At 57.0% G+C, this 922,746-nt stretch carries 731 protein-coding genes, 4 tRNA genes and 2 pseudogenes (2 of these 737 cut by a window edge); 317 read left to right on the top strand and 420 right to left on the bottom strand.

All coding sequences use genetic code 11. The annotated features are described in order from the left end of the window. From HY010_08075 to HY010_08055, 5 genes are all read right to left on the bottom strand, one after another. Positions 1-106, bottom strand: the beginning of a protein-coding gene (locus HY010_08075; GenBank protein MBI3475677.1) for a sulfotransferase domain-containing protein. The gene continues 761 nt to the left of window position 1, outside the view; the window shows 106 of its 867 coding nt (coding positions 1-106); it begins with the start codon at positions 104-106; the stop codon falls past the left edge of the window. A 31-nt stretch (positions 107-137) separates the two neighbouring features. Further along, the gene (locus HY010_08070; GenBank protein ID MBI3475676.1) at positions 138-1,010 is read right to left on the bottom strand and encodes a sulfotransferase domain-containing protein; all 873 of its coding nucleotides are present in this window, start codon (positions 1,008-1,010) and stop codon (positions 138-140) included. 9 nt (positions 1,011-1,019) lie between these two features. Next, positions 1,020-2,027 carry a glycosyltransferase family 2 protein gene (locus tag HY010_08065; protein ID MBI3475675.1) on the bottom strand — a complete coding sequence of 336 codons (1,008 nt, stop codon included), beginning with the start codon at positions 2,025-2,027 and terminating at the stop codon, positions 1,020-1,022. A gap of 27 nt (positions 2,028-2,054) precedes the next feature. Continuing rightward, positions 2,055-3,419: an FAD-dependent oxidoreductase gene (locus HY010_08060; GenBank protein ID MBI3475674.1), complete on the bottom strand. Its 1,365-nt coding sequence runs from the start codon at positions 3,417-3,419 to the stop codon at positions 2,055-2,057. A 376-nt stretch (positions 3,420-3,795) separates the two neighbouring features. Continuing rightward, positions 3,796-5,490: a polysaccharide deacetylase family protein gene (locus HY010_08055; GenBank protein MBI3475673.1), complete on the bottom strand. Its 1,695-nt coding sequence runs from the start codon at positions 5,488-5,490 to the stop codon at positions 3,796-3,798. 72 nt (positions 5,491-5,562) lie between these two features. On the opposite strand from HY010_08055, the gene ribA reads away from it, so the two are divergent. After that, positions 5,563-6,246 carry a GTP cyclohydrolase II gene (gene ribA / locus HY010_08050; GenBank protein MBI3475672.1) on the top strand — a complete coding sequence of 228 codons (684 nt, stop codon included), beginning with the start codon at positions 5,563-5,565 and terminating at the stop codon, positions 6,244-6,246. An 8-nt stretch (positions 6,247-6,254) separates the two neighbouring features. On the opposite strand, the gene HY010_08045 is transcribed toward ribA, so the two are convergent. Then, positions 6,255-7,103 carry a DUF2520 domain-containing protein gene (locus HY010_08045; protein MBI3475671.1) on the bottom strand — a complete coding sequence of 283 codons (849 nt, stop codon included), beginning with the start codon at positions 7,101-7,103 and terminating at the stop codon, positions 6,255-6,257. Between the two features lie 43 nt (positions 7,104-7,146). Here HY010_08045 and HY010_08040 point away from each other — a divergent pair, with 43 nt between their 5' ends. From HY010_08040 to HY010_07990, 11 genes are all read left to right on the top strand, one after another. Further along, positions 7,147-7,719 (top strand): NUDIX hydrolase, encoded by a 573-nt coding sequence (locus HY010_08040; protein MBI3475670.1) that lies wholly within the window; start codon positions 7,147-7,149, stop codon positions 7,717-7,719. A 289-nt stretch (positions 7,720-8,008) separates the two neighbouring features. After that, on the top strand, positions 8,009-8,212 hold the full coding sequence (locus HY010_08035; GenBank protein MBI3475669.1) for a cold shock domain-containing protein: 204 nt from the start codon (positions 8,009-8,011) through the stop codon (positions 8,210-8,212). Positions 8,213-8,471: 259 nt separating this feature from the next. Further along, the gene (polX, locus tag HY010_08030) at positions 8,472-10,214 is read left to right on the top strand and encodes a DNA polymerase/3'-5' exonuclease PolX (GenBank protein MBI3475668.1); all 1,743 of its coding nucleotides are present in this window, start codon (positions 8,472-8,474) and stop codon (positions 10,212-10,214) included. Positions 10,215-10,578: 364 nt separating this feature from the next. After that, positions 10,579-12,321, top strand: a complete 1,743-nt coding sequence (locus tag HY010_08025) for a bifunctional sulfate adenylyltransferase/adenylylsulfate kinase (GenBank protein ID MBI3475667.1) — start codon at positions 10,579-10,581, stop codon at positions 12,319-12,321. Between the two features lie 92 nt (positions 12,322-12,413). Continuing rightward, the gene (locus tag HY010_08020) at positions 12,414-13,184 is read left to right on the top strand and encodes a sulfite exporter TauE/SafE family protein (GenBank protein ID MBI3475666.1); all 771 of its coding nucleotides are present in this window, start codon (positions 12,414-12,416) and stop codon (positions 13,182-13,184) included. Between the two features lie 66 nt (positions 13,185-13,250). After that, the gene (locus HY010_08015) at positions 13,251-14,051 is read left to right on the top strand and encodes a 3'(2'),5'-bisphosphate nucleotidase CysQ (protein ID MBI3475665.1); all 801 of its coding nucleotides are present in this window, start codon (positions 13,251-13,253) and stop codon (positions 14,049-14,051) included. A 31-nt stretch (positions 14,052-14,082) separates the two neighbouring features. Further along, entirely contained in the window at positions 14,083-14,868 is a 786-nt protein-coding gene (locus HY010_08010) for a polysaccharide deacetylase family protein (GenBank protein MBI3475664.1), read from the top strand. Between the two features lie 304 nt (positions 14,869-15,172). After that, positions 15,173-17,836: a putative Ig domain-containing protein gene (locus HY010_08005; GenBank protein MBI3475663.1), complete on the top strand. Its 2,664-nt coding sequence runs from the start codon at positions 15,173-15,175 to the stop codon at positions 17,834-17,836. A gap of 186 nt (positions 17,837-18,022) precedes the next feature. Then, complete coding sequence (locus HY010_08000) at positions 18,023-19,864, top strand: hypothetical protein (protein ID MBI3475662.1); 1,842 nt, start codon at positions 18,023-18,025, stop codon at positions 19,862-19,864. Positions 19,865-19,951: 87 nt separating this feature from the next. Then, entirely contained in the window at positions 19,952-20,995 is a 1,044-nt protein-coding gene (locus tag HY010_07995; protein ID MBI3475661.1) for a sulfotransferase, read from the top strand. Positions 20,996-21,004: 9 nt separating this feature from the next. Further along, positions 21,005-22,060, top strand: coding sequence for a sulfotransferase (locus HY010_07990; GenBank protein MBI3475660.1), 1,056 nt, complete (start codon positions 21,005-21,007; stop codon positions 22,058-22,060). Here HY010_07990 and HY010_07985 read toward each other — a convergent pair. Together HY010_07985 and HY010_07980 are read right to left on the bottom strand one after the other, a co-directional pair. After that, positions 22,057-23,085, bottom strand: a complete 1,029-nt coding sequence (locus HY010_07985; GenBank protein MBI3475659.1) for a GNAT family N-acetyltransferase — start codon at positions 23,083-23,085, stop codon at positions 22,057-22,059. The genes HY010_07990 and HY010_07985 overlap by 4 nt on opposite strands. 19 nt (positions 23,086-23,104) lie before the next feature. Beyond that, positions 23,105-24,424, bottom strand: a complete 1,320-nt coding sequence (locus HY010_07980) for a UDP-glucose/GDP-mannose dehydrogenase family protein (protein ID MBI3475658.1) — start codon at positions 24,422-24,424, stop codon at positions 23,105-23,107. A 439-nt stretch (positions 24,425-24,863) separates the two neighbouring features. On the opposite strand from HY010_07980, the gene HY010_07975 reads away from it, so the two are divergent. Continuing rightward, positions 24,864-27,206, top strand: coding sequence for an alginate lyase family protein (locus HY010_07975; GenBank protein MBI3475657.1), 2,343 nt, complete (start codon positions 24,864-24,866; stop codon positions 27,204-27,206). Further along, a complete protein-coding gene (gene asnB, locus HY010_07970; GenBank protein MBI3475656.1) occupies positions 27,207-29,159 on the top strand; it encodes an asparagine synthase (glutamine-hydrolyzing) in 1,953 nt (650 codons plus the stop codon). It begins immediately after the preceding gene. Between the two features lie 33 nt (positions 29,160-29,192). Here asnB (HY010_07970) and HY010_07965 read toward each other — a convergent pair whose 3' ends face one another. Genes HY010_07965 through HY010_07895 form a run of 15 tightly spaced genes read right to left on the bottom strand, consistent with a single transcriptional unit; the run spans position 29,193 to position 47,085 of the window. Further along, positions 29,193-30,293, bottom strand: a complete 1,101-nt coding sequence (locus HY010_07965) for a glycosyltransferase family 4 protein (GenBank protein ID MBI3475655.1) — start codon at positions 30,291-30,293, stop codon at positions 29,193-29,195. Continuing rightward, positions 30,290-31,450 (bottom strand): glycosyltransferase, encoded by a 1,161-nt coding sequence (locus HY010_07960; protein ID MBI3475654.1) that lies wholly within the window; start codon positions 31,448-31,450, stop codon positions 30,290-30,292. The genes HY010_07965 and HY010_07960 overlap by 4 nt, the downstream gene beginning before the upstream one ends. 4 nt (positions 31,451-31,454) lie before the next feature. After that, on the bottom strand, positions 31,455-33,431 hold the full coding sequence (asnB, locus tag HY010_07955) for an asparagine synthase (glutamine-hydrolyzing) (GenBank protein ID MBI3475653.1): 1,977 nt from the start codon (positions 33,429-33,431) through the stop codon (positions 31,455-31,457). Positions 33,432-33,439: 8 nt separating this feature from the next. After that, positions 33,440-34,612, bottom strand: coding sequence for a hypothetical protein (locus HY010_07950; protein MBI3475652.1), 1,173 nt, complete (start codon positions 34,610-34,612; stop codon positions 33,440-33,442). Between the two features lie 8 nt (positions 34,613-34,620). Further along, on the bottom strand, positions 34,621-35,595 hold the full coding sequence (locus tag HY010_07945) for a class I SAM-dependent methyltransferase (GenBank protein ID MBI3475651.1): 975 nt from the start codon (positions 35,593-35,595) through the stop codon (positions 34,621-34,623). Further along, positions 35,552-36,913 carry an O-antigen ligase family protein gene (locus HY010_07940; GenBank protein ID MBI3475650.1) on the bottom strand — a complete coding sequence of 454 codons (1,362 nt, stop codon included), beginning with the start codon at positions 36,911-36,913 and terminating at the stop codon, positions 35,552-35,554. The genes HY010_07945 and HY010_07940 overlap by 44 nt, the downstream gene beginning before the upstream one ends. Positions 36,914-36,952: 39 nt before the next feature. Next, positions 36,953-38,191 carry a glycosyltransferase gene (locus tag HY010_07935; protein ID MBI3475649.1) on the bottom strand — a complete coding sequence of 413 codons (1,239 nt, stop codon included), beginning with the start codon at positions 38,189-38,191 and terminating at the stop codon, positions 36,953-36,955. A 5-nt stretch (positions 38,192-38,196) separates the two neighbouring features. After that, on the bottom strand, positions 38,197-39,318 hold the full coding sequence (locus HY010_07930) for a glycosyltransferase family 2 protein (GenBank protein ID MBI3475648.1): 1,122 nt from the start codon (positions 39,316-39,318) through the stop codon (positions 38,197-38,199). Further along, positions 39,315-40,685, bottom strand: coding sequence for a TIGR03013 family PEP-CTERM/XrtA system glycosyltransferase (locus HY010_07925; GenBank protein MBI3475647.1), 1,371 nt, complete (start codon positions 40,683-40,685; stop codon positions 39,315-39,317). The genes HY010_07930 and HY010_07925 overlap by 4 nt, the downstream gene beginning before the upstream one ends. Before the next feature lie 18 nt (positions 40,686-40,703). Continuing rightward, positions 40,704-41,594, bottom strand: coding sequence for a CpsD/CapB family tyrosine-protein kinase (locus HY010_07920; protein ID MBI3475646.1), 891 nt, complete (start codon positions 41,592-41,594; stop codon positions 40,704-40,706). Next, positions 41,591-42,547 carry an AAA family ATPase gene (locus HY010_07915; protein ID MBI3475645.1) on the bottom strand — a complete coding sequence of 319 codons (957 nt, stop codon included), beginning with the start codon at positions 42,545-42,547 and terminating at the stop codon, positions 41,591-41,593. The genes HY010_07920 and HY010_07915 overlap by 4 nt, the downstream gene beginning before the upstream one ends. A 9-nt stretch (positions 42,548-42,556) precedes the next feature. Further along, on the bottom strand, positions 42,557-44,143 hold the full coding sequence (locus tag HY010_07910) for a lipopolysaccharide biosynthesis protein (protein MBI3475644.1): 1,587 nt from the start codon (positions 44,141-44,143) through the stop codon (positions 42,557-42,559). Positions 44,144-44,178: 35 nt separating this feature from the next. After that, on the bottom strand, positions 44,179-45,576 hold the full coding sequence (locus HY010_07905; protein ID MBI3475643.1) for a hypothetical protein: 1,398 nt from the start codon (positions 45,574-45,576) through the stop codon (positions 44,179-44,181). 37 nt (positions 45,577-45,613) lie between these two features. Further along, positions 45,614-46,219: a polysaccharide biosynthesis/export family protein gene (locus HY010_07900; protein MBI3475642.1), complete on the bottom strand. Its 606-nt coding sequence runs from the start codon at positions 46,217-46,219 to the stop codon at positions 45,614-45,616. Positions 46,220-46,248: 29 nt separating this feature from the next. After that, entirely contained in the window at positions 46,249-47,085 is an 837-nt protein-coding gene (locus HY010_07895) for a sigma-54-dependent Fis family transcriptional regulator (protein ID MBI3475641.1), read from the bottom strand. Between the two features lie 565 nt (positions 47,086-47,650). On the opposite strand from HY010_07895, the gene xrtD reads away from it, so the two are divergent. Continuing rightward, positions 47,651-49,231 (top strand): VPLPA-CTERM-specific exosortase XrtD, encoded by a 1,581-nt coding sequence (gene xrtD, locus HY010_07890; protein ID MBI3475640.1) that lies wholly within the window; start codon positions 47,651-47,653, stop codon positions 49,229-49,231. 62 nt (positions 49,232-49,293) lie between these two features. On the opposite strand, the gene HY010_07885 is transcribed toward xrtD, so the two are convergent. Beyond that, the gene (locus HY010_07885) at positions 49,294-50,865 is read right to left on the bottom strand and encodes an NAD(P)H-hydrate dehydratase (protein MBI3475639.1); all 1,572 of its coding nucleotides are present in this window, start codon (positions 50,863-50,865) and stop codon (positions 49,294-49,296) included. After that, positions 50,862-51,863: a potassium channel protein gene (locus tag HY010_07880; protein ID MBI3475638.1), complete on the bottom strand. Its 1,002-nt coding sequence runs from the start codon at positions 51,861-51,863 to the stop codon at positions 50,862-50,864. The genes HY010_07885 and HY010_07880 overlap by 4 nt, the downstream gene beginning before the upstream one ends. 136 nt (positions 51,864-51,999) lie before the next feature. On the opposite strand from HY010_07880, the gene HY010_07875 reads away from it, so the two are divergent. Together HY010_07875 and HY010_07870 are read left to right on the top strand one after the other, a co-directional pair. Beyond that, positions 52,000-52,362: a cupin gene (locus HY010_07875; protein MBI3475637.1), complete on the top strand. Its 363-nt coding sequence runs from the start codon at positions 52,000-52,002 to the stop codon at positions 52,360-52,362. A 116-nt stretch (positions 52,363-52,478) separates the two neighbouring features. Then, a complete protein-coding gene (locus tag HY010_07870) occupies positions 52,479-53,228 on the top strand; it encodes a glycosyltransferase family 2 protein (protein ID MBI3475636.1) in 750 nt (249 codons plus the stop codon). A gap of 23 nt (positions 53,229-53,251) precedes the next feature. On the opposite strand, the gene HY010_07865 is transcribed toward HY010_07870, so the two are convergent. Next, complete coding sequence (locus tag HY010_07865) at positions 53,252-53,632, bottom strand: hypothetical protein (GenBank protein MBI3475635.1); 381 nt, start codon at positions 53,630-53,632, stop codon at positions 53,252-53,254. 756 nt (positions 53,633-54,388) lie between these two features. On the opposite strand from HY010_07865, the gene HY010_07860 reads away from it, so the two are divergent. Beyond that, positions 54,389-58,534, top strand: a complete 4,146-nt coding sequence (locus HY010_07860; GenBank protein MBI3475634.1) for a choice-of-anchor D domain-containing protein — start codon at positions 54,389-54,391, stop codon at positions 58,532-58,534. Positions 58,535-58,564: 30 nt separating this feature from the next. Here HY010_07860 and wecB read toward each other — a convergent pair whose 3' ends face one another. Further along, the gene (gene wecB / locus HY010_07855; protein MBI3475633.1) at positions 58,565-59,626 is read right to left on the bottom strand and encodes a UDP-N-acetylglucosamine 2-epimerase (non-hydrolyzing); all 1,062 of its coding nucleotides are present in this window, start codon (positions 59,624-59,626) and stop codon (positions 58,565-58,567) included. A gap of 19 nt (positions 59,627-59,645) precedes the next feature. Continuing rightward, entirely contained in the window at positions 59,646-60,230 is a 585-nt protein-coding gene (locus HY010_07850; GenBank protein ID MBI3475632.1) for an OsmC family protein, read from the bottom strand. Positions 60,231-60,259: 29 nt separating this feature from the next. On the opposite strand from HY010_07850, the gene HY010_07845 reads away from it, so the two are divergent. Further along, entirely contained in the window at positions 60,260-60,532 is a 273-nt protein-coding gene (locus HY010_07845) for a DUF4242 domain-containing protein (GenBank protein MBI3475631.1), read from the top strand. Between the two features lie 16 nt (positions 60,533-60,548). Here HY010_07845 and HY010_07840 read toward each other — a convergent pair whose 3' ends face one another. Continuing rightward, on the bottom strand, positions 60,549-64,127 hold the full coding sequence (locus tag HY010_07840; GenBank protein MBI3475630.1) for a protein kinase: 3,579 nt from the start codon (positions 64,125-64,127) through the stop codon (positions 60,549-60,551). A gap of 220 nt (positions 64,128-64,347) precedes the next feature. Between HY010_07840 and HY010_07835 the strand changes: the two genes are divergently transcribed. Next, complete coding sequence (locus tag HY010_07835) at positions 64,348-64,932, top strand: hypothetical protein (protein ID MBI3475629.1); 585 nt, start codon at positions 64,348-64,350, stop codon at positions 64,930-64,932. 118 nt (positions 64,933-65,050) lie between these two features. Here the strand turns inward: HY010_07835 and HY010_07830 are convergent, their stop codons facing one another. The 17 genes from HY010_07830 to HY010_07750 form a co-directional block, all read right to left on the bottom strand. Next, positions 65,051-68,254 carry a choice-of-anchor D domain-containing protein gene (locus HY010_07830; GenBank protein ID MBI3475628.1) on the bottom strand — a complete coding sequence of 1,068 codons (3,204 nt, stop codon included), beginning with the start codon at positions 68,252-68,254 and terminating at the stop codon, positions 65,051-65,053. A gap of 224 nt (positions 68,255-68,478) precedes the next feature. Continuing rightward, the gene (locus HY010_07825) at positions 68,479-68,688 is read right to left on the bottom strand and encodes a hypothetical protein (protein MBI3475627.1); all 210 of its coding nucleotides are present in this window, start codon (positions 68,686-68,688) and stop codon (positions 68,479-68,481) included. Positions 68,689-68,787: 99 nt separating this feature from the next. After that, positions 68,788-70,446 (bottom strand): GMC family oxidoreductase, encoded by a 1,659-nt coding sequence (locus HY010_07820; protein MBI3475626.1) that lies wholly within the window; start codon positions 70,444-70,446, stop codon positions 68,788-68,790. A gap of 23 nt (positions 70,447-70,469) precedes the next feature. Then, positions 70,470-71,195 carry a 4'-phosphopantetheinyl transferase superfamily protein gene (locus tag HY010_07815; GenBank protein MBI3475625.1) on the bottom strand — a complete coding sequence of 242 codons (726 nt, stop codon included), beginning with the start codon at positions 71,193-71,195 and terminating at the stop codon, positions 70,470-70,472. A 16-nt stretch (positions 71,196-71,211) separates the two neighbouring features. Then, positions 71,212-76,803, bottom strand: coding sequence for an ATP-grasp domain-containing protein (locus tag HY010_07810; GenBank protein MBI3475624.1), 5,592 nt, complete (start codon positions 76,801-76,803; stop codon positions 71,212-71,214). 62 nt (positions 76,804-76,865) lie between these two features. Then, entirely contained in the window at positions 76,866-85,709 is an 8,844-nt protein-coding gene (locus HY010_07805; GenBank protein MBI3475623.1) for an SDR family NAD(P)-dependent oxidoreductase, read from the bottom strand. Between the two features lie 13 nt (positions 85,710-85,722). Beyond that, positions 85,723-87,399, bottom strand: coding sequence for an acyl-CoA dehydrogenase family protein (locus HY010_07800; GenBank protein ID MBI3475622.1), 1,677 nt, complete (start codon positions 87,397-87,399; stop codon positions 85,723-85,725). Between the two features lie 10 nt (positions 87,400-87,409). Next, positions 87,410-88,396: an electron transfer flavoprotein subunit alpha/FixB family protein gene (locus HY010_07795; protein MBI3475621.1), complete on the bottom strand. Its 987-nt coding sequence runs from the start codon at positions 88,394-88,396 to the stop codon at positions 87,410-87,412. Next, positions 88,396-89,187, bottom strand: coding sequence for an electron transfer flavoprotein subunit beta/FixA family protein (locus HY010_07790; protein MBI3475620.1), 792 nt, complete (start codon positions 89,185-89,187; stop codon positions 88,396-88,398). The genes HY010_07795 and HY010_07790 overlap by 1 nt, the downstream gene beginning before the upstream one ends. A gap of 18 nt (positions 89,188-89,205) precedes the next feature. Further along, on the bottom strand, positions 89,206-91,290 hold the full coding sequence (locus tag HY010_07785) for a (Fe-S)-binding protein (protein MBI3475619.1): 2,085 nt from the start codon (positions 91,288-91,290) through the stop codon (positions 89,206-89,208). A 28-nt stretch (positions 91,291-91,318) separates the two neighbouring features. Beyond that, positions 91,319-92,911 carry a wax ester/triacylglycerol synthase family O-acyltransferase gene (locus tag HY010_07780; GenBank protein ID MBI3475618.1) on the bottom strand — a complete coding sequence of 531 codons (1,593 nt, stop codon included), beginning with the start codon at positions 92,909-92,911 and terminating at the stop codon, positions 91,319-91,321. Between the two features lie 64 nt (positions 92,912-92,975). Continuing rightward, entirely contained in the window at positions 92,976-93,251 is a 276-nt protein-coding gene (locus tag HY010_07775) for an STAS domain-containing protein (GenBank protein ID MBI3475617.1), read from the bottom strand. A gap of 15 nt (positions 93,252-93,266) precedes the next feature. After that, the gene (gene adhE / locus HY010_07770) at positions 93,267-95,933 is read right to left on the bottom strand and encodes a bifunctional acetaldehyde-CoA/alcohol dehydrogenase (GenBank protein MBI3475616.1); all 2,667 of its coding nucleotides are present in this window, start codon (positions 95,931-95,933) and stop codon (positions 93,267-93,269) included. A 127-nt stretch (positions 95,934-96,060) separates the two neighbouring features. After that, positions 96,061-96,231: a hypothetical protein gene (locus HY010_07765; GenBank protein MBI3475615.1), complete on the bottom strand. Its 171-nt coding sequence runs from the start codon at positions 96,229-96,231 to the stop codon at positions 96,061-96,063. Positions 96,232-96,610: 379 nt separating this feature from the next. Beyond that, positions 96,611-97,393: a hypothetical protein gene (locus HY010_07760; protein ID MBI3475614.1), complete on the bottom strand. Its 783-nt coding sequence runs from the start codon at positions 97,391-97,393 to the stop codon at positions 96,611-96,613. A gap of 10 nt (positions 97,394-97,403) precedes the next feature. Continuing rightward, positions 97,404-99,053: a long-chain-fatty-acid--CoA ligase gene (locus HY010_07755; protein MBI3475613.1), complete on the bottom strand. Its 1,650-nt coding sequence runs from the start codon at positions 99,051-99,053 to the stop codon at positions 97,404-97,406. 316 nt (positions 99,054-99,369) lie between these two features. Next, a complete protein-coding gene (locus HY010_07750; protein MBI3475612.1) occupies positions 99,370-100,281 on the bottom strand; it encodes a hypothetical protein in 912 nt (303 codons plus the stop codon). A 78-nt stretch (positions 100,282-100,359) separates the two neighbouring features. Here HY010_07750 and HY010_07745 point away from each other — a divergent pair, with 78 nt between their 5' ends. Both HY010_07745 and HY010_07740 read left to right on the top strand, forming a co-directional pair. Then, a complete protein-coding gene (locus tag HY010_07745; GenBank protein ID MBI3475611.1) occupies positions 100,360-100,932 on the top strand; it encodes a pesticin in 573 nt (190 codons plus the stop codon). A 54-nt stretch (positions 100,933-100,986) separates the two neighbouring features. Continuing rightward, on the top strand, positions 100,987-101,814 hold the full coding sequence (locus HY010_07740) for a hypothetical protein (GenBank protein ID MBI3475610.1): 828 nt from the start codon (positions 100,987-100,989) through the stop codon (positions 101,812-101,814). A 4-nt stretch (positions 101,815-101,818) separates the two neighbouring features. On the opposite strand, the gene HY010_07735 is transcribed toward HY010_07740, so the two are convergent. From HY010_07735 to aceB, 3 genes are read right to left on the bottom strand one after another with little or no spacing between them, the layout of a single operon-like run. After that, positions 101,819-102,769 (bottom strand): hypothetical protein, encoded by a 951-nt coding sequence (locus tag HY010_07735; protein ID MBI3475609.1) that lies wholly within the window; start codon positions 102,767-102,769, stop codon positions 101,819-101,821. Between the two features lie 11 nt (positions 102,770-102,780). Beyond that, entirely contained in the window at positions 102,781-104,424 is a 1,644-nt protein-coding gene (locus tag HY010_07730; GenBank protein MBI3475608.1) for a tetratricopeptide repeat protein, read from the bottom strand. Positions 104,425-104,450: 26 nt separating this feature from the next. Next, positions 104,451-105,995, bottom strand: a complete 1,545-nt coding sequence (aceB, locus tag HY010_07725; GenBank protein MBI3475607.1) for a malate synthase A — start codon at positions 105,993-105,995, stop codon at positions 104,451-104,453. 182 nt (positions 105,996-106,177) lie between these two features. Between aceB and aceA the strand changes: the two genes are divergently transcribed. The 4 genes from aceA to HY010_07705 all read left to right on the top strand — a co-directional run bounded on the left by aceA (position 106,178) and on the right by HY010_07705 (position 110,625). Further along, positions 106,178-107,575 (top strand): isocitrate lyase, encoded by a 1,398-nt coding sequence (gene aceA, locus HY010_07720; GenBank protein ID MBI3475606.1) that lies wholly within the window; start codon positions 106,178-106,180, stop codon positions 107,573-107,575. 514 nt (positions 107,576-108,089) lie between these two features. Next, a complete protein-coding gene (locus HY010_07715) occupies positions 108,090-108,206 on the top strand; it encodes an HNH endonuclease (GenBank protein ID MBI3475605.1) in 117 nt (38 codons plus the stop codon). 328 nt (positions 108,207-108,534) lie between these two features. Further along, positions 108,535-109,650, top strand: coding sequence for an alpha/beta fold hydrolase (locus HY010_07710; protein ID MBI3475604.1), 1,116 nt, complete (start codon positions 108,535-108,537; stop codon positions 109,648-109,650). A 27-nt stretch (positions 109,651-109,677) separates the two neighbouring features. Then, positions 109,678-110,625, top strand: a complete 948-nt coding sequence (locus HY010_07705; protein MBI3475603.1) for a glycosyltransferase family 2 protein — start codon at positions 109,678-109,680, stop codon at positions 110,623-110,625. 33 nt (positions 110,626-110,658) lie between these two features. On the opposite strand, the gene HY010_07700 is transcribed toward HY010_07705, so the two are convergent. The 3 genes from HY010_07700 to HY010_07690 all read right to left on the bottom strand — a co-directional run bounded on the left by HY010_07700 (position 110,659) and on the right by HY010_07690 (position 116,507). After that, positions 110,659-111,849, bottom strand: a complete 1,191-nt coding sequence (locus HY010_07700; GenBank protein MBI3475602.1) for an NAD(P)/FAD-dependent oxidoreductase — start codon at positions 111,847-111,849, stop codon at positions 110,659-110,661. Beyond that, positions 111,849-112,721, bottom strand: coding sequence for an ATP-grasp domain-containing protein (locus tag HY010_07695; protein ID MBI3475601.1), 873 nt, complete (start codon positions 112,719-112,721; stop codon positions 111,849-111,851). The genes HY010_07700 and HY010_07695 overlap by 1 nt, the downstream gene beginning before the upstream one ends. Before the next feature lie 717 nt (positions 112,722-113,438). After that, complete coding sequence (locus tag HY010_07690; GenBank protein MBI3475600.1) at positions 113,439-116,507, bottom strand: hypothetical protein; 3,069 nt, start codon at positions 116,505-116,507, stop codon at positions 113,439-113,441. A 1,140-nt stretch (positions 116,508-117,647) separates the two neighbouring features. On the opposite strand from HY010_07690, the gene HY010_07685 reads away from it, so the two are divergent. Then, a complete protein-coding gene (locus HY010_07685) occupies positions 117,648-118,415 on the top strand; it encodes a hypothetical protein (protein ID MBI3475599.1) in 768 nt (255 codons plus the stop codon). A gap of 72 nt (positions 118,416-118,487) precedes the next feature. Here HY010_07685 and HY010_07680 read toward each other — a convergent pair whose 3' ends face one another. The 49 genes from HY010_07680 to HY010_07440 all read right to left on the bottom strand — a co-directional run bounded on the left by HY010_07680 (position 118,488) and on the right by HY010_07440 (position 173,576). After that, complete coding sequence (locus HY010_07680) at positions 118,488-118,823, bottom strand: fibronectin type III domain-containing protein (GenBank protein MBI3475598.1); 336 nt, start codon at positions 118,821-118,823, stop codon at positions 118,488-118,490. Positions 118,824-119,639: 816 nt separating this feature from the next. After that, on the bottom strand, positions 119,640-120,077 hold the full coding sequence (locus HY010_07675) for a hypothetical protein (protein ID MBI3475597.1): 438 nt from the start codon (positions 120,075-120,077) through the stop codon (positions 119,640-119,642). Between the two features lie 196 nt (positions 120,078-120,273). Beyond that, positions 120,274-121,071 (bottom strand): exosortase, encoded by a 798-nt coding sequence (gene xrt, locus HY010_07670; protein MBI3475596.1) that lies wholly within the window; start codon positions 121,069-121,071, stop codon positions 120,274-120,276. A 173-nt stretch (positions 121,072-121,244) separates the two neighbouring features. After that, the gene (locus tag HY010_07665) at positions 121,245-122,243 is read right to left on the bottom strand and encodes a hypothetical protein (protein MBI3475595.1); all 999 of its coding nucleotides are present in this window, start codon (positions 122,241-122,243) and stop codon (positions 121,245-121,247) included. A 438-nt stretch (positions 122,244-122,681) separates the two neighbouring features. Further along, positions 122,682-123,863 carry an ATP-grasp domain-containing protein gene (locus tag HY010_07660; protein ID MBI3475594.1) on the bottom strand — a complete coding sequence of 394 codons (1,182 nt, stop codon included), beginning with the start codon at positions 123,861-123,863 and terminating at the stop codon, positions 122,682-122,684. Positions 123,864-123,901: 38 nt separating this feature from the next. Next, positions 123,902-125,146 carry an NAD(P)/FAD-dependent oxidoreductase gene (locus HY010_07655; protein ID MBI3475593.1) on the bottom strand — a complete coding sequence of 415 codons (1,245 nt, stop codon included), beginning with the start codon at positions 125,144-125,146 and terminating at the stop codon, positions 123,902-123,904. Between the two features lie 31 nt (positions 125,147-125,177). After that, a complete protein-coding gene (locus HY010_07650) occupies positions 125,178-126,530 on the bottom strand; it encodes a hypothetical protein (GenBank protein ID MBI3475592.1) in 1,353 nt (450 codons plus the stop codon). Between the two features lie 24 nt (positions 126,531-126,554). Next, entirely contained in the window at positions 126,555-127,154 is a 600-nt protein-coding gene (locus HY010_07645; protein MBI3475591.1) for a hypothetical protein, read from the bottom strand. A 295-nt stretch (positions 127,155-127,449) separates the two neighbouring features. Then, positions 127,450-128,928 (bottom strand): lipopolysaccharide biosynthesis protein, encoded by a 1,479-nt coding sequence (locus HY010_07640; protein ID MBI3475590.1) that lies wholly within the window; start codon positions 128,926-128,928, stop codon positions 127,450-127,452. Between the two features lie 530 nt (positions 128,929-129,458). Then, positions 129,459-130,112 (bottom strand): PIG-L family deacetylase, encoded by a 654-nt coding sequence (locus HY010_07635; GenBank protein ID MBI3475589.1) that lies wholly within the window; start codon positions 130,110-130,112, stop codon positions 129,459-129,461. Between the two features lie 7 nt (positions 130,113-130,119). Further along, positions 130,120-131,442 (bottom strand): NAD(P)-binding protein, encoded by a 1,323-nt coding sequence (locus HY010_07630; protein ID MBI3475588.1) that lies wholly within the window; start codon positions 131,440-131,442, stop codon positions 130,120-130,122. 55 nt (positions 131,443-131,497) lie between these two features. Then, on the bottom strand, positions 131,498-132,586 hold the full coding sequence (rfbG, locus tag HY010_07625) for a CDP-glucose 4,6-dehydratase (protein ID MBI3475587.1): 1,089 nt from the start codon (positions 132,584-132,586) through the stop codon (positions 131,498-131,500). Positions 132,587-132,595: 9 nt separating this feature from the next. Then, on the bottom strand, positions 132,596-133,927 hold the full coding sequence (locus tag HY010_07620) for an NAD(P)-dependent oxidoreductase (protein MBI3475586.1): 1,332 nt from the start codon (positions 133,925-133,927) through the stop codon (positions 132,596-132,598). 15 nt (positions 133,928-133,942) lie between these two features. Further along, a complete protein-coding gene (locus HY010_07615) occupies positions 133,943-134,764 on the bottom strand; it encodes a glucose-1-phosphate cytidylyltransferase (protein ID MBI3475585.1) in 822 nt (273 codons plus the stop codon). A gap of 39 nt (positions 134,765-134,803) precedes the next feature. Continuing rightward, on the bottom strand, positions 134,804-135,871 hold the full coding sequence (locus HY010_07610) for a glycosyltransferase family 2 protein (GenBank protein MBI3475584.1): 1,068 nt from the start codon (positions 135,869-135,871) through the stop codon (positions 134,804-134,806). A gap of 45 nt (positions 135,872-135,916) precedes the next feature. Continuing rightward, positions 135,917-136,447: a dTDP-4-dehydrorhamnose 3,5-epimerase gene (gene rfbC, locus HY010_07605; protein MBI3475583.1), complete on the bottom strand. Its 531-nt coding sequence runs from the start codon at positions 136,445-136,447 to the stop codon at positions 135,917-135,919. Positions 136,448-136,724: 277 nt separating this feature from the next. Beyond that, positions 136,725-137,675 (bottom strand): SDR family oxidoreductase, encoded by a 951-nt coding sequence (locus HY010_07600; GenBank protein ID MBI3475582.1) that lies wholly within the window; start codon positions 137,673-137,675, stop codon positions 136,725-136,727. Between the two features lie 338 nt (positions 137,676-138,013). Further along, on the bottom strand, positions 138,014-139,063 hold the full coding sequence (locus tag HY010_07595) for a hypothetical protein (protein ID MBI3475581.1): 1,050 nt from the start codon (positions 139,061-139,063) through the stop codon (positions 138,014-138,016). Between the two features lie 47 nt (positions 139,064-139,110). Continuing rightward, complete coding sequence (locus HY010_07590; protein ID MBI3475580.1) at positions 139,111-139,701, bottom strand: HAD family hydrolase; 591 nt, start codon at positions 139,699-139,701, stop codon at positions 139,111-139,113. Continuing rightward, on the bottom strand, positions 139,698-140,306 hold the full coding sequence (locus tag HY010_07585; GenBank protein MBI3475579.1) for a D-sedoheptulose 7-phosphate isomerase: 609 nt from the start codon (positions 140,304-140,306) through the stop codon (positions 139,698-139,700). The genes HY010_07590 and HY010_07585 overlap by 4 nt, the downstream gene beginning before the upstream one ends. A gap of 30 nt (positions 140,307-140,336) precedes the next feature. After that, complete coding sequence (locus tag HY010_07580; protein MBI3475578.1) at positions 140,337-141,089, bottom strand: nucleotidyltransferase family protein; 753 nt, start codon at positions 141,087-141,089, stop codon at positions 140,337-140,339. Next, positions 141,086-142,033: a GDP-mannose 4,6-dehydratase gene (locus HY010_07575; protein MBI3475577.1), complete on the bottom strand. Its 948-nt coding sequence runs from the start codon at positions 142,031-142,033 to the stop codon at positions 141,086-141,088. Before HY010_07575 ends, HY010_07580 begins: the two co-directional genes overlap by 4 nt. A 121-nt stretch (positions 142,034-142,154) precedes the next feature. Then, the gene (locus HY010_07570; GenBank protein MBI3475576.1) at positions 142,155-143,186 is read right to left on the bottom strand and encodes a GNAT family N-acetyltransferase; all 1,032 of its coding nucleotides are present in this window, start codon (positions 143,184-143,186) and stop codon (positions 142,155-142,157) included. Positions 143,187-143,200: 14 nt separating this feature from the next. Continuing rightward, entirely contained in the window at positions 143,201-144,247 is a 1,047-nt protein-coding gene (locus HY010_07565; protein ID MBI3475575.1) for a kinase, read from the bottom strand. A 71-nt stretch (positions 144,248-144,318) separates the two neighbouring features. Beyond that, entirely contained in the window at positions 144,319-145,368 is a 1,050-nt protein-coding gene (locus tag HY010_07560; GenBank protein ID MBI3475574.1) for a glycosyltransferase family 2 protein, read from the bottom strand. Continuing rightward, positions 145,365-146,552 carry a glycosyltransferase family 4 protein gene (locus HY010_07555; GenBank protein ID MBI3475573.1) on the bottom strand — a complete coding sequence of 396 codons (1,188 nt, stop codon included), beginning with the start codon at positions 146,550-146,552 and terminating at the stop codon, positions 145,365-145,367. Before HY010_07555 ends, HY010_07560 begins: the two co-directional genes overlap by 4 nt. 13 nt (positions 146,553-146,565) lie before the next feature. Beyond that, entirely contained in the window at positions 146,566-147,771 is a 1,206-nt protein-coding gene (locus tag HY010_07550) for a hypothetical protein (GenBank protein MBI3475572.1), read from the bottom strand. A 29-nt stretch (positions 147,772-147,800) separates the two neighbouring features. Continuing rightward, positions 147,801-149,054, bottom strand: a complete 1,254-nt coding sequence (locus tag HY010_07545) for a glycosyltransferase family 4 protein (protein ID MBI3475571.1) — start codon at positions 149,052-149,054, stop codon at positions 147,801-147,803. Positions 149,055-149,173: 119 nt separating this feature from the next. Continuing rightward, positions 149,174-151,036, bottom strand: coding sequence for a hypothetical protein (locus HY010_07540; protein MBI3475570.1), 1,863 nt, complete (start codon positions 151,034-151,036; stop codon positions 149,174-149,176). Positions 151,037-151,216: 180 nt separating this feature from the next. After that, positions 151,217-152,044, bottom strand: a complete 828-nt coding sequence (locus HY010_07535; GenBank protein ID MBI3475569.1) for an FkbM family methyltransferase — start codon at positions 152,042-152,044, stop codon at positions 151,217-151,219. A 37-nt stretch (positions 152,045-152,081) separates the two neighbouring features. Then, a complete protein-coding gene (locus HY010_07530; GenBank protein ID MBI3475568.1) occupies positions 152,082-153,521 on the bottom strand; it encodes an O-antigen ligase family protein in 1,440 nt (479 codons plus the stop codon). A gap of 46 nt (positions 153,522-153,567) precedes the next feature. Next, a complete protein-coding gene (locus HY010_07525) occupies positions 153,568-155,319 on the bottom strand; it encodes a hypothetical protein (GenBank protein ID MBI3475567.1) in 1,752 nt (583 codons plus the stop codon). A 72-nt stretch (positions 155,320-155,391) separates the two neighbouring features. Beyond that, positions 155,392-156,291: a hypothetical protein gene (locus tag HY010_07520; protein MBI3475566.1), complete on the bottom strand. Its 900-nt coding sequence runs from the start codon at positions 156,289-156,291 to the stop codon at positions 155,392-155,394. Positions 156,292-156,383: 92 nt separating this feature from the next. Continuing rightward, complete coding sequence (locus tag HY010_07515; protein ID MBI3475565.1) at positions 156,384-157,505, bottom strand: Gfo/Idh/MocA family oxidoreductase; 1,122 nt, start codon at positions 157,503-157,505, stop codon at positions 156,384-156,386. Beyond that, positions 157,498-158,625, bottom strand: a complete 1,128-nt coding sequence (locus tag HY010_07510; protein MBI3475564.1) for an NAD(P)-dependent oxidoreductase — start codon at positions 158,623-158,625, stop codon at positions 157,498-157,500. The genes HY010_07515 and HY010_07510 overlap by 8 nt, the downstream gene beginning before the upstream one ends. A 4-nt stretch (positions 158,626-158,629) precedes the next feature. Then, entirely contained in the window at positions 158,630-159,637 is a 1,008-nt protein-coding gene (locus HY010_07505; GenBank protein MBI3475563.1) for a ChbG/HpnK family deacetylase, read from the bottom strand. Positions 159,638-159,703: 66 nt separating this feature from the next. Beyond that, positions 159,704-160,573 (bottom strand): glycosyltransferase family 2 protein, encoded by an 870-nt coding sequence (locus tag HY010_07500; GenBank protein ID MBI3475562.1) that lies wholly within the window; start codon positions 160,571-160,573, stop codon positions 159,704-159,706. A 30-nt stretch (positions 160,574-160,603) separates the two neighbouring features. Further along, positions 160,604-162,007: a UDP-glucose/GDP-mannose dehydrogenase family protein gene (locus tag HY010_07495; GenBank protein MBI3475561.1), complete on the bottom strand. Its 1,404-nt coding sequence runs from the start codon at positions 162,005-162,007 to the stop codon at positions 160,604-160,606. Between the two features lie 35 nt (positions 162,008-162,042). Then, entirely contained in the window at positions 162,043-163,284 is a 1,242-nt protein-coding gene (locus tag HY010_07490; protein ID MBI3475560.1) for a DegT/DnrJ/EryC1/StrS family aminotransferase, read from the bottom strand. Beyond that, a complete protein-coding gene (locus HY010_07485) occupies positions 163,281-163,790 on the bottom strand; it encodes an N-acetyltransferase (protein MBI3475559.1) in 510 nt (169 codons plus the stop codon). Before HY010_07485 ends, HY010_07490 begins: the two co-directional genes overlap by 4 nt. 45 nt (positions 163,791-163,835) lie before the next feature. Beyond that, positions 163,836-164,837 carry a Gfo/Idh/MocA family oxidoreductase gene (locus HY010_07480; protein ID MBI3475558.1) on the bottom strand — a complete coding sequence of 334 codons (1,002 nt, stop codon included), beginning with the start codon at positions 164,835-164,837 and terminating at the stop codon, positions 163,836-163,838. A 113-nt stretch (positions 164,838-164,950) separates the two neighbouring features. Further along, entirely contained in the window at positions 164,951-165,565 is a 615-nt protein-coding gene (locus HY010_07475) for a sugar transferase (GenBank protein MBI3475557.1), read from the bottom strand. Positions 165,566-166,254: 689 nt separating this feature from the next. Continuing rightward, positions 166,255-167,076 carry a CpsD/CapB family tyrosine-protein kinase gene (locus tag HY010_07470; protein MBI3475556.1) on the bottom strand — a complete coding sequence of 274 codons (822 nt, stop codon included), beginning with the start codon at positions 167,074-167,076 and terminating at the stop codon, positions 166,255-166,257. Between the two features lie 111 nt (positions 167,077-167,187). Continuing rightward, positions 167,188-168,183 (bottom strand): AAA family ATPase, encoded by a 996-nt coding sequence (locus HY010_07465; GenBank protein MBI3475555.1) that lies wholly within the window; start codon positions 168,181-168,183, stop codon positions 167,188-167,190. A 5-nt stretch (positions 168,184-168,188) separates the two neighbouring features. Then, positions 168,189-169,778 carry a hypothetical protein gene (locus HY010_07460; GenBank protein MBI3475554.1) on the bottom strand — a complete coding sequence of 530 codons (1,590 nt, stop codon included), beginning with the start codon at positions 169,776-169,778 and terminating at the stop codon, positions 168,189-168,191. Positions 169,779-169,780: 2 nt separating this feature from the next. Further along, entirely contained in the window at positions 169,781-171,214 is a 1,434-nt protein-coding gene (locus tag HY010_07455; protein ID MBI3475553.1) for a hypothetical protein, read from the bottom strand. 9 nt (positions 171,215-171,223) lie between these two features. Beyond that, entirely contained in the window at positions 171,224-171,862 is a 639-nt protein-coding gene (locus tag HY010_07450) for a polysaccharide biosynthesis/export family protein (protein ID MBI3475552.1), read from the bottom strand. Positions 171,863-171,905: 43 nt separating this feature from the next. Beyond that, complete coding sequence (locus HY010_07445; protein ID MBI3475551.1) at positions 171,906-172,988, bottom strand: sigma-54-dependent Fis family transcriptional regulator; 1,083 nt, start codon at positions 172,986-172,988, stop codon at positions 171,906-171,908. 36 nt (positions 172,989-173,024) lie between these two features. Continuing rightward, entirely contained in the window at positions 173,025-173,576 is a 552-nt protein-coding gene (locus HY010_07440) for a UpxY family transcription antiterminator (GenBank protein ID MBI3475550.1), read from the bottom strand. Positions 173,577-174,270: 694 nt separating this feature from the next. Here HY010_07440 and HY010_07435 point away from each other — a divergent pair. Further along, positions 174,271-175,305, top strand: coding sequence for a response regulator transcription factor (locus tag HY010_07435; protein ID MBI3475549.1), 1,035 nt, complete (start codon positions 174,271-174,273; stop codon positions 175,303-175,305). Positions 175,306-175,446: 141 nt separating this feature from the next. Here the strand turns inward: HY010_07435 and HY010_07430 are convergent, their stop codons facing one another. After that, the gene (locus HY010_07430; GenBank protein ID MBI3475548.1) at positions 175,447-176,850 is read right to left on the bottom strand and encodes a TonB family protein; all 1,404 of its coding nucleotides are present in this window, start codon (positions 176,848-176,850) and stop codon (positions 175,447-175,449) included. Positions 176,851-176,960: 110 nt separating this feature from the next. Between HY010_07430 and HY010_07425 the strand changes: the two genes are divergently transcribed. From HY010_07425 to purQ, 6 genes are all read left to right on the top strand, one after another. After that, on the top strand, positions 176,961-177,329 hold the full coding sequence (locus HY010_07425; protein MBI3475547.1) for a PPOX class F420-dependent oxidoreductase: 369 nt from the start codon (positions 176,961-176,963) through the stop codon (positions 177,327-177,329). Positions 177,330-177,470: 141 nt separating this feature from the next. Continuing rightward, entirely contained in the window at positions 177,471-178,481 is a 1,011-nt protein-coding gene (gap, locus tag HY010_07420; protein MBI3475546.1) for a type I glyceraldehyde-3-phosphate dehydrogenase, read from the top strand. A 179-nt stretch (positions 178,482-178,660) separates the two neighbouring features. Continuing rightward, a complete protein-coding gene (locus HY010_07415) occupies positions 178,661-179,872 on the top strand; it encodes a phosphoglycerate kinase (GenBank protein MBI3475545.1) in 1,212 nt (403 codons plus the stop codon). 173 nt (positions 179,873-180,045) lie between these two features. Beyond that, a complete protein-coding gene (locus tag HY010_07410) occupies positions 180,046-180,645 on the top strand; it encodes a macro domain-containing protein (protein MBI3475544.1) in 600 nt (199 codons plus the stop codon). Beyond that, entirely contained in the window at positions 180,638-181,390 is a 753-nt protein-coding gene (locus HY010_07405) for a triose-phosphate isomerase (GenBank protein MBI3475543.1), read from the top strand. The genes HY010_07410 and HY010_07405 overlap by 8 nt, the downstream gene beginning before the upstream one ends. Before the next feature lie 162 nt (positions 181,391-181,552). Continuing rightward, a complete protein-coding gene (purQ, locus tag HY010_07400) occupies positions 181,553-182,248 on the top strand; it encodes a phosphoribosylformylglycinamidine synthase subunit PurQ (GenBank protein ID MBI3475542.1) in 696 nt (231 codons plus the stop codon). A 121-nt stretch (positions 182,249-182,369) separates the two neighbouring features. Here the strand turns inward: purQ and HY010_07395 are convergent, their stop codons facing one another. The 8 genes from HY010_07395 to pqqA form a co-directional block, all read right to left on the bottom strand. Continuing rightward, positions 182,370-183,368, bottom strand: a complete 999-nt coding sequence (locus HY010_07395) for a ketoacyl-ACP synthase III (GenBank protein ID MBI3475541.1) — start codon at positions 183,366-183,368, stop codon at positions 182,370-182,372. 307 nt (positions 183,369-183,675) lie between these two features. Next, positions 183,676-184,011 (bottom strand): hypothetical protein, encoded by a 336-nt coding sequence (locus HY010_07390; protein MBI3475540.1) that lies wholly within the window; start codon positions 184,009-184,011, stop codon positions 183,676-183,678. A gap of 94 nt (positions 184,012-184,105) precedes the next feature. Beyond that, positions 184,106-184,558, bottom strand: coding sequence for a transcriptional repressor (locus tag HY010_07385; protein ID MBI3475539.1), 453 nt, complete (start codon positions 184,556-184,558; stop codon positions 184,106-184,108). 137 nt (positions 184,559-184,695) lie between these two features. Continuing rightward, positions 184,696-185,799 (bottom strand): pyrroloquinoline quinone biosynthesis protein PqqE, encoded by a 1,104-nt coding sequence (gene pqqE / locus HY010_07380; GenBank protein ID MBI3475538.1) that lies wholly within the window; start codon positions 185,797-185,799, stop codon positions 184,696-184,698. After that, positions 185,799-186,071, bottom strand: coding sequence for a pyrroloquinoline quinone biosynthesis peptide chaperone PqqD (gene pqqD, locus HY010_07375; protein ID MBI3475537.1), 273 nt, complete (start codon positions 186,069-186,071; stop codon positions 185,799-185,801). Before pqqD ends, pqqE begins: the two co-directional genes overlap by 1 nt. Next, entirely contained in the window at positions 186,071-186,844 is a 774-nt protein-coding gene (gene pqqC / locus HY010_07370; GenBank protein MBI3475536.1) for a pyrroloquinoline-quinone synthase PqqC, read from the bottom strand. The genes pqqD and pqqC overlap by 1 nt, the downstream gene beginning before the upstream one ends. Further along, the gene (gene pqqB / locus HY010_07365) at positions 186,826-187,740 is read right to left on the bottom strand and encodes a pyrroloquinoline quinone biosynthesis protein PqqB (GenBank protein ID MBI3475535.1); all 915 of its coding nucleotides are present in this window, start codon (positions 187,738-187,740) and stop codon (positions 186,826-186,828) included. The genes pqqC and pqqB overlap by 19 nt, the downstream gene beginning before the upstream one ends. 9 nt (positions 187,741-187,749) lie before the next feature. Continuing rightward, the gene (pqqA, locus tag HY010_07360) at positions 187,750-187,842 is read right to left on the bottom strand and encodes a pyrroloquinoline quinone precursor peptide PqqA (GenBank protein MBI3475534.1); all 93 of its coding nucleotides are present in this window, start codon (positions 187,840-187,842) and stop codon (positions 187,750-187,752) included. Positions 187,843-188,050: 208 nt separating this feature from the next. Here pqqA and HY010_07355 point away from each other — a divergent pair, with 208 nt between their 5' ends. Further along, positions 188,051-190,072 carry a S9 family peptidase gene (locus HY010_07355; GenBank protein ID MBI3475533.1) on the top strand — a complete coding sequence of 674 codons (2,022 nt, stop codon included), beginning with the start codon at positions 188,051-188,053 and terminating at the stop codon, positions 190,070-190,072. Between the two features lie 209 nt (positions 190,073-190,281). Beyond that, entirely contained in the window at positions 190,282-192,852 is a 2,571-nt protein-coding gene (locus tag HY010_07350; protein ID MBI3475532.1) for a penicillin acylase family protein, read from the top strand. A gap of 248 nt (positions 192,853-193,100) precedes the next feature. Here the strand turns inward: HY010_07350 and HY010_07345 are convergent, their stop codons facing one another. Beyond that, positions 193,101-194,393 (bottom strand): hypothetical protein, encoded by a 1,293-nt coding sequence (locus tag HY010_07345; GenBank protein MBI3475531.1) that lies wholly within the window; start codon positions 194,391-194,393, stop codon positions 193,101-193,103. Between the two features lie 113 nt (positions 194,394-194,506). After that, on the bottom strand, positions 194,507-195,661 hold the full coding sequence (locus HY010_07340; protein ID MBI3475530.1) for a patatin-like phospholipase family protein: 1,155 nt from the start codon (positions 195,659-195,661) through the stop codon (positions 194,507-194,509). Positions 195,662-195,787: 126 nt separating this feature from the next. On the opposite strand from HY010_07340, the gene HY010_07335 reads away from it, so the two are divergent. From HY010_07335 to smc, 5 genes are all read left to right on the top strand, one after another. Then, positions 195,788-197,629, top strand: coding sequence for a bifunctional homocysteine S-methyltransferase/methylenetetrahydrofolate reductase (locus HY010_07335; GenBank protein ID MBI3475529.1), 1,842 nt, complete (start codon positions 195,788-195,790; stop codon positions 197,627-197,629). A 121-nt stretch (positions 197,630-197,750) separates the two neighbouring features. After that, a complete protein-coding gene (locus HY010_07330) occupies positions 197,751-197,987 on the top strand; it encodes an exodeoxyribonuclease VII small subunit (GenBank protein ID MBI3475528.1) in 237 nt (78 codons plus the stop codon). 90 nt (positions 197,988-198,077) lie between these two features. Then, positions 198,078-198,443: a hypothetical protein gene (locus tag HY010_07325; GenBank protein MBI3475527.1), complete on the top strand. Its 366-nt coding sequence runs from the start codon at positions 198,078-198,080 to the stop codon at positions 198,441-198,443. Between the two features lie 82 nt (positions 198,444-198,525). Beyond that, the gene (locus tag HY010_07320) at positions 198,526-199,407 is read left to right on the top strand and encodes a polyprenyl synthetase family protein (protein MBI3475526.1); all 882 of its coding nucleotides are present in this window, start codon (positions 198,526-198,528) and stop codon (positions 199,405-199,407) included. 400 nt (positions 199,408-199,807) lie between these two features. After that, positions 199,808-203,638, top strand: coding sequence for a chromosome segregation protein SMC (gene smc / locus HY010_07315; protein ID MBI3475525.1), 3,831 nt, complete (start codon positions 199,808-199,810; stop codon positions 203,636-203,638). Between the two features lie 20 nt (positions 203,639-203,658). Here smc and HY010_07310 read toward each other — a convergent pair whose 3' ends face one another. Further along, positions 203,659-205,338, bottom strand: a complete 1,680-nt coding sequence (locus HY010_07310; protein ID MBI3475524.1) for a carboxylesterase family protein — start codon at positions 205,336-205,338, stop codon at positions 203,659-203,661. Between the two features lie 525 nt (positions 205,339-205,863). Here HY010_07310 and HY010_07305 point away from each other — a divergent pair. The 3 genes from HY010_07305 to HY010_07295 all read left to right on the top strand — a co-directional run bounded on the left by HY010_07305 (position 205,864) and on the right by HY010_07295 (position 207,692). Next, on the top strand, positions 205,864-206,775 hold the full coding sequence (locus HY010_07305; protein ID MBI3475523.1) for a phosphoribosylaminoimidazolesuccinocarboxamide synthase: 912 nt from the start codon (positions 205,864-205,866) through the stop codon (positions 206,773-206,775). 24 nt (positions 206,776-206,799) lie between these two features. Further along, positions 206,800-207,345, top strand: a complete 546-nt coding sequence (locus tag HY010_07300; GenBank protein ID MBI3475522.1) for a CvpA family protein — start codon at positions 206,800-206,802, stop codon at positions 207,343-207,345. A gap of 68 nt (positions 207,346-207,413) precedes the next feature. After that, a complete protein-coding gene (locus HY010_07295; protein ID MBI3475521.1) occupies positions 207,414-207,692 on the top strand; it encodes a histidine kinase in 279 nt (92 codons plus the stop codon). A gap of 87 nt (positions 207,693-207,779) precedes the next feature. Here the strand turns inward: HY010_07295 and HY010_07290 are convergent, their stop codons facing one another. Continuing rightward, complete coding sequence (locus HY010_07290; GenBank protein MBI3475520.1) at positions 207,780-209,087, bottom strand: hypothetical protein; 1,308 nt, start codon at positions 209,085-209,087, stop codon at positions 207,780-207,782. Positions 209,088-209,398: 311 nt separating this feature from the next. On the opposite strand from HY010_07290, the gene HY010_07285 reads away from it, so the two are divergent. Next, positions 209,399-210,127 carry an SDR family NAD(P)-dependent oxidoreductase gene (locus HY010_07285; GenBank protein ID MBI3475519.1) on the top strand — a complete coding sequence of 243 codons (729 nt, stop codon included), beginning with the start codon at positions 209,399-209,401 and terminating at the stop codon, positions 210,125-210,127. A 27-nt stretch (positions 210,128-210,154) separates the two neighbouring features. Here HY010_07285 and HY010_07280 read toward each other — a convergent pair whose 3' ends face one another. Further along, the gene (locus HY010_07280) at positions 210,155-210,583 is read right to left on the bottom strand and encodes a hypothetical protein (protein MBI3475518.1); all 429 of its coding nucleotides are present in this window, start codon (positions 210,581-210,583) and stop codon (positions 210,155-210,157) included. A gap of 153 nt (positions 210,584-210,736) precedes the next feature. Between HY010_07280 and HY010_07275 the strand changes: the two genes are divergently transcribed. Continuing rightward, on the top strand, positions 210,737-213,109 hold the full coding sequence (locus tag HY010_07275) for a carbohydrate binding family 9 domain-containing protein (protein MBI3475517.1): 2,373 nt from the start codon (positions 210,737-210,739) through the stop codon (positions 213,107-213,109). A gap of 59 nt (positions 213,110-213,168) precedes the next feature. Here HY010_07275 and HY010_07270 read toward each other — a convergent pair whose 3' ends face one another. Continuing rightward, entirely contained in the window at positions 213,169-213,597 is a 429-nt protein-coding gene (locus tag HY010_07270; protein ID MBI3475516.1) for a BrxA/BrxB family bacilliredoxin, read from the bottom strand. A 129-nt stretch (positions 213,598-213,726) separates the two neighbouring features. Here HY010_07270 and HY010_07265 point away from each other — a divergent pair, with 129 nt between their 5' ends. Then, entirely contained in the window at positions 213,727-214,773 is a 1,047-nt protein-coding gene (locus HY010_07265; protein ID MBI3475515.1) for a UDP-N-acetylmuramate dehydrogenase, read from the top strand. Between the two features lie 4 nt (positions 214,774-214,777). Here the strand turns inward: HY010_07265 and HY010_07260 are convergent, their stop codons facing one another. Next, positions 214,778-215,239, bottom strand: coding sequence for a hypothetical protein (locus HY010_07260; protein MBI3475514.1), 462 nt, complete (start codon positions 215,237-215,239; stop codon positions 214,778-214,780). 54 nt (positions 215,240-215,293) lie between these two features. Beyond that, positions 215,294-216,130 carry a transporter gene (locus tag HY010_07255; protein ID MBI3475513.1) on the bottom strand — a complete coding sequence of 279 codons (837 nt, stop codon included), beginning with the start codon at positions 216,128-216,130 and terminating at the stop codon, positions 215,294-215,296. Between the two features lie 296 nt (positions 216,131-216,426). Here HY010_07255 and HY010_07250 point away from each other — a divergent pair, with 296 nt between their 5' ends. The 3 genes from HY010_07250 to HY010_07240 are packed head-to-tail and all read left to right on the top strand — an operon-like array spanning position 216,427 to position 218,123. Beyond that, a complete protein-coding gene (locus HY010_07250; protein ID MBI3475512.1) occupies positions 216,427-216,987 on the top strand; it encodes an RNA polymerase sigma factor in 561 nt (186 codons plus the stop codon). Between the two features lie 2 nt (positions 216,988-216,989). Beyond that, complete coding sequence (locus tag HY010_07245; GenBank protein MBI3475511.1) at positions 216,990-217,574, top strand: hypothetical protein; 585 nt, start codon at positions 216,990-216,992, stop codon at positions 217,572-217,574. A gap of 15 nt (positions 217,575-217,589) precedes the next feature. Further along, a complete protein-coding gene (locus HY010_07240; GenBank protein MBI3475510.1) occupies positions 217,590-218,123 on the top strand; it encodes a hypothetical protein in 534 nt (177 codons plus the stop codon). Positions 218,124-218,239: 116 nt separating this feature from the next. On the opposite strand, the gene HY010_07235 is transcribed toward HY010_07240, so the two are convergent. Continuing rightward, positions 218,240-218,938 (bottom strand): uracil-DNA glycosylase, encoded by a 699-nt coding sequence (locus tag HY010_07235; protein ID MBI3475509.1) that lies wholly within the window; start codon positions 218,936-218,938, stop codon positions 218,240-218,242. A 227-nt stretch (positions 218,939-219,165) separates the two neighbouring features. Here HY010_07235 and tig point away from each other — a divergent pair, with 227 nt between their 5' ends. The 8 genes from tig to HY010_07195 all read left to right on the top strand — a co-directional run bounded on the left by tig (position 219,166) and on the right by HY010_07195 (position 227,848). Beyond that, positions 219,166-220,443: a trigger factor gene (tig, locus tag HY010_07230; protein ID MBI3475508.1), complete on the top strand. Its 1,278-nt coding sequence runs from the start codon at positions 219,166-219,168 to the stop codon at positions 220,441-220,443. Positions 220,444-220,545: 102 nt separating this feature from the next. After that, entirely contained in the window at positions 220,546-221,130 is a 585-nt protein-coding gene (gene clpP, locus HY010_07225; GenBank protein MBI3475507.1) for an ATP-dependent Clp endopeptidase proteolytic subunit ClpP, read from the top strand. A gap of 98 nt (positions 221,131-221,228) precedes the next feature. Beyond that, a complete protein-coding gene (clpX, locus tag HY010_07220) occupies positions 221,229-222,515 on the top strand; it encodes an ATP-dependent Clp protease ATP-binding subunit ClpX (GenBank protein ID MBI3475506.1) in 1,287 nt (428 codons plus the stop codon). Positions 222,516-222,577: 62 nt separating this feature from the next. Beyond that, positions 222,578-224,950: an endopeptidase La gene (gene lon, locus HY010_07215; protein MBI3475505.1), complete on the top strand. Its 2,373-nt coding sequence runs from the start codon at positions 222,578-222,580 to the stop codon at positions 224,948-224,950. Between the two features lie 212 nt (positions 224,951-225,162). After that, a complete protein-coding gene (locus HY010_07210) occupies positions 225,163-225,369 on the top strand; it encodes a hypothetical protein (protein MBI3475504.1) in 207 nt (68 codons plus the stop codon). A gap of 120 nt (positions 225,370-225,489) precedes the next feature. Then, a complete protein-coding gene (locus HY010_07205) occupies positions 225,490-226,092 on the top strand; it encodes a YihA family ribosome biogenesis GTP-binding protein (protein MBI3475503.1) in 603 nt (200 codons plus the stop codon). Between the two features lie 68 nt (positions 226,093-226,160). After that, positions 226,161-226,805, top strand: a complete 645-nt coding sequence (locus HY010_07200; protein ID MBI3475502.1) for a PilZ domain-containing protein — start codon at positions 226,161-226,163, stop codon at positions 226,803-226,805. A gap of 86 nt (positions 226,806-226,891) precedes the next feature. Then, entirely contained in the window at positions 226,892-227,848 is a 957-nt protein-coding gene (locus HY010_07195; GenBank protein MBI3475501.1) for an SDR family oxidoreductase, read from the top strand. Between the two features lie 62 nt (positions 227,849-227,910). On the opposite strand, the gene HY010_07190 is transcribed toward HY010_07195, so the two are convergent. Next, a complete protein-coding gene (locus tag HY010_07190) occupies positions 227,911-228,261 on the bottom strand; it encodes a hypothetical protein (protein ID MBI3475500.1) in 351 nt (116 codons plus the stop codon). A gap of 239 nt (positions 228,262-228,500) precedes the next feature. Here HY010_07190 and HY010_07185 point away from each other — a divergent pair, with 239 nt between their 5' ends. Both HY010_07185 and bglX read left to right on the top strand, forming a co-directional pair. Beyond that, positions 228,501-230,807: an N-acetylmuramoyl-L-alanine amidase gene (locus HY010_07185; GenBank protein ID MBI3475499.1), complete on the top strand. Its 2,307-nt coding sequence runs from the start codon at positions 228,501-228,503 to the stop codon at positions 230,805-230,807. Between the two features lie 187 nt (positions 230,808-230,994). Further along, complete coding sequence (bglX, locus tag HY010_07180; protein MBI3475498.1) at positions 230,995-233,307, top strand: beta-glucosidase BglX; 2,313 nt, start codon at positions 230,995-230,997, stop codon at positions 233,305-233,307. Positions 233,308-233,352: 45 nt separating this feature from the next. Here bglX and HY010_07175 read toward each other — a convergent pair whose 3' ends face one another. The 6 genes from HY010_07175 to HY010_07150 all read right to left on the bottom strand — a co-directional run bounded on the left by HY010_07175 (position 233,353) and on the right by HY010_07150 (position 242,444). After that, positions 233,353-235,464, bottom strand: coding sequence for a S9 family peptidase (locus tag HY010_07175; GenBank protein MBI3475497.1), 2,112 nt, complete (start codon positions 235,462-235,464; stop codon positions 233,353-233,355). Positions 235,465-235,612: 148 nt separating this feature from the next. After that, positions 235,613-237,298 (bottom strand): DUF885 domain-containing protein, encoded by a 1,686-nt coding sequence (locus HY010_07170; GenBank protein ID MBI3475496.1) that lies wholly within the window; start codon positions 237,296-237,298, stop codon positions 235,613-235,615. 36 nt (positions 237,299-237,334) lie between these two features. Further along, entirely contained in the window at positions 237,335-237,934 is a 600-nt protein-coding gene (locus HY010_07165; GenBank protein MBI3475495.1) for a hypothetical protein, read from the bottom strand. Between the two features lie 27 nt (positions 237,935-237,961). Further along, the gene (gene amrS, locus HY010_07160) at positions 237,962-239,098 is read right to left on the bottom strand and encodes an AmmeMemoRadiSam system radical SAM enzyme (protein MBI3475494.1); all 1,137 of its coding nucleotides are present in this window, start codon (positions 239,096-239,098) and stop codon (positions 237,962-237,964) included. A gap of 44 nt (positions 239,099-239,142) precedes the next feature. Then, positions 239,143-240,825, bottom strand: a complete 1,683-nt coding sequence (locus HY010_07155; GenBank protein ID MBI3475493.1) for an SEL1-like repeat protein — start codon at positions 240,823-240,825, stop codon at positions 239,143-239,145. 77 nt (positions 240,826-240,902) lie between these two features. Next, entirely contained in the window at positions 240,903-242,444 is a 1,542-nt protein-coding gene (locus HY010_07150) for an undecaprenyl/decaprenyl-phosphate alpha-N-acetylglucosaminyl 1-phosphate transferase (protein MBI3475492.1), read from the bottom strand. Positions 242,445-242,701: 257 nt separating this feature from the next. Here HY010_07150 and HY010_07145 point away from each other — a divergent pair, with 257 nt between their 5' ends. Beyond that, complete coding sequence (locus tag HY010_07145) at positions 242,702-243,691, top strand: SLBB domain-containing protein (GenBank protein ID MBI3475491.1); 990 nt, start codon at positions 242,702-242,704, stop codon at positions 243,689-243,691. Between the two features lie 20 nt (positions 243,692-243,711). On the opposite strand, the gene HY010_07140 is transcribed toward HY010_07145, so the two are convergent. The 9 genes from HY010_07140 to asnB (HY010_07100) form a co-directional block, all read right to left on the bottom strand. Beyond that, positions 243,712-244,938 carry a glycosyltransferase family 4 protein gene (locus tag HY010_07140; protein MBI3475490.1) on the bottom strand — a complete coding sequence of 409 codons (1,227 nt, stop codon included), beginning with the start codon at positions 244,936-244,938 and terminating at the stop codon, positions 243,712-243,714. 2 nt (positions 244,939-244,940) lie between these two features. Beyond that, a complete protein-coding gene (locus tag HY010_07135) occupies positions 244,941-245,921 on the bottom strand; it encodes a hypothetical protein (GenBank protein MBI3475489.1) in 981 nt (326 codons plus the stop codon). Between the two features lie 35 nt (positions 245,922-245,956). After that, positions 245,957-247,018 (bottom strand): hypothetical protein, encoded by a 1,062-nt coding sequence (locus HY010_07130; GenBank protein ID MBI3475488.1) that lies wholly within the window; start codon positions 247,016-247,018, stop codon positions 245,957-245,959. Positions 247,019-247,045: 27 nt separating this feature from the next. Then, complete coding sequence (locus HY010_07125; GenBank protein ID MBI3475487.1) at positions 247,046-248,779, bottom strand: carbamoyltransferase; 1,734 nt, start codon at positions 248,777-248,779, stop codon at positions 247,046-247,048. Then, complete coding sequence (locus tag HY010_07120; protein ID MBI3475486.1) at positions 248,780-251,014, bottom strand: bi-domain-containing oxidoreductase; 2,235 nt, start codon at positions 251,012-251,014, stop codon at positions 248,780-248,782. Then, on the bottom strand, positions 251,011-252,987 hold the full coding sequence (asnB, locus tag HY010_07115) for an asparagine synthase (glutamine-hydrolyzing) (protein ID MBI3475485.1): 1,977 nt from the start codon (positions 252,985-252,987) through the stop codon (positions 251,011-251,013). The genes HY010_07120 and asnB (HY010_07115) overlap by 4 nt, the downstream gene beginning before the upstream one ends. A gap of 5 nt (positions 252,988-252,992) precedes the next feature. Further along, entirely contained in the window at positions 252,993-253,898 is a 906-nt protein-coding gene (locus HY010_07110; protein ID MBI3475484.1) for a glycosyltransferase family 2 protein, read from the bottom strand. A gap of 115 nt (positions 253,899-254,013) precedes the next feature. Further along, entirely contained in the window at positions 254,014-254,667 is a 654-nt protein-coding gene (locus HY010_07105; GenBank protein ID MBI3475483.1) for a methyltransferase domain-containing protein, read from the bottom strand. Between the two features lie 77 nt (positions 254,668-254,744). Continuing rightward, positions 254,745-256,652, bottom strand: a complete 1,908-nt coding sequence (gene asnB / locus HY010_07100) for an asparagine synthase (glutamine-hydrolyzing) (GenBank protein MBI3475482.1) — start codon at positions 256,650-256,652, stop codon at positions 254,745-254,747. Between the two features lie 82 nt (positions 256,653-256,734). On the opposite strand from asnB (HY010_07100), the gene HY010_07095 reads away from it, so the two are divergent. Continuing rightward, positions 256,735-257,871 carry a hypothetical protein gene (locus tag HY010_07095; protein MBI3475481.1) on the top strand — a complete coding sequence of 379 codons (1,137 nt, stop codon included), beginning with the start codon at positions 256,735-256,737 and terminating at the stop codon, positions 257,869-257,871. Positions 257,872-257,937: 66 nt separating this feature from the next. On the opposite strand, the gene HY010_07090 is transcribed toward HY010_07095, so the two are convergent. The 18 genes from HY010_07090 to pseB form a co-directional block, all read right to left on the bottom strand. Beyond that, positions 257,938-259,113 carry a glycosyltransferase family 4 protein gene (locus HY010_07090; GenBank protein MBI3475480.1) on the bottom strand — a complete coding sequence of 392 codons (1,176 nt, stop codon included), beginning with the start codon at positions 259,111-259,113 and terminating at the stop codon, positions 257,938-257,940. A 6-nt stretch (positions 259,114-259,119) separates the two neighbouring features. Then, a complete protein-coding gene (locus HY010_07085) occupies positions 259,120-260,535 on the bottom strand; it encodes an O-antigen ligase family protein (protein ID MBI3475479.1) in 1,416 nt (471 codons plus the stop codon). Then, positions 260,528-261,679 carry a glycosyltransferase family 4 protein gene (locus tag HY010_07080; GenBank protein MBI3475478.1) on the bottom strand — a complete coding sequence of 384 codons (1,152 nt, stop codon included), beginning with the start codon at positions 261,677-261,679 and terminating at the stop codon, positions 260,528-260,530. Before HY010_07080 ends, HY010_07085 begins: the two co-directional genes overlap by 8 nt. Further along, positions 261,676-262,854, bottom strand: a complete 1,179-nt coding sequence (locus HY010_07075) for a glycosyltransferase (protein ID MBI3475477.1) — start codon at positions 262,852-262,854, stop codon at positions 261,676-261,678. Before HY010_07075 ends, HY010_07080 begins: the two co-directional genes overlap by 4 nt. Continuing rightward, positions 262,851-263,921 (bottom strand): glycosyltransferase family 4 protein, encoded by a 1,071-nt coding sequence (locus tag HY010_07070; protein ID MBI3475476.1) that lies wholly within the window; start codon positions 263,919-263,921, stop codon positions 262,851-262,853. Before HY010_07070 ends, HY010_07075 begins: the two co-directional genes overlap by 4 nt. 14 nt (positions 263,922-263,935) lie before the next feature. Next, on the bottom strand, positions 263,936-265,429 hold the full coding sequence (locus HY010_07065; GenBank protein ID MBI3475475.1) for a sulfatase: 1,494 nt from the start codon (positions 265,427-265,429) through the stop codon (positions 263,936-263,938). Then, positions 265,426-266,574 carry a hypothetical protein gene (locus HY010_07060; GenBank protein MBI3475474.1) on the bottom strand — a complete coding sequence of 383 codons (1,149 nt, stop codon included), beginning with the start codon at positions 266,572-266,574 and terminating at the stop codon, positions 265,426-265,428. The genes HY010_07065 and HY010_07060 overlap by 4 nt, the downstream gene beginning before the upstream one ends. Beyond that, the gene (locus HY010_07055) at positions 266,571-266,783 is read right to left on the bottom strand and encodes a hypothetical protein (GenBank protein ID MBI3475473.1); all 213 of its coding nucleotides are present in this window, start codon (positions 266,781-266,783) and stop codon (positions 266,571-266,573) included. The genes HY010_07060 and HY010_07055 overlap by 4 nt, the downstream gene beginning before the upstream one ends. Before the next feature lie 25 nt (positions 266,784-266,808). Beyond that, positions 266,809-268,539, bottom strand: a complete 1,731-nt coding sequence (locus tag HY010_07050; GenBank protein ID MBI3475472.1) for a GNAT family N-acetyltransferase — start codon at positions 268,537-268,539, stop codon at positions 266,809-266,811. Between the two features lie 64 nt (positions 268,540-268,603). Next, positions 268,604-269,704 carry a polysaccharide deacetylase family protein gene (locus HY010_07045; GenBank protein ID MBI3475471.1) on the bottom strand — a complete coding sequence of 367 codons (1,101 nt, stop codon included), beginning with the start codon at positions 269,702-269,704 and terminating at the stop codon, positions 268,604-268,606. Continuing rightward, complete coding sequence (pseI, locus tag HY010_07040) at positions 269,701-270,774, bottom strand: pseudaminic acid synthase (protein MBI3475470.1); 1,074 nt, start codon at positions 270,772-270,774, stop codon at positions 269,701-269,703. The genes HY010_07045 and pseI overlap by 4 nt, the downstream gene beginning before the upstream one ends. Then, positions 270,756-272,267, bottom strand: a complete 1,512-nt coding sequence (pseG, locus tag HY010_07035; GenBank protein MBI3475469.1) for a UDP-2,4-diacetamido-2,4,6-trideoxy-beta-L-altropyranose hydrolase — start codon at positions 272,265-272,267, stop codon at positions 270,756-270,758. Before pseG ends, pseI begins: the two co-directional genes overlap by 19 nt. Next, the gene (locus HY010_07030; protein ID MBI3475468.1) at positions 272,267-274,012 is read right to left on the bottom strand and encodes a hypothetical protein; all 1,746 of its coding nucleotides are present in this window, start codon (positions 274,010-274,012) and stop codon (positions 272,267-272,269) included. The genes pseG and HY010_07030 overlap by 1 nt, the downstream gene beginning before the upstream one ends. Before the next feature lie 98 nt (positions 274,013-274,110). Next, positions 274,111-276,156 carry an aminotransferase class III-fold pyridoxal phosphate-dependent enzyme gene (locus HY010_07025; protein ID MBI3475467.1) on the bottom strand — a complete coding sequence of 682 codons (2,046 nt, stop codon included), beginning with the start codon at positions 276,154-276,156 and terminating at the stop codon, positions 274,111-274,113. Next, complete coding sequence (locus HY010_07020) at positions 276,153-277,160, bottom strand: Gfo/Idh/MocA family oxidoreductase (protein MBI3475466.1); 1,008 nt, start codon at positions 277,158-277,160, stop codon at positions 276,153-276,155. The genes HY010_07025 and HY010_07020 overlap by 4 nt, the downstream gene beginning before the upstream one ends. After that, complete coding sequence (locus HY010_07015) at positions 277,157-277,726, bottom strand: GNAT family N-acetyltransferase (GenBank protein ID MBI3475465.1); 570 nt, start codon at positions 277,724-277,726, stop codon at positions 277,157-277,159. Before HY010_07015 ends, HY010_07020 begins: the two co-directional genes overlap by 4 nt. 24 nt (positions 277,727-277,750) lie before the next feature. Continuing rightward, positions 277,751-278,962 (bottom strand): UDP-4-amino-4,6-dideoxy-N-acetyl-beta-L-altrosamine transaminase, encoded by a 1,212-nt coding sequence (pseC, locus tag HY010_07010; protein ID MBI3475464.1) that lies wholly within the window; start codon positions 278,960-278,962, stop codon positions 277,751-277,753. Positions 278,963-278,965: 3 nt separating this feature from the next. Further along, a complete protein-coding gene (pseB, locus tag HY010_07005) occupies positions 278,966-279,976 on the bottom strand; it encodes a UDP-N-acetylglucosamine 4,6-dehydratase (inverting) (GenBank protein MBI3475463.1) in 1,011 nt (336 codons plus the stop codon). A gap of 290 nt (positions 279,977-280,266) precedes the next feature. On the opposite strand from pseB, the gene HY010_07000 reads away from it, so the two are divergent. The 6 genes from HY010_07000 (at position 280,267) to HY010_06975 (ending at position 289,081) form a co-directional block, all read left to right on the top strand. Next, complete coding sequence (locus HY010_07000; GenBank protein ID MBI3475462.1) at positions 280,267-282,609, top strand: polysaccharide biosynthesis tyrosine autokinase; 2,343 nt, start codon at positions 280,267-280,269, stop codon at positions 282,607-282,609. Between the two features lie 35 nt (positions 282,610-282,644). Next, the gene (locus HY010_06995) at positions 282,645-283,907 is read left to right on the top strand and encodes a hypothetical protein (protein ID MBI3475461.1); all 1,263 of its coding nucleotides are present in this window, start codon (positions 282,645-282,647) and stop codon (positions 283,905-283,907) included. Between the two features lie 8 nt (positions 283,908-283,915). Then, positions 283,916-285,262 (top strand): O-antigen ligase family protein, encoded by a 1,347-nt coding sequence (locus tag HY010_06990; GenBank protein ID MBI3475460.1) that lies wholly within the window; start codon positions 283,916-283,918, stop codon positions 285,260-285,262. A 218-nt stretch (positions 285,263-285,480) separates the two neighbouring features. Beyond that, entirely contained in the window at positions 285,481-285,810 is a 330-nt protein-coding gene (locus tag HY010_06985) for a PilZ domain-containing protein (GenBank protein MBI3475459.1), read from the top strand. 19 nt (positions 285,811-285,829) lie between these two features. After that, complete coding sequence (locus tag HY010_06980; GenBank protein ID MBI3475458.1) at positions 285,830-286,507, top strand: response regulator transcription factor; 678 nt, start codon at positions 285,830-285,832, stop codon at positions 286,505-286,507. Between the two features lie 102 nt (positions 286,508-286,609). Continuing rightward, positions 286,610-289,081, top strand: coding sequence for a protein kinase (locus tag HY010_06975; protein MBI3475457.1), 2,472 nt, complete (start codon positions 286,610-286,612; stop codon positions 289,079-289,081). A 265-nt stretch (positions 289,082-289,346) separates the two neighbouring features. Here the strand turns inward: HY010_06975 and HY010_06970 are convergent, their stop codons facing one another. Together HY010_06970 and HY010_06965 are read right to left on the bottom strand one after the other, a co-directional pair. Then, complete coding sequence (locus tag HY010_06970) at positions 289,347-289,859, bottom strand: TlpA family protein disulfide reductase (protein ID MBI3475456.1); 513 nt, start codon at positions 289,857-289,859, stop codon at positions 289,347-289,349. 100 nt (positions 289,860-289,959) lie between these two features. After that, complete coding sequence (locus HY010_06965) at positions 289,960-290,625, bottom strand: hypothetical protein (protein ID MBI3475455.1); 666 nt, start codon at positions 290,623-290,625, stop codon at positions 289,960-289,962. Between the two features lie 253 nt (positions 290,626-290,878). Here HY010_06965 and HY010_06960 point away from each other — a divergent pair, with 253 nt between their 5' ends. Further along, positions 290,879-292,831: a winged helix-turn-helix domain-containing protein gene (locus tag HY010_06960; GenBank protein ID MBI3475454.1), complete on the top strand. Its 1,953-nt coding sequence runs from the start codon at positions 290,879-290,881 to the stop codon at positions 292,829-292,831. A gap of 22 nt (positions 292,832-292,853) precedes the next feature. Here HY010_06960 and HY010_06955 read toward each other — a convergent pair whose 3' ends face one another. Next, entirely contained in the window at positions 292,854-293,030 is a 177-nt protein-coding gene (locus tag HY010_06955) for a hypothetical protein (GenBank protein MBI3475453.1), read from the bottom strand. A gap of 245 nt (positions 293,031-293,275) precedes the next feature. Here HY010_06955 and HY010_06950 point away from each other — a divergent pair, with 245 nt between their 5' ends. Then, entirely contained in the window at positions 293,276-294,358 is a 1,083-nt protein-coding gene (locus HY010_06950) for a beta-lactamase family protein (GenBank protein ID MBI3475452.1), read from the top strand. Between the two features lie 48 nt (positions 294,359-294,406). Here HY010_06950 and pruA read toward each other — a convergent pair whose 3' ends face one another. From pruA to HY010_06930, 4 genes are all read right to left on the bottom strand, one after another. Then, entirely contained in the window at positions 294,407-296,002 is a 1,596-nt protein-coding gene (pruA, locus tag HY010_06945) for an L-glutamate gamma-semialdehyde dehydrogenase (protein MBI3475451.1), read from the bottom strand. Between the two features lie 184 nt (positions 296,003-296,186). Then, positions 296,187-297,218, bottom strand: coding sequence for an alpha/beta fold hydrolase (locus HY010_06940; protein ID MBI3475450.1), 1,032 nt, complete (start codon positions 297,216-297,218; stop codon positions 296,187-296,189). A 58-nt stretch (positions 297,219-297,276) separates the two neighbouring features. Further along, a complete protein-coding gene (locus HY010_06935; protein ID MBI3475449.1) occupies positions 297,277-298,650 on the bottom strand; it encodes a tryptophanase in 1,374 nt (457 codons plus the stop codon). A 65-nt stretch (positions 298,651-298,715) separates the two neighbouring features. After that, positions 298,716-302,231: a glycosyltransferase gene (locus HY010_06930; protein ID MBI3475448.1), complete on the bottom strand. Its 3,516-nt coding sequence runs from the start codon at positions 302,229-302,231 to the stop codon at positions 298,716-298,718. 110 nt (positions 302,232-302,341) lie between these two features. On the opposite strand from HY010_06930, the gene HY010_06925 reads away from it, so the two are divergent. Next, entirely contained in the window at positions 302,342-303,769 is a 1,428-nt protein-coding gene (locus tag HY010_06925) for a glycosyltransferase family 39 protein (protein MBI3475447.1), read from the top strand. A 50-nt stretch (positions 303,770-303,819) separates the two neighbouring features. Here HY010_06925 and HY010_06920 read toward each other — a convergent pair whose 3' ends face one another. The 6 genes from HY010_06920 to serS form a co-directional block, all read right to left on the bottom strand. Further along, on the bottom strand, positions 303,820-305,826 hold the full coding sequence (locus tag HY010_06920; protein ID MBI3475446.1) for a sulfatase-like hydrolase/transferase: 2,007 nt from the start codon (positions 305,824-305,826) through the stop codon (positions 303,820-303,822). A gap of 33 nt (positions 305,827-305,859) precedes the next feature. Further along, positions 305,860-309,309 (bottom strand): TonB-dependent receptor, encoded by a 3,450-nt coding sequence (locus tag HY010_06915; protein ID MBI3475445.1) that lies wholly within the window; start codon positions 309,307-309,309, stop codon positions 305,860-305,862. Positions 309,310-309,498: 189 nt separating this feature from the next. Continuing rightward, the gene (locus tag HY010_06910; GenBank protein MBI3475444.1) at positions 309,499-309,714 is read right to left on the bottom strand and encodes a hypothetical protein; all 216 of its coding nucleotides are present in this window, start codon (positions 309,712-309,714) and stop codon (positions 309,499-309,501) included. A gap of 137 nt (positions 309,715-309,851) precedes the next feature. Continuing rightward, positions 309,852-310,550 carry an outer membrane lipoprotein carrier protein LolA gene (locus HY010_06905; protein MBI3475443.1) on the bottom strand — a complete coding sequence of 233 codons (699 nt, stop codon included), beginning with the start codon at positions 310,548-310,550 and terminating at the stop codon, positions 309,852-309,854. A gap of 13 nt (positions 310,551-310,563) precedes the next feature. Next, positions 310,564-311,004: a hypothetical protein gene (locus HY010_06900; GenBank protein ID MBI3475442.1), complete on the bottom strand. Its 441-nt coding sequence runs from the start codon at positions 311,002-311,004 to the stop codon at positions 310,564-310,566. A 28-nt stretch (positions 311,005-311,032) separates the two neighbouring features. Continuing rightward, positions 311,033-312,325 (bottom strand): serine--tRNA ligase, encoded by a 1,293-nt coding sequence (gene serS, locus HY010_06895; protein ID MBI3475441.1) that lies wholly within the window; start codon positions 312,323-312,325, stop codon positions 311,033-311,035. A gap of 207 nt (positions 312,326-312,532) precedes the next feature. Here serS and HY010_06890 point away from each other — a divergent pair, with 207 nt between their 5' ends. The 3 genes from HY010_06890 (at position 312,533) to HY010_06880 (ending at position 315,724) form a co-directional block, all read left to right on the top strand. Further along, positions 312,533-314,140 carry an alkaline phosphatase family protein gene (locus HY010_06890; GenBank protein MBI3475440.1) on the top strand — a complete coding sequence of 536 codons (1,608 nt, stop codon included), beginning with the start codon at positions 312,533-312,535 and terminating at the stop codon, positions 314,138-314,140. Continuing rightward, positions 314,137-315,075 carry a dihydroorotate dehydrogenase gene (locus HY010_06885; GenBank protein MBI3475439.1) on the top strand — a complete coding sequence of 313 codons (939 nt, stop codon included), beginning with the start codon at positions 314,137-314,139 and terminating at the stop codon, positions 315,073-315,075. Before HY010_06890 ends, HY010_06885 begins: the two co-directional genes overlap by 4 nt. Positions 315,076-315,148: 73 nt before the next feature. Then, positions 315,149-315,724, top strand: a complete 576-nt coding sequence (locus tag HY010_06880) for an elongation factor P (protein ID MBI3475438.1) — start codon at positions 315,149-315,151, stop codon at positions 315,722-315,724. Positions 315,725-315,757: 33 nt separating this feature from the next. Here HY010_06880 and HY010_06875 read toward each other — a convergent pair whose 3' ends face one another. The 7 genes from HY010_06875 to HY010_06845 all read right to left on the bottom strand — a co-directional run bounded on the left by HY010_06875 (position 315,758) and on the right by HY010_06845 (position 322,092). Further along, entirely contained in the window at positions 315,758-317,044 is a 1,287-nt protein-coding gene (locus tag HY010_06875) for an exo-alpha-sialidase (GenBank protein MBI3475437.1), read from the bottom strand. Between the two features lie 209 nt (positions 317,045-317,253). Next, a complete protein-coding gene (locus tag HY010_06870; GenBank protein MBI3475436.1) occupies positions 317,254-317,667 on the bottom strand; it encodes a hypothetical protein in 414 nt (137 codons plus the stop codon). 78 nt (positions 317,668-317,745) lie between these two features. Beyond that, positions 317,746-319,059, bottom strand: a complete 1,314-nt coding sequence (locus tag HY010_06865) for a hypothetical protein (GenBank protein ID MBI3475435.1) — start codon at positions 319,057-319,059, stop codon at positions 317,746-317,748. Between the two features lie 462 nt (positions 319,060-319,521). After that, positions 319,522-319,962, bottom strand: a complete 441-nt coding sequence (locus HY010_06860; GenBank protein MBI3475434.1) for a hypothetical protein — start codon at positions 319,960-319,962, stop codon at positions 319,522-319,524. 5 nt (positions 319,963-319,967) lie between these two features. Then, complete coding sequence (locus HY010_06855; GenBank protein MBI3475433.1) at positions 319,968-320,777, bottom strand: MBL fold metallo-hydrolase; 810 nt, start codon at positions 320,775-320,777, stop codon at positions 319,968-319,970. A 62-nt stretch (positions 320,778-320,839) separates the two neighbouring features. After that, positions 320,840-321,229, bottom strand: a complete 390-nt coding sequence (locus HY010_06850; GenBank protein ID MBI3475432.1) for a hypothetical protein — start codon at positions 321,227-321,229, stop codon at positions 320,840-320,842. Then, positions 321,226-322,092, bottom strand: a complete 867-nt coding sequence (locus tag HY010_06845; GenBank protein ID MBI3475431.1) for a 3-hydroxybutyryl-CoA dehydrogenase — start codon at positions 322,090-322,092, stop codon at positions 321,226-321,228. The genes HY010_06850 and HY010_06845 overlap by 4 nt, the downstream gene beginning before the upstream one ends. 307 nt (positions 322,093-322,399) lie before the next feature. Between HY010_06845 and HY010_06840 the strand changes: the two genes are divergently transcribed. Further along, positions 322,400-323,038: a hypothetical protein gene (locus tag HY010_06840; protein MBI3475430.1), complete on the top strand. Its 639-nt coding sequence runs from the start codon at positions 322,400-322,402 to the stop codon at positions 323,036-323,038. 68 nt (positions 323,039-323,106) lie between these two features. Here HY010_06840 and HY010_06835 read toward each other — a convergent pair whose 3' ends face one another. From HY010_06835 to HY010_06805, 7 genes are all read right to left on the bottom strand, one after another. After that, on the bottom strand, positions 323,107-323,511 hold the full coding sequence (locus HY010_06835) for a F0F1 ATP synthase subunit epsilon (protein ID MBI3475429.1): 405 nt from the start codon (positions 323,509-323,511) through the stop codon (positions 323,107-323,109). Between the two features lie 107 nt (positions 323,512-323,618). After that, positions 323,619-325,061, bottom strand: a complete 1,443-nt coding sequence (gene atpD, locus HY010_06830; protein ID MBI3475428.1) for a F0F1 ATP synthase subunit beta — start codon at positions 325,059-325,061, stop codon at positions 323,619-323,621. Between the two features lie 117 nt (positions 325,062-325,178). After that, a complete protein-coding gene (gene atpG, locus HY010_06825; protein MBI3475427.1) occupies positions 325,179-326,231 on the bottom strand; it encodes an ATP synthase F1 subunit gamma in 1,053 nt (350 codons plus the stop codon). Between the two features lie 88 nt (positions 326,232-326,319). Continuing rightward, positions 326,320-327,852 (bottom strand): F0F1 ATP synthase subunit alpha, encoded by a 1,533-nt coding sequence (locus tag HY010_06820; GenBank protein ID MBI3475426.1) that lies wholly within the window; start codon positions 327,850-327,852, stop codon positions 326,320-326,322. 84 nt (positions 327,853-327,936) lie between these two features. Beyond that, entirely contained in the window at positions 327,937-328,476 is a 540-nt protein-coding gene (gene atpH, locus HY010_06815; GenBank protein MBI3475425.1) for an ATP synthase F1 subunit delta, read from the bottom strand. 2 nt (positions 328,477-328,478) lie between these two features. Next, positions 328,479-329,231 carry an ATP synthase F0 subunit B gene (locus HY010_06810; protein ID MBI3475424.1) on the bottom strand — a complete coding sequence of 251 codons (753 nt, stop codon included), beginning with the start codon at positions 329,229-329,231 and terminating at the stop codon, positions 328,479-328,481. Next, complete coding sequence (locus HY010_06805) at positions 329,228-329,698, bottom strand: ATP synthase F0 subunit B (GenBank protein ID MBI3475423.1); 471 nt, start codon at positions 329,696-329,698, stop codon at positions 329,228-329,230. Before HY010_06805 ends, HY010_06810 begins: the two co-directional genes overlap by 4 nt. 522 nt (positions 329,699-330,220) lie before the next feature. On the opposite strand from HY010_06805, the gene HY010_06800 reads away from it, so the two are divergent. After that, positions 330,221-331,327, top strand: coding sequence for a TIGR03118 family protein (locus tag HY010_06800; GenBank protein ID MBI3475422.1), 1,107 nt, complete (start codon positions 330,221-330,223; stop codon positions 331,325-331,327). A gap of 145 nt (positions 331,328-331,472) precedes the next feature. On the opposite strand, the gene HY010_06795 is transcribed toward HY010_06800, so the two are convergent. Further along, entirely contained in the window at positions 331,473-331,847 is a 375-nt protein-coding gene (locus HY010_06795; protein MBI3475421.1) for a hypothetical protein, read from the bottom strand. A gap of 211 nt (positions 331,848-332,058) precedes the next feature. Here HY010_06795 and HY010_06790 point away from each other — a divergent pair, with 211 nt between their 5' ends. The 5 genes from HY010_06790 (at position 332,059) to HY010_06770 (ending at position 337,964) form a co-directional block, all read left to right on the top strand. Continuing rightward, complete coding sequence (locus HY010_06790) at positions 332,059-333,735, top strand: alpha-glucosidase (GenBank protein ID MBI3475420.1); 1,677 nt, start codon at positions 332,059-332,061, stop codon at positions 333,733-333,735. 123 nt (positions 333,736-333,858) lie between these two features. Next, positions 333,859-334,332, top strand: coding sequence for a hypothetical protein (locus tag HY010_06785; GenBank protein ID MBI3475419.1), 474 nt, complete (start codon positions 333,859-333,861; stop codon positions 334,330-334,332). A 2-nt stretch (positions 334,333-334,334) separates the two neighbouring features. Next, a complete protein-coding gene (locus HY010_06780) occupies positions 334,335-335,060 on the top strand; it encodes a 4Fe-4S dicluster domain-containing protein (protein ID MBI3475418.1) in 726 nt (241 codons plus the stop codon). 23 nt (positions 335,061-335,083) lie between these two features. Further along, the gene (nrfD, locus tag HY010_06775) at positions 335,084-336,265 is read left to right on the top strand and encodes a polysulfide reductase NrfD (protein MBI3475417.1); all 1,182 of its coding nucleotides are present in this window, start codon (positions 335,084-335,086) and stop codon (positions 336,263-336,265) included. A 118-nt stretch (positions 336,266-336,383) separates the two neighbouring features. Then, positions 336,384-337,964, top strand: coding sequence for a VWA domain-containing protein (locus tag HY010_06770; GenBank protein MBI3475416.1), 1,581 nt, complete (start codon positions 336,384-336,386; stop codon positions 337,962-337,964). Between the two features lie 41 nt (positions 337,965-338,005). Here HY010_06770 and HY010_06765 read toward each other — a convergent pair whose 3' ends face one another. From HY010_06765 to HY010_06730, 8 genes are all read right to left on the bottom strand, one after another. Beyond that, positions 338,006-339,775: an alpha-galactosidase gene (locus tag HY010_06765; protein MBI3475415.1), complete on the bottom strand. Its 1,770-nt coding sequence runs from the start codon at positions 339,773-339,775 to the stop codon at positions 338,006-338,008. 445 nt (positions 339,776-340,220) lie between these two features. Beyond that, a complete protein-coding gene (gene rocD / locus HY010_06760) occupies positions 340,221-341,435 on the bottom strand; it encodes an ornithine--oxo-acid transaminase (GenBank protein ID MBI3475414.1) in 1,215 nt (404 codons plus the stop codon). A gap of 126 nt (positions 341,436-341,561) precedes the next feature. After that, positions 341,562-342,467 (bottom strand): aspartate carbamoyltransferase, encoded by a 906-nt coding sequence (pyrB, locus tag HY010_06755; GenBank protein MBI3475413.1) that lies wholly within the window; start codon positions 342,465-342,467, stop codon positions 341,562-341,564. Between the two features lie 80 nt (positions 342,468-342,547). After that, positions 342,548-343,537: a carbamate kinase gene (gene arcC / locus HY010_06750; protein MBI3475412.1), complete on the bottom strand. Its 990-nt coding sequence runs from the start codon at positions 343,535-343,537 to the stop codon at positions 342,548-342,550. Further along, complete coding sequence (locus HY010_06745) at positions 343,534-343,938, bottom strand: four helix bundle protein (GenBank protein MBI3475411.1); 405 nt, start codon at positions 343,936-343,938, stop codon at positions 343,534-343,536. The genes arcC and HY010_06745 overlap by 4 nt, the downstream gene beginning before the upstream one ends. Before the next feature lie 46 nt (positions 343,939-343,984). Beyond that, on the bottom strand, positions 343,985-344,944 hold the full coding sequence (gene argF, locus HY010_06740) for an ornithine carbamoyltransferase (GenBank protein ID MBI3475410.1): 960 nt from the start codon (positions 344,942-344,944) through the stop codon (positions 343,985-343,987). Positions 344,945-345,044: 100 nt separating this feature from the next. Then, a complete protein-coding gene (locus tag HY010_06735) occupies positions 345,045-346,391 on the bottom strand; it encodes a GTPase (GenBank protein ID MBI3475409.1) in 1,347 nt (448 codons plus the stop codon). Positions 346,392-346,622: 231 nt separating this feature from the next. Then, a complete protein-coding gene (locus HY010_06730; protein MBI3475408.1) occupies positions 346,623-348,971 on the bottom strand; it encodes a heparinase II/III family protein in 2,349 nt (782 codons plus the stop codon). A gap of 281 nt (positions 348,972-349,252) precedes the next feature. Here HY010_06730 and HY010_06725 point away from each other — a divergent pair, with 281 nt between their 5' ends. After that, complete coding sequence (locus tag HY010_06725) at positions 349,253-350,539, top strand: substrate-binding domain-containing protein (protein ID MBI3475407.1); 1,287 nt, start codon at positions 349,253-349,255, stop codon at positions 350,537-350,539. 21 nt (positions 350,540-350,560) lie between these two features. Here HY010_06725 and HY010_06720 read toward each other — a convergent pair whose 3' ends face one another. The 7 genes from HY010_06720 to HY010_06690 all read right to left on the bottom strand — a co-directional run bounded on the left by HY010_06720 (position 350,561) and on the right by HY010_06690 (position 364,519). Next, positions 350,561-351,886, bottom strand: coding sequence for an MFS transporter (locus tag HY010_06720; GenBank protein MBI3475406.1), 1,326 nt, complete (start codon positions 351,884-351,886; stop codon positions 350,561-350,563). A gap of 12 nt (positions 351,887-351,898) precedes the next feature. Beyond that, the gene (locus tag HY010_06715; GenBank protein ID MBI3475405.1) at positions 351,899-352,648 is read right to left on the bottom strand and encodes a glucosamine-6-phosphate deaminase; all 750 of its coding nucleotides are present in this window, start codon (positions 352,646-352,648) and stop codon (positions 351,899-351,901) included. A gap of 104 nt (positions 352,649-352,752) precedes the next feature. Then, a complete protein-coding gene (locus HY010_06710; protein MBI3475404.1) occupies positions 352,753-355,965 on the bottom strand; it encodes a DUF5107 domain-containing protein in 3,213 nt (1,070 codons plus the stop codon). Beyond that, complete coding sequence (locus HY010_06705; protein ID MBI3475403.1) at positions 355,966-357,162, bottom strand: amidohydrolase family protein; 1,197 nt, start codon at positions 357,160-357,162, stop codon at positions 355,966-355,968. Positions 357,163-357,178: 16 nt separating this feature from the next. Then, positions 357,179-359,431, bottom strand: a complete 2,253-nt coding sequence (locus HY010_06700; GenBank protein MBI3475402.1) for a hypothetical protein — start codon at positions 359,429-359,431, stop codon at positions 357,179-357,181. A gap of 81 nt (positions 359,432-359,512) precedes the next feature. Beyond that, positions 359,513-363,238: a TonB-dependent receptor gene (locus HY010_06695; protein ID MBI3475401.1), complete on the bottom strand. Its 3,726-nt coding sequence runs from the start codon at positions 363,236-363,238 to the stop codon at positions 359,513-359,515. A 132-nt stretch (positions 363,239-363,370) separates the two neighbouring features. After that, entirely contained in the window at positions 363,371-364,519 is a 1,149-nt protein-coding gene (locus tag HY010_06690) for an SIS domain-containing protein (protein ID MBI3475400.1), read from the bottom strand. A 239-nt stretch (positions 364,520-364,758) separates the two neighbouring features. Between HY010_06690 and HY010_06685 the strand changes: the two genes are divergently transcribed. Together HY010_06685 and HY010_06680 are read left to right on the top strand one after the other, a co-directional pair. Then, complete coding sequence (locus tag HY010_06685; protein MBI3475399.1) at positions 364,759-366,288, top strand: hypothetical protein; 1,530 nt, start codon at positions 364,759-364,761, stop codon at positions 366,286-366,288. Positions 366,289-366,307: 19 nt separating this feature from the next. Next, positions 366,308-367,018, top strand: a complete 711-nt coding sequence (locus HY010_06680; GenBank protein MBI3475398.1) for a carbohydrate-binding family 9-like protein — start codon at positions 366,308-366,310, stop codon at positions 367,016-367,018. Positions 367,019-367,144: 126 nt separating this feature from the next. Here HY010_06680 and HY010_06675 read toward each other — a convergent pair whose 3' ends face one another. The 5 genes from HY010_06675 to HY010_06655 form a co-directional block, all read right to left on the bottom strand. Then, positions 367,145-369,088 carry an acetylxylan esterase gene (locus HY010_06675; GenBank protein ID MBI3475397.1) on the bottom strand — a complete coding sequence of 648 codons (1,944 nt, stop codon included), beginning with the start codon at positions 369,086-369,088 and terminating at the stop codon, positions 367,145-367,147. Between the two features lie 130 nt (positions 369,089-369,218). Beyond that, positions 369,219-370,868, bottom strand: a complete 1,650-nt coding sequence (locus tag HY010_06670; protein ID MBI3475396.1) for an altronate dehydratase — start codon at positions 370,866-370,868, stop codon at positions 369,219-369,221. A 45-nt stretch (positions 370,869-370,913) separates the two neighbouring features. Beyond that, positions 370,914-371,690, bottom strand: a complete 777-nt coding sequence (locus HY010_06665; protein MBI3475395.1) for a glucose 1-dehydrogenase — start codon at positions 371,688-371,690, stop codon at positions 370,914-370,916. Between the two features lie 99 nt (positions 371,691-371,789). Beyond that, positions 371,790-372,863, bottom strand: coding sequence for a dihydrodipicolinate synthase family protein (locus HY010_06660; GenBank protein MBI3475394.1), 1,074 nt, complete (start codon positions 372,861-372,863; stop codon positions 371,790-371,792). Positions 372,864-372,889: 26 nt separating this feature from the next. Next, the gene (locus tag HY010_06655; GenBank protein MBI3475393.1) at positions 372,890-373,906 is read right to left on the bottom strand and encodes an NAD-dependent epimerase/dehydratase family protein; all 1,017 of its coding nucleotides are present in this window, start codon (positions 373,904-373,906) and stop codon (positions 372,890-372,892) included. 100 nt (positions 373,907-374,006) lie between these two features. Here HY010_06655 and HY010_06650 point away from each other — a divergent pair, with 100 nt between their 5' ends. From HY010_06650 to HY010_06630, 5 genes are all read left to right on the top strand, one after another. Further along, positions 374,007-374,864 (top strand): GNAT family N-acetyltransferase, encoded by an 858-nt coding sequence (locus HY010_06650; protein MBI3475392.1) that lies wholly within the window; start codon positions 374,007-374,009, stop codon positions 374,862-374,864. After that, the gene (locus tag HY010_06645; GenBank protein MBI3475391.1) at positions 374,861-376,099 is read left to right on the top strand and encodes an MFS transporter; all 1,239 of its coding nucleotides are present in this window, start codon (positions 374,861-374,863) and stop codon (positions 376,097-376,099) included. The genes HY010_06650 and HY010_06645 overlap by 4 nt, the downstream gene beginning before the upstream one ends. A 270-nt stretch (positions 376,100-376,369) precedes the next feature. Further along, complete coding sequence (locus HY010_06640; protein MBI3475390.1) at positions 376,370-378,454, top strand: TonB-dependent receptor; 2,085 nt, start codon at positions 376,370-376,372, stop codon at positions 378,452-378,454. After that, complete coding sequence (locus HY010_06635; GenBank protein MBI3475389.1) at positions 378,423-379,565, top strand: hypothetical protein; 1,143 nt, start codon at positions 378,423-378,425, stop codon at positions 379,563-379,565. Before HY010_06640 ends, HY010_06635 begins: the two co-directional genes overlap by 32 nt. 191 nt (positions 379,566-379,756) lie before the next feature. Then, positions 379,757-381,133, top strand: coding sequence for a DUF4832 domain-containing protein (locus HY010_06630; GenBank protein MBI3475388.1), 1,377 nt, complete (start codon positions 379,757-379,759; stop codon positions 381,131-381,133). Positions 381,134-381,577: 444 nt separating this feature from the next. Here HY010_06630 and cyoE read toward each other — a convergent pair whose 3' ends face one another. The 3 genes from cyoE to HY010_06615 all read right to left on the bottom strand — a co-directional run bounded on the left by cyoE (position 381,578) and on the right by HY010_06615 (position 384,686). After that, positions 381,578-382,528 (bottom strand): protoheme IX farnesyltransferase, encoded by a 951-nt coding sequence (gene cyoE, locus HY010_06625; GenBank protein MBI3475387.1) that lies wholly within the window; start codon positions 382,526-382,528, stop codon positions 381,578-381,580. A 5-nt stretch (positions 382,529-382,533) separates the two neighbouring features. After that, a complete protein-coding gene (locus HY010_06620; GenBank protein ID MBI3475386.1) occupies positions 382,534-383,712 on the bottom strand; it encodes a hypothetical protein in 1,179 nt (392 codons plus the stop codon). Positions 383,713-383,861: 149 nt separating this feature from the next. Then, the gene (locus HY010_06615) at positions 383,862-384,686 is read right to left on the bottom strand and encodes a hypothetical protein (protein MBI3475385.1); all 825 of its coding nucleotides are present in this window, start codon (positions 384,684-384,686) and stop codon (positions 383,862-383,864) included. A gap of 473 nt (positions 384,687-385,159) precedes the next feature. Between HY010_06615 and HY010_06610 the strand changes: the two genes are divergently transcribed. The 8 genes from HY010_06610 to HY010_06575 all read left to right on the top strand — a co-directional run bounded on the left by HY010_06610 (position 385,160) and on the right by HY010_06575 (position 392,607). After that, the gene (locus HY010_06610; GenBank protein ID MBI3475384.1) at positions 385,160-386,533 is read left to right on the top strand and encodes a hypothetical protein; all 1,374 of its coding nucleotides are present in this window, start codon (positions 385,160-385,162) and stop codon (positions 386,531-386,533) included. Positions 386,534-386,545: 12 nt separating this feature from the next. Continuing rightward, the gene (locus HY010_06605; GenBank protein ID MBI3475383.1) at positions 386,546-387,448 is read left to right on the top strand and encodes a c-type cytochrome; all 903 of its coding nucleotides are present in this window, start codon (positions 386,546-386,548) and stop codon (positions 387,446-387,448) included. A 31-nt stretch (positions 387,449-387,479) separates the two neighbouring features. Then, positions 387,480-388,181, top strand: coding sequence for a carboxypeptidase regulatory-like domain-containing protein (locus HY010_06600; GenBank protein MBI3475382.1), 702 nt, complete (start codon positions 387,480-387,482; stop codon positions 388,179-388,181). Positions 388,182-388,259: 78 nt separating this feature from the next. Further along, on the top strand, positions 388,260-389,060 hold the full coding sequence (locus HY010_06595) for a hypothetical protein (protein ID MBI3475381.1): 801 nt from the start codon (positions 388,260-388,262) through the stop codon (positions 389,058-389,060). A gap of 57 nt (positions 389,061-389,117) precedes the next feature. Next, entirely contained in the window at positions 389,118-390,899 is a 1,782-nt protein-coding gene (locus HY010_06590; GenBank protein ID MBI3475380.1) for a cbb3-type cytochrome c oxidase subunit I, read from the top strand. A 41-nt stretch (positions 390,900-390,940) separates the two neighbouring features. Further along, positions 390,941-391,618: a cytochrome c oxidase subunit 3 gene (locus HY010_06585; GenBank protein MBI3475379.1), complete on the top strand. Its 678-nt coding sequence runs from the start codon at positions 390,941-390,943 to the stop codon at positions 391,616-391,618. A 45-nt stretch (positions 391,619-391,663) separates the two neighbouring features. Then, positions 391,664-392,263, top strand: coding sequence for a cytochrome c oxidase subunit 3 (locus HY010_06580; protein MBI3475378.1), 600 nt, complete (start codon positions 391,664-391,666; stop codon positions 392,261-392,263). A gap of 26 nt (positions 392,264-392,289) precedes the next feature. Beyond that, positions 392,290-392,607 carry a cytochrome C oxidase subunit IV family protein gene (locus HY010_06575; protein ID MBI3475377.1) on the top strand — a complete coding sequence of 106 codons (318 nt, stop codon included), beginning with the start codon at positions 392,290-392,292 and terminating at the stop codon, positions 392,605-392,607. Positions 392,608-392,978: 371 nt separating this feature from the next. On the opposite strand, the gene HY010_06570 is transcribed toward HY010_06575, so the two are convergent. After that, positions 392,979-394,205: a hypothetical protein gene (locus tag HY010_06570; protein MBI3475376.1), complete on the bottom strand. Its 1,227-nt coding sequence runs from the start codon at positions 394,203-394,205 to the stop codon at positions 392,979-392,981. Positions 394,206-394,541: 336 nt separating this feature from the next. Between HY010_06570 and HY010_06565 the strand changes: the two genes are divergently transcribed. The 4 genes from HY010_06565 to HY010_06550 all read left to right on the top strand — a co-directional run bounded on the left by HY010_06565 (position 394,542) and on the right by HY010_06550 (position 406,541). Further along, positions 394,542-396,314: a hypothetical protein gene (locus tag HY010_06565; GenBank protein MBI3475375.1), complete on the top strand. Its 1,773-nt coding sequence runs from the start codon at positions 394,542-394,544 to the stop codon at positions 396,312-396,314. A 967-nt stretch (positions 396,315-397,281) separates the two neighbouring features. Then, positions 397,282-398,085, top strand: coding sequence for a hypothetical protein (locus tag HY010_06560; GenBank protein ID MBI3475374.1), 804 nt, complete (start codon positions 397,282-397,284; stop codon positions 398,083-398,085). Positions 398,086-398,107: 22 nt separating this feature from the next. Further along, on the top strand, positions 398,108-403,060 hold the full coding sequence (locus HY010_06555) for an RHS repeat-associated core domain-containing protein (protein ID MBI3475373.1): 4,953 nt from the start codon (positions 398,108-398,110) through the stop codon (positions 403,058-403,060). A 1,270-nt stretch (positions 403,061-404,330) separates the two neighbouring features. Continuing rightward, on the top strand, positions 404,331-406,541 hold the full coding sequence (locus HY010_06550; GenBank protein MBI3475372.1) for an SBBP repeat-containing protein: 2,211 nt from the start codon (positions 404,331-404,333) through the stop codon (positions 406,539-406,541). A 17-nt stretch (positions 406,542-406,558) separates the two neighbouring features. On the opposite strand, the gene HY010_06545 is transcribed toward HY010_06550, so the two are convergent. The 5 genes from HY010_06545 to HY010_06525 all read right to left on the bottom strand — a co-directional run bounded on the left by HY010_06545 (position 406,559) and on the right by HY010_06525 (position 409,853). Further along, positions 406,559-407,722, bottom strand: a complete 1,164-nt coding sequence (locus HY010_06545) for a site-specific integrase (protein ID MBI3475371.1) — start codon at positions 407,720-407,722, stop codon at positions 406,559-406,561. A gap of 71 nt (positions 407,723-407,793) precedes the next feature. Continuing rightward, positions 407,794-407,883: transfer RNA gene (locus HY010_06540), tRNA-Ser, on the bottom strand. A gap of 200 nt (positions 407,884-408,083) precedes the next feature. Further along, entirely contained in the window at positions 408,084-408,560 is a 477-nt protein-coding gene (gene bfr, locus HY010_06535) for a bacterioferritin (protein MBI3475370.1), read from the bottom strand. Positions 408,561-408,667: 107 nt separating this feature from the next. Beyond that, the gene (locus tag HY010_06530) at positions 408,668-409,459 is read right to left on the bottom strand and encodes a response regulator transcription factor (protein ID MBI3475369.1); all 792 of its coding nucleotides are present in this window, start codon (positions 409,457-409,459) and stop codon (positions 408,668-408,670) included. A gap of 37 nt (positions 409,460-409,496) precedes the next feature. Continuing rightward, the gene (locus HY010_06525) at positions 409,497-409,853 is read right to left on the bottom strand and encodes a PilZ domain-containing protein (GenBank protein MBI3475368.1); all 357 of its coding nucleotides are present in this window, start codon (positions 409,851-409,853) and stop codon (positions 409,497-409,499) included. A 360-nt stretch (positions 409,854-410,213) separates the two neighbouring features. On the opposite strand from HY010_06525, the gene HY010_06520 reads away from it, so the two are divergent. After that, a complete protein-coding gene (locus tag HY010_06520) occupies positions 410,214-413,132 on the top strand; it encodes a protein kinase (protein MBI3475367.1) in 2,919 nt (972 codons plus the stop codon). 175 nt (positions 413,133-413,307) lie between these two features. Here the strand turns inward: HY010_06520 and mrdA are convergent, their stop codons facing one another. Then, positions 413,308-415,269: a penicillin-binding protein 2 gene (mrdA, locus tag HY010_06515; protein MBI3475366.1), complete on the bottom strand. Its 1,962-nt coding sequence runs from the start codon at positions 415,267-415,269 to the stop codon at positions 413,308-413,310. A gap of 372 nt (positions 415,270-415,641) precedes the next feature. Between mrdA and HY010_06510 the strand changes: the two genes are divergently transcribed. The 6 genes from HY010_06510 (at position 415,642) to bstA (ending at position 422,241) form a co-directional block, all read left to right on the top strand. Continuing rightward, on the top strand, positions 415,642-416,295 hold the full coding sequence (locus HY010_06510; GenBank protein MBI3475365.1) for a cyclase family protein: 654 nt from the start codon (positions 415,642-415,644) through the stop codon (positions 416,293-416,295). 205 nt (positions 416,296-416,500) lie between these two features. After that, entirely contained in the window at positions 416,501-416,914 is a 414-nt protein-coding gene (locus HY010_06505) for a BlaI/MecI/CopY family transcriptional regulator (GenBank protein MBI3475364.1), read from the top strand. Then, positions 416,911-418,752, top strand: a complete 1,842-nt coding sequence (locus tag HY010_06500; GenBank protein MBI3475363.1) for a hypothetical protein — start codon at positions 416,911-416,913, stop codon at positions 418,750-418,752. Before HY010_06505 ends, HY010_06500 begins: the two co-directional genes overlap by 4 nt. A 290-nt stretch (positions 418,753-419,042) precedes the next feature. After that, complete coding sequence (locus tag HY010_06495; GenBank protein ID MBI3475362.1) at positions 419,043-420,029, top strand: peptidyl-prolyl cis-trans isomerase; 987 nt, start codon at positions 419,043-419,045, stop codon at positions 420,027-420,029. Further along, positions 420,016-421,581 carry an exo-alpha-sialidase gene (locus tag HY010_06490; protein MBI3475361.1) on the top strand — a complete coding sequence of 522 codons (1,566 nt, stop codon included), beginning with the start codon at positions 420,016-420,018 and terminating at the stop codon, positions 421,579-421,581. Before HY010_06495 ends, HY010_06490 begins: the two co-directional genes overlap by 14 nt. Before the next feature lie 135 nt (positions 421,582-421,716). Further along, positions 421,717-422,241 carry a bacillithiol transferase BstA gene (bstA, locus tag HY010_06485; GenBank protein MBI3475360.1) on the top strand — a complete coding sequence of 175 codons (525 nt, stop codon included), beginning with the start codon at positions 421,717-421,719 and terminating at the stop codon, positions 422,239-422,241. 54 nt (positions 422,242-422,295) lie between these two features. On the opposite strand, the gene HY010_06480 is transcribed toward bstA, so the two are convergent. The 4 genes from HY010_06480 to HY010_06465 form a co-directional block, all read right to left on the bottom strand. Then, the gene (locus HY010_06480) at positions 422,296-422,880 is read right to left on the bottom strand and encodes a hypothetical protein (GenBank protein MBI3475359.1); all 585 of its coding nucleotides are present in this window, start codon (positions 422,878-422,880) and stop codon (positions 422,296-422,298) included. Then, on the bottom strand, positions 422,873-423,406 hold the full coding sequence (locus HY010_06475) for a sigma-70 family RNA polymerase sigma factor (protein MBI3475358.1): 534 nt from the start codon (positions 423,404-423,406) through the stop codon (positions 422,873-422,875). Before HY010_06475 ends, HY010_06480 begins: the two co-directional genes overlap by 8 nt. A 230-nt stretch (positions 423,407-423,636) precedes the next feature. Continuing rightward, a complete protein-coding gene (locus HY010_06470) occupies positions 423,637-424,209 on the bottom strand; it encodes a YdcF family protein (protein MBI3475357.1) in 573 nt (190 codons plus the stop codon). A gap of 60 nt (positions 424,210-424,269) precedes the next feature. Continuing rightward, positions 424,270-424,908, bottom strand: a complete 639-nt coding sequence (locus HY010_06465) for a threonylcarbamoyl-AMP synthase (GenBank protein ID MBI3475356.1) — start codon at positions 424,906-424,908, stop codon at positions 424,270-424,272. A 204-nt stretch (positions 424,909-425,112) separates the two neighbouring features. Between HY010_06465 and HY010_06460 the strand changes: the two genes are divergently transcribed. Genes HY010_06460 through HY010_06450 form a run of 3 tightly spaced genes read left to right on the top strand, consistent with a single transcriptional unit; the run spans position 425,113 to position 428,705 of the window. Continuing rightward, on the top strand, positions 425,113-425,946 hold the full coding sequence (locus tag HY010_06460; protein ID MBI3475355.1) for an RNA methyltransferase: 834 nt from the start codon (positions 425,113-425,115) through the stop codon (positions 425,944-425,946). 49 nt (positions 425,947-425,995) lie between these two features. Continuing rightward, positions 425,996-427,369, top strand: a complete 1,374-nt coding sequence (locus HY010_06455) for a replication-associated recombination protein A (GenBank protein ID MBI3475354.1) — start codon at positions 425,996-425,998, stop codon at positions 427,367-427,369. A 52-nt stretch (positions 427,370-427,421) separates the two neighbouring features. Next, positions 427,422-428,705, top strand: coding sequence for a SpoIIE family protein phosphatase (locus tag HY010_06450; GenBank protein ID MBI3475353.1), 1,284 nt, complete (start codon positions 427,422-427,424; stop codon positions 428,703-428,705). Positions 428,706-428,747: 42 nt separating this feature from the next. Here the strand turns inward: HY010_06450 and HY010_06445 are convergent, their stop codons facing one another. The 7 genes from HY010_06445 to HY010_06415 all read right to left on the bottom strand — a co-directional run bounded on the left by HY010_06445 (position 428,748) and on the right by HY010_06415 (position 434,770). Beyond that, positions 428,748-428,975, bottom strand: a complete 228-nt coding sequence (locus tag HY010_06445) for a hypothetical protein (GenBank protein MBI3475352.1) — start codon at positions 428,973-428,975, stop codon at positions 428,748-428,750. A 90-nt stretch (positions 428,976-429,065) separates the two neighbouring features. Continuing rightward, positions 429,066-429,383, bottom strand: a complete 318-nt coding sequence (locus tag HY010_06440; GenBank protein ID MBI3475351.1) for a carboxymuconolactone decarboxylase family protein — start codon at positions 429,381-429,383, stop codon at positions 429,066-429,068. A 3-nt stretch (positions 429,384-429,386) separates the two neighbouring features. Beyond that, positions 429,387-430,790, bottom strand: a complete 1,404-nt coding sequence (locus HY010_06435; GenBank protein ID MBI3475350.1) for an amino acid permease — start codon at positions 430,788-430,790, stop codon at positions 429,387-429,389. 225 nt (positions 430,791-431,015) lie between these two features. After that, a complete protein-coding gene (locus tag HY010_06430) occupies positions 431,016-433,313 on the bottom strand; it encodes a TonB-dependent receptor (protein ID MBI3475349.1) in 2,298 nt (765 codons plus the stop codon). 71 nt (positions 433,314-433,384) lie between these two features. After that, positions 433,385-433,792: a hypothetical protein gene (locus HY010_06425; protein ID MBI3475348.1), complete on the bottom strand. Its 408-nt coding sequence runs from the start codon at positions 433,790-433,792 to the stop codon at positions 433,385-433,387. Between the two features lie 430 nt (positions 433,793-434,222). Next, positions 434,223-434,549, bottom strand: coding sequence for a helix-turn-helix transcriptional regulator (locus HY010_06420; protein MBI3475347.1), 327 nt, complete (start codon positions 434,547-434,549; stop codon positions 434,223-434,225). Then, a complete protein-coding gene (locus tag HY010_06415) occupies positions 434,528-434,770 on the bottom strand; it encodes a helix-turn-helix transcriptional regulator (GenBank protein MBI3475346.1) in 243 nt (80 codons plus the stop codon). Before HY010_06415 ends, HY010_06420 begins: the two co-directional genes overlap by 22 nt. Positions 434,771-434,941: 171 nt before the next feature. Here HY010_06415 and HY010_06410 point away from each other — a divergent pair, with 171 nt between their 5' ends. Continuing rightward, positions 434,942-435,922, top strand: coding sequence for a hypothetical protein (locus HY010_06410; GenBank protein MBI3475345.1), 981 nt, complete (start codon positions 434,942-434,944; stop codon positions 435,920-435,922). Here the strand turns inward: HY010_06410 and HY010_06405 are convergent. Both HY010_06405 and HY010_06400 read right to left on the bottom strand, forming a co-directional pair. Continuing rightward, positions 435,906-436,490 carry an ATP-dependent Clp protease proteolytic subunit gene (locus HY010_06405; protein ID MBI3475344.1) on the bottom strand — a complete coding sequence of 195 codons (585 nt, stop codon included), beginning with the start codon at positions 436,488-436,490 and terminating at the stop codon, positions 435,906-435,908. The two genes, HY010_06410 and HY010_06405, sit on opposite strands and share 17 nt — an antisense overlap. A gap of 7 nt (positions 436,491-436,497) precedes the next feature. Next, positions 436,498-437,448, bottom strand: a complete 951-nt coding sequence (locus tag HY010_06400; protein ID MBI3475343.1) for an IS1595 family transposase — start codon at positions 437,446-437,448, stop codon at positions 436,498-436,500. Between the two features lie 520 nt (positions 437,449-437,968). Here HY010_06400 and HY010_06395 point away from each other — a divergent pair. After that, entirely contained in the window at positions 437,969-439,015 is a 1,047-nt protein-coding gene (locus tag HY010_06395) for a hypothetical protein (GenBank protein MBI3475342.1), read from the top strand. A gap of 61 nt (positions 439,016-439,076) precedes the next feature. On the opposite strand, the gene HY010_06390 is transcribed toward HY010_06395, so the two are convergent. The 3 genes from HY010_06390 to HY010_06380 all read right to left on the bottom strand — a co-directional run bounded on the left by HY010_06390 (position 439,077) and on the right by HY010_06380 (position 442,437). Further along, positions 439,077-439,535, bottom strand: coding sequence for a hypothetical protein (locus tag HY010_06390; GenBank protein ID MBI3475341.1), 459 nt, complete (start codon positions 439,533-439,535; stop codon positions 439,077-439,079). A gap of 106 nt (positions 439,536-439,641) precedes the next feature. After that, positions 439,642-441,246: a multicopper oxidase domain-containing protein gene (locus HY010_06385; protein MBI3475340.1), complete on the bottom strand. Its 1,605-nt coding sequence runs from the start codon at positions 441,244-441,246 to the stop codon at positions 439,642-439,644. A 42-nt stretch (positions 441,247-441,288) separates the two neighbouring features. Then, on the bottom strand, positions 441,289-442,437 hold the full coding sequence (locus HY010_06380) for a beta-propeller fold lactonase family protein (GenBank protein MBI3475339.1): 1,149 nt from the start codon (positions 442,435-442,437) through the stop codon (positions 441,289-441,291). A gap of 288 nt (positions 442,438-442,725) precedes the next feature. Here HY010_06380 and HY010_06375 point away from each other — a divergent pair, with 288 nt between their 5' ends. After that, on the top strand, positions 442,726-443,589 hold the full coding sequence (locus HY010_06375; GenBank protein ID MBI3475338.1) for a ThuA domain-containing protein: 864 nt from the start codon (positions 442,726-442,728) through the stop codon (positions 443,587-443,589). 22 nt (positions 443,590-443,611) lie between these two features. Here the strand turns inward: HY010_06375 and tsaA are convergent, their stop codons facing one another. After that, the gene (gene tsaA / locus HY010_06370) at positions 443,612-444,022 is read right to left on the bottom strand and encodes a tRNA (N6-threonylcarbamoyladenosine(37)-N6)-methyltransferase TrmO (protein MBI3475337.1); all 411 of its coding nucleotides are present in this window, start codon (positions 444,020-444,022) and stop codon (positions 443,612-443,614) included. A gap of 175 nt (positions 444,023-444,197) precedes the next feature. Here tsaA and HY010_06365 point away from each other — a divergent pair, with 175 nt between their 5' ends. Then, the gene (locus tag HY010_06365) at positions 444,198-445,118 is read left to right on the top strand and encodes a class I SAM-dependent methyltransferase (GenBank protein ID MBI3475336.1); all 921 of its coding nucleotides are present in this window, start codon (positions 444,198-444,200) and stop codon (positions 445,116-445,118) included. Beyond that, positions 445,115-445,648, top strand: coding sequence for a hypothetical protein (locus tag HY010_06360; GenBank protein MBI3475335.1), 534 nt, complete (start codon positions 445,115-445,117; stop codon positions 445,646-445,648). The genes HY010_06365 and HY010_06360 overlap by 4 nt, the downstream gene beginning before the upstream one ends. Positions 445,649-445,808: 160 nt before the next feature. On the opposite strand, the gene HY010_06355 is transcribed toward HY010_06360, so the two are convergent. The 4 genes from HY010_06355 to HY010_06340 form a co-directional block, all read right to left on the bottom strand. After that, on the bottom strand, positions 445,809-446,570 hold the full coding sequence (locus HY010_06355) for a DUF3800 domain-containing protein (GenBank protein MBI3475334.1): 762 nt from the start codon (positions 446,568-446,570) through the stop codon (positions 445,809-445,811). 76 nt (positions 446,571-446,646) lie between these two features. Beyond that, positions 446,647-447,273: a hypothetical protein gene (locus HY010_06350; GenBank protein ID MBI3475333.1), complete on the bottom strand. Its 627-nt coding sequence runs from the start codon at positions 447,271-447,273 to the stop codon at positions 446,647-446,649. A 76-nt stretch (positions 447,274-447,349) separates the two neighbouring features. Then, positions 447,350-447,973 carry a hypothetical protein gene (locus tag HY010_06345; protein ID MBI3475332.1) on the bottom strand — a complete coding sequence of 208 codons (624 nt, stop codon included), beginning with the start codon at positions 447,971-447,973 and terminating at the stop codon, positions 447,350-447,352. 403 nt (positions 447,974-448,376) lie between these two features. Further along, positions 448,377-448,607, bottom strand: a complete 231-nt coding sequence (locus tag HY010_06340; GenBank protein ID MBI3475331.1) for a helix-turn-helix transcriptional regulator — start codon at positions 448,605-448,607, stop codon at positions 448,377-448,379. A 593-nt stretch (positions 448,608-449,200) separates the two neighbouring features. On the opposite strand from HY010_06340, the gene uvrB reads away from it, so the two are divergent. Both uvrB and HY010_06330 read left to right on the top strand, forming a co-directional pair. Further along, the gene (gene uvrB / locus HY010_06335) at positions 449,201-451,192 is read left to right on the top strand and encodes an excinuclease ABC subunit UvrB (GenBank protein ID MBI3475330.1); all 1,992 of its coding nucleotides are present in this window, start codon (positions 449,201-449,203) and stop codon (positions 451,190-451,192) included. 122 nt (positions 451,193-451,314) lie between these two features. Continuing rightward, on the top strand, positions 451,315-452,070 hold the full coding sequence (locus tag HY010_06330) for a DUF4190 domain-containing protein (GenBank protein ID MBI3475329.1): 756 nt from the start codon (positions 451,315-451,317) through the stop codon (positions 452,068-452,070). Position 452,071: 1 nt separating this feature from the next. Here HY010_06330 and HY010_06325 read toward each other — a convergent pair whose 3' ends face one another. Together HY010_06325 and HY010_06320 are read right to left on the bottom strand one after the other, a co-directional pair. After that, a complete protein-coding gene (locus tag HY010_06325; protein MBI3475328.1) occupies positions 452,072-453,361 on the bottom strand; it encodes a DUF4349 domain-containing protein in 1,290 nt (429 codons plus the stop codon). Further along, positions 453,358-453,957, bottom strand: coding sequence for a sigma-70 family RNA polymerase sigma factor (locus HY010_06320; GenBank protein MBI3475327.1), 600 nt, complete (start codon positions 453,955-453,957; stop codon positions 453,358-453,360). The genes HY010_06325 and HY010_06320 overlap by 4 nt, the downstream gene beginning before the upstream one ends. Before the next feature lie 474 nt (positions 453,958-454,431). Here HY010_06320 and HY010_06315 point away from each other — a divergent pair, with 474 nt between their 5' ends. Then, positions 454,432-455,643 (top strand): hypothetical protein, encoded by a 1,212-nt coding sequence (locus HY010_06315; protein MBI3475326.1) that lies wholly within the window; start codon positions 454,432-454,434, stop codon positions 455,641-455,643. An 80-nt stretch (positions 455,644-455,723) separates the two neighbouring features. Here the strand turns inward: HY010_06315 and cdd are convergent, their stop codons facing one another. After that, complete coding sequence (cdd, locus tag HY010_06310) at positions 455,724-456,746, bottom strand: cytidine deaminase (protein MBI3475325.1); 1,023 nt, start codon at positions 456,744-456,746, stop codon at positions 455,724-455,726. A 214-nt stretch (positions 456,747-456,960) separates the two neighbouring features. Between cdd and HY010_06305 the strand changes: the two genes are divergently transcribed. Continuing rightward, the gene (locus tag HY010_06305; protein MBI3475324.1) at positions 456,961-459,840 is read left to right on the top strand and encodes a trypsin-like peptidase domain-containing protein; all 2,880 of its coding nucleotides are present in this window, start codon (positions 456,961-456,963) and stop codon (positions 459,838-459,840) included. A 33-nt stretch (positions 459,841-459,873) separates the two neighbouring features. Here HY010_06305 and HY010_06300 read toward each other — a convergent pair whose 3' ends face one another. The 7 genes from HY010_06300 to HY010_06270 form a co-directional block, all read right to left on the bottom strand. Beyond that, positions 459,874-460,551 (bottom strand): hypothetical protein, encoded by a 678-nt coding sequence (locus HY010_06300; protein MBI3475323.1) that lies wholly within the window; start codon positions 460,549-460,551, stop codon positions 459,874-459,876. 18 nt (positions 460,552-460,569) lie between these two features. Continuing rightward, positions 460,570-461,517, bottom strand: coding sequence for a hypothetical protein (locus HY010_06295; protein ID MBI3475322.1), 948 nt, complete (start codon positions 461,515-461,517; stop codon positions 460,570-460,572). Continuing rightward, the gene (locus HY010_06290) at positions 461,514-461,870 is read right to left on the bottom strand and encodes a hypothetical protein (protein MBI3475321.1); all 357 of its coding nucleotides are present in this window, start codon (positions 461,868-461,870) and stop codon (positions 461,514-461,516) included. The genes HY010_06295 and HY010_06290 overlap by 4 nt, the downstream gene beginning before the upstream one ends. Positions 461,871-462,170: 300 nt before the next feature. Then, complete coding sequence (locus HY010_06285) at positions 462,171-463,412, bottom strand: DUF5009 domain-containing protein (protein ID MBI3475320.1); 1,242 nt, start codon at positions 463,410-463,412, stop codon at positions 462,171-462,173. Between the two features lie 47 nt (positions 463,413-463,459). Then, a complete protein-coding gene (locus HY010_06280) occupies positions 463,460-465,034 on the bottom strand; it encodes a Gfo/Idh/MocA family oxidoreductase (protein MBI3475319.1) in 1,575 nt (524 codons plus the stop codon). 72 nt (positions 465,035-465,106) lie between these two features. Next, complete coding sequence (locus HY010_06275) at positions 465,107-466,507, bottom strand: sigma-54-dependent Fis family transcriptional regulator (protein MBI3475318.1); 1,401 nt, start codon at positions 466,505-466,507, stop codon at positions 465,107-465,109. After that, positions 466,500-467,819 carry a HAMP domain-containing histidine kinase gene (locus HY010_06270; GenBank protein MBI3475317.1) on the bottom strand — a complete coding sequence of 440 codons (1,320 nt, stop codon included), beginning with the start codon at positions 467,817-467,819 and terminating at the stop codon, positions 466,500-466,502. Before HY010_06270 ends, HY010_06275 begins: the two co-directional genes overlap by 8 nt. A 361-nt stretch (positions 467,820-468,180) precedes the next feature. Between HY010_06270 and HY010_06265 the strand changes: the two genes are divergently transcribed. From HY010_06265 to HY010_06250, 4 genes are all read left to right on the top strand, one after another. Further along, entirely contained in the window at positions 468,181-468,906 is a 726-nt protein-coding gene (locus HY010_06265) for a sigma-70 family RNA polymerase sigma factor (GenBank protein ID MBI3475316.1), read from the top strand. Continuing rightward, positions 468,903-469,895, top strand: coding sequence for a serine/threonine protein kinase (locus HY010_06260; GenBank protein ID MBI3475315.1), 993 nt, complete (start codon positions 468,903-468,905; stop codon positions 469,893-469,895). Before HY010_06265 ends, HY010_06260 begins: the two co-directional genes overlap by 4 nt. 60 nt (positions 469,896-469,955) lie before the next feature. Then, entirely contained in the window at positions 469,956-470,306 is a 351-nt protein-coding gene (locus HY010_06255) for a hypothetical protein (protein ID MBI3475314.1), read from the top strand. A gap of 109 nt (positions 470,307-470,415) precedes the next feature. Continuing rightward, on the top strand, positions 470,416-471,630 hold the full coding sequence (locus tag HY010_06250) for a hypothetical protein (protein MBI3475313.1): 1,215 nt from the start codon (positions 470,416-470,418) through the stop codon (positions 471,628-471,630). A 113-nt stretch (positions 471,631-471,743) separates the two neighbouring features. Here the strand turns inward: HY010_06250 and HY010_06245 are convergent, their stop codons facing one another. The 4 genes from HY010_06245 to HY010_06230 form a co-directional block, all read right to left on the bottom strand. Next, positions 471,744-472,697: a hypothetical protein gene (locus tag HY010_06245; GenBank protein ID MBI3475312.1), complete on the bottom strand. Its 954-nt coding sequence runs from the start codon at positions 472,695-472,697 to the stop codon at positions 471,744-471,746. A 140-nt stretch (positions 472,698-472,837) separates the two neighbouring features. Beyond that, on the bottom strand, positions 472,838-474,259 hold the full coding sequence (locus HY010_06240; protein MBI3475311.1) for a sigma-54-dependent Fis family transcriptional regulator: 1,422 nt from the start codon (positions 474,257-474,259) through the stop codon (positions 472,838-472,840). Then, positions 474,256-474,657, bottom strand: coding sequence for a response regulator (locus HY010_06235; GenBank protein ID MBI3475310.1), 402 nt, complete (start codon positions 474,655-474,657; stop codon positions 474,256-474,258). Before HY010_06235 ends, HY010_06240 begins: the two co-directional genes overlap by 4 nt. Continuing rightward, entirely contained in the window at positions 474,654-478,415 is a 3,762-nt protein-coding gene (locus tag HY010_06230; protein ID MBI3475309.1) for a PAS domain S-box protein, read from the bottom strand. The genes HY010_06235 and HY010_06230 overlap by 4 nt, the downstream gene beginning before the upstream one ends. Before the next feature lie 464 nt (positions 478,416-478,879). On the opposite strand from HY010_06230, the gene HY010_06225 reads away from it, so the two are divergent. The 8 genes from HY010_06225 to HY010_06190 are packed head-to-tail and all read left to right on the top strand — an operon-like array spanning position 478,880 to position 486,896. Continuing rightward, on the top strand, positions 478,880-479,200 hold the full coding sequence (locus tag HY010_06225; GenBank protein ID MBI3475308.1) for an energy transducer TonB: 321 nt from the start codon (positions 478,880-478,882) through the stop codon (positions 479,198-479,200). 50 nt (positions 479,201-479,250) lie between these two features. Continuing rightward, on the top strand, positions 479,251-481,224 hold the full coding sequence (locus tag HY010_06220) for a HAMP domain-containing protein (protein ID MBI3475307.1): 1,974 nt from the start codon (positions 479,251-479,253) through the stop codon (positions 481,222-481,224). 3 nt (positions 481,225-481,227) lie between these two features. Continuing rightward, entirely contained in the window at positions 481,228-481,743 is a 516-nt protein-coding gene (locus HY010_06215; GenBank protein ID MBI3475306.1) for a chemotaxis protein CheW, read from the top strand. Between the two features lie 19 nt (positions 481,744-481,762). After that, entirely contained in the window at positions 481,763-482,665 is a 903-nt protein-coding gene (locus tag HY010_06210; protein ID MBI3475305.1) for a methyltransferase domain-containing protein, read from the top strand. 20 nt (positions 482,666-482,685) lie between these two features. After that, positions 482,686-484,803, top strand: a complete 2,118-nt coding sequence (locus tag HY010_06205; protein ID MBI3475304.1) for a chemotaxis protein CheA — start codon at positions 482,686-482,688, stop codon at positions 484,801-484,803. Beyond that, the gene (locus HY010_06200; protein MBI3475303.1) at positions 484,800-485,900 is read left to right on the top strand and encodes a chemotaxis response regulator protein-glutamate methylesterase; all 1,101 of its coding nucleotides are present in this window, start codon (positions 484,800-484,802) and stop codon (positions 485,898-485,900) included. The genes HY010_06205 and HY010_06200 overlap by 4 nt, the downstream gene beginning before the upstream one ends. A 56-nt stretch (positions 485,901-485,956) precedes the next feature. After that, the gene (locus tag HY010_06195; GenBank protein ID MBI3475302.1) at positions 485,957-486,397 is read left to right on the top strand and encodes a response regulator; all 441 of its coding nucleotides are present in this window, start codon (positions 485,957-485,959) and stop codon (positions 486,395-486,397) included. 4 nt (positions 486,398-486,401) lie between these two features. Further along, entirely contained in the window at positions 486,402-486,896 is a 495-nt protein-coding gene (locus HY010_06190) for a chemotaxis protein CheX (protein ID MBI3475301.1), read from the top strand. Between the two features lie 92 nt (positions 486,897-486,988). Here the strand turns inward: HY010_06190 and HY010_06185 are convergent, their stop codons facing one another. The 3 genes from HY010_06185 to HY010_06175 all read right to left on the bottom strand — a co-directional run bounded on the left by HY010_06185 (position 486,989) and on the right by HY010_06175 (position 491,991). Beyond that, positions 486,989-489,370 carry a hypothetical protein gene (locus HY010_06185; GenBank protein MBI3475300.1) on the bottom strand — a complete coding sequence of 794 codons (2,382 nt, stop codon included), beginning with the start codon at positions 489,368-489,370 and terminating at the stop codon, positions 486,989-486,991. Between the two features lie 177 nt (positions 489,371-489,547). Beyond that, on the bottom strand, positions 489,548-490,951 hold the full coding sequence (locus tag HY010_06180) for a hypothetical protein (GenBank protein ID MBI3475299.1): 1,404 nt from the start codon (positions 490,949-490,951) through the stop codon (positions 489,548-489,550). A 218-nt stretch (positions 490,952-491,169) separates the two neighbouring features. Beyond that, on the bottom strand, positions 491,170-491,991 hold the full coding sequence (locus HY010_06175; protein ID MBI3475298.1) for a Ku protein: 822 nt from the start codon (positions 491,989-491,991) through the stop codon (positions 491,170-491,172). Positions 491,992-492,291: 300 nt separating this feature from the next. Here HY010_06175 and HY010_06170 point away from each other — a divergent pair, with 300 nt between their 5' ends. After that, complete coding sequence (locus HY010_06170) at positions 492,292-493,029, top strand: DUF92 domain-containing protein (GenBank protein MBI3475297.1); 738 nt, start codon at positions 492,292-492,294, stop codon at positions 493,027-493,029. A 47-nt stretch (positions 493,030-493,076) separates the two neighbouring features. On the opposite strand, the gene mreD is transcribed toward HY010_06170, so the two are convergent. The 5 genes from mreD to HY010_06145 form a co-directional block, all read right to left on the bottom strand. Further along, positions 493,077-493,598: a rod shape-determining protein MreD gene (mreD, locus tag HY010_06165; GenBank protein MBI3475296.1), complete on the bottom strand. Its 522-nt coding sequence runs from the start codon at positions 493,596-493,598 to the stop codon at positions 493,077-493,079. 1 nt (position 493,599) lies between these two features. Then, positions 493,600-494,766, bottom strand: a complete 1,167-nt coding sequence (mreC, locus tag HY010_06160) for a rod shape-determining protein MreC (GenBank protein ID MBI3475295.1) — start codon at positions 494,764-494,766, stop codon at positions 493,600-493,602. Between the two features lie 135 nt (positions 494,767-494,901). Next, a complete protein-coding gene (locus HY010_06155; GenBank protein MBI3475294.1) occupies positions 494,902-495,903 on the bottom strand; it encodes a rod shape-determining protein in 1,002 nt (333 codons plus the stop codon). 164 nt (positions 495,904-496,067) lie between these two features. Beyond that, a complete protein-coding gene (locus tag HY010_06150) occupies positions 496,068-497,357 on the bottom strand; it encodes a FecR domain-containing protein (protein ID MBI3475293.1) in 1,290 nt (429 codons plus the stop codon). Between the two features lie 185 nt (positions 497,358-497,542). Then, complete coding sequence (locus HY010_06145) at positions 497,543-498,157, bottom strand: TetR/AcrR family transcriptional regulator (protein MBI3475292.1); 615 nt, start codon at positions 498,155-498,157, stop codon at positions 497,543-497,545. A 132-nt stretch (positions 498,158-498,289) separates the two neighbouring features. On the opposite strand from HY010_06145, the gene HY010_06140 reads away from it, so the two are divergent. From HY010_06140 to HY010_06120, 5 genes are all read left to right on the top strand, one after another. Continuing rightward, the gene (locus HY010_06140; protein MBI3475291.1) at positions 498,290-498,916 is read left to right on the top strand and encodes an NAD(P)H-dependent oxidoreductase; all 627 of its coding nucleotides are present in this window, start codon (positions 498,290-498,292) and stop codon (positions 498,914-498,916) included. Positions 498,917-498,955: 39 nt separating this feature from the next. Next, complete coding sequence (locus tag HY010_06135; protein MBI3475290.1) at positions 498,956-499,336, top strand: DoxX family membrane protein; 381 nt, start codon at positions 498,956-498,958, stop codon at positions 499,334-499,336. A 105-nt stretch (positions 499,337-499,441) separates the two neighbouring features. After that, the gene (locus tag HY010_06130; GenBank protein ID MBI3475289.1) at positions 499,442-500,980 is read left to right on the top strand and encodes an aldehyde dehydrogenase family protein; all 1,539 of its coding nucleotides are present in this window, start codon (positions 499,442-499,444) and stop codon (positions 500,978-500,980) included. Positions 500,981-501,164: 184 nt separating this feature from the next. Then, positions 501,165-501,533: a TonB family protein gene (locus HY010_06125; GenBank protein MBI3475288.1), complete on the top strand. Its 369-nt coding sequence runs from the start codon at positions 501,165-501,167 to the stop codon at positions 501,531-501,533. A gap of 67 nt (positions 501,534-501,600) precedes the next feature. Next, positions 501,601-502,809, top strand: coding sequence for an aminotransferase class I/II-fold pyridoxal phosphate-dependent enzyme (locus HY010_06120; protein ID MBI3475287.1), 1,209 nt, complete (start codon positions 501,601-501,603; stop codon positions 502,807-502,809). Between the two features lie 5 nt (positions 502,810-502,814). Here the strand turns inward: HY010_06120 and HY010_06115 are convergent, their stop codons facing one another. Further along, complete coding sequence (locus tag HY010_06115; protein MBI3475286.1) at positions 502,815-503,420, bottom strand: isoprenylcysteine carboxylmethyltransferase family protein; 606 nt, start codon at positions 503,418-503,420, stop codon at positions 502,815-502,817. A gap of 174 nt (positions 503,421-503,594) precedes the next feature. On the opposite strand from HY010_06115, the gene HY010_06110 reads away from it, so the two are divergent. The 4 genes from HY010_06110 to HY010_06095 all read left to right on the top strand — a co-directional run bounded on the left by HY010_06110 (position 503,595) and on the right by HY010_06095 (position 507,079). Beyond that, positions 503,595-504,392 (top strand): sel1 repeat family protein, encoded by a 798-nt coding sequence (locus tag HY010_06110; protein MBI3475285.1) that lies wholly within the window; start codon positions 503,595-503,597, stop codon positions 504,390-504,392. A gap of 144 nt (positions 504,393-504,536) precedes the next feature. Next, positions 504,537-504,989 carry a DUF2384 domain-containing protein gene (locus HY010_06105; protein MBI3475284.1) on the top strand — a complete coding sequence of 151 codons (453 nt, stop codon included), beginning with the start codon at positions 504,537-504,539 and terminating at the stop codon, positions 504,987-504,989. Between the two features lie 92 nt (positions 504,990-505,081). After that, positions 505,082-505,771, top strand: a complete 690-nt coding sequence (locus tag HY010_06100; protein ID MBI3475283.1) for an RES family NAD+ phosphorylase — start codon at positions 505,082-505,084, stop codon at positions 505,769-505,771. Between the two features lie 165 nt (positions 505,772-505,936). Then, positions 505,937-507,079: an aspartate--ammonia ligase gene (locus HY010_06095; protein ID MBI3475282.1), complete on the top strand. Its 1,143-nt coding sequence runs from the start codon at positions 505,937-505,939 to the stop codon at positions 507,077-507,079. 100 nt (positions 507,080-507,179) lie between these two features. Here the strand turns inward: HY010_06095 and HY010_06090 are convergent, their stop codons facing one another. From HY010_06090 to HY010_06070, 5 genes are all read right to left on the bottom strand, one after another. Beyond that, entirely contained in the window at positions 507,180-507,599 is a 420-nt protein-coding gene (locus HY010_06090) for a GNAT family N-acetyltransferase (GenBank protein ID MBI3475281.1), read from the bottom strand. Positions 507,600-507,747: 148 nt separating this feature from the next. After that, complete coding sequence (locus tag HY010_06085) at positions 507,748-508,761, bottom strand: KpsF/GutQ family sugar-phosphate isomerase (protein ID MBI3475280.1); 1,014 nt, start codon at positions 508,759-508,761, stop codon at positions 507,748-507,750. 135 nt (positions 508,762-508,896) lie between these two features. Further along, the gene (locus tag HY010_06080) at positions 508,897-510,039 is read right to left on the bottom strand and encodes a two pore domain potassium channel family protein (GenBank protein MBI3475279.1); all 1,143 of its coding nucleotides are present in this window, start codon (positions 510,037-510,039) and stop codon (positions 508,897-508,899) included. A gap of 53 nt (positions 510,040-510,092) precedes the next feature. Further along, the gene (gene kdsA / locus HY010_06075) at positions 510,093-510,941 is read right to left on the bottom strand and encodes a 3-deoxy-8-phosphooctulonate synthase (protein ID MBI3475278.1); all 849 of its coding nucleotides are present in this window, start codon (positions 510,939-510,941) and stop codon (positions 510,093-510,095) included. An 82-nt stretch (positions 510,942-511,023) separates the two neighbouring features. After that, positions 511,024-512,706, bottom strand: coding sequence for a CTP synthase (locus HY010_06070; GenBank protein MBI3475277.1), 1,683 nt, complete (start codon positions 512,704-512,706; stop codon positions 511,024-511,026). Between the two features lie 291 nt (positions 512,707-512,997). On the opposite strand from HY010_06070, the gene HY010_06065 reads away from it, so the two are divergent. Together HY010_06065 and HY010_06060 are read left to right on the top strand one after the other, a co-directional pair. Continuing rightward, positions 512,998-515,739 carry a phosphoenolpyruvate carboxylase gene (locus tag HY010_06065; GenBank protein MBI3475276.1) on the top strand — a complete coding sequence of 914 codons (2,742 nt, stop codon included), beginning with the start codon at positions 512,998-513,000 and terminating at the stop codon, positions 515,737-515,739. 74 nt (positions 515,740-515,813) lie between these two features. Then, complete coding sequence (locus HY010_06060; GenBank protein MBI3475275.1) at positions 515,814-516,794, top strand: hypothetical protein; 981 nt, start codon at positions 515,814-515,816, stop codon at positions 516,792-516,794. Between the two features lie 24 nt (positions 516,795-516,818). Here the strand turns inward: HY010_06060 and HY010_06055 are convergent, their stop codons facing one another. The 5 genes from HY010_06055 to HY010_06035 form a co-directional block, all read right to left on the bottom strand. Further along, entirely contained in the window at positions 516,819-520,109 is a 3,291-nt protein-coding gene (locus HY010_06055; GenBank protein ID MBI3475274.1) for a DUF3857 domain-containing protein, read from the bottom strand. Between the two features lie 189 nt (positions 520,110-520,298). After that, the gene (locus HY010_06050; GenBank protein MBI3475273.1) at positions 520,299-520,652 is read right to left on the bottom strand and encodes a VOC family protein; all 354 of its coding nucleotides are present in this window, start codon (positions 520,650-520,652) and stop codon (positions 520,299-520,301) included. 16 nt (positions 520,653-520,668) lie between these two features. Then, positions 520,669-521,268, bottom strand: coding sequence for a DUF4423 domain-containing protein (locus tag HY010_06045; GenBank protein MBI3475272.1), 600 nt, complete (start codon positions 521,266-521,268; stop codon positions 520,669-520,671). A gap of 180 nt (positions 521,269-521,448) precedes the next feature. Then, positions 521,449-521,949, bottom strand: coding sequence for a RidA family protein (locus tag HY010_06040; GenBank protein MBI3475271.1), 501 nt, complete (start codon positions 521,947-521,949; stop codon positions 521,449-521,451). Between the two features lie 215 nt (positions 521,950-522,164). Then, positions 522,165-523,223, bottom strand: a complete 1,059-nt coding sequence (locus HY010_06035) for a sensor domain-containing diguanylate cyclase (GenBank protein MBI3475270.1) — start codon at positions 523,221-523,223, stop codon at positions 522,165-522,167. A 221-nt stretch (positions 523,224-523,444) separates the two neighbouring features. Between HY010_06035 and HY010_06030 the strand changes: the two genes are divergently transcribed. The 5 genes from HY010_06030 (at position 523,445) to HY010_06010 (ending at position 528,982) form a co-directional block, all read left to right on the top strand. After that, positions 523,445-524,335: a helix-turn-helix domain-containing protein gene (locus tag HY010_06030; protein ID MBI3475269.1), complete on the top strand. Its 891-nt coding sequence runs from the start codon at positions 523,445-523,447 to the stop codon at positions 524,333-524,335. A 226-nt stretch (positions 524,336-524,561) separates the two neighbouring features. Further along, a complete protein-coding gene (locus tag HY010_06025; GenBank protein ID MBI3475268.1) occupies positions 524,562-525,740 on the top strand; it encodes a methionine adenosyltransferase in 1,179 nt (392 codons plus the stop codon). A 120-nt stretch (positions 525,741-525,860) separates the two neighbouring features. Beyond that, the gene (locus HY010_06020) at positions 525,861-527,135 is read left to right on the top strand and encodes an adenosylhomocysteinase (GenBank protein ID MBI3475267.1); all 1,275 of its coding nucleotides are present in this window, start codon (positions 525,861-525,863) and stop codon (positions 527,133-527,135) included. Positions 527,136-527,593: 458 nt separating this feature from the next. Then, entirely contained in the window at positions 527,594-527,764 is a 171-nt protein-coding gene (locus HY010_06015) for a hypothetical protein (protein ID MBI3475266.1), read from the top strand. Between the two features lie 99 nt (positions 527,765-527,863). Further along, entirely contained in the window at positions 527,864-528,982 is a 1,119-nt protein-coding gene (locus tag HY010_06010) for a tetratricopeptide repeat protein (GenBank protein ID MBI3475265.1), read from the top strand. A gap of 36 nt (positions 528,983-529,018) precedes the next feature. Here HY010_06010 and HY010_06005 read toward each other — a convergent pair whose 3' ends face one another. Further along, complete coding sequence (locus HY010_06005; GenBank protein ID MBI3475264.1) at positions 529,019-529,624, bottom strand: DinB family protein; 606 nt, start codon at positions 529,622-529,624, stop codon at positions 529,019-529,021. 182 nt (positions 529,625-529,806) lie between these two features. Between HY010_06005 and HY010_06000 the strand changes: the two genes are divergently transcribed. The 8 genes from HY010_06000 (at position 529,807) to HY010_05965 (ending at position 539,462) form a co-directional block, all read left to right on the top strand. Continuing rightward, positions 529,807-530,148 carry a hypothetical protein gene (locus tag HY010_06000; GenBank protein MBI3475263.1) on the top strand — a complete coding sequence of 114 codons (342 nt, stop codon included), beginning with the start codon at positions 529,807-529,809 and terminating at the stop codon, positions 530,146-530,148. A gap of 336 nt (positions 530,149-530,484) precedes the next feature. Continuing rightward, positions 530,485-532,572: a choice-of-anchor D domain-containing protein gene (locus HY010_05995; protein ID MBI3475262.1), complete on the top strand. Its 2,088-nt coding sequence runs from the start codon at positions 530,485-530,487 to the stop codon at positions 532,570-532,572. 122 nt (positions 532,573-532,694) lie between these two features. Next, entirely contained in the window at positions 532,695-533,120 is a 426-nt protein-coding gene (locus tag HY010_05990) for a response regulator (GenBank protein MBI3475261.1), read from the top strand. Positions 533,121-533,141: 21 nt separating this feature from the next. Continuing rightward, the gene (locus tag HY010_05985) at positions 533,142-533,351 is read left to right on the top strand and encodes a hypothetical protein (protein ID MBI3475260.1); all 210 of its coding nucleotides are present in this window, start codon (positions 533,142-533,144) and stop codon (positions 533,349-533,351) included. Positions 533,352-533,449: 98 nt separating this feature from the next. After that, positions 533,450-535,213: a proline--tRNA ligase gene (locus tag HY010_05980; GenBank protein ID MBI3475259.1), complete on the top strand. Its 1,764-nt coding sequence runs from the start codon at positions 533,450-533,452 to the stop codon at positions 535,211-535,213. Positions 535,214-535,267: 54 nt separating this feature from the next. Next, positions 535,268-535,609, top strand: a complete 342-nt coding sequence (locus tag HY010_05975) for a hypothetical protein (protein MBI3475258.1) — start codon at positions 535,268-535,270, stop codon at positions 535,607-535,609. 421 nt (positions 535,610-536,030) lie between these two features. Next, positions 536,031-538,631 (top strand): PBP1A family penicillin-binding protein, encoded by a 2,601-nt coding sequence (locus HY010_05970; protein MBI3475257.1) that lies wholly within the window; start codon positions 536,031-536,033, stop codon positions 538,629-538,631. A gap of 18 nt (positions 538,632-538,649) precedes the next feature. Beyond that, positions 538,650-539,462 (top strand): tetratricopeptide repeat protein, encoded by an 813-nt coding sequence (locus HY010_05965; protein ID MBI3475256.1) that lies wholly within the window; start codon positions 538,650-538,652, stop codon positions 539,460-539,462. Between the two features lie 302 nt (positions 539,463-539,764). On the opposite strand, the gene HY010_05960 is transcribed toward HY010_05965, so the two are convergent. After that, positions 539,765-540,412, bottom strand: coding sequence for an HAD hydrolase family protein (locus HY010_05960; protein MBI3475255.1), 648 nt, complete (start codon positions 540,410-540,412; stop codon positions 539,765-539,767). Between the two features lie 124 nt (positions 540,413-540,536). Here HY010_05960 and HY010_05955 point away from each other — a divergent pair, with 124 nt between their 5' ends. After that, a complete protein-coding gene (locus HY010_05955; protein ID MBI3475254.1) occupies positions 540,537-545,039 on the top strand; it encodes a DEAD/DEAH box helicase in 4,503 nt (1,500 codons plus the stop codon). A 213-nt stretch (positions 545,040-545,252) separates the two neighbouring features. Here the strand turns inward: HY010_05955 and HY010_05950 are convergent, their stop codons facing one another. Further along, on the bottom strand, positions 545,253-546,152 hold the full coding sequence (locus HY010_05950) for a M23 family metallopeptidase (GenBank protein MBI3475253.1): 900 nt from the start codon (positions 546,150-546,152) through the stop codon (positions 545,253-545,255). 29 nt (positions 546,153-546,181) lie between these two features. Between HY010_05950 and HY010_05945 the strand changes: the two genes are divergently transcribed. Together HY010_05945 and HY010_05940 are read left to right on the top strand one after the other, a co-directional pair. Then, complete coding sequence (locus HY010_05945; GenBank protein MBI3475252.1) at positions 546,182-546,670, top strand: L,D-transpeptidase family protein; 489 nt, start codon at positions 546,182-546,184, stop codon at positions 546,668-546,670. Between the two features lie 247 nt (positions 546,671-546,917). Then, entirely contained in the window at positions 546,918-548,327 is a 1,410-nt protein-coding gene (locus HY010_05940) for a beta-lactamase family protein (GenBank protein MBI3475251.1), read from the top strand. Positions 548,328-548,360: 33 nt separating this feature from the next. On the opposite strand, the gene HY010_05935 is transcribed toward HY010_05940, so the two are convergent. From HY010_05935 to HY010_05920, 4 genes are all read right to left on the bottom strand, one after another. Beyond that, positions 548,361-548,756: a biotin/lipoyl-binding protein gene (locus tag HY010_05935; protein ID MBI3475250.1), complete on the bottom strand. Its 396-nt coding sequence runs from the start codon at positions 548,754-548,756 to the stop codon at positions 548,361-548,363. A 22-nt stretch (positions 548,757-548,778) separates the two neighbouring features. Beyond that, positions 548,779-549,219, bottom strand: a complete 441-nt coding sequence (locus tag HY010_05930) for a hypothetical protein (GenBank protein MBI3475249.1) — start codon at positions 549,217-549,219, stop codon at positions 548,779-548,781. Positions 549,220-549,333: 114 nt separating this feature from the next. Next, a complete protein-coding gene (locus HY010_05925) occupies positions 549,334-550,872 on the bottom strand; it encodes an acyl-CoA carboxylase subunit beta (protein ID MBI3475248.1) in 1,539 nt (512 codons plus the stop codon). Between the two features lie 126 nt (positions 550,873-550,998). Beyond that, positions 550,999-552,507 carry a methylmalonyl-CoA carboxytransferase subunit 5S gene (locus HY010_05920; GenBank protein MBI3475247.1) on the bottom strand — a complete coding sequence of 503 codons (1,509 nt, stop codon included), beginning with the start codon at positions 552,505-552,507 and terminating at the stop codon, positions 550,999-551,001. 367 nt (positions 552,508-552,874) lie between these two features. On the opposite strand from HY010_05920, the gene HY010_05915 reads away from it, so the two are divergent. Then, positions 552,875-555,610, top strand: a complete 2,736-nt coding sequence (locus HY010_05915; protein MBI3475246.1) for a serine/threonine-protein kinase — start codon at positions 552,875-552,877, stop codon at positions 555,608-555,610. Positions 555,611-555,660: 50 nt separating this feature from the next. Here HY010_05915 and HY010_05910 read toward each other — a convergent pair whose 3' ends face one another. Then, a complete protein-coding gene (locus tag HY010_05910; GenBank protein MBI3475245.1) occupies positions 555,661-557,868 on the bottom strand; it encodes a VCBS repeat-containing protein in 2,208 nt (735 codons plus the stop codon). 145 nt (positions 557,869-558,013) lie between these two features. On the opposite strand from HY010_05910, the gene HY010_05905 reads away from it, so the two are divergent. The 3 genes from HY010_05905 (at position 558,014) to HY010_05895 (ending at position 559,979) form a co-directional block, all read left to right on the top strand. Continuing rightward, positions 558,014-558,397 (top strand): RNA-binding S4 domain-containing protein, encoded by a 384-nt coding sequence (locus HY010_05905; GenBank protein MBI3475244.1) that lies wholly within the window; start codon positions 558,014-558,016, stop codon positions 558,395-558,397. A gap of 238 nt (positions 558,398-558,635) precedes the next feature. Next, positions 558,636-559,130, top strand: a complete 495-nt coding sequence (locus tag HY010_05900; protein ID MBI3475243.1) for a prepilin-type N-terminal cleavage/methylation domain-containing protein — start codon at positions 558,636-558,638, stop codon at positions 559,128-559,130. 144 nt (positions 559,131-559,274) lie between these two features. Further along, entirely contained in the window at positions 559,275-559,979 is a 705-nt protein-coding gene (locus HY010_05895; GenBank protein MBI3475242.1) for an SOS response-associated peptidase, read from the top strand. 48 nt (positions 559,980-560,027) lie between these two features. Here the strand turns inward: HY010_05895 and HY010_05890 are convergent, their stop codons facing one another. Further along, positions 560,028-560,666, bottom strand: a complete 639-nt coding sequence (locus HY010_05890) for a hypothetical protein (GenBank protein MBI3475241.1) — start codon at positions 560,664-560,666, stop codon at positions 560,028-560,030. 308 nt (positions 560,667-560,974) lie between these two features. Here HY010_05890 and HY010_05885 point away from each other — a divergent pair, with 308 nt between their 5' ends. Next, on the top strand, positions 560,975-561,655 hold the full coding sequence (locus HY010_05885) for a hypothetical protein (GenBank protein MBI3475240.1): 681 nt from the start codon (positions 560,975-560,977) through the stop codon (positions 561,653-561,655). Positions 561,656-561,709: 54 nt separating this feature from the next. On the opposite strand, the gene HY010_05880 is transcribed toward HY010_05885, so the two are convergent. After that, positions 561,710-562,852, bottom strand: a complete 1,143-nt coding sequence (locus HY010_05880) for a response regulator (protein MBI3475239.1) — start codon at positions 562,850-562,852, stop codon at positions 561,710-561,712. A 260-nt stretch (positions 562,853-563,112) separates the two neighbouring features. Between HY010_05880 and HY010_05875 the strand changes: the two genes are divergently transcribed. The 4 genes from HY010_05875 (at position 563,113) to HY010_05860 (ending at position 570,465) form a co-directional block, all read left to right on the top strand. Further along, the gene (locus HY010_05875; protein MBI3475238.1) at positions 563,113-565,455 is read left to right on the top strand and encodes a PAS domain S-box protein; all 2,343 of its coding nucleotides are present in this window, start codon (positions 563,113-563,115) and stop codon (positions 565,453-565,455) included. Then, complete coding sequence (locus HY010_05870; GenBank protein MBI3475237.1) at positions 565,452-566,642, top strand: HDOD domain-containing protein; 1,191 nt, start codon at positions 565,452-565,454, stop codon at positions 566,640-566,642. Before HY010_05875 ends, HY010_05870 begins: the two co-directional genes overlap by 4 nt. A gap of 594 nt (positions 566,643-567,236) precedes the next feature. Next, positions 567,237-569,246: a PAS domain-containing protein gene (locus HY010_05865; GenBank protein MBI3475236.1), complete on the top strand. Its 2,010-nt coding sequence runs from the start codon at positions 567,237-567,239 to the stop codon at positions 569,244-569,246. Positions 569,247-569,442: 196 nt separating this feature from the next. Continuing rightward, a complete protein-coding gene (locus HY010_05860) occupies positions 569,443-570,465 on the top strand; it encodes an HD domain-containing protein (GenBank protein MBI3475235.1) in 1,023 nt (340 codons plus the stop codon). A gap of 71 nt (positions 570,466-570,536) precedes the next feature. Here HY010_05860 and HY010_05855 read toward each other — a convergent pair whose 3' ends face one another. Together HY010_05855 and HY010_05850 are read right to left on the bottom strand one after the other, a co-directional pair. After that, positions 570,537-573,425 (bottom strand): protein kinase, encoded by a 2,889-nt coding sequence (locus tag HY010_05855; protein ID MBI3475234.1) that lies wholly within the window; start codon positions 573,423-573,425, stop codon positions 570,537-570,539. A gap of 326 nt (positions 573,426-573,751) precedes the next feature. After that, a complete protein-coding gene (locus HY010_05850; protein MBI3475233.1) occupies positions 573,752-574,360 on the bottom strand; it encodes a Crp/Fnr family transcriptional regulator in 609 nt (202 codons plus the stop codon). A gap of 1,024 nt (positions 574,361-575,384) precedes the next feature. On the opposite strand from HY010_05850, the gene HY010_05845 reads away from it, so the two are divergent. Next, the gene (locus HY010_05845; GenBank protein ID MBI3475232.1) at positions 575,385-580,628 is read left to right on the top strand and encodes a choice-of-anchor D domain-containing protein; all 5,244 of its coding nucleotides are present in this window, start codon (positions 575,385-575,387) and stop codon (positions 580,626-580,628) included. Positions 580,629-580,732: 104 nt separating this feature from the next. Here HY010_05845 and HY010_05840 read toward each other — a convergent pair whose 3' ends face one another. Further along, the gene (locus HY010_05840) at positions 580,733-581,113 is read right to left on the bottom strand and encodes a hypothetical protein (GenBank protein MBI3475231.1); all 381 of its coding nucleotides are present in this window, start codon (positions 581,111-581,113) and stop codon (positions 580,733-580,735) included. 172 nt (positions 581,114-581,285) lie between these two features. Here HY010_05840 and HY010_05835 point away from each other — a divergent pair, with 172 nt between their 5' ends. The 4 genes from HY010_05835 to HY010_05820 all read left to right on the top strand — a co-directional run bounded on the left by HY010_05835 (position 581,286) and on the right by HY010_05820 (position 584,216). Further along, positions 581,286-581,537 carry a hypothetical protein gene (locus tag HY010_05835; protein MBI3475230.1) on the top strand — a complete coding sequence of 84 codons (252 nt, stop codon included), beginning with the start codon at positions 581,286-581,288 and terminating at the stop codon, positions 581,535-581,537. Positions 581,538-581,603: 66 nt separating this feature from the next. Next, positions 581,604-582,089 carry a hypothetical protein gene (locus HY010_05830; GenBank protein MBI3475229.1) on the top strand — a complete coding sequence of 162 codons (486 nt, stop codon included), beginning with the start codon at positions 581,604-581,606 and terminating at the stop codon, positions 582,087-582,089. 135 nt (positions 582,090-582,224) lie between these two features. Next, positions 582,225-582,770, top strand: coding sequence for a hypothetical protein (locus HY010_05825; GenBank protein ID MBI3475228.1), 546 nt, complete (start codon positions 582,225-582,227; stop codon positions 582,768-582,770). A gap of 888 nt (positions 582,771-583,658) precedes the next feature. Then, the gene (locus tag HY010_05820) at positions 583,659-584,216 is read left to right on the top strand and encodes a hypothetical protein (GenBank protein MBI3475227.1); all 558 of its coding nucleotides are present in this window, start codon (positions 583,659-583,661) and stop codon (positions 584,214-584,216) included. Between the two features lie 931 nt (positions 584,217-585,147). On the opposite strand, the gene HY010_05815 is transcribed toward HY010_05820, so the two are convergent. Further along, complete coding sequence (locus HY010_05815; protein ID MBI3475226.1) at positions 585,148-586,623, bottom strand: recombinase family protein; 1,476 nt, start codon at positions 586,621-586,623, stop codon at positions 585,148-585,150. A gap of 105 nt (positions 586,624-586,728) precedes the next feature. Here HY010_05815 and HY010_05810 point away from each other — a divergent pair, with 105 nt between their 5' ends. Beyond that, positions 586,729-588,294 carry a recombinase family protein gene (locus HY010_05810; GenBank protein ID MBI3475225.1) on the top strand — a complete coding sequence of 522 codons (1,566 nt, stop codon included), beginning with the start codon at positions 586,729-586,731 and terminating at the stop codon, positions 588,292-588,294. A 37-nt stretch (positions 588,295-588,331) separates the two neighbouring features. On the opposite strand, the gene HY010_05805 is transcribed toward HY010_05810, so the two are convergent. After that, positions 588,332-588,607 (bottom strand): hypothetical protein, encoded by a 276-nt coding sequence (locus HY010_05805; GenBank protein ID MBI3475224.1) that lies wholly within the window; start codon positions 588,605-588,607, stop codon positions 588,332-588,334. A 1,252-nt stretch (positions 588,608-589,859) separates the two neighbouring features. Between HY010_05805 and HY010_05800 the strand changes: the two genes are divergently transcribed. Then, positions 589,860-591,308: a VCBS repeat-containing protein gene (locus tag HY010_05800; GenBank protein ID MBI3475223.1), complete on the top strand. Its 1,449-nt coding sequence runs from the start codon at positions 589,860-589,862 to the stop codon at positions 591,306-591,308. A gap of 716 nt (positions 591,309-592,024) precedes the next feature. On the opposite strand, the gene HY010_05795 is transcribed toward HY010_05800, so the two are convergent. From HY010_05795 to HY010_05755, 9 genes are all read right to left on the bottom strand, one after another. Beyond that, positions 592,025-592,222, bottom strand: coding sequence for a hypothetical protein (locus HY010_05795; protein ID MBI3475222.1), 198 nt, complete (start codon positions 592,220-592,222; stop codon positions 592,025-592,027). Positions 592,223-592,293: 71 nt separating this feature from the next. Next, a complete protein-coding gene (locus HY010_05790) occupies positions 592,294-592,599 on the bottom strand; it encodes a hypothetical protein (protein MBI3475221.1) in 306 nt (101 codons plus the stop codon). Positions 592,600-592,770: 171 nt separating this feature from the next. Continuing rightward, a complete protein-coding gene (locus HY010_05785) occupies positions 592,771-593,199 on the bottom strand; it encodes an energy transducer TonB (GenBank protein ID MBI3475220.1) in 429 nt (142 codons plus the stop codon). Positions 593,200-593,750: 551 nt separating this feature from the next. Continuing rightward, positions 593,751-594,413 carry a hypothetical protein gene (locus HY010_05780; protein MBI3475219.1) on the bottom strand — a complete coding sequence of 221 codons (663 nt, stop codon included), beginning with the start codon at positions 594,411-594,413 and terminating at the stop codon, positions 593,751-593,753. A gap of 218 nt (positions 594,414-594,631) precedes the next feature. Next, on the bottom strand, positions 594,632-595,480 hold the full coding sequence (locus tag HY010_05775) for a hypothetical protein (protein MBI3475218.1): 849 nt from the start codon (positions 595,478-595,480) through the stop codon (positions 594,632-594,634). Between the two features lie 211 nt (positions 595,481-595,691). Continuing rightward, a complete protein-coding gene (locus HY010_05770; GenBank protein ID MBI3475217.1) occupies positions 595,692-596,012 on the bottom strand; it encodes a PEGA domain-containing protein in 321 nt (106 codons plus the stop codon). Positions 596,013-596,551: 539 nt separating this feature from the next. Further along, positions 596,552-596,989, bottom strand: coding sequence for a hypothetical protein (locus HY010_05765; protein ID MBI3475216.1), 438 nt, complete (start codon positions 596,987-596,989; stop codon positions 596,552-596,554). 723 nt (positions 596,990-597,712) lie between these two features. Beyond that, on the bottom strand, positions 597,713-597,889 hold the full coding sequence (locus HY010_05760; protein MBI3475215.1) for a helix-turn-helix domain-containing protein: 177 nt from the start codon (positions 597,887-597,889) through the stop codon (positions 597,713-597,715). Then, positions 597,886-598,065, bottom strand: coding sequence for a helix-turn-helix domain-containing protein (locus tag HY010_05755; protein ID MBI3475214.1), 180 nt, complete (start codon positions 598,063-598,065; stop codon positions 597,886-597,888). The genes HY010_05760 and HY010_05755 overlap by 4 nt, the downstream gene beginning before the upstream one ends. Positions 598,066-598,140: 75 nt before the next feature. Between HY010_05755 and HY010_05750 the strand changes: the two genes are divergently transcribed. Together HY010_05750 and HY010_05745 are read left to right on the top strand one after the other, a co-directional pair. Then, the gene (locus HY010_05750; GenBank protein ID MBI3475213.1) at positions 598,141-598,839 is read left to right on the top strand and encodes a hypothetical protein; all 699 of its coding nucleotides are present in this window, start codon (positions 598,141-598,143) and stop codon (positions 598,837-598,839) included. Positions 598,840-598,851: 12 nt separating this feature from the next. Continuing rightward, positions 598,852-600,006, top strand: a complete 1,155-nt coding sequence (locus HY010_05745) for a tyrosine-type recombinase/integrase (GenBank protein ID MBI3475212.1) — start codon at positions 598,852-598,854, stop codon at positions 600,004-600,006. A gap of 14 nt (positions 600,007-600,020) precedes the next feature. On the opposite strand, the gene HY010_05740 is transcribed toward HY010_05745, so the two are convergent. Beyond that, a tRNA-Ala gene (locus HY010_05740) sits at positions 600,021-600,096 on the bottom strand. Positions 600,097-600,209: 113 nt separating this feature from the next. On the opposite strand from HY010_05740, the gene HY010_05735 reads away from it, so the two are divergent. After that, entirely contained in the window at positions 600,210-600,911 is a 702-nt protein-coding gene (locus tag HY010_05735) for a hypothetical protein (protein MBI3475211.1), read from the top strand. 107 nt (positions 600,912-601,018) lie between these two features. Here HY010_05735 and HY010_05730 read toward each other — a convergent pair whose 3' ends face one another. From HY010_05730 to HY010_05710, 5 genes are all read right to left on the bottom strand, one after another. After that, positions 601,019-601,564: a DUF4199 domain-containing protein gene (locus HY010_05730; protein MBI3475210.1), complete on the bottom strand. Its 546-nt coding sequence runs from the start codon at positions 601,562-601,564 to the stop codon at positions 601,019-601,021. 54 nt (positions 601,565-601,618) lie between these two features. Further along, the gene (locus HY010_05725) at positions 601,619-602,023 is read right to left on the bottom strand and encodes a VOC family protein (GenBank protein ID MBI3475209.1); all 405 of its coding nucleotides are present in this window, start codon (positions 602,021-602,023) and stop codon (positions 601,619-601,621) included. A 111-nt stretch (positions 602,024-602,134) separates the two neighbouring features. Further along, the gene (locus tag HY010_05720; protein MBI3475208.1) at positions 602,135-602,611 is read right to left on the bottom strand and encodes a response regulator transcription factor; all 477 of its coding nucleotides are present in this window, start codon (positions 602,609-602,611) and stop codon (positions 602,135-602,137) included. A 114-nt stretch (positions 602,612-602,725) separates the two neighbouring features. Further along, positions 602,726-603,064, bottom strand: a complete 339-nt coding sequence (locus HY010_05715; protein MBI3475207.1) for a hypothetical protein — start codon at positions 603,062-603,064, stop codon at positions 602,726-602,728. A 47-nt stretch (positions 603,065-603,111) separates the two neighbouring features. Beyond that, positions 603,112-603,681 (bottom strand): sigma-70 family RNA polymerase sigma factor, encoded by a 570-nt coding sequence (locus HY010_05710; GenBank protein ID MBI3475206.1) that lies wholly within the window; start codon positions 603,679-603,681, stop codon positions 603,112-603,114. Between the two features lie 632 nt (positions 603,682-604,313). Between HY010_05710 and tnpA the strand changes: the two are divergent. The 10 genes and pseudogenes from tnpA to HY010_05660 all read left to right on the top strand — a co-directional run bounded on the left by tnpA (position 604,314) and on the right by HY010_05660 (position 615,032). Next, positions 604,314-604,760 (top strand): annotated as a pseudogene (gene tnpA, locus HY010_05705) (IS200/IS605 family transposase). A 275-nt stretch (positions 604,761-605,035) separates the two neighbouring features. After that, positions 605,036-605,764, top strand: coding sequence for a sigma-70 family RNA polymerase sigma factor (locus HY010_05700; GenBank protein MBI3475205.1), 729 nt, complete (start codon positions 605,036-605,038; stop codon positions 605,762-605,764). Continuing rightward, entirely contained in the window at positions 605,761-606,432 is a 672-nt protein-coding gene (locus HY010_05695) for a zf-HC2 domain-containing protein (GenBank protein MBI3475204.1), read from the top strand. Before HY010_05700 ends, HY010_05695 begins: the two co-directional genes overlap by 4 nt. Positions 606,433-606,897: 465 nt before the next feature. After that, positions 606,898-608,331, top strand: a complete 1,434-nt coding sequence (locus HY010_05690) for a hypothetical protein (protein ID MBI3475203.1) — start codon at positions 606,898-606,900, stop codon at positions 608,329-608,331. 36 nt (positions 608,332-608,367) lie between these two features. After that, positions 608,368-609,270, top strand: a complete 903-nt coding sequence (locus HY010_05685; GenBank protein MBI3475202.1) for a hypothetical protein — start codon at positions 608,368-608,370, stop codon at positions 609,268-609,270. Between the two features lie 34 nt (positions 609,271-609,304). Then, on the top strand, positions 609,305-610,099 hold the full coding sequence (gene rnc / locus HY010_05680) for a ribonuclease III (protein MBI3475201.1): 795 nt from the start codon (positions 609,305-609,307) through the stop codon (positions 610,097-610,099). A 48-nt stretch (positions 610,100-610,147) separates the two neighbouring features. Further along, entirely contained in the window at positions 610,148-610,897 is a 750-nt protein-coding gene (lepB, locus tag HY010_05675; GenBank protein ID MBI3475200.1) for a signal peptidase I, read from the top strand. A gap of 29 nt (positions 610,898-610,926) precedes the next feature. After that, positions 610,927-611,694: a signal peptidase I gene (gene lepB / locus HY010_05670; GenBank protein ID MBI3475199.1), complete on the top strand. Its 768-nt coding sequence runs from the start codon at positions 610,927-610,929 to the stop codon at positions 611,692-611,694. 27 nt (positions 611,695-611,721) lie between these two features. Continuing rightward, positions 611,722-612,510, top strand: a complete 789-nt coding sequence (gene lepB / locus HY010_05665) for a signal peptidase I (protein MBI3475198.1) — start codon at positions 611,722-611,724, stop codon at positions 612,508-612,510. Beyond that, positions 612,507-615,032: an AsmA family protein gene (locus HY010_05660; protein ID MBI3475197.1), complete on the top strand. Its 2,526-nt coding sequence runs from the start codon at positions 612,507-612,509 to the stop codon at positions 615,030-615,032. The genes lepB (HY010_05665) and HY010_05660 overlap by 4 nt, the downstream gene beginning before the upstream one ends. A gap of 80 nt (positions 615,033-615,112) precedes the next feature. On the opposite strand, the gene HY010_05655 is transcribed toward HY010_05660, so the two are convergent. The 9 genes from HY010_05655 to HY010_05615 all read right to left on the bottom strand — a co-directional run bounded on the left by HY010_05655 (position 615,113) and on the right by HY010_05615 (position 623,640). Continuing rightward, positions 615,113-616,453, bottom strand: a complete 1,341-nt coding sequence (locus HY010_05655; protein MBI3475196.1) for an APC family permease — start codon at positions 616,451-616,453, stop codon at positions 615,113-615,115. A 113-nt stretch (positions 616,454-616,566) separates the two neighbouring features. After that, on the bottom strand, positions 616,567-617,511 hold the full coding sequence (gene speB / locus HY010_05650) for an agmatinase (GenBank protein ID MBI3475195.1): 945 nt from the start codon (positions 617,509-617,511) through the stop codon (positions 616,567-616,569). A gap of 35 nt (positions 617,512-617,546) precedes the next feature. Further along, a complete protein-coding gene (locus HY010_05645) occupies positions 617,547-617,915 on the bottom strand; it encodes an STAS domain-containing protein (protein ID MBI3475194.1) in 369 nt (122 codons plus the stop codon). A 194-nt stretch (positions 617,916-618,109) separates the two neighbouring features. After that, positions 618,110-619,441, bottom strand: coding sequence for a M48 family metallopeptidase (locus tag HY010_05640; protein ID MBI3475193.1), 1,332 nt, complete (start codon positions 619,439-619,441; stop codon positions 618,110-618,112). A 154-nt stretch (positions 619,442-619,595) separates the two neighbouring features. Beyond that, positions 619,596-620,453 carry an ABC transporter permease gene (locus HY010_05635; protein MBI3475192.1) on the bottom strand — a complete coding sequence of 286 codons (858 nt, stop codon included), beginning with the start codon at positions 620,451-620,453 and terminating at the stop codon, positions 619,596-619,598. 48 nt (positions 620,454-620,501) lie between these two features. Then, a complete protein-coding gene (locus HY010_05630) occupies positions 620,502-620,747 on the bottom strand; it encodes a hypothetical protein (protein ID MBI3475191.1) in 246 nt (81 codons plus the stop codon). Continuing rightward, positions 620,748-621,002, bottom strand: a complete 255-nt coding sequence (locus HY010_05625; protein ID MBI3475190.1) for a hypothetical protein — start codon at positions 621,000-621,002, stop codon at positions 620,748-620,750. A gap of 255 nt (positions 621,003-621,257) precedes the next feature. Continuing rightward, the gene (locus HY010_05620; GenBank protein ID MBI3475189.1) at positions 621,258-622,175 is read right to left on the bottom strand and encodes an ABC transporter permease; all 918 of its coding nucleotides are present in this window, start codon (positions 622,173-622,175) and stop codon (positions 621,258-621,260) included. 94 nt (positions 622,176-622,269) lie between these two features. Next, positions 622,270-623,640, bottom strand: a complete 1,371-nt coding sequence (locus HY010_05615) for an HlyC/CorC family transporter (GenBank protein MBI3475188.1) — start codon at positions 623,638-623,640, stop codon at positions 622,270-622,272. A gap of 356 nt (positions 623,641-623,996) precedes the next feature. Here HY010_05615 and HY010_05610 point away from each other — a divergent pair, with 356 nt between their 5' ends. From HY010_05610 to HY010_05590, 5 genes are all read left to right on the top strand, one after another. Further along, complete coding sequence (locus HY010_05610) at positions 623,997-625,169, top strand: efflux RND transporter periplasmic adaptor subunit (protein ID MBI3475187.1); 1,173 nt, start codon at positions 623,997-623,999, stop codon at positions 625,167-625,169. 114 nt (positions 625,170-625,283) lie between these two features. Further along, positions 625,284-626,537 carry an ABC transporter permease gene (locus HY010_05605; protein MBI3475186.1) on the top strand — a complete coding sequence of 418 codons (1,254 nt, stop codon included), beginning with the start codon at positions 625,284-625,286 and terminating at the stop codon, positions 626,535-626,537. Next, positions 626,530-627,456: a DUF4097 family beta strand repeat protein gene (locus HY010_05600; GenBank protein ID MBI3475185.1), complete on the top strand. Its 927-nt coding sequence runs from the start codon at positions 626,530-626,532 to the stop codon at positions 627,454-627,456. The genes HY010_05605 and HY010_05600 overlap by 8 nt, the downstream gene beginning before the upstream one ends. Positions 627,457-627,591: 135 nt before the next feature. Then, the gene (locus HY010_05595) at positions 627,592-628,848 is read left to right on the top strand and encodes an ABC transporter permease (protein MBI3475184.1); all 1,257 of its coding nucleotides are present in this window, start codon (positions 627,592-627,594) and stop codon (positions 628,846-628,848) included. A 151-nt stretch (positions 628,849-628,999) separates the two neighbouring features. Beyond that, positions 629,000-629,806: an SAM-dependent chlorinase/fluorinase gene (locus tag HY010_05590; GenBank protein MBI3475183.1), complete on the top strand. Its 807-nt coding sequence runs from the start codon at positions 629,000-629,002 to the stop codon at positions 629,804-629,806. A 6-nt stretch (positions 629,807-629,812) separates the two neighbouring features. On the opposite strand, the gene HY010_05585 is transcribed toward HY010_05590, so the two are convergent. Further along, positions 629,813-630,046, bottom strand: a complete 234-nt coding sequence (locus tag HY010_05585) for a hypothetical protein (protein ID MBI3475182.1) — start codon at positions 630,044-630,046, stop codon at positions 629,813-629,815. A gap of 189 nt (positions 630,047-630,235) precedes the next feature. Between HY010_05585 and HY010_05580 the strand changes: the two genes are divergently transcribed. After that, a complete protein-coding gene (locus tag HY010_05580; GenBank protein ID MBI3475181.1) occupies positions 630,236-632,026 on the top strand; it encodes a tetratricopeptide repeat protein in 1,791 nt (596 codons plus the stop codon). Positions 632,027-632,157: 131 nt separating this feature from the next. On the opposite strand, the gene HY010_05575 is transcribed toward HY010_05580, so the two are convergent. Continuing rightward, positions 632,158-632,694, bottom strand: coding sequence for a DUF2911 domain-containing protein (locus HY010_05575; GenBank protein ID MBI3475180.1), 537 nt, complete (start codon positions 632,692-632,694; stop codon positions 632,158-632,160). A 128-nt stretch (positions 632,695-632,822) separates the two neighbouring features. On the opposite strand from HY010_05575, the gene HY010_05570 reads away from it, so the two are divergent. Both HY010_05570 and HY010_05565 read left to right on the top strand, forming a co-directional pair. Next, positions 632,823-633,077 carry a hypothetical protein gene (locus HY010_05570; protein ID MBI3475179.1) on the top strand — a complete coding sequence of 85 codons (255 nt, stop codon included), beginning with the start codon at positions 632,823-632,825 and terminating at the stop codon, positions 633,075-633,077. Between the two features lie 81 nt (positions 633,078-633,158). Continuing rightward, the gene (locus HY010_05565; protein MBI3475178.1) at positions 633,159-635,156 is read left to right on the top strand and encodes an alpha/beta fold hydrolase; all 1,998 of its coding nucleotides are present in this window, start codon (positions 633,159-633,161) and stop codon (positions 635,154-635,156) included. Positions 635,157-635,438: 282 nt separating this feature from the next. Here the strand turns inward: HY010_05565 and HY010_05560 are convergent, their stop codons facing one another. Both HY010_05560 and HY010_05555 read right to left on the bottom strand, forming a co-directional pair. Beyond that, positions 635,439-636,641 (bottom strand): glycoside hydrolase family 27 protein, encoded by a 1,203-nt coding sequence (locus tag HY010_05560; protein MBI3475177.1) that lies wholly within the window; start codon positions 636,639-636,641, stop codon positions 635,439-635,441. Between the two features lie 189 nt (positions 636,642-636,830). Next, positions 636,831-638,627, bottom strand: a complete 1,797-nt coding sequence (locus HY010_05555; GenBank protein MBI3475176.1) for an acyl-CoA dehydrogenase family protein — start codon at positions 638,625-638,627, stop codon at positions 636,831-636,833. A 114-nt stretch (positions 638,628-638,741) separates the two neighbouring features. Between HY010_05555 and HY010_05550 the strand changes: the two genes are divergently transcribed. Together HY010_05550 and HY010_05545 are read left to right on the top strand one after the other, a co-directional pair. Next, positions 638,742-639,410: a DUF4230 domain-containing protein gene (locus HY010_05550; protein MBI3475175.1), complete on the top strand. Its 669-nt coding sequence runs from the start codon at positions 638,742-638,744 to the stop codon at positions 639,408-639,410. Positions 639,411-640,159: 749 nt separating this feature from the next. Next, positions 640,160-640,372: a hypothetical protein gene (locus HY010_05545; GenBank protein ID MBI3475174.1), complete on the top strand. Its 213-nt coding sequence runs from the start codon at positions 640,160-640,162 to the stop codon at positions 640,370-640,372. A 276-nt stretch (positions 640,373-640,648) separates the two neighbouring features. Here the strand turns inward: HY010_05545 and HY010_05540 are convergent, their stop codons facing one another. Next, on the bottom strand, positions 640,649-641,827 hold the full coding sequence (locus HY010_05540) for an acetyl-CoA C-acyltransferase (protein ID MBI3475173.1): 1,179 nt from the start codon (positions 641,825-641,827) through the stop codon (positions 640,649-640,651). A 102-nt stretch (positions 641,828-641,929) separates the two neighbouring features. Between HY010_05540 and HY010_05535 the strand changes: the two genes are divergently transcribed. Both HY010_05535 and HY010_05530 read left to right on the top strand, forming a co-directional pair. Continuing rightward, the gene (locus HY010_05535; GenBank protein MBI3475172.1) at positions 641,930-642,784 is read left to right on the top strand and encodes a c-type cytochrome; all 855 of its coding nucleotides are present in this window, start codon (positions 641,930-641,932) and stop codon (positions 642,782-642,784) included. 42 nt (positions 642,785-642,826) lie between these two features. Beyond that, entirely contained in the window at positions 642,827-644,434 is a 1,608-nt protein-coding gene (locus tag HY010_05530; protein MBI3475171.1) for a PQQ-dependent dehydrogenase, methanol/ethanol family, read from the top strand. A 31-nt stretch (positions 644,435-644,465) separates the two neighbouring features. Here the strand turns inward: HY010_05530 and HY010_05525 are convergent, their stop codons facing one another. The 4 genes from HY010_05525 to HY010_05510 form a co-directional block, all read right to left on the bottom strand. Beyond that, the gene (locus tag HY010_05525) at positions 644,466-644,816 is read right to left on the bottom strand and encodes a tetratricopeptide repeat protein (protein ID MBI3475170.1); all 351 of its coding nucleotides are present in this window, start codon (positions 644,814-644,816) and stop codon (positions 644,466-644,468) included. Positions 644,817-644,909: 93 nt separating this feature from the next. Continuing rightward, the gene (locus tag HY010_05520) at positions 644,910-646,910 is read right to left on the bottom strand and encodes a PAS domain S-box protein (protein MBI3475169.1); all 2,001 of its coding nucleotides are present in this window, start codon (positions 646,908-646,910) and stop codon (positions 644,910-644,912) included. Between the two features lie 84 nt (positions 646,911-646,994). Then, complete coding sequence (locus tag HY010_05515) at positions 646,995-647,786, bottom strand: nucleoside monophosphate kinase (GenBank protein MBI3475168.1); 792 nt, start codon at positions 647,784-647,786, stop codon at positions 646,995-646,997. A gap of 87 nt (positions 647,787-647,873) precedes the next feature. Continuing rightward, the gene (locus tag HY010_05510; GenBank protein MBI3475167.1) at positions 647,874-649,466 is read right to left on the bottom strand and encodes an OmpA family protein; all 1,593 of its coding nucleotides are present in this window, start codon (positions 649,464-649,466) and stop codon (positions 647,874-647,876) included. A gap of 216 nt (positions 649,467-649,682) precedes the next feature. Here HY010_05510 and HY010_05505 point away from each other — a divergent pair, with 216 nt between their 5' ends. Both HY010_05505 and HY010_05500 read left to right on the top strand, forming a co-directional pair. Beyond that, positions 649,683-650,864 carry a hypothetical protein gene (locus tag HY010_05505; GenBank protein MBI3475166.1) on the top strand — a complete coding sequence of 394 codons (1,182 nt, stop codon included), beginning with the start codon at positions 649,683-649,685 and terminating at the stop codon, positions 650,862-650,864. Between the two features lie 217 nt (positions 650,865-651,081). After that, complete coding sequence (locus HY010_05500) at positions 651,082-652,017, top strand: hypothetical protein (GenBank protein ID MBI3475165.1); 936 nt, start codon at positions 651,082-651,084, stop codon at positions 652,015-652,017. Between the two features lie 213 nt (positions 652,018-652,230). On the opposite strand, the gene HY010_05495 is transcribed toward HY010_05500, so the two are convergent. Continuing rightward, complete coding sequence (locus HY010_05495; protein ID MBI3475164.1) at positions 652,231-652,770, bottom strand: helix-turn-helix transcriptional regulator; 540 nt, start codon at positions 652,768-652,770, stop codon at positions 652,231-652,233. Positions 652,771-652,935: 165 nt separating this feature from the next. Between HY010_05495 and HY010_05490 the strand changes: the two genes are divergently transcribed. After that, positions 652,936-653,511, top strand: a complete 576-nt coding sequence (locus HY010_05490; GenBank protein MBI3475163.1) for an HDIG domain-containing protein — start codon at positions 652,936-652,938, stop codon at positions 653,509-653,511. Positions 653,512-653,543: 32 nt separating this feature from the next. On the opposite strand, the gene HY010_05485 is transcribed toward HY010_05490, so the two are convergent. The 6 genes from HY010_05485 to HY010_05460 all read right to left on the bottom strand — a co-directional run bounded on the left by HY010_05485 (position 653,544) and on the right by HY010_05460 (position 660,776). Continuing rightward, complete coding sequence (locus tag HY010_05485; GenBank protein ID MBI3475162.1) at positions 653,544-654,533, bottom strand: VWA domain-containing protein; 990 nt, start codon at positions 654,531-654,533, stop codon at positions 653,544-653,546. 70 nt (positions 654,534-654,603) lie between these two features. Then, positions 654,604-656,145: a histidine ammonia-lyase gene (hutH, locus tag HY010_05480; GenBank protein ID MBI3475161.1), complete on the bottom strand. Its 1,542-nt coding sequence runs from the start codon at positions 656,143-656,145 to the stop codon at positions 654,604-654,606. Positions 656,146-656,204: 59 nt separating this feature from the next. Next, entirely contained in the window at positions 656,205-656,630 is a 426-nt protein-coding gene (locus HY010_05475; GenBank protein ID MBI3475160.1) for an acyl-CoA thioesterase, read from the bottom strand. Beyond that, on the bottom strand, positions 656,627-657,733 hold the full coding sequence (locus tag HY010_05470) for an enoyl-CoA hydratase/isomerase family protein (protein MBI3475159.1): 1,107 nt from the start codon (positions 657,731-657,733) through the stop codon (positions 656,627-656,629). The genes HY010_05475 and HY010_05470 overlap by 4 nt, the downstream gene beginning before the upstream one ends. A 254-nt stretch (positions 657,734-657,987) precedes the next feature. Continuing rightward, on the bottom strand, positions 657,988-658,863 hold the full coding sequence (locus HY010_05465) for a hydroxymethylglutaryl-CoA lyase (GenBank protein MBI3475158.1): 876 nt from the start codon (positions 658,861-658,863) through the stop codon (positions 657,988-657,990). A 239-nt stretch (positions 658,864-659,102) separates the two neighbouring features. Then, a complete protein-coding gene (locus HY010_05460; protein ID MBI3475157.1) occupies positions 659,103-660,776 on the bottom strand; it encodes an acyl-CoA carboxylase subunit beta in 1,674 nt (557 codons plus the stop codon). A gap of 150 nt (positions 660,777-660,926) precedes the next feature. Between HY010_05460 and HY010_05455 the strand changes: the two genes are divergently transcribed. After that, on the top strand, positions 660,927-662,045 hold the full coding sequence (locus tag HY010_05455; protein ID MBI3475156.1) for a hypothetical protein: 1,119 nt from the start codon (positions 660,927-660,929) through the stop codon (positions 662,043-662,045). 27 nt (positions 662,046-662,072) lie between these two features. Here the strand turns inward: HY010_05455 and HY010_05450 are convergent, their stop codons facing one another. After that, complete coding sequence (locus HY010_05450) at positions 662,073-663,647, bottom strand: trimethylamine methyltransferase family protein (GenBank protein ID MBI3475155.1); 1,575 nt, start codon at positions 663,645-663,647, stop codon at positions 662,073-662,075. Next, complete coding sequence (locus HY010_05445; GenBank protein MBI3475154.1) at positions 663,548-664,210, bottom strand: corrinoid protein; 663 nt, start codon at positions 664,208-664,210, stop codon at positions 663,548-663,550. The genes HY010_05450 and HY010_05445 overlap by 100 nt, the downstream gene beginning before the upstream one ends. Positions 664,211-664,408: 198 nt before the next feature. Here HY010_05445 and HY010_05440 point away from each other — a divergent pair, with 198 nt between their 5' ends. Continuing rightward, entirely contained in the window at positions 664,409-665,680 is a 1,272-nt protein-coding gene (locus HY010_05440; GenBank protein ID MBI3475153.1) for a hypothetical protein, read from the top strand. Here the strand turns inward: HY010_05440 and HY010_05435 are convergent. From HY010_05435 to HY010_05420, 4 genes are all read right to left on the bottom strand, one after another. Further along, on the bottom strand, positions 665,677-666,267 hold the full coding sequence (locus HY010_05435; protein MBI3475152.1) for an enoyl-CoA hydratase/isomerase family protein: 591 nt from the start codon (positions 666,265-666,267) through the stop codon (positions 665,677-665,679). The genes HY010_05440 and HY010_05435 overlap by 4 nt on opposite strands. Before the next feature lie 101 nt (positions 666,268-666,368). Then, positions 666,369-666,785, bottom strand: a complete 417-nt coding sequence (locus HY010_05430; GenBank protein MBI3475151.1) for a cobalamin B12-binding domain-containing protein — start codon at positions 666,783-666,785, stop codon at positions 666,369-666,371. Positions 666,786-666,896: 111 nt separating this feature from the next. Next, complete coding sequence (locus HY010_05425) at positions 666,897-668,978, bottom strand: S9 family peptidase (protein MBI3475150.1); 2,082 nt, start codon at positions 668,976-668,978, stop codon at positions 666,897-666,899. 155 nt (positions 668,979-669,133) lie between these two features. Beyond that, positions 669,134-670,324 (bottom strand): acyltransferase, encoded by a 1,191-nt coding sequence (locus tag HY010_05420; protein MBI3475149.1) that lies wholly within the window; start codon positions 670,322-670,324, stop codon positions 669,134-669,136. Positions 670,325-670,501: 177 nt separating this feature from the next. On the opposite strand from HY010_05420, the gene HY010_05415 reads away from it, so the two are divergent. The 8 genes from HY010_05415 (at position 670,502) to HY010_05380 (ending at position 681,828) form a co-directional block, all read left to right on the top strand. Next, positions 670,502-670,576, top strand: a tRNA-Asn gene (locus tag HY010_05415). Positions 670,577-671,030: 454 nt separating this feature from the next. Next, complete coding sequence (locus HY010_05410) at positions 671,031-673,391, top strand: hypothetical protein (protein MBI3475148.1); 2,361 nt, start codon at positions 671,031-671,033, stop codon at positions 673,389-673,391. A gap of 42 nt (positions 673,392-673,433) precedes the next feature. Further along, on the top strand, positions 673,434-675,602 hold the full coding sequence (locus HY010_05405) for a beta-galactosidase trimerization domain-containing protein (GenBank protein ID MBI3475147.1): 2,169 nt from the start codon (positions 673,434-673,436) through the stop codon (positions 675,600-675,602). Between the two features lie 194 nt (positions 675,603-675,796). Then, entirely contained in the window at positions 675,797-677,131 is a 1,335-nt protein-coding gene (locus tag HY010_05400) for a Gfo/Idh/MocA family oxidoreductase (GenBank protein MBI3475146.1), read from the top strand. A gap of 124 nt (positions 677,132-677,255) precedes the next feature. Continuing rightward, entirely contained in the window at positions 677,256-677,759 is a 504-nt protein-coding gene (locus tag HY010_05395; protein MBI3475145.1) for a DUF3179 domain-containing protein, read from the top strand. A gap of 21 nt (positions 677,760-677,780) precedes the next feature. Continuing rightward, complete coding sequence (locus HY010_05390; GenBank protein ID MBI3475144.1) at positions 677,781-678,473, top strand: DUF3179 domain-containing protein; 693 nt, start codon at positions 677,781-677,783, stop codon at positions 678,471-678,473. An 82-nt stretch (positions 678,474-678,555) separates the two neighbouring features. Beyond that, the gene (locus HY010_05385; GenBank protein MBI3475143.1) at positions 678,556-679,467 is read left to right on the top strand and encodes a DUF1259 domain-containing protein; all 912 of its coding nucleotides are present in this window, start codon (positions 678,556-678,558) and stop codon (positions 679,465-679,467) included. A gap of 102 nt (positions 679,468-679,569) precedes the next feature. Next, complete coding sequence (locus HY010_05380) at positions 679,570-681,828, top strand: carbohydrate binding family 9 domain-containing protein (protein ID MBI3475142.1); 2,259 nt, start codon at positions 679,570-679,572, stop codon at positions 681,826-681,828. A gap of 135 nt (positions 681,829-681,963) precedes the next feature. On the opposite strand, the gene HY010_05375 is transcribed toward HY010_05380, so the two are convergent. Next, entirely contained in the window at positions 681,964-682,410 is a 447-nt protein-coding gene (locus tag HY010_05375) for a hypothetical protein (GenBank protein ID MBI3475141.1), read from the bottom strand. A 134-nt stretch (positions 682,411-682,544) separates the two neighbouring features. On the opposite strand from HY010_05375, the gene HY010_05370 reads away from it, so the two are divergent. Next, a complete protein-coding gene (locus HY010_05370; protein ID MBI3475140.1) occupies positions 682,545-685,145 on the top strand; it encodes a CHAT domain-containing protein in 2,601 nt (866 codons plus the stop codon). Here HY010_05370 and HY010_05365 read toward each other — a convergent pair. Genes HY010_05365 through HY010_05355 form a run of 3 tightly spaced genes read right to left on the bottom strand, consistent with a single transcriptional unit; the run spans position 685,086 to position 687,761 of the window. Further along, positions 685,086-686,246 (bottom strand): hypothetical protein, encoded by a 1,161-nt coding sequence (locus HY010_05365; GenBank protein ID MBI3475139.1) that lies wholly within the window; start codon positions 686,244-686,246, stop codon positions 685,086-685,088. The two genes, HY010_05370 and HY010_05365, sit on opposite strands and share 60 nt — an antisense overlap. A 12-nt stretch (positions 686,247-686,258) precedes the next feature. Further along, positions 686,259-687,035 carry a hypothetical protein gene (locus tag HY010_05360; GenBank protein ID MBI3475138.1) on the bottom strand — a complete coding sequence of 259 codons (777 nt, stop codon included), beginning with the start codon at positions 687,033-687,035 and terminating at the stop codon, positions 686,259-686,261. A gap of 12 nt (positions 687,036-687,047) precedes the next feature. Further along, positions 687,048-687,761, bottom strand: a complete 714-nt coding sequence (locus tag HY010_05355; GenBank protein MBI3475137.1) for a sigma-70 family RNA polymerase sigma factor — start codon at positions 687,759-687,761, stop codon at positions 687,048-687,050. 300 nt (positions 687,762-688,061) lie between these two features. Between HY010_05355 and HY010_05350 the strand changes: the two genes are divergently transcribed. From HY010_05350 to HY010_05315, 8 genes are all read left to right on the top strand, one after another. After that, positions 688,062-688,685 carry a hypothetical protein gene (locus tag HY010_05350; protein MBI3475136.1) on the top strand — a complete coding sequence of 208 codons (624 nt, stop codon included), beginning with the start codon at positions 688,062-688,064 and terminating at the stop codon, positions 688,683-688,685. A gap of 219 nt (positions 688,686-688,904) precedes the next feature. Continuing rightward, positions 688,905-691,100: a carbohydrate binding family 9 domain-containing protein gene (locus tag HY010_05345; protein MBI3475135.1), complete on the top strand. Its 2,196-nt coding sequence runs from the start codon at positions 688,905-688,907 to the stop codon at positions 691,098-691,100. Between the two features lie 179 nt (positions 691,101-691,279). Beyond that, positions 691,280-692,701 carry a hypothetical protein gene (locus HY010_05340; protein ID MBI3475134.1) on the top strand — a complete coding sequence of 474 codons (1,422 nt, stop codon included), beginning with the start codon at positions 691,280-691,282 and terminating at the stop codon, positions 692,699-692,701. Positions 692,702-693,083: 382 nt separating this feature from the next. Continuing rightward, the gene (locus HY010_05335) at positions 693,084-694,394 is read left to right on the top strand and encodes a PD40 domain-containing protein (GenBank protein ID MBI3475133.1); all 1,311 of its coding nucleotides are present in this window, start codon (positions 693,084-693,086) and stop codon (positions 694,392-694,394) included. 95 nt (positions 694,395-694,489) lie between these two features. Further along, entirely contained in the window at positions 694,490-696,082 is a 1,593-nt protein-coding gene (locus tag HY010_05330; protein MBI3475132.1) for a hypothetical protein, read from the top strand. Positions 696,083-696,415: 333 nt separating this feature from the next. Next, positions 696,416-697,621, top strand: coding sequence for an MdtA/MuxA family multidrug efflux RND transporter periplasmic adaptor subunit (locus HY010_05325; protein MBI3475131.1), 1,206 nt, complete (start codon positions 696,416-696,418; stop codon positions 697,619-697,621). Next, on the top strand, positions 697,618-700,734 hold the full coding sequence (locus tag HY010_05320) for a multidrug efflux RND transporter permease subunit (GenBank protein MBI3475130.1): 3,117 nt from the start codon (positions 697,618-697,620) through the stop codon (positions 700,732-700,734). The genes HY010_05325 and HY010_05320 overlap by 4 nt, the downstream gene beginning before the upstream one ends. A gap of 3 nt (positions 700,735-700,737) precedes the next feature. Further along, positions 700,738-703,851: a multidrug efflux RND transporter permease subunit gene (locus tag HY010_05315; GenBank protein MBI3475129.1), complete on the top strand. Its 3,114-nt coding sequence runs from the start codon at positions 700,738-700,740 to the stop codon at positions 703,849-703,851. 41 nt (positions 703,852-703,892) lie between these two features. Here HY010_05315 and HY010_05310 read toward each other — a convergent pair whose 3' ends face one another. Continuing rightward, entirely contained in the window at positions 703,893-705,323 is a 1,431-nt protein-coding gene (locus HY010_05310) for a DUF4118 domain-containing protein (protein ID MBI3475128.1), read from the bottom strand. A 69-nt stretch (positions 705,324-705,392) separates the two neighbouring features. Here HY010_05310 and HY010_05305 point away from each other — a divergent pair, with 69 nt between their 5' ends. From HY010_05305 to HY010_05265, 9 genes are all read left to right on the top strand, one after another. Further along, positions 705,393-706,514, top strand: a complete 1,122-nt coding sequence (locus HY010_05305) for a universal stress protein (protein ID MBI3475127.1) — start codon at positions 705,393-705,395, stop codon at positions 706,512-706,514. Continuing rightward, positions 706,514-707,221, top strand: a complete 708-nt coding sequence (locus HY010_05300; protein MBI3475126.1) for a response regulator transcription factor — start codon at positions 706,514-706,516, stop codon at positions 707,219-707,221. Before HY010_05305 ends, HY010_05300 begins: the two co-directional genes overlap by 1 nt. Positions 707,222-707,368: 147 nt before the next feature. After that, positions 707,369-708,967, top strand: coding sequence for an outer membrane beta-barrel protein (locus HY010_05295; protein MBI3475125.1), 1,599 nt, complete (start codon positions 707,369-707,371; stop codon positions 708,965-708,967). A 13-nt stretch (positions 708,968-708,980) separates the two neighbouring features. Continuing rightward, positions 708,981-709,154 carry a hypothetical protein gene (locus HY010_05290; GenBank protein MBI3475124.1) on the top strand — a complete coding sequence of 58 codons (174 nt, stop codon included), beginning with the start codon at positions 708,981-708,983 and terminating at the stop codon, positions 709,152-709,154. Positions 709,155-709,246: 92 nt separating this feature from the next. Further along, entirely contained in the window at positions 709,247-709,336 is a 90-nt protein-coding gene (gene kdpF / locus HY010_05285) for a K(+)-transporting ATPase subunit F (protein ID MBI3475123.1), read from the top strand. 2 nt (positions 709,337-709,338) lie between these two features. Then, positions 709,339-711,111, top strand: coding sequence for a potassium-transporting ATPase subunit KdpA (gene kdpA / locus HY010_05280; protein ID MBI3475122.1), 1,773 nt, complete (start codon positions 709,339-709,341; stop codon positions 711,109-711,111). Positions 711,112-711,117: 6 nt separating this feature from the next. After that, positions 711,118-713,157: a potassium-transporting ATPase subunit KdpB gene (gene kdpB, locus HY010_05275; protein MBI3475121.1), complete on the top strand. Its 2,040-nt coding sequence runs from the start codon at positions 711,118-711,120 to the stop codon at positions 713,155-713,157. Positions 713,158-713,169: 12 nt separating this feature from the next. Continuing rightward, positions 713,170-713,736: a potassium-transporting ATPase subunit KdpC gene (kdpC, locus tag HY010_05270; protein ID MBI3475120.1), complete on the top strand. Its 567-nt coding sequence runs from the start codon at positions 713,170-713,172 to the stop codon at positions 713,734-713,736. A gap of 53 nt (positions 713,737-713,789) precedes the next feature. Beyond that, positions 713,790-715,565, top strand: a complete 1,776-nt coding sequence (locus HY010_05265; protein MBI3475119.1) for a CocE/NonD family hydrolase — start codon at positions 713,790-713,792, stop codon at positions 715,563-715,565. Positions 715,566-715,586: 21 nt separating this feature from the next. Here HY010_05265 and HY010_05260 read toward each other — a convergent pair whose 3' ends face one another. Together HY010_05260 and HY010_05255 are read right to left on the bottom strand one after the other, a co-directional pair. Continuing rightward, on the bottom strand, positions 715,587-716,441 hold the full coding sequence (locus HY010_05260; GenBank protein ID MBI3475118.1) for a cupin domain-containing protein: 855 nt from the start codon (positions 716,439-716,441) through the stop codon (positions 715,587-715,589). A 147-nt stretch (positions 716,442-716,588) separates the two neighbouring features. Next, entirely contained in the window at positions 716,589-718,145 is a 1,557-nt protein-coding gene (locus HY010_05255) for an amidohydrolase family protein (protein ID MBI3475117.1), read from the bottom strand. Positions 718,146-718,512: 367 nt separating this feature from the next. Between HY010_05255 and HY010_05250 the strand changes: the two genes are divergently transcribed. The 7 genes from HY010_05250 (at position 718,513) to HY010_05220 (ending at position 734,050) form a co-directional block, all read left to right on the top strand. Beyond that, positions 718,513-720,504, top strand: a complete 1,992-nt coding sequence (locus HY010_05250) for a hypothetical protein (protein MBI3475116.1) — start codon at positions 718,513-718,515, stop codon at positions 720,502-720,504. Positions 720,505-720,797: 293 nt separating this feature from the next. Next, complete coding sequence (locus tag HY010_05245) at positions 720,798-724,556, top strand: hypothetical protein (GenBank protein MBI3475115.1); 3,759 nt, start codon at positions 720,798-720,800, stop codon at positions 724,554-724,556. Positions 724,557-724,630: 74 nt separating this feature from the next. Then, positions 724,631-727,465: an AMIN domain-containing protein gene (locus HY010_05240; protein ID MBI3475114.1), complete on the top strand. Its 2,835-nt coding sequence runs from the start codon at positions 724,631-724,633 to the stop codon at positions 727,463-727,465. A gap of 5 nt (positions 727,466-727,470) precedes the next feature. After that, entirely contained in the window at positions 727,471-728,277 is an 807-nt protein-coding gene (locus HY010_05235; protein ID MBI3475113.1) for a hypothetical protein, read from the top strand. Continuing rightward, positions 728,274-729,227: a hypothetical protein gene (locus HY010_05230; GenBank protein ID MBI3475112.1), complete on the top strand. Its 954-nt coding sequence runs from the start codon at positions 728,274-728,276 to the stop codon at positions 729,225-729,227. Before HY010_05235 ends, HY010_05230 begins: the two co-directional genes overlap by 4 nt. A gap of 9 nt (positions 729,228-729,236) precedes the next feature. Next, a complete protein-coding gene (locus tag HY010_05225) occupies positions 729,237-730,604 on the top strand; it encodes an NAD(P)-binding domain-containing protein (protein MBI3475111.1) in 1,368 nt (455 codons plus the stop codon). A 137-nt stretch (positions 730,605-730,741) separates the two neighbouring features. Beyond that, positions 730,742-734,050, top strand: coding sequence for a TonB-dependent receptor (locus HY010_05220; GenBank protein ID MBI3475110.1), 3,309 nt, complete (start codon positions 730,742-730,744; stop codon positions 734,048-734,050). On the opposite strand, the gene HY010_05215 is transcribed toward HY010_05220, so the two are convergent. Together HY010_05215 and HY010_05210 are read right to left on the bottom strand one after the other, a co-directional pair. Further along, complete coding sequence (locus HY010_05215; GenBank protein MBI3475109.1) at positions 734,047-735,336, bottom strand: zinc dependent phospholipase C family protein; 1,290 nt, start codon at positions 735,334-735,336, stop codon at positions 734,047-734,049. The genes HY010_05220 and HY010_05215 overlap by 4 nt on opposite strands. Positions 735,337-735,508: 172 nt before the next feature. Then, the gene (locus HY010_05210) at positions 735,509-735,709 is read right to left on the bottom strand and encodes a hypothetical protein (protein ID MBI3475108.1); all 201 of its coding nucleotides are present in this window, start codon (positions 735,707-735,709) and stop codon (positions 735,509-735,511) included. Between the two features lie 602 nt (positions 735,710-736,311). Here HY010_05210 and HY010_05205 point away from each other — a divergent pair. Next, a complete protein-coding gene (locus tag HY010_05205; protein ID MBI3475107.1) occupies positions 736,312-736,989 on the top strand; it encodes a Crp/Fnr family transcriptional regulator in 678 nt (225 codons plus the stop codon). Positions 736,990-737,062: 73 nt separating this feature from the next. After that, positions 737,063-737,326: a hypothetical protein gene (locus HY010_05200; protein ID MBI3475106.1), complete on the top strand. Its 264-nt coding sequence runs from the start codon at positions 737,063-737,065 to the stop codon at positions 737,324-737,326. 12 nt (positions 737,327-737,338) lie between these two features. Here HY010_05200 and HY010_05195 read toward each other — a convergent pair whose 3' ends face one another. Continuing rightward, a complete protein-coding gene (locus tag HY010_05195; GenBank protein ID MBI3475105.1) occupies positions 737,339-738,115 on the bottom strand; it encodes a hypothetical protein in 777 nt (258 codons plus the stop codon). A gap of 244 nt (positions 738,116-738,359) precedes the next feature. Between HY010_05195 and HY010_05190 the strand changes: the two are divergent. Further along, positions 738,360-739,911, top strand: a pseudogene (locus tag HY010_05190) (B12-binding domain-containing radical SAM protein). 247 nt (positions 739,912-740,158) lie between these two features. Further along, positions 740,159-743,569: a PAS domain S-box protein gene (locus HY010_05185; protein MBI3475104.1), complete on the top strand. Its 3,411-nt coding sequence runs from the start codon at positions 740,159-740,161 to the stop codon at positions 743,567-743,569. Positions 743,570-743,596: 27 nt separating this feature from the next. On the opposite strand, the gene HY010_05180 is transcribed toward HY010_05185, so the two are convergent. Further along, on the bottom strand, positions 743,597-743,746 hold the full coding sequence (locus HY010_05180; protein MBI3475103.1) for a lmo0937 family membrane protein: 150 nt from the start codon (positions 743,744-743,746) through the stop codon (positions 743,597-743,599). A gap of 503 nt (positions 743,747-744,249) precedes the next feature. On the opposite strand from HY010_05180, the gene HY010_05175 reads away from it, so the two are divergent. Next, positions 744,250-744,963, top strand: a complete 714-nt coding sequence (locus tag HY010_05175) for a lipid-binding SYLF domain-containing protein (GenBank protein ID MBI3475102.1) — start codon at positions 744,250-744,252, stop codon at positions 744,961-744,963. Between the two features lie 63 nt (positions 744,964-745,026). Here the strand turns inward: HY010_05175 and HY010_05170 are convergent, their stop codons facing one another. Beyond that, positions 745,027-745,590, bottom strand: a complete 564-nt coding sequence (locus tag HY010_05170; protein ID MBI3475101.1) for a gluconate 2-dehydrogenase subunit 3 family protein — start codon at positions 745,588-745,590, stop codon at positions 745,027-745,029. 235 nt (positions 745,591-745,825) lie between these two features. On the opposite strand from HY010_05170, the gene HY010_05165 reads away from it, so the two are divergent. Both HY010_05165 and HY010_05160 read left to right on the top strand, forming a co-directional pair. Beyond that, positions 745,826-747,508, top strand: coding sequence for a GMC family oxidoreductase (locus HY010_05165; protein ID MBI3475100.1), 1,683 nt, complete (start codon positions 745,826-745,828; stop codon positions 747,506-747,508). 53 nt (positions 747,509-747,561) lie between these two features. Beyond that, a complete protein-coding gene (locus tag HY010_05160) occupies positions 747,562-748,593 on the top strand; it encodes an oxidoreductase (protein ID MBI3475099.1) in 1,032 nt (343 codons plus the stop codon). Positions 748,594-748,618: 25 nt separating this feature from the next. Here the strand turns inward: HY010_05160 and HY010_05155 are convergent, their stop codons facing one another. Further along, positions 748,619-750,628, bottom strand: a complete 2,010-nt coding sequence (locus HY010_05155; protein ID MBI3475098.1) for a tetratricopeptide repeat protein — start codon at positions 750,626-750,628, stop codon at positions 748,619-748,621. An 80-nt stretch (positions 750,629-750,708) separates the two neighbouring features. Between HY010_05155 and HY010_05150 the strand changes: the two genes are divergently transcribed. Then, on the top strand, positions 750,709-751,830 hold the full coding sequence (locus tag HY010_05150; protein MBI3475097.1) for a DUF1624 domain-containing protein: 1,122 nt from the start codon (positions 750,709-750,711) through the stop codon (positions 751,828-751,830). 118 nt (positions 751,831-751,948) lie between these two features. On the opposite strand, the gene HY010_05145 is transcribed toward HY010_05150, so the two are convergent. Both HY010_05145 and HY010_05140 read right to left on the bottom strand, forming a co-directional pair. Beyond that, a complete protein-coding gene (locus HY010_05145) occupies positions 751,949-752,524 on the bottom strand; it encodes a hypothetical protein (protein MBI3475096.1) in 576 nt (191 codons plus the stop codon). Continuing rightward, positions 752,524-753,525: an alpha/beta fold hydrolase gene (locus HY010_05140; GenBank protein ID MBI3475095.1), complete on the bottom strand. Its 1,002-nt coding sequence runs from the start codon at positions 753,523-753,525 to the stop codon at positions 752,524-752,526. Before HY010_05140 ends, HY010_05145 begins: the two co-directional genes overlap by 1 nt. Before the next feature lie 61 nt (positions 753,526-753,586). Here HY010_05140 and HY010_05135 point away from each other — a divergent pair, with 61 nt between their 5' ends. After that, complete coding sequence (locus HY010_05135; protein ID MBI3475094.1) at positions 753,587-753,814, top strand: zinc ribbon domain-containing protein; 228 nt, start codon at positions 753,587-753,589, stop codon at positions 753,812-753,814. A 213-nt stretch (positions 753,815-754,027) separates the two neighbouring features. Further along, positions 754,028-754,339: a hypothetical protein gene (locus HY010_05130; protein MBI3475093.1), complete on the top strand. Its 312-nt coding sequence runs from the start codon at positions 754,028-754,030 to the stop codon at positions 754,337-754,339. On the opposite strand, the gene hemW is transcribed toward HY010_05130, so the two are convergent. Further along, complete coding sequence (gene hemW, locus HY010_05125) at positions 754,336-755,544, bottom strand: radical SAM family heme chaperone HemW (GenBank protein MBI3475092.1); 1,209 nt, start codon at positions 755,542-755,544, stop codon at positions 754,336-754,338. The genes HY010_05130 and hemW overlap by 4 nt on opposite strands. An 85-nt stretch (positions 755,545-755,629) precedes the next feature. On the opposite strand from hemW, the gene HY010_05120 reads away from it, so the two are divergent. The 6 genes from HY010_05120 to HY010_05095 all read left to right on the top strand — a co-directional run bounded on the left by HY010_05120 (position 755,630) and on the right by HY010_05095 (position 763,563). Next, a complete protein-coding gene (locus tag HY010_05120; GenBank protein MBI3475091.1) occupies positions 755,630-756,877 on the top strand; it encodes a beta-ketoacyl-[acyl-carrier-protein] synthase family protein in 1,248 nt (415 codons plus the stop codon). Positions 756,878-756,941: 64 nt separating this feature from the next. Next, a complete protein-coding gene (locus HY010_05115; GenBank protein MBI3475090.1) occupies positions 756,942-758,075 on the top strand; it encodes a hypothetical protein in 1,134 nt (377 codons plus the stop codon). Between the two features lie 78 nt (positions 758,076-758,153). After that, positions 758,154-760,100: an ABC transporter ATP-binding protein gene (locus HY010_05110; GenBank protein ID MBI3475089.1), complete on the top strand. Its 1,947-nt coding sequence runs from the start codon at positions 758,154-758,156 to the stop codon at positions 760,098-760,100. Positions 760,101-760,144: 44 nt separating this feature from the next. After that, a tRNA-Arg gene (locus tag HY010_05105) sits at positions 760,145-760,220 on the top strand. Positions 760,221-760,310: 90 nt separating this feature from the next. Next, positions 760,311-761,444 (top strand): lipid-A-disaccharide synthase, encoded by a 1,134-nt coding sequence (gene lpxB / locus HY010_05100; GenBank protein ID MBI3475088.1) that lies wholly within the window; start codon positions 760,311-760,313, stop codon positions 761,442-761,444. A 217-nt stretch (positions 761,445-761,661) separates the two neighbouring features. Beyond that, entirely contained in the window at positions 761,662-763,563 is a 1,902-nt protein-coding gene (locus HY010_05095) for a peptidase M1 (protein ID MBI3475087.1), read from the top strand. A 7-nt stretch (positions 763,564-763,570) separates the two neighbouring features. On the opposite strand, the gene HY010_05090 is transcribed toward HY010_05095, so the two are convergent. Next, positions 763,571-764,125: an inorganic diphosphatase gene (locus tag HY010_05090; protein ID MBI3475086.1), complete on the bottom strand. Its 555-nt coding sequence runs from the start codon at positions 764,123-764,125 to the stop codon at positions 763,571-763,573. Between the two features lie 141 nt (positions 764,126-764,266). Beyond that, positions 764,267-765,109, bottom strand: coding sequence for a carboxypeptidase regulatory-like domain-containing protein (locus tag HY010_05085; GenBank protein MBI3475085.1), 843 nt, complete (start codon positions 765,107-765,109; stop codon positions 764,267-764,269). Positions 765,110-765,245: 136 nt separating this feature from the next. Between HY010_05085 and HY010_05080 the strand changes: the two genes are divergently transcribed. The 15 genes from HY010_05080 (at position 765,246) to HY010_05010 (ending at position 778,759) form a co-directional block, all read left to right on the top strand. Further along, positions 765,246-765,722: a cytochrome c maturation protein CcmE gene (locus HY010_05080; protein MBI3475084.1), complete on the top strand. Its 477-nt coding sequence runs from the start codon at positions 765,246-765,248 to the stop codon at positions 765,720-765,722. Further along, positions 765,718-766,422 carry an ABC transporter ATP-binding protein gene (locus tag HY010_05075; GenBank protein ID MBI3475083.1) on the top strand — a complete coding sequence of 235 codons (705 nt, stop codon included), beginning with the start codon at positions 765,718-765,720 and terminating at the stop codon, positions 766,420-766,422. The genes HY010_05080 and HY010_05075 overlap by 5 nt, the downstream gene beginning before the upstream one ends. Next, positions 766,422-767,099, top strand: a complete 678-nt coding sequence (locus tag HY010_05070) for a heme exporter protein CcmB (GenBank protein ID MBI3475082.1) — start codon at positions 766,422-766,424, stop codon at positions 767,097-767,099. The genes HY010_05075 and HY010_05070 overlap by 1 nt, the downstream gene beginning before the upstream one ends. Positions 767,100-767,181: 82 nt before the next feature. After that, positions 767,182-767,859 carry a cytochrome c biogenesis protein CcsA gene (gene ccsA / locus HY010_05065; protein ID MBI3475081.1) on the top strand — a complete coding sequence of 226 codons (678 nt, stop codon included), beginning with the start codon at positions 767,182-767,184 and terminating at the stop codon, positions 767,857-767,859. Between the two features lie 9 nt (positions 767,860-767,868). Beyond that, entirely contained in the window at positions 767,869-767,991 is a 123-nt protein-coding gene (locus HY010_05060) for a CcmD family protein (GenBank protein ID MBI3475080.1), read from the top strand. A gap of 428 nt (positions 767,992-768,419) precedes the next feature. Beyond that, complete coding sequence (locus tag HY010_05055) at positions 768,420-771,659, top strand: SBBP repeat-containing protein (protein ID MBI3475079.1); 3,240 nt, start codon at positions 768,420-768,422, stop codon at positions 771,657-771,659. A 223-nt stretch (positions 771,660-771,882) separates the two neighbouring features. Further along, entirely contained in the window at positions 771,883-772,416 is a 534-nt protein-coding gene (locus HY010_05050) for a hypothetical protein (GenBank protein MBI3475078.1), read from the top strand. Positions 772,417-772,639: 223 nt separating this feature from the next. Then, positions 772,640-773,212: a helix-turn-helix transcriptional regulator gene (locus tag HY010_05045; GenBank protein ID MBI3475077.1), complete on the top strand. Its 573-nt coding sequence runs from the start codon at positions 772,640-772,642 to the stop codon at positions 773,210-773,212. Beyond that, entirely contained in the window at positions 773,209-773,805 is a 597-nt protein-coding gene (locus HY010_05040; GenBank protein MBI3475076.1) for a hypothetical protein, read from the top strand. The genes HY010_05045 and HY010_05040 overlap by 4 nt, the downstream gene beginning before the upstream one ends. A 102-nt stretch (positions 773,806-773,907) precedes the next feature. After that, positions 773,908-774,801: a DUF1648 domain-containing protein gene (locus HY010_05035; protein MBI3475075.1), complete on the top strand. Its 894-nt coding sequence runs from the start codon at positions 773,908-773,910 to the stop codon at positions 774,799-774,801. Positions 774,802-774,861: 60 nt separating this feature from the next. Beyond that, a complete protein-coding gene (locus HY010_05030; protein MBI3475074.1) occupies positions 774,862-776,307 on the top strand; it encodes a flotillin family protein in 1,446 nt (481 codons plus the stop codon). An 84-nt stretch (positions 776,308-776,391) separates the two neighbouring features. Then, the gene (locus tag HY010_05025) at positions 776,392-776,553 is read left to right on the top strand and encodes a hypothetical protein (GenBank protein MBI3475073.1); all 162 of its coding nucleotides are present in this window, start codon (positions 776,392-776,394) and stop codon (positions 776,551-776,553) included. A gap of 113 nt (positions 776,554-776,666) precedes the next feature. Continuing rightward, the gene (locus HY010_05020) at positions 776,667-776,867 is read left to right on the top strand and encodes a hypothetical protein (GenBank protein ID MBI3475072.1); all 201 of its coding nucleotides are present in this window, start codon (positions 776,667-776,669) and stop codon (positions 776,865-776,867) included. Between the two features lie 17 nt (positions 776,868-776,884). Beyond that, positions 776,885-777,544, top strand: coding sequence for a PspA/IM30 family protein (locus tag HY010_05015; protein ID MBI3475071.1), 660 nt, complete (start codon positions 776,885-776,887; stop codon positions 777,542-777,544). A gap of 720 nt (positions 777,545-778,264) precedes the next feature. Beyond that, the gene (locus tag HY010_05010; GenBank protein MBI3475070.1) at positions 778,265-778,759 is read left to right on the top strand and encodes a hypothetical protein; all 495 of its coding nucleotides are present in this window, start codon (positions 778,265-778,267) and stop codon (positions 778,757-778,759) included. Here HY010_05010 and HY010_05005 read toward each other — a convergent pair whose 3' ends face one another. Both HY010_05005 and rmuC read right to left on the bottom strand, forming a co-directional pair. Further along, positions 778,760-779,593, bottom strand: coding sequence for a sugar phosphate isomerase/epimerase (locus tag HY010_05005; GenBank protein ID MBI3475069.1), 834 nt, complete (start codon positions 779,591-779,593; stop codon positions 778,760-778,762). A gap of 54 nt (positions 779,594-779,647) precedes the next feature. Then, a complete protein-coding gene (gene rmuC / locus HY010_05000) occupies positions 779,648-780,988 on the bottom strand; it encodes a DNA recombination protein RmuC (GenBank protein ID MBI3475068.1) in 1,341 nt (446 codons plus the stop codon). Between the two features lie 92 nt (positions 780,989-781,080). Here rmuC and HY010_04995 point away from each other — a divergent pair, with 92 nt between their 5' ends. From HY010_04995 to HY010_04970, 6 genes are all read left to right on the top strand, one after another. After that, entirely contained in the window at positions 781,081-781,650 is a 570-nt protein-coding gene (locus HY010_04995; GenBank protein ID MBI3475067.1) for a CAP domain-containing protein, read from the top strand. Positions 781,651-781,698: 48 nt separating this feature from the next. After that, a complete protein-coding gene (locus HY010_04990; protein ID MBI3475066.1) occupies positions 781,699-782,712 on the top strand; it encodes a DUF72 domain-containing protein in 1,014 nt (337 codons plus the stop codon). A gap of 50 nt (positions 782,713-782,762) precedes the next feature. Beyond that, entirely contained in the window at positions 782,763-783,806 is a 1,044-nt protein-coding gene (locus tag HY010_04985) for a trypsin-like peptidase domain-containing protein (protein MBI3475065.1), read from the top strand. Positions 783,807-783,939: 133 nt separating this feature from the next. After that, positions 783,940-784,863, top strand: a complete 924-nt coding sequence (locus HY010_04980; GenBank protein ID MBI3475064.1) for a diguanylate cyclase — start codon at positions 783,940-783,942, stop codon at positions 784,861-784,863. 7 nt (positions 784,864-784,870) lie between these two features. After that, entirely contained in the window at positions 784,871-785,776 is a 906-nt protein-coding gene (motA, locus tag HY010_04975; protein ID MBI3475063.1) for a flagellar motor stator protein MotA, read from the top strand. A gap of 5 nt (positions 785,777-785,781) precedes the next feature. Then, complete coding sequence (locus tag HY010_04970; GenBank protein MBI3475062.1) at positions 785,782-786,609, top strand: OmpA family protein; 828 nt, start codon at positions 785,782-785,784, stop codon at positions 786,607-786,609. A 619-nt stretch (positions 786,610-787,228) separates the two neighbouring features. Here the strand turns inward: HY010_04970 and HY010_04965 are convergent. From HY010_04965 to HY010_04935, 7 genes are all read right to left on the bottom strand, one after another. Further along, a complete protein-coding gene (locus HY010_04965) occupies positions 787,229-788,113 on the bottom strand; it encodes a hypothetical protein (GenBank protein ID MBI3475061.1) in 885 nt (294 codons plus the stop codon). 168 nt (positions 788,114-788,281) lie between these two features. Then, entirely contained in the window at positions 788,282-789,760 is a 1,479-nt protein-coding gene (locus HY010_04960; protein ID MBI3475060.1) for a DUF58 domain-containing protein, read from the bottom strand. Further along, positions 789,757-790,026 (bottom strand): PGPGW domain-containing protein, encoded by a 270-nt coding sequence (locus HY010_04955; GenBank protein MBI3475059.1) that lies wholly within the window; start codon positions 790,024-790,026, stop codon positions 789,757-789,759. The genes HY010_04960 and HY010_04955 overlap by 4 nt, the downstream gene beginning before the upstream one ends. 64 nt (positions 790,027-790,090) lie before the next feature. Beyond that, a complete protein-coding gene (locus tag HY010_04950) occupies positions 790,091-790,699 on the bottom strand; it encodes a DedA family protein (GenBank protein MBI3475058.1) in 609 nt (202 codons plus the stop codon). Between the two features lie 494 nt (positions 790,700-791,193). Beyond that, positions 791,194-792,120, bottom strand: coding sequence for an alpha/beta fold hydrolase (locus HY010_04945; GenBank protein MBI3475057.1), 927 nt, complete (start codon positions 792,118-792,120; stop codon positions 791,194-791,196). Between the two features lie 108 nt (positions 792,121-792,228). Further along, positions 792,229-793,455: an aspartate aminotransferase family protein gene (locus HY010_04940; protein MBI3475056.1), complete on the bottom strand. Its 1,227-nt coding sequence runs from the start codon at positions 793,453-793,455 to the stop codon at positions 792,229-792,231. A gap of 48 nt (positions 793,456-793,503) precedes the next feature. Further along, positions 793,504-793,959, bottom strand: a complete 456-nt coding sequence (locus HY010_04935) for a winged helix-turn-helix transcriptional regulator (protein ID MBI3475055.1) — start codon at positions 793,957-793,959, stop codon at positions 793,504-793,506. An 854-nt stretch (positions 793,960-794,813) separates the two neighbouring features. Between HY010_04935 and HY010_04930 the strand changes: the two genes are divergently transcribed. Both HY010_04930 and HY010_04925 read left to right on the top strand, forming a co-directional pair. After that, entirely contained in the window at positions 794,814-797,636 is a 2,823-nt protein-coding gene (locus HY010_04930) for a GAF domain-containing protein (GenBank protein MBI3475054.1), read from the top strand. Next, positions 797,629-799,071 carry a sigma-54-dependent Fis family transcriptional regulator gene (locus tag HY010_04925; GenBank protein ID MBI3475053.1) on the top strand — a complete coding sequence of 481 codons (1,443 nt, stop codon included), beginning with the start codon at positions 797,629-797,631 and terminating at the stop codon, positions 799,069-799,071. The genes HY010_04930 and HY010_04925 overlap by 8 nt, the downstream gene beginning before the upstream one ends. 23 nt (positions 799,072-799,094) lie before the next feature. On the opposite strand, the gene HY010_04920 is transcribed toward HY010_04925, so the two are convergent. Next, the gene (locus HY010_04920) at positions 799,095-800,252 is read right to left on the bottom strand and encodes a chromate transporter (GenBank protein MBI3475052.1); all 1,158 of its coding nucleotides are present in this window, start codon (positions 800,250-800,252) and stop codon (positions 799,095-799,097) included. A 179-nt stretch (positions 800,253-800,431) separates the two neighbouring features. Between HY010_04920 and HY010_04915 the strand changes: the two genes are divergently transcribed. Together HY010_04915 and HY010_04910 are read left to right on the top strand one after the other, a co-directional pair. Then, positions 800,432-801,214: an ABC transporter permease gene (locus tag HY010_04915; GenBank protein MBI3475051.1), complete on the top strand. Its 783-nt coding sequence runs from the start codon at positions 800,432-800,434 to the stop codon at positions 801,212-801,214. A 3-nt stretch (positions 801,215-801,217) separates the two neighbouring features. After that, positions 801,218-802,063 (top strand): ATP-binding cassette domain-containing protein, encoded by an 846-nt coding sequence (locus HY010_04910; GenBank protein ID MBI3475050.1) that lies wholly within the window; start codon positions 801,218-801,220, stop codon positions 802,061-802,063. Positions 802,064-802,093: 30 nt separating this feature from the next. Here the strand turns inward: HY010_04910 and HY010_04905 are convergent, their stop codons facing one another. From HY010_04905 to HY010_04895, 3 genes are all read right to left on the bottom strand, one after another. Continuing rightward, a complete protein-coding gene (locus HY010_04905; GenBank protein MBI3475049.1) occupies positions 802,094-803,053 on the bottom strand; it encodes a substrate-binding domain-containing protein in 960 nt (319 codons plus the stop codon). Between the two features lie 353 nt (positions 803,054-803,406). Beyond that, positions 803,407-804,666 carry a DNA polymerase IV gene (dinB, locus tag HY010_04900; GenBank protein MBI3475048.1) on the bottom strand — a complete coding sequence of 420 codons (1,260 nt, stop codon included), beginning with the start codon at positions 804,664-804,666 and terminating at the stop codon, positions 803,407-803,409. A gap of 90 nt (positions 804,667-804,756) precedes the next feature. Further along, positions 804,757-805,170: a biopolymer transporter ExbD gene (locus tag HY010_04895; GenBank protein ID MBI3475047.1), complete on the bottom strand. Its 414-nt coding sequence runs from the start codon at positions 805,168-805,170 to the stop codon at positions 804,757-804,759. A 525-nt stretch (positions 805,171-805,695) separates the two neighbouring features. Between HY010_04895 and HY010_04890 the strand changes: the two genes are divergently transcribed. Next, a complete protein-coding gene (locus HY010_04890; GenBank protein MBI3475046.1) occupies positions 805,696-806,643 on the top strand; it encodes a tetratricopeptide repeat protein in 948 nt (315 codons plus the stop codon). A 570-nt stretch (positions 806,644-807,213) separates the two neighbouring features. Then, a complete protein-coding gene (locus HY010_04885) occupies positions 807,214-807,900 on the top strand; it encodes a hypothetical protein (GenBank protein MBI3475045.1) in 687 nt (228 codons plus the stop codon). Between the two features lie 24 nt (positions 807,901-807,924). Here HY010_04885 and HY010_04880 read toward each other — a convergent pair whose 3' ends face one another. Beyond that, a complete protein-coding gene (locus tag HY010_04880; protein MBI3475044.1) occupies positions 807,925-809,103 on the bottom strand; it encodes a Gfo/Idh/MocA family oxidoreductase in 1,179 nt (392 codons plus the stop codon). Positions 809,104-809,184: 81 nt separating this feature from the next. Between HY010_04880 and HY010_04875 the strand changes: the two genes are divergently transcribed. After that, positions 809,185-810,657 (top strand): beta-lactamase family protein, encoded by a 1,473-nt coding sequence (locus HY010_04875; protein ID MBI3475043.1) that lies wholly within the window; start codon positions 809,185-809,187, stop codon positions 810,655-810,657. A 190-nt stretch (positions 810,658-810,847) separates the two neighbouring features. Here the strand turns inward: HY010_04875 and HY010_04870 are convergent, their stop codons facing one another. Both HY010_04870 and glgA read right to left on the bottom strand, forming a co-directional pair. Then, positions 810,848-811,129, bottom strand: coding sequence for a hypothetical protein (locus tag HY010_04870; GenBank protein ID MBI3475042.1), 282 nt, complete (start codon positions 811,127-811,129; stop codon positions 810,848-810,850). Positions 811,130-811,205: 76 nt separating this feature from the next. Continuing rightward, positions 811,206-812,687: a glycogen synthase GlgA gene (gene glgA, locus HY010_04865; GenBank protein MBI3475041.1), complete on the bottom strand. Its 1,482-nt coding sequence runs from the start codon at positions 812,685-812,687 to the stop codon at positions 811,206-811,208. A gap of 103 nt (positions 812,688-812,790) precedes the next feature. On the opposite strand from glgA, the gene rsmA reads away from it, so the two are divergent. Beyond that, positions 812,791-813,669, top strand: a complete 879-nt coding sequence (gene rsmA, locus HY010_04860) for a ribosomal RNA small subunit methyltransferase A (protein MBI3475040.1) — start codon at positions 812,791-812,793, stop codon at positions 813,667-813,669. A gap of 47 nt (positions 813,670-813,716) precedes the next feature. Continuing rightward, a complete protein-coding gene (gene amrB / locus HY010_04855; protein ID MBI3475039.1) occupies positions 813,717-814,532 on the top strand; it encodes an AmmeMemoRadiSam system protein B in 816 nt (271 codons plus the stop codon). Between the two features lie 92 nt (positions 814,533-814,624). On the opposite strand, the gene HY010_04850 is transcribed toward amrB, so the two are convergent. The 3 genes from HY010_04850 to HY010_04840 all read right to left on the bottom strand — a co-directional run bounded on the left by HY010_04850 (position 814,625) and on the right by HY010_04840 (position 817,961). After that, positions 814,625-816,001 carry a FecR domain-containing protein gene (locus HY010_04850; protein ID MBI3475038.1) on the bottom strand — a complete coding sequence of 459 codons (1,377 nt, stop codon included), beginning with the start codon at positions 815,999-816,001 and terminating at the stop codon, positions 814,625-814,627. Between the two features lie 289 nt (positions 816,002-816,290). Further along, on the bottom strand, positions 816,291-816,950 hold the full coding sequence (locus HY010_04845; protein MBI3475037.1) for a hypothetical protein: 660 nt from the start codon (positions 816,948-816,950) through the stop codon (positions 816,291-816,293). 138 nt (positions 816,951-817,088) lie between these two features. After that, positions 817,089-817,961 carry a hypothetical protein gene (locus tag HY010_04840; protein MBI3475036.1) on the bottom strand — a complete coding sequence of 291 codons (873 nt, stop codon included), beginning with the start codon at positions 817,959-817,961 and terminating at the stop codon, positions 817,089-817,091. A 194-nt stretch (positions 817,962-818,155) separates the two neighbouring features. Here HY010_04840 and HY010_04835 point away from each other — a divergent pair, with 194 nt between their 5' ends. Continuing rightward, a complete protein-coding gene (locus HY010_04835; GenBank protein MBI3475035.1) occupies positions 818,156-819,673 on the top strand; it encodes a hypothetical protein in 1,518 nt (505 codons plus the stop codon). Positions 819,674-819,676: 3 nt separating this feature from the next. Here the strand turns inward: HY010_04835 and ruvC are convergent, their stop codons facing one another. Together ruvC and HY010_04825 are read right to left on the bottom strand one after the other, a co-directional pair. Then, positions 819,677-820,171 carry a crossover junction endodeoxyribonuclease RuvC gene (ruvC, locus tag HY010_04830; GenBank protein ID MBI3475034.1) on the bottom strand — a complete coding sequence of 165 codons (495 nt, stop codon included), beginning with the start codon at positions 820,169-820,171 and terminating at the stop codon, positions 819,677-819,679. Between the two features lie 401 nt (positions 820,172-820,572). After that, entirely contained in the window at positions 820,573-822,609 is a 2,037-nt protein-coding gene (locus HY010_04825; protein ID MBI3475033.1) for a carbon starvation protein A, read from the bottom strand. A gap of 205 nt (positions 822,610-822,814) precedes the next feature. Here HY010_04825 and HY010_04820 point away from each other — a divergent pair, with 205 nt between their 5' ends. Next, a complete protein-coding gene (locus tag HY010_04820; GenBank protein MBI3475032.1) occupies positions 822,815-823,891 on the top strand; it encodes a 6-phosphofructokinase in 1,077 nt (358 codons plus the stop codon). Positions 823,892-823,969: 78 nt separating this feature from the next. On the opposite strand, the gene HY010_04815 is transcribed toward HY010_04820, so the two are convergent. Next, entirely contained in the window at positions 823,970-825,265 is a 1,296-nt protein-coding gene (locus HY010_04815; GenBank protein ID MBI3475031.1) for a radical SAM protein, read from the bottom strand. Between the two features lie 461 nt (positions 825,266-825,726). Between HY010_04815 and HY010_04810 the strand changes: the two genes are divergently transcribed. The 4 genes from HY010_04810 (at position 825,727) to HY010_04795 (ending at position 828,442) form a co-directional block, all read left to right on the top strand. After that, on the top strand, positions 825,727-826,335 hold the full coding sequence (locus HY010_04810) for a hypothetical protein (protein ID MBI3475030.1): 609 nt from the start codon (positions 825,727-825,729) through the stop codon (positions 826,333-826,335). 543 nt (positions 826,336-826,878) lie between these two features. Beyond that, on the top strand, positions 826,879-827,274 hold the full coding sequence (locus HY010_04805; GenBank protein ID MBI3475029.1) for a hypothetical protein: 396 nt from the start codon (positions 826,879-826,881) through the stop codon (positions 827,272-827,274). 29 nt (positions 827,275-827,303) lie between these two features. After that, positions 827,304-827,933 (top strand): response regulator transcription factor, encoded by a 630-nt coding sequence (locus tag HY010_04800; GenBank protein MBI3475028.1) that lies wholly within the window; start codon positions 827,304-827,306, stop codon positions 827,931-827,933. Positions 827,934-828,067: 134 nt separating this feature from the next. Continuing rightward, positions 828,068-828,442 (top strand): STAS domain-containing protein, encoded by a 375-nt coding sequence (locus HY010_04795; GenBank protein MBI3475027.1) that lies wholly within the window; start codon positions 828,068-828,070, stop codon positions 828,440-828,442. Positions 828,443-828,530: 88 nt separating this feature from the next. Here HY010_04795 and HY010_04790 read toward each other — a convergent pair whose 3' ends face one another. From HY010_04790 to HY010_04780, 3 genes are all read right to left on the bottom strand, one after another. Further along, positions 828,531-830,063 (bottom strand): NapC/NirT family cytochrome c, encoded by a 1,533-nt coding sequence (locus HY010_04790; GenBank protein MBI3475026.1) that lies wholly within the window; start codon positions 830,061-830,063, stop codon positions 828,531-828,533. Positions 830,064-830,188: 125 nt separating this feature from the next. Further along, positions 830,189-832,234 (bottom strand): cytochrome b/b6 domain-containing protein, encoded by a 2,046-nt coding sequence (locus HY010_04785; GenBank protein MBI3475025.1) that lies wholly within the window; start codon positions 832,232-832,234, stop codon positions 830,189-830,191. 179 nt (positions 832,235-832,413) lie between these two features. Then, positions 832,414-833,136, bottom strand: a complete 723-nt coding sequence (locus HY010_04780) for a Crp/Fnr family transcriptional regulator (protein MBI3475024.1) — start codon at positions 833,134-833,136, stop codon at positions 832,414-832,416. A 272-nt stretch (positions 833,137-833,408) separates the two neighbouring features. Between HY010_04780 and HY010_04775 the strand changes: the two genes are divergently transcribed. Further along, complete coding sequence (locus HY010_04775) at positions 833,409-834,200, top strand: energy transducer TonB (protein ID MBI3475023.1); 792 nt, start codon at positions 833,409-833,411, stop codon at positions 834,198-834,200. A 360-nt stretch (positions 834,201-834,560) separates the two neighbouring features. Here HY010_04775 and HY010_04770 read toward each other — a convergent pair whose 3' ends face one another. Then, positions 834,561-835,697 (bottom strand): beta-propeller fold lactonase family protein, encoded by a 1,137-nt coding sequence (locus tag HY010_04770; protein MBI3475022.1) that lies wholly within the window; start codon positions 835,695-835,697, stop codon positions 834,561-834,563. A gap of 144 nt (positions 835,698-835,841) precedes the next feature. Here HY010_04770 and HY010_04765 point away from each other — a divergent pair, with 144 nt between their 5' ends. Beyond that, positions 835,842-838,478, top strand: coding sequence for a protein kinase (locus HY010_04765; protein ID MBI3475021.1), 2,637 nt, complete (start codon positions 835,842-835,844; stop codon positions 838,476-838,478). Positions 838,479-838,495: 17 nt separating this feature from the next. On the opposite strand, the gene HY010_04760 is transcribed toward HY010_04765, so the two are convergent. From HY010_04760 to HY010_04735, 6 genes are all read right to left on the bottom strand, one after another. Beyond that, complete coding sequence (locus HY010_04760) at positions 838,496-838,966, bottom strand: hypothetical protein (GenBank protein ID MBI3475020.1); 471 nt, start codon at positions 838,964-838,966, stop codon at positions 838,496-838,498. A 129-nt stretch (positions 838,967-839,095) separates the two neighbouring features. After that, complete coding sequence (locus HY010_04755; GenBank protein ID MBI3475019.1) at positions 839,096-840,349, bottom strand: hypothetical protein; 1,254 nt, start codon at positions 840,347-840,349, stop codon at positions 839,096-839,098. Positions 840,350-840,506: 157 nt separating this feature from the next. Then, positions 840,507-849,482, bottom strand: a complete 8,976-nt coding sequence (locus tag HY010_04750) for a DUF11 domain-containing protein (protein MBI3475018.1) — start codon at positions 849,480-849,482, stop codon at positions 840,507-840,509. After that, a complete protein-coding gene (locus HY010_04745; protein MBI3475017.1) occupies positions 849,466-850,401 on the bottom strand; it encodes a hypothetical protein in 936 nt (311 codons plus the stop codon). Before HY010_04745 ends, HY010_04750 begins: the two co-directional genes overlap by 17 nt. A 192-nt stretch (positions 850,402-850,593) precedes the next feature. Then, entirely contained in the window at positions 850,594-851,856 is a 1,263-nt protein-coding gene (locus HY010_04740; GenBank protein ID MBI3475016.1) for a radical SAM protein, read from the bottom strand. 142 nt (positions 851,857-851,998) lie between these two features. Continuing rightward, positions 851,999-852,319 (bottom strand): PqqD family protein, encoded by a 321-nt coding sequence (locus HY010_04735; protein MBI3475015.1) that lies wholly within the window; start codon positions 852,317-852,319, stop codon positions 851,999-852,001. 244 nt (positions 852,320-852,563) lie between these two features. Here HY010_04735 and HY010_04730 point away from each other — a divergent pair, with 244 nt between their 5' ends. Next, a complete protein-coding gene (locus HY010_04730; GenBank protein MBI3475014.1) occupies positions 852,564-853,298 on the top strand; it encodes an exopolysaccharide biosynthesis protein in 735 nt (244 codons plus the stop codon). Between the two features lie 54 nt (positions 853,299-853,352). Here HY010_04730 and HY010_04725 read toward each other — a convergent pair whose 3' ends face one another. The 5 genes from HY010_04725 to HY010_04705 all read right to left on the bottom strand — a co-directional run bounded on the left by HY010_04725 (position 853,353) and on the right by HY010_04705 (position 859,043). Beyond that, positions 853,353-853,901: a peptidoglycan-binding protein gene (locus HY010_04725; GenBank protein ID MBI3475013.1), complete on the bottom strand. Its 549-nt coding sequence runs from the start codon at positions 853,899-853,901 to the stop codon at positions 853,353-853,355. A gap of 106 nt (positions 853,902-854,007) precedes the next feature. Further along, a complete protein-coding gene (locus HY010_04720) occupies positions 854,008-855,597 on the bottom strand; it encodes a Do family serine endopeptidase (GenBank protein ID MBI3475012.1) in 1,590 nt (529 codons plus the stop codon). 202 nt (positions 855,598-855,799) lie between these two features. Continuing rightward, positions 855,800-856,111, bottom strand: coding sequence for a hypothetical protein (locus HY010_04715; GenBank protein MBI3475011.1), 312 nt, complete (start codon positions 856,109-856,111; stop codon positions 855,800-855,802). A 98-nt stretch (positions 856,112-856,209) separates the two neighbouring features. Continuing rightward, positions 856,210-857,928 (bottom strand): amidohydrolase, encoded by a 1,719-nt coding sequence (locus HY010_04710; protein MBI3475010.1) that lies wholly within the window; start codon positions 857,926-857,928, stop codon positions 856,210-856,212. Further along, on the bottom strand, positions 857,928-859,043 hold the full coding sequence (locus HY010_04705) for a M20/M25/M40 family metallo-hydrolase (GenBank protein ID MBI3475009.1): 1,116 nt from the start codon (positions 859,041-859,043) through the stop codon (positions 857,928-857,930). Before HY010_04705 ends, HY010_04710 begins: the two co-directional genes overlap by 1 nt. Before the next feature lie 342 nt (positions 859,044-859,385). Here HY010_04705 and HY010_04700 point away from each other — a divergent pair, with 342 nt between their 5' ends. Next, the gene (locus HY010_04700; protein ID MBI3475008.1) at positions 859,386-861,020 is read left to right on the top strand and encodes an AsmA family protein; all 1,635 of its coding nucleotides are present in this window, start codon (positions 859,386-859,388) and stop codon (positions 861,018-861,020) included. A gap of 57 nt (positions 861,021-861,077) precedes the next feature. Here the strand turns inward: HY010_04700 and HY010_04695 are convergent, their stop codons facing one another. Both HY010_04695 and HY010_04690 read right to left on the bottom strand, forming a co-directional pair. Beyond that, positions 861,078-862,469, bottom strand: a complete 1,392-nt coding sequence (locus HY010_04695; protein MBI3475007.1) for a DUF1501 domain-containing protein — start codon at positions 862,467-862,469, stop codon at positions 861,078-861,080. 35 nt (positions 862,470-862,504) lie between these two features. Continuing rightward, a complete protein-coding gene (locus tag HY010_04690; protein MBI3475006.1) occupies positions 862,505-865,240 on the bottom strand; it encodes a DUF1800 domain-containing protein in 2,736 nt (911 codons plus the stop codon). Positions 865,241-865,800: 560 nt separating this feature from the next. Here HY010_04690 and HY010_04685 point away from each other — a divergent pair. The 3 genes from HY010_04685 to HY010_04675 all read left to right on the top strand — a co-directional run bounded on the left by HY010_04685 (position 865,801) and on the right by HY010_04675 (position 870,051). After that, positions 865,801-866,487, top strand: a complete 687-nt coding sequence (locus tag HY010_04685) for a PilZ domain-containing protein (GenBank protein ID MBI3475005.1) — start codon at positions 865,801-865,803, stop codon at positions 866,485-866,487. A 171-nt stretch (positions 866,488-866,658) separates the two neighbouring features. Further along, on the top strand, positions 866,659-868,671 hold the full coding sequence (locus tag HY010_04680) for a DUF1800 domain-containing protein (GenBank protein ID MBI3475004.1): 2,013 nt from the start codon (positions 866,659-866,661) through the stop codon (positions 868,669-868,671). A 135-nt stretch (positions 868,672-868,806) separates the two neighbouring features. Beyond that, positions 868,807-870,051, top strand: a complete 1,245-nt coding sequence (locus HY010_04675) for a DUF1501 domain-containing protein (protein ID MBI3475003.1) — start codon at positions 868,807-868,809, stop codon at positions 870,049-870,051. 540 nt (positions 870,052-870,591) lie between these two features. On the opposite strand, the gene HY010_04670 is transcribed toward HY010_04675, so the two are convergent. After that, the gene (locus HY010_04670; protein MBI3475002.1) at positions 870,592-870,894 is read right to left on the bottom strand and encodes a Rieske 2Fe-2S domain-containing protein; all 303 of its coding nucleotides are present in this window, start codon (positions 870,892-870,894) and stop codon (positions 870,592-870,594) included. A 170-nt stretch (positions 870,895-871,064) separates the two neighbouring features. After that, entirely contained in the window at positions 871,065-871,625 is a 561-nt protein-coding gene (locus HY010_04665; GenBank protein ID MBI3475001.1) for an NADH-quinone oxidoreductase subunit B, read from the bottom strand. A 232-nt stretch (positions 871,626-871,857) separates the two neighbouring features. On the opposite strand from HY010_04665, the gene HY010_04660 reads away from it, so the two are divergent. Next, positions 871,858-872,730 (top strand): DUF4097 family beta strand repeat protein, encoded by an 873-nt coding sequence (locus tag HY010_04660; protein ID MBI3475000.1) that lies wholly within the window; start codon positions 871,858-871,860, stop codon positions 872,728-872,730. 76 nt (positions 872,731-872,806) lie between these two features. Here the strand turns inward: HY010_04660 and HY010_04655 are convergent, their stop codons facing one another. From HY010_04655 to HY010_04630, 6 genes are all read right to left on the bottom strand, one after another. Then, positions 872,807-873,556 (bottom strand): methyltransferase domain-containing protein, encoded by a 750-nt coding sequence (locus HY010_04655; protein ID MBI3474999.1) that lies wholly within the window; start codon positions 873,554-873,556, stop codon positions 872,807-872,809. Positions 873,557-873,676: 120 nt separating this feature from the next. Continuing rightward, positions 873,677-874,969, bottom strand: a complete 1,293-nt coding sequence (aroA, locus tag HY010_04650; GenBank protein ID MBI3474998.1) for a 3-phosphoshikimate 1-carboxyvinyltransferase — start codon at positions 874,967-874,969, stop codon at positions 873,677-873,679. A gap of 44 nt (positions 874,970-875,013) precedes the next feature. Beyond that, on the bottom strand, positions 875,014-875,415 hold the full coding sequence (locus HY010_04645; protein MBI3474997.1) for a hypothetical protein: 402 nt from the start codon (positions 875,413-875,415) through the stop codon (positions 875,014-875,016). Positions 875,416-875,471: 56 nt separating this feature from the next. Beyond that, positions 875,472-876,275: an alpha/beta fold hydrolase gene (locus tag HY010_04640; GenBank protein MBI3474996.1), complete on the bottom strand. Its 804-nt coding sequence runs from the start codon at positions 876,273-876,275 to the stop codon at positions 875,472-875,474. A 174-nt stretch (positions 876,276-876,449) separates the two neighbouring features. Continuing rightward, entirely contained in the window at positions 876,450-876,770 is a 321-nt protein-coding gene (locus HY010_04635; protein MBI3474995.1) for a PspC domain-containing protein, read from the bottom strand. A 74-nt stretch (positions 876,771-876,844) separates the two neighbouring features. Further along, positions 876,845-878,059 carry a hypothetical protein gene (locus HY010_04630; protein MBI3474994.1) on the bottom strand — a complete coding sequence of 405 codons (1,215 nt, stop codon included), beginning with the start codon at positions 878,057-878,059 and terminating at the stop codon, positions 876,845-876,847. 303 nt (positions 878,060-878,362) lie between these two features. On the opposite strand from HY010_04630, the gene HY010_04625 reads away from it, so the two are divergent. Then, on the top strand, positions 878,363-878,797 hold the full coding sequence (locus HY010_04625; protein ID MBI3474993.1) for a hypothetical protein: 435 nt from the start codon (positions 878,363-878,365) through the stop codon (positions 878,795-878,797). 24 nt (positions 878,798-878,821) lie between these two features. Here the strand turns inward: HY010_04625 and thiD are convergent, their stop codons facing one another. Next, on the bottom strand, positions 878,822-879,682 hold the full coding sequence (gene thiD / locus HY010_04620) for a bifunctional hydroxymethylpyrimidine kinase/phosphomethylpyrimidine kinase (GenBank protein ID MBI3474992.1): 861 nt from the start codon (positions 879,680-879,682) through the stop codon (positions 878,822-878,824). 538 nt (positions 879,683-880,220) lie between these two features. Here thiD and HY010_04615 point away from each other — a divergent pair. From HY010_04615 to HY010_04605, 3 genes are all read left to right on the top strand, one after another. Further along, on the top strand, positions 880,221-880,730 hold the full coding sequence (locus tag HY010_04615; protein MBI3474991.1) for a septal ring lytic transglycosylase RlpA family protein: 510 nt from the start codon (positions 880,221-880,223) through the stop codon (positions 880,728-880,730). A 21-nt stretch (positions 880,731-880,751) separates the two neighbouring features. Further along, complete coding sequence (gene pyrF / locus HY010_04610) at positions 880,752-881,453, top strand: orotidine-5'-phosphate decarboxylase (GenBank protein MBI3474990.1); 702 nt, start codon at positions 880,752-880,754, stop codon at positions 881,451-881,453. Positions 881,454-881,641: 188 nt separating this feature from the next. Continuing rightward, positions 881,642-882,616, top strand: coding sequence for a substrate-binding domain-containing protein (locus HY010_04605; protein MBI3474989.1), 975 nt, complete (start codon positions 881,642-881,644; stop codon positions 882,614-882,616). A gap of 26 nt (positions 882,617-882,642) precedes the next feature. Here HY010_04605 and HY010_04600 read toward each other — a convergent pair whose 3' ends face one another. Further along, complete coding sequence (locus HY010_04600) at positions 882,643-882,819, bottom strand: hypothetical protein (protein ID MBI3474988.1); 177 nt, start codon at positions 882,817-882,819, stop codon at positions 882,643-882,645. Between the two features lie 677 nt (positions 882,820-883,496). Here HY010_04600 and HY010_04595 point away from each other — a divergent pair. Continuing rightward, entirely contained in the window at positions 883,497-884,636 is a 1,140-nt protein-coding gene (locus tag HY010_04595) for a hypothetical protein (protein ID MBI3474987.1), read from the top strand. An 18-nt stretch (positions 884,637-884,654) separates the two neighbouring features. Here HY010_04595 and HY010_04590 read toward each other — a convergent pair whose 3' ends face one another. Then, the gene (locus tag HY010_04590; protein MBI3474986.1) at positions 884,655-885,143 is read right to left on the bottom strand and encodes a DUF2721 domain-containing protein; all 489 of its coding nucleotides are present in this window, start codon (positions 885,141-885,143) and stop codon (positions 884,655-884,657) included. Between the two features lie 101 nt (positions 885,144-885,244). Next, entirely contained in the window at positions 885,245-886,213 is a 969-nt protein-coding gene (locus tag HY010_04585) for a proline iminopeptidase-family hydrolase (protein MBI3474985.1), read from the bottom strand. Positions 886,214-886,302: 89 nt separating this feature from the next. Between HY010_04585 and HY010_04580 the strand changes: the two genes are divergently transcribed. Both HY010_04580 and HY010_04575 read left to right on the top strand, forming a co-directional pair. Further along, on the top strand, positions 886,303-886,788 hold the full coding sequence (locus HY010_04580) for an isoprenylcysteine carboxylmethyltransferase family protein (GenBank protein ID MBI3474984.1): 486 nt from the start codon (positions 886,303-886,305) through the stop codon (positions 886,786-886,788). Positions 886,789-886,885: 97 nt separating this feature from the next. Beyond that, entirely contained in the window at positions 886,886-888,067 is a 1,182-nt protein-coding gene (locus tag HY010_04575) for an acyl-CoA dehydrogenase family protein (protein MBI3474983.1), read from the top strand. 123 nt (positions 888,068-888,190) lie between these two features. Here HY010_04575 and HY010_04570 read toward each other — a convergent pair whose 3' ends face one another. Together HY010_04570 and HY010_04565 are read right to left on the bottom strand one after the other, a co-directional pair. Beyond that, entirely contained in the window at positions 888,191-888,586 is a 396-nt protein-coding gene (locus tag HY010_04570; protein ID MBI3474982.1) for a carboxymuconolactone decarboxylase family protein, read from the bottom strand. Positions 888,587-888,610: 24 nt separating this feature from the next. Then, positions 888,611-889,156, bottom strand: coding sequence for a hypothetical protein (locus HY010_04565; GenBank protein MBI3474981.1), 546 nt, complete (start codon positions 889,154-889,156; stop codon positions 888,611-888,613). Positions 889,157-889,567: 411 nt separating this feature from the next. On the opposite strand from HY010_04565, the gene glpX reads away from it, so the two are divergent. Further along, positions 889,568-890,551: a class II fructose-bisphosphatase gene (gene glpX, locus HY010_04560; GenBank protein MBI3474980.1), complete on the top strand. Its 984-nt coding sequence runs from the start codon at positions 889,568-889,570 to the stop codon at positions 890,549-890,551. Between the two features lie 11 nt (positions 890,552-890,562). Here glpX and HY010_04555 read toward each other — a convergent pair whose 3' ends face one another. After that, positions 890,563-892,437, bottom strand: coding sequence for a winged helix-turn-helix domain-containing protein (locus HY010_04555; protein MBI3474979.1), 1,875 nt, complete (start codon positions 892,435-892,437; stop codon positions 890,563-890,565). Positions 892,438-892,711: 274 nt separating this feature from the next. Between HY010_04555 and HY010_04550 the strand changes: the two genes are divergently transcribed. The 8 genes from HY010_04550 to HY010_04515 all read left to right on the top strand — a co-directional run bounded on the left by HY010_04550 (position 892,712) and on the right by HY010_04515 (position 902,460). After that, a complete protein-coding gene (locus HY010_04550) occupies positions 892,712-895,372 on the top strand; it encodes a VCBS repeat-containing protein (protein ID MBI3474978.1) in 2,661 nt (886 codons plus the stop codon). A gap of 360 nt (positions 895,373-895,732) precedes the next feature. After that, complete coding sequence (locus HY010_04545) at positions 895,733-896,332, top strand: sigma-70 family RNA polymerase sigma factor (protein ID MBI3474977.1); 600 nt, start codon at positions 895,733-895,735, stop codon at positions 896,330-896,332. Then, on the top strand, positions 896,332-897,084 hold the full coding sequence (locus tag HY010_04540) for a zf-HC2 domain-containing protein (GenBank protein MBI3474976.1): 753 nt from the start codon (positions 896,332-896,334) through the stop codon (positions 897,082-897,084). Before HY010_04545 ends, HY010_04540 begins: the two co-directional genes overlap by 1 nt. After that, positions 897,081-898,028, top strand: a complete 948-nt coding sequence (locus HY010_04535) for a hypothetical protein (protein MBI3474975.1) — start codon at positions 897,081-897,083, stop codon at positions 898,026-898,028. The genes HY010_04540 and HY010_04535 overlap by 4 nt, the downstream gene beginning before the upstream one ends. Then, positions 898,021-899,511, top strand: a complete 1,491-nt coding sequence (locus HY010_04530; GenBank protein ID MBI3474974.1) for a DUF4097 family beta strand repeat protein — start codon at positions 898,021-898,023, stop codon at positions 899,509-899,511. The genes HY010_04535 and HY010_04530 overlap by 8 nt, the downstream gene beginning before the upstream one ends. A 165-nt stretch (positions 899,512-899,676) precedes the next feature. Continuing rightward, on the top strand, positions 899,677-900,216 hold the full coding sequence (locus tag HY010_04525; protein MBI3474973.1) for a transposase: 540 nt from the start codon (positions 899,677-899,679) through the stop codon (positions 900,214-900,216). Positions 900,217-900,312: 96 nt separating this feature from the next. After that, positions 900,313-901,560 carry an MFS transporter gene (locus HY010_04520; protein ID MBI3474972.1) on the top strand — a complete coding sequence of 416 codons (1,248 nt, stop codon included), beginning with the start codon at positions 900,313-900,315 and terminating at the stop codon, positions 901,558-901,560. A gap of 129 nt (positions 901,561-901,689) precedes the next feature. Continuing rightward, the gene (locus HY010_04515; protein MBI3474971.1) at positions 901,690-902,460 is read left to right on the top strand and encodes an enoyl-ACP reductase; all 771 of its coding nucleotides are present in this window, start codon (positions 901,690-901,692) and stop codon (positions 902,458-902,460) included. A gap of 48 nt (positions 902,461-902,508) precedes the next feature. Here the strand turns inward: HY010_04515 and HY010_04510 are convergent, their stop codons facing one another. The 3 genes from HY010_04510 to HY010_04500 form a co-directional block, all read right to left on the bottom strand. Beyond that, on the bottom strand, positions 902,509-902,733 hold the full coding sequence (locus HY010_04510) for a hypothetical protein (GenBank protein ID MBI3474970.1): 225 nt from the start codon (positions 902,731-902,733) through the stop codon (positions 902,509-902,511). Positions 902,734-902,945: 212 nt separating this feature from the next. Next, a complete protein-coding gene (gene tsaE, locus HY010_04505; GenBank protein ID MBI3474969.1) occupies positions 902,946-903,377 on the bottom strand; it encodes a tRNA (adenosine(37)-N6)-threonylcarbamoyltransferase complex ATPase subunit type 1 TsaE in 432 nt (143 codons plus the stop codon). A gap of 140 nt (positions 903,378-903,517) precedes the next feature. Next, positions 903,518-903,913, bottom strand: a complete 396-nt coding sequence (locus HY010_04500) for a hypothetical protein (GenBank protein MBI3474968.1) — start codon at positions 903,911-903,913, stop codon at positions 903,518-903,520. A gap of 216 nt (positions 903,914-904,129) precedes the next feature. Between HY010_04500 and HY010_04495 the strand changes: the two genes are divergently transcribed. After that, positions 904,130-906,418, top strand: coding sequence for a tetratricopeptide repeat protein (locus HY010_04495; protein ID MBI3474967.1), 2,289 nt, complete (start codon positions 904,130-904,132; stop codon positions 906,416-906,418). A 16-nt stretch (positions 906,419-906,434) separates the two neighbouring features. Here the strand turns inward: HY010_04495 and HY010_04490 are convergent, their stop codons facing one another. From HY010_04490 to HY010_04400, 19 genes are all read right to left on the bottom strand, one after another. After that, the gene (locus HY010_04490; GenBank protein ID MBI3474966.1) at positions 906,435-907,058 is read right to left on the bottom strand and encodes an HNH endonuclease; all 624 of its coding nucleotides are present in this window, start codon (positions 907,056-907,058) and stop codon (positions 906,435-906,437) included. Between the two features lie 84 nt (positions 907,059-907,142). Further along, on the bottom strand, positions 907,143-908,270 hold the full coding sequence (gene holA / locus HY010_04485) for a DNA polymerase III subunit delta (protein MBI3474965.1): 1,128 nt from the start codon (positions 908,268-908,270) through the stop codon (positions 907,143-907,145). Positions 908,271-908,275: 5 nt separating this feature from the next. Then, positions 908,276-908,800, bottom strand: a complete 525-nt coding sequence (locus HY010_04480; GenBank protein MBI3474964.1) for an LptE family protein — start codon at positions 908,798-908,800, stop codon at positions 908,276-908,278. Continuing rightward, positions 908,797-909,867, bottom strand: a complete 1,071-nt coding sequence (locus HY010_04475; protein MBI3474963.1) for a segregation protein B — start codon at positions 909,865-909,867, stop codon at positions 908,797-908,799. Before HY010_04475 ends, HY010_04480 begins: the two co-directional genes overlap by 4 nt. After that, the gene (locus HY010_04470; GenBank protein ID MBI3474962.1) at positions 909,864-910,676 is read right to left on the bottom strand and encodes a phosphatidylcholine/phosphatidylserine synthase; all 813 of its coding nucleotides are present in this window, start codon (positions 910,674-910,676) and stop codon (positions 909,864-909,866) included. Before HY010_04470 ends, HY010_04475 begins: the two co-directional genes overlap by 4 nt. 59 nt (positions 910,677-910,735) lie before the next feature. Then, positions 910,736-911,395 (bottom strand): phosphatidylserine decarboxylase family protein, encoded by a 660-nt coding sequence (locus HY010_04465; protein MBI3474961.1) that lies wholly within the window; start codon positions 911,393-911,395, stop codon positions 910,736-910,738. Positions 911,396-911,545: 150 nt separating this feature from the next. Then, complete coding sequence (locus HY010_04460; protein MBI3474960.1) at positions 911,546-911,764, bottom strand: DUF465 domain-containing protein; 219 nt, start codon at positions 911,762-911,764, stop codon at positions 911,546-911,548. 153 nt (positions 911,765-911,917) lie between these two features. Beyond that, positions 911,918-912,400 (bottom strand): ribosomal protein S18-alanine N-acetyltransferase, encoded by a 483-nt coding sequence (gene rimI, locus HY010_04455; protein MBI3474959.1) that lies wholly within the window; start codon positions 912,398-912,400, stop codon positions 911,918-911,920. A 7-nt stretch (positions 912,401-912,407) separates the two neighbouring features. Continuing rightward, a complete protein-coding gene (gene tsaB / locus HY010_04450) occupies positions 912,408-913,082 on the bottom strand; it encodes a tRNA (adenosine(37)-N6)-threonylcarbamoyltransferase complex dimerization subunit type 1 TsaB (protein MBI3474958.1) in 675 nt (224 codons plus the stop codon). 3 nt (positions 913,083-913,085) lie between these two features. Next, a complete protein-coding gene (locus HY010_04445) occupies positions 913,086-914,486 on the bottom strand; it encodes an FAD-containing oxidoreductase (GenBank protein MBI3474957.1) in 1,401 nt (466 codons plus the stop codon). Further along, positions 914,479-914,886 carry a methylmalonyl-CoA epimerase gene (gene mce / locus HY010_04440; GenBank protein MBI3474956.1) on the bottom strand — a complete coding sequence of 136 codons (408 nt, stop codon included), beginning with the start codon at positions 914,884-914,886 and terminating at the stop codon, positions 914,479-914,481. Before mce ends, HY010_04445 begins: the two co-directional genes overlap by 8 nt. A 221-nt stretch (positions 914,887-915,107) precedes the next feature. Further along, positions 915,108-916,058, bottom strand: coding sequence for a methylmalonyl Co-A mutase-associated GTPase MeaB (gene meaB / locus HY010_04435; protein ID MBI3474955.1), 951 nt, complete (start codon positions 916,056-916,058; stop codon positions 915,108-915,110). 57 nt (positions 916,059-916,115) lie between these two features. Further along, a complete protein-coding gene (locus HY010_04430; GenBank protein MBI3474954.1) occupies positions 916,116-916,598 on the bottom strand; it encodes a DUF4870 domain-containing protein in 483 nt (160 codons plus the stop codon). A 31-nt stretch (positions 916,599-916,629) separates the two neighbouring features. Continuing rightward, positions 916,630-916,974, bottom strand: a complete 345-nt coding sequence (locus HY010_04425; protein MBI3474953.1) for an extradiol dioxygenase — start codon at positions 916,972-916,974, stop codon at positions 916,630-916,632. Between the two features lie 88 nt (positions 916,975-917,062). Next, positions 917,063-918,070, bottom strand: coding sequence for a hypothetical protein (locus tag HY010_04420; protein ID MBI3474952.1), 1,008 nt, complete (start codon positions 918,068-918,070; stop codon positions 917,063-917,065). Positions 918,071-918,080: 10 nt separating this feature from the next. Beyond that, entirely contained in the window at positions 918,081-918,419 is a 339-nt protein-coding gene (locus HY010_04415) for a PadR family transcriptional regulator (GenBank protein ID MBI3474951.1), read from the bottom strand. Positions 918,420-918,615: 196 nt separating this feature from the next. Further along, positions 918,616-919,758 (bottom strand): acyl-CoA dehydrogenase family protein, encoded by a 1,143-nt coding sequence (locus HY010_04410; GenBank protein MBI3474950.1) that lies wholly within the window; start codon positions 919,756-919,758, stop codon positions 918,616-918,618. Positions 919,759-919,991: 233 nt separating this feature from the next. Beyond that, entirely contained in the window at positions 919,992-920,273 is a 282-nt protein-coding gene (locus HY010_04405; GenBank protein ID MBI3474949.1) for a hypothetical protein, read from the bottom strand. A gap of 141 nt (positions 920,274-920,414) precedes the next feature. Then, positions 920,415-920,693 carry a DUF962 domain-containing protein gene (locus tag HY010_04400; GenBank protein MBI3474948.1) on the bottom strand — a complete coding sequence of 93 codons (279 nt, stop codon included), beginning with the start codon at positions 920,691-920,693 and terminating at the stop codon, positions 920,415-920,417. Positions 920,694-920,926: 233 nt separating this feature from the next. Between HY010_04400 and HY010_04395 the strand changes: the two genes are divergently transcribed. Then, positions 920,927-922,746: the 5' portion of a tetratricopeptide repeat protein gene (locus HY010_04395; protein ID MBI3474947.1), read on the top strand. The gene runs 1,039 nt beyond the window's last position; 1,820 of the gene's 2,859 nt are visible here — the first part of the coding sequence; the start codon lies at positions 920,927-920,929; its stop codon lies off the right edge, out of view.

Genomic DNA, 922,746 nt, shown 5'->3' with positions numbered 1-922,746 from the left:
TCGGAAAAGAGACGAGAAAGATATCGTCGGCCCAGATGTGGAGGTCGCGGCGCGGGCGGTACATTCCGACGATCCGTTTTGATCCAGCAATCAAGCGAGCAATCATGAATAGTTCCCCAGGTTCGTTGTTTCGTTTGTTACCGTCGCGGTCCCACCAGAAAATCGGCCGTGTGGCCTCTTTCAGCGGAGTCCGCAACCTGCTTCGATGTCACCAATTCGTATCCCAACCACTGAATCAAATGTCCCCACGCTTCTTCAATGCACGCAACACTTTCTTCCGGCAGCTCCGAACGCCAGCCGCCGGCTTTGGCCGCTCGCACGAACGGAATATCCTGTCGCGTGTCTTTGGTCGAAGAGAAAGCCTGCGCCTGCGATTTTTCGAGCTTGCGCATAGTATCCGCCGAACTGCGCTCTACGGCTTGGGCGATTCGATCGGGCGTCGCGGCAATATTCAGAAATGCCGCAACCTTCGCCAGTTCCGGCGCCGTATCGGCAACCATGTCTTCGTAGCGCAGCAACACAAAACCGCGTTGACCATGACGAGTGGCCAGCCAGCTGCCAACGTGCTCTCCCCATGATCCGTAGAAGCAGGTCTCGCCAGCGAGAAATTTCGTAACGAAATCAGAGAGCGGGAAACTATCCGCGACTAATTTGCGCTTGCGCTGGAAGTGGTATTGCGAAACCGCCACATCGCGCGGATCGCGCACGATGTAGATCACCTGTTTATATCGGGGATCAAAATACTGATGGCTCTTGATGATGCGAGGCCGCGGAATCCTCAGCAGATCGCGATTGCGCGTGACTTCCGGACCGGGGATCACGCCATTCACATTGGAAAAATCAATCTTCTCATTGGGGCGAACCAGATTCGCAATCAGAAATCGGGCCCAGGTGTTGCCTGACTTCGGGAACGAAACGAGAAACGTGTCGTCGGGAAAGACGGCGAGATTGCGTCCGGGACTGTGCAGTCCGAACACCCGCTTGGCTTCGACGATGGCACGCTTGAGCACCGAAATCTCCTAGCCCCGCGCCATGCGCGCCCCGTGCAACTTCGACAGGGACATGGCTTCGACCGCGCGGCCCCACAGAGCAACCAGCTGGCCGGTCACCTTCGGAGCGACTTTCAATCCCAGCAGCACCGCGCTTAATCCGGGCGCTTTCAATTTTTGATTGGCTTCCGCAAAAAGTTCGCGCGCTTTACCAAACTCGCGCTGCCCGAGCTGGCGTTTGCCCTCTTCCACCAGATAGCGAGTGCGGATCGCGTCCGCGCGCTTCTGTACCACTGCGCGTTGCGCGTCGTTGAGCGGAAGAACACTCTTGAACCGTTCGAGGATGCTCCAATAGGCCTCAATCATCTTCGATTTTTCCTGCGACATCGATCCGGGGCGGCCGATATACATATGCACAGTCAGCTTGCGGATGTATCCAATCTTCGCCCCGTGGAATGCGGTACGAACCCACATGTCGTAGTCGTCACAACGCGGGATCGTTTCATCGAAACCGCCTGCTTTCACAATGGAGGACTTGCGAACGACCACAGTTGATATCGGAATCTGGCATTGTTCCGTCACCAGCGTTTCAAATTTAGCTGTGCCGTTCGAAGGGCAGCGCACCATAAAAGGTGCCTCGCGCTCCGGATCACCCACCAATAGCGAATCACAATAGACTAGGTCGAGCGAAGAATCGTCCTTGAACTGCTTCATCTGCGACGCAAGATGCTCGGGATACCAGGTGTCGTCGCTGTCGAGGAATGCGAGAAACTCGCCGCGCGCCGCTTTGATCGCGGTGTTGCGCGCACCGGCACAGCGCTTGTTCTGCTGCTTGATGTAGACGATGCGGTCCATGTACGGCTCCAGAACTTTTTCCAGTTCCGGAGTGTCCGGCGAACCGTCATTCACGACGATCGCCTCAAAATCCTGATAGGTCTGCGCCATCACTGTGTCGAGGCAACGGGCGATGAGCGAAGCAGTCTTATAGCTGGGGATAATGACGCTGATCTTCGGGGTCGAATTGGCGGCAGCTGGCATGAATTCCCTATGGTCTACGATCTTTGTTTACGAACTGTGAAAAACAGTTTCTTTTTCTCCGGCAAGAATGTTGTTCACTGCTTCCACGCCCATCATCACCGAGTGATCCATGTTTCCAATCTCGTAACGCCACGCACCGAATCGGCCGCGCGAATAGACTCCCTTTTCGAGAAGCGCCGGTTGCATCACGCTCAATGCCTGGTCGCGTCCGAGCGTGGGGATCGGATACGAATAGTTCACGATTCGATGATAGCGGGAAACGATGTGTTGCCGGTCACTCTCTTCGAGAATGGTCGACTTGATCAGCCCGTCGATTACCTTGTCCAAAACCTTTTCCGGATCGGGATTCTCGCCGACCTTGAATGACATCTCGCACATCAGAGAACTGTAGGTGTTGGTGTCGCCGTTCGGGACGTTGTTGGGCGAATAGTGCGAGAAGTAGGTTGCGCGATAGCACGGCATGTCAGCGTCGGTAAAGTAAATCCAGCAGCGGCCCGTCTCGATCTTCCTCTTGAGTCCGATTCCCATGACCAGCAGATTGTTGTGTTCGAGTCCAGCGGATGCATCTACCAGCTTGCTGTTGTTCGGGCGAATCATCTTTGCGAGCAGATCGAGCGGCGCGGTTGAGATCAACAGATCGTACGTATCCCCAGTGCCATCGGCAAAAGAAACACGTCGACGCTCCAGGTCGACTTCCGCGAGTTGCTTTCCGTACTTGATCTTGTCGGGAAAGTGGGTGGCCATGCGACGATAGATTTCGCCAGTGCCACCATAGAGCGGAAATTTGAACTTGCTGTTCGGACCCCAGGCAACATCGTCGCGCTCGTAAAGAACATTTTCCAGCAACCGCTTGAAGTCCAGTACGGCCACGCGATCCGCGATCCATCCCTTTGACATCTGCTCCAGCGGTGTCGTCCAGACCTTTTCGTTGTACGGGAACATGAAAGCGTCGGCGATGCCCTCACCGAACGTAGCCAGAATCCAATCGCGAAAATTGCCCGCTTCCTTCCCTGTTCCGCTCGCGGCAGCCTTCGCCGCTCCCACCAGGCAACGGACTTGAACTTCTTTGGGCAGATAGCGCAGGTTGCTCTGGAAAGGATACGGAACCCAGCCGCCGTCCTTCACGATCCAGCTCTCGCGGATGCGCTCGTGGACTTCCTTGCCGAGCATGTCATCGATCAACTTGTCGAAGTAAGGGTAGTGCGAAAAAATGACGTGCCCACCCTCGTCCCAGACGAAGCCGTTCTTGTCGACGTGCGAGCAGGAGTGTCCGCCAACGCCGTCCGACTTCTCGTACAGAACCCAGTTCTTGTAGCCCAATTCGTTGAGCCGATAGGCGGCACCAAGCCCAGTTGGCCCAGCACCGATTACGACGATCTTCTTGTTATCCATAGCTTTCTATTCAGAGGATAAAATTGCTGATCCTAAAAGACTTAACTAAAACTGAACCGATCGCGGCGCGACCCGGATCCCGGATGCTTCTCGTCCCCACGACGGACAGGATTCGCCTTCGATTCTAGCATTCAGCCTTTTCCCATCGTCGGTTCCGGAAGTAACCCTTCGGATACCAACAACTTGCCGTGGGCACCGCCTTCAGCAGGGGAATAACTGCAATTCGCCAGCCTTCGCGAGTTCCGGCCCGCGTCTCCTCCCGCTGAAAACAAACCGTTTGAGGCGGTCAATGTTGTAGCGGATGGTCGTTAGTGTGCAAGGCATTGCAGTTTCGGGGAGTTGGTGGGTAGGTCCGTAGACCTCCCTGAGGCTGGTCCTATTTCTTCAGGTAGGGCTCTTCGGGCCGGGCTTGCCGCAGGACCGATTGCAATTGCAGTTCGAGTTCCCACACGGTGAACGGAAAATTCCCCCGTTTCATGATGCGCTGCGGTTCGCTACGAAGGTTGCCGCCACCGTACGCGGAAAATACGTTTTCATAGTGCGAACAGGCAATCTCCGCGGCGCGCGGCGAAATGTTTTTCGACAGGCCGTATGGAAATGAGAAGTGGGCGGTCGGTCCTAACATTTGCTTGAAGTCTTCCAGCGAGCCGGCGATCTCTGACTGCAGGAATGCTTCCTCGGTCGACCCGCAATCGGCGTGGTTGCGAGTGTGACTGGCAAGTTCGTAGCCACTGTGTCGCATGACCTCCAGTTGGTTCCATGTATTCGGGGGGAACCCGTGCTCGTTGAAAAGCTCGTCGTGGGCGAACTCTTTGCCTTTCGCGATGTGTTCCGTAGCCACGAAGTATCCAATGGAAACGCCAGTCTCTTCGCTGACCGCGCGCAGGTTGACGAAATTGTCTGCGTAACCGTCGTCGAAAGTAATCGCGACGGTCGGGACCGTGACCGGTCCTTCACGTATCAGGCGGACAGCCTCTCTCAAACTCACCACGCGGTAGTGCCGGAGCAGGTAGTTCACCTGGCGCAGAAAGTACGCCGTACCCACTCCGAAACGATGCGGGCGATCCGAGACCAGGTGGTGATACAAGATCATTACCGGAAAATCACGTTGGCGCTTGTGCTTCCGGTTACGAATCGCGACCGGAATCGCAAACAAAAGAGACTTGGCCAGCAGCTTCCAGCGCGGACGCCGGTACGGATTTCCGTAGCCCTTGCGGCGCGCCGCGAGTTGCTTCTTCATCTGGAGGAAATCCTCGGCGACCGGCGAACGGAGCGTCTTTCCAGTCCCGCTCTGGGGAGATTCCTTGACGTTTCCGAGCGCAAAATCGCGGATCGCCGCCACGATCAAGTCGGAACCCACCACGTCGGCCTTGAGCGCCAGGCTTTCGAGATCGTCGTACGGTTCAATCGGGATCGTCGCTGATCGAATCACACCACCGACATCGACCTTCGCTTCCACGCGATGGACGGTGACTCCAATCTCTGTCTGGTCATCGAGCAGTTCCCAGAGTCCAACCGCGCCGCCACCGCGGTAGTCCGGCACCTTGCGTTTGTGGATATTGATCGATCCCTGCGGCGGAATGTTATAGAGCACCGGCTTCAGGATGCGCGTTCCGAAGACGAGTCCGAGATCGGCGTTCACTCGCCGCACAAATGCCAGCGCTTCTTCCGAATGAATGTCGCGCGTGACCAGGAGTTCGGCGCCGATCTGCTTGCAGGTCTCGCCGAGATCGTCGAGGCCGTATCCCGTCTTGCCGTTTGGATATTTTGGTGCGGCGTGAATGATTCGAATCACGGACTCGAGAACGTTGTACGCATGACGCCCGATCGTGGCCCCAACGCGATGCGCCACATACTTCCAGTACGCGAAGCGCTTCATTTTCTTGCGCCAGTTCTCGATGCGCTGCTTGAGTGTCTTGGCGGGACGGCGTTCGTAGAGTACGCCTGTGACCCGCGCTTCCGGCGCGTCCCGCCGAATGCGCGCGATGATGCGGGCTACCTGTCGCGGGGGAACAGAGGAAAAAATGATGACGTTGAGCGGGTTTTCTGACATTTCGGTTCGTTCAGCCATTCTTGCAGAAGACTCGTCCGCGAGAGGTGGTGGGGCGTCCTTCGCTGTTCGTCGTTCGCGCTCCGCCTGGTAATGATCACACCGAGGGCCACGACACGCGCCCCCTCTTCTCTACATTACCTTATCTTCCCCTATAATTTGAGAGTGAGCATTACGAAGGTAAAACAGGTCGCCTCTGCAGAATTTCCCACCCGTTGGGGTCAGTTCCGGATTCATGGCTTCACCAGCGGATCCGCCAGCGGCGGCAAGATCGAAGAAGCGGTTGCGCTGGTGATGGGGGACGATCTCTCTAAATCTCCGCTCGTCCGCATTCACTCCCAGTGCCTCACGGGAGACGTGTTCGGGTCGCTCCGCTGCGACTGCCGCCAGCAATTGGAAATGGCGCTGTCCATGATTTCGAAGGAAGGCAGCGGCGTGCTGGTCTATGAACAGCAGGAAGGCCGCGGCATCGGACTGATGCCGAAGCTCCAGGCCTATGCCCTGCAAGACAGCGGACTCGACACGGTCGAAGCCAACGAAAAATTAGGTTTCAAGGCCGACCACCGCGAGTTTCAGCTTCCAGTGGAAATTCTGAAAGCACTCGGGATCAGGCAAGTGCGGCTGCTTTCGAATAATCCCGACAAGGTTGGAGCGTTGGAACGTGCGGGTATCCGGGTGACGGAGCGCGTCCCCTGCGAAGTCGCTCCCAGTAAGTACACGGAAGACTACCTCAAGACCAAAGAAGAGAAGATGGGGCATTTGTTTACCAAGCGTTGAACGGGCGCTCACAGCAAGTGTCGAAGCTTGGCCCTTTTTCTCGTTGGCAGTCTCCGTATCGCCGATCTCGCCAGAGCCACATACACAGAGCGGACTTCTGGATGCTTCTTCAAAACGCTCAAATGCCTCGCGACCGTCTCCACGTCCCCTCGAATGATCGGCCCGCTGAAAGAATGTTGCGGACCAAGGCGTGCATAATTTTCCAAAGTCTGACGGATGATCGGTAGACTCTTTCGCCGTGATTGCTCCCGAGTGAGTCCGGCGGCGCGAGCAGCTTCCTCCAGCGTCACGAGGAACGCCAGGAACAAGGGCGAAGTCATCGTAGCCCACGCATGGTAGGCCGCTTTGCGTGAAGCAGGGAGCACAAAGCTTTCGCCACCAAGATCATGCACCACTCGGCGCGCTATGCGAATCGCCGCAGCATCTCCCTCCATCGCAAATGGAACTCCAGCCAGTGAGGGGGTTCCCCCAGCGACGAACGTCATCAACGGATGAACCGAAGCGACGGCGATTCCCTGCTTGCGGAGCGCGTCAAGTTCGCGGCTGGCGAGGGCTCCGCTCGAATGGAGCGCGAATTTCACTTTGCCGGGCGCAGTCTTCGCGAGATTCTTGGCGGCCGTTCTGATCTCTTGATCTGGCACGCACAGCCAGATCAGATCGGCGCCAAGCCTTGCATCCTGCACCGTGACCGACCGTGCTCCAACTTTCTTAGCCAGACGTTGCGCGCGTCGGCGGGACGAAGGCGCATCTCGGCAGATAATTTCCGTAATCGCGTAACCGGATTTCTGCAGAGTGGGTGCCAGGAAATTTGCCAGACTCCCGGCTCCAACGATCGCTACTGGAGGCTTGCGAGTCACGGGCGCAGCATATCACTCCGAAGGCATGAATTATATTGTTGGCATGGCCAAGCCCAGCAAGTCGAAATCCAAGAAAGCGCGTGTCGTCTCGTCGCGCATCGCCTATAAGGGACCTGTTTTTACTGTCACCACCGATCATGTCGAAGAACCGGGTGGGGTGCGCGCGCGTCGCGACGTGATCTGGCATTCCGGATCGATCGTCGTGCTGGCAGTCGATGGCCCTGCATCGGATCCTCTCATCTTGCTGGAGCACCAATACCGGCACGCGGCTGGACAGATGATGTGGGAACTGCCGGCGGGAAGAATCGACGACGGGGAGCGAGAACTCGCCGCCGCCAAGCGCGAGTTGCTGGAAGAAACTGGATACAGCGCTAAAACATGGAAGAAGATCCTGCATTTTTACGTCAGCCCTGGCTTTCTCGACGAGACGATGGCGATCTACCTGGCGAAGGGTCTAGAGGCCGGCATCGCTCAACCAGAAGAAGATGAGAAGATCTTGACCCGCTTTGTCGCTCTCTCGAAAGCCGTACGGATGGTCCAAAACGGTCTGATTCGCGACGCCAAAACCATTGCAGGAGTCCTGTGGCTTGCACAGCAGGGCAGGAAGTATCGGTAGCAGTTCAGCCGCTAGCAAGCTTCCCTCAGGCGCTGAAGCGCACGGCAAGATACGCATCTTAACGGCAAGAGTGAACTCGTGCCCTTCCCTAAAGCTTCAGATTCGGAGCGTTCTGCAGGCTGCTATGCCTGCCGGATGTCCGAAAATCGGACAAAAACGCTGGTTTTTGTGCTCTGTTTCCTTGACAGTACCCCCCTTCCGCCGCACAATGCCTGCATAATTTTGCGGTCCCTGAAATTCGCCACCGTTTTCGGTGGAACCCGCAAAACTAGGGGGGCACGTGGAACGTCTGAAAGGTACCGTCAAGTGGTTCAACAACGCGAAAGGGTACGGGTTCATCGGGCGAGATGATGGACAACCGGACGTGTTTGTACACTACAGCGCGATCACCTCGGAGGGCTACAAGAGTCTTCAAGAGGGAGACAAAGTCGAATTCGAAATCACGCAAGGGCAGAAAGGCGCCCAGGCTGCAAACGTGACCAAGGCCTCCTAGGTCCAGGAGGTATTTTCCTCACGCCCAGATCATTCGTTCTCTCTGGCCGCAGGTAAGCGTGTGCCCGGCTGCTGTTGGAGTCGCCTTCGCATTGGCTTTTTCCTTTCAGATTCTGTTGGTTTTCCCTTCTAGCTTTCATTGCGAACTCTGCAGTCAAAAGCGTTTTGCGAAAAATTCGCGAAGAAGAACCGCAACGGCCACTCAACTTTCTCCTTCCAATCGCTCTCTGCCCCGCAACAGCGATACAATTTCCTCTTCCATGGATAACAAGTCGATCGCCACCGTACTCTACGAAACCGCTGACTTGCTCGAGATCGACGGTCAGGATTCGTTTCGCATCCGCTCCTATCGCAATGCTGCCGCCGCCATCGAGGCGCTCCCGCAACCAGTCACGGAACTGATCCTGGAACCGAAGCAACTCCTCGCGGTACCCGGGATCGGCAAAGGCATGCTCACGAACCTCCAGCAACTTCTGGGCGATGGAAGCCTCGAAACCCATGCAGGATTGCTCAAGAAATATCGTCCGACCATGCTGGAACTGTTGAAGATCCAGGGACTGGGGCCAAAGACAATTGCTCTAATCTGGAGCGCCTACCAGGTGAGCGACCTTGATGGCGTCGAGGCGCTGGCGCGTGAAGGCAAGATTCGCACGCTGCCGCGCATGGGAGAAAAGCACGAACAAAAATTATTGAAAGCGATTCAGGACTACCGCCGTATTGGCGGACGCTTCCTGCTTGAAACCGGCGAGAAGCTGGCCCAGAGCCTGGTCGAACATTTGATGAGTGTTCCTGGCGTGGAGCGAGTCACACCAGCCGGATCGTTGCGTCGCGGACGGGACACGGTGGGCGATCTCGATATTCTCGTCACCGGTCCGGCGTGCGCCGTGGACGAAACTCGCCAGAAGATTGTCGACCACCTCTTGAAGTTTCCGGGTTTGATGGAAATCATTGCCCAGGGAGAGAACAAAATCAGCTTTCGCCAGCGCAATGGCATGCAGGTCGATGTGCGCTTGCTGCCGCCGGAATCGTTCGGCGCCGCCATGCAGTATTTCACCGGCTCGAAGGCTCACAACGTCGCCTTGCGACAGCGCGCATTGAAAATGGGTTTCACTCTGAGTGAATACAGTCTGGCCGATCTCGAAACCGAAAAGCCGGTCGCGGGCAAGAGCGAAGAAGAAATCTACGCCAAGCTCAAACTCGACTTCATCCCTCCGGAACTTCGCGAGAACCTCGGCGAGATTGATGCCGCGGCGAATCATACCCTGCCGAAATTGCTCGAGCTATCCGACATTCGCGGCGACGTGCACATGCACACTGTGGAAACCGATGGCCGCAATACGATCGAAGAAATGGCCGAGGCGGCGCACGCACGCGGATATGAATACATGGCCATCACCGATCACTCCAAGAACCTCGCCTTCGCGAACGGCCTAACGGATGAGCGAGCCCTTCAGCACATTGAGCGCATCCATGCCGCCGCGAAGAAGTTCAAAGGCCTCCGGATCCTTGCCGGCATTGAAGTCGACATTCTCGTCGACGGTGCGCTTGATCTCTCCGACCCCGTGCTCGAAAAGATGGACATTGTGATCGCCAGCGTGCACTCCCATTTCAATCAGGACCGCGACACCATGACGGAGCGGCTCCTCAAGGCGATCGCCAATCCTAATGTGTCCGTGATTGGACATCCCACTGGCCGCCAGTTATTGCGCCGTGACGCCTACCCGTTCGACCTGGACGCTATCTTGAAGGCGGCTTTGAAACACAAAGTCGCCATGGAGTTGAACTCCTTCCCGGATCGGCTGGATTTGAGCGACGTCCACCTGCGGGCTGCCAAGCACCACGGCGTCAAGATCGTGATCAACACCGACTCCCATCACACGTCCCACCTCGAGAAGATGCGTTATGGGGTCACGCAGGCCCGGCGAGCCTGGCTGACCAGCGACGATGTCCTGAATGCCCTTCCTACGTCGAAGTTTGCCCAAGCGATGAAGCATGGCTGGTAAGATCGAGGGGAAAAGCTGGGCAAGAAATTTACCCACCGTTATACCCAAAGGGAATGCAATTTCTTTCACTTGGGCCTCCGAGCGAGAGGCGCCAGCAAATGGATTTTGGGTGTGTGCCTGTTTTCAATAACTTAGCGGCACTAATCAGCGAGGCTACGGTATTGGAATTGCACTCCCTAGGTGTTGGGCAGACTTTATAATGATTGAAAGAACAGGGACCCTTATCCCGCGACAGTGCTAGTGACTTGCGCGGCGAACGTGGGCGGGTGAGGGTTGAAATACAGCTGTAAGTATCTGAAGAGCCCCCCAACGAGTTCGAATATCAGCACAAATTTTTGGGTAAATATCCGGGAGGAACACTGCATTGACCGCTTCGACCAGTCACCTTATCGCCCCACATGGGGGAGAATTAGTCCAACTGCAAGTGCCGGCAGCGCGCGCCGCGGAGTTGAAAGCGCAATCGAAGGACTGGCCCTCGTGGGACCTGACGGCCCGACAGCTTTGTGATCTGGAACTGCTGATGAACGGCGGTTTCTCCCCACTTCGTGGGTTCATGAACCGCGCCGATTACGATGGCGTCTGCAAGGACATGCGGTTGGCCAACGGCACCTTGTGGCCGATGCCTATCACGCTTGACGTCACCGAAGATTTTGCCAAGAAACTCACCGCAGGAACCACCAAGATTGCATTGCGCGATCCTGAAGGCGTGATGCTCGCAGTCATGCATGTAGAAGATGTCTGGCAGCCGGATCGTACGGCCGAAGCGAAAGCCGTATTCGGTTCCACCAGCGCTGCCCATCCGGGCGCTGACTACGCCATCAACAAGTCGAACCCCTGGTATGTGGGCGGCAAAGTTGAAGGACTCCAGGAACCGTCGCACTATGATTTCCGCGAACTCCGTTTGACTCCCGAAGTGATTCGGGCGGAATTCCAGCGTTTGGGTTGGACCAAGATCGTTGCCTTCCAGACGCGTAATCCCATGCACCGCGCCCACGTCGAACTGACCATGCGCGCCGCCAAGCAGGTCGAAGCGAATCTCCTGATCCATCCTTCGGTCGGCATGACCAAGCCGGGCGACGTGGATTATTTCGTTCGTACCCGTTGCTACCAGCTGCTCCTTCCCAAGTACCCGCACGGCACCGCGAAGCTCTCCATGCTTCCGCTGGCCATGCGCATGGGTGGACCACGTGAAGCAGTGTGGCACGGGCTGATCCGCAAGAATTATGGCTGCACCCACTTCATCGTGGGCCGCGACCATGCGGGTCCGGGCAAAGATACGGACGGCAAGAATTTCTACGGCCCGTACGATGCGCAGGAGTTGTTCAAGAAACACGAAAAGGAAATGGGCGTCGTGATGGTTCCCTTCCAGATGATGGTCTATCTGGAAAACGAAGACCGCTACGTGCCCGCGGACGAAGTGCCGCAGGGCGCGAAGGTTCTCGACATCTCCGGGACCGAATTGCGCAACCGGCTGAACGAGGGCCGCGACATTCCGGCGTGGTTTACGTATCCGGAAGTCGTGCAGGAATTGCGTCGGAGTTATCCGCCGCGTCACAAGCAGGGCGTCACGATTTTCTTCACCGGACTCTCCGGCTCCGGAAAATCAACCATTGCCAACGCTCTCATTACGAAGTTCCTGGAAACCGGTGGACGTCCGGTCACGTTGCTGGACGGCGACCTGGTCCGGAAGAACCTTTCGTCGGAACTTGGATTCTCGAAGGAGCATCGCGACATCAACATCCGTCGCATTGGCTATGTTGCGTCCGAGATCACGAAGAACGGCGGCATCGCCGTCTGCGCACCGATCGCACCTTATGAGGCAACTCGTAAGGCGGTCCGGCAGATGATCGAGCCGTTCGGCGGGTTCATCCTGGTGCACGTGGCCACTTCGATTGACATTTGCGAACAGCGCGATCGAAAAGGTTTGTACGCCAAGGCTCGCGCCGGCATCGTGAAAGAGTTCACGGGCATCTCAGATCCGTACGAAACGCCCACGAACGCTGAAGTGATCATCGACACAGGGAAATTGAGCCCTGAAGAAGCCGCGCAAACCATCATTCTGCATCTGGAACGCGAAGGCTTCATCGGCGTCAACGGCAACAGCTAAGGATAAGTTCCCGGTTCTCGGTTCTCAGTAGCAACCCATCGCGACCTGAGAACTGGGACCGGTATCGAGAACTGAGCACTGAGAACTGCCTCATGGAACTTGTGCTGGCAAAGATTCTGATTGGCTTCGTGGTTGGAACGCTGATCGGGCTAACCGGATTGGGTGGCGGCGTGTTGCTGCTGCCCACTCTCATCTTTGGATTGCACGTCCCCGCCATTATTGCCGTCGGTTCAGACGCACTCTTCAATTTCTTTACTAAGATTCCTGCCAGCATCGTTCATCTGTCGCGCCGTACTGTTCGCCGGAAGGTCGTAGTGGCAATGGCTTGCGGCAGCATTCCCGGCTCGCTGCTTGGAGTATCGTTTCTTCAGCATCTACGGGTTTTGCATGGCGATGGAGTCAACGACTTCATCAAGTCCGCAGTCGGATTACTCCTGGTTTGCATTCCGACTCTGCTGTTGTTTCAGGGACGCATCGAAGAACACATGGCGAAACGGCAGCCTACGCTGAAATCGTTTGTCGGCATGGGCTTCATCGGATTGTTTGGCGGCTTCCTGGTCGGCATGACTTCGGTCGGTTCAGGCAGCATCATCATGATGCTGCTCTTGCTGTTCTACACCTACGCACCCAAAGTCATGGTTGGAACCGATATCGTGCACGCCGTAATCCTCACGGGCGTTACGAGTTTCTTGCATGCGCGACTCGGCAATGTCGATTTCACACTGGTCGGAACGCTTCTGATCGGGTCAATCCCAGGCGGTCTCGTCGGATCGTACTTGAGCACGAGAGTTCCCGTGCTTTGGCTGCGTAGAATCTTGTGCGCCGTGCTGCTGACGACCGGCGCAAAAATGCTGTGGGCGTGATAAGGCAGTTCTCAGTTGCCGGTTCTCAGTTCTCGGTGTTTTAACTAAGGACTTTTTGAGACTCTTATGAACGATACTCTACAAAGAATTCATGCCGCTCTGGAAGCGGCTCGCGAAGTATTGAACCGCTTTACACCGGGCGCGATCGAAGCGCAGTACAAGGTCGGGACGGATCCCGTCACCGAAGCGGACCGCGCCGTTGATGAAGTATTGAAGAAGAACCTTCTGCGCGATGGCGAAGGCTGGCTGTCCGAAGAAACGGTGGACGATTTTTCGCGCCTCGACAAGCAACGCGTGTGGGTGGTTGATCCCCTGGATGGAACCCGCGAATTCGTGCAGGGCATCCCGGAATTTTGCGTGTCGATTGCGATGGTAGAGAACGGTATCCCGGTCGCGGGCGGGATATGTAATCCCGCAACCGACGAACTCATTCTCGGATCGCGAGAGACCGGCGTCACCTACAACGGCAAGCCCGCACAGCCCAGCCAGCGCAAGGATTTGCATGGAGCGCTCGTACTCGCCAGCCGCAGTGAAGTGAAGCGCGGCGAGTGGAAGCAATTTGAAGCTGCGGAGTTCAATATTCGCCCGATGGGTTCGGTCGCCTACAAACTCGGCCTTGTGGCAGCGGGACGCGCCGACCTTACGTTCACTCTGGTTCCGAAAAATGAATGGGACGTCGCAGCGGGCGCTGCCCTGGTCGAGAGTGCCGGCGGATTCATTCTGACCCTTGACCAAACTCCGCTGCGTTGCAATCAGAAGAACCCGTTGCTCTCTGGATTGCTTGGCGGCGGCCCTCATCTGCGTGCCCCATTGCTTGCGATGCTGGACCGCCATGCGCAACCGGTAGGCGAAGAGAAGACGCGCTAGAATTCAGCAGCGGTCTCGATCGCGCACATTCATGGCTCCCTCACGCATTGTTTTCCTGATGTATCACGAACTGGAACTTCCGGGGCGGGCCCTTGTTCAGTCCGAGCCCGGATATGTTCGCTACATCCTTCCTGCCGATACGTTTCGGAGCCATTTGCAGTGGATGAAGGACTCGCGCTTTCGCGGGCTAAGTGTGAGCGAGGCGCTGCTGTATCCAACCACGCCCAGCGTCTGCATCACGTTCGATGACGGTTGCGAGACCGACTTGATTACGGCCGCACCCTTGCTGCAGGAGTTCGGTTTTCAAGCAACCTTTTACCTCACTACGGGATTTCTGGGATCTCCCGGCTACCTCACTCCGGACCAGGTTCGCCAGCTCGATTCTCTCGGGTTTGAGATTGGCTGCCACTCGATGACTCATCCCTATCTTTCCGATTTGTCTGACGCTGAACTCGGCCGGGAGATTTTCGATGCGAAGCTACAGCTCGAAGAAATCGTCGGCCATGCTATCGCGCACTTTTCCTGCCCAGGGGGACGTTATGACGGACGTACTCTGGAGACGGCTCGCCGTGCGGGCTTTCGCAGCGTTGCCACCAGCCGCTTCCATGCCAACTCGGCCTCGACCAGCGCGTATGAGTTGGGCCGGGTAGCCATGCTGCGCGACCTATCGTTGGAAGGCTTGTCCGCGACCTGCCAGGGTCGTGGCTTGTGGAAGAAGCAACTCCAGGATCAGACTCGGCAAAGTGTACGCCGCGTATTCGGGAACAGTGTCTACGACAAGCTGCGCGCTGCAGTGCTTGGCGATGGCCGCGAGTAACCAGACAGCGGTTACTTTCGTGTCTCCGATCCATCCCTTGTTCGTTTTCGCCTAAGGGGTTGCTCTTAGTCGAATCCCTGCAACAAGCGTCCAGAAATTGAGCTGCACTAGTTACTGATCAGATGCGTGATTGGACATGCATGCGCGCGAATCCGCGCCCAGCGCGGTGTCCCACTCGACATGTCCCAGTGCGTTGTACTTCCCATGCCCTCTTGGCATCTGTGCGCATTCGACATCCCGAAATAGATTCGATGCTGAGGACTCGAGCTAACGGTCCCCCAATTTGAAGTTATCGAGGCTCGCGATGTCCAAGTTGAACCGCAGTCGTTTTGGCGATATCACGGATTCTGATACAAGGACTTCTCATGGATTCCGCATCGTTGCGGGTGCCTTGTTATTAGCGTGCGTCGTGCTTACCGCTTCGTGCGGCTTTATCACACAAGATCAATCACAGAGCGGCGCCAACACCCTGACCCTGTCGGGACAATTCCCCGGCGGTGTAACGAATCAGGCCTACAACTCCGTCCTGACGGTGAGCGGCGGAGACGCGCCTTATCACTTCGCCGTCAAGTCCGGCACCCTGCCCAACGGCGTCAGTCTGAATCCGACGACTGGCTCAGTCTCTGGTACGCCCACGGCCGAGGGTTCTTATGTTTTCGAAGTCGAGGTCTCGGACGCGCCACAGACTCACCGCGGCGCCCAGAACTTTTCGATCTCCGTTACTGGCCCGGGTAAAGGCGTCCGGGTGACCGTGTCCCCGGGGACTGCTAACATCCTTTCCGGACAAACCCAGGCATTTACCGCAGCCGTCACCGGCACTGACAACAGCGCTGTGATTTGGACTTCATCGGCTGGAACGATCTCCAATAGCGGCGTACTGACCGCCCCGAATGTGACCGTGGTAACGAATGTTTCCGTCACCGCGACCAGCAAGGCAGACGCCAAGGCGCAAGGTGCAGCCACCGCCGTAGTCGAACCTGCGAACAATCAGGGCCTGGCAATCAACACCGGCAATCTGCCTGACGGCCGCACCGGAAATGCATACGACGCTTCGCTGACTGCCACCGGTGGCACCCAACCTTACAGTTGGACGGTCGCGGGCGGGAACATTCCTCAGGGAGTTGCGTTGTCGCAAAGTGATGGCCAACTGGCAGGCATGCCCGGAACAGCAGGCGGCTACAGCTTCACCATCAAAGTGACCGACGCAAAGGCGCAAGCTGCCAGCAAAACGTTTTCGTTGAACATCGCGGCCGGCGGCAATCTTGACGGCCCGGCTGAACTGCCGCGCGCGACCGTGTCGAGTTCCATGTCGGACACGCCGGCACCGGGAGCCACCATCGCAGTCAACGCCGGTGGAGACCTGCAGACGGCGCTGAACAACGCGCATTGCGGCGATACGATCGAACTCCAGGCGGGCGCAACCTTCCCGGGGAGTTTTGTTCTGCCAGCCAAGAGTTGCGACAAATCGCATTGGATCATCATCCGCAGCAGTGCTTCTGACGGCTCTTTACCAGCAGAGGGAAAGCGCGTCAGTCCATGTTTTGCGGGAGTCGGATCCTTGCCCGGACGTCCGCAATTCACTTGCTCGAATCCACAAAAAATACTTGCGAAGCTCGAATACAACAAGACCGCGGATGGACCATTCATCCTTAAGAACGGCGCCAATCACTACCGCTTGCTGGGACTCGAACTGACCCGGACGGCGGGTGGACGAATGGCTCCGACGCTTATCGGAGTAGAGCCCGGTGGCGTGGCCGACCACATCATCATCGATCGTTCCTGGTTGCATGGAACCGCGCAGGATGAAACGCAACTCGGCGTTTCGCTGAACGGCACGAATTTTGTCGCCGTGGTCGATTCCTACTTCAGCGACTTCCACTGCACGTCGGGAACAGGAACATGTTCGGATTCGCACGCGGTTGCTGGAGGCATCGGCAGCCACCTGGATGGTCCGTTCAAGATCGAGAACAACTTCCTCGAAGCCTCGGGTGAATCCGTGTTCTTCGGCGGCGGCGCAGCAACCGTCACCCCGGCGGACATCGAAATTCGCCGCAATCATATTTACAAACCGTGGCAATGGATGCCGGGCAACCCGAAATTCGTCGGTGCGCCCGATGGCCATCCGTTTGTCGTCAAAAACCACATCGAACTGAAGAACGCAACACGCGTCCTCATCGAAGCCAATGTGATGGAGAACACGTGGGGAGGCTTCAGTCAGACCGGATTCGGACTGCTGCTCAGCCCCAAGAGCCAGCACACCCGGAACAATGGCAACGTTTGTCCAATGTGCCAAGTCACGGACATTACGATCCGCTACAACCGTATTTCGCACGCAGCGGGCGGCATGCAGCTCGCCACTTCGATGTCGGGAAATGGCGACGGAGGCGGGCCGGCGTACCTGGGAGCCCGCTGGAGTATCCATGACGTGGTCATGGACGACATCAACAAGAACTACGTTGGCGGCGGCTCGTTGTTCGAGATCGTAAATGGCTGGCCGGCCAATCCGCTCAACACACTCACCATCAACCACATCACCGGCTTCCCTGACGCGGACAGCCATCTGTTCATCATGGGCAACAAGTCCGAGAACCCGTCGATGCATTCCTTCGTGTTCACAAACAATCTGGTCACAACCGGCCGCTATCCAGTGTGGAACTCGGGCGGTGGCAAGACCAGTTGCGCGTACTCGGACACACCTGTCACCAGCATCGCAACCTGTTTCACCAGCTACTCTTTTGGAAATAACGCGCTGCTGAATAATCCTCAGCAGTTTCCGCCTTCGGTCTGGCCGACCGGAAACATGTTTGCTCCGGACACCAAGAACGCAGGCTTTGTGCAGTTCAACAACGGGATCAACGGCAACTATGAACTGCAGTCCAACAGTCCGTACAAGAACGCCGGCACCGATGGCAAGGATCTCGGAGCCGACATCGCGGGCCTTGACGCAGCCCTGGCAGGCGTCAACTAACCTACCTTAGTCAGTGACGATGAAGTCCGCGGCTCGCCGCGGACTTCCTTTTTTGCCGACAACTTTAACGTTGCGATCGCATCCAAGAAGCCTGGGCCGTGCATGCTATCATCGCTCTACTGGGTACGAAAACCGCAGGCCCGCCACGGCGTTGCGGTCGGGGCGTGGATTTAAGGAAACGTCATCATGGCTCCGAAAACTGTGTTGCATTCCGATTATCGATCCCCGTTTGCTACTTTTTTCCTTCGCTGCCTGGTCTCTTCTTGCATCATTCTCTGCGGTCGCACACTCGTCGTGGCCGCCACTCCTCCAACATCCGAGAATGCGTACTGCGCCAAGGGCGATGTTCCCAAGTTCGGCGACAAGGATGGTCCCGCGCAGTTACCTACCGCCTGCTACTACACAGGAATGGACGGAACACCCTCGCCCGGCAAGCAGATCCGCGTATCGGGAAAATCGGATCTCGGATCCGCGCTGGACAGCGCCAAATGCGGAGACACGATCCTTCTGCCCGCAGGATCCTCTTACGAAGTCAGTGACCTTCCCTCCAAGAAATGTGACGACCAGCACTACATAACCGTACGCACTGACACCACGGATGCAAAACTACCACCCGAAGGATCGCGCATCTCCCCTGCATGGGCAGGAGTCGCACAGTTGCCGGGGCGGCCACCCTTCGCGCAGCCAGAGGGCGGCCCGGCCAAGCTCATGGCGACGCTGGTGGTCAGACGTCCTTCCGGCGCGATGGTTGGGGATCATTACCGGTTCATCGGTATTGAGTGGACTACGGATGGGAGCGCCAGCATCGGACGCCTGATCAGCACGGAAGGCTCGGACCACATCATTTTCGATCGCAACTGGATCCATCCCGCCGAAGGTGCGGAAGTTGGCAAAGGCGTGGGGATGATCCAGAGTGCAAGAGTGGTCGCGGTCATCAATTCTTATTTACATGGCTTCAACTGCATTGCGCGATCGGGCAAGTGTACGGATGCATCCGCTGTCGGTGGCGGCAACGGCAATAGTCCAACCGGCACCTTCAAAATTGTGAATAACTTTCTCGAAGCCTCGGGACAAAGCATCCTGTTTGGCGGAAGCGGGGCCACCGTCAACCCGACCGACATCGAGATTCGCCGCAACCATTTGTTCAAGCCCATGTTCTGGAAGGAAGACGTGCCGGGGTACAAACCTGCCTCCACGGGCGACCCTTACATCGCGAAAAATAATTTCGAATTGAAGAACGCGCAGCGCGTTCTGCTCGAAGCGAATCTGCTGGAGAATTCCTGGGGAGGCTTTAGTCAGACTGGCTTCTCGATTGTGCTGAGTCCGAAGAACCAGGGAAATCGCTGCCCGAAATGCCAGGTCACGGATATCACGATCCGTTACAACCGCATTCGGAACGTCGGTGGCGTATTCGAAATCCAGAATGGATTGTCAAAAGCCGGCGGCGAATCGGCGGGCGGCGGAAACTACAGCATCCACGATGTCATTGCCGATAACGTGCACGATCAGGAGTACAAAGGACACGGCGCGTTCCTGACCATTCTGTCGAACACACCACCGGTCCATGATGTGTGGTTTGATCACATGACCGCGTTTGTCCCCGGCCCGGTGATGACCGTCAGGAGCGTCGACGGAAAGATCAGTGGCTTCCGGATTACCAATAGTGTCTTCTCGACCGGCGATCGTCGGCCGGGATTCGCCTCAGCAGGCGGTGGCAAGGACAGTTGCGCTGGAGCTGCCCAGAAAATGGGCGCGGCGGCGGTCTTGGAATCATGTTTTACCAACTACAAATTTGAAAAGAATCTCATCATTGGCGGGCGTGGCTGGCCCTCCGGGACGATCACTCCTTCCGAAGGCGGAGCCGCCATCCGCGACCTGAAGGACGGCATCAGCCGCAACGCACGGCTGTGTCGCGATAAGAGCGCCGGGTGCAGCAAGACTTCGCCGGGCGCCGGCGCTGCCAGCAACGGGCAGGACGTTGGCGCTGATGTCGATGCTGTCGAAGCGGCGATTGCAGGGGTCGAATAAGCCTTGCAAGCGGTAACCTTCGTAATCAGTGTCTTCCGCAGCTCATCCGCTTTCCGCGCCGGAAGTGCGTGGTAAGATTTTCTTACGTTGCCGGCCCCGAATTCCAACGATCGCGAGCGTAGTCCCGTCTTCGTGATGGGATGTCATCGTTCTGGAACTAATCTTCTCTACGACATGCTGCTTTCCTCGGGCGGATTCGCGATCTATCGCGGCTATTTGCCGATCTACAAGACCCTGGTTCCACTCTACGGCTCCATGGAGAGTCGCGCGAACCGCGAGAAGATCGTGGCAACATGGCTGCGCAGCAAGGGTTTCCGCCGGACTGGATTGGACGCCGAACCACTCGCGACGAAGATTCTCAACGACTGCCGCAACCCCGGAGACTTCATCCGCACCGTGATGGATGACGTTGCCCGCAGCCAGGGTGTGCCGCGCTGGGCCGTATACGATCCGGACAATGTGCTCCACATGGAGCGCGTGAAAGCCGATATTCCCAACGCGCTATTTGTCCATATCATCCGCGATGGCCGCGACATCGCACTGTCGCTGAAAAAAATGGGTGGATTCTCCCCGCTCCCGTGGGACCGAGCCCAGACGCCAAGCCTGGTTGCGACCGCGTTGTACTGGGAATGGATGGTACGTAAAGGGCGGGAACACGGCGCAAGGTTTCCGTCGGACTACATCGAGATTCACTACGAGGATCTCATCACCAAGCCGCAGGAGACTCTGCAAAAGCTCGGTGGGTTCATCGATCACGACCTGGACTACGAAAAAATTCGCACCGCGGGACTGGGCCGTGTTTCAGAGACTAATTCTTCCTTCCGCGAAGAAGGCAAGAAAGAAGATCTCAAGCCGTTGGGCCGATGGAAAGAGCGACTATCGCCGCACGATGTCGCCGCAATCGAGGCAGCCGTTGGCAAGTGTCTCGAACAGACCGGGTACGAGTTGTCTTTGCCCGCAGAGCAACGGTCGGGCGGAATTCGCGGCGCGATGATGCAGGCTGTATATCCGACTTTTTTGAACACCAAGCTGTGGCTGAAAATGAATACCTCGGTGGGCCGTATGTCAGATACGTCCGCTCTCGAACTGGAAGACGAAACAGCCGCCGTAGCCCAATCGGCGCGGCCCTGAGCCATCGACATGAATCCTGCGCCTGGAACACTCGAGAAATCCGCAACGGAGGCCACTCGGCCCCCGGACGTGCATTTCAGGCCTCCAGTGTTTGTATTGGGATGCGGGCGATCGGGAACCAAACTCCTGTATCACACGCTTCTATCAGCGGGAGGCTTCGCGGTTTATCACGCCGAGAGTAACGCGTTCAATCTGATCGGCCTGCGCTTTGGAGATCTCGCCGAGCGTGGGAATCGCCGTGATCTTCTCGACCACTGGCTGCGCAGCAAACTCTTCTACCGCTCCGGCCTGACACGGGAAGAAATCGAACCCAGAATTCTTGAAGAGTGTCATGACGCTGGCGATTTTCTCCGCATCCTCATGGAAACGATTGCTCGGAAGCAGGGCGTGACCCGCTGGGCCGAGTGCACACCGTTGCACCTGCTCTATCTGCCGCTGATCAAGAAGTTGTTTCCGGCCGCAAAGATCGTTCACATCGTTCGCGACGGACGCGATGTAACGGTATCTCTCGACCGCATTGGTTGGATCAAGCCTTTCTCATGGGACCGGAAACGGCGAGTGCTGGCACCAGCCATCTTCTGGAAATGGATTGTCAGTAAAGGTCGGCGCTACGGAAGCCGCATGGGTTCCGACTACATGGAAGTGCACTACGAAGACGTCGTCGAACAACCTCGCGAAACCCTGGCCCGCATCGGTACCTTCATCGACCACGATCTCGACTACGACCGCATTCAACAACATGCACAAGGATCGATGGTCGATCCGAATTCTTCGTTTCGTGGCGATGGCCAGGAAAAGGAATCCAACCCTGTCGGACGATGGAAAACCGTGCTCTCAGCGGAAGAAGTCGCCCAAGTAGAAGGCTTGATTGGCGACACTCTGCAGAAGACCGGCTACGCGCTGGTTACACCTGCAGACAAGAAACACTCCAGTTTTCCTGTGAGCCTGATGGGACTGATCTATCCGATCTATTTTGATGTGAAGTTGTGGTTCAAGACTTACACGCCGCTCAAAAAGACTGCGGATATAGGCCGCATGGGCATTTCGGACCCACCCACAAACTAGTCGTCGGCCGGACGTTCTGCGCTCGTTCGACTCCCCTGCAGCCATCCCAACAATTTCTGCTTACGCGCAAACATGTTACGGGCTTCGTTGCGCAGCGTTCCCACAATTTGATAGCGCGATTTCGTAAACCAGGGCACGCGGTAAGGAGTGCAGCCGTATTTCTCTTTGTAGACTCCCTCGCCGCCCCAATCGAAAATGGTGACGCCACGCTGTTTCCAATAGCGCAACGCATACCAGTGACACGCCTCATTGGGACGAAAATTCTGATAAGCGCGAAAGCTCGCGTTTCCCCAGAACTCGGCGATCTTGTTAAAGCCCGGATAAATTCCGGTCGCGATGCACTTCCCCTCTGGATCGCGTGCCCGGATCAACAAGACGTTGCCACTCGGTTCCACGTTTCGGACCAACGCTCGCACACGGTCAACGGTGTAGGTCGGCACCAGGCTCTGTTTCGCAAAGACATCTTTCAACTGCTCGTAATATTCGTCTGCAAACCCGAGATCGTGGGCCTCTTCGATCTTGACGCCGCTTTTTTCTGCTTTGCGAACGCAGCGACGGCAGGCGCTGTCCATGCTGTTGAACAGTTCATCTTCGGACTTGGTCAGATCGGTGCGGTAGGAACCGTAGAATTCAGCATTGAAGCCGAGCCCTTCGGCGTCTTCAAAGGTGAAGTGGGCGTCTGAAATTTCCATGTGCAGGCATTTCAGGTCGTCCCACGCAAATTTTTCCAAGGCTTCGAGCGCGCTGCGACGAGAAACACCGGGATTGAGATTGAAACCAATGTAAGGGGTGGTCCACCCCGGAAACGAACCTCCGAGTACCTTGAGGCCAAACTTCGAAACGGTTAGCCCCGTGAAGTATCCGAGTACATCACTCCCCTCGCGCAGTTCGGCCAATACCGGGGTTGCATTCTGCGACTCGCGCACAAATTGCAGCCATGCCCGCGTTTGAAACACGGTACGGTCTGCGAAGCTATCCAGATGCTTCCAGTCGGCTGCCTGGAAATCGATGGCGTGAAGCTTCATCTCTAGGCAGCGCTCCCGGCTACCAGCACATTCCTTCGTACGTTTTTGCGCCTACCGGACGCCGTGCTGGATCAAGGTGGACCAGATCGATCACGATCTGTTCCGGCTTCAGGTATTTCGCTAATTGATCTTTGGTGGCCGACTTGTTTCCCAGGATGACGACCTCAGCACCGCGCAGAACGCCTTCCAGGTCATCCGTAAGCACGGATCCAATGTGCGGAATCACTTCCTCGATGTACTGGCGATTGGCGCCCGCGATACGTCCGAGAGAAACATCTTCGTCCCAGATGCGCACTTCCAGCCCTTCGCCCATCAGTCGCTTGATCAACTGCACCTGCGGGCTCTCACGCAGATCGTCGGTGCCGGCCTTGAAGCTCAGTCCAAGTTGCGCGATCTTTTTCTTGCCGGTATCCAGCACCATTTCAACAGCGCGGTCAACATGCTCTGCATTGCTCGGCATGAGCGATTCGAGCAATGGCAGTTTCAGATCGAGTTCCTTCGCCTTGTAGGTGATCGCGCGCAGATCCTTGGGTAGGCAGGAGCCTCCGAACGCAAAGCCCGGCGACAGGTATGCCGGCGAAATATTCAACTTGGTATCGGATGTGAAAATCTTCGTCACGGTTTGCGCATCCACGCCAAGATGCTTACACATCGTGCCCATCTCGTTCGCAAAACCAACCTTCAGCGCGTGATAGCAATTCGAAAAATACTTGACCATCTCCGCAACCGGGATCGAGGTTTCATACAGAGTGCCGGGCGTGTCTTTGTAGAGCTCGCGCAGTGGCGCCAGATGATTAGTGTCGCTCGCGCCGAGAATGGTGTACGGCGGGTTGAGGAAGTCGGCAACGGCACTACCCTCGCGCATGAACTCGGGGTTATAGCAGACGGTGAAGTCACGGCCGCATTTCTTGCCACTTGCTTCTTCAAGAATCGGAAGGACTATGCTTTCGGTTGTCCCCGCCAACACAGTACTGCGCAACACGAACACGTGCGGCGCTTTCTTCTGGCGGATAGCCGCGCCAATCTCCCGGGCAACGTTCTCAATGTGGCTGAGGTCGAGTTTGCCGTTCTTCAGGCTGGGTGTTCCCACGCAGACGAATGACACATCGGAATTCAAGACGGCATGAAGCGCGTCGGTGGTGGCCTGCAGGCGTCCGGCCTTGTGGGCTTCCGCCACCAGTTCCGACATCCGGGCTTCAACGATCGGGGTGCGCCCTGAGCCCAGCATGTCGACTTTGGCGCGGCTCACGTCTACTCCGATGACCTTGTGGCCCATTGAGGCGAAGCAAGCGGCCGAGACCGACCCTACGTATCCCAACCCGAAAATACTGACAGACAAACCCATTCGTTCTCTCCTCACAATTTCGCCCGATGGCGTTGAAATCTCGATGAAATTGGACTTCTGAACTATACCAACCCAACCCAATACCAGAGCAACCAGTTCACCATAACGGGTATCCAGGGATGCGAATGACTGCCTTAACTAACTGATTCTACATGAGTTGCGCGATACTTTTTCTATGTCCACCGGTTACTTTGGATGCTGGGCAAAAAGTGGACAAGTTTTTCCATCGCGTGGAACTGACGTGGGACGATCCGAGGGCAATTTTGCCTAGGAATTCGACTTCGAGCGTCCCCATCCAAGCTCGGACAACGACATACCCAGACTGATTTCCCTTACGGTTACGCACGGTATGGAAGCCCTCGTGCGGCCAAACTGTAAGATAGGGATACCAGTGTCCTCGGGATCGCAAAACAAGCTGGCGAGAGTGTCTCAGATGAGCTGGGACGAAATTCGCACGCGCGTGGAGCAGGAAATCCATAAGCGCAGCGAACTTGCCCTCTGTCGAATCGGCAGGCATCCGGCAATAAAAATTGGGGCGGCGTCTCGACACGGAGAGTTCTTTTTTTCAACCGGCAGAGCCCAGGAACGTGCGGACCTGGTCCGGGTTCATATGCCCGCGGCAGCGCTGGAAATTCTTCATCAGGCTGACAACATCCGACGTCACCATTTTCACTTGCTCGGATACGAAGGTCTCGACTATGGCGCCGAAATCGACTGGCACTTGGATCGTGTTCACGAGAAACGCGCGCCACTCGATCCCTGGTACAAGATTCCGTTTCTTGATTTCGCTGTAGTCGGCGACCACAAAGTTACATGGGAATTGAATCGTCACCAGCATCTGGTCACACTGGCAAAGGCATGGCTGTTCAGTCACGACGAAAAATATATCCGTGAGATCGTCGTGCAATGGCGCAGTTGGATGAAGGCGAATCCCTACCCACTCGGCATCAACTGGGGCAGTTCTCTGGAAGTGGCGTTCCGAGCCCTGTCGTGGATCTGGGTGGACGCCATGTTGGCAGGGGCTCCGGGTCACGCGGAGTTTCATGCTGAGTTGCTTCCCGCGCTCGCGTTGCACGGACGCTATATCGAACGCTATCTATCGACATATTTCTCGCCGAACACGCATCTCATCGGCGAAGCAGTGGCGTTATTTTTCCTCGGAACACTCTATCCCCAGATTGCGGTGGCATCGCGTTGGCAACGCAGCGGGTGGAAGATTTCGCAGGAGGAAGCGCAGCGGCAGGTTCGTGCGGATGGCGTGTACTTCGAGCAGTCACTGCACTATCACGTCTATGCGGCGGACTTTTTCCTGTATGCACGCATACTTGCGTCGAGGAACGGAATCGACATCCCTGCGCAATACGACTCGACCCTGGGCAAGATGCTTGCCGTCGTTCAAGCTCTTTCGCAAGCCGGTCCGCCGGAAGGGTTCGGGGACGACGATGGCGGCAGGTTGTTCGATTCTCGCCGCAATCGTACCGAGTATATGACCGATCCTTTGGCGATCGGATCTTTGCTCTACCGCGATCAAAACCTCTCGGCTGCCAGTCTGACAGAAGAGTCCATCTGGTTATTCGGACAGGAAGCGGTTGACGGCCTCGGCATCCATCGAGGCGCGCAGGCTCCGGTCTCGGCTGCATTTCGCGACGGCGGCGTCTATATCCTCGGAGATGCACAACCGTTTGCGCAGGAAATCGTCGTCGATGCGGGTCCGCAAGGGGTTGGCCGTTCCGGACACGGCCATGCCGATGCACTCAGCATGCGGCTTACGATGAATGGCCGCCGCTGGCTGGTCGATGCGGGCAGTGGCGTTTACATTTCGGCCGACATCGCAGACCGTAACGCATTCCGTCAAACCGCCGCGCACAACACGATGCGCGTGGATGGAGTGGATCAGGCCCAACCCGAGGGCCCGTTCGCTTGGACAGCCATTCCTGAGACGCGCCTCGATCGATGGACAGATGGAAAGACTTTCAGTTACTTCGCGGGTAGCCACGAAGGGTATGCTCGCCTGGCTGATCCCGTGACGCATTGCCGCTATATCGTCAAGATCAAGGGAGGACCCACCCTGGTTCGCGACCTGGCGCTCGGCCAGCAAGAGCACGATCTGGAAATCTTGTGGCACGTTGCTCCCGGCTTGGACGCTCGTGCCTCTGGAACAGACAGGATTACGATTTCGGATTCGCGCAAGGACGGGACGGTACGTACCGGGCTTGATCTGATCGTGCCTCAAGAAACATCCTGGCAGATGGAAATAACGCGAGGACTTATCTCGCCGGCATATGGGAAATATGAATCAGTGCCCCTGGTGCGCGCGTATTCTCGCTTGCGCCTGCCTGCGGAAGTCGCCACATGCCTGCGCACTCACGCTGGCGCGGCGCGGGAAGACTGCCATCTGGTCAGCATGCGCCAGTCAGCGGTGCAGGTTTACGAAATGACCGAAGGAGAAGCAAATCATGGCTTCTTCTTCGCACTTGATAAACGCCCATGGAATTGCGGTCCGTGGTTTTCGGACGCCGAATTCCTCTATTGCCGGATCTCATCGGAAAAACTGGCTCATCTTGTGGTGGTCGGTGGAACCTATGTCGGGTGGCAGGGCCAGGAATTGCTCAAGGCCCCGGGACCATCTGCGTTTTTCGAGTGGCGCAAGCAGGACCAGTTGTTGCATGCTGAACCAGATCAGTTTTCAGCCACACCACTCTTTTACGAATTGACGGGTAGTGTAAAGCCGTCAGACGAGTCGAACATTTCCTCGAGCTACGCGGAGAAACCCTGAATGTGCGGGATCGCTGGCCTTCTTGAATTCGAACGAGATACCCGAGCCGACCCCGCGGCTTTACGTGCGATGTGCCAAATCATGGCGCACCGCGGACCGGACGACGACGGTTTCCATATGGACGGCCCTGTCGGCATTGGCATGCGGCGGCTGAGTATTGTTGACCTCGCAACCGGGCACCAACCGATCTCAAACGAAACGGCCTCGGCGACGATCGTCTTCAACGGCGAAATCTACAATCACCTCGCACTGCGTGAACAGCTCGTCGCGCGTGGACATTCTTATCGCACGCATAGCGATACAGAAACCATCATTCATCTTTACGAAGAATATGGCCCGGATTGCGTGCAGCATTTACGGGGCATGTTCGCCTTTGCCATCTGGGATCGCAATAAGAAGACATTGCTCATCGCGCGCGATCGCCTGGGCATCAAACCGCTCTACTACCACCTGACTCCCCAACGATTGCTGTTTGGTTCCGAAATCAAAGTCCTGTTGGCGCCCGGCACTATCCGTCCGGAGTTCGACCGTACGGCGCTGCCTGAATTTCTAGCCTTCGGATATCTGTCCGGCGAAAACACGTTCTACTCTGGCATCGAAAAGCTCATGCCGGGCCACACCATGGAAATCGGCTTGGATGCCCAGCCGAAAATTCGGCAATACTGGGATCTGGATGTATCGTCCACGCATGAGTCGCGAGACGAAAGCCACTACGTAAAGAACTACCGCGAACTGCTTGAAGGCGCCGTCAGCAGTCACTTGATGAGCGATGTGCCGCTGGGAGTCTTTCTAAGCGGCGGCTTGGACTCAAGCGCCGTAGCGGCCTTGATGACGAAAACCCGTCGTGAACCGATTGAGACGTTCTCGGTGGGATACGGTGAACAAACGTATAGCGAATTACCTTTTGCGAGAATCGTTGCGGACCATATCAAGTCGCAACACCGCGAAGTCGTCGTTACTGAACAGGACTTCTTTAATTCTCTCCCACACCTGATCTGGCACGAAGACGAACCCGTCGTATGGCCTTCCAGTGTGTCGTTGTATTTCGTTGCGAAACTGGCACGTGAAAGAGTGACCGTCGTTCTCACCGGCGAAGGCAGTGACGAAACACTTGCTGGATATAGCCGCTATGCTTTCACACTGAAAAATGCCGCCATGGATCGCTACTACCGCGGCATTGTCCCCGCAGGCCTGCGACGTGGCCTTCGCAATACGCTTGCAACTTCATCTCTTTTTGGCGCCACGGTCCGACGAAAACTGGACCACACTTTCCTCGCAAAGGACGGCGCTGCCTGGGCGTCTTTCTATTTCGATAACTTTTTCTCCGCCTTCGGCGAAACCGAACAATCGCAACTACTGACCAAAGAATTTGCGAGCGAATTCGCGCCCAACACCGCCTACAAGAGCGTGCTCGGCTATTGGGAGCATTCGAGTGGCGAACTGCTGCAACGATTGCTCTACACGGATATCAAGACCTATCTCGTCGAACTGCTTATGAAACAGGACAACATGAGCATGGCAGCGTCGATCGAGAGCCGGGTTCCCTTCCTCGATCATGTGCTGGTGGAATATGCCACCCGCATCCCGCGCGAAGTGCAGATCAAGGGACTGGCGGGAAAGACGATCCTGAAGAAGGCCATGGAAGATATTCTCCCGCACTCGATCATCTATCGCCCCAAACTCGGATTCCCGACTCCGTGGAGCGGATGGCTTGCAGGGCCGCGGCTGGAGACGATTCGCGCGATGTTACTGGAACCGCGCAGCCTCGACCGTGGATTTTTTCGTCGAGACGCAATCAACCTCTTGTTCGACGAACACCGCGACAAGCATCGCGACAACTATGACCGCATCTGGCGTTTGCTGAACCTCGAGATGTGGCACAGGGTGTGCCTGGAAGGCGAGCCCCACGCTGAAATCGGGTCGCCCGAGATGCGGTTAGTTTCTACGAAGTAGAAATATCATGAGGAGACGAAGCAAGCCGCGTCTCTACAGCGACACTAATCTTCGATATACCGCGACCCACTGATCACGCACCGCATCCCACGTGTACTTGCGTGACTCCTGATACGCGTTCTGCGCCAAGCGCGTGGCCAATGCAGGATCCTGTAGTAGGCGGATCACGTTTGCTGCCAAAGCCTTCTCGTCTCCCACCGCGGACAACAGCCCAGTCCGCTCGTGGTCGACAAAATATGGGATGGACTCTGGCGAGGTCGTAACGACCGGCGTGCCGGATCCAAAGCCTTCGATGATCGACACCGGCATGTTGTCCACGCGAGAGGCGTTGATGAAGATGTCCGCATCGTCGTAGTGCTTGCCGATCTGTAGACGAGAGGCTACGCCCGTAAACGTAACGCCGGTCAGTTTCAAATCCGCGACCAACTGCCGGATCTCCGCCTCGAGCGGACCGCCTCCGACCAGATCAAGGCGCGCCTGCGGATACATTTTCTGCACTTCGGCAAATGCCCGTACCACCACATCGACACAGTAATACGGAGAGAAACCCCGCGTGCAAACTAGATGCGGCCGAAGAGGATTGCGCTCGCGGTAACGAAATTGTGAAAGGTCCACAAGATTAGGGACGACAACGGCCTTGAGTCCAAACTCTTGAAAAACATCCACCAGATAGCCGGAAGGAGCCACGATGGCATCCGTACGGGCGAGTACAAACTTTCCTGACCGGAATCTCTGCAGATGATCGCGCGCTTCGCCGCTGCGATAGTTGATGAGCGACTTCTTCCCACGCAACTTGGCAACCAGCCATGCCGGCGCTGGGGCCAGCAAGAACGACCAATACGATGCCGAAAAGATGTGGGCGACGTCGACGTCTTTCAGTCCCCGCCAAAGGTGTAAGAAATAGATTGGCTCCCGCAGGACCGTTCGCAGGCCGGGGATCGCTTCCGCCCATCGCAGCCAAGCCGGCAGAGGAGGATCGACGCCGATGAATGTAACATCCACATCCGGGTCTCCCTCCCACAAGCGCATAAGCAGATCGGCCTGTACGGCCTGGCCACCGACGTAGCGCAAACTTGGCGCCACGATTGCGACTATCAGCTTTCTGCCTGAACCTGGTTTCATTGAGGTCGTCATGCCTTCGACAACCTCCGCAACTTCTTCTCCAGGAGCGTTGTGTAGAGTTCCTGATAGCGATCCCGTACCTGCTCGAGAGCAAAGTTCTGTTCCACGAACTGGCGCGCATTACGGCCCATGTGTTCGCGAAGCTGTGCCTGAGTCAGCAAACGCACGACTGCATCCGCAAAACTATTTTCGTCCCCGGCCGCAATCAGCGCTCCCCGCTGTTCGTCAATCAATTCCGGATTTCCGCCACCCTGATACGCAACAACAGGCAATCCCGCAGCCATCGCCTCCAGGATTACGTTGGAGAGGCTCTCGGAGTCCGATGTCAGTACGGCCACATCCATGGCTGCATGCACGGCGGTGATGTCGCGCCGGTCTCCCAGAAAGATCACGGCGTTACCCAGACCGAGATCCCGCGCCTCGCGTTCCAGATCCTGCCGCAAGGGGCCATCACCGGCTAGCAGGAATTCGGTCGTTGGCACTTGTTGCCGGACTCGAGCGGCGATCCGGAGAAATCCTGAATGATTCTTGTAGCCGGCGTTCATCCTGGCGACCATGCCCACGCGCAACACGCCCGGCTTGGGCGGCAACACCGGCGACACCTTGGCAAATACTTCCGCAGGCAGCGCGTTACCCACAACAAAAAGCTTCTCGCGAGAAATTCCGGTTTCAGCCAGAGTCTCAGCGGCCGCGTGCGAATTGCAGATGACCGCATCGCACCAGCGAAACACCGCTGCCTGTGCGCGAAATTGCCGCGGAGTGAGCAAGTCTCCGATCTGCCGATGGCTGCCAATCACCACCGGAACCCGCGCCAACCGAGCAGCAGGAACCAGCGTGAGATTGGTATAGAAATCAAATGCGTGGGCAATTTGTATGTCGTTGCTCGCGAGATGGCGGCGCAGGCGCAGACGCGTCAGGAGCGACTTCCATCCGAAGAGGCTGCCGCCCAGGCGAAACTCCGGCACCGGCCCAAACAAATCGGCAAACGGACCGGAACGGCGAATACATCCGATGTGCAGGTGAAATTGTTCAGGCTGGAGATTCTGCGCCAGAACCGAGAACTGGCGCTCCGATCCACCCGTCTCGAACGTATTCGTCATCAGGAAAAGATCGACGGGAGACTTTACGCGCGATTTCGGATTTATGCTGGCGGCATCGCTGGTTGCCACCCGGTCATTCTCCCGCCGGGGCAGATGCCAGAACTGGAGCAGGGTTTGGCACTCGCCGGCGCGAGTCTGCGACTACTGGAAGCGTAAACAACCCAGCCGGGCGAACGAACTTCTCGAGAAAATTCCGATGCCACAACTCGAACATCAGCAAGCGCCACAGACGTCCCGTCATGGTACGGCCACGAAGCAGATGATCGTCCATGAGCTTCCGCACACCGTCGGCGACAAAATATCCGCGGTCGAGCGTGCGAGGCTCAAGCAGGATCATGAGCATGTCCTTGAGTTCGTTTCGCATCCAGTGTACGAGAGGCAGCGAGAATCCCTGCTTTTGCCGGTAGAGCACTTCGCGCGGCACTCCGACGCGCTCCGCGAGCTTGCGCAAAATGTATTTCTGTTTATTGCCGCGCAACTTCCAATCTACGGTAAGGCTGGTCGCGTACTCCACAAATTCGTGATCGAGAATCGGCACGCGCACTTCCAGCGAATTCAGCATGCTCATGCGGTCGACCTTAGTCAGGATGTCCGCTACCATGTAGGTTTTGGTGTCGACATAGAGAAGCTGGCTGACGGGATCCTTGGCCGGCGACTTCGCGAAGTAGCGGCGCAAAACATTCGCAGGGTCATCGCTGCGTCGGAGAATCGCACGGAAGTCTTCCGAGAGCAGCGGCGTGTCGCGTTCGAATGCGGGCACGAAAGACAGTCCGTCGACATAGCGTTCCTGCCATGGCAGCGAAATGTTGTAGCTGAACTTTCGCCCTTGCATGCTGTTGGGCAAGCGCGGAAAAATCTGATCGCGGTAGAACGTGCGGGCCCACTCGGGAACGTGTTCGAAAATGCGCCGGCTGGCGTGGACGCTATAGCGATCGTATCCAGCAAATATCTCATCGCCGCCGTCGCCGGATAGTGCAACCGTCACATGCTGGCGCGCCATTTGTGAGACGTAATACGTAGGCAACATGGAGGAATCGCCGAAGGGCTCTTCCAGCGAACTCGTAAGATGTTCCACCGTGTTGACGACATCCGGTTCCAGGATCATCTCGTGATGGTCGGTACCGAATTTGCGGGCAACGATACGAGCGTAGTCCGCCTCGTTGAAATCATCTTTCTTGAAGCCGATCGAAAATGTCTTGACCGGACCGGAACTGGCCTTCGCCATCATGGCCACGACGGTCGACGAATCTGTTCCACCACTGAGAAATGCGCCCAGCGGCACGTCGGAAATCAGACGAATCTTGGTCGCTTCAAACAGCCGCCGTTCCAATTCTTCCAGGCACTCTTCTTCGCTCTTGGGCGAGTGCGTACCGTATTCCGGCAGCTCCCAGTATTGCCTGACGCGGACTTCGCCATTTTCAAATTCCAACAAGTGTCCGGGTGGCAATTTCTGAATGCCGGTGAAGGCCGTGATCGGATCTGGAACATAGCCGTAGTACAGATATTCCAACAGGCCCTGGGAATTCACTTCGGCCAACTCCGGCGCCACTGCCAGAATGGATTTGATCTCCGAGGCCCAATAAAGTTTGCCGTTGTGCAGCGCGTAGTGCAGGGGCTTTTTGCCTAGCCGGTCACGCGCAAGGACCAGCTTTCGTTTGTGCTTGTCATAGATGGCAAGCCCGAACATGCCGCGCAGTTTCTGGACGCAGTCCGCTCCCATCTCTTCGTAGAGGTGGATGATGACTTCGGTATCACTCTTTGTGTAGAAGTGATGCCCTCGCTTCTCCAGTTCGGGCCGGAGTTCAAGAAAATTGAAAATCTCGCCGTTGAAGACTATCCACGAACTGCGGTCTTCGTTGAACACGGGCTGATGCCCGCCAGAAAGGTCGATGATGCTGAGACGCCGCATGCCCAGCCCGGCACCATCCGCGACATAGATGCCTTCGTCATCCGGTCCGCGGTGCACGATCTGGTCGCACATATGGCGGACTAGAGCTTCGCTGATGTCACTCTCTCGAGTTGCGCTTACGACTCCGGCGATTCCACACATGTCTTACGTTATCCTTTCACCGCTACCGTGGGTGCCCACTTCTCCGACGCTTTGGCCGCCGTCACAATCTGCTTAAAGCGATAGTCGCGATACTCGCCCGGATCACCGCTCTTGCCGTCACAAGCCGCGAGAATCATGTTGGTCATTTCGCGCGCGGTCGCAAAGTGCAGAGTTTCTTTCCGGTCCGCGGCACCTTCTACAAGTTGCTGAAGGAAAGTGCGAAATGTATTTCCGACTACCGCATCTTTCTGCGTGGGATCCATGCCATGGCAGTGCACCTTGATGAAGATCCAATCCGGACGCCCCTGCACCGTGATGTGAGCACGCTTCCACAGCGCCAGCCGATCCAGGCTCATTGGATTTCGACCAGTCACAGCACTGGTTTCCAGCAATCGGCCAGGAGAGCGCAGGCCTCTCTTCCAGTCCGTCATGATCGCTCCCTGCACGATCAATGGAAATGTCCGTGGCGTCTCTCCCGAACGCAGGTCATAACCTTTGCGATGCGGAGCTGCCTGATCCAGCGGCAATCCACATTCGTACAGCGAGTTGATCTTTGCCGTCTGCGCGTAGTGGTAGAGTCCCGTCGGCAGAGTGAAATCAGCGTAGCACCCCGTCTCGGCGAGAATCTTCATCTCGGAATCGACACCACAGAATCGCCCGCCGGCAGAATTGGCTAGCGCGAAATTTCCGTGCACAAACGCGTAGCGTGGCGCATCGGAACCTTCCTCGACTGAAAGACAGCCATGGCGCTCAACCAGGCGGTCGCGGAAATCGCTCAACATATTCCGCGTGTTTTCGGCAGTATCCGGCTCGGCAATGCCATGGTGCAAGTGAACTTCAACTTCGCCCCAGCCAGCGTGGCAATGGTCGGCCAGCATCTGGAGCAATCCTTCGTCATATTGTTCCGCGGGATAAAAGTATGTGTGCACGAACGGCCGACCATCGTCGTCGCGCCAGCGGTCTACCGCTTCGGGATATTCCCGGCTCCAGGATTCCAACCGCCGCTCTTGCTCGGATCGCGGAGCCCGCTTCATGCCATCGTCGGGAACAATGGCCGGCTCGAAGTGGTCGGCCATCGTAATCACAAGATGCACGTTTCCGCGCGGAGCAGCACGTAGCGCCCGCCAGGTTGCGCCGGGCAGTACCTTGCTACCGTATACGAGTTTTTTCCTGAGGCTCATTGCAAAGCTCAGCCCCGCTGCAAAGGCTTACGGCCACGCACGGCGATCGCAAACTCTCCGATATGCATATCTTCCATACCCATCGCTTCATACCAGCGAAACACCTGTTCGTAGGTATGTTTGGATTGGTAGCGCGGAGAATACCAGTCAAACGTATCGAGCATGCGGGCTTCCGGATCTTTCTGACGATTGACCGGGAACACGTGATGCAACGCGCCCGCTGCTGGCTTCCCCACCAGCGGAACATGCCGCAACGCTTGCTCCGTGTGGTAGAAGACCGGAACCGCAACTTTCAAAATGCCGTGCAGCGTCTGCGGTTTCATTTTGTGCGTGTACCGTCTCCAGAAGTCGCTGAAGCGATACCACTTGTTGTATCCGCTATAGAGCCATACAGCCAGAGTTCCGCCCGGCTTCAAGTATTTTTCCAGCGCTTTCACCGCCGCTTCGCAATCGGGCGTGTGATGAAGAACGCCGACGCTGTAGATGATGTCGAAACTCTCAGGCGCGAAGGGCAGTGAAAATACGTCCGCCTGAAAGGCAACGAAGTCGCGGTCAGCGAGGTTCTTGGCGGCAACTTCGGCAGCCGCGCTGAGGTCGATGCCGACCACGCGCGCTCGCCAACGAGTAGCAACTTCGGCGAAACGCCCCATGCCGCAACCCACATCGAGAACCAGCTTGCCTTTCAATTCTTCCGGGCGCAGCGCAGTCTTGATGCGGAAGTGACGATCCGATTCCCGAACCTCGTCGTGATCGAGCTGGGTCTTCTGATAGCGATGCCATTGAAAACCAAAGCTGGCGGCATAGTGTTGTGCATCCACAAAACGTGCGATTCCCTGCACGCGCGGATAGGCACGCTTGCAAGCCGGACAATGGTAGCCTCCGGCCTGATCGTTATCCAGTTGTGAACCGCAGCTCAGGCAACGCAGAATCGCCTGCAAGTCAGCGGACAGGGGTGACTGCACCTGTTCTTCCGTAGTTGGCATAGGGCTCCAAAAAATTTCTCGGCTTGTTCGGCGGCGGTGGCGCTGCCGGGCCGGGTTGTGCTTCCTGCTCGCGTTCCTTCACGGTTTGCAGCAATGTTGCAGTGAATGCCACGGCAAAATAGGGGAAGAACTGATACGCCTCGGGCGCAAACAGAGCTCCGACGACGAATCCAATGAGCGAACTGTGAAGCGCTCCGACAAACAGCACAATGTCGGCATCGAGCTTCTTATCCTTGAGAAGAATTTGCAGGTTCTTAAATCCGCGCCCGAAAAACATCAGATACAGAATCAGGCAGGGGATGCCGCCCTCCACGCAGATCTGGAGGTACGTCATATGCACTTCGTGCCAGATCCCGGAGTAGGTGACGAAGTTGTTCACCCCGAGTCCAAGGATCGGATAGTGCTCAATCCCGTTCAGCGCGCGCAACATCAGGTATTTGCGATCTTCGTACGATCCGTAGGCCGACTGCTCGGTGGAACTGCTTCCTGAAAGCGCCGTGAAACGGTCATAGAGTTTGCCGCCGACAGAGGCCGCCAACACGACACCCACAACTGCTGTTCCCACAATCAGGGAAGGCCGTTTCCCGCGAATTCCGAAGTGCCACAGAGTTACGGTTCCGCAAATTACAAGATCGATGAAACCCGCGCGGGAGGCAGTGAGAAACAATGCTGCCAGCATACAAAGCATGCCACCCACCCAGATCAGCTTCACGAACTTGCTCTTGGCACTGACAAAGAACGCAAGTGCGAACGGAAGAGAGAGCACAATCGCGAACGCCAGATCGTTGGGGTTCGAGTAAATGCCGCCCAGAACGCCTTCCAGACGCGGCGTGTCACGCCCCTTGATGATGGAAATAATGCAGATTGCCACTACCGAAGATGCCTGGATAAAAATAATCCGGCGCAAACGATCGAAGGTGGTGATCAGAAGAAAAGTGAGCGCCCAAGCGACGAAGACTTTCGAGATATCGATGGTGCGGGAGATCGCGCCACCCCTCCAGATCGGAGACAGAAGCCCGCTGACGTAGAGCAGGCCGATCATAGCCAGGAGGTAGTTCCCTTCTTTCGGCAGATCCTTGAAAGTTCTTTTCGTGCGTCCCAGGCTGGAGAACAGTCCCCACATTGCCAGGATAGCCGTGATTTTTGCCAGTGGTGCGTATTTGAAACCTGGGATCCAGTCTCCGGGACGTGCGCAGTACACGAAAAAGAAGGCGGCCAGCCAGAAGAACGCACCCTTGGTAGCATCGACAACTGGCGCGATCCGTCGCCGGCCCAGTACGTCCGTCGCTGCTGCTGTTGCGTTGTCGCCGATTGCCACAATCCCTCTTTTCTCTAAAACCGCTGCTTCGTCCGTACTCTAGGCCATCCGTACTGGCATGGCTCCGTGCTTCGCACTTTTCTGTTGCACTACTGACTGCAACACTTGCTGAAAGCGTTCGCCGATCGCCGGCCAGTCGCAGCGGGCAGCTGTTTCTGCTGCTGCGCATTCATAGCGCCGGCGCAGTTCGCGATCGCGTAACAACATGATCACGGCCTGGGCGAAAGAGCTGGGATCATCCGCCAGCATGATGTCGTGCCCATGTGTGACATCGAGGCCTTCCGCACCGACCGTTGTCGAAACGACCGCCTTGCCGGTCGCCATCGCTTCGTAGATCTTCAAGCGCGTTCCGCCACCGATCCTCAGGGGCACAATCACCACGGCAGATTGATGGAGATATTCGACAACCGAAGGCACCCGTCCCGTGACCTCGATGGACTCTCCCATCCATTTTTTCACTCGCCGGTCGGGATTGCGGCCAACAATGCGAAGCCGCGCTTCAGGAACGTCCTTCTTGATTGCGGGCCAGATTTCACTGGCGAAATATTCCACGCCGTCAACATTCGGCTCCCAATCCATCGCACCGACAAACGTAACTACGGGTCCCGGCTCGCACTCCTCGACGTTCGGCCGGTACTGACCCAGATCCACACCGGTCGGAACAACGGTTACCCGGTCTCCGTCCACCCAACGCGTCATGAGTGCCCGATCGCTTTCGGAAACAGCAACGACATGATGGAACTTGCGGACGACAATCCGCTCATAGCGCTCCATCTTCCCGACCTCCATGCTATACATCATTTTCTTTACCGGATTTCCGGCCGTGTCCGCATGCCGCCGCCAGATTTCACTTTCCACATTGTGCTGAAACAGAACGCACGGGATATTCAATCGTCCCGGGAAATTCACGGCAGCATCCAGGAAGTCGCACACCGCCACATCAAATCGTTGTTCGCGAAACCAGGAGCGCATCTGGTCTTGCACTTTGAAACTGGCAAATCGGCTCACGGCATACGGCGGTTGCGAATTCAGATGGGCGAGATAGTCCAATCCGCGGGAAACCCCCGAAAGATCACGCTTGCCTGTACAGACCGCAACCGACCCTGGCAGGCACTCCTGCAACGCACGCTCGTAGGAGGGATCCACGGCCCCACCGTAGTATGAGTAGAACGTGAGTGAATGATTGGCCGATAGATGCCGCAAGATGTGGTACGTGCGGATGTTACCGCCGTTTTCGACGGGCAACAGCTTGTCGGCTTTGACCCAGAGAATCCTCATAGCAGTCAGCGCGCCCAAACCGCCTTTCGGCCCATCACAAAATTGACAAAAGCCACCATTGCCGCGGTGTTCAACACCACAAAGGTGCGCGCTGCATCGGCGATGCGCGATAAGGGACCAACCTTCAACCCGAGCATTGCTATTAGGCTGAGTGCATAAAACCCCAGCTGCGTGGCCAGCGCCGCGCGATACCAGGGCTGCGGCAAAAAGAAGGAGGCGACCAGCAGTGCAACCAGGGCAAAGGGTACTGTAAGCCGGGAGAGTTTATGGCTGATGAATTCGAAGCGGATCGGATCCTTGGAACTCAGCAGCCAGGGAGCCAGTTGCAGCAACTGATAGTTCCCGCTGAGAGTGCGTACCTTGCGGGAAAATTCGCGGCTTCCACCCAAATCCGGCGAGTCCCAGGCACGGGCACGCGAATCGAAAATCACACGGGAGCCTGCGCGCACCACCTGCATCGGGATTAGCACATCGTCGAGAATCGTTCCAGCGGGCAGAGCTTCGAACAAATCGCGCCGCGCACAATAAATCGCACCGGTGGCTCCGACAACGGATCCCGAGGCTGACTCCATCTCGCGAATCTTCTTTTCGATGCGCCAATAGAGTCCCATACCCTGTCCCGTCTCTCCGCTTGCCGGATCTCCCAGCATCAATTCACCGCTCGCACAGCCAACTGCCGGATCGGCAAAATTCTCGACCAGCAACCGTAAAGCAGCAGGCTCGATCGTTTGCCGCGCATCGGTGAATAACAAGATGTCCCCACTCGCCAACTTGATGGCGTCGTTCAAGCCCCGGGCTTTACCCTCCGACTCCGGCTTCAAAAACGTTCTAACCCGGACATTGTCTCCAAACTGTTTCAATATCGCTGTCGTTTGGTCGCTCGACCCATCGGAGACAACCACGACTTCCAGTTTGCTGGCCGGGTATTCCAGCGTCAGCAGATTCTCCATCTTGCGCGCGAGCACCGCTTCTTCATTTCGTACCACCATCACCGCCGATACCGAGGGCTCGGTCATCCCGCGGCGCACCGGGCGTGGCGACCATTTGCTGCGCAACCACAACCAGGCCGCATACCCGATGTAGGAGTAGACGATGCCCGTTGCCGAGATCCAGAATACCCATTTCATTGCGCGCCCCGGCGCAACAGGACGGTTTTAACGGTCTGGAACATGATCAACAGGTCCAAACCGATGGATGCATTCTTTATGTAGAACAGGTCATACTGAAGTTTTTCCAGTGAGTCCTGCACCGTGCTGCCGTACTTGTATTTGATCTGCGCCCAACCGGTAAGGCCGGGCCGCACCATGTGGCGCACGCCGTAAAAGGGAATTTCTTTCGTCAACGATTCGACGAACTCGGGGCGCTCCGGTCGTGGCCCAACAAACGCCATGTCGCCCTTGAGCACACACCACAACTGCGGAATCTCGTCGAGTCGCGAGGACCGCATGAACCTGCCGACGCGGGTAACACGTGGGTCGTTTGCGCCCGCCCACTGCGGGCCGCCGGCTTCCGCATCCTGGCGCATGGTTCGGAATTTAATGACGTGGAACGTTCTTCCGCCTTTGCCAACGCGCCGCTGCTTATAGAACGCCGGCCCGGGAGAATCCAGTTTGATGATCAGCCATAAAATCGGCCACAGCGGCGCACTCGCGATCAGTCCAATCAGAGAGATCACAATCGAAACCACACGCCGCGCGAAAATGAAGGTGGAGCCGCGCCGGAAGCCGTCAGCAAAGATGAGCCAGCTGGGATAAAGATTTTCAACTTCGATCTTGCCCGACATTTTTTCCAGCCAAGAGGTTGCTTCTTCGATCTGGACGCCTCGCATGCGGAGATCGAGCAACTCGCGCATCGGGATCGTGCCCCGGCGATCCGGCATCGCGACAATCACGCGATGCACTTTTTGCCGATTGACAACTTCCATCAGGTGGGCGGCCACCGATTCGCGGGTCACTGCGCCTTCCAGTTTTCCCGTCCAGCTCGCGATCTCGACTCCCAGTTCCGGATTCTGCCGCAGGCCTTGCACCAGGCGCTGTGCACGATCGCCCGTTCCCAAAACGTAAATGCGCTCCACCAGAATCGGCAATTGCACGAGCCAGCTAAAGCCCAGCCGCCAGCCGATCAACGCGATGGTCAGGATGAGCAATCCCAACTCAGATGCGCCATTCCCCAGCAGGTAGCTGGGATGGACATAGCTGACCGCAGCCAACAGGAAGGAGAGAATGCCGGGCACCAGCAACAGGCGGAAGAAGAGTTCTCCCTTGGTAGAGAGGCGGGCGGTATCGTACAGGTCAAACCAATAGGAACACAGCAGCACCAGCGCTGTGACTGCGAATATTTTTAAGTAGCCATATTCGTAGTTCAGCACCAGGTAGCTGTCGTCCCGGAGTTCGACCACTGCGCCTAAAAGGAGCGAGGTCCATACAATCAGGGCCTCTCCTCCTAAGAGGATCAGGGTGCGAACCGGGTAATAGACTTTGAAGAGTCTGATCACCAATTCCCTCGGTTCGTCTTAAACGTGGCTCGTCACTGCGTCGCCATAGTAGTACCGCGACTGCGGGAGCTGATCGGCGGGAATACCGTTGAGCACAACACCGAGCAGCAGCTTGTCCTGAAATTCCTCGCGCGCTTTACGGGCAAGATCGGAAGGCGTGGAATTCGAGCGCACCACCATCAGCACGCCTTCGCAGAAGTTCGCTAAGAGTGTTGAGTCGGCGACCGGGATCACGGGAGGAGTATCGATGATGATCCAGTCGAACAGCGGTTCGACGCGCTGCATAAGCAGCTTCAAACGGCCATTCGCGAGCAGTTCCGGCGCACCGGATGCCTGTTTTCCCGCGGGGATGAAGAACAGGTTTTCCATCGGCCCACGCTGCATGACGGCAAATTCGTCACACTCACCGAGCAAATAGTCGGACAGTCCCGGCGTCTGGCTCGCACCCAGATGGCGATGCATGCCCGGACTGCGAAGGTCAGCGTCGACCAGCAGAACGCGGCGACCGTGCTGACGCACGATGACCTGCGCCAGGTTGGCGGCAACGAATGATTTGCCTTCTTTCGGCAGCGCGCTCGTCACCATGATCCGCTTCAGCGGCATCTTCTCGCGAATCTGATAGAGACGCGATCGCAGAGTACGGAATTCTTCCGCGCCCCGCCGATTCTCGTCGTCCTGGAAGAACAGCATGGTGCGTTCATCCGGATTCCATTTGGAAAGCGGACAACGCGCCAGCAGGGTTTCATAACTGAAACCCGAGGACGGCATCACCGCGGTTTGCGTGTGCGCGTGCTCCGGCATGTTGACCGGCTGCAGTTCAGGCTGCGCCAGGGTCGGCTCGACGGATCCCCCCATTGAAGTTGCACGTTCCTGTTCGGCGCGTTTCAAAGCGTCATGGATGCGGCTCATAATTTCCTCTCTTTGGGGAGATCTTGTTCGGATTGACGGATTTTGTCAGCGAGCGTTGCCAACGTACGAAGTGCTTCTACCAAATCAAATCTTTCAGCAGATGTCGACGGCACAACCGGAGTGACTGCCCCGGCGCTGATACCGTCGCTCAAATCGAAATCCTTGGCGACTGCGTCCACGATTTCCGCGGACACCGTTTTCTTCTGATCGACGAACGCACTGACCAGGCAGTGTTCGCAGAGCAGGTTGATGACACGGGGAACGCCGAGAGAGTAGCGAAATAGTGCGGCCACCGCTTCCGGCTCAAATATCGAATCGCCGTTCGATCCAGCGATCCGCAAGCGCTGGTTGATGTAGAGCTTGGTCTCTTCGAGATTGAAAGGATGCGTTTTGGCGCGCAAAGTGAGTCTCTGCCGCAATTGGCGCAACTGAGGCTGCTTCAGGCGTTGTTCCAATTCCGGCTGTCCTACCAGGACGATTTGCAGCAGCTTCTCGGTGAAGGTTTCCAGATTTGTGAGCATCCGGATTTCTTCAAGCACTTCATCCGACAGGTTCTGTGCTTCGTCGACGATCAGCACCGCAGTTTCGCCCGCTCGATAGCGATCGAGCAGCCAGTTATAGAGACGCTGCAATACCTGGCTCTTCGATTTCGAATCGCACGGGATGGCAAAATCGGCCATCATGAAATCCAGGAACTGCGAGGTGTCCAGCCGCGAGTTGAAGATGAACGCCGTCGCCACTTGCTGCAGACGCAACCACTCCAGCAACTTGTTGATCAGCGTCGTCTTGCCGGTACCCACCTCGCCCGTCAGCAACACAAAGCCCTTGCGGCTCTGAATGCCGTAGGTGAGACACGCCAGCGCTTCTTCCGTATGCCGCGTCAAATACAGATAACGCGGGTCCGGATTCACGTTGAACGGGTTGGCTCGAAGCCCAAAAAACTCTTTATACATACGTTTGCCTTAGACCTCGATCTTCTCCCGAGCGGGTGATGCGCCGTTACTGCGTCCCCAGAAGTTTCGCTTGTCATGACCGTTGTTGGATTCGGGCTCCTCATCGTTTACCCACGGCACGGACACGAGGAGAGGAAGATCCATGGCAGCCGCCGCATCCTTTTCAGTCCGGATCGACCGGTCTCGAACTTCCAGCCAGACAGCGATCGCCATTCCGAGCGCGAGACCTGCGCCCAATCCGCCGCCCGCAAAGTACAGACGATTCGGGAAACTCGGATCAGACGGCAGTCCGGCGGGATTCAGGACGCTCATCTGCTCGCCTTGCTGCTGGCTTTCCATGTTGGCAGCCAACTCCGACGAACTCTTCTTGGTAAGCAAATCGCGGTACAGGGTCGAAGCGTTGTCGTAGTCACGGGTCAGCAACTTGTACTGCTCTTCGATCCCAGGGCTCAGCGCGCTGCGGTTCTGATAAACCTGGATCTGGCTTTGCATGCGCTTTTGTTCACCCGACGCCTGCGCGATCACGTTTTCGTACTGGTGAACCTGGTTACGGAGTTGCCGGATCTCCGGCGGCTCCGAGGCAGTTGCCTTCTGGGTGGTATCCGCGACCGTATTGGCTGCGTTGTTGACCTCGGCCAATTTCTTCTTTACTTCGGCGATATCCGCCTTGGTCTTGATGACGTCTGGATGATCGTCGGTGTAGCGTGCCTGCAATTGCATCAGCTGCGTCTGCAGCAGGTTCAACTGCTGTTCCATCGTCTGCGGGTTGTTGCTCGACTGCGAGCTCTTCCACGCCGCTAATTGTTGCGCGAGCAAACTCTCGGTATACGCCTTGTCTTGCTGGGCGCGACCCAGGGCCTGGGTGCTGGCGTCGAGCTGCGAATTCATGGACATGAGGATGCGCACATTATTTTCGGCATCCCCGGGCAGCTGGCCCATGTTCTTTCTTTTGAACTCAGCTAGCTTGGCGTCCTGATCATCCAACGCGCGCTTGGCTTCGTCGACCTGGCGGCTCAGAAAGTCGGTGGTGCCCTGAGCTGTCTGCGTTCGTGTCAGCAGGTTTTCCTGCACCAGCATTCCCGTCAGCTCGTTACAGATCTCCTGGGCTCGGCGGGGACTGTTTGACGTATAGCTGACGGTGAAACCGGGCACGGGCGTCGCATTGGCATTTGGCTTCGCGGATTTGGTTTTCTTGGTTGACCCGGAGGTTGGGCCGGTTGTACCAGAAATATCGGCCGTGAGCAGCGATACCTGCATGGTCTCGCGGATTTCCTTGATCACCGCCTGTTCCTCACCCGGCTTCGCCAGGCCGAGACGCTCCACCATCGGACGCAAGCGGTTTCCCGCCAGTATCTGCGTTTGCATGGTCGTCAGGCGCTGCATGAAGTCGGACGTAATGACGGGCTGCACGTACGCGCCGGGAACCTTCTGAGCTTCTACCAGCACCACAGACTGCGAGACATATTTCGGTGGAAATGCGAAGGACACCAGGTAGCCAGCCAGTGGGGCCAGCAGCGCCGGAATCAAAATGATCTTCAGGCGACGCCGTGCCATCGCCAGATAATCGTCCATGGATAAATCGCGATTCTCAATCATGCTGTTCACCATTCCGGCCGCTTCGCGGCCCAAAATTAGTCAAGCCTGCTTGGCCGGGGATGCCATTCGATGCCAACCGTTACCATGTGGCGCTCCGAACTGCGCGTGGCAACGGAGCCATTAAATGCCAAGTCGTTAAATCGGTACGCTCCAAATGCCGAATACTCGCGCCCCAGGTGCTTGCGCAACAGAACGCGAGAGAAACCGTGGTCAAAGGTATTTGCCGTATCAAAATTGGGCGAGGCAGCTTGCAGCCGGCGGTTGTGGGCATATCCGAAATCAAAATAGATTTCCCAGGTGCGCGCCAGCGGACGTGTGATCCCCAAACGGGCAGCCTGCGTGTCGGCTCCCGCAAAAAAGCCCGAGCCATCGGAAGTAAATTTTTCGTACGTGGCCGCGACCGAGGTTCTGACAAAACGATAGCGCAGTACAGCCCTTCCGTTTGCAGACCAACGGGTCACACTACCGAGAAATGGATCCTCAAACGTGAGGCGCTGCGGGCCAACACCCACAATCAAAGTCATTCTTCCGCTGATCGTGTGGCTCCAGCGGAAATTGGCGATCTGGGCATCGATTTGACCACCCACGTCCTGCGGAAAACGAAACTGCTGGAAGCCATACACCACGCCGATTTGATCGCGACGGCCCAGCATGTAGCTGTAGCCCGCCTGCATCATCACTTTGTCGCCGTTGATCAGCGCGTCCGTGTTATCGAAGAAATGGGCATTGCTGAAACCCACCGCCACCGTAAATGCGGAACGCGGCGTCAGGCTCTGCACGACATCCGCAAACGCGCTGTTCGTCAGTCGCGGAGTAAGTCCGACGGAACCGAACTGCCCGTTGCCAAAGAAGTGGCTACCCGGCAATCCACCGCCGGCAAGTCCAGATGCGCCGCCTCCGGTTGCAATACCGAGTCCGGGGTTTCCTCCGAAAGCGCCCACGCTGAACGAACCCTCCGGCAGGTAGCTAAAGGAGTCGCGCAAAGTCAGACGTCCGCTGCGCCAGCGCGTCACTCCCATCACTCCGGCCGCGTGCAACTGACTCGCGGAACGGGTGGCATTGGAGTAGAACGCTCCGCCGCCGACATATTCGGCAAACAGGTCCGTCTTGGCGTAAAAGCGCTGCAAATCAAGTGCGCCAAGCACGTGTGTTACAGAGCTGATTCCCTGGCGCTCCAGTTCATTGCTGGCGTTGGTGTCGGCCGTCTCGCTGACCGAAAGACCATACGAAACAAAACTGCGCGAGGCACTGCGCATGTCCAGTCCCGACTCATCCAGGCTCGAGATCGGAGGATTGTCCGGATTCAGGATCGGCGCTGTCTGTCCGAGAGCAGGCACAGGACCTGTGCGTTCGGTGGAACTATCTTGGGCCACAGCGCACACACTCATTCCGAGTAGCACGACCAGCGCCGGGATTGTCCGTTTATATGCCATCGTCTCCACCCTAGATCGTTGACGCAATCTCGACCGCTTACGGGATAACAATCGTGTCTCCCGGTTGCAGCAGGTAGTTCTGATCCATCATTTCGCCTTTCACCAGCTTGCGATAGTTCACGGGAAGCTTCACTTGCTTGCCGTTCTGCATCCGCATTACGTAGATCTTTTTGGTGTTGGCGAACTGCGTCAGGCCAGCACTCGATAGCGCCTGCAGGACGGTCATATTGGGCAGCATCGGGGTAGCCCCAGTGTGTCCCACTTCTCCCACCAGGTAGACCCGCTTGCTGTTGATCTGGGTCACGACTACCGTCACGCGTGGGCTGGCAACATACTTCTTGAGCTTTTCCGTGATCGAATCGGCCAACTGCATCGGCGTGAGTCCGGCGGCCGCAACATCATTAAGGAGCGGCAATGAAATTTTCCCGTCAGGCCGTACGGGCAGCGTGGCGGTCAGGTCGCCTTCCTTCCAGACGGCAACATGCAACACATCTTCTGGACCAATCACATAGTCCGCTCCGGCTGCCGATACGATTTCGGGGGAGCCCGTCGCCGCGGGCTGCGTGGGGGTGGCATCCTGGGCCAACGCCAATCCCGCGCTTAAAAGCACGGTCGCCACCGCTGCTTTCCAAATTCGATTCATATCTTCTCCTGTAAACATTCTTCGATCACCTATGCGCCGTATTCCTGGTATCCAATTTGTTTTAGCTTGTAAAGCAACGCCTTGTAGCTGATCTGCAATTCCTGGGCTGCGCGACGCCGGTTCCATCGTGTCTTGGTCAAAACCTGAAGGATTAATTCCTTTTCCGCTTCGCGGGAAGCCGCTTTGGCAGCCTCTTTGAGAGAAACCTTCTCTCCGTTGCTGCGATCCACCCGGCGCAGAAGGGATCGCAAGCCACCCATGGCGAGCGATTCGTCTCCCAAAGCCACAATGGCCCGAGCCGCGTCCTTCAATTCGCGAATATTTCCCGGCCAGTGATATTCCAGAAAGAATCCTTGCGTTTCCGGGCTGAGAACTGGAACCGCGCGGGTAAAATCACGCGCAGCTTCCGACAGAAACCAATCGAGCAGTACCGGAATATCTTCCTTGCGTTGGCGCAGTGGTGGCAGGCGTAAACACACTCCGCTGATCCGGTAATAAAGGTCTTCGCGGAATTTTCCCGCTTTCACGTCCGCTTCCAGTTCGCGGGACGTTCCGCAGATGAACCGCGGCACGCCGTTGACCTCCTCGCCACCTGAACCAATCTGCCGCACGAGTTCACTTTGGGTTGAACTATCCAAATCTCCGACATCCTGCAAATAAACGGTTCCGCCTTCCGCGCTCCAGCTCGCGAGAAGGTCGCTGGTAGCCTGGCTGGCGTGGCACTCGTGGAAAGGTTCGCGGGCACGATCTGACAGCGCGTGGATACGAGCGGCTGCCGCTCGTTTGCCCGACCCGGACTCCGCCACCACCAATACCGGCACATCGTTCTGCGATAACTCACGGATGACGGCCTCAACCGTGCGCATCCCTGAGCTAACGCTTTCCCGCCAGGGGCGCAGGCCACTATGCGAGGCTCCGATACTGGTCGGTATTCGGGAACTGTTGATGTCCATTGCTGGTTCTGTCCGGGCGCAGGGGGGACGAGCCTCGGAGACGACTGCACAGTCCCATAGTGCACACCTGCTGCCATCCAAGCCAGTTCACCTAACATTCGAGCGAATGAATAGTTGCTTCGTTTTCAATAGCTTGCGATCAGGTCCTGCACTTATGACTCACCCTTACCCTACCATCGCTGCGGACAAATGGGAAACATTTTTCCCATATTACCCAAAGCGCGACGGCAATTTCCATGCCCTTACTTGGGGCGCAAGTCCTAACCTGTTGGATTAGCGCAGGTTCTCTAAAACCCTCGTGGAATGTGCGGGGCTTTGGGCACGAGATGGAACTAGTTTTCCTCGTTTTCCCCTTCTGTTATTGGCCGATCAGTGGTGGCAATACGGGTCATGAAACGTACAAGGCCTCGCTCTGCAACTCAATGAAACGAGATTTGCACAGGCCTATCTTTTCGCATATTCTCGAATCCAACGAGTAATGGCTGATTCAGTACAGGTGGCCCCTCTGGCCGTTAACAAGGAGCGTAGGTTTTTCTCGGGCCTCCCTGTATGGCAGGGAGTTGCACTGCTGCTACTCCTCGCCTTTTTGTACGCCGATGTTCTCTCCCGTTTGTTCACACAATGGACCAGCGATAAGAACTTCCAGCATGGAATCTTCGTGCCTGCCTTTGCCCTGTTTGTTCTCTGGAGGAATCGCGAGAAGCTGCGCAACGTAAAGCTGGCGCCGTCATGGACTGGACTGGCGCTGATCGTCGGTGGGCTCGCCACGATGGTCCTTGGAGAATTCGGCGCGGAATTGTTTCTCTCCCGAGTGTCGTTACTGTTCATGCTGGCTGGATTGATCGTCCTCTTTCATGGGTGGCCACTATTCCGCGCAGTGTTCTTCCCCTGGGCCTTCCTGCTGTTGATGATCCCGATCCCCACGATCGTGCTGCAAAAGATAACCTTCCCTCTCCAGATTCTTGCATCGAAGGTGGCGAGCACTGCACTCCCGCTATTTGGCGTGTTGGTTCATCGCGAAGGGAATGTGATCGAACTCGCGACCATGAAACTCGACGTGGTTCAGGCTTGCAGCGGAATCCGCTCCCTGCTCTCGATGCTGACTCTCTCGATCATTTACGGCTATCTGATGGAAGATCGGCAGTGGGTGCGAGTCGTGCTTGCCATCGCATCAGTCCCGATTGCGGTGTTCGCCAACAGCTTTCGCATTGTTGGAACGGGATTGATCGTGCAGTACTGGGATCCAGACAAGGCTCAGGGATTCTTGCATGCCTTCGAAGGATGGCTAATCTTCGTCGCGTCACTCATCATGCTTTTTGCTCTACACAGCCTGATCATGCGGATATGGAAACCCGGGCAACGTGCAACGCATGCCGTCGCGCCGGTATCCAATCTACCGGTCACTCCCGCGAAGTCAGCGTTTGGACGTTTTGTGGCGGTCGTTCTCCTCATGGCGGGGACTACGTTCCTGACTCATTCCCGCTCCAGCAACGAAATCTTCCCTTCGCGCGAACCTTTGGCTTCCTTTCCCAATCAATTCGGCCCCTGGATGGGACAAGACCTGACCATCGATCAGCAAACTCTCGACGTACTCGGAGCGGGCGAGTTTATCCACCGCGAGTTTGAAAATCCAAGCCAGCCGCAGCCTTGGATCGATCTGCTGATCGCTTACTTCCCCAGTCAGAAGGCTGGCGACACGCTTCACTCTCCGAATCACTGCCTGCAAGGGTCAGGGTGGATTCCGATTCAGCGGGCTGTTATTCAACTTTCCCGTCCCGATGGAAAGACTTTCCCAGCGAACCGCTTTGTAACTTCCAAAGCTGGAGAAAGGCAACTGGTGATCTATTGGTTTCAGGCCCATGACCGGGAAGTGGCCAACGAGTACGTATCCAAGTATTACCTGATCAAAGATTCGATTCAGATGAGACGGAGTGACGGAGCGCTGGTACGGCTGTATACGCCAATGTTTGAGAAGGAGTCTCCCGACGCCGCGCAGGCTCGTCTTCTGAGTCTTGGCAACGAGATGATTCCGCAACTGAACCGCTATATCCCGCGCTGATTTAGTCTTCCACAATTCCCCGGGAGAGGATAGGCAAACCACGTCTCTACAGCGAATGTTTCTTAGTTATGCAGGCGAACTTCGGCAGAACTGGTCTCTCGCATTCTTGCGAACGCAGCGGGAAGATAATTGATCAGGTCGGTGGCCACAACGGACTCCTCGCCTAATTCTTCCACCGCAAGATCACCAGCGAGTCCATGCAAGTAAACTGCGAGCGCGGTCGCATCGAGGACATGTTGGGGATGCTGCGCGATCAGGCCCGCTACCATTCCAGTGAGCACGTCTCCAGTGCCGCCAGTCGCCATTCCCGGATTGCCAGTTGTATTCACCCACACATCGCCAGTTGGCGAAGTGATCAAAGTGCGATGCCCTTTCAGAACGACGATCACGTCGTGTTCGTGGGCAAACTTTCTTGCGATCTCTACGCGGTTGGTTTGAATGGCAGCAATGGTCGTCCCTGTAAGGCGCGCCATCTCGCCGGGATGGGGCGTAATCACGAGAGTGCGTCCTTGGCCTTTCAATTCGCCAGTCGCGCCTTCAAATGCATTGAGAGAGTCCGCATCGAGAACCAACGGGATGTCGATCTTCTGCACGAGAGCGCGTACGAATTCCGCCGTCTCGGGGTGGCGTGAAATTCCTGGACCAATCGCCAACACACTCTTGCGTTCCACCAGCGACGCAAACAAACTTGAATCCAGCGCACTGCGTGCGATCGTCCCGGCATCTGTTTCTTCCAGCCTTTCGGTCATGAGTTCAGGATGGAATCCTGCGACAGTCGACAGAACCGATTTTGCAGTTGCCACGGTGGAAAGCCCAGCACCCGCTCGCAATGCCGAGAATCCTGCCATCGCTGCGGCGCCCGCCTTGCCCAACGATCCGCCGATGACGAGCACGTGTCCGTAGCTGCCCTTGTTGGCTGCTCGCGAGCGCGGCGCAAGAAGTCCAGCAAAATCCGCCGGAGTGCTCAAATGAAGTCCGAGTTTCGACACGACGGCCTCTGGCGGAGAACCGATGGGCGCGATGATCGTAGGGCCATTCGTTAGAGTCCCGAACACGTGAGCGGGACGCGGAGCGGTGAAGGTCACCACCGAATTGGCCCGAGCGGTCCTTCCCGTCTGCTCGCCCATTGCATCGGCGTCCGCGCCCGATGGAATGTCGACCGCAACCACCGGAACGGCGCTTTCATTCATCCTGGAAACCGCCGCTCCGTAGATCGGACTCATCGGTGGACGAAATCCCGTGCCGACCATGGCGTCGACAAGTAGATCCACCTTGAAGATGGGCGCGGCATCTGCCGACTCGAGAGCGCTTGCTTCGCGCGCCACGAACGGAAGAATGCCGAGTTTCCGGAACATCGCCTCCGCATCTCCGCGTAGGTCCTCGGGAGCACACAATAGCAAAACTCGCACCACGCGGCCCGAGGACGCCAAGTGGCGGGCGACCACGAAACCGTCACCACCGTTATTCCCTTTTCCGCAGATGACGCTGATTCGTTTGGCGTTGGGATATTCGGAAAGGATGAAATTTGCAACGGCAGAACCGGCGTTTTCCATGAGTGCCAGCGAGGGCACTCCGAAACGCAACAAACTCGTGCGATCAATCTCGCGCATCTCCTCTGCGCTGACGATCTTCATAGATTCGAACTGGCCCTTCGCTCCAGGTCACGGATTTGCTGTGGCTCACCCATGGCGATCAGGAAGTCTCCAGCTTCGATGCGATCGTCCGGTACAGGATTGAAACGCATGCCGGATTGCCGCTTGATGGCCAGCACGATCACGCCGCGATCCTGACGGATGCGGGAACTCTCCACCGTCTGCCCCGCAAAGGGACTGGTCGACGTGATCGCGACTTGCCCGATTTCGAGGTCCATGCCGAGATGCGTGGTGGCCGTGTCGAGAAAACTCACAACATGCGGACGCAGAAACGAATGCGCGATGCGCTGTCCCGCGAAAATGTAGGGGGAAACCACGGAATCGGCGCCCGCGGAAATCAGATGTTTCTCAGCCATGTCTTCGCTGGCGCGAGCAATGATTCGTAACTTCGGATTCAAACTGCGAGCGGTAAGAACAATGTAGAGATTCGTTGCATCGGTAGTAGTGGCAGCCACCAGCCCTCGCGCATATTCGATACGGGCATCGCGAAGGGCCTGTTCCTGTGTAGCATCCCCGATCTGCATGAGCCAGCCTTCGCCGGAAAATTTCTGCGCCTTGGCCTCACTGTTTTCAAGAATCACGAAAGGCGCCGGACGGCGCGCCAGTTCGCGGGCCGCACTGCGTCCGACGCGACCTGCTCCGCAGATAATGTAGTGATCGGTAAGCCGGCTGATATCGCGTTCCATGCGCCGCCTTCCAAAGAAATGTTGCAACTCGAATTCTAACAAAGCCTGGGTCAGTGCCCCGATGGCAAGGAAGACCAGCGAGACTCCGCACAGAATGATTCCGACGTTAAAAATCCGGCCCGCATGAGACAGCGGATGCGTTTCCTGATATCCGATGGTGGTCAGCGTGGTGATGACCATGTAGAAGCCGTCAAACCACGACCAGCCTTCGATGTAGTGATAACCCGCCGTGCCGACTGCCATTACCAGCAGCAGCGCTCCGCCAATGAATCGTAGATTGCGAAACTTCCTCATCGTGCCGTGCCGCCAGGAGACATTCGGAGAGCATTGGTCCCTGGGCGAACACGTGAGTATATCTCCCGCCGTGACTGCTTGCAGTGATTGGTCCCGACTTGTGTGGATGGGCCCCTGTTGTTACGATCCACAAACTATGCCCACTCTGATCCAGCAGCCCACTCGCATCGAAGCCGCCGGTACGAAGCCAAAAATTATTGACGAATTGGTAGGCCGCGTAAATTCCCAGACGTCCGGCCTCAGTGTGGCTCATATGCGCAGTCCGGAAGGGTGGGAAGAGCCGGGCCAGACGCCGGAGTTCGACGAATACACAGTGGTATTACGGGGCACGCTCCGCGTCCAGCACAAGGACGGCCAGATTGACGTAGCAGCTGGTCAAGCGGTGATCACGCACCGCGGTGAATGGGTGCGCTACTCCACTCCCTTCGGCGGAGGCGCGGAGTACATCGCGGTTTGCTCGCCCGCATTCTCTCCAGGCACTGTTCATCGCGACGCATAAGGATCGCGACGACCCATACTGCCGTGGCATGACCGGCGGTTTACAATCGACTACGTTCGACGATCCATTCGGACGACCATCCACTCGTCTGACGGTCGATGAACATGCCACAAAGTATGAAACTCTCAGTCGTGATGCCGGTGTACAACGAGCGCGCTACGGTGCGCGAGGCCGTGCGGAGAGTCCTGTCCCTCCCCATCGATATCGAACTGCTCTGTGTAGACGACGGTTCAACCGACGGCTCACGAGAAATCCTGGCTGAACTCGGGCAAGAACATTTACAAATCCGGACGCTTCTCCAGCCACACAATATGGGTAAAGGGGCAGCACTCCGGCGCGGAATTCAGGAAGCAACCGGCGACTTCGTCATCATTCAAGACGCCGACCTGGAGTACGATCCCGCCGAATACCCGCGCTTACTGGAGCCACTCATCCAGGGACGCGCCGATGTTGTCTTTGGATCGCGATTTCTGGGTGACGGCCCCCATCGAGTGCTGTACTTCTGGCATTCGGTGGGCAATCGCGCGCTCACACTGCTCTCCAATTGCCTGACCAACATCAATCTGTCGGACATGGAAACCTGCTACAAGGTATTCCGCCGCGAAGTGATTCAGTCGATCCCGATCGAAGAAGATCGCTTTGGATTTGAGCCTGAAATTACGGTCAAAGTCGCGCGCCGGCGACTGCGGATCTACGAGGTGGGAATCAGCTACTCCGGCCGCACCTACGAAGAGGGCAAGAAGATTGGATGGAAAGACGGCGTCCGAGCCCTGTATTGCCTGGCGAAGTATTCCCTGAAAGAACCATGGGCCAAAGCTGCAGATGTGCAAGCAGCCCCGGCCCGGGATCAATCCACAATATCGTGACGAACTTTTTTTGGGAGATCGCCCTAGTGGCGATTTCCTTTGTGCCGCAGACGTCCCTTGTAGGGATCGCCCGCCTTGCCTTTACCGCCCTTGCCTGAACCACCCGAGGACGCAAAATGAATCGGCGGATTCGCATCTTTCCGCTGGGCCCGCAATGCCGGGTTCACACGGGCGGGTTTGGCGTTCTCCGACTTCCGCACCGAAAGTTTTGAACCGGACTGTTCAACACGCTTGAGTTCCTGGGCGGCGGAAGTCCGGTTGGCCGGCTCTCTCACGGCGTGACTGCCTTTGGACTCTTTTTCTTCGCTGTGCGACGGCTTGGTCTTAACTTTCTGGGGCTTCTGCGCAGAGGCGGTCATCGTCAACCCTGCTAGAGCCAGTGCCAGTACTGCTGCGTATCTCATCGGTGTCCCCTCACTGGTGTTCGTGATCCTTAGAAACGTGCACGCGCCCTGCCAACTGCGTGCAAGGCTATTCTATGTTAACCCCGGGCTCGGAAAAACCACTCGCTGTAGTACTTAGAACCACAAGAGCGGCGGTGTCCTTCGCCCTCGAAAACACGTCTTTACCCCGGTCGGAGCGCATGGAAGGGGTGTTGTAGGAAAATGTTTTCACATGTCATCAAATCGCGAGCACCTTTTCGCCCAGTCCACGCATTTTTCCGCGCAAGATGCCCTTCCGAGTTTTGACCTTTTTCATTTCCGCCTGAGAATGCGCAGAAGGGTTTGAAACCGAACAAAGCCTTGATCGCAGCGCGGTTCTGTCCGCGGAAAGGATGGCTCGTGAAACAAGTAATCCGAGCACGCCGCGAGATGGATTTCGGCATTGCAAGTCAAGTACCGAGCCAGGCCGAAAGCCACGTCAGGCAAGGCTTTTCGGTAAATTCGGAGACTCCGCAGGCCATGTACTGCTGGACAACAGCACATTGTACTTTTCGTGATTCCGCAGGTGCACAGCTGTAACACAAACTACCCTAAAGGAATTTCGCAAACCATGGTGCTGTGTACGATTCCGTACTTTCCGTAGTCCTTCCGCAATCTATCCGATTTCCGGTACTGGCCTTGACAATCAATTCGTTGGGAGCCATGTACAGCACGGCTCCTGTGACCTGAATTCCCCCGCCGTAAGCGTGAATTACGGCACTTACGAGGTCTGGACTCTTGAAAGTACGATTGTTAGGCCGAACCAGTCTTGGCTACCTCCTGATCGCTGCTGCCCTCATTTCCCTTACCGGCTGTCAGTTGCTCGGAAAACACCAGAACCAGATCAACGACTCGGTGGTCGTGTCCGATCCCAGCGTCGATTTCGGCAAAGTTGCCTTGGGGAGCAGCAAGACGATTCAGAACACGCTGACGAACTTCAAGACTACCAGCGTCACGATTGTTTCAATCAGCGGTCTCGATGCGACTGTGCAGGTCACCGGGATCACGCTGCCTTTTACGATGAGTCCGGGACAGGCCGCCCCGTTCAGCCTTCAGTTCCAGCCATCGGTGGCAGGCAGTGTCACCAAGACGATTTCATTTGGCGACAACCAGCAATTTGTGGCTTCCGTGGACGTAACTGGCGAGGGTGTCGAACCTGGTCAGCTCACCTTGAGTCCCGCCTCGGTTAACTTTGGAAATATCAAGGTCGGGGCCAACAAGGCAAGCAACGTAACCTTAACGAATAGCGGTACTACTGATCTCACCATCGATCAAGCTTCCTTGAGTGGAGCCAGTTTCACGATCGGCAACCTTGCATTGCCGCTTACCCTGCACGCGGGAGGCACCGCACCTCTCACTGTCACGTTTGCGCCGACCTCGCCCGGCAACTTCAGCGGCAGCGTGACGTTCTCGACAACCTCCGCACAGGCCCGAGCCCAAGGGAGAAAGGCAAAGGGTCAGATCCAACAAGCCGACGTCGTCGTGTTGACTCTGAATGGCGTGGGCGTCAATGCCGGGACGCTGAGTGCAAATCCAACGAGTCTCGCGTTTGGCAATGTCGTCGTGGGGAGCAACAGCACGAAGTCCGAAACGTTGACCAACACCGGTGGATCGCCACTTACCATCTCGCAGGCCAATGTCACCGGTGCGGGATTCTCGATCAGTGGTCTTACCCTTCCAGCGACGATCGCGGTGAACCAGAGCGTTTCCTTTAACGTGAAGTTCGCGCCCACCTCCGCTGGAGCGGTGAATGGCAACCTGGCGCTCGTATCCGACGCATCGAACCCGACTCTCAATATTTCGCTCACAGGAACGGGTAACGCTCCGGGCCAGTTGTCCGCATCTCCAGCCAGTCTCGCGTTTGGCAACGTACAAATCGGAACCACGAGCAACAAATCTGAAACGATCACCAACAACGGTGGAACGAGCGTCACAATTTCTCAGGCCAACATCACCGGCACGGCATACTCGATCAGCGGCCTGACTCTGCCCGTCACGCTGGCCCCAAGTCAGAGCGCGGCCTTCACCGTAACGTTTTCTCCGACCTCTGCGGGCGCAGCCAACGGAACATTGGCAATCGTTTCGGATGCGCCTGGGTCTCCGTTGAACATCGGCTTGACCGGAACCGGCGTAACGCAAGGGCAGATTGCACCCAACCCCGCCAGCCTGAGCTTTGGAAACGTGTTGGTAGGAAATACGAAGACGCTTACCGAGACTCTGACTAACTCCGGTGGAACCAGTGTCACCATATCCGCGGCATCGGCCAGCGGAACAGGCTTCAGTCTCAGCGGCCTTACTTTGCCTTTGACATTGGCTGCCGGCCAGAGCACCACGTTCAATGTGCAGTTCGCACCAACCTCGGCCGGTGGAGCGAGTGGAAACATCAGCATCACTTCCAACGGCTCCAATCCGAATTTGAACATCGCACTCTCGGGAAATGGCACAACACCCGGAGCGCTTTCTGCGAATCCAACCAGCCTCGCTTTCGGCAGCGTTCAAGTAGGAAACAATTCAACTCTGTCGGAGACACTGACCAACACCGGCGGATCGAACGTCGTCATTTCCCAAGCCACGGTTACAGGCTCGGGATTGTCCGTGGTCGGCCTCACACTCCCGACGACACTGACACCGAATCAGGCTGTGACGTTCACCGTGAAGTTTGCGCCCACCGTGGCAGGTAGCGTCAGTGGCAATCTGGCGATGGTTTCTGATGCGCCGGGATCGCCATTGAACATCGCTCTCACCGGTACCGGAGTGGCTCCTGGGTCGTTGATTGCGAATCCGAGCAGCGTAGCTTTCGGCAATGTGACGCTCGGCAACAACAAGACGGTCTCGGTTGTCGTCACCAACAGTGGCGGCTCGACGGTTACGATCTCGGCCGCGGCAGCGACCGGTAACGGGTTCAGCTTCACCGGTCCAAGTTTGCCCGTTGTACTTGCCGCCGGGCAGACCACCACTTTCGATGCCACATTTACGCCAGTAGCGGCGGGCAGCAGCAGTGGCAATCTTACGATCACATCAGATGCAAGCAATCCAACGCTGACCGTTCCACTCTCCGGAAAAGGCGTTACGCCCGGGCAGATCACTCCGAATCCCGCCAGCCAGAATTTCGGCAACGTGGCAGTCGGCGGATCGAAAACTCTGACGGAGACTCTGACGAACTCCGGCGGCACGGCACTGACAATTTCAGCAGCATCCGCCAGCGGAACGGGATTCAGCATGAGCGGACTCACGTTGCCGGTTACGCTCAACGCAGGCCAGAGCACCACGTTCAACGTGCAGTTTGCTCCCGCTTCGCTCGGAGCAGCCAGCGGCAACGTAACGATTACGTCGGACGGTTCCAACCCCACGCTGAACATCGCCCTTGCAGGAACGGGCGTCGCCGCGGGTACGCTCTCGGCGAATCCGGTGAGTTTGCCGTTCGGCAATGTCCAGATCAACAGCAACTCAAGTCTGTCGGAAACTTTGACCAACACCGGTGGAGTCAACGTCACCATCTCGCAAGCCAATGTAACGGGCGCAGGCTTCTCCATCACGGGGCTGACGCTTCCCGTAACTTTGACTCCCACGCAGACGGTAACGTTCTCGGTTAAGTTTGCTCCGACCGTCGGCGGTGCGGTGAGCGGCAACCTGGCCGTCGTGTCTGACGCATCCAATTCGCCACTGAACATCGCGCTGACAGGTACTGGAGTTGCCCCGGGTCAGATCACGCCGAATCCGGTAAGTTTGAGTTTCGGCAGTGTCACGATCGGGAACTCAAAGTCGTTGAACGAAACTCTGACCAACTCCGGTGGATCGAATCTCACGATTTCCGCCGCGTCGGCAACGGGCAGCGGATACAGCATCAGCGGACTCAGTCTGCCGCTGACACTCACGCCCGGCCAGAGCACAACGTTTGCGGTTCAATTCGCACCCACGGTTGCGGGAGCATCGAGCGGCAATGTCGCGATCACGTCGAATGGCTCGAATCCAAATCTCAATATTGCCCTTTCCGGAACCGGCGTAGCTCCGGGTACTTTGTCTGCCAATCCGACCAGCCTTGCGTTTGGGACTGTTCAGGTCGGAAGCAGCAAGAATCTTTCAGAAACAGTGACCAACTCAGGCGGAACCACAGTCACGATTTCGCAAGCGAATGTTACGGGAACCGGCTTCTCGATCTCTGGATTGACGTTGCCTGCAACCCTGACTGCGGGCCAGAGCGTGACCTTCACTGCAACCTTTACGCCAGTCTCTGCTGGGGCTGTGAGCGGTAACCTGGCAATTATTTCCGACGCCTCCAACTCCACGCTGAATATTGGGTTGTCTGGCACGGGAGGAGCTCCGGGTACGTTAGCAGTCAACCCTGTCACTCTGAACTTCGGCAACGTGGTTGTTGGCGCGAGTTCCGCACTGCCCGGCAGCCTGACCGCGACAGGAGCTTCCGTCACAGTATCGTCAGGAACCAGCAACAGCAGCGAGTTCGTTCTCTCAGGGATTACGTTCCCGAAGACGATTGCCGCGGGCCAGTCCGCGTCCTTCACGGTTACATTCACACCGAACGCAGCCGGCGCGGCCAACGCCAGCCTCACCTTTGTCAGCAACGCATCGAATTCGCCGACCGTCGAAACACTCACAGGCAATGGCCAGGCGCCCTTGCCGCACAGTGTTGACCTGACCTGGAACGCCAGCACGACTCCCGGCGTCGTTGGATATAACATCTATCGCGGAACGGTGGCGGGCGGGCCGTATACGAAAGTCAACGGAACGCTGAATGCAGGGTTGGCATACACCGACAACACAGTCTCCTCGGGACAGACCTATTTCTACGTGACCCGCGCCGTCGATGGAAATGACGTGGAGAGCGGAAACTCGAATGAAGTACAAGCAGTAATTCCGTCGCCGTAAAGGCGTTTTGAATTTCTACAGGTTGGCTACTCAGTCACCGCACAGCACATCGGCGATGCGATCGCCGGTGTGACCGTCCCACAAGGGTGGAATGTGGCCCTGCTTGGCCTTGCCATCCAGAATCTTCGTGAGTTCCGCCGTGAGCATCTGCCGATTCTGCCCCACCAGAATATTCGTACCCATCGTCACGGTGACGGGGCGCTCGGTGTTGCTGCGCAGCGTGAGACACGGCACGCCCAGGTAAGTCGTCTCCTCCTGCATGCCACCCGAGTCCGTTAACACTGCAGTCGCACGACTCTGCAAGGCAAGAAACTCAATGTACGGCAGCGGCTCACACAAATGCAGATTACCGAGCGGCACTCCAAGGCCGGCAATCCGCTGGCGCGTACGCGGATGAACCGGGAACACCACTGCGATCCTCTCGTTTACATCCAGCAGGGACTCTAGAATCCCTTTCAAACTCGCGCTATCGTCAACATTGGCGGGCCGGTGCAAAGTCACGAGCACATAGCGCTCCGGAAACCCCTTCGTACTGCATTCCTTCGCCATCGGAAGCAAACGAACCAGCGAGTCAATCATGACATTGCCGACACGATGAATTTTCCCAGAGGCAATCCCTTCGCGGAGAAGGTTCTGGTCGCCGTCCTCCGACGGAGTGAACAGAAGGTCCGCCAGTTGATCGGTCACCAACCGGTTCACTTCTTCCGGCATGGTGCGATCAAACGAGCGCAAGCCAGCCTCGACATGGCCCACACGAATTCCTAACTTGGCGCAGACCAGAGCGGTAGCGACCGTGGAATTCACGTCTCCATAGACGAGCACAATGTCTGGTTGGTTTTGCACGACGACCGGCTCAAGCCGCGTCATGATATCGGCGGTCTGCGTCGCGTGCGTACCAGGTCCAACTGCAAGATTTACATCAGGAGATGGAATGTCCAGTTGCTGAAAGAATACGTCCGACATGTTGGCGTCATAGTGCTGGCCGGTGTGGACCAGAGTCTGCACCACATTCTTGCGAGCCCGCAGCGCTTCAAGAACAGGCGCCACCTTCATAAAATTCGGACGTGCTCCGACGACGTGGAATACTTTCATGATCCGTTCTTCCGACATTTCAGCCGAGTCCAGCCCACTTCGTCTCTAAACTGGGCGGCCGCGTTAGCGTTTGCATCACGACACAATATTGTTCTGTTTTTTCCCGCAGGGCGCGGAGTTGATCGGTTGTTGCCTGCGGAGCAACGATATCGAATTGAAGTTGAATGGTCTCAAAACCAACCGGCACCTCTTTGGATATCCCCAGCGTACCGCGGAGATCCAAGTCCCCTTCCGCCGTCACGGCGATGCTCTCGGTTGGGATGGCCATCGCTGCGGCTACCATCTGACAAGTAATCTGGGCGCAAGCAGCAAGCGCTCCGAGCAAAAGGTCTCCGGAGCAAGCGCCAGCACCAGCGCCACCGACTCCTTTGTGAGCTTCGGCTTGGTAGATGGCGCGTCCGATATCGACCGAGCAGGTCACCGGAATGTCGGTCTGCGTACCCTTCGCGCGGATGGTGATGCGGGACGCGTTCGGGTCACTGCGGTATTGATCTTTGAGCGGTTTCTGAAGCGATCGAATGTCCACAACCAGCCTCTCTTCCCTCTTTTTGATTCTTCGGTCCCGGTTAGCGCGTTCGGCGCCTTGAAGCCCCTCTAACTGCATGCTAGCATCTGGGCAACAGTGAAATTCTGATGCCCAAATTTGTAATCGAACGCGAAATCCCGGGAGCCGGAAATCTCACCTCCGACCAACTCCGGGAAGTATCGCAAAAATCCGTCAGCGTTCTCAGAGGAATGGGTCCCGGGATCCAGTGGCTCCATAGCTACGTAACCGGCGACAAAGTGTACTGTGTCTATCTCGCGCCGGATGAGGCAACCATCCATGAGCACGCCCGGCGTGTGGGAATCCCTTCCAACCGCGTCTCCGCTGTCCGTCGTCTGATTGATCCGACAACCGCCGAATAACCGCTGGCCAAGTTCTTCACCGCAAGGGAGTGCTTGTCTCTGGCAGCAGGGCCTCGTCGACCGCCTTCTCCACCGGCAAAGCCTTGCCCTCCAGCCAGGCTGTCTCGGCTAGTGCGGGAGACAATGCCATCCGCGCCGGATCGAGGCTGGCTTCCAGTTTGACCTGTTCTGACGTAGTGAGAGGAGCGCCGATAGTCTGTCTCAGTGCGGCGGCTGCGCCTGCCAGTCGCAACGAACGCTCAGCTTCGTGTTGCACTGCAGCGGCGCATGCGAAGCATTCCAGCAGGCGCGCGATCCCTCGTTTATGGCCTAGATCCTGAAAGATCCTGATACTTTCCCGATACAGAGAGCGTGCGCTCGAATAACTTTCCTGTTCCCTCGCCAGGCTTCCCATATCCGCAAGCGTGCCCGCAATTCCCCATTGGTCACCGAGTTCCCGAAACATCGCGAGACCTTGTTCGTACAATGTGCGTGCTTCTTCGAAATTGCCCTGAGCGCGCACAACATCCCCCTGGTAGTTGAGCGACCACGCGACCCCGGCGTGATCTTCAAGTTCCTGAAAGATGGACAGGCATTCTGAGTACAACGCGCACGCGCGGGTATAGTCCCCGTCCAATTTCACAGCGCCCGCCAGGTTGCTGATCGACCGAGCCTCCGCTTGGCGGTCGCCCAATTCCCTCCATAGAACCAGGCACTCTTCGAACAAGCAAAGAGCAGCTTCAACCTCTCCATTGTCGCGCGCATGGACGCCGAGCGCGTTGAGCGAGACGGCGACACCCAGCTTGTCGTCTAACTGCCGCGCGATATCGAGACTTTCCCGTGTGAGTACATTTGCCGAGGCGTAGTCTCGTTGAGCGCTGGCTAACACACCCGCGGCAAAGAACGCGCGCGCACACGCCTTCGTGCGCCCTTCGGGTCCAGCCAGTTTCAGCAACTTGCCCAGTCGGTCCCGTCCTTCCGTGAGGTACTCGCCGCTCTCCCAGAAACGAAACAGGGCAGCACCGAGGCGCAGGCCCCACTCGGTCTCTCTGTTTTCTGTCAGCCAATCGAGCGCCGCGCGAAAATTGTCATGTTCAATCGTGCAACGGTCTAGCCAGCCGGTTCCTTCTGTGATTCTTTGTTCGCTGGCCCCCTCTTCCGCCAAAACCAGGCAGTATGCGGCATGGGCTCGCTTGGTCGCAGGCTTCTCTCCGCTAAGCTCCAGCTTCTCGAGAGCGTACTCGCGAATCGTGTGCAGCATCACGAATCGGGTTTCGCCATTCATGGGCTCGACCTGCTGTACCAGGCTTTTGTCCACCATGGACGTCATTCCATCCAGCAGGTCCAGGTCGAGATCGCCTTTGGTGTCGCAAACGGCTTCTGCGCCCTCCAGTGTCCAGCCACCGACGAACACCGATAATCTCCGGAACAGCCGCTGCTCGGCTGCGTTCAGCAGATCGTAGCTCCAGTCGATCGTAGCTCGGAGGGTCTGGTGCCGTACGGGCAAGTCGCGTGCTCCACCAGTCAGAAGTTGTAACTGGCTTGCAAGGCGCGTGCGCATGGCCGACGGGGAAAGGACTTTCACACGGGCAGCTGCAAGCTCGATCGCAAGCGGCAGACCATCCAACCGCACGCAAATCTCGGCGACCGCGGACGAATTTTCCTGGTTGAGTTCGAAGTCCGGCTTGGCTGCAACGGCACGTTCCAGGAAGAGCGCGACTGCCGAATACTTCGAGAGATCGTCAATCGAAGTCATCGACCGCGAATCTGGTAGTGCCAGTGGTGGCACGGGAAATTCATGTTCGCCGTATACGTGGAGGACTGCGCGGCTGGTGACCAGGATCTTGAGATTGTGCGCCGTGGCCAGCAGTTCTGCCACAATGGGCGCAGCCGCAATCAGGTGCTCGAAATTGTCCAAGAGGAGTAGTATGGGTGCGCGCAACCGCTCCCTTAGCGCCTCTTTGAGTATTTCGATTGGAGGCTGCGTTCCAAAGTCGCGGATTCCCAGCATCTGAACGATGACGGAAGCCATCAAGATCGGATCGCCCAGCGAGGCCAGCGGAACAAAATAGACACCTCCCGGAAAATACTGGACCAGGCTGCTTGCCACCTGCACTGCGAGGCGTGTCTTGCCAATCCCGCCTGGCCCCGTGACCGTCACCAAGCGTACGTCCGGACGCAGCAGCAGTTCGATTGCGTCTGCGACTTCCTTCTCTCGTCCCACAAACCCGGTTCGTTGCACCGGCAAATTCGTCGGGCGTGCTTGCACTGGTTTCGTAGGCTTCTCCAGCAGGCGGTCGCGTATGGCGGCGACAATCGAGCCATAGCGTTCTAGGCGGTGGTGTGGTCCGGAAGGAGCCGCCACTGCAACCGGCGCCGGTTCATTTCTGATCTCTTGCTTCAATCGCTTCAACTCCAAGCAGATATCGGCGGCGTGCTGGAAGCGCTTCTCTCGGTTTTTCTCCAACGCCCTCGTGATGATCGTGTCCAGAGCGGCGGGCAATGATGGATTCAGTTTGCTGGAAGCGGTTGGCTTCGCATTCAGGATCGCATTCATCAGCATAATGCGATTCCTGGCGACGAAAGGGCGTTCGCCCGTGGCCATTTCGTAGAGCACAACTCCAAGGGAAAACAGATCGCTGCGCGCGTCCACTGTTTCTCCGCGCACCTGCTCCGGCGACATGTAACACGTTGTGCCTGGGATGATGCCATCCTCTGTTAGAGGCTCCGCCTCGGAATTCTCTTCAGCAACTTGCTCGGGGAGCACCTTGGCCAATCCGAAATCCAGGACCTTCACCCGGCCGCGGCCAACCAGGAAAATGTTCCCAGGTTTGATGTCGCGGTGGATGATCCCCTTTGCATGGGCCGCTTCCAGCGCTTCGCAGGCCTGTATCCCAAAATCTAAAACGTCACTGGTCGAGATTGTCCCTTCGCGGATTCGCTGAGTCAGGCTTTCCCCTTCCAGCAACTCCATCACGATCACCCGCTGACGATCATGTTCTTCTACTTCGTAAATGGTGCAGATGTTGGGATGGTTTAACGAAGAGGCAGCCCGAGCTTCACGCTCAAACCGCTGCACGACCTTTGGATCATGGGCAAGAGCGTCTGGCAAGAACTTCAACGCCACTCTGCGCCCCAGACGGATATCTTCCGCTTCGTAGACCACGCCCATCCCTCCACTGCCGAGCCTGGAGAGGATCCGATAGTGGGAGACCTCCTTGCCAATCAGGTCTTCTCCGGGAATGGCTCGGGGGACCGCAACTTCGACGTGTGTTTCTGTAATTGGCGCGATGAACCGGTATCCCCGACCGATAACGGTTTGCACAAAACGAGGCTGCTCGGAATCGTCTTTCAGGACCTGGCGAATCTTGCGGATGGCGGCGTTGATGCTGTTGTCGGTATCGAGGAAGACATCCTTGCCCCAGATTCTTGCGATGATCTGGTCGCGGGTCACGATCTGCCCCTTCCCTTCCATCAAGAGGAGAAGCAGTTCCATCGGGATACGCTCCAGTTTGAGGACCCGGCCAGCGCGGCGCAGTTCGTAGGCGCGCAAGTCCAGCTCAAAATCCCCACCGAACCGGATCGGTCCGGCCGTTTTGACTGGATCTATAGCCATAAGACACCCCTAAAGCGATTGCGCTGATTTTACATCGCTGAGTACGTTCCTCCACGTCCAATACTTTCAGCAATTTACGAATTCATGTGGCGTAAGGCAATCTTCAGACGTTCGCTATGGTCAACCTCATTCTGCTGCGGCAGTATGCGCGGGCATGAGCAGGCGGCACATTCAGTTAGAAGGGACCGCACCTGCCACCAAATCCGATCAGGAGAAACCTATGACGAACCGAATCACGAATCTCATCCACACTTCGACGATGAATACCTTGCGTCTGGCTCTGCTAAGCAGCCTAGTCATCGCCACGCCACTCTTCGCATCGGGCAAGCATAGTGGGCAAGGCCAAGATGCTCGAGCGAAAACCGAACAAGCCAGGCTCGTTCAACTTGTCAGAAACGCGACCAAGAATTATCAGGACGTCAGCAACCTTCCGCCGGGCTATGGACCGTTCCTTGGTTGCGTCAGCGGACCGGACCATGGAGCCATGGGTGTGCACTACGTAAATGGGGATCTAGTGGGCGACGGCAAGATTGACGTCTCGCAGCCCGAGGCACTCATCTACGAGACCGCGAACGGACAGACGAAGCTGGTCGGCGTCGAATACATCGTGGACGCCGCCACATGGCTGGCAAATAACAACAACACTCCGCCGGTGCTCGAAGGGCAAACGTTTCAGCTGGTCGGCATTCCGAACCGGTTCAACATCCCCGCACCATTCTTTGAGTTGCACGTGTGGGCATGGCGGCATAGCCCAAACGGAGCGTTCGTCGATTGGAACGATCACGTGACCTGTGAAGGCCAATAATCGACGATCGGTCCTATACGAGATAGTCGCAAGTGCTGGTGACATGCGGTCTGCGTGCCGATTCTATGGCAGCAGGCCGCTTTTTCTTCGCGTCCTTATCTGTTCATGGAGGACGCCGCTAGGGGACCGGCAGAGTCACCGTTTGCCCCCCGATTAGCGCGATGTGCGTGATGGTTTGTCCGCCGTAATTTTCCGCGCCCACGCTGGGCAGTCCGGTGACCGGGACGTTGGTGGTCTGCTGCGCAGTCACCATGATGCGCTGGTGAGGGATAAAGCTGGCGCTCACTCCGGCCAGATTGTACTTCGAGCGATTGGCCATTTCGGTGCCGATGGCGTCTTCGGGAGGAGAGAGGATGGGGAAGTTGACGAAGTCAGTGTACTTGGTGAAAGTCATGTCCACCAGGTCGCCAAGCAGGCTGTTCGTGCCATTGTAGGCTTGCAGGTTGGGCTGGTGGAACATTTCCGGATCCATGTCGCCCCTCAGCATATTGACCACGAAAGTGTCGCTGATGTTGTCGAGGATCTGAGGATAGGAATAGCCCAGTTCCGGGTAGATGCAGTTGTATTCTGCAACCCAATCATCAGGTGTTGCGACGTTGAAGAAGAGGTTGTTGGCGTGGCGAGGAATCTCGAGAATCGACGGCTGGTATTGGTTGACGATTCCGACGTTTGGCGAAGGATTGTCCTGGCCAGGGCGCGAGGTGTCACTAACCAGAAAGCGGATACCATTATCCGCGGCAGCCTGCAGGAAGTTGGGATTGCTGAGGCCGGAAATGTCAGGGGTCACCATGTTCGCGACATTGAAGTTCGCTAGCCCTAGCGTGGCTGCCATGGCATTGTTCTGCGTGATCTCGCTTGACGCTTTCCCGTAGGTCACGTTATCCAGATTGGTGTGGTCGAAGGTGTGGCTGATCCAATTAAACGAGGCTTGGTTAGCCTGCGTTGCCGGAGTGAGGTCATCATTCGGGTACGCGCCCAGCACGGCGCCAGCGCCGTTGAATGCCATCGAGAGAACGAAGTTGGCCGAAACTGGATTCGATTGTTTAGCAGCTTGCCAGTTGATCAGAGCCGTGAGATCGGAAGCCTTGATGCGGATCGTGGTTCCAGTGCCATCGGGGTTCGTAGAGCAGTCAAGTCCGGGAGTCCACTCCGAATCGTCAATGAAGTAGTCATCCACTTGGGGCGTGAAGTAGGTGTGGTGCTGTCCGAGGAACATCCCTTGCGTCACCCAATTGATCAAACCATAGCTCAGGACGAGATCATGTTTCAGGAACGGGTTACTGTCGAAAGTGAGTGACAAATATTGATACGCAAAGGGGGTGTTGTAGATCGTCGCCAGAACATTGCCACTGTCATCAGTGAGCAGCGGAGTTGAATTGACAGCGCTCGCCTGATAGATAGTAGCGTCGACGATCCCGACGGGATTCGCGGTGTTGGCGTAAGGGAAGATGGAATCCGCCGCAGCGGTGTAATGGAAATTGTAGGGAGTGGAGTTGGGGTCGATGGATCCCACCCATGCGACGCCAAAGTTCGGGTCGGGGAAAACGAACCAATTTAATTGCCGGACGCTGAACTGGGACTCATAAGCATAGAGGTCTGGGGCGTTCGAGATGTTATAGATGCTATTCCCTACCCCGAAGATCACGCCCTGGAAATAACCGTGACATCCGTTCGAGAGGAACCCGGCTGGGATCGTGAGGCCGGTAGTGCTGATGTCCAGAACGGTGTAGGGCGTTCCGAGATAGTCGAGGGCCTGCGTGATAGCGGGAAAGTCGGCCTCGGCCTTTGCGTTCGTGACCACAAGAACCTTCATGTCGAGGATGCGCGCATCGCAGTCGACAAAGCCGCCGGCGATACCGTTCATGGTTGCCGAACCGCTGATCGTGCCTGCGGTGGCGATGATGTGAGCAGCACCATCACCTGTGGAGGTCCCAAGCCCGAAGCTGTCAATCGTGGCGAGCGACGGATTGTCGGAACTCCAGATGACCGACGAGGTAACGTTGCGCGTGCTGCCATCCGTAAAAGTGCCCGTGGCCGAGTATTGGCGATTGCTGCCTACTCCTACAAAAACGACTCCCGGAGCGACGGACAGCGAAGCCAACGCCGCGGGATTCACGGTGAGAAGTGCAGTGCCGCTGAGGGGACCGACCGTTGCGGCAATCGAAGTCTGCCCAGGTTGGGCGCTGGCAGCAAGGCCTGCAGCGCTGACGGAGGCGACCGCAGGGTTGGATGAGGTCCACGTTGCGGTGGTGGTCAGGTCGCGCTGCGAACCGTCGTTGTAATTGCCGGTTGCAGCAAACTGCTGCGCGATTCCGGCTGCAACGGTCGCCGTGCCGGGCGTGACAGTGATCGAGTTGAGAACAGGAATGATCGTAACCGTAGTTGAGCCGGTGATCGCTTTGGCGCGGCTACCCTGAGTGGCCGAGACGATGGTTACTCCACCCTTGATACCGGTGAGCAGGCCGGTGGCAGCGCCTACGGTCGCGATGCTGGGATCCGTCGTCTTCCAAACGACGGAAGAAGTAATGTCGCTCGTGGTGTTGTTGCTATACGTTCCAATCGCCTGGTACTGCTGCGTGCTGCCGATGCCGACGCTAGCTCCCGCCGGATGTACAGAAATTGAGAGTAATTTCACAGCCAAACCAGTGCCGGCTAAATGGACGGATTGAGTAGGGGGTTCCGTATCATCCGAGAAAGTGAGCGTTCCTGAGCGCGCTCCCACGGCGGTGGGAGTGAAAGTAACCGTGAGCGAACAGCTGGACTTGGCCGGGACCTGCGCTCCGCAGCCATTCTGAAATCCGAAATCGGCGGAAGAGGTTGCCATATTACTCAAGCTGACGGCTCTGGACAGGTTATTGGTCACCTTGACGGACTTGGGAAGTGCCGTTACACCAACGACGGAGTTTCCGAAAGCGAGTTTCGTGGGGGCCACTACGATGGCGCTCACTCCCACTCCAGTCAGTGGTACCGATTGAGTTCCTCCTGGCGCATTGTCGGTAATCGTCAAAGCGCCTGAACGCTTGCCGGCGGCGCTTGGCGTAAACGAGACGCTGATTGTGCAACCGTTAGCAGGAGCGAGAGACCCTGGGCATTGGTTGTTTGCGGCATAGTCGCCAGTCGTTGCAACGCCGCTGATAAGTAATGCTGCTATGCCGGTGTTGGTCACAATGATGGTCTTTGGAGCGCTGATAACACCAACCGGCTGCTTGCCGAAATTCAATGCGGTGGGCGCAAGCTTCACGTTCTGGGCGTAGCTCAAGCTGATAGAGAAGACAGCCACGGAAAACAGCAAGGCGAGACGAATCGATCGGACAAGATACATAAAACTGTCCTCTTCTTGTTAGCTTTGGGTTCCCAAGGGTAGGCGACGCGGCATGATCATACAACGGGTCGCTTCGGTTTACACCACTTTGTTCGGTTCGCTCGGTATGAATCGCGCTTAGGGGTAGAGCGATAGCTGTTTCGAATCGTCAGGTCAGGCGCATGGAATCTAACTACACGACGGAATAGGTTTCCCGCTGCTTCCCCACGCAACGTGAGTGCAGGTTAGGTTACGACCAGGTATTTGTCGGGAGCACGATCCGCGCTCGACTCACCTTCCGCCGGAAGTCCGAGAGCGTAACGGGAGTCGGTGACACGCCCTTCGACCGCATCTTCGATCAACTCCTCGACGAAATCATTGTCTCTTTCTTCCAGTTCTGCCTTCCACTCTGCTTCTTCTTCCCAACTCCATGGCCAATCTATCTGTCGGTCCATAGTGAGCCTCCTCGCCGGTAATTTTCGCCGACGATGTTGTCCTCTGCAGGATGCATCGCGCGCGGTAGAGTCTCAGTGATCTGCGTCACGGAGTCCCGGTCACGCGCCTTTCGTAGCGCTATCGTCCCACGTTGTCTGCGTCGCAAGTGGGATAAAGCTCATGGCCCGTTCGGAGAGTGCCGTGATCGTCAGGCTGGGGTTGACGCCGAGGTTTGCCGCCACGACGGACCCGTCGCAGATGTACATGTTCTTGTAATTAAACACGCGCTGGCGATGGTCGACCACACCGCGCGTTGAGGAATTTGCGATCACGCATCCTCCAATACAGTGCGCCGTGCCCGGTACGTCGAACAGAATTTCCGGAAGCATGCTCATTGCAAACCCGCCAGTGAGTTGTGCGTACACCTTGGCGAACTCGTTGGCCTTCGGAATGTAGGTGGGAACTTTCTCTCCCCGACTCACCAGATATTTCCGGAACGGCCAGAACCACGGTCGTTGCCAGCGCATCTCGATCTCTCCATCGAGAGCCTGCATACACAGTAGGATCACGAACTCCCGCGCCCAGCCCCAAGGCTGCAGTACGCGCACCGTCTTCAGCGGATGACGGAGCAGCGACGCCATCACGTTCTTGAGCCAGAGCGCGATCCTCTGCGGGCCGGGGCGGCCATCGGTCAGGATCGTGGTGAGAACCCCCATCGCGTCGGACCCGCGTGGATAACGGACCGCCTCGATGTGGGTGTGCTCGTCAATGTAGACGCCGGAACCGATTGCGATCCCTTCCGACAAGTCTTGCGAATGGCCCGGCGTGCGCGCGCCGATCAGCGATTCGGAATTTGTACGAACGTGTTGTCCGATTTGCTCGCTGAGGTGCGGCAACAAACCAATTTCCTTGAATCGAAAAAGAAGTTCCATCGTGCCTAGCGACGACGCAGAGAAAATCACGCCGCGGCAAGTGAATCGCTGTGGCTTGTGTCGGAACCATGCCATGGATGGAACGGTTCCAACCTCGTAGCCTTGACTGCCGTCCTCGCTGCCATGCAGGGGCTTTACGCTGACTACTCTGGTTTCCGGAAATACTTGTGCTCCGTGCTTTTCAGCCAGAAACAGGTAGCCCAGGTCCAGCGTATTCTTGGCGCCAAAACGGCAACCCATCATGCAGCCTCCGCAGCCGATGCAGGTGGTTCGCGCCGGACCTTCTCCGCCAAAGAATGGGTCAGGGACTGTGGTATTGCCGGGCTGATTCTCCGCCGGTTCGAAGATGCCCACATTCGTGCGGTAGAAGGTATGTCCGACTCCGGCAAGTTGCGCAGCTTGCTGAAGAAGATGGTCGGCGGGCCCGAGGATTCTGTTTTCCACTACGCCCAGCATCCGCGACGCGGTTCCGTAGTACTGAGGCATTTCGGTTTTCCAGTCGGCTAATCCATCCCAGGTTCCCCGTTCCCACACTTTACTGGGAGCGGGCAGCAAGGTTGTCGCATAGGTGATCGATCCGCCGCCCACCGCGCAACCGTGGAAGATGGTTGCGTGCCGAAAGAACCGTATGTTGAAGAACCCACGTAGGCCGAGGCTAGGACGCCAGAACCACCGACGCAACGACCAACTGGTGCGCGGCAGATTGGCGGGGTTCCAGCGCCGGCCCATTTCCATCACAGCAACGCGATAGCCTTTTTCCGTCAGTCGGAGCGCGGAGACACTGCCACCGAAACCAGATCCGATGACAATGAAATCAAAATCGAATTGGCCGTTGCTGGATGACATTTGTTTCTCGGACACACTAGCTTCTACGCGTACTGGGCGACATGGTCGGAACAATACTCTGGGACGCGAAACGGGATCGGCGGCTCCGGCCGTGGTGCTGCGACGAGCGTTCGCAACCTGGCCTCTGTCCTCTGCCACCAGCCGTGGAAAACTCTGTTGCCAGCGTAGCGAACCTGCAGCGGACTCCACCCGTTCCGCTCAACCAGCGGATCGGAGGGGCTGACAACAGCACATCGCGTGTCGACTCGCAGGCCGGTGTGCAGCGCCTTCAGCGTGCTTTCTTTGCTGCTCCAGAGCAGGGCGAGCATCCGGGGTCTATCCGCAGCGGACATACCCGTCACCAGTGCTTGCTCCTGGGCTGTGAAATAATCCGCGAGAAAGGCGTCGCTGTGCGGTTCGATCATTTCCAGATCGCAACCCAGTTCCGCGCCTGACAGCGCGATGGCGCACATTGCTCTTTCGTCCCGGTGACTGAGGGAGAAGCTCACGTTTGCCGGTTTGTTCGCCAGGAAGACTTCAGGAGCGCCCGTCGGTGCCGGCCGAATTTCGATTTTCGCAAACACAAGCGGATGAGCGGGAACATGCAGCCATGAGGCGAGGGCGCGTTTTGCTGTCCATCGCCCCAACCGCCAGTCCATCCGTCGTTTGGGAATGCGCATGTTGCTCAAGCAAACGGTTTCACTCGAGCTGAGCCAATCATTTTTTTCCGGAACTTCCTCTTGCGTTTGTTCCAGCCAGTACACTTTCATTCCTTCACCTTGCCATTTAGGCCGCTTCGACGATCTTGGATTCCGGTTCTGCGGCACTCCATTGCAGTTCTTTTTCGACACCTCGCTGCACTGCATCGATGAGATAGGGACGCAGGTCGGCAGGCGGGATAATTCGATCGAGCGCGCCCACTTCGAGCGCACGCTGCACGCTGTGCACGTGGTCGAATTCGGACGCCATCTCGCCCAGTTTCTCCGAATGAACGACCTTGAAGAGGTCATCCCATTGCTTGCGAAGGCGAACTTTCTCAGCGCCTTCGGCCTTGGCCATCGCCTGGTTCAGCGCCTGCAGTCGCTCATCTTTGCGAGCCCGAGCTTCCACTTCGCCAGCGAAGACGACGGCCGCGGCCGGCGCACCACCGATGACTGAGGCGTAGGTGCCCTCCAGCGCCGCGACTTCAAGGTTCTCGTTCAGGGCCCGGGAGAAAACCACGTAGGCGCCGCCGTGATAGCGGGAGATCACACAAAAAACGATCGGTCCCTTGAAGTTGATCACTGCTCTCCCAATCTCTGCGCCGTATTCGAGCTGTAACCTGCGCATCGATTCCGGCGAACCGTCAAAGCCCGAAAGATTCGCCAGCAGCACGAGCGGCCGGTTGTTGCTTGCGGCGTTGATGGCGCGAGCAATCTTCTTGGAGGATTGCGGGAATAGCGTGCCGGCACACCATTGATCGGGCCCGTCGGCAGGGGCAAATCCCAATCGTGGCACGGGCTGGGATTCGATGCCGATCAAGCAAACAGGATAGCCACCGAGATGGGCGTCCCAGACCACCGCAGTCTCTGCGGCTCGCATGCCGGGCCAGCGCTCCAGCGGAGCGTGGTCCTGGTCAATCGCCGCCATCATCACGCTGCGAATGTCGAAAGATTTCTTCCGGCCGGGATTGGTTTCATCGGACAATATCTCCCCAATCCGCGCGAAACCCTCTCCGCCGTTTGTGTTGTGGGGATAGGCCCGCACGTCTCGATCAACGGGATCGACCGTCGCGGCTGCCCTGGGAAACCGTTCGCCCGGTGCGACGTAGGTGTGGTCGTAGTGGCGCATCAGAATGTGACACGCTTCATCAATGTCGCGGGCCCAGTATTGTGCCTGGCCGTTAATTCCCATGATGCGGTCATAGCCGCCAATTCCCAGATTGTCCTCGGCGGAAACACTTCCGGAATAGTCCAGGGCGCGCTTGCCAGTGAGCACCATCGCTGCCTTCGGCGTCATCACCAGAATGCCGCGAGTGTGCATCAGCATGGTTGCTTCCGCATTCCAGTAGGGCTGCGCCCCGACGTTGATTCCATTCACCAGTAGATTGACTTCGCCTCCCGCTTGCGTGAATTCCACCAGACTGCGCAGGACGCGGGCAATCCAGTCCATGTTTTCGACACCGCTATCCATGGAAATCTTGGCCCCGGCGGAGATCGGGAACCATTCCAGCGGAACGCCCATCTGTTGGGCCATGTCGAGGGCCGCCAGAATGCGACGGCACTCCGGTTCTGCGATCGCACCCAGGTCTTTACTTGGGTCTCCCAACAACAGAACACGCGTCATCCCTTCGGGATACTTACCCGTGAAATTGCGTATGATCCCGACGACGATGTTGGCTTTGTTTTTTCCGTAGGGTCGATCGACGGCAACAAGTTTGCCGTTCGCATCCAAATCGTGCTCCGTAAAGTTTCCCGGAGGAAATTCCGCCCGGGTGTTTTCCGGCGCGGGCGTGAGCATCCTGATGATTTCGTATGGGTAGATCAGGCCGCGTTGCCGCATGCGGACCACTTTCTGGTCGTATTCGGTCAGCGACTGGATCGGTTGCATCTTGTCGGCTGGCCGGAACGTCACCAGCATTCCGCTTGCTCCTGGGCTTGAAATGCGAACCACCATCTCGCGGAGTTCGCCGGTCGCTGGATTTGGAATTCGTGCATGGACCACAACCTGCTCCAGTCCGAGGCCTTCCGTTGCGGGTGCGAGCCGGTTCACGATGTCGCGCAACTCGTCCCGGTGCAGATTGAGTGGTGGCCACACGTGCAACAGGATTCGATTCCAGTAAAGGCGCTGGTTCGCGGGCCGGCGTGACTGAAACAGCCGGATGCCAGCCATCGCTTCCATCAGCATGCGCTCCAGGTGCGGCAGTTGGACGATACGTCCTTCATCATCGCGCACCGGGGTTACGTCGCGTACCTCCGCACACGCGAACAGGCGCTCGTCTTTCGGGTTATCCCGCGCGATGGCGTGGATGAGATATACGTCTTCCACGGAGGGCAGCCGGTCGATCTTGAAATTGCTGAGCCGCCAGAGATGCAGCCGCTTGGCCATCATGGGATGAATTCCGCGGTAGAACTTCTCCTCCTCGTAGGCGCCTTCCTGAGGACGATAGGTGAATTGCTGCACGCCGCCGATTCCGTGGTTGGACGCGGAGGTGACGGCCACGGCGATGCGCTCGATCACGCGCGCGAAGCCCGATTGATTGAGCGTTGTGTGAATTTCCTGTTGCGTTGCCTCCGCATCGTCGAGTTGACCCGAGCGAGTGTAGAGGTCGATGACGATTTCGTGGTCCGCGGGAACTTGCGCAATCAGAGGAAACAAACCTCCAATGGCGACAGGAAGGTGGTGGTATTCGTCATGAGTAGCGATGAGATTGACACTCTTTCCTTCATGTTCGTACTCGGCCAATGCGTAGCAGCGCCCGTCGATATCTACCGTACGAAAGTTCGTCAACTCACGGATACGGTAGTAGCGGGACGTAAGTGCTTCGAGCATCAAACTGCGCATGGCATGGCTCGAATCGGCAAGCCGGCCGGAGAGCATGCCCACGAGAGGTTGCGGGCACTCCACCAACACGCGCATTCGCGCATGACGATCCGAAGCATCGGGATTGGCGTCCAGACAAGTGAGATGTTCGTTCATCTGGTCGTATACCTCAGCCCGCGCTCTCTCGAATGATGGCTGGTCGAAACAGCGATAGCGCAATTCCCGGGCCAGGTCGCTGATCGACGGGAATCGCCCGTTGGCCATCGCGACCAGTCGGTCCAACAGCGTTCGCATGGATTCGTCCTCGGACGAAGGCAGCGGTTGCACCTGGCGCAAACGCCGTTCCAGCACTTCCGCAACGGTCGCGAGCTGCTGCTCCACACGCTGGTGGGACTTATAGATCCAGAGCAGACTTTCTTCCAATTCCGGGGAACGATCCAGCGTGCGCACCCCATAGTGAGCCAGTGCACGGCTGAGAGCTTCAACAAATGGGCGAGGCAGGCTCTCGCCCTGCGTGTCGAGCATGCGCAGATACGAAAACAAGTAGGCTTCCGGGCTGGGCTCCTCCGCGCTGAGCTGATGGCTTGCGGCCGGTTCGCGCTGGAATAGAGAACATATGTCCACGAAGATGTTGACGATCTCGTCTTCTCCTCGCTTGATGTCATCGGTTACGGGACCATGCTGCTTCCACTCGGCGAGGAGGCTGGCGCCCCGTTTCGGGTCAACATCAAAGCCCAACATGAGTTGCCGGAGTTCCTCGAGACTCGCGCAGCTGGAGTGAATTGTCTCGACGGTCCCGCTCGAACCGAGTGCTGCGCTAAAGACAACCTGTTCCGCCGCAGTATCCACGTCGCCGGCGTCAACAGGGTCAATCTGCAGGAGTGGCGCTCCTGTATCCACTTGCACGTTGGGGATAGTCATCACCTGACGGACTTGTCCCGCAAATGGGGCGACGACCTCCATTTCCATTTTCATCGCTTCCAACACTGCGACGCGATCTCCCACTGCGACTGTGTCGCCTGGTTTTACGGAAATGGAAACCACAACCGATGGTGCCGGAGCGTGTACGATGCCGCCGTCGTCGCGATCAATCTGGTGGGACACGCCATCCACTTCGATGCGGTAGCTCTGCCCCTGCACTACAGAGACAACATGAAAGCGCCGGCCGAAGGCCGTGAGCCAGTATTCAAACTGTCCCAACCGGTCCAGGGAAGCATTCACGCGCGCGCCATTGACGTCGACGCGATACTGTCGCGGACCGAGGCGATGGATTTTGGGAGAGTAGACATGTCCTCGATAGCGAAGTTCGGCGGTGCGACCCGCCTCGCTGCGCACCTGCGGTCGTCCGCGCACTGCGGAGGCGTAGAACTGCGCTTGTTCCACGGCCAGTTGCGTGTCGTAGGCCTCGATCGCCGCCTGCACGATTGCCACCTCAGAGTAGCGTCGCGAGCCAAGTTCACCTGACGCTGCCAGTTGGTCGAGCCATCCGACATGAACCTCACCACGCTGCACCTCGGGACGGTTCAGCAGGTCCAGGAGAAATGCCTTGTTGCTGGCGCCGTTCTTGATCACCACGACACTCTCACGCAGCGTTCGTTGGAGACGGGCAAGAGCTTCTTTCCGGGTCTGACCGTAGGCGATGATCTTGGCGACCATGGAGTCGAAGTCTGCCGGGATCGTGTCGCCTTCGGCCACGCCAGTGTCCACGCGTACGCCGGGACCGGTCAAAATTCGGAAGCGCTCGATGCGGCCAGGCGCCGGCGAAAAACCGTTGTCCGGATCTTCTGCATTGAGCCGGACTTCGATGGCATGGCCGGTACTGCGGGGCGGTTCTCCTTCGAGGCGCTCGCCGCGCGCGACGTGAATCTGTAATTTGACGAGATCGATGCCCGTCGTACACTCGGTGACCGGATGTTCCACCTGCAACCTTGTGTTCATTTCCATGAACGAAATTCTCTCGCTCTCAGGCTGGTACAGGAATTCCACAGTGCCGGCGTTGGAGTAGCCCGCGGCCTGGCTCAATCGGACCGCTGCCTCGCGAAGAGATTGATCCTGCTCTAACGAGAGGGCCGGTGACGGAGCTTCTTCCAGAATTTTCTGCTGGCGGCGTTGAATCGTGCAGTCACGTACGCCTGCGGCCCACGTGGTTCCGTATTGGTCGGCGATGATCTGGACTTCGACGTGCCGCGCGCCTTCGAGCAGTTTCTCCATGAAAACGGTGGGATCACCGAAAGCCTTGAATGCTTCCGCGCGTGCCCTTTCAAAAGCCCTGGCGAGTTGAGTCGTGTTATTGACCACGCGAATGCCGCGGCCTCCGCCTCCAGCAGTGGCCTTAACAAGGAGCGGATAGCCCAGGCGGTTGGCGTGGCGCTGTGCGTCAGCCAGAGTTTCTACAGGGCCGTCGCTCCAGGGTGCGACCGGTATCTGATTTTTCTCGGCCAAGTGTTTCGAGGCGATTTTGTCGCCCAGGCGGCGCATCATGTCGCCATCGGGGCCGATGAACACAATGCCCAACTCGCGGCAGAGATCCGCGAAGGCAGCATGCTCCGCTACGAAACCCCATCCCACCCAGACCGCGTCCGCGCGTGCAGACGTCAATGCGCGCTCCAGCAGGACGTAGTCAACGTAACTGCTTTTGAGTTGCTGGGAGTTCTCGTCCATGACCTGAGCAGGCCCGAGACACACCGCTTCATCTGCTTCGCGGACGAACATGGCGTGACGGTCAGGCTCGGTGAAGAGGGCGATGGTGCACAACGCTGTCCCGTTCTCGTGATTGAATTCGCGGGCCGCGTGGATGAAACGCATGGCGGCTTCACCGCGATTCACAATTGCTATGCGTTGGAATTCTTGTTTCATAGGGTCCTCGATCGATCAATGTCAATGAAACGATCTATTTGCTGTCGATCATCTACTGTCGATCATGCCGCAGCCACTTCCATTGACATGGCGGCTTGCAGTGCTTTCAGGCGTTCCGAATTCAGTGCATTCGGAATCTCAACCGTGCGATACCCGCTGAGTTGCAGATAGACATTGCCTTGCGTGTCCACGATCTCCGCGTCAAAGCTGTTGTTGGTCGGGTCGGGAGTGACCACGGCATACGTCCTCCCTGGTGCCTGCTCGGGATCACGCAGGAGCGAGACGCGGTCAATATGCCTCGGTAGCACCATGCGGCCGGCGATGCCCATCTCCCAGATTCCGGCGGTTTGGAAGCATAGTTCGATCCACCGCGGTGCCATGCGCGTCGGCAAGTCGCGTGGGATGTGATTGGCGGGCAGGTCTTTGGCCATAAGCCCGACAATTCGTTTTCCATCCCACCAAGCCTTCTCAATCACCTGGTAGGCAGGCCCGTGGAAGTACAGGCGATAAATTTCCGCAGCGTCGATCATGTGACCGTCGGGCTTGCCCAGTGCCGGCCCTTTCGCAAGAGTCGGCGCAGCCTTGGTCATGCGCACACGCGCCGTAAAATGCGTGGTGATTTGCGGCTCGGCCTGATTCGGTAGTTGCCGTCGACCCAGCAAACGACAGTCGCCGATCAACCTTTCACCTTGCAGGCGGATCGCCGCCTCAATCGTCAGGGGCCGCGACTCGTTGCGGTAAAACTTGAACGCCGCCAGGAAATATACGTCTTCGAGTGCCTCCACACGCCAGTCAGGAATGAGGCATGCCGCTGCCTCCGCAAAGGCTTCAATGCCCATCACGCCCGGCAGCACAGGCGTTCCATCGATCTGATGATCATGCAGGAACGGTTGCAGTTTCGGATCCAGCGCCGTTTCGATCGTGAGCGGCTGGTAGAGACCCATGCTTTCGATCTTGCCGACCATCGGTCCGTGCACCGGCAAGCCTTCCCTCAGCGACGCCTCCGTGTTGATATCCAATCCGCCGGTGGCGTCCCATTCATTGAGCAAAACGCCAAGGCGCTGTCCAACGACAATTTCTCCTCGCGTCCCGCCTGTAGTCAGTTCGCGGCGGATCAACGGAATGCCTGCTTCCGGCGGCAACATGTCGATGCCCGCCAGTTCCATCATCTTCGGAATCGACCCGCGTGTAGCCATGCCAATGCCGCCCCACGCCGTCCAGTCAATCACAATGCCACGCGTATCCGGACGAGTCGTGCGGAAGCTCGACGTGATCTTGCACAACAGGTCGTTGGCAGCGCTATAGTCAGTTTGCCCGCCATTACCGAACCGACCGGCAATCGAACTGAAAGCCACTGTCGCCCGAAGCGGCATGTCTCCAATCGCATGCAGCAGGTTGAACCAACCGTCGCTCTTGACGTCGAAGACCAGATCGAATTCGCGTGGGTCCTTGTCTGGTACGAAGTGACTGCGTTCGATGCCGGCAGCATGCAGCAGCACGTCGATGTGCCCACTGCGTTTGCGTACCTCGTTGACGATTCTGGCCACTGCACTTGCGTCCGTGAGGTTGACGCTGAAATAGTGCGCCGTGCCGCCCGCCGAGCGAACCGCGTCAATCGCGCTCTGGGCAGCCTGTGCGCGCTCCAACCCCGCCAGTTCTTTTTCAACCAGCGCGGGAGTAGCCCGTTCGCCGCGTGCCTGCATGCGAGTAAACAGTTCACGCTTGAGTCCGTCTTTGTCACTTACAAAGCGCTTGAGGTCGCGATTCTCGGGGTCAGGTTCCGGCACCAGGTCGAGCAGATAGAATGTTCCGCCCGACGCGGTTGCGAGATCCGCGGTGATGGCCGAGACAATGCTTCCAGCCGCGCCGGTGATGACGAAGACGCTGTTCTGGTCGAGCGTGAGGCCAGCATGTCCGTCGGCGGCGGGTTGCTCTTGCAGTCCGACTGTCCAGCGCTGTCCTTGTTTGTATCCGATCTCGACCGCGCCGGGATCGCGCAACGTTTCGTCGATGAGGAGCTGGGCAAGTTCTGCCGGTATGCAATCCGGTTCAAAATCGATTGCCTTCACGAGAGCATTCATCCGCTCCCGTTTGTATGTCTTGGTGAAACCGACGACCGCGCCGCCCAGCGGAGCGACCGCTCCCGCTGCGTCGTAGCCGTGTTGTCCTCCGAGGCGGGACGCAGATACAAGAAACGTGCCCGGACTTGCGATCTGTTCATAGAGCGCGCGCATCGTTATATAAAGCGATTTGACGCGAACGCGAACAGCTTCATGCCAGGCATCCTGACTCATGTTGTTCAGGCTGCCTTCCTGATCCAGTGCGGGCAGCCAGTAAACTCCGTGTACTGGCCCAGCGGACAGCCAGTCGCCAATTTGATTTTGAAGTGCGGTAGCGTCCAACGAGCGGTCGATGTCGAGGACCTCCACACCGAGAGCCTGGAGCCACTGCTTCAGCGCGTCACCCACGCCACCTTGGTCCGGCATGATCACCACGCGGCGGCCGGATCCAAGAATGACTCCGGTTTGTTTGCAGATCGCGAGCGGCGGACGCATCGCCGGTGTTGGCACGCGCCGCGGAATACGGTCTGCGGCGTCAAACGTTGCAGAAGTCGGGCGCGCAGCCTTGGACGGCATGGTCGTTGTGGGGGATACCTTACTCGCTGATGTTTCTGCCGAGCTGCTTGCGGTCACTGGCCGCCGATCGCGCGCGAACTTGATCACGTGCGCCAGAGTAGGAAAGTCGCGCAGCTTGAGATTCTCGTCGCGCGGAATGTTGTAGGCCGCGCGCACAGCGGCGAACATCTCCGCCTGTTTTACGGTGTCGACGCCGAGGTCGGCTTCGAGATCGAGGTCCAGGTCGAGCATGTCGGTGGGATAGCCCGTTTTTTCGGCAACGATGGCGAGAACTTTCTGCTTGATCGCTTCTTCTGTGACGGTTGCGTCCGTAAGAGGAACCGCAGTGGGTGGGACGATCACCCGAGTCGTTGTCTCAGCACGCGGCGGCACAATCGTTGGTGGTGCGGACACGGAAGGCGCGACCGATACAGGATTCAGGTCGGGGCGCTTCTCGTAGACGAACCGGATGACGTGCGCCAGCGTTGGATAGTCGCGCAGTTTGCGGTTCTCGTCGCGCGGAATGTTGTAGATTTCGCGGATGGCCGCAAACATTTCTGCCTGCTTCACGGTGTCGACGCCCAGATCGGCTTCAAGGTCGAGATCCAAGTCCAGCATGTCTTTGGGGTAGCCGGTTTTTTCGACCACCAGTTCCAGAACTCGTTCTTCCACACCGTTGCTCGTAACTTCTGCTGCATTGGAGACGGATGGCGGCGTATTTTGGATTTCTTTGGCAATTAGCAATGGGAAGTTGGTCGGAACCGTTGATATTGAAGTCGCCGCGTTCGCGAGATCCGGTCGTTTCTCGAATACGAAGCGGATGACGTGCGCCAACGTCGGATAGTCACGCAGTTTGCGGTTCTCATCGCGCGGAATGTTGTAAATCTCTCGAATCGCCGCAAACATTTCGGCCTGCTTCACGGTGTCTACACCGAGGTCGGCTTCGAGGTCGAGATCCAAGTCGAGCATGTCCTCGGGATACCCGGTCTTTTCGACGACAAGTGCAAGGACTCGATTCTTGACGGAATCGCTCGGCGTCCCATGGGAAGCCACCGTTTGCAGAGGTGCGATGCGTGTTGCCTCTGTCTGGGTGGTGTCCGCCGGAGCCGTAGGTGCGCTCACCAGATCGGGGCGCTTGTCATAGACGAACTTGATGACGTGCGCCAGCGTTGGATAGTCGCGCAACTTGCGGTTCTCATCACGCGGGATACTGTAGATGTCGCGAATCGCCGCGAACATTTCTGCCTGCTTCACGGTGTCGACGCCGAGATCGGCTTCAAGGTCGAGATCCAAGTCCAGCATGTCTTGTGGGTAACCCGTCTTTTCCACCACCAATGCCATGACCCGTTCTTTGACTGGATCGACGCGTGTCGTAACTTGCGCGATGACAGGCGTGGTCGCAATCTCTTGTACTTTCGCTTGCGGCTTGTGAGTTGCGACTGGCACCGCCGCCGGGGCCTGCTTCGAAGCGGAGGCGGGTGCGGGCGGTGCGATTGCTGGCGAGGAGGTGGACGCCGACACCGGCCGGGCACTATGCTCGGCTTCCGCAATTCGCACCGCCGCCCGTTGATCTGGCACTCGCAAGGTGTGATGAACCACTTCAAGATTGGAAACCGGATGGCCCGTGACCTGCGTCAGCCATGAATTCCAGACCTTCTCGTCCGCGACGCGATACGCATAGCCCAACGCGTCAGGGTTGCGACGGACACCGTCTTTCGCGGGCACCCGACGCAATAAGGTCATGCTGATCTGAGATCCAAAGCCAGCGCCCAGATGCATCGCGTACTCGATGGGATAGACTCCACCCTTCGACAGGTTCAACTGGCCCAGTTCTGGATCGACTTCCTTGAAGTTTGCAACTGGAGGTACGCAGCCAGTTTCCAGCGCCTTTACCGCCACGACATCTTCAATGCCGGTTGCCATTGCATGTCCGGTGAAGCCTTTTGTATTTGCGATGACAACCTGATCGGCATCGTTGCCGAAGACTCGACGCAACGCGTTGATTTCGGCAGACGCACTGCCGCCGCGCGCCGGCGTGTACGTTTCGTGCGAAACGAAGACTGTATTGGGAGCAATCTGGTGACGGGAGATGCCGCGTCTCGTCTCCGCCTGGGTGAGCAGTTCCTCCATTACCTGACCAATATGCTGAACATCGAGACGAGTGCCATGGAACGCGCTATTGGCAGTGACCGAACTCAGCACTTCGCAGATGGGTTGGATGCCGCGTTCGGCCGCGGCTTGCGCGCTCTCGACTACGAGTGCAGCAGCGCCCATGCCAACGATCATGCCGTGACGGCGACGGTCGAAGGGAATCGCGGCGTCTTCGACTGTATCGTCGGTGGCGGCAGCGCCCGCCGCCAGGAATCCCGGGCCGAACCACTCCAACATGCGGTCAGAAGTGACGTCGTCGGCTGAGATGACAACTACGCGCCGGCATCGTCCAGCGCGGATCCAATCCTCAGCGAGCGACACTGCCTGGGCGGTGGTCGCACAAGCAGAGTTGATTTGCGTGTTCGGTCCGCGCGCGCCGATGAACTCAGCGAACTGGGAGTGCCCCATGGACAGCACCCGGAACAGGAAGCGGCGGTTGAAAACATACGGTTCTTTCTCGAGTGTGGCGCGCAACTCCAGCATGCGCCGATCAAGTTCCTGCACGATCGTGGAATTCCCGTTGGTTGCCGCGCGGGCGCGGAGGTCCTCCAACACCGCCAATTGTTCGCGCCGAGCATGGTCCTCGTAGTACCGAGCCATTTCGTCGGCAAACGATTCGCACCCGGGGAACGCAGATCCAAAAATCACACCGGTGTTGTCGCGCATGCTGTCGGGCAGTCCCCAGCGGTCGGGTAGTTGCGTACCTTTGGTGGTGGTCTTATAACGCATGACCAGAGGGATCCCTGCGTCCCGCAGCGCATCGATACCAGCGGCGATGGCGAGTTGGGTCACGCGGTCCAATGCAGCCATGCGGTCGACGGAAACGCCAAATTCTTCTTCGATGTCGAAGGTATTTCCACGAGCGGCCAGCTTGATTACATCGCCCACGTCAGTGATGGACTCAAACGTTGCGCCCCCGTTGTCGCTCTTCACCAGGCGTGTGATGCGCTTGTCGAGCATGGCCTGCCGAAGTTCTCGTGGGACGGTGTGGATGAATTGCTCGCCGCGTAAGATGCGGCCGATATTGGACTCATCAAAAATGTGCTCCGTGCCCGGCAGGCCTAGGGCCGCGCCTGTGATCACGATCGGCACGTCATTCGAGGGAACTCCGTTCTGGCCACGATAGATCTCCCAGCCGCGCTCCAGAACATCAGCAAAGAGATGCCCGAGTTCGGAGTAACGGTCGCCGTTCCCGGACGACGTTGTAGCCGGCGAGACGGAGACGGGCAAGGCTTCCAAAGTTCTTGCGGACAGCGTAAGGGCTGGGGCGGAAGCAGTGGCCATGGCGCCTTCAGCACAGCCTGCACCGAGTCCCGCAGCATAGAGCGCGCACAGTGCCTGGTTGAACGCGGCAATGTCGCCCAGTTTCGGATGGTTCGTAAAAATCGAGACCACGTCGCCTCTATCGCCGAGCACATCTTCCGCAAATCCCTGTAGAGCTTTTTTCGGTCCGACCTCGACGAAGACACGCGCACCCGCTTCGTACAACTTGCGCAGTCCCTTCACGAACTGCACGGGAGAAGCAACCTGCTGGGTGAGCAGGTCGAGCATCTGGGGCACGACATCTGGTCCCATGGGATAAAACTCACCGTTTACATTGGCGACGATCGGCACGCGCGGAGATTGAAAGTGCAGCCGCTGCAACTCCCGGCGCAGCGGTTCACTGGCTGCTGCGACGATTGAAGTATGGAACGCATGGCTGACGGGCAACGGCGCCACGTCGTAGCCGGCTTTCTGAAATGCCGCGATGGCTTGCTGTACCGAGGCGCTGTCTCCGCCGATCACACCTTGCGAGTTACTGTTAACGTTCGCAATCACGACGTTGCCTGGGATTGTTTTCAAGATGCGTTCAATTTCGGCGAGCGGCGCAAACACAGCGGCCATGCGGCCGTTATCTTTCATCGCCACCTGGGTCATACCGCGTCCGCGAGCGCTGACGGCTTCGAGCGCGTCATGAAAAGGAAGAGCGCCTGCAGCGACCAGCGCTCCGTATTCGCCGAGACTGTGTCCCATGGTGAAGTCGGGTTTGATTCCATACGCGGCCAGGAGGCGCGTGAGCGACTCATCGGTTGCCAGCACCGCAGGCTGAGTAATCGCGGTCTGGCGGAGATCGTCTTCGGCCTGGGCGACAGCGGCTTCGTCCTGCTTGTCGACGAAAATGAATTCGCTAAGCGGCTTGCCGAGCAGCGGGACCATCACACGATCGGCTTCCGCAAATGTGTCGGCGACGATTGGCTCGGCGGCACGCAGGGGCCGCAGCATGTTGACGTATTGCGAACCTTGTCCGGTATAGAGGAAAGCGACTTTCGCTGGAGTGCCGTGCCCGCGGAAAATTCCTTGCGCTCGCAAGGCCTTCCAGACCACCGCGTGATCGGTCGCAAGTGCCTTGAGTGCCTTGGCGGATTTCTCGGCGAGATCGGCGGCGTCGGCGTAGTCGATGGCCAGCCGTTCGCTCGCCCGCAGATCCGATTCATTCGGTGCGGCCGGAGCCGGTACACGGCCTGCTTCCGCAGCTTTCTGCACCGCGCGTAATCGCTCGGCCAGCGCGGCAGATGAGACATCGCCCATTACCAGTGCGCCCCGCAGAGGAATTTTTGAGGAAAATCCAGCGGGAGAATTTACTGCAGCATTATTCGTAGTCATGTTGGTCACTGCCACTTCCGGCGGGATCATGCTTACCGCCACTGATCGCTTTCCGTTTCCGTTGAGCCGATGCGGGATGTACTCCTCAAACACGGCATGAAAATTGGTGCCACCAAATCCAAACGCACTCAATCCGGCGCGGCGAACGCCGTCACCCGGCACTGTCCAGGGCTTCAGCTCGGTGTTGACGCGAAGAGGGGAATGTCCGAAGTCGATATCCGGATTGGTGTGCTCGCAGTGCACGCTGGGAGGCAGCACCTTGTCCCGCAACGCTAAGACGGTTTTCAGCATCCCGGCTGCTCCGGCGGCTCCTTTGAGATGCCCCAAATTCGATTTCACTGAGCCGAGCGCCACCGATCCTGTCGGCAGATTGAAGCTGCTGAGAACGTCGGCCATGCTCTGTACTTCGACCACATCACCCACGCGCGTCGAAGTCCCGTGGCCTTCAATGTAGGTAACCGTGGCGGGCGACAGGCCTGCCTTTTTCCATGCGCGTTCAATCGCAAGTTTTTGTCCGATCGGGTTCGGCGCCGTAATGCCCTTGCCCTTCCCGTCGCTCGAACCACCCATGCCGCGCAGCACTGCGTAGATCTTGTCGCCATCGCGTTCTGCGTCAGCCAGACGTTTCATAACAAAGATCGCGGAGCCTTCCCCCATCACGAAACCGTCCGCTCCCTCGGCATAAGGCCGGGTGCCGGTCGCCGAAAGGGCGCCGATCTTGCAGAACTTTACGAACGTCGATACGCCCATGTTGCGATCGATGCCGCCCGTGATCGCTACGTCATAGTCGTTCTGGATCAATCCCTCGGCGGCAGAATTGATCGCCGCCATCGCCGACGCGCACGCGGCATCGCAAACGAAATTCGGTCCGTGGAAGTTGAAGATGTTCGCAATGCGTCCGGCGATACAGTTGGATAACTCGCCGGGCATGCTGTCTTCGGTGATCTCCGGCATGTGCTTGCCCATGCGCACATGCAACTCGCTCGTGATCTTCTCGCGCACTGCGAGCGGTAGTGCTGCGAAGCTGGTGCTCTCGGCCAGTTCCTGCGCGTATTCGGGAAAGTACACGCGCATCACGGTGAAGTAATGCCGCTCGCCACCCATGGCGTTGCCCAGGATCACCGCCGTCCGATCGGTATTCAGCGGGCGTTTGGGATAGCCGTAGTCCTCGAGCGCTTCGCGGGTACAGGCGATGGCCCATTTTTGCGAGCCATCCATGGCATCGACTACGCGCGGAGGCACCGCCAGCCTCCACTTCAGCGGATCCCACACGTAGTCGCGCACCCAGCCGCCGATTTTCGAATACGTTTTATCGGGCGCGTTGTGATCGGGATCGTAATAGTGCGACGGGTTCCAGCGGTCGGGTTTCACTTCGCTGATGCTGTAACGCCCCTGCTTGATGTTGTCCCAGAAGGTGGGAACATTGGGCGCGTCGGGAAGAATCGCCCCTGCACCTACGATTGCAATCGCTCGATAGGAAGTATCTTCGGTACTCATAATGGCGCTCCTGCTAAGCGGCGGCTTTTGCCTGCTTTTCTGTGCGGCCGTACAGAACGTCCGCGATGATGTCCATGTCTGCAATCAAACCTGCCTGCGCGCGATGGATCGCGGGCATCCCTACACTTGCTTCCAGCGCGGGGATTTCCGCTTCGCTCACGCCTTCCGCTCCACCCACCCAACGCAGGCCTTCTTCGGCCACCTTGAGTGCAGCTTCACGCGCGAACACGCGGCTGATCGCGGCCAGCGCGGTCGCATCAAATCGCCGGTTCGCCTTTTCGTTTACTTTTTCTTCCGCGAGACGCGCCGCACGATTGGACAAGCTTCCCGCGCATTCGGCGAACGCAATCAACTCTCCAAGACGCAGCAGCACGTGCTGGTAGCGAGTCAGGCGAGCGCTGCGGGCTTTTTCCATTACTTCCGCCAGCGCATGCAGCGCGAGCGCCGCAACGTTCGCTCCCACATTCGGGCAGCGAGTGTGTAGCGCTTCGAACCTCTTCGCTTGCTCGTGATAGTGCTGTCCGCGCGTTTTCAGGTGAGATTGCCAGCGGTCGCGGCTGATCGTCATCTCCATGATTTCGGATGTGCCTTCATAAATCGTCGTGATACGAACGTCGCGGCTGATCTTTTCCACCATATATTCGTGGGTGTATCCATAGCCGCCGAGCGCCTGGATGCTGGCTTCCGCAGCCGCGTTCCCGGCTTCGGTTGCCATGTATTTTGCGATCGCGCCCTCGGTGTTCAAACTGCCTTCGCCCGCATCGATGCGCTCCGCGGTCTCTTCGATGTAAGCGCGAGCCGCTTCCAGACGGACTATGTGCGGCACAATCAACTTGTGCGTGTAGCCCTGTTTTTCCGAGAGAGGCGCGCCTGCCTGAATGCGCTTGATGGAATACGGTATGGCGCGATCGAGCGCCGCCCAGCCTGCGCCGAGTCCGAAAGCTGCAACCATCAGGCGCGTGTATCCGAATACCGCCTGGGCCTGCAACAGTCCCTGACCTTCGACGCCGCCCACGAGCCGGTTGGCATCGACGTAGACGTGGTCGAACGCCAGCGCGGCAGTGTTGCTCAACCGGATGCCATGCTTGTCTTCCGGCTTGTCATGGCTGAAACCCTTCGTGTCTTTTTCCACGATGAACCAGGTTGGGCCGCCGGGCGCATTGGCCAGAACCGTGTAAGCACCGGCAACTCCGCCGTTGCTGATCCACTGCTTGTTGCCGGTAATCTTGTAACCAACGATGCGGTCGCCTTCCATCACTCGCTCCGCCGTGGTGCGAAGATTTCCCAGATCGCTGCCCGCTTCCGGTTCCGTTGCGCCATAGGCGAATAGCAGTCCTTCTTCCGCAATGCGCGTCAGCCACTCTTTCTTCTGTTCTTGAGTAGCCCCGACGGTGATGGGATCGCTGCCCAGAAACGTAGCGAGCACACCGGTGGCGATGCCGAGATCGATGCGCGCCATCTCCTCGCACACGCAGTAGACGTCGAAGGTGTTGCCCCCCATTCCGCCGAACTCTTCGGGCACAAACAGGAGTTGAATGCCCAGCTTGTCCGGGTCGCACATGTGCTGGACGATTTCGAGCGGGCATTCGTCGCGGGCATCGAGGTCGATCAGTTCCTGGTCGGGTAAACGTTTCTTGGCGAACTCCCGCAGCGATTTCAAACTCAGTTTCAGTGTCTTGGCGGTAATCATGAAGGAAACCTCACTTTGCGGAAACGCAACGCGTTTCGCGGATCTTGTTTGTGAACTCGGGCAGGAACTCCAGCAGGTCGTCGACAATGCCGACGTCCGCCACCTGAAAGATGGGAGCCTTGGGGTTCTTGTTGATGGCAACAATGAACGGATTACCTTTGATTCCGGCGAGGTGCTGGAATGCGCCACTGATACCGCATGCGAGATAAACCTTGGGCTTGACGGTCTTTCCGGACGAGCCCACCTGCCGCGATTTGTCCAGCCACTTCGCATCGACCACGGGACGCGAACAGCTCAGAGCCGCGCCCAGAACGTCGGCCAATTCCTGCGCGATGGACACGTTATCTTTTTCCTGAATGCCGCGGCCGATGGATACGAGAACGTTGTGCCTGGTGATATCGACATCGCCAGACTCGGCAACGATCGTCTCGAGATAACGGCGTCCTGCGGTCAGCGTGCCGGCCTCGGATGACTTATCGACCACGAGACCGCGAACAGGAGCAGCCTCGAGTGCCTTGAACGCGCCCGGGCGCACCGTGATCACGACGCCCGACGAAATGTCGCTGTGGACGTGCGCGCTCACTTGTCCCCCAAATTCCTGACGAACGACTTTGAGGCCGGTGCCCGCCATGCCTTCGATCGCCAGCACGTCGGACACATAAGCTGAATTCAGTCTGATCGACAAGCCCGGTGCCAGATCGATTCCAAAGTGATCGTGCGCAACCAGCAGGATGCTGCCCGTGGGCAGAACCGAGGCCAGCGCTTTCCGAATCAGTTCGGCATTCGGATAGGCCAGAGACTCATTTGAAATCTTCCATGTCTCCACGAAGGAGGTACGCAGGGATTCGCATGCGACGTCGAAACTTGAGCCAACCCCGGTTACGATAGCGATCGGCGAAACGGAGGCATCGATCTTCTTTGCCGCTGCTGCCAGTTCCGCCGCGGAGTCATCGATGACGCCGTTCTTGTGCGGGATGTAAACAAAAATGCGAGCCATTATTTCAACCCTCCTTTGGCCGCGACCAGTTCCACCAGCTTGTCGATAATTTCTTCCCGGCTGCCTTCAAGCATCTCGGCTCCCTTGCCGAGCACGGGCAGGAAGTAATCCATTCGTTTTACTTTTGCGCCCGCTTCGCCAACCGAAGTTGCGTCGATCCCAAGTTCGGACGCACCGTAGGTCGGGATCGGTATCGACGCGACTTGCCGTATCCCTCGCATGCCGACGTAACGCGGTTCGTTGATGCCGGTCTGAATCGAGAGCACACACGGGAGGTCGATCTCGCTCATCTCTTTGTTTCCGCCTTCGATTTCGCGACTGATCTTGAGCTTCTTGCCGGGCAACACTTCGACGGCATTGACCAGCGAGGCAAACGGATAATCGAGCATCGCGGCCAGCATGCCGCCGACTTGTGCGCCGCCATCTTCGGCCTGCACGCCCGTCAGGATCAGGTCGTAGTTGCCCTTGAGCACAAGGCCTTTCAGGATGGTGGCAATGGCCCGGCCATCCGATCCGCCGAAAGCCTCATCGGAGAGGAGCACGCCGTGGGTTGCGCCCATCGCCATTTGGCGGCGCAGGACCTCTTCGTCGTCTTCCGCTCCCACGGTTGCTACCGTGACCGTGCCCCCGTCGCGAGCGGCGATTTGCAAAGCTTCTTCGACTGCATAGTTGTCCGGTTCATTGATCGAATACACGAGTTCGTCGCGCTCAATATCGTTGCCCGCGCTGTTGAGCGCGATCTCGTTTTCCGACGTGTCAGGTACTCGTCGAACGCAAACCAGGATCTCCACATTCACCTCCGAAATGTTTCACGCTGTCTTCTGACTTTCACGCATCATCTGCTGCTCGGTCAGTTCGGCCAGGTCGATGACCGTCATCGTTCCTTCTTTGCCCGCGACCTTGATCGCGTCTTCGATGTTCACCATGCAGAATGGGCAAGCGGTCACGATCACGTTGGCCCCCGCCTCTGCCGCCATCTCGACTCGCTTCACGCCCATGCGCTGTTCTTCTTTCGGTTCGTAGAACAGCATCAGCCCACCGCCTCCGCAGCAGAACGAGCGGTCTCGCGACCGGTCCATTTCCACTCTTTTCAAACCCGGGATCGCATCGAGCACGTTGCGCGGATCGTCGTAGATCTGGTTGTGCCGTCCGAGATAACAGGGATCGTGGTAGGTGTAGGCGTTGCCGCCGTTGTCGACCGGATTGAATTTGATCTTGCCCGCCTTCACCTCGCTGGCGATCACCTGGCTGATGTGCTCGACCGGGGGCATGTCCTTGTAGTCGTGCTTCAGGGTGTTGTAAGCGTGTGGGTCGGCGGTAACGATTCTCTTCACGCCCGCAGCTTGAATGGCCTCGGTATTGTGGTCTCGCAGGGCCAGGAACAGCGTCTCTTCGCCAAAGCGGCGGACTTCATTCCCACTGTCTTTTTCCGCTGCGCCGAGGATGCCGAAATTTTCTCCAAGCTGATCCAGAATCTTCGCGGTGGCCCGTCCGATGGCCTGCGTCCGGTCGTCGTAGGAAGTGATGCTGTCGACGAAATACAGAGTGTCGGCGCCGTTTTTGCCGTCAAGACGTTTTACATCGCAGGTCGGCTGGAATTCTTTTGTCTTTGCCCAGTCGGGCCTTTTTTTTTCCATCTTGCCGTAGGGATTACCGCGACTCTCCAATGCCTTGAGCGGCTTTTGCAGCGACTGCGGCACGTTGCCTTCGTCAATCATCCCCCGCCGCAGGTCGACGATCTTGTCGATGTACTCGACGAGCAACGGACATTCTTCCTCGCAGGCGCCACACGTGGTGCAGGACCAGATTTCATCTTCGGAATAAATGCCGCCAATCAGCGGCGTGCCGTTGCCGGCTTGTCCGAAGATAGGAAAGTGCTGAAACGCATATTCCCTGGCCTTGATGGTGAGGAACCGCGGGGAGAGCGGTCTTCCCACGGCGTTCGCGGGGCAGTTGTCGGAGCAGCGTCCGCAGTCGGCGCAGGAATAGAAATCGACAATGTGCTTCCAGGTGAAATCCTCGAAGGTCTTCACCCCGAAAGATTTCACCTGATCGAGATGCGCCTCGTCGACGCCCCACCTCACCGGCTTCAGCGTTCCCCGGTCGAGTTTCGCGAAGTACACGTTGAAAAAGGAAGTGATGACGTGAAAGTGTTTTCCCAGCGGCAAGAAACAGAGGAAGGTAAAGAACGTCAACTCATGGACCAAGTACGCGCCGCGATAAACGGTCCGTAGCGTCGCTAGCGGGAGCGAGAACAGAATCTTGCTGAACATCCACGGCAGCGACACGACCGGTAGAAATTCAGCGGCCGGACCCAATTGGGCTTGCGCGACAACCTTACTTGCCGTGAAGAAACTGTCCGCCACCATGAGGGCGGCAATCAACCCAAGAATAAGGACGGCTTCCGCCGTGTGATCTTTGCCGTATTGTGCGGGCACCACGTAGCGCGCCGGCTTGAACACCGCTCGGCGAATCGCTGCGATTGCCGCCGACAAGAAGACGAGCGTGGACGCGTAGTCCGTGAGCAGGTTGTAGAATTCCCCTGCCTTTCCCGAGAGGCCGGGCATTGTGAAATTCTCGAAAACGCCCAGCATGATCAGGGAGAACGAGTGCACGAGCAGAATCAGGAAGCCCGCGAAGAGGAAGATATGCAGAACACCGGCCAGCAGGTAACGGGGCTGCTTCCACTGCCCCAGCCAGAATTTCAGGACCTTACTCATTCGAGCGAGAGGCCGGTCAAAACGAAAATCGCGCTCGCTCCGCAGCAGCGGGCTGAGACGTTTCGAGAGAATGTAGGAGAAGCACGCCAGCCCGAGAAGGTCGATTGCTAAGTAGAGAATTCCTCCCGAGGTCAACCAGGATGCAACCTGCGTGACTGACTGTGTCCCTTCCACCTTCCACGGCTTTCTGGCCCGGGTCTAGCTAGGCAATCATTTGCGACAGAACCTTGTCTTCTGCAACCACTGGGTCTGGGGTACTAACCGGCGCTTCCGCAGCGACTATCGGCGCGTTCGCGGACACACGAACCGTCTTGGCCCGTACCGGTGCCGGTTTGGATACAACTGGCGCCTTCACACGCGGCGCTCTCTTCTTGCTTTTCTTGCGCGGACTGACTCTGGCCGCTTCCCGCAATTCTGTAAAACTCGCTTGCAGAAAGTTCTCCAGGCGTCCCAGGTCCGGTGCAATATGGACGTCTCCGCTGAAGCCGAAATACACCATGCCGTTGTAGCTCAAGATGGCGCAATTGACGGCCATCTCGCCTCCCACCGGCACATACGGATACCAGTGCACCATCTTGTGGCCGAGCACATAGAGCGGGACCTGCGGTCCCGGCACGCTCGTGCATACCATGTTGAAAGGCGTGAAATGCAACCGGCTGATCATGGGTCCGGTAACCGCCTGCATCGAACTCGGCAGGATGCCAATCAGTCCGCCCGCCAAACTGATTAGTTCGGCTGCATGCGATCGTTTGAGAAATTCGGTTCTGCTGTGGACCGCCGCCAGCAGTTTCTTCGGGTGCCGAATATCCAGCGGAATCGTGACGGGCACAAGCGAGATGCGATTCCCCAATTCGCTCGAAGCAGTCGTTCCGCGCACATTCACTGGAACCATCATGCGCAGCAGGCGTCCCTTCACGGTCTCGCCATGCAGTTCTGAATACCGCCGCATAGTCGAGGTCACGAGGGCAAGCAGAACGTCATTCACGCTGGTCCCGCATTTCTGTCGGATCGCTTTCACTTCCTCGAGCGAAATTTCGGCCCACGCAAATTTCTGCGGCCCTTTATAGAGGACGTTGAATCCCAACCGCTCGGTGGACGATGTCAGTTCCGGAAGCAAACTTGAAAATTCTTCCGCTGGCGGAGCGCCTCCTTCAGCAAGGCTTCGTTCCGCGATATTCAGAATGTCTGTCCATGCGGACAAGAGCCGGTCGACAAAATTGCCATACGAATTTGTCAGGCCATCGAGCAGCGGGCTCTGCGCGCCATGCGGCGCAGGAATGCGAAAGGGACGTTTCGTTTTCGGCAGATCAGGCACCGCCGGACTGCTATCCATCAGCAGGCTCATGATCCCCACCGCGGCGATTCCATCCGCTAGGCAGTGATGCAATCGGGCAATAATGGCGGTGCGCTTGCCCTTCAGCCCGTGGACCAGCGTCAGATCCCACAAGGGATGTTCCCGGTCCATCACCTGGCTGAATAGCTTCCCGGCAACTGTCTTCAATTCCGCATCGGTACCATGCTTGAGCGTAGTCTTGCGGACGTGGTTGCGAAGATCGAATTTGGGATCGTAATCCCAACTCGGCAGGCCAATATTGAAAGGAGAAGGGACGATACGCTTGAGGAAACGCGGAATCAAGGGCAGCTTCGACTCGACAAACCGCAGATAGGTCTCGAACGGGATCTCGCCTTCCAGCACGCTGACTCCGGCCACGTTGAGCGGCATGCCTTCGCGTTCCAGATACAGAAAAACGCTGTCGCCCCAGGACAGGCGGTCACTGCTCGAATGGTTCTGCATAACAACTCTCCTCGTGATCACGAAACAATGGTTCCGGAAAAATGGTTCCGGGCAATCCCGTATCTCAGCTCACAAAAGAAAACTGAGACGCCACCTTGACCAGCTTAAGCACCTTGTAGACGTCGACATTCACTCCGCGCAAAATGACTTTGACGCATTTATCGTCCGCGATCATGGCGAACTCTTCCATCGCCCGCACCGCGCCCGGATCGATGCGGCGTACCGCCGAAAAATCGAGCACCACTTCACCGTCCGCGCTCTCCAGCTTCTTGCCGGCCGCTTCCAACATCTGGACGATACGTTTCTCATCAACCTTGAGCCACACTGCAAGCACTGCCATAAGCATCACCATCCACTACGCGGTTTGTTGCTGAGCTGTATTGATGACGTTCTCCATGCCTCTTCCCCGATAGGCCTGCCAGAACATGTCGGCCAATTCGCTGATCAACGGCATCCGGGGATTCGACCGCCAGGACGGATCGTCAAATGCCAGCCGGGCTAAATCCGGCATGGCCCGCTCGAATTCTTCCTTCGAGATTCCCAGGTCTGCGATCGAGCGTGGCACATCGAGTTGGTCGAGCAGATTCTCTATCGCCACAACGAGGTTCTGTACCTTTTCGTCAATCGTCTGTCCACCCAGGCCGAGCAAGTCCGCGATGGTCGCGTATTTCTTGTTGGCGACGTAACCCTGCTGATAAGGAGACGGCAAGAACTTCGTGGGCACGCCCGCGTTGTACGCAATTACATGCGGCAGCATGAGAGCATTGGCCCGCCCGTGCGGCACGCCGAAGCGCGCTCCGAATGCGTGCGCGAGCGCGTGATTCACGCCTACGGCCGCGTTCGAAAACGCCATCGCCGCAATGCACGCTGCGTTGTGCATCATGCTGCGTGCTTCTTCATCGCGCGGATTCTCGCAAGCGATCGGCAGATACTTGAAGGCCATGCGGATCGCCTGCATTGCGTTGCAATCCGTGTAAGGCGATGCCAGGGTTGACACGGCAGCTTCGAGCGCGTGCGTCAGGCAATCGATACCGGTGTCGGCAGTAAGTCCTTTCGGCATCGACATCACAAATTGCGAATCGACAATCGCCACATCCGGAGTCAGCGAATAGTCAGCCAGAGTTACTTTGCGGCCATGCTCTTTGTCGGTCAGCACCGCAAACGGAGTCACTTCACTTCCCGTTCCGCTCGTGGTCGGGATCGCAATGAGTCGAGCGCGGTTCGTCTTTTCTGTGGGGTACTGGACCACTCTCTTGCGCAGATCCAGAAAAGGCGCGGCCAGTTCCTGGAGATCTGCGTCCGGCGATTCGTACTTGAGCTTCATGATCTTGGCTGCGTCGATCACCGATCCGCCGCCGAGCGCAATAATCTGGTCCGCCTTATAGAAATTGAGTGCGTCCACTCCCTGCATCACGACTTTGATTTCGGGTTCAGCATCGGGAATGACCGAAACGTGGACGTGAGTCTGCGCGGGAATGTATCGCCGGACAATGTCAACGTGACCGAACTTCTCCAGCGAGGGGTTCGTAATGATGAACGTGCACTGCGATGGAAACTGCCGCAGATTCTCCACCGCGTTGCGGTTGAAATAGATCTGATTGGGAACTCGGAACCACATATGGGCCTGTGTCCTGCGGGCGACGCGCTTGATGTTGAGGTAGTGATAAATGTTCACGTTGTCGGTGGTGCTGTTGCCGCCACCGGTGCCGCATCCGAAGGAGAACGTTGGTACCAGATCGTTGTAGATGGCGCCCACGGCCCCGACCGAACCTGGCGAATTCACGAGAATCCGGCCTGCGTTGATCACTTCGCCGAATTTACGGATGATTTCGTCGTTGCGCGAGAAGATGACGGCCGTATGCCCCAGACCGCCCGCATGATTGACGTCGATACACACCTTAAGCGCCTCGTCGACCGACTTTGCGCGATATACCGAGAGCAAGGGGAAGAGTTTCTCCACCGACAATGGGTGTTCGCGGCCCACTCCCCGAATCGGAGCGATCAGGAGCTTGGTGTTTGGCTTCACGGAAAGACCGATGCGGCGAGCAATGTCAGTCGCTTTCTGTCCGACCGCCATCGGATGCATGAATCCTGTTTCCGGATCGATGACCGTGCGCTCCAGCAGTTCGGTTTCTTTCTCGTTGCAGATGTGCGCCCTCAGTTCCGCAAATTTCTTCAGCACCACTTCATAGATTTCATCGTCGATTACTACCGTCTGCTCAGAGGCGCAGATCGTTCCGTTGTCGAAGGTCTTCGACAGGATGATGTCCACGACTGCCGTGCTCAGGTCGGCTGTCTTTTCCAGATAGACCGGCGTATTGCCCGGCCCCACACCGAGCGCCGGTTTGCCTGAACTGTAAGCCGCCTTCACCGCGCCCGGTCCGCCCGTGGCATCGATCAGGCCAACATCTTTGTGGTGCATCAAGTAAGCGTTGTCCTGCAAGGTGTGGGTTTCGAGACAGGTGAAAACGCCTTCGGGTGCGCCATTCTTCAGCGCTGCCTCATACATGATCTTCACGGCCTCAGAGCAGCAACGCCAGGCGTTCGGATGCGGGCTGAAAATTACAGCGTTCCGCGTCTTGATCGCCATGATGCATTTGAAGAGCACCGTGGACGTGGGGTTCGTGATGGGAGTAAGCGAGAAGATGACGCCGATGGGTTCCGCCATCTCGACCAGATTGCGTTCCGGAAACTCGCGAATCACGCCGACCGTGCGCTTATCCTTGACATAGTTGTAGGCAAACTCCGTGGCCACCATGTTCTTGATGACCTTGTCTTCCATCACACCAATCTTGGTTTCCTCGACCGCAAGCTGGGCGAGATGTTGGGCGTGTTCCAGGCCGGCCAGCACCATCGGCTTGACGATGCGGTCCACATCTTCTTGCGTGAATTGGGTAAAGACGGCGGCGGCAGTTTTAGCTTGACGGACTAACGTTTCAAGGTAGGCAATCCGTTCGACACTGAGAGTTTCTGTCGCAGGCTGGGTCTTCACCCGCTCCTGCACTACTTCACTTGTGATCATTGCGCCCCCTTGATTCACATCCGGGGCTGAGTACCTGCGAGAAGCACACTCACTCTGTTTTAGCCGGCTGGTCGCGACCGCCAAGAGCGGCCAGAGAACGATTTCGCCGGGTTAGGGTCTTGTCTTCCTATGCGTAGTCGATGGGATGTTTCTCCAGCCAGTGCTCATCGCGCACTCTGCCCATGCTTTCCATGGCGCCATCCGCGACGCTGGTCGTTAAGCAGCGGCTTTTCCAGGCAATGCCTGCCACCAAGCCGATGGTTCCACCGAGAAGTCCCCAAGCCAATGATTTGCGCACTGACTTGGGACGACTTCCTGAACAACTGCTCAAGACGCCGATGCAAGCCCCAAAAAGGGCAGGCTTCACAGCATGTCGAACCGACTCACATAGAAACGGAGTAAGAGACTTACCATGTAGAAATGCTTCTCGGCCGGAACGCGCTCCCTCCAGCCCAGAATTCAGAACCTTTCGGCCATAATCAACAGTGGCCTTCGACCACTCCTGCACATCCATGAAATTTCCTCACTGTTCCAGCCGAAACGGAAATACGCCATCACTAGAACATTCCCAAGGTGGGAAGTCCGTGGCTGGTATCACGGATGAAAGTGCGCGGGGTCACAACAAAAATGTGCGGTGCAGCATGAGTGCAGCGGGAAGAAGGCCGGTTGAACAGCTTTCAGCGCCTGACGTTTCCGGCGTGAACACGGGCGGAGCCTTGCAAAGCTTGCCGGGTCGCCTCAAGAGTACGCATCAATGACTCTTTTGGGAGTGTCTGAACGATCGGTTCGATAATCCATCCCAGCCCGAACGGTAAATCCCTCGTCAGCGAGATTGCTCGACACTCGATCGAAACGCCTGCTCCACTTTCCTCGAATTGCCAGTAAGAATAAAGACGCCACAGGAAGCCGAAGCCGGTATCGGGCAGCATCACCCTCTCGGTCGGGCGTCCCGCGTCTTCAACTTCGGCAATCCGCGTTGTGTACGACCGGCACAGCCAGCGCTTCTTGTCGAGCGCGCGGTAGTGCACGTCGTGATCCGTATCGAGCACCACCGTCAGGATCTTTTTCTTGAGAAGACGCAAGTAGATCTGGAACTCGTCGCCGTGACGGCTGATCAATTTTGATGCGATGACTTCAGGTTGATATATGTTCTGGTGGTTGTTGTAGTCCTGCACCAGCGCTATGGTGTCTTCAATATTCGTGCCCGGAATCAGCGCCGCTCCGATCCAGTCATGGATCAATCCACTGGGCACTTTGACCGGCCCTTTACCCGACCAGAACTGCGCCAGGACCTCTCCTCTTCGGACTGCCTCGGTTCTTTTCGCGATGGCATCGGACCACAGGAATGGACCGCCGCCGTTAAGAATCTGCTCCATCTCCATTTCGGCGTCACGAATGTAGGAATTAAAGCTCTCCCGCGTTTGCTGCTGCAGCGTTACGGTAGACGCGGTTTCGTCCATGGTGTTCGACCTACTGCGAATTCTGAACCACTTCGCTCGGCTGATCACGCCGAAGGGCGAACCGGCCGTCATGCAGGACAGCGCTTTGGAGTTCGCGTTTCAGGAGTTTCCCACTGCCAGTCTTGGGCATGCTCGCGACGAATTCGATCGATCGCGGACACTTGTAGTGCGACAACCGCGCGCGACAGAATTCCAGAAGATCGGCTGCTGTGGCTTGAGCGCCCGGCTTCAGCACGACCACTCCCATCGGGACCTCTCCCCATTTGTCATCAGGAATTGGAATCACGGCAGCTTCGTAAACGCTCGCGTGCGCCAGCAGTACTTTCTCCACTTCCAGGGAAGAAATATTTTCCCCGCCGCTCACAATGATTTCTTTCTTGCGGTCAACAATCTGAATGTAATTGTGAGCGTCAACGGTGGCCATGTCGCCGGTGTGGAACCAACCGTCTTTCAGCGCGGCGGCAGTAGCTTCGGGCTGACGCCAGTAACCTTCCATGACGCCGTCGCTCCGGGCCACGATCTCGCCCATCACCGTACCATCGTGCGGAACGTCTTTCCCGTTCTGGCCGACGACGCGCAGCTCAGCCCCCGGAATCGCAAACCCCGTCATGGACTGACGAACGTAGCGCTCCTCCCCGGCTGTCGGAATCGCCGACTTCAGCGGCGATTTTGCCAGCGTGGGACAAGTTTCCGTCAACCCATATCCAGAGATGCATGTGCAGCCGACCTTCTCTTCAACCTCTTTCACCAGCGTCGGGGACGAAGCCGCTCCGCCGATGATGACCATGTTCAAACTGCTCAGGTTGTACTTCGACCGCTCCGGAGAATGCACCAGCACATTGGCCATCGTGGGAACCATTGCACAAGTGGTCACGTGCTCCCGCTCGATCAGGCGGAACACTTCCGTTGGATTGAATTGGTGAATCATGACGTGCGTGCCTCCCGCAACCGTGATGGTATGAGCCGTCCCCCACCCGTTCGCGTGAAACAAAGGAATGGTGTGCAGCAGCACGGATTGGCACGACATATCTCCCAACGTCGCCGGAGAAGTCTGGCCCGCGGCCATCACAGACAATGCGTGCAGATATACGTTGCGATGAGTGAGCATCACTCCTTTCGGACGGTCGCTGCTGCCGCTGGTATAGAACAGCTCGGCCACGGAATCCTCATCCACCTGCATGAAGTCACAAGCATAGGGAGAAGAAGCCGACAACATTTCGTCATAGTTCCGCGGCGAAAGCCACGTCTCCTCGCGGTAACCGTCCAAAAGGAACGAAGCTTCGATGGACGGAACCGTAGCGCGAAACGATTCCACGAGCGGGACGAACGCCGATTCGACGAACAGAAACCTGGCCTGCGCATCATTCAAAACGAAAGCCAGTTCTTGCGGGCTCAGGCGCATGTTCAAGGGCAGCAAAATACAGCCCGCCTCCAGCACTCCGTAGTAAGCCTCCAGCAACCGGTGACAATTTGTGCTGAGGAAAGCGATGCGATCGCCGGGCCGAACGCCCGCGCCGACGAGCACTCCCGCCAGACGCATGGCGCGGTCCGCAAATTCCGCATAAGTGAAGCGTTGGTCGCCGCACACTACTCCGACCTTGTCGGGAAACTGGTCGCACGCATAGTGCAGGAAACGAATGGGAGTAAGTGGGATCTTCATGAGCGCCTCGCAATCGGGATGGCAAGTATCCCGCCGGCAGCCCGCCAGTGCGATGCTCAGGCTGGCAGGGACAATCGAATCGTAACCTGCATCCTGAGCGGAGCAACCGCTACGCGAGACGTAGCAGTTGCGAAGGCTAAGGAACCTGTCGGCGAGTACGCGACGCCGGCATCGTGCTGGTTCACACGCGGCGAAAGCAGACGGTTTCCAGAGCGCTGGAAACTCGATTGCCGCAGGTCCTTCACTTCGCAGGGCCGGTGTTCGAAGCGGCCCATACCCCGCTCAGAATGACTCCTTCATGCGGCCACTGCCGATATCAGGCAGCAGCAGCTTTCCGGTGCGCCTTCTTCGCATGATGTTCAGTCTTGTGCGTGCTCTTCTGTACAACCGGTTTAACCACCGCATCCATCACTGCTTTTTGGGCATCGACGTAGCTCTTCACTCCCTCTCGTGTCAATTCCGCAAGTGGAAGGAATGGAAATGGACGCAGGAGTTCGAGCGTGTTCCCGGCAATCTTCACGCCGGAATTCATTTGCCGGCCGGCCACATCAACCAGTTTTTTCTGCGCATCCATGAGCGATTCGGTCGCCTGCCGCGCCAGTTGTGCCAGTTCGGACTTCTTCATCTTCTTTGCGCCATTGCTGTGTTTTGCGCCTGTGGCTTTCGCGGTTTCCTCGGCAATCACGTCCATGAAATGCTTCTGGGTCTTTACAAACTGCTCCATCGCTTCCTGCGCCAGTTGCACGAGATGCTCGCTCTGGAACGGTTTCCCAGCTTGAGCCGCCGCTACCCACTGATGGGTTTGCTTGCCGACGATTTTCAGGAATTCCTGCTGCATATGGATGAATGTCTCCACGCTGCGGCCTAACAAGTCGGTTATCGCCTGCGCTGCCGGCAAATCGCCTACATGCTCTCGAACGCCGGTCATGAGGATTTCGTTCTGCTGCTTGCCCAAATCGAGCAGGATCGTTTGGGCCTCGATGAAGTTCGTCATACTCTCGGCAGTCACTTCACTCGCGATCGCCGTCGGAGAGAAATGCGGATCGGATAATTGTTGCCGCACAGAATGCATCACGCTGGCATTCTGCCGCATGGCGAGATCCAGAAGAATTCTTTGCGTGGCAAAGAAGCTTTGGACTCCCTGCTGCGCCCAACCCGACAGAAGCGATACAAACGACGACTCCCTGGGATGAGTGCGGGAAGCTTCGGACTTTACGGTTGTTGGCATCGACTACCTCCATTGCTGCACTGCAGCATCAATTAAGACTATACGATTGCTGGGAATTTGTGTCAATATGTATTTTGCATGTGTGCACAGCAGCAAAGGCACGATCCAATCCGTCCAGCCCCGGTCGTCATCAAGAAGTACGGCAACCGCCGCTTGTACGATTCCGCCGGGAGCCGCTACGTGAATCTCGAAGACATCGCGGAACTCGTTCGGGCCGGCCAGAACGTTCAGGTCGTCGACGCCAAGACGGGCAAGGACCTGACTCGCGTCACCTTGACCCAGATCATCACCGAGGATGCGAAAGATAAGCCGACAGGCTTGCCGCTCGAATTGCTGCGTCAACTCATCGTTGCGTCCGATGAAGTGCGGCAGGAATTCGTCATGTGGTATTTGAAATCCGCGTTTGATACGTATCAGAAAGTGCAGGACACGGTGCAGAGCCGGCTCGGCGAGGTCCAATCCGCCATTCTGTCGCCGGTGGATATGATGAAGCGGTTCCTGGGCGCACCGGGGCCTCCCGAGGCACGGGCCGAGGCTGAGCCCGAACCCGAACTGGATACTCTACGCAGGCGTGTAGCGGAATTGGAGAAGCGGCTGGAAACATCTGGAAGAAAAACTGTCCCGCGCCGGAAGCGCAAGGCAAAGGTATAATGCGCTGCGGGCATGCAGTTTGCCCGCGTCGCGCGGTCAGTGGAACGTGCGCAAATGTCGGACCGGCCTAAGACGAGATCGCCGCGCAAACAGAAGAACGCCACAGCCTTGCCGAAGGCGGCGCGCACGAAACACAATAAACACCACTTGGAAGCCGACATCTCGCCGTGGACAGAGGCGCTGTTCGCGGCCGAGGTCCTGCTGTTGCACGCAACCCCTGTCTACTACGGTTTCGGCGTACCTCGGGGCGACGGTTCCGGCGTCGTTATCATTCCAGGATTTCTCGGCACTGATCTTTATCTGATGGAGCTCCACGCCTGGCTGGGCCGCATCGGATACCGGCCTTATTTTTCCGGCATTGGCATTAACGCCGAATGCCCCAACCTGCTGATCGAGCGCCATCTGAATGACACCATCGCGAGAGCCCTGACCGAGACGGAACGCAGGATTCACCTGATCGGACACAGCCTCGGGGGCGTGATCGCACGTTCGGTGGCTGGTCAGAGGCCGGACGATGTCGCTTCCGTGATTACGCTAGCCTCTCCGTTTCGCGGTACCGTGACCAGTCGAAGTGTTTTGCACGCCAGCGAAGCCGTTCGCCAGAGAATCTTGCGAGAGCACGGTACGAGCGTTCTGCCGCACTGCTACACCGGTCGCTGTACCTGCAATTTTGTCGACTCACTCAAGCGTGATATCCCGGGCACAATGATGGAGACCGCCATCTACACCCGCAACGATGGAATCGTGGATTGGCGCTATTGCATGACCAGAAATCCGGAAGTTGATTTTGAAGTGCCCGGCACTCACATTGGAATGGCATTTAATCCTTCGGCCTACAGCATCGTCGCGCAGCGCCTCGCGATGGCGCAATCAGCCGAGTGATCCCTCAAGCTCCCAGTCCGACCATTTCTAATACAGCTCCGATATCTGTCTCTAGTGTTTCGATTGGCTTGCCCGGATATTCCAGTCGGAGTTTCATGCGCACGATGCTGTTGTTCGCGACTTCAAAGCTGCCCTTACAGTCGGTCTTCAGATAAGGGAGTCGATGGATGCCCGCGCCGGACCCATCGATCATTACTTCCAGTCTTAATCCATTGTTTGATTTGCAGTGAAATTCCCACCGAAGTTCGCCTGGATCCCGTTTGATTTCCTGCAGGTTCCCGAACTCGTGCTGCTTCCCCTGATGCCACAGCACTGCCTTGCGAAAGACCAATCCCAGCGGCATTTCATATACCAGGGCTTCGAATGTGCTCGGCGGTCCACCGGCCAGCGGACAATAGGAATGCGTCCAGGTCCAGAAGTTTCGATGGCGAAATCCGCAATTGTGTCCTTGAACGCCGAACGCGAGCGGGTCCCCTTCGAAACGTCGGCCATCCAGCGTGACCTGCCCGGAGAACACTCCGTCGGAGTGCGGCGTTCGTGAGAAGCCAATCCAACCCTTGCTGCTCAATGTGACACGAAACGACGAGCGATAGCTGAGGTCCCACGAGATCTCGTGCCCTTCCACTTGCAGCGCTCCGCGGCAGGAATTTTCGCCGATGGCATTCTTCCCAATCTCGAAGTGGAATGGATTTTTGCCCGGCGCGCTCAGGCCAAGCGACGACAGCGGAAACCCTTGAATGAAGCTCTGCGGTTTTCCATCGCGTGGAAACCAGGTTGCCCACACCTGTACAGGCTGACCGCTCGCATTTCCGGCGCAGCCCGAGCGCCCGGGATTCATCAAGAGATAGCGAAACCACCACGCCCCGCTGCCGTCCGCCAGGCCCATCCGCAGAAACCAGACTTCGTATCGGCGGCGAGTCGAGAGGGAGGAATAGACTTCGTTGAGTGTCTTCACGATCTCATAGCCTACTTAGCGGGCTTGCTCCTGCTCACGCGGTTGAGAATGCGGCGAACCTTCTTGGGTGAGACAGAGAGGCGTGCCGCCACGCGCGACACCTTGCGGCCCTCCCGCTCCCAGACCTTGGGAATGATCAACTCGGCGAACTCTTCTGTGATCTGCTGGAACGTCTTATCTCCTACTGATCCCTGCGACCAGGCGCGCAGCGTCGGATTCACGCTGCCGCCGCGCAGTACGCGGGCTTTCAGCGTCTGTAAGTCGTCCCAGGCAGTTTCGACATGGACGCCTTTCGAGAGCGTCAGGGCCTGATCGTAGCAACGGCGGGCCGATTCGGAATCATCGAAGAAGCGATTGCAGTGGGTCAGGCCTTGCCAGATGCAGGCGTGCGCGAGCAGACGGCGGTTCTCGGTTTGACGAGCAAGTTCGATTGCTTCCTGAGCGCAGTCCTGCGCGAGGCGGGCGTGACTTCCCGGTTCCGTGTTCTCCCCGATTCCTTCTTCGACGCGAGCGTTCTCGATCATGCACTGCAGCAGGCGTGCGCGCGCCATGAGGATGTGGTCAAGTCTCTCTTCGCCAAGGCGGAAAGCGATTTTCGTTTCGACCTCAGCGCGGTCCAGGTCACCGTTGTCCAAATGCAGATATCCATAGTTCAAGTGCACGCTGCCCAATCCATGGTGATTCCCGTATTGCTCATAGATGGAGGCTGCTTCTCCAAGTTCCGCCAGTGCCTGCTCGCGAAGTTCCGCAAAGCGACTGCGATAAGAAAGCTTGCCGCGGTCATTTCCCGCACGACCCCGTGAGGCCGCCTTTCTTCGGCGTGCTGCGTCTGCATCGATCTTGCGGCGCAGTTGCAGCGCGATCAGCCGCTTTACATAAGCCATGTTATTCAGCGATCGCGCGACGTTACGATGTTGCGGATCACGCTTGCGGTAGCGAGCGATGGCGGCGGTAAAGCTCTCGATGGCGTGCTCATACCGTCCTTGACGCCGCGCAATCCGCCCGTAAGCGGAATGGATGTTGCCAAGAGTGAGGTAGTCGTCGGTCTTGCTCAGGACAGCCTCGGCAGCCTGCAGAATTTCGACCGCCTGCTTGATGTCTCCCTTTTGAAAAAAGAGCCAGCTTTCGAGTACTCGCATGACCGCGGCCATGGGTTGATGGCCAAGTCCCAGCGCAAGCTGTCTGCCCTTGACCGCAAATTCGAGCGCCTGGTCGTACTCGCCCTTCATGCGCAGGCAGCGGCCTTTCCAGAAATTCGCGATCGACAACAGTTCGCTATCTTCCGTCTCCTGTTCCAGGCTGAGAACAAGATCAAAGTGCCGAAGTGCCTCTTCTTTCGATTCCTCTGACATCGCTACCATCCCCTCCGCCATGCGCAGATAGAGGTAGTGGTGGAGCGGGAGATGCGCACGCTCCGCCCGCGGAAAGCGCGCGACGATGTCCTTGACGAGTGACGGCCGCTGAAACCCAACGTCCACCCACTGGGCGAGATAGCCCGCGAAAAGTGCGGCGTTCTTCTGTTCGGGATCGAATGAGGTGAGCAACTGGCGATGGTCTTCGAGACGCGCCATCCCGCGTGCTACTCGCCGGCACACCAGGTCTTCTTTCAGTTGCGCGAGAAATTCATCCGAGATCCCGCTGGAGTTGGGGCTCATCGTGCACACAGGCAGATTGCCTGTTCCTAGTCGACGTAATCATATGCCACCAGGGTCAGGAATTCCGCGAAATCCGGGCTGGTCATCATCTTTTCATAAATTGCTGCGGCATCTGCCATGCGTGTGCCCGTGAGATCACGCTTCTCCTCCGCGATAATTTCGCGGACCATAGTCTGCGTCACGCACCGTCCGTCGCTGAGTTTGGCGCCGTGTCTTACCCATTGCCAAACCTGGGACCGGCAGATTTCGGCCGTTGCCGCATCTTCCATCAGGTTGTAGATGGGAACACATCCCGAGCCGCGCAGCCACGACTCCAGATACTGCAGCCCGACATCGATGTTCCACCGCAAGCCCTGCTCGGTGATTGCCCCCCCGGTGAGGGCAAGCAAATCCTTTGAGGCGACGTGAACATCGTCACGGCGATGGCCGATCTGGTTCGGTCCTTTCATGTGTGTGTCGAAAATCTCTTTTGCGATCGGCACCAGGCCAGGGTGCGCCACCCATGTGCCGTCGTGCCCGGCCTTGACCTCGCGAAGCTTATCCTGGCGCACCTTGTCGAGGGCTTTCTCATTGGCGACGGGATCGTTCTTGATCGGAATCTGCGCCGCCATTCCTCCCATCGCGTGAATGCCGCGGCGGTGACAGGTTTTAATCAGCAGTTCCACGTAGGACTTAAGAAAGTGTTTGTCCATGGTCACAATCGAACGATCGGGTAGAACGAAGTCCGGGCGGTTTCGAAATTTCTTGATGAAGCTGAAGATGTAGTCCCAGCGTCCGCAGTTCAATCCGGCGGAATGTTCGCGCAACTCATAGAGGATCTCGTCCATCTCGAAGGCTGCCAGAATTGTTTCAATCAGCACAGTTGCGCGGATTGTGCCTCGTGGGATGTGGAGTGCGTTCTGGGAAAAGCAAAATACGTCGTTCCACAAGCGCGCCTCCAAGTGGCTTTCCAGTTTGGGCAAATAGAAATAGGGTCCAGTTCCCTTCTGGACAAGCTGCTTGGCGTTGTGAAAGAAGTAGAGCCCGAAATCGAATAACGATGCCGAGATCGGCTCGCCGTCGACGAGGAAGTGTCTTTCGATCAAGTGCCAACCTCGTGGTCGAACCATGAGAGTCGCCACCGTGGACTTCAGTTCGTAGCGCTTTCCCTCAGGACTCACATAGCTGATCGTGCCTTCGACGGCATCGCGAAGGTTGGCCTGTCCTTCGAGATTGTTGCTCCATGTTGGCGAATTCGAATCCTCAAAATCCGCCATAAAGACATTCGCGCCCGAGTTCAAGGCATTGATGATCATTTTGCGGTCGACGGGGCCTGTGATCTCGACGCGCCGGTCGAGGAGATCTTGCGGAATCGGTGCAACCGTCCATTCCGTGTCTCGAACGCGTGCCGTCTCCGGCAGAAAGCCGGGTAACGCACCGCCGTCAATCTCTTTTTGGCGAACTTGCCGGCGCGCCAGAAGGTCGCGGCGCCGCGGTTCGAACTCTCGTGCTAGACGGTTGAGAAAGCGGCTCGCTTCCGGGCTGAGGATGTGTGTCTCGAGTTCACTGTGGGTGCTTGCCATCGTTGCCATGATCCGAGCGTACCGCTGTCTAGAGAAGGATGCAGGCTCACTAGTCCGAAACGGACGACCTGGTCATTACGGACGAGCCGGTTTGTCGTCTTCGATCCGCTGAGTTCTACTCGGCTTGAGCGGAATACTCCGCGCGACGAACCGTGAATGAAGCTGTGGAGTCCTCGAAGGAGATTTCAGATATGCGTAGCGAAAACACACCAGAGCAGCAATGGAACACCGACCCTCGCTGGAAGGGCGTTACCCGCCCGTACGGCGCACAGGACGTCGCCAAATTGCGTGGATCGATCCAGGTCGAGCACACCTTGGCACGTCTCGGCGCCGAGCGCCTCTGGTGGCTGTTGCACAACGAGTCCTATGTCGCCGCTCTCGGAGCCCTTACCGGCAACCAGGCCGTACAGCAGGTGCAGGCTGGGCTCAACGCCATCTACCTCAGCGGTTGGCAGGTTGCTGCCGATGCCAACAATGCGGGCCAGATGTATCCCGATCAGAGCCTGTATCCGGCGGACAGTGTCCCCAATGTCGTTCGTCGTATCAACAATTGCTTGATGCGCGCCGATCAGATCCATCACCTGGATGGTAAGAACGGGATCTACTGGATGGCGCCGATTGTGGCCGACGCAGAAGCCGGATTCGGCGGAAGCTTGAACGCCTACGAATTGATGAAAGCCATGATCGAAGCGGGAGCAGCCTGCGTGCACTTCGAAGACCAGCTTTCCTCGGCGAAGAAGTGTGGACACCTTGGGGGCAAAGTCCTCGTTCCAACCTCGGAAGCGATTCAGAAGCTCGTCGCGGCCCGTCTTGCGGCCGACGTGCTCGGCGTGCCGACACTGATCATGGCGCGTACCGACGCCGACAGCGCTCATCTTCTGACCAGCGACATTGATCCGCGCGATCGCGAGTTCGTCACCGGAGAACGCACTCCCGAAGGCTTCTTCCATATACGGGGAGGTCTCGATTCCGCGATTGCTCGCGGGCTTGCCTACGCACCCTATGCGGACGTGATCTGGTGCGAAACCTCGGAACCGAACCTCGAACAGGCGCGCCACTTTGCCGATGCGATCCATGCCCAGTTCCCCGGCAAACTCCTGGCCTACAACTGTTCGCCGTCATTCAACTGGAAGAAGAAACTCGATGACCGTACCATTGCCAGCTTTCAGAAGGAACTCGCCAAGATGGGATACAAGTTCCAGTTTGTCACGCTGGCTGGATTCCACGCCCTCAACTTGAGCATGTTTGAGTTGGCACGAGGCTACAAAGATACGGGCATGACGGCATATTCGCGTTTGCAGGAAAAAGAGTTTGCGCGCGAAGCGCAATACGGGTACCAGGCCGTGAAGCATCAGCGCTTCGTTGGCACAGGATACTTCGATGCCCTCACGCAGGTGATTGCGCAAGGCGCGTCCTCAACCACAGCGCTGGAGGGTTCCACTGAGCAGGAACAGTTCTCGGAGGTGAAACTTCAAATGCGCCCGCTCCATGGTCCGGATGCGGGATGCCAGCCGATTCTGGGCGATTGCCCGTCACTGGTGTCGGAAATCATGCCGACCGAGGAAGCGCTTCTGCCATCGGGGGATTAAGTACCGAGCACTACAAATTTCTCTCACCAAGCGCCCGGGGCTGAGAATAATCAGGTCCGGGCGCTATTTTGTCTTGCTCTGGTGTCGGAAGTCATACCGACTGCGGTTAGAAAATTCCCTTAGCCCCCACCCTAATCTCACGACATTCCCGTGCGAAACGTCTACAAAAAGCCAGATCCCGGTAATCGAACAGGCGATCGAAACCGCGCGCTGCTGCTCGGATCAGGCAAGTCCCGAGCCCGAGGGTACTGTCTGGAGATGAGCTGCGCCGACTTCTTAGCGGGGGCGCACTTGGATAATGGGGATCCGGACATATTGCTGGACTCCATCTCGCGCTACTACCGGTTCCTTCCCAGCCCCGAAAAACAACAATTCTTGTACGAGATTGTGCAGCAGGCTCATGAAGAAAATCCCACCCAAAGACCCGCGGTCTAAGCTTGACGATAAGAGTTACCTCGCTCTGCATCGACAGATCCTCGAGCGAGACAATTGGCGATGCCAATCCTGCGGGAGCATGCAGAGCCTTCATGTACATCACCTCACGTATCGAAGCCATTCAGGAGGTGACGTAGAGCCCAATCTCATCACACTCTGCGCTACCTGCCACAGCAGGCAACACTCAACATACTAGTGTTCGTGAGTGGATGCCTGACGCTGCACAAGACGTGGTCGTTTGGCACGGTGATCGCATTGTGCCAGTTGGTCACAGTTTGAGCGCCACCATCTGCATCGCCCAGCCATTGGTCGCAGGGCACTTAGCAGCTAGGAGCCCTGGTTGCCGGCCCGCAAGTCCTCAATAAGATAGGCAGATTGCCGTCCCGTCATGTGCTCACCCCGATCCAATAGTGACGGCAGTAACTGCCATACCTTTCTCTTATGGGTCGAATTCGGCTAACATCTTCTTCAAGCGTGCGGTGCGAATGATTGACGACACGGGGCCACTCGCACTCAGATCGACCATGCTCACTACAATCGAAAACCTTACCTCGATTTGGCAGCGTGTGCTGCAGCGGTCGCCCATAGGCCCTGACGAGAACTTTTTCGAACTCGGCGGTACCGACCCGTTGGCCGACCAACTCTTTTCCGAGATCGCTCAAACCTACGGCCGTCTGATCCCCAGTGCCACGATCGGCCACGCCCCCACCATCACCGCTCTCGCTGCCGTTTTGGAGCAGCCCAGCCCTCCCCTCTTCAACAGCGCTGTCCAGATCAAGAACGGCGACGAGGAGGCTCCGGTGTTCATTGCGCCTGGCCTCAGCGGCAACGTCCAGTTCTTCAAACTTGCCAAGCATATTTGCACCAGACATGCCATTTACGGAATGCAGGCTCCGGGGATCGACGGACAGGAGCAACCCTTGGAGCGCGTCGAAGACATGGCCCGGTTCTATGTCGACTCTCTTCGCGAGCGTTGGCAAAACGGTCCCTACATCCTGATCGGTTACTCGTTTGGTGGTATGGTGGCGCTCGAAATGGCGCAGATACTCTTAGAAAAGAAGGAGGCGGTTGGTCTGCTGGTTTTGTTGGATGCCTATCCTCACCCGCGATATCTCTCGCGTGACCTTCGCCGACGCCTGTTTGTCCAACGAGTCAAGGGCCATGTCAATGTCATGCGGGAGTTGCCCCTCCCCAGCGTTCCCTCCTATTTCACGAGCCGTATCAAGGGGATATTGCACATGGGCGGGCCGAAGCATGAAGTCGGCGATCCCGGCGACAATTCCCGGGTGACGTTCGCTCAGACGGTTCCGTGGGTCAAGCAAAAAGCGTATGCGGCCTATGAGAGGTATCAGCCTCGCTTTTACCCGAGCAAAGTAAAGTTCGTCACCACAGAGATCAAGTCTTTCTTCCCTGGAGACCCGGCGGCGGTCTGGAGCAAGCTCATTTCTGAACTTGTAGTCGATGTCATCCCCGGGGATCATCTCGACATCGCTACCACCGAATTTGAAGGCCTTGCCTCTGTGCTCACCCGCTACCTCAGCGAATATGACGACGAGAATTTTCCAAAGCTTTCCGGCGGGACGATAGAGGACAATGAAACCACAAAGGCACAGCAGGGATCAGGAAATCTGAAACGGTAACCCAGCGCACCGAGGATCAACCTCTTTATGCCATCCGCAGCCGACCCGGATGTCCAACAGGCGAACCGGCTATTCGCGAGCGTCATCATCGCGGTTTACAACGATTGGGCGCCGCTGGCGAACTGCCTGCAATCACTGGCTGCACAGACCAAGGCATTCAGTTTTGAAGTCATTGTTGTCGATGACGGCAGTACACACAATGCGCCTGCATCCATCCTCGAGTGGATGCAGAAGTATCGTTGGAAAATCCTACGGCAGCCGCATCTTGGACCGGCGGCAGCCAGAAATCATGGGATTCGACAATCGGTCGGCGAGATTCTGGTCTTCACTGACGCCGATTGCATCCTCGAAGATCATTGCTTCGCCGCATTGGGCGCATGCATCGCGGCGTCCCCCTCGTGCGGCTACTTTCAGCTTTGTTTGGCGGGAGTGCGATCCAACCTGCCCGGAAAGGCTGAGGACTTGCGTCTGATCGCCACGCAGAGCTTTCTTCTCCAACCGGATGGCTGCATTCGATACATGAACACTGCCGGGTTCGCTGTTCGGCGTTCCTGTGTCGATGTAGAGACAGGTCTATTTGATGAGCGCGCGCTGCGCGCCGAGGATTCGCTTCTGTTGGCCAACTTGATGCGACGGAATCAATTGCCTTTTTTTGTCCGGGCTGCCGCCGTCCGTCATCCGATCAATCTGTCGGTTCTGGGAGTTCTGCGCAGGACGGTTCGCTCTGCCCTGCTGGAGGCTCCGACGCACGCCATTATTTCAACTTTGGGCATAAAGGTTCTCATGAACCATCGCGAGAGATTCGGGATGCTGCGCTCCATCTGGAGGATTTCCAAAACTAAGTCCATTGGACGAGCAGCATTCGTTCTCCTGGTTGCAAGGCAGACTTTGCGGTTATTGACTCTTACCGCGTGCAGAATCTTGCCAAGGCGTAAACGCGAAGAGAACGTCGTAGGCAATCTTGGGCAAGTATGACCGTCGTCACCGTTCGGAAGCGTCGCGGAGATTTTACGTGACAGCCTTCTCGAGAGACTGCGATATCCGCCGGGCGGCAAACCCCGCGCCAAACGCGAACCGCATCACCGGTCCAAAGGTGTTTGCGGCGGCGATTCCAGCGAAATACAACCCTGGCACTGACGATTCAAAATTCGACCGCAGAACGGGTGCGCCGTTTACGGCGCGAATTTGCGAGCGAAGTTCCTTGGCCACGAAATTTAGCTTTTCGAGGTCAACCCGATATCCGGTCGCGGCGATGACATGCTCGGTCAGGACTTCCTTCACTGATCCGTCGAGCGACCGCAGGTGAAGGTGAACACCGTCCCCCTGAACTTCAGCCCGCTCCACTGTGTAGCCAAGCAGCAGGGGCACTTTCCCAAGGACCATATCGCGAGTGAAATATCCGCCCGAAGGACCGAGCACCCTCTGCACCGCTTTCAGGCGTAGTGACTGAGGAAGATATTGAAAGGCCCACGGAGCATTCGCGAAGAACCGCAACCGCATGCCAGGGCCGATTCCGGAGTCGGGATGCCGGAGCTTCCGCCACCTTGATCGCGGCGTCGGACCGGGCTTGCTATGAAAGTTCAGAGCTTGTTTGCGGGCAATGAGTTGGACTTTCGCGCCCGCTTCATAGAGCAGTCCGGCTATGTCCAACGCCGATGCGCCGCCGCCCATCACGACGATATTCCGTCCTCTAAATGGTTCAACTTCGATGTGCCGGGCGCTGTGGGATAGAAATTGGGCCGGCAGTTGCGCCAGGTTCGACGGCAGATTTTCGAAGTGAGTAATTCCCACCGCGAGTACGACGCGCTTTGCAACGCACGTTTCCCCATTTTCGAGCTGGATTGAAAATCCACCTTGAGTGCGATCCAGTCCGACGACCAGCCTGTTTTCCAGGTTGGGTACCATTCGATTCTGAAAGGCGAGTCCGTAGGCGCAAAAGGTTTCGAGACGCACCGGGAGCCCCATATCTGCGTAGGCGATTCCTTTCTCTTCACAAAATTTCTTCAGGGTGTAGGCGCCGTCCGGATCTGAAAGATTGGAAGCGAAACCATCCGACTTAAGGAACATTCCCCTGGGCATGTGCGACAGCCACGTATCCATCGGCGGGCCAAAGATACGAAACGGCATGCCACGTTGCCGCAAGTGAGCCGCTATCGAGAGTCCGTACGGACCTGCGCCAATGATCGCAATTTCCTGCATTACGAACTCCTCTGTTTAGCATCCATCGATTTCCCTGGGCGATGCCAACCTCGCTGTTTTCTGCTGCTGCGGACACAGGCTTCCATCAGCCCGGGCTCTTGCCACGGAACATCTTGATACGCGGAACGCAGAAACGAACTCTGCGGATCGCGGATCCACTCCTGCGGGAATAGTGCGATGGTGTCATGGTCGGTCAGCTTTGGAGAAGGCGCCACGGTCTTCCCGGACAGCGCCTCCAACAAGGCTGCCGGAACATCGTGTCCCAGCCCAAGCGTGAGGTGGCAGAGTTGCGTGACACGCGGATTGATTTCAATCATGTATGGCTTCCGCGTGTCAGCTTCCAACATGAAGTCAAGCCCGTGTATTCCGGAGAGCCGCAAGCGTCGGGCGATTCGGCTCGCTGCATCAGACATTTCTTCATTCTCCATGAAACGCACGACCGTAGCATGGCCCGCCGCGTCTCGCTTCTGAATGACCTCAAAGTGGAGCGAAGCCAGCACTGCTCCCTCCCAGCAGACGACTACGCTAGTCCCTTCACATCCGTCCACAAATTTCTGCGCATTAACAACCGATCGGCGTCGGAGCAGCGATGGCTGTACCAAGGACCAATTGTGATCGATAACTGCCCGTTTCAAAGCCCGGGCAATGAGCGGAGGCGCTTGCAAAGCCTGGAAAGCCAGTTCGGCTTCTTTCATCGTTCGAACAACCCGCACTCCATCACCCCCGGAGGTTCCATTTGCCTTGAGGACCGTGGGAAGGCCCATACGTTCAACCCACTTCTTGAGATCGTCCACAGAGTGAAGAGCGTGGGTCTCAGGAACTCTGACACCCTCCTCCTCGGCCACTCGCATGGAAGCAGCCCTGTCCGACAAGATGGGAAAGCTCTCCGGCGAACCAATTGAACGTTCTATCAGGAGCGCGGAACGAGCCTCACTTGCACCGCGTTGTAGGTCTCGTTGATGAAGGGCGTGGAGATGACGGACCGCCAAGTCGTCAGCGGGAATCACTAAGTGAGGGTGGGTTGCTTCGATCGCATGTTGGAGTGACTTAAGCGGTAACAGCGGGCGATATCGGATGGTCGCGCGTACTGCGCTCGTTTTAGTGACAGGATGGCCCGCTGGACAAAAAGCTTCCACTCGAAAACCGGCGTCCGCAAGCGCCATTGCAAGCCGAGCCGCCGGAAACCAGCGGGTTGTTGCGACCAGCAATACCGTTGGTTGTGAACTAGACACAAGTATTTGAACTTCTTGATGTCACGCCTAAACAGCTAGGGGCATCGACGTCCTGGAGCAGTCTTCGCGATAGCTCTTCATATGGTCGGATCGTCTGCCGCTGGCCGAAACCACCCGGCTCCTCAAGAAGGCTAGCATGCTTTGGCCAGCACTGGTCCTAAAGAATGCCTGCGTCCCGCAGAGGTTTCGAAACCAAAAGTTAGCCGATACGGTCGAGAGAGAGTCCGATTGCACATCGGGACCCTTGATAGCACGTTCGGCAGTATTTTTTGCCTCTTGTGCTCAGGACCCGAATCTGGTTGTGGGCGAGTCTTCCCCGTTGTCGGTCCTTCAATAGATGGCAGGCTACATAGATAGTCACTGAGCGGGGCGGAACGCCACTACCTGTATGCCCCATATCCTGCCATTGTGCGTGGCGGTGGCGGCATAGGAGCCAATTGAAGCTGCAACCTGATCTTCCGTAACGTTGCCGTATGCCAGATCTCGCGAGCTGAAACCCGACCCGACAGCAGTTACCGAGTTATCTGAGACGCCAGCACCAAAGATCAATTCATTCGCACCAGTGGTAGTGATGGCCCCGCTGTTCAATGAGCCCGAAGACCCTGTCGCGGAGGCCGTGAGATCGACCGGACTGCTTACGCTGATTCCGGCGTATTCGTGTACGTATACAACACCAAAATTGGTTACAGGAGTACGAAACGCAGCAGTCACTGTGTCCGCCCCCCCGGCAATACCTGAAGCATAGAAAATCTGCGCGCTGTTTCCGCTGCTCCAGATCACTGGTGCGCTGACGCTGACAAAAGTATTACCGCGAGAATCCGTCACAGTAACGTTGCCCGCGTTGTTCCAGATCACATAGACCACAATCGTATTCCCCGCAACCGTCGGAGTGTTGAACGTGACCGAGGTGCTCGATCCACTGGCGATTTGATTTTGATTCACTTGAACGATGGATGGGGGAGTCATCGCCAGAGGTGCAGTGGTCACGGTTATCGACTGGGATTGGGCGGAGACATTGTTGGAAGTGTCATATGCAGCGATCGTGTAAGAATAGGTCGTCGACGGGGTTAGGCCCGTATCGACGAAACTCGTGGCCGTGGTTATGGTGCCTACCTGAGCACCGTTCCGGAATATCCAATAGCCCGCAACCGCAACATTGTCAGTCGACGCGGACCAGGTAAGGGTCAAAGTGGTCGACGTCACTTTCGACGTCTGCAGGTTGGCCGGAACAGAGGGAGGTGTTGTGTCGGACCCGAACGACGTCTGTGCGACCACTGGCGAGGATTGATCTGATACATTTCCGGCCGCATCGAAGGCGGACACAGCGTACGTGTATTGAATATTGGGAAACACGGTCTTGTCAGAAAAACTGGCAGTCGTACTGGTCCCTCTTGGAACGTTATCGCGGAACACCTGATAACCCGCCACTCCGACGTTGTCCGTTGAAGCAGTCCAGGCCAGATCAATCTCGGAGGGAGAAAAAGGACTTGCAGCGAGGTTGGCGGGAACCGATGGAGGCGATGTATCGTTCGTGGACCCGTCCGAGGCTGTGAAGCTGGAAAAACCAAAATCATTGAAGTTGCCGCTGCCCGCCTGGTAGAAGCCAATGCCGGGCGCTCCACTCGTAAATGTGGAATCGTTGGCGATGAAAAGCAAAATCCCGTTCTTGTAAACGGAAATTGTGCTTCCTATTATGCTTGCATTGAGTACATCCCCGTCCACGCAGTTCGTATTTGCGGACCCAATATAGGTGAAGTCGCCGTTGGGTCCGTTCCACCGTACTGCCTGGACGTAGGGGTTCGCCGTCGCAACGCTGCAATTGATTTCGTATCCCGTGATCGAGTTGGGTCCCATTGCCGTACGTAGACGTATTTCGACTTCATGGCAGCAGTCACTGTGTGGGGTGACTACACGGACCGTCGCCTGCGCACTCTGATCTGGAGTCCAGCTTCCAGCGAGCATAGCCGTAGGATCACCGAACTGCGTTGGCAGTGCTGGACCATAGGCGAAATGGCTGGAGGTATACACGTCGCTCCAAAGATTTCCACGAGTTCCGGCCATCGCGCTCATCCAGTTGCCGCCCTCGGATATGGGACTCTCCGTGAGCGGGAACGTAGTGCTGTAGGGTCTAGGGAAGTTGTTGTTGATCGTAACGGTTACCGGCGACGAACTGGTCTTATTGCCTGCCGCATCTCGCGCCACGGCGGTCAAGACATGGGAACCATTTGCAGTCTGTGTGGTGTCCCACGTGATGGAATACGGCGGTGAGGGGTTTTCGGCGCCCAGACTGTTCCCGTCAAGCTGAAACTGGACTCCGACAACTCCCACATTATCCGCTGCATTCGCGGTGATTGTAAAAGCACCGGAAACGGTCTGATTATTGGCAGGAGACGTGATGGAAACGGTTGGGGCTTGGGTATCCGGCGTCGCTGTGGTGGCGCTTACCGGAGCACTCTGCGCTGAATTGTTCCCAGTCGCGTCAAAGGCGGACACGGTATAAGAATAGGTCGTTGAGGCCGCAAGGCCGGTATCGGTATAGGAAACCGCTCCCGTCGAGCCCACTTGCGTTCCACTGCGAAAAATCTTGTATCCGGCCACGCCAACATTGTCGGTACTGGCGTTCCACGCCAGGGAAACCGTCGATGCCGTTGTACCTGTCAACGCAAGATTGGCCGGAACCGTCGGTGGGGTCGTGTCCGATGCAGGCGGTGTTGTCGCCTGCACGGGGGCGGATTGCGCCGAAACGTTGCCAGCTGGATCGGCGGCAGAAACCGTATATGTGTATGTGGTGGAGGGAGAGAGACCGGAATCTGTCCACGAGATCACACCCGCTGCCGTGGTAGAAACGCGAGTGCCGTTCCGATAGATGCTGTAGCTCAACTGACTCGAGGGATTGTCAGGGTCGCTGGAAGCATTCCACGACAAGTTGATTTGCGTCGGGGACAGGACGGTCGTGTTAAGGCCGGTCGGCACCGTAGGAGGTGTGGTGTCCCCTGCCGCCAGGCCCTTAAAGGCGACCAACTGCATCGCCCACGCGCCACCACTGTTGCTTGCCGTCGCGCTGTAGGAACCTTTGACAGAAACCACTCTGTCCTCGGTGATGTTGGCTTGCGCGTTCGAGCGCGCGGTATAGCCGGCGCCTGCGCCCGTCACACGATTTGCCGATACTCCTCCCGCAAAAAGCAGATCGTTGTCGTTTAGGGTAGTGGCCGACCCGCTGGAAAGAGAGCCGGACGTTCCGACTGCAGCGGCAGTCACATCGATTGGTGCGGTTGCGCGGATCCCGGTGTATTCGTGCGCGTAGATAATGCCGAACTGACTGAGTCTCGTCGCAAATGTGGCCGTTACCGAATCGATACCACTGCTCGCGCTGATCGTATAGAAAATCTGGGTGCTGTACCTGCTATTGGACCATCGAGTCGGCACGACGGCACTGGTGTAACTGTTCCCCAAAGAATCAGAAACCGAAGCGCTTCCCGTATTGTCCCAAATGAGATAGACCGCAATAAGATTTCCAGACGAGATGGGCGCGGAAAACGTCACCCTGCTCGTGTTCCCGGAGTTCGCTTGATTATCCTTTTCCTGCTTGAACCCGGGCGCGGCAGCCAGCACAGTTGCGGCAGCGCAAAAAAACATGGCTATCGGCAGGAGGCAGCGCAGTCTATTTCCGAGAACAGTTGTAGCACGACGAGCACTCTGCTTCGGGACGCATTTCTCGGTGGATTGGTTTCTCGCATCAAACACACTTTTCATTTTGACCTTTACGCGACCCGCCTCAGGAACTCCGGCGGTTGCGTCAGGAGCCCAACGTAGGATTCTCTGGGTGGTGAAACGTTGCCCCCCAGGGCGATGTTTGTAATTTGACTATTCTACGTCCCATGTTGCCTGATCTTTACTGCTCACTTTGGCTTTGGTCCAAATCGTTAGTACATACCGAGGCTCCCTTAATCCCATTTTGGAATCCCGGAATCATTAAGAACCCGTCGGAAGCGGGATCGAAATTCGACAGGCCGAGAGTACTCGATGCACTTCGCGGATAACGAGTCAGCACAAATTGAGTACAAGGCGCAGAGGCGATGTGAGTGGACTCAGCGAGGCGGGAAGGAACAAAGATGATGCGCTTGCGGCACTACGCGGCGAATGATCGCATCCCAACCGTTTCCCGGTCCCACGGGTGCGGCGCTGCCTTCAACGCGGGCTATATAGCCTCTCGCTCGTTAAGGGAAAAGCACTGAGTAGTCCTTGCGCGTAGCCGTCCATTGCGGAAAGGCCGTCGACACTGCTCCAGGCGATACTGCGGACTGTCCCCACGACTTCCAACTTCGCGCGTTAGATTGTCAGACGAGAATCGGTGGAACTTCCGTGGCCCTTCGACATAGATTGACCCTTAGTCACCACAATCGAAAGGTCATTAGACTGTGACGTGTTCGGCGGCCAGTCGCCCGGCGACCACCGGTCTAGTTGACACAAGAACAACCGCGGGATCGGACGTTTCCTTGGCCAGGAATGCACTTCCGTGTCTGGTGGCCGTCATGTCGCTAGTTTAGTTTAAATTCCAGAAGTTTTATGCGGATCATAAACAAAAATGGCCTCGCGACGGCTCTCTTGATGTTAACTCTTCCGCTCGCTGCCCGTACCTATAGCACGAAGTTCCCTGCCACTGAGAATCCTATCTGCGAGGGTAGTCCCTGCAACTGGACGGGCGGAAGCACCGCGGGCAAAGATCTTTGGGGCGACGTACAAACGGCAGGTTATGCGTTCGGAGTTAGCGAACCTACCCAATTTGGCGATCCGACTGCCATACTGACGGGAACATGGGGCCCCGACCAGACAGTACAGGGCACGGTCAAAATCAACACGACTCCCTCCGGGAGTTGTTGTCACGAAATAGAACTGCGTTTAAGGACGACCATTGACGCATCCGCCCATACCATCACCGGCTATGAAGTTTACTGCAGCGTGATGCCAAATAACCGCTATTGTCACATCGCACGCTGGGGCGGAAAAAATGGGCTCTGGTGCAACATCGAGCCGTCCGTGCCTTCTATCAATCTCATCGATGGAGACGTTCTTAGAGCGACGGTCGCAGGCAATCCGCCAGTTCTTACGGCGTATCGGAATGGTTCGCAAATCATGCAGGTTACCGACACAGGAAACGAGGGAAACGAAGGCCCTGATTGCCAGAAGGGTCACGCAGTCTACAATTCTGGAAGCCCAGGCATAGGGTTCTACGACAATCCAGATTTTAATTGGAGTTTTTTTGGTTTTTCCGATTTCAGTGCTACTGATGGAGGACCCTCGCCTCCCAGCGGGCTCAAAGCTGTTACCAAGTAATTCTCTTCTTCGTATCGAGCAAACCGCTGTGTGCCCCAACCCTACGACTTGCCGAATCTGGCGTTCGCCGTGTCATGGAATTTGTACTTCGACCGGAGTTGAATATCTGCTTTCCCGTCCGGTTTGGTCTACCGACGTCACGACATACACATATTTTCGACCGCTGGTCACGAAACGGTCGTCATAGGGCGAACCCGGTACCTTCCCGGCAATCTTGACAAAAGGGCCTCCCTCCGCAATACGCCGGTAGACGTTGTATCCTGCCAAACTGCCCCCTCTAGGGGGCGCTGCAGCGTTCCAAGTGAGAGTCACGGTGTGATGCCGGTCGGAGGAATCGCGCAATAGAACTACGGCAGTCGAGATTAGCGCCAAGACACCCAAGAGCACGTACCGCCAGCTCATCTTCATGGTTGAGGATGCCTCGCCCCCAAAACGGCGTGACTACCTAGGATAAGGGGAAACCGGGTTGCTTGGGGCAAGACAGTCAAGTATTTAGGGGATACCACCCCCCACTTTCGGTTCGAATTTTGGGCTTGTTGACGAACAGTGGAGTGGAAAGGGGTCGCATTCCCGTGCAACTGTTGCAAAAAGTATCATCTTGACAGCGACTTACGGGCAGGGCCTAATGTTAGTAGTGCTATGGGCGGTTTTGCTAACAAAGCGGCCCTTGTGTAGACACTCCCCTGCAAGAGGTCAAAATATAGTCCGTTTAAAGGGAGTTTTGCTGATGATCAATCGAAAGTTTGTACTGGCTGCTTTGTTTTTGATGTTGCTGGCGCCCGCGTCTTTTGCAGGCCCCAGAGACCGATGCGATCCGAGACGCGATCGGCGTTGCCAGCAGGTCCCGGAAGGTGGCTCTGCGCTAGTTTACTTGCTCGGCGCTGGGATCACGTGTCTGGGGGCGATGGTGATTCGCTCACGTTCTAAGGCTGTTACTCAATCATAGTTTTTAGGTCCTATAAATTGACGAGGCTCACCCTCAGGGGATGAGCCTCGTTCTATTTTGCGCCTTCCAAGCAATCTCTCTCCTTGAGCGCCGGTCTAGGTCTCTGCGTTCGCATCCGTTCACTATCCTTGACTGTCCTTTTCCGATAATGTCCTCGGAATTCGCACTCCACTCCAAACTGCTCAACAATCGATCCGAATCCGCCTGTACAGCAAAAAGGCCGCGCCCGTTTCGTACGGGCGCAGCCTCTCTCTAACTCTGATTGTCCTATCGCTGTTTTATGGTGCGAAGTATGCGTTGATATCCACATACAACGACGTCATGTTCTGGCAGTTAACGTTGATGTACCCGTTCGTAGTGGAAACCACCGCTCCGTTGGAAACAACAGAACCATCGGTACCCGCCAGAGAAGTCATGCCGGGTTGGGATGTTCCATTTGCCCAGAACACCAGGTTCCCAAGGTATCCGAACCAAGGGACAATGGTCCCATTCAGAACATAGTCCTTCGCGGCTGGTGGAAGCTTGCATGATGAACCCGCGATGTTCAGCGTTGTCGTTTGGCTGAAAGCTAACGCGCTCACCGCGCGGCAACCCGCAACTGGGTGCAACGACAGCCTACCCGAACCCGGCGCCGCATAGTATCCCGTGATGTCGATCACCACGTTCGTATTGTTCGTGGGGAGAAGGTTGATCTGACCATTTGCTCCAGCGCCCAAGATCGCGGTGATCGAAACCGTCGTGCCAGTTGGAGCGTTCAGGGTGGAGGAACCGGGCTGACTCTGACCTGTGGGTCACGCATAGAGAATACTCATCGGTCCGTTGGTCGGCTGTACGGTGATATTCACCGTGTATGCTTTCGCCGTCGTGTTGTGAGGACTCTTGGCTTCAAACGAAGAGGCGGAGTGAAAGAGGCTAGTTGATGGTTTCAGTCCGGCGCAGAAGCCACAACAGTAAACCCGCCACGACGAGCGCCACTCCCAGAAAGAGAATTCCACCTCGGTGATGCAGGTTGCCGTCGAAGTACCCTGGGTCGACTTTGGTGCCCAACTCCGTGATCGTAAAAATGCGGAATCCATTCTTGATGGCTGCCATGGGAATTGCCGCGACGATGAAGAAGACCTTTCTCCATCCGGAACGCAAAAAGAGATGTGCGAGGACCATCGTAATGATCACCAGCAACATGCTGGATCGAATGCTGCTGCACTCGCGCGCGACCTCAATATCCAGGCTCGGAATTGACAGTATTACGCCGTCTTGCGTGACGGGAACACCCGCCAGCCTGAACATGATCCGCGCCGCGAAAGCGGATTCATATTGGAGAGAACTGATGATCTCGTCCACCAGAAGACCCGGAAGAGGGACGATCCACAATAAGAACAAAAGTGGGAATAGGAGCGACTGAAAGGTTCGTGTTCCGAAACCAACAATAAAACTGCCGAGCCACCAGAGAACGAGGGCCAGCATGCTCAACGAAAGATGAATGTCTTCGGACATGCTGGCTGCACCCCATCGCTCGAAGCCTGCAAGCAGCAGAGCAGCCGCCAGCCACGCGACTCCAAAACCTGTCCCGGACTGGAGCGCTGGCCATAGAAGGTTTCGTTCCAGGTAGAGGAGAGCGAAGCTCAGAGGAACAATCAGCAGAATGTGCGTGTACGCTTCGTCGTGGAGCGCAAGGCTGAAGGTGCGGAGCAGAGGACGCCACCACAGCACCCCGGAAACAAATACCAGGAAAGCGGTTTGTAAAGTGACTTTCAGTTTGGTTGCCGGCGAAGCAGAATGGATTGTCGCGATTTCACCAGTGGGATAGCCAGAAAATAACTAAAGCACGTCACGAGACCGCGGTCGCTCATGGACAAGTATTGCAGACTTCAGGTCGTACAGAATCAGTGCACATCCGTATTCTGACTGTCACGAACGAAACCGTGTGTGCCATTTTCATCGTCGTAATCGCCGGTGATCCGGCTCCCGAACATGGCAGTGGGAAAAGTTTCCGCCGAGGGCGACACAGAAAATTTGACGAATGTGCCATCGCGCTTTCGTATGAAGCCGTTCACGGCTCCTGTCTGGTCGTCGTAATACCAGCCCGCTACGCGTCCAGAGTGATCGATCGCCACTGGAGTTGCGGAAATCGTGGAATTCACGACATCGAAAATGACTTCGTTGCCATCGGGCTCGGACAGGAACCCCCGAATCGCGTTATTGCCCGTGTAACCGCTGACTTCGCCTTCCGCATTGATCGCGACCGCGTAGGTCTCGGAATCGAACGATCTCGTGAAGGTCCCATCAACTTCGCGCACGAAGCCTCGGCCACTGGCTCCCGGCTGATCGATATTCCACCCCGCGATCTGCCCTTTTCGGTTAATCGCCTGCGGAAATGTAATTGGGAAAGTTCCAGGAGCATCGAAGGGAATCACGTTTCCGTTCTTAGCCCTAAGAAATCCATGAATGCCGAAGTCGTCGTAATAGTAGCCGGTGATCAAACCTCCGGGACTGATGCCGCGAGGATAGGTCCCGCTCGAACCGGGAGCATCGAACAAGAGAATGTTGCCATCCGGCTGGCGCAAGAAACCATGGTCAGCAACCGAATCCCCATAGGAGCCTGTGATATGACCGTCCTGATCGATCGCTACTGGCGTGGTGTTGATCGAACCCGGAACATCAAATGTCACTAGGATGCCGCTCGCATCACGAACGAAACCATGATTTTGAAACACATTGTCCCGGTAGTATCCCGCGACCTGACCATCTCGATTGATCGCTTGCGGAAATGTACCCTCAGCGCCCGGGACATCAAAAGTTGCGATGGTCTGCGCGTGGAGTTCCGGCACGGTGCACGAAACCACACCAGCGAATACAACGGACAACAAACGACGGAGGGTCATTAGGGTCACACTGCTTGCTGGGGAAGGTAATGATTACGAAGAAGAACGAAAACAGACTAGATCACATTGGTGCATACGTCAATGGTGCCTCCGGGTAGTGCGTCATAAAATGGACAATCGGTAAGTGAGGAAAATTCTCTTTGAAATCCGATATTAGGGTTATGAAAAAAAATAAGCCGGACCTGAAATCCAAGTCCGGCCCACTTCGTAATCCTATTTAAGCGGCTCCCGCATCCGTGCGAATGCTCAAAGCGACTAAAACAGTCGTCCATAAAGCTGGGATATCGGTTAAGTGAACTGCAAACACTTGCCCTCCAAGATAAGAGGTATGGTGATTTCGCGGCACAACCCATGCGTGGGATGGGTTATACAACTCGGCATGCTGGAGGTTTGTCGTCACAAGAACGCAAGAAACATTATGAGCAAGCTAAATGGGCACTAGAGGATGTACTTCTTGGCAACTAGGTACGGTAGCATGCACAATTCAGCGATTGCGGGAATCGGGTCGTCCACAGAAAATACTGACTCCACGCGAGTGCGCTTCAGGGACTCGACGTAAGAACCCAAATCCATGTGGCCGTGCCACAGGTCAGATGCCGCAGTTGGCATGTCCGTTATCAGCCGCAGCCAGCCGACTCCAGCCCGCCCACGGGATGGTGGAACGACTTCTCCCAACTGATCCGCAAACAGCAGATACGGGAAATCGATTCCCGCTGGAGCGCCGATACTATGAAATCCCCAAGTGCGAGCATTTACATCCAACAGTTTAAACTTTCCGTCGCGAGGATCCTGTTTGAACTCGACTTCGACCAGGCCGTAGTAGTCAATCGCCTTAAGAAAACGCTCCGAGAGCTCCTCGATCTCCGGCAAATCTACACTCTCGACATAGGTAGCAGCGCGTCCAAATTCGCGGGGATGCTGTCGCATACGCATCGCGGTGAGACTGCTATGAGCTTTACCGTCGCGAAAGAATGCGCAATATGAGTACTGCCGAGTACCATCTCCGGGAATGATCTCCTGGATCAGTACTTCTTCCGGTCTGATTTGACGCGTGGCACGGACGAACAGAGTGTCGAGTTCGGCGGGAGTATCGGCCCGCCAGGCCTTCGAGTGTGTGGCGTAAAAAAAATTTTCTTTAATGGCCGGCTTGATGGCCAGCGGCAGACGGCCGTAGAGCTGAGCAAGGTCCTCCTTACTCCTCGGATTCCACGTCCCTGGCACTGGGATTCCCAGCTGTTCCGCGAGCTCATAGGTGTTTTTCTTATCCCAAGCCCATTTGACGCTTTCCCAGTTTGGCGTCGTAACGCGGAAAAATTGGGCCAGACGCTCTCTATGGCGCGCGAATGCAGCCACCGTTTCGTCGCGAGTGGGAAAGAGAACCCAGCCCCTGAGTCCGAAACGCTCACCAACTTCGAGGATGCTGTCTACGGTCTTCTGTTCATCCCGCAGGTCTCTTACGCGGACTGTTCGGCCCGCGTATCGGGAGAATTGTGACACCGATTGCTGGTCATCCACGATGCAAACCGGAATCCCCTTGCGGCCGAGACTGCGAACAATTCCCAAACCAGGATGCTCGCCACCCACGATTACCGCCCCCACGGGCGGTGCGCAGGACACCATCGATTTCGTCGCTCTATTTTCGACCGCTGTGGTGGCCATCAATTGGTTTCCCCTGCACTACGAGAGATGTGCGACGAGAGCTCCCGCGATGCAAATTCGGTACCCGCGACGAAATAGAGCAGCGGGCCAAAACTCCTCGCTGCCGTAGCTCCGATAAAGTGCAAACCCGGTACGGAACTACGGAACCCGCTACGGAGCTTGGGATATCCGCCAAACAGTTGTACTTCTTTGACGAGTTCGGGAGGCAGAAATTCATAGCGAGAAATATCAACTTCATACCCTGTTCCCAATAAAACATGGTCTACACGTCGTTCGCTCCCATCGTCGAGCGACAGGGCAACTTCGTTCCCCTCGGTAGCCGCCTGCCAGACGACTCGCCCAGTAGTAATCTTTACAGTCGATAGGCGATCAATGAGCCAAGGTGATCCAGCTGGCCGCACTGCGCGGGTTCGAATCTTGTCGCGAACCTTCAGAGGAACGACCGACACGAGTTTGGGGTAGGCAACAAGGCGGCTCACGCCAAGTGGACCGACATCGTGCTTGGAATAGAGCAAAGCGGAGATCGGTCCCAGTCTGTGCAGCCACTTGTGCATGCCAATCCATCGTAAAGAAGGGTTCCGCACAATGACTTCCACTTTCGCGCCTGCTTCATGCAGAAGAGCCGCTGATTCCAGCGCGCTCTGCCCGGCACCAATTACGGCAACCCTCTTGCCCGCGTACTTGCAGATGTCCCGTCCTTCGTAACAATGGGATACACGGTCCTCGGGCAACCCACGAAAAACCGCCGGTTTTCTCCTAAAAGGTCCGATTCCAGCAGCAACAACGACGCGACCACAGCGAACGACGTCTCCGTCTTCCATCGTCAAACGAAATCCTTGCTGCTCACGGTCGACGCGCGTCACCGTTCGCGACTCTAGGTTCGATCCTAACTGGTGGTGAAACCACTTTCCGTAAGCGACAAACGTATCTAGAGGGAGAGGTGCGGACGGTCCAATCTTGGCCGCAGCCTCATAAGCTTCGAGCGTATAGGCGCCGTGCGAGTCGGAGATCGTCGACGCTATGCGGGGGGATCGCAGCAGCATGCCTTCGGGCATTTTCTTGGCCCAAAATTCCATAGGGTCGCCGAACACGCGAACATTGATGCCTTTAGCCTTCAAGTGAGCACCGGCTGAAAGTCCGTACGGGCCGGCGCCGATGACTGCCACGTCACACGCGGCCCTGGTCGGCTCCTTTTGATACACTGGCTGGGCCATTCGACCGCTGATTTCTATTTCCGAACTCATGACACCCTCCGCAGAGCTTTCCAGAGCCACATCATCGAACCTCCCTACCCGCCTCAAGAGTGAACTTTAGGTGTCCATCCTGCTCACTCGCATACGCGATCAACGCGCGCTCGTTGCCGGCGCCTTCAATACGCCAGCCATTCCCGGTCTCGACGAGACTCATTTGAGCCCGCTGCCGCCACCAGCGATTTACTTCTCGCGGCGTGGTAATCCATAGGCCTTTTTCCTGTCGTAAGTAACTTAGGTGACTTAGCAACGCTTCATATGTTTCTTGCTCTGGTCTTGAGATGATGTAATCCGGATGAATGATAAAACTGATCAGACCGTTCTTCTTCATAATCAGTTCGATCTGCTGTTCCCACAGCTGAATTGAATGCTGCTTCAAAATGTGGAATAGAGAATAGTCTTGCGTAGCTGTCACGGGAATTTCGAGTATCTTACCCACGAAATATGGCATCACCGTGCAGCAACCGCCCCTTTGAGGATCGAGGTGGGCGACGTTCGGGACTGACATCTCATAGTCGAAATCGAGGGCATCAAACCACTCCTGCCTCCGATACAAAATTGCAGCGCGAAATCCCCGCGCTCCCCAACGTCGGCCGTACTCGTTGATCATGGCAGCCCGAGTTCGGAACTGCTCTTTATTCATGTACAACCGTCCGTCATGATTCAGATCCTGGACTCCGACCTCGAAATCGCGTCTCGTGATCGATTCCAAATACGAGGATGTAACCTCGTAGCGCTGTTCGGGGACTATCTGAAAGGCGGCCTTGACACCGTATGTATCGTCGATATCCATCAAGGTTTCGCAGAAATCCCTTCCAATCGTCGTCTCGACATCATGGGTTATGATGGCGCAACTCGGCGCTCCTTCTGGCCAGAACCAGATGAAGGGAATTCTGTCTAATGCCTCCGCCCGCAAGCTTAATAGGAGTAGTTTCTCCAAGATTGCGTCCACAGTCCTGTCGACCGGCCACGTCGGGAATGCCAGCTTTTTCCAGTCGCTTAGCCGCATTCTTTGGAGATGCTTTCGTACCGCCACGGGCAGGAAAGGACGCAGCAGGTAATACAGCCGATTGACCGGAGACGCGAGGTCGGACCCGTTACTTCCTGCCAGACCCATGTATCTTTCCTGCCGGAGGCCGTCTATCACTTCCGTCAAGTCGAACGGCAAGTCCAGGACGCCCCTATCCACCTTGACCTGCGCCAGCGCATCATGCAAAACAGCGCTTGAGCTGCGAGACGGATACCCTCCCCTGCACTTGCCGAAACAGATTTCCTCGCCGAAGCGGAAGTAACCTTTTATGGTGTCCGACGGGTCATGGTGCGCAATTATCCTCGAGAAGCGTTCAGGACAACGGTAATACTGCGTGAGGGGATTCATCAGTTAGAATTTCCCAGCGAAAGACTATTCGTTCGAGACCGAACCGTTCCCGGACGGCTGCGGGGGCTGCGGTGAACTCGGAATACTGCGACCCAAAGGCTGATCGGAGGCCTTAAAGCTACTAAATCCGTAATTCTGATTTACGCCCTTGGCTCCCTGAAGGAAGAAACCCAGCCCCGGGTTACCGTTCTTGTATCTGGTATCGGACGCCTGATTTACCTGGTTGCCATTAATGTACACAGTGATAACATTGCCAATCATTGTTGCCTTGACAACATCGCCGTCTGCAACCCCGTATTGCGCGCCACCCTGGTTACTCAGGTACGTGAAGTCACCCAACGGGCCATTCCAGCGCACGATTTGGGTGTATGCATCGTTTTTTTTCGAGCATCGGAAGTTGATCTCGTAACCCGTGTTCCGGTGTGCTGTGATCACGCTGCGCAGTCGCAGCTCCACTTCTTCGTAAGCATTGTCATTTGGATTCGTAATGTGGACCTTCGCCTCCGCTATTTGATTCGGTCCCCACGTGCCCGTCAATAATGCAGTGGAGTCGTCGTACCCACCATCGCCAGTTTCCGTCCCATAGGCCAGCCCTGATATCGTCGCGACGTCAGACCAGTCCACCCCCACCTGTTTGCCGTTAGTCCAATTCCCCTTCTCCGAAATTGGGTTCTCCACTTTAGGAAACGTTGTTGTGTATGTTCTGACGCTCGTCTCCTTCCCGATAGAACCGGCGTCGGTGAGCCGATCTCCACTTGAATTCCCAAAGCATGCGCACATGCAGATCGTCAGTGTAGTTAACAAACAACTTCGTGCCGACCACTTGACGACTGGCGCAAAACCTCGCTTTCCACTATCTTCGTCTAGCTTGCCGAACATTACCCCGTCCCCCTTGCGTTGTTTTCACATCCACCTCAACCTAAACCGATGCTGCGACACGCTCACTGTTTGCCGTGCGATTCAAGAGCATGCGAAATATCTCGATATAGAACGCTTTCTGTTTCATGACATATAGAAGGATGCCAGCGTAGGTTACAACGAGAATAGTCACGCCGGTCAGAAGGCGTGGTCTCTGGCTCATCCAAGGACCATAGGCCAACTGAAGTACGAACACGATTGCGGCCGCTGCCCCTCCTGACAGTAAAGGTTTGCTTGCAGCAGAGAGAATGTCACCGAGGGAAATAGCTGTCCCCTTAACGACCCAGGCCATTACTGGCACCACACACAAGCACATCACAATCGAGTACGCCACCGCCACGCCGGTCAGTCCATAGTGCAACCCGAGAGCGTAACCCACGATCATGGCCGGGGCGAGTGCTAATGCAATCTTCAAAGACCGGCTAACGAGCCCCAGCGCTGAAAGAAACCACCCCAGCGGGTTGAGCATCGCAAAGACTAGGGTCACCGGCGCGAGCAGGCGAAACACCACCACCGCATCCTTCCACTTTGGCCCCAATAGGACGCCGATCAAGTCACCTGCAAACAGCGCGCACGCACAGGTGATGGGGATTGTTAAAGACAACACCAAGGAATAGCCCTTTAGGAAATATCGCTTGAGACGAGCAGGCTCGTCTTGCAGGCGAGACAAAGCGGCAAACGCAACGCCTCCGGCAGAAGAGTTCAGGTTATCCGTCGGTATGTTGACGAGTTGATATGCTCTTCCATAGATCCCCACTGCGTCGACTCCCAAGAACCGCCCAAGCAGAACCTTATCCAGATTACTTGCGAGATACATCACAAGCCCGTTCATCGTGACGGTCCCGCCAAAACGCAGCATCGAGAGTATTCCGACGCGAGTGCGGGGCCACCCTGGAATCCATCCGGAAGCAATCCAAACGCCTACGGTATAAATGAGCGGCGAAACCAGGGTGGAAACGACCAAAGACCAATATCCAAACCCATGCAATGCCATCACAATTCCAACAACTGTACTCACAGACAGCGAGACAAGATCGATTACTGACAAAGTCGTAAAACGCATTTGGCGCTCGAGAAAAGCCGAGTGCTGCACACCAGCCGAGTTAAAGAGGAAGCCCGCCGACAGCATCGCTGTGATGCCCAATAGTCGAGGTTCGTGATAGAACCTAACCACTAATGGCGCCAACGCCAATGCACCCGCTCCCAGAATGCTTCCGACGAGCAGGTTTATCCAGAAAAGCGTCGACGTCTGTTCTTCTGTTACAGAGCTGCGCTGCACGGATGCTGCGGACAGACCAAAATCCCTGAACACATTGAACACGCCAATTACTGCGGTCACCATCCCAACCAGCCCGAAGTCTTTCGGGGCCAGAAGGCGAGCCAGAATCATCAGCGACCCCAAACGCAGGCTGAAATTCGCGGCTTGTGAGAGAGCTTTCGCGATCCCACCACGAATTGTTTTCTGTTTAAGGTCGCGCATGTGCTCTTGATGGCTTTCTTCGACGGGGCTTTCCATTTGCGAACTGTAAGCGAATGAGCGACAACGCACTACAGCGCAACAGCGGAGAAACTAGGCATATTCTTGTTCGAACCAAAGTGGGCGACTAATTTCGCGATCTGAAGAAATGGTTCACGGCTGCAACTCGCAAATACAGTGATCACGTAGATCAATCGGACTATTAGCGACGTTAATATCAGCCGAATCTCGGCTCCTCGATCCCGTTCATCGAGGGATTTGGCGGAGAATAGCTGGGCAACCTAATGCCGATATCAGCGGGGCAAAAATGTATTTCCAAACCACGGCAATTACCGAACCATCGCCAATTGTACCGGTTTGCCCGCGTGCCAGGACGCTGGGATCGCTAACACCGCATAGGAAGCAGTCCATGCAACCGCAATCCCCTCCGGCTCCCACGTCAGACCAATCGCAAAAGACAGAATGGTCACCCCGAGTTCCACAAAGAGGGTAGACCGAAATGTCAGCGGGAAATGAGCGCCACTATTGAATCCTCACAGAATGATCTTGCGACAGAAGAATGCCTCGGAATAACCGCTGGGAGCATTGCATTCCATGCCTCTTATCCGCATGATCGACAAGAATGTACGCTCCTCGAACCATGCCTTGCTGGCCTGAGATCGGAAAGTTTTTATGATGTACCCAACTTTCCTTTGTGCAACCTCAGCCGAAAGCGGGATGAAGAAAGTCGGTTGCCCCATATCTCCATCGTACTTCGGGATTTCATATTCAAGAATCATGTGGTTCCTAAATGTATTCCACGTTAGTTCTGAAATGAGCCGGTGGTCCTGATGTGCGTCCCTGCCATTGTGAGTAAAAATCAGATCAGGAGAGATTTTTTGTTTCAATTCCTCAAAGAACATCTTCACTTCCGCGCCGATGTAGGGCAAAAAACCATCGGGAAACGCTTTCAAGTGGGGACTCTCCAGCCGGGCATGGGTCGTAAACAACTCAGCTGCGCACCGCGCCTCCGATTCACGGACTCCAGGTGCACTAAACACAACCCAGTGAAAAACGCAACCTGGGTTCTCCTCTGCAAGCCTCAAGATGGTGCCACCACAACCGATTTCGATATCATCGGAATGGCATCCGAGACACAGAATATTGAGGGGCCCGTCGGTTCCCCCGGATAACTTAAGACGCATCATAGGTTGATCACACAGTCGCTGTAGCGTAACCGAGGGCTTTTTCTGCGGCATTTTCTCCGCTTATGAAGCTCTCATCAGTCCACATATAGCCCCAGTCGCCGTATCGGCCACAGTAGGCGATGCCGATTTCGTCGAGATAGCCGTGAACTGTCTTGAGAGCAGCCGCTCGATCGAGATCGAAAATGATGTTGGCATAGCGTAAGAACATCGCTTTGCGGGAAAGAACCTTGTCCTCCTCGCGCAGCAATCCGCAGCGCCGCAGGTCGCGAATTACCGGCTCGATCCAGTCTTCCGGCGATCCGCTAAACGGTTTGTATTTGTCCGAAAAGTACACTTCGGCTTGAATGCTTCCGCATCCGGGAGGCGCGTTCTTAGCGGAAAGCATGTGCGGGAATCCAAGGCGCGTAAAACAAATATCTTCGTCGTAGAAGTAGGTCATGTGCGCCTTTGACAGATCTGCGCGATTGACGCCCACGTTCACCAGAACACAGGTCGAGCATGCCAGTAGTTTAGAGGCCGCGACGACATCCGCCGGCGCTCCTTGGATCATGCGAATCATGTCAGGTAGTGCAACCGACGAAATAAGAGCGTCATATTCCGTGACGGCGCCGTTCGCGAACTTAACTTGTCGCTCGCGAGGGTCTATGGAGACGACCTCGTGGTTCAGCTTCAGATTCCCCATTGGCAGGAACTTGTTGAGATACAGCATGAACCCGCCATCGCTCGGATACCGGAAATGCGTGATGTAGTGGACATGCGGCGCGGATGCGGAAATTGCCCCTCGTATGACTTCTTCTAGACTAGGACGATAGATTCTTGGCCCAAGCCAGTCGGTGCTCATGTTCTCGGCAGTGGTGGTGTGGTATTTACGGGTGTACTGCATTGGAAATAATTCAGCAAAGGTCTTACCTAGACTCGCAAGCAGCCAATCCGCGTAATTCTTGGGCGACTCCTCGGGAAGTTGCCGGGCTTGTACGAAATCAGTAATCACCTTCACGATCACATCTTCCGGCATTCCGTGCAGATGCAGCTGAACCGGATGGAGAGGCCAGTGTCCGCGCCAGTAGTTGTTCAGATTGATCTGGATAGTCTCAAAACGACCACCGACACTCTCAGCAAAAATCTCCTGAATGCGAGTGTCTTTGGTAAAAGAAATGTGCGGCCCAACGTCGAAAAGAAATCCCGTGTCATATCGGAACGAAGCGGTGTGCCCGCCATAATACGAGTTCTTGTCATACATCACCGGGGCAATGCCCGCGGAGTGTAACCGGTAGGCAGCACCGTATCCGGCCATCCCCGATCCGAGGACTACAACCTTTGGTTTTGACATCAACATTCTCCTGTTTCATGAAGCTCTTCTGGGACTCGAATTCTCTCGGCGATAGTCATTTCGGTTCAATCGAAGAAAGCGTGTCGTAACGCTCGATTTGATCAAGAGTCAGGCGTCGCAAATCGCTACCCGACTGGAACGCCTTGTACCACTCCACAATCCACTCCAACGCTGGCTTGAGTGGTAGCACTGGACGCCATCCCAAACAGGTCTTCGCTTTCGAAGCGTCCAGTTTGAGAGCGTGCGCTTCGCGGGGATGACTCGCCGTGTCCTGCTTCCATGCTGCGGTACCACCCCAGCCCTGCACCAGTTCTTTCGCAATCCATTCCACAGACTTGGCGTCGTCATCGGCAGGACCAAAGTTCCATCCGGACGCAAAACGTGCGGCATCCTGATTGAGATGTTCTGCGAGCATGAGATACCCGCGTAGTGGTTCGAGCACAAACTGCCAGGGCCGGTAGGCCGCAGGATTCCGAATCAGGCACGGCTGCCCTGCCAAGAAACCACGCATTAAATCGGGGATCAATTGATCGCTGGTCCAGTCGCCGCCGCCGATTGCATTGCCGGCGCGAGCGCTTCCGAGCGCAACCCCATGACGATCGATCAAAGCCGGAGGAAAGAACGATTCGCGAAAGGAACTCGTAACCAGTTCCGCACATCCTTTCGAGTTGGAGTACGGATCCCGTCCGCCCATCGGCTCATTCTCGCGATATCCCCACACCCACTCACGATTCTCATACGACTTGTCGCTGGTGACATTGACCACCGCACACGGGCGCCCCAGTTGTCGGATCGCCTCGAAGAGATTCACCGTCCCCATGACGTTGGATGAGTAAGTATCGATGGGATCTTCGTAGCCGCGCTTCACTACAGACTGCGCCGCCATATGAATAATGACGTTCGGTTTGCATTCGGCGAGCGCACCCTTTAATTTGTCGTAGTCACGAATGTCCCCACAAATCGTTTCAATATCGTTCGCCACACTCGCCTGCTCGTACAAATTTGGATGTGTGGGCGGGTCGAGCGCAAAACCCGTGACGTCGGCGCCCAAAGCGTTAAGCCAGAGCGACAACCAACTGCCTTTGAAGCCAGTGTGTCCGGTGAGGAACACGCGTCGGCCCTTCCAGAATGTGCGATTCAACATGATCGGCGTCTAGAGCTTTCCGGCGGGCGCTGGCTGCGAGCTTTCGTTCCGCTCGCGCGTCGGCAGTGGCCATTTGTCATTCTGTTCGCGCCAGAGTGACTCCACCAGCCCGGACGGAGGCGTACTCACATCGGCGAAGGAGACGACCGCATCTTTAGGAACGTCGCGCGTCATCACGCAGTCTTCCGAAAGGCCAATCGGCAACGCCGCGACGGCCCGCGCCGCACTTGCGTTGTCCACCAGTCCATAGCTGCAGAATCCACCGATGCCGTCCAGCCGCTCGCCCGCTTTCAGGTCGCGCTTGGCGACCGTCACGACTTCGCAGACCGGACCTCCCAGAGGAGTCACGGTTGGATCGGAATGAATACCCAGGCGGCCAATCGTCGAAAGCAGCTGAATATGCGGCAAATGAAAGGGTGTGTAGAAAACGTAGAACGGACCATCACCTAGTTTATAGTAGGAAAGCTGCACTTTCTTAAGAGGGGAATCTTCGTGCACGATCACAAATGCGCCAGTATGCGGAGCTGCGCCGAGAGCGTAGTCCACCAGCCCTGTGTCGAGCATCTGCTGGGCAGGGAGAAGACTTCCAATGTCCCGGACGTATCCGCAAGCGGGACCGTACATTCCGCGACGGCCTACTTTGAATCCGGTCGCGTTCGCGAGCACGGTCGCTTCCATGGACAACTTGGTTGCGTCGGCGAATGAAGTTACCTTGCGCGCATCCTGATCGTTCTTTTCCGCAAACCCTTTCTGCGTTGCTGGAGTACGGTAATAGTCGACCATCCCTTTGATGTTTCCCGCCGCAACCGGACGCAGCCCGGTTGTCCGCAGATATCGCAAAAGGGTCATGGCCACGCCGGGTTCGTCTCCGTCCGTATGGGTGATTAGAACTCCGGCCTTGTCGGCTTTCGCCTTCAGGATTGGACCAAGCAACGAATCCAGTTCTGCGTTTACGAGTACAACGTTCTTGCCATGATCAAACGCGTCCAGTACAACCCGCGCTCCGGCAGCTACCGTGCCGGTTGCTTCGACCAGAATATCGATTGCGCCACACTGGGTGAGAACCGAAGGATCATCCGTCAGCACCGGCAATCCGCGGCTAATGGCCGATTCCGCTTCGTGCGCAGACTTCGCCCGAATCCATTGTGAGAACCCTGCCTCGCGGAATGCGCGCTCGCCGTTTTCCGGCGTGCGATTGGCAATTGCCACTAGGCGAATCCCCGCAGCCGGCGTTCCCAATTGCAAAGCGATGGCACGTCCCGTGGCGCCCGCCCCGACCATTCCCACCCGGATCGCGCGCCCCTTGGCTTCGCGCTCGCGTAGAACCAAATCAACACTCATAAGACGCTCCTGATGTCATCTACTGATTCCGGCCATCGCGTTGTGCAGGCCGGTTCCATTCCTCTTCCACACTTCCCAGGGAGCTTCGCCGCCTGAGTATAAGCTCTCTAGGTGCTGGCGGTCCTTGAACGTGTCCATACTTTCCCAGAAGCCATCATAACGGTAGCCGATCAACTGCTTTTGCTCGACCAGTCTCTGAAATGGTTCTCCTACCAGTTCCTCTTTGTCGCGCATGTACTCAAATATCTTCTTTTTGAACACAAAAAAACCACCGTTGATCAGTATCGACCCGTTATTGATGGCGTGAATCCCCGAGACCAGTCCGCTCTCACCCTGTTCCATCGAAACCATGTGATAGCTGAGGCTTGGGCGGACGCACAGAAAACTGGCAACCTTGTCTTCCCTATGGAAGTGCTCGATCTGCTTGGGGAGTGGCAGATCGCTAAGCCCGTCGCTATAGTTGGCGAGAAAAATATCCTCTCCCTCGAGATAGCGCTCGACAGCTTTGAGTCGCTGTCCGATGTTGGAGTTGATCCCAGTGTCGGCAAACGTGATCTTCCAGTCATCGATGTCGCTGTTGAAAAGCCGCAGATTCTTGCCACCCGCCGACAAGACGAAATCGTTCGAAACGCACTCGTTGTAGTTGATAAAATAGTTCTTCACCACATCGGCTCGGTACCCTAGACAGAGGATGAAGTCCTTGTGCCCGAAGTGAGCGTAATACTTCATCACATGCCATAGGATGGGGCGATAACCGATTTGTACCATAGGCTTAGGAATGTCCTCCGCATCGCGAATTCGCAATCCCAAGCCACCGCAGAAAAGAACCACTTTCATGATTTCACCCTCCCCAGATTCTCATGTCCTGTTCGCCGATCAGCAACTTGCCATCTTCTTCGACGACCCATCGGGCTGCATCGGCGCGGTTTTGGCCCGTGTTGGGAATAGTCGCTTCCTGAGTTTCCCGAACGCCAGCCCTGGATTCACCGCCTCTTCGATCACGGTGGCGGCTCCCACTCTGCATAAATCCAACCAAGTTAAGGGATAGCCCAACTCCGCCAGCCTGCCCTTGTGATAGTCCCAAAACTTCTTGTCGCGCCTCGCCGTAAAGTAATTGACCGCCAGAAAGCGGTGATAGCTTTTGAGTGCGATCGCAATCTGGACTTCAAGTTCGTCTTTTTCCAGATACCAAGATCCGTAGTTCAGAAGATCGTCAAGAGTAACCGATAGATAACGATTGATCTGCAGCGACTCGGAGGTTTGCGTCTCTGCATGTGTACGTTCGTAGCACAAGATTTCGTAAACGAATCCGAAGTCGGAATTTTTGAGCCATTTGAGGCATGCGCTCGTGTCGGAATGTGGGGAGGGATTTGGATAAAACTCGGCTGAACTTCGCACCAGATCAGCACGATACATGAGAGAGGTGGGAGCGCCGAAGCCAAGCAAGGGTTGGTCGTCAATAAAAACCTGCTGCCCTAAGAGATTGCGGCGGCAAACTTCGCGCCCTGAGATTACTGCACTCGGATATCGGTACCCCTGCCATTTCACGACGTCGCCACTGAGCTGGTAACAGCCAATGATTCCCGCGTTCGGGTTCGACTCGCCGAGTTCGACCATGCGAGCTACGCAGGCTGGAAAAATATAATCGTCGCCGGACACGACCTTGCAGTATTTTGCGTCGGGCGACATCAGGTTAAAGGCAATATTGTGATTCGCAATCACCGCAACGAATTCTTTGTTGTCGTGAACCCGGATTCGACTGTCCAATGCGGCATATTTTTTCGCAATTTCCAGAGTACCGTCGGTGCTGCAATTGTTAACGATGACGTACTCGTAGTTTGCATAGGTCTGCTTCAGCACACTCTCGATACACTCTGCGAGGTAGGATGCGCCGTTATACACGGGCGTAAGGATGCTGACGAAAGGCTGCGTGTTTGTGGTCATTGATGTTGCCTCACAACGTGGAATAGCGGAGGAAAAAGCGATTACCTAGGCCACTACCAGTGGCCAGTTGCGGTCCTGTTCCGACATTGTGGCTGCCGTCAGGGGCCATCGAATTGCGAACGCTGGATCGTCGAACCGCACTCCCGTTGCCGCGCTGGGCGTGTAATACTCGGACGCCATGTAGTGCATTTCCGTGTCGTCTTCCAGCGTCTGATAGCCGTGCGCGCAGCCTTCCGGTACCAAGAGCATGCGGCCATTTTCCGCGCTCAATTCCACGCCGTACCATTGACGGTACGAGGCCGAATCCGGACGAAGATCGAGCACCACGTCAAAAATCGATCCCCTCGTGCATCGAACAAGCTTCGCTTCGAGCGCCGGCGCTTTCTGGTAGTGCATGCCGCGAGTCGTACCTTTGAAGATACTGAATCCCATGTTGGCCTGAACCGGCGTGAAGGCGACACCGTTGTCCGAAAATTCCTTTAAGCACCATGCTCGAAGAAACCGCCCACGAGAGTCTTGATGTGGACTCGGATCGATAACCTTGACCCCAGCGATGTCGATGTTCAGAAAACGCACTAAGTGTTGCCCTCCTCGCGCTCTAATTCAGAATTGGTCCGTGCGGCCTGGGCGACTTACATCGACGGGTAATTCGTTGGAATTCGCTGGCACGCATTTGTGGGACCATTCTCTCTCATTGTTGATGACCTCGAATGGGCTCCACTCTCTCCAGCCAGATTTCCCTCATGAAGGATACATGCCCTTGGGGCAGAGCATGCGACACGAGCTATATCGCGCCTGGCAGACGAAGCCCTCCAGTATTAGGCACGGGTTCTTCATTGCGGGTCAGTTCAGGCTAAGTTTGTGACGGCACCACTGCGCTGCGGAAATATTCGAGCGAGAGTTTCAGCCCCGCTTCCAACGCGACCGTCGGCTCCCATTGAAACAGCCGTCGCGCCTTGGAAATGTCGGGGCGACGCTGCTTGGGATCGTCCTGCGGAAGCGGTTCATGTTTGATCTTGCTGGAAGAGCCTGTGACCGCGATTACGTGCTGCGCACATTCCAGGATCGTGAACTCGGTCGGGTTGCCGATGTTGACCGGTTCGTGTTCCGAACAGCGCGAGAGGCGAATGATTCCCTCAACTTCGTCGCTAACGTAGCAGAAGCTGCGCGTTTGGCGGCCTTCGCCATAAACGGTTAGATCTTCACCGCGCAGCGCCTGGCTCATGAAGTTCGGGATGACGCGTCCATCGCGGATCTGCATGCGCGTCCCATAGGTATTGAAGATGCGTAGAATGCGTGTGTCGACCTTGTGATAACGGTGATAGGCCATGGTCGCGGCTTCCGAGAAGCGCTTGGCTTCGTCGTAGACGGAACGCGGGCCGATCGGATTCACGTTGCCCCAGTATGTTTCCGCCTGCGGGTGAACCATCGGATCGCCATAGCACTCGGAGGTGGACGCCATCATGAAACTCGCGCCGTACTGGCGCGCGATCTCGAGCGCCTCAAACGTTCCATAGGATCCAACCTTCAAAGTAGCGATGCCGTGCGCGGCGTAGTCCACTGGGCTGGCGGGGCTGGCGAAGTGAAAAACATAGTTCACGGCTCCGCATCGAATGGGTTCGCAGACATCTTGCTGCAGGAATTCGAAGCGCGATTCGTTGCGCAGATGAGCGATGTTAGTTAGGCGCCCGGTTAGGAGGTTGTCGGCAGCGATGACGGCATAGCCTTCGGCAAGCAGGGCATCGCAGAGGTGAGATCCGAGAAACCCCGCCCCACCGGTTACGAGCGCTCGCTTCGATGTCATGGATATCGCTTCTCCTTGATTTCGATTGCTCCGTTACTTGCCTGCGCATGTGGCGGCGGAATGCCGCCACGATAACTGCCGGGACAGCGGCGCCACATGACGCGGCAATTCAGTCTAAAGCAAAGCTGCGGGATCTCTCTTACTTGCGCTCCGACCCATGTTCGCCTGGATGTGTACGAAGTGAATGCCGCGCTCCGAGAATTCGCGTTGACACCAGGCGCGGAAAAAGCGGTCGCAGGCGTCCTGATGCGGACTGGGGTCCATCACCTTCACCCCGGCAATGTCGGTGTCTAGAAAATGCATTCCGTTCGCTTTCTCTGGCGCGACCGCGCACCTGCCTACACTCGCTCCAGCCAAATCTCTCTCCAATACGGGTACATGCCTTTCGGACAAAGCATCCGGCAGGAACTGTATCGCGCCTGACAGATAACGGAATCGAGAATGATGCACGGGTTTTTCATTTCCATCATCTTTCCGTTTCGTTCGTCGATAAGTTTGGTGACCCGCTTCAGCACACGGAAGGTCTTGCCGCAATAAGGAACCAGTTCGGCATCCCAAAACATTCCGCGATTCCGGTTCCCGCTGTCCACAGTTTTCAGAATCTCCTCGTGGGACTTCACCCGCACCAACTCCCCCGGTTGCAGATCCAGCTTGATAGTGGGCGTGGCGTTGCCTTCCGGAATGAGCCCCGGCTTCCTGGGGAACAACGATCCACCCCATAGCGGGTTCACCTTGTCATAGAACCAGCGCATCGGAGGTCCCAAACCGATTCCGGCTTGACTAAGATGGAAGTAAGAAGAATAGATCAACGCGCTAACCAGTCGTCTCACGCTTACGTTGCCGGACCAATAGTCCTCGAGATACTGCCGTACGTCCCACCAACTGAGGGGTTTGGTTGCCTGGGGAACTTGTGTCGCCTGGCAAACATAGGTGAGGCCACTCGCTTCAGACCCGGGCACAACCGTATTCGCCAATAACCGCGATTCGGTACAACCGACACGAGCGTTTTCCGGCAAAGAGTCCTGCAAGATCGATGCTTTCAGGAAAGCCGTCGACGCGCTTCGCTGGCCGTCAACCGGTTTCAACCAAGCGTGTTTCCAGAACAGCAGGCATCCTGCTTGGCAGCCTCCGTGTCCGCTCCCGTCGCAGCGGGTTTCCAAATGGACGGTCTCTTCAAGCCGCCGGGTGTGGAAAGGATACGGCGTCGAATAGTCGCAGGTTTTGTGCGCCCGTTTGTACACCTGGAATCTCTGGCCGCAGAACTGAAACATCTCCGGCATGAAGGGCGTCCCATCGAGGCAGCCACGATGGTCCAGAGTGCTCAGAATTTCTTCCTTGCTGCGCACTTCCACCCAGTCGCCGACGCTTAACTTTGATTTAGTTTTCATTTTCTGTGGATTATTCTTGTTGCCCATTCGTAACACTTGCAGACTTTTCATGGTTGCCGCTGGATTTCGTGCGTCAGATTCAGCGATTGGTCCGTGTCGAGAGGAGCCTGGCGCGGCTTACAGATTTTCTGAACGATCTCGAGCAATGAGGTCTCGGTCAGGTCGGGACGAATACTACCGTCTTCGAGACCGGGGGTGATCAGCGCCGTTCTGCATCCTGCCCTTTTGCCGGCATCGACGTCAGGTCGGGAATCGCCGATCATCCAGGACGCCGCTAGATCGATGCCATGCTCGCGCGCAGCCCGGAGCAACATGCCCGGCTGCGGCTTGCGGCAACCACAGGCCGGCTCGGCTTCATGAGGACAATAATAAATCGCATCGAGTCGCGCGCCTCGTTCCAGCAAGTGTTCGCGCAGCCGTTCGTGCAGTCTTTCGAGTTCCGTGATTGTAATCAGACCCTTTGCCACGCAGCGCTGATTGCTGACAACGATGACTGGGAAATCCAAACGATTGAGTTGGGCGATTGCCGCCACCACCCCTGGAAGAATGTGCATGTCCTCCCAACGGGTCACGTAATCGCCCTCGCGGGCTTTTCGGTTGATCACGCCGTCACGATCGAGAAATATGGCTCGCTTCATGAAATGCTCGGTCCACGAAAAATTGCTTCTTCCACCAGTTCGGAAATAATGTGCCCCATCAGAATGTGGCATTCCTGAACCCGCGGTGTGTCGCTCGACGGAGCGCAGAGACAGTAGTCCGCCGTGGCCTTGAGCTTCCCTCCGGATGCGCCGGCCAGCGCCACGGTATGCATTCCAAGCTTTCTTGCCGCTGCAATGCCTTGCACAACGTTTGGCGAATTGCCGCTCGTTGAGATACCGATGGCGACATCTCCCGGCCGCCCCAGAGCTTCGATCTGACGGGCAAACAGGAGATCAAATCCGTAGTCATTTCCAATTGCAGTGACGGCCGACGTATTGACAGACAGCGCCAAGGCCGGCAGGGGAGGCCGGTCGAATGCAAACCGTCCGACAAATTCGGCCGCGATGTGCTGGGCGTCCGCCGCACTGCCTCCGTTGCCAAAGAGCAGGGGCTTGTTTCCCTTCTGAAACGCCTCCACCAGAATTTGGCTGACCTTGGCCAGACCAGACACGATTTCCGCATCGTCGAGCAGCAGCTTCTTGACGTCGATCGAGGCCTCGATCGACCGTCGCACGCGCTGTTCGAAATTCTTGTTGTCGGTCATGCCATCTCCCAAAACATCTATCACTCCGCGCTATTTTCGTAGGGCGGCGTTGCAAAGCTGATCGCACAGCGCCTGGGCTCGCGCGTAGTCTTCTGGCGTCCCAATATCGATAAACAGTCCTGCTTGCTCAAGACCGTACACGCCGCGGTCGAGGACGAACGGAAATATGTCTTTTTCCAAACTCGACGGACCCTGCGGAATATGCTCGAAAACCCTTGCGCTGAAAATGTAGACGCCGGCATTGATCAGGCCCGGCCCACTGGCGCCCGTCTTTTCGACGAATCCGGTGACCCGGCCATCCGTTGCAATTTGCACGGTCCCATACCGGCCTGCATTCTCGACCGGCGCAATCGCCATGCTGACAATAGCATTTTTCGCGCGATGAAATTCAAAAAGCCGCGGGAAGTCGACCTCCAGAAAGGAATCGCCATTCAGTACGAGAAAATCTCCGGCTCCGGCCAGCGATTCTTTCGCGAGCATCACGGCACCCGCGGTGCCCATCGGCTGCTGCTCGCGCGAATACGAAATAGCCACATCCCATTGGCTGCCGTCTCCGAACTTTTCTTCGATCTGTTCCGCCAGATACCCCGAGCACATCACCAGACGGCGGATTCCCTGCCTGCGCAACTGCCGCACGAGCAACTCGAGAAACGACTGTTGCCCCACCGCTGCCATCGGTTTCGGAGCGGAGGAGACGACGGAGCGCAAACGCGTACCCTTCCCGCCGACCAACAGAACCGCGGGTAGATCGAGAGTCGCGTCCACCTGCAAGCCGGTCGTCACAGAACTCGATCCCAATATTCCAGCATGGCGCCGAGCGTCTGCTCAATCTTCCGCGTTGGCTTCCAGCCGGTGTGCTTGCGGATCTTGTCGGTGCTGCCGAAAATAATTTTTTCGTCCGACGGCCGCATCAGACTTTGCGCTGCCCGCACTTCTGCCTTCACTCCCGACAGTCGAATGGCCATCCGCAACAGTTCGCCAATTTCATAAGTCTCGGGCGCGCACAGATTGTAGGCTTGGCCGCGCTTGCCTTTCATGGCTGCCGCGTAAAAGCCGCGCACCGTATCGTGGACGTCGAGAAATGCCCGCCGAGGTTTCAGATTTCCCACTTCCAGTACCGGGGGCTGTAGACCCTTCTTGATGCGAATGATACGGCGCACGAAATCCGACGGCGCATCGTTCATCTTTCCCGGACCCGTGGTATTGAAAAGGCGAATGTTGACCGTCGGAACCCCGTAGTCCGCATGGTACTCGCGCGCCATCAGGTCGAGGCACAATTTGCTGATGCCATACGGATGCAACGGCACCGGAGGATACTCTTCGGTTACTGGAATCGCTTTCTGGGGGACGTTCCCGTACTCCGCGCTCGAGCAGGCCGAAACTACCACCGGCCTCTTCTTCATATAGCGTACCGCTTCGAACAAGTGGAGAGAGCCCATGATGTTGGATTCGAAGGTGAACACCGGGTCAGCCCAGGAAACCGTCGGCAAGCTTTGCGCTCCCAGATGGAAAATGTGGGTAGGCTGGCACTGATGAATCGCCTGTTCCACGCGCTGACCATTGCGCAGATCACACTGCACGAACTTCAAATTCGGCAACTTCGGGAAGGAGGTGGACTCGTGTGGACGGTACGTCCCCACCACGTTCCATCCTTTGGCCTGAAGAAACTTCACCATATTGGAGCCGATGAATCCTTCGGCTCCCGTGACCAGTGCGGTCTTAGTCATTCTGCTCCTCAACACTTGATTGAATATTCAACCCTATGGCAAATCGAAACGAACGATTCTTCAGGAAGGGAAACCTGTATGGGGCGTCCCAAATCTTGCCATCGCCATTTTGGCAGGTGGCCTACCCCACGTGCCGGTAAAGCCAGCCTCCACTCGTGCTCAGGAGTGCGTCGGGCAGTGCCGGTAGGATGCGCCGCATGAGGGTCATATTCAGCGGGTTCCACCAGGCTTCGCCGCTGACACGACCGTAACAATAGTAGTGCAGCCGTCTCCCAGCCATACCAAACTTTTCTTTGAACGCGACCAGCCCATGCTGATTCGGCTCGGAACGTCCGAAATCAATTTTTTCCGCTCCCGCCGCCTTGCTCTCCTCAATCAGCCGCCAGAACAAGAAGGGCATCCCACCCAGTTGATGATGCTTACTGTCGGAGCACCCATACTTGTACGTGACAGTATTCCGGTGGCGGAGGGTTAATAAGGCAGCGACCGCGCGATTGTCTTTCATTGCCAGCCGGATCTCGAGCTTGTCTCCCAGACACTCAGACAAAGCCCTTATCCAGCTTGGGGGAGGCGGCAACAACTGATGGCGCCGCCGGGTCTTGAGCATCAAACGGTAGAACTCATCCAAATGCCTCGCCGACCGCCCGGTATCGCATTGCAGCCTCTCTCTTTCTGCGCGGCGAATCTTGCGCTGAATGGAATCCTTGTGCAAGTTATCAAATAACCGGCTCAACTCTGGTCCCAGATCGAGTTCGTGCAGCCAATACGACTGCGACGGGCGAACCGCGTAACGGGTATCGTCCATTCTCGGACGCAGTTCCGCGTAGCCACGAGTGCGGCCACACTCCGTCTGCAGCCAATCTTCGAATATTGTCCATTCGTCCTGCCCATCCACAAGCGGATCGCAGTGATCGGAAAAGGGCAGCGAAACCAGACGATTTCCTGTGATCCAGCTCTTGACCCGGCACAACACCACACCGTTTCGCAGACTCTGTCCGTCCGGTGCGCTGGTGAGAACGAGTGGCTCAAAACCGTAAGTGCGGGCGAGCGCGTCGATCCAGCCTCGCTGATGAAAAGCCGAAGCCCGGCTGTGATGGCTTACCAGATCATTCCACCGGTCATCCAATAGCGGATTGATGACGTGCACTTCCACTCGCGGCACTCCAGTCAACTGCGTTGTGCATATACCAGCGAGCGTTCCTCGATCGTGGATTGGTCATACTGCTCTTCCGGTTCGTACACCACAACGTGACTGCCTTTGCTAGAAAACCCAACCGGAACGCACAACAGCTTCTTCAGGCGCTGCCGCAATGCCTGACGCTTCTCGGGAGTGACGTAAAACAGCATGAAGCCGCCACCGCCCGCTCCGAGCAATTTGCCGCCGAGAGCGCCAGCACTGATTCCGGCATTGTAAATTTCGTCAATGTTGGCGTTGGATATCTTCTGAGTCAGCGAGCGCTTGATCTGCCAGCTCTCGTGCATCAGCTTGCCGAATTCATCGAGCGAGCGGCCGGGGCTCGAGACAATCGATTCCGCCTCTCCGACCAGTTGATACATGGTTTCCAGCTCTTTCTTCTTATGCGGAGTGATCCTCACCTGTTCGGTCGCGATCTCGGACGCGGTCCGGGAAAAGCCCGTAAAAAATAGCGCAAGATGATTTTCAAGCTCTGCCATGCGGCTGGGGGCGGCCAGAATCCGATTGACTTCGATGCTTCCATCGGGATTGAAATTGATGCGGTTGAAACCGCCGTACGCGGCGCTGGTCTGGTCCTGCGAGCCCACCGCCTCCTGCACAATTTCCTGTTCGACATGGATCGCATCCGCATTGAGCGAATGTTTGTCGCGCATCTGATTCTTCAGCGCATACAGTCCTAGCAGCAATCCGACGGTAAAAGCGGAACTGGTGCCGAGTCCGGTGCGCGCGGGAAGATCGGCGACGTGATGAATCTCGACGCCTTCTTCCATTTTCATGAACTCCAGGCAGGCGCGGACGGACGGGTGCTGAATCTCGTTGTTCTTTGTAACATTCTCCACACGGGAGTACGACACGCGGCTATGGAACTCAAAGAATGGCGGGAGTCGGCGAACCGTGATGTAGCAGCACTTGTTGATGGTAGTCGCGAGCACCGCCCCACCGTGTTCGCGATACCACACAGGATAATCTGTGCCTCCACCGAAAAATGAAATCCGCAATGGAGTGCTAGTGATAACCATGAGTTAACCTTTCGCCGATCGACTTCTTGATTTTCGAATCCAACCGCGCGGCCGCCCCTCTACCACGGGCACTACGCGATACCAGACGACCGCTTCTTCCCGGAGTCCAGCGAGGCTAGTTGCTTGTCCACAAACCGCTGCACAGACCACCGTGTGGAAGGCAGGATTTGCTGTGCCCGCTTGGCAAAGTGCCAGCCAAACAATCGTTCCATCCACGAGTATTTCCAGGAGAGCTGCGGCGTATGCAGAGCCCCACCCAATACGGCCGCCAATTCCTGCGCCTGCTGCACCAGATCGAGCCGCTCGGGATAGAAAAAAATCAGCCAGTTCTGCAGGTACTGCACACATGCCGCGCGTGTCCGCTCACTGTCTTCGAGCGATCGCAGATACTGCACATGCATCTGCATCGACTTCCACTGTGCTTCCATCTTCCGCTGCGACCGCCCGATGTAGCTGAGACTCGAGGTTCCCGATGCCCGGTAATATACTCTCGCTTCCGGCACAAAACGCACGCCGTCGCTGGCCAGCAGCACGCGGCAGAAATATTCCCCGTCGTCGTCGCCCAGCAATTGTGTATTCCACGGACCCGCCGCCTCGGTCAGTTCCCGGCTTACCAGCCAGGTCCCAGTCTGCATGTGAAGGTTCTGCGCCATCTTCCGTACCAGCCACTCAGCGGGCGGCAAATCGCACCACAGAGCGGTGGACCGGAACTCGGTGCGCTGCGGGCGGTACAGGAACTGGCCCCAGGCCGAAGAAGCCAGCGTTCGCCGGCTCGATAGCGACCGCAGCACTTCCACTTGCCTGCCGATTTTATCCGCCGACAGGAGATCATCCGCATCGAGCCACTGAATGTATTCACCATTGCACAACGCGAATGCCTGATTGCGAGTGGCCGCCGCTCCGCGGTTCGTCTGCGTGTGGACGCGCACTCCTTCCGATTCGAACTGGCGCGCAATCTCCAACGTATTGTCGGTCGACCCGTCGTCAACGACGATGATCTCCTTGTTCTCCCAGGTCTGATCGATGGCGGATCGCAATGTGTCGGCAATCCACTCCCCCGCGTTGAACGCTGGAATGAGGATCGACACCAGGGGTTTGCCTGCTGAGTTCATTTCGCTCATTTGTTGAACACCCGCTCGTAGGCCGCCAGGAGGTTTCCGACGGAATATTCCCAGGCCAATTGCGTCCTGACCCGCTCGTGTCCGAATTTGCCCATTATCCTTCTTTCCTCCGGATTTGCTAGCAACCACAAGATTTTCTCCGCGAAATCCGGCACCTGGTTCTTATTGTCGGCGTAAAGCGAAGCTTGCCCCGCGCTGAACCGTCCCTCTTTCAAATCAAACTGCACAATCGGCTTTGAGAGCGCCATGTATTCCATGACCTTGATCATGGTGGAGATGTTGTTCATGTCGCAGGGCTTGTCAGGATTCACACAGACGTCGGCCGTAGAAAGAATGTCGAGCAACTGCGAGTCCGGAATCCGCCCGGTGAAGTTGACGGTGTCTTCGAGATTCTTGTCTTTCACCATCTGGCGCAGGCCGGCTAGCCCAGGCCCTCCGCCGACACAGGTGAAATGGACGTCACGGCGGCCCTTCTGCTTCATGTATTGCGCCACATCCAGGAGCAAATCGAGTCCCTCCTGAACGCTCATGGTCCCAACGTAACCAACCAGATATTGCTTGCCGTATTTCAGTTCCGGCTTGGGTGCAACTGGTTTAAATGTTTCCAAGTCCGGACCATTGCGCACCACGAACACATCTTCGCGCGCCAGGCCTCCCCGACTGACCGCCAATTCCTTGTAGCTCTCGTTGGTCGACATGGCGACGTCGGTAAAACGGAACGTCATCTTCTCCAGCCAGACCTGCGCCCGGTAGAGCGCATTCTCTTTTTCATACTTCGAAAGGTAGAGTTCGGGGTTCGCATCGTGATGGTCGAAGATGTACTTCACGCCAAACAATTTGAAGGGGAGGGCAACCATAAAAATGTTGTCGGGAGGATTGCAGCCCTGGATTACGTGAAATCCCCGCCGTAGAAAAATCCACCCGGTGTAGAGAAACTCCCACAGCAGCGCGCTGCCGTACTCCCACAAATATCCGGGCGGCGTGTTGCCCTCGTGCGGGATCGGATGGCGGTAAATATGAATGCCGGCTAGCAATTCATAGCCGCGACTGTACCCCTTGCCTTTAGGGCACAATACCGTGACCTCGTATCCAGACTGGCGCAGCGAACACGCTTCCTTCCACACCCGGCTGTCAAACGGGACCGGAAGGTTCTCGACGATAATCAGAACTTTTTTTTTAGCCATGAGATGACGATCGTTACAGCAACCGGTAGAGCCCGGCGAGCGCGCACATCATGGTCGCCTGTCCCCAATGCAGCGTGGGTGTCTTGTTGACCAGCCAGGGAGAATAACGGCGATAGTAAAAATATCCGGAGCGGTCCTGCATATTTTCGATGGTCCAGTGCGCGACCTTCACGGCGAGCGCCAGATTGCCGGGATCCAGATCGTTGAAAAACACAAGCGTGTCGATGGCCTGGGAGCTGCACTGAATATCAATCGGCAGAATCTTGTGATCGTAGTAGCGGGGGGTTCCCTCCTCGAGAAAGAAGATCTTTTTCCAGTATTCGTAACCGCTCGACATGTTTCCGTCGAAGCGGTGATCCCCGGAACCTTCGCGGTAAAACTTGAAACAGTCGAGTACGTAGGCGGTGTGAAAGTTGTCCACCCAGTGCAGGTTGTCTTTTTCTCCATACCACCAGGAGGCATCGGCGCGCTGATACTGCGCCGTGTACTGGAGCGCCTTCCGCGCCTGCTCGCGGTAGTCCTCCCGGCCGGTATGCGAAAAGGTCCGGGCAAGCAGGCTTCCGCCCAAGGTGTTCGCATTGTGCACCCAGCTCTTACCGCCCGGAATGTAACTGATGCACGCTCCCTCGCCGTCAGGAAGCTTATCCAGATCTTTCATGATGTGTTCACAGGCGCTGACTGCAATCGCAAGGTAGCGATCGTTCTTGAAATGATCATAGCCCTCGAGGAAGGCGTGGCCGATCAGCGAAGTCCACACCACGGTCGGCACATTCCGCGGCAGATAGAAACTGCGCGACTGATAATCGAAGTGATTACCCCAGCATGCGCCACTCAGGCCAGGAGTCTGGTGCTCGATCAGCCACTGCAAGCAATACTCGGCTTTGTCCGCCCACGCCTTATTCCCGGTTGCGGTGTGCATTCTCATAAAACCGCGCGCCAGAAATCCCATGCCTTTGGTCGAGTAGTCCTTGCGCACGCCGAGGAGCGGGCGAAGGTTGAGTGGAAACCGGCGCACGCCTTGCTGCAGCACCGTGTTGAGAAATTTATTGTTAAACGCCAAAGGACGCACGTAGCGCGCGTTCAACCCGTCGAAGGTGTCGTACCCCCGGTAATCGTTCCGTTCCAGCCAGTCGGACAGGCGGCAGATCGATTCGAAAATCCGAGCTTTGGCATCCGCATATTTCGCGGGCGCCGGCGTTTGCAGTTCTGCGAGTGCCATGATGGTTTCCATTGAATTGGGCAGAGTGCCTATTGCTGTAACAAGACTTCGTAGAGGGCGCGCGTCTTTCCCCCGACGACACTCCAGGAGTTGCGCGCATTGGCGAAGTCCCGGATTTCCTGGCGCCGCCGGTCGAGGTCCCGGTAAAGGTCGCTTGAGAAATACGTTTCCAGCGCCTGTCCGAGGTCGGCCGCCCCACACGACTGAGACAGGAACCCGGTCTTGCCCGGAAGAATATCGTCGCGAAACGATCCCACGTCGGAGGCGATCACCGGCAATCCAAAGCTATATGCCAGGAACAGCACGCCGCTCTGAAATACTTCCGTATAGGGCAGCACGGTGACATCGGCAGCTTTGAAGTAGAGTTCGGTTTCCTCGTCCGGGACAAACTCGATTTTCTGAATGACCTGCTCCCGCGCGGGATCGTTTTCGATCGTGCGGCGGATATCGAGCCAGTATTGCTCCGAACCTTTTTTCATTTCCCCGGCGACGATCAGCCTGAGCCGATGATCCGCTGGTGCGATCCGCTGAAACGCGGCCACCAAATGTTCTAGTCCCTTATAAGGTCGGATTGCGCCGTAGAACAAAATTATCCGCTCGTCCTTCGCGAGGCCCAGCTTGCGTTTCGCCTCCGCGGATGTGAGCGAAGTGTCAGGGACCGAGTTGTTAATGCCAAACGGAATCACTGAAATCGCGTCGGTTGCAACCCCGTATTCCTCCAGCAACTCGGCTTTCATTTTATCGGTATGTACAAAAATGTGGTCACATAACCGGTATTGCGTTCTCAACCCCAGTTGGTTATGCCAGGAATCGTTGCCATCGCGTTTGCCGGCATTGACGTTGTGCGCCGTGAACACGATTTTCTTACCCAGCAATGTGTAAAACAGCATCAGCAGGGTGCGGTCGAAAAACGGAAACTTGTTATTCCACAGCAGGTGCAGGATCTTCGCCCGTGTGCTGACGGCATAACGTACAATCCGCAGGTACGAGCCCAGCACTCGGGCCAATCGGCCAAACAGTCCCGCAGGTTTTCTCGGATCGCCATAGGCATCGAGAAACTGGACGCCGCTCGTGCTATGCATTTCGGGGGAATCCACTTCCGCGCCGCCGATCACATCCACCGACACTCCCTGGGCCGCCAGCGCCATGGACAAGCCGAACGCATATGGACGGTCGAATCCGCCCGTCAGCAGCGCCACACGAATCTTCGCGGACTGCCTGGTGACCAAAACCTCAGTCTCGGCGTTCGAGGAATCCATCACAGATTGAGAAGTGCGTACCATGACCGGAGTAAAAACATTGCGGAGAAATCTTCCTGCGCGAGAGGCTGCACCAGGCGTGCGTGCCGGTATTCTTCCACCAAAAACGGAAAATCAGATCTTCAGTGTGCTGCGCGTTGCCATCAATGAGGGGTTGCCTGCAGTCCCGAGGGGGGATCGATCTGGGTTGTCGAATAGCACGTGTCAGCGTTAAAACTCAGGACATTCCCCGTTCCATCGGCTGGCCCAGCCATGACATTCAGATAGCAGTCCTGCGCCGGAATCGTGTAGGCATGTCCGCCTACTCCCGCAATGTTTCCACCCGTAACATCGGGCCCAATCGGAGGCCATGCTTTACCAGCGGGCCACCACGCGGGTTTACCTGAGAGATAGAACGAATCGGGCAACGTTTGACTGGGCGGGACTGGGTTCGCGTAATTAGACAGCCCGGACGGTACCTCACTGCCCAAAAATCTCACGCCGCCCGTGACGGTATCGTAGTTTCCCCAACGCATCAAGGTCGTAACAACAAGCGGATCGCCGTTTACCGTGACATTGCCTTCTGTATTCCCACCACCCAAGTCATAAATAGGCTTGGTTCCATTCTCATAGCTTTGCTCTAACCCCGCCTGTCCAAGGACATTTCCAAGGAGGTTAAAACCGCGATTGTAAGACTGCAAAATGATCGGGATCTGGTGGGAGTTACAAGGGGAAAAGTGGAACTGTTGTCCGTTGTAGCAGGCCGGCTGGTTTCCGCTGAAATAATTGCGGAAGTAGGTCATCAGATTGTGCGTGCCATGGAATACGTCCGCGTATGTCTGTGAGCCCACATTGCCTTCCAGCAGAATCAAGTCGTCACCGGCGGTATGCACCATGAAAGCTGGCATCACATAACCAACCGCCCCCTCGTAGTAGTTATTGATCGCGAAGTTGTAGCTCAGCACGCAACCTGTGCAGCCATTGATTTGCAACGGAGTTGCGATGTACTGAAAAATTACGTTTTCCACCAGCACATCGGTCGAACCGTAAGGCGAAACTCCATAGCTCTGGCTCACTGCGTTCTGCGTCAAATAGAAATAGCTGTCCCGAACCGTAATTCTTGCCGACGCCATAATTTCCACGTGCGATCTGGCGCTCCGAATTCCCCGCACCCCACTCACCCAACAGTCGATGCAGTTAAAAATTTCAACGCCTCGCGCCCCGTTGGAGTTTGTGTTGTCAATTGAAAGGCTTTCAACCCCGGAACTGGATATCGGGCTGTTCGCCCACCACGCCCCCGGAGACTTGCCGGAACTCCAATTTGTGGCATAAAGCCCGGGCGTGATCGTTACGTTATTACCGCTGATCGACGTCACTTGAACGATCTGCTCCTGATCTCGGTTGTTGCGCGCGCCATTATTGTTATTTCCTTCCAAAGAGCAGGGCGGATTTGTCGAGGGGTTCTGGCAAACGAACTTTGTGCCCGTGTCCGAAGCGTCGTCAACCTGATCGAGCATGAGCGGGGAGCCCACTTTCAAATTGCTCACACTGCTTAGGGTGATTGTGGTCGTCGCTTTAGAGTATCCGGCAGTCCAGTTGGCGGAATTCGAGGGTCCACCAGGCCAATTCGTGTCCGAACTGTCGACACAGATCGCCGCTGCATAACCGTGACAGCCACCATCGTTGGTAAAAACTAGAAACGTCTTGTCCGCCCCTGCACCGCGCAATGTCACACCACTTTTTCCGTTAAAGACGATCCCAGCACTGAGGTTGTACGTGCCAGCATTCAACATCACCACTTTGCCGCTTCCACAGGCTGCAATCGCGGAGTTGATTTGAGGCGCGGTGGCTCCAGGGTTCAGCGTCGTACAGATGGTGGTGTTGTTGGGGATGCCGCCGCGAACTCCGGCGTTCGACCAGTCAATGGCACGGGTCGGGGCAAGGATGCCCGCCCAGTTCTGGCCGTAGGATGCAGGGGACAACAAAGTTAGTAGCGCTATGAAAACCGATACTCGTACGCGACTCATTTACCTATGGCCCCCGGGGGTTTGGGATCTGGGTGTATTCAATCTGTAGTCTACGCAAGCCAAACCCTGTTCTCTAGACACGAAAGGGCATTCTGGCACCCCACCAAGTCGTCCGCTTTCGCAACTGGGATGGCCATTGGGGCATGGCCGTTCGAAGCAATGGACAGAAATCAGATTCGTCTATGGCACAGCGGGAACGGTGCTCCAAAAGACCTCAATACTCGGCTCAGTGCAACGGTCAAAAATCCGCAAGAATTCAGTCTGATCAACCCACTGGCTCAGCACCAATCCGAGCCGGCAATCGACTGCGTAGTTGAATTTTCCATGCCCGGCGATCTGCCCCAGTCGTTCGATGCAATGCACTCCTTCAGCCTGAAACTCCGGTAGATTGACTTCAAACGACAAATACGGGACCGGACGTTGCATCCCACGCAGCACGTTCGGTTCGTAGCCTTCGACGTCGATCTTTACGAAAAAAGGCACGCCGTGCTCCACAAACAGTTGCTCCATCGTCGTGGTTTCGATCTCCCTCTTTTCGGCGAATTGCAGATTGTGCCCAAAACGCGCCTGGTCGGTTCGTAGCGTGTCGACCCATTTCTGGCTGAGGGTGTTCTTGGCCGATCCCGGCTCGTCGATCCACATAGTTTCTACCGCACACTGGTCGCTAAGCGCTTTACCCACGATTTTGACCGGTTTCGTTTGGAGCCGGTACTTGAGAAACATCTCCCGCAGAATCGTCTGGTTCTCTGCGTCCGGCTCGACCGCTATGACGCGCGCTCCCAGCGCCAGAAAAATCGCCGTCTTTGACCCTTGATTCGCGCCCACGTCAAAAATCAATTCGCCCGCGCGAAACCCCTGCAATAGTTCACGATAAAAGCTGACTTCCTTCCGCCGGTCTTCGAGTGGCGCACCGTCACTGATACTCCAGTAGAGGTCGTAGATTCGGGAGGCCCGTAGACGGTGATAGAGTCCCACTCGTCGGAGTGTTTGCTGAATTTGTTTTTTCAATGTAAGTGCGGTCCCATTCTAGGCGCAAACGCGCCGGTTATCTCAGACCCGTTACGGAAGTAAAACGGAACGTGCTGAGGGCAATCTCCGGTTCGACCTCACTTCGTTCCTCTTCGTGGATCACGGTCGCATCCTGCGATTCGGGCGTCCTAGCGGCAACTTTGCAGGATCGCGGTCCGGGCACGTTGGCGATGGAAAGTAGAATCAAAATCCAAACTGGACTCATCATTCGGAAGCCCGCCTCGGTCGTGCAATAAATGAGGCCAGCCAACAGATACGCCATGCGTAGCCGCGCGAAGTCTCTCTCCCCCCGAAACGCCTTCGCGATATTCCTGTAGCCGGTTGCCAGCAGGATCGCGAGTAAGGTGATCCCCACCCATCCCCCGTTCAGAAAAACTTCAATGTAGCCGTTATGAGCCTCGTTCAGGCGGTAAAAAAATGTAAATGTCGTGTCGATCTTGTCGGACAACCAAAAGCTTTCGAAGCCACTCCCGAACAACGGATTGTCGACCAGACCGAACAGTCGACGCCAGATCTCGGTCCGTCCTGTGAGCGTCGAGTCCCTTCCGAGGCTCTCCAACGCACCTGACCCGACATTTAAAAACAGCGCGGAGACAGCTATCGCGAGGAGCGAGAAAGTCATGCAGTGAACCATTCTCGGCCTTCGCGCGAACCACGAGAAACTGGTCGCCACAATCAGTGTTCCGGCCAGACCAAAACACGCGATCGAGGTCGCGGAATCGGCAATCGTTAGGAGCCAGATCACCATGCCCGCTAACATTCCTTGTGCAATCAATTTCTTCAATCGGCGCGGACTTTTCTTGCTTTTCAGGGTCAGGAGGAACTGCCACAGGGCGGAAAGTCCGACCACTAGACACATCATACCGAGTGAATTCTTGTTAGTCGTGACCCCAACATTGTAGAGTTTCCCGTCCCACCGCCCATATCCACGACCGAGATCGGGATAATACTTGATGAACAGAATCGAAGTCGGCACCAGCAGGAAACCAGTCCACGCGAGCAGGCGCTTAACCGCAACATCGCGATCGGGATCGGTGAGCACAATCATTACCATCAAAACGTCGCCGATGGCCTTGATCCACCGCTTTAGAGCCACCAGAGGATAATCCGACCAGAGCACGCTAATCGCGCAATAGCCGAAAAACGCGAGCATGGGCCCATTAGCGCGCAAGAAGTTCACCGCCTTCTGCGATCGCATCACCATCACGGCCGTTCCGGCCAAGAGGAGCAAGGCGTAGGCGGCTGCGTCAAGCGGGCTGCCATCGAGGGCAGACTCTAGCGAGTCTGACGGGGTCCCCCGCTGCAACCACACCGTCACCGGACGCGACGCGTTGATCAGCATCCAGAACACCGGAATCCACAGCGCTGAAGACGGCCGGCTCTTCGGGTCGCGGTCGAGCACAAAAAGCCCGACAATTCCCGCTATGAAAACCAACGCCGCCAGGGACGGGCTCATCGGGCCTTACTCACGAATATCGACCATCGGGCCAACTCAATCATTGCTAGTCCAGAAACAGGCGATGTAAAAGTTCGACCGTCAACAGCTTGTGAATTTCCGTAGTGTAGTTTCGTCCCCCGACCAGGTGACCTTGCACGATCGCCTCTAGGCCCCGACGGTCGATGTAAGGTCGGGAGAGCGTGCGCGAGTCGAGCAGCATTTCCTGAACGTACTTCGCGAGCGCATCGCGATACCACACCCGGAAATGAAGGAACTTGTGCCGCCCGAGAAACAGCCTCTCTAAACGAAAGGCCGAGAAGGCGTGGTCCACCTTGGAAACCCACTGGGGCATGCCGTAGTCGTAAGCATATTCGGCTTTGAAGGTGAATTCCAGATAGGCGCGCAAGGCCGCGGCCGACAGGGAATTAGAATTTCCGCCCACGCCGCGGTCGCTGCGCATCCTTGCCAGTTCCGGACTGCCATCCCCGATCAATCGCACACGCACGTCGCTGGTTTCCGCCGTGATCTTGGGCGAATGATACACAGCCTGGACGAAATCATTGTCCAGATAAGGCGAACGCACCGTGAGTTGCGTCTGCTCTAGCGCGAACACTCCAAAGTGGTACCACGGAAATTGCCGGAAAACGGCAAAGGTCAGGGGATGTTGGCGACGCAGATTATTGTATGTTTCCCCGGTCTGGCGAATGTGCGCCATCATCTCCGGGCGGAAAGCGGCCTCGCCCGGCACCACTGGCTTGAACATCGCCATCTGCCGCAAGATCTCACTGCCGAAGGTTCCGACCACTTTAACTGGAGCAATCTGCCTTGCTCTCTCGCTGACGTAAAGGTCGGGACAACGCGTCAGGTCAACGCAGCCATCTGTGAGATAGATACTGCGTTCCGCGTAGTGCGCAAACCGGCTTAGAAACTCATTCTCCACCGGGATGACCTGGTGCTGTTGCCCACACACCGTCGCAACCTGTCGCGCCATCCGCACGTCCTGACACTCGCGGTAGGGACCAACGAAGGTGTAGCAGGGTAACGTATTGGGCGCTGCCTTCCACCAGGCCAGTATTGCCCGCGTGTCCAGTCCACCGGTAAGTGCAATACCGACTTTTTCGCGGCCCTGAAAATAGCGCGGCAGGTTCTGCGAGAACGCGGCACGGATTTTCTGGTAATAGGGTTCTGGTTCGAGCGCGGACAGTTGCTCCCACTCGCTCGGTTGAAAATACGTCGCCTTTTTCTCGATCGTCCGGTCGCGAAATACCCAGGCCGAACCCGCCGGCAAAACGTAAATTTTTTCGAAAAGCGTTCGGTTCTCGAGCACTGCTCCGCAGGCGAGAAACTCTCCGAGCCCGCGCGGATCCTCGCGCCGCAATTCCGGACACACTGCGAGGATAGCCTTCGCTTCCGCGGCGAAATAAAACGCGTCCCGGCCCTCATGGAAATATAGGCGGTGCATTCCATAGCGATCGTTGAAGAGCACAGTCTGCCCCTGCCTCTGATCCACGACCAAGCCATGGAACATTCCGTTCAGACATCTGGGGAATGTCGAATCATCCTCATACTGATGCACCAGGTAGGACGCGTCTCCGGACGAAAATGCATGGCCTCGGCTCCGCAGTTGTGCCACGGTCCCGAGATCCGGATTGTCTTCGCCTGAAAATACGAGCGAGACTTGTCCCGTCTCGTTGCGCAGCGGCATACCGTCTGCGAACGAGTTCTCCATGACGGTCCATCCAACGTAGACCCCCAGTTTCTCGTCAATCCAGATTCCGGTCCGGTAAAAAGACTCATGACGGATCGACTCAACCATTCGTAGTAGTTGAGCCTCCGCCTCCGGCCGAGACATTTTTGTAATAAAACCAACAATCCCAGGCACGTTGTTCTAGCTCGCTTCCGACGACGACTGGAATTTTCGGTGGTACCACGCGGTACGGTAGTCGCGCAGCTTACTCAACCACTTTTCCGGCAGCCGGTCCACTAGCCGCCGGTGAAAGCCGAAGTCCAGGGCGGCGCGGCCGAGTCGTGTGAACGGAACGTAGTAGCGCGGCAGGTCGACGCGCGCGAAGCCGTTCACTTCCTTAAAGTGGCTCAGACTATCACCCTCTTTATTGCCATATGTGAAGTGTTCGTAAACGAGAAATGGAATCTTACGCTCAGCGCAGCATCGCACCGCTTGCGCGATCAGTGCGTTCGTCGGAGCTTTGTCTTTGTGCTGCACCATCGACAAGATATGCACCAGGCATGCTTGGTTGTGACTTTCATCCACCACCAACTTAATGAATCCGATCATCGTGTCGCCGACGAACGCGCCCACGTAAATGCTGCGGTCGAGATACGTTCCGGCATAAGCGTGCGCTTGTTCGGGCGTCATACCGTAGTACGGAAAGGCCTTTCCCTGCCGCACGGGCGTTTCATTGTAAATGCCGCAAATTCCCTGAATGAGTTCTTCGCCATAGGGAACTTCGCGTAGAACGACCCCGCGTTTTTCCGCCTGCCGCGCGCGGTTTCTCGGGTACGAACGGATTTGTTTATTCCACCAGTAATCGAAAGTCGAAATTGGCAATACCGCGAGATTGTCCATTTCCATCCGATAGGAATACTGCGGGGTGGTGCCGGGCAGTTTTTGCAGAAACGTGAACATATCGATGCGCCGCCCGCAATTTCGCAACTCGGCAATGAACGCTTCGGGATCGTCGGGAAAATTGTACTTATCGCCGTCGATGCAGGCGACGCGCAGCAACCGTCCCTTAATCCGGATTTCTTTACTACCGACTATAAGCAACGCGGGTCACACCCATTCCAAGAAGACGTACATTAGAGTAATGAACTGATTGCGGTTGGGATCACGCATTGGCGAACTTCATTCCGAATGACTTATCGGCTCACCGGCAACTGGTCTGGCGAAACCATCCGCGCCAGCGCTCGCTGCTTCAACTGCCCGAAGATCTGATCCATGATGTGTGCCGTCAGAATAATCTCCCGGTACGGGATGGGGACCGGCGTACCTTCTGCGATTGACCGATAGAACGATTCGATCAGATACTTCATCCCCGACTTCATATGGAAATCATTTCCGAGGAACGATCGCAGGTTCGTACCCAAGTTGCCCATATATTGCCGAGCAAAGATCATCGGGGGCAGGAATTTTTCGGTATAGCTCTTGAATCGGGCTCCACGCAACTTGATTACGGTCTCCTGATCGTGATCCAGCATCAGACCATTGCGCGTGCCGTAGATCCTCAAATGATGCAGTGCAGGCCGCATCTGCGACGAGAACGTGAAATAAGCAGTAGTACGGTTCTCTTCGCTGATGATGACTCGCAACTCGTCGATGATTTCGGTTTCGCCAGTGGCCCGCAGAAACGGGCTGGTGAATCCGAACGCCATCACTTGGGGCGTTTCGGTGGTCAGAAATTCAGCAAGACGTGCAATGCCGTGACTGATCACATTGTGCAGCAACTGCCCGGGCAGGCGGCGAACCCAGTGGCGCTTATCGCCAAGAATCGCTTCCGCATAACTGCCTCCACTCATTTCGTAGCAGTAGTAGCTCTCCATGTGGACCGGGCCGTCGCCAAGATAACCGCTCTGAACAAGAGCGCGCATCCGGCGGGTCGCATGTCCGAACTGGTCATCGTGCCCGGCGGTAATTTTGAGGTTGCGCTCATTGGCCAACGCAATCAAGCGCCGCGCGTCTTCTTCATTTATCGTGAACGGCTTTTCCACATAGACGTGGCTGCCTGCTTTCAAACAGGCCGTCGCGATATCGGAGTGGCTGGCGGGCGGAGTCGTGATGTGAACGACGTCCGGCTTCGCTTGGCGAAGGAGTTCGTTGACATCGCTGAAATAGTTCTTAACAGGAAATCGCTCGTAGAGTTGGCGAGCCATGAGCGGCTCGCGGTCACACACTCCAACAATTTCACAGCCCTTGATCCGACCGATTTGGGAAGCGTGCGAGTCGGCAATCTTCCCGCATCCTACAATGGCGACTTTAATCATGCCCGGCCCTGCGACATCCTTCAAAGTAGCGGCCGAGACCTTCCGCCATCGTTACTCGGGGCGCCCACCCCGTTCGTGCCTTCAATTTTGAATTACTGTACCGCGTCTTCTGCCAATTTGCATGCCACCTTTTGCGATTGAATACCGGCGGTAACTGGTCCGCCGACCAGGAAGAATACTTCTCCCACAAGTAGCACAGTCCAAGACTCACGGCATGAGGCACATACACGGATTTGAATTTCTTGACGTTCTTCTTGTACTGACGCAAAAACTTTCGACTGGACGGAAGTTCGTCGTCGACTACATTGAAAATCTCTCCGTCAATCCCCTGTTTCAGTCCTGCCAGGGCGATCGCATCCGCACAGTTGTCCACGTAGGTCAGTGGAATCGGATTCGATCCCCCCATATGAAGGAATATTCCGAAGGTATCGATTCCGACGCGCCCGCTGATCGCCGTCTTCCCCGGCCCGAAGACATACCCTGGCCGCACGATCACATAAGGTAGGCCGAACTTTTCGCCGTACTCCTGCAACAACTCATCTTGCTTAACTTTGCCGAAGCAGTAGGCTTCCCCACGCAGATCGGAATGCACTTCCACCGGGCAGGATTCATCCAAGACGTCGCCAGACTTCTTGCCATTGGCATAAACGGTAAAGGAACTTACGTTCACAAACCGCCGCAGAGACTTATGCAAAAGGCAAGCCTCGAGCAGATTCCTGGTTGTGACCACGGAATTCATGAAAGCGTCGGGAAAAGATTTTTCGCCTCGCCCGGCCGCTAGATGAAACAGCACCGCTACATCCTTCGTCGCAGTGACACAGTCTTCCGGAGAGAGAAGATTGCCGGTGACAACTTCCAGCTGTGCTGAACCAAAGGCGCTGTTTGCAACCAAAGCTTCCAGCGGAACCCTCTGACTGGAACGTCTCACGAAACACCGCAGGTTGCGAAACCCGCGGCGCAACAAATTCTCAACCAACCGGAGTCCGATAAAACCATTGGCTCCTGTGATGAGAATGAGATCGTCGGCGCCAGCAAGGCTGCTCTCCTGCTCGCCACCAGGACCGAGGTTCAGGTTCGGCGTTCTCGATCCATGAGAATTCACGTCTACCGAAACAGGCATGGGCCTACAGACACTCCGAAAATTGGTCGAGGGATTCATAGAGAGCGGCTCCAAAAGCAACCGCGTAGGGGAGAACACATGCCAAGCCGCTCGTACTCGAGCGACGGGCCACTCCGACTGCAGCTTGTGCAACAAAACCACGCGCGATCTTTACATTTTTCAGGAACTCTTGAATCCCGCCACCCAACAGGAAACGGTATTCTTGCGGATTAACAGGGTGTGTTTCCACTTCCACCGTCGCCGTCTTTGCAAGTGCGAAGATGCGATGAATGCGCTCGGCCGGTTCCAGCGGCGGCAAGGAAAAGAAGTAATCTGCCGATCGGTTCCTGCGAGCCAGCAGCCCATTGACCAGCGCCCGGTAGACACGATTTCCGGCGCCTTTCTCTCCCGCGTAAAACGAAAAGCTTGGTCGCACCAGGGCTCCCGCTGGCAACAACCGTCCGAGCAAAACATTCGCACAAAGATGCATGTGATGATGTCCGTCAAGACGCTTGGGGCCTGCTCCGTAGAGCCGCTCATATTCTTCGATCTGCGACTTCACCACGTACTGAAACGAGCTCGCTAGTCCCGGATGATAGACAACTTGCGCAAAGCGATGCCCTTTCAGGTATCGTTGCACTCTTAGCAGGTGTTCCTGCAAGCGCGGACTTGCCCCATCTGCCGTAAACGGGCTGGTTAAGTTAACGTGGAGACCGGTTTCGAGATCGCGTTCGCGCGCCAAACCAGCCGCCCGCTCCGAATCTTCCATGAACACCATGGCGCTGGTCGAAGAAAGCACTCCGCCCAGAAAGCATTCAAGAATGCGATCGGTGGTGTTAGCATCTCGTCCCCAATCATCGGCGTTCAGGACCAGGAAGCCAGAACTATGAGAGGCATTGTTCCCGAGAACGTCCGAGGAGTCCGTAGCCAGTTCAGTCTCCGCCCCGTGGAAAGTCGCCGGCCCCAGGATGGTGCCGCCGAGCGTCGATACGTAAGTAATCAGTCTTTCTAGGACTAGGGTCAAATGAGTCATAGCACCAAATCGAAATTAGATTAGACGCATTTCGGCGGACGATGGGGCCCGGGAGTTCCCGAGGTCTTATCCAACTCTTACGAATTTCTTCAGCCGCTGCATCTGCTCATGGCGGTGGAACTCCATCAATTCTCCCGACACAGGCCTTTCGATGCCGGTGATCCATGCCCAGAGATAGCCTGACCCCAAGGCGGCGCCGCCGACAATCCATGGACGTTTGCGCATCTGGTAGATCGTACGAAACGCTTCCCAGAGCGGATGGTTGCCAATTCGATAGTCCTTGGCTCCGTACAGGAAACGTGAGCGCACCACGCCCTGCTGCGCTGTGCCCATTTCGCGATGATGCAAACAGAATTTTTCAGTAAACGTCCGGGTCTTCCATCCCTTCATCCGCGCGGTGATAACCGCGATGTGATCGATGGATCCACCCTTCACTGCCATGTAGCCGCCGATCGCAGTGAAGCACTCGCGCCGGAATATCTGGCAGGCACCGGAAACGTGCTCGATATTTACAAATCGATAGTCGTAGGATTCGCCAGACGTCTCTTGGAACGGAGTTCCTACCAAACCAAGGGTCTGATCTTCTTGAGCTTTGCCGAGCAAGAAGGCCAGGTAGTCAGGCTCGAAAGTGATATCCGCATCGAGGCTGCCAACAAATTCCCACTCCAGATCCTGCATCCGTGCGTAGCCAGCATTAAACGCGTGGACTTTGCCAGCAAAGTTGCGCTCCTGGCGTTCCGGCATGCGGACTAACTCAATCCAGGGATTGCGTTCCGCTGCCTGGAGGACAATCTCATCGGTCCCATCGGTCGATCCATCGCTGACAATCACCCAGCGCAGCGGACGCAGGGTCTGCGCCGCCACCGACTCGATTGTGAGTCCGAGAAAGCGGGCCTCGTTGCGGGCGGGCGTGATCAATACGTAACGCGGGGTCATAGGAATCCAATGCGTGTCGTAGGTCAGAGCCTAGTGCGCGACCACGGGGTCAACACGCTTGTCCCGGGCGACTTCTTCTCCGGCGTTGAACGCCGGCTTGCGGCCGATGCTGAGATAGTGAAATCCGTGAGCCGTCATGGCGGCGGGATCGAACATGTTGCGCCCGTCGACAATCAGCGGACGCTGGACGATCGAGCGCAGCCGCGCCCAGTCGAGATCGCGAAATTCCGGCCACTCGGTCGCGATGACGATCGCCTCCACATCTTCAGCTGCCTCGTACGCATTAGCGACGTACCGAATCTCCGGCAACACAGATTTCGCTTTTTCGCCCGCCTGCGGATCGTACGCACTCACCACCGCACCTTCGCGAATCAGCGCGCGCGCCAGTTCCAGCGCGGGAGCGAAACGGACGTCATCGGTATTCGGCTTAAACGCCAGGCCTAAAATCGCGATCTTGCGTCCGCGGAGCACCCACAGTTCGTTCCGCAACATCGCGACGCAATGCTCGATGCGGGCGTGATTGATTTTCTCCACTTCTTTCAAAAGAGAAAAATCGCAGCCCGCTTTTTCCGCGATGCGAACGAAAGCCTGGACATCTTTCGGAAAACAAAATCCTCCGAAGCCAATCCCCGGATTCAAAAACGAAGGCCCGATGCGCGCATCCAGACCCATGCCGAGCGCGACCTTGGTGACGTCCGCGCCCACCGCTTCGCACAGGTTCGCGACCATGTTGATGAACGAAATCTTCATGGCCAGAAATGAATTCGATGCATGTTTGATCAATTCCGCGGAATTAGTGTCCGTCACCACCCAGGCCGGCGCGGTTCGCGAAGGACATTCCCTGTGCACCGCGCAGGTAAAGCTCTGCTCGAGTACGGGACGATAAATTTCGCGCATTTTCGCCGCCACCTCGTCGCGCTCCACCCCGATCACGATTCGTTCGGGATGAAAAAAGTCCTCAATCGCCGAACCCTCGCGCAGGAACTCGGGATTCGACACCAGATCGCAGCGCAGATCGGGACGCGAATAGCGCATCAGTTGCTTCTTCAGTTGCTGCCCGGTCTGCACCGGAACGGTGCTCTTCTCAATCACCAGACATGATCCCGACGAAAGCTGGCCGATCGTGCGCGCGACGTTGGCAACCGCCGAGAGATCGGCGTCGCCGTTCTCGAGCGGCGGTGTGCCCACGCAGATAAAGATCGCATCCGCGCCCAAGACCGCTTCTTCGGTGGAATGGAATCGAAGCCGTCCCGCTTTTGTGTTCGCGGCTACCAGTTCTTCGAGATGAGGTTCGAAAAACGGCACCTGCCCGCTCCGCAGAAGCGACAGTTTGCTTTCGTCGTTGTCCGCGCAACGGACGTGGTGCCCGATTTCCGCCAGACACGCGGCCGTAGTCAGGCCAACGTATCCGGCGCCAATCACTGATATTTTCATGGAATGCGTTCCCTCGAATGAAATCGCCTGACTCATTATGACAAACGTTCTGCCATTTCGAGTTGAGCGTCGCCCGAACCATTTTTGCGCTTCGATTCGACAAAACGCCGCACTTCTTCGACGACCCGAGCCTGCTGCGCCGAGGTCAGGTTAGGAAACATCGGCAAGGAGACGATCGCTTCCGCAGCACGTTCGGTGACCGGGAAATCGCCTTGTTTGTAGTTGAGAGACTTGTACGCCTTCTGCAAATGGAGCGGAATTGGATAGTGAATTCCTGTTCCGATGCCCGCGTCCTTCAAATGAGCCATCAAACCTTCGCGATCATCCGTGCGTACGACGTAGAGGTGGTAAACAGCCTTTGATGAAGAAGGCTCAAACGGGGCGTCCACAGGATTGCCCGCCGCTTCGAACAGGCGCTTGTACTCGACTGCGTGCTCGCGCCGCTGGTCGTTCCATTTCGCCAGATGCTGCAACTTCACATGCAGCAAGCCGGCTTGAATCGCATCCAAGCGGCCGTTGTAGCCTTCGACGTCGTGGTAGTACTTCTTGGCTTGCCCGTGATCGCGAATCATGCGAATCTGCACGACGAGTGCTTCGTCATTGGTTGTAACCGCACCAGCTTCTCCACAAGCTCCGAGGTTTTTCCCCGGATAAAAACTGAATGCAGCTGCGCGTCCGACGGAACCGGCTGTCTGCCAGCGATTCTGTTTACGCGAGAAATACTTCGCGCCGTGTGCCTGGCAAGCGTCTTCGACTACGATCAGGCCAAAACGGTTAGCCAGGTCGACGATGGCGTCCATGTCGGCCATCTGCCCATAGAGATGAACGGGGACAATCGCAGTCACCGGACGTCCGCTGCGCTTGCTGATTAGTTTTCCAGCCGCGTCTTTCGTGCAATCCTGCTCGAGGTACTCGCGCAGTTTCACCGGATCCATGTTGTAGGTGCGATCGTCGACGTCGACGAATTCCGGCAATGCACCGGCCTGCGAAATCGCTTCGGTGGTTGCGATAAAGGTGTGCGCGACGGTTACGACTACGTCGCCGTTGCGGACGCCGACGGCCATCAGGGCAAAGCGCAGAGCATCGGTGCCGCTGTTGACGGCGACTGAATGCTTGGTCTCGCAGAAGGCGGCAAACGCCTTTTCGAAGTTCTCGACTACGGGACCGCCAATAAATCCGGCAGTGCGAAGAGCCTGCTGAAATACCTTGGTTAGTTCCTGCTCCAATTCAATGTGCGGAGTAACCAGATCAAGAAAAGGAATATTAGAAACGCTCACTTTGTAGCCTCCGAGGTCTGTGCAACGTTTTGATCGATATAACGAAGAACTTTTGCCGGATTGCCGGCCACGATGCTGTTCGGGGGAACGTCTTTTGTCACTACGCTACCGGCACCCACCAGCGCGTTTTCGCCAATCGTGATGTTCGACAAGATCGTGCAGCCGGACCCGATTGATGCACCTTTCTTGACAAAAGTCCGCTCGACCTTCCAGTCGGCTTCCGTCTGCAACTTGTCGCCGGCGGTTGCCCGCGGGAAGGAATCGTTGATGAAAGCCACGTTGTGGCCGACAAAAACGTTGTCTTCAATGACCACGCCTTCGCACACAAACGTGTGACTGGAAATCTTGCAGCGTTTACCGACAGTGGCATTCTTCTGGATCTCGACGAAAGCTCCGATTTTTGTTTCGTCGCCAATTTCGCAGCCATAAAGATTGATGAACTGCGAAAGCTTCACATTCTGCCCGAGCTTTACACTAGGAGCGACACAGCGGAAGTCGTTTTCCATTCCCAATTCCTTATTCTCCTCAGTTTCGGTTAGGGATTCAGGGCGCTACAAGTAAACCACTTCTCCACGCTTGGCGAGGGACTTGGTCGCTGCCTCAAGCATGCGGACGACTTTCAGTCCGGCACAGCCGTCATTGAAAGGTCTCTCAGACTTCTTGATACATTCGACGAAATATCCGAGTTCCAGACGAAGCGCTTCAACTTGTTCCACCTGCGGCGCCCACATGTCGCCTGACCGATAGCTGACCAGCAGGTTGTAGACGCCTTCCTGGCTTTTCACGTCGACGCCTTTGTCGTAGATCTTCAATTTCTCGTCGGCTTCGAGATCGTTCCACACCAGCATTTTCTTTTCACCCCCGATGAGCGTCGTGCGGACTTTCACTGGGGAAATCCAGTTAACGTTCACATGCGCGATCATCTTGTCGGGGAAATATGCGGTGATGAAAGCAATGTCTTCGTGCGAATTGAGATGAGCCTGGCCGGTGGCGGAAATAGCCTCGGCATCCTTGTGCAACAGGTGATTCATGATCGAAAGATCATGCGGCGCGAGATCCCAGATCACGTTGCAGTCGTGCTGGAACAGGCCCAGGTTCACGCGCGTGGAATCGTAGTAATAGAGATTGCCAAGCGCTCCTTCCTGCAGCAATTTATGAATTCTGCGGACCGCACCGGTAAACAAAAAGGTGTGGTCCACCATGATCTGCAGATTCTTCTGTGCGGCAAGATTGATCAGTTCTTCCGCTTGTGCGGACGTGCTGGTGAATGGCTTTTCGACGAAAACATGCTTGCCATTTTCCAGAGCCGCCTTGGTCACTTCGTAATGCGTCCAGACGGGAGTGATGACCGCGATCGCATCGACGTCCGGCGACTTCACTAATTCATTGTGATCGGAAAAAACAGGAACACCTGGATGAGCCGACTGTATACGCTTACGGGCGGCAGGACTCTGATCGCAAATGCCCACCACCTCACAGCCTTCCAGACTGCGCAGGTTCCGAACGATGTTCGGACCCCAGTATCCATAACCGATGACACCAAACTTCAACATAAGAATTCACCCTGAGGACGCGACCCGTGCCGGTCCTGGAAAGAAGAGATGATGAGGGAGCACACGATGACTACGAACAGCCAGGGGAGTTCTTGAACAACAACTGGAGACAGCTAGCAGGCGCCGTTTCCAGCGATAACCGCTTTGGGGGTTTGTAGAAGAATCTTCACATCGAGCCACGGAGAACTGAGGCGTGCATACTGGAGATCCAAGCGGACCATGTCATCAAACCCGACTCTGCTGCGTCCTTGGACTTGCCACAATCCCGTGATTCCGGGCTTCGCTTCCAGCAAGCGGCGCCGATGCCAGGTCGCATAGGCTTCCACTTCGTACGGCACCGGCGGACGCGGTCCAACGAGTGACATTTCTCCACGCAACACGTTGAAGAATTGCGGCAACTCGTCGAGGCTCGTACGGCGCAGAAACGATCCGACACGGGTGATGCGGGGATCGTTGGTTAGTTTGAATATCCCTTCCTCGCTTCCATTCGCCGGATTCTTTTCGGCCTGCCCGGCAATCAACTGGCGTACGTATTCCTTGTGCTTACTCGCATCGTTGTTGACGTACATGGAACGAAACTTAAGAAATGTAAATGGAGTTCCATGCTCGCCAACGCGCTGCTGCTTGAATAGGATCGGCCCACGGGAAGTTAATTTAATGGCTGCTGCAATGATGAAAAACACCGGCGACAACAGCAGCAGTAGAACCAGGCTGCCACTAACGTCCATTAAGCGCTTGATGCCGCGGCTCAACCAGTTGGAACCGTTGCGTTCATGTAAGTCGGGATAGAGCGTCGGATTGCTGGGCCGTTCTGGATTGGTCGGATCCCACTCCTCCGGAAACAAATGAAATGAAAACTTGATCTGGCTGAACTGCTCGTTGGTCAAGCGGCCGCGCAACACATCACTGATACGCGAAAGAATCGTGCTCAGAATAAGGTTGTTGTCGGGAGTGATTTCGGTGAACATCACGCCCACGACGGAATTTGGTTCATACCATCCCATGACGTCGGTTTCGCGCGTCGCAGCCTGGAGGGCATTGAGAATCTCCAGCAGAATACGTCCGTTCTTTTCGGTAGGCAAGTTCCGGCCCGTGTCCATAAGGAGAAGAACAAACGGTCGCTGCGTGCGCTCACTACGCTTCCGTTCCAGGGAGATCATGCGTCGAAAGATGTCCTCGGTCAGGATCTCGCTGGTTGGAGCCGGATTCTGTGACCGGACAGATCGATCAGTTGATAGCCGTCTTGTCGTCGTCGATGCCACGGGTCGCACTCCTCGTGTTGAAAGCCACGCAGGCCTGCGGCTCAAAGCCGCTGCCAAGTGGGCACGGATGCAATTGGGGGAAGGACTTTACTAACCCGGGTGGGGGACAACCAGGCTGAAATTTTACGATCAGCGTCGCGGCTGAAGGGGGGAAACTACTCGGATTTTACCGCATCTTGTCCGTATCTGGAATAATAGTATTTGTGTTCACGTCCACTGGTGCAACTATTTACCACCACTCCAATCAAGCTTGCGCGATCTAGCGTATCTACCGCACGCTGCAAAGTTTTGCGCTCTGTAACTCCCTCGCGGACGACGAACAAGACACCATCGGACATTTTCATCCAAAAGGTCGTATCCGCCAGCGGAAAGAGCGGGGGGGTATCAATAATGATCCAATCGAAAACTGTTCCCAATCGGTCAAGATACTCAAGCAACCGCCCTGATTGCATCAGTTCGAGCGGGTTTTCCGGAGCCATGCCAGCCGGAAGGATGGAAAGCCCAGTCCCCTCAAGCCGGTAAACGACGTCAGAAAGCTGCTTCTCGCCGCGCAGACACTCGCTCAGCCCGGGCAATAGGGTTCCAACTCCAAAGCGCTTGGCTACCATCGGACGGCGAAAATCCCCGTCCACGAGCAGTGTTTTCAATATCTTGCTGCGCGATTGGTTGAGAGCCAGATTGGCCGCCACCAAGCTCTTCCCTTCCTCAGGGGCGGTGCCGGTAACAACGATCCGCTTGAGTTTACGTTGCTCGCGAAGGTTGCGAAGCTTCAGTCCCAGAACGCGGAATTTTTCAGCACCTAGACTTCCTGGGTCAGTAAGGCAGATCAGGCGGGCATCCGGCAACGGAGCAGGCCTCATCGTGGGAAGCGATTCCAGAGAAAATGCCTCTGGCGGCGCGACCGCTGCTGGCGACTCTAGTGTCTCGACGTGAAACGGTGCGCGACGGCTTTCAGCTGCTTCAAGCAGTTCTTTCACTGACTCGGGAGGCGTCAGCAGATCGCTGCCCCACCGTTCCGTTTCGGACCGCTTGAGTGCATCAAATATACGGCTCATAGTTAGTCTTGTTGAATGACCTCAGTCAGCAGCTTAGTAAGGCCTGCGAATGACAACCGCTTCTTCCTTCGCCTTCTCGGCAGTCTTCATATCCTGCAAATAGTCGTGCAGTTCGAGCAGAGTCTTGACGGCGCGCAACAACTCGTCTTTTTCCTGTTCCTTGGCTTCCTTAGTTGCGGACGCTGCGCTATTTTTCTTTTCGCCACGCGTCACGACTACGCCGAGTCGAAGGTCCTGCGCGATCTCGTCAATGATTTCTCCCGGGATCACTGCCGCACGCCTGCCATATCCAGAGAGAAGCGCGTTTTCGCAGATGGTGTTGATCAGCCTCGGAAAGCCGTTGGAGTGTTTGAAAATCGCGCTGACAGACGCTTCCGAAAAAATGGTGGTGTCGGGCGCAACGCCTGCGATCTGCAAACGCCTCTGCACGTATCCACGCGTCTCTTCCAGATTGAGTGGCTCAAGATGACAACGCAACGCAATCCGCTGCTTGATCTGACGAAGTTCGAACGAGTCGAGCATTTCGTCGAGCTCAGGCTGGCCAGCCAGGACGATTTGCAGCAGTTTCTGTTGCGTAGTTTCCAGGTTCGTGAGCAGCCGAACTTCTTCCAGCAATTCCGGAGACAGATGGTGCGCTTCGTCGACCACTAGCAAAGTGGACAACTTGCGCTGGTGCCTCTCCACCAAAAACGAGCTAAGCGACAAAACCAGCTCGTCTTTCGCCTTGCCGGCAACGGGCAGTCCAAAATCACTCGCGATGTAGCGGATGAATTCCAACGCCGACAAACTGGGATTAAAAACGTATGCAAACGCGACACCGGTGCGGCGCAGTAATTCCAACACACAGCGCACCAGCATGGTCTTGCCCGTACCGACTTCGCCGGTCAGGACCACGAACCCCTTGCGCGCCCGCACACCGTAGTAGAGCGAAGCCAAGGCTTCGTTGTGGCGCGAGGTCGAGAACAGGAACGATGGGTCCGGTGTGATCTCGAACGGGTTCAGCTTCAAATTGTAGAAAGTTTTATACAAGTCGTTTAGCCGCGTAAATACGTTATCGCCGACCCAACCGCAATGGCGAACAGAATCACCGCCGCCGCCGCCCCCGCAATCCAATTGCTGCGGCGCGTCTCCGCTTCTTCAGCCGGAGTCGGCAGGTTTGGAATCTCGACCAGAATGTCAAAAGGCACGATCTTCTTGACTTCGCGTTCCGTGTGAACCTTGCCGGCAATAAACTCGACCGCACCCGCGATGACCACTCCAAATACTATTCCCACCAACAGGCCCAGTCCACATAGCCGCAACCGGTTCGGCTTGTCCGGACGCACCGGCAAATTCGGCGGATCGAGCATGCGGAAGTGTTCGCCGCGTTGCGTTTTTTCCAGGTCGGTCGCCATCTCCGACTGATTCTTTTTGGCGAGCAGAGAATCGTAGTTTGCTTTGGACTGTTCGTAGTCGCGCGTGATGTCAGTAAATTGCTGTTCCATCACTGGCGCATGGTTCAAGCGCGACTGGTACTCGCCAATTTTGCCTTCAAACTCCCGCACCGAGGCTTGCCGGTTCACCAATTCCGCGCGATTCGCTTTCAACTGGCTTTCGAGCTCCAGCATCGGCGCGCTTTTCAATTCCGGAGATGCGCTGGTGTCCGGAGTTCCATCGTTACCGCGCTTGCTGATCTCTGCTGCGAGCCGCTCGCGCTGTTTTTCCGTGCTGGCAATCTGCTCCTTCGTCTTCCGGACGTCCGGATGCTTGTCGGTGTAGCGCGCGCTCAAATCGGCCAACTGGGCCCGCAGCCGGTCCAAATCCTTGTCGATGGCCGCTAACCCCACCGGCCCCCCTTCTCCCGCTTTTGTACCGCGATCGAGGGTCTTGTATTGGCTCACCAAGGACTCCAGATACGTGTTCTGCTGGCGGGCTCGGTTGAGTGCATCTTCCTGCGCCTGCAACTGAGTCTGGAGGCCAGCGAGGATCTGCAGATTGCTCTGGGTCTGGCTAGGCAGCTCGCCAATATGCTTGTCTTTGAATTCGCGGACGCGGGCTTCTTGCTCGGCCAGGTTCTGGCGTGCTTGATCGAGCTGGTCCTGCAGGAAGCCCGTGATATCCGCGGAACGTCCCTGGCGCTGCTCCTCGCTTTCGGTGATGAACAGATTGGCTAGTTCGTTGGTTGCCTCTTGCGCCAGCTTCGGATCGCGGTTGGAATAGTAGATGTTGAACGCCGAAAGCTTACGGTCGTCCCCGCGCGAGAGTTCGATCTCCACGTCTTTGCGCATGACTTCGACCAAATCGTCCGGATTCTTATGTTTTCGATCGGCGGCGTAAAGATTCAGGTGATCGATAATCTGCAGCAATCGCGTTCGGCTCAGAATCTGCTGCGAAATGCTGTCCATCTGTCGCTGAATATCGTTGTCGATATTGGAAGCCACCAGCTTTTCCGGCACAGCCGGCTGCTCGACGAGGATCAACGTGCCCGACCGGTACACGGACGGCAGGAACCAACTGATTCCCCACACCAGTAGCCAGCCAGCAAAAAATGGCAGCAAGAAGTGCCAGCGCCGTCGGCTTACAAAACCGAGGATCTGGTGTGCTTCAGGAAACTCAGCTGGTTTGTCTTGAAAATCTTCTTCCATCGTTAACGTCCTAAAGGCCGGGACCACTGATATCCCAGCGTAACGGAAAAGCGGTTGCGGTGTGCCGGCCCTTGTTGGCTGAGATTCGTGCCGCCAAACTGCTCCTGAAAATCATGCGCATAACCAACTCGCAGGGCAAGGCTCTTACCCAAGTTGCGCTCCAATCCCATGCCGATCGATGCCGAATTGATCTTTGATGCACTACCCTCCACAGGAATAGTGAGCGATTTGTTGTTTCCGTAACTCGCGCCAAAGGAAACAGCCCAACCTGGCAACAACTGCTGCCGGATATCGGCATGGACCCCCTGCAGACGAACAACTCCAAGTACCCCGCCGCCGTCGTTAATTCGTCGCGAGTAGCCTACGGCGACGCCGGTATGGTCTTTTTGCCAGCCTGCTTCGACGCCGCCGGAGAATGACCATTCATTGAAGCTCGAAGGAGAACTTCCCGTCCCGCCCGCTGCATTAATGCCCTGGTTCTGCGAGTACTCTGGGCCGGCGAATCCGCTCAGGGTGAAGTGATTCGGCAGAGTAATCGTGTTGACCGCCAAAATGCTGTGTACGCGCGTTTCGCCTCCGCTGTTGTCTCCGCTCGAATCAAAAGTCACGCGGTCAAAGCGGTAGTCGACGCCGAGCCAGTCTCTCCCAAATCCATGCAGCCAGAATGCCGAACCGGAGGCCGTACGCGTGTTGGCCAGCGCAAAACCCGTCGGGACGTCGCCGAAATGCAAATCGTTGAACGACCCGCTCGCGCCGACGATATCGTTGAGCGCGAGATGGTAGTTGGTTTCAACCACCGTCGAAGATGAACGCTGTTGCGACAAAGGCGTAATCAGATTTGCGTTCGGCCCACCGTTCCCAATTCCTAAGCCAGAGCCGCTTGGATTGAAGAAGCCGCTGGTCAATGAAAACTCTTCGGAAACTCGCAGATTCACATGCGGACTCAACCGGAACTGCGAGTCGAAATTCAAGCCATGTGATCCCGTGTTGCGGCTCGACAATCGCTGGTTCACCGTCAATCCGGCCGCGTAGCCCAGCGTCCAGCGCACGCGAGAATGAACCTGCTCCAGGCTGATATTCGGGAAAAACGAGTACGTCGTATTACTGAGTTCGTCATGCGGAGTCAGTAACGCATTGTCGTCGTAGCTAGCGCCTACGTTGAGGCCGCCGCGCAGGTAATTCGATCGTTCCGATTCCGACTTGAGAGCGACCGACAATCTCGGTCCGCCCAGCATCGCCGGAATCTGGGGCAGGCTGCCGCTCGTATCTTCTTCGCCGATCTGCGAGTCGATTCCAATCACTCCAGTCAACGCAGGAGCGGGCGTCGATCGGGAATCGTCGGTGCCCGAGTTCGGTGGAGACGTGTTCTGCCCGAGCGTCAGGACCTGACTACCCAACAACATCACTGCCAACATGGATACTTGTCGAATGTTCATAGCCATCCCCTACGGGACGATGACCGTATCGCCCGGCAGCAGTCGGATGTTCTGCTCCAGGCTCTTTCCCTTGATCACTTCTTTGTAGTTGAACGGGAATCGCTTCTGCGTGCCGTCCGGATTCGAGCGCAGAATATAGATCGCTTTCTGCTTCGCAAAATCCTTGAAACCGCCCGTCATCGCAATCGCATCGAGAACAGTCGTCGAGCCAGATAACAGATACGTGCCCGGCCGCGAGACCATTCCCAGAATATTGATCTTCTGGCTCTTGCTTTCGGTGACAATCACCGTCACTTCGGGATCAGAAATATAGCTCTGCAGACGCTTCGTGATTTCTTGCTCAAGCTGATGGGGCGTCTGTCCGCTCGCCTGCAACTCACCGGCCAGGGGTAGAGAGATCTTGCCATCCGACCGCACGGGCACGGACCGCGAGATGTCCGGCTCTTTCCAGACATTGACCGTGAGGACATCATTGGCGCCGATCATATAGGCGTCGTCGGAGTGGCCTTTGTCTTTATCCGGAGCCTGCACAGCTGCGGGCGGTGTAGTTGGCGCCGCAGCATCCGATTGCGCCATAACGGCGGCGGAAATCATCAGCACCAGGCTGAAGGTGAGTACGACGCGAAACGGATTCGGTTTCAGGGTCATGAGCGATGCCTCCCGGCCAATCGACAGTGTCGAACTGGCAGGACTACTTTGCTTCACGAAATCCATTGTAGTGATGCAGCCGCTGTGAATCATGCGGCGGAATAAGCCGGTACTCTTGGATCTTGTAGAGCAGCGCCCGGTAACTGATGCTCAACAGGCGGGCGGCAGCTTTGCGATTCCAGTGAGTCTCTTCGAGTGCGTGCGCAATTGCGCTGCGTTCGGCCTCACCCTTGGCATTCCTGACCAGCAGTTTCAGCGACGACTGCTCGTCTCCGCTGCCATTTCCGGTCTTGACGTGATTGTGAATCACAGCAATGCCGTTGTGACTGGGAGTGCCGTTCGCGGACTGGGAATGCGAACTAAGCTCTTCGACCGCAGCCGCTTCGTCGCCGAACACCAGGAAGCGCTTGACGAAGACTTCCAGTTCGCGAAGATTTCCTGGCCATGCGTGGTGCTGGCAGGCGTCGAGCAGCGCACCCGAAAAATGAGGGGCAGGTACTCCGTAGCGGCGCGTCAGACGGTTCATGAAATGTCCCAGCAGCAAGGGGACTTCTTCCCGACGATCACGCAAAGCGGGAACGTGCAGTTCGAATGCGCTCAGGTGATAGTAAAGCTCTTCCTGCACTCGCTTTTCGGCGACGGCCTGATCGAGATTGCCTTCCGTCGACGCAATGATGCGCACATCCACCCGGATCGGAGTCTGCCCGCCGGAGCGTACGAATTCTTTGGTCTGGAGGAGTTTCAACAACCGGAGTTGGACCGGACCAGGCATGGCTTCGAAGTCTTCCAGCAGGATCGTTCCCTTGGCGCACTGTTCGAACTTGCCAGGCTTCGATTCGAGACGTCCATTGCCATTTGAATGTTCGTATCCGAACAACTCACTCTCCAGCATGTCCGCAGTGAGAGCAGCACAGCTGACTCTTGTGAACTGGAAACTGGATCGAATGGAGAGCGAATGAATCAACCGCGCAGCCGTAGCCTTGCCGCTACCGGCCTCGCCGGTAATGAGCACAGGAACGTCGGTTTGGGAGAGCAGTTCGGCCTGCGTCCGCAAACGGCGGGTCGCGGGACTCGCGGCGACAAAGTACAGCTCTTCGCCGATCTGCTCGATTTCAGGTTGATGCATGATGGAATCTAGGACAACTCTGGAAGACTGAAGACTTTAGACAGGTTTTACTTGATAGCCGTCGATCCGCACGGCCAGGGAACGCTGGATCACGTCCACAGAGATGACCAGGCTATGGTCGCCATTTTCGGAGAGAAACACTCCCTCCACGCCGTCCATGGCGCCGCCACATACCCGCACTCGCTGCCCCACTTTCAGGAAAGGATGAGTCCGGCAAGGGGTCGTCTGCGAAAGAACCGCACGTACGTTTTCAATCTGCTCATCTGGAATCGGAACACCTGAGCCCCGCGTTCCGACAAATCCGAGAACGCTGTCCACTCGATGCACTCGTGTCCGATCATCCGCATTCAGGGTGCAACGGACGAACACATAGCAACTGAATAAAGGAACATCGACGACTTTTTTGCGATCGCTCCAGCGATGCGTCTCGCGAATCGTGGGCAGGAAAGTTTCCATACCCTCCTCGCGGAGACGATGTTCGACGACTCTCTCGTGTCGTGCGCGGGTGTGCAGCGCATACCAGCAAAGTGCCGCACCTTCCGATGCGGGCGACAACGCGCTGGCTACTCCCTGATTTGAACTACTCAAAGCTTCGCCCTCTGGGTCCCATCGCATGGGTCCGCCTGAATGAAATGCACAGCAAGTACAGGTTCTCTTAGGGGAGAGTTACCGCAGGGGGAGAGTTCTTTTACAGCTCGGCTTTCGTGGTCGCAGGTTCAAGGTAAAGTCCCCTGCAATACCGTGCAAGTGGTATAAAATCCCGTGGATAAACATCTCTATCATAATTAGGTCTTTATTTCTTATTCATGAGAATTTTAGATCAGAGATAATACTATTTAGCACATCAGTGGTAGACCTTAACACGAGGGTGGTAGAGGCCGAGCTAGCTGCTCCGATGAAGATTCTCTAAATTCACTTTATATCATTGATAATGAATACTTTGTGTGAATATAAAAACCCTATTTCCGAGCCTCACACAGGAACTCTCGTTGGCAATAACTTGCGACATTACGAAATTGTGTCAACATGAGATTGTCGAATCGTTCGACTATGCACCGATTTGCATAGGTTGCAAACCAAGTTCTTGAAGATGGCTGCCCGCAATGGTACGCTCAGGGCAGTAGCAGGAAGCCAAATTAAGGGTTATTGCTTAGCCGCTTTCTGCTGCTCTCCCCTCGAATTTGCGATACCAAGAGCGTTTGCATTCGGTGGCGAACATCCTTTGCTGGAACCTGGTCAGTAGCAGCGCCGGCTCCACGGAAATATTGATTCAGGAGATCTGATGCCGTCCCAAGACCTGCGAGCCGCGGACTTTATCAGCATCGTCGTCGCCGACAGCACTCGCATCCACACCCAGCTTCTTGCCGAGGCGATGCGGAGCGACCAGGGGATACAAGTCGTCGCCACGGCCTTGTCGTCCGCGGAATTGCTCTCTGCCGTCGTGCGCGTACCGGTCGATGTTGCCATCATCAGCTACAGCCTGGACGATCAGCCCGGACAGGGGACCGAAGTGCTGAGGGAAATTCGAGGCCTTCGGCCTCAGATCAAAGGTATCCTGCTGCTCGACTCGTCGCGCCCCGCGGACGTGTTGGAATGTTTCCGCGCGGGCGCCAGAGGAATTTTTGCCAAGCACGAACAGCTGGAGAGCCTCTGCAAATGCATCCGCTGCGTTCATGAAGGTCAGATATGGGCACGCAGCGTCGAACTCGAGCATGCTCTCGAAGCTCTCGCCAACTCTCCGCTCGTGCGTGCGACCAACCACAAGGGGCTCGAACTCCTCTCGGCCCGCGAACGCCAAGTCGTGCAGTATCTGGCGGGAGGCATGACCAACCGCGAAATTGCGGAATCGCTCAGCCTGAGCCCCCACACAGTAAAAAATTATCTATTCCGCATTTTCGACAAGTTGGGCGTTTCCAGCCGTACTGAATTGCTCTACCTCACCATGAGCGGTGCGCAGGCCCGCAAGCAGGGTCCCTCAGAGGAGGAGGGCCACGACGTCCCCGCGCTGCTCCAGGCAGCCGAGGCGGGACAGTCCTGGGCTCAACTACGATTGGCCGAACACTACGGTCGGACGAACGGTAGTCCTGCTGACCGAATCGCTGCGTATATGTGGTGCTTGCTGTCCGAGGAAAACACAGCAGCCATGCGAAGGCAGATTGAGAATGCCAAGACAAGTCTCATGCCGCAGATGTCCGCTGAGGAACGATCCGAGGCCGAGCGGCGCGCCGACGCATGGCAGAAGAACGCCAGCAGCAAAGCTGATGCCGGCAGAATCGAGAAGGTGCGTCGCAAACGACAAGCTTTGCCGAGTTCGTAGAGACGGCACTTGCCTCGTCTATCTCCCGATCTAGATTTTGGGTGGCGCAGCGGTTCACCGCTACGGTCACCTCCTCTTTGAATGCTGCTTTAGCCGCTGAGGCCGCGACCTTCGCTCGGGAATGACTTTTGCCGCAGCCTGCTAGGGAGCGATCGGCTTCGCATCGACATCGGTGCCGCTTCGCCGAAATCCAAAGCGCAAATTCCATTGGCTGGCGACCGCCTGACCCTGGACCTGTGCAGGAGAGAACTTCCATTCCCGCGCCGCTTCTAATGCCAGTCGCGCGAAATACTGGCTTGGACCCGGCGAAACGAGCTTCGCTTCGGTCACTTTCCCAGAAGGATCCACATCCACTCGCACCGCCACCTTGATCCTGCCTTCGATCGTGCGCCGGGCGCTTGGAGACACGCGCGGCATGACGCGCTCTAATACCGTTCCCTTGCCCGCCGCACTCGTGACCGGCTTATCGGCGCTTCCGTGCGAAGTGGATTTCTTGGAACCGACCACCGCACTGGGCTTATTTTCTGCTGGAGGCGATTGAGTTTCAGGAAGAGCTGCACTAGCCGGCGTTGCCCGCTGAGAATCACCTTCTACTGGCGACGCAGGAAGCGACGAACTGCTGTGCCGGTTGCCGACCAGCACGACCAACGCGATCACTGCACTCACCGCCACCGCCGCAATCAATGCCGAGGCGTAACTTCGTTTAGGGGGCTTTGTCTTCCCGTTGTTCTCGGCCGCAGTTCGCTGCGATCGTGATCCCGCGGCAGCGGGCTTCGAGGGAGCATCGGCCAACCGAGCAGTGATCTCCGCTACCGTCCAACGCTGTTGAGGATCGACTTGCAGGCAGTGTCTTGCAGTTTCCGCAAAGGGCGCGGGCGTATTTTCCGGCAACGACGGAGCTGCCGGTTCTGCGGGATGCCACAGCGGACGTTGCTGCGTCAATGTCTGCACGATCGTGATCGCGAGCGACCAGACGTCCGATGCCGGCGTCAATCTTCCGCTCGACGACTCAGGCGGATCGTATCCTCCCCAGCCGTCCGGCGAAACGACCCGTTCTCCCGAAGGGCGCAACGTGTCGGCGGACACTTTTACCTGGTCTCCCGCCGCAAGAATGTTGGATGGCCGCAATCGCCCATGCACCATCCCTTTGCCATGCAGATAGGCCAGCGCATCGAGGACGGATGGGAGCATCTGGCGCTCTTCCCCGGCTGTTAGAGCGCGCTCCGGAAGAATCTGTGAAAGATCTTCTTCCGCCGCTTCCATGACGACGTAGAGGAGCAAGGTGCTCTCAATCTCGCAACGTCCAAATTCAAAAACACGAACCAGGTTGGGATGGTTCAACTGCGCCGCCTGCTGCCAGCGCTTCAGTTGATTCTCCGCGCTACTCGGGTCTGCCAGGATTAACTTGATGGCTGCTTTCTGCGGATCACCCGTTTTTCGTCCGGTGAGAAACACGGCGCTATGGCGAGAGCCTCCCAGGTACCGCAAAAGGGGAAACTCCCCGTTCACGACCTGCCCTTCCCACTGTTTCCAAGTCTCACTCATGGACGTTTATTTCACGGTATTGCTTATCCGACCGCTTATTGTAAGCCCGTTCTGTTCGACAATCGACGTCTTCACGAGCAGGCTGCCCTTCTGATGTTTACAATATCGGCATGGCTCCTTCAATTCCCCCTGAGATTAGTGGCCAACGCTACATCAGCCTGGCAACCTTCCGCAAGAACGGAACTCCCGTCTACACCCCGGTCTGGTTCGGCGAAGAGGATGGACGTCTCTTCGTAATGACCAGCGGCAAATCGGGAAAAGCAAAACGTCTTCGCAACAATCCTGAGGTAAGAATCGCTGCTTCTACCATGCGCGGGAAGGTCACCGGCCCGGAATTTTCGGCGAGAGTCCGATTCATGCGGGAAGCGGAATTTGCGCGCGCACGAAAATTCATTAACGCGAAATATTTCATGGCCCGAATCCCGTTTCTGTGGCGAAACACGGACACTTATCTGGAGATCACTCCAGGACCTGCATAAAATCGCGGCCAAGTGCTCCACGATACGTTCCTCTGTGACGCGGAACGTTTACGCTGCGTCACAAGGCCTGTTAACATCAATAGTCGTACCGATTTTTCAGTATTTATTCTGTCGCAATCAAACTCTTTTTTCGGAGGCAACATGGCTGTGAAGGTTGGAATTAATGGATTCGGGCGTATCGGCCGCAATGTGCTGCGAACCTCGCTCGCAGACAAGAATCTCGATTTTGTGGCGGTCAACGATCTCACCGATCCAAAGACATTAGCGCACTTGCTGAAGTACGACTCGATCCTTGGGAACCTGCCCCACACCATCACGGCCGGCCCGGACAGCATTTCGATCGACGGAAAGGTCATCAAGGTTTTCAAAGAGAAGGATCCCGCCGCGCTGCCTTGGGAGTCGGTTGGCGCGCAGGTAGTGGTGGAATCGACCGGCCGGTTCACCGATGCCACTGAGGCGAAGAAACATCTGCGCGGATCGGTCAAGAAGGTCATCATTTCGGCACCGGCGAAGAACGAAGATTTCACAGTCGTGCTGGGCGTCAACGAAGAAAAATACGACGCTGGCAAGCATCACATCGTTTCAAATGCGTCCTGCACTACCAACTGCCTGGCGCCCGTCGCCAAGGTGCTTCACGAGCATTTCAAGATCGTCAGCGGGACGATGACCACTATCCACTCCTACACCAATGACCAGGTGATCCTCGACTTCCCGCACAAAGATCTCCGGCGCGCCCGGGCAGCGGCGATCAATATGATCCCGACCTCGACCGGTGCGGCCAAAGCGCTCAAACTGGTGCTTCCGGATCTGGCAGGCAAGTTGGACGGTTTCTCGATGCGCGTACCCACGCCAAACGTCTCCGTCGTCGACCTGGTTGTGTTCGTCGAAAAGAAGACCACCAAGGAAGAAGTCAACGCGGCCTTGAAAGCAGCTTCGGAATCGGGTTCGCTCAAGGGCTATCTCGGCTACGAATCGAACGAACTGGTTTCGTCCGACTTCAAAGGCGATGCCCGTTCTTCCATCGTGGACGCGCCTTCGACCCTCGTGGTCGGCGGCAACTGCCTGAAGGTGATCGCGTGGTACGACAACGAGTGGGGATACTCCTGCCGCGTCCATGACCTGATCAACTACATGGCGGCCAAGGGCCTGTAAGTTAACCGTCGTTCGCTATTTGAGTCGATGGCCGTTCGTCGTTCGTCCTTCGCAGTACGCGTGAGTGTAGCCTTAAGAATTCGAGCATTGGCGCACTCGCAAACGCGACAGGGCGAACGGCGAACAGCGAATAGCGAAGGACGGACATCCAACGACAAACGACCAAGGACGAATCTCCCATGTCCAAACTTTCTATTCGCGATCTGCCTCTCAACGATCACCGCATCTTCATGCGCGTCGACTTCAACGTTCCGCTCGAAGATGGGCGCGTCATGGACGACACCCGCATCCGCGAAACACTGCCTACTATCGAGTACGCGCTGCGTCACGGTGCGCGCCTGATTCTCGCTTCGCACCTCGGACGTCCGAAGGGCAAGCCGAATCCGAAAATGAGTTTGAAGCCGGTCGCCGAACGGCTGCGTATGATGCTCGACCGCGACCTCGCTCGCGGTGAAAATGTCGGATTCTGCCCCGAGTGCGTCGGCCCCGAAGCCGAGGAGATGGCGTTAAAGCTCGAAAAAGGCCAGACCCTTTTACTCGAAAACCTGCGCTTCCACGCCGAAGAAGAAAAGAACGACGAAGCATTCTCGAAGCTGCTGGCAAAATTGGCGGACTTCTACGTAAACGACGCGTTCGGCACCGCGCACCGCGCCCACGCTTCCACGGTTGGGATTACCAAATTCGTCCAGAAATCTGCTGCCGGCCTGCTGATGGAAAAGGAACTGGAGTACATGGGCCGCGCCCTTCAGAATCCCGAGCGGCCATTTGTCGCAATCCTCGGGGGCGCCAAGGTCAGTGACAAGATCGGCGTCATCCAGAACCTGCTCAGCAAAGTGGATTCGCTGATCATCGGTGGAGGCATGGCTTATACCTTCCTGAAAGCACAAGGGGAGCCAGTCGGCAAATCCCTGGTCGAAGAAGACAAGATTGGCCTCGCCGGGGACCTCCTCCAGCAGGCAAAGACGCACAAGCTCAAATTTCTTCTCCCCACCGATCACGTGATCGCCGACCGCGTCGATGCTACTGCGGTTCCGAAAGTTGTGAACGCCGGCGAACCGATCCCCGCCAACATGATGGCGCTGGATATCGGCCCACAAACCATCGAAGCGTTCTCGGAAGAAGTTTCTCGAGCCCGGACGATCGTGTGGAATGGCCCGATGGGAGTATTCGAATTGCCGTCGTTCTCGAAAGGCACTTTCAAAATCGCCCATGCGATTGCCGAGAATCCCGGAGCAATCTCGATTGTGGGTGGCGGAGATTCTGTAGCCGCCGTGAACGCAGCCGGAGTCGCCGACAAGATTACCCACATTTCGACCGGCGGCGGCGCGTCGCTCGAATTCCTGGAAGGCAAGAAGTTGCCAGGCGTCGAAGCGCTGACGGACAAGAAATAGACGGTGGCGAGTCCATTGTCGTGCGCGGTCCGGTGACTGAGAAACGCAGTTTCGTATCAGGGTATCGCTTGAGCGATGCCGCAATTCCGGCGGAGCTAGTTGCCCCTTCCGGGGCTGGTGAGGATTCGCGAGTGGATCAGTATCGCCCAGGTCAACTTCCATCAGAGAACTACATTCTTACTGTGAAGACGGGCGACCCTGGCGAACTGCGATTGCTGCACGGAGATCTCACCAAGTACGGCGCCGACGCCATCGTGAACGCGGCCAATGATCACCTGACTCCTGGTGGAGGCGTTTGCGGCGCGATTTTTAGAGGTGCCGGTCCAGCCATTGCCGACGATTGTCGGCGCATCATTGCGGATCGCGGTTCGATCCCGACAGGGCAAGCCGTAGCCACCAGCGCAGGAGACCTGCCCGCGAAGATCGTCATTCACGCGGTCGGGCCAATCTGGAGCGGGGGCACTCGTGGCGAACCGAAACTTCTCGCCAGCTGTTACCGCGAGAGCATGCGGATTGCAGACGAACTCAAGCTCCACAGCATCGCCTTTCCCGCAATCTCGACTGGGATTTTTGGCTACCCCGTAGAGCAGGCAGCGTGGGTCGCGGTCCCCACCATTCTGCGGACACTCCCGACAACACAGCACCTCGTAATGGTCTCTGTCGTCCTGTATGACAGGGCCACTCTCGATATATTTGCACATACCGCACTCGCACAGCATCATCCCGAATCTGGTAAATCTTACGAAATTGGAATTGGAATCCTTCATGCCTAGAAAAAAACTAATTGCCGCCAACTGGAAGATGTACAAAACCCCTGACCAGGCTCGCGACTTCTTTCGCGACTTTCTGCCTTTGGTCAAAGACCACACTCGCGATGAAATCGTCGTCTGCCCAACGTTCCTCGCGGTCGATGCCGGAATCAACTGCGCCAAGGGCTCGAACATCGCCGTCGGCGCACAGGACTTGTATTGGGAAAAAGAAGGGGCATTCACCGGCGAGGTCAACGCCGCGATGCTCGTTGCCGTGGGCCTGACCCACGTGATCATCGGCCACTCTGAGCGCCGCCAGCATTTTGGCGAGACGGATGATACGGTGAACCTGAAACTCAAGTCCGCGCTCGAAGCCGGACTCACGCCGATTGTCTGCGTCGGTGAAGTGCTCGAAGAACGCGAAGCTGGACTCACCGACGACGTGCTACGCCGCCAGTGCCTGCGCGCTTTCCACGCCATCTCCGCCAAGAAGGCTCACAAACTCGTCGTCGCCTACGAACCCGTATGGGCAATCGGTACCGGCAAGACTGCTACGCCACAGATGGCCGCCGACGCACACGCCATCATTCGCGTTGAAGCCGCCAAAGCGCTCGGCCAGGAACTTGCGGACGGACTACGCATTCTCTACGGCGGATCAGTCAAGCCCGAAAACGCGACCTCATTGATGTCGCAGGAGGAAATTGACGGCGCGCTGGTGGGCGGAGCTTCGCTCGATCCGAAATCGTTTGCGGCAATCGTCAAGTACTAGAAACAGTTTCCGGTTTCTTGTTTCCAGTTTCTTGTTTCGTGCTTGGTGTGCGGAGAGGCTTTCCCTTCCATCGAGCGAGGAACTGGAAACGAGAAACGAGAAACTAGCAACCGGAAACTGGATCCACAAACCTCGCATGTTATCCTGACCCCGAGGAGTCCCATGAAATTCGGTGTCATCATCTTTCCCGGATCGAATTGCGATAACGATGCTCACTGGACTGCCACACATGTCGCCAAGCAAAAGGCAACATTCCTGTGGCACGAGTCGCATGATCTCCAGAATTGCGATGTCATCATTGTTCCCGGCGGTTTCGCGTTTGGAGACTACCTGCGTACGGGAGCGATCGCGAAATTTTCGCCGGTCATGGAATCAGTCCGCAAGTTTGCCGACCGCGGCGGCCTGGTGCTGGGAATCTGCAACGGCTTTCAGATTCTTTGCGAATCTGGACTGCTGCCGGGCGCCCTCATGCGCAATGTTGGACTGAAGTATGTCTGCAAGCCCGTTCATGTGCGGGTTGAAAACAACCAGACACCCTTTACACAGAACTGTCAGAAAGGCGAGGTTCTCACGATCCCGATCGGCCACATGGAGGGTAACTATTTCTGTGACGAAGCGACGCTCGCGGAACTCAAGCGCGACCAGCGCATCGTGTTTCGATACACAAATGAAGCAGGCGAGGTTACCGCCGAAGCGAATCCGAACGGATCGTTGGAAAATATTGCCGGCATTTGCAGCCCTGGACGAAACGTACTCGGCATGATGCCGCACCCGGAACGCGCCGCCGAACCGGAACTGGGCTGTACCGATGGCGTCAGGATTTTTGAGTCGCTGGTCGGCGCGATGGCGGAAAAATAGTTCTCAGTTCCTGGTTCTCAGTTCTCAGCAGAACCAGCATCCAATTTTTGGAAACTACGAGTCGATAATCAGCTCACCGTGTGAAGTGTAGTTTTCTGAGAACCGGGAACTAAGAACTGCTCTAGTAGGCCCACCGCAGCAACGTCGCACCCACGGTGAATCCGGCTCCCACGGATGCCAACAGCACCAGGCTTCCCTTCTTAAGCTTCCCTTCCTCGCGCGCCGTCGCCATCGCCAGCGGGATCGTCCCGGCCGTAGTGTTCCCATAACGGTCGATATTGATGATGACGCTCTCGGGACGCATCTTCAGGCGATCCGCGGTTGCCTGGATGATGCGCTGGTTGGCCTGGTGGGGTATGAAGACGTCGATATCACTGCCTTTCAGATTATTCCGCGTCAGAAGCTGGTCACACAAATCTGACATCTTTCGCACCGCGAATTTGAAAACAGCGCCGCCGTCCTGATGTACGAAGTGCATCTTCTTGTCGATGGTGTCATGGGTTGACGGGTTCAGGCTTCCGCCGCCCGGCATGTAGAGTGACGCCGCACCTGAACCATCCACCTCATGGGCGAAATCAATGATGCCTAGCGAATCGTCGGTGGCAGGTTCCAGAAGAACTGCGCCGGCACCGTCCCCGAAGATCACACAGGTGGCGCGGTCGGTGTAGTCAATGATCGAGGACATGACGTCCGCGCCAATGACTAGAACTTTGTCGTGCGCTCCAGTAGCGATGAACTGCGCTCCGGTTTGCAGCGTGTAGACGAATGCCGAACACGCCGCCGACAGATCGAATCCCCAGACGTTTTTCGCGCCCAGCTTGTTTTGCACCAGGCAGGCCGTGGACGGGAAAAACATGTCGGGAGTGACGGTCGCAACCATAATCGCGTCGAGGTCGGAAGCTGCAATGCCACGTTCCGCCAGGGCTCTCTTGGCCGCTTCCGTGGCCAAATCGCTGGTGGCGACTCCCTTGTCGACGAGGTGGCGTTCCCGAATTCCGGTACGCTCGAGAATCCATTGATCGTTGGTATCGACCATTTTCTCGAGGTCGGCGTTGGTCAAAAGGCGAGGCGGAACGTAGGTTCCGAGGGCGCTGATTTTCGCGCGGCGAAGCTGACTCAATGAGGTCTCCTGGATGATAAGTGAACCGACTATTTTGAACGATGGAGAGAGGAATGTCTATGAAGCAGGTGTTAGGTGTCGGGTCTCAGGTGTTAGGATTCACGTCACCCGGCGTGGATGTCACCAGAACAGCTTGAGAGTTCAATATATAGATTGTCATCCTGAGCGAAGCGAAGGACCTGCTTTCCTCGCTAGCAAAAAACAGCAGGTCCTTCGCTTCGCTCAGGATGGCAATTCATTTCTCGTTCTATTTCCAGCGGTGGAAATGGGTCTTGCGCGCCCCGTGACCTGTCACTCGCGGCCAGTGCTATCCCAATCGCTCCGCCAGCGATCCGAACCACGGCAACTCAAAGCGTTCTCCCTGCCACGCCTTGAGAGACAGAACCGCCCACAGGAAAAACATCCCCAGCGATCCGAGGATTCCCAGCAGCAGGAGAGCGACGGCAGCGGCGATGTTCGAGATCAAGATTCCCGTGATCGAGGCGATAAAAAAAACTCCCCAGAGAAGGATGCTCTGCCATGCGTGGAAGCGGACAAAACGGCTTTTTCGAAATACCGGCAGGAACAACAACACAACCGCAGGCACCAGAGTGAAATAGGCGCTCGCCGAGGCCAACCTTTCTGCGGGCGTAAGCGGCAGCATCGAGCGCGAGCAGTCAGGGCAGAATGCCGCATTCGCAGGTACAGGCGCATCGCAGCGTGGGCACGGTGCTTCGGATTGCGCGGATGTAGGGGAATTAAACGAGGCGCCGGCCATTGCTTTTCTTGCGGCAATCTTCACAGACGCCGTAAATCTGGAAGGTATGTCGAGTCGTTACGTAGCGATGCTTGCGGCCAACCTGCTGTTCGAGCACTCCTACTTCAGGAGAGAAAAATTCCACCGACGCTCCGCACTCGGTGCACACCATGTGGTGATGACTGCGCCGGTTGTATTGATGTTCGTAGCGCGCAATGCCATCGTGAAAGGCCACTTCGCTGGCCAATCCGCAGTCGGCGAGCAGCTTGAGCGTTCGATAGACAGTCGTGAATCCGATGTGCGCATCTTTCTTTTTCACAAGCTGCGCAAGCTCATCGGTAGAAAGATGTTCGCGAGTCTCCAGAAACGTGCGCAGAATCGTGCCGCGCTGCTCGGTCTGCTTCAGGCCGACACGGCGCAGATGGCGCAGAAAGATATCCTCGGCCTCGCGCATGTTCTCTGGCGAGATACTCGGCTGATCGTCAATTCTTTTCTGCAACATGTCGGATTCGAATGCGCCCGCGAAACGTACCGCGGCATGGTTCGAAGTCATAATAAACGGGCGAGCACCAATTGCGCCAATGAAAGCCGCTACGCCCGACCGGGATTCGGGCGATATTTCCAGTTTTCGGCGAGGCTCGCGGTCGAAATCATATCCGCCGGCGCATCGCCAATCGTCCGCAATACAACGTCATGCGTTGGCGCGAGCGAACATACCGGGTCCGTAGCCGCAGCGTCTCCGGTCAGTAAAAGTGCCTGACAACGGCATCCGCCAAAATCTTCGGTACGGCGATCGCAACTGCGGCACGGCTCCTGCATCCAGGACTCTCCACGAAAGCGCTGAAAGGCTGAGGACTCATTCCAGATTGCCTGCAAGGAATTGTCGCGAACGTTTTCGAAAACAATCCCGGGGATCACGCCGGCCGCGTGGCATGGCATCGCCTTCCCCGCAGGATCGATCAGGATCAAGCGTTGTCCCCATCCTCCCATGCATGCCTTGGGAAATTTCGCGAAGTAGTCAGGAATCACGCTGTCGATACGAATCGTTCCCTTCAGCCGCTCTTCCGCCGCTGCGACGACCCGGAGCGCGTTCTCGAGTTGCGCGGCGGTTGGCATCAGGGAGGAGCGGTTTTGCAGCGCCCACCCGTAGTATTGCGTGTGAGCAATCTCGATCCGGCCAGGCCGCAGCGTTTCAATGAAGGCAATTGTTTCTTCAAGGTGATCCAGATTCTGACGATGCACGACCAAGTTCGCAGTGAACGCCACCCGATGCTCGCGGATCCATGCCGCGACTTCAATCTTATGAGCGTGCGACTTGGTACCCGCGATCCAGTCCGCGCGCTCCTGCTCGGAATCCTGAAAGCTCAGTTGAATGTGGTCAAGTCCAGCGTCCACCAAGCGTTTCAGACGGTCTCGTGAAAGCCCTAGACCAGAGGTGATCAGGTTGATGTAGAGTCCGCGCTGATGTGCAGCGGCAACCAGTTCCTCGAGATCGGTACGCGCCAGCGGTTCGCCGCCGGTCAGATGAACATGCAGTACACCCATCTGGGCGGCCTCGGCGAACACGCGCAGCCAGTCTTCGGTTTTCAGTTCCGAACTTGCTGCAGCCAATTCCAGCGGGTTGGAACAGTACACGCAGTGCAGAGGACAGCGGTGGGTGACCTCGGCGATGAGGGCGAGCGGATTCGAGAGCATCAAAAGTCCACGATGCGCTTGTCGTGCATTTGTTCCAGAAACTTGGTGGCATCTTCTCGTATGCGCTTCGGGTCGGCGCCAAAATACTGGCGCTGCAATTCTTCAACCACGTCCACGAAGGTCCGCTGGCCGTCACACAACGCGAGGATCGCGAGGCTGGTGCCGTGCACCTTCATTGCGCCCTCGGGATAGAGGACCAACGGCGCTTCTTCAGTCCCACCCCATTTGCACCCGACGGCAAGAACCGGCTTACTGGTTTCGGCAATCTGCATTATTGTTTCTCAATCCTGAATGCGCCCGGCGGCGGCCATCCCGGCTGCACATAGGCGAAATAGAGCGCGTCGAGCTGAGCCCACAAGATGTCGCACTTGTCGCGCAATGCCTGAATCGCTTTCTCTTGCTCGCTGCGCGTCTTTGCGTGCTCGTAAACATACTGGATGGCAAAAGCCGCGTCTTCGGGGGCTTGCGTCAGCCGAGCCTGGAAATAATCGAGTCCACCCGATAGCCACGGATAATGCAGCCGGAGACGATCCATGCGGAGCGAGATCAGATCACGCGAAAACAGCTCCGTCAGCGACGACGCTACTGCTTCCAATAGCGATCGAGTACGCACGATGTTGAGATATTCATTCACCGCGTATCGCGTCGCCGGCAGAATTCCTTCCTTACTGATGACACGGGCCGGATCCAAGCCGGTGGCTTCCGCCAACTTGATCCAGCGCTGAATGCCGCCGTCTTTTTCCCGGACGCCGGAATTCGCATCGCCGTCGTGATCGACGATGCGCTTGCGCCATGCCCGGCGAAATTCGGAATCGTCGCTGCGCGAGAGGATGATCGCGTCCTTGATCGGAATAATATTTTGATAGTAGTAGCGGTTGAGCGCCCAGGCCTGCAACTGGCCTCGGCTCAGCTTGCCTTCGTGCATCAGAAGATGAAATGGATGCTGGTGGTGATAGCGTTCTTCACCGACCTTGCGCAAGGCCGCGCGCAGTTCATCCATCGAAAGCAGCTTTTCGTCGTCCGCGTTCACAGTGTGAAGTGGCATCCGTCTTCCGCCAGTTCCCATCCCGCCTCGCGGACCGCGCGATATTCCGCGCCCGATTCATTGAGCATGGGATTGGTGTTGTTAATGTGAATATACATTTTCCGCGGCGTATTCAGGTCCGCAAGCCGCTGCAAAGTACCATTCTCTCCACCGACTGGGATGTGTCCCATGTCGGCAGCGCGTTGAGTGGACCCTTGTAACCGGATCAACTCGTCCTCGCTCCAGAACGTTCCGTCGAGCAGGAGGCAATCAAGTTTGGCAAATACGCTCATCAATTCCGGCGTAAGCTCCGCCAGTTGTGGGAAAAACCCAAGCGTGCCGCCCGATGTCGACTTCAGGATGAGTCCTAGAATCGCCTCGTCCGATGCCTGCATGCCGCTCGCATACGCTGGATAGTGCGAAGATACCGCTACGGCCTCGCAACTGATGCCGCCACCTTTCGCAGTGGGCGAGTCCAGCTTGAAACTCTCCTGCGCGCGAATGGGCTGCCACTGCACTTGATTCGGAACGCGGTTCAGCATCCGGAACATGCTGTTGTCGCGCAAAATCCTGATCACAGGCTCGGCAGCGTACACCGGATAAGGCTGGAGTTCCCGCATCAGCAACAATCCAAGAACGTGATCCAGATCGGCGCTGGCCAGTACGACACCGCGAATCGGAGAACTACGCGTGCCGGAACGAGGATGCAGTTCTGGAGTGGATTCGATTTGCGATCGCAGGTCGGGAGACGCACCGAGCAGAAACCATGATTCCCCATCGGCGCTGACCGCGACCTGCGTCTGCGAACGAGGCTTACCCTGGAACTGCCCGCCGCGCACGGCATGGCAATTCGGGCAAGCACAATTCCATTGGGGGAATGCTCCTCCGGCAGCAGAGCCGAGGATTTTGACCTGCATCAATTCAGATTACAGCTTTGCACTCACGTAGGAGTTAATTTCGCAGCAGAGGGAAACTTCTTCGAAAACCGGAGCTGTCCAAACCATTGTGTACCACCTCATCTGGGATATGCCCTGCGGGGGTTGCAGGTTCCAAAGAGAATAGCATTGGCTGACAGCCGGGGCCAGCGGTTTTTCACTCGGAAAGGCATGGGTGCCAAGTCGCTGAAAACCCTGTACCTACCCGGCCTGGTTGGTGAAACCCCTGCCCCGCGCGGATTCTGGGGACTACCTTGACGGCGAACTTCGCTCTGCGAGAGGATGGCCACCCATGCCCTTTCGACTGACGTCTTCTCTTGCAGCACTGCTACTCGCGACCTCCCTCTTCGCTCAGTCCCCGGCAAAGAGACTGCTCACCGCGGACGACGTGTACCGCACGCAGTATGTCCACGACATCCAGGTATCGCCGGAAGGCAAATGGATTTCCTACACGCTCACCACTGTCGATCGCAAGGCCGACAAACGCCGCAATGCGGTCTGGATGGTGAACTGGGAGGGCACTCAGGATCTACCGCTCACCGCCGAGTCGTCGTCGGACTCGTCGGCGCGCTGGAGTCCGGATGGAAAGTACCTCGCGTTTATGTCTGCGCGCCCCGCGGATACGACGTCACAGATTTGGCTGCTCGACCGGCGAGGAGGCGAAGCGCGGCAACTCACCAACGTCAAAGGAGAGATTGACGACTATCGCTGGTCACCCGACAGCAATCGCCTGATGCTGGAAATGGCGGAGTCCGAAGATGCCGGTAACGATGCGACGGACGCGAAGCCAAGAGTGGCGAAGCCGATCGTCACCGACCGCTTTCACTTCAAGCGGGACGTGGACGGCTACCTGACTGCTTTGGCAGTGCCGCATATTTACCTATTCGATATCGAAAGCAAGAAACTGGAAGCGCTCACCGGCAACAAGAACGAGGAGGGCGATGCAGAGTGGTCGGCCGATGGGTCACAGATTGCTTTCGTAGCGAGCCAATTGGACGAACCCGACCAGAGTAGCGTGCACGGCATTTTCGTCGTGGACGCCCGCGCCGGAGCACAACCGCGCAAGTTGGTCAGCACGTTTAGTCCAAACGGGCAAAAGCTGGCATGGAGTCCGGATGGAAAACAGATCGCGTTCCTGCAGGGGTTGGAGGCAAAGTACAACGCATACAACATGAACCGGCTGGCCGTGATACCCGCAGCCGGCGGCACACCGAAGATTCTGACGGCGCAATTTGATCGCGGCGCGTCCGATCCTGAGTTCACGGCAGATGGTTCCGCGCTGACGTTTCTGGTGGAAGACGACCGGCGTGCGTATCTCGCGAAACTCGCAGCCGGCGGCAACGTTGAGCATGTCAACGTTGGCAATGCCGTCCTCATGGAACGCGAGAGCGGAGGAGGACACACCGCGTTGATTGCGGCCACCGATGCTTCCGCCGCGGACGTTTATGCGCTTGAAAATGGGAACCTAAGGAAACTCACCTCTCACAACGATGCTCTGCTCTCCGAACTGCAACTGGGCGCAGTTGAGGACATCAGTTTTCACAGCAAGGATGGCACGGAAGTTCACGGCATGGTCATAAAGCCGCCATCGTACGAGGCGGGGAAGAAATATCCCACACTGCTCTGGATTCACGGTGGGCCGAACATGCAGGACGACCATGCGCTGAGCTTCAGTTTGTATCCGCTGCAACTCGAGCGGCAGTATTTTGCCGCACATGGCTATGTGGTTCTCGCCATCAACTATCGCGGGGGCAGTGGACGCGGCGCGGAATATACGCGCAGCATATTTGCCGACTGGGGCAACAAAGAAGTCGCGGACCTGCTGGCGGGAATTGACTACGCGGTGCAGAAGGGATTCGCGGATCCGGAACGCCTTGGCATCGGAGGCTGGAGCTATGGCGGAATTCTGACCGATTACACCATCGCGACCGATTCACGTTTCAAGGCGGCGATCAGCGGCGCCGGCAGCGCGAACCAGATTTCGATGTACGGCAGCGACCAGTACATTGTGCAGTACCACAATGAACTGGGACCGCCGTGGCGTACTCCGGATTTGTGGATGAAACTTTCGTATCCGTTCTTTCATGCTGACCGTATACACACGCCAACGTTATTCGTAGGTGGACAAGACGATTTCAACGTGCCGATTATCGGCAGCGAACAGATGTACCAGGCTCTCAGAACACTGAAGGTTCCAACACAGTTGGTGATCTATCCAGGACAACACCATTTATTGACGAGGCCCAGCTACATTCATGATCGTCTGGAGCGCTATGTTGCGTGGTTTGACACTTATCTTAAGAATCAAAAGTGACGCCGGCTGTCACAGTTGGACCGGCACCTTCCAAATCTTGACCACGAAGGACACGAAGTCGATCCACTAAGGTACACAAAGGAAAACCTTACGCCGAGGCCTTCGTGATCCTTCGTGTTCACCTTGGTGATCTTCGTGGTTATGTTCTTGTTGCGGAAGCGGCTCAACGGTTGTCACCGGCGTAACCGCCACCTACAATCGTCAGCAACATGTCCGTGACCACATCGCTTCCCGATGTTCGCTCCCAGCGTAGTCCGTTGTTCCGCGCAATCTTGATCCTTGGCCTGGTGCTGCTCGTGATTATTCTGGGCGGCGCGGCCTGGCTCTATTCCATCGCGCGCTCAGCTCTGCCACAGATTGACGGCAGTGTCGCTGTGTCGGGCCTCTCGGGGAAAGTGCGAGTTGTTCGTGATAACCACGGTATCCCGACGATTGAAGCCGCTTCGCTTGACGACCTGTTTTTCGCGCAGGGATATGTCACCGCTCAGGATCGCCTGTGGCAAATGGATGCGATGCGCCGTGCTGCCGCTGGAGAGCTGTCTGAGATCCTTGGACCCAGCCTGCTCAAGATGGACCGTGAACAGCGCATCCTCGGCCTGCGCGCCGCAACGCAGGATACGGAAAAGGCGATGTCCGCACGCGATCGCGCATACTTCGAAGCGTACGCTCGGGGCGTGAATGCGTTCATGGAATCACATCGTGACAAGCTTTCCCTCGAGTTTCGCCTGCTGAAATATTCTCCAAAACCGTGGACGGTTGCCGATTCCCTGCTGGTCGGCGCCCGCATGGTGCAGGATCTGAATCACTACAGCTATGCGCGTGCTCTGACCCGTGAAAAAATTCTTGCCAAGCTCGGGCCCGAGCTTACTTCCGACCTGTACACGAATTCGTCGTGGAGAGATCGTCCGCCCGCGGCCACTCGTCCCCGCATCGACGAAGACAATCCCGCCGTCAGCAGCGAGGAAGAAGATGACGATGACGACGAAGGCGAACCAGTGGGTGGAGATTCCCGCTTGATCTCCGCATCGAGAGCGACCTCAGGGGCTGTGAGCCTTTACGGCACCGCTGAAGCCGCACCCTTCCACTTCTTGGTCTCCGCGCGGCCCGTCTCCGCAGAAGCGATCTTCGAGGGCTTTTCAGCCGCCGAAGCCGATCTGTTCCGACCAGGCTCCAACAACTGGGTCGTGTCCGGAGAGCATACCGTCACCGGAAAGCCCCTGCTGTCGAACGATATGCACCTCGACCACCAGATGCCCAACTTGTGGTTCGCGGCGCACCTGAAGAGTGGGACGTACGAAGTCGCCGGTGTAACTCTGCCCGGCACGCCTTTTGTCATCGTCGGCCACAATCAGCGCATTGGTTGGGGATTCACCAACGTCGGACCGACCGTTGAAGATGTATTCATCGAAGAGTTCAACGATCACGGACAATACAAGACGCCCGCAGGTTGGCGCGATCCTCAACATCGGCAGGAAGTCATCCACGTAAAAAACCAGCCGGACGTGACCCTCGACGTCGTCACTACTCGTCACGGCCCGATCATCACCGACATCGTGCCCGGAGAGACCCGCAAGATCGCGTTGCGCTGGATCCTCTACGACGGTATGACACTTCCCTTCTTCGACGTGAACTCGGCCCAGAACTGGGATGAGTTTCGCAAAGCATTTTCCGTTTTCGTCGCGCCTGGACAAAACGTGATGTACGCCGACGTCGACGGCCACATCGGCTATCAGACGACCGGCAAGATTCCCATCCGCGCGTCGGGCGACGGCAGCCTCCCAGTCAGCGGCAGCGACGACGCGCACGAATGGAAGGGCTACATTCCCTGGGACGAAATGCCGCGCGTCTATGACCCGCAATCGGGCGTCCTGGCGAGCGCGAATGGACGCATCACGCCCGACGGCTATAAATATTCGATCAGCACCGAGTGGGAAGCACCGTGGCGAACCGATCGCATCTATAGAGTGCTGGAGTCGGGCAAAAAGTTCGCGCCCGCCGACATGCTCGCCTTACAGATGGACGTCTCTTCCACCTATGACCATTTCTGTGCCGATAAGTTTGTTTACGCGCTCGATCACGCCGGCAAGATTTCCGACAAGGCGAAGAAGGCAGCCGACATCCTGCGCGATTGGGATGGACGCATGTCCGCCGATTCTGCCGCGCCGTCCATTGAAACGAAAGCTCGCAAGGAACTGGAGAGATTGATTCTTGAACCGAAACTCGGCGTAGCTCCGAGCGATCCAGCCGACAACAGCGGCACGCTGAACTGGAAGAGCTATCGCTGGGGCATGTCTACTGTCTGGATGGAGACGATTCTCACCAAGCAACCCGCTCGATGGCTGCCTTCGACCTACAAAGACTACCCGAGCCTGCTCGTGGCCGCAGTCGAGAACGTGCTCAAACAACCGGACGTCCCCTCCGACGTGAGCCAATGGAAGTGGGGCAAGATTTATCCCGTGGACGTAGAGCATCCCGTGCTCAGCCATCTCCCGCTGGTTGGAAAATTCACTGGCCCGGGCGTTCACCCCCTCAGTGGCAGTGGGTTCACGGTCAAAGCGGTCGGCAAGGAATTTGGACCATCGGAACGCGTGACCTGGAACTTTGCGGACTTCGACAAGAGCACATTGAACCTTGTCACTGGAGAAAGCGGGATATTCCTCAGCAAGTACTACATGGACCAGTGGCCCGCGTGGTACGGGGGAAGAACCTTCAACTTCGCCTTTTCTGCGGCCAACGTGGAAAAACGGAAACAACACGAGATGACGCTCGTTCCGCAGTAGGAAGGGCGGTACTCAGTACTCAGTAGCCTGCTGCAGAAACATCGAGGGCGCCCCCTATCAGAGTTGTCATCCTGAGCGAAGCGAAGGACCTGCTTTCGTCGCTGCTAGTAAGGACAACAGATCTTTCGCTTCGCTCAGGATGACAATTTCTTCGGGGGTATTTTTGGATAAGCACTCAGTGGAGTGGGGTCAACGATTTCCAGGTGCTTCAGCTTTTCCCTAAGAACGAACGCCCAACGCCGCCTGCCCTAGAAATCTACGGTCCGCACGTCCACTACTTCCCCAGACACGTCGATCTGGGTCTTCTGGAGTTTGTCGGTGGTGGTGTCGTAGATCTGCAGTTCGCCGCCCTGAACGAGGTACACAACGTTGCGGTTTGCGATCGGCTCGATGCCCGTTACGTTCCCGTTCGCTGGTGGGATCACAACCGCATCGGTCAGCGTGTCGTAGATGGACAGGCACCCGCGGACTTCGTCCCCGGTGTTCACAGCAAGAATCTCAGTACAGTCACGAGCCCCCACAAAGAGCTGTCCATTGGACCCGAGTGCCATCCGGTTATGGAGTCCGTCGGTGATCACGATGCCGGATTTCGTCACCGACAGGCTGGCGAGATCAATGACGGTCAGTAGTCCACATGAGGTTGCCGCGGTCGTTTCCCCCGTACAGGGCTGTGCGAACTGAGAGCCATCGGCATTGAACGGAATACCCGCCAGATACATCGTGGTTCCATCCACCACCGCCACGCTGCCCGCGCACACAACCGGCACAACTGAAGTGCACGCCCCGACCTGGGTGCCCGAGGTGACGGTATTTAGGTCGAGTACCTCTACGCCGGCCTGAATCCCACCGCATTCCGCGCCGCAATTGAGAACGAACGCCTGACTGTCGTCGCCACTGAAAAACGCGTTTACTGGACGATCAAAGCCCCCCACATATGTGACGGTCGGATTGCCGGTGCCAAACGTGATGACCGCGACTGAATTCGAGTTGTCGCTGAACGCCAGCACCCGATTTCCCGTGTGCCCGACTGCTACGTGCCGAACCGCCGGGATATCGATCTGTCCGGTCACCACACCATTATTCAGATTGAGAATTTCCACAACGCCCGGCGACTGTCCAACGACCGTAGCGGTAGGGACGGCGATGTAAGCGGTCAGGCTGTCGGGTGTCACGGCAAAACTCTCGGTGAAACCGGGCAACGTGATTCCGGTGGAGGCACTCTCGCCGCTGTTGCTGATCAAGGTGAATCGATTGTCGGATGGACTGAAAACCAGCGTCTGCAGACGGTTGGGAGTGACCACCATTTGGCCCGGTGTGGCGCCGGCGGCAATGGGCGCTACAAAGGCCCGCACATCTTTTTTGGCGTCTATGATCTGAATGCCCGCACCAACACCGCCTGCGGAAACATCCTGCGAAATGAAGGCGCGGAATTTAAGGCCGCTACCCCCGCCGCTTCCGCTGCCGCTGTTGGAACTGTTGCAGCTGACAAATAGAAGGGAGACGGGCAGCAGGAACCACACGAGTGTCAGGGCTCTTTTCAAACCGGGGACTCCAACAGCATGCAGGATAATCACTTAGATGTAAGAGTTGGATTATAGCAAAGCTTGAAACGTTGCCTGCGGTCCGGAACCCGGAAATCGTATCTTGCACCACGTTACGAGAAAAACTGCTTGAGAACATTCATGTTGACTTGCTCTTTCGCAACCGCCGCGCCCACCCGCTGGATATTTCCGATCTGATCGACCGCATCCATCTCGCGGACCTTCACCGGATCGATGTCGGTAAGGCCCAGTCCATCCAGCCGGGCGCGCGTCAGGCTGACCGTGATGCGCTGATAGGTGAGCAGTTTCTTCATGGCGAGTCCGGTATCCATAGACGCCAGCACCGATTCCGCCGGCGCTCCGCTGGCGCGTACCGCATCCCTTTCAGCAGTAGACACAACCACAGGTCCCGCCGGATGTTGTCCAATCAATCGCATCAGAACATTCTGCTGCAGGTTGGCATCGCCCAGCAGTCCCTTGACGGAATAGCGCGCCCAATCCAACAGGTTATAGCTGGACGCCTTGCCCTCGTCGATCGTGGCGGTGTTGAACCCGGTCCCCAGCGAAAGCAACAGCAGTTTCTCCGTGCCAGTTGGCCATCCGTAGTTGTATTGCCGGTCGGTGGCTTCCAGGAAAAGCTGGAGCGAAGGATTGTTGTAGCTACTCACGCCTCCGTCGATGAATTCGTAGTTATGGATTTGTCCTTGGTCGTCGGGTACGTTGATTTTTTGCGGCGGAAAAAACGTTGGCGCAGCGGAACTGGCTCGCACAATATGCCATAACGGCAAGGCAGCATTCGTGCCGAAATACTTCCCATTTGGGTTGTTACTGAAAAACCACGTGGTTCCCTGGGTCGCGTTCTTGGCCACAATCAAAAGCTGCGTATGTAATTGCGCACCGCCCAGCGTCGTATTCTCGCCGAAGACATCCTTCAAATGCCGCTCCAGTGGCTGACTCGGATAGCTATGCCAAAAACGTATGGGAAGAAACACTTTCGCGAAAATGTCCTTTCCGAAATCGAGATAGAAATTGCGCAGTTCTTCCGCCCTCAGTCCCAGACAGAGGCCGGCCGCCAGGATCGCTCCGGTACTCGTGCCGCCGATCAGATCGAAGCGATCGCAGAGAGGCTTTGATTCCCCGGTGATGTCGTCTAACTGCTTCTCGATCAGAATCAACGATTCGGCCGGAATCAGGCCGGCCAGTCCTCCGCCATCAATCGACAAGAGACGCTTGGGTCGAACCGGAACGAGTGGCGCTGAAGCATTCATGGCTTTCCTCAGTCTGGGGAAGAAGAAAGTTGCGGGAAGGACTCGAACATTAGTTCGACTTGCAGGCTCGTGTCAACTGGCTTGCCCCGGATGCAGCCGCCCGTTGCTTCTTGTATTCTGAAAGAGATGGCAGCAAATTTCCTCGAACGCCTGAGTAAGTCGCCCATCCTGTGCGATGGAGCGATGGGGACGCTTTTGTATTCCAAAGGCATCTTCATCAACCAGTGCTATGACGAGCTGAATCTCTCGCAGCCCGATCTGATTCGCGGCATTCACCACGAATATCTGCAGTCTGGTGCCGAGATAGTCGAGACAAACACCTTTGGCGCCAATAGTTTCCGGTTGGCCCGTCATGGGCTGGCTGATCGTGTCCGCGACGTCAACCTGGCAGGAGTCCGGCTGGCACGCGAGGCCGCCAAGAGCTTTGATGTCTTCGTCGCCGGGTCCGTCGGGCCGATCGGAGTCCGCATCGAACCGCTGGGTAAGACCTCTTTTCAAGAGGCACGCGACTCCTTTCGCGAGCAGGTCGCTGCCCTGGTCGAAGGCGGAGTCGACTTGCTCATGCTCGAAACGTTCGGCTACATGGAGGAACTCCACCAGGCTGTGCTGGCTAGCCGCGAGGTCAATCCGAAGATTCCGCTCGTCGCGCACGTCACGATCGACGAAGACGGCAACTGCCTGGACGGCTCGGACCCCGAGGCTTTTACGGCCCGGCTGGAGGAATGGAAAGTCGACGTGATCGGCATCAACTGCAGCGTAGGACCGGTCGCGATGTTGGAAGCGATTGAACGCGTGCGTGCTGCCACCAACCTTCCACTGGCGACGCAACCAAACGCCGGTATGCCAAGATCTGTCGAGGGACGCAATATCTATCTCTGCTCGCCCGAATATATGGCCAGCTACACCCGCAAATTTGTCGCCGCGGGCGTGAGTTTGGTAGGCGGATGTTGCGGGACGACTCCGGAACATATTCGCGCGATGAAGTCGGCGCTGCGTGCCGGAGAAGCGCGTCAGAAGACTGCCATCGCCGGCGTCACGCACGATCACGCAGCACCATCGACTGCGGCCACCACGCCGTTGGCGGAGCGCTCACGCCTGGGGGCGAAAATCGCTCGCGGCGAGTTTGTCGCAATGGTCGAGATCGTTCCCCCTAAGGGCATCGACATCCGCAAAGAAGTTGATGGCGCGAAGTTTCTCAAGTCGGTCGGCGTGGACGCGATCAATATTCCGGATAGCCCGCGCGCCTCCGCGCGTATGAGCAACCAGGCCTTATCTCTCCTGATGCAGCAGGAAGTTGGGATCGAAGCGATCCTGCACTACACCTGCCGCGACCGGAACGTGCTTGGCATCCAGTCGGACCTACTGGGCGCGGCGGCAACCGGTATTCGCAACCTGATCTGCATCACCGGCGATCCGCCAAAGATGGGCAACTATCCCGATGCCACGGCCGTGTTTGATGTGGATGCCATCGGACTGGTGAACATTGTCCGTAACCTGAACCGCGGACTTGACCTGGGCGGAAACACGATCGGTAAAGGTACGGGTTTTGTGATTGGTGTCGGAGCCAATCCGGGATTGCCGAACCTGGACGAAGAAATCCGTCGTTTTGAATACAAAGTAGAAGCTGGCGCTGAGTACGTCGTGACTCAGCCGGTATTCGATCTCAACTTGCTCGAGAATTTCCTGAAGCACATTGAGCATTGCCGCATCCCAGTAGTAGCGGGAATTTGGCCGCTGGTCAGCGCGCGAAACGCGGAGTTCATGAAGAATGAATTGCGAGTATCCGTGCCGGACTCGATCCTGAAGAGGATGAACGATGCACCGACACCGGAAGCGGCCCGCGAGGAAGGTATCGCGATCGCGCGCGAGATGCTGAGGGCGGTCCGCGACCGAGTCCAGGGTGCACAAATCAGCGCGCCGCAGGGACGATACAGTTCCGCAGTGGACGTGTTGGAGGCGCTCGGCTAGATCGGTAACTGCCGAATCGTTTATGTGCCGAAGTAGCACAAGAAATTTTTGAATTTGATCGATTTCATTGGACTTCACGACCAAAACACGGCATTAGAATATAGGTACAGGAGCAATAGGTTTGGCCAAGTTTGAAGAATGCCTCGAGCGTCTGGAAAAGATTGTCCATGAATTGGAACAAGGAGAGGTTCCACTGGAAAAATCTCTGACGCTGTTCGAAGAGGGCATGCAACTTTCGGCGACTTGCCGTAAACAACTGGAAGACGCCGAAGGCAAAGTAGAAATCCTGTTGAAACAGAACGGAAAGCTCCAAACCGTACCGTTCGAGCCCCCGGCCGAAAAGGCGTCACGCAAGTAACGCTGGTTCGCGCTGGATCGTCCACGCCTGTGGTAGCAGTTTGCTGTCGCAGCCAAGGCCACCGCCGAAGCGGTGAAGTAAGGGGGATGTATGGAGCCACTACACGTAGTCCTTTACCAGGATGACGCTGCCATCGCTGAAAGATTGGCGTCCAGCCTCTCACGTTACTTCCCTGTCGTTTACTTAACCCACAGTCGCAAAGAAATCCGGCCGGCGATTACTCGCTTCTCCGCGGAAGTGCTGGTGTTGGACGTGGAAACTTCGGAATCCACCGAAGTCGAACATCTTCACAATGAATTTCCCGACCTCTACATCGTCTGCACGCATCGGCTCGCAAACGATGAACTCTGGACGGAGGTCCTGCAACGGGGCGCCGCTGACATGTGCGTGCCCTGGAATACAGAAGACATCGTGAATTCGCTGACCCGCGAACACGCGCGTCGCGCTGCTGCCTGAGAATAAGTTCATCGCCACAACCGGGACGCCTGCAGGCGTCCCTTTTCATTTCTCCCCAGCCTGCTTGTTATACTGCGGTGCCATGCTGAAACAGGTTCTGGAGGAGGGGCGCGAAGCCGCCGACCGTGCGCTTGAACGGTTGTTGCCTGCTGCCACTCAGCATCCCACTTCGATTCATCAGGCCATGCGCCACAGTGTGTTCGCAGGCGGAAAGCGTCTGCGGCCGATCCTCTGCATGGAAGCCGGACGGATGGTCGCCAGCAGTCTGCCTCCTGGGATTGAAGATGTCGGGGCAGCGCTTGAGATGCTCCACACCTATTCCCTGATCCACGACGACCTGCCCGCTCTCGATAACGACGATCTCCGCCGCGGACGTCCCACCTGTCACAAAGCCTTCGGGGAAGCTATCGCCATCCTGGCCGGAGACGCACTCCAAACGCAGGCTTATGAGGTGCTTGCGCAGTTGCAGTGTCCGGCGGAAGCTCGCGTCGAGATCATTCGCGAGATTGCGCACGGGACAGGTACGATCGACGGAATGATCGGCGGCCAGGTAGTCGACCTTGAAGCGGAGCATACTCACGCGGGATTAGAGACACTCGAGTACATTCATCGCTCGAAAACTGCTGCTCTAATCACTGCGAGTGTGGTCGCCGGAGGAATCTACGCAGGCGCCACGCGTAGCCAGGTGGCCCGGTTGCGCACTTTCGGCCAATCCGTCGGACTTGCGTTTCAGATCGTCGACGATGTCCTCGACGTGACCCAGACGTCCGAGCAACTGGGAAAAACCGCGGGCAAAGATACCGCTGCCGAGAAGTCCACTTACCCGGCGCTGTTTGGGATCGAGGAATCGCTTCACAAGGCTGACGCGCTAGTCGACCAAGCCTGCGCAGAACTCTACGAATTCGGCGACCGTGCCACCACCCTTAAAGACCTGGCGCGCTTTTTGGTCGAGCGCAAGAAGTGAAATAGACGGCGCGTCGCTGCAGCGAGATTTCGGTCTCGAACTGTGTATTTCCGGGTCTTGCTCCTCCGACTCGCCAGGCGTACATTGAATTTGCTCTCGCGGTCCTCCCACCTCCTTCGTCCTCACCGCAAACGTACGCGCACGTGCTGCAATCCGTGTGCAACTAAAGGCGGTTGACGGGAAGGGGCCCCTATATATGGTGTTTTACCTCTTGACCCTTGCCGCAATCGCCGTTAGAGTTGGTGAAAAGCCGTGGTAGCTGCCCGGCCTGATGGGACAGCATCGCACCGTGGAATGAAGTTGGGAATCTAAGTAGTTAACAGGTTCCGCACGGTCACCCGGCGCACACCAGCCGATGTTGCCAGCAGATCAGAAGTGTCCGCGCACGAAGGAGTAGGCATTGCTCAAACTCAAAAGGCTACAAATCCTGGGATTTAAGTCGTTCTGCGATCGCACTGACCTGAAGTTTCACGGGGAAGGTATTGCCGCGATCATTGGACCGAACGGTTGCGGAAAATCGAACATTGCGGACGCGATCTCCTGGGTCCTGGGCGAGCAGTCGGCGAAGTCTCTGCGCGGTTCGCGGATGGAAGACGTGATCTTCTCCGGCACCGCCGGCCGTAATGCTACGGGCATGGCCGAAGTATCCCTGACGTTGATCGATCCCGAAGTGTACGCCGGGCCGGACGCCAGCGAACCCACCCAGATCGATATTCAGAACGATATCCCTGCCGGACAGGAAGATTGGGACGAAGCGGAACTGCGCGCTCAGGCCACCGCTGACACCGAGCAGGCCGTTGAAGAGGCGCAACCTGGAAAGACCGAAGAAGTAGAAGGTGCCGTTGCTCCGTCGGTCGAAGCCAGTGAAGCAGCGCCGGCTGGACTGCAAGTTGTGCTGAAGATTCGCCGCCGCAAGTTCAATCAGCAACAAGCGCATGCCGGCGAGATCATGGTTACGCGCCGCCTGTTCCGTTCCGGAGACAGCGAATACCTCCTTAACGGGAAGCTCTGCCGCTTGCGCGACATTCAGGAATTGTTCATGGGCACCGGCCTTGGTCCGGAATCCTACGCGCTGATCGAGCAGGGTCGTATTGGTCAGATCCTCAGCAGCCGTCCGACGGACCGCCGCGCCGTGATCGAAGAGGCGGCGGGAATCACGAAGTTCAAGACGAAAAAGCGTCTCGCCGAAGCTCGCCTGGAAGAAGCCAAGCTGAACCTGAATCGCGTCAACGACATTTTCGAAGAAGTCACGCGCCAGTTGAATTCGCTGAAGCGACAAGCCAGCAAAGCAGAACGTTACGCTCGCCTGCGTGACGAGATGCGCGCCAAGCTGCGTGTAGTACTGGCCAGCAAGTTCACGCAGATGGATCAGGAGAGCCTGTCTCTTGACACTCAGATCAATCAACTGGGCGAAGAGATCCGGCACCAGTCCGACGGCGTGCAACAACTGGACGCTGAACACTCCGAGCGCACGCAACGCGGCTATTCGATTGAGACCGAGTTGCGGCAGAATCGCGAACGCCTAAACCAGATCGCGATCGAAGTGGACCGCAGTCATGCCCGGCAACGCACCAACGAAGAGCGCTGCGCTGAACTGACCGTGCGCACGGCTTCTTCGGAAGCGGAACTCGCCCAGGCAACAACCCGCCTTACGGCGCTCGAAGACGAACGCAATGGCCACCAGCAGGTGTTGGAATCGGCCACTGCGGATCTGGCTGCAGCCCAGCAGGAATTGTCGGTCAGCCAGCAGGAAGTCTCTGACGCAGCTTCGGCACTCGCGATTCTGGAAATGGAACAGGAAGCATCGCGGGCAGCCATTCTGCAAGCCGTGGGTACCGCGTCCGACCTGCGCAATCAATTGACGCAATCGCAGGAACGGCTGGCTGGGGTCGATCGCGAAGAGCAGAGGCTGCGCGCCGAGATCGGGACCGCCTCGACTCAGTGCGAGACCTTCGGCGGACAGCGCGGACAGATTCAGCTGGAATTCGAAACCGTTGTTCAGCGCGCCAGCGGACTCGCGGCCGAAATCACCGACCTGCGCCGGACGCTTGAAGAGAAGCGCAAGGAAGAATCCGACACCAAGCACTATCTCGATTCGATCCGTTCGGAATACGCTACCGCACTCGGGAAGAAGGGATCGCTCGAAGCGGTCATCGCCGAACACGGGTACTCGACCGAATCCGTGCGCCGCCTGTTTCAATCAGGCGCTCTGCAAGGGGGACACGCGCCCGCCGGCGTTCTCGCCGACTTCCTGGAGGTCGATCCCCGCTACGAACAGGTGGTTGAAGATTTCCTCCGCGACGAACTCAACTACGTGGTCGTGAAGTCCTGGGATGCGGCCGATGAAGGCCTCGCCCTGCTTCGCGCCGATGTGGATGGCCGCGCCACGTTCCTCGTACATCCGGAAGATTCGCAGGCCAAGTTTTCTTTCGTGGTCGACGAGAGCCTTCGCCACACGCCTTCGAACTCCTCCGTTGTTCCGTTAAAGAGTTCGATTCGCGTGCTGAATGGATTCGGGAAATCGTTGGAGATGATCCTGCCGAAGCTCGGCAACGGCTTTATCGTCCCCGATCCGACGGTGGCTCGTGATCTGGCTTTGAGCAATCCCGACGCATTTTTTCTGTCGCAATCGGGAGAGTGCTTCCACAACGTGACCGTGACCGGCGGCAAGCAGCGTAGCGAAGGTCCGCTGTCGATGAAGCGCGAGCTGCGCGATGTTTTGCGGCTACTTGAAGAACTCGAACGTGCGCTGCGTGAGAAGGAGATGCGGACGCTCTCACTGGGCCACGAAATCAAGGACTTCACTTCCCTGCTGGATCGCCTGGAAGACGAGAAGCGCGATGCCGAAAAATCGGCCATGACGTCCGGCCATCTTCTGTCCCAGCTGAACAATGAATTGGGACGCGTTCGCGAGCGCATGGACGTGATTGAACGCGAACTGCGCCGCCTCGCCGGCGAGCGGCAGGAACAGGAAAGCCTGATCGCCGCACGCGTGTCGGAGCTGGAAACCATCGAAGAGAAACGCGCACAATTCGAATTGCAAACCGCGGACGGCCAGGAACGCCTCTCCGGCCTGCGATCGCGCCGTGATGTGGCAGCCGAAGTGGCCTCGCAAAGAGCATCGCGCGCCGCGGCGCTCGAAGAGCGTCATCGGTCCGCGGCAACGCTACTGCAACGCATTGAAACACTGGTAGCCGAGATGCGGGAGCGGGCAGGCGTTTTGCAGGCGCAGATGGAAGCCGCAGTCGGCGAAATTGCGCAGCGCCAGGCAGAGACCCTGCAACTGGCAGAGCAACTCGTAGAACTCGATTCGGAACGGAATGCCGGCGAAGCCCGGGACGGCTTGCTCCAGTTTGAATCCGAGCAGGTACGAGCCCGCGCGGTCGAAATCGAAGAATTGCTGAAAAGCACGCGCCTTCAGCTCGATCAGGCCCGTGACCGCCGCGGAGAGATTTCCGCTACCGCGGCCAAACTTCAATCCGACCTCCAGCACCTTGCCGATACTTGCCTCAACGATCTCGGCATCGAGCGGCCTGTCCTGATGGCGGACACCACCATCGTCCTGGTTGCGGGCGAGGAACTCGCCGCTGAAGATCAGGCCCAGCGCGAGATGCGGGCCCGTCTCGACGGCATGGGTCCAGTCAACATGATGGCCCTCGAAGAATACAAAGAGACCTCGGAGCGTCACCTGTTTCTCGAAACTCAGAGAAAAGATTTGCTGGATTCCATCGAGAACACAGCCGCGACCATCAAGGAAATCGATCAGGTATCGCGGCAAAAATTCGAAGAAGCCTTCGGCAAGATCAACGAGAACTTCAGCACCACCTTCCGCAAACTGTTCGGCGGCGGACACGCTTTCATGCGCCTCACGGACGAAGAAAACAGCGCCGAGAGCGGCATCGACGTGGTCGCTTCGCCTCCCGGCAAAAAGCTTCAGAACGTGTTGCTGCTGTCGGGCGGCGAGAAAGCGCTCACGGCACTTTCGTTGCTGGTCGGCATCTTCCAATATCAGCCGGCACCGTTCTGCATCCTCGACGAAGTTGACGCGCCACTCGATGAAGCCAACATCGAACGCTTCACGGAACTGGTCAAGGAGATGTCCGTGCAGACCCAGTTCGTGCTCATCACCCACAGCAAGAAGACGATGAGCATCGCGCCGGTGATGTATGGGGTGACGATGCAAGAGCCGGGCGTGTCGAAGTTGGTGTCCGTGCGATTCGGGGCAGCGTAGGGCAGCTGCGATCTCCCGGTCTATTTGCGCTGGGCTGCCATGCGATCCGCAAACTTCTTCGCAAGTACCTTCATGAAAACCGCGTAGCGGTCGAGGTGAGGCATCCCTACGATTCTCACTTCATGTCCTAATTCGAGTACTTGGTTCGTGCCGGGGTCATAGGGCGGCCAGTTCTGGAGACCATGGCCATTGGGGTCTCCGGTTGAGGCAAATCGCGTCCAGTACTCGCCCATGGTTTCGGCCAGCTTCAGGTCTGCTGCGTCCTGCTCCCACTTGCTCGGCCGAGGAAACACGTTTGATAAGAAATTCAATTCAATACCGTGGTACGCGCGTCCCGCGTATTTTCCCATGCCAGCCTTGGCAGGGTAGGTCAAGTAGTAAAAATGCACCGGCTGATTGATGCGTCGCTGGGCTTGCGCCAGTTGGTATGTGCTGCTGCCAAACTCATAGTCCGTTAACATCGCGTCCCAAACCTTGGGTGCTTCCGCATCGCTCTTTGCCGGATAAGCATCGAAGATAGTTTTCCAGTCCTCGCCAAAATCTTTTTGCAGCCAGCGCTGGTAGTCGGGTATGGTCTTCGGCGCGTCATCTACGAACAAAGCTGCCTCGTCGGCGTTGCTACCTAGTAGCAGTGGAATCGCCGCCTGCCGGCCTGCCGCGAACACAATTGCTGGTTGCTCGGGGATCACGTAGCCGTCCACCATTCCGTCAAAGAATCCAGCTGGATCGGTAGCCTGCAACACTTCTTCGGCGCTCTTCGCCCGGAGTTGCGCCAGCACGTCAGGACCGCCATCCACTCCCAGGCGATGGGCAAGTCGAACCCCGGCGGCTTCGCTGGAGTCCGTGCCACCGTAGAATGCTGTTACGCGTGTCAATTCCGGGACAAAATAGTCAGCGCACCCGTTGCTCTCGACGATGGCTCGATGGAACAGTCCACGAGCGAGCGGCGATGCCATCAGGTAGCAGATGTTTACGCCGCCCGCCGATGAGCCCATGACGGTGATGTTTCGGGGATCTCCGCCAAAGACGCCGATGTTTCGTTGCACCCACTCCAGCGAGGCAATCTGATCCATCAAACCATAGTTGCCAGACGCGTGATGTGGAGACTCAGCGGTCAGCGCCGGATGGGCAGTGAAGCCGAAAACGCCGAGCCGGTAGTTCATACTGACCAGGACGACGCCACGTCTCGCCAGAGCTGGGCCAAGCGGCGACAACTCCCCGGTTCCCCCCACATTGCCGCCGCCGTGGATCCACACCATCACCGGTAGCGGCTTGGCTCCGCCGACGTTGGTGCTCCAGACATTCAGATACAGGCAGTCTTCGCTCGTGTGATAACCAGCGTAATGCTTGAGGCTGGGAAGGGTGGCGTAGTAGCTGGCGGTATCCGCCGGCCATTTATCCTGTTGCATGCAGCTTGCTCCGAAAGCATCAGCGTCGCGGACGCCTGTCCAAGAGACTGGCGACTGGGGAGGCATCCAACGCCGAGGCCCAATCGGAGGAGCAGCATAGGGAATCCCCAGAAACATCAGCTCGTTCGCTTTGTCACCGAAACGAGCGCCTTTGAGCAGGCCGGATTCGGTGCGGACTTGCACTGCCAGTTCCGTGGCGGAGGGACCGGACTGTGCTGCGTCGGGAAGCGCGGCAAGAAATTCAAACAACAACGCGATCACTGCGACAAACCGTCCAGATCGTTGGCTCATCGTTTCTCCATAAGTTTCTTCTCCAGCACCTTCACAAAACTCTTATAGCGGTCGAGACGAGGCATTCCTTGCAGTTCGGCTCCGTCTCCACCGAACCAGGCTCCGCCGTCATCGCCCGGGCGTAGAGGAACTGTACCAACAGCATACTGATCGCGACTGTTCGCAGAGTTGAGATTGCCCTGCCCGTTACTCTGTCCGGCATGCTTGAGCGCTTCAATCGACTCTCCTGGTCGTCATTGTCTGACAGTGCGCGATTTTCGAGCAATCGGTGGGAGATGCAAACGCTGTAGAATCACAATTCCGCTGCAACATGCCGAGGACGAATTATCCTCCGCCATCCTCAGTTTTTCCACACCACAGCTATGCCAGACGCCTTATCCCGCAAGGCTTCTCACCGATCCCCGAACTGTCAATCTTTTTCACTCCCATAGTGACGTTTACCAGCCCATCTTGATAACGGAAGTCGTTGACAAATTTTTCTCGCCAGTTAGAATACGCGAGGTTTTTTGCTACTAGAATTACATCATGAGCCCTGAACTCCTCGACCCCGTCCTTTTGCAAACCGACTACCCTGAGCTTGAGTTGCATGCCAGCGGAAAGGTGCGCGACGTTTATAACCTCGATGGCGACCATTTGTTGTTCGTCGCAACCGATCGCATCTCGGCATTCGACTACGTGCTGGCTACCGGCATTCCGCACAAGGGCCGGGTGCTCACGCAGATTTCCTTGTTCTGGTTCGACTTTCTCAAGGACGTCACACCCAACCATTTCGTGACCGCCGATGTTGATCGTTATCCCGCCGCAATCCGTTCGCATGCTGAGGAACTGCGCGGCCGGTCGATGATGGTCATGCGCGCGGATATGTTCCCCGTCGAATGCGTGGTGCGCGGCTACCTCTCGGGCTCGGGATGGAAGGAATATCAGGCCAGCGGCAAAGTATGTGGCATCCAACTGCCGGCAGGATTGAAAGAGTCTGACAAGTTGCCAGAGCCAATCTTCACGCCCGCAACCAAAGCGACCACTGGTCACGATATCAACATTTCATTCGAGGAAATGTGCAAGCTGGTCGATCCCGAACTCAGCCGGCAGCTCCGCGACGTGAGTTTGAAGATCTACCAGAAAGCGTCCGACTACGCGCTGCAGCGCGGCATCATCATCGCCGACACCAAGTTTGAATTTGGCATCACCGCCCAGGGCATCACGCTGGCGGATGAAGTTCTAACACCGGATTCTTCCCGCTTCTGGCCGGCCGACACTTATCAACCGGGTAAAGTGCAGAATTCTTACGACAAGCAGTATGTACGGGATTACCTCGAAGAAATTCGCTGGAACAAACAGCCGCCCGCGCCTGCCCTCCCCCAGGACGTAGCACGGCGGACCAGCGAAAAGTATCTCGGGGCGTATCGCCAGCTCACAGGACGCGAGTTGGAGATTTAGCAACCGGCGCTCTGGAGCACAATCATGGGCGTTGCGGACTGGATTATCCTTGCATTCCTGGTGTTCTCGGTGGCCACGGCTGCCTGGGAAGGCTTTTTCCATGAAGCCTTCGGACTCGCAGGCCTGGTTGTCGGGTATCTGCTGGCAGCCTGGCAATACCGGCGCCTGGCGGACTGGTTTGGGATATTCCTGAAGCAAACGTGGCTGGGTGATCTAAGCGCGTTTCTGATTATTTTCTTTGCTGTATTGCTGGTTGCCGCGCTAGCAGGACGGTTAACGCGTTGGATGATGAAGGAAGCGGGCTTGTCCGCGATTGATCGGACACTCGGCGGTGTGTTGGGCTTGCTGAAAGGGAGCTTGGTCGTGGCGATCGTACTCGTAGCCATGGCTGCTTTCGCGCCCACTGCCCGCTGGATGCCGGGTTCGCAACTGGCTCCATACTTCATGGTCGTGGGTAGGGCGGCGATTTGGCTTGCACCCGAGGAATTGCGTCACCGGTTCGACCAGGGCTTGGAATATCTGCGGAAGGCGCAAATTCCACCTCCGCCGCCGAATACTCCGGCCCGGTAGATCGCCAGGAAGAACTATAGTTGCAGCACTGTCTCAAGATCTGAGAATCGCGGAAACGAGAGGACTTCGTGAAAGATCAACTGGAAGCACTCATATTTCAAATGGTTCGCAGCAACATCCTGTACTCAGAAGCCGTCCGCGAGTTCAAGAAACGGTTCATCGTCACGGTGCTGGAGGAGAACCGCGGCAACCAGTGCAAGGCCGCGCGGGAGCTGGGCATGCACCGCAACACGCTCAGCCGCACCATGCAGGAATTGAAGATCGATGTGCGGCAATTGCGCGAAGGCACCAAGCGTCCCCCTCGCAGCGCTCGTCCGATCGCGCTGGAGCGCAAGGTCGTTCGTTAGCGCGATCCAGCCTGAGAAATCAAACCCTCTGCAATAAAAAAGCGGTCCCAATTTTGGGACCGCTTTTCTGTTTCTATTACAGATTGCTTAGTTAGCCGCCGGCTTCTTGCGAGCAACCGGCTTCTTGGGAGCAGCGGGCGCGGCCTTGACCAATAGGGCGCCGTCTTTCATCGTCATCACAAACGGCTTGGCGACGTAAGAAACAGGCGTTCCCTCAAACTGAAGGTCGGTATCGGCCTTCGGCATTTGACGGACCGGAATCGCTGCGGTCATGGTCAGATCGATGTCCGCTCGCTTGGCTTCAATGTCATCGGAACTGCCGGCAAGCTTCAGGCTCTTCGCGGAATCGATGCTCATGATATGAGCAATCATTTGCAGCGGTTTCCCGTTCAGAACTCCCCAAACCTTGTCCGCATCCTCCTGTTTGCCTTCCGAGAGGCACAACTGCCACTCGGCGAAGCTCATTTCCTCAACCTTCTTCGTCTTCAGTAAGTCAGCACATTGATCGGCCGGAGTGGGCGGAACGTACTGGCTGATCTTCGTATTCAGATCGGCGGGTGGCAGTGTAGTCGACGAAGTCAGCGTGAGCAGATCGCCCCAACCTTCTTCGCTGCCGTGGTATTTGACGAACTTGCTCTTGCCGAATTTGATCACGTCCGCCTTGCCCTTGGGGTCGTTGATCAGGTTCGCGGCACGCGCGATGAAAAACAGGCCATCCAGCGATTTTTCCGTCGGACCCGGCGTGAGATAAGCCAACGCGAGTGGATAGATGTTGTTCACATCAGTCGGTTCGCCCTCGACTGCTGCCCGCAAATTCTGCTGGGCCTTGGCGTAGTCTTTGTTCTGAAACGCGGTCATGCCAACGGCGCCGTTGAAAATTACGCCGGTCTGAGTCTTGAATTTCTGAAAGTCGGCGTCGGCCATGCCTTCCGGCTTCGGCCACGTCGGCAACACGGCCAAACCTTTTTCACCGTATTGCGCAGCGTCCGCCAAATCCTGCGGCGTCTTCGCCGTGATGCGTTTCCCTACGACCAGCAACGCCAGGGCTTTCAGGTTGCTTGCGTCCACCGCGATGACCTTTTGCGCGGTCTCAACCATCTTGGCAACGTTGCCCGTCTGCTGGTATGCACCCATCAGCTGTTCCAGGGCTTCTTCCTTCATCACGCTGTTTGGATACTGCGTGACAAAGGCCTCGAAACCGCTGACCTTGGCTGCCGGATCCTGTTGTCCGAACGCGCCGATGTAGGCGTTGTATTCGGCGGGATCTTTGATTTCTTTCTTCGCTGGCGCGGCCGGCGCGGCTGAGCTCTGCGGCGCAGGCGCCGGAGCAGCAGTGGTTTGAGCGACGGCGGCAATGGCAGTTACCAGCAACATCGCGACAAGAATCTTCTTCATTACTTAGGCTCCTTAACTCTTTGGGGAAGCTGGAATCGACATCCTGACCGGCGCACCCGAGCTTCGTGCCGGGCTCCACCTCGAACAAACAGGCGAAGGTCCCGCGAATCCTAGACCGCTACAAAATGTACCGCGGCCTGCGATTAATCCGGTGTGCGGATTATAAGGATGTCATCCTGCTAAGGCAAGACGTTTGCACACCTTAGCGCCTCCTATGTGCTTCGATGCGGAAATCGGGAGAGGCGGATGGATTCTGCCGCTCCCGTCGCCTACCCTAAAAGAGTTACGATCCTACCCAAAGGAGCTATCCCATGACCCACGGACCCAAAGCGGACCTGACCGGGCAAGTCGCGGTCGTCACTGGTGCCGGGCGAGGTATCGGTGCCGCGATCGCCGCCTCTCTCGCGGGTCTCGGCGCGCACGTTGTTCTCTGCGGACGCGCTCTTCCGCCTCTTCAAACAACCTCCGCAGAAATCAATAAACAAGGCGGAAACAGCACGGCCATGGCATGTGACGTGGCGGATCTGCGTTCAGTCGAGGCCCTGGCGAAGCAGGTTGAGGCGAGCCTCCGCCGTGTTGACATTCTGGTTAACAACGCCGGAATAGGCGTTTTTGGCACTCCTCTGCACCAGCTATCCCCCGAGGATTGGGATCGCATGATGAACACCAACCTGCGCGGCGTCTACTACTGCATTCGCAGTTTCGCTCCGCTGATGATCCGAGCCCGCAGCGGACACATCATCAACATCTCGTCGCTTGCCGGGAAGAATACGGTGCCGAATGGCGCTGCCTACTCCGCTTCCAAGTGGGGACTCAACGGATTGACGTATACCGTGGCGGAAGAATTACGATCGCACAACATTCGCGTGTCGGTGGTCTGTCCCGGATCGGTGCATACCGACTTCAGTCCGCACGCCGGAAAGAGCGCTGACAAGATGTTGCAAGCTTCGGACGTCGCGCATGCGGTAGAAATGCTGGTCACGCAGGCTCCGCAGAGTTTCGTGAGCGAAATCTTGCTGCGGCCGACCCAGAAACCGTAGCAAGGTTTCCGTCGATCGTATCCACAATCAGTCTTTGAATAGATTGTCGAACGCTGCACGCGCATCGTTGGGGCGTGCAGTGCCCTTGCTCGACGTTTCCTTCTCGAGCGCGACACGCATGGAAAAAAACGAGCATTCGTTGCGCTTGTCTTTGGGGGCGATGCGTTCCGGAATGGGCTGGTTACATTCAAACCGGCTGGCGGGCTCAAAGTGTTCGCACTGCTTGCAGGAGTGCAGATCAAATCCACATTTCGGACATTGCCCCAGCGGCTCGGCGATGGACTGCAGGAGGTTTCCGCACTGCGCACAGCGTGATACCGTACGCGTTCCCGGCATGTTGAGTGGCCGTGGGCCGAAAGTATTGTCCCGGCGCGAAGGAGCGGAGGACGGCTGCTCCATTTTCTTATGCGGTTCTCTGTCCGAGTCCTGATAACCATGCTGCCGGTATTTCGCCAATGAATGCCCTCCGGGGAATGCCTAATTCTCTGCCTTTCGGGCGCCGCACACAAGAGCTCGATTCTTGTAACCACTGTGGACAGCCCCCCGGCCCGGCGCTCACGAGTAAGATAGTCATTCGTCTAAATCTTGGATATCTAGCCGAATCCCTACGTGTACGCAACCCAATACCTCCGGTGGCTCCTGCTGGCGCTCGTGTGCTCGGCCCATCTTCTTGTGGCCGACGACTCCAATTTCGGCAAGATTCGCATTCCACACGTGGACTCTCCACCTCGCATCGAAGAGTTTCTTACCATGGAACCGAGCCCAGCCTGGCAAGGCAAGCTGGCCAAGGCAGAGCAGTTCCGCCAGCGTATCCCGAGCGATGGCGCCGCGTCGACCGAGCGTACCGACGTCTATTTCGGATATGACGCGAAGAGTCTCTACGCGATCTTTATCTGCTTCGACCGGGAGCCCCAGAAGCTGCGCGCGCGCCTGTCGCGCCGCGAAGATGTGTTCGACGACGACTTCGTCGAACTCATGCTCGACACCTTCAACGATCACCGCCACTCCTACGCGTTCTTTTCCAATCCTCTCGGCGTGCAATCCGATGCCCTGTGGTCGGAAGGCCCTGGCGCGAACGACCAGAATTTCGATATGTCGTTCGATACCGTGTGGAACTCCGCCGGACGACTAACTGATCGCGGCTACGTCATTTGGATGGAAATCCCATTTCGCAGTTTGCGCTTTGCTTCGAGCGATCCGCAGACCTGGGGAATCCTGCTCGCCCGCGATCTTCCTCGAAAAAACGAGCAGGCATTCTGGCCACAATATTCCAGCCGAATTCAGGGGCGATTGAACCAGGCAGGGCAGGCGACTGGCCTCGAGAAAATTTCGCCCGGTAGAAACTTGCAACTGATACCTTACGGAGTTTTTCGTTCGTTCAAAGAACTCGACCTGCGCGATCCAAATGATCCACGCTACACCCAACGAACGGCATTTGGGCAGATTGGGTTGGACGCAAAAGCGGTAATCAAGGACAAGTTCGTCCTCGACGCCACGGTGAATCCGGATTTCAGTCAGATCGAGTCGGACGACCCGCAGATCACAGTCAATCAGCGCTTTGAAGTCCAGTTTCCTGAAAAGCGTCCCTTCTTTTTGGAGAACTCGAACTACTTTCAGACGCCAATTCAACTTCTCTTTACACGCCGCATCGCCGATCCCAAATTGGGTGTTCGATTGACCGGCAAAGACGGCCCTTGGGCGGTCGGAACTCTGATCGCGGAAACGGATTCACCCGGCGAAGCGGTGACGCCACCCAGTGAAGGCGTTCAAGGCAATCCTTTGTTTGGCAAGCACGCGCTGTTTGCGATCGGGCGCGTCAGTCGCGATATTGGCAAGCAATCGTCGGTCGGCTTGCTTTATGCCGATCGTGAGGCCGGCGGATTCTTCAATCGCGTGGGAAGCGTGGACGGGCACTTCAAGCTCAATGAAAACTGGGTTGCAACACTGCAAGGCGCTTTCAGCGCAACCATCAACCCGGAGGACGACAACTTCAACCTGTTCGACACCAACGGGCGCTACCAGGCAGGATCGGCGGGATCGGTCGTTGTGCAACGCGATGGCCTGAAGCTGAATTATTTTCTGGACTACGAAGACCGCAGCCCGAATTTCCGCACACTGACAGGATTCGATCCGCAGCCCGACATTCACAACCTGAACCAGAGCCTGCGCTATACCTTTCGTCCCGAGGGCAAGCACCTGATTTCATGGGGGCCAAGGTTCGAGCACTATCTTGCCTACGATCACGAGGGGAACGAAATCGGCTCCGGCTACTTCCCTTCTCTGCACGTGGAGTTGATTGGGAAAACGTTCCTGACGGCGCTTTACGCGAAGGAAATGGAGCAGCTGAAAGCGTCCGACTTCGACGGCATTAACGGGATTCAGAAATACACGCGCCACACCACCGAGTTCACGCTCGACACGAACTACTTCCGTCTGTTTTCCGTGCACGCCGACTACCGCTGGGGCCAGCGCATCAATTACGACGCACCGTTAGACCCGAACGATCCCACCCATACCCGGAGCCTCGCGCCTTTTCTGGCGAGCCGCAACAGCGCCAACGTCCAACTCACAGTGAGACCTACCAAATCGCTGAAGATCGACAACACCTATATTCTGTTCCGTCTGCATCACTGTGCGAACTGCGACTCCCCACTCGGGAGCTTGAACAACCACATCATTCGCACACGCGTGAACTACCAGTTCAACAAGGAACTTTCCTTCCGCTTCATCGGACAATACAACGCCGTCCTGGTTACTCCGAACTTCACTTCCCTGCAGACGACGAAAAGTTTCAATACCGACTTCCTGATCACGTATCTCGTCCATCCCAGCACTGCGATTTACGTGGGATACAACAATAATCTGGAAAATATCGTGAACCCGCCGCAACTGGATGCCAGCGGAGATCTAGCGAGAGGCGGGCGCCTGCTCAACGATGGCCGGAACTTCTTTGTGAAGGTGTCGTACTTGTTCCGGTTCTAGTAATCCCAAACAAGACGGGTAGAGACGAGGCAAGCCTCGTCTCTACAGAAAGGATTTCTTTAGTTGGTCGCTGTGGCCGCGCAGTGCTGATCGAAAGCGGATTTCAGGTCGGCGGCAATGGCTTGCGCGTCGCGCGATTCGATTTCTCTACGCTGCATCAGGTAGACGAGCTTGCCGTCCTGCAGAATTCCGATCGACGGCGACGACGGTGGATACCCGGTGAAATAGGAGCGCGCACGTTCCGTCGCTTCCAGGTCCTGCCCGGCAAAAACAGTGAACATCTTCGCAGGCTTGGCGGCATTCTGAAGCGCCATGCGAACTGCAGGACGCATCCGTCCGGCTGCACAACCACAAATCGAGTTGACCACCACCATGGTCGTGCCTGGTTGCGGCAGGACCTGGTCGACCTCAGCGGCGGTACGAAGCTCTTGCACTCCGAGACGCGTCAGTTCTTCGCGCATCGGTACGACCATGATTTCTGGATACATTATTGCTCCTTGATTCTCGTATTCAGACCCCTGGATTTCCAGCAAGCCCTGAATCGGTAACGGCATTCTAATATGCCAACGTGCTGCCCACATGAGATGCTCGGAAACATATAGAGTGCTATTCACGTGATCACGATTCAGGAAAACGTTCCGCTCGCGCCTCTGACCACCCTGCAAGTTGGTGGACCAGCGCGCTATTTCGTGGAAGCAACCTGCGAGCGCGACGTTTACGAAGCAGTGGAATTCGCCAAGACGAAGGCGTTACCCCTGTTTGTACTGGGTGGCGGAAGCAATCTCGTGGTCGCCGATTCCGGTTGGCCCGGTATCGTACTGAAGATTTCGATTTGCGGAATGGGTATTGGAGCGGGCGTCGGTGCCGGTACATTTATTGTGGGCGCGGGAGTGAGTTGGGACCATCTGGTCGCCGAAGCCGTCTCTCAGAATTGCGCCGAGATCGAGTGCCTGAGCGGAATTCCCGGCACCGTCGGCGGCACACCGGTGCAGAACGTCGGCGCATACGGACAGGAAGTTTCGGACACCATCGAATCCGTCAGCGCGTTCGACACGACCAAGAATTACGCCGTAACTCTGACGGCGAAAGCCTGCGGCTTTCGCTATCGCAGCAGCATCTTCAACACAACCGAGCGCGGACGATACATCATCCTGAGCGTCACCTACCGCCTCACTCGCGGAGGCGGCCCCCGTCTGAAATACGCCGACCTGCAAAAGCACTTTACGGGGTCGACCGGTTCTCCCTCTCTCGCCCAGGTACGGGATGCAGTCCTCGAGATTCGCGAAAGCAAAGGCATGGTGATTGTCCCCGGCGACGCGGACAGCCGCAGTGCCGGATCCTTCTTCAAGAATCCCGTGCTGAACAAACAGCAGTTCAGTGATTTAACTGCACGAGCGCAAAGCAAAGGATTAACAATTCCCAGCTATCCGGCGCTCGACGCGCAGCACAAAATTTCCGCGGCGTGGCTGGTGGAGCATTCCGGTTTCACCAGGGGATTCAGGCTGGGCGCGGCGGGAATTTCAGGCAAGCACGCGCTCGCTCTCATCAACACCGGCAACGCCCGCGCCGCCGACATCCAGCAACTGAAAGAAAAGGTTCAGAGCGGAGTTCATAAAACATGGGGGATCAATCTGGAACCGGAGCCGGTGTTCCTGGGTTTCTAGAATCTCACCGCGCGACGGTCTTGTAGTGCTGGGGCAGAGACTCCTTGAGAAGCAGCACTCCAGACAACATGATCAACGGTGCACTGTACACACCGGGCATCCACCGATGCAGATAGATCGAAGACAAGATATGCATCAGCCCGTTCAGGACTCCGGCAAGCGCGGAGATGGGAATCGCCAGCATTCTCATCCATTTCAATCCTCGGAATGCCAGTGGAGTCAACGCGAGTAACAACGTCAGACCCAGCGCGAGGCTTCCAATAAATTCCGTGAATGTGAAAGTTGGCACGGGCAGCCAGGGCACGGCCCGCCGTATCGCCAACGCGTTGGGATTGTAGACCGAAAGAAAATCGTGGCCCGCTTCGTCCAGGACGTGCAATGCGAGCGTGTAGCCGAAAAACAACCAGTAGATTCCGAAACGTTGATTGAAATCGCCGAGGTTCATGGAACTTGCCGGCAAAGGCATTGTGCTGGCGTGTCCAATCTCACCAAAGCTTCCCGTTCTCCGCAAGCACCATTTTCAGTCTTTGATTTTCTGAAAAGGATGTTCAAAGCTCAGGTAAACGAACACTCCCTTTTCGCCTCCGCTCGGCCCCACCCCAATCGGAAATGCCAGGCCTGGGACAATTTGCAGTCCGTTCGAAAAGTTGTACGACCATCGAATCCCCGGATTGAGCAGAAGCACTTTTGACCACTCGGTCTTGCCCGGACCAGCGACGGCTTGGGCATTCAGGAAATAGGTCTCCAGCATGACGTTGAAGCGCGGGTGAGCCAGCCAGATCATGCTTTGCCCGGCGTTGTAGCTCCAGACAGAAGCGCGATCTCCGGCACTGTTGCGGGCGTGCGGAACGTAGGTTGTGCCGGCATTCCAATGGCTCACGAGTTTTGGAAGCAGTACGACACTCAACGGGAGATTGGTCTGCACACCTGCCCCGCCATATCCGTGCCCTAGATCGGAATCGCCAGACGGCAGAATCATGGACAGCCGGGGAGCGAAGGCAACGCGAGTCTGACCATTGCCCAAGACCTGGTAGCGGTAGTTGAGAATGGCGTCTCCGAATCCTGGTCCCTGCGATGAGAACGCTCCCGGCCGCACCGAGGACAGCGTGTAGCTGAACTGATTCCGCTGCCCGCCTACCGGCCACTCCTGCGTGAAGGTATAGGACCAGTCGTGGCTGTCGGCCAAATAGGTGAACGTATTGATGTGCTGGACTACGCTCTTTTCCTGGTTATAGGCCTCCTCGACCAGGAAGCTATTGTCCTGGATGGGAGGGGTTTCCTTCTGGGCAAAGGTCGGCTGATGGCAAAAAAGCGTAAAGGAAATCGCAACCACGAACGATAGGAAGGCACCGCGCATAGAGAAGGCCCTTATATGAACATGAAATTCAATTTCATTTTCACGTCTACTGTAGCGCAACGCGAAGGCGCCCCGAAGCGGCGAACATCACAGTGGCCTGTGATCGCTGACCTAACGTGGTTGGAATAAAGGGCGGCATCATCCCTGGAACGAACAACTTCTCGGGCCGGCCCGAGAGGCGCTTCGATCCCGCAAGGATCCGCCCTCAACTCGCTTATCGGCCAAATCCGGCCCGGACTTAAGTTTTTCACGAACGAAAGGGATTGTCGGACGTTCTTTATGGGTAGGAGCAGGCGGTGACGGCAATCGCCACAACGGCAAGCGAGGTCCCGACCCTGACGCACGAGGCTGAGGATCGACTGGAAGCCACCGTCCGGACACATTCCCGGATGGTTTACCAGATCGCCTACTCCGTCTTACGGGATTCGGCGGATGCCGAAGACGCGGCCCAGGAAACGTTCCTACGCGTGCTCCGTTACCGGAAGAAGTTCGAGCGCGTTGAGGACCCGAAGGCGTGGTTAGCGCGGATTGCGTGGCGCGTAGCAGTAGAAAAGCGAAAGAGGACTCTGCGCGCAAGTGCGAACACGCAGGATGTCGCGAACGAAATACGATCCGAGCGCGCTGGCGCCGAGCAAGTTCTGTTAGGCGAGGAACGCAGTGCCATGTTGGACCAGATGATTGCGTCCTTGCCGGAAGAATTGCGCGATCCGCTGGTCCTCTCGGCGCTGGAGGAGATTTCGGCGAGAGAAGTCGCCGGGATGCTGGGGATCAGCGAAGCCGCTGTCCGATCGCGAGCCTTTCGTGCGCGGCAGATTTTGAAGGACAAGCTGATGGGCCTGATCAGCTCGAGGACATGAATATGGACCCGATGGATCGAGATCGCGAAGTCGAGCAGTGGCTGGACGTTGCGCTTCGCGCCTATGGCAAAGTCGAATCACGAACAGGCCTGGAGAGCCGAGTTCTGGCGAACCTGCAGGCTGAAAAGCGCCGCCTGGCGGTTCGACGCTGGTGGTGGACTTGGGGCACGGCCGCTGCGGCGGTAACGATCTTGGCAACGCTATGGATTGAAGTGCACAATCGGCGCTCGGTTCCGAACCAGGTCGCAGGAAGTGCGACGACGCAACCCACAGATGACGCGGCCCTTCATCAGCCGGCCCCTCCTCGCTCGCTGAATACCGGGCAAGCACAGGTGCCCAGCCGTGCTGCCCGGCCACGGAAACAAGCCGTGGCGGTTCGCACAGGCGAACCGAAGCTCGATCAGTTTCCATCCCCTGTGCCTTTAACAGACCAAGAGAAGTTGCTGGCGCAGTACGTACGAGAGTTTCCAGAGCGCGCAGTGTTAGTCGCGCGAGCACAAACCCACTTGCGCAAGCAGGAGGAACGGGACAGGGCGGCCCCGAGGCTGGGGCCTCCTGGCCCCACAGATTCAGATCAACCGGAGTAGCAAAGGAGAGCACACATGTTCAGGAACGTGATGGTTGGACTATTGGCAATCGGAATCTATGTCTGTGTTGGCGCCGGAACCGGCACAGCACAAAGCTCAGAAGGCGTGACTGCTAAAACCATGTCGGACAACGCCGCCGCCTACCGGCTCGACTTTTCTCTTCATGAACTGGAAGACGGGAAGAAGATCAACACTCGACAGTACTCGATGGGATTGATCCAGGGCGTTCAATGGCAGGAACTGAAGATTGGCACGCGCGTGCCGGTGGAGATGAAGCAGGGAGAAGTTGAATACCTCGACGTCGGCACCAACATTTCGGCACGCCTGCAGGAGATCAAGTCTGTCCTGCAACTGGAAGTTCGCGCCGACCTGAGCAATTTCGCCGCGCCCGACCAGGCGACCAAGACCAGCATGCCCGTGCTACGGCAGCTTCGGATCAGCGGGGCGACCATCGTGTCGACGGGAAAACCAATTGTTATTGGCGTCGTCGATGACCCCAACTCCAAACGGCAGTTCCAACTGGAAGTAACCGCGACAAGGCTGAAGTAAAGCAGGTTCAGTGTAGGGTATGTGGGGCGGGCGCCCTCGCCCGCCAAAGTTGTATCCCAGCAATCCTGCTGACTCCTTGCTACGAATGACAGGCGGGCGAGGGCGCCCGCCCCACATTACCCTGCACTGTCCGCCAACCGGCGGGCTTCTTTGAATATCGCGAAGAACATCTGCCGGGTAAGTTTGCCGGTGTTGGTGTTCTGATTTGAAGGATGATACGACGCCAGCAGAATCTTGCCACTGGGCATCTTGTAGCGAGCGCCGTGTCGAAACACATACTGCGACTTTGTGGAAATAATGTCTCGGCGTTTCAAAAAGTTCAGGTAGGCATCGAAGCCGATTTTCCCCAATGCCACGATGACCTTCAGACCCTCCAATCCATCCAACTCGCGATCGAGAAATGGCGCGCAGTTGGCAAATTCTTGCGGCAAAGGCTTGTTATCGGGCGGAGCGCACCGCCCGGCGGCGGTGATGTATAGATCGGTCAACACCAGCCCATCGTTCCGATCGACAGCGGTCGCCTGATTCGCAAATCCAGTCTCATACAAAATCGGATACATGAAATTTCCGGAAGAATCCCCCGTAAAGGGTCGCCCTGTACGGTTGGAACCATGCGCGCCGGGAGCAAGTCCCATAATCAGAACGCGGGCGTTCGGATCTCCAAAGCCAGGCACCGGCTTTCCCCAGTATTCGCAATCACGGTAGGCGCGGCGCTTCTCCTGCGCGATCTTCTCGCGATAGGTCACGAGGCGCGGACAGAGCCTGCACGCTACGACCTCGGTGTTCAGAATCTTCAGCCACTGGGGAGTGTGCATTCGCTCCATTGTAGTGAAACAACAATTTTGTTGAGACGAGGCTTGCCACGTCTCTACGTTTGGTGATGGCCAGCACGCATTACTTTGGTGATTTCTACCCTTCCTGCGTTTGACGTTGCCTTTGGCGAGTCTTTACACTCAAACATAGGGATCGAGGCAGGCAGGTCGAGCGCGTACGAGTCCGCCGCGGTGTTGTCGACGATCCCAGAGCCGTTGGAAAGGCGATTGTGAGCCCCACAGACACTACAACGAAAGAAAGCACCACCAAGCGCGAGATTGAAGTCGAGATTCCGGCGCAAGAGGTTTCCCGCCAAACCGAGATCCTTATCCAGAAATATCAGAAGATGGCGCGTCTGCCCGGGTTTCGGATTGGCCACGTGCCAGCGTCCATCATCAAGCAGCGCTTTTCCGAAGAGATCAAGACCGACGTCGTCGAAGCTCTCATTCCCCGTTATTTTCGGCAGGAAACCGAGCGCCTCGGTATGCATCCTGTTTCCCAGCCGCGCGTGACGGACTTGCATGTGCATGATGGCGAACCGCTGCGCTTTAAAGCGGCGTTCGAAGTTTTGCCCGATGTCAAAGCCGAAGGCTACAAAGACCTGCGAGCTGAAAAAACAGAAATCAACGTTACTGACGAAGACATTGCCCAGGCTGTCGCCGATCTCCAGGAGCGCGCGGCGAGTTTCAATCCCATCGAAGGACGAGCATTGGCAGAAGGCGACTTTGCCCAAGTCTCGCTCGATGGCACGCCCAAATCAGAAGAAGGACAGCCCGTTCACATGGATGAGGTTCTGGTTGAAATCGGCGGGAAGAACACCATGCCTGAGTTCACCGAACATCTCACGGGCGCGAACGTCGGCGACGAACGCACGTTCGATGTGAAATATCCCGATGATACGCAGGATCAACGACTCGCGGGCAAAACCCTCACCTATACGGTGAAGGTGCAAGGGGTGAAGAGCAAGCAACTTCCCGAACTCAACGAAGAGTTCGTGAAGAAGCTGGGCGAGTTCTCTACCATTGACGAAGTCCGCCAACGGATTCGCGAGCAGATGGAATCCGAGCGCAAGCATCAGGCGGAACACGAAGCCAAGGACAAACTGGTCGCGGAACTGGTGCGCCGCAATGAATTTGAAGTGCCCGACTCGCTGATCGAACGCCAGATCGATATTCGTCTCGAACGCGGCCTGCGCGCTCTGGCTGCACAAGGGCTCACCGCCGAACAGATGAAGAAGATGGATTTTCAACGCCTGCGCGTGGGACAGCGCGAGCAGGCTATTCAGGACCTGAAGGCTTCGCTGCTGCTCGAAAAAGTGGCCGATGAAGAAAAAGTCGAAGTCAGTGACGAAGAGATGGATCGTGAAGTGGAAGCGCTGGCGCAACAGTCAAAACAGAGCCCGGAAGCGGTGCGCGCTCGTTTGACACAGGATGGTGGCCTCGATAGAATCCGGACAAGAATCCGCAACGAGAAAACCATCGATTTGCTGTATCGCCAGTCCGCCTGAGACGGACATTTTCGATCCTCCCCTTGCCAAGCAACTGATCGTTTTACAGGGTGGAGTGTGACGAACGAGCGTGAACGATTGAACCGGAACGAGGAGCGACAAATGCTGGTACCTATGGTGATCGAGCAGACCGGACGAGGCGAACGCGCCTACGATATTTACTCCCGGCTGCTCCGCGACAACATCATTTTCATCGGCACACCGATTGACGACACCATCGCCAACCTGGTGATCGCACAAATGCTTTTCCTGGCCCAGGAAGACCCCGAGAAAGACATCCAGCTCTACATCAATTCTCCGGGTGGATCGATCACAGCCGGCATGGCCATTTACGACACCATGCAGTATGTGAAAAACGATGTCACCACGATCTGTATCGGACAGGCAGCGTCCATGGCGGCACTACTATTAGCCTCCGGTGAGAACAAAAAGCGACTGGCTCTGCCCAACTCGCGAATTTTGATCCACCAACCTTCGATGGGTGGACTTTCCGGCCAAGCGACCGATATAGACATACACGCGCGCGAAATTTTACGCATGCGGGAGATTACTAATCAGTTACTGGCTAAGCACAGCGGTCAAAAGATCGATAAGGTAGAAAAGGATGTAGAGCGCGATTTCATCATGAACGCGCAGCAGGCGAAGGAATACGGAATCATCGACGATATCATCTACAAGACCAAGTAAAGGTATGATCGGCTTTCCGCGCCGGTCGGGTCCTTCGAGGTTTTGGCGGTGGCATTCGTCAACCCTGGAACGGTGGGAAAATTAAGGAGTAGGGCCGAGTGAAAAACAGAACGGGTTCTGAGGAAATATTGCGCTGTTCGTTCTGCCATAAATCGCAGGACGCAGTCGCCAAATTGATTTCCTCTCCGAGCGACTATCCCCGGGCATACATCTGCGACGAGTGCGTTGCGGTCTGTAATTCCATTCTGGAAGACGATCGAACCACCACTCCTGCCTCTTCCGTACCCAACCAACTGCCCAAGCCCCTGGAAGTGAAAACCTTCCTCGACGAATACGTCATCGGGCAGGAGCAGACCAAGAAAAAGTTGGCGGTCGCAGTCTACAACCACTACAAACGCATTTATATGAACCGCCAGCGCACCAATGACGGTGTGGAACTGGCGAAGTCGAACATCCTGCTGATCGGTCCAACCGGCACCGGTAAGACCCTGCTGGCCCAGACCCTGGCTCGGATGCTCGACGTTCCGTTTGCGATCGTCGACGCCACCACGCTGACCGAAGCCGGATACGTCGGCGAAGACGTTGAGAACATTATTCTCAAGCTCTTACAGGCCGCCGAAGGCGACGTGAGTCGAACGCAGACCGGAATCATCTATATAGACGAAATTGACAAGATCGGCCGCAAGGACGAAAACCCTTCCATTACCCGCGATGTTTCCGGAGAAGGCGTCCAGCAGGCGTTGTTGAAGATTCTGGAAGGAACCATCGCTAACGTTCCTCCGCAAGGTGGCCGCAAGCATCCCCACCAGGAATTTACCCCGGTGGATACGACGAACATCTTGTTTATCTGCGGTGGAGCGTTTGTCGGCCTCGAAAAGATGATCGCCCGACGGATGGGCAAGAAAGCGCTGGGCTTCAAGTCAGGCGAAGATTCCGACAAAGAATCCGCCGCAGCGGCCATGCCCAACAAGCGGAATTTTGAGATGGTTTCCGATGTTCAACCGGAGGATCTGATCAAGTTCGGGTTGATCCCTGAATTTGTAGGACGCTTGCCGGTCGTCGGCGTGCTGCAGGATCTGGACGAAAATGCGCTGGTGGAAATCCTGACCCGGCCCAAGAACGCGATTGTGAAGCAGTACCAGCGTCTGTTCGAATTCGAGAATGTCCGCCTGAAGTTCAGCGAAGACGCGCTGCGGGCAATCTCGCGGCAGGCCATGGCCCGCAAAGTCGGCGCCCGTGGGCTGCGCATGATTCTGGAAGAATTGATGCTGGAGCTGATGTATAGTCTGCCGAGTCAGAAGAAGGTCAAGGAGTTCGAAGTCACGCGGGAAATGGTCGAAAAGCGGGAAGTATCGCTTTCCGTGATTGAGAAGGCCGCCAGCTAAACGGAGACGGGAGCCTGAGTTTGTCGAACCCAAAGGAAAAATTCGAGAGCAAGAAATTACCCATGATGCCCATTCGGGACGTGGTCATCTTTCCGTACATGATGACGCCGTTCGTCGTGGGCCGGGAGTCCAGCGTACGCGCCCTGGAAGAAGCTCTCGCCGCAGATAAGAAGATTTTTCTGGCCACCCAGCACGACGCCAGCATCGATGAACCCAAGTCTGGAGACATTTTCCAGGTCGGCACCATCGTCAACATCGTGCAGAGCCTGAAATTGCCCGACGGCAACATCAAAGTGCTGGTCGAAGGCATTGAACGCGGCAAGATCCTGCAAATCGTCGACACCGAAGGCTTCATGCAGGCGACGGTGCGTGTCGCCCGTTATGCTACCGAGACCAACGCCCAGATCGAAGCGGGCATGCAGCGCGTTACGACCCTGTTTGAGCAATACGTAAAGCTGTGCCAGTCCCTGAACTACGAGACGATGATCGCAGCGGTGCGGATGGAAGATCCCGCCAAGCTGACCGACACGATCTCCGCCAACCTGCAGCTTTCGATTGAGGAAAAGCAGGCGCTGCTCGAAATCTTCGATCCCGCCGAGCGCTTAAGCCGCATCGGTGATGTGCTTGACGTCGAAATCGAAAAGCTCAACATGGACCGCACCATCCAGTCGCGCGTCAAGCGCCAGATGGAAAAAGCGCAAAAAGAGTACTACCTCAACGAGAAGATCAAGGCCATCCAGAAAGAACTGGGCCGTGGCGAGAAGAGCGAATTCGACGAACTGAAGAAAAAGATCGAAGCCGCCGGCATGTCGAAAGAAGTCCGCGACAAAGCGCTCCAGGAACTGAAGAAACTGGAAGCCATGCCGCCCATGTCCGCCGAGTCGACCGTTTCCCGCAATTACCTTGACTGGCTGCTGGCCGTGCCGTGGAAGAAACGCTCCAAGGAAATCCGGAACATTTCCCGGGCCGAAAAAATTCTGAACGAAGATCACTACGGGCTGGAGAAAATCAAGGAACGCATTCTTGAGTTTCTCGCTGTCCGCCAGTTGGTGAAGAATCCCAAGGGATCGATTCTCTGCTTCGTCGGGCCTCCAGGCGTCGGCAAAACGTCACTGGGGATGTCGATCGCAAAGGCAACGGGCCGCAAGTTTGTTCGTATGTCGCTCGGCGGGGTGCGCGATGAAGCGGAAATTCGCGGCCATCGCCGCACCTATATTGGCGCGCTTCCCGGCCAGATCATTCAGATGATGAAAAAGGCCGGCACCAAGAATCCGGTCTTCATGCTCGACGAAGTCGATAAGATGTCGATGGACTTCCGCGGCGATCCATCCGCCGCGCTGCTCGAAGTGCTCGACCCCGAACAGAACTTCATGTTCGTCGATCACTACCTCGACGTCGAATACGACCTTTCGCAAGTCTTCTTCGTAGCCACTGCGAACGTGATGCACACCATCCCGCCTGCCCTGCAGGACCGCATGGAAGTATTGCGCCTGCATGGTTACACGGAGCAGGAAAAAGTCGAAATCGCCAAGCAGTTCCTGGTCCGCAAGCAGATGGAACAGGCTGGCCTGACTGGCAAGAATCTGCAATTTAACGACGAAGCCGTCAAAGAGATTATTCGCTCGTACACCCGCGAAGCCGGCGTGCGTAATCTGGAGCGGGAGATTGGCAACGTCTGCCGCAAAGTTGCCCGCAAAGTCGTCAAGGAAGGCGAGAACTACACCGTCGCCCTCACTGCCGAAACCGTCCACGAGTTCCTCGGCGTAATGAAATTCCGCGACACCCTTGCTCACGAGAAGAGCGAAGTCGGACTCGTCACTGGTCTGGCCTGGACCGAAGTCGGCGGATCGATCCTGAGTACGGAAGCCAGCGTAGTCGACGGCAAAGGCAAGTTGACCCTGACCGGCAAACTCGGCGACGTCATGCAGGAATCCGCGCAAGCGGCGATGTCCTACATCCGTTCGCGAGCCGTCCGACTGGGATTGCCGCGTGATTTCTATCGCAACATCGACGTCCACATCCACGTACCAGAAGGTGCGATTCCGAAAGATGGACCTTCCGCAGGCATCACAATTGCCACCGCAATTGCCAGCGCCCTGAGCCGCATTCCGGTCCGCCGCGATCTCGCCATGACCGGCGAAATCACGTTACGTGGCAAAGTGCTGCCCATCGGCGGATTGAAAGAGAAACTTCTGGCCGCTCACCGTGCTGGATTGTTCGAAGTCATTCTCCCCAAGGAAAACGAGAAGGACGTTGCCGAGGTTCCGGAGAACCTGCGCACGGCAATGAAGATGCATTTCGTCGAAAACATGGACCAAGTACTAGCCGTAGCTCTGGAATCGCCCTTGCCCCAGATCGCGACCGAGGCGGAGACGATCGCGTCGATCACACCTCCAGCGCCCCAGGCAGGCGACATACCAGCAGCGAGGCAGTGAGTCCAACAAGAGTCAGTTTTGACAGGGCACGGCTTCCGCCGTGCCCTTTGATTTTGGGTGGCGCAGCGGTTCACCGCTGCGGTTAATCTTGCACTTTGAGTTTGGCTTTAGCCACTGAGGTTGATCGCAGCGGTGAACCGCTGCGCCACCCAAAACCAAACTGCCTTGGAAGTGGCTTCTTCTAGGTCGCCTAGCCGCGCTAAAATGTCTCTATGGTTATCCGGCTCAAAGGGACGACCGGCTTGCTAGTCGCAGTGGTTGTCGTGGCGCTGTTGCTGGTGGAATTTCCAGCCTATCGCCTGTTCTTCGGGATCAGCGTGCTCATCGGACTGGTCATCGCGGGCGGCCTCACCTGGTGGTATCGGACGCATCCGATCAAAGACGTGGAAGTGGAGAACAAGAGGCCGCTGGGACTGTAAGTTCAGTTCCCAGTTCTCAGTGGTGACCGACACCTAGACAAGCGAACGGCGAATCCAGGGTAGCCCTGACTTGCGCATCCTCGGCCACCCCTGCCAAGATACTAACCAGAACGTCAACTCATGCGAATCCTCTCCCGATTCATGCTCTCGGCCTCGGACGCCGCGCATTTCCCTTCTCCTTTGCTGCCGGAGATCGCCTTCCTGGGCCGCTCGAATGTTGGCAAGTCGAGCGTCATCAATGCGCTTCTTGGAACCAAACTGGCACGGACCAGCAACACTCCCGGACGCACCCGCAGCATCAACTTCTTCGAAGTCCGCCGCGCCGGACAACCCAAGCCGGAAATGCTCTTCACTGACCTGCCTGGATACGGCTATGCGAAAATCTCCCGCGAAATCTCGCAGGACTGGGCACGCTTCGTCGATCCCTATCTGCACCAGCGGTCCAGCCTAGCCTTGTGTTTTGCGCTGGTGGATTCAAATGTTCCTCCGCAAGACTCCGACTACCAGCTCATCGAGTTTCTCAAGGCGGCACAACGTCCGCATGTCCTGATCGCGACGAAATGCGATCGCCTTTCGGGCAATGAACTCCCGCGCGCGCTGAAGGCTCTGCGTGAAAAATATGCTGATTCAACGATTCTTCCCTTTTCAGCAAAGACCGGTAACGGCAAAGATGAGGTCTGGAATGCAATCCGGGACGCGGTATCGAAAGCTCCAACTGTCTAGATATCCCCTAAAGTTTCCCGCCTAAAGAGCCGATCAGACCAACGGAGAGCATCGTCCGGAGGCAAGTCGTGGATCCTAATATCCATGCCGAATCATCAGGTATCACTCCAGACCGTGGAGAAAACGACAACAGCGTCAATTATCTTCGCCGTCTGAAAGCCGAAACCAAACCTGAAACCACCCTTCCCGTCACATCATCGACGGTCACGGGACCCTCTCCTGCCCGTGACTATGGAAAGGACCGTCGGCGCAGTCCGCGCTACGTTTGCCATGGTAGCGTGGCATTTACCGCTGAAGGTAGCCAGGTACGCATGTGGGGAACGTTAACCGACATCAGTCTGCGTGGGCTTTACGTCGAAATCAGCACGACCTTCCCCGTCGACACCAGAGTGGACATGGTGATCGATGCCCTGAACATCCGCTTCCGCGCGATCGGCAGCGTCCGTATCTCGTACCCGTTTCTGGGGATGGGCATCCTGATCACGGATATGGCGCCCGAACAGAGAGCCTTTCTCGAACAACTGCTCGCCACCCTGGCTCAGGCTACCACCGTCGCTAACCCACTGAGCGCAAAGGAGAATACCGCGGCCGACGTGGTTGCGGCCGCCGAGCCGATCACTCTGCTCGACGAAATTCGGCGATTTTTCGACAAAAACGGCGCTCTCTCCCGTGAGGAATTCCTGCGCATCGCCGCGCGTTGCCAGCGCACCTGAACGACTCCCTCTCCCCGTTACTCTCATGACAACATTGGGTTCCGGCTCGCCGTCCTTCGCAAATTGATCCGCTATGATAAAAGCATATGGCTAAATATCTAGTAACCGGCGCTGCCGGATTCATAGGATCGTCCCTGGTGCGGGCCCTGCTCGATCGAGGCGACGAAGTCCGGGGTATCGACAACCTCTCCACCGGCCGACGCGAAAACCTGCACGACATCATCAAGCGCATCGACTTCCGCCAGGTCGACATTCTCGACCTCGACGCCATGCACGAAGCGTGCGCGGGCATCGATTACATATTTCACGAGGCTGCTCTCCCTTCGGTTCCAAAGTCGCTGCTCGACCCGCTCGCCAGCAATCGCGCCAACGTCGACGGCACCGTCAACGTGCTGGTCGCGGCGCGTGACGCGAAAGTGAAGCGCGTGATCTACGCCGCTTCCTCCTCCGCCTATGGAGATACACCCACCCTGCCCAAGCACGAAGCGATGACTCCGAATCCCATATCGCCATACGCGGTTGCCAAGCTCACGAGCGAGTACTACATGATCTCGTTCTTCCGCTGCTATGGCTTGGAAACGGTCTGCCTGCGCTACTTCAATATCTTTGGACCGCGGCAGGATCCATCTTCCCCATACTCAGGAGTGCTGGCGAAGTTCAGCTTGCAGATGTTGAAGGGCGAGCAGCCCACGGTATTCGGCGATGGTGAACAGAGCCGCGACTTCAATTACATCGACAATGCCGTCTCCGCCAACTTGCTCGCGGCAGCCGCGCCAGCTAGTGAATGCGCTGGCCGCGTTTTCAACGTCGCCACGGGACGGCGCTCGACTCTCAATGAGACTTTCGAGCTATTGAAGCCCCTCACCGGCTTCAAGGGCACTTTGAACTACGGTCCGGAGCGCGGCGGGGATATCAAACACTCCCTCGCCGACATCACGCTGGCGCAAAAGCATCTGGGATACAAACCGCTGGTGAATTTCGAGGAAGGCTTGCGGAAGACCGTCGAGTGGTATCGCAGTGAGGCGAGCAAGGCGGGAGCCTAAGAACCTTGGACGGGGCACCAAAAGAAAACACCGCGTAGAGACGCGGCTGGCCGTGTTCAACACTACGATGCCGGACGGTGCTCCTTGGGAATTTCTGGAGATGCAACGGGGGGCTCCGCACGCCGTGCCGTCTCCCACGCAATCAACTCGTTGAGATCGATATGGAAGGGGCCATACGAGCGGAAGTTTTGCTCGTCAAACAGTCGCTTCACTCCGCATCCGAGGCAAACCTGGTACGAATGCCCTTCGGCGCGTACCGGCCAACTCATGCGGCGGTGCCAGCAGCCCCGCAACAACAACAACGCAGCCCCAGCCAGACCAGTCGCCACGGCTCCGGCAGGCCACAACCAGCTTGATCGCCTGGATTTTTCGGGTCTTTCCTGCTCTTGAATCTGCTCTTCGGGATCCGCCACAGAACTCCTACTTCCTGTTTCAAGCATAGGACGAAAAGGCCGCCAGATCAAATCCAACTACCCAAAAGTGCTACCTACCCCTGTACCATCGGACATTGCGCTATGTGCAGGAGGACATTACCCTTAGAACTAGAGTGCGTGATCAGGCCGGACGACCATGGGCAACAACGAGTCCGATTGACAGCCGGCTGACCTCAAATACCATGAATAAGTAGCACGCTCTCCCAGTATTTCCAGGCATGAGTGCCAATCCAACCCGGGTTGACTGGGGAGCGCCGTCGAGCGCTGCCGAGTCCGGATTTCCGCTGCAGGCCGGAAACCGCGTGCTCGAATCCCTCACGCGCAAGGAATCACTCGGAGCGCTGCTTGCGTTCTCCGACCTGCACGAGCGGATTCGTACCCGCCGCGCGGAAGGCTCCGCCTCCTCTTCTGATCTCGAGCTTTTTCAAACCGAGGGCTTCGTCCTCGACGAAGTGTTGCAATTGATTTGCGATCGCGCATTGGCCATCACGCAGGCCGACGCCGTTTTGATCGCATTGAATGAAGGATCGAAACTCGTCTGCCGCGCCGCTGCGGGAACACTCGTCGCCGATCGCGGCATGCAGTTGTCATGCGACTCCGAATTCCTGCAAGACTGCCTCGATTCCGGACGCCTGCTGCATTGCGATGATTGCGACGTTGACGCCCGCGTCGATCTCGACCTCTCCAGGCAGATCGGAGCCCGTGCCACTGTTCTCGTCCCGCTCCACGGTCAGCGGTCCCGCTTGGGAGTCCTGCAAGCATTCTCCATGGTGCCGTATGCGTTCAGCGACGATGATGTGCGCTGTTTTGACCTCTTCGCCGAACTCGTACTTTCCGCGCTCAGGCCTGAAGATCAGGACCGGCGGATCAACTGGCTCTCGAATGTCGTCGAAGAAGTCCTGGTAACCAAACCGTCCGTCCCAGCGAAGGCAACCACCACTGAAAACAAGGTTGATGGTTTCACCGCGCCGCCGCCCTATCGCGCCGAGGGAACTTCTCTATCGATCCTCACCAGCGATCTGGCCCATGACAGCGCGGCCGGCAAAAACCTGTCGACCACGGATATCACTACAGATGTACCACAGGAAATCGATGCTCCCACCTTCCTGCCGAATCTGCACACGAAGCGCACGACGCATCCGGGATTGAGTGTCGTCATGGTACTGGTCGCAGTCGCAGGTCTTTTTTCGGCCGGTGTGTGGTTCGGCATGCGCAATCGCGACAAGCAGGCTCCGCAAGAGTCGCGTACGTTAGCGCCTGCAGTCGCGCAAATTCCCTCTCCCGTAAGTACGACACAAGTTTCCGATCATCTGATGGACCCCGTCAGGTCGGGCACTGAAGCGCCGTCTCTGCCTTCTTCCGCGGAAAATAAGTTGGCCGTGCTGCCGAAGATCACCGGAGTTCGCCACTGGTCCACGCCCATGGGGAGCACCGTTGTAATTGATATGCAGGACCAGGCGCCCTACGAAGTGCATCGCCTGATGTCGCCCGAGCGAATTTATTTCGATCTCCACGACACGGCGCTCGCACCGGAATTGGAAGGCAAGACGATCGACATCGGAGATATCTCGCTGACTCGTGTTCGAGTCGCACAGCCCGTCGCGGGCGTGACCCGCATCGTGCTCGATACTCGTGACGGCTCAAACTTCTCGGTCAGCATGGAATCCAATCCCAATCGGATGGTGGTCGAACTCCGCCAAAGCGACCGCGCGCTGGCGACGAACCGGCCCAACTCAACGCCAGGTGCTGCGACAACTTCTCCGAAAACGTTGGCTTCGCTAACCATCAAGCCAGGGGACGAACAACTTCGCGCCAAGACTGGCAAGTTCCGTATCGCGCTCGATGCCGGACACGGTGGCTGGGATCTCGGGACAGTTGGCCGCAAGGGCCTCCTGGAAAAAGACCTGGTGCTGGACGTTACGCGGCGCCTTGGCAGGCTTCTGCAATCGCGACTCGGGTCTGAGGTCATTTTCACACGCAATACCGACGACTACCTGCCGCTCGATCAGCGCGCCAATTTTGCAAATCAGGCCCAGGCTGACTTGTTCGTTTCCGTCCATGCGAACTACAGCAGTTCTGCTGCCGCGCGCGGCGTGGAAACCTACTACACAAACTCCTTCGTGGCGCCTGGATCGAAAGAACTGGAAAAGCGCGAAGGTGCAAACGCGCCGCAACTGACCCAGGTCGCACTCTCTGCCGGAGAATTACGAGAGAAAGTTGACGAGTCACGACGACTGGCCGCCAGCATCCAGCGGTCTCTGCACGCTACTCTGGCAGCCAACAGTCCCGGCATTCGCGATCGGGGCGTGAAAGACTCTCAATTCCTCGTGTTGACCGGCACCACCATGCCGTCGATCCTGACTGAAATATCCTTCGTTAGCAGCCCCGCCGACGAACGCAACCTGCAAAGCGACGCCTATCGCCAGCAGATCGCAGAAGCTCTCTACAAGGGCATCGCCCGCTACGAAGAGGCTTCGCATCATGTGAAGATGGCGGAAGTCCGAACCAGCGCTGCCCGACGATAATACGAACCGTCCATCCCTGGCCGCCTTTTTCCAAACGCATACCACTCCTCTCATGGTTGAACGTCACGGCGCTTGGGCTGCCGGAAGAGTACACTCATTTGCGCTAATGCAGGCGCCATGGAGTGGTCGGTCACGATCTCCTCTGCGCAGCACCATGCACCCGTTGAATCACATTCAGGAGAGTGAAATGCGTCTGCCTTGCGAATCCAGGTCGTCCTTCGTTGCGCGCTTAATTATTGTTTCCCTACTCGCGTTATTGACCCTTCCCTTGTCGTTTGGGCAGAAGGCGCCGAAGGCTCAGGACCTGCTGAAGCAGATGACACTCCAGGAGAAGATCGCGCAACTTTCCCAGTTGCCGGGCTTTCCGATGCCGGGCTTCGAGCAGACGCTCAACGAATCACCCGAGGCCATTGTCCGAAAATACGGGGCTGGATCGGTCCTATGGCTACCCGACGCCAAGGAAATCAACCGCTGGCAGCACATCGCGGTCGATGAATCGCGCCTGCATATTCCAATCCTGTTTGGACTGGACGTGATCCACGGTTATCACACGATCTTTCCGGCCCCGCTCGCGATGGCTTCGTCTTGGGATCCGAAAATGGTTGAGGCCGTGCAGACGATTGCTGCCCGGGATGCCCGCGCCGTTGGCATTCAGTGGACCTTCGCTCCCATGGTCGACATCGCGCGCGACGCCCGCTGGGGCCGCATGGTCGAAGGCGCAGGGGAGGATCCGTATCTTGGTGCAGCAATGGCGCGAGCGCAGGTTCTCGGTTTTCAGGGCACGCAACTCGGCGCGCTCGATCGGGTACTGACCTCCGTGAAGCACTTCGCCGGCTACGGGGCCGCGGATGGCGGGCGCGACTACGACTCGTCGTACATACCAGAAGAACTGATGTGGAACCTGTATCTGCCTCCGTTTAAGGCGGCCCTCGACGCAGGCGCGGGAACCGTGATGAGCGCCTACATGGATCTGAATGACGTGCCTGCGAGCGGAAACCGCTGGCTGCTCCATGACGTATTGCGCGAGGCATGGAACTTCAAAGGCTTCGTAGTCAGCGACGCGTTTGCCGTTCATAGCCTGATCACGCACGGCTATGCCCGCGATGGGCAGGATGCCACCTACAGGGCATTTTCTGCCGGCCTCAATATGGACATGGCCAGCGGAACCTATCTGAAATTTATGGCTGATGAAGTCCAGAAAAAGCGCATTTCGACGAAGGAGATCGACGATGCCGTTCTGCCCATTCTCGAGGCCAAGATCCGCCTGGGATTGTTCGAGCATCCCTACGTGGATGAGTCCCGCATCGATCAGGCCCTGAACACTCCCGACCACGCCCAACAGGCGCGCCTCGCCGTACAGCGGTCGGTGGTGCTGTTGCGCAACCAAGACAACCTTCTCCCGCTCGACAAGAGCGGCGCCCAGATCAAGTCGATTGCCGTCATCGGCCCGCTCGCCGATGCGGAAACTGATTTGCTCTCAATGTGGGGAGCGATAGCCAAGCCCGGCCCCACGGTCAGTCTTCTAAAAGGGATCTCTGACAAAGCCGGAAGCGCCATTCATGTGGAATTTGCGCATGGACCAAACCTTCACCGCGCGATTCCCTCGCCATTTGAAAACCTGCCGATGTCGGAGATGAAGGAACAGCCTGCACAGAAAGACGACGAGATTAAGAAGTCCATCGATGACGCAGTGGCGCTTGCCAGGCGAAGTGATCTGGCCGTGCTGGTGTTGGGCGAGATTGATCTGATGAGCGCCGAATCTGCGTCGCGGTCTTCGCTCAGACTCTCGGGCGGACAACAGGAACTACTGGAAGCGGTCTCCGCAACCGGCAAACCCGTGGTGCTCGTGCTCGTTAACGGACGGCCACTCGACATCTCCTGGGCCGCGGAGCACGTACCAGCAATTCTTGAGGCCTGGTATCCCGGAAGCCAAGGTGGAAACGGCATTGCCGACGTTCTCTTCGGAGACGCCAACCCTGCCGGACACCTACCCGTCAGCTGGCCGCGCAGCACCGGGCAGGTTCCTATTTACTACAATCACAATCGCACCCAGAATCCCGAAGATGATCCAGAATTCACTTCTCGCTATTGGGACATCCCAAGCACTCCGCTCTATCCATTCGGATATGGCCTCAGCTACACGACCTTCTCATACGACAATCTGAAGCTAAGCCAGTCCAGCGCTAAGGTTGGAAGCAAAATCGAAGTTTCGGTGGATGTGACGAACACCAGCAACCGCGCCGGAGATGCGGTCGCGCAACTCTACATTCACCAGCGTGCCGGGAGTGCATCACGTCCGGTTCGCCAATTAAAGGGCTTCCAGCGAGTGAACCTCGCGGCCGGCGCAAAACAGACGCTCCATTTCACACTCGGTCCCGACGAACTTCAGTTCTGGAGTCCCGTGTCAAAGAAATGGGTAGTTGAACCCGAACAGTTCGACGTGTGGGCAGGCGGAGATTCAACCGCCAAACTGCATGGCGAATTTCGTCTGACGGAATAGCATCGGACTGGGCGGTGACGAACCGGGTGACGTGACGACTACGCTCTATTTCGCGTCGCCCACGCCGCCGTACTTCGTCAGCCACTTCAGTTCTTCCCGCACCTTGATTTTGCCGTGCCAGGGATTCTTGCTGAGGCTATGGCCCTCGCCGGGGAAGATCAACAGGTCACTGGGGACATTGAGTTCGTGCAAGGCACGATCAAGCAGATAATTCTCCGACACTGCGACGCGGATATCGTCCGAGCCACCCACCATGTGCGTGGGCGTCCGGACTTTGTCGATCAGATAGATCGCGGCTTCGCTGCGGTAGCGGTCAGGGACTTCCCACGCGTGTCCCCCTAAGTACCAGACGTCGTCAAACCCGGTGTCGTCATTGCCCCAGTTTGCGACGTGTTCGACGGCTCCGGCGCCAGTCACCGCGGCTTTGAAACGCGTGGTCTGCGTGATCAGCCAGTTCGTCACGTACCCGCCGTAGCTGTAGCCGCCGACGGCCAGACGGTTTGCATCGGCGATGCCGTCTTTCACCAGCGCATCGACACCGGTCAATATATCGCGGCCTGGCTTCGAAACGATTTCCGGCGAAATATCCAACGCGAACTTATCGCCATAGCCGGTTGATCCGCGATAGTTGGGTTCAAATACCAGCCATCCTTGCGTCGCCGCCAGGCGATCCCATTGATACCAGTCGGCTTCAAAATGATTGCCGTCGGCATCCTGCGGTCCGCCATGAATTAACGTGAACATCGGCAGGTTCTTCGCTTCGAACTTGCCCGGCGGATACATCAACATGCCTTCGATCTGCGTACCATCGTCCGAGGTCCAACGATACGGCTTCGCTTTCGGCAGGTCGCGCTCGGTAAACAGTTTGTTGAACGCGGTAATGGGACGAGCCTGCGCCAGTTTGTCGGGACCATCCGCGACATACACTTCCGTCGGACGCTCAATTGCCGAGTACAAAAATGCAATGCGCTGCGATTGGCGCGCCGTAGCGGGATCGCCGTATGTGCCAGCCCATCCGTCGCGCTTCACAATCGCTGCTTTCGGATTTGCTTGCGATTGCAACTGCACTTCCGTTCCGATGCGGCATGCACAGAGGACGGATCCGTCGGGCATCGGCGTATATTGCACAACCTCGCCTTTGTAGTCGCCAAACCAGCGTTGGACCTCGCCGGACGCACTATCCACCCAATAAAGGCGCGGCTGAGGATCCTGATACTTTCCCTCGACGGCGCCCAGAGAGGAGTGGAAAAACAGATGCCTGCTGTCTGCCGCCCAATCCAGACTCGTCTCAACCGATTCGTTGTGCGTCAATCGACTGGGCGTCGTCTCCCCGTTGCCGCCCAGGTTGACCAGATAGATTTCGTAGTCTTCAACCTTTTCGTTTCGCTCCGAGACTGACGTTCCAAGAAATGCCAGCTTGCTTCCGTCCCGAGCGATCACGATCTGGCCGGTTCGCCATGGTGATCGTGCCACCACTACCGCTCCCGGCGTTGCGCCGGAGTCTTTGTCGCTGTCTTTCGTCTCTTTGACGCCGAGCGCGGCGTGGCGAGCCAGGGCTTCCTCGATACCAATGCGGAAGATCACATCACCGCGTTCGTCACCCCGATAGCGAACGACGTCCTTCCAATCCTTCTTGTGCGCGTCAGTCTGATCCTTCGTCCACGGTTCTCGGGTGGAGAAGTAAATGGCTTTCGAGTCCGGCGCCCAGGCAAACGCGTGCACTTCCTCTTCGCTGGACGTGACTGCAAATGATTCGCCGCCATTGGGCGAAATCAAATACAACTGCGAAATTTCTTTTTCTTTGTCGTCGCCCTCAGCGTCTTTCCCGCCACCGATCTTTCGCTCGGAGACAAACGCGATCCACTGGCCGTCGGGAGACCATTGCGGCGAGCTGTCATGACCGGACTGCGTCAACTGGATCAGCGTGCCTCCGTTGCCGTTGATGCGGTAGAGCCACAATTCGGATCGGTAGATCTGCTGGTCCCAGTCGGCTTTGTCGGTTTCGAAGGCAACCGCGTTGCCATCCGGAGATACTCTGACCGAATTAAAGCTGACCGAATTGAAGAATTCATCGAACGTGAGCTTTGGTTTTGCGTCCTGCCCGAACAGCAGGACTGACGCCAGGAGTGACCCGAGGACAAGAATTGATGTGCGCATAAAGTTGAGAGAAGAGAGGTATACACTGCGCGCAGCATGTGTGGCAAACGGGCACAAGTTCGTCCTTCGCGATTCGTCGTTCGTCGCTCGCATTTCGCGTGTCGGGTAGCAGGCATTGCGAACGGCGAAGGACGAATGACGCTTTGCACTATTGTCGGGCCGCCGCGTCCAGATCGTCTTTCAGCCCCAGATACTCCCAGCGCTGCAGCGCGATCGGCACGTTGCCATTGAGCCACACAAAGTCGTGAAACGCCTGCAAGTCGAACTTTTCACCCTGTTGCCGACGCGCCTCCGCTAGAAATCGCAGAATTTGCGTTTTCCCAATCTGATAGGAAATCGCTTGCCCGGGTGACGATGCGAAGAAAGCCGCTTCGGCATGTGCTGTGTGTGAATCCATCGGAACGGTCTTCTGCAAATACTCCGCGCCCTGCGCAATCGTGAATTCGCCGAGAGCCAGCTTCACGTCCACTTCAACGCGCAACGCCCGTAAACGGACCATGTTGTACACAATCTCGCGCGAACGTGGGCTGTTATCAAACAATCCCGCATCAAGCAGCATCTCCTCCGAATAGAATCCGATGCCCTCGTTCGCGCCGGAATCGTAGTAGTGGCGTCGAATAGGATCAGGATGCGCCCACGAAATCGCGAGCTGAAAATAGTGCCCCGGCACGCCCTCGTGAACAATCCCGATACGCGGATCTTTGGCATCCGCCAGGGAAAAATATCCGAGATCCTTGCTCGGCGGATTCATGTACCGAACGCAATTCTCTTTCAGGCGGCTCGGTCCAGTGAAATCATCGGCCTCGCCGGCGTCTTCCAACGGCTTCATGTACGCGGGCATCGCCTGGTAGGTGTAGTGCTGCAGCCATGCGGGGACCGACAAGATGTGCTTGTCTTGCAGATACTGCCGAATGGACTCTTCATCTTGCCTTTCGTGCGCAATTTCCGCTTCAATGGTCGGAATGAGCGGCATGTCCGCTGCGACCTGATTGCGATGCTCCTCATAGGTCTGGAACGACACGGACCGGGCCCACTCATTCTTGCCAATGTCGAGGAGTTGCTGCGGCGTATACGGAAGCAGGGCGACGTTCTTCAGGAAATAGACGTACTCTGCCGCGCCGACCGCTGTCTGTGTTGACATTGACGGCAGGTTTCCGCCGAGCCACTCGCGGAATTGTTCCAGCGCCTGCACGGCAGATTCGGCAGCCGCGTCGATCTGCTGCTGGGAATTCGCATCCAGCAGCGGCTTCAGTTCGCGGACCGAGGCGAGCACGCTAGGCCTTACATCGTTCAGCGCATTTACCGACAGTTCGGCAAAGGGCCGCACAGTCCCTGTCAGATTCTTGCGAGCATTATCGAGCGTGGCCGGCGTCGCCTTGAGGATGGCTACAATGCTAGCTCCGCGATCAGCACTGAACGGCGGTGGTTGCAGGATGTGATCGAAGTACGCGCCTACCGTTTGATCGACATAAAAACGAGGATTGCGCTGCCAACTGCGCAACACTTCCAATTCCCAATGCGCCCGGGCGATTGCAGAACCGATCAAGCGATAGTCCACCTGGCGCGGCACCGGCCAGTTAGAGGCGTCGATCTGTTTCCATCGGCTCTCAAATTCCGCGGCCTGCTTGCGATACAACGCAACCTTGGATGGAGACCAGTCCGGAACCCACGCCACCGGCCGTTCAAGACGTGGAATGTCGTCGGTGGAAACTGGCATCTCGACGGCGCGCCAAGCCCAGAAATCTCGGGCTAGATCGTCGAGCACGTCGGCATGCGCCACAGGTGCAAACGAGATGGCCAGTAACGCAATCCACAGCAGGCGAGGCGTTTTCATGTTCAGAGCTTTTCCTCTTTCGTTTTTCAGGGTTCCTTACGGCACCGGTTGCGCGCCACGCAGAGCGTCATCAATCGGCTGATTGCTATGCGTGGCTTCGGTTAGCACGCGCCAGCCGTCGTCGTAACTGCGAAAACCAACCGTCGACCGATAGCGCACTCCACTGTCGTAGAGCGCGCTGCCCACGTCGTTCATGGCTACCCAGTGCCAAAGGAATTCCACTTCTGCGACGTTGCCCGACTTGCTGATGCCGGTGATGTCCACAACTTCGCGCCGTGCCACCGTAATCGGCATCAGAGTACCGCCATGCGTCGATTCAGAAATCAGCGACTTGAACGCATCCACCCCGTGCGGCGACAAGATCACATCCCAGCAAGGTGGCGGATCGACATCAGCAGGGCATTTCTGCTGTGTCCCGATAATCCATCCATGGCGTTGCAGTACGAGCGAATCGGGGGAGTTGAATTCCTTGTTCGAAACTATGCCTGTCTTAAGCCAGAATACTTGCGGTGCCCGAAACGAGTCGGAAGCGGAGATCAAATCGTCGGCCAGTCGCCGCGTGAGAAAATCGCGCGGAGAACAGGCCACTAACAGGCTCAACACGATCGTTAGTAGAAATGCTCTAGAAATCCCCATGGGCGGCAAGCAGTGAACGTCGGCCGATTAAGGTCGAGTGAGGATTTTAACCAATTGCGTCCTCCGGCGTGGAAGAAAAGGACGGTCCGCAATCTGGCCATCAAACTGGGGAGACCAGCGACCGGGAATCGCCACGTGGCAAAATGGGCAATTCCCTTCCGGCGTCAGGTGATATTCCTCGATCAGGTATCCATCGCGCTGAATCAGCATTTCGCCGCAGCCGGGGCAACAGGTGTTTTCCAGATCCTCGACCTGCCCGGAAAGGTTGCCGGCATACACATATCGCAAACCAGCTTCATCCCCGATCGCCGCGGCGCGCAGCAGGTCTTCCGCGCGCGTATCGTCCGGCGATGTCATCTTGTAGTCCTTGTGAAATGCAGTCACATGCCACGGAATATCCGGCGAGACGCTGGTCACAAATTCCGCCAGTCGCCGTAGCTCGTCATCGCTGTCGTTGAAGCCAGGGATAAGCAGCGTCACAATCTCGAGCCAGATACCCATTTCGTAGAGCCGGCGAATCGTGTCGAGAATCGGTTGCAGGCGCCCGCCGAGCTGGCGATAGTGACGATCGTCAAAGCTCTTCAGGTCGACCTTGTAGAGATCAATCCACGGACCCAGGTATTCCAGCACCTGCGGCGTGCCATTCCCATTCGAAACGAATCCGGTCACCAGTCCGGCCTCGCGGGCCGCACGAAAAATTGCGGCCGCCCACTCGCTCGTAATGAGCGGTTCGTTGTAGGTGCTGACCAGCACCTTCGCGCCCTGTTCCAGGGCATCCTGCACGAGCATTTCAGGAGTCGCTGTGAGCGGCGGGGAAACCGCATTCGGATCTCGTAACGCCTGCGAGGTCACCCAATTCTGACAGTAGGAACAATGCAGATCGCATCCCAACATGCCGAAGCTGTAGGCGAGCGCTCCGGGATACGCATGAAAGAATGGCTTTTTCTCAATCGGATCACACTGTACTCCGCCCACATATCCCCACGGCACGTAGAGAGTGCCACCGCGATTAAAGCGAACTTTGCAGACGCCAGGGTGTCCCTCGGGGATCGGGCAACAATGTCCGCACGCGTAACAGCGCACGCGATTGCGATCAAGCTTCTCAACCAGGTGGGAATCGGCCTCTCGAACGCGCACATCGAGGAGGTCGCGGAGGGTGGCCACAACTTTATTCTAACCAATCAGCGATCGTCGACCTGTTCTACGTTCTACTTCGTTGCCGCTCTGGCCACGTGATGCTCATTAAGCCAGTTGTCGGCTTGACTCTGCGCTTCCGCAACTTGCGCTGGAGTCATCTGGAGAACCAACCCTTGCATTTGAGACAAGCTAATGTCATCCCCTTGCCTGGCAGCCAGAGCGGACCAGAAATACGCCTTCGACAGATTTCGGGGAACTCCTCGTCCGGCCCAGTAAGTAGAACCCATCGCTCTTTGCGAGCTCAGGTGCCCTTGCTCCGCCGCCCGTTCAATCCATTTCGCCGCCTGAGCGTGGTCTTGGGGGATGCCATCACCATTGCGGTAGCGCACGCCCAATTCATATTGCGCATCCTCTTCGCCCTGCTCGGCGAGCCTCTGCAGTTCGCCAAAAGGCATAGCGGGAGTAATTTGTCTGGAGGCCGCCTTGACCGGGCCGCCTCCGACCGCAATTTGCGTACCCGCGGCTGACATGCCGGGCCACCATTTCTCAATTTGGGCGCCGTACCTACGAGCCACAAAAACTCCCGAAACCAATGCCAACATGGCTAGTGTCAGAGCCACCAAGCCCAGCAGGTAGATTTGCGATCGTCGTACAGGCACTCCTCGCAGAGGCTCCTGCGCTTCCCTCTCCTGCTCCCAAACCGCGCCGCGGACAGTGCCGGTCGTTGGATAGGACTCGGGATAGGACTCGACGACAGCCGGCACAGCAACTTGTGCCACCGGACTCAGTGCGGGAAGAGCTGGCGAAGAAGACTTGGGAACAAGCTCGACCAACCTGTCCAATGCTGTCTCGTGGACATGAGTGAATGCATGGGGAAGAGGAGAGAAAACTTCCAACAGACCGACCACCTTGAAATCAGCCACGATCGGCGTCGCCAGGATCGAGCCAATTCCCATCTCCTGGCAGATCTCACGATCCACGCGCGAATCCGTCTCCACGTCCTCGCAAGCCACCATCCGGCCCGCGCGAATGCATTCACCTGTGATTCCCTGTTTTACGTCGACCGCAGTACCCAACGGCAGCGCAGGATCGCCGACGCTCGCGCGGCAGCTCATCTTGTCGTCTGTAAGAAATGCCAGCGCAGCGCCGGTGGCTCCAGTCAAACTCAAAGCGCGTTCTGCGATGAGATGGAGTGCTGCGTTAAAGTCATCGGCTTTCGCACGCACTTCGCGGCGCACCGCTTCCACCGCCGACAACATTCCGCTCAGGTCCGGAACTGCCACAGGTGACGCCGGCGGCGGGACCAGACCCGGTACGGGAAGCCGCTTCTCCGCGACCGCAGTACTGGGAGCGGTGCGAGCCTGATTCTTCATGCTCGCAACCAGCAGATTCACCAGCAGCCATTCTTTGAGAACTTTCTGCGATTGCTCGGTAAGCCCAGAAAATCGTATCCCCGCGCGACCGGTGGAATCATTCCACACAACTTGCCCATCGCCGTGGACATATGCTTTGGTTTCAGGAAGGTCGAGCGAAAGAGTAAGGGATCGGTTGACCTCTAACCGAGTATTCGTCTGCACTGCAAAACCATCTTCACTCAAATCCAGGAGTTCATTCAGGTCGAGCACCATGCCCGCGTTTGGACCGTTGAAACTTGCGTAGACCGGAGAATGGAGTTTGTGGCGAATGCGTCGCCTGCGTTCGCCGTACAGGCGACCAAGTGACGATTCCTGCAGTTTGATGAGGCTCAATTCCATGGGGCCCGATCCATGGTCGCGGACGCAACCATATTACCCCAATGGTCAATCGAAGGAAAAAGGTGCGAAAAATACGCTTAGAGGTTAGCTGCAAGATATTGCACTTCACCGGGGGCTGTCGTCAGAACCTCAGCTGTGGCAAAAACTCGGTCCAGAGCATCAGCCAGGGCAACCGGGAATGCGGACGTGATCAGGTTGACATCCAGTTGCAGACCTCTTTGGCTATAGACGCGATAAACAACCAGCGATCCGCGACGCCGGTTCGTGGTCGTGACCAGTTCCAAGGTCAGTTTCCAGGAAGGCATAGTTGAAATTGAAACAATGTGCGGGATCTTCGTCCAATGAAAGGGTTTATTCATCTCCACGAAGCTCCCCTGATCGCCCGACAGGGCCTTCAGTTGTAGCTCAAACGCGTCAAAATCGTTGCCCTCGAAAGCAGCCAGCAGAACGCTTCGGACTTGATCGTAGCTGGTCGCAACTTTCAGTTCTTCGACAGCCCGGCGGATCGCGAGATTGTTGATGACGATCTGACGTTGTTCGATCGTGCGTAGGGCCACTCGCCGGAGTTCTCCGAACTCCAAGTAATTCAAGTGCTGGACGCCGAGCCACACCCCAGTACCAACCACCGCCAGAACCAACCCCAACGTGCTTCCCGTAGGCCAGAGCAAAAACAGGCTCAACATCGCAAACAATGCCGACACGGCATACAGCACGATAACTACTTGCCGGTGCGAAAAACCCATCTCGAGCAGTTTGTGATGGATGTGTTCTCGATCGGCAGTGAAAATCGGCCGCCCACTAATCAGTCGCCGCAAAATCGAAAGGGCCGTTTCCAGAATCGGCAGGCCGAAGGAAACCACCGGAATTGCTACCGCAACCAGTGTGGGTGCTTTTTGCGCTCCGGCCAACGCCAGCGCGCTGAGAACAAAACCGATGAAGAGGCTGCCCGAGTCTCCCAGAAAAATCGTTGCTGGATTGAAATTGAAGCGCAGGAAACCAAGAATCGCTCCCGCCAACGCCACGCTCATCAGCGAACCCAGCCAGGACTCATTCACCAGAGCGACGATAAAAAACACTACGGTAGAGAACAGCGCCGAACCTGCCGCCAATCCGTCCAACCCGTCAATCAGATTGAACGCATTTGTGATCGCTACCACCCACAAGACCGTCAGTGGCAAACCCACGAACCAGGGCAAGCTGTGCGCGCCGAACAAAACCGGCAGATCGAGGATCCGCATCCCGCCGATAAACAACATCGTGGCCGCAATCACCTGAACGGAAAACTTCAGATACGGGCCGGCACCGTGCAAATCATCGTAGATCCCGAGACAGAAGATCAGGCAGGCAGGAACGTAGATCCGCAGAAGAGTTTCCGGAGCCAGACCCTTCAGTAGATTTGGATAGACAAGAGATAGGCCCAGCCACAGGATCAGACTTAAGGAAAACGCCAGGAAGATCGCTACGCCACCCAGACGCGGAAGCGCAGTCTGATGAACATGACGCCCGTCTTTTGGGACTGAGATCCACCCGCGACGATTGGCCACGTCGCGCACTTGGCGTGTCGCGGCGAAGGACACCACCAAGGAAACTACGAATATCCCTAAAAATAGCAAAGTCAAAATCCGGCAATCCTTCCGGCCAGAACTCTGTTAGGTTGCAAACCGGTCGTCTCGACGCAAAAACTTGCGCTGCTTCCTAAAATGGGAATATTTTCGATCTCAGCAGTATACAACTCAGGGTTAAGCGCGAGCAATGGATCACCCTGTGGAAAACTCTATCCCTCTGCAGCCTCCTGTCAACACATAGGGAACCGGTCTAGTCACTCTTTTGGCTGTGCTAGACTCGATGGCACACGCATCGATCTGAGGAGCCCCGTATGTTTCGGCAGACTCGCCGCTCTTATTCGCAACCGTTGTGCCTGCTGATTCTTAGTGTGCTGAGCGTGTCCGCGCTCGCCCAAACCCCGGCTCCCGATGCGGCCGCGCCGCTATCTACTGCAGCGTCAACCGCGGGCACGGCTCCCCAGACCGGTCTGCGCTCACCGTTCAGTCCCACCGCAAAACTGAGTGCGGGCGACTTGATTGAGCTGACGGTGTTTGGAGTTCCCGATCTCAGCACCAAGGCACGCATCGGTAGTGGCGGAGATGTGTATCTTCCCTTGGTCGACTACGTGCACATCGCCGACCTTACCGTGGACGAAGCCCAGGATCTGGTCCAGAAACGTCTCGAGGATGGTGGGTTTGTCCGCAATCCTCATGTCAGTATTTTTGTGAATGAATCGGCATCGCAAGCGGTCAACATGATGGGCGAAGTCGCGCACCCTGGAGCGTATCCCGTGATCGGCGATCGCCACCTTTTCGACCTGATCTCTGCGGCGGGTGGATTAACGGAAAAGGCTGGCCGAAACGTCACAATCATTCATCGTCAGAATCCCGATCAAAAAATGGAACTGCATCTTCCCTCGAACCTTGCCGAGGACACCGACAACAACGTGGCCATCAATGCAGGTGACACGATCGTCGTGTCCCGCGCAGGAATTGTGTATGTTGTAGGCGATGTGGCGCGGCCGAGCGGCTTCATGATCGAAGACAACTCGCTGACGGTTCTCAAGGCTCTCGCCCTGGCCGGCGGGGGCACACGCACTGCCTCTTTGAACGGATCCAAGATTCTGCGCCAGACTCCGGACGGAGTGAAAGAGATACCGGTACCGCTCCAGAAAGTACTGCGTGCAAAATCTCCGGATGTCGCGATGCTGAAAGGCGATGTGTTGTTCGTGCCGGGCAGCGCAGGCAAGGCGCTCGCCTATCGCAGCGCAGAAGCGGCCTTCTCCATGACGTCCGCTTTGGCCGTGATCGCGATTCGCTGATTTCCATCACTCAGCGCGGATCAGCTGTGCAGCCTGTCCAGGACAGTGATGTATGTCCGTGCGGTTTGCTCCCGCGAGAGCCGGCTGACGATATATTGGCGTCCTCTGATACCCATCTGCCTCCTCCCGTCTGGATCCGCCGCCAGAGACAGGATTGCCTGGACGAGTGCCTCGGCGTCGTCAGGCTCCACAAACACGCCCGCTTTCGCCTCTTCAACAACCTGACGAGCCTGACCATCCACCGCGACAAGCACCGGCTTCTCGCATGCCATGTACTCCAGTAGCTTGGTTGGGATCACCGTCTTGAATAGGTCCGTTTTCTTGAGCATGACCAGGCAAACATCAGAACCCGCAATGTACGCGGGGATATGCTCGCGCGGTTGCTGGTCTAGGAAGACAATATTCGTCAACTCACGGGCTCGTGCGAGTTCTACGATGTGCTCTTTCTCCGCACCTTCGCCGATCATCAGAAAGACCGCCTCCGGAAATCTGTCGCGGAGTTGTTCGGCAGCAGCAATCAGAGTCTCCAGACCGTGCGCCATACCCATCGTGCCGATGTAGCAAACTACGAATCGGCCTTCGGTGCCGGGAACAGTTCCCGGCGGACACGGACGGAAGAGTTCCGTTTCGACTCCGTTTTCAACAATTGAAATTTTCTCGGCGGGAACCCTCCAGTGCTGAATCAGGTGATCCTTGAAAGCAGGCGTCACGACCGCAATGTGACGACTTCGCCGGTAGAGAAATCCCGCAATCACTCCCAGCGAGCGATGGAGCACGGAGCCTTCGCCGCCGGCTCCGACCGCAGCCAGTGACTCTGGCCACAAATCACGGACTTCAAAAACAAACGGCACCCGCTTCCAGTAGGCAATCCACCATCCCGCGAGCGCGGCAAGCAATTGTGGCGAACTGCCGATGACAACGTCAGGCTTCTGCAGACTCAATCCACTGAGCGATGCCGACAGCCAGAACGATGCGTAGTTCCGTATCCGCTCATGCGCTTTCCGATTGGGTAAAGGCCACAGCCATGTGCGCACTACTTGGACTCCATCGACAACTTCTTTGTGGATGAGCCTTCGCAAACGCGCACGCCATTCGGCTGGAACCACTCCGGTCGGATGATTTGGAAAACCGGTAAGCACAGTCACTTCGTGCCCCATCCGCGCCCAATGGCGGGACAACTCCGACGCCCGCGCCGCAGGCGCTCCCATCTCCGGAGGAAAATATTGCGATACGTAGAGAATCTTCACGGTCAGTAATACAACAACTTGAATAGCGCTTTTCCAACCAGCGCCCGCCTGCGATTTGCGGGGGATCGCAGATAGCCTTCCCACCGGTTCGCAACGTCGTTAAACAGACTGCTGCCTGTCAGCATCGTCATGATTCGCAACTGCACGATGTGCAGTCGATGATAAAACGGGCTGGCCAGCATCTTCAGCCGCGTTCCCGATTGCTCATAGAGCGACCAATAGCCAGTGTCGTAGTGCGCGAGGTTTGCCAGAACCGTTGATGCACCGCGATTGAACAGCTCTCTCACCTCTGTTTCCTGGCTGACAATCCAATAGTCAAACACTCCCCACAGAGCCCACATGAAGCCGTTGAGGATGTGGGTCGGCGGGTTGACGAGATATTCTTCGATCCAGATATTCTTGTTCTGGTCTTCGAAAAGCACTCCGCCCGAGCCAACATCTTTTGTCAGCGGAATGAACGCTCGCTGTGCCGCCTCACGATATTTTTCTTCTCCGGAATGAGCGTGAACTCGCAGGAGCAGAGAAATTCCCTGCCCCTGCGCCAGTCCCGAGTACCACGGTGCCTTCAGAGTGTCGCGATATTCCCAGTCGAAATGATGATTCCAAACCCACAGGCCCTGAGAGTTTTGCTGAAGGTTCTTGCACAACCAATCCGCGGCCGCCTTTGCTTTTTGCCATCGGCTTTCAAATTGCGCCTCGGAAAGCAGGTTGTAATTTCCCAATCCCCACTGCGCGATTGCGATCGGGTTGTACCGCAGGCCGATCGTTCCGTGATAGTCGAGCATCGGAACACCGTCCGCATCGTGGTGTCCGGCGTAGTCGGCTTTTTCTCGGAACAACATGTAGTACTCACCGAGCCGGTCGCGGCTGGCCCGCGGGTTAGCCTCCGGCACCTCATGCCAGAAAGTCAATTGGCTTCGGCCAGAGCCAAGATATGCGCTGAAAATACGGCGGTAGTAGTGCCAGCGAGTGCGGAAGCTCATGGGGTTCGATGCCTCCGCACTATAGCATTCACGCGTTATTCAACATCCCAGAGTGTGGTGGTGAGATCGCCATCCTCGACTGCAATCGTAGTGGCCGCGAGGATTCGAGTAGAATTTTCGCCGTCGGGGAGAATCGCATTGCCGTATTGAAAATAGCGCATCGGCAAATTGTCTTTCTTCCACTGTGCCAATGTGTGCCAATCGCTTCCCTCTCTCGCTCCTGCGATTTGCACTTTTCGGTCTGTGTTCACCGCACTCGGCTCGACCATCGTGGAGAAAAATATTGCATCGGCAACCCGGCAACCGTAAATTGACGAACTGTTCAGATCGCCCACCCGGTCGATCTTTCCCGAACGGTCAAAGCGGTAAACATGGTTACTCTCCGAGGGGGTGTCGGTGGCAAGATACAACGCGCCCTCGGTTGGAATTGCGGCAACCGCGCGAGTTTGCTGATTGCCTTCAAGCACCGTCTCGATCGAACGTAGATCACTCGATGCTCGGAGAACTTTGCACTCCGCACCTTCGTCGCCAGTCAGTATCCACAAACAGTCAGCCCAGCGATCGTAGACGACGTTGTGTACGTGCCGGACGCTGCCGGACGCAAACGTGTACGCAACTTCCCATGTCTCGCCCTGGTCATCGGAAGCATAGATATGAACTTCCGCGCGTTCCCGATTGTCGAAGTATTCGCCCCAGAATAGTTTTCCTGACGGTGTCGCAGCAATGTGCAAGGGGCGCGTCCCTCGGACGATTCGATGCGTGACCGCAAAGTTTCCGCTTTGTCCTTTGCAGGTTACGATGCCGCCGGGAACCGCGCCGATCATCGTTCCGTCACGCAGAACAACCACCGCGTGGAACCCGTCCCGCACCAGGCGGTAGGTCAGATTCGTCTGCGACGTGACATGGCGCCACCATGCAGGATGGAACCGCGCGACCGTTTCCCAGTCTTGCCCGTTCGAACGGAGCCGAACAATTTCATAACCCCGACAGGCGTACAGGACGTCACCGTCCCACGCGAGGATACGAATGCCGCGATAAGTCCGCTGACGCTGAAGTCGAGGCGGCTGCGAATTTGCGGAACTTCCGGGCACTGTCATAGCGGACCGATTGCTGAGTGCCAAATGTCAGTCGCTGATTTTTCGCGCAACAAACGGGCCGATCGCAAGAACATCCATTTTCGTTCGCTGGAAGCAGTCGATCGCTTCCTTCGGCGTGCACACGATTGGCTCGTTTTCGTTGAAACTGGTGTTCAGAATTACCGGCACGCCCGTCTTCTTGCCGAAGGTCCGGATCAAGTCGTAGTAGAGCGCGTTCTCCTCACGCGTCACCGTCTGCAACCGCCCTGTGTCATCGACGTGATTCACCGCACACAAATGTTTTCGCTTGTCGGGGCGAATTTTGTACACATGCATCATGTAGGGCGACGGATGATCGTGCTCGAAATATTCATGCTGCGCTTCCGCAAGAATTGCCGGCGCAAAAGGACGAAACCATTCGCGATGCTTGATCCGCGCATTGAGTACATCCTTCATGTTGGGCAGGCCCGGATGCGTCACGATGGAACGATTGCCCAGCGCGCGAGGGCCCCATTCCATGCGCCCCTGAAACCATCCCACCACGTTGCCCTTCACCATCTCATCGGAAACGGCGTCGAGCAGCGGCCCGCGCTCACACTTCTCATACTTCACTCCGGCAGCCGCCAAATCTGACGCGATCTGGGCTTCCGAAAACTCAGGTCCCAGGTAAGCATGATTCATGTGCTCACGCCGTGGCTGTTTCAGGACCGAATGGTAGGTATGCAAGGCTGCACCGATTGCCAGCCCTTCATCTCCGGCAGCGGGTTGAATCCATGTACGACGAAATGGCGTTCGCGAGAAGAGCTTGCCATTCGCAACACTGTTCAGCGCGCACCCGCCGGCCATGGCTAAATTTTCTTCCGGCACGCGGTGGTGGAGGTCATTTAACAGGTGGAAGAATATTTCCTCGAAGCAATGCTGCATCGCGTACGAGAGGTCCATGTCGCGCTGCGTAATTTCGGCATGCGATTCTCGCGGCGCGCCGTACAGCTTTTCCATCTTGTCTGAGAAATGCCTCGCCAGGCGAACCGTTCCGTCGGCCAGAACTTCCATTCCCTGATTGCTGCCCAGCGGCATGAAGTAATCCAGATCGAGTTGAAACGTTCCGTTCTTGAGCGTCAGAATCTTCTCGATCTGTTCGACGTAGGTATCTTTTCCATAAGGCGCGAGGCCCATCACTTTGCCTTCATCGCCATATTTCTTGTAGCCGATGAACTCGCAGATCATGGTGTAGAAGCTACCCAGCGAATGCGGAAGGAATACGCGCTCGAGCACCTCGATATCGTTTCCCTCGCAACGCACCTTCATCGTCGACACGAAATCACCGGAGCCGTCGTAGCTGAACCCGGCAGCCTTCTCCCAAGGCGAGCAGTAGTACGAACTCGCGATATGGGCGATATGGTGTTCGAGATGATGCTCCTGAAATTTGAGCGTGGAGGCATCTACGTCGAGCGCCTTCGCCAGTAGCGATCGAACGTCGCGCATGCCCTCTTTGCGCAGGCGCATTTTAAGCAAGTTCAGAATCTTTGCGGGATTGGCAAGCGCGTACTGGATCTTCTTCGCGAGGTGCGCGTCGCTGTCCTGTCCCACCGCCACATGGGCAACGTCTGTGATCTTTGCACCCACGGCGTCAAGACACGCCTTCACGGCCAGTGAGGGGAACCCGCCGTAATGCTTGCGTCGATTAAGCCGCTCCTCGGCCACTGCAAAAAGAATCTTGCCGTCGTCAATGATCGCCGCCGACGCGTCGGCGTGAAACATATTCAGGCCCAAAATCAACATTTACTGGGAGTCCTCTTCTTTTTCAATGACCGGCATTGCTTGCAGGGCAGACGCTACAAATTCGCTCAACGCGACAGTCTGCGGATAGCCAGTCTGGCAGGCATTCTGCAATCGCAGTGTGGCGAGTGTGGAGCCAACGACTTGCTCAAATGGAATTGGTGCGTTCGCAGTTCCTCGCACGGCATCGAGAAACAGCTTCATTTCCTGCTGGTGTCCTTTGTCCTGCCGCCAGCGGGCTCGAGTGACTTGCTTGCGGCCATGGCGCACCAGTTCGAGAGTGCGGAAATCATCGAGGACTGCAACCGATCCTCCCCCAAAGATTTCGACGCGCTCCTTGGAAGCGGACTTGTCGCCATTTGCGAGATAGGTGATCGTGCCCAGCGTTCCATCCGCAAATTTCAGCGATGCGATGACGTTGTCGTTGCTGTATTGTCCCGGGTTGCCGAGGCCTCGGCACTCGACCTCAATGGGACACGCGCCCGCGAGGAAAGAAACGAAATCCACAAAATGACAGACCTCGCCCAATATCCTCCCGCCTCCCTGCTCGAGATCGTTGACCCAGTGATCGGCAGGAATAAAACCAGCATTGACGCGGTAATGGATCGCAAGCGGCTCTTTGATGCTGGAGAGAAATTTCTTGAGCTGCCCCGCCATCGACGCGAATCGGCGATTAAAGCCAACCATCAGCGCCGGCGGGCTCGCCTGGGTCGAGTAGGCGCGCACAATCGAAGCCAGCTCTTCTTCGGTGAGGCACAACGGCTTCTCGCAGAACACCGCTTTCCCCGCGCCGATGGCAGCACGCACTTGAGCCGCATGCAAATGATGGCGCGACGCGATCAGCACCGCATGAACTTTCGGATCGGCAAGAATCTCCTCGTCCGAATCCGCACAGTATTGAAATCCGAATTTTTCTGCCGCGCTGCGACTGCGAGGACCAGTCGCATTGCATACCCCCACGAATGAAACATGCGGGAGCGACTTCAACGCCGGTAACAGCATCGACCGCGCAAACTGTCCCGCTCCGAGAACTCCGATTCCTACCGAGCCTGCGGAGGTCGCCGTGGCATTGATCGGAATTTTGCCGGGGAATGCTCGTCGAACCTGCGCGTCCGGGTAAGAGAGCAACACGCCAAGAAATGGATCGGCGGTTCTTCCGGTAATCAAGTCGTAGGCGCGCGTCGCCTCTTGCAGAGGAAAGCGATGCGTAATCAGCGGTGCCAAATCCAATTTTCGTTCTGCGAGCAATTGCAGAAACGCTTCCAGGTTGCGAGTCTCCGTCCAGCGCACATGCCCGATCGGATAATCGCGCCCTTTCTGTTCATATGCCGTGTCGTATCGGCCAGGACCATACGACCGCGATACGCGGAACTCGATTTCCTTGCCGAAGTAGAGCTTGCGATCAATATCCATGCCGACCGTGCCGACGGCAACCACGGTCGCGCGATCGCGAGCGACTTCAGCGGCCAGGTTGACCGGCGCACTGCTCGGTGTCTCAGCCGTGATGAGCACCGAATCTACGCCTCTGCCGCCAGTTTTCTGGAAACAAAGGTCGCGAAATTCATCCGCCGAAACACATGCCCCTTCCGCGCCCCTGAGGATCGCGAGGTCGACACGCTCCCGAACAAGATCCGTCCCCACCACGCGGCAACCGGCAGCGCGCAGCAGTTGCACCGTGATCTGTCCCAGCAGACCAAGCCCGATGACCGCAACCGTATCGCCGAGCGTGACGCCAGCGGTGCGGATTCCGTGCAAGCAAATCGCTCCTACGGTCCCGAATGCAGCTTCGTCGAACGAGACTTCAGCACCCTGAGGAATATTGGCCAGCAACAGACGGGGGACGCACGCCAGTTCCGCATGCACGGCATATCCCGCACCCGCGCAGGCCACGCGGTCTCCAACATTGACGTCGCTCACGCCGTCGCCGACGGCAATCACAACGCCGGAACTGCTGTACCCAACGGACTGCGGCTGATCCAGGCGAGAACGCACAGCCTGCATCGTGGAAAACAATCCGTCACGTCGCAGCTTGGCAACCACATCGCGCACCAGGTCAGGCCGCGCTTTCGCTTTTGCGAGCAGGCTCTTGCTTGCGAATTCCGATGACGCGCGCTCCGTGCCGGCGGAGACAAGCGAGGCCGCCACTTGCACCAGGACGCAACCCGGCAGCAATTGCGGCGGCGGAACCTCCGCAACCGCGAGGTCGCCGGTGCGTGCGTCTTGTAAGAGCTGCTTCATGCGATCGAGAGTTGTGCTGTGCCGATCTGTTGTTGGGCGAACGTGCGCGCATCGCCATCAATGAATAGTTGCATCCAGATTTCCAGTGTCAGCAGCTGCCATATCTGCATGGACCAATCCTGATCGCCACGGCGATGTTCGTCCACCAGGCGGCGCACCGTCTCGGGACGAAACAACCCGCGCCTCCGAACCTGGCTCTCCGAAAGGAGTTCATCGACCATGGGGCGCAAGTCGTTGGCCAGCCAGTAGTCTACGGGTGCTGCGAAACCTGCCTTCGGCTGCCGCAAAACTTCCTCTGGCAGCATACTACGCATGGCTTCACGGAAGATGTACTTGGTCACCGGACGCCATTTTCCCTTGAGCTTCCACTCGGGACGAACATTCCACGCCACAAATTCCGCTAACTCACGATCCAGAAACGGAACACGAACTTCCACCGACGACGCCATACTCATCTTGTCGTTGTAGGTGAGGTTCAGCGTGGTCATGAATATTTTAGTGTCGAGATAGAGCATCTGGTTGAGGAAGTCAGCATGGCGGACTCGATCGAACGCCGCGAGATGCGTACGCGCAGGATTTTCGCTCACCGGGGATTCGTCCACATAGAGCGTCGATCTCTGCTCCGCGTCGAAGTAGGTTCCGTTCCGGATAAATGCCTCTGCCGGACGAAGCGCGGCACTCCGGGCCATTTTTTTCGCCAGCCGGACTGGGCCCTTCATTCGCGATCCACGAAAACCAGGCAGCGCCAGCAGAGCGCTCTCAGCCGCGGAGCGCGCGAAGCCAGGGACTCGCTGATACTCCTCAGTCCAGGCATGCGCAACATGCTTCCGATATCCGGCAAACAACTCATCACCGCCTACACCCGACAGAAGTACGGTTGCCTGCTTGCGAGCCTCACGACAAACGAGATAGGCCGTGATGATGGCAGGATCGGCCGTCGGTTCATCCATGTGCCACGTCAACTTCTGTAGCAAGCCAACCACATCCGGTTCCACCACGATCTCGTGATGCTCGCAGCCCAGCTTGTCAGCCAGGCGCTGCGGAACAGCCGGATCGTCGATGGTGGATTCTCCGACGCGATATTTCCTGGGAAACGTAATCGTGTAGGTACGAACTGGCTGTTTGCGTGCCATCGCGGCAACAATGCTCGATGAATCCAGCCCGGCGCTGAGGAAAGCGCCGATGGGAACATCACTGACCATCTGCTGTTCCACAGACGCACAAAATCGCTCGCGGATTTCGTGCGCGAGATCACCTTCCCTGGCTTGGAAGTGGTGACCCGCTGGCGGAAATGTCAGGTCCCAGTACGGTGTGATCTCGAATTGCCCAGCCTGCCAGACTGCATAGTGTGCCGCCGGGAGTTTGCGGATGCCCTCGAACATCGTCATCGGATCGGGCACCCACAAAAACGTCAGATACTGATCCAGCGCGTCGCGGTCGATCCGCGCTTCGATTCCCGGCACTTCCAGCAACGCTTTGATCTCCGACGCGAAGGCCAGCTTCCCGTCACGATCGCAGTAATACAACGGCTTGATTCCAAAATGATCGCGAGCAAGAAACAGCTTGGGCGTGGAGCCGCGCAGATCGCAGATCGCAAACGCGAACATGCCGTTCAGCCGGTTAACGCAATCAACTCCGTATTCTTCGTAAAGGTGGACGACGACTTCCGTGTCCGTGTGCGAACGAAGCCGGTGCCCCTTGCCTTCAAGTTCGCGACGCAGGTCAGCGAAGTTATAGATCTCTCCGTTGTAGGTAATCCATAGCAAGCCGTCTTCGTTGCTCATTGGCATGTGGCCGCCGGGAGAGAGATCGAGAATTGCCAGCCGGCGGCTCCCAAGGCCGATGTAACCGCCATCGGGAAAACGGCGCTCCCACAGGCCGGAGTCGTCGGGGCCGCGATGCGTCTGCACATGCGTCATGCGCGCAAGTGCTTCCGCATTACCCCAGTTCGCGAGTCCGTTGATGCCGCACATCGGCTTCAGTTCCTCGCGTTCCGCAACTCATAGATTTTTGCTTTGGTATGGAACATCTGGACAGCCTGAAACGAGCAATAGACTAGCCCGGGGACGCCGTCGAGAAACCCGAAACGGAAAATGTATCGGTACAGAAATAACAACACGGGTGCGCCCGGCACTCGATAGAGCTTTCTCTTGAGCCACCGCCGGCGCTGGGCTTGCGTTCCCATGAGGGATCCGCGCATGGCCTCGGAGTTCTCTTCTCTGCCCGCCAGCACTCGCGATTCCCAGTTGGAATATTCATCATGCTTCTGAATGTAGCGGGACAGCGATTCCACGTTGTGGTGAACAATGGGATTGTGCAACTCCGAAGTCGGCCCGTCCGCGATCATGTGCTCGTGAACTTCCATGTCCGCCATGGAGGCGTCCTGATCTTTCAAGCGGCACTCAAATCGCGCTTGCCCTTTGCGAAACAGAGAAAGCTTCCAGAAGCTGGCATCACAATGCCGCAGTAGCTTGCCCAGAAAATACATCTGCAGGCAAATACGATAGCCCGCCATTTGCGAATTCTGAATCGCCCGCCGAATCTCGGCGGCCAATTGCTCCGTGACGACCTCATCGGCATCGAGCAGGAAGATCCAGTCATAAGCAATCGGAAGTGTATCCATTGCCCATTGCCGCTTCTTGGGCCAGCCTCCGGGATAACGGAACTGCACGACCTTGGCTCCGAAAGACTCCGCGATCGCACACGTCTGGTCCGTACTTTGGGAATCGATAACGTACACTTCGCCAACATTTCGCAAGGATTCCAGGCACCGCGGAAGATTTCGAGCTTCATTGCGAACCGGAATAATGACCGTAACAGGCAGCAAGTCCAATGCGGCGGCGCGCGAATTCGACGTCTCAGCTTCCGTCTTCGTTTCGATCACATTGGTTCCGATGGCAGGCAAGGAGTAACACTATGTTAGCCGAAATCTGCAACTTCATGAACATCCGTTGACTTGCGAAAACGCCGCCCGGCCCCGATTTCGCTGTGGGGCCAGCTTATTTGAATGCCTCGACGTAGAGGGAGTGTGGCAGTTCCTGGGAATCGCCTGGCTCGTAAGGAGGAACCCGGTCGCCATACAATCGGCTCTTTCCTTCGCCGGATTCTTCGACCTCGCTGAATCCGGCCGAGCGAAGCACCTCCGACATGTAGCTCAGGTCAAAAGCAGTGCGGTGCTGCCCGTCGCAAAACACGAAATTTGAGAACCGGCCTCCCAACGAATCGAATTTTCGTGGGAAACCACTGAACCAGTCCGCCCGTTTCTGGGAGTAGGCGGCAATGGCATTGGCCAGGCTGGGGACCACCAACCGCACTCCCGCTCCCGGCCTCAGGACTCGGTAGCACTCCTGCAGCAATTTTTTCAGTTCATCTCCGTAAAAGTGCTCAAACACGTGTGTGGAATAGATCGAATCCACCGACCCCGTGCGGAAAGGAAGGCCATTCCGCACATCCAGCCACACATCGAGCCGGTTAAATGGATTGCCATCTACATTAACGAATCCCGAAATGTACTTCGAGCCGGATCCGAGGTGGAGATGTTGTGGTCCCCCGCCCCGCCGCATCGCGGCCAGGCTCCTGCGGGCGACATAGTTGGGCACAGTGGCTTTGGAAATAGCCCAGAAAGCAATGTTCTTGTAACGCTGATGAAGCAAACCCTTCTCCCTAGCTGATTGAGGCGATTATAACCGCCTCGCGGTAACCGGCACTTCTAGCTGACGGTGGGGCGACCCTAGAAATTTTCCTCGCACCATCGCTGCAACACAAACAACGCCCACGGCCGTGACCAGGAAGTCTTCCCGGCAAGAAAATGTTGCCACACTCCGCGCATTGCTTTGGGATGGAGCAGAGCCTGATTAGAACGATCGCTCAACAAGGCTTCCTCGACCACAGGCCTCATTTCTCCGCGCAGCCAGCGCTCGAAGGGCAGCGTAAATCCCCGTTTCGGGCGATGCACGATCTCGTCAGGCAACTCAACTCCCAGGTTCGCCAGCAGCATGCTCTTGGGAGAGGTCCCTTCCATTTTCTTGCGACCCGGGATCCGGAAGCAAGCTTCGACCAGCGACCGGTCCAAAAACGGAACCCGCAATTCAAGTCCATGCGCCATGCTCATCGAATCGGAATCACGCAGCAGTGTGTTCGTCATGTACCAGTGCGATTCGAGATAGGAAACACGGTTGACTGGATCCAACCGCGAACTTGCAGCCACCGACGCTTGCAGGACGGCATCGAGTTCGTCTTTTGCCACCTCGTATCCATCCGACGGGAACAAGGACATTTGTTCTGCATTTCCGAAAAGAGCGCGCAACAGGAAATAGGGATGCACAAACGATTCCCCATTCGCTGCCAACTGCGCGAGTTTGCGGTTGCGATCGCCCTTGCCCGCGACCATGGTCAGGGAACTGGCCAACACCCGCCGGGCTATGGCAGGCAGCGTTCCTAAGCGCGCGGCCAACCGTTCCATCCTCGGAACTCGAAGAAAGTTCGAATATCCGGCAAACATCTCGTCCGCTCCCAGGCCGGTAAGCGCGACCTTCACCCCCGCCGCGCGCGTCTTGGCGGAGATGAGATAGGTATTGATCCCGTCAATGCTCGGCTGGTCCATGGCCCGCAATGCTTCCGGAAGCAACGCGAGAGTGTCCTGCTGCGAGACCTGGATTTCATGATGCTCCGTCCCAAAGCGGCGCGCCACTTCGCGTGAGTAAGGGGCTTCATTGAACTCCTCTTCACGAAATACAAGCGAGAAGGTATTCGCCCGAACGCCGTTCTTAGTCATCACCGCAACCAGGCTGCTTGAATCGATTCCACCAGAAAGAAATACACCCACAGGAACATCACTCACGAGGTGGGACAACACTGCCTGCCTCAGAACCGTCGGCAAATCACAGGAACTGGTTCCATTCTGCCCAGCTTCATCTCGTACAGAATTGCCGTTTGCGGAGTGAAGTGGGCTCCAGTACTGCGATATGCTCACGACGCCGCGCTCGACCGTGAGGACGCTCCCGGCCGCAAGCGCACGCACTCCTTCCACGATCGTCCAAGGCTCGTAGACGGAGCCGAAAGCAAGGTAGCTCAGAACTCCTGTCGAATCGATTTTTCGCGGCACCAGATCGGTCTGAAGCAGGGTTCGCACTTCCGAGCTAAAGAGAAACTTCGTTTCCGCCTGGTAGTAATACAGTGGTTTGATTCCCAGCGGATCTCGAGCCAGTACCAGCCGCTGACGGGGAGCGTCCCACAGCGCGAGCGCGAACATGCCGTGCAATCGCGACAAAAAATCATCGCCCCAAACCCGATATGCAGCCAGGATGACCTCAGTGTCTGACTGACTCCGAAACTCCGCCCCGGCGATTGCCAACTCGCGTCGAAGATCGCGAAAGTTGTAAATCTCGCCGTTGAACACAATCCAGTTTCCGGTGCAAGGATCCTGCATGGGCTGATGCCCCAGCGGCGAGAGATCAAGAATGGAGAGTCGAGTGTGAGCAAATCCAATCTGGCCGCTAGGTGCGCTCGCAGAAATGACTACAGTACCGGAGTCGTCGGGGCCGCGATGTGCGAGGCTGCTTACGGCTCTCTCCAGCATTTCGGGAGAGATTGAACCATCGCGAACCATCACGCCGAAAATTCCACACATAATTTGCAAGCGCTGAAGACTCAGCAATCATAACGTGACCTCCGACTGCCGGGAGCCATGATACGATTTTTGTTACTCGTATCCCTCCTCTATGTCTCTACCGACAACCAGCGAGCATCGCGCGGCACATTGGAAATCCGAACCATCGTTGCGAGAGGCGGCTGCCATCTCCGTGTTGTCGAATGCGATCTTTATTGCCTGCGTCTCTGCGCTGGTTCCCTATTTGCCTTTGGTCGACGACTTCGGAGACAGCCTCTCCTATATGTCGATCGCAGCAGCGATCCGCCATTGGAGCTTTCAAGGATTGCTGATCAAGCAATTCTGGGGGCTACCTTATTTCATGGCCGCATTTTCCAAATTGACAGGCACCGCTGACCGGACGGCTCTGCTGGTGATGGCGCTTGCACCGTCGTTAATTGCCGTCGTTCTGGCCTATCGACTGTGGGGCGGCTGGATCTCCAGTGCTTTTGCAGTCATCGATTTGGACTGGCTTCAGCGATCCTGTCTGGGCGGGTCGGAACCGCTGTTCGTAGCGCTGATTTTCGGATCCTTCCTTGCGATCCGCCGGGAACGTTGGGTCGTGGCCGCCCTTCTCGCCTCGCTCGCAACCGTAACGCGACCGCTCGGAGTATTTCTATTGCTGGGAATCGGATTGGTATTGCTGCGTCGTCGCGACTGGAAACAACTTGCCCTCGCCACCTCAGTCGGCCTGTCAATAGGAATACTCTATGCGATTCCCCTCGCAAGCTATTTTCATGATCCACTCGCGACCGTACACAGCTACGAATCGACCGATGCGGCGGCCACCGGACCACTTTTTGGTATTCCCTTCTATGCGATCATTAAGGGCACCATTCTCTATCCGGCCCCGCTTACCAATCTGGTGCTGAGTTTTGGCTGGATTTTCCTGGTACTGATTGCGGCGGCCGCCATGCTACGTACGAAACAGTTCCGCCAGTACTCCCGCGATCATGTAGCGGAGATTGTATTCGCGGCGCCTTACCTCCTGTCGCTCTACTGCTACAACTATCCGTACTGGGCGCGCGGTAGTTTCCCGCGTTTTGCAATTCCAATCATTCCTTTCGTCTTGCTGGCTCTTTTTCGCTGGTTTCCCAAAGACCGTCGCGTGCTATGGGCTTTGGCTCCCGTCATGGCCGTTGCAGCAGCAAGTTCCGCCATCGGAATCCGCAATGTCGTTCATCTTCTTGGAAGCAAATTCTGGCCCTGAGCTTGCACCGGTAAATCCAAGAAGCCTTTGGGCGCGACGAACCTTATCTGGGATGGAGAATTGCTCCTACCGTGAGGTCTCTTGCAAAAGGCGGGTCGCCATCGAAAGGAGGCCGTCGGCGTGGTCTTTCCAACTGAAATTTTCGGCGCGACGCAGCCCCTGTTCGCGCAGGTCGGATCGCAAAGTCGGAGAGTCCAGCAACTGTGCAACGCGTGCGGCAAGCTCGGAAGGCGAGTTCCTCTCGAAGAAAAGCGCCGCGCCATTCGTTATTTCCCTGTGGACAGGCAGATCGGAAGCCACGATCGGAAGCCCGCAGGCCATGGCCTCAAGCAACGGGTGAGCAAAGGTTTCCGTGTACGCGGGACTGACATAGACATCACAGGCGCGATAGAGGTGGTGCAATTGCTGATAGGGGATTGCGCCCAACTGTACGACACATTCTTCGATTTGCAATTCCTGGAGTAGCGCTTGCGCTTTATCCGTACGGTAACTGCCAGGATTTTTGCCAGGCGCCAACTCGCACGTCAAGAAGAGCCGAATGCCTGCTGAGCGCCGACTCTGCTTCAAAAGCGCGACTGCCCGCAGCAGCGTCTCGAAATTCCGGTAGTAGTTGTAGTGACTGACAAACAGCAGGCGCGTTCCTTGCTCAGCCTGCGCAAGCCTCTCCTGGATTTCCGGCGGCAACGGCGTCGCGTCTCGGACAAAATGGTCGCGACCAAAGCCATGATGCAATACCGCCACTTCATGCCCTGTCCAACTTCGGAGTTCACGGGCGAACGCATCGCTCGGCGCCAACGTCAATTGAGCACGCAGAATTGACTGGCGCGCGATCAAACCCTTGAGTTTCGTGTCCGCCCACATGCGGTATTCGCCGCGGTGGCGCAAATCGAGGCTGAAATCAGGCGAGAGATAGAGCGAATTACGACTCAGAAGAATCTGCGGTACCGGGGAATTCCATACTGCGAAGTTGCCCGCCGACAGCAGGACATCCGCACCCGCTTGCCGGATGAGTTTTGGAATTTCTTTCTGTTCCCACCAGAAGCGGGAGAGCACGCCGCGTCCTTGTGTACTCCCTACCAGTATCTTGATGTTGTCCGCGGGAGGAATCAGTCCGTCCGCGGCCTCGCCTGCCAGCACGGTGACGCTAACATCGCGTCGGCCCGCCAGTTCCGGAAGCATGTTTCGTAAATAGGTCAAACCGCCCCCCGCTGACGCGCCGAGGGCATGGATGAAGAGTCGCATACCGGGTCAGTGCTGGATCGGTGCCGGGTCGGCAGCGTAACGGAATCGCATGCCATGGACAAACGCCGTCTGCTGAGCGGATAGATCCGGTGCTACGTCGATCAGAATAAATGCCAGCACCCAGAAGAAGACGGTGAGATAGTAGCCCACCGCAAATAGCCAATCTTCAAACCCTGCGTGGAACAAACCAGAGATCATCACCATCATGAGCGGAGCTGAATAGTGAGAGACGTTTCCGGTCCTGCGCAGATAACGGCAGACTCGCGCAACGGCTTGCACCGTAAACACAAGCAATATCAGAAACGGTATGATGCCCAGCAGTCCGACCCATTCGGTAATCGCCAGATAGCTACTGCCGTGTTCCCGATTCGTTAAAGAATCCGAACTGAACCGTCCACCTTCCCCAAAGGGCTTATCGCCCGTTGTACTGGTGCCGAAACCGCTGCCGAAATAAGGATTGTCCCCGATAATCTGAACTGCTTCCTGCCAGGGAGGCAACCGGGATCCGAGCAATCCCTGGTCCTGATGTCCCTTGTAGATGACTCCCTCTACAAAAGACGTCTTTATGTCGTCAAAGTGTCGTGGAGCACCGATCGCAGTAATGGCAATCACGCAGCCCACTCCAACCAGGCCCTGCACGATCAAGCGATTTCGCCGCAGGCTGACCAGCAAAACAAGCATGGAGAGAAGTGCCGCCATCATAGCCGCGCGCGAGACCGAGAAATACACCAGGTAGAGCGCGCCCACGCAGCCTATCGCCCGCCGCAAGCGCAGATTTCCCGCCGGTGCGACCAAGGCACCCCACAGCAGGATCGGAGCGGCCGCTACCCCTTCCACCGCACCCAGCGAGTTTCCATTGCCCCAGATTTCCGAACCCAGCACGAGATACGCAAACGCACTGCCGTAGACGCTGATTTCGCAGGCAAACAAGAGGCCTCGAAAAAAGCGGTCCGGATTCTTCATCACCAGCCGTGCACCGGAAGCTCCATACAGGAACAACATCATCAGGCTGAGAGCCTTCATCAACGCAAACTGCGGTATCACCGACACCATCGCCGAAACAAACGCGCTCCCCACACAGAACATAGCGGCCAGATGAAATGGATGGTACCGGTGCACTCCCATCCGCATGGCGCGCGCAAACCCGACTATTGCACCTGCCCCTAGAACAATCCAGCGACCCATGGTCCAGGACTGGTTGAAGGGCAGATCCATCCCGGCCCAAAAAAACGCAATCATCAGAAACGGGAAAAAGAACCGATCATAAAACCACAACGCCGCCAGCAGGATTTGGAGAAAGACGAAGGCAGCCAGATACTGCTGGTTATTGAAGTAGCCCGGTACCGTCCGCCCCAGGACAACCAGGGCCACAACCAGCATGACCGGCAACCCCGCCACCACGATGCGCGTGAACCTATCCACGGTTCTCTCCCAAGGTGCCTTCGACCGCGCGGACCACTCCGTGCGCCCACATCTCCGGTGTAAACTGCGAACTCATTTGCAAACTGCGATCTCCCATTTGAACTCGTAACTCTGTAGCACTTAGCATCCGCATCATTGCGGCGGCCAACTTCGCCGGGGCGCCCGGCGGAACCACATAACCATTCTCTCCGTCTTGTACCAAGTCGGCAACGCAACCCGCCACATCGGTGACGATCACCGGACGCCCGCAGGCCAGCGCTTCGTTCACAACCAGCCCCCAGGGATCGCTATGCGTCGGCAGTACCAGAGCCTCTGATAGAGCGTAAAACGCAGGCAGTTGATCGCGCTGCAGGAATCCTGGAAAGAGCACTGTGCCGGGTTGAATCGCTCGGCTACGACGGACTAACTCGTCCCGTTCTTCTCCGTCACCGGCCATCACCAGTCCAACTTCCCGGCGAGTAGACTCCGGCAGTGTCGCATAGGCAGCAAGCAAATCCAAAACTCCCTTGCTGCGCACGAACCTTCCAACGTATAGCAGATAGCGTTGCGGTAGTCCCAACCGATTGCGAACTCCCTGGTCCTGGCGAGCTTGCTCAGCGCCGCGCACGAAGCGCGCGACGTCAACCGCATTCGGCGCAAGGAATATTTTATCGGCCGCGAGCCCGAAAGTCTTCAGGTAGGCAGCCGCGGATTCTCCCGGCACCACGTAGCCTTGGCACGCCCGGATGAACCTCCTCTTGGCGGCTTCGACGAGACGGAAGTTGTTTCGCTCATCCACGGCGTTGCTTTCTGACCAAAGAAGAAATGGGATACCGCGCCGGCGCGCCCACCGCTGCGCCTGCCACATGGCGAAGTAGTTGTAGCCTCCGCAAACGATGATCTCGGGATCTGCAGCTCGCAGAGCATCGACCACTCCGCGCGTCAACAGGAGACTGAATCGTCCCAGGCGGGCGCGATACGAGGTCAGCACTTGCGAAGAAAATTGGAGTTCATCCCGATATACCTGCCATTTTCGCAATCCCGGATCTGTCTCGGAAAGAAAAATTACGTGGAGATCCACTTCTGTTCGCGCCGCCAAGGCATTGAACACCGGAATCCGGTAGGGCGCGATGATCTCGGTCAGGATAACGACACGCCGCTTCAAGCGAGACACTCCTCATAAGCTGAATACAGGTGTCGCGCCTGCTGTGCCAACGTGAATGACTGCAAAATCGTTTGCCGGGCCGCGGCCCCAATCGCCGTGCGTTGGGCTTGGTCCCGAAGTAAGACTCGTAACCCTTCTTCAAGTTCCGCGATGCCGTCGGGACGTACGAGCCAGCCGTTCTCTCCGTGCCGAATGACCTCCTCGATTCCCTGCCCGACACACCCTACGGCAACCTTGCCCGACGCCATCGCTTCGAGATACACACAGCCCAAACCCTCGTAGCTGCTGGGCAAAGCAAATAGAGTGCAGTTTCGGCAGGCCTCCGCCACTGCTGCACGGTCCTGTCGACCTCGGAACCGGATGCTGGCGAGAACACCCAACTGCTCAGCCAGCGCGAAAACGCGATTCAGTTCTGGGCCATCCCCAATCACTTCCCATATCAGAGTTGGAAATTCCGGCAGAAGCACGGCCAACACACGGACCATCAACTCGTGACCCTTGGTGGGGATCAGGTTTCCGACACTGAGCACCACTGGTTGTGCTGGCTCCTCGCCCGGGGCGAATCTGCCCGGATCGACCCCGTTATAAACAGCCGACACCGACACAGACTCATTCATCCCGCGCTGCACTTCAGCACAAACGTGTTGGCTCACGCCAAGAACGCGCTGCGCTGCCGAGTACACACGCCGTGAAACTCGCGCGCACGCATCTCCTGAACTTCCCGAAACCTGGCGCGTGGAAAAAGCATCGAGCCCGTGCACCGTCACCACAAAAGGAATTCCGAACTGGCCGCTAAGCAACGCAGCAGCATGCCCACACGGTAGCGCCCCGTGCGCGTGGATCACATCGATTGGTCTACTCGCGTGCAGACGTTGAAGAGGGCCCCGCAACCGCATGAGAAGCCCCGTTCCCGCACTCGCCAGACCAACTCCTCCGGGCAACGCCGGGTATCGATACCACTGCGCGTCCGGTGCCGACGGGGCTTTGCCTGAACGCGGCCGATAGAACGGTTCGACTGCCAAGACCGTCGATTGCACTCCTAATTTCGCCAACTCCGCAATTGGTTCCGCCACGAAGCAACCCGCGCTCTCGTTTCCAAGCTTTGGATAGAACGGAGTAATCGTCAGAACATGCAACGGGCGCGCGCGGCCGGGATCATTGCTCGCGGATGTCACGCGCCAACTCCGATGACCTTTTCGAACGCTTGCGCCCACTGCTCTGTTACCCGGTCCCAATCGAACAGCGCGCCGTGCCGTACAGCCGCAGTCGACATCGCCATGCGCAGAGCATCACTCGTGACAAGCTTGTCGAACTTCTGCGCCAGATCCTCTGCGTCCGACGCCAGAAACCCAGTTTCGCCATCGACCACGGCATCGGGTTGATACGATTTCATCGCGACACATGGCAGCCCACACGCGGTCGCCTGCAATAGCACCTGGGGATGACCCTCGAGGTCGCTGGGAAAAAGAAAGACATCGGCACGACGCATTTCGTCCCCCAGGCCAGCCTGTCCCAGATGGCCAAGAAACTCTACATTCTTACAGTTCAGTTCGGATGCCAATCGCCGGCACGACTCTTCCTCTTCGCCACACCCCGCAAGCCGGAATCTCACCTGCGGCCAACGTGCTGCCTGCCGAATGACCAAGTCAAATCTCTTGCGGGGTCGAAAAGATCCGGCACACAGCACAACTAAGCCACGTGTCGACTCGACTTTTTTCGACTCCGCCGGAAAGTAGTAGCGCCGATCGACTCCGTCATAGATCGTGTCCGCCAAAAAACCCAATTTGTCGTTGAGCAGGTGCGTAATGTATCGACTATTGCCGAAGGCTGCGTCGGCTTGCCGCAAATTTCGTAGCTGCCCCGGACGGGGACCGACTTGGTCCAGACCTCCCGACACAATATAGGTCACCACTTTGGTATGCCAGCGCAACCGCCGGCGCGCTAGAAAGAAGCTGTCGTCCAGAGGGCCTTCGCGCGGGAAAAAATATACGTCAGGGACATCGACGAGCATCCGTAGAAGCGTGCTGGCGGAATTCGCGCGCTTCCGCCATTTCCACAAAATGGTGTTTGGGCGAGCTGCAATCCGCGGATCGGGATCCTGTTCGAAAAACATTGTGACCCGATAGCGTTCCGGATCAAGACGGGCGACAACTTCCTTCGCCGTCAAATTCTGAGCGTTCGTGTCCCCGTCGTCTGCGAAGGACGGCGTAAACACTTTGATGAGCCGGGGAGCGCGCGGCATGGACCTTCTGTCGATCAAGACGCCAGAGTTTTAGAATCCATTTTGGAGTGTTTCCATTCTAGTCCAATCTCGTGGAGTCTGGCTCGCAGCGTCATTTCCCGATTGGCCTCGCGCACGTTTGATGAAACATGCCGCAACAGAATGGCCAGCAACCGCGCGCGCTCCGGCTTGTACGCGTCGATAGGGAGTGCGTGTAGTTCGCGCGGATCGCTTACCAGATCGAATAACTCTTCTCGATGATGGTCGAAGTCCAGCACGAGTTTGTATCGCTGGTCCAGGACTACCAGAACGCGGCCGCCGATGCGCCTGCTGGCGTCCGCCGGATTCGTACACGATCCGATCGACTCCGACAGTGCATGATCCCAATTTCCCCCGTGCTGCATTTCGCTCCAGTAGCTGCGACCTTGAAACTCCTTGGGGGCGGAAACGCCTATGGCATCCAGAACCGTCGGCGCCAGATGCAGTTGACTGAATGGAGCATCCGACAGCGCAACCTTCCGCGCGCCCGGCACTCGCATCAGGAGCGGCACCTGCAGCATCTCCTGATACGCACTGGAGGAAAAATGCAAGCGCCCCCCGTGGTCAAGAAATTCCTCGCCATGATCCGCGGTTAGAGCCAGGACGGAAGAGTCCCGGAGTGATTGTCGGCGCAATGTCTCAACCAATCGCTCCACCTGGGTGTCAACCCAGCGAATTCCCGCGTCGTGCAAGCGCACGATCTCCGCACGATACCTGCGGATCGCCTTGGCGCTCATCTCTACCCATGCCGCATTCAGGTACCGCCCGCGATCGGGACTGATGTGCTCGCCCATCGCCGACAGCGCTTCTTCAACGGGGTAATAAGGAGCGTGCGGGTCCATGAAGTGAATCCAAAGAAAAAACGGCTGGTGCCCTACGGATCCCAACCACTCGCATGCTTCATCAACCAGCACGTTGGCCGGTGGGAAACATCGCAGACGATCAAAACTCTGCGCTTTTGGAGCTGCAAATTTCAGTCGATACTGAAAATAAAGCGCGTCATACAGCTTCCCGAGCGGGCGAGACCGATGTGCCGCTTCGGCGATCTGTAGATTCAAAGCCGTCAGACGCCCATGGGCCGTAACGGTTGCAGTGGTTTGAGCACTCGTCCGTGGAGTTTCATCGAACAAATGATCACGGAAGACTTCGAATCCCTGACTATATGCAGACCGGCTCGCGAGATAGGGATTTCCTGCGACATAAGCCGCCGTCCGATATCCCGCGCTTCGCAAGACACTCGCCAGAGTCGGCTCTCCCGGAGCAATGCCGACGACTTCACGACCCAGAGCCAGCGGAAACCGTGATGCCATGATTCCGGGAAACGAATAATAAGTGGGGACGCCGACCGCAATTGCCTTTGGAAAGACAAAGCTCTCTTGCGCGAGACGATCGAGAAACGGCGTCGTTGCCTGCGGATATCCCGCGAATCCGCAGTGGTCGGCGCGCAGACAGTCCACCGTAATCAAGATGAGCGACTTGCGTGCGTTCACGGTCGTACTCCTGGTTTGCCCTTCGTCGTCACCGCGACTCTGCCATTCTCGCTCTGGTAGCTTCCAGTCTCGACAATCTCCAATAGCTGCCTGCTGTTTACGTACAGCAGATCTGGAAAACTCTTATGCAGCGCACTCAGAAACTCCCGTAGCACGGGCAATGTCTTCTGTCGAAACGGGGCCAGCGTGGAATGAAAATTAATGGAGTGCACGGAGACAATCAGCGGCAATCCCCGGCCGAACCACCTGGCCGCGTCCTTGACACATTCTTCCCACCGCAACTCAACATTCACTGCAGGCTCAAAATCCATCGATCGATAAGTGTGGAGCAGCCCATGCTCATCCCAATGCGGGGCTCGCAATTTGCCTGGACCATTTTGTGCAATGCGAATGCCCTGCTCTTTCCAGAGACGATGAGTTGACGACGCAGCGCGATACCCTGGGGCACATACAGACACCGCGTTCTCTACGAAAAGTTCTCGATAGGACGCAGCAGCCCACTCTATCCAATGTTTCTGTTCTTTTTCCGAAATGAATCGTTCCGTGGCATCCTTCTCCGGATCCCAATATTCGTAGCCCACCCACGGCATTCGCCAATGAATATAAGGGGTCTCGGCTTTCCACAGGGTTCGCAAGAGTTCCTCTCGTTCGCCGCCGCTCGTCAGGGCATGGGCAACCGCCTGCTGACAGAAATGGGTGGTTCCGTGCATCGCGGGCACAAGGACTCCGGCTCGAATCCCGTCGCGGTAGGCCTCCAACAGACCCGGCCGAGTCCATCTGCCAGGCAGTCCCTTGACCAGCGGCTTGAGCACGATGTCGCGGAAACCCGCCGCCGCGCTTGCTTGAAAATCCACATTGGCCACGAGGAAATTCATTTCGAGGCTTGGCGGCTCGCCAACTGAATCCCGCAGGGATTGCAGCATTCCAGTTAGTTCGTGAACATCTTCGGAAGTTTCCAGCGAATACAAATCGTACGGGCGCTCACCAAGATGGATTCCCGCAGCCTGAAGGTCTTCCCGGCCTTCCGCATCGCGCACTCCGACCCGACCCCAGTCATCGCTTTGCAACAAAATCAGCGGACGGCTGAATCGCAGGTCGAGCGATATCTCTTGCCGGAGTTTCCGCAGCAACCCGAGTCTGCTCACAGATACCCCAGGTCACGCAGTCGCTCCTCGATTAACTTTCGCTCTCGTTCGTCGGAGGGTGCACTGTCAACGGAAGTCAACTCCTGCAGTACGAAGGAAAGGAACTCCTCCGCGGACTTGAACCGCGTTCCCTGGATCAGCCTTTCGGCGGCCTCAAGAAGTTTCGCGGGTAGTCGAATGTCGCGTTGCGAGTTGGTGTCGTTGTCCATAGTCAGCGTAATCTTCGAAAGCGCGTCAGGCTGCCCGCGCTGATACGACCGTGGTTTCCTGCCGAGTTTTCGCCCACCACAAAATCTTGCGCCTGAAGTGAGAAGCTTGCCTTTGGAACCCAGCCTTCTGGATTCCGGCCATGGAACCCTGATTGGCTGCCGCGCTGAAGATCCAAACATCCTTACCTTCGGCGGAGAGAAGTCCCGCCAACTGCGTGATCGCTCGAGCGTATAGTCCCTGTCCACGCAGTGCGCGCGGTGTCCAGCAATCAAAGATCATGACACTGGTCGTGGAAGGCGCCCGCAGGGTCTCTCCCAGTTCGGCCATCGCAAATCCCTCGTAGGGACCGGCCCATGCGAAATGCTGAACGACTCCATCCGCTGCCAACAATGCATACCCACGGCTCTGATTCGCGCGAAAGCGCGTGGCCGATCGCAACAGATAGTCAAGCGTCTCCTGGTCTTCGGAATATTGCATTGCTGCCGCTGACAAAATCTCCCATGTAATCGGCACCAATCCCCCGCGCTTAGCAGGATCGTCGGCTCCGTTGCCCCACTGAAAAAAAAGAACTTCATCGTCGCTGGCGAACGACCTCTGCAATCGTTGTCCAGCCCAGCCGAGCACGCTCGCCCACCCATCCTCGGCAACGCGCTTTCGGATGTTTCGAATCGCCTTTTCCAACCTCCGCGCGGACGCTTCGAGGCGGGGCGAGTGCTTGACTGCTTGCGCCGCGTAGTACCTGGCTCTTACCTTCCACAGATCTTTGCCACTGCTCGCCAACGTCGCATACAGTGTCGTCCGCTCCGCATTGAAGAAGCGTTCCTTGTAGCCTTCCGCCCCCAACCCGAGGTCCACTACTCGAGCCTCGGGATTGCGGCACGCGTCCTCGACAATCTTCGCCAGCATGCAATACCCCGGAGACAGTTCCTCATACTTGTTGATGATGGTGGGTTGGTACCAGAACCAACTCCCGTGGAACCGAAATCCGTAGTTGAGTGCGAGCACCCAACTGCCGGCCCGCAACACCATCAAGTCAAACCAGCCCTGATCCCCGAGCAGCTGCGCCAGTTCAACCAGAAAATTCCGGCGTTGCGCGCTCACCAGATTGCTGATCCGGTCGGTGGCCAGAAAACGCGCCACATGTGTGCCGCAAAATCTTTCGATCACGCTCTTCTTTGATCCAGCGCTGGTATCGTGCTGCAAAGTAACCGGCCCGATTCGCCGCAGGGTGTTGAGAGACCGTCGCAGCATCTTCTTTTTCAGAACCGTGTTGCTCAGAACCCGGCGATCCTCCTCCGACCCCATCTGAACCTGCGCGCAAATGTATCCCGTCCGCAGAAAACTCTTGAACGATTTGTTTCCCTTGATCTCAGCAACGGTCGCCGAGTCTCCGGGGAGATTCGCAAGCAGCAGCGTATGGACGCCCGCTTCCTGTACTTCTCGCAGTACCTGAGCAACCAACTCCTTACGCTTTTCCGGACGCGAAATGAAATCGCAATAGTCCGCAGTAGTCCCTGCCAGAAAGGATGCTTCCGTTTCCGACGACCGGACCAGCGCTGCGATGCCCACAAGTTCGTCGCCCTCGTAGGCGATTGCAATCCAGGGCTGAACACTGCCCTGGTACGCCCGCGTGAATGCCGCCATCCACTCCCACGTATAGAAGACCTCGGGCGTTTCCATTTGAAAAACCAGGGCATTCCACTGCTCGCGAATCTCCGGCTGTTCTGGGACAGCATTCATCCAGGTCAGGCGCATGTACGGCTCGCCTTCTCTTTAGCGTCTGCAGCCCCGCAACGCACTCGCTTTCGATTGAAAATCTTCATCTACCCTGCCCAGGATTGGATAAGCTTGCCCCACCATCGCCGCGGAAACCTCGTTGGAGCGAGTGGTGAAACCCCGACAAATGAGCTTCCACCTCGGACCGGCTCATTTGCGACGACACATGGGCACGCGGCAAACCAAACCGGGCACTCGCTTTCTGGACCACTCCACCGCCACAGTTCAGGAAAGCACAATCGTATCCAGATGTCTCGGCCATCGTCATCTCTCGCGCACCAGCCGACCCTTCATGTCCAAAAGGATAAGCCAGTGCCCAGACGTCCTGTTGCAAATAGGACTCCAGGCGCGTCTTGCACTCGCGAATCTCCTGTTCAGCAAATTCTGCAGGCATCTGTGACAGCAAAGGGTGACTCAGCGTATGTGCGCCTATGGTCATTCCTTGGGCTGCAAGTTGCTTCAATTCCCGGCTAGTCAGCAAATGGTAGCGTCGTGCCGACAGCTCATCTTCAGAACGTCCCCAATCATCGGCGAGATGCCATTCCTTTCTCAACGAGCGAAGCAAGTTCACGCGGTCATTCATGTTGAGGACCGAATATTCCTGCACCAGCCTCCACCATATTCCGGATAAGTCCTTCGACGTCCATGAAGCCTTGCATTCCGTCTTCGCTCCGACCACGACGGATATATTCGCAGGAGCGTCATCGAGCATGCGATAGAGCTCTTCATACCACAGACACTCTGCCCGGTCTTCGAGTGAGCGGCCGGTCACAAAAAAAAGACACCGTGCCCCTTCCTCCAGAAGAATGGGAATCATATCCGTCAGGACATTGAGCAGTCCGTCATCACAAGTCAGCAGCACAGCGCGCGGCGGAAGCGACGCACCATCCTTCAGCCACGCCCGAAACAGATCCGGTGAAATCAGATGGTAACGCGTCTTCAGAAATCGTAAATGTTGCCGAAATTGCGTGGCGGTCAGCAGCGCGCCCTCGATCGGAGACGCTCCCTGCGTGCAACCCGCCGGCAGTATGCCGTGATACGTGACAACGCCCACCTCTCCATCGCCGATCCGATGCGAGAACAGGTTCGCGCGGGACATCGCCGGATAGACCACGCGCCGCAGAAGTGAACTGACCGCAATCACTTTTCGGCCACCAGATCCCAGCGCAAAGGAGTGCCGCGCACAATATCGACGGCCGCTCTCTTGCCGAGGATCTCGATCAGGTGGCGCGTATGCAATCCGTGGCCGGGACGAATCGAGCGGACATTTTCTTCCGTAAAAATCTCGCCTGCCTTAAGGTCGCGCACGACAAACAGGGAGCGCCGGAACACGCGGCTGCGGGCTTCGCGTTCACTGACACCAAAATGAACATCCCCCAGGGCTCGTTCAGCCGTGCGCACCGCTTCCACCATCAATTTGAATTCAGCCGGCTCCAGCGAGAATCCGCTATCCGGGCCTCCATCCGCCCTCGAAAGCGTCAAGTGCTTCTCGATGATGCAGGCGCCCAAACTCACCGCCGCGACCGGAACCGCGACTCCCATCGTGTGATCCGACAGTCCCACCGGAACATCGAACCGCCGTGCCAGTTCCGGAATCGTCCGCAAATTCATTTCTTCCGCCGGCGCAGGATAGGCACTCGTGCACTTCAGCAGAGCGATCTGCTTCGCACCAGCAGTGCGCGCAACCGTTACGGCCTCTTCAATTTCCTCAAGAGTGGCCATGCCCGTGGACATGATCAGCGGTTTGCCTGTGGACGCCATTTTCTGAATGAGCGCCAAATCGACCAGTTCGAACGAAGCCAATTTGTGAGCGGGAACGTTCAGGGTCTCCAGGAATGTAACGGCGGTTGAATCAAACGCGCTCGAAAAACACTGCATACCCAAAGCTTCGGCGGCGCTCTTCAATTTCGGCTGCCATTCCCACGGCATGCAGGCTTCCTGATACAACTCATGCAATGTCTTGCCGTCCCACAGCGTTCCGCCCCCAATTTGAAAGGGCTCGCGATCGCAAGCGATGGTGATGGTGTCTGCGGTGTAGGTTTGCAATTTGACGGCGTCCGCGCCCGCTTCCTTTGCAGCTTCAACAATTTTCTCGGCCTGCTCGAACCTGCCGTTGTGGTTCGCAGACACCTCCGCGACGATGTATACCGGGCACCCGGCACCAATCTCGCGACCACCGATGTAAATCGTCTCGCTCACTTGCTTGTCCCCCATCGCTGCAACACAAACCACACGGCATCCTGCCCGCGCAATTGGCTCACGCCCTTCTCTTCGAAGCCAGCTGTTCGAAACAGCATGAGAGAACGTTCGTTGGATGGTTTCACGAAAGCGTCGATCATATCCACAGACGTCGTATTGAAAAATTCTTCGACTCCCAGCAGGAGAACCTTTGCTCCCAGCCCCTGGCCGCGCAGGCTCGGATCCACGTTGACTGACAACGTGGCACGGCGTCCCTCGATCTGGTAGCGCACCTGCCCCACCGGTTGTCCCGATTCACCCTCGAAGAGAAAGATACGCGCACCGGCATTTCCCAATTGACCTTCAAACCAACGCTGATGGCTCTCCCACGGGATCGGGTCTGGAGTGAATGACGCCGCGCGAACGACCGGATCATTGGCCCATTCGAACAGCACACGACAATCGCGGGCTTCCGCCGCGCGAGTTTTAAGTTTTGCAGTCATCAGCGTCACTACGCGCCTGACGCCATGCCCGTCCACCAGCTTCTTTGCTCTGTGGGATAGTTCGCTGCGGCGCAATGGATCGCGGAGCAATTTTCCAGTCAGCTCGGCCAGAGCATCACAGTCGATGTCCTGCACCGGCCCCGCATTCACGGCGCTCCCGATCGTATCCAGAGTTCGAGCAAGCAATCGCTGATTCTCGGCTGCCTCAACCACAATGGACGGGAGTCCCATGCAACACAATTCCCAGCAGGTCGTACCGGCCGCCGCAATCGCCAGGTCCGCCCACACCATCAACTCTGCCATGTTCCGCACATCTTGCATCACTCGCACCCGTGCCGGAAGGGACGATGCCTTGATCTTCATTGCATTGGAACCACTGGCACTGCCACCCACCACGACGACGATTTCTACTTCCCGATCGAGTCCCTCAATGAGAGACGGCAGCAGCCGCGGCGCAAATTCATTGGGATCGCTGCCTCCCATGGTGACCAGAAGTTTTCTACTCACGTCCGGAACTTTTCGCGCCGATCCGGCCCGGTCCGCAAACTCTCTTCTTAACATCGCATAGCGCGGCCCCAACAATAGCCACGTATGCCGACCCTGTTGCGGATAGAGAGCTGCGTCAGCATGCACGTTCTGATTCACGACCAATTCCGCGGAAAAATTTCCCGGGCCGCCATTGTCGTCGACAATCATGCATCGCACGCCTGCGCGTCCAATCGCCTCCCGGTATGCAGAGTCGAAGTGGTAGCCGTCCAGCACAACCCACGACGGCAATTCCACTCGCAGAACTTCCCGCGTGGCTGCGATGTCGTCGGAACTTCCGGCCGGTACTGACATCTCCACGATCCGGCAATTCTCTTCCGCTAGCCTTCGATTCACGGCCGGAGTTGAAAGCGCCATCGCAAACACGACGTTGCCTCCCGCTTCCCGCCAGCCCTGCGCCAGTGCCAGGCAACGCATCACATGCCCACTGCCCATTTCAGGAGTGGCATCGGCTCGAATCAGAAGTGTGCCGGGATTCATCAGGATCGCTGCATCCCCAGCGGACTAGGCGTGGCCGTTTTTCCTGCCAGCATGTCTTCGAACCTTCCCTGCTCTAGCGTCTGCCAACAATCATCCGCCACTTGTTTGCTTGGACGCCACGCAGCCAGCTTCTCCGGGATCTGGGCGATATCGTTCGGCGAGACCAAGCCTATCCCCACGCCGAATTTTCGATACTGCGCTACATATCCGTAAGGCCACATATCCAGCCATTCACATAAGAAACATGGGAACCCAAGAACTGCGCACTCCACCACCACCGACGACTGGACCGTCACACCAAACCACATGCGCCGCAGCAACTCTGGATTCAGTTGACCCGTGACCCACTCGATCGCGCCTGCCTGCCCTTTTGGAAGCAGCATCTCTGCAAGACTCTGCCGGGCGCTCAGATTTTCCGAAGGATGCAACTTCACAATCAGTTTCTTCCCGGTTCGCGCGGCAAGATCAACAAGCCCCGGAAGGATGTCGCGATAAATCTCTTCCGCCCTTTCCGCGATCAGCTCATAGGGTTCAGAGAAAAATACGATCCAGTCACCTTTATCCACCCGAGTTTTTTCGCGACGAGGGGCAGAGACGGGAGCACCAATCTCAACCACGGACGCGTCCACGCCGCATGTATTGACCAGGTAGTCGGCTTCCATTCGCCCCTTCGCCAAGAGCACGTCAGCGTGGCAGGTCTTGATCAGGTAGCGTCCGTCCAGCGCACCGTGGTGACATGCCATCGACGGCAAGCCGCGCTTCTGAGCCAGCAGCAACGCGATGTGAAGATGCGGATTGCTGTCGTCACAACAAAGCACGGCGAAGACCGGCTCGCGCTTCAGTACGCCCAGCCACGCATCTCGGATCGCCAGCCCATCGGCAAAGCGTCGCGGAAAATCATCCACATATCCAAGGTGAGCCAGTGCTGCAAACTCCGGCACTAAGTTAATCTCTTGCTTTAACGCTTCCCAGCGCCGCAGCAGTTCCGGCAATTCCTCCAAACCGGAATGATCCACATACGAAGCCAGCCACTCCTGTCGAACGTTACCCGCAACTTTTTTCAGGCGCCCGCTAGAGCGCGTCGATACCAACAGGAATTCGCTGGCGGGGGTTGTCTGCGCAAACGCATTTGCCATCAGGGAAACATTCACGTACGACGACGGAACCAGTACGACTGGCGCAGAGCTGCGATCGGAGCGCCCATGAAGATGACGGCGAAGACGATACCTGACGTCAAATTTGTCGCCCAGGATCTGTACCACCTGCGCAGCCGGGAGCTGTCGCAGGCGATTCACGTAGTGCGCAACACCATTTCGCGACCGAACCGCAGGCGACGGAATGACGTGCAGGCGTGCACCCAGCAACTGCCGCAACGCGTTCGCATGGAAACCATCCCGTGTAATCCATACTTCCGCGTCATCGGGAAGGCCATTCGCCAACTTGCGGAGGACAACCACGGTCTCCAGTTGATCGTGGACCAAAATAGCAGTCAGTTCCCACCAGTCCAGGCCCTCGCGATCGACCAGACGCCCGAGGCCTAGTTGCAACAACTCCCGCACCTTTTGGATCTCTGCGAGTCCATCTCGAAGTCCGTCAATCGGCTTCACGGGACAACCGAAGGCACGGCTCCAACGCTCACAAGCTGGCCAGCCGCTCCGCCCCAAGTCATACACAACATCCCATCGCTCGCCAGTCCAGGGACCTGCAAGAGGAGAGTCCTCGGAGTGCAAGAGTAAGATTTTCATGCGGATGGCGGTCTTTCTCTGACCGAAATTGTAGCAGTCAGGCGCGAGGAATTCGGATCAGGTGGCGCAGAGTGCTCTCAACACTCTTGCATTTCCCGCTAGCGAACCTTGAACACCGGTTGGGCCATCGCGCCCTCCAAGAATTGAGTAGGATCAGACTCATTCAGCCATCCGGCAAGGGTCTTCACAACTTCCGCGTACGATGCCAACGTCGCTTCAATCGCTCCTGCATCGTGCGCTGCCGTCACATTGTGGGTTGCCAGGAGCAGGATGCCCCGTTTAACAACTTCCTGCTGAAACAAATTCTTCAGAACTGCACTATCCGAGCCATCAGCATTGCGGAACTTGAGCAAGGACCACTGCGGCCGCCCCACCAGGTCAATGCGGCCGGTGAGACCGGCTTCCTTCGCGAGAGTCTTCAGCCCCTCTGCCAACGTTCGCCCGCCGGATTCGATGCGCGCCAGTGCGTCGGTCTGTTCCAGGATATCGAGCACCTTCATCGCCGCTGCCATCGAAGCAGCCTCCCCAGCGAACGTGAAACTGAAGAAAATCTCTTCGAAGACCTGCATGATGTCGGAACGCCCCACCACGCAAGCGATCGGGAATCCGTTCCCCATCGCCTTCCCGAAGCACGCCATGTCCGGGATCACTCCAAAAAGTTTTTGTGTCCCTCCTAATCCGAAGTGAAACCCACTGCATATTTCGTCGAAGATGAATAACGCGCCATGCTTGTGTGCCAGGTCTTTCACGCCTGCAAGAAATCCTGGGGCCGGCTCCACGAAATTAAACGGCTCCATGATGACCGCGGCGAATTCTCCCGGATGCGAACTCAGTACCTTGTCCAGGCTGGACAGGTCGTTATACGTGAACGGTTGCGACAGTTCCCGCACCGCTTTTGGAACTCCCGCGTTGCGGGTCGTCGTACCGATACACCAGTCTTGCCATCCGTGGTATCCACAACACGCCACGCGTTCACGATTGGTAAACGCCCGCGCCGCGCGCACCGCCCCCGACGTGGCATCGGAACCGTTCTTGCCGAAGCGTACCATCTCCGCGCACGGAATCAGTCGGGTCAAACGCTCCGCTAATTCCACTTCCAGCGGATTCGGCAAAGAAAAACTGTGACCGCGCGCCAGTTGCTCCGCGGCCGCGCGATTCACTTCGGGATGCGCGTAACCCAGAATGTTAGGCAACAGCCCTTGCACGTAGTCAATGTACGAATTGCCGTCCACATCCCATGCGCGGCAGCCCTCGCCATGTTCTAGAAAAATGGGCGCTACGCCCTGCACATACTGCGTGTACCCCTTGCTGAACGTTTGCGCACAACCCGGAATTACCTTCTTCGAACGCTCCAGCCAGTCTTGCGATTTCGTACGCCGCAACTTCGGAGCAGCCCCAGCCTTCGCCTGCTGATACAGGGTGCGGTAATACCCTTCGTTGGTGATGGTCTCAGTCTGCGTTGCTGCCAACTCCGGCCTCTCTTTCAAAATCTGCATCACGTCCTCATATCTGAAATCGGTTTTTCCGCCGAAGGTGGAATACACTCCCCGAATAAAATCCATATCCGCGGGATGATCCACCGTCCATCGCTGACTCTTTTCGAGTGGAAGGTCGTTCGCGACGTTGACGACTCGAAACTTCCCAGCCCGCAAGTACGGCGTGACATGCTCACGTTCCGATTGCTTGCTCGCCTCGCGCCACGCCTGTTTTAGCGCAGCCATCGAGAACACTTCCGTATCCAAACCATCCGGATACGTGTACCGTAACGCGTTTGAAGCATAGTCGCAATCTCCGCGCTGGAAACATTCGATCACCCGGTCAATCACCCCCGCGTCAATGAGTGGACAGTCTGCAGTAATGCGGACAACAACGTCCGCGCCGTTCTCTTTGGCCGCCTCGTAAAAGCGATCCAGGACATCGTCCTCACTACCGCGGAAACACGCTACCTCTTCTTCTCGGCAAAATTCTGCAATTGGATCGTCGGCCGATCCCCTGCTCGTGGCAATGACTACCCGGTCAACCATGCGGGATTGGCGCACTCGATCGACCACGCGCGCCAGCATCGGACGCCCCTGCAAATCCACAAGAGTCTTTCCCGGAAAGCGCTGCGAACCCATGCGCGCCTGAACGATTGCGACGATCAAGCGGCCCCTTCCTGACGCAGTGCGACCACCCTTCCTTCGCTTGCCGAGCACTTCGCAGCAAACACGAGCGTCATCACGCGCGCCGCTTCCGCGATCGGCAATGTTGTTGCTGTACGCTGCTGCACACTGTCCAGAAAGTGTTGCATTTCGTCGAGGTACATCTGGTTCAGTTGCCATCCGGCGGGCTGGTCGAATGTCGTCCACTGATCCGCCGCTGCGTCGTACCAGCGAACCTGCTTTTCCCGGAAGTTCCAGAAGAGCGACCCATGCTCGCCCGCGATCTGGCAGCCACGCTCGTAGGTGCGTTGGACGTAGTCAAGGTGGACTTCAGACAACGCACCCGACTCGTGCCGGGACACCAATACCGCCACATCTTCAGTCGCAATCTCGAGCGAACTCATGTGCCCTGCCACACAGGAAACGTTGATCGCATCGCCGAGATACCAGCGCGCCAGGTCTATTTCGTGAATGCAGTCCAGAATGCAGCCACCGCCGGTCTCCGTCCGCGCGGAATAATTCGTGCGGTAGTCGGTTCCCGGACGCCACGAAGGTAGATAGGATCCCGCATGAATGCGTGCACTCACAATCTTTCCCAGTCGTCCTTGTTCGAGAAGTTCCTTGACTTTGCGCGGACCGGGATGAAAACGCATGTTGCAACCCACCATGGAAACAGAACGACGTTGCTCCACGACTCGAATCAGGTCCGATATCCCGGCCGAAGCGTGCGAGAGCGGCTTCTCGACGAAAAGCGCGAACCCTCCCGTCGCGACCTCCAGCGCCTGCTCGATATGCAGGTGCGTGGGAGTGGCAATTACCACAAAATCCGGAGCCCAGCGGAGACCATCTTTGAGATTTGACCACGATGTAACGCCGAATTCACTGGCGACTCTCTCGCGGCGCCCATCATCGTTCTCCACCACAGCGAGTTCGCTCACGCCGAGGCTTTTGAGATTCTGCAGATGGCGCTTACCGATCGAACCGCAGCCTACAACCAGCGCCTTCATTTGCGTTTGCCCGCTTTGAGATGCTGGTATTCCGAACGCAACAGGCCCATCCAGAGATGATTCTTGTAGGCACCTGCCTGGAACAACTGCTCGCGCAGGCAGCCTTCTACCTTGAAGCCGACTTTCTGATAACAGCGAACCGCGGACTCATGTTCCTCAAACACGCCGAGACCGATACGATGCAGGTTCAGCCGGAAGAATCCGTACTCCACCATCAATCGTGTCGCTTCTTCACCAACACCCTTACCCCAGAATTTCTTTGCACCAATCATGATCCCGAGCGTGGCGCGCCGGTGTACCCAATGGATCGGCCCCAGTTTCACGTTGCCGATGTGCTGGTGCGATTTTTTGTCGGCTATGGCAAAGATCACTTCCGTCGGTGAGCCCGTGACCCTCTCGTAGAATTTTTCGAGGTCTTGCAGAGTCGTAGGAAATATCCCGGTCTCCAGGTACCGAGCGACCTCTTGGTCGTTCAGCCATCCCAGGTACGTTCCGTTCAAGTCTGTGCGCTCAAGTGGGCGCAGGTAAATCTTCGTGCCTTTTAGGAATGCTGCCGTATCGGACATTCTGAATCTCCCGCAGCGAAATTTTCACCGGGCATAAGCTTCGCAGACTTTGCCCACCGCCGCGATTACATCTTCAATATCCCGGTCCGTCATGGAATGAAACATCGGCAGGCTGATTAGCCGCTCATAGGCATCCTCGGCTACCGGATACTCGCCGCCTTTGTACCCAAAGCGCTCCCGATAGTACGGATGTTGATGCACGGGAATGTAGTGCACGTTCACGCCCAGATTCTCGGCTCGTAAAGCTCTGAAGACTTCCGTACGCCCCGTCGACAGCCCTTCCAACTTCAATCGAATGGGATATAGATGCCATGCGGGAGCGATCCCGTCTCGCACTGCGGGAACGATCACCGCTGGCATCTCATGGAAGGCCCTCGTGTAGCGAACTGCAATCTCGCGCCGGCGAGTAAGGTTCGCATCGAGTTTTTGAAGCTGCGATAGTCCGAGCGCGCAAGCGATATCCGTCAGCCGGTAGTTGAAACCGAGGAGGACCATCTCATAGAACCACTGGCCGCTTTGCTGACGCTGTCTGGCATCGCTGCTGATGCCATGATTGCGAAAGCGACGCAGCGTCTCGGCGAGTTTCGGATCGTTGGTGGTCACCATGCCACCTTCGCCAGTGGTCAGGTGCTTCACGGGATGAAAGCTGAACGCCGTCATGTCGGCAATCCCGCCGACACGCTGGCCGCGATACTCGGCACCGAGCGCGTGACATGCATCCTCGATCAGCAGCAGTCCGTGCCTCGCGGTGAGTTCCCGCAACGGCGCCAGATCTGCGGGATGGCCTGCGTAGTCCACTGCAATAATCGCTTTCGTTCGCGGAGAAATCTTTCTGGAAACTTCTTCGGGATCAAGATTGAGCGTGTCTTGGGTAACATCTGCAAAGACCGGAGTCGCCTCCTGGTACAGAACGCAATTTGCGGTCGCGCAGAACGTCATCGGAGTCGTGATCGCTTCGTCGCCCGCCTTTAGGCCTGCGGCAAACGCCGCCCCATGCAGTGCGGCCGTTCCTGAACTGAAACTGACGGCGTGCTTTGCTCCTACCCAGGCCGCGAACTGTTCCTCGAATTCTCCGACCTTCGGTCCGGTCGTTAGCCAGTCCGACTTCAGCACGTCCACGACGGCCTGGATGTCTTCCTCGTCCAGACTCTGCCGCCCGTAGGGCAGGAACGTCTCCCGCACAGGAGTTCCCCCATGGATGGCCAGCGGACCAAGTTTTGTGGGTGTGGTGCTCATGTCCTAGGCCGAGGTCGGCAGCGCTTCTGCGGCGTTCAAGTCCGGCGCAACCAGGTCTTCCAGTTCGCGCCGCGTCAGCCACTGGCTATTGTTGTCGCTGGAATAGCGGAATCCCTCCGGCAATTTCTTGCCTTGCGCCCAGTTTGCCGACGTCCACCAGGGATGCGACGGTTGAATCACGTACATTTCTTCCGTCTCCAACGTGTTGCGAGACTCGTCTTCCGAAACCAATACTTCGTGCAACTTTTCGCCCGGGCGAATGCCAATCGTCTCGATCCCACAGCCCGGCGCGATCGTCTCCGCCAGATCGAGTAATCGCATGCTGGGAATCTTCGGGACGAAGATCTCGCCGCCGTGCATCTGCTCCAGACAACTGATCACAAATTTCACTCCGTGATCGAGCGTTAGCCAGAAGCGCGTCATGCGCTGGTCGGTAATCGTGATCTTGCCGCGCTTCCGCTGTTCGATAAAAATCGGGATCACACTGCCCCGGCTGCCCACGACGTTGCCGTAGCGCGCACAACTGAAGCGCGTGTTCTGCGCACCGGCATAAGCGTTCGCCTGGACAAACATCTTTTCCGCGCACAGCTTGGTTGCACCGTAGAGATTAATCGGATTCACGGCCTTGTCCGTGCTGAGGGCCAAAATCTGGCGCACACCCGTATCGATGGCGGCGTCGATTACGTTGCGACCACCCATGATGTTCGTCTGGATGGCTTCAAACGGATTGTATTCACAGGCCGGCACCTGCTTCAGCGCGGCGGCGTGAATCACCATCGTGATCCCGGACATGGCCCGTTTCAAGCGATCGACGTCCCGGACGTCACCGATGAAGTAACGCAAGCTGGGATGCTGGAAGCCGGACTCCCGCATCTCGTGCTGTTTGAGTTCGTCGCGGCTGAAAATCACCAACCGGCGAGGCTGGTAGTCACGCAACATGATGTCAACGAATTTTTTCCCAAAGGACCCCGTGCCGCCCGTTACCAGCACCGATTCCTGCGACCAATTCACCATGGTTTCCTTTTGTAGTGACCTTTGTCGGGCGAAGTTCTTGTGCTGCCTAGTATAGCGGAGGAGTCTCGGGTGAGTCCTCACTGCCATCACCTGCTCGGCCCAGCAATTGCCCCGCGACCCTTCCAGAAATAGAACATGCCGTAAGTGCAATTATTGGCTTGAGAGTATTTCCAGTGATGCTAGAATCAACCGATTCCCAGAACATGTCACCGCCATCCGCCTACGGGTGGAAACGAGATGGGCGGGAGCAGCGCGCCGCTCAGTTCGGTCGTGAACGTTAAGGAGTAACGATGGCATCAGGGCCCTTGGTTCCACAAAACAATGGGTATCGCGACTTACAGCCTGCCGATCCCTCTGAAATTTTCAAGCAGGTTGGACCAGGACTCTACAATGTGCTCCCCTCGCAGGATTCAGCCTTGCGCGAGTACATGCGCGTCCTTATCAAGCGGAAATGGATCGTCATCGCCTGCGCGGCAGGAATTTTCGCCGCAGTCGCAATTGCCAGCCTCCGCCAGACTCCAGTCTACGAAGCGGTCGGCCGCATTGCCGTCAATAAAGCCGATTCTAACCTCGTCGCCTTCAAGGATTCCGTTCCGGTCATGGACTACTATGACCCGACCGACTTGGACACCGAAGTCAGGATTCTGCAAAGCGATTTGATTGCCTTGCAGGTTATCCGTCAACTGAATCTCGACAAGCGCCCGGAGTTCGGTGCACAACCTACGCCCAAGCAACCGAACCTTGTCGCCGATCCCCTGCAGGACGACTCCAAGCGTACGACTGCATTGCTGGGCGGGTTCAAGGGAAATCTCAAGGTTTCGCTGATTCCAAATACCCGCATTATTGAAATTCACTACCGCAGCACCGATCCCGCACTGGCTTCGAGCGCGGTGAATGTCCTGGCGGCCACTTACGTTGAGCAGAATTTCAAGACAAAATACGATTCCACCATGCAGGCTTCGGAATGGCTCAAAAAGAAACTCGTCGACTTGCAGATGAACGTAGAGACCTCGCAGGAAAAACTCGTCCGCTACCAGAAAGAACACGAAATCTTCGGAATCGACGAAAAGCAGAACATCATCACGCAGAAGCTCGACGAGCTCAATAAGGAACTGACTGCCGCGGAGTCAGACCGCATGCAGAAGGAAGCCATCTACCGGATGACGCAGAATGGCGACCCGGACACGATTGCCACCGCCATCTCTTCCGTGCCGGTAGCGACGCTCGGAGGAACGGGCACGTCTCCCCTTCTGGAGAAATTGCACCAGCAACAAGCCGACCTCAAAATTCAAATCGCCGAACTCAGCACGCAATTTGGCCCTGCCTATCCAAAAGTTGCGCAGCTCAATAATCAGAGCAAGGAAATCGAGCGGCAGGTCCAGGCCGAAACGCACAAAGCAGTCGATCACCTGCGCGGGGACTATCAAACCGCGGTGCAGCGGCAAAGCATGTTGCGCGAAGCTCTCGACAAGCAGAAGCAGGAAGCCAATCGGCTGAACGAAAACGCCATCGAATACACCCTGCTCAAGCGCGATGTCGATTCCAACCGCCAGCTTTACGAAGGTCTTTTGGAAAAGCTGAAGGAGGCGGGTGTTACTGCCAGCCTGAAGTCCACCAATTTCCGCATCCTCGACCCCGCGCGTCCGCCGGGTGCTCCCGTGGAACCAAACATTCCACGCAATCTTGCATTTGCCCTCGTCCTCGGAATCACCTCTGGCATCGGCCTCGCTTTTCTCCTGGAGGGCATGGACAATACCGTGCGTACCACCGAGCAGGCGCAGATGATTTCGGCGTTGCCGTCGCTTGGAATGATTCCGCTCGGCTCCAAGTCAAGCAACGCAAATGCCGGAGCGAAGCGTCTCTCCTTGACTTCGTCCCGTGAAGTCTTCGAACTGGTTACGCAAGTCCGACCCCAGTCGCAGATGGCAGAATCGTATCGTGCCTTGCGTACCTCCCTGTTGCTATCCAGCCTGGGAGCGCCGCCCAAGGTCGTCATGATCACGAGTGCCCGTCCGCAGGAGGGCAAGACCACCACCTCGATCAACACTGCCATCGTCTTGGCGCAAAAAGGTGTGCGCGTGCTGCTGGTCGATGCAGACTTGCGCCGTCCTAGCGTGCATAAGACACTGGGCATGGGTCCGCGCAGCGGTCTCAGCAACGTGCTGACCGGAAACGCCACGCTCGAGCAGGCGATCACCGTCTCTCCGATCCTGCCGAACCTCTTTATTCTGGCCGCGGGTTCGCCGCCGCCCAACCCGGCGGAACTGCTGGCTTCGGCGAATATGCGAGATGTTTTGAAAGAGTTGCGCGAACAGTTTGATCACGTGGTGATTGACACTCCACCTACGCTTTCGGTGACCGACGCGGTTGTGCTGTCACCTCGGGTGGACGCGATTATTCTCGTGATCCGTTCAGGTCAGACCACCAAACAGGCACTCCGCCGAGCGCGTGACATTCTGATGCAGGTCAATGCTCATGTCACCGGCGTTCTGCTCAATGCCGTGGACCTGACGTCGCCCGATTATTACTACTACTACGAGTACCAGGGTAAATACAGTCACTACTATCAGGAAGATCCACCCGAACCGCCCGCTGAAACACAGGAGCAACCGCGGGCAGCCTCTGGCGCCTGAACGACTGCATTGACCAGGGCTCGGGTTCGATCACGATGGACATTTCTTTCTCTGGCCGCCAACGCCGGCTGATCGCCGGGTCATTTCTACTGACGCTCGCGTACTTGCTTTTAGCTACCAAGGAGTTTGCCGCGAGCCGTTTCAGCGTCCGGCCCGACCTGCCCAGCCTCGAACGAGCAGTCCGCTTGTCTCCCGGCAACGCCGAATACCAGCATCACCTGGGACGATATTTCGCGTTTGTCGCCGGCAATCCGCAAGCCGCGCTTGCGGGCTATGAGGCAGCCACTCGCCTCAATCCCCATCAGGCCCGTTACTGGTTCGACTTGGCTGCCGCGTATCAAGTGGCTGGCAATACTGACGGTCAGCGTTCCGCACTCGAGCACGCTGTGCAAGCAGAACCCACCGCGCCCGATGTTGCCTGGGAGGCGGCCAATTTTTTCCTGGTGGCGGGCGATACCGACCGCGCGCTTCGCGAATTTCGCGTGGTGATTGAGAATGACCCCTATCTGCCGAGCCTGGCACTGCAAACTTGCTGGCGCGCTCGTCCGGACGTTGACGCTCTGCTCCGCGACGTGGTTCCGCACCGCCCGGACTCGCTGCTCGCATTCTTAACCATTCTCCAGTCCAGAACTGAAACCGAGGCTGCGATCAAGGCGTGGAACCAACTCATCCAGCTCCATCAAAGATTCGAGACGAATTATCTGCTGGACTACGTTCGATTTCTGATTCGCGAACGACGTCCTGAAGCTGCGGTGGCGGCATGGGAGCAGGCTGCGAGCGTGCTGTACCTGCCGGGATATCTACCAACACCCGACAACTTGATCGTGAACGGCGATTTCAGCCTCCCCATTCTCAACGGAGGTTTCGACTGGTCCTACCAAACGCAGCCCGGAGTGAACTTGCTGCTCGACGCCAGCGACGTCCACGAAGGACAACGCTCTTTATCCGTCACCTTCGAAGGTCCCGGGATCTCCGACTCGGGAATCCACCAATGGATTCCGGTTCGCGCCGCTACCAATTACGAATTCACCGCGTACTACAAGTCATCCGAGTTTCAAGGTGCGGGTGGACCGCAGATTGTCTTGCGCGACGTCTATACGGGACAAGCGGTCTACACCAGCGACCCTCTCAACGGAGCTGACTTCTGGAAAGCCGTGCATTCCCGTTTCACTACGGCTCCCACCACCAGCCTGCTGGTCTTGAATGTGGAACGCATTCCGGCTGGCAGCCCGATTCGCGGCAAGCTATGGCTCGATGATTTCCAGTTGACTCCTGAAGCTGCGGCGGCTCAGCCATGAGTTCCGCCTTGGCACGTCCGCCCATTCCTGAACCGTCCGTTTCGCGCTTGAGCGTGAGCGCATCCAGTTCCGCGCTCTTGGCTGGCACTGTCGTCGTATTGCTTGCGGCTCCCCTGGCTTTCGGTGCGGTCCAACCCTGGGCCATCTTCTCGCTGGAATCCTGCGCTGCTGCGCTGTTCATAGCGTGGGGGCTCCTTCAGTGGAACCATCAGGAGATCAAGGTCGAGTGGCACCCGTTGTATGCTCCCATGCTGGCCTTCGCCGCGCTTGTGGCTCTGCAATGGATCACGGGGAGCACTGCTTACCGCCACATCACCTACTCGCTTCTCCTCCTTTATGCCAGCTTTGGAATGCTGGTTTTTGTCGCCACGCAAAATCTAAAACGATCCTCGCAAGCCAGATCTCTCGCCAAAATCATCTGCGGCTACGGACTGGTGGTCGCCTCTTTTTCCTTGCTGCAAGGAATCGCCCCCAACGGCAAGCTCTATTGGATCTGGCCGCTGGAGCAGGGTGGCCTGATCTACGGTCCCTACGTCAACCACAATCACTACGCTGGACTCATGGAGATGCTCGTTCCCTTCCCGCTGGTGTTGGCCTTGTCGCGCCACACCGAGGGCAATCGCAAGCTGGTCGTGGCCGGGATCGGCGCACTGATGGCGGGAACAATTTTTCTCTCAGGGTCGCGCGGCGGCATGCTCGCCTTCGCTGCGGAGATGATCGTACTGGCAATACTGCTGCGCAAACGTGGGGATTGGAAACAGCACGTCGCCCTCGGACTTTTTCTGGCTGTTGTCATAGGCTTTCTGATTTGGCTGGGCGGAAACAAACTCTCTCACCGCATGGCCAGCATCGAGAGTGAGACGCGGCAGGAGCTCACCGGCGGGGTCCGCGTGACCATCGATCGCGACTGCCTCCGCATGTTGCGCGAGCGACCATTCCTCGGATGGGGGCTGGGAACGTTTCCCGTTGTGTACCCGCAATTCCGAAGCTTCTACACCAGCTTTTTTGTGAATCAGGCCCACAACGACTACTTACAACTGCTGGTGGAGACTGGGATCCCCGGCTTCGCGATTGCGATCTGGTTCCTGTTCCTCACGTTCCGCCGTGCGAGAGCCAAACTGAAAAACTGGACGGACACCGTCAACGGCACCCTTACGGTTGCGGCACTGCTCGGCTGCGGGGGGATATTGATCCACAGCTTTCTTGACTTCAATCTCCAGATTCCCGCCAACGCCGCTCTGTTCTATGTCCTGTGCGCCGTCGCCGCAGCTGCCCCATTTCCGGAATCCCAGCGCCGCCGAGTGCGGCGTCACAATCTGATTCTCGAACCGAAGCCCCGGCACATCGAATCTTAGGCTCGGTGTCCCACCCGTCCCAGAACCCTCGGCACCCGCTATCTTCATGACTCCAATGGGGGAGGTACCTAGTTCTTACTGTGTTCCCAAGGGTTTCGGGCTTTTACAGCGATGTGTTCCGTGATATAACCGCCCTAAGCTACTCATTAGGCTCTGTGCTGGGAATTCGTCAGGAATCTGGCTGCCAGGAATTACAGAGCCAGGGTAGAGGAGGACTCGTGTCCGACGCGCGCACTGGAAAAAGGTTTCCGCTGGAATTGCCGATAAAGATCCATAAGGGCGATGCCACGGTCGATACCAGCGGCGTGACTGGCAATCTGAGCGCTGCCGGCGTTTATATTCGTGCCGATGCATCGCTCGAAGTCGGCTCACCCGTAGAGTTTGAAATCACGCTGCCGCCCGATGTCACCGGCGGCAAAGAAGACGTTGTCATTCAATGCCGCGGCCGCGTCGTGCGGACCGATGAACCCGCGGCTGGCGCTGCTCCCACGGACAATCGTGGCGTAGCCTGCGTAATCGATTCGTATGAGTTCGTCCGTAACTCGTAACTCTTAACGTGGAGCGCACATGCTGAAGCTCATACTGGCCGACAATCAGGCGATTTTCCGAGCCGGCATCGCCAAGGTGCTGGCCGTCGAAGACGAAATGCGCATCGTGGCCCAGGCGCAAACTACCGAGCAGATGCTCATGGCGCTCGATAAGTTCCGCGCCGCCGTGCTCATCATTGCCGGAGGGTTCCACTCCGACTTCAATGCCGTCCTTTCCGCTGCCAACAAAAATAAGACCAGGGTCGTCATCCTTGCCGACACTGGCGAGAGCGCCCAGCGTTACATGGCCGTGGGAGCGCATGGAGTCGTTTACCGCAACGTGACCAGCGCTGCTCTGGTCGATTGCGTTCGAAAAGTAGCCCGCGGGGAAACCTGGGTACAGGACATGGCCGTCCCCAGTGAACTCACCGAGAACGATATGGTCGGCTTGCGTGTCCGCGACCGCCTCACCGCCAAGGAACTCCGCATCGTGGCGTTGATCGTTCAGGGATACAAGAACAAGGAAATTGCCACCCAGCTCGGCACCACGGAGCAGGTCATCAAGAACTATCTGCGCAACGTCTACGACAAGATCGGTGTCTCGGATCGTCTGGAATTGGCGTTGTTCACTATCCACCACCGCATCCTGAACGAAGCCGCATCGGCCGTTGCAAGCACGATGCCGGCACCGCCGCAGGGCGCTGGCGTACCGAACTAGAATTTGTCTTGGCGTCAAGAAGGCCGCCCGCGGGCGGCCTTTGTTCGTGTAGGCGCCATTCATTGACTTCCGACTTTCCCCCCACGTACCCTTATCCCTTCCATGATCGGCCAGACGATCTCCCATTACCGCGTCCTCGAAAAGCTCGGCGGAGGCGGAATGGGCGTGGTCTACAAAGCCGAAGACACAAACCTTGGCCGCGTCGTAGCCCTTAAATTCCTGCCGGAAGACGTTGCTCGCGATTCACAATCCCTGGAGCGTTTTCGCCGTGAAGCCCGCGCTGCCTCGGCCCTCAACCACCCCAACATTTGCACCATCTACGACTTCGGCGAGCACGAGGGCCACGCCTTCATCGCCATGGAGTATCTCGACGGCGTCACCCTGAAGCACCAGATCGCAGGCCGCCCGCTCGATACCGAAGTGCTGCTCTCCCTCGCCATTGAAATCGCTGACGCCCTCGACGCCGCTCATAGTGAAGGCATCATCCATCGCGACATCAAGCCCGCCAACATCTTTGTCACCAAGCGCGGCCACGCCAAGGTGCTCGACTTCGGACTGGCTAAGGTCTCAACCAATCTCAACAAGTCCGCCGCCAACTCCGACGCCACTGTCGAAGCTACCGCCCCGGAGCACCTGACCAGTCCCGGCACCGCCGTGGGTACCGTCGCTTACATGTCGCCCGAACAAGTGCGCGGCAAGGATCTCGATCCCCGCACCGACCTGTTCTCCTTCGGCGTCGTCCTCTACGAAATGGCCACCGGAATCCTGCCTTTTCGCGGAGACACCTCCGGCGTCATCTTCAATTCGATCCTGGAGCGCGCACCAGCTCCGCCCCTGCGCCTGAATCCTGAGTTGCCACCGCGGTTCGACGACATTCTGAATCGCGCACTCGAAAAAGACCGCAATTTGCGCTATCAGCACGCGTCCGAGATGCGCGCTGAACTGATGCGCCTTAAACGCGACACCGAATCCGGACGAGCGATCCTTCCCGAGGCCGGCGAGGAAGACTCGCTCCCATCCAGCGCTTCAACAGTTCCGGCGCATCGCTCTTCGGGCTCGCGCCCAGCCGTCGCTCCTGCCGAACCGCCAAAGCCCTACAAGCACCTAGCATGGATCGGCGCTGCACTGGCCGCCACCTTGATCGCAATCGGCCTGTGGGCGTTCCGGCATGGTCGACAGTCAGCCTCTCCCAGTTCAGTTCCGACTACCATTGCCGTCCTTCCCTTCCAGAACATGGGCTCCGACAAAGATGTCGATTACCTCCGCCTCGCCCTGCCGGATGAAATCGCCACCGCTTTGAGCTCGGTTCATTCTCTGTCTATCCGCCCGTTTGCGACTACGCGCAAATACACCGCCGATAATCTCGACCTGCAACAGGCCGGCCATGAGATGCACGTAACCGACATCGTCACTGGCCACTATCTCAAAGAGGGCGACCGCCTCCAGGTGACGCTCGAAGCGATCGACGTCGAGAACAACCGCACGCGATGGCGCGACACGATGACTGTGGCCGCTCTCGATATGGTCGGCATGAGCGGACAGATCACGTCGCGAGTCCGCCAGGGTCTCGTTCCCGCCATTGGCGTCGCCGCCAATTCCGCCGATGCCGGCACCCGCCCCCGCAACGAAGAAGCCTACGATCTTTATCTGCGCAGCGTTTCCGCTCCCCACGATCCTGCCCCCAACAAGGACGCGATCGCCATGCTCGAACGCGCCGTTGGACTCGATCCCGCCTACGCCCCTGCCTGGGCCGCTCTAGGCCTGCGCTATTACTACGACGCCAGTTATGGCGGAGGAGGCGAAGAGGTGTTCCGACGCTCAAACACGGCCTTGGAGCGCAGCCTCACCCTCGATCCCAACCTGACCTTCGCCGCCGGGCAACTGATCACCAACCGCGTAGAACGAGGAGAACTGGCCAGGGCTTACCTCGATGCCAAGGAACTCATCCGCCGCCGCCCCGATAACGCCAATGCCCATTTCTCGCTGAATTACGTCCTTCGCTATGCCGGCATGACCGAAGAAGCGGCGAAGGAATGTGAACAGGCTTTGTCGCTGGATCCGGGAAACTATCAATATCGTTCCTGCTCTCTGGTGCAGGAACAATTGGGTAATCCTGAAAGGGCGTTCTTATTTGCCCAATTGGACGCTGGCTCGGAATGGTCGGCTCGCCAGTTGGCTCGAATCTATGCCGTGCAGGGCAAAATCACCGAAGCCGTGGAGATGACGAAAAAAGGCGCGCCCATGCGCGATCAGTTTCTCGTGCCCTGCATCACTTCCTCGGGCCGCTCGGTACCCGATCAGGCCAGCCAGGCCTTCGCAAAATTGGGCATAGGCGATCCCGATCCCGAGAACACCTACTTCTACGCAACCTGGATGTCCTATTGCGGCAGGAAAGACCTCGCCTTACCGATGATCAAGAACGTCATCGAGAGAAACTATTGCGCGGTCACCCCCTTGCGGACGGATCCTTTTCTGGCCAAGCTGCGCGGCGATCCAGAGTTCGCGCAACTCGTGACCGCCGCGAAGCAGTGTCAAGATCGATTTCTGGCGGAGACCAATCAGGCACCGCATTGACAGTGCGCTAGCCGATATTGGCGTTTGGGTTGCGCAGCGGTTTGCCGCTGCGACAAGACTTATCTTGAGTTGGCCTTCACAGCTTACTGAAAACTCCGTTTTCGGGAAGGGCAAGCTCCGTTCTTGGGTAGTGAAGACTCCGTTTTTGGGTGGCGCAGCGGTTTACCGCTGCGATAAGGCATTCTCTTGAGTGGTGGCTTCAGCCCCTGAGGTACGCGCCGCGGACTTCCCCAGTAACTTCAGCCGACCTGTTGAATGTTCGATCCTATTCCGTCCCCTTCGATTCCAGCCCCGCACTCTCCAGCATCCGCCGCAGCGACCGTTCTCCACCCGCCCCGCGCTGTGTATCCACGATCTTTCCATCACGATCGACAACAACGTAAATGGGATACGAATTCGCCGCGTACATGGCCGCCAGATTCGTATCGCTCGTCAACACGATGCGGCACTTGCGAGGATGGTCCTTCAGATACTCCACAACCTTCTTCTTCGACTCGGCCACATCCACCGCCAGAACAATCAATCCCTTGTCCGAAAATTCCTTGGTGATGTCGTTGACCAGGGCTTCTTCACTCTTGCAGTAAGGACACCACGTCGTCCAGAACTGAAACAGAACGACTCTCCCTTTCACGGATTCATTGGTGAACTGCTCGCCCTCCATCGTCTTGGCGTGAAAGCGGGGAGCGGGCTCGCGGTCGTCAGATCCTGCAAGTACAGCGGAGGGAACGAGCAACAGAAGTGTGAACGCACAACTAACTAACAAGTTCTTCGGCCACATGGCCGGAACTATAACACGGTTAGCGTGTTATAGCGCTTCTTACAGAAGAATACTGCGGGGCGAACTTTCGTTCACCCCGCAAAGTGTTCAGTTTCCCCATTTACGGATTGCAAGTGCCACTATTGTTCGGGCTTGTGCACAACGGCCCAAGATTGGTTTGAGCATTCGGAAGGCTGATGAATGCCACCGGTCCGGCGTGGTGATCACCGTTGAACGGCGTGAACTTCGTGATGTCGAAAGTACAGCCATTCTTGTTCGCATCATTCGGATCATTGAACCAGAAGCCAACATGGAACGTGTTGGTCGGCGCCAGCGAGGCATCGGGATCAAACCCGAAAATCTGATCCAGCAGAATCGTCTTGATGGTGGTTTTGAAGTGCCCCAGTCCGTTGGCCTGGAGATCGCTTTGATACCACGCCATGCCGAAGTTGGTGAAATTAGGATCCGCATTGCCGTTTGCGAGCAGGTTGCTGCGTTGTACCGTGAACATGTCGAACGCAAGGTGTGGGAGGAAATTGTTGCCTTCGATCGTTAGTGTGTCGGCGAATTTTCCGCGCTTTACCGTGACGTGAACCGCTGGGGCCGAGCCGTTTGGGACGCCCTGGCACGCGGCAAACTTGGGGTTCACATGCAAATCAAAGCTGATCTCGTCTTGCGCCGCGTCCTGAGCGAAAGCGGGCTGTACTGCCAGGACAATCGTTGCCATTGCCACAGCCGCCAGCAGGATCAGTCCGGCCTTGATGGTATTGGGAGTGATGCTAGTCATTGCTTTAGTCTCCTTGTAATGGTGTCTTTTCGAACTCTTGATGTTGTGCAAAGTTTTGCAACCCTGCACTTGTCTTCCCCGCGGAAAGCTTCCGCTTTGGCCTCAAGCCTTGCCGCAGGGAAACATGGCATCTACAATCGTTTGCCAAGGTGCGGCTCAGTGGCAGGCACACAGTAGCCGACACGCCCAGCGAAGTCCTTAGTAGTCCGAAAAAGATTTACAAGAATAATCCAAATTTTTTGCAAAGACGGCTATGGCATTGGAGACAAAACTCTTATACGAGTTTGCGGGATTCCGTTTCGACCCCGCGCAGCAACTCCTGCTGCGCGACGGAAAGCCCGTTTCACTGACTCCAAAGACCTTCGAACTGCTCCTCGTTCTCCTCCAGAGCAATGGACGCCTCCTCTCCAAAGACGAATTGATGCGGAAGCTTTGGCCCGACAGTTTTGTTGAGGATGCCAATCTCACCGTCAACATTTCCGCTCTCCGCAAGGCTCTCGGCGATCCTCATGATGGCGAAGGCCGCGAACTGATCGAGACCGTTCCGAAGAGGGGCTACCGCTTCCTTCCCACTGTCACCGAGTTGCTGGAAGAAAGCGAGTCCTCCACCGGGACCCGAGCGCCGGCCGTCCGTTTGGCAATGACGCCGCCTGAACCTGTGGCCGATGAACGCGAATCGCATCTGAAGTCGCCCGAACTTGCTGCTCCGAAGTTCCCCCGATTGATAGCTGCCCTCCTGGTGCTGGTCGGAATCCTGATCGCTGCGTTGACTTATGCCTGGTACCAGCAACGCACCATCAGCAAGCTTCCGGCAGAGACGCACCGCCGCCTTGCCATTCTTCCTTTCCAGAATCTTCGGCACGATCCCGACAGCGACTTCCTCGGCTACTCTCTGGCGGATGCCGTGATCACAAAGCTTGGCTATGTCCAGGCCCTGCGAGTCCGTCCGTCGTATGCCGTCGCGAAGTATCGCGATCAAACCATTGATATTCCAAAGACAGCCGCCGAGTTGAACGTGGACACTCTGCTCATGGGAAACTTCATCCGCGACGGCGACGCGCTGAGAATCACCTGTCAACTCGTCGACGCCGGAACCGACAACATCCTGTGGAAGGGCGCCTTTGAGGTGAAGGTTGAGAACCTTCTCACTGTCCACGACCGGGTGGCGCAGGAAATCATCAAGGGACTGGAACTGAATCTGTCGCCGTCGGAAGCGGAACAACTCAAGCCCGAGCAGCCGGTTGATCCCATCGCTTACGAATACTATCTGCGCGGTGTGGACCTTTACTCGCGCGACATGTTCCCGCTTGCTGTGAAAATGTTTGAAAAGTCAGCTGAGATCACGCCGTCCTATGCGCTGACGTGGGCCTATCTTGGCCGCTCCTACAACGCCAGCGCCTCTTTTGAGTTTGGCGGACGAGAACATTATCAAAAAGCACAGGCTGCCTTCGAAAAAGCCCTGACATTGCAACCCGCTCTGATCGACGCTCGCGTCTATCTGGCCAACTTCTATACCGACACAGGCCGGGTCGAGCAATCGGTCCCGTTGCTGCGAGAAGCCCTCAAAACCAATCCAGATCACGCCGAAGTTCACTGGGAACTGGGTTATGCCTACCGTTTTGCGGGGATGTTGAAGGAATCCGCCGCGGAATGCGAGCGCGCCCGCAGCCTCGATCCCCTGGTGAAGCTGAACAGCTCGGCGCTCAATGCGTATCTCTATCTCGGCCAGTACGACAAATTTCTCGAAAGCCTGCCCAAGACAAACGAATCCGCGTTCATCTTTTTCTACCGGGGGTTCGCTGAGTATTACAAGAAGGACTGGCCAGCCGCAACGAGGGATTTTGATCGCGCGTACGAGCTTGATCCATCTCTTCTTCAAGCGCAGGTCGGAAAAGCGCTGAGCTACGGAATCGCCAGCCAGCGACCGAAAGGGTTAGAAATTCTGCGCGATGCCGAGGACAAGGTTAAGGAGCGCGGAGTGGGCGATTCCGAAGCCATCTTCAAAATCGGTCAGGCCTATGCCGTACTTGGAGACCGCGTTTCCGCAACTCGTGTCTTGGCCATCAGCATCGACAAAGGGTTCTTCGCGTATCCCTACTTCGTTGTCGATCCACTCCTCAACAGCCTTCACGATGAACCAGAGTTTGCGCAGTTGATGAAGACCGCGCAGGCACGGCACGACTCATTCAGAAAGTCGTTCTTTTAATTCCTGGTGGTCAACCGGGTAGTCAGTTTTCAGGAAGTGTGTCCTGCTTGCGCCACGATCGCAGGTTGATTCCGTAGAGCACAATGCAAAACAGATTAGCGGGAATGAATCCAGTTTGCGCGGTGCGGACAGCAATCACACAGATGATGACGCTGTTCACAGCCGCCAGAACCCAGCCTTCCCAAAGTCTACGCCCCACTAAAATAGTGGAAAGTACCGTCAAAATGCAGGAAAGATAATCGAGCCGCAACACAGAATTAAGCCTCTCTGTTGATCATTCTCATTCAAGGAGAGCGCCTTATTCTGTGACGAATGATCGTATCCGGCATAACGGAAGGATTGCGACCAGCGGTGGGCCGAAGGAAAATTCCGCCCATATTGCAGCCTTCGCGGAGTAGTATCTGACGTTTACAAAGTTCGTCATTCTTGACCATGGGACACACAATGAATCTTCGCTACTGGGCCGTCTTCATTCTCACGCTAGTTCTCTCACATTCCGCAGCGTTCGCCGCAGCAGATCAGACCCCGGATGCAGTAGACCAATTCGTCAACACCGAGATGACCCGCCAGCATATTCCGGGCGTGGCTCTACTCGTATCTCGCGATGGCAAGCCTGTTCGTTCCCAGGGCTATGGCATGTCGAACCTCGAACTCCAGGTTCCCGTGAAACCCGAAACGATCTTTCAGTCTGGTTCCGTCGGCAAGCAATTTACGGCCACGGCTGTGATGATGCTTGTTGATGAAGGCAAGGTTGGTCTCGAAGATCCGCTCACGAAATATTTTCCCGACGCTCCGACTGCCTGGCAGAAAGTCACCGTGCGTCATCTGCTCAGCCATACGGCAGGCTTCACCGACTATCCCAAGTCCTTTGATTATCGCAAGGACTACTCCGAGCACGAACTCCTGAAGATTGTCGAAGGTATCCCGCTCGCCTACGCACCCGGCACGAGTTGGAGCTACAGCAACCTGGGATATCTGACCCTCGGCATTCTCATCCACAAAGTTACGGGCGAATTCTACGGCGACTTCCTTCAGCAGCGCGTCTTCAAGCCCCTCGACATGAGCACGACCCGCATTATCAACGAAGCCGACATCATTCCAAATCGCGCCGCGGGATACCGGTTGGAAAAGGGCGAACTGAAGAATCAGGAATGGGTTTCGCCTGCTCTGAATACAACCGCCGACGGCAGCCTCTACTTCACCATCGTGGATCTCGCCAAATGGGATGCGGCCCTCTATACGGAAAAGTTGTTGAAGAAATCCACCTTCGAACAGATGTGGACCGTCGCGAAGCTCAGCAACGGACAGCCAAACTCCGGTCATTACGGATTCGCATGGTTTATCGGGACCAAGAACGGCCATCATGTCGTCGAGCATGAAGGCCAATGGCAAGGCTTCGAGACAGAGATCTCACGCTACGTAGACGATCGCCTCACCGTCGTCGTGCTGACCAATCTCGGCAGCGCCAAGCCGGACAAGATTGCCGACCGTGTTGCTGAAATGTATCTTTCCGGCACCGTCAAATAAGAAAGGCGGGCTCGGAAGCCCGCCTTTCATACCGTACGAACGTAATGGCTACACGATCTTCTCGCCTACGCTCTTCGCCTGCGTAAACAGGTAGAGATAATCCGGGCCGCCCGATTTCGAGTCAGTCCCTGACATGTTAAATCCACCGAAGGGATGGGCACCGACCATCGCGCCCGTACACTTGCGATTGAGGTAGAGATTGCCGACGTGGAATTCGCGGACCGCACGATCGAGTTTGTCACGCGAACTCGAATACACGGCGCCCGTCAATCCGAACTCAGTATCGTTCGCAATTTCCAGCGCGTGATCGAAGTTACGCGATTTGATTACCACCAGCACCGGTCCAAAAATTTCTTCCTGTTCGAGCGTCGACTTCGCCGGGATGTCCGCAATCACCGTCGGCTGGATGAAATATCCTTCGCCGGCATTGGTCGCTCGTGCGCCTCCCGTGATCAGCCGTCCATCTTTCTTGCCGATCTCGATGTAGCGGAGAATATCGTTCATCGATCCTTCGTTGATCACCGCCGCCATTCCCGGATTCTCAGCAGGATCGCCGATAGTGATGCGCTCCACTCTCGCTTTCAGTTTTTCGAGGAACTTGTCATAAATGCGCTCGTCGATGATCGCGCGTGAGCACGCCGAGCATTTCTGCCCCTGGAACCCAAACGCGGCCTGAGCAACCCCTTCCACAGCCGAGTCAAGATCCGCGTCGGCATCCACGACAATCGCGTCCTTGCCGCCCATTTCGAGGATAGTCCGCTTGATCCAGAGCTGGCCTGGCTGCTGCTTGGCCGCGGACTGGTTGATGTGGAGTCCAACTTCGCGTGAGCCGGTAAACGCGATGTAACGCGTCTTCGGATGCGAAACAATCGCATCGCCAAAGGTCGCGCCGCCGCCCGGGCAGAAGTTGACCACTCCCTCGGGCATGCCCGCCTCTTCGAGCAGTTCAATGAACTTCGCTGCAATCGTGGGCGAGTCGCTCGAGGGCTTCAACACCACCGTGTTGCCGCTGACAATCGAAGCCAGCGTCATCCCCGCCATGATCGCGCACGCAAAATTCCACGGAGGAATCACTGCGCCCACTCCCAGCGGGATATACATCAGGCTGTCGCGTTCGCGCGGCAGGGTAATCGGAGTTTCGGCGGTCGCAAAGCGCAGCGCCTCGCGCGCATAGAACTCGCAGAAATCGATTGTCTCGGAGATGTCGGCATCAGCCTCGGCCCAGTTCTTCGAAACCTCAAATACCAGCCATGCCATGAATTCCATCTTGCGGTCGCGCATCAGGTCGGCGGTACGGAACAGCAACGACGCCCTCTCTTCGACCGTTGTCCGGCTCCAGGTTGTGAACGCCTTCAGCGCAGCCTGCATCGCCGGCTCTACATGGTCCTTACCGGCCTTCTGGTGAATGCCAACCACCTGCGATGGCTTCGCTGGATCGATGGATCGAATCTTGTCGGAAGTCTTGACGCGCTTGCCGCCGATGATCAAGTCATACTCGCGGCCCAGTTGCCCACGCACTTTCGCGATCGCGGCTCGCATCTTGCGCGCATTGTCGTCGCGGCTGAAATCAAAAAATGGCTCTGTGACAAACGGACCTGCATGCAGATCGACGCGCGGACGCGGTGGAGCTTCAAGAGTTGCCATAGGATGAATCCTTTCGGTGCTGGGAGCGTAACAGAATGCGAAATCTCATTTTACACCCGGAAGAGGCGCATTCCTCGGTTTGTCAAACTGGAGGCTATTTGTTCAATTCCGCCGCAAAGTTCGTCACCACCGTCACCGACGGACTAACCTGCTGCGCCCGGACTGAATCCTCCCGCTGGAAGCATTACTTCCCGGCGGCCAGGAACGCCTCCACGAGGGGGTTGATCGTCTTATCTTCGCACGCAGGCGTCTGATGTCCGCAATCGCTGTTGTACTCCAGCACCTGCGCTCCCATCATTTTGGCAAAAGCTTTTGCCGGCTCCGGAGTAACCACATGATCGTAGGTGCCTACCACCACCAGCACCTTCGCTTTCACCGCAGCCGCTGCCTTCTCGATCGACCCGCCAAAAACATCCGATACGTCCAGCCCCATCATCGCTTCCATTTGACGGATGTGATCGTTTGCGTCGAGGCGGGTCTTCCGGGATTCGTCATCCAGCGTCGCCAGAACCTGGGCACGGCTCGTCTCCTGGTTGAAACGCTGCGGCGTCTTGCCTACGAGCGCTCCAAGTTCGGCCAGTTGAATGCCAGCAGGGTTGTGAGCGTAGTTTCCATTCTTCCATGCAGGATCTTTCTTGATCGCGTCAATCTCCGATTTCCAGAGGACTAGATCGTAGGCTGCCAGTCGAGGCGAGCCGACGATCGGCACCGCCTTGTCCATAAATTCCGGATACGAGACCAGCCACTGAAACGTCTGCATGCCTCCCATCGAAATCCCCATCACCGCTCTGACATGGGAAATGCCAAGCTTTTCCGTCAACAGTTGATGCTGGGTATTCACCATGTCGCGCACCGTGATCCGAGGAAACTTCATGCGCGACTGCGCGTGGCTATTTGAGGGCGAGGAAGAAACGCCGTTTGCCAGAGCGTCCACCGTCACGACGAAATATTTGCCGCTGTCGGCGAGTCCGCCCGGAGCAGTTTGCCCGGCAAGCTGTTCCGTTGTCCCTGTAGCCCAAGTCGGAAACAAAATGACGTTTGATTTTTCAGGATTGAGGTGTCCGTATATGCGATAGCCAATACGGCAATCACGGATTACTTCTCCGCTGACCAGTTTGAAATCGCCCAGACTGGCAAATTGCTGTTGGCCATCTTGAGCAAAGACGGGAATCGTGAGCAGCAGAAGAACGACAGAACGCAACCCGAGGATTTTCATCGAGTCGAATTGTAGCGCAGGACGAGTGTCTGCAAGGCAGTCGAAAGTCCCAACGCCATCAGGGCCGGGCCGCGACCGCTGCTTCCGTCGGTTTCAAACGCGCCGTGAAATGTCGCAGGAACGGAGCTTCGTAATCGAGAACCATGCCCGGAATCCGCGCGCGATTCTTCCAAACCTGCAGGATTACTTCGACCACGTAGTCAACGTGGCTTTGCGTGTACACGCGCCGGGGAATCGCCAACCGGACCAGATCCATCTTGGCAGCCGCGCCGAACATCAGGGTCCCAATCTCAACCGAACGAATCCCACCTTCGAGATAGAGTTCGTTCGCCAGCGCCACTCCGGGAAATTGATCCGAGGGCACATGCGGCAGGAAAGCGCGCGCATCGATATAGATTGCGTGTCCGCCCGGCGGCTGCACGATCGGCACTCCTTCTTCCGCGATGTGATTGCCAAGATAGGCGGTGGAGGCAATACGGTAATGCAGATAATCCTCGTGCAGAGCTTCCTGCACCCCGACTGCGATCGCTTCCAGATCGCGGCCAGCCAAACCGCCGTACGTTGGATACCCTTCCGTCAGAATCAACAGATTCATTTCCTGCTGCGCCAGGATGTCATTATTTGTGCACAGGAAGCCGCCGATATTCGCCATGCCATCTTTCTTGGCGGACATCGTGCAACCATCTCCATAGCGGAACATTTCCTGTGCGATTTCCTTCGGAGTCTTGTTGGCGTATTCCGGTTCCCGCATCTTGATGAAATACGCGTTCTCCGCAAATCGGCACGCGTCGAAATACAGAGGAATGCGATGCCGGTCGCAGACTGCGCGAACAGCCCTCACGTTCTCCATCGAAACGGGCTGGCCACCGCCGGAGTTATTCGTCACCGTCAACATCACCAACGGAACCCGCTCGCGGCCTACCTTCTCAATGAGAGCCTCGAGAGCCTTCACATCCATATTCCCCTTGAATGGATGCTTGAGGCTGGGCTCGCGCCCCTCCGGGATCACCAGGTCCGCTGCCTCTGCACCTGTGAATTCCACATTGGCGCGCGTGGTATCGAAGTGCGTATTGTTGGGGACAACGTCACACTTCTTGCACATCACACTGAAGAGGATGCGTTCCGCTGCCCGCCCCTGGTGGGTCGGGATCACATGCTTGTAACCGAAGATATCCTGCACCGACGATCGGAAGCGCTCGAAGCTCTTGCTGCCCGCGTAGCTCTCATCGCCTTCCATAATCGCCGCCCATTGATGGGTCGACATCGCTCCCGTGCCAGAGTCCGTGAGGAGATCGATCAACACATCGTCCGCTGCTAACAGAAAAAGATTGTAGTTGGCGGCATGAAGAAACTGTTCCCGTTGGGCGCGCGTCGTCCAGTGAATCGGCTCGACACTCTTGATGCGGAACGGCTCGATAATAGTGCGTGGCATAATTTCGATCTCCTACGTTAGCAAACAGCCAGGGATAAATTTCAACTTCACTGCGATCCAGACCGCTACGGCACATTGACCGAGTCGCGCTTCTCTGCAGGCACATAGTTGACATCAGCCGAACGCTCCAGTTTGTCCCACGCAAACGGCCTGCCTTGAATGGCACGCTTCAGTGTCTTGATGAGCACCACGGAAAACAACTGCCGGTAGGCGAATCGCTGCAGCCACACCTGGCTCAACAACCATCCATCTTCCCGAGCCTCGGGCTGACGGCGCTCCAGCGCAAATGCAATCGCCGACGCAAGGAAGTCAATGATCAGAAATGCCGCGAAATATACGACCAGCTTGATGAAGTCACTGGGATCCGTTGAATCAGGATGAAAGTATTTTCTGACGGCATACCAGAGCGCCCCGCCCAGAAACATGATGTCGATAAAAGGCGACACCAGGGGGAGCAATATCTGGAAGATTAGAATATTTGGCAAGGCCACCCAACCCAGCACTCCCTTGCGCGCAAACACTCCGCGATGCTTCCAGACCGCCTGCAGAATCCCGAACGACCAGCGAAAGCGCTGTCGCATAAGGCCATTTGCATTGGTGGGAGCCTCTGTAAACGCCAGCGCAAGATCTTCATACTCTACGCGGTATCCGTCGCGCAGCAGCGCCATGGTCAAGTCCGCATCTTCTGCGACTGTGTCCACGTGATACCCGCCCGCGTCGCGAACCGCACTCACACGCCAGGCGCCGATGGCACCCGGCACCACGCTCACTGCACCCATCGTGTTCAGCGCGCGCCGCTCGAAGTTCTGGCTGGTGATATATTCCAGCGCCTGCCAGCGCGTCCACAGATTTACACGATTGCCGACTTTTGCGTTACCCGCCACTGCTCCAACTCTCGGATTTATGAAATGCGGCACCATACGCGCGATTGCGTCCGGCGCAATAATTGTGTCGGCATCGATACCGACAAAGAATTCCGCATCGCCGATATGTTCCAGCCCGAAGTTCAGTGCCTCTGCTTTGCCGCTATTCTTCTTGCCCAGAATCACGACCCTGCCGTCGGCGATTTCTCTGCGGAAAGCACTCCGTGCGACTTCGAGCGTCCGATCCGTTGACCCGTCGTCAATCACAATCACATGCAAGTTTGGATAATCGGAATCGAGCGCACCCTGGATCGTGCGCTCAATCACTTTCTCCTCGTTATACGCAGGAATCAGAATCGCTACCTTCGGCCGATGGACCGCTACCTGCTCCGGCGTTCCAAACACCTGCGAGCGCAGACGATCGTAAACCGCCAATATGCCGATCGAAGCCAGGCGCCCCGTCATGAGCACGTCGCCCACAAAAAAGACTACGACGATGGCGACGAGTAATCCGTCAAATAGCCCGAAGCTCAACCAGTTCAGCCGCGCGCCCCAGAATTCATTGGCGCGTAACGGCGGCATCACGTCCACCTTGGTTTTGCCCATCAACTGATACACGGGAACAAACTCGAATCCGCGAGCACGCGCCCCTTCGATGATCAAAGGCAGCGCCCGCACCGTCTCCGCGCGATTCCCGCCGCCATCGTGCAGCAGGATGATGTTGCCGCAGCGTTGATCGTTGACCGCACACGGAGGCAAATGTTCCAGCACGTCGGTCGCAATCTGCTCGGCCGTGTGTCGCGGATTGTCGCGCCAGTCGTTGGGATCAATCTTGTTGCCGATCGTGATGTACCCCATGTCCTGGGTAAGTTCGAGTGGACGCACCTGATCTTCTGTATCCGGTTCCTGATCGATCGAATACGGCGGACGAAAGAGAAGCGTGCGGATGCCTAGCCGGCTCGCAAGCAGCCTCTCAGTAAGGTTCAGTTCCACCTGCATGTAGCGCGATCCAATGTTGCTGATGTCGGGATGGGTGAACGTATGATTCCCGATCTCATGCCCCTCGCGATAGATGCGGCTAGTCAAACTCCCGAAATTATCGGCTTGCAGGCCGATCAGGAAAAACGTTGCGGGTGCATGCTCATTCTTCAGGACATCGAGAACCTTGGGAGTCCATTGCGGATCGGGGCCGTCATCAAACGTAATCGCCAGCTGCTTCTGGCTGGCTCCGTAACGCGCTACGCGATACGGTTCGGGCAGTGCGTTAAATGTCTCGAAATCAATCAGACCGGTCGAGGCATCTACTTTCAGATCGCGTTCGCCTTCTGCGGGCCGCGCCTCAATCCGCAGAATCTCACCTTGCCCCTCCATATCGACATCTTGTCCGGGCGGAACCTGGCGCAATTTATTGACGGCATCCGCATCTCCCGGTATATCCCATACCCGCCAGAGCGAACGGTCCTCCGCGCCAAGTCTCCACAGAGCGAACGTCTCAATCCCCAAGGTCTGCGCAGACCGCATCTGATTCAGAGCTGTCACGGCATCCAGGTACCAGATGTCGTGGCGAAAGTTTTGCTCGTCGAGATAGCTGAAGTGCGGATTCAAACTGTCGCCGTCGAAATCAATATCTTCTTCTGAGTCGCGGGATCCCAGCCACGCGTCCTGCACCGAGACGTTCTTGTCGATCAGTCCCGGTGGCAACTTGCCTTTCTTCGGCTTCTCCACCCAGTCATAGCCATAATTGCCGATCGCGCAGATCAGCTTCTCTTTCGGAATGATTTTCATCGCCTCCTGTACGTTCGACGCAAACCATTCCTGTGACGCCACCGGCCCCGGTGTTCCTCCCGGATAGTGCTCGTCGTAGTTCATGATGACGACGCCATCTACCGCCGCCGAGATCGCCGCATAATCGTAGTCCTGATTACGAACCTGGACGCTGGTGTACAGCTTCATCCCGCGAGCGTGCAGGTCGGAAGAAAGCTCCTGCAGCAGCGCCACATAACCCACTTGCCCTTTCTTCGGAAAGGACTCGAAATCCACCATCAATCCCTTGTAATGATCCGACGAAAGGAACAGCCCAATTTCACGCCGGAAGCGGGCACGGGCTTCCGGGCTATTGAGAAAGTCAGAGATCCCCGGAAAGAAGTCGGTGCCGTCAAAATTCTGCACTACCGGAAAAACTTCCAGACCGGTGTTCTCGGACTTCACGAACGCCATGACCTTGTCGTCGACCGTATGGATATTCGAGTCATGCACGACGTCAAACATCTTGTTGGTTTCTGTATCGACTCCCTGCAGGCGGCCATCCGGAGTCAGGACTTGCAGCCACACCGGAAACAGGAGATCGATCTGGCTGGAATATTCCCGCAACGACGAAAAACTGGCAGCGTCCCACGATACGTAGAATGCAGCCCGGACACCCTGTTCCGCGTTCAGTTTGATCTGGGAAGGCGCCTTGCGAGGATGCCGCAGCCGGCTCGAACGGGCAATCGCCGCCATCCGCCGCTTTTCACGGGCCCTTTCTTTTTCATCTTCCTTGAGTTTGTGATAAGGACGCTTCTCCGTTCGCAGCGAGAGATCAGGCAGCGGCTCGCTGCGTAGCGCCGTGTAGATAAAGAAGATTACTAGCAAGGTCAGCGCCAGCGCCGCCGCGTCGAACACCCGGCGTATCCGCTTCCAGCGCGCCTGCTTCGGATCGTAGAAGACCTGTTTTGCCATTACTGTGAGCCACTCCATCGTAGCACTTGGAATTGAAGCATTCAGCAATCAGTGTTCTGCCAAACGACTTAACGCCGCAAGAACGGACGAGGGCAGAATCCGAGTGCTGAGTGCTGAATGCTGAGTGCTATATTTCTCCTGTGCTCCGCCTGCTCCTCCGACATCGCCGGTTTTTCCTTGGAACCGCTCTCGCTGGATTGGCGCTGCGCCTTTGCTTTCTTGTCTACTTCCCTTCCATAACCGACGACTCCCGCATCTACGCGGACTTCGCCACCAACTGGCTCCAGCATGGCATCTACGGGACCACACAGGCTGGCAATATTGTTCCCACTGATGAGCGATTACCGGGTTATCCAGCTTTTCTGGCGGCCATCTTCGCAATCTTCGGGCCGGCAAACTTCCGGGCCGTGATGCTTATCCAGATCCTGCTCGACCTGGGCACTTGCCTCCTCATCGCCGATCTCGCGCGTAGAGCTATTTCCGATCGCAGCGCGCGGATCGCGTTCGCGCTGGCTGCGCTTTGCCCGTTTCTGGCCAACTACGCTGCCGCGGTCCTCACCGAAACGTTGGAAGTCTTTTTCACTGTTCTCGCGCTCGACTGTGGTGTTGCTGCATTCGAAGCTCTGAGGAATGACCGATACAACTGGAAAATGTGGGTAGCATCGGGCCTGGCCATTGGCGCCTGCATCCTGCTGCGTCCCGATGGCGGGCTACTCCTGGCTGCGATCGGTCTCTACTTTGCCATTGTGATTTGCAGACGCTGGCGCAGCCAGGCAAGCCCTGTTCCGGCCATTAATGCGGCAGTCATCGTCGTGCTGTGCGCCCTCGTCCCTCTCGTACCTTGGACACTCCGCAACCTGACGACCCTCCATCGCTTCCAACCGCTTGCTCCCCGTTACGCGACCGCAAGCGACGAACTCGCCGCCCGTGGTTTCAATCGCTGGGTTAGAACCTGGATCGTCGACTATGCCTCGGTGGAGGAAATTTACTGGAGTGTCCCCGGCGACAAGATCGATCCCGACAAACTGCCTTCGCGAGCCTTCGATTCGCCGCAGCAGCGCGACGCGACGCTGGCACTCATCGATGATTACAACGAGTCCGGCGCCATGACGGCGGCTCTGGACGTTCGGTTCGGGCTGTTAGCATCTGAGCGCATCCGCGAGCATCGGACGCGCTATTACGTCCTGCTTCCCTCTTTGCGGATTGTCGACATGTGGCTGAGGCCCCGTACCGAATTACTCCCGCCGGACGTCCGCTGGTGGGAATTTAATGACGATATAAAAGGATCGATCATGGCCGTGACCTTCGGACTGTTGAATCTTGCCTATGTCGCCATGGCTCTGATGGCTGTGGTCCAGCGAAGTTCACAAATTCGTATGCTGGCAATGCTGGGAGGATTTGTCCTGCTCCGCTCCGCGTTCCTCGGATCACTGGAGAACCCGGAAACCCGCTATACCTTGGAGTGCTATCCGGTAGTGATCGTTCTCGCAGCCGCATTCCTTACTCGAACAAGGGAAGCCAATCTCGAAGGAAGCTGATCGCACTCGAGAATCTATATGTAGAGACGGGGCTTGCCCCGTCTCATCTCTCAACGCTGCCCTGCGCGCGCCCGCTCCGCAGCCGCCTTCGCAGATTCCCCCAGCTGTTCATAAGCATCTGCCAGAAACAAGTGCGCCTCGCGTGAATCCGGCTGCACCTCGGCCGCCTTCTCCAGATTCGGAACTGCGTCCGCAGCCTTGTGCTGCAAGGATAGAATCCGGCCACGCAGAAGGTTGGCTCGATAATGCGCGGGGTCTAGGCTCAGGCAAATATCAAGATGTTGCATTGCTTCCGGCACCCGATCCGTACGCGCATAAACCGACGCCAATGAAAATTGCGCATCCGCCCATTTCGGAGCTTTGGCCACTGCCGCCTCAAACTGCGGCGCAGCTCCCTTCCAGTCACCCGTTTCAAATAACGCCAACCCCAGTTCGTACCGGCCGAGCCCGTTGTCTGGCAACAGCGCGGCCGCCTTTTGTAACGGGCCGACGGCCTCTGCATAGTTCTTGAGACGCGCCTGCGCAATCCCGTACTGCATATTTGCGACGGGCAGTTCCGGCTGGTCCGCCAGCGCTTTCTTCAGCAATGGGATCGCCTCTTCGTAGCGTGCGTCTTCCACCGCGAACATCGCGTCGTGCAGCAAGTTGGAAATTTGAATCTTGCCCTTCGGGTCCGCGCCGGTGATCTTCCCGCTATCCTTTGCCTCGCCTGAGTCGGACGCCACATAGCCCAGCGCTTGCAGTTTCTGTACCTGCTCGGAATCCGGCTTGGCCAGATCGACCAGTGTCTGGCTGGTCTTCGCCCGAAAATCGTCCAACTGGGAACCAACCGTGTCTGCCACTGCCTTCGATGCCCCCGCCAGATTGTGCACTGCCTGCGGATCCGCGGACTCGTTGTACAGTTCCCGCTCCGGCGCTCGAATATAGAGGTACTTACCGGTTCTTAACGCGCGCAGCGAACTCCATCCAAAGCCGCGATGCGGATAGTCCGTCTCCGCGTAAGCAGCCCGATCCTCCGCTTCGGCGGCCGCCCCCGCTGCCGATTTCGCCGTCATCAACTGCGACAGCGACTCCCCCTGCATCTCTTTCGGGATCGCAATTCCCGCTTCTTGCAGGATCGTCGGCGCCACATCCACCAACCGTGCCCTGATATCCAAGCGCCGTCCCGCCGCATGATTTGCGGGCAGCTTGAAGAGCAGTGGGACATGCAGCGTTTCGTCGTAAAGAAAGATTCCGTGTGTATTCTCTCCGTGCGCGCCCAGCGATTCGCCATGATCCGCCATCACCGCAATCAGAGTCTCGTCATAAAGACCATGTTTGCGGATCGCATCGAGCAGTTTCCCCACAGCGGCATCGGCATAGGCAATTTCGCCATCGTAAGGAGCGGCAGCAAATCGTGCTTTGAACGGCGCCGGCGGATCATACGGATCATGCGCATCGTAGAGATGCACCCAAAGAAAAAACGGCCCGTTGGGCAGTTGACTCAGCCACGCAAGCGCATGACTCACTACGTCATCCGCACGCCGCTCGACCGACTTGTAGCGATCCGCTCCATGACGACGCAAATGAAACCCCGCGTCGTACACCTCGAACCCGCGATCAAACCCCGGGGCGGTACCGTCGAGCGGATCGAGAATCAGCGACCCCACGAACGCGCCCGTGTGATATCCCTGCGCACGCAGCAAGTCCGGCAGATACGGCAGCTTCCCCGAAAGAGGAATTCCAAAATCATTTACATGATTGAACTGCGGGTACGTTCCCGTAAGAATCGTCGTGTGCGACGCAGTCGTAATCGGAACGTGCGCATAGGCGCGAGTGAATACCACTCCCTGCCGCGCCATCGCGTCGAGATGCGGAGTCAGCCCGCGCTTCGATCCCAGGAACCCCATGCGGTCGGCGCGGGTAGTATCCAGGGTGATCAGGATAATGTTGGGGAGGGTCTCGCTCTTAGGGCTCGGCTGTTCGGCTGGAGGGTTAGCGGCAGCCGCAAAACCTACGGCAAGAAATAACGAAAACAGCCGCCCAGGAAACCGCATAAGAAAAAGGGAGTCTACCATAGGCAGACTCCCGCTAATCCGCAGATCTCTTCTTCAAAAAATTAGCTTCAACCCGAAGTTCATGTTTCTCGGCCCGCCTTGAGCTACAACCGGATTCCCGGAAGCAACATCGGACGTCTTGGTAATCGTGCCGAAACTGGAGCCCAACGTATTGTCTGGGAAGTAGTGGAAATTCGCTCGATTGAGAACATTGAAAACTTCCCAACGAAACTCCAGGCTGACTTTCTCACTAATTTTCGTGACTTTCGCCAGCGTCATGTCCCACTGAGCAAGTCCGGGGCCTTTCAGCTGGTTTCGACGTGAAGTGCCAACCGTCCCTGCGCACGGCACAAAGAAGGGACTCAGAGACTGTCCACCAAAAAAGTGGCCTGGATTGTCAGGGTCTGGTGAACCCTCTCTGCCGCAGGGATCAAGTTGATCGTACGCAGTAAAGTTCTCGACCACGTATTGATCGGGATTCCGGGTGTTGTATTGCACCGGCGTCCCATCCCATGACGCGCGGATCGCGCTGCCCGTCAGTCCCTGCCCGGAAGGATCCCCGCCGCCGCCCAACAGTACCGTGAACGGACGTCCTCCAATCGCTGTAAAAATTGTGCTCATCTGCCACCCTTTGCCCAAACGCTCTCCCACCATCGGGATTTGAGGCATCGCGTAGACGCCACCCACGTTGAAGTTCAGGCGGACGTCGTGATCGCACAACCCTCGATTGTCATCGACGTTAACCATGCGCGAAGTGCCGTCGTTGTTGATCTGCGGATAGTCGCCTGCGCCGCCGCGGTTCACCGAGTTGGTGTCGAAGCACTTGCTCCACGTGAGGTTGTACTGCGTATCCAACCCGTGCCAGCCGCGCTGGTTGAACGAAACCTGCATGCTGTCGTAGCGGGAATAGCGCAGGTTGGTCGCCTGGATAATGTGCCGGAAATCTGGTGTACCGTCCTCGCCGAAGAAGACGTTGTCGAAAGGACGCGTACCGTCGCCACCAATCGGGCTGGCGTTCATGTCGCGGTACAAAACCAGGTTCTGCCCGCGCTGCCCGGAGTAGCCCACCGTCAACACATTATTGCGTGAGATTTGCTGCTGCAAACTCAGGTTGTAATTGTGGGAACGGGGCGTCTTGAAGTTCTGCACAATTGAAAATGCATTGAATGGCGGCGAACCGGAAGGACTCGGCCCAAACAAAGGTCCTTGATTGAAGCAGAGGTAGTCTCCGGCTCCCGAGACCGGGTCAAAACAGTTGCCAGCCGTAGGTGGCGGACTCGACACAGGAGGGTCCTGGCACGCATAAACGCAGTTCGCCACATCACCGGTAATGGAAACCGAAAAAATACCGAGATTGGATTGCGTGAATGCCCCAGCACGTGCCCGCGCAAACGAATAAGGTGAGGCGATCGCCCCAAAGTTCGGGACGTCATAACTCAGCGAATACCCGCCGCGCAGCGCGCTCTTCCCGCTGCCAAAAATGTCCCATGAAAACCCGACGTGCGGACCAAAGTCGCCGTGGTCTACATTGTAGAGCCGGTCGATTCCCTGCCCCACCTGCACCAGCCCTCGATCCGGGAAGAAGTTTGATGCCTGGTTCTTGCGATCGTAGAGACTACCGTTGATTTCGTACCGCAGGCCGTAATTCAATGTGAGGCGAGGCTTAATTTTCCAATCGTCCTGAGCGTAGAACCCAACCGAATTCTGCGCAAGATAACGGTGGGTATCGCCGAACGCACGGTTCGCGTTATCAGCCTTCCCCAGCAACAGTTGCTCGATCTCATCTTGGACCGGATCTCCAGAGATCGATGTGTAATACGTGAAATAGCCCAGCGTCATTCCCGTTCGCGCGTTGTTGCGAAGACTGTTGGTGAACGCGCGCTGGAAATTACCGCCGAATTTGATCGTGTGATTCCCTTTTACCCACGAAAAATGTTCTGACCAATCCCACGTCTGATCAGGTCTTGTGGTCAGCGGATACCCCTGCACTCCACCGATGTAGCCTCCATAGCCCAGTCCCAGAAGATAGACGTACGGTACGCCGTAATCGCCCGGGGTAAGCGGACCGGTATCGAGTCCCAGGTCCGCTGGATTGATCTTGTTATTTACGTCCAAAATCTGCGCAAAACGCGTGAAGCCTAGCCGGCTTTCCAGAATCTTGTTGTTGCTGAGATTCCAAGTCCAGCTGAGTCCGGCCATCTGTGCTCGAGAAGGAGCCACGGAGTTGAAGAGGTCGGCCGGGTTATTGCCTCCTGCCGGCAGGCCAGCAAATGCGGGTGCACTCTGGAAACTGTCCCCGAAAATGTAGCGCACTGCCACGGAATTGGTTGGAGAGAACTTGTAATCGAATTTCACTCCAAAACCATCAGCCTTCGCGCTCGTAGGTGTCTGGGCGATCAGCAATCCGTTGTCACGAACCGGGAAAAAGTCCAGAAGGGCCTGCCCGGTAGGATTGATTTCAAGTCCATTATCCAGAATGTCTTGCTTTGCGCCGTCAATCTGCGCTTGCGTCGGTACCAGTCGGGAACTCACAGCCAGCGACTTGTAACGCTGCCCTTCGTAGTACAGGAAGAAAAACGCTTTGTCCTTGATGAGCGGACCACCGATAGTGCCATTGAACTGATTGTTGTGGATTTGCGTGGGTTTACACTCACCGGGCGCTGCGCAACCATCGGTCACGTGATTGGAAAAATAGTTGGCTGCATCGCCAAATCCACTGTGGCGGATCCATGTCGCCGACCCGTGCCATGAATTTGTGCCACTCTTCATTCCCAGCAAGATTGGCGCTCCGCCTTTTACACCAAACTCCGACGACGGTGTGCCCTGCACCGTCAGCTCTTCGATGGCTTCTGGTGGGAAAATCGTTGCCGGAATACCAACTACGCCCGTCTGTCCGATGGCTGAGTCGCCGTAGTAACGGTCGTTGTTATACATGCCGTCGATGAAATAGTTGTTGGCAGTAGTCCGAGATCCATTGATGCTGACGGCGAGGAACCCCCCGCCCGGGGCACGCTGCACGCCGGGCGTAATCGCAAGCAGTGAATTGAAGTCGCGCCCGTTAATCGGGACGTTCGCGATCTTCTCGCTGTCCACATAATTATTGTTGTTCGGCGAGAGGTCGACCAGCGGGGCACTCCCTTCCACTTCCACGACCTCGCTGCGTTGTCCGACTTGGAGCGCGAAATCGGAGTGCGTCACAGCGCCCGTGGCAACTTCCGCCGTCCGGGTGACCGACTTGAAGCCTTGGGCACCCGTCGTCACCTTGTACTTGCCGATCGAAAGGTCGGGGATCCGATAGCTGCCCGTACTAGTCGTCGTCGCGGTTCGCGTCTCGCCTGTGCCGATGTTCTGCACCGTGACAGTCGCGCCTGCAACTACCGCGCCTGTACTGTCAGTCACATCTCCGGAAATGGTGCCCGTGATGGTCTGTGCTTGCAGGAACAACGACAAAACGAACGTGAGAATCACCAACAGAATGGTGGGCGAAAAACGGAACAACCGCATGGGAAGCCCCCTCTGACGCAATCGATTGGGAAGGATCACTCGACCGCGTGTGTGCCGATTAGTGTATTTGGCTTTAGACGAATGTCAATACAAAGGGGCTCGTAATAATTTCGATTCATTCAACACTGACCGATGGTCAGGTCAACAAACGACTCGGAACATGTCGTAAGTGAATGTTGAGTGTTGAACCTAGCCGAGCGGCGAGTCACTCATGCGGAATTTCGTGCGGACGTGTTCGGAGAGCAATTCAATTGCGGAACGATTGGCTTCTTTATTGGACTGAGCAAGATAGCGCATCGCCTCGACCAGCATCTTCTGCCCGTCGACATAACGGCTGTCGTCGGTGCGTTCGCGCTTTTTTCTGCCTAGATCAGGCGGGACCGGAATTGTAAATACTTTCGCCATAGTGAGCCGTCAGCACTCAGTCTTAGCAGTTGCCAAGTGCCGAGAGCGAAGTGCTGTTTTGCAGTATATCTTCCGATCTCCTCTTTTTCAGCTTCATTCTGTGGTTCGCTTGAATTGGTAAACCCCTGGTCGGTTGTCTACCCTTGGGGAGAGATAAATTTGGTTTTGCCGGTGGTTTTTATTTTGAAAGCGCCATCCGGCAATTTCTGGTTAAGCTGGATTTCCGCGTACTTTGCCAGGCGGTAGTCCCCGCTCGGCTCGAAGAACTTCTGCTGTACGGAAACTCCCCGCGCGGGATCGATCCAGAGAATGATGGTTGCGATGTTGCTGCGCAGCTTCGCGGATTTCGGAGTCAACTCCAGCTTCGCCGTCTGCGTGCCATTTACCGACTCGGCTCCGTCATACTTGACGTCATACGACTTGAGAAGGTCTTTCCCGCTCCCGCCGAATCCAAGCACCAGGAAGCTTTCCAGGTCGCTGCGATTCTTGCCAGGGTTGTATTCCGTCACCTGATCGATCTTGGGCTGGTACACCTGCACCTTGCCACCGCTGTAGACAATATATTTCTTGTCCGGCTCGGAAATGTCAGCCGCCATCTGCGTTTCGCTGTCCTGCCGCCGGAAGAAGATTCTGCCCTTTTGCGTATCCGTCTCGTCGATCACCTTTTGATACTGGTCCCACACGAAACTGGCTTCGGTCGTCCGGAAGTTCCTGGCAGCAGTGTCCATCTGAGCCAGAACGCGGTCCAGGCCGGTTGCATCGCCTTGCGGCCAGGCAGCCGCCGTCAGCAGCAACATCACGGCTAGTCCTCGGATGGTGGCGCGAACGGTCCTCATGACAGGTTCTGCCTTACTCCTTTACAACCGAAACCTTATAACTTTGCACGTGCCCAGCGGCGTCCTTCGTCGTTTCATATCCCGTAACCGTCACTGCGCCGGAGATCGGCTCCACGATGCGCTGCAATTGCTGGCGAATATCGATGCCGTTGCCCATGTTCACCGCGGACGCCGGAATCTGATAGATCAGCCCGCCATGTGCATCGGGAATCACCATCACTCCAGTAGGATGCGGATTCCGCTCTACCGGTTTGTCGTTAAAGTTGATATAGAGGGGCGAAACGAAAACGAAGATCAGGATCAGCGTGACCATGATGTCGTAATGCAAGCTGCCACGCTCGTAGGACCAGAGGATATATCCGCGAATTGTGCGCCAGATCGCGCCCATGGAGGAGTTGTCGGCAGGCTGCACCGTCAGAGACTCGGAACGCTGCCAGTCTATTTGGGAATTCATACGATAGCAAATGCTCGCATCAGCGGACTCAGAAACCTCTCGCCGTGATGCGGTCTGTCCCCATATAAGGTTGCAGCGCCTCCGGAATACGAACGCTGCCGTCGGCCTGCTGATAGTTCTCGACAATCGCCACCCACGTTCGACCCACGGCCAGCGCGCTTCCGTTCAGAGTGTGCACAAGTTCAGTCTTGTTCTTGCCTTCAGGACGGAAACGGATGTTCGCACGCCTGGCTTGAAATGCCTCGAAGTTCGAGCACGAAGAAATTTCGCGGAACAGTCCTTGCCCCGGCAGCCAAACTTCAATGTCATAGGTCTTGGCCGAGGAAAATCCCATGTCGGCGGTGCACAGGGACATCACCCGATAGGGCAATCCGAGTTTCTGCAATACCACCTCGGCGTTGTGCGTCAGCTTCTCCAGTTCCTCGTAAGACTTGTCGGGATGTGAAAACTTCACCAGTTCCACTTTCTGAAACTGATGCTGCCGGATGATTCCGCGCACGTCTTTTCCGTAGGAACCGGCTTCGCTGCGGAAACATGGCGTGTACGCCGTGAGCGAAATCGGCAGTCGACTGCTATCGAGCACTTCATCGCGATACAGGTTCGTGACCGGCACTTCTGCGGTCGGAATCAGCCAAAGATCCTTTTCGCCATGTGGGACCTTGAATAAATCCTGCGCGAATTTTGGCAGCTGCCCGGTGCCATACATCGACTCGGAATTCACCAGATACGGCGGCAGAACTTCTGTGTATCCGTGCTCGCCCGTGTGCAGATCGAGCATGAAATTTGCGAGCGCACGTTCCAGCCTCGCCCCTAGAGCCCAGTACACCGCAAAGCGTGCCCCCGAAATCTTCGCGGCAGTTTCCAGGTCGAGGACTCCCAACTGCTCGCCGAGTTCCCAGTGCGGCTTCGGCTTGAAGTCGAACTCCGGAGGCGTTCCCCAGCGCCGTGCCTCTACGTTGTCATCCGCGCTCTTGCCGACAGGAACGCTGGCATGCGGAAGATTGGGAATGGCGGTGAGGATTTCCTTAAGCCGCGCATCACCTTCACTCGCCCGTTTCTCGGCGGCCTGAATCTGCTCCCGCAAATCCTTGGTTTCCTGAATCAGCGCGGAGGCATCCTGGCCGCTCTTCTTGAGCTTCGCAATCTCTTCGGACGCACGGTTACGTCGCGCCCCTAGCGTCTCGTTCTCCGTGATTGCCTGGCGGCGTTCCGTGTCGATCGCCCCAAAGTCTTTTAACGCCTCGGCTGCGTTCATGCCACGCTGGCGCAGCTTTTCCTCCACCAGCGCCAGATTGTCGCGGACAAAATTCAAATCAAGCATGTCAATTTACTTTAGCTGAAAAGTGCGATTCCGTGTGCACGGACAACAGAGTTCACGCCGAAAATACTGGCAAAAATCAGATCGGGCAGAAATCAGACCTTCTTGCTTGCGGATAGCCCTCAACGAACCTGATTGTTCCCGGCTCCACTCCGGGCCTTCGGCATCCCGGCGGTGAAAAGGCTTCTTTCTCCTGTAAACTATCCCGCAATGAGACTCACCCGTCCCTGCCACATTGCATTGCTCTTGCTGTTGTCGATCCCGTGCGCGTGGGCGTCCGCCTACAATGCGCGCCCCAAGCTGATCGTCGTCATTGTCATCGACCAATTTCGTGGAGACTACCTCGAACGTTATCGCGATCAATTCGGCGAGGGCGGTTTCCGCATGTTCCTCGATCACGGTGCATATTTCACGGATTGCAACTACGACTACGCGAACACCCGCACAGGCCCCGGCCATGCCACCCTTTTCACGGGAACCTATACCAGCGGGCACGGGATCGTCGCCAACGAATGGTGGGATCCAATCAAAAAGAAACGAGTCACGTCCGTTCAGGATGACGCCACTCAAATCGTCGGCGTGACCGGTACTTCGGTGGGCTCTTCGCCTCACAATCTCCTCGCCGATACGTTGGGCGACGAATTGAAGCTCGCCACGGGCGGGAAAGCGCGTGTGTTTGGAGTCTCGCTGAAGGATCGTGCGGCGATTCTTCCCGCGGGCTTTGCGGGGGATGGTGCGTACTGGATTGACGGTAAATCGGGCGCCTTTATCACCTCCACTTACTACCGGCACGAACTTCCCGAGTGGGTGCACAACTTTAATAGCAACCATCGCACCGACAAATATTGGAACCGCGAGTGGAAAGACAGCGACGGAAATCTACTAGGTTCCACTACGCCCCGCAAAGGGAACAACGGTACTCCCGCAGGATTCTACGAAGTCATCGGCTCAACTCCTTTCGCGAACGATTATGAATTCGAGTTCGCGAAGGAATTGGTCCTCTACGAAAAACTCGGCGCCGGAGCGGCCACGGACCTGCTTATCGTCAGTCTCTCTGCCAACGATATTCTGGGACACCAGGTAGGCCCTGACACTCCGAAGATGCGTGGGATGGCTCTTGAGCTTGATCGCCAGATCGCTGAGTTTGTTACCTTCCTCGGACGTCAGGTCGGACTGGCCAATATCTGGATGGCACTTTCCGCCGATCACGGTGTCGCACCCTTGCCGGAATTTGCCAAGTCCTTGCGCCTGCCCGCCGTGAACCTGGACGACGATGCACTCCGCAAACAAATCGATTCCCTGCTCGGGAAAAAATATTCCAAGACTGCGGACTACTTGCTCGCGCTCGACTATCCGCTGGCGTGGTTGAATGATGAAGCATTCGCCGGTCACAAAGAGGCTGACGCCGAAGCCGATGCCGGCGAAGCGATGAAACAGGCAGGATTTCCGGCTTATTACACCAAATCACAACTCGCACATGGAGACACGCCTCACACCGAAATGGGGCGTCGCTATGCCCACAGTTATTCGGCCGTTGGAGGCTGGTATGTGATGGGAGTTCCCAACGCTTTTAGCGTGGGAAGCTTGTCAGGTACGGATCATGCAACGCCTTACTCGTACGACACTCATGTGCCGCTCGCGTTTTACGGCCTCGCATTTCAGCCCGGCACCTATCACACGCACGCTGAACCGGTCGATCTGGCAGTGACGTTCGCATCGCTGCTTGGGATTAATGCGCCGACTCATGCGACAGGACGAGTGTTGACCGAGGCACTGCAGGTTCCGCATAAGCCTGCGCCCGCAGGAGAAGTGCAATGACGCCGGCTTCCGCCAACCTTCCCGATCTGACTGTCAGCGTCGCTGGGATCGAACTAAAGAATCCGATCATCGCGGCTTCCGGCACGTTCGGATACGGCATTGAGTTTGAAGATATCGTCCATCTTGACCGGCTCGGTGGATTCGTTGTGAAGGGATTGTCGAAAGAGCCGATGACGGGGAATCCTCCGCCGCGATTGTTTGAAACACCGGCGGGAATGTTGAATGCGATTGGCTTGCAGAACATCGGCGCGCGCGCATTCGTTGACGAAAAACTTCCAGCTCTCCGCCAGAAGAAAAACATTGTCGTGTTTGCAAATGTTTTTGGATATACCCGGCCGGACTATGAGCACACCATCGAAATTCTCAATGAAGGCGAAGGCATCGCGGCGTATGAGTTGAATGTTTCTTGCCCAAACACGGCGCACGGAGGCATCCAGTTCGGCAGCGACCCTCATTTGCTCGATGAAGTTGTGCGCTACACCAAGCGCATCGCCAAGCACCCTCTGATCGTCAAACTCTCCCCTAACGTCACCAGCATTGCGCAAATGGCGCGGGTTGCAGAAGAGGCTGGCGCGGACGCGATCTCGCTCGTCAATACGTTTCTCGCGATGGCCATTGACGCGGATACGCGGCGGCCACGGATTGCCAACGTCACGGCTGGCCTCTCCGGGCCGGCGATCAAACCGATTGCCCTCCGCATGGTCTATGACGCCGCGCACTCGGTAAAAATTCCGGTCATCGGCATGGGCGGTATTACGACCGCCGTCGACGTCATCGAATTCATGCTTGCAGGCGCGAGCGCGGTGCAGATGGGAACGGCGAGCTACTTCGATCCGGTAGCAACGGAAAAATTGGTTGACGAACTCACCAACTATTGCCGCGAACATCGCATACAGAAGATCCGCGAAGTTACCGGCGGGATGCTCACGGAATAAAATCTCACCGCCTCGTGGGCGCCTTGTTCCCGCGATCACTAAAACGAGTGCAGCAAAGATTTTGAGGAATTTTATGGCTTCATTGATTGATGCAATTGAAATCAAACGCAAGGCAGTTTTTGAGTACGAAGACATTCCCTATTTGTGCCTGGAAGCAGTGGTAAACACGCCGACTGCACGCGGCGGGCAAACGCTGGTCCGTCTTAAGATGCGCAACCTGCTCACCAACGCAGTGTTTGAAAAATCATTCAAGGCGAGTGACAAGTTCAAGGAGCCCGATCTGGTATCAGTTCCTGCGTCGTATTTATACAGCGACGGCGACGGCTCGCATTTTCTGGATCAGGAGAGCTACGAAACGCTGACGCTCTCCGAGGCCATGGTCTCCGGCGCGCTGGATTTCCTGGTGGAAGGCGCCATCATCGAGTTACGCAAATTCAACGGAAATCCGATTGGGTTGGACCTGCCCACCTTCGTGGAATTGAATGTTGAATACACCGAGCCCGGAGTGAAGGGCGACACGTCGAGCGGCACCGTCACGAAACCCGCCAAACTGGAAACCGGCCTGGAAATCCGTGTACCTCTTTTCATTAAGCAGGGCGAAAAGGTAAAAGTGTCCACGGAGAATCGGGAGTTTGCAGGGCGGGCATAGGATTTCGAAGGTTGGCAGCGCCGCAATATTCAGCTAGCGTCCGCCCGCGTACCAGATCGATCCCGGACTCTGATAATTCATCCCTTCGCCCCAGACGATGTGGGTGTCGTCGTGATTGTCGATGGCGATTCCGAAATAGTCTCCGAAGGGAAAACGGAAGCCCTTCCTGCCGATGTAGCGATAGCCGGGGACATAACTAGACAGACGAGACTCAGTAGACCAGGTTGCTCCGCCGTTGTTGGAGCTGCGGTAGAAGGTATTCCACTGCTGCAGGGTTTTCGGATCGTTGCGAGTGTCCATCCACGCGATGCGGATATCGCCTGCAGCGCCGGCCACGACGGCCGGAAAAGCGTGCTCGACGCCATTTGCCGCGAGCGACACGCTGGTACGCGGCAGCCAGGAATCACCACCGTTGGTAGACGTCGAGAAGTAAATCCGCTGTGGGCCGAGGCGCTTGCTGCCCGAACTCCAGAGCGCGTACAGCGTCCCCCCAGCGTCCGAAGTAAGCGAGATCTGAGCTCCCAGGTAGGCTTCACCGCAGTCTTCGTCCTGGCATCCCGGAGCGGCTGCAGACGTATCGAGCCGGGTTGCGGCCCATGCCGTCTTGCCTGCATCCGTTGACTTCGCAACGTAGAGATTGACGGGGCCGCGCGCGCCACTTGCCTTTGAGTATGACCCCCACGACAAGTAGGCATTGCCCGCAGGATCAATCGTCGCGCCACCCAGCAGCGACCATCCGGGACTAGCGTTGCTATTGACCTGCGCGTTGGAGAAGTTGCGCCCTCCATCCTGCGAGGCGGCTACCCAGACTTCTTCTTCGTGGTTGAATCCGATTACGAGGCGTTGTCCGCGAACGGCAAGGGCGGGCTTATCAAGTTCCACTTCGCTACGCACGGCGATCCCGATATTCCAGCTCGCACCAAAGTCGACCGACTTGGCCAGCATCACAACGCGCTTCTTGTTCTGGAGCCAGGCCGCGTACACGGTACGGCGGTCGGCGGGATCCACGACAATCTGGGCGTCATATTGCCCGGTGGAGGATTCCAGCATCACGCGCGGCTCTTGCCAGGTCTTGCCATTGTCGCTGCTCGCAACCAGCAACATGGTCGGAGCGACGCAATCCTGGCAAGTCGGGACCGCGTTGTAGTGAGGATAGAGAACGTAAATGTGGCCGACGCCATCGGCCGACAAGGCGGGCTCCCATTGGTCACCGGTCGTGAGGCCGATGCGCTTCTGGACAGAGAACTGTCCGGGCGCGGCTGATGCCAGACTGGCGGCGGCCAACACGATCACGACGAGTTTGAAGAAGGCGGAGCGCACAGGGCACGACAGGGGGGAAAGCCTTTACTATTGCCACTTTACCCTGAAGCCCGAGCACGGTCAACGTTCCGTGCGAGTGGGCGGTGAGTAGAAAGGGTACGACGGAAGTAACCACGACGGTATCTCCGAAATCGTACGGACCATCAAACCATCATTGGCCGGAAGGGCGTGCCTCGAAAGGAAGCGATTGAAATGCAGATGGGCTGGCGCTACGGCCGATTGATCCGGGGCAGGCGGGGCCAAAACAGAAGCAGAAGAGCGATGCTGCCCACATAGTAGGGCCAGACTTGGAGGAGCGGAAATCCCATGATGCGCAGCAGCAATCCGAACAGGGCCAACGCCTCGCACAAGACGTAGGTCACGGTGTATCCAGCCCGCCAGCGCGCCAGGATCACAGCGTCGCCGGGTTTCTCGGCGAGTTCGGCTTCCGACTGCAGAACCATCGTCTTTCGTACCACCAGGATTGCGCCCACCAGGCTGATCGAAGCAAAAGAAATGGCGTACAGGGTATTCGCGTTGACCACCAAACGCGTGCCGGCAACTTCGCCCACGACAGCGTAGATTCCAATGCTGACCAGCATTGCGACTTGAATCAGGCGTATGGTTCGGAGCGCTGCTCCCATGGCCCCTAGATAATGCTCTTTTTAACGCAGCGAACAAAGCACAATGTTGCAGGAGAATCTTCCAAAGTAATGTCGCGGTCAATGCGAATGTTGATGGCTTCGGGAGCCAGGACGCATCCGCAGAAATACCTGGAAAGAAACCGGTCGCTCGCCGTAGATAGCACGCAACACGTCCGGTTTGGAATAGAACGTGACGTCAGCGCCGAGTGCCAACTGCCAGAGCCGGTCGTGGATGAGATCGCGCGCTCCTCCAACCGTGTACGCCCCAATGCGCAGGCTCGGATGAGTGGGATCGTTGGGAAAAAGCTCGTCTTTGTCGACTAACTCGATGCGTCCGAAAGCGTAGTTACGCGTCTTGAAATTAGCTGTCGACTCCAGCAGATAGCTGTTGAGATTGCGGTCTTCAAGCACTTTGTGCTTCCGCCCCCAGATGACCGAGGTCGCCCAAGAACCATTCTCGAACGGATGCACATACTCGACCGACGCGGACTGGCGATGCTCGCTGCCGGACTCAAGCGCTTCGGGATGTTCCAGCCTTCCGTAGCTGTACTGGGCCGACCAGTTTTGTGAGGGAGCGAAGCTCAGCCGCCCTGACCACGAGTCGAGCGCCGCCAGCTGAATCCCATAACGCTGTTCGTTCGGTTCGCGGGCATTGAACGCGGAAACTTCCAGCTTCAAGCGATCTACTATCAGCCCCGTAGTAACAACTCCAAAACTCGTGTGAGTGGAGTCCTGTAAGTGATGCGAGAGGGGAGCCATCGGCAACTCGGAAGTGGAGGCGCGATGCATGAAGGCCACCGGCCCTAACGCCGGCTCTCCCACTGGCCCGCCATAAAATAACCAGGAAACCTTGTCGCTGATGGGATGCGTATAGTACAGCGCCAGCTCGGCAAATAGATTGTGTGGATGCTGGTGATCGACCAGCGGCTGTCCGTGATAAGTTTCGCCCGTCTGAAAGATTTGTCCGAAGCCGGGATGGGGTGCAGTCAGCGACTCGGCCGAAAACATCTCGCGAAACAGAATCGTGCCGCCTGCCAATGGATGCTGTTCCATCAGCATCAACCAGTTCACCGATTCCGCCTTCCCTGCTCCACGCGGCCCGCCTTGCTGGTTGTAGTCGATGAAGAGCGCGCCGTGAGCCATCAGGTCCCAACTGCCAACGGACTTCATCCACAAATGCGCCGGCGTGGCGACGGGCTGCCAACCTGTGCCCGAAGAACCATGTGGGGAGGGGAGCCAGTCGGGTGTGTCGTTTGAAGACGACATCTGCATTCCCGGCATTTGCCCCTGGGCGGAGTGATCGTGACCCGGCATATCGTGGGGATTCTCTTGCGACTGCGCCACCACGGTCAGAACGCCAACTACAAACAGACACCGAATCAACGCGCGCACGTAACACTCCTTAATCAGCAAACGATCAAATAAATTGGAGACGAGGCAGGCACTGCCACTGGATTCACGTAGTGGAGAGATCAGATCCGGAGCGGAGTTGCTCGCGGCGGGCTGCCCAAAGAGACGCCGAGTTTCTCCAACCCGAGATGTTCATGCAGCCTGACAGCGGGCTCAATGACATCTGCCACAGGAAGTTCATCAGGTGTGGGGATTGCATGCGCCGCCTGCAGGACAGCAGGGCTATGGCCCGTCAAGCAGCACTGATATTTAGCAGGTTGGGGTAAGGGCGCTTTACTCCCATGTCCGTGGCAGCCAGAGGAGCTTTCCGAACGCGATGCGTGCAAAAGCAGCGACTGCGACACCAGCGGACTTACAGCTGTGGCCGCCAGAACAGCCAAGGCAGCGATTTTTGCTAAGCGTCCCATCACTGAATGGTTAGGATGCACAAACCCAGGAGAAGAATCACGAACCCGTAATCTTCATGCGCAACTCTTCGGGGAGCTTTTCACGGATTTCCGCCGGCAGGCGATCATGCACGCGACGAGCCCCGATCCGGGCCACGTCGACGACCGCCATGGGCGCGGGCGTCGCGACCGCGACAACCAGCCAGATCAACGCCGACAACGCGAATCCTGCCAGGGCGGCCACTTCGAGCCAGAAAGCGTGCCGCGGACCAAAATATCGGATCACTGCAAAGGCGAGCAGGAACATCGCCGCTGAAACTGAAGCGAGCACAATGAGGGAAATGTCGATAATGCGGTGGAGTTGCTGGCGCTGGAGGCAATGCGGGCAATCGGCGAAGTGCGCTTCGTAGTCGCCGCGCATCTCTGCAGCCAGGCCGGAGATGTCATACCGCCATCCGGCTAGAATCTTCCCTACGATGGGTTCTACGCACTCACTCATAGTCGCTACAGCCGGATCGGCTCAAGCACTTCCGACTGGCTGGCCAGCAGCACGCGGTTTTGCCACAATCCCTGCCGCTCCCGTAGAGCCTGTTCGGCCGCCACACGAGCCAGTTCGGGATGATTATTCTGCTCGGATAGGTGGGCTAACACCACGTAAGCTGCCCCTCCATCATAGTCGCTGGTGAAGAATTCCGCGAGCGCGTCATTCGATAAGTGCCCTACTCTGCTCATAACACGCTGCTTAACTGACCAGGGATACGGGCCGGTTCGCAGCTTTTCGAGATCATGATTCGACTCGATCACCAGGATGTCACACCCGCGCAGATGGTCGCGGACGCTCACCGGCATATAACCCAAGTCGGTGGCATACCCGATCTTCGTTCCTTCCGTGCGGAACGTGAAGCCCACTGGATCGGCGGCGTCGTGAGGAATGGTAAAGGGCCGGACCTCAATATCACCGATCTGGAAGCCCGAGCCGGAAGCGAATTTTTCCAGCTTCGGAATGTCTGGAATCTTGCCATCACCATTCTTGTCGCGCGCAGACCGTCCCCATTCGCGATGCGTCGCTTCCGTCAGGAAGACAGGCACTTTCAACTTGAATGCAAGGCGCTGAAGCCCCGCCACGTGGTCAGAATGTTCGTGGGTGATGAGGATTGCCGATAAATCTTCTGGACGTTCCCCAACCGCGCGCAACCTTTTGAACGTCTCGCGGCAGGAGAGCCCTGCATCCACAAGGATTCGAGTTGTGCTGCTCGCGACCAGCGCGCAATTGGCGCGGCTGCCGCTGGCCAGCAACGAGACGGACACTGCCATATTGGCAGCTTACGCTGAACGGCTGTGGAAACGGGAGTACTTTCTGAATTCTCCGTGGCTGTTTAGGACACGCCCTGTTTGGGTGGGAACAGATTTTTGACTACGCCTCGTCCGAACGCACCCCCGTAAGCGCCTACGATTCCTGGCAGGAAGGCAAGGAACGACTCGTAGATCTGGGCGCGGTCCGGCTTTTGCGAAAGTGCGGCGTAGGCAAAATAATCCATCAGCGGAACGAAGATGCCGACCAGCACGACCCAGCGCCAGGCTCTTTGCGGTCGCACGAAGCCGAGCAACATGCAACACGCGAGCGAGAGCAAAGCGGTAAACAGTAAATCACCGACCTTAACGTCGATCCACCCTGTTCCCAATCCGAAAGCCACGGCGAGGAAGTAGAACAAAGCGTCGCCGCTGGATTGTCCTTCGGGAAGAACGCTGCCCCACGCGGTCGTCATGATTTTCGATCCTGGGAGTAGTCGTAAAACCCCCGCCCGCTCTTGCGTCCCAGCCAACCGGCGTCCACCATCTTGATCAGCAACGGACAAGGACGATACTTGGGATCACCCAACCCATCCTGCATCACACGCATGATATCCAGACAGACATCGAGCCCAATGAAATCCGCAAGCGTGAGCGGACCCATCGGATGGGCCATACCAAGTTTTAAAACTTCGTCGACGGCCTGCGGAGTCGCGACACCTTCCATCACGGCGAACATCGCTTCGTTCAGCAACGGCATCAGCACGCGATTGGAGACGAATCCGGGCGCGTCGTTAACTTCAACCGGAGTCTTCTCAAGTTTCAAGGCCAGGTCGCGTACGGTTTCAAACGTCGCTTGCGAGGTGGCTAGTCCACGAATCACTTCCACCAGTATCATGACGGGCACTGGATTAAAAAAGTGCATGCCGACGACTCTGTCGGGACGTTTGGTCAACGCGCCAATCTTCGTGATCGAGATGGACGAAGTGTTCGAAGCCAGGATCACATCGGGCTTCATAACGCGATCGAGGTCGCGAAAAATCTCCGATTTGATTTCAAATTTCTCGGTTGCCGCTTCGACAATCAGACCGCAATCCACCAATTTGGCGCGCTCCAGCACAGTCTTGATCCGGCCGAGGGTCGCGGTTTTGGCGTCCGAAGTGATCTTGTTCTTGGCTAGTTCCCGGTCGAGATTCTTGCCGATTGTCTCCAGTCCACGATCGACGAACCTCTGCTCGACGTCGCAAAGCACGACTTCATAACCGCTGCGCGCGAACACATGGGCGATACCGTTCCCCATCGTGCCCGCGCCAATCACTCCCACTCGCTGGATTGCCATCATTGCCTCATTAGATGTAAGAAACAGAGAAGTTTAGCAGAGCAGAAACATCGAAGAACGACCTGAAGGCATTACCTCGACAACCGTTGGGAGGTGACCAGGAACTGCCAGAAAACGGCACACGCCGTTCTCGAACAAGATCCTCGCAACCCGATGCCCCTCAGAAAGTTTCGCGCCACTCGCGCCACCGGGCAAACTATTTCTTTCGCCGGCGTAGCAGCAATTCTCTGACCTTCCCGCATCACATTGATCATGCCGCCGAACGCTGGCGAACGAGGTAGGGACAGCGTTCCGGCTGGAGGACACTATGTGGCGAACGATGCGGGTGGCAGCATTCGCTTTGACGGCAACGCTGGTATTAAGCGGATTCGCGCTCGCCCAATATGATCGCGATGGCGATCGGGACAACGATCGCAATTACCGCCGGGACAACGGCCAGGCGCGGCAGTATGGATACCAGAACGGCTATAACGATGGCATCGGCAAAGGCCGCCATGAGAGTCGAGAGAACGATCCCAACGACTATCAGACTCCCGACTATCGCCGGGCCACACGTGGCTACCAACGCTGGATGGGTCCCGTGGAGTTCTATCAGCGTGCGTATCAGGACGGCTACAGCAACGGCTTCCGGGCCGGATACCAGGAGCCGGCTAATCGCGGACGCGGACGCTATCGTGACGACGGCTGGCAGAACACAGGCTGGCGTGGTGGTTATGACGCCAACGGCGGAAACGTCGCGAACCGGTGGGGCTATCAGGATGGCGCGGAAGCAGCTCGCGAAGACATCCAACACCGTAAGGAGTACAACTCGAAACCTCGCGGCCGGTTCGGAGACCGCGATCGCGGGTATCAGCGTGAGTTCGGAAGCCGTGATCGCTACAAGGCCGAGTACACGGCCGGCTACCGCGCTGGATATGACTCAGTCATGAGCCGAGGACGTTACTAGTTTCGTCGCATCAAAACATGACGGCCGCCGAGATTTCGGCGGCCGTCGTGCTTATGCCTGCAAAACTGCTACTTTTCGCTGGCGACCTTCAGACGCGTTTCGGCGCGTTGCAGAGCATCCTGGGCGCGATCATAATCCACTTGCGGATCAGTACCCTTCAAGAACTGCTCCGCCCGATCTTTCGCTTTCTGAGCGCGAACCACGTCGATATCCTCAGGACGCTCCGCCGTCTCCGCCAGCATGGTGACTTTTTCGGGCAGTACTTCCGCGAATCCCCAGGCTACGGAAAGGCTCTTGGTCACGCCTTGCGCGCGATACGTGATCACGCCCACTGCAAGTTCAGTGATCAACGGAGCATGTCCTGGCAGGATGCCGAGGTATCCGCCTAGACCGGGGATCTGAGCCTCTTCCACGGCTTCATTCACCACCAGTTTCTCTGGAGTGACGATTTCGAGTTGGAAAGTATCGGCCATATCTTCGTTCGTTGCTGGTCGTTCGTCGTTAGTCCTTAGTCGTTCGCGGTGCGTGTTCGTCGTGGGCGCGGTTGCCAACGACGAACGACGAGCGACCAACGACGTTTCTACGCTGCCGCCTTCAACTTCTCGGCGGCTTCGAGTACTTCGTCGATCGTACCTTTCAAGTAGAAAGCCTGTTCCGGAATGTCGTCGTACTTGCCTTGGACGATTTCCTTGAAGCCTTTTACCGTGTCGGCGATCTTTACATAACGCCCCGGGCTGCCCGTGAACTGCTCGGCAACGTGGAACGGTTGCGACAGGAAGCGCTGGATCTTACGAGCACGCGCGACAGTCACTTTCTGATCTTCACTCAACTCGTCGATACCGAGAATCGCGATGATGTCCTGCAAATCCTTGTAGGTCTGCAACGTCTTCTTCACCATCTGCGCGACGTCGTAGTGTTCCTGCCCGACAATACGCGGATCAAGAATGCGCGAAGTCGAAGCCAGTGGATCGACGGCCGGATAGATTCCGATTTCCGTCAAAGCGCGCGAAAGCACCGTGGTCGCGTCGAGGTGAGCAAATGTGGTTGCAGGCGCAGGATCCGTAAGATCGTCAGCAGGCACGTAAATCGCTTGCACCGAAGTTACCGAGCCCTTCTTGGTGGAAGTGATGCGTTCCTGCAACTCGCCCATTTCTGTTGCCAGGTTCGGCTGATAACCGACGGCGGACGGCATGCGGCCCAGCAGCGCGGACACTTCTGATCCAGCCTGCGTGAAGCGGAAAATGTTGTCGATGAAGAGCAGCGTGTCGGCGCCTTGCTCGTCACGGAAATATTCCGCAACCGTCAGACCGGTCAACGCAACGCGGAGACGCGCACCGGGAGGCTCGGTCATCTGTCCGTAAATCAACGCGGCTTTGGACTCGTCCGGCTTGCCCGGCTTGATAACTCCGGACTCGCTCATTTCCAGCCACAAATCGTTCCCTTCACGGGTACGCTCGCCGACGCCGGCGAATACGGAGTATCCACCGTGTTGCTTGGCGACGTTGTTGATCAGTTCCTGAATGAAAACCGTTTTGCCGACGCCCGCGCCACCGAATAGACCGATCTTGCCACCCTTCAAGAAGGGCTGAATCAGATCAACGACTTTGACGCCGGTTTCAAACATCTCAGCGGTGGTCGACTGTTCATCAAAAGCCGGGGCCAACCGGTGAATCGGCATCTTCTTGTCGAAGCTAATCGGACCGAGTTCGTCGACCGGTGCACCAATTACGTTCATGACGCGGCCCAGAGTGCCCTTGCCCACCGGAACGGAAATCGGGCCACCCTCATCGAGAGCTTTCATGCCGCGCACCATGCCGTCCGTGGCGGACATCGCAATGCAACGCACGCGACCTTCGCCAAGATGCTGCTGGACTTCAAGCACGACATTGATGGGAGAAGGAACCGTGAAGCCGTCGCTCACGACGCGCAGCGCCTCGTAAATCGGAGGCATTGAGCCTTCGGTGAACTGCACGTCCACTGCGGGACCGGAAACCTGAATCACTCTTCCAACATTTTCAGCCATAAGACCTCAATATCGCTTCGGGCTTCGAGCCGCGAGCTCCGAGCTTGTACTTTGACCAATCCACCTCGACGCGAGCTGCCGGATTCAGGGGCTTGTAGCCCGCAGCTCGAAGCGATTTTACGATGCTGCTGCGCCGCTCACGATTTCAATAATTTCTTTCGTGATCTTTGCCTGGCGAGCGCGGTTCATCACCAGCGTCAATGAATCGATCATGTCCGACGCATTGTTGGTGGCGGAATCCATCGCCGTCATGCGAGCAGCGTGTTCTGCCGCTACTGATTCCAGCAGCGCATGAAAAACCTGAATGCCAACGTACTTCGGCAAAATCTCGCTGAACAACTGCCCGGGCGGCTGTTCATAGATGTAATCGACGGGCGCGGTACCGAATTTCGCAGCGGCTTCATCTACTGCAGCCGTATCCACGGGCCGGACACCCACACCCGCTGCCTTGGCCGCTTCGAGCCGGCGTTTCCGCTCTTCCTGCGCCGCTTCTTCCGCCATGCGGACGTCTTCCACGCCGATTTCCTTGATGGGGAGAAGCTTCTGCACAATCAGGCGTTGCGCGATGACTGACTTGAATTCGTTGTAAAGAACGTAAACGCCGTCAATCTCGCCGCGAGAAAACTTTTCCACTACGCTTTGACCGACTTCGGAAGCGAACGAAAATTCCACTTTGCCCAGGACGCCGACGTGCTCGCCTACGATCTGTACTCGGCCTGCTCGCGGGGCGTTTTCTTGTCCGGACTGAGTTGTTGCAGCCATCGGAAACCGGCGCCGCAGGAAATCTCGCCCTTTTCGCCCAACGCACTCGACATCGATATTCTTGTCCGCGTTCGAGTCGATGAACTTGGTAACGACCTTCAGGATATTGGTGTTGAACGCACCCGCCAGGCCTTTGTCGCCAGTTACAACGATGAGCAGGATGTTCTTTTCTGGCCGCTCCACCAGGAGAGGGTGCAACGCCTCGCCCGTGATGGGATCGTAAATGTCGGCGCGAGAAACCAGCGACTTCAGAACATTCGTCAACATCTGCGAATAGGGACGCGCCGCCAACGCACGCTCCTGCGCCCGCCGCAACTTAGCAGCCGACACCGTCTTCATGGCCTTGGTGATCTGCCGCGTGTTGACCACGCTGCGAATCCGGCGCCGAATGTCGAGAATGTTTGCCAAATGAGTTCTCAGTTCCCGGTTCCCAGTTCTCAGTAAAACCTCAGTGCTCAGTTTCTACTGAGAACTGGGAACCGAGAACTGACAACTGCTACTTCGCTACTGCCGCCCGCGAGTCCACAAACTGCTGTTTCGCATCTTTAATCACTCGGGCCAAATCAGCCTTGAGCGCGTCATCGAGAACTTTCTTCTCCATGATCGTGTTCAACAGCCCGGCATGCGTCGTGTCTACGTACTTATAAAGTGACTTCTCGAAATCGCGAACCTGCTCTACCGGCAGATCGTCGAGCGCGCCGCTGGTTCCCGCAAAAATAATGAGAATCTGCTTCGAGAACGGCAACGGTTCGAATTGACCTTGCTTCAACAGTTCGACCAACCGTTTGCCGCGGTTCAACTGTGACTGCGTGGCCTTATCGAGATCGCTGCCGAACTGTGCGAAGGCGGCGAGTTCACGATACTGCGCCAGTTCCAGTTTGAGCGTTCCTGCAACCTGTCGCATCGCTTTGATCTGTGCGCTGCCTCCGACGCGGCTTACCGAGAGTCCGACGTTTACCGCGGGACGCACGCCCTGGTTGAACAAGTCAGTTTCGAGATAAATCTGTCCGTCCGTAATCGAGATGACGTTGGTCGGAATGTACGCCGAAACGTCTCCCGCCTGCGTTTCAATCACAGGCAATGCGGTAAGCGATCCGCCACCATTTTTGTCGCTCAATTTCGAAGCGCGCTCTAACAAACGGGAGTGGAGATAGAAAACATCGCCAGGATAAGCTTCGCGTCCAGGCGGCCGCCGCAACAGCAATGAAATTTCGCGATACGACGCCGCGTGCTTCGAAAGATCGTCGTAGATACAAAGTGCGTGCCGCTTGGTGTCGCGGAAATATTCACCCATCGCGCAGGCCGCATACGGTGAGATGTACTGCATCGGCGCGGGTTCTGAAGCCGAAGCCGCTACGACGATGGTGTATTCCATGGCGCCTGCGTCTTCGAGAATCTTCACAACCTGTGCAATCGACGAACGCTTCTGTCCGATCGCGTTGTAAATGCAGATCAGGTTGTTGCCTTTGCTATTGATGATGGTGTCGAGCGCAACGGCGGTCTTGCCAGTCTGACGATCGCCAATGATGAGTTCGCGCTGGCCGCGGCCAATCGGAATCATCGAATCAATCGCCTTGAGTCCAGTTGCCATCGGCTCACGGACGGGCTGGCGATCAATGACGCCGGGCGCGATGCGTTCCAGTGCGATGAACTTGTCAGTCGCAATTGGACCTTTGTCATCGATCGGCTGGCCGAGAGAATTCACGACCCGGCCAATCAGTGCGTCGCCGACCGGCACGCTCATGATGCGTCCCGTTCGTTTTACCTCGTCGCCTTCTTTAATTTCGGTGTACTCGCCGAGCAGCACGACGCCGACTTGGTCTTCTTCCAGGTTCATGGCGATACCGGCCACGCCATGCGGGAACGACAACAGTTCGCCTGCCATGACCTTGTCGAGGCCGTACACGCGAGCGATACCGTCGCCCAGCGTGATCACCGTGCCCACTTCGTCGACCGCGATCTTCGATTCGTAGTTCTCGATCTGCTCGCGGATTAACTGCGTGATTTCGTCTGCTTTGATTTGTGCCATATGTAAACCAGCTTGGAACTCCGGGCTACCCGCTTCGAGCCAACTTCCTGCGACTGCTCGAAGCCCGTAGCTCGCGGCTCGCGGCTAGCTCTCCATCAACTGTTCTCGAATTCTCTCCAACTGTTCCTTTACGGAACCGTCGTAAACCGTACTGCCGACTTTCACCAAGGCCCCGCCCAGCAACGACCGGTCCAGGCGATAGCGGGCGCGTACTTGCTTGCCCGTAAGTTTGGTTATTTCGGCGACCAGCGTATTCGCTTCTGTCTCGTTGAGTTCGCGCGCGCTGATAATTTCCGCATCTGCGATCCCCATGCGATCGTTCAACACCTGTTCCAGTTCTTTCAGGATCTCCGGTAACAACGGCAACCGCCGGTGATCCGTGACCACGGCGATGAAATTTCGCACCTGTCGCGTCATACCCAGGCGTTGTCCGACTGCATCCAGCACTGCACGCTTGCGATCGCCCGGGATAGAGGGGTTCACCATCACGCGACGAAACTGGACGCTCTCTCCCAGCAGCGCTTCGACGCCATGCAATTCCTGCAGCATGCGCGTGGAATCGAGCTTGCTGCCGATCACTACATCGGCAAAGGCTCGAGCGTAGACGCCAACGACGGAAGCCATGGCTACTGACGGTCCTTTCCGCCGCTGCCGGACGCAAGTCTTCCGGCAAAATTTCTAACCAGAATCTGGTCCGTCGCGGAATCAACCTGAATTTGTTTGCGTGCGAGCGCAACCGCCAGGTCAGCCGTGTGTGACGACAGATCGCGGCGCGCCTGCTTGGCGGCGGAAGCAATTTCCTGCTCCGCTGCTTCCACGATCTTGCGGATGTCGGCTTCGGCCGCTTGCTTGATCCGTCCGTCTTCGGCTGCTGCTTCACTCTCGGATTGCGCCTGCATCTGTGCGACTTCACTATCCAGTTTGCTCAGACGCGACTCGATATCCGCCAGTCGCCGGTTGGCATCCTCGCTGGCCGCGCGTCCTTCTTCCAATCCGCGTTGGATCGAATCCGTACGACTGCGGAAAGCTGCAGGAATACTCTTGCGGGCGAACCAGTAAATTAGAAATGCAACGATCAGGAAATTGGCCGTGACAGCGAACAGATGGGCACGGTGAACTGACATTCCCGTTTTCCTGGCCAGGAACTGGATCGCAGGCGAGTGCTTCAGGTTCTCGTTCTCTTCTTCTTCCCCAGCCGCTTCGCGAGTTTCCTTGGCCAACTCCGCGCTCGCACTCTTCTCAGTCGATTGAGCAGAAGAAGGCTGCGCGGAGGACTCAGAACTTTCCTGAGTTTTTCCAAACGCACGCGGCGAAGCAATCGCCAGCAGCGCCAAGAGCGCGATCAGTACGTATATTCTTAGAAATCCGCGGATGTTCATTGTCCACCCACCGGACTTGCCGCCTCGACGGGCCGCAACACTCTTTGGACGATCTCCGCAGCTAAGCGTTCCGCGTCGGATTGTAGTTTCGCCATCGCCTGTTGCTTGTCCTGCTCGATGGCGGCGCGCGCATTCTTAATCTGTTCCTGAGCCCGTGCTCGCGCCTGGGCGGCGGCTTCGGCACGCAACTGCGTTGCCTGCTGGCGCCGGTTTTCCAGGTTCCTGAAAATCTTCAGCCGAGCTTCCCGCAGACGCTGTTCGTAATCAGCAGTTCGAGCATCGGCGGCCGCGATATCGGCGCGGGCTTTTTCGAGTGCGCCCTCGGTTCGAGCGCGCCTTTCCGCCAGCACAGCGGTGAGAGGCTTGTGCACCAGCACGGTATAGAGAAAATAAAGGATCGCCAACAGGATCGCGGTAGGTACGGCTCCGAGCAGTAATTCCCCTAGTTGTCGGATTGTCTGATCCATGTTTGGCTGCTGATATAGCTGGAAGAATAAGGGCTTCTAAAACCAATAAAATTAACACTGTGGAGAGGCCAGTGTCAATAGTTGAGGGTCGCTGGCCACGCCTCTCTTAGATGGAAAAGATGGTTCTTGACAATCGATTTGCAGGGTCTACCATTTATGTATCACCTCCGATCCGTTTCAGGATCGAGTGGGCCGATAGCCAAGGAAACGTCACCGCTTCTTGGCTGGCGGCCCATTTTAATTTTGGCGATCGAACTCCCGCGACGACCCGATCAACCTCAAGACATTCCCCATAGTGAACCCTGTGATCCCGAACGCAGCGGGGGATCCGCATTCGCTCGTGAAAAACAGACTTTCAGCAGGGCATCGAGCACAACGATCGAGCCCGTTCAAAAAATAACCTTCTCATGACAAACCTGTGACAAATCACAGCAACGTCAACGCGTAAGGTGAATTTCGTCAGCATTCCTTGTACTGCCGCAAGGGAGCGACCAATTGAGCGATCTCTGAGGAGGGAATTGTATGTCTCCCAATCATTCGAAGCATATCGTGGCAGTGGCCGCGATTGTTTTCACGGTTATCTTAACCGCCAGCAGTGCGCTGGCGCAGCACTTTACCCGAACCGACTTGACCGCCAACGCCGCAGGCGTTGGGAATGCCGCCCACATCGATCCTAATCTCGTTAACGCGTGGGGACTCTCGCGCGCCTCGGGTTCGCCCTGGTGGGTTGCTGACCAGGCAACTGGCCTGTCAACCCTTTATGACGCTACTGGACTTCCCCAGAGCCTGGTTGTCACCATCCCCTTGCCAAACGGACAGTCTGGTTCCGGTTCTCCCACGGGAACTGTATTCAACGCCTTCCCGGGAGCTTTTGAACTGATTCCCGGCCAGCGGTCGATCTTCCTGTTCTCCACGCTGGCGGGCACGATTGCGGGCTGGAATCCAAATGTGAACCCAACGGTGGCAGTCATTAAGGCGGACGCCTCCGCCGAACACGCCGTCTATACCGGTCTGGCAATCGCCGACACCAACAAAGGACCCCGCCTCTTCGCCGCAAACTTCTCTTTGGGTGAAGTCACGGTCTTTAACAAGAGGTTTAACAAAGTCACCACCGCGGGCGGATTCAAAGACGCCGCCTTGCCCATGGGCTATGCGCCTTTCGGAATTCAAAACGTCGGCGGGAACATCGTCGTCGCATTTGCGCAGCCTCGCGCCGGCGAACCGCATGAAACACATGGTCCCGGTAAGGGCTTTGTGGATGTTTTTGACACCGATGGCAACCTGCTGCTGCGACTTCAGCACAACAGCACCATGAACGCTCCCTGGGGCATCGCCCAGGCACCCGGAGATTTCGGCCCGTTCAGCCACCGTTTGCTGATTGGCAATTTCGGCGACGGCAAGATCAATGCCTACAATCCCGTGAGTGGAAAACGTGAAGGCACTTTGCTGGATCCCAACGGCGCCCCGATCGCGATCGACGGCCTGTGGGCGATCAGCTTCGGCGGAGGCAACACCAACTCCGGATTGTTTAACGACCTGTACTTTTCCTCGGGTCCGAATGAGGAGACGAACGGCTTGTTCGGGAAATTAACCCCGACAGGCTCGGAGCAACGGGGTAACTCAGAGTAGTCCTTGAAGAGCCTGGCTGGGCCCTCACTCTCTCCGGTCCAGCCAGGCTCGTTTTTTAAGGTCTGCAATATTTTTTTGAAAATAGAAACGGCGGGCAATCGCAGCTGCGATTCCCGCCGTCTCTTTGTACAACGGACTTTGCAATCTACACGGAAACGATCTGCTCCGAAATCACGCGTGCAATCTTCTCTAACACCAATTGCATGCTCATGCCCGGATCGACGGTGGCATCGACTTCGTGGTGACGAGAACTGCCCTGCATCACGAGCACCTTCGTCCCGGCGTGCGCCTTTTTCACCATGTACGGCAGGTGATGGCGATCATCCTTGTTCAGTGTCGCCCCAAGAATGACCAGGTCAAACGCATCCCGGCGCAGAGCTTCCTGCACGCCGTGACGGCCGACGGCCGTGGTGACATGATGGCCAACCTTCTTCATTGCGGAAGCTTGGGCAGCGAGTACTTCCTCGTCGGACTCTCCATACAGAACCTTAATCGTGGGTTTCGTTGACGTAGCGGGCAAGGTGATCTCTCCTGAACTCAGAGAAAAGCGTAGCAAGCCGGGAACGACGTTCCGAGATCACGGAAGATCAGCTACCGAAGCGGCGAAACGCTCGATTGGACTACCTCCTTGGTAATGGACGGTTCCCCGGGTACATGTATTTTCGTTCTCATGACCGGTCCGCCGGCGCCGACCCCGCACCGATGCAGATTGTCCGTAGTAGCATGGTCCGATGAAAGCGGCGCTCCTCCTGCTGGCGATGCTCTGTTCGACCGATATTGCGTTCGCCCAAACCGGAGCCCAGAGCCCTTCTGCGCACTGGTACGACAATGCCGTCATTTACGAGATTTATCCGCGCAGCTTTCAGGACTCGAATGGCGACGGCATTGGAGACCTCAATGGGATCACGGCCCGCCTGGACTATCTGAAAGAGCTGGGCGTGGACGCCATCTGGATTACTCCTTTCTTCCCATCACCCAACGCCGACTTCGGATACGACGTTTCCGACTACACCAACGTCGCGCCAGAATATGGAACACTGCAGGACTGGGACAAGCTGGCAACCGAGGCGAAGAAACGCGGAATCCGCATCCTCGTCGACTTTGTTGTCAACCACACTTCCGATCAGCACGCGTGGTTCAAAGAGTCGAGATCGTCGCGTGATAACCCGAAGCGCGACTGGTATGTGTGGCGAAGTGGTAGCGGTCCGCACCAACCACCCACGCATTGGACTTCAATCTTTGGTGGCTATGCGTGGACGTGGGATGCCGCCACCGAGCAGTGGTACTATCACATTTTTCTGCCGCAACAACCTGACGTGAATTGGGCGAGCCCCGGGCTTCGCAAGGCGATGTTTGATGTCGTGCGTTTCTGGCTCGACCACCAGGCCAGCGGCTTCCGCCTCGATGCGACGCCTTACCTTTTTGAGGATCCTGCATTTCCTGACGACCCCAACCCTCCGAAACCAGGTGGCGCCGCCGCGCTCATGCCGTATAACTCGGCTCGTCCTGAGAATCACGACGTGCTCCGCGAGATGCGTAAAATTCTGGACAGCTATCCTGGCGATCCGGTGCTGTTGGGAGAATCCTCGACGGCAACGATCCAGGATCTGGCGAAGGTTTACGGGGAGAATCACGATGAAATTCAGCTCCCTATGAATTTCCTGTTCGGCAATCTAACCAACCTCGATGCCTCGGTATTCAAGAAGCAAGTGGACGACGCTCAGATTCACCTCGGCGGACAAACGCCAGTCTTCTTTTTCAGCAGCCACGATCACCCTCGCCAATGGAGCACGTTCGGAGATGGAAAGCACAACGATCAAATCGCAAAGCTGACGGCCACTCTCACGCTAGCGCAGCGCGGATCCGTTCTTCTTTATTACGGGGAAGAACTCGGCATGGGCACGATGCCGGCGAATCAACTGAAGGCGGTGCCGATCGGACCGAAGCGTCCGCGCGCCGATGATCGCGACGGTGAGCGCACTCCGATGCAGTGGGATTCCTCGGTGGGCGCTGGTTTCAGCAAGGGCGCGCCATGGCTGCCCGTAGAGGCCAGCTCGCCACGGTACAACGTTGCAAAAGAGAAACAGGATCCCACCTCTGTTTACTCCTGGTACGCAGAACTTCTGAAACTCCGGCACGAGAACGTTGCTCTTCGCGATGGCGCGTACTTACCGCTCGAGTCGGGCAATCGAAATGTATTCGCTTTTGGCCGGCAGGCAGCATCAGGTGAAACAGTTCTCGTGGTCCTGAACACGAGTTCGAAAAAACAGAAAATCCAGATCACTGGACTACCTGGCCGGACACCCAAGTTCGGCAAAATGCTTAAGGCCACTCCGCCAGCAACCACTCCTTTATCACAGGGTTTCACCGTCGCTCCGTATGGCGTCCTGATCTGCACGTTGGAATAGCCGCTTGCAACTTCTTGCTTTCCATCACTCGGTCCTGTGATCTCCGACACGTCCGCGGTGTGATTCAGCGCACAGCGTTCAAGTGATACCTCTCGTAACCTCAGGCCAAGGCAGGGTTTTGCTATGGACAGGTTCAAAGACGCAGGCCACCTCTTCCGGTTAGCAGCCGTCTTCCTGCTTGGCGTGCTCGTTTTCATGGGAGTCCGCAGCTTGATGGTTCCCAAAAGCTTTGGAGAGTACGGCCACTATCGCGGGAATGCGTTGGCCGACATCGCTGCCCGTCCCATCAACTTCGCCGGCCATCAGACTTGCGAAACCTGCCACTCCGACGTTTTTGACAAGAAGAAAGACGGCAGGCACGCGCACGTAAATTGCGAAGCGTGCCACGGAGCGCTCGCGAAACATGCGGATGATCCCACTTCCGTCCAGCCACCGAAATTAGACGCCGCCGTCCTCTGCGTGCGCTGTCACGAGGCCAATGCCGCGAAGCCCAGGACCTTCCCGCAAGTTGCATCCGAGGAACACTCCAGCGGCTTGGCTTGCGACACGTGCCACCAGCCGCACAGCCCAGCCATCACTGCAGGAGCAACCAAATGAACATGACGCGGCGTCATCTGCTTCTCCTGCTGCCTGCCGCCGGGCTCGCCTGGCAACACGTCCTTGCTGGAACTCCAGAGTCCTCCCCCAATTACAAGACCAGCGAGCACTGGTGGGGCATGCTGATCGATATCCCCAAGTGCATCGGCTGCGGGAATTGCGTGCGCGCTTGCCAGTCCGAGAACGATGTCCCCGACGGCTACTTCCGAACCTGGGTGGAGCGTTATCACGTCTCCGACTACGACATTGAAAACCCCATCGTCGATTCACCCGACGGTGCAAAGCACGGTTTTCCGCCCGCTAAAGACCCCAGCGGCAAGAACTTCTTCGTCCCCAAACTGTGCAACCACTGCGCGGATTCCCCGTGCACACAGGTGTGTCCGGTGGGCGCAACGTTCATCAGTCCTGACGGAGTGGTTTTGGTCGACAAACAATATTGTCTCGGCTGCCGTTATTGCGTGCAGGCCTGCCCCTACGGGTGCAGGTTTATCAATCCGCATACCGAGACGGCCGAAAAGTGCTCCCTGTGCTATCACCGGATCACGAAGGGGCTGACAACCGCCTGTTGCGAATCGTGCCCAACGGGAGCCCGGCAACTGGCTGACCTGAAGAATCCAAACGATCCGATTCACGAATTCCTGAAGACGCACAGTGTGCAAGTTCTGAAACCGTCCATGGCGACGCACTCGAAAACTTTCTACTACGGTCTGGATGGTTCGGTTCGATAGGCTGGCGCGACAAGGAGAATGGTATGCCCGGCGTTGAAGGCTTCATGTATCCGAACGAAGTAGAGCTGCAATGGAGCGTACTCATTGTTCTCTACCCGTTCCTGACCGGACTGGTCGCCGGCGCATTCATCCTGGCATCATTGGAACGTGTTTTTAACGTGAGTGCAGTGAAGCCCACCTACCGGCTCGCTCTGCTTACGGCTCTCGCCTTTTTGCTGATCGCTCCTCTTCCCTTGCAGTTGCATCTCGGACATCCCGAGCGCTCCTACGAAATGTATTTGACGCCGCACCGTACCTCGGCAATGGCCATGTTCGGATTCGTTTACCTCTGGTACCTGATGGCCGTCCTGGTATTGGAAATCTGGCTCGACTACCGCCGCGACATCGTCCTGCTCTCGCAATCGACCACCGGCTGGAAACGTCTGATCTACCGCGCCATGACGCTCGGGTCCAGCAATCTCAGTGAGCGCGCCCTGCACATTGATGAACGAGTCGGTTGGGTCATCACGATCATCGGTATTCCATCCGCATTCCTGCTCCATGGATATGTCGGCTTTATTTTCGGCTCGGTCAAAGCCAACCCGTGGTGGTCGACGCCCTTGATGCCAGTCGTATTTATTTTTTCGGCGATGGTCTCGGGGATCGCGGCGGTCATGCTCTTCTACATGCTGATGATGCGGATCCGAAAGCAAGTCATCGATATGACCTGCGTAGACACGATCGCGCGCTATCTCTTCTACACCTTCATCATCGATTTCGGTCTTGAAATGCTCGACCTGATCCATCGCATCTACGAATCGGACGAATCTTTCCGCAGCCTTGACTTCATGGTTCACACCAAGCTCTACGTGTCGCACATCCTGATCCAGATTGTGTTGGGTACGGTGACCCCGATTGCACTGCTGGCATTGACGCAGGTGCTGCCCCTTACCGAGATCGTGCGAAAACGTATTTATGGGCTCGCCGGATGCCTGACGTTAATTGGCATCTTTGCGATGCGCTGGAATATCGTGATTGGCGGACAGCTATTCTCGAAGAGTTTTCTGGGCTACACGACTTACAAGATGGGCTTGGTCGCCCGCGAAGGACTGCTCACCGCCATCGTCCTAACCGTCCTGCCGCTAGTGATTCTGTGGGTATTGATCAAACTCCTGCCGCCATGGCCTGAACAACCTGCGATACCGAACACCATATCTCGGGCATAACATCAACATTACTGCACTGGGCATATTCCATTTCTCTTGTGAACTCTGATACGCTTTGCGAGATATAGCTCATGGTGTCTCCCTTGGCTGGATTCGAGGAATTCAAGAAAGAACGACCATGTCCCATCAAGACTCTGTAAACACCAGGGCAAACTCTCGCATCTTCGCCGGGCACCTTGTGGTCGCGCTGCTGGTGTTTCTGTTCGCGAATCGAGCTAAAACCCAGGAGCCAACTCCTCCCGGTACGGTGTTCCAGACATCCTCTAACTTAGTCGTGTTGGACGTCGTGGTTACCGATCACGCAGGGAAGTCGATAACTGGCCTCACCCAGGATGACTTCACAGTTCTGGAAGATGGAGTCGCTCAAAGCATTACGTCTTTCGAAATTCCGCCCGGAGGCAATCTGCCCGCATCTGCGATTGCGACCGGAAACAGGCAAGACACGAAGACTACCGGCCCCGCGAAAGCGGCCTCTCCCCAGGCCCTGACCATTCTCGTCATCGACGAACTGAACACCGAGGTTCTCGACGAGATGTATGCACGCCAAGGCATCGAAAAATTCCTGGCAAAGCGTGGCCCCCATTTGGCGCAACCCACCTCGCTCATGCTGCTCGGCCAGAAGCGGCTCGAATTGTTGCAGGACTACACGCAAGATGCGCACGCCCTCACAGCAGCGTTGTATCATCGCCATCCTGAATTGCCCTTCGGCTTGATGGCCTCCGAATTCGGCGGTTCCTCAGAACGATTGGCCAAGTCATTGTGGGCGCTATCGCAGATTGCGGCGGCCAATAGTCACCATGAAGGACGCAAGAACGTGATCTGGGTCGGTCCCGGCTTTCCTGCTCTCAACAGTCGCATGCTCGACCCAGCGGACCGTCCACGCTTTGTGAATGCAGTGACTGAAAGCGCAAACCAACTCCTGAAGGCGCGCGTGTCGGTATACACCGTCAATCCGAAAGGGTTGGAGACTGCTCCTACAACGTACCAGTCCGGAGTTGGCGATTCCCTAGTATCGGAATCAGGGGATCAGGCTACTGGGGACTTGATATTCGAAAGCATCGCTCCGGATACGGGCGGCGAAATCTTTCGCTTGCGGAACGATGTGGATGTCGCGATCGCGGAGAGCGCGAACGACGGCTCCTCCTATTATTCGCTGGCCTACTATCCAACCAACCATAACTGGAATGGCAAGTACCGCCGCATTAAGATCGTCCTTCGCGGCCAGGGCCTGCAGGCGCGCACTCGCAAAGGCTACTTTGCCATTCCCGACCTCCCACTCACCGATGAGCAGGTTGATACGGTGCTCTCACGCGCGGTGATGAATCCACTCCCTTATCGGGCACTCGAGATTGAAGCCAAAGCGAAATCAGCGGGAGCGGGAAAGGGCCGCTTCTTAATCAGGGTGGATCGGCACAACTTGCATTGGGAGACACTATCGAACGGCAATCGTCGATGCGAGGTAACGGTTGTAGTTGCGGGTGTTGGTGGGGATGACAAAGTCTATAGCCACAAAGTCACCGAGTTGGAATCCGTGGTGGATAGCAAACGTTTCGAGCAGCAATTGAATAGACCCGTCGCCTTCGACGTGGTTGCTGACCTGCCTCCAAAAACAAAACACGTCCGCATCGTGGTTCGGGACGCCCACAGCGACCATATTGGCAGCGCCGATCTCTCCCGCGACGCACTTCCCTTCCGGTAAATTGCGGCTTGGTTTGTTCCATTCGGAAGGCAACGTCCGCATCAACGACTGTGCATTGGAAGTAGACTCACAATCTCTGAACTATTGGATTCCTGCAGACGGACGGCAATTCCGTCATTCATCAACTGCGCACCGGTGACGACGCTATCCCGGCTTGTATGGTCACGAAATAACAGTTGATATCTCCCCTTCGGCCTCAACCCCTTGAGGTGAAACACATGCTCGGCAATTTTCGGATCGGTTCCCCGGAACGCAAACACCACGCCCTTGTCGCTGGCGGAATCAAAATATTCCATTCCATCCCATCGCACGCCGTCAGGCCGTTCGGAAATATGGTAGAGAATCGCATCGCGAATCAGCGGGCGCAGTGTCGACTTGTAGAAATCAATTTCAGACTTGGCAACGGCGTGCTGTTCCGCGCTCCATGCAGATGTGTCCATCATGATTGTGAACCAGCCCATCATTCCACTGCGCAACATGTACCGGAAGTTCTCGATCCGGGACACCGGCCAGTGTTCCACATACGTTTCCAGCATCGCAGCGGGCAACACGTAGCTCGTGTCGTAAAACGCGCGCCGGTTTGAGATCGGATCGTACGTATCGGTGATTGAGAAATAGTCTGCGTGGGCGGCAGTTCCGAAGTCCACCATACGGCCGCCATCGTTGCAGACCTCCAGAATAATCCCTGCATGTTTCGCTCGCAGGTTGGATTGAACGTCGTAGTAGGCGCGCACCGCGTGATAACTGACGTCAGTGGCATTCGATCCGCAAGCAACAGCGTTTCCGTACTGACACTTGTTCTGCAAGTCCGGTGGAGTGTGCGGGTGGCTGGAAGAAGCACATCCCTGCGCCACCAGATAGCCGTCGTGTTCCAGCATGTCGAGTTTGTAGTCGCTGACGATGCGGTCGGTCTCCTGCAGGGCCCACGCCTTCGCGGGTGGAAACCCGATGTCGATGGTGTGTCCTTTGAACTCCTCCGGTCTCCAATCCGCGGGAACCTCGCTCGTGAGCCATGGAAGTACGCTCGGGTCCCTGACATTCAGCGCGCCCGGATTCGTGCCCAAGGCGGCTTGCGTCCAGTCCACCCACAGACCGAATTTCAATCCGAGACTGTGAGCCTCATCCGCGATCGGCGCCAGGCCACGCGGAAACTTCTGCGGATCGGGATGCCAGTCGCCGACTCCACGGAACCATCCAGCGTCAATGTGAAACATTTCCAGTCCCAGTCCGGCAGCATCACGGAGCATGCGCCGCGCGACCTCTTCGTTGACAGCCATTCCGCCGCCCCACGTATTGATCACGGTCAACGGATAATGCGGATCGTTCCATGTTTCCTTCGAACCAAGGACTTCGCGCACCCACGGGCGCAGCACATTGGCGACCGCGTCAGGGCCGCCGACCGCGGCACCGAGAAATATCTTGGGAGTGACAAAGCTTCCACTCGGAGTAAGCCGCGTTCGAAACGGACCGGGTAGAGGATTCAGGCCCAACTCTCCTCGGAGTGATCTCTGTTCCCGTTGCAACGTGAGATGAGTCCTTCCACTGAATTCGATCCCGACATAAAACCCAGACTGATTCTTATCCGCCTGCTGCACCAGGAAGTACGGAATGATTTCGCGAGGCCCGCCCGGCCCCGGATTGGCGTACGTACTAGACTTCCCCTCCCACCTGTAGTTCTGGTCAAAATCCACTTGGTGTGTTCCCACCGCAGTAGGCGTATCGGCGCCTTTCTCTACGTAGAAATGTTGCAGTCTATCCTGCGTGGAGATTCTCCAATCGAATACGAAACTGCTCTGCAGGGAAATCCACACTTCTCGCGACTCCAGATTCTGAATCTCGATTTCATGTTCGACCGGCCCATGGCTGGACCGCTTCCCATTTCCAGGTCAGCCTGAGATGTGGAAAGGTGGATTCATAAACATAGGAAATCGATTCGGGTTGGATATTGGTCGCGCTGGCCTTCCAAGTCCATCGAAGAGGGAGCGTCTGTCCATCGATTTCCGCAGTACCGGCGAGCGGTTCCGTGTTCTGGTTGTGCCATGGCCGCTGACCGGATGCAGAAAGGCTCAACAGACGCGGTCCGTCAGGCGTTGCCACGAAGTGTATTTCTGTGTCGGTGGTGCGGAGAGAGGAATTCTGCTGCGCTGAAAGCAGCGCTGTTGCGAGGAAGAATCCAACTGCTAGCAATCCGTGCTTGCCGGTTCTCATCGAGGAGGTCAGTGGGCCATTCTACGCCGACAGCGCGCAACGCCCTCGCTACTTCCTCTCGATCACCTTCTGAATCCGCGCCACCGCCCAGTCAATTTCCTCGCGCGTGATGGTCAGCGGCGGTGCAATCCGGATCACGTGATCATGCGTCTCTTTGCAAAGGATGCCTTCATCCTTCAGTGCCTCACAATACGGACGCGCCATACCGTGCATCTCGATGGCAATCCAAAGTCCACGTCCCCGAACTTCTTTCAAGCCCGCGCTGCGCAGCGTCTTCAGCTGCGCAAGAAAGTAAGCTCCAAGTTCGGCGGACCTTTCTGGCAGCCTTTCTTCGACCAGCACCCGCAACGCCGCACGCGCCACAGCGCAGGCCAGTGGATTACCTCCGAACGTGCTGCCATGATCGCCGGGATTGAACACGCCCAGCACTTCCTTCGATGCCAATACCGCCGACACCGGATAGAACCCGCCGGAGAGCGCCTTCCCGACGATGACCGCGTCCGGACGAATGTCCTCGTGCATAAATGCAAACAGCTTGCCGGTACGGCCCAACCCTGACTGGATTTCATCGGCAATAAAGAGAACACGATTCTCCCGGCAGATTACTGCCGCTTCCTTCAGGAACCCGGCAGGCGGAATGACGATCCCGGCCTCGCCCTGAATTGGCTCGACGAGAAATGCGCAAGTATCCGGCGTGATGGCCTGGCGCAATGCCGCGGCGTCGCCATAGGGAATGATTTTGAAGCCGGGAGTGAAGGGCCCGAAGCCATCGCGATATTGCTCGTCGGTGGAAAAGCTGACGATGGTCACGGTACGTCCGTGAAAATTGTTCGCGCAGACAATGATTTCTGCCTTGTTCTCAGGAATGCCCTTGACCTTATGTCCCCACTTGCGCGCAGCTTTCACGGCAGTTTCAACTGCCTCCGCGCCGGAGTTCATCGGCAACGCCATGTCGAAGCCGGTCAGGTTGTGCAGCTCTTCGTAGAGCAATGGAAGCTGGTCGTTGCGAAAGGCGCGCGAAGTCAGCGTAACTTTGTGAGCCTGCTCCAGCATGGCATGGAGAATTCGCGGATGGCAGTGCCCCTGGTTCACCGCGGAATACGCAGCCAGGCAATCGAGGTACTTCTTGCCTTCCACGTCATACACCCAGCATCCCTGGGCGCGCTCGATCACGACGTCCAGTGGATGATAGTTATGAGCACCGAAGTTTTCTTCGAGCTGGATAAATTCCTGGGTCGGAGTTTTTTCTTCGAGTAAGGGCATAAGGGCTCCAAAGTCAGTTGCGAGTTTCTAGTTGCTGGTTTCCAGTCTATCTATAAGTACGTTGCTACATTTGGCGTGTGCTCACGCACTCCCCAGAAACCAGCAACTAGAAACTTGCAACTGGTTCTATGGTTCCAAAAGCATCGTCAATAGCGCCATTCGGACATACAGACCATTCGTCGCCTGCCGGAAATACATGGCGCGCGGATCGCTGTCGACCGTCTTATCCAACTCCACTGTCCGCGGAAGTGGATGAAGAATCATCGCATCCGCCTTCATTTTTTGCAGAACCGAAGAATCGATCGAATACATTCGAGATACAGGATCACCGGCGCGCTCCGGCCGAATCCGTGTCTGGTAGACAACATTCACTTCTCCGACCACTTTGTTCAGGTCGGATTCCAGTTCGTATTGCACATTGTGCCGATCCAGATATTCGAGAATATCCGGCTGGATCTGCATCTGCGGCGGGCTCACAAAGAAGATGCGGATGCGCTCGAACTTTGCCAGCAAATAGGCCAGCGATCGAACGGTCCGGCCTCGATCCAATTCGCCAATGAACGCCACGCTTAAACCATCCAGGGGACGCATGCGATAGATCGTGTAGAGATCGAGTAGCGCTTGCGTAGGGTGCTGTCCGCCGCAGCCGTCGCCGGCATTGATGATCGGTACCGGTGAGACCGCCGCCGCGCGCCGCGCGCCATCTTCTTCATGGTGGCGGATCACGATCAGATCGGAACAACCGCTAATAATGCGGATCGTGTCTTCGACTTGTTCGCCTTCGACCGCGGATGAAAACGCGCGCGCCTGCTCCGTGGAAATGACGCGACCTCCGAGCCGGTGCATCGCCGCTTCAAATGAGAATCGGGTGCGCGTGGACGGAGCATAGAACAGCGCCGCCAGGATGCGATTCTGATAATCCAACGAGCCGCCCCGCGCCACGATGCGCTCCATCCCTCGAGATCGGGTAAACAAATCCATCAACAGAGGCAGCGTGAATTGCTGGGATTCGATAACGTGGCGAAGTTTCATCGAAGAAAGTTCCAGTCCAACTCCAACGTCCGAGTCTCTCCGTTCCAGGATTCCATCGATCGTGACATTGTGATTCATATTCACCTGAGTAGGACGTGATCGTGCACCGCTTCAGCCGCGACTGGTTTGGCGTCGCTTGAGACAATATGCGTGCCCGCGCGGCCGCCAACCGCATCGTAAAGATGCTCGTACGAAGTAATGATGACTTCTCTGCCGCCGGCGCGAAGAAAGCGCAACGCTGATTCGACTTTCGGCCCCATATTCCCCGGCGGAAAATGGCCAGCCCGAGCGTAGCTTCCGAGTTCGGCAGCCGTCACAGACGAGAGCGGGCGCTGGGTTGCCTTTTTGTAATCGAGATAGACATAGTCCGTGTCGGTCGAGATGGCGAATATATCTAAACCAAGTTCTGAGGCCAGCAGCGCCGACGCCCGGTCCTTATCAATCACAGCTTCAACTCCCTGCAGGCCACCGTTCGCGCGCAAGACCGGAATCCCGCCACCGCCGCACGCGATCACCAGTACTCCGGCGTCGACCAGCTTGCGGATGACTTCCATCTCGACGATTTCCACCGGCTCAGGAGAGGGCACCACCCGGCGATATCCACGAGAAGCGTCTTCCACGATCGTCCATCCGAAGAGACGCTTCTTTTCTTCCGCATCGGAGCGTGAATAGAAAGGACCAATCGGCTTCGAAGGATGCTCCATCGCCGGGTCTGAAGCGGACACCACGGTCTGCGTAACCACACTAACGACAGGTACGACCAATCCGGCGCCGGACAATTCGCGCTTCATGGCTTGCGCGAGCAGATATCCAATTTCTCCCTGGCTGGCCGCACCGCACACATCCAGAGTCTGCGCAGGCACCTGATCGGAAGTACGCTCGGAGCGTAGTAGCTGCGCGCCCACCTGCGGACCATTGCCGTGAGTGATCACGATGCGATGTCCGTCGCGAATCAGCCCGCAAATCGCCGCTGCAGTGCGCCGCGCATTGGCCATCTGCTCAGCAACAGTTCCCTTCTCCCCCGCCCGGATGAGGGAGTTGCCGCCGACGGCGATCAGGATGGGCTTCATACAAGTTTCTTGTTTCTGGTTTCCGGTTGCTTGTCGGAGCTGACTTGAGGTCCCGAAGACCAGTTGCGCAGGCCGATCAAAATTCGCCCAAGGTCGGAAATGGATACCATTACGGTTTTCGCGGCATCTTGCGGGATGTAATTCAGGAAAACCGCAAGCTCGACCTGGGTTTCAACTTCCGCGAGTGATCCCCGGGCAGTACTGATGAAGTAGCTGAACTCACGCTGTCCGTTCCTGGCTGCTCCCTCAGCGAGACTGCTCGGGATGGAAACCGCAGCGCGCCGAAGTTGACTAGTCAGGCCGTAAACCTCGTGCTTTGGAAAGGCATTGGTTAACACGTAAATCTTCTTCGTGAGGTCCATCGCCTTCTGCCAAGCCACCAAGTCGCGATGTCCACGCATATGCCCTCACAAGAAACAGGAAACCAGAAACAAGAAACTCAGCACTTCACTCGTGCAACACGGTCGCCCTCAGCCGTTCCGCTACCTCGTGTTTCATCAACTCCACGAGGATTGCTTTCTGCGCGTGTAAACGGTTCTCCGCTTGCTGAAAGACGACAGAATGCACGGAGTCGATGACTTCGGTCGTGACTTCTTCTCCCCGATGTGCGGGAAGGCAATGCATGAAGATTGCGTCCGGCTTGGCCAGGCGGAACAGTTCGCTATTCACCTGGTACGGCCGGAAGATTTTGCTGCGCTCCGCTTTTTCAGATTCCTGTCCCATGCTGGTCCAGGCATCGGTGTAAATCACGTCTGCATCGTAGGCAGCTTCCACTGGATCGTTTGTGATCGTGCAACTTCCGCCGGTATTCCTCGCGCGCTCTGTTGCCCAACGAATCGCCGCCGCTTCCGGTTCGTACTGCGGAGGAGTAGCGACCCAAACGTGCGCGCCCAGCTGCGCCCCCGCGAACATCAGCGAGTGCGCGACGTTGTTTCCGTCACCGATGAAAGCCACCTTCAGTTCGGCAATCTCGCCCTTCAACTCCAGCATCGTGAGGTAGTCAGCCATCGCCTGGCAGGGATGGCTGTAGTCCGTGAGGCCATTGATGATCGGGATGCGCGCATACTCCGCCATCTGCTCGACAATCTCGTGAGCAAACGTGCGGATCATGATGCCCTGCACCATCCGCTCCAGATTCTTGGCCACGTCATACACCGATTCCCGCTTGCCAAGATTGATCTCGGCCGGAGACAGGTAGAGTGAAAATCCACCCAGTTGATGAACGCCAACATCAAAGCTGACGCGAGTTCGAAGGGAGGGCTTCTCGAATATCAAGGCCAGTGTCTGGCCTCGTAACGATCCGGCGAACAGTTCCGGGTTGGACTTGATCAGGCGCCCGAGCTCGATGAACTCTCGAATCTCATTCGGGCTGAAGTCACGAATAGAAAGAAAATCATTGCTGAGCATTTCGAAACTCCCATGTTCAGTTCAGCGGTGACAGGTCACAGTCGGGGGAGCTGAAACGATCCACAACGTCGAGATCCCTCAACCTGTGACCTTCTCGCCTTCACGCATGCACCAACCGATGCTTTTCGACTTTCTGAATGAAGTCCGCCATCAACTCCGTCATGCCCGGACGGCTTACTTCTTCGATCTCGTATCCCACGCGTACGCACGGATGCTTGATGTTCAGAATGTGTCCGAGATCCACCGGGGTTGCGATGACTACAACGTCGCAAGGTGTGCGATTGATGGTCTCTTCCAATTCGTGCCGCTGGATATCTCCGTAACCCATGGCAGGAAGCAGAGTCGTCACATGCGTGTACCGTTCGAAAGTGCCGCGAATCGATCCAATCGCATACGGCCGGGGGTCGACCAGTTCCGCCGCTCCACACTGCCGTGCCGCCACCACGCCGGCTCCATAAGGCATTTCGCCGTGCGTAAGAGTGGGGCCGTCTTCGACCACCAGCACTCTCTTCCCGCGAATCTGTGCGGGATCGGCCACCGATACCCGGCAAGCGGTTTCGATGATTTGTGCTTTCGGATTGGCCTGCTCAATATTGCGACGCACGAGTTCGACATTCTCGCGAGTGGCCGTATCGACCTTGTTGATAACAACGACTTGCGCACGTCGCAGGTTGACTTCTCCGGGATAGTAAGCGAGTTCATGGCCCGGTCGATGCGGATCCGCAACCACGATTTCCAGATCCGACACATAGAAAGGCGTGTCGTTATTACCGCCGTCCCATAGGATGACGTCCGCTTCTTTTTCGGCCTGGCGCAGGATCTTTTCGTAGTCCACACCCGCATACACAACCGTGCCGTGGACGAGGTGGGGCTCATATTCTTCCCGTTCTTCAATGGTGCATTGGTGCTTTTCCTGGTCCGCGATCGTAGCGAAGCGTTGCACTGCTTGCGCAGCCAAATCGCCGTAAGGCATCGGATGGCGAATCGCAACCACCTTCAGTCCGGCGCGCCGCAGCTCGGCAGCAACCATCCGCGACAATGGACTCTTGCCGCATCCCGTACGCACAGCACAGATGGAAACCACCGGCACAGACGATTTCAATTGCGTATGCTCAGCGCTCAGTAACCAGAAGTCTGCTCCCGCGGCAGCTGCCCGAGATGCGAGGTGCATCAGCGTCGGATATGCCACATCGCTGTAAGAAAACACAACGACATCCACGTTCTTCTCGCGGATTAGCTTCTCGAGATCTTTCTCCTCCGCGATTGGAATTCCATCCGGATAGGCTTCACCCGCCAAAGCTGCCGGATAGCGACGGCCGGCAATATCAGGGATCTGGGCGGCTGTAAAGGCGACGACTTGATAGGAAGGATTGTTGCGAAATACAACATTAAAGTTATGAAAGTCGCGGCCGGCGGCCCCCAGAATCAGAACGCGCTTGAATGACATATCCCCTCCGAACCCATCTCAATAACCCGCTATTTTCTATCTTGTACGTGGAATGAGCGGTCAGGCTGTGCGGGTCGTCACGTTTGGATGTGCTCTATGTCGTGTAGCTCGGTGACCAATGACGATCTTCAGTCGTAGTTCGCTCCATGGCTTCAAGGCAGTCTAGGTTGGGAGCTCAGGAGCGAAAACCCGAGGGTTTTGGACATTGGTCCAGATGGTAAGGGAAGAAAATCAAACTCGATTTATTCGAAGACTCAGATCGCCCAGGTGGGGCTTTTCCACTCGCACGATTCCTTTGCTGTTAGAGCGGGGCCGGAGCATATCGATCAAGACACCGGGCGGCGGCGACGCCGAGGACTTAGCAACGTTCGGCCCGGTAAAGCTCAGCTCGTACACGGTGTCTGGCTGGAGCCCCGATACAACAAGTGAATCGCAAGCGAGATTTGGCAAATATGCTTCTCCGCCAAGCACAGAGGAATCCGACTTGGCGAACAATGCGAAAGGCCCAGACTCGGTGGCAGCGCCGATAAAGTTGGCTCCATCGATCAACTCCGTGCGCTTACCAACAATACCGGTCTCTCCAATTTCAAAAACGTGAAGGAAAAAGTCTTCCTGCGCTGGTTGCGCCGGCGACACTTCCACACGCCACGCGCCCGGCACCACATTCTTTCGGTTCGAAGGCTGAACCTTGGAAAAATCAGCGCCCCAAAACGTTTTCCACATCCGCCGGAGCTTGGGATCCTCGGGTATCTCGGACCCTTCTTGCGGATCCAACGGCCAATTTTCGCCGCTACCCCAAGCGCCGCCACGTTCATCCCCGGGGCAAAAGAAATCGGCGCCCTGGCCGCCGCGGCGCGTAACCACGCGGTCGCATGGCAACAGTGAGTGCACCAGCAGTTCTCCGGAGCCCTCGCGGAAACGGAAGGTTGCAGCATTGCTGAATTCTTTCGTCTTCTCTGTTGCCTTTCCGTCATCCGCGTCCACGCTTGGCTGGTTGACGCCGTGAAGGAGCCACACCTTGCGGAAGGCAGGATCGACGCTCACGACGTGGTCGAAAACAAATAGCAGGTTCTTTTCCGGCACGTAAAGAACTTCACGCGTGAATTTTTTCAATTTGTCACGCGAATAGGCGTTGGTCGCATCGCCCAACGCGTAGTCGTAGTGGCCTGGTGCATGATCGACCACCCGCATGGTGCCCAGATTCCACAAGTCCCGGGTGTGCTCCCAATCTTCGGGGCCCCGCACCGTGTTCCAAAGGCGCGAGGAATCCATACGTTGGCCGCCGTCGTTGGCCGCTGCCAACAAATTCTGCGACCAAAAGAATTTTTCACGCGGATCGTAGACCAATACGGTATTGTGAGCGATCGTGCGGCGATAGTAGTTGAGGTAATGTGGGCTCTCGCTATCTGTGTAATCAGCGCCACTGTCAATCGCCAAATACCCTTGATGGTAGATCGTGATCTGGTTCTGATCGAGGTGCTGGTGCTTCGCCAGATAAGGACCGCAATCGAATTCGATCCAGGTTGAATCGGATTTCCAGCCGTCGCGCATCACCAGATGGCCTACTCCCGGAAAATAGCGCGCGCGCGGCAATTCATTCTCTGTTGTTGACGCTGGGTCGCGCGCCGTGACTTCGGGGTCATCCCAGAGAAATTCGAGGACCGGAATGACCCATTGTTTCGGGACGAAACCACTCTTCCGCAAAAGCCAGGCGCTGTAGGGATCCTTGAATCGATTGACGGCATAGCCCAACACGGCGGTGTCGCGCAGATCCAGAATCGGATATTCATTGTCGCCTTCTCGCGACGGCGTTCCATCGGGCAGGATCTTGTACAAGTAAGTGTTGCCGATATTGGCGAACACAGAATAACGGTGGGCGGGATCGATGCCAGTGGTCGTGCGCTGCAACTCCGCGAGCAGCGTCAGGCAGGACCATGTGATCCGCATATAGTCCATGGACTCGTGGTAACTGCCTTCCGGCGAAACTAGATTTGTGGTCTCGAGGATATTGGCGAGGCACTTCGCCACCTGCGCTCGCCAGGAACTACATCGATTGTTGCAACCCGCATAGCCCTCGAGCGCCGCGGAGACAAATGTCGGCAACGCGAGGTAGCGCAGGCTGTAGTTGTGATAAGAGAACTGGCTTGGATCTGAAAAGTCGGCTGTCGCTAGCATTGCTGCGGCGCCTTCCATGAGTTCAGCCGCAATCCGATCCTGTAGGGCTGGCTCGAATCCTGGATAACCTGAGAGCCAATCGAATGCCAACGACCAGCGGGCATAGTCCGCCCACGAGCGCGAGGGCTTGGCGCCCTTCGCAACGTGGCCGGAACGCATGGCCGTGAGCGCCTGTTCAGCGAAGCTCTGTTCACCTGTGAGCAGCCACGACAGCGCCCAGCCCTCCATGTCCTGAGAAGGACGCATTCCAGCCGCATACCGCGTCCGCAGCAAGGCCAGACCTGTGAACGGATCAGTAGCGGAAATCAACAGTCGACGGCGCTGCAACGGGACCTGTGACAGGCCTTTCGATGGGTTAAGGAGGGCTGACGCCGCCAAGGCTGCAAGAAAATCACGCCGTCTCATTTAGACTGGTTCCCTCAACCCTGCCACGTGGCAAGTCCCTTTGTACACTCTAACGAAAGTAATCGCAAGCAAACGCAAGCAGATCAATTCTTTGGGATCGGAATCATTGCGAGCGTGCCAGGCATGCCCGTCGCGCACAGACTGTAATCATTGGGCTGCAAGCATTTTGACCTCGCCGGAGCTCTCGATGACTTCACTTTCTTTTATTTTCCTTCACGTCGGTGTATAAAGAGTAAAGTGCTTCCAGTTATCATAGATTTTGCAGGAGATTCATTTCGCAAATGACCAGAGGCAAGGACACTCGTCTGTTGGCGGAGCAGCGTCGCCGTAAAATCCTGGACCTGATTGAGCAAACAGGACAGATTACGGTGCGCGAACTGGTCGAGCGATTCGCAGTTTCTGCCGTTACCGCGCGGGGAGATCTGGACGCCTTGTGTTCGGAGGACCTGGCCGTACGTTCGCACGGTGGAGCGATCCACAAGTTGCCAGCCGATGCAGATCTCGCCTCGGAGTCCCCCGAACCGCAGAAGTATGTTGAAATTGCACGCCTCGCAAAGGTTAGCCCGTCTACAGTCTTGCGCGTGGCCAATGGAAATCCTCGGGTTGCCCCCTCGGTACGGTCTGTAGTAACTGCCGCCGCTCGCAAACTGGGTACGACCTTGGAAGCCGGCAGAAGAAATCGCACCATCACCTTTGTGTTGGGTAATCGCGACACGGTGAACGAGTTTCAGTCCAAAATCCTTCTTGGGGCCGAGGGATACTGCGCCCAGCATGATTGGGACATGCAGTTCATATGTTTTCGATCGGATTTGAAATCACCGATGGGAACCGTGCATCTTCCAGAGGCGCTGATGCGACCGAACCGGCCGGGTGGCGTGATTCTGACCGGGACACATTCGGCCAGCATTCTGTCGGCACTCTCCGAGAAACGTATCGCCTTCTCTTTGGTAGGAAACAACATCGTCGGCGAATGGCAACCGGAAAAATATGACTGTGTTTTCACGGACGATGTAAGCGGTTCCACCGAGATTACGCGATACCTGATCGCTGAGGGGCACAGAAAGATCTGGTATATCGGCAACCGGCGTCTCCCCTGGTTCGCTCGTTGCGCTGACGGCTACCTCCACGCCATGAGCGAAGCCGACCTTGAGCCCCGCTTCAGCGACATTAGCTCCGAAGATCGTGAACTCGGGTACTTGGCTGTAAAGGCCCTGCTGGCGAAGGGAGAGCGGCCGACAGCATTGTTTGTGGGCACCGATCAGGCAGCCTCAGGGGTATATCAGGCTCTGCAGGAATCTGGAATCCGAATTCCCGATGACATCAGCGTCGCGGGTTTCAATGACACAATCGGCGAAGTCTTGCATCCGGGGCTTACCACCGTGCGCGAGTTCCCCAAGGAGCTTGGTGGACATCTAGCTGAATTTACCGTGCGCCGCATTCAGGAACCCGATTTGCCTCCGCAGCAACTTGTCATGCCAACGGAACTCATTCGCCGTGAAAGCGTTCGGGCCATCGCGTCAAACCCTGCCTTGGGAACATCGACGTACCTTCAAGAAAATGTTCTCTGACGTCGAACCTACCTCTCACCATTAGATTGGGCGCACCAGACCTTGCCGAGTGGCCGCATTATTCCGAACAAGCAGGAGCACCAGAATCATCCCTACGAACGGCACCAGGCCCGCCACGATAATGATCGAATCAAACGAGTGGGTAGCCAGAGACTGATTTGCGTCGGTTAAATAGCCAATCAATTTGAACGCAACGATCGTCCCGAGGCCCGAGCCCGTCCCACTCAATCCACTCACCGAAGCCACGGAATCGCTCGCGAAGAGATCAGAGGGCAATACATTCGCGATCGTCGAAAATGCGGCGTAGCAAAAAGTCGAAAGCGCAAACAGCAAGGTAAGCGCTGCAAGGTTCACGGTGAGAATCGTCGGGATCAGGAGAGTCACACCGACGCCGCCGAAGACGATAAGCGCTTTGCGGGCAGCGCCGAGCGACCACCCTTTCTTGATCAGATATCCGGATGTTGCGCCGCCGAAAAAGTTTCCGAGATCGGCCGCGATAAATGGAATCCAGATCGCAATCAAGCCGCTTTTCAAAGAAATTCCCTTGGCCACCAGATAGATCGGAAACCAATCCGCGATGAAGTACCACACCGGATCCGTAAAGGCTCTGGCAACAATCACTCCCCAAGTCTGAGGGAGCCTAAGCAGTGCAATCCAGCTTGGATGAGATTTCCCTGTGGAACCGCCATCATCAGAAGAATCCGCGAGGATCATTGCGCGTTCCTCACTACTCAGGCGCGGATGTTCTTGAGGGCTGCGATACGACTTGCGCCATATTAAAAGCCACACAAGCCCTAACAGGCCGGGAATCACAAAAACGGGTCGCCATCCCCAACGAAAATAGATGGGTAGCACGATGAATGGAGCGATTGCTCCCCCGATCGATGAGCCGCTGTCATAGAATGCCGTGGCCAGCGCCCGTTCGCGCTTAGGAAACCACTCGGACACTGCCTTTATGGCGCCTGGCCAATTCGCGGATTCGCCCGCGCCCAGAAGAAACCTGAAAGTCGCGAAACTGTAGAATCCGCTTGCCAGAGAAGTGGCAATCGATACCAGGGAGTACCAAAGGACGGAAAGCGTCAGCCCACGTCTGGTCCCCAGACGATCCATCAGCCTGCCAAATACGGTCTGGCCGATCGAGTAGGCAATTCGAAATCCGATGAGCAGATTCGCGTAGTCGCTATTGGTCCAATGGTAGATCTGCTTGAGGTAAGGCGAGAGTAGCGAAAGAGTCTGGCGGTCAATGTAATTGATGACGGTCGACGCGAAGAGCAGCGCGCAGATCCACCAGCGCAGATTGCGAATAGGCCGCACCGTCGGCGCAGTGCCTGGCGTGAGAACTGGCATAGGTGGCGGAAGTTACCTGGTGGAGACTCCCGAACTCAAGAGCGCAGCCGAATCGTGATCGAGATAAAGGGTCGCGTTGGGGTGGTTGCGCAAAATCGAGGCAGGCACCATTGGACTAACCTCTCCCTCAAGGCACATCTTCACGGCCTGCGCCTTGCGCGTGTCCGGGACAATCGCGATGATTTCCTTGGCGCGCATCAATTCTCGCACGGACATCGAGATTGCCTTTCGAGGAACATCCTTAAGCTCCGCAAACCAACCTTCGTTGACCTGCTGCTGGCGGCAGGCATCGTCGAGGTCAACGATGAGATACGGCTCATCCGTCTCAAAATTCGCGGGCGGATCGTTAAACGCAATGTGCGCATTCTCTCCGATTCCAGCAAAAGCAATGTCAACGGGTTTCGATTGGAGGCTCCTCGCAACTTTCCGTATGCTAGCCTCCGGGTCTCCGTCGCCATCCAGCAAGTGGTATCGAGTAACGCCGGTCTTGTGAATCAGCCTCTCGAAGAGATATTTGCGGAAACTTGCGGGGTGGGTGATGGGAAGTCCGACGTATTCGTCGAGGTGAAACACTTCGACGCGGCCCCAGTCGATGCCCGGCGCGCTGGTTAATGCATCCAGAAATTCAAATTGGGAAGCTCCAGTCGCTGCGATGATGCGTGCGCCTCCCTGATCGTGGATCGCACGCCGAAGAGAACTTGCCGCATGATCCGCTGCCGTGCGGCCTAGCGATTCCTTGTCTGCCAACACTTTAATGTTCAATTGCAATTTCCTGTTCTTTCCTTAGTTGTTACTGCCCACAACGAACTCTTAACCTGTTGCTTAGCACCGTCTTCCGCTTGTCCCATTCGTTTTCACTGCGAAACTCAATGAACCGTCTCGATACGCGCGAGCCTGGTGAGGTGGTATGACAACATGCGATCCGGCAGTAGCAGAGCTTTCTGGAACTGAAGATCCGCCTCCTGCTTCTGACCGAGCGCGGCCGCAAGGGCGCCGGCACTATAGTCCCACCACCCCGGGTAGCTGCTGTTTTCACTCCGATTGGTCACTTGCCGAAGGGCAGACTGCAGGCGCTCTCGCCACTGCCGCTCATCACTAACCGCCAATTTCTTGGAGGCCAGCCAGGCCCAAAGCAATTCATCGGGAGCACTCGCCGCGGAGGCAATCTGCAGTTTTCGCTGCGCTTCCTGAGTCCGCCCGCAAGCAGCATAGGTGGTGGCGACGAGATAGTTCGTTCGCGCAGACTGAAGAAACGGATCCAATCCGTCCCGGGTAAAGGGCAACCCATCGATCACTGCTCCGAGATGCTCGCCCGTTTGCAGAGCATCCGGACACCGCCCGTTGCGAGATTGAGAGAGCATTTTTTGCAGTTCGACTTCGACCCAAACCTGACGAACATTGGTCCCACCCTCCTCGCGCGCAAAAAATCGATCGTGAAAAAAATCCTCGGCGCGCTGAAACTCTCCTGCCTCAGAAAGGCTAAGGATCAATTCAAAAATCAACCCGGAGGGGGCGTTAGCCAGGTCTGGGAACTGCTCGAGGGTGTGAACTATTTCGCTGGCGGGTCTCGCGAGAAGGCTGAGCGCCTGATCCGCGCCCCGATAGATCGTGACGTTCGCAGGGTCGGTGCGCAGGCCATCCCGAAACGCAACTACGGCTCCTGCAGCATCATGTTTCTCGTGCAAAAGAGTGAGCCCTAAGCTTGCATTGAGTACAGGCACATCGCGATTCGCCTCCCGCGCACTCGACCACTCGGCGAGCGCAGGCTCAGTGAGTCCGCGCGAGAAATACAGTGTGCCCAGCAGATAATGGGCCGACGCATCCTTGGGATTTGCTTTGATGGCGCTTCGCAGAGCAATGAGTTCCTCAGCAGTACTGGGAAAAACATAGGACGTCGAAAGTTGAGACGCCAGGGTGTAGTCGCGAGTCGCAGGCTGTCCGAGCCGCTCCTGGCAGTAGCCGCGGAAGTAGGCGATCATCGGATGTTTGCCAGGCGGGAGTTCGCCCGGCTCGCTCTGGTCAGCGAGCGGTGGTGGATAGTTTCGGGAGAGCACAGCCAATCCCCGCTGATAAAGTCCCAGTCGTATGTATTGCCCTGCGAGGCTTAGAACCCGTGTCGAATCGTTGGCAAAAACGTTGAGATCCGGATTGCCCAGTTCCTCTCGCAAAAGCAAACTCAGCGGAAAATGAGGGATTCCCTGCTCAGCGAGCGCCTTGGCTCTTTGCGAATCTCCCGCCGCAGATGCAACAGCAACCAGTTCTTCCAGCGAGCGCGCATCTCCCGGCGCCGCACCTACAGCAACCGCGAGATGACGCTCCGACTCCGTCAGGTCACCTTCGCGGGCAAACATCTCTCCCAGCTTTAGCGCCGAAGCAGCGCGAAAAGAAGAAAAACGTTGAGCTTCTTCGTAGGCGGTTTGCGCCTTGCGCATCTCACCTAGGCCGTCATAAGCGATGCCAAGGTAGTAGGAAACTTCTGGATCGGCTGTGTTTCGCGCATGAGCCGACTCCAGGTAAGTTTTCGCTTCGTCATATCGCAGGAGGGCGGCGGCCAGGCGCCCTGCTGCTTTCGAGGCGTCGAAGCTGCCCGGATAACGGCGCAGCGCTTCCATATATATGTCGAGGGCCCTGAGAATCTTTCCATTCAGTTCGTATTCTTTCGTTAGCTGAATCCAGTCGTCGTCGGTTCTTTTTTCTTCCTCAGGTATGCGGTAGGGAGACTGCGGTCCCACGTGGATTTCTGACTCAGGATCCCAGTCATATTCGCCTTCGGTTTGGCGAATCAGGACGGAACCGTGAGCATCCCGAATTTCGACTGTGTACTTGGCCGCCGCCTCGGTCAAAGGAAGGTCGTGGATCCAGGCATGATCAGGCATGAGATCCACGGTTTCATCAAACAGATTCTTATTCCCGTTTCGTATGGCCACCGTCGCTCGGGGAAATGGTTGATTCGCGTTGAAGCCCGCCGTCACATGATTCCCGCTTCGATCGATACTTAGGACTCCGGCCAGGTTCGCCCTTGATATTCCGGCAATTTCACGGACAGGCATCCAGTATTCCGAGAACCGAATCGTCTGGCGCGGTTCCATGAAGGAGTAGGTTTCCTGATTGCGAAACAGACCCGCCTGGATTTCTATGTACCCACTCTTGTCGTCGGATAGTGCATTGCGCCAGTCGAGGCCCTCGGCATCCACACCCCAGGACCAAATCTTCTTGGCGGGAAGGTCCTCATATTCCGCAAAATGTACGGTGCCCGTCTTGGTCTCCGGATGCCATACGCCCATGAAGTTCTCGCGGCTGCCATGGGTAAAGAGCGAAACCGTGCCGTGAACGTGATTGCGAATGATGCTCAAGTCGTGTCCGTCCTGGTCCATCGGCCACGGCGTGACTTCCGTAAATCCATGGCTGGCGGCGAACCGCATGGGATAGACGATGCGCGAATCATCCGAGATCTTGGCCGCAGCGTTGTTCCACCAGTAAAAGCGGTGCCGAACGTCGCTTCGGTTGCTAAGCGTGACCCGCTCCTCAAGCAATGTCGACTGCGGGCGGAGCAATAGTTCAACAGTCCATTCCATGCCGTAAACGCGGTCCACATTGCCAACGATCACGGACGCACTGCCATCCACATTCTTGTGAAAGGCGAAATTAACCGGCGACATGCTTACCCAGTTGTGAGAGACGGGGAAATTGAACTCGATGCCGAACGCCGCCCACGCTCCTCGATATCCGACCGCTGCCTTCTTGATGGACGGATTGGCGTAGAACATCGATTGCCCGGAAAGCTTGTCGATGCACGTGTAGAGATGTCCCCCGATGTCCGGTAGAACGGAGCACTTCAAATATTCGTTCTCGATGTAGATCGCTCGCCAGTCGTGATTCGCACGCCGGCTTGTCAGCGTGTCACGCAGAGTATAGGGATAGTTGAAGCGGTTACTGGCAAACTGGTCGAACGCAGGGTTCGGGTCAGGCGCTCCCTCTTCATACGTGGGCAATGAGAGTTTTCCCTCCCACACCTTCACCTCTGCGCGAGACAGACACGCCAAGGCCAGCACCCCGAAGAGCTGGAAATAGAATCGCATCTAGATCTGCAACAGCCGAGCGGCGGTTTCGCTGTAAACCTTGCGCAGAATCGCATCCGGCAAATTGATCCCGTAAATTCTCCAGCGACCCTGCGGCGGTATCTTTGCCGGAGCGTAATCGAAATACTCGTCTTCGGTTTCAAGAAACCGGAAGTAAATCTCATACAGCTTGTCGTTGAACACCTGCTGGGGAAATTCGTCGCCGTGCGGAGTCGCGTCGGTGGCGAAAAGAATCCGATCCTGATACTTGTCGAAGAATTTTCGGGAAGTCCTCGGTTGACGTCCCAGTTCACCTATCCGCGCCGCTATGTCGACGAACATGTTGGGAAAACGGTCAAGATTTTCCGAGACGTTCTGCAAGTTTTCCGCAAAGTTCCCCATGTGCAGCACCACAAACTGCGTCTTCGGATGCTTTGCCATGACTCGATTGCGGGCAGCAAGCAATTCCTCGTTGCTGGGAAAATCCCCACCATGAAAGGACCAGTCAGGATGGTTGTTCAATTCTTCATAACGCTCGTTAAAGCGGTCAGTCGGAGTGAAGAACGCAATCGGATCCGAGACGTGAATCGCCACGGGCATGTTGAGTCGCCCGCAGGCGTCCCACATGGGATCGAATCGTGGATCGTCGATCTTCACAAGAGTGCCTGATGTGATTCCTTCGCGAAGGTAGAGCCCCAGGGTCTTGAGAATCTTGAGCCCCCTGGCGCCATCGCGATGGGCCTGCTCGATCGCCTGCGCCTGCACTTTCGGATAATCCGGCTCTTTGAATCGCGAGTAGGACGGCTCGGTGAAGGTGTAAAAGCGCCCGGGGTGAGTGCGATCATATTTCGAGACGGCCTCAGCAAGACCTTTCTCGTAGCCGCCCGTCAGGTTCACCATTGCGCGAATGTTCTTGCGGTCCATGACCGCCAACAATTCGTCGGCCGTTCCCAGGTACTGACGCTCGGGGCCGAGTTCCACACCATGCTCCGATTTCACCGCAACGGAAATATGAGTATGGAAATCAATCAGGGGGTATTTTGATTTCTCCACGTGCGACTCATGCACCTGGAGCATGCTCTTGGGTTCGTACTGCGTAAGATCCAGAGGCTTGGGCTGGTTGGAATCTTCATTGGCTGGAGCAGCCGCACTACCGAAGCTAAGTTGACCAGCCCCCGCGATAACTCCGGCACCATACAACCATTGACGGCGATTCATTCGATCCCCCTTTTGTTCACTGCCCAAGTTGAAGTGCGGGCGTGGCAATATCCAGCGGTTGTCTTTGTCCATGAATGGAACCGTGCCAGACGCTCCCGCCGAATGTCGTAACGTATATCTGGTCGTGATCAAGCGGATCGGGAATGACACGGTGCGCCATCTTGAAATTAAATCCCTGGATGCGTGTCCAATGACGTCCTCGATCGATCGAGCGCCAAACCGAAGATTCAAAGCCGGCGGCGTAGAGAATTTTGGCGTCCGTAGGGTCGATCGTCACGTCATAAATGTGCCGGTCCTGATCCAGTGTTACTTGCCAGCTCTTGCCACCGTTCTCGGATACATAAATTCCGCCTCCGTCACCGTGCTGACCCTCGGCTCGCGCCCAGGTTGCAAGGTAGAGGCGATCCGGAGATTCCGGATCAATGGCGAGACCATTCGGACCGTTCACTCCCGGGGGAAGCGTGACTTTCTTCCAGTGCTCTGCTCCGTCCGTAGAGGAGTAGAGCGCGCCATCGCGATCGTTCCCAATGCTGCCATCTTCAGAACGACGGGCTATCACTACATAGAGAGTGCCGTTAGAACTCCGCGCTAATCTCCACGCGAATGGTTCGTTTTGCGTGATTCCCTGGTTCTTTAAGGCCCAGCTGCGTCCACCATCACTGCTCTTATATATGCCCCGCCCGAAGCCCGCGACGTAGAGTACACGAGCGTCCGGCGGGCTCGTTGGATCGAGAAGGATGTGAGTAGCGGCCGTTTCATCCATCCCGGCATTCGACTTCGCCCATGTGCGCCCACCGTCCTCACTGCGGCAAACACCACCCTGGTAGCTTGCAACCGCCGCGTGACGCCACATCTTCGGACGAGGTAAATCGTGCGTGCCACTGTTCACGCTCCACATCCGGCCTTTGACCTTCGGATCGAACACCACCCAGTACGTCGTATTTCTCCACTCGCTGGGAACACCGTCTGTGGAGGTTGTCCAGGAGGATCCATCATCCTCGCTCCGGAACAGCCCGATGTCCGTATAGGTGATGAAGTGACGTTTCGAGTTAAAAGGGTCGAAGTGTATTCCGTAACTTGTGGTGACATCCAGCCCAACGGTCGTCCATCCGCCAGCACCAACTCTTCGTGAATATAATCCCGTCCATGTGATGCCGCCGTCAGTTGTGCGCATCGTTCGGCCCAGGTCGGTCCCATAGCTCAGGTTAGGATCCTGATCCGCGACCGTAATGTTTAACGGATTCTCGCCCCATTCGATGCCGAAATGTTCCGTGATCCAGTTATCATGCACATTCTCTGCTGCTCCGGAAGATTCCTTCCACACCAGTTGCCAGTCGGCGCCGGAGTTGGTCGTCTTGGCAACGCCCATCCATGTCTTGCCCTCTAGTTCTAGATCACTGTAGGAAATGTAGGCGGTTTCCGGATGATGCAAGCTGGTCGCGACCGCTCGGACTTTGGCTCCGCTGCCGGGAAGCGCGGATTTTCGCCAGGTAGTACCTCCATCGGTTGAGACGTACCCGCCCTGTTCCGAGGTCAGATAAATAGTAGGTTGTGATCCGGAGACAAAACCGAGAGATAGATCCGTTGCGGCAGCCGGCAGACGAACTTCGTGAACACCCGTTCCGTTCACCACGGCGAGGGATTGCGTTCCGGCCACAAACAGCGACATGGATTCGAGGGATGAGCGAGGATCCACCCACATCCGTCGCACGTCGCGGGGTAAATCAGCCTGACGTTGCCAGGTCTTTCCAAAATCTCGAGAAAGAAAAAGCGTCCGCTTCTCCTTGGATCCGCCTGCCACATACAAAACCCGGGAATTGGCGGGATCAATCGCCATCGCAACAATGTCTCCCACCGTATCAGCCTGCGCCAGGAGAATCTCATCCGCGTGGTCGGAGCTCATCTTCACACCCTGCACCGACTCCGGTGATGGAGAAACCAGACTCCAGCTCTTTCCCCCGTCAACGCTACGCCACAGACCCGTGGCGTGCGCATACATGGTCTTCGGGTCATGCGGATCGAAGGCAAAAAAATCGACGACGCCACGCAAATTGAACATCCGCCATGTTTGTCCGCCGTCATGGGTGATGTACGAACCGCTCATGTCACAGGACACCAGCACCGTGTTGGCGTCATGCGGGCTGATCGTGGGGTTGAACATCGCCCCGCCACCACCCGGACCGATGACTCGAAAGTCGCCAGGCCGCTCCGCCCAGGCATAGGTGAGACACAGGAGCAACGCGGCTGTGACGATGGCTGCGCCCTTCATTGATCTCGTCCTTCGAGGAACAACTGTGCCGGAAAAAGTTGATGATGCCGGCACAGTCGCACTAGCGCAGGGTGAGAGCATCTAGAACGTGATCCTCGCCCGCAGACGTATGGTGCGCCGGCTATTCACACCTTCCTGGTCGAACGATCGAACCAGTTGCCCGAAGAGATCATTGCGGGTGATATCAGGTAACCCGGTATCCGGATTTGTCGCAATGATCGGTTTCAATGTCGCCGGATCTACGGCGACGTTGAAGTCTCCCAGCATTGCAAATTCACCGCCGCCGCCGCCGTAATCTGCATCGGGCGCAAACATCGGATGATTGAAGAGGTTGTCGATATCGACTCCCAGCGAAGCGGTAAACCGTTCGCCGAAATGAAACTCTTTGTGCACACCGAGATTCACACCCCATGCGCCGGGACCAATCAGCAGGTTGCGTGTAGCGACTGCGGGATTGCTGAACAAATCAGCACCCAGAATTGGATCGCCGAAGGCATTCGGATCCCAGATCTGATTGCCTACCCGGTGCTTATAGTTTCCAATCACGGGTGGACGGAATGATGCGACGCCGTTGACGCAACAGTTGAAGTCACCCACTGCGTCCACAGAACTCACACCCACGTTTCCTGGCTCAATCGAAGCACAGTCGTCGCAAGCCCAATACGGAGTGAACCCCGCACCGGATTTAGCAAACATGTTGAAGGATGTCTGCCAGCCGCCGAGGATCGTATTCGCCAAGTTCGACATCGACGACCCAAAACGTTTTCCGCGTCCAACGGGCAGGTCATAAACTGCATACGCAACAAACCGGTGGTGGGGTACGAACGACTCCTGTCCGTAGTCGCGGTCGGGCTCAAACGGATTGTAGCCGACGCCTCCGAGGCTTGAATTCACCGTATCCAGGGCGGTGGACTTTTGCTGGAGGTACGTGTACGACATGTTCAGCAATAAACCGTGTGAGTAGCGATGCTCAAACTGGGTCTGGAAAGCGTTGGAACGGCCGTGGCCAACGTTCCCGAAACTGGAAAGAAAGTCGCCCAGGCCCGGGAATGGCTGGCGTGCAATATCGGCCGCAGAGGGCAAACAATCCCCTTCGTTCACGGGGTCACATGGGGTTATGCCATCGCCAATCGTGGTTCCAAACGGAATGTCGCTGGGCTGAATTTCGTTCAAATCCTTGCCTGCAATCAAGCCGCTCAGCGCGCTTCCCAGATACGAGAAACGTATAAAACTGTTTGAGGTAAGCTCGCGTTCGTAAGTTACGTTGTACTGCTGAATGCGTGGCTGCTCAAGACCAACCGGCACCGCGTTGATCGAAGGCAGGGAGGCGAAATTTGTGGTCAGGGAACCGCCTGTCAGGGGACTGAAACCGTGCTCAAATCCCGGCCACGGCGAAAGGAAGTTGCCAGCGTCCGGATCGGAAGCCTTGGTCAGCCCCTGATTGAACGGGTTGGTCCCGATTGGATCGCGAATACCCTGTGCAGCCGAGGTCGGGTAAAAGAGACCATATCCTCCTCGAATAACCGACTTGTCCGTCAAGCGAAACGCGGCGCCGATTCTCGGAGCGAAGTTGTTCTTGTCGGTGCGTACCAATCCGCGGCCAATGTTCAGGCCAGCCTGGCTCGCGTTCACCACATTAAACTGACCTAGGATGCGAGGATCTAGAAATGCCCGCGTTCGATCCGAAGGAATGACGAAGCGACCTTTCGTTCCCGTGTTGGAATCCACAAAGTTGGGATCGAAGTTCGCCAGTAGATCATGGCTTTCAACAAACGGCGTGATCAATTCGTAACGCAGGCCCATGTTCACAGTCAGGCGCGGCGTGACCTTCCAATCGTCTTGGACGAAGAAGCCTTGCTCCCAGTTAGATACGTCCATGGGTGGCCTCGGGAAGTTTACGTACGAGACCGTGTTGGCCGGCTCTCCCAGAAGAAACTTCGCGAACGGATCAATGCTCCGGGCGCTTCCGTAGCTGACCAAGCCTCTAACATTGCCGCGATTCACAGCAAAACCATCGAGCGCCTGGTTGCGAACGAAATCGGCGCCCATCTTGAGAGTGTGTTTTCTGACGACCCAGGTCAGAGTGTCTCCGAATGTTGCCAGGTTCTGATCCATAGGACGGTCTGTATTTCGTCCGCCATTCTGAAATATTGCAAAGTTCCGGCCGAACTGTACGGCCGGGTGCCCATGTGTCGTCAACTTGGACGTACCGACGACCGCTCCATACGCGTCGATGTCAGACTGATCGAATCCGATCCCGGAGAGAAAGCCTTCGAGCGTGGTATTGCTGTGGCGCTGTAGCCGTTCCTTGTTGAATCCTCCGCGCGCTTCATTGATCACATTGGCGCTGAAGGCATGCGTGTAGGAAAAGGAAAGCGTGTTGTTTCGGGATTCAAGTTGCTGAAGACCTAGTCCGGTATAGGGGTTTTGGACAAGCGGACGAGCCGAAGTAAGAGCCAATGCGTTGTAGACAGCATTGACATGATCGCGGTCGCTAAAATCGTGGTCAACACGCAAGGTGCCCCGATCACGAACCAACCTGCCAGAAAGCTGGGTCTGGTATCCGGTCAGATCGTCCGGTCCGTTAATCGCGCCTGTGACCAAATTGATTGGAGCGGAGAGGCCGATCTTCGGAAAATACGTGCCAATCAAACTTTGAACGGTGGGATTCAGAAGGCGCGTTGGAATCGTGATGAACTTTTGCCCAAGCCCTCCGACCGTGTCGTTCGCCATCTCCTCCGGAGTCAGCGTAACGTCCCCGGGGACAGCCGGCTTGTTGGCGTCGTCCACCAGCGAAAAATCGCCCGTGTAGAGACTCGGGTGAGGGAGGTTGGTCGCCGACACACGTACGGGTGAGATCTCCCAATTGCGCTCATAGGCGGTGAAGAACCACGTTTTTTTCAATCCCGGAATGGGTCCGCCTAGTGATCCACCGACGTCTGTGAGATTGAAGTATGGATTCGGGTATTTGCTTTGAAAGGGCGTTGGAGCAAATTCCCCTTTCGCCGCAATATCCGCCAGCGTCCATGCAGCCAGCGCCGAGTTACTGTTGTTGTAAAAAATCGAGCCGTGATAACCCGCACTGCCGCGTTTCGTGTTTACCCGAATGTTGGCAATGCCGCCATATTCTGCGCTGAAATCGTTGGTCAGGACATTGATTTCGCCCACCGCTTCTATCGAAGGCTGGCTGTTCGTGGGCGCGCCAAAGATTCCGCCATTGGAGCGCTGCCCGTCGACCGAAAAATTTGCACCATAGCTTTGGCCGCCGAGAAATTTAAAGTCCACGTTGTCGCTGGACCCGGCTTGCGTGATGTTGGGGTTGAGATAAAGAAACGAGTACACATCGCGACTGTCGCGAGGAAGGTCGACGACCGCGCGGTTCGTGATCGTGTCACTGATCGTCTGATTCTCCGTGTTGATGGTAGAGCCCACAGCGACCACTTCAATCGTATCCACGTTGCTCGCCACCTTCAGTGTGGCATTCGCGCTCACCGTGGCGCTCCCATTCAAGACAATTCCCGTCACGTCGGTTGTGCCCATGCCGGCGGCCGACACCGTGACTTTGTAGTTGCCCGCCCTAAGCCCGAACATTTGGTACTCACCTTGCGAATTGGTCGTCGTCTCACGCGAGGTATTGGTCGCGAGGTCGAGAATCACGACCTTGGCGCGCGGAATGGCAGCGCCGGTGGCATCGGTGACCAGGCCGCGAAGCGTGCCTAAATCTGTGCCTTGAGCAACAAGCGACGGGGCGCATGCAAGACTAAGCACAACCATGAGCGAGCAGACCAGGAACTTCTTGAGATTCATCGGGCTCTCCTGAACGGAAGACGGGCTACTGAATACCCACTCTTGTATCGCAAGGCGCAAACAAAGGCAAGCTTCAAAACAATAAAAAGAAAGTATTCGACATAAACCGCAACCGCGCAGGCGGAATGACGCCTAGGAAGGGAGGTGCAATGCGAAACTTTGCACCACCCGTTGAATGACTCCGGATTGAGACGGCGAATCAGGCTGAAGCCCCTCGTGGAGACATCGGGAAAAGGCCAATATCTGGCCAACGACCACGTCTAGAACGGTGACGTTGTCATCTTCCAGTTCGTCGCTGCTGTCATAGGGGATCAACACATCTCCCGCGCGAACCAGGTCCGGCGGGACGCCCTTACCGGCAATAATTCGAAAAAGCCCCAGCTGCTTTCGCGCAAGTTCTCGCAGAACGTCCGATTCATAGGCTCGTGCCTGGGGTGCGGTAGACAAGAAGCCGACAATCAGAGTCTCCTCGTTAACGGCGCTCATGGGTCCATGACGCAGGCCGAGGTAGGTTTCGCAAGAGGCGGTGACGCGTCCCGCTGTCATTTCCAGCATCTTCAACGAGGCTTCGCGGGCAGCGGCGAAACGCGAGCCACTTCCCAGAAAAAGCACACGACGGAAAGAGGCTTTACCAGCCGCCGCCAAGGTGCCGAAGTGATCGCGCAATAATCCCGCAGCGGCGCGACTGAGGCCATCACAGATCGAGCGGTAGCGACTGGATTCATCGATTAAACCAAGGAAACGCGCTGCGATCACCAGGTTGGTAAAGCTGCTGGTCATGACCAGGCTTTGGTCGTTGGTGGACTCGTCAAGAGTGATTACGGTCACTCGGGAGTCCGTGCGGAAATTGTTGACTAGACTTCCCTGCCGGTTACACGTCAAGACCAGGTGACGAAAGTCAGGCTCGGTTTTGAGCATCAACTCGAGCGCGCCGACGCTCTCAGGACTATCGCCCGATCGCGCAATTGACACCATCAACCCAGGTCTCCCGACGGGGACCGCGCTCCTGCCATGCGTGAGCAGGGTACCCCCTGCGATCGACTGAGTGTCGATGACAAGTTCTTTTTGCAAAACCATCCGCACGCAGTCGCCGGCAAATTCAGAACTGCCCGAACCGGAGAGTACCAGGCTCGAAATTCCTTTGAGGAGCGGCGATATTTCACGGGCCGATCCTTGCAACAACTTCGCGGTGTGCATCCATGTCCCAGGTTGCTGACATATCTCGCGGAGCGTGTGAAAGTAACCCAGGCGCTTTTGCTCTTCTGGATTTCGTGCCAGCATTTCAGCCACAACTGCCTGAGACTTGCCGAGCTCTTCCAGCCAGCCCTGTTCTACAAAATCGTGCGAATTCATGCGGCACCTGAATTGAGAATGACTCAGAAAGAAAGTAATCGAAACTATGGTAAGGTAAACGAAAGCCTCGCGGGAATCAAATTTCCCGGGTGAGCCATGGATTGCAATGGCAGATTCTGTAGTTTGCGGGCGCTGCGAGGTCGAAATTAACGAGGGGGACCACTCGAATGCGTCGTCGAGACCTATTAAAGAGCGCCGTCTTATTACCTGCCATCGCTCACGCCAATGTTGGAACGAAATTCTACGATTTCGGAGTTGGCCCATCTTCCCCGCAACGCCTGGATCAAGGCCCATTTGACATCGAACAGGATCAGGGCTGGCAGACCGTTCTATTTACAACTCCATCCGAGCGGCCGCAGCGAAATCCAGGATTGGGACTGATCGGCTACGCATGGGAGGAGAGTGGCCCGTCTCTCGCGGCGCGAGCGGGACGGGAAACTCTTGAGCAGCACGTCGAAAAGATGTCGAGCCTCCCCTTCGTCGATGTGCTTTACATCCGCTGCGATTGGCGGAACGTGCAATCGCGCCCCGGACGCCTTGACCTCGACCCTGTTTGGGCTCTCACCTTCGACGCCGCCAAGCGCAAGGGGCTACGAGTCGCCTTCCGGGTTCAACTCTCTAACTATTCATTTCAGCCGGAACAAATTGCGATTCCGTCATTCCTGAGAGATCGCATACCGATGGTGAATATCGGCCGTATTCCTGGGAAGGGCGATGCTCAATTTCGTGAACCTCGCTACGACCATCCGGAGTTTCAGAAAGCGTTTGCGGAACTGAATGAATTGTTGGCCGCCGAGTTCGAAGGAAACCCCCTGATCGAGTGGATGGACATGATGCAATACGGATTCTGGGGCGAAGGACATACCAGCGACTATCCAAACCCTTTCCCCGACTATGTCACTGCGCACAGAACCTCGGTCTCGATGACCGCGCGGCAGCTCAACACCTGGAAAAAGACACCGATCGCCGTCAATACCCAGCCGGATATCAGCAACGTTGGGAATCGGACCGTGATCGATATGGCCGTTCGCGCCGGTGCCTGGATGCGATCGGACAGCATCATCGTCGAGGAGCCAATTCAAATCGACGAACTCGCCAACCGGCCACCTTGGCTGGCCGCCATTATGGAAGACGGATACCTTCGCCAGTACGACGTAACTGCTCTCAAGCCGGACGAACGTGGAATCAATGTTCTCGAGAATTACATGCTGCATGTTCCCGATCTGAAAGCGAACTACTGGGCTCTATGGACCGAAGCGTCCAACCTGGCGCAATACAACGAAATGTATCCTCGCGGGTTCGAACGCTTGCGGACCAGTATTGGTTACCGTCTGCGACCAGCATGGGTGTGGCAACGAAAACGTTACGGCACTTTCGAACTCATCGTATGTGTCGCCAATCGCGGAGCAGCAGGAGTTCCGGGAGTGCTCTGGCTGCACGTCGACTCTCCCGATGGAAAACTCAGCCTGCGCGGTAGCCTCGATGCCGGACATCCCTATGGCGGCGGCATCCGACAAGCTTCTTTTCTTCTCCCCAACGGCTACAGCGGCAACGTCAACCTGTCCGCCAAGATTGAGGTTCGACCGGGAGTAATCAAGCCCGTCGCCTGGGCGTGTGAGCAGCCGATCAATCCCGACGGATCGATTACGGTCGCGCTCAAGAGTGAGAAGGATCCGAAGTGGCGCAAAGGTGTGTGAGGCGTACAGGAGCATTCTGATGAATGGTTTCGTTAAGACACTGTTGATGTTGCTGCTTTTCTCAAGCATGGCAGCTGCAGCGGATCAGGCGGTGATTGAGAGTATCCGCGCCGCCCAAGATATCGCCTTGGACCTCGATCCCACGTCCCCGTTCTGGCACGCGTCCTCCCAGACTTTCGTAGAGAAAGACACTCAAGGGAACGTTTTGCCCCGGTATCGCACCGAGGTGCGCACGCGATGGACAAAGGACAATATCTACTTCTTATTTATCTGCCCCTACCAGCAACTGTATCTGAAGCCTTCGCCGGCTACGGATCGAGAGACGAACCAGTTGTGGAATTGGAACGTCGCCGAAGTATTTATCGGTTCCGACTTCAAAGATATTCAACGCTACAAAGAATTCGAAGTGTCACCTCAGGCGGAGTGGATCGACCTGGATATCGACCTGCACAAACCGCATCACGAAGACGGGTGGACATGGAATTCAGGATTTGAAGTGAAGGCACGGATCGATGCGGCGTCGCACACATGGTATGCCGCGATGCGTATTCCAATTGCGTCCATCGATACTCGGCCAGCAGTTCCCGGAAACGTGCTTCGCATCAACCTGTTCCGGAGCGAAGGTCCGCCGTCGGACCAACATGAGGTGACCTGGCAGGCTCCGATGAAGAACACCTTTCACGTCCCAGAACGATTTGGCTTGATTCGATTGGTGGACAAGCGGAAATGAAATTGAACTTGTTGCCTGCCGGCAAAATTTCGATTTGCACGGCGATGCTTAGCCTCCCCTGGTTCCGCAACGTACTTTTGCCGCTGAGCCAGTGACAAATATTTGAGTTTTCATCAAGGCAAGAGTTCAGTGAATGTATGCCCCGCTCGGGAGCAAGTACTCAATCGGCCATATCTCCGTTTTGCGATCCACAATTTCAGACCACTTGATGATTTGACCATCCGGTTGTGGGACGAGGCTGACGTTCGGAAGTGCTTCGGAAATCGCGCTGGCCAAGGTATACGCATCATGCGTTCCAGTGACCACAAATTCGGCATGCGGGTCGAAGTGTCCTTGGAAGAACCGGGTGGCAATCTCTGCATCTTCGATCATTTGCAGGAAGTACGGCCGACCGGTCAGCAACGAGTTATAGACGTAGTCGCTCAGAACCCCAGAAAGCGGACTCACATAAGCACGCTCGATATCGGCTTGCGCCAGCGTAGGATCGTCGGGCGACACCACCTTGTATGGCATGCGGGTCTCCCCAAGGCCGCGCGGGTCGACGGAAAGAATATCGTACCCAGCCGCGAGATACTTCGATACAGCCGGCCAGTCCTGCACTGTCACTTTACCGTTTTCCCCAAACCACAACATCACCTTGCGGCGGCCACTGTGGGCTTGGTGAATGTACAAAAGCGGCAGCTCAAGATATCGACTGTGATGAAGCGAATATTTTTCGATCGTGACGCCTTCGAAATCTGAACTCCCGCGTGCTTCCCAGCGGATCTCTTCCCTTCCGGGATCCGCACGCTCAAATTCCGCAACCCTCCATGAGTTGATTCGCGGGTTGAGTTTGGATTCATAGAGCTGTCGCAGAGTCGTTGCTGGCTGGTTCTTGTGTTCCAGATAATAATCGCGGATCACGTCCATCATTGATCGGGCGTTTGGGAAGTCGAGCATTACCTGGCCGGTCCGTGTGCACTGTAGCGTCTTGTCGTCGAGTTGTTTAACCACCGGCAACCCTTGCCTCTTCGGCATTCCGTTGAAGCGATCCAGAAAATCCAGGGCTGCTTCCTGATTTTCAGCAGAGAACTGATGGTCGTGATATCCCTCCGTCCACCCAATGCGGTCGCCATGTTGGAATTTACTGTATAGATCCGACACCTCCCGCACCGTCTTACGCGTTCCTTCAATTGGGAAAAAATCCAGAACCGCCGCCGCCACGAACACCGGGCGCGGATACATCATCAGCAGCAGCCCTGCATGGTCGACGTGGTTCGAGACCATCCCGTAGAGATCCTGTTCCGGGTCACTATCAGGATCTTTGAATATCCGGTTGTACACACGCATCGGGAGAGCGGTGATGTAACAGGAAGGAATTGCGACTTTGATGCGACGATCCAGAGCAGCGATGTGGGCCGCCTGGAATCCGCCGCCGCTTGTGCCCGCGATATTGATGCGCTGTGGATCCACCTCGGGCCGCGTCAGCAAATAGTCCACCGCACGCACGCCGTCCCAAACTTCCCATCGGGCAAGATTTGTGTTGGCGAGAAATGCGAGATTCGCCATCACGGCATGTTCGGCGCAAATCAGGTTGTAGCGGCTCCTTGCTGCTTTTGCATCCCAAAACTGACTGCGTTCGCCCTGCCCCACGGCATCCCAGCTGATCACGACGTATCCGCGCTGCACCAGCCGCTGACAAAGTGCTTGATAATAGTCCTTTCCGTTCGGCGCATGGCCTACGGGCACCAGCACCGCTGGATGACTCTTGACCCCATCTTCCGGGACGTACACAAGAGCGGAAACGTAAACACCCGGAAGACTCTCATAAATCAACTTCTCGATATGAAAGCCGGTCATTTGAACTGTCCCGGTAATCTGCGGATGCAGCGGCGTTCTTTCACGCGGAAGTCCGCCCAGCATCCCGAGCAGATTTCGTTCCAACTCTCGCTGGATGCGCAACAGATCCTGCTCAGTCCGTATTCCGCTCCAGGCTTTGACGCGCTGGTCGTCGTCGTCCCATGCCGTCTCCGTTTGATATTTCAGATACGCCGAAATGACCGGCGCTTCTTTCGCGGGAGTTGCGAACACTCGAAACGCTTCCGGGGCAGGATCATTCGCTGCAAAAATACTTGCAGTCCACGCAACACAGAATCCGAAAATCAGAATCGCTTTTATTTGTCCTCTAGTGATTCGATAGCTGGATCAATTGCAAGGTATTTCAGAGCGACACGCCGCGTTTCCATGGAATGAAATCATCCTGCCCCAAGGACTCGGCCTTGGTTCGAATCTCGCCACTGGCGATTTGAATGATCGATTCCAGAAGCGCCTCTCCCATTTCTTCAATTGTCCTTTCGCCCGAAATGATCGGGCCGGCGTCGACGTCGACGATGTCGTGCATCCGTTGGGCAAGATCAGAATTGGTGGAGATCTTAACAACCGGAGCTACCGGGTTGCCAGTTGGAGTACCCAGCCCAGTCGTAAACAAAACAACATTGGCCCCAGCGCCCACCTGAGCCGTTACACACTCAACATCATTGCCGGGCGTGCACTGCAGGTTAAGTCCTGGTTCTGTGGAATATTCCGGGTAGTCGAGCACTGCGGTGACTGGAGACGTACCGCCCTTGCGGGCCGCGCCCGCGGATTTCATCGCATCCGTCACCAGACCATCTTTGATATTGCCCGGCGAGGGGTTCATGTCGAAGCCAGAGCGGACAGCCTTGGCGCGAGCCGCGTAATCGCGCATGAGTTCGATGAAACGATCCGCAACTTCCTTCCGACTACAGCGATTGATGAGCGACTGCTCGACTCCACACAGTTCGGGAAATTCCGAAAGAATCGTCCTGCCTCCGAGCGCCGCGATCAAATCGGACACATGACCCACCGCCGGATTAGCTGAGATTCCCGAAAAGCCATCCGAACCACCGCATTTCAACCCGACACATAGGTCTGAAAGTGGCGCGGGAGACCGGTTGCTCTTGTTGATGTTCGCCAGACCTATGAATGTGTCTCTGATCGCCTCCGAAATCATCAGGAACTCGGAGCCACTTTTCTGTTGCTCGAATACCAAAAGTGGTTTGCTGAAGTTGGGATCACGCCGGGCAATTTGCTCTCGCAAAATGCTGACCTGCGAATTCTGGCACCCAAGACTCAGCACGGTAGCTCCGGCGACGTTCGGATGGTGAAGGTAGCCCGCGATCAGCGCACACAGATTATTCCCGTCTTCTCGAGTACCCCCGCACCCGGCTTGATGCGAGAGGAATTTGATGCCGTCGACATTCTCAAAAATCGCAGGCTTGGCGGCCCCTTGCACGGCTGATTCACCCGGTTGCGAGCCGATGTCGTCCAGCTTGCCTTCCCGGTACAGCCTGACCATTTCAGCAACCAGCTGCCGGTAAATCTTTGGACGCGCAAATCCCAACTCTTCTTCAAAAGCCTGTTTGAGAACTTCGATGTTCCGGTTCTCGCAGAAAACCAGGGGCACCACTAACCAATAATTCCGCGTGCCGACCTGGCCGTCGGCTCTGCGGTATCCGAGGAATTTGCGATTGCGCCAACGCGAGACATCAGGGGGAGTCCAGGTCAGTTCCGCCGATTTATCCCGAAAGGGCAGCGCATCATGCCGGACGTTTCGGGGATTCAGCGCCGATCCCTTCTTGATCGGCTGCGCGGCCTTCCCCACCAACACTCCATACATATGCACATCCGCGCCGGGCGAGAGATCTTCGGTTACGAATTTGTGTTTGGCAGGAACGTCCGAGGTAAGAACGAACACCTGCTCGGAGAATGTAATCTTCTCCCCTTCGCGCAGGTCGCGGAGAGCGATCAGCACGTTGTCATTGGGGTGCAGCTTAAGAACTACATTCTGCATTACGGCTGATCCTCAGCACTGCGGTTCTAGATTGTACGGAATTCCTTACTGGTTAACGCCGCTGGAAAGAAAACCGCCGTCCACAACCAGCAACTGCCCAGTGACGAAGCTCGCCGCGTCTGAAGCAAGAAACACCGCGGCCCCGGCAAGCTCATCGAGTTGTCCGAAGCGCCGCATGGGAGTTCGTAAAAGAAATTCCCTTCCCCGCTCTGTGCCGTCGAGCAACGCAGCATTCATGTCAGTTCGAAAAACTCCTGGGGCCAGCGCGTTAACGCATACTCCAAACTTCGCCCACTCAACCGCAAGGGCTTTGGTAAGCGAAGCCACCGCGCCCTTGCTCGCGCAGTAGGCAGCGACCTCATAGAGACCGACAAAGGATGAAAGAGAGCCGATATTAATGATTCGTCCGTAGCCCCGAGAAACCATGTGCCGGCCAAACACTCGACACGCACGCAACGTACCCTTGAGATTGGTTTCAAGTATCGCGTCCCACTCCGAATCCGGGAACTCCAGGGTGGGCATGCGCTTGGTTCGTCCAGCACAGTTCACCAGAATCTCAACGCTGCCAAACGATTCGCAAACAACCTGCAGCAATTGTTCGAGGCTGGCGTTGTCATGGACATCGCAGGTTGCGACAAGAGAGCGCCCGCCAAGTTTCTCCACCTCGGATGCGGCGTCCCTGACCAGTTCCGCGCGACGGCCGGTAGGTATTACGTTCGCTCCTGCCTGTGCGAGTGCCTTGCTGAGCGCCAAGCCGATGCCGCTTGTTCCGCCAACCACGACAGCAGTTCGGTCTTTAAGGTCAAGTAGAGGATGGCCCATGAAGAAGTCCGGTAAGGTTCCTTTAGAAACTAACATTCCTGCAGCAAGATTGTTGCGCGTCCAACGTGCAAGCAACCTGTCTTCCTAAAACCGCGTGACTTACGGTGTCAACCATCGATCGCGCCCCTGTCGGACAAATTCGTCGTCGTGTAAATGCGGATACGCTCGATACACTCGATCGATCTCCTCGAGCTGTCCGGCACTAAGCGTTTCCAAGGGGTTCAAGCACCAAATCCCTTCTAGCAAACCCTGCCGACGCAGAACTTCGTGCAGTCCGGGGATGCATCCCGCAAAATTGTGCGCGGGGTCAAAGAAAGCCGCATTGCAATCCGTAACTTCAATACCTTTGCGAATCAAGCTCGGCGGCAACCCACTTTCAAGGAGCCGGGCGGAGTGACACTCTTCCAGCAACTCCACTGCTCTACTCGTCCAAACCGACCAATGACCCAATAGCCCACCAACAATCCGCCGCTCCACCCTTTTCCCGTTGACCTGGAAAACAAATGGAGTCAGCAGGTCCATCACGATGCTGTCGTCGTTTCCAGTGTAAAGACTGATATCTCGACCCGATTCCGTCACCGCGCGGACTACATCCAGAGTCTGGTAACGGTTGAAGGGTGCGATCTTGATGGCTACGACATTATCAATCTCAACGAACTCGCGCCAGAAGTGATAGGAGAGTGTGCGCCCGCCCACCGAGGGTTGCAGATAGAAGCCAATGATCGGCAGCACGTCTGCCACGATTCGACAGTGCGACAAGAGTGCCGCATCGTCTGCATTCTTCAGGGCGGCCAAACTCAATAGGCCCGCGTTGAATCGCAGATCCACCAACAGCTGCGCCTCGCAAACCGCCTGCGCCGTTTCTCCACAGATGCCGCCGATGCGGACCAGAGGTTCCGAACGGCCGCTATCCGCACGATCCATCTCCTCGGCGGCCAGCTCTAAAACCGGCTCAAACAGCCCCACCTTCGGATCTCGAATCTCAAACTGCGTTGTATGAACGCCTACTGCGAGGCCGCCAGCTCCGGCCGCAATGTAGTAGCGAGTTAATGCTCGCTGACGGCGTTCATCCAGCCGACGCCCTGCAGTGAGAGCGAGCGGGTGGGCAGGGATGACTGTGCCTCGCGCCAGCACTTGCCTAAGTCTTGGGTCAAGTCTTTTCGACACCTGGATTGGTCTGCCTCGTCCTTCTTTCGATTTCAAAAACGCCCAGCGCGTTCTTCAAAATGTGTTGGTTTCGCCAACGTCGCACCGCGGCGGCTGACCCAGTCTGCAATCCAGGAAGTCAATTGCGCAGCACTGACGTGGGGCCGTCCAAATAATTGATACGCTCGTTCGGCATTGCTCAACAGAGCGTCGCTCTCTTCTACTCCTGAAAAATGCGCGGACTTACCCAGTTTCTCGGCGAACTCCTCCGCGACCCTTCGAACACTCAGCAACTCTGGTCCGGCAATGTTGACGACCAAGGGTGGCACCGACGCATGCGCCAGTGATTGCAAGCTCATATCGCAAGCGTCGCCTTGCCATATCGCATTCAGATATCCCATGGCCAACGGCACTGCATCTCCCGCAAGAACCCGCTTCGCAATGTCCACCAGCACGCCATACCGGAGTTCGGTCGCATAGTTCAGTCGGAGAATCGTCATCGGAATATTGTTGGTCCGGCTGAAATGTTCGAAGATACGTTCTCGTCCCAGACAACTCAGAGCGTACTCGCCCGTGGGATTAAGCGGGTCGTCCTCGCGTGAGCCTCCTTGCGAAACTGGGGTGAGCCCATAAACATTCCCCGTGGAAAAAACCGCGATCCGGCTCTTGCAATATCTCTCGCTGACCAGTCCTGGCAAATAAGTGTTCATCGCCCAGGTCAGCGACTCCTGTCCTGTCGACCCAAATTTCATGCCGGCCATGTATACGACGTTGGCCGCTTCAGGAAGCTCGGCTAATGATTTCCGGTCCAGTAGATCGCATCGGACCGTTTCGATTCCCCACTCACTCAGCTGGAGTTCCAACCCCGGCGTAGAAAATCGAGACACACCGATCACGCGCCGCTTGACATGAGCTGCATCAGAAGCCCTCTTTGCCATGCGCGCAAGCGTTGGCCCCATTTTCCCCGCGACACCGAGAACGATAATGTCCCCTTCAAGCTCGGTGAGTGCGCGCACGGTCGATTCCGCTGGTTCACTCAGCCGGGCTTCCAGCTCCGCCACATCCCGAATTGAAGTCTTCTCACTTAACATTGCGATAGCTGCTCTGCCACAACTGAAGGGCGATTGTAATCGAAGCGCTCAGTTTACAATTCTTCCGAGTTTGTTAATCATGCGCCTGCGAACCATGACGATGGCGGACATTGCTGCTGGACTGGGGCTGAGCAAGATCGCAGGCTGGAATCAAACGGCTGCCGATTGGGAGCGTTTCCTCAGAGCCAGCCCGGAAGGATGCTTCGTTGCGGAATTTGACGGGAAGGTGTGCGGAACGGTAACGACAATCTCCTATGAAAATCGATTTGCATGGGTCGGGATGGTGTTGGTCGACCCGCAACACCGTAGCAAAGGGATTGGAACAAGACTCCTGGAAGCGGCGATCAACTACCTCGATGATCAAAAGATCTTCACCATTAAACTTGACGCCACGCCTCAGGGCCAACCTTTGTACCAAAAGATGGGGTTTGTATCTGAGTACGAGATCGAACGTTGGACTCTGCGGAGAACCGTAACCGACCTCCGCCGGGCCAATAATCGAGTTCCACATGAAATGCTGACCGCGCCGCTTTCGGATTCCATTGTCGATACCGATCACGAAGCCTTCGGTGCTGATCGTCGCTTCCTGCTGGAGTCTCTGCACCAGAACGCGCCCGAATTCACAATGGAAATCCGCAACAACGGCATTCTTCAAGGCTACAGCTTCGGCCGGCGCGGACTATTTGCCGATCATCTCGGCCCCTGGTTCGCTAAGAATGCTTCCTCAGCGGGGGATCTGCTCGAAGCCTTCCTCGCTCGGTCAACCCGCGAGATGCTGGTTGTGGATTGTCTGAAAGGAAACACTGCGGCGGTCAGCTTGCTGAGGGTTCATGGTTTTACCTACTCTCGCTTGCTCACTCGAATGTACCGCGGCACGAACGCGTACGCGGGCCGGCCAGAGTTTTGTTGCGCAATTCTGGGCCCGGAGTTCGGATGACGAAACCCCAAGCAACTCCCATCTTTTACGGCTGGTGGATTGTTGCCGCGGCCTTTCTCAACCTGTTCTTCGTGGTGGGAATCATTTTTTATGGCTTCCCGGTTTTCTATCCTGCCTTTATCGAGGCCTTGGGCTTTACTCGTTCGCAAGTAACCCAAGGATTCTTCCTGGGCATGCTGGCCATCGGATTACCAAGCGGGTTGCTGGCTGGCGCGCTCATCGATCGCATTGGCGCACGCTGGATCATTCTCACTGGAGTGGGCTTCATCGGAGTCTCTCTTTTGCTGATGGGATCCATGACCAGATTCTGGCATTACGAACTCCTTTGCATCATGGAAGTTCTGGGTTTTGTGTTGGCGGGACCGATCGCAAATCAGGTTCTCGTCGCTCGCTGGTTTCGCAAGTTGCGGGGACGCGCGATGGGATATGCGTACCTCGGGCTGGGACTGGGCGGAGTCGTTGCTCCTCCGCTGACCACCTTTCTGATCCAAAGGTTCGGATGGCGTCACGCTCTCGAGGCCGTCGGCCTGCTGATCATGGTGTTTCTTTTCCCAACTGGGATTTGGATTACGCGCTCCAGCCCCGCTGACCTGGGCCTCTTTCCCGATGGAGCCACGCTTCGAGAAAAAGGCCCTGCCATCACAGGAACCGCTTCGAAAGAAGTGGGCGCTGCGTTGCATTCCAGGAATTTCTGGCTGATTGTGCTGGGATCGGCGCTGGTCGTGGGCGCGATCGGCGCCGTCATTCAACACTACATCCTCTTCCTTCGCGACCGAGGGTATTCCGCGGGTGGTGCCTCTCAATTTTTGAGCGTGCTGCTCGTCTCAAGTCTGGCGGGCCGGGTGTTGGTTGGTTACATGGCAGACCGTTTTTCCAAGAAGAACATCATGGCTCTCTTCTACTCTTTGATCGGAGCCTCTGTCTTGCTGCTGGGCGTTGCTCACGGCCCCGTCGTTCTTTGGATATTCACAGTCGCGTTTGGCTTTTCGATGGGCGCCGACTACATGCTGATTCCTCTTGTCGTCGCCGAGTGTTTCGGGACCGAGTCGCTGGGCAAGCTTCTGGCTTTAATCATCATGGGATACTCCCTCGGTCAGTGGGGTGCCCCGTGGATGGTGGGAAGAATTTTCGACGCGCAACACAGCTATGATCTGGCCTGGAAAATCATGGCGGTCGGGGCCCTCCTGGGTGCTGCTGCCGTTTACTCCGTCTCCAGTGCTTCTCCGGAAGCCTAGGTTCATACCCAATTCTTCAGCGATCTTCTTAACGATGATTGGGCAGATGTTCCGACACCAGCGGTGATATCTGATCCTGAGTTGGCGCTTGGGCAGCGTCCTTCAAGAGAGCGACTTTCTTTTACTTTCTTTTTTGCCTGCTTGATGGCCAGTGTTTTAACAGCCAAGATCGCTCTTTTCTTTGTTTATTTTTCCTTTAGCCTTCGTATTCTTTCTAATCTATGGTTTAATGCGTAGATTCTTCAATCTTCCATGGAGTGGGGGTTTCGGATGCGACGAATTTTGGTGGTCGGTCTGTTTTGCTTTGCGATGTGTGCGGTGGGCTTTGCGCAGGTCGATACGGGCGTCATTGCAGGCAGCGTGCGCGATAGCCAGGGTGCCGGAGTTGCGTCGGCCTCGATCACGTTTGTCGAGATCAATACGAACGCGACGACAAAGACTCAGGCCGATGCGACGGGAGACTACGTCTCGCCGCCACTGCGTCCGGGCAACTACAGGGTGGTCGCAGGGGCCCCAGGCTTCAAGACGCAGACACGCACCACGATCACGCTCAATGTGCAGGACCGCTTGCGAATGGATTTCGCCATGGCGGTCGGTGCGGTGTCCGAAACCATGGAGGTTATCGCCGAAACGCCAACGATTCAAACGGACACATCTTCGTTGGGGCAGGTCATCATGGGGACGCAAATCACCGAACTGCCGCTGAATGGGCGCGACTACATCCAGCTTGCGACCTTGAGTACGGGCGTGGTCCGTACCAGTTCAGGGACCAACGGCAACTCGGGCGGCAGCAGCACGGGCGGGCAAAACAGTTTTGTCGCGAACGGCACCCGCGGGACGTTGAACAATTTCCTTCTCGATGGAATCGACAATAATTCCAACGACAACGGTGGCGTCGTGTTGCGCACAAACGTCGACGCGATTCAGGAATTCAAGCTTCAGACCAACAGCTATTCGGCAGAATTTGGGCGAAGCGGCGGAGCGGTGGTCAACGCAATCATCAAGTCCGGAACGAATTCCTATCACGGCACCGTGTTCGAGTTTTTCAGAAATTCCGCGCTCGACGCGCGCGATTTTTTCGAACTTCCTACCGACAAGAAAGCATCTTTCAAACAAAATCAATTCGGCGGAACCCTGGGCGGAGCGGTCATCAAGAACAAGCTTTTCTGGTTCGGAGACTATCAGGGAACACGGATCCGGAACCCGTTGAACTGGAATTCGCGCGTGCCCACAGCGGACGAACGCGCGGGAAATTTTTCCGCGGAAGGAGAGCCGACGATTGTAGACCCGGCGACCGGTATTCCATTTCCAGGAAATATCATTCCGCAGGATCAGATTGACCCGATCTCGCAGGCCTTCATGAATCTGTATCCGGAGGGCAATTTTGTGGATCCTGACACCGGGGCTCATCGGTACATCATTTTCCCGATTGAGCAGGACGGCATCAATCAGGGGGACGGTCGCGCGGACTACAACCCTTCGCAGAGCAATCAATTCTTTCTGCGCTATTCGATGAGCAGAAGAACGGATATTCGGCCGGCTCCGCTGCCAGGGCTGGCGAATGGCGGGAATTCCAGCACCGGCGTAGGCCATGAAAACACCTACGGCACCTCATTCGGATACACGCGCACGTTCACGCCCACGATAGTCAATGAACTCCGCATCGGCTTCAATCACGTCCACGTACGGCGCGGAGTCCCCGTCGATGGCACACAACTCCCTTCGGAAGATCTGCGGGTTCCCGGAGTGCCTGACGATCCTCGTGTGAACGGTTTGACCTTATTCGCTCCTAGCCGCTTCGCCAGGATCGGAGATCCGCGCTTTGCTCCTACGATTCTGTCCAGTGAAGAACGGCAAATCACGGACTCGCTCACCCTGGTGCACCACGCGCACACGATCAAAATTGGAGGGGAGCTGCGATGGAGCAAGTTCAATATCTCGCAGGAGGCCGCTCCGCGAGGTCAGTTCGGATTTAACGGCCAGTACAGCGGCAGTTCGCTGGCGGACATGTTGCTGGGGATGCCGAGCCGGGCCAACATCTCAACCGTCATTGGCCTCTACAACCGGCAACATGTGCCGGCTCTGTTCGTGCAAGACGATTGGAAAGTAACGCACCGCCTGACCCTGAATCTGGGCGTTCGCTACGACTACTTCTCACCCACTGTCGAGGCCAACAACCGGCAAAGCAATTTCGACTATGCGACAGGGACTCTAATCGCGGCGGGATCAAATGGCGCTTCAAGAGGCCTGGTGAACGTCGACAAAGCGAACTTCTCGCCACGACTCGGCTTTGCATGGTCGCCGACAGCCAGCGCGAAAACAGGTGATTCGCGGGGCCTACGGCATATTCTTTAGCGGGCAGGAAATTCGAACCGCTGCCCCATTGCAGCTTGCCTATAACCTGCCGTTCTTTTATGAGCCTCTTTTTATCAACGGGGACACGCCGGCATTCACGGTGTCGCAGGGTTTTCCCACGCTCGATCCAAGCCAGGCAGTCAACCCCGGTGTGACCAGCGTCGACTCGCGCTTACGCACGCCTTACTACCAAAGCTGGAACCTCGCCGTGCAGCATTCCTTGCCCGGATCGATCAGCCTTGAAGTCGCGTACGCTGGTTCAAAGGGCACGCACCTGCAGGGCGTCACGGATCCAAACCAAATCCAAGAGCCGGGCCCGGGGGACGTCCAGCCGCGTCGGCCCCTCCCGCAGTTCGGCGGATTCACTGCGATTACAAACATCGCAAACTCAAACTATCATTCGTTACAGGTTAAGGCCGAGAAACATGCCAGTCACGGTCTCTACTTTCTAAGTTCGTTCACCTACAGCAAAGCCATCAACGATTTGCCCGAAATCTGCTGCGCCGCGCCCTTCGCCCAGAACTCTTACAACCTGGCAGCCGAGCGCGGGCGAGCTGACTTCGATCAAACACTGCGATGGGTCCTCAGCTTCGACTATGAAATCCCGTTTGGCGGCAGCCACTCTCATTCGAGCAATCGCGTGCTGGATGCGGTTCTCGGTGGATGGCACGTCGGAGGCATTTACACTCTGGCGAGTGGATTCCCCTTCTCCGCCTATCAAAACGACGACTCCTCCAACACCGGCACGCAAGGCATACCGCGTCCGGACCAACTCAGGGACGGCAATCTGTCGAGGGGCCAGCGCACTCCCGCTCACTGGTTCGACACGAGCGCGTTTTCTGTGCTGCCGGACGATGCATTTGCCTTCGGTAACGCAGGGCGAAACACGTTGGTCGGGCCGGGTCAAAATGTTTTCGATTGGTCGTTGCGTAAAGAGTTTGCCATAACGGAAACGCAGCGCATCGAGTTCCGCGCGGAGCTCTTCAACGCATTAAACCATCCGAATTTTTCGCAGCCGGACAATTTCATCGACGATGACACCGCGGGCGTCATCCAGTCGCTTGCGATACCGATGCGTCAGATCCAGTTCGGTTTGAAGTATCGTTTCTGAGTTTGTTTCGGCGTTGAAATGAGAGGCATGTCTCGCTGCGGGAGTTTGGTCCATAGTTCGTGGACCAAACTCCCGCAGTAGTTTCTGGTAAAGCCGGAGCGAGTTTGCGTTTGTTCCAAGAGGCATCCACAGACGAAGCGTTCTGCCTAGTGATTGGCAAGCATAATCGATACTTGAGGGGTGATGGAAAATTGAGGAATGCTCCCTTTTTCTTTTCTTTCCTTCTGTTCTGCGTATTGCACGCCGCCGCGCAGAATACCGTTGTACGTCCGACGGAAATCGACGACGTATTGATCAATCCCGGCATGGGGATTGAGACGTTCAACCGATTTTCCGGGCAAGCGTTGAATGAAGGCGTCACCTGGTCCGAGGTTGGGCCGGAGGCTGCGCTCCCCGATGCGCCCGCAGGTACTGTCGATTTCCCAGGGTCGAGCGTTGCTTACTTGCGCTGGTTCTGGTCTCAGCTGGAGCCGGAGCCGGGACATTATCGTTGGGAAATTATCGACTCCGCGCTGGCCGAAGCGCAGCGTCATGGGCAGACGCTCGGCGTTCGCCTCATGCCGTATGACAATCACCATCCCCTGCCGGAGTGGTATCGCAAGTCCGGCGCACGGCGGGCGAACAAGCCGGAAGATAAGGATGGGGACATCTGGTCTCCCGATTCGGCCGACGCGACTTATGTCAGGACATGGAACGCGATCATTACCGAGTTCGGTAAGCGCTACGACGGGCATCCGGACCTGAACCATGTGGATATTTCGACGGTCGGATACTGGGGTGAAGGATGGGGGCCGTACCTGCCGGATTGGGCCGTCCAGCAACAGTTCATCGATCTCTATATTCATGCTTTCCCGCACACGCCGTTGCTGATGAATTTCGACGAGTTGCCTGCTCTCATCTACGGCACGAAACAGGGTGCGGGTTGGCGACTGGACTGCTGGGGCGACATGGGGCGTCCTGGGAAGAATTTCGCGCACATGCTCGACTTGTATCCGCAGCAGATCGCGCGGGGAAAGCTGCAAGAAGTCTGGCGAACCGCTCCGGTGGCGCTTGAAACGTGCGGCGTGCCGGAATCATGGAAGCGCTGGAATTTTTCTCTGAAACCGATTCTCGACCAGGCACTGCGATGGCATGCTTCGACGATTAACCTGAAGTCGAGCCCTATTCCCCCGGAGTGGAAGGCCGCATTTGGCGAGTTTCAAAAACAGATCGGCTATCGATTTGTTTTGAAGAAACTGGAGTATCCCTCGCAAGTAAACCGTGGTGCGATGATTCCCGTGAATATGTGGTGGTTCAATGCAGGGATTGCGCCGGTGTACCGCAATTTCGTGCTGGCACTCAAAATCGGGGACGCGGTTGTGCCCCTTGATGCCGACGTCCGGCAATGGCTGCCGGGAGACTCGGTCTATGAGAACACATTGCCCGTACCTCACGAGCTAAAGCCGGGGAAATATCATCTACGGGTGGCGTTGCTCGATCCGCGCACAAGAAAACCAGCGATTCGCCTGGCGATTGCAGGGCGGCAAGAGGACGGATGGTACGACATGGGCGAGATTTCAGTACAGTAGGCGAGCTGTCCAGTGATTAGCGCCCTAGTTTGCGCAAGAAAAACTGGCGGAGAGAGTGGGATTCTCTTGCTGCCGTTACCTGCAAGTCTCGATGAACACTACACTTCCGCGATAATACCCTGTCATTAAGAGGGTTACAAGCGAATCTGAGCTTCAGGCGCAGTTTCTGGAATTTCTCTAATCGACTGCATTTCCCACGAAAACGGTATCACTGGTATCAGCTCAAGGAAGCGACGGCCTAGCCATCCTGCTCTGCTTTCCCGTACGTGGCTCCCATTACATTGCCGCTCTCCTCTTCATCTGTGCTTTGAGTACGTCGATAACTTGGGAGCGTACAGCGTCCCGTCGGAGAGCGGACTTCTCTTCCCATCTGTTCACAACAGTTGGACATTCTAACTTCGATTGCCCGTATCCGCCCGCAGTGACTCGCTTAGCCAGTTCGCGTTAACGGGAATGGGACAGGGCGGAAACCGAGTTGGCCATCATAAGGCCGAACAGAAATGGTAGATAGATGATTGTTGCGCGCAACAAGCGACGGGCCGAAGGTTTGGACGCGGCCGCCGTGGCAGGCAATCTCGGATACGCCATTCCTAGTGAAACCCGGAACAGCGCAGCGCCCATCAGAACCGCGCCAATCAAATACGCGCGGCCCGCCATTCCCATCGCGACAGGCAAAATGCTCACGGGAATGAGAACGCCGGAGTACGCCAAAATACGCCACACGGTGGATTGCCCATCGGCATCGACCACGGGCAGCATGCGGATCTCACCACGCGCGTAGTCCTCGCGGTAGAGCCATGCGATGGAAAGAAAATGCGGAAACTGCCAGACGAACATGATTCCGAAAAGTATCAAGGCTTCGATTTCCACGCGCCCGCGAGCCGCCGTCCAGCCCAGCAGAACTGGCATGGCTCCGGGAAACGCGCCCACGAAAGTGCAGACTGGAGAGACGCGTTTGAGTGGGGTATAGGCCGCGAGATAGACGAGCGCAGTCAACAAAACCAGCGCTCCCGTGAGTGGATTGGCAAAAAAGGCGAGATAGAGTGAGCCTCCAAGAGTCAAAACTGTCCCGACAGTGGCAGCGTGCGCGCGTGTCATGCGTCCCGCTGGCAACGGTCTCTGCGCCGTGCGGTGCATGCGGGCATCCACCCCAGACTCCAGTACTTCGTTTAGAGCCGCCGTTCCGCTCGACACCAAGCCAACACCGAACAGTGCATGAACCAGTCCCGCGGACAGCGCCGATGCGCTGGATTTGTGCGCACCAAAAAAATATCCTGCCCATGCGGTAGCAACGATCAGAGTGGTGATGCGCGCTTTAGTCAGTTCCGCGTAATCACGCAGGAGACTGTCAATTCGGTACGCAGGATGAACGAGTGCTGGTGAAGTGTCTGCCATGAGAGTCATTGGTTTTGGGACTTGGTGCCACCCTCGCGCTGCGCAGTTTCGCCGAGAGCCTCCGGCGAATCAGTCCAACACTCTTTTCGAAAAGCTGCGTCAGAGATCGCGCCGGTGTTCCAACGCCGTAACGCGTCGCTGGTAGCCGCGATCATTCCACCGTCGGCGGCGTCGATCACAATCACGACACCGTCAACCTTCAGGTTGCTCCGGGTGACGCTGCCATAAGTGTCGCGAAACACCGAGCGCGCGAGGAGCAAACGGTCCTCGCTCCCTGATGCAGTGCCGGCACCGGATCGCACCCAGGTTATTCGTACGACATGTCCGCGCAATGCCGACCAGTCTCCGGGAAATAACGATGTCTCTTCGTGTGTTTCGGGCGCGGGAGATTTTGCGGGAAGTTGAGTGCCCGCACTCTCCACTGCGACGGATTCACCCGGCATTTCTAACTCCGACCTGCGAATCCATCCGCGCGAAATACCGGAGACCTGAACGTGTACCCAGCCCAGGGACTCCTCGAGTACTTTGAATTCGTCTTCGGCGTCCGCTCGAAAAAGCACGGCGCCAGTATCAATCGGCTTGGCGAGAACTAAGGTCCCGGTCTTTCGAACAGCCGCAAGATCATTAGGCCGCATCTGACTGCGAAGGACTTCTTCCAGATTCGCTGCTTGCTCGCTGAGCTGCTGGAAATGTTTCTGTTGGGCCAGTTCCCGCGAGTTGGGCGGCGTCATGCCAACGCGGGATGCGGACTGGTCGTTCGGGAATGCGAGGCCAAAAGTAGAAGGCTTTGCGCTTGCCGAGCCCAGAGTCGGAGCACGGCCTTGAAAAGGCTTTTGTGGCAAGGCCGAATCCGTACTCGCCCTGCCCGTGCCTGCGCTGGGTTTGGTTTCTTCCCCTGCAACATTCGCCGATTTTTGTTGCAGCGCCTCCTCCAGTCGCTCGACCAGATCAGTTTCCAGGCGACCGTTTGAAGGTAAGACGCGATATCCGGCCTGGGTGGCGTTGTCGCCGACATACCATGCGGTAACTTTAGCGATGACGCGAAGCGACATCGTTCCGGCGTTTACCGGACGAATCTCCAGTTTGTATTGATAGTAAGCGCGCTGATATTTCTCCACTGCGGAGACTTCGGGACCAACAAAACCATCCAGAATCGGCAAGCGTCCCGGGGAGGTTGCGTGCAAGCTTGCCAAAGCCTTATCTATATCCGCGCGCGAGGCGTGAAAAACATGTTCGGATGGATTACTTTGAGCCGCGGCGATCGCGCTCGCAAGCAGAACTAGTGCAGCGAGTCTTCGCCCCCGGTTCCTGCGGAAAAATGTGGGCGCGGGGGTCATGGCAGGGCTTCTACCTGACTGCGATGAATCCATCCGCGATGTCCGTCGGCGGTTTCCACGCCATACCAGTATTTGGTTAACACGACGACCAGTAACTCGGCCTTCTCATGCAACGGTTGCAACGTGGCGGCAGTGCGATAGGGAGCGGCTTTCAACGCGGCTCCACCCGCTGCCGTGCGCACTTCAATACTGTGTTTCAGGCTTGCGACGTGCTTTTCCAAATCGTCCTCGGAAGCAAGTGGCGACGTATTGGTCTCGACAATGTTTCCGCTTGCACGACCCTCGTTTGCCGGTGGCGCTGTTGCGGAGTGCTGCTCAGCCATCTCGCTGACAGCTTTAGCGTCGCCGTGCATCTTCTCCAGGCGATCCTTGATGGCTTCAAATTCGCTGTGCTCGACCGTTCCATCCGACTGGTGTTGACGACGTCGGTTCTTCTCCACGTAGAGGGCGTCGATGTGAATCGCGGTTGAACTGGGACTGGTCCCCTGCACAATGTAGCGCAAGTAGATCGTGCCCAGGTCGGCGGTCTCCTTGAAATGGCGTGGGGCGAGCACGTTCTCAAGGACTTTGAAAAATACTCGGGCATTACCGGGAACATCGCGGAATACGCTCACCGAGCTTGCTGGCTTTGCACCCTTCAGTTGTTTTTCTTTTTCGTAGGAGTAAGTTCCATAAACGACGGAATCATTCGCGACCAGGTCCACGGCTTTAAGCACTTCAGATTCCGGATCATCGAGCGACCCGTTGAATCCACCTTCCTGGGCGAAACAGGGGAGCGCGGCGAACAGGAACCATGCGAGGCACTTCGCGATTTGAGACAAGCAACGGCCTGATACGCAGCGCTGCATTGAGCGAAACATAGGCGGTCGAACGATCACTCCAAGTGCATGCATACCTACTCTCGACGAAAGCCAAAGTCAAGATCAATCGCCGCGTAGCGATTCGTCGTCGCTGCCAACGCGCCTTTTTGTCTGCGGACTTAGCTCGCGAATCTCCACTGCAAAAATCCCACGCCGCAGCCGGGATATTGCCAGGGCGATTTACTTTTTCGATTGGGCTCATCAAAAAAATCAAAGACTCCTTGACTCCGAAGCAAGAGGCCGAGTATAGTCCCGCTCCAAAGCTTGGGGTAGCAAGGATGGCGTTTACTTGAGGGAACCTGGAGATTCCTCGGAGTTCGCCGTAGTGTCGCGAACTCGCGGCCACAAAGCACCGGGAGTCCTTGCCCGGCGCGCTCTACCCTTATCTACGCTCGATTTTACCCGTCACATTCTCAGACTGCAGAGAGGATCGTATGCCTAAGCCCTCCCATGTTTGCGCGTATCGAACGCAGATCCGCCCGGCTATTTATTTTGCTGGGCTGCTGCTGTTGCTGGTGGTCCTGAATAGCACGCCCGGATATGCGATCCCGGCCTTCGCCCGAAAGTATGGGTTGCCTTGTTCAGCTTGTCACGAAGCTTGGCCGAAGCTGAATAGCTTCGGACAGAACTTCAAAGACAACGGCTACCAGCTCAACAACGATCGCGATTCGCCGATCTGGATGAACCCTTCATACTGGCCGGTGGCCATGCGCATTACTCCGCACTGGCACTATGAAAGCGCCGGACATCAGACGGTGCAGTCGGGCGATGGCACGGTTGAGAGAACGATAAACACCTCGGGCTTCGATCTCACGGGCATCGACATCCTGACCGGGGGCACGCTCGCCAAAAACATTTCCTTCCTACTGGTGCCGTCCATCGATGGCGTGGCCGGAACGGTAGGTTTTGAGTCGGCCAACATTCGAATCGACAACATCAAGGGCTCTCCGTGGTTCAACTTGAAGTTTGGAAAGTTCGAATTGGACGGGCCGCTCTCCGAGAAGCGAATGATGACATTCTCCAATCAGGGCGGAGCGTATCAGCTTTACCACTACGTCCCGTTCGGTGGGAACAACATCAATGACTTCACGGTGGGGGAGAATCAGCTCGGAGTCGAGTTGATGGGACACTCCCTCGACGACCACACGCGCTACGCGGCTTCGCTGATCAGCAGCACCAACGGCAACCTCGGACTTCCCGGCGGAAGGAGCTACGATGGCGCACTGCACATCAGCCAGGGGTTCATGGCGGGCAAGCTTGGGCTGCAGAGAGTGGGCGTGTTTGGAGTCGCCGGACTTCGTCCGACTTACTTCCTGACCGATGGAGATGGAAATCCGATTGGAGGGACTGGGCGTGGGAATCGGTCGTTCTATCGAGCCGGCGCTTATGGCAACTTATACATCGGGAAGTTCGATCTGGAGGGCGTTTTCCAGCGTGCGTCTGACAACGCTCTGCTGTCCAACAATGTTCCGGCGAATACGCCGCCGGATGAGATTCCGGAAGGTATTCGGGGCGCATCTTGGAATACCGGTACGTTCGAAGGCCACTATCTCTTTTCGCCCAAACATTTCGTTTTGGGACGGTACGAGATCGTGCGCATGTCGACCCAGCCGGTGGTCGACTTACCGAAAGATTTCGGCAATACCGACGTGTTTACAGCGGCGTACCGGTACTACCCATTCATCAACAGCCGCGCGGGTTTTGCGTGGCATATCGAGTTCTCCACGTTGAAATCGACCAAGACGTCGGACACCGGCGCCGACCAGCGCAGCAACAGCTTGTTCACCGGATTCGACTTCGCGTTCTAAGGGAGAGTGCACATGAAGAGCCGAATGATTTGCCACTCGATCTTGCTCCTTGCCGCGATCGCGGGTAGTGCGCTCGCCCAGAATGCCGGGATCAGTTCCGGCTATCCCACCAAGCACGATGGCCTGGCCCCCGCCGAACAGCGCGGTCACGGATTGTACCTGCGGTACTGCGTGTATTGCCACGGTACGTTCGGTGACGGCAACGGCGACAACGCCGCCTTCATCGACCCAAAGCCGCGCGACTTTACCGCAGCTACGTTTAAGTGCCGGTCCACCCCGACCGGGACGCTCCCACTCGATTCGGATCTGATCAACACGCTGATTCGCGGAGTACAGGCCAGCAACATGCCGTCCTGGCGCCCGCTGAGCGAGGAGAACCGGCAGGATCTCGTCGCCTACATCAAAACTTTTTCGGACCGTTGGAAAACCGAGAAGCCCGGCGACCCAATCAAGATCCCGCCGGAGACTCCCGTCACCATTGAAAGCATCCGGCACGGCCATGAACTCTTTCAGAAGATGGAATGCTGGAAGTGCCACGGGCAACAGGGACACGGCGATGGACCTTCGGCCTCGACCCTGACCGACAGCAAGGATCAACCCATTCGTCCGTACAATTTTTCGCAAGGTCACAACGATTCGCGCTTCAAGTGCGGTTCGGAAAATCAGGATCTCTACCGCATCTTCATGACCGGGGTCGACGGCACGCCCATGCCTTCGTTCGCGGACGTGATTCAGCCGAACGATGCCTGGGATCTTGTGCATTATCTGCGAACACTGCAAACCGAACGGCGCAGCAAGGAGAACGATGTCCTGAAAGGCGCGGGCGGTCCGTCAACATTCAAGACGCTGGAAAACAAGTCGGAGAACGCTTCTCCGTCGAATTCCACAATGGAAACGCACGTCGGCGGGCACTAACGAAATCGTGATTCCAGGAGAAATGACTTACATGCGCACAAAACAAACACTGATCGCACTGATGGCTCTACTGGTTTTTCCCGCTCTGCTGTTCGCTGGAACCGTCAGCGGCAAAGTCGTCTATACGGGGACCCCTGCGAAGCAAAAACCTATCGACATGTCCAAGGAACCTAGCTGTGCCAAGCAGCATGTCACACCCGTGACGGTCGAAACAGTGGTAGCCGGCCCCAACAACGCGCTGGAAAACGTCGTGGTGTATATCTCATCCGGCGCGCCCGATGACGGCCAGGTTCCGTCGCAGGCTGTTACCTTCGAGCAGAAGGGTTGCCAGTACATTCCGCATGTTCTGCCCATGCACGTCAACCAGGAACTGAAGGTCATCAACAGCGACCAAACTTCGCACAACATCCATCCGCTGGCCAAGGTGAACCGCGAGTGGAACAAATCCCAGCCACCCGGAACGCCGCCCTTGTCCGAGAAATATGACAAAGCCGAATTCATCTCGGTGAAGTGCAATGTTCATCCTTGGATGCATGGTATTTTCGCAGTGCTCAACACCAATCACTACGACCTGAGCAAGGGTGGTGGAGAGTTCAAGCTCCCGAATCTGCCCCCTGGCAAGTACACCGTCACTGCCTGGCATGAGGATTACGGCACACAGACTGCCGACGTCACCATCACAGGTAACGAAACCAAGGACGTGAACTTTACCTTCAAGGCGAAGGCTTACTGACGGAAGAGCAGCGGCGGTTTGTGCGCGTCGCTGCGCTTTCGCTACAGGTCGGAAGCAGCAATCAGAGGGCAAAGCATCATGGCGAAATTGTTTTCGATCACCATCGTTCTCATCGCGATCTTTTCCGCGATCCCCATCCTGCGACACACTTGGGTGGCCCCAGAAGACATCTCGACTCATGGAGCTTTAATCGATGAGCAGATGTCTGAAACCATGGCTGAGGCGGGCATCTCTTTCCTCGCGGCCCAATTCATTTTGGCGCTGTTTATCTGGAAGTTTTCCAATCGTGGCCCGGACGCGAAGATCAAGAGTTTTCCGGGCGGCGCCAAGGGCTTGGTGATTGCTGCGTTGCTAGTCGTCGGAGTAGAAGTCATGGCCCTGGGTGTATTCGGAGTGAAGGCGTGGGCTAACGTCTACCTCGATGCGCCCTCAGCCAATGCCATGCCCATCCAGGTTCAAGCCGGGCAATTCGCTTTTTATTTTCGCTATCCCGGCCCTGATGGTAAGTTCGGTGGCCTTCGCCCCGAGCTTATTAACGAAGGTTCTCAGAATATCTTTGGACTTGATCCTGAGCACGACGTGGATGCACGGGACGACATCGTGGCTGCCGAGATGGCGATCCCTGTCAATAAGGAAGTCCATCTCCTCATGCACGCGAAAGATGTGGGACATTCCTTCTTCGTCCGCGAGTTACGTGTGCAGCAGGACTTTGTTCCCGGGTTGGACGTTTCGCTGCACTTCACGGCAACGAAGGTCGGCAAATACGAAATCGTTTGTACCCAACTATGTGGCTTGGGGCACTACAACATGAAGGCGTATCTCGAAGTGATGTCCCAGCAGGACTTCGACAATTGGCTTAAGCAACAAGCAGGGCAGTAGGTCAGCCCGACCACGCTTGAGCGCGGGCGAATCGACACATCATCAAGAGGTGAGGATATGCACGACACGTCAGTGCAAGCGGCGCACCATGCTCCTCCGACCAGTTTCATTCGGAAGCACATCTTCAGCCAGGACCACAAGGTAATCGGGAAACAGTATTATGCGCTGGCCCTGTTCGCCGCTATTGTCGGAATGTTTCTCTCCTGGCTGATGCGCATTCACCTTGCTTGGAACAATGCTGCCATCCCCGGCCTGCAGTTGCTTTCTTCCAGCGGGGCCCCTGGTGGCGTGATGACGCCGGAGTACTACCTGCAATTGATGACCATGCACGGAACCATCATGGTCTTTTTTGTGCTCACAACCGCGCCCTTCGCCGCGTTCGGCAACTTCTTTTTGCCCATCCAGGTCGGCGCGGAAGACATGCCCTTCCCCCGTTTCAACATGATGTCTTTTTGGGTCACCTTCGTCGCTTTTCTTGTGCTGATGGCCTCATTCTTTGTAGGCGATGGACCAACATTGGGTGGCTGGACCCAATACGCACCGCTCAATTCGATCGGTGCGGTGGGAGGTCCGGGACAAGGTACGGGTGTCGTTCTTTGGGCAATTTCCATTGCTTTGTTTTGTGTTGGCCAGTTGTTGGGCTCATTGAATTTCATTCCCACGACTCTAGATCTGAGAGTTAAAGGGATGAGCCTCATGCGCCTGCCCCTCTCTGCTTGGGCGTGGTTCATTACCTCGTGCATGGGTCTGACAGCATTTGCCGTGTTAATGCCGGCTTGTATCCTGGTTATCCTTGACCACGTCGCCGGAACCAGCTTCTTTGTTGCCTCAAATCTGGTGTTGAATGATCAAGTGCTGCCGCACTCGGGCGGCTCGACTCTTCTCTGGCAGCACCTGTTCTGGTTCTTCGGACATCCTGAGGTCTATATCGCGATTGTGCCCGGCATCGGCATTGTCTCGCATGTCCTAATCACCAACATGCGCCGGCCGATGCTGAGCGCAAGGGTGCTCATATATTCCATGGGAGCACTGGCCGTTCTTAGCTACATGGTCTACGGCCATCACATGTTTGTCAGTGGCATGAATCCGTTTTCTTCGCTGGCATTTTCTTTCCCCACGTTGGTCATTACGATCCCGTCGACAGTCGTCGTATTGATATGGACTTTCAGCCTGTACGGTTCCAAGCTCCGAATCAACTCGGCTTCTCTGTTTGCCTTGGGCTTTATTTCGATGTTCGTCAGTGGCGGCGTGAGCGGCTTCTTTCTGGCTCAGCCATCCATCGATATCATGCTGCACGCTACTTACTTTGTTGTGGGTCATTTCCACCTGGTGATGGGCGTCGCGGCCATGTTCGGCATCTTCGCGGGAACTTACTTCTGGTTTCCCAAGATGGCTGGACGAATGATGAACGAGACTCTGGGGAAACTTCATTTCTGGTTGAGCTTCGTGGGAGCGTATTGCATTTTTATGCCATTCCATTACCTGGGTATGGCCGGCAACATACGCCGTTATTCAACCTTCACTGACGACTTCCTACAACCTCTGATTCCAGTCCACCGCTTTATCACCGTAGCGGCCCTGATCACGGGCGCTGCGCAACTGGTTTTTCTCTACAACCTTATTCACAGCCGCTATTGGGGCAAACCCGCGCCAGATAACCCGTGGGAGGCAACTTCGCTGGAGTGGAGTACGGCCACGCCTCCGCCTTTCGACAATTTCGGCGGGAAACACCCCGTGGTCTACCACGATCCCTATCAATATGGCGTGGAGAGTTCGGTTGGCGATTATCTGATGCAGACTTCGCCCGAGCAAGTCAAGACCGAGCACGACGAGAAATAACCTACGAGGAACTTCCTCGCCGAAGAGGAGTTTGGAACGTTATGGCAAGTACGGTACATGAACCACCGCAAATAGACCCGAACCGCCAGCCCGACCAAGGACACATCGGGAACCGCGGTTGGAAAAATCTCGTTCCAGCGGGCGGCAACCTGCATGCGGCACTAGATTATTCACCACCACCCTCGTCGACTGCCATCTGGGTGGTACTGTTCGCCATCACCATGATGTTTGCCGCGTTTACCAGCGCACTGATCGTTCGCAAGGGATCATCGCTGGACTGGCAGACTTTTAGATTGCCGTCGATCCTTTATCTCAACACGTTTCTACTGCTTGCCAGCAGCGCAACTCTCGAAATTGCGCGTCGACGTATCGCCGCCTTCATGGGTGGTTTGAGAAGTAGCTCTGAGAGCCCGTCACGCTGGCTGTATGTCACTTTGTTTCTCGGCCTGCTCTTTGTCGCTGGTCAATATATTGCCTGGACGCAATTGCGGGCGCAGGGAATGTATCTAGCCACTAATCCAAGCAGTTCCTTTTTCTACGTGCTGACTGCCACACACGCGCTGCACGTCTTGGGTGGTCTAGGCGGACTGATTCACGTTATTCGCAAGCTCGGTCAGTCGGCTTTACGGCAAAATACTCTGGTTGCCACCGCGCATTACTGGCATTTCATGGGCGCGCTTTGGGTGTATCTGATTGTGCTGCTTTGGATGAAACTCTAACCGACCCGACCACTAGGAGGCGCCGTGAGCCAAGCGGATTTGACCATGGAAGCACATTCGACAGGTCTGACGATAGGACCGGCATTTTCCATTCCTTCGAAGAAGCTGGCGATGTGGCTGTTTATTATTGCCGACACCATGACCTTCGCTGCGTGCCTTGTCGTCTATGGATTCTTGCGCAATGGCACTCCTGACTGGCCGAGACCGTTTCACAGCATCACGAATGTCGCCATTATGACCTTCGTCCTCCTGACCAGCAGTTTGACGATGCTCACCGGGCTGCGCGCAGCGCGTGCCGGAGACAAGTCGGGAGCGTTCCGCTGGACCATGATCACCGCGGCTCTAGGCCTCGTCTTCGCTGTTCTGCATGTTCGCGAGTGGATCGCTCTGATTGGAGAAGGCATGACCCTGTTCAAGAATCCCTGGGGAACGGGATTGTTTGGGGCATCATTTTTCAGCATCACGGGGTTGCATCTCACCCACGTTTCTTGCGGACTCATCGCTCTGCTCGTCGTTGGTGTGCGCTACAAGGGCGGCCGCTATAACGCCGATGACATCGAGATACTGGGTCTCTACTGGCACTTCGTGGATCTGGTCTGGATGTTCGTAGTACCGCTGGTTTACCTTTTGAATCTCAGCCACTAGGGCAACAATCCGGGGAGCGGAATGCTATGACAGCTGAAGAGCATAAGAGTAACGGAATCGGGAAAGATATGGTCATCTACGTTTGCCTACTCGCTCTCGCAGGCGTGCAATTCCTCGTCGCCTACCAAAACATCGGCACCACACAGATGCTCACGCGGATGATGGCCGTCGCCTGCATCGAGGCGGGTCTGGCAGTATTATTTTTTATGCATCTTTGGTCAGAAAAGCGCGCCTTCTTGCTCTTCGTTGTGGCCTTTACGATTTCTGTCCTGTTGGGGTTGCAATATGGATGGACTGATAGCACTCGGATGGTGACCGGTGCGCCCTTCTCAAACGTAAAGTGAAAAGCAGCCAGCACGAGGCAGATATCAGGAACTCTGGGAAGATGCTAAGAATGCAATTCAAGCTCCGGAAGCCGTCGCTGTGGATTGGCATAGTCGTTATTGGAGTGGCCATGCTCGCCACTCCCTCCCCGGCCTTCTCCCAGAGCTGCTCCCTGTGCTATACGCAGGCCGCCTCGGCCGGTGCTCGAATGATTCAGGCTTTGCGAAGCGGGATTCTGATTCTTATCGTCCCCCCTACGTTCATGTCGGTCTGCATGATCTTTATCGTTCATCGCAAACGCAATCAGTTCCGACAGGCTGACGACACGCCTGATTCTGATGGGACTGGCTAGCCGCAGCCCTGCCTCTGCGGTCGGACTTTGGGATCTGCTTTAAGGACAATTACGAGGCGCGGCATCGCCCGCAAATCGTGCCTTGATCCAACTAATCTGGTCTGACGTCGAAGTTCCCATCGCGCCGCTGGCATCCAGATTCGGATACTTCAAAAAGAGAATTCTGTCGCCTTGTTTGCACATCCGGGCGACGGTTGCTCTTGACATGTCACCCGGAATCACAGGGTCTGCCTCTCCACTGATAACCAGGAGCGGGCTGTGGGAGGTACGTAGACCGGGAGTGTTCCTGCTGAAAAATTCCTTTACGAACTTCTTGTTCTCCCAGTCCGGGTTGAGCATTTCGCTGGTGAACGCTGCCGGGTCGGTATCCCCTCCGCAGGTCTGCGCGGCCTGTTGGTAAGCTGGGAGTGCCATGTCGTTCAGCATGTCGCTTAAGTGAAACTCCGGATTACGCGCTTTGATCGTCGACGCTACGTCGAGCAACATGGGAATGGAAGAAGTCAGAGCGAAGCGCCGATAGGTCGATTGTGCATCCGCCAAGCCCGAGGTGGCGATGCTACCCAGATAATTCGGATCGCGTACCTCACTCTCCGCGATCGCGACCGCAGCCAGTGCCCCCTGGAAAGATCCCAAAGCGATCCATTTAGGCCCGATTTGTGGTGCCGCCGCACGCGCCGCCGGAATGGAGTAGATGACGTCCAATGCGTTCGATTGCATGTCCAGCTCCACCTTGCCGGAATCAACGCCCAACCCGGAATAGTCTGTCGCTACCACTGCATATCCGAGATTGGCATACATCGCGATGCGCGGCCCCACGCCAAGATTCTTTAACAACGAAGGAGCGCACTGTCGCCCAGTTCCCCGAAACTCGTGCGCCCAGGCAATCACAGGCCATCCCCCCTTGGGTGGGTTCCCACCGGGAATCAGCACCACTCCCGAGACAGGGACATCTTCTCCGTTTGCGGTTCGGGAATGATAGAGGATCCTGAATGCCGACAACTCAAACGGAAGTTGGTATTGATCGGTGGATTCCGAACGGATCAGTATGCCGGGTGTACCCGCTGGCAGCGGATGTGGAGTGGCATAGAAGCTGGTCAGAGGGAGAGTCTGGGATACACGGTATTTCTTGCCGGGCGCAGCGGCCTCAGCTTCTGTAAATTTTGGATGGCCTGCTATGGCAGCGAAAATGAATGAAAGGGCCCCAACCGTCGCGAGAGATTTTCGGGCGGCACCATTCCCTGACCGTAACCAAACACGCGTCGTCATGATGCGTCAGCGAAATGGTACCACCTTGTGATGCCCGGTAGCTGTATTGCCTATAGCGGTACGGAGATCGCCAGCTGCTTCGGAATACTCTTGATGAGGACGCCCGTGGATTGTCATCTAACAGGCGCTGCTTACCGCAACAACAATTTCCTTGAAACCCCAAAAATGGGCAGGAGCCATTTCTTCCCGTTGCCACATCCGACCATGTTAAGCGGATGGGGTAGTGTATACAGACGGCAAAATCCCTCCCCCACGGGTAAGATCCCGCTTTACGGATGCCTCACTCGGGGATATGATGTCGGCCTTCTCCCGGCGTGTTACCTCAGGAGGTTTCTCATGTCCCACCGCTCAGTGTTCTTCCTGTTAGTAGGTCCGATTCTGTCCGTGTGCCTGTTCGCTCAGAGTTACGATGGCCCAGCCCAATTGCCCATCACGACCGTTGCCAGTTCAATGGCAGACACTCCCGCTCCCGGCTCCATCATCACCGTAAATGCCGGAGAGGACCTGCAGGCCGCGTTGAATAGTGTGCAATGCGGTAACACGATACAAATCCAAGCTGGTGCAACTTTCACGGGAAAATTCCGATTCCCCGCCGTGAAATGCGATGACCAGCACTGGATCATTGTCCGCACCAGTTCTCCTGACAGCGCTCTGCCCGGAGACGGCCATCGCCTCACACCCTGTTACGCCGGAGTAGCGTCCCTCCCCGGGCGTCCGCAGTACTCCTGCAACAATCCGCAGAATGTGCTCGCCAAGCTCGTCGTCCCCGGTGTAGTCGGTCCCGTGATCTTCATGAATGGAGCCAATCACTATCGCCTGCTCGGACTGGAACTGACGCGCCAAGCAGGCAGTAAGGGATCCATGACCTTGGTAGCGGTTGACCGCGGAGGTACGGCTGACCACATCATTCTCGACCGCAGCTGGTTGCATGGCACCGCGCAAGACGAAACCCAGGATGGTTTCAACCTGTCCGGCACGAGCAACGTTGCCGTGATAGGTTCCTACTTCAGCGACTTTCACTGCACGTCTCGTGTCGGTAATTGTATGGAAGCCCACGCCATCAGTGGAGGCACCGGAAACTACCAGGACGGTTCTTACAAAATCGAGAACAACTTCCTCGAATCCTCCGCCCAATCGATCTTGTTCGGAGGAGCCGCCGCGACTACCACTCCTACCGACATCACTATCCGTTTCAATCACTTCTTCAAACCGTGGCAGTGGATGAAAGGCAACGTCCCGTACCAGGGCGGGGACGGAGGGAATCCGTTCATCATCAGGCATGCCTTGGAGTTCAAGAATGCAGTCAGGGTGCTCATTGAAAACAATCTGGTCGAAAACACCTGGGGAGGTTTCGGAGAAACCGGCTATGCAATACTCTTGACCCCCAAGAACCAGCACACCAAATCTGGCCGGAACGTCTGTCCCACCTGCCAGGTCACCGATGTCACTATCCGATACACGCACATCTTTCATGCCGGAGGAGGGATCGAAATGGAAACCGTGCTGTCCGGCGACGGCAACGGTGGAGGAGATGCCCTTCTTGGAACCCGCTTCAGTATTCACGACGTGGTTATGGATGACATCAGCCAGAAGTACTTCGCCCGGGGCAGGCTATTCCTGGTTGCCAACAAGTGGCAGTCGAATCCGTTGAATACGATTACCATCGACCACATCACCGGCTTCCCGGACCCAAAAAGCGGCGTCCTGTCCGTCGGAAACCTATTGTCGAATCCCCAGATGTACGGTTTCGTCTTCACCAACAGCATCGTAACAACCGGTAAATATCCCGTATGGAACAGTGGCGGAGGCGACACCAACTGTGCCTTCAGCGACGCCCCCTTGACCATACTGAACACTTGTTTTACCTCCTACACTTTCAGCAACAACGCGCTGCTCGCCGCCCCGTCGCACATTCTCGAATCGTCTTGGCCAACAGGCAACTTTTTCAACCCCACGATGGACGACGCCGACTTCGTCCAGTGTAATAACGGCAACGGCGGAAACTACCAACTTCAGGACGGCAGCCCCTACAAAAACCTGGGCACCGATGGCAAAGACCTAGGAGCCGACATCGTTGGCCTCAACGCGGCTCTCGCAGGAGTCGAGTAGGTCCGTACTTGACGGCGGTCGACGGTCTGCAGAGTGCTGCGGACCGTCTGCCCGCTGCGACCCCTTTGTTGTCGCCAACAGACCGCAACCGTCTTGCAACCTGTTTGCCCGCCCCAGACGGTCACACCCTTGGATTGTCACAACAATTGGTGACCGAACTCACTGGCTTGAATACGTTCGCCAACAAGCATTCCCCACGCAGCTGAATGACACCGATGAACGCCCTGCGGCTCCATCTCTGGCCAGGAACCCACGCACGACACTCTAGTCTCCGTCGATAGGAAATTGGGATCGCTACTGAATTGCGCAAGGCCATCGTAGATGGTGATCTATCCGCGTTGCGAATCGAAAACAGTGATGCAGCACCTGAGTCTCATCCCAAAGCAGAGTTCTACGCTTGCTACTGCTGGCATCTGTTCGTCGCTGTGTCAATTGCGGTATGGCCGTCCTCTCCATTCCGGTGAGGCGGTGTCGAGATGCGTATCCGAAAACCCACTGAACTTATACAGTCATAACCGCGGCGCTGGCGTGAAGGGCACTTGAGGCAGCAAGGCAGAAGGTGACTGCCGATTCGCGGATAACTATCTTCAAGTTAGCTAAGGCCGGACGTATCCCGTCATTCCGTGTCGGCACATGCGTCCGATTTGATCCACGCGCGGTCGCGAGTTGGTTACGGACGCAATAGCTCCCTGACTAACTGGCAGTAACCGCCGAGGTTCGAGTGTCCGAATTCCGGACACATTGTTATTGTCTTGACACTCGATTGTCGTTTGTCTTACTGTCTCCATCCAATCCCGAAGCGGGAAATTTAGCTTCACTTCGTCTCTCTGAGACTTCTCTCCGGGATTCTTCCCTAATTTGAAGTGATGACCCATGCGCCAGGGACTAGCGTCTCGGGGAAGATTACGCCCTAGCCCAAGGGCAGCATGTAGTTGCTAATCATTTCGTGTCAAAGAGGGAAGAATCCATGTCTATTCGCGGTCTGTGCTCGCTCCTCTTTTCTCTTCTGACTTTAGCTGATTCTAACCTCCTGTTTGGTCAGAATCAGACTCCTCTGAGCGATCCTCAGGCGGTGAGCCTTGTGTCTCAGTCACTGATCGCCTTAGGAGGTCCGAGCGTCTCCGACGTCACGATGAATGGCACAGCCGCCTGGAGTGTCGCATCTCTCACTGAGACGGCTTCTGCAACGATGACGGCAAAAGGAACCGGCGCTAGTCGGTTTGATATGGCATTGAGCGATGGGCCCCGCAGCGAAATTCGCAACGATGCTTCCGATGGTGCCAGGGGAGAATTGACCACCCCAGACGGTTCCCTTATTCCTTGGGGGCTGGAAAACTGTCTCGTGAACGCGGTGTGGTTCTTCCCGCACTTGTCTGTCTTAAGCGCCACAGGAGACTCGTCCCTCATCTTCTCCTACATCGGGCAAGAGACTCGCAATGGAACAACAGTTCAGCATATCCGGTCGTACCGCTACATTGTCGGCGCCACGGTGGAAGCAACTGCCCTTACCCAACAACTGAGCACGATGGATATGTACCTGGATGCAGCATCACTCCTCCCCACAGCGTTTGTCTTCAAAATCAGCTCTGGAGATGGGGAAGACCCCAGTCTTCAGGTGGAAGTCGACTTTTCCGCGTACCAATCAGTGAATGGCGTGCAAGTACCATTCCGAATTCAGCGATACGTCGGGGGAAACCTTGGGCTTGATTTTTCAGTCGCAAGCGTTCAGGTCAATTCTGGCGTATCGGACAGCCTATTTTCCATCCAGTAGTTTGCCGAGAGAGGCCCTAGCAATGAAGCCGATTTATGCTGTTCTCGCAGTCGCCGCACTATCAATTGCGATTCCGGCAGGACTAGCCCAGCAGGTTACCGGCAACGGCACCCCTGCATACAATAGTTTCAGTGGCGGGCCAGACCTCATCAATGACGGGAATCTGAACTTCCATTTCGGTGTGCCAGTTTTCGCCAGAGGTGGCCGAGGGATGCCATTCTCGCTATCCCTGCCGATAGATAACGGTGCTTGGTATACGTATCAGGATATCTACGCCAACTGGCATATGGGAGTGAACTTCTCGACGGCGCAGCCCGCCGGAGTGTTGGCAATCGGGACAATTTTCTATTTCACAACGCCGTTGCAGTGCCCCAATCCTGACGACCCCGGGGTTCCAATCCAATATACAAAGCGTACCTTCACTGGTTACCAGAGTCCCGACAATACCACTCACCCGTTTGGGTACGGTTCGGTTTATGTCTATGATGGCAATCAACTTGATTGCGCGGTGCCTAAGTACGACCACCCGACGGGCACTACAAGTGATGGCTCAGGAATATCGATAACGGCAACCTACGGTCCCTCCACCGTGACGTATCCGAATGGGCAAGTGGTTCATCCACCTTCCATCGAGTCGGGCTCGAATGGAGTGAACGGGAGCGGAACATACACGACCTCAGACGTGAACGGCAACACAATCACGGTGAATACAGGTGCGAACCAGGGTCAGATCAACTCCATCGCGGACACACTCGGAACTCAACCCATCACGGTTACTGGTGGGCCTCCACCGACCGCAGTGAACTATCAGTACCCGGCTCCTTCCGGCGCTACCGCGAAGGTCACGATTACTTACACTACCAAGACTATTCAGTCAGCTTTCGCTTGTCCTGGGATCGCAGACCAGTCAGCCACTAGCAAGACTCTGATTGACAGAATTACGTTGCCCGACACTACCTACTATCAGTTCACCTACGAAAAGACGACCCCGACGAGTGGCAACTATACGGGCCGAATCACCCAAGTTCACGTTCCCACAGGTGGCACCATCACCTACAACTACACAGGTGGCGATACTGGCAAGGGTGTTGTCTGCGCGGACGGAAGTACGTCGGGTTTTGACCGTGTCAGCACGCAGTCAGGGACCGTTCATTACAGCCGTGCGATTACCAGCTATGACCCGAACAATTCACACAAAGTGAAATTGTCGACGACTTCGATAACCGACAACGACGGCAATGTCACGAAGGTAGACTTTTCCTACGGGGTCGAACTACAGCGTCGCGTCTATCAGGGCGCCGCCACGGGCACACCTTTGGAAACCGTGATTACTTGCTACAACGGCACGGACCCCATCGATCCAAACACTTGCTCGCCTCCACCCGCATCGCAAACCTTCACTCGCGTCACGGTTTTCCGAAGTCTCAACGGTGGACCATACTCTCGCGTTGACACGTTCTACAATTCCGATGGGAGCAGAGTGATAAAAACGGACGAATACGACTGGGGAGCCTCTTCCTATACCCGCGAAACGCAGATTACATATGACACTACTCTCGGGAGGGGGATCGTCAACCATCCTTCGAGCGTGAAGGCTTATGTCTACGATGGCGCTGGCAATTCGTACCTGAAATCTCAAACCGACTACAGCTACGACGATTTCACAATTCCCGGCGATACGGTCACTTGCGCGCCAGCCACAAGATGCCGGGGGAATCTCACGACAATTATCAAGTACGTTGATAGCTCACATACGCTAACTTCGCACATTACATATAACCTGAGCGGTACTGTTGCCGCGAGCCAGGACCCAAACGGAACGACTACCACGTATGCCTACGGAAGCGGTGGGTGCAACAGCGCCTTTCCCACTCAAACGCAAGTCGTGTTCGGTTCCACAACGCTTACAACATCGACTGCCTATAATTGTACGGGTGCGGTGGCTATATCGCACACAGATGTCAATGGGAAACTTACTTCCGCAAGTTATACTGATCCTTTTTTCTGGCGTCCATCCGCCACGATGGACGAACTTCAAACAACTCCCACGACTTACTCTTACAACGCTGGGGCCACGATTATTGAGAGCGCGATGAACTTTAATGCCAACCGGTCGACCGTTGACGTCCGGAGCACACGGGACAGTTTCGGGAGATCAGTATACGGGCAGAAGCGTCAAGGATACAACAGCACTTACTACGATACCGTCCAGCAACTGTACGACACTGCAGGTCGGCCAATCAAAACGAGTATGGCGTATCAGGGCACGGCTGGACAGTCTCCCAGCAGCGGTATCTATACCCAAAACACTTTCGACGCCATGATGCGCATCACGAGGACACAAGACGCCGGTGGCGGCGTCGTGAACACGAGCTACTTGCAGAATTATGTTTATCGCGAGGCCGCACCCGCACCCGCGGGGTCCACGGAGAGCACGAAGGCAAAGCAGAGTGAGTACGACGGCTTGGGGCGCTTGAAATCGGTGTGTGAAATCACCCGCGATACCCAATATGGTGGGGCTTGCAATCAGGTTGGCGGCGGATATTCCGGTTATCTTACAACCTACGTCTATGATACGCCGCCGTATATAAATTCTCTTACCGTCAGACAGAATACGCAACCGAATGGTGGTACAACTCAGAGCCGAACCTACCGTTACGATATGCTAGGTCGTTTAACATACGAGTCGAACCCCGAGACCGGCGCGAACCAGTATGTCTACGACAGCCTGACAGGCGACACAAATTGCGGAACGGTCTCGTCTCCTGGAGATGCTGTTAAGACCATTGACAACAAAGGCTTGGTCTCTTGCCTTACATATGATGGCCTACATCGCGTTCTAAGCGTTTTGTACCCTAATGCTCCCGTGTCGCCAATTACACCCGCCAAGAAATATGTCTACGAGAGCGCCGTGGTGAATGGTACGACCATGAGTCTTACGGAGGGGAGGCTTGCTGAGGCATACACTTGCACAGGCAGCTGCACCACAAAGATCACGGACGTCGGACTTAGCTACACGGAACGGGGAGAAATCAAGGATGTTTATGAATCGACACCACACTCAAGCGGCTATTACCACGTCTCAGCAAGTTATTGGGAGCACGGTACTCTAAAATCTCTTTCTAGTCCCGGCTTGCCGACAATCTACTACGGCGGGGCCGACGGTTCTGGCCTAGATGGCGAAGGGCGGGTCAATAAGGTGACAGCTTCGGCGGGCAACAATCCGGTCAGCAGCGTGATCTACACAACCAGCGGAACGTCTCAGCCCATTGGCTCCCTTACAAGTGTCACGTTGGGATCCGGCGATTCGGATGCGTTCGGCTATGACACGCTTACCGGTCGCCTGATCAGCTACACGTTCAATATGAACAGCTCGGTGGCGAAAAGTGGTGGGTTGACGTGGAACGCGAACGGCACTCTAGGGCAAATCGCGCTCACTGATAACGTCAACACTGCCAACACGCAGTCCTGCACCTATTCTCATGACGATTTGGGCCGAATCAGTTCTGCCAACTGTAGCAGCAACAAATGGGGACAGACTTTTTCGTACGATCCTTTTGGCAACGTGACAAAATCCGCTACGGTCGGCACCACTTTCCTGCCCACTTATGACCTTACAACCAACCGTTTCAACACTATGCCAGGGTGTACCCCCAGCTACGATTTGGACGGCAATTTATTGAACGATTGCTCACATATATACACATGGCAGGCCGACGGAGCGGTCGCCACGGTGGATACGGTACAGTTGAACTATGATGCCTTGGGTAGGCTGGTGGAACAGCAACGGGGATCTAACTACACGGAAATCGTTTATACTCCGGGCGGAGCAAAACTAGCAATGATGAACGGTGCGACCCTTAGAACGGGGTTCATCTCTTTGCCGGGGGGTGGTACAGCTGTGTACAGCTCTGCAGGGCTACTCTACTATCGCCACACCGATTGGCTGGGAAGTTCTCGATTGGCAACTTCGGCAACCACGCCAACGACAGTCTACGCGGATGCGGAGTATGCCCCGTATGGGGAAGTCTATGGCGCTTCTGGGAGTCCTGATTACAACTTTACAGGACAGAACCAAGACACTGTTGCGAGCTCTAGCAGCGGCTTGTACGATTTTCTGTTTCGCGAATACAACCCGCAACACGGTAGGTGGACGTCGCCCGACCCGGCGGGAATAGGGTCCATAAGCATGGGAAGTCCGCAAAGCTGGAACCGTTACGCTTATGTCGCGAATGGTCCACTGCATGGTGCGGATTCATTAGGGCTATTTAGAGATAGGATGGAACTGTTTGGATTGGGAGGGGGAAGGGGGTCAAACAACGACGACCCGTTCGCAGCCATCACGGACGCAAGCAGCGCTTCTCTGGCCTTAGATTTCGGAGCTGCTTTTATGAGCTTCGAGAATCAGCAGTTCCAAGAACAGGCTGGTCTGACGAGTCCAATCCAGCAGGGTCTAAACGCCTATCTTACTGACATAGATGGCCCCGGTACTTCCGTTGGAGAGTTCGATCTCTCCAAAGAAATGCTCAACCACTATCCCGCGGCCAGGGGAGTGAGCTATATCTTATCGGGCTCCAACCCGTGTTCAGATTGGCTAAACAATGCGACATCCAAGATGACTGGCGGTATCAGCTCCTCAGCTCAGAATGTTTTTGACACAACAGCGATTGCACTATCCGCTTTGAGTGGACAAACCGCTGGGGGCACCACCCAAGGAAGCCTTAGTGCAGCCATTTACTTGAACCCGCTCGGCGGATTCTTTCAGCAAGGACGTGGTTCCTTTGGTGGATATGCTTCCGGGTCCACTCCATACGGCATAGTGGTTCTCCTTCACGAACTTGCGCACAAGCTCAATGCGATTCAAAGTGATGGACCAGCTCTGCTCGGCCTTGGCGCTCACGGGAACACGGGAATGTCCTACGCGAACACCGGAGTTGTTTTGTTGCATTGTCAATCGGCGATCAATGGCGACTGATGGGACGAGAACTTGGCAACAGCGGGGAGCAATGCACGCAACTAGCCATAAACAAGGTGGGAGGATCTTGCTTCATGAGAGCTGCCAGTGGTGGATGGATCAGTAGGTCGTTAATTTTGTTGTTACTTTGCTGTCAGATTGTCGTGTCCGGATCTGGCCAGGCTTCCCCGGGCGTTGGGTTCCTTGCCATAGCGGTTACTATCGGAGACGATCGAGTGCCCGCAACATCGGCGTACGTTTTTGTACGCGCTTACCGCCCTGTGTACAACGGAGAGTCGTCAATGGTCCCAAGGGCAAGCCATGACGGTTACTTTGAGACCGCGCTTGCTCCGGGAATTTACGACATTTTTGTCAGTGAAGTATCTTCTTTACCCCTGTGCAAACGAGTCGAGATCGTCACCGGTCAGACTGAGCACTACACCGCGAATCTCAAGATTGACCATGATCACCTAGAACAATGATTCCCGCCTGCTCCGACGACGGATGGATGTTCATTCCGGTGGGGGGTATCAGTTTGCCACCGTTCGAACCCGTTATTGGGTGTGACCTTCACCTGCTCCGCTCTCTTTCGGAACGAACCTGAGTATGATTTCGGACGAAGGAAAAGGGGGGTACGTCGACGAGCATTCATACAGAGGCGCAGATGATCGGCGCGCTGAAGCAACTAGAAGGCCGTTTGCCCAGCTCTTGCGATTTGCCGCAGACACGAGTCTCCCAGCCAAGACGGGCTATGGTTCGAAGAGCGCAGATGCTGTTAGCGCTTGCAATGGTCGGGTCTTCTGTCTTCGCACTAGCTCGGGTCGAGTCGCGCAGATGGGTACCACATCGGCTCCAGCGCGTGATCGCTTTTGAGTCCATCACGAATCAGACCAAGCCACACGTTGCCTTCATTGGCCGAGCGTCGAGCTACCGAGTGTTCCTTACCCGAAGCGAGGCGACCTTTTCAGCCAGCGCTCTACACAACGCTAATACATGCCCGTCCGAATCAGCATTCTCTAAAGGCTCGCACTCATCACCGGCCTTGCAGAGGACCTCGTGCGTCAGTCGTTCAGCCGCGAGTTCTACACGCTTGAGGCTGCTGGGAGTGCGCTTTGACATCAACCCCGAGGGTCGGAAACCACTTCACTCTTACAGCAATTACTTAATCGGCAACGACCCAAAGAGATGGAGTAGGCATGTTGGGCAATACGCCGAAGTCTGGTACCCATCCACCTATTCTGGAATTGACCTTGTCTACTACGGCAACAATGGACAGTTGGAGTACGACTTTGTGGTAGCTCCTCATGCCAGCCCGGACCAGATCAAATTTGCCATCAGCACATCGGATTCTCACTCTCTCGTCAGGGTGAACGACGTTGGGGATCTCATCATTCGAGGTGACGACAGCGAGATTCTCTTTCACAAGCCACTCCTATATCAGGGCAAATCGTGTACACGAGAAAAATCCAATATTGCAGGCGAAGACGACTGCAAAGCCCTCCAAGGTGGGGGCTTCCGGCTTCAGCGCACGAAAAAGTCTTCCGTCATTGTCAGCTTCCAGCTTCCGAGCTACGACCGCTCCCAACCCCTCATCATCGATCCCGCCGTAAGCTTTTCGACCTATCTCGGCGGTGGTTTTGGGGACGGCGCGGACGGAATGGCGCTTGACGGTGCCGGAAACATCTATCTCTATGGCGACTCCAACTCTCCCGACTTCCCAACAACGGCAGGCGCCTACCAGAGGCACCTCAGCGGAGACGTAGACGCCTTTGTGACCAAGCTGACTCCAGACGGTTCCCAAGTCCTTTGGTCTACCTACCTCGGCGGAACCGGCGCTGAGTTCCCCACGAAGGTCGCCGTCGATTCTGAGGGTAACGTCTTCGTTACAGGAACGACTCTGTCATCCGATTTTCCGCTAGTAAATGCTTTCCAATCCCAACTGAAAATTCAGGATGCATTTGTCTCCAAGTTGAGCCCGGATGGTTCAAAGCTGGTCTACTCAACATACTTTGGAGGCTTCTCGCAGGAATACGCCACGGCCATTGCGGTCGATGAGAAAGGTCAGGCAGTCATAACCGGCACGACGGCATCGCTCGATCTTCCGGTTGCAAACGCGTGGCAGCTAGATCACGCGCCGACTGATAACGGACCCTTCGACGGATTCGTGACGAAGTTCAGTGCTGACGGAACCTCGCTGGTGTTCTCGACGTATCTTGGTGGCAACACCAACGACCAACCCACTGCCATGGCGCTCGACCCTTCCGACAATGTCTACGTGGCCGGCTACACCGGAGCCGGGTTTCCCATCACGCCCAACGCTTTCCAGCAAGTATGTGTTCTTCCCGGCGTAAGCTGCTCGTTTGTCTCCAAATTTACAGCGTCGGGCCAAGACCTCGCCTATTCGACGTTCATTAATGATAGCCAAGCGTATGGGCTTGCGGTCAATGCGGCAGGTAACGCATATGTGACGGGAATTGCCGGGGCGGATTTTCCCGTGACGCCAGGAGCGTTCCAGACTGTGATCGGGAATCCTGGCATCTTCGACCCCGACGCTTTTGTGACCGAACTCGATGCGACGGGATCCTCCCCCGTCTACTCGACTTTCTTAGGCGGGAACAATATTGATTGGGGCTGGGCGATTGCACTGGACTCCTCTAACAATGCCTATATGACGGGGCAGACCCGTTCAACCAATTTTCCGCTGCAATCACCGGTGCAGTCAGACATCTCAGGAGACCCTCTCATTTTCGTTTCGGAACTGAATAGTACTGGTTCTGCGCTCCCGTTCTCGACCTACTGGGGCGGTAGTCCGGGTTTTGGTGACCAACAAGGGAACGCGATCGCGGTCGACAGTGTCGGGGACATCATCGTGGCTGGCTTCGCGACCGTGCCAGACTTTCCCGTGGTCAATCCGATTCAAGCGAACCTGAATGGACCCGGAGACGCAGTTGTCTTCAAAATTCAATTTACTCCAGATTTCACCGTGATGGGATCACCTCAGAGTGTCACGGTTTTCGCTGGACAGTCGGCAACATATTCGCTGACTCTGACCCCACTAAACGCCTTCAATCAACAGATTTCCCTTTCGTGTTCTGGAGCGCCACCTGGTTCAATGTGCACAGTGTCGCCGTCCAGCCTGACTCTCGACGGCGCAAATCCTGCTCCTGCCACTGTCACCATCCAAACCATAGCGCGGTCGGGAAATGCGATGGCGCTGAGTCTGACAAGTTCCTGTCAGTTCTTGACGGTATTCGCTTTGGCCGGTCTGTTCCTTGCAGATCCACGTGTCGTGCGAGTAGGTCAGAGACAAATAGCGGCAGTCTTGATGGTGCTCATGCTGGCATTGGGGTTATTGGTCTCCTGCGGCGGTGGAGGTTCAACCGGCGGTGGGGGAGGAGGTGGTGGTGGCGGCGGTACGCCTCCAGGCACCTATGCGATCAGCCTGAAGGCTAACAGTGGCAGCCTCAACCATTCCGCGAAATTCACACTTGTGGTGAAGTAGGCAAAGAAGGGATCAGGTCAGTGTCTCGAAACCCAAGTGAAAATCTCGTTGACCTTCGCGCGTACCTGCTGACTTCGAGACGGCTTCAGATACCGCATTGTCGATTCCATATCTGAGTGACCGAGCCACTGCTGAACCGTGCGCAAATCGACCCCTGCCCAGAGACATCGCGTAGCGAACGTCGCTCTGAATTTGTGAAGCCGAAAGGCGTCTGGGTTCAGCTTCGCACGTTCAGATACCGTTTTTAGACAGTCGAGAAAATCGAGCTTGGGATTACACCCAGCAGTAGGGAAAACGAGATTGCATGTCTTGTCGGATTTCGCTTTCCAAGCCTTGAGGCTCTTCATGAGTTTTGAGGGAATCGGAATCTCACGCTCCTTATATGCCTTCGGCGTCCACCCTCGGTCGGGCTTGTGCGTGACGCGAACCGTGCCAGCCGTGACGTTGATATCCGACCAATACGTGTACATGACCTCCTGTTCACGCATTCCCGTCATCAAGAAGAATTCGTACCAAAGTCGTTCTTCCGCGTCACACGCTGCGAAAAGTTTCTTGAGTTCTTCCGGTTCGTAGATTTCCGGTTCTTCTTCCGTGTACCGCGGCCAGTCGTTCTTGCCGACCAGCCCGCGGATCCCTTGCGCCTTCAGGAACGTCATAACGTTAGCGAACTTGTTCCAACAGCTTCGCGGTGCCTGTCCCTTTTCGTCCCGCAGGAACGCGTGGAACTTCAAGATATCCTTCCGGTCGATCTCTTCGAGATTGGGCTTGTGGCAGGATTCGACGAAATACGAAAGGGCCGTCGAGTATGCCGCTAGAGTCTTAGGCTTCTTTGTAAGCTTTGTTTCGTCAAGGAAATCGGCGACGGCTGCAGCTACCGACTGGTGCCCATCCTGGCCGTCAGGCAAGACGGAGACGCCGTTGTTCGCTGCGTTGAACTCCGCTTCCTTGCGTAATCGTCGGGCAGCGGCGTCGGCTGGGTTCTTGCCGACCGAGATTCGCACGCGCTTCGCTCCTTCGCGCCACTCAAGGTAGTACGCGCCTTCCTTGTGGGTTTCCGGATTGCCATTGACGATAACCAAGTCAGGCTTGACGCGGCCATTAGCGGACAGCACAACGCGGCAATACCGCCAGCCATGCGGTGTTTGGACCCTTTTGGTGAGATTGACTTCGCGGTTGGCCATCGGGGGATCCTTCCTGATTCTGGTATCAGTATAGGTATCACCGCCTTGCAAGTGAAAGATAACAATAAAACTGGCGGAGAGAGTGGGATTCGAACCCACGTTAGAGTTTCCCCTAAACACGCTTTCCAAGCGTGCGCCTTCAGCCACTCGGCCATCTCTCCGGCGCCCTGTGATGCGGACTCGTTAGATTCTAACAGTTTGTGGATTTGCAGTTGGTCGTTCGTCGGTGGTCGTCGGTCGTTCGCTTTTCGTCCTTCGCCGAAGAGCAGAACTACCCGCCTGCATTGCAAAGCGCGAATGACGAACAGCGAACGACCAACGACGCTACTGAGAACTGAGAACCTGGAACTGAGAACTGCCTCTAGTCGTCTTCGCCCAACTGTTGCGCCAGGTAGTTCTCGTAGGTCATTTCCTGGATCGCGTGCAGCTGCGCTTCGAGATAGTCGATGTGATGTTCTTCATCGAGCAGGATCTTTTCCATCAACTCGCGGGAGCCGTTGTCGCCGACTGCGACGCAGGTCTTGATGCCATCGTTCAGGCGCTTGACGGCGGTGTACTCGAGTTGCAGATCGTTTTCCAGTTGCTGTTTCAGCGTCTGGCCGATGTTGATCTTGAAATAGTCCGTCATATTCGGCGCGCCATCCAGCAGCAGGATGCGCTCCATGCACTTCTCAGCGTGCTGCATTTCTTCAATCGATTCCTTGCGCATCAATTTTGCCATCTTCATATAGCCCCAGTTCTCGCACATTTCGGAATGCAGGAAATACTGATTGATGGCAGTAAGCTCGGCTTTCAATACCTCATTCAAGATCGCAATGACGCTGGCATCGCCTTTCACAGGATGGCCTCTCACGTAGAAGATTTACCGCGCGGAACACGATCGGCAGCAGCCGCAAACGCGGACTGCAGGACCAGCGGCGAGAGAATTGTACTAGAAGAAAGCGCTTAGGAATGTGATCCGGAAGCAGCTGCAGCGTTGGCCGCTTCAGGAGCGGCACCGTTGGCCGGCTCAGCGGGCTTCGCTGGAACTTCGTTGTGCACAACCCGGTGGTTCAGGCAATACAGCGCCAGTTCCAGGCGGTCCGCAACACCGAGTTTGTCGTAAACCTTTCGCAAGTAGTTCTTCACGACCTGTTCGGTTGTGCCGACGCGCAAAGCAATTTCCTTGTTCTTCATGCCCTGCGTGACGCAAGACACGATCAGCGATTCTTTCGGCGTGAGCTGCACCTTGGGACGCGACCCAGTGGGGCGCAGACTCTGATTGCGGAATGCGTCCAGCACCCAGGCAATTGCGCGCGGCTCAAGCCATGGCTCGCCCGACGCTACTTTGCGAAGACACTCGACCAGCACCTCGGGCTCAACTTCGCGCGAAACAATACCGTGTGCGCCACGCCGGAAGAGTTCGAGCGTCATTTCCTGGTCGGGCTCCTGTAGAACCACAACTACGCGGCATTTCACGTTCTGCCGCAGCAGATCGGAAACGGCATCGGCCGGGCTGGTGGTCAGCGCGGCTTCAAAAATCAGAATGTCGGCAGAAAATTTCTGGATGGCCGTGATGGTCTGGGCCACAGTTTCGGCCTGGCCAACAACGCGGATGTCGTCTTCAAGCGCGAAGATTTTGCGCAGCCCGGCGCGAAAGATTGCCTGGCTATCCGCCACAATGACGCGGATCGTGCCTTTGCCGTCATCCGGCTGTAAGGCTTCGTTTTGCTCCACGCTTGTGGGAGTGCTCGCCATCGGGTCCCTTGATCCTCAACTCGCCTTCAACTCGCTTCTACTTTCGTTCGAACCGGTACTCGTCGATCACGACGCCGACACCGCGCCGGCCACCGTCTTCAAAACTGCGTACGACGCGCCCGCGGCAATCGACTTGAACATCGGACTCGGCGCCCACCACGTCGGCGGGCAACGAGATCGTAAAGTCGACCGAAGATCCCACCGGTACATCGGCGTCCATGCGAAAAAGAACACCGTTTGCTGAAATGTTTTCTGTCTCGATCGCCTTGCCACCCGCGCCAGCTTTCAATGCCACCGGCAGCTTGATGGGAAAACGCGCCGCGCCTTGCACGTCCGTGTAACCTTTGCGGCCTCTGCTCAGATCCGTCACGGTTTCTTTGCCTGCGTTAGACACGGTTCAGAGAACCTTCCTTCCCCTTCATGCACGCATGCGCCGGAATCCGGCCATATGTACATTTCAGGCTGAGATTACACCCCCGCACCACACTCGCAAAGTTACGGAAGTCATGGAACGATAGCGGCGAAGTGCCATTGGTACAGCGACTTAGGGGCAATACCTATGGATGTGCGGTGACCGGTTGTGGTTCTGCACCGTAGCTCTCAGCTGTCAGCTCTCAGCCCTCAGGAAATGCAGAGGGATCGGTTCGGTTGGATACTCGTGAGAACTGAGAGCTGACAGCTGTGAGCACACCTATGATTGACTCCCACATCGTGCCCGCTTACGATGAGGCGCGCCCTTGGGCGACTCTTTCGATTGATCGGCCAAACCATCTCGCACTACCGCATCGTCGAGAAACTCGGCGGCGGCGGAATGGGCGTGGTTTACAAAGCCGAAGACTCCCGCCTCAATCGTTTTGTTGCCCTCAAATTTCTCCCTGAGGACGTCGCTCGTGACCCGCAAACGCTCGCCCGTTTTCGCCGCGAAGCCCAAGCTGCGTCCGCGCTGAGCCACCCCAACATCTGCACCATTTACGACATCGGCGAGCAGGATGGCAAAGCGTTCATCGCCATGGAGCATCTGGACGGCGTGATTCTCAAATACCGCATCGCCGGGCGCCCGCTGGAAAACGATCTTCTCCTCTCCCTTGGGATTGAAATCGCCGATGCGCTCGACGCCGCCCATGCCGCGGGTATTATTCATCGCGATATCAAGCCCGCCAACATCTTCGTCTCTCCACGCGATCACGCCAAGATTCTCGATTTTGGCCTCGCCAAGAGAACGGATCCAACCGCACGGCGGGAGTCCAGTTCCGGATCCGATGCTCCCACGCTCGACGACAAAGATCTCACCAGTAAAAACGTGGCTCTCGGCACGGTCAGCTACATGTCGCCCGAGCAGGTGGCCGGCAAGCCGCTCGATGAACGCACGGATCTTTTCTCCTTCGGCGTCACGCTCTTTGAAATGGCCAGTGGCCGCACGCCTTTCGATCGGGAAACCTCGGGAGCGACCTACGGAGCCATTCTTCACGAAGGTGCCGGAGCACCCAGTCAGTGGAACCCTCAACTCCCACCCGCCTTCGACGCCATCGTCGCCAAGGCGCTGGAAAAAGATCGCGGTCTCCGCTACCAGCACGCTTCTGAAATGCGCGCTGACCTGCAACGGCTGAAGCGCGACACCGACAGCGGTCGAGTGCCGTCCGTCATCTCGGGAGGAATCCCTGCCGCATCGACCAAAACAAAAGGCTCCACGCGCCAACCGGCAGCAACGCATACCCCGCTCTGGAAGATCGCGCTGCCCATGCTGCTCGTTGGCTCTCTGATCGCTGGCGGCATCTACTATCGTTCTCATCGCCAAACCAGAACTCTCACCGAAAAAGACACGATCGTGCTCGCCGACTTCGCCAACAGCACCGGCGACGCGGTGTTCGACGACACGCTGAAAACGGCCCTCAACGTTTCCTTGCGCCAGTCGCCCTTCCTGAATGTTCTGCCCGACAGCAGCATCAAAACGACTCTGCAACAGATGACTCGTTCGCCCGACACAAAGCTCACTCCCGACGTGGCCCGCGAACTCTGTCTGCGCGTCGGCAGCAAGGCCTATCTGGCAGGATCCGTCAAGGCTCTGGGCAGCACGTACGTGCTGGAACTGAAAGCGATCAATTGCCAGAACGGAGACATCCTTGCCCAGGAGCAGACCACCGCCTCCTCGAAAGAGAAAGTCCTGGACGCCCTCGGTCAGGCGGCTTCTCGCTTGCGTGGTCAACTCGGCGAATCACTCGCAACGGTGCAGAAGTTTGATGTGCCGCTTGAAGAAGCAACAACCGCGTCGCTCGAAGCGCTGAAGGCCTTCAGCCTGGGAGAAAAGGCCAGCAATGAAAAGGGCGCTGCCGCCGGCCTGACTTACCATCAGCGCGCGATCGAACTCGACCCAAATTTTGCCCTGTGCTATCGGATTTTAGGCGGCGAGTACAACGCTCTTGGCCAACTCGGGCGCGCCATCCAGTACTACACTCGCGCCTTCGAGCTGCGCGATCACGCCAGCGAACGCGAGAAACTCTCGATCGACGCTGCCTACTATCGCAATGTCACCGGAGAATTGGACAAGGCTGCCCAAACTTATCAGCGGCAGATGGACAGCTATCCGCGGAGTTCGACGGCATACAACAATTTAGGCCTCGTAACCGCCCAGATGGGAAACTACGACAAGGCTGCGGAGATTACCCGGCATGCGATTGACTTGGACCCGGATGTGGCAACGTATTACTCCAATCTCACCATTTACACCTTGGCTCTGCAACGCTTCGACGAAACACGCCAAATTATCCGTCAGGCGCAAGCACGGAAGATCGACGTGGCGGAACTCCACGTAACGATCTACCAACTCGCGTTTGTCAACGGAGATTCCGCGACCATGGCCGAGGAACAAAAATGGCTCGCCGCCAAGCCCGACTATGAGAACTGGGCCTACTCGCTCAACGCGGACACGGAAGCGTATGCCGGTCGGGTCAATCGAGCGAGGGAGTTGATCCAACTGGCAGTAGCGTCCGCCGTGCGTGCCGACGACAAAGAAAGCGGAGCCGTCGATCTGGCCAATTCCGCGCTGCAACAAGCCGCCTATGGCCGTGCACGCGAGGCCCGGCACTCCGCGGAAGAAGCGTTGAAGCTGGCCCCCGGCAGCCCTGGAGTCACCGTCATTTCCGCGCTTGCCTACGCCTATGCGGGCGACAACTCACGTTCCGAGTCCATGGCGCAGAACCTCGCCAGGCGTTACCCCCTTGGCACCCAGATGCAATCCCTCTGGATGCGCGCCATCCGGGCGCAATTGGCGCTCCAGAAGAAAGACCCGGCGCGCGCACTGGACATTCTGCAATCGCCTTCCGACTCCGAGTTAGGCCTGATTCCGTTCACCAATAACACATCCTGCCTGTTCCCCGTGTATGCGCGCGGTCAAGCCTACCTCGCCGCCGGGCAGGGGGCAGCAGCAGCCGGCGAATTCCGAAAAATCCTGGACCACAACGGCATCGTCGCAACCTGCTGGACCGGAGCATTGGCGCACCTTGGATTAGCGCGCGCCAACACCTTGCAAGCAAGAACAACACAAGGCGCGGACGCCGACGCAGCCCGCGTCCGCGCACTCTCCACTTACAAAGAATTTTTCACTCTCTGGAAAGACGCCGACCCCGATGTCCCGATTCTGAAACAAGCTAGAGCCGAGTTCGCGAAGCTGCAATGACCCTTGGAGAAGGTTCGCCAAACTGAAATGCATTTGTCAGTGGCGCAACATTCTGGTCTCGCGGAAAAACTTTGCGGTCGCGTGTATTACGTCGCAAACGTGTGGACTACCGTGGGAGAGTGGCCCTTCAGGGCCGCGAAAGCGTCTCTGAAAACAGTGCAGTCGTACCTAATTCTTACCGCATCCCCGGCGCCGCGACCGCCAGCGGGACTTTCCTTCTCGATACATCAATCAAGAACTTGCCGCCGTCCAAATGATCGCCATTCTGGTCCGCATCGCCAGGATCAGTCCACATACCGCCGATTTCAACCTTCTTCGCCCCCGGACCAGCAATCTTCGTCGGCACGCGGCGTTGTTTGTCGACGTAGGCTTTGATGACCTGCGTCGCCAGGCGCGCAGCCAGCTTACCGTGTTCGCCACCTTCGAACAGTACGCAGACGATGACGTCGGGATTGCGTCGCGGCGTGAATCCCACGAACCATCCGTTCTGCGCAAAGTCATCGTTGTTCTGATGTTTCGCCCGCATCGCCAGCGACACGATCTGCGCTGATCCGGTCTTGCCTGCGATGTCGATTCCCGGAATGTGCGCCGACGGCGCCGTGCCTTCCGGCAACACGACTCGCGCCATTGCGTTCGTAATCAGATTCCATCCGTTCGCATCAATCGGAACACTCTTCACGTCGGTGTAACGCTGAATCTCGACATAGCCAGGCGGCAATCCCGTGGGATTGACGACATGCGGCACGACCATTCGTCCGTCGGTTGAGATCGCTGCGATTGCGCGCATCAACTGCACCGGCGTGATCGCCACCGCCCCTTGCCCGATGCCCACCGAAATCGTTTCTCCCGCAAACCACTTCTGTTTGAAGTTGCGAATCTTCCATTCTTCCGACGGCATCACGCCACTGACTTCATTCGGCAAATCAATGCCCGTCTTCTGCCCCAAACCGAGCATGGTCGCATATTTCGCGATCCGGTCAATTCCCAGCTTTTCCGCCAGCGTGTAGAAAAAGACGTCGCAGGATTGGTAAATCGCCTTCTCCAGTTCGACCGCGCCGTGGCCGCCCTTGACCCAGCATCCAAACCGGCGGCCATAGAAAGTGGCGCCGCCGTTGCAGTTCACGTGCAGCGATTGCGCAATCCCTTCCTGCCAGCCGGCCACCGACATGATGATCTTGAAAGTTGAACCGGGCGCGAGTTGCGCCTGGATTGCTTTATTCAGCAGCGGCTTGTCGGGATCGTTGACCAGCTTTGACCATTCGTCCTTCGAAATCTTCACCGCAAAATTGTTGGGATCAAATGTCGGGCGGCTCACCATCGCCAGAATTTCCCCGGTATGCGGATCCATGGCGACGATTGCGCCGTTCTTCCCTTCCAACGCCTGCTCGGCGGCAATCTGCAAATCAAGATCGACCGACAACTTCAGCTGCTTACCCGGTTCCGCCGGAGTCTCATCCAGCCGCCCCACTTCGCGCCCGTGGCTATCGACAATCGCGCGCCGCGATCCGTTCTTGCCCATGAGCATCGTGTTGTACTGCTTCTCCACGCCGCTCACGCCGACCACGTCGCCGGAGTTGTACAGCTCAAACTGCGGCTGATTGAGCATGTCCTCGGTGACTTCCCCGACATAGCCGATCAGGTGCGCCATGAATCCACTGCGCGGATACAGGCGCCGGTGCGCCATGATGGTGTCGAGTTCCGGCAATTCATTTTTGTGCGATTCAATGAAAGCCAACTCGTCTGGAGTTATGTCTTCTTTCAGGAAAATCGGCTGGTAGCGCGGCATCGAAGTGAAGCGGCGCACACGTTGCCGCACTTCTTCCGCATTCATATGCAGGCCTTGCGCAATCAGGTCCGCGTCGGCGTTCAGGTCGCGCGAGGAATCGCGCAGCAGCAGCGCTGAGAATGACGGGTAGTTGTCAACAATTACGCGGCCTTCACGATCCAGAATCTTGCCGCGCGGCGCGAGGATGGGAACGTTGCGGATGCGATTCATTTCCGCTAACTGCGCATACTTGTCGCTCTGCATCACCTGCAGACGCCACAGTCCGTAAGCGAGCACGAGGAAGATCGCCAGGATCAGGTACTGCACGGCGGTAAATCGAACGGAGGATACTTTTTCGTCGCGGCCGAACATCGATCCTAATCCTCAGATCCCAGGCAAAACGCAGCACCACCCGCGCCAGCCAAACCAGTTGTTCCCGTGGGGATTAACTTTATTGTAACCCGCTTCCCGGCCCCGCCCAAGTGACAGCAGATGTAACCAAAGTTTACGCCTGCAAGCACTTACACTCGACAGCCGATCCCCGTCCACCGGGCCATGTCCGAACGTTGATTGCAACTCTGGCTCCCTCGGGCAACAATTAAGCTCAGTTGGACGTCATACTTAGCTGGCAATCGTTGACGCGCTCCAGCAGGTTGTTGAAAGACCACAGTTCTTGATCCCCCGGCCGCAGCAGTTGGGATGCCTCTTCAGGACCCGCTTCTTCGAGACGGACATTCCAAAATTATGCGGATTCGTTCCTTCATCATCGCGTACGCTCTCGTCCTCGCCATTATTTTGTTCGCAGACCGACGCCCTAATCCGGCGCCCGGCAACCGCTATTCCCATGTCGTCGATCTGACCTTGACCCCGAATACGGATCAGAAATCAGCGCAGCACTCGGCCACTCGAATCATCGCTCCCGCCGAACTGATCCCGGGCACATGGTCTGCTGCGCAGATTCCCGCAGAGCGCCTGGTCGCGCCCCTGGTTGTGATGGACCTGAAGTCTTCGCCTGATCACGCTTCACAAATAACGTTGGATGAAATCGCTGCGTGGGAAGCGAGCCACGGCATCGTGACGCAAGGATCGGTAGTCGCGATCCGCCGCGTGGGCGCCCTCAACACCAATGCGGATCCATTGCCGATTGCCGCTGACGCTGCCCAGTTTCTTATGGACGCTCGCGACGTTCTCGGATTCGCAGTGGAAACATCGACTGACCTTGCAGCCGACCGCACTCTGTCGCGTCAACTCGCACTGCACGGAGCCTACGTCGTCGACAGTGCCGCGCGCTTTTCTGAACTATCCGAGACTGGCTCTCTCGTCATCGTTGCTCCCGCGAAAAATAACAGCAAGAATCCTTTCGATGCTTCCGTCCGCGTTCTCGCCATGGTGAAGTAAGGCAGCGGCTGTCGGCGTATTCGTTGCCTTTTACGTTCTGTCATCCCGAGCGGAGCGAGGGACCTGTAGTCCTGCACCGTCACCGCTTTGAGCGGCATTCACCACCAGCCCGCTGCTACCCTCTCTTCTTCTCGCACGTCTCACCATCGTGAAAATAGCTCATTGACACCGTTTCGCTTCATGTGTTACATGTTGTAACGTTACAATGACTAACACACACCCATCCCGCCCCAAGAATCTAGGAGAAGTGGAGCAGCTCGTCATGGACTACGTCTGGACCCATGGCCCAACTTCTTCAGAAGCGTGCCGTGAAGCACTCGCCTCATCTCGACCCATGAAGGATTCCACGATCCGTACCGTCCTTCGCCGGCTCGAAGAAAAGGGCTATATCGAGCACGAGATTGAAGGCCGAACTTTTCTCTACCGGGCATCCGACGCGCGTCAGAACGTCGCGGTTCGCGCGGTCAAAAACATCATCGACCGCTTCTGTGGAGGTTCGGCGGAACAACTGGTCCTCGGCATGGTCGACAACGCCGTCCTGAACCGGAAACAGTTGGAACGGCTTGCACGCAAGGTCGCCGAAATGCAAGGCGCGGAGAAGAAGGAAGGAAAGTCATGATGCCGATCACTACCGTTGAACTGCAGACCAATGTCCTGGTGCCGCTCGCGACCGCTGCCGTGCGCGTTCTCGTACTGGCAGGCATTGCGGGAATCGGGCTGGCGGCGTTTCGAGTCAGATCGACATCGGTGCGTTTGTTTACCTGGACAGCGATGCTCTACGTGGCATTGGCGATGCCGTTCCTGCAGCGGATGCTGCCACCCTTGCCGGTTCCCATTGCGTCCCTTCTTCAGGCGCGAACTGAGCAGGCAATCGCAGATACAGGGAATATCTCGCAGCCCGTTGTCCTTCCTCCGGCAACTCACGATTCGGTACTCCACCAGCAATCGACTCTGGTCGAAACCAAGGCCCCGGCTTCGCCGCGGCGCAGCGGGCCTGCGATTCGGTGGAACGCCGTAGCAGTTGGGATCTATTTGTCGGTGGTTCTATTTCTTCTTGCCCGGCTTGTCGTCGGACTGGCGCTCGGCTATCGCTTGCGTCGCGTATCGCGAATCATTCGCGAAGCGGGATTCGCCATGCGGTTCGCGGACCGCGCTCGAGGCGCGCGTCTGTCCTCACTGCCACTGGCTGCCGAATCCGAACTGATCTCTGTACCGGTCACGATGGGCGTCGTGCGTCCCGTTGTCTTCTTCCCCAGCACCTGGCGCGATTGGGACGCCGCGAAGCTCGACGCCGTGATTGCACACGAATTGTCGCACGTCGCGCGCCGCGACACGCTCACCCTGCGCCTGTCATTTCTACACTGCACGATTTTCTGGTTTAGTCCGATGGCGTGGTGGCTCCATCGCGAACTCGCGGATCTGGTCGAACAAGCCAGCGACGAAGCGGCTTTAGCGGGCGGCGTGGACTGCCAGTCCTACGCCAGAACGTTGCTTGATTTCTTCGAAGCCCTGCAAGGCGCACCGCAGCGGGTTTGGTGGCAGGGCGTTTCGATGGCAAGCGCAGGTCGCGCCGAACAAAGAGTGGAACGAATTCTCGAATCAAAGGGAGCAGTAGTCATGAGTCTCAAGAAATCAATCGTTATTCTGGTCGTACTCCTGGCAATCCCGGTTGTGTTTCTCACAGCTGCGGCGCAGCCACCCGATCGCACTTTGAATACCTCAGGTGAACTCGCGCAAAACAAAGCGACGCCTGCAATCCCGCCCGCTTCGCACGGAGCGCGAGCCTCGAAGAAGTCTTCGAGCCATAGTTTCTATTCGTACAGTGATGACGACGCTCTGCCCTACGTCATCGTCTCGGGCAAGACCGATACGCTGACGATGTCGGGAAATCACATGGATAGCGAGCACATCGAAGACCTCCGAAAGACAATTTCCGGAGACTTCATCTGGTTCCGGGGTAGTGGAAAGTCTTACATCATTCGGGATCAGGGCACCATCGATCGCGCCCGGGCACTCTGGGCTCCGCAAGAGGAACTCGGCAAGAAGCAGGAAGAACTGGGCAAGCAGCAGGAAGAACTTGGAAAACAACAGGAAGAACTTGGCATGCAAATGGAACAGGTACAAGTAAAAGTTCCAGACCTGACGAACGATCTCGAAAAGCTCCAGGCCAAGTTGAAGGAGCTTAACTCGGGCGCTACGTCCGACCAGATCGCCGAGATCCAATCCCAGATCGGTGAATTGCAGGAGAAGATCGGCGACGTCCAATCACAGGCTGGAGACCGGCAATCCAAGCTGGGTGACCAGATGGGGGCGTTGGGAGAGAAGCAAGGAAGACTTGGCGAGCAGCAAGGTGAACTTGGCCGCCAGCAAGGCGAGCTAGCGGAAAAAGCTTCCCGCCAAATGAAGAAGCTCCTTGAGGAGTCGGTCACAAAGGGCACGGCACAACTAGAAAACTAGTTTCATCCGCTCTTCATCGATGAGAGCCCGCGACTTGCCCAAAGTCGTGGGTTCTCTATCGCCGACATGAATGGCCCTGACACCTCTGCGGCTGGCCTGCGTATTTCCAACCAAATCTTCGCGCATTAGATGAAAAGTCTTGCAGGCTGTGCAACGCGGCAACCCTCCCGCAAAATTAACAAGCCATGCAACGATCGCCGGTAGTAGACTGGCAGCCTTAGCAATCAGCCGCAATCCGTAAAGCTTGCTGAATCGCTTACTCGAGCCGTTGGGGAAAAAATAATAATTTCATGCGTCTGAGAATTCATGGCCTCGTTGTGTCGGCACTCCTTCTGACCGCGGTTGCATACGCCCAGGAATCCGCGACCTCCGCAGAGAAGAAATCGTCTGCTTCCAGTAATCGTGTCGTCCTGAAAGTCGGCAACACGCAGGTCACCGAAGCCGAGTTCGAATCCCGAATCAGCGATATCGAAAGCAGCGGAGATGGTGACAACGAGACCGCGTCCCAAAAAGAACGCCGCCGCCTCGGCGACGACTACGCGTCTGTCTTAATGCTTTCGCAGCAGGCAGTGAAGAACCACCTCGACACGACGCCCGAAGTCGCCAGAAAGCTGGAAATCGGGCGAATCCAGATTCTGTCGGATGCTCAATTCGCCAGCCTGATGGATCAAGCCAAGCCGACGCCGGACGAAGTGAGCCAGTATTACAACACGCACCTGCACGACTATGACGAAGTGCAAGTTCGGCGGCTTTTTATCTGGAAGACCGGCCCCAACACCGCCAATCGCAAAGGATTGGCGCCGGATGCCGCGAAGTCCCGGGCGGATGCAATCCTCAAAACTTCGTCAGCAGGCGGCGACGCGACGAAACTGGCAGAAGCCTTCAAGATTTCCGATGAAGGCATGCTGGACTCCGAACCGCTGACGTTTCCGCGCGGAGAAATGCCTCCAGCGATGGAAAAAGCCGCATTCGCAAGCGCCGAGGGCAAATGGTCTCAGGTGCAAGACACGGCGGAGTCGATCATCCTCGTGCATTTGTTAAAGCGCGACCGCCAACCACTCGAGCAAGTAGCGTCTTTAATAGAAAAACGGCTTCAAAGTGAAACCATGCTGTCGAAATTGGATGCATTGAAAAAGAATTCGGGTATTTGGATGGATGAAAAATACTTCGGGACTGCCGCTGGAGCAAGCAATCAGAAATCTGGCGCAGTATCCAGCACGCCCTCGAAATTGAAAGACTCTCCAGGTGGTACGGAAGGTGGAAATGTACAACGATAAGAAAACACTTTTGTCTTTTGCGCTGCCCATGGTACTCGGGGTAGCGTGCGTGCTTCAGCCGGTGAAAGCTGACGCTCAAATGACGTCTGTGGGCGTCGATTGCTCACAGATCGCTGCCAAGGGAATTATGATGCAGGACAACATGCGTGCCGGCCGGGTTCTGATCGAGTGCGGCGTCGTCCGCGCAGGCCAGCCTGCCGATAGCATCGAGGCGCCTCTTTCTCCACCGAATATCCAGGTCAGCGATCGCGCCTGCGTCGACGGCGCCAGCTGCACCAAGAGCGAAAGCGCTGTCTGGGCCAGCACCAAGGACAATGGGAAAACCATCGTGGTCAACTACAACGATCACAACCCCGGCGGCAGCCTGAACTACACTGGCACTTCCGTCTCCAAAGACGGCGGCGTCACCTTCAAGCAGCTCATCCCACCACCTTTCTCAACAGGCCATGGCGACAACTTTGGCGATCCGATCGTAGTTTTCAACTCCAAGTTGAATAAGTGGTTCGCCGGCGATCTCGCCGACGGCTGCGGCGGTCAAGGCATCGCTATATGGAGTTCGAAACTCGGCCTTACCTGGAAGGTCGGCGCCTGCGCCCATAACGGCGCCGGAGACGATCGTGAATCGATGTGGGTGGATAACGATCCCACCAGCGGCACTTACGGCCGTATGTACATTTCATGGAATGACTTCAACAACAATGGCGCTCTGTCCGTAACACACTCGGACAACGGCACTGCCTGGTCTGCTCCCGCGATCTTGAATCCTAACTTCATTCGTGACGTACAAGTCACAGGTTCACCACGCGGCGCAGCTCGCTTCGAAGGCACCAACAGCACCGTGTTTGTGGCAGCGATGGATGAGGGCGGCGGCGGGTTCGCCAACCGGCAGAACATCATGTACAAGTCCCTCGATGGCGGCGTGACCTGGACCAGTTCGACGATGGGTCCGGCCTTCAAGCCAGTCGGCCAGGGTTCCTGCGACAATCCATATTTTGTGAAAGTCAATCCGATCTGGCGCCATATGGGCTGGGGAGAGCCGGCCGTTGGTCCTAACGGAGTCGTCCACTACGCTTATGCCGGCCTGGGAAAGAAAACCGACCCAGGCGATATCTTCTACGTCCGCTCCGTTGACAACGGAAAGACCTGGTCGACACCCATCAAACTCAACCCCGACAAGGGAACAAAATTCAGAACCCAGTGGATGCCCTCGGTTTCCTCTGACTTGAATGGCAAGGTAACGGTTTCCTGGTACGACCGGCGGGCTGCTACGACTGCCTGCAACGTCGCCTCGGATCCGGGCTGCTCGTATGAACGAGTAGGGATTCAATCCGCCGACAACGGCGCGACCTTCCAGCCGGCGATCACCATCAGCTCAGCGATCATCCAGCAGCCAGCGCAGAACGATCCTGGAGTTCAAGCGTGCTACGCAGGCGACTACGACTATGCCACAGCCTTCAACGGCAACGCCTACGTGACGTGGACGGATGGACGCGTTAAGGTTGGAACCACGCAAGTCCAGAACGTGGATTTTGCAGCAGTCCCGCTGCCGTAAGCATTCACTTCGATCATCCAAAGAGGGCGGCTAAATCGGCTGCCCTCTTTTTTTGTTGAATGTAATGTCTACAGTTTCGTACATATTTTGAGGCAGGCTGCAGTACGCATGCATCTATCTCACCGGAGGCAATTCATGAGTGATCCGCGCTACCCGCTTGGCAAATTTTCCTTCGACGGAACCCTCACGCCAGATCAGAAGAAACAATATCTCAACGACATCGAGCAGACTCCGGCCCGCCTACGTGCCGCCGTCCAAGGACTCTCTGCCCAGCAGATTAATACTCCCTACCGCGAAGGCGGTTGGACGGTTCTCCAGGTCACGCACCACGTGGCAGACAGCCACATGAATGCCTACATCCGATTCAAGCTTGCGCTTACGGAGGAAGAACCTACGATCCGTCCTTATATGGAAGATCGCTGGGCCGAACTACCCGACTCGAAGCAGGTCCCGATTGAAGTCTCGCTCGCCCTCCTCGATTCCCTGCACCAGCGCTGGACGAATGTCCTGAAAAACATTTCTGACACGGAATGGAAACGAAATTTCCGCCATCCGGAGATGGGATTAATGTCGCTGGAGAAGACTCTCGCCCTCTATGCGTGGCACGGACGCCATCACACCGCGCATGTCACGAAGCTACGCGAAAAGATGGGCTGGTAAGCGCCCCAATCCCCGGACAGCAGATCCGGGTCCATTTCAGTTCCATGGGATTGGCTAGCGCGCGCCTTCTGCCGTGGAAAGTTCGTCGATGAGGCGTTGCAGCGAACGCGCTGCTCGCGTGTTCAGCTTTCCCACAAAGACGAAAAAGGCGGCCACAATGGCGGCCATCAATATCAGGCCACCAATGTTGCCCGGTCGTGGATCAGCAATCGCCATCGCGACCGTTAGGAGCGCCAACCCGGGAATGAGTGGTCCCAGGTACCAGGACCACACGTTGCCAACCAGATCGCGTTGCCGCTCCAGTTCGCTGCGATGGAACTGGAGGCAGCTCACTGCTCCCATTTGAGCCGGCAGGCTTTTCGGCGAGCCTTTGCGATGGAGTTGGTAGGCGACGTACACCAGCCCCGCGATCAGCAGACCGAAAGCGCTCCGGAACAACGGGTCGTGACTCGTTGCGAACGAGAAACCAAACAAGATTGCAGCAATCAGCGCTCCAGCGTATTCACGAACGTTTCTCCAAACAATTTGTTTCTCGAACTTCCCTGCTTGCTTACGAATTTGCTGCACTGACATTGGAATACCCTCCACTGGTTGACCCTGCCAGATTTTCTTCATCCCAACGTTGCCTGATTCATTCATGATCGTTTCCTCCCTCGTGAAAGCGCCGAGCAAGGATGCCTTTGATCCGGTGGATCTTGGTCGCTACGTTTCCCGCGGATAATCCGGTTATTTCTCCAATCGAAGCACTGTCCAGGCCTTCGAGGTACGACAGAATCACTTGCCGGTCGAGCGGTTTCAGGCGTTGGATCAGATTGAGCAAATGGCCAAGAGCCTGGCCGCGATCCACGGATTGCTCGCCGGCATTCGGATCGGGTAAGTTCTCCAGTTCGTCGAGTCCCAACAGGGCTTTTGATCGCGTGCGGCGCTGCCGAATAACGTGTGATGTGGCAGCATTGTGCGCCACACGGTATGCCCACGTCCGCAATGAACACCGGCCATCAAAGCCGTGAAAACTTCGCCACAGCGCGATGTGAATTTCCTGGAGAAGGTCGCGCCGCAGTTCAGGGTCCGCTTCATACGCGCGCGCCAGACGTTCCAAGGCAGCCCCATACTGACTTGCAACATCCTCGTAGAGTCCGTCCGGCGTCGGCCTGAGATCCGGCATGGTCGCAATCTCGCTCACACTAAGGTAGTCGCCGGAAGAGGAGCTTTCTTACAGAAAAACCTGAAATAGGTTTGTGAATTCGCCCGGGAGACTGAATTCACAGTGAAAGAAGAGGCTTGCCACGCCTCATGCGGCTAAGAGGGACTATGCAAGACACGCAAGGGAGTGGGTGCGCAGACGCAGGTTTCAAAGGTAGATCAAAGCTCGTGGCTCGACGTACGCAACCGTTTCTACGTCATTCCCACTTCCCACGCAAAATAACTCATCGCCTCGCGCATCACCGCTTCGAAGCGCTGCCACACTGACTTTGGCCGTGATTCCGGACGCGGAGCCACTTCCACCTGCATGCCTTCATGTTCGAGCAGGGCTCGAATCCGGAACACGTGATAGGCGTCGCTCGCTGCGATACAGGTGTGCATCCCGTTCGCGCGCATGATGTTCGCGACCCGTTCGGCCGAGCGTGCCGTATCGGAACCTTGCGTCTCTGCAATCAGGCTCTGTTCCGGAATTCCGCGCCGCGACAGGTAGTCGCGTCCCACGCCCCCTTCGCTGAAGTCCGGATCCTGCGCCGCTCCACCCGTTGTGATGACTACCGGCGCGAGGCCATGGCTGAAGAGATCGAAACCGTGATCGAGCCGTGCGCGGAAAACCGGGGACGGGCGTCCCGCATACTCGGCGGCGCCGAATACAACGATCGCATCGGCCTTGTGGGTGGGCGCTTCTCCCGCGGCATGGGCAATGCGAAGACCGGTGATACCCAGAAATAGAAGAAAGGCTCCCACGGCGGCCAGCAACACCAGCAACCACCTACGCCTTCGGGAAAATCTTATTTCGTCAGGTGGTGTGTGCGCTTCCGCCATCGCTCAAGAAAGAGCTTCGATGATTTCTTTCGCAGGGATTGCGCCTTCCCGCAGAATTTCCCAGGAACCATCCAGGCTGAATTGCACGATCGTCGACAATGCTGTCCGTGGTGACGCGCCTCCGTCGACAATCAGCGAGATGCGATCCTGCAACTGTTCGCTCACCTGCTCGGCCGTGGAACATTCCGCTGCGCCGCTGAGGTTCGCCGAAGTCGCCGTGATCGGAATCTTCGCCGCCCGTACCACTGCCAGCGGAATTTCAGCAGAAGGTACGCGCAGCGCGACATTGCCGGTGTTCGCCGTGACCTTCAATGGCAACTGCGAAGCGGCCGGCACAATCATGGTCAACGGCCCCGGCCAGAATCTTCGCGCCAATAACTGGAAATCATCCGGCAGCGGACGCGCAAAATCTTCCGCCTGATCAACATGCTCAATCAGCAGCGACAGCGGCTTGTGCCGCGAACGCGACTTGATCTCATACACCCGTTCTACCGCACGCAGGTTAAAAGGATCGGCCGCCAGTCCATAAAATGTATCGGTTGGCATGCCCAGGACTTTGCCCGCCTGGATCTGCTCGGCAGCATATTTAATGAGCGAGGCTTCAGGGCTCTCGGCATCAATTTTCAGGATTTCCGCGCGCACTCAGTTCCCTTCCGGAGGTCCAGACAAGATTGTGGTGAACAGTGAAATGTACCATAAATGAAGTTCGCAATCCTCGGTTCTCAGGTCCTGATCCCGGTTCTTGGCCAAAATTGCCGTGAAGTTGCGAGAACTGAGAACCAGGAACTGAGAACTGTCTTCGAATCGCGTATCATCCAGTTCTTGGATTGAACGATTGTCGAACCGATGAAGCAGGACTCGAAATCTTCTGACCGCTCCGGCAACTTTCGCTTGCAGCGTGTTTCCGGCCGGCACAACGCGCGCCTCAAGGAATTGCGGCAAGCTTTCCGCCGTGGAGAACTCACGCCTGCGGGCGAATGCGCCATCGAAGGAGTCAAACTCGTCGAAGAGGCAATTCGTTCCGGCCAGCGTCTGGGCGGATTGTTCTTCAGCGAATCGGCTCGCCCGCTCGCCGAAAAGTTTCTGCCTCAGATTGGTGCCCGGGTCGAAGTGCTCTTGCTGCCGGACTCCGTGTTCAAGTCGATCGTCCCCAGCGATGCCCCGCAGGGCGTAGCAGCGTTGGCGAAATTTCATACCGTTCAAGCAAGCCAGTTACTCGACCGCGCGGGCTCGGGACCAATCGTTGTCGCAGCGGGACTGCAGGATCCCGGAAATCTGGGCACGCTTCTTCGCTCGGCAGAGGCTTTCGGAGCAGCCGGAGTGTTTTTCACCGAAGGCACGGTCAGTCCCTATAACTCCAAAGTGACGCGGGGATCGGCTGGATCAATTTTTCGCCTGCCTGTCGTGCAGATTGCATCCTCAGAACTCGTCCCGTTGCTACGCCAACGCGGGGTGCGAATGTTTGCAACCTCGTCGCACAAAGGAACGTTGATTCCTGAAGCCACATGGACTCTTCCACTCGCGATCTTCATCGGCAACGAGGGAGCAGGTTTGTCGCGCGAACTTCTGCTTCAAATGGATGAGACGCTGGTAATACCCCAATCCGCACAGGTCGAATCACTCAACGCAGGCGTAGCGGCCAGTATTGTCCTGTATGAGTGCGCGCGGAAGAAACGGTAGGAATTTTAGGAAGAGTTTCTCTGCGTCCCGGCGGTGAGAACGTTTTGACATGAGCCTATTCCAGCCCATCCCGAACCAGGACTCCTCAACGCCAGGCGCCCGTCCGCTCGCGGATCGCATGCGGCCGCGTACGCTCGACGAGTTTGTCGGCCAGGAACATCTCGTCGGACCCGGCAAACCACTGCGTGTGCAGATTGAACGTGACGATCCCGGTTCGATGATTTTCTGGGGACCGCCGGGCACCGGCAAAACAACGCTAGCCAACATCATTGCGAGCGTCACCAAGGCCGAGTTCATAGAATTTTCCGCGGTCCTGGCCGGTATCAAGGAAATCAAGCAGGTCATGCTCGACGCCGATCGAGCCCGCCAGTACGGCACGCGCACGATCGTGTTCGTCGACGAAATCCATCGCTTCAACAAAGCGCAACAGGACGCGTTTCTGCCCTATGTGGAAAAAGGAAGCATCCGGCTGATTGGAGCAACGACAGAAAATCCGTCGTTCGAGATCATTTCAGCTCTCCTGTCCCGTTCCCGCGTGTACGTACTCAACCAACTGACAGAAGACCAACTCGTGGCTCTGTTGCGGCGCGCGCTCACCGATCCCGAGCGTGGCCTCGGAGCATTGCATCTCGAAGCATCCGACGAAGCGCTCAGAAAGATCGCCGCCTATTCCAGCGGCGACGCCCGCAGTGCCTACAACGTTCTCGAAGTCGCGGCTTCGCTGGCGCAATCCGCAGGCGCGTCTCCCCTAGCCACCGCAACCATCACCGACGACATCGTCCAGGAAGCCGTTCAGAAGCGCATCTTGCGTTACGACAAGTCGGGCGAAGAGCACTACAACCTTATCTCGGCGCTGCACAAGTCCGTTCGCAACAGCGATCCCGATGCCGCTCTCTACTGGCTCGCTCGCATGCTTGAAGCCGGAGAGGATCCGCTTTACATTGCCCGTCGCGTGGTACGCATGGCAGTGGAAGACATCGGCCTCGCCGAACCGGGAGCGCTCGCACTCTGCATGGCCGCCCGTGACGCCGTCGATTTCATCGGGATGCCGGAAGGCAACCTTGCGCTCGCACAAGCCGTTGTCTATTTGAGCGTTGCGCCGAAATCCAACGCGCTCTACACCGCTTATGGCGCGGTTCGCGACGATGTGGAACACACGGCTGCCGAACCCGTTCCACTCCATCTCCGCAACGCCCCCACTGGACTCATGAAGAACCTCGGCTACGGTAAGGACTACCAGTACGCGCACGATGCAGAGGGCAAAGTCGCCGACATGCAGTCCCTGCCCGACAGCCTTCGCGATCGCAAGTACTATCTGCCCACCAACGAAGGCGTCGAAAAACGCATTCGAGAACGGCTGGAGGAAATCAAGAAGCTGCGCCAGTCGAAATCCACCCGAACAAAAAGAGAATCGGAAAGCTGATTCGTGAATCTCTTTATGAGATAGTCCAGATAGCAAGATCGGGAGATTCCACGTGGCGACAACTCCGATCACCGATTTCAACCCGACCGGGCTGCACACATCAGAGGCCACTGGCGTCAAGGTTGCCGAACTGGTGCGCCTCCAGAAGTTTGCCCAGAGAATCAACTCCAGCCTCGACCTGGATGAAATCGTACAGCGCGTCGCCGACGAGGTTGCCGCGTCGCTCGGCTGCGTCGAAATCAACATTTACCTGCACGAGGCCGCTACATCGGAACTGGTCCTCACTGGAATGCGTGGCTGTTCCGTGCACGGCAAGGGACATCGGCTCAAGATCGGCACCCAGGGAATGGTGGGACATGTGGCCGCCACCCGCAAGATGCGGTACGCGCCCGACGTTGCACTCGATCCTTATTACCACCCATGTGAGCCGGACATCCGCTCGGAAGTGGCGATTCCGCTGCACGTCGAGAATGATTTGATCGGCGTGTTCACCGCCTCGCACTGCGATCTGGACGCATTCTCCGAAGCCCACTTGCGCCTGTTGCAAGGGTTTTGCTCGCACGTGGCCGTGGCCGTCCAGAATGCACATCGTTTCCACAACGAACGAGAGCAGCGCGAAAGCATGAGCCGCGAAGCCGCCGAGGCGCGCTCGATTCAGCAGGCACTCCTCCCCCGCAGTTCCCCTTTGATCCCCGGCTTCAGCGTATCTGGACTGTCGATTCCCGCGGGCGCCATCGGTGGCGACTGGTTCGACTTCATCCCTTTGGCAAATGGCTGTTGGGGACTGGTTCTCGCCGACGTGTCAGGCAAAGGAACTGCCGCTGCTCTACTGATGTCCGCCACTCGTGGCATGTTGCGCTCGCTCGCGCAGACTGGCTCCGGACCGGGCGAAGTGCTCAGCCGCCTCAATAAATTGATGGTGGAAGATTTTCCGAGTGGACGTTTCGTCACGATGGTGTACGCGGAGTTCGATCCGTCGACACGCAAGTTGCGGATCGCCAATGCCGGCCATCTGCCGCCGCTATTGGTCGAACCGAGTGGTCATCGATGGATCGCGACCAGGCTTGGTCTTCCACTCGGCATCGCCGCCAGCGAATATTCTGAGACTGAAATCACTCTCGGCCCGCAGGCGCGCCTCGCCATTTATTCCGACGGCATCACGGAGGCCGCTCTCGCCTCCGGCGAAGAGTACGGAGCCGACCGGTTGCTCGCCCAAATGCAATCCCCGGATATTTGTCTCGAAGGCCTGTTGATGGACGTGAGGAAATTCGTGAATGGCAGCGGCTTACGCGACGACGCGACCGCGATCCTGATTGGCACGCGCCCGGAAAACTAAGACGCGTCTTCCGCCCTCACAAACAGCAAAGTCCGTCCCGCATCACGGTGTCATTTTCCCCGACTGCAGATAATTCTGCGGAGGAACGCCGAACGCATCCGCAACCCGGTTGAAGAATGCGAACATTGCCGTGATATAGACCGCCTCTGCAATCTGCTCTTCTTTCCAGCCAGAGGCGCGCAGTTTCTCAACATCCTCAAACGTGGAACGATACGCCGCCTCGGTAATCAGTTTCACGTAGTCCATCAGAACGCGTTCTGGTTCCGTCATGCCGGCTTCTTCCAAATTGCCTTCGAGGACCGCGGCTACACATTGATCATTGGCTCCCTGAACACGCAGGAAGTAAGCGTGGCTGTCCAGTCAATACGGACACCGATTCAGATACGAGACGTAACTGGCAATCATCTCCTTGTGCCGTCGCGAAAGATGGCCTTCGGAAAAATGTACGGTATTGGAAAAGTCCACGACCTGCCGCAGGAAATCCGGCCTGGCCCCAAAACACTTGATGATCCCGGGGACCTTCTGTCGGCCTGATCCGGCACGCCAGTAATCGTAGGCAGCCGCCGTTTCTCCCACGGCTTCGGCATCTTCGATAATCCTGATCTTAGTCGCAGGTGTTGCGTCTGGAGCGCCAGCACCTAGCGGGCCGTGATTGTGATCTTCTTCGTTTGCAGCCATGGACTAAGCCTCTTCAGAAAGAGCCAGAGTTTCTCCAACGATGGGTTGCTGGGTGATTGCGTGTGTCTTTCGACGTCGAAAGATCTCGTAGACTGGCAATCCCGCGGACACAACCAGCACGCCCATCATTGCCCCTCTCGGGCTATGCGCCCCGACCAGAAATAGCATAAGCGCAACCAGAACCAGAAATGCCAGCGGTGTTACAGGATAGCCTGGAGTCAAGGCTACCGAGTCGCCCACTTGTTGGCGCGACCGAAGGATGAACAGGCCCGACACTGTGATTCCTAGAAACAGAACGACGATGAATAGCGCGTAGGAAATAATCTGTTCGAAACTACCAACCAACACCAGCAACGACGCAATCGATCCCTGGATGACAATCGCATTCGCGGGCGTGCCGAAGCGCGGATGAGTCCTCGCTACCGCGGGGAAGAACAATTCATCGTTCGCCATCGCGTAGTAGACTCGCGGCGCGGACATGATGAGCGCGGCCAGGCTTCCTACCAGGCAGATGATAACGATTCCCGCAAAGACGACTCCCCCGGTCGGGCCGAATAAAACTGCCCCGGCCTGTGCGACAAACGTCTGGTCCGATGTCACTTTGTCGAGCGGCACGAGGTACAGAAAAACCGCGCTGACAATGATGTAAACGGCTGTGACCGCGAGCATACCCAATAGTAAGGCGCGAGGCAGAGTGCGGCCTGGGTCGCGGACTTCACCGGCAATTTTTCCTACATCCCACCAGCCCCCGAAAGAAAAGAAGGCGCCAACCACGCCCACGCCCAGCGCCGGCGCGAGCGGCAACGAGCCGGGATGTTGCGCCACGATCGGAACGAAGTTCGACCACGAACCTAACCGGAAGGCAAAGGCCCAGATGGTCAGGAATCCGAGCAGACCCAGTTTCAACCAGGTGCTCCAACGAATGAATCCAGCCATGCCTCGGATGCTCAGAATGTTCAGCAGGCAGAGTCCCCAGATCACTCCCACCCCGACTAGCTTCGAAAACAGCGGATGCAAGGGGACAATGTAGTTGAAGTATCCAGCAAGTCCGGTTGCGAGAGAGGCTGTGACGGCCGGGTCCATCACCAGCAGGCACATCCAACCAAAGAGAAACGCGAGACGCGGCCCGAAGCATTCTCGCAGGTAGATATAGCCGCCACCCGCACTCGGGAAACGTCCCGCGAGTTCCCCGTAACAGAGCCCGCCGCTCAAGGTCATCGCCCCAACCGCCAGCCACACCAACAACAGCCAGAACGGAGATCCCAGCGCCTTGGCCATGCCAGCAGGAGTGAGAAAGATGCCCACCGCGATAATCCCGCCAATGACGGCCGCAGTAGTCGACGCCAACCCAAGTTCCCGCCGCAAACCTGCGCCCGAAACGGTGTCCGTTGTTGTAGGGTCTGCCATAGATTCGGAATTTCTTGTTTGTAGCAATTGCGAGAAGCGTTCGACTTGCGACCGTGCCAGCTAGATCATGACGCGAGGTCGGGTATCCCCACCCACGAGGGGACACAATTAGAGATGCGACAACTTAGACGCGGGGAACACGGCGGCGCAATAATACAAAACTGCTAGAGACAGAGAACCAAGAAACACTCTCAAAACCAGGAGCGACGGACAAGAGCGTCCACCCTACATCCTGGCCGGAAAGTTCAAGCGCAGTCCGACGCGGACCAGGATCGGCGGTCCCAGGCTGACAACCGGTGTACGCGCGACCTGGTAGCGCTGGTTCAGAAGGTTTTCGACGGCGCCAAAGACTTCGAGCTTGCGGGTGAGGGCGCGACCTACTTGTAGATCCATCGAGAAGAAACGGTCGAGAGAAAATTGATTCTGATCATCGTCAAATTGCTGGCCGGCGAATCGTCCCTGGAGGCTGAGCATGAGGCGCGATGGATTCCAGTAGCGAGCTTCCCATGTCAACGCGTGGCGTGGAACCTGGGGAACGTCGAGTCCAACCAGATTCACAGCGCCTGCGGGCACTGGGTAACTCACGATGGTTGCGCTGGTATAGGCGTACCCCGCAGAGAATTGGAAGTCCCGAGCCGGTCGCAGCACTCCATCAAATTCCACACCTCGCGATCGCGTTCGGCCCAAATTCTGTTTTTGCCGTTGGATGGGCGAGGAGTTTGGGTCAATCGTCACGTTCGCGATCGGGTTAACGATGTCGCTCCAGAAAAATGTCCCGCGCAGATCAAGCTTGCTCTCGATCGCGGTGACTTTCATTCCCGCCTCCGCCCCGGTCAACCGTTCTGCGTTGAGCAAGGGATTGTTGGAAGTCACCACGTTGCCCACGCGAAACGTCCGGTAAAGTTCGTTTAACGTGGGCGCGCGAAACGCGCGATAAATCGAACTCGTCACGGAGACGTGACTGTTCAACGAGCGCAATAGCGAAAGCCGAGGACTGAACGCGGTCGCGCTGCGGTCGGCATATTGGGTGATCAAGGGTGCACCAGCGGTAGGAATCGTGGTCTGGCTGGCATGAAAGTTGTTCCAGTAGTCCACGCGGCCGGCAAGAATCACGGTCCATTTCTGAATGCGGACAATATCTTCGCCGAAAAATCCTAGCGTGCGCTGCCTGCCTCCGGAGTTGCGATTCTTGTTGGGCCCGGACAAGAGCTGTTCGTCGCTCTCACCCATCACTTCCATCAGATCAGCCCCGCCAATCAAGGTCTGGTTCTTTCCGAGGACATGTGTCCACTGCGCTCCGCCGCCCATGACCTGCTCCGGGACATGCTGGATGTTGGTCAACGATTCGGCACTGCGATCGGGAAGAATAGACGAGAATCGCTGGTTGTATCCGAGAACCAATCCGTAAGAACGGGCAGACAATGAGTCACGCTCGCCAAATGATTTGTCGAGGCCGAGCGCTCCCTCTCCAAGCCGTGTGTCATTGGTCTGAATCTGCGTACCGTTGTGTCGAGATTCGGTGAAGAAGTTGCCGCGTCCGAAAATCCTGCCGTTCGCGCCGAGTTGGTGGCCGATGTTCAGGTCGACGGTGGCGTTCTCGGAATTTGCGGGCGTGTCGACAGCACCGCGCTGGGAACCTGGGACCAGAATGAACCCATCGGTGCGAAACATTTCGCTCGCGAGAGAGACATCCCACTTGCCGATGCGCGATCCCATCCAAAAGGAAAGGTCGGGAGTGTTCTCGTTTCCGCCGGAAAATTCGAAGTTGAAAGCCGGCGTCTTTTCCGGTTGGCGGGTGATGAACTGCACGACTCCGCCGAGCGCGTCGCTGCCGTAGAGATTCGATGCCCCGCCACGAAATACTTCGACGCTGGAAAGCGACGCTCGAGGAATGCGGTCCCAGTAAACCCAACCGCCGAAACCATCCACCATCGAAATGCCATCCCATAAGACGACAGCGCGACTCGCAGCGGTTCCTCCTAATCCGCGTAACGAGACACCCTGATTCGAGGCGTTCGCAGTCCGGCTGCCAGAACGCCGGAAGAGAGAGAATCCCGGCACCTGACGAAGTGCATCGTCCACGCGCAGAGCCGGGGTGGCCGCGAGGTCGGTTGTTGAAAGCATGACCGTACTGCCCGGTGTTTCCGATAGCCGAACCGAAGTGCGCGTGGCGGATACCGTGACCTGTTCGGTTCCAACCTCAGGCTGTAGAACGATGTCGAAGTGAACACCATCATTTGATGATCGTGTCCAAGACTGCCGGACTGGAGTGAATCCTGGCGCCTTGACTTCGAGGGTGCCGGAAAGCATGGGCACATTCTCAAAGGAGAATCGCCCGCGATCATCGGTGCTGGTGGTTACGCGAAATGAACCGCTGACAAGAGTGACGGTGGCATTGGCGATCACGGCGCTACTGGGGTCACGAACAATTCCGTCTACGTGGAGGGTAGTCTGGGAAAGCAGGTGGGAAAAAGCCAGCGATACGAAACATAGAGCCAGGAAAACGTGACTTACTCGACTCATGATTTCTTGAGTCGCCCTGTGCCTGGTCGAAATCGCGCTCGAGATCGTGGAACGCCCATGGCAACAGACTACTATGCGGCGTGCCCTCGCCAGTCGCCGATTTCTCGCAGTCCTTCGCCGACGGCATGTTCGAAGAGCCTGACCTTGTGGCGAGAGTGCTCGAATTCATGGATATCCGCCCACACTTCGGCTTGCCACGAGAACTCGTGGACCGCCGACTCGCCACAACTGGCGCAGCGAGTATGGAACGTCACACCCGATTTGGGCGAGGAGGCCGCGTCAGAGAGTTCAATAAAGACGCAGCGTACCTCTTCAATTTCTTCGTTCGGTCCCAGGATGTGCTCGTAACGAAGCAGGTATCCGAAGCCGAGTTTCCGGGCTTCCGTTTCGGCCTCGGCGCGGGTGTGGAACGGGCCGTATTCGGCACGCAACTGCTCGGTCGAGTCGCACGCCATCCAGAAAGTCTCTTTGAATCCCATACCTACCTCAGTTCCTTTGGGACGATGTACAAGGGTCAAACGGGTCCGACTTCTAGATAGAGCAATTTCATTGCCGATACCTATGACGCTGACGAGTCCCGCTCCAGGTCATGAGAAGGCACACTTTCCGCAGGTAATCTATTGACGATACTAGCCTTAGAGAACTCCGCGGCTACGCCCAAGCAGGGCTCATGCGTCCGACCTCACGATCAGGACAGTGTGAAATAGGTTTCCAATAGGGGAAATTGGAGTGGTTGCGCTAGGAGTCTAGACTCCGTCGAAAGCACAGTAGAGATCAGGGCGATCGACGACCAGACATCCACGAAAGACGGTGATGCGCGGCGCTATCTTCACTACCGGACAAGGAATTTGCCAGCGTAAAGGGCGCCGCGTCACCAAGGGACTTCGTCATGGGTATCCTCATCGAAAACTAGTCTCCGCCCGCGCCGGCGGCTTTACCCACAGCCGATCCTGTTCTTCCCGCTTCGTCATGGTTCCGAAGCTGCCAATCGCTGTGTGCCGGAAGCGGTGCCAGCCCCAACTCCAGATGCCAGCCAGCACCACCATGACTGGCGACATAGAGGGCAAGCTCGAGCCGGGTCCACACGCCCAACTTGTCGAACGCGGTCCGCAAGTAGTTTTTTACCACCTGTTCGCTGGTGGTAAGTGCGCCGGCAATATCCCGGTTGGTTAGACCCTGCCAAACCAGGGTCGCGACTTGGATTTCCTTCGGAGTTAGCCGATCGCGCGGTTGCATGGTTGCACCTGCTCCTTGATGAACATGGCTGTGGCGAGTTTGACCCGTTTCCGGCCGTCCTTAATACCAGCCCGCAGAAACAACGTGCGCAGATGCTGCTTCACGGTCCGTGGGCTGATGCTCAGCTGGCCGGCTATTTCCTTGTTGCTGCAGCCCTGCACCAGCAGCCGCAGTACTTGCTGGTCACGAGGTGTGATCTTGATTTCGTTGAGGTTGATCATGGAATTCTTCGTCCGCTCCTTAGCAAATTAGGTTCTTGGGGTCGCGACCCGCCGGATTTGGATGCAGGTAATTATCCCTTGACAGTAGGTATCGTCTAGGTGTCATATCGGGGTGGAGCGGTCGCCATGTATCCGGGGAGATTCCGGATTGAACGGCGATACTATGACCCTATGCGTGTGCCTGATTATGTCCTCAAATGTGTGGGATTCGTCGGGGAGGAAGGACACCGCGATGCATCGAAGGTTTATGGCGACTTGCACGGCACCGGGTTTTTCGTGTCGGTTGCCTCGCGCGACGACCGATTCATTCATGTCTACTTCGTTACCGCAAAACACATTGCCGAGGAACTGAAGAACGTTCCGGTGTACTTCTTGGTTAACCATGTCATTCGCGGCACGAAAGTGCTTTCCGGCATCGGTGATCGATGGTGGTTGCATCCTACCGATAGCACGGCTGATCTTGCCGTTACTCCAGTGAATATGGATTCGGAAGCGGACTTCATGTCAATCAATGTCCGCGATTTCGTGACTCCGGAGACGACACGAACAGGCGACGTGTGGGTTGGAGATGAAGTGTTCGTCACGGGTTTATTCACCCCGTCTCCGGGAGCGAAGAAAAACATGCCGCTCGTTCGGAACGGCAATTTAGCGATGATTCCGAATGATCAGATCCAAACGAATTTGGGGTACGCAGATGTTTACCTGATCGAGTCTCGCTCCATTGGAGGCCTCAGTGGATCGCCAGCGTTTGTTCGCCCGACAATTAGGACGCACGTTCGGGAGAACGAATATGGCAAAGACGTTGAAATGCTCGGGGGCTCCGCTTCCTTCAAACTACTTGGACTAATGCACGGTCACTGGGAAATAGAGGAATCGGAGATCAACAATCCCCAGATAACTCATGTCGAACAGCGCGGAGTAAACTTGGGAATCGGCATCGTCGTACCAGCGATTAAAATTATCGAGACGCTCAACAGGCCGGAGCTAGAAAAAATGCGGAACGAAAAAGACAATATTTTAATGAAGAAGAATGTTCCAGGAATGGATTCCGCGAAGAAAGCGGAGGAAGAGCGGCCGCAATTCACCAAAGAGGAATTTGAGTCTGCTCTAAAAAAAGCGAGCCGAAAAACTGACATTACCCCAAAACATTAAAGACTTTCGAGTCTATCAATGGGGAGAAGTCTCCGAGTTCTTGAGCAATACCATATTTAATGGCATCATCTGCGGACAGGTTAACGTCACTATGAATAAGTTCAACCAACACTTCCTCGGGCAAGCTCAAGTTGTCATGGAAAATGGCGTCTACTCTAGAATCCTCAAGGATCATTCCTTTTTGGATCACCTTAAGCTTCTCAAAGGTAGCGGGTTGAGTGCCAGTATGGCTGCTTTTGTGAATCATGAAGAGTGCGTTTTTTGCGGTCTTGCGATGCTTGGCTCCAAGGAAGGCGAGCACTCCTGCCGAGGCGACTTGACCGCCATTGTAGAGCGTTACATCAACGGGAAATGTTCGCAGCATGTTGTATAGGAAAATTCCATCGCCTATAAACCCGCCCCATGATTGGAAAAGAATGTGGACGTTCTTGACACCAGCATTAGATGCAAGTGTCAAATTCTGAACAAACTTTTGAGTATTGGGTGCGTTGATGTCTCCACAGAATATTCCGAAAACATGTTCGGGAAATGGCGGATTTGAAGGAGTTCCCATTTCTAGTCCTTTCATCACTCATTCAGAATGGTTCAACCGCAGCAGGCAATTGGCGCACAACAGTATCCCTCTTTTCTACTTGCTGCAAGAAACTGAGGAACATCGGCTGAACGTCAAACCGCCGATTGTATCGGAAGCTGTACTCGTTTAAGTAAGACTGCAGATAGTGACTTCCAACTTGATGGTAAACCCCGGAAATACCTCTCTTAATCAGGCTCCAGAATCCTTCGATGGTATTCGTGTGAGTCGTTCCGGAGACGTAGACGCGAGCGCTGTGATTCACTCTGCGATGCTCATATCCGCGATTCGTGATGTGCGGGAGTCCCTGATAGGAGTTGAGTTCATCCGTAAAGACAACGCTCTTGGGAAGGATGTATTCGCGTGCGATCTCCAACAGTGTGCCGCTCTTAATGTCCGCAGCGGTGAATGCGCGGATGCTTCCCTTGCGCTCGACCATACCGATCGCAATAGTCTTGTTGGCCATCCGGTCGTTCCGCAGTTTCCGGCCAGCCCCCGCCTTCCGATAGCCGCCGAACACGGCTTCGTCCATCTCAACGCCCTTGCCGCCCCCGCCAATAGGACTGTCGTCTTGGAGCATCGTGCGAATCTGCTTGAACATGCGCCACGCTGTTTTGTAAGTGACGCCAGTCTCGCGCTGGATCTGCTTTGCGGAGATTCCGCAACGCGTCTGAGCCATCAAGTAGATCGCATAGAACCAAGTAGTCAGCGGAGTGGGCGACTTGTGGAAGATCGTCCCAGCAGTCGGATGAACGTGATGGCCGCAGTAGTCGCAGGAGTAGGACGGGCGACTCGCAACGCGGTGATGCTTTGTCACTCGCTGGCAGGTATTGCAGTGGATGCCATCCGGGTAGAGATAATTGCGAAGCCACTCAAGGCAGGTAGCGTCATCCGGGAACTGTGCTTGGAAGTGCTTGAGAGTGAAGGGTTTCATCGGCGGTTTGCGGTTGCTCATAGCGCTTTACCTACCTTGATAGCAAAGAGGTTAGCATGACATGTACCTACTGTCAAGGGATAATTACCTGGATGCACGCTATTCGCCAACTCTTCGCTGTCATCGAAACCACCATCGATCCAACAACTTAGATCTTGATCGAGAAAATTGCCTGCCACTTGATCAGAGTTCCCTCATGAGGCGATTCCCATTGTGGAATCCGGAATCGGGAACCAAAGGGGTACGTCCTTGAAGGGCAGGCCTTAGGTGTCAGGTGTCAGGTGGCAGGTGTCAGGTGGCAGGTGTCAGGTGGCAGGTCTCTGGTTTCTGGTTTCTGGTTTCTGGTTTCTGGTTTCTGGAAATCATGGTTCCAGGTAGGTAGTGGAAGACTCCCGCTAAGTAGGCCGATGCCGCCTATCCCCGAACCTAGGTATGGTTTCCTGAGACCTAAGACCTAACACCTGCGACCTTTTTCCTGCGCTTCAACCATGAAAACTGCACTACAATATAGGCAGTTCGGGCTGCTCCCCTTCTGACTCCCATGTCCTATAGCCGGCCCAAGCTGATGCTTGACGAGCAGTCCTTTCAGGACATGCTGGCGGCAGCCTTCACCATTCAGGAACACAATGCCCAGCGCAAGAAGAATGCGCGCCCTCCGGCCCGTGTTTGCAGCCAGTGTGGCGCTCCCGCACTGGACGACTCTCCCTTGTGTGAGCGCTGTGCGAGTGAACCTCGTCAAGGAGAAGAATTACAACGAAAATGGGCATCCCTGTGGTTGATGAGCCAGGAGCAAGGCTTGTTTCAGAAATCCGCTGGCGATCCCGCAGACGAATCACCGGACGGACGGTTACCAAACGTCGAGCCACGTAACCTCGGATCACCGGCCCCTGCATCACCGAACATCGTTTCACAGATCGAATTGCCGGCCTTTCCACCGCGTCACTTCGAAACGCCACGCATCGAATCAGGACTTGTCGACCTGCCGACCGACAAGGAGAGCGAAGCTCCTACACCCGACCTTGTAGAGCTTCGTCGGCATGAAGCTTTCGCCCACCCAGATGCCGAGATAGACCACGCTCCGCTTGAGTTACTGGCCAACGATAGGTCATTTAACTCTGGACTCTCGCAACTTAGGATATTGCCCGACGTAACCGAGTTAGCTGCAGAAGGTGAACTGGCTCCGGAAGAAATCGCCGAGGAATCGCCGGTGATGAAACCATGGAGCCTGCGAGATCTGAATCTGAAACTGCGTTTTCATCGCGCGGATTTTTACCTGGTCGTCGCGATCGCGGTATCGACTTTCGCAATGGTGTGGGTACTCTCGGCGACGCCCGCGCCAGGAGCGCATCAGAAGCCGCGCCTGCGTCCGTGGGAGCGAGCCATGGTCAGTCTCGGACTCGCCGAAGCGCCGGAAGCGCCGCCTAGACGCGGTAATCCCAGCGTTTCGGTGTGGGTCGATCCCAAAACTGCCTTGTACTACTGCGCCGGCGAAGAACTTTACGGCAAAGCGCCCGGCGGCCACGTCGCGACGCAGCGCGATGCGCAGTTAGATCAATTCGAGCCTGCCGGCCGCGCTCCCTGCGAGTGACTGCGGCTCGCGAGATCCACTGTCTGTCTCCGGACTCGCCCCACCCCAAAATCGTTCGCCCTTACTTGAAGGTTGCGTCTTTCGTGCAACTGCGACTCTTGCCGTCTGCCGTAGTTGCGCAGGCGTGCGCAGAGCCGGTATAGGTTCCACCAGAGCATTGCACCGGAGACACATTTTGAAAGCTCGAACTCGTCGGATGTTGCCCCGGCAGCGCTGGATCGTTGGCATTGAAGGTACCCTGCTGCACGCTCCCAATGCCTCCAGTGGTCTTGTTGCAGGAGAATCCGCCCTCGATGTCGAGAGCGCTCAGTCCGCCGCTGTCGTCCGCGGAGGCTGTCAACGCAATCGAGCCATTCCCGTTCACGCGAAAATCGCGGCCGTTTGTGTCTCCGTTGGTTATGTCTGCCCTGTCGATGACGCTGCCCTGTGGATCGCGGGTCTCCACCGTCAAGCGGACCTTTGGAACGTCGCATCCGGTCAGGAAGATCAGGAAAAGAGCTACCAGCGCTGCCTTGAGCATGTTCTCACCTCGTAGAATCTTCGTCGCGAAAGTTACCTACAATCGCAATCTCCGATGCACACTACGATGGTGAAACAAGCGCTCGAAACGTTACGGCGGGTGACAATCAAGGATCGACGCGGATCTTGTGCATCATCCCGAGATCCTCATGCAGGAGGATGTGGCAGTGGAATAGAAACGTGCCGGCAGTAGTCGGATCGCTGAAATTCATCCGGACTTTTACGCTGTGATAAGGACCCTTGCCGTTCCAAAAAGGAACCGTGACGGTGTCCAGCATGTCTCCTTCGGGGACCGGCTTGCCGTCGACTTCGAGAAGTTTGAAGTGGATCTGATGAATATGAAAGGCGTGCGTTTCCAGCGCCCGATTCTCGATCGTCCACTCTTCAATGGCTCCCACATGGGTTGTAATAACCGGCTTCTCATCCGCCTCGAATACTTTCTGTTTCTGTCCGTCTACGGTGATATAGAACTGAATCGGACCATTCGTGCCGCCGAACTGTTCGGAAAAATATACCTTGCGTTGTACGGTCGCGGTTTTGGATGCGAGGTCAGCCCATTTGATAACGGGAGCAGGGGTCGCCGCTTCGGACGAAATGGCACTTGCTTCAGGGGGCTTTTTTGCGGAAGGCTCTTGCGCCTTGGCTTGAGGCTGTCCCCCGCTGTCGGTTTGAATGGAGGCCAGCAACAGCGAAACATCAGGATTACCGGTCAGCCCCGTGTCATAGCCTCCCGTCAGGAATAAACCAGTGCCTCCTGCAGGTGGCCCTTCGATGATGAATTCCGCGCGGCCTGCCGGTGGAAGAAGAATCGTCTTCACTTCGCGCGGGGTCTTCAGCGGATAACCGTCGAGCGCGATGAGCAGGAGCGTTTGCGGCCGATCATGGAACGTGACCTGCAGAGGCATGAAGTTTTGCAAGGTGGTATTCGCGACTCTCCAGAATTGTTTCTCGCGCGGCTTCATTTTGACGACCGGTGGGAGGTGCTCTGGAAACTGCGTCAGCTGATAGTTGACGGTGAGATCGTAGGGGCCGGGAATCCACGGAACGAGGTATTGCTGGCGGATTACGAACACTCGCTCGGTTAGCCCCTTTACCTCCGGGCGAACCTGCTCCATTCCATCGACAATGAGTGCCCCCGCTGCGCCTCCGTTCACTTGAAATTCGGTGAACCCGTGCACATGCGGGTGATACCAATACAGGCCGGGAGGGTTGTCCTTGGGAATCTGAATGTTGAAATCAAATGCAGGCGATCCCGGCTGGATCAGCGTGTTGATCACGTCGTCCTGATGGCAGGTTGGGGGGATAGGCATGCCATGAAAATGGACGTTCGTGGAATTAATCGTCGCCGCGCCGCCATCTCCACATTTATTTCCATCGCTGGAATGATCCATCTTCATCAGCGAGGCATCGTTGTTCTTGATTACGTTGGCAACACTCAGTTGCAGCTGATCGCCTGGTTTGAGCCGTAGAGTCGGCGCTTCCACGATTCCGCTGGGCGTCTGGTACTGGTAGCAGTAGTGCGAGAATCCAGCCTGGTCAACGGAATATCCGAGTGAGAGCGTGGCCTGCAGCACTCCATTCGATGACTGGATCGTGTAGGGATCCTGTACGACGGTGCCCTGTGCGGGCCGATCAGGACATTGCGCCCAAAGTTGCGTGAAGGAGAGTCCCCCGACAAATACTGCCAACCACCACCGGCCTGCAGTGAACATGCTCTTCCTCGATCAGTGTGATGAAAACGTTTCCGCTCGAAGCTAAAAAGACCGCGGAGGAAATCTCCCGATTGAAAGCAGCCCTCCGCTGTAGAAGTCGGGGACGGGAGATCCTTGCGCCTCTGCCAGATGACACCTGCCTCCGCTCACCGTCAGATTGACGGAGGCGATGCTCGACGGGGCGCCAAACTCTGTAACAAAGACTCCGCCTCCATTGCCGGTTGTCTGTTGCAACGCGGCGCCGCCCAGATACGAAAACGCCCTTCCATAGTGTCTGAGGCTTCCCGATGTACATCCGCGCGACAGCTGGCCCGTGGCCTTATCGAAGAATGCAGCGACGACGACGTCCCCCTGCGTACTGATGATGTAGAGGATCGTCTCATCAGGACTGAGAATCAAGTTACTGGAGCTGATGCCCGCATGCGTCCGGTAAACCTTCGTAGGCATCAGCCGGCCTAGCGAGATGTCGGACACTTCCACAACCGTGGCCGTCGACGTGTCTCCGAAGAGCGCAAAGTGTCCGTCTTGCGTGATGTCAATCCCGTTCGGATAAGTCGTGCCATTCGCCGAAGCGGTTGATGTCTGCTTGTCTCCGTTCGGTACGAGGGAACCGGCCGCAGTATTGAAGGACTCGATGGTGCCATCCGCGTACGTGACAATCAGCATGTTGCCGTGGACCGCCATGCCGTCGATGACTCCACCCCGCAGCCCGCCCACGGACACATCATTGACCAGACGCAACGCGCAACCCGCTTGGATCTGAAACGTACCGATGGTGCTCGAGTCGCTAAAGCTGGCATACAGGTAATTGGAATTCGCGGCAAGTCCGATGCCGTTCGATGTGCCTCCATCAGTCGGTGACCCCGTCGCAACTCCCTGGAACATTCCGCTGCCGAATTCCATCCACGCGATGTCACCGGTCAAGGCTTCCGACGCGAAGATGCATTGCTGGGATCCGTTATTCAGAATGGCGAGGCGGTTCATCCCGAAATATCCGCCTTGGATCCCGACGCCCGGCCCGGGAATTCGTTCGGCAAAACTCAAAACGCCCCGCGCTCCGATCGAGTAAAGGGAAATACCGTAGGCGTCGTCGTTGGTCACGAGATAGTCCTGGGCATTTGCTCGACCGGCAACAGCGACCGCAATCCAAAGGCACAGGATGATCTCAATCCAACGGATAGACGAGGACAAGGATGTGGATGTCGATACTGAAGGCCCTTGGATTCTCATACGAGTTCACGACCGCCCGGGGAGGACGATCTCGCAAGTTGACCACGGTCAGCCAGTCAGTTTCAATCGAAAACGGAAATTAAGTCGCTTTAATCCTGCAAGTTGCAACGGATTGCGGTAGTAGATACCCGGGCATGCAAAGATCTGCTGCAATGTGCCCGCAAGCGGCGAGATGGGAAAGTGGCACGTGGCTGCTGGGTAGGAACCGGCCCCGGGTTATACTTCCCCCCGAAAGGTAGCCCACATCCGATGCGCCGAGTTCGAATCGCTCAATACCTCGCTCTCTCTCTTCTAATCCTGCGAACCTTCGCCTTCGCCCAGGACGCGGCCGTGGATCCGTCCATGCCACCTCCGCCGCATGCTCATGAAATCCACCTCAAGCACCTGCTCGTCATCAGTCAGACGAAGGGATGGGAGCACGATTCGATTCCGGATGCGATGGCCGCGATTTACAACATGGGCCACGACAGCGGTCTGTGGGACGCTACGCTGCGCACCGACACTGAACTCCTCACCAAGAAAAACCTGGGCGACAGAAACGCGAAGAACCTGGATTACTTCGATGCCCTGATTTTTGTGAGCACCACCGGTGAACTCGACCTCGACGATAGCCAGAAGAAAGACATCCTGTCGTTTATCAAAGAAGACGGAAAAGGTTTTGTCGGCATCCACGCCGCGCTCGACACGAGCTACAAATGGCCGGAATACTCCGAGATGATTGGCGGATGGTTCGACCAGCATCCGTGGTCTACGTTCATGGCGCCCATCATCAATGAAGACCCGAGCTTCCCTGCGGTCCGGCATTTTCCAAAAATGTTTGTGAAGTATGACGAAATTTATCAGGCCAAGCAGTGGTCGCGCGACAAAGTCAACGTTCTGCTCAGTCTCGATCCGAAGAAATTGAATTTTGACAACCCGCGTGTCCATCGAACCGACCACGATTTCGCCGTTGCCTGGGACAAAATGTACGGCAAAGGCCGCGTCTTCTATTCCAGCCTCGGACACACGCAGGAAGCCTGGACCGATCCCGAAATTCGCAAGATGTACTTCGAAGCCATCAAGTGGGTGCTCGGCATGACGGAAGGGAATGTAAGTTCGCACCCGCGCCCGTAACGGCGAAAATCGAACGCCGCTATCAGTCACCGCGAAGCACCGGCTTGATATCGACCACCGGCGTCCCATCGATCGCTTCGAGTGGGCCGACTCGCAACCGGCTGCCGTCGATCTCCAGAACTTTTACGCGATGCAAGCCCAACGGGTTGGGACGATCAGGTGACCGTGTGGAGAAGACTCCCGTGAGAGGCGTGTTTTTGTCTCCCCTCGGATGCACTTTCAAAACACTTCTCTTCGCCTTGTGAAACCAAGTGATGAGAATCACTTCGTCGCCTAACTCAATTTCTCGGGCGCCTCGCGCCACCTTCGATACGATCTCGATCCATGCGTCGGGTGCTCCTTCACTTCCCTGCCTGGGTGCGTTGTGACGACTCTTGAGCGGGGACTGAACGAAGCCGATCGGCGTGAGCGAATAGTTGATTTTGTCTGGCATAGAACGAACTCCGGCGGACGGACCACATCTCGCCGGAAGTATAACTCGCTCGGGTTAGCGGTTCGCGGTGGGCGGCGCTGGAGAAGTGCGCCACCCGACAAATGTCGAAGAAGCAGAGCAGGTATCGACTTTGACCAGTCCCACGGTGCAGGTTTCGTGATAGGCTGCGCTGAAAATGCGTGCCACTGATCCCGAAGTTTCCGACCTGATCACGCAATTCGATACTGCCTCACTGGCGCGGCTGCCGGTGCGAAAGTCCGAGGTAGTCTCCCGCTTCCTGCAATCGAAAAACAGGCAAGCGGCGCGGGTAGTGGCGGGCCTTCCGGCGCAACACGGTTTCCTCGATCCTCACGCCGTCGATCACCTTCTGATCAAGACGCATTGCGAAATGCAGCGCATGGCCGAGGAGTTTCATCATGGCAGCCGTGTGCGCGAACTCCTGCTTCCCTTGTTGCGCACGCTGCGTCAACATGGTGTCCGGCCGCCTGTGCGGCTGGTCGATATTGGTTGCGGCACCGGGTTCGCCATTCGCTGGCTGGCGGCTCTGGGGAATCTCGGCGATGACGTTGAGTTGGTTGGCGTCGACTTCAATGACGCTCTAATAGCAGAGGCACAGCGGCTGGCCGCACTGGAAAACCTGAAATGCCGGTTCATGAGGGCGAGCGCCTTCAGCAAAGATGTTGGCGGACACGTGTTCTTCACGACAGGAGTCGTGCACCATTTTCGCGGCGAGGCGCTGACGGATTTCTTTCGCAATCATGAACGATCGGGCGTTGCCGCATTTGTGCATTTCGACTTCAAGCCTTCGCCTTTGGCGCGTCCGGGCTCGTGGTTCTTTCACTACGTGAGGATGAGAACCGCGCTGGCCAGACACGATGGCGTACTCTCCGCCTTGCGGGCACACTCGGCAACCACGCTCCTCGAAGCGGCGAAAATTGGCGCTCCATCGTTTCGACTTGCCATGTACGGTGAGCACATCTGGAACACGCCCTTGCCGCGAGTCTTTCACTCCATTGTGGGAGTGCAGAGCGCGATGTTCGACACCTTGCGAAACCAGTTGGGGCGGAGGGCCGCGAGGCTGAGAGAACCCGCATGACGCTGTTCGTCCTGTACCTGCTCGCGACCACCGACTGCGCACTGTGCGCGTACCGCGTTGCTGCCGGCCGGTGTGCCCTGATCGAGAAAGCCAGTTACTACCGCAGCGCGGTACAGCGAGGAATCATTTTCGCGCAGGCGGGATGCGCAATCTCCGGAGCGATTCTGCTGGTGATGTTGCTGGCGACGGCAGAGAAGCAAGTCCTCGTCGATGATTTGATTCATGCGAGCAATCGAATGCTAACCGTGTATGTGCCATACGCCGTGTTGGTGCTGGGAACCCTCACCTTGCGTCTGATTCCCTCCACAGATATTCGGGCCGCGACCAGCGTCATGATCCTTGGTCCGATGACGGCGCTGCGTCCGATCGTGGAAATTGCAGGCGTTCTCTACGGCGTAGTGCCAGCCCGGTTGAGTCAGACTCGCTGGCTAGGCGGAACGACCTTGGTGCTCATGTTCACGGTTCAATGGATGCTGGAATGCCACTACTCGACGCTCGACCAGCAGCCCGCTTCTCCTTCCCCAAGATGAACAGCGTTGCCACTCGAAAGTAGTGGAACGAACTCGCATGACGAATTCGTTTCTTGAGCGACCTTTCCTTGTCCAGCTTGGCTTTGATCTCGCTATGCGAAACCTTGATCAATTTTCGCATTGTCGAATCGAATTTCTCGAATTCATTACCTGGCTTCATCTATCGGTGCTCCACAAACAGGTGTCTATATGTTGTCCAATCCGGTTCGATACTAGAGCAGACTACATACTCCTTGAATATGTCATACAGTTCATCTTTTTCACCTTTTAGATGTCTCAAAATAAAATAATTACACAAGTCTGCAATTTGGATTCCTATGGAATCACGGGAAGAACCAAAATACATTGCGTCATGTATGTTGAACAGTCGATGCGGACCTTCCCAGTATGGCGGTTTAATGCGAGGCCTCAATTCTCTGAAGCTACTTTGAAGTTGCCGCTTAAGCACCCCGTCAGTAGTATCGTCAAAAAGAAATAGTGCCGTTTCGTGCTCATTATTGGTAGTGAGATAGCGCTGTACGCCAAGACTGCACATCCTGAATGCGACATCAAACGGACTGGCGGACCCGAGAACACCATTTACAAAAACGCTCTTTTTAACGGCTGAATAAATACAAGGAATTTTGAACCTTGCGACCTGTTGTAGCAGGGCAGCGATGGCCCCATGGCGAGAGGGTTCGTCGATACCTTCAAATATCCCTTTCCCATGGAATAATTCCCCAGCGTGGAACTCGACAAAATCATCTTTTTTGTCGTCTGGGATAAATCGTTCTATGACGAGTCCTCCTATGGTTTCCATTTCTAGAATTATGGAGTCCTTTATCAGAACGGCCCCTACGAGAACAACGGGAGACTTTCTATCAGACCCAGAATCGTCAAGGTAAGTAAGGAACATAAGTTTTAGGGGGGTTATCAAACGCACCCCCCCATCCCCATCATCCCCCCGAGAACCTGATTCGGAAAGTATATTATTGCCGTTTTTTCGCCGCCGTTTCTCCTTAGTTATTCATCACCCCCACCAAGAAGTATGAGTGACCGTCGTTGACGTCTGGCACGGCATTGCCCTTTTTGAGCTTCGTGTCATCCTTCGGATCGAAGCCCCCCGTGAGCGTGCTCGTAGAAAACTGGGACGTGGCACTATTGACTGCCGCATTGTTGGAGCTATTTGGAAAATACGCGACGAAATAGTAATCCAGCAGCGGCGAGAGTTTGAGTTTCACCGTATCCAGCCTTACGAAGCAAGGATGCGCGAGTGACACGGGCTGCACCGGGCAGATCGCCCGGTCAGAAAGGTTTATGGTTGGATTGGTGATGCCACCGTACTTCACCGTCGTCACTCCTGCAATCGTCAGGCTATTCCGCCCGGTTGTTCTGTACATCACCATCTTGCCAATATCTACAACGGAGCCGGCGGTGAAGGCGATGTAAAGTGCTGTCGTCTTGCTGGTGATTGGAAGCAGGGTGGTCCCTGAGATCAAGTTCAGTGCAGATGATCCCTGCCAGGTTGCTGCGCTGTTGATTACGCCTGTGCCGGCAACAAGGTTCTGCGAGGTCTGTCCCCAACCCTGCGTTGCAATCGCCAACAGGAGCAGAGCGGGCAAGGCGAAGTTGAATCGGTTCTTCATGGATGTTGTCCCTTCCCGGCAGCCGTTGAATTTTGCAGAGACCTGCAAACGGCAACCGATCGAAATTCCGTATGGGTTAATTGCTCATCACCGCGATCAGCCCGTAAGGGGTCCCACTGTTGCCGGGCGACACGGACTGGCCAACCGTCAGGTGCGTTGTGTCGATTCCAATGAACCCGCCGGTAAGACTGCTAGTCAAAAAATGGGGCTGGGACAAACCGAGTTGCTGGTTATTGCTGTCTGCGGAAAAATAGGACACAAAGTAGTAGTCGGAAGCTGCCGACAGTTGCAGCGCGATCGGATCGAGTCTCACGATGCACGGGCTGGCGGCCGATACAGGCTGCACCGGGCAAACCGCAGGATCGGTGAGATTGATACTCGGATTCGATACACCGTTAAGGGTGACCGCGATCACAGCGGCAATCTGGGGGTCTCTGGCAGACGTCTGATAGAGGACCATGTTGCCGATATCGGCCTGGCTGCCTTGCGTGAACGCCATGTACAACACGGTCGTCGAACTGGTGACAGGAAATACTGCGGGACCGGAAATCGCGCTCATCGCGGAGTATCCGGACCAGTTGGCAATGTTGGTGATCGGCCCCACTCCGGCAACCAGATTCTGCGGAGCAATGGAGAAACCGGGCCTGGCGATAGCGAAGGTCAAGAGAAGGTAGGTAGCGAGTCTGAGAGTAGTTTTCATGGAAAATCATCCTTGGTCGCCGCCGGTGAAATTTTGCAGCGCTGCTGCAAGCGGTGGCGTAATGCAAGTCATCCATTAGCGCGAATCTTTCGAGGGACCCGAACCCAAACACGAGAGTTCAAGTCCGCACAATCGATTCGCTGGACGCAATGTGCATTAGGTGCCGCACGGAAACAATGGAGCGGCTATCCCCAAGTGGTAACTTTTCGCTCCCCGAGCTATGCCATTGAAAATTAATACTTTAGGATTTGCTCGATTGGGCCTAAGAGGGGCACGCCGAGATGGCGGCAGCTGATCGTTAGCGTGGATGGATCGTCAGAATTTGGACCGGACAAAAAAAAGGCACCCTTTCGGGTGCCTGCAGCGGCTCGCACTAGAACTTCGTGGGGAGGGCTGTCTGTTCTTATGCCTGGTAAGCCTGCTCATACTGCCGGGCTTCATACCAGAGCGCGAGTTCCACTCGATTCCAGAGGCCCAGCTTGTCGTAAATTACGCGGAGGTAGTTCTTGATAACGTGTTCGGTAGTCCCGAGGGAATCCGCAATTTCCCGGTTCTTACAGCCTTCAGCGACGAGCTGGATGATGGCATGTTCTCGGGGATTTGGGCCACGGGGATTGACTGTTTCTCCGACCATAATTGCCTCCTATAGAGCATTGTCGCTAGCTTCACGCGCTTGATACCACCCTGGATACCGAAACGCTGGAACAAACGGTTGAAGTGCGCTTTTACGGTGCGCTCGGCGATGTTCAGGTCCTGCGCAATTTCTGAGTTGTCGCACCCCTGGAGAAGCAGGTCTATGATCTGCTGCTCTCGGCGTCCGACTCGACTGATCGGTTGGTCCATGCACTGCACCTCGCGGGTGCCGCAACGGATACTGCCCGTGCGCTGGGCAGCACTCAGGGTCCCGTGCGCACCTGAAATTCTGTTCTGTGCCCTTACTCTTGCATCCTCGCGGCCAAATCTATGCGAATCCGTTAACTTTATGTGAAATTGTGTAGAGCGCATGTTTACAGCGAAAACACTGCTTCAATCGGGATAATGCTGGATATGCTTGGAAGTTTTGCTCAGGCTCTAAGACAAATACCTTAGGACAAAAGTGCCAGTTCTGCCGGATTCACGGCGAAATGATTACACGGAGGATTTGCATTCTTACCGGGCGTTGAGACGATCTTCCCGCGATTGCTGCGCCGATTCCTCGACCGCTTCATCTAAAATCACACCTACTCCATGGACTTCAAATTAACCTCCGACTACACGCCGCAGGGTGACCAGGGCACCGCCATCCAGAGCTTGACCCGCGGCATTTTTGACCGTGAACAGCATCAGGTTCTCCTGGGCGTGACCGGGTCGGGCAAAACCTACACCATGGCCAAAGTGATTGAGGCGGCCAATCGCCCAGCCATCGTGATGGCGCACAACAAGACCCTGGCAGCACAGCTCTATCACGAGTTCAAGAGTTTTTTTCCGCACAATGCGGTGGAATATTTCGTTTCCTATTACGACTACTACCAGCCCGAAGCTTACGTCCCGGCCGCCGACCTTTATATCGAAAAGGAGTCGACCATCAATGATGAACTCGACAAGCTGCGCCTCTCGGCGACCCGGTCGCTGTTCGAACGGCGCGATGTCCTGATCGTCTCGTCCGTGAGCTGCATTTATGGATTGGGATCGCCCGAAGCCTACTACGGCATGATGCTCTTCCTTGAAAAAGGACAGAAGATCAAACGCGGCGACATCACTAGAAAGCTGGTCGACATACTGTACGAGCGCACGGAAGGCGACTTCCGGCGCGGAACGTTCCGCGTTCGCGGCGACGTGATCGAAGTCTTCCCTACCTACGACGACATGGCATACCGGGTCGAAATGTTCGGCGACGAAGTGGAGTCGCTGTCGCAGATCGACCCTCTATTCGGCACCGTCAAGCACCGCTACATGCGGCTGCCGATTTATCCGAAGACTCACTACGTGATGAAAGAAGAGACGCGCGAGTCCGCCGTTACTTCGATTAAAGCTGAGCTGGCATGGTGGGAAGTGGAACTGGAAAAGCAGGGACGCGCGGTCGAAGCACAACGGATTCACCAGCGCGTGATGTATGACCTGGAAATGATCAAGGCGATGGGTTATTGCCACGGGATCGAGAACTACTCGCGGCATTTCACCGGACGCCTGCCCGGAGAGCCGCCACCCACGCTTCTGGATTATTTCCCGCGCGACTTCCTGCTCTTCATCGACGAATCGCATCAGACGGTGCCGCAACTGCATGGCATGTATCACGGCGACCGGTCACGCAAACAAACGTTGGTCGAGTATGGATTTCGAATGCCCTCGGCACTCGACAATCGACCGCTGACGTTCGAAGAGTTCGAACATCGCACCAACCAGCTCGTCTATGTGTCGGCGACACCCGGTCCCTATGAACTCACGAAGTCGGCAGGAGTCGTGGTGGAGCAGATCATTCGTCCTACTGGCTTGATCGATCCGCCGGTGGAAATACGTCCTGTCAAAGGTCAGATCGACGACTTGCTGCACGAGATCCGGCGGCGCGCGGAAATTAACGAACGCGTACTGGTCACCACGCTGACGAAACGCATGTCCGAAGACTTGACGGAATATTACGGCGAAGTCGGAGTGAAATGCCGCTACATGCACTCCGAGATCGAGACGCTGGAGCGCGTCAAAATTCTGCGCGACTTGCGCAAGGGCGAATTCGACGTGCTTATCGGCATCAACTTATTGCGCGAGGGCCTCGATCTGCCGGAAGTTTCCCTGGTCGCCATTCTCGACGCGGACAAAGAGGGTTTCCTGCGCTCGGCCGGATCTCTGATTCAAACCATCGGCCGCTGTGCGCGCAACCTGAATGGACGAGCGATTCTCTACGCCGATCGTATGACCGACTCCATGAAAAAGGCGCTCGACGAAACCAACCGCCGGCGGGCGATCCAGCAGGCCTACAACGAAGAACATGGGATCACTCCCGAGTCGATCGTGCGACCGCTGGATATGTCGCTGGTCGCGATCATCGGCGCCGACTACACCGATCTCACCGGTCCCGAAGCCGATGGCATGCCGGAATTCAAATCGCAAGAGGACCTGGAAGCGTACATCGCAAAGTTGGAGAGCGACATGCGTGAAGCCGCCAAGCGATTCGAGTTTGAAAAGGCGGCAAAGTTGCGGGATACGATTAAAGATCTACGCACGAAGGAATTCTTGTTCGCGTAGATATCGGCGCAAGCCAGCGGTGCCGTCGCTCTTTCCGGGGCGGCAGGCGAGTAACTTGACGCAACCATTCTCCGAGAGTAACTTGGCCCTGATTTTCAAAGTGTCTACAAAAAGGCTAAGCCATGTTCTGCGACAAATGCGGTACTGCCGTTCGGGAAGGTAGTAAGTTCTGCGATCAATGCGGGCAGGCGTTTGCAGCATCGCCGCAGCAACCGATTCCTCCGCCAGTGCAGCCGCAGGCTGGAGGCGGAGAAACCAGTGGCAAGGCGCTGGCCAGCATGGTGACGGGAATCTTTGGCCTGCTGCTATTTCCGATCGGAATCGCGGCCATCGTCCTCGGACACATGTCCCGTTCAGAAATCCGTAAGAGCAATGGCCGTCTCAAGGGCGACGGCATGGCCACCGCTGGCCTGGTGATGGGATATGGAGCGTTCGCGATCATCCCGTTCATCCTGATCATCGCGGCGATTGCGATTCCAAATTTGCTCCGTGCGAGGATGGTCGCCAACGAAACGGCCGCAGTGGAGGGAGTGAGGACGATCAACTCTGCTGAGATTACCTATCACTCCACGTACCCGCAGACAGGATTTACATGCTCTTTGTCGGACTTGGGTGGCATCGGCACATCGACACCGGCGGCTGATCACGCGCAGTTGATCGAGGACAATCTCGCGTCCGGCCTGAAACACGGATACCGGTTCGAACTGCGGAACTGCGTTAATTCTGAAACCGAAGGAAAGTATCAGGTCGTAGCCTATCCGGTGAACGCGCGCAATACGGGAACCAGGGCCTTTTGCTCGGACGAAACTCAGATCGTCCGAGTCGATGTAAGCGGATCCGCCGATGATTGCCTGAGTTCGGGGGAGCCGCTCCAATAGATTAGCTCGCAAAGCTGCGCCTCACTTTTTTCCACACGAGTCGAGCTGGTAGAAACAGCACTGCGATCCAAAACAGTAACGTGGGCCCAACCTCGAGCAGGAAGAGCGCTAGGCTCATGACGCCTTCCACCATGTCCTTGTAACCACTGATGGCCGCGTTGATAAGCCGTGTCCAGGTCGATGGGGGCACAACTTGCAACTGTGCCTGGTAGTCTTCCTTGATCGTCACATTCAGCGTCGCGAAACCGACCTGATTCGACATGCTCTTTCGTTCCGCTTCCATCTGTTCGATTTCGCCCCGAACACGATCCACTTCCTGTTCGACCTCGAGCACATCAGACAGTTTGCCCGTGCGGTTGCGCAGTAAATCGGTGAGCCGTTGCTCGGTGTTGCGCGAATTCGCGAGTCGCGCCTGAAGATCAACATATTGTGACGTCACATCCTGTCCAGTTTGCGATTCGGATTCAACGCGCCCAAACCCTTTCAATTCCGTCAGGCTGGCATCAAGTTGGTCGGCGGGAACTCGCAAGGTGGCGTTGAGCGTACGTCCACTGCCAGTCGAGCCTCCAACTTTCAATTCGCCAAGGTAGCCGCGATGGCGCTTGAGAATTGCTTCTATTGTGGACCGCGTATTGTCGAAGTCTTTCGTGATCAACGCGAGTTGGGCGGTGCGGATGATCATCGGACCGTTCGAACGCTCCGTACTTGAATCCGTCGACGAGGAAGTCCCTAACTTCGAGGGTGGTGCTTTCAAAAGTTTTGCCGATTGCTGAAGATGGTCGTACTGGTTCGCCTCTTGCGAACTCCCTGCCGCCAGAGACGCAGGTGCAGTCGGGGCGTGCATGTAATCCCCTGGGGCCTGACTCCGTAGTCGTTCGGCCGGACGGCTGTCATCATCGATTTCCAGACGTTTGAAATCTCGAACTCGGAACTCTCCTGGCACAACATACACGGCCATCGCAATCACCGCGAACGCTCCCACCCACGCAGCCTGCTTCCAGTTCCGCCGAAGAACTCCTCGCCATGTCGGCCGGACGACGAAAGTCTTTCCCATCCTCTCTACGTTCTCATCCAACGCAGAGGCGAGCGCGGCCGGAACGCGAACATCCGTCGATCCGGCCTCCCAGACCACCAACCCTTGCGACACACGCCGCAGTCCGGCAACAACTTCGCGGCACTCCGGACACTCGCGCAGGTGTAACGCAGCAATTTCCGTTCGGTCACTGGGAAGTTCCCCGTCCAAGTAGGCCATCAGTTCTTCGGGTTCCATGGGATGAATAACCTTGTTCATAGGACCTCGCCTTCCGCCTGCGTCATGTTCACTCGATGTGGCGTGTCACTCGTGTTCTCTGTCTCGTTAAGTCTGGCCTTTGGCTCCAGATGGTCCTTGATGGCCATCCGCGCACGGAACAGTCGAGACCGGACGGTATTGACCGGCGTTTCGAGTAAACCGGCAATTTCGGCATAGCTGAGTTGTTCGTACTCGCGGAGCATCAGGATCTCGCGCTCGGATTCGTCGAGTTGTTCGAGGGCCTGGCGTACCCACATGGCAGCGTCTGGAGCATCTTGTGTGGTCGGCTCCGCCGCTTGCTTACCGGCGGGCGAATCTCTCAGCCGGCTCCGCCGCTCGGCGGCCAGCAAGTTGATGGCAATGCCATACAGGTAGGTGCGGACCAAAGCGCGCGGTTGGTAGCGGACGATTCCCTTGATCACGGCGAGGAAAGTCTCCTGCGTGAGGTCCTCCGCGCGCTGGTCACCGTTAAGCCGCCGCCGGAAATATCCGTAGAGCGGCCCGCGATAGCGCGTAAATAACTGCTCAAATGCCTCGCGTGATCCACTCTGAAATTCCAGCATCAGAGCTTCGTCGCTGATCATAGTCGGCGCCATTTCCCTTCCGGGACGACTTCTGAAGTCTCTTTCATACCCTGTAATGTCGCAAGGCGCTAAAAAGTTCCCAGACCGGGCAGCTTTTCTTGATTTAGCCGGAACCGGCTCTCCGCGGCGAAGAGAAGTTAACTTGCCCGTAACAATGTGAAAACTTAGTCACACTCGAAACCTGCACCCATTCTCGAGCCGCACAGGCGATCCAACCCCTGGATGGCCACCGGACTCTAAGTCGCTGATCGAGGTGCACTTCCCATCCTGGAACGATCAACGGGCCCGTTTGCGTGCCTCCAGAGCGCTTGGTATCGGGCATGCATATCTTGAGGGGTACGAGTGCAAACAGGGTAACGGGTTACCGCAAGTGTTAGTAACCAGGGGACAGCGACACTGTCACTTAAAGCGGCAGATTCAATGAGCGCCCGTCGCATGTTCTCCTCCTTGGCTCGCGGGTTGAAGTTTTCCCATTTGGAGGTTTCTGTGAAATTCGAATTGAAAACGGCATTTGCCGTGGTAATGGTTCTAGCGATCGCGACTTTTGTCAGTGCTCAGACGGCCCAGGTAGGCAATCTGTACGTCGGCACCTGCGATAACGCTCTCTTGAATACCCAGCAGGATGCCCTCAGCATTTACGACGCTACCGGGACTTTCCTGACCACGTTTCATGGCCCGAGCCAGAACGCCTGCCTGACGGCGATGGCCTTCGACGTCGGCGATCATCTGCATGTGATCGGCGCACGATTTGGAACGCTGTCATGGAACGTGCTTGAATTCGATAACTCGGGGACCCTGCTGTCCAGCGCCGGACCGTTCAACGCTCCGACCGGAGTTACCCATGACCTGCAGGGCAACTTGTATTTGGCGCAGGGCAACATCGTCCGGCTCGATCGCACAGGTCATCCAGTATCTACTTATGCAGTGGCCGGTGGAGCAACCTCGATTGATCTGGCTCCGGACCAGCGCACCATGTTCTACGCCGCAACCAATGGCGATGTGAAGAGTTTCGACATCATCACCCAGACGCAAGGAGCGGACATCGTGCCCGATGCCATGGCTCGACAGGTCCGCGTTTTACCGGATGCCAGCATCATGCTCGACACTCAGGGCGCAATTCAGCATTGGATTCCGACCTGTGTGGGTTGCATCTACAAAGAAAAAATGACCTATCAGATTCCCGCCAATGCCGACAGCTTCGCGCTTGATCCCGATGGCCTGAGCTTCTGGACGATCAATACATGGTTCGATCGCCAACACCAGATGGGCAATGCCGACGTCTATCGCACCAACCTCAAGACCGGTGATCCGCTCGGGAGCTTTGCCCTGCAGCCCCTGCCGAACGGCCGCTATTACTCGACGAGCATCGGAGTGAATGGCGACGGCATGGGATCGGCGGCAATCGCAACTCCGTCCCTGACGTTCCCAATGCGGGCGATTGGCACGATCAGCAATGCGAAAAAAGCGGTGCTGACCAATATCGGCGTGGTACAGGTAGTCGTTACCAACCTCACCATCAGCGGCGACTTCGCGATCAAGAAAAACGGCTGCACGAAAGGCGTGCTGGCGGGGGGATCGTGCAATATCTCGGTCACCTTCACGCCCACGCAGGTTGGGACTCGTACCGGCACTTTGAAGATTTTCGACAATGCCGGGAGCAGCCCGCAGGTTGTTACGCTATCGGGTGTTGGAAAGTAGCAAGCAACACTGCGTAGAAACTTCTTCAGCCAGCTGCGAGCGATCGCGGCTGGCTGATTTGTTTTTCCCCGCAAAACAAGCTAGCTGGATCCTCGGGTGGTCACGACCTGGAGCCGTGCATTGGGCGCGACCGCGCTCAATACCGATTCGGTAACGCTCTTCTGACTGATCGCTGCGCCTTCCATCTCGACCAGTGCGACCCTCGCAATCGACTTGTAATCTTCGCCGGCCACGATCAGCGCCGCGAGGGCTGTTTGCAGTGGAGACAGGCTCGGGTTAAAAGCCGCGTTCTCAATGTATGCACCTTTGTAAATACGCCCGGCCTGAGCCGCAATCGCTATTCCCGAATGTGACTTGCTGTAAGGAGCATACGATTTTCTTGCAGCGTCCAATGCGGAGAGGATCAGGTCGTCGGTGATCCCTTCAGGCCGCGCCAGATTTGTTTCTCTTACCGGAAGCGCACCTTCTTTGAAGCCCAGATCATTCGGCGTGAAAGCCATCGGCAACAGGACATCCAGCCGTACAGGCATTTGGCCCGCGATCAGCACTTGAATGTCCCGGCTGGGCGCAATCTCGGTCATAAATTGACGACAGTGTCCGCAGGGAGCGGCGGTTACCGCAATCGCAGCGATTCCCTTCTCCGCGTGCATGTAGGCGTTGGAGAGAGCAAATTGTTCCCCGTGAACTGAGAACCCAAGCGAGTGCCCTAGGATTTCAATGTTCGCGCCCAGATACAAATTTCCACTCACTCCGCGCGCCACGGCGCCAACCAGATAGTGCGAAATCGGCGGCCGCGCATAGGTGCGGGCAAGGGGCAACAGGTCAAGCATCAAGGCATCGACGCTCTTATGCTCGCGATCCGCTAGTGTGACAACATCCTGCGCCGGAAAATGCCCGCTGAAGCCGGGCGCCTTGAGCATGTGCGCCAACTGCTCGCGCGATTGGCTTTGCAAGCTGGGCAACAGCGTGGCGAGAGCGTCATCCGTGAACTCGGCGGCGAACATCGGAACCCATTGCATGGCCAGCAATCCTAACCCGAGTTTGGGAATTGTCGCCAGAAGGTTTCGCCGATCCCGCGATTGGAGTGGAGACAACTGGGTCATATTGAACCTTTCACTTGACAACCGGAGTTGCAGGGGCATTATATTGATTTCACCATCCCGATAGTCATTCCCCGACTATCTCAATCGGAACTCGATCACGGTCCATGCATGGGAGTATCAGGGCTCCAGGACTTTAGTGGAGAGCCCAGCTTTTCCAGAGTGCTCCCGGCGCGAAGCAACCTTGTCGCCACTTACCCCCCAGGCGGAGCTCCACATGAAAATCGATGACTATCAGATCAAGGCTACGCGTGAACGATACGCCGCCCGCCAAACGCAGCGCGACCGGAATAAGCGGCTCATCCTCAAGAAGGACTATCTGGCGGTAGATTCTCCCGAACGCGTGCAGAAATTCCTGGCGCGCCGCGGGTTCTCACCTGCCGAATGCACGCAGTTGATCACGGGTTCGGCCAGTATCGCCACCACCAGCGCGGTGGAAACCACGGGCCAGGAAGAACCCAACGCCCTTGAGCGCGTGTTGGGCACCAACGATCTGATGGGCGTTGCTTTCCTGGAAATGGGGTTGAAGGCCGCAAATACCGTAGGCCGGGTCTGGATCGGCGTGAATGCGGGCCGCCCCATGGGCTATGGCACGGGGTTTCTGATTTCTCCCCGGCTGCTGATGACGAATCACCATGTCTTGGGTGACCGCGCGCTGGCGCGCACTTCGATTGTGGAATTCGAGTACCAGGTGGATGCCGACGGACGTCTCACTCCCACTTTCAGTTTCGCCGTCGATCCGGATACGTTTCATTTCGCCGATCAGCATCTCGACTACGCGGTGGTCGCGCTGCAGGGAAATGCTTTCAATAGCGGTCGCAGCCTCACCGATTTTGGCTTCAATCCAATCATTGAAGAAGAAGGCAAAGCGATTGCGGCCCAGTTTGTGAACATCATTCAACATCCAGATGGAGGTCTGAAGCAGCTTGCCTTGCGGGAAAACCAGATCATCGATGTCCTGGATGATTTCCTGCAATACAAAACAGATACCGCCCCTGGATCCTCCGGGTCGCCCGTCTATAACGACCGTTGGGAAGTGGTCGCGCTCCATCATTCCGGTGTCTGGAAACAGAACGCGGCGGGGCAAATCCTCGCTCGCGACGGTACAGTCTGGACCTCCGCGATGGGCGAAGACAAGATCGACTGGATCGCAAACGAAGGCGCCCGTGTCAGCAAGATCGTAGCCAGCCTGAGAGCGCAGCCGATGTCGGACGCGCAGCGCAGGCTGTTCGACGAAATGATGGCCATGGGCAAGACGCCGCCTCGCGACGCAACCGAGGAAACCGGAAAAACCTCAGGGTCTCAGTCGCGCGAGGCCGCCTCCAGTGGCGCCTCGGTAAAGTGCGGGCCAGACGGTACCGCAACCTGGAGCATTCCGCTGACGATTTCGATTCGCGTGGGTGGCGATGGGCCATCCGCTTCGGTGGCTACTCCTCCGGCTTCGCCGGTGATCCCCGCGCAACCGCCCGCGCCCCCTGCACCGCCACCTTCCAACACTCCCAATTCAATTCTTGCAGCCGCGCAGAAGGAACTTGGCAAGCGTGCCGACGTACTCGCAGTGCGCATGGGATACGTTTTCAAAGACGGCTGGATCACGAAAGATCGAGCGATAGTGGTCACAGTCCGAAGAAGGCATACTCCTGCAGCTTTGAAGGAAGCCAGCATCGATCCCTTGCCGCTGACGTTTCAGGGATTGCCGGTGGAGGTTACGAACCCGACCATCCGCGAACTGATCATGGCCACGCAAAAGCCGGCCACAACGGAAGCCGCGCTGGTTGCGGATCAGTCCATCCTTCGCGACGAGATCAAGTATTTCCCGCCGGTTGGTGCGCCGCCCCTGAAACAATTCGTCAACGAACGCATGCACGTGATCGCACATGTCAGTCCCGACCATGGGTTTCCAGTTTTGCAGGACTTTCTAATCGGGATCAAGAAGCGCCTGGTGGTGGGCATGTACGATTTTGGCGCGCAGCACATTCTCAAAGCCATTACGACCACGACTAGCCACAAAGCGGCCTTCCAGAAATTCACGATGGCGATTCAACATGGTGAGGACACTGGTTCTGGCACGAAGGCCAACGATCTTACCGACGAAGAGATGATCGATAAACTGAAGCTTGCACTGGGCGCAAAGTTTGAGAGCGCCTGGGTGCAGATCGGCTCGGTCAACGGCTGGGTCGCCGCCTCATATCACATCAAGGTCGCGGTGCGCGATGAAAGCGCCTTCTGGCTTTCGAGCGGAAATTGGCAGTCTTCCAACCAACCCGATGCCGATCCGTTAAACGAAGTTCCGCAGAAACGTACCTACCTGACGAAATACAACCGGGAATGGCACGCGGTGGTGGAACACGAAAAACTCGCCCTGACGTTCCAAGCGTATATCCTGAACGACTTCCAGCAGAATCGGGCGTTCAACCCCGATGAGGCAATGGAAATTCCGGACCTATTGCTCCCCGGTGCCCTGTTTGTTCCTGCGCCTGAAGAAGCAGCCAAGCCGTTCAAATACTTCAAGCCGTTTGACGAAGATCGTAATTTCACGGTGCAACCCTTGCTCACACCGGACAACTTTCACGACGTCGTGCTGGCATTAATTGAAAGTGCGGAAGAACAGTTGTTGATTGAAAACCAGACCTTCAACTCCCCGACGGACAACACCGACCAACTGAAAGAACTCGTGGATGCGGTGCTGGCCAAACAAAGAGCAGGCGTTGATGTACGCATCATCTTCCGCGTTCTGTATGCGCCCGATGCACGTGCCAATATCACCAACCTCGTCGATTTTGGATTCAGCCCGGACAGCATCAAGGTCCAAACCAATTGCCACACCAAGGGTGTCGTGGTCGACAAGAAAAAAGTATTGTTGGGCAGCCAGAACTGGTCGAACCTGGGCGTGTCCAATAACCGCGACGCGAGCCTGTTGTTCGATGATGAGAAACTCGCCAAGTATTTTGCGGAGATTTTCGAACACGATTGGGCTAATCTGGCACGCCAGAATATTGGACAAGAGTCTCTGGGCGTGGAATTAGCGTCAGCGGCCGATCCAACTCCAGCAGGCATGGAGCGGATGAGTTGGAAGGACTATCAGGAAATGCTCTGAGGCCTGGATGAAACGTTGACGCTGCGGTCGAATTCAGCCCCGGGCAACTGCTGTGCGAGCCTGACTGGTTTTCTTTCCAGTCTCGCGAGCGACCAGGCTGAGTTCCTTCTCAAGCGAAGAAAACCGTTGAAAGACTTCGTGCAGTCGCAGAGCCATGTTGCGAATCGTGTCAGCCTGTGCGAGGACGGAGGCCGGTAGCCCAGGCTCCAGCATCAGCAGTTCGGCATTTCCCATCACCGACGTCAGGGCATTGTTTACGGCCGAGTGCATCTCGACCATGTAGCGCCCAAGAGTCGCTTCGGATTGCGCGACGGTGTTCAGCCGGTCTGATTCCGATGCGCGCGAATCGGACTGCAGTCGTCGCAGGATTTCCCTGCCCAGCGCGGCAGTAATCACAGGCCATGACTGGGAAACGCGCTTCAATTCGACAATTGAGCCTTGCACTTTGTAATCGTCAAGAGCGCCTTCGGAGTGCAGCACGATCGCCGGCTTCCCAGCGGCGGCTAACGCTGCCTTGAGAGTCGCATGTTTTTCTGAAGTCGCCGCATCCGCAATCGCGAGATCGTAAGTATCGCGTTGCAGCTCGCTGCACAAGTTCTCTTCGAGCAGCACAAATTCCGGAGAATCGCCTCCTCCGGGCCAACTCTCGGTCAATGCTCGAGAGAAAGCAGGGTTGCTCGAAAGAATCAGAACGATCGGGCGCTTGCTCATAGCGGCTCGGGGCAGCTGTTAGCTGCGCTTTCCCCCACTCGGACTCTTCGGAGAGGCTGCCGCCGCACGGGCGGCCGGTTTCTTTGCACCGGCACCTTGCAGCGCTTCATCTACCGCAGCCCGCAGATCGACCAGCATGCGCAACGGCTGTCCGGAAGAATATTCCGCATGGAACATAACTTTCCAGGATTGGCAGATCATTCGCAGGCGCGTCGTCGGTTCGTCGGCGGAGAATTGCGCGCGCCGGCAATCGAGGCTGTTGACCCCGCGTTTTTCCAGTTCACGCAAGCCATCGAGGATCGCGTTCAGATCCTCATGCATGAGGCGGAAGAAGATGCGGCGCATCAGGAAGCTGAAACGCGCAAAGGCAACCATCGCGGACGGATCGTAGTAGCGGTCGGCGCTCTGCATCTTGAGCTTGCGGCCTTGTTCCAGAACTCCGCTGTGCAGCAGTTCGCTGAGCCGGCGGCACTTGGCAGCAGACTGCATCAGGGTTTCGAGCGTGGTCAACCAGATCGGCAATTTTGGTTCCTGCGGACCAAGCGCCGGCTCCAGTACTTGCGCGACATACTCGAGATCGAGATCGGAGTCTTCCAGGCCCGAAGGAGCACACAGCGAGAAGTACTGCACCAGTAGAAAATCAATCTTGTCGCGATCGCTCGAGGCCTTCACCTCTTTATGGAGATGATGCGTCAACAGATCGCGCAGCGACGCTTCGTTGGCCAAAGGCGTGGTCTGAAGAAATTGGCGCAGTTGATGCACCTGAATCTGCACATCGACCTGCTGCAGCCATGCGGTCGCCTGCTCCACGGCTTCTTGCGACGGCGATTGGGCGTCGTCAATCAGTGGGCTGGCAGGCACATCGATGACAAATTCCTTAACCAGCGCGGAATAAATCGGCTGCAGTGCACACAACTGCGGCCACTGTTCGCCCAGCGATCGAGCGGTAGATGGAGTTGGGGTCATGATTTCACGATCCAGTTGGGTACATTTTTTAGGAACCGCGCGGCCACCACGGTTCGGTTGGGGTGATACTGCACGGCAACGACGGATGCTTCCACGCGTAGTGAGCCGTCCTTGCTTTCCAGCAGAACACGGTCGGCAAACTCCAGTGGACGTTCGGTGGCAAACAGGACTTCGCAGCTGGTTCCGAATTCAATCACCGTATCGCTGGAAAGCGACCTCTCGGCCTCAGTACCTTCGGAGCGGCTCAGCTTGACAGGAATTCGGACAGGTGTCGCTTGCGGAAAGAATTTCGCTAACCTTCCGACAAGTTCCGGTTGTAGAGCGTACGCAGTAGCGGTGGCCTGGTTGGGCACGGAAAAACCTCTAACCCGAGCATTGAAGCAGCCAGGCCTCCTCTCTTCCCGGTTAGGAAGAGCTGCGGGGAGACCCGTCCTGCTCTATCGGCCAGTAAGGGTGCACGGGTCACGCCAAAAACGCGAAGGTCATGGACTGATGAGCAAGTGATGGCAGGAGAATGAGTTGCAGAACTAGGCAGCAACCTTTAGCTTCAGGTTTCCCGCGGTTGCGCGGAAACCGATCTCATACTGAGACTGACGTCTCAAAATAAGCGCGACTATACCGGAGTCTCGCGAAGGCTCAGCTCTTCCAATCGGTCAGATCCTCAAGAAGATCTTCCGGCGGTACATCCAAAACAGGATGAGCCAGAAGATCAGCAGGATTGCGAAACCGTGAAGCACGGGCTGCAAGGTTGGTCCTGCAATCACCGCTATCGCCTTCCCAACGTGGCGGTCCAGGGCGGCGCTAAAGAAACTCGACATGGTCCAACTCATCACATACACGGCGATCGAGTTCATGCCGACCACCACCAGCGGAAAAGCCCATCGTCGCCATCCCTTCAAGTCCATCAGCGCGTAAAACCCGGCCAGGATCAACACCACTAATCCTCCGCTATAGAGCGTGTAAGAGGATGTCCAGACCCTTTTGACGATTGGACAAATGCCAACCCATTGACACACCAGTCCCAGCAGCACCAAGCCTGCTCCTGCGATTACGAGTCCGCGGAATTTCCGTTCCTTCGATCCTTTGCCCTTGAGCCATTCTCCCGCCAGTAGCCCGAGGATCATGGTTCCTAGCGTCGGAATGAAACTCAATGTGGACCAACCGCCTTCGTTGAAGACAAAGGGATGTTCCCGCGGAAACAGGTTCAAGAACCAAACATCGAACGCCCAAGAGAGATTCGAATTCTTGTTCCAATGAGAGAGAAATCCGGTGTAATTGTGCGACCAGTTCTGCGGAACTCCAACCCGTGCGTAGTCAAACTGAGGACCAGGCGCCGGGTAAAGCGCGAACATAGCCCAAAAACAAATCAAGATCAGCACCAGCGCCACTACTTGCGTTCGCACGCGGGTGAATCCCAGCAGAAACAGGAACACGTAACCCAACCCAATCTGTGTCAGCGTGTCCTCAAATGTAAAGTAGGTCTGGCTTGACCTCAGAGAACGAAGGAAGATGCCCAGAAAAATCAGGATCAGAGCCCGCCGGACCACGTGCCCAAACATCTGTCCGAAGGTGTGTCCCTTCATCTTCCGGCTCGCGATGGAAAACGGCAGCGCCGCACCCACTAGGAAGGAAAACGCAGGTTGGATCAAATCATGCAGCGAGCAACCCTGCCACTCCACGTGCTGAGTATTGAAGCCGATTATGGCCCACAGTGTGCTGTGCGGAAATGAGAGCGCCACCTCTGGCAGGCGCATGAGTTCCGCGAGCATAAGGGTCATGACCAGACCGCGGAATGCATCGAGCGAGACCAACCGGGCCGCGCTTTCAGTTCCTTGCTTGGGTTCGGCAATATGCAGTTCTGCTGCCGGACCTTCGATCCGTGAGGTTTCGATCATGAAGTTATCCTGTTACCCACTGACCCCGAGTCGCAACTCGCTGGCATTCAAACTTGAACCGCAAACCCCAAGGGGTTCGACGCACTCCACTTACCGCGTGTGAAGTCCGGAAATTTCTGGGGCGCACCATTTTGGTGCACCGACGTCTCGCTTAACGCGATCGGCGCACTCCATGCCGCGGCATCGTAAACATTGATGTCCGGCACCAGACCTCTTTTCAGGCAATCCATCAGCCTGTAATTCATGATGTAGTCCATTCCCCCGTGACCACCCATTTTGCGGGCCAGTTCTCCGCTTGCTTTCCAGAGCGGGTGCTCGTACTTCTCCTTAAACCCATCGATGTTGTGCCATTCCTCTTCTTTCGTTCCATCGACAAAGACCCGCGGCGGGTAATCGGCGAACGCGCCCTTTGTGCCCGAGACTGCATTGAGCCGGCTGTAGGGCCGGGGGCTCACCACGTCATGCTGCAGAAGGATCGTGCGGCCTTTCAGGGTTTTGATAATACTGGTGTTCATGTCACCGCAGATGTACTTTTCGGTCCGCTTCGGGTCCCCGTCAGCAAAGTTCGCTTTGACATATGCGCTCAGCGCGGCCTCCGCCGAACTCACCGAAACCATGTAGTCGAACCGGTCGCCACGGTGAATGTCCATGTAATGGGCTACCGGACCCAATCCGTGCGTCGGATACAGGTTGCCATTCCGATTCATATGCGGAAACCGGCGCCACATTCCCTCTCCTTCCGGCGAGGTTAGAATGCCGCGCAAATCGTGGAGATAAGCCGCTTCTCCATGCAGGATTTCGCCGAAAACTCCATCGCGTATCATGCCGAGGACCATCATCTCGGTATCGCCATAGCAGCAGTTTTCCAGAATGACGCAATGCTTGCGCGTGGCCTCGGAGGTGTCGACGAGTTCCCAGCATTCCTGCAAGGTTTGACAGGCAGGTACCTCGACCGCAGCGTGATGGCCGTTCTTCATGGCGCTGACCGCCATCGGAACGTGCCAGTCCCACGGGGTCGCGATATAGACGATATCGAGGTCGAGCTTCGTTAGATTTTCAAAATCCTTTTCGCCCTTGGAGAACCCTACAGGCTGTGCCTGGCCTGCGTCCGTAACTGCTTTCTGCGCTCGCGCAACTTTTGCCGGCACCAGATCGCAGATCGCCTTGACCTCTACTTTTTCAATGGCCAGCAAATCCTGCAGCAGGCTGGTACCTCGTCCGCCGACGCCGATAATTCCCAGGCGCACCCGTTCTCTTCCCTCGAACGGGACGCCCATCATCGTCGCGTTCGTGCTTTTCGTTCCGCCGGAAGCGAATTCCGGGCTCAGAATGTCCTTTGCAATGAGGAGTCCCGCGCCCCCGACCGCGGTACGTGAAATGAAACTTCGTCGCGAAATATCTTTCGATTCCCTATCCGTGGGCACCTGGTGTCCTCCTCTGGCTAACGTCTGTTCAAATGGCTGATCTTCCACTGCAAACCGCGGCTCGTGGATAACATCTGTGCGCCGCCCATTATACGCATGCGAAACGCATTGCCGCGGAAGACGATTCTGCAGTGTGTGATTTGTCCCGATGATTGGGCACGTGGACTGGCAAGGCGAGTAACGTGCGTCGCCTTGCATCATGGACAAACAGGAAATGAGTGGCGCCCGTTCTCCATTGCATCCATGGGAGCAGGCTCCTTCGGAACTGCTTTACTCGGTCGCGCGGATTCCGTACTTGGTGAGTTTGTAGGCGAGCGCGCTGCGCGAGAGCCCCATGCGGCGCGCAGCCTCGGCTTGCACTCCGTTCGCGCCAGAGAGCGTTTGCAGGATCAGTTCTTTCTCGGATTGCTCGAGCAGCGCCGTCAGGTCGAAGGACTGCGGCAGTGAGGTTGCGAGCACCGGCACGAAGGTCTTGGCTCCATCGCCACCGGCAAGTGCAACTTCCGTGGACTGCGCTACCGGCAGGTCTTCGACTCCAATCTCAAGTCTGTTATTCAAGATGTAAGCGCGCTCTAGGAGGTTCTTGAGCTCGCGAAGATTTCCCGGAAACCGATATTGTTGCAGGCGCTGCAGGGCGTCAGGAGTGAGTCGTCGGCGCGGCATCTTCAATTCCACGGAAAGCTGACGGCAGAAAATGTCCACGAGTCCGCCAATGTCTCCCTGCCGTTCCCGCAGCGGGGGAAGGTGAATCGGCACCACCGCCAACCGATAAAACAGGTCTTCGCGGAACAATCCTTCGCGCACTCGCTGTTCGAGATTCCGATGGGTGGCGACCAGTACGCGGACGTCCACTTTGCGCGGCCGCGTCGAGCCCACGCGAAGCAATTGCCCATCTGTCAGGATACGCAGCAATTTCGCTTGCGCGGCGGACGACATTTCTCCCGCTTCATCGAGAAACAGCGTGCCTTCGTGAGCCGCTTCAAAGAGCCCCTGGCGAGCCTGATCGGCCCCGGTGAAGGCTCCTTTCTCGTGTCCGAAGAGTTCACTCTCCAGAAGCGTCTCAGTAAAGGCCGCGCAGTTCACTGCGACAAAAGGCTTCTTCGATCGCGGGCTATTACGGTGAATTGCGAGAGCGACCAGCTCCTTGCCGGTACCAGTTTCCCCGGTAATGAGAACCGTTGCGGTCGTGGGGGCGACGCGTGCGATTCGTTCCCGCACATTCTGCATCTGCTCGCTCTCGCCGTAGATCTCGGACGCGCCTTCCAGGCGAACGACAGTATCTTTCAGGAGGACGTTTTCACGCAGCAGGCAAGTTCGTTCGCAGGCTCGCCGCACGGTTGCACGAACAACTTCAGGCTGAAACGGTTTGGTAAGAAAGTCGAACGCTCCCTGGCGCATGCTTTCAACTGCCATTTCGATCGTGGCAACAGCCGTGAGAAGAATCACGGAGATCGTCCTATCGGTTTCGTGCGCGGACGCGAGGACAGTCAGGCCTTCTCCGTCTGGCATGCGCTGGTCGGTGATGACTACATCAAAATCATTGACCGCGAGACACCGCTGCGCGTCCTGCACTCCTTCAGCTTCCAGGATTTCGTGCTGGTCCTGGCGGAGGTTCGACGCGAGAATGCGGCGCATGCTCGGTTCGTCATCCACCAGAAGGATCCTACCCATGTATGGTCTCCAATTTTGCGGCCGCCTGTTCGGACACAGGCAAGATCAAAGAGAAACAAATTCGTTGCGGGCCATTGGCCGTGAGAGCAAGATCTCCGCCATGGGCGAGCGCAATACCACGCGCAATTGCAAGTCCCAGCCCGGTGCCGTGGCGCTTGGTGGTAAAGAACGGTTCAAAAATACGAGCTAATGCTTCTTCGCGAATCGGCTCACCGGAATTCTCCACATCGATGCAGATTTCCTGATTGTGGCGATGTGCGTTCAGCAGGATGGTGCTGCCCGGCGTCGCGTCGTCAACTGCATTCATAATCAGATTGATGAGCGCCTGTTGTACTTGCCCAGCATCGACTTCTATCGCCAAATCCGGCGGAGCGTTGGCCTGGATCTGCGCACCCCTCTGGCTGGTATGAGCCCGACAGGCAGCGACCACGTACGACAGAGTGTCGGCCACCGAAGTGGTTGTCGGTTGTGGTGGACGGGGTCGCGCGTAGCTGAGAAAGTCTGTAGTTAATCGCACGAGCCTGGACGCCTCCTCCGACGCAATGTCGAACATCTCTTCCCGTTCGGTTCCAGAAAGCTGTTTTGCAGTTGCAATGGAACTGGAAATCATGGCCACCGGATTGCGAATCTCGTGCGCGATCGCACTCGATAAGCGGCCTACCGCCGCCAGCCTTTCCTGTTGCAGCAGCCGTTCCCGGGTTCGCTGCAATTCAAGCAAGTTGGTGGCCAGACTCGTCTCCCGCTCGCGCAGGCCGCGGACCAACAGTGAAACCACGACCGCCACCATGATGAACATCACGGACGTTGTTCCAGCTTCGAAGTACTCTCCTACTTCGAGAGGCGGATTCCGTTCAAAGTAGAGCCAGACCCAAAAGAAAAGCGAGAGGTCGGCGATGGTCGAGACCACCAGTGCGGTCGCCAGCTCGAAACGGAAAGCAGCTTCGAGAATTGGGACCACCATCAGGACAAAGTATGGGCTGTCTTCATGATTGGTTAGTCCAGAAAGAAGGATCGCGAGAGCCAGATTTACGACGATTGACGACCACGTCAGCACCGACAGAAAGCTCGTCGGGAGCGGCTTCGAGAGCCGCTGGAGCCAGAAAAGCTCCAACACTCCCAAGCTGAAAACAAACCCGATCGCGATCAGCAACGATCGTGATGGTGGTCCCCAGAACGAGGCGAACAAGTGATGCAGAAACACCAGGACCAACAGCAGAATGAGGTTAATAACGACGAAGATTGTTTCCTGACGCTGGAATGAACCCAGGTCCGAGGCGAGTAACGACGGAGAGGGATAGAATTTCTTGAGCACAGCTCCTCAGAGAGACTAAGAATTTGGCACACCACACCATTTTCACTTTACGAATGTCACTGCAGGCGCCGTATGACGCAGATCATACATGGTTGTGATGCGATCGTAGGCCTGGGTGTCCAGAGCTTTTGCCGTCCTGTTCAGAGTTTTGTACCTCGCCCGTCTCAATTTCGCTACACCGGGCCTGAGCCACGCCCTGCCTGAGTCTCGTTTTTTCGGGGCACAACTGAACCCCGAACATGCAGTGATCTGTTTGCAACATGCCGCGCAAAACCCACCCGCCCATCGCGTTCGCCGCCTAACTTGTCCTGCCGGCTCGCTTCGCACTACACTTCCTTCCGCAACAGGCGCTTACTTGTCCGTGAACCCACAAGGCGAAAGCTTCCCACTGACGCGTCATTCCGTGCTTCTCGCTGCGCGGAGCGATGATCCTGCCGAACGCTCGCGGGCGATCGACGTCATCACGGCCGCCTACTGGAAACCGGTCTACAAATACGCGCGCATGAAGTGGACGCTCGCCGCCGAAGATGCCGCGGATTTCACGCAAGATTTCTTTACCCGCCTGCTGGAAAAAGAATTCCTTGATTCGTACGACAGCAGCAAAGGACGCCTGCGTACCTTCCTACGAACCTGCGCGGACCGGCAGTTCATGAATCATCTGCGTGATTCCAACCGGCAGAAGCGGGGCGCGGGAAGTGAGCATTGCGCGCTCGATTTCGATGAGGCCGAGCGGGAGCTTGCGACCGTCGCGCACACTGAATCTCCCGAGGATTACTTTGACAAGGAGTGGGTACGGAGCCTGTTTTCACTCGGCCTGCAAAGGCTGAGAGGCCACTGCGAGAACGCAGGCAAGACGATCCAATTCCAGTTGTTCGAGCGTTACGACCTCGATGAGTCGGACCCCAAGCCGTCGTACGGTCAACTAGCTGAGGAATTCGGCCTCGCCACCACGGATGTCACGAACTACCTGGCATTTGCCCGGCGCGAATTTCGGCGCTGCGTGCTCGATCAATTGCGGGAAATGACCGCCACCGAAGAAGAATTTCGCCGCGAAGCGCAGGCGCTGCTGGGAGTAGAAATCAAGTGACACAACTTTCTGACAGAGTCGTCGCCAAGCTGCAGGCCGGCATGCTGGCTCCTGATCTGACTGGGACTCGCTATGACGCCATCCGCTATCTGGCGCGCGGAGGGATGGGAAGCGTCTGGCTGGTCGAAGACAAGTTGCTGCATCGTCACGTCGCGCTCAAGGTGCTGGACTCGGTGGCGACAGCTGACGATCTCGCCGTGCGACTGCTGCAGGAAGCTCGCATCCTGGCCGGCCTGGAACATCCGGGGATTGTTCCCGTGCATGATGCCGGCACGCTGGCAGATGGACGCGCGTTTTATTGCATGAAGTACGTGGTTGGCGAGACGTTGGCGCAGCACGTCGTGGGAATGAGCCTGCCAGACCGGCTGCGGCTGCTGGAACGCATCGCGGAACCGGTCGACTTTGCGCATGCGCGCGGCTTCATCCATCGCGACCTGAAGCCTGACAACATCATGATTGGCGCGTTTGGCGAAGTGCTGGTCATGGACTGGGGACTGGCTAGAGTGGGCGCCGCTGACCCAGACCAGCGAAATGAAATTGCTGTGACGCAAGAATCGTCGAGCGCCTCTTCCCACGTTACCGGAGAGGGCAGCGTCCTTGGAACTCCCGGCTACATGTCACCGGAACAGTCGCGCGGTGAACTCACCGTCGACTATCGGACGGATATTTTTTCGCTGGGAGCGGTCTTACAATTCCTCGCCAGGAAGCCGGGCCCGCCAAATTCACTACCGGAAGAAAGCAGCGTCCCTCGGAGGCTGCAGGCCATCTGCGAAAAAGCTATGGCGGCGGATCCAAATACGCGCTACCAGTCCGCCCGCGAAATGACCGCTGACGTCCTGCACTATTTAGGCGGTGAGCCCGTCAGCGCCTACCCAGAGAGCCTGCTCGAACGCGCAGGCAGGACCTACGCGCGGCATAGTACGGCGGTAATCCTGGTTGCCGTCTACCTCCTGATGCGACTTCTTTTTATTTTATTGGCGCGGCGTTAAAGGAATCGCGAAAAACGGGTAATACCACAGTAGAAGCTGAATTCAACGCGAGGTTAAGTTATGAATAAGGTTTTACTAGGGATCGTCCTGGGAGCAGTCCTTGGCGCTATCGATGGAATGACGGCGTGGTTCACGCCCGCTGTGCGCGCACAATTGGCGGGAATCGTCATGGGCTCGACATTTAAAGGAATCGTGGCCGGTATCCTGATCGGAGTTTTTGCCCGCAAAGTTCATTCCCTGGCTCTGGGAATTGTCTTCGGCCTTGCCGTCGGCCTGGTGCTGGCCTTCATTATTGCTCAGCTACAACATGGCTACTACTTCCAGATCATGCTGCCGGGCGGCATGGTTGGCCTGATTGTTGGCTACGCAACGCAGAAGTATGGAAGCCTGGCCAAACCGCAAGAGGCCTGAGCACACTCGAGCAACTCATCCAAAAGTTCGCGGGAAGTATTGCTCGTGGCAGCACGATCGCGTACCTGTCTGCGACCAATGCAGGCACAAAAGATCAAGGAGTGATTCAATGAAACGATTCACCATCACAACAATGCTGCTCATGGCGGCGTGCGTTATGGCATTCGCGCAACAACCCGCCACCACGCTGCCACCCCAGTCCCAAATCAAGATGACGACCTACGTCCTCGGGATCATTCGCAAAGGGCCCCACTGGGGAGAGGGCACAGCCGAGGAGCGAAAACTTGTCCAGGACGGCCACATGGCCAACATCCGCAAGATGGCCAGCATGGGAAAACTGATCGTAGCCGGTCCGATCGACGACACGAACCTGCGGGGAATTTTTATTTTCGGCATCGGTTCCGTCGAGGAAGCCAAGGCGCTGGTGAAAGACGATCCCGCGATCGCGTCCGAGCGGCTCGTGGTGGATTTCTATCCGTGGTACGCGGCTGTAGGGTTGAAAGTCGACCTGCAGACGATCTCCGCGACTGACGCTCCGCGCGAGCAAGTGGTCAAACTCGTCACCGCGATTCAACGAGCCGACTATGAAGGGGATCGCCCGGCCTTGCACCGTTTATACAGCGAACTCGATCCCTTCGTTGAGACCCAAGAACTGGCCTCTCGAGTCCGCTACTGGCGCGGGTTTGCGCTCTGGCGTAGAGCTTTCAACGGGTTCAACGAATCTGCGGATCCAAAAGATCTCGCAGACGATCTGGAGCGGGCCGTTCGAGAATTCCAGCAGTCGGCCGAAAAAGATCCAAATTTTGCGGATGCAAAAATTGGGGCTGCTTCGTGTTTGAGCAATCTCATGTTTCTCCACCGCAGCGATCCAGCCAAGGTGCAGGAATTGCTTGCGCAGGTGAAGACACTTCTCAGGGAAGCGGGGAATGCAGATCCCGGGAATCCCCGACTGTCGTGGGTGACTGGTCCGAACCTCTGGTATGCACCACCGGAGTACGGCGGCAGCCAGGAGAAGGCGATGGAAACTTACCTGAAGGGTCTGGAGTCTGCCAAGAAACTCAAGGCGACTGCTACAACCGATCCGCTCAATCCTTCGTGGGGCGAGCCGGAATTGTTGATGAACCTGGCGTGGTCCAATCTGCACCGGACTACACCGGACATCGATGCCGCGGAGTCATACGCTCGCAAAGCTCTGGATATCGTGCCGTACTGGCACTACGTTCGCGACATTCTGCTGCCGCAGATTCGGGATGCCAGGAAGCACACGAAGCTGGAAGTGGATCAATCGCCAGCATCACAACTCGGAGCACTGCCTGGGTTCTGAGACGCGGGCAAAATGCGAGGCAGTGGAAGAGATCGCTTTGTTGGACACAATGTGTTTCAGTTCGGAGCCGAGAAAGAAATGGGCGCCACCCCAAGCGGCGGCGCCCACCTTGCTCATCTTTTTTCCAGGGACTTGATCTCCTGCTTGATCGTCGCAGCCGTCACCGAGATTTGTTCCAAGGCGACTTCCAGGACTTTCGCCTGCAGGCGAGGCGACACTCGTGCAGCGGCTTGCGCGAGTGTGATGGCCGCAACGAACTCTTGCAGCCACGGATCTCGCGGCGGTGGCGGCACTAGACCACCGAGAGTCTTGTACCACCACCACGGATCATAAGTAGCCTCGTAAGGCGGCACGAACTGCTGCTGCTTGACCTCGTTGTAGAAAGCGAACGCTACCACGCGATCGTTGTGATGCACGACGATGTCATGGGTACCGGGCGCCCCTACCGTCGCGGGAGAGGCTGCGTTGCCATTGAGCTGTAATGGGCCAATGTTAAACCAGTATCCAAATGCCTTTGCCGGAAGCGCATCGCGGGCGACCACCTTCAACGACGAGCCAGCAGCGATGTCCGCAGTGGTGTCGATGAAGCCATTGTTGGCTTCACCAGTCAGCGTTCCACCTGGGTCCGGCGTTGCATCGACAAAGTCGTCGCCGATGAAGTCTCCTGCCTGGATATCGAATGCGTCGATCAGAAGTGGTGTGTGTCCACCACCATTTCCATTTCCGCCGCCCGCGAAGTTCCAAATGTAGTAAGCCTTTGCGGAAATCCCCCATTGCCCGCCGGTGTGGGAGTCGTTGGCAGTCGTTCCCGTCTGAATCTGCGCCGAGGTTTGTGAAGACTGCGTATCGTGAGCGCTCAAGGACCAGAACGCGAAGATGTAGTCCTTGCCGTCTGGAACATAGTGAATCTGTGGCGGAGCGGGGGCAGACACCCAGTTATCGGACGAGGGCATGTCTGTGCCGGAACCAACCACCGGAGGCGGACCACCGGTACGCCTTTTCACTCGATATCCTGTGCTGGTGTCACCGTTCAGGAGAATGTACTGCCAGGAAACACTGGTGATCATGAATTGAACCTCTCTGCTGGACGCCGCAAGCAGCTCGGGACAGGCGTCCCGGCCGCACGACGTCAGATTTCACTACCTGTTTAGTGAAAATGGCAGGTCTATCGTTTCAGGCAAGAATGGAATTTCCGCCAGGAGGATTCTTACTGCAGCGTCTGCGTCCCCGCTTCTTCTTCTCGCAACCCGATGTTATATCTCTTGAGTTTGCGGTAGAGCGTAGCGCGGCTGATGCCGAGCATTTTTCCGGCGAGGGCTTTGTCGCCGTTGACTTGCACGAAGACGCGCTCGATGGTCGCGCGCTCGATGTCTTCGAGATCGGTAGTGGGATCTCCGGATGCAGAGATATCAAAGCGTGCGGGCTTCTCGGGAGCGATCCCCAATTCTTCGGCGTGGGCGATCGTGGGCGGCAAGTCGTTGAGGTCGATGCGCTGCTGGTCTCCGAGTGCGACTGCTCTTTCCAGGCAATTCTCCAGTTCGCGGACATTGCCGGGCCAGTCATACGCAAGCAGTGCTTTCATCGCGGCGCCGCTGACAGAGGCATTGCGTCCGGGCGCGAGGCGCTCCAGGAACCAGTTCGCGAGAATGGGAATGTCGGAGCGGCGCTCGCGCAACGGAGGCAGATGAATCGTCACGACATTCAACCGGAAATAGAGATCTTTGCGGAAAGTCCCCTTCTTGTATTCCACTTCCAGGTCGCGATTGGTGGCGGCCATGATGCGAACGTCCACTTTGACTTTCTCGTTGCTGCCGACTGGGCGCACTTCCTTTTCTTGCAGGAAGCGCAACAGCTTCGCCTGCATCTCCAGCGGAAGCTCTCCAATTTCATCGAGGAAGATGGTACCGGTGTCGGCGGACTGAAGTAGCCCTTGCTTCGATCGCAACGCGCCAGTGAACGCGCCTTTTTCGTATCCGAACAATTCGCTTTCGATCAAGGTGGGGACCAGCGATCCGCAATCGACCGCAACAAATGGACGGCTCGCCAGGCTTCCACGATAGTGCAACGCGCGCGCGACCAGCTCTTTCCCTGTTCCACTCTCGCCGGAAATCAAAACAGGCGTGCGCGTGTCCTTGAGTCGCGAGATCAGTCGCAGCACATGCTGGATGCCAACGGAATTCCCAATAATGCCATGCACGGCGGTTTCAGTTTCCGAGCGATCGCGCAGATACTGGTTCTCTTCTTCCAGCCTTACTTTGTCGGCCATGCGGCGCAGGAAGAGACGTAGTTCATCGAGCGGCGCAAAAGGCTTGGAGATGTAATCGTAGGCGCCCAGTTTCATCGCCTGCACGGCGGTTTCAATCGATCCGTGCCCGGTCATCAAAGCCACTTCGGTGCGCGGCAGCATGCGCTTCACTTGTTCGAGAAATTCGAGTCCCGACATTCTCGGCATCACCATGTCGGTGAGGACCATGTGGGCGGGCTGCTCTTCAAGCAGGGCGAGCGCGGCTTCTCCGCTCTCGGCTTCGCTGCAGACAAAACCCAGCGACTCGCCGACGGTCATGCAGAGTTTGCGGATGCTCTGCTCGTCGTCCACCACGAGCAATCGGACTCGGTACTGCTCACTCATGACGCGCGACCCATCGTCCTCTCGACCACGGAAATAAATTGCTGGACTCGAAACGGTTTTTCCACGCACGGCGCGCCCGTCTTTTGCAGAACAGCGACGGTTTCTTCGTTGGCAATGTCACCGGTAATGAACACCACTTTACCGGCCAATTCCGGCCTGTGGCCCGCGAGCCACTCGTGGACCTGAGCGCCGTCTACGCCACCCGGTGTCCGCATGTCCGACACGATTCCCTGGAAATCGCCATGAGCCAGCATCCGCAGCGCCTCTGCGCCGGAAGCAGCCGTGACCACCTGATAGCCGCTGCGTTCGAGGGCGGCACAGACGTAGGCCATGACTGCCGGCTCGTCTTCTATGAGAAGCACCGGCGCGGACGCGGGTTTGGTTCCTGTATGGGTCATTTGGGTTGAACTCCAGCCACAGCTCCAAAGCTAGCCGCTTCCGGCGCCGCCGACAGGCGCACCACAAAGGTCGCTCCGTCAGAGTCCGGATTGTTGTGACACACGATTTCGCCGCCATGTTCGCGGACGATTCCGTAACAAATGCTCAGGCCGAGGCCCGTTCCCTTCCCTACTTCTTTCGTCGTAAAGAACGGATCAAAGATTCGATCGGGATTGGCAATTCCGGGACCGTTATCCCGGAACGATACTTCCACCTGCTGCCCATTCCGCGTGCTCATGATCTCGATGCGCGGCGGACGGCCGGTTTCGCGGACCGCATCGTGCGCGTTGTTCATAATATTGAGGAATACCTGCTGCAACTGCTGCGCATCGCCAACTACTTCCGGCAACGATTCGTCGAGTTGCTCGAGAATCTCAACGCCATGCGACAGGAAGTCATACGCCCGTAACTGGAGTGTGCGGCGCAGGATTGCATTCAACTGCACATGCCGCCGTTGCGCCGGCATCTGGCGGGCAAAGCTGAGCAGGTTCTGGACAATTTGTTTGGTGCGCTGCGCTTCCTGCAAAATCACCCGCAGATCGCGGCGTGCGCTGTCCGGCAGGTCGGTACGTTCGACCAGCAGATCGGCAAAACCCAGGATCGCCGTCAGGGGATTGTTCACTTCGTGCGCGACGCCGGATACCAGTTGCCCAACCGCCGCCATTTTTTCGGTGTGGATCAGCTTCGATTGCAACATGGCGGAATCGGTCACATCGGTCATGACGACCACAATGCTGCTGACACGGCCGTCGTCGCCACTGATGGGACTCAGATTCACGGAAAATTGGCCGAGCTGTCCATCCCCGCGGAGCAGTTGCATTTCGAAGTTGTCCACCTGCTGGCCCCGCGACACGGAGGCCAACGCTTCACACAATGCGGATTGCCGCGCCGGCGCAGTGAGTTCGGTGAAGGAATGCCCCAGAAGCTGGGCCTGCTCGAATCCGAGTCCGCCCCAGCGTCGATTGGCGTAACTGATCGTCCCCAGTGTGTCGGTCACGAGAATCAGGCTCTGGGTGTGGCTGAGGATCTTGCTGGAAAAATCGCGCTCGCGCTGCAATTCGGTTTGTGAATGGCGCAGGCCACTGACGTCGAGCAGCAATCCTCGATATTGTTGGATGATGCCGCGCTCATCCCGCACCGAAAAGCAATTGATAAGGACGTGCACCGGCGATCCATCTTTTCGGCGCAGGATTTCTTCGTGGTTGTACATCCTGCCGTCAACCACCAGGGTCGTGGATATTTCCTTACGCCGCTCCGGATAGAAGTAAATCGCGCTGGGAATGTCGACTTGCAGCAACTCCTCCCGGCTGCTGTAGCCGAGAATGCGGACCATCGCGTCGTTCACCTCCACGAAGCGGCCCTCGGGAGTGGAGAAGTAAATCCCTTCCTGGATATTGTCGAACAGTTCGCGATAGCGCTGCTCGGCCTCGCGCCGGTCCGTGATGTCCTTCAATACGTGCACGGTCTGCATCTGTGCACTGGCGGCGGCATGAATGCGCGAGGTCGCGATCAGATACGTGCGGTCCTGAATATTGTGCACGTACTCATCAATACCGTCGCCGGTCCGGCAGAACGGACACGCACGGGAACTGCTCAGGGGGAGCGCTTCGAGGGCGCTCATGCTGACGCCGATGAGTTGTTCGGGCGCGATCCCGACGAAGTCCGCCAGCGATCGATTCACTCGCAAGATGACATGCGATTCGTCGTGCACAACGATAAAGTCGCTGATCGCGTCGAAGACTTCTACCCAGTGGCGGTTGGCCTGTTCCATGCGGGTAAACAGACAGGCATTTTCCAGCGCGATGCTGGCATGGCTGGCAACCGCGCGCAGCAACTGTTGATCTTCTGCCGTCGGCGTTACGCCCCGGTCCGCCAGACACAAGACGCCGATCAGTTCTCCGGAAGATCCTGCCAGACGCACCAGCGTGCAATCGGCCCATCCCAGACTGGAAGCGAGCGAGGCGCCGAGCAGATCGCCCGCCGACCGGAAGACGACATCACTTTCGTTGCTGGAGAGCGCGCCGCCGATCGCCAGGTTAAAGCGGCGCAACAGAGACTTATCCTCGACCTCGGAGGCGCCTTGCAGCAGCACGGTCTCCTGCGTTGCACCTTGAAACAGGCTGAGAGCGACCGCGCGACCGCCCAGAAGGTCGACCGCGCGACGCGCGAAATTACGCCGAAACTCCGGCAAATGCAGTACGGTATTCAGTTCCAGCGCGAGCGCAACCAGCGATTCTGCGCGGCGGCGGTGCTGCTCTGACTGGTGCAGATTCGCAGTCAGTTCAAATGCGATCGCGGCTTGGGCTGCCAGTGCCTGCGCACGGCGTACATCTTCTTCCGGGATATGCCCGCGCTGCACGCGATCAAGCATGCCAAACATTCCCAGCACCTCGCCGGTTGACCCCAGCAGCGGCACGGCCAGGAGTTGGCGAATTTTGAAAGTACTGACAAACTCGAAATTTGCGCCCGGAACCAGCGATGCGTCTTCCGTGAGAAACACCTGCTTGTTACGAAGCGTGCGCGTGGCCACACCTTCCGGAAGCACAATTTCCACCGGGCGCGTCCGCCCATCCTCGGCTCCCCAGCGAATGCGGAAGCTATCGCCTTCGAGCACACCGATGAAACAACGCCGGAATCCGAGAAAGCTCGACGCCCGGGTGACAAATGTTTCCATGAACTGGGCGAGTTTGCCGGCGGCACCGAGTTCTACTGAAATCTCCAGGATCTGATGCAGTTCCTGCGCCTGCGCGCGAGCCATGACATACAGTTCGGCATTCGCAATTGCAACCGCGCCAAATCCCGCCAGCGCAGTCACCAGCATCATCTCTTCGTTGGTAAAAGGAGAGGCGGTCCGCGGATATACCAGAATCGCTCCCTGGGAGCGGGAAGTCCGAAACGGAGAAGCGATCAGCTCGCCCGACGCTCCACCCTCTCCCAGATGGGACACTCCATCGATACTGATCGTGATCCGCTCTCCGGCTGTGGCAGCCCGGTTCGCGACTTCGATCGCCGACTGCAAATTGTTCTCCTGATCGCGAGCCCGAATCGCGTGCGCCAACGACGCCATCTCGGCGGAGACGGCCTGCAACCGGAACAATCCTTCCTGATGCACGAAGACGAGGACCGCTGGAGAGTGCAGCAAGACGCGCAACCGGTCGGCGACACCTTCCAGTACTGCGGATGTGTCCGGCAACCCATGGAGGGAGGTCGCGAGTTCCGCCAGGATCATGGTGCGGCGATGTTCTTCCTGAGATACCAGGTTCAGGCGATGAGCTTCCAGGGCGGTCCCCAACTGAGCCGCCAGAATCGTGGCCTTCGCGGCCGCGTCGTCATCGAAACGGATCTCGGACGTGTCATGGAGAAACGCAACCGCTCCAATGATCTCTCCCGAAACCAGCAGCGGCGAAGCCAACACTGCTCGCGCCTGATATTCGGCGAGACTTGGATAACGCGCCATATCCATGTCGTTGACGAAAACGGTCCGCCGATACTGCACCGCTTCCATGGCAATCGATGCATCCCCCGGCTGCAAACGCATATTCCGAAAGCGTTCTGCCCCGTACCCGTCCGCTTCCGCTCCAACCAGTCCACCTTCCGGAGAACGGCGCCAAAAATACACTCCGCTCGCGCGAAAGAACTCGCGTGCCGATCGGCAAAACAGCTGAATTACTTGACTGGCATCGCTTCCCTGAAACGCAGCATGAGACAGATCTAGCAAGAGTTTCTGAAATGTCTCATCAGAATGAGATGACGGGCCGGAGGCCAGAGTCGAATTACCGGGTTGACTCAACGGTTAGCACCATCCGTCATCTAAGCGATTGAAAACAATTGAATTACTTATCAAAGCTACGCTGTATTCTCAAATTGAGTCAAGCGAATACAGCGGTGAAGGTGTCAAAGTGGGAAACCTCGAAAATGAAGCGCCGCGGCCGCGTCTCACAATGACCAGTTCCCAAAAGCGGCATCGACGCCCGACGCTTCCGTGCGCGCCGCCGTCGAACGCGGAATGACATCGCGGTGCTAAGCATCCACGACTGAACGACTTACGCCCATCACTAAAGTAATCATTCCGAAGAACTTTTGGGTTCCCACTGGAATACTCCATGACAAACTTAGGCTCGTAGTGGAATCAGAATTAGGGAGGAATGCGTGCTTTTACGAAGCCGAGTTCATCGCCTGGTCATGGGCCTATCACTGATCATGGCGCTAAGTACTGTCGGTTCGTCTTTTGCCCTTGGGCAAGATCAGCAGGAAATCACCCGCAAGGTAAAGAGCAGGGTTTCGCCACTCTATCCCGAACTGGCGCGACGCATGAATATCACCGGGGTGGTGAAGGTCCAGGTCACGGTCGATAAAAACGGTACCGTGAAGAACAGCAAACTGGTCGGCGGTCATCCCATTCTCGCCAACTCCGCGCTCGATGCAGTTCGCAAATGGCGATTTGAAAGCGCTACCGAAGAAACCACCGGAATTGTGGAATTCCACTTTGATCCAACCCAGTAGATGAAAAATCGATTCCCGCTCGCTGCCCCCGGGCAGAGGATGAAAAGCGTATGAACATTGGAAAAAAGCTTTACCTGAGTTTCGGAGGCGTTCTCGCGACCGTCCTGATTTTAGCGATGGTAATTCTGTTTGCCGTGTGGCGCGAGCACGAAACTAAGACCGCCGCGCAACACTCCATGGACATGACGCAGGCCACGTCCACGGTCCGCTTCGAAATGATGCAGAACCGTCTCCATCTCCAGAACTACCTGTTGAGCGGTGACACGCGCGACGTGGAGAAGATGAATGACGGCATCCGCCGTCTGACGGACGCTCTGCGTCGTGCCCAGGGTCTCGCGACCAACGACCAACAACGCTCGAGCCTCGAGAAGGTACAGCAGTTCGAGCAGGGTTGGGGCAATGAATTCGCGACTCCACTGGTGGAAAAGCGCCGTCAAGTGGACAGCGGCAATGCCACCGTCGCCGAACTGCAGATCTTCTATTTGCAGAAGGATCCCGGCTCGTGGGTGTCGCGCTCCAGCGAAGTGCTCGACCAGGTTGATCAATTCAACCTCAAGCTGTTGGAAGAGCGTCGCCGCTCGGACGAATGGCAGGCCACATTCACGGTCGCCATCACTCTGCTCATCGCATTGGTCGCTCTCGGCGTCGGGACGATGATTGCCTACCGCACTTCGAAAGGAATCACGGATCCGCTCAATCGCCTCATCCACGTGGCCCAGCAGATCGGCGATTCCGGCGATCTGGAACATAACATTGACGTCAAGGGACAGGATGAAATCGGGCAACTGGCTCGCACCTTTGACACCATGGTCAAGTACTTGCGTGAAATGGCAGCCGTATCCGAGGCCATCGCGGGTGGAAACCTCACCGTCGACGTCCAACCTCGTTCGGCCAATGACACGCTCGGCAATGCCTTTACAAAGATGGTGGACGGCCTTCGGGGACTGGTGCGCAATGTGCGCGACGCCGCTTCCCAGGTCGCCAGCGCCTCTACGCAGGTCGCCGGCGCGTCCGACGAATCGGCCAAGAACAGTCTGCAGACTTCTTCCGCAATCGATGAAGTCACCAGCACCATGCACGAGATGAGCGTTAACGTGCAGAACATGGTGAAGAGCACGCAGACGCAGGCGTCCAGTGTCAGCGAGACTTCTGCGTCCATCGATCAGATGGTGACCTCGATCCAACGGGTCGCGGACACAGCCAAAGTGCTGCTCGACATCTCCAACCGTTCTCGCGAAGAAGTCCATAGCGGGATTGGGACCATGGAAAAAGCCACCGATGGTTTGAACCGTATCAACACTACGATTCGTTCCTCGGGCGAAATCATCGACGCACTGGGTTCGCGCGCCGACAACATCGGCAAGATTGTCGAGGTGATCGACGATCTCGCCGAACAAACCAACCTGCTGGCGTTGAATGCCGCCATCGAAGCAGCTCGCGCCGGTGAGCATGGGCTTGGATTTGCCGTTGTGGCCGATGAAGTACGCAAGCTGGCAGAGAAGTCGGCTCAGTCCACGAAGGAAATTTCGGAATTGATCCAGAGCATCCAGAAAGAAGCACGACGCGCGGTCGACAACATGGAAAAGAGCACCGCGATCGTGAACGAAGGCTTGAATCTGGGACAAGACCTCAACGGTGCACTGCGCAAGATTTCGAACGTCGTCACCGAGGTTTACAAGTTTGCGCAGGAAATCGGCGCCGCCACCAACGAACAGTCGCATGGTTCGTCGCAGATTGCCCGTGCCACCACTCGCCTGAACGAGATTACGCACGAAATCAATTCCGCGGTCGAAGAACAGGCTTCGGGAGCACAAGCGGTCGTGAAAGCCATGGAACGCATGCGGGAACTTGTGCAGAACTCGACTTCGGGTTCGACAGAACTGGCCGCTTCGGCGGAACAGATGTCAAAGATGTCGCGCGACCTGCTCGGCTCGATGGATACTTTTTCATTACGGCCGGGTGAAGGCACGTCCAGCATGTCCCGGGGCGCGGCCCGCCATGCCACCGCTGGAGGGCGCCAGTAGCCTATGAGCCGGGAAACCCAAGTCGTAGGTTTCCGAGTAGGACGCGAAACCTACGGCATACCCATCGCGTCCCTGCACGAAATCGTGCGCGTACCAGAAATTACGGCCGTGCCGGATGCTCCCGCTTACATGGAGGGAGTCATCAACCTGCGCGGCAAGATCGTTTCCGTACTCGACCTGCATAAACGCTTCGGTAAGAGTGCGACTCCTCTGCACCGTCGCAGCCGGATTCTGGTGGTCGAACACAAAGGGCGACTGGCCGGAATGATCGTGGACGAGGCCTCCGAAGTCATCAAGATTCCCGAATCCGAAATCGAACCTGCCCCTGGCATGATGCAGGAAGGCGGGTTGGACTGCGTAACCGGGCTGGGGAAATACCTGGGACGGCTCATCATCCTGCTCGACGTAGGAAAGATATTGGAATTCCGGCAGACCGCTACTCCGGAATCGGCATCGGACACCGCAGTTGGCACTACCGGCAAAGCGGCGGCGCAAAGCGCAGTCGCCGGGAAAAAATAACACTGGCACGCGACCAATCATGAATACAAGCGAAGCGCCTTTGCTCACGGAGTCCGAACTGAAGCTGTTGCAGGCGCTGATCTACCAGGAATGTGGCATGCATTTCGACGAGCGGCGCACTCATTTTCTTGAGGACCGCCTGCAACGGCGCCTGAAAGAATGCCAGCTCGATTCTTTCTACAGCTACTACCGGTTATTGATCAGCCAACAGGGCAAGGCGGAATTGGCCATTCTGCTGGAAAACCTGACCGTCAACGAAACCAGCTTCTTCCGCAACAAGGCCCAGCTTGAACTGTTCCAGCGGGACGCTCTGGAAGACATTCTGCGGCGTAAGCACGAACGCCATGACTACAGCCTTCGCCTCTGGAGCGCGGGATGCTCCACCGGACAAGAGCCGTACACGATGGCGATGATGATCGCGGACGCGCTTGCTTATTACCATCTGCGCAATCCCATCGCGCACGAAAACACTTTCCCGAAGCCGTTGATTCCGGCGCCGTGGCGTCTGGAGATCCTCGCCAGCGACATCAGCTATTCCGTCCTGCGCGCCGCCCAGGAAGGCTTTTACAACGAACACCAGATGTCGACAGTGGACTATGGTTCCCGGCTGCGCTACTTCGACAAAGTAGGCGACCGCTACGTAATCAAGAAGGGATTAAAAGAACTAATCCACTTCGACTTTCACAATCTCAAGACCGAATATCTGCCCCAGCGCAACGATGTGATTTTCTGCCGCAACGTAATGATGTACTTCGACGAAGCGGAACAGAAGCGGCTGGTGGAAAAGTTCTATCGCTGTCTGAACCCGCAAGGATACCTTTTTGTCGGCCACGCGGAGACCCTGCGCGGACTGAGTGAAAAGTTCCAGATGGTGCACCACAACGCGGGAACCGCTTACCAACGCATTGAGGTGAATGGGTGACGTCTCCCCCCGATGACCGGATGTCCGAGCTGCACGACTTGTTTTTTGAGAGTGCCGGGGAACTCGTCCAGGCTCTCAACGAGCAGGCGCTGGTGCTCGAGAAGTCGCCAGGCGACGCGGAAACGCTGCGCGGCATCCGGCGGACGGTCCACACTCTCAAGGGAGACGCGGCGGCCTGCGGGTTCAACGAACTCAGCGAACTGGCACACGAATTCGAAGATGTCCTGACCCTGGAAAACCCTGAGGCCAATCCATTCGTGCCCGACGTCGCCCTGCGCGCGGCTGACGTTTTTGTCGCGTTGCTGGAAGCCTATCGAAATCAGAAGAAGACTCCCGATATCGGACCGTTGCGCGCCGAGATTGCCCGATTGGCACATCCCAGCGCAGCCAAGGCGGCTGAAAAGAAGCCCAGCAAGCGAGTGGTGACGGTCACGCCCTGGTCAGAATACGAACAAGTCACCATCGATCGCGCAGTCAGCGAAGGCCGGCGCGTATACCACATTCGCGTGCAGCTCGATGCGCAATGCGCCATGCCCATCGCTGCCCGCCAGCTCATCCAGGTGGCACTGTCTTCTTTAGGAGAAGTGCTGGCCATCTATCCCGAGAAAGAGGCGGTCGTCAGCCAGTTGGAGATTGCACTGGCTTCGGAAAAATCCGCCGAAGTGATTCGAGCTAAATGCCGGATTCCGACCATCGCGCAAAGTGCCAAGGTCGTGCTCTGGAAAGGAAAAGTTTCCTCTGGCACCCCCGCGGTGGCTTCTCCGGAACCGGAGACCGAGGGCCCGGCGGCCGCACCGTCGCGGGAAGTTGCGACGCATGTCCCGTCCGAGGAATCGGCGGCGACAGTCGCCTCTCCGACCACCGACAACACGCTGCGAGTCGATGCCGAAAAGATCGATACTGTACTCAACCTGGTCGGCGAACTCATCCTCGCAAAATCGATGTGGCAGCAGACCTTGAACGAATTTGGAGAGCGCTTTCCGAAGGACGATCTCCGCGGCAAGTTTTCCGATGTCATGGCCTTTCAGGCGCGCGCGCTGAACGATCTGCAACGCTCGGTGATGAAAATCCGCATGGTTCCGGTCGAACAACTTTTCCGCCGCTTTCCACGCGTCGTGCGCGACGTCGCCCGGCAGTGCGGGAAAGATATTGAACTCGTTGTGAAGGGTGCCGACACCGATCTCGACAAGCGCATTCTCGATGCACTCGCCGAACCGCTCACTCACTTAGTGCGCAATGCCATCGGACACGGCATCGAAACTTCCGAAGAGCGCGTGCGCGCTGGGAAACGTGGGCAGGGAACGCTGCGCCTGAACGCGTATCACCAGGGCAACCAGGTCGTGATCGAAGTCTCTGACGATGGACACGGCATTGAAATCACCAAAGTGCGCCAGCGTGCGCTCTCGCAGGGTCTGCTGACTGCGGAAGAAGCAACCATACTCAGCGATGCGCAGACGGTCGAACTCATTCTTCGCCCCGGCTTCAGCACGGCAGCCGAAATCACGGAGCTTTCAGGTCGCGGAGTTGGTCTGGACGTCGTGCATAGCGTGATGGAACGCTTGAAGGGCACGGTACAGATCGAAACCGAAGCGGGCCGCGGCACCACCTTCCGGCTGCGTCTGCCGCTCACGCTGGCCATTATCAAAGCGCTGCTGTTTAAAGTGGAGCAGAGGCTCTACGCGATTTCATTGAACTCGGTGGTAGAGATTACCCGCACCACGGAAGACCAGGTCCATCAAGTCGAGAATTACGAAGTGCTGCAACTGCGCAATCAGGTGCTGCCGCTCTTGCGCCTGGGAGCACCCCCGCAACCGGGGACTGCCTCCGCGAGAGACAAGATCTTTGTGCTCGTCACCAGTAGCGGCGACCGCAAGTTTGGCTTGATCGTCGACGACCTGGTAGGCGAAGAAGAACTCGTCATCAAGGCGATCGACGACCAGTCGATTGCAACCGACCTGATCAGTGGCGCGTCGATTCTCGGCGATGGCCGCGTGGTCCTGATCCTCAACCTGCTCGCGCTGGTGGAACGCTTCACCAAGGCGGGCGGCCGGGCAGCCGACAGCCGGCTTGCAGGTTTGCTGCGAACCGTGCCCAAAATTGCACCGCAGGCGCACCACACGGCGGGAGGGCACGCATGAGCAATCCCGTACGCGTGCTGGTAGTGGACGACTCCGCACTCATGCGCAAGCTGATTCCGAAGATCCTGGAACGCGACGACTCCATCGAAGTCGTTGGCACGGCCATGGACGGAAACTTTGGCCTGAAGAAAATTGAAGAGTTGTCGCCTCATGTCATCACGCTCGATCTGGAAATGCCGGGCCTGAATGGCATCGACACGCTGAAAGAAATCATGCGGCGCTGGCGGCTTCCCGTAATTGTGGTCAGCTCGCACAGCACCGCAGGTGCATCGATCACCCTAAAAGCGTTGGGGCTCGGCGCGTTCGACTTTGTTGCCAAACCCGCCGACGTATCGGCGCGCATGCCTGAGATCGCCAACGAACTGATCGGCAAGATCAAAGCTGCAGCCCAGAGCAAGAGCTTTCGCGCCCGTCAGGTGCCCGAGGGGTTACAACGTGGTCAGAAGGCAGGGTCGGCTCGAACCGGCGCACCCTCGCGCGTCATTGCGATCGGAGTTTCCACAGGCGGGCCGAACGCACTGCAATTTCTTTTCTCACAACTTCCGGCGGAATTTCCAGGCAGCATCCTGGTCGTCCAGCACATGCCGGACGGCTTTACCGAGATGTTTGCCAAGCGGCTCGATGAAACCTGTGCGATTCGCGTCAAGGAAGCCCAATCCGGCGACCTGCTGCTGGCGGGACGCGTCCTGATCTGCCCGGGCAACCGGCATATCAAGGTAAAGAAACTGCCATTGGGAAACGTCGTCATTTTGACCGAAGACGCGCCCGTCAATGGGCATCGCCCTTCGGTAGACGTGTTGTTTCGCAGCATGGCGGAAGAGTTTGGCTCGCAAGGCGTCGCTGTAATCATGACGGGAATGGGCGACGATGGGGCATCCGGTCTGGGCGCAGTACGGGCTGCCGGAGGGGTCACAATCGCGCAGAGCGAAGAGTCCTGCGTGGTCTATGGCATGCCAAAAGCGGCCATTGACAGGGGTTTTGTAACCAGGGTCGTTCACCTGGAAGACTTACCGAATACCTTACAAGCACAAAGCGCGCCCGAACGGACCAAGGCAGACTCGGGTCATGGCCGGACGACTAGTGCCGGAAGTAACTAGGGTTACCTACCGAAAGGTGGATATCCCGTGATATTGCTTAGGAGGGGAGAAGTGTCATGGAACAGTTTGCGCCCGTAAAACGGAGCGAAGACGGACAACCCGTTCGCTACCTGATTGTGGACGACTCTGTTTTCGCCCGCAAGAATCTTGCCCGCATGGTGGAGTCATTTGGCGGACAAATCGCAGGCGAGGCCGGAGACGGAATAACCGCCATCAGCGAATACGATCGGGTCTCGCCCGACATCGTTCTCATGGATATCACTATGCCGCAGATGGAAGGCATTGAGGCGGCGGAAAAAATCGTCCGCGAGCATCCCGATGCGCGCATCGTGATGGTCTCTTCCGTCGGCTACCAGGAAAATATCGTCGCCGCATTGCAGCGCGGCGCACGGCATTTCGTGCAGAAGCCGGTGAAGCCCGAAGTCCTGTATGAAGTGATCAAGTACGTCATGAAGGATGATGGGGCTGCAGCCCGCACCGCTGGAGCAGGAGCCTAGTCCGATGCGCATGGAGCTGATCCAGCCGTTCATCAACTCGGCGGATGCGGTCCTCGCCCAGGGACTGCAAGGTCCTACGTCCGTCGAAAACCTCAGTATGGAAGAAGAGGCTTATCGACGCCGGGGCGTGGCCGCCGAAATCTGCCTGACCGGCGACATCGAAGGCCGCATCATTTTTGACCTGGCCCCCGAAGTGGCCGTGAAAGTAGCCAGTTGCATGGCCGGCGAGGAGTTGCCCCAGACCAACGACCTGGTCCGCGAAACCGTCTGCGAACTTGCCAACCAGATTATCGGCAACGCGGTCACCACATTGAACGACCAGGGATTCCACTTCCGCGTTCATCCCCCGCACATGCTCACGACCGAGCACGGCACCAAAAGCAGCGAAGACACAGAAGCCCTCGTGATGTGCTTCAATACCACCAGCGGGACCGTCTTCATGAATGTCGCCCTGCGCTATCACCCCAGCGGAGTCGCGGAACACGCCGTCGCCGGGTGACAAATCAGTGGTTCGTGATTAGTGGCTAGTGGTTCGTGGTTCGCTCTCGCCTGCCAATTTCTTCTTTACCCGTGGTCCGCCGTTGATGCTTGCTAGTACCTTGCCACGATCTTGACCACTCCCGTACTCCCCGCCGGAATCGTAATGCTCTCCTGCGCTGGATCAAATTCAGTCCACGTCTTGCCATTCAGAGTTACCGACTTCAACTGTCGTTGGCCTGGCGTTCGCAGCCGCAATTTCGTCGTCGCTCCAAACTGATTTTTCGGCAGGTCGATTGTTGCCACGATCTCGCCTTGCTTCAGATGCGACTCCATCGACAATCCGATTTTTCCCCAGCGTGTCGGTGCTCCCGATACAGAAATCTTCTTGCCGTCTTCGAACCACTGCCTCGGGATCGCTTTCCCGAGCCAGAGTGTCTCTGCCATCGGATCTTCAAAGACCAGGATCCATCGCGTCATCATCGCGACCGCTAACTGTGCGGGCGTGCAATATGGAGCGGCCGGACTCTCGTCGAAGACTGGACGCGTCTCGGGCGCGGTCCACGTGCCGCGCGTGAACTGATGCGCCATCACGGAATACATCAACAGCAACGCTTCGCGAGTCATGTCGTGCTGGATCAACCCGTAAGCATAGCCATAGGACAGGAAGCCGGCCATCGCGCCAGTCTTGTAACCGTATGCGGTCGGCACTCCCAGAATTACGTCGTGATGTTTCGAGCGGTACTGCACAATCGACGCCACTTCATCTTTGGACAGGATGCCGGAGTGCAACATCTCCATATACGCTCGGTAGGAACGAAACTGCGGGTCTGAATTATCGCGCGGCACGACCACGTGGAACGGTTCCTTCACTCCCGCAATGGAGGGCAGAATGGTCTCGCCATCCACTTTCAGATACGACTTCGTGATCGCATTCTGGATGTCGGCCTGCAATTCCTTCGATTCCGCAACCAGGCGTTTGCCCCATGCGCTCAACTCTTCGTTCTTGGTCTGCTGTCCGATCTTGACCCACACTTGTCCAAGATCCCGGAATCCCCGCGCTGCTTCTGTGCTGTTCGAGAAATAGGGTTGCATGTAGCGCGGCGGATCGGCATCAAGGCATGCGTCAGCCTCGCTCCATCCCGCGATCATTCCGTAGGCGGGATCGCTCTTCGGCAACTGCTTCGCTTTCTCCCGCAGGCCAAGCAAAAGTTTCGTCACGCCATCGATGCGGCTCCTGCGCTTGATGAGCAGAGCCGGGTCGCCGCCATAGTTCGCAAATTGCGCGAGCACCGTCAGCATCCGCCCGTACTGCCCTGTTTCCGGGCCGCGGTAGAGGATGGACCCATCGTCGCGGACGAACTCTCCGAAATAGTTGTCGATATAGCGCCCCGCTCGATCGATCAGTCCCCATTCCAGCATGGCCGCCGTGTCGACGTTGAATGTGTCCGGGAACCCGTCGTGCTCGCTGCCCGCATAGTCCTTGTCGACCACGCCATATTTCGGAAAGTCGGCGACTCGCGTCATCATGTCCCGCACGAGGGCGAACCGCGCCATGTTGCCGACGCGCTCATCGGGGACATCAATCTTCATCCCCGGCGCCAGCATCCGCTGCCATCCGTCGTGCAGATCCACTAGGTCGCGGTAGAAAACCTTGGCATCGTATTCCGTTCGTGGCGGGAAGGGATGGTACGAGTCGATGTAGTGAACCCATTTCATCGCGCCGTCTTCGACGTGCACGATCCGGTACCAGGCGGGTTGAATGCGGTTGTTGCCGTTTGAAATTCGCAACGGCGCGAAGGAAATCATCTCCGTCCAATTGCCGGGAGACTCCGGATAAACGAACCGCACAACCGGCAAGTAACCGCCCACCAGGCCGTCCCATACTTTTCCCTGCCGGCGAATCTCGTTGATCGGCGGGTAGTACGGAGCGGGATCGAATTCAGGTGTGCGCCCACCATACTGGAAGCCGATCTTGTCGATGGATTCAGGAGTGCCCACGAAACTGTATGTCTGCATCTTGCGAATCGGAGCAAAAATTCCAGCGATCTCCTCGTAGTCAGGATCGCCCCTCTTCGCCAAAATCTGATCGCCCAACAGGTCGGAAGCGCTATTCATAATCTCGGCAAGTGTGTGCCCGAGGTAGAGCTTGGCCGGATCTTCCGAAGTTGACTCGAGAGATTTCGGCAAATCGAGCCGTACTCCCCGCAGATCGACGACCAGCAGATGTCCCGTCTGGCTCGTGAAATCTTCCAGAATGGCGGAAGCGGGCACCCCCTTCGCGTCGCTGGCAATCTCCATCAGCGTCCATTCGCCGAGTCGCTCTCCCACGTGGACAAGCGAAGGCTGGCCTTGAAAAAGAATCCCCGCTGCGGACGGACCCGCAAAGCGGAGAACTTTGATCTTCGCGTCACCGGCGCTCTGCGCGTTCGCCAGCGCGGAAAACAGCACGACAGCTAATGCGGATAGATAGACCACCATCGATTTTCTGGACACGTTTTCTCCCCGGACACATCCAGCACCAGTGACTTCGTCGCTGGGGCGGAGGTCTTCAGCGCAAGCGAAGTCTGACGATTCGTTTTGAGCGCACCATGAAATCGTGCGCAAGTGAATGCAAAGAGCACAATGATTGACGGGAATGATCTTCTTCTGGGTGCAGGCCAGCTTCGTCCCCTACGGCCCCGCAATCAACCACACCGGATTTTGAGGCGGCGGCTGGTTGTCACTATTCGGCGGCCGCGAACTTGCGGGAGCTTTCAGATTCAGCAAGTAGGTATCGGTCGAGGTATCCACCACATTGACATTGCCCGCGTCGCAGCTTGCGAGATAGACGCGAGAACTGTCTCCGCCCGCGGCCATCGTGAAGCGGAAGGCTGTCGTCCCGCATATTGGGGGCGATGAAGGAAACAAGCTCGTGAATCCTGGGACCGCCGTCGCGGTCTTGATGGTGTGGCTCGAAGTATTGATCACGGTGACTTGCGGACAGATATTGCTCGCGGAATCGACGTAATAAGATCCGACGTAAATGCGGCTGCCATCGGGCAGAACTGCCACCGACACAACATTCAGCGGAGTTGTGGCGGTGGCTGCACACGGATCCTGTGCGCCGCGCGCGGAAGGTGGAACGGTTGGGATCGAAACCACTAGCGGAGCCGGTGGTTGCGACGAGGACACGTCAACGATCGCCAATTGAGGCACATTCCCCGCGCCCGAAGGTATGTACAAGCGGTTCAAATGGCCGTCGTACACCATGTACTTCGCGCCGGCTGCCGTAACACTCGATTCGGTCACAGTGTCAGGCCCGGCGGTGGCTGTCGTGTCTAATGTCGCCAGGGAACCGTTCGCCTCCAATGCGTAGACGCGCTGGCTATCCGAACGCGAGACCATCCAAAGCGGCGCCGAACTCAGCGCGATTGGAGTTTGGTTTCTGGGCGACCGGTCAATCGTGTTGAAGTTGCTGATGGTGCCATCGCCATTGTTGGCCACGTAAATCTTCTTCGCATCTTGAGTTTCAACGACTGCGACCGGACTGGCTCCCACGGGAATCGTCGCGACTGTGCTGGTCGCAGTGTTGACCACGGCCAACGAGGGTACAACGACGCCTGGGTTGTTGATCGGGTCGGGCACAAAGTTGGGTAGCGTAACGTAGGCCGTACCCGACTCCGTGCTCGCGACGAAATTCGGTGCGGAGTCCGGCGGCAAGGCAATCGTATTCGTATTCGCAATCTGGGTTCCGAAGAATGTGACTCTCGTCAGTGAGTCGCCGATTGCCCCGGTCACGGAATGATTGACCACCAGGACCTGGTTCGCGGTCTGCTGCACTGCGTGGACGGGAGCCAAGCCGACATCGGCCACTCCCACCTCCGTATCGCCGGAAACGTTGATCGCCGTAACGCTGCCGCGATCGCTCTGCGATCCGTTGGTATTGTTGTCGCTGATTGCCACCACCGAATGGGCGGCACGGGGATCGGGAAATTTCGGCGGATTAGGAATAATCACCGGACGGAAAGTGTCGCCGCATCCCGTACAAATCAGGAACAAAATCACAATCACGCACAGCCACAGAAACCGCTTCATTCGCACTCCGTTGAAAAAGGGTCACCGATAGACGGAACCGATATTGTAGCGGGAAGGACGGGAGAAGGGGAAATTGGGCCGAACGGAGCTGGCCGCCCGTCCTTTGCTGTTCGTCCTTCGCGCCTCAGCACCCGCACCGAATGTTGGATGCGCGTTGGTGCTCCTAAAGCATCTGGTATTGCGAAAAGCGAACGACGAAAAGCGAACGACGTCTTCGGCTATCGGCTCTTCCGCGACTTGGCCGGAACCTCTTCCTTCTCCGAAGCCGCCGGCTTCTTCGTCTGTGCCAGGCTTTCCTTCAGGGCCGCCATCAGGTCGATCACGGGCGCCAACTTCTTCGGCTTCTCCACTTCCTGCACTTCTCCGCCCTCGAGCTTGGCTTCGATGAGCTTCTTCAGGTTTTCCTGGAAGGAGTCGTGATATTTATCCGGATCCCAATCGCCCGCCAGCGCTTCGATCAACTGGTGCGCAACTTTGAGTTCCGCGTCTTTGATTTCTACATCTGGTGCGCCAAACGATTCGACTTCCTTCACTTCCTCTTTGTAGTACATCGTGTGCAGCATCATTCCGCCTTTGTGCGGACGCAGGAACACGGTGTACTCGCGGTTGTGCATGGTCAGCTTGGCGATGGCGACGAATTCACTTTCCTCAAGCGCCTTGGTAAGCAGCGCGTACGGACGCCGTCCCGCCTCTTCCGGAGTCATGTAATACGACGACTCGAAATACACAGGATCCACGTCGCTTGCCTTGACGAATTCGAGGATTTCCATCGTCTTGGCAGTCTTCGGTTCGATCTTCTTGATCTCTTCCGGTTCGATGATGACGTATTCGTCCTTGCGATACTCGTAGCCCTTGACCGTATCCGAACGTTCGATCACCTGGTTGTCCGCCGGACAATACAGTTGCTGCTTCACGCGCTGATGATCGGTGCGATGCAGCATGTTGAACGAGATCCCATTACTACGCGCCCCGGAAAATAGACGCACGGGCATCGAGATAAGTCCAAACGTCAGATATCCAGACCACACCGAAGCTGCCATCGTGTCACCCCAAAGACTTTTTAGGTAGAGACGAGGCTTGCCTCGTCTCGGGTCGTACAGGAGACGCGGCGAGCCACATCTCTACGCAATATTTTGATGTTGCAACCCGCGATCGCAGAAAAACAAAACTCCGCCAAGCGTACAGAAGTGTAGCCTACTGTCCTGGGGGCTCTACCACCAGATTACGGGGCGAATCCAGAGGACAAGCACTACAGGAAGCGGTTGCCCCAACGCCGGCCCGAAATATAGTAGGTCGGAGCCTTGTAGACTGCAAATGCACCGTTCCTATCGAGGTTTTGGATGCTGAAGTTGTATCTGGCGTATAGCTGGACTTCGTCTCCTGGCCGCATCGCAATCGCGGTGGCAGTGACGATCAGCTTCGCCCTACTGGCCCGCGCTCTGCGTGGAGTCACCCGTTCCGGCATGTTGGCCGGCGGAGCGACCTGCCTCCTGCTCCTCGCCGGCGTTGGACCCGTCGCCTTTGCGGCACTGGCCGCACTATTCCTATTGACGTGGGTCTCCACGCGCTTCGGATATCGCCGCAAGGAGGACATCGGCGTCGCCGAACGTGGCGATGGGCGCAACGCGCGTCAAGTCCTCGCCAATCTTGCGATACCGGCCCTGGCATCGGCCGCTTTCGCGGTCACCGGAACTCGCGCATGGATTGTCGCCGTGATCGCCGCGCTCGCTGAAGCCGCCACCGATACAGTTGCGAGCGAAATCGGTCAGACTTCCAGCCCCACCGCTTTCTTGATCACCACCGGACGGCGCGTGCGCGCCGGCACAGACGGAGCCATCACGATCTCCGGCACCCTCGCGGGAATGATTGCCGGCGCCGTAGTAACCGCGGTAGCCGCGTTCGGCGGCCTGATCCCCACATCGCAATTGTGGATCCCATGCACAGCAGGATTGGCGGGAATGTTATTCGACAGCCTGCTAGGAGCAACGCTGCAACGTAAAGGATGGATGAGCAACGAAGCAGTAAATTTTTTCGGCACGATCGCGGCAGCAGTTTTAGGTTTAGTTCTCAGCAGGTAGGCGGGAGGGTCAGCTAGTGGCTAGTAGCCAGCAGCCAGTAGCTGCTCCTAAGTCCTCTGCTTCAATCGGTCCAGCAGCGCGTACAGAAAGACTCCGAGGACCGCGTTCGCGACAGCCGATCCCAGTTCGTGAGTCCAGCTCCATTCCAGGTGGAGGGTGACGAGTCCACGAGCGATTGTGAAGTAGATCACTTCGTGGACGACGTAAAAAACTAGCGTCAGCAGGAGGCGCGCCCCGGCGTTTTCAACATCCAGCTTGATGCCAAGCGAGGACGCGAGGAATCCGATCACGGTCTTCGAGATTCCGTAGAGTCCGATCGGTTGATGGGTGAGAGCGTCTTGAAAAATTCCGATCAGTGCACCGGTAAAAATTCCGGCCATCTGGCTACGGCGGGCAATTGCGAAACTGATCGTCACCAGGAGTGGCAGATCGAAGATCGTCAGAAAATGGAGCGGCCCGCGAGGCAAATATGCCTGCAAGAAAATTGCGGTCAGCGGAATCAGGATGGTCGCCGGAATACCGAAACGGTAAACCTCAACCTGCTCGCCGGATGTGTAAGTAAGGGCCACGTTATTGAGGACTATCCTGAGTTGGAGGTTGCGGTTTCGGTTCAGTGGCGGGCTTGGCAGCTTTGGCCGGCGCTTTCTCAGTGCCAGTTCCTGATGCTGCAGGCGAACTCGTCCCACCGGACGGTACGGTTGAAATTGCTTTCCGCGTCACCACAGCCCCTGATCCTTCTCCGGCGGGATTCGCCGTCTTCGGTTTGGCCTGTCCTGTATTGCCCGCTGCTGCCCCTGGCGAGGGAGCCGCGCCCGTGACGGCATCCGCTGGCTTGGGTGGCACGGTCGGCAGACGCTCCGCCAAAATGTCCGCGGCGCGCGACGGTCCGGTGGGATCAGGCTCGGCCTGCCGCTCGTCAATCTTGGTGACGACCAGAACTTCTTCGAGTTTGCTCAAGTCCGCCGTCGGCCTTACCTGGATATTGAGGAAGAGATCTCCCCCCGGAGTCACTCTCGCCACGCGTCCAATCGGCAGGCCTTTCGGAAAAATTCGGTCTCCGCCGCTGGTCAGCACCAGTTCTCCTGCCGGAACCTGCTCATCGCTCATGACTCGTTCGAGAGCAACTTCGCCGGACGGCATCCCTCGCAGGATGCCCTGCAAACGCGACTTCTCCATGATCGCTCCGACGCCGCTGGTCTGATCGCTGATCAGCAGCACGAGCGATGTTGAACGGTAGACGTGCAACACTTTCCCGACGACTCCCTCGGCAGTGATCACCGCCATGTCGCTCTTGATGTTGTCCCGTTCACCCTTGTCGATGTAGATCGCGCGCGATTGCTCGCTGCCGGTCGATCCAATGACTTGGGCGGCCATGGTTTGCGAAATGAATTGTTCCTTGAATGCGAGCAGCGCCTGTAAACGCCGCGCCTGGTCCGCATCCTGAGTCAGACGGACCTGGTCGATGCGCATCTGCTCGATCTGCTGTTTGAGATCTCGATTTTCCGCGCGCACGCCACGCAGAAAGAGATAGTTATGCCAGACATTGCCGGTGGAACTTTGTACCCAGACCAGAGCCTTTTCCAGTGGGGTGATAGCTCCCACCGTCCACACGCGAATCAGACGGCTGGAATCAGTGTCCGTCGTGCGCTTGACCTGCACGGCCAGTCCCAGCACCTGGACGAATAAAACTCCGACCAGCACAATCAGATTCCGGTAGCGGCCGAGGACAGTTTCCATAACACCAGTGGAGAGTGGTCAGTGGCTAGTTGTTAGTTCTCTGCGAACCGCCATCCTCAAGAATTGTCATCCTGAGCGAAGCGAAGGACCTGCTGTTGCTCGCTCGAAGCTCGGAGCCCGAAGCTCGCAGCGCCCTTATTCGATCGAAATCTTGCGCAGCAGCTTGAAATCCGAAAGCATCTTGCCGGTCCCCAACACCACGCTGCACAAGGGATCGTCCGCAATCGAAACCGGTAGTCCGGTTTCTTCGCGGATTCGCTTGTCGAGATTCTTGATCAGCGCGCCGCCCCCTGTGAGCACGATGCCGCGATCGCTGATGTCGGCCGAAAGTTCCGGCGGCGTACGTTCGAGCGCCACGCGGACAGCGTTCATGATCGTCGATACGCACTCGCTGAGTGCTTCGCGAATTTCGCTGTCATCCACGGTGATCGTCTTGGGCACGCCTTCAATCAGGTTGCGCCCTTTGATTTCCATCGTGAGCGGCTTGTCGAGCGGATACGCCGATCCAATTTCCATCTTGATCTGTTCGGCGGTACGTTCGCCGACCAGCAGGTTATATTTGCGCTTCAGGTAATTCATGATGGCTTCATCCATCTGATTACCCGCCATCCGCACGGACCGCGAATACACGATGCCGCTCAAGGAAATGACCGCGATATCAGTCGTACCGCCGCCGATGTCGACAACCATGTTGCCGCTCGGTTCGGTGATAGGGAGTCCCGCACCGATCGCCGCCACCATCGCCTGTTCCACGAGATACACTTCGCTGGCTTTCGCGCGATACGCCGAATCCATGACCGCGCGCTTTTCTACCTGAGTGATTTCCGAAGGCACGCCGATCACAATGCGCGGGTGCACCAGCATCTTGCGGTTGTGCGCTTTCTGAATAAAGTAGTTCAACATCTTCTCGGTGACTTTGAAGTCGGCGATGACGCCATCTTTCATCGGCTTGATGGCGACGATGTTGCCGGGCGTGCGGCCGAGCATCTCTTTCGCTTCTTTGCCGACGGCTTCCACTTCATTGGTGTTCTTGTTGAGCGCGACAATGGAAGGTTCGTTGACGACGATCCCTTTGCCGCGCGCGTACACCAGTGTGTTGGCCGTGCCGAGATCGATTGCCAGATCGCTGGAGAACATACTGAACAGCGAACGCAAATTATGAAAGCGCGAGGCTCCGTTATGAAACCCGTTGTTTGACATGGGAGTACTTCTCTCTTTTTGGGCTGTTCCCCTATTTTATTGGATATTCAGACAAACCGCTCGCCCCGGCTGCCACTCGCTTGTGCTGAACATCAAAATCGCTACTGGATGACGATTTTTTCCTGACGGGTATTCACACCGCCCTTGGAATTTTGCGCCGTCACCGTAATCATATTCTCGCCGTTCGGCAGCGGTGGAGTGAAATAGTGGAATGACCCATCATCGGCAACAATCGGCACTTCCCTGCCGTTGACCATCACCCGCGCACCACCCTCGGTCTTGCCTTGCACCTCGATCACGTGCCCATGCTGGATGAAAGGATCGAGGTCCAGCGAAAGTTCTACCTTTTCTTTTGCTCGCGGAATAATCGTGAACCGGTTCTTTTCGCTCTCCACCGATTCTTTACCCGCCGCGTCATAGGACTGGATATCCCAGTAGTACGCGCCCTGCCCCAGTCCCGTCACCATCACATTCGGACTTTCTACTTTTCGGTCCAGCAGCAGCGACGAGAAGTAAGGATTGTGCGAAATGCGCAGCCGGTATCCCACTGCGCCCGCCATCGCGGTCCAGTTAAACTCCACATCTTTCGACTTTTCGCCCTCGGTGATAAAGATCGGCATCATGTTTCCTGGCGCCATCGGAGTCGGTGGCCCGACTTCCTTACCTTTATCCATGCTCTTGGACGCAACTTGAAAACTGACCTTCTCCCAGTTCGACAGCTTGACCACCTCGCCATTGCGCTCGATGTCGCCGCTGCCCTTCTTCACCAGAATTTCGTGCTGGTCGGATCGCGGATCGTTGCGCACCATCGCCGACGAATCCGGAGCCAGTGAAGCCTTCGCTCCCGCAACGATGACCTGCGATTTCGATCCCTGCACATACGTCGCGGTCGTCAGATCGACGGTGCCTGTCGTTACCGCCACCGAAACGTTGGTCTGCTGCTGATCGTTCGCGGAGTTTTCTTCAATCACGATCAGCGAATCCTGCTTCACGGTGTAGTTCGTGCCGTCGTTGAACACAACCTTCGCCATTCCCTCGGCGCCGGTCTGTACAACGTCTCCCTTTTCGAGTGGGACGTTGTAATCCGCTTTGATCCAACTGTTGCCGTTCGCTTTGCGGACGCGGATGGTTCCATCGAGAGCCGTGAAATGCGCCTGCTGAGAAACTGCTGCGGAGGTTTTCTGGATTGGAGGCGCGAGCCCGGCAACTTTTTCAAGCAGCGAGGTCGTAAAACCCCCTACCGCTTTCATTCCGGAATCGGTGAATTGCGGAAATGCGAAGTGCATCGCCGCAAAAAGGATCAAGGCTCCGCCTAACAGCATCAGAAAGACGCTGCGGTACGTTACCGTCTTCCAGGCAACGTAAATTCCCGGCTTCGCTTTATTCGACACGAGCCTCGCCCACCTCTGTAAAATCTCTGAGATTGTGGCTAATCTTCAACTAATGACAATCATATCCCCGTGAGTGCTGGTAACAGATAGGGGTCAGGGGGTTTAGAGGTTACGAAAGTGACCTCAAATGAGCCGGCAGCGAGCGGGGACAAAAGCGGAGACGGCAGGCATACGCGGGAGTCCCTCTACACGCGACCCTCGGAAACAATCTCGGCGTCCGACGCAACCCCGGCCATCATGATCGGGTGAATCAGATCGACCGCCAGTTGGACAAATTCCTCCTGCGGCAACCGGTCGGCGCTGTCGACCCATTGCTTCACCGCTCCGTAGATCGCCCAGCTCACGGTGGCTGCGATTGTTTCTGGAGCCACGCGGCGTTCCATCGGGTGTTGTCGGAACCCGTCCAGCAGAACTTCGCGGATCTGATCGATGACCTTCGACTGAAGAAACGGTTCGTATTGATGTTGTTTGGACGAAAGTGACTTCTCCGCCTCAATCAGATACTCGCAAACCGTCAGAATGATGACCTGCAACGCGGAGGGGCACGTGCCGTCAAACTGCACATTTTTCTCTTCCAAGATGTCCAAAAAGCTGACCCGGATGAATTCCTCGAGAAGCGCGAACTTGTCGGAGTAGTGCGCGTAAAAAGTCGCCCGGTTCAGAGTTGCCGCCTCCGTAATGTCCTGGACCGAGATCTTGTCGAACTCTTTCTCTTCCAGCAGGCGTCGCAAAGCGTCCTGCAGGAGGTTTCGCGTCCTGCGGATCCTTGGGTCCAGGCGTTCGCAATCCTTGTGAAGCATATATATCCCTCAACCACTTAGAAGCTTATCAGAACCTCATGTGTTGCCTATAGTACATCTGTTGTACGATAGTTATGCAACGTTTGTCGTTTACTAGTCATCTGATGTTTTATAGGCAGAAAGAGGCAGAAAATGGCAACGTTAATCAAGTTTGATTCCAGCCCAATGGGCGACCGCTCCATCTCCCGAAAGCTAACAGAGAGTTTCGCGGAAACCTGGTTGGAAACCCATCCCGGGAGCAAGGTGATTGAGCGGGATCTGAGCCAACTGAATCTGACCGTAGTCGATAGTCTTTGGGTCTCCGCCGCGCACACGCCAGAAAATGCGCATAATGCCGATCAAAAGCAGGCGCTTGCCCTTTCCGATTCCCTGATCGCGGATCTGCAACAAGGCGATGAATACGTTTTCGGCGTTCCCATGCACAACTTCAGCGTGCCCGGAAACCTCAAGTTGTGGATCGACCAGGTGATGCGCGCCGGCAAAACATTTTCCTACACAGCGAACGGGCCCACCGGCTTACTGGCCGGAAAGAAGGCAACTCTCCTGATTGCCAGCGGGGGAGCGTATGGAAAAGGCAGCGCGATGGCTTCGTTCAACTTTGTCGCTCCCTATCTCGAAACCGTACTCGGCTTCATGGGCATCACGGAGGTGACCACCATCTCCGCCGAGGGGACGTCCCAGCTCATGTCCGGCAAAGTGGACCCCAAAGTCTTTCTGGCGCCTTCGTTGGAAAAAGTCCACGTGCACGCCAGTCGTTAAGAGTTCGGATTGCGACTTCAACAAGGAGAAATATCGATTATGAAAACAGCATCTCTGATCGCACGTCTGCTGCTGGGCCTGATCTTTCTGGCGTTCGGCCTCAACGGCTTCCTGCACTTCATTCCTCTGCCGCCCCCGACAGGCGCCGCCGCACAGTTCTTTGGCGCGCTCTTTTCCTCGCCGTACTGGATGACGATCTTCGCCTTGCAAGTGCTGGGTGGGATACTTCTTTTGATAAACCGCTACGTACCTCTTGCGCTCGTGTTTCTGGCGGGAATCATCTTCAACATCCTCTTCTTCCACATCTTCATGGCACCAACTGGCCTGCCGCTGGCGTCCTTCGTGATCGTGCTGTGGATCGTTGTGGCGTTGCGGAACAAGCAGCACCTTGCCCCCATCTTCGTCGCGCGCTCGGAGTAAGAGTGCGCTCTGCGGGCGGAGCCATGAAGCGTGGAAGCCGCCCTCCCTTGCCCGTCTTTGCCTCGGTTGTTAGCATAGACATTCTGCAATTTTCGAGGAGGCTTTATGGCGACCGATACCATCACCGGCCCGGCAATCTTAGGGAGCACCACCAAAACGCGGGTTTTCAAGAACTACATCGACGGCGAATGGGTTGAGTCCCAGGGCGGCCAGACTTTCGAAGACCGTAATCCCGCCGACCACCGCGAAGTTGTTGGCATCTTCCAGCGCTCGAATAAAGCCGATGTCGATGCCGCCGTGGACGCGGCCAAGCGCGCGTTCGCAAAATGGCGTCTGGTGCCTGCTCCGCGCCGCGCGGAAATGGTCTTTCGCGCCGCTGAAATCCTCATCGAACGTAAGGAAGACTATTCCCGCGAAATGACCCGCGAAATGGGCAAGGTTCTCAAAGAGACCCGCGGAGACGTGCAGGAAGCCATCGACGCCGCCTATTACAACGCGGGCGAAGGCCGCCGCATGTTCGGTCCGACCGTGCCATCGGAGTTGCCCAACAAGTTCGCCATGGCTGTCCGGCAGCCGATCGGCGTCTGCGGCATGATCACGCCGTGGAATTTTCCAATGGCCATCCCGTCCTGGAAGCTGTTGCCTGCGATCGTCTGCGGCAACACCTGCGTGATCAAGCCTGCGCAGGACACTCCACTCTCCACTTTCAACCTGGTCCAGGCCCTGACTGATGCGGGCGTTCCGAAAGGCGTTATCAACATCGTTTCCGGATACGGCAATGAAGTCGGCACGCCCCTCACCGAGCATCCCGTAGTTCGTGCCATCTCGCTGACCGGATCTTCGGCCGTCGGCAAGATTGTGGGAGCAACCGCTGCGCAGAGTTTCAAGCACTGCTCGCTCGAACTCGGCGGCAAGAATCCGATGATCGTCCTCGACGACGCCAACCTCGACCTCGCCATTGAAGGCGGCCTCTGGGGTGCGTTCGGCACCACCGGACAGCGCTGCACCGCCACCAGTCGCATCATCGTGCAGAAAGGTGTGTATCGCGAATTCGTCGACCGCTTCGTTGCCCGCGCCAAGAAACTGAAGATCGGCAACGGTCTCGATGAAACGGTGGAGATGGGTCCGGCCGTCAACGAGAATCAGATGAAGACCGATCTGAAGTACATCGAGATCGCGAAGGCGGAAGGCGCGAAGTTGATGTGCGGCGGCAATCGTCTCGACAAAGGCGACTACCAGTACGGATGGTTCCTCGAGCCCACGGTATTCATCGATGTCGATCCCAAGATGCGCATCGCGCAGGAGGAAGTCTTTGGTCCGGTGGTCGCGATCATTCCCTGCGACGATCTCGCCGACGCCATCGAAATCGCCAACAACATTGAATATGGACTTTCGTCCGCCCTCTATACGAAGAATGTGAACCAGGCATTCAGCGCGATTCGCGATCTGGACGCGGGCATCACTTACATCAACGCTCCTACCATCGGTGCTGAAGTTCATCTGCCCTTCGGCGGCGTCAAAGCCACTGGCAACGGCCATCGCGAAGGCGGCATCGGCGCAATCGACTTCTACACCGAGTGGAAGGCCGTCTACGTCGACTACTCCGACACTTTGCAAAAGGCGCAGATTGATCGGCCGGAGTAGTCCGCGATCGATCTTCAGCACGACTCAGCACCATGATTCAGCCGCTCGGACTTCGATTCCAGCGGCTGATTTCTTTTTTGAGAAAACTTTAGCAACATGAGCCACATTTAATGACAGCTGTAATCTTGCTGACCCTCTCCCGGTAGAACTACCGTATTCCTTAGTACGTGATCGCGGAGATACGGTGTCTCAAGTATTCGTCAGGCTTTTCCGTTCGCTTGCTCTTGCTGCCCTGCTCAGCTTTTCTCTGATTCCAAACGCTCATGCTCAGAACGACCAGAAGTCGCCGAAAACTCCCCGCCGCCTTCTGGTCAACATCAAGCCTGACTACCCTCTCCCCATGCGGAACGCTCATATCGGGGGGATGGTGCGGATGAATGTCACCGTTTCTCCGGCCGGAAATGTAACGAAGATAGAATTGATTGGCGGTAACGCTGTTTTTTCCGAAAGCGCTGTCAAGGCCGTCATGAAATGGAAGTACGCTCCGGCCGCCACTGAGACCACGGACGAACTGCAGTTTCGCTTCAATCCCGACTCTCCCAACTCTCGCTAACCGCCGCTGAATGGCGCCGTTCGGCCCTCGAACTCCTGTACAATTTGAGCGAAACGGAGCGCCTCGCATGTCCGTAACTCAGACCCACGAAATCTGTTCCGCCGACCGCCTGCGGCATGTCCGCTATGCGATCCGCGATCTCGCCTGCATCGCCGACGAAGTGGCCAAACAGGGCCACAAGATTCTTCCTCTCAACATCGGCGACCCCATCACGTTCGACTTCCAGACACCGACTCATCTCATCGAGGCGGTCTACAAGGCGATGCGCGACGGTAAGAACGGATACGCTCCTTCGTCGGGCGTGAAGGAGGCGACCGACGCGATTCGCGGTGAAGCCTCACGTAAGGGGATCACTACGATTCAAGACATCTTCGTGACTTCCGGGGTCAGCGAAACCGTCGACATCTGCCTGGCCGCGCTACTCAATCCCGGCGACAACCTGCTGACGCCCTGCCCCGACTATCCGCTCTACTCAGCGGTTCTGGCCAAGCTCGGTGTCGAACTGAATGCCTACTACCTCAACGAAGACGATGGATGGCAACCGGATCTCGAAGATATCAAGAAGAAGATCACGCCCCGCACGCGCGGGATCGTTCTCATCAATCCGAATAATCCCACCGGCTCGGTCTGCACCAGAAAGATGCTTGAGCAGATAGCTGAACTCGCGCGCCAGCACAACCTGATCATCTTCGCCGACGAAATCTACGACAAGCTCATCATGGACGACGATCCTCACGTTGCCGTGGCCGCAGTTGCGCCCGACGTTCCGGTCATCACCTTTGGTGGACTATCGAAAAACTATCTCGCCCCCGGATGGCGCATCGGATGGGGCATTGCCAGCGGGGATGCAGCGGCCATCGGCCCGTATCTCGAAGGCGTCAACAAATTACTGCGCTCGCGTTTGTGCGCGAATCATCCCGAACAGTACGCGATCAAGCCTGCACTCGAAGGCCCGCAGGACCATCTGCCCGAAGTGAAACGCAAACTTCGTTCCCGTCGCGATCTGACGATGAAGTGGTGCAGCGAAACTCCGCGCGTCAGTTGCGTCTCTCCGCGCGGCGCGTTCTATGCCTACCCGTCGATCGATATTCCGGAAGGCGATGACATCTTCGTCACTGAACTGATTCGCCAGAAACACGTCATGGTCGTCCATGGATCAGGCTTCGGGCAGCGTCCCGGAACGCAACACTTCCGGATCGTGTACCTGCCAGACGAGCAGATACTCTCCAAGGCATACGGAGCGATTGCTGACTTCATGCGCGAACGCTACGCATAACCTGTCTACCAGATTCCCGGGATCACCGCGGGCACTTGCTTCGTGTAGTCGTCGAACGCACTCCCGAATTGTCCGCGCAACAAGCGCTCCTCGATCCGCACCCGGATGTATGTCCCTGCCAGGAACACGACAATGGCGACTAACAATGCCCACCATTGCGTAACCGCGAGTCCCGTCGCGACCATCATTCCAAACATTCCCGTATAGATCGGGTTCCGTACCAGGCGATAAGGTCCTTCGGTGATCAACTTGTGCCCTTCTACCAGACGCGCAGCGACAGCCCACTGCTTTCCGAGCACACGCACTGCGGCATTCACCATCCAGACGGACGCCACCGCAATCGCGAGAGTCAGCGCAGCCAACGCCACTTCAAGCCCTCGCGGCATCGGCACCAGTGGCCCGAGCGGCATGCGCCGCAGTGGATAGAACCAGACAATCGCATAGCCGATTCCCTGGATCAACATTCCCACCATCGCATTCCAGTCGCGACGAGTCTCCCGGCTCTTCCCAGGTCGTATCCGCAAAACAAACGTCACCGCAAACAGGCACCAGCAGACCATCACCCCGTAGAATACGAATTTCGCGATTGCGTCCACACTGCCTTCCGTCATGATTGACTCTCCGATCCGAATTCGCCATCGAACCCAGCTCAGAATGCCGGCCGACGGGCGCAATCGCGTTCTAACTCATTACTCGCTCGTGTAACTAGTAGCCCGGTCTCCTAAACACCTTCGTAACTGACTTTCTCGTTCTTACTTTCCTATACTTGCGGTGGAGTATCCGCCATGCGTCGAACGATCTCGCCCGTTGCCGTTGTCCTGCTCGCCGCCATCAGTTTCGCACAGAGTCCGTCTCCTGAGGCGCTTTACGAGCGCGGCATGGACGCCCTCTCTGGCGCCGGACCATCCCGCAGCGACCGCGACGCCGTCGAAAACTTCCGCCGATCCGCCGAGCTGGGCTACGCTCCGTCGCAGGTCGCGCTCGGATACCTGCTCGAAACCGGCACCTCTGTCACCGGCAGCCAGACCGAAGCGATCGATTGGTATAAGAAAGCTGCCGAACAAGGTGACATGCTCGCCAGCTGGATGATCGGACGGCGCTATACGTTGGGCGGCGGTACACCACAGGATTTCAGCGTCGCGCGAAAATGGCTCCAGCCCGCGGCCGATCAGGGAAATCCATTCGCAGCCTACTACCTGGCACGCATCCTCGACGAGAGTAGCTACAACAAAGCGCCCGCACTCTTCAAAATCGCCGCCGATCAGGGGATCCCCGCCGCGCAGTACCACTATGCAAAAGCCTTGAAAGAAGGTCGCGGAATTCCGCTCGACCGATTTAACGCCTACGTCTGGTCCGTGATTGCCCTGGATGCCGGATACAGCGGAGCCCGTTCCCAACTCAATGAACTGGAGAGCGGAGGAGCGCTCAGCCAGTCTCAGATCGCGGAAGCCAAGAGTAAAGCGCGTGAACTGGAACAGTCCGTCACCCGCACCGCCAATGCCCATGGCTGCACAGGTTGGGACGGCGAACTCGACGAGTGGCCCAGCCCACCCCCAGTGAAGTTGCAACGCTTCTGCCACTGAAACGTGCCAAAAGCTGACTATTTGCAAGGTTCCCTTGGTGAACCTTCGTGAATCCCTTAGTGCCCTTCGTGGTAAAGCCTTTTGCAGATTGTGCCAATCACTGCCGCAGTTGACGTCTCTCCATTTTTGTACTATATTAAGTCCATGTTTGGAGAGTCAACATTTGGCACCGCGGGCGTCCACATTCCCGGCGTGGCCATTGACCGACCGCTCGATCTTTCCAGCAAAGCGGTGCAGGAAAAACTGAGCCCGGCCGCCAACCGCGCCTTCTTCAGCCTCAGCGAGCACTGGAAAATACGGGACGAAGATGCGCGAAATCTACTGGGGGGCATCTCCAACGGCTCTTTCTATCAACTCAAGCGCAGTGTTTCGAAGACGCTCGATCAAGACAAGCTAACGCGCATTTCCCTGCTGATCGGAATATTCAAGGCACTCAACATTCTCTATAGCCCAAAACTCGCTGACGCCTGGGTGCAATTGCCAAATGCGAATCCGATTTTTGCCGGGGAATCTCCGCTGGCATACATGCGCAAGGGCGGTCTGCCCTCCATGATTCGGGTACGCCAGCTTCTGGACGCACGCCGCGGCGGACTGTAATCGACCATTTCACCGCCGAGAAGCCGACTCTGCGGAGACAGAAAAAAAAGCATTTCTCGGCGTACTCAGCGTCTCGGCGGTAAAAGACTTTCATGCCCCCGAAGAAGACCCTTCTCGAACAAGGCGACACGCGCCGCCTGATCCCAAACCGCTTCTTCGAGGGCGAGAGCGTGTTGTCGCGCCTGGGACTTCCCCCCGCGCAGATGTCCCATCTGTATCAACTCGATGACGCCACCAATGACCGGCTCGCCGGCGAGGCGGGTCGTCTTCCTGGAATCTCCGTCCATGAACTCGTTTTCGGCGTGCCGCACTTTCATATCGTGAATGCTTCGTTCACGCACGCGCAGCCCCACGGCAGCCGGTTCAGCGGCCCGGATCGCGGCGTCTGGTATGCCGGATTTTCGCTGAAGACCGCGCAAACCGAAGTTGCGTTTCACTATGCCACGGGACTACGCGAGATCAACTGGCAGGAAGAAGAGGCGGTTTCCTATCGTGAATATCTCGCGGACTTTCGCGGCGACTTCCACGATTTGCGCAATGATCCGGCCAGCAAGAAGTACCTGCAACCCAACAACTATCGTGCGTCCCAGCGCCTCGGCCGCCAGCTACTGGAGCGCGGTTCGTCAGGCGTGGTCTATCCCAGCGTCCGCCATGCGGGCGGGACTTGTATCGCATGCTTCCGCCCCGCTCTGGTCAGCAATGTTCGCGACGGCGCGCTCGTCACCTTCACATTTCCGGACGCCACTCATCCGCCGAAAGTTCGTGTCAGCCGTAAGGATTAACGAGAGTAGTCGAGGCCGCGATCGGGCGTCCTTAGCCAGTGGCTAGAAGCTAGTAGCCAGAAGCTGCCCCTCCGCACACCCCGATGTGCTCCGCGTCACAGCGCTTCCCCTCCCCAGGTTGTAATCCATCTATATACGTCTTCCTATTCACCGCGGAGGTAATTCATGGCCACTCTGACTTATGACAAGCGCGCCGATCTTGCTGGACCGGGCATCGGCGACTACAAGGAACTGGAAAAGACTCTACCCGCCGGATATCACTCCCTGCTCGGTCCACGCGAAACGCAGCAGGCCATTTCGCTAGTCAAACGCTACATCGCCGACAATCTATGCAAAGCTCTGAACCTGATGATGGTGGAAGTGCCGTTGATCGTAGACGCCGGCAGCGGTGTCAACGACATGCTCGATCGTGACGGATCGCGCACGCCCCTGCAGTTCCACATCTCCAACGATCGCGACAAGAATCCGTTGGACGCCCAAGTCGTGCAAGCCGCTACCAAGTGGAAACGAGTCGCCCTGAAGCAGTTCGGCTGCAATTCCGAGCAAGGCATCTGCACCGACATGCGCGCGGTCCGCAAAGACTATTTTCTCGACCACGACCACTCCGCCTATGTCGATCAGTGGGATTGGGAGCGCTGCATTCACGCCACCGACCGGAATCTCGTCTTCCTGAAAGGAATCGTACGCAAGATCTGGAAGGTCCTGGTGGACGCGGAAGAGTTTGCCCAGGAGTTGTTTCCGCAATTGAACGACCCGCGCTATCCCAACCTGCCCGAGGAACTCACCTTCCTGCACGCGGAAGAAATTCTCGAAATGTTCCCGGACTTGCCGCGCAAACAGCGTGAAACGCAGATCCTGCAGAAGTATCCCGCGGTATTCATTGTCGGGATCGGCTGGCCGCTGAAAGATGGCTATCCCCACGAGAATCGCGCCGCCGACTACGACGACTGGATCACCGACACTCACGATGAAACCGGCATGGATACCCACGGACTGAATGGTGACATCCTGGTCTGGAATCATGTCACCAAGCGCCGCCACGAACTGACTTCGATGGGCATCCGCGTCAACGCCGAGAGTCTCCGCAAACAGCTCGATGCAGCGAACCTGCTGGACAACCTGAAATTTCCGTATCACCAGGGAATCATCAACAACCATCTGCCTCTTTCGATCGGCGGCGGCATCGGACAATCGCGAACCCTCATGTTATTGCTAAGGAAGGCGCATCTCGGCGAAGTCAGCGTCACCGTGTGGCCAAAGATCCTGAAAGAGATCTGCGCCAAGAAGAATATTTTCGTGCTGGAGTAAGAAGATTGAAAGCTCATCACGGAGGCACAGAGAAACTGGGCATTGGTTTTAGCCGATTTTAGGTTTTCTCTGTGACTCTGTGTCTCTGTGGTGAATCGTGCTACCGAGGAAATGGTTCGCCCGCGCGCAATACCCATGCACTCGGATGCTGCGTAAATCCGACGCGTGGATAATATTCGACTGCCTGCGGCGCCGAGAGCAGCACCAGCATCGATCGCGGCCCCATCTTATCGCGAGTCTTCTGGATCAACTCCACACCGATGCCCAGCTTCTGATGAGTCTTCCGAACCGCCAGGTCGGAGAGGTATCCGACATAAGCAAAGTCCGTCAAGGTCCGCGAAATTCCGACCAGCAAGTCCCCGTCCCAGGCAGTGACCGTCAAATTCCCGTGCCGCAGCATGTCCGCAAAGATTGCTGGGTCATCAACCGGACGCCGCTCCCCCAAGCCGGAAGCGTTGTAGAGTTCGATCACACTCTCGACCGCAAGATCATTTCCGTATCGGTAGGCAATGTTGTTCATGGATTTAAAGAATAACCACTGTCATCCCGAGCGGAGCGAGGGATCCGCAGTCTGGGTGCCCGAAGAAACTGCAGATCCCTCGCTTCGCTCGGGATGACAGTTACTTGGGGGGCCGGAGCTCGCAGTCCGAGGCTCGTAGCTCGTAGCTCTACACCATCTCCGTTCCCCACAAATCATGCAGATGCACAATGCCGCGAACGCGGTGATCGACGTCCACTACCACCAGCGACGTGATCTTCATCTCCTCCATCCGCGCCAAGGCCGTCGCCGCAAATTCCTGCGGATCAATCGTCTTCGGACTCCGGTTCATACAGTCTTGTGCAGCCAGGTCGAGCGCATCTTTGCCGCGACGCTCCAGCAACCGCCGCAAATCACCGTCGCTGATCAAGCCCAGAAGCGTGTCACCATCCATCACCGTAGTGACGCCGAGTTTCTTGCGCGACATTTCATAGATCACATCGGTCATCATGGTTGTCGCCAGAACGCGAGGAAGAGCATCGCCCGAGTGCATCAACGACTCCACTCGCGCCAGCCGTTTCCCCAACTTCCCGCCCGGATGGAGGTTGGCGAAATCTTCTTCCTTGAAGCCGCGTTTTTCAGAAAGCGCAACCGCCAGCGCATCCCCCAATGCCAACATGGTCGTAGTCGAAGCCGTAGGCGCCAGCCCCAGCGAACAGGCTTCTTTTGAGATCGAGCAATCCAGCGCAACTTCCGCCGCCTCCGCCAGCGTCGATGCAGATGATTGTGTGGAGCGGGCGCCCCCGCCCGCTGCCTTCTCAACAATCTCATCGCAAGTCATGCTGATCAACGGGACCTGCAGCCGTTTAATCGTCGCAAGCAGCCGAAGAATTTCTTCCGTCTCGCCGCTTGCCGACAAAGCCAGCACGACGTCGCCGCGCACCACCATTCCCAGATCCCCGTGCAGTGCTTCGACCGGATGCAGATACATCGCGGGCGATCCTGTCGAATTCAGCGTTGCAGCAATCTTGCGCGCGATGATTCCGCTCTTCCCCATACCGGTTACGACGACTCGTCCCTGGCAATGAAACATCAGATCGACCGCGCGCAGAAACTCCGCCGCCATCGGGCCGGCAAGCCGGTCCGCCAGCGCCCGCAGCGCATCCGCTTCAATCCGCACCACATTTTCGCCAACGTGTTTCATGGAAGAAAGAATGTTAGCAGTTATTGAGGTGAATCAGGTGTCAGGTCTTAGGTGTCAGGTGTTAGGAAGACCCTAATATGGCGGCGCAAGTTCGGGTCTTCCTAACACCTGACACCTAAGACCTGACACCTGAATCTAGAAATGATCATCCACCACGTGTCCCGGCCGTTCCAGCGCTCGGGCCTGAATCGCGCGATCCCACGGCCCGCCCTGCCAGTTGTCTTTCTTGTACTCGGTGCGCACCCAGGGCGGCAATGTCATGTACAGGCGGCGCGCAAGGGCGTGCGCGTAGGGCTCGTAGAGCAGTCGCAAGTCTGCCAGATTTAATGGCGCTTCAGCGCCATCGGACAGTGTCACCCCTCGGCGCCCGAGAGCATCGTGCAAGCGCTTCACTTCGTCCCCATTCAGTCGATCCGGATCATGGGCGTCGTAGCGCGCGTCCAGCACCTGAGAAAGGTCCACCATCGCGTGCCGCGCCATCGCGAACGTGAGTTTCGCCTGCTCCGGATGAATTCCATTCACGCCAGCCGTGACCATCGAAGTGATATCCAAAATCGAAGTCAACGCAGCGAGCCACGACTGGTTGCTGTGCTGTGACCGGAAGAACAGCAGCACCGGATACGAAATATGGGTCGACAGAAGATCTGCGCACCACCGTTCCCAGTCGCGAAAGATATCGTCGAGCACACTCTGTTCCGGACAACATCCCAACCGCCCGAAGAATTCCGCCGCGCTGGGAGGCGATCCGGCGCGCGCGTCCAGTAGTGAAATTTCAATCTCCCGCGTCGAGAATGCCGAATACACCACGGGAAGATATCCGATCACCACGCCCAGGAATGCAAAACCCATGCCTGCTTCCATCACCGCCAGCACTCGGGCTGGCGTGTTGTTCGGAGTGATGTCGCCGTAGCCCAGAGTGAAGAACGTCTCGCCGCTGTGATAGAGCAGTGTCCCAAACGAGATATGAGTCCCAGCTCCCTGCAGATGTTCTCCCAACCCGCGTTGCACAAATGCGAATCCGACAATCAGTCCGACCAGCCAGAACCCAAGCAGCACGATCAGCGACAACGGCCCGAAGTATCCGAGAAAATTTTCGCGCCGCGACGGCTTCCTGATGTGCATCGCAATCCGGGTCCACAGATTCCACGTGTTGCGATAGAAAAACGCTGTCAGCCGAAATCCGCGCTGTACGCGCCGCGGCAGCACGATCGTCTCAAACGCATCCAGCAGGATCGCAAAGATGATGCCCGCGCCGACAATCGCAGCCCATACATGCATAGGTTGGAATTTCGATGAGGCGGGAATGGTAACAGATTCAGCGAATACCGATGCTACGGCGTTGCCTTCGCTGCATCCAGCGCTCGTCGCACCGCCAGCAACTCTTTCAGCAGGCCGCGCAGGTTACGCGAGTCGAGAGCGTTGGCGCCATCGCTCTTGGCCTCTTTTGGATTGTCATGGACTTCCATGAACACTCCATCGACTCCCGCTGCCACTGCCGCCCTCGACAACACCGGAATAAATTCCGGCTGGCCTCCGCTGCTGGCGGGCTGGTCGCCTTCTCCTTGCGAGGATGACGGCAACTGTACCGAGTGTGTCGCGTCGAAAACGACGGGCGCGAATTTGCGCATGATCGCCAACGCTCGCATATCCACGACCAGATTGTTGTATCCGAAACTCGATCCACGCTCCGTCAGGAAAACTTGGCCGTTGCCGGCATCGCGGCATTTGTCGACGGCATGCTTCATGTCCCACGGCGAGACGAACTGGCCCTTCTTGATATTCACGGGACGCCCGCTGAGCGCAGCCGCCACAACCAGGTCAGTCTGGCGACAGAGAAATGCCGGTATCTGCAGGACGTCAACCACTTCGGCCACAGCACTAACGTCGGCAACCTGGTGAACGTCGGTCAGCACCGGAACATGGATCTCATCTTTCACTTTTTTGAGAATCCGCAGTCCTTCTTTTAACCCTGGCCCGCGAAAACTCCGAATCGACGTTCGGTTGGCTTTGTCATAGGAAGCCTTGAAAATGAACGGGACATTCAGCGACCGCGCCACGCCTTTGATGACTTCCGCCATGAACAGCGCATGCTTTTCGCTCTCGATGACGCATGGCCCGGCAATCAGGAAAAGATCGCCGGTCCCGATACGGACGTTGTCGATTTGGAAAGAAGTAGTCACAAGTTAAGTTTCGCGGTTTCTGGTTGCTAGTTTCCTGCGAAAACTTCCTGACTGGAAACGAGCAACTGGAAACTAGAAACGGTCATCGCCGCCCCACTTTTTCCGGCCGCAGAAACATTTCCACTTCTGCCGCTTCTTTCTGCGTCTTCCGTTGTGAGCCGTGCTCGTACGCCGCTCCAATGAACGCCTTGAACAGGGGATGCGGCTCCAGCGGCTTCGACTTGAATTCAGGATGGAACTGGCAACCAATAAAATGTGGATGTCCAGGAATCTCGACCATCTCGACGTAAGTTCCGTCCGGAGTCGACCCTGAAATTCTCAGCCCGCCCGCAACCATCGTCTCTTCATATTCACGGTTAAACTCGTAACGATGCCGGTGGCGCTCGCTGATCTCCGTCTTGCCGTAGATCTGGTACGCCAGAGTGCCCGTCTCGATTTTGCACGGCCACGCGCCCAGACGCATCGTCCCGCCCAACTCTTCGACGCCGCGTAACTCGCGCAGCTTGTAGATCACGCGATGCGGAGTGGCCTGGTCAAACTCGCTGGAATTCGCGTCCGCCAGCCCACAGACATTGCGCGCAAACTCAATGCAAGCCGTCTGCATACCTAAACAAATTCCGAAGTACGGAACTTTCTTCTCGCGCGCGTATTGAATCGCTTTCAGCATTCCCTCGATGCCGCGTTTGCCGAATCCACCCGGCACCAGGATCCCATCGAAGCCCTCCAACTGCGCCTCATAACTCTTGTCAGCCTTGTCGGCAGTTTCGAGTCCTTCCGCTTCCACCCAATTCAATTCAAGCTTCAAGTTGTGCGCCAGCGATCCGTGGACCAGCGCCTCTTTCAACGACTTGTAGGAATCCTCATACTCCACGTACTTGCCGACGATACCGATCTTCACCACGTCTTTCGGGTTGTAGACGCGATGCACCAGGTTCTCCCAGTGCGACATGTCGCGATCCTTCGCGTCGATATGCAGATATCGCAACGCCAGCGTGTCCACGCCTTCATGCGCGAAATTCAGCGGCACTTCGTAGACCGACGCCACGTCTTTGGCCGTCACCACGGCTTCTTCTTCCACGTTACAGAAGAGCGCGATCTTTCCCTTGATGTCCTTCGACAAGAAGCGATCCGTACGGCAGAGCAGGATATCCGGCTGAATTCCCACGCTGAGCAGTTCCTTCACCGAGTGCTGCGTCGGCTTCGTCTTAAGTTCTTGCGCCGCCGCGATAAATGGCACCAGTGTCACGTGCACAAACAATGTGTGCTCACGCCCCAATTCCTGCCGCATCTGGCGGATCGCCTCGATAAACGGCAGCGACTCGATATCGCCCACGGTCCCGCCAATTTCGATCAGGCACACGTCGACATCCTGCGCAACTTTCTTCATCGCCGCTTTAATTTCGTTGGTGACGTGCGGAATCACCTGCACCGTCTTGCCGAGATAATCCCCACGCCGCTCCTTGGCGATGATCTGCTCGTAAAGGCGCCCGGTCGTCCAATTATTGTCGCGAGAAAGTTTGGCGTGCGTGAAGCGCTCGTAGTGTCCGAGGTCAAGATCGGTCTCGGCACCGTCGTCGGTGACAAAGACTTCGCCATGCTGAAACGGCGACATCGTCCCCGGATCGACGTTCAAGTACGGATCGAACTTCATCAGGTTAACTTTGAGCCCGCGACTTTCCATCAGGCATCCGATGGACGCCGCTGCCAGTCCCTTACCCAAAGAAGACACAACTCCGCCCGTTACAAAGATGTACTTGGCCGACATCTGTTCCTCGCTCTAATTTTGATTGGAAAATTGTGCAGGCTGGGGTGCACGATCAATTATGCCAGAGAATTTTCTGGATGGGAATATGGAAAATCAGCCGTGAGCAATTAGCACTTGGCACTGAGCTGTTTCGCTTAACTTGAGCCTGAAGTCCATAGAAACACATAAAAGTATTCAGAACACAAATCAAGGCTTCAGAACTGTCATCCCGAGCGGAGCGAGGGATCTGCTGTTCGCGGCAAGCTGCAGGTGCCTCGCCGCTTTCAGGCGTCCCTTCCGTTAGAATAACCCATGCCCGACCACCCTCTCTGGAGCGACGGCCCTCAAGCCGCTCGCTTGGCCGAACTGACGGCCGACACGTCCGATCCTGCAAAGGAACTGCCTCTGCGTCGCGACGTCCGCTCTCTGGGTATTCTGTTGGGCCGCGTGTTAGTGGAGCAGGAAGGCGAAAATTTCTTCGACGTGGTTGAGCAATTACGCCGGTTGCTCATCCAGCACCGCGAACAACACGACACTGATTCCTCATTGATTACCGAAGCCCGAGAAATTATCAGCGCCTTGCCTGTAGAAGACGCCTACCGCGTCACCAAGGCCTTCGCAATCTATTTCGAACTCACGAACCTTGCCGAGACCAATCACCGCCAGCGCCGCCGTCGAGCCGCACGGCTGGCCGGCGGACAAACCCCTCTGCCTGGATCATTTCGTGGCACTCTCGCTCGTCTGCGCGACGCGGGTATCAACGCCGATGACTCGCTGGAATCGCTTTACAAGGTCAAAGTGACGCCCGTCTTCACCGCCCACCCAACGGAAATAACGCGTCACACGATCCGGCTAAAGCGCCGCCGTATCGCAGCGTATCTCGAAAAGCTCGACCAGTTGCCCCTTTCCGAGTCAGAAGCGCTCGAATACGAATCGCAAATCCTCGCCGAGATTACTGCCCTGTGGCAGACCGACGAAGTGCGCCTCAACAAGCCCACCGTTCGCGATGAGATTCACATGGGACTCGACTATTTCCCCATGTCTCTGTTCGACGCGATGCCCCGCCTGTTCGCGGAACTGCAGGAATCGTTGCAGGACGTCTACGGTTCCGACGCTCAGGTTCCCGAAGTTCTCTCCTTCGGCTCCTGGATCGGTGGCGACCGCGACGGCAATCCCTTCGTCACCGCTGCGTCGACACGCGATGCCGTTGACCAGGCGCGCCACGTCGTGATTGACCACTACATCGCCGAAACCACTCGCCTGATCACGCAACTGAGCATGTCCACGCGACGCATCGGGGTTTCGGAGCCGCTTGCGCAGCGCGTTGGAAAGTATGACCACCTGCTTGGCGAAAAATATTCCCGCTGGAAGCAGATCACCGCTGCCGAAGTCTATCGTCACTTTCTCGAGTTCCTGATTGCCCGTCTGCGATTTACGCGCAAGTCGTCAAAACATCCACACGCCTACAAATCGCCGCAACAATTCGAAGAAGATCTGACGCTGATCAGCGCCAGCCTCTGTGCGAATCACGGCCGCCGGCTCGCAGCTCTGGTTGCGCCTCTCCTTCGCAAGGTGCGAATTTTCGGGTTCCATCTCCACGCACTCGATATCCGCCAGCATTCCCGCGTGCTGTCGACGGCATTAAAGGAGTTGGCGTCTGCGGGGACGAAACGATCGGGCACCATGCGCTCGGCCGATCTTTCCTCGCCTTCCACGGAATTGATGGAAACCTTTCGCGCGATTGCCGAGTTGAAGAAGACGCACTCCGCCGAAGCGATTCGCAATTTCGTCATCAGCAACGCGACGTCTGAGCACGACATGTTTGCCGTCGTTCAGTTGGCCGCATCGGGCGGCGTGTCCATCGCAGCCAACAAGGGCGATCCGGGCCTGATGCCGGTTCCGCTCTTCGAATCGATCGATGCGCTGCGCTCCTCGCCCGCGATCATGCGCCGTGTATGGAAGGCCGCAGAATTCCAGCGCCTGCTCGATTCCTGGGGACGCACCCACGAAGTCATGCTCGGCTACTCCGACTCCAATAAAGATGGCGGCATGCTCACCAGCACGTGGGAACTACACAAAGCGCAGCATCAACTTCATGAAGCTGCCCGCGAATGTGGAGTACAACTGCGCATCTTCCACGGCCGCGGCGGCACAGTCGGCCGCGGCGGAGGACCTACCCACGCCGCCATACTCGCGCAACCCGCCGGTGATTTTTCCGGCGCGATCCGCATCACCGAGCAAGGAGAAGTCCTCAGCTGGAAATATGCCGACCCGGTGCTCGCCGAATGGAATCTCGAAATCATGATTGCGGCCTGCCTCGAAGCGGTCACCATGCCGGCGCAACCCGCCCCCGAAGCCAAGCAGCGTTGGGACGAAGCGATGGAGACCATGTCCGCCGATGCCTTTGCCTTCTATCGGAAACACATCGCGGAAAACAACGAAGTCCTGGAGTATTTCGAACAAGCCACGCCCGTCGACGAACTCGAACATGCGCGCATCGGATCGCGCCCCGCACGCCGCAGCAAGAGCCGCAGCCTCGACGATCTACGCGCCATCCCTTGGGTCTTTGGTTGGATGCAAAGCCGCCACGCCGTCCCCGCCTGGTTCGGTGTCGGACACGCCCTCGAGCGTTTCAGCAAACGCAAGGAAAATGCGGCCCTGCTGGCCGAAATGATGCACGGCTTCCCTCTCTTCGTGACTCTGATTCGCAGCGTTGAACTTGCCATGGCCAAGGCCGACTTCGGAATCGCCCGCCACTACGCCGATCTCGTTCCCAATGCGGCCCTGCGCGACCGCGTCTTCGAAATGTTCCGCCAGGAATTCGATCGCACGCGCCGCCTGATTCTCTCCGTGAAACGACAACAGGAGCTACTGGAAAACAATCCCGTCCTCTCGCGTTCTGTCCGGCTTCGCAACCCGTACGTCGATCCCCTCAGCCTGATTCAAGTTGATCTGCTGCGGCGCAAGCGAACCGGTGCCACCGACACCTCTCTCGACTACGCCATCGGCGCGACCATGAACGGCATCGCCGCCGGCCTGCACAACACGGGATGAGTGTCCAGACTCTGAAGGTAGATTTTGCATCCAACTTTTCAGGTCTCAGCCGGGGGAGCATAATGTTGCGTCGGATGAAACGCTCAATTGGTATCGCCGTTCTCCTCGTAACCGCTCTCGTCGGTCTTGGCAGTCGGCAATCCTGCGCCCAAAACCTCGCCAAGCGTCTGATCCTCAAAGACGGCAGTTACCAACTCGCGGCGAAATACGAAATCAAAGGAGAGCGTGTCCGCTACTTCAGCGCAGAGCGCGGCGAGTGGGAAGAAATTCCCAAGAACCTGATCGACTGGGACGCCACCGACAAATACGAAAAAGGCCGCCTGCAGGGTGAACCCGCGCCCGAAGCCGTCGCTCTCGATAAAGAATTGGAAGCAGAGCAAAAAGCGGAGGAAGCGCGCACGCCGAAGGTAGCCCCTGGAATCCGTCTTCCCGACGACGGCGGCGTCTTCTTGCTCGACACGTTTCAGAATCAGCCGCAACTGGACGAAATCAATCAGTCCGGCGGCGATCTTAACAAGAACATGAAGTCGAATATTCTGCGCGCCGCTATCAATCCGCTGGCCAGCGCCAAGCAGACGATCGAACTCGACGGAGTACGCGCCAAGGTTCAATCTCACACCGGCGTGCCCGCCATCTACGTCAACATCGATCCTATTGACGCCAACGGAAAACCTGTCCTCGCGCCCGGCGAAGAGCCGCCACCTCCCGCAGTGGAGCGCTTCAAAATCGTTCGCGCCGAAATCAAGAACGGGAAGCGCATCGCCGGAGGTATCAAGATCGCACCTTACGGCAAAGTAAAAGCGGACGAGAAATTTATTCCGTCCACCGTCCAGGAGCTTACAGGCGGATGGGTCAAGCTATCTCCGCAGCAACCGCTCGCAAATGGAGAGTACGCCGTCGTCGAAATGCTCGGCAAAGAAGGAATGAATCTCTACGTGTGGGATTTCGGCGTCAATCCTTCAGCGCCAGCGAATGTCTCGGCGTGGAAGTCCGTCCCCGAGGAAAAGAAAAAGGCCGACGTGCCGGACGATCTTAAGAAGCGCCCGCCACAATAGCTCGCCCCTCCGGACATCACTACTCTAGTTCAACGACAGCGACGAAGGTTCCAGCAGCACGAACGAACATCCGCTGTATTGGTAGCACCCGAGAATTCCGCGCCTCACAAATCGTGTGACGCTACCGCCTGGAGACGGGACACCGAAATCGAGGCTCCGCAGTTGCTTCCCTTCCAACTTCATCTTGGGCGATCCGCTGATGAACTTCGTGTCCTGCACCTTAAATGTCGGGCTCTTTCCGTCCGACGCCAGGAGCACGAAGAACTCCGCGCTTTCCGTTCCAACCATGAAACGTGACAACTTAAACCTGCGTTCCTGCATAACAAAATTCGACTCATCGATCGGGGTCTCCTCCTTGACGGCGACTCCGGTTAGAGCCTTGAGATTTTCTTTCGCTGCCGCAATCTCCACCATCGCCTCGCTCAAATCGAGTCCCTTCGACAGTGGGATGCGGTACACCGCCACGCGGCACATCTGAATAGCAGCGCTGTTCTTGTGTATCCGTCTGTAGAGATGGCACAGATGCCCGCCCACGACTCCGTCCTGCGTGAGTTTCCAGGACGCCAGTAAATAGTGCTCGGCCTCATCCAGTTGCGACATCCGCTCCTCCACCCATCCGAGGGTGTCCCATTCGGCGGCCAATCGAAAAATTCTGCCCAGGTCTTCCACCTTCAAATCTTCCAGCGAGATCTTCTCTGAATCGGCGTTGGCGGCGCGCACCGCCTTTTTGGCATACTCCAAGGCGAGCGGCAGTTCGAGATCGGCACTCGCCATCTGGTAGGCCGCGTCATTCAAGTAACTACCGTCCTTGTCTAACTCGCCAATCTTTCGATAGGACTCCGCTGCTTTCCCTCGATCGCCCGCGTGCAAATAGGCGGATGCAAGTTGCAGTCGCAAAACAGGTAGTTCCGGCTTGATCTTTACCGCCGCCTCGAGAGCAGCGGCCGCTTCCGAATAGCGCTGTAAGTTGCGCAGACAACTCGCAAGATTCGACGGGCCGTCCACGTCCTCGGGATAGGCCTTCATGAAGTCTTGCCAGACCGGAATCGCATCCGCGAACTTCTGCTTCGACATCAACGTATAGCCCAGCGCTTTGGGAATGGAGGCCTTGTTCGGTTCCAGTGCCATTGCTGTATGAAGCGCATCGATTCCTGCATCCACTCGATTGTTGCTACACAGAAACACTCCCAGCATCACCCATGCCCGAGTGAACTTTGGATCAGTCGCAACGGCCTTTTGGATAAGGGAGATGCCCCCTTCCACGTTATGCGATGCCATTTGGTCGCGAGCCTCGTTTTCGAGCCGGGTCGCCTCCGGAGAGTCGCTATTCGGCAATCCTCGGATGTCGTTCAGAATCGACGCGAATGGGCCGAGATCGCTCGTCCCCGGCATCGCCAACCCGGAGGAACTAGTTGCCCTGTCGGCCGACGTCGTCTGCACATACTGCCAGACATCTTGCTGGACTTTCTTTACGAGTGCCCGGTAATCCTCGAACTTTGCCACTGGAACTTCGGGCAAAATCGTCACCAGCCTGCGCTTAGAGATCAACACCCCTTTTTCCACGGAGTATGTAGCGTGATATTCCGCGAAATCGTACTTCACATCGAGGTTAGGCGGCACCAGCGGCGTGTAGCCGTTCGGCGTCTTGATCCTGGCTTCCGACACGAACTGCGTTGGTGATCCCAGCCAGACCGGATTTCGCGCATCGTCCTTCAGCGCAGGCATGGTCAAAGGCAGGCCGGGAACCGTAAATTGTTTGTCGCTCTTCCACGTGGGATAGTCTTTGCGATTGTACGAATAGGAAAAATGGAATGGCTCCGCGATCTCTTCGACCTTGCCCGCGCTCACATCGCTGACCGTGCCCGCGAAACCTAAGCCGTAGGAAATCTGCTGCACCAACTCCTTCCACTGTGGCTGCGGAATCTGCCGGAACGCGGCCCGCACCAACACTTCCGAGTCACCAGTGCTTGTATCCTCCGCTTTTGCGTCAAAGGTGCCTTCGTCATTGAGGCTTCCTTCGATCTTGAACGCTTCCGTTGCCGGAATGGGTGGGTCGGGAGGTGTAGAAAGAAACTGGGCCGATCTCTCGCTGGCCATGACTAGCCCCTGTTTGTTCCGCAACCGATTGACGAGATAGCCGAAAGGCGCGACTTCCGGAGTTGTGTCGAGCCAAATCCCATCTTTTTCTTTCGGACCACGCGGCAGATATCCGATCACATGATCGAACTGGGCCGGCGACGGAATATCGACATCAACTCTCGCCGTGGAACTGATCAATGCGGGATACAAAGTGAAACCCGACGCTTGCAATAAGGACGCCAGGAGCGTGTGCTTATCCTTACAGTCGCCATAGTTGTTACTCAGAACATCGTCTGCTGCGTGAGGCTGATAACGACCGATTCCAAATGAGATTCCAATGTAGCGATACTGCGTGCTCACAAATTTATAGAGAGTTCGCAGCTTGGAATCGTCGTCCGTCAATCCCTTGGTCAGTTCAGCAGCTTTGGCGCGAATCGCCGGGCTAGGCTCAATCCGTTCCTTTTGAAGATCCCAGTACCAGCGTCCCACTTCTTCCCAGTTTTGAAAGCTGCTCACTTGCACATCGGGCGATTCCCTGCGCCCCAACGCTGTATCGATCTGTCTCTTTTCATCGGCCTGGGGATCGCGTACTTCGGAGAGCTGCGAATGGGTCCAGCTGTAGACTCGCAAGTTCCCTTCCTGCGTGGTTTTTTGTTTGGAGATCGGACCCTTCGCCTTCACTGCCCGATCCGCAGGCACCTTCACTTCGAGAAGCTCATTGAGAACAATGCCTTCCCGATGGAAGTTGTACTGAAACCAGAATTGACCGGGTGCCAGCGGTTTTGTGGTGTGCCAATGCGCCTGATATTCGAGGATGTCTCCGGTGGCCAGCCCCTTTACCGCGACATGTCTTTCCCGCAGATCGCTGTAGAACGGAGCCGCCCGGGTAATCTCAGCGTCCAGATCTTGCACGTTATCGGGCGGCGTCGTGATAGTGGTGCCGTCCACCTTACGGACACGAACGTAGTCGATCTCAATGGTCTCGGTCGCCGATGAAAATGGGAAAGTTAACAGACCCCAATGCTTTACGCCGGAATCGGTTTGCACCCGCACACGGGTAATCTGCTCGCGAGTCGAGTTTCCGCTGTTGTCAAAAACAGCCCGCGTCGTCATCTCTTCGATGACGGCGGCTTCCTGGGAGTAATCGTTCTTCGGCGCCGCGGGGGGCGACGAGGTTTGTGCATTCAATGTCGCCAGCGCGACAGTGAGAGTAAGGGCACGCCAATACCTGAACATATCTCGCCTGTATTTATCGTTGGTGTTTCCGAAAAAGGCAAGCAAGAAGATAGTGGCGTAATGCTAACCACAATGCTGAGTCGTCTCAGAGGTTATTGCTCGAATAGTTTCTTGCCGAAATAGAAACGCTGACGGGGTCCCCTGCGTCATGCCTGTCACTCGGCACCAGGATGGACGCAGCACTGAATCCTAGCCCCGCTTCATCACTCCGAACGACATTCCCTGCGGATCGTGGATCACCGCCATTTCACTGCCGTCCGGCAAAGAAGTTGGCGGGATAATCACTTTCGCTCCCAGTCCCTCCGCTTGTTTCGCGCATGCCTTCACATCGTCGACCGCAATGAACAACTGCGCGAACGTCGGTGCCTGTGGCGGCGCCGGCCAGATTCCGCCCTGGATCCCTTCCGCTGATCCGGTGGAAATCGCTCTGTACCCCATTGGATTGTCATCGTTCACCGCCCATCCAAACAAAGTCGCGTAGAACTCGGCAGTCTCATCCGGAGTCTTGGAAATAATCTGGAATTGCATTACTGGATTACTCATATCGAAGATGATCTCCTCATTTCATGGACTTGCTTTTGATTCGACGTAACTCCACGCCATCGTTGGCCGCCAGTTCACGAACCTTGATAAGCGCCTGCTTTTGAAATTCCGCTTCCGTACGCTGTCCGCAACCCGTCAAGTCTTTCCTTTTCCCCGTTCGTCCCATCTCGAGCATCTGCAAGCGAAGCAGGCGGCTCAATGCCACGTTCACCTCATCCACGCTCGTCCCAATTCGCCCGGCGATCCATCGGCAATCAGGCTTGAACTCACGCGAGCGCAACAGGTGAAGGATCTGCCAATGACTGCGATCAGCCAGAATCGCCATCGCTTCTGCAGTCCAATGGCGCAGTTGTTCCTGCCGGCGCGTGGTGGAAAGTTCCGGCACATATTGGGTCGCCACGTAGGCAGCGACCTCTTCTTCGATCATCCCCAGCTTCTTGCCCCACCGCCGCAGTTGGACGGCCGAGATGCGCCGCTTGTCGCGCAAAATTTGAGAAAGGGTGGAATGATCGGTTCCAAGAAATACCGCGAATGCCCGCAACGAATAGCGCGAGTTCTTGCGCTGCCGCTCTTCAAACTCCTGTTTGAGCTTTCCGAGAAATTGTGAACTCGCCATGGCTGATGAATCGTACTAACACGCCCCAGCGATGACAATGCCGTCATCCCCAATATTGGGGCAATCCATTGCCCCAGACATCGCCAGCCCGGGGTGTCGGAGAATTCAGAAGGGGCAGATCAGCCCGGCGCTTCAGCGCTGAAGAGAAGTGCGTCGAAGAAAGCACGACCGTAAGCCAGGCTATTTCTTTACCGCAACCGCGATGCAGTTGATTTCCACCAGCGAATTGCCCGGGAGCGCGGCTACGGCGACCGTGGTGCGGGCCGGCCCGCCATTCGGGAAGTAGGTCTTAAACACTTTGTTCATTCCGTCGTAATACTTGATGTCCGCAAGAAACACGGTGAGCTGAAGAATCGTGTCCACGGTGCCGCCACCGGCTTCGACAAGTTTCTTAACATTGTCCATCACGATGGTGGTGTGATGTCCAATTTCGAATTGGTCCGCGGGGCCGGAATCGTGCGCCCCTTGCCCGGCCACGTAAATGAGCCCATTGTGAACCACAATCGGCGTGATCATCTGTTTTCCGTCGGCGGCTTTGCCGTCGTCGTTGAGCTTGCGGATTCCCTCATCCGTCTTCCCTTCAGCGCTTCCCGCTAGCGCCAGGCCAGTAAGACCGAGGCTGGAAAAAATTGCGGCCAGCCGCCCAGCAAAATTCCTGCGAGTGAATGTTCCGATGGTCATGGTTTCCCCCAGTTGGAAGTGGTTGGAGTCTAAGACAGCGCCGACGTGCCGGTCAACGAGTGGTATCGCGAGATTACGTCAACTGACTTGAATGTCGCCAGCGGAAGTTATAGGAGATGTCAACCGTTGCAATGAGGCGAATTTCGCGAAATCGCTTTCCGCCCACGGGCTGGGCTTCTATGGGAGTCGGAGGAGTCTACAGAACTTGCGGAAAACTACTGTTCGCCATTCTCCAGCAGCCCGCGCGATGCCACTCCAATATTGTTGCGGGTGCTGTTCTTGACGGCGTACATCATTTCATCCGCCTGGCGGATGATGTCGTGCGGAGTTTGCGCGTCATGCGGGAACGTAGCTAGTCCCATGCTCGCCCGGACGTCAATTTTTTCTCCCTGCTCGGTTGCGAAGTTGCCATTGCGCAGCGAATCCAGCAACCGCTTCGCAACCACCACCGCGGCGTCCTTCCCGGTCTGCGGGAGTAGAACTACAAATTCGTCGCCCCCATAACGAAACGCAAAGTCAATCAGGCGGAGCTGCGCCTTAATCAGATAACCCACTTCGGCGAGCAGACGGCTTCCCACCAGATGGCCCTTGGTGTCGTTGACCTGCTTGAAATGGTCGAGATCGATAAAGATCACGCTGAACTCGTACCCGAATCTGGCCGAGCGGTACACCTCGGTTTCGAGCGTCTTATATAAGTGACGCGCGTTGAACAGGCCGGTACAGTCGTCGGTGATGGTGAGTTCCTGAATTTTTTCGACGGCCTTGGCATTCTCGATGGAGATGGCGGCGTAATCGCACAATGCCTCAAGAAAGAACTTTTCCTGTTCCTTCAAGCTGTTCACATCCACATTGACGAGTTGGATCACGCCCAGCACGCGGTGTCGCGAACGCAGCGGGACGCAGATGATCGACTGTGTTTGCCAGCGCGTCATTTGATCAAGGCGGCGTGAGAATCGAGAGTCGGCTGCCACGTCGGGCACAATCAGGGTCTGACCATTTTTCGCTACCCAGCCCGCGATGCCTTCGCCCATCTTCACCCGTTCATTCGCCAGAACTTCCGCTGCAGCTCCCACGGCGATCGCAAAGTACAACTCATCCTTCTGCTCGTCCACCATCAGCAAAGACCATGTTTCCGGGCAGAAATATTCCGCCATCTTTTCCATGATCGTCTGCAGGATGGAATCGAGGTCGAGCGACGAGGTCAGAGCCTTGGCCACATCGTGAAAGATGTTGAGCTCTTGCGAAAAGCGAGTTGGGGGCGTGCCCGCTGACATCGATACCTCGCCCTGGTCTGGGAAGTAATCGGATTATAAGTTTGGCCGCACTGGCTGGGCAATGCACGTTAGTAACGGGAACCTGCAAACCAACTGGTCGACTGCAGCCTCGAAATACCGCCCCTCTGCGGCGGTAACTGGCCTAGGATAGAAGTGCTGTTGTCTGTGTTGCCGCCTACAGAGTGTACAATTCCGTCGCCGCCTCCGAGCGGGAGAATCACTTGCCTTCCTTTGGCGCAAAACTGAAGACCGAACGCGAAAAGCGTGCCATCACGCTGGACCAGATCTCCGGTGCCACCAAGATCGGGACGCGTATGCTCCAGGCACTGGAAGAGGAAAACTTCGACGTTCTGCCGGGCGGCATCTTCAACAAAGGTTTCGTGCGCTCCTACGCCCGCTTCGTCGGACTCGACGAAGACCAGGCGGTCGCCGATTACCTCGAAGCCTCCGGCGAAGGCCCAGTTTTGCCTCCCGATGAGAAACTCGTCGCCGAAATTGCAGCCGCCAAGGCCAGCCAATCAAGGCCTAGCGACCGCCAGATCCCGTGGGAGTGGCTCGCCGGGGGACTGCTGGTGATCGCGCTGGCGCTTTTCCTGTGGAGCCGATCGCATCGTAAGCCTGAAGAACATCAACCTGCGGAAACATCGGTCAATCCAACAACGCTCAACTCCACCACACGATCCGAGGCGCATCCCGCCAGCCCCGCCGCGGTCTCCGGTTCCGCGCCTCAGACATCAGCGTCTCAAGCGAAAGTAGCCAGCCCTCCAACCCAGTCGGTAGTTGAAAAGAGCTCCGTCCCGACCCCAATGCAACCCTCCGCGGCAGCCTCGCCCGGCGAGTTCACCCTGGTCATCCTGGCTCGTGAAGACTCCTGGATCTCCGCCTCCGCGGACGGCAAGGCACTCTTTGAAGAAACTTTGATTGCCGAAAGTCAGCGCGCCGTCCACGCCCGAAGTGAAGTCATCATCAAGGCCGGAAACATCGGCGCCCTCGACTTCGTCTTCAACGGCAAGAAGCTCCCTTCCCAGGGCGATTATGGAGAGGTCAAAACCCTCAGCTTCAACCCCAGCGGTCTGCTTCCCAAGGCTCCATCAAAGCCTTCGAACCCGTAAGATTCGCGCTTTAGTTTCTTCCAGTTACCCTGTCTGCGATTCCATTCGATGCGCCCAGTAACCACTCGCTGCGTTACCCCTCCCCAGACGCCAAATTCGTTGCGCCCGGCGACCATCTCTGGTACCGTTTTTAGGAGACTAAGGAACCCCGGCGACGTGCCATGAAGGTCGTGCCCCCCGCCTCGTTGAACGCTAGGCTCGAAGTCACCTTGAGGAGATAATCAGCTTGCCAACAAATCGTTTTCTCTTTACTTCGGAATCAGTCACCGAAGGCCATCCCGACAAGATCGCCGACCAGATTTCTGACTCCATTCTCGACGCCTGCCTGCGTGAAGACCCCGCCAGCCGCGTCGCCTGCGAAACCCTGACCTGCACCGGCCTGGTCGTCATCGCCGGTGAAATCACCACCAAAGCATACGTCGATTTCCAGACCATCGTTCGCGGAGTCGTGCAGTCAATCGGCTACGACAACGCCGTCTACGGCTTTGACTCCAACACTTGCGCCGTGATCTCCAGCATCAACAAGCAATCCGGCGACATTGCCATGGGCGTAGACACCGGCGGCGCCGGCGACCAGGGAATGATGTTTGGGTTCGCATGCAATGAAACTCCGGAATTGATGCCGCTGCCCATTTCGTTGGCACACAAGCTTTGCCAGAAACTCTCGGAAGTCCGCAAGAACGGCACCTGCCCTTACCTTCGTCCTGATGGAAAATCACAAGTTACAGTTGAATACTCCGAGTCCGGCAAAGTGAAACGTGTGGACGCGGTTGTCGTTTCGACGCAGCACTCGGAATCGATCGGGAACGACGATTTGCGCGCTGACATCATGAAGCATGTGATTCAGGCGGTGGTACCGTCGAACCTGCTCGACGAAGACACGAAGTACCACATCAATCCGACCGGACGTTTCGTCATCGGCGGGCCGATGGGCGACAGCGGGCTCACCGGACGCAAGATCATCGTTGACACCTACGGCGGCATGGGACGTCACGGCGGCGGCGCTTTCTCGGGTAAAGATCCGACGAAGGTCGATCGTTCGGCGGCTTACATGGCGCGCTACATCGCGAAGAATATTGTTGCGGCTGGACTCGCGGATCGCTGCGAAGTGCAACTGGCGTATGCGATCGGTGTTGCCGAACCAGTCAGCGTCCTGGTGGATACTTTCGGAACTGAGAAGGTGGATGCCAAGCTGATTCCAGACTTGGTTCGCGCGAACTTCAAGCTGACACCGCGCGGCATTATGGAATCACTCAACCTGCGCCGCCCGATCTATCGCAAGACCGCTGCGTACGGCCACTTCGGACGCAACGATCCTGACTTCACGTGGGAAGCGACCGACAAGGCCTCGAAACTCGCAGCCGATGCCGGGCTGAAGCGCGAGCCCGTGGGCGCACGAAAATAAGCAGCTCCGAGCTGCGAGCTACGAGCAAACCAAGATTCTGGTTGCACGAAGCTCGCGGCTCGAAGCTCGAAGCCCTTCTGCAATCTGACTTCTTATCTTCTGGCTTTAATTAGGAGCTCAATGTCTACAGCACCGACCATCAATTGTGATGTAAAGAATTTCGATCTGGCCGATTTGGGCAAGAAGCGTATCGAGTGGGCGAACCAGTCGATGAAGGTCTTGCAGATTATCCGCAAGGAATTCATCAAAAACCAGCCGCTGAAGGGCATCCGCGTATCGGCTTGCCTGCACGTGACGGCCGAGACTGCAAACTTAATGATCGCCCTGCGCGACGGCGGCGCCGATGTTGCGCTCTGCGCGTCCAACCCGCTTTCGACTCAGGACGACGTTGCGGCCAGCTTGGTCCGCGACTACAGCATTCCCACCTTCGCCATCAAGGGCGAGGACAACGATTCCTACTACTCGCACATCATGGCTGCGGTCGATCATCGTCCGCAGATCACGATGGACGACGGCGCTGACCTCGTCTCCGTGCTGCACACCAAGCGCACCGCGGAACTGGCGAACGTGATTGGCGGAACGGAAGAGACGACCACAGGTGTGATTCGCCTGCGCGCAATGGCAAAAGAGGGCGTGCTGCGATATCCGATCGTCGCCGTGAACGACGCCGACACCAAGCATCTGTTCGACAACCGCTACGGCACAGGACAGTCCACGATCGACGGGATCATCCGCGCGACGAATTTCCTGCTTGCAGGATCGAAGTTCGTCGTCGCCGGCTACGGTTGGTGCGGACGCGGTCTCGCTTCGCGTGCTCGCGGCGCGGGCGCGGAAGTGATCGTGACCGAAATCGATCCGACGAAAGCGCTCGAAGCTGTGATGGACGGCTTCCGCGTGATGTCGATGGAAGAGGCGTCCAAGCTGGGCGACGTCTTCTGCACCGTCACCGGCAACAAGAACGTGCTGGCGAAGTCGCACTTCGAACTGATGAAGGACGGCGCGATCATCTCGAACTCGGGACACTTCAACGTCGAGATCGACATCACGTCGCTGGAAAAATTGTCGTCCTCGAAGCGCACGACCCGCACCTTCGTCGAGGAATACACCATGAAAGACGGCCGCCGCATCAATCTGCTGGGCGAAGGCCGCCTGATCAACCTGGCGTCCGCCGAAGGGCATCCGGCGTCGGTGATGGATATGAGCTTTGCCGACCAGGCCCTCTGCTGCGACTACATGGTGAAGAACCACGCATCGCTCGAAAAGCAGGTCTACACCGTACCGGTCGACCTCGACAAGCGCGTCGCCAAACTGAAACTCGAATCGATGGGCATCAAGATCGATCGCCTGACGCCGGAGCAGGAAGAATATCTGGCGAGCTGGAACGAAGGAACATAGATTGTGTGGCGCGGGCGCCCTCGCCCGCGGCTTTTGAATTTAAGGGGCGGCGCAAGCCGCCCCTTTCTATTTCCTACCCACTGTCATCCTGAGCGAAGTGGGACTTCACGAAGTGAAGTCCCACGAAGTCGAAGGACCCCCATACCCTCTCGGTCGATCCGGTTGCCGCAAGGAGTTCTCCCCGTGCGCTCGGCATCTTGAGAATTCCCTGCCACGTTCCCATCAGCACAAGCCGTACCGGGGTCCTTCGACTCCGTATCTGCTTCGCATCCGCGAAGCAGATCCTACGCTCAGGATGACAGATTGTAGTGATCGATCCACGCCGGCTGGCATGGACGAGATTCTCGCGCCATGCCCGTCCGAGTTGCGCTTTGGCGGTTTTGCGAGGATGATGTGTCGTCGCAAGATGACGAATCGGCGTGCAAGATGGGCGCAACTCTAAGCGAGGTAGAGCCAAGATGAATTCAAAAACAAAATTTGCTCTCGGCGTACTCACGGCTTTAGCGATGTTGGCGCTTACGTATCTGGTCCCGCGAGGCGGCGCGATGCGGGATGCACAACTGGTGCAGTTTCCGGTGACGGTCGGCGTGTGGGCGATCTTCGTGCTGCTGTTTGTGAAACTGAAATAGAACGGCGCTGCGGACACGGTCATCCGGCAATCACTTTGCCGGTTGCATCGACACTCAACAGGAGTACACTCTGTCAATTCCTGTTGTGTGGGGGCGTCCGTGCAACGCTTTCTCGCTTCGGTGTGCCTGGTTCTGGTTTTTCTTCTCACTGCTTTCGCGCAAAGCGGACGCCTGGGCCGCAACGGCTCTGCCTCTAACTCGACAGCGATCGGCGGAGTCTTCCTGAGCGGGACGATCGTCATCGATGGCGGAGACTTCCTCACCGACGCGGTCGAGATCCAGACCGTCTGTCGCGGACAGCGGCACACGGAAACGCGGACCGACTCCCACGGGTTCTTCACCTTCCAGTTCGGCGGGCAAAGGGACACAGGCAGCGACGTAAACTTCGGCGCCGACTCGCCTGCTCCTGAGCGCCGCTCAGGAGTTTTCGATCGCATCCCGCAGGATTGTGAACTGCAAGCCGCACTTCCGGGTTTCACGTCCGATATCGTGCAACTCGGCGGACGAATCTCCGGCGACGAAAACGCCGATATCGGACACATCGTCCTGCACCGCCTCGCGAACGTCGAAGGTTTCACCGTCAGCGCGACAACTGCGCAGGCACCGCCCGCCGCGAAGAAAGCGTTCGAGAAGAGCCAGGAGCAACTGAAGAAGGGCAAATGGGACGAAGCCCAGAAGTTACTCGAGAAAGCGGTCGCGCTCGATCCTAAGTTTGCGGCGGCCTGGAATGAACTGGGGCGAGTGCAATTGGAAAAGAAAGATTCCACTGCGGCGCGACATGCATTCCAGCAGTCGGTGGCGGCCGACCCGAAGTACATCAATCCCTATCGCGGCCTCATACAGCTTGCCGAGCGCGAGCGAAATTGGCAGGAGCTTTGCGATGCCAGCGAGAAGTTACTCGCGCTGAATCCAGTGAGTTTTCCGGAGGCATGGTTGTCCAATGCAATCAGTTACTACGGAGCGGGGAATCTGGTCGCCGCGGAAAAAAGCGCGCGCCGCGGATTGCAGATCGATCGCGAACATCGCGTGCCCAAACTGGAGTACCTGCTGGGAGTGATCCTGCTGGAAAAGCCCGACTATGAGCAGGCAGTGCAACATATCCAGGCATTTCTGAATCACGCGACGCAGGCCTCTGACGTCGCGGAAGGCCGCAGAAAGCTCGATGAAATTGCGCGGCTCTCCTCGGCGTCTAATGTGGCGCTTGCCGAAAAGAAGTAGTGGATACTCCGGGCACAGAGAGGCGCCCGGTCCGATCTATTTTTTGGGAAAGTTGGGGTCGGCTTTGATCTCGCGAATCTGCTGAATATGACGCTCGGAATGCGTGGAGATTTCGAGCATCCATTGCCAACTGTCGATGGGGTCTTTTCCCCCGAAGCTGTGGGCTCGTAAGTCGTCGTTGGTAGTCTTGATGTAGTCGATCATGGTCGCACGCAGCGCCTGGAACTTAGACATCGCTTCTCCGAGGTCTTTGTAGGTGTCGACCTTTTCGTGCCCGCCACCAGTTTTCGTATGCACGACGCGATCGATCCCATACCACATGATATCGGCGTCGGTATTTGACGATTTCTTGTTCTGCATATCCGGCGCAGCCTTGATGGCATCCTTCAGGTCACGCCAGTAGTCGGGCTCGGCAACCGCCAAATGAGAAACGCATTCGCGGATCGTCCACCGGTCGGGTGACGCGCGGTACTCCAGTTGGACGGGGGAAAGGCCGCTCACTTCCTCGGCCAACATGGATCCGGTCATTTGAAAGTGAACGAGTAAGTGCTCGCGGTCTTCGTCGGTCATTCCAGCGGTCTTGGCAACGGCAGAGAGGCACAGGGCAACCACAACTAACGGCAACCACCGAAGGATTCTCATGGGCCTGGATCGTAGCAAACGGTTTTCAGCGAGTCCATGAAAACGAGGGAACCTCACCCATAAAAATCGAATACAGAAGAAGACTGCGGTCAACAATTGTCTACCGCGTGCGCATGCCCGGCAAACCGCAGCGGGTAATCTGCATCGAAGTTGCGGTTCCATGTACACATAGGAGGAAACCAATGCGTAAATCAATTCTGTTGTGCTTCATTCTGGCTGCCAGTCTCTCGGCGCTGGCGGGCTCCAAGAAAGACGTGAGAGATGTCACCGGATGTCTGTCACAAGGCGATAGTGCGAAGGAGTTCGTGATCAAAGGCAGTGACGGCAGTTCATGGGAAGTGCAGAGCGACAAAGTTGCTCTCGCTGACCACGTTGGCCACACAGTAACCGCAACCGGCGTGGTTGCCAACGCGGCCATGCACAACATGAAGGAAGATGCCAAAAATACTGTCGACAAAGATAGTACGGAGCACGGCCATCTGACCGTGACCGCGGTCAAAATGGTCAGCGACTCATGTAAATAGGACGGGGGGCGCAGGCGACTGCGTCTCAAACTAGTTATTGTCCGAGCCCCGTTCAGGTGTTGCCTGGGCGGGGCTTCGTTAATGAGCGGCCACTTGCGGGAATGCTACAGGGGTGTCCCGATACAAGTCCGGTTTCGGCACGGCTGAAATCGTGCAGTTCCATTGCCTCAATTCCGGCCATTTCTCGCGAAATGGAAAGCGATCAACTCCTATAGTCGGTAGTAGTGCAGGCCATCACTGTGCACTCCAAGTGCGAATCTTTTCACTCTATCCAATGAGCGGAAATGCGGTTACAGTATAGGTCGTTTTGCCTACCTGCCGAAAAGGGGAATCCGCTTGAATCTGCTACGAAAACTTGCTGTCACGTCCGCCGTGCTGTTGGCACTGGTGGGAGCTGCCGTTTCCCAAACCTGGAAGCCGCTGAAGAACCAACCCGGAGCGAACGTCGGCGCCATGCTACTGCTCCGCGACGGAAGAGTTCTGGTGCACGAAGAGCAAAGTGGCAACTCCCGCAACTGGTACCTCCTCACTCCTGACGCCACCGGCAGTTACCTGAATGGCACATGGAGTTCGGGCGGACAATTGCCCACGGGCTATTCGCCCTGGTTCTTCGGATCGCAAGTGCTGCTGGACGGCAAGACGATTGTCGTGGAAGGCGGAGAGTACAACCTGGGACGCTCGGCGTGGACCACCCTCGGTGCGATCGGAACTGTTTCCGGCAGCACGATCACATGGACTTCGAATGCTCCGCCAACGGGCTGGGTCAACCTGGGCGATGCGCAAAGTGTCGTTCTGGCAAACGGAACGTACATGCAGGCGAACTGCTGTACCGCGCAGAATGCTTTGTTTAACGGACCAAATTCGTGGATAGCGACCGGATCCGTGCTGCAACCGAATAATGATGAATCCGGCTTCACGTTGTTGACGAATGACAAGGTACTGACGGTCGATGCAAAAAACAATTCCAATTGCGGAACGGCCAAGGGAACAGAACTCTACGACCAGGGGACCGGCCTGTGGTCGTGCGGGCCGCAGACTCCGATCCAACTCTATAACGCGAACGACGAAGAACTCGGCGCCGCGATCATGATGTACAACAACAAAGTAATCCAGTTTGGCGGACTGGTACCGGCGACCGCGCTGTACGACGTTGCCACCAACGCCTGGACGGCCGGTCCAACTCCGGCAAACAATTTGGACCAGACCGATGGTCCGGCGGCGTTGGAGCCGAACGGCAAAGTGCTGGCCATGCTCAGTCCTGGGCTGTTCCTCGGGGGATGCCAGTTCGTGGAGTACGATCCGGTCGCCAACACCCTGGCGAACACCGCGAATCCGCAGAACTGCCCCGCCGATTCGTCGTTCGTGGGACATCTCATGATTCTTCCCACCGGACAGATCATGTTTACCGACTTCAGCGGCCGCGTCGAAATTTATACGCCGGCTGCGGGTGTGGTTGCGGGCGTGGCACCGACCATCAATCCTGTGAGCGGGACGATCAACAGCCCCTCGACCAACAACGCGCTTTCTGGCAACCAACTGAATGGCCTGTCCGAAGGCAGCGGCTACGGTGACGATTACCAGGGAGTCACGAACTATCCGCTGGTTCGCCTGGTGCAGGCCGTTGCACCGAACCATGTTTTCTACGCGACTACGCACGGTGAGGCCACGCACTCGATCGCGCCTGGGTTGCCCAACTCCACGAAGTTTGATGTGCCAGCCGGAGTTCCTTCCGGAACCTATAACTTGACTGCCGTCGCGAACGGCATCGAGTCGAACGCAGTGGTCGTCAGCGTTGTGGCCGCGCCTGATTTCAGCCTGTCGGCAACCCCGAACTCGCTGACCGTAGCGCAAGGCGCCAGCGGCACGAGCACGATCACGGTGGCACCGCAGAATGGCTTCAACGGTAGCGTCAATCTGAGCGCGTCTGGTCTGCCGAACGGCGTGACCGCCGCATTCAATCCGAACCCCACCACGTCAACCAGCACGTTGACTCTGACGGTTGGCGTAAGCGCTGCACCCGGGACCTCGACGGTGACCATCAGCGGCGTGTCCGGCAACTTGACTCACACGACGACCGTGTCGCTCACCGTAACTGCGACTGGGCCGGTCGTGAGCCTGGTTCCGCCCTCGCTGACGTTTGCCAAGAAGGTTGTGGGCATAACGAGCCCCGCCAAGGTAGTTACGCTTACGAATACGGGGGGCTCGCCCCTGAACTTCACCGGCGTCTCGATCAGCGGAGACTTTGCTTTCGTGATCATTGCGAAGTCCTGCAAAGTCGGCACTCCGGTCGCTCCCGGCAAGTTCTGCAAGATCAAGGTGACCTTTACGCCAACTCAAGTCGGAGTGCGTACGGGTGCCGTGACCCTGACAGACAACGCGGGCAATAGCCCACAGCAAGTGCCGCTCACGGGCACGGGGAAATAGTCGAGTAACGTTCGATCTAACCGTACGGGGCTGCTTCGGCAGCCCCGTTTTTTTGCGGAGGAATGCAGAGCAGATCCTAAACCTCTCCGCTGGTCTGCCGATAGGGCAACTAGAGGGACCTCGTGCCCACGCCCAACCCGAAAGTTCTGCTGGTGGAAGACAGCAAGTTCCTGCGCCTGGCCAACGAGCGCGTGCTGATCCGCGCGGGATTTGACGTCAGCACGGCCGGCGACGGCGAAGAAGGACTCCGCGTGGCCTTCGAGATCTTGCCGGATATCATCCTGCTCGACATGATGTTGCCGAAACTGAGCGGGCCGGACCTGCTCCGCAAACTCAAAGAAGATTCGCGCACGGCAGCGATCCCAATTGTGATCCTCACCAGCCTCTCGCAGAAAAATGAAGAACGGTTTTTGCAGGAAGGTGCGGCAGCCTATTTCGAGAAATCCGCGCTCGAACTGGACAAGAGTTCCGATCTGCTCGTGACAACCGTGGAATCCGTTTTGCGCAAACTCGACGAAGCGAAACGGAGCGCGGCCTCAGCGGTGTGATGGTCACGATAGAATAGGTTGATGTACCACTACAATCCGTCCACCGCGCTGGAAGAACTGACCGAAGAGGCGACGTTGCCGAACCCGGTTCACGTCCGCGACATGTTGCTGCGCAACAAGCTCACGCCTGACCAGTCCATTGAACTGAACCGGCTGTTTGTGGAGTATCAGAAATTTTTCGGTGAGGCTCAGAAACTGGGGAAGCAAATCCTGCAGCGGCTGGCGCCGTAGAATTCCTCGCCACTAGGTGAGTTTGTCCACACTGCGCGCGAGCCCTGCCCGGCCATCATTTACAATCTAGGATTCTCTACTCCATCGAGAACACAACTATGCATCGTTGGTCTGCACTGTTTATTCCGACTCTTCGCGAGGCCCCGGCGGATGCCGAGGTCGCCAGTCACAAATTGCTTGTCCGTTCGGGATACGTCCGCCAACTGGGCGCGGGCATTTATTCGTTTCTATTCCTGGGCAATCGCACCATCAACAAGATCATGGGGATTGTGCGCGAGGAGATGGACAGGATTGGCCAGGAATTTTATCTGCCCACGCTGCATCCGCGCGACCTATGGGAAGAAAGTGGACGCTGGCAAGTGATGGGCGACAACATGTTTCGCCTGAAAGACCGCAAGGGCGCTGACCTTTGCCTGGGCATGACGCACGAAGAAGTGATGACCGATATCGCGCGCAAGGAACTGCGCAGCTACAAACAGTTGCCGCAGATCTGGTATCAGATTCAGACCAAGTTCCGGGACGAACCGCGCCCGAAATCGGGACTGCTGCGGGTGCGGCAGTTCATCATGAAGGATGCTTACTCGTTCGACATCGATTCCGACGGCCTCGACGTTTCCTACAAGAAGCACGACAAAACGTATCGCACCATCTTCGATCGTTGCGGACTGAAGTACATGGTGGTGGAAGCGCACTCTGGCGCAATGGGCGGATCGCAGTCCCATGAGTTCATGGTGCGCACTCCGGCGGGCGAAGATCAGATCGTCAGCTGCGACACGTGCAACTACGCGGCGAATCTTGAGAAGGCGGTTTCCACGCTCGATCCGGTCGAAGATCTTAAGGCCGAGGGCGATGGAACGCCGTTGCAGGTGCACACTCCGGGGCAAAAGACGATCGAAGATGTGGCGCGGTTTCTGGGAGTGTCTCCGAAAAATAAGATCAAAACGCTCGCGATGATGATTACCGAGACGGATGAGAAGACGCAGAAGTCCCGTTTGCGAGCGGTGGTGTTGCTGATGCGCGGCGATCACCAGATGAACGAGGCGAAGTTATCGACGGCAGTGGGCGGCAAGGAAGCGCGTCCGATGCAGGAAGAAGAAATTCGCGAGCTGTTCAAGTCGCCAGCCGGATATCTGGGACCTCTCGGCATCGAGTGGGCGAAGGATATGAAAGATTCCGGTAAACCAGTTCTGATCGTCGACAAAGCGCTCGAAGGACGTTCCAACCTGATTGGCGGCGCAAACAAAGAGGACTATCACGTCAAGAATCTGACGCCTGGAAAAACCTTTCAACCGACGGCATACGCCGACTTGCGTGCGGTGACGGCGGGTGAGGCTTGTCCGAATTGTGGTGCCGCGTTGCGTATCGATAGGGCGGTGGAAATCGGGCACATCTTCAAACTTGGATACAAGTATTCGGAGTCGATGGGCGCGCGTGTGCTCGATCGCAATGGCAAAGAAGTCGCACCGATCATGGGCAGTTACGGAATTGGCATCGAGCGCATTCTCACCGCGGCGATTGAACAATCCAACGATGAGAATGGATTCTGGTTGCCGCCTTCGATTGCGCCGTTCGAGGTGGTGGTGGTCCCCACCAACATGGGGGATGAAAAGATCCGGACGGCCGCGGAGTCGATTGCCAAGACGCTCGAAGGGGCCGGGATCGATGTGCTGATGGATGACCGGGATGAACGGCCGGGAGTCAAGTTCAAGGACGCCGATCTAGTCGGTATCCCTTTTAGAATCAACGTTGGGAAGAAGGTTACCGACGATACTGTGGAAGTCGTTCAGCGCTCGACTCGGCAATCCAGTGACGTTAAGATTTCTGCCATAGGGGAGTACTTTCAAGCCCTGCTGCCGCATTAGAGCCGAATTAGAAACCTGGCGGGCAGGGCGTCAAACGCTATGGGATCCGTGAAAATGATTCTCGGGGTAGGGATGATGGTCCTGGCGGCCATCTTCTGCCTGAAGCTTATCCCACCCTACTTCTCGAACTACCAGTTCGAGGATGCGATCAAGAACGAAGCGCTGCAGTCGACGTATGGCAGCCGCTCGGAAGAAGAGATCCGAGAGTCGGTGATCAAGCACGCGCGGGAATATGACATCCAACTTACCAACAAGCAAGTGCGCGTGAGCCGCACTGGCACCAGCGGCACCGGCAGCTTGACGATCGAAGCGCAGTATAGCGTTCCTGTCACCCTACCCGGATATTCGACTACGCTGGAGTTCCATCCTTCGAGCAGTAACAAGGGGCTGTACTAGGGCGGCTTGTTTATTGTCCTGCGGCTCGCCTGAATCACCTTCAGTCCGTTTCGAACGACTCCTGTCAATCATTCTCTCGATATTCCATTTGGTTCCGGGGCACAAAAGCAAAGCGCCGGATCCGCTTCCCCGTCGGATCCGGCACCTTACACTGGACCTTCACCAGAAGTTCTCTGGCTGAGTCCTAAACATCGGCGAATCGCCTATTGGCGTCGCCTTCTTTAATGGATAGTGCAGTCACATCGAAAATCGTTTCAGAGATTTTTCCGGTGGACGCAGTAGCAAGACCGCGATTCCTCCCACACCCCCGTCTATTCCTTGACACGCATCCAATGACGGTAGCGGCCTGCTTGTGGTTTAGAATCAAGCGGGTGATTCCCTCCAATCGGTTCTGGTTTCGGACGGTGAATTGCTGTTGTAAATGGTTGACACGATCCCTGTGGCTATCAAGGTAAAAATTCCGACTGCGGCACCTGGGGCGAAGGGCCGAAAAGGGCTGTTGCCGCGAGATCCCATTCTGCGCGCCGCGCTGCTGGCGTTTCTGTCGCTGTCGTTGCTGGTAGTGGGATTCTTTTCCTACTGGTATGTAAAGTACGACCGCATTATTGAGCAGCGATTCCGGGATCCAGTGTTTGCGAGTTCGGCGAAGATTTTTGCTGGCCCGCGCGTGGTGCGGGTGGGATCGCCGTTTACCGTCCATGACATCGCGGCCGAGTTGCGGCACGCGGGATATGGCGAGAAGGATGGCCAGTCGCCGCTCGGCAGTTACCACGTAAAGGGCAGTTCGATTGAAGTGTTGCCGGGGCCGGAGTCGTATCACAGCCCAGAGCCGGCGACGATCACGGTTGCCGACGGAAAAGTGTCGGAGATCAAGAGCCGGTCGGCGGGCGACCTGGCGGCCTATGAACTCGAACCGCAACTGGTCACCTCGCTTTTTGACGCGGAGCAACGCTCCAAGCGGTCTCTGGTCACGTACGACGACATCCCCAAGATGATGGTGGATGCCGTGATCTCGATCGAAGACCGGCGCTTCTTCCAGCATGGCGGAGTCAATTTTCTTCGGTTGGCGGAAGCGGCCTGGGTGGACTTTACGCATCAGCGCCATCAACAAGGTGGGTCGACGATCACGATGCAGCTTTCACGCGCGTTTTTCCTGACGCCGGAAAAAACGTTCAAGCGCAAGTTGATCGAGATGCTGATTGCGGTCCAGCTGGAACAGAAATTTTCCAAGCAACAGATTTTTGAGTTTTACGCCAACCGGGTCGATCTGGGGCAGCGCGGATCGTTCACAATCTCCGGACTGGCGGAAGGTGCGAAGTCGTACTTCAACAAGGATCTGAAAGACGTCTCGCTGCCGGAAGCGGCGCTGCTGGCGGGATTGATCCAGGCGCCGAGTTATCTGTCGCCGTACCGGCATCCGGAAAGAGCACTGGAACGCCGGAACACGGTGATTGAGTCGATGGCGGAGAATCGCGTGATCACTCGCGATCAGGCCGACAAGGCAAAAGCTGCGCCGCTGAAACTTGCTCCTCCGAATGTCGAGGCCAGCGACGCTCCTTATTACGTCGACATGGTGCGCGACGCGGTGATCAGCAAACTGAACGAGCGGGAATTGAATGATCAGTCGTACCGCATCTACACGGCACTGGATCCCGACCTGCAGCGGGCAGCGGCGCAGGCGGTCGAGACGGGCATCAAGTTGGTGGATGATCAGATCACCAAGATGCGGACCAAGAAGGTGAAGGTCGGCAAAAATAAATTTGAGACGACGGTGGCTCCTGGCCCGCAGGCACAGGTCGCGCTAGTGGCAATGGATCCGCATACGGGCGAGATCAAGGCACTGGTGGGTGGGCGCAATTACGGGATGAGCCAACTGAATCACGCGCTGGCAAAGCGGCCGACCGGGTCCATCTTCAAACCGTTTGTGTACGCGGCGGCGCTGAATACAGGGATCGACGGATCGACGCCTATTTTGACTCCGGCATCGACGGTTCCGGATGCGCCTTCCACATTTACTTACGGCGATCAAATTTACGAGCCACGTAATTACAAAGAGGAATATCACGGCGATGTGACGCTGCGGTATGCGCTGGCGATGTCGCTCAACAATGCAACCGTGAAAGTGGCGGAAGAAGTGGGCTATGACAAGGTCGCGGACTTGGCGCGGAACGCCGGGATCGCGTCGGTGAAGGCGACCCCAGCGATGGCACTCGGGGCTTACGACGCGAGTCCGGTGGACATGACGGCGGCGTACACGTCGTTTGCGAATGGGGGCATGCGGCTGTCTCCTATTTTTGTGAACTCGGTGCGGAACGCGCAGGGCGACGTTGTGATGAACTTCGGCACGGAGAAAAAACAGGTACTCGATCCACGAGTCGCTTACGTCATCACCAACATGATGGAAAGTGTAATCAACAACGGCCTGGGCTTTACGCCGGTGCGCGGGCGCGGGTTCGCTCCGCCGGCGGCCGGCAAGACGGGCAGTTCGCACGATGGGTGGTTCGCGGGATATACCTCGAATCTGCTCTGCATCGTGTGGGTTGGATATGACGACTACAGCGATCTGCGCTTGAGCGGCGCGATGACGGCGGCGCCGATCTGGACTGAATTCATGAAGAAGGCGGTCACGTTGCCGCAGTATGCGGATGTCCGGGGGTTCAGCCAGCCCGAGGGCGTGGTTGACGTGCAACTGGACAAGATTACGAACCGGCTCGCAACTCCTTCCTGTCCGGATACTTATACGATTGCGTTCGTGGCAGGGACCGAGCCGCGTGATACCTGCGATCAGAGTACGAACCAAGGATTTTTCTCCCGCATTTTTGGAGGAAACTCAGAAAAACCGCTCCCGCCGCCCAACGGGAACCAACAGACAGCCAACGGTGTCCAAGGTGATGGGGATGCTGCGAAAAAGAAGAAAGGCTTCTTCGGTAAGATCGCAGACGCTTTCAAGGGCGATAGCGGCTCCCATGACAAAAACACTCCTCCACCGTCTAAGCCTGAGGATGGTACGAAACCGCAATAAGTATAAGGAAGGTCAACCATGCTTTCCTGCAAACGAGTGACCTCGCTGTTTGTTGTCGTTCTCCTCTTCGTGCTCGCGGCACCAACATTTTCACAAAATACCGAGATGGTGCAGGTGGGTCCATTGCCCATGCGCCGGGCGGATCCTCCGGCTCCGGGCGCTTCGGCTGCCGAACTGGAAGCACGCGGGGACGAGTTGCGCGCTGATAAGAGCTATCTGGACGCACTAGATTATTACCAAGCAGGCATCAGCCGTAATGGAGGTACGGGGGCGCTCCTCAACAAGATGGGGATCTGCAACCTGATGCTCCAGCGATACAAGGAAGCGCGCAGGAATTTCAACCAGGCGATCAAAGCCGACCGTGGTCATGCCGACGCCTTTAACAATCTGGGAGTCGTCTTCTACCAGCAAAAGGATTACGGAAAAGCGATCAAGAATTATGAGAAGGCAGTGGCGCTAAACGCGGATGCTGCGTCTTACTACAGCAATCTCGGAGCGGCTTATTTCGCCAAGAAGCAGTTCGAGAAAGCTGCCTACAACTATTCGAAGGCGATGGAGATCGATCCGGACGTGTTTGAGCGGATTTCACGGGCTGGGGTGCAGGCGCAGCTTCCTTCCCCCGAAGATCGGGCTCGTTATGACTATGTCCTTGCGAAACTCTACGCTCGGATGGGAGTTGCTGACCGGTCGCTACGCTATCTGAAAAAGGCGATGGAGGACGGCTATAAAGATATCGCTAACGTATACAAAGATAATGAGTTCTCCAGTTTGCGAAAGGATCCGCGGTTCGCGGAGCTGATGGCGGCAAAGACGACGGCCATCCCGGAATAAGGCGGCGTCAATCTTTTTCAGATTTTTTAAAGTGAGTCGCGAAACTTCCCGCGGACCTACGGGTTTGAAGGAGAAATAGCTCCTGAAAACAACAGGGTGAGTAAGGAGAAAAGCAGCCCACCGGTCGCTAAACCCGAGCACGCCCCAAGCAAGCGGCCGGTGGGTTGAATTAGCAGTCAGCCAAACCTTCCGCTGTTTACACTACTTTCTTTCGCCCCTTTGGGGCTCCGTCTGAATTTCACTTTACCCACGGCTTACGCCGTGGGCTGCAATCTTGCGCCGCTTCGCGGCTGCTGGATTTCCTATCCGCCTCTTTGGGAAATGTATTCTTCGACTACGTTCTTCCATTTTCCTTGCGCCTTCAATATGAACTCGACTGCGTCGCGGGCGGCGCCATCTCCGCCGGCGTGGGCGGTCACCATGTGAGCTTCTGATTTCACTTCCGGACGGGCGTTCTTCACAGCGATGGCCAGGCCGCATCGGCGCATCACGGGCAGGTCGATGACGTCGTCGCCGACGAAAGCGGCTTCGGACGCGCTGATTCCTTCCTTCTCGATTATCTGAAGAAAGACGCCGGCCTTGTCCTGAATGCCTTGATACACGTGATCGATCTTCAGGTCCCGCGCACGAAGGGCGACGGTTTCGGAACGACGCTTCGTGATGAGGCCGGTCTTGAGTCCAGCGAGTCGCGCCAGCGAAATGGCGGTGCCGTCGTGGGCGTGAAAGCCTTTGGCTTCGATCAGGCTGGCACTCTGAAAACCGAACCCAGGCTGCGGAGCCTCCGGGGCAGACACGCCCGAGCGGAGTTTGGACGGAGCACCCGCCGATTGCTCGAGCACGCTTTGATCTGCGCCGGCTGGAGAGGGAAAGATCCAGATCTTGCCGTCAGTGAGAACACCGTCTACATCGAAAAGGATGAGCTTAATTTTCTTGGCGCGAGGTTTCGACATTGCGTGGCGATTCTAACATTGGCGAGATGTCGTCCTGTCTTGACGCCAGCTAAGCCGGACAGGTCCCCGCGAGCACTGAAGGCGAACAATTTACGAAATCTCCGGTTGTGGGTACAATCTCTGAATGTCGTCCCTTCCCTCCTCTCTTGCCTGGGCTCATCCGCTGGTGCAGGAGTGGTTTGTCGAACGCTTTTCGACGCCTACCGAGCCTCAGGAGCAGGGTTGGCCACACATCCTCGCCGGCCACACGACGCTGATTTCTGCGCCTACTGGTTCGGGCAAGACGCTCGCTGCTTTCCTGGCTTGCATCGATCGACTGGTGCGAAAAGCTCTGTCAGGCGAACTCCGCGATCGGACGGAAGTCCTCTATGTCTCTCCGCTGAAGGCGCTGGGCAACGACATTCAAAAGAATCTCGAAATCCCGCTTGGTGAAATTCTGCAGATGGCCGGTGAGCGCGGATTGCTCATGCCGGAGATCCGCACTGCGGTGCGAACCGGCGACACGCTGATGAAAGACCGGCAGGCAATGTTGCGGCGTCCGCCGCACATTCTGGTGACAACACCGGAGTCGCTCTACATCCTGCTGACGGCACAAAAGAGCCGGGCAATCCTGCGCGACGTAGAGACCGTGATCGTCGACGAGATTCACGCAGTGGCGGACGACAAACGAGGTGTGCATCTGGCGTTGTCGTTGGAGAGGCTGGAGATTCTCGCCCATCGCCCGCCGGTGCGGATTGGGCTTTCGGCAACGCAGAAACCGATCGAAGAAGTAGCCCGATTTCTCGCAGGCAGTGGGCGGCCCGATCCAGTGATCGTCAATATCGGCCACAAGCGGACGCTCGATCTGGGCGTCGAGGTTCCCTCTTCAGAATTGGGTCCGGTTGCTTCCAACGAGATGTGGGGCGAGGTGTATGACCGCATCGTCGAACTGGTAAACTCGCATCGCTCCACGCTGGTGTTTGTGAATACTCGAAGGCTCGCAGAACGGATCGCTCACCAACTGGGCGAGCGGCTTGGAGAAGAGAATGTTGCCGCCCATCACGGCAGCTTGTCTCGCAAACTGCGCCTGGCGGCCGAGAAAAAGCTCAAAGATGGCGAAGTGAAAGTGCTGGTCGCGACGGCGTCGCTGGAATTGGGAATCGATGTGGGGACTGTCGATCTGGTATGCCACATCAGTTCTCCGCGATCGATTGCGGTGGCTCTGCAACGTGTAGGTCGCAGCGGTCACTGGCGAGGCGCGGTTCCGAAAGGACGGTTCTTCGTGACCACGCGCGATGATCTGGCAGAATGCGCAGTGCTGGTGCGCGGAATTCGGTCGGGAGAATTGGATCGTCTCATTTTCCCAGAGTGCTCGCTGGATGTGCTGGCACAGCAGATCGTGGCTTGCTGCGCAGCAAGTGTGAGTGCGGCTCGCGATCAGGAAAATCGTGACTTGATTTTAGAGGCGGATGTGCGGGCGGGGCGCCCCCACGACAGCCGGCAAGTTGCCGGCGCTACGGTGAAGAGCATTGGCGATGCTGCTGGAACTTCTCCCGAGGGATGGGACGAAGCTGAATTATTTGCGTTGATCAAGCGAGCATATCCGTATCGGAATCTGACCCGCGAAACATACTCCAGAGTCCTGGAAATGCTTTCAGAAGGGATTGCGGCGCAGCGCGGGCGGTTTGGCGCTTATCTCCATCATGACCGGATCAACCGGAGACTGCGTCCGCGGCGGGGAGCTCGACTGGCAGCGATCACGAGTGGCGGAGCGATTCCGGATAATGCGCTCTTCACAGTCGTCGCAGAACCGGATGGCGCGACGGTCGGAACAGTGGACGAAGACTTCGCAGTCGAAAGCATGGCGGGCGACGTCATGCTGCTCGGGAATACTTCCTGGCGCATCCGAAGAGTTGAAGGGCGTTCGTCGCGCATGTTGGTGGAGGATGCGAAGGGAGCGCCGCCGTCGGTTCCCTTCTGGCGAGGCGAGGCTCCGGCGCGTACTTCGGAACTCTCCGAGCAGCTTGGTGTCTTGCGGAAGGAAATCAGTGACCGTTTGCCGGGCGTGGTGCCGGTAGAGGGATGGCGCAATCTTCCGGTGCTCAGCGAAGTCATCACTTGGTTGGGAGACGAGTGCGGACTGGACGTTCCCGGAGCAGAACAGCTGATTCAGTATGTGCTGGAAGGGCGCGTGGTGTTGGGAGACGTGCCGACACAGACAACGATCATCGCGGAGCGATTCTTCGACGAAGGCGGCGGGATGCAACTGGTAATCCACGCACCGTTCGGAGGGCGCATCAATAAGGCGTGGGGACTGGCGCTCCGCAAACGCTTTTGCCGGGGCTTCAACTTCGAGTTGCAGGCAGCGGCTACCGACAATGGCATCAACATCGCATTGGCGGAGCAGCATAGTTTTCCGCTGGCGGATGTTTTTCATTTCCTGAATTCGGAAACCATGGCGCCGATCCTGGAGCAGGCGGCGCTAGTCGCTCCCGTGTTCCAAACGCGCTGGCGATGGGACGCAACACGAGCACTGGCATTGTTGCGTTTTCAGGGAGGTAAGAAAGTGCCTCCGCAGATCCAACGGATGCGATCGGACGACCTGCTGGCGGCGGTTTTCCCGGATGTCGCGGCGTGCCAGGAAAATATTGAAGGGGATATCAAGATTCCGGATCACCCCCTGGTGAACGAGGTCATGAAAGACGTCCTGACCGAGGCGATGGATGTGGACGGATTGCGTGACGTCTTGCGCGGCATTGAGGACGGGCGCATCCGGTGCATCGCGGTGGATACTCCGGTGCCATCGCAGTTCTCGCACGAAATTCTGAATGCGAATCCGTACGCGTACCTGGATGATGCTCCGCTCGAAGAACGGCGGGCGCGAGCAGTCGAGATGCGGCGCGTGTTGCCGGCTTCGGTGCTGGAAGAAGTGGGAGCACTCGATCCGGCGGCGATCGAGCAGGTACAGGCAGAAGCGTGGCCGGATGTGCGGGATGCGGACGAATTGCATGATGTGCTGCATACGTTCGTGATGCTGCCGGAGGGCAGTTCTCAGTTCTCGGTTCTCAGTTCTCAGGAAAGAAAATTTGATGCGCGGTGGGAATACTTTTTCCAGCGCTTGCAGTCTGAACAGCGAGCGCTCGTCGCCGATGTCCCTACTGATAAAGAAACCCGGCGGTTCTGGGTGGCGGCTGAGCGTGGGGAGATGTTTGCGGCTTTACATCCAGCCGAGGCAAGCGCCGCCTCTACGGTGAGTTTTGATGACGCGATTTTGACTACGGTGCGGGGATGGATGGCGCACGTGGGGCCCACGACTGCGTCCGAGTTGGGTGCGACTTTGGGGTTGGCGGCTTCGGAAATTGAAAAGGCGCTGCTGCGGATGGAAGCGGGCGGGGCGATCCTTCGTGGACAATTCCGACCGCAGAGTAGCCGAACTGCGCTCGGCTCGGACAGGTCAGAGACCGGTCCCCACAAAGAGACCGAATGGTGCGAGCGGAGACTGCTGGCGCGGATTCACCGGCTGACGGTGGCGACGTTACGGAAACAAATTGAACCCGTCACTTCGGCGCAGTTCATGAACTGGCTGTTGCGCTGGCAGCATATTGCTCCGGGAACGCAGGTGCGCGGAGAGCATGGAACGCTGGAAGTCCTTCGGCAATTGCAGGGCTTCGAAATTCCTGCGAGTGCATGGGAGCGATTCATACTTGGACGCCGGATTACCGGCTATGATCCGGCGCACCTCGATCAGCTTTGCCTGGCGGGAGCGGTAGGCTGGGGACGGCTTTCGCCGCATCCGGCAACGATCGATTCCGGGGGAGAGAATGCGGAACCCGGACAGGAACGGAGACGGCGAGTGATTCCGACGCGGGTGGCGCCGATTGCATTCTTCGTGCGTGATGATGCGGACTGGATGCAGCCGCGAAATCCGGGCGCCGACGATTCGGTAGCTGCGATCTTGAGCCCGGCGGCACGGATGCTGCTGGAATTGATGCAACAGCGTGGTGCTCTTTTCTTTCCGGACATGGTGCGTGCAACCGGCAAGCTCAAAGCGGAAGTCGAAACGGGACTTTGGGAACTGGTCGCAGCGGGATTGGTAACGGCCGACGGATTTGAAAATCTGCGCGCGCTGGTGACTCCGAAAAATGCATCCAGCAGTGCGCTGGGCAAAGTGCGTCGGCCTCGGCACGCAGCCGGGCGCTGGTCCTTGCTGCACAGTGACGGTGCGGATCGCGACCGCAGCGTGGAATCGTGCTGCTGGATGTTGCTGCGGCGTTATGGGGTGGTTTTTCGCGATTTGCTGGTGCGGGAAACGAACTTGCCGCGCTGGCGGGAATTGCAAATTGCGTTTCGACGGCTGGAAGATCGCGGCGAGGTTCGAGGGGGACGATTTGTCGACGGATTTCTGGGCGAACAATTTGCCCTTCCGGTGGCGGTCGAATCGCTCCGCGCCACCCGCAAGCTGCCGCTGACAGGCGATCGCATCACGATCGCGGCCGCGGATCCTCTTAACCTGGTGGGTGTTGTCGTGACAGGCGAGCGCATCCCGGCAATCTCGGGACGGAGCGTCACATTCTGCGATGGCGTGTGGATGGGTGAGGAGATGGTGGCGGGCAGTCCAGATCCAGCGTTCAATAGTCAGGTGTCCTAGAACACCCCAACAATAAGTCGGGAACCCGTGAGGGGGCCCCTCGGGTTCCCGCACTCTTTGCGACCAACGGACTGCCTTCGAAGCGTCTTCCCCCGAATCGCTCCTGCCGTCGGACAGCGAAAGTAATATACCTGCCAACTGAGACTTGCGCAACAAATAATAATAAGTGTTGCATTTTGCAGCACCGATTAATCAAGGGGAGATGAATACGTTTCAGGGCAATGGGAGCGCGAGCAGTCCCGCCGGGTTTAAATAAATTCCCTGCCAGCGAACTGCAAGATGGAGATGAGGGCCAGTCGCGCGGCCGGTCCCGCCGCTCAGTGCGATGAGCTGTCCTTTGGCAACTTGGTCGCCCTCCTTCACGTGGAATTCGGAGAGGTGAAGGTAAAGAGTGAGAAGTCCCTGGCCGTGGTCAAGCACGATGCAGTTGCCTTCAAAATAGAGCGGTCGCGCAAGAATCACTGTGCCGGCATTAACGGCCGAAACCGGAGTACCGGTGGGAACACGGAAGTCGAGCCCTTGATGGGTGCTCTGCACCGATCCGTTGAAGACGCGCTGCACGCCGAAGACATCGGAAATTTCGGCTGAGACCGGACGCTGAAATTCTCCTTTCCATTCGCGGTCAGGAGTGAGCGATTTGAATGCGTCGGCTTTCACCTGCTTGTCATGATCGATGACTCGCATCTGGTCGGGATCAGGCGCAGTGAATTTCTGCGGGACTTTCAGCACGATCACGCGGGGATAGCGTTGCTTCTGCACTTTTACTTCCTTCTTGTAGGAAAGGGCTGCGCCCTCGTTCATTTCGGCATGAAGTTCCAGGGGATAGGCGCCGGGCTTGGTTTCGAGGCTGGCGCCGGCGAATCCGAACCAGGCCTTCTTGGTGGCGTCGAACGCAAAAACAATTTCGTGGTCGAGCCATTTCCCCGAAAGTGCACGAGCCGGTTTGGGCGTAGTCACACGGAACAGAATGGGCGCGCCGTTTACCACGCGGACGGGCTGGTAGGTCAACGTCCAGCGCGGCGCGGGGGGCGCTGCGTCAGCGACAGAGGACAGCAGCGCCATCAGAATCAAAAGTGTTGGCCGCGTGATTCGCATCTCAATTGAGGCTAGCATTCTGGAATGAGAACAACCATACTCGCAGCATGATTGCGATGTTGCTGATTGGGATGCTGGCTGCGGAACACTCGATGAGCCTGAGTACGGAAAAGAAGGTCGATGCGGTTGTGGTTCTGAAAAGCGAGAGAACTTTGAACCTGCTGGCGCATGGCAAGTTGATCCGCTCGTATAAGGTGGCGCTGGGCGGCGTCCCGGTGGGCGCGAAAGAACAGCAGGGAGACCACAAAACTCCTGAGGGTCACTACGTGCTCGATCGGCGAAATCCCAAGAGCAAGTTTTATCGGTCCATTCATGTCTCGTATCCCAATGAGCGGGACCGGCACAATGCAGAAAAAAAGGGAGTGTCGCCGGGCGGGGACATCATGATCCACGGACTACCCAATGGGACAGGCGCGGTGGGAGCGGCTCATCGACTGGTGGATTGGACGGACGGATGCATCGCGGTGACGGATTCCGAGATGGACGAGATATGGACGCTGGTGGTGGACGGGACACCGATTGAGATTCGACCGTAGAACGATCGGATTCGCAGTCCCGGAGGGACGCCTGAAAATAGCCGGCGTTCGGAGTGCGCGTTCAGTCGTGCCTCCGGCACTTGCACCTTCCTTCCTTTGCAAACCCGCCAGTAAAACTGGCGGGCTATTATCGGAAGTCCCTCCGGGACATTCATTAGGCCGTCGCCCTGTGTACAACGTCGTAGCAACTGGATCCACTGAATCCGCGTGTTACACTCACCGCGAAATCAACTACGGGAGATCACTGATGTCGATATCCAATTCCGTTCGCAATCATTTCGCGCTTGTTTTCCTGTTGCTGTGTACTTCACTGGCGGTAGCGCAAACAGGGTCCACGCTTGCGCCGGAAATTCGCGCCAAGATCGATGCAACGGCGCAGCAAGTTTTGTCCGCAACCGGCGTGCCCAGTGCTTCGGTGGCAGTGGTGCAAGATGGAAAGATCACGTATCTCCAGGCGTATGGCGATGCCCGGCTTGAGCCGCGTGTGGCGGCGAAGTCCAGCATGCGGTACAGCATCGGGTCGGTGAGCAAGCAGTTCACGGCGACTGCAATCCTCATGCTGGCAGAACAGGGGAAGCTCTCGCTGGACGATCCGGTGGCGCGGTTTATTCCGGATTTGACGCGCGCGAAGGAAGTGACGATCCGGCAAGTGCTGTCGCATACGTCGGGGTATCAGGACTACTGGCCGCAGGATTATGTGCCGCCATTCATGCTGCAGCCGATTTCTGCCAACAAGATTCTCGATCTGTGGGCTCGCAAACCGCTCGACTTCGATCCGGGCACGCAGTGGCAATACAGCAATACGGGCTACGTCGTGGCTGGCATGATTGTGGAACGGGCGAGTGGGACGCCACTGCTGAAGTTTCTCAGCAAGAATATTTTTGAACCGCTCGCGATGAAGAGTGTGATGAACATCGACCAGCAACGGTTGAATGAAACCGACGCAACCGGGTACACGCGCTATGGGCTGGGCCCGCTGCGCATCGCTCCGAAAGAAGGACAGGGTTGGCTGTTTGCCGCGGGAGAGCTCGCGATGCCGGCCGAGGATCTGGCGAAGTGGGACATCAGCATCATCAATCAAGCGCTGCTCAAGCCGGCTTCCTATCGTGAACTCGAGACGTCGCTCGTACTGAAGAATGGGATGGCGACGAATTACGGCCTGGGTATCGGAATCCAGCGCCAGTTTTCGCGGCGCACATTGGAACACGGCGGTGAGGTCTCGGGATTCACGTCTTCCAATTTCGTTTTTCCGGATGACCGCGTTGCCGTGGTTGTGCTGACCAATCAAGATGCGGTCGATGCTTGCGGGGATATCGCGCAGAAAGTTGCGCCGCTGCTCTTTGCTCAGGACGACACCAGCAAGGACGAAGCACAGGCGCGCGCCATTTTCGAAGGTCTGCAAAATGGAAAGATCAACCGTGGGCTATTCAGCGACAACGCCAATGCTTATTTTTCCGAGCAGGCGTTGAAAGATCTGGCGACGGGATTTGCTCCGCTGGGAGCTGTGCAGTCTTTTACGCAAGGGCGACGCAGTGAACGGGGTGGCATGACTTTCCGTCTGTTTACAGTGAAGTTCGCGAAACAGAATCTGCAGGTCTGGCAGAGGACCTTGCCGGATGGAAAGATCGAGCAATATCAGGTGATGGCGGCGGAATAAGCCGGTAGCCGGCGCCCGAGGAGTACTCCTTGATTACTCAAATTCGGCGAGGATCTGATTGGTCTTAACGGCGTCTCCAGCTTGCACACGGACGCTCTTCACCTTCCCCGACACCGCCGCGGTCACGTTGGTCTCCATCTTCATGGCTTCGAGCACCATGATCAATTGATTGGTTTCCAGTACGTCCCCCGGCTTCACGTTGACCTTGATGACCAAGCCGGCGACCGGACTGCGGCAGACTTTTGCTTCGTTGACATTCGCTTCGGACACTTCCGGTTGCGTTTTCGCTTGCGGCGCAGGCGAAGACTGGATGGTCGCAGCGATAGGCGTGTAGGGGCCATGTTGCGGATGGCGGGCAACCGCGTCATCCTCGATGACTTCAACTTCGATTTCGTAGTTCTTGCCGTCAATCCCGATTTGCAGTTTCAAGCATGATTCCTTTCCTCGCGAGCTAACGCAGGTTATGAGACGCTTGCACGAAGACGCGTCCTTGTTGCGCCCACGGGTTCACGATTTCGTACGGGGACTGCAACCGCTTGGCGGAGCGGATACGCACTGTCTTGCCGAGAAACACCGTGACAGCCGCCGCCATCACAACTAAGAGTTCGGGCGTAATTTCTTCTTCGGGTGCTGCGGCAGGCGCCGGGGCCACAACCGGTGGCGGAGCAACTGCAATCGAAGAGACTTGGGATGGGGCGGGACTCGAAGCCTTGACCAGTTGCGCGATCTGCGATTCGAGTGCGCGGACCGTACTGGTGAGTTGCTGCACCTGTTGCGCGGTTGTTTGCTGCTGATCGGCGGCGCGATCCGCTTTGAGCCACACCAGGAATACCCCGGTAGCAAGGAGACCGAGCGCAACGACGAATAGGAAAGTTAGAACGATCAGTGCCATGCGTCAATCCTCGCGTCCAATGTCGGCCGTCCCTCCGGGACTTGCTCCGTGACTAAACTTTCCGGTCCTCAAACAGCTTCATACCGAAGAATCTTCTTCAGCTCCCTCCATGGTTTAGAGCGGAATCAGTCCGTGTTTTTTCGGTGGACGGAGTTCCCTCTTCGCGTGCAGGGCTTCGAGCGCTTGCGCCAGATACATCCGCGTTTGCGCAGGTTCGATGATGTCGTCAATCAACCGGCGGCCAGCGGCTACGTACGGATTGGAGAATGTGTCGCGATATTGCTGGATCAATTCCCTGCGTTTCCCTGCTTTGTCGGGAGCCGCATCGATCTCGCGGCGGAAAACGATTTCGGCGGCGCCTTCCGCTCCCATGACGGCAATCTCGGCGGTGGGCCAGGCGACCACGCGATCGGCGCCCATATCGCGACTGCACATCGCGAGATAGGAACCGCCGTAGGCTTTCCGCAAAACCAGCGTAAGTTTCGGAACCGTGGCGGCTGCGTAAGCGAAGAGCATCTTCGCGCCGTGGCGAATGATGCCGCCGTATTCCTGTTGCACGCCGGGGAGGAAACCGGGAACATCCACGAACGTAACGAGCGGGATGTTGAAGGCGTTGCAGAAACGGATGAAGCGCGCCGCCTTATCCGACGCATTGATGTCCAGCGCGCCCGCGAGAGCGCACGGCTGATTGGCGACGACTCCAATTGGACGTCCCTGTAAGCGGGCGAATCCGATGACGATGTTGGGAGCGAAACCGGGTTGGATTTCGAGAAAGTCCTCGTAGTCCGCTACGCGTTGGATGACCTTGCGGACATCGTATGCCATCTTGGTTTCCACCGGAACGATGCGGCTGAATTCCGGATCCTCCTGAAGGGGGAGGTCAAAGGGCGCACGGGGCGGGTCTTCGAGGTTGTTCGACGGCATGAAGCTAAGGAGGCGGCGGCACATCATCACGGCTTCGTCGTCGTTTTGCGCGATCAGATGAACGACACCGGCATTATTCATCTGCGATTCGGGACCACCGAGTTCTTCAGCAGTAACAGTTTCTCCTGTGACTTGCTTGATGACTTGCGGTCCGGTGATAAACATCTGGGCCTGGCGAGTCTGAATGATGAAGTCGGTGAGTGCGGGACTGTACGCTGCGCCACCGGCGCACGGACCACAGATCAAAGAAATCTGCGGGACGGTTCCGGAGAGCATGACGTTGTTGTAAAAGACGCGGCCATAGGCGGCGAGGCTGTCGATTCCTTCCTGAACACGGGCGCCACCGGAGTCGTTAATGAAGACGAACGGGCTACCAGTTTTGAGCGACACCTTCATCAGGTCGGCGATCTTGTCGCTGTGAACCTCTCCAGCGGCGCCGCCGGCGACTGTGAAATCCTGGCTGGCCATGTGGACGAGACGGCCATCGATGGTTGCGGCTCCGGTAAGAGCGCCGTCAGCCGGCATTTCTTTATCTGCCATGCCAAAGTAAATCGCGCGATGCTTGGCGAATAGGCCGAACTCCTGAAAGCTGCCCGTATCAGCGAGGCGTTCAATGCGTTCCCGCGCCGTCAGTTTCCCGGCAGCGTGCTGTTTATCGACACGCTCCTGGCCACCGCCGAGGTGGAGGTGACTGCGCTTGCTGCGCAACTCGTCAACCATGGACTCCATGGTTTTTGGTTTTCCCGGTGCAACCGGTGGCTTCGCGGCTGCTTCCTTCACGTTTGGCTCTTTGGCGGTTGGAGTCTTTGTGGCCATCTCGTTCTCCTATCTGGCTAGCACATCTTCCTGGCTGGATTACTTGCCTGCAACCGTCACTTGATGCTCTTTTCCGTTCAAGGTGACGACGTAGTGGATGCTGCCTTCGAGTGGCTTCGCGCCGCCCGGCGACGTTGACTTCGCGTCGGAGGCAGGCGCTGTTTTCTTGGCAGGGTCTTTGCCGAGATTCTTCGCACCATCTTTACGGGACTTGAAAAACTTCGGCGCGACTTGCGGAAACATTGCGAAGGTGAGGACATCTTCGTCGCTGCCGTTATTTCCTTCGAGAGCCACCGCACTTTCACGAAGGTGATCCCATTCCGGCTTGAGCAGGTCGGCGGGCCGACACGTGATGGCAGGCTTCTTGGCATGCTCTTCAGCGCGCTTTAACACTTCAGGATTCTTTTCACCGAGCGTGCTGCCGTAATAACCGAGGATGAGGTCGTCGAACTCTCCGGTGAGGACCTTGTACTTGCCCATCAGGACGTTGAACACCGCCTGTGAACCGACGATCTGGCTGGAGGGCGTGACAAGTGGCGGATAGCCCGCGTCTTTTCTGACGTTGGGCACTTCGAGCAGCACTTCCTCCAGGCGGTCGCCTGCGCCCTGGCCTTTGAGTTGGCTCTCCATGTTGGAAATCATGCCGCCGGGAATCTGGCTCTTGAAGATTTCCGTCTCGACGCCGGTGAAGTCGCTGAGGAATTCGCGATAGCGCGGGCGGATCGTGGCAAAGTGTTTTTTCACGCGCAAGATGCGGTCCATGTCGAGGCGCGTCTTGAACTCGGTTCCTTCCAGGCACTCGACGAAACTCTCGGTCGGATTGTGTCCCGGACCAAGCGACATGGAACTAATCGCGGTATCCACCATGTCGCAACCCGCTTCGATCGCTTTGATGAGCGACACGAGCGTGACGCCGGTGGTGGCGTGCGCGTGAACATGAACCAACGTTTCGCGGCCGCATTTCTCCTTGATTCCCTTCACCAGGTCGTAGGCAGGTTGGGGCTTGAGAAGTCCAGCCATGTCCTTAATACAGATGGAATCGCAACCCATTTCCTTGAGGCGCTGCGCCATTTCGATGAACGCGGCGACGGTGTGCAGCGGGCTGGTGGTGTAGCAGATCGTGCCTTGGGCATGTTTCCCGGTCTTGCGCACGGCTTTAATGCTGACTTCGAGGTTGCGCAGATCGTTTAAAGCATCGAAGACACGGAAGACATCCATCCCGTTGGTCGCGGCTTTGTCGACGAAGCGCTCGACCACTCCATCTTCATAATGGCGGTAGCCGAGCAGGTTCTGGCCGCGCAGCAACATCTGTAGGCGGCTCTTAGGAAGCAACTTGCGGAAGCTGCGCAGTCGCTCCCATGGATCTTCATTCAGGAAGCGAATGCAGGCGTCGTAGGTGGCGCCGCCCCAACATTCCAGCGACCAATATCCGGCGTTGTCGAGGTCTTCGCAAACTGGGACCATGTCTTCCATCGCCATGCGGGTGGCCAGGAGACTCTGATGGGCATCTCGGAGGGCTAATTCTGTGACTTCGATCAAGCGAGCCATGTAGGACTCCGGTGGATATAAATTGTCCTGCTAAGAATGCTACCGGAAACAGATGAATTACTGGGAAACGAAAGGGTCGATCCGGCCAGGCCGGACTACACTGCGCGGCAAGAGATACGCGGAACAAGAATATCGGCTATTCCGGCTGCGCTTGCTACACGTTCAGCCAGAACTTCCTCCTGTTGTCAAAAACTACAACAATTGTACGCTCATCAAATGCGCTGGGCCGATGTTGAAGGTCACACTCAGTTGTGATCCAGGTGCGCCGTTGACGACGGCGGGCGAAGCACCCGCGCTAAGTTCGTTGAATGCAAAGCGTTCGAGGGCGACGCGGCGTTCCGGCTTGCCTATATAATTGCGCGCACGGATGTCACTTACCTCGGGCACAAAGCTAGGTCCGTACGAAATTCAGTCCCCGCTGGGAGCGGGTGGCATGGGCGAGGTGTATCGCGCGCTCGACACTCGCCTGGACCGAGCAGTCGCCATCAAGATTCTTCCCGCTCATCTGGCCGACGATCCTGAAGCGCGACAGCGTTTCGAGCGTGAAGCTCGCACCATTTCGTCGCTCAACCATCCCAACATTTGCGTGTTGCACGACATCGGAAATTCGGACGGAATGTCCTTTCTGGTGATGGAGCACATTCAGGGCGAGACTCTGGACGCTCGACTACAGAAGGGGCCGCTGCCGCTGAAGCTGGCACTGGAGTGCGGCGAGCAGATTTGCGAGGCATTGGACAAGGCGCATCGGGCGGGGATTGTCCATCGTGATCTCAAGCCGGGGAACATTATGCTCACCTCCTCGGGCGCTAAGTTGCTGGACTTTGGATTGGCCAAGCCGGCGGTGGCCTTACTGGGAACACAGCCCGTCACCGGCAAAGGACAACTGACACCATCGACTCCGACGATGAATCTCTCGGCTCTAGGCACGCCGCCCGGAGCGCTGACGCAGCAAGGATCGATTGTGGGCACGTTCCAGTTCATGGCTCCCGAAGTTTTGCAGGGACAGCAGGCGGATGCTCGCAGTGACATTTTCAGCTTTGGGTGCGTGCTCTACGAGATGCTGACAGGCCGCCGCGCATTTGAGGGCAAGAGTCAGATCTCGGTAGCATCGGCGATCCTGGAGAAAGAACCGGAACTGGTCACCAAAGTCCAACCGATGGCTCCGGCGTCGTTGGACCACGTCGTGCACGATTGTCTGGCAAAGGATCCGGAAGCCCGCTGGCAGAACGCCGCGGACATTGCGCGCCAGTTGCGCTGGATCGCAGCGAGCGGATCGGGAGTGAGTGCTGCGCCGGTTGTGGATTCACGACGGCGTTGGCTGCAGCATCTGCCGTGGGCTGCGGTGGTGGTGGCGCTGCTTGCGGCGCTGGTGTGGGCAAGTTTGCGGCAGCCTGAACCAGCGCGGACCATACGTTCGTTTTTGCCTCCGCCGGCGAATACAGGATTCGACTTCACCGGCGATTTTTCCGGACCACCGGTGATCACCTCGGATGGCACCATGATGGCGTTCTGCGCGCGCAATGAGAAGGAGCGCGACGCGATCTGGGTGCAGTCGCTCAGCGACCTGACGCCGAAAAAATTGGAGGGCACCGACGGCGCTTCCTTCCCCTTCTGGTCCGCCGACTCAAAATTTATAGGATTTTTTGCGGATGGCCGCCTCAAGAAGGTACTGGCTGCCGGCGGACCCGTGACCGACCTCGCCGATGCGCCTAACCCACGAGGCGGGTCATGGAACCGGGACAACGTCATCATCTACGAGCCGGACTACCGTGATTCCTTGTTTCGAATCACGGCTACGGGCGGGACGCCGCAGCGGCTCACCAAATTCGAAGCGGGCAAGCATACGACGCACCGCTGGCCGAAATTCCTACCCGACGGCAAGCATTTTATTTTCTTCGCGACGAATCACTCCGGGAACGCAGAACAGGGTATCTATTTCGCTTCGCTCGCGGACGGTTCCTACAAGCACGTGCTGGATTCAGATTCCGATGCCCAGTACGCTTCGGGATATCTGCTCTACCATCTGCAGTCGCAATTGCTTGCGCAGAAATTCGATCCGTCTACGGGAGTGGTTTCCGGCGATCCGACGCCGATCGCGAATCTGGTGGAATACGACTCGGGAACCTGGCACACCACTTTTGCAGCCAGCGAGAACGGCCTCCTGGTCTATGAACCAGGATCGAAAACGCTGGGCACCGATCTGTTCTGGCTCGACCGAAGCGGCAAACAGTTGAGCAAAGTCGCAGAGCGAAATTTTTACAAGGGAAGTGGCCGTATCTCTCCAGACGGGAAACGCCTGGCGGTCAGCATGGGCGATCCGCAAGCCGATATCTGGGTGCTCGACTTGACGCGAGGATCGCGCACGCGCCTGACTTTCGGCGGTGCGACTCACCTGATGCCGTCATGGTCGACCGACGGGCAGCGCGTCGTGTATGTGAAACAGTTCGGTTCGACCGCCATGAGCGGGACGACGATCTGCGCGCGGCTGGCGAGTGGCGGCGGCCAAGAGGAGGTTCTCCTGCAAAGCGATCCGTCCGCCTCCGCGGCTGCTCGCACCCTTCTCTCGCCGCAGTGGTCGCCGGACGGAACATACATGGTCCACATTGAGCAGAGCGGTCCGACCAACGCGGCCATCTGGGCGTTGTCCTTGACGGGGGACAAGAAATCTTTTCCCGTCGTGCAACCGCAATCTCCGCAGAGTCGTATCGTTCAGTTCCGTCTCTCGCCCGACGGACGGTGGCTCGCCTACAGTTCGACCGAATCCGGAAGAGAAGAAGTGTACGTCACCCATTTTCCCAGCGGCGAGGGAAGGTGGCAGGTCTCGCAAAATGGAGGCACCTTCCCCCAGTGGCGAGCCGACAGCAAGGAATTATGGTTCATCGGAATCGATATCAGCGTTCAGGCCTCCAGCGTCAATACGAATGGCAAAGAGTTTGCCTCAGACCCGGTCCGTACGATGTTCCGAATGAACTATGTGGCCCCCGTTGGCAATCCCTTCGATGTCGCCCCCGACGGCCAGCGTCTGATCTTCAGCACCTACCCGGAAAGCGCTCCCACGCCGCTGGTACTGGTGACGAACTGGTTGGCGGAGTTGAAGAAGTAGTTTCCGGACCCCAGTCCTTATCCCGAGGCAATCGATTCGATGGGTGTCTGCTACCAGACGCCGACGACGGTGTTGAAGACATCCCAGCCCACATTGATCATCACGCCGCCATTCTGCTGGAAGTGGCCGTCTCCGGAACCATTAAACATCCAGAGGGTACCGTCGGCTTTGCGGCCAAGGACGTCGGCATGACCATCGCCGTTGAAATCCCCGGGAGTAATCATCTCTACGAATTGATTCCAGTTGGCATCGATCTGCACTGCCCCGGAAATGAAATTCCCGTGGCCGTCACCGCGATAGAGCCAGAGTGTGCCATCGGGCTTGCGGGCCAGCAGATCGGGAAAGCGATCTTCGTCGAAGTCACCGGGAGCAACCAGCGCATCGTAGATCTGCCAACCGGTATTAAACGGCCCTGCGGGAGTGATCAACCCGCCCGTCCCGTTGCCGGAATAGAGCCAGAGGGTACCGTCCGGTTTCCGCGCCAATAGATCAGCGTGACCATCGCCATCGAAGTCGCCGGGAGAAACGATTCTGTCGAAGCCTTGCCAGCCAGTCCCGATCTGCACTCCGCTGGGCTGAAGCGTGCCGTCGCCTTTGCCGCGGTACAGCCATAGCCCACCGTTAAAATCGCGCGCGATTACGTCGGCATTGCCGTCGCCATCGAAATCACTGGGGGAAAACACGATGTCGAAACCGTCCCACGCGGAGCCGATCTGGACGCCAGCGATCAGGCCTCCCAATCCGTCGCCGTTGTAACGCCAGAGAGTTCCATCGGGCTTGCGCGCGAGTAGATCCGGTTTACCGTCGCCGCTGAAGTCGCTGAAGGAAAGCTTATTGAACCTCCCAAGTGCGGTAAGCAGTACGGTGGACAGCGGTTGATCGACAACGAGGCTCTGGCCAAAAGTGATGGAGCCAGCGCTCAACACCTGTCCGGCTGAGGCGCGATGCATGTACGCGAGGTTGGCGTGCTGTAACTGATTGCGCGACTCCGCCAGCAAGGCATATTCGCGAGCAAAGACATGCACGGAGGGATCCGTTCGATCCACTTCCCATCCGCCCGCTCCGTGGCCGCCGTCCAAACACGTGGTCGTACCCAGAATCACTCCAGCGAAGCCAATCGCGTTCTTGTCGGAGAGATTTTGGAAGGCCCAGTGGTTCGGGAGATCGAGGTCATACGGAACGCAGTCCGCATTGCCCACACCGGAAGACCCGAATGATCCCAGGCCAAGCAACTTGGCTTGTTGTTGCGGGGTCCAGTTGCCTAGCTTCTGCAAGGTCCGGTTCTTGAGGGTGACGTTGAGATTGATCTGCCAGAAGACCGTATTGCCCGAAAGCGAAATGACGTTCCCACCTCGAGCCATATAGGTCATCAGCGCGTCGTACATCGATTGTGACCAGTATTCACTGTGCGTGGTGATGAAGACCGTCTTGAATACCGCGGGATCGAGTACGCCAGAAATGCTAGCCAAATCCCAATCCGTCAAGGTCGAGTAGCTCAGACCATTGTTTTCGAGCCAGTGGGCAACGCGCAGTTCCCCGGCTGCCAGGTGCTCGGTGCGGTAGTACGGAAGGTCGGGACACTGGCTGACATCGTCGTGCGCTTCGGGCGAAGCATAAGGATTCGGACGAAGAAAAGTGACTTCAAAGCGCCCCGGACTGCCGCAGCCGTCATAGATTGAGGATCCACCCCAGGACTGGCCGGGCCAGAAATTGTAAGCCGTCCACGTGTTAGTGGACGCGATCAGAGCAATACTCTTCTGAGTTTTTGCGTTGTCCTTGACGATGAACGTAATGTGGAAATATTCCCCGGTTGCGACGTCGGTTATTTTGGCAGTGTAATATCCCGATCGCCAGGTAGTTTTGGGTATCACAGCGAGAGTGCAGGGAGCGATACCATTCGAGGTCGCCGAAGGCACTTTCAAGGTAAAAGAGGCCGGCCACTTTGCGCCGTTCACATACGCATTGAACGCGTCGAAATTGCGCCTCCTTCCGTTGGCGCAAGAAAAAGGACCTGCAATGCTTTGCCCGATCGCGTTACCGCCGTTGTCTAGTGTGCCGTATCGGAAGATCTCGACGGAATATTGGGTTCGTCCGGCGGGGACATGGACCGAAAATTTGACCTTCCCACCGGGAGCCACGCTCAGCACATTCGAATATCCTTCAATCGAATGCGTATTTGTGATGGCAAACCCTGGAACAACGGCGAGCGAAAGCGCGATAATGCCGCAGGTCAACAGAGTGGTGAGTCGGGCCGGCATAAGGTCTCCTGGACTGCTCAACAAAAAACTTTTGAGTGTGGGGTAGAAAATTCTTGGTACGTGAACTTCGAGGGGGCGAAGTCGGCCTGCATCTTACCACATGCCTCAGTCCGCGCCCGTTTGGTCTGGTGATGAGAGAAAATAAATGACGAACTCCGTACGAATGGATAAGTGGCTGTGGGCGGCGCGATTTTTCAAGACGCGAGCGATGGCGTCCAAAGCCTGCGAACTGGGCAGGATCCTATCCAAGGGACAGCCCGCCAAAGCAGCACGCGACGTGCACGTCGGAGATATGTTGCGCGTGACCAACGAGGGCGGAGAATTTCACGTGGAAGTTTTGCTGCTGAGCGAAGTGCGCGGTCCGGCTTCAGTGGCACAGACGCTCTATCGAGAAACGGACGAGAGTCGCGAATTGCGAATAAAGGTCGCAGCAGAGCGCAAAGCGATGATGCAGTTTGAAGAATTGCCTGCAGGACGGCCTTCCAAACGCGACCGGCGGCGGATTATTCAATTCAGGGGACGCGGCTGAAAGCGCGGGGCCGAAGTTACTTCAAAGTTTCCTAATTGCGCAGCTCTGCTGCAAAGATGTGAAAAGAGTTGCACATCGCGGATTTCGCGGTCCCTCCTAAGTCACTTAATCCACACAACAAACCATCTGGCGCGGGCGTTGCTCTATGGAAAGTATCCCCGCACTTGCTGCTCTCCTCCGACAAGTGACTGAACGCCGACTTAGGTCGAAAGTTACTTCAGTAACAGGAGTTACAAACATGACGAGCCAGAGCAACCAGAAAGGGTTTTCGCTAATCGAGTTACTGATCGTGGTCGCGATCATTCTCATCATCGCCGCGATTGCCATCCCGAACCTGCTGCATGCGCGCGGGGCTGCCAACCAGGCGTCGGCAGTGAGTTCGATACGCACCATCAACTCGTCGATGATCATGTACATGAACGATTTTCCGAATGATGGCTACGCGCCGACGTTGGCCGCTCTGGGCGGTACTTCGTGCACTCCGCCGGACCCGACCAGCGCCTGCCTGATCGACAGCCAACTCGCTTCCGGCACGAAGAGCGGCTACAGCTTTACGTCCGTTGGCCTTGGCGGAACACCGGCGGTGCAATACTTCGTCGCAGCCACACCGATCGACGGTTCGGCATACACGAGCTATTGTTCGACCGAAGACGGCGTCATCCATTTCGACCCGAACGGCGCGGTGATCGCTGATCACGACTCGTGCCTGGCGTTGGAAGCGTTGCAGAACTAACTGGCGTCCGTGCAAGTCTACTGGCAGCTTCACGAAGAACTCCTGATCGCGCCACACCTCTTAGGTCCCATACATCGCAAAGTACGCGATGTATGGGACACCCCGCCCCTCCTGCAACGCACTCCGATCTGCCATAATTTCTTTATGTGCGGACGCTACAAGCTCTCCCGGAGAAAGCAGATTCTTGAAGAACATTTCGGGATTGATGCGAGCGAGGTCGAGTGGGAGCCACGCTACAACATTGCCCCAACGCAGCCGGTGCCTGTGATTCGACAGAATCCGAAAGAGCCTCGGCGCGAACTATCGCTGGTTCGCTGGGGACTGATTCCTTCGTGGGCTAAGGATGCTTCGATCGCAGCGAGTTTGATCAATGCACGGTCGGAGACGGCGAATTCAAAACCGGCATTCCGCGACGCGCTACAGTCGCGCCGGTGCCTGGTTCCGGCGGACGGATTCTACGAATGGCAGCGGAAAGCGAAGACCAGGCAGCCTTATTGTTTCGAGATTAACGACGGGAAATTGTTCGGCTTCGCGGGGATTTGGGATCGGTGGCGTGATCCCAACGGCAGAATGCTAGAGACATGTTCGATCCTGACGACGACTCCAAACGCGGTCACGGCATCCGTTCACGACCGCATGCCGGTGATTCTTGATCCGGATCACTATGATCTGTGGCTTGATCCCGGGATGAGGGATGCCAGCGTGGTGTCGGAGTTGTTGCGTCCCTTCGATGCTCGATTGATGCGCAGCTTTCCGGTGAGCACGCGAGTCAATCACGCCGCCAATGATGACGACCAGTGCTCGATGCCTGTGGAATTGGTGCAGGTGCAGAGCGAACTGTTCTCATAGCGCGCGCTCCTCGCCGACCTTGCACGTCAAAACACAGTGCCCAAGATCTCAGGGTTTCTGCGGGCGCTGCTTCTCGGATTCATTAATGGCGGTGCGGAGTTGCTCGACTGCGGAAACTGCCGGCTGATTCAGGGAGTTCTTAGCCATGTAGCGCCAGACTGGCGGCGCATCCAGCGGATACTCCCCTCCTCCACGATAGACCTCAAGCATATCTTCGCCGGGACCAATCTCGTTTTTCACGTGCGGTCCTCGGTCTTCCGACCTTCCGTCCGCCGATCGGCTCAGACCGGGATCAGTAAGATCAGGGGGCCGGCCGTGCTGTCCGCCAATGCGGACGCCCGTATCACTCGGCTGATAAATGACTGGACGATCATCCCCCGGCGCACCACCGATGGTTGGACCGCTGGAGTGGCCTTTGCGCACGGCAATGACCAAGTCGGCGATCTGCGCACTCATGACGATGTGGAATCTGCCCCATTCGCTGAGCGCCTTCTCGACGTTCTCCCGCGCAGTTTGATTGGCAGTGGGATTGTTCAAAGGCTCGCCCGCGTCAGGATGGATCACAACTACGACCGTCTGGGCGTTGAGCACGTAGTCGGGCAGCACAGGTTTCTTCTTATTCTTTGCGTTTGCCGCAGGAACTAACAAGAGAAGGATCAAAGCGGCGATCAAGATGCGACCGGACATGAGTACCTCCGACACAGCGGCTGGGTAGGATGATTATACGGAACGGGGGATGATGGTGCATCGGAAGATTCGCTGGGCATCAATCGTCAGACGATATCTGGCCTGACGTTATCGCCAAAGTAGTTCCCTAGCTTGAAAAGCTTGTTACCTCGACCACTCCCGATTGTCGATTGCAGAGCTAATCGGGTCCAGAAGAGTCGAATTCAAGCTCCCTCGAAGATATTCGGGGTACCAACAAGGCCAATTCCCGCGCTCCCACTTGCGCATTACGATGACCTGAACGATCCAAATCACAACCGGAGTTCGACATGTCCCAGAGGGTGTTTCTGCCTGTCGTCAGTATGGCACTGACTTTGCTCGTTCCAGTTCGCTTGCTGGGTCAAGAGTCGGCTTCCGGAATGGTTTACGTGAACGGCTCGGCAACGGTCAACGGGACAGAGATACCGAAGTCCGTCGCTGTGTTCCCTGGAGACGCTCTCGAGACCAAGCAGGACGCTTCCGCGACCATCAACACCAACGGTTCGTCGGTCATGGTGTTTTCGGATTCGCTCGTGAAATACGAAGGGCCCTCGGTGGGCGTCGATCGGGGATCGGTCCGAGTCAACACCGGGTCAGGCTTTGAAGCTCATGCCTGCGAAGTGAAAGCTAGACCTGTAAACAATACGCCGACGCAATATCAATTCACCCATACCGATGGGCACGTGACGGTAATTGCCACAAAGGGCGATGTAACGGTCGAAGACCACCAGGATTCGAAGACGGTTAAAGAAGGTGAGCAGGCAACGCGCGACGACGGTTGCGCAGTAGCAGCCAAGAAGAACCCGAAACGCCGTCCCGGTGCGACTACGGCCGCGGGTGGTGGAATTCTCAGCTCTCCCACCGCTGTCTACACCGGAATCGCCATCGTTGGCGGCATCACCACCTGGGTGTGGCTGCAGGGCGATGATCCCATCAGCCCTGCATGTCCTACTAACGACTGCAACAAATAAAACAGTGGGAATATCGTCGCGCCGGAATTAACTCGATGACGTGCGAGTTGAACCTTACACCGGCACGAGTGCCATTGTTTCCTTATCAATGGTCCCCAATCGGACAAAGTTCTGCAGCTTGAGCAAGAGAGCGTGCGTGATTTCCTGGCCCTTGGCGACCACCAGGATGCCGGCCTTGTTTCGCAGTTCCTGTTGCAGCACCATGCCCGCGGCCAATCTCGCAGTCGGTATTTTTCGAAGCTCCATTCCCGAGTTTTCAGTTTTCATGCCCGTGAGCGCATCGACGACAACTCGTCCATATTCGCCACTACGCGCCTGAAGCCGCTCGACGACCTCCTCGTCTGATAGACCCTGCATCTTGAAATTGTCGAAGGCGATGGCCACTTTAAGTAGCTTCGCCCCCAGCGTTATCGTGTCTTGCGGCAAAGCCGGATGTTGCGGAACGTCTCGAGACGGATCTTTGGCCAGTTGCTGACTGATCATCCAGGCAATCGGCTCGAGTCGCGGAATGTTTACGAGTAATTCTCGTGCCAGCTGGGGATGACGGGCGAATCGAGCCTGATCTTCCGGCGTCATTTCAGTCCCCATATAGGCGTCCTGCATTAGGTCCGGCTCGAGAGCGATGCAGCCGAGCTGGGAAAGCATGGCTGCCGCTTCAAACCGCCATGGCGCATCAAGGCCCAGCTTTTCCACCAGGTGACGTACGCAGCGGGTAATCCGCATGGACCGGCCAAATGCCTCGGGGCTGACCGCGCCGAGAACATCAGTCAGCACCTTGATGCTGCCCATCAACGTGTTCTCGAGGAGATCGCGCTCGGCGGTGATCAGGCGATATTGCACCAGCCCGCTTGTAATGGCCTTACTCATGACCTCTTTTTCGCAGGGTTTGGTAAGGAATCGAAAAATGTTTCCCTCATTCACCGCGTCCATGGCGGAGGTCATATCCGCAAATCCTGTAAGCAACATTCTCACCGTATCCGGCGCTTCTTGCCGTACTCGCGACAGGAACTGCGCTCCGTTCATCCCCGGCATCCGCATATCCGAGATCACGACGCAATAGGGTCCGCATTCGTGGATTGCGGCCAGGCCCTGATCCCCACCGATCGCGGTGTGGACTTCGAAATCGCGATGCAGCATCCGCTTGTAACCATCCAGTACCGCGGATTCATCGTCTACAAACAGAATCTTTTCAGTCATGTGGAGACCTCGACGATCTGCCGGCCATTGGGCTCCGTGACCCTGACCCGAGGTGCGACCCTGATCGTCTTTAGGCGCGGTGTCCGGATTCAGGCAACAACCTTGATCGTTAGCCCTTAATCGGCACAATTCAATCAGTTCGGCAGGATTTGGCAGAGCGAATCACACGGCGACGGTCACGGTAACTGGCGAAAATTACGTTTCGTGCCGATAAATCCTCCCCGGCGACAATTTTTAGGCAGTGCAGAGGGGGCAACACGGTGGTCACAATTCCCTCGACATATGATTTTCGGCTGGTCGCTCTTTCGGTAGCGATCGCGATTCTCGCCTCCTACGTCGCTCTGGATCTTACCCAGCGGATCGTGGTTACTCGCGGACGCGCTCGCCTCACGTGGCTCGCGGGAGGCGCATTTGCCATGGGAAGCGGTGTTTGGTCGATGCACTACGTCGGCATGCTGGCTTACCAACTGCCGGTGAAGGTTTATTACCACATCCCGACCGTGATCCTGTCTCTGGTCGCGGCGGTCCTAGCCTGTGGAATCGCCCTCTACGTGGCCAGCCGGGAACAGATGACGATGTCCGATGTGTTCGTCGGAAGCCTTCTGATGGGCACCGGCATCGCGACCATGCATTACACGGGAATGGCGGCCATGCGCCTCGCCGCCATGCACCACTACAACCGTGTTCTGTGGCTCATTTCGGTGTTCCTGGCGGTAGTAATTGCTGGTGCCGGAATGCTGCTCATCCGCTTCTCCCGCGGACACGATCGAAATTGGCAAACCAAGTTCGCAATCGCGTTAGCTATGGGTCTGGCAATTCCGGTGATGCACTACACGGGCATGGCCGCCGCCACTTTCATGCCGACCGCCGATCTCCCGGATCTTTCCAATGCCATCGACATTTCGAATCTGGCCAACGGAACAATCGTGTGTGTGACGTTGGTAATCCTGGGCTTTTCTCTACTTACGTCTTTAGTGGATCGCCGCCTGGCCGAAAACGCATCGCAGCTTGCCTTGAGCAAGGAGCGCTACTCGCATTTGTTCGAGAGCAGCCCTCTGCCCAAACTCGTTTTTGATCTGACCACCTTTCGCATCGTGGCAGCGAACCATGCGGCGCTGGCCACGTATGGAACGACGTCCGACGAATTGCTGAGCATGACGATCCGCGCACTGCAACCATTGTGGAGCACGGAAGACCTGTTGGCGGCCCTTCAGACGCATGACACAAAAGAAATCGTACATGTGCGCCGTGATGGCACGGCGATCGTGACCGAGGTCAGACTGAACCAGATCGTCTGGGACGGGAATCCGGCCGCCTTGATGATGGTCAATGACGTCAGCGAACGCAAAATCGCGGAAGCGGCACTCTTGGACGCCGAACGCAACTACCGCGAAATTTTTGACGAAGCTTCTTTTGGCATGTTTCAGAGCACTCCTCGGGGCCGATTGTTGCGCGTCAACCTGGCCATGGCATCGATGTTTGGATACAACTCGCCAGAGGAAATGACCAGTTCGATCGACAATTTCTTCGCGCAACAATTCGTGGAGTCCAAGCGGGGTGACGAATTCAAAGTACTCGTTGAAACCCGAGGGAGCGTTCAGAATTTTGAATGCGAGGTCCGCAGGCGAGACGGCAGCAAGATCTGGATGACCTCGAGCGCTCGCTCGGTCCGGCGCAATGGAATCGTGGCTCTCTACGAAGGAGTCACCGAGGACATCTCGGAGCGCAATCATCTCCGTGAGCAGCTCCTTCAGGCGCAAAAGCTCGAATCCGTCGGACAACTCGCCGCCGGAATCGCCCATGAGATCAACACGCCCACCCAATACATCGGGGACAATGTTCGCTTCCTCAAAGATTCGTTCGGAGAATTGAAAACGGTCCTGACCGGCTATCAGCGGTTATTGACGGCCGCCGAAGAGAACTCTCTTGCACCCGAAACCGTTCAGGAGGTTGCGACTGCCGTTCAAAAAGCGGATACGCCCTACCTATTGGAGGAAATACCAAAGGCTATCGATCAGACGCTCGAAGGGGTCAGCCGAGTCGCAACACTGGTCAGCGCGATGAAAGAGTTTTCCCACCCCGGAACGAAAGAAAAAACATCGGTGAACCTCAACCGGGCGATCGAGAGCACTATCACAGTTTCCCGCAACGAGTGGAAGTACGTGGCTGACTTGGAGACCGATTTTGATGCGTCGCTGCCCAACGTGCCATGCCTGCCGAACGAGTTTAACCAGGTGATTCTCAATCTGATCGTGAATGCCGCGCATGCGATCGCAGACGTCAATCGCGCCAACAGCTCCGCCAAGGGAAAGATCAGCGTGCAAACCCGTGGTTGCGAGAACTGCGTGGAGATCCGGGTTCAGGATACGGGCACCGGGATTCCGCAAGAAGCGAGGAGTCGTGTTTTCGATCCTTTTTTCACAACCAAGGAAGTTGGCAAGGGGACGGGTCAAGGTCTTGCAATCGCACGTTCGGTGATCGTAGATAAGCACAAAGGCAGCATCCATTTCGAAACTGAAGCGGGTAGGGGCACGACTTTTATCATCCGACTCCCCAAGGACGGCATGAGTCTGACAAGTCCGGCGATCGGAGCACACGCGTGAAACGGATTCTTTTCGTAGACGACGAGAGCAAGATCCTCGATGGAATCCGGCGTATGCTGCACTCCGATCGGACGCGTTGGGACATGCAGTTTGCCGTGGGCGGAGAAGCAGCCTTGAAGGCCTGCGAGGCCGGCAGTTTCGACGTCGTGATTTCCGACATGCGAATGCCGGGAATGGATGGAGCAGCACTCTTGAGCGAAATCCGTGATCGCTTTCCGGCGTCAGCTCGCATCATTCTTTCCGGTCAATCGGATCCAGAGGCTGCCAGTCGGGCCATCCCAGTGGCGCATCGCTTTCTAGCAAAACCGTGCAACGCGATCGAACTGCAATCCACGATTGACCGCGTTTGTGCCTTGCAGGAGGTCTTAGGTCGCCCCGAACTTCGCCAGGTAGTCGGAGCTGTTGGCGAACTCCCGTCCCTTTCGGGTACCTATATTTCGCTCACCAAGGCAGTCTCGGACGAGAGCAGTACGATCGAGAATGTGGCCCACATCGTCGAGCGGGACATAGCCATGTCAGCAAAAATCCTCCAACTCGTGAACAGTGCTTTCTTCGGGTTGGCACAAAAAGTGACGAACCTGCGCGCGGCGGTGAGCTATCTGGGGATGGATACCATACGAAATCTGGTATTGGTGGCCGACACCTTCAAGGCATTTGTGCCTGATCGCCGAATCCATCCTGGCGTGATGGAAGGGATGGCGGAACACGCCCAGCGGGTCGCGGTGATCGCGGCTGAGTTACCCGTAGCCAAGAACCTTCGCGACGCCACGATCATTGCGGCACTCCTTCATGATGTAGGAAAACTTATCCTGGCCAGCAGGCTACCCGAACAATTCTGTGCGGTGCAACAATTCGCCGATGAGAAGCACTGCGATTTTTTTGAAGCGGAAGAGCAGGTGCTAGGAACCAGCCACGCAGAAATCGGAGCCTACCTGCTGGGGCTGTGGGGCATCCCGCATTTGGCAGTCGAGGCGATAGCGCACCACCACCACCCCACTCGTATTCCATACTCCGGCTGGGACAGCGCCGTTGCCGTCTATGTGGCTGACCTGCTGGACGGGTGTGTGAACGCCCCTTCATTTCGAGACTCGGACAAAGAGACCCTCGCTACTTTGGGACTTTTGACCGAGGTCGAAGGACTGCGGCAAAGCATGCTGCCGAAAGCTGTTCTGGAGAGCCCGCAGTAAGGCATTCCATGTCCATTCCACCTCTAACACGCTTCCTCTGGCCAGCAACCAGTTCCAACCGGAATTCTTCAAGCCGGGGCGAGCATTTTCCGATATTCGGGGCGAATGGCATCCTTCGCCACACCATTCTGTCAGTGATGTTCCTGTGTTTCTTTTTGGCGCTAAACCGCCCGGAAGTCCTCGTGATCACTCATCTCGGACAGATTGCCTGGTATCCAGCAACGGGACTCGGGCTCGCCTTGATTCTGGGAATCAATCCCCGGTATGCGCTTCTCGTTGCTTTTGCAGGTGGCTTGGCAGGAGTGTTGATCTACAGCCAACCCGTGTGGACGGCCAGCGGGACCGTGGGTACTGTCGGGATCGCCATTGCCTATGCCCTGGCGGCTCATGTCTTGCGCGGCCCATTGCACATCGATCTGGGCTTGCGCCGGCGCCGGGATGTAGTCCGTTACGTGGCGGTAACAAGCATTGCAGCAGCCGTATCGACGGCCATCGGCGTGTGTTGCCTGGTGGCTGAGGGCTCGATTCGCCTGGACGGAGTTCTGGCCAGCTTGTCTGGGATGGTTTTGCGGAGACGAGATCGGAGTACTCGGTGTGGCCCCGTTTCTTCTGATCCATGTTATTCCCCGAGTTCGCGGCTACCTCAATGGCCGGGACAAGAAAGTGCAATCTACCAACTCCGCGGAGGCCCGCAAGTTCGCACTGGCCACTTTCGTGGAAGCCGCTGCACAGACCGTGACGCTTACCTTTGCGGTCTGGATCATGTTCCGACCCAACGGCCGTTTTTATGTGGGATTCATTCCCATGATCTGGATCGCCATGCGGCACGGCGTCCGCAGGGTGGCCACCGCCCTTTTGGCGATGAACTTCGGGATCGTCGTCGCACTGCATTTCTATCCGCCCACGGAATCTCGCGTTTGGAGCGTGGGACTCGTGATGTTCGTACTGTCTGCGGCCGGTCTCTTGGTTGGGTCGGAGGTCAGCGAGCGTCATCGCATGTCATCCGACCTATCGAATCAAGCTCATTACCTGAATTCCCTCATTCAGAACAGCCCGCTCGGCATCGTTGTACTCGATAAAGATGGGCGAGTGGAACTAGCGAACGACGCATTTGAAGAATTGTTTTTACTCTCTCCTGGCGCGGCGGAGGGAAGGAATCTTGCAGAGCTCTTTTCAATCGGCGGTACGGATCCACGCGAGTTCCTTCTTCCTGAACTCGCGTCGACCAAAACCAAAACCAATCAGTCAATCCGCAGGCGCCGAAAAGATGGCACGATCCTGCATCTGGAATTGCACACTGTCCCTGTTGAACGAGGCCGAACGCGCGGATCGTACACGATCTACAAAGATATTTCCGTCCAGGTCAAGAGCGAAGAGGATCTGCGCCGGGCGCATGCCGATGCCGAAATTGTAATCAACTCCGTCCCTTCGATTCTGATCGGGATTGACAACCGTTCGAAGATTACGCGATGGAATCGCGCGGCGGAACAAACCTTCGACCTGCAGAGACACGAAGTATTGGGAAAGATTTTGGGCAATTGCGGAATTCAGTGGTTACGGTCCGACATCTCGAATCTGTTTGATACATGCCTGGCTGAACGAAGAGAGGGCCAGCTTGAAGAACTCATGTTCCGCAAGTGTGATCGGCCGCGCTCTTTGGGGCTGAGCAGTAAGTGGGTGCACTTCCCAAGTCGAGGTACCGGGGAGCTGCTGATCTTGGGAGCGGACACGACCGAGCGCAGAGACTTAGAAGGTCAGTTGCAGCAGGCTCAGAAACTCGAGGCGATCGGCCAGTTGGCTGCCGGAATCGCACATGAAATTAATACTCCCGCGCAATTTGTCGGGGACAATCTTGTTTTCCTGAAAGACAGCTGGGCATCGATCCAGGAACTGATCGCGAGCGGGACGCGCATGAGCGGGGAAGCACGTACGGGAAGCGTTGCCGAAGAGACAGTCTCGAAGTTCGAGCAAGCGGCTGCCGACATCGACTTCCTGCTAACCGAAGTGCCGCTTGCACTCGACCAGTCGCGAGAAGGAGTCAATCGGATCACCATGATCGTCCGGGCGATGAAGGAGTTTTCGCATCCGGGCTCCCGCGAGAAGCAAGCCGTCGATCTCAACCGCGCAATCGAGACCACCGTTGCCGTCGCTCGAAATGAATGGAAATACGTATCTGAGGTGAAGACAGATTTGTCCCCCGATCTGCCTCTCGTTCCCTGTCTTGCGGGAGAACTCAATCAAGTTTTACTGATTCTCATTGTCAATGCAGCGCACGCGATTGGAGATGTAGTGGGTGCTACTGGCAACAAAGGAACGATTACGATCTCCACGAAACAACAGGACGGCGCGGTGGAAATCGCCGTCCGGGATTCCGGAGGGGGAATCCCCGAGGCAATCCGGTCCAGAATATTTGAGCCTTTCTTCACCACGAAGCCGGTGGGGAAAGGCACAGGTCAAGGCTTGACGTTGGCCTACGCAACGGTAAAGAAACATGATGGAAAGATCTGGTTTGAATCTGAAATGAACAAGGGGACCACGTTCTTCGTGCGCCTGCCGCTCGAAACGGCGCCGAGTGGCTCCAGCGACCCTGCCAGCAAGCCATAGTCGATATTCATCGCCGCGCCGATGTACTCCAGCGGTGGGGGCCAGTTAGTTGTCCCTCATCGCAATGGAAGCGTTCACTTCCCTCCGCGCTCTTAGGGATTAAAGTAATTGGCGCGAATTACCGATACATCTACATGGTATTGCGCGGACGACCTTGGGCCCCTTGCCGAGGCAATCGCGTGGCGGGGGTTATCGTGTGATTCCGGGGACGAGTCTCGAGGTCGGCAATGGCGACAAGATCCGAGTGCTTTTTGTAGACGACGAAATCCTGGTACTCGAGGGATTGCGACGTGCTGTGCGTCAAGAGTTTATTGCCGACCTGGCTTCCACTCCTGAAGAAGGCCTGGCAAAAATAAGGAATGACGGCCCATACCCCGTGGTCGTTTCGGACATGCACATGCCGGGCATGGACGGCGCAGAATTCCTGGCCACGGTTCGCGTGATTTCGCCGGACTCCGTTCGCGTCATGCTGACCGGACAAAACGACATTCAAGCAGCGATGCGAGCCGTGAACGAGGGCCGTATCTTCCGTTTCATGAACAAACCTGTAACGACACCCGAACTTCTGGGTGCCCTTCGAGCATGTGCCGAACAATACGACACCGAGCGAAACCACAAGAAGCAACTGAAGAGTACGGTCGAGGCTTTGGAGCAGCTCGACCTGGGAACTCTTTCGGCGCTGGCTCGTGCAATCGACGCGAAATCAGCGTGGACAGCGGGTCACTCCGAGCGCGTGACACACCTGGCTCTCCGGCTTGCGCATGCCATGGGACTGTCACCGCAGGATTTGCAGATCATGCATCGCGGAGGATTACTGCACGACATCGGAAAGATCGGCACGCCTCCCGCGATTCTCGACAAGGCCGGTAGCCTCGATCCTGAAGAAATGCGGATCATGCAGGACCACGTGAAGATTGGAGTGCGCATCCTCGAACCAATCCCTTGTTTTCGGGACGCTCTACCAATCGTTGCTCAACATCATGAATGGTTCGATGGTTCCGGCTATCCGGCAGGTCTGGCTGGGACGAGCATCGGTTTGCTCGCGAGAATTCTTACGGTTGCCGACTGCTACGATGCGATGGTCTCGGACAGACCTTATAGAAAAGGCCTGCCCCCGCAACAGGCATTCGACATCCTCCGCCGAAGATCGGGCACACAATTTGACCCAGCAGTTATTGAAGTCTTCTTCGGATTGTCCACGTCTGACCAGCTGGAATGACGCAGAAAAGCGTGCCCGGATGGTGTGCTCATTACCTTCGCTTTGGCCCCGTGCACGGCAGTCAAGATCAGCTAATCTAGATGGCCCAGATACTTGTCCAGCCATCCCAGTACTTCCTGCACGAGTTCTGTCCGCTTATCGGTGACATCGTGAGGACTATCGAGCACAACATGCCGCTTGTCTGCTGCCGGTGATCCGAGCATGCGAAACAGCGGATTCTGCGCCCTCTCCAGCGAAAAAGTGAAATCGTATTTTCCGTTGACCATGAGCACTGGTTTCTTCTGGCGGAGAGCGAACTCGGCCTGATCGGCCCCGGTCGAAGGCTGATCGAGAAAGAAGCCACCATCGAGCAAGACCACCGCTTTGAGCCGGTCCTGAATCAAAGTACTGTAGATCACCCCTTCCGCCGACCCCATACTGACTCCGAGATAAGCAAGTTTTTCCTTGTCAATATCGGACCGCGTCTCGAGGTAATCGACCGAACGGCTCAGATCTTTGTAACGTTGAATGATGAGTGCCTCGTCCTGTGACGCCTGTGGCAGTACCAGCCTCGTCTGCCGCTCATAGGTTCCTGCGTAGATCGGATACAGCACCGCTCGTCCGCTCTGCACGATGTAGTCAAAAAACTTGATGTCCCCCAAAGTCTTGCTGTCGGTCATATCCAGAACGCGTGCGCTCGGGAAAAAGACCACGGTTTGAAATGGCGGGCTGACCTTCTTGGGAAGGAACAGGTAGGCTGCCATGCGCTCGCTGCCATAGGCGGCATCGAACGTGATCTTCTCCTCGCGCCAGTCCGCTGTATCTTGCACTACGAATTCCACCTTGGCGTTGAGTGGCGTCTTGCTGTAGGCATACATCGCTTGGTAGACGCGATATACCTGATCCGGCACGGATTTGACCTTGTCGAAATCCCGCTCCCGGGTCTTGATCGGACTGGTCACGCCCGCTGACAGCGGAGCCGTGTTGCGCACGCAACGAAACCCGTTTGTCGGCGATCGATCCCATGCCGGCAACGCCTCCGGATCCGCATACAGGTATGTCTGGGAATTCCACGCTCCCCCGAGGATGAAATGGAAGTCATCATGGCTTGTGTTGATTACCCACTCGCGAACGTTTCCCGCCATGTCGTAGGTCCCATACGGTCCCACGCCTGCGAATGTGCCCACCTTGGCAGCTCCCGACTGACCGATGTTGCTGGCTCCGACCGTGTATCTGGCAACTTCGGTCTGCGCTGCCTGAAACCACTGCGCGAACGCGGGCAGGCTTTTCCCGGCGTACGCCGCATACGCGGATGCTTCGTACCAACTCACGCCCGAAACTGGATAGTCCGCCTGCCCCTCGGGATAGTGCCCGCCCTGCCACGATGAGGGTCCAAGCCGGCCGGTTCCGTCGCGAAACAGGGCCATCGCTTCGTCCCAGTTCATTTCGTGGCCGTTTCGTTCGAATTTCTCTTTCCAATATTCGCGCTTCTTGTATCCACCCTGGTCGACGAACTCCTGGTACTGGCGGTTCGTCACCTCGAAGCGGTCCATGTCATAGGCAGGCAGGTTATAAGGGCCGACCCATCCCACAAAGGCAATCATGTCGCCCCATTGCCCGGCATCGACCCGCGTCATGCCCTCTGGAGCGTTTTTTGCCGTGTCGAGCGCGAACTTCATTACGTCATCACTCATGGGCGCAGCGAGGTACTCGCCGACACCCGGCGCGGAAACCTTCCAGCGAAAATACCCGCGTGGAATCTGAATCCCGTTCAGCGGAGTTGTGCCCAGCCGGTACCAGTCTCCGTGGGGAGACAAATAGTCCTGGATCTCCACCGTGGCTCCGGATGGCGAAGACGTGATGCTAGTGACCCGCGTCCTTTCTGCGGCGATCTTGTTGAGTTCCTGATCATCGGGCAGGTAACGCTGGGCTTTCTTGAGCACGAGGTACGCTTCCAGGTGCCGATCCTCATTCCGTAGTTTGGTGATCTTCGGAATTGCCTCTTCCCGCGCCCAGTGCCGTCTCTCGGATCGAACGTAAAACCAGATTCCCGCCGCCACAACGACCAGAAGAACCAGTGCCGCACCGAGGGCGTACACGCGTGACACTCGCAGTTCCGGTTCCGCCGTCAGCAGGGGCGAACTTAGCTGCGTGCTCACGCTGGAGAGATCGCGGACCATCTCCGAAGCAGATTGATACCGTTTGGATACTTCTTTTTCCAACGCCCGCGACACGATCCGGTCCGCTTCCTCCGGCACGTCGGCGCAAAACTGCCGCAGGGGCTTGGGTGTGTCTTGCGTCACTGCGCGAAGAATCGCGAGCCCGCTGTCTCCCTGAAACGGCACCTTGCCCGCCAGCGACTCATAGAGGACAACGCCGAGACTCCACAAGTCCGTTCGGGTATCGACAACCTTGCCCTCGGCTTGCTCGGGTGACATGTAATGCACCGTTCCAACCGGTCCATTCGTGTCGGAAAGCGATTGCGTCACTTCCGGTGATTGCGGTAACAGCTTCGCTAATCCAAAATCCAGGACCTTAGCGTGACCCTTCGGGGTCACCATGATGTTTCCCGGTTTCAGATCCCGATGGACGACGCCTTGCTCGTGGGCCTCTTCCAGTGCGGCGGCGATTTCACTGCCGAGCGACGCGACCTCTCGAACGGGCAGCGGCCCCGATTTCAATTTTTGCGCCAGGGAATGGCCCTGGACATACTCCATGACGAGATAGTCCAGGCCGTTCTGCTCGCCGACGTCATAGACCGCGGCAATATTGGGATGATTCAGTTTGGCTAGCGCGAGGGCTTCTTTGCGAAATCGCTTTCGCGCCGGTTCGTCAGCCAGCAGTCCTGTGGGCAGGACTTTGACGGCAACATCGCGCTCGAGTCGTTCGTCCCGCGCGCGGTACACCACGCCCATACCGCCAGCACCCAGCGGCGAGACGATTTCATACGGACCGAGCTTGGTACCCGAGGTAAGCGCCATCCGTGCGCGCCATTATAGCCTCGATCGCCACCTGGCGGTCCCGCCTGTACGGCGGCAGTTTCCAATCATTCGATGCGAATCGCTGACCTCAAACTGAAACAACGCCTTGTCGCACTGCCATTTCTCCTGCTCCAGACTCCAAGGTGGAAACTGATCCTGCCACGGAACCAGCAGCACATCTTGGCGGATCTCGACAAGACTCTTCACCCCAGAATGCTACTCCGGTTGCCCCACCTCGAGGAAATCACTTTGATTTCGATTGTTCGCATGACTGAGGCACATGTAGTTGGAGTAATCGCTGTTACCAATAATTGAACTGGTGGCCGTTAGCACCCTTCAGCGATCGCGCTTAACATGGCTGGGTTCTCGACCACAACGGTCCTTCGTTCGCGGCAGATGATTTCCTGCTCCTGCCAGTCACTGAGCAACCGGCTGACAGTGAACAGGGTGGTTCCAGTCATCTGCGCCAGTTCCTCGCAAGACAAGGCGATGTGGAGATCGTGAGTTGCTCCTACGCTTTGTTCATAGAGGCTGAGGAGCAACCGCGCGAGTCGCTGCTTAACCGGTTCGGCGGCCAAGTCACGGAAGCGTGCTTCCAACTTGTGCAACCTTTCCGCGAGAACGCGGCTCGCGTTGATCTGGAGACTGGGAAAGCGCTTCACAAATGACAAATACGTCTTGGCGTCCCAAGTTAACAGGTAGCAGTCATCCATTGTTTCTGCGGTAAATGCGTGCACGGCGAGATAACCTGCCCCGATGCCGTCGATAACCTCGCCTCTGCCGTCCACCCGGAGAATGACTTCCTTCCCCGACCGGGACAACTGACTAGTCTTTACCCAACCGCTGGCGATCAGGAACACGGATTTCACATCTTCGCCCTCGCGGAAGAGCGCACTCTTTGCACCGAACAGGCGCTCTCGAGCAGCGGACGCCATCTCCAATCGGTCGGCGGGAGACAATCCAAGGAAGAGAGGCGCCGCCGCGAGGCGCTCCACTCGGCCGTAAAGACCCAGATTGAACTGAGTTGAAGATCTGCTACCTTGCGAAGGCTCGTTGCTGAATGACGAGGCGTTAGGCCGCGTTCGTGGGTGCGGTCGTACCTCGTGTAAGACCAGCCGAGTCGGCGCACAATAGGGTTTGACTACGAATGGCTCAGATCTACGGTTGCATGTATTTGTACTCGCCAAGTAGCCGCTCCAAGGAGACACGCTGTGAAGTTGAGCGGACAGGGGGAATATCTTGCCGTTGAGGGAGGGTTGGGTCTGATGGCGATTGGTCACTTACCGCCATCACCCCTCGAAATACCGAACCGATCCCACAAGTGTCAGCAAGCCACTCGACAGCGTCGAATTTTAACTTCTATTAACCTGGGACAGGGGGAGGATCCGCTTAAAGCCTGTAACATTCAGCGCTGGAACCGCCTAAACAATCGCCGGCCAGATACGCGAACAACACGGCTGGTTCCTTCAGGGGCGCGGTTTGCATTCCCTGGGCACGCACGCTCGGGTCGCCGACGACATCGTTACGACTAGGGTTTCCGTCGCAGCGACCTGCCAATCAGGCGCGACCAATCCGGCCCTACAATCCTGCGTTGGCCAGTTCGGGGCCCAATCAGCACAAACACTTTCTCGCTTCCATGTACCTCGCGTCTGTGAGCCGTATCACACATGCCTGTGAACAGGCATTGGTGATGGCAGAGCCTGCCCCTTGTGCGATGTGTCACAGATAACGGTGACATTCTTCACACTTTGCTGCAGCGCAAAGCGCGCCACTGTTACGTGGTTGTATCACTGGTCGGTGCCCGAAGCGACAAACCGTCCAGAGAAGCCGACTGTGGTTGCCCCTCCCCCAATGTCCTTTGCATGTCACCCACGAGCAGAAATCGTGGATAGAGTGCCTTTGGGCTCGACTTACCGGATGCGAAGCAAGAGAGACTGATATCAAAAACGAGGAACTGTTATGAGAGTTATGCGTTTCATGATGATCGCTGTGATAGCCGCCGCCTCATTGCACGTCATGGTCGGGCGGACAAGTAATCCGGCTCCGAACAGCACGAGCAACAGCACAAATCGCACGCCAATGCGGATGCGAGGCGTGACCAACGCCCAGCGGAAGGTCGCAGCGGCCCGCGCCGCGCAACGGCGCATCGACAGGCACAAGGCGCAGAAAGCTGGCACCCAGGCTCCGGTCGGACCTGCGCTCACGCTCGATCAACTCTATTTCGGCACATATCCCAACATCGCGAATAGCCCGCTCCCGCAGACTGACGTCAACGGTGTTGTTCTCGGCGGAGGCATCAGAAAGTTCGTCGATACTCTTCCGGGGCTCAACTCTCCGAACAACCTCGGGCAGCAGATTCCAGTGGCAGTGCCAGACAAGGCCACGTTTCCCGGCTCCGATTACTATGAGATCGGGCTGGTGCAGTACACAGAGAGACTGCACTCCGACCTGCCGCCGACAACGCTGCGGGGTTACGTGCAACTCAATGGCGGCAATCCGAATCCTCAATACCTAGGGCCACTCATTGTGGCGCAGCGGGATGTTCCTGTTCGTATCAAGTTTGTGAACCAGTTGCCAACTGGGGCAGGCGGGAATCTTTTTATCCCTGTCGACAAAACCGTCATGGGCGCCGGCATGGGCCCCGACGGCATGAGCATGTATCTGGAAAACCGCGCCACACTGCACCTTCATGGCGGCAACACGCCATGGATCAGCGACGGCACGCCACACCAATGGACGGTCCCTGCCGGGGACTCGGGGACAACTTACCCTAAGGGCGTCAGCACCCAGTATGTGCCTGACATGTTTTTCGACTCGACTGGAAGCGTTGTGCCCGTTCCCAAGTGCGACGCAAACATCACAACGAATTGCTGGCCGAACGCAGTTCCGCCCGGACTAAGTAACAATCCAGGGCCGGGAGCGATGACGTTCTATTACACCAACCAGCAGAGTGCGCGCCTGATGTTCTATCACGATCACGCTTATGGCATCACCCGCCTGAACGTCTATGCGGGCGAGGCCGCAGGCTACTTATTGCAGGATCAGACGGAAGCGGCGCTTGTTTCGGCTGGCACGATCCCTGCAATGCAAATCCCGCTGGTCATCCAAGACAAGACGTTCGTTCCCCCCAATCCATCTTCCACGCCGCTTTATAGTGCGGCCGTGCTGATGGGCGGTCAGAACTACAACCTTGCGACGACTACAGTCGCGATCGATCCTCTGAACATCGCTTGCACGGTGCAGCCGACGGCTGTTCCCGTGATCGGCGACCAACTCAGTGATTTCGGTCAGGTCATCCACAATGCAGTCATCAGTCTCACACTGACGGGCAAAGGCATGTGTTCTTCGTCGCCAGACATCGTCATCACGGACTCGGCAGCAACGCCAGGGACGGGCGCGATGGCGTTCGGATCGCTGGCGACACTCGCACAGCAGGACCCGACTTGGGACCCCGCGCTGTGGGGCGGCGAGGGCAACCTGTGGTTCCCGCACGTTTACATGCCGAACCAATATCCAGACAACCCGGACGGCAGCAATATGAACGCTATGGGACGACTGGACTATGGAATGTGGTTCTGGCCTCCAATGGTGGTTGGACCTCCGGGAACTGGGCAACTGGTTCACGGCGATGTCCCCTGTCCGACAGCCGCAATTCCAAACCAGCGATGCCCGGGTTTCCCTGCTGTTGGTAATCCCGACGCGGCCACAGGAAGCACCGTATCGCTACTGCCAGAAGGCTTTATGGATACGCCCGTCATCAACGGCACGGCTTATCCAACCGTGACGGTGCCCGCAGGGGCTGTTCGTTTCCGCATTCTGAACGCGGCCAACGACCGCAACATGAATCTGTCGTTGTTCGTAGCTGATCCGACCGTTCCTTGCGCAACTGGCGTCATTGCGGCTGGTTGCGAAGTAAAAATGGTGCCGGCAGTGGCGCAAAACGGCTGGCCAGTTTATTGGCCGACAGATGGCAGGGATGGCGGCGTACCCGATCCGGCGACAGCAGGCCCGTCGTGGATTCAGATCGGTACGGAAGCCGGCATCATGCCGAACCCTGTGGTGATTCCGCCCGCACCTGTGGGCTACGAATACAACCGCAGGAGCATTACCGTTCTGAACGTCTCAACCAAGGCTCTCTTCATGGGGCCTGCGGAGCGCGCAGATGTCATCGTCGATTTCTCCGCTTTCGCCGGGAAGACGCTGATCCTCTACAACGACGCACCTGCTCCCGTGCCTGCATTTGACTCGCGCTATGACTATTACACAGGCGATCCAGATCAGACCGCAGTTGGCGGGGCGCCGACAACCATAGCTGGTTACGGCCCGAACACTCGGACGATGATGCAGATCGTCGTCGGAGCGCCGGACGGAACGTCCGCAAGTTTGGCCGCGTTGCAGGCGCAATTGCCTGCGGCGTTTGCGGCATCGCAACCGCCTCCGATCGTCCCGCAAGCTGCTTACTCGGCCGCTTTTGGAACGAACTTCCCTGACGTGTTTGCGCGACTCCAGAATCACAATCTGACCTTCAATCCCTTCGGCGGGACAGCGCCAGTGACACTGCCGATGCAGGACAAGACCATTCAGGAATTGTTCGAACTGGACTACGGCCGCATGAACGCGACGCTCGGCACCGAGCTTCCGTTCACGAACTTCAATCGACAGACCACCATCCCGTTGGGCTATATCGATCCACCAAGCGAAGTCCTCACGGACTCGAAATCAACTGCGATGATGCCCGTCGGAACTCTGGGGGATGGCACGCAGCTTTGGCAGATCACGCACAATGGCGTTGATACTCACACCATTCACTTCCACCTGTTCAACGTGCAACTCATCAACCGCTTCGGATGGGATGGCACGACGCGACCGCCCGACCCCAACGAAATCGGGTGGAAGGAGAGCGTGCGCATGAACCCGCTGGAAATCGATTACGTGGCGCTGCGGCCCATGTCGCAAAACCTGCCGTGGCCGATTCCAGACAGCGTTCGCCCGATGGACGTAACCATGCCTCCCGATGTTTGGGATCCGATGATGTCTCTTCAGAACTCCGCTGGCGGTGCCGCCGACATGATTAACCACACGACCAACTTCGGTTGGGAGTATGTCTGGCATTGTCACCTGTTGGGGCATGAAGAAAACGACATGATGCGGCCTATCATCTTGCAGGTTCCACCAGACACACCAAACCCGCTCTCGGCAATCGCCAACGTTGCGGGCGGCGTCGATCTGACTTTCACCGACAACTCTGCGAATGAGACGGCCTTCATCCTGCAGAGGGATACTGACCCCGCGTTCCCTGCGCCATTCTCCATTCCAGTTGCCGCGAGCATTCCGAATAGTGCTTTCGGTTCTGGCATCACTTACACGGACACCGGCGTCGGCACGAGCGTGCAACTTTATTACAGAGTGCAGGCTATTGCCGGCGGGCTGAGTTCGGGATGGTCAATTACCGCCCCGTTCATCACCGCTCCGATCGCTGGTATTTCGCCCGCAGGCCCGCTTGCATTCGGCAATCAGGGTGTCGGCACGCTCGGCGCGCCGCAGAGCGTGACGCTGTCCAACACCGGAACGTCGGCTCTTACATTCTCTGTCGCGCTTACGAGTCCTGATTTCGCGCAGAACAGCACCTGCACGGGGACGTTGTTCCCGGGTTCGACCTGCGCCATCAGCGTCGCCTTTGGGCCAACTGTTATTGGCCCGCTGACGGGCGCACTGACCATCGCGAGCAACGATCCAGTGAATCCCCTGTTCACGATTCAACTCAATGGCACGGGCATCGCAGCCACGACCACGGCAATCAGCGCACCGGATGTCGTCTACGGCCTGAATGGAACGGTCACTGTGACTGTCACATCAGCGCAGGCGAATGTCGTTCCAGGTACGGTGACGCTCGCAGTGGACGGCGGGCAGGCGCAGAGTCAGACCCTCGCGGGCGGCTCGGCTACCTTCACGCTGACCGCACCAACGGCAGGCAGCCATACTCTCGTTGCGAACTTTGCGGCGCAAGGTGGTTTCCAGTCGAGTACGGCTAATGGGACGCTCGTCGTTACGACGGCTCCGCTCTCCATTACTGCCGGCAGTGGCACGATGATCTATGGCGGCGCTGTTCCGGCAATCACTCCCAGCTTCACGGGTTTTGTGCTTGGACAGAACCAGTCGGTTCTAACTACGCAGCCGACTTGCACGACGGTCGCGACGAACCAGAGTCCGGTTGGCAACTACGGAAGCTCCTGCACTGGTGCGGTTGCAGCGAACTATGCGATCTCTTATGTGGCAGGAACGGTGACGGTAGGCAAGGCAACGTCCGCGACCGTAATCATCTCGAACGCGCCGAACCCTGCCATTGTTGGGCAAGTCGTCACAATCACGTTCAACGTCACGCCTCAGTTTGTTGGCTCGACGCCGACAGGCAGCGTAACCGTGAGCGCGAACACGGGTGAGTCCTGCACCGTAGCTCTTCCAGCCGTAAGCTGCAACCTCGCATTTGCGACTGGAGGCAATCGCACGCTGACGGCCACCTATGCAGGTGATGGCAACTTCAACGGTAGCGCATCTGCACCTGTAAACCAGGGTGTTGGTGGCGTGAGCCTGAGCACAACGTCTCTGCTGTTCGGCAACCAGTTGATCGGAACGAACTCGGCGACGCAGACAATCACTCTGTCCAACGTCGGAACGCTGAACATCGCGATCAGCAGCATCGTGAACACTAACAACGTGGACTTCAGCTTCACGACAACCTGCGGCCTTAATCTGCGCGTTGGCAGAAGCTGCAACATCGTGGTGCGATTCCATCCAACGACGCTGGGAGTCAGGTCCGGCACGATCACGATCACGGACTCTGACCCATCGCTGCAAGTGGTTTCTCTGACTGGCACGGGCGTTGCGCCTGTGAACCAAGTGTCTCCGAACTCAATTGCCTTCGGGAACGTCCCAATCAGAACCACGAGTGCTGCACAGACGGTAACTGTCTCGAACCCCGGGACCGCGCCACTTGCGATCACACGGATCAGCGTGAACGGCGGCAATGCCAATCAGTTCGCGCAGACCAGCAATTGCCCCGCGAGCCTAGCGGTCGGAACAAACTGCACGGTCAGCGTGACGTTCAGACCGACGACCCGTGGTGCTAAGGCATCAACGCTCAACGTGACAGTGGGTGCTCCGGCAACCTCTGCCGCGGTGCCGCTGACGGGCACGGGACAATAGAACGCATGACAATAGGGGCCACCAAACGGGGGCCCTTTTTTTTCGCAAGCCCAACCCGCCTTTCCTGGCAAGGATCACGAGTAAGAAGCGCAGGCACGCTGGGGTTATTCCAGCTTCGCGTACTCCGCTTTCGCTTCCCTCAAGATAGGGATGTCCGGGTCGGCGTCTTTCCAGAGAGTGAGGAAGTCTTTGTAGGCGGCGAGAGCGCGTACGCGGGCAGCGTCGGCGTCCTCGGAAGATCTCGCCTGTAAAGCATTCGCGCGCGCCAGTTCCAGACGAGCCATCGCTCCCGTCCAGCAATTCCACACGATGCCTCTGTGGTCCAGAATCTTCTGGAACTCGGCGGCCGCCGGACCACCCTGTCCGGACACCAGGTATGCTTGTCCACGCACAAATACGTGATAGAGGCAGGAGTTCTTACGTTTGCCGACTGCTACGATGCGATGGTCTCCGATCAACCCTACAGAAAAGGCTTGCCCCCACAACAGGCCTTCGACACCCTCCGCCGAAGATCAGGCACGCAATTTGACCCAGCAGTGATTGAAGTCTTCTTTAGGATTGTCCACGACTGACCACCTGGACTGACCCAAAAGAAAACGGGGCGGGGATGGTTATGCCGGAGCCGATTTTGTTCGGTTCCACTACACTAAGGTCGTCATGCCGAATGGAACCACAGGTGACCATCCCCTAACCGACATCTTGTTCCACAAAATTGAGGTCTACGGACATGAAGCGGACGAGACAATTCGCAAAGTTTCCGCATTGTGCAGCAGGCGAGAACTGGAGGATTGGTGGGACCGCGAGATTGCTTGGTCGCGTGACGCCGATCTGGTCCTAGCCAAATCGAAGTCGCGCTTGGCCGAGCTACTCCGGCGCGCCAAGGAGGGCGGTTGGGAGGCTCGGGAGTAAACAGTGAGATGAGTGTTAACGCCTGGTAACAACAATTGGCGTTCATTAGCGCGTAAACTGACGGTGATGAAGAGACTTGCGCTTTGGCTGGCACTCCTGAATTCCCTATTCGTAGTTGCTCAGGCGAATGTCGGGATGCGCTTGCCTTCCGTGATGGTCCCGAAGAACAATACGAATCAATGTGCAGCCACGCCTTCGCAATCTTATCCGTGCGTACAGGACGTCGATATTGACGGTGTGCGATTCACTACAGTGGGCTACGACGCTCACACACGCCGGATAAAATACCTCTTCACACAAGACCAGAAGTTCAGGACAGGCGGCTTGCGTGTTGGTGGGCTAATCGATCTGGCTGAAAACGAAATATTGCCAGTGGCCGGATGGTACACCATGGGACCACGAAACAAAGACGGGTGGCGGCCAATCGTGGGAAGTTTCTTGGAAGGCACCGCAATCAAGTCAGCAGACGGAGAAGCCATTGACCTCACGAAGCCAGTAGCCGGCAAGATGCACCGCTTCAAAATCATTGCTTTTGACAAAGGCGGGGTTTGACCGCGTAACACTCGGCGCAGTTTGTCTGGGGGAGTTGTTGGTGCGAACGCCTGTTAACGCCAACTACGGAAAGCGCCAGATTTGCCATGTCTGGGTGTCTAATTAACTCTGGGATCATTCCAACCAAAGGTGTTCATGCGATCGCTCAGGGCTAGCCTGGCCGTTTTCGTGCTCAGTATCACTCTCCTCGTCGCTCAGGACCACTCCGCAGCGCAGCCGTACCACGATGCTGATGCATACAAGATTTATAGTCTCCTGCTCCCGCACGAAGAATCCTACGGCTTTGCAGAAGACACTCTGATGATCCAGGAGAACACACTCGCGGAAGACATCATGGGGGCTTGTCTGAAACAGCCGGATGCCACTAGGTTCAAAGGGGCCATCGCGGGTTACAACCGTATCTACAAAAAGAAATGGGCCTTGCAGCCACAATTTCAGATTGCGAAGCCTTACAGAATCGTAGGTGTGAAGGTCATTTCCGGTCTTCCTGACGATCCTCAAGGCGCAGTTTCGTACGTCAGTTTGTCGCCAGTGGGGTTCAACCAGGGGAAGACTCAAGCCATCGTTTTTGTGCGAAGTTCTTGCGGCGGACTCTGTGGGAGTTGGCGGTTCCATTTCCTTGAGCACGTTCATGGGAAGTGGAACGAGGTACGGGTCGCTATGTGCGTCGGCGCATCGTAACTGTTGATAAATCGCCACTACACTCATTTACTATTATCGGGCTGTGCGGCGCGCCTGGCCCTCTTCCGTTCCTCCCGCTCCCATTGGCGAGGATGGACGCTGCGTAGATGCTCGTCCCACTCCTTGTGGATACCCACTTTCGCATCTGGCGAGAGCAATTGTGTTTTGAATTTCATCTCGCAGATCGAACAGTAAAACTCTGGCCGTGGTCCGCGAGTAGAGCGTAAGAATGGAGATGGCATCGGCGCTAGTTTCGCACAGTCAATTGGCGAAATGTCGCGATTGCACTAACAACCTCCGCCCCGACGGGTCTGGGGGCGTAGTTGGTGCTAACGCCCGGTTACATTTGTTTGACCCAGGTTCAATCCATCGTGCGCACTCCTCGTGCGACAAGCTGTTTCTCTATCCAAAGCGATGCAGCCAAGATGAACAACGCCGGGAAGAGCCGCCGAGAAGCGAAGTACTCCACCGCGAACGTTAGGTGATAAACGGGCTTGTACCACACCGGGTCCGGTAGGGGGGGCCCGGTTGTGACAGCCGATGAATGTCCACGGCAGCGAGACAAACAATGACCAATACCCAAATGCCGCGATCCGCATTCGCGGAAAGAAAGCCGATTACACCGATAACCTTTCCCATGCGTGCCCCGTGGCAGTCAAGCAGCGATTGAGGCCGCCGGACAGATACCACTACTTTGCTACTGACAGTTCTATTTATCAATGCTTTGCAGGGTGTTCAAAATCTGATCCGTAAGTGTTCCCGTTTGTATTGCTCGATCCTCGGCTCCGGGCCATAACTACCGGCGCGAATCTGGCAGTCGCGGAGGAGCCTCAAGAAATTCTCTCCGCTGATTGTCAGATAACGCTCACCTCTACCAAGGAGAATGCAATGAAATCGACCACTACTCTGAAGTTCATGAAGGTTGCCGCCTGCTTTGTCTTGTCAGTTGGACTTAGTGCCAGCGCGTTTGCATCTTGCGGCGATGCCCTGTCCACGATGGCGGCCGGAGGTACCGTCGTACTCAATCAATCCCACATCTCGGGCAGCATTCAGTCGTCCGAAGGCACGCCGTCCAAAACCTCAATTCTTGGCCTTTGGCACATCGGGTTCGTCGCCAATGGTCAAACCATTCAGGAGGCGTTCCAGATATGGAATGCCGGCGGAACTGAGGTTCATAACCCTAATGTGGATCCGCGGGGTGGCAACGTCTGCCTCGGAGCATGGAAGCGCGGACCTCACAGGACCTATACGCTTGCTCACCGCGTGTGGAACTACGACGGAAATGGAACTTTCCTCGGAACCATCCACCTCAGTGAGTCGGTAACAGTCAGTCCCGACGGCAATTCGCAGAGCGGTTCTTTCGCCCTCGACTTCTATGACCCAGCCGGCAACTTCCAGTTTGAGGTACCCGGCACTGTCACGGGAGAGCGCATTTCGGTCGATTGATGCAACCTCCTTTGCGCGTCTCATCAGAGCCGCAGCAAGTGCCTGGGGAAAGCCCCACTCATTCGCGTTCTTCTGCGGATGAGTGGGCGCCCATTCGCCCCATCCAACCCGTTCACGAACATGATTTTTACTCTAGAGGGGCGCGGTTTTGAGGGTACTTTTCCCCTCAACTCCGAGTTTCTTTAGCAACAAGGTTTTATTTCGGGGATTTGGTGGACCTGGTCGGGATCGAACCGACGACCTCTTCCATGCCATTTCTCATCTTCGACAGGCACGGAGCAACACAGACAGACCGGTAGTATCACTGAGGGTCAGTGTTGGTCGGCCTTTGCGGCCCACCCACTGCCCCTCACCTTTTTCCGAATGATACCGACCGCGCCGGTTGCACACGGGTAGGGATAGCCGGGTTATGACACAAATCGCGACACAAAATGCCGGGACCCAAAGTGCCCGCCCCTGGGGAACCTCCCCCCACCCCGCCCCAAGCCGGGGTGTGGCTCCAGAGCGAACAGCGAATCAAAAACGAGTTGTTGGTGTAATGGCGATGTTTCGCCAACAATGGCCAACCATCTTGGGAAATTTACCCAATAATTTGCAGGTGCGAGTGCCAATTTTTTTGGGCCATTCTGCCGAAAACCTGGCAAGAAGCCTGACCGCGCTGTCACCTACCTCTGAAACTGCAGCTAGTTGATGCGGTGGTCTTGTGGCCAGCCGTTTGCAACCTCGTTTTCGAGGTTCTTCAATGGAAAGTCTAACCGAGCTTACAGCACGGTTCAGAGACGAAGCGGAGCGCAGGCTTGCGTCGCTCGAATCCGAACTGGCTCACCTCTCACCCGGCAAGGGTTCTGAGAGTGAACGACAGGCCATTCAATCCGCATGCAAGGAACTTAGTGACCTGATTCGACACGTGAAAGTAGGGAAGTTGTGACTGTCACCTCCATCGCCGTGATTTGATGACCTCGTACAAAGATTGGAGATTCTTGAGTCGCACACCCTTTCGCAACCAATCGTATTCCTCAGTGATGTGGAGTTTCGAGCGATTCTTCAGACGGCCCGTCACATAGAACGATTCTAGAGCCGTGTTTTCGGGATTCATTCCCGCCATGAGAGTAACGCGACAGGATTCATCTTTAGCCGCCTGCAATACCCACATACGGCCCTTCGTGACCAGATGTTTAGAGCGGCATACGCGAACTGCGATCCGCATTCCGTTCCTCAGTTGGAGACAGTTTCGACGCTTCCAGGTCCAAGAATACAAGGACACTTTCCCCGGAAACATTTCCACGAGTTGATGCATCATTTCGGCTCGAATCCTGCGAACTTGAAGACGGTGCTCGGCGGTCTTCCGGTGCGCCGATTCGTAGCCAATGAGTTCGTATGCCTTGAGCGTTGACCCAAACCTAGATAGCAATCCTCCCGGCGAGAGTCCATACATTCGAAGGAGAGAATTAGAAAGGTAACCGTGAGTTTTCAGCAGCAACTTCAATTGTTTTAAAACATCCTCGTTTGAACGCAGCCAGAACTTCTGGTGTAGGGTCTCCTGAGCAGCCTCGAACATTTCCGGCTCAACGATTCCCTCAAACGCGTTTGGTATAAGAATCCAGTCGGGCTGTGCAACTTTTCTGGACTTGGAACATAGCCTTTCCGTGGTGCGGTTATAGACTGCCGTGCCTTTGTATTTTGGATGCGTCAGAATCCTTTTCACGGCATGATCACTCCACCGTGTTCCCGGCAAGAACGGTGCGCCTCTCATTTCAAGTTCGGTCGCGATCCGAGCATATGTCTTCCTTTCTGACGTGAACAGACGATAAATTTCCCGTATCCAGAAAATCTCACTTGCGGGGCCGGGGACCAGAATTACCCGGTCAGTGGTGATGCTCTTGTGCTCTCCAGGCAAGAGTTGCTGCTTACGACTGCCGTCAGACGAAATTAGCATCCGTCGGAAGCCATATCCGGGACGCGCTCCAGTCCGATAACCTTGCTTGGTGATTCGTACAAGACCCGCAAAAACTTTATCCGAAAGTTCACGGCTGTATTCCGCAGCCATGACTCTCTTGAGGGTTTTCAAGATCTGGCCAGAGATGTTCCCGTCATTGGAGAACTGTTCTGCACAATAGTGGACGCTGACCCCGGCAGATTTGCACAGAAACTCGTAGTGGGCTGCCTCATCAGGGTCCTGAAATCTTCCCCAACGACTAACATCGTGTACAAGCACCGCTTTGTATGGTTGTTTTTCGCTAACAACGTCCTGAATCAGTTGACGCAGCCCGGCGCGGTGACTGATTTCCAGTCCACTCTTGGCCTCGTCGCAATAAGTCTGACAAACGACGAAGTTGTTGAGTTCAGCATATTTCGCGATCAGATCAAACTGGTTGTCGAGAGAATACTCCTGTCTATCGGTGGACATTCGGACATACTGCGCGGCGGGAATTAGGTCTCTGGATTCAGGCATAGGGGACTATGATCACAAAAACCGAAATTGTCCAACTTTGAGGTTTTCTAGGGAGGCCAAATGTCAACTCTGCTGGTCCGTGCGGCTCAATATCTGCGAATGTCCACCGAAGATCAGCAATACTCTATTGCCAACCAGAGTCTGCGCATCGGAGAGTATGCCCAAAAGCATGGCTTTAGTGTGACTAAGACGTACACAGATCCAGGTAAGAGCGGTGTCCTGATCAAACGTCGCGACGGGCTAAATGCCTTGCTCAAGGATGTCGTCAACGGTGCGGCAGACTTCAAGGCGATCCTTGTTTATGACGTGAGTCGGTGGGGCAGATTCCAGAATCCTGACGAAGCAGCCCACTATGAGTTCCTATGCTCCAGATCAGGAATACCCCTCCATTACTGCGCAGAACAATTTAGCAATGATGGATCCGCATCGAGTGCAATTGTCAAAGCATTGAAGCGAAGCATGGCCGCCGAGTTTAGCCGGGAGTTGGGGGAGAAAGTGGTTCTGGGCAAGGTTCGCCTCGCTCAGATGGGATTCTGGATGGGCGGCCCTCCCGGTTATGCCTATCGAAGGCGAATGGTCTCTATCGACGGGAAGCTGAAACAAGTCTTGAAGAATGGGCAACAAAAGAGCCTTAAGACAGACCGAATTACGTTGGTCTTGGGACCGAGTGACGAGATTAAGCTTGTGCGAATGATTTTTTCCATGGCCTCGCGGGGAAGCAATTGCACCGACATTGTTCGCGAACTGAGCCGCAAGCACATTTTGTTCGACGGAAGATCGTGGAATGACGTGACCGTTCTTAGCATTTTGACGAATCCAAAATACACTGGCTGCAACGTCTGGAACCGACGCACGCAACGCCTTCACTCGGCTTTGAAACAAGTTGATCCTCGATTGTGGATTACGAAACCTCTTGCCTTTCCGGCGATTGTTGATCGACGCACATTCGAACGCGCTCAAATCACCATACAAAAAATGCGCGATTCTCGTTGGCCGGATGAAAAAATTCTGAAAAGAATCCGACGCTTGCTCAAGTCAAAGGGAACCCTTAGTGAGACTCTAATCCTGAAAGCCCGAGGGATGCCCTCAACACAGACGATCCACAAACACTTCGGCACCTATCGCCAACTCTACGAAAAACTTGGTTACGAGCTTGATGCACGCTATGTCTTCAAATCGGATCAACAACAACGTACTAAGAAACTCCGATACTCGCTTATAAACGACTTGAAGACACAGTTTCCGGACCATGTTGCTGTCGCTCTTAGCTGGAAAGGTGGGCGTTCAGTTCTGCGAATTGACAATGGATTCATGGTCTCCATTGTGTTCTGTCGCCCGGAAAGGACTCAAAAGGGATTGTGTTGGGCAGTAAAAGCACCTGAAGCCGAGCGAGACTACATCACACTTCTCTGCCTATTGAATCGCAGGCACGACCGCGTGCTCCGTTACCACCTCGTTCCTCGATTGGGTTCGTGGAAAACCTTACGCATGTACGGAAGCACACCATTCTTGCGTCAAGCGACAAAACTCGGCCACCTCTCTGATTTTTATACCGCTGTCGCCCGGCTTCGGGATGAAAAGCAGGCGGCGAGGATCACCACGCGCTTAGGGACTGGACTGTTGTAAACAGGCGATTACACCAACTACTCCGCCACTGGCAATACTACCTGCCAGCCGCTTTCAGAATGACCATCGCGCACAGGCCTACGACACCGGAAACAATGCCCGTCCAGAATACAAACCGACAGAAACGCGGTAGGACGCTCCGGGGAAACAGGGCTTCATAGGTCTGCAAAACGTCATCACCGCCACGGAAACTCAGCCACGCGATTCTGTTTCTGGATGAATCCACTTTCATCAACCGGACTCGCATGGCCCAATGGAACACAATGCTGGATAGCGCCAGCATCACCAATGCCGAGAACGCGAAAGCGACCATTTAACTGCCTCTCTGAGGCCCGCGAACGTCCGTATGATATGCCAATCAAGGGTAACTGGCGAAATCAGGCGTTAGCACCAACTACCCGGTCATCCGGTTGAAAACGCAATCTCGCATTGAGATAAACTGGCATCCGCGATGAGTCATTGCGAGAGTGGCAATCCGGTGGAATGCGAGTTCGTCCAGAGCTGGGATCGAATGACAGAATTCTTCGATGTGATGCTCGCCCAGGCCCCATGGAAGGATCGAGTCCTTGCCTTCATTAACCAACTTCGCCGAGCTGGGTACGACCGAAAGCTGCGAGCAGGGCAAACGCTGGACATGTTCGTTGTTTCGCGCTCGCGCTTCCATGGACTACGTTCAGATCAGTCCCGTGTTGTGTTTTGTTTTCATGGTGACGCAATGGACGTGGCGGAAAGAAACGAGGTGTGCATTCGAGGTGCTGACATATCGTTGTCAACTCCGGTTGAAGTGGTACTCGCACGACTGCTCAATCGACCCATTGATTGACCAGCGCCTGCGCGGCACACCCTGACCCCCAGCGCGAAGAGCGGTTTGCTACTGTAACCAGGCGATCACACTCATCGACCGAAACGGGCCTCAGAGATCGCTAACCGATCAAGTTTCATAGTTTTGTCCAGATCAAATAAACTCCGACAATCGCAACGATTCCAATCGCTACTATTAGGCCGGGAGTACCACGCAACATTCCGGCAGCGATGGCCGCAGCAATCAGCGCCAATTCCCAGGTCGGAACTTGTCTTCTCTTTTTCGTGAACATCAGAGTTCTCTAGACTCACAAATAGTACGCTGCTTGCTGGTCAAACTGGCGAAATCAGGCGATTACACCAACTACTCCCCCAGACTGGAGGCCGGGCCTGTAGTTGGTGTAATTGCGATGTTACGCCAGCCGGTAAACGTGCACTGATTGGGTCCTCGCGAACTAGCGCTTGCCTGCCCCTTTGGAGTGGGTCTTAATCTCTGCGAGTAGTTCAGTTGAGATTCCAATTGCCAAGGTTTTCGTTCGGAGGGCTACCCGAATGTGTCACTCTCGCGCGTGATCAGAGTCACTGTATTCCCTACACGTACACAGTAGAGTTTTCGGTGGCTCGAGTGTCATCTCGTTCACCATTGGATGATTCCAACAGGCCCGTTTCTAAAATCGTGATCTCGCCTCCGCCGAACTAGACCCGATGGGCAGAAGTGCCACAGGTATGTACGCAGAGAGCCTCGCAACATTTCAGGAGGGTTTATGTACTACAAGCGTTTCATCCATTTTGGCCGGGTACTGTGCCTCTGCCTGTTTGCTTCGAACAGTTGGTGTGCTGCTCCGATCTTTCAAATGCTTAATAGCTACAACTCGGGAGGATACAACGCATCTTGGGTAGCTCTAGCCGATGTCAATGGAGATGGAAAGCTCGACTTAATCGTCGCAAACTCGTGCGCAACGAGCGACACTTGCTCCGACGGCGGGACCGTGGGCGTGCTTGTTGGAAATGGCGATGGGAGCTTCCAACCAGTCCATACCTACAAGTCGGGTGGACTCTATGCCACCTGGGTCGGGGTGCATGATCTGAATGGGGACGGCAAGGATGATCTTCTCGTAGCCAATCGATCGATGGGCGACGGTGGAGTGGGTGGGATCGGAATTCTATTCGGTAATGGAGACGGCACATTCAAACCAGCAGTCACCTTTGCTTCGGAGGGCAGCCCTGTTTATGGGGCAGCGGTCGCAGATTTTAATCATGACAGCATCCCTGACATTGCTGTTGCGAACTGGCAGGATCAGAATTGGCCCTACTATGGGACGGTCAGTATTTTGCTGGGCATGGGCGGAGGGAACTTTCAGGCCGCGCAGACGTATGGCTATTTCTACTGGGCGCAATCTGTCGTTGCAGCCGATGTAAACGGCGATGGCGCAGCTGACCTATTGGTTGGCAGTGACCGTTTTGTTAGCGTTCTTTTGGGGGTTGGCGATGGGACCTTCCAACCCGCGACTAGCTTCCGTTCGGGAGGACATGAAGGTTGTTGGGTCGCGGTGGCGGATGTAAACGGCGACGGAAAACTCGATCTGGTGGCTGCCAACCAATTCGGGCCAGACGGCTTCGGTGGATCCACGATCGGGGTGTTGCTTGGCAATGGCGATGGGAGCTTCCAGTCGGCCACTCGATATTGGACCGCAGGCGGCGGCTCGCTGGCAGTTGCCGACCTCAACCGCGACAGTAATCCGGACATTTTGGTGCCGGGCGACAAACTGGTTGCCTTCTGGGGGCAGGGGGACGGCACCTTCCGTCGCGCACCTTTCATGCCGTTTTACAGAGGTGCAATCGCGGTCGGAGACGTGGATGAAGACACCCGCCCGGATGCCGTCCAAGTGGTCAACGACCAGGTGAACGTGCTCAGAAATGTCATCCCTTTTGCCACCACGATAGAACTCACCTCAAACGTAAACCCGGCGAGATATGGCGAGCCGATTACCTTTACGGCGAACGTCACACCCTCTGGGCCTTACGAGGCTACTGGCAAAGTGACGTTCCGGGATGGAACAAAAGCAATCGGTTCGGCGACCCTGCGCGACGGCGTTGCTACGCTGACCAAGTCCAACTTCACGATAGGAACGCATCCCATCACCTCCTTCTACAAGGGAGACGTTAATTCAGGCAAGAGCACGTCGTCTATATGGGACCAAGTCGTGCAGTAGGGCGCGAAGCGCCTTTGTTGGCAATCAAATCGATGGGAGCCGCCCGATGTCTGGGCGGCTTCTCTTGCAGCCCTAGTGAGCTGGGAGCACGATAACTGTCGCAATCAGGCGATTACACTCACAACGTTCGGCGGAACCCGAGGCTTGTACAATCCCTCAGGCAAAGAAGATGGCAACGTTCGTGCATTTGACGACGGAATCACGCATTTCGAGAATTCGCCGAAATGGTATCGCTCGGCTCCGTAAAGCTGGGGCTTTGCCGGGGGGCGTTTATGCTGTGCCGGTTTCCCGAAATTTCTATGCTTCCCATCAGTGGCTCAGGGAGTTGAAAAGGCGCAATCAGGGTCCAATTGCGGGTATCTACTTTCGAGTCCCCGACAAACAACTCGTGTGGGTTGGCCACTACGGACAGGCTCATCGTGTCGTTACCGCTGCCGAAGCCGTAGCCGAGTTCACCCAGGCTGATGATCCCACTGGGTGGGAAGTTCTGATACCACGTCGTATTGAAGCAGGCGAAATTCAAAAAGCCCGCTCACTGCCCCAGGTGATCGGTTGGAGGTATTTCCCTAAGGCGAAGGGAAAACCACCCTTTTGCCCATGCAGGTTTTGCACACGAAGCGAATATGGCAGTGCGAAACTGCGAAGGCGACTCGGGTCCCCTGACGACACATAGTCCCCACGCCCTCTTGGGTGTCGTTAACAGGCGATTACACCAACTATGATTCGCTTCCTTCGTCTCGCAACAGCGTCAATACGTCCGGCTTTGCGAGCGTAAGCATTCCGGCTCGGTTTGCAAACACAAACGGAACGCCGTCCTGAACGGATGTAGTAAGCCGCTCAGTTTCTTCCACCTCGTAGGTGACAGAACGTGGAGAGTTGTCCTCAAACTCGTATGTGAATGTTTTCTTTTGCACGGTAAAACTCCACCCCGAATTGGGGCGGTGTTTCCATAGTTGTTGTAAACAGGCGATTACACCAACTACCGTCAATGCGTAAATCGGGACCGCAATAGCGCAGACAACTTGTCGATGTTGAAGACCACGAAGATGCCCGAAATCGCGAACAGGACCAGAGACACTCGATAGACGTAGAACGGCCAGACAGGCCACTGCCTGGCGTGCGCTTCGTTCATATACGTTCGCCACATCCGGAAGTCGTCCAGTGGCATCATGAACCACTTCACGGGTAATCCGGCTCCGACGAGTCGGAACTTCATTTGAAAATGGAGGACGTTTCCGATACTGGCTGAGGCAATACAAACCACAATCGCAGCGACAACCACCGTGGCCAATCGAAGTACCTCGAAGCCCAGATTTTAGTCGGGAAGCCTCGCTACGTCACCCCAAGTTGATGACAACTGTTGTTAACAGGCGATTACACCAACTACTCTTGGTTCGGCGTCGGGCGCGGAGCCACCTGGGGCGGTTGTTGGTGTAATCGCGAGTTACGCCAACGACCTCGTTCAGGGATTGTCTGTTCTGGCAACAGGCTTCACTGGTAGGATTTCAAAGTTGATATCGCAAGTCATTTCTACAACCACTGGCTCTCCGTTCAACTTGAAAGGCTTATAGCGCCATTGCTTTACCGCGTCCAACGAGGCATTCACCAATTCCGAAGGGCCGCTTAATACTTCAATCTGCTGGGGAACCCCATCCTTGCCGATCTCGTGACCGACCTTAACCAATCCTTGAATGCCTTTGGCAAGTGCTTCAGGAGGGTATATCGGTGCTCTGCGCAGGATATAGTTACTACGTTCCTCGGGTGTAAAGACACCGCGCACCGGACCGCGACGGATCGTGAACCCGCCCCTCGTCTGAAATTCATTTGAAGTTTGCGCGTTAGTTGCAGACATGATAACGACACTGAGCAGCGCGCCCACAAGGAATCGCATTTCGCTCTCCCGTAGTAACGACACCAACAATGGCCCTGAGGTTCCCGCAACGACCCACGGTCAGTTAGTGCAATGGCGATATTGCGACAACAGTCGCTCTGAAATGCCGCCAACTTCCCGGCTTTCATTGACTTGCTCCACCTCTAGTCCTAAGATTCCAGCCGCAGCTAAACAAGGAGAATGAACATGGAAAAACATCTATGCAGCGCCGCCTATTGGCTCGGCATCATTTGCACAGTCCTCGCGCTAATCACACGGGGACTAACAGTGTTCGGTGTTTTCGTGTTCCCGCTCCCGTCTCCAGGGAGAGTCCCGATTTCCTATAGGAGTTTCCTTGACGGAGCCATGCTTTTCTTTGTCATGGCGATTGCCAGTTCTGCAACCCTGTGGGCTAAATCGCAAAAGTCGTAGAAGGCCAACTAGAGGTTGTCGTAGAGCAAAAATTCCTGACTAGATCAGGCGATTTCACCGAGAACTGCCCCACGGTTTGCCGGAACGAGTAGTTGGTGTAATCGCGATGTTATGCGAACTTGGCTGGAGACCGCGTGGAGTCAATCGTGACAATCTAGGCGCTGGTCGCCATTCTCGTGGACGCCAATCCCGCACGACTTGACGTTGGCCTTCCCAAATGCCTCTTGTGCTTGGTGGAGTTGGCCAGTTTTGTCATAGGCTACTCCCAGTAATTCGTAGGCTATCTTCAAATGGTAGTCATCTCCAACGCTGGCTTGAACATATCGCCGACCAAAGGCGACTGCTTTCTTGTACTGCTTCGACCCAAACACCGCCCACATCAGATTCTGATAGACAATCGGTGGCACCTTGGGGTCCGCTATCGCTTTCTCGAATGCTTGGGTGGCTTGGGCAAAATCATGCTGAGCGAGAAATGCCAATCCCAAGGAGTTGTATGAGATTCCGTCTGGGTTTAGCTCGACATTGCGCTCGCAGGCCCTCACGGCGAGACTTAGTTCGTCCGTTAAGGAATAACCTTCACAGAGTTTCCACCACACCCTAGGGTTTCCAGGGTCTATTGTCGCTGCTTCCTTCAGAAGCTCCACATTTCCCTTAAAGTCTCCTACGGCGAATTTCTTGGCCGCATTCTGAATCAGTGTGTCAGCCCGGTCGCGTTCTTCGCCAGGTTGTCGCCCTGATTGGGAAAACGAGGTTGCCGAAAACAGTCCAACCACAACGATGAGAATTACCCGGCTAAGTAGCATGCCCGCTAAGCGTACAGTCTCTGAGAATGCGATTCAATCTTTAGGCAGGTGCCCAGAAAAATGGGCGGATTGTCAGTTGATGTAAACAGGCGATTTCACCAACAACTGCCCTCAGCCGGGCCGGGTAGTTGGTGTAATTGCGATTTAACGCCAACAATCACGGCGGGCAAGAGAGTCTAACGGTCTATGTTGCGGGATGGAACTAGCCTGACTTTAACTCATTCGCTCACGGTACCGTAAAATCCATGCAAACCTGATCCCGTGCCGTAAAACCCAACGACTTGCCGTGAGTTGTTGATTCCCGTCACTTCCATGTCTGGACTGTGTTGAATATTAAATCCGAAAAATGTGTTCGTATCTTTGAAGTAGACAAATCCCTCCTGCTGCCCGTCCTGAGTGGGCCCCCACGCTCCTGAAAGATCGCCGTTGTCGTTGATGCCGCCCAATCCTGTGGAGGCCGCCCCTGGGTATTGAACTTTCTGCACAACGGTCCAGCCTTTCTTGGTTTTCGCCTTAACAATACCGTGGCATCGAGCGCCGCAGATGTTTGCCGCAATCGTCTCGCTCTGGTTAATCCCGTTCGCACTCCGTGCAGTGCCGAGAGTCTTAAACACGCCATTGCGATAGACGAAGCCGAACTGACTGCCCAGTTGATAGACGCCCACTATGTCGCCAAGATCGTTGACTCCCATCAAAGCAGTCAGGGTAGATCCCGGATAGTTCAGGTAAGCGAAGTTGCCATTCTGATAGATGAATCCCTGGGCCGATCCAGTGGGATCGCACCAACCGACAATCACCCCGCTGTCATTAATTCCTTGAGCGATGGTGAAACTCGAATTGGGGCAGGCTATCGTTTGAAAACTGCCGCCCGAATACAAAAACCCTGACTGCTTGTCATTTACGACGAAGCTCCCCACAATCTGCCCGCTATTATTAATGCCGAGAGCAACCGTATATGAGCTTCCGGGCACTTGCAACGTGGTGTATTGGAAGCTCTGAGAAAAGGCGACGGTGCAGAAAAGCACAATCACAAAAATGTAAGACTGGGGCTGCGAAGGTGATTGCATGGGAGTCTCCGTCGATAGGGATTGTATGAAACACCCCTTCGATGTAGATAACGCTAACTTTCGTTTGGATGCTCTGTCAATTCAGCATGGTCTAGATGTCGTCGCAATTGCGGTGATTGTTGTAATCAGGCGTTATCACCAACAACTCAGCTCGGGGTCGGAATGTGACCCGCTGGTCAATGAGTGTAATGGCGATGTTGCTCGTATAGTTTCACTTAGATACGGCTTCCAATTCGGCACTGATTGTCACTTCTCCACCTAAAGTCTTAACGGTGCGCTCCCAAGGCCTGTATCCATTTTTTGTGATTCTGACGGAGTGTTCGCCTGGTGCTGCCGGGATCGATGAGGGTGTAGAACCGACGAAGTTCCCGTCCATTTGAATCTCCGCTCCCGGCGGAATAGAAGAAAAAAGAACCAAAGTCCGGTTGGACTCAGTGTTTTGCCCCGTGTCCGGAGGTTTTGCAGGAGGCATCGCGGCAGAACTGAGAACAATAAAAGCAGTTTCCTTGAATTTACCGTTCTTTTCGTACAATACCTTGAGACGGCCTTTGTCCCACCTTGCCTTGTAGTCGCCGGGAGGAACAGCACAACACTCACCGTGGCAACGCCTGCATTTGCTGCCATGGCTTGCCCAGCACCAGCCAGAAAGCTGCCCCCAACACCTTGTACGCATGAAATCATGTATAGCTTTCCGTCCGAAGCGTCCGCGAAGGAAACCAGTTCTGTGTGCTGTGCCGCCGAAACCTGTCTGGAGTCGCAGGTGACCTCACCTAAGCCACTGCTGGTGCAAGATGTTGTTGTTCTGGTCCCGTCTGCTTTGGAAGAGACTGCATCAGTTTCCAGTATCTTCAGGGTAACCGGATAGTCTTTGTGTTCTCCCGCCGAACACGTGGAGGCTACGAGAACAGCCACACTCGCTGCCAACGCGAAGCTTCTTCTGGAGCTTTTCATGTTCCGCACCCTTTCCAGCCTGGAGAATTTCACTTGGGGAAGTCGTTACTGTTCGGGCCACTCCTCATAGCCTAATGCACCACTGCGGTTCACCTTACGTGGAAAGCCATTGCTCGGACTCTACTCGTCCGGGGCCTGCAATATCCGTTTCCGAACCTCGGGGTCTTGCCATGCGGCAGGCGTGCTGAGAACGATGATTCCTTGCTGGACCTCGGGCTGCCAGAGTGACAATTCCCGATCCTGGCCCAATAGCTTTAGACTCTGCACTGCGCTGTCGGAATTATTCGCCACGTTCTCAAGCAATTTGCTGCGGATGATCTGCGCACGAGCCTCAGCAGGCGGGACAGGCAAATTCTTTAGCCGTTCCACCTCTTGCGCATACGCAACTGCCAGCGGAACTGAGCGCTTAATCCTTGCCATTCCTTGATTTGCACTCGCCCGCGAATATCCGGCATCGAGCAGGGCGGTGCGAATGGCCTTACCCTCGACAAGGATCGATCTTGCCACTTTGCGATGGCGAGCAGTGACGCCAGTTTTGAGGTGAGAACCGCGGGGCATGATGCAATCAGAATACGCGAAGTCACGTCGCAGCTACAGGCGTGAACAATCACCTCTCGCGATCATAGCGACTAACTACATGAGTTGCCGTTGTCGCGAAGTGCCTTTGACGGGCGAACCAATTTCTCAGAACGCCCGTCCCTTGGGTGTGTTGATGTGAGTGAGTACAACCCTCGACCCCGGCTCGGGCCGAAACCTTTTGTCATTCATGCCGGATAACCCATTGTCTCTGGCGCGTTTAAAAGGTGCCTCCCTTGACTGTGTGACTTGATGACTGAGTGACACGACGTGGGCCGCTTTCCCAAGAGACAATATCTCGCACTACCGAATACGGCGCGTCGCCCTTTGTGTCCCCAATTTCGACGTGCGCCATCCGCCCAGTAAACACCCTCGGGGACAAACGATCTCGTCTCGAAGGCGGCTGACCATTGGCTCGCACCCATTCTTTGAAATACTTCCTCCTTCGTCCTGCGTCCGGTTGGTCACCCGTCCCAAGGTTCAGCCAGAACGGTACGTGAGCCAACACTCGCACGAGATCGTCCGCGAGCACTTCAAAACGTATCAAGCAAGTCCAGCGTTTGAATCCTGGGTCACGGTATGACTTCGCCCAACGGCAACAAGCGGGATACACGCCCGGACTGATCCGGTCATAGTCCCGCCATTGAATTGCAGTTTCAGGCTCCGGTACGAGCCTCGGCCCAACCTTCTTTTGCGGTAGTGGTTTCATTTCGCCTCTCCCAGAAATCTGACGAGTTCGTCCGGGTGAAAGAGCAATCGGCGACAGATGCGCAAAGGCGTGAGCTTCCCTTCTCGCACCCATTTACGAACCGTGTGAGGCGAAACGCAGCACACTTCGGCAACGGCGATGAGATTCAAGAGTCGCGGACACCCGGTGGTCATGATTCGCTCCGCTGTTTCAAGCGAAACTCCAAGTCCGCCTTCCGGATGTACCAGCGCCCGCCAGTCTTCTGCGCAGGAAGGCGACCTGCATAGATCAGATCACGAACCCACTTTAGACTGACGCTCAGGCACCTAGCTGCCTGAGGAACCGTGCATGTGTCTTTTGTATTCTGCATCACTATCAAGCTCCTTTTGATTCGTTGTTGCGATGTTGTAGATGTAGGTGTACTATCCCCCACAGGAAGGAATCAATGGCAAAGTCATTCCTAGGAAATAAGCCACCGATTTTGGAGTTTTCCGTCATGGTAGGAGTTCAATCAGAAACCGTTACGCTGGAACAAGGCAACGTAGTTGGCCGTTGGGCTGATAATTCGGTTGATTTCATCGACCTCAAGTCCCCTCTGTTGTGCGAGAAGTTCGCGAACTGGCAAGACACACCCGAGGGCATAGTGGCCTTTACCAAGAAATACGGGCCTCTTCTCTTACGTCCATGCTTCCGCGAGGAAAGAGGGCACACGTTCTCGTTCACCGTCGATGACTGGCGATCGTGTCAGGCAAGCATTAGACGCTTATGGAATCTCAAAGCCCCTAACTTGGACATCTTCCCTGATGAATTGGCAGTCACCCTCAAGCGCTCCATCGCAGAGGGAACGTTTGTTGATTCAGGGACAGCGGTCACTGTCCAGAGTGACGAGGTGCTCCAGTTCTATCCGGGAAAGGCAACGCTTCGAGTGAATACCCTCGCCCGACTCATTGAACTGGAAGTTTCCGCCTGCCCACGTGAGTACCTGAAGGTTTGCCGATTCTGCCAAACCTGCTTTATCGAACCGGACAAGCGAGTTGTGTACTGCGGGAAGCGGAAGTGCCGAAGTCAAGGTAAGAACGAGTCCAACAGAATCGCATGGCACAGGAACAAAGCAAAGTGGACCAAGAAACACAAATCGGAATAGGAGGTGTCTCAAATGGCTCTCGTAAAACGCGGTAAGACGTGGCATTGCCACTTCGTTGTTAATGGCCAGCGCTTTCGGCAATCCCTAGGAACTAAGGACTGGCGAGAAGCACAGGCCAAAGAGAAACAACTCATCGCAGAGGCTTCCGATGGGAAACTAACGCACAATTCCACTACACTCGCCCGCCTGCCATTTGCACAGGCAGCGGATGAGTATGTGGGCGCTCGGAAACTGGAGTTGGCGCCCGCCAGCCAAGCGAAGGAAAAGCAACTCTTGGTGCAACTGCGGGCGTACTTCAAACAGGAGCCGATCAAGACCATCACTGTGAAACGGATCACCGACTACCGGACATGGAGAGCTGAACAGAAAGTTGGGCCCGCTACACTCAACGCTGAGCTGGGAATCTTGCGCCGTATTCTGAAGCGAGCAAAGCTCTGGGCACGTGTTGCTGACGATATAAGGCCGCTCAAAGAGCCGAGCACTATCGGGCGGGCAATCACTGAGGAAGAAAAGCTGCGACTTCTCAAAACGGCTGTAATGCGGCCTGAGTGGGAAACGGCTTACCTTGCGGCGATCCTTTGCCTGAACACCACTGCAAGAGGCTGTGAGTTGAAAGGGCTGCAATGGTGCGACGTGGACCTGTTCAATCGCACACTGACGATTCGCAAATCCAAAACGGCTGCGGGCGAGAGGATGGTTCCTCTCACTGAGGTATCGCTCTCCGCGCTGGCAAGGCTACGCCGAAGGGCAGAGAACTTCGGTACGGTTGAGCCGTCGCACTTTGTCTTTGCTGCTTTCGTTCCCAAGTTCACCTTCAGCGGGAAGCGAGTTATCGGCTACAACGTGACGGCTTTTGATCCGACGCGGCACGTGAAGAGCTGGCGCACGGCTTGGCGGGCACTGACCAAGAAAGCGGGCCTGCCTGGGTTCCGGTTCCACGATCTGCGGCATTGCGCTATTACACAGCTTGCGGAAAACGGCACGTCAGATTCAACAATCATGGCGATAGCGGGTCACGTGAGCCGTCGCATGCTGGAGCGGTACAGTCACGTCCGCATGGAAGCCAAGCGCACCGCAATGGAAACTCTCGCTGTGAGCACTAGAACGGCGGGTTATGACACAAAGCATGACACAAACGCCGTAGCTGCAAGCGTTCGTCCCGTCTAAGTTGTTGGGGGATTTGGTGGACCTGGTCGGGATCGAACCGACGACCTCTTCCATGCCATGGAAGCGCGCTCCCAGCTGCGCCACAGGCCCACATACTTGGAACACCCGGTGGGGACTACACTTTCAATTCTCGCCCACCTTTCGCGGGGAGTCAAACTCATCTAGGATAATGGGCGGCACAATAAGGAAGTATTTGGAGCCCCATGTCTCTCTCTCGAAACTGTTTTCGCCCGTGGATAGCTGGTGCGGTGGTGGCACTGGCTGCGGTGGCGAGTGCGCAATCGACCCCGAATGACGCTCCGCCGGTAGCGTATGCATCGGCCAGCGAACTCAACAATATCCTCGCGCAGGTGAAGCAGACGGCGCAGAACATTGACGGCGATCTGGCAAAGACGCGGGTCGAAAAGTGGAAAGCCGATTCGGCCATCAAGCGTGAGATCCAGGGCAACGTGGAGTCCCTGCGGCGCAACGTGCAATCGGCGATGCCGGAAATGATCACGCAACTCAGCAATTCTCCTGAGGATCTGGCGGCGAGTTTCAAGTTGTACCGCAACCTGGACGCGCTCTATGACGTGTTTGGACAGGTCGTCGAATCGGCGGGAGCGTTCGGCACGAAGGATGAATATCAGAATCTCAGCAACGACATGAGTTCTCTGCAAAGCGCACGACGGGCACTGGGCGAGCGCATGCAGACGTTGTCAACCGCCAAAGAAGCGGAGCTGACACGGCTCCGCAATCAGATCAAAGCAGCGCAAGCAGCGGCACCTCCTCCGACGCCAAAGAAGGTTGTGGTTGACGACACGGAGCCTCCGAAGAAAGTGGTGAAGAAGAAGGCGCCCGCGAAGCCGGCTACGACGACCACCACGCCTCCGGCGGCTGCGACGCCGCCGACCACGAAGAAGTAGTCGAGCGGCTCTTGGTTTCTCGTTTCCTGTTTCTTAGGCCTTAGGTTCCAGCCCCTCGCTGCGTTAGGGCCAAATCGCCGCGCCGCGGGTGCACTCCATTTCCCTTCTTACGTGGATGCTGGCAGCGGTGCCGGTTGAGTCTGCGGTTTCTTTTTCAGAATCAGCGCAGAGAGCAGGGTGATGACCAGTCCGACCGGGAACGGTTCGATGAAAGTCATGGCGGCGTTGAAGAGTGGGTTCTTGTACATGGCTTTCAATTTTTCCAGGTCCTGAACCTTTGTCTGGATGGTGGCCTCGGTCGCGCCCGAGGCTTTTAGCTTCTCGACCATGTGGGCGCCATATTTATCCATGAAATCGGGCATGAAGTTGAAGTAGAGAATTTCCCAACTCACCACATAGCACAGGCACGAAATCAGGGTGATGGAGATCCCGACGGCAAAACCCTTCGCGAACGTGATCTGGCCATTACCGACGTTGTCACGGTACGAGCGGATGCCGAAGTACACCAGCAAGAACGAGAGCACAATGGCCGTGTAGCCGACCACGTAGCCGCGATCAAAGCCGATCTTGTCCGCGTAAAGCATGGAGACCACCATCATCAGCGTGGAGATGGCGCCAGAAATCAGCCCGAAAATCAGTATGGTTTTTTTCATCTCGATTCGTTTCCTTATGGGGTTCTCATCTAGGTAGCTGATTGGTTGAGCCGATCAGGGTGTTTTGTTTTTATCGTCCCAACTCTTTGGTTCCCAGAGTTCTACCTTATTTCCCTCCGGGTCCATGATCCAGGCGAACTTGCCGTTCTCGTGGGACTCAGGACCTTTTAAGATTTCCACACCGCCGGCCTTAAGCTGGGCGATCATTCCCGCCATGTCGTCGATCCGATAATTGATCATGAAGCTTGATTTGCTGGGGCTAAACCAATCGCTATCTTTGGCTGCCACATGCCATGCGGTCACGCCTTTATCTTCGGCCTTATCGTCAGGCCACCGAAGCACTGCTCCTCCCCACTCCGTGAGCTGAATCCCAAGGTGTTTCTGATACCAGGCCGCAAGTGTCTTGCTACTATCTTTCGATTGAATGAACACGCCACCAATCCCCGTCACCTTCGCCATTTCAATACCCCTTCGAGGATGTGAATATACCCAAATAAGCGAGTTTCTGTCGTCATCCTTTTGGGTGGTTTTCAGGCGCGGAGGCAAAAATCACTCTTTTGAGTGAGCAATTTAGGGAAGCAGGCCGAGTTCCTTGCCCAGTTGGACGGCTTGGGTGCGGCGGCGGGCGCCTAATTTGTCGAAAACACGACTGGAATGAGTCTTGACTGTGTTCTCGCTGACATAGAGCTTTTCGGCGATCTCGCGGTTGCTCATGCCCCGGGCGATCAGTTCGAGGATTTCGAGTTCGCGGCGGGTGATGCCGAGGTCTTCCCTCTTCTTATCATCTTTAATCGTCTCGCCAGATTTGTCGCGCACAAGAGAAGAAACATCGGCGGGGACGGTGACCGGGACTTCCCGGATCACGATCTTCGGCTGCCTGGTTAATTTGAGGCCGAGCCAGATACCGAGGAGGGCGAAGGTGGCTGCGATGAGCCCGCCATAGATTTCGATCGAGTGTTCGACGACCAGGAAGTGATACTCCGTCCATTTGAGGGCGGCAATCAGGAGTCCGCCGATTAGGCCGTAGATGAGGACGTGGCGCTTCATGGGTCCCGGGGCAGGAAGGATGCACAGCAAGATTATCCCGGGCTGAACTGGACGACAAGGGCCGCTCGCAACCCCATCCTTGCTCACAAGACGCGCAAGGATGGGGGATGCGTCCTACGCTTGCTTACTTTCGCCGGCGGCTGGCCCGGCAACCCAACCCTCGCGAATTCCTCGTCGGAATCGTTCGCGCTCTTCGGGGGTCATGTGCTTGCAGCGATTCCGCATGCGGTCGCGGAAGTGGCCGCGGGCGTGACCGTGGTGTCCGAACCCGCCGAAAAGGATCCGGCAAAGAGCAAGCAGGCCGAGTCCTTGCCAGAACGTGATTTCACGCCAGCCGAAAAGCGAAGGCAGCAGCCAATTCCACAGTAGCCGTACAACTTCACCGCCGAGCGCCACAAATGCCACGATCCCGACAATTGCCAAAGGTGCGAAAAAAAACCATTTCTTTCTCATATGCGGTTCCTCATGTTTCGTAAATTCGCGTTTCCTGAAACTTGTTTTTATGCCTTCGTAAATTCTTTGTAGATCGTCTGCAAGCGCTCACGGAGATGCAGCACCGCATAGCGTTTTCGCGAGAGCAGCGTATTCACGCCTACGCCGGTATCGGCGGCGATCTCTTTGAAGCTGCGGCCTTCAAGTTCGTGCGCGACGAATACTTCGCGCTGTTCGTCGGGTAACTCGTCGAGGGCTGACTCCAGTTCGTCGATGAGCAGGTTGCGGACGAAGAGTGCATCCGGTCCGGCGTCAGGCGAAGGCAGCAGGTCTTCGATCTGCAGCTGTGGACCTTCGTCGCCTTCGCTATTTCCGGCAATCGCGGTATCACTGAAGTTCTCCGGCTTCTTCTTCCGGAAGAGGTCCGTAATGCGATTGCGGGCTACGCGAAACAACCATCCCGTAACGTGCTCGATCGGCATCAGCAGGCGATTCGCTTCCACCAGTTCGTAGAAGACGTCCTGCAGGATATCCTCGGCGTCACCGGGATCCGGGACACGGCGGCGAATGAAGTTGCGCAGGCGAGACTGCTCCTGCTCGACCACATCGGAGATCCGCTGGTCCTGTTCGATCGCCATCCGCTCCAGGCTCGCTGCGCCGCTCATCTACAGGTGTAGACGAATGAGGGGTGAAAATATTGTACGGTGGCTAGATTGTCGAGGGATGATCAGCCGTCCCTCCGGGACTTGCATCAATTCCGCCGCGCGTTCCCGGCGCTGAAGCGCCGGGCTATTTTCAGTCGCCCCTTGCGGGGCTGGGCGCCGGACGGAGATGTCGGTGTGCCGCTTGAGCGGGTGGTTACCGGATGCAATGTCGGTCACCACTTGCGAGGGCTGTTTACCGGATGCGATGTCGGTCGCCACTTGCGAGGGCTGTTTACCCGATGCGATGTCTGCTGCCGGTTGCGCGGCTCGTTACCGCATGCGATGCCTGTCGCCGGTTGCGGGGCGGGTTACCGGATGCGATGTCCGTCACCGGAATGCGAGGCTCGTTACCGCGTGCAGGATCCGTCGCGGCTTGAGGGGCTGGTTTGTGGAAGGGATTCGTCACAACTAAGCAGTGGCCGGCGTCACTGCGAGTCCGTGCACGCCCTGTGTAGGCTCAGAAAATGCGCTGGCAATCTGCGGGACAAACTGAAAATAGCCCGGCGCTTCAGCGCCGGGTTTCCAGCTCTACGATGAGTTTAGTCCCGGAGGGACGGCTGAACTGAATGGGCCACACTTACGTCTCCGCTCTCTTCCACTGCGTGTTTTCAACCAAAGGACGCCGCGGACTTATTCCGCCGGCGAAACAATCGGATCTTTAGGCGTACCTGGGAGGAATCGCACGCAAGAATGGATTCAAAGCCCTGGCCATTGGAGGTATCGACAACCACGTACACATTCTGCTGTCACTTCCGTCAACGATGGCGCTCGCCAAAGCAATACAACTCATGAAGGGCGGGTCATCAAAGTGGATGAATGATTCCGGCGCCAACGGATTCGCATGGCAGGAAGGATATGGCGCATTTTCCGTGGGGGTTTCGCAACAGGTGAGTACGATCGCATATATTCAGGCACAGGCCGAACATCATCACAAACGCGGCTTTGAAGAGGAATTTACGGCGTTCTTGACCAAACACGAGATCGCATACGACGCAAAGTATGTGATGGGCTGATCAACCGTCCCTCCGGGACTTTGAATCAGTCCCACGGAGTGTTCCCGGCGCTGGAGCGCCGGGCTATTTTCAGTCGCCCCTAACGGGGCTGGGCGCAAAATGACGCCTGGCGTATTTATTTCCTGTATTCTATTGAAAACACGTTGCTTACGGCGTGCGGAACTTCGCCAAGGGTAGCGGGGTCTAAGTAACTAAGGTGGGGATTCGGAGGTGACGAAGAATTCCTGCTGACGGGCTGCGGTAATCCTATAATTGGGGAACGCCAGGAGAACGATATGGCGGGAGCTACGACTTTGAGCGATCTCGCAAGCGCCCTCGGAGCCCGAACCCAGGAGTCCGCCGTAATCGCGGAATTGAAGGCGGGGTCCGAACAGGCTTACGTCTGGCTGATCGGTGAATTTCATCAACCGATCTACAGCCTGGTCTATCGCATCGTGAATGACCCGTCCGATGCGGCCGACACTACCCAAGAAGTTTTCTTGAAAGTCTTTCGTGGGATGAAACACTTCCACGGCGAATCGAGCCTCAAAACCTGGATCTACCGGATCGCTCTGCACGAAGCGGCCAACCGAAGACGGTGGTGGTTCCGACACAAGGCGCAAGAGACGACAATCGAGCCCGTCGAAACGGAAGGACACGAGTATTGCCTGGGGGATCGACTGGTTGATCCGGGTGAATCGCCGTTCGAGAACTTCGCGCATGGCGAGGTTCACACAGCGGTCGAAAAAGCCTTGCATCAGGTGCCCGAGCCGTTTCAGGCGGCGTTGATCCTGCGCGATCTGGAAGAGATGTCGTACGAAGAGATCGCCGAAGTGCTGCAGATTTCTCTGGGCACGGTGAAATCGCGGATCACGCGCGGACGGCAAGCATTGCGAAAAATATTGGCAGGATATGTGCGCGAGGTGGGAGCGGAAATGGGATTGCTGGCTCCGCCCGTAGAGGAAGAAGTTGAGAAAGTTTCCCAGAGATCGCGTGGTAGCAGAGAGGCTGAGGTGACATCATGAAATGCGGCGACGTCAGGGAATTGTTCTCGCCGTATCTGGATGGACAAGTGAGCGGCGTGGAGATGCACGCGCTCAGCCGCCATCTGGAACAGTGTGTCCGATGCACGCGAGAATATGCGGCGCTCCAGCGTGCGCAACAGTTGTTGGCGGGATTGGGCCCGAAGAAGGCTCCCGCGGATTTGGCTCTTAAGTTGAGAGTGGCAGTTTCGCAGAGGGTAGCGGAAGCACGTCGGCCAAGATTCCAAGGATTGCTGATCCGTGTGGAAAATGCGTTGAATGCATTCATGGTTCCGGCTACGGCTGGACTGGTAAGCGCGGTACTGATCTTTGGATTCCTGCTCGGATTCTTTGCGCTGCCGGGACAATTACAGGCTTCGAGCGGAGACGTTCCGCTGATGCTGTATAGCGCTCCGCAACTGGAGCAGACGATGTTCGGTACGTCCTTGAGCGGAAGCGGCGACGACTCGGTCGTAATCATGGCGTTCGTGGATGCCAACGGCCGGGTAGAGGACTATCGCATCCTTTCGCAGCCGGAAGATGCGGGATCGGTGCTGCCAGAAGTGAAGAAGATTCTGATCTTTACTACGTTCCGTCCGGCGCTGTCGATGGGACGGCCTACGGCGGGGCGGGCGGTGATTTCGTTCTCAAAGATCAGCGTCAGGGGCTAGGCAACAGCGCCACTTGGCACGGGCTGAAGCCCGATTCTAATTCTGACCGCATACCGCAGCGGTAAACCGCTGCGCCACCCAAAAGCAAGAGCAGTCGTTAAGCTAGCGGCGTTGAGGCTAGCGGCAGCAAAAGCAAGAAGCTGTGCAAGCTAGCAATAGTTAAAGCTAGCGGCGTTGGGGCTAGCGGCCGCAAAAGCAAGAAACAGTGAAAGCAAGTCAGTAGTGAATGCAAGAAGCAGTAGTTCGTTTGAGCCGTCCGCTGGCGGACCGGGCCCGAAGCATGAAGTGTCCGGCAGGTACCCGGCTACGTTTGACCCGGAATTCATCCCTTCGTACACTACTTCTATAGAGATCCGTCTGCGCCGCGATCGGGAGGATTCCCTGGGACGTAGTATCCGACTAACGCTGATTCTCAGTGTCGTTGTATGGGTGACATCCTCCTCTTTGGCCGAGAACGCTCCTGATGTGTCCCTGGATACGAATGAGACGCTGTTCACGGTTCTGACCGCCATCAATACCTGTGGCTACGATCAGGAATTGAATACTTCGGATCCGTTGCGGGCACAGATCAGGGCGGAAGTAAGCAAGGCGGTGCAGAACACGCCGACGGCGCAGGACGCGCTCCAGCCGATGTGTGAATTTTATCGCGAACATCAGCCTCCGGATCCGTCTCGTGACCTCGCCCAGTATGTGTCCCTGGCGCTGTACATGGAAGATGCTCCCAGCTTTGCCCTTAAAGCAAAACAGGCGGAGTTGCCGCCGGAAGCGGTCACCGTTGCGGCCTTCGTTCCGCTGCTGCAGGCGTTCTACAGCAAAGCAGGAATGCACGCAATCTGGGAGAAGAACCGTCCGCGTTACGCACAACTGACCGAGGCCTATCACGCGCCCTTGTCGAAGATGACATTCGACACCGAGATTTATCTGAAGTTGCCTTCGTCGGGATACCTGGGGCGGGAGTTTCAGGTCTTTGTCGACGCCATGGGTGCGCCCGGACAGGTGAATGCGCGGAACTATGCGTCGAACTACTACATTGTAATTTCGCCGTCGAACTCCCTGAAGATGCAGCAAATCCGGCATACGTACTTGCACTACCTGCTCGACCCGCTGGCGATGAAGAACGGGGCATCGTTCAAACGGCTGGAGCCTTTGCTCGAACAGGTCAAGAGCTCTCCCATGGACGAGGCTTTCAAGAGCAACATTTCATTGCTGGTAACGGAATGTCTGGTACGGGCGATCGAATTGCGTACTTCTGGTTCCAGCAAGACACCGGAAGCGGAGCCTTTGAAGAACCTGGATCAGTCGGACCAGGAAGGCTACGTTCTGACGCGCTATTTTTATGAGGCTTTGATCAAGTTTGAAAAAGATCCTGCCGGAATGCGCGCGATGTATGCCGAGATTCTGAATGGAATCGACGTGACCAAGGAAATGAGGCGTACGGGGCTGATCCAGTACGCGGGTGACGCGGCACCGGAATTGCTGCACCTGGCACGTCCAAGGAATGAGCAGCTGTTGCTGAATGCGGAGCGGCGTTTTGCAGCCGGCGATATCGCAACCGCGCAAAAACTGGCGCAACAGGCTCTGGATGAGAGCCAGGAAGATCCCGGGCGGGCACTATTTATTTTGGCGCAGATTGCGACGCGCAATCGCGATATTGAAGGAGCGCGCGGTTATTTTGAACGCGCTCTGCAAATGGCACACGAGCCCAAGGTGATCGCGTGGTCGCATATTTATCTGGGACGCATTTTCGATCTCAAAGAGGAACGGGACGTGGCGGTGGATCATTACCGTGCCGCGCTCGAGGTGGCTGGCATTACGCTTCCCGAAGCCAAGGTTGCGGCACAGCGTGGAATTGATCAGCCGTATGAGCCTCCAGCGTCGGCGCAGCCGCCACAACAATAAAGCGATAAGATTTTTCAAACTTTCCAGGGAGAATCCATGAAGCGAACAGCGATGGTGATGACGACGGCCCTATTGAGCATAACCGCTTGGGCCCGAACGCAGGCCTACGGTCAGGCCGCGCCGCAGACTGCACCCGCGACCCCACCCGCCGGACAAACAACCGCAGCGCAGCCTGCCGCCCCGACAGCCTCTGCTGCGAAGCGTCCACCGCAGGCCAAGACGCAGCCGGAACTCGATGCTTATAACGCCGTGGCGGCACTCAAGGATCCTGCCGCGCTCGAAAAAGGTGGTGAAGATTTCGCTATCAAGTTTCCGGATAGCGAACTGCGCAAGCTCCTGTACCAGGCTGCCATGCGCACCTACCAGGCCGCCAACAACGGGGAAAGGACCGAAGCCGTTGGCCGCAAGGTACTCAGCATGGATGGAGACGATCCCGAGGCGCTGGTAATTGTCGCAGAAGTAATTTCGGAACGGACGCGCGACTCCGATCTCGACAAGGATCAACGCTATGACGAGGCCCAGAAAATGGCGCAGAAGGCCACCCAGACGGTCGAGACCGATGTTGTCTTCAACGCCGGGACACCTCAGGAGAAGATTGATGCCTACAAATCCTTGTTGCGCTCCAACGCATATTCGGTGATGGGAACAATCGATTTCAAGAAAGACAATTTCGTGGGCGCACAAGACAATCTGCAGAAATCGATCGATGCGTATCCAGCCCAGCCTGATCCGGTTGTCGTGTTGCGCCTGGCAATCTCACTGGACAAGCAGACCAAGTACCCGGATGCACTCAAGGTCGCAAACCGCGCGGTAGAACTGACTCCGGAAGGTTCGCAACTGGGGACGCTGGCGCGACAGGAACGGAATCGCCTGCAGCAACTCACTGGAGGCACCGCGCCGCCTTCGACTCAACCACAGGCGCAGCCCCCGAAGAATTGACCGCCACATTCGCTGCACGACGGTCCACGGAATCATGAACCGACCTGACATCAGGGCGCTGGAAGAAAGCCTGGGATACCACTTCCAGCGCCAGGAACTCATCGAGCAGGCGCTCACACACAGTTCACAGGCACGGGAAGTGGAGATGTTGAATGCCACGGATATCTCCGTGCGCGAACCCTCGACCCGGCGCGGCGACAATGAAATGCTGGAGTTCCTGGGAGACGCGGTCCTGGGACTAGTGACAACGGAGTCACTCTTCCATCGCTTTCCCGGCCTGCAGGAAGGACATCTTTCCAAACTGCGCGCGCATCTGGTGGGACAGAGGCATCTGTTGCGCGTCGCCGAGCAGTTACAGATCGGCCAGTACTTGCGGCTGGGGCGTGGTGAAGAAAAAAGCGGGGGCCGCAGCAAAGGTACTTTGCTGGTGGACGCACTGGAGGCGATCCTGGCTGCGCTCTATCTCGATGGAGGATGGGCAGCCGCGCGGGACTTTATCCTTCGGACGGTAGTGGAACCGGAACTGGCGCAGATGAACCTTGAGACGAGCCAGATTCCAGTGATGGACTTCAAATCGGCATTGCAGGAAAAACTTCAGGCCGAGGGCATGCGTCAACCGGTGTACGCGCTGGTGAAAGAAGAAGGACCGGAGCATCGGAAAACATTTACTGTGGAAGTACGGTTGCCGGAGCCTGAAGTGAATGCCTTCGTGGCTAGCGCACAGGGTCCGACCAAGAAACGCGCAGAGCAGGAAGCGGCGCGGCAAGTGTTGGAACATATCGCGACGTCACCGGAATGGGCGCGAGATCGGGCTGTAAAAGACTCATAGGCCGGCGAGGGATGTAGCGAACCGGCGTGATTTACGCCGTATTATTTTATGTCGTGGAGTGAAAAATTTTCTGCCAGTGACTGGCCGGCCACCGTTCAATCGGTTGCGGGAACAATCGTGATTGCCGTTTTCGTGGTCACGTTTCTGGTGCAGGCCTTTACGATCCCCTCGGAATCGATGGAGCAGACGCTGCTCATCGGCGATTACCTCCTCGTAGACAAGTTCTGTTACGGCGAAAGCGGGCTCCTGAACCATGTCTTGCCGTATCGCAAGATCGGCCGAGGCGACATTGTGGTCTTTCACTATCCCGTGAATCCGATCCAACATTTCGTAAAACGAGTCGTGGGAGTGCCCGGTGATCGAGTACGCCTGATTAACAAGCGGGTTTATGTCAACGGATCTGAGTTACGGGAACCCTTTGTGCAATACATCGCTCCCGACCGCCAGCCTTACCGCGATGATTTTCCCCGCACCGACACGCCGGCTTTCGGCGTGACAGCGCGCTGGTGGATGCAGATGCGAAAACTGGTCGAGGACAAGCAGTTGATCGTCCCCGAAGACAGCTATTTTGTGTTGGGCGATAACCGCGACGACAGCCAGGACAGCCGGTACTGGGGCTTCGTACCGCGAGAAAATATCATTGGACGTCCGTTACTGATCTACTGGTCGGCATCGAGCCTGAACAACGATCTCACTGGATCGCCGAGCGCGGGTGATAGACTTTATCACCTTGCTTACGCTGTCACTCACATGTTCCAGATCACTCGCTGGGAGCGCACGTTCCGGCTGGTACGCTGAAAAAATCAACTTCCGAGACCGATAACCTCGTGGCCAAAGAAACCAAAACACCTGGAGAACAAAAGCCACGCGAGACTGCCGTGGAATTTCTCGCCTCCCTGGCTGAAGTGCTGGTGACAGGACTGTTCATCATCACGTTCGTGATCCAGGCCTTCGCTATTCCATCCAGTTCGATGGAGGACACGCTGCTGATCGGCGATCACCTCTTTGTAAACCGCGAACAGTTCGCTCCGCCCTCGCGTTGGATGGGACCGCTGATGCCGTACCGTACTGTGCATCACGATGAGATCGCGGTCTTCCTGTCACCCGAACAGCCGGGCCTGTTTCTGGTGAAGCGGGTCATCGGCGTTCCCGGCGACCGGATCCACTTGGTTGATGATGTTGTTTATCGCAACGGCGAGAAACTGGTAGAGCCGTTTGTCCGGCATAAGCGTGACCACAACCCGTACACCGATAATTTCCCCTCTTTGCCACCGCTGGAAGGCTACGGCGTCACCAATCGGAAATGGGCTGACGAATTGCCTTCCCATATCCAGGGACAAGACGTGGTCGTCCCGGCGGGATCGTACTTTGCGATGGGCGACAATCGCGACGTAAGCTATGACAGCCGGTTTTGGGGGTTCCTCCCCGAGGAGAATCTGATCGGACGTCCGATGTTCATCTATTGGTCCTTCGACACACCGGGCGAACAAGTCAGTGTTCCCGAAGCGGCTGACCGCGTAGGATCTTTCTTTCACACTGTTGTACATTTTTTCGATAAGACTCGGTGGTCGCGAACGCTGTCGATCCCGCGCTGAGCCGATATTCTGAAATGGAATTCACACGTGCCTAAGAAAGAAAAAGAGCAAGAAACTCCGGAAGTTGAAAAGCCGCGGGAGACGACGGTGGAATTTCTGGCATCGCTCGCTGGAGTCCTGGTCACCGGTCTCTTCATTATTACGTTTATCCTGCAGGCGTTCGAAATTCCATCGAGTTCCATGGAAGATACGCTGCTGATTGGCGATCACGTGTTCGTGAACCGCGAGCAATTCGCGGCGCCGACAAAATGGATGGGACCACTGATGCCCTATCGCGATATCCGGCGCGGGGACATCGTGGTTTTTCTCTCCCCATCCGAACGTGGGTTGTTTGTGGTGAAACGGATCATCGGCATCCCGGGGGATCACATTCATTTGCGCGATGCGGTCGTTTACCGGAATGGCGAGAAGCTGCAAGAGTCGTATACCCGCTACAAAAATGACGACCCGAATGTTGAGGTAACGCGCCCTTACCGGGAAAACTTTCCGGCTGTGCCGCCGGATATGTACGGGGTGACGCCGGAGTGGCAGGACGCGCTCCCCAAGTTCATCAAGGGTGACGACATCGTAGTGCCTCCCAGCAGTTTCTTTGCGATGGGTGACAACCGCAATGTCAGTTACGACAGCCGCTTCTGGGGATTCATCCCACAGGAAAATGTCATCGGACGGCCGATGTTTATCTACTGGTCATTTGTGACGCCGCCGAACCAGTACCAACTGCGTGACTGGAAAGACCGGGTGGGATTTGTCGCGCATATCGTCATTCATTTCTTTGACCTGAGCCGCTGGTCGCGCACCTTCAAGGTTGTGCAGTGAAATTCCTGCGTTCCAAGCGCGGGATGGCTGCGCTGGCACTACTGATTTTGATCCTGTTTCTGTTTCGCCCCGGCGTCTACAAGTTGCGGCAGAGGATCGCATGGTCGATTGGTTCGGCGATCGGCAGGAGGGTCGCGCTCGACAACGTTCGCATCCACTTGCTGCCGCGGCCGGGCTTCGATCTCGAAGGCCTGGTGATCTATGACGATCCTGCATTCAGCGCCGAGCCGATGGTGCGTGCGCAGGATGTGTCAGCGGCAATCCGTTTTCGGTCTTTACTTCGATGGCGGCTGGAAATCGCGACGCTGAGCGCGAACGAACCCAGTATTAACCTGGTCCGCAACGATCAGGGACGATGGAATCTGGCAAGCCTGATCGAGCGCAGTTCGCAGATTCCCGTCGCGCCGACCGGCAAGCCGGCCTCCGAGCGGCGTCCAGCGTTCCCCTACCTCGAAGCGACGAATGCGCGCATCAACTTCAAGATTGGACAAGCCAAGAAATCATGGGCCCTGACGGATGCGGATGTCGCGCTCTGGCAGGATAGCGAGAATTCCTGGGGCGCGCGCATGAAGGCGCAGCCGGTACGCACGGATTTCAACCTCACCGATACGGGGACGATCCAGGTCAACGCGAGTTGGCAACGCGCTGCCAGCCTGTCAGACACTCCCGTGCAGGTGGCCGTGCAATGGCAGAAGGGACAGTTAGGACAGCTCACCAAACTATTCAGCGGCAGAGATCGCGGATGGAGGGGCGGCGTGCAACTGCAGGCAAGTCTCTCGGGCACGCCGCGATCGCTGACGTTGCACAGCGCATTGAGCGTTGACGAGTTCCGGCGTTACGACATCCTGAGCAGTGGAGTGCGCCTGGCAACAACTTGTTCGGCGCATTACAGCACCGATGACAGCACGCTTGGCGATGTATTGTGCGACGCTCCTGTACAAGAGGGAACGCTTCGTTTGCAGGGCAGAGTCGGGCCGTTACGTCAGAATCCGAACTACGATTTGAGCTTCTCGGCTGAAAAAGTCCCTCTCGCTTCCCTGCTCCTGTTGTTGCGACAAACTAAGAAGAACTTGCCTGCAGATCTTGTTGCAACTGGACGCCTCGATGCCAATGTGCGAGCGGAGAGCACGGACGGCGCGATGCAATTCACTGGCGATGGTACAGCTGCCGCGGTGCGCCTGTCGTCCAACCGTGGAAAAGACGAAATTGTGTTTGGCAATGTTCCGTTGGCCGTTGTGGCTGGACGCACAAAACTCCCGCAGCGCGTAATGGTGAAGCCGCAAACGCCATCCGCAACGACAGAAGAGAATCCGATTGAAGCACATTTGCGCGTTGGGCCCTTCCCGCTTGGAATGGGTGCTCCGGCACCGGCGATGGCATCAGGATGGATTTCCGCGTCCGGCTATCGGCTTACGTTGCGCGGCGACACGCAAGTGCAAAATTTGTATCGGCTGGAAAACACGTTGGGCGTTGCGGGATTTCATCCGGTCGCAGAAGGTTCTGCCCACTTGGATGTAAGCGTCGCCGGAATATGGCAAGGATTCGCGGCTCCCCACCCAATCGGCACGGTGCAGTTGCGGAACCTGCGTACCGGCGTCCGTGGACTCAATCCGCCGATCGACATTACTTCGGCAATGATGAAACTGGATGCCGATACGGTGACGCTGGACAAAATTGCCGCGCGGACGGGCGATACCCATTGGAGTGGTAGTGTCAAAGCGCCTCGCCATTGTGCACCTGAAGGCTGCGTGTTTCTGTTTGACCTGGCGGCCGACCAGCTATCGTCAGCCGGCCTGGTCGAATGGTTTACACCGAGTCCAACCAAGCGACCGTGGTATCGGATTCTGGCATTTGCGGGACCGGAGGGAAAATCTCCCCTCCTCGCAATGCGGGCACGAGGCCGGGTGCGCGTCAATCGATTGACGATCAAGAAAGTGATCGCGTCGGATATCACCGCGCAGGTCGATCTAGATCGTGGAAAGATCTCGCTCACGGGATTGCGGGCACAAGTTTTTCAAGGGACTCACCAGGGCAACTGGGTTATCGACGCTTCCACTCTGCCACCTCATTATCAGTGCGTGGGGAATCTTCAGACTGTGTCGATGGCTCAGGTTAGCGCTGCCATGAACGATCCATGGGCCACGGGGAGCGCCGACGGGAAATTCACGCTGACCACTACGGGCGATACGTTCGCGGATGTTGTGGCACACGCGGATGGTGACTTGCAGTTCACGATGCGCAATGGGACTCTGACTCATGTAGAACTTCCGGACGCCGCCAAGCCATTCCCGGTGCATCTGTTTGGCGGAGATCTGAAAGTAAAGAGCGGAGACTGGAAGCTGAATGCGGGCAGGCTCCAATCACACGACGGTATATATCAGGTCAGTGGAGCGGCTGCTCCGGGCAGTGGATTAAATCTGTTGATGACGCGCGGCGACGAACAGGCTTGGAACGTGACGGGAACGCTGCAAAAACCGAAATTCGTGCGCGCGGTGCGGACGGAAGCGCGGGCAAAACCGTAAGGCAGGTCTCAGGTCTTAGGTGTCAGGGTACAAGCAGGTCCTTCGCTTCGCTCAGGATGACAATTCATTACGGATGATTCTCATCGGGACTGCCGATTTTCTTCTGAGCCTCTTGGGTGGCCGATCAGGATTCCGGTTACGAGCCACAGTACCAGTGCCAACCATTCCCATCGCGAAAAATTCCCAGGGACATACGGAAGCACTTTCATTAGCACCATCGCGATACTCACCAGTGCTCCCAGCAACGCAATCGCTCGCTCACGCGCGGGCGGCTTCATGCAGAGGTAAGCGGCGCAGGCTGCACACCATCCAATGGCGGACGCGAGAGAACCGACATCAGAGACAGGAACCAGGATCGCGCTTCCTAAGAACATGCATGCACTCGTAGCGGCACCCACCCAGAGGATCGCAGTGGCGGGCGTTTGATTCGTTGGATGTACCGTAGCGAGCCGGCCATCGACCAGCCCGCGCCTTCCCATCGCAAATAACAGACGGCTGGCGGCAACGAAGTTTCCGTTGAAGACTTTGAAGAGTGAAAGCAGTGCTGCGGAGAGGATGATGCTGACAATCCAGCGCGAACCGAGCGCGTGCTCGAAGGCAACCGCAGTCATGAAGGGCGTGCCGATTAGCTTTTGCCACGGCGCAACAAATCCAACAGCCGCGATAACGATGATGTAGAACACGAAGCCCACAATGGTCGCCGCCCAGATTGCGCGCAGGAAACCTTCCGAGCGGAATGCGGGATTCGATTCTTCCGCAGCTTTCGTCACCGACTCGTATCCCGTCATGTAGTAAGGGACGATCTGCAGGACGAGCAGGATCGAAATAAATGGAGTATGCGTGAAGAGCGGAGAGAAATTGGCGGTTGAACCGTGCGTCACGCCGATGCCAACGAAAATGACAAACAATGCAAGCGTGCCGAAGGTTGTCCAGTTTTGAAAAGTGGCGCTCAAGCGGACGCCGCGATAGTTCAGCAATGTGAGCAGGCCAGTAAGGCACAGCCCGATGGCCAGATGCGGCAAGTAGACCGGCTTTCCGGCGACACGATAGAGTTCGATTGAATCGAGCGCGGGAACAATGTAAGCAGCGATGCGTCCGACGGCAACGGCTTCCCATGGGCAGACGATGAAATAGGCCAGCAGCATCATCCATCCGGTAAAAAAACTAACGGACTGCGGGAAAACCTCAGCAGTGTAGGCGACTTCGCCGGATGCGTCCGGCATGGCCATGACTAATTTGCCGTACACGTAGCCAATTGGCAGCAGCAGGATCCCGCCAATTGCAAAACCCAGGATTCCGCCCAGCGAACCGCCGCGCATGAGCCAGTCGTCCATTACGACGAGCCAACCGACTCCGACCATCGTCCCCCAACCGAGGGAGAAGTAGTCGGTGATGCGCAGTTTGCGGGCCAGGGTTGTCATGAGTTACTTCGCTGCGAGCTACGAGCCGCGAGCTTCGAGGGAACTGTTCGCTCGCGGCTCGCCGCCCGAAGCTCGAAGCCGATTTGCAATCTCAACTTCCGCCTCCGATTTCATCAAAACAAACACAGCATTTCATACAAAAGATTCGCGGCCAGCAACGATGTGATCTCTCCGTTGTCGTAAGGAGGAGAGACTTCGACCAAGTCGGCGCCGACTATCTTTTGACCTTCGAGAGCGCGTACCAGTTCCAGAACCTGAAAGCTCGACAGCCCCCCTACTTGCGGAGTGCCAGTTCCGGGAGCAAACGCTGGGTCAACGACATCAATATCCAGGGTGAAGTAAACCGGCTTGCCATGAAACCGCCTAAGAATTTTCTTTACTGGCGCGAGTCCATCGCGATGAAACTCTTCGGAAGTGACGACACTGAACTTATGCTTCCTGCCAAAGTCGAAGTCGTGTTTCGAGTAAACCTGCCCTCGTAATCCAACTTGCAGAACATAACCAGGAAGGAGCAGTCCTTCTTCAACTGCGCGGCGCACGGGCGTGCCGTGCGAATGCGGACTACCGAAGTAGCCTCCCCAGGTATCGTTGTGCGCATCGAATTGGATCAGTGCTACGGGACCGAACTTCTCCTTGATCGAGCGCAGAATGGGGAGAAGGATGGAATGGTCCCCGCCGACACACAGTGTCCGGGCATCGGCATTGAGAACATCAGTCAGCTGCTTTGTAATTCGACCAAATGTGTCATCGAGAGAAAGAGGATTGATGGATAGATCGCCATAATCTGCAATGCGCCACTTGGAAAATGGGTCGAGGTTGAGAACGGGATTCCAGGGACGGATCATGGCGCTCTGCGCTCTTACATTGCGCGGGCCGAAGCGCGTTCCGGAACGGTAGGTGGCGCCATTGTCGAAAGGAATTCCGACCAGCGCGATATCAAGTTCCTGCGCGCGAGGAATGTGCGGCAGGCGCATGAATGTTGAGATGCCGGAGAATCGGGGATAAACGAGAGCGTCGACGGGCGTCGGGGGAGGGCCGTCCAGTCTCTTAGGCTTCATGGGCGCGAATTATAAAGCATCGCGCCCACCCAGCCTCAAGCAGCCGCGTAATGCGGCCGCGCTCCCGGCGTCTGCAAGATGCAGAGCGCCTCTTCCAGGGAGGAAATCTCAAAGACAGACGTAAGTTTCGTGGACTGCAACACTCGCAACAGAAACGCAGAAGGATTCACGAGCTTCATCTGAACCGAATTCACGCGCGCCCAATTCCGCAGCAGTAGCAATGCGCCCAGACCTCCAGCATCGAGCTGATCGATCTCTGACAGATCGACGACAAGCACACGGAGATGGTGGAGCGCTTCGATTGTGCGACGAAATTCGTCGAGGGCTTTGCCTCGTACCAGGCGGCCCGAGCAGTGCACGACAGCGACGTCATGCTGGGTTTCGACTTGGTATCGTAGCTCCATATGCACATTCATACGCAACTCATGGGGGATAAGTTCCCGGGTGGTGGTCAAAGATTGGACGAGCCAAGATGAGAAATGTTATCGAGCACAAAGACCCGCCACACCGCTCGAGATAAGCAGTTTGCGATCAGAGAGTTGCGGATGCCTTCTTCGCCGCAACTAGCGAGGCTAGTGGGAACGTCTGTAAGATCCGCTTACTGAGGACCGCCCGCTTTTGTACCCGGAGGCAGCACCGCCATATTTTCGGCTTTCCACCGCATGGCAGCGGTGATGCGAGTGCGGCCGCTGGGATGGTCGAAGAAAATTGCTTCTTCCAGCGGCGATGGATCGAGCTTGCGATAGTCGCCGAGTTTCAGATCGACCAGTGCTTCGCCGTCGGGCTGGCGGGCGGCGTTGATTCCGAATATGTCGGCTTCATATTCCTGCGATCGAGTCCAACTGTTCGTGATCGGAGTGAGCACGAAAAAGAAGATCGACAACAACAGTAAGGCTAAAGGCAACGCGGCCACGTCGGTTATGTCATGCGCGCCCCAGCGATCTCCCCAGCGCGCCAGTGACCATCGCATGGCGCGGTCCAGAAATGCGAAGCCGACTACAAATACGATTCCGAAGAACAAGAGACTCTTGTACGTGTGATTGAGAACATAATGGCCCATCTCGTGGCCCATGACCGATTGAATCTCCTCGGGCGAGCATCGATTGAGGAGATTGTCGTTGAGCACGATGCGCTCCGTGCCGAGAAATCCGCTGACGTAGGCGCTGACACGCGTGGACTGCTTGGAAGCGTCCTCTTCATACACTTCGGAGGCGGGAATGCCGTTGGCGCGCGCCAGACTCAGGATCGGATCCTTGATCTTCGCATCCTGCAGCGTTTTGAAAGTATTGAACAAAGGCGCAATGTACACGGGGGCGACCAATCCGGTGATTGCAAGCAGGATTACGCTGACCAGCGCACCCCACACCCACCAGTTCTTGCCCAGCCAGCGCACGATTGCATATAGCAGCATCACCGCAATGCCACCCAGCACCGCACCCACGGCCAGTCCTTTGAGTTGGTCGCTCATCCACGGGCCAAACGTCTGGGTGGCGAGTCCGTACTTATGCTCGCGGACGTAGCCTTCATAAACGGTGAGTGGAAACTGAAGCACGCTGGTGATCACCAGGAACAAGATGAAGTAGATCAAGTCGCGAATTCCGCGCCAGGAGGAAATCCGACCAGCCCAATCGCGCATGCGGACTGAGAATCGAGTCTGCAGCAGGAAGATGGCAATTACGGCCGACACCAGAAAATCCCAGAGCTGCAGCCAGTAACCCCCTTCGAAGTACGCGTCGGAACGAGCCTTCTTGTCGGGTGGCACGGTGGCGAGATAGGCGTCGGTGGCGGCTTTCACGTCGAAGGCTGGAGCGTTCGAAGCGCCATGCATGACGGGCGGAGCCGCGGACATCGCGGGCTGCGATTGCGCCCAAAGCACAGCGGCTGGAGTCAACATCGCAAAGAGCAGTACGCAGATTCGTCGCAGGGACATGGTAGGCCTCGGCACAGAGGTTATATAGACGGCAGGCGGGATTGTACGTAAGCAGGGCTGGAAGTCAAAACGTATTACGCCCCTGTGAGGAGTACTGCAGATCCCTCACTTCGTTCGGGATGACAGTTCTTAAAGAAGAGCCGTGGAATTGCATTTAGAGACCGGCTTCGATGCGGGATCTGGGGTCGAGCACGTCACGGAGGGCGTCGCCGATGAAGTTAAACGCCAGGACAGCCATCATCACAGTGCCAGCAGGAAACAAAACAAGATGTGGTGTATCGAAGAGATGGGAGCGGGCATCGTTGAGCATCGATCCCCAACTGGCAGTCGGCGGAGGAACTCCAAGGCCGAGAAAACTCATCGTTGCTTCGGCGAGGATGGCCCCGGCCATTCCGATCGCGGCTTGCACAATCACGGGCTGAATGATGTTGGGAAGAATGTGCCTCGCGATGATTCGCAAGTCGCTCGCACCGAGTGCGCGGGCTGCTTCCACAAACTCACGCTCCCGTACGGCGAGCACTTGCGCGCGGACCAGGCGCGCGTAGCCGACCCATCCTCCTAGCGAAAGTGCAAGCACAAGATTCAAGATACCGGGACCACGGAAAGCGACGAAGGCAATTGCGATCAGGATTCCGGGGAACGAAAGGAACGCGTTCATCAGGACAATGTTTACGAAGCGGTCGATGCGCCCGCCGTAGTAGCCCGCGAGGCTACCGATGATGAGCCCTAGAAAAAGCGAGCACGCGACGACACTGCTGCCGACAAACATCGAGATGCGCGCGCCCCAGATCAGGCGCGAAAGAATGTCCCGTCCGAGTTCGTCCGTGCCGGCGAGATGCTGCGATGAGGGCGTCTGCAAACGGTTCGGGAGATCGATGTGGGCGGGATCCTGGGGAGCAATCCACGGGGCGAGCAAGGCGCAGAGCAGGAAGATTGTGACGAACACCACTCCCACGGTCGCCAGCGGGTTGTGGCGAGCGAGGCGGGGCAGCGAGATGGCAGCGGTCGACACTAGCTATTGGAAATATGGATCGGGCTTGAAATCTATAACAACTGAATTCTATAGTTTTTCGCCAGTTGCTATCTGTCCGGCGAGAAGAAAAGTCTTGGGATACTTACCTTCACCGCACAGTTTGAATGAACCGAAGTCTTTGAACCACGACCCGCTTGGGACGTCCGGCCTCGTTTCCAGCCATGTCCTCAACTGGCTGAGGTCGTCGAGGCTGATGTTACGATCGCGCATGCGCTCGACCAAATGATCGCGAATAGCAGCGGGGATTCGCGGCCAAATCTCAATCTGCGGCATTCACTCACCGAAAACCAGACGACCCAACTCGTCGCCCAGTTGCTTTGCCTGATCGGGATCGGCGGCGGAGCGAAAACGTTCGGCAAGTTCAAAGAACGCCTTCTCTTTCTGTTTCCGCGCTTCGATACCCAGTTCAATGAGTTCCACCAAGACTCTGTTATCGCTAAGGCGCTGACTCTTGGCCAGACGGTCGACTTGTTTGGCAACGGGAGCGGGAAGCGAGACACTGCGTCGGACATGCTTGGTTGCTGGCATGGCATCATTATACACCAGTTTGGTGCATTTGGCGGACTCTCCTGATCGCCATAGATCCGAAACGCGATATCACGCGAGCAGCGGCGTTGGTGGGTCAGCGAGCGATGATCGAGCTGGCTTGAGTGATTCTTATACCGAAGTCCTGCCCTCAGCGGCTAAAGCCGGATTCTTTCGCTCTGGGCGGCACGGCTGAAGCCGTGCCCTCCCCGATCCGGCATGAAACCAGTCTAAGGCTTTAGGACAATCGCGTTTCCGTTACTGCCGTATCCTCGGATTCACCGCCGAATACAGCACATCAGTCAGCAGGTTCACCGCGACATACGTCAAACCGATCGCCAGGATGCATCCCTGCACGAGGTAGTAGTCGCGATTGGCAATCGCCTGGATCGTCAGCCTCCCAATTCCCGGCCAGGAGAAAATTGTTTCGGTGACAATGGCGCCCGCCAGCAACGCTCCGAACTGCAATCCCAGCACAGTCAAGATCGGAATCATCGCATTGCGCAACGCGTGCCGATAAACGACTGTGTCTTCCGGCAAACCTTTCGCGCGGGCGGTGCGGATGTAGTCCTGACCCAATTCTTCCAGCATCGAAGTGCGCACCATGCGGGTCAGAATCGCCGCGAGCGCGCTGCCCATCGTGATCGAAGGCAGAACGAGATTTGCGAAAGTGCCGGAGCCGGAGACGGGGAGCCATCCGAGTTTAATTGCAAAAAATAAAATCAGCACTGGGCCGAGAGCGAAGTTGGGAAAGGATAGTCCGAAGAGGCTGACTACGCTTAATACGCGGTCATCCCAGCGATTGCGGCGGCGGGCGGAGCGGACTCCAGCAGGAATCGCCAGCACGATTGCGACGAAGAGCGACGCCAGCGTGAGTTGCAACGTGAATGGATACCGTTTGGCGATCAGCGATGTCACACCCTGGTTAAAGCGCAGGGATTTTCCCAGATCCCCGTGGAGTACCCCCTTCCAGTAGTTCACGTATTGCTGGCCGAGTGGCACGTCTAAGCCATAAGCGTGTCTGGCGGCTTGGATGTCGCCAGCGGCGGCGCCTTCTCCTAGCATTTGTTGGATGGGGTCTCCGGGGACAAAGTGTATGAGGAGAAAGACGGTGGATACGACCAGCCAGATCACGGGCAGCGTGTAGAGCAGGCGAGAGAGAAGTTGACGGGGCATTCGAAACGTTTTCGCGTTAGTGTACCCGACTGCAGCGGCTGAAGCAGAATTACTTGGCCGGCTTGTGGCACTTCTGAAGCCGGGCCCTTGCGTCCTAGTCTCCCGCCAACTGTTTCGCGGTCGCCGGAATCGGCTCGATTCTCACGGTGGCGATGCGATTCCCTTCCATTTTCTCTACGGCAAATCTACGACCTTCGAATTCGAAGGTGTCGGCTTCTTTAGGGATTCTCTGCAGGCGCGAGAGCATGAATCCGGCCAGGGTTTCAAAACCTTCATTCTGGGGAAGAGGTAACTCGTATTGCGCTTCGAGATCACGGATGTTGATGGCGCCGTCGAGCGAGAGCGGAGCGTTCGCGTCGGTGACGGCCGGTTGGGTGGCGGCCACGTCAAATTCGTCTTCGAGTTCGCCCACTAGTTGTTCGAGCACGTCTTCGACCGTAATCACTCCGGCGGTGGAACCGAATTCGTCGACAACAACGGCGAGGTGACGCTTTCGCTGTTGGAATTCTCCGAGCAACTCCAGCAGCGATTTCGTTTCGGGGACGACCAGCACGTCGTGCATGATCTGGCCGATTTTCATGGACGCGATGCGCATGGCGGAGGCAGGACTTGAACTGAGGGTCAAGCGAAAGCGCGTCCAGCGCATGACGTCTTTGGCATACAGCACTCCGACAATGTGTTCCGGGCCTCGTTGGGGATCGTAAACAGGAATGCGGGAGTGCTGCTCTTCGACCACGCGGGACAGAGCGTCGTCGAGATTGAGGTCGGCGGGGAGAGAAAAAATTCGTGGCCTCGGAACCATCACTTGGCGGGCAGTAATGTTGTCGAGTTCGAGGGCGTTGAGCAACATCTCTTCCTGTCCGGAGGAAAGCTGGCCTGAGGTGCGCGCCGCGGTGACGATGAGTCTGAGCTCGTCGGGCGAGTGGACGGATCCATGGCGAATGTCGCGCGTTCCGAAAGTGCGCAAGACCAGGCTTGCGATCCGGGTCATGACGCCCGTGAGCGGGCCCGTGAGCGTGAGGAAGACATCCATCGGCGCGGCTACGGCCAACGCCACGCGTTCGGCGCGTTGCAACGCGAGAGATTTTGGAACCAGTTCGCCCAGGATCACGTGCAATCCGGTGATCAGGATGAAGGCTACGGCAACGGCGCAGGCGTGCGCATAGAGTGAGGCGTAGGGTATGTATCCAACCAGGCCTTCGAACATGCGGGCCAGTACGGGTTCGCCGACCCAGCCGAGTGCCAGACTGCAAACCGTAACGCCTAGCTGGACCCCATTCACGACCCGTTGAAGCTGTTGATGGAGCTTGAGGACGGTGCGCGCGCCGATACGTCCGGCTTCGATCAACTGCTGGATTCTGGTTTCGCGGACGCTGACCAGAGCAAACTCGGCCGCTGCGAAGAAGGCATTGGCTGCCACCAGGAGCAGGATCAGAAACACCCGCAGCAGCACATACGCAATCATGGAGAGTCAATACTAACAAAAAGCGGGTCTTAGGTCTTAGGTGTCAGGTCCTAGGCCCCCGGAACGACTGGACGCTCTTTCTGCAGCCTCGGTCCTGGGGACGCGGCGGGTCACGGAACCTGAGGCCTGAGGCCTGAGACCTAACACCCGACACCTGCTCTTGTTGGCTTTCCTTTTGTCCGGAAGCATGTCTAACTCTTTGGGACTGCACGGCTTCTTTTGGTCGATTTCCAAGGAACTATTTAACCACGCACCTCGTAATACAAGATGAAGCGCAGTTCCCTGTTGGAATTCCAGGTAGGAGGCAGTTTGTGAACGGTAACGGAAACGGCAAAAAGTCGAAGCGGCGTAAGCGGATTATCTACGGCTCCATCGCGGCCATTGTGCTTCTGGTGATCGTTGGCGGAGTGTACGCCGCGACCAGTGGCGGAACCAAGATCGATCCATCCAAGCTCGCAAAGGTGGAAAAAGGCGATCTGGCCAAGAGCGTCGTGGCGACCGGCAAGGTCGAACCGATCACGAAGGTTGAGATCAAATCCAAAGCCAGCGGCATCGTGAAAAAGCTCTACGTCGAATACGGGGATAAGGTCAAGAAAGGCCAACTCCTGGCCGAACTCGACAAAGAAGAGATCTACGCCCGGGTGGACCAGGCGCGCGCCCAGCTGGAAGCTTCGACAGCCAGCATGAACGGAACTCGCGCCGACCTGGAACGCGCCAAGGTGGATGCGGAGGGGCCGGATGTCCCGCTGCTCAAGCGCGCCTATGATCGCGCCAAGGGTATGGCGAAGGAAGGCGTCGTGTCGGTTTCCGCGTTGGACGATGCGCAGAAGAACTACGAGATGTCCTTGAACAAGCAGAATGTCTCGAAGGCGCAATTGCAGGTTTTGCAGGCAAAGATCGGGCAGGCGCAAGCGCAGGTTGCGCAGGATCGCGCTAACCTGAAGCAGTTGGAAGAGCAGCTCGGCTACACGACCATCACTTCTCCGATTGACGGAATTATCCTGTCGCGCGATGTGGAAGTGGGCGACGCCGTCAGTTCGATCCTCGTATTGGGATCGTCCGCCACGCTGGTGATGACGCTGGGCGATACCAGCGAAGTCTACGTGAAGGGTAAAGTCGACGAGAGCGACATCGGCAAGGTCTACATGGGACAGCCCGCACGCATCAAGGTTGAGTCCTACAAGGACAAGACTTTCACGGGCAAGGTAAACAAGATCTCTCCCATGGGCGTCGAGAAAGATAACGTCACTACGTTTGAAGTACGCGTCTCGATCAACAATCCCGAGGGCGTACTCAAGGCCAACATGACGGCCAACGCGGAGATCATCCTGGAAGAGCACAAGGGCGTGCTGCAGATTCCGGAAGGCTCCATCATTTACGACAAAGACAAGAAGGCGTCGGTCGAAGTTCCCGATCCGAAAGGCAAAGAAGGCAAGAAGAAGCTCGCAGTGAATATCGGCATCTCCAACGGAGCGAAGACGGAGTTGCTGAACGGGTTGAAGGAAGGCGATCAAGTCGTACTGCAGTAGAAGAGCAGGTCACAGGTCTTAGGTCTCGGGTCTCAGGAAAGCAAAATCGTACGTACCAGCCCCTGGGTTCCTGAGGCCTGACACCTGAGACCTGGTTTCTGAGACCGGGTTCCCATGACCTTCTCCGAGATATTTCGTCAGGCGTTGAACACCTTCCGGGCGCACAAGCTGCGCACCGTCCTCACCATGTTTGGAATCATCTGGGGCATCGCTTCAGTGATCCTTCTGGTGGGCCTGGGACGGGGCTTCACGGTTGATCAAAAGAAACACATGGAAACGCTGGGCAAGGACCTCGTGATTGTCTGGGGCGGGCGCACCAGCGCGCAGGCGGGCGGATTGGCTGCCGGGCGCGAGGTCTCACTCACGATCGACGATGCGCGGCTGATCCGGGATGAGTGCTATCAGATCAAGAATGTCAGTCCGGAATTGCGGCGAGGCATTCCGGAAGTTAGCGCATTCAATTCCGCCAACCGCGAAGTAGTGGGCATGTGGCCGGCGTATCAGGAATTTCGATCGTTGATGCTGGAATCGGGCCGTTTGATTTCCGATGAAGATGAACGCGAGGCAAGGCGCGTGGTCGTGCTTGGGTCGGCGGCACAACAGCAGCTTTTCCCCGGACAGCCGGCAGTCGGTTCGATGCTGACCATCAAGGGCGTCCCCTACGCGGTGGTGGGAGTTCTGCAGAAGAAAACTCAGAACGCCAACTACAGCGGGCCGGACAACGATTATTTGTACGCACCCTATTCAGCGGTCGCGCGCGACTTCCCTCCCCCGCAGAAAAAGGGCATTGTGCGGGGCTATCTCGATGACATCGTGTTCCAGGTAGGCGATCCGGAAGCGCACGATGATGCGGTATTGCAGGTGCGGCGAACGCTGGGCCGCGTGCATCATTTCGAGGCTTCGGACAAAGACGCGCTGTTCATTTGGGACACGATGGACGGAGCGAAAATACTGGCGCGTATCTTTGATTTCGTCACCCTGTTTTTCGGCTGCGTGGCCATCGTCACTTTGTGTCTGGGCGGAATCGGTGTCATGAATATCATGCTGGTTTCGGTAACGGAGCGGACACGGGAGATCGGTGTTCGCAAGGCGATGGGCGCCACGCGGCGCGATATTCTGCGTCAATTTTTTGCGGAATCGGCGATGCTCACGCTCGTCAGTGGCGGCCTGGGACTGATTGTCGGGGTCGGTATTTGCACGCTGGCCGCATTGGTTCCGTTGCCCGATTTTGTTCCGCATCCGATCGTCTCGTTAATTTCTGTGGTTGCATCCGTACTCACTCTTTCTCTGATCACGTTTACCGCCGGGATGTATCCGGCACAACGTGCAGCTGAAATGACACCTGTGGAGTCACTTCGATATGAATAGCCTATCTTCAATTCAGTCTCATGTAGTTCGCGTGATGCTGTTCGTGCTGGCCAGCGTGCTGACCGGCTTCGCATCGGTCGCAGGAACCTTCGACCGCTCGTTCCAGGTCAACGGACCAGTTGATCTCGAAGTGCTGACACGGTCTGGCGATATCACGGTCCATAGCGGTTCGAGTGGGACGGTATCAATTCACGGCAAGATTCACTTGAGCACGTCGTGGCTCGAGCGCAACCGCAATGAAGATGTGCAGGAACTGGAGAAGAATCCTCCGCTCCGCCAGAACGGCAACAGCATTCGGGTGGATTACGTGAACCTGCGCAATGTCTCCGTCGACTATGAAATCACGGTTCCGGAGAACACCACGGTCCGCACGCATAGTGGCAGCGGCAATCAGACCGTGGAAGGAATCAAGGGCAACGTCGACCTCGAAGCCGGATCGGGAGACATGCAACTTTCCCGGCTGACCGGTGATCTGCGTTTTCAAACCGGTTCGGGTAATGTGCGCGGCCGCCAGCTTTCCGGTCCAGCGAGGATCAAGGCGGGTAGCGGTGACATCGAGGTAGAAGAGGTGGGCGCGGGCGATATCGACATCCGCACCGGCTCGGGCAACATTACAGTGAGCGGAGTCAATGGCGGCTTCAGCGCGGAAGCCGGCAGCGGTGACATTCGCGGTAATGGCACACCGAAGAGCCTGTGGAACATCCGCACCGGCTCGGGCAATGTGGATTTGCGCGTGCCCTCGGAAGTCGGCTTCAACGTCGACATCTCGTCAAACTCGGGTACGGTGGTGGTCGACCATCCCGTGACGACGACGGTGCAAGGCCGCGTACAGGAACGCAAGAGTGTAGTTGGCAAGGTACTCAATGGCGGTCCGACGGTCTCGGTTCATACGGGATCGGGCGACATCCGCGTAGATTGAGAGAAACAGGTGTTAGGTCTTGGGTGTCAGGTGATAGGAAAGTCCAAGTCGGGATGTTCTCTGACTTCGATGCCGCGCCGGCCTGCAAAGCGGTATTCCTAACACCTGGCACCTGAGACCTAAGACCTGGTTTTTATGCTCCTCAAAGAACTCATCTCGCAAGGCTGGCTGGCACTGAACCGCAATCGCATGCGGTCGGTGCTCACGATGCTGGGGATCGTCTGGGGACTGGCGTCGGTCGTCCTGCTGCTGGCGTACGGCCAGGGGTTGGGCGGGAGCGTGCTCCATGCGTTCATGAACATGGGAAACAACGTGATTGTCCTATGGCCGGGGCAAACCAGCCTGCAGGCGGGGGGACAACGCGCCGGCAAGAAAGTCGAATACGAGTACGCCGACATTGAGGCCATCCGCGACGAAGTTCCTCTGGTGCGAGCCGTGAGTGCGGAGGTGGACCGCGACTTCGGCTACAAAGTCGGCACCAGAGTCGTCTCCATGAACACGCGGGGCGTCGAATTGCCCTACGGGCAGATGCGCAAGCTCGACATTGAATATGGACGCTACTTCAATGAGTCGGATTTCCTGGAGCATCACCGGGTCGTCATTCTCGGCTATAACGCGGCCAAGAAAGCATTTCAAGGTGCTCCCGCAGTAGGGCAAAACGTCAGCATCGGCGGGCTGGATTTCGAAGTGATTGGCGTGATGCGCAACAAGATCCAGGACTCGATGTATATGGGTCCGGATAACGAAAATGGCTTTATTCCATTCCCGCTGTTTCGCGATCTGAAAAACATTAAAGACCCGGGGATGATTATCTTTCAGCCGCAGGCGGCTGAACTGAACAAGAAGGCGCTGGCCGCAGTGCGGGAAGTGGTTGCCCGCCGTCATCACTTCGATCCCAAGGACGAAAAGGCCGCTCCTGAATGGGACACCATCGACAGCAAGAAGGACATCACCGCCTTCTCGATCGGCCTGCAAGTGGTGCTGGGCCTGATCGGCGTGGTGACGCTGGCGGTGGGCGGCATCGGCGTGATGAACATCATGCTGGTCTCGGTCACGGAACGCACTCGCGAGATTGGGCTGCGCAAAGCGATTGGCGCGCGCCCTCGTCACATCCTGGTGCAGTTTTTGATGGAAGCCCTGGTGCTGACTTTCTTTGGCGGCGTCATCGGGATCCTGGTTGCGGTTTTCCTCGCGTGGGTGATTCCTCCGATGCCCCTCTACAGCGAGTTCTACAAGACAGCCAATCACGAAGGAGACATTTTCCTGAGGATCTCATTCGTAGTGGTCATGATTTCGTTCGTGCTGTTGTCGATGATCGGCATCATCTCGGGCTTCTTCCCCGCTCTTAAGGCCTCGCGCATGCACCCGATTGAGGCCCTGCGGTACGAGTAGCGGTTTCGCTCCATTGCCCTCTCAAGCACGTTGAAGCCATTCACGCAGCAACACTCAACAAATGTCTAAACCGAACGTACCTTGACGTTCCCAGGCGGTCGCTTGATACTCTCGACAACAAGGGATTTCCATTTCGTCGAGGCAAAACTGATTGGCGCGCACTTCGATCATTACTCTGACCACCGATTTCGGACTTAACGATCATTTCGTGGGCGCCATGAAGGGCGTCATACTCGAACTGGCCCCCGATGCCCAGATCATCGATATCAACCACTCTGTGCAGGCTTTTGACGTGCTGGACGGAGCGCTGACGATTTCGCAGGCGTACTCCTACTACCCCTCGGGCACTGTACACATGGTGATTGTGGACCCGGGAGTCGGTACGGCGCGGCGCCCGATCCTGCTCACCGGCGACCGGCACCAGTTCGTGGCTCCTGACAATGGAGTGCTGTCACTTGTCTACGATCGTGAAGAGCGGCTCTCGGTCCGCCACATTACGTCGGAACACTACTTTCTCCAGCCCCGGAGCAATACCTTTCACGCGCGGGATATTTTTTCTCCCGTTGCAGCCTACCTGGCGAAGGGCGTGGATCCCGATCGTTTCGGGGATGAGATCACAGATTACGTCCGCTTCAATGCACCTCGGCCGAAGCCGGTGGATGAGCGCACTCTCCGCGGCGTGGTTCTGAAAGTCGATCGCTTCGGAAACCTGATCACCAATATCACTCCGCAGGATCTTCCGGCGTTGTTCGAAGCGAATACACCCGCGTTCAAAGTCACGGTAGGATTCAAGGGACAGATCAACCGCATGTGCACAAGCTATGCCGACGGAACGCCGGGAGAAGTGTTCGGCATCCTGGGAAGCATGGGATACCTGGAGTTGGCCGCCAACCGAGGCTCCGCGTTCCAACTTCTGGGAGCGGGCAAGGGCAGCGAAGTAAATGTTGTGATGGGTTAACGATCTCTACAGGCTCTTGGCTTTCGGGTGGATGTAGTGATCCATCTCTCCGGTCCACTTCAGAAAACGCCATAGGCTTTGACGCTCGGTCCACAGAAATTCCCAAAATTCCAGGAAACCGATCTGTGTCATCTTCACCCCGGTAAAGGTCTCGATACGCCAGAGAAGGTAGGGGCTGCGCCAGGGGGCGATCCGGTGTCCGCGGGTCGAGTTCCAGAGGAAGCGCAGCATCTGTCGCATCGCTATTGAGTATAACGCTGGTGCAGGATGGTTGCGTCTGCACTGTCGTAACTCGATGCAACCGCAGAGTTATCGGTCTGTTCGCAAGACCGTGCTTAAATGTGTGGGGACCCTCCTCGCGCACTGATGGCACTTGAGCCCACATCGGCCAGCACGCTGTTTGCTTCTAGTTCGAGGCGCAATCTGATTTTGTGTCTGCTGCTTGTTACCTGCACGCTCGCCGTTTACAACGGCGTCACGCACAACGGATTCGTGAATTACGACGACGATGTATACGTCACCGCCAACCGGCATGTGCAGGCTGGACTGCGTCCGAGCACGGTGAGTTGGGCGTTCACAACATATGACGCCGCGAACTGGCATCCCCTGACATGGATTTCGCACGCTCTCGACTACCAGATTTTCAAATTGAATCCTGCTGGCCACCACTACGTGAGCGTTTTGGTGCATTGCGTCAACGTGGTGCTTTTGTTCCTGTTACTGGTGGACGCTACGAAACGAACCTGGCCTGCACTGGTTCTCGCTGCGATCTATGCGCTCCATCCCCTCAACGTGGAATCTGTCGCTTGGATTGCGGAGCGGAAGAATGTGCTGAGCATGATGTTCCTGCTGCTCGCTCTCTGGGCATATCAGCGTTATGCATTGAAGCCCGGAGTCGGTCGCTATGAAGGGGTGCTTTTCCTGTTTGCTTGCGGGTTGATGGCGAAACCGCAAGTCATTACGCTTCCCTTCCTGCTTTTGCTTTGGGACTATTGGCCTCTGGGGAGACTGCAATCTGCTTCGACCACGGCTGAAGCGGGAGATTATCCGAAACGCTCTGTAGGCTGGCTGGCTCTAGAAAAGATCCCACTCCTGGCTTTGTCGGCGGCCAGCGCGCTCGTGACCATCAGTGCACAACAGGCGGGCGGCGCGGTTCGTTCGGCATTTGAATATTCGCCTGCCGTCCGGATTGAAAATGCGATCGGCGCTTACTTCGACTACGTAGGACGAATGTTGTGGCCGATGCGCCTGGCTGCGATGTATCCGCACCCCGGAGATTCGTTGCTGGCGTGGCAAATCGCGGTCGCGACGATCTTCGTGGTTGCGGTCACCTTGTTCGTATTGCGATTCCGGCAGAAGCGTTACCTGGTCGTCAGTTGGCTGTGGTACATGGGGGCGCTGGTCCCGATGATCGGCCTGGTGCAGGTCGGACAGCAGGCTACTGCCGATCGCTATATGTACCTGCCTATGATCGGACTGCTTCTCATGCTGACCTGGGGGCTATCGGACTGGGCAAACAATCACCGACTGCGCATGGTTGGCGTCGGTGTCCTTGCCGTACTTGCCATGGCTGCACTGGGTGCAGTTACATACCGTCAAGTCGCATACTGGCACGATAGCGAAATGCTCTGGACGCATGCCGCCGCGGTGACAAAGAATAACTTCGTCGCGCATATCAATCTGGGCGAGACTTTCCTGAACCAGGAGCGGACCGAAGAAGCTGCGGGACATTTTCGCGCGGCGCTACAGATCCGGCCGAATGAAGCGGCAGCGCACTTGAATCTTGGTACATGCGAACGCCGTCAGAAAAATTTCCAGACCGCTCTGCAGGAAGATCAGGCAGTGCTACGACTCACGTCCGACAAAGGATTGCGCGCGTATGCGCTCGTCAATATGGGGAGTGATTACCGCTTGTTGAAGGATTATGACCGCGCGAAAGAAAGCTACGAAGCCGGGCTGCAGGTGGATCCGGAAGCGGCACGGGCCTTCGTCGGACTCGGCGTAATCGCCGAAAAGCGAGGCCAATTCGATGAGGCGGTCAGAGATTATTCGCGAGCGGTCGGACTCGAGCCAAGCGACGTCGGCTACTTGCTTCTCGCTCAGGCGCTGGAGAAAAGTGGCCTGACCACGGACTCGCGGACCGCGTTCGAATCGGGCCGTCGGATTTCGCCGGACTTCGAGCGGGCACAGGAAGTCGTCCGCGATCTGCTGGCCGAATAAAAATTCAAAAGCCTTAACCACTAAGGACACTAAGGCTCACCAAGGTAAGGCCGAAACCTCGCATCCTGATGATCCCGCCGCACCCGCGGTGGTTAAGGCTGATGATTGCCGATCCGGCTAAGCAAACGAGTTTACTTCTTCACGATGTCCACACTGGCTCGTGTATTTTCCCAGTCGGCATGCAGAGTGCATTTGTTGCCCGCCTGATCGAAGGCGATGGCGAAATTCTCCACTGGTCCGGAGGTTTTCGAAACCGTCATCGGCACGCGCGCGAAATCGTTTGCCTCGCCCGAATAATCGGTGCCCCATTCGCCGGTCGTCTTGCTGATCACCAAAGTCCATTTGCCGGTCTCGGGGACGGTGAAGATCGTATAGCTGCCGGCGGGGACATCAGTCCCACCAACGCTCACGTTGGTCGTCGTAACGAAGGTGGTCGCTTCATTAGCTCCGGTGCGCCAAATCTTTCCGTACGGAACTAGATCGCCGAAAATCTTGCGGCCCTTAACGCGCGGGCTGGAATAATCAATGGTGACTTTGCCGTCCGCCAACGTGCAGGACGCGCTGGCTGGTGGACTCGGCCGCTTGGTTTTGTCCTCAGCCATCATGGAGGCGGGAGCAAAGATTGCAGCGACGAACGACAAAAGAGCGAGAAGTGCTAACTTCTTCATGACATTCTCCTGGGTTGCATTTGGTAACTGGCATCGGTCAACGCGACCACCGCCAACTCGGACGACATTCCGCCGTCTACGCCAAACACTAACGCAAAATGGTGATAACAAGATTGTACAATCTTGCGATGACTGTTTTCGACGAGAAGCAGGAAGAGTTGGAACACTTCGAGACCCGTATGGGTATCCCGCGCGGAAGATTGGCCGTTACGATGGACCTGGTCACCGACGCGATGGCGTTGATCGGGCAGCACGGCGTCTATTGCCAGAGCCAGCGTTGGCCGGGCAAGCCTGTCATGGATATCCAACTGGTCATGAAGGGCCTGACAGATGCAAAAGAGCTGATCCAGAGCGTAATGGCAGAACTCGCGCCCAAAGCCTGATTCGGGCTGTATTCCTTTTTAGAACTGAGGTATGCTAAGTGCCCCGCCCGGAGCTGGACTCCGATCCCAGGAAGGTTTTTGATGCCGCGCATCCTGTTGCCTGCCGCAGTTCTGATTCTGTTGTGCGCTACCTGCCTTGCGTCGAAGCCGGTCCCACGTAAGAAGCCCGCAACTTCTCGTGTTGCCACCCGTCTCGCCGCGGACTTGCGGGTCGGGTCGCTGACTCTGCGCCCATGCCGCGACGCTCAGGCGTATTGCGGAACCATCAAGAGGGATCTCGATCCCAGCGGAACCGTAGTGGGGACGATCAGGATCGGATTCGAGTTCTATCCGCACACCGACCCTTCACAATCACCGCTGGAACCAATCGTGGCGGAGGAAGGCGGTCCGGGGTATGGCTCGACTGGATCGCGGGCGGGCTACCTGGATCTCTTCGCGCCGCTCCATGATCGTCGCGATATCTTGCTGGTCGATAATCGTGGGACGGGCAAGTCGCAGGCGCTGGATTGTCCACTGGCACAACGCGAGCCGAATCCGCAATTTGCCGGGATTCGATCGTGCGGGGCGCTGTTAGGCGACACTGCGTATCTGTATGGAAGCGGTCTGGCGGCAGACGATCTGGCCGCGGTACTTGATGCGCTCGATATTTCGATCATCAATCTTTACGGGGACTCTTACGGAACGTTCTTCAGCCAGACGTTTGCGGGACGGCATCCGGAACGGCTGCGATCGGTAATTCTCGACAGCGCCTATCCGCCGGTGGGACAGTCGCCTTGGTATCCCGAAATTGCCACGACCGCACACTTCGCCTTCAATGCCGCGTGCAAACGCTCGCCGACGTGCAGCAAGCTGCCCGGCACTTCCATGCAACGGATCGAACAACTGGCGGTCGCGTTGCGTGCTCATCCCTTCACGGGCTACGCGCATGACGGAGAAGGTGTGCTGAGAAAGACAGTGGCGAACGCCAGTACTCTGGACTACTTGACGGTTTCAAACGCGACCGTCTCTGTTGTGTACCGCGAACTGGATGCGGCGGCCCGAGCTTACTTGGACGATGGTAACTCGGCTCCGCTTCTACGTTTGCTGGCGGAGAACCGAATCGTCAGCCAGGGTGGCGGATCGACTCCGGCTGCCTACAGCCAGGGGCTTTTCATTTCGGTGAGTTGTTCGGACTATCCACAGATATATGACATGAATTTGCCGGTATCGCAGCGCAAGGTGCAGCGCGATCAAGTCGTCGCCGAAGAGAAGCAGAAGCACCCCAATCTGTATGAGCCGTTCACGATTGACGAATTTGCCAAGGTCACGCTCGACACCAGCGTGCTCGATTTGTGCCTGGTGTGGCCGGCTCCGATCGTGACTGCGTACCCTCCCGGACATCCCGTGCCTCCGCACGCGCAATTCACCAAGGCTCCAGTGCTTGTTCTTTCCGGCGACCTCGACTCGCTGACGCCAGCTCGAGAAGCTAAGCACTCCGCAGAGCTGTTTGAGAATGGGCGCCAGATCATCGTGCCCAATAGTTTTCATGTCACGGCCGTTGGGGACGAGGACAACTGCGCCTCCGGGATTGCGCAGCGCTTTGTGCGCGATCTTGATCCAGGCGATACATCGTGTACCGACCACATTGCCGAAGTGCATCTCGTTCCAAAATTCGTTGCGACGGCAGCGCAGGTAGAGGCGGCAATTCCGTCCGAGGGGAACCAAGGCACGGATGCCGACTTGCGGGTGGCCGCGGCGGCCGCATATACGCTGGGCGATGTGTTGGCGCGGTGGTGGGTCAACTACACCGGCAAAGGCGCCGGTCTCAATGGGGGGAGGTTCACCTATCATTCCCCAAGCAACCTCACACACTTTCAATTGGACAAGATGAAATGGGTTCAGGACGTTGATGTCTCAGGCGAGATGAAATGGGATTACGACTACCCCGGAGGCTCCATAGCTCACATCACCGTGGGCGGCACGGGAACCGATGCGGGCGAATTGGTGATTACGTGGAACAGCCGCGTCCCACAAGCCCAAGCGACAATTACAGGAACGATCGGCAGCCGTAAGATTGCGGCGACCATGTATGCACCCTAGTCTTCGCGGACTAGTCCTCCCGTAATCTGCTGCGCTGGAATCCAGAGACTACAATCCGTGGTATGGAGCGCAAGATCTTCAGGATGGTCGCGGCAGTGCTGGGTTTGGCCGCGGACTTCCTGTTACCGCTCTGGTGGGCCCTGGCCGCGACAATTCCTATCTTCTACGTTGCCTGGTGGGTGGCATACCGTAGCGATTGGTTCTAAGAATCCTCAACAAGCCCGGAGCGGCGCGATTGTGGAAAGAGACGAGGCAAGCCTCGTCTCTACGGACGCTATTTTCTTACGGCTTGATCGTGACCATGATTACGCCGTGCGAGGGAACGGTGGCTGCGAACTTCCCGGTTGCTTTACCGACGTCCTGATGCAGCCACAGATCGTGAACCGTTGCACTCAAATGCCCCGGATAGCCGATCTGTTCCCATGTGGCGGCAATTTCCTGCGGTGCGGATCCGCGGTTAAAGAGAATCACGGCGCGGCTGCCATCCTGGAGTTGTTTCGCCCACACTTCGCTGTCGCCCTTCTTCCACACGCGCCTTCCTTGACGGCCTAGCGCGTCCTGGTTGATGGCGATCACTTCCTTGTTTGTCAGAATGTCGTGGATTTCGGGACGCATGCTTCTCAAATCGTTTCCCGCGATCAGCGGAGCGGCAAGCAGCGACCAAAAGCTGAAGTGCGAACGATACTCGGTGTCAGTCATGCCCCCATTGCCGACTTCCAGCATGTCGGGATCGTTCCAGTGGCCGGGACCGGCATAGGAGTAGATGTCCGCCTCGGCGTCGATGATGTCGACCACGCCGAAGCTGCAGCAATCGCCGGGCGTCCATTCTATTTTTCCTGACCAGCGGTCCTGAATGTCACCGGTTGTGCGCCACAGATTGCCGCCGACTTCTGCGCCCCACAACCATGGCTTGGCTTTACCCCATTCGCAGATACTTAACACGATGGGGCGACCAGCGGTGTCGAGCGCGGCGCGGATGTTGGCATACGAAGCCTTGGCATCCTGCGTGGTGGTTTTGCACCAGTCGTATTTCAGATAATCGACCCCCCAGGCGGCATACTGCAGAGCATCCTGATATTCGTGGCCCAGGCCGCCGGGCCGTCCGGCGCAGGTCTCGGACCCGGCATCGGAATAGATTCCGAACTTCAAGCCGAGTGAATGCACGTAGTCGGCTAGAGCCTTGATCCCTGCGGGAAAGTGCTGCGGGTCGGCAACAATGTTTCCCGACGCATCGCGACGTACTTGCCAGCAATCGTCGATGACCACATATTGATAGCCGGCATCCTTCATGCCGGATTTCACCATCGCATCGGCCATCTGGCGGATCATTTCATCGCTGACGTTACATTGAAATTTATTCCAGCTGTTCCATCCCATGGGCGGGGTGAGCGCGAGTTTGGAGGAAACAGATTCCTGGCCAATCGCGGAAACTGCACAGATACCGATGAGGAGCGTTAACACAATCAGGATATTTCGTTTCGACATATTTTCTCCGGAAGGTCGCGCTGCTATTTGTACCAGAGGGAGCCGAGGGCGCAAAACGGTTTCGGATCATCGGGCGACACGTAGAGCGGCAAGTCCTGAAAATTCGCGAGGCAGCCGATCGCACACGACTGCGCCCCGGCTGACCCGCTCCACGAGCCTTCGAATCGGTGGGCTCAATCTCAATAAGGATTAGTTCAACCGGTATTTCCCTGCCTCGATGGTTTTCTGTGCGATCTGCTGACGCAGACCAATGGTATTAAACGGTTCGTGTTTGGCGAGTCTTCGCAGGATTGCTAGTTGCGTTCGCAACATATCGCCGTCCGCCACGTCGGCGATAACTTTTTTCGCGGCGGCTTCGATTTTCTCCAATGCCTGCGTGATATAAACGCGCGTCATTGCAAGCGGAAGCGCGGCTGCCGCTTCGCCTTTTTGTTCGATCAGTTTCTGGGTACGAAGTACGGCGGATTCCATCGCATAGATTTCGATGGTCATATCCGCAATCGCGCCCATTACTTCCTGCTGATCCTGAATGGCCTGCATATACTTCTGAGTTGCTGCACCGGCGACAAACAGGCCGAGTTTCTTGGCGTTCGCCACTTGTTTCCGTTCTTCCGCAAGAGGGCCTTCGATGTCTTCGCCAGCGGAGGGACCGCTGAGAACTTCGTCCATTAGTTTCTTGATCGCGGGCATGAGCGGCAACTGGCCAGTCATCGCGCGCTTGAGTAGAAATCCAGTAATGATCAGGCGGTTGATCTCGTTGGTGCCTTCGAAGATGCGGTTGATGCGGGCATCACGATAGGTCCGCTCCGCCGGATATTCTTCGACGAATCCATAGCCACCGTAGATCTGCATAGTCTCGTCCACTACGTAGTCGATCATCTCCGATCCCCATACCTTGAGGATCGAACATTCGACGGCGTATTCTTCGATGGCTTTGCGGGTTTCCTTAGCGACGTCGGGGCTGGCCTTGTCGACGCCTGCGAGAAGGTCATCCATCATGCCGACGGTGCGGAATACGAGCGACTCGCCGACGTAAATCAGCGTTGCCATGTTGGCAATCTTTTCGCGCACCAGCCCAAAATCAGCAATCACTTTTCCGAATGCCTTGCGCTGTTTCGCGTACGCCACGGCCTGTTCGAGCGAGACCCGCGCGCCACCCACCGACATGGCACCTAACTTGAAGCGTCCCACGTTCAGAATGTTGAAGGCGATGGTGGCGCCTTTGCCCGCTTCGCCCAGTAAGTTTTCAACCGGAACCTTGCAATCGTTCAGGATGAGCGGACAAGTGGACGATCCGCGAATGCCCATTTTGTGCTCTTCCGCGCCCACCGAGAAGCCCGGGAAATTGCGCTCGATCAGGAACGCCGAGAATTTTTCGCCATCGATCTTAGCGAACACGGTGAAGAGATCGGCGAAGCCAGCGTTGGTGATCCACATTTTTTCGCCATTCAGGATGTAGTGCTTGCCGTCAGGCGAAAGTTGGGCTCGAGTGCGGCAGTTGAGAGCGTCCGATCCGGACGAGGATTCGGAAAGCGCGTACGCGCCGACCATCTCGCCCGCTGCAAGTTTGGGAAGGTATTTCTTCTTTTGTTCTTCGGTCCCGAAGTAGACGATCGGCAAGAGGCCGATCCCGCTGTGCGCACCCCAGGTGGTGGCGAATCCGGCATATTTGGCGATGTTGTCGGCGATGATCGCGGCCGTGACTTTATCCATCTCCAGGCCGCCGTAGGCCTCAGGAATTTCAACCGCGCTGAGACCGAGGTCCCCGGCTTTTTTCAGCAGATCACGCGAGATTGCAAAGTCTTTGTGTTCAATTTTGTCAGCTTGCGGAAGAATCTCGTTAATGGCGAACTCTTCTGCTGTCTGTCCGATCAACTGGTGCTGTTCGGTAAAGTCTTCTGGAGTAAAAACGTCGGCAGTCTGCCGCTCTTCCAGCAGAAAGCTGCCCCCGAGGATCTTAGTTTTAAGAATCGCAGTAGTAGCCATGAATTGCCCTCCTGAGATGGGCGGGCGGCGAAGAACATCGCCGCGCGTCTTGCTTACGTGGACACTAAAAAGTGTATAAGGTGGGGATACAAATTTCTAGCTGAGGAAACCGTTATGGCGATCGAGCGTCCGCAAGGTGTGCATTCGCCGGAAGCAGCACGGAGGCCACGGTCTTTTACGGTTATGGCGCTGTCGTTTCTTGCCGGGGCACTGGTGGCCATTCTGGGCCTGTTCTTGATCGTACGCGCTTCGCAAGGGCTCGCTGGCACGGTCGGATCATGGCTGCAAAGAACCACGCACACCGACATGAGTCAGCCTACGGTAGTCGACCGTATTCAGAAACTGCAGAGGCTCGAAACCGTGGTTTATACCATGGACAAGATCGTCACCGGGGAAAAAGGGAGTGCGATCCTGCCCGATTTTCTTGCGGGAGATCGATTGCTGCTCATGGTCCACGGGGAAGTGATCGCAGGCATCGATTTTCAGATGCTCAAGGCCAGTGATGTTACGGTGAACGGCAAGAAAGTTCGCATGAAAATTCCGCAGGCGCAGGTACTGGTGACTCGTCTGGATAGTTCGAAGACTCGTGTTTACTCGCGCCAAACTGGGCTGCTCGTGCCTACCGATCCGAACCTGGAGTCGCAAGTGCGCGACGACGCCGAGCGCGAACTGCGGAGGTCAGCACTGGCGGATGGCATTCTGCAGAAGGCGCAGGAGAACGCGCGGGCTACGATGATGAGTTTGATACGCAGTATGGGGTTTGAGGAAGTCGAGTTCGAATGATCGGACTACGCTCCCGTCCATACAATTTCGTGTCACTTCTCACGAGTTTATCGTTCTACAGAGATGCAGGATCGGGCAGCGTACCCCGGCAGCTTGGTGGGGCTGCATTCAAGTACATTCGGTAACGTGATAAAGCGCTCTCATGCTTTTGTTGAAGGTCCCTGCACTGCAGAGTCGACGGATCGGGGGAACAAGCCATTCGCATCTGCGACTGAATTGCACGCAATTCCTGGGCAACGAGCGCAGCACTGTCGCAAGAGTCACTATGGGCCACGCACCGTATGCCATCCCAAATCGCTCCCCTCGGACAAAGCGAAGATGCCGGGTAGGGCGAGCATCTGCCGCTACCATAAGGCTCACCCGGTGGGCACGCGTTAGCCGCAACCGGATCCGGGACACATTTACCGTTGACGGAGTGTTGGCCCACACCACACACGGGACAGGTCTCACCGACCTTGCATCGTTTGGGAGGCGTGTACTTCTCAGTCGCACGGAGTTTGGGATCTACTGGCTTCTCCTTCCCATGATGTCTCAAGAAGGAAAAAAGGCCCTTTTTCTCGCGCTTGGTGTCGGCCTGACCTTCGATCCTGACACGGTCCGTTGTGCCCTTCTTGTCGATGGCAGGTTTATTGTCGGACACCTTCCGCTCGGGCCGCGACATGGTATCGGAGCGGGTTGACGAAGGCGAATGCCCCGATTCTGACGTCGTGTGGTTATCACGACCACCACGTTCACGTCCAGTTCGAGAGATGTCGGGACCAGAGTTGTCGCCTCGAGAGTGCGACGTCCCGCCTCCATCATTCGTGCTGCGACTGGTCGATCCACGAGAACTGGACGAAGAGGAGCTGTCGGAGCCGCGACTACTGGAAGAGCCAGATGACGAAGAGGAACTGGAGGATGAGCTGGCACTATGGTCCGAACTACTGTGCGAAGAACTGGAACTCCCCGAACTTCCGGAGTAACTTGGGGAGGGACTACTGGAGCTGCTGGTCGAACTCGATCCCGCGCTGGAACCGCTGGAACTCGAACTTCCGTTGCCCGGTTGATGCTGAGCCAGCAATTGTGAGGCGACAAAGAGAACAGGCACTATCGCAAGGTGGGATAAGCGCAAGAGGCACCTCCGGGACTTCGTGGGGCCGCCGTACTAACAAGCAGATTATACTCCCGGCGGGCACGGATCGCTGATGAGTTAGTAGGGCAGAGTTTCTTGCAACTACTGGCCCGACACCTTACGGCTCTTAGTTAAGATTCTCAAAAATTCCGGCTGCACCCATCCCGCCGCCCACGCACATAGAGACCAATCCGTAACGGACTTTCCGGCGTTTTAATTCGCGAATCACGCTGGCGGTAAGTTTTGCGCCGGTACATCCCAGCGGATGGCCCAGAGCGATCGCACCACCATTCGGATTCACGCGCTCGGGATCCAGCCCGCCTTCCTTGATAACGGCGAGCGACTGGGCGGCGAACGCTTCGTTTAATTCGATCACGTCAATGTCGGCGAGTTTCAACCCAGCCAACTTCAGGGCTTTTGGAATTGCGAAGACCGGGCCGAGTCCCATTTCTTCGGGCTTGTATCCGGCAGTCGCGAAGGAGGCGTAACGCACGAGTGGTGTGATGCCGAGGGCTTTCGCCCGGTCGGCGGACATGACGATCGCGGCGGCGGCGCCGTCTGACATCTGCGACGAATTTCCAGCGGTAGTAACGCCCTTCACATGGAACGCGGCCTTCAATGCGGCCAGTGCTTCGATGGAAGTATCGGCACGCGGACCTTCATCGACTTTGAATGCGATTTCCTGCTTTTTCGGTTTCGATCCGTTGGGAGTTGCAAAGCTAACCGGCACGGCCACCGTCTCGTCTTCGAATTTTCCGGCGGCGATCGCTGCGAGAGCTTTCTGATGGCTCCGGAAGGAGAATTCATCGCATTGGGCGCGCGTAATTCCGAAGCGAGTCGCCACGCGTTCCGCGGTGAGTCCCATGGAGAGATATGCGTCGGGATAATGGTCGACGAGCCAGGGATTCGGCGAAATTTTATTGCCGCCCATGGGGATCATTGACATGGACTCGGTGCCGCCCGCAATCATGACCTCAGCGCCGCCGGCCATGATCCGTTCGGCGGCCATCGCGATAGCCTGCAGTCCTGAAGAACAGAAACGGTTGATGGTCACGGCCGACACTTCCACCGGCAGTCCCGCACGCAATGACGCAATGCGGGCAACGTTCATTCCCTGCTCGGCCTCGGGCATTGCGCAGCCGAGGATGACGTCTTCTATTTCCTTGGGATCCAGTTGCGGCACGCGCGCCAATGCGCCCTGAATGGCGACGGCGGCCAGTTCATCGGGACGAGTCGAGCGCAATGTTCCCTTGAACGCGCGACCAACAGCGGTGCGGACGGATGAAACCAGGACGACTTCTCGCATAGGAGACTCCGCATCTATTGTAGCGCTGGGTTGGAGGACTGATGGGGGAACGTGTACCATTCCCATCCATCGGAAAGCTCAGATCGAAACGGGAGAGACTACGTGGCGAATGTGACTCAAAATCCTGCGAAGCGAGGGGCATGGTTCGCATTGTCCTTGATCATTGCGGTTGCTGTGCTTCTGATCTCACCCCTCGCAGGACAGAACGACGCGACGGCGAATCCAGTGGCGGCGAGTCCTGCAACCATTCAGGAGGGTGCTTCGCTGTTTCGCGCCAACTGCTCGCCTTGCCACGGGCCGAACGCCAAGGGCGGAGGTCGAGGCCCGGATCTGACTTCTGGGCGATGGGTTCACGGATCAAGCGACACGGAGATTTTTCACACGATCACGACGGGCGTGCCGGGAACCGAAATGCCCGCCAATGGGTTTGAAGATCTCGAAGTGTGGACCATCATCACCTACCTGCGATCGCTTGCACCGCCCAAATCATCCACCACAACTGGAGACAGACTCTTAGGCGAACAGCTTTTTGAGAAAAAGGGATGCTCGAATTGCCATATGGTGAAAGGCAAAGGCGGAGTACTTGGGCCCGACCTCTCGCGAGTGGGAGCAGGCCGATCCGCAGCTTACCTGGGCGAGTCAATTCGTCAACCTGACAAGGAATTGAGCGCCGCAATGATCGATCCAAACAGCCATTTTGGTCCGCCACTCGTATGGAATAGGGTGACGGTTGTTACCGCAACCGGAGAGAAGATCGTCGGGACGGCAAAGAACGAAGACACTTTTTCGATTCAGCTGATGGACCGGCGTCAGAACCTTCACCTGCTCTTGAAAAGGGATTTGAAGCAGATCACGCACGAACAGAAATCTCTGATGCCTGCATACCCGGAAGATGTACTGAGTGCAACGGAGTTGGACCACCTCGTGGCCTACCTGGAAAGCTTGCGGCAGGACTGAGCTTCAGCAGTACGTTCCGATACACATTTGAGGGTTACCTGGATGAAGCAACATGCGGTGTTCCTTGGTCTACTACTGATCGTCTGCGCGAATGGATTCGCCCAGGTGAGTCCTGAACGATTGGTGAACTCTTCGGCCGAGCCTCAGAACTGGCTCACATACTCTGGGCGATATTCCAGTTGGCGGTACAGCAGTCTCGATCAGATCAAGACCACAAATGTTTCGCAGCTTAGCCTGCAGTGGGCTTTTCAGAGCGCGGAGCTGGGCCAGTTTGAAACGACTCCGCTGGCGGTAGATGGCGTCCTGTACGCTACCGGGCCTAATGATCGGGCATTTGCAATTGACGCTCGCACAGGCCGAGCGATCTGGAGATACCAGAGAGTTCTGCCACCGAAGGTTATTGCCTGCTGCGGAATGGTGAATCGCGGATTCGCGATTCTCGGGAACCGCCTGTTCATGGCGACTCTCGACGCTCACGTGATTGCGCTTGATACCAAGACGGGCAACGTGGTCTGGGACGTGATCGCGGCGGACTACCGCCAGGGTTATTCGTTTACGGTTGCGCCGCTGGTGGTAAAGAACGCAGTGATTGTGGGCGTCGCAGGCGGAGAATATGGCATTCGTGGATTTGTCGATGCCTACGATGCGAACACCGGCGCGCGTTTGTGGCGGTTCGACACGGTGCCCGGTCCGGGACAGCCGGGACACGATACCTGGTCTGGAGATTCGTGGAAGACGGGCGGCGCACCGGCGTGGATCACGGGGTCCTATGATCCGCAACTGAATCTGATTTACTGGCCTACGGGAAATCCGTCGCCGAGCAACTATGGCGGCGATCGACTGGGAGACAATCTTTACAGCAACAGCATGCTGGCGCTGGACGCGGACACTGGCAAACTCAAATGGCATTTCCAATTCACACCGCATGATTTGTTCGACTACGACTCCACGCAGATTCCAGTGCTGGTAGACGCAGACTGGCAGGGCAAGCCTCGTAAGCTACTGGTTCACGCCAACCGCAATGGATTTTTGTACGTCCTCGATCGCACGAACGGAAAGTTCCTCTCTGCAAATGGTTTCGGCACGGTCACCTGGGCAAAAGGAATTTCCGAAGACGGGCGTCCACAATTGAATCCTGACGCGATTCCGGGAGCAAAGGGCGTTCGAGTTTGCCCATCGGCGATTGGTCTCACGAACTGGTTTTCGCCGTCCTACAGTCCGGACACTGGCCTGCTCTATGTTACGACGACGAATCAGTGCGACCTCTTCACCGGCGCGCCGCAACAATATCGCGCGGGGCATGATTTTATCGGAAGCATCTATGTGCCTGATCCGGTCGAACGGCCGACTGGGGCGATCAAAGCTGTCGATCCACTCAACGGAAAGCAGGCGTGGGAATTTCCATACTTCAGCAACCCCAATGGCGGCGTGCTTTCAACTGCGGGAGGATTGGTATTTGGCGGTGATTCCGACGGCAACTTGATCGCCATCGATGCCAAGGCGGGCCGCGACCTGTGGCACATCCAGCTCGGCGCCGGAATCTATACGACCGCAATCACTTACCAGTTCGAGGGGCGACAGTATGTTGTGATCCCGGCTGGCACAACTTTGTTTGCGTTTTCGCTGCCGGAGAAGAGCACGAGCAACTAGCCGTCCGGGAACCGGCGAAGCGAACTGCTGGTCACACCTTCTTCTTTAATTGCTGCTTCCATCCCAGCACGCGTGCCTTGTTTCCCTCGGCTTCGGCTTCGGGAACCATGCCCTTCTTCTGATACAGGATGGAAAGACTGGTGTGGGCGAGGACATCGTCGGGATCGATCCCAGAAATGCGCTTCGAGACTTCGATGGCTTCGTCGAAGCGGCTCAGATCCTGCAAAGCTCGGCTCAGACCGTGGAGAGCATCCGTGAAGGTGGGGTCGGCAACCAACGCCTTTTCATACTCCGCCACGGCTTTTTCATGTTCCCCTTCTGCGACGAGATCGAGGGCAGCGTAGTAGTGGTCTTCAGCTTCAGGGTTTGGATCACCGGGCATTCTGGGTGGAGTCTAGCATGCTGGGATGCGGTCGATGCTACAGGAGCGTTCCTCCGGCCCGCACTGTTGACACTGCTCGTCAGCCCCATCCAATCATCCGAGAACATCATCGAGAGTCTTCAACAACTCTCCCCGGGTGAACGGTTTCTCCAACAGGACGATTCCCGTTCCGGCGGATGAGTGCTCGACCATGAGCTCCCCCGTGTAGCCGGATGTGTAGACAATCTTTATGGCGGGATGCAGCTCGAGAAGTTGCAAAACCAATTCGGGGCCGCTCATGCCTCGCATCACAACATCCGTCAGGGTCAGAGCGATGGGCTCGGAGTGGGATGACAGGGTCTGGAGCGCAGCTCTTCCGTCCGAGGCTTCGAGGACGGTGTAGCCATGCTCCACCAGCATTTCCCGAGTGAGGCTGCGCAACAGGGCGTCATCCTCGACGAGAAGTATGGTGGTTCCGTCACGCCGGCGAGGCGATGCCTCGGTGCTGGCCTCGGGGATTTCACCAATCTTGTGGTCGGCGTTGGGGAGATAGATTTTGAAAGTCGTGCCGCGATTGGGCTCGCTGTAGACCCAGATGTCGCCACCGCTCTGTTTCACGATGCCATAGACGGTTGCGAGTCCCAGGCCCGTGCCTTTGCCGGTCTCTTTGGTCGTGAAGAACGGTTCGAAGATATGAGAGAGGGTGTCCTCGTCCATCCCGGCTCCGTTGTCGCTGACGGACAACATCACATAGCGTCCGGGAACCATGGACTGATGCTGGCGAGCGAAGACCTCATCGAATTCCTGGAGAGCAGTTTCGATAATGAGCTTGCCGCCTTTGGGCATTGCGTCCCGCGCATTGACGGCGAGATTCATGACGACTTGATCCAGTTGGCCAGGGTCAGCCTCAACAATCGCGTATGGCGTGCGAGGCTGCACCACAACCTGCACATCATCACCCATCAGCGGGTGAAGGAGTTTTGTCATTTCCTTCAGGCGGTCGTTCAAGTCGAGAACGTGGGGCTTCGCCGTCTGCTTGCGGCTGAAGGCTAGCAACTGGCGGGTCAGCGCAGCACCGCGGTCGGAGGCCTTCCTGATGTTGTCGACATACTGGCGGGAATCGCCCGCGGTATCTTTGTGGCTGTACAGAAGTTCTGTGCACGCGATGACGATTCCCAGAATATTGTTGAAATCGTGCGCGACTCCCCCGGCCAGCCGGCCTACGGCTTCCATCTTTTGCGCGTGGCGCAACTGATCTTCCGTACGCTTTTGCATCGTGATGTCTCGAGCAATCGCGGATGCACCGACGATCTGTCCTTCCCCATCGTGGATGGGAGACACAGAAATGGAGACGTGCAACGATCGGCCGTCTTTGGTGATGCGCACGGTTTCAAAATATTCAACGCGCTCGCCGTGGCGAATTTTCTTGAGAATCTCCGGGATTTCGTCAGGCCGATCCTGGGGCGCGAGGATCGAGATCGATTTGCCGATCGCCTCTTCCGCCGCGTACCCGTACATGCGCACCGCACCCTGGTTCCAGTGCGTGATTACGCCGTCGAGACTCTTGCCGATGATGGCGTCCTGGGAGGAATCGACGATCAGAGCCAGGCGTTGCTGGAAGTCGCGGATCTGGCGGCTGCTGCTCTGGCCTAGTTCTTCGTGAGCACGGCGCAGTTCCTGTTCGATGCGTTTGCGGTCACTGACGTCGCGAATCGCGCTCAGGACCAGCATCTCGGAGCCGGAGGAAACTGGGCTCAGACTGATTTCCACCGGGAACTCCGACCCGTCGCGCCGCCGTCCATATAGATCGAGACCTGCTCCCATCCGCCGGATTTTTGGGCCTTCTGCGTACTGATCCCGATGATGATGGTGCTGGGACCGCTGGCGCTCGGGGACAAGCATCTCGACTCGTTGTCCGATGAGTTCGCTGCGGGGATACCCGAAGAGATCTTCGGTTTGAGAATTAACCTGCACGATGACGCCGCCGCGGTTGACTGCCACGATAGCGTCGGGGATGGCTTCCAGAAGGCTGGACGAGAGGAGGGTTTCAGCCATGCTCTTGAGTGCAGAAGCTACAGGTTGCCGCTTGTCAGGATTGGAGGGCAACTTACTCATCCCGTGATCCCGAACAACAACGTGCGGTAGATTCTATACGCCTGGTGGCTTGGATGGAAATCGGACTAGTGAGGCAGACCGTCATCATGGGTGCGAAGGCGAAGTCAGCGGCTGGTGATTTCGCTCTGCCCGCGCCTGCAGGGCAGACGTGGTGCGGGCGCAGATTTCTTCGGGAGATCCGTTTGCGGCTACTGGCACCAGTAGATCGAGACGCCGATAAAAATCAATCAGGGGAGTCGTACTGCGGTTGTAGGCTTCCATGCGGACCGTAATCGATTCAGGGCGGTCATCTTCGCGTTGCACGAGAGGGCCACTACAGCGATCGCACTTCCCTTCCACCGCGGGCGGTTGGTGCGTCACGTGAAAGACCGCTTTGCACTGCGCACAGGTGCGCCTTCCGCTCAGCCGGGCAATAATTTCATTTAAGGGCAGTTCATAGTTGACGACTCCACTGAGCGGGATGTGCTCACTCTCGAGGAGCCCCTTCAGGGCTTCTGCCTGGGCCAGCGTGCGCGGAAATCCGTCGAGGATGAAACCACCTCGGCATTGCAGACAACCCGCCCGCTCACGCACCATTTCCCACACCGTAGCATCGGGCACGAGTGCGCCCCGGCGCATATACTCCTGCGCTTCCTTCATGGCCGGAGACTGATCGCAGGCGTTCAACTTGCCTGCGGCGCGAAACACGTCTCCAGTTGAGAGATGACACGCCTTGAGTTCCCGGTGCAGAAGATCGGCCTGCGTACCCTTGCCGGCGCCGGGGGCTCCCAGCAGAATGAGGCGCCAGGGATGGGCGACATCGTCCGCGGGTGCAGGACATTGCCCGAGAGGGCCGTGCAGCCATACACCTCGATCGTTGGTGCGCTCTGAATTCATGATGGCGGTGCCCGAAGTCAAAGCCTATCGCGAGAGGCCCGACAATCGGGGTGACTGCCATCACGCAGGAGTGTGAGAGGAAGCCTTTTACTTCTGTCCACTCAGCGAAGCGGCACCGCCCGCGCCAGCATCGGCCGTATTTCCAATGGCATTCCCGGATACGACCAGTTCCACGCGACGATTCTGCTGACGTCCTTCGGGCGTGTCGTTGGAGGCGACAGGCTCACTCTTACCGAAGCCGCTGGAGGTGATTGCTTCCGACGAGATGCCCTGCGCGACCAGGTAGTCGCGGACGGCCTCGGCTCGCTGCTCGGAAAGGCGGCGGTTGTATTCGTCCGTGCCGATGCTGTCGGTATGACCTTCCACCTGGAGCCGCAGACCCTGGTAAGCAAGTACGATGCCCGACACTTTCGCGAGACGCTCGCGGGCGCCAGGCAGCAACTCGAAGCTGCCGCTTTTGAATAGAACGTCAGACATGTTGGCGATCAGGCCGCGAGCAGAATCGCGCGTGGCCAACACGCTGTTCAGTTGTTGCAGGAGACGCGCCCGCATTTCCTGCTTTTCTTTTTCGGCTTGCTGGCGGAGTTGATCGGAGTCAGCGGCGGCTTTGCGCGCCTTGTCGGCCTCGACGGCCAGTGCCTGTTGCTGGGCGACGGCTTCCGCTTTCGCTTTCTCAGCTTCGGCTTTTTGACGAGCTGCTTCTTCGGCGGCTTGTTGCGCTTCCGCCTTGGCGGCCTCGGCCTGCGCTCGCGCAGCTTCGGCCTGGGCACGCGCGTTGTCGGCATCGACGCGAGCGCGGGCTTGGGCGTCGGCTTCTTCGCGGGCACGGGCGGCTCTTTCTTCTGCCGCTCGTTTTTCAGCGGCGGCCTGGCCCTGCGCATCTTCCTCAGCCTTTTGCTTAACTGCCATTACGCGTGATTCTTCGGCGGTCTGGGCGGCTTCGCGAGCCGCCGCCTCGATAGACGGACGCGGCTGTTTCTGGCGGTAAGCTTCCTCGGCCTGCCGAAGTTGCAGTTCCGCCTTCGTCAGGATGGAAGTTGCGTACTGGTCCGCATGTGCGACGTGCGCAATGCGCACGGCATTGCGAGCTTCAAACAGCGCCAGCGGCGTCTTGGGATCAATACCGAAGATGGCGTTCTCAATGCGAGTGTTGTTCGACGAGTAAGTCCCGCTGCGGAGCAATTCGTATTTGGCGCTGATTTCTTCGCCGCCGGAACCTTCAAACACGTTTTCCATCACGACCATGTTGCCGGGTTGGGTCACGGCGGAATAGGGTTCGGCGGTAACGATCATGCCAAAGGTCTGGAAGTCGGTGAACGCCTTCACGTGGCCCTTGCCGTGATCGAGGCTGACTTCGCCGAGATTGACGGCGCGGCCCTGCGGAGAAACGGCCCACATCACGTAGGTCAGATACTCCAGGCCAAACTTGGTGGCGTCTTCCATGCTCTCAAACTTGGCTTCAATCTGGATGTTGGTCTTCTTGGCTTCAACCTTCGCTTCGCCGGAACCGCGCTGCATCAGATCGGTACCCTGGAACGCGATTTTGCTCGTGCCGCCGGGGCGGTAATGCATAGCCTTGGTGGTGCGGACGACGACGTCCGGTTGGGCAGAAGAAGATTGCGCTTGCGCGGTCACGAAAGAAACCGCGGTCAACAGAAGCACGGCCAGATGTTTGTTCACGTCAGCCTCGTCAGACAGCCAGTTTGTCGAGAAGCCATCTCATCGGCGGGGGTGCGGCTTACGCCGCTCAGGGACAGCGTCAATGCGCCGCCCTGTAAGAACCAAGATCGGTTTCGGTTCACGATGAGACGCTGCTAACAGTGTAAGGGCGGGGTGGCGGAGTTAGAAAAACGGTTGATACAGTGAGGAGGTTGCACTTTCGTCACGTATTCAAAAATGATGTTCCTGCGTGTAAATGGCTTATTTCTTAAACATTTAACTTCACGATGCGAGGGGCCCCGTCTTGGCAATGGGACATCTATCTCTTACGATCTTAGAGCTCATGCCCCCGGTTACGACAACGAGGCGCTCTCGAACTTAATAACTGCCGCTGGATATTTATCAACTGGTGTAGAATGCCCGCCCATGGAAATGAAACGCAGGTTCTGGTCCTCGCGTCCAGTGATTGCCACAGAAGTCGAAAATAGAACTCGTGCCCGCGTTGGTCCGCGACGTCGGGTGCGGGTGATTTTGACGTCGGCAATGGCGGCGCTGCTCGGCGGATTCCTGATTTCTTATGCATTTCCTCCGAAGTACACATCGCAATCGCTGCTGCTGGTGCGGAAGCAAACCGTAACGGAAGACATCGTGCCGTCTTTGATCACGGATGATTTCGGGAGGCACCTGGCGACCATCCAACAGCAGGTGCTTGCCGGAAGTCGGCTGCGACCAATCGTAGAGCACTTAGGTATTACAAACGCGGAAGAGCAATCGGCGCTCATCCAGGAGATCCGGGTGGACACGTCGGTTGAGGTTGACCCTGATCTTTCACAAAACGATGTCTCGGCTGCCCAGAAGGAGCCCGTCCTGAGCAACTTTCCCGGGATCACCGTAAGTTACTCCAACTCGAACCCAAGGCGGGCGCAGCAAATCTGCAACGAGCTAACCGGATTGCTTATGGAAGAAAACTTGAGGGATCGGGAGGGCCGAATTGAAGAGACTACCGATTTCCTGAAGAGGCAGGTGAGTGACGCCAAAGCCAATCTGTCGACTTTGGGCGCGCAGCTTCTCGCCAGCGGAAAGGATCGGGCACCGCGCAGCCCCGAGGCCGAGGCGACTTACAAGGTGCTGGCCCTCGACTATGATATTGACCTGAAAGGTTACGAAGATCTGCGGAGCAAGCTCGCGCGGGCGGAACTGGCAGCGCAGTTGGAGGCTCAACAGATGGGCGAGCAGTGGCGCGTATTGAATCCTGCCAGCCTACCCGAGGATCCCGCGTTCCCGAACCGCTGGCTGTTTGCTCTAGGAGGGCTGGTTGCCGGTCTACTGCTGGGGATCGGTCGTACTCTTCGGGCGACAAAGCCTAAAACGGAGCCTCGCACCCCAATTCTTCACCCCGATGCACCAGTGATTCCTTAGAGCCAGAACCCGAAGGTTCCGGTTGCCCAGTTAGCAGGTTGCCCAGATAACAATTGGGACACTTGCCAGTACACTGCTTAACCACTGTCAATTAGCGTTTATCTTGATGCCGCGACAATCGCCAGGTTCTTTACTATTCATCGGGCGTCGAACAGGAGAGTGACAACTTTGAACAAACCTCATCGCCCTCTCGTACTGACTTGATGAGTGGAGGAACATGAACGTACCTTTGCGTTGCTTGAGAATCACTTTTCTGGTTTTGTCCTTGAGCAGCACGCTTGCTGCTGCCTCCGACGACGGAGTTGTGTGTCGCGAGCAGCTGAAGACGTCCAACAACTGTTATCGCCTTTACCGGTCATCCCGCCCCGCTCGCGGGCTGGTGGTGATGCTCCCGTATTACGGCACGGATGCGAACGAGTTCTCATCGGCCGGACTGCCTGGGATGCTCGCAAAGAAGAATGTAGCCACACTCGTGGTCAGCGCCAGCGGTTACCTGGTGGACGACGATCTCGTGACCCTGAAGGCAATCATCGGAGAAGTGGTGCAGGAGCTCAAGCTTCCCGCCGGGAGTCTGGTGGTAGGTGGCATTTCTGCGGGAGGTACAGGGGCGGTCCGCTACTCCGAATACTGCAGTAACGGCAATTGCGACGCCCGCTCCCGGCCCGTTGCCATTTTCTCCGTGGATGCGCCCCTGGATTTTGAGAGCTGGTGGAATCGGCAGGAATTGAATCTACGGCGCGGCAATCCGAAATCCGCGCTGGAGGAATCCCAGGCGATTCTTGATGCAATGCGTTGGGCAATGGGAGGTTCTCCGACTGAAGTCCACCAGGCCTACCGCATCCGGTCGCCCTTTCTGGCTTCAGAAAAAGACGGAGGCAATGCCCAACTGCTGAAGAACATACCCATTCGACTCTATACCGAGCCGGACGTGGTCTGGTGGCTGGAAAATTATGGATTTGATTACTACACGATCAACGCAGTTGACCAGGCGGCCCTCACCCTGCAACTACGGGCCCTCGGCAACTCAAGAGCCGAGCTGATCACGACTAGCGGCAAGGGGTTCAGGCCACCCGGGAAGCGCAATCCGCATTCCTGGACGATCGTTGACGAGCCAGACCTCGCCGACTGGATTGCCAAATACCTTCAGCAGTAGTTCCTCTTCGCAGTTGGAGATCATTCGCCCCAAAAAAGCCGGAACCCGAAGGTTCCGGCTGTCCAGTTAGCAGGTTGCCCGGATAAAACTTTGTGGGCCGCAAGCCCCGGGGCTAAAGCCCCGACTCAAACGCAAGCCTATTGGCACGGCTGAAGCCGTGCCCTCCCGAAAGCGCCCTCGCTCGAAGCTCGCGGCTCGCAGCCCGAAGCTGTCCTACGCACTCCGCCGCGGCCGCACGGTAAGATCCCTTACTTGCGTCAGGATGCTCGACATCTGCATGCCGTTCAGTTGTGCGACGAAGGGCAGGATGTCCATGACGAACTGGTCTTCCATCAGTTCGCGAACTTCTTCCTGACGGTTGCGTTCTCCCCCGGAGAGCAGGTCGGGTACACTCACTTCGAGCGCACGCGCCAGCCGTTCCAGCGATGACAAGGTCGGAGTCGCCTTTTCGTTTTCAATTTTCGAGACGTAGGTGCGGGGCACCGACATTCGCAATGCCAGCTGACGCTGGCTCAAACCGCTGCGCAGTCGCAGGGAGCGGATCGAGTTTGCCAGATTCAGATGGCCGCGGCCATTGCCGTTGATCGGCATGATCTGTGGAATGGGATCGGGCGCAATCATTTCGGCCTCGTCCTCGTCCAAAGACAGGTGGCACCGGCGACACAAATTGTTGGTTGTACGGAATTGAACCAGTAGACAGCGATCACAGCGAATAACCTCCCGTGAATCGACGGGAGCAAGTGTAGTGGCCATTCAGGGTTTGCGAGTGCCAGAGCGGGGCTACTCTCAAAGCCAACTGCAGGGTAATCTGGCGGATCAGGGCTGTGGATGTCAACAAGAAAGTGCGGCGAATCACGGTAGATGCTGCAAAATACACGTAGTTAATCCGCGAAAACCGGCAGAAAACAGGAAGAAAACATGAAAGAACGGGCAGAAGCATGGGGGTTACTAACTGAGTACACCCAATCGGAAAGTTTGCGGAAGCATGCACTCGCGGTCGAAGCCTGTATGCGCGCATATGCGCGAAAACTCGGCGGCGACGAAGAGCTTTGGGGGCTGACTGGACTCCTGCACGACTTCGACTACGAGCGCTGGCCGAGCCAGGAAGATCATCCTTACAGGGGTAATGAGATTCTCGCCGAGCGCGGCTGGCCGGAGGAAATCCGGCGCGCGATCATGTCGCACGCGGAGTATTCGGGCGTAACGCGCGACACACCCATGGAGAAGGCTCTATTTGCCTGCGACGAACTCGCGGGATTCATTACCGCGTCGGCGTTGGTGAAGCCCGGCAAATCGCTCGCCGAAGTCGAGGCCAAGTCGGTTCGGAAAAAAATGAAAGACAAAGCATTCGCCCGGAGCGTGAATCGCGACGACATCATCAACGGCGCGGCGGATTTGGGCGTGGAACTAGAAGAGCACATCGCGTTTTGCATTGAGGCAATGAAGGGGATCGCAGGGGAGCTGGGGCCGGCGGGGAGCGGAGCGAACGTTTGATCCTAAAATTCGTTTGCCTGGCCTAGCCCGCGCTATTGCTCATCGGCCAAGGTCCGTTGATAGCTGAAAGTCACGTCCTTCCTGGGTTGGCCGGCTCCATCCACGATCACAAGCGAGACCATTCGTGCCTTACCGCGCTGCTCGGGGGCAGCGACCTGGACCGCATAAAAACCATTCACTTGGATATTGAGGGCCTGGGTAAAGATTTTGATTTTGTCGTGGGTTTGCTGGTTGAAAACGTAGTGAGCATCCCAAGAAGGCCATCCAGACATTCCGGTAAGAGCGCTTTTGCCGGAAATACCGAAAACGAAGCCGCCACTATCGCCAGCCAACTCTCCCAACAAATTGACGGAGCCAACTTCTTCGAAGAACCCCGGTGCTGGATCTGCAAACATAAAGCCAAAGAACCGGACGCCCGCCGCCCGCAATGCGGCCTTGGTCTGCTTCGATGACACGTGGCTACTATTGTCGCCGCCATCGGTGATGGTGTAGATCGCGTCACCTGCGCGTGGTGCCCGGAACAAGCGGACGGCGGCTACGACCGCGTCGAGAAGCGCAGTTCGACCTTTCGGATAATCGAGTTGAGCCGGTGTCTCGTCAAACCATCGGGAAATAGCCGCCCGGCTTTTACGAAAATCGAATACGTCCTGTACATGATCTGAAAAGGTTAAGAACGCGATCGGAACTTCTGCGGGAGTCTGGGCAAGGAGTTCTTCCACCGCTTCGCGAGCAATCCGCCACTTTTCAGTGTCTCGGTTGCCAGCCATACTCCCGCTTACGTCGAGGAGAACCACGATCCGGCGGGGCGCGAGACTGTACTCAGCGCTAAGGACTGCAACGGGTTGTTTGTTGATCCTGACGCGAAAATTGTCTTTAGCCAGATCTCGAACCGCATTTCCATTGTGATCCACAACGTTGATCAAGATGGAGCGAGGTGGCGCAGGCGTGGATGGCTGTGCGAGTCCGTTCAACGATAGGATCGGCAGAGCTGCCGACAGCAGGAGTTTGGTGATCCCGGACATCGAACCCCCGAGCGCTACCATCTTGCTACAGTAAGTAGCCAGGTTTCTTGAGTTACTCCCGGCAATCGACTTACCGCACTGCTTCCGCCACCTTACCCGCCGCGATCGTCTCCGCAATCCTCGCGAAGTCTTGATACATGACCCGGTCCTTGTCCATGGTGGCGCAAACGGCGCGGATAGCGGCGTGCGCGTGTTGCAGTGGCTTTGAAGTCTTGAGCGGCGCAAGGAAGTCGATAGCCTGAGCGGCGGCCATCGCCTCAATGGCGAGCGCGTTGCGCGTGTTATCCACTACCTTTTTCAGTTTGATGGCGGCAGTCATTCCCATCGAAACATAGTCTTCTTTGTTGCCCGAGGTGGTGATCGAATCGACCGACGCAGGATGGGACAGCACCTTATTTTCGCTGACCAGCGAGGCTGCCGTAACTTGCGGCATCATGAAGCCGGAGTTGAGTCCCGCGCCGGGCGCGAGAAACGGGGGCAGACCTTCGCTGAGCGCAGGATTGACCAGACGTTCGAGGCGGCGTTCACTCATCCCGGCGAGAGCACTGAGAGCGATGGCGAGAAAATCGAGAGCAAACGCTAGCGGCTCACCGTGAAAGTTGCCGCCCGAGATCACGTCGCCTTCGCCGTCTTTCGCCTTTGGGTTTTTCACAAAGACGAGCGGGTTATCGACCGCGGAATTTGCTTCGATTTCAAATGTGGCGCGACAGTGCGCGAGCGTGTCGCGGACAGCGCCATGCACCTGCGGAATGCAGCGCAGAGAGTAGGCGTCCTGTACGCGTCCGCAATCGCGATGGGAGTCTCGGATCTGGCTGCCTTCGAGGAGGCGGCGTAAGTTCGCGGCGACTTTAGTTTGTCCGGCATGCGGGCGTGCATGATGAATGCGCTCGTCATAGGCGACGTCGGTGCCCTTGAGTGCATCGCAGGCCATCGCGCCAATCACGTCGGCGGTGTCGGCGAGGATCTCGGCGGCAAGCAGGGATAGCGTCCCGACCGCGAGCATGGCCTGGGTACCGTTGATCAACGACACGGCCTCTTTGGCCTCGAGCACAAGCGGCTTGATCTGCGCACGTTTCAAAGCTTCGGCGCTAGGGATGCGCGCACCTTTGTCGTCAAAACACTCGCCTTCACCGATCAATGCCAGCGCCAGGTGCGCGAGCGGAGCTAGGTCGCCGCTTGCGCCTACGCTTCCCTGCGATGGAACGAACGGGGTGACTCCGCGGTTCAGCATTTCGCAAATCGTGTCGATAGTGATCGCGCGCACTCCGGAGTGTCCTTTGGAGAGCGAGTTGGCTCGGAGCAGCATCATGGCGCGGGTTTCGGAAACTGCCAGCGGTTCGCCAACGCCGACTGCGTGCGATCGCACCAGATTCACCTGGAGTTCGCGGATCTGGTCGCCGACAATGCGGACGTCACTCAGCTTGCCGACGCCGGTCGTGATGGCGTACGAAACTTTGTCGTTGGCAACGAGTTTGTCGACGACGGCACGAGCACGGTCGACCGCTTCGCGAGCATCGGGGTCGAGTAGGACGGGGCGGCGGGCGTTGAGGTCAGCAACTTCGCGCACAGCCTCTAAGGTCAGATCGTTTCCGTTAATGTGAAGGGCTTTCAAAAGAGTTCTCGGTTTCGTCGTTGGTCGTTGGTCGTTGGTCGTTCGTCCTTCGTCGTTCGCTATTCGACTTTTGTGACGGCTGCGCGGAACGCTTTCATGTATTTTTCCGGCAGAGATCTAGGCTTCAACTGGCTGTCGGCGACGATGTGCGTGGTCTCGCCTTCCGCGAGTAATTCTCCGGTTCCGGCGCGCACCAGTTCGTATCCGAAGTGGATAAGCTTTTCACGAACGTTCTTCAGATAGGTACGTACCAGAACCTCGTCATCATAAAGCACGGGAGCCTTGTAGCGGCAGCGCGCGTCAACGACGGCGATGTGGCAGTCGTCTTCCTTTTCCATTTCTTTGTAGGTGAAGCCAAGTTGGCGCAGCAGTTCAACGCGCCCGACTTCGAACCAGATGAAATGGTTGGAGTGATAGACGATCCCCATCTGATCGGTCTCGGCGTAGCGGACACGGATGCGGGTTTCGTTGACCGCGTGATTCATTGCCCCGTCCACTTCGGTTTGCGCTTTTCGAGAAATGACGTCACCCCTTCGCGGAAATCGGGGGTGTCGCGGATGGCGGCGTTCTCGCGGACAGCGGACTCAATCTGCGCATCCAGTTCTTCGCGCGCGTGATCGCTCAACAGCCGCTTGGTATAAGCGAGAGATGCGGGGGAATTCTCCATCAACTGGGCTGCGAGTTCACGGGCGCGAGCGTGCAATTTTTCTGGTGAAACGATTTCGTTGATCAGGCCAATCCGCAGGGCCTCCTCAGCGTCGAAGAGCCGGCCGGTCAGCAGTAAGTCGCGGGCAATTTTTTCTCCCACCTGGCGGAGCAGGAAGGTTGAAACGATTGCGGGCACGAAGCCAATTCTTACCTCGGTGTACCCGAACTTGGCTTCCGGCACTGCCAAAGTAAAGTCACAGAGCGTCGCGAGTCCGGTGCCTCCCGCCACGGCGGCCCCGTTGACTGCGGCAATGGTCGGCTTGGGAAAATCGTAGAGGCCGCGGAACAACGCCGCCATTTTCCTGGTATCGGCGAGACCTTGCTCCGGCGTGCGACCGGTGAGCGCTTTCAGATTGTCGAGGTCCATGCCCGAGCAGAAGGCCTTCCCTGCTCCGGTGAGAATCAGCACTTGAGCAGATGAAATCTTCACCTCATCCAGCGCACGCCCGAGGTCGTCGATCAACTCGTAGCTGATCGCGTTGCGCTTCTCGGGACGGTTGAGAGTGACGGTCGCGATGCCGTGCTCGAATGCGAGTTGAAGGGTGCTGTAGTTCATTTTGTAACCAGGGCCGTTGTTACTATGAGAACTGCCATCCTGAGCGAAGCGAAGGACCTGCTCCTTGTACCATGAGTCGCTCAGGTCTTCCCATCTACGGTTTTCCGCTTCGATGAGCGCAATCTCCTTCTTTCGCAGCCACCCTTTGATTGCTTTTTCGCGCGCGATGGCGTGCGTCACATACTGGAACCGTTCGAAGTATACAAGACGATGGACTTGATATTTGCTGGTGAAGCCAGGAAGTTCGCCGTGCTTGTGTTCCCAGACTCTGTTTCTAATATCACTCGTGACGCCCACATAAAGGACACGGGATTTGCTCGCCATGATGTAGACGTAGAAATTGGGCACGCTGCAGGATGGCGGCTTTGACGGTCGATTGCGGTGCCGTTCATCACAACCGTTTTGTTCGGTTTTGGGAGGCGCAATTGCGCACTGTCATCCTGAGCCGTCCGGAGGCGAAGCCGAGGACGAGCGAAGGATTTGCTTTCCCTTCGTGCCCCGAGGACAGCAGGTCCTTCGCTTCGCTCAGGATGACAGTCTCCAAATTGCCTGCAGGCTTTATGGCTCTAACGCGGGCTTTATTGCTCTAAAGCCGCCTTATAGCGCGCACCAATCTCCGTCGATGCTCTTACGAGCCCATCCAGCGACTTCAACACAGGCAACTGCGTGCCGCGCGACTTCAGTGCTTCGATCACTTTTTCGGTCGGTAAATTTCCGACCAGGTCATCCTGTGCGAACGGGCATCCGCCCAGGCCTCCAATCGCAGAATCGAAGCGGCGGCATCCGGCATCATAGGCGGCGAGCACTTTCGCGGCGGCCTCATCGCGACGACTGTGCAGGTGAACGCCGATTTCGAGATAGTCATATTTCGCCATCACGGCGGCAACAACTTCTTTGATCTTCTCTGGAGAGGCCATGCCCACCGTGTCGGCGAGCGAGATCATGTGGATATCCTGCGCTTCGAGCAGGGCGACAGCTTCGACCACTTCCTCAATCGTCCAGAGGTCGCCGTAGGGATTGCCGAATGCCATCGAGATGTAGACGACGGTTTCGAGGCCGGCGTCGCTCGCTAGCTTCTCGATCTTTTCTAGCTCCTCAATCGCATCTTCAAGAGTCTGGCGCTGATTGTTTTCGAGGAATGTCGGGGAAATGGAATACGGAAAACCGAGTGTGCGAACGGCTTCCGTCTTGATCGCCCGCTGCGCACCCTTCTCGTTGACGACGATACCGATGATCTCTACGTCATCGGGGGGATCGAGTTGCTTCAGAACATCTTCGGAATCGGCCATCTGCGGGACAGCATTGGGAGAGACGAACGAGACGGCATCGATGTGCTTGAATCCGGCGCTGATCAGCGCCTGCAGATAGTTAGCTTTCAGATCGGTCGGAATCTGGCCTTTGAGGCCTTGCCAGGCATCGCGGGGACATTCGATGAGTTTGATACCTTCAGACATTTTCACCACGGAGACACGGAGGCACGGAGAAAACCGAATGCTTCATAAAACCTCTCTCACGATGCCGCCTTTTACTAACACTGCAACATTGAAGTTGATGATCAGACCGATTCCTTGTTGGTCCGCTTCAGATATTTCAGAAGTTGCGCCTCGTGTGCGCGATAAACTTCAATCGCGGCTCCAAATATCTTCTCCGTGAGAGCTTCTTGAAGAAGTTTGCTCCGTGTCTCCGTGGTGAATCATGTCTGCAGCACTCCCACCCTGAACTCCGGCACTTCCGGATTCAGCGCTGCGGCTTCGAGAGCTTGGGTGATCGCCTGCCGCGTCTCCATTGGATCGATGATCTTGTCTATCCACAGGCGGGCAGCGCCATACCGCGGATCGGTCTGTTCGTCGTAAGTCTTCTTCACGGAATCGAAGAGTTCTTTCTTTTCTTCGTCGGTCAACTTCTTGCCACTGCGTTCGAGTTGCTTGACTTTGATTTCTACCAGCGTGCCGGCGGCGGACTCTCCACTCATGACCGCGTACCTTGCAGTCGGCCACGCGAATACGAAACGCGGGTCATACGCTTTGCCGCACATGGCATAGTGTCCTGCTCCAAAGGAGCCACCGACAATCACGGTGATCTTCGGGACAACGGAGTTCGACACAGCATTCACCAGCTTGGCTCCAGCTTTGATGATGCCGCTCCATTCCGCGTCGCGGCCTACCATGAAGCCGTTGACATCATGAAGAAAAACGAGAGGAACGAGGTTCTGGTTGCAGTCCATGATGAAGCGCGCGGCTTTTTCGGCAGACTCGGTGTAGATGACACCGCCGAACTCAACGCGTTTGTGGCCTTCATGGTCAGTCTGTTGGGCGTGCAGTTTCTGATTGGCAACGATGCCGACGGCGAATCCACCAATGCGCGCATACCCACAGATAATTGTCTTGCCATATTCGGCTTTGTATTCGTCGAATCGGCTTTCGTCGACGATCCGTGCCAGGACTTCTTTCATGTCGTAAGGCCGCGCCGGCGAGGAGTCGTAGATGCCGTAGATCTCTTCGGCTGTCATGGCAGGATCGATCGGCTGTTTGCGATCCCAGAGCGAGCGGCGGCGATAGCCCCATTTCTCTACCAACGAGCGGATGCGCGCCAGGCAGGACTGATCGTTCGGCTCGCGGAAGTCCACCGTGCCGCTGATGGCAGCGTGCATCGCGGCTCCGCCCAGTTCTTCAGCGGAAACTTTCTGTCCGATAGCGGCTTGCACTAACGCGGGGCCGGCTAAAAATAGTCCACTGCCATCGGTCATGAGTACGTTGTCGCACATCACGGGAAGGTAGCCGCCGCCAGCGACGCACATCCCCATAATGGCGGCAATTTGCGGAATCCCCATCGCGGACATGACCGCATTGTTGCGGAAGACGCGGCCGAAGTCGTCGGTGTCGGGGAAAACATCTTCCTGCAGAGGAAGAAACACGCCAGCGGAATCCACTAGGTAGATGGTCGGAATACGGTTTTCGATCGCAATGTTCTGCGCGCGAATAACCTTTTTCGCGGTCATCGGGAAAAAGGCCCCGGCCTTTACGGTGGCGTCGTTCACGATCAACATGACGAGACGCGTATGAACTCGGGCCAATCCGGTGATCACGCCAGCGGCAGGAGCGGATCCCCACTCCTCATACATGCCGTGGGCAGCAAAACTTCCGAGTTCAAAAAATGAACCGGGATCAACCAGCAGGTTGATGCGTTCGCGGGCGGTAAGGCGCCCTTTGGAGTGCTGGTTTTCAATTGCCTTTGGACCGCCGCCTTCGCGAATGATCTCTTCTTCATTGCGGACTTGAGCAACCAGGTCGGCAAGAGCGCGCATGTTGGATTCGAAGCGCAGCGAACTGGGGTCCACCTTGGTAGGGAGGACGTTGTTCACAGTCATCGCGGTGGAGTCGGTCTTGTCAGCCATGAGTGCGCTCGCGAACAAACTACTATACCAGCGGGACTGAGGCTTCTGCGCCCGGTCTACCGGCGAGTGACGGGCAGTGCGTTTGTTTCCGAGTGTGACCGGGCTGGGCGCTACAATCCTGAAATGTTGCGCAGGATGGAAGAGTGGCCCGACTGGAAGATCGCCCTGACTCTCGCATTCGCGTTGCGGATTTTCTATTCAGTGCTCGCGGGTGTGCTTTCTTTCATTCTCCATCCTGATCCGACGCTGATTCATAGCAACGCACTCACCGAGAATCTGGCGACGCCGGGCGACTGGCACTATGCGCTCGTGGGAGTCTGGGAGCGCTTCGACACGCTGTGGTATCTGCGGATTAGTCAGCACGGTTACGATCTTCCGCAGGGAGTGGTTTTCTATCCTCTTTATCCGGCAGCAATTCGATCCGCGAGATTGGCATTGCCGGTGACTGTGGCGGCTCTTCTCGTCTCAACTGTGGCCGCCTTTTTTTTCTTCCTGGGTCTGCTGCGGCTGGGACGGGCAGAATTGGCCGGCGAAGCAAGAGTCCGCATGATTTTGCTGGTCTGCGTGTGGCCGACCAGCTTCGTGTTATTTGCGGGCTATGCAGAATCGTTGCTACTCGCGCTGATCCTGTGGGCGGTGATCTTTGCTCGCGATGAACGATGGTGGCCCGCGACACTGTGCGGGGTTCTGGCGGGAGTGTGCCGTCCTTCGGGAGTGCTCGTGGCGATTCCTCTGGCGTTGCTGGCGTTACGCAGCCGGCGTGTTTCGTCGATGATCGTGCTGCTCACGCCCATTGGATTGCTCAGCTATTGGGGATGGCTGCGGTGGACTGGAAGACTTTCGGTGGTCGAGGCATATCGAATCTACCAGGGCGCAACCCTCGCGCCACCATGGGCGAGTGTCCGCGAAGCTCTACGAATCATTGTGATCGAACACGATGGACTGTTGGCGATCAAACTGGGGTTGGTCGTGCTGATGCTGGCTCTCAGCTTGCGGCGTGAGGTGCGTCTGGAAGACAAACTGTTTGCCTGCGCCGTCATCCTTCAAATGCTGCTCTACACGGGACGTCCGCTGCTCGGTGCGGCGCGGTACCTGCTGCCGGTTTATCCGGCGTTTGTGATGCTCGGTAGCTACGCGGCGCGACGGTGGAATGGGAAACAGTTTGGTTTCTATCTTGCCGCTTTCGGATTTCTGAACTTAGTGTGGTTTACGGCGTTTCTCAACTGGTCGCTGGTCTTCTGAGGTAACTGGTTTCGGGTAAATCTATTCCTACATGGTTGACCGCAGTGGTTGTTCAATGCCCGGCAGATACTGAAGTCCCGCGCGTTTGGCTTCTCGCGAGGCGATGGTAAGAAGATCCTGCTTCACGCGCGGTGAGAGGGTTGGTTGCGAGTAGGACGCACTCAACTGGTCGACACGATCGCGGGCGCGATCGAATGCGTTGCGTGGCGGTGCGTTCTCGGGTTCTTCGCGGGCGCTGCGATCGATGACCGCAGAAGGAAAATGCTGTTCGCTTCGGAACAGCGCTCGAGTCTCTTTCAACTTGAGGAAGTCGCCGTGGAATCCGACCTGGGCAAACATGTTGACCGCCAGGCTCTCGGTGCGCGGTTCAATTCCAGCGACCAGTCTTTGCGCGGACGCGATTGCTTCGGCATCGACGACTAACTTCTCCACGCTGTGGCAGGCCAGCGAATCCAACATGCCAGCGCCGGAAATCATGTTGATGCCCGCCATTGCACCGAGTGCGGCAGAGATGCTGCTCTCCATGCCGGCTTGCGCGTCGACCAGTTTAGAGTCGGTCGCCACCAGGTAGGCATGCGTGGGTAGGCCCAGATATTTGCCGACTTGCGTGCAGGCAATGTTCAGCATGGCGGTTTCGATGGCTCCCATGGGAGCGCCGCCCGTACTCATATCGAAGATGGCTGGAGCCCCTCCCCACACAATCGGAGCACCAGGCGCTGCGAGTTGATGAATCGTGATACCGCTGATACTTTCGGCGGCGTGTTGCACGACCGAGCCTGCGAGCGTAACTGGTCCCGTAGCGCCTGCGAGTGGCATCGAGATCAGTTCGGCGGGAATGCCGGCGCGCGCCAACGCAACGAGGTTGTACGCGGCGAACTCGGTCCAGTGCAACGGAGGAGAAGGACACACGTCGAACACAGCTCTGGGCTTGCTCTTCAGCGCATCGAGACTGCCACTATCAGCGGCCAGCAGGTCGATCATGGCCTGCAGAGTGTCCGCGCTGAATGCGCCCGTGACGATTGGCTTGTTGGAATGCCACAACACCAACAGCAAGCGGTAGAAGTCGCCAATCTCCGAAGGAATGTCGTTGCAGACGACGGCCGTAGATTGCGCTGCGTACTGCGGCAAAGTCTCGGCTACTTGAATGAGCCGCACCAGATCGGCGGACTGCGCCAGGCGCGGCTGCAGAGTGTCTGGATCAAGCACGTTGAGGCAGGAAGAGCCGGGATCGAAATGAACCTCGTCGGCACCGTAGTGCACGGCCGACTGGCCGGCGCGATCGTAGAGAAAGAATTCACGGGGAGCGGACTGCAGGGCACGACGAGCGAGTGGCTCCGGGATGTGAGCAACGCCGTCCTCGACTCGGGCACCAGCGGAGGCCAACAGTTCCGTCGCTTCGGGGCTGGAAACTTTCACACCGGGATTCATGAGAAGCGCGAACGCTTCTTCAAGGATGCGATCAAGCAACGGGCGATCAAGAAGTTCAAACCTGGGTCTCACAATTACTCCGCGCGTATATTCGTCTGCATCAGGCTCTGAACCAAAGCAACCGCGCCCGCTGCGTCCTTGCCGTAACCATCCGCGCCGATTTCTTCTGCCCAGCGACGGGTTACCGGCGCGCCTCCGACAATGACTTTGACGCGCTGGCGCAAGCCTTCGCGTTCGATGGCTTCGATGACGGTTTTCTGGCCGCGCATGGTGGTCGTGAGTAGGGCGGAGACTCCGACAATGTCGGCTTGCAATTCTCGAGCCTTGGCGGCGAACACCTCGCTGGGAACGTCACCACCGAGGTCGTGCACTTTGAAACCGTGAGCCGTGAGCAGAGTGCCGACGAGAGTCTTCCCAATTTCGTGGATGTCTCCCTTGGCTGTCCCGAGGATTACCGTGCCCGCATTCGGACGCTCGGCACCCAACCTCTTTAGTTCAGGTTCCAGCACTTGCATCGCAGCTCGCATGGCTTCGGCTGAGGCCATCATGTCGGGAAGGAACATGGCGTGCAGTCCGAACTGCTCGCCCACGTGATGCATGCCCGGGACAAAGCCCTGGTTGATGGCGTCGAGAGGCGCGATGCCCTCGCGCAGGGCATTCTGGGCCAGAGACAGCGCGGTTTCAGGTGCGCCGTCGATGATGCTTTGACGCATGGCCTGCAAGGCGTCTTCGTGCATCCGCTCACCTCACGAGGTGATTGAAAACGGAACGCTGAACATTTGTCTGTGACTTGAATCACCGATCGGGAAGCGTGAAGGCCAATGATAGGATGACTGGCAAACATATTTCAGTGCAGCCGACCCAGGCGGCCACTACGAGAAGCCTTGAAACCCTTTTCATTCACACGACGAGAATGGCTGCGAAATTCGGCGCGGCTGGCTCTCTCAGGTTCCGCGCTGGGCTTGGCCTACAGCCTTACTTCATGCGGAGGCGGTTCCTCGTCGATCGCCCCGCCACCCCCTCCGCCCCCGCCTCCTTCGGACGATGAATTCCTCGACCAGATTGAAAGCGCGATCTTCAAGTTCTTTTGGGAACAGGCAAGCTCGACCACGGGACAAGTGAAAGACCGGGCACTCGCGGCGGGCAATGATAGTCGCACCGTTTCGAGCATCGCGGCCACGGGATTTGGACTAACGGCTCTCTGCATCGGACACAAGCGCGGCTATGGGGACGCTACCCAAATCAAGGATCGGGTGACGACGACGCTCGACTACCTGCTCAATCAACTGTTTCACCAGAACGGATTTTTCTACCACTTCATTGACATGAATACGGGCGCGCGTGCGTTCAACAGCGAGGTGTCGTCGATCGACACGGCGATCCTGCTGTGCGGCGTGCTTACGTGCCGCCAATATTTTCAGGACGCGCAGATTCAGAGTCTCGCAACTCAGATTTACGATCGGGTGAATTGGACGTGGATGCTGAACGGCGGCACAACTTTTTCGATGGGCTGGACTCCAGAAAGCGGATTTATCACCGCTCGCTGGGACACTTACAGTGAGTTGATGATGCTGTACATGCTGGGTATCGGCGCGACAAACAACGCGGTGCCGGCATCTTCATGGGATGCGATTGCGAGGCCGATCTTCAATTACCAGGGACTGACTTACATCACGAACTTATTTGCGCCACTCTTTATTCATCAGTATTCGCATGCCTGGATTGATTTCCGGAACAAGCAGGACAAGTACGCGAACTACTTCAACAACTCGGTCACGGCGACGCAAGCGCACAAGGCCTTCTGCCTGTCGTTGCAAGGGCAATTCTCGGATTACAAATCCAACCAGTGGGGCATCACCGCTTCCGATTCGGTAAATGGATACACGGCTTGGGGCGGCCCTCCGCAGATGGGAGCGATCGACGGCACGATTGTGCCGTGCGCGGCGGGAGGATCGTTGCCGTTTGCCCCGAGCGATTGCTTGGCTGTGCTACGAAATATTCGGACCGCTTTTCCGCGGACCTGGCAGCGGTACGGTTACGTAGACGCGTTCAATCCGTTGAGTAACTGGTATGACCCGGACGTGATCGGCATCGATGTGGGCATCACCATGCTGATGGCGGAGAATCAGCGCAGCCAGTTCGTTTGGAATACGTTCATGACCAATCCGGAAATTCAGAAAGCGCTGGGGTTAGTGCAACTCGCCTAGGTCATTTCTCCCCGACAGCATCGCAACGCTTCTGCGACCGGATTTTCTGCGATCTGATCGATCAATCCCATGCGGAGCGCTCTGTCGGCAGAGACTTTTTCCGCCGCAACAAATAGTTCTAATGCCCGCCCTTTGCCGATGAGACGTGGCAGACGTTGCGTCCCTCCCCAACCAGTGACGAGTCCGAGAGCGGCTCCACGATGTCCAAAGACCGCGTCCGGGGCGGCAATACGACGATGACAAGCTAACGCGACGTCGAGTCCTCCACCCATGCAATGGCCTTCGATCGCGGCAATAACCGGCGTAGGGTGATTTTCAATTGCGTTCATCAGGGTCTGTCCCATAAGAGAAAATTCGTAGGCCTGAGGCCCGCTGAGGACGGCGATTTCGCGGAGGTCGGCGCCGACGGAGAAGAAACGTGGGTTGCCGGTAATGATCAGCGGCTTCGGCTGATCTCGTAGATCATTCATGACCGCGGTCATCGCGAGTACGCAAGCCCGCGTCAGGCGGTTCGTACCGTCGTCTGACACTAGCCAGAGGACGTTGACGCCCTCGCGCGAATCGAGTTGGAAGAAGGGAGAGGTCATTCCCTGTACAGGAAATCTTTACCACAGGGGGCACGGAGGACACGGAGGAAACCAAGTGCGACACTTGCGCGGCTGTAACGAGAGCGGCGCCCGTTCCGGCACTATCCCGCGGTTACGGTTTGCGGCTTCACGTGTTCGCGGATGAATTTGACGATGTCGTCCATCGGCGTGCCGGGCTGGAAAATTCCTGCAACGCCAATTTCTTTCAGATGTGCGATGTCCTGATCGGGAATGATCCCGCCGACCAGCACGAGCACGTCATTCATCTTGTGTTCCTTGAGCAGGTCCATTACGCGGGGAACAATGGCGTTGTGCGCTCCCGACAGGATCGAGAGGCCGATGACTTGCACATCTTCCTGGATCGAAGCGTTGACGACCATCTCGGGCGTCTGCCGCAATCCGGTGTAGATGACTTCCATGCCAGCGTCGCGTAAGGCGCGAGCAATCACTTTGGCGCCGCGGTCGTGACCGTCCAGGCCGGGCTTGGCTACCAGGACGCGAATCTTAAGGTCGGGCATCGTCTTAATTTAACCACAGACGCGGGGCCAAGCACAGTGCCGGAGGACACATGCCGATGTCGCGACAACTGCGTAAGCTGTCCCCTCCCGATCAGTGGCGAAACGGCCGCCCTATGGCTTCACTCCCAGCTGCCAGAACAGGAACGAATACATATCCGTGTTTTCCTCGATCTGCTTGGCGACGGGCTTGCCCTGTCCGTGACCGGCTTTGGTTTCGATGCGAAGGAGGATGGGCTTCTCTTTACTTGCGCCGTTCTTTGCTTCGGCCTGCATCAGAGCCGCCATCTTCTTGGCGTGCATGGGATCGACACGGGTATCGGTATCGGCAGTCATAAAGAGGATGGCCGGATACTCCTGTCCTGTCTTCACGTGGTGATAGGGCGAATACGCGTAGATGAAGTCGAACTGCTTGGGATCTTCGGCCGAGCCGTATTCAGGGATCCAGAGTTTTGCGATCTGGAAATTCTGATACCGCAACATGTCGAGTAGCGGCACTGCGCAAATCACGGCGCGGAAAAGATCGGGGCGCTGCGTGATCATGGCGCCCATGAGCAGGCCGCCGTTCGAGCCACCGAGAATCGAGAGATGATCCTTGTCCGTGTATTTCTGCGAGATCAGATATTCGGCGGCGGAGATGAAGTCGTCGAACACATTCTGCTTTTTCTCGAGCATGCCGGCGCGATGCCAGTCTTCGCCGAATTCCGAGCCTCCGCGCAGATTCGCGACCGCGTAGATGCCGCCGTGCTCCATCCATAGATACATGGAGCGGCTGAAGCTGGGGGTTTCAGAAACATTGAAGCCGCCGTAGCCAGTGAGGAGAACGGGATTCTTCCCATTCTTTTCAATTCCCTTCTTGCTCACGACGAACATCGGTATGCGTGTACCGTCTTTCGAGTTGTACCAGACCTGCTGCACTTCAAATCCGGAAGGATCGATCGAAGGCGCGTCGACCTTGGTCCAGAGAGAAGTCGCGCCGCTATTCAAGTCATAGCGATACACCGACGGTGGAACGGTGTAGGACTGGAATCCGAAGAACAGCTCTGAAACGTCCCACTTGCCGGCAACGGCATTCACGGTGCCTATGGTCGGCAATGGAATGTCGCGGAGTTTCTTGCCATCGACGTCGAAGATTTTTAATTCGGAGCTGGCATTGTGCTCATACTGCGCGAAGAGCTTCCCGCCGGTAACGCTGGCGCTCTGCAGAACGGCGTCTGATTGCGGGATCAGTTCTTTCCAGTTTTCGCGTTTTGGATTCGTGGCGTCGGCAGCAAACACACGAAAACGCGGAGCATCTTCGTTCGTCGTGATGTAGAGCTTCCCTTTCAGAAAATCTGCGCTGTAGAGAAATTCCTTGCCGGTCGTAAGCTCGACTGGAGGGTTCTTCGATGAAAGATCCTGCAGATACATTTCACTCTTGGTCCAACCCTGGAAGACCGTGATCAGCAGCCAGCGGCCATCTTCCGAGAGATTAACAGACGGGATGTCCTGCGGGTTGCGGCCCTCGCCAAACAGCAGCGGATCCTTATCCGGATCTGTACCCAGCGCATGATAGAAGACCTTGACGTGGTAAACCTCTTCGCCGTCCGGCACCTCACCTTTTTTCGGATGTCGCGTGTAGTAGAAACCGGAATTATCTTTCTTCCACGCGAGGCTGGCGAAGCGCGTGCGCTCGATCACATCGGGCAGCAATTTTCCGGTCGCGCTGTCGATCAGATGGAGAGTGCTTTCTTCCGAGCCATTCGGCGAAGTCCCATAGGCGATGTACTTGCCATCGTCGGCCGGGAACCACCAGTCGAGCGCGACGGTGCCGTCGGTGGACATCTTGTTTACATCGATGAGGACACGATCGGTGCCGCCTAGTCCTTCACGCACATAGAGCACGGGCTGATTCTGCGTGCCTTCGCGGCGGGTATAGAAATAATATTTGCCCCCAATCTGCGGAGGTCCGATGGTGCCAATGGTCAGCAACTGCGAGAGGCGCGCATTGATGCGGTCGCGTCCGGGCAGCGGATCGAGGACGCTGCGCGTGTAGGCCAGCTGCTGCTCGACATACTGCTTGGTGTCGGGACTATTGCCATCTTCGAGGAAGCGGTAACGGTCCACGATCTTGTGGCCCTGGACTGTGTCTTCAACCGGCGCCTCTTTCGTTTTCGGCGGACCAGAGGGAGCGGAAGAATCCGCCGCCCAGACCATGACGACTGCACCTGTCAGCAGGAAGATAAAAAAGGCAAGCAAGCGTAAGCCTCCCGTCATAAGCACCTCATGGGACAACTGTGATGATGTCTTTTATTTAGAGTAAGAGCAGAGTCCAAGGTTAGCAGAACTGAGCGCGGGAAGATGGTCTGCGACTAGCGCGAGGCGCTGGCCTCGGCTACAGCGGGCGCAGCCGCCGCAGTTGCAGTCCGCTCTTTCTTCTTCGGACGAAGCACACGCCGCATCGGACGCTCAATTCCCGCATACACGCCAATCGACACCAGTGCGGTCGTGGCTAGCATCAAGAACAGACCCAGCGCGTTCTGGCGGCGCAGTCCGCCGGCGGCGTCATGGAAATACATTCCAAAGGCGCTGATCACCGCAGAGTGCAACAAGTAAAAGCTGTAGCTGGCTTCTCCCAGCAACACGAAGAATTTGTTTTCCAATGCTCCCAGCCCCATGGGACGCAACGCCACTCCATAGATGATGGCCGCAAATGCTGGTGCGATCACCGCCGGGTGCAGCACGAGTGAAACGTTGCGATGCAAGAGCGTACCGGCAACCGCGGTCAGGGCAACTCCAATTGCGATCAAAGGCCACGCCAAAGATCGCTTGCGCTGGCTCTGCACGAAAAGTACTCCGCACGCCATGCCCAACAGGAATTCCGAAACTCTCGAAAGCGGATGGAACTTGATGAAATAAAGCCAGGGAACGATTTCATGGGAATTGCGCGCTCCCGGTCCGTCCGGCTGATACCAGTTGTAGAGTCCGGAGGCAGCGATTCCGAGGACGAAGCATACTGGAATAATCGCCAGCAACTGCTTCCGCGAGAACCGGCCAAAGATGGGCAACAAGAATGGGAACAGAAAATAGAAAAAGGCCTCGTTCGACAGGCTCCAGGTAGGCATATGCCAGGCCATGGAATTGCGCGGGATCCAGGTCTGCAGCATGCTCAACGCCAGCAGAACAGAAAGTTTGAGGTGCTGCGCCGGCCAAACCCATTCCGGGACGACTTTGGCAACGTCCATTTTCAGCGAGACATAGAAGAAGCCGGGCGCCATCAGTAACAGAGAAAAGATCAACGCGGGATAGACGCGCGCGAAGCGGGCCTGCCAGAAGTCTCGACGGCTATCGAGACGCCCCGAGTACGTGTACACCATGATGAAGCCAGAAAGTACGAAGAAGAAATGCACTCCCATGTCGCCGATGGAAGCGAAGACCTGAAACCACTCCGGACCGAAGAATACCCGCATCGCTTGCGCATGGAACAGCGCCACCCAAACTGCGGCGAGAAAACGGATCGACGTCAGGGCGGGCAACTGCGGTCGTGGAGCATCCAGGCTCATAGTGCAAGGTACGCAGGCAGGCCGGCGCGTGTTCCAATCCTAGCCGATCTTTTACCGGGCGGTCTTTTGCCGGGCGCAAGACTCAGGGGGATTTTCGAGATCGATCCCTGGCAATCCCTTACGAAGCGTCCCCATGGAATGATATATTTATATGAAGCTGTATCCGCAAAGCCACGTTCCTCAGTAGCTCAATGGCAGAGCATCCGGCTGTTAACCGGAGGGTTGTAGGTTCGAGTCCTACCTGAGGAGCCATTCTTTTCTGAGATTTCCCTTCTAGAATCTGAAGACCAGAAGCAACGTCCTTCGCTGCCATCCCCGTGGTTGCCCACGTCTCGAACTGCAAGGGCACGCTGAATTGTGATTGGGACGGAAAAGTGGGCCACAAGCCACCGAGAGTATGATTCTTGCGAACTCGCTGCATCGAGTGAGTGAAGAACCGCATTCCTCGACTGCTCCAAATCAGCTAGTCGAAGCATTGTTTTTGCGTTCGAGCTTTTCGATGTCTTCCGATGCACCATACTGACGGCTCCCAAGCCGCATTTTCCTGATTGGTGCTGCCGGGCACCTATTTCGAGTTGTTGACATCTTGTTTCGTTATCTTTCGTTTTTCTGTTATTGTGGTCGTGTCATCGGATGAATTTCGTCAGATGGGCGACCATGGCGGGCGGTTTCGCGCTACGGGAACTCCTTAACGGAGGCGTTAGCGATGAAGAAGTTACGGTTTGGTGCAGTCCTACTACTTCTGTGCGGGATGGCGTTTGCTTCGACTGCGTCGTTCACACGGCCTCGATTGGCCATCTTCCTGAGCAAGGCCAGCTACCACCACGACTGGGAAACGAGTCAACTGGCCGGACACGGCTGGGTCGGCATCGCGACGCTGGCAGGGATTCCGTACGACACACTCTTTGTAGAGGAAATGCCTGGCGACCTGGAACTGTCGAAGTACTCCACCCTTGTGTTTGCTCAGGCCACGCAGGCGGATGACGCGACCTACTCGCAGATCGTCCTTCGCTTGCGCGCTTATCTTGCGGGCAACCACAGCGTGATCCTCGACGGCCCGCTCGCCACCAAAGATGCGAACGACAAAGAACGCGATCACCACGATGTCGATGATCTGCTCGGACTGGAATACAAAGGACTGTTGGGCGGAACCGAGTACCGGATTCGAGTGACTTCGAATGACCACTATGTAACGCGAGGATTCGAGGTGTCACAGTTCCTGACCCCGGTGCTCGCGTCCTCCACGAACGTGCTGCAACCGAAGTCCGGGGGAGAAGTACTACTCGCCTCGACCGACGGCCAGCACAGTTTCCCTTATCTTTCTTGCCTGGAACGCGAGAAAAGCCGCATTGTTCTCGTGAGCGACTTTGGAACGTCCGCAGGCGCAGGAACGTTTTTTCGCAACGACCCGCCGCAAGTCGCCTATGCAAACGAACTCTGGAACGCGCTGATCCGAGCGATGCAATGGGCTACCTATGGCGATGTGGATGTTCCGTTTCCTGCTCCGCAGGTCTCCAACGCCAACCTTACCGCGGTTGTCCGTTTCGATGGAGACAACAGCGGCGACCTTAAGTACCAACTCAAGACGCTCAACTTTCTTACCGGCGTGGCGCAGGATACCGGAGTCGTGCCGCTCTACACCTGGGTTTCCAGCTTCGTGAAGAAAGCCGGCTGGGACAAACTGGCGCCGCTCGGCAAGGGTCTTGAAAACCTCGGAGGCGAGATTGGAACCCATAGTAAGTTCCACGAAATCGATCGCAAGATGACTCCCGAGCGTTGGCGCGAGGAACTCGACGGGTCAGTCGAGGAAATCGAGCAGAACATGCGGGCGCAGGGTTTTCCGATTCGCAAAATCCAGTCCATGATCAATCCGGGCGACACCATCCCGATGGAGGACTACGGTGAAGTCGCTGCGCGCTTCTCGTTCTACATGACCCATGGCCTGGAGCAGAGCGTACCGCTCGGTTTTGGCAACATGACCTGGTTTTCCGGCGCGAACAAGGACTTCGTCCTGCTCGAAAATTCCCCTCACCCCGACTACCAGTGGTTCTATGACCCGACGTGGAGCTATACGACAGCGCAGATTACCGCCAACGAAGAAGGCGTCTTCGACCACATGTTTCGCAATGTTGGGCGTGGTGTGATCTTCAACGAGATGTGGCACGACTACTCGATCTCCTCCTCGCCCGTCAACGAAGGCAAGGACAAGCGGATCACGAATGAGAATAACTTTCCGTTCTATGAGGCAATGAAAACGAAGTTTGGCACGCTTCCGATCTATTGTCCGGAACCGCAGGAACTCGCGCAGAAACTACGCGCGATGGCGCAATGGAACTATTCGTGGAAGGCATCGGACGACGCGATCGAGATGACACTCGACCTCTCGAACCTGCGCCGGAATGATACTGCGGAATTTCTAGGCGGCATGGGTATCCGGGTTGAGAACACGCGAAAATTTATCCACTCGGTCCTGATCGATGGACACGTGCATCCTGCCTTTGATGACCGCTTGCTGATTTTGCCGAATCTCGCGCCGGGGAAGAAACACTCCATCACGATCAAGCTGGACGCTCAACCAAACACTACGCCTCACCTGACCTACATCTCGAAGCTAATGACTGCGGCAACGCGAACGACTGCGGGGCTGACCTTCGACGTTAGAGCGAAATCCAAAGCGCGATTCGCCGTTGCAGTTGCGGAGCCGGCAGTCGTACTGAATGCTGACTGGCAGGAGTGGGACGATAGCAACGGTCACATCAAAGGGTTCGCGCGTTCGGACCGTCATATTGAATTGGCAAAGGTATCGGCCTCCGGATTTCGTCTGACCCGCGCAAACCTGCCAATCCTCGCAGTAAATGAAAAGCCGGGTAGCTTGGCCCTGCGACTCGCAGCCACAAAGCAGGAATCGCCGCAGGTTAGCCTGCAATCTGACCACAAGTTGCGTCGGGCGACACTCGGCGGCCAGGATCTGAAATTTGCAAATATCGGCAGAACCTTTGAGTTGAAACTTCCACCTTTCACAAAAGAATCGGAGCTAATTCTCTATTTTCTGGAAACCAATCATTGAGCAATCTTGCAATGCAGAGCTGTCGGAAACACAGGAGGCAGTATGCGATCCAAACTCATAGTCAGATACGCACTTCTTATCGTTGCGGCATTGATGGTCACGTTCGCGCAAGATAAACCTGGAACATGGACACCGGACACAGACTGGGGACATTGGCGGCTGGGACAGAAAGCGGACCTGGAATTCCTGAAGACGAACAACATGACCATCACGTTTGGAAGCGGCGCGCCCAGCTTCGAAGACGTGAGTCGCGAAGAATTCAATCACGGGATGGAACAGGCCAAGGCAAACAATCGCGCCTTGCACGACAAAGGCTACATCGTTCTTCGATACCTTACGAGTTCACTGCATGGGCGTTCGGCGTCCAACCAGGACACTCCCCAGAAAGAACAGCTCCGAATGCTGCAATTCTGGCGCGAAGGCTGGAAGGACTACGAGGACTACCTCGGGCCCAAACCAGTAGACGACCCGACGACGTGGATCACCGTTCGACCCGACGGCAGTTTTCCTCACTATCGCTATGCCCCCTACGGCCAGGAGACAACGAACGAGTTCGAAACCTGGGGTTGCCCCAACAATCCGCACTTTACCCGGCTGATGGAGGGCCGGATACGAGCGCAGGCGGAAACTGGGATCGACGGCTCCTACATCGACTGGACGCAGATCGCCGGTGGAACGTGCTATTGCGGGTACTGCAAACGGAACTTCGCTGCCTATCTGAAGAAGAACCTTCCAGCGAAAGTGGCACATGCTAAGTATGGTGCAGATGACTACGACAACATCGCGCTGCCGAAGAAGCGCGGAGAACCATTCTGGTCGGAATGGAATACCTTCCGTGGCTATTCGGTAGCGGAATTCCATCATCGCCTGCGCGAAGTTGCCCGGAAGTACAACCCCAATTTCATGATTTCAGGAAATGTGTTTGGCGGGTTCGGCTACGGCCCGATCAGCTATGACGCGGCCGGCAACATGGAGATGCTTGGCCGCGACGGATATGACGACTTCATTTACTCCGAAGTCCAGGAATTCCTCGATGCCGCTCCGCGTAAAGACGACCAGGGCACAAAAATCACGAATAGTCCGGCGTTCAAGTTCCTGGCCGCAGCCACGCATGGCAAACCGGAGATCGTGTATGCGACCGAAATTACGCCGCCGATTTTCCCCCACCCTACCGAGAGTTGCTTGAATGCCATGGCCCAGATCAACATCGCGGAAGCCGTAGCGAATCACGCTATCTTCCGGGAAAAAAGATTGACACCCGCGGGTGCCACTCAGATGTATCGCTTTCTGAAGGCGAACGAGGAGAGCCTGCGCAACGTGAGAATGCATGCGAACGTCGCAGTGGTCGCCTCATTGCGACAGTATCTCGCGGATGAGTTGAGTTTTGCGTTTAGTGCATCGCGCGTGCTGGCGGACAACGGGATCGCGCACGTCATGCTGACCGAAGACGATTTATCGAGTCCGAAGATCAACCAATTCGATATGGTGGTCGTTCCCTACCTTCCGCTGATGAGCGCGGAGAACCAGCGCGCGCTCGTGCGATATGCCAAGACTGGAGGCACCCTGCTCGTTTTAGGTGCCAGCGGCAGCAAAGACCAGTACGGCCTTTCTCAACATCAGATTCCGCTGGCGCAAGCACTGGGCGGCGGACAGTATCCTGACGCCGAGGTCACACGCAAGCTCGGCAAGGGGCAGATGGTATTCGTCCCCGTGAAGATGCCGGCATCCCGGTTCCTCATCTCTATGAAGTCGCATGGGGACTACACGACATTTGGTCCGACGATGGCCGACGTCTTTGCTGACATCCCAGAAGGCTATACGCGGAACCGCATCGATCCCGAGTTGCGCCACCTTCTCGAGCAAGTTGCCGGCAAAGTGCGGGAGAGTCTCGGCACACGTGTGACGCGCCTTACACCCGCAGCTCCGTTCGTCGAAATTACCACGATGATGGAAAAAAACAATCGATGGATGCTGCTCCACGTCGTCAATTACGACGTGACGGTGGACGGATCGATCACGCCTGCGCAGCACTTGAAGGTGCAGGTGGCGATACCTCGCGGAAAGACCGCTCGAAGCGTGACATGGAATGGAACGCTCAACGAGATGAACCCAATGAAATACACAGCCGTGAACACGGCGGGGCGTCAGATGTTGACTCTCGACCTCAGCGAGGTAAGCATTTATGGGCTCGCGAAGATCGAACTCGAGTGAGGCACTCCCGGCAACGAAGAGAGTGCGTTGCCAATGATTTAATCTGAACCGCGCTAGCGATACAAAGGTCAATCATCTGGCCGAAGGGCAATCTCGTCTGACGCGGACGCCTCGGCCCCCATGGGCCGGTGGTTCTGGCATGATTGCGGCGCCATAGAGGCAATTGGAAACTTGGTTGGCCAAGGAGAACAGGCATGAGCGACTCGGAACAAAGCATCGATCGGAGAAAATTCTTGACCAAGTCGGCAGCGCTGGTTGCCGGAGGTGCGGCGTTCGCGAGCACAGCTCTTTCATACGACAGGATTCTGGGTGCCAACGATCGGATTTCCTTGTGCCACATCGGCATCGGGAACCGTGGCGGGGAATTGGGCTTAATCGCTTCTCAACTGAAGACCAGCCAAAATGTGGAAATCACTACGGTGTGTGATCTGTGGCGACTGAACCGCGAGAAGGCGGTCGCGGCGAATACAAAGTATTACGGCCGTGCTCCACGCGCGTATCAGTATTTAGACGACGTGCTGGCTTTGAAAGACGTCGACGCCGTGATTATTTCCACACCCGAGCACTCCCACTCGCCCATCTTGAAAATGGTGGTAGAGGCCGGCAAGGACGCCTACGTGGAAAAGCCGATGGGCAACGTGCTGGCAGAAGCAAAGGCGGCCCGCGATGCGACCATCAAATCGAAAAGGATTGTACAAGTGGGGACGCAGCATCGCAGCGAACCGTATCCGCAAGCAGCCCACGATTTGGTTCGGACCGGCGTGCTCGGAGATGTGAGCAAGGTGGAAATTGTCTGGAATTACCACGGCCCGCGGTGGCGTGGGCGCGAGGAGTCGAAGCTAGTGCGAGAACAGGATACAGATTGGCGAAAATGGCTGCTCACCAAACCCTATCGCCCCTTTGATCCCAAAGTCTATTGCGAATTCCGCCTGTACAAGGAATTCTCCAGCGGCATTCCCGATCAATGGATGAGCCACGCAACCGACCTCGTGCACTGGTTCATGAAGGACAGCTTTCCCCGCTCCGTGGTCGCTAACGGCGGCATTTTTGCGTGGCGCGATGGCCGGGAGAATCCCGATACGTTTCAAGCCTTGCTGGAATATCCCAAGGGCTTTCTGGTGAGCTACTCAACCAGCTTCGGCAACGATTCTCCAAGCTTCACCCGCTTCATGGGGAAAAAATCGACACTAATGAACATTGGAGGCGAAGGCAGTCCGCGATACCAATTGGTCGAAGAGAAAGGAAATCATGAGGACAACCTCGACATCGACGAGGCTAGAGCCGCGAAATACATTCTCCTCCCTGGGGACACCAAGCTCCCGCCCATGGGCATCGATGATCTGTCGCTGGGACACATGACCAATTGGCTCGAGTGCATGCGCACGCGGCAACAACCCGTTTGCACCGTGCAGGACGGCTTCGCGCACTCGGTGGCTGCCATGATGGCTGCGGAGGCTTACTGGTCGGGCAAGAAACAGTATTGGGACCCTGCCACCGAGACCATTCTCGATCGGGCACCTGGGAGCTAGGCAGCGGCTGGGTGAGATCAAAGCGACTATGTAACGAAGCCACGTTCCGCCAAGTTCTGTAAAATCGATGTTCGGCATCAAAACAGCGGAATTAAGGACTTACGTTACTAGAGGCCCGTTACCCATGCTGGCGAAACCACCGCGTCGAAGTTCCCCTTGGCTTTGGATGCTGTTCTCCGTTTCGGCGCTCATAACGATCGCGTTGTTCTTTTTTCCCGCCTTCGTCATTCGTCCTTTTGCCTATCAGGCGCCGCGGGCGCTGTGGTGGGCGATGGCGACTCGTCAGCGGGCTCCGATCGCAACCATCTTCACTGGCCTTCTGTGCCTCGCGCTTGCGCTCACGCTTTGGCGCAGCGTCGGCATCTGGCGCAGGACTCTGCTCGTCGTTGCAATGGTGCTTGTGTCTTTCTCCGCTGTCATGGCGCGGATCAACTACTTCGAATGGATGTTCCACCCCGTCGACGACGTCCGTTTTGAAAGCGCGGCGAAGAGCAAACTCGATGCCGGCGAAATGATCATGACGGTTGCCTTCAGTGGCGACGCGCGCGCTTATCCCATCAGCGAAATGGCCTACCACCACATCGTGAATGACGCCGTCGGCGGCGTCCCGATCGTGGCTACGTATTGAACGCTCTGTCACACCGGTCTGGTGTGGACACGAACGGCGAATGGAAGGGTCCTGCATTTTTACCTTGCCGGGATCAACAACCAGAACTTCCTCATGCGCGACAAGGAGACCGGCACCTGGTGGCAGCAGATCACCGGCAAAGCCATCTATGGTCCGCTCAAGGGCTCTGCGCTTGAACTTGTCGCGAGCGACGAACTGACTTTTGGCCAGTGGAAATCCGAAGTCTCCGATGGCAAAGTGCTGGCGCCGGTCGCGAAATTCACCAAAGAATACGACGCCAACTGGGAACCCGAAGTAGCCAAACTGCCGGTCGTGATCAGCTTTCCGGGAACTGAATTGAAATCGCGGGACGTTGTCGTCGGCATCGAGATCGGCGGCGCCGCCCGCGCGTATCCCTGGGACAGCGTTGTGAAACAGGCTCCAATCGTCGACCACCTGCACGGAACTCCGCTTCTGCTCGTGGTTGGCAAAGATAAGAAATCGTTTCGCGTATTCGTCGGCCGCGTGGATGGCAAGGAAACCGAATTCTTTCTGAAAAGCGAAACCAAAGACTGGACCCTGCTCGATACAGCCACAAACAGCGAATGGAATTTTCAGGGCTGTGCGACGTCAGGACCTTCGCAGGGCAAATGTCTCGATCGAGTGCCCGCTCTCAAAGACTATTGGTTCGACTGGCGAAATTATCACCACGACACGACCATCTACAAACACTAGCGCGAAGTGCACGGCAGGTGACCCAAACCAAGCGCAATAGCAAATGAGAGGAACAGATATGAAACACGCAAAGCTGTCATTCATGCGGACATGCACTTTAGCGGCGATAGTCACGCTTGTCGTCTCCCTCCCCGCAAGCGCTCTGGCCCAGACCACGGGAGACCCGAAGGCGGCCGAGGAATGGAAGGCGGTCGAAGTAGTCTTCGGATTTCCTGGAGCCAACCTGCCGGGAGGCGTCGTCCGTTTCAACATGCCGCGCAAGGACCTTCATGTCACTCTTGGAGATGCTGAAATCAAACCGGGCCTTGCCCTCGGCGCTTGGGCTGCTTTCCACCACGTTGGTGACAACGATGCGATGGTCATGGGCGATCTCGTCCTAACTGAAGTCGAAGCCGCTCCTGTGATCAAGGCTCTGCTAGACGGAGGAATCGAAGTCACCGCGATCCACAACCATTTGATCGGCGAATCGCCAAAGATTATCTATGTCCACATGGGCGGGCACGGTGATCCGGTAAAGATGGCCCGGACAATCAAGGAAGCGGTCGGGCTTACCAAGACGCCTCTTCCCCAAGGCGGCGGCACAAAAGAGACTGCGGCAGATCTTGGATTCGACGTAGTCGCAGTGGAAAAGATCATGGGTCGTCCCGGCAACGTGAGCGGCGGCGTGCTCCACTTCAGCGTGCCACGTGCAGAAAAGCTCACCGAAGAAGGCATGGATACACCACCGTCGATGGGGGCAGGCACCGTCATCAATTTCCAGCCGACCGGAAATGGACGTGCTGCGATCGCTGGAGATTTCGCGATGACGGGCAAAGAGGTTGGAGCCGTTATGAAGGCCTTAAATGACAGCGGTGTTCAAATCGTAGCTCTGCACAGCCACGCGCTGGACGACGTGCCGAGGCTCTTCTATATGCACTTCTGGGCTAATGACGATGCCCTAAAACTCGCGAAAGGATTGCGAACCGCGCTCGACAATACAAACTCAGCGAAATGAACTCAGAAACCAACTCAACAATAACCGAACCAATGACAGTGGCACTCGTGACGGCGACGCGGCATGCCCGAAATCTGCCATAGGCGAGGCACATCGGAACCAGTGTCTGTCAAATCAGTCCCCACCTATCTCAGCCGACAACGAATCGGATGGCAATTGTTCTTTTATGGACTGTTGACCATTGCTACTGCGGCAGGCGCCCGTGCGGATGATGTGCCCACAACAAGTGTCTCTGTCACTTCATCCCCTTCGATCACACTAGACGGTCTATTGGACGAACCGGTTTGGCGGGCCGCGCCGCTGATGAAGCTCGTGCAACAAGCGCCGAAGCCGGGGGGAGTGACATCTTACGAAACGTCGGTGCAAGTCGTCGTGACTACCGACCGGATCTACTTTGGCTTCATTTGTAAAGATCCAGACCCACGCCGTATCGCCGTCCACACAATGCGACGCGACGGTGACATGGCCGGTGACGACACGGTAAGCATCGTGCTGGATACCTACGGCGACCGTCGCACGGGATACTTCTTCCAAATCAACGCGGCCGCAGCGCGTGTCGATGGTTTGATTTCCAGGTCGGAGAGCGCATCATTGGATTGGGACGGCATTTGGGATGCGCGAACCGCGAGGACGCCGGATGGCTGGTCGGCGGAGATTTTCATTCCATCGCGCACTCTGAGCTTCACGCCCGGCCTGAACGATTGGGGACTAAATCTGGAACGATTTGTGCCCCGTGAACGACTCTGGTTGCGCTGGTCATCCCCAACCCTTGATTCATTTCTGTACGATCTCAGCCGCGCCGGAATGTTGACGGGCATCGGAGAACTGCAACAGGGAAAAGGGATCGAAATCACACCGTACGCGACAGGAAAAACCACACAATCCTACGGAGATGGACCCGGACGAGCATGGCAGGGGGCCTTCGGCGGCGAGATCACCTGGAAACTTACTCCGCAACTGGTTACTGTATTCACCGCCAACACCGACTTTGCCGAGACGGAAGTAGACACGCGGCAGATCAAACTCACTCGCTTCCCGCTCTTCTTCCCGGAAAAGCGCTCCTTCTTCCTTGAGGGGGCGAACCAATACACTTTTGGTCTGAATCTCGGAGAGACGTTCATCCCATTCTTTAGCCGAAACGTAGGCCTGCTTGACGGCGCGCAGATTCCCATCGATGCCGGCGTCAAACTAAATGGGCGGGTTGGAAAATGGAATCTTGCTGTTCTCGATGTGCAGACGCGAGAAACCACGGTGCCCGACCAAGTCGTGCAAGATCTTGGACTGCCCTCCGCCGTGGTCCCGGGTACAAATCTGTTCGCTGGTCGGATTTCTTACGACCTCAACGAAAACCTCCGCGTAGGAGCCATCGTGACTCATGGCGACCCGGCTGGGCACCGAAACAACACGCTGGCGGGAATCGACGCAGTTTGGCGAACTTCAAAATTTCTAAGAAACAAGAATCTGCAGTTTGGTGCGTGGACCGCAACCACTCAAGGTGATGTCGGGCGCGGCAGCAGGATGGGCTGGGGTTTCAGCGCCGATTATCCCAACGACCTATTCGATTGCGCCACGAGCGTGAACCAGTACGGAGAAGCGCTGGAACCGTTGCTCGGATTCCTTCCCCGTCCCGGCACGAGGCGGACATCTGCCTCTTGCGCGTACCAACCGCGACCTTCCAAGGATGGTCCATTCCGGTGGATTCGCCAGGAGTTCTTCGAGAATGAATACGTCCGGTACACCGACCCGCGAGGCGTCCTGGAGTCTTGGGAATATTTCATGGCGCCTATCAATGTGCGTTTTGAATCTGGCGACCGTTTTGAATTCAACTGGAACCCACATGGTGAGACTCTGTCAGTACCTTTTGAAATCGCGCACGGGGTGACAATCCGGCCCGGTTCCTACGAGTTCACCCGGTACCGCCTCGAAGCACAGACCAGCGCTCACCGGCCATTACAGTTTGGAATGACGACCTGGTTTGGATCGTTCTATAACGGCCACCTCACACAGTGGGAAAACTACCTGAAGTGGACATCCCCAAAAGGCCGAGTACAGCTCGAAGCCGACACGGAAAATGATTTTGGACGCCTCCCCGAAGGAAACTTCGTCCAGCGTTTGTGGCAACTGCAGGGAGCCTATGCGTGGACTCCCAACCTTGTTCTCAGCAGCTTTGTGCAGTACGACACCGAGTCACAGAACATAGGCACGAATACCCGTCTGCGCTGGACGATCAGGCCTGGCAACGACCTCTTCATTGTTTGGAATCGGGGCTGGCAGCGCTTGATCGTGGATCCGCACGACATCAGTATCATTCCGCTCAGCGACGTGGTTGCCGTAAAGCTCCGCTGGACTTTCAGGAGGTAGGGTTTCGTCCCCACGGCGGGTGCAGCGGAAAGTGTCGGATTGGTCTTCGGGGAACGGCTAGTCGGTGGGCGATATCTGGCGGCAGCTATGGATGGTGAACGAGGGAGTAGGTTACTACTCCCTCGGTTATGTCCGTTATTGGAAGGCGGCCGACAACAGCAAGGCCGATCCGCAATTGGGTGCAGTCTTGAAGGGCGCGATTTTCTTTTGGCGCGCTTGAAGGACGTCCCCGGCGAGAACCGTCGGTACTGTGTCTCCATCGTTGGTATTGAGTTCAACGACTGCGGTGGGGACACCCGCGACCATGGCAACCTGCCCAACTCCCAGAAGAGTTTTCACTCCGTTTTGAAGGAGGCAGAATGCAACCTTGGTCCCGACCGGAATATTGATGTTGTCCAGTTCAGAGTTCAGACGAGTTGAACCGCCTTTTACGCGGAAATTGCCGCGCAATTCTGCCTGGACACCGTTAATGGTTTTATCTTTGCGGGCATTCAGTTGCTGCCCCCACATCGGACTGGCTGACGCCATGATTGCCAGTGTTAGCATCGCTGCAAGACCTGCAAATCGAATTTTCGTGTTCATTGTCATCCTCCTGGGAGATACCCATCACTGCTTAAGACCACCAGGGGACCCACGGCAGAACAGAAATCTTTCACAACGGCACTCGCACGAGCGGTTAGCGCCAGATCAGAGACCCCCGCTACAATGTCGCAGAGATGTTCTCCGCTCGAGCCACTGTCACGGTCTTCGCCCTGTACCTTGCGGCAGGCACCTTCTCCGTTGCGCAAAGCATTCCAAACGACCCACTTAACGAAAAGATTCGCCAGGCCGATGCGCTGCAGGACAAAGGGTCTCTCCAGGAAGCGCAAGCGGCATATGAATCTGTGCTCAAATCGCTGTCCCCGGACACTCCATCTCAGCAACTCGGCCATGTCTTGAATGGTCTCAGCAACGTCGCGTCTTCGCTGGGGAAGAACAGTGAAGCGGTCGACTTCGCCCAGAGAGCCTTGGGTGCGTACCACGCGTTAGGCGATGCCGAAGGACAGTCGTACGCGCTCAACAGTCGTGGTATCGCGGAAGGAGAACTAGGACAGTATTCCGCGGCGCAGGCCAGCTTTAACGACGCCCTCTCTTTCAGCCGCAGCATCAAAGATCTCAAAACCGAAGTACGAACGCTGAACAATCTGGGCAACGCGTATTACTTCCCTGGAAATTATCTCGAAGCGCTACGCGCTTACGAACGCGCGCTGCAGATCGTGGAAAACCATCCCGCCGAGACTTGGAGCGACTATTGGCGCCAGATTACGAAGATTAACCAGGCCACACTCTATCAACGGCTGGGGCGTTACCAGGACGCACTGACGATCTACAAGCAAGTTGGCGGGGCAACGAGCAGTTTGTCCGCAAGTGACAAGGCCCACCTCTTCATGAACCTTGGAGTTCTCTACCGCCGCCTGGGAGATCCCTGGAAAGCGTTAGACAGCTATCAGTCGGCCCTGGACCTCTACACACAACAGCACGACGATGACGGCGACATCAGCGTCCTGAAGAACATGGGTATTGTGTACGCCCTCGATCAGAACGATTTAAAAAAGGCTCGTCACTTCTTCGAAAAGGCTTTGGCGCGCGCCCAGTCAGCTCACATGGAACTCGAAGTCGTGCAGACTCACCTTTATCTGGGAGAGACGTTGCTGCGCGAATCTGATCTCCAGTCAGCTCGCCCTGAGTTTGAAGCCGCCCTTGCACAAGCAGAAAGACTCGGCATCGCGGAAGAGCAATGGAAAGCGCATTATGCGATCGGCAAAATCAATGAACTCTCCGGTCATGCGGCGGACGCGCAGGCTGACTACGAGATGGCCATTGCGATCATCGAGATGTCGCGCTCGCAACTGCAGTTGTCGGCACTACGCGCCGAATTTCTCATCGACAAACGGGATGCGTATGACGCTTTGATCGCTCTGCTACTCAGCCGTAACGATATTCGAAGTGCGTTTACGGTGCTGGAAAAAAGTCGCGCCCGCACCTTTCAGGATCGACTCGCCGCCGGCCGTGGACGCGACTCAAAGCATTCCGGGGCGCTCAGCCTCGGTGAAACTCAGCGGTATCTCGATTCGGATACGGTTCTCCTGGAATACTGGGTTTCAGGAAACCGGGTTGCGCTCCTTTGGTGTACTCATGACTCGCACGGAGTAAAACAGATCACGTATTCCACTGCCGAGCGGGAACATCTGCTTGAATTTCTGCGCCAACTCCCGGATAGCCTTAAAGACGACTGGCGCCAACAGGTCAGTACTCTCGGCTCTTTGTTTCCTGACGCTTCTTCCCTGCCTCCGAACTTGCGGCACGTCGTCATCGTTCCTGATGGATGGCTTGCTGCGGTGCCCTTCGATCTAGCTCCGGCTTCTCCCCATTCCGATACTCTCCTCATCGAGAAATACGACATTTCCTACTTGCCGACGGCTACTCTCTTCCGCCGTGCTCCGGCGACCCGGGCTGGATTGCACTTTCCCTGGATGCCGGAATTCGCCGCATTTGGAAATCCCGCGATTGAGATCCAGGAACGAGGGCAGCGGACGTTCGAAAAGTCAGGGAGTCTGGCTAGACTGCCTTACTCCGAAGAAGAGATCGCGAGCATTTCCAGAATGGCCAGAGGCCGGTCGGAAATGCACTTAGGGAGCGCGGACATCAAGAGGGCATTCCTTGCCTCCCAAGGGCCCCGTGCCCCGCTGTTGCATGTGAGCACCCACGCCTTTGCGGATGCGGATATTCCCGAGAACTCGCGAATCTTGTTTTCCCCGGCTGATCCCGCCGGGAGCGCGGACTACGTTTTCTTGCGCGAGTTGTACGACCTGGACCTGCACGACGTCAATTTAGCGACTCTTTCGGCGTGTAACACGGAACGTGGAAAGATGATTCGCGGAGAAGGTGTGCAGGCTTTCAGTCGCGCCCTGCTGGTCGCGGGCTCACGTTCATCGCTGACGACATTGTGGAGGGTAGCGGATCAACCAACCAGCGAGTTCATGAAGCAGTTTTATTACTACGCTCTCGTGAAACGGCAGTCAAAAGTGGAAGCGCTGCGCTCTGCCAAGCTCACGTTTATCAACTCCAATACGCAACTTGCAAACCCCGCTCATTGGGCTGCGTTCGTACTCAACGGCGACGGCACCGGTACGCTTCCCCGCTTTGTTTCATGGGGCGAACTGATGTCGATGGTGACGATCGCGACCCTCGTACTTGGAGCTGGAATTTGGTTCCTGCTACAGAGTCGGCGAAGGGTCAACCGGGTCCACAGTTCCGAGCGTGTCGTCTCCCAATAGTCCCAGCATCGGAATCGCGACGGGCGACGTAACTTTCACACTCGTACCGTTGCCCGCCACCACGCCGATGAACACCTCGGCGAGATCTCGCGTGTACCTCTTGCTGGGCAACAGTTTGACGTTGCGTGTCTTCAGCAGCGTTCCACCGCTGTTAAACAGTTGCATTTTTATCTTCACAGGTTGCGCAGTCGGATTTTCTACGGATAGTCCACTGAACTGCGCACCATTTAAAACAGGCCTGAAGTAGGCAACTTTCCAGGTGCTCTGAGAAAACAACGGCACGGTTGCGGCAACCAGGACATGTTTGCTCAGCCCCATATCTGAAGTCCGCTGGTAGGAATAGTAAACGGCCCGTTCATTCGAGGACGGATTTCGTACGCGAATGCGGCGCGACGTCATATCGATGTCGGCCCCCAACGTGACATCGATTTCCGTCGGCCCGATATAGGTCTGCGTGTCTGGAATCGACTCATTCACCTGGACAATCGAGTCCGGTTGAAACCCGACGCCACGAATGGCGATCGTCGTACCTTTGGGGACGAGGCCTCCCCCGGGAATAATGTCTGAAATTGACAGCGTTCCCCCAACCGTCACGACGCCATCGGTTAGAACGACCGGGTAGTCTTGCCCCGCGGGATCGACCCATCGCGATAGGCTCGGGTCGAGAGTCAATGGCGCGGAGTCTCCTATTTTGGCCGTCGCCTTCACCGGTATTGCAATGGTCATGATCGGATAGTCGATGTTCATTCCCATCGACAAAAGCGGGGAGCTAAGCGAAAACTGCGCGGCACCCTTCGAGAGAACGGCTGTACCGCTGGCATCGCCATCTGGGCTAAAGAGTGCAATCCCTTGTGGCTGGCTGAGAAACTTCGCTTGAAATCTGGACTTCTGCCCACCCTTGGAGATCGGCTTAGGCTCCGTGATCTGCACCTTCAACTGCAGCATGCCACCGGGCGGAACGGTTTCGGAGGGGATGGTCAGCTCAACGCCTAAGAATGGCGGATCCACCGCAAACACAGATCCTGATGTCGCGATTAGTAACACGATCCATGAAATGCCGGCCATCAACTTGAAAGGATGAAAACGATTTGCTGCCATCATGACGAACCTCCGCTATTGGGACGATTGGGGCGATTGAGACTTTTCAGACGAATTTTGGCGGGGAGTGGAAAACCGCTGGGTTTGCGAACTACCCAAGACTCGGCCTTGTGCGTCGGTGGCGGTGACCTGCCACAGAATCGGCTTTCCTGGAAGTATTTTAGCACGTACCGCGGCCGGCAAAGGGATGGATGTTCCCTTCGTATCGCCCGCCCAGAGCCGCGTTTGATCCACTTCCATGATTTCGATCCTGTACGACGCAGCCCCGGAGAACGACTGCCATTGCAGCTCTCGCGGCATCTGTTGCAACTCGCCAACCGGGCCGACAATTACCACTTCCTGAGAACGATAGATAACCTGATTGCCTCCGGCATTGGCCTGCAACTGGGGTGGTTTTGACGGCTGCAGGAGCAGTGCGCTCACGATGGCAACGGCGGCCACGGCGCCGACCGGAAGCGCCCATCGAAATCCTCCTCGTCCCAACATCCGGCTCAACCAATTCTGTGGTTCCAAACCCTGCACCGCCGCGCGAGCGCGGGACCGAACCGGTTGCTTGATGCTGTCGAGACGGCGGTCGAGTTGCGCGCTGATCCAGGCCACGGCCGCGCCTTCGTCGGGAAGCGGCGCGTCGGATTCGAAAGACTTCAGCATCGTCAGCTCCGCCTGGCATCGTGGGCAGTTCTCCATATGAGGATGTGTTTTCTTGCCATCCAGCAGGGCTTCCAGTTGCTCTGGTGTCAGGCAATCCGGCGTGGCGGTGAACGATTCTTTTAGTATGTTCCGATCAGACATGGCGCGCCTCATTCAAACTCTTCCGTATTGACCACGTGCCTTCATTTGCTGCACCAAGCGGGCCAGTTTACGCTTGGCACTGACGATATAAGCCTTCGCGCCGCTCTGGTTTTCCAACCGCAGCAGGCGCGTGATTGCATCCAGCGAGACCTCCTCGCCGTAATGCAGGGTGAAGACCATCTTTTCCGTCTCGTCGAGCGCTTCCGTCAGGAGCTTGCGAACCATTTGCGCTGATGCCGTCTGTTCCAGTACGGAATGCGCACTGGGAGAATTGTCCGCAATACCGAGCAGGATTTCTTCGCCATCGTCGGCAGAGAGTTCTGTCGCCTGCCGGCTATTCGCTCGGACCGCATTCAAACAGTGGTTGCGTGCAATCACAAAAAGCCAGGTAGAAAACTTGGATTGTCCCTGGAATGAACTGAGGTTCTGATACGCCTTGGCGAAAACCTCTTGTGCGAGGTCGGCTGCCGCTTCGCGATCGGTAGTAAAGCGCAGGCACCAACGGGCTACTCGCGCGTAGTTCCGCCGAAATAACTCGTTAATATACTGTTCCCGTTCGCCGACCTGGGTTCCGGACCGATAGAGGGTGACCAACTCCTCGTCCAGGAGTTGCTCCAAAGACATGCGTTCGATTATAGCGCCCGACTCTGCCCGGCCCGCCGATGGAACCCTTGGGGCGACTACTCTGCCGCGAACTCCGTAGCCGGTTGTGAGTGCGTCGATCATTTCCATAATTCCCGCTAGCCGTTTCGCTACTGATTCCCTACATCTCCTAAGACAACAGGCCCGGGGAGGCGGAACAGATTTCTTTGAAATTTCCCGCAATAAAAGAAGATGCGACTTGAAAATCCGCGCAAGGAATCGCAAGCCATGCGTTTTCAACCGGTTACGGGCACAGTCGGTCCACCCACAATTTCTTTGTTCCGCACCGCGAGGTCCCGTTGTCTTAATTTGCGAACGGGAAGCCGCCAGACCAGAGCAAAACGGGATGCGGTTCACGAAAACAAAATCTTAAGGAGAATCACAATGAAAAAAGAACTGCTCGTAATCGCCGCATCACTGGCACTGGCTACCGGGATGAACGCCAGCGTGAACAACACCACCAAACTGACCTCGCATCGCGAGATCGCTAGCTCCAGCGCCGGACTTACCCAAATCGCTCGCGAAGCCGAACCCGGCGACAAGCGTCATGGCCGTGGCAAAGACGACAAGAAGGGCCACAAGTTCTCGCAGGAAATCGCTCGCGAAGCCGAGCCCGGCGACAAGCGTCATGGCCGTGGCAAGGACGACAAGAAGGGTCACAAGTTCTCCCAGGAAATCGCCCGCGAAGCAGAGCCTGGCGACAAGCGTCATGGCCGCGGCAAAGACGACAAGAAGGGCCACAAGTTCTCGCAGGAAATCGCTCGTGAAGCAGAGCCCGGCGACAAGCGTCATGGCCGTGGCAAAGACGACAAGAAGGGCCACAAGCTCTCGCAGGAAATCGCCCGCGAAGCCGAGCCCGGTGATCAGCGCCGCGGTCGTGGCAAGGACGACAAGAAAGGTCACAAGCTCTCGCAGGAAATCGCTCGCGAAGCAGAGCCCGGTGATCAGCGCCGTGGCCGTGGCAAAGACGACAAGAAAGGCCACAAGCTCTCGCAGGAAATCGTCTAGTCGAAATGTGTAACCAGCGTCCGTCGCGTGTCATCAACCAGTGAAACGCGCCGGACCTCTCAGCAGCCCACAATCCGCCCTCGGGTTCCGAGCCTTCCCCTATCGAATCCGGAACTCGAGGGCAAAGTTTTTCTAGAGCATGGAAGTTTCACAAGATCGCACATGAATTCATTCTCAAAAACGATGTTGTGCATAGCGGCTGTGCTGGCGATAGGGTGCATGGCATCCGCCGAAACTGCAGGCGCTGGGACCCGTATTCGGCTCCCGAAAGTCGCGACTCCGCCCAGATTGAGCGACTACTTATCCAGAGACTCCCAGCCCCAGGGATTGCGCATTACAGAATTCACTCAGCGTGAGCCTAACGACGGCGCAACAGCCACGCTCGAAACTGTCGCCTATCTCGCGTACGACGAAAAGAATCTGTACGCGGTATTTGTTTGCAAGGAAGACCACCGCGTACTTCGTGCTCATGTCAGCCGCCGAGAAGAAATCCTCGACGACGATCGCGTCAGTATCACGCTCGACACCTTCCACGACGGGCGCCGAGCGTACGAATTCTTTGCCAATCCGCTCGGAATTCAACGCGAAGGGATTATCACCGAGGGACAGGACGACGATTTCTCCTTTGACACGCTCTGGCATTCGGAAGGACACCTGACGCCTGAGGGGTTTGTCGTCCTCATCGCAATCCCATTCAAGAGCCTGCGTTTCCATACTGCCTCGGATGCAACTTGGGGAATCGCGCTGGGGCGTTATTCCCCAGTGACCAAGGAGTTCTCCACATGGCCGCACCTTACCGAAAAAATTGAGGCGTATGTTCCTCAGTTCGCAACGCTGGAAGCGATGGGCGATCTAACACCGGGACGCAACATGCAGTTCATTCCCTATGCCTCGTTTGCCGGCCAGCGGTTTCTCAACATTCCTGACGGCACAAATCCATCCATCAAAACTCAAAACGACTGGCGCGGCGGACTCGACGCCAAATTTGTGTTGCGCGACGCGCTCACGCTGGACGTGACTGCCAATCCAGATTTCAGCCAGGTGGAATCGGACGAACCGCAAGTGACAGTGAACCAGCGCTACGAAGTTTTCTTTCCCGAGAAACGGCCCTTCTTTACGGAAGGCTCAGGATTTTTTCAGACGCCGGAAGATTTGTTTTTCTCGCGCCGCATCGTTGACCCTCAGTTCGGATTGCGCATGACCGGCAAGGTCGGCCCCTGGGCACTGGGCGTGTTGGCATCAGACGACCGGGCGCAAGGAAAGGTCATTCCGCCCGGAGAGTCATTTTCAGGAGATCGAACGGACCTGGGAATCGTCCGCGTGCAACGCGAGGTGGGCCGTCAATCGACGGTGGGGGCGCTCGTATCGCGCCGCCATTTTGGCAACAGTTCCAACGAAGTGTTTTCCTTCGATACCCGCATCAAGATGGGCGCAAATTGGGTGTTTACCGGACAGGCAGTCCAGTCCCGCGCTCACGATCTGAATGGCACCCATTCCTCCGGATCCGATTACTTTGCCGAAGTGCAGCACACTGGCCTGCATCTGACCTATTTCACTAACTATCTGGACCGCAGTCCGAACTTTCGCGCCGACCTCGGCTTCATTCCGAGGGTCGACATTCGCCAGCTCAAGAACGAAGCCGGATACCATTGGCGGCCAGAACACGGGTCACTCGTCAGTTTTGGACCCACACTCAATACCCACATGATCTGGGACCATCGCGGCCAACTGCAGGAATGGCTGGTCGACACTCCATTTTCGTTCACCTTCAAAGGACCAATGTTCGTTTCCTTCGGCCATCTGGAAGAGTTCGAAAGATTTCAGGGCATCGGCTTTCGCGAAAATGCCACTTACTTCATCTTCTCGACTCAGGCGGTCAAGTGGCTTGGCTTCGACGCCTCATACAGTCATGGGACGAACATCAACTTCGTTCCTGCCTCGGATGTACTTCCCTTCGTGGGAAAGTCGGACGATGCAAGTCTCTCCGTGACGCTGCATCCCACCTCACGTTTGCGCGTGGATCAAACGTATATCTATAGCCGCTTGGGAACGCTGGCCACTCCGCGCGAACCTGGGCTTCCAAAATCAGCTTCTGTCTTCAACGACCACCTCTTTCGTACCAAGGTGAACTATCAGTTCACGCGGGTGTTATCGTTTCGCGCAATTTTCGACTACAACGCCACCCTGCCGAATCAGTCGCTCGTGAATCTCGATCGTTCGAAGCGAATGACCGGTGATGTGCTGCTGACGTACCTCGTAAATCCCGGCACTGCGATCTACCTCGGTTACACAGACCGGCGGGAGAACCTCTCCTTCGATCCAGCGGACCCCAGTGGTCTTCGGCGCACCGGCTTTCCGGGATTTTCAACTGGGCGGCAGATTTTCGTGAAGGTCAGCTACCTGTTTCGCTTCTAGCCACCTCGGATTCCTGTTCCGCAGCGCTCCCTACGGTTGTCCCACTCACCAGTAGGTTCTTTCGGTACCTCGCCGGGGATTGATCAACGAATCCTCTTCGTAACCCACCTCATGGCGCTTCGAACATGGCCATCGGGAGCCGAAAGTCCTCACGGGGAAACCGTGAATTTGGAGGAAATATGCTGTCCCTTAGGTCTCGCAATGGCTGGTACGGTGGCGCAATCATCTCGTTGCTGTTGGCAGGCTTACTCATAGCAGTCGGCTGTGGAGGCGGTGCAAGCAGCACGACAGGCGGTGGTGGAGGCGGTGGCGGTGGAACCGGCACAACGGCTGCGCAAATCAAGATGGGCGATGCTCCCGCGGATCGCGTCCTCGTCTTCGAAGTAACCGTCGGCCCAATCAAACTGACCCCGACAACGGGGGCTGCTGTGACCGTGTTGTCGACTACCAAGCGGCTCGAACTCACTCACCTCTCCGGCACCAACGAACCGCTCGCGTTGCTGAAGGTTCCGCAAGGCAGCTACGCCAGCGCGACTCTGACGGTTGCCAGTCCCGAGGTGGTGTTCATCAATAACCTGGGACAGATCGTCAAATTACAGCCGGCATTCAATCAGCCCGTCACCGTCAATTTCAGTCCTGCGTTCACGGTGGGTGCAAGCGCGCCGGTCGTGAACATCGACCTGAATGTGACCAACTCACTGACCTTCGATGGACAAGGCAACGTAACCGGAGTCAACATCAGCGCCTCTTCGTTCAACTTGACGGCTTCCACAGTGGCCGCGCAGGGCGAGCAGGAGTTCGAAAATGGCGAACTCGAGGACATCACGGGTACCGTGAGCAGCGTCACTGGAACAACCTTCGTTCTGGCGCTCGGCACCACGGGAACCACTCTCACGTTTGCCACCGACGCCAATACCCAATTCAACGATGGCGCAACCCTTGCCACCATGGCGAACACAGTCGTGACGGTCGAAGGTGTGACCCGAACTGATGGATCTCTTTATGCCAAGGAAGTTGAAGGCGTAGAAGACATTGGCGGAGCGGAAGTCGAAGGCCTCATTTCACAAGTCACCGGGGCTCCAGCAACGCAATTGACCTTCACTGCCGACGACGGTTCTGGTAGCGGCATGGACGACACCAAGACAGGATCCACTTTCACTGCCGACGTCACCGGCGCAGGTTACAAGGTGGGCAAAGGCAATATCGATACCAGCGGGATTGGTGGATTGCCCTCTCCACCGAACTTCCCCTTCGATGCTTCCACGGTCCACGCCGGACAGCGCATCGAAATCGAAAGCCACAATTCGATCAGCGGCGACTCGCTGCTCGCGGAAAAAGTCACACTGCAACAGCAATCGCTTTCGGGCACCGTGTCTGGATTGTCGGGGACGGCTCCCACAACGTTCACTCTTACGGTGGCCGCTGACTCGGCATTTGCCACATTCTCCGGTTCGACCACGGCCACGATTTACTGGCAGCCGGGAACGGACCTTCACAACTTGCCGCACACGCTGACCAACGGTGACGCCGTGCGTGTCCGAGGCTTGCTGTTCTTCACCGGCAGCAAGTTCAACATGATCGCACGCCGTATTACCCCGTAGAGGGTAGATGTAGCCAGACAGAAACTCCTGGAAGAGCGACGGTCCCTTCGGAGAAGGAATCGTCGCTCATTTTTTTTGAAATCACCCTGTCAAACGGCCCACTCGAGAACGATCTAGTCCACGGAATGTGTTCCCCAACCGACTGGCTCGTTGTCTTACTTATCAGTAGAGCTGGCTCTACTGTGCTTCTCCACTGGGGAGGGCCTGGACTCAGAGGTGGGTAGAGGCTCTTTCCCAGGGGAAGCATTCGGCGATCGCCTCGGCCTTGGGATCACCGCCAGCTGTGATCGCCGTCACTGCACCGAGAGGCGCTCGTCCACGAGAATACCGACCTACCCACCTCTAGCAGTCACGATACAAACTTCATTTTGAGAGGTTTCTCATGCACACCCAGGTTCCACGATGGCTAGCCGCGACCCTACTCTGCCTCGCGCTGCTATTTGCAGTCTCAAGCCCTTCTCTCGCCGCAACAGGCCCTAACGGAAAAATCGTTTACGTCGTCAACATGCCGGACAACACTACGGACATCTGGGTGATGGATGCGGACGGAAGCAATCAAGTCGATCTAACCAATACTCCGGGCATCAACGAACTCGCACCCACATGGGCGCCCGACGGCTCCAAAATCGCCTACGTCGTTACCGACTTCATCACACCGGGCGTATGGATCATGAATCCCGACGGCACCGGGCAGGCTAAGTTCTCGACGTTTACCGGCGTCGAGTTCGGTCCCACATGGTCGGCCGACAGCACCAGGCTCGCATTAGTGCGCTACGTACCCGGAATCGTCATGTCGATCCAGTTCGATATTTTTGTGGTGGCGGTCGACGGCTCTTCGGACGTGAATATCACCAACTCCGACTACGACGAAATCGAGCCGGCATGGTCACCGGACGGAAAGAGAATTGCCTTTGCCGGAGTTCGTGAGGGCGGAGCGTTCACTACCTGGCAGATCGTGACCGTAAATCCCGATGGCAGCGGCGAAGCGGTACTCGTCGTGATGGACGAAGAGAATCGCAGTCCCAACTGGTCGCCGGACAGCGCCATGATTACGTTCATGTCGCAGTTCAACAATCCTTGCTGCGCGAATTGGCAAGTCTGGGCGATGAACAGTGACGGAACTGGCGCAACCAACCTCAACCCGGATCCAACTGTGTACGACATGTGGCCATCTTTCTCTCCGGATGGCACGCTCATCATTTTCTCCAGCACCCGCAACGGCGGATGCTGTGGCGAAACCAATATCTTCACGATGCCTGCGCCCACTCAACTGCCGCCTCTTGCCAGTCTCGAAGCGCCAGTGGCAATCCAGCAACTCACCTTCAACGGCAAGTCGACCGATCCGAATTGGGCTAAGCAGGCTGGAGTGGGCGCCTGCAAAGTCAATTGCCTGCGCTCGAAAGGAATCCTGTTCAGCGCCAAACGGGACAACGCTGGGATTGAACTTCACGGCAAGGTCCGCGTGAAAAACGAACTCAAAGCATTGGTACCCGATGTGCTGGTAAGCATCCAATGGACGCTACCGGGCGGCAGCACACAAACCGCCCAGGGCACGACCAACATCAACGGCCTGGCGGATTTCCAACTGAAGGGTCCGCACGGAACATACACGCTCAAGGTAACTGGGCTGGCGAAACAGGGCTTCACATTTGATCCAGCAAAGAGCCTGCTGACCAAGACCGTCACCAAATAGACCGACCCTATTCGGGGAGCAGTCGGAAGACCGCTCCCCGTGCACAACAGAACGCAGCAAACAAGAAGCAAGACTACTTTCCCCGGGGGATTTACATGCAGCGCAATTTTTGTACGAAGTGCCAGAAAATTTCTGGACTAGTTATCTTCCTCTTCACATTTTTCCTATTGGCCAGCATCACAGTGAGTGCAGTCACCAACCCGCCCGTACTGTGGACGGCAGGCGGTCTATCAGCGGGCAACGACTCTGCAGGGCAGGCGAGCCGCGTCGCTACCGATTTGGCGGGGAACGTTGCGATCGTTTCAGGACCGTCGGGCGGGCGTAATCTCGCGGTCACGTCTTACACCGCGGACGGAACACTGCGCTGGCAGAGCACCGTTTCTCCGGCGTCGGGTACATTCGTCGGCGGCTGGGTAGCTGCTGCGCCCAACGGCGATTTTGTCGCCACCGGTCAGAATATCGATTCTCACGGCCGCCCCATTCTCGGCGCGATGGTCCGCTATTCTGCGAACGGAACATTTCTGTGGCGAGTCGATCTCTCCGCGCCGTTCTACCCCTCCATTGCTCGACTCGTGGTTGACTCGGCGGGCAACGAATACGTAGCTTGGAGCGCCGTTGGAAGCGGCATGTTCGTCCAGAAGTACAGCCCCACCGGCGCCTTGCTGTGGTCGCAACAGGATGTGGCGATCAGTGGCTACGCGTTCGCCACCTCTTTGGCGCTAAGCCCCGATGGAGCCGATGTGGCCGCTTCGGGCTCAGTCTCAGGCGGCGCGATCTGGATCACAAGTGTCTATGACACGACGACAGGCAATCGCCGATGGCAAGTGGCCGCTCCTGAGGGTACCGGTGCCAACGATGTCGTAGTGGACGCCACGCGCGTGTATGTAACTGGTACCGGTGTAACCGACCCGGGAACACCGAAGATGAAATACAACCTCAGGGTCGTCGCGTATAACCGAGCGACCGGAGCGCGCTTATGGCGCAAGGACAAGATGCCAGTTGACGGCACCTTTGCCTCCGGCCTGCGGATGGCCATCGCGCCCGACGGCAGCCTGGTCGCGACCGGCATGGCGAATCGCGGATTTCTCGACTGGTACACCGTGGCCTTCGAGACCACCGGAGCGGTTCGCTGGGAAGCGGTCCGTGACGGCGGGCTCAACACAGACGAGATTCCGCAGAGCGTGTTGGTGCTTGCAAATGGAACCACCGTCGTGACGGGACCTGGCGGGCCGAACCTTCCGGGCGGATACATTCCGGGAGTGACGGCCGGCTACAGCACGAATGGAACTCTGCTCTGGGAAGCGTTCTCAAAACTGGCCACGGTCTGGGCCGCGGCCCTTCCGAACGGCAGCGTCTGTTCCACCGGAGGGTACGACGCATTCATCAGCTGCTGGCAATTGCCCGGCGCACCGTCAGCACCCACGAACCTGGTCGCAACCTCCACCACTGCGGCTCGCATTGACCTGACATGGACGAACACCGCGTCGGATGCAACCTCGATCGGTGTCGAACGTTGTCGAGGAGGTGCGTGCACGAAGTTTGTCCCGGTCGCCCAGCTTGATGCCACGGCGACTTCGTGGGCGGACTCAACCGTAACGTCGAAGGCAGTCTATCGCTATCGCGTGCGCGCATCGAATGCCGCGGGCAACTCGCTCTACTCGAATATTGCGAAGGTTAGAGCACGTTGAACACGTGCGTCGACAAGTATGACCTGTAGGCAAAACGGGCAAGGAAAAATAGAGGGGCGGCAGGAATGCCGCCCCTCCGTCATCACACGCGGCCCTCGCGTGGCCTAAATTCTGCCTCCCGAAGCGGATCGCGAGCCCCCGCAATAGAAGCTGGTCCGCGAGGAAAATGCTAGTTCGCCTCTTCCAAATGTAAATTCATGTAAACGTTGGCTTAATCCGCAACCGGAGTGTGCTTTATTGCGTCCAATGGGAGTACAAATGATTAATTAAAGAGAACTGGGTTTCTCGGAGGAACAAGAGATAGTGGGCAAACGGATACGGAACAGTCCTTCGATGCCGCACAGCCGATTCTGCACCGAGGCTTGGACGCACGGAATTTTCAAGTACGCGCTTTCGATTGCCGCAGTCTACGCGGTCACAGCAGTCCTACTCGGCTGCAGCGATGCCAACAAGACGAGTACTGCACGAGCTTCGGCTCCCGCGGTCGTGCCGGTTGGCGTTGCCACCGCCGAGCGTCGCGATGTGCCCGTCTACCTCAAGGGGCTGGGCAGCGTAACGGCCTCGAACACCGTGAGTGTGAAAAGCCGCGTCGACGGCCAGCTCTCGCAGATCAATTTCAAAGAAGGCCAGAACGTCAACCAGGGCGATCTGCTGGCAGTAATCGATCCGAGGCCTTACCAGGCGGCGCTTGATCAGGCGCAAGCCAATTTATTTCGTGATCAGGCGCAGTTGAAGGACGCTCAGCTCAACTACGAACGCTTCAAGAATTTGCTGGAGCAATCAGGGGCAGTCTCGCAGCAGCAGGTCGACACGCAGAAAGCCGCTGCGAATCAACTGGAAGGAACGGTTCGCGCGGATCAGGCACAGATCGATAACGCCAAGCTGAACTTGACCTACTCTCACATCACGGCCCCGATCAGCGGCCGGATCGGACTCCGGCTGGTGGATGCCGGCAACATGGTGCATGCCTCCGATGCGAATCCATTGCTGGTCATTACTCAACTGAGACCGATTGCTGTGCTCTTCACACTGCCCGAAGATAACCTTCCCACCGTGGCCCAGCATCTGCGTCAGGCAGCTCTTCCGGTCGAGGCTTACAGCCGCGACGATCAGACCAGGCTCGCGACCGGCACCCTGCTCACCATCGACAATCAGATTGACCAGACAACCGGCACCGGCAAATTGAAAGCGATTTTCGACAATCAGGACAACGCTCTCTGGCCCAACCAATTCGTGAATATTCGACTGCTGCTGGAAACGCATAAAGACACGACGGTGATCCCATCGGTGGCGATTCAGACTGGTCCGCAGGGCAGCTACGTCTTCGTGGTCAAACAGGATAAGACTGTCGAAGTGCGGCCCACGACTGTTTCCTTCACGCAAAACAACGTGGCGTCCATTGCAAGTGGACTGGCGCCCGGCGACGTTGTCGTGATCGACGGACAGGACAAACTCAAGGCCGGCAGCACGGTCTCGCCGCACGCCGCCACGGGGGGAGGAAACAGGAACGCGCAGTCTTCGCCCACGGGAGCGCCATGAACCCGTCACGAATATTCATCCTCCGTCCGGTCGCGACCACCTTGCTGATGGTAGGGCTTCTTCTCGTCGGGCTGGTCGCCTATTTCCAGCTCCCCGTTTCGGCGCTTCCCGAAGTCGACTATCCCACCATCCAGGTTGTAACGTTTTATCCGGGCGCTGATCCGGAAGTAATGGCATCATCCGTTACTGCGCCGCTTGAACGGCAGTTTGGCCAGGTTCCGGGACTGAGCCAGATGACTTCCACCAGTTCCCTGGGAAGTTCCATCATTACTCTGCAGTTCAATCTCAACGAGAACATCGACATCGAAGAACAGCAGGTACAGGCCGCCATCAATGCGGCGACCACATACCTGCCACGGGATCTGCCGAATCCGCCCATCTACAGCAAGGTAAATCCCGCTGACTCGCCGATCATTACGCTGGCTTTGACTTCAGACACGTTGCCGCTGTCAAAAGTTGAGGACCTCGCCGACACCGCGTTGGCACAGAAAATTTCTCAGCTTCCCGGCGTGGGACTGGTTTCAATCAGCGGCGGTCAGAAGCCGGCCGTGCGCATTCAGGCTAATCCAACGGCGCTCGCGTCCTATGGGATGAGTCTCGAAGACCTGCGAGCATCGCTAGCGGCCGCCAATGTCAACCAGGCCAAGGGCGTGCTGGACGGCCCACGCCAGTCCTTCACGATTGGAGCCAACGACCAACTCAATTCGAGCGGCCAATATAGCGGACTGGTTGTCGCCTATAAGAATGGCGCGCCGGTGCGACTCTCCGATGTCGCCTCAGCCGTCGACAGCGCAGAAAACGTAAAGCAAGCCGCGTGGATGAACACGACTCCCGCGGTGATCGTAAACATCCAACGCCAGCCCGGGAGCAACATCATCAGCGTTGCCGACCGGGTGAAAGCGCTGTTGACGCAACTCCAGTCGTCGTTACCGGCTTCGGTGAAAGTTCAAATCCTCACCGATCGGACGGAAACGATTCGAGCGTCCGTGAAGGATGTGCAATTCGAATTGATGCTCACCATCGGACTGGTGGTGATGGTCATCTTTCTATTCCTGCGGAACTTGTCGGCGACGGTGATCCCAAGCGTTGCCGTGCCGCTGTCTCTGGTAGGCACGTTCGGGGTCATGTATGTGCTGGGATACAGCCTGAACAACTTGACTCTGATGGCGCTCACGATCTCGACCGGCTTTGTCGTTGATGATGCCATCGTGATGATCGAAAACATCGATCGCTACCTGGAACAGGGCGAGTCGCCGCTCGATGCAGCATTGAAAGGCGCGGGGCAGATCGGATTCACGATCGTGTCGCTGACCGTTTCGCTGATCGCAGTGCTGATCCCACTGCTGTTCATGGGCGACATTGTGGGAAGACTCTTTCGCGAGTTCGCCGTCACCCTCGCAGTTACGATTCTTGTTTCCGCAGTGATCTCGCTGACGTTGACGCCGATGATGAGCGCCAGGCTGCTCAAGCGTCACGACCCCGCACATCAGAGCCGCTTCTATAAAGTGACGGAAAGTTATTACAACCGCGTCATTGAATTTTACGGACGCACGTTGAAGTTTGTCCTCAGGCACCAGACCACGACACTGCTGGTGACGGCGGGCACGCTGGTCCTGACGCTGTTTCTGTACGTCATTGTGCCCAAGGGTTTCTTCCCGGTACAGGATACGGGCGCGATTCTCGGTATTTCAGAAGGCCCGCAGAGTGTCTCCTTCACCGCCCTGGGGAAGAGCCAGCAGGAACTGGCGGCCGTCATCATGAAAGACCCTGACGTGGCCAGCCTTTCTTCGTTCATCGGAATCGACGGTATCAACTCCACTCCAAATAGCGGACGCATTCAGATCAACCTGAAACCGCGCGATCAACGCAAAACTACTGCTTCCGAAGTTATCCGCAGACTGCAACCAGAACTGGCCAAGGTGAACGGCATCACCTTATATATGCAGCCGCTCCAAGACCTCACCGTCGAAGACCGCGTGAGCCGCACGCAGTATCAATACTCGATGGAAGACGCCGACGCACAGGAGCTCTCGGTTTGGGCGACCAAACTGGTGGAAGAATTGCGCAAGTTGCCGGCGATGCGCGACGTCGCCACCGACCAGCAGAATGGCGGTCTCAAAGCCGACCTGGTGATTGATCGCGATACCGCTTCCCGGCTCGGCATCCTGCCGCAGGCCATCGACGACGCGCTCTACGACGCCTTCGGACAGCGGCAGGTCTCCACAATTTTTACGCAGTTGAATCAATACCACGTGGTTCTTGAAGTCGGGCCGCAGTTTTCGCAAAACCCCGATTCGCTCAAGAACATCTACGTGCATGCGAGCGGAGGGCAGCAGGTTCCGCTTGCGTCCTTCAGCCACTTTGAGACGACTAACACGGCGCTGGCGATCAACCATCAGGGACAGTTCCCCGTGGTCACGCTTTCCTTCAATCTTGCTCCGGGAATTTCGCTGGGCGAGGCGACCAAAGCGATCGAAGAGGCCGAGCAGAAGATTCAGTTGCCTCCCAGCATCCACACCAGCTTTCAAGGAACTGCGGCAGCGTTTCGTAACTCTCTCTCCTCTGAACCGTGGCTGATTCTGGCGGCGATCATCACGGTGTACATCGTGCTGGGCGTGCTCTATGAGAGCTACATCCATCCGGTTACGATTCTTTCCACGTTGCCGTCAGCAGGAGTCGGAGCAATTCTCGCTCTATTCCTCACTCGCAATGACCTGGGAGTCGTGGCGCTAATTGGCATCATTCTTCTGATCGGCATCGTAAAGAAGAACGCGATCATGATGATCGACTTCGCGCTCGAGGCGGAACGCGTCGAGCATAAGCCGCCGGAGGAAGCGATTTTTCAGGCTTGCCTGCTGCGTTTTCGTCCGATCATGATGACCACCATGGCTGCGCTGCTGGGAGGCCTGCCCCTTGCACTCGGCGGCGGCACCGGATCAGAGTTACGTCATCCGCTGGGAATCACGATCGTTGGCGGATTGCTGGTGAGCCAACTGCTCACGCTCTACACCACGCCCGTGGTCTATCTGTGGTTCGACCGATTGGCACAGCGTTTCTCGAGCCTGAAGATCGGTAATCCGATTGAAAGGCCGACTGAGGCCTCCGCGGACTGAGCCATGAATATTTCGGCTCCATTCATCAAGCGTCCGATCGGGACTTCGCTGTTGGCAGCCGCCCTGCTCATGGCAGGAGCGTTGGCGTTCAATTTTCTCCCGGTCGCACCGTTGCCTCAAGTCGAGTTTCCGGTGATCAGCGTCGGCGCGGGACTTCCGGGCGCGAGTCCGCAGACGATGGCGTCTGCGGTAGCGACCCCACTGGAACGCCAGTTCGGCCGCATTGCCGGCGTCAACCAGATGACTTCAACCAGCCAGGTCGGATCGAGCAACATCGTGTTGCAATTCGATCTCAATCGCAACATCGACGCCGCCGGACGCGATGTGCAAGCAGCGATCAACGCGGCTCGCAGCCAACTTCCCGCGAACCTGCCCGGGAACCCTAATTATCGAAAAGTAAATCCCGCAGACGCTCCCGTCTTAATTCTCGCTCTGACGTCGGACGTACTTACTCTTCCGCGCATGTACGACGCCGCCGATTCGATCCTGTCGCAGAAACTGGCGCAGATCGACGGTGTGGGACAAGTATTCGTAGGCGGCGGTGCGAAGCCGGCGGTTCGCGCCGAAGTGAATCCAACTCTACTGAACAAGCTCGGCATCGGCCTGGACACAGTGCGCTCCGCGCTCGGTTCCGCGAATGCCAACCGGCCAAAAGGTGCGATCGACGGCCCCATCAATGCGTGGTCGTTGAGCGCTAACGATCAGATTTTTACCGCCGACCAATACCGCCGGCTGATCGTTTCCTATAACAATGGCGCACCGGTACGGCTGGGCGATGTGGCAAGCGTGCAGGATTCCGTGGAAGACATTCGCAATATCGGCCTTTCCAGTGGCAAACCCGCCGTGTTGGTGATCGTCTTCCGGCAGCCGGGGGCAAACATCATCGCCACGGTTGACCGCGTGCGCGCGGCATTGCCCTTGCTCAGGTCATCGATTTCTCCCGCGATTAATGTCGACATCGTCCTCGACCGGACGACCACGGTGCGCGCTTCGGTAAGAGACATCGAGGTCACGCTCATCATTTCAGTCCTGCTGGTAATCCTGGTCGTGTTCGCGTTCCTGCGGACGGCCCGGGCGACTCTGATTCCGAGCGTCGCTGTTCCTTTGTCCCTGGTGGGAACTTTTGGGGCGATGTATCTGCTGGGCTACAGTCTCGACAATCTTTCTCTGATGGCACTCGCCATCTCAACCGGCTTCGTCGTAGACGACGCAATCGTCGTACTGGAAAACATCACTCGCCACATTGAAGCAGGGATGGCCCCGGTGGCCGCTGCTTTCCAGGGCGCGCGCGAGATCGGTTTCACGGTGCTCTCCATGAGCACATCGCTGATTGCCGTTTTTATTCCTCTCTTATTGATGGGAGGAATCGTGGGCCGGCTGTTCCGTGAATTCGCCGTGACTCTGAGCGTGGCGATCGCAATTTCCTTGTTCGTTTCGCTCACTGTCACTCCGACCATGTGCGCGAAATTTCTTCGCTCCGCAGACAAGGAGAAGCACGGCCGAATCTATCGCTTCAGTGAAAGCGTCTTTAACTTCGTCCTTCGCGGCTACGAACGCAGCCTGAAGTTTGTACTGCGCTTTCAATTCGTCACGCTGCTGGTCACGATCGGGACCGCCGTTCTCAGCGTCTATCTCTACATCATCGTACCCAAGGGATTCTTCCCGCAGCAGGACACCGGCCGCATCGGCGGCTCCGTGCAAGCCGCGCAGGATGTTTCGTTCGCCGCCATGAAGGACAAGATGACGCAGTTCGTCAGCCTGGTGATGAAAGATCCGGCCGTCGACACCGCGGTCGGGTTTGCGGGCGGGAATACTTCCGCCAATACGGGAAGAATGTTCATCACCCTGAAGCCGCTCGCCGAACGCAAAGTCGGCGCGGACCAGGTGATTGGACGACTCAGGGGCAAACTCGCCGTCGTGCCGGGCGCCACTTTGTTCATGCAGTCCGCACAAGACCTGACCATCGGCAGCCGCCAAAGCCAGGCGCAGTTCCAGTACACCTTGCAGGCGGAGACTCTGGATGACCTGAACCACTGGTCTCCGCTGCTCTTGCAAAAGCTGCGGTCTCTTCCTGAATTGCGTGACGTCAATACCGATCAGCAGGATCGGGGTCTGGAGGCCACAGTCATCATCGACCGCGATACCGCGGCGCGCCTGGGTGTCGATCCGTCGGATATCGATAGCGCGCTTTACGACGCATTTGGCCAGCGGCAAGTCTCCATCATGTATCGACAGTTGAACCAGTACCACGTCGTGATGGAAGTCGCGCCGGAATTTTCGAAGAGCATTGAGGCGCTACAGAACATTTACGTGCGCGCGGCAAACGGTACGGCTGTGCCGCTATCGTCGTTGGCACACTTCGGACCTTCGAACACTCCGTTGGCGGTCAATCACCAGGGCCAGTACCCTGCCGTGACGTTATCGTTCAACCTGGCTCCGGGCGTGTCTCTCGGGAAGGCGACTGATGCCATCAACCAGGCACAACGGGCGATCAATTTTCCCGTAACGATTAACGCGAGTTTCCAGGGAACTGCGGCGGCGTTCCAGTCGTCGCTCGCGAGCCAGCCACTCTTGATCCTCGCCGCGCTTTTCACCGTGTACATCGTGCTGGGCGTCCTGTACGAGAGCTACATCCATCCCTTTACGATTCTGTCGACGCTCCCTTCAGCGGGTGTAGGCGCGATTCTCGCCTTGTTGATCTCGGGTAGCGAACTGAATGTCATGGGAATGATCGGCATCATTCTGCTCATCGGCCTTGTCAAGAAAAACGCGATCATGATGATTGACTTCGCGCTGGAGGCAGAGAAACAAGGGAAATCTTCGGCTGAAGCGATCTACGACGCCTGCATTCACCGCTTCCGGCCGATCATGATGACGACCATGGCCGCACTTTTAGGTGGATTGCCGCTCGCTCTCGGTACTGGCACAGGCTCGGAGTTGAGACGTCCGCTCGGCATCACGATCGTGGGCGGACTGATTATGAGCCAGGCGCTGACTCTCTTCACGACCCCGGTCGTCTACTTGTATCTCGATCGGTTGCACCTGCACTTCAGTGGCAAGCGCCGCGCGCAGGAGCGGAAGCGCGTACAACCACTCTCTCCAAATCCTGCAACTTGATGCCACACTGTCACTACAAAAAGAGAGATGCCCGACCGGAGCTACTTGATCGGTAGGGAAAAATAGAATACGGAACCATGTCCCGGCTGGCTGGTCACGCCAATGGTTCCACCGTGTGCTTCCACAATCGCCTTCGCGATGGCCAGGCCCATTCCTGTTCCCTGCACCCTGAGGCGCTGATTCCGGCCGCGATAGAACTTGTCGAAGATGAGCGCCTGTTCGAAGTCGTCGATGCCCGGGCCAAGGTCGGCAACGCTGGCGATGAGAAATTCTCCTTTTATTTCGGCGGTGATGTGAATCGGGTCGCCGGGCGGAGAGTATTTGGACGCATTCTCCAGCAACTGCACAAACACTTCATGGATTCGGGCCAGATCGTAGCGAATGTTGCCGAGGTCAGGCGGAAGCTCGACGTTGACCGTGTGCTGTGCGAGAGTTTGCCTGGTCTCATCCAGTGCTTCGTCAATGGCGGCGCGGATCGAGTGCGGTTGCAAATCCAACTCGATCTTGCCTGCATCCAGTTGCGCCATTTCAGAAGCTTCGCCGACCAGACGGTTCAGGCGATCGCTCTCCTCGTCGATCACAGTCAGCAATTCACGGCGGTCAACCTCCGGTAGCTGAGGACTGCCAAGCAATGAAGTCACCGACGCTTTAATGGAAGTCAGCGGCGTGCGAAATTCATGGGCGACGGAATCAAGGAGAACCGAACGCAGCTGGTCGCTCTCCCGGGCGGCCTCGGCTCGTCCCAGTTTTTCGATGGTTCGAACGCGTTCGACAGCAATCGCGATGAGACTGCTGATCGCGTCGAGCGTTTGTCTGGAGGGGACGGCCCCGGCCACTCCCATGCTGCCCACGACACGCGCCCCCATGCGGAGGGGAATGAAAGCGCGTTTCGCCTCCACCTTCGGCTCCCCGCGCATGCTCGTCATCTGGAGATCGTGCAGATCGAGTTCGTTGGTCGTGGAATCCGACCGGTAGACATCAGGACGATTGGAGAGCGAGATCGCCGTCGCCGTCACTCCGAAGAATTCGACAACGTATCCAGGAATAACATTCAAGAGTTCGGGCAAATTGTCATTGGACAAAAGCTGCTGGCTGAATCCGTAAAGTTGTTCGACTTCGTGGCGGCGTTCGATTGCGTTGTGAGCTTCACGACGGGCGCGTTCGGAAAGTTCACTGGCAATGACCGCCGTCAAGAGGAAAGCAATCAACGCAACCCAGTCCTTCGGATCGGTAATCGTGAGTGTCCCGACTGGGGGCAAGAAGTAGTAGTTAAAAGCAAAGGCGGCTAAAACGGCGACGAGCACCGCCTGCTTCAGCCCCCAGAAAGTAGAAACAATCAGTACCGCCAGGAGAAACGTGAGCGCAACCGTAGTGGGGTTGACATGGATCACGCCGGAATACAGGAACGTCAGCGCCCAAACGGCTCCTGCTGATGCCGCATAGCCAACCGCCGACTTGACCCCTGGTTTCACGGATCGATTGTAGCTGACGTGTATTCGTGCATATCGACAATTGGGAGTTGCTCGACGACAATACTCGCGATGCCCAAGACCCCAGAACAATGGCTGGAGGAAGCCGCTCCCACCAGGAAGGGAGGCTCATTCAAGCTTTTTCTCGGCTATGCCCCGGGCGTCGGCAAGACCTTCAGCATGTTGAGTGAGGCAATCCGGCGGCACAGCCGCGGCGAGGATATCGTGATAGGCGTGGTGGAGTCACACGGGCGGAAGTCGACTGCCGACTTGGCGGCACAACTGGAAGCGGTACCGCGTCAGAGGATTCCCTACAAGGGCACGGTGTTTGAAGAAATGGATGTTGACGCAATCCTGAAACGGAAGCCCCAGGTCGCACTCGTCGACGAACTTGCTCACACGAACATCGAAGGTAGCAAGCATCACAAGCGGTATGAGGACGTATTTGAGCTGCTCGACGCAGGCATCGATGTACTTTCCACCATGAACATCCAGCACCTGGAAAGCGTAACTCCGACCGTGCGAAGCCTCACCGGAGTGCAGGTCCGCGAGACCGTCCCCGATTGGGTACTGCAGAGAGTCAATGAAGTCGTGATGGCCGACCTGACTCCCGAAGCGCTGCAGAATCGGATGCGGCGCGGCGATGTGTATCCGCAGGAGCGTGTCGATCGAGCGCTGACGAATTTTTTCCAGGAAGGAAATCTGATTGCCCTCCGCGAACTGGCCCTGCGACAGGTGACACATGCGGTCGACCAGAAGCTGGAGTCCTATCGAGAGAAAGATGAAGCCAGCAGCAAAGTCAGCATCCGGGAACGGATTGCTGTTGCCATCAGTTCTAATCCGGCCGCCCAGTATCTGATTGCCCGCGGCAGCCGCATGGCGCAAGCGATCGATGCCGACTTATACGTCATCTATATCGACCGTGGGCAGGACAACAGCGAAGCCGACCAGAAAACACTGAGTGCGAACATTCAGTTTGCGCAAAATGTCGGCGCCAACGTGGTCCGGCTTAAGGCCCAGAAAGTGGAAGAGACGATCGCCGAGTTTGTCCGTGAAAAGCATATTACGCAGGTCGTATTCGGACGTTCGGCGACGCAGGGATGGAGGCGCTTTATGTATCTCTCCGCGCTTCACAAATTTCTTCGCGATGCGCCAGCTGTGGATGTTCACATCGTGACGCAGGAGCCCGAGTGATGCCGGCGCCTTCCAATCATCGCGGCATCCTCGTCGTGGATGACGAACCGCAGATCACGCGAGTATTGCGGACAAGCCTCTCGAACCAGGGTTACGACATCCGCGTGGCCAACGATGGCGAGATGGCGCTGGAGATCATGAAGGACTGGACTCCTGACCTCGTGATCACCGATTTATCCATGCCGAATATGGATGGGCTGGAGCTGTGCCGGCGGTTGCGATTGAAATCGCAAGTTCCAATTGTGGTGTTGTCAGTGCGAGGCCAGGAACGAACGAAAGTGCAGGCGCTGGACGCGGGCGCGGACGACTACATTACGAAGCCCTTCGGCATGGAAGAACTGTTGGCGCGCGTCCGTGCAAACCTCCGGCGCGGTCCAAGCGAAGACTCCGCGAGCAAAGTGATCGAATTGGGAGATTTCCGGATCGATATCGAAGCGCGCAATGTTGTGGTCGGCGGTCGGGCGGTACATCTCACACCGAAAGAATTTGATGTACTCGTTTATCTTGCGGAACATCCGGGAAAAGTGGTGCCCCATCGCACGCTTCTTGGATCCGTGTGGGGCGGCGAGAGCACGGAACAAGTGGAGTATCTTCGTGTCGTCGTCGCCCAGTTGCGGAAGAAGTTGCAGCCCTCCGGAGATTCGCCACAGTACATCGTGACCGAACCGTGGATCGGCTACCGTCTGGAAGCAGGCGTCCAGAAATAGTTGAACTACCGTAGCATCTGCAAGTTGCGCCGCTGCACAACATCCTTCCATACGAATTCCTTATAAAGCGCTTACTCCCTCCTTACGCCTGAACCGTTTCAATCGGAGTGTATCGGGGGGATTAGGCCCGGTGCAGAAGAGGCACGTATGAAAGGACCATGGAGCGCAATCATTCTGGTAGCGGTACTCGCGACGATTGCTTCCGCGCAAACCAGTTCGAATGTCCCGACTCCGGCAACTGAAGCGCAAGATCAACAAAGCGGAGACCTGGCCCAACAAGTTCGGCAACTCCGCGACATTGTTCGCGAGTTGCAGGCGAAGATTGCGCGCATGGATGGCGAACAGGCAAAGTCCGCAGGGCTGCCGGCCGAGGCCACAACAGGATTCTTGAACTCAGCGACGGCGCCCGCTGCTCAGGTTCAAGCCTCCGGCGAAGCGCTCCTGTCTTCCCCGCAAGCGAGTGCGCCAGCGATATCTCCCTCCAAGCCAGCCGAGCCGTTCGCCTTCGCGGATTGGACCTGGATGAATGGAAATGCCCGCACCAAGGAGTCGCCACTCGACACGAAATTCTTCACTGCGGAAGTTCGGGCCGACGTTGGATACGTCTACGATTTCAATCATCCCAAGGACGACACGATTGGCGGGTCGAGCGAAGTGTTCCGCTCCAACGAAATTCACATCACCCAACTTGGTGTCGGCGGCGACTTCCACTACGACAACGTTCGCGCCCGCCTCATGACGCAGTTCGGTCTCTATTCTGAAACGACCCCGCGCAACGATGCCAGTCCCTCGCGTGGACAGTGGAACCTTGACGGCGCGTATCGCTACCTTTCTGAGGCTTACGGCGGCTATCACTTCAACGCCATGCACGGCGTGAACGTGGATGCCGGAATCTTCATGTCCTACATCGGACTATTCAGTTACTACAATTTCGACAACTGGGCCTACCAGCCGTCCTATGTTTCTTCGAACACGCCCTGGTTCTTCAACGGCCTGCGCGTGCAAATCTTCCCCACCGAAAAACTCAAGATCGAACCGTGGTTCATCAATGGATGGCAGTCCTACGGCCGCTTCAACGGACGGTCTGGCTTGGGCGGACAAATCAATTGGCGGCCGAATGGTTCCATCTCGATCATCTCGAACAACTATGGAATTGGCGCGGACACATTGGGAAATCCCAACCGCACGCGCTATCACACCGACAACAGCATCGAGGTGAAGTACTACGATCGGCCTGGACAGTTTCTCGATAAGGCCGCATTCACACTCACGGGAGATGCGGGTTGCGAATCCGGTGGTGGCGTCAGTTGCACGGGAAGCCGGAACGCCCCGAAGCAGAGTTTTCTCGGCTACATGGTCTACAACCGTTTCTGGTTTCAGCACGACCGTTACGGCCTGACGCTGGGCGGCGGACAGATTAACAACCCCGGACGCTACCTCGTTCTGTTACCACCCATCAACGGAGCGACGGCCGCGTCGGGAACGCCTTACTTTACGCAGAATCCAGGCGACCTCTACAAGGCATGGGACGCTTCAGCGACTTTTGACTACATGCCGAGCCAGTACATCACGTTCCGCTGGGAGTTCGATCACCGCGCTGCCAATGTTCCCTACTTCACGGGAGAAGGCGGGATCACGCCAGCCGGCGGCAACAGCGGCCCTCCGGGCTCAGTGGTGGAAGGATTCACTCCCGACCTGCGCAAGACTGAGAACCGGATCAACCTCGCTCTAATGGTGAAGTTCTAGTTCTGGTGGAGGCATGGTTGCGACTGCGATTTCGAGCTTTGCGGGCATTGTGATGGTGGTCTTCTGCATATTCGGAACAGCAACGATGATCGCCATCCTGTGCGCACTTGTGACCGATGGAAGAACTGAACACCCGCACAGCGAATTCGTGGTTCGGGAGAATGATGAGATGGGAGACACGAAATGAGGGACTTGATCTTCGTGGTGCTGACGGTTGCTTTCTTTCTGATTGGAATTGCATACGTCCGTTTCTGTGAACGGATGCACTGAGGCGAATCAATGAATCTGGAAACGATTGTGATGTTGGTGGTGAGCGGCTCACTGATGGCGTATCTGCTGTACGCCTTGCTGTATCCGGAGAAGTTCTAGCAATGACTGTCAATGGCTGGTTACAGATTTTCGTTTTCCTGGGATTGATCCTGGCGGCTACAAAGCCCATGGGCTGGTACATGGCGCGCGTGTTCGAGAGGGAGAAGACGTTCCTCGATCCCGTGTTGCGTCCAGTGGAGCGATTGCTCTACCGCATCACGCTGGTGGATGAAAATTACGAAATGCGGTGGACCGAATACGCGGTGTCCATGCTGCTGTTCAGCGGCGTATCCATGCTGGCGCTGTATCTGATCCAGAGGGCGCAGGCTCTGTTGCCATGGAATCCACAGAAGCTCGCGGGCGTGGGATCGGATTTGGCCTTCAACACGGCCGCTTCGTTCACTACCAATACCAACTGGCAGAACTACGGCGGCGAAGCCACCATGAGCTATCTCACGCAGATGGCGGGCCTCGCGTATCACAACTTCACCTCGGCTGCCGTCGGGATCGCGCTCGCGATTGCGTTCATCCGCGGGATCGCACGACGTGAGAAGGATACGATCGGCAATTTCTGGGTCGACATCACTCGTTGCACGCTGTGGGTTTTACTGCCTCTTTGCCTGCTGTTCGCGATGGTTCTGGTCTCACAGGGAGTGGTACAGAACATGCGGCCGTACGACACGGCCAAGCTGATTGAGCCACAGCAAGTGCAAAAAGCGGCTGCCGATGGCAAACCCGTGACTGCCACGATCACCGATCAGGTGATTGCGCAGGGCCCGGTCGCATCCCAGGAAGCGATCAAGATGCTGGGCACGAACGGCGGAGGATTCTTCAACGCCAATAGCGCGCATCCATTCGAGAATCCGACGCCACTCAGTAATTTTCTGCAGATCCTATCCATCTTCCTGATTCCCGCGGGCCTTACCTACACGTTGGGACGAATGACCGGATCACAACGTCATGGATGGGCGGTGTGGGCCGCGATGGCGGTGCTCTTTATCGCAGGGGTGACGACCGCATATTGGGCCGAGGCGCGAGGCAATCCCCTGTTGCATGGAGTCGATCAGCGCGCCAGCCTGACGCAACCCGGCGGCAACATGGAAGGGAAGGAAGTACGCTTCGGTATTGCTGGTTCGGCGTTGTTCGCGACGGTGACAACTGACGCAAGTTGCGGCGCCATCAATAGCTGGCATGACTCCTTCACTCCGCTGGGCGGAATAGTGCCGTTGGTCAACATCATGCTGAGCGAAACAGTCTTCGGCGGCGTCGGAGCCGGACTCTACGGAATTCTCATCTACGTCGTGCTGTCCGTATTCATTGCCGGCCTTATGGTCGGGCGGACGCCGGAGTATCTGGGAAAGAAGATCGAAGCTTACGACGTGAAGATGGCAATGCTCGTAACGCTGGTCTTCCCACTCATCATTCTTGCGCTCACCGCGATCTCCTCGGTGCGCGGGTTCGGAACTACCAGCATCAGTAATCCGGGGCCGCACGGTCTCAGCCAGATTCTATACGCCTTCACTTCGATGGCTGGTAACAATGGATCGGCGTTTGGCGGGCTGAACGGAAACACGCCCTGGTACAACATCGCCGGCGCGTTCACCATGCTGATTGGGCGCTTCTTCATGATTCTCCCCATGCTGGCGATTGCAGGCAATCTGGCAAAGAAGAGATATATCGCTCCTTCGCTGGGAACGTTCCCGGTAACGACGCCGCTCTTCAGCGCGCTTTTGGCTGGCGTCATTGTGATCGTGGGTGCACTGACATTCTTCCCTGCGCTGAGCCTGGGACCCATCCTTGAACATTTGCTGATGCAGGCGGGAAAGACTTTCTGAGGAACTATGGCCGAAAAGAAAAGTAAGTCGTTGTGGGATGTGAAGATCGTGCGCCGGGCAGCGTGGGACTCGCTGGTGAAACTTGACCCGCGCAAGATGATGGCGAATCCCGTCATGTTTGTGGTGGAAGTGGGGAGCGTCGTCACGAGTGGGTTATTGCTCCGGGATCTGCTGCATCATGAGGGAGCGTTTGGGTTCAATCTGCAAATCACACTCTGGCTGTGGTTCACCGTGCTGTTCGCGAACTTTGCGGAAGCAATGGCCGAAGGACGCGGCAAAGCGCAAGCGGACACGCTGCGCAAAGCGCGCTCGGAAACCATCGCGAACCGCCTCCTGCCTGGTGGCAAGAGTGAAAAAGTACCAAGCTGTGACCTGCGCGCTGGGGATCTGGTGCTCGCGTCGGCGGGCGATTTCATTCCCGGCGATGGCGAAATCGTTGAAGGTGTCGCGTCTGTGGACGAGTCTGCCATCACGGGAGAATCGGCACCTGTCATTCGCGAAGCCGGAGGTGATCGTTCCGCTGTGACCGGAGGCACTCGCGTACTCTCCGATTGGATCCAGATCAAAATCACGTCGAATCCCGGCGAGACATTTCTGGACCGCATGATCGCGCTGGTCGAGGGCGCTTCCCGACAGAAGACTCCGAATGAAATCGCCTTGAACATTCTGCTGGCGGGCCTGACGATTATCTTTCTGCTCGCGGTCATCACCCTGCAGCCGTTCGCCATGTATTCCGGCGCACCGCAGACGGTGTTCGTACTCGTTTCCCTTCTCGTGTGCTTGATTCCCACGACGATTGGCGGACTTTTGTCGGCCATCGGCATCGCAGGCATGGACCGCCTGGTCCAGCACAATGTGCTCGCGATGTCCGGCCGCGCGGTAGAAGCGGCGGGAGACGTGAATACGCTGCTACTCGATAAGACCGGAACGATCACGCTTGGTAACCGGCAGGCGGCAGAATTTATCGCCGCGCCAGGCATCACGGCCGCCCAGATGGCCGATGCTGCGCAGCTTTCGTCGCTCGCGGATGAAACGCCAGAAGGGCGATCCATCGTGATCCTAGCAAAAGAGAAATACAGCTTGCGGGGACGGAATCTCGCCGCGCAAGAAGCGCAGTTCGTTCCGTTTACGGCGCAGACCAGAATGTCCGGCGTGAACCTCGATGGCCGGGAGATTCGCAAGGGTGCGGTGGATGCGATCACCAGGTACTTGCAGCAGAACGGTACGGTCATGCCGAAGGAGGTGCAAGCAGCAGTCGAAACGATTGCGCGCTCCGGCGGCACTCCACTGATTGTGACCGAGAACCGGCGTGCCTTGGGAGTGATTTATCTAAAAGACATTGTCAAAGGTGGCATGAAGGAACGTTTCGACCAGTTGCGCGCCATGGGGATCAAGACCGTCATGATCACGGGTGACAATCCCCTGACAGCCGCGGCGATTGCGCGGGAAGCGGGCGTGGATGACTTCCTGGCGGAAGCAACTCCGAAAGACAAGATGGATCTGATTCGTCGCGAACAAGGAGAAGGCAAACTCGTCGCGATGACCGGAGACGGCACCAACGATGCTCCCGCACTCGCGCAGGCCGACGTGGGAGTGGCCATGAACACGGGCACGCAAGCGGCGAAAGAAGCGGGCAACATGGTCGATCTCGATTCGAATCCAACCAAGCTCATCGAGATCGTGGAAATCGGCAAGCAGTTGCTGATGACGCGCGGTGCGCTCACTACCTTTTCCATTTCCAACGACGTCGCGAAATATTTTGCGATTATCCCGGCAATGTTCGCCGGTACTTTCCCGGTGTTGAACGCCCTGAACATCATGCAGCTCAAGACACCGCAGTCGGCGATTCTGTCCGCCGTGATCTTCAACGCGCTCATCATCATTGCTTTGATTCCATTGGCGCTCCGGGGCGTGAAGTATCGTGCGACCGGCGCAGCTGCACTCCTGCGAAATAATCTTCTGATCTATGGCGTGGGCGGCATCGTGGTTCCGTTTATTGGAATCAAGTTGATTGACATGATCATCACCCGCATCGGCATGGCGTAAGAGAGAAACAATATGAAGAAGAATGTGCTCATTTCCGTACTCATGACTGTGGTCACGACCGTGCTGCTGGGATTGATCTATCCCCTGGCGGTCACGGGCCTCGCGCAAGTCCTGTTCCCGGACAAAGCAAACGGGCAGCTGATCCGCAGGAATCAGGTGTTGGTCGGATCGCGGTTGATTGGGCAGCCTTTCACCGGCACCGGATATTTCCATTCCCGGCCTTCCGCAGCCGGCGACAACGGGTATGACGCGACTGCCTCCGCCGGTTCGAATCTCGGTCCGACCAATCAAAAGTTGATGGATCGCGTGAGTGCCGACGTGGCTCGGCTGCAAGCGGAAAATCCAAACGCCGCGATTCCAGCGGACTTGGTTACCACCTCGGCATCAGGACTGGACCCGGAAATTTCTCCAGCTGCCGCCGAGTTTCAGGTTCCCCGCGTTGCGCGGGAACGCCGCCTTCCGGAAGCTGCATTGCGGCAACTCATTACCCGCCACACTCGTAACCGCGATTTAGGTTTGCTGGGAGAACCGGGAATAAATGTCCTCGAATTGAATATGGAGCTTGACGCGGGCAGGTGAAACTTGGTCGACTCTCTGGTTAAGTCTTTTGCAAAAACCGGAGGGTCCAAACAATGGATCGTAGAAACGCCACTTTGCTCGCCACAATTGTCACGCTGCTGTTAACTGCCCGTGTCCTTGTGGCCGCAGATTCTCTTCCCGTCACCATCGAGCGCAATGTGACGGCCAAGATGCGCGATGGAGTCCTGTTGCGCGCCGATATCTATCGACCCAAGGCGGAGGGCAAGTTCCCTGTCCTGCTGCAACGTACTCCTTATGACAAGCGCGGTGACGGCGACTTTGGCGCGCGGGCGGCGGCGTTCGGTTATGTCGTCATCATCCAGGACACGCGCGGACGCTACAACTCCGACGGCGACTTCTACACTTTCAAGTATGAGTCGAATGACGGCTACGACACAGTAGAGTGGGCAGCAGCATTGCCTTACTCCGACGGCCGGGTTGGCATGTTCGGCGGCTCTTACGTTGGAGCCACGCAAATGTTGGCGGCCATCGCGCATCCGCCTCACCTGGCTGGTATTTGTCCGGAGGTGACACCCAGCAACTATCACGACGGATGGGTCTACCAAGGTGGCGCTTTCGTTCAGTGGTTCAGCCAGTCATGGACTGCTGGGCTTGCGCAGGATACTTTCAATCGCACGGTCCAAAAGAATACGAATGCTTTGATGGGGATGTGGAAGCTGCCCCTCACCAGCTTTCCACTGTTCAACATTGGCGACTCTGTGAGCGTGCCTGCTTCCTCAGCAACCCTGGCTCCTTACTATCTGGATTGGCTCGCTCACCCGAACTATGACGAATACTGGAAACAGTTGTCGATCGAAGAGCACTACGCGGATATCAAAGTCCCCTCGTTGACCATTGCTGCCTGGTACGACCTTTTCCTGGGAGGCTCGCTCCGTAATTATCTCGGCGTCAAGGCGCGGGGTGGAAGTGAGGAGGCGCGCAAAGGACAACACCTTCTCATCACCATCGGCGGTCATGCCGGCGACGGTCGAAAAATTGGGGAAATCGACTTTGGACCTGCTGCGGCTGAATATGACACCGAAAAAATCACATTAGGTTGGTACAACTATTTATTTAAAGGCGAACAAAATGAGTTTGCCGGGAAGCCGGTAAAGATATTTGTGATGGGCTCCAACCGCTGGCGGCAGGAGGACGAGTGGCCGCTGAGCCGAGCGCGAAATACAAGGTACTACCTCCACGCCGCAAAGGGTTCGAACTCATTGCGCGGGGATGGCAGCCTGTCGGAAGCCCTCCCGAAGGCGGAAGGGGCGGATCATTATATTTACGACCCGGCGAATCCAGCGCCCACGATTGGAGGACCACTGTGTTGCGACGGACAACATCTGTCAGCCGGTCCGCGCGATCAGCGACCGGTGGAAGGTCGCGATGATGTATTGATTTACACCACTCCCGCATTCACGCAAGATACGGAGATAACGGGACCGATCAGCGTGGAGTTGTTCGCGCAGTCTTCGGCTGTCGATACGGATTTCACTGCCAAGCTGATCGACGTTCTCCCCGACGGCTATGCGCAGAATCTGACCGAGGGAATCATACGTGCGCGCTATCGCAGCTCGCAGGAAAAGCCGGAATTGATCAATCCCGGTCAGATCTACAAGTTCAACATCGACTTGTGGTCAACCAGCAATGTTTTTCTGAAGGGGCACAAGCTGCGACTGGAAATATCCAGCAGCAACTTTCCGCGATTCGATCGCAACTTGAATACTGGCGAGGATATGGCGAGCGGCCAGCACTCTATGACGGCAACGAATACGATCTATCACGACGCGCAACATCCTTCTGCGCTGATATTGCCGGTTGTGCCCTAGCCAAGACTTGCAACGGGCCGGTCAGCGCGGCAAGTAATTTGGAGCGACGCCGAAGAGTACTACTGCTGGCCGGTCGGAAATATTGCGGTATTGATGACGCGTTCCTTGCGGCAGGAAGAATCCGTCGCCGGGCTTCAATTCAAACCACGGAGAGGAGTCCGGGGATTCGACACACACGCCCAGATTCCCTTCCAGCAGATACAGGCTCTCATCGCCGCCGTGGACTTCGATTTCAGTTTCCCGCCCGGGCAACAGGTAAAGCTTCCCGACGGTGAGTTGGTCTGTGCTGACGAGGATTCCGACCATCTGGCGCCCGCCGTTGTCTGAGCCTTCCATGCGCCACAATAAATCGGAGTCGCGCACCATCTTGAAGCGGAAGTTTCGTTCCGCATCCGCGCGAGCCATCGGCCAGTTTTCGATCCACTGGTCCTGTGTGTAACGGCATTCCGCCAGATTTGGCTTGGTTTTCGCATAGGCACTTGATGTACCTTGCGAAGGCGGAGGAGCGAAAAACTCCAGAACCCGCAGCGGCTCGGTGCCGTAGTTGAAACCGTGATGCCAGGTATCGCGCCGGAAAAATGCTGCCTCGCCGGCATTCACGCGGTGGACTTCCCCGGTCTCGGGATTCGACATCACGAAGGTTCCCGAGATGACGTAGTAGAGTTCGTCCGCGGCAAAGATGGTGCGATGCTGGTCGGAATGGCGAAAGCGTCCGCCACTCGGCATTGAGAACAGTAACTGGTGGATCTTGCCGCTCGAAACGTAGATCCAGTCCATCACCTTGCCGGCAACGTCGTCGCCCCAAACATGACGGGTCGCGGCTTCGTAAGGAATGTGGGTGGGTTTATCGAATGTGGGCCGTGGCGACGGGCTCATCGTTATCTCCAGACAATTTTTCGCCGCCGAGCAGCGGACAATATGGGAGCGGTTCCATAAGCAACGAACCTAGAGTTTCTATCGCGCCCAGCGAGGTGTCAAGCCTGCCGCTGATCCCATGATTACGTGGGTGTTCCGCCAAAAAGACTATTTCGACATCCCCGGCTGCGTGAGCGTGAACTTCTCTTTCTGCTTGGCTTCGCGGACCATACGCCGAACGTCGGCCAGCAACTTCGGAGCGTCGTAGATAATGCCGTCCTTGATGGTGTAACGGACGCTCCCTACTCGGGTCACTTCGTTGTGCTCGTCCAGTCTGATGGCGCCGGTTCCGTAGAGTGCCGCGATGTTCTCCAGCGGATTCACTGGCACCACGACCAAGTCGGCCAGTTTCCCCACTTCAACGCTGCCGAGTTGATCGGCGACTCCGAGCAGGTGCGCTCCATTGAGAGTGGCGGCGCGAAAAACTTCGAGGGGATGGAATCCGGCTTCGCGCAGGAGTTCCAGTTCGCGGATGTATCCGAAACCGTACAGGCTGTAAATAAAGCCGGCATCTTCCCCGGTGGTCACACGGCCGCCGTGATTCTTGTAATCGTTGAGAAATTCCATCCAGCGCTGGTAGTTGTGCTTCCACGCAACTTCGTCTTCCGTGGTCCAGTAATACCAATACGAACCGTGGTCGGTACGGCTGGGGTTGAAATGTTTCCAGAGAACAGGCAGCGTGTAGTCTTCGTGCCATTCCGCGCGGCGCGCGCGCATCAGGTCGCGTCCCGCTTCGTAGATCGTGAGAGTCGGGTCAATCGTGAAATCGAGTTTCACCAGTTCATCGCGGAGGGCATCCCATTTCGCGCTCCCGGGAGCTGCGGCTTGGAGCCAAAGGCGTCCGGCATTGCCGAAGCGGTCTTGTTCGTTGGAGTAGTTGTAGTTGAGCGGAAAATCCTGGACGGTCTTGTTATCGAACAAGGCTTCCGGCAGGCCGTACCAGTGTTCCATCGAATTCAGTCCCCAGCGGGCCGCGTCGAGTGTATTGGCCTGGGCAACGAAGGTTTGGGAGAGATGAGCTGCGGTACCGAGGTGGCGTTTCTTCGCTTCATCAATAGCAGCCTGAAAAATATCCGGAGGCGCGCCGATAAACTTGATGCCATCGGCCCCGGCATCAGAAAGACCGTCGACCCAGCGGCGAGCGGCGTCCGGGGTAGCAATTGTGTCGATGTCGCCCGTCTCGCTTTTCAGGTTCATTCCGAACGCGATGTAGGCCTTGATGCGGGGCGCGGTGATTTCATTGCGCGCGCTCTTGTCGCGCTGGTCAAGCATCCAGGGCACACCGTTGTCTCCCCACACCTCACGGATAGTTGTGATCCCGTGGCCCAGCCAGAGTTTGTAGATGTATTCCGCGCCGGTGCTGTGCTCAGGCCCGATGTGCACGTGCGCGTTGATGAAGCCGGGCAACACGTACATGCCGGTAAGATCGAGTTCCTTGTCGCCGGGTCCGGCCTTGGGACGCAATTTTGTAGAGCCAGGAATTTTGTCCGCGAGCGGCACACCGGGAAAGCCTACGTTGACGATCTCTGTGATGCGATTCTTTTCAATGACGATATCAACGGGGCCAACGGCGGGAGCGCCAGTTCCGTCGATAAGTGTCGCTGCGCGAAGAATGAGATGCGGGAACGGCCCCTCCCCTTCGGCTCGCGGCGGGGCTTTGCGCATGGCCTCGTCGGCAGCTTCTGTGGCCTTCTTGTTGGACTGGGCTTGCGAAATCAGCGTCGAAGCTGCGATGCCACACGTCAATATGACCTTTGCAAACCGAACGTAGGTTGGATGCACGGATTCTCCTCTATGTTCTTTGTTGGCGGCTTTCGCAATCTCTGAACCGAACAGCTCGTCACATTCGGAGCGCGCGGCGCAAGTGACCAAGGTCAACGGGCTACTGTATCAACAGACTCACTGACTTATCCCGCTGCGGTGTTGTATACCAGTTTCATTGGACGCTGTCATTGATGAAGTCACTTTCCCGGCTGGCGAGACTCGATCAAGAATCGAGAACGGCGTCCTACGTGCTGACACTCTGCTTTCCATGGCTTGGCGCTTGCGCAAGTATTTCCTGATTTTCGCGATCGCGGTTCTATCGACTGCGGCGGCAGGACAGATTTCTCCGGGCGCACTCGCGCGCGCACATAAGGATCTCGAGGGCGCCACGCGCTGTACAACTTGCCACAAACTGGGCGGAGAAGTCGTTTTCAAATGCCTGGAGTGTCACGGTGAAATTGCGGCCCGGCTCAACGCGCACAAGGGGTTGCACTTCTCGTACGGGATGCGGCCGGGATCAAGCCAGGAGTGCACGAAGTGCCACTCCGACCACAACGGACTGGACTTCCCGCTCGTCAAGTGGGACACAAAGACTTTCGATCATAAGCAGACCGGGTACACGCTGGAAGGCAAGCATGCAGGCGTGGAATGCAAGAAGTGCCACACGCCGGAACATATTCTTCCCGCAGAACGTGCGTTGATTAAGATCAAGGACCTCAACCGCAGTTTCGTAGGGTTAGCAGAGACTTGTGCCACTTGCCACAAAGACCCTCATAGCGGACGGCTGGGACCGAATTGCGCGACCTGTCACAATTTCACGGACTGGAAAAATGTTTCGGGAACGTTCGATCACGCGAAGACCCGCTACCCGTTAACCGGACAGCACGCGCAGGTGAAGTGCGAAAAGTGCCATACGCCGGGGCCGGACAAGCAACCGCGCTACATGGGACTTCCCTTCTCGAAGTGTAATGACTGCCATGCCGATCCGCATAAGGGCAGCTTCGGACAGCAGAGTTGCCAGAGCTGCCACACGACGGCAAGCTGGAAGAAGGTCGTCACCACCGGACTCAACCAGAGCTTCGATCACTCCAAGACGAAGTATCCGCTGGTTGGGAAACATCTGACCGTGCCATGCGGTTCCTGCCACGCGAACGGCGACTTCAAGAAGCCACTCCAATTCGCGAAGTGCACGGACTGCCACAAAGACGCGCACAATGGGCAGTTCGCGAAGCGTCCCGATGCAGGCGAGTGCTCTGCCTGCCACGAGGTCACTGGATGGAAGCCTTCAAAGTTCGACGTGAAGGCGCATGCTTCCACTCAATATCCGCTGGCCGGCAAGCACGCGAAACTGGATTGCGCGCAGTGTCACATTGCCAAGGGGAAAGACACTCTATACAAGATCAAGTTCGAGAAGTGCCTGGAATGCCATCACGACGAACATCAGACACAGTTTGCGGCGGCTCCCTGGTTGAACCAGTGCGAGCAGTGCCATTCAGTGGAAGGATTCAAGCCGTCTTCGTTCTCGCTGGCGAAACACAAGCAGACTCGCTTCCAGCTAACCAACGGCCATCTGGCAGTGCTGTGCAGCGATTGCCACAAACCGGCGTCGGCATTCCCGAGTGCGGCGCTCCTGCCCGCTTCTGCAGCGGTACAGACAACACCTGCACCTGAGCCTCCCCGGTACGGCACGACCGCCGTATTTCATTTCCAGGATGGTTCCTGCGTGACGTGCCACAAGGACCCGCACAACAACCAGTTTGCGGAACGGATGAAAGCGCTACGTGGCGATGGAACGCGAGCCGGGTGCGAGGCCTGCCACTCCACGAAAGACTGGAAGGATCTGACCCGCTTCGACCATGCCAAGACCAAGTTTGCGTTGGTCGGGGCGCATCGCGCGGTGACGTGCATCGATTGCCACAAGCCGGCGAACCTGAGCACCAAGCTGATCGACGCGAATTTCACCGAGGCTCCGCTGAAGTGCGAGGAGTGTCATGCCGATCCGCACGGCCGGCAATTCGCCAAAGGTGAGGTCACTCCGTGCGCCGATTGTCACAACAGCGCGAAGTGGAAACCCTCGACTTTCGACCACGACAAGCGTACCCAGTTCGCGCTCGCAGGCGCGCACAAGAGCGTCCGTTGCGGCGACTGCCACAAACTGATGAAGGACTTTGAAGGGAAGCAAGTCCTCTACTACAAACCGACTCCCAAAGACTGCAAGGATTGCCATGGAGCGGACCCCAAGTTCCAGCAAAAGTCCTGAACAGCGCCCTTTTCGACCTCATCCAAAACACCTGAAATCGGGACGAATTGTCCAGATAACGCACTTCAAGTGCCAGATTTCTGAACCGTAATTTTTCCAAGGTCGCGAGCAGAAACTACTCAGCCTAGTTTTGCGCCTCGGAGTAGCAATAAGTACAGATTTCTGAACAACATGCCTACTGTACCCACGAACATTCACTACCGTAACTACAGCCCAACTGGGTATACGCAGTAGTGTTGTTGGACACGTGATTGCTTGTAGTGGATCACACACTAGTTGAGGCTTGGCTCATTTTGATTTCGAGACTATTTGCGAGTCTGGTAGTTTCGCTGCTTTTGCTGCTGCCGTCGCCCGCACCGGGCGCGCCGCAGAATCCGCAAAGCTCGCGGAGCCCGCACGGAAATCTGAATCTGTCCTGCCAGAACTGCCACACGGTCTACGGATGGAAGCCGATCCGGGCGGTTCCTGAATTCGATCACAATCAGACACGTTACCCGCTGCGCGGCCTGCATGAGGGTGTGCCTTGCACGGCGTGCCATACCAAGATGGTGTTCAGCAACGTCGGCAACAAGTGCGCCGACTGTCACGCGGATATTCATAAGCGCCAGATGGGCGCGAAATGCGAATCGTGCCACACGGTTCGTGGCTGGAAGGTCGCGGTCCAGCAGATCAACCAGCACATGAATCGTTTCCCGCTGACCGGTGCACACGCGGCGGCAACCTGCGATGACTGCCACAAGAATGGCGCGCTCAGCAATTACAGCACGATGTCGACAGCGTGCTACAGCTGTCACCAGAAGGAATTTCAAGGGGCGAAGAATCCTGACCACGTGGCGGGTAAGTTTTCGACGACTTGCGAATCCTGCCACTCTTCCGACAACTGGTTAAACGCGAAGTTCGATCACGCGCTCACTGGCTTTCCTCTGACCGGCGCGCACATGGTTCCGCCGCGGGCCTGCGCGGATTGCCATGCCAACAATAATTACCAGATGCCCCAGACCACCTGTGTGGGCTGCCATCTCAAGGATTTTCAGAACACCAAGAATCCGAACCACGCGCAGCAGGGTTTCTCGCAAACCTGCGAATCGTGCCACACGACCGTAGCCTGGACACCGGCGAACTTCGATCACGCGAAATCGGGATTCCCGCTGACGGGGGCACACATGTCTCCGCCGCGGGCCTGCACAGACTGTCACGTCAACAACAATTACAGTTTGCCGCAGACCGCCTGCGTGGGCTGCCACCTGAAGGACTTCCAGAACAGCACGAATCCGAATCACGTGCAGGGCGGTTTTCCGCAGACTTGCGACAGCTGCCACTCGACATCTGCCTGGCAGCCGGCGAGTTTTGATCACTCGAAGACTGGCTTCCCGCTGAACAATGCGCACGCGGTTCCGCCTCGCCAGTGCGCGGATTGCCACGTCAACAACAACTACAACATTACGAATACGGATTGCGTTTCCTGCCACCAGACGGATTACAACAACGCGAAGACGCCAGTCGATCACCTGGGGGCGAACTTGCCCACGGCGTGCGCGAGTTGTCACGATACGGTGGCATGGACGAATGGCAAGTTCGATCACGCTTCGACGGGATGGGCGTTAACGGGCTCGCATACCGTTCCACCGCGGGCTTGCACGGACTGCCACGTCAACAACAACTACAACATCACGACGGCGAGTTGCGTCTCGTGCCATCAGAACGACTTCAACAACGCGAAGACGCCGGTCGATCACATCGGTGCCAATTTCCCCACGACGTGCGCGAGTTGCCATGACACCGTCGCCTGGACAAATGGCAAATTCGATCATGCCTCGACCGGATGGGCGCTCACTGGCCAGCATACGGTGCCGCCCCGAGCGTGCTCGGACTGCCATGTCAACGGCAACTACAATCTGACGCAGACGACCTGCGTGACGTGTCACCTTACGGATTACAACAACACGAATAACCCGAATCACACGCAGCAGGGATTCTCCAAGACTTGCGAAGTCTGCCACACCACCACCGCGTGGCAGCCGGCCCAGTTCGATCACGCGAAGTCAGGATTCCCGCTCACCGGATCGCACACGGTGCCTCCGCGACAATGCGAAGATTGCCACACCAACAACAACTACAACATCACGGATACAAAGTGCGTATCGTGCCACCAGACGGATTACAACAACGCGAAGACGCCGGTTGATCACGTGGGTGCGAAGTTCCCGACCACATGCGCCAACTGCCATGACACGGTGCAGTGGACGAACGGAAAATTCGATCACGCGGGCACAGGCTGGGCATTAACTGGATCGCACACTGTCCCGCCGCGCGCTTGTACTGATTGCCACGTCAACGGCAACTACAACATCACAAATACGAGTTGCGTCTCGTGTCACCAAACCGACTACAACAATGCCAAGACTCCGGTCGATCACGTTACGGCGAAGTTCCCCACGACCTGCGAGAGTTGCCACGACACAGTGAACTGGATGAATGGCAAGTTCGATCACGCCGCCACCGGCTGGGCGTTGACGGGCTCGCACACCGTGCCGCCCCGGCAGTGCGCCGACTGCCACATCAATGGCAACTACAACCTGACCCAGACGTCTTGCGTAACGTGCCACCAGACCGATTACAACAACGCCAAGACGCCAGTCGACCACATTAAGGCCAAGTTCCCGACGACGTGCGAAACCTGCCATGACACCGTGAACTGGATGAACGGCAAGTTTAATCACGCGCAGACTGGGTGGGCGTTGACGGGTTCGCATACCGTGCCACCCCGCGCTTGCACCGATTGCCACATCAACGGCAACTACAACCTGACGCAAACCAGTTGCGTCTCGTGCCACCAGACGGACTACAACAACGCCAAGACGCCGGTCGATCACGTGGGCGCGAAGTTCCCGCTCACTTGCGAAACCTGCCACGACAACATCAACTGGATGGACGGTAAGTTCGATCACGCCCAAACCGGTTGGGCATTAACGGGCTCGCACACCGTTCCGCCGCGCGCTTGTACCGATTGCCACATCAACGGCAACTACAACCTGACGCAGACCAGTTGCGTCTCGTGCCACCAGACGGACTACAACAACGCCAAGACGCCGGTCGATCACGTGGGCGCGAAGTTCCCGCTCACCTGCGAAACCTGCCATGACACCGTCAACTGGCTGGATGGCAAGTTCGATCACGCGCAAACTGGCTGGACACTGACAGGCTCGCATACCGTTCCGCCGCGCGCGTGCGTGGATTGCCATGTCAACGGCAACTACAACATCACGGTGACGACTTGCGTTTCGTGTCACCAGACGGACTACAACAACGCCAAGACGCCGGTCGATCACATCACGGCGAACTTCCCGACGACGTGCGAAACCTGCCATGACACCGTCAACTGGACGGACGGCAAATTCGATCACGCGGCCACGGGTTGGGCACTGACTGGCTCGCATACGGTGCCTCCGCGAGCGTGCTCGGATTGCCACGTCAACAACAACTACAAGTTGAACAACACGGCGTGCGTGACGTGCCACCTCGCGGACTTCAACGGTGCCAAAGATCCGGATCACGTGGCGGCGAAATTCCCGCAGACGTGCGAAGTCTGCCACGACACCATCAAGTGGACCGACGCAGTGTTTGATCACAGCAAGACGGCCTTCCCGCTGACCGGCTCGCACCTGGTGCCGCCGCGAGTCTGCGTGGACTGCCACGTCAACGGCAACTACACGATGCTGCCGACGGATTGCTACGGCTGCCATAAGACGGATTACCTCAATACGAATAATCCGAACCATACGGCCGCTCATTTCCCGACCACCTGCGCCACCTGTCATGACACAGTCAAGTGGAGTAACGGCAAGTTCAATCACACGTATTTTCCGCTCAACCACGGGAACGCGAATGGCATCTGCTCCAACTGCCATACGAATCCGAACGACTTCTCGGTCTTCACTTGCACAAGCTGCCACACCAAGTCCCAGACCGACCCGAAGCATCAGGGCGTTCGCAACTATGTCTACAACAGCGCGAACTGCTACCAGTGCCACAAGAACGGTGGCGGGGGCTAAACGGAATCCAACGTGCTTTGAACTGATAGTGAGACCTGAGGGTCATCCGATTACAGCAGGAAGTATGAGGGCGAATGAAGCGGTTGATTTATCTGGGATTGCTCCTGATCCTGGGGGCCATGTTGTCGGCACAGACCAACGAACTTGGTCCGGCCGCAGTGCGCAAGGTTGAGATCGTTCCCGTCAATGGCGAGATTCGCGTTGAAGTGACTCTGAGCGCTGTAGTTACCCCGTCCGTAGCAGTTGCGCAACATCCTGATCGGTTGGTCCTCAAACTCCCCGGCACACTTTCCGAAACGCAGCAAAAGAGAATCGCGGTCGGACAACTGGGTGTGCGGGTTGTCCGTTTTGGATTGAACCAGACCACTCCGCCCGAGACTCATCTGGTTGTCGATCTGGACTCAGAACACTCGTACAAAATTCTGACGGATGGTAAGAAAATCATCCTGGTGGTAGAAGCTCCACCGAGTATGTCCGCGCGCAAGCGGACCGGGCCGGCTGCTGCCGCGTCGCGTCCACTCATTAGTACACTCGGACGAGGATCGAAGTCCGGCGGGGAGTACGGCAACCAGAGCAACGAGGATGGCGTTCTACTCACGCCTCCGCCATCTGGTCCGCCGATTCAATTTCCGCGCGGGACACCCGATTCTTCCGCCAATTCGACCACCGCCTCCACCGGACCGCCAACGGCCCAACATCCGAAGACTGGCAGCCTGCAACAAGGAACGGTGTTTCCGACCGCCGGATCCCCGGGCACAGGAGAAGTACCACCGGTTTCCGGACTGCCCCGGCCCAGCGGCTTGGACACGAGCGCCGCCGGGACGCAAGCTTCCGTAAGCGAGCAACCTGCGCCGGCTAGCGATCAGGCTCTTCGAGAAGCATTGGCGGCTGCTCGCAAAACGCAACCAGAAACAACCGCATCGGTTCTGCAAGGAACAATCACGCCCCCTGCGCCGCCCCCAGTTCTACCAGCACCGGTTCAAGAGGCCGCAGTCGCGCCGCCGCCACCGGTGCAGGCAGTGGAGCAGACGCCTGCCAAGAATTCCGATTCGAAGATTGCGAAAGCACAGGAGCCCAGCGCCCGAACAACTTCTGAACCGGTTACCAAGGAACAGCCGCAAGCAACCGCGCAACACGCTGCCAAGGATTCGCAGCCTGCAACCGACACTACTTCCGCAGACAGCAGCGAAGAGGCCCAGGGCTCGGGCCAGGGGCAGCTCCAGATGCCTGCTCGCGCGGGAGAGAATTCTGATCTGCGGACTGCATTTCGAGTGAAGTACGTCGCGCAGGACGCCGCTTACCTGGATGGCGGACGAGCGGCTGGCCTTACGGAAGGGATGAAGTTGGTGGTGCGCGACCTGCCTCACTCGGGCGCTGTGGCAAGTGAAGGATCCGATCCAGAAGCCGCCGGTGATGTAGCCGAACTTGTGGTTTTGTCCGTCGCTGAAACTTCTTCCGTCACCGAAATTCACACGCCGAAGCGCTCTGTGAAAATTGGCGATCTCGCCTACCTGTCGTCTGCCGATCAGCAATCGCTGGTCGAAAAAAATGCCCTGAGCGCCACCCGAAAATATCCCGCTGTCATCAGTTTTACTGAGAACGATACGCTGGACGACGAAGCGCGCGCTGAAGTTCCGAAGCCGCCGTTGCCGTCTGTGAATCGTGCTCGTGGCCGTATTGGCTTCGACTACATTGGCGTCTTGAACCACGACGGCTCCGGGATGCAGAGTTCCAACCTGGGCGTAGTCCTGCGCGCCGATATCACGCGCCTTAACGGAACCTATTGGAACGTGAGTGGATATTGGCGTGGGCGCTTGAATCACACCACTGCGGGTACGCAGACGCTGCAGGATCTGCTGAACCGAACCTATCACCTGTATACAACGTACGACAATCCAAACTCCGCGTGGGTGGCGGGCTTTGGCCGTATGTATCTTCCGTGGGCAACCAGCCTGGATACGATTGACGGCGGATATTTCGGGCGCCGGCTCAAGCAAGGAGTTACGGCCGGTGTTTTTCTTGGCTCGACTCCCGATCCGACTTCGTATAGTTACGCGCCGAACCGCGAAATCGGCGGTTCGTTCGTCAACTTCGAAGGCGGAAGTTACGAAGACCTGCACTACACGTCGACCACCGGCGCTGGCATGAAGTTGCTGAGTTGGAGTCCGAACCGTCCGTTCCTGTTTGCGGAAAACAGCATCTTCTACAAACGCATCTTTTCGATTTATCAATCGTCACAGTTGGATTCGCAGCCAGGGTACGACTACAAAAATGCCGACGGAACAACAGGACATCAACCCGGTACAGGCTTTGGCCTCGGGAGGAGTTTCCTGACGATGCGCGCGCAGGTTCATCCCAAAGTCGAGTTGAGCTTCAATCACACGTATTTTCGCGACTTGCCGAGTTTCGATCCCAGCCTGATTCAGACCGGATTGCTCGACAAATATCTGATGCAAGGGTTCAGCGCGGGCACCCGTGTCGAAATCTACAAGCAGGTCTGGCTCAGCGCTGACTTGGGGCTTAGCAACCGGACCGGCGACAAGAAAAATTCGTTGAACGAAATGTTCGGCATCACCTTTGGCCGGATTCCATGGGTCAACATGCACGCGGACGCGCGCTACTCGCGATTCAACAGCAGTTTTGGCAGCGGCTCGTATGAAGCGCTGTCGCTCTCCAAGAATCTCGGCGAAACCCTGCAACTCCAGATTCTTGCCGGACAGCAAAACTTTGCGTCCACGCTCAGCGCGGCGAACCGCTCTCGTTTCGTCAACATCATGATGGAGAGCGCGCTCGGCGAACACTATTTTGTGCAGGGCGGCGGCACCATCAACCGCGGGAACCAGATGAACTACGATCAGTGGATCTTCACGTTTGGCTACCGCTTTGATAACCGTCACGGACACCGGTGATCAGGATGCGCAGGTTCGTCTCAACTCGGGTTTTTCTCGGCATATCCGCTCTGCTGTTGTGTGTCTGCCCGCTGACCGGAGCACAGACAGATTCGTTCGAGCAAATTCTCGACCGGACGTCGCATCGCACGACGGAATTTCTCGACCAGTTTTCGAACGTCAAGTGCACGGAGCAGGTCACGCAAGAGAAGTTTAGACTGGACGGCAAGGTAGACATCGAACGGCAGTCCTCGTACGACTACCTCGTCATTCTGACCAACACTGGCGGAGACCTGACGCTCAACGAGTCACGACTTCCCATCAAGGAATCCAAGGTCAACAGCCGTATGCCGATTTCGATGTTGCTCAGCAACGGCTTTGCGACCCTGTTCCTGGTATTCCATCCCTACTACATGAATGGTTTTGAATTCAGCGATGCGGGCAGTGAAACGCTTGACGGCCATGCCACTCGCAAAATTCATTTCCAGCACATTCCCAACACGCGATCCGTGGCGGCTCTCGCTCTGCGAGGGCGTGAATATCCGCTGGAACTATCGGGCACGGCATGGGTCGATCCCCAAAAAGGGGACATCCTGCGCGTGGATGCCGGCGTTGGGTCCACACTGGAAGATATCGGGATGAAAACCTTGCAGTCGTCGGTCCATTTTGCTGCGGTGCCCTTCAGCACCGACAAGACGCAACCGGTGTACTGGTTTCCCACCGAAGCGGTCGTGGAAGTAGAAACGCCGAAGCAGCACTGGAGAAACACGCACCGGTTCACGACGTACAAGCAGTTTGCGGTATCCACCGAGGAGCACGTCGCCCAAAAATGAGCACAGCCACTGCCCCAAGTCCAATTCCCGTCGCAGTTGCGGCCGCCGCCAGCAATCCTGAGGCAGGCCATAAACTACGCCTGTTCCTTGCCTACCTAGTCGCCATCGCATTGATCGTAGGGCTGGGCGCCTATGGCTTCGACTATTACACTGCCGGTCCCCACGATCGCCCCTTCATGGCGAAACACGCGCTGCTCAAGCCGAGCGGACGGATCGGCATCAAGCTCGGCATGCTGGGCGTGGGCATGTTCCTGATCATCTTTCTCTACCCGCTGCGAAAGCGTTGGACATGGCTGGGCCGAATCGGCGTTTCCCGGCATTGGCTGGATTTCCACATCGTGCTCGGCTTGTCGGCGCCGTTTGTCATCGCCATGCACTCGTCGTTCAAGTTCCATGGTTTTGCGGGGATCGCGTTCTGGATCATGGTCGCTGTTTCCACAAGCGGAATCGTGGGCCGATACCTCTACGGACAGATTCCGCGGCGAGTCAACGCAGCGGAATTTTCGCGCAAGGAGCTGCAGGATATCCAAGCAAAGATGGCGGACCAACTCGCCGAGCAAAAAGTCTTGCGGGAGTCGGATGTGCGTTCTGCACTGCGCCTTCCCAGCCAGGAAACGGTGGATCGTTTACCCGCCGCTGTCGCACTGGTCTATATGTTCTTACTCGACCTGCTGCGGCCGTTGCGGATTGCGCGCTTGCGCAGCGGATCTCTGCATGGCTCGGAGTACCTGACGACTCTGGGCGGACTGCTGGTCACAAAGAACCGCGAATTGGAACGGGCCATCGCCATCGCGAAGGAAGAAGCGGCTCTTTCCAAACGCATCCTGTTCCTTTCGCGAACGCAGCAGGTCTTTCACCTGTGGCATGTCGTACACAAACCATTCAGCTACACGTTTGCAGTCTTGGTGCTGGTTCACATTGGCGTGGTGTTGATGATGGGCTTTTTCTAGGATCGATGTATGGAGTCTCTGATCACCATCGCGATCGCGGTCGCAGTGTCTCTATTCTTCCTCCGTGGCTATCTGAAAAGCTTGAAGCAGCGGGACGAACTCGCCAAACAAGCGGCTGAGAAAGGGAAAGTTTTCTCCGAAGGCCCGCGCTCGCAGCATCCGCATATTGATACCAACAACTGTATTGGCTGCGCGACGTGCACGACCGTATGCCCGGAAGGCGACGTACTCGCCATGCTGGCGGGCAAGGCCGTGATCGTCAATGGATATAAGTGCATTGGCCACAGCTTGTGCGCGGAGGCGTGTCCAGTCGGTGCGATCACGATGGTCATGGCCACTCCGAGCATGGGGGCCGACATGCCCTACATGACCCCGGAATTCGAGACCAGCATTGAGAATCTGTTTCTCATCGGCGAACTCGGCGGCCTGGCACTGATCAAGAATGCGGTCAATCAGGGCCGCGAATGCGTTGACCACCTCGTGCGCCGACGTGCCTCTCGCGGTGGAACGGCGCAGACGGGTGTTTATGATGTGCTGATCGTGGGTGCAGGACCGGCCGGAATCAGCGCATCGCTACGCGCCATCGAAAACAAGCTGAACTACATCACCCTCGAACAGGATGAAATTGGCGGCACCGTTGCGAAGTATCCTCGACAAAAGCTGGTGATGACCAGTCCCGTGGAATTTCCGATGTACGGTAAGTTCAAGAAGACCGAACTGTCCAAGGAAAACCTGCTTGCGTTCTGGGATATGGTTCTCAACCGCGCGGACTTCAACTGCGTGACGGGCGCAAAGGTCGAACAGATCAACAAGGGTGAAGACGCGATATTCACGGTCAAAACGGCCACCAATGAATACCGCACCCGAGCCGTCATTCTTGCCCTGGGTAAGACCGGCACTCCGCGCAAACTAGGAGTTCAGGGCGAGGAACAGGGCAAGGTCATGTATCGGCTGATTGAGGCGGATCACTATGTGAACAAGAAAATTCTCATCGTCGGCGGCGGAGACAGCGCTGTGGAAGCCGCGATGGGACTCGCGAACCAATCCGGCAACAAGGTCACGCTCTGTTACCGGAGCGCGCAGTTCAGCCGCATCAAGGAGCGCAATTCAAAACGAATCGCCGACTGCATGCGGTCCGGAAAGGTCGAAGTCCTTTTCAATACGAACCCAGTCGAGTTCAAAGTTGATTCCGTGTTGCTCGACGTGCAAGGCGAAAAACGTGAATTGCCGAACGACTTCGTTTGGATCTTTGCCGGTGGAGTGCCGCCTTATGACTTCCTGAAGAAGATCGGTATTCGTTTCGGCATGCGTGATCAGACACAGGAAGCCAGCAAAGAAGCCAAGCTGGCTCTGCAGGAGCAAGGCGTTCCTTCCTAAGGCTCGATCCCACCACTTGCTGTGTCCCGTGTTGCTGGGCGAGAATTACCCCTCGCAGTGATCCCGCGTTCCCTGACTTGAATGCAACAGATCACATACCATATCGCGCGACGGGTGCCCCCCATCGAAGGAAATGCATGAACCGGTCGACGGGATATCGATTGAAAGTTCCCAGTGTGGTGTTGTGGATTGCGCTCGCGACCTGTTGCAAACCCCTATGGGCCCAGGCCGCAGCGCCGACGGGTGCGGTCCGTGGCGTGGTTGCAGACAACACGGGAGCGACGATCGCAGGTGCTTCTGTCGTTCTCGCTTTCCAATCCTCCAGTGGAAGCCAGAAATGTATATCGAACTCGGCAGGTATTTTTTTGTTTCCGTCTCAGCCGGTTGGACTGTACGCGCTTGAGGTAACTGCTCGCGGCTTCCGGAAGGAAATTGTTAAGGCGGTAGTGGTGCAGGTAGGACAGACAGTCACGGTGACCACTCGCCTGCAACCGGGTTCAGAGAGCGAATCGGTGACGGTGACGGGCGAGTCTCCGCTGTTGCAGACCGAAAACTCGAACCTGAGTTCGGTAATCGATCGCAGCGCCCTCAATAATTTGCCGCTCAGCGGACGCCGCTTCCTTGATCTCGCGCTATTGGTACCGAACGCCACACCGGACGGCGAACAGGGATTGGTCAGCCTTGCAGGGGAGCAAGGCGGGCAGGACACTGGCTACGCGAACGCCAACGGCTCCAATGCATTTTCGGTCGACGGCGCTAGCGCCGGCAGCAACTATTTTGGAGCGGCACGCGGCGGCGAGCGCGTCCCTTACATCTTTGGAGAAAACGCGATCGAGGAATTCCAGGTTGCCGTTTCGCCCTATCGCTCGGACTACGGCGGCGCTGCAACGGGATTCGTCAACGTAGTCACCCGCTCGGCCTCAGACACTCTGCATGGCAACGCCTTTTACTACAACCGGAATTCTGGGGCCGGCGCGAACGATGCCGTCAACAAAGCCAATGGCATCCCGAGGCCCGCAAATATTCTTCAACAGTTCGGGGGCAGCCTGGGTGGGCCGGTGATGCCGGGCCGCGCCTGGTTTTTCACGGACTACGAACAACAGCGGCAGAAGAATCCAATGTCGGTGATTAACCCCGCTTTCGCGGATGTTTCGCAGGAAGACTTCGGCGTTGAGGACGGAATCCAGCTGCCGCCTGCGAACGGCCAGTTTCCTTCCCCTGGCGATACGAACAATCCCGACCCGGAGGACCCGCGATATTTGCAGGGAGTCGCGAACGCACTCCAGGCAATTCACTCCAATCTTGGCATTCATCCTCGCTTTCGCAATGACTGGGCACTCCTCACGAAGATCGACTACCGGGACTCGAAGGACGATCGCATTTATCTCAGCCTGAATTGGAATCGCTTTGACTCGCCGGGCGGCGCTATCGTGGGCAATCAAACACCGCTATTCGGGATCAGCACGCTGGCCAATGCATTTGTTCGCGACTACCACGCTGCTCTCGGCTGGAGCCATGCCTACGGGAGTAATCTCCTGAATGAGTTTCATGCCAGTTTTTCGCGTGACGATCAGTACTTCACGCCCACTGGCCTGGTGAATCCGGTCCTTCCCGCGATTCTTCTCACTTCAGGCGGCGATGCCGATCAGGGCGGAGCGTTGCAACTTGGCAATGCCGGATTCGCCGGAGGTCGCACGAATGAGGCCTTGTGGCAAACTTCCGACCGCGTCAGCTACTTGCAAGGCAGGCACACCTTTCGATTCGGAGTGGAGTTCAGCTACGGGCACGTGGCGGACCTTGCGTTTGGCGGATTCGATCCAGACGCCGCCCGTCAAAATGGAACATTCCGTGGAACCTATACATTCTCGAGTCTGCCGGATTTTGCGATTGGACGTTACGACAATTTCGTGCAGAGCGCCGGCAATCCGAAATTCTCTTTCGCGGTGCCGTACCTCGGTTTCTATATTGCTGACACCTACCAGATTCGCCGTGGCCTGACGCTTGATCTAGGCCTGCGGGAGGACTTTCAGATCTATCCGCAACCGCGGGGCAACCCCGATTTCCCACTGACGGGACAATTTCCGAACCAGTACCAGCGACTCGCTCCGCGCATCGGATTGGCATGGCAACCGATGGAAAAGACCGTGGTCCGCGGCGGCTTTGGCATGTTCTACGAAAACCTGAACGGCCTAAACTACCGCAATTCCGTGGTGTCGAATGGATTGCTCTCCCAACAGGCTTCGGTGAATCTTGCTTACAATGGGGACCTCACGCCCCAGGATCAAGTCGCAGTTTTCCCGAACCAGGTGACCGATCCATCGCTATTCTCAGCGGCAGATATTTCCCTGATCGATCCGCATTTTCGATTCCCCTCGATCCTGCAGTCCAGCCTTCAAATCGAACGCGAGATATTTCCTGACACAGTGCTTACCGTGGGAACAACGTGGACACATGGCGTGCATTTGATTGCGTCCAGTGCCTACGATCTGAATCTGATTCCACCGACCGGCGCGACCACATTTGTGCTCTGCCCCCCGGAGGCCGCGGACACTGAAGACTGCAACGGGAAACAAGTCGTTCTTCCAAATCTCGATTCCGGCTTGCTGCAAGAGGGGCGAATCAGCTCAAGCTTCAATCAGATCAATGCGCTGGTCAGTCCCGGGATCAATCATTACAACTCATTTTTCGCGCAGGCGCAGAGGCGGATGCGGCGAGGGCTCTCGTTCCACGCCTCGTATACGTATGCAAAAAACATCATGGCCCGCGGCGTGGATTTCAACAACCAGTTTGACTTGCGCAATACCCACGCCCCCTATCTACTCGACCAGCGCCATCGGCTCTCAATCGCTGCGGTCTATGAACCGGGGTTTGGGCAGAATCTGCATTCTCCGAGGCTTCGTGGTCTCGTATCTAACTGGACGATCAGTACATTGATGCAGTTCGCTTCGGGGCGCCCTTACGCAGCCCTACTCGATACGGCCTGCCCTTCGGATGAAATCGGTCCTGAATGCGATCTCGCGGATGGAGCAACTCGCAATATCGTGAACGACTCAGCTGCCTTACAAAGTACCGCGAATTCAGCGCTCGGGATAAACGGCGCGGGGCCAAGTCCGCGGGCAGGATTGAACTCGTTCTACGGACCCTGGACGCAGCAAATCGACCTTAGCCTCGGCAAGCAATTCCACATCAATGAGCGGCAGAGCGTTGCTGTTCAAGTGCAGGCGTTCAATCTTTTCAACCATGCCAACTACTATGTGCAGAATGGAAACGGAGTCAATCAGATTCAGTACAGTCCGTTCGGGGATACGTGCGGAGACGGTTTGAGTTCAAATCAGATTTGCTATCTGGTGCAAAACAGCGGCGTAAACGGATTTGGGAGTCTGCAGAGAATCAACGCCCTGAATGGGCCACGCGTTCTGCAGTTTGCATTCAAATACCGCTTCTAGTGCTGCGATTGGATCGTCGCGTCATGCTTGGCGGTGGTTGCGAGTGACGGAACCGGTGTCGCGGCTCGCAGTCTCTCCAGTTCGGTCAACACCTTATTCCAATCATCGTGATCTCGCTTGGTATCGAACTTCACGTTGAGGTCGGAATAGAAATCAAGAATGTTGGCCCGCAGTTCGGGCGAGATGCTATCAAACTTCCGGTCGTCCAATTGGCCGAGGAGTTTGGCGTACGCCTCGTCAGTCAGGGAATACTCGGCGGCTTTCGTCGGTTTGCCCGTGTCGAAATCGCAATTGGGCAGGACAAGAGATCCGGCGCTTTCCTGTGCCAAGAACGCGCGATACTGATCGACCGTGGTGTTAATGCTCTGGATGTATAGGTCTTCGGTCTGCCGGGTTGGGTGATTGAATGCGAGCCCCCTGAACGGGCCTACCTTCGGGACAAACCGCAAGAGTGTCGATAGAATCCTCGTGCCCACGCCTGGCCTTTCATATTCCTTTCCCCATTCTTTTTCATAACTCGACCGCGACAGGCGATATAGAAATTTTCGCTTCTGGAAATTCGGCGTCTCTTGAATCAGTTCTTTCTTGTGGATCTGCAACGCGACCTGAGTCATTTGCGGGATCATCCTGCCGATCGCGAAGCGATATGTTCCCACCGCCAGATCTTCATGGGTTAAGACGTCCGTCAGTTGCACTCCATAGACAATTGGAAAAGCCCTTTCCAGCAACGGCTTCGAGACTTTGAAACCAATAAAGTCGTGGTAATTCTCCGGCGCATAGCGCTTCTTGGCAACTTGGACGGTGTCGAAGCCGAATTCCGTTTTCAAGTGAGCTGTTTTGTCCTGCGCGTAACGAACCGACGAACCGTACTTCGCACGCAGTTTGGGATATTCAATGGCCACAGCCTGATTGACCGCGGGATGGCCTGCAATATCCGATGCGTAGTGAGAGAGCGCACCGAGCGCAAACGCATATTCGTTGACGTCGTGGCTTTCGAGCACGAGTTCGCGGACAAAATCTCCGCTGCGGACGTAGTGCGCCAGGTTGCTGAATTCCCTGCTTCCGAACGGGTAGTAGCCCAGGTCCTGAATCACCGCGCCGCCATACGCATAGGCGTGCGCTTCGCGAATCTGCTCTTCCGACAGTCCCGGGTATTTTTTCAACAGCAGCGGCTGAATGGTGTCGAGCCACACAAGGTCAATGATTTCTTCGTGAGTCAGTACCGAATAAGCGGAAGAGCCACTGCAGCACACCAGAACAATCAGGCTGATTGTGATGGCGCGCATGAAAAGCAAATGCCACCGCTGGATCATGGCGCCCAGTAATTTGGAGACAATAGACATAAAGCGAAATCGCGGCCGAGAACGAAAAACATCAACCAGCAAGAACCGGCGACCCGGAAAATTGGCTTTCAGACCGGTCCTTAACGACCGGCCCGAAGCCAGGAACAAGATCGAATCAATTCATCGGCACGGTGGAAGGATCGCTGAGCGCAATCAGCTTTCCGGGCGGAAAGTCAGTCTGGCTAAGCGGACTCGCGGGCTCAGGGTTGACGATAGTCAGGATTTCCCCACTCTGAATCCCCCGCACGACCAGGCGGTCACTTGCAATAGCGACGACCCGGTATTGCTCGTCGAAAATTGACTTGGTCGCTTTCATTTCGAGTTAGATGCCGAAATCCACGATCGTGACTCATTACGGAAGATACTGGTCACTTTTGACCAACATGGAAGTACATTGCGTTGCATGATGTAGCTATGAAAGTCACGGAAAAGAAGGTCCTGACGGTTCGCTGCCCTACTTGTGGTGCTAAACCGGGGGAAAAATGCGAACTGAGTACCGGTCTGCCCAGGACCGAGCCCCATCGGGACCGCCGTTTGATTGCTGGAGAGAAGTAGGAACCCAGGAACGGGACGTCGTCGGTACTGGAAAGTTCATGTGGTTTCAACGATTCCGTCCCAAGCGACATAAATTTATGAGCACTTTTGCACAGACTTGCCTTGCCGATTTTTCATAAATTCACCTGCATCTGTCTGTAAAGATGGGGGCAATCGTCTGGAAACACAGGAGCTGTGACTACGCCCCAGGCGCCATGCCCTGGGTGGTGGGCATACGACTCCGCGGGCCAGACTTCAAATGAAGTCATCGATATGCGGCTGGCAGCGCTTACAATCTTGAAAGAAAAGCCGATGGCAACCTCGCGTCGGAAGGCCACGCGCTACGCTGAACAGTTTGACGTACCTCTCGATGGCCCGCTACTTATGACCCTAGTTCGCGTGAGCAAGAAACATCTCCCGTTCAATCCGAAGACTTTCCTTGCCACGATTGGCGAGGGCAGAACGATGCTGACCTTTGCGAAGGGGAGGACCGTCTATACCCAGGGCGATCCAGCGGACGCGGTCTTCTATGTCCAAAAAGGCAAGGTGCGGCTCACGGTTGTTTCCAAGGCCGGCAAAGAAGCCACGATTGCGATCCTTACTGAATCCAGCTTCTTTGGCGAAGGAGCCCTGGCTGGTCAGCTGATGCGCATGGGATCTGCCGAGTCAATGTCGGATTGTGAAATTCTGCGCGTCGAAAAAGGGGCGATGATGTCGGCCTTGCACCGCGAACGCACATTCTCCGACCTGTTCGTCGCCTACCTGCTGGCCCGGAATATCCGGTACGAAGAAGATCTGGTGGACCAGCTCTTCAATTCCAGCGAAAAGAGACTGGCCCGAGTGCTTCTCCTGCTCGCTCATTTCGGCAAAGAAGGCGTTCCGGAAGCGGTAGTTCCCAAGATAAGCCAGGAAACGCTGGCGGAAATGATCGGCACGACTCGCTCACGAGTCAGTTTCTTCATGAACCGCTTTCGCAAGCTCGGATTCATCAACTACTCCGGCGGCATCGATGGTGGCTTGCAAGTCCACAGTTCGCTGCTCAATGTCGTTCTCCACGACTGAAACCCGCTCGCAGGTTCTTTCGTCGAGCCAGCCTGAGCAAAATTGCACAGCTTCGGCATTCCGAATGTGGAAAATGGAACGCGAAGTCCTTCCCCCTTCGAACGGCAAAGGATCCGCCATGAAGATGTTCTTGTATGCAGGTATTCTCTTGATTGTGCTTGGACTCGCATCGCTGGTGGTGCCGATTCCAAGTTCTGAAAAGCAAGGCATCAAGATCGGCGATGCCAACATCGGCGTGCAAACCACTCACAGCGAAAAAGTGTCCCCAATAATTAGCGCCGTGTTGATTGGCGGTGGAATCGCCCTGGCATTTGCCGGCTCGCGCGCGAAAGCCTGAACAGCTACTCGGCTAGTACCCTTTGCCTTTGCTTGAAGTTCCGGACGGTGCCTCGGCTGTGATCTGGTAATCACGGTAGTCAATCGAGAAAGAGGCATGCCCTCCCAGGCGGATCGTACTGGTACTACGGTTGGATAGAGGCAGCCAGAAATTGCCAACTTTCCCATAGACCTGTTGGATCGTCGTATCCTTGGTCCAAAAGGAAGGGTTCTTGGCGGGGGCCGCGTCTATCCGCACGACTGCAAAATCTTCGGCGTCGACCCAGATGCGTCCGCGGTAGAGCAGCTTGTTATTGGTCCGAGGTTCGACCGACAGAATATACGACGGCCCAGTCGGCAAGACTTCAACGCCCGCGAGAGCGAACTGGTAGTTATCGTTATTGAGGGCAACACGAGATTGATTCTCCGCCGTGAGCGCGTCTTGCTCACTCTGTAGCATTCTGCGAAAAACCTTCTCCACCAGAAAGTGCGAGCCAGTTTCCGATCGGATCTTGAATTCCTTCGTGGACGGGGACCGGAACACCACTTCGACCGTGATCTCCGCACTACGAGAACTTGGGAAACCGCGATAGTCCAGCCGATAGACCCGAGTGCCCTTGTAAGAACCCAAGGCCTGCGCGCGTTCCAGATTCCTGCGGACCATGTTGGCAACCACTTGATCCGCGCCTAGAAGTGCGCGAGAGTCCATCGCAACCGCGCTCGCGACCTGGCCACTGAGCGGAAGCGATAAACTGGTCCAGATCGTCAGGATCTGCACGGTCACAAACACGATTTGCAGGCAAAACTTCATCGAATTCCGGGATGTGACGTCCCAGAATAACTGTCCTCTCCACCAGAAAAGTGAGCACTATTGAACAGACTCCCGGATTCGTCAAACATGAGAATGAAGCGTAATCGGGGTGCGTGCTCGGCGTTTCATGTCCAAAACATTGCAGATTGGATTTGCGAATAGCCGCGTGAACGACTAGTCTTGTCGATCGTGCGCACGACTCGTGACGCGCCCGAGTAGTCCAGCCCGAGGAGGGCCTCCCAGCGTGCGCGTGCACCTCGTCAATCCCAGCGATGTTGCTTTTGGCACGGCCGTCATCACTCCCCGCTGGCTGTACGTCCTGGCGGCAGCCACTCCAGCAACTTACGGCGACCCCTCTCTGGTCGATGAAACGTTGGAATCGCTCGATCCCGATCAGATTCAGCCTGGCGATGTAGTGGGCATCGGGATCCACACGGCGAATGCGCTACGCGGCTACAAGATCGGGAAGCTGGCGCGCGCGCGGCGCCTACGTGGTGTTCGGAGGAATCCACGCGACGCTCTATCCGGTGGAAGCCCATGAACTCGGCGGCGCACACGCGGTCGTCAAGGGCGATGGAGACGTGGTCTGGGGACAAGTATTGTTGGACTGCTCCAAGGGCGCACCCATTGCGGTGTATGAAGGCGGACGCATTGACGCCTCGGAGTTCCTGCCTGCCCGTTGGGATCTGGTGCCGCGCAAAAGTTATATGTGGGCATCGGTGCAAACCGTGCGCGGCTGTCCCAAGCACTGTTCATTCTGTTCGGTGTGGCGCACGGATGGACAGAAACCGCGGCAGCGCGGATCGGACGCGGTGATCGAGGAGATCGTCCAGTTGCGGCGGCTGGGATTTCGCTTCATCGCTCTCGCCGACGATAATTTTTATCCCGTAACTCTCACCGATATCCAACTCGCCGAGGCACAACACAATACGCACCGGGTCAACGAACTGAAGGCACTCCGGGCCGAGCGCTTTGCGCTGATGGCGCGCCTCGCGCAGTTGCCCTCCGACACGATCTTCTTTACGCAGATCACCATGGAAGCCGCGGAAGACACCGAATTTCTCGACGCTATGAAAGCCGCCCACATCAAAGGCGCGCTGGTGGGAATCGAATCTGTGACCCCGGAAGGCCTGAAGGATGTGTACAAGGAGTTCAATGCCGCGGGAGTCGACTTGGTGGAACGCCTGCGAACATTCCGCCGTCACGGCGTGTATGTGCTGGGGTCGTTTATTTTTGGTTTGCCGAGCGACCGTCCGGAAACATTCCAGGCCACTGCCACCGCGGCCTCGCAAGCGGAAGTCGCATTTGCTCAGTTTGTGACCCTGACTCCCTACCCCGGTACAGTTGACTTCATCCGCTGGGAAAAGGACTTGGGAGAATCTCCCGTCCAGATTGCGGGTATTCCGATTACGCGGCGCTGGCTCATCCCGCAGGCACTGCGGCCGAAGCTGTACTGGTCGCATCCGACGATGTCCGCGGAGGAAGTCCGCAGCCGCACCCAAGGGGTCTGGGACACGTTCTACAGCCTGAAGTCAATCTGGTTGCGCTCGCGGTTTATCAAGTCGCTGCGCGCCAGGCTGGCATTTGTCCTGATCTCGAAGATCTACCGACAGATGTATGCCGACACCGGAATCGCCACGGACAGTGCGCGCGTATCGCGATCGGCACAGTGGGCTCGCTTGCTCGCCAAACCCTGCCAGAGACTGTTTGCAGGTCCGGCAATGCCTCACCTTAAGCTGCCCGAGGTGTGGAGTGTGCCGGTCCAAAAACCCAGTTCCGCCGAGGCGGCTAACTAGGACCTTCGCTCACTGACCAGCACATAGACATCCCTACAGGCGCCGGCGATTCCTCTCGCCTTCCAGGGAACCTGACTTACTTGGCGTGGTAAATGGACTTGCCAGGCCCAACTCTGCCGTTTGACAAGGTCGAGTGGTCATGGCAGTCTTGCCACCGCAGCATAGCCTGGTTTTTCGCATTTCTGTTCGCCGTTGAGATCATGCGGAGTTTCCGGAGCACCTGGAGACTCGAGGGAGGCGGCCGCAGATGAGCGAACGCAACGCAGAGCTGACCTGGAAGCGTGGGTGGGATCCCTACGTCCTGGCTCTGGGAATTTTGCTTGTCGCGACCCTGAGTGTTGATTCCATCACTCTTTTTTCTGCATCAAGCCGGCAATTCTACAGGGACTATCTTTCCCTCATACCGCTCATCATTCTGGTTAACGTTGCACTGGCAGGCAATGTTCGCCACGCGAAACTGCGCCAGGAGCAACGCTTCTGGACTTGGCTTTTGGCAAGCAATGTCGTGTACCTGGGTGCAGAAATTGCCTTCGCGGTTTTTCGGCACGCAACCGGCCGATTCTCAGGCAATCTACTGGTCACGATCCTCGGCCTTGCCTGTCCGTTGTGCGCGCTGATCGCCTCCGAGCAGCGCCAGGATGCTGGAGTTGACCTTGCGGGGAGTGAATCGCGGTTGCCCGTAAGGCAGGCGGGATATTGGCTTCTGGGCTCCGTACTCTTCGCTTACTTCGATTTGATTCCTGCCGAAATGGGCGCGGTTCAACCGGGGCAGTTTGTCCCGGCTTGGGTAGCGTACCTGGTCCTGGATCTGGTAGTTGCGTTTCGTTACCTCGCACTGTGGCTGAGATGCCCCTCGCGGCCCTGGAAAGCCATCTACGGATTGATCGCCCTGGCATCGGGTTTGTGGTGTCTCTCAGACACCCTGAATGTGCTTGGCGAAGCGCACGTGCTGGAAATGGGATCCGGTACCTGGATGGATGTCACGTTCTTGCTTCCCTTGATCCCAATGCTTCTGTCCACGCGCATCCGCACTGCAGCATCCGCCTCCGAGGCCGACGTACCACGGTCCCGCTCTGCTCCAGTGGAAACCGTCACCTTAACGCCGAGCGGGCTTCTCTTGTTTCTGCTGCCGGCCATGCATATCTGCCTGGGGATTTTCAGCCCGACACCGTACCGATTGGAGGCAGCACGCGGAATTCTGGTTGCCCTGATGATGGTGGTGCTCTACCTGTTGGCGAGAAACGAGAGAAAGGCACTCAATCGATTGCGTGTGGTCGCCGACAAGAAACGAAGTGAAGCCGAGCAGCTGTTTGATCTGATCTTTGAGAACGCTCCTGATGCCTACTACCTGAACGACCTGAAAGGAACCTTCGTCGACGGCAACCGTGCCGCAGAGCAACTGATCGGGTATTCGCGAGAAGAATTGATCGGCAAGAACTTCACCACCTGTGGACTTCTCTCCGGTCCGCACCTCTGCAAGGTGGCGACATTGATGGCGAAAAACACTCTCGGTGTAAACATTGAAACGGGAGAAGAAATCGTACTGAATCGAAAAGATGGGACGCCGATCGAAGTTGAAATTACTGCCTTCCCCGTCGAGGTAGATGGACGAACGCTGGTGTTGGGAATCGCGCGCGACATCAGCCACAGAAAGCGGTTGGAAGAAGAGAGACTGAGTCTCAACGAGCAACTTGAAATCAGGTTGGAGCAACAGACCGCAGAATTGAGAAAGGCCGAAGCGCGTTTTCGCATGTTGGTGGAACAATCCCTGGCCGGCATCTATCTATTGGAGGGAAAAGAAGGCCGCGTGAGCTACGTCAATCCCAGGGCGGCGGAGATTTTCGGCTTTACGCAGGAGGAGATGGTGGGCCAGCGGGCCGTAGACATCGTCACGGAACAAGACCGCCCGATGATGGAGGAGAACATTCGCAGGCGCATCGACGGCGTTGAGCCGAGCATCCGCGCCACGTATCGATGCCGCCACAAGAACGGCAGTCTGCTGGATGTGGAGGTTCATGGCGCTCGAACGGATTTTGATGGCCGGCCCGCAATCCTCGGGGTGGCAATTGACATTACCGAACCCAAGCGGGTGGAGCGAGCGTTACGCGAAGCGGAGGAAAAATACCACGAGATATTCGACAACGCAGTGGTGGGAATTTTCCAGACGACGCCGGACGGACACTACATAAGCGCCAACTATGCGCTCGCGACCATGTATGGCTATACCTCTCCGGAAGAACTCATGTCCATCGTCCAGGACATCGAGCACCAGGAATATGTCGATCCGAGGCGGCGACGCCAATTGATGCAACTGCTGGAACGAGATGGTATCGTTCGGGATTTTGCGTTTGAGATCTACCGGAAAGACGGCAGTCACGGCTGGGTTTCAGAGAATTCGCGGGCCGTGCGCGATGCCAGCGGCAACATCCTGTACTACGAGGGAACACAGGAAGACATTACCGATCGCAAACTTCTGGAGCGGCAGTTACTGGCATCGCAAAAACTGGAAGCCACCGGACTCCTGGCCGGTGGGATTGCTCACGACTTCAATAACATCCTGAACATCGTCATGGGATACGCGCAGTTGCTGCTTGATCCGGATGCGTCGCCGGCACTCGCCCACAAAGGCCTGACGAACATTCTTGAAACGAGCAAGCGGGGCGCGGCACTCACACAACAACTGCTTGCTTTTGGCCGCAAGCAAACGCTGCAGCTGCGGGCGATCGACTTAACCAGAACGTTATCCGAGGTCCATGAAATTCTTGGCCGTGTGATGGGCGAAGATATCAAGATCGTCACCGAGGCTCACCTGCCAGGCGCGGCGATCATGGCCGATCTGAATCAAATTGAACGCATGCTCATCAATCTCGCGATCAACGCTCGAGAGGCAATGCCCGAGGGCGGCCGCTTTGTGATGCAGATCGACAAAGCGAACGGAGAGGAAATCCAGCTACGTTCCGAATCGGGCGACCCACAACGAGACTACGTTCACCTCACCGTCAGCGATACCGGCTGCGGGATGGACGCAGAGACTCTCAACCATATCTTCCAGCCCTTCTTTACAACCAAACCTCGCGGAAAGGGCACTGGATTGGGTCTGGCGCAAGTGTATGGCATCGTCATGCAGTGCAATGGCAGCATTTCCGCCACCAGCCAGCTCGGCCAAGGGACAGCCTTCCACATTTATTTCCCAATGGTGGACGCAGTCCCTGAAGCAAGGCAACGCGAAACAGTTATTCCCGCCGTCGACGGAAGCGGCACGATTTTGCTGGTGGAAGACGAGAATCTGCTACGAGAATTGATTCGAATCTATTTGGAGAATTCCGGCTTTCACGTGCTGGAGGCCGATACTCCCGCCCACGCTCTGGAAGTTGCAGGAACATACGGGAAGCCAATCGACCTGCTGGTGACGGATGTCATCATGCCGGGTATGAACGGGCGACAACTTGCCGAGGCGATGATGGCGACCCATCCCGCTCTCAAAGTCGTCTACATGTCAGGATACAGCGACGACAAGCTAGCCCTGGCGGGCATCCGCGACAGCGAAACCACGCTTGTGCAGAAACCTTTTGCTCTGGAAGAACTGGCAAGCAAGATTCGTCAAAAAGTGGCCGAAGTCCCAGGGTGGGACACAGATTTCAATTCAAAGTCCGCTTAGAACAATCCATGCCTGAATCCCGACGTCTCAACTGGCGCTTCGGCGGCCACTCAACAGGTTTACGATCAGGACCACCAAAGCGATCACCAGCAACAGGTGAATCAGGCTTCCACCCACGTGCAGACTAAAACCGAGTAACCACAATATTCCCAACACTACGAAAATTGTCCAAAGCATCGTTAGGGTCCCCTCAACTATTCCTGTGGTAGGTCTTTCCGGTCAACTTGAATTGCTTTCAGAGGCTTGCCACATTCCATGCACAACCGTCTGGAGCGCGGAGTGATCAGCCCGCAAAACGGACACATTCTTTGCGACGCATAGTCTTTGCCTGGTCGGCTCAGTCCCGCTATAACACCAGAGAATCTGCGTCCGACGGAGGCGGCTAGTCTTTGCACACGGTCGGCAAAGCGACGTAGGTCAGAATCCATCCGCCCTCCTTTGTTATCTTGCCTGCTTGCCGGCAATGTTCTATGCCAGGTCGACAGTTCCGGCTCGGTCTGGCACACTCACCATGCCAGAACCCACGCTGTGATTCTGAGTCGGATTGCTCAGTAATTTGAATTTGAATCGGCGATCATGCAATGGAGACGAGCACTTCTTCTCTCTCTTTCGGGTCCTCTGAACTAAGTCAGCACACCTGAAGTCCGCCCCTCTTAGCAGTACGCCTAAAGGAAACAACAATGAAAAAAGTAATCTCTATGCTGACGATGTGTGTCCTGACCCTGATGGGAACCTACGCCTGGGCGGGTTCGGCCCGCGAGGACACGGTGGCTCGGCTGCAATCGTCGGTCGACGTCCTGCACGCAGTGATGGCCGCGCCGGACAAAGGTATTCCCGAAGAAGTTCTGAGCAATGCAAAGTGCATCATGGTGGTACCCGACCTGATCAAAGGCGGCTTCATTTTTGGTGGCAAACACGGGCGCGGCGTCGCATCGTGCCGTACGTCTGACGCCTGGAGCGCACCCGCATTCGTCTCCATCGGGGGCGGGAGTTGGGGACTGCAGATTGGCGTTGAAGGCGTAGACCTGGTCATGCTGGTCATGAATGACCGCGGCCTTCAGCATTTGCTTTCCAGCAAGTTCGCGCTCAGCGGTGAAGGATCGGTCGCAGCAGGCCCAGTTGGACGTCATGCTTCCGCCGGCACCGACTGGAAGATGAACACGGAGATGCTGACCTACTCGCGCTCGAAGGGCGTGTTCGCCGGCCTGACCCTGGAAGGTGCCGTGATCGAACAGGACAACGACTCAACGCGCGCGATCTATGGCAAGAACATGCGGTTCCGCAACATTCTTTCGGGCAAAGTCCCAACGCCCCAAAGTGCGGAAGCCTTCATGCATGCGGTTTCAAACGCCGGACAACAGGCGAAGACTGCGGAACTAAACGACCAGAAGTAGTTTCAGCAGGTTGTAACAGGTTGTGGGGACCGGAGCCGTATTGGTTCCGGTCCTCACGGTCGTTTATGAAGTGCATTCAGGGAAGGTCCGGAAAGCGTGTTGGCTGGTCCAACCCAATTCCCGCATTCCTTCTTCAGACGAGTAATACGCCAGCGATATCCATTCTTTCAGATCCTCAAAATGCTTCTGCTGCACCGGGTCAGCTGAGACGCTGGTGAGCAGTTGCTCTTTTTCGCTTGCCGTCAACTGACCGAACCCACGCGTGAACTTCTCCTGGCTCGCGGTTTGTATCGTGGCGAGTGACGCGAGAAACTTCTCCCCGCTTTCCTTTGTGTCGACGCTCAGGAGAAGATCGATGAACCGGTTCACTTGCGCCTTGGTGGACCCGGGCACGATGGTTTCCGCAAGGTCGACCAGCGTCTGGTTCTGTTGAGCATTCAAGAACAGGGGCTTCCAATCCGCCGCGTGATCGACCGCATCGGCGCGGTCGAGCGTACCGCCATCCTTCAGAAGCGCGTGCAGCGGGTGCGACGATGCAACGACCGGCCAGACAGCTCCGGCGGCAATGCCTGCGAAGAGCTTCTCCACCATCTCGCGTCGCGTCAATTTCTGGATTTCCGTTATCATTCCTATTACCCTTGTGGATATTCGTGCCAGCAAATTGGTCGCATACTATCACTCGCGTTCGCTGGTAACAACTGTGGAGCGTACTGCCTGGCGTCCTTTGGGGTATTTCGTCGGTGATTTTGAGGTTGAGAGCCTGCCTCTTGGCCCAGAACATTTCTTGGCGCAATCAGCGCTGCGGTCATTCTTTCTTTGACCCCGTTCCTCCAACTTGTTAGCATTCGCCTTCGGAAACTCTATGCCTGCGAAGAGCAAAACGTCGTTTGATGTACTGGTGGTTGGGTCGGGAGCATCCGGCGGCTGGGCGTGCAAACGTCTCGCGGAAGCCGGATTGAAAGTTGCGCTGCTGGAGGCCGGGCGTCCGCAGAGTGACGCCAATTTTTCGGAACACAAGCCGGCCTTTGCGTTGAAATATCGCAATCTCGCGCCGGAGACTCTCCGCAAGACGCGCCCGGTTCAATCGAAATTCGACGTCTGCAACGAATACACCCACGACTGGTTCGTGAACGATATCGAAGAGCCCTACACCACGCCCAAGGACAAACCATTTGACTGGATGGGCCGTGTGCGCATGACGGGTGGTCGTACGAATGTCTGGGGCCGCGTCAGCCTGCGTTTTAGCGAATCGGATTTCAAGGCCGCCTCGCAGGACGGCTACGGCGAAGATTGGCCGCTGGGATACAAGGATCTTTCCCCGTATTACGATCTGGTTGAAAAATATGTCGGCGTAACCGGCATGGCCGAGGGACTAGAGCACCTGCCGGACGGCCAGTTTCAGCCTCCCATGCCTCTCACGTGTCACGAATCTTCCTTTCGGGATCGCGTGAAAGAAAAAATGGGCCGCACGGTAACGCTGGCACGCGCTGCCAATCTGACTCGTCCGCTCAATGGACGCGGTGCGTGTCACTACTGTGGTCCGTGCGAACGCGGCTGCGTGACTCACTCCTACTTCAACTCCGCGTTCACGACCGTAGCCGACGCAGTTGCGTCGGGCAATTGCACTCTGATTACAAACGCCATGGTCCACAAAGTCCTCATGGACCCGGAGAATAATCGCGCGCGCGGCGTGCTCTACGTCGATCGCCAGACTCGGCAACCCCACGAAGTCACCGCGCGGGTGGTGATTCTCTGTGCGCAGGCGCAGGAATCGGTTCGCATTCTTTTCAATTCCGAAACGTCGCAACATCCAGGGGGCCTGGGCAATTCCAGCGGCGTGCTCGGACATTATCTGACCGCGCATGTCCGTAGCGGTGGCGGCAGTGGCAACTTCCCTGCTCTGGGAGAAAAGCCGTCGCGTGGTGGGCCGATCAGGCCAACCGGAATTTATGTTGCGCGTTTCCGGAATCTCAAAGGTCAGCCTCCTCAAAAGAAATTTCTGCGCGGCTTTGGATACGAGGGCGAATCAAGCCTGGACTTCAATTGGGGCGCGGCCGGATTCGGGGACGCCTACAAGAAGTCGCTTCTGGAGCCGCGCGCAGCGCTGGAAATCACCGGTTTCGGCGAAGTGCTACCGCGCTGGGACAACTTCGTTGAAATTGATCCGGCGGTGAAGGACGTCTACGGAATCCCCGTGCTCAAGATCCACATGTCCGATGGCGAAAATGAGCGGGCGATGATCCAGGATATGGGCGATTCTGCGGGCGAGATGCTCGAGGCCGCGGGCGCGACCAATATCAAGACCTACGCCAACCCGTCCGCACCCCGATGGGCACTGCATGAAGCCGGCATGGCGCGCATGGGTTCTGATCCGAAGAAATCCGTGCTCAACCAGTTTCAGCAGACCCATGACATCAAGAATCTTTTTGTGATGGACGCTTCCGGCTTTACATCGAATCCTTGTCAGAATCCCACACTGACGATCATGGCACTATGCGTGCGCTCTTGCGACTACGTGATGCAGGAACTGAAACAGGGCGCGTGAGTTTTTCGGAAATAGGAGACGCGGCAAGCCGCGTCTCTACATATAATCCTGCCGTGCGCTCCCTAACGATCGTAATTTTCCTGTCGGCCTATGCCGTCGCTCAACGCTGGGTAGTGCAGACCACCGGCGTGGATACCAACCTGCGCGGGATGAGCGCCCAGTACGCCTCCGTCGATGGAAAGCGTGCGGTAATCCTTTGGGCAGCGGGATCCAACGGCGTTCTGTTGCGTTCGAACGACGGAGGCGCAAACTGGAAACAACTGAACATACCCGGGGGCACTGATCTCGACTTTCGCGACGTCGAAGGCTTCGGCGCTAACACGGCATACGTGATGTCGAGCGGTGAAAAAGGCAAGTCCCGCATCTACAAAACAACGGATAGTGGCGCAAATTGGAAGATGCAATATTCTGACGAACGTCCGGGGTTTTTCCTCGATGCACTTGCCTGCGATTCGGAACTTCATTGCGTCGCTCTCAGCGATCCGGTGGATGGAAAGTTTCTGGTTGTGAGCACGAACGATGGCGAACACTGGAACGAGTTGCCGCGTGATCAAATGCCTGCTGCCCTGGCCGGCGAAGGTGGATTCGCTGGCAGCGGCACTACGATCGCACTCTGCGGTCATGGCGACATCGTCTTCGGCACCGGGGGAGGACGAGTCGTGCGCGTCATTCACTCCTCCGATCGAAGCCACTCCTGGAAGGCCACGGAAACTCCATTAGCCAGCAACAATCCTTCCAGTGGGATCTTCAGTATTACGTGCAGCGGAAAGTCCATTGTGGCGGTGGGCGGAGACTACAAAGAACCGGCTTCTGCGAAACAAGGTGCAATCTATTCAAACGATTTTGGCGTAACTTGGCACTTATCTGAGTCTGAGGCTGGAGGCTACCGATCTGCGGTTGCCTATGGCCCTCATCGAACTCTCGTGGCGGTCGGCCCGAATGGCAGCGACATCTCAACCGATGGCGGCAGACATTGGAAGACATTCGACCACCAACCCTTCAACGCTGCCATCTTTTCGCACAATTCGGGCTGGGCCGCCGGACCGAAGGGAACCATCGCGATATTAAAGACCGGCGAGAAGTGAAGGCGCCGGACATCCGGATCAAACTCTATTGCACTTCCACCGAGACCAGTTCCCCACCGTTCGTGCCCACTGCGCGGTAGTTCACGGATGCAATGCGGTTTCGCCAATCACACGAGAACTGATCTTCGCCAATTACCAGCATGGTCTTGTAGTCGGAGGTATGCATCTTGTACGTCTTCATTCCGACCAGAAATGTAATCACCGCGTCGGGAGGTTTTGAGCAGTCGCTCGCGACCAATTTGCCTTTCATGTGCTGTACCGGTCCCGTCGTACCGGGCTTGGGAGGAGCTGGTTTCGGAGGTGCGTCATCGTCGTCATCACTGCCGGAACTACTCACGGCGGCAGGGGTGCTGGCGGCTCCATCCGGCGTCCGAGTCTCGCCGGCACGTTGCGGACGAATTCCATATTTCTGCAGAGACGCTAAATCATCAAGTTGACGTTTCGCGGCTGTCGCCACGCGCGGATCTCCCGAGGTCTTTAGCCTCGTGAAAAGGTCTCGGGCGGGATCCCATTTTTTTGCCGCCACGTAGATCTGACCCAGATTGAATTGATATTCAAGATTACGAGGCGAAAGCGAAACCGCCAATCGTTGCGCCTCCAGCGCGGAATTAATACCCCCACCTTCCACTCTCGCCATACCCAGCATGTTGTAGGCTTCGGCGAACTCCGGATACCAGTCCAGAACCGCGCGCAGGTCCTGCATCATGTTGGCGAGACCCTGCATTTCACGATGTGTTTCTTCCGCCTGGCGATACTTTAGAACGGCGCGGTAGTACCAGGTCCATGGGTCGCGCGGATTGAGTGCTGTCGCCCGGTCGAGTTCGTCCACGGCCTGATCGAATTTCTTTTGTGAAATGTGATCCCACGCGATCGCCCGGCGAGCGGTTTCATTGTCTTTCGGATCGTCCGTGAGTTGCTGCAATTCCTGCAATGCCTGATCACGGCGCTCTGGAATCCGAGCCATTACGTCTCCGATCACCGCGCGCGCCTCGACGTCAGTGACTTCACCGACGGTCATTCCAATCTCATCTTCGCCAAACGGGGCCGGCATATGAAGGGGCTGCGACACATCGGCATTGGACGTTTCAACGTTCGGCTGCTTCGAGCGATCCAGCGCGACACCCAAATTGCTCAGAGAACGAAAATGCGCCTTGACAGCTTCCTCTAGCGTCGCAGGAGTCAGATCAAAAGCCTGTACGATCGCCTTGTCTACGGGCACTTTCTGATTCAAAACGAGATCAAAATACACGCCGGTTTCCGGCAGCTTGTTCTTGTTGATCAGGTAGTGGACCGTCATCCACGCCTGCGCGTAGTAGAGGGTGTGGTGAGTTCCCTCTCGCGCGCCCGATCCATCATGCTTCATGGCGAAGAGATCGACCATGCTCAGCCACACGGGCGAACTGACGAGTTGGGTGAGGGACTGTGGTGTATTGGGATTGCGCGTCAGATTCTCGAAAGCGTCTTCATACCATTCGGACGTCATTTCGGGATCGCCGCCTATGTCCACGCCCTTGTTGTCGATTCTGAGTGAACCAAAATATTCCGCGAACCCCTCGTCGAACCATCCTTGCGCCGGCGGGTAGTTGTAATTCATCAGGTAGTGCGCCAGGGGATGCGCAATCGCCCGCCATGGATCGGGCTCGAAAAGATTCAATACGATGTAAACCTGATCGCTCCCAGGCACGTAAAAGCCCTTCGCCATATTTTGTTTCGTGGGAGCGACCAGCCCAAAATACTTGTCGCTCTTCAAAGCCACCACAGTAATGGGCAGCGGCATTTTCAATTTGTCCCGCATCAACAATTGTCCAAAGAGAGAGCGCATCTGTTCCATGCGCAGCGCCACTTCACGGCCACGTTTCTCGCCGGCATCGGTCAATACATTGAAATGCGCCGTGTGAACTTCCTGCCACTTTGGTTCATCCTTCGCGCAGACGGGGGCGGCAGAAAAAACGATCGCCAGAAAGGAAGCCAGGGCCGAACCGAAGGTGAGACAGTGCGTCATGGCGGGAGTGCCTGCGAAAATGCTAGCACGCATTTTCCGAACGCACCCTGCGCACCGGCGACTATTTCGATGCCCAACTGACCGGATTGCCCGTTTGCCACTAGACTAATCGCGTGCCAAAGCCCCCTGGCTCCCGCCTCGCATGGATCGATTGGATGCGCGGCCTCGCTTGTTTACTGATGTTTCAGACGCATTGTTACGATTCCTGGCTTGGCGGAGACGCTCGCGAGGGCGATTTTCTGATGTACTCGCAGCTTGGTGGGACGCTTCCGGCTCCGCTCTTTCTCTTCCTTGCGGGTATTTCATTCGCACTCGTCGCTGACAAACTGGTTCGCAAGAATGTCGCTGCGGGAGAGATCACTCGCATCATGTTGCGCCGTGGTGCCGAAGTGTTTGCTTTCGGAATTCTCTTCCGCTTGCAGGAATATCTGATTTCCTGGGGCTGGGCGCCATGGACGGATTTGCTGCGCGTTGACGTCCTCAACATGATCGGAATTTCCATGATGTTGATGGCGCTCGCCTGCGGAGTCGCGGTTCATTTTGCCGATCCGGAGCAGCGCCGATCTCGTTTGATAGGGACGGCCGTGGCAGCCGCAGCTTTCATTGCTTTGCTGGCGCCTCCGCTCTGGACGAACTGGCGCCCCGCATGGCTTCCGTGGCCGATCGAATCCTATGTGAACGGCGTGCACAATCTGGGCGCACCCCAACCTTGGCTATTCCCCGTTTTTCCTTGGACGGCCTTTGCCTTCGCCGGCCTCGCAACCGGATTCGTTCTGTTCAGCGACTGGGGCCGCGACCATGCAGCCAGGCTTCTCGCGATCTGCGGGAGCGCGGGCATCGGCATGATTGCCGTCGCATGGTGGTTCGACCATTCCCCCGTGCAGATCTACTCGGTGTACGACTACTGGCATACCAGTCCCAATTTCCTCCTGATGCGCGTAGGTCTTCTGCTCATAATTGCGTTTCTGAGTTACGCGTGGTGCCGCTGGGGGCTGGGAGCGCGAGGGTTCAGTCCGTTGATCCAACTGGGTCAAACTTCCCTGCTTGTTTACTGGGTTCACATCGAGTTCGTCTACGGGCGAGTTTCGATCTTGCCGAAAAGATCAAACGATATTCGGACGGCTTCCATCGGGATGCTGGTGATTTTTCTCATGATGCTGGCGTTGTCGATGCTGCGGACACGGATTGACTGGAAAGCGGTGCTGCATCGCCCGAAAAAAGGCTTGTCATCCTGAGCGAAGCGAAGGACCTGCTGTCTCGGGCGCATGGAAAAACAGGTTCTTCGCTTTGCTCAGAATGACAACTCCTAGTGTGGGGATGAAAATCCGAAGACGACGGATGACTTCTTACGATTTACGTCAACCCCGCCGCCGACAGTTGCAGTGCAGCATTGCCGACTAGTTTCAGTCCAATCTCCCAATTGAGACGCGCTCTCGCCTCGTCATCACCGAAACCATTGACATAAACAGTGCAGAAACAGCCTTCCGACACCTTTCCTCCGTCCTCGTAGAAGGCCCGTCGGACGCAGAGTTCCGCCGACGAAGCAATCTCCGGAGTCCGCCGGAGCAATTCGACGAAGCGTCTCGCAAAGAGTTCGTGAAGCTCCAGGGAATCGCGTTGATCGACGCGCACAAATACCAGGTCGACATAACTGGCGAACTTGCACAAGGCTCCGAAGACGTCTTCCTCTGGACTTAACTCCTCCGTCGACCAGGCATCGCACTTCGCGCTTTCAAACATGCTGGTTGGCAAATTGACGACACGCAGGAAATCGCCGAGCTCCGGAAAATGATTCGCCTCCTCGATGCGCGTCAGCAATTCCGGATGGCGCTTCACGTCGGTATAGACAAGTCTTCCCTCCGGATCCTTCCAAGGAAAATCCAGCACTGGATCTTCGCGCCCCAGTTCGATGGAGAAATCGGCGTCCATCAGATTCCACGCAGGAAATTCACGATTTGTGTCTCGGCCCAGAAACCATCACCAGCACCGTTCCGGGTTCCAATGAAGGCACAGTGGCCGCCATCTTCGGTCTCGATGAACTTGATGTGCGGGTTATGTGCGATCTTCTGCCGCGTCTCCGGCAAGATGCGAATGAAAGGATCATTCGCAGCGTGCAGGATTAACGCCGGCGCCGTGATTTTTCCAACCACATTCGATGCAGAAGCTCTTGCATAGTAATCGTCTGCACCGTTGAAGCCGCAGTAGTACGACGTGATCTGATGATCGAAGTCCCTGAGACTGCGCATGCCGTGCATACGCCCGACATCGAAGTGACCGGGAAATAGTTTCGCTTTGCGGATCATCCGGCGTTTCAGGTTGAAGAGAAAGTATTTTTCGTAGAGCCGGTTTGCAGGTTCGTGCAACGCATCTGCCGACGCAGCCAGATCCATCGAAGGACAACACGCGGCCACGGCACGGAATTGAGTTGGGGCATCTCCCCGCCCGCCCCACTCGCCGGCGAGTTTCAGAACCAGGTTCCCGCCCATGGAAAAACCAACCAGCGCGAATTGAGAAATACGATCGCGCTCAATCGATTCACGTGCTACGGCCGCGACGTCGTCCGACAAGCCCGAATGGTAAAGAACCGGAGCCATCGCATCCGTGCCTCCGCAATTGCGCTGGTTGTAGCGCACGACGTTCATGCCGGCAGCCAGAGCTTTTTCGGCGACTCCGAGTGCATATTGCGAATCGCTTGATCCTTCCAGGCCGTGAACGATGATGATGGTCAGAGGCTTGGTGCGATCGGCCTGCCAGTGACAGTGACACAGAACCTGAATGCCGGGAGCTACTTCAATGAACCGTTCTTCCGGCGCGGGCAAATTGAAATGGCGAGGCAGAAGAAAACTGGCGACCGTTTGAACGTGTCCGCCGCGCAACCAGCGTCGCGGCACGAACGGCTCTGTCTTTCCGGTTGATTGCGGAGACCCCACCTACTGATTTTAAATAGAGATTAGGTTTTGAGTAGTAAGGTACTTCAGCGAGGAGTTGCGCATGCCGATCTTCGAATATATCTGCCAGGAATGTAAGCATGAGTTTGAAGCGTTGGTGATGGGCAAGGACAAACCTGCTTGTCCAAAATGCCAGAGCAAGAAGCTCGCGACCCAGCTGTCAGTTTTTGCCGCCCCCGCCAAGGGAAGCGGCGCTCCTGCCATGTCGGCAGGGCCCTGTGGTTCTTGCGGCGATCCTCGCGGGCCGGGCTCGTGCTCGTTCAACAACTAGGGCAGGACTTCCGCACACAGGAGACGCGGCAAGCTGCGTCTCAACGGCCGCATTTTCTTCGCGCACCAGGTTTCGCCATCCCGGCAAATCAGGCTCCCAGAGCGCTTTTTCCTGTCTTTCAAGTCTCATCGGTAACCGGTTACCCGGTGACCGGCGTGACGTTTCCACGCCCCACCTTCCTCGCTATGATCGCTACGCATCGGGAAGGCTGGCATGGACCGCCGCAAGGAATACAGGCTGGACATGGAGTTATCGGTACAGATCTGGGGCGTCGATCGGAACGCGCGCCCTTTTGCCGAACTAGTCAGGGCTACCGGTGTGAGCGAATCCGGCGCCGTCCTTCTCGATGTCCATTCCAAACTGAATCCGGGTGAAGTTCTCGACGTGCAGCACGAAGCCCGGCGGGCGCAATTTCGCGTGGTCTGGTCGAGACCGGGAGAAATTGGCATTCAATCATTGCCGTGCGAGAACCCCATATTTGGAGTTGGAATGCCGAAGACGCTCGCCATGGCAGGAGCTGGCTAAACCACCGCGGACGCAGGTCCGACGGTCGATTCCTCCGTCAGAAATCTTTCGAACACTTCGTTTGAGAGCAGGCGCCCTCGGCTCGTCAGGCAGATTCTCGTTCCTTGAGGTTCCAGCAATCCTTCGCGGACGCATTCTTCAATCGCCTTCTCGCCATCTGCAAGTCTATTTTCGCCAAATTGAGCACGCAGTTTCCCAAGATCGATTCCCTGATTCAGGCGCAGGCCGAGGAAGAAGCATTCTTCGAGCGCTGCCCGCTCCGAGACTGGAGTAACCGGGCGCGGCCCGCGATTCATGTAAGCGTCGAGCGAGTCGGGTACGGAGAAGCGAACTGCCCGCGTGCCCGTGGCACGATCAGTCGCCAACATCGAGTGCGCGTCGACGCCGAATCCTAGGTAGGGCTGGCGTGTCCAATATTTCAGGTTGTGGCGCGATTCAAATCCGGTACGCGCGAAATTTGAAATCTCGTATTGCGCGATCCCGGCCGCGTTCAGCGTCTGGCAAGCCTGCAGATAGAAATCGGAAGTCGCTTCGTCATCCGGCACGAAGTGGGCGTGATAGCGCGTGCCGCCGGCAATCAGTTCCCGTCCCAGTCGAGAATCTTCATCCACCTCGAGCATGTAGACGCTCGTGTGCGGAACTCCGGTGGCGATTGCTTCGTTGAGAGAGAGAGTCCAACTCTCGGCAGTCTGATGAGGCAGCCCGGCAATCAGGTCGACGTTGATGTTGTGGAGTCCGGCTGCTCGGAGACGAGCGATTTCCTCCAAAACAATAGCGCGTGTGTGAAGACGGCCGACCGATTGCGCTTCCTTGTCCACGAAGGATTGCACTCCCAGGCTGACGCGATTCACTCCGCACGCGAGTAGGGTTTCGATCAACGACGGACTCAGCGTTCCCGGAGCACATTCCACCGTAATTTCAGCTGCAGGATCCACAGTGAATTGCTCTCGCAACGCCGTGAAGATTCGCTGTAATTGGTCCCCAGAGAGAATCGAGGGCGTGCCCCCGCCCAGATAAATCGAGTCAACCGTTTCCGGCAGCGTGCATCCAAGCTCAGAAGCGAGGCGTCGTGCGGCCGTGATGTCTTCGAGCAGGCGCGCCACGTAGCTTTCGTACGCGCCTTTAGAGAAGACATCGGACGCGAAGTTGCAGTAGCTGCACTTGGTGCGGCAGAACGGCACCGACAGATAGAGGCCCAAAGTCATCGTCTTCTGTATTCTATGGGACCGCGGAACTTTGTCTGCTCTCGTTGACAACTCCTCGGACCCGTTGAGGTACCTTATAACGACCATGAAACGCGTAGTCATCACTGGAATGGGAGTTGTTTCTCCCAACGGCATCGGCAAGCCAGCCTTCTGCCGCGCCATTCTTGCCGGAACGTCCGGCGTAAAGAAAATCACGCGTTTCGATCCGTCGTTCTTGCCCGTGCATGCGGCCGGCGAAATTCAAGGCTTCGACGAACTCGCCTATGTGGATGCGCGCGAGCGCAAACACGTTTCACGATCCGTGCCGCTCGCGGTCGCGGCATCCGCGGAAGCAATCGCAGATGCTGGACTCGATCCAAAGAATATGTCGCAAGACGAGAAGCGCGAGATTGGCGTGATCCTCGGCACGGGCGGCGGAGCGCAGGAATTCACTGAAGAACAATATCGTTTATGGCACACGGGACACGTCAAGCAGGCAAGCGTGTTCTGCATTCCGTCCGGCACCATGGGGACGCTTTCCAGCGAAATTTCGATGCGCTTCGGATTTCGCGGACCCAGCCACGTAGTCACGACTAACTGCACTTCATCCACTGACGCACTCGGCTACTCGCTCGACCAAATCCGGATGGGCAATCTTCCCCTGATGCTGGCGGGAGGTGTCGATACTCCGCTCAGCCCTGCCACTGTGAAGGCCTACACGCTTCTGCGCGCGCTGACTCCGCTGTGGAATGACGCGCCCGAACGCGCATCGCGTCCTTTTTCGGCCGACCGCAGCGGCTTCGTGCTCGCCGAGGGTTCCTGGATGTTTGTCCTCGAGGAATATGAACGTGCGCGCGCACGGGGAGCACATATTTACGCCGAACTGGCAGGATATGGATCCACCTGCGAAGCGTTGCATCGCGTGCGACTCGGGGAAGACGGCGAAGAACCAGCCCGCGCTATCACCCTCGCGCTTGAAGACGCGGGAGCCGCACCGGAACAAGTCGATTACGTAAATCTGCACGGAACTTCGACCGAACTCAACGATCGCGTGGAGACTCGCGCCGTGAAGCTGGCCCTCGGTGATCGCGCAAAGAAGATTCCAACATCAGCATTGAAGTCGCAGATTGGCCATCCGCAAGGCGCTTCCGGCGCGGCTGGAGTTGCAGCCACGCTGATTGCCATGAAGCACAATCGGATCCCTCCCACCATCAATCTCGAACAGCCCGACCCCGCCTGCGACTTGGACTACGTTCCCGACGTGGGACGCAAAGCCGACATCAATCACGCTGTTTGTAATTGCGTGGGATTTGGTTCCAAGAATTCGGCGCTGGTGCTCCGAAGAGTGAGTTAGCCCGCCCGTGCACGGCGCTATTCGGTAACGATGAACGAGAATTTCCGTGGTCTAATATCGGTTGATGGGGCGCACTCAAACAATCCTGCTGGTGCTTGGATTGTTGATCGCTCAGTCAGTCCACTCGCAGACAAGCACACCTGCATCCCAGGCTGAACCTGCTACTTATCTCCTCCGCCTTGAGCGTACGGGCTATCTGCGATCCGTCTGTGTCCTGCTGGCCGCGAATGGAGACTATCATCTCGAACGCAAGGCCGCACAGATGCACGTCCAACGTCGCGCTACACAAAGAGTCCGTGTTTTCGAAGGAAAACTCTCTGGAGGAGAGCTACGCGAAATCGAGCGTATCGTTTCAGTCGATGCTCTTGTCAAATTCGACGAGAAACAGATTCCAGACCTGATGATGAAGTCCGCCGACGAACGTGTGTTGTTGGACATTTCTCGCCTCGGTTCCTGGCAACAAATCGTTTTTCCAGATTCGGCCTCCCGCGCGCCTTTCCACGATCTATTGGACCCGCTTCTGACCTGGCTCGATACAGTCAAGAACAGGAAAGCGCGCGAACTTTCCGAAGATGCGGGGCGCAACAACTGCTTGCCGCCACGCAAAATAGAATTTTCGCAGCGCAAGCCAATCCAGCCGGAAGAACCTCATCCGCGCCCTTCGATCAGCGTACCCGCGATTCCGTCGCCCGCTCCCGCCGTGACGCGGGAGAACTCCACTTTACTGATGTACAACAATCGCTTCGAGGGCGACCGAACTGAAGTTACATGTCTGCTCGTGTCCCCATCGGGCGGCTACCATCTGGTGCAACAATCGAAAAATCTGAGCAATGGGATGAGCGCTGCAGTTCTAGACGGCTCCCTCACCCCGTCGCAACTGAACTCGCTGCGAGAAATTCTTGACGACCCGGTGCTGGTGAATTTGCCGGAAGAGGCAGTGGAAGGCGAACTGGTCCCAACTGACGGCGGTTACGTCGTTAAGCTGGTGATACCGCGCGCAGGAAAGACGCAAAACATCCTGGCATGGAAATCGTACCGGATCACAAATCAAATCATGTCGCAAGCGATGGAAGACCATGGAACCAAATCCCTGGCTCCTCTGCGACAGTGGCTCAAAGCCAACATCAACGAGAAAGCTGCGGCGCCGACCGTGACCCCTCCCAACCCGCGCTGCCTGCCCAGCGGACAACCTTTCTAGCCAGCAAGCTTTTCCATCCGAATCGCCCTTCCCGCCATCTATTTAAGGTAATCTTTTACTTAGTTCCTTCACTGCCCGATGGCCTCCAACCAGGAAGAAGAAGTACTCGGCAAAGCGTATGACGGCCGGCTGATGCGGCGGCTGCTTACCTACTTGCGGCCGTACAAGTGGCATGTGGGGATCGCTCTGCTGTCGATCGTGCTGAAGTCAGGATTGGACGTGCTCGGTCCTTTCCTCACCAAGATTGCCGTCGATAAATATCTCGCGAAGTCACCCGACTCGCACTCGTGGATCGGCGACCGCTTGAGCAGTACGCCTCTCACCGGTATCGCTCAAATCGGCAGTATTTATGTGGGAATCCTGATCTCCACATTCATTCTGGAATATGTGCAGACCTACACCATGCAGTGGACCGGACAGAAAGTCATGTTCGATCTGCGCAAACAGATCTTCCGTCACCTGCAGCATATTCATATCGGCTTCTTCGACAAGAATCCGGTCGGACGGCTGGTCACGCGCGTCACCACCGATGTGGACGCCCTGAACGAAATGTTTACGGCAGGCGTCGTCTCGATCTTCGAAGACGTCTTTGTGCTGGCCGGCATTGTCGGCATCATGTTGAACATGAATTGGCGGCTGGCTTTGATCACATTTGCCGCGCTCCCGCTCATCGTCTACGCCACCAAGATTTTCCGGGACAAGGTTCGCGACTCCTACCGACGCATTCGAACGGCTATTGCCCGCATCAATTCCTATTTGCAGGAAGCCGTATCAGGCATGCTGGTCCTGCAGCTTTTCAATCGCGAGAAGCGCGCGTTCAAACAGTTCTCCGACATCAATGCCAGCCACATGGAAGCGTTCAAGGACGCCATCCTGGCATACGCGGTCTACTATCCTGTCGTCGAAATTCTTTCGGCGTTGGCGATTGCGTCGATCCTCTGGTTTGGCGGACTGGGAGTGCCCAAACTGGTGACACTCGGTGTCCTGGTGGCGTTTATACAGTACGCGCAGCGCTTCTTCCGTCCGATTCAGGATCTGAGCGAGAAGTACAACATCCTGCAATCGGCCATGGCCGCCGGCGAGCGCGTTTTCAAACTGCTGGACGCGCCAGTGGAAGTAATGTCTCCCGCAGTCCCGAAAAAACCGCAAGGCCCCGGCCGTGTCGAATTCGATCACGTCTGGTTCGCCTACAGAAGTGTTGATGTGGGGACAGGTCTTCGACCTGTCCAGGCCGGGCAAAGCCCGGCAGCAGATCATGGCAAGTCGGCCGGGCCCGACTGGGTGCTGCGCGATGTCAGTTTCGTACTTGATCCCGGAGAGACCGTTGCCGTGGTCGGCCACACTGGCGCGGGCAAGACAACGCTCATTTCTCTGCTGATGCGTTTCTATGACGTACAGAAAGGCGCCATCCGCATCGATGGCGTCGACATCAAAGAGATGGACTTGAAAGACCTGCGCTCCCGCTTCGGCGTGGTCTTGCAGGATCCATTCTTGTTCTCGGGAACGGTGGCCGGAAATATTCGCCTCGGCACGGCCGGAATCGATGATGCGGACGTCGAGCGCGCCGCCGAAGAAGTCAACCTCGCCGATTTCATCCGCACACTGCCCGGCGGATTTCAGGAAGAAGTGCGCGAGCGCGGATCAACGCTTTCCACTGGTCAGAAACAACTCATCTCCTTCGCGAGAGCGCTGGCGCACGATCCTAAAATTCTGATCCTCGACGAAGCAACTTCCAGCGTCGACACAGAAACCGAATTCCGCGTCCGTGACGCGCTCAGTCGCATGGTGGAAGGCCGCACGTCATTGATCATCGCGCACCGTCTATCGACCATCCAGCGCGCCGACAAGATCATCGTCATGCACAAAGGGCAGGTCCGCGAAATGGGATCGCACCAGCAACTGCTGGCCCAGCGCGGAATTTACTACAAGCTTTACCAGTTGCAGTACAAAGACCAGGAAGTCAGTGTGGCGCGGGCGCCCTCGCCCGCGAACCTGCCTGAGATGGGCGTGCGCGGGGACGACTAAGTCCGTGTCCCAAACCGCGCTGTAATGGTAAAGTTTTATGAGATGGCCCCGTAGCTCAATGGATAGAGCAATTGGCTTCGAACCAATTGGTTGGGAGTTCGAATCTCTCCGGGGTCACCACTTTGCCGGCTAAGTCCCTTTCCGTTTCCGCCCTCCTTTACAATTGCTCCCGTGCAGATCCTGATCTCCGCCGGTGAAGCTTCCGGTGAAATGTACGGCGCGCAGCTGATCGAAGCGTTGCGCCGCCGCGATCATTCGCTGACATTCTTCGGCGCCGGTGGAGAGCGCATGCGCACGGCGGGCTGCGAGATCGTTGTCGACGCGAAGGATCTGGCCGTCGTCGGCATCACCGAGATCCTCAGCCATCTCCCAAAAATCCTCGGCCTGTACAGGAAACTGATCCGTGCTGCTGACCAGAAGCGACCCGCGTTGGCGATCGTCATTGACGCTCCCGCCTTCAACTGGCGCGTCGCCCGCCAGATGCGCAAGCGCGGCATTCCGGTTGTGTATTACGTCTGCCCGCAGTTCTGGGCGTGGCGCCAGGGGCGCGTCAAGCTGCTTCGCAAGTACATCAACCAGGCGCTGGTGATCTTTCCGTTTGAAGAGAATTTCTATCGCGTGCATGGCGTGAACGCGACGTTCGTCGGACATCCGCTGGCGGACTCGCCCACTCCCGAAATTTCTCGCATGCACTATGCGACGCAGCAGGCGCTGGATCACGTCAAGCCGTGGATCACGCTCATGCCTGGCAGCCGCCGCAAGGAGGTAGGCATGAACCTGCCCACGATTCTCGAGGCCGCCGCCAAACTTGGTCAGGACTACGAATTTCTTTTGCCGGTGGCACGCACGCTCGATCCATCGTTCCTCAAAGAACTGATCGGCAATCGTGACATTCATCTCGTGCCCGAGGCGCTGCCTGCGCTCTATCATTCCCGCGCCGGGATCGTGGCCAGTGGCACAGCCACGGTCGAGGCTGCGCTCATGGGCACTCCCTTTGTGATGGTGTATCGGGTGTCCCCGCTCACGTATATGTTGGGGAAACCGCGCGTGAAGGTCGCTCACTTTGCCATGGTGAATCTGATCGCAGGCGAGCGACTGGTCCCGGAACTCGTGCAGGACGACTTTACAGCCGGGAGCGTGGTCGCAGAATTACGGAAGTTGATACCGGATGGCGAGCCCCGCACTCGCATGCTGCAGGGTCTTGCCGCCGTGAAGGCAAAGCTAAAGAAGCCCGATCAGGACGGCGGACACGCATCGGAGAGGGCGGCGGACGTGATCCTAGGAATGTTGAGGCCTGCCAGCCCGGAATCCAATTCGGCGCGGGCTCCAGAGCATTGGGGCTGATCCTGTAAGCGCCGGCAAGACTCCGGCTCTACCTAACCCTTGTCGCTGCACATCTTTTGCGGGAAGATTATCATCATACTCAGTGCGGTATCCCCGAGGAGAACATAACTTGACGCTCTGGCAATCTCGACCTGTGAGTCGGGCCCTCTATTTGTATCTTGTTGTATTTCTTTCGTTTATTGCGGCCCGCCCGGCCTTCGCTGCAGAAAAACCTCGCATGCGGGTCGACGATTATCAGATCGACGCCGAACTGCTTCCCCAAAATCACAAGCTCACGGCGCACGCGGTGGTCAAGATCACGGCGCTGGAGGACCTGAGTGTCGCCACTTTTCAGCTGAATAATTCTCTGCGCATCACCAAGCTGATGGACGCCGCGAACAAGCCGCTCAACCCGGAACGCAATACGCAAGATTCCTCCGTCCGCTTTGCGCTGAACGGTGGTCTGGCCAAGAACGCCAGCACGTCGATCACGTTCGACTATGAAGGCACGCTCGAGTCGCCCGATGACAGCCCTGTGCAGGGCCTGAAGCTTGCCTACGTCGGTCCTGAGTCGACGTATTTGCTGTACTCCGGATTCTGGTTTCCCGTGAATGCATACGGGATCAACCGCTTCACTTCGACCATCAGTTTGACCGTTCCCGCGCACATGGTTGCGATCGGCAGCGGCAAAGAGACGCTGGCCGGCCCTTCGGCGAAGAAGAATGCACCCGCCAACTCCAAGACCTACACCTTCACATGGGACAAGCCGAGCTTTCCCGGCACCATCATTGCAGGCGATTTTCAGGAATATAAAAGCGACGATGCCGGCATTGATATGCACATATTCTTCAAGCCGTTCCATCAGAAATTAGCGGCAGAGTATGCCGCGACGGCGGTCAAGGAATTCACGTACTACGTCACGCAATACGGGAACGCTCCATCGACCACGCTGCGCATCGTCGAACTCCCGGACGACACTGTGCCGTCGGCATGGGCTCCTGACCTTGCGATGCTGTCCGGACGCGCCATTACAGAAAAGATCAACTACCGGTTACTCGCGAATACGATCGCGCACCAGTGGTGGGGAACGTCGGTCAGCCCGGCAGCCAAGGACGACTGGTGGATCAATGACGGCTTCGCTCGCTACTCCGAAGCTCGCTACGTGGAAAGTGCAGCCGGAGAAGCTGGACTCGAAGAGATGGTCAAGGACATGTCGGTGGGCGCGCTCGCCTATGACACCGTTCCGCTCTCGACCACCGCAAAGCTCGACTATTTCTCGCCCGAATTTCAGTCGGTCGTAACCGACAAAGGCGCGATGATCCTGCACATGCTGCGCTGGCTCGTGGGCGAACCTAAATATCTGAAGACGATGCGCGACTTCGCCACGAAATTCGGCGGAAAATCCGCTTCCACCGCTGACTTTCAAGCACTCGCCGAAGAAAACTACGGACAGCAGTTGACCTGGTTCTTCTCCCAGTGGCTCGATTCCACCGGCGCTCCCGAGTTCAAGACGAAGTACACGGTCTATCGCCTCGGCAACAACAAGGGATTCCGCGTGGTCGGGCAGATCGATCAGGACCTCGATCTTTTCCGCATGCCCGTGGAACTCAAAATCGATACCGATGGAAAGACCGAACAGAAGCGCATCGAAGTGGTGGGGACAAATTCACCCTTCACGATCGAGACATTCGGACGTCCGCGGCGCATTTCGGTGGATCCCGACAACCGCGTCCTGACCAACTCCAAGGAGATCAAGCTGCGCTCCTCCATCCTTCGCGGACAGGGATTGATCCAGCAGGGCGACCTTGCCGGCGCGCTGGGAGAGTTTAACAAAGCACTGGAAGTCAGCAAGAACAGTTCCCTGTCGCACTACCGCATCGCCGAAGTTTTTTATCTGCAGCGGAATTATCAGGCAGCCGCCAACGCGTATCGCGAATCTCTGAACGGTGACGGAGAACCTCGTTGGACAGAAGTATGGAGCCATCTGCAACTCGGCAAGATTTTCGATACGACTGGCCAGCGCGAACGCGCAGTCAATGAATACCGGCAGGCCATCCAGACCAACGACAACACTTCGGGCGCGCTCGACGAAGCTCGCAAATATATGCAGAAGGCGTTCGAACGCGAAAAAGGCAACTAGGGCTTTTTCACTTCGCGTCGCCCTTAAAGCCAGCACGCCGTTGCTGACTGTAGCGGCGTAATGCCCCTTCAATAATCGGATACGCTTCACCTGCCGGGCGGATTTCATTGACTTCCACTTCTTTGCCTTCCAGTTGCTTGTAGTCCTGAAAGAAGCGGCGCAGCATGATCAATCGGTGGGGCGGGATTTCCGCGGCCTCGTGATAGTTGTTGAACTCCGGATCTTCGGTCGCGACCGCAATAATCTTGTGATCCTGTTTGCCAGAATCAATCATGGTCATCAGTCCAATCGCTCGAGCATAGATAATCGTCAGTGGCACAACCGTCTCCTGGCAGAGCACAAGCACGTCGAGCGGATCGTCGTCCTCGGCGAGGGTCTGCGGAATGAAGCCGTAGTTCGCGGGATAGTACACCGCCGAATACAAGATGCGGTCGAGTTTGATCAGCCCGCTGGTCTTGTCGAGCTCGTACTTCACACTCGACCCAAAAGGAATCTCGATGACGGTATTGAATTCCTGCGGCAGTTCGCCGCCGGGCGTAACGTCGTGCCAAGGATGGATCATGGCTACATTCTAAATGGCGGAGAGTCAAACCCTTCACCACAGAGGTCACGGAGGTCACAGGGGAACCCCGGGGTTTGAACTTGGCTTTCCTCTGTGACCTCCGTGTCCTCTGTGGTTAGGAACCCGCGGCGCTCATGTTCTCTACTCACAAACGTGCCACCGCGATCGCTCGCCCCGTGTTACGGGTCGAGCGAAAAGCACCAACTCACCCGGTACACTTCGAATGGCCGACACCGCTTTGCCGAACTTGCAGCGACACGCCTGAACGCCCTTGGAACAGCGCGATACAAGACCGTCCGTGAGTACCTGCTCGACATCAGTCGATAGTCGCGTCGAACAGGTGTACAAATCAGTTTCGGCTTCAGAAGTCACATTGACGAGCATAGGACTTGCTTGAGGTAAGTAAAACACTGCGGTTCCGTCCACTCCCGTCTTCACCTCCAGACTTGGAAGTCTAGAGGCGTGCTCATCGTGCGGAAATGTAACAGTAATAGTCTGGTTCGGCAGAGGCTTTCCATTGCGCACGTCCAAGAGACGAATAGTGATTCTTGGGCGTTCGATGACGACGTTTGGAAGGTCGGAGACAATCGTGGGCACGATCACAGACTCTCCCGGAAAATCATGCCAAGCTGGACCAACTTGGAGAATTACGTTCAGCGCTTCCGGTTTCGCGCTTTCTACCAGGAGACCGACAATCCTGAGTGCTTTAAAACCGCGACAGCCAATCGTCACGTCGTAACGACCGTATGGCAGACTAAGGTGGGCATACCCGATCGCTGAAGTGTGCGCGGTAAGCGTGATTCCGCCCTTGAATGTCAGTTCCGCTTGGGTGATGCGCGCTCCGGCTTGATCGGTAACGATCACCGTAAATTCTGAGACTGGTGCCGTGCTGGACGCAGAATCCTGAGCTAATGAAAGGACCGTCATCACGGACAACAGAATGGTGGTAACAAAAAGACTTCGTCGGAATGCTTGATCGGCCATGGGACCGGAGACCTGTCCTCCGATTTTACGCCTGTTGTGGGACAATCCAGATGTCCAGCCAACGGCCAACAACTGCCCTGATGTCACCTTGACCCCGTCCCACCGTAACGCGTAGAGTTTTTGAATAGGAGTTTCCATGTCAAGCGAAGCCAGCAAGTACCTTAAATTTGGCGCGGTTACCGTGCTTATCCTGCTTTCGCTGGGCTATCTCGCCTACACCGGTGTTCAGGACAGTAAGAGTTACTACGTCACTATCAAGGAACTGCAGGGCATGGGCGACGGAGCCTACTCGAAACGCCTGCGCGTCGCAGGAAACGTCGTTCCGGGCTCCATCAAGCGCTCTGGGACCCGCGTCGACTTCCTCCTGAAAGAGCAGGACTTGACGCTGAACGTCTCCTATACCGGCACCGAGGCCCCGCCCGACACTTTCAAGGACGACTCGCAAGCCCTGGCGGATGGCAGTTTTGGCCGCGACGGTGTGTTTCACGCCAAGCAGCTGCAGGCGAAATGCGCATCGAAATACGCGCCGAAGCCGGGCGAAGCGCCGGCCGCCCAGCCTGGCAAGAGCATGACTCAGAATCAGAACTCCCCTTCCAACAGCATGGCGAATTAGACTTCAACCGGTGACTGAAACCGCGCCTGTCATCACCGTCACAAACCTGATCAAGCAGTTTGGCCGTTTCGCCGCCCTGCGCGGTGTAACCGCCGATTTCTCCGCGGGAAAGCTGTATGCCATTCTCGGCGACAATGGCGCCGGAAAGACCACGCTGCTCCGCACTCTTGCCGGGCTCAACCAGCCCAGCAGCGGTGAAGTGACCATTCTCGGTTCCCGAAACTTCCATGACATCTGCCACCAGATTGGATACATGGCGCATCCGTCGTTGCTGTATGACGAGATGAGTGGCATGGAAAACCTGGAGTACTTTGCACGGCTCTATGGCATCACCGACTGCTTGCGCTGCGCGGACGCGATTCGCGCCGTGCGGCTCGATCCAGAGCTTGCTCGTCCGGTTGGGCAATACTCGCAAGGAATGCGGCAGAGGATGTCGCTGGCTCGCGCGCTGCTCAACGATCCCAGGATTCTTTTGTTGGACGAACCGTTCTCGAACGTTGACATCCACTCCGCTACCGAGATGGTGCGACTGCTGGCCAGCACGCGCGATCAAGGCAAGACGATTATTGTCGTCACCCATCAAGCCGCGTTACTTGAGGGCGCTGCCGATGAGTTCATCTGGATGGAGGCGGGCCAGATCGTAGCCCGCACCCGTGACCTGAAACCGCCGGCGGTGAAGAATTCAGGAGATGCGAACTGATGCCAACACCCACTGGCATCACGCGCGCCACGCTTCGCAAAGACCTCCGCCTGGAGTGGCGCTCCAAAGACGCGATCAACTCCATGCTTTTCTTCTCGCTGCTGGTGGTCGTGGTGTTCAGTTTTTCGTTTGATCCGAACGCCGAAGAGTCCCGGCAAATTGCCGGCGGCCTGATCTGGGTGGCTTTTCTCTTTGCTGCCGTGGTTGCGCTCAATCAAACGTGGGCGCGAGAGATTCGCAATCAAGTGCTTGACGCCTACCGCGTATCGCCCGCGCCGGCGAACTCACTGTTTCTCGCCAAGACAATCGGCAATTTTATTTTCGTGACCGTGCTGGAAGCGCTGATGACTCCGCTGTTCGTCGTGTTCTATCAATTGCGAGCGCTCGGACCGGCATGGCAACTCCTGCTCGTGGCCGGTCTCGGCACCTGGGCCCTGGTTGTGAACGGGACCTTCTTCGCCGCCATGTCATTGCGCTTACGCAGCCGCGAGATCATGTTGCCCTTATTACTATTTCCGATCTCGATCCCCGCATTGCTGGCGATGGTGCAAGCGACGACCGCAATTCTCACCGGAGAGAACAATGCTCGCGTCTGGATCGCATTGCTTCTCACCTACGACTTGGTGTTTACTAGCGCGTGTCTGGTTTTATTTCAAACCGTGCTGAACGCAGAATAAAAACAGGCTGCGAGTTCCGAGCTGCGAGCTATGACAGAACCGGCTTCTCGTAGCTCGAAGCTCGTAGCTCGCGACTAATCCCATGAAAAAAGCCTTCCCCATCCTCGGCATCCTGACCGCGGGTCTTCTCAGTTATGCGCTCCACTTGGCGCTCGTCGTGGCACCGACCGAGCAGACCATGGGCGACGTACAACGCATTTTCTACTACCACGTTCCGTCGGCCTGGACCGCGTTCATCCTGTTCACAATCAATTTCGTGGGATCGATCATCTATCTCACCACGCGCAAAACCGGCGCGGATATTGTGGCCCTGGTCTGCGCGGAAGTCGGCGTCGTCTTCTGCACCATTGTTCTGGTGACCGGACCAATCTGGGCACGCCCGGTCTGGGGCATCTGGTGGACTTGGGACATGCGCCTGACCTCCACCCTGGTCCTCTGGCTGATCTATGTGAGCTATTTGATCCTGCGACGCTTTTCCTCCGGCAGCCAGACCGCGCTACTTGCGGCCACGCTGTCTGTTTTTGGTGCGCTCTGCGTGCCGTTCGTCTACTTCTCAATCTGGTTCTTCCGGACGCAGCACCCCCAGCCGGTTATTGGGGGCGGCGGATCGATTGATCCGCGCATGATGCACGTCCTGCTGATCAACTGGCTGGCATTCTCGTGCTTTGCGTTTCTGGTCTGCTGGTCACGCTATCGCCTGGAAAAGGTCCAGCGTGAAGTGGAAGCGGCCCATGCTATGCAATCCCTCACCGCCAAATAGGAGCTCCCGATGAACGGATATTTAATCGCCGCTTACGTCGTCACCTGGATCATCCACATCGGTTACCTGGCCGCGCTGGTGAGCCGCTATTCCCGCCTGAAGCGCGAGATCGACGATCTGAAGAAGGGCTAGGGGCAGGTGTCAGGTGCTAGGTCTCAGGTGTCAGGAAAACAACACTTCAGAAACTGCGTGCGGAGAGCACAATTCACTGCATTCGGCACAGACGTTCCTGACACCTAAGACCTGACACCTGGCACCTGCTTTTCCCTTGCAACCATTCTTCTCTGCCGCGCTTCTCACTAAAGCGGCCGTAAAACTCCCTGGCTCGGCTTGACAGCGTATCTCCCGGATGTAAAAGTATTTGTTTGGTTTAACCCCAGTTCTGGTGACAGGTACGCATCCGCTTCCTTTGGGCGTCGAGCCCCAGCGGTGTTTGTGTGCCGTTCTTCGCCTCACCCCGTGAAATTGGGATATTTGGAGGAGTTTTCGTGAATCGGAATACCCGTGCTGCAAGCTTGAAGTCGCAAGCGTCAGGATTTCTGCAATCGGTGGGAGGATCAGTGACAAGTAGGCGTCTGGCAATTATTTTTCTGGCAGCGATCGTGGTCGCCACGGCAGGTTCCCTCTTCTATTTCGGCTCGGCTACCCCGGTGGCCCTCGCCAAGAACTCGGCCAGTCCGAGTCGAACTCCGGTCACGCATGTATCGCTCCCCATGTTCTTTGAAGCGAACCAGGGACAAACCGATCCCAGCGTCAAGTTCCTGTCCCGCGGACACGGCTACAGCCTGTTCCTGACCTCGGACGAAGCCGTCCTGAGCCTGCAGCGCGCGCGGACCGCCAAGAAATCCTCTGTAGAGACGCCGCTTGCCGCGTCTACGGAAGCCAACGTGATCCATATGCGCCTCGCCGGGGCAAACTCCCGCGCTCGCGTATCCGGCGCCGAACTTCTGGCCGGGAAGAGCAACTACTTCATCGGTAATGATCCTTCGAAGTGGCACAGCAACATTTCGCAATATGGCCGCGTCAACTACGAGGCGGTCTATCCCGGGATTGATCTGACCTACTACGGCAACCATGGACAACTCGAATACGACTTCCGAGTCGCGCCGGGTGCGGATCCGAAGCAGATCGCTCTGACTTTCGATGGAGCATCGACTCACCTCGATGCAGGCGACCTCGTGCTCTCCACCAGCCACGGCGATGTCCGCTTCCAGGCTCCCACCGTTTATCAAATGGACGGTCACGCGAAGAAGACCGTCGCGGGCAGCTTCCAGCAACTTGCTGGCAACAGGATTGGATTCCAGATTGGCAGCTACGATCGCAATCGCGAACTGGTGATTGACCCCAGCCTGAGCTATTTCACTTATCTCGGCGGCAGCGGCACGGAAACGAACACACAGGTGGCGGTCGATTCCAGCCTGAACATCTACCTGGCGGGCACGACCGACTCGAGCGACTTCCCGAAGACGATTGGCGGCGGCAAAACCGGCGCGAGAAATGTCTTTGTCGCCAAACTCAATCCTTCGCTTCTGCCGCCCCTATCGCAACTGGTCTATGCAACTTATATTGGCGGGATTGGTGCGGATGACACGGCTGCCGTCGCCGTCGACAATAACGGCCAGGCGTATGTAGCAGGCAGCACCACATCCGCGGACTACCCGACGACCGCACAGGCGTTTGAACCACCGCCTGTCGCTGCGGGAACCCATGGCTTCCTGACCAAACTGGATGCGACCGGAGTTCCCCTCTACTCCACTTACTTGGCAGGAACGAATGGTGGCGCCCCTACGACGGACCTCGTAACCGGACTGGCGATTGACACGCGCGGCAATGCATTCCTGACCGGGACGACGACCTCCACGAACTCCGCGACCGGCTTCCCTTCCACGGCCGGCGGCTATCAGATCACTTCCCTGTCGTCAGTCCAGTTCTTTGCCAGCAAGGTCGATACGACGAACACCACGCATCTCGGCAATGCCAGCATGCTGTACTCCACGTACTTCGGTGGCACCACTCCGACTTCGCCTACCATCACGGGCGGCGGCATCGCGATCGACAACAGTGGCAACATGTACTTCACGGGTGCAACGAATTTTATTTTTGATCCCAATGCCGTCATCCCGAATCAGCCGCGCACCAATTTCCCGATTCTCAATGCCCAGCAGGCTTGTCTTGATCAGGTGCCGACAGAAACCGCGTGCGATACGAACCTGAGCGCGCCTGACGCCTTCGTGGCAAAGATCAATCCCAACCGGGCGGGCACGGTCGGCTTGATCTATTCCACTTATCTCGGCGGCTCAGCCGATGACGCCGGTCTCGGCATCGCAGTCGACTCCGCAAGCGTTGCTTACGTTACTGGCCAGACTCTTTCGTCTGACTGGGTTCCGCCGACCAGCCCGGCGCCGTTTCAAACCACGTTCGCCGGCGGTGGTGTGGGCAACCACGACGCATTCATCGCCAAGATCGGCAATCCGACTGGAACCAGCTCCACGTTCCCTCTGACTTACTTCACGTATCTGGGTGGCACGGGCGATGACATTGGACAATCCATCGCGGTTGACTCCGCGCAGGGTGCGCACGTAACCGGTTCCACCGGATCACCGGATTTGCTCGTCCTCGATCCACTGGCCGAGCAACTGGCCTTCGGTGGCAAGACCGACGCGTTCGTAGCGCAGATCATCACGTCTGCTTCTTCACGCGCCGCCGGCGATTATCTCGTCTATCTGGGCGGCAGCGAGGCCGACCGCGGTTTGGGCATCGTGGTCGACGTGAACAACAGCGCCTACGTTGCGGGCGAAACGCAATCGGCGGATTTTCCGCAACCACTTCCGCCCGCGCCTGTCCCCTATCAAAAGACTTTGAACGGCTTTCAGGATGCTTTCCTCGCTCGCATCGGCGCGACCAGCGTTTTTGTGGAAACTCCTGATCCCACAGCCAGCCCGAATCCGGCTTCGCTTGGCAATCCGGTTACGTTCACGTTTAGTTTCACGAACAATGGCCCCGATCCCGCGGCGAGAGTGGTCTTCAGCGGCACCTTCCCATCCTCGGGCGTGACCTTCAATTCCGCTACTGCTTCTCCGGGTGGATCTTGCCCGGCTCCGGTCAACGCCACCGTACTTTGCAACATACAGACGGTTGCCGTGGCCGCCAAGGTGACGGTGACGGTTGTCTTGACTCCGACCACCGGCACTACGGCGATTAACGTAAATCCATCCCTCAGCGTGAATGGTGGTCCGTTCGTAAGTTTTGCTTCCGTCCCCGCCGTGCCCGTCACAGACTTCACGATCGGCATCGCTCCCACATCAGTCACCATCAACGCTGGCGAGAGCACCAGTTTTGTCGCCACCCTTGCGCCAAACACCGACAAGGGCTACGCCGGCGCGATCACCATGAGCGACAGTGGCCTGCCGACCGGCGCTACCGGGACGTTCACCTCATCCACGGTGAACATTTCGGGAAGCAGCGCCGCGACCACCACACTCAATATCAGTACCACCGCGCGGCCCGTCAGCAGCGGAAGCCTGCTGCACAACGGACCGATCTACGCTACCTGGCTGCCAATCGGCGGATTAAGCCTGCTCGGCCTGGGCGTCGGCGCCGGCGTTAAGCGTCGTCGCTGGCTGGCCGGAATGCTGATCGGACTGGTGGCTGGTCTGATCCTGTTGCAAGCGGCTTGCGGAAACAGCAGCAGCTCGACGACTACGACCACTGGCACGCCGGCCGGAACGTATACGATCACGATCACGGGTTCGTCGGGATCAGCGTCCCACAACCAGCGCGTCACATTGATCGTGAACTAACGTTCGAGCGTGTGCACGAAAATTCACCGTAGAGACGCGGCTTGCCGCGTCTCTCAGAACAGAAAGCAAAACCTACCCAGAGCCTCCGGCCCGCACCCGAGGCTCTTTTTCTTGCACTTACGTTGACGGACAATGCCCGTTCGCCATGTGCGTTTCCCCTTCGTAACGCCCCATGTTACGGATAGGCGTTGCCTCCTCGAAGTCACTGTTCCACCATCGACAGATGGAAACGACGAGGAAACTCGCTCTGCTCGCTGCCGGACTGGCCATCGTAGCGATGCCCGCACTCGCGCAAAGCACTTCCGCAGGCACCCCAAAGCGCGCCACCACTGCGCCGCATAAGCAGAAACCTGTATCGCACGTCGCCAAGAAGCACCGGCGCGCCCTCGGTGAAGCCGCCAGCCTGGAGAGAAACGAAGCAGGGATCAACGAGGAACGCGACATGCGCGAAGACAATCGAGGACGCCTCGTGTCCGCCAGCAGCGCGAAACTTCATCCCAGCCAGGTTTCGAAGGCGACCTACCACCCTCACAAAACCGCGTCGCAACCGCGTTCCGCCCAACTGAAGACTGGCGAACTTAAGAGCAGCCGCGCTGCTCATCTCGAGACCAAAGAAACGGCGCTCCATCACCAGATTCACAGCGATCGCGAACAAGACCGCAAACTGACACAACCAGAACCAGCCCAGGGCGATGCTTCACAAAGCAAAAACACCAATACGATCCACCTGAAGAAGCACAACGCTCGCATGTTTTAAGGTTAGAGGTCTGAGGTCGGATTGCAGATGTTAAGGGTCGCCAGAGTGTGAGCCTGAACCTCTGCAATCTGACCTCACACCTCTAACCTCGCCTCTGACCTGCTCCTCCACCTCTGCAATCTGACCCCAGACCTCTGACCTTTTCCCAAGCCGCTGAAAACGCGGCAAATCCAGCACTTGACGTGGTATTGCATATTGCGATATTGTAATTGCGATTTGCTATATGACTCTGGCCGAAAAAATTCGCTACCTGCGTGAAGTCGAGGGCTCCCTGCGGGGATTCGACCGCCCCATGACCCAGCAGGAGTTGCTGAAGGCCATCAAGGCCGAGACGGGCGGATCCCTCAGCCAGTCGTACCTGTCGCAGATCGAAGGCGGAAAGCGTCCGCATATGACGCAATCGACGCGCACACTGCTGGCAAAGTTTTTCAAGGTGCACCCCGGCTTTCTCGTGGATGACCCCGAGGGCTATCACACTGAATTGACGTCCGACCTGCGCACGACCGAAGGGCAGCTCGACGTGTGGCTGCTGCAAGGTTCGGAGCGCTTTGCTCACGATCACGAAGTCAGTGAAGTGCTGATCAAGCTGGCGCGCGAGGCGGATACGCGCAGTTGCGTGTTGATGCTCGGCGAAATCCTGAACACGCCCGGCCTGGCTGACCGCTTGTTCGAAGCGCTCAGCCCGGAAGCAGCGGCAAGCTCAAACGCAGTGACAGCGACTCGCCGGCAGTCGCGGGGTAGAGTGGCCCGCGCCGAGTTGAATCCACCGGCCACTACATCCAGGAGGCGCCTATGACCTGGTCTGACTTTTACTTGATTTGTTTCGCGATCGGTTTTCTGTTCAGCCTGCTGTCGTTTATCGCCGGAGGCCTGAACCTGCACGGCCACTGGCCGCATGTGCACGTGCATACCGGAGCGCATGGCGCAGGAACACATGCAGCGGGTTCGCACGCGCACGGCGGACATGACTCCGTCTCGCCTTTCAACTTCTTCACCATCGCCGTATTTCTGGCGTGGTTCGGAGGCACAGGCTACTTGCTGTCGCGCTACTCAACCATCGTGTTCGCGCTAGGACTACTGATTTCCACCGCTGTCGGACTGGTAGGCGCAGGCATCGTCTTTGTGTTTCTCGCGAAAGTCCTGATGACGCCGGAGGCACTGATGGATCCTGCCGACTACGAAATGGTCGGCGTGGTCGCGCGGGTCTGCGGCCCGATCCGGGAAGGCGGCACAGGCGAGATCCTTTATTCGCAAGCCGGCACCCGCCGCGCGTGTGCTGCGCGAAGTGAAGATAGCGTCGCCATCGAACGCGACGCGGAAGTAGTCGTGACGCGATATGAAAAAGGGATCGCCTACATCCGCCGCTGGGAAGAAGTCAGCGGCGAGTAAAGGAATCTCAGGTAGAGACGCGGCTTGCCGCGTCTCCGCCGCAGCCGGTGGGAGCACGCAAGAGGAGACGCGGCAAGCCGCGTCTCTACAGGGAATTTGACTATGACTCGCAGGCCATTCCAATTCGCGATCGCGCTGCTCTGGCTGGCCCTGCCGCTGGTGGCGTGGCAGTACTGGCGTGTCTGGAACCAACTGCCCGCGCGGATGGCCACGCACTTCAACTTTTCTGGAGTGCCCAACGGCTGGATGTCGCGGGAAGGATCCGCCGAATTCATTTTCTGTCTGATGGCATTCCTGCTGGTTGTCTTCAGCGTGATTCTGTGGGTGATGTCTCGCGAGCGCGCTGAGGGCGTGGCCTGGTCATTCCTGGGATTCACTGCGGTCATCCTGGGCTTTGTTGCCGCCGGAAATCAGCAGGTGATCGAGTACAACCTGCGGGGAGCGCCGATCCGCGTCGAACTGCTGGCGATGGCCATCACGCTGGCGTCCGTCATCTTCACCGTGATCTTTCTTCGATCTCGACGCGGCACGGCCTTGCCGGCGGGCGTAGTTCTGGCGGAAGAAATCCATCGCGGAGGCGCGTGGTCGCTCGTCTTCATTCCCGCGCTGGTTACACCGCTGATCATGTTCCGGCTCGCTCCCAGCACGGCGACGCGAGTCAGCATGCTGCTGGTCGTCGCCCTGGCCGTCCTTACCATGGCCATGGTCTGGACGGGGTTTCGTTACCGATTCCTGCAGCATGGGCTGGAAATCAGCGCGCTCGGTTTGCGCCTGCGTTCCATTCCGCGTTCGCAGATTGTGAGTTACCAGGCAGAAAGGTGGGGGCCATGGCGCGGCTATGGCATTCGCGGGATCGGTAACACGCGTGCCTTTGTATGGGGCAACAAGGTTGTCCATATCAAGACGACCAATGGCGACGTGTACGTCGGGCATCGCGATCCGCAGACAATTGTGCGCGACCTGGACCTGGTTGTGAAGAATTTCCCCGGGAGTTAACGCCCTCGCGAAACGCACAAAGCGAACGACGAACGGCGAGTAGCGATTTTAGGAGGCGATATGTTTGAGATGTCAAGAGCAACGGAGATATTGGTATTTGCTGGCCTCGGCGTCTTAGCGCTTTTGTTCATCATGAGCGTTTTGGCCCGTCTCTATAAGAAAGCCGGCCCGCACGAAGCGCTGATTGTTTATGGCTTTCGCGGCAAGCGCGTCGTGACCGGTCACGGCACGATCGTGTTCCCCATGATCGAGAACTGTCACAACCTCTCGCTGGAACTGATGTCTTTCGACGTCGCTCCGCAGCAGGATCTCTACACCAAGCAGGGCGTTGCGGTCACGGTAGAGGCCGTCGCCCAGATCAAGGTGAAATCCGACACCGAATCCGTCTACACCGCTGCCGAACAGTTCCTCACCAAAACCGACCAGGAACGCGAAGGCCTGATCCGGCTGGTGATGGAGGGCCACCTGCGCGGCATCATCGGGCAGCTCACCGTCGAAGAAATTGTGAAGCAGCCCGAGATGGTGGGCGACCGCATGCGCGCCACCTGCGCCGACGACATGAACAAGATGGGTCTGGAGGTGATCTCGTTCACCATTAAGGAGGTCAAAGACAAGAACGAATACATCACCAACATGGGACGCCCCGACGTGGCCCGCATCAAGCGCGATGCCGACGTAGCCACCGCCGAAGCCGACCGCGATACCGCGATCCGCCGTGCGGTTGCAACTCGCGAATCGGCCGTGGCGCGCGCCCAAGCCGACCAGGAACGCGTCCTGGCGGAAACGTTGTCGCAAGCGAAGCAAGCGGAAGCGCAGCGCGACCTCGAGATCAAGAAAGCGCAGTACCTCGAAGTCACGAAAAAGCAGCAGGCGCAAGCTGACAAGGCTTACGACATCCAGACCAACATCATGCAGCAGCAGGTTGTAGCCGAGCAGGTGAAGGTGCAGCAGATCGAGAAAGAGCAACAGGTCAAAGTGCAGGAAGCGGAAATCAATCGCCGAGAGAAAGAACTGATCGCAACCGTACTGAAGGGCGCGGAGATCGATCGCCAGCGGATCGAGACCCTCGCCAACGCCGAGAAGAATCGCCTGATGTCTGAGGCCGAAGGACACGCGTCTTCGATTCGCCAGCAAGGTGAAGCCGAGGCGGAAATCATCTTCAAGAAAGGCGAGGCGGAAGCGAAAGCGATGAACGTGAAGGCCGAAGCGTTCCAGGAATACAACCAGGCCGCGATCATCGACAAACTGTTCACCAGCATGCCGGAGATTGTCCGGGCGCTGGCGAGTCCTCTCTCGAACGTGGACAAGATCACCATCGTCTCGACCGGCAACGGCGAAACCGCTGGGATGAACAAGATTACCGGCGACATGACCAAGATGGCTGCGCAGATTCCGGCGCTGTTCGAAACACTCTCCGGAATGCCGCTCAGTGAGCTGTTAGGCAAAGTCCGCCAGATCGGCGAAAAAGGATCGAAGGCGGACAGCAAAGACACCGGCAAGGCGTAACGCCGGCGCGCAGAAACCGGCAGAAGAGACGCGGCTTGCCGCGTCTCTTCTGGCCCGCACCCACGAATTCACGGAGGAAAACGCATGACAGGATCGAAAAACATAGGCGTCGGAATCGCACTCGGAATTGCAATCGGCGTTGCCATCGGCGCTGCAACCCACAACATCGCTGTATGGACCGCCATCGGCGCGGGAATGGGCGTGGCACTCGGCTCTCTCTTCGCCCGCGGCAGCGCAGCAAAGTAATACTTCGGCTGAGCACGTGTCCGGGAAGGCTCGAAATCGGGAGGGCACGGCTTCAGCCGTGCCGCCAGAAACAGATTCGTAATGGGGCTTTAGCCCCGAGACAAGGAGGCATCGTGCAGGAAGAACTCGATCGCGCAAGATCAGTCGGCCTCGCCACCGCCATGGGCGGCGCGCTCGGCGCTGCTGGAGGCGCCATCACTGGACACATGGGTGTCTGGGTGGCCGGCGGCATCATCACCTACATCGCGCTCACAATTGCGGGCGGCTTCTGGAAATCGAAAACGAACAATCCACGACGAACGACCAACAATTAATTACAACGAGGTGTTTTATGGCATTACTCGAACGCGTATCTACTCTGGTCCGGGCCAACTTGAACGATCTGATCGACAAGGCGGAAGAGCCGGAAAAGATGATCAAGCAAATCATCCTCGACATGCAGAACCAGCTCTTGCAGGTCAAAACGCAGGTTGCGATCGCCATCGCCGACCAGCACCTGCTCGAAAAAAAGAAAGTGGAGAACGACGAGAAGGTACTGGAATGGATGCGTAAAGCCGAACTCGCCGTCGACAAGAAACACGACGATCTCGCGCGCGCCGCCCTGCTCCGCGTCGAAAGCTATCGGGAGATGACAGCCAATTTCGCGCAACAGGTCGAAGACCAGAAAGCCCAGGTCGAAAATCTGAAGTCGGCTCTGCGCAAGCTAGAGCAGAAACTCGCCGAAGCCAACGCCAAAGCCGACCTGCTGATCGCGCAGCATCGCCGCGCCCGCGCCGCGCATCGTGCCACCGACGCGCACACCGGGATGGATGCGAATGCGAAGTCCGCAACCTTCGATCGCATGAAGCGAAAAGTTGTCCGCGAAGAAGCCATCGGCCAGGCCAAAGCCGAACTACTCGCCGACGACGTGGAAGACCGGCTCGCAGCGCTCGAGAAGGAAGATCGCATCGAGCAGTTGCTGGTGGAGTTGAAGACGAAACGGGGCGCGTAGGCGAGGAGCTTCTCACCTCCGGCTCCAACGCCGAGTTGCGGATGGCGATAACTACCCGACCGAGCGCATATCGGTATGGTCGCGTTCTATTAATGAAAGCAGGACAACGATGAACCGCGCCTCCCTGCGGATTCTGAGGGCCGTTGCCAAGCGCCGTGAGGTTACCTTGGCGGAGGCCATTCGAATAACCGGACACCATGGAAGTCACCTTGATCAATACCCCCTCGCGCTGCTGCTGGAGGACGGGTTTCTCGGGGTCACCATCAATCACACGCCCCCTACTGGAGCCGAAGAGATGAGGGAGTTCTCTTTAGCGACAACTCTTCACATGTTTACGCTACCAAAAGGCCCAGACGGTACCGTTTGTTACCGCGGAATTAGCTCTTCTGGAAGCCTCAATCCGAACAACGAAAGGGTGTTTCTTAAAGCAAAGGGCGCTCTTTATCTTGATCAACACACACAAAAAGTCTTGGACCGCCTGTGGTCACTCGCTCTTGGATTTATTGGAGGAGTTCTTGCCACAGTCGTGGCGTCGTGGGTGAAGGGACACTTGCGGTTGACATGAGCCCGGAGCCGTCATGTGGAAGTAAAGCGCTAGCGCCGAAATCGGACGGTGAGTTCAGACCTAGCCGCGGAAATTACTGGAAGGTTGCGTCGCATCTGACTCGTTTTGTAGAGGCAAACTCGATTAGAATTGGCTCTGGTAGGCGAACCCGCTAGATGAAGAAGATCTTCCATTTCGACTCCCCCACCGACCAGTACGTGGCCGACGCCGCGGTGCTCTGCTGCTTCGACTACCGGATCAGCACGGTCGTGCAGAAGTTTCTGAAGAAGCAGCATATCGAACGCGCGGACATGATCATTGTGGCAGGAGGCGCCAAGACACTGGCGTCGCCGCGCAACGACTTTGAACAGGACTTCATCCTCGAGCAGGTTCGCATGTCGATTCGTCTGCACAAGACCGAACGCGTGCTCGTAATGAGCCACTCCGACTGTGCCACTTATGGGGGCCTCGCCCAGTTCAAGGGCGACAAGGCGGCCGAAGCCGAACATCACCGCGGTGAATTGCTCCGCGCGGGCGAGTTGCTCACGGGGCATTTTCCAGACATCTCCGTCGAACCCTACTTCGTAAAATTCGACGGCATTTGGGAAGTAAAGAACGCCGACCACCTGAAAACTGCTGGACAAAAAGCACCCGCACGCGGCATCGCGTAACTATCCAACGCGCTTCTTCCGAAATTCTTCCAGGCATTTCTTCGCCGTCTCAAGTTCAGAAAATCGGCTGCCTTCCTGCTCGATCAGGTAGTACTCCACGCCGCCGACTGATTCGGCAGCTTCGAAGATTCCTTTCCAGTCCACGGAACCTTCGCCGAACAGCACGGAGAAGCCCTTTTCCTTTGACCAGTCTTTGCAATGCAGGGAACGAATTCGGCCCGGATTCGCCCGTATCCACGCTACCGGATCCGATCCCACTTCGAGACATGTGCCGACGTCCAACTGCAGCATCACCGAAGGCTTGGTGCTCTTCGCCAGAATCTCAATGGGACGCTTCCCCTCAATCGGAGTGAACTCCGGTTGGTGATTGTGATAGCCGACCTTCAAGCCTGAACGTTCCAATTGATCAGCCGCCGCGTTGAGATTGTCGGCAACCACCTTCCACTGGTCGAGCGTCGTTTTTGGATCCGTGGAGGCTTGCACAACGTACTTGCTGCCGAGAATCAGATTCAAGTCGCGTGTGCGGAGCAGATTCTGCGCACTGAGATACGATTCATCGTTGTGCGTCGACAGGCAGCGGATTCCCAAGTCATCCAACAGCGTCCGCATCTGCCGCGTGCGGCTCTCGGTCCAGTCGAAATAGGGCGCGTAGAATTCGACAACCTGGTATCCCATCTGCGCGACCGCACGCACTGTCGCGTCCGGATCCTTCGCCAGCCCGTCTCGTACCGAGTAGAGTTCAAGGCCCACTGGAATGGAAGTAGACGCGTGCGCAGAGATTGCCCACGGAAGAGCCGCGGACAAGGCAATAAAATGGCGCCGAGTTAGAGACATGCGGAAATCCTACCATCTGTTGGATTCTTGCGGACGCGCGATCCACCGCGACAACTAGGCGCTTGCTTTGTCGAGCAACGGAAGAGGAGGCAGCTTGTCTTCGGTGCTTGCAGTCGTATCCAATTCCAACTGTTCCTGTCCGCTGAGCGCGGACACTTTCCCACGATAGGTTTTCAGATGACGCTGCGCAGTTTCGAAGGCCTCCTGCGCTTTATTCAGATTCTTGCCGACATTTTCGAACTGGTTCTGGAAGAAGTCGAACGATTTTTGCGCCTTCGCAAGTTCGGCGCGACTCTTCTCAAATCCTTTGGCAACCTCATACCATTTGTGGACAAGAGAAATCGTATGCAGCGTCATCAGCAACGTGTTCGGCGAGACGGGAAACACATGTTGCTGGTTCATCCAGTCGCCAAGTTCGCGGTTGCGGATCACTTCCATATATAGCGTCTCGCTGGGTAGATACATCAGCGCAATGTCGGTCGTGCCGCTCTCCGGCTGGATGTATTGCCGGATGCGTTTCGATTCCGCCTTCATCACGCGCACCAGTTCGATGCGCGCCAATTCGATTTCCGCCTTGTCATTGCTTTCAAAAAGCGCGATCACCGATTCGCGAGGGAACTTGGCGTCAATCGGGAGCTTGCGATCCGGAAAGTAAATGACAGCATCGGCGCGCCCTCCGCCCTCGCCGGGCGATGCTTGCAATGCAAACATGTGGGCCGGCAGAAAATCCGCCAGCAGCCGTTCGAGGCTGGCTTCTCCAAACTGCCCGCGCAGGTGTGGCAGCTTGAGCAGGTTATTTAGGTCGTTGATGGAGTTCCCCAACACGCCCACTTCGCGGAGTTGCTCCTCGGCGTTCTTCAAATGTTGCTGAACTTTTTCAAACTGTGCGAAGCCTTCCTTGATGTTCTGATCGAGCTTCTGCTGCACCTGGTCAGTGATCGCCATTAATTTCTGGTCGACCCGATCGCGGATGGAATCCAGGCTCTGCGCGGTCTGTTGATTGAGTTTGTGAAACTCCGATTGCAGTTGCTGGGTCGTCAGCAGCAGAGCGCCGGCCAACTCCGTGCGGCCCTCAGCCAGACGCCGAGTCTGCTCTTCCCGGCCCGAAGCGAGCTGCTGTTCCACCGCGCCGCGAATCTCTGAAAAGCCTTGCTGGATGCGGTCTGTGACCTGTTGGCGGAGGTCCCCTTTGGTCTGCTCCAGGCGACTGGCCATGTCGGCAGTAGCGGCACTGAACTTCTGGCCAAGGGACGTATTGAGACCTTCGATCTGGCCCGCAACTTCCGCTTTTACATCCACTTGCGAGGCCATCGACGAGCGGCGCAGCAGGACCAGTGAAACCCCAAGCAGGGCAAGGGTTCCGGCGAGCACGACAACTAGCAGTAATGTCTCCATCGTAAGTAGCTAGGCTGAATTCTAGAGGCTAGGGTCGGAGATGGAAAGCGGAACTTTGACGCCTTCTGGCAACAAAGAACTGGAGCCGCGACATGCTTCGAACCTGGATCGTCGTTCTCGCGCTGGCCACGATTGGATGGGCGCAGAACGCCGCGCCCGCCGAAGAGCATGCGGTCGCGTCCGGTGCAACAAAATCCACTAAGCCCACCCCCAAATTGCTCTCGGCGGCCCTGCCTTCCATCACCGAGGACTCCGCCGCCGAGAGTGAATTGCTTGCGCTGGCCAACCAAAGCCGCCAAAACGCCGGTCTGCCTCCGCTTCGCATGAACCAGGATCTAATGGACGCAGCTCGCGCCCATGCCCGGCTGATGATTCAACAACGGCAACTTTCTCATCAGTTCGATGGCGAACCGAATCTGCTGAAACGCCTGCACGCGACCGGAGTTCCACTCAATAGCGTGGGAGAAAATGTCGCCTACAACGCCAGCGCGGAAAAGGCCTTCAACTCGTTCATGAATTCGCCTCCGCACCGTTCGAACCTGCTCGATCCGGACTTCAACGCCGTGGCCTTCGTGGCCATTTGGAGTGACGGGCAGTTATATGTCGTACAGGACTTCGTGCGGCAAATCCCGGACATCACTCCGGTCTCCAGTCGAAAATAACCAGAGCGAATCGTCCTCTAGCGACAACGTCGCACACGAGGGCGCACCGTGCCCCATCCGGGAGCTCGCCGCACGAAGCTCGTCGCTCTGTGCTACTCTGCCTCATCTGGCCTGGCATTTATGGAGACCCCTGCGCGAATTCGCATTGGGACGGCCGGCTGGTCGTACAGAGATTGGGATGGAATCCTCTACCCGCCCGAAGTCACCCGAAAGAAAATTCATCCCGTAGAATTTCTGGCGCGATTCTTCGACGTCATCGAAATCAACACTTCCTTCTACGGACACATTCGTCCGGAACTGGGGCGGTTGTGGTGCCGGAAAGTAGCGGCAGTGAATCGCGATTTTGTTTTCACCGCGAAACTGCACCAGTCGTTCACACACTCGCCGCTGTCGGTGTCGGAACCGACTTCGGCCGCTAGCATTCGTCCTAATGACAAAGATGAACGATTGGCACGCGAGGGCCTCGATTCCATGGCTGCGGAAGGCAAACTGGGCGCGCTGTTGATTCAGTTCCCGGTTTCATTCAAGAACACCAGTTTGAATCGTGAATACCTGGAACAATTGCTGCGGCAGTTCATTGAGTATCCGCGTGTGGTGGAAGTCCGACACGAGAGTTGGGATCAACCCGAAACCATCGCTGAGTTCATGCGTTCCAACGTTGGCTTCTGCAACATCGATCAGCCGTTGCTGGGAAGATCCTTGGCACCGACCGAGCATGTGACGTCGGGCTTGGGATATGTCCGTCTTCACGGCCGCAATTACGATCAGTGGTTCGACACCGACAATCGCGATGACCGCTACAACTATCTCTACAAGCCGGCAGAACTGGAACAGTGGAGAGAGAAAATCGAGGCAATCGCGCGAAAGGCCGAGATCACGTACGTGATCGCCAACAACCATTTCCAGGCAAAGGCAGCCGTGAATGCCCTGCAACTCAAGCATCTGTTAGGCAGGCAGAAAGTTGTTGTGCCAGAAATGCTGTTGAAGAGTTATCCGGAGTTGAAAGGTATCGTCGAGATCAAAGACGAAGACGAAAACGGAAATTATTCTCTGCTGGCGTGACCCTCTGGTGTCCCGTGAATCCGAAGCCCGCGGATTGACATCTATTTTGCATGCGCGTTGATCGTTTTTCTGCAGACGTCCTCTCGACCTCGGAAATCCGCAATGGTGAATTACCTGATGACAGTACGCGCCATCAGGATTTCGGTGACTCCGCTCTGCTTGATGCTTATTCCCGTGCGGTGATGACGGCGGTGGAAAAGATCGGCCCGTCGGTAGTGAATGTCGCGGTCCATACTGCGGGAAAGACCCGCTCGGGCGAGCCGCGCGACCGGCGTGGTGGCGGATCAGGATTTGTGTTTACCCCCGATGGATTGATTCTCACGAACAGCCATGTCGTCCACGACGCGACCCGGATCGACGTCACTCTGACGGACGGCCGCAGAGCACCGGCTCACATCGTCGGTGACGATCCTGCCAGCGACCTGGCGGTGATCCGGATTGATGCTCCCGGTTTGCAGGCAGCAGAACTGGGCGACTCGCAACAACTGCGGCCAGGACAGATGGCGATCGCGATCGGCAATCCCTACGGATTCCAGTCGACGGTAACCGCCGGGGTCGTTAGCGCGTTAGGGCGATCGTTGCGAGCCTATTCAGGACGGCTGATCGAAGATGTCATCCAAACCGATGCAGCGTTGAATCCGGGGAATTCGGGCGGACCGCTCGTCAATTCTGCCGGGGCCGTGATCGGCGTCAATACAGCGACGATTTTGCCGGCGCAAGGAATCTGCTTTGCGATCGGGATCAACACCGCAAAATTTGTCGCCAGCCGATTGCTCCGCGATGGACGGATCCGGCGCAGTTGGATCGGTGTGTCGGCACAAACAGTCCCGCTCCATCGGCGCGTGGTGCGCTTCTATAACCTGCCCAAGGAAAGTGGCGTGGTAGTCGCGGGAGTGGAAGAGCGCAGTCCGGCGCGCAATGCCGGCTTGCGCGAAGGCGACGTGATCGTGGCGCTCGACGACAAGCCCGTCGCTGGCGTGGACGATCTGCACCGTCTGCTGACGGATGCCCAAGTGGGAGCGCGTTGCACGCTAACGGTGATTCGCTATACCGAAAAAATCAATCTGTCGATCACGCCGACGGAAGCGAGTTAGGAAGGAAGGTCATAGGTCATAGGTCACAGGTGTCGGGTCAGAGGAAACCCGAGCCTGTGCCAGTGGCCTGCGGCCCGCGACCCGCTCTCCTGAAGTTCCCTTCCGCTCCCGCCGATAACCTGTATGGCCCAACATGTCCCCTTTCTTTGAAGACCCGGCACTCTATCGCTCGGTGCTCGAGAACTTGCCGATCGGCGTCTACGTCCTCGACCGGGACCAGCACGTCCGCTTCTGGAATCGCGGCGCGGAACGACTCACGGGACACTTGGCCCATGAAGTCGTAGGACAAGTCTGTGCAGATTCCCTCCCTCATTTCGATCCTGAGGGCCGGGTCCTGGCGGGAGATGATTGTTCGATTACTACGACCCTTCGGGAGGGACGGGCAGTTCATAGCCGTGTCTTCACGTTGCACAAACAAGGCCACCGGCTGGCCGTTCTGATACGCACCTTGCCTTTGATCGACGAAGACGGTCTGGTGATGGGTGTCGCAATCGCATTCGAAGAGGCTACCTCGGCATCGATGGCAGAAACCAACACAGCTCTGATGTGCGGATGCCTCGATCCGCTCACGGGAGTTTCGACGCGACGCATGACCAAAGCCGTCCTAGCGGAGAGCTTGGTCGAGTTGGAGGAGACGCGCGCCGGACTGAGCCTGTTGCGTATCCGGATACTAGGGCTGAAAGAACTCTCGCCGCATTACGGCGTCGACTCTGTCGCGGTATTCCTGCGCACTTCGGTGCAAACCATACGGCACAGTCTGCGGGCGGAAGACTTTCTTGGACGCTGGGGGGATGACGAATTTCTGGCGATGCTGCATACCGGGAGTCCGGTCAAAATCACAGCGATCGCAGAAGTGATTTCGCAACAGATCGCGCAGTCGGAAATCTCGTGGTGGGGCGACCGCTTTCGATTGCAGGCGGAGGTGGAGTGGATCATCGCCAGCCCGGGCGACAAGCTGGAAGAGCTTTTGGGCCGCATGAAACCCATCCACACAAACGAGAATGCGGCTGACGCAAGCGCGAGTGGCGAGGCGGGATCCGCCGCATCGCAAGGATAAAGTTTCTATGTTTGCAATCATTGGGATCGTCGTCGTCTTCGGTTGCATTGTCGCTGGCTATCTGATGGAGCACGGCAATCTGAAAGTGCTCCTGCAGCCGGCGGAATTGGTCATCATCGGCGGAGCCGCCGCGGGTACAGTCTTGATCGCGAATCCGCTGAATATCCTGAAAGAAATTGTTAGCGGTGTGATGGGAGTGTTCGGATCCTCGGCTTACACCAGCAAACGCTATACCGAGCTTTTGACGATGATCTTCGAATTGTTGAATAAGGCTCGCAAAGAAGGATTGGTTGCGCTCGAAGGTGACGTAGAAGATCCGGGCAAAAGTCCGTTGCTGTCGAAGTACGCGGGATTCGTGAAAGATCACCACGCAACGAATTTCCTGTGCGACACCATGCGCATGGCGATCAGCGGCGGCATTGAGGCCTTCGATCTCGATCAGATGCTGGAAGGCGATCTCGACATCCATCATCATGAAGGGACGCTTGCTCCTGCCGCGCTCAACACCATGGCGGATGCTCTTCCCGGACTCGGCATCGTCGCCGCCGTGCTGGGTGTCGTCATCACCATGGGAGCATTGGGCGGGCCGCCGGAAGAAATCGGCCACAAAGTCGCTGCAGCACTGGTGGGAACATTCCTGGGAATCTTGCTGTGCTACGGGTTGTTCGGACCGATCGCCCAACGCATGAGCAAGAGCGCCGACGAGGAACGCGCGTTCCTCAACGTGTTGCGAGCCGCCGTCATCGCCTTCTTGAAGGGGATCGCTCCCGTGTTGGCAGTAGAGATAGGACGACGGGCGGTGCCGGTGCACGTGCGGCCGTCATTCAAGACTGTCGAAGACGCGTGCCGTGCTCTTAAGGCCGGGGCAAGCGCGGCGGCTCCCGAAGCTGCAGCCGCGGCTTCTGCCGGATAGTCTCCATGCCGACACCGCCCATCATCATCAAGAAAAAGATCAGCCACGGCGGACATCATGGCGGTGCCTGGAAAGTGGCCTACGCGGATTTTGTCACTGCGATGATGGCCTTGTTCATCGTTCTCTGGCTGCTCAATACCAACAAGCCCGTGCGGGAAGCCGTCGCAGGATACTTCAAGGATCCCTCCGGCACCGCCACGAAAATCGGGACCAATCAGGTTGGCACCGGAGAAAGCGTCCTGCTCAAAAAAGAGGACATGGCCGACCTCAAGAAACATCTGGAGAAGAAAATCGAGAGCATGATCGACATGCAGAAGTTAAATAAAAATATCGAGATGACGATTACGGCGGAAGGGCTACGCATCGAACTACTCGAATCCGACAAAGGAACATTTTTCGATAGCGGCAGTCCAAACCTAAAACCGAATGGACAAGAAATTCTGGGAATGCTGGCCGTACAACTGGGCGAAGTCCCCAATCATTTATCGATTGAAGGACACACCGATGCCAAGCCGTACGGAGCGAGGGGCAGCTACAGCAATTGGGAATTGTCTGCCGACCGCGCCAACGCGGCTCGACGGTTGATGCAGCAATCCGGATTACGTTCCGACCAGGTGGCACAGGTGCGAGGCTTCGCCGATCAGAGGTTACGCAATCGTAAGGATCCGCTGGAAGCCTCGAACCGCAGGGTGTCCATCATTGTGCAATATCTGGCCGGTGATGGGCCTGCGAAGGCTCAGGAGGCAAAGAAAGGCGAGCTGTCCCCTGAGAACGCGGCGAAGTCGGAGGCGGAAGCGAAGCCTTCGGAAAAGAGTCCCGAAGGCAAACCGTGAGGGAGAGAATTTTTCGGACAAAAATATGGGCTAGCCATTTGGCTAGCCCGAAAGATTGCGTGCTTGTTGCGTGCTATGCGGTACGGTTACTCAAGGTTACTTTAGTGACCTTGTCCGTTAGCGCGTGTTTGTAGGAAGGTGTGGTTGCAAGGGATCGCAATTCCACCCCTTCTTGGGTGGGCATACTGGGATTGGTCCACCGTCCGGAGCGGGAACTCTGGGGACGGCGGCTAATACGTATGTTCCTGCCAGACCTACCAGCAGAATCAACGCCCTTAGCGAACGTTTCATTTGTCTTTCTCCTTAGGGTCCACATAGAAAATAGCCTCAAAAACGAGGCAGTTCTCCACGCGCCGCGGATTATACACCACGTCTAATGTTCAGATTCTTTGACGTTTATCCGCGGATCGACAGATATCGATCCCTACAGAGTGTTGGCGGGGATGCTGAGCGTCCAAAACTAAAGCGATTTAGTCGTCACAAAAACATGCTTTTACTGACGTTTACTTAATGTAATTGTTGATTGTTTCAGCGGCTTTCCGGAAGAAGCCCGATTGGGCCTCCAAGATTGCTCTTGACAGGGTTTTTCAGGAATACTCGTCCACCAGGAGAGAAGTGGTCAGCTGCGGTTTGAGGAACCGGCCTTGGCGGCCTCCGCTTTTTCCTCAATCGAGCCGGGCGCTGATCCACGAGAGAATGCCCGTTCGACCATACCTTCAAACATCGGAATCAACGACGAATCCGAAGCTGCGGCGTTAGGCGCTGCTGCGGTCTGTATGTCCGCCAGGCTGCGTTCCCAGCGTTGCGTCTGAAGATGATTGCTGGTTCCGTCACGGACAGAACTTCGGGCGACTGCGTATGCCATCCAGATCACGATCGCTAGGTCGAACATTAGTCCATTGATCAGGTTCATCGGCTGTTGGTGCAGATAGCCTCCCGCATATAGAGCGAGGAGAATGAGTTCAACCGATGCGAGCAAACCAAATCCAAGCGCGATACCGAAGCTTTGCTGCTTTTTCGATACTCCCAGAAACTGCGCAAAGAGGAGCAGGAACAGGATCAATCCACACTGCACCATTCGTACGGATCGTTGAAGCAGGGTTACCGCTTGCGAGAGAGGATCGCCGTGGGACGAGTTGGAAAAAGCCACGACCACCGAAACCAGCAACATGACTAGTCCGGTCCATTTGAATAACACGGTCCCCAAGTCCTTCAGCATGTCATAAGGACGGAAGACGTCGAGGAAGACTTCGTGAATCACCCGAAAGCTGAGCAGTGCGCTGATCGCCGCGCCGGTCCAGTAGACGTAGAAATACAATTCATAGTGATCAGCACTGCGTATTGGAAACGTAACGGAGAAGATTGCGATCTGAGCAATGAGGTAAGTGAAGAAGACCGGAAACACTTTATGCATCTTGCGGCGCCACATCACGACCGCGACAGCGCCCTGCAGCAGGGGCTGTGCGCACCAAAGATAGGTCCCGATCTGGCTGTACAGTTTCATGGGCTCGTGTGGGGAAACGCAGCCACCGGCTAATCAGTTGCATCCCTTCCCTCTACCTTAAGCAGGTCCGGAGCAATGGTCAATCTACCGAGGTAACCTTGGTAACCATTACCTTGACGGCGCGGCTAAAGGTCAAAAGGGGCTTTGTCGAGGCGCTGGCGCTGGGATCTAAGCTTGGCTTGTGGCTGCAGCCTGGTGCGCTCCAGTGCCGATTGTGACGACATAAGCCCGGTTTAGGAGGCTGGAGGGCACCTGCGAGCGATCGCGCGAGGTGATGATCACGTGGTAGTCATTACTGGCCCGGAGACGCTCAAAAACCGAGGTCGCTTCCTGGGGCTCAACGAGGGCCAGATGGCGCAGGAAGGCAAATACGTCCGTGGTTGGCTCCAGCCCAGCTGCCACGTAGGAAATCTCAACGTCCTCGTGGTGGAAATGCCATCCGAGCGAAGCCGCTAAATGGACGGCGCGCTCGTATTGAGCAGTTTCCAGAACACCCGGCTGGGGATTGTCAAACACGATGCGCAGTTTGCGTTCGTCTTCACGGCTGAACTCGCGCACCTTCAGAGTGCCGGTGCGGGCGGTCGCTTTCCAATCGACGTGACGCGCGGAATCTTCCGGCAGGTACTCGCGAATACGGTAAAGATCGTTTCCGCGACCGCGCACAAAAGCGGCCAGTTCTCCGGTCACCATGGGCAGCACATCGAAAAATTCCTGCGGAGGCTCGACCGCTGGATACACGATCACTTCCCGAGCCAGCGCCACGCGGCGCGTCTTCAATAGAAATGCAAATGGGAACCGGGTGGCGAGGCCGAAATCCTTCTCGCGATAACAGCCACGCGCAGGAAAATTCATTTCCAGGTCGGCACGCAATTCCTGTCCCGCCGCGAGAAACGGAAAATAGACAGTTTGTTGAAGAATTGGTTTGCCGGGATTTTCGATCACGCGCCGCAGACGGCGATCCGGCACGCGCACCCACTGACTCTCCACCGGCCGGTTGCGAGGCAGGCCCAATGTGTACGCTTCCCACTGCCAACGCTTCCCAGCCTTACGTTTGGAAGGCACGACACGAATCGAAAATGATGGCAGCCAACGACTGATATTGCGAAGCAGCAAACGAGCCAGCAATGGCCGACCGGCAAAGACATGCTCGGGAAGATGGACGTCGAGTTCAAGATGGCGCAACACCAGCGCCGATGCAACCCCGGAAACCAGAATCGCAGATAACAGTGCCGCAACCACAATGTAGAGAAGATTGTTTCCAGTGTTGATCGCGGCGATCCCAATCACCAGCGTGATACCGATGTAGACCATGCCGGCGCGGGTTACTTCGTAATCCATCGCGTCGCGGACCCGGGCAGCGACGACCTGGCGTGCCAGATAGGGCACGGTCGTCAGTCCCACCATAACGGCCAGCAAGAGCGCGGCGGAGGCGAGGATGACCGTCGTCCAGACGTTGCCGGATTCGCCTGCGACGGTCGAAAACAGAGCTGCGGCGAATGCCAGGATCAAACCCACAATGGCAACGAGAAATCTTACCCACACCTGGGAAAGTCCAAAGCTGGAGTATTTCGCTGCCGGGACGGTCGAGTACAGGGTCGCTTCAGCCTTGCTCATCGTTCCCATGGCAGTGAAGGCTTTGGCAGTCAATGCGTTTCCTCGGGCTGATAGACCCGGCGTACCCATCCCGTGGCCGTCTTCTGGGCACGATCGGAAAAGCCCGCAATTCGCGGGAAGCGAGTCCGTACCTTGGTGAGCAAGTGATGCGCCCAGACATACTCACTCGACAGTATCGTCAAACCGATAATGATGAAAAGTACGCCCTGCATAAAAGGCAAGAACAGGCCAATCACGCCGAGGATGATGAACACCCAGCCTGCAACCAGCGCCAACGCCTTTTTCACCGCGCGATTCATTGCTCTCTGAGCATATAGATGCGCGGACGACCTGAGAAAGTAACGGAAGATACCGTCTCAACGATTATTTTTGCGAATCGCGATGGTACCTCCGCCAGAGAACCGGTATCAGGATCAGCGCCGCAATTCCCACAACGATATTGAAGCGCCCGAGGACGTGCTCCAGTTCGTCCCAATGCTTGCCAAAAAGGTAACCTGCCGTGGCAATCGCCGTCACCCAGACGGCTGCTCCCAGGAGGTTGAACAGGACAAAGGCCCGCCATGGCATACGGAGAACACCTGCTAGTGGTCCCGCAAAGATACGCAAACCAAAGATGAATCGAGCAAAAAAAATAGTGGACGCACCCCAGCGCGCGAACAGCTTCTCGCCGCGCTCGATGGCGGACTGGGGTATCCGCAGGATGTGCCGGTAGCGCTCGAGCAGCGGGCGCCCACCATGGTGGCCAATCGCGTATCCCAGGTTGTCGCCGATCGCCGCGGCAACGGTGCCAACTACGATGATCCAACCCAGGTCGAGCTTGTGTTCCGAGTAGGCTAAGAAACTGGCAAGCAGGAGCGTCGTCTCGCCCGGCACGGGAATGCCGGCGTTCTCACAAAGGAGTGCCAAAGCCACCGCCCAATAACCGTAGTCAGCAATAAAGGTGCGGAGGAAATCGAAGATAGCTTGCCCCATTCAGAATTAGTGTATCGCCTGCGATGGAATGAATTGCGCTCACTCGTCCAACTTGTTTGATCAATCATCCTGAGCGAATCTTTGATTTTCATCCTGAGCGAAGCGAAGATGACAATTCTGGAGTAGTGGCTCAATTTTCAAGCTGACAAAAAACATCCCGAAGGGACAAATGAAAATAGCCCGCCAGTTTACTGGCGGGAAAGGCGCCATTTCTGAAGTCCAGTGCCGGAGGCACGACTGAATTTCTCACCGGACGCATCCCCGAGATCAGTCGTCCCGCCGGGACTGCAGGTCCCACCGCGCGGGCCTAACCCCGGCGTTGAAAACGCCGGGCTATTGTCATTTGTCCCGCCGGGACTCTCTGCACTGGGTTGAAGTGCAGTCCTGCCGGGCCGCAAGGGATTGGATTAGGTCAAAAACTGAGCCACTGACAATTCTTGTTGGGATTTGTGCAGGGAGACAAATTGTGAGACGAGAACGGAGGTGCGGAGTCCTCAGATCGGCTTCTCTTCAAGAAATTCCAGCAGTGCCCGGTTGAAATCCTCCGCAGCCTCTTCATACGGCAAATGACCAACGCCTTTGAATGCGACGAGCCGGCAATTGCTGAAGCATTCTTCAAGTCGTTTCGCGGATCGAAATGACACAGCGCGATCCCGCGTGCCCCACATCAGCAAAGTAGGATAGTGACGAATCTTCGAAATTGCTAACTCCAGGTCGGCGAGATCCCCCAGCCACGTTCGGACGATATTCTGGCCATGCCGAAAACCGTGATTCTCGACAACTGGCCGGCGATACCCTGCAATCGAGTCAGGTGGAATTTTCGATCCATCGCCGAACATGCGGCGCAGCCACAGGTAATCCAAGAAGCGCCAACGGGCAACAGTGTTCTGAAACAGGAAGGAGCCGACTCTTCCTCCGATGAAGGGGGCGAGGAGACGGCCGTGCCTGGACCACGGATTCACAGGCGCCACCAGCACCAGTCGCTTGAGCCGATCATCGCCGCGTTCTGCCGACAAGGCAGCGGTCATCATCGCAACCGCTCCTCCGTGCGATGTACCCAGTAGATCGAAATCGGTGATGTCGAGAGCGTCCACAAATTGCAGGATGCGTTCGGCAGACGCGCGCATCGAGCAATCCAACCCGTCCGGAGACTTGGAGAATCCCGCCCCAAGATTGTCTACCGCATAAACCGTGGCGTGAGAGGCTAGAGCAGGAATCGAAAATCTCCACGAAAACGAGTACCCCATCAGCCCATGAATGAGGATCAGCGCTCGTCCCGTGCCCGCCTGTAGGTAGCGCATCCGACCGACAGGCAAGGTCGCCCACCGCTCTTCCCACACCGGGCTACGGGCCTCCGAGTCGGAGGAACCCAGATGCTCCTGGATCATTTTTTCTTTGATCTTTGGCTCTTCGGTGGGCAACTCAAACCTCGCGATCGGAGTCTATCTATGTGATAACGCCTCTGTCGCTTCTGGAAGGGGGAACTGAGCCTAATCAGTTCCCCCATTTGTTTTGGTTAGGCTTCGGCTTTACGCTGCCGGGGCGACGGTCTGGACTTTTTTTCTTTTCCTGCCCAGAAGTTTTTTCAGCACCCGGATTCCCTTGTCGACGTGCTTCTCTTCCAGCATGAACGGTGGCAGGAACCGCAGGACCGTATCCTGCGTCGCGTTGAAGAGCACGCCTTCGGCGAGGCCTTGCTCGACGAACGGACGCGCCGGGATGTCCAGCACGATGCCCTGAATAAATCCCCGTCCGCGTACGGATTGTGCAGCCGCATATTTTTCCACCAGCATCCGAAGCTGCTGCTGAAGGTATCCGCCAACCCGGTTGACGTTCTCAAGCAACTTCTCTTCTTCCACAATCGCCAGATATTCAAGTCCGACGCGGCATGCCAGAGGGCCGCCGCCAAACGTGGTGCCGTGTTGTCCCGCAGAAATTGCGGTCGCGAAATTTTCGCGCGCGATAAACGCGCCCAACGGCAACCCAGCCGCGATCGGCTTCGCGATAGCGACGATGTCGGGAGTGACTCCAAACGTCTGGAACGCGAACAGATTACCGGTGCGGCCAAGACCACATTGGATCTCGTCGAAGATGAGCGCGGCCTGATGCCGATCACAGAGTGTCCTGCACTCGCGCAGGAATTCCACCGAACATTCCAGGACGCCGCCCTCACCGAAGATTGGTTCCAGCACGATCGCACAAGTCTGATCATTGATGGCGGCGCGCAGGGCTTCGATGTTGTTCTGCGGAACGAAAGTGACGTCATCGAGCAGGGGCTCAAATCCAGCGCGATATTTATCCTGTCCTGTAACCGACATCGCCCCAAAAGTGCGGCCATGATACGAGCCTTCCAGGCCCACCAGCCGGCACTTGGCATCGCCGCCAGCACGGTGGCCGGCCAGACGCGCCAGTTTGATCGAGCCCTCGATTGCCTCGGTGCCGCTGTTCGAGAAAAAGACACGGTCGAGTCCCGAGAGTTTCGTGAGACGCTCGGCGAGTTGGCCCTGGTATTCGTTGTAGTAGAGATTCGAGATGTGAATCACGCGCGCGGCCTGCTCGCGGATGGTCTTCACGATCCGTGGATGGGCGTGGCCGAGCGCATTGACACCCAGGCCGGATACGAAATCGAGATACTTCTTGCCCTCGAAGTCGTAGAGAAAAACTCCCTTCCCTTTTTCCAGGGCCACGGGATAACGGTTATAGGTTGGAAGAAGGCAGCGCTTCTCAAGGTCGATGATTTGTTCCAGGCGGGACATATCTGAATTGTAAAACGAGAAGGCCGCGGCGTGTTCCCCGCAAACGGGTCAGGCTTCGCCCTCGGGTTCCGCCTTCTGTATCCCGAGCGGATCTTCAGGGTCCAGGCCAGCAGCGCTCATAATGGCCCGTCCCAACTCCTCGGCGGACACGCTGCCTGTGGACACCACATCCTCTTCGCACTCCGCGCGAGTGTGGGCGACGAATCGGTAGCCATGTCCGACGACAGTCTGGAGATATTGTGGCTGGCCGGAATTGTCGTCCAGCGCCTGGCGCACTTTTCTGATGGCAGTATTAATGCCCTGCTCGACGTCGACAAAAACGTCCTTGCCCCAGAGCACGTCGGCGATCTCGTCACGCGTCACCAGTTTTCCCTGATGATCCACCAGGAACATCAGCAACTGCAGAGGCAATCCTTCCAACTTGATTGGACTGCCATCGCGAGACAATTGGAAACGGCCAAAATCGAGCACGAAATCGTCAAACCGGACTTTCTTTTCAGGCACAGAAAATGCCCCCATTTGAGTTGGCCAGTTTAAGAAAAAATTGCTACGGGCGCGTTACGTTCAAGCATAGCTAAGTCACATAGTGACACGGCGCCACAAAACGTATCGTCGAATAAAGCATTCGTCCGGGAATTTCCTCCCAAACTTCGTTTTGAAGCCGCCCCGCGCCTTCTTCAGATCAATTCAGACGGCTTCAGACCGGCTCCATGGACGTTTCTCTCGATCCGGTTCAAGATCGTTTCACTTTGTGAGGAACTGATCAAGAAGTTCTTCACCGAGACTCCCGATTTTCACAACGGAGAAACGATTTATGAAAAATGCGAAGCGGATCGTGCCAGTGACGCCGGACGTTGACATTGTCGACGAAATTCCGGGAAGCCGGGCAGAAAACATGCGCGCAAGACTGCGCCCGCCTCGCAAGTGACTTTGCTCGCCGCAAGTCAGCGGCGAGTGAGCATGGAAGGGTGCGGGAATTCGGGGAAAATTTCCGTACCCTTCCATTTCTGACCGAGTTTTTAGGAACGATTCTTGGAGGCTCCTGGCCCATCGGCCGTTTTAAGACATCCACACGCTCCGCTTTCCCGCCACCCTACCTCGCACGCCCCCCTTCCAGGCATACAGGAGCCCCTTTTTTTGCAGATAGTTAGCCACATTTCCCCAAAATTGAGCTATTAAAAACAGGAGTTACGATCCCATAAACCATAGCTGACTATGGGTTTCATCTCTATAATTGTGGAAGTTGTTCTGGGGCAGCGACTTATTTGTACAAGGAGTCACAGGTCGTGGCAGACAAGTTGCTAAAGAGTGAATGGAAGCGAATTTCGGGACTCGCTGCCGCGCCACCGCTCCAGCCCATGAACCGGGAACTTCAGACACGCGTTACCGCTAGCATCCTGGTGATCCTCACTGTGGCGGCAATCGTCTTCGCGACTTACAACTACAAAGTCGAACGCTCCTTCACGGTTCCCGATGACGGAGCCTGGTGGATCGAGAAGAAGGGGCAACTTGTCGCGGATCGGCTCGATCCCGAAGGCCCAGCAGCCCGAGCGGGCATTCGCACCGGCGATATTGTGCAGAGCGTCAATGGACGCCAGGTCAACTCTTTAGCCAGTCTTTCCCGCCAGCGTTTCTATTCCGGCGTCTGGTCCAAAGCAACCTACTCGCTGATTCGCGGCCAGGTTCCGGTGGATGTTGAACTCGTGCTGGCTCCCGCCGAACGGTCGATGAATGACTGGCTCCGGTTGATCGCGCTGATCTACCTCGGGATTGGCCTTTATGTTCTTCTCCGGCGCTGGACAGCAGTAGGTTCCACTCACTTCTACATTTTCTGCCTGGTGTCGTTCATTTTCTATTCTTTCCACTACACCGGTAAGTTCAACGAATTTGACTGGTCGGTGTACTGGTGTAACGAAGTCGCGTGGCTGCTTCAGCCGGCCTTGTTCCTGCATTTTGCTCTGACGTTTCCAGAGCGCCGTGGCTTCGTCGGCCGATATCCGTGGTCGGTGCGTCTGTTGTATTTCCCCGGTTTGATTCTGCTGGGAATTCAACTTCTGTCTTTGCGCTACCTGCAGGCAAGTGAACGGCTGCGCTGGCATCTGGACCAGATGCATTGGGGATATTCCACCCTGCTGTTTGTCGCCGCAGCCGCCGTGCTCGTGGATAGCTACCAGCGCGCCACGACCCCCATCCTGCGCCAGCAGTTGAAGTGGATTACGCGCGGCACAGTCCTCGCGATTACGCCGTTCACGCTACTTTATGTCCTGCCGTACCTCTTCGGCGCGATGCCCTCCACGGGGATGAAGGTCTCGGTCCTGTCCCTGGGATTGCTTCCGCTGACATTCGGCTACGCCATCTTCCGCTACCGGTTGATGGATGTGGATCTGATCTTCAAGCGCGGCATGGCCTACACGCTGGCTGCGGCCGCAATTGTCGGAGCCTATTTCGCAGGCGTAGCGGCGATTGCGGAACTGGTCCACGCTCGGGTCCCCAGCTCTGGACCGTATGGCTTGATGTTGGCGGTTGTTGTTACGGCGCTGTTGTTCGATCCGGTCCGAAAATGGATTCAGGACAAGCTCGACCAGTTCTTCTACCGCACGCGCTACGACTATCGGCGCACGCTGATCGAGTTTGGGCGCGAGATGAGTTCGGAAACCGATATCGACAAGATGCTGGCATCGGTCGTGGATCGCCTGGCGCGGACGCTAATGGTCGACCGAGTCGCGATTTTCCTGGCTAACAGCGACTCTTCTCGCTTTGAACTCGCCAAGTCGTTTGGACTGTCGCACCTCACGGGCATCGATCTCTCGTTCCTGGCAAAGACTCGCATCGAGGATGTTGCGGGACACATCTTCTTCGAAAACACGCACCAGTTGCCGCGCGAGAGCCCGGCAGCGCAGGAAGCAATCGGACGCCTCGATCTCAACTATTACATTCCCTGCCATGCGCAGCAGAAGACCATTGCGTTTTTGGGACTTGGCAAAACCATGGACGGCGATTTCCTTTCCAGCGAAGACGTCGAACTGTTGGAAACGCTGGCGGGATATATCGGTATCGCGATTCAGAATGGCCGGCTGTACGCATCGCTGGAGCAAAAAGTCGCCGAGTACGAACGCCTGAAGGACTTCAACGAAAACATCGTCGAGTCCATCAATGTGGGCGTGCTGGCAGTGGATCTACAGGACCGAGTCGAGTCCTGGAATTCGCAGATGGAAGTGATGTACGCGCTTCCGCGCTGGCAGGCTGTAGGACGCTCGTTAAGTGAAGTCTTTCCGGCGGCATTTGTGGAAGAGTTCTACCGCGTCCGGCAGAATCCTGGCATTCACAACCTGTACAAGTTCCGCATGGGCACTCCGACCGGGGAGTGGCGAACCGTGAACGTCGCGATTGCACCTCTGGTCACGCGCAAGTTTCACGTCGTCGGACGCCTGGTGATCATGGACGACATCACCCAGCGCATGGAACTGGAAGCCCAGCTGTCGCAGGCGGACAAGCTATCGTCGATCGGATTGCTGGCCGCAGGTGTGGCCCACGAAGTCAATACGCCGCTGGCAGTGATTTCGTCGTACACGCAGATGCTCGCGAAGCAGTTGCAGTCGGATGCTCCGAAGGCAGGCGTGCTCGACAAGATCATCAAGCAAACCTTCCGCGCATCCGAAATCGTCAACAACCTGCTGAATTTCTCTCGCACGACCGGCACTGAGTTCACGGAAGTCAATGTGAACAAGGTGATCGATGACACGCTGGCGCTGCTGGAACATCAATTCAAAGTGGCGCAAGTCACTGTCGAACGGAATCTCGAAGACGAGATCCCCGCGATCCTCGGAAATCCCGGCCGCCTGCAGCAGGTTTTCCTGAACCTGTTCCTGAATGCCAAGGATGCGATGAACGGCGGCGGAACATTGCGCTTAAGCACGCAGAACGGCGAGTCCGTCAGCGTACGCGTATCGGATACGGGTAGCGGTATCGCACAGGAACACATTCAACGCATCTACGATCCATTTTTTACGACCAAAACGGCGCCCGCCGAAGGCCAGAATCGCGGCACCGGCTTGGGACTCTCCGTCACCTACGGCATCATCCAGGAGCACGCTGGCAACATCCGGGTAGAGAGCCGTCCTGGCGAAGGCACAACCTTCACGCTTGATTTCCCCCTGATCAGGAAGGCCGTCCATGTCTGAAGCTGCGGTTATTTCGCGCCGGATGCCGCCAGAAACGCTGCCCGAGAACCTCGGCCGCGTGCTGGTGATTGATGACGAAGCCGAAATTCGGGAGTCGTTGGAAACCCTTCTGCAACTCGAAGGTTACACCGTGGCCACCGCGGCGACCGGCCGCGAGGGCATGGCCATGCTGGGTGATCGTACCTTCGACATCGTCCTGCTCGATCTCGCTTTGCCTGACCGAAACGGCATGGACTTGCTGGGCGAGATTCACATGCTGAATCCGCTGCAGCCCGTAATCATGATCACCGCCTACGGCACCGTTGAGAACGCCGTGCGGGCGATGCAAAGTGGCGCCACCAACTTCATCCAGAAGCCCTGGGACAACGAAAAGCTATTGGCCGATGTTCGCGCCGCGGTTGCCCGGCAGCGCGCGGAAGAAGAAAACGTTCAACTCAAGCGCGCACTGAAGCAGCGCTACGACTTCGACAACATCGTGGGCAAGAGCGAGCCCATGCTCAAGATTTTCGATCTCGTAGCCCAGGTGGCACCCAGCCGCTCCACGATTCTTTTGCAAGGCGAAAGCGGGACAGGCAAGGAACTGATCGCCAAGGCGCTGCATCTTCATTCGGCTCGCCGCGACCGGCCCTTTGTTCCGGTGAATACCGGTTCCATGCCGGCAGACCTGCTCGAATCGAATTTGTTTGGGCACGTCAAAGGTGCATTCACCAGCGCCATCGCGTCCAAAAAAGGCCTCTTCGAAGTCGCGGATCGCGGCACCCTCTTCCTCGATGAAATTGGCACCATGACCATGGACACGCAGAGCAAGATCCTGCGCGTTCTTCAGGATCGCAGGTTCATGCATCTGGGCGGCACGCAAGAGATGCAAGTGGACGTGCGCATCATCGCCGCTACCAACGTCGATCTGCGGCAGATGGTTCGTGACGGCCGGTTCCGCGAAGATCTGTTCTATCGCCTCAACGTGATCACCATCGACCTGCCGCCATTGCGCCAACGACGTGAGGACATTCCTCTGCTGGTTGATCACTTCCTCAAGAAGTATTCGGAAGAGAACGAGCGTCCCCGACGCCACGTGACTACCGACGCTCTGCGCCCGCTGGTGACGTATTCCTGGCCGGGCAATGTTCGCGAACTTGAAAACGTCGTGGAGCGCGCCGTAGTGCTGTCTTCGGGCACGGATATCACAGGCGATCTGCTGCCCGACCACATCGCTGGGCGCGGTACTCCAGTACCCGTGATGGATACGGATCCGACAGCTTCCCTGTTCGACATCATGGAAGACTGCGAACGCCGCATCATCATGGACATGCTGGAAAAATGCGGTTGGAATCAGACCGAAGCCGCCGAGCGGTTCCACGTTCCACTGTCCACGCTGAACCAGAAAATCAAGCGGTTGAATATCGAGATCAAGAAGAAGAACAACCACCGCGACTAAGCGATCACGGTCACACGCGCGTGTTACGCAGACCGCAGCAGTAGTCCTGCCACTGCGGCAACGGCGATCAGAATCGGCTCCGGAACCTTCCAGCGAAACAGAACTGCCAGGCTGACGGCGCAAATCAGAATTGTCGGCCAGTCGTAGACCGAACGCCTCGCGAGCACGATGACCGCGCCAGCGATCGCTCCGGTCGCGGCGGCTGTCACTCCACGAACGAACGCATTCAATTGAGGATTCTTCGCCCAGCGTTTGTACGAGGGCGCCAGCACGATCACGACCAGATAAACCGGCAGAAAGATTCCGAGAGCGGATGCGGTCGCTCCCGCAACCCCGGCCACCAGATAACCAATGAAGGCGACCGTGATCACGACTGGGCCGGGTGTAATCATGGCCACGGCTACGGCATCCACAAACTGATGGTCGGTGAGCCAGTGATGTCCCTGGACAACTCCGCCATACAGAAACGGCACAACGGCGAGCCCGCTGCCGAATACGAACATTCCAGCCTTTGCGAAGTAGAGAAATATCTGCAGTAGCGGGCTACTCCCGAAACTGAACGACATCGGCGCCAGCAGCACCGCCGAAATCTTTCCAGTTTGGACGCGGGTAGGACGAGCTTTGACCAGTAGTGCGACCACCCCACCTAGCAGAAAGAGCCAAATGATTTCGCGGGACGTCCACGCGGTCGAAATCGCCAGGACCGCAAAAATCCCCCACAGCAATTTATCTTTGCCCAGCGTCAGCTTGGTGAGTTTGACCGCGGAGCGGGCAATGATGCCAATCACGGCCGCGCCGATGCCGTAGAACATCCCCTGCATCCATGGCAAGCCCCCAAAGCGGACATACGCAGCCGAAAGCGCCAGCACCATCAGGAACGACGGCAGTACGAATGCGATACCGACCGCTGTGGCTCCGATGATTCCGGCCCGGAGGTAGCCAAGGTAAATGGCGAGTTGCGCCGCCAGCGGACCGGGGGCCAACTGCGCGAGGGCGAGGCCTTCAACGTAGTCCTCTTTGCTGACCCATCCGCGTTTGTCGACGAGATCCTGTTGCATGTGCCCGGCGAGCGCGATCGGACCGCCAAATCCCACCGTGCCAAGCCAGAGGAAATAGCCGACGAACTCAGGAAGGGAGGCTTTCGCAGTTTGGTGCGCCTCGGGATGGGGTTTTTCGGTCACGCTTCGTCGTCCTCAAACTACACGATTTCGGCAAAACTCAGATCTCAGATCCAGCGACATCTTATCGGAAATTCTGCCGGGTGGCGGCCGAAGGGGTCCTCCGATACGCCCCCTCCATCCGGCCCTCCACCTCCGTTTTCGCCTCTGCTATAGTCTCTGGGACGGATATGGCCCTCGAACTGGAACTGATCTCGCCCTTTGACGTCGCGAAAGACGCGGTCAAGGCGATTCAGGATTACGCGATCTTGGCATCGCAGTCGCTGACGAATTTCTTTCGCCGGCCACTCTATTGGGGCGACTTGCTGCAGCAGGCCGACCTCATCGGCGTCGGTTCCCTTCCCATCGTGGTTCTTTCTGGACTCTCCATCGGCGCTCTGCTCGCGTTGAACTCGGCGAGCACGCTCCAGCGCTTTGGCGGGATCACATTGATCGGGCAACTGGTTTCGCAATCGATGGTCACGGAACTCGGCCCGCTCATCACCGGACTGATGGTTTCAGGACGAAACGCGTCCGGCATGGCCAGCGAACTCGGCTCGATGATCGTCACCGAACAGATCGATGCCATGCGCGCGCTGGGCACCGATCCCAGCAAGAAACTGGTCACACCGCGGGTCGGCGCCACCGTCTTCATGCTGTTTTTTCTGACCATTATTTCCGATCTGCTCGGACTGGTCGGCGGATTCGCGGTCGCCAACCTGCTCTTCGGACTCGACTCCCGGCAATACTGGAGCAACGCCTGGCAGACCCTGGTGTTCCGCGACGTCTTCATGGGCCTGGTCAAACCAGTGATGTTCGGCTTCATCATCGCCAGCATTGGCTGTTACTACGGCATGTCAACGCGGGGCGGCACACAAGGTGTAGGCCGTTCCACCACGCAAGCCGTGGTCACGTCGTCGGTGCTGATCCTCGTCGTTGATTTCTTTGTCACCAAGGCGATCTTCGCGGTGCTTGGTTACAGGTAGAACATGTCAGCGCCCACTCTGCCGATTGAAAACGCGGCCACACAGCAGAGCGATTCCTCCGCCGATCCTGTCGTGTTCGACAACGTTTCGATTGCGTTTGAAGACAATGTCGTCCTTGACGGCGTGTCCTTCCACCTGCCAAAAGGGGATACCAAGGCCTTATTCGGTGTGGCGGGTTCGGGCAAGAGCACGATCCTCAAGCTTGCCCTCGGACTGATGAGACCGGATTCGGGCCGCATCTTCCTTCTTGGAAACGAAGTCACGAGCATGTCCGAGCAGGAATTGTTCACGCTCCGCGCACGGGCGGGGATCGTGTTCCAGGAAAGTGCCTTGTTCGATTCCCTCAAGGTGCGCGAAAATGTCGCTTACCGGATGATGGAAGAACATCTTTCGGAAGAAGAAGTCGACCGGCGCGTGCGCGAAGTACTTCGCTTCGTGGAACTGGAACGCACGATTGACATGATTCCGTCGGAACTCTCCGGCGGTATGCGGCGGCGCGTGGCGATCGCACGCGCGATCATTACGCAACCGGAAGTGCTGCTCTACGATTCTCCGACCGGCGGCCTCGATCCGGTCACTTCCAACACCATCGTCGAGTTGATCGTGAAACAGCGCGATGTCTACAAGACCAGCGCGCTGATGGTGACGCACCGCCTGCAGGACGGCTTCACCATGGCCACCCACGAATTCGATAAAAATACGAACAAGATGGTGAAGATGCCGAAAGGCAAGCAGAGCGAAGTTCCGATGAGCTTCCTGCTGCTGCGCGACGGCAAGATTATCTTCGACGGTGATCTGCGAGAGCTGGCCGCGTCTCGCGATCCTTATATCCGGGAATACATCTCATAGATTCCGCAACCCGGCCCTTGCTGCTCTGCGTTAATTCTTCCCGCCCGTCGCCGCCTGTTTCATTTGGACGAACGCTTCCACGTTGGCCTTGTCCACCAGGGCGGATCCTGTATCCACGAATGCAGGCACCGGCGCAAAGCTGTCTTTGGCAAAATCCCCGGACAGCGAATTCAGTTTGTTGTGATAGAACTCGTCGAGCACGCGCAGTCCGAAATAGGTCATCGTGTAAGGCTTTTGTGAGATGGTCGCTGCAATCACGCCTTTGCGAATCCACTCCAGCGTGTCGGGATCGGTATCCATTGCGATTACAACTTTGCCCGTAATTTTGTTCGAACTCAGAACGGTGGCCACTTCCTTGCCACCTTGCGCCTCCAGGCACACGAACGCATCAATCTTGTCGCGTTCCTTGCCGAGAATCTCGGTAGTGGTATCGAAAACGATGCGAGGGTCGCCCGCGATGTCGACGACACGCGCGATCTTGATCTGTGGATGACTATCCAGCGCCGCGCGGAACCCATTCAAGCGTTCCGCCATATTTGCCTGCGCCGGCATCGTGAATATGACGACGTTTCCTTTACCCTTGAGTTCCGCTGCAAGACGAGTTCCACCGGCGAGTCCTGCCTGGTAATTGTTGGTCCCGATAAAAAACAGGCGCTTGCTGTCCGGCGCGTCGGAGTCGATGGTGATCACCGGAATGCCCGCGGCAATCGCTTTGTCGATGCTCTCGGTAAGCAACTTCGCGTCCGCTGCCGACACCAGAATACCGGTCGGCTTTTTCGTTAACGCTTTTTCGAAAGCCTCCTTTTCAGCTTTGGGATCGTATTCGTCAGGTCCGACAAAATCGGATTTCACTTGCAGTTGGGAAGCCGCCTGCGCCAGTCCCGCGCCCGCCGCCTTCCAATACGGCACCTGAATATTGGCGGAAACGAGAATGTAAAGTTCGTCAGCGGAATGTGCCGCACCGCAATCAAGAAGAGGAACGATGAACATCAGGGCTACAAAGAACGCCAGGAATTGACGCGGGCGAGGCATAAGCTCCTCCTTGGAACACAACTTTGAAGGACTATCGGAACGGTAGGGATTGTAGACCCGAGGAGTGGGAGGATGCAAAGGTGAGGGTCACGGGCCACAGGTTGGAGGTCACAGGTCAGTCTAGGTCAGAGATTAGAGGTCAGATTGCAGAGGTCACGACACACTTGGTCCATATTTTTCATGCATTCTTCATGCGCTCTAATCCCCTAAATCCCCCTAAAGAACTGTCATCCGGAACGAAGTGAGGGATCTGCAGTCCGCCTGCACAAAACAGCCACCCATCGTTCCGAATCGTAGCCGTACAGGGACTCTCACTTGGCACCATCCGGTTTCTGCCGCGGCTTCTTTCCCGGCAACGCGACCGGATTCTCATGCGTCCGCTCGCGGAAACCGCCTCTCAAGCCGGTCGCCAGTCCAATCGTCGACTCGCCAAACTTATCGCGCAGATGGTCGGCGGCGGCCAGCACCTTCTTCCAGCGTTCGTCCCGCGCAGGCTCCAATAAATCAAGCTGCGAACCACTCGCTTCGAAGTGCGATGCCTGTACGCCGAGGAGTCGTATCGGGGATCCCTTTTTCCAGTTGTGCAGGAAAAGCTGGTGTATCTCTTCATAGATCTCAGTGTCGAGCTGTGTGGGTTGCTCGAGTGAGTGAGCCCGAGTCAGCGTGGTGAAGTCTGAGTAGCGCAGTTTGAGTTGGATCGTCCGCGCAAAATATCCGCCTTCGCGCAGGCGGCGGCCGACCATCTCGCTCAAGCGCATCAGCGTGGACTGCAACCGGTCGAGTTGGGCGGTGTCTTCGTTGTACGTGTGTTCGTGGCTGATGGACTTTGCGCCGCTGTCCTCGCCGACTGCGGTGTCAAACCATCCCCCAGCATCTTCTCCGCGTGATTTCCCCGCGAGCGCGAGTCCCCATTTTCCGAAACGCTCTTCGAGGTCGCCTTCTTCCAGTCGAGCCAGATCGCCGACACGTTCAATACCCATCGCGTGCAGTTTCTGTTCCATCACTTTGCCGACACCGGGAATATCGCGCACATCGAGTGGCGCAAGGAACTTTGCTTCCTGCGATGGCAGCACCCAGATCACGCCGTTGGGCTTGGCTTTTGCCGATCCGACCTTGGCGATCAGACGTGACGTCCCGATGCCGATCGAGCAATTCAATTGCGTCGACGCCTTCATCGCCTCATGCAGGCGATGCGCCGATCGCAACGGGAGCCCGTGCAAGCGCTCCGTGCCGGTCATGTCGAGATAGGCTTCGTCCACTGACGCCATTTCCACCTGCGGAGAGAAACGGCACAGCACCTCGTGGACGCGTCCTGAGTATTCGCGGTAACGTTCCGGATGCCCGTTGACAAAGACGGCCTGCGGACAAAGCTTCGCCGCCGTGCGCAGAGGCATTGCCGAATGTACGCCGAATTTCCGCGCCGCGTACGAAGCCGCCGAAACCACGCCGCGCTCGTCGCGCTGTCCGCCGACTACGACGGGCTTTCCTTTGAGCGACGGATCGTACAGTTCCTCCACGGAGACGAAGAAGGCGTCCATATCGACGTGGAAGATGGTGCGGGTGGAAGGCATGGAGATTCTGGAGGTCTACGAAAGAATCATACGTTCTTTGGCTGGAGAGTGGAATCGAGTGGGGATAAGCGCGCCCTGGCTAGCCATGGATCAACGACAGTGAGCCGCTGCAATCTGTGCTTTTGCTTTGGCAGTCAGAATTACGGCCTTGGCATGCAGAGAATTGATGACATCAATCGCGAACATCGGATCAGCATAGGGTGCGGAGTCATCGCCCTCGACGAACACTTCCCAGTTTTTTCTCCGGCGGAGTGCGGCTTTTAGGGCCGGCTCAAGTTGGTCCCGACTCAGTTGCTTTCCGTTCAACAGCATTTGACTCGATTCACTCACTCTGACTACGATGGGGCCCTCCAGACACTCCAGTGGATCCGGATCGTGCCCTGGCGCCAGTCGCACATAGATACCCTTGGCCGGAACTTTCTGGTTAATCATGATGAAGGTAGGGAGCAGCACAAGCAGCATCACGACACCCCCAATGACAGCGCGGTTCGGGAGCGCGGACATTCTCGGTTGCAGGGGTAGTCGCCTTCGCTGACGTACTTCAGTCGAAAGATGGGGGAAACGTTCCCCTACTTTCACCGAAGCGTCAGGCGCGAACTCCGCGACGATACGAATGAGAAATGACGCCAGCAGGCTGACAACCCCACTTGCACACAAAAAATACGCCCATGCCAGTTCAACCGGTACGGACAGTGGAATACGCAATGGCGACCAATTGGCCCGAAGAAAGGTTTCAGTATCGAAGAGCAATAGAAGGCCGGAGACTAGGAGCGTGTATCCAACCCACCTGCTAGGCTGCACGGTCATGGCTGATTAGACCCCGCCCTGTATCTTCATGTTCCGCAATAGTGTGCGCAAGAGTACTACTGTTACGAACACCATTAGGTCGCAGGATCGGCACGGAATATCTCCAAATTGTGCTCAGCGGTTGACGGTGTGACGTGAGAATCGCGAGACGTTGGAGAAATGCATCGCGACGGTTCGCAACGTTCTCGCGCCTAATCTGATTTCCGGACTATAATCACGCGCATGAAATCTCTTTATCGGAATGTTCGCATTTTTCTAGCGTTGCTTGTTGTGGGGACTTGCATGGGGCAAGCGGTGAGGGCGCAGTCGGCGGCAATGTCCGGCGATGCGCAGGCGCTGGTGAAACAGGGGCAAAAGCTCAACAGCGAAGGCAAACAAGACGAGGCGCTGAAGCTGTATCAGGAAGCGATGGCAAAGTCTCCAGATTTGTACGAGGCGCATCTGGAATCAGGAATTGCGCTCGACATGAAGGGCGACTACACAGCGGCGCGCGTGCATCTTAAGAAGGCGATCGAAGTCGCTCCGGCAGACCAGAAGAATCGCGCCTTGCGCGTGATGGCGTTCTCGTATGCGTTCGAGAGTAATGCGGCAGAGGCGGAGAAATACGAGAAGCAGGTGTTCGACGCTTCGATGACAATGCCCAAGCCGGACTACGAGTCCGCGGCGGGAGTGGCCAACGAGTTGGCGCGCATCAAGCTCGAATCCGGCGACATCGACGGCGCAGCCACCTGGTACAAGACCGGCTACGACACCGCGCTGCGTATTCCTGACTTAAAAGATACCGACAAGAGCGTGTGGGCATTCCGCTGGGCGCACGCCCAGGCCCGCATTGCGGCGCGGCGCGGACAGCGCGAAGAAGCGCAGAAGCAGGTAGCAGCGGCGAAAGCGGCGCTCGACAAGGCGAACAATCCGGCTCAGGCCATTTTCTTTCCCTATCTGACCGGATATGTCGCGTTCTATGCCGGCGACTACAAGACGGCAATCACGGAACTGGGAAAGGCGAATCAGGAAGATGCGTTCATCCTGATGCTGCTCGCGCAGTCCTACGAGAAGACGGGCGACGCAGCGCACGCCAAGGAGTACTACAACAAGGTCATGGCGAACAACGGGCACGGTCCGACGAATGCGTTCGCGCGTCCGGTAGCGCGGAAAAAGCTGGCGGGCGGATAAAGGGAAAGACCGTTGGTGGCGACCAAGTCTTGCGTCGCCGAGTGTCAAGAACGAGTTACTTAAGTGACTTGGAGCACTTCAAAATGTGTCCCAATCATATGCTGGCAGAAAGACTGTTCCTACTACACTGAACGAGTGAGGAACGGAAGCAGAATACGACTTAGCGTAGGGCTATTCGTTGTCTTCATGGGTTGCGCAGTATGCACCTTCGCGTCAGATGCTCCGCTGCCCCAACCCGCGGCAATCTTCTCATTGTCCGAACTGCAATCGCGCTGTGAGCAAACTTGGGCGACGGTTGCATTTTCGTCGGATTCATCTGTTGCTGTGAGCGCATGCCGCATCGGCTGTGCCACACATGAATGTTCGTTATCCCTAATTAGATGGGAAGGCGATAACCTTCAGCTGATTGCCCGAACGCAGCGACTCGACTCTAGCTCGATTCACGCGGCGGGCGATGGGCATGTCCTCACTACATCTGGACGTGGTCCAAGCCTTCTGTATTCTGCAGATTTATCGACGGCACGGAAAGTCCCCAAGGACATAGGCCGCATTTCCCCATCGGGGAAGACTGTGGCGGAGTGGCAACGGGGCTCATGGAAACTCTATCGGATAGCCGACACCTTGGAACCGGTGCGCGAGGGTACGGGAGATTTGCGGTCAATTTCGGACGAGGTTGCTGTGATCCGCAATGGGCGCGTTATTCGAGTCGAAACACTCGACGGGAAGCAACTCGGTTCGTTTTCGGTGAAAGATGAAATTTGGGGTTACCATGCCGTTTTGCTGGGAAATGCCAAGCTCTATTTGGACGACTGCAAGAAGGCCCGCATCGTTGACTTCAATGGGAATGTTCAATTGGAATTGCACCCAAGAGACGTGTCAGATCAGGGGAGTCGATGGTCCACAGATGCAAGCGTATGTGATCAGGGCCACAACTCGTCTACGGACGGTCGACGTATCTTGTTCGATTTCGCCACTCGAAAAGTGCCGCCGCTAAGGCACTTTCTCGACAGCGCTCGAACCGTGACCTCGTTAGGGTGGGCGGAGCCGGAAGACAACCGTGAAGAGGTCCGCGTCGTCGATACGGTCACAGGGAAATCATGCTTCAGTTGGCACCGCAGCTTTCCGGCGACATATACTCAGGCAAGGTCGGCCGCGATTTCACCATCTGGAGAATTTGTGGCAGTTACAGACGGAACCACGCTATCCATTTATCGACTCCCCAAGGATTGCGATTCAAATACCACGATAGCCAAGTAGATGTTTCTCTCGACCTCGTTATAATCAACGCTCGGCGAGCCTGATTGTCCTTCCGGTTTTCGCCGACTCACGCGCAGCGTCCAGAATGCGGACCACCGTCACATTCGTATCGAGCGCCGAGAGCCCCGCGGGCTTGATCTCTCCCGAGACGACCGCGATCAGGTAGGAGATGGAATCGTTGTATGGAGCGGCGAGCGCCGGGGCTGCCTGCTGCCGCTCGGCATCGTCTCCTTTGCGGCGGACGCGGACGTCGTCGCGGCGGACGGTGATCGCCTGGCCGGTCTCTCCATAAACTTCCATGTCCTTGCGGTCGAACGGCCAGTTCCATGACGCCTGCAAAATGGCTTGCGCCCTCGGGTACGTGAGGATGATGGTCGCCTCATCATCCACGTGCGGATAAATCTTCGGCTTGATTTGCTGCGTGACCGCCGTCACGGCAAGCGGCGTTGCGCCCTGCATCAGCCACGTCATCAGGTCGGCGCCGTAACATCCGAAATCGAACAGCGCTCCGCCGCCGTCGCGCGCCGGATCGGTCAACCAAGCAAGGAATTCCGGTTCGACTCCGATCTCCTGCGGCCCCTTGTGCCCGTCGTGGATGACAACTTTCCGAATGTCGCCGAGCGCCCCGTCGCGCACCAGTTGATAAACGGCATTGTTGCTGGGATACCACGTCGTCTCGTAGTTCACCAGTACAGCGATGTGCGCCGCGTCGGCTGCTCGCTGGATGGCCAGCGCGTCGTCCAGGCTGACGGCCAGCGGCTTTTCCATCATGACCGGAATGCCATGACGTGCGGCCACTTCCACAATGCGGCGATGATCGCGCGTGTCGGTATACACCAATACGGCCTGCGCATGCACCGACGTAAGCATCTTTTCCACATCGCTATACAGCAATTGTGAATCGAGTTTGAACTCGTTGGCGCGACGTTGCGCAATCTGCTGATCCGGTTCGGCAACGCCGACAATCTGAATGTCGCTGCGCTTCAGCGCGGATTCCAGGAATCCGCCGACGTGCCCATGCACCAGCCCGACGATGGCAACGCGTAGAGGTTTGCCGGCTGGTTGAGCGGGAGTCTGCGCCATAAATTTCGCGGGCAGGATTGTTGTCACGGCGAGGAGTGCGATGAGGCGGATGTACCTATGCACGAGAGGGCTCCTGATCGCGTAGTGTATGTTATCCGAGAGAATTTTTGGCCAGGGCATTTAAGATTCTGCCGTCCGGGCGTCGGCCCAACGTCGAAGAGTAGCGGGAGCGAGCACTTTGGCCCGAAAGAAAGGTAATCGATGTCAACGCGCCGCGATTTTCTCAAGCACGGTACGGCCGCTCTGGCGATCGTCGGAGCGCCTGCGGCAAGTAACGCTGTCATCACGGCAAACGTTCTCGACAACTCCTCCGGCCAGACGGCGGGCGACTATTCGCGACGGCTTGAAGTAGCGCGAGCGGCCGCCCACGTGACCGGAGCATCCTTCGCCTATTGGGACGGCAAGACGCTGAACACGGCTGTCGCCGGGGTGCGCAACAGCGTGACTGGAGATCCCGTCACGGCCGACACGCTCATGCATGTTGGCTCAATCACGAAGCTGACTACTGCGGTCCTAGTCATGCAACTTGTCGATGAAGGCAAAATCAGGCTGGACGACCCGGCGATCCAACATCTGCCAGACTTCCGTATTCGCGACATGCAGTCGCTGAATCGCATCACGTGCGCGATGCTCTTGAATCACACGAGCGGAATTGACGGCGAATGGCTGCCGGAGTACGGGCCTGATCGCGAGCGAATCGTGGATGCAGTTGAGCGCTGCGCCGATCTCGATCAGCTATTCGATCCGGGAACGGAGACTTCTTACAACAATATTGCGTTTGTCGTCGCCGGATACCTGGCGCAGAAGTTGCGGGACGTGAGCTGGTACACGCTGGTCAAGACCCGCATCTATGAGCCGCTTGGGATGCGGCACTCCCTGGTCGATCCTCTGGATCTGCCGCGCTTTCGTGTCAGCGTTGGCGACCTTACCGATGAGGCAACCGCCAGAATGGTACAGACCACGCGCCCGTTCTTGGCACCCAGCTTCGCGCCAGCCGGCTCCACGCAGATGACCACGGCAAGTGATCTGGTGACGTTTGTCAAAGCTCTGATCGCCGGTGGCGTGGGCGCGAATGGGGTTCGCATCCTTTCCGCCGCGTCAGCCACGCGTATGTCAGAGCCGACCGCCGAGTTCGTAACGGTTGGCCCGTCGATAGCAAAGGTAGGGTTGGGATGGATGCTTCTGCCCGGCGGCGTGGTCGGACACGGCGGTGGTGGTCCGGGCGTGCAGTCTCAGGTGTTTGCACATCCCACCAGCGGCCGTGTCGCCGTGCTCCTCACCAATTGCGATAAGGGCGATGCGTTGATTACGGCTTTTCTCGATCCAATCGTGACGTCCTGGACCGGGACTAGAGCTTCGGAGGCGCCACGTCGCATCCCGTCTGTCGATCTCGCTCCCTATCATGGCACCTATGAAAACAATGCCGACCGCTACATCATCCTGGCCCGCGATGGCAGTCTTGCGCTGCGAACGGTCGATAAGATCTCTACGTATGACAATTCCAACCAGCATATGCCCGACATTGTGATGGAGCCACTCGGCAATGACACGTTCCGGCACGCGACGCCGGCGCCGGGCAGTCCGGCCATGCTCATGCGTTTCGTTCGACCGCGCGCCGACGGGAAGATGCGCTTCCTCGCCAGTGACGACCGATTGCTGAAGCGGGCAGAATGATGGTTACGCAGCAGGGTCATTGATTGTCTCAATGCCGCGCCTTCACCTACGAAAACTGGGGACAGGAAGCTGTGAGGAAATTGTCTTTTGGCGACCGTGCTTCGTTCAGGTTCACGAACGAACTTTTTTATCGAAGAAATCGGACGGCGGTGAGGAATGTCAAAAACAACTTCAGACCGTTCTCACTAGGTCATCGTGTATTTGAGTTGTGCTCTTGCGGTGGCAAGAACGTTAGCCAGGTGGCAAAGAACAAACCGAAAATGAGATTCCAAGTCCAACCCATCTTGTGATATCCAAGCGTCCACACATTCACGTAGTTGGCTATGAAATTGAATGGCACGCAGAGTACGAACAAGAAAACAAAACGGCATACCTTGTTTTGCGGCAAGCGTGGCACGGTTTTCCCGAGGATGAAGGCCATTCCCAGTAGGACAGCGAGCCTGGCGATAATCGCGACGAAGATCGACAGCATAGTGTTCTGGTTAAACGGTAGATCGGGCGGCTTTTGGGGTCTAGATTACCTTCGCCCGGTGCCCTCTCAGAACTCCCTACACCAGCGCCTTCTCCACCGCCGTCGCCGCGCTCGACCTTAGCAGCCGTACCCGGTCGTAGATCTTCCCATACTCCCGCGCCGACGCTCCCCACGAAAAATCCTTGCTCATGCCGTTGCGCATCAATGTTTGCCAGGACGACTGGTCGCGATAGGCGAGCAGCGCTTGCTTGATGGTAGTGAGGAGAGCTTCGCCAGTGTAGTCGTTGAACTTGAAGCCAGTGCCTTTACCGGTGCGGGCGTCCCAGGGTTCGATGGTGTCGTCGAGACCTCCGGTGGCGCGAACAATGGGCACCGTGCCGTACTTGAGGCTGTAAATCTGGTTCAGTCCGCAAGGCTCGTAGCGGGACGGCATCAGGAACATGTCGGAGCCTGCTTCGATCTTGTGTGCGACCGCATTGTCGTAGGCAACTTTAAGAGCGATTTTGTTGGGGAATTGTTTCACCAGCCGCAGGAACATTTCTTCGAAGAGCTTGTCGCCCGATCCGAGAATGGCCAGCACCATCTCTTCACGAGCCAGGCGGTCCGCGATCTGGGAGATCAGGTCGAAGCCCTTCTGCGCGGCGAAGCGCGAGACGATTCCGATGACCGGCGTATTGGGATCGGCGTTTGTCAGTCCGAAAGTGTTGAGCAGGTCTTTCTTGCACGCCTTCTTCCCAGCCAGATCCTGCGGTGAATATTTCGCGGCGAGAAACTTGTCGGCTGCCGGACTCCACTCGTCATAATCCACGCCATTCACAATTCCGGCGACGGTCGCGGCCCGAGTGCGCAGCACTCCTTCCAGGCCGAATCCGTATTCGGTCGTCTGAATCTCTTGCGAATATTTCCTGCTCACCGTGGTGATGAAGTCGGAAAAAGTCAGCGCGCCTTTCAGGAAATTGACCTGTCCGAAGAATTCCATCTTCGACATCGTGAACAAATCCCACGGCAACATCAGCAGCGGCAGGATGTCGGGCGGAAACAAACCCTGGTATCCCATGTTGTGGATGGTGAACACGGTCGCGACTTCGCGGAACGCAGGATCTTCCGCGTATTCCGTACGCAGCATGACGGGTAACAACGCCGACTGCCAGTCATGGCAATGAAACACGTGCGGCACTCCCAGAATCTTCGACGCTTCCAGCACAGCGCGCGTAAACAAGTAGTAGCGCTCCGCGTTATCTGGATAATCGCCAGCCGGGCTGCCGTAGAGCGCTTCGCGATCGAAGTACGCGGGATACTCCACGAAATAAAAACGCACGCCTCCCGTATTGCCGGCGGTCACGACCTGCGCGAAGCGATACTTGTCGTCGAACGGAATCGTGATGCTGCGCACCACCGTTTGCGGATCGTCGAGTTTGGTCTGGCGATAGCGGGGGACGTAAACGCTGACTTGATGCCCGAGGGCGGCGAGGGCCTTGGGCAACGCACCGACCACATCGGCCAACCCGCCAGTTTTTGAAAAGGGAACACACTCAGAAGCGACGAAGGCGATGTGCATCGGAAGGAGGCCTCCCGGAGCAGGACTTCAATTCCTCCCGCTCAGGCTATGATTATGGTGATGATTGCTGCTGGTCGCAATGCAATGAACTCTGCCAGTCTAAATGCCGGAAAGAAAGAGGGTCAACGTGCCTAAGGGAGGGATCGCACAGCCGGCTCAAAAACCCAAGCTGGGGCAACATCTGCTCGCCAATCATGGCGCTGCCGTGCGCATCGTCGAAGCGCTCGGCGACATCTCGCAGGCCACCGTGCTCGAGATCGGTCCCGGACGCGGCGCTCTCACTTCCCTGCTGGCCACGCGCGGACGCCGCATCATCGCCGTTGAACTCGATCGCGTGATGGCCGCGCAACTGCGTATGAAGTTCGGCACCGACGAAAATGTCGAGATCATCGAAGGCGACATCCTGAAGATTCAGCTCGACACCGTCTTTGGACCAAAACCAGGATTGGCGCGTCCGGGAATGAGTTTTGTGCCGGACCCCGCCTACGTCGTCGGCAATCTTCCGTACTACATTACTTCCGACATTGTTTTGCGGCTGCTGGAATATCACCGCTACTTTTCGACGATCGTCATCATGGTGCAGAAGGAAGTCGCGGACCGCCTGGCGGCTTCTCCGGGAAGCCGCGACTATGGCCTGCTTTCGGCGACTACACAGTTGTATGCGAGTGTAGAAAACTTGTTCACGCTGCCGCCCGCGGCGTTCGATCCGCCACCAAAAGTCCATTCCAGCGTTGTGCGTCTCACGATCGCTCCGCAGCTGGCATCGCTGAACGTGGCAGACGCAGAGTTTATTTCTTTTTTGAAATTGTCCTTCGGCCAAAAGCGGAAGACACTCTGGAACAATCTGAAAGATCACTATGATCCTGGCGCCCTGAAATCAGCGCTTGCGAAAAGTGGAGTGAAGCCGACTGTTCGAGCCGAGGCGCTGGGGCTGGATAAGAGTGCGGCGCTGTTTCGGGCGCTGCGAGACGGGACGCCGTAGATCCAAGACATGCCGGGCTACATTGTGCATAACAATCGAGGCCTCCTATGACCACCGCGATCCGCACACCGGCCGTCGCTGGACGCTTCTACCCTTGCGACGCCGACGAACTTCGACGCGACGTTTTGCAATACACCGCTCACGACGAAAAAATCCTCATCCCGGCCATCGGTTGCATCGCTCCGCATGCTGGATACATGTATTCCGGCCACGTGGCTGGTACCGTCTATTCACAAATGGAAATTCCGCGCCGCGTGATTGTCCTTTGTCCGAATCACACCGGCATGGGACACCCGCTGGCGATCATGACGCGTGCAGGTTGGCAGACTCCACTGGGCGAAGTCGCGGCTGACGCGGAATTGGGAGATGCCCTGCTGCAACGATTCCCACTTCTTCGTGAGGACAGCGCCGCGCACCGCTCCGAGCATGCGATTGAAGTGCAGCTTCCATTCCTGCAAACGCTTCATCCTGACCTCAGCTTTGTTCCGATTGCCGTGGGGACCAGCGACTTCAACGTTCTTCACGGCCTCGGACAAGCGCTTGCCGACGTGATCTCGGCGCAGCCGGCAAAGATTCTTATCATCGCGTCGAGCGACATGAATCACTATGAATCCGACACGATTACGCGCGTGAAAGACCACAAAGCAATCGAACGCGTGCTCGCCTTGGATGCTCGCGGACTGTGGGAGACCGTCAAGAAGGAAAACATCACCATGTGCGGATTCGGCCCATCCGTTGCAATGCTGACCGCCGCAGTGCAGATTGGTGCAAAATCCGCGACGCTGGTGAAGTACGCGACCTCAGGCGACGTGTCCGGTGACTACGACCAGGTCGTGGGCTATGCCGGAATCGTCGTTTCGTAGAAACCTGAATGCCAGGCGGCGTGAGGACTCCGAGCAAGAAAAAGAGGGCGCCCCCGATCGGTCGCCCTCATCCAGGAGAAACACTCTTTGTACTAGTGCGGCTTGCTGCTGCGCGGCGGCGCTGACGGCATCCGCGACGATGGCGAGGGCGTCCGTGGACTGTACACTCGCGACGGCGGAGTCGTCGACGAAGTCGAGGAAGAACTCGCTGCGCTGGTATTTCCGCTCGTTGAGTTCCCATGCGAGGACCGGCTCGGTGGCGCGATCCGTCCACGCGGCTCGGTCGAAACCTCTACTGCACGGCTGTTCCTGCCGACCTCGCGCGACACATGGTCGAGATTGCGGACCGTTCCGCGCGGAACGCCCAATCCCGCAGATCCCGGTGTGATGTTGACCCGTCTCTGCGCTCCCGGCAGCGGATTCACCGTCAAACCTCTTCCCACCATCACCAGTGCCCGGCTCCGCGCCGGAGGAACTGGCACAACCGTTCTGCGCGGTGGATTCACAACCCGCGGCAACGCGTTCCAGGTATTCCAATAGCCCGGCTGCCACACCCAGCCAAACCCGGGTACGTAGGCCCAGTTGCCGTAGCGGTAGGGCATCCATCCCCACGGATACGAGGACACCCACATGTAGCCCGCACCCGGATAGTAGGCCCAGCCGCCGTCTTGATATGGGCTCCAACCGGCATCCAGAAAGAACGGTTGCCACACCATGCCGTATCCCGGCACCGACATGTAGTTGCCGTAATAGTTCAGATCGCTCATGCCGTAAGCGTAGGGAGATGAATTGCTACCGGAGTTGCGGCTGGCATAGCGATCCTGATACTCGCTCTGCTCTTTGTCCCATTCGTCGTAGGAATTCTCTTCGAAATTCTTGGCGACATCATAGCGGTCGCTGTCCACCTCGAAGGTGGCCGTGTGCTTCTGATCGACTTCAACCGAACCGGACTGACCGCCGACATTCACGCGGCCTTTGATCACTGCCAGCGTAATATCGTCGTGCCCAAGGCCGACGCGGAAATGCGCAGGCTCATTCAGCGTGACGGACTCATGCCCGAAGTTCAACGTCCATTCATCGGATCTCTTGCCGCGATAGTTGACGTAGGCCATGCCCGCCGTCAGGAGGATCGTGCTCATTTTCTGGCCATCGTCTCCGAGCGAAAGGCGAGTGAATTCCACTTCGCTATTGGGAACGATGCGGAGAGTACTGCCGTCCTCGAACTCGATTTCGGCGCGGCCGTCATTCGCGGTCTGCAGGCGCGATCCTTCCACGACCGGCATGTTCAGGAATGTCTTGTCGAATCCGTCGCCCGTGCCTCGGTCCATCTGCACGCTGCCCTGCACTTCACTCAAGCGCACGATGCGAGCCTTGGATTCCGCCGACGCGGAACCGATCAGCAGGACGCCTGTCAGCATCGTCCACACTGCCAAAGTCTTTGCCAACTTCGTGCTTGTCATATATGTCATATATCGATCTCCCGAGACCCGCCCTAAAACGTTAGAACCCGTTGCCATTCAGTTAGTTGCCGAGCGTCCACCTTAATTTGCGGACGTCGCCCGATTCTTTCTCAGATTCTCCCAAATCCTCGCAAGCGCCTAACCTACATCAGATCAGTCAGTTACGTAATCCATGAATGATTTCGAGATGGCTGCAGTGTGGAAGGCAGCGGAGGTTAAGTCAAGCCATTTTTAGGCCTAATGAACCAATGGCCTAGGTCATGGTCGAACGGAATGTCCGGCGGAGCCACGAGAGGCGTCAGCGAGCTGCCGACCGGTCGAGCAAGCGCTGGGCGCGCGCGCGGGTCACGTTGATCACCGAGGAGTCCGCCACGATCTGTTGCAGAATCGGCGCGATCGCCTGGATTTCAAGCGGCGGGTTGAGGCGCGCCGATTCTTCCGTTCGCTTCAATTCTTCGGCCAGTGCCAGTTTCTGATAGCGGAGACCGAACTCCAGTCGATGACCAAGTTCCAATGTCGCGGAGAGGCTTTGAAACAAATTGGTCAGATCCTGTACCGCTACGTCGGGGGAGTAGTTGTAGGTGGCCTCCGAGCTACGCTGCGCATCTTGGTAGCTCAGGGTCTTGCTCCCGGTGAATGCCATGTTCTTGCGATGGGGATCGAGGCTCTTCTGAAAGTATCCGGTCTTGGCAGAGAGTTCGAAAACCTTGTCCCTTGTCGTGGACGAGACGCTGAAGTCGTAATCGAAATTGTCCGTGTCTTCGCTTTCGGAGGAGATCTTGCTGTTTGAAGTGTAGTGCGCTTTGCCGTCGGACTGAATTCTCAAGGAATAATGTGACGGCTGAGATCCTGGAAAATCAAGCGTGAAACTAACCGTCGCCATCTCGGGCTTGGCCTGGGAATAGGAGAGCGCCGACGTCAGGATGAGAAATAAAACGAAGTGAAATCCGCGCAGCATGGGCCACAGCCATCATTGGGTAAGCAGGCAAGATTCGTCAAGTCGGAAGCAGCTTTTAGCTCTTTGCCGCTAGGTCTTCACTCGACCCGACTTTGGGCCTCGGATGCATTCGCTGAATACCGAATGCTGAGTGCTGTCTTACTTGCACACCGCTGTGTATCCCTGTGTGTTCGTTGCTGAAAAGACGATCTGGCCGGAAATCAGGCCATTGTTGTTGATCCCGCCTGCCATGGCATTCTTTGCGCCCGCATACACGATGCTCGACAAGACGCCATTCTTGTCGATAAACCCAAACGAGCGGTCCGAGGAAAGACGATTGCCAACGATCACGCCCGCATTGTTTACGTCCGTGAGCACGGTTCCATAGCGCGACTTCGGATAGTCGATCGTAGTGAACGTTCCGTTCTTCCACGTAAATCCGTGGTCGACCAGGCCATCAGAATACGATCCTACGATCAGATTGCTGTCGTTGATTGCCTGCGGATTGGTGACTTGTGCGCCCGGAAAAGCGATCACGGTGTATTTACCGCTGTCTAGTTTGAATCCCTTGACGGTAACGCCTTTCGCAAAGCTGCCCGCAACGACGCCCGCAGTGTTGATCCCGTAAAGCCAGGTGTGTGTCGCCTTCGGATAATTGAATTCCACAAAACTGCTGCCTGACTGGGCAAATCCGTGAACATGCTGGATGCGTCCGTTATCCAGATAAGAGCCAACATTGACGCCTTGGATATTGCGGCTGCTGAACCAGGTGAAGATCGAATTCGGAGCATCGAAGATCGTGAACTTCCCGCTGGCGGAACGCGAAAAAGCTACGAACGCTCCAGAGTTGTTGTCTTCCAGTTGGCCAACCACGGTGCCGTCATCGGTCACGTCGTTAACGGCGGCGAAGGCATATCCGGCTGGAGCCGAAAATGTCGTAAACGTGCAGGAAGCCTGGTTGCTGGCCAATGAAATTGACGAAGACAACACCAACGAGACGAACAGCCCAAAAGCGGCGCGGGGAAGGCGCATCGGATCCTCACGTTTCAAAAGATGAATCGGCCGTCTGCGGCACTTTCCGCATGCTTGCACGGCACAATCAGGATAGCTCGGGAATCGCCGAGAATCTGCCACCCCTGCCCAAACGAATATTCGTGGACTAATCCCCGTTTCCGGTGCGACCCAAGTAACTTGACGCTGGCATGAAAAGCGCATAAAGAACCCTTGTGCCGTTGGCCAGTGCCAAACCCGTGGCGGACCCGACCGTTGCCACAACTCCCGCCGGCGATTTGGCCGCGCCACCATTTGCGCTCACCGCATCCGATCTTCGCGAAGCGCAACGCTACCTTCCTCACGCCACACCCGAAGAACAGGCGGCCTTCGCCGAACGTCAGTTGCGGGCGCGATCTCGAACGGCGGTGCTTCTGGAGTTCTACCGGCGCTATCCGTGTCACCTGGCCGATCTGCATTTGCTGGCCGCCTGCGCGGTTGCGCTCGGACGCTTTCGCGGCTTCTCGCCCGAGTTCGATGAAATGGGCGAAGAGTTCATGCCCGCCGGCCCCGATGGTTCGCCGCGCACCGCAGCATGGCGCAAATATGCAGACGCCTGCGAAGCTGGTCGTCCCTGGCAGACCCGCGATGAGTTGTGGATTGCCGCTCACATGGAGGACATGGAGCGCGTGCGTAGCAGTGGACTGGACGAGCGCTTCCGGCAACAAACCTCCGCACATGCTCATGACCCGACCTGGCAAGCCATCCAGCAACATGTAGACGCCACACTCGGCACGCGGCTCATGGATAGTTTCGCACTCGACGGAACCGTCGCTTACGAGACCGCTTTCGCGCACAGTCTGTCAGCGACATTCTCGCGCTTGTGCACGGTGAGCTGGCACATGGTCCGGCGCTACTGGTGGGAAGGCTTTCGGGCAATGCTCACTCCCGCGGGGGAATCGCGGCCGGGAATCGTAACCTACCGACGGCTGGCGATCGGTGCGGCGCGCTACTCCTTCACTGTCTGGAATGCATCGCGAGTCTACCGGCGCGGCATGCGCGAACGCGATCGCGGACGACGCCAGGCCGAAGACGGGTGGCCGCTACTGGCCGACGTGCTGGGCCCGCGCATCCACGAAGTGCATCCCCTGATCGTGCGTTTCTATCAGAACCCGGCACATTTTCAAGTACGCGTGCGAGTTGACTTGCACACGCTGCCGACAAAGTTCTGGTCGCGCGTGATCACGCTCTTGATCGGGCAAGGTCCGTACGAAGAAAGCGGCTCCGAAGTGGACGCACAGTTCCGTGTATTCCGGCGCGGCGACGGTTCCATGCATTTTCTGCGCGAACTCTACATGGGCGGCACTCTGCGGGTATTCGATTCCGACTTCGTCGTGCGCTCGGTAGAGGGTGTTCCCACGTTATTCGAGGTGTTCGTCGACAAACATATCGAAGTGGAACTGTGCGTCACTCCGCTGGAAGAAGGCGGTCTCAGCATCCGGGGAACCAATTTCTACTATCGGGGCACGCGTTTACCTTGTCCCGGTCTGCGGGTGGAATTTCAAAGTCACGTGTGGAAGGACGAAAATTCCGAGGACGTGCTGGAGATCGAAGGGCGGTTACTCATGCAACCCGACAGCGGCTGGGGACGCCTCTTGATGTGCCGCCTGTTGCGACGTCCAGAGGTACTGGGGACGATTGTCTACGTAGCCCGCCCGCTGGCGGCCGGAGTGGTCGTGAAAACAACCAGCTGATCCCTAGCCTGCTTGCCGCTCTTTGGTCGCCGCGGTGTGCAGATGGCAGATGGCGATGGCCAGCGCATCGGCTGCGTCGGGCGGCTCGGGGATTTCGTCGAGCCTGAGCAGACGCGCCACCATCTGTTGCACTTGATGCTTTTCCGCTCGCCCATAACCGACCACGGCTGATTTGATCGACAGAGGAGAATACTCGGCAACTTCGAGTCCGGCCGTCGCGGCGGCGAGCATCGCCACGCCCCGGACCTGTCCCAACTTCAACGCCGACTTCACGTTCAGAGCGTAGAAGACATCTTCGATCGCGACCCGGTCGGGATGATGCTCAACAATGATCTCGTGCAATCGAACGCTAATGCGCGACAACCGAGTAGACATCGGTTCTCGGGAAGAGAGTTTGATCGCGCCGCAGTCCAGGCAAACCAGAGTATCGTCGGCCAGCAAGTCGACGATGCCGTATCCGGTGTACTCGGTGCCGCAGTCGATGCCGAGGACGCGCATGGAGAGAGTCTAGCAGGTGGGACTTCAGCTTCTTAGCTCGTAGCTCCTAGCTCGTAGCTATTAGCCCGAGTCTTCAGTGCTTCACTTCCACTCCCCATAGGAATTGTCATCCTGAACGAAGTGAAGGACCCGCTGCCTTCGGGCGGCAGAGAAAAGCAGGTCCTTCGCTCCGCTCAGGATGACAGATTGGGAGGGGAGAAAATACGAAAAAAAACAACATCAGCAGCATCGGGGCCGTCGCGCCCTGGCAGCCTCGCCTTCTCGCTGGAACTCGCTGTAAGCAGCCGGAGAAGATGCCAGCCGTTGCCGATCCAGAAAACGTGCGTAGGCGGATTCGTCAAAGATTTCGCGCAGTATGGCTCGCAACAAATTGACGGATTCGAGAAGTCCGTTCCAGACCCTCATGCCTGCTCCTCCATCGCCAGGCGCGTCATGACGAAGGGCGCTTCTTTCACACTGGCAGCTTTGCGTCCAGAAAGAACGCGCGCCCATTCCAATGCAGACTCGATCAGGACTACCGCTACCAGCACAACCAATGTCCCCGCAACCGCCGCGTCCAACCGGTCGTTAAAGATCAGCCGCGCGTCGGCACCTGCGCTGGCCAGTTGCCGGGCATGCGACAGAAATCCAATGCGAGGGTTCGGATTCAGAACTTTGTGATACGCAGCCGTGAACGTCACCGCCACCAGCCAACAGAGCGGGAGCAGCGTCACCCACACGTAGCGCGCGCGCCCCATCTTGATAATGATCGTCGTCGCCACGCAGAGTGCGACCGTCGCCAGCAACTGGTTGCAGATGCCGAACAGCGGCCACAATGAATTGATTCCACCGAGCGGATCTTTCACGCCCTGCCAGAGGAAGTATCCCCACGCGGCAACCATCAATCCGCTCGTGAACAATATTGACGGATACCAACTCGTGCGGCCCAGCGGTTTCCAGATATGGCCGAACGCGTCCTGCAGCATGAAGCGGCCCACGCGCGTACCCGCATCGAGCACGGTCAAGATAAACAGGGCCTCGAACATGATCGCGAAGTGATACCAGATCGCCATCAGTGCTTGTCCGCCTAGGCTGTTCGAAAAGATGTGCGCCATGCCCACCGCGAACGCGGGAGCGCCTCCCGTGCGGTTGAAGAGCGTCTGCTCGCCCACGGCGTGCGCCAACTGCGCCATTTCAGCTGCCGTGACTGGAAATCCCCACCCGCTGATCGTTGCCACCGCTTTGTCGGGCAGTTGTCCAACAATGCCTGCGGGACTGTTTACCGCGAAGTACACGCCTGGCTGCAACACAGAAGCGGCGATCATCGCCATGATCGCGACCATCGACTCGGCCAGCATGCCTCCATAGCCGACCAGGCGAGTCTCCGGTTCGCGGCTGATCAGTTTGGGAGTGGTGCCGCTGGAGATGAGGGAATGAAATCCGCTCACCGCTCCGCATGCAATCGTGATGAATGCAAACGGAAACACAGTGCCCGCAAATACTGGCCCGGTGCCGTCGATGAACCTGGTGAGCGGCGGCATGTGCAGCGTAGGGCGCAACATGACGATGCCGATTGCCAGCAATGCGATCGTTCCTAGCTTCACGAACGTGCTGAGATAGTCGCGCGGTGCGAGCAACAACCAGACCGGCAACACGGACGCAGCAAATCCATAAACGATGAGCAACACCGCCAGAGTGACCCCGCTCAGCGTGAACACCGCAGCCCAGGCAGGCGATTGCGAAACCCACTGCCCGCCGAAAATTGCTGCCAGCACCAGCACGAATCCCATGGCAGAAGCTTCCAGCACTTTGCCGGGACGAATACGGCGCAGATAAATTCCCATCAGCACCGCAATGGGCATGGTCATCGCAATCGTGAACGTGCCCCACGGGCTCGACTTCAGCGCGTTTACGACCACCAGCGCCACCGCTCCCAGCAAGATGACGATGATGCTGATCACGGCGATGTACGAAACAAAACCGCCCACTTTGCCGATTTCCGATTTCGCCATCTCGGTCATCGACTTGCCGTCACGCCGCACGGAGAAAAGCAGGATCACAAAGTCCTGGATGCAGCCGCCGAGCACGGCGCCCGCGATGATCCACAACGTGCCGGGCAGATAGCCGAATTGCGCTGCCAGTACGGGACCTACCAGCGGTCCAGGCCCGGCAATCGCGGCGAAGTGATGTCCGAAGACGACCCATTTGTTGGTGGGAACAAAATCGCGGCCGTTGTCGAGACGTTCGGCTGGCGTCGCGCGCCGAGGATCGATCGCCAGCATTTTTGCCGCAATGAAACTGCTGTAGAAGCGGTATCCGACGGCATAGCTCGCAATTGCGGCCACCACCAGCCACATGGCGTTGATCTCTTCACCGCGATGAAGCGCAATCGTAGCCAGTGCGAAGGCACCGAGCAGGCTGATGAAAACCCAAAGGAGAGTGCGCAAAACTTTATGCATGAGGAAGTCGAAGGCCCGGCGAGTATTGTGGACAAAATACAGCAGCCGCGCAAGCGGGGTTTCCGTCCCAGTGCCCCTCGCACTCTCTAAACCTGATCGAAACCGCCCCATGATAATCTTGTAAGTTCCGGCTCATTTTATGCAACAGCGGCGGAGACTATCCGTCCGGGGACGGGCCAATCTACACCCTGATGAGGAAGAGGCGATGAAAATTGGAGTGCTGACCGGAGGCGGGGATTGTCCCGGCCTGAATGCGGTAATTCGCGCAATTGTGCGCAAAGGTTCGTTTCACTATGGCGACGAGTTCGTCGGTTTTCTTGAGGGCTGGCGCGGCTTGCTGGAAAATAAAACCATGCCGCTCAACCTGGATGCGGTGGGCGGCATTCTTCCTCGTGGCGGTACGATTCTCCGGACCTCGCGCACCAACGCCGCCAAGCATGCTGACGGCTTGCATCGCTGCGAGACTCATCTCAAGGAAAACGGTTGCGATGCGCTGATCGCGATTGGCGGCGATGACACGCTCTCAGTCGCGCAAAAGCTCTTTGCCCAGGGCGTGAAAGTCGTGGGCGTGCCCAAGACGATTGACAACGATCTTGCCGGCACCGACTTCACGTTTGGATTCGATACGGCGGTCAACGTTGCCACGAGTGCCATTGATCGCGTCCATACCACGGCCGAGGCGCACAACCGCGTGATCGTGGTCGAAGTGATGGGTCGCGATTCCGGATGGATCGCCTGCTACAGCGGCATCGCGGGCGGTGCCGACGTGATCCTGATCCCCGAGGTTCCGTTCGATATCGATCAGGTTGCGGAACTCATCAAGCAGCGCCACGCCCGAGGACGTTATTTCAGTATCGTGGTGGCCGCCGAGGGCGCCAAGTTTGCCGGCGGCGCGGAAATGCACGATGGGGCACCCGTTCTGGCGGACGCCGGTCGCGATGAATTTGGTCACCTTCGGCTGGGCGGTATCGGGCTCGTGCTCTCCCGCGAAATCGAAAAGCGCACCGGGTTTGAAACACGGTCGGTCGTTCTCGGCCACATTCAGCGTGGCGGATCGCCGAGTTCATTCGATCGCGTGCTCGCGACCCGCTATGGGCTGGGCGCAATCGACATGGTGCATCGCGGAGACTTTGGCCAGATGGCAGCTTTGCGCGGGAACAAGATCATTTCTATCCCGCTGGCCGAGGCCATCGCTTCCAACCGCAAAGTCGATAAGGAAATTCTCGACGCCGCCACGGGCATCTTGGATCGTCTGGAAGAAAGACCTACGGAGTTGGCGTAGCTGATCGATTGTCTCTGCGTCCCCTGTGGTTGAAAAGAACTCTCACCACAGGGGACACGGAGGAATTTTCAGGCCAACTTACTCCCGCTCTTTCACCTTGGCCTTCAGGTGTTCCGACTTCGGTTCGTACACGCAGAACGGTTCTTCATCCAGGTAGTCACCGGTAGCGGCATAGGCGCGCGCTCTGCATCCCATGCAGATGTTGCGAAATTCGCAGCAGCCGCATTTCCCTTTCAGGTTGTCGGTCTCGCGTAGTTCATTGAATACGGTGGCATTCGCCCAGATGTCGGCGAACTTTTCCTCACGCAGGTCGCCGGCGATGGCTGGCAGATATCCGCAGGGAAAAACTTCTCCCTCATGCGAGATGAAACACACGCCGGTCCCGGCGAGACAACCCTTGGTCATGGCATTCATGTCGTTCGGGTGTCCGCTGGGATGCCCGGTGTGATGTCCAGGGGGAGGCCCTTGGGGACGAAGTGAAATTCCGGTACCGCCCGGCATCAGCGTATCCGTCGGACCGATGGCGTCGGCCGGAGGAGCCGTGTGAACCGGCGAGGCGGCCTTCTCAGCAGCGCGACGGTCGGAAGCTCGGCGCTGTCGCACCACGCGGAAGTAGTGCGGGGCGCACGTCGCTTTGAGTTCAATGCCGCCTTCCAGAGACTGATCATAAAACCAGTTCAACATCCGTTCGTATTCTTCCGGCGGAACCATCTGCTCGGCAGCAATGTCGACGCCGCATCCGACCGGGACCAGCAAGAAAGTATGAAGAGCGTCAGCCCCGACCGTCTTCGCGAGTTCTAAAATTTGCGGCAGCTGGTGGGAATTATGACGGGCCACGGTGGTATTGATTTGCACCGAGACGCCGAGTTCTTTCAGGTTTCGGAAACCGTAGAGCGCCGCATCGAACGCGCCCGGGATGCCGCGGAACGAATCATGCGTGGTCGCATCGGCTCCGTCCAAACTGATGGACACACGCTTCACGCCCGAGTCGGCGATCAGCCGAGCCGCATCTTTTGTGACCATCGTTCCGTTGGTGGCGAGTGCAACCCGCAATCCCTTGTCGGTGGCATAACGCGCGAGCTGGTAGATGTCGGATCGATAAAGCGGCTCGCCGCCACTCAGAACCAGGATCGGATTCGCATGGGCTGCGATCTGATCAATGATGTCGAGTGCTGTGTCGGTTGGAAGATCCTTGGGCGACGACAGTTCGGTCGCGGTGGCGCGGCAATGGATGCAGCGCAGATTGCAACCCTTCGTGACCTCCCAGAAAATCAATCGCGGCTTGAATTCTTCACCCTTGTGGGAATGCTGAACGCTTCCTGCTTCTTTCGGTTTGATGGCCTTTTTTTGATTATTGAGTACGTTAAGAACCATGGAGTTCGACCTCACCCTGGAGATGACGATAAGACAGTAACGAACCGCGGGCCGTGAGGGGTGTCACAAGGAAATGTGACATGCATCACCGGAGCTAAGTGAATGAAATGGAGACAGATCGCGGGGAAATGGTCGAGAACGCCTGGCTTGGACGGAGGGCGCTTTCCCCATCTGAAACAAGAAATGGCTTCTGCTGCTGAGTCCGTTCGCCTCATTAGTTTCCGAATAGTGAAATGCGCTGCCACACGTCGGAATGTTTGTCAGCACTCTTTAACAATCAGTTGACGCGAGGTCCGCATCCGAAGCACGCACGAACCACTCCAAGGATGTAGCTGGACGAAATAAAGACTCATTTCGCGAAGTTGTACGAGAGAAATTTGACCACGCAACCGAATTAGGGTTTTCAGCAAGCGTAAACAGTAATTACGAGTCGGCGTAGGTTTCATCAGAGAGAGGACAAGATGCATAAGTTGTTGGCGGTTACAGTTGTACTTCTGGCGCAGTCATTGATGTTGGCGGCGCAGGACGGGAGTCTGAAGCTGGATTTTGCGGCGACGGTCTCCTCGGTTCCCTTGATCAGCGCTCTAAATCCCCCGGAGGTCGCAGTCACGTTCTACGTGTACGGCGGGAAGTTCCGCGATGGTGGGGCGCCTTTGGAAAATCAATCGGGATCGTTCATGCACTATCGGACGGGTCCGATTCTCAACCAGCAGGCGCCGTTTGATTACGCGGCGGGTGTGGAATTTAGTTCGGGAGGCAATTTCTATCTACAGGACGATGGCGCAGGCCACGCGTTTTGTCAGACCAAGAAATGCGTTTTCAGCTCGGGTTCGGGTAACGGAGGTGGGTGGGTCTGGTCACGGCTGGATGAAGAGGTTGAGTCTGACGGGACCATCCGGTACGTATTCCGGGGAGAGTTGATCGGAAGCTATTCCGATTCCCTAGTGTCGCGCAAGAAGGTCCATGCTTACTTCTCGCAGCCAATCTTGGACTCGACGCACGCCTTCGCGGTCGACGGCCCACAGACCATCGGCGGCGGGGTGCTCGAAGTGGTTCTGACTCCGCAATAAAGTATGAGGGGTTAATGAACATCCACCTGGTGGATCGCTTCTTCTGCTCGCGTACACACCAGTCAGAAACTGTAAACGCACCGCGTAGGGTTGCTCGCTGGAGTCACGTGTTGATCTAGCTTGCGACCCTCGGGGGCGTGAATGCCCTAGTAGCGATGCCACTGATGCGGCAGATGCGAGCACCCAATTCTCCCCCCACGAACTCAGCAGGCCGTCCAAGCAAAATTCACAAAACCTTGATGGGCTGCTGCTGACTATTGTCCCCGGCTTCGCGCTCTTCTCCTGACCGCCGATCGGCGTCTACGACATGTTTTCCATCGCCCTGTGCATTGGGAGGAAGGCCAAGCTGGCTGGAAGCGCCCTAACCAGAGGATATATCTCGGCCTGATGTCCCGAGAATCAATGGCTTAGCTGGAAATGAACTCCCTAGATCGAGAAGAGCGAGAATGAAGTTCCCTTCCGTCTCTCGCAGCGTCAATTGTCACAAATGGAACGAGAACCAGCCGGCACAAGATCGTTAACGGGCCGGCTTCGGGAGTTGCGATGACAAAGACATCAAGGATCATGATCGTGATCGTTATGTTGACCGCTGCGAGTTGGGGGCAGAGCTTATTCGCAGTTCAGGTAAAGGGCAAACAGCGATGGCCGGCTGAGGAAGCGAACCATCTCTACTTGTCCGCATGTTCGGCAGTTCAACAACAGTTTGGTGGGGTTCATGCGATCCGGCCGCAGGTCACCCTCGTGCTGGGGGCCGACCAGGATGGAGCGTTCTGGGATACGCGGGAAATTCGACTCACAAAATGGAACCCCTATCTCTTTGCGGAAGGCGTTGTGATCTTCGCGATGGGAGATCTTGTGAAGCGGGAGCAAGCTGGCATTGCAAGGCGCGCTGTGATGTGGTCGGACTCGACCGTTGACATCAAAGAGACCTCGAAGTAGGCGAACACACAAATAGTTGAGGCGAAGCCATGGCACTTAGAACGCTACCTGTTTTGGACGGCTCTCTCGGATCGCATGGGGAGGAAACGCGGCAGGATTTCCATCGACCAGGCGCAAACAGCAATGTCTATCTGGAGAACCCGCCCATATTGTCGTCGGGCGGCGACCGGCCCCACCAGTGGATTCACGACGACGACTACCAGATCGCACTGGTCCCGCGACAGAAACTCAATCACTCGGCGGAACCGGGTGCATGGACATCAACATTGCAGCGGGTTTTCGTTTTGACGCTCACTTGGCGGGAACTGTTGGAGCGGGTGCGTGGAGAACTCAACCCTGGCCGAACCGGGGGCGACGCCACGAGCTCGCAATTTGGCGAGGTGCGGGTCAACTTCTTGACGATGCAGATTAGCAAGTCCGAAAAACCTATCGAACTGACTACCCAGGAATTCAAGTTGCTCCGATTCTTAACGCAAGCCCCGGCGAGGGTTTTCTCGAGAGCAGAACTACTCACCCAAGTGTGGGGATACAGTCACTACCCCTCCACTCGAACTGTCGACAGCCACATTTGCATGCTGCGACAGAAATTGGAGTTGAATCGAAACCGGCCGATCCATTTTTTGACCGTACGTGGAATCGGCTACAAATTTATCCCTTAAATAATTGACAAACAAATGACAGAGGCGGCACATCAATCTTGCCGGCCACGAATCAAACCTCTTAGACGCGCTGAAGAAAGTCTTCACGAAATCGGGAGGGGCGCTTCAGCACTGCAGCAATTTGGGGAAAAATCATGCTTAACCTGGTTGTCGAGAAGATTGGCGATGTCACTGTGATTCACTGCACAGGCAGAATCGTGAGAAGCGAGGCCGCTTTCCAGTTGCGAAGTGCTGTCATCAGGCAAACCGACGCGCGCGTCGTGCTACTCGACCTCTCGAGAGTGGGCGCAGTGGAGGGTGGTGGCCTGGGTATGGTGGTATTTTTGCACCTATGGGCTCGCGACCACGGAATTCAACTTAGAGTGGTCAGTCCCGTTGACGGCGTTCGACAAAGTCTGGAACGCGCCCGCCACGACACAGACATTATGATCGCTGGAATGAGTGAAGCACTGATGGTCCTGGGCTGCGAGCCGGAGAAATCCTGGAATGGATTAGAAAGCGCAGCATGAGGCTGTGAGTTTCGATCCCCGCGCGAAGCGTCCAAATCCTAATCAATAGTCACTGCCAAGCACTTTCCACAAAGAATTGGCCTTCCGCCTACGGCCCCACTCCGCCGCTATGGCAATCGCTGCACGTCACGGCCGTCATGTCGCCCAGGTCCACTGGATGTTTGAATTCCAGACCAGGCATGGCGGAGAGGCTCACGGCATTCTCCTGTTGTCCGAGAATCGTGTGGCAGGTATCGCAGTTCTTCGTGATCACCTTGCCTTCGGCACTGACGTGGTTGCCGTCGTGACAGCGGAAACATCCGCTGTAGTAAAAGTGGCCGATGTTGTTCGGATGCGTTCTCCAATCAACTTTCATCTCCGGGAAAATGCTGATTTTATAAATACGCTGGAGTTCGTCGATCGCGTTGCGAATCTCGGGCTGCTTCTCTTTCGCGAGTTCTGGATACTTCGAGTTGTAGAACTCATAAATTGTCTTCGCAATGCCCTGCATGGCAGCGTCCGTGGTGGCGTAATCGCCGGTGAGAGCGGTGACGGACTGCTGCTTCACAAACGGCAAGCGAATGTCGAGTCGGTGCGCGGCCAGGGACCGGTCCACGGAAATGTCAGGCGGAGTATAGATGTGCGAGGGGCGGTTGTGGCAGTCCATGCAATCCATGCGGTGCCGCGTCGCCTTGGTCAGTTGATCCTTGTTCAGGTTGGCATCCTTCACGAAATATTCCGTAACCCGGCCTTGTATATCCTTGACGTAGATGTAGGGAATATTCTGGCGCTCATCATCCGACGCAACGTAGCTGATTTCGTTGGAGATGTTCATGTGCCAGTGAATGCCTTCCGGCTCACCGGTCGAAGGATCTCCGCCCCCGGTCTTGATCAGCAAACGGATTTGGCGCGGGGTATTTTTCTCGTCGCTGGCAAAATGATTGAAAACCTTCAACTGCGCGCCATAAAACTTCTTCGGCCAGTGACAGGTCTCGCAGGTATCTGACGCAGGACGCAGATTGTGGACCGGGGTGGGAATCGGCCTGGGAAAAGTACCCAGGGCGGTTTTGAAAACCTGCCGCGCGCCCGATAACTTTGACTTTACATACCAGGTCGCTCCCGCTCCAACGTGGCAGTCCACGCAGGCGACGCGGGCATGCGGCGACTGCTGGTAAGCAGTGAATTCGGGCGACATTACGGAGTGGCAGAGCTGTCCGCAGAAACTGACCGAGTCTGTGAATTCATACGCGCGGTAACTGCCAACCACGCTCATCCCGATAAACACCACCAGGAACGTCATGAAGAAAGCCAGCGCGCCGCGATGCGCCGGATCGGAGAAGTCGAGGCGGAAGTAATGCGATGATCCCGGAGATTTGCGATCGCGGCGGACATAGTACCAGGCACCGAACGCGGCCATGGCCAGTCCGGCAATCAGAAATCCGGGCGCAACCATGTATGCCAGGATGCCGACGTAAGGACTGGGGTGGGCGGTCGTGAGGTCCATGAAAAACAGGAAGAGAATATTGCCCAAGGCAACGGCCGCCAGCGCCAGGCCGATAATCGAAATTTGATTGTTCAGCAATTGGCGCAAACGAGCCCATCCGGCAATGTGCGGGGCTGAACTGGAATTGGCATCGGCCATAGTGCGGAATCTCCTCGTGCTTATCAGTGATTAAAATCCAAATATGCTAGTGTGAATCGACTTCAATGTGGCGCTGTCCTGGTCCGGGAATTGTAAGCCTTCCGGGCAGCGAGTGCTGCCCCACGCTATGGGTCTCGATGCGTGGGCACTTCTTCCGGAGCCGCTACTTTCTCGGCGGTAACGTCAGGAGCGCTCTCGGACTCGGCGTCCGCATCGTCCATCAAGGTTGCGGTATCTAGCCCATGCTCTTCGCGGTAGTGATGCGCCGATACCTTGCCATCCCACCAGGCCCAGTTCATGGGATAGGTATCGGGATCAAAGAAGATCTGGTAGAAGTGCCAGACGATGATGGCCAATGTCGCCAGGACCGCCTCGTAAAAGTGAACCGCCGTCGCGATGTCCAGCCACCAGCGGGGAAGGATGCTGCTGAAGGACACCTTGGCCCACAGCATGATGCCGGTGCCGGCCATCACGATGATTCCCCACACCAGCGCCCAGTACTCCGCTTTCTCCGCGTAGTTGAAGCGCTTGAATTCGGGCTTGTCCCCGCCCCATCCGAGATAGTAGCGCAGGACATTCACGACATCCGTTGCGTCTTTCGGTTCGGGAAGAAGGTCGAGAACCAGTTTGCGGCCGTCGCGGGTGAACAGCGCATACAGGATGTGATACACGCTCGCGCCCAGCATCGCCACTGCGGCAAAGCGATGCACCAGGCCGCGCACTTGCTCTCCCATTCCGGGGAGCATCGACAACCACGAGTCGGGATACTTCAAGGCGAATCCGGTGACGACCAGCGTGAGGAACGAAATCAGCAAGGTCAAGTGCTGCCAGCGCTGGCTGCTGTTCATGCGCGTGATCGTGCGGGGATAGGCATCGCGCAGGCGTAACACTTTCCTTCGCCAGATGATGAAATTATGCAGCAGCATGCTGCCGATCACGGTGAAGATCATGGACAGATAGAAGCGCCGGATCCAGCGCACTGCCACACTGCCGATATCGGCCGAGAGTGGCGCGTCCACGTGTACTTTGCTGAGCGCAAAACTTTCCGTTACTCCGGGATGGCACTGCCCGCAGGTCCGCACCAGATTTTCCCGCGCGATCGTCGAACGCGGATCGTTGGACGGCAGGATGTTATGCACCCCGTGACAACTTGCGCAGTTGGCAACAATCTGCGATCCCAACTTCGACGCGAGCCCGTGATAGCTGGCGAGATACGTGGAAGAGCGGCGCCCCTCCAATCCAAATTCCTGCGACAACCGCACTCCTTCGTGACATCGGGCGCAGGTAATGAGCGCGAGGTTGCGCGGTGACACGGAAGATTTCGGATCCAGATGCGATTGAATGGAATGAATACCGTGACAATCCGTACAGACTGGAGCCTGCCCGTTCCCGCGGCTGATCGCCTGCCCGTGAATGCTCTGGACAAATTCATCCTTCACCGCGGCATGGCACTTGGCGCAGGTGTTCGGCACATTGAATTTAAAAATCGGGGACTTGGCGTCGGCCGCGTTCAGAATCTCGTGCGTGCCATGGCAATCCGTACAGACCGCCGCGGCTTCCGATCCCGATGCGACTGCGCGCCCATGGACACTCTCTTCGTAGGAAAAGAAAGGCTGCGTGCTGTGTCCACTGGCTCCCATGACAAATTTCTCGCCGTGACAGCCACCGCAAGTCTTCGGAATATTCAGATGGCTCACTTTTGAATTCGGATCGCTCGCCGGCAACAGTTCGTGAGGACTTCCGTGGCAATCGGTGCATGTGGCCGCCTTCGCGTCGCCCGAGGCGATCGCCTTGGCGTGAAAGCCGCGGTCGTAGGCGGCCTGCTGATCGGCATGACAAGTAGCGCAGTTGACCTTCGCGGGATGAATTTCGTGGGGAGAGGTTTTGAGATCGGTATGGCAGTCGACGCAGGTGAACATCGCGCCGTGAATCGATGCCTTGAACTTGTCCGGGTTCACGGCAAGGCTGACCGACTTCCCGTCACGCTCTGTGGTCAGGCCACTGTCGCCGTGGCAGGCCAGGCAATCCTCGTTGCTGGGCTTGGAAGGGCTCTTTGCCTTGCCTTCTGCTACGCCGGAAAACACGCCGAGCAGGACGATAAACAGGGCGCATGCTTTCCAGCCGTTCATCCGTGGCCAGCAGCGATTCTCTTGTGTCCCGCGTACGGACATGCCTCACAACCTCCCAGTTTCAGCAATGTTTTCTGCAATCATTCTGGAAGGCGAAGCAACCTTGAGGCAGTGAGCCGTGGCACTTCGAGGAGTGACTTCGATCACTAGCAAAGGTTCATCCGAAATGAGCACACAAGCGCGCGCGAGCGCACGCCTGCAGAATGGTTTGTTCTCGGACTTCACCCGGTGGTGGCCAGCGAGCGCAGAGCGGATTTATTGCGGATGACGACGGTTGAACCCTTGGTCTGCAGGATCTGACGTTTACGGAGGTCGGCAAACAGACGAGTCACGGTTTCACGCGACGTACCGATCATCTGGGCAATTTCTTCATGTGTCAGCGCTAGTTTGAGGCGGGGCTCCGGCTTCAGGCCTTCGCCATTCTTCGACGTCCATTCCATCAGCAACTTCGCCAATTTCTCTTCTGCGGAATGAGAGAGTCCAAGAGCACGCACTTCATGACACGCGACGTTGTATTTCTCGCTGAGTTGCTCCGCGACGCGGAAGCAGGCTTCGCTGTGCTCTTTGAGGAAACGCAGGAATTCCTCGCGCTTCACAAAATTCACTTGGCAGGGATCGAGCGTCTCCGCGGTGAGTTCATAGGCTTTGCCGGAAACGGTGGCGCTCAGGCCGAGGACTTCGCCCGGTTCCGCAATTTTCAGGATCAGCGTCTTGCCGTCGCTGGAACAGATCGACAGTTTGACTCGTCCCTTGCATAGAACGAAAATGCCACGCGGCGCCTGGCCTTCCACGAACAGCACGGCTCCCTTGGGATACGCGGCGGCATATTTCAGGCTTTCAAACGCCTGTAAGGCTGAGGTTGGCAGATCACAAAAGATCCGGTCGGCCCGCATTTTGCAGGTCAGGCAGCTTTCGATAATGTCGAGTCCATATGGCGAGAGCACATTGCCCCCCTCGATGAATCGCCCGGGCACTCCGGCTGTTCTCTTGCGACGCACATCAGCCGGCCCTGTGATGGCGATCACCTAGTTAGTGTGCGTCCTGCAATAACTCGGAGCGGTGATAGACGGCACAGCTGAATGTGATGAAAGTCACATGGGGGGCGGCAGCAGGGACTCTGCACCAAAGCGTCCCGGAATCACTGGCTTTGCCGCAGGTTTCAGGGCATACTTATCCGCAGAGCCGCCCCCGGCCCGACTCCTTGCAAGGTGGTTCCGTGCCTACTCCTCAAGACGAAACCCAGCACGACCTGAACCTCGAACGGCGCTCCCGGCCCCCGCTCCTGCCTGCCCCACCCGATCCGGAAGTGCAACGCAAGCGCATGCTGATCGCGCTCGGCGTGCTGATGGTGGCTCTGGTAGCGGTGGTCGCCAAAGATTGGGATTTCTGGTTTCCAACCCCGGAAGAAACGCAGGAATCCGCAGCGCCGCGAAAAGCGCCCGCATCAACCTCGGCGGCAGCTCCGGCCAGTTCCGCGGCGACCGGCAAAGGAGATCGCAAGACTGGAAAGGCGACGGAACCGCAAGCGGCTGCCCCATTCAGCGCAACTACGGAGCGCACCGTTCTGCCACCCTTGCAGGTCGAAGTGGTCGCCGGCAACCGGCATACGAAGGTCCCGGCGCGCAATAGCGCAATCCACCTGGATATGGGATCCGGAGCGGCCACCTCAGTTGCGGAGAGCCCTTCTGTAACGCGGGAGCCAGTCGCCAATGGCGCAGATCGCGTCCAGCTTTCGCCCCAGGCAGTTCAGAATGTCACCGTGTCGGTTCCGCCGGACTATCCGCTGCTGGCTCGACAGATGAAGGTTCAGGGCGCAGTTATTCTGCAGGCGCTGATCTCAAGAGAAGGTTCGATTCAGGAATTGCAGATCGTGAGCGGCCCCGGCATCCTCGCTGCAGCTGCCCGCGAAGCCGTGAAGCAGTGGCGCTTCAAGCCCTACTACCAAAGCGGACAGCCGGTGGAAACCCAGGCGCGCATCACGGTGAATTTCACCATCTCAACCAATTAGCCGAAACAGAAAATTCCCTGAGACGCACGCTCGCGCTTTGGACGACTCCGCGCTTGGCCTGAGTATGTGGGATTGGGCGGTGAGGAATTGCTGAGGTGAGTTCGGTGGAACGATACCGGGGCCTAAAAATTAAACAGGCGTCCGGATTCTTTCGAATCCAGGACGCCCGGGCAGCCCTCCCCCAGAACTGCTCGCTTACGAATGTAAGTCTCTCTTGTAAATCTGAAAATAGCACGCGGGTGCCAAGGACATTCCACCAACGTGCTAGTAGTCTAACTTACAGAAAACACACGCATAACACGGCTATCTATGAACGCGATAGTAGTTACACAACGAAAAACCGCTGACCGCTGGGTAGGGTCAGTGTGCGATCGTCAAGCCGCCCGGTGCGGAGCCAGTCGTAAAGGGCGACCCTGTAATGGTTGTCAGCTTCCCGGTGGTCGAATCGTACGAAAATCCGGTGATATTCGAGCTTGTCTGGTTCCCAGTGTAGAGATACTTTCCCGTGGGCTCGGCAACAATGAGGACGGGTCCAGTGCCGGTCGAGTAGGGCGAACCGGTGATCGTGGTCAATTGTCCTGTTCCCGAAGTGATGGCAAACGCGGCGACGTTATTTGTTCCCTGGTTGGCAACGTAGAGAAACGCGGTCGAAGGATCGATTGCAATCGCTCTCGGCGCTGTCGCCGTCCCGAGTCCATAGGGCGACCCCGAAATCTGAGTTAATGCACCGGTCCCGGAGTTGATGGAAAAAGCAGAGACGGTGGCATCGGAGTTGTTGGCAACGTACAAGTACTTGCTTCCAGTGTCGACCGCCATCCCGGACAGACCCCGACCTGCGGAAAACGGAGATCCCGGGACCGGCGTTACCGCTCCGGTCGCACTGTCCAGCGAGTAGGCAACAATCAAGTCCGCTCCCGAAAGCGTGATGTAAACGAAATTGCTGGACGGAGAGATCGTCATCTCCGTAGGCGCTGTCCTGGAACCCAGTGGAGTCGTTGCGACGAGCGCGGGGGCTCCGGGCGTGCTCAGCGAGTACACCGAGAAGCTGTCGTCAAAAGTGTTCGTCATCAATAGATACTTGCCGGATGCATCGATCGCCAGCGTCAGTGGACCCGCCGCTATCGGAATTGCGTCCCCGGTGAGCACCAGTGTTCCATCGCTCGCGACATTGAAGATCGACAGGGTATTTGCGGCCGAATTCCCCACATAGAGAAACTTCTTGCTTGGATCAAGGGCAATACCCTTCGGCGAAAGCCCCAGCACCTGCGGTGTTTGCTGACCCAGGCTCATCACGCCGGTAGAGTCGTTCACGTGCAGCAAGGCCACCGAACCCTTGACCGGCAAACTGACATAGGCATTGTGGCTGGCCGAGGACGAATGAGAGGAATTGCCGCACGAGGCGGAAAGTCCGGCGAGAACAAGAGTGCACCCAACCGCCATCCAGTAAGCGCGACTTCTCGCCGCGAACGCGGCGCGCGCCGCCCGTCGAAAGCTCATGTGAGAACCTGCTCCTCGAGACCCAGAATATAAACCCGGATACGACCGATAGTTTTGTTCCTACCATCGTGCACGAGAAGGCACGCACTCCGCAACTCGACCGGGATGCCTGCCGCCGGATTCGGGCTATAATTGCGCCCGCGAATGCCTCTAACCTCTGGCACGAAACTCGGCCCCTACGAAATCCAGTCACCCCTGGGCGCTGGCGGCATGGGAGAAGTTTATCGCGCGCGGGACACTCGTCTCGAGCGCGATGTCGCGATCAAGGTCCTGCCCGCTAACCTTTCCTCCGATCCGAACCTGAGGCAGCGGCTGGACCGCGAAGCCAAAGCCGTTTCCAAGCTTTCGCATCCCCACATCTGCACCCTCCACGATATCGGACACCAGGATGGGGTGGACTTCATCGTCATGGAACTGGTGGACGGCGAAACGCTTGAGCACAAGTTGCAGAAGGGACCACTGCCGCCAGACCAGACACTTCGTATCGGGGCGCAAATTGCCGACGCACTCGCCAAGGCGCATAAGCTGGGATTCGTCCACCGCGATTTGAAACCCGCTAACGTCATGCTGACCAAGTCCGGAGCCAAGTTGATGGACTTCGGTCTTGCCAAGCATTCTGGCCCGGCGCCTCTTGCCGCCGCTCTCACTGAGATGACGGTGGAGAACGCCAAGCTCACCACCGAAGGCATGCTGGTGGGAACGTTCCAATACATGGCTCCCGAACAACTGGAAGGCAAGGAAGCGGATCATCGCGCCGATCTTTTTGCGCTCGGCGAATTGATTTACGAAATGGCGACTGGCAAGCCCGCGTTCAGCGGCAAGAGCCGTGCCAGTTTGATCGCTTCCATTCTGACGACAGATCCCCCGCCCATGGCTGCATTACAGCCCATGACACCGGCTGGACTTGAACGAGTCGTCAAAAAATGCCTGGCCAAGGATCCTGAAGACCGCTGGCAAAGCGCCAGCGATCTCGCCGAACAGTTGAAATGGATCGGCGAAGGTCCACAGGCAACGGGTGACAACAGTTCTGTTGCCCGGGGAACATGGAATCGCGCCGGTTGGGTGATGGCCGCGGCATGTCTCTTGCTGCTGATCATCGGAAGTGCTCTCTGGTGGAAGACGGCACATCGGCAATTGCCCGCGATGTATTTTCACGCGGCCGTTCCATTTGCCCCGAACGACGTCGCCTTGTCGGCCGACGGTCGCATGCTGGCCATGGTTGGGTACTCCTCCACGGCGAGCGATTACATGTTGTGGACCTATGAAGTGGGCAGCCGCAAGACGATTCCCCTGGAAGGCACACACGGAGCGAGCTATCCCTTCTGGTCGCCGGACGGGAGATCGCTTGGATTCTTCGCGGCCGGAAAGCTCAGGAAGATCGATGTCTCTGGAGGACAGGTCCAGGTATTGTGCGACGCCCCGAACGGCCGCGGCGGTGCCTGGAATCGCGAGGGTACCATCATCTTCTCGCCCGACGCTTTGGGGCCTTTGCTTCGGGTGCCGTCGGCGGGAGGCAGTACAACGCAAGTGTCAAAGGTCGACACCGCTCGTTCCGAGGTTGGCCATCGCTGGCCCGTGTTCCTGCCGGACGGAAAACATTTCCTTTACCTGGCCGCGAATTTCAGTGGCAGGCCGGGTATCAACGCAATTTTTGTCGGATCGCTCGATACCAGCGAAAAACGTTTCATCGTAAGCGCCAGTGCCAACGCGTTCTATTCCGATCCCGGCTACCTCTTGTACATGCGTGACAAGACTCTGGTGGCACAGTCGTTTGATTTGGGGAAATTCGTGCTGACCGGTGAGCCGCATACGATCAGCGACGAGGTTTTGTATTTTCCCCAGGTCTACCGCGCCGCTTTCAGTGTTGCCGGCCCCGAGACACTGATCGCACAGACCGGAAGAGGCGTCTACCTCTCGCAGTTGACATGGTTTGACCGCAGCGGAAAGCCTGCGGGAACTGCCGGCAAGCCCTCCTGGTACAACAACGTTCAGCTCTCACCCGACGGGCGCAAGATCGCCACCGACCAGACCGATCAGGATGGCCGCAACATCGACGTCTGGGTGCAGGATCCGGCTCGCGATGCCACGACCCGACTCACTTTCGATCCCGCGTTGGATACAACTCCGGTCTGGAATCCCGACAACAAGCAGCTGGCATTCAGTTCCAACCGCAGCCTCAACTTCCGCCTGTATCGAAAGAATGCGGACGGCTCCGGCGCCGAGGAGGAGATTGCGCAAGCGGGGGAGAGTGCATTCAATTCGCTGGACTGGTCGCCTGACGGCAAGTCCATCCTCACCCGGCGGAGTAATGAATTGTGGTATCTGACGATGCCGGAGCGCACGCAGAAGCCGCTCGTCCAGGGATGGGTTGTAAAAGGCGCACAGTTCTCTCCCGATGGCCGATGGGTGGCCTACGCGTCGAACGAGTCAGGTAGCCTGGAAATTTACGTCACTCCCTTCCCGGGCGGGAACGGGAAATGGCAGGTCTCGAGCGGCGGCGGTTCCGAACCAAGATGGCGAAAAGACGGGAAGGAATTGTTCTTCTTGTCGCAGGACTCCAAGATGATGGCAGCGCCCGTCTCGATGGGCGCAAGCTTCGAATCGGGCTCTCCCGTAGCGTTATTTCAAACGCACAGGCGGCAACCAATCTCCTCGCAGGACACGTATTCCTACGCCGTGAGCGCCGACGGACAGAGATTCCTGATCGCGACCCAGATCGACGAATCCAACGCCGCCCCGCTCTCCGTCCTACTCAACTGGACGTCGGCAATCGAGAAGTAACGAGCGCCGCTTCCCTGCTATTTCTTCCCGACACTCTGCGTGACGGAGCATTTGCCTTCCGACTCGCTGACCTGGATGACCAAGTGGCGCGTGTCCTTGGTGGCGGAATACATGGTCATTTTTTCCGCTGCGACCGTGGCATCGCTCTTCCATCCGCCGTCGGCAAGCGCTTTTTTGTAGAAGGCAACAGTTTTGTCGAAGCTATCGGGAGATTCGATAATCAGGCTGGAACCGTCCGTTGCAGAAGTGGCCATGACGATCTTGGCGCCGCTGACCACTGGAACATCTTTGGGATAGTCGTCCGGAAGCTTGGTGCCTTCCGAGGCAATGGTCATTTTTGCGCCGTTGTCCCCGGTGACGGTAACGGTCGACTGGTTCCCGTTTTCTTCGACTTTTACGTTTCCGTTGGGTGTGGATACGGTTTTCGAGCGGCTACAACCCGCCAGCAGAATGGCAAGAGACACGACAGCGATTCGATGTGTGATCATGGCGCCCCAAAGTCTACATGCTCGGGCACCAGCCATCAACACTGACGACGAGAAAATGCTGGGAGCCGCACGCAAGCCGCGCACCACATGCGATGCGTTGCTTGCGGCAGGCTCCCGAGCCGTCAATCGTCAGTTGCTTGTCGTGTAGCCGTGTGTCCGGTTGCTCGAGTCCACGTACCAGCCCACAACTTGGCCCGAGTCATTCAGGTTGATGGGATTGGTCTGCAGCGCTCCGGGAATATTCGTCGTCGTGTAGGTGCCGGAAATCAGCGAGAAACCATTCGGTGTGTTGGACGGCGGGATCCAATAGTTGCCGACAATTTCACCCGGCACATTCACGCCAAACGCAACCGTCGGATTGCCAGGGAAATCGATTTGACTGAACTCCCCATCCTGATACAGGTAGCCGTGGTCGAAGGTGGATCCGCCATCGGTACCGTATCCGCCGACAATGCTGAGCCCGTTGAAACTGACTCCCAACGCCAACGAAGCTGACGCCCCGGGATAATCGAACAGCGTCAACGGGCCATCAAATGCGATGCAACCGTGAAAATTGAATTCGGAGTCGGTGCAGAAGCCTACTAAGTCTCCGAAGTCGTCAATCGCGGTGGGGAACGTCTGGTAGCCCGGCCCGATATCTACCGTCGTGAACTCGCCTCCACTAAGCACGAAACCGTGGCCGTGGCCCTCCCAGTCGTTGTATTGGCCGGCGATATCCCCGTGATTGTTGATTCCGGAGGCTACACTCAGCGAACTATCCGGAAAATCGATGGTCGTAAATAGACCGTGGCTCAGAAGGAATCCGTGTGTACCTTCGCCGTCATCGATGTAAGCACCCACCATATCGCCGGCGTTGTTGATCCCGTACACGAACGTGGCTGTGGCTCCGGGATAGTCAATGGTCGCAAAAGCCGTGCTGGCTTGCGCGTCGAAATGCAGGCCGCGCGGCCAGCAAATGCGTTGCACGCAACCGAATCCAATGGAAAAATTCGAACCGGCAGGAATTCCGTTGCGGAGATTCAGCCCCCTCACTCCGGACAAGACAATCTGCGTCGCACCATTGTCGAGCGCGGTCACGGTGCAAATAAGGAATACGGTCTGCTTACAAGTCACGTCCTCGGCGGCCACACCCGTTTCGGTGAGGGTTAGCGCGGTCCAGTCTTGTCCAGATGCGTTGTTGAACTGTAATGGCGTGCCGCCATTGTGATTCACACTAAAGGTGAAATGCGTTCCTACCGGTAAGCACCCAGCGGGAGGACACTGGGTGGGCGCTCCGCCCGAACCGGTGCCGTGAATGATGATTTTTGGATCGTGGTTTACCGCGAGTGCAGCCAGCGAACACAGCGCAAACACCGCTGTCAGGGCCAGATTTCGGATGTTCATCTCATTACTCCTCATTGACTTTCGAGCGCGCGAGTATAGCTCGTTTCGAGAAGCGAAAACAGTATGAGAGGTTTTGCACTGTTAGTGCACGAATTTAGTCCGATTACTACGTTGAGCCGTTACGGAGCAGTGGGCCGGCACTTACTGAATTTTCGACTTAGTTCCGCGGCGCGGGCGTTTTCAATTTCAGGAGCGGATCGCCAAACAAAAGGTAAGTCTTGCGGACGTCCTTGGCTTTGATACCGGACTTCGCTTGCACGAATGCATCGCCGAGTGTCGGAGCAATGTTCTGCATCAGGGCCTGCACCAGCTTGCGATCGAGTAGAGCCTGGGGCTGCGCATCCGTCAACGCCGAGGACGATATGACGGCTACCGCGCCGCCCTGACTATTGAGGAGTAGAGCCTCCGACAAGCTTTGCGTGTAGACATCCTGGAAGAATCCGTTCAGACAGTCAAAGGTCAGGAATACCGGCAACCGGGAACCGTTCGTGAGCGCGGCGGCCGACGTATCATCCAGCAGCGTGTCTCCGGACCAGACTTGAACCGAGCCGTGGCCAAGGTAATTCACCAGCAGTTGTCCAGCGTTGAGCGCGTTCTGCACCTCAGCGCGCGCCGTGTCAGGATCGAGATTGCTGGTAATGATCTGGGTCGCCTGGATCGAAGGCGGCAACAGCGCGGCAATCTTCTGCGTGTCGGCGGTGAAATCAGCGGTGTCGTTGCGGTCGGCGACGAGGAGCGCCTGGCCGGTCCACGAACCGGAGTCATTTCCAGTTTCGTAGTTGATGATCTTGGACACGACGGTGCTCAGGTCTCCGGCGGTGCGAACCGGCAATCGACCCGTAGCAAGCGACGGCAACCCAGTGTTATTGAAGTCGGAGTACCAGTCGTCCGAAGCAGTCATCAACCCTGCGGTCGGAATGATGCGTGTTGGAACGAAATCGAAATCTCCAAAACCCAGGAAGTTGCGCGGATCGATGGATGCATCTCCGGTCAGGAGCAGATACTTCGGCTTGGTGGTCCAGTTTTTCGTCGCGGTTTGCAGGAAGTCGCGGATCGCCTGCGGATTGCGTTCGCCAAAGCTGAATTCGTCATAGATGTCGTCTGTAAGAACGACCGAGACTGTGCGGCCCTGTTGACGGCGTAGATCGGCGAGCGGAGCAATCCCATCCGCAAGCGATGGATGCGCTATCACAACGACCTGGGCTCCCGCTTGCGGGCTGTGCCACTGCGATGGCTGGTTCGCCACCAACTGCGCCGCCTTGGCGATCTGGCTCGCTCCGAGCGCAAGAAGCGTATGTTTGCCAGAAGGCGAGAAGGGCACTTGTACCTGCACCGCGTAAGAACCGTCACCACCCGACACCATGCGTGTCGCCAATTCCACGGGCTTTGTGGCCGCCGTGATGTCGAAGACGCGGACCGTCGTTTCCTGGAAATTCGCAATCTGCAACGGCGTACCGGCTCGCGTCGTAAGCCTGAGATGATCGTCGTCCGCAGCGACGCTGCGTGGATAGGTAATGGTGATGTGGTCTACCAGGCTGATATCGCTGTCGCCGTCCTGCGCGGTGAGCGTCACCGTATTTGAATCCAGCAGCAAACCTGGCGCCAGGTTCACGACTAGTTTGCCCTGCGTCTGTCCGGAGAACGCTATGCGTCCGAGGTCGAGACCATTCAGTGCGACCTTCACGTTGTGTGGTACGCCGTCTCCAACGCCCTGGAGTACCAGCTCGAAGCGCGGAGACGAATTACCGCTCGCCGACACATGCGGAGTCGCAATCGCCTGATCAATCGGTGTGGACGAAACCAGCGCGCCGAAGAAGTTGTTGTCGGCAGAATTGATGAGCGCCGCGAAATAGGTGGAGCGCTGGCGGAGTTCCACGGTTTGCGTAATCTGCTGCGGATAGTTTGATCCACTTGGCAATTCGTTGAAGCTGCCGACACGCAACCCAGCCTGGTCTCCGGCAATCAGCCAGTAGGCGCGTGTGCCCGTGAAGGGCGTGTCCATGCCGGTGGCGTAGAACTCGATCGCCGCCATCGAACCAAATTGTCCGTTATCCGCGCCGGTAACCAGAATCGGCTGCTCCACTGCCTCGGCGAACAATCGCAGCTTGCTCGCATCAGCGTTGCCACTCCATCCTGCCGCGACCAGTTCGGGCTGCGTAACTCGGTACCAGCCTTCGTGGTCAACCATGATCTTGACCGCGAAATGCGCGGCCAGATCGAATTGCAGGTCCGACTGCCCGGGTGCAGGCGCACCCAGTCTCTGCGCATTCTCGACCACTCGACTCGCAGGAGCAGCGGTCGCCGTACGCGATGCAAATTCACTCATGGTCGGCGAGGCAACAGCGCGCGCCGAAAATCCTGTCAGGCTCGCGGTCACCGGGCCGTGGAACGTGCGCTCCCCATTGAGATCCACATCTTCCAGCCAGTAAGAACTGCCCGGACTGGCCGATGGATCGATCCACACGTAGCTCTTACCGGCATGTTTTTCCAGATAGCCGCGCATCATCAAAGCCGATCCCGCCACCAGCGTGGGATTCAGGCGCACGCGTTCGCCATCCTGCTCGCGATACACATTGAAGCCGAGATTGTTCAGTTCTCCCGCCGTCTTCCAGCGCATTACGACGCCCTGGGAAGTTGCCTCGGCGGTCAACGATTGCAGATGAATACCTGTGGGAGCCGTGACCAGCGTGGTCGCACTAGCGACATTGTTTCCGGCAGTACCATCGGTCTGATCGGCAGTCACCATCGCCGAGTTGGTTACGACCGTCGAACTCAGAGGCGTAACCACGATACTGATGGTGGCGGTCGCCGCGTTCGCCATCGTCAAGAGCTGGCAGGTGACGGTGTTGGCTGCCTGCGAACAACTCCCGACATTGGTGGTCGCCGAAATGAATTTCAGCGATGACGGCAACACGTCAACGGCGGTCACGTTGGTCGCGCTGGCAGGTCCGTTGTTGGTAACGATCAGCGTGTAGGTCAGCAGATTGCCCTGATTCACCGGACTGGGGGATGCCGACTTCGTGATCGAGACGTCGGCGCTGGTTCCAGTGCCGACTGTGACGGTCGCAGTCGCGCTGTTGTTGCTCCCATTCGGATCGCTTGTCGCCGCGCTCACCGATGCTGTGTCCGAAATAACTGTGCCCGAGGGCGTGCTCGCGTTCACCTGCACGACCAGCGAGATGGGCGAACTCGCAGCCGCAGCCAACGTAGCGAGCGTGCAGGAGACCGTGCCCGTGCCGCCGACCGCTGGAGTCGAGCAAGCCCATGCACCCGCCGCTATGGACTGGAACGTTGTGTTAGCGGGGATCGTCTCCGTGAAGGTCAGAGTGTTGGAGGCCGCGGGCCCATTGTTCGTAACCGTCTGCGTGTACGTAATGTTCGAGCCTGCCGGGACGCTGCTGGCGCTGGGCGTGTTCGTCACTGCGAGATCGGCTTGCCCAGCAGTCGCTACCGTCGTGGTCGTGGTGGCCGTGTTGTTCGCCGTATTGGTGTCCGTGGAGGAACTGACTGAGACCGTATCGGTGATCGTCGTTCCCGCGGCCGTACCTGCATTGACCTGAACCGCAGCCGGGAAGTTGGTGGTCCCCGGCGCGAGGCTGGCAATCGTGCAAGTGAGCGTTCCCGTCCCGCCAACCGGGATGGTGTTGCAGGCCCAACCGACAGGCGGAGTAAATGTCTGGAAATTCGTGTTCGCTGGAATCGTTTCGCTGAATGTCACATTCGCAGCGTTGCTTGGGCCGGGATTGGTGAGCACTTGCGTGTACGTAATGTTGTTGCCGGCAATCACCGGATCAGGGGTGTCGGAATTCGTGATCGACAGATCCGCACTGGTCCCCACTGCAACGGTGGAACTGGCACTGTTGTTGCCTGGATTTGGATCCGGCGTGATGATCGAGTTGATCGCGGCGGTGTCGGTAATCAGGGTCCCCACGGGAGTGTTGCTGTTCACTTTCACCGTGAGTACGAATGTGGCGGTGGCCGCGTTGGCCAGCGAACCAATGTTGCACGTGATCGCGCCAGTTCCGCCCACAGCAGGAGTAGTACACGACCATCCAGCAGGAGTCGGTAACGAAACGAATGTTGTGTTGGCAGGAGTCGACCCGGTGAATGTCGCAGCGGTCGCAGTGCCGGGACCACCGTTGGTCGCGACTTGCGTGTAAGTAATGTTGTTGCCAGCCGTCACCGGATCGGGCGTGCCTGCGTTCGTCACTCGGAGATCGGCTTGGCCGGCGGTTCCGACCGCGATGTTGACCGTTACGGAATTGTCTCCGGGCACAGTGTCCCGGGTGGTCGTGGTCACGGTAGCGGTATCCGCGATAATCGTGCCGGCCGGGGTACCCGCATTCACTTTCACGACTACCTGGAAGTTCGTTGTCGTAGCCGGAGCGAGTGTCGGAATCGTGCAATTGATATTGCCCGTGCCGCCCACGGCGGGGAATGTACAAGTCCACCCTGGCGGAGTCGTGCCTGAAACGAACGTAGAATTTGCTGGGACGGTCTGGGAGAAGCTTACGGTTGAAGCGTTGCCCGGTCCCTTATTGGCGACTGTTTGAGTGTAGGTGATGTTGGCACCGGCCGTGATGGGAGAAGGCGCACCGGAGTTCGTCACCGTCAAATTCACTGCAGCTAGAGCAGTGGTGTTTACGGTCGTCGTGTTGTTTGCGGCGTTTGGATCGCTGGTCGCCGATGTGACAGAGGAAGTCGCCGTGAGCGTCGTATTGTTCGCTGTCGCCGCGTTCACGTTGACCGTCATGCTGATGTTCGCAACCGATCCCGCCGCCAGGCTGACCGCCGTGCAAGTCACCGTGCCCGTTGCCCCGACCGCAGGTGTAACGCACGTCCATCCAGCAGGCGGTATTACCGACTGGAACGTGGTGTTGGCGGGCGTGGCCTCGGTGAAACTCAACGACGTGGCCGTAGCCGGGCCGTTGTTAGTGATCACCTGGTTGTAAGTGAGATTGTCCCCGGACAGCACCGATCCCGATGGCGTCGTCGTGGTGCTCAACGTCACGTCGGCCTGCGTCGCCGTTGCGACCACGTCGGTGACGGTCGCGCTGTTATTCCCCGCGTTGGGATCGTTCGCAGCACCCACCGTAGCGGTGTCAGTGATGACGGTTCCTCCCGCCACGCCGACATTCACTTTCACCTGCAGTTGGAAATTGCCGGTGCTGCCCGCCGCAACACTTGGATTGGTGCAGGTGACATTGCCCGTGCCGCCCACAATCGGCGTGGAGCAACTCCATCCAACCGGGAATGTGTAGGCTTGAAACGTCGTATTGGCAGGCACCGTATCGAAGTACGTCGCCGTGGTGGCCGCCGCCGATCCGGTATTGGTCACCACCTGCGTATAGGTGATGTTGTTGCCGACAGTTACTGGATTGGGCGATGCCGCATTGGTGATAGAAAGATCGGCTTGCGCCGTCGTGCCAACGATCGTGGTGACGGTCGCAGAATTGTTGGTCGCTGTCGGATCGGAAACGCCTGAACTTGCGCTTACGGTGTCCGTGATCACCGTTCCGTTCGGTGTTCCGACATTCACTTTCACGACAATCGTAAAGACCGCGGGCGTGCCAGGCGCCAGATCCGCGTTCGTGCAAACAATCGTTCCGGTTTGCCCAGGATTGCTGCAGACCCAACCCGCCGGAGCTGTGATGGTCTGCAACAGCGTGTTCGCGGGGATCGTTTCAACAAACGTAACGCCGGTTGCGTCGCTCGGCCCGCTGTTGGTGACCGTTTGCGTATAGGTAATGTTGTTGCCCGCTATCACCGGATTCGGTGATCCAGAATTCGCGACCACCAGATCGGAGACTGACGTGACGGAAGCGGCAACATCGGTCGCCGTGTCGTTCAGGAGATTGAGTTCGCCACCACCGGAAACCGTCGCGCTGTTGACCACAGTGTTCGGAGCCGACTGGCTGACTGTTCCATTGATGGTGATCGTCGGATAGACCGCGGCGGCGGCGAGTGCGTCCGCCCGGATGCAGCTAACGGTCTGCTGAGCAACCGCGCAACTCCATCCTGCGCCGCTGGCTGAACTGGGAACGACGCCCAGAGGCAACGTATCGTTCACCGTTACCAGGCCGGTGCTCGCGCCGAAGGTGCCGACGTTGCTGACCACTACCGAGTAAGTCACCGCGCTGCCACGAACGAAGCTGCCCGCATGGCTCTTGCTGATGGCCATATCCGGGATGCAGCCCGCGCCCGATTGCGTGCCCGATCCCTGCGCAATTTGTGCGTTCGTTACGGCGATGCCGCTACTGCCAGCGGTCGCGCCGTAAGCCACGCCCGGATTCAAAGTAATTCCATTGAGTCCGCCGGTTACGCTGATCGACCCAGCACCGGTCAGGTAGACTACACCGCCACCGCCGCCGCCACCAGGTCCGTGACGCTGATTGAGTGCGAACGCCTGCGCGGTCCAGGAATTTCCACCGACTCCTCCGCGAGCCTGCACGGTAAGGCCACCCTCGCCGCCCCCGGCAGACAGGACAACCACCGTTCCGCCCGCGCCGCCACCACCGCCCGCATCATTGAGAGTGCCGGCATAAGCAGTGGCTCCGTTTGCAGTGAGCGTGGCCGTTCCGGTGAGGCTGCCCGCACGAATGAGAATGAGGCCGCCGCCCGCGGCTCCGCTGCTTGCCTGATTGTCGCCATCGGAGTTATTGCGCGAGCCACCGCCACCACCTCCGCCCAGGCTGATCCGGCTCAATGTTGATGGGAATGTAGCGCCGCCCAGGCCGCCGATGCCGAGGGTGCTTTGCCAACTGTCGCCGCCGGACCCGCCAATTCCGCCATTGCCGGCGCCACCACCGCCCGCATTTTGCTGATTGACGACCTGATCGCCGTCAGTCCCACCGCCGCCCGCATTGGCCGGCGCGCCGCGCGCCATACCACCGTTCGGATAACCGTCCGTTCCAGTACTCAGGAAAGAACCTGCCGACTGCACCCAGAGCGGAGTCCCAGCAGCGCCTTCACCTTTGCCACCGTCCACACCCGCAGTAACCGTGCCCGTATAGGTTGCCGGGGAAGTGTGCACATAGTCAGTGTTCGCGCCGCCGACGCCACCGTTTAGCTGCAGGGCGCCAGCGCCACGGAACCCCAAGCCATCCACACTGACGGTCGCGCTGTTCAGAGTGAGCGCTCCGGCGATGTCAAGTACCAGCACGCCGCCGCTTGTCCCGTCCCACGCGGAAGCCGTCAAGGTGCTGCTGAGTGACGCCGTGGCGTACTGCGGCACGCGGATCACCTGGAATGTGCTCTTTCCCTTCGTGCCGGTGGCCGCAGCAATCGTGTAGCTGTAGATCAATCCGCTGTTGACGCCGCTGCCGGCAATCGGAATCGCGCTACCGGCGATCGGCCCGGTTGCTTTGACGAACTCGTAGTTCCCCGCATTGTTGATGGTTGTAAATCCTGCGCCGGTTGCACCGTTGCCGTAGCTGGCAGTGTTGGTGCTGTTGATGCTGGCGTCTTGCATCTGCATTACGAGCAGCAAGTCTCCGGCTGCGATCGTGGCCACCGCGCCCCGCGCGGTGCCCACAGGAATCGTCGTATTGGCGGTGCCCGCGGTCACACTGGCCGTCGCCGGATAGTAGGTGTTCACCACTCCGCCCAGGGTTCCGCCATTCCCCAAATTGGCGGGACTGGCGCAAGTGTTGCTCTGCACGACTCCCACGGCGGTATAGGAATTGTTCCCTGTATTCAGATCGGGCTGCGTCGCTGTCACCGACGCGGTATTGGCATAGAAACCGATCGCCGCCGCACTGGCCACCACGGTCACGGTCGCACTGGCGCCTCCGGCCAGCGAGCCGAGAGGGCAGTTGATCGGACCGGTGCCCGAGCAACTGCCCTGGCTGGGCGTTGCGGAAACTAGTACAAGTCCGGCGGCGAGTGTGTCCGTGAGCGTGACACCAGTCGCCGTTGTTGGACCGTTGTTGGTAACCGTAATGGTGTACGTGAGATTGTTGCCCAGCATGGCGGCGCCGTTCTGAACCAGCGTGACGCCAACATCCGCCTGCAGAGGCTGCACGGAAGCGCCCGCCACCGACCAGTTCGTCGCCGCACTGAATGTCTCAGACATCGGAACGCTGGCGGCCCCAACGTTGGTGCTGCCAAAGCCTTGCACGTCGGACGCGCCGTTGTTGGTGGAGTTCAGATTCCACTGTTGCGTTTGCGAAGGACCCTTGGTGATGGCGGACGTGGCCGCAGCCGCGAGTGTGTCAAATACGATCTGGTTAGTGCCGCTCGGAATATCAAGCTGAGAAAAATTTCCAGCCGCGCCGTCGTTCGAAACCATCGCACTGAGCGGGAGCGTCTGATCCACTCCAGTAAATGTCATGGCCCCCGCCGTCACACCAACGCGTGCCGCAATCGGGAGGTTCACCGAGACGATGACATTCAGGTTGCCAACTGCGGGTGCGACCAGATACCAGATTTCGACCCTGCGCGTGTTGCCGGCATCGTTGTGAATACCCAGCTTGGTGAGCGCCACGGCGTTGTAGGTCACGCCGGTCACGGTCGCGCCGGTGTTGCCGGAGATATTCATCGACACGCCCACCACCAGCAGCCGGTTGGCCACGTTGGCGGTGTTATGAGCGAATGTAATGTTCGTGTTGCCCGCGGTGTTCGGCCGGGCTGCTCCCGTGGTAACGGAATCGAAGACGACTTGCGCTTGCAGCAGGGTGCAACTGGCGACGAGTACGAGGGCGCTCGCGAACAGTGTCAGCGATCGGCGCCAGCGCCTCCCTTCCCTGATCAGTCGTTGGGTTAAGAAGTGAAGATGCGCTCGCAGGCGAGACCGGGTACTGAGCACAACGCGTCCAATAATGTGTTGCGCAGAAATTGGCGGATCACTTTCCTGGCCGGCATCACCGCGCGTGAGGAAGCAATCGCGGGTGAGGTCCTTGAAAATGAGGCGATGGGCGCGCAGTCCGCGTGGAGTTTTTGCAACCACAATGTCCCCGACGCGAAGGCGCTTGGGCGGTACGCTTTCCACACGCAAATTTTCGCCATCCTGAATCAGAGGCAGCATACTCCGTCCTCGAGCCTGAAAACGGACATGATGGCCGCTGGACAGCAGTCCCCGGCTCAATTGCTCGAACAATACGGAATCGCCTCGTTGCTCAGTCGTGGAACTCACAGATTGTCTCCACTGCGCTCGGTTGAGGAACGAATTGGAAGCGGTAGCAGGGCAGCGTATCGACCAATTCCTCGAGCAACGCCAGCACCGGATCCACGAATCGCGATTGATAGAAGGGAGTGAAGCTGCGCGCCAGCAATTCGCCAACCGCAGTGCTGGCCGAAAGCCGCTCGATTCGATTTTCGCGGCCATGCTCCAAAAGAAAGATTCGCCGCAACGGAGCCCGACTCGGAGACGCAAATTCCGCCTCGCCATGCCACGGGGTGCCGTGCATCATGAAATTTCCGGTCGGGCCGCGCCGCACGATGATGCGGTCGTCACTCAGGACTTCGGTGGGACCGTGCTGCGTCCACAAGCAAGCTGTTGTGCTCTTGCCGGCGCCCGAGTGGCCGACAAAGAGAAACGATTCCCCGTTCCCCCGAACCAGGCCACAGCCGTGCAGTTCGACGCCACGGCCCAGGCTCAAATGATGCGTGACCAACAGTTCGTCCAGCGGGTATTCCAAAGCACGGCTGGCATCTTCCGAAGTCAGGCATTCCTGATTGAGAATGACGCGCGCAGTTTGAAAATTCCTGTCGACCAGCAATCGTTTGTACGGTCTGGGGCCAAGACGTTCCGTGATGAAGTCGAACAGAAAGCCATCGCCGAATTCGTAGACGCTCCACAAGCAGCCGGAGTGAAACAGTTCGCGCCCACTAGCGGGCTCGATCGTGGAGCTCCACTCCACCTGTAAGTCGATATCGGAAAGCTCACTTTCGGAAGCAAACGGCAGGAGTTGCGGACCTAGATCAACCGACTGCGGAGTGTCTCCGCGCACGCTCACCGTGATCCCAGCCACCGCGAAACGGCTGCGATACTGAGCCAGGAGACTCGGGGCCAGTCCGTCTGCGATCCATCCATGGTTGACTGCAAGACTCATGTTCAAGATCCAATCGTGCTGCAATGCAAGGTGGAGCAACTCGCGGCCACCGGCCCGGCCGAACTACCGATCTTGCAATTGCCCAGCACCGCCTCTTCGGGGCGAAGGTTGATCGCCAGCACCCGAGGTGGTTCGTAGGGCTTCTTCGGTATTCCGGGCTCTTGATTCAGTTCCATCATTCGATCCGTGCCCTCAATGTCCCGTCCCGCAGCCACTGCAGGCGGTTCGGGGAGCAGCCTGGTTGAGAACCGGGAAAACCGGTACCGATTCCATCCAATCCTCGACGTTCGTTTCTGCCGACCGGATTCGCGCCGCCGCTTCGCGGACTCGCACTTCTCCTGCTCCGGTGCAAAATTCGCAATCGCCGTGGGACGGAGTTTCCAGGCCAAGACTGGCGGCGCGCAGATGAGCCGCTTCGCAAAGAAACGCGACCGGACTCTCCTTGTCGCCATTCTCAAGTTCGCCATTCGCGGGACACATTCCGCACAATGACTGAATCTTGCACTGCACGCACTTGGTGGGACGCGCCCGTTTCTGCGTACGCACGGCCAGCAGGAATTTCTCCCAGCCTTCGCGCACGCTTCCCTGACGGATGTCGTAGGTGTCCTGCTGGGAAATTACGCAGATGCTCATGCGCCCGTAGGGATCGATGGCAAACGACTTCATCCCGCCGCCGCAGAAATACACGGTGTCGATCTCAGCCAGCGCCGGCGGACGCGCCAGATCTTTTTCCACCAGCGTCCGGTATTCCTCAGCCGCTTTCGGCGAGTGCATGTCGAGCGCAACCACTTCTTCCGGCGAAAGCCGCACTGCCAGCGGACTCTGCGAGCAATCAATCCGCGGATTGATCTGCGCATCAAACTTGAACTCCAACCCCAGATCATCTTCGGCAAAGCGCTTCATCGCGAAGACTTCGTGCTTGTTGATCGTGGTGGGGACGGTTTTGAGTTTCAACGGCAATCCCCGCTCGCGCAGCAACTCGATCCCGCGCAGGCAACGCTCGTAGGATCCTGGAATCTGTGTGAGCGCTTCGTACGTCTTCTTGGTGCGTCCGTAGAGAGTGATCTCAATCGCGAACGGCGGATATTCCAATAGATAGTCGGCGATCCGTTCATTGATCAGGATTCCATTCGTAAAGAGCGTGATCAGGAATCCTTTTTGCTTCGCGTAGGTATAGATCTCGAGGAAGTCATTGCGCGCAAATATTTCTCCACCCGAATACAGCAGCCAGAAGGCACCGACATCCACCAGTTGATCGATCAGTTGAAAATGCTCTTCTTTGGTGAGTTCACGATTGCGAGCAGCCAGATCACCCATCGGCAGATTGTTGTAGCAATGCTGGCATTCCAGGGGACAGCGACGCGTCACTTCAATCGATACTTCGAGAGGCGCACGCTCCCCGAAATAACGTTGATGAAGCGACTGGCTGAACGCTCCGTAAGACTGGGTATTCATCGCTGCCCTCTGCCCAGCCCAACTGATGGCCCCATTCCACTCCCCCTGAAAATGTCGGCGGTCGATAGTCGCTAGCTGCAGATCGCAATCACTTAGCGACTAACGACCAACGACGGTTACGATCCCTCTCCCAAATAGGGAGTCAGCTCTCCACGGCCGATAGCAATCCTGCTGCCTGCATTTCCTGCACAAACTCATCCGCATCCCGCCAGGCGTCACCCTGTTCCACATCGAACGATTGACAGAGAACGGAAGCCAGTTCCTCAAGCGAACGGGGCTTTTCCAGCGCTGCCCACAACACGGATCCTGATTCGTTGAAGCTGTAAATTGAGGCCAGATCCCCGACCTTGCCTCGGATCGGAACGACCAGAGTTTCACCCGATATTTTCCGGGACACGACCGCGTTTGAGCGGCGGTACACGCTCAACTGAGTTGCTGGAATCGCCAACGGCTGTATATCCATGAAAGTGAGAGATCCCTAATGTTTACTTTCACAGAACGAGTGGATGGTGCCAAGCGGCGAATCGCGGAAGGTGTCTTATCAGTAACTAGTTGCAATAACAGGGAGATGTGCGATTCCCAACACATCGGAAGCGCTTCGAGCGGTGCGCTTCGCGTCTTGATCACCTGTTGCAGACCGTGACTCGATGCCGGCGCCGCCGGCCAACTCGATCGTGCATTTCTGTTCTAGAATTGAGAGAGCAATCGTGTTCGACATCCACTCTCACATCCTGCCCGAGGTTGACGACGGTCCCAAGTCCTGGGACGCCGCCATGGAAATGTGCCGCATGGCGGCGGCAGATGGCATTACCCACATGGTGGCGACGCCCCACGCGAACGATCGCTACGCGTACGACCGCAGCTATCTGCAGGCGATTCTGGGACAGCTCCAGGCCAAAATAGGGCCGACGTTAAAGCTGAGCCTGGGTTGCGACTTCCATCTTTCCTTCGACAATCTGGAGCGCGCGCTGGAGCAGCCGCACAACTACACGATTGGCGATACGAATTACCTGTTGATCGAACTCAGCAACTTCAGTATTCCGGCGCAAATTGCGGATTGCTTTGTCCGATTGGGCGATCGTGGGCTGCGGCCGATCCTCACCCATCCCGAACGCAACCCGATTCTGCAGCAGACGCCGCAGCGCGTCCTGGAGTGGGCGGAGCAAGGCTGCCTGGTCCAAGTCACCGCCTCAGCGCTGACCGGATCATGGGGCGAACGTCCGGAGATCATCGCACGCTGGCTGCTGGATCGCTCGGCCGTTCATTTCCTCGCCACCGATGCACACGACACCAGGCGCCGGGTTCCTATCCTTTCCGAAGCTCGCGATCTGGCGGCTGAACTGGTTGGAGTCGAGTACGCGGCGGCCCTTGTGGAGAGCAATCCCGCAGCAGTCATTGCGGGAAAACCCATCCCTTACTCTCCACGGCCGGTCTTGGACTAGTCAAAATACAAGTTGGTTAACAATCAGGAAGAAGTTCTCGCGGACCTGCGATTCTCAATGCTGCGGACGGGGTGAGGTGTCGCTAGAGGGTGCGGTGGCATCGGCAGGTGCGTGCTTGGCCGGCGCTTTGGCATCGGCAACCGGACTGGTAGTCATCGCGGTTTCCGGATTCAGCAGGTGATCATGACTCGGACCGAGGCCGAGTTTAATGAGAGCGCGGGAGTCTGGCACGGACTTCGATTGCCATCCCTGGTCGGCCTGGTAACGCCGCAGCGCGGCTTGGGTCGCATCGTCCCATTTGCCGGAGGGCTCGCCTTCCATGTAGTGCTCGCGAACCAGAGCTTCCTGAATCTTCTGCGCTCGTTCCGACTCAATCGCCTTCTGGCCCCGCGTTCTTGCGCTCTTGCCTTTCGCTTTTGTCCGCGAATGCTTCCTGTGGCTGGATGACTTCGCCGTAGAATGGCTCGCGCTCGTCGAAGAGTGACTGGCTGTCTTGGTCGATTTCTTCTTCGTTGTAGTAGCCGACGACAATGGCGCGGACGCAACCACGGCTCCGCACAGAAGCGTGATCAGCCCATTCCGGATTGAAGAAGAAGTCGGCATCTGAATTTCAACTACTCGATTCCGCCCAAAAGACAACCGGCGAAACTAGCTGCATGATAGCCCCGAACCGGGGGTGCAGCGCCAGTCTCGCCGGTGTGCCGTAATGTTACGGAAGTGTTCCGGCCAGGAAGATCGTTCCATCCTGTGCCCGCGAACCACGCGGCCGAACCAGGAACACCATATCCTGTCCACTCTTCATCGACGACTCGATATTCGTGAAATCGTCAGCACTGTTGACAGGCTGTTTGTTCACTTCGAGGATCACATCGCCCCGGTTCAAACCGACATCCTCGGCGAATGACCCTTGCTTCACGTCCTGGACGACCACGCCTTTGTTGGCGGGAATGTTCAGGCGATCCGCAATTTCCGGAGTGATCGCGCGAACCGTAATTCCCGTCTTGCTGGGCTTCGGTTCTTCCGCGCCTTGCCCTTCCTCTTCATCGCCTAAGCGGGAAGCGAAAAGCTTGGAGCGGTCTGCGATCGTAACGGTGGTGTCCTGCTTCTTTCCGTTGCGGACAAAGTTGAGCTTCGCCTTTGTCCCAGGCTTGCGGGCGGCGATATCTGCCACCAGTTCGTCGCCCGACTTCAATTCTTTGCCGTCGACGGAAGTAATCGTGTCGCCGATCTTGAGGCCAGCGGTTTCCGCGGGACTGCCGGCAACCACGTTCGATACGGTCACGCCCGATCCGTAGATGCGAGCAATCGCCGGATTCGGTTGCGCTGCGAACTCGATACCAATCGAACCACGCGAAACGCGGTGGTCCGGTCCAACCAGCTGGTTGTAGACCTGGGCCACGGTATTCGAGGGCATCGCGAAACCAACGCCTGCGTAGGAACTGGTTTCCGTGAGGATCGCGGTGTTGATGCCGATCACCTCACCATTCATGTTGACAAGCGGGCCGCCGGAGTTACCCGGGTTGATCGCAGCATCGGTCTGAATGAACGACTGGAACTGGCGGTTGGGGACAATGTTGCGTCCCTTCGCGGACACGATTCCCGCAGTCACCGTTTCCTGCAATCCAAAGGGACTACCGATTGCCAGCACCCAGTCGCCAACTTCCATGCTGTCGGAGTTGCCGAGCTTTGCGACGGGAAGAGGGCGATCGGTTTCGATCTTGATCACAGCCAGATCCGTTTCCTGGTCCATGCCAATCAACTTGGCATCATGGCCCGGCGCGGCAGGCGGTTCATCCTGCAACTTCACGCGGATGCGATCGGCTTTTTCGACCACGTGGCGGTTCGTGACAATGTATCCCTTGGGGTCCACAATCACGCCTGAACCGAGTGAACGCTGGCGAACGTTGCCACCATCGGCTCCGCCCTGGCCGCCGAAAAATTTATCAAAGAAATCCTGGAAACCGCCGTTGTCGTCGCCGCCACCACCCTGATCTCCAGGATCGGCCTGCGGAGCGCGTCCGCGTCGCTTCGGGCTTTTGATCGTCGATTCGGTGTTGATGTTCACGACGCTCGGCTCGAGTTGCTTGGAAATCTTCGAAAACTCATTGGCATGCTGCTGCGCCGCGGGAATCGTCAAAGGAGTGGCATCGGACCCAGTCTGCCCCTCTTTGCCTTTTACCCCAGACGAAACAATCGTTCCAACCAGAATGCCGACAGTCAGTGTCGCCAAAATCGTGAGGGTGTACGCCCAGCGCTTGGCCTTGAAGCGCACCCAAAAGGCGCTTTCGCGCGATTCCATTTCTTTCCTCCTGAAAATACGTGCCTTAACGCATTATACCTTCGCACAGAGTGTGCCCCGTAGAAGTGTATTGGTTGGTTAGACGCACAAAACCCTCTCCGCGTTAACATCAGTTCTCAGTTGCCAGTTCCCAGTTCTCAGAAAATGCCCGGTTGATTGGATTTTCACTGAGAACTGAGAACCGGCAACCGAGAACTGTTTTCTAGAACTTAACCGTAATCAGCGCCAGGAATAGCCCCGTATATCCGGCGATCACAAGGATGACAAAAATCGCAGCAAAACTGAGGGCATTCAGGATCCCAAACGGCCGTTGCACGGCTCCCAGCGCCAACTTCCAGAGCCCCAGGCCGCCCGCCACCCCAAGGACTGGGAGCAGCACGAAAGCGATCAGTTGCGCATGGGCAATCCTGGGGACAACCAGCAGAAACATGACAGCAGGAAGGAAACTCAAGGCCGGAACGACCGCCAGCGGAGCCCCGATGTAAAACGCCCGCTCCCGTTCCTTCCAAGTCATATAGGGATGCAGAAGTGAAAAGTGAAATTGACGAAGCTGGACTCCGAGATTCCGGAAGCCTGTCGCCTCTCCGGATTGTACTTCTGCAATCTGACTTCTTACTTCTGACCTGTCTTTTCAGCTTCGAAGACCGTCTTGCCGCCCACTACCGTGCGGAGAACTTTCGTTTCGAGAATCTTGGCTGCAGGCACGGACGTGATATCGCGATCCAGAACGACGAAGTCGGCGAGCATTCCAGGCTCCAGCTTGCCTTTTTGTTTCTCGGCAAACTCTGCGAATGCCGACCCCATTGTGTACGCGGCGATCGCTTGCTCGATGCTGATCTTCTGCTCGGGATAGTAGGTCTTCTTGCCGCTTTCGTTCTGCCTGGTCACCGCCACATACAGTCCACGGAAGGGCGTCACCGGTTCGACGGGATAGTCTGTTCCGAAAGCGAGCACAACTCCTCGCTTCAGGAATTCCGCCCAGGCATAAGAATGTTCCGCCCGTTTCGTTCCCAGGCGCGACTCCGCCCAGTTCATATCGGTCAGCAGGTGACTGGGCTGCATGGAGGCGATTACTTTCAGTTCCTTGAAGCGCACTATCTGCTGCGGCGAAGTGACCTGGGCATGCTCAATGCGCAGGCGATAGTCATTTCCACCGTCGGCGCCCTTCACCTTGTTTTCTTTTGCGAACTTCTGCGCATCCGCAAAAGCATCCAGGGAGAGTTGCGCGGCTTGATCCCCGATCGCATGAAAGCCCAACTGGTAGCCGGCGAGCACGCGCTCCGAGGCCATCGCATTCAGCTTGGCGGCGTCGTATTGAGGCAGGCCCGAATTCTTGGGATCGTCGTTGTACGGCTCCAGCAACGCAGCAGTTTTCGCTCCCAGCGAGCCGTCCATCATGCCTTTCAGCATGCCGGTATGCAGCATGTTGTCATTGGCTGGATGAGAACTGCGCTTGCGGTTCAGGCTCTCCAGGGAGTCGCTGAACGGCAACCACTCTGAGATGCGCGCGGTTAGCTTTCCTTCCTTTTCAAGCTCTTCGTAAATCTTGAAATCTTCCCAACTTGAGTTGTCCTGCGCGGATGTAACGCCGTGGCTGGCCATATCGGCCAGAGCGAGTTCAATCGCCTGCCGTAGTTTGTCGTGGCTGGGTTTGGGAATCACTGTCCGGACCGCATCCCGCGCCGTTTCCCGCAGAATTCCGTTCGGCGTTCCCGCTTCGTCGCGATCGATCTTCCCTCCGGCAGGTTCTTTGCTGGCTACGGTAATGCTGGCCAGTTGCAGGGCGCGCGTGCTGGCGACTCCAACGTGTCCATCCACGCGATCCAGATAAATGGGGTGGCCGGACGCGACCTCATCGAGGTCCCAGCGCGTGGGCATGACCTTGACCGGCCAGAGAGTTTCGTCCCATCCTCCGCCCACGATCCATTCTCCGGGCGCGGCTTTCGCCACTCCGGCGAGAACGCGGTTGCGGAATTCGTCCAGAGTCTTCGTACCGAGCAAATTCACGTTCGACTTTTCTTGCCCGGCGTGAGCCATATGGACATGCGCGTCATTGAATCCGGGCATCACGAAGTGGCCCGCCAGATCGACGATCTTGGTGTCCGGCCCCTTGGTCTTGAGAACTTCCTCGCGAGATCCAACCGCAAGAATGCGATCACCGCGAATGGCCACGGAGTCCCCCCGCTGGGTAGCGGCCAGGGAAGTTGGATCCATGCTGCCCGTATAAACGTTGCCGTGCGTGAAGATGATGTCAGCCTTGGGCTTGTCCGGCGCGTTCTGTGCGGACACGCTCACGACCAGGCTTGCGGCGAGTATCAATACAGTTCGCATTATTCTCCACTTCCGGCCAGTGTGAGCATTGTAAGCAGGATGCGTTTCAATCCAAGGTCTCTTCCGTTACAGTCGAACCATTCTTGCAACGTGTGCGCACCGCCACCCGCGCCGCCTCCGCCGATGGCGATGGCTTCGCGGCCCAATGAAAGCGGGATATTTGCGTCCGTGGAAGCACGCTGCACCTGAGCCGTGTTGCCGAGATGCGCATCCACCGCACGAATGACTTTGAACACCCGTGCATCGGTTGCAAGTTCGCCCGCCGGCCGGTTCCCGATCTCGACCACTTCACTGTGCACTGCCTGCGGTTTCCGCATGGCATTTTGCGATGCATCCTCGTTTTCCATTTTGACGGCCCGCTCGAGCGCGCGACGTAGTGAGCCTTCAAGCCGGTCGATCTCCGCCATGGACGTGGAACGCAAATCGACCCGCATGCTGGCGGATTCAGGAATGGAATTCACCGACGTCCCGCCTCGGATCACTCCCACATTAAATGTCGTCTTGGGCGACATGGGAACCGGAGTTTCGCTGAAGCAATCAATCGTGCGAGCCAGCACAATGATGGGATTGGGCGATCCAAAGTCGCTCCACGAGTGCCCGCCCGGACCGCGGACGATTACTTCAAAACGCCGGCTGCCGAGCGCCTCCGCGACGATGGTGTCGGAACCGGCTCCGTCCACCACCACGCTGTAGGCAATCGCCTTGTCCCAGCGAGGCGTCGCAAATACGTGCCGCATGCCGCGCAAGTCGCCTTCGCCTTCCTCGCCAACATTTCCGATAAAGACAAACGGCAGGGCGTGCGGAATCCGCGCCGCCTGTAGCGCATGGGCAATACCGAGCATGGCCGCGATGCCCGCTCCGTTGTCGGAGACCCCGGGCCCGAATAACTTGCTTCCCTGTTGCCGGATATTCAGTGGGGTTGTCGCGGGAAACACGGTGTCGATATGTGCGCTCAGCGCGACGTAACGGCTACCGTATCCGGGATGGATCGCAAAAACGTTTCCCACCTTGTCGACTTCAACGTCGCTCAGTCCGATCTCGCGAAAACGGTCGGCAAGCCACGTACTGCGAGCCGCCTCGCCAAACGGGGGTGCCGCGATTCGCGCCACTTCCATCTGATAGTCAGCCAGCCGCGACTCATGGGCGTGCAGCCATGCGAACGCAGAACGCACCTCCGACAATGCAGACAGACGCTCGACCTCGTGCTGCACTGACGGATACAAATCGGAAGCGGCTGAGTGGGACGTCAAATGGGGCCTCGCAGCTATCTTAACAACGGTGGAGATTCTGTTAAACTGGGCGTGATTTTTGGTGGTGGGTCCATTGCAATTCCTTTGTGAACCTTCGTGAATTCCTTGGTGCCTTTGGTGGTAATGATTTTGCAATTTGACTTGTAAGTTATTTTTGCCGCTCCTGCAGTGTGCTCCGTTTTTGTCCCGCCCGGAGGAGGAATAATCGTGAAAACCGCACTCAAGATCATCGGTGTCGTGGTTGTCGTGCTGATCGTGGCCGCGCTTGCGCTGCCGTTCCTTATTAACGTAAATAGTTTCCGTCCGCAGATCGAATCTCGCTTGACGGACGCCCTTGGGCGGCCGGTCAAGGTCGGCAATCTCAGCCTGAGTATCCTTTCCGGCGGAGTCGGCGCGGATGAACTCTCCATCGCGGACGATCCCAAGTTCAGCAATGCCCCATTCATCAAAGCGAAGTCCCTGAAAGTCGGCCTCGAAATGATGCCACTCATCTTCAGCAAGCAACTCAACGTCACCGAGATCGTAATTAGCGAACCCGAAATCGCGCTCCTGCGCAACCAGGCGGGCGTGTGGAATTTCTCTTCGCTCGCGAGTTCCAGCGAAAAAAACAAACCCGCGGAAAAATCGTCCAGCCCGAGCAATCTGAGTGTAGGCAAGCTCGAGTTGACCAACGGGAAGATTTCTTTCGGATCGATTCCGTCCAAGCGCAAGCCGATTGTGTACGACAAGGTCGACATCCTGGTGCGCAATCTCAGTTTGACGAGCGCCTTCCCACTCACGGTGTCGCTCGCATTGCCCGGCGGCGGCAGCCTGAAACTCGATGGCACCCTCGGCCCAATCAATTCCAATGATGTCTCGCTTTCTCCGTTGCAAGCGAAATTGGATATTAAGAAACTGGACATGTCGCAATCGGCTCTGGTCGATCCCAACTCCGGCATTAGCGGACTCGCTGACTTTGAGGGCTCCGTCGCATCCGACGGCCATGCGGTCAAGGCGGACGGAACGTTGAAAACCACGAACTTGAAATTGACCCCGAAAGGCGCGCCTTCCGCCCGGCCCATCCAGGTGCAGTTCGTAGTCGAACATAATCTCCAGACCGAAGCTGGCCGCATTGTGCGAGGCGACGTCGCCATGGGAAAAGCCCTGGCGAAACTCACGGGCACGTATGACACGCACGGTGAAGCAACGTCGATCCGCACCAAACTTCTTGGCCAGAACATGCCAGTGGATGAGTTGGAAGCGGTACTTCCTGCAGTTGGAGTTGTTCTTCCTCCCGGTTCGCAATTGAACGGCGGGACGCTCTCGCTTGATCTGGATTCCGTCGGTCCAGTCGACAAGCTGGTCACCACCGGCTCTGTAAAGTTAAGCAATTCAGAACTCTCCGGCTTCAACCTGGGATCGAAGATGTCCGCCATCTCGGCGCTGTCAGGAAAGCAAACTGGCAACGACACCAGCATTCAGAACCTGAGTTCAGACGTTCGCGTAGCACCCGAAGGAACGAAACTGGACAAGATCAGCCTCGTGATTCCCGCACTGGGTACGGTTAACGGCGCCGGTACAGTAAGTCCGGGTGGCGCGCTCAACTTCAACATGGCTGCCAATCTCACTGGTGGCGCGGTGACCGGCCTCACGCAGATCGCTGGACTTGGCGGCAAAGGCACCGGCAGCATTCCATTCATGATTCAAGGCACTACCTCGAATCCGACGTTCGTGCCGGACGTGAAAGGCATCGTCGGCGGCCAACTCAAGGGCTTGCTGGGCGGCGTGAAAGCGGGCGCTCCCAATCAAAATAATCCGATCGATGCGCTCACCGGATTATTTGGCAAAAAGAAGAAGAACTAAGCGAACCCATCCGTAGAGACGGGGCAAGCCCCGTCTCTACACCAAACTTCATTTGCCTCACGCCTTCGTTCGCTTTGACTGCCGCGCTCCTGTCCCGATAAAGCCCAACGTTGGGTTCGTGAAGTTCGGCAGATTCGGAAAGATCGACGGCAAGTCCGACGGGGCGACTCCAAACCACTGTGCCAGCGTCGCTCCATACTGATCAAGCGATGTCGTCGGAATCCATCGTCCTTCATCGGTGGCATCGTCGGGTCCACTCAACACCTGCGTTGGGAACTTGCCGTAGAAGTCTCCGCCCGCCACGGCGCCTCCCGCGATCATGTGATGACTGCCCCACGCGTGATCGGTGCCAGCCGTGCTGTCCGGCGAGAACGTGCGGCTGAAATCGGACATCGTGAAACTCGTCACCTGCTGCGGCACACTCATTTCCACGGTCGCCTGGTAGAACGCATTCATCGACTGGCTGAGATTCTGGAAAAGGCTGTCCTGCTGTGCCAGCTGGCCCTCGTGAGTGTCGAAGCCGTCGATCGAGACGAAAAATATCTGGCGTGACAACCCCAGGGCCGACCGCACTTGAATAATCTGTGCGACCTGCTTCAACTGATTGCCGAGGTTGGTTTGTGGAAATGGAGTCGCGAGCGGCGTGCCCTGCGCCAGCGCGGCGGCAAGCGTCTGGCTGTCCTGCACCGCGTTGGACGTGATCGTACTCGAAGACTGGATCAACGACAGACCCGTATCGAATGTCAGCAGGTTTTGCAGCGCGGCGAGACGTGCGTTGTCTTCGCCCGATCCGTTGAAGCCGGAGAGCAGGCGCGTCGGGTCACCGCTGGATTCAATCGGCCGGACGACAAGCCCTTCCGCAAATACGTTGCTGCCCGCCAGCGAAATTACGACAGGAAAATTTCCGCCGAATTGCGATTGGATCTTGTCCGCCAAACGTCCGCCCCAACCGACCTCGGCAAACTTGTCGAGTGTGGCCGTCTGCATCTGCTGCTGCTGGTCGGAGTGCGAGTAAAGATTCTCGGGAACCGCGACCTGGCCGCGTAAATACTGGTCGCGCGTCGTCGGACGAATCAGCGTGCCGACGTTGGTGAGCAGCGCGACTTGCCCCGAATTAAACAGGTTTCGCAGTTCCGCGAGCTTCGGGTGGAAGCCGAACGGCGAACCAATGCTTGGGGGTGTGACCGGCAGGAGATTGCCCTGCGCGAGCGCGAGGCCCGCTCGGACCTTGGCGTAGTTGGCATAGTCGCTGCTGCTGAGGGGCACGATCAGATTGTTGGCATCATTGCCGCCAAACAGGAAGACGCAGACCAGCGCCTTGTAGTCCGAGCCGGTCTGGGCCATGGCATTAATGAGGCCGAGCCGACTGAAGCTGGCCGCGGCTACGCCTGCCGTGGCCACACAGCAAGTCTTATGCAGAAAATCTCGTCGTGACATTCGTCGGGGCATGGTTCCTCCGTGTGCCGATGGCGTCAGTTTTCAAATCAATGTTGCACTTGCGCCTGGGACGAACTGCCCACCAGGTAAAGAGCCGCCTTCGCTCGGCGTTTTGTGTCGGTAATCGGTGTAATGGTGCTGACCAGCGTGCTGCGCATGCTATCGGACATCTGGCCATGCAGCATGACGCTCGACACCAGGTCGAGTAGTTTGTTGACGTCGCCCGCAACCGCAACGTAACTGGAAATATCTGTCTTCGTGTTCTGCCCCACGCTGCCGTACACGATGTCATTCACGAAGTTGATGCGTGAAATCGTCGTGCTGGTATTCAGGATCTTGAATTCCGGTCCCAGCAGCTGCGTGCCCGGAATCACGTAGTTTGGCGGATAGAAATTGAATACGGTCGTCGAGTTGAACGGTTCCTGGCGCATGTCGCTGCCGTAGTACATGAGGTTGTCGCCATCGGTAGTCGCGTTCAGTGCCCGCATGACGCTAATCATTTGGAGCAACGGCTCCTTCAAATGGCCGTCGCTAGACTGCACCTGTGCGGGATCGTCACCGCGGCGCGCTTCGGGATCGAGCAGGATCGCGCTGATCACTGCCTTCATGTCTCCACGCACTCCGCTGCCGTTGTCGTTGAACACCTGCGCAACACGCGACACATAGTCCGGGCTCGGGTTGCTCATCACCAGCTTCTGGATCAGCTGCTTCGAGATGAACGGTCCCACGTTCGGATGATTGAAAATATTCGCGAGCGCGGCATCGAGGTCAGCTTGCGCGGTTCCGCCTGCCGACAGGCTGACGCCGTTCAATAGCAGCTTGGCTCCTTTGTCGTGATGGTTGTCGAAAGGAAGCATCGGGCCGCTGTAGTAGCGGTCGGAGTAGAACTGCGGACTCTTTCCCGGCTGGGGCGGATACGACCAGCCCGTGAAGGTGTGCGCAAATCCTTCGATGGTGTCCTGCGAGTAAGTTGGGATTGGATTGCCCGAGCCATCGGTCTGGGGCGTGCCGTCCGGATTGAGCTGCACGAGCCCGATGGTGAACAGCTGCATCACTTCGCGGGCGTAATTTTCATTGGGCGAACATCCGTTGCAGCCGTCGTTGTTGGCCATGTCGAGATAGTTGCCCATCGCCGGACTCAGCGTGACGTCCTTCAACAACGTCGAGAAATTCCCGAAGGAATCGGTCTGCATCATGTTCATCCACAACGAGAAGGCGCTTGGATCGCCGATCTTGCGCGCCGACACCACCATGATCTCGTTCAGGGCGAAGGCAACGCGCTGGCGCAGCTGATCCTGCCCCTGCGCGGCGTTCACGAAAAACTGTTTCTGCACGAAACGCAGATCGTCGTTCGGACCAGGCGTCTTGTAGGAAACAGCCGGCGCACTGAATTGCTGTGTCAGGAAGCCTTTGAAACCGGCGCCCTGGACTTGCGCGATCGTCTGCTGGGTTGGTCCCCAACTCGATTGTTCAAGGAACCGCGCGGCAGCAGCGGCCGTCACCTGATTGCCTTGCGCGGAAACTTGTACCGGGAGCGCGTTCGAATTCGCCGAACCCGGATTCGGATTCTGCACCGTCACCTGCACCGTGCCCACTTGCTGGTCCGTAGCGGTTCCGGAGGCGGTGAGTTGCGTGGAGTTATTGAACGTTGTCGTGAGAAATTGTCCACCGAAAACAACCACTGCCCCGTTGACGAATTTCGAACCGGTTGCCGTCAACGTGAAATTGCCGACATTGACGGTAGTGGGAGCAACGGCCGTCAGCACGGGAACGGGATTGAAAATGGTAGCCGCGCCGGATGCGGCGGCGCGGCTATCGGCGACACTGGTCGCAGTTACACTCACTGGATTTGAATTCGGAACACTCGCCGGTGCCGTGTACATGCCACCCGTATCCACCATGCCGAGCGTCGCGTTTCCGCCGGCAACGCCGCTCACTGACCACGTCACCGCTGTATTGCTGGTCCCGGTGACCGTCGCAGAAAATTGTTGCTTCACGCCGGTTCGAACCTGCGCCGTTGCCGGCGTTACTTTCACCTGGATGTTGAGCGGGGCATTCACCGTCAGCGAGTAAGCAGTCTTCGAAGTAACCGCCCCGGGATCCGGATTCTTCACCGTGATCGGCACTTTGCCGATATCAGACTGAGCGGCAGTCCCGGTCGCAGTGAGCTTGCTTGCGGAAACAAATGTCGTGGTCAGCGCGGTGCTCTTCCAGAAAACTTGCGCGCCTTTTACAAACTTCGAACCGTTGACGGTCAAAGTAACGGCGCCCACGTTGACGGGATCCGGCTGCACGCTTTGCACGGCCGGCACTGGATTCTCGAGCGTGACCGCCGCGTCACCGGATGTCATATCGGCAACGTTCGTCGCGGTGACTTGCACGGATGTTGGGTCGGGGAGCGCGGCTGGTGCCGTATACAAACCTGCATCGCTGATTGTTCCGACCGTCGCATTGCCGCCGGCAATTCCATTGACTGACCACTGCACCTGGGCATCTGCATTCGACTGCGCCTGGACTTTGCCCATGAAATTCTTGCGGTGGCCATCGGGCCCGGGACCACCGGTAGGGGCTGAGCCCGCTGTCGGCGCGTTTCCACCGCCGTTTACCTGTGCGCTGAATTGCAGAGTGTCACCGGCGCGAACTTCAGCACTCGACGGCGAGACGACGACACTGTTGCTGGAGTGATCGCCTCCGATAATTCCGCAACCTGTGAGCGCCGCGCTCAGACCAACAAGAAGAGCCAGTCCGAGTTGGATTCGCTTCTTCGCGATTATGCTGAGCATCGGTTCCACCCCAAGCAGTCAGAAACTCTGACCGGAATTGAGGCCAAGCATATGTGCGAACAGATTTTTGAGATACGTCCCAGAGGTGCACTCGAAAGTACAGCGTACGGTCAGGTAAAGAAGTTGCGATGTGGGCGCGCGGTCGAGGTCCGCACGGTCACCACGCAAATCGGATTACGGACACATGGCGGCAGACATCTGGCCACTCATGGAGTCGCAACGGCACGCAGCGATTTCTCGGTGCTCGCGTATTTTCTTCCGTGCACATTCGACTGTGTCACGAGTCAGGAAAGTTGCCCGTCGCGTGAAATCAAGGAGACGATGCATTAGGCTCTTGCGCGCCCCAGCGATTCTGGATTCTGATCGTCCATCAACGGTAAACCGCCCACGAGCCACTGATGGATTGCGGGTTTGCAACACAATTTCCTGGTGCCTTTGCACTCCAGGGAATGCCGCCGAGTGACCTTAGTCACTTGCGTAACCAGCACCCGCCGTCACATCTTAGAGAAGCAAGCGCGTCCTATTTTTACGCTCATAGTGCGTGAGGTAAGCCGTTCCGCATGAAGGATTCGACAAAAGAATCGCCCGCAAAAGGATCGGATTGGACTCGTCTGTTGACCGATCCTGATCTGGTTAGCCACCTCGGCAAACTCTTGCAGACCTACCGCGAGGTGTCTCCCGAGAAGCGTGAGCAGGCTCTGCTCACGGCGATGCGCGAAATCAAGGACTCAGCGGTCAAGGCTCGTGCCGCGGTCGCGAGCGCAAACGGTGCACCGCCCGCCGCTGCAGTTAAGTCGGCGCCCATGCCTCATCCGCAACCGATCGACGACACGCCTCCTTTTGAACCCGAATTGTTTGGCGCACAAACCGCGCAGGATCGTCGCCGGTTTGCGCGCGTGAAATGCTTTATCGCGGTCGAACTGCACATCGAAGGACTGGAAGGGCCCGTGTGGGGCAATCTTTCCAACGTGGGCCGAGGCGGTTGCTTCGTCGAAACCGCCACACCGATTCCTCCCGGTCGAACCGTGGGGATTGGGTTGTGGGTCGCCAACGGAAAAATCTGGGTCAAGGGCGTCATCCTCAATGGGATCGTCACACGTAGCGCGCCCTCGTTTGGCGTGCGCGTGAAATTCTCCGAAGCGGAATTGATGGAGAAAGAACATCTGCGTGAATTCCTCAAGTTCATCGAAAGCGCTGCCCGCAAAGGACAAAGCGGCAATGCGTACGTTGCGCAACTGAAGCGCTAAGAAGAAGCTACGAGCTACGAGCTTGAAACTGCTCAAACATTTCCTGCCAAGCTCGGGGCCCGCATCCCGAAACCTCAAGCCCGAAGCCTCAAGCCCGAAGCTCTTAGCTCGCAGCCCGCATCCAACCTGCAACTTCTTTCCGTAAACTGGGTTCAATCGAGAAGTATGGGAATGCTTCGCGACTGCCATCTCGCCGTCGCTACCGGACTCCTGCTGATTGCGGGTCTGGCATCCCAACTCGACGCCAAGCGAAAAGCCACAAACGCCGGGGCCATGGACGAACAGAAGCGCGCCGTCCACGCCTTGAATCGCCTGACATTCGGACCTCGTCCCGGAGACGTACAACGGGTCACTCAAATCGGCGTCGATAAATGGATTGATGCGCAACTCCATCCCGAAAGAATCGACGACACAGCCCTGCAAGCCCGCCTCGCTCCTTTCCGAACGTTGCGGATGAACACTCGCGAGCTGGTCGAAAACTTTCCTCCCAACCAGGTGATCCGGCAGGTGGCCAATGGCCGGGCCGATTTGCCGAATGATCCGGCCAAGCGCGCCGTCTATGAAGCACAGTTGCAGCGCTACGAAAACAGGAAGGATCGAAAGGAAGAAACAACCGGCGCCAGCAGGAATTCGGCCGCCGATCCTTCGATGGCTTCCGCGGATGGAGAGAAGCCGATATCCGACATGCAGGCCGAGCCTCCCAGTGACGATCGCCAGGAAAACCGGCGCGCGGCCCGGCGCAAGATTCAGGAATTGCTCGCCATGCCGGCTGATCAACGCCTCAAAGAAATTCTCCAGCTGCCGGCCGACGAACAACTCGCGCTTGCGTCTGACATGAATGGCCAGAAAGCCGACGCCCTGATGGAAGGCATGACGCCGCAGCAAAAAGAGACGCTGATGGCCTTGGAGAACCCCGAGCGCGTCGTCATCGGTGAACTGACGCAGGCGAAGTTGCTGCGTGCCGTCTATAGCGAACGCCAGCTCGACGAAGTCATGACCGACTTCTGGTTCAACCACTTCAATATCTTCATCAACAAAGGCTCCGACAGGATTCTGCTCACCAGCTACGAACGCGACGTGATTCGTCCGCATGCGCTGGGAAAATTTGAAGACCTGCTGGTCGCGACCGCACAGAGTCCGGCAATGTTGTTCTATCTCGATAACTGGCTGAGCGTCGGACCCGATTCGGAAGTGGGCTTGGGTATCGCTCCGCGCAATCGCAAAAGAAGTCACGATCACCGCCCCGGGGCTCGTCCTGCGAAAGGGAAAGCCAAGACAGCTAGCGGCCTGAACGAGAATTACGGCCGCGAGTTGATGGAACTGCACACGCTCAGCGTGAACGGCGGCTATTCCCAGCAGGACGTCACCGAAGTAGCAAAAGTGTTTACCGGTTGGACCATCGAGCAGCCCAAGAACGGTGCTGGTTTCCACTTCGATCCGCGCATGCACGAGCCCGGCACGAAAATGGTGCTCGGACACAAGATCAAGGAGAACGGCGAAAAAGAAGGACTGGAAGTCTTGCGCATGCTCGCGCGGAATCCAAAGACCGCGCATTTCATCTCGCAGAAACTTGCCATGCGCTTCGTCGCCGACGACCCTCCGCCCACGCTGGTCGATCGCATGGCGCAGACCTTCCTCAAGAAACACGGCGACATTCGTGAAGTACTGCGCACGATGTTTGCTTCCGAAGAATTCTGGACACCCGAAGCCTACCGCGCCAAAGTAAAGACGCCCCTCGAATTTGTAGTCTCAGCGGTACGAGCAAGCGGAGCGCAAGTGGATGATCCCCGCGCTGTACTCGGGACACTCAACACTATGGGCATGGCTCCGTACGCCATGCAGCCGCCGACGGGCTATTCGATGAAATCCGATGCGTGGGTGAATTCTTCGGCACTATTGGGCCGCATGAATTTTGCGTTAGGCATGGCCGCCGGAAAAGTGCGCGGCGTCGCCGTGGATACAACGCATCTGGCGCCCGCCGCTCAAGACGCGCAGCAGACGCTGGCGGCGCTCGAAAATTCGTTGCTCGCCGGAGACGTCTCCAAACAAACGCACGATACGATCAGCCAGCAGTTGGACGATCCGAAGATCAGCCAGCAAAAACTGGACGATGTAAAGCGTCCGCCGAACGTGGCAGCAATCACGGGATTGATTTTGGGATCGCCGGAGTTTCAGAGAAGATAGCTGCTAGCCTCTAGCTACTAGCTTCTGGCAACCTCCTTGTTTTCGACCAGGAACGTACGAGTTTGCGAGCAGCTAGGAGCCTATTTCAGGTCCGGCTTGCTAGCAGCCAGTAGCTAGAAGCCAGGAGCTTCTTCCATGCCCATCACTCGCAGAGTTTTCGTTCGCAATAGCGCACTGGCGGCGGTCGGGACAGCGGCGTTGCCGAGTTTTCTCACGCGCGCTGCGTTCGGCGCTGCCGAACCGGGATCGCGGCCCAAGCGCCTGGTGGTGCTTTTCCAGCGCGGTGCCGCCGACGGCCTCAACATCGTCGTGCCGCATGGCGAGTCTGCGTACTATGCCGCGCGCCCGACCATCAACATTCCCCGAAAGTCGGTGCTCGACCTCGACGGACTCTTCGGCTTGCATCCGTCGATGTCGTCATTCCAGCCGCTATGGAAGCAAGGACATCTGGCCATCGTGCACGCGGCCGGATCTCCCGATCCAACACGCTCGCACTTCGACGCGCAGGATTACATGGAGTCAGGCACGCCTGGCATGAAAGCTACGGAAGATGGCTGGCTCAACCGTGCGCTGCATAACAACGACATGCCCGCGGACAAAGCGGCCTTTCGCGCCATCGCGCTCGGCCCTTCCCTGCCGCGCATTCTGGCCGGGAAAGAAACTGCCGTCGCCATCAACAACCTGAATGATTTCTCGGTCGGCGGACACAATCCAAAAACGGCTCCGATCGCGAATACATTCGAAGCCATGTACGCGAACTCCGTCGACACCACACTGCACGGCACCGGACAGGAGACGTTCGACGCGGTCAAAATGCTGAAAGCCGCCGACCCGTCCAAGTACACGCCCAACGCGGCCGCCAATTATCCGCGCGGACGGTTTGGCGAAAGCCTGAAACAACTCGCGCAACTCATCAAAGCGAATCTCGGCGTGCAAGTTGCCTTCGCCGACATCGGCGGATGGGATCACCACGTCAACGAGGGCAGCACCCAGGGACAGATCGCGAACGTCCTCACCGAATTCTCGCAATCGATCTCTGCGCTCTGGACCGATCTCGGCGACCTCGCCGAAGATACCGTCATCGTCACCATGTCCGAATTCGGCCGCACCGCCAAAGAAAACGGCAACCGCGGCACCGACCACGGCCACGCCAACGCCATGTTCGTTTTAGGCGGCCCGGTGAAGGGCGGCAAAGTCTACGGCCGCTGGCCGGGGCTGAATCAATCGCAACTTTACGAAGGACGGGATCTGGCGGTGACGACTGACTTCCGCGCGGTGCTGGGGGAAGTCGTGTCGCGGTATCTGGGTAACAACGATCTGAAGACTGTTTTCCCGGGCTTTGAGTCTCAGCGAGGAGATTCTCTGAGATTGCTAGGGTAGACGAGATTGAATTGCGATACTGGTCTCGGTTGCAGCAGATGCGCCACATTCGTCACAAAACTTCGTTAGCGGCGAGAGTGCATGCCCGTTTAGACAGCGAGGCATTGAATTGTCGCTTTCAACATTGATCAGCGAGTACGTCACGCAAAACGAAGTCACGTAGAAGAATATTGGAAACAATATGAATGCATGGCGGGAATCACCCGAGCCCATTCCCGTGAGAGTTGGCAAAAACAAGACGGCGAACGCGCCCCCTATGACAACCCACAATCCGATTCTCATCCAAGGCGGGCAGCCACGCAGAGCTGCTTTGCAAAAATCCTTAGGTCTGAAATCCTTGGTAAGTCGATTCGCAGTTGTCACCGTTGAAAGCCAAACCACGAAAATACCGACAAACAGAGACTGCTTGTCCTTTGCGGGGAACTCGTAGATACGCGTCACTCCTAAGATATAAAGGCTAATGGAGACCAAAACGCCGATCCCAGAGAGCACCAGAACTGAGTATGCCTGGATTTTAGAGAATCCCTTCATCGGTGTCTATCAAACCTCAATCAGCACAACTCCATCCTCAATCTTCACCGGATACACCGCAATCTTCGCTCCCGGTGCCTGCGCCTCGCCGGTTTTCGGATCCCAGGCCCAGCCGTGCCACGGACAAATCACTTTTCCGTTTTCGACCACACCCTCTCCCAAGGGTCCTCCACGATGCAGGCAGGTGTTATCCATGGCGCCGATTTCGCCGTTTACATTGGAGACACAGATCATCTTGCCGCCGCAGGAAAATTCCTTTACTTCGTTCACGCCGGGGAGTTCGGATTGGGAAGCGAGTCTGGTGAAGGCCATGAGGATTTGGGGAACGCAAGGGAAAGCAGGTCCTTCCCCTTCGACAAGCTCAGGGTCAGGATGACAAACAGTATAAGGGAAGACGGTTGGACCACGACGGGCGTATATCGGATGGCCAAGAGCCAACAGCTAAGAGCCACAAGCTAGGAGCCAGCGCCTAGCAGCTGCCACTATTTCGGCTGCATCGTTTGCGCGATCATGACTTGCCGCTTGAAATCGTCCATCATGTCGGGCTGCAAGCGGACTTCGGTGGGCTTCTTGGCGAGCGTCATGGTATCGATCTTGTCCTGCAACTTCAGCAACCCGTAAAACAGATTCTCCGGACGCGGCGGACAACCCAGAACGTATACATCCACCGGCACGATCCGATCCACTCCCTGCAATACCGAATAGGTATTAAACGGGCCGCCGACCGACGCGCACGCGCCCATCGAAATCACCCACTTCGGTTCCGGCATCTGATCGTAGATTCGCTTTACAACCGGCGCCATCTTCAGCGACACGGTTCCCGACACGATCATCAAGTCTGACTGCCGAGGGCTGGGACGAAATACTTCGGAACCGAAGCGCGCGATATCAAATCGCGACGTGGATGAGGCAATCATCTCGATGGCACAGCACGCCAGGCCAAACGTCATCGGCCAGAGCGCCGACTTGCGCGCCCAGTTGAAGACGTAGTCCACCGACGTGATCATGAAATTCTTTTCGAATCGGTTCTGAAGCCAGCTCATGGTAAGAAAAGGCTACTTGGCTTGCGCACCTCGCGCTGTGATGCGGGTCACAGGGTTCGGTAGCTTCGAGTTGCGAGCTACGGGCTCCGAGCAACCTGGGAGCGAATCCCGCAGATTCGTAACCGATTGAAACAAAAGGCTTCAGCCTGGTCGCCGCTCGAAGGCTCAATGCTCGCGCCGTCCACTCACCAAATCCAACGCGCCTCGTCTAACATGACAACTGGAGGCCTTCATGCATCGGCAATCGAGACTTGCAACCTGGCTGGGCGCAACATCGGGTGCACTTTCTGTCCTGCTTCTTTTCGCGGCGGTCGGACAAGCATCCGACCAGGGCCCACTCACCGAGGAATTTCACCAGGTCTACCAGTTGTCCGCGGACGGACGCATTGAGCTCGATAACATCAATGGCAACGTGCACATTACGAGCTGGGACCGCAACGAAGTGAAGCTCGACGCCGTCAAGCACGCATGGACCAAGGAACACCTCGCCGAGGCGCGCATTGAAATCAATGCCAGTGCGAACGACCTTGTCATCCACACGAAGTATCCCAATCATGACAATAATTTCTGGAACGACCGACACGACAACCCGGCCAGCGTCGAGTACACGCTGGTAGTTCCGCGCCATGCACGGCTCGATGAAATCAAGCTAGTCAACGGCTCGCTCGACATCCAGGATGTTGCCGGTGATGTGCACGCCTCGTGCGTGAATGGACGCCTCGTGGCTCACAATCTGGAAGGCCGCGCCGATCTCAACACCGTCAACGGCGAACTCGACGCCAGCATGAGCCGCATGCCATCCTCGCAACTGGAACTCTCGGCGGTAAACGGTGGTATGCGCCTGACTCTACCCTCGGACGCGCACGCGGACGTCGAGGCCAACACAGTGTCCGGTGGGATCTCCAACGATTTTGGACTGCCGGTATCGCGCCACATGGTGGGAAACAGCCTTCGCGGCGAACTCGGCGGAGGTGGCACGCACGTGAAACTTTCCAACGTGAATGGCCACATCGCAATCCTGCATGCGAACGACAATCGTCCACTAAGCCCAGCCAAGAGCCTGGAGCGGAAGAATAACCACGACGATGACGATGACGAAATCTAGAACAGCTTGTGATGCTGTGTAGAGATTCTGTCATCCCGAGCGGAGCGAGGGATCTGCTGTCTCTAGCAGCGTCCCGCTAGTAAATCGTGTACGCCGGCCCCGGATTGCGCACATCAGGCTTCGATGCCATCAGCAGTAACGCCCCGACACGCTTAAACGCCTTCAGGTCATCGAGCGAGTGGAACGATGTCGTTTTGTAATTGTCCGGCGTCGGCGTGTCATCGGGAATCTGGCGATACTCGACATTTTCGAACGCATGCGCCTTCAGCAATTCCACATACTCCTCCGCCGAGCGCACATGCACTGGCACCTTAAGCTTCGGCACCCACTGCAGTGAGTACGGATTATCCGTATAGAGATTAATCAGGATAAACAGCCGTCCCCGCGGAGCCATCACGCGAAATAGCTCGGCCAGCGCACGTTCCTGGTCGGGATAGTAATAAAACGACTCGACCGACAACACTTTATCGAAGAAATTTTCTTCCCACGGAATCTGCGCCGCCGAGCCTACCGCGAACATAATGTTTTCAAAGTCTCTGGACTCGGCCCGCGCCTGCCGCACCATCTCGTCGGCAATATCGATGCCGATGACTTGTCCAAATCCCTGTGGACCTTCGCCGACCATGCGGGCCAGCAATCGCGTCGCCCATCCGGAGCCACAACCGAGATCAAGCACGCGCTCGCCCGGTCGAAGATCCATCAGGCGCAAGGTTTTCTGTGTGATGTCGAGATGATGGCGCTCCATCTTCGCGCCTTCTCCTTCGTCAGCCCAGCGGTTGAATTCCTGTTGCAGGCGATCATCGGGGGTTTGTTTGTCGGATGTCATATTTGATTGATACTGCTTCGAGCTGCGGGCTTCGGGCTTCGCGCCCCCCACAACCTTAGTCTTCCCAGCTTTTGCTTGACCTTTTTCGTAGCTCGTCGCTCGTAGCTCGCAGCTCGCAGCCTACTGCGTCAGCGCCTTCAGGTCTTCAAAAAACGCCGGATACGATACTCCCGCAGCCTCCGCTCCGTGAATCACCGTTTCACCTTCGGCGCGGAGCGCTGCGATTGCAAACGCCATCGCGATGCGATGATCGTGGAACGAGTCGAGTTCCGCACCGTGCAACTTCTGCCGTCCGGGGATACGCAACCCGTCGGGCCGCTCTTCCACTTCGGCACCCATCTTGCGCAGATTCGTCGCCACGGCTGATATGCGGTCGGATTCCTTTACTCGCAATTCTTTGCCGTCGCGTACTTCGAGTCCATTCTCGGAATACGGCGCAGTGGCTGCCAGTACTGGGATTTCATCGATCAGTGCGGCTGTGTCGGCACCGGTGATCGTGCCGCCCTTCCATGTTCCGCCTTGCGCTTCGATCGCTCCGATAAGTTCGCCGTGATGTTCTTCGAGATGCGCGACGGAAATTCTCAATCCCATGTTGATCAGGATATCGAGCAGTCGGGCGCGCGTCGGGTTCATCAGGATTCCCGGCAGTGTGATGTGCGAATCAGGATAGAGCGCGGCCGCACAAAGAAAAAATGCGACGCTCGAAAGATCTCCCGGGACGTGTGCTTCGATGGCGGTGAGTTTCTGTCCGCCGCGAATCCGCGAGACGGTTCCGCTGCGGGCAACTTCCACGCCGAATGCGCGCAACGCCAGCTCGCCATGATCGCGCGTTCGAATCGGCTCTTCGACAATCGTTTCTCCATCGGCGAACAGTCCAGCAAACAGGACACACGTTTTCACCTGCGCGCTTGCGACTTCGGGCTTGTAATGGATTGCCTTCAGTGCCCCGCCATGAATTTTCAGCGGAGGCCGTCCACCCTCGAGCGATTCGATGCGGGCGCCCATCTGCGTGAGCGGCGTCATGATGCGCTTCATGGGTCGACCCGATAAGGACGCGTCTCCAAACATTTCGCTTGTGAACGGCTGTCCAGCGAGAATCCCGCTCAACATTCGGATCGTCGAACCGGAGTTGCCGCAGTCGAGCCGTTCACTGGGCGCCGCGAGTCGCGTCCCGAGGCCTTGGACTTCGATCGCGCCGTCGTCCGCTCGCTTCCAATCACGGCCCAGAGCGCGCATGCAGCCGAGCGTGTTGAAACAATCCTGTGCGGCAGAAAAATTATGAAAACGGCTGGTGCCGTCTGCGATCGCGGACAGCATCGCATAGCGATGGGAAACGGATTTGTCCCCGGGAATACGAACCACGCCCTGCACACCGCTTGCCGGACGCACACTTGCGCTGGAACGATCAGTCATTCACTTCAAATATATCGGAGAAATTTGATCCGAGGTGGGCTGCCCTAGGCAGGCCGACGGCCGACTGCTTCCGCCAGCATCTCGGCCGGAACCTCGCGCAAGCTGACCTGGAATTCGAACATCGCCGGCTCACCGTGGCGTCCCCAGCGCGCGACTTCCCAGTGTGCGCGAATCAACTTCACGTCAGGTTGCGCCGTCAGATCGAGTAAGCGCGGCACTTCCGCGAGATAAAACTGTTGCGAAAATGTCAGCAGGGGTTTGGGATCCCATGCCACTCCGTCCGCTGATCCGTAAATGCTGACGTCGATCGACTCTTGTTCCACAACATTGGTAATTGCAAGAGCCAGCAGAAAAACACGGCCAGTGGCGACCTTGAGTTCAACGGCCGAACCGTCTCCCTTGGCGGAAACGATCGTCTTCTCGGGGACGAGGAAGGTGTGCAGCATGTTGAGGGATAGTAGCAGAGGCGCATCACGTAATTCTGTGACGTGAGACACATGTACTAGACACTGCCTCTGGCTCCATCCAGAAACTGTCTCAGCACCACTCCGACCGCTTCCGGTTGCTCCCAAGGCGCATAGTGTCCCGCCTTCGGAATAATTTTCAACTGGCTTCCAGAAATATGCTGGCGCATCAACTCACCGTCTGCAGGAGTGGAGAGGGTGTCTTCTTCTCCAATCAGGATCAGCGTTGGCACAGAGATCGATTTCAGGTCCGCCACCGAATCGACACGCTCGGCCATTCCGCGCTGTACCAGGTTGATATCGTCCGGCGACATCTTCGTCATCATGCGGCGAGCGCCGTCGACCAGATCAGGACGGTTGCCAAGGGTCGTGCGGCCCATCAATTTCGGGATCATGCCTTCGATGAACGGGCCAGTTCCCTTCTCAAGCACGTCGGACGCCGCTTTCAGGCGATTCGCGCGAGCCTCGGCCGTGTCGGCCTGCGGACGACTATCGCAGATCGCCAGCGCGTTCACCCGGTTTCGAAATCGCCGCCAGAATTCGAACAGAATGTATCCGCCGATGGAGACGCCGATGAAGGTCGCTTTGCTTTCGCCTGCCTCGCCCAACAATCGATCCAGATCGCGGGCATGTTTTTCCATCAAGGCTGGCCGTTGTCCGATATCGGAATCGCCGTGTCCGCGGAGGTTCGGCATTATCAGCCGGTATCGCGACCTGAGCGTCGGCACAATTGGATTCCAGAATTCGTGATGGACTGGAAACGGATGGAGCAAAACAACGGGCGGGCCGTTCCCGACGATTTCGTAGGAGAGTTCGGCATCATCGGATCGGAAGCGGGGCATGCAGCGAGTTTACGCCGACGCAACATTAGGGAAACGAATCAGATTTCAGAGACTGTCCGAGTTTCAGAAATGTCATCCCGAGCGCAGCGAGGGATCTGCATCTTGCGGGGAGGACTGCAGATCCCTCGCTTCGCTCGGGATGACAGAACCTTAAGAACGGGCGATTGAAAGCGCCTACCCGTGGGTGATGGGCTGCCCAACGTTCGCTGCCGGAAGGAACAGCGGCTCTTCCGGAATCACAACCCACGCGATCGCGTAGGCGATCACTCCCGGAAAAATTCCGGACATGACAACGATCAGGGCCCACACAACCCGGACGACCGTGACATCGAGGTCGAGATAGTGCCCGACGGCGGCGCAGACACCTGCAACCGATCGATTGGCACGCGGTCGCATCATCTTCTTTGGTGCCGGCATTTGTCCCAGGACGGTGCCGCAGTAGGCACAGAAACGGGCGTCATCGGCGATCGGCTTGCCACAGGCGTTGCAGTACATAGACACCTCCCCATTCAGTGATACGGAGATTGTGGGTGGAAAGTTTCGTAGCGGCGGCAACCTGTCTGGCGGCGCTACTCCCGATATGCGTCTTTCATCCGGCGGCGCGCTTTTTCGGCTTCACCGGTTGCAGAGTTCGTGGCCACTACAGCCTGGTATTTTTTCATCGCCAAGTCGCGTTTCTGGAGTTGGTCGTACATCTCTCCGGCATTCAAGTTCGCTCTTTGGAGCAACTCCGGATCCGGCGCCTGGACGTCGCTTACCATTTCGTAGGCGGTCGCCGCCGCCGCATCGTTTCTTTCGCTCCGCAACAAGTCACCGAGTCCGATCGCGGCGATTTCGTAATGCAGGTTGCCGTACTTGCCATCGCGTCCGTTCTGCCAGACGCGGCGATATTGGTCGTCGGCCTCGCGGTTCTTGCCCATTGCGCGCAGCAGATTGCCTTCCTCCAACGACAGCAGAAAGTTCCTCGGATACCGGGGAGTGATCGAACGCGCTATTTCGAGCGCTTCCGCATAGCGATGCTCCCGGCGCAAGAAGAGCATCAACAGGACTCCGGCATCCACACTGGTTTCGCCATTGGCGTGCGTGGCTTCGGACAACTGCCGGATGCCCTTTTCTTTGTCTCCGCTCAGACCGACCATCGCCACCGCTACTTTCACCGCCAGCGGCAGACTTCCCATGATGTAGTTGTGCGTGCCCACGACCAGCTTGGCATCCTGATTCTGTGGCGAGAGTTCGAGCACGCGCTCATGGTCATGGCGGGCACCCACCGCATTGCGCAGAGAAGAAAACCAGGCGCGCTCGATCAATCCGGTATAGGCTGCAAACTGCGCGCGGGTCACACCGCGAGCGTAGATCATGTCGACGTTATTCGGATTGTGGGAGAGTTCCGCCTCTTCGAGCTTCTCCGCTTGCTGCGCCAGCTGCTTGATGCGTTCTTTCTGCGCCGGGTCTGGCGGACGGTGAACCTGGCCGACGAAACTGTCATTCGAGTACTCGCCAGTATTCATCGCGCCGATCCGATACAACTCCCGCACCAGCACCGCCGAGAGCAAGTGATTCACCGCGAACGGGTCGTTGGGATGCCGGGCCAGTACCTTCTCGAAGTTCTGGATGGCTGCGTCATAGTCGAGGTTATACAGGCGATCGAACGCAACCTGATTTTGCGGGTCCGAAGGACGATAGACGGTGACCGGGGCAGAATCGGCGGGGGTGCAAACTTCAGCCAGAACGAACAGCAGCACTGCCAGAAGGGCCGGGCGGCCCGGGGGATGGAATCGATCCACGACTTTCTAGTCTACCCGAGAAAGGCAGTATCGAGTACCCAGTACCGGCAGCCAGTTGGGTAGGGTTGAGATCGCGTTGGCTGGCTACCAGCGACCGGGTGCTGGTTACGGGTTCGATGAGAATCAAGGCGGGTACTGCGCAAGCCTTATATATCCCCCCACAATGGGAAATTCGCGTTAGATCGCGTAATTCTTGCCGGGGTGGACTGTAGTTTTGCCGAAGATCAGCCGATAAACAGCTTGTTTACAGTGGTTTCCTTTGGCGATTGGGTTGCGAAAGTCAGTTTGGGGAAAGAGGGTGTTATGGCAGAAGCAGCACAATCCACCCAGCACGAGTTTTGGCGTCCGCCCATGCCGGCGGCGACCACAACCACTGGGCATACGGATCTGGTGGACGCCTGTGAACGCTGCGGAGCCGAGTTTATTGTCGACTCCCGTTTCTGTCATGCCTGTGGCTCGGGACGAGCCGACCTCCATCCCAGTGCCATCTCTCGTTTGAAGAACAGCGCCCTGTCCGCCGAGTTGTTCGAACTGGGTGAGAACCTGGGCCTCTCCATTGCTCCTTTCGTGGCCTTTGCGATTGGAGTTCTTTGCCTCTTGGGAGCTTTGGGAGTCGGGATCGTGTTCAGCACCCGGACCATGATCGACTGGCAGGCCGTGCAATTGTGGCGGATCGAGTGGCTGTTGGGTGCTGTCGCAGCCTTTGTCGCAGGCTGCCTGTTGAAGAAGGCTTCGTAAAGCCCCTCCCCAGACCTCGCCTCTTCAGTTCCTGGAATGCGCCGATTCCGCCTCGTGGACGGGCGCACTCACTCTCCGCTGGCGGTTCATCCGGAACAGATGATTGAGTGGACCTACGCCTTTGCCAATCGGATATGCTTGCGCAATCGCCGCCGCGACGTACGCTTTCGACAACAGCACGGCTTCCGGCAATCCCCGCTCCTGTGCCAGATGGCATGCAAGGGAAGTTGAGAAGGCGCAACCCGTGCCGTGAGTGGAATTCGACCGCAATCTCTCCGACTTGAAGACTTCCTGCTCAACTCTCCCGTTGGTTGTAAAGCTCAACAAGTCGGTAGCCTTTTCCAGGTCGCCACCGGTCAGCGCGACATTGACCGCTCCCATCTCGTGGAGTTTCGCGGCCGCGATTCGCATGTCGTCCAGATTTGCGACTGGGAGCCCGGTCAGGACGCTGGTTTCGGCCAGGTTCGGTGTAATCACCTCGACCAGCGGGATCAGCTTTTCGATGAGCAGCCGCAATCCCGGGGCATCCAGCAATTCGGCGCCAGAACTGGACTTGAGAATCGGGTCGAGCACCACATGCGGCAGCCGCTGGCGGCTTAGAAACTCCACCACCGTCCGGACCACATCCACGGTCCCCAGCATTCCGATGTGAACCGCCGCAATTTCCAGATCTGAAACGAGTTCGTCGAGGGTCGCGGCGATATCGTTGGGCGCGACCGGCTCGATCCTCCTGACCCCCTGCGTCGATTGCACGGTCAGGGCTGTAATGCAGGCGACGCCGAAGCACTCATGCGCCGCAATCGTCTTAATGTCGGCCGTGATCCCGGCTCCGGACGAGGGATCAAAACCAGCGATGGTGAGAACAATCGGCGGAGTTCCGGCCATGAAGGTCCACTCTAAACCGAAATGTCGCGCATGGGAACGCCACTTCGGGCTACCAGTCTCGCCAAACTTCATAGCTGAGGCGGCACTTACCTCGCTTCCCTACCTCCGCCGACGCAGCCTTTGTCGGAGACGCGGCAGGCCACGTCTCTGCTCCAACTGCCTGCCGCAATCGGGAGTGATACAGGAATTAACTGATAAGCCATTTATTTGATTACTATTTAGTAATATTTCAAATTTGTAAGTATATGTTTTTAATTATGTTACATCAAATATCTGCTTAAGTCTGTCATTCCAAAACCACTTGAAAGATTTCTTGGGAGACTGGACATGGCTTATTTACTGTTTAGTTAATGAACCGTAGTGTTAAGTTTCAATCACATAGGGGGAAATGGTCAATTTTTCATGCGGTTAAGTCATTGATTAATTACCACTTAGTTAATTCACTACAGGGATTTTCCGGTTGACATGGCGTTCCCATGGTCGGTAGCATTACGAGATCAACTCGAGGGGTACGAAGCTATAGCGAACGACTTTAGAGATGCGAGGTAAACGAATGCGACGACGTTTAGCCGAAAGTCTGGCAGTGCTTTTATCGGTTGCCAGCCTGGGAGCCGGAGCCGCATCCGGGCCAAACAGCTCGGAAGCCGCCAAGGTAGCAAACAAGCCGACGGTGATCCAACCCGTCAGCCGGCGATCCAAACCAATCAAGAACAGTCCATACGAAGTGGGAACCGCCTCCTGGTACGGAGATTATTTCCAGGGGAAAGCAACAGCCAGCGGAGAACCCTTCGACATGCAGGCTATGACAGCTGCTCATCCGACATTGCCACTGGGTTCGTTCGTGCGGGTCACCAACCTGCGCAACGGACGAGCGGTCGTGGTACGCATTAACGACCGTGGTCCGGTTGTAGAGGGCCGCATCATTGACGTGTCGTATAACACCGCCCGGGTCCTCGGCTTCGAGGGACGGGGCATTCAGAAGGTCCGCCTGGACCTGGTGAAGCCCGTTGCCGTGGCGCGGCTGCAAACTGTAGCCAGCCTGCAGTAAAACCCTATAAACTCAGGAGCGATGACAGACCCGCGTGAGCGTCTGATTGTTGCCCTGGATGTCTCATCGGCTGCGGCCGCCCGGAAGATCGTGGCGGCCGTGGGCGATTCTGCCTCGACTTACAAAGTCGGAATGCAGCTCTACACCGCGGAAGGCCCGGCGATCGTCCGCGAGCTGGTGAGTTCAGGACGACGCGTCTTCCTGGACCTGAAATATCACGACATTCCGAACACCGTCGGCGGCGCTGTCCGGGAAGCAGCGCAGCTGGGGGTCAGCATGATGACAGTCCATGCCTCAGGCGGAGGCCCGATGCTGCGAGCAGCATCCCAGGCTGCTGCCGCCCAGGCGAGCAATCCGCTCATTCTTGCGGTCACGGTGCTCACCAGCCTCGATGAAAACGAATTGAACACGATCGGAATTCGCGGAACGGTCGTCGGCCAGGTCCTGCGGCTTGCAGCGTTGGCTCTGTCGAGCGGATGTGGAGGAGTTGTCGCCTCGGCTCACGAGGCTGCTGCTCTGCGTGAGGAACTGGGCCAGGATTTCGTGATCGTCACGCCCGGCGTGCGCCCTGCCGGCAGCGGGAAGGATGATCAGGCGAGAGTCGTGACCCCCGCGGAGGCAATCGCCGCCGGCGCAACCCAGATCGTCGTCGGACGCCCCATCACGGAGGCCGCCGATCCGGCAGCTGAGGCGAGAGCGGTTCTCAGTCAGATCGCCAGCTAGGCTCTTCCACCGGTCCGGCGAACGGTCCGATACTACGGTGTATCTCCGATACCTTGACCCTGTCGGTAGGCCGGGCTACATTCAGGCGGAATCGATTCGTGCGGCTGTCCCCGTTCGGGTTTGTGCCGCCCCGAGGAGTCAGTGCTGGGGAGAGAATCTCCACCGCCGGGCAAGACGATTTGGATTGCTTGAGCAAATTCAAGTTTGTTCTGTCCCTGATTACCCGCGAAAACGACTACCAACGCGAGCAAGCCCGAGCAGCCGAAGCAGCTGCCTTGCATCTCGACGTCGACCTGGAAATTCTGTATGCCGACAACGACTCGGTCACGCAGAGTTCGCAACTGCTCGACATCATTCACAAATACAAGTCGACCTTATCAGGAATCTTGGTTGAACCAGCCGGTGGAACGGAGTTTCCGCAAGTCGGAAACGCAGCCGTAAATGCGGGGATTGCGTGGGTCGTTCTCAATCGCGACGCTGCTTCGCTGGCGAGCTTGCGCCGAAAATCAGCAGTCCCTAGTTTTGCCGTGAGTTCCGATCACACCGAGGTTGGACAGATTCAGGCTCGCCAGCTGGCAGCGATCCTTCCTCAAGGTGGATCTGCGCTGTACATACAGGGTCCGTCAAGCAGTCTGGCGGCACAGCAGCGCATGGCCGGCATGCAGCAGGCGCGATCGAACAACATCGATTTGAAGATTCTCAAGAGCTCGAATTGGACGGAAGAGGGTGGCCACAACGCTGTTGCGTCGTGGCTGAAGCTGTCGACGTCGCGCCAGCAGGCAATCCATGCTGTGGTGGGCCAGAACGACTCCATTGCCATCGGCGCCAGACGGGCGTTTGAGGACGTGAAGTCAGCTCACGAGGTGTATCCGTGGTCTGACTTGCTATTTCTTGGAGTCGACGGTCTTCCGAAGACGGGGCAATCCTGGGTCGGATCGGGTCTATTGACCGCCACCGTGATCGTGCCTGCCGTGGCGGGCGCAGCGCTGGATATCGCCGTCAATGCTCTTCAGTCGAAAATTCAGCCACCCGATCAGCACCGGGTGCCCGCACAATCGTTCCCCAGTCTGGACTCGCTCCGGCCGATTTCGACGGGACTGACACCAGAAAAAAGGGAAAGTCCGCCACGCGCCAAACAGGCCGCTTCTCTTACTGAGAATTGAGCATCGGGGAACCGGGAGTTGTCTTCCTACAACTTCTCAAAAAACTCGCAGCCCGAGCACGAAATGTAGACTCCGCCCGGCACGCCGCGTTCACGGTCTTTCACGCGCTTTACGATGCGGGTATCCTTGCCACACTTGGGGCAGGCGGTCGATTTCGAAGTGTCCATGACCTTCTTGCGGTCAGCTGTTTTTGCGATCTTCATTTCAAGTCTCCTGACAGGAATGTACCCATCGGCCGAGGCCGGGGTTCTACCTGGAATTTGCGGGAGTAACCAGACTTTGCCTGATTAATCGGCCGGATTGAACGGCTGGATTGGCACACGCGGATAGCCGTGCGTTGTACTCGCCTCGATGATTTTACACGATTGCGGGCGTCAGGTCAGTTTCAGAAGCAGCCCCGGTCGACAATAGCCCGGCGTTTCAACGCCGGGTTAGATTTTTGACTTAGAACGGACAGTGCCAGAGGGACGACGGAGCACGCGGTGCCGGGCAAGAGTTTCATCCGTGCCTCCGGCACTCAAACCGCTATGGGATTTGTACCCGCCAGTAAACTGGCGGGCTATTTTCGAACGTCCCTCCGGGACGGTAACCCAGGATGGTAGCTCGGGACGATAGCCCATGAAATCCTTTGGTGGGCTTGCGCGGCGAAGACTCTTCGCAATGGTTGCAGGCGCCGTTCCAGCCTTGCTTTTTACAAACTCTTGACGAAAACATGACACCAGTGGACGATCGCTCGGGTAGTTTGCTGGTGCTGTTCAGTACCTGTCTTGCGGGTTCGATGCCCGATCCCTCGTTATATCTAAGGAGTTTCTCGATGCGTTTCTTCGACCGTCGACCTTCATCATTTTCCTTATCACTTACCTTGGCCCTGGCCTGCGCGATGAGTTCCCTCACTTGGGGACAGCAATCTGCACCCGCACCGTCCCAACAACATGCGAGCGGCGTTGGGCCGGGCAGCGTCATCGTGCAAAGCATGTTTGGCGGGCAGATTTTCGGATTTGATATTGATCAGAACGGCACTGAAGGAATTCTGACGGAGGCCTTCTTCTTGCCCACCGGAAAGCTGCTGGCAGCCGTCGAGACCTTCGATCAGTCCACCGGGAAGATTCTCCGCGTGGTCAAGAAGATCCAAGGGAAGGACGATTTCATCACTCTCGGAATTGTGGGCAACGGAATCGGGCTGGTCGAGCGCGAGCACGTCAAAGACATCTTCGTGGACTCGCGCATCTATTCCGTCCTCGATCCGCTGAGTTCGAAGAAATTTACCGGGACATGGACGCCGCCGCTGACCAAGGACGACATCATGCTTTCCGTGAGCCGCCTGCAGGGCACCAGCAAGACTGCTTTTCTGTATTTCCAAAATGGCGGCGACGACCATACGTTCGTACTTGGTTCCGACGTGGCGGCGAATACTTTTGGGCCTCAGATCGCCTTGCCCGACAACCCATTCTTCTTCTCAAACAGTCCGTCGGTAGCCTACGACAGCAAGCACAACCGCGCCGTGGTAGCAGCTTCCGACGGAGCGGTGGGAGGTCCGGCACCGGTCATCGCACTGGTGAACCTGACCACTGGAAAGGTGAATACGTTCCTCGGAGTACCCGGCCCACCTCCGTTTCGGCAGGGGTTCATCAATGGGCTCGCCGTCGATTCCGAAGATGGCATCGCCTGCACCACGACCGAAGTAGATTTCCGAGTGGAGTTTTACGATCTCAAGAAAAAGAACGGATTCGCTGTAGTGCTCCCCGGAGCAACTGGCCAACTGCAAAGTGGAACCGACGTGCAGTTTGATCCCATCCACAAACTTTTTCTGGTCGCTCAATCTGTATCGAGCACGGGTCCTGGCAGCAGCATTCAGGTTTATGACATCAAGGGAAACCTGGTGGAATCGCTGGACGGCTTCAATTTCTCGAATGCCGGCAACGTGGTTCGGACGCACATTGCGATCAATCCAACGAATCGAACCGGGTATGTGGATGGCCCCGACCCGGCCGTGACGCAGCTTCAGTCGTTCACCTACTAAGCGCTGCTGGGGATGGGACTATGGCGTATCGGGCCCGCTGTTTTCTGGCGGGGACCCGAGATCCATGAAGAGCAGATCGCGCGCTTCATCGCGGACGGAACTCAGCGACACCATTACTTCCCGGATGTAGTACACCGCCGACGCCAGGAGGCACGTCAGGGATCCCGCGAACACCATGGCTGCCACCCAGGCAGCCTTCATTTCATACAACCCCAACCCAAGCAGGAGACACGAGCAGATCGATCCCGCCAAGGAAATCAGTGCCAGAAGAAAGCAGCGGCGAATCAATCCCGCCCGCCGCTCGATGGACTCGATCTGCGATGTATAAGCGGCAACCGCCTCCGTGCGGTTCGACTTGGTCGCATCGTATTTGGCATGCACGTATTGCCGTAAACGACTGACCAATCCCATCAGTCGAACGTTGATGGAAAGAATGAGGAGCGCGGTCGCGGAAACCAGCAGGGCGGGCGCGAGGAAGGCCTGAAACAAACGGCCGATGTCATTCATGACTTTGCTTTCGATGACTCTGTCAAAAGAATACAGCGCTTGCGCCGGATCATCGAAAAAATTATCGCCCTGTGAAGCCCCTGGGTACACCGACTGAGATCCTAGTGGCTTACAAAGTCGCGCACCGCTTTCAGGAACTGTTCCGGCTGGTCAACGAAGGTCATGTGTCCGCTGTTGGGAAGGATGACGAGTTGCGATCCGGCAATCTTCTCGTGCATCTCGCGCGACATCTTCGGATCACTCTCATCGTGATCGCCGACGATGATCAGAGTGGGAACCTTAATTTGCGACAGCTTGTCGACGTATTCCACTTCCGAAAGATTGCCATCGACGACGAACTCGCCGTGCGAACCCCACATCTCGCGATAGACATCCCAAGCCGTGTTGTTCGACGCGACCGGATCATCGTTCGGGTCGGGATGCGCCTGGTAGATGTAGGGAAGATATCCCTTGCCCCACGCCAGCTTTGCGTATTCTTCCGGATAGCGTCCGTGCTCCCACTGTTCGCCTTTGCCGAACAGACCCGCCGCCTCGAGCGCATTCACTCGCTCCAGATCTTTCGGATCCATCTCAGACTTGATCTTGGCCAGCGCTTCGTTGAGTTCTTTCGTGCTGGCGAACGTGCTGGCGAGAATCAGGTGCGAGAGATTCTGCTGATACTTCAGCGCATAGGCCTGGGCCAGCGCTCCACCGTAGGAATGTCCGAGCAGGCTAATCCTGCCGAGGCCGAGCGCCTTGCGCACATTCTCAACGTCCTCGACCATGTTGCCGATCGTGTACTGTTTGGTGTCTTCGAGCTTTGACGATCGTCCAGAGCCGCGCTCGTCGATGAAGATGAGGCGACTGGTGCGCATCAACGGCAAAAGATAGGGCAGAAGATATTCATGCGTCGCGCCCGGACCGCCATGCACGATCATGAGCGGCGCGCCGTGTCCGATGGACTTGTAGTAGATCAGGGCGCCGTGGCTGTCCACAAACCCTTCCTGCATGTAGTAGAGGTTCGCAGGCTGCCGGACGGCCTGCGCGTTGGAAACAACCAGGGAAGCAAGAATGAAAGAGAGCGCGATCATAGGACTTCGCATGGCGGAAATGCTAGCACAGGGTCCGCGCACAGGAAGGGATTGACCCATCGCTCAATTCGAGCGAACAATGGGCGGTCATGAACAAGTCCGTCGCGCCGTTGCTGAAGACGCTGCTCTTCACCGTGGTCGTACCGGGAACTGTCGCCGCCTATGTACCGTGGGTGCTGAGGCGGAAGGCCCTCCCGGTGGGTGGCCCTGAGGAATGGGCGGCGATCGGCCTCATTGTTGTGGGCATTGCAATCTATCTTTACACCGCATTCTGGGGATTCGCGCTCATCGGTGGAGGAACTCCAGCGCCCATCGCACCGACGAAAGCGCTGGTCGTGCGCGGACTGCACCACTACATCCGGAACCCGATGTACATCGGAGTCCTGCTCATCGTCGGCGGACAGGCATGGCTGTTCCATTCGCGTTCCATCGCGACCTACTTGCTTTGCCTGGGAGTGTGCTTCCACGTGTTCGTGCTGCTCTACGAAGAACCCACACTGCGAAGGCAGTTCGGCGAGGAATACGAACGGTATTGCGCCACCGTGCCGCGCTGGTTCCCGAAGATCAGCAAATGAACGCAACGCTCCCCGAATTGCTGACTTCCCGCGCGCTCTGCTAGCCTAACTAGTTTGCCATTTCTATTTTGCTGACTTCCAGGGAGTGTGACTTTTCATGCCAGCCATCAAGTTCCGTGGTGTCGATTTTATCGGGTTCGATACGTTACTCAGCGACGACGAGCGGCTCGTCCGCGATACGGCGCGCAAGTTCATTGAAGACAATCTCGTCCCGATTATCGAAGAGTGCAACCGTGCCGGGCGCTTTCCGCGCGAACTGGTCAAGCCCATGGCGGATCTCGGATTCTTTGGCGCGTCGCTTGAAGGCTACGGCTGCGCCGGCATGTCGAACGTCGAATACGGACTGGTCACACAGGAACTGGAACGCGGAGACTCCGGCGTGCGTTCGTTCGTGAGCGTGCAATCGGCGCTGGTGATGTATCCCATCTACGCGTTCGGAACTGACGAACAGAAAAACACCTGGCTGCCCGCCATGCAGAAAGGCGAAAAGCTGGGCTGCTTCGGACTCACCGAGCCCGGCTTCGGATCGAATCCCGGCGGCATGCGCACCCGCGCCAAGAAAGTGGGCAAAGAGTACGTACTGAACGGCGAGAAGATGTGGATCACCTCGGGTTCGATCGCCGATGTCGCCGTGATCTGGGCGAAAGTGGAAGATGAAGGCGACAAAGTCCGGGGCTTCCTCGTCGAAACCGACCGTCCCGGGTTCAAGGCTGACGACATTCATGGCAAGTGGTCACTGCGCGCATCGGTCACATCGGGACTGTCGCTGCAAGACGTTCGAATTCCAGAATCGAACCTGCTGCCGAAATCAGGCGGCTTGAAATCTCCGCTGATGTGCCTGAACCAGGCGCGCTACGGAATTTCCTGGGGAGCGATCGGCGCAGCCATGTCTTGCTACGACTGCGCGCTGCAATACGCGTTGCTGCGCAAACAGTTCCGCGATCAACCGATCGCCTCACACCAACTCATCCAGGAAAAACTCGCGTGGATGATCAGCGAGATTACCAAAGCGCAATTGCTCTGCTTGCAAGTGGGACGATTGAAAGACTCCGGCAAAGTCGAGCACCAGCACATCTCGATGGCGAAGCGGAACAACGTCTGGATGGCCCTCGAGTGCGCCCGCATGTCCCGCGACATTCTCGGCGCGAACGGCGTGGCCGACGATTATCCGATCATGCGGCATCTGATGAACCTGGAAAGCGTGAAGACCTACGAAGGCACGCACGACATTCACACGCTGATCATTGGGGCCAATGTGACGGGGATTGACGCGTTCTAGCGGAGCCATCGGCGAGCAGAAACACAGTTATCCAGGGCGGAACAGACTAGCTGAATGAGTTTGGTCAGGGGCCGCAGCATTTCCGCTGCATGCAGGCGGGCGGGGGCGCCCGCCCCACATGTTCTAAACGTACAACTCCGACAACAGTTCATACGCCCTCCGCAGATGCGGGACCACGATGCTGCCGCCGACCACCAGTGCCACGTTGATGGTTTCTTCCTGTTCCGCGCGCGTCGCGCCCAGCCGATACGACTGGATGATGTGGTAGCTGATGCAGTCGTCGCAGCGCAGGACCGCTGAGGCCGCTAGTCCCATCAACTCCTTGCTCTTCGCCGACAGCGCGCCTTCCAGATAGGTATTGTGATCGAGGTTGTAAAAGCGTTTGACGAGAAAGTTGTCCGCCTTGTCGACGTGCTCATTCAAGTGGGTGCGGATGTCGAGGAACTTGCGCGCGATCGCGCTCTTTTCGGCGACCTGCTGGTCGGAAAAAATATAAGTGGGCTCGGTGCGGTCAGGCATCCAGAAAGATTAGCAGAGCCGCCGTCAGCGTAACCTCATGGGACCGTTTTGGGGAAAACCCTGCCCGGGTTTACAGGGTATCCCGGCAACTGCTGCATTTGTCATTTGTCCCAGGCAGCCGCCCTGCGCCGGCGGCTGCGGCAGCATGATTTTTTCGTCGTGGAGTTCGGACGCCGACACGGGAGCGATTTCATGGGCGCGGCGGACAATCACGTCCAGCATCCTCTGCTGGCGTTCCGGAACCAGAAGTTGCTGGATCGCCAGCCGCATCGTCACGGTGGTGAACTTGAATTCGTTCCAGCGCTCCAGATAGAGCGTTCCATTCCCGGCAACATCATCGATGGTGAAGCGTTCGGGTTTCTCTCCGATCACGAGCTTCATATGGAATTTGTTTTCGAGCGCTCCGGGAGCGTTGAACTCTTTTTCCATCACCCGGGTGGTGGTCACAAACAGAGCATGGGCTTGCGACTCCGGCACATTGAGATGCTTAGGATTCTCGATCGCCAACTGCGCTCGCACCAGGGAACTCGTCAGAAGCAACAACCAAGTCGTCCGCTGCCACGCCAACATAGGACACTCCTTGTTTGCGAACAGCGCTCCCGAACAGTGCTGGTGAGCGTGTTTGCAAACAACGCCCGCAAGCTCTGTTGCGAACGTTTCGTTCCAAGACGACGGCTGCTGCACGTGCAGTCGTTCGCATTGAGACGAGCCAGCGAAAAGAACGGGAGCATCCGTGAGCGCTGCGTTCAAAATATTTCCGAATAGAACAAGCACAAGAAGTTGTGTTGGCCCGCACCGCGAATCTTCGGCGATCAATTCTCAGGAGTAATCAAGCATGCTCCCTCTCCTTCCCGGTTTCGCCGGGTTGGTTTATAGTCGGGAGCCGCAGTCTCAGGCCTCATGGAATCGCAGTTTTATTCGGAGGTAGTCATGGCAAGTGAAAATCGTTCTGTAATGCACCCGAAGAGTTTCGGGGAGAACATGGAGAGCGATCTGGCGCTGGAATTTCTGCGCGTGGTGGAAAACGCCGCGATTGCTTCGGCGCGCACCATGGGCCAGGGAGACCGCCCGCTCAGCGATCAAGTCGCCACCGAGACCATGCGCAAGGTCATGGATACGATTCCGATGCGCGGCACCATTGTGATCGGTGAAGGCGAGCGCGATGAAGCGCCCATGCTCTACATCGGCGAACAAGTGGGCGGCAAGTTTCCCGACGGACGCGACGTCCCCGATGTCGATATTGCAGTCGATCCCCTGGAAGGAACCAATCTGTGCGCCACTGGTGCACCCGGATCCATCACCGTTCTCGCCGCCTCCGAAAAAGGCGGCCTGCTGCACGCGCCTGATTGTTACATGGAAAAGATTGTGGTCGGCCCGTCCTGCAAGAATGCAATCGAACTCGATGCTCCGGTGGGTGACAACCTGAAGAATATCGCTCGGCGCCTGCATCGCGGGGTCGATGACCTGGTGATCATGGTGCTCGACCGTCCACGCCATGAAAAGCTCATTGCAGACATTCGCAAAGCCGGGGCACGCATCAAGCTGATCGGCGATGGCGACTTGTCGGCCGGGATCGCGGCCGCTGTCATCGGAACGGGTGTGCACGCGGTGATGGGATCAGGCGGCGCTCCTGAAGGCGTGATCACGGCAGCCGCGATCCGCTGCCTGAACGGTTACATGCAGGGACGGCTCGTCATCAACAAGCCCGAACTTGAGGAACGCATCACCAAGATGGGGATCAAAGACAAAAATCGCATCTACGAAGCGGAAGATCTTGCTCCTGGCAAACAATTGATCTTCGCCGCAACTGGAGTAACCGAAGGCGCGCTTCTGAAAGGCGTTCGTTTCTTTGGCGAAGGCGAACGCACATCGTCGGTCATTTTGACTCTGAAGACGGGCAAGGTGCGTTTCATTGAAAGCATCCACCTGGATAAAGGGCCGGATGTAAAAGTGAGGTTTATGTAGCGCTGTCCCGGCTAACCAACCCCAAGACGGTGCAAGATCGCCTGGAAGCGCGGCTCGGATCGGATCGGGTCATACTCTGGATCGACGTTGATGAACAGCATCCAGTAGTCGTGGTGCTGGTACGACTTTTCCAGCCAGTCGAGAGCCATGGACCGGTCTCCCTTCATCAGTCCGTAGTGCCCAACATCATAAGGCCGACGACCGCCGGCCTTGGCTTCGTCGGTCAACTTGCGAAAGGCACGATCGATTTCATCGCGGTGTCCATTCGCTATGGCGCGCAGGAACTCTCCCTGGGGAACTTTCGCGTCGGCTGCACGCCAGTCATCCCAGCGGCGTTCGCAGAGATATCCCGTGGTCAGCATGCTGTAGCCGAGATGGTAGTTGGGATCGCGTTGCAGGATGCTTTTCGAAACGTCAATCACGGCATCGAAATTGCGTTGGAACTTGCGCAGCAGAGCGAGATCGACGTCCACAATGAGCGCCAGCGGATCGAGGCGGCGGGCCGTATCGAGCTGCGCTTCGGCTTCGGCAAAGCGGCCATGAGCCATCAGGCCCAGAGCGTAGTACTGGTGCGCGCTGGCGTAGTTGGGATTCAACTCAAACGCCTTCTTGTATTCGCGCTCAGCGGTGGGCCAGTCGTAGTCGTAATGGGCGGCAACCATCCCCAGCGCGGCGTGCGGTTCGGCGAGCGATGAATCCAGTTGCAGAGCCTTGAGGGCCGCATCGCGGGCGCGCGGTAAATAGGCGGCGGGATCAACCTCTTCCACATCCCCGATGGCAATCAGAGAATCGGCGAGTCCTGCCCAAGCCAGCGCGTAGTTCGGATCGCGCGCGATCGCTTGCTGCAGCAGGTCCACGCTCTTGAGTTCGGCGGGATAGTTTCGCTGATTCCACTGATAGCGCGCCTCCAGGTACAAAGCGTGTGCTTCGGGGTCGTGAGACGCCGGGGTGGTCGGAGAAATCTTCCGCGCCAGCGCCCGTGCAATCGAGCCGGCAATTTGCGATTCGATCTGCATCCAGTCGCTGGTGGTGCCGTCGTAGGTTTGGCTCCAGATCGTGAATCCATCGCGCGTACGATTCAGTTCCACGGTGACATGCGTGCGATCGGCGGCGCGCTGGACACTGCCTTCCACTACAGCTTCAACATTTAAGCGGGAACCAATCTCGCGCAGATCGTCATGCTTGCCTTTGAACACATAGGCGGAGCGGCGCCCGGCCACGCGGACGCCGTCCAGATGCGAAACGGAGGCAGCGATTTCGTCGGTCAATCCGTCGCTGAAAGCGTCGTTGAATGATGGAGCGCTGAGGTTGTCGAAGGGCAACACAGCGATCGACGAAATCGGAGCTGGGCGCTGCCACCGCCACAGCAGGAATCCGGCCACGACTAATAGGGCGAGGATTGCAGCCGCTATCAGACGCCGGCGCGTTTTGGTGTTGCTTTGCTGGGCGGGCGGCGTCGATCCCATCGCATCGCGTGCGACAGAATTGAGACTCTCTTTCATCTGCGCCGCCGGTGGTGCCTGATCCGGCACGACCGGGTCCATGGTGTGGCTTTGTATGGGGCCAATCCAGCGGTAGCCGCGGCGTTCGATGGTCTGAATGAAAATCGGATTGTCGGCCGAGTCGTTGAGTGCGTCGCGCAGCCGCATGACCGCGCTGCTGATGCTTTGCTCAAAGTCCACAAAGACATCGGGCGGCCAGAGTGCCTGACGGAACTCCTCGCGCGTAATCACTTCACCGGGACGGCTCACCAGCAGGGTTAGAACTCGAAAAGGCAGGTCTTGCAGCCTTACCCGGACGCCGTTCCTCCGCAGCTCTCCGGCGCGGAGGTCGGCTTCAAACACACCGAAGCGAACGAGAACTGGAGGGACCTGTAGAGAACCCATAAAGCTAGATAGAGGGGGAGACGGAAGTTTAACACAGGGGTTATCACCGTAAATGAGCTTTTGTCAGGTGCTATGGCGATCCATTTTTCAGTTAATAAGTTCGGTTAACTCACTGCGAGGACGTGGCTTATCCCGCTATACACATGCCAACTTGCCGCTATCCTCCGCCCATTGACCGGGCGCACCGGGACAAGTGAAAGTCTCCGCAGATTTGGACGCAGGTCCCCCTTGAACAACGATCTGCAATGCAGCCAATCCCAGGAGACAACAAGAAATGACTTCGAATGATCTGCAGACCAAGTATTTGCGCGTGCTGACCAGGACAATCAGCATCGCTGCTATCGTGATGTGCGCCGGAGTTCTGGCGCAGGCACAAACTCTTCCCATCGCATTCCCGTCGCCCACAACTTTCGCTGCGACGCCGAATTGTTGCCCCTCAACCATCGCGGTCGCCACCGGAGACTTCAACGGCGACGGCAAGCTAGATGTGGTCAACCTCGATACCGGTTCCAATCTCAACGTGATGTTGGGGAAAGGGGACGGCACGTTCCAAACGCCGATCACTCTCAACATCGCGGCACCCAATATTTTTCCCGAGGCGATCGCAGTAGGCGACTTTAACGGTGACCACCAGCTCGACGTAGCCGTGTGGGCGGTCAGTGAAATTAGCGCCAACTCAGAGGTTCATATTTTTCTGGGGAATGGCGCCGGCAGCCTAACGTTCAGTGCGACGTATTCGGCGCCCGCCAGCAGCACGTTCAATCCAGGACCGAACAGCATTGTGGCCAGCGACGTAAACGGCGACGGCAAGCTCGATCTCGTCGCGATGACTCCGGAGAACGGCGTGTTTGTTTTTCTGGGCAAAGGCGATGGCAGCCTTCAGCCGCCCGTGGCCTACACCGCAGTTTGCGGCGGCAGCATCATCAACTGTGGCGGACTGGCGGTCGGCGATCTGAATGGCGATAACAAACCTGATCTCGCTCTCAATACAAACGCCACCACGGGTGGCGGGATGACCATTCTACTGAACAACGGCAACGGCACATTTGGAACACCTACCTACTATCCTGTTGGAATCGCAGGTGTCTTTGCCGCCAACGACATCGCCATCGGCGACGTGAACGGCGACAAGAAACCAGATGTGGTCATCACGGGCAGTAGTGTCAGTGCCATTGTCTATCTCAATCAGGGGAGCGGTACGTTCGCAGTCAATGGAACGCTCGGTACCGTGAGTCTCAACCCCACCAACAACATTGTGCTGGCGGACATCAACAACGACAAGAAACTCGACATCATTGTTCCCGATGGATTTGGCAACGTGTTCACGTTTTTCGGCAAAGCCAAAGGCAAGTTCACCGCCGGACCCGCTTACCCGCTACAAGCCTGCAACGATTGCAGCAATTTTCTCGTCGCGATGGGCGATTTCAACGGCGACGGCACGCTCGATCTGCTGGAGAGCAACGGCCTCGATACGATCACGGTGTCGCTCGGCCGCGGCGATGGCAGTTTCCAGACCAGCCAGCTTTACAACTTCACCGGCATCAATCAAGCCGGCAACCTCGTGACCGCGGATTTCAACGGCGACGGTTTGCCGGATATCGCGCAGTCCCTGGCCGGGAGCGCCGCCGGAAAAATCGGGATCAACCTCGGCAGTTCCAATGGCGCGCCCGGAACGACAACCTTCGCGACCGCCAGCACCTGCACCGCGAATTTCGTCTGGTCAGTTGCCACCGGCGACGTGAACGGTGACGGCAAAGCCGACCTGGTTGCGACGCTCAACGGAAACGGCGGCGGCGGATGCCAACTCAACACCGTAGCCGTGATGCTTGGATTGGGGACAGGCAAATTCAAGAAAGCTGTCTACTATTCCACCGGCGCAACCACGCAGGAGGAGGTCGTTCATCTGGCTGACTTGAACGGCGATGGCAAACTGGACATCGTCACGGAAAATGCAGACGGCACGTTCAGCGTTCTGCTGAATAAAGGCAACGGCACCTACAACTCAGGAACGCTGATCACCAGCATTCACTCCATCAATCCAACCCCTAACGTTGTCGCCTTCGCCGACTTCAACGGCGACGACAAGATGGACATCGCAGTGGCGACCAAGGGCAATGTCAGCGACGTCTTCGTCCTGCCGGGGAATGGCAATGGGACATTTGGCGCACCCATCCAAACCGCCACGCCATATTTTCCAATCACGCTGGCCGCCGCGGATTTCAACAAGGACGGAAAGGCCGACGTGCTCGTCACTACGGGCGCCAACGGCTGCACCAACAACAATCTCGGCTACGCGTTCCTGAAGGGGAATGGCAACGGGACGTTTACGCCGGGCACACTGAATTGTCTATCGATGAGCGCACCTCAAGTCCCGGTCGTGGTCGATCTCAATGGAGATGGAAAGCTCGACGTAATCATTCCCTACGTCGTCGGCAACAACCAGCCCGCGGGCCCGGCGATTCTCCAGGGAAATGGCGACGGCACGTTCACCACTGCCCAGAATTTTTATACCGGACGGGCAGCCACCAGCGCCGTTGTTGCCGATTTCAACGGCGACGGCATGCCGGACGTCGCACTCGTCAACACGAACGTCCCCAGCTTCATTTCCGTCATGCTGAACAGCACGCAACCGGTCAGCGTCTCGCCGCTCAACGTGAACTACGGATCGGTCACCGTCGGCGCGAAGAAGGCCGACGCTGTGATTCTCACCAATAACCAGAAGACGTCGCTGGCGATCAACAGTGTCACGGTTGGGGGCGCCGATCCGGGCAACTTCACCGCGAAGTCAGCTTGCGGATCGAGCCGCAAGGCAGGCTGGGACTGCACCATCACGGTGACATTCCTGCCCACGGTCACGGGGGCGCGAAGCGCGACCATGTCCATCAAGGACGGAGTGGGTACGCAGATCGTGCAACTCAACGGCACTGGCAAGTAGAAAACCAGTTTCGCCATCTGCACGGCCCATCGGAACAGCTTTCGATGGGCCGCGCCGACTTGACCGCATCAGTTCACCAAAGCCGGGTCTCCTGGCTGATGGTACCGGAGCGCGAATAGGGGATTTGCGCTCCGGTTTTTTAGGCTTGCGTCACACGTCGATTTTCTTGCACTGATCTTCTCCGCCGCCCCCTTTCTTTGCCGCATCCCTTGCCCTCACTGCTACAATCGCTAGCTTCATGATTCAAGGGAACTTCCTGTTCCGTACAGACGTACCTGTAGTGTGTTGTTAAGCCAGACAGCGACCTTCGGCGTCAACGCGCGGTTTACAGGACGTACCAGGAGTTCCGGAGCGTATCGGGTGGACGAGGCTCAGGTCGTCGGATTGCTGGTCCGTCGCTGCATTGCCGGCGACTCGGCTGCCTGGGAGGACATCGTTCAGCGCCACCACCGGCGCATCTACAACATCTGCTACCGCTTCGCAGGGACCTCCGACGACGCCCAGGATCTGACCCAGGAAGTATTCATCAAGATGTATCGCACCCTTGGCTCCTATGACGCGAGCAAGGGCGCGTTCATGACCTGGGTTACGACCGTAACCCGCAACCTGCTGGTCGACCACTTCCGCAAGACCAAGCAAGACCGGATGACAGACTCGCTGGATACGGCTCCTTCCGAGCACGAGGACGCCCAGCCGCTCTCCGCGCAGATTGCGGACCCCTCGAAATCAGCCCATGAGCAGGTCCAAAGCCGGGAAACGAAGGAAGCGGTCCACCAGGCCCTCCAGAAGCTGTCTCCGGAGCTGCGCGAGGCCGTGATCCTGCGGGATCTGCAAGATATGGATTACAAAGAAATTGCAGGCGCTTTAAAGGTCCCGGAAGGGACCGTGAAGTCAAGAATTAATCGGGGGCGAGCGGAACTTGCACGCCTACTTCAACGTACATACAGGCAGGTGATCTGATGCCAGGCGAAACCAAACACGGGATCGAGTGCAGCCAGTTTGAGGCCCTCCTCAGCGAAGCGCTCGACGGCCAGCTGAGCGGCTCTCAAAAGCAGAGCTTCGAAGCGCATGGAAGGATCTGCAAGCTTTGCGGACCTCTCCTCGCTGACGCTCTGGTCGGGCAGCAGTTGCTGAAGTCGCTCGAAGAAGTCGAACCGCCGGTTCACCTTCTCCACAATATTCTGGCGTCGACCAGCGGAATTTCGAGTGCGCGTTTGTTGGTCAACTCGCCAGAACGTCGCAGCACGGGCGAACGCGTCCGGCAGTGGTGGGATTCGATCATCACGCCGACGTCGACATTCGTTCGGCAGCCGCGCTTCGTGATGTCGTTCGGAATGATTTTCTTTTCATTCTCGCTGGCCTTGAGTGCAGCGGGCGTGAAGCCGTCTGACATGGCGAAGATCGACGTGCGGCCTTCCGCCATCAAGCGGTCGTATTACACCACGCAAGGCAAAGTAGTGAAGTTTTACGAGAACATTCGTTTCGTTTACGAAATCGAATCCAGGGTGCGCGAGTTCAAACGGTCGACAACTCCGGCGGAAGCTGAACCCGCGAAACCAAACCAGAACCGCAAGAACAACAACGACACAAGTGGACAACCAGACCAGAAACAGGAACGCAACTATTCCCGGGGCGAAAATCAACCGGTATTAGCGGACTTGCAGGAACTGCCACCTGCCGTGAAGGTGACCACGAACAGGAGGATCGTATGAACTGCGCCAATCATGCTGATGCGTCAGCGGTGGCCTATTGCCGTACATGTGGAAAAGCACTGTGCGCGAACTGCACACGTCCAGTCAAAGGCGTGATCTATTGCGAAGATTGCCTGGGCGCGAAAATGGCGGGCACCGTGCCCCCCACTGCCGCTGCCTTTGCTCCGGGAGCTGCGGCGCCGCCACCGGGATTCGCTCCCGCCACGCCTGCGACTTCAGGTTCGGGACCGAACCCGGCCCTGGCTGGAATCCTGGGCGCGATCCCGCTCGGCATCGGTGCCGTTTACAACGGACAATATGCCAAGGGCTTGGCCCACCTCGTGATCTTCATGTTCCTGGTCTACGGATCGGAACATGCCGGCTCGTGGGATACCGTGTTTGGACTGGGTATTGCATTTTTTGTTTTTTACCAGATCTTCGACGCCGTGCGTTCCGCAAAAGCCATTCAAGCGGGCATGGAAGCTCCCGATCCGCTGGGCCTGTCCGACATGGTTTCTGGCGGCTCGAAAATTGATGCCAGCAAGATTCCAACCGGGGCAGTTGTCCTCATCGCTCTGGGCGTGCTCTTTCTCCTGAACACGATTGGCGATTTTGGCGCCGACCGCTTCTGGCCCATTATCTTGATCGTCCTTGGCGGTTGGCTCTTTGCAAGAAACATGGGATTACTTGCGCATGCGAATGCACCCGGGGTCGATCCCCGGCGCAGATCCGGCCGCATGATGGCGCCCGCGATCCTGCTGGTCTTGGGAATCCTGTTCCTGCTCCAGAATGTGGACGTCGCACCGTTCCACCGTACTTGGCCCATCATCTTGCTGGTCATCGGTGCAGTGAAATTGCTGGGTGGATCTCACGGAAACGTGGGTCCCATGGATCCGGGCGGCCCACCGCCTCCGGTGATGAACCAGCCTGCACCACCCGTTTCTGAGGAGGTGAACCGTGGCTAGCCCGGTCATCAATCCGCGGCCCGCGCGCTCGATTGCAGGGCCCGTCGTTCTGATCCTGGTGGGATTGTTGTTCCTGCTGGTCACGTTGGGCGTATTGAATCTCTCCTCGTTTCTCACGTACTACGGCCGATACTGGCCAGCGGTACTGATTCTGTGGGGTGTAATCAAGCTGATTGAGCACGAGCAAGCCAAGGGATCGGGCCAGCCGGCTCGCGGGATCGGCGCTGGCGGCGTGTTCCTGTGCCTGTTCATTGTCATGTCCGGAATTGCGGCGACGCAGTTTCTGCGGGTGTGGCCGAACATCAAGGACCAAATCCAGATCGGTGACGACCAGGACCTCCAAGATTTCTTCGGAGGAACGTCCTACGATTACAGCGACGAACTGAGCAAGGAGTTCCCTGCCGGTGGAACGCTGCGCATCAATAACGAACGTGGCGGCGTAACCATCAACGTAGCCAATGACAGCCACACGCTGAAGGTCTCCGTTCGCAAGAAAGTTCGCGCGGAAAAGCAGTACGACGCCGACAGCTATAACACCAAGACCAAGCCCGAAATTACCGTTAACGACAAGATCGTCACCCTCAATGCCAACACCCAGGGAGCGGGGGACAAGGGCGTCACGACGGACATGGACGTCTATATCCCGCGCAATGTGGAATTGGTAATCACCAGCCGGCGCGGAGACGTTGCCATTACCGGTGTGACTGGCAATGCCGCCATCAATCATCAACACGGCGAAGTCAACGTCAGCGACCACACCGGCAACGTCACGATCGATATGGAAGGCGGCTCCTCACGCGTCTCGCACGTGAAAGGCGATGTCACCATCTCCGGCCATGGCAATGAAGTCGCGGTCGAAGATGTGGATGGCATGGCTCACTTGAACGGCGAATTTCAGGAGAGCGTGCGCCTGGTACGAATCTCAAAGACCGTGGGCTTCAAGTCGGCTCGCACCGACATGGAATTCTCGCGGCTCGACGGCCGCCTTGATCTCGATTCCGGCGACCTGCGCGCCGATTCGATGACTGGCCCCGTGCGTCTGATTACTCGCTCGAAAGACATCAGCCTGGACGGATTGTCCGGTGACCTGCGTCTGCAGGATGACAATGGGACGGTCGAAGTCGGCGTCCACAAAGCGGGCAACATTCAGATCGAAAACCGCAAAGGCGACATTCAAGTAACACTCGCGCCGAATACTGCCGTGAGAGTCGAAGCGCGTTCGCGAGGCGGCGAGATTTCCAGCGACTTCAGCGAACTGCAAATCACCAACGGGGAAACCCAGGCCAGCGCCACCGGTTCAATCGGAAGCAACGGTCCGAACCTCGTGATCAACAACGAGCACGGCACTGTCGAGATTCGCAAAGGCAACGTAGCCGTCACTCCGCCTGCGCCTCCCGACGTTCCAGGAGCGCCGTCGAAACCGACGAAGGCAACGAAAGCATTGCCAGCACCGAAGGCAGCACCGGTCGAGACCGAGAATTAGGATCCCACCTAAAACAACGTTCTGATTTCACCGGACACGCCGTGTAGAGACGGGGCTTGCCCCGTCTCCGCTGGCACATGTGAATGCAGCTCGAGGAAATCAACCCCATCGTCGGTGATTCAAATCACCGTTTCTTCATTCTTGTAGGCCATACGATTTGCTGTCGTGACTCTATTCCAGAAACAATACCGAGTTGAAACTACTCGTCTAACGAACTGGGACTACCGCAATCCGGGTTGGTATTTCGTGACCCTTTGCACGAAAGGGAAGAAATACACGCTAGGCTCGCTGGTGGATGACCACATCGTCCTGTCTGAAGCCCGCACGATTGCAGAGCATGAACTCTCCGTCGCGGCCACACACTATTCCGACGTTTTGATTGATTGCGCGGTGGTTATGCCCAACCACGTTCATGCGCTTATCGTGATTGGCGGACTCCATCGTTACTCACCCGAATCCGCAATAGCCGAATTCGTCAACGCTGGGCCTCATGGACGCCCGAGTCTTGCGACGATCGTCGGAGGTTACAAATCGGCTGTCACTCGACATTGCTATCAGGATGGAATTCGGAGTTTCGAGTGGCAGTCTCGATTTCATGATCGCATTCTCGGTTCGAATGCGGCTGTCACTGCCGTTAGAGAATACATTCGGAGAAACCCGGAGAATTGGGGACAAGACCCCGACAATATTCGACTGGCCGGCTGACTGGCGCAGCCGGGAGACGGGGCAAGCCCCGTCTCTACACGACGATCCGAACGCTGCAACCCATGAACTCTGCAAGCCCCATGTTAGATTCAAAAGATGCGTGCAATTTTGCAGAAACGCGGGCTGCGATTTGTTTTTGCGGCCAACGTGATCTCCATGCTGGGCAGCGGGATGAACTCCGCCGCCGTCGCCTGGACGGTTCTGCAACGTACTCACTCTGAAATGGCGCTAGGGACCTTTGCTGTCCTGCAAACTTTGCCGGCCATGGTGATGCTGCCCTTCACCGGCGTCATCATCGATCGCGAAGACCGGCGCCGCCTGGTTATGTGGCTCGACGCCGGACGCGCCCTCATCATTCTCGTCGTGGCCGTGCTCGCCTATCGCGGCCACGTACAGGTCTGGCAGCTCTATCTGATGAACACGCTGGTTGCGGCCGGCTTCTGGATGTTCTGGCCGACCATCACGGCACTGATCCAGGAACTGACGCCCGAAGGCGAGTTCGTGGCTTCGAACACTCTGCTGCTCGCTGGCGTCCAGGGCGGCTGGATGATCGCCGGCGCCATCGTTGGATTCGTCTACGAGCACATCGGCCTCGGCGGCGTCCTGATGATCGACGTCAGCACCTACGTCGTGTCGTTCCTCTGCTATTTCGCGGTGCGCCAGGGACGTGTCGTGCCTCGCGCGCAGGAATTGAAGCACGATCTTGAAGCCGCGGAAACGGCCATCCAGCGCTTTGTTCGTGAAATGAGCGAAGGTCTGGTGTTTCTTCGCGATCATCGCAGCGTAATTTTTTTGGGCACAAGTTGGGCGCTATTTCTGGGCGCGATGATGACCGGAGTCGTAGTCACACCGCCCTTGAGCGACAACGTCTTTCACGCCGGAGCAAAAGGTTACGGATGGTTGAATGGCGGCTGGGGCGTGGGCGCATTCCTGAGCGCACTCTATGCGCCGGCAGCGATCAAGAAGCTCGGCTCACGTGGCTCGATCGCAGTCTCTATGGCGATCCTGACCATTGCCATGGCACTGTCCCCGTATTCGCCGTGGCTTTCGTTGGCCGTCCTGCTCTACGGTTTGATGGGATCGGCACGCGGACTGAGCGGCGTCGCGATGAATACCAGCCTGATGAAGCAAGTGCCGTCGCACTTCATGGGACGCGTACAAAACACATTCTATTTTTTCGGCACCATGCTGCAAATCGTTCTCGGCATCACGGTGGGATGGGTCTCGTCGCGCGTCAGCTTGGCCGCCGGCTTCGGATTGATCGCCGCAGTCTACGCGCTCGCCTTCGGCAGCGCGCTGTGGCCGATGAGATCCGCGCAGGCAGTCACCGAAACCATACCGTAGGGACGGGCTTGCCCCGTCTCAGCGTGCACACCACATCTGCTGCGCGGCCCCTGCCAACCGAGACGCGGCAAGCCGCGTCTCTGCAGATGCTGATATTCTTTTGTCCTAACTTTCACAGGAGCTTTCACCATGTTCGAGGACTTGAAGGGCCGCACCGCCGTCGTCTTCGGAGTTGCCAACAAACGTTCCATCGCCTGGGCCATCGCCCAGGGACTGCATGCTGCCGGCGCCAACATTGCGATCACCTACCAGAACGAGCGTCTGGAACAGGAAGCGCGCGACCTGATTCTTTCCTTGCCCGGCGCGGAAGGCTTCATGTGCGATGTTTCCAGCGACGAAGAAATCGCCCGCCTGTTCGAGAAACTCAAAGCTCGTTACGGCAAGCTTCATGTGATCGTACACAGCGTCGCCTACGCCCCCGCTGAGGAATTGAAGGGGGATTTTTCGCAGACCACGCGCGAAGGATTCCGGATCGCGCACGACGTCAGCGTCTATTCGCTGATTGCGGTGTCTCGCGCTGCTGCGCCGCTCATGGAAGAAGGCGGCAGCATCATCACCATGACCTACTACGGCGCAGAGAAAGTTGTCCCGCACTACAACGTGATGGGCGTAGCAAAAGCCGCGTTGGAGTGCACGGTGCGCTACCTGGCGCAAGATCTGGGTAGAAGGAAGATCCGCGTCAACGCAATTTCAGCCGGCCCAATCAAAACCCTTGCTGCACGAGGCATTTCAGGCTTGGGAGACATGCTGAAGTCCCACGCCGAGCGCGCTCCGCTACAGCGCAACGTGGATGTGAATGAGGTAGGCGGTACAGGTGTATTTCTGGCTTCGGACGCCAGTTCGGGTATTACCGGTGAAGTGATCTACGTGGATTGCGGCTACAACATTATGGGATTCTAAAAGCATTGCAGAGGTTAGAGGGCAGATTGAAGAGGTACCTCTGCAATCTCACGCCAGATACCAACTCTCACTCAGAAAATCCGCGATGGCCTCCTCGCGGACACCTTCCTGCACGCGAAGCTCGTCGTTAAGAAAGTGGTAAGCGATCGTTCCCGCTATTGGATCCACACGGTCAATACGCACCCGGTTGCCGTCTCGGTCGGCGCAGATCAGTCCGACTTCCAGGTCGTCCAGCGTAGTTTTTCGAATCGTGCCTGGTTCCAGTTGTGTCATCACCTGATTTAGATGCGCGAGCGGGCAAAAGGAACGTACCGGTTTACCCTTCGCTCGATCGCTTGCGCAGTCACCACTCTCCAGTCATCATAACAACAGCATGCGCGACCGAATCGTATTCGCCATCTTCGCCGCCGGGATACTGTTTTCGATCGTGCGGGAGTGGAGTGCCCCGGTCGCTTGCCCCCGTGCTATCGTCATCCGCGACGTGTCTACAAACCGGTAATCTGGATCCGCCGTTCGTTTTCCCCGACTCGCTCCAACGCAATTTCGACATTCCGTTCACCGACCAGGCGCGGAAACTTCTCTCCCCACTCCACCAACAGGATGCTTTCCGGCCCGGCCAGATCGTCGAGGCCCAGCGTTTCCAATTCGCGTTCGGTATCGATCCGGTAAAGATCGATGTGATAAAGGTTCGCTCGCTCGCCGCGGTATTCGTGGACCAGGGTAAAAGTGGGGCTGGTGACATCGTCGGCGCTCGCCGCTCCGAACCCTTCGGCGATTCCCTTCACGAGTGTCGTCTTGCCCGCGCCAAGATCTCCGCGCAGCAGTACTAGAGAAGGCGCCGTCAGTTTTGCGGCAAGCGATCGCCCGAAAGCGATTGTCTCCTCGGCAGAGTGCGTGTGCGTGGTCTGGGCGGTCACTGGAGTCGGTACTGATCGTGGGTCGCAGGTCGCTGGTCGTTGGCGATCGGCTCAGTTGCGCGAGCACAGATCGCACACGACGAACGACTGCCGACTAACGACGATTCCAGTATAGCGAGCCGGATCGCCGGTATCAGCCCTTACAGTCCCGGTGGAGTCTTCAGCTGATCGGAGACTGGGTCCAGGAAACTGCGATCGAGAGCACTGTCGAGCGCCATTCGCAATTTGCGGTGGTCATCGTCACCGAGTGCAACGAAGCGGAACGGCTGCAGGCAGGCGCTCTGAAACTTGCGCACCGGTTGCAGCATCTCGGCCATCCCGTGGATCGCGCCCGTGCGAGTGTGAAACGCGATCTCCACGAAATCGCCGGTCGAAAGTTCTACCGGCATTTGCAGCAGTCCACCGGTAATGGAAATGGATTGAAGTTTTGCGCGCGCCTGCTGACCGCCTTCGGCCCGGATGGCAGCTGCCACCGATCCGTTGAGCTGTACGCGAGGTGAGCGCCGGCTGGAGTTGGTTTGGGGGAAGTGTGTCATAGCCGCTAAAACTATGTCACGATTGGACCTATCGGGGCAGATTACCGGAGTGCTAGTCCGCGAGCGTTGCCCAAATCGATTCGGTTACCCCCTCCGGGGTCTGCGATAATAAAGGCAGTAACTTTTCCGGCCCGCGCCCGGAAGGGTACTTTTGTGTAACCAGCGATTGATAAGAAACAGATGTTGGCGCAAACCGGGGCGTTCGGAGACTTGAAAATGGCAAAACGATCAGGACTTTGGTGTGGGGTGTTGGCTGCTTGTTTCCTGGCGGCGATGTTCACCGGTTGCTCGCGCGATCCGAACGTGCGGAAACAGAAGTACCTCGAGAGCGGCAATCGCTACTACGAAAAAGGCAAATATCGGGAAGCCGCTATCCAGTTCGAGAACGCCATCCAGGTGGATGCCCGCTTCGCAGACGCACACTACAAACTGGCTCTCACGGAACTGAAACTGGATCAGGTTCCCAACGCAGCGCAGGAGTTTACGCGCACTCTTGAGATTGAGCCGGAGTTCTACCCCGCCCATCTCGATCTGGCCAATCTCTTCATCGCCTACCACCAGCTCAACTTGGCGAAAGAACATCTCGACCTGCTCACGCAAAAGCAGCCCAACAATCCTGAGGTCTACATCGCAGTTGCGAACTACGATACCGCCAAGAATGACATGGGCGGCGCGCTCGCTTCGATGCAGAAGGCGATCCAGATGGATCCTAACCGCTCGGATTCCTATCTCAACATGGCTCTGCTGCAGGCACGAGGCGAGCAATGGGATGCCGCCGAAGCGAGCTATAAGAAAGCCATCAGCCTGGACTCGAAGTCCACCAACAACCTGATTGCGCTCGGAAATTTCTACCAGCTACGCGGACGTTACCCCGAAGCGGAGCAGCAGTTCAAGCAGGCGATTCAACAGGCGCCCTCGGATCCGGAACCGCGCGGCTCCCTCGCTCGCCTGCTGCTGGCGGAAAACAAATTCAGCATGGCCGAAGATCTTCTCCGGCAGGCCAAAAAAGATTTTCCTGACAACTCAGAAGGCTATCGGATGCTGGGCGACTTCTATTTCGCCAACAACCGCCTCGACCAGGCGATCACGGAATATACGTCGCTGTATCAAGAGCATCCCAAGGACATCGCGGTCAAGAAGCTCTATGTTCAACTCCTGACGTTCAAGAACCGGCTCGACGAAGCCCGTAAGCTGAACGACGAGATCCTGAAAGCAACACCCGACGATGTCGACGCCCAGATCTATAAGGGCCAGATTGAAATTCGCGCCGGCAAGGGGAGTACCGCGATCACCACGTTGCAAGGCGTTCTGAAGAACGAACCTGGCAACTCCATCGCACACCACTACCTGGGAATGGCTTTCGATCAGGTGGGGAACGCCACTCAGGCGGAAGCAGAATGGCACGAAGCAGTTCGCCTGCGTCCGGATTTGGGTGATGCTCATCGCGCACTCGCCGGTGCGGCGATCCGGCGCGGCGACGTGAACACTCTGGCGCTCGAAGCAGATCAGATTATCAGCGGGCAGCCGAGTTCTCCCGATGGATACCTGTTGCGAGCCGTGGCTGACATCGATCGCAAACAGTTTGCCAGCGCCGAAGACTTCATCAGGCGCTCGCTGCAGAAAGCTCCCGACAACCCCGCCGCGTACGTGCAATTGGGCAACCTGCGGACTGCGCAAAACAATACTGCCGAGGCACAGAAATCTTTCCAGCAGGCGCTCGATCTGGATCCGAATGCTAGCGACGCCTTAGGAGGCGTTCTGAACGCGTACCTCATCCAGAAGCAACCTGACCGGGCTCTGGCCGCAGCCAACGCGCAGATTGCCAAGTATCCCAACAACGCCGGCTTTCACATCATCCTAGGACGACTGTTGTTTGAGCAAAAGCAGGATAGCGCTGGCGCCGAGGCGGAATTCAGGCGCGCGGCAGACCTCGACAAAAACAATCCCGAGGCACTGCTGAGCCTGGGTATGGTGCAGGGTTCACAAGGAAAGAGCGATCAGGCGCTCGCCACGTATCTCGAGGGTGCAAAGAACAATCCCAATGAAATTCGCTTTTCCCTGCTCGCTGGAGGTATCTACGAGCACAATCAGGAGTGGGATAAAGCCAAGCAGGTCTACCAGCACGTCCTTGACCTGCAACCGAACCAGCCGTTGGCGTCGAATAATCTAGCCTTCGTGATGTTGCAGCAGGGCGGGAACATCGACGTCGCCCTGGCGATGGCCCAGAACGCGCGACGCCAGCTTCCCAACAATCCCAACTCCGCCGACACGCTGGGATGGGCGTACTACCACAAAGGCGTGTACAGTTCCGCAATCAGCCTGTTCAAGGAAGCGATCAACAAAGATCCCCAGAACGCGACCTACAACTACCACCTCGGTCTGGCCTACGCGCGCAACGGACAGGCCGCGCTCGCCCGGCAACAACTCGACCGCGTATTGAAGATCAAGCCGGACTATTCGGACGTCGAAAAATTGCGGCAGGCGCTGGCGGAGACCAAAGGGTAGAGAGCTCCCAGCGCGATTACTCAATAGTGTCGTGTTTTTCGAGGTTGTGTTGGGCGCACAATATCTGAATGTTGCTCGAGACTTTAGATGAACCACCCAGTGAGTACGGGATAATGTGATCGAAATGCAGGTTCTCTGAACTACCGCATTTCACACACTGACCTTTATCACGCTTCCAAACTTCCAATTTGACATGCGTCGGAATTACGCGATCGTGGTCGAGCGAAGGATTGCGCAGTTGCGCCGACAGCGGTAACTCTTCAACAATCTGCAATTTGAACTTAAACACCCTGCGATTGCCAGCCTCCTCGCGCCAGGAATCGACCAGTTCGAACAGTCCGTTGTAAACCCAAATGCCAGCGCGAATCTTCTCGAATACTCTTACACGTCGGGCACTGGCATTCCCCTCTTTAAACCTAGCTGCCGCCGCCGCAAACAGGCCGTTCTGAGTTGGCCTACCATTTGATTGAAATTCAGGCTGGTCCTTGGTCTTAGGGTCGGGCGCTGCCGCCATTCTAGGCAAATCGTGACCCTCATAGATGATGATCTCGCCTCCTTGCTCGACCCGGTCCTCGTATGGTGCGCCCGGTCTTTGACTCATCAAAATTAGACTTTCGCCATTCCTTATTTGGAAATTCATGCCGCGCTGAAGATTGATTCCGAAAGGAGCGCACATTTCTAGATACGAAATAATGTCGCCTGGAGTCAGCATAGGGATTGTTGCTTAGACCGGCAGTTCTTCCTGCATCCATCCGCCGGTGCTCTCCACTTTCACTTCTCCTGCCAGATCGAGCACCAACTTCTCGAGGATCAACCGCTTTCCGGGAGGATTCGAGCGCAGCGCCAGATCAGCTTTGGCAACCAACCGGATGCCCCGCGTCAATTCGCGTTTTGATTTGTAGCGGCGCGCTTGCCGGATGATATCGTCGGCCGCAAATGGAGGCACGCGGAACCCCTGCCACAAGGCCGCCCACAACATGCGCTGGTCGCGAACGTTGCGTTCGAGGATGACCAGCATCTGTCGAAAGGTCTTGGCCAGCATGTAGAGGTGGCCTATGGCCGCTTCTTCGCCGTCTCCGCTCGAGAGAAGAGCGTCCAGTATTTCCAGAGCACGAACTCGATCTTTGAGCGAAATAGCATCCGTCAGTTCATAGAGCGAGCGTTGCTTGGCAGAGAGGACCATGGTCTCCACGTCGCCCAGCGAAATTCTCTTCTTTTCGCCCACATAGAGAATCAGCTTTTCAAGCTCATTGGAAATGGTCATCATGTCGCCGCCCAATGCGTCGACGAGTTCGCGGGCGCCGTCGGCATCGATCTTCACGTCTCGTGCGGCGCAGTACTCGCCGATCCACCGGACCGCCTCGCCTTCTTCCACACGTGCCAGTTCGACGATCCCGCAAATCGGTCCCAGATCTTCGCGAATCTTCTGGTAGCGGTCTTTGTCCGTCATCTCCATTTTGCGCGCGTCCGCCGGGATACTAATGTGGTCGGCGACAAACACCAGCAGCGCGTCGGGATTGGGATTCTTGCAGTAGTCGGTGATGGCGTTGATCTTTTCTTCGTTCGAGCCTCGTCCAAACAGACTCTTCACGCCCCGCACAAAGAACACCTGGAATGGCGCCATGAGCGAAGGCGTACGCGCCCGGTCCAGAACTTCAATCAGTGACGTTTCGCTCAGGTCATATTCGAAGAAGCTGAAATCGCGGGAATCAGGCGCGACCAGGTGCTCAAGAATGGCGTCCCGGTAGCGTTTGCGGAAAAATGCTTCGTCTCCGACCAGGACGTAGGCGGCCTTCAGCTTGCGCGACTCAAGCTCGGAAAGAAACCGGTCGGACTGGGCGAAGCCGCGCATCGAGATCAGTAACCCTCCAGAATATTGGCCACCAGTGTACGCGCGAAATCCCGCGAGAGACGATCCATCGCGGAGGAGTCTTCCTCGAAGAAACTGGAAAGCTCGCGCGACAACTCATACTGCTCATGGAACAAGTAGGAAGGATTCTGAAAGAGAACTTTGCCTTCGCGATCGGTCAACGTGACTTGCATGCTGACGGTGACAAGCACGCTCGCAGCGCGCCCGGTTTTCGAGTCGTATGCCAGCGGAGAAGCGGTCGCCGACAGCACTGTGCCTTTGAGTACGGCATCGGCGTCGGGCTTCGCTTCATGGATCACGTGGAATTGCGTGCGCGTATTGAATTCGCGCACCACCGCGTCCGTCATCACCTGTTCGACGCGAAACGTTGGGCTATGGCTCACGAAGCCCGGTACGGCGATCGTCCGGACATTTTGCGGCAACGCGACGTTGTGCCCCACCGTGTGATAACCACAACTGGACGCAGCTACCGTCACCGCTGCCATGGCGAGTGACACGGCTAGCCGTCTCATTGAATCTGACCTCGCGGACGCGATGCGGTCATGGTTTCCGCGCACTCGACGGCCGTTAGAGCTGCAACACGAAGGTTGTCAGAAGCGGCCCACAGCCACATTCCATTCTCGCGACTGGCATCGCGCGTCAACGACACCAGGATGTCTCCCTGCCCAGCGGCACTCACATTGTTCGGAACATCTTCAGCACCGCTTGTCGCCACCACGTGATCGCCCGAAAGTTTCTGGGCGAATTCGCTGGCCGACACAGGTTTCTCCGTTTCCAGATAGATGGAGAATGCATGCCCGTGAAAAATTGGCGCATGTACAACCAGCAGAGAAGGAGGCACGGCACTGGGAGCAATCTGTTTGTAATGCTTCAAAACTCTTTGCGACACCGCATCCAGCGAAGGCTCGGACCGCGGTCCGTAGCGAGCCAGCATGCTGAATGCGACCTGCGCGTCATAAACATTTTTGGGCAGGTCCTGGAACGACAGCAGGTTCACCGTTTGCTCATGTAATTCGTCCATGCCCTTCTGCCCGCGTTCCGAGGCCGGCTCAAACACCGTCGCCACAAAACGTTCCACCTTGCCTGCATTCGCAGAGCGCAACGCCAACAGCGCGAGAACGGTGGCAGCCGGGTGTGCTGTCACAACCGGGCCAGGCTGAAGCTCAGGAAGCACCGGCTGGCCGGATACCCGTTCGATCCACGGCGACCGTATCGAAGCTCCCGCCTCTCCCTCCAGTGCAAACGAGAGATCGACGATCGTGTTACCCAGGTCTCGCGCGATCTTCCAGTTGCCACGTGTGCTCGCCGGCTCGGCCGCAAAGAACGTGAAGTCGACGCGCTCAAATTGTTCCGGGCGAATGCTCTGGATAAAACTCATCTCGTCGCCGAGTGCTTCGAGTCGTCCGAGAGATTCTTCGTCATCCAGCAGACGAACGTCGACCGCTGGAAAGTTGCGGTCTTTCAACACCTCCGCAACTTCTTTTCCCCGCAGAGTGGCGGCACCGACGATGGCAGCGCGATACAGGTTGGTACCCAGCAGATCGGAGTGGGACGTGCCTGGCTTGGAAACGGAAGTCATGAAGTCTGAGATGCCTCCCGATACGCCGGAGGTGCAGGAGGATTCTTGCGCCGAAAAATCCACTGCAGACGCCACAGGACACCCGAAGCCATGTAGAGAATTGCGATCGCGAACAGTACCGGGCCCGAAAAATAGCGGATCGACGCGATCAAAATGGCAATCAGAACAATCAGGCGGAAAGGACGGCGAGATCGAAAATCAATGTCCTTGAAACTATAGAAGCGCCACGTGCTGACCATCAGATAGCCGACGACCACCACCATCATGAGCCAACTCATCGCCGTCACCCAGGAAATGATTGGCGCTCCTCCCGAGTAGTGAATCATGGCCGCGATCACACCGGCGCCCGCGGGAATCGGCATGCCTACAAAATACTTTTTGCCGGGACGTCCTGGATTCGAAGGCTGCGGATTCTTTGCGATATTGAATCTTGCCAAGCGGCTCGCACCTGCCATCAGGAAAGCAAAACAACCAATCGTTCCCAACTGCGTGATCTTCAGATACAGATCGGGAGCAATTCCCGCCGGTGGCAGTAGATGAAATCCCCACATCCACGCCAGCAACGCAGGCGCAACACCGAAGGTGATCACGTCAGCGAGGGAATCCAGTTCCCTGCCAAAATCGCTGTCGGTGCGGGTCATGCGCGCAATGCGACCGTCCAAGCCATCGAACAAAACGGCGAAACCAATGGCCATCGCCGCGTAGTCGAGATGCCGAGCCTCACCTGAAATGCCGTGCACTGTTTCCAGGATCGCGTAAAACCCCGCCGCGATATTTGCAGTCGTGAACAGCGACGGCAGGATGTACATTCCCTTGCGTAATTTTCCGCTCTTCGAGTCGCGACGCGTGGCGATCTGCTCATCCATGGCTAGTGCGCCTCCCGACTTCCGGTCAAAACTGGTTGTGATTCAGTCGCGACTTTCAGCACGGCAAGCACGGATGCCCCGCCCCGGACGCGGTCACCAACCTTCACTTGAATGTTGGCGCTGCGATCCATGAGCACATCCACACGCGAGCCGAACTTGATCAAGCCGATTCGCTGGCCACGTTCCACCTGATCGCCGACTTTGCCGGTGAAAACGATGCGGCGCGCGATCAGTCCCGCAATCTGTTTGAAGATGACCTTCTGTCCCTCACCTTCGACCGTGACGATGTTCTGTTCGTTCTCTTCCGCGGAGTTCGCAGCCATCGCGTTCAGGAACTTGCCGCGCTGGTAACGAACTTCGCGGATGACACCTGCGATCGGCGACCGATTCACGTGCACGTTGAACACGCTGAGAAAAATGCTGATCCGGCTTTGCGAAACGCCGTTTGAATTTACGACCGAGACATCCGTGACCTTGCCGTCGCCGGGCGATACGACCGCGCCCGGTGTTTGAGGAATCTGCCGTTCGGGATCGCGAAAGAACCACAGACAGAACGCTCCCAGCAGCAGTACGGGGATCGCGTAGGGCCAAGCCGTTAGCCAGAAAAGGACCGCCGCAGCCAACACACTGCCTACACCGTAGAAGTAGCCGTCACGAACCATGGGAATCCAACTGATTATAGAGCGGCGTTGCAGGAAACTACATAACTGCAATAAAAAAAGGCGCTTAGATGCGCCCGGTACCCATACATAAATTACCCGCAATAATGTCTGGCACTGCTTTTCCGGCCCCGCCCTCCGGGCCGTCTGGCTCTACGCTGACTGCCGCTGAAATGTCTGCTCGATCGTGAGCATCTGGTCTTTCAGACGCAGCTTCAGTTTCTTCAATCGCACTTCTTCTAATTTTTCGTCTTCGGTGAGATAACGCTTTTGCGTAAGGGATTCGAGTCTTTGGGAAAACTGCGAGTGCTCCTGAACCAGCCTGCGGAATTCATCGTGGCCAGAAAGGAGTTGGTCTCTCGAAGTCAGCATTCTTGCGGACCTCCTGGGATTGTTACCGTTCGGTTAAAAGGTAGCACAGGCTAAATACCCGTTCAACGGATTTTCATAGATCTTTTCCACAGTTGGTAGATGTCCAAACGTTGCCAGATAATTCTGTGCACGACTAGCCTTCGCTCTTTAGAATCAGCAGCTTGATTTGATCGTGACTTGCGGTCTGGAGAGTTGCAGTTCGTACAACACGGCATCTTCTAATGGATTTTGGTAGTATCCGCGACGCCTACCCGATTCCCTGAAGCTGTACTTCTCGTACAGTCGCCGAGCAGGATCATTCGACTCTCGCACTTCCAACCACACCGAAGTTGCAGCATGATCACGCGCGCCGCTCAGAACGTCTTGCAGTAATGCATCCGCGACTCCGCGTCGCCGCTTTGTCTCCGCGACGACAATGTTTTCTATTTCCCACTGATCGGCTACCACGCGTGTGCAGACGAATCCGCAAACATCATTTTCTTCTTCACCTTCTTCTTCAGCTACGAGAACGGAGGCCTCGCTCACGCGTTGTTCGTACTGCTCATTTGTCCAGTGCGCGGCGCTCACTGACTCCCGATCGATCGTGAGTAGCGCGGGCACGTCGGCCAACACTGCGGAACGAATCTTGACAGGCATGAGAGTCTTAGGCTTTCGGCTTGAAGAAAATTTCGGCATCGGACCGCCGAATGTAGTTGGCTTCCAGATTCTCCGGCAGGACCGTCTCTCCCCTCTGGATGCGCTCCCAACCGAGACGCGCAATCTCGCCGCTGGTGGGATAACCAACTTGCTTCACAGGCAGCCCGGCCGCGCGCATCGCGTCAGCAATGTTCGCGTCGACGGCGACGACGAGTTGCCCTTCGTGCTCGGCAACCAACTCTTCCCTGCCGAGCAGCCGCTCACGAAGCATCCGAACCGGCGGACCGAGTTCGTAGTCGCCCACATAGAGTTCGCTCCGTCCTGCTTCGAGCAGCGAGAGCACGCGTCCCTCAGACGCTCCGCTCCGCGCGACTGCCTCCAGCAGCGAGATGGCAGCGATCGGCTGGCGCAGAATTTCCGCCATCGCCTTGATGGCCGCCAGTCCAACCCGCAGTCCTGTAAACGAGCCCGGTCCCGATGCGACCGCAAAGCCGGATAGATCGCTCTTGCTGTATCCGTATTTATCGAGCAGCGAGATCGTCTGCGGCACGAGTTGCGCCGACAAGTTTCCGCCCGTCAGAGCAACTTCTTCGACAACCTCGACCGCGGGCTTGCCGGCAACTACCCGCGCCAGCGCCAGGCTTCCATTTTTCCCGGATGTGTCGACCGCCAGGAGCAACATGGATCAGGCCGCTCCGGCAACGACAGGCTCAAGCGGCTTCAACTCGCCGAGGATGGTCGGGATCAACTCTGCGACCGTGGGATGAATGTGGACGGCGCGTTGAATCACGGTATAGGGCTTCTTCGCATACATCACGTCGAGGACGCAGTGAACCGCTTCATCTCCGCCCGGCCCAAGCACGGCCGCGCCGAGAATCTCTTTCGTCTGCGCGTCGACCATGATTTTCATAAAGCCTTGCGTTTCACCTTTTTCGAGTGCCCGCGAAACCCGCGTCATCGGCCGTTTGCCGACGAGAATTTTTCGTCCGGACGCGCGCGCTTCCGCTTCCGTCATGCCGGCGCGACCCAGTGGTGGATCGATAAACAATCCGTAGGTGACAATGCGGTCGCTGACGCGCCGCGTATCGTTGTCCAGCAAATTCGCCACAACAATTTCATAGTCGTTGTAAGAAGTGTGGGTGAAAGCGCCTTGGCCGTTGCAATCGCCGAGAGCCCATATGCCAGGCACATTAGTGCGCAACTGATCGTCAACCACAATGTATCCGAACTTATCGGCTGCGATGCCGGCCTTTTCCAGTCCTAGATCGTCGGTGTTCGGACGCCGGCCAACTGCCAGCAATACATGCGATCCAAATACTTCTTTGGCGCCGTCTTCGCAATCTACTCGGACCGCGATGTCGTCTCCACTCTTCCGAAAGGCAATGCACTTCGAATTCAGCCGGACCTGCACGCCCTCATTTTCGACAATGCTCCGCACGGCGTCCGACACATCCTCATCTTCCCGCTTAATCAAACGAGAATTCATCTCGACGATCGTCACTTCACTTCCAAAGCGACGGAACATCTGTCCAAACTCGAGCCCGATGTAGCTGCCGCCGATGACTACCAGATGCCGCGGGAGGAAATCCACGTCCATCATTGACGAATTGTTGAGAAAAGATATCTGGTCGATCCCGGGCATGTCGGGAACGGATGCGCGCCCGCCCACATTGATAAAGATCTTCGGAGCAGCAAGGCGATCATTCCCTACGCTGATTTCGGATGCCGATTCGAAGTGCGCGTGGCCCGCATAGACGGTGATATTGGGATCGCCGCGCAGCCATTTTTCCAAACTGTTCGAGGAATTAGCAACGATGGCGTCTTTGCGCGCCTTTACCTTCTTCATGTCCACGCGGATGTCGCCCGCGATGTTGACTCCGTAGTCGCTCCCTCGCCGCGCTAGATGAGCGGCATACGCGCTCGCCACCATGGTCTTGGTTGGAGTGCATCCCGAGTTGACGCAGGTTCCGCCAAACTTGTAGCGCTCGACAAACGCCACCTCCATGCCGGAGGCCGCCAGACGATTCGCGAGCGCCGGCCCCGCTTGCCCGGCGCCGATCACGATTGCGTCATAGCTGCTAGGCATGAGAACCACCGTCGACTAGCTCCAGCAATACGCCTCCCGTGCTCTGCGGATGCACGAACACGTAGCGGTGCCCGCCGGCGCCGATTTTGATCTCGTTCGATACCAGCCGCACGCCGTCGCCTTTCAGTTTCGCCACGGACGCTTCGAGGTCAGGGACACGCATGCAGACATGATGCAATCCCTCGCCGCGTTTGCCGATGAACTTCGCAATCGTCGAGTCGTCGGACGTTGCTTCCAGCAACTCCAGCCGGCTTTCGCCTGCTGACACCATCACCAACCGGACCTTTTCCTGCTCGACGGTTTCTTCCGGCGACACCTTCATCCCCAGCTTTTCGTAAATCGACTTCGCGGCCGTCAGTGACTTTACCGCAATACCTAAATGATCGATGCTGAAATCCATACCCTGCCTTTCCTCTAAGAACTGTCATGCTGCCTAAGAACATTCCTTTTAAGGACTGTCATCCTGAGCGAAGCGAAGGACCTGCTTTCCTGGCGGACTAGAAGACAGCAGGTCCTTCGCCTCAATCAGGATGACAGTTTGAAAAGAGTTACAGGCTCTCAAGATGACAATTCTTAGAATACGACCGTCTCCGTGCGACCGCCACAACCAACCAGTAGCGTTTACTTCGCTGCGCCTCGCACTATCTCCTCCACCAGCGTGTACGGATCGCGCTTGTGATCCGCGATCTCCTTCGCGTACCGTTCCAGGCTGCCACCGTCCATCTGCGCGCGAACTTTATCCAGCATCGCGTCTCTCAGCATTTCGACCAGCCGTTCCTGCCAGTTTTCCACGTTCTTCTTGAATGCCAGGTTTTCTTGCTTCAAGTACTCTTCGTAGCTGGTAATAGCCTCCGCGAGTTCTTTCGTTCCTTCACCACGGCTGGCCACGGTCTTGATGACCGGCGGAGTCCAGCCATCGGTGCGGGTTGCCAGAGATTGCATGGCCTTGATCTCGCGCTCCACCCGCTCTGCTCCATCGCGGTCGCTCTTGTTGATGACGAAAATGTCGGCGATCTCCATGATGCCCGCTTTGATGGATTGCACATCGTCGCCCATCCCCGGCACAAGAATGACAACCGTCACGTCGGCCAGGCGCACGATATCGACTTCATCCTGTCCCACGCCGACCGTCTCGATCAGGATGCGATCGCGTCCCGACGCGTCGAAGACAGTCGCCACATCCGCCGTCGTGCGCGCCAGCCCACCCAACGATCCGCGCGTCGCCATGCTGCGAATAAAAATTCCCGGATCAGCGTGGTGGTCCTGCATACGAATGCGGTCGCCAAGGATCGCTCCACCTGTATAGGGGCTGGTCGGATCCACCGCAATAATTCCCACCGTATGATTTTCTTTGCGATAGTGCTTGGCGAGTTGATCGACCAGCGTGCTCTTGCCTGACCCCGGTGAGCCGGTCAATCCGATGATGGAGGCTTTCCCGGTATGCGGGAAAAGGGCCTTCAGAAGTTCCGACCATCCCGGAACGCGGTTCTCGACCGCCGAGATCACTCGCGCCAACGGCAGAGCGTCGCCGGAACGAATGCGCGTAATCAGAGATGGGATGTCCTGAGTCAAATAACTAGTGTAAAGCAGGCACGCGGTCGGGTCTAACCCGCGTAAGAGTGCAGCGACTCAAAGCGAAGTTCGAGGGATTCCGGTCGAATCGATGACTGAGTTCACCGGTTCGTCCAGCTTGAGTAGATGAAGTGCAATCTTCCCGATGATCGGGTAGTTCGCCCATTCCCCGCGACCAGCCTTGATGGCGTAAACAACGGCGAGCACCACGACGAAGATCCACATGCTCATGAACCCCAACCAGATAATGGGAAACATAATGAAGATTGCGGTTGGGGGCGCAGACTTGTCTGCACTGGAGTGTAAAACCGTTGAGAAGATTACAACGATCCAGAGCACCATGCATCCGCCCATCAGGACCATGTAGACGATCTGCAGAAGTAACGCCTGGAGGGCGTGAAAAGATACAAAACGCGATTTTCGATGAATCAGGAAAATGATGAGCGGCGCTATCCACCATCCCACTACCTGCAACGCGTGGGCAAGCGTGGCCATCGTGCGTTCGTCTTGTGTGACGACCGATTCTGAATTCTCAATCATTTCGATCACCAACACGCATCTGCGACAAATCTTACCGACCAATCGCTGTCGGGTGCTTGGGCTGATACAACCCAATCTTCCCGCCGCCGGGAAGGGCGATCGTCGTCAGGCTTCCCCAGCGTTCTTCCTTCACCGGACCGCACGCCACTTCCTTCTGCTTCAGCGATGCCATCGTCGCCTTCAGGTCGTCGCACATGAAGTACATCTCATGCTGATTGTTCGCACCGGGATGGAACGCCGCTTCCGCGGGCGGAAGGGCGAATATCAGCCAGCCATGTCCGGCATCCACCGAAGAAAAGTTAAGAGTGTCGCGGAAGAATGCACGGTCCGCTTCCGGATCTTTGCTGTAGACGATGACGTGAGCACCGGTAATCATGCCTGTCTCCTGCGCCTTCACTCTAGTCGGCGTACTGATTCTTGCTTACGCACTGCCGTTCGCGCAATCGCCGGGCCTGTGGCGACCGCTATCTCACCATCGACGCTGCAATCCCACTCGCCGGCGGCACAATCGGCCCACGCTTCCGATCCACATTCCACACGCGGACAATCCGGTAGCTGCCAATCAGAAACACCACGACCAACATGACGACGGCCAACGGCAACGCCTTCGCCATGATTGTGTTGATGACTCCCGTCAACGCAGCCGCCTTCGATTCTGACATATTCGGCGTACTGATTCCAAGCAGTGGCTGCGCTTTCAGCAGCCAGCAAAATGTTGCTCCGCCAGCCAGATCGAGCAGCAGTCGAAGGAACGCACGCGACTGCGTCCAGTACGGACGAAACAGGTTCACTCCTGAGAGAGCGACATTGAACACGGACAAAATCAAAAACGCCCAGAAAAAACTCTGCCATACCGGCGCCACCATGATCTTTGTGCCCAGAATATCTGTGACCGGGCGCGGCCATAGCACCTGGACGAACCAGACGTTGAAGACAACCGCGGCCCCGATCTCGAACGACGAATTGAACAGCGGGATCCGGTTCGGATCTTTCAAGGGCGGCAGCTTGCGCGGGTTCCAGTAATCCAGAATCTGTAACTGGACGCCACTTCGCTCGATGATCACAAAGGCCAGCGTCGTAAAGAACCCAAAGAAGACCACGGTCTCCAGCATGTTCCCCATGTTCAGGTAGCCACGGTCCGCTGGATCGAAGATCAGGAATGCGATCCACGTTAGGAAACGCGGAACAATGCAGCCGATCAACAGAATCCCCAGCACGAAGCGGTAAACAGGAAACATTGCCGGACCAATCAGATAACGTTGCGGCAAATAGCGGGTCGCAACCGCGAGCGGCGAGCCACAGCGCTTGAGAATCGTTTCCACTTCAGGTTCCGAGAGCTTGCGGCCAAGTTCCGCCTCTTTCTCGTCGATCTGCGAGTGCAGATCTTCGGACAATTCCGCAATAATGTCGTGTTTCTGCTTCTTCGGAAGCCAGAATTGCACTGCCTGCAAATATCGATCGAGTAGTTCCATGGCCAACTCCTTAGAGGATTCCGTTCAGCGATTTGTTAATGCTTTGCCACTCGGCCGCCAACTGCTTGAGAACCGATTTACCGTCCGCCGACAGCCGGTAAAAACGCTTATTGCGCTTCTCTTCCTCGCGCCATTCGCTGGTCAGCAGCCCGTGGCTTTCCAGCCGGCGCAGCAGCGGATAAAGCGTCCCTTCGTCGATCTCCATGCCCTGATCGTTCAAGGCCTTGCGCAACGTGTAACCGTAGCGTTCCGTCTTGAGTTGCGACAAAACCGCCAGGCTCAAGCAGCCGCGCCGCAATTCCAGTCTGAGATTTTCGAAGCGTTCCGAGTTGTCTGTACCTTGCGACATATAGTGTACGTTGCATACTATATGTCATACAGTATTGGAAGTCAAGAAAATTCCTAGGAATCGATCTGGTTGGTTTTCCTGATGGAGTATCGAAGTGAGGCGGTCAGGTCTTAGCCGTTCGCCAAGACCTCCCGCGATGAAAGCGAGACACTCTGTACGACAGGCTAGGAGCTGATGGCTGATGGCTGAGAATTACTCAGTCCTTCAGCAACTGTCGCGCAATCACCATCCGCTGAATCTCGCTGGTCCCTTCGCCGATGGTGCACAGCTTCACGTCGCGATAGAACTTCTCGGCGGGGTAGTCCTTGATAAAACCGTAGCCGCCATGGATCTGCACTCCTTCATTGGCGCACTTCACGGCCACTTCGCTGGCGTAGAGCTTGGCCATCGAAGATTCGAGCGTGGTCTTCATCCCGGCATCTTTCATCGCGCCGGCGCGCAGCGTGAGCAACTTCGCGGCCTCGATTTCCGTCGCCATATCGGCTAGCTTCCATTGGATCGCCTGGAATTCGCTGATCGCCTTGCCAAATTGTTTGCGCTGCTTGGAATATTTCAGAGCCGCCTCATAGGCGCCCTCGGCCATGCCGAGCGAGAGCGCGGCAATCGAGATGCGGCCGCCGTCGAGGATGCGCATCGCGTCGATGAACCCGTTCCCTTCTCCGCCCAGCAAGCTCTCCGTCGGCACAAAGCAGTCTTCAAAAATCAACTCTGAAGTATCGCTGGCGCGCAGGCCGAGCTTGTTTTCTTTCTTCCCCGGGCGAAATCCCTTACTCCCCTTATCCACCAGGAACGCCGACAACCCGTGCGTATGCGCCGCGCGATCTGTGACTGCCAGCACGACCAGCACGTCTGCGTAGCTGCCATTGGTAATGAAAGTTTTGGTGCCGTTGAGCACCCATCCACCTTTAGCTTTGGCGGCCGACAAACGCGCGCTGCCTGCGTCCGATCCGGACGACGGTTCCGTCAATCCCCAAGCGCCGATGAATTCACCGGTGGCCAGCTTCGAAACATATTTCTTCTTCTGGGCTTCATTCCCCGCCAGAAAAATATGATTCGAGCACAGCGACGTATGCGCCGCCACGATGATGCCAACCGAACCGTCCACGCGCGACAGCTCTTCAATTGCCGTGACGTACTCGACGTAACCCATGCCCGCGCCGCCGTATTCGGGCGGGAAAATAATCCCGAGCAATCCGAGTTTGCCCAGTTCTTTCACGATCGCTAGCGGAAACTCGCTGGCTTCGTCCCAGGTCATCACGTTCGGAGCAATCTCGCGCTCGGCAAACTCGCGCACGCTTTTCTTCAGATGTAACTGTTCGTCATTCAGCTGGAAATTCACAGTGTTCACCTTCGTCTGTTGTCGACTGGTCCTGACTCACTCCCGATTTGTCATTCCGAGCGGAGCGAGGGGGCTGCAGGTCGCGTGCCCGTGCAATACAACTTGGATTGTTGCTGGATGCCGCGCGCGGGGACGGCGCAAGAACTAGGCGCCCAACTGTTTATTTAACCACGGTCAGCGCACATTACGAAATCTGCCTACCGACCAGTTGGCATGGAGATTTCTGCTTCTCCTCAACGATGCAAGAACACTCGCATGCACGTACTCAGCAGCGTAGTGAAAAAGGCGAGGAAGAACAGGAGAAATACCGCTCCGAAGACAAAAATCCACAGCCGGTTCGCTCGTCCAACCAGCAACTTCTGCCGTTCCGCCGCTTCCCGCTGCACCGTGAGCGAAGTCAGTTGATTCGTCAAAGCCTGCTGTTGATTGGCAACCGTCGCCTTCTGCAGTTCCAACTGTTGTTTTTGCAGGTCGCGGATTTCCAGCAGCAGCGCAAGTGTCGTCTCTTCCGCCATCGGTTCGCCTTTAGATATGGAACACGATGAGTCGGTCGTGGGGATACATCGCCGAAGTCGTACGTCTTTTGAGGGAGGTTCTTCGTCGATCGAGGCGGAACAGAATGCTGGAAGGATGAGTCCGAAACCCGGACCTTGTTGTTACTCTGCTTTCTTCGGCCCCAATCCCAGGACCTTCCGTGCCAGCCAGACCGGTGCCACGAACACATGCGCAGGATTGGTGAGGAACGCCGGCTTATTGCCTTCAATCAGATGGCCGAGCCAGGCCAAAGCAAATGCAGTGGGAATTAATAAAAGTGCAACGATCCAGTGCCACCAGATCACTATCAGGGAGGAGAAGCCCACCGGGATCGAGATCATGTGCAGGGCGCGGTTGACGGGGTGGTTATGAGCACCGTCGTAGTGCGAGTAAAGTCCCATATGTCAGTCACCTGGAGCCACCAGACCGCCAAAATTATATCCCCGGGCCACACGGAAACAAGCCCGCGCAAGTCTTTATTTCGTGCCCTGTTGAATGCTTTCTTCCGCAGGAATCCCGGGGTATACTGCTTCCTCGGGGTGCTTGGTCCTCGACTCCCCTCGACGACCTTGAACGATCGCTTTTCGTCGCACGACTAGCACACCGGATTTGCTCTCCGTATCAGGCCGTCCCCATGGATCAGCGAGACAACGACCAGCGCGACAATTGGGCATCCGATTCCGATAGCCCGACCATGCCTGGTACCAGTCTGCCTCGAAATCAAGTGGGCGCTGCCGCGCAGACTCCGCCTCCATTGTCGGGCGCGCCGACGATGCCGCACTCGACCCCCATACCATCGCCGTCACCATCGGCCTATGCCTCTTCGCTCGCCGCGACCAGCATTACGGCGTTCCTAGCGTTGCAGCCAGGCGTCACTTTTGCCGGGCGTTACGAGATTCTCAACGTGCTCGGACAAGGTGGCATGGGCGCGGTCTATCAGGCGCGCGATCGGGAACTCGACCGCATGATCGCGCTGAAAGTGATCCGCCCGGAACTGGCGACCGATCCAGCCATTCTGCAGCGTTTCAAGCAGGAATTGATTCTCGCGCGGAACATCACGCACAAGAATGTTGTTCGCATCTACGACCTTGGAGAGTCCGAAGGAATCCGCTTCATCACCATGGAATACGTGGACGGCGACGACATGCGCACCATGCTGCGCAAGCATGGCAAGTTTTCCGCGAAGGAAGCGATTCCCATGATCGAGCAGGTGTGCCGCGCGCTCGATTCGGCTCACTCGGAAGGCGTCATTCATCGCGACCTGAAGCCGCAAAACATCATGAGCGACAAGTCCGGCCGCATCGTCGTCATGGACTTCGGCCTTGCCCGCTCGCTCGGCGATTCTGGATTAACGCAAACCGGCGCCATCGTCGGAACCATGGAATACATGTCGCCCGAGCAGGCGCTGGGATCGCAACTCGATCAGCGTTCGGACATTTTCAGCGTTGGCCTGATCTTCTACGAGTTGCTGACTGGCAAGTCTCCGTATCACGCCGACACGGCCATCGCCAGCCTGATGCGCCGCACACGCGAAGTAGCGAAGCCCGCATCCGACGTGGAAAATACTGTTCCCCGGTCCTTGAGCGCGATTGTCAGCCGCTGCCTCGAGCGCGAGCCTGCCAACCGCTATCACTCAGTCGTCGAACTGCTGCAGCAGTTGCAAGCCTGGGAAGCAAATCCCAATATCAGCGCGGACGCGTTGTCGAAGATGATCCCGCACCCGATCATCCATCCGTCGCGCTTCAATCTCGATCTGCCCGGCAAGCGCTGGATGTGGATCGCCGCCGGCGTCCTCACCATCGCCATGGCTGCCTTTGTCGGCCGCACGCTGCTGAGCCGTCCAGGCACGCGCACCATGGAAGCGGCAAAAGGCGTTCCTGCGCTCAGCCAGGGAAAGTACGTCGCGGTCATGCCGCTGAAAATTGTCGGCGACCAGAAGGCACTTGGCTACGTCGCAGATGGTGTGCAGGAAGCGCTCACCGCCAAGCTGTTTCAACTCAAAGAAGTTCACCTGGCCGCTTCGTCTGAAGTGGAGAAGATCGCTTCCAAGGATATGCCGCTCGCCAAGGTCGCTCATGATCTGGGCGTGAACCTTGTGTTGCAGGGCATGGTGCAGGGCAGCGGCGACAAATTGAGCGTGATCCTCAATCTCGACGACGCCACAACGGGCCGTCGCGTCTGGAGCCAGGAATTTCCCGGCATGCCGCAGGATCTGCTAACGCTTGAAGATCAGATTTACACCAATGTTGTGACCGCGCTCGCTCTTAAACCGAGTAACGAAGAACTTGCCCGCACCGGCTCCCATCCGACTGAGAACGTAAAGGCCTACGATCTCTATTTGCAGGGCAGAAACATGCTCCGCAACAGTCACAATACAACTGACATGAAGCAGGCGGGAACGCTCTTCGAACAGGCGATTGAAAAGGATTCGAACTTCGCGCTCGCCTATGCTGG

This window comes from Acidobacteriota bacterium (assembly GCA_016196065.1).
Classification (GTDB): domain Bacteria; phylum Acidobacteriota; class Terriglobia; order Terriglobales; family Acidobacteriaceae; genus Acidiflorens.
The sequence above is the reverse complement of the archived record's forward strand: the minus strand, read 5'-3'. Positions and strand labels throughout refer to the sequence as shown.

Coding starts and splice junctions, on each gene's coding strand:
- HY010_07385 (MBI3475539.1), bottom strand. CDS start 184,558: ATGCGCGAGGCCGAGGATATCTTTCTGCGCCATCTGCGCCGTGTCGGC.
- HY010_04950 (MBI3475058.1), bottom strand. CDS start 790,699: ATGGGGCAAGCTATCTTCGATTTCCTCCGCACCTTTATTGCTGACTAC.
- lon (MBI3475505.1), top strand. CDS start 222,578: ATGATGCCCATTCGGGACGTGGTCATCTTTCCGTACATGATGACGCCG.
- HY010_06605 (MBI3475383.1), top strand. CDS start 386,546: ATGAAGAGCCGAATGATTTGCCACTCGATCTTGCTCCTTGCCGCGATC.
- HY010_07055 (MBI3475473.1), bottom strand. CDS start 266,783: ATGGACAACGACACCAACTCGCAACGCGACATTCGACTACCCGCGAAA.
- HY010_05320 (MBI3475130.1), top strand. CDS start 697,618: ATGAACCCGTCACGAATATTCATCCTCCGTCCGGTCGCGACCACCTTG.
- HY010_05615 (MBI3475188.1), bottom strand. CDS start 623,640: ATGATTGCGTATGTGCTGCTGCGGGTGTTTCTGATCCTGCTCCTGGTG.
- HY010_05960 (MBI3475255.1), bottom strand. CDS start 540,412: ATGTCGAAACCTCGCGCCAAGAAAATTAAGCTCATCCTTTTCGATGTA.
- HY010_07310 (MBI3475524.1), bottom strand. CDS start 205,338: ATGAGCCAACGATCTGGACGGTTTGTCGCAGTGATCGCGTTGTTGTTT.
- HY010_06700 (MBI3475402.1), bottom strand. CDS start 359,431: ATGAAGGGCGCAGCCATCGTCACAGCCGCGTTGCTCCTGTGTCTCACC.
- HY010_05170 (MBI3475101.1), bottom strand. CDS start 745,590: ATGATAACGGAAATCCAGAAATTGACGCGACGCGAGATGGTGGAGAAG.
- HY010_06200 (MBI3475303.1), top strand. CDS start 484,800: ATGAGCAATCCCGTACGCGTGCTGGTAGTGGACGACTCCGCACTCATG.
- HY010_05885 (MBI3475240.1), top strand. CDS start 560,975: ATGTCCCAGAGGGTGTTTCTGCCTGTCGTCAGTATGGCACTGACTTTG.
- HY010_05410 (MBI3475148.1), top strand. CDS start 671,031: ATGAAGAAGTTACGGTTTGGTGCAGTCCTACTACTTCTGTGCGGGATG.
- HY010_07405 (MBI3475543.1), top strand. CDS start 180,638: ATGCCTAGAAAAAAACTAATTGCCGCCAACTGGAAGATGTACAAAACC.
- HY010_05175 (MBI3475102.1), top strand. CDS start 744,250: ATGAAAAAAGTAATCTCTATGCTGACGATGTGTGTCCTGACCCTGATG.
- HY010_05040 (MBI3475076.1), top strand. CDS start 773,209: ATGACCTGGTCTGACTTTTACTTGATTTGTTTCGCGATCGGTTTTCTG.
- HY010_07285 (MBI3475519.1), top strand. CDS start 209,399: ATGACCCACGGACCCAAAGCGGACCTGACCGGGCAAGTCGCGGTCGTC.
- HY010_05010 (MBI3475070.1), top strand. CDS start 778,265: ATGAAGAAGATCTTCCATTTCGACTCCCCCACCGACCAGTACGTGGCC.
- HY010_05605 (MBI3475186.1), top strand. CDS start 625,284: ATGACCTTCTCCGAGATATTTCGTCAGGCGTTGAACACCTTCCGGGCG.
- HY010_07685 (MBI3475599.1), top strand. CDS start 117,648: ATGCGGATCATAAACAAAAATGGCCTCGCGACGGCTCTCTTGATGTTA.
- HY010_05575 (MBI3475180.1), bottom strand. CDS start 632,694: ATGAAGAAGTTAGCACTTCTCGCTCTTTTGTCGTTCGTCGCTGCAATC.
- HY010_05085 (MBI3475085.1), bottom strand. CDS start 765,109: ATGGCCGATCAAGCATTCCGACGAAGTCTTTTTGTTACCACCATTCTG.
- HY010_05625 (MBI3475190.1), bottom strand. CDS start 621,002: ATGCCAGCAACCAAGCATGTCCGACGCAGTGTCTCGCTTCCCGCTCCC.
- HY010_05750 (MBI3475213.1), top strand. CDS start 598,141: ATGGCAAAGTCATTCCTAGGAAATAAGCCACCGATTTTGGAGTTTTCC.
- HY010_04715 (MBI3475011.1), bottom strand. CDS start 856,111: ATGACTTGGAAGGAACGGGAGCGGGCGTTTTACATCGGGGCTCCGCTG.
- HY010_05755 (MBI3475214.1), bottom strand. CDS start 598,065: ATGCAGAATACAAAAGACACATGCACGGTTCCTCAGGCAGCTAGGTGC.
- HY010_06085 (MBI3475280.1), bottom strand. CDS start 508,761: ATGAAACACGTTGGCGAAAATGTGGTGCGGATTGAAGCGGATGCGCTG.
- HY010_04415 (MBI3474951.1), bottom strand. CDS start 918,419: ATGTCGCAAGGTACAGACAACTCGGAACGCTTCGAAAATCTCAGACTG.
- HY010_04480 (MBI3474964.1), bottom strand. CDS start 908,800: ATGAGACGGCTAGCCGTGTCACTCGCCATGGCAGCGGTGACGGTAGCT.
- HY010_05340 (MBI3475134.1), top strand. CDS start 691,280: ATGCTGTCCCTTAGGTCTCGCAATGGCTGGTACGGTGGCGCAATCATC.
- HY010_05855 (MBI3475234.1), bottom strand. CDS start 573,425: ATGGCGCTTACCTCGGGTACCAAGCTCGGTCCGTATGAAATCGTCTCG.
- HY010_05290 (MBI3475124.1), top strand. CDS start 708,981: ATGGTTGCGACTGCGATTTCGAGCTTTGCGGGCATTGTGATGGTGGTC.
- HY010_07575 (MBI3475577.1), bottom strand. CDS start 142,033: ATGACTAAGACCGCACTGGTCACGGGAGCCGAAGGATTCATCGGCTCC.
- HY010_04985 (MBI3475065.1), top strand. CDS start 782,763: ATGCGCGTTGATCGTTTTTCTGCAGACGTCCTCTCGACCTCGGAAATC.
- HY010_06195 (MBI3475302.1), top strand. CDS start 485,957: ATGGAACAGTTTGCGCCCGTAAAACGGAGCGAAGACGGACAACCCGTT.
- mrdA (MBI3475366.1), bottom strand. CDS start 415,269: ATGTTCGGCCGCGACGAAAAAGTATCCTCCGTTCGATTTACCGCCGTG.
- HY010_05205 (MBI3475107.1), top strand. CDS start 736,312: ATGACCCTAGTTCGCGTGAGCAAGAAACATCTCCCGTTCAATCCGAAG.
- HY010_05505 (MBI3475166.1), top strand. CDS start 649,683: ATGATGTTCCTGCGTGTAAATGGCTTATTTCTTAAACATTTAACTTCA.
- asnB (MBI3475656.1), top strand. CDS start 27,207: ATGTGCGGGATCGCTGGCCTTCTTGAATTCGAACGAGATACCCGAGCC.
- HY010_07070 (MBI3475476.1), bottom strand. CDS start 263,921: ATGCCGCGCGCTCCCCGGCTCATCAAAGTGTTTACGCCGTCCTTCGCA.
- HY010_07455 (MBI3475553.1), bottom strand. CDS start 171,214: ATGAACATTCGACAAGTATCCATGTTGGCAGTGATGTTGTTGGGTAGT.
- HY010_07740 (MBI3475610.1), top strand. CDS start 100,987: ATGTCGGACCGGCCTAAGACGAGATCGCCGCGCAAACAGAAGAACGCC.
- HY010_07195 (MBI3475501.1), top strand. CDS start 226,892: ATGGCTAAATATCTAGTAACCGGCGCTGCCGGATTCATAGGATCGTCC.
- HY010_04940 (MBI3475056.1), bottom strand. CDS start 793,455: ATGTCCCGCCTGGAACAAATCATCGACCTTGAGAAGCGCTGCCTTCTT.
- HY010_06575 (MBI3475377.1), top strand. CDS start 392,290: ATGACAGCTGAAGAGCATAAGAGTAACGGAATCGGGAAAGATATGGTC.
- HY010_07435 (MBI3475549.1), top strand. CDS start 174,271: ATGCCGTCCCAAGACCTGCGAGCCGCGGACTTTATCAGCATCGTCGTC.
- HY010_05970 (MBI3475257.1), top strand. CDS start 536,031: ATGGTTGACACGATCCCTGTGGCTATCAAGGTAAAAATTCCGACTGCG.
- asnB (MBI3475485.1), bottom strand. CDS start 252,987: ATGTGCGGCATCAACGGACTCGCGAACTGGGGTAATGCGGAAGCACTT.
- dinB (MBI3475048.1), bottom strand. CDS start 804,666: ATGCCTTCCACCCGCACCATCTTCCACGTCGATATGGACGCCTTCTTC.
- HY010_05685 (MBI3475202.1), top strand. CDS start 608,368: ATGAAGCGAACAGCGATGGTGATGACGACGGCCCTATTGAGCATAACC.
- HY010_05965 (MBI3475256.1), top strand. CDS start 538,650: ATGCTTTCCTGCAAACGAGTGACCTCGCTGTTTGTTGTCGTTCTCCTC.
- pseC (MBI3475464.1), bottom strand. CDS start 278,962: ATGAGCACCACACCCACAAAACTTGGTCCGCTGGCCATCCATGGGGGA.
- HY010_05805 (MBI3475224.1), bottom strand. CDS start 588,607: ATGGTCGCTTTCGCGTTCTCGGCATTGGTGATGCTGGCGCTATCCAGC.
- kdpB (MBI3475121.1), top strand. CDS start 711,118: ATGGCCGAAAAGAAAAGTAAGTCGTTGTGGGATGTGAAGATCGTGCGC.
- HY010_05540 (MBI3475173.1), bottom strand. CDS start 641,827: ATGCGAGAAGTCGTCCTGGTTTCATCCGTCCGCACCGCTGTTGGTCGC.
- HY010_05230 (MBI3475112.1), top strand. CDS start 728,274: ATGAGCACAGCCACTGCCCCAAGTCCAATTCCCGTCGCAGTTGCGGCC.
- HY010_04875 (MBI3475043.1), top strand. CDS start 809,185: ATGTCAACGCGCCGCGATTTTCTCAAGCACGGTACGGCCGCTCTGGCG.
- HY010_04870 (MBI3475042.1), bottom strand. CDS start 811,129: ATGCTGTCGATCTTCGTCGCGATTATCGCCAGGCTCGCTGTCCTACTG.
- HY010_07780 (MBI3475618.1), bottom strand. CDS start 92,911: ATGCAGAACCATTCGAGCAGTGACCGCCTGTCCTGGGGCGACAGCGTT.
- aceB (MBI3475607.1), bottom strand. CDS start 105,995: ATGGCAACGATGGCAAGCACCCACAGTGAACTCGAGACACACATCCTC.
- HY010_07610 (MBI3475584.1), bottom strand. CDS start 135,871: ATGACCACAAACACGCAGCCTTTCGTCAGCATCCTTACGCCCGTGTAT.
- HY010_05420 (MBI3475149.1), bottom strand. CDS start 670,324: ATGAGCCTGGATGCTCCACGACCGCAGTTGCCCGCCCTGACGTCGATC.
- HY010_07870 (MBI3475636.1), top strand. CDS start 52,479: ATGAAACTCTCAGTCGTGATGCCGGTGTACAACGAGCGCGCTACGGTG.
- HY010_07325 (MBI3475527.1), top strand. CDS start 198,078: ATGGAGCCACTACACGTAGTCCTTTACCAGGATGACGCTGCCATCGCT.
- HY010_04705 (MBI3475009.1), bottom strand. CDS start 859,043: ATGGAAGTGGCGCGAATCGCGGCACCCCCGTTTGGCGAGGCGGCTCGC.
- HY010_04520 (MBI3474972.1), top strand. CDS start 900,313: ATGCGTGCAATTTTGCAGAAACGCGGGCTGCGATTTGTTTTTGCGGCC.
- HY010_04805 (MBI3475029.1), top strand. CDS start 826,879: ATGACAAAGACATCAAGGATCATGATCGTGATCGTTATGTTGACCGCT.
- HY010_04445 (MBI3474957.1), bottom strand. CDS start 914,486: ATGCCTAGCAGCTATGACGCAATCGTGATCGGCGCCGGGCAAGCGGGG.
- HY010_04995 (MBI3475067.1), top strand. CDS start 781,081: ATGCTTCGAACCTGGATCGTCGTTCTCGCGCTGGCCACGATTGGATGG.
- HY010_06720 (MBI3475406.1), bottom strand. CDS start 351,886: ATGCCAGTTCTCACGCCAGGCACTGCGCCGACGGTGCGGCCTATTCGC.
- HY010_07710 (MBI3475604.1), top strand. CDS start 108,535: ATGCTCACTACAATCGAAAACCTTACCTCGATTTGGCAGCGTGTGCTG.
- HY010_06410 (MBI3475345.1), top strand. CDS start 434,942: ATGCGTGTGCCTGATTATGTCCTCAAATGTGTGGGATTCGTCGGGGAG.
- HY010_06065 (MBI3475276.1), top strand. CDS start 512,998: ATGCCCGACCACCCTCTCTGGAGCGACGGCCCTCAAGCCGCTCGCTTG.
- argF (MBI3475410.1), bottom strand. CDS start 344,944: ATGCTCAGCAATGATTTTCTTTCTATTCGTGACTTCAGCCCGAATGAG.
- HY010_05030 (MBI3475074.1), top strand. CDS start 774,862: ATGTTTGAGATGTCAAGAGCAACGGAGATATTGGTATTTGCTGGCCTC.
- HY010_05800 (MBI3475223.1), top strand. CDS start 589,860: ATGTACTACAAGCGTTTCATCCATTTTGGCCGGGTACTGTGCCTCTGC.
- HY010_05425 (MBI3475150.1), bottom strand. CDS start 668,978: ATGGTCTGGGCGGCGGATTCTTCCGCTCCCTCTGGTCCGCCGAAAACG.
- HY010_04475 (MBI3474963.1), bottom strand. CDS start 909,867: ATGACTTCCGTTTCCAAGCCAGGCACGTCCCACTCCGATCTGCTGGGT.
- xrtD (MBI3475640.1), top strand. CDS start 47,651: ATGGCTGATTCAGTACAGGTGGCCCCTCTGGCCGTTAACAAGGAGCGT.
- HY010_04500 (MBI3474968.1), bottom strand. CDS start 903,913: ATGACACACTTCCCCCAAACCAACTCCAGCCGGCGCTCACCTCGCGTA.
- HY010_06385 (MBI3475340.1), bottom strand. CDS start 441,246: ATGTTCACTGCAGGCCGGTGGTGGTTGGCAGTATTTGTCGGGGGACTC.
- HY010_05485 (MBI3475162.1), bottom strand. CDS start 654,533: ATGTCCGGGATCACCAAACTCCTGCTGTCGGCAGCTCTGCCGATCCTA.
- HY010_07255 (MBI3475513.1), bottom strand. CDS start 216,130: ATGCGCGGTGCCTTCCTATCGTTCGTGGTTGCGATTTCCTTTACGCTT.
- HY010_05975 (MBI3475258.1), top strand. CDS start 535,268: ATGATTCTCGGGGTAGGGATGATGGTCCTGGCGGCCATCTTCTGCCTG.
- HY010_04795 (MBI3475027.1), top strand. CDS start 828,068: ATGCTTAACCTGGTTGTCGAGAAGATTGGCGATGTCACTGTGATTCAC.
- HY010_05895 (MBI3475242.1), top strand. CDS start 559,275: ATGTGCGGACGCTACAAGCTCTCCCGGAGAAAGCAGATTCTTGAAGAA.
- HY010_06235 (MBI3475310.1), bottom strand. CDS start 474,657: ATGACCCATACAGGAACCAAACCCGCGTCCGCGCCGGTGCTTCTCATA.
- HY010_06900 (MBI3475442.1), bottom strand. CDS start 311,004: ATGAATTCCCAAATAGACTGGCAGCGTTCCGAGTCTCTGACGGTGCAG.
- HY010_06480 (MBI3475359.1), bottom strand. CDS start 422,880: ATGAATGAATCAGGCAACGTTGGGATGAAGAAAATCTGGCAGGGTCAA.
- HY010_06130 (MBI3475289.1), top strand. CDS start 499,442: ATGGCGACCGATACCATCACCGGCCCGGCAATCTTAGGGAGCACCACC.
- HY010_06325 (MBI3475328.1), bottom strand. CDS start 453,361: ATGAACAAGGTTATTCATCCCATGGAACCCGAAGAACTGATGGCCTAC.
- HY010_04400 (MBI3474948.1), bottom strand. CDS start 920,693: ATGGGACTTTACTCGCACTACGACGGTGCTCATAACCACCCCGTCAAC.
- HY010_04665 (MBI3475001.1), bottom strand. CDS start 871,625: ATGAGCTGGCTTCAGAACCGATTCGAAAAGAATTTCATGATCACGTCG.
- HY010_05595 (MBI3475184.1), top strand. CDS start 627,592: ATGCTCCTCAAAGAACTCATCTCGCAAGGCTGGCTGGCACTGAACCGC.
- HY010_05530 (MBI3475171.1), top strand. CDS start 642,827: ATGAAGCAACATGCGGTGTTCCTTGGTCTACTACTGATCGTCTGCGCG.
- HY010_04840 (MBI3475036.1), bottom strand. CDS start 817,961: ATGCGCCTTCCCCGCGCCGCTTTTGGGCTGTTCGTCTCGTTGGTGTTG.
- HY010_05370 (MBI3475140.1), top strand. CDS start 682,545: ATGTTCTCCGCTCGAGCCACTGTCACGGTCTTCGCCCTGTACCTTGCG.
- HY010_04690 (MBI3475006.1), bottom strand. CDS start 865,240: ATGCTCAGCATAATCGCGAAGAAGCGAATCCAACTCGGACTGGCTCTT.
- HY010_05820 (MBI3475227.1), top strand. CDS start 583,659: ATGAAATCGACCACTACTCTGAAGTTCATGAAGGTTGCCGCCTGCTTT.
- HY010_06390 (MBI3475341.1), bottom strand. CDS start 439,535: ATGCTCAAGGCAGCGCTGGTAGCTCTTTTCCTGATCTTCCTGACCGGA.
- HY010_06225 (MBI3475308.1), top strand. CDS start 478,880: ATGGGCCTATCACTGATCATGGCGCTAAGTACTGTCGGTTCGTCTTTT.
- HY010_06420 (MBI3475347.1), bottom strand. CDS start 434,549: ATGCAACCGCGCGATCGGCTAACTCCGAAGGAAATCCAAGTCGCGACC.
- HY010_04655 (MBI3474999.1), bottom strand. CDS start 873,556: ATGACATCCGACAAACAAACCCCCGATGATCGCCTGCAACAGGAATTC.
- HY010_04980 (MBI3475064.1), top strand. CDS start 783,940: ATGTCCCCTTTCTTTGAAGACCCGGCACTCTATCGCTCGGTGCTCGAG.
- HY010_05765 (MBI3475216.1), bottom strand. CDS start 596,989: ATGCCCCGCGGTTCTCACCTCAAAACTGGCGTCACTGCTCGCCATCGC.
- HY010_05915 (MBI3475246.1), top strand. CDS start 552,875: ATGTCACTTACCTCGGGCACAAAGCTAGGTCCGTACGAAATTCAGTCC.
- HY010_06910 (MBI3475444.1), bottom strand. CDS start 309,714: ATGGCGAAAGTATTTACAATTCCGGTCCCGCCTGATCTAGGCAGAAAA.
- lepB (MBI3475200.1), top strand. CDS start 610,148: ATGTCGTGGAGTGAAAAATTTTCTGCCAGTGACTGGCCGGCCACCGTT.
- HY010_06405 (MBI3475344.1), bottom strand. CDS start 436,490: ATGAAAGGACTAGAAATGGGAACTCCTTCAAATCCGCCATTTCCCGAA.
- HY010_07260 (MBI3475514.1), bottom strand. CDS start 215,239: ATGCCTTTGCCGGCAAGTTCCATGAACCTCGGCGATTTCAATCAACGT.
- HY010_04735 (MBI3475015.1), bottom strand. CDS start 852,319: ATGGATATACAGCCGTTGGCGATTCCAGCAACTCAGTTGAGCGTGTAC.
- HY010_07650 (MBI3475592.1), bottom strand. CDS start 126,530: ATGAATCCCCTCACGCAGTATTACCGTTGTCCTGAACGCTTCTCGAGG.
- gap (MBI3475546.1), top strand. CDS start 177,471: ATGGCTGTGAAGGTTGGAATTAATGGATTCGGGCGTATCGGCCGCAAT.
- HY010_05460 (MBI3475157.1), bottom strand. CDS start 660,776: ATGACTGTGAACAACGTCCTCCCTACCAAGGTGGACCCCAGTTCGCTG.
- HY010_05095 (MBI3475087.1), top strand. CDS start 761,662: ATGCGGGTCGACGATTATCAGATCGACGCCGAACTGCTTCCCCAAAAT.
- HY010_05365 (MBI3475139.1), bottom strand. CDS start 686,246: ATGATGGCAGCAAATCGTTTTCATCCTTTCAAGTTGATGGCCGGCATT.
- HY010_07590 (MBI3475580.1), bottom strand. CDS start 139,701: ATGAAGCGAGCCATATTTCTCGATCGTGACGGCGTGATCAACCGAAAA.
- HY010_06120 (MBI3475287.1), top strand. CDS start 501,601: ATGTCCGTAACTCAGACCCACGAAATCTGTTCCGCCGACCGCCTGCGG.
- HY010_04810 (MBI3475030.1), top strand. CDS start 825,727: ATGCATAAGTTGTTGGCGGTTACAGTTGTACTTCTGGCGCAGTCATTG.
- HY010_07015 (MBI3475465.1), bottom strand. CDS start 277,726: ATGTCCGATACGGCAGCATTCCTAAAAGGCACGAAGATTTACCTGCGC.
- HY010_05645 (MBI3475194.1), bottom strand. CDS start 617,915: ATGGAGCTACGATACCAAGTCGAAACCCAGCATGACGTCGCTGTCGTG.
- HY010_06155 (MBI3475294.1), bottom strand. CDS start 495,903: ATGTTCTCCAGCGATCTGGCAATCGATCTCGGCACGGCCAACACACTG.
- HY010_07170 (MBI3475496.1), bottom strand. CDS start 237,298: ATGAAAACGCCTCGCCTGCTGTGGATTGCGTTACTGGCCATCTCGTTT.
- HY010_04490 (MBI3474966.1), bottom strand. CDS start 907,058: ATGAATTTCCAAATAAGGAATGGCGAAAGTCTAATTTTGATGAGTCAA.
- HY010_05780 (MBI3475219.1), bottom strand. CDS start 594,413: ATGCTACTTAGCCGGGTAATTCTCATCGTTGTGGTTGGACTGTTTTCG.
- HY010_07175 (MBI3475497.1), bottom strand. CDS start 235,464: ATGCGCACATCAATTCTTGTCCTCGGGTCACTCCTGGCGTCAGTCCTG.
- HY010_07355 (MBI3475533.1), top strand. CDS start 188,051: ATGCCCTTTCGACTGACGTCTTCTCTTGCAGCACTGCTACTCGCGACC.
- kdpA (MBI3475122.1), top strand. CDS start 709,339: ATGACTGTCAATGGCTGGTTACAGATTTTCGTTTTCCTGGGATTGATC.
- pqqE (MBI3475538.1), bottom strand. CDS start 185,799: ATGCTCTCGAATCCGCTCGCCCTCATCGCCGAGGTCACCCACCGCTGT.
- HY010_06770 (MBI3475416.1), top strand. CDS start 336,384: ATGTCCCATCAAGACTCTGTAAACACCAGGGCAAACTCTCGCATCTTC.
- HY010_07430 (MBI3475548.1), bottom strand. CDS start 176,850: ATGAGTGAGACTTGGAAACAGTGGGAAGGGCAGGTCGTGAACGGGGAG.
- HY010_05115 (MBI3475090.1), top strand. CDS start 756,942: ATGGGGCGCACTCAAACAATCCTGCTGGTGCTTGGATTGTTGATCGCT.
- HY010_07760 (MBI3475614.1), bottom strand. CDS start 97,393: ATGGACGAAACCGCGTCTACCGTAACGCTGCAGCAGCAAACGCGGGAG.
- HY010_05810 (MBI3475225.1), top strand. CDS start 586,729: ATGTCAACTCTGCTGGTCCGTGCGGCTCAATATCTGCGAATGTCCACC.
- HY010_08055 (MBI3475673.1), bottom strand. CDS start 5,490: ATGGCTGAACGAACCGAAATGTCAGAAAACCCGCTCAACGTCATCATT.
- HY010_06810 (MBI3475424.1), bottom strand. CDS start 329,231: ATGAACATCCGCGGATTTCTAAGAATATACGTACTGATCGCGCTCTTG.
- HY010_07630 (MBI3475588.1), bottom strand. CDS start 131,442: ATGTCAAAACCAAAGGTTGTAGTCCTCGGATCGGGGATGGCCGGATAC.
- HY010_04820 (MBI3475032.1), top strand. CDS start 822,815: ATGAAAATTGGAGTGCTGACCGGAGGCGGGGATTGTCCCGGCCTGAAT.
- HY010_06800 (MBI3475422.1), top strand. CDS start 330,221: ATGTCTCCCAATCATTCGAAGCATATCGTGGCAGTGGCCGCGATTGTT.
- HY010_06570 (MBI3475376.1), bottom strand. CDS start 394,205: ATGACGACGCGTGTTTGGTTACGGTCAGGGAATGGTGCCGCCCGAAAA.
- HY010_06115 (MBI3475286.1), bottom strand. CDS start 503,420: ATGACGGAAGGCAGTGTGGACGCAATCGCGAAATTCGTATTCTACGGG.
- HY010_05300 (MBI3475126.1), top strand. CDS start 706,514: ATGCCGGCGCCTTCCAATCATCGCGGCATCCTCGTCGTGGATGACGAA.
- HY010_07495 (MBI3475561.1), bottom strand. CDS start 162,007: ATGAAAATATCAGTGATTGGCGCCGGATACGTTGGCCTGACTACGGCC.
- HY010_05240 (MBI3475114.1), top strand. CDS start 724,631: ATGAAGCGGTTGATTTATCTGGGATTGCTCCTGATCCTGGGGGCCATG.
- HY010_05745 (MBI3475212.1), top strand. CDS start 598,852: ATGGCTCTCGTAAAACGCGGTAAGACGTGGCATTGCCACTTCGTTGTT.
- HY010_07165 (MBI3475495.1), bottom strand. CDS start 237,934: ATGGGGATTTCTAGAGCATTTCTACTAACGATCGTGTTGAGCCTGTTA.
- HY010_04825 (MBI3475033.1), bottom strand. CDS start 822,609: ATGCATAAAGTTTTGCGCACTCTCCTTTGGGTTTTCATCAGCCTGCTC.
- HY010_06705 (MBI3475403.1), bottom strand. CDS start 357,162: ATGAATCGCCGTCAATGGTTGTATGGTGCCGGAGTTATCGCGGGGGCT.
- HY010_04930 (MBI3475054.1), top strand. CDS start 794,814: ATGAACCGGGAACTTCAGACACGCGTTACCGCTAGCATCCTGGTGATC.
- HY010_07350 (MBI3475532.1), top strand. CDS start 190,282: ATGTCCGTGACCACATCGCTTCCCGATGTTCGCTCCCAGCGTAGTCCG.
- HY010_07830 (MBI3475628.1), bottom strand. CDS start 68,254: ATGTATCTTGTCCGATCGATTCGTCTCGCCTTGCTGTTTTCCGTGGCT.
- ribA (MBI3475672.1), top strand. CDS start 5,563: ATGATCACACCGAGGGCCACGACACGCGCCCCCTCTTCTCTACATTAC.
- wecB (MBI3475633.1), bottom strand. CDS start 59,626: ATGAAAGTATTCCACGTCGTCGGAGCACGTCCGAATTTTATGAAGGTG.
- HY010_06730 (MBI3475408.1), bottom strand. CDS start 348,971: ATGAGACGGCGTGATTTTCTTGCAGCCTTGGCGGCGTCAGCCCTCCTT.
- HY010_04640 (MBI3474996.1), bottom strand. CDS start 876,275: ATGCCCCGCTTCCGATCCGATGATGCCGAACTCTCCTACGAAATCGTC.
- HY010_05585 (MBI3475182.1), bottom strand. CDS start 630,046: ATGCGACAGATGCTGCGCTTCCTCTGGAACTCGACCCGCGGACACCGG.
- HY010_05760 (MBI3475215.1), bottom strand. CDS start 597,889: ATGACCACCGGGTGTCCGCGACTCTTGAATCTCATCGCCGTTGCCGAA.
- HY010_07340 (MBI3475530.1), bottom strand. CDS start 195,661: ATGAATGCTTCAGCGCCACTCGTTCCGGTTCGACCCAAGCGTCTCTTG.
- HY010_04710 (MBI3475010.1), bottom strand. CDS start 857,928: ATGCGAACTGTATTGATACTCGCCGCAAGCCTGGTCGTGAGCGTGTCC.
- motA (MBI3475063.1), top strand. CDS start 784,871: ATGTTTGCAATCATTGGGATCGTCGTCGTCTTCGGTTGCATTGTCGCT.
- HY010_06995 (MBI3475461.1), top strand. CDS start 282,645: ATGGACATTTCTTTCTCTGGCCGCCAACGCCGGCTGATCGCCGGGTCA.
- HY010_06905 (MBI3475443.1), bottom strand. CDS start 310,550: ATGAGGACCGTTCGCGCCACCATCCGAGGACTAGCCGTGATGTTGCTG.
- HY010_04740 (MBI3475016.1), bottom strand. CDS start 851,856: ATGAATACCCAGTCTTACGGAGCGTTCAGCCAGTCGCTTCATCAACGT.
- HY010_05730 (MBI3475210.1), bottom strand. CDS start 601,564: ATGAAAAAAACCATACTGATTTTCGGGCTGATTTCTGGCGCCATCTCC.
- HY010_07850 (MBI3475632.1), bottom strand. CDS start 60,230: ATGCAGTTAGAGGGGCTTCAAGGCGCCGAACGCGCTAACCGGGACCGA.
- cdd (MBI3475325.1), bottom strand. CDS start 456,746: ATGACCCAGTTGTCTCCACTCCAATCGCGGGATCGGCGAAACCTTCTG.
- HY010_05830 (MBI3475229.1), top strand. CDS start 581,604: ATGAAGAGACTTGCGCTTTGGCTGGCACTCCTGAATTCCCTATTCGTA.
- HY010_06210 (MBI3475305.1), top strand. CDS start 481,763: ATGAATACAAGCGAAGCGCCTTTGCTCACGGAGTCCGAACTGAAGCTG.
- HY010_06175 (MBI3475298.1), bottom strand. CDS start 491,991: ATGGCAGCTTCGGTGTGGTCTGGATATCTGACGTTTGGACTTATCTCG.
- HY010_05435 (MBI3475152.1), bottom strand. CDS start 666,267: ATGACCTCTCCCTTCTTCCAACTCGATTCGCGCGAGGGCGTCAACGTC.
- HY010_06930 (MBI3475448.1), bottom strand. CDS start 302,231: ATGGCAAAACAGGTCTTCTACGATCCGAAGCAGGCGCGCTGGAAGCGG.
- HY010_07920 (MBI3475646.1), bottom strand. CDS start 41,594: ATGAGCCGCATCCATGACGCTTTGAAACGCGCCGAACAGGAACGTGCA.
- HY010_08010 (MBI3475664.1), top strand. CDS start 14,083: ATGGCTCCCTCACGCATTGTTTTCCTGATGTATCACGAACTGGAACTT.
- HY010_05260 (MBI3475118.1), bottom strand. CDS start 716,441: ATGAGCCCGTCGCCACGGCCCACATTCGATAAACCCACCCACATTCCT.
- HY010_05550 (MBI3475175.1), top strand. CDS start 638,742: ATGGCGATCGAGCGTCCGCAAGGTGTGCATTCGCCGGAAGCAGCACGG.
- HY010_04680 (MBI3475004.1), top strand. CDS start 866,659: ATGCTTCGCGACTGCCATCTCGCCGTCGCTACCGGACTCCTGCTGATT.
- HY010_06505 (MBI3475364.1), top strand. CDS start 416,501: ATGACTAACACACACCCATCCCGCCCCAAGAATCTAGGAGAAGTGGAG.
- HY010_05925 (MBI3475248.1), bottom strand. CDS start 550,872: ATGGAGTCCATGGTTGACGAGTTGCGCAGCAAGCGCAGTCACCTCCAC.
- pqqA (MBI3475534.1), bottom strand. CDS start 187,842: ATGAGGTGGTACACAATGGTTTGGACAGCTCCGGTTTTCGAAGAAGTT.
- HY010_04615 (MBI3474991.1), top strand. CDS start 880,221: ATGCGAGGTAAACGAATGCGACGACGTTTAGCCGAAAGTCTGGCAGTG.
- HY010_06055 (MBI3475274.1), bottom strand. CDS start 520,109: ATGTTCAGGTATTGGCGTGCCCTTACTCTCACTGTCGCGCTGGCGACA.
- polX (MBI3475668.1), top strand. CDS start 8,472: ATGGATAACAAGTCGATCGCCACCGTACTCTACGAAACCGCTGACTTG.
- HY010_07640 (MBI3475590.1), bottom strand. CDS start 128,928: ATGCGCGACCTTAAACAGAAAACAATTCGTGGTGGGATCGCGAAAGCT.
- kdpF (MBI3475123.1), top strand. CDS start 709,247: ATGAATCTGGAAACGATTGTGATGTTGGTGGTGAGCGGCTCACTGATG.
- HY010_05640 (MBI3475193.1), bottom strand. CDS start 619,441: ATGTCCCTGCGACGAATCTGCGTACTGCTCTTTGCGATGTTGACTCCA.
- HY010_06600 (MBI3475382.1), top strand. CDS start 387,480: ATGCGCACAAAACAAACACTGATCGCACTGATGGCTCTACTGGTTTTT.
- HY010_07800 (MBI3475622.1), bottom strand. CDS start 87,399: ATGATTACCGCCAAGACACTGAAACTGAGTTTGAAATCGCTGCGGGAG.
- HY010_05430 (MBI3475151.1), bottom strand. CDS start 666,785: ATGCCCGACCTTAAGATTCGCGTCCTGGTAGCCAAGCCCGGCCTGGAC.
- HY010_07805 (MBI3475623.1), bottom strand. CDS start 85,709: ATGAGTACCGAAGATACTTCCTATCGAGCGATTGCAATCGTAGGTGCA.
- HY010_05335 (MBI3475133.1), top strand. CDS start 693,084: ATGCACACCCAGGTTCCACGATGGCTAGCCGCGACCCTACTCTGCCTC.
- HY010_04925 (MBI3475053.1), top strand. CDS start 797,629: ATGTCTGAAGCTGCGGTTATTTCGCGCCGGATGCCGCCAGAAACGCTG.
- HY010_07475 (MBI3475557.1), bottom strand. CDS start 165,565: ATGGACGTTAGTGGCAGCCTGGTTCTACTGCTGCTGTTGTCGCCGGTG.
- HY010_05910 (MBI3475245.1), bottom strand. CDS start 557,868: ATGCCGGCCCGACTCACCACTCTGTTGACCTGCGGCATTATCGCGCTT.
- HY010_08000 (MBI3475662.1), top strand. CDS start 18,023: ATGGCTCCGAAAACTGTGTTGCATTCCGATTATCGATCCCCGTTTGCT.
- HY010_04905 (MBI3475049.1), bottom strand. CDS start 803,053: ATGTTCATCGTTCCTCTTCTTGATTGCGGTGCGGCACATTCCGCTGAC.
- HY010_05120 (MBI3475091.1), top strand. CDS start 755,630: ATGAAACGCGTAGTCATCACTGGAATGGGAGTTGTTTCTCCCAACGGC.
- HY010_05005 (MBI3475069.1), bottom strand. CDS start 779,593: ATGTCTCTAACTCGGCGCCATTTTATTGCCTTGTCCGCGGCTCTTCCG.
- HY010_06975 (MBI3475457.1), top strand. CDS start 286,610: ATGATCGGCCAGACGATCTCCCATTACCGCGTCCTCGAAAAGCTCGGC.
- HY010_05515 (MBI3475168.1), bottom strand. CDS start 647,786: ATGAATTCAGAGCGCACCAACGATCGAGGTGTATGGCTGCACGGCCCT.
- HY010_05735 (MBI3475211.1), top strand. CDS start 600,210: ATGTCTCTCTCTCGAAACTGTTTTCGCCCGTGGATAGCTGGTGCGGTG.
- HY010_06710 (MBI3475404.1), bottom strand. CDS start 355,965: ATGCGATTCTATTTCCAGCTCTTCGGGGTGCTGGCCTTGGCGTGTCTG.
- HY010_07655 (MBI3475593.1), bottom strand. CDS start 125,146: ATGAGTTCGGAAATAGAAATCAGCGGTCGAATGGCCCAGCCAGTGTAT.
- HY010_05600 (MBI3475185.1), top strand. CDS start 626,530: ATGAATAGCCTATCTTCAATTCAGTCTCATGTAGTTCGCGTGATGCTG.
- HY010_07460 (MBI3475554.1), bottom strand. CDS start 169,778: ATGGAAGAAGATTTTCAAGACAAACCAGCTGAGTTTCCTGAAGCACAC.
- HY010_05350 (MBI3475136.1), top strand. CDS start 688,062: ATGAAAAAAGAACTGCTCGTAATCGCCGCATCACTGGCACTGGCTACC.
- HY010_06365 (MBI3475336.1), top strand. CDS start 444,198: ATGCGTGCCACTGATCCCGAAGTTTCCGACCTGATCACGCAATTCGAT.
- HY010_05035 (MBI3475075.1), top strand. CDS start 773,908: ATGACTCGCAGGCCATTCCAATTCGCGATCGCGCTGCTCTGGCTGGCC.
- HY010_05200 (MBI3475106.1), top strand. CDS start 737,063: ATGGAACGCGAAGTCCTTCCCCCTTCGAACGGCAAAGGATCCGCCATG.
- HY010_07665 (MBI3475595.1), bottom strand. CDS start 122,243: ATGACCCTCCGTCGTTTGTTGTCCGTTGTATTCGCTGGTGTGGTTTCG.
- HY010_07730 (MBI3475608.1), bottom strand. CDS start 104,424: ATGAGCCCCAACTCCAGCGGGATCTCGGATGAATTTCTCGCGCAACTG.
- HY010_06940 (MBI3475450.1), bottom strand. CDS start 297,218: ATGAAAATCCTCGGGTTGCGTTCTGTCGTTCTTCTGCTGCTCACGATT.
- HY010_06190 (MBI3475301.1), top strand. CDS start 486,402: ATGCGCATGGAGCTGATCCAGCCGTTCATCAACTCGGCGGATGCGGTC.
- HY010_06090 (MBI3475281.1), bottom strand. CDS start 507,599: ATGAACAACATTGCCTACCGATACGGAAATGATCTTGCGGTCGAGAGT.
- HY010_05525 (MBI3475170.1), bottom strand. CDS start 644,816: ATGCCCGGTGATCCAAACCCTGAAGCTGAAGACCACTACTACGCTGCC.
- HY010_07500 (MBI3475562.1), bottom strand. CDS start 160,573: ATGACCCCGCGTTACGTATTGATCACGCCCGCCCGCAACGAGGCCCGC.
- HY010_04725 (MBI3475013.1), bottom strand. CDS start 853,901: ATGCCGACTTCTTCTTCAATCCGGAATGGGCTGATCACGCTTCTGTGC.
- HY010_06345 (MBI3475332.1), bottom strand. CDS start 447,973: ATGAAAACTACTCTCAGACTCGCTACCTACCTTCTCTTGACCTTCGCT.
- HY010_06670 (MBI3475396.1), bottom strand. CDS start 370,868: ATGCAGAATGTAGTTCTTAAGCTGCACCCCAATGACAACGTGCTGATC.
- HY010_04625 (MBI3474993.1), top strand. CDS start 878,363: ATGGCAGAAGCAGCACAATCCACCCAGCACGAGTTTTGGCGTCCGCCC.
- HY010_05210 (MBI3475108.1), bottom strand. CDS start 735,709: ATGAAAGCGACCAAGTCAATTTTCGACGAGCAATACCGGGTCGTCGCT.
- HY010_06435 (MBI3475350.1), bottom strand. CDS start 430,790: ATGGCAGACCCTACAACAACGGACACCGTTTCGGGCGCAGGTTTGCGG.
- HY010_07550 (MBI3475572.1), bottom strand. CDS start 147,771: ATGGCACTCGCAGAACTGCAAACGCCGGCGCCCGCGAAATATGCGGAT.
- pseG (MBI3475469.1), bottom strand. CDS start 272,267: ATGAATCCCGGCACACTTCTGATTCGAGCCGATGCCACTCCTGAAATG.
- HY010_05405 (MBI3475147.1), top strand. CDS start 673,434: ATGCGATCCAAACTCATAGTCAGATACGCACTTCTTATCGTTGCGGCA.
- hemW (MBI3475092.1), bottom strand. CDS start 755,544: ATGACTTTGGGCCTCTATCTGTCGGTGCCGTTCTGCCGCACCAAGTGC.
- HY010_05695 (MBI3475204.1), top strand. CDS start 605,761: ATGAAATGCGGCGACGTCAGGGAATTGTTCTCGCCGTATCTGGATGGA.
- HY010_06880 (MBI3475438.1), top strand. CDS start 315,149: ATGGCTTCATTGATTGATGCAATTGAAATCAAACGCAAGGCAGTTTTT.
- HY010_05250 (MBI3475116.1), top strand. CDS start 718,513: ATGGCTTGGCGCTTGCGCAAGTATTTCCTGATTTTCGCGATCGCGGTT.
- HY010_06095 (MBI3475282.1), top strand. CDS start 505,937: ATGGCCACTCTGACTTATGACAAGCGCGCCGATCTTGCTGGACCGGGC.
- HY010_07755 (MBI3475613.1), bottom strand. CDS start 99,053: ATGAAGATCCCACTTACTCCCATTCGTTTCCTGCACTATGCGTGCGAC.
- HY010_04720 (MBI3475012.1), bottom strand. CDS start 855,597: ATGGAATCGCGCGAAAGCGCCTTTTGGGTGCGCTTCAAGGCCAAGCGC.
- HY010_06250 (MBI3475313.1), top strand. CDS start 470,416: ATGAAACGATTCACCATCACAACAATGCTGCTCATGGCGGCGTGCGTT.
- HY010_06305 (MBI3475324.1), top strand. CDS start 456,961: ATGAAAATCGATGACTATCAGATCAAGGCTACGCGTGAACGATACGCC.
- HY010_05495 (MBI3475164.1), bottom strand. CDS start 652,770: ATGGCCACTACACTTGCTCCCGTCGATTCACGGGAGGTTATTCGCTGT.
- HY010_04895 (MBI3475047.1), bottom strand. CDS start 805,170: ATGTCCGCGCTCCCGAACCGCGCTGTCATTGGGGGTGTCGTGATGCTG.
- HY010_07815 (MBI3475625.1), bottom strand. CDS start 71,195: ATGAAAGTGTACTGGCTGGAACAAACGCAAGAGGAAGTTCCGGAAAAA.
- kdpC (MBI3475120.1), top strand. CDS start 713,170: ATGAAGAAGAATGTGCTCATTTCCGTACTCATGACTGTGGTCACGACC.
- HY010_05570 (MBI3475179.1), top strand. CDS start 632,823: ATGACTGTTTTCGACGAGAAGCAGGAAGAGTTGGAACACTTCGAGACC.
- HY010_06685 (MBI3475399.1), top strand. CDS start 364,759: ATGCGTCGTCGAGACCTATTAAAGAGCGCCGTCTTATTACCTGCCATC.
- HY010_07240 (MBI3475510.1), top strand. CDS start 217,590: ATGTTCAGGAACGTGATGGTTGGACTATTGGCAATCGGAATCTATGTC.
- HY010_05555 (MBI3475176.1), bottom strand. CDS start 638,627: ATGGCTACTACTGCGATTCTTAAAACTAAGATCCTCGGGGGCAGCTTT.
- HY010_04600 (MBI3474988.1), bottom strand. CDS start 882,819: ATGAAGATCGCAAAAACAGCTGACCGCAAGAAGGTCATGGACACTTCG.
- HY010_07985 (MBI3475659.1), bottom strand. CDS start 23,085: ATGAAGCTTCACGCCATCGATTTCCAGGCAGCCGACTGGAAGCATCTG.
- HY010_06680 (MBI3475398.1), top strand. CDS start 366,308: ATGAATGGTTTCGTTAAGACACTGTTGATGTTGCTGCTTTTCTCAAGC.
- HY010_07485 (MBI3475559.1), bottom strand. CDS start 163,790: ATGGAAAACGACTTCCGCTGTGTCGCTCCTAGTGTAAAGCTCGGGCAG.
- HY010_05465 (MBI3475158.1), bottom strand. CDS start 658,863: ATGTCTGAAGGTATCAAACTCATCGAATGTCCCCGCGATGCCTGGCAA.
- HY010_07525 (MBI3475567.1), bottom strand. CDS start 155,319: ATGGTTGAGTCGATCCGTCATGAGTCTTTTTACCGGACCGGAATCTGG.
- HY010_07585 (MBI3475579.1), bottom strand. CDS start 140,306: ATGACCGACAACAAGAATTTCGAACAGCGCGTGCGACGGTCGATCGAG.
- HY010_06300 (MBI3475323.1), bottom strand. CDS start 460,551: ATGAGCAAGCGCCCGATCGTTCTGATTCTTTCGAGCAACCCTGCTTTC.
- HY010_04645 (MBI3474997.1), bottom strand. CDS start 875,415: ATGCTGCACACCTTCCTCGTCCCCGAGAAGACGATCGTTTCCGCCAAG.
- glpX (MBI3474980.1), top strand. CDS start 889,568: ATGGAGAGCGATCTGGCGCTGGAATTTCTGCGCGTGGTGGAAAACGCC.
- HY010_04535 (MBI3474975.1), top strand. CDS start 897,081: ATGAACTGCGCCAATCATGCTGATGCGTCAGCGGTGGCCTATTGCCGT.
- amrB (MBI3475039.1), top strand. CDS start 813,717: ATGACCACCGCGATCCGCACACCGGCCGTCGCTGGACGCTTCTACCCT.
- rfbG (MBI3475587.1), bottom strand. CDS start 132,586: ATGTTGAATCGCACATTCTGGAAGGGCCGACGCGTGTTCCTCACCGGA.
- HY010_07030 (MBI3475468.1), bottom strand. CDS start 274,012: ATGAAAATCTTACTCTTGCACTCCGAGGACTCTCCTCTTGCAGGTCCC.
- HY010_05900 (MBI3475243.1), top strand. CDS start 558,636: ATGACGAGCCAGAGCAACCAGAAAGGGTTTTCGCTAATCGAGTTACTG.
- HY010_04585 (MBI3474985.1), bottom strand. CDS start 886,213: ATGATCGCGCTCTCTTTCATTCTTGCTTCCCTGGTTGTTTCCAACGCG.
- HY010_05940 (MBI3475251.1), top strand. CDS start 546,918: ATGTCGATATCCAATTCCGTTCGCAATCATTTCGCGCTTGTTTTCCTG.
- HY010_05710 (MBI3475206.1), bottom strand. CDS start 603,681: ATGGCGATCGAACAGGACCAGCGGATCTCCGATGTGGTCGAGCAGGAG.
- HY010_05945 (MBI3475252.1), top strand. CDS start 546,182: ATGATTGCGATGTTGCTGATTGGGATGCTGGCTGCGGAACACTCGATG.
- HY010_07745 (MBI3475611.1), top strand. CDS start 100,360: ATGTGTGCACAGCAGCAAAGGCACGATCCAATCCGTCCAGCCCCGGTC.
- HY010_07545 (MBI3475571.1), bottom strand. CDS start 149,054: ATGGTACGCACTTCTCAATCTGTGATGGATTCCTCGAACGCCGAGACT.
- HY010_05295 (MBI3475125.1), top strand. CDS start 707,369: ATGAAAGGACCATGGAGCGCAATCATTCTGGTAGCGGTACTCGCGACG.
- HY010_06215 (MBI3475306.1), top strand. CDS start 481,228: ATGAGCCGGGAAACCCAAGTCGTAGGTTTCCGAGTAGGACGCGAAACC.
- HY010_06580 (MBI3475378.1), top strand. CDS start 391,664: ATGGAAGCACATTCGACAGGTCTGACGATAGGACCGGCATTTTCCATT.
- HY010_07305 (MBI3475523.1), top strand. CDS start 205,864: ATGAGCCCTGAACTCCTCGACCCCGTCCTTTTGCAAACCGACTACCCT.
- HY010_04595 (MBI3474987.1), top strand. CDS start 883,497: ATGAGTTCCCTCACTTGGGGACAGCAATCTGCACCCGCACCGTCCCAA.
- HY010_07750 (MBI3475612.1), bottom strand. CDS start 100,281: ATGCCAACAACCGTAAAGTCCGAAGCTTCCCGCACTCATCCCAGGGAG.
- HY010_06430 (MBI3475349.1), bottom strand. CDS start 433,313: ATGAGTCGAGTAAGTCACGTTTTCCTGGCTCTATGTTTCGTATCGCTG.
- HY010_04465 (MBI3474961.1), bottom strand. CDS start 911,395: ATGGTTCGTGACGGCTACTTCTACGGTGTAGGCAGTGTGTTGGCTGCG.
- HY010_06045 (MBI3475272.1), bottom strand. CDS start 521,268: ATGGCGAGTTCACAATTTCTCGGAAAGCTCAAACAGGAGTTTGAAGAG.
- HY010_04670 (MBI3475002.1), bottom strand. CDS start 870,894: ATGGCCTTCACCAGACTCGCTTCCCAATCCGAACTCCCCGGCGTGAAC.
- HY010_07905 (MBI3475643.1), bottom strand. CDS start 45,576: ATGGCATATAAACGGACAATCCCGGCGCTGGTCGTGCTACTCGGAATG.
- uvrB (MBI3475330.1), top strand. CDS start 449,201: ATGGACTTCAAATTAACCTCCGACTACACGCCGCAGGGTGACCAGGGC.
- HY010_05815 (MBI3475226.1), bottom strand. CDS start 586,623: ATGTCCACCGATAGACAGGAGTATTCTCTCGACAACCAGTTTGATCTG.
- HY010_06440 (MBI3475351.1), bottom strand. CDS start 429,383: ATGGCTGCAAACGAAGAAGATCACAATCACGGCCCGCTAGGTGCTGGC.
- HY010_06110 (MBI3475285.1), top strand. CDS start 503,595: ATGCGTCGAACGATCTCGCCCGTTGCCGTTGTCCTGCTCGCCGCCATC.
- HY010_05980 (MBI3475259.1), top strand. CDS start 533,450: ATGCATCGTTGGTCTGCACTGTTTATTCCGACTCTTCGCGAGGCCCCG.
- HY010_07885 (MBI3475639.1), bottom strand. CDS start 50,865: ATGAAGATCGTCAGCGCAGAGGAGATGCGCGAGATTGATCGCACGAGT.
- HY010_07000 (MBI3475462.1), top strand. CDS start 280,267: ATGGCATCAGGGCCCTTGGTTCCACAAAACAATGGGTATCGCGACTTA.
- HY010_07050 (MBI3475472.1), bottom strand. CDS start 268,539: ATGCGCCTGACCTGGATGAATGCTGTCCCAGAACAGCCGGAGATTCGC.
- HY010_04515 (MBI3474971.1), top strand. CDS start 901,690: ATGTTCGAGGACTTGAAGGGCCGCACCGCCGTCGTCTTCGGAGTTGCC.
- pseI (MBI3475470.1), bottom strand. CDS start 270,774: ATGGGGGACAAGCAAGTGAGCGAGACGATTTACATCGGTGGTCGCGAG.
- HY010_06590 (MBI3475380.1), top strand. CDS start 389,118: ATGCACGACACGTCAGTGCAAGCGGCGCACCATGCTCCTCCGACCAGT.
- HY010_06415 (MBI3475346.1), bottom strand. CDS start 434,770: ATGATCAACCTCAACGAAATCAAGATCACACCTCGTGACCAGCAAGTA.
- HY010_05045 (MBI3475077.1), top strand. CDS start 772,640: ATGACTCTGGCCGAAAAAATTCGCTACCTGCGTGAAGTCGAGGGCTCC.
- HY010_06320 (MBI3475327.1), bottom strand. CDS start 453,957: ATGGCGCCGACTATGATCAGCGACGAAGCTCTGATGCTGGAATTTCAG.
- HY010_04405 (MBI3474949.1), bottom strand. CDS start 920,273: ATGGCGGAAGAGACGACACTTGCGCTGCTGCTGGAAATCCGCGACCTG.
- HY010_06735 (MBI3475409.1), bottom strand. CDS start 346,391: ATGTCATTCAAGCGCGTTCTGATTCTGGGGGCCGCCGGCCGCGACTTT.
- HY010_05565 (MBI3475178.1), top strand. CDS start 633,159: ATGCCGCGCATCCTGTTGCCTGCCGCAGTTCTGATTCTGTTGTGCGCT.
- HY010_04800 (MBI3475028.1), top strand. CDS start 827,304: ATGGCACTTAGAACGCTACCTGTTTTGGACGGCTCTCTCGGATCGCAT.
- HY010_06080 (MBI3475279.1), bottom strand. CDS start 510,039: ATGCATGTATGGGCTGCGATTGTCGGCGCGGGCATCATCTTTGCGATC.
- HY010_04565 (MBI3474981.1), bottom strand. CDS start 889,156: ATGTTGGCGTGGCAGCGGACGACTTGGTTGTTGCTTCTGACGAGTTCC.
- HY010_07965 (MBI3475655.1), bottom strand. CDS start 30,293: ATGACGACCTCAATGAAACCAGGTTCAGGCAGAAAGCTGATAGTCGCA.
- HY010_04420 (MBI3474952.1), bottom strand. CDS start 918,070: ATGGAACTACTCGATCGATATTTGCAGGCAGTGCAATTCTGGCTTCCG.
- HY010_07290 (MBI3475520.1), bottom strand. CDS start 209,087: ATGAAGAAGATTCTTGTCGCGATGTTGCTGGTAACTGCCATTGCCGCC.
- HY010_05025 (MBI3475073.1), top strand. CDS start 776,392: ATGACAGGATCGAAAAACATAGGCGTCGGAATCGCACTCGGAATTGCA.
- HY010_06840 (MBI3475430.1), top strand. CDS start 322,400: ATGTGGCGAACGATGCGGGTGGCAGCATTCGCTTTGACGGCAACGCTG.
- HY010_06785 (MBI3475419.1), top strand. CDS start 333,859: ATGGACAGGTTCAAAGACGCAGGCCACCTCTTCCGGTTAGCAGCCGTC.
- HY010_06745 (MBI3475411.1), bottom strand. CDS start 343,938: ATGCGTGGACATCGCGACTTGGTGGCTTGGCAGAAGGCGATGGACCTC.
- ccsA (MBI3475081.1), top strand. CDS start 767,182: ATGAAAAAAGCCTTCCCCATCCTCGGCATCCTGACCGCGGGTCTTCTC.
- HY010_04575 (MBI3474983.1), top strand. CDS start 886,886: ATGCCAGCCATCAAGTTCCGTGGTGTCGATTTTATCGGGTTCGATACG.
- HY010_07480 (MBI3475558.1), bottom strand. CDS start 164,837: ATGTTGAAGTTTGGTGTCATCGGTTATGGATACTGGGGTCCGAACATC.
- HY010_04425 (MBI3474953.1), bottom strand. CDS start 916,974: ATGATTACCGGTGCTCACGTCATCGTCTACAGCAAAGATCCGGAAGCG.
- HY010_05195 (MBI3475105.1), bottom strand. CDS start 738,115: ATGAAGTTTTGCCTGCAAATCGTGTTTGTGACCGTGCAGATCCTGACG.
- HY010_08015 (MBI3475665.1), top strand. CDS start 13,251: ATGAACGATACTCTACAAAGAATTCATGCCGCTCTGGAAGCGGCTCGC.
- HY010_07145 (MBI3475491.1), top strand. CDS start 242,702: ATGTTTCGGCAGACTCGCCGCTCTTATTCGCAACCGTTGTGCCTGCTG.
- tsaB (MBI3474958.1), bottom strand. CDS start 913,082: ATGTTGCTCCTGGCGGTCGACACATCCGGGAAAAATGGAAGCCTGGCG.
- HY010_06295 (MBI3475322.1), bottom strand. CDS start 461,517: ATGACCCCAACTCCATCTACCGCTCGATCGCTGGGCGAACAGTGGCCG.
- HY010_06495 (MBI3475362.1), top strand. CDS start 419,043: ATGCGTCTGAGAATTCATGGCCTCGTTGTGTCGGCACTCCTTCTGACC.
- HY010_06510 (MBI3475365.1), top strand. CDS start 415,642: ATGCGGATTCGTTCCTTCATCATCGCGTACGCTCTCGTCCTCGCCATT.
- HY010_07680 (MBI3475598.1), bottom strand. CDS start 118,823: ATGAAGATGAGCTGGCGGTACGTGCTCTTGGGTGTCTTGGCGCTAATC.
- HY010_07865 (MBI3475635.1), bottom strand. CDS start 53,632: ATGAGATACGCAGCAGTACTGGCACTGGCTCTAGCAGGGTTGACGATG.
- HY010_06375 (MBI3475338.1), top strand. CDS start 442,726: ATGCGCCGAGTTCGAATCGCTCAATACCTCGCTCTCTCTCTTCTAATC.
- HY010_06835 (MBI3475429.1), bottom strand. CDS start 323,511: ATGGCCGATACTTTCCAACTCGAAATCGTCACTCCAGAGAAACTGGTG.
- HY010_04540 (MBI3474976.1), top strand. CDS start 896,332: ATGCCAGGCGAAACCAAACACGGGATCGAGTGCAGCCAGTTTGAGGCC.
- HY010_07425 (MBI3475547.1), top strand. CDS start 176,961: ATGGCTCCTTCAATTCCCCCTGAGATTAGTGGCCAACGCTACATCAGC.
- HY010_07235 (MBI3475509.1), bottom strand. CDS start 218,938: ATGCACACTCCCCAGTGGCTGAAGATTCTGAACACCGAGGTCGTAGCG.
- HY010_06445 (MBI3475352.1), bottom strand. CDS start 428,975: ATGACGGAACCAGAACGCGTTCTGATGGACTACGTGAAACTGATTACC.
- HY010_07910 (MBI3475644.1), bottom strand. CDS start 44,143: ATGATTGAGAATCGCGATTTATCCATGGACGATTATCTGGCGATGGCA.
- HY010_04850 (MBI3475038.1), bottom strand. CDS start 816,001: ATGACATATATGACAAGCACGAAGTTGGCAAAGACTTTGGCAGTGTGG.
- HY010_04955 (MBI3475059.1), bottom strand. CDS start 790,026: ATGAATCGCGCGGTGAAAAAGGCGTTGGCGCTGGTTGCAGGCTGGGTG.
- HY010_04695 (MBI3475007.1), bottom strand. CDS start 862,469: ATGCCCCGACGAATGTCACGACGAGATTTTCTGCATAAGACTTGCTGT.
- HY010_04910 (MBI3475050.1), top strand. CDS start 801,218: ATGTCAGCGCCCACTCTGCCGATTGAAAACGCGGCCACACAGCAGAGC.
- HY010_06790 (MBI3475420.1), top strand. CDS start 332,059: ATGAAAGCGGCGCTCCTCCTGCTGGCGATGCTCTGTTCGACCGATATT.
- HY010_05560 (MBI3475177.1), bottom strand. CDS start 636,641: ATGTCGAAACGAAATATCCTGATTGTGTTAACGCTCCTCATCGGTATC.
- HY010_05360 (MBI3475138.1), bottom strand. CDS start 687,035: ATGTCTGATCGGAACATACTAAAAGAATCGTTCACCGCCACGCCGGAT.
- HY010_06400 (MBI3475343.1), bottom strand. CDS start 437,448: ATGAGCAACCGCAAACCGCCGATGAAACCCTTCACTCTCAAGCACTTC.
- HY010_06285 (MBI3475320.1), bottom strand. CDS start 463,412: ATGATCGAAACCTCACGGATCGAAGGTCCGGCAGCAGAACTGCATATT.
- HY010_06255 (MBI3475314.1), top strand. CDS start 469,956: ATGAATAAGGTTTTACTAGGGATCGTCCTGGGAGCAGTCCTTGGCGCT.
- arcC (MBI3475412.1), bottom strand. CDS start 343,537: ATGAAGCCCATCCTGATCGCCGTCGGCGGCAACTCCCTCATCCGGGCG.
- HY010_06455 (MBI3475354.1), top strand. CDS start 425,996: ATGAGCCTATTCCAGCCCATCCCGAACCAGGACTCCTCAACGCCAGGC.
- HY010_06105 (MBI3475284.1), top strand. CDS start 504,537: ATGTTTGGAGAGTCAACATTTGGCACCGCGGGCGTCCACATTCCCGGC.
- HY010_05255 (MBI3475117.1), bottom strand. CDS start 718,145: ATGCGCAAAGCCCCGCCGCGAGCCGAAGGGGAGGGGCCGTTCCCGCAT.
- pqqC (MBI3475536.1), bottom strand. CDS start 186,844: ATGCCACTTCACACTGTGAACGCGGACGACGAAAAGCTGCTTTCGATG.
- HY010_04470 (MBI3474962.1), bottom strand. CDS start 910,676: ATGTACATCCTGCCGTCGCTGTTCACGACTGCAAATATCGCGGCGGGG.
- HY010_04815 (MBI3475031.1), bottom strand. CDS start 825,265: ATGGTTCTTAACGTACTCAATAATCAAAAAAAGGCCATCAAACCGAAA.
- HY010_04635 (MBI3474995.1), bottom strand. CDS start 876,770: ATGTACTGCAACGCCTGTGGCAAGCCGATCGCCGATGACGCCCGTTTC.
- HY010_07090 (MBI3475480.1), bottom strand. CDS start 259,113: ATGCGACTCTTCATCCATGCCCTCGGCGCGTCAGCGGGGGGCGGTTTG.
- HY010_06060 (MBI3475275.1), top strand. CDS start 515,814: ATGAAACGCTCAATTGGTATCGCCGTTCTCCTCGTAACCGCTCTCGTC.
- HY010_07875 (MBI3475637.1), top strand. CDS start 52,000: ATGCCCACTCTGATCCAGCAGCCCACTCGCATCGAAGCCGCCGGTACG.
- tsaA (MBI3475337.1), bottom strand. CDS start 444,022: ATGCCAGACAAAATCAACTATTCGCTCACGCCGATCGGCTTCGTTCAG.
- HY010_07620 (MBI3475586.1), bottom strand. CDS start 133,927: ATGAGTGTTGATTTGGTTCTACGCGAGCGCGAAGCCAAGGGGCGCGCG.
- HY010_05325 (MBI3475131.1), top strand. CDS start 696,416: ATGCCGCACAGCCGATTCTGCACCGAGGCTTGGACGCACGGAATTTTC.
- HY010_07915 (MBI3475645.1), bottom strand. CDS start 42,547: ATGTATAAAGAGTTTTTTGGGCTTCGAGCCAACCCGTTCAACGTGAAT.
- holA (MBI3474965.1), bottom strand. CDS start 908,270: ATGCGCGGCTTCGCCCAGTCCGACCGGTTTCTTTCCGAGCTTGAGTCG.
- HY010_07515 (MBI3475565.1), bottom strand. CDS start 157,505: ATGATTAAAGTCGCCATTGTAGGATGCGGGAAGATTGCCGACTCGCAC.
- atpH (MBI3475425.1), bottom strand. CDS start 328,476: ATGGCTTCCGTCGTTGGCGTCTACGCTCGAGCCTTTGCCGATGTAGTG.
- HY010_06960 (MBI3475454.1), top strand. CDS start 290,879: ATGGCATTGGAGACAAAACTCTTATACGAGTTTGCGGGATTCCGTTTC.
- HY010_06020 (MBI3475267.1), top strand. CDS start 525,861: ATGTCTACAGCACCGACCATCAATTGTGATGTAAAGAATTTCGATCTG.
- HY010_07635 (MBI3475589.1), bottom strand. CDS start 130,112: ATGATGCGTCTTAAGTTATCCGGGGGAACCGACGGGCCCCTCAATATT.
- rmuC (MBI3475068.1), bottom strand. CDS start 780,988: ATGGAGACATTACTGCTAGTTGTCGTGCTCGCCGGAACCCTTGCCCTG.
- HY010_05470 (MBI3475159.1), bottom strand. CDS start 657,733: ATGGCGAGCAAATCCCGTGTCCTTTATGTGGGCGTCACGAGTGATATT.
- HY010_07560 (MBI3475574.1), bottom strand. CDS start 145,368: ATGAGCGAAATGAACTCAGCAGGCAAACCCCTGGTGTCGATCCTCATT.
- HY010_04570 (MBI3474982.1), bottom strand. CDS start 888,586: ATGCCTGACCGCACCGAGCCCACTTATATTTTTTCCGACCAGCAGGTC.
- HY010_07615 (MBI3475585.1), bottom strand. CDS start 134,764: ATGAAAGTGGTTCTTTTCTGCGGTGGCTTGGGATTGCGAATTCGCGAT.
- HY010_07125 (MBI3475487.1), bottom strand. CDS start 248,779: ATGTTGATTTTGGGCCTGAATATGTTTCACGCCGACGCGTCGGCGGCG.
- HY010_07835 (MBI3475629.1), top strand. CDS start 64,348: ATGACGAACCGAATCACGAATCTCATCCACACTTCGACGATGAATACC.
- HY010_06240 (MBI3475311.1), bottom strand. CDS start 474,259: ATGAGTGAGCAGTACCGAGTCCGATTGCTCGTGGTGGACGACGAGCAG.
- HY010_07795 (MBI3475621.1), bottom strand. CDS start 88,396: ATGGCTCGCATTTTTGTTTACATCCCGCACAAGAACGGCGTCATCGAT.
- HY010_08005 (MBI3475663.1), top strand. CDS start 15,173: ATGTCCAAGTTGAACCGCAGTCGTTTTGGCGATATCACGGATTCTGAT.
- HY010_06015 (MBI3475266.1), top strand. CDS start 527,594: ATGAATTCAAAAACAAAATTTGCTCTCGGCGTACTCACGGCTTTAGCG.
- HY010_05890 (MBI3475241.1), bottom strand. CDS start 560,666: ATGTCCGGTCGCATCTTGATCGCCGCTTTGATCCTTCTCTTGTTAGTT.
- HY010_05330 (MBI3475132.1), top strand. CDS start 694,490: ATGCAGCGCAATTTTTGTACGAAGTGCCAGAAAATTTCTGGACTAGTT.
- HY010_06885 (MBI3475439.1), top strand. CDS start 314,137: ATGACGCCGGCTTCCGCCAACCTTCCCGATCTGACTGTCAGCGTCGCT.
- HY010_04765 (MBI3475021.1), top strand. CDS start 835,842: ATGCCTCTAACCTCTGGCACGAAACTCGGCCCCTACGAAATCCAGTCA.
- HY010_06040 (MBI3475271.1), bottom strand. CDS start 521,949: ATGACCATCGGAACATTCACTCGCAGGAATTTTGCTGGGCGGCTGGCC.
- HY010_04685 (MBI3475005.1), top strand. CDS start 865,801: ATGAAGGATTCGACAAAAGAATCGCCCGCAAAAGGATCGGATTGGACT.
- atpD (MBI3475428.1), bottom strand. CDS start 325,061: ATGGCTGAAAATGTTGGAAGAGTGATTCAGGTTTCCGGTCCCGCAGTG.
- HY010_05385 (MBI3475143.1), top strand. CDS start 678,556: ATGCGGACATGCACTTTAGCGGCGATAGTCACGCTTGTCGTCTCCCTC.
- HY010_07990 (MBI3475660.1), top strand. CDS start 21,005: ATGAATCCTGCGCCTGGAACACTCGAGAAATCCGCAACGGAGGCCACT.
- HY010_06565 (MBI3475375.1), top strand. CDS start 394,542: ATGTCCCACCGCTCAGTGTTCTTCCTGTTAGTAGGTCCGATTCTGTCC.
- HY010_07205 (MBI3475503.1), top strand. CDS start 225,490: ATGCGAATCCTCTCCCGATTCATGCTCTCGGCCTCGGACGCCGCGCAT.
- HY010_05905 (MBI3475244.1), top strand. CDS start 558,014: ATGACGAACTCCGTACGAATGGATAAGTGGCTGTGGGCGGCGCGATTT.
- HY010_07320 (MBI3475526.1), top strand. CDS start 198,526: ATGCTGAAACAGGTTCTGGAGGAGGGGCGCGAAGCCGCCGACCGTGCG.
- HY010_06980 (MBI3475458.1), top strand. CDS start 285,830: ATGCTGAAGCTCATACTGGCCGACAATCAGGCGATTTTCCGAGCCGGC.
- HY010_06180 (MBI3475299.1), bottom strand. CDS start 490,951: ATGAAGCGGTTTCTGTGGCTGTGCGTGATTGTGATTTTGTTCCTGATT.
- rsmA (MBI3475040.1), top strand. CDS start 812,791: ATGCCGGAAAGAAAGAGGGTCAACGTGCCTAAGGGAGGGATCGCACAG.
- HY010_06560 (MBI3475374.1), top strand. CDS start 397,282: ATGTCTATTCGCGGTCTGTGCTCGCTCCTCTTTTCTCTTCTGACTTTA.
- HY010_05720 (MBI3475208.1), bottom strand. CDS start 602,611: ATGAAGCGCCACGTCCTCATCTACGGCCTAATCGGCGGACTCCTGATT.
- ruvC (MBI3475034.1), bottom strand. CDS start 820,171: ATGCGCGTCCTCGGCATCGACTGCGGCACCGAGTACACCGGATACGGC.
- HY010_06855 (MBI3475433.1), bottom strand. CDS start 320,777: ATGGCAGTGTCCGTCTCGTTGCTGGCCAGCGGCAGCCGCGCCAATTGC.
- HY010_04770 (MBI3475022.1), bottom strand. CDS start 835,697: ATGAGCTTTCGACGGGCGGCGCGCGCCGCGTTCGCGGCGAGAAGTCGC.
- HY010_04880 (MBI3475044.1), bottom strand. CDS start 809,103: ATGCCCTGGCCAAAAATTCTCTCGGATAACATACACTACGCGATCAGG.
- HY010_07095 (MBI3475481.1), top strand. CDS start 256,735: ATGTCTCTACCGACAACCAGCGAGCATCGCGCGGCACATTGGAAATCC.
- HY010_05620 (MBI3475189.1), bottom strand. CDS start 622,175: ATGCCCCGTCAACTTCTCTCTCGCCTGCTCTACACGCTGCCCGTGATC.
- HY010_07335 (MBI3475529.1), top strand. CDS start 195,788: ATGGCAGCAAATTTCCTCGAACGCCTGAGTAAGTCGCCCATCCTGTGC.
- HY010_05220 (MBI3475110.1), top strand. CDS start 730,742: ATGAACCGGTCGACGGGATATCGATTGAAAGTTCCCAGTGTGGTGTTG.
- HY010_04745 (MBI3475017.1), bottom strand. CDS start 850,401: ATGAGTCTTGCAGTCAACCATGGATGGATCGCAGACGGACTGGCCCCG.
- HY010_07950 (MBI3475652.1), bottom strand. CDS start 34,612: ATGAGCCTCAGGAAAAAACTCGTATACGGTAGCAAGGTACTGCCCGGC.
- HY010_07505 (MBI3475563.1), bottom strand. CDS start 159,637: ATGACTCATTTGACCCTAGTCCTAGAAAGACTGATTACTTACGTATCG.
- speB (MBI3475195.1), bottom strand. CDS start 617,511: ATGAAGCCTAAGAGACTGGACGGCCCTCCCCCGACGCCCGTCGACGCT.
- HY010_07270 (MBI3475516.1), bottom strand. CDS start 213,597: ATGTATCCAGAAATCATGGTCGTACCGATGCGCGAAGAACTGACGCGT.
- HY010_05145 (MBI3475096.1), bottom strand. CDS start 752,524: ATGGACGCCGATTTCTCCATCGAACTGGGGCGCGAAGATCCAGTGCTG.
- HY010_06870 (MBI3475436.1), bottom strand. CDS start 317,667: ATGGGAGCAGCGCTCCGAACCATACGCCTGATTCAAGTCGCAATGCTG.
- pyrF (MBI3474990.1), top strand. CDS start 880,752: ATGACAGACCCGCGTGAGCGTCTGATTGTTGCCCTGGATGTCTCATCG.
- HY010_05700 (MBI3475205.1), top strand. CDS start 605,036: ATGGCGGGAGCTACGACTTTGAGCGATCTCGCAAGCGCCCTCGGAGCC.
- serS (MBI3475441.1), bottom strand. CDS start 312,325: ATGCTTGATTTGAATTTTGTCCGCGACAATCTGGCGCTGGTGGAGGAA.
- HY010_06245 (MBI3475312.1), bottom strand. CDS start 472,697: ATGATCACCAGTGTTTCCTGGCAGTACATTCTCCTGAACGGTGACACC.
- lpxB (MBI3475088.1), top strand. CDS start 760,311: ATGTACGGCGCGCAGCTGATCGAAGCGTTGCGCCGCCGCGATCATTCG.
- HY010_08060 (MBI3475674.1), bottom strand. CDS start 3,419: ATGGATAACAAGAAGATCGTCGTAATCGGTGCTGGGCCAACTGGGCTT.
- HY010_05130 (MBI3475093.1), top strand. CDS start 754,028: ATGGACCGCCGCAAGGAATACAGGCTGGACATGGAGTTATCGGTACAG.
- HY010_05185 (MBI3475104.1), top strand. CDS start 740,159: ATGAGCGAACGCAACGCAGAGCTGACCTGGAAGCGTGGGTGGGATCCC.
- HY010_07945 (MBI3475651.1), bottom strand. CDS start 35,595: ATGCCAACTACGGAAGAACAGGTGCAGTCACCCCTGTCCGCTGACTTG.
- HY010_05490 (MBI3475163.1), top strand. CDS start 652,936: ATGAAAGAACGGGCAGAAGCATGGGGGTTACTAACTGAGTACACCCAA.
- HY010_05500 (MBI3475165.1), top strand. CDS start 651,082: ATGAACGTACCTTTGCGTTGCTTGAGAATCACTTTTCTGGTTTTGTCC.
- asnB (MBI3475653.1), bottom strand. CDS start 33,431: ATGTGTGGAATCGCCGGAGTCGTAAGCGCAACTCGAGAGAGTGACATC.
- HY010_07840 (MBI3475630.1), bottom strand. CDS start 64,127: ATGGCTATAGATCCAGTCAAAACGGCCGGACCGATCCGGTTCGGTGGG.
- HY010_04550 (MBI3474978.1), top strand. CDS start 892,712: ATGACTTCGAATGATCTGCAGACCAAGTATTTGCGCGTGCTGACCAGG.
- HY010_06920 (MBI3475446.1), bottom strand. CDS start 305,826: ATGGTAGACTCCCTTTTTCTTATGCGGTTTCCTGGGCGGCTGTTTTCG.
- HY010_05135 (MBI3475094.1), top strand. CDS start 753,587: ATGCCGATCTTCGAATATATCTGCCAGGAATGTAAGCATGAGTTTGAA.
- HY010_04790 (MBI3475026.1), bottom strand. CDS start 830,063: ATGGCCGATGCCAATTCCAGTTCAGCCCCGCACATTGCCGGATGGGCT.
- HY010_07530 (MBI3475568.1), bottom strand. CDS start 153,521: ATGAGCCCGTCCCTGGCGGCGTTGGTTTTCATAGCGGGAATTGTCGGG.
- HY010_06595 (MBI3475381.1), top strand. CDS start 388,260: ATGGCGAAATTGTTTTCGATCACCATCGTTCTCATCGCGATCTTTTCC.
- aceA (MBI3475606.1), top strand. CDS start 106,178: ATGCGTAGCGAAAACACACCAGAGCAGCAATGGAACACCGACCCTCGC.
- HY010_07120 (MBI3475486.1), bottom strand. CDS start 251,014: ATGAAGCAGCTCTTACAAGACGCACGCACCGGCGACCTCGCGGTTGCG.
- HY010_06500 (MBI3475363.1), top strand. CDS start 416,911: ATGATGCCGATCACTACCGTTGAACTGCAGACCAATGTCCTGGTGCCG.
- HY010_05835 (MBI3475230.1), top strand. CDS start 581,286: ATGCCGAATGGAACCACAGGTGACCATCCCCTAACCGACATCTTGTTC.
- HY010_08040 (MBI3475670.1), top strand. CDS start 7,147: ATGGCCAAGCCCAGCAAGTCGAAATCCAAGAAAGCGCGTGTCGTCTCG.
- HY010_05775 (MBI3475218.1), bottom strand. CDS start 595,480: ATGCAATCACCTTCGCAGCCCCAGTCTTACATTTTTGTGATTGTGCTT.
- HY010_06915 (MBI3475445.1), bottom strand. CDS start 309,309: ATGCGGTTGTTCCGTTTTTCGCCCACCATTCTGTTGGTGATTCTCACG.
- rimI (MBI3474959.1), bottom strand. CDS start 912,400: ATGCCTGTCAAGATTCGTTCCGCAGTGTTGGCCGACGTGCCCGCGCTA.
- HY010_05715 (MBI3475207.1), bottom strand. CDS start 603,064: ATGAGAAAGAAATGGTTTTTTTTCGCACCTTTGGCAATTGTCGGGATC.
- mreC (MBI3475295.1), bottom strand. CDS start 494,766: ATGGAAACTGTCCTCGGCCGCTACCGGAATCTGATTGTGCTGGTCGGA.
- HY010_07930 (MBI3475648.1), bottom strand. CDS start 39,318: ATGAAATGGGTATTCTGGATCTCGGCAACGGGCATCGTCTACTCCTAC.
- HY010_05950 (MBI3475253.1), bottom strand. CDS start 546,152: ATGCTAGCCTCAATTGAGATGCGAATCACGCGGCCAACACTTTTGATT.
- pqqB (MBI3475535.1), bottom strand. CDS start 187,740: ATGCAGGTCAAAATCCTCGGCTCTGCTGCCGGAGGAGCATTCCCCCAA.
- rocD (MBI3475414.1), bottom strand. CDS start 341,435: ATGCCCTTACTCGAAGAAAAAACTCCGACCCAGGAATTTATCCAGCTC.
- HY010_06610 (MBI3475384.1), top strand. CDS start 385,160: ATGCCTAAGCCCTCCCATGTTTGCGCGTATCGAACGCAGATCCGCCCG.
- HY010_05215 (MBI3475109.1), bottom strand. CDS start 735,336: ATGCGCGCCATCACAATCAGCCTGATTGTTCTGGTGTGCTGCAGTGGC.
- HY010_07565 (MBI3475575.1), bottom strand. CDS start 144,247: ATGGTTATCACTAGCACTCCATTGCGGATTTCATTTTTCGGTGGAGGC.
- HY010_05400 (MBI3475146.1), top strand. CDS start 675,797: ATGAGCGACTCGGAACAAAGCATCGATCGGAGAAAATTCTTGACCAAG.
- HY010_06395 (MBI3475342.1), top strand. CDS start 437,969: ATGTCCTATAGCCGGCCCAAGCTGATGCTTGACGAGCAGTCCTTTCAG.
- HY010_07660 (MBI3475594.1), bottom strand. CDS start 123,863: ATGGTGTCCTGCGCACCGCCCGTGGGGGCGGTAATCGTGGGTGGCGAG.
- HY010_04760 (MBI3475020.1), bottom strand. CDS start 838,966: ATGATCACACATCGAATCGCTGTCGTGTCTCTTGCCATTCTGCTGGCG.
- HY010_05235 (MBI3475113.1), top strand. CDS start 727,471: ATGCGCAGGTTCGTCTCAACTCGGGTTTTTCTCGGCATATCCGCTCTG.
- HY010_07130 (MBI3475488.1), bottom strand. CDS start 247,018: ATGACAGTGCCCGGAAGTTCCGCAAATTCGCAGCCGCCTCGACTTCAG.
- HY010_05850 (MBI3475233.1), bottom strand. CDS start 574,360: ATGGCGTCCGCTGCTCGAGAGCGCCTGTTCGGTGCAAAGAGTGCGCTC.
- HY010_04965 (MBI3475061.1), bottom strand. CDS start 788,113: ATGAAACTGTACAGCCAGATCGGGACCTATCTTTGGTGCGCACAGCCC.
- pyrB (MBI3475413.1), bottom strand. CDS start 342,467: ATGAAACTTCGCCACGTTATCGAATCCCAGCAATTCACGCTGCCTCTG.
- HY010_07155 (MBI3475493.1), bottom strand. CDS start 240,825: ATGGAATTGAGCCTCATCAAACTGCAGGAATCGTCACTTGGTCGCCTG.
- HY010_06170 (MBI3475297.1), top strand. CDS start 492,292: ATGCTGAAGTTGTATCTGGCGTATAGCTGGACTTCGTCTCCTGGCCGC.
- HY010_04460 (MBI3474960.1), bottom strand. CDS start 911,764: ATGCTGACTTCGAGAGACCAACTCCTTTCTGGCCACGATGAATTCCGC.
- HY010_06820 (MBI3475426.1), bottom strand. CDS start 327,852: ATGGCACAAATCAAAGCAGACGAAATCACGCAGTTAATCCGCGAGCAG.
- HY010_06475 (MBI3475358.1), bottom strand. CDS start 423,406: ATGCCGGATCTCAGGCCGACGCCGGACGGACTCTACGAGGATGTTGCA.
- HY010_06690 (MBI3475400.1), bottom strand. CDS start 364,519: ATGCTGGCACGAAATCCAGAAGAGCAAAAGCGCCTGGGTTACTTTCAC.
- HY010_04555 (MBI3474979.1), bottom strand. CDS start 892,437: ATGGGTTCTCTACAGGTCCCTCCAGTTCTCGTTCGCTTCGGTGTGTTT.
- HY010_06850 (MBI3475432.1), bottom strand. CDS start 321,229: ATGACGACCGCGTGGGGCAGCGTTCTTCCCGAAGGACAATCCAGCGGC.
- HY010_06530 (MBI3475369.1), bottom strand. CDS start 409,459: ATGGCGAGCACTCCCACAAGCGTGGAGCAAAACGAAGCCTTACAGCCG.
- HY010_07210 (MBI3475504.1), top strand. CDS start 225,163: ATGGTTATCCGGCTCAAAGGGACGACCGGCTTGCTAGTCGCAGTGGTT.
- HY010_06860 (MBI3475434.1), bottom strand. CDS start 319,962: ATGAGTGAGTGCGTAGAACCCATCGTAGGGAAGATTCTAGCCGGATGG.
- HY010_07595 (MBI3475581.1), bottom strand. CDS start 139,063: ATGAAAACTAAATCAAAGTTAAGCGTCGGCGACTGGGTGGAAGTGCGC.
- HY010_04755 (MBI3475019.1), bottom strand. CDS start 840,349: ATGAACATCCGAAATCTGGCCCTGACAGCGGTGTTTGCGCTGTGTTCG.
- HY010_06890 (MBI3475440.1), top strand. CDS start 312,533: ATGAGACTCACCCGTCCCTGCCACATTGCATTGCTCTTGCTGTTGTCG.
- HY010_06585 (MBI3475379.1), top strand. CDS start 390,941: ATGGCAAGTACGGTACATGAACCACCGCAAATAGACCCGAACCGCCAG.
- HY010_05355 (MBI3475137.1), bottom strand. CDS start 687,761: ATGATCGACGCACTCACAACCGGCTACGGAGTTCGCGGCAGAGTAGTC.
- HY010_06780 (MBI3475418.1), top strand. CDS start 334,335: ATGACGCGGCGTCATCTGCTTCTCCTGCTGCCTGCCGCCGGGCTCGCC.
- HY010_06100 (MBI3475283.1), top strand. CDS start 505,082: ATGCCCCCGAAGAAGACCCTTCTCGAACAAGGCGACACGCGCCGCCTG.
- HY010_05180 (MBI3475103.1), bottom strand. CDS start 743,746: ATGCTTTGGACAATTTTCGTAGTGTTGGGAATATTGTGGTTACTCGGT.
- HY010_07820 (MBI3475626.1), bottom strand. CDS start 70,446: ATGTCATCCAGCAACGGCCAATTCGATTTTGATTTCATTGTCATCGGA.
- HY010_05090 (MBI3475086.1), bottom strand. CDS start 764,125: ATGATCCATCCTTGGCACGACGTTACGCCCGGCGGCGAACTGCCGCAG.
- HY010_05060 (MBI3475080.1), top strand. CDS start 767,869: ATGAACGGATATTTAATCGCCGCTTACGTCGTCACCTGGATCATCCAC.
- HY010_05880 (MBI3475239.1), bottom strand. CDS start 562,852: ATGACTGAAAAGATTCTGTTTGTAGACGATGAATCCGCGGTACTGGAT.
- adhE (MBI3475616.1), bottom strand. CDS start 95,933: ATGATCACAAGTGAAGTAGTGCAGGAGCGGGTGAAGACCCAGCCTGCG.
- HY010_07135 (MBI3475489.1), bottom strand. CDS start 245,921: ATGAGCTTCCGCACTCGCTGGCACTACTACCGCCGTATTTTCAGCGCA.
- HY010_06640 (MBI3475390.1), top strand. CDS start 376,370: ATGCGACGAATTTTGGTGGTCGGTCTGTTTTGCTTTGCGATGTGTGCG.
- HY010_07555 (MBI3475573.1), bottom strand. CDS start 146,552: ATGGCTAAAAAAAAAGTTCTGATTATCGTCGAGAACCTTCCGGTCCCG.
- HY010_06650 (MBI3475392.1), top strand. CDS start 374,007: ATGCGCCTGCGAACCATGACGATGGCGGACATTGCTGCTGGACTGGGG.
- HY010_06545 (MBI3475371.1), bottom strand. CDS start 407,722: ATGGCCAACCGCGAAGTCAATCTCACCAAAAGGGTCCAAACACCGCAT.
- HY010_05725 (MBI3475209.1), bottom strand. CDS start 602,023: ATGGCGAAGGTGACGGGGATTGGTGGCGTGTTCATTCAATCGAAAGAT.
- HY010_07510 (MBI3475564.1), bottom strand. CDS start 158,625: ATGCCTGTTTCGGTAGACGTGAATTCTCATGGATCGAGAACGCCGAAC.
- HY010_05955 (MBI3475254.1), top strand. CDS start 540,537: ATGTCGTCCCTTCCCTCCTCTCTTGCCTGGGCTCATCCGCTGGTGCAG.
- HY010_05475 (MBI3475160.1), bottom strand. CDS start 656,630: ATGAATCACGCGGTCAACGAAACCCGCATCCGTGTCCGCTACGCCGAG.
- HY010_07415 (MBI3475545.1), top strand. CDS start 178,661: ATGTCCAAACTTTCTATTCGCGATCTGCCTCTCAACGATCACCGCATC.
- HY010_06460 (MBI3475355.1), top strand. CDS start 425,113: ATGAAGCAGGACTCGAAATCTTCTGACCGCTCCGGCAACTTTCGCTTG.
- HY010_07810 (MBI3475624.1), bottom strand. CDS start 76,803: ATGAAACAAGAATTCCAACGCATAGCAATTGTGAATCGCGGTGAAGCC.
- HY010_04510 (MBI3474970.1), bottom strand. CDS start 902,733: ATGACACAACTGGAACCAGGCACGATTCGAAAAACTACGCTGGACGAC.
- HY010_06350 (MBI3475333.1), bottom strand. CDS start 447,273: ATGAAGAACCGATTCAACTTCGCCTTGCCCGCTCTGCTCCTGTTGGCG.
- HY010_06805 (MBI3475423.1), bottom strand. CDS start 329,698: ATGGATCAGACAATCCGACAACTAGGGGAATTACTGCTCGGAGCCGTA.
- HY010_05345 (MBI3475135.1), top strand. CDS start 688,905: ATGGCATCCGCCGAAACTGCAGGCGCTGGGACCCGTATTCGGCTCCCG.
- HY010_05110 (MBI3475089.1), top strand. CDS start 758,154: ATGGCCTCCAACCAGGAAGAAGAAGTACTCGGCAAAGCGTATGACGGC.
- HY010_07020 (MBI3475466.1), bottom strand. CDS start 277,160: ATGAAGGCGCTGGTTGTAGGCTGCGGTTCGATCGGTAAGCGCCATCTG.
- HY010_06070 (MBI3475277.1), bottom strand. CDS start 512,706: ATGTCGGCCAAGTACATCTTTGTAACGGGCGGAGTTGTGTCTTCTTTG.
- HY010_07975 (MBI3475657.1), top strand. CDS start 24,864: ATGAGCTGGGACGAAATTCGCACGCGCGTGGAGCAGGAAATCCATAAG.
- HY010_05920 (MBI3475247.1), bottom strand. CDS start 552,507: ATGGCTCGCTTGATCGAAGTCACAGAATTAGCCCTCCGAGATGCCCAT.
- HY010_06950 (MBI3475452.1), top strand. CDS start 293,276: ATGAATCTTCGCTACTGGGCCGTCTTCATTCTCACGCTAGTTCTCTCA.
- HY010_05930 (MBI3475249.1), bottom strand. CDS start 549,219: ATGGCACTGATCGTTCTAACTTTCCTATTCGTCGTTGCGCTCGGTCTC.
- HY010_05265 (MBI3475119.1), top strand. CDS start 713,790: ATGGATCGTAGAAACGCCACTTTGCTCGCCACAATTGTCACGCTGCTG.
- HY010_05825 (MBI3475228.1), top strand. CDS start 582,225: ATGCGATCGCTCAGGGCTAGCCTGGCCGTTTTCGTGCTCAGTATCACT.
- HY010_05375 (MBI3475141.1), bottom strand. CDS start 682,410: ATGAACACGAAAATTCGATTTGCAGGTCTTGCAGCGATGCTAACACTG.
- HY010_04590 (MBI3474986.1), bottom strand. CDS start 885,143: ATGAATGACATCGGCCGTTTGTTTCAGGCCTTCCTCGCGCCCGCCCTG.
- HY010_06135 (MBI3475290.1), top strand. CDS start 498,956: ATGAAAACAGCATCTCTGATCGCACGTCTGCTGCTGGGCCTGATCTTT.
- HY010_06425 (MBI3475348.1), bottom strand. CDS start 433,792: ATGGGATTCAAAGAGACTTTCTGGATGGCGTGCGACTCGACCGAGCAG.
- HY010_05315 (MBI3475129.1), top strand. CDS start 700,738: ATGAATATTTCGGCTCCATTCATCAAGCGTCCGATCGGGACTTCGCTG.
- HY010_07185 (MBI3475499.1), top strand. CDS start 228,501: ATGAGTGCCAATCCAACCCGGGTTGACTGGGGAGCGCCGTCGAGCGCT.
- bglX (MBI3475498.1), top strand. CDS start 230,995: ATGCGTCTGCCTTGCGAATCCAGGTCGTCCTTCGTTGCGCGCTTAATT.
- HY010_05445 (MBI3475154.1), bottom strand. CDS start 664,210: ATGCACGAAGACGCCTTGCAGGCCATGCGTCAAAGCATCATCGACGGC.
- HY010_06555 (MBI3475373.1), top strand. CDS start 398,108: ATGAAGCCGATTTATGCTGTTCTCGCAGTCGCCGCACTATCAATTGCG.
- HY010_07390 (MBI3475540.1), bottom strand. CDS start 184,011: ATGCTGCCGCTTACGCCCGCAGAAAGGTTGGCCTCGGCGAGCGCCTAT.
- HY010_05015 (MBI3475071.1), top strand. CDS start 776,885: ATGGCATTACTCGAACGCGTATCTACTCTGGTCCGGGCCAACTTGAAC.
- HY010_07540 (MBI3475570.1), bottom strand. CDS start 151,036: ATGAGTCGCGTACGAGTATCGGTTTTCATAGCGCTACTAACTTTGTTG.
- HY010_06145 (MBI3475292.1), bottom strand. CDS start 498,157: ATGCTTCACAAGGATTGCGAACGCCTGGACCCAAGGATCCGCAGGACG.
- purQ (MBI3475542.1), top strand. CDS start 181,553: ATGAAATTCGGTGTCATCATCTTTCCCGGATCGAATTGCGATAACGAT.
- HY010_05155 (MBI3475098.1), bottom strand. CDS start 750,628: ATGCGTGCTAGCATTTTCGCAGGCACTCCCGCCATGACGCACTGTCTC.
- HY010_04660 (MBI3475000.1), top strand. CDS start 871,858: ATGCATCGGCAATCGAGACTTGCAACCTGGCTGGGCGCAACATCGGGT.
- clpP (MBI3475507.1), top strand. CDS start 220,546: ATGCTGGTACCTATGGTGATCGAGCAGACCGGACGAGGCGAACGCGCC.
- glgA (MBI3475041.1), bottom strand. CDS start 812,687: ATGCACATCGCCTTCGTCGCTTCTGAGTGTGTTCCCTTTTCAAAAACT.
- HY010_05070 (MBI3475082.1), top strand. CDS start 766,422: ATGCCAACACCCACTGGCATCACGCGCGCCACGCTTCGCAAAGACCTC.
- HY010_05845 (MBI3475232.1), top strand. CDS start 575,385: ATGAGAGTTATGCGTTTCATGATGATCGCTGTGATAGCCGCCGCCTCA.
- HY010_06330 (MBI3475329.1), top strand. CDS start 451,315: ATGTTCTGCGACAAATGCGGTACTGCCGTTCGGGAAGGTAGTAAGTTC.
- HY010_06000 (MBI3475263.1), top strand. CDS start 529,807: ATGCGTAAATCAATTCTGTTGTGCTTCATTCTGGCTGCCAGTCTCTCG.
- HY010_06140 (MBI3475291.1), top strand. CDS start 498,290: ATGGCAACGTTAATCAAGTTTGATTCCAGCCCAATGGGCGACCGCTCC.
- HY010_05080 (MBI3475084.1), top strand. CDS start 765,246: ATGTCAAGCGAAGCCAGCAAGTACCTTAAATTTGGCGCGGTTACCGTG.
- HY010_06965 (MBI3475455.1), bottom strand. CDS start 290,625: ATGACTAGCATCACTCCCAATACCATCAAGGCCGGACTGATCCTGCTG.
- HY010_05455 (MBI3475156.1), top strand. CDS start 660,927: ATGTTGCGCAGGATGGAAGAGTGGCCCGACTGGAAGATCGCCCTGACT.
- HY010_06050 (MBI3475273.1), bottom strand. CDS start 520,652: ATGAGTAATCCAGTAATGCAATTCCAGATTATTTCCAAGACTCCGGAT.
- HY010_07775 (MBI3475617.1), bottom strand. CDS start 93,251: ATGGCAGTGCTTGCAGTGTGGCTCAAGGTTGATGAGAAACGTATCGTC.
- HY010_06005 (MBI3475264.1), bottom strand. CDS start 529,624: ATGAGAATCCTTCGGTGGTTGCCGTTAGTTGTGGTTGCCCTGTGCCTC.
- HY010_06035 (MBI3475270.1), bottom strand. CDS start 523,223: ATGTCAGCGGGCACGCCCCCAACTCGCTTTTCGCAAGAGCTCAACATC.
- HY010_05545 (MBI3475174.1), top strand. CDS start 640,160: ATGTCGGGACCAGAGTTGTCGCCTCGAGAGTGCGACGTCCCGCCTCCA.
- HY010_04890 (MBI3475046.1), top strand. CDS start 805,696: ATGAAATCTCTTTATCGGAATGTTCGCATTTTTCTAGCGTTGCTTGTT.
- HY010_07895 (MBI3475641.1), bottom strand. CDS start 47,085: ATGCGCACGGTTGAGGCCGTCATCCGTGAGTTATCGCAGAACGATGTG.
- HY010_04580 (MBI3474984.1), top strand. CDS start 886,303: ATGAACAAGTCCGTCGCGCCGTTGCTGAAGACGCTGCTCTTCACCGTG.
- HY010_04785 (MBI3475025.1), bottom strand. CDS start 832,234: ATGTCCGTACGCGGGACACAAGAGAATCGCTGCTGGCCACGGATGAAC.
- HY010_07700 (MBI3475602.1), bottom strand. CDS start 111,849: ATGCAGGAAATTGCGATCATTGGCGCAGGTCCGTACGGACTCTCGATA.
- HY010_05630 (MBI3475191.1), bottom strand. CDS start 620,747: ATGCCGCAGATTGAGATTTGGCCGCGAATCCCCGCTGCTATTCGCGAT.
- HY010_04430 (MBI3474954.1), bottom strand. CDS start 916,598: ATGATTGAGAATTCAGAATCGGTCGTCACACAAGACGAACGCACGATG.
- HY010_06725 (MBI3475407.1), top strand. CDS start 349,253: ATGACCAGAGGCAAGGACACTCGTCTGTTGGCGGAGCAGCGTCGCCGT.
- HY010_05165 (MBI3475100.1), top strand. CDS start 745,826: ATGCCTGCGAAGAGCAAAACGTCGTTTGATGTACTGGTGGTTGGGTCG.
- HY010_06360 (MBI3475335.1), top strand. CDS start 445,115: ATGACGCTGTTCGTCCTGTACCTGCTCGCGACCACCGACTGCGCACTG.
- HY010_04970 (MBI3475062.1), top strand. CDS start 785,782: ATGCCGACACCGCCCATCATCATCAAGAAAAAGATCAGCCACGGCGGA.
- bstA (MBI3475360.1), top strand. CDS start 421,717: ATGAGTGATCCGCGCTACCCGCTTGGCAAATTTTCCTTCGACGGAACC.
- pseB (MBI3475463.1), bottom strand. CDS start 279,976: ATGGTGAATTGGTCGCAGGAATCGGTGCTGGTAACGGGCGGCACGGGG.
- pqqD (MBI3475537.1), bottom strand. CDS start 186,071: ATGCAGATTGCCGAAACCAGTAAGCCGGTTCTTGCCGTCGGGTGCAAA.
- HY010_05225 (MBI3475111.1), top strand. CDS start 729,237: ATGGAGTCTCTGATCACCATCGCGATCGCGGTCGCAGTGTCTCTATTC.
- HY010_04495 (MBI3474967.1), top strand. CDS start 904,130: ATGGCAAAACGATCAGGACTTTGGTGTGGGGTGTTGGCTGCTTGTTTC.
- HY010_07245 (MBI3475511.1), top strand. CDS start 216,990: ATGGACCCGATGGATCGAGATCGCGAAGTCGAGCAGTGGCTGGACGTT.
- HY010_07600 (MBI3475582.1), bottom strand. CDS start 137,675: ATGACATCGAAGCGAGCGCTCGTAACCGGTGGGGCGGGGTTTCTCGGA.
- mce (MBI3474956.1), bottom strand. CDS start 914,886: ATGGATTTCAGCATCGATCATTTAGGTATTGCGGTAAAGTCACTGACG.
- rnc (MBI3475201.1), top strand. CDS start 609,305: ATGAACCGACCTGACATCAGGGCGCTGGAAGAAAGCCTGGGATACCAC.
- pruA (MBI3475451.1), bottom strand. CDS start 296,002: ATGGCAACTCTTGAAGCTCCACCGCGTCCGCGCGTCGATCTGCATGCA.
- HY010_07300 (MBI3475522.1), top strand. CDS start 206,800: ATGGGCGTTGCGGACTGGATTATCCTTGCATTCCTGGTGTTCTCGGTG.
- HY010_07935 (MBI3475649.1), bottom strand. CDS start 38,191: ATGAGGATTCTCTGGGTCAAAGCCGACAAGCTGTTGCCCGTCGAAAAC.
- HY010_08065 (MBI3475675.1), bottom strand. CDS start 2,027: ATGCCAGCTGCCGCCAATTCGACCCCGAAGATCAGCGTCATTATCCCC.
- HY010_06665 (MBI3475395.1), bottom strand. CDS start 371,690: ATGGGCCATCCTCTACTTGACCTTAAAGACCGAACTGCTGTCGTGGTT.
- HY010_06695 (MBI3475401.1), bottom strand. CDS start 363,238: ATGAATCTCAAGAAGTTCCTGGTCTGCTCGCTCATGGTTGTGCTTAGT.
- HY010_07880 (MBI3475638.1), bottom strand. CDS start 51,863: ATGAGGAAGTTTCGCAATCTACGATTCATTGGCGGAGCGCTGCTGCTG.
- HY010_06275 (MBI3475318.1), bottom strand. CDS start 466,507: ATGGGTAGGATCCTTCTGGTGGATGACGAACCGAGCATGCGCCGCATT.
- HY010_07705 (MBI3475603.1), top strand. CDS start 109,678: ATGCCATCCGCAGCCGACCCGGATGTCCAACAGGCGAACCGGCTATTC.
- HY010_07450 (MBI3475552.1), bottom strand. CDS start 171,862: ATGACCCTGAAACCGAATCCGTTTCGCGTCGTACTCACCTTCAGCCTG.
- HY010_06490 (MBI3475361.1), top strand. CDS start 420,016: ATGTACAACGATAAGAAAACACTTTTGTCTTTTGCGCTGCCCATGGTA.
- HY010_08020 (MBI3475666.1), top strand. CDS start 12,414: ATGGAACTTGTGCTGGCAAAGATTCTGATTGGCTTCGTGGTTGGAACG.
- HY010_06845 (MBI3475431.1), bottom strand. CDS start 322,092: ATGGCAATCCAGCGAGTGGGAGTGATTGGCGCGGGCACGATGGGGAAC.
- HY010_04845 (MBI3475037.1), bottom strand. CDS start 816,950: ATGCTGCGCGGATTTCACTTCGTTTTATTTCTCATCCTGACGTCGGCG.
- HY010_07900 (MBI3475642.1), bottom strand. CDS start 46,219: ATGAATCGAATTTGGAAAGCAGCGGTGGCGACCGTGCTTTTAAGCGCG.
- HY010_05050 (MBI3475078.1), top strand. CDS start 771,883: ATGGAAACGACGAGGAAACTCGCTCTGCTCGCTGCCGGACTGGCCATC.
- aroA (MBI3474998.1), bottom strand. CDS start 874,969: ATGACTGATCGTTCCAGCGCAAGTGTGCGTCCGGCAAGCGGTGTGCAG.
- HY010_07845 (MBI3475631.1), top strand. CDS start 60,260: ATGCCCAAATTTGTAATCGAACGCGAAATCCCGGGAGCCGGAAATCTC.
- HY010_05655 (MBI3475196.1), bottom strand. CDS start 616,453: ATGACAACCCTGGCCCGCAAACTGCGCATCACCGACTACTTCTCCCTC.
- HY010_05395 (MBI3475145.1), top strand. CDS start 677,256: ATGCTGGCGAAACCACCGCGTCGAAGTTCCCCTTGGCTTTGGATGCTG.
- HY010_06340 (MBI3475331.1), bottom strand. CDS start 448,607: ATGGTCGGAGAAACAGTCAATCCCCGTGGCCCAAATCCCCGAGAACAT.
- HY010_06205 (MBI3475304.1), top strand. CDS start 482,686: ATGTCCGAGCTGCACGACTTGTTTTTTGAGAGTGCCGGGGAACTCGTC.
- HY010_06220 (MBI3475307.1), top strand. CDS start 479,251: ATGAACATTGGAAAAAAGCTTTACCTGAGTTTCGGAGGCGTTCTCGCG.
- HY010_06645 (MBI3475391.1), top strand. CDS start 374,861: ATGACGAAACCCCAAGCAACTCCCATCTTTTACGGCTGGTGGATTGTT.
- HY010_06970 (MBI3475456.1), bottom strand. CDS start 289,859: ATGTGGCCGAAGAACTTGTTAGTTAGTTGTGCGTTCACACTTCTGTTG.
- HY010_07445 (MBI3475551.1), bottom strand. CDS start 172,988: ATGCATCAACCTGAAATCGAGCAGATCGGCGAAGAGCTGTACTTTGTC.
- cyoE (MBI3475387.1), bottom strand. CDS start 382,528: ATGGCAGACACTTCACCAGCACTCGTTCATCCTGCGTACCGAATTGAC.
- HY010_05785 (MBI3475220.1), bottom strand. CDS start 593,199: ATGCGATTCCTTGTGGGCGCGCTGCTCAGTGTCGTTATCATGTCTGCA.
- HY010_05985 (MBI3475260.1), top strand. CDS start 533,142: ATGTACCACTACAATCCGTCCACCGCGCTGGAAGAACTGACCGAAGAG.
- nrfD (MBI3475417.1), top strand. CDS start 335,084: ATGCCCGGCGTTGAAGGCTTCATGTATCCGAACGAAGTAGAGCTGCAA.
- HY010_06935 (MBI3475449.1), bottom strand. CDS start 298,650: ATGCCACGCACTATTATCGAGCCGTTCCGCATCAAGAGTGTCGAGCCG.
- HY010_07825 (MBI3475627.1), bottom strand. CDS start 68,688: ATGGACCGACAGATAGATTGGCCATGGAGTTGGGAAGAAGAAGCAGAG.
- HY010_06280 (MBI3475319.1), bottom strand. CDS start 465,034: ATGCAAGGCGACGCACGTTACTCGCCTTGCCAGTCCACGTGCCCAATC.
- HY010_07715 (MBI3475605.1), top strand. CDS start 108,090: ATGCAGAGCCTTCATGTACATCACCTCACGTATCGAAGCCATTCAGGA.
- HY010_05305 (MBI3475127.1), top strand. CDS start 705,393: ATGCCCAAGACCCCAGAACAATGGCTGGAGGAAGCCGCTCCCACCAGG.
- HY010_04675 (MBI3475003.1), top strand. CDS start 868,807: ATGCCCATCACTCGCAGAGTTTTCGTTCGCAATAGCGCACTGGCGGCG.
- thiD (MBI3474992.1), bottom strand. CDS start 879,682: ATGGCCGGAACTCCGCCGATTGTTCTCACCATCGCTGGTTTTGATCCC.
- HY010_05520 (MBI3475169.1), bottom strand. CDS start 646,910: ATGAGTAAGTTGCCCTCCAATCCTGACAAGCGGCAACCTGTAGCTTCT.